Here is a 922,746-nt window from a genome sequence, read left to right as displayed (position 1 = left end):
GTAAGCGAATCAGTTCGGCAGTTGACATGAACAATAGGGCACTAAACTAAAACAAATAAAGTGGCAAATAATGCGAGAATCCTGACACAAGGTCAAATAAAACTTGTCAAAAACGCTGCAATTGCAACAGATAATCCCTGCCAGAAACTGAATTCTGCAATGACCCTGTTTTGCCTCATCCTGTTTATTTTTATGGATAAGAGAGAGTTAATTTTGAAATATAGTTCAGTCAATGATTTTTTAAATACAGTAAGCCGTCGCAATCAGAGTGAACCGGAGTTCATGCAGGCGGTGGAAGAAGTAATTACCAGTTTGTGGCCCTTTATTGAAAAAAATTCTTTTTATGCCGAGCAGGGCTTGCTGGAACGTCTGGTTGAGCCGGAGCGTATTATCCAGTTTCGGGTGGCCTGGGTGGATGACCGCAATGAAGTGCAGGTTAACCGGGCATGGCGGGTGCAGTTTAATTCAGCTATTGGGCCATATAAGGGTGGCATGCGCTTTCACCCTTCGGTCAATGTATCCATCCTGAAATTTCTGGGTTTTGAGCAAACCTTTAAAAATGCCCTGACCACTTTACCCATGGGTGGTGGCAAGGGCGGTTCTGATTTTGATCCCAAAGGTAAAAGTAACAGTGAAGTTATGCGGTTTTGTCAGGCACTGATGCTGGAACTGTATCGTCATCTTGGCCCCAATACTGATATCCCGGCCGGTGATATTGGTGTAGGTGCGCGTGAGATAGGTTATATGACAGGCATGATGAAAAAGATCAGCAATGATACGGCCTGTGTTTTTACCGGCAAGGGCTTGTCTTATGGCGGCAGCCTGATGCGGCCTGAAGCCACAGGTTATGGCTGTGTGTATTTTACCGAGCAAATGCTGCACACCCGGGGTGAAACGCTGGACAACAAAAAAATTGCCATTTCCGGGTCTGGCAATGTGGCCTTGCATGCGGCAGAAAAAGCCATTGAGCTGGGTGCCAAAGTGGTCACCTTATCAGATTCAAACGGCACCCTGCATATTGAGCAAGGGCTTGATCTTGAACTGCTGGAACAAATCAAGCTGCATAAAACTATCCAGCGCAAGCGTCTATCAGAGTTTGCCACCGAGCAGAAGCTGACCTATTACCCGGATCAGCGGCCCTGGCATATTCCAGTGGATATTGCCTTGCCATGTGCCACACAGAACGAGCTTAATCAGCAGGATGCCGAAATACTGGTTAAAAATGGCGTGATGTGTGTGGCAGAAGGGGCAAATATGCCCTGTACTCTGGATGCAGTGAACTGTTTTTTAAATGCCAAAATTCTGTATGCGCCGGGCAAGGCCAGTAATGCAGGCGGGGTAACCACCTCAGGGCTGGAAATGACGCAAAATGCCATGCGTTTAAGCTGGCCGCATGCTGATGTAGACAGCCGTTTGCATCACATCATGCAGCAGATTCATCAAAGCTGCGTGTTTTACGGCAAGGCTGAGGATGGCACTGTGAATTATGTGAACGGTGCAAATATTGCCGGGTTCGTTAAAGTGGCTGATGCCATGCTGGCGCAAGGTGTCTGGTAGCTTTAAGTTGTTTTTAGACAATAAACCAATTCAAAACTTATCATAAAAAATGGCGTATTCAGAAAATTAAGAATACGCCATTTCTTGTTTTACAGGATTAGATCAATTAAGGATTTATTTCACCTGTTCACGCTCAACAATCATATCTAGTACATAGGCAGCGCTGGATGCATCTGCCGGTGGGTTTTTAACGGGATATTTTTTCGCCCGGATAATCACACGCTCATTGGTATTGTGCGTATAGCCTTCAATGGAATCATAAAAGTTTTCCCAGCTTGTAGACGCGTAGCTTTTTAAGCCCTGATCATTGTATTTAACCTCGCGCACCTGCAAGCACTGCATCTGGCGCACACCTGCATCACAGTTTTGAGTTTTGGGTGAAATTTCCAGAAAAATGGTTTCAGCCTGCGCCCCATATTTGGTTTCTGGCGTGGCAATGCCTTTAAATACCAGTGTATCACCAGATGTACTCACTAGCGTTAACCGAGGCTGAGCATTGACCGTGGTAATCTTTAGCGTGGAGTTGCCTTCGATAACCTTGCTCATCAGGCTGTCCAGCTGGTTGATTGGAGCATCGCAAGCCATCATGGTCGAAGCCAGATTACCAACGCTTAACACGTTACCCTTGAGCTTGTATGTACCGCCCATGTGGTTACAGGTGTTTAAAATACCAATGTTGTTGTCCTTAAATTGAAGGCCAACAGGCTGGTCCGGACGTACAAACAGGTTATTGATGGCTTGGCCTTGCTTATTGGTTGCCTGCACCAGCTGCCAGCTATAGCTGCTTAACGTGGAATTGCTTAAAGATGATGTGGTTGCAGTGTCTGATATACTGGTTTGATTAGGATGCAAGCCAGATTGGGTACAGGCCATCAGTGACAGGCTCATTGCCAGCAGTAAAGAATTTTTCATCGTTGGGTTTCACCAGTTTCTTAATAGCTCATTATAAAAAAGCCACACAAATGTATTGCATGGCTTTGGTTAACGCGCTGCTATTTTTTAATCAAACCGGTATAAATCCATGCCCAGTGCACCCAGACTAAAACTGGAATGAACCAGACTAAAGCGCGAGCCAGTACCCATTGCAAAAAATAGCGGTGACAAATGCTCAAGGGTTGGATGATTGCGCCGTACATGCGGTGCCTGCTGCCAGTCTAGTACCGCTGCAAAATCATCATTATTCAGTTGATGCACCACCCAGTTGCGAAAGCCCGAAGCCCATTCCGGTGTGCTGGCCTGTTCTTCGGTCCAGCTTAATTCAGCCAGATTATGGGTAATACTGCCAGAACCAATGAGCAAAATCTGTTCATGGCGTAAAGGTGCTAAAATCTGGCCCACCTGATAAATCTGTGCTGCACTGAAATGAACAGGTAGCGATATCTGGATCACTGGAATATCAGCTTCCGGGTACATGTGCAGCAAGGGCATCCAGACACCGTGATCACGGGGCCGTATACTATTGGCATGTGCTGGCATACCGTTATGCGTCAGCATTTGAATCATGCGTTCGGCCAGTATTGCATCACCCGGCGCTGGGTAACGAAGCTGATATAGCTCACGTGGAAAACCGCCAAAGTCATGCCAGGTTTCCGGACGGCTGCTAGTGCTGACTTCCAGCGCCTGACTTTCCCAATGTGCTGACATCACCACAATGGCGCGTGGCCTGGGCAGGTTAATGGATAGGCGATGCAGGGCTGGCCCCACTTGCTCAGGCTCAATCGCCAGCATGGGCGAGCCATGGGAAATAAACAGGCCGGGCAAGGTGGATATACTCATAATGTACTCAAAAATCTCTAGATAAAAATTAATAAAGCGGGGTGAGCAAGAAGTAGGGTATAGGCAAACCGTTCAATAGCCTTACCCAAACATAAAACAGTAAATCCAGTTTTGAAATCCAGCTTTAGAAATACTGTTCAGAAGATAATAATGCGGGGCAGAGTTACAGATTTAAAGACTTGCGGATGCAACAGATTGTTATCAATGCTGCAACGATGGGAAAATTAATGTCTTAAAAGCTCAAAGTTAATGACCGGGCTTTAGCTTTTAACTAACTATTATCACAAGAGTTGATCTATCAAGCACGATGGTAGGGATGGTTATGAATCACCGTCATGGCACGATAAAGTTGTTCAATTAATACAATACGTACCAGTGGGTGTGGCAGGGTAAGATCAGATAAAGACCAGTGCCACTTGGCCTTCTGCCGGACTTCATCCGACAAGCCATCCGGCCCGCCAATTGCCAGTGCAATGTCCTGACCATCCTGCATCCAGTGTTGCATGGTGTTAGCCAGTTTTTCGGTAGTTAAATGGCGGCCATTGACCTCAAGGGCAATCAGTTGCTCCTGTGGTTTAAGTGTTTGCAGAATACTGCTGCCTTCCTGAATACAGTACTTCTGGATATCAGTATCAGAATCATTTTTGCCGCGTTTGGCCATTGGCAGTTCAATAATCTGGGTTTGCACAAATGGTTGAATGCGTTTGAAATAATCATCAAAGCCGGTTTGCACCCAGTCTGGCATCTTCTGGCCAATGGTTAAAATTCTGATTTTCATAATAAGAAAAATAACAGCAATAAAAAGATATGGTAGCACAGCCCTAGTGATCCAGTTCTAACAGAAATGATCTGGTTTAAGCAAAAGAATTTAGCAATTTTTAATATTGATCAAAATCAGGAAAAATTAGCAAAAACAGCAGGTAAAAAAAAGGCAGTCCAAAAGGGGTGTTGGACTGCCAACCAAGCCCATCTGCCTGGAGATCACAGATGGGCGACCGATAAGCGAGAAGCTTAGGTATCAACCATACGTCATTAAGACTCAGTCTAAACTGTTAATGACGTGCAGCTTTATCGCTTTCAACTGTTGTTGAAACAATAGGCGCTTTTGCAAGTGGCTCTGGCATATGTACCAAAGCTGCTGGCAATACGTCATCAATCGTTTTTACGGCCCTGATTTCAAGACCTTCTTTCACGTTATCCGGCACTTCGGCCAAATCACGAATATTTTCTTCCGGAATCAATACCAGCTTGATTCCACCACGGTGAGCTGCCAGCAGTTTCTCTTTTAGCCCGCCAATCCGCAGTGCACGGCCACGCAAGGTTACTTCACCTGTCATTGCCACATCAGCACGAATCGGAATACCGGTAAAGGCAGACACCAGAGCTGTGGTCAATGCCAGACCTGCAGAAGGGCCATCCTTGGGTGTTGCACCTTCAGGCATATGCACATGCACGTCAGTATCACTGAAGCGTTCATGTGGAATACCCAACTGGTCACCACGGGTACGTACCACAGTCATTGCTGCCTTGATAGATTCCTGCATCACATCACCCAGCGAACCGGTTGCAGTATAAATACCTTTGCCTTTTACAGCAGCAGCTTCAATGGTCAGTAACTCACCACCCACTGAGGTCCATGCCAGGCCAGTTACGCGGCCAATCTGGGCGTCATCTTCAGCCTGACCATAGTCAAACTTATATACCCCAGAGTACTCGTTCAAATTATTTACATTGATATCAATGTGTATGTTTTTTGAACGACTGGTTACAGCTTCCTTAACCACTTTGCGGCAAATCTTGGAGATTTCACGCTCAAGGTTACGAACACCAGCTTCACGGGTATAACGGCGAATCAGGTCGCGGACTGCGTCTTCTTCTACAGTCAGCTCTTTTTCCTTCAAGCCATTGGCTTTAATGGCTTTTGGAATCAGGTAGCGCTCTGCAATGTTTACCTTTTCTTCCTCGGTATAGCCGGGCAGGCGGATGACTTCCATACGGTCCAGTAACGGTGCAGGAATATCCATGCTGTTGGCAGTACAGATGAACATCACTTCAGACAAGTCCAGATCCATATCTAAATAGTGATCATTGAACTTGTGGTTTTGTGATGGATCAAGCACTTCCAGCAGGGCGGACGCTGGATCACCACGGTAATCCTGTGCCATCTTGTCAATTTCATCCAGCAGGAACAGCGGATTTTTTACACCCACTTTTGACAAGTGCTGCACAATCTTGCCGGGCATCGCACCAATATAGGTACGACGATGACCACGAATCTCGGCTTCGTCACGCACGCCACCCAAAGCCATACGTACAAACTCACGACCTGTTGCCTTGGCAATCGATTCACCCAGACTGGTTTTACCCACACCTGGAGGGCCAACCAGACACAATACCGGGCCTTTCAACTGTTTCACCCGGGACTGTACTGCCAGAAACTCAATAATGCGTTCCTTAACTTCTTCCAGACCATAGTGATCGGAATCCAGAATCTGCTGGGCTTTATCCAGTTTGATACTCACCTTGCTGGCTTTTTTCCACGGCGTGTTCAAAATCCAGTCAAGATAGTTGCGCACAACTGCGGCTTCACTGGATGCAGCCTGCATGGATTTCAGCTTGCGGAATTCTGCATCTGCCTTTTTGCGTACATCTTCTGGCAGGTCGGCTTCTTCCAGACGTTTTTCAATTTCTGAAATGTCATCATCACCACCGCCATTCATGTCAGATAGTTCACGCTGAATCACTTTCATTTTTTCATTCAGAAAGTATTCACGCTGATTTTTTTCCATCTGGCGTTTCACGTTTTCGTGCAGGTTCTGCTCAATCTGCTGTTCTTCAGACTGCTGGGTTAAATATTCCATCAGTTCTTTAACATGCGCAGTGATATTGGCTTCTTCCAGAAACTTCTGTTTCACATCAATCGCCAATGGCGCACGGGTGGCGATGAAATAAACCAGTTCCAGCAAATCCTCAATTTTATCGCTGGCTGCACTCAGTTCACGCGCATTGCGTAACTTGGCTTCAGCATACTGGCCAAATAACGCTTGCAGGGTTTCACGTTGCTGTTTTTGCTGCTCAGGGCTTAATGCCACAGGCACAGGCTCAGCTGTGGTTTCTGCACGCATATAGTCATTTAGCTCAACAATCGTATCCAGACGGGCACGATACAGGCCTTCAATGAGCACCTTGATGCAGTTGTCATCATTTTCATGATTTACGACCTGAACAATACGGCACACTGTTCCGTAGTGATACAGGTTTTCATTGTCAATCTCTTCGGCCAGTGAGTCCTTTTGCGCAACGACAAATACCAGATTGTCATTTTCACGGGCGACTTCAACGGCATTGATTGATTTTGGACGACCCACAAATAAAGCAATCTGCATGTGGGGATAAACCACCACATCGCGTAATGCCAGTAAAGGCAGGCTACCTTCCACTGGAAGAGTTGGATTTTGAATTGTTGTCTCGGACATAGGGCACTCCTACTGAGTGACAAATGATTTTGTCATATGTCATTAGTGATGCATTTTGAGAAAAAAACAAGTGCTTTTCCTGAAAAATCATGTAGTAGTGTTCATATTTTAGCTCATTAATTCTTTAATACCCTGTAAAACCAAGGATTTTAGTCAGAATTAAATTACGCAACACTACAAATTTTTCGGCTTGGCGGTAGCTGGAACTGGTTAATAAAATGCCTACCAAAACTATTGTCAAAGCGGCCTAAAAACCAGGGCTTCAGGCCGCTTAAAACAGGAACTTCCCTCAACAAAAAAGACCGGATCAGACCTTTTTGTGCATCAGGTTATCATGGCGTGATTTCAGCGCATTCTTGATTTCGCCAACATCAACCTCGCTATACTGCCGTGCCGCCACATAATCACGGATAGCAGCAAGCGCAGTCACATCAGCTGCTTTCTGGATATCGGCCAGAATGCTGGGCAGTGATTTGGCATTGCTACCATTGTTGTTCAGATCACTACCTTGCATATTCTGCTTGACCGGCTTCTGGCTAGGCTTTCTGGCTGGTGCTGGCTCATGGATAGTGGCATCCGGGTCGTTATCGCCTTCGGTTGGAATGGCAAAGGTCTGGAAACAGGCATATTTATAGGCAATCGACATGGCCTTGTTGGTGGCCTTGTCGCCTGAATCCATCGCTTCGCCATAGGTACAGGCGGTGTGTTTGCTGCCATCTTCGGCGCAAACAAAGTCAAATTCCATTTTGACCACCACAAAGTACAGGGTTTTTGGCCCACTCTGGCGCTGGGATTCATGCCGCTCCACACAGCGGGGAATAATCACCAGGCCATGTTCAGACAATAACGGGCTTAAAGTATTGTACACATCATCAATACCGCGGAATGCATAGCCCGCACCAAAACCGCTGGCCATTCTGTCCTTGGAAATCCCTTCTTTTGACAGCGCGCGCTGCACTGCATTGATTGCTTGATAAACTTTCATTTGTTCACCTTTATTCTCATAAAACCAATATCGGATATGGCCCGCTGCTCGGCATTTTTACGCTGGAGCCAGCGCGCATTGGGTGCCCGCTTTAATCGCTGGGACTGCTGATGTTCTGGCACAGGTTTGGTCAGCTCATCCAGCCACGCCAGCGTATTTACATTCATCATTTTCATAGTGATCTGGATTAACCTCTGTAATCACATGCCTGTAAACGTGATGTTTAAATGCACGCCACCCTGAAATCTCAGCCTTGATGATGTGCTCTATCTACAGCTTAGATGGGATTAAAACATAGGAATCCAAGTGATTGCAGCGGGTGTGCGACATAAGATGTCGCCATGGGTTGGATTGTATAAAATAGACGCTGTTGAATTAATTTGAACAAATTATCGGCGGTCAGGGCAGTAGGCAAACTTGAAAAAGGCTCACGCTGGACAGCTAGGCTGCCATGTCCAGCATGCGATTAATTGCATTTTCTGCATCGCTTTCACATTCAAAGTGGCGGCTAAGCACAAAGCGCCAGCACACACCAAATGCTGCCTTATAAAACTCATTAAACTCGGCCTGGGTCATTTTGGCGAAACTAATGGATTTGGCCTTTTTTTCAATCGTGCCATCCGGCAGGCGTACCACATCATAATAGCCGCATTCAATCTTGATCCAGCGATGAATCTCAGCCGTGCTGGCCGGCATTGGATTAATCAGCTTGGCGGCACGCTTTTGCGTTAGCCTTTGCAGGTAATCCTGCTGGAGCGCCTGACTTTGCTCAGGCGATAATGCAATACCTTTGCTTTGCAAATAATGGCAAAACGATGCTGCCGTCCTCACTTCAGCCGGATGTACCAGCCCAGTTTGGGGTTCCCAATAGTCCTTGACCAGTCCAATCAATCCACCAAAATACAGCCGATGGTGTTGCAGGCTGCGATCTGCCTGACGTTTGGTTTCCGTTTTGATCACCTGACCAATCCGGTAGGTTTGTCGCATGATGGCATAGTCGTGCTCGGTTGCTGGAACCAGCGCGCGGCCATTGCACACCATCATCATATCTACGCTCATGCCACTTTTCCTCTTATTTCAGAATCTCGAAATTCAGCCATCCAGACCCGCGCAAACTCGGACAGATCACGGGCAACATCCCTGATTTCATCCTGCATGCCGGCATAGGCATACTGATCCAGACGGTGATAATCCTTGATAAACACCGGATAATGTCCCAATGCATCCGGCTCGGTGGGCAGGCCGCTATGCTCAAACACCTGATAGGTAAAATGGGTTTTGCCACGCATGGCCAGATAAGCACGCCACTGCAGGCTGTCCATATAGCGCTCATGGTCGAAGCGGGCAGTCAGCTTGTGATCAATCAGCTTGGCAGGTGTTTCGGCATCAATCTTGCCTACCAGCACCACGTTGTCAAATACAGGCCATTCATAAATCTGCTCCCGCATAACGCCCAGCTCAATGGTGCCGCTGAGGTCATCCGGCAAAATAAAGTGAAAGCCATATTTGTCCGGTTTGGCCAGCAGTTGTGGTTCTAGCTGACCTTTTTCCAGAAAACGGTGAAATGACGTGCCCACCCGCATGGCCTGACTGGGCTTTTTGCGGGCAAACAATTCATGCGCTAATTGCTCGCTACTCATGTCCTCATTGGCCATGCCATGCACATAAGTGTCCAGCATGGTTACTGACAAACGTAGTGGCGTGTTGTGCAAGGCGCGGGAAGACATGCTTAGGCCACCTCGTCATGCATATCATCAACAAACTCGCCTTCCACAAAGATCACTTTATGGCTTAAACCCTTAAAGGCCAGATCCAGCGCTTGCCGCATTTCCTTGAGATACAAATGCTCAGGCTTTAACTGTTCGCGCAGGTCATTCAAGTCATCGGCATGTTCTGCAGCCATGCACTCATTGCGGTAGCTTTCCAGTTCCTGCAAGGCAGCAGCCTGAAACTCACTCAAGCTATTAATATGATCCTTGGCCTGCTGGATAATATCCGCCAGTGCAGCCGGGTTTTTATCCAGACCGGGCAGAATCATATTGCCGATGGCACCGGAATCCTTGGCATGATGTGAAGTGGATGGTGAAAAGTTCAGAGAAATTTCAGCACCCTGTTCACCCTGCACAGTGGTCATATAACCCATCATGTCGGCTACCTTATAAGCTTCTTTCTTGCTACCACCAACCATATCCGGGCGGATAATCAGCTCATCGCCTTTTTTGTCCTCAGCCGCATGCGCCAGCAAAATTACATCTTTGCCAAATGAGCGAATCAGGTTAAGCCAGCTACTAAAGCGTTTGTTTAGTGCCCCATAGCCCTGAATAGACAGCTCCTTGCTATTTTTGCGGCAGTTCTTCTGGTCTTTAACCAAATCCGCAATAATCACATCCAGCATCCGGCCAGCGGTATCAATAATGATGGAATCATAACCTTCTAGATCTTCTGCATTGATAGCGGCTACATCAGACCAGTTACTTACGGGCACGGTATCTTTACGGAACTTGCCAGCACGGTGCGCACCCCGGTCAAAGTCGAACAAAATCGGGTTTTTGGCACTAAAGGCCAGTGAGGTTTTACCAATACCCGGATCGCCATAAATAAACACGATCAGGTTGTCCACGCGCATTGGTTCTGCAGCAGTGACGATTCTTAATGCCATTTCTGGTACTCCTCAGACTCAGGCTTAAATACTTCAAATACGGCTACCGTTCTGGTAAAAAAACAGTTTTATTTCTTCATAGTCCAGAATAAATATTTGCCGCCATGAACCTAATTAATGGTGTTTATTTCATCAATTTCAATGAATTTTAGGTAGTTCAAGGGGAATCTATAATTAAAAAATAAGATTATAATTCAAGTAGTTATATTTATAAATTTATAATACATACTTTACGAACGTCATTTTGTGACGCGTGCAAAAAATAGTCCATTAAAATACTTGGAAATTGATAAAAAGTTACGTCTTTTACATGAAGTGACCGAGCATTATAAAAAACGTGTGCTTTGAAGTGTTTGTGCAACACAGAAAGACTGATTTTTAAGTTATGTTGATTCGATTCAATTAATTAACTTTATAAATCATAGAGGTTCACAATGAGCACCAGTAATAGCGGCAGCGTCGATAACAATCTTGTTGATAGCAATACCGCTGATAATAACTTGCCTGAGCATCCACAGCCTAATCAACCCCAAACTGAAGGAGAGCGTCAACAGCAATTGCAAAACGCGCATCTGGAAAATCAGGATGCAAAGGTGAAGTTACCGGATCAGCATACCGATAACGAACCGGAACATAAGGAAATTGGCAATACAGACAACTAATTTAATGCTGGGGTGTGACAGCCTAATCCGAGTTTTAGTCCAAAAGAACTCCGCCTTGCTCGCTTAAAATATTCCAGATATTAAGGGTGGCGGGGCAGGAAGTTATTATGGCAAATAGTATAGGTAGAAATACCTTGTAAATTAGGCCTAATACATCCTACTAATCCCTTGTCCAGATATCACAGTGAGGATAGCCAATAATGAACAATGATATGGCAGATAGTCATACAGTTGAGGAAATCCGCCAAGCTCTGGAAAAAACCACGCTAACCAAAACCATTGAACCCGATGCCTATGCTGATGCAGCGCAGCAGTTTGTTGATGAATACGGAACAGATTTGCATATGTTGCTAGGCGAGGAAAAGCAAGACCAAGCTAATGACCCTGAAATTGCACGGTAGGAAGAAAAAATCCAGCGCATTTAAACAAAACGATTTAAACTATAAAGCGGGTTAATTTATTAAATCAGTAGAAGAATCATCATTTAATATTTTTCTTAAAGTTTTTTATAAAAATTTAGTTTTGAACTTTGATTGTTTATACAATTTAATTTTTTTTTAACCTGAAAGGTAAAGTTTTATATCAGTAGATAAAATGCGAACCAAATAGAATTAATGACTTAATAAGACAGCTTCAGTAAATAAATTTTGCTGGATAAATAAGCAATACACAACTCGCTTTGTCAGTAACATAGCACCTTGCTAATCTAGCATTAACAAAGTTTTTAAGTGCTATGGAAAATGTCCCAGTTTGCTAATCATGGTAGTTACAGCTTTAATCCGAATACTACAAGAAACACAGGCTCAATGAATCACCGTACACACCAGATTAATCCAAATCACCGGGTGTGTCAGAGTGGTGACAAAATCACAATTAATCGTAAGAAAAGAATGGGCTATTAATACAGCATAAAACTAAAAGCTCATCGTTAAGATGGGCTTTTTTTATGAGTAAAATTTGTTCATTAAATTCATCTTTACAGATTTATTATTAACTCTATGTCATGAAAGAAAAATAAGTTTAAAGAAAATAAGCTACAAAAGCTGGTTAATTTACACTAATGAGATATTTGGATTAAGTAATTGAAGAAGCAACTTATTGATTTTATTATCTAAAATTATGGTCCCGGGGGTCGGACTCGAACCGACACGTCATCTCTGACAGTGGATTTTGAGTCCACCGCGTCTACCAATTTCACCACCCCGGGCAGGAGTAGTTATGGGTTGCTATCTTAGCGGCCTCAAAATTATTGTCAAGCACAACGGGTTGGCTTTTAAGCTGTTTGATTAGTTTTTGACTTTTCAATTCGTTATAATTCCCGCTCTTTTGGCTGTCATGCTGCGTCCATGCAATTATCTGATTTTTCCTATGACCTTCCGGACGAGCTAATTGCCCGTTATCCCTTGGCCAAACGTAGTGCATCACGTCTGTTACATCTCAACGCACAGGGTCAGACCAAAGATTGCACTATTGCTCAGCTGCCCGAGTTATTGCAGGCAGGTGATTTGCTGGTGCTCAATGATACACGGGTAATCAAAGCGCGCCTGCATGGCAAGCGAGCCAGTGGTGGTGCAGTTGAAGTGCTGGTAGAACGCATTACGGGTACGGATACAGCACTGGCGCATGTCAAAGCCAGTAATTCGCCCAAAGCTGGAGCAACTTTGTATCTGGCAGATGGTCAGTTGGAAGCGCAAGTTGAAGGGCGGCAAAATAACCTGTATGAGTTACGCTTTAACCAGTCTGTATTGCCAGCGCTAGAGCAGTTTGGTGCCTTACCGATTCCGCCTTATTTTAACCGTGCAGCGGATGAAACCGATGACGAGCGCTATCAAACTGTATTTCATAATCCAGATAAAGCCGCCAGTGTAGCAGCCCCAACAGCCAGTCTGCATTTTGATGATGAGTTGCTGGCAGCACTGCAGCAAAAAGGTATTCACAAGGCTTTTGTGACTTTGCATGTGGGTGCAGGAACCTTTCAGCCTGTGCGAACTGACAATATTGCTGAGCACATCATGCATAGTGAATGGGGCGAAGTACCACAGGCTACTGTTGAGCTGATTGAAAAAACCAAAGCAAGTAGCGGCAAAATTATTGCTGTGGGTACTACTGCAACCCGTGCGCTGGAAAGTGCCGCCAAAGCCAATAATGGTGAACTCAAGGCATGGTCTGGCGAAACGGATATTTTTATTTATCCCGGCTATCATTTTAAGGTGATTGATCGCTTGCTGACTAACTTTCATTTACCAGAATCTACGTTGTTGATGCTGGTGTCAGCGCTGGCTGGCCGTGAGCCAATGCTTCAAGCCTATGCACATGCCATTCAAGAAAAATACCGTTTCTTTAGCTATGGCGATGCGATGTTGATTGATAAAAAAATCTAGGCTTTACAATCCTATTCACTGGTTTTACTACAGCGCTAACTCAGCTATTGTTGTGCCAGTGAATCAGCCTCAGTAGAAGTGAGTGATAAATTATCCAGCAAGTCAGGCTGCACAATGGTTACCGATGAAAAGCGTACTTGAAGCTTAACGGGCAGGCCATCCTTACCGGGTGAAATGCTTTTTTGGGCTGCAAGTACTTCCTGCTTGCTGGGGGCAATATCGCCTTGTAGCATGACCCGGATGAGCATGAAATTGTTATAGGGAATATATTGTACTTGCTCAATGACGTTGTTCTGCTTGGAAAATAAAACTTTAAGATGCTTGGTCGTAGATGCCTGATAATGTTGCTTTTCAATCGTGCCCAGTAAATTTAAGCTGAGATAAATTGCCAAGAACCCGAGCATGATCAGGCTAATGAAATTGCGTTTGATAAAAGCCAGCGCACTTTTATCAGCTTCTTCATCAGTTACCCGGCGAAAACCTGCAATCCATAATACCAATGATGAGCTAAACTGGATGGCCACCATATTGGTAAAAACCAGAATAAACGCCCCCAGCGCCAGTTTCCATTCATAATGAGCCAGCAAAATACCCATCGCTACCAAAGGTGGCACAAGTGCAGTAGCCACCGCAACTCCCACAACCGCAACCGACAAGCGTGTTGAAATTGATGCAAATGCCCCGGCAGCGCCGCCAGCCAGTGCAACCATTAAATCCATAAAATTTGGGCTGGTACGCGCCAGTATTTCCGCACTGATGGGCATGTTATAGTGAATAATACCCAGCAAGATACCTACCGCTGCCAGCAGGCCAATTCCGCCAAACAGGGTTTTTAGGGATGTACCCAGCAGGATCAAGCGATTATCAATCAGAGCTAGGGTAATACCGGAAATTGGCCCGGTCATCATTGCCACCAGCATGGCACCAATGACTACTGCTGGCGAGTTGGCGAGTAAGCCATAGCCTGCAATGATGCCTGCCAGCGTATTCATAATAAAGAAAGTTTTGCTGGGCAGGGCATTGGCCTGAATGTTCAGCCGTACTTGTTTGTGATCTACCTTTTTATTATTTTCACGTTTGGCCTGCTTATAGCGCAATTTCTCTTTTAATATTTCATATTTATCCTGCTCCGGATTATCAGAAATAATAATAGTGGGATCAGCATCATTCTTATTGCCAATCTTTTCATCGTTTTGGGACATATTTAATAATTCACCTGAATATGCAATAAAATACTATTAGTTTGATAAAGGCATACTGATTTTTAAATGCCTAAACCATATTAATATTGCCTATCCTAAAATAGAGGTGCTAGCACTTCTTTGTATAATCAACGACAATAGACGCCTGATTTTGAAAGTCGTTTAAAAATCGGTGAACTGTTTCTTCGCTGGATTCATTTAGGTTAATTCATGAAATTTGAAAAACTTGCCCAAACCGGGCGTGCGCGTCGTGGTCGTTTAACATTAAATCATGGCGTGGTGGAAACTCCGGCTTTTATGCCCGTGGGAACTTACGGTACTGTAAAAGGCATGTTGCCGCGTGATATTGAAGACATTGGTGCTCATATTATTTTGGGTAACACCTTTCATTTATGGTTGCGTCCCGGCCTTGAAGTCATCAAGGAGCATGGCGGACTGCATGATTTTGTAAAGTGGGACAAACCGATTCTGACTGATTCAGGTGGTTTTCAGGTATTTAGTCTTGGTGCCATGCGCAAAATCAAGGAAGAGGGCGTAACGTTCCGTTCACCCATTGATGGCTCCAAAATCTTCCTGTCTCCTGAAAAATCCATGGAAATCCAGCGAGTGCTGAATTCCGATATTGTGATGATTTTTGACGAATGCACGCCTTATCCAGCCACTTATAGCGAAGCACAAACTTCCATGCAAATGTCGCTACGCTGGGCCAAGCGCTGTAAGGATGCGTTTGAAGGTAACCCGAATGCACTGTTTGGCATTGTGCAGGGTGGCATGTACCCGGAGCTGCGTCAGCAATCACTGGATGGGCTGACTGAAATTGGCTTTGATGGCTATGCCATTGGTGGCCTGTCGGTTGGCGAGCCAAAAGAGGACATGATCAAGATTCTGGATTACCTGCCAACCAAATTACCGGAAGACAAACCCCGTTACCTGATGGGCGTGGGCAAGCCAGAGGACATTGTAGAAGCAGTACGCCGTGGCGTGGATATGTTTGACTGTGTGATGCCCACCCGCAATGCCCGTAATGGCCATTATTTTATTACTGATGGCATTGTGCGTATTCGCAACAGCCAGTATCGGCATGACATGAAACCACTGGATCCGCACTGCGATTGCTATACCTGCCGCAATTTTACCCGCGCTTATTTGTATCATCTGGACAAATGTGGAGAAATGCTGGGCGCGATGCTGGGTACAATTCATAACTTGCGCTATTACCAGCGTCTCATGCAAATGATCCGTGAATCTATTGAAAACAATGCGTTTGATGAATTTGTCACAGATTTTTATCAGCGTCGCGGATTATCTGTACCGGAAATGGCCGAATAAGGACAATCAGTTACTTAAATCCTAAAATGCTTTTCACATGCATATTAAAATAGCTTCTATGATATGGCCTTTTACACAAGGGCCATATAATGTTGCATTTTAAAATCAAAGACTCTAAAAATGTAGGCTTATTTTTTTTTTATGAAGTTTTATTGATTAAATGTTAAGATATTAGTCTTATCAGAGGAAGGTATAACAAGACGTAAATCACTACGCAGCACCAGATAAACCATTTTGAGGAATTGCAATATGATCGAGGCTGAGTTGCCAAGCAACGAACCTGAACGCCTGTATGCCTTGAATCAGTACCAGATTATGGATACTGAGGATGAAGAGTGCTTTAATGATCTGGTTCAGCTGGCTGCCAGTATTTGCAATGTCCCTATTTCCATTATTAGTTTGCTGGATGACAAGCGAAGCTGGTTCAAGTCGGCACATGGCGTAGAGCGCGGCGCAGAAGTAGACCGCAAGTTTAGTATTTGCAGCCATGCCATCTTGCAGCCAGAAGTTTTTATTGTAGAAGACACCAACCTTGATGAGCGTTTTGTCGATAATCCCACTTTAAATGGTGACCTGAACGTCCGTTTTTATGCGGGTGCGCCGCTAAAAACCAGCGATGGGCATATACTGGGAACACTATGTATTTTGGATTCCAAGCCACGCAAGCTGGAACCGAATCAGATTGAGGCGTTACGCATTCTGGCGCATCAGGTCATGGCGCATCTGGAGCTGCGTAAGTCGCACCGTGTGGTTGAGGATTCCAACGAAAGGCTTAAGGAAATTAATTCCAACAAGGATAAGTTTTTCTCAATTATTGCGCATGACCTGCGTGCGCCTTTTCATGGCATTTTAGGATTTTCCGAAGTACTGGAAACTGAAATCGAAGACCTCGATGAAAAAGGCATTCGGGACATTGCCGGTTATTTGCGTAGTACGGCGCATGCGACATTTCGCTTACTGGAAAACCTGTTGCAGTGGGCCATGTCAGAAGGCGGGGCTATTATTTACCGCCCGCAGGATGTGCAAATTGAACAGGTATTCCAGACTGTATTTGAAGTGCTGGGTGCCATGGCGCAACGAAAAAATGTAGCCATTCATAATGATGCTGATCCCCGGTTAACTGTGCATGTTGACCTGAACATGATGACATCAGTACTGCAAAATCTGACCTCCAATGCAGTCAAGTTTACCCGTAGCGGTGGCCATGTGTATTTGTCAGCGCAAAAAGTAGATGATGAAATTCATATCTCGGTACGTGACACAGGCATCGGCATGCCGGAAGAACAAATCCAAGAATTCTTTATGCGCCAGCAGCCCAAGAGTAACAAGGGAACTGATGGTGAAAAGGGAACCGGACTGGGCTTGCTGCTATGTCGCCAGTTTGTGGAAAAGAACAATGGCCGGATCGAAATTAATTCCAAGCCTAATGAAGGCACTACCTTTACCATTATGATTCCATATAAACCACCGATTTGCTAATCAGCGAGTCGGTAGGGCTCAAATTGCTATATATCAAGTTTCTATATACTGGTCAGCCTTTGTCATAAAAAAATCTAGGCTAAAAAACTGAATTTTTCTTCGCTTTGACCAGCTCAAACTATTGGGTTGGTCAAAGCAATGCTGTTGCAGTGAAGTTCATACAAAAACAGGTTATTGAATTCCATAATTAACCGTAACCACCACACGCGCCATCTTATCAATGGTGGTTGTATTGTATTCGCCGCCATATTCATCAGAACCAGTAGACAATGGGGCATTGATCTGAAATACGCCCTGTGAGGCAGAGCGCATAGTGCCCACTGTTACCTCACCGCTTTTGGCAAATTCCAGCGCCCGGTCATGCGCATTTTTGGTGGCTGCTGCAATCAGGGAGAGTTTAATCCCCTCAATATTGGACACCAGATATTGCGTATCATTGCGCTCAATGCTCAGGCCATTAACAATCATTTGGTTAATCTGCGTGTTTAATTTTTCTGGAATACTGACATCATTAAATACGGCGCCCAGACGCTGCGTGAGTGTATAACCCACAATCCGGTTTTCATTTCCTTGTTCATCACGCTGGTAAACCGGTTCTGACGTCCAGTCGTATTGCTGCAACTGACTGCTATTTATAAGTTTTGAGGCCAGTAACTGGCTTTTAACCTGTGTTACATTTTGCTGAAGCTGGGGCAATGCCTCGCCCACTGTTGCCCCATAGGCTGTAATACTAATACTCCAGAGTGCCCGGTCTGCCTTGATTGCTTTTTCAGCGGTGCCTTTGACGGTAATGCTTTCACGCGAGCTTGCCACCTGCTGAGCACTATGGGCCAAAATCCACGCTGAAACGATAAAACCCAGTGCCAGTAATGCGCCCAGTGTTAAATAGGGCAACAGGGATGAACGATGGCTAGGCTGATTCATGCTTTTTCCTGTAAGGGATTGGTGTTATTCGTGATAAAACGGGATTTAACATTGACTTATGGCAGATATAGCATTCCTTTAGGGTAAGCAACACACTGGCAGGGTGCAGTTTTGTAGTTTTGTAGTTTTGTAGTTTTCATGATTCACTATGAATCATTTACTACACGTAATTCACTGGCAGGACTGATTGGCAGTATTGAGCAGTAATCCTAATGAAGCAAGGAAACAGCATGGCAGATATTCAACAGGCAGATCAATCTGGAATCATAGGGTTGGTTAATTCGGCGCAGTACGAACGTACGCTACTGGCCAGCAATTATGCCCGGCAAGTGATGCATCAGTTGCCGGATGCGTGGATGCAGGATTATGCCATTGACCAGTTTCTACCGGCCTTGACAACCGAACAGATCAACATGTTGGTGCAGCAAATGCTGGATACCTGTACCGAAGAAATCCTGTGGATGAAAAAAGCCCGCCAATTGCGCGCCCGCTTGATGTTGCGCTGGATCTGGCAGGATGCCAATGATTTAACTGACGTGATTCAACTGACCCGTGAGCTCTCTGATTTTGCGGATGCCTGCATTATATCCGCGGTAAAACTGGCCAAACAGCCTTTAATCGCCCGTTATGGAGAGCCGATTGGGGAGGAAAATGGACAGGTTCAGGATTTAATTGTGATTGGCATGGGCAAACTGGGTGCACAGGAGTTAAACCTGTCCAGTGACATTGACCTGATTTTTGCCTTTGATGAAGCAGGGGCCACCAACGGCCGCAAGTCCATTGATAACCAGCAGTTTTGTATTCAATGGGGGCAAAGTGTCATTCGCATGCTGGATCAGGTGACTGCCGATGGCTTTGTGTTCCGGGTGGATATGCGCCTGCGGCCCTGGGGTGATGGCAGTGCGCTGGCCATTAGCCATGCCGCACTGGAGCGTTATCTGGCACAGCATGGCCGTGAGTGGGAGCGCTATGCCTGGATCAAGGCGCGTGGCATTACTGGTGGTAAAGCCGGGCAACTGCTAATGGACATGACCCGGCCTTTTGTATATCGACGTTATGTGGACTACACCGCAATTGCAGCCATGCGTGACATGAAAGCCATGATTGAGCGTGAAGTACAGCGGCGCGATAGTGAAGACGATATCAAGCTGGGCGCTGGCGGTATCCGTGAAATTGAATTTATCGTGCAGGTGTTCCAGCTGATTTATGGTGGCGCACGACGTGAACTGCGGGTTAAGCACTGCCTGATGGCCTTGCAGCGACTAGGCGAGGCAGGCTTAATTGAGCTGGCTGATGTAAACGCCTTGCAGGACAGTTACCTGTTTTTAAGACGCCTGGAACATGCGATTCAGGCTATCGACGACCAGCAAACGCAGCTCCTGCCCATCCAGCCTGAGATTCAGGCACGTATTGCACAAATCCTTCATTTTAAAGACTGGCCAGCGTTTTTGGAACAGCTCCAGCAGGTGCGGCAAGTGGTGAGCCAGCAGTTCGCCCAGTTAATTAATGACCGTTCAGAAAAACTGGAAAACCATAATGATTCAGAATCACTGCTTGCCTTGCAGCAAAAAATTGATCCACCTACATGGCAACTGGTGCAAAACTTCTGGAACAGCAGTGCGATTAAAAAACTGCCCGAAAATGCACGCTTGCGGCTGGATGCCTTTTGGCCTGCACTGATCCGTATTTTATTAAAAAAACAAAAACCACAACTGGCTTTAACGCGGTTAATTCCCCTGATTGAAAGTATTTTAAGGCGCAGTGTGTATCTGGTGATGCTGGTTGAAAATCAGGGTGCCTTGCAGCGTTTGGTTGATATTGTGTCGGTAAGCCCGTGGATTGCTGAAGAGTTAACTCATTATCCGGTGTTGCTGGATGAATTTTTATCCACGGATTTTGAGTTGTCATCCCATCGTGATCTGGAAGATAGCCTGCGCCAGTTGCTGCTGCGGGTAGAGCGGGATGATATTGAAGAACAAATGCGGGTACTGCGCTTATTCAAGAAAAGTCAGGTATTGGCCGTAGCAGCCAGTGATGTGCTGGCCGAGCGTCCCTTAATGAAAGTGTCGGATGCATTGACTGATATTGCCGAAGTGGTGTTGCAGGCCAGTTTGCATCTGGCGCTGGATAGTGTTTATGCGCGGCATGGCTTGCCTAAACGGAGTAATGGCGAAAGCCTGACAATGGACGCTCCCGCGTTTGCGATTGTGGGATATGGCAAGCTGGGCGGTATTGAACTGGGCTATGGCTCAGACCTTGATCTGGTATTTTTACATGATGTGGATGAGCAATCAGATACTGACGGTAAAAAATCTATTAGCGGCATGGAATTTTGTGTCAAGGTAGCGCAGAAATTAATGTCGCTGCTGACGACGCAAACGCTGGATGGGCGTGCCTATGAGGTCGATACCCGGTTGCGGCCATCCGGGCAAGCAGGCGTGCTGGTATCAAGCCTGAATGCCTTTGCGCATTATCAGGAAAAAAGTGCATGGCTTTGGGAGCATCAGGCATTGGTACGGGCACGCAGTATTGCCGGCGATGCACTGGTTAGGCAGCGTTTTGAGCAAATCCGTCACCAGATTCTGACACGTCCGCGAGATGAAGCAATGGTGCGGCAGGAAGTTAAAAACATGCGCCAGAAAATGAAAGATCATTTGGGTTCAAGCAGTGATCAGCAAAAAGCCGGGATTTTTCATTTAAAACAGGACGCAGGTGGTATCGTTGATATTGAATTTATGGCACAGTATGCAGTGCTCGCTTGGAGCGGGACGAATCCCGATCTCGCCCGTTTCTCCGATAATGTACGCATCCTTGATGACACGGCAACAGCAGGCTGCTTATCCCGTAGCGATGCTGATGCCCTGACTGCTGCGTACCTGCGCGAACGTACCGAGAGCCACCGGTTAGCCCTTGCCCAGCAATCCATGCAAGTCCAGGCTGCCGACTGGTTTGAGACCCGCAAGGTCGTTTGCACACTATGGCAACGTTTGATTGATCCAGCCGCTATTGCGGGAATGGATAATTAAATGCTTGTCCTTCTGCATTTTCAAACAAAGGCTTATATCTGGGCTTTTAAAGAATTCTTGTAAAAATTTGGAGTAACAACGCCGTGAGTATGGCTGAACGTGATGGTCTAATTTGGCATGATGGTAAACTGGTTGACTGGCGCGATGCAAAAGTTCATGTGTTAACCCACACCCTGCATTATGGCATGGGCGTGTTTGAAGGCGTGCGTGCCTATGAAACCGAGCAGGGTACCGTCATTTTTAAATTGCGCGAGCATACCCAGCGCCTGCTAAATTCTGCCAAGATTTTCCAAATGAAAGTGACCTATGATCTGGACACACTGATGGAAGCACAAAAAGCAGTTGTGCGGGAAAATAGCCTGAAATCCTGCTATTTGCGTCCGATTGCGTGGATTGGTTCGGAAAAACTGGGCATTGCAGCAAAAAATAATCAGGTACATGTGGCTGTTGCTGCATGGCCGTGGGGTGCCTATCTGGGTGCTGAGGGTATGGAAAAAGGCATCCGTGTCAAAACCTCTTCATTTACCCATCACCAGCCAAACATCACCATGTGTAAAGCCAAAGCGGTGGGTAACTATCCGGTATCAATTCTGGCTAATCAGGAAGTCACTACGGCAGGCTATGACGAAGCCATGCTATTGGACCCGCAGGGCTTTGTTTGTCAGGGCGCAGGTGAAAACGTATTTCTGGTCAAAGATGGCGTACTGCACACACCGGATCTGGCCTGTGGTGGTTTGGATGGTATTACCCGTCAAACCATTATCCAGATTGCTCATGATGAAGGTCTTCAGGTGATTGAGCGTCGCATTACCCGTGACGAATTCTATATTGCCGATGAAGCCTTCTTTACCGGTACGGCTGCAGAAGTCACTCCAATCCGTGAGTATGATGATCGCCCGATTGGTACAGGTGTGCGTGGGCCAATCACTGAAAAACTGCAAAAAATCTTCTTTGATGCAGTGACTGGAAAAGTTGAAAAATACCGTCACTGGTTAACGCCAGTCGCTTAAATCCCTTAAACCTGACCTGTCTGGCTTTGAAACCGGGCAGGTGAGGTTTTTTGGTTTTAAGCAGGTAAAACAGTCATGCAAATCTGGTATATCAGTGATGGCAAGGCAGGCCACCGGGCACAAATGCTGGGCTTGGCTGCTGGCCTTAAACGGCAATCCTGTTCAGTTCATTTGACTGAAATTGCAGTGCAGCAGTTATCCTTACTCACCTTGATGGCCTGCTGGCTTAGTTCCTGGTTATTCAAGCGTTTACCTGCAATTTTGAATCAATTGCCTATGCCTGACCTGATTACTGGCGTAGGTCACCGCACGCACTGGAAAGTGCTTATTATCAAAAAAATTGTGCGCCACAAAAGCCACCATGTGAAGTCGCTGATTTTAATGCAGCCCAGTTTGCCTGTAAGCTGGTTTGACTACCTGATTATTCCCCGCCATGATCATCCGCCTGTCAAGGGTGGCATACTGGTAACAGAAGGCGTATTAAATCCGCTGGTGAATGAGCAGCGCCATCAACCTGGCCGCAACCTGATTTTGATTGGTGGGCCTTCCAAACGGCATGGCTGGTCAGAAGCTGCATTGATTACCCAGTTGCAGCAAGTTGTGCAACAGGTTATGGCTCAGCAACATGCTGATGAACAGTTGATTTTAACTACCTCTCGTCGTACCCCTCCTGAGTTCCTGCAGCAGGAATTTTTAAAACAGCTCAGTGCTGAGCAGTATCCGCAGGTCACTGTGTATCCGGTTGAGCAGACCCCTACAGGCTGGTTATTTGAACAACTGCAACTGGCCAGTGTAGTATGGGTGACTGAAGACAGTGTATCCATGCTCTATGAGGCGCTGACTGCAGGCTGTGAAGTACACCTGATTCAAATGCCACGTCTTAAACAGGATCGAATTACCTGTGCTGTGGATGATCTATTGGCACAAGGGCTGGTCAAGAGCTTAAGTAAAAAGGCCATTGATTCAGGGCATAGGATCACTTTGAATGAAGCGGACCGTGCAGCGCGCTGGCTGATTCACCATTTACAGGGCTAACCACCGAACATGAGCGTCTGGATTGTTTTTTTTATCGTTATTGTTGGCCTAAGCTGGTTTAGCTATCGTTATGCCTGGTGGCGTCCGCATTTAAACTGGAATCGCCCGCGTATCCTGATGTATCACATGGTGCGCGAGCATGTTGCCGGAGCCAAATTTAACAAGTTGCGGGTTACCCCAGCCCAGTTTGAACAACAAGTAAAATGGCTAAGCGAGCAGGGATTTCACTTTGTTACCATGCATCAGCTCTGTGCCAATTGGGGCAAGCATCCGGATAAAACCGTGGCGATTACCTTTGATGATGGTTATGAAGATAACCTAAGTAATGCATTGCCTATCCTAAAAAAATACAATGCCTCAGCTACAATTTATGTGGTGGTTGATCGCCACGAGCGTGACTGGTCCAGTTATAAAAAAGCCCATCATAATAGTGGCGAGTTGGCACGCGAAACCAAGCTGACTGATTTGCAAATCAAGCAACTGGTGGATAGTGGCCTGATTGAAATTGGTTCACACACCTTAACCCATGCCAATCTGGCTGCCATTGATGACCAGCAGCGTCTTAAGGAAATGACCGAATCACGCTATATCTTGCAACAGCAAACCGGACAGGCTATTAACAGCTTTGCTTATCCGTTTGGTATTTATAGCGAAACTGATGTTGAAGCCGCTGATCAGGCAGGTTACCTGACTGCAGTTACAACGGTTGAGGGCGTTGACGAGCTGTTGCCCAAGCCGGATTTTTTGCAGTTAAAACGCATTAAAGTCAGTGGTAAGGATAATATGCTGGCCTTTAAATGCCGCATCCGGACTGGTCAGCGAGGCTTGTAGCATGAATAATCCTGTCATTAAAACTATTCCTAGAATTACAATGGTTATGGCTGGCGATGAAGAAGGTGGACTGGAAAAACATGTGGTTGAGCTGAGCAATGGGCTAGCAGAACGCGGTTATGCAGTAAGTGTCATTGCCCATGCCAAATATCAGCAACGTCTTAGCAAGGACATCCAGTTTCTGGCGGTCGATTTAAGCAAAAGCCGCCGTAATCCGCTGATTTTGTGGCAACTGTATCAAGCCATTAAAAAAAGCCAGCCGGACGTCTTGCATGTTCAGGCCAACAAAGCTGTGAGCATGGTAGCGCCCTTGTTAAAATGGCTGAATATACCTTCAGTTGCTACACTACATAACAAGAAAAACAAGCTCAAGGCTTTTTTACAGTTTGACCGGATTATTACAGTTAGCCAGCAAGTGGCAGCACAGTTTGAACAGCAGGGAGATGTGCGGGTGGTACTAAATGGAGTTGCCATTGATACCCTATCATCCGGTTTTGCTAAACCCGAAAAATCCAGCCAAACCATTCAGGCACTGGCTATTGGCCGCTTAGTGACGGCCAAGGGCTTTGATATTCTTATTGATGCATGGCAGGGTATTAATGCCACGCTGAAAATTGTGGGTGATGGCCCGGACTATCAGGCACTGGCACAGCAAATTCAAGAACTGGGACTGCAAAATAAGATTGAGTTGTTGGGACATCGCGCTGATATTCCAGCCTTACTGGCACAATCTGATGTTTTTATAATTTCCTCACGTAATGAGGGTGGGCCTTATACATTAGCAGAAGCTTTGTTGACCAAAACGCCAGTGCTCTCAACCAATGTGGGTATGGTGGCTGAGGTCCTGCCTCAAGCACTGATTTGCGAAGCTGACAATGTCACAGCCTTGCATGAATTGCTGACAACCTACCTGTCAGATATGCCCACTTTAAATAGCCTGACTCAACCAGTTTATCAGTTTACACAAGATCATTTAAGTTTTAACGCCATGCTGGACAACACTATTGCTGTCTATCAGGAGCTGGGTTTAAGCGTTTTAAAGCAAGGAACGCCACAATAAAAATGACTATAATCAGGCCAGATGCTAAGCCCCTAAAAATAGTTTGGGTGATCAGCGATGGAATTCCGGGGCATTTTAACCAGTCCAAAGGCGTTTTGCTGGCGCTGGAGCAATTATATTCCCTTAAGGTTGAGTGGGTTGAATTGCGCCTGAAAAGCGGAATTTACCGGCGTATTTTAAACTGGTTGCTTAATCACTGGCTAATCAGGCAAACCAAGCCATCAATTGCCCTGTTGCCCTTTTTTTATCGGGGGCAGTTACCCCGCGGAAAACCCGATCTGGTAATTGGTGCAGGTGGAAAAAGTATGTTTGCCGTAGCATGGCTCGGGCAGGCATTTGCTGCAAAGACCATTTTTGCAGGATCGTTGCGCCAGTTAAAGCCTGAACTCTTTAATGCCGTATTGATTCTCGAGCCGAGTATCCAAGCGCCGTTTATTAGTCTGCAAACTTCTCCCATGCCCATTAGCCAGTCGCTGCTCAAACAAGCCGCTGAAACATGGCTGGCTGAAGAGCATCAACACGGACAGTGCCAATCTGAAAAGCCGTTGTGGGCTATGCTGATTGGTGGAGATGGCGCAGGTGCACATTATCAGGATAGTGACTGGTCTAATCTGGCGCTGCAAATGAATGCGCTGGCTGTAGAACATAATATTCAATGGCTTATCACCACATCACGTCGTACTGGTGCCAATGCTGAGCAGATTTTAAGGCAATACTTAAATCCTGTTGATGTATTAGATGCAGTGTGGTGGTCTGAGAAACCCCGTCCTGTAACCTCCAGTTATCTGGGTTTAAGTCAGGTGGTATATTGCACAATAGATTCTATGTCCATGATTATGGAGGCAGTGAGTGCCATGCGTCCGGTCGTGGCAGTGATTCCACAGCATTTTGCGCCCGATCAGAATTTTCAAGATGCGATTAATCGCTTGCAGCAGCAACAACTGGTGGTACAAACCAGTATTTCAACACTTAAAGAAAGTGGCAATAATATTTTGCAGCTCAAGCCTTTAGAGCAGGAGCCGCTTAAAAAATTGGCTGATAAGCTGCAGGTCGCACTAGAAAAATAAATCTAAAAATATAAAAAGTAATTTATTGTGTTTATTTATTCAAGATTTTAAAAACAGAGTCTATTACAATAATCCGATTATTGATTTCGTTAACAATGCAAAAAGATTATGAAGCTATTAATTACTGGGGGCGCTGGCTTTATTGGGTCAGCCGTTATACGCCATATTATTAAAAATACACAAGATCATGTGCTCAATATCGACAAGTTGACCTATGCCGGTAATCTGGAGTCACTCAATTCAGTTTCTACCCATTCCCGATACCAGTTTATTCAGGCTGATATTTGTGATGCTGAACATTTAAAACAAATATTTGCACAGTACCAGCCTGATAGGGTGATGCATCTGGCTGCGGAGTCGCATGTTGACCGTTCCATTTCTGGCCCGGCAGCTTTTATTGAAACCAATATCGTGGGCACCTATCAGCTGCTTGAAGTGGCACGCCAGTACTGGGCAGGTCTGGATCAGGAACGCCAGCAGTCTTTCAGGTTTCATCATATTTCAACAGATGAAGTCTATGGTGATCTGGAAGGAACCACTGACCTGTTTACCGAGCAGACGCCGTATTCGCCCAGTTCACCGTATTCTGCCAGTAAGGCCAGTTCTGACCATTTAGTGCGTGCATGGCACCGGACTTATGGCCTGCCAGTACTGATCACCAATTGTTCCAATAATTATGGCCCGTATCACTTCCCCGAAAAACTGATTCCCCTGATTATCCTTAATGCATTGGAAGGTAAACCACTGCCAGTGTATGGCAAAGGAAACCAGATCAGGGACTGGCTGTATGTCGAGGATCATGCGCGTGCTTTATATAGCGTTGTTACCCAAGGCCAGATTGGTGAAACCTATAATATTGGCGGACATAACGAAAAACAGAATATTGAAGTGGTGCATGCCATTTGTGAGCTGCTGGAAGAACTGGCGCCGAACAAACCACAAGGTATTGTCCACTATAAAGATTTAATTCAGTTCGTGCAGGATCGTCCCGGTCATGATGTGCGTTATGCCATTGATGCCTCAAAAATACAGCAAGACCTCAACTGGACACCAGAAGAAACCTTTGAAAGTGGCTTGCGCAAGACTGTCCAGTGGTATCTGGACAATACAGTCTGGGTGCAGCATGTTAAAAGTGGCGAATACCAGAACTGGATTAGCCAGCAATATAAGGCCGACTGATGAAAATACTTTTATTTGGAAAAAATGGACAAGTTGGCTGGGAGCTGCAACGTGCCTTGGCGCCATTAGGTGAACTGATCGCACTGGATCGACATAGTCAGCTTAGTGCGGAGCAACCAAATGGCCATACAGCGGTTTTATGCGGCGATTTATCAAATATTGATGCAGTTCGTGCAACTATTATTACAGTCAAACCTGATGTTGTCATAAATGCCGCAGCCTATACGGCAGTGGATAAAGCCGAATCAGCAGCACAAGATGCCGATATCATTAATCACTTGGCAGTAAAGGCTATAGCTGAAGCTTGCCAGCAAATCAGTGCATTGCTGGTGCATTATTCCACGGATTATGTGTTTGACGGGCAGGGAACCCAGATACGGCGCGAGGACGATTCTACAGATCCACTCAATGTCTACGGTAAAACCAAGCGTGCAGGTGAGCTGGCTATTCTGGCGAGTGGCTGCCAAACGCTGATTTTTAGGACATCCTGGGTCTATGCCACTCGCGGCAATAATTTTATTAGAACCATGCTGCATCTAGCGCACGAACGTGATGAACTCAGCATCATTAATGATCAAATTGGTGCGCCAACGTCGGCTGCTCTGATTGCGGATGTTACAGCGCATGCTTTAAAAACATATGCCAATGCTCAGGCACCTGCACAGTTATGCGGTATTTATCATTTAACTGCAGCAGGCAGTGTATCCTGGTATGGCTATGCCCAGTTTATTTTTAAGCAAGCGAGTCATTTGGGCTATAACCTGAAAATTAAACAGGTTAATCCAATTGATACCAGTGCTTATCCCACGCCTGCCCAGCGTCCACTGAATTCAAGGTTAAGCCTTGCCAAGCTGGAGCAACAGTTTGGTTTAATGCTGCCACACTGGCAACAGAGTGTATTGCATACTTTACAAGAAATTATTGAAGGGAAAACTGAAAAATGAGCTTAAAGCGCAAAGGTATTATTTTAGCGGGTGGTTCAGGGACCCGCTTACACCCGATTACCATGGGTGTTTCCAAACAGCTACTACCAATTTATGACAAGCCAATGATTTATTATCCGCTGTCAGTACTGATGCTGGCAGGGATACAGGAAATCCTGATTATCTCCACACCGGAAGATCTGCCAAGCTTTGAAAAAATGCTGGGTGATGGTTCTCATTTTGGCATCCAGTTAAGCTATAAGGTACAACCTTCACCTGATGGGCTGGCGCAGGCCTTTTTAATTGGTGAAGAGTTTATCGGGCAGGATGATGTCTGCCTGATTCTGGGTGACAATATTTTCTATGGCCAAAGCTTTAGTACCCAGTTGGCCAGAGCGGCTGCCAGACCGGCGGGGGCAACCGTGTTTGGCTATCATGTCAATGATCCTGAGCGCTTTGGTGTGGTTGAGTTTGACCAGCAGGGACAGGCCATTAGCATTGAGGAAAAACCGCAGCAGCCCAAATCCAGTTATGCGGTCACCGGATTATATTTTTATGACAACAGCGTGGTGGATATTGCACGCCAGATCAAGCCATCTCATCGTGGTGAGCTGGAAATTACTGATGTCAATAATGTGTATCTTGAAAAAGCTGCTTTAAATGTTGAGCTACTGGGCCGTGGTTTTGCATGGCTGGATACCGGTACGCATGATTCGCTGCTTGAAGCTGGTCATTTTGTGCAAACAGTAGAACACCGTCAGGGCTTAAAAATCGCCTGTCTGGAAGAAATTGCATTTAATCAGGGCTGGATTAGTGCTGCACAGCTATTTGACCGGGCGCAATATTTCAAGAAAACAGGCTACGGACAATATTTGCATAAGTTGCATGCGGAGCACCAACCAGCATGAATGTTATAGAAACAAAAATTAAGGATTTGCTCATTCTGGAACCCCGGGTTTTTAGTGATGAGCGCGGCTGGTTTATGGAAAGTTTTAATCAGCAAGCTTTTGAGCAAGCATTAACAGCACGTAATTTAAATGTACCGTCATTTGTACAGGATAATCATTCATTGTCCCACCAAGGCGTATTGCGGGGATTACATTATCAGTTAAACCCACATGCACAAGGTAAGCTGGTTCGTGTGGTTCAGGGCAAAGTATGGGATATGGCTGTTGATATCCGGCAAGGTTCTCAAACCTTTGGACAGTGGGTTGGTGTAGAGTTAAGTGCTGAAAACCACCGTGCTTTCTGGATTCCTGCTGGTTTTGCCCATGGCTTTATTGCCTTGGAAGACAATACGCAGTTCTTATATAAGACCACGGATTATTATGCAAAAGAAGCTGAACGCAGCCTGTTGTGGAATGATACTGATTTATCAATTGACTGGCCTGTCGAAAACAATATTGAAGTGATTGTCAGTGAAAAAGATAAGGAAGCAATGACACTTGCTCAGGCAATGGCAACGCAATCCCTGTTTTAATGGTAAAAATGATATGACAATTTTAACGCAACATCCTGAACTACAATGCTTAAATCCTCAGGAAGAGTTTAGTAAGCGTTTTAGTTTTTGTACGCTAGTTACTCGCTATGACGAATATCTGGAAATGGTAGAAAGTGCCAAGCAGGCTGGTTTCTCTGGATCAGATGTTGAGTTTTTATATTTCGATAATAAGCAATCAAATCAATACGATGGTTATAGCGGTATTAACAAGGCCATTCGCATTGCACGTGGAAAATATTTGATTTTTTGTCATCAGGATATTTTATTCAAGTTTGATAGCCGGGCTATCCTTGATCAAAGAATTGAAGAGCTTGAACAGCTGGACCCAAACTGGGCAGTGGCTGGCAATGCTGGGAAAAGTAAATTTGGTCAGGTGAAAATCAGAATTTCAGATGTTAATTACAGTGATTTACATGTTGGGCCTTTGCCTTCTGAAGTAATGACGCTGGATGAAAATTTTTTAGTTATTAACAGACAGCAAAACATCGCATGTTCTCCTGTGCTTTCAGGCTTTCACATTTATGGCACTGATTTATGCCAGAACGCCAATGCACTGGGCCTAAAAAATTATGCGATTGATTTTCATCTTTATCATAAAAGCCCGGGCCGGGTAGATCAAACCTATTACGATGCCCAAAATGCTTTCATGCAATTGCAGTATCATCGTAAGCAAAGCCAGTTTATCTGGGCCATGTGTTCAAGCTTTTTTGTGTCATCTTCCAGAGTTTTACTGTTTATCTGCAATAGATATAGAGTCTTACGCTGGGCTAGGACAGTAAATAAGCGTAGAACCCGTGTTTAGACTAATTTCTTAAATCAGGGTATGCCCGTTGTAATATCGTCATAAGACGCTGAGCATAACTATGTTCTAAATGAGCTTTATTACAACTGGCTTGTGCATCAATATCAGGCTTAATTTTCATTTTCGCGGTTAGTTCTGCTGCGTTATTAAAGTAAATAAGATCTTTTTCAATGTTGAAACAATGGAGCAGGTCGCTACTGTATTCTGTTACTAGAATTGCACCTGCTCCCATTGCTTCAAAGCAGCGCATATTCAGTCCTATGCGGGTATTATTATGATTAATAATATTCAGCACATATTTATATTGTTGGTATAAATCAGAAACTTGGCTCAAGCTAAGGTTATGCGGATGAGCCGTAATATAATCGGATTTGAGTTTATCCCATCCTTTCCCGTAGACATTTACTGGAACTTGTATCTGTTGTAAGAATGCTTGCCTGTTTTCTGACCAGGCACCAATAAATAGCAGCGCATCTTTACGGGGCATGTTATTTTTAGGAGGATAAAAAATAGATGGGTTAAACCCCAATGGCAAATAAGCAACCTGATCAATTCCCATTTGACGGGCATCATCCAGAAAGCTACTGTCAGTAAAGAAAAACTGGTCAATAAGCGAACTGCTAAATTTTAGCCGATCATCAAAGAAATCCCCAATCCAGTGATAAATTTTTGCCTTTGGTTTCGCATGTTGTAAAACTTCAAGTAAGGGCAAACTGAGATAAAATAAATCTGCAATTAAAATAATATCTGGTTGTGTATTCTGAATTTTTCTAGCCAATAATTTGGCAGTATAATGATCCAGATTCTGATGGCTCAGCTTTAGGATTTTTTTTAAAATCCGTTCATGCCAGTTATTATGATTAAGGGCAAAACCATCAATCTGAACACCGGTAAGACTCGTTTTGGCATCTAGTAAACCCTCATACCATTGTAGTATGCCGCCACGTTTGCCTAAGACTAGTATGGAAGGTTTGCTCATGTTTAACAGTTTAATTGTAGCGCAAAACCCATTATAACGTAGAACAATTCCGCTAACGCAGCTTTTGAATAATACTTATTGCGATAAGATCGCAATTAAATGATGAGTGACCTGATGGTTTATAACCCATTAAATTTTTAAGGCCTGAAACATATAAAAACCATTTCTCATGATCTAAAGCGATACACTGTAAGCCATTAAAACTTTCCAAAAATTAATAGATTGTTATGGATTCTCAGTTGGCAAAAGATAAAGTGGTTTGCGTAGTACGCACGCCATTACAATTATTTAATGCCATTGAAGCCTGCCAAAGATTTCACCAGAATGACTTAAAATATCTGGTTTTGGTTGCTGGTTCATCTGTAGATTTAAACATGATGCAATCCATGCTTCAGCCGGATCAGGACTGGGCATTAGTGCATACCGTTATTTTTCAGGGCTGGCGTAAGCATTTTTATGGCTGGCAGCTCAATTACTGGCTACATACCCTAAATCCTGTTAAATCAGTCTATATTGGAATGATTACTCATGTTCCGCTGCATATAGTGAACGTGCTGCAACCTGCCCATATATGGATACTGGATGATGGCAATGAAAGCCTAATGATTGCCCGGCAGATTCATGCATGGCAACAGCAGAAAACTACACTGCAAAACCGTTGGCAAGACCAGTTGCTTGACTTGCAGCTCAATCCTCAAAGACTCCTTAAGGCAAATTTCTTTAGTACCTTTGACATTCAAGCGTCTGATAACATCTTAGTCAACAATGATTACCGCTGCTTTAAAGCAAAAGTTCACCTTTTGCCAATACGCCCAGACATCCTGGTGATTGGTTCAAATCTGGTGGGTACCTATTTAAAAGATGAGTCGACACTGTTCTTACGCTTGCAGCAGTTGCTTCAACATTTGCCGCCAGAGGTTCCGCACTGGTATGCACCACATCGATATGAGCCAACATCATTGATTCAGCAGATTCAAAAGCTGGGCTATCAGATTTATCAGACGCCTAGTATTCTTGAGTATAGCCAGTTACAACAGGGTTGGCGTTTTTCAGCCAGCTATAGTATTCGTTCTACAGCCATCGAAACACTTTATAAAATTTATGAAATTCCCGGATTCTTATACCAATTACCTGCAAGTGATTTTATTAATTTATCGAAATGGGAAGAGTGTCTCTACATCTGGCAGCAATATCCACATACCATAAATCTTTGCGATGGGAAAAAATAAGACTGAATTAGATTTTAAACCTGCAGGCTAATCAGCTATTTTTGTAAAAACAAGCCATAAAATTAACAAAATTATATATTTAAGTTTCAAAATAAATTTGAGTAAGGCCTGATATATGCCAGAATAAATTTTTGTTGGGTCGATTTATGATTTAGAGAATTTTATGACTGTAAAAAAAGCAGTTTTACCTGTAGCAGGATTGGGAACACGTTTTTTACCGGCCAGCAAGTCAATTCCAAAGGAAATGGTTACGGTGGTAGACCGTCCGGTGATTGATTATGTGGTTCAGGAAGCGATTGCAGCAGGGATTGAGCAAATTATTCTGGTTACACATTCCTCCAAGCGTGCGATTGAAGATTATTTTGATAGTTACTACGAGCTGGAAGATACCTTGCAAAAGAAAAACAAGCTTGAGTTGCTGGAAACCATTCAGACAATTATTCCTAAAGGAGTTGATGTGGTAGCCGTACGCCAGCCGCAGCCTTTAGGACTAGGGCATGCGGTGCTGTGTGCAAAATCAGTCATCGGTAATGAGCCGTTTGCCGTGCTCTTGCCGGATGTGCTGGTTAAAAACACCAGCCAGCAAAATGACTTGCAGCAAATGATTGCACATTACAGTGAAACCCATCATTCCCAAATTATGGTAGAACAAGTGCCTGAGCAACTCGTATCACAATATGGCATTGTAGATATTCAGGGGCAGCAATTAGAAGCAGGCCAAAGCTTGCAATTAAAGGGAATTGTTGAAAAACCAAAAGTTGATGAAGCACCGTCCAGCCTTGCTGTAGTAGGTCGTTATGTATTACCTGCCCGTGTCTTAAGCCTACTGGAACAAACAAAGCCCGGCGCCGGTGGCGAAATTCAGCTCACTGATGCGATTGCTGCACTAATGCATGAAGAATTTGTAGATGCATACCGTATGTCTGGTAAAACCTATGACTGTGGTAGCAAGCTGGGTTATCTGGAGGCTATTTTAAGCTATGGTATTGATCATCCCCAACTCGGTAAAGACTTTATAAACCTGATTCAAAACTCCCTTAAGTAATAGACTGGTACAATGAAAATACATGTTTATGGCGATAACCTGTGCGCATTGGTGAGTGCCGCTCTGTTTGCATCCGTAGGCCATGATATCTGGCTATGCCTGCCAGAAGGCCGGGTCAAGCAGACGCTAGAAGCAGGTGAGGAAGCTTATCCTGAACCACGTTTGCAGGGTTTGCTGGATCAGCAGCGTAAAGAGCAGCGTCTGGTCTATACCAATTTAAATGAACCAATGCCTGATGATCTGGAAGCTGTATTTCTGGCATTTGCACCTAAAGATTTCGGATTGGCAGAACAGATTGTTAAAAAACTGGGACAAAATGATCAGCATCTATTGGTCATTAATCAGTCAACCTTTGCTGTAGGATGTTCAGCGCGCTTGGCCAGTCATTTATCGAGCCAGCAAAGTCTGGTCTATGTGCCTGATTTTATTCAGGAAGGGGTGGCAATTGATAGTATTGCACGACCCAACAAAATTATTCTGGGCATGGATGATCCGCGTGCTGAAAACCAGATTCGTGAGATTTTCAGGCCATTTAACCGGCTGAAAGATCATTTCCTAAAAATGTCTCTGCGTGAGGCAGAATTTACCAAGCTGGCTGTATCAGGCATGCTGGCTACCCGCATTAGCTTTATGAACGATTTATCTAATGTGGCAGATGCGATTGGCGTTGATATTGAGCAAATTCGCGTCGGCATGGGAAGTGATAAGCGCATTGGTGAAGCTTATTTATATCCCGGATGCGGTTTTGGCGGGCAAAGTTTTTCTGAGGATGTGATTAATCTGGCACAAACAGTGTCAGGTGTAGGGATTAAAAGCAAGCTGTTACATCAGGTGCTACAAATTAATGAAGACCAGAAAGAAGTGTTGTTTAGAAAATTATGGCGCTACTTTGACTGTGACTTAAGTAATAAAACTGTTGGGATTTGGGGAGCAGCCTATAAACCAAATACCAACAAGATTGACAATGCACCCATTTTAAAAATTCTTGAAGCACTTTGGGCACAAGGTGCAGTGGTTAAATTGCATGACCCGGTTGCTCTGGAAAAAATTGCCCAGCTTTATGGACAGCATGAACAATTGATTTTATGCGAGTCACAATATGATGCCGCAACGAATGTAGATGCCTTGATGCTGGTCACTGAGTGGAAACAATACTGGAATCCCAATTTCCGGCGGTTAAAGCAATCCATGAATCACCCGCTAATTCTGGATGGTCGTAATATTTATAATCCGTATTATTTAAAAGATCTGGGCTTTGAATATGTTGGCATTGGAAGGGGAATATAAGATGCAGGTTGATCATTCACTTCCGCCCTATGAACAGCTTAAAAAATATGCTGAGTTTTCAAAAACAGTTCATTTGAAGGACTTATTCAATCAGGACGCAGCCCGGTTTGACCAGTTTAAACTGGAAATAGGACCTTTGCTGTTTGACTACAGCAAGCAGCGGGTTACCCGCAATATTCTGGACTCATTGAACCGGTTTGCAGATGCTGCCCAGTTGCGTAGCTGGATAAAAAAACTATTTCAGGGTGACAGGGTTAATGATACTGAAAACCGTGCTGCCATGCACTGGGCTTTGCGTATTCCAAACCTATCAGATGAAGAACAACAGCGGTCAGCCTCAGCGCTTGATAATGAGATTTTGCAGGCCATTCATAAGCAGATTGATCACATGGGTTTCCTGGTGGATCAGTTACATCGTGGCCAATACCGCGGCTGTACCGGAGAGGTCATTACTGATGTAGTGAACATTGGTGTTGGTGGTTCAGACCTTGGCCCGCTAATGGTTAGCCGGGCGCTGGAAGATTATCGAATTAAAACACCACAAAATCTTCAGGTTCATTTTGTATCGTCTATGGATGGCAGTCAGGTGTCGCATGTATTGCATGAGCTACGGCCTGAAACTACTCTGTTTATTATTTCATCCAAATCTTTTACTACGGTTGATACCTTATATAACGCTGAAACTGCCAGAACCTGGCTTGAGCGTAAGCTGGGTCGTAATTCAAGGGTAGACCGCTGCCATTTTATTGGTGTATCGACCAATAAGGAAAAAATGACCGAGTGGGGTATTTATCCTGAGCATCAACTTAGCATGTGGGATTGGGTGGGTGGCCGCTTTTCATTATGGTCAACGATTGGTATGCCGATTGCCCTAACCATTGGTATTGAAGGCTTTAAGCAATTGCTGGCGGGTGCTCATTTTATGGATCAGCACTTTCAAAATGCGCCGTGGTCTGAAAACCTGCCTGTGTTGATGGCGTTGATTGGCATATGGAATACCAATTTTCTCAATATTAAGACGCAGGCCATTTTGCCCTATGACGGGCGGCTGGAATATCTGGCAGATTATTTACAACAGCTCGAAATGGAATCCAATGGCAAGTCAGTCACCCGTGAAGGGGAACGCGTCAAGCTTGGAACTTGCCCGATTATCTGGGGTAATGTTGGCCCTAATGCCCAACATGCGTTTTATCAGCTTTTGCATCAGGGCACTGAACCGATTACTTGTGATTTTATTGCACCCGCCTTACGTTACCATGCCCGTGAAAAGTTGCATGCGGAGGCTGCCAGTGAATTACAGGCACAGCATCAACTGGCGCTGGCCAATTGTCTGGCACAGTCCCGTTTGCTGGCACTGGGTGAGGGCGCGCTGGATGAAGGTTATAATGATTTGCCCGTGTATAAACGCTACTATGGTAATCAATCGAGTTCGACCATTTTGCTGCATGAATTAAATCCCTTTAGCTTGGGCGCTTTACTAGCAGCTTATGAGCACAAGGTTTTTGTACAGTCGGTGATTTGGGGAATTAATCCCTTTGACCAATGGGGTGTGGAGATGGGTAAGGAAATTGCCAAGGAACTGCTACCAGCCTTACAAGGCAAGCAAGCCAGCAAGCAGTTTGATTCGTCAACAGAAGGCTTATTGCGTTTTATTTTGGGATAGTTTTTGTTTTTAGAAGATAAAACTCCCCTTTGCTTAGGGGAGTTTTTCTTGCAGCGATATTAAAAAACTTACACGGTTTTATTTTCAATTAAACGGGTGAGTAAATCGATATATTGCTCGACACCATTATTTTCCAGCCAGCCTTTGCTTTCAATATTCAAGCGCAATAAAGGCTCGGTGTTGGAAGCACGCAAGTTAAAGCGCCAATTGCCAAAATCAAGGCTAATGCCATCAATGGTGTCCATGGCAGGTTGCTGTGGTGCAAAATAATCAAGTACACGCTGAATGGTGGCTTTGCTATCATCCACCACAAAATTGATTTCACCACTACACGGAAATTTTGCAATCCGTTCATTCACCAATTCAGATAGTGGCTTGCCAGTTTGGGAAATCAGTTCAATCACCAAAAGCCAGGGAATCATCCCGCTGTCGCAGTAGGCAAAATCACGGAAATAATGATGGGCACTCATTTCGCCGCCATAAATGGCATTATCCCGGCGCATTTGCTCTTTAATAAAAGCATGACCACATTTGGATTGAATGGCTTCACCCTTACTTTCCTCAACCATATCAATGGTATTCCAGGTGAGGCGTGGGTCATGAATGATTTTTTCACCGGGTGCTTTAAGCAAAAACGCCTGAGCCAGCAAGCCAACAATATAATAGCCTTCAATAAACTGGCCGGTTTCATCAAACAGGAAACAACGGTCAAAATCACCATCCCAGGCAATGCCAAGATCAGCTTGATGCGCCAGCAGCGCATCGCGAGTGGCAGCGCGGTTTTCCGGCAATAACGGGTTAGGAATCCCATTTGGAAAATTGCCATTGGCTTCGTGGTGGACTTTAATAAACTCAACAGGCACATTGTGCTGCACAAATTGCTGCTCTATGGCATCAATCACATGACCCGCTGCACCATTTCCTGCATTGACTACCAGCTTGAGTGGCTTTAACTGACCAATATCAATATAGGTCAGCAGGTGTTCAACAAATTCTTTTAAAATGGATTTTTGTATTAAGGTGCCTTTTTGCAGGCCTTCTACAAAATCCTGACTTTCCGCCAGTGCCTGAATTTCTTTTAAACCACTATCGGCGCTAATCGGGTAGGCATTTTCACGTACCAGCTTCATGCCATTGTAATCCATGGGATTATGGCTGGCAGTGACTTCAATGCCGCCTTGTACATCCAGATGAAATGCACCGAAATAAACTTCTTCAGTACCTGTCATGCCAAGGTCAATCACATCAACCCCCGCATCCATTAGACCACGTGCAGTCGCTTGTTTAAGGCCTTCACTGGTTAAACGAATATCACTGCCAACCACTACAGTTTTAGGCTGGTAAATCTGGCCATAGGCACGGCCAATCCGGTAGGCAATATCTTCGTTGAGTTCTGTGCCAAGGCGGCCACGAATGTCATAGGCTTTAAAACAGGTAAGTGGTGTCGTCATGTTGTTTAAACATCATTTTACGGTCATTATGAGTTAATTTTAGCTTAGTTTTACTTAAGAATTTGATTCATTTTAAGTTAATTTTTTTTAAGGCTTTTTATAAACATTGGACAAATTTTGCATTTGCTTAAAGCGCTTGTAACCCCACATGTATTGCTCGGGAGCACGGGCAATCAGGCGCTCAATCTCGGCATTCAAGGCATTCACTGATACCTGTAAATCCTGATCCAGAATCCGGTGGTCCAGTAGTTCACAAACGACATCAAAGCCCGATAAACCTGGCCGACGGATACAACTAAGCCCAAGCACACTGCACTGGGTTTTTTGCGCCAGCTTGGATACCAGTGTGGTGGTTAAAACCGGATGGCCAAAAAAAGGTGCATAAATCCCCCCGGAATAATCCGGCACATGATCCGGCAAAATGGCTGTAAAACCTCCTTTTTTTAACGCCTTAAAAATGGCACGTACACCAGAATCATCGGTGGGCACAAGGGTAGCGTTCAGGCGCTGGCGTGCTTCCAGCATAAAACGATCAACACCGGCATCCTTGCTGGGCTTATACATAATGACTGGACTGGCGTACTGGTTTAGCCAGGCATTCATCAGCTCCCACGTGCCAAAATGCGGTACGACAGCAATAACGCCATTCGGGTTTTTCAGTGCTTCCAGCAAAATATCAGTGCCTGAAATACTGTGGATTTGCGCCAGGCTGTAGGATGTTGGCATGCCCCAGCTTTTAATGGATTCGGCGGCAGTCAGGCATTGGCTGTAAATACTGGCTCGTTCCAGTTGAAGCCGTTGCTGCTGGCTTAACTGGGGATAGGTTAGTGACAGGTTAACACGCACTACCCAGCGCATGCCTGCATAGGGCATGATGATAATAAATAGGGCAACCCAGCGCGCCAAATAGTACAGGACTGGAAGCGGCAGGCGCGCAAGAATCTTGAGTAAAAAATACATGGCAGGATATTTGTTCCCAGCAAATTAGTTATTGCTGAGCACCACCCAGCCACGGTCGTGCTTGACCACAGTCATTTTGCCATTTTGCGTGCTAGGCCCAACCAGCGGTAAATCCAGTTTCACCTGAATATCACAGCGATACTGTTTGGTACTATTTGATTCTTGCTGGCTTTGATTTTCCTGATTGGCAGAAGCTTCTGGCTGTTCGCAGGATAGTTTTTTAAAATCCTGTAAGCCAATTTTCATGCGGTCACCGCCAATTTTTACAGCAAGCTGATTAGCTTCTGCCAGTGTTTCTTCATAGGCCTGCCGTAATTCTGGTTCAGTGGGTTCACGGGAGCAACCAGTCAATAAAATAGCTGTTGTTAAACTTATTATTGTTAAAAAAAGACGCATGCGTGTGTCCATCCCAAGAGTTAAACTATTTTACTCAAAAATATTTTGTGCTTAAACCAAAAACTGACATAAGGTGCAGTCATGACTACCAATCAAAGGCCTGGCTTCATAAAAAAACAGCTTAAACACTGGCTATTTGCCGGCATCATAGGGTTGATGACCTTGCAAAACAGTCAGGCTATTGAAGTGCAAACCTTGCCACTTGCCAATACCCGGGCTGTGGTGGTAACTGTGGATATTAAAAAAGATAATCTGCAATTGTTTTTAAAGGATAATCGTGGAAATCCGTACCAATCGTTTGCAGCGATTAATCAGCAATTATTAAAACAGCAGTCAGTACAGCGACAATCTGCATCCCAACAACTGATCTTTGCCATGAATGCTGGCATGTTTCATCCCAACTATTTGCCGGTTGGCTTGTATGTTGAGCAAGGTCGTGAGCTATATCCATTAAATACAGCAACGGGTACAGGCAACTTCTTTATGCAGCCGAATGGCGTATTTTTGCTCAAAACAGCAGATAAATATCCTTCAGGTGCTGATAGTGTGCAGGTGGTAAGTACAACTGATTTTCAAAGCAACCCACCCAAGCATATCTGGCTAGCAACCCAGTCGGGGCCATTGCTGGTTTATAGGGGAAAAATTAACAGCCAGTTTAATCCAGCCTCAAGCTCACGTTTTATCCGCAATGCCGTAGGCGTTAAGCAGTCCACTAAAGCGGTATTTGTGATTAGCGAACAGCCCGTGAGTTTTTATGAATTGGCAGACTTCTTCAAAAATACCCTAAAAATAGACAATGCATTATATCTGGATGGAACCATTTCCAGCCTGTATTTGCCTGCGTTAAATCGTCATGACCGGCAGCGTTTTTTGGGGCCAATTATTGGTGTGACACAACCTGTAGCACGGAACAGTTCACTAAAGTAAGCATTGACGACTTTTAGTACAGGTCATTTGTGCTAAACCACTGATAACAATAAGGCCGTATAGACTGATAGCTGATGAGTCCTATGTATTAGGAATCATAATTATCAGGATTACCCTTAACCACCATATAAAGCAGGGCCAATAAAATCAGGGTGGCGCAGAAGATTCCACTTAAGGTATAAGTGGCCGCGCGCTGCGAATAATTTAAGTCCAGCCACTGCTGATGGACGGCTGTCTGGAGCAAAATGCACTGAAGAACAGCAAATCCAATGATTAACCAGCCATTTCGTTTTACTTCAGGACGCATTGCCATAGCTTATGCCTTTCAATACTAAAAATTATTTGTAGGTCCAAATTGTCGCATGAAGCCCCAGACAGGGCAACTGAAAGGACAACTTTAAAACACTGATTCAAACAGCAATAACATTTTAAAAGTTAAAGACAAAAAATCAGCTCAAGTATCCAGCTATAAAAAAAGCCCTCACTGGGAGAGCTTTTTTAGTACCGCGTTATAAATTAAGCAATACCTTAAGCCTGTCCAGCTTCGGCTTTTGGTTTTTCACGTAGGCGAATACCCAGATCACGTAACTGGTTGGCATCAACAGGGGCTGGTGCCTGAGTTAATGGACATTCAGCTGTTTTGGTTTTCGGGAAGGCAATCACTTCACGGATGGAGTTTGCGCCAGTCATGAGCATCACCAGACGATCCAGACCAAAGGCCAGACCACCATGTGGTGGCGCACCATATTTCAGTGCATCCAGCAGGAAGCTGAATTTATCTTCGGCTTCCTCATCAGAAATGCCTAGCGCTTCAAACACCGCTTTTTGCATGTCCAGCGTATAAATACGCAAGCTGCCACCACCAATTTCAGTACCGTTTAAGACCATGTCATAGGCAACAGACAAGGCCTGACCCGGATTGGTTTTCATGTCCTCAACCGAACCCTTTGGCAGGGTAAATGGATGGTGAACAGAGGTCCATTTGCCATCGTCTGTTTCTTCAAACATCGGGAAGTCAACCACCCACATTGGCGCCCATTCACAAGTTGCCAGTTTCAGGTCATGGCCAATCTTCACACGTAGTGCGCCCATGGCATCGTTTACAACCTTGGCTTTATCTGCGCCAAAGAATACGATGTCGCCATTTTCAGCACCAACACGTTCCAGCAGTTGCAATACAATCGGTTCAATGAATTTGACGATAGGTGATTGCAGACCAGCAACGCCCTGGCTCAAGTCATTAACCTTGATGTAGGCCAGACCTTTGGCGCCATAAATACCCACAAATTTGGTGTATTCGTCAATTTGACCACGACTTAACTCGCCTGCACCCGGTACACGCAAGGCTGCAATACGGCCTTTCGGGTCTTTGGCTGGGCCGGCAAATACCTTAAATTCCACTTCCTGCATCAGGTCGGCCACGTCAACCAGTTTCAATGGAATACGCAGGTCTGGCTTGTCAGAAGCATAATCACGCATGGCATCGGCGTAGGTCATGCGTGGGAATTTATCAAACTTCACGTTCAACATGGTGTCAAACAGCTCAACGGTGAGGCCTTCCATCATTTGCATGATGTCTTCATCAGACATAAAGGAAGTTTCAACGTCGATCTGGGTGAATTCCGGCTGACGGTCAGCACGCAGGTCTTCGTCACGGAAGCACTTGGCAATCTGGTAATAACGGTCAAAACCAGCCACCATCAGCAATTGCTTGAACAACTGTGGTGATTGCGGCAGGGCAAAGAAACTGCCCGGCTGGGTACGGCTAGGTACCAGATAATCACGCGCGCCTTCTGGCGTGGCACGAGTCAGGATCGGGGTTTCAACATCCAGAAAGCCATTGCGATCCATATAATTACGGATCAGGCTGGTGACTTTGGAGCGGAACACCATACGTTCCTGCATTTCCGGGCGACGCATATCCAGAAAGCGATATTTCAGGCGGTTTTCTTCGGACACATTGCTAAATTCATCATTCAGCGGGAATGGTGGCGTTTCAGAAACGGCTAGCGTTTCAATTTCTTTGGCCAGCACTTCAATCTGACCACTCACCATATTGGCATTTTCGGTGCCTGCATAGCGCTTGCGCACATAGCCTTTAATTTTTAATACATATTCGGAGCGTGCACGGTCGGCAGTGGCAAATGCTTCTGGCGTATCCGGATCAATAACCACCTGGACCAGACCTTCACGGTCGCGCATGTCCAGAAAAATCACACCGCCATGATCGCGGCGACGGTGTACCCAGCCGCATAAGGTAACAGTTTGATCCAGTTGGGCTTCAGTTAAAGAGCCACAGTAATGAGTTCGCATCATGGCGCGTAGAGTCCACTAATTATCTAAAAATTTGAGCGCTTTTGGGGAACGCATGAAAACGGTCAATTATGCCTATATATAGCTAGCGGCTCAAGACGCTTTTGTGCTTTTGAAATTTGTGCTTTTAAAGTTTGTGGCAGACAAAGTTTTTTATCAGCAAATTTTTTATGGGTTGCAGTATCTGGTTGTTGAATTAATAAATATGTTATAACATAACATTGTTCATTTGGGTTTTTATGATAACAGGCTTTAAAGAAGCCAGACTTTTGCAAACATGCTTTTGAAAAAACAGGACAATCTTATGCACCTAAAACGTCATCCCCTCGTACAGGCAATGGCGCTGGCTATGCTACTGGCACCAGTTCCTATGAGTGCATGGGCAGAAACATCGGGCGAAACTCATCGCAATGAAGCAGAACAAGAAGCGCTTGGTCAGTCTGCCAATAAAATATCTGCTAGTACAACGCCTGCCAACATAGCCCCTGCCAATACTAACGCAAACATTAATACATTACCGACCATCGTCATTAGTGCGCATCCGCTGGATCGAACTGCTGCTGATATTGCCACCCCAGTCAGTGTGGTTGAGCATGATCAATTGGCCAGCGGGGCAACGACATTAGGACAGGCACTGGCCGGGCAGCCGGGCATTTATGCCGATAGTTTTGGCGGTGGGGCCAGTCGCCCTGTGATTCGCGGGCAAACTGCGCCCCGGGTGAAGGTATTGTCGGATGGTTCAGAAGTCATGGATGCTTCCGCGATTTCACCGGATCATATGGTGACGGTCGAGCCATTATTGTCCGAAAAAATTGAGGTTTTACGTGGGCCTTCAACCTTGCTGTATGGCAGTGGTGCAATTGGTGGGGCTATTAATGTACTGGATAACAAGATTCCCACCCGTATGCCTGAAAATGGACTTGAGGGAGAAGTCAATTTAAGAGGCAACACAGTAGCGGATGAAAAAGCGGCGGCAGCGGCTGTCACAGTGGGGCTGGGTGAGCAGTTTGCCCTGCATGTTGAAGGGGTTAAACGCGATGCCAATGATTATAAGGTACGTGGCTACGCGCCAGAAGGTGAGAATGAAAAACGGGTCGATGGTTCTTATGCGACAGGTGAAAATGCCAGTGTAGGGTTGTCATGGATTGGCGAGCGTGGTTTTGCCGGCTTGGCCTTTACCCAGCGCAAGGATGAATATGGCTTGCCCGGCCATAGCCATGAATATGAAAGCTGCCATCCGCATGGTACGCATTTGCATTGTGGCGGACATGATGAGGGACATGAAGGTGAAGATGAAGCGGCACATGATCATGATGACGGCCATGAACACGATCACGACCATAATCATGAAACTGCACCGTGGATCGAACTCGACAGCAAGCGTGTGGATTTTCGGGCAGAGTATGCACAGCCATTTACCGGGTTTGACAAGATCCGGGTCAGGGCAGGCTATACTGATTACCAGCACGATGAAGTAGAAGAGGGCAGTGTCGCAACCCAATTTAATAATAAAGGCTATGATGGGCGCATTGAATTAACGCATGTGCCAGTGGCCGGTTTTGAAGGCGTGCTGGGTCTGCAATATGCGCGCTCGGACTTTGAAGCCAATGGTGAAGAAGCCTTTTTGCCCAAAACCCTGACTGAGAATATCAGTGCCTTTTTGCTGGAGCATTATCAGTGGAATGATGTCCACTTTGAGTTGGGTGCGCGACAGGAATGGCAAACCATTAATCCAGAACTGGGTCTGGCTAAATTTAGCACAAAGGACTATGACGATACGGCGACTTCCGCGTCTTTTGCAGCCACCTGGGAATTTGTGCCGGATTATGCACTGGCTTTGTCACTGGCCCATTCTGAACGTATGCCAAATACCCAGGAGCTATACGCCAATGGAGGGCACTTTGCCACTAATACCTATGAGCTGGGTGATGCCAATCTAAGCAATGAAAAATCCAATAATGTTGAGCTGAGCCTGCGTAAAACGTCGGGTGATTTCACCTTTGGCTTAAGTGCCTACCATAATCAGGTGGATGACTATATTTATGCCAAGACACTGGATCGCTTTGAAGATTTTCGCCTGATTCAATACACGCAAGCTGATGCTACGTTTAATGGTGTTGAGGCTGAAAGCAGTTACTGCATTGACGACAATTACACAGCTACTTTGTTTGGTGATTACGTACGCGCCAAACTGGATAGCAGCGATTTAAAAGGAAACAGTAATCTGCCACGTATCCCGGCAGCACGTCTGGGCAGCCGTATACAGGCCAACTGGGATGCCTTGGGTGGACAACTGGGCGGTGCACTCGAATACGCGCATGTGTTTAAGCAAAATGATATTGCCGACTATGAATCCACCACCGCAGGCTATAACCTGATTAATGCCACACTGGCCTATGATGGTGAGTTAAATGCCCGCAACAGCTATCGGTTATATCTGCAAATGAATAATTTGCTGGATGAAAAATACTATAGCCATAGCTCGTTTTTATCGACCATTCCGCAGCCTGGCCGTAATTTTACTGCGGGCATACAGCTAAAGTTTTAATTGATTAGCCACATTTTGAGTTTAATCCTCAGCCACTTTATTTGATCAATAAGGTGGCTTTTTTTAAAGATATAAAAAACACCATAAAGAACACCCAGCCAAAAGAGATATTCAGGCTGGGCTTATTTGTAGTTTCAGACAGTAGTTTCAGTGCTGTAACTTAAGCTTTTTTACGACCTGCAAAACGGCCAAAACGCTTGTTAAAGCTGGCAACACGGCCTTCATTGCTGGCCTGACGCACTTCCCCTGTATAAAACGGATGCGAGGCACTGGAAATATCCAGCGTGACATAAGGGTATATTTTGCCCTCAAATTCACGGGTTTGTTTGGGCTGTAGGGTAGACCGGATGACAAAGTACACATCGGCGTTGGTATCGTGAAATAACACTTCCTGATAGGACGGATGAATATTGGCGCGCATGATTATTCTCTTGGCTTTTAAAAGATATATTATAACATAACGTTTATTAAAAATAAAAAGCTGCCTAACCTTAAAAAACAGATGAGTCACTGGATTGCATAAATACTTAAATTTTAAAGGAGGGATGAATTACACTATGCTTAAATAATTCCTCAAGAGTGATGTATGCGTTTTTTTCAGTATTTGCTTAATCAACTAAACTGGACAAAAAAAACCATGTTAATGTTTTTGCTGGGATTGTGGTGTCTGGCTTATCTGGCATCGGCAATTTATCAGGTTTATAAGCCATTACCGCAAGGCTTGAATGTGGCCTTGCCGCTGCGTACAGCCGGGCAGGTACAGTTTCTGGGCGATTATACCTATACCGACCAGCAGAACCAGCGCCACCAGCAGCAGGAAATTTTTGATCAGGCCTTTGACATGATCAGTCAGGCACGCCGCATGATTGTGGTGGACATGTTTTTGTTTAATGATTATGTAGGTGATTCTAAGGCCAAATACCGCAACCTGACAGCCGAGCTGACGCAGGCGCTGATTGCCAAGCATAAAAGCCAGTCTGACATACAAATTGTGGTGATTACCGATCCCATTAACACAGTTTATGGTGGCCAGTTCACCCGTAACTTGCTGGACTTGCGGCAGGCTGGAGTTGAAGTGATTGAAACTGACCTTAAGCCACTGCGCGCGTCCAATCCCTTATGGTCGGGATTCTGGTATTTGTGCTGCCAGTGGTTTGACAACAACCCGCAGGCAGGTTGGCTACCCAATCCACTGGGTGCTGATAAAATTACCTTGCGCAGTTACTTCACCTTGTTTAATTTTAAGGCCAATCACCGCAAAACACTCATTACTGATGCCCCAGATGGATGGCAGGCGCTGGTAACTTCGGCCAATCCACACAATGCCAGTAGCTGGCACGACAATACCGCGCTCAAGTTTTCTGGTGCGGCTGCGCTGGATGTTCTGGAAACCGAACGGGCTGTTGCGCGAATGTCGGGTGCCGACTTGCCCTTTATTGTGACGGCAGTGCCACCACCGGCCAGTGATGATCAGCCACGTTTGCAGATCCTGACTGAAGCCAAAATTCGCGATGCCTTGCTCAATAGTTTAAATACCGCACAATCGGGTGACCGGCTGGATATTGCCGTGTTTTATTTGTCGCATCGTAAAATCATTGCAGCGATCAAGGATGCAAAACAGCGCGGTGTCAACGTTCGCTTGCTGCTAGACCCGAATGAGGATGCGTTTGGCCGTAAGAAAAATGGTATTCCCAACCGGCAGGTGGCGATGGAGCTTAAACAAGCAGGCGTACCGTTACGCTGGTGTAGCACCCATGGCGAGCAGTGTCATACCAAAATGCTGGTAAAAACCAGCGCCAAAAATGGCCAGGCTGAGCTGATTTTGGGGTCTGCCAACTTTACCCGTCGCAACCTGAATAACCTGAATCTGGAAACCGATGTGCGCCTACTGGCCAATGCAGATTATCCTGCCATTACGCAAGCGCATGCTTATTTTGACCGGGTCTGGACCAACCAGAATGGCCAGAATTTAAGTGTGGCTTATGAAAAGTATAAGGATGAATCGCAATTGAAATACTGGTGGTATCGCTTTACCGAATGGAGTGGTTTGTCGACGTTTTAATCTGTTGTGTATTATTGTCTATCATTGACTTAATCCCTTCTAGGCGTCAATAAAAGTTTAGAAGGGATTTTTATATGGACAGATTTTAAATTATGAAGGCTTAAACTGTATTAAATAAATTGACCAGAAATGCAGTAATTGCTTTGCGTGTTCAATCAGCCAGTAATCGATATAAATTAATGTGGCTATACCTCCAGCAATGAACGCCACTTGCAGGCTGTATCTACTAAATCCTGAAAAGTTAAGACAAAAGCGATAGCCCAGCGCCAATATAAGTCCACCCGCAAAGCCACCCAAATGGGCAATGCTATTAATGCCACTGACAAAAAGACCCAAGCCCAGATTCAACAGAGCCAGCATAATCAATGCATTTTTATTGAGTAGGTATTTAGGCTCAAGGTCTTTTTTAGGCCATAACGCTGCAACCAGTAGTGCACCGCCCATTCCCATAATCGCGCCTGAAGCACCAGCACTGACCATCGGTGTCAAACTGTTATTAAGGCTGCTATTCATGCTACTACTGGCTTGTAAAATGGCAGTATTTGAAAACTCTAGCGCATTGTGCAGGCTTACATAGTTGCTGGCTAAATTACCGGCAATGCCTGCAAGCAGGTAAATCACCACATACCAGAATCGGCCATAATAAAATTCGGCATACACACCAAACAAATATAAGGCCCACATGTTCAGTAGCAAGTGCACAAAACCAATATGCAAAAATATGCTACTGAGCAAACGCCAGTTTTCACTGGTCAGGGTGAGCGGTGCAAAGTCAGCACCCCATCTGATCAGGTCAGGCACACTAGGGTCAGTTGCACTGACACCACTCAGCACCTGCCATCCAAATATACCGCAATTAATGGCAATGAGCAGGGCAGTGAGCCACCAGTAACGAAGTGGCTGTTTCAACAGATATTCATTCATGGATAAGACTCAAGACATTCTTTTATTGGCACATTAAAAATTGCCCTGCTGATTGCCTGCACAGGCATAGAAATAAAATAATTGGAGTAAAATCGGCGGCTTTGATAGCATTGCGCCACTATAACTTTTTATCTCGCTGTTATGAAGGCATTTATTGCGCGTGCTGTGTTAATTGGGATATCTGTATTTTTGCTGGTTCAACTATGGATTTTTTCCAGTCTGGTGTGGTGGAAATACCAGCCGGTTGAGCGTTCCATGTTCATGCGCATTTATGAATGGAACTACAAACAGCCTGCCATTCGCCATGAATGGAAAGACAGTGACCGCATCAGTAATAACCTCAAGCGTGCACTCATTGCGGGTGAGGATGCCAAGTTTATCGACCATTCCGGTTTTGACTGGACCGGCATTCAACTGGCACTCACCAAAAATGAGAAAAAGGGTGAAGTGGTAGCGGGTGGTTCGACCATTAGCCAGCAATTGGCCAAAAACCTATTTTTGTTTAACCAGCGTTCTTATATTAGAAAAGGTCAGGAAGCCATTGCCACCTGGATGATGGAGCGGCTGTGGAGCAAGCAGCGCATTTTAGAGGTGTATGTTAACTCGGTAGAGTTTGGCAAGGGCATTTATGGTGCCGAAGCCGCCGCACAATATTATTTTGGCAAGTCGGCAGCCAATTTAAGCAAGAGTGAAGCTGCCCAGCTAGCTGCCTATTTGCCCAATCCCAAGTATTATCAGGATCATCCCTCTGACCGCAAGGTTCGCGCGCGCAAGGCCCGCATTCAGCGCTATATGGGTTATGTTCGCTTGCCAAAAGATGAGTAAAACCAGTCTAGTCTTAAGTTTTTTAACACTTAATAGCTGGTTTTTAAGCAGTTGTTATTGAACTGTCATTAAAAAGTAGCATACTGATTTTTAATGATGAGAAAAACTGGCATACATCCATGAATCAGCAGGTAGATATTCATCCTGAAACCTATACCTTTAATAATCGCTATATCAATCGCGAACTGTCCATTCTGGATTTTCACCTAAGGGTACTTGAACAGGCGGTTGATCCACTGCATCCTTTGCTGGAACGCCTGAATTTTTTGCTGATTTTTTCACGTAATCTGGATGAGTTTTTTGAAATCAGGGTGGCTGGTTTGCTACAGCAACTCAGCTTTAGCAATGAAAGCCGCACGCCCGATGGCCTGACACCGGCGGAAGTACTAGCCCAGATTTCGCAAACTGCCCATGCTGCCATTGAGCGCCAATACCGCATTTTAAATGAAGAAATCCTGCCGCAACTGGCCGAAGAAGACATTCGATTCCTGCGCCGTGATGAGCTAACCGAAGAACAGGCGGTTTGGGTTAAGCAATATTTTCATGAACAGGTATTGCCAGTATTAACCCCGATTAGCCTTGATCCGGCGCACCCGTTTCCACGTCTGGTGAATAAAAGCCTGAACTTTATTGTCACACTGGAAGGCAAGGACGCGTTTGGTCGCCAGATTAACCTTGCCGTGGTGCCAGCACCGCGCTCACTGCCACGGGTGGTACGCCTGCCGGATGAGCTGACCAATGGGCACGATCACCATGTCATGCTGTCGGCCATTATCCATGAGCATGTGAGTGACCTGTTTCCCGGTATGACCGCTACGGGTTGTTATCAGTTCCGGGTCACGCGTAATGCAGATATGGAGCTGGACGAAGATGTAGAAGACCTGGCCAAGGCGCTAAAAGGCGAACTGAATTCGCGCCGTTTTGGGCGTGCAGTGCGACTGGAAGTAACACAGAATTGCCCGGAGCAAATTATTACCTATTTGCTCAACCGCTTTCGCCTAAAACCTGCCCAGCTTTATAAAGTGGATGGCCCGGTGAACCTTGCGCGCCTGATTTCCAACTTTAACCGGCCTCACTTAAAGTACAAACCGTTTATTCCTGCCATTCCCAACGTGCTGCAAAAAAGTGAAAACATTTTTGAGGCCATGAAAAAGCAGGACATCCTGCTGCATCATCCGTTTGAGTCTTTTGCGCCGGTAATTACCCTGTTGCATCAGGCGGCCAATGACCCGCAGGTGCTGGCCATCAAGCAAACTTTGTATCGCAGCGGACCGGATTCTGAAATTGTCAAACTGCTGGCGGAAGCCGCACGCAATGGCAAGGAAGTCACTGCTGTGATTGAGTTGCGTGCGCGTTTTGATGAAGAATCCAACATTGCGGTAGCCAATATTTTGCAGGAAGCGGGCGCAGTGGTGGTGTATGGCATTGTGGGCTATAAGACCCATGCCAAGATGATTCTGGTGGTGCGCCGCGAGCAGGACAAACTGCACCGTTATGTGCATTTGGGCACTGGCAATTACCATGCAGGCAATGCGCGGATGTATACCGATTATGGCTTGCTGACGACGGATAAGGCGCTATCGGAAGACGTACATAAAATCTTTCAGGAACTCACCGGTATGGGCAAAATGGCCAAGCTGAAAAAGCTGCTGCATGCGCCGTTCACCCTGCATTCCCAATTATTAAGCTTTATTGAGGATGAAATCAAAAATGCCCGGGCAGGCAAACCCGCGCATATTATTGTCAAGGTCAATGCACTGACCGAGCAACAACTCATTGATGGGCTGTACCGGGCCTCACAGGAAGGCGTCAAGATTGACCTGATTATTCGCTCGATCTGCTGTCTGCGTCCGCAGTTGCCCGGCTTGTCTGACAACATTACCGTGCGTTCCATTGTAGGCCGCTTTCTGGAACATACACGGGTGTTTTATTTTGCCAATGCTGGGGCCGAACCACGTGTTTACTGTTCTAGCGCCGACTGGATGGACAGGAACCTGTTTTCGCGGGTAGAAGCCTGCTTTCCGATAGAAGACGCCAGCTTAAAAAAACGCATTATCCAGCAAGGCTTGCTGAACTATCTGGGAGATAACCAGCAGGTTTGGATTCTCAAAGGCAATGGCGAGTGGAAACGGCTGGTGGCTGACGAGAATGAACAGCCGCATATGGCACAGCAAATCTTACTGGACAAGTTATCACGGTAAAAAACAGTTTGCTTTCAAGGAACTAAGGCGTCAGTTTAGGACGTATAACGCTATAAAGTTTTAAACAGATCGGCTATAAAATCAGGGCCGATACTGCTTTGTTTTAGCCTGATTTATAATATGGGGTAGGGCAGCAGCAATATAAGGCAAGCTGTCATTGACCAATTTAAAAATTTGCATGACTGAATAAAACTTTAACCTGATTTATAGAAATACGTGGGGAATATCATGGAACTACATAGCAACCTTTATTATAAGCATCCTGATGCCAGCATCATGGATCAACTGGACAGCTTATTTACCCAGCATGAAGGCGACGAAAACCTGTTTCTGCAAGCGGCCGCAGCAATAAATGTAGATGAAGGCGCAGCACTTGCACAGGATTTACTGGATCAGGTGGATTCTGTGGAATTTGACCTTGGCCCGGAATCGGTATCCCACCTGGCTGGCTATTCCATTGCCCATTTTGTGCATGGTTCTGCCGGCGATGAATTTATTGAAGCGATCCTGCTATTTTTAAAGTCATTGTTGCCTGAAATTCATGCCCAAGCCTGGGGTTATGGCGATGACGATCCTTGGGAATTCTGGTTTAAGTTTGAGGGCGATGAACTCATCCGTGAGGATGATGAACCCTTTAATGACCCGGATGAAGATGAAGACATCAAGGCTTCCATTTATGGCTGGTGGCATCAGGATATGCCGGCAGAAATCAGGGAAGGGTTTTTAAACAGGGCACAGGATGATGATGAGTAGCATGAGCTTGTCTAAATGGATTCAATGTAACTAATGCGTCCAAATGCGTCCAGTAGATTAAGCTTGAATAAAAAACCCTTTCTATGGGGAAGGGTTTTTTAGTATGAGAGGTAGGTTTAAAAATTAATAATTGGCTCAAGCAATTTTGCCAGTTGGGCAAATTCGGCATGCAATGGCGTGCTTTTTCGGGTAAGCAATGCCAGTGTACGCTGTGGTGCCTGGTCAATGGACTTAACCTTGAGCTGGGGCTGGCCATTTAAAATCCCGGAATTAATGGCAATGGCGGGGAGCAGGGTAAAACCAAGCCGGGCCTGTACCATTTGAATCAGGGTAGGCAAGCTGCTGGCCGACAGGCTACTGGTTTGTTTTAAGTCACTAATGGAACAGGCACTTAACGTATGTTCACGCAGGCAATGGCCTTCTTCCAGCAACAATAGCCGTGATAAATCCAGATCAGCCATGTTGCGCGCACGGGAACAGTTGCTGTCCTGTTCGTGGTAAACCAGACACAGGGGTTCATCCCGCAGTTCCTGTACCATCAGGTTATGCGTATCAAATGGTAGTGCCAGCAAGACAATATCCAGTGTGCCATGTTCGAGTCGTTCTACTGCCTGACCACTCTGTGCTTCATGCAAAAACAGTTGCAGCTTAGGCATGTGTTGTCCAATGGATTGCAACAATGGCGTGAGCACAAACGGTGCAATAGTGGGAATCACACCCAGATGCAGCTCTCCGGTAAAGGGTTCGCTCATCTCCCGGCTCAGGCGCATTAAGTCCTGAGCATCGGCCAGCAGGAAACGCGCACGGCGTACCACTTCCTCGCCCAGTGGCGTCAGCCGTACATTCTGGCGGTCACGTTCAACCAGCACTCCGCCCAGCAGGCGCTCCAGCTCCATGATGCCACCAGACAGGGTAGACTGAGTAACAAAAGAGCGGCGGGCTGCCTCGGTAAAGTGCAGGGTTTCAGACAAAGTCACCAGATAGGAGAGTTGTCGCAGGGAAGGGAGTGCCGCCATAGTATTTACTTCACATGAGCCTGAATATGCTGGCTAAACAGTTTCACCAGCTGCGGTACAAAATATTTGGGAATGTCATGGCCCATGCCGTCAATGAGCTGGAACTTGGCATTTTTAATGGATTTTGCCACAGCACGGCCATGTGATGGCGGTAACAAGCGATCCTTGCTGCCATGCACTACCAGCGTAGGCTGCTTGATTTCACGGTCAACCTTGCTAAGCGAACCAGTGCACAGAATTGCCAGAAACTGCTGCATGACGCCAGCTGGATGGAAACTGCGACGATACAGTTTGCGGGCAGTTTCACGCGCTTCATCCAGATTAAAGTGGCCAGGAGAACCAATGGTGCTAAACAAACGCATGGAATGTGCCACCATACCTTCTTCATCAGTGGACTTGGGGCGGCCCATCAGACTCAGGAATTGCTTGGGAAAAGGCGGTGGTAGAAACGCACGGTTGTTACTGGTAAACAGCAAATTCAGGGTCTGGACTTTTTGTGGATATTTGGCAGCCAGAATCTGTGCAATCATGCCACCCATGGACGCGCCAATCACATGCGCTTTTTCAATGTGCAATGCATTCATCAAACGGCTGGTATCATCAGCCATGTCATACAGCGTATAAGGTGCGCCTTCATTAGGCAGGCCAAGGGTAAAACGGCCCATCAGTTTGAGGCTATTTAAGCGCGGGCCTTTATGGCGAATCTTGCTGGACAGGCCAATATCACGGTTATCAAAACGGATCACACGGTAACCCTGCTTGATGAGTGCTTCACAAAAATAATCTGGCCAGATGAGCATTTGAGCACCAAGACCCATAATCAGCAGAATTGTTTCCTGTTGCGGATTAGTATTGTCAATGCCACCAATTTCAAAATGCAACTGGATATTGTTGCCAATATCAATTTTACTTTCCTGCATTAAGTCGCAGTATTGAGAGGGTTGTAAACTGCTGAGGGCATTCATGGATTAACCTGCTGTGCTTATGGGTGATCACGCTTTATTAATGACAATAAGAATTGTCAAATTGCAGCTATCATAAATCATTTCATGAATTTTTAGCACAAATTATTGCCAATTTTTAGTGTTTTATTGGAAAAACCTATCTATTCAATATGTCCTGATACAGTGCATAATTTTCATGGTCATAACATACAAATATAACCTGTTGTAAAAACTGGCATTGGGGCAAATTTTGATGGATAGCCTGCACGGCAATCCGGGCTGCCCGCGCTTTTGGAAAACCATAAATACCCGTACTGATGTTGGGAAAGGCAATGCGGGTTAACTGGTGCTGGTCAGCCAGCTTTAAGCTCTGGTTGTAACAGGAAGCCAGTAGCCGGTCTTCATCATGTATACCACCTTGCCATACCGGGCCTACCGTATGAATCACAAATTGTGCTGGAAGCTGGCCTGCTGTGGTGATAACAGCATCGCCGGTTTTGCAGCCGCCTTGCCTGGCACGGATTTGCTGGCATTCCTGTAAAATCGCCGGGCCACCAGCATGGTGAATCGCCCCATCCACGCCACCACCACCCAGCAGAGAAGTGTTGGCCGCATTAACAATGGTATCTACGTTAATTTGGGTAATATCGCCCTGAACCAATTTAATTTTTCCAGACAAATCCGTCATGTCATACCTATAAAATAAGGCAGTTAAACCTGCCTTATTTTAAAACGCGAATGCTTAAAATCCATACTGCTGATTTGTTGGCTTAGCTTAGCTGGAAAGACTGTTTTTCAGCTTAGGCGCTAGCGGCTGGTAACAGGTCTGGTACCAGTTTGGTTAAAGCCATACGTTGCTTGCCTGCAGTTGCACCCAGCAATACAAAGCCACGTAATGTGCCGTCATTATCCATTGCCTTGGCCAGCATACCATCTTCAAATTGTTCGGTTTGCCATTCCACTTGCACGTCCGCAGGGGCAGGCAGCACAGTCAGTGGGGCAGCCGGGGTTTTTACGGCAACCGGCATGGCTGGATAATGCACGGCTGTGGAAGTGCCTGCCAGTGTTTTGGCCAGTGCCCGAGCCTGCTGCATAATTGGCATTACAAAGGGCAGCAAATGCCCGGCTACTTCAGCACAATCGCCAATGGCATAAATATCCGGCTGGCTGGTTTGCAGCAGGGCATCAACTTCAATACCGCGACTGGTCTGGATATTGGCAGCTTGTGCCAGTTGCAGATTGGGACGCAGGCCAATTGCTGACAGCACAATATCAACAATCAGTGTATTGCCGTTGGTCAGGCTCACTTCATAATCCTGGCCCGCGCGATTGATGCGTTGCACCGTAGTATTCAAGGCAAACTGTACACCAATATGTTCCAGGCCAGCCTGAAATGCCTGTGCCGTATCAGCAGGCAGTAGACGACCTAAGGGTTGGGGCGCAATATCAACTACGGTAACATCATGGCCCGTGGCTTTGAGGTCATTGGCAAATTCGCAGCCAATCAGCCCAGCGCCCAGCAGCAGTACACGCTTGTCCGTACGCAGTGACAGGGTATCGCGGAAAGTGCGGTAGTCAGCCAGTGAATTCACCACATGAATGTCTTCAGCGCCATCGCCTTCAATTGGCAACCGGATAGGATTGGCGCCTACGGCCAGAATCAGTTTGCTATAGACCTGTGTGGTTTGTTCGCCGTTCTGGTGTTTTAGTTGCAGCGTATGGTTTTCACAATCAACATGGCTCACGATTGTATGTGGCAAAATATTGATATTTAGCTGCGCACTCATTTTGGCAGAATCACCAAGACCAATCTGATCCGGATGCTTATTGCCAACCAGCGCATTGGACAAGGTGGGTTTTGCATAATTTACCGCGTCATCAGCACTAATCATGACCACAGGAGTGGTGGTATCAAGCTTACGGAACTCACGCGCCAGGGTATAGCCAGCCATGCCTGAACCAATGATGACAATCGGGTTCATCTGCAATTCTCCATCAGAAACATCAAAAAAGTAATAACAAAAATTTGAATGAAAATACGCATTCATGAAACGAAAAAAAGCCATGCAGATGAGGAGCTACATGGCTTAAAGCAAAACAGTCTTAGATTTCAATCATCTCAAAATCCATTTTGGATACGCCGCAGTCAGGGCAGGTCCAGTCATCAGGGATATCGTCCCATTTGGTACCGGGTGCAATGCCATCCTGTGGCCAGCCTTCTGCTTCATCATAAATCCAGCCACATACGATACATTGATACTTCTTCATCATCATCTCCAAAACTGTCCTGCCCGTGGGAAAATGCCTGGGGCAACATGCCTGAATTGTGCCATTGCACAGGACAATTTGTAACGCCAAAAATCCAAAAAAACCGTGCAAAACCCCAAAAAAAGAGTTATTGCTCTAAATTTGCCACACGTTAACCATCTGCACGCAATTTGTCGAGTGCATTTTGATAGTGATTGGCGTGACGTTTTTCGACAGTGGTTAGTGCAGCAAAGCGTTTGGCTGCTTTTTCCAGCACGGCCTTGAACTGTTCGGCATGTACGCGTGATTCTTCAATCTGCTCATCATATTCATTCACGGCTGCCTGATTGCCTTCCTCAACGGCCAGATGGCGAAACTTGGGATACATTTCAGTGTATTCATAGGTTTCGCCTTCAATGGCTATTTCCAGCGCGCGGGCAGGTGTCATTTTGGCTTTGGGATACAGCAGATCCAGATGGCCAAAGGCATGCATCACTTCCTGATTGGCAGTTTCTTCAAAAATGCGCGCGGTGTCTTCATCACCCATCTCGCGTGCCAGCTTGGCAAAGTAGCGATACTTGATGTGTGCCATTGCTTCACCGGCAAAGGCAGCTTCCAGATTTTCAATAGTGACGGAAACGGGTTTTATCTCTGAATTGTGCATGATTATCCTCATAAAGAATGCAGGCTATTATTGGGAAAGCTTAAGTAGCGCGCTGGCGTTACCGGGCTGGCTGCTTGAGCAATAAAGCCAGTATCAGGTAAAATGATTTAAATGTAAAAACGATTGTTTTTATAAAAATAATTGGTTTTTTAGATGCAAGGAAATAGAGTAGTAATAGGTTAGAACTACTTTGTCTTATACAGGCGGTAATCAGACAAAGTAGTTCTAATAATTAACGCATCACTATTAAGTTAATTTCAAGCCATAGCAGATTTCTTAAACACCACAACCTTGGTCGTTGTGTCTTGCACTATCTGATCATGCTGGTTTTTGGTCAGGCTATGATAGGTGACGATGCCCATATTGGGCTTACTTTGCGAAATCTTAATATCTACAATTTCAGCTTCAACACGCAAGGTATCACCGGGGCGGGTGGGCGTGGGCCATTTTAAATGGCAATCAATACCAATCAGGCCGTTGGCAATATGCAGGGTTTCAGTCCATAGCTTCATGGTAATGGATGCAGTTTGCCAGCCACTGGCAGCCAGCCCATTAAACAGGGTGTCCTTGGCCAGCTCATCATCCAGATGAAACGGCTGAGGATCATATTCACCCGCAAATTCCAGCAGCTTGTCTTTTTCCAGTGTATAGCTTGGGCTGGTAAAGCGATCGCCAATGTTTAAGTCGTCCAGATACAATGGAGCAGGCATGCAGTTAATCCTCATAATTAATATTAAATAATAGTGTCATAAATTAATTATTTAATAATTTTTCAGTGTTGTCCATGATAACGCTTTACCCTTTAGCCGATGTGAAAGCATAAATCAGCAACGGAAGTGCGTCATACAGGCATAAAAAAATAGTCATCCTAAAACGAATATAGGATGACTACGTGAGTAAAGCGGAGCAAACCAGACTTAATACAATGCCTTTAATTTTTAAGCGTTATAAAAATGGATTAAGGCGTCAGGATCACTTTACGGCATTCCTGCTCACGCTGCTCAAAAATGCGATAACCTTCAGCGGCATCTTCCAGCTTCATGCGATGGGTAATGATAATTTCCGGATTCAGGTCACCATTTTCAATGTGTTCGAGCAACTCTGGCAGGAAGTGATGCACATGGGTTTGACCCATTTTAAAGGTCAGGCCTTTATCAAAGGCATCACCAAACAGGAAGCCATGAATTGGCCCGGCATAAACACCCGGTACACTGACCACACCGCCACGGCGCACCGCAGCAATACATTGACGCAGTGCAGCACCACTGGAACCTTCAATTTTCAAGTTGGTAAGTACCGTTTCTATCATGCTGCCTTTGGCTTCAAAACCAATCGCATCAATCACAGCATCCACACCACGCTTGCCAGCCGTATTTTCAATGATAAATTCGGCAGCATCCACCCGGTCAAAATTTACCGGAATAGCACCGTAGGTTTCCCGCGCATAGTTCAGGCGGTATTCATGATGATCGACCATAAAAATCTGTTCTGCACCCAGCAAACGCGCGCAAGCTGCTGCCATTAATCCTACGGGACCAGCCCCATAAATGGCCACACTGGAGCCTTTTTTAACTTGTGCGTTCACTACCGCTTGCCAGCCAGTCGGCAAAATATCGGTGAGGAACAGAACTTTTTCATCCGGCAGGGAACCTGGCACTTTAAAGGGTCCGACATTACCTTTTGGCACGCGAACATATTCCGCCTGACCACCCGGTACACCACCATACAGATGACTATAGCCAAACAGGGCTGCACCCGGTGGAATCTGTTTCTTGTTTAAAATCGCACCACGGTCAGGGTTGGTATTTTCACAGGCGGCTGTCAGGTCGTGCTCACAAAAGAAACAGTGACCACAGGCAATCACAAACGGAATAATGACACGGTCGCCCTTTTTCACTTCAGTGACTTCGGGACCAACTTCTTCAACGATGCCCATAAATTCATGGCCGAAAATGTCGCCATGCTTGGTAGCAGGAATCTTGCCGCGATACAGGTGTAAATCAGAACCACAAATAGCTGTTGCAGTGACTCGCAAAATGACATCATCGGGTTCCTGAATTACTGGATCTGCAACCGTTTCTACTCGAACATCCTTGGCACCATGGTAAGTCAATGCGCGCATTGTTATATCCTCAAATATTAGAATGAAAGCTGAAGCTATCGGTCTTAAAACGTCTAGCTATACTGCCAGTCGCTGATGCGCTGTCTCAATCTGGTTAGGTATTAAAAACAATGACTGCATGTTAATTACATGAGAGTTATAAGAGTCTAAGGTTAAAAAGTGTACATCTGCGTAAACATTAAAAAGGCCTTATGCCAAAACTTTATTTATGGATAAAGCGCTTTTCTTTGATAGATCGGTAGGATGAGTTTGCTTTGCTGTCAATATAAGGGTTTTCTGCTATGATTGCTGCCTTATTTTTTCCTAACGCTTAGAGGCAGATAATGGCGCAGTCAGGTCAGCACAATTTAGGCCAAGCCACGTCGGATCAAGTTCCGGACGATCAACAAATTTCTGAAAACGACTTAATTGCGCAGCGTCATGCCAAGCTGAATGCTATTGTAGAAAAGGCCAAGCAAGCAGGCAGCAATGCATGGCCAAATCACTTTAAACGTGATCATTATGCGGGTGACTTGCAGGAACAATACAAGGACAGCAGCAAGGAGGATCTGGCAGCGACTACTATTCCGGTTACTGTTGCTGGACGCCTGATGCTTAACCGTGGCTCGTTCATGGTGATGCAGGACATGACAGGCCGTATCCAGTTATATGTAAACCGCAAAGTCTTGTCTGCTGACGAACTGGAATTGATCAAGCAACTTGACCTTGGCGACATTATTGCAGCCAAAGGCACGCTGGCTCGCTCAGGCAAGGGCGATTTGTATGTGGATTTGACCAGTATTGAATTACTGACCAAATCCTTACGTCCATTACCCGACAAGTTTCATGGCTTAAGCGATACCGAAGCCAAATACCGCAAGCGTTATCTTGATTTAATCACCAACGAAGACACCCGCCGCACCTTTGAAATCCGCGCCAAAGTGATTGCCGGTATCCGTGAATACCTGATTGGCGAGCGCTTTATGGAAGTGGAAACGCCCATGATGCATGTGATTCCGGGTGGGGCAGCCGCGCGTCCGTTTGTGACTCATCACAATGCGCTGGACATGGAGCTGTATTTACGCATTGCACCAGAATTGTATTTAAAGCGTTTGGTGGTTGGCGGTTTTGAGCGTGTATTTGAAATTAACCGCAATTTCCGTAATGAAGGCGTGTCTACACGGCACAATCCTGAATTTACCATGATTGAGTTTTATCAGGCTTATGCCGATTACAAAGACCTGATGCAGCTCACTGAAAACATGCTTTCAAGCCTGGCACTGGATATTCTGGGCAGTACCGATGTGCCGTATCAAGGCGAAGTATTCAGTTTTAAAGGCCCTTATAAAAAGATTTCCATGGTTGATGCCATTCTGGAAAACAACCCTGAACTGACTCGCGACCAAGTGAATGACCGCGAGTTTCTGGCTGGCTTTGTGCAAAATACCTTAAAAGAGCAGGTGAAACCGGGCTTTGGCTTGGGCAAACTGCAAACTATTGTGTTTGAAGAAACCGTAGAAACCAAGCTGCGCCAACCCACCTTTATTACTGAATATCCGGCAGAAACCTCACCGCTGGCCCGTCGTAGCGATACCAACCCGCATGTGACTGACCGCTTTGAATTCTTTATTGGCGGGCGCGAACTGGCTAATGGCTTTAGCGAGTTAAATGACCCGATTGATCAGGCCGAGCGCTTCCAGGCGCAGGTGGCTGAAAAAGATGCGGGTGATGATGAAGCCATGCATTATGATGCCGACTTTGTTGAAGCGCTGGAATACGGCTTGCCCCCAACCGCAGGCCAGGGCATTGGCATTGACCGTTTGGTGATGCTGTTTGCTGATGCGGCCAGTATCCGCGATGTGATTTTGTTTCCACATATGAGACGCAAAGATTAGCAGAGCCACTCCGCGTTGCTACGTCTTGCGAAGCAATACTTCTCATCTGCTTGCGCCGCAAGTGAAAAATCTGTGATTTTTCTGTGGCATAAAAAATAGCGTACCAATAAAAAGCCCATCATTTATTTGGTGGGCTTTTTATTGGTCAGTAGGTTAACCTAAAGCTGTGATTGCCTTATATACTCGTTGACAGTTTTGACCGTCCCGATGCGCAAAGAACCGGTCAATTTTTTCGAGATAGTTTGGGCTAAGCTGTCCGCCATTTGCCAAGATACTTTGTAGTGTCGATAACAGCTCATTCTGAGTAGTGACTAATGGTCCTAGCGCTTCATTTTCATGGTCGATATTGCCTTTGCCGGCAATATGATGCGACAATACTTTATCGCGATCAAAGTGATAGCCAATTACTGGTTTATCCAGCAGTGCCATTTCAAACTGTACTGAGGAATAATCAGTAATCATTAGGCTGGATTTCAAAAACAACTCCTGAATAGAAGTATCCAGATGCTGACGTACCTCAATATAATCTGGTAACTCAAATAGATGCAGGTAGGGCTGTATATTGACATGCGGGAAAAAGATAAGCCGATAGCCAAATTCATCGCATAATTGCTTAAGATGCGCACTGACTAAAAAGCCTTTCCAGTGTTTATAATAATCTGATGCGGTAAACTGGGCATTAAGATCTCTATTATGCGTTAAACCAACTTTATAGCCTGTAATATAAGTTCGCCAGGTAGGCATCACCAGGATTACTTTGTCCTGATATTTATGCTTGTTTTTAATTAAAAAGTCATGTCTGGGCAAGCCTAAAAGTTTGGCTTCTTCTGTTGTGTATTTATATTTGGAACCATCATGGCAAATAGAATGATGTTCTAATAGAGAGCTTGTAATCAACAGGTCAATATTTTTACTATTTAAAATCATGGATAAATCCGCCAAAATCATCCCATGCGTTAAAAAGATATACTGTTTATGGCTTAATGTATTTTTGCCAAATAAATGTGTGACATAATAATCAAAATGAGAGCTGATTAATTTGGAACAATAATTTAAAGCTTCTTCATGATCTTTACTTGCAAACTCAATAAGCTGAAAACCTTCTTGTTCAAGTCGTGGCCAATCATGTGAATCCTTTCTTAATACAAAGTAAATATTTTTTCTAAAGCGCTTGGTATAGCGATATAAGTGTTCAGCATTATCGTCTGCCTGAATATCGCGATCCATAAATAGCCAGCAATTAATATATTTGCTTGTAGATACAGGTTTAGGCAACTGCTTTTGGTAGGCTTTAAGTGCACTATGGGGCAGACCGCTAGTGAATAGCTGATTGTTAAAATGAATTGTTGTTAAACGATTATCGACTAAAATCTTCAACTGCTGTTCTGCTTTAGGAAAATCAATCCAGACCCGTTTTTCCTTAATAAATAACTTGTCCAGATACTGATGATGAATAAGTTTTTGGGTAACGGGTTCAACCAAAGTATTGCCGTGTAGGATATTTATCTTTACATCATTGGCTGAAAAATATTTAATCAGCAAACGATTAGATTCAAAATTTATCTTCTCCACATAGGTATTAACAACGATAGGAGAAACCTGATATAAAAGGTTTAAAATTCCACTTAAAAAAAACTCAAGTTTACGAAGGGAAGGAAATTTTCTAAGTTCTTCGAGCGTAAGTTCCTTGGCCAAGCCAACTAATAATTCTAAAAAATCCTGGGCTGCGTCTGTAGTGGCAAAAACTTGGCTTAAAGGCTTATTGTAATTTTGCTTTATATTCTTGGCTATATAATAAAGTATTACCTGCTTAATATAAGTTGGGATAGTATCCTGATAGGCCTGTTTTGTCTGCCTAATTACAGCAATAAATGCCTGTTTAATGGCATCAACATTTTCCTGGGAAAGTTTGGGTGCATCTTTTGGCGGTGAGTAAGTTCTAACCGGTGATTTTCTTAACAGGATATGGGGTTCGCGAAGAAATACAATTTTTTCATCCAGCATAACCAGAAGATAATGATTAGAAAGTAAGGCACCTGAGTAATGTTTTAAATGTTCATTAAATTTAAGACTATATTGTTTAATAATAGCTGTTTTGAATAGTAACCCATATGAACTATAAATAAAATGATCTTTTAGCTCATGCTTATATACGACTGTTTCTGCTTGTTTAAATCGCCATGATTGCGAATCACGGCATTCATATTTATTTTGTACAGTATCAAATACTAAGCTATTACTCACAATTAAACCAATTAATGGATCACTCAGTTTTTGCTCAATTTGGTTAAAAAAATCCGATGAGTAAAAATCATCTGCTTCAATATAGGTTACCCAATCAGATTGTAATAGAGGTAAAGCCAGATTTCTATTGACCAGCTTTTCAGTAGTGGTCGTTTGATAGTAATCAACATTAGAAGCATAATGCTCCTGATATTTTCTCACCATATTAAGACTATTATCTTTACTGGGACTAACCAGAAACAGGATACCCACTGAAGTATTAAAGCTGGGACTGATTGATTCAAATAGCTGCTGTAAGGATTTCTCAGCATTTTTAACATTGACTACAACTGTTAGCTTTTTATCAAGAAAAGCGATATTACCCAATGTCAAGGTTTCCCATTCTTTTTGGACACTAGCACTAAAGCTGGCAAAGCCTTTACGGTCTATTCTTAAAAATAGATTATTTGTGTTTAAGGAAAAATAATTATCTTTGATAGTTAATATAATAAATAATTCAGGAACCTGGTTGGAATCTGGTATTAATTCTCCTGATTTATTAATTTTAAAATAAATTTTTTTATGATTATGAAAATAATATAAATAGGCTTTATCATTTTTACATTCTAAATGAATATATGCATCACTATTTACAATATCTTCAGGTAGTTTACCTATAACTTGTTTTATCTTTATATCATAGACTAATCTATGATGATGATAAGTTTCAAGATAATAATTTTCTGAGTAGTCAACAAATTTTTCCTGATCAAGTTTTAGCATTCTTAGCTCTGTATTAGCAGTAAATTGGGTTACTCATTTAATAATAATGAAGCTAGAATAGTGCCATATACAGTATAGTGTTTGTAAAAATATTAATTACTGCCTAATAAGTAGCCAATAATTAATATTTTGAAAAGTTCTTTTAGTTCTTAGAGCTTTAAAGACTATGAAGCAAAAAATCCTACTTATCTAACAACCAAAAACCCAGTCACTTCTTCACGGTCATGGTATAACTGGCGAAATTGCAGGCGTTCAATTTTTTTACCGGCCTGTTTCAATCGTTCTTCAATAATCTCACGGCAGTATTCCACTTCATCCAGCCGGGTTTTCATGGGCAGTTTCAGGTTAAACATGGCGCGCTTCGCATCGCCATCCGCCAGCCAGTCGGCCATCAATTGCGCCACACGAGCTGGTTTTTCCACCATATCGCATACCAGCCAATGTACTGGACGCGGTGGCCGATACACAAATCCGTCGGCTTTGATGTGTTCAACCTGACCAGTTTCCATGATTTTTTCATTCATGGCACCATTATCAATCGCAACCACCTGCAAGCCATGTTTTACCAACTGATAAGTCCAGCCACCGGGGCAAGCGCCCAGATCCACAGCCGTTAAGCCTTCACGCAGCCATTCTGCCTGTTCTTCCTTGTCCATAAAATAGGCAAAGGCTTCGGCCAGTTTTAGGGTAGAGCGGCTCGGGGCATCCTGTGGCATTTTCAGGCGCGGAATGCCCATTGGCCATTTCAGGGTTTCACCGGGTTCACTCACACCAAGCCAGGCCGCTGTACCATCAATAAACACCAGATGGGCACGCTGTTTGGCATCACGGTTTAAAATGTTGGCTTTACCAGCTGCAGATAGCAGTGGTTTTTGCAGGCGGTGAAACAAATCTGCCATGCTGTTGCCGTCGTTGGTATCGGTATTATCAAAATAAATCGCACTGTAGGATTGATCTTCCAGCGCACTTAAAATCGGGGTAATCCGGTCTTTATTATCAAAATAAACCGGTGTTTTGCTAATCAGCTTGACCACTTGGCGGGCAAAAATAAGCTCGGATGTTTTCGGAAACTGCTTGCTTTGCCCAAACCAGATCACCTGACCGCTCAGTTTTTCAAATTTGACATAGCCATCGGCACCACGCTCACCAAACCAGCGTTCAAGCTCGCTACTGCACTCGCGCTCAAAGCCAATGCGACACAAAGCCAGTATGCCAACAATGGGCGGATTTTTAGGAGAATGTGACATAACCGTTTAGCAATACAAAAAGAGTCGGCTTATTATAGGCGGCTTTTGCAACGGATAGGTCTTTTAGCCCGTTTAATTTTTAAATACTACAGTTGCTAAAAACTCATCTTAATAACAATCAATTCATGTACCTTTTTTAAGTTCATTTTAAGAAAATCAAGAATATGTGCTTATTTTTGCTGGAATTTTACTAAAAGCTTACAGCAAGCCTACATCGAATTGAGAATCGTTTGCTACGGTTAGGGGTATTTGATCAATGACAGTTAAGGAGCAGGCCGTGTCGGTTTATTTTCGTTCTTTGGGTATTTCCGCACTCATTGTGTCCAGCTTGGGGATGGCAAGTGCTGCCTTTGCTGAATTTAAGCAGGCACCATTACCTTATTCGTCAGGTGCGCTGGAGCCATCCATTGATAAGCAAACCATGGAAATTCACTATGGCAAGCATCACAAGGGCTACGTCGATAACCTAAACAAGGAAATCAAGAACTATCCTGCACTGGACAAAATGAGTATTGAGCAGGTACAGGCACAAATTTCCAAATACAATACTGCAGTGCGCAACAATGCTGGCGGCCACTATAACCACAGTTTTTTCTGGGAAAGCTTAAGTCCGAAAGCCAAGGCAGGTAAACCCAGCGAGGCATTACTCAAACAAATCAATGCTGACTTTGGCTCGCTGGATGCCTTTGAGCAAAAATTTAATGAGGCAGCAACCAGCCGTTTTGGTTCTGGCTGGGCATGGTTAGTCATGACACCAGATCATAAACTGATGGTTACTTCGACCCCTAATCAGGACAATCCATTGATGGATATTGCCGAAACAAAAGGCCAGCCTTTACTCGGTCTGGATGTTTGGGAGCATGCCTATTATCTGAAATACCAAAACAAGCGTGCTAATTATACCAAGGCATTCTGGAATGTGGTGAACTGGAACAAGGTCAACCAGCGCTTTGAGGCAGCAATGAAATAGCGGTAAACGCTTGTGAAGGCTGGTGCTGAAAACAGCTTTTAGCTTTTGAAATAAAACCAGCCAAACTAAAACCAGTTAAACCAGAAACCAGCTAAAATAAGGCTGGTTTTTTTATTGAATTGGTTTTGCTGTGATTCATATTATTTTATTTGAGCCGGAAATTCCCAGTAATACCGGTAATATTATTCGCCTGTGTGCGAATACTGGGGCCAAGCTGCATTTGGTTGAACCATTGGGTTTTGAACTGGAAGACAAAAAATTAAAACGGGCAGGGCTGGATTACCATGAGTGGGCAGAGCTTAAAATCTGGCCATCCTTGCAGCCTTGCCTTGATGAGCTAAAAACACTGGGTATTGAAGCTGTTTTTCCGCTCACTACCAAAGGCCAGCATTCGCCGTTTGACCGTAACCTTAACCGTGATGTGGCTTTTTTGTTTGGGCCAGAAACCCGTGGCTTGCCAGAAGAAGTGCGCATGAGTTTTCCGTTTGAACACTGGTTGCGCTTGCCGATGCAGCCTGAATCGCGTAGTCTGAATTTGTCCAATTCAGTGGCAGTAATGATCTATGAAGCATGGCGACAGCAGGGCTTTCAATAGCAAAGTTTTTGCAAACAATGTCTCTATCAGTAAGGTCTTAGGCAACTGGAAATTTCATTACAGCACATCGCCTGCGTTGCCGGACTTTATTCAGCCTGACGATAAAATTGTTATGTTTGACGCCGTGTGCAAGCTATGCACGGGCTGGAGCCGGTTTTTGATTCGGCACGATACACTGGAAAAATTCAAATTATGCAGTGTACAGTCGCCAGAGGGTCAGGCGATTTTAACCTCGCTTGGCATGCCTACAGATCACTTTGACACCATGCTACTGATTGAAGGCCATCACATGTATGAACGCAGTGATGCCTTGTTGCGTATCATGCAGCAGTTACCGTTTCCATTTACTGTGCTGGCAGCCGGGCGGGTTATTCCCAGAGCATGGCGAGACTGGGCCTATGATCATGTGGCAACCCGACGCTATAAACTGTTTGGGCAGCATGCACAGTGTCTGGTGCCGACTTCAAAAATCCGTAAGCGGTTTTTAGATCATGCAATCTAGTACTTTGGCCCGTTTGGGCTTGAGTTTTTTATTTATTTATCAGGGACTGGTGCCCAAGCTCATTTTTCTGGATAAAACCGAGCTATATATTAATCAGCAGCATTTAGAACTGCTCCCGATCCAAAATTTACTTACACCAGAACTTATGGCTCAATTGGCAGGAATAAGCGAAATCCTGCTTGGCATACTGATTCTAATTTTTCCGAGAAAAAATTGGCCAGTCTGGCTGGCTTTTATTGCCTTGGCTTTGCTGCTACTGGATATTATGGTGTTAGTACCAGAATTACTAAGCGGGGCATTTAATCCGGTTATTAGTAATATTGTTGGGATGCTGCTGGCATGGATTGCCCTTAAGACCAAAACTGATCCATGGCATATCAAGCTGACTTAAGCAAAAAAATCTGGCACCATAAATAAAAAAAAATCCCGCATTAAGCGGGATTTTTCTTGGCCGTAACGCTAATGCAATTTAAGCCCAGGCTTTTTGCAAAATAGCCTTGAGGTCAGCTCTTGAGGCTTCACGCGGATTAAAAATAATTGAACCGTCATCCAGTGCCTTGGCAGCAATTTCATCCAGTTGCGCTTCAGTGACCTTGCCGGTTTCTTTTAAGGTACGTGGCAATTTGGTACGCTCAAATAACACATCACGTACTTCACGAATATGCTGAATAGCCTTGGAAGCACGCTGGCTGGCTGGTGTGCTGGCGTAAACTTCCGGGCCGGCCAGTGGCAGTAGCAACTCAGCAATTTTGTCACCATTTACAGACTGGTTATATTCCAGTACATAGGGCATAAACAGGTTCATGCACAAGCCATGTGGCAAGTGAGCAACAGCGCCAGTGGCATGACCCAATGAGTGCACCAGTCCTACCATTGCATTAGAGAACGCAATTCCTGCCATGGTAGATGCCTGAGCCAGTTCTAAGCGGGCATCAGTATTGGACGGCTCATCCAGTACCTTGATCAAATTGGCACTGATTTTCTTGATGGCGGCAAATGCATAAGCATCACTGATCGGGTTGGAACCCAGACAGGTATAAGCTTCCACGGCATGCGTCATGGCGTCCATAGCCGTCATGGCAGTGATGTGCGGCGGCAGGGTTGCGGTCATGCGCGGATCTAGAATGGCTGCATGTGGCATCAGGAAGTAAGAGGCAAATGCCAGCTTCACATTCTTTTCAATATCAGATACTACTGCAACTGCCGTCACTTCAGAGCCTGTGCCTGCTGTTGTTGGCACCACAAAAAATGGCTTTAACGGACGTGGCAGGTTATGAGCACCAGAGTATTTCAGCAGGTCATCACCGCCTTCAGACACCAGAATATTCACGCCTTTAGAGGTGTCAATGACTGAACCACCGCCTACAGCAATAATGGCATCACAATTGTTCTGGCGGTACAGTTCAGCTGCTGTGCGTACTGTTTGCAGGCTGCTATCAGGTGGTACATCATCAAAGATTACTGCAATACTGCTGTCAGTGCTTTCAAAAGCGGCTTGAATAGGTTCCAGCAAATTGTTGCTGCGCACGCCCTTGTCAGTAATGATCATGGCGCGCTTGGCACCCAGGGTTGCCAGTTCAAAAGGAATATGCTCCAGTGCTGCACTCCCTGCAATGACTTTTACTGGGCAAAAGAATTCATAATACGGCTTGGCCATAATTAGCTCCGTTTAATATAGGTTTGAGCAACTTTAAGATAAATGCGTGAAGCAAGGTTTAATTTTTGCGTGAAGCTCAGGTCTTCCGGATATTGCTTGACCGCTAGCTTTGCAACCATTTTTGGCAGAATTAAAGCTTCCATCTTGTTCAGGCAGCGCACCAAACGAATGGCATAGGACAAATCACCATCGGCCACCATACGGTCATTGGCAAACGCCCGTGCTGTACCTTCCTGGAAACTAAATACCAGAAACGCATGGGAAATATGCTTGAAGGTAACTGTCAAATCAGGTTTGCCGCCAAAATTTTTCAATAGCGACAGTGAACCATCAGGCTGGCTTTGTGCTGTAAAATCGGGGCCGTTTGGAAACACCGTCATTCTTACAATAAAACCAGCCGGGAATCCTTTCGTTTCATTATGAATCTCAGGGTCAACCTGACTTGCTGAGGTAAGGCCGCGACCGATGACGTCCATCATCAGGGCGACATAGGCACGCTGTGCTGCCGGAAGAAGTTTATTGGTTGGTTTCACTACGCATTCTCTATCATCAATAGTTAAGTGAAATGGCTAAAACTTATCTTTAGAGTATTTACTCTAATTTTCATCCCTACAATAACAGATTGTTTAGACAAGTCCAGTCTTAATACTGGAAAATATATGCTGTTTTTCGATTAAATACCTTATTTGAATGCAAATTTGCTCAAAATTTGGTGGACTGTCCAGTACATCACTCAATCTGATCATTTGCAGGCCCGCGTAACCGCATGGGTTAATCCGGGAAAAACCTTCCAGACTGCAATCCATGTTTAGGGATAACCCGTGATAGCTGCAACCCTTGCGAATCTTGAATCCCAGCGAGGCAATTTTCTGCTCATTAATATAAACACCCGGTGCATCTTTTTTGGCATAGGCACTTAGGCCATAGTGTTTGAGCAGATCAATGATGAGCTGTTCGGTAAAATTGACTAAATCGCGCACGTTCCATTTGAGCCGATTGAGGTCAAACATCAGATAACCCACCAGTTGACCCTTGCCATGCCAAGTGACTTGACCACCCCGGTCTGTTTGCACAATCGGCAAGTCTGGCGAAGGAAACAACACATGCTCCGGTTTACCAGCTTGGCCTTGGGTGAGCACATCATCATGCTGTAATAACCAGAGCTGGTCAGCGTCTTGTTTGGTTCTGGTTTCCGTAAACTGCTTCATCGCTGCAAAGGTCGGTTCGTAGTGTTGCAGGGTCGAGAATTGCGTAATGAGGAGAGAAGGTTGAGTGATCATAGAAATATTAATTTAAGAATGATAATTATCTTCCCAGCCATTTTTTTGCCAAAAGTTGAGATGATGACAGGCGACTAAAAATCCAGTATTGAAATTATCCAAATCTAAATTTAACTTGGGAATAGATATTTCAAACCCACCACAGGTAGGCATTACTGCCATTATTGCACCTATGGACTTACTTATTGCACTTAGAGATTTATTGGATAATTGAAAGGATTCAATAAGTGCTAAAAAATAGTTCAAAGCTTGTTTTCTATCTTGTAATGCAATAGCAACAGCTAATTGCGGGGAAATATCACTTCCCTGACTAAAACAATGTTTTATTGCTTCTACAAAGTTATTATCGTAATTCGACATAATTAACATATAGGCGATAAGGTGTTCGCGCCAAGATTGCGTGGAAAGCAATAACTTAATTTGAGTTGAACTATCAATGATCTGAAAAAGTTCTTGATAATAACTAATATTCACTTTCTCTGGATAATTTAAAGCAATTAGATAATAAGTATTTTCACCACTAATTGTATGAAGTTGCTCAAAGATATCTAACATTAAATGTCTTTAAATCAAATAAATAGTTAATCATATACTAATTAAAAAGCGCTGATCCCTCAACGCTTTTAATTAGACTTACTACAACGCCGTCTTAATATGCTCACAAGCTTTTAAATCGGCATACAGGGCATGCACCTGTTCCATATTTTCAAAGCGCAACTGGGCACGAATGGAGTGATAATTACCTTTGCTGGAGGGCTGCACCACAATATTATTCGAATCAAAATCTGGGAAATGCTTCAAAAAAATCGCTTCTACCTCATCGCGCAATTCAGGCACAGCGTTGCCAATTAACCGGATTGGATAATCCATCGGAAATTGCCATAGCTCTTCATTTAAGGGCTGAATATTTTGGTTGTCGCTCATTGTTTACTCTCTAATTTTAAATATTAAACACTATATTGGGATGATTCTATTAAACTAAAGGGCAGTCTGCTGGCTTCATGTTAAGTGTTCAAAAAACAGTTTCATACGATCATGGTACTGGCATCATTTTAAAATTTTATCCAATAAAAATGCCTGCATTCAGCAGGCATTTTTAAAATTATTCAAATACTGAAAAATTAATCATTTTCCAGGAATGAACGCAGATGTTCAGAGCGGGAAGGGTGACGCAATTTGCGTAATGCCTTGGCTTCAATCTGGCGAATCCGCTCACGGGTTACGTCAAACTGCTTGCCGACTTCTTCCAAGGTATGATCGGTTGGCATATCAATACCAAAACGCATTTTCAACACTTTAGCTTCACGTTCAGTCAGGTTGGCCAGCACTTCACGGGTCGCTTCACGCAGGCCTTCAGACGTTGCTGCTTCTACAGGTGAAGTGATGTTGGTGTCTTCAATGAAATCGCCCAGGTGTGAATCTTCATCATCACCGATAGGGGTTTCCATAGAAATCGGTTCTTTGGCAATTTTTAGTACCTTGCGAACCTTCACTTCATCCATTTCCAGACGTTCACCCAGTTCTTCAGGCGTTGGCTCACGGCCCATTTCCTGCAATAACTGACGTGAAACACGATTGATTTTGTTGATGGTTTCAATCATGTGTACCGGAATACGAATTGTGCGCGCCTGATCCGCAATGGAGCGGGTAATTGCCTGGCGAATCCACCAGGTCGCATAGGTCGAGAATTTGTAACCACGGCGGTATTCAAACTTGTCCACCGCTTTCATCAGACCAATGTTACCTTCTTGAATCAGATCAAGGAACTGCAGACCACGGTTGGTATATTTCTTGGCAATCGAAATAACCAGACGCAGGTTGGCTTCCACCATTTCCTTTTTTGCGCGGCGTGCTTTGGCTTCACCAATGGCCATGCGCTTGGAAATATCCTTGATTTCAGCCACACGTAACGATAGTTCAGTTTCAATATCGGCAATTTTTTGCTGGAAAGCCAGTACATCAGCACGTACCGCATTCAGGTAAGAGGCAATTGCCGGTTCCTGCTCAATTTGCTCATCCAGCCAGTCAGTACGCGATTCACTGCCTGGGAAAGTCTTGCGGAAACGGTCACGGTTCATACGGCCACGACGCACGCTATAACGCATGATTTCACGTTCACTCAGGCGAATCTGCTCATGCGTGTCGCGGATCATGGCAGTCAGCTGGTCAGACAGGCGTGGCGTGAGTTTGAACATCATGAATACAGTTGCCATTTCAGTCAGGGCAGTTTCAGCCTGCTCGGAATGACGGCCATGCGCTTCAATTGCTGCTTTAACGGCATCTAGGCGTTCCTGCAATTCAGTGAAGCGAACACGGGCAATTTCAGGATCCGGGCCAGACTCAACTTCATCATCGGAGCTGTCGCCGTCTTCTTCCTCTTCATCATCATCGGCCACTTCTGCTTTAGCAACAGCAGGCGCTTCTTCATCGGCCAGCAGCTCTTCATCAATGACTTCAGGAATTTCTTCATCGCTATCCGGGTCAAGGTAACCCGACAGGATATCTGCCAAACGGCGTTCGCCAGTAATGGTTTCCTGATATTCCTGCAATACCACATCCACGGCACCCGGCCAGTGGGCAATGGCATGTAATACATCACGGATTCCATCTTCAATGCGTTTTGCAATGCTGATTTCGCCTTCACGGGTTAGCAGTTCTACTGTACCCATTTCACGCATATACATGCGCACCGGATCAGTGGTACGACCCGGTTCATTTTCTACAGAGGCAAGAACGGCAGCTGCTTCTTCGGCAGCCACTTCATCATCACTGGCATCCGGATTGTCTTCCAGCAGGATTTCATCAACTTCAGGGGCGCGGTCGTGCACAGGAATGCCAACATCGTTAAGCATCTGAATGATGTCTTCAATCTGCTCACTTTCTGTTATGGAGTCCGGTAGATGATCGTTGACTTCGGCATAGGTCAGGTAGCCCTGTTCCTTGCCTCGGCTAATTAAAGCCGCTACTTGCGAGGTAGGAGATTGCAAATCGCTCATCGTTCGTCACTCTTAATGTTTATCAGTGGCTTAGGGCAATCGCGCATGGTAGCATATTTTTTGCTACAATTTTAGCCCTAACTCACAAAGCGGATTAAATTTGAGACACTACAGTGATCAGTATCAGCTGCTGTCAATAATAGCCGATATGAGGGATATTTTTTATATTTCAAGTCGGTACTCTGGACTGCCCAGCAATAAAGCCCGTTAGTTTGCCTGTTAAATGGCCGGGTTAAAGCTATCGGTATATTATTTTAAATCTGATGAAAAACAATAGACAGCCAGCTAAAGCTAAGACAGCATAAAAAAATTTCTTGACTTTATTTTTGATCAGATATAAATAGCCGCCAGAACAAAATTTTTTTGGGGGAAGTGCTATGTCTGGTTCAGGTCAGGATTTTGAGTTGGATGATAGCTTTACTGAGGAAGAAGCGCCGTTTGAGGATGAAAATGCAGGCAAGGCTGCCAGTGCCAAGGATTCCCTGCTAAAACGCCGCCTGATTGATGACTTGCTGGCTGAGCGTCGTTTGCAACGTGAACTCAAGGATCTTGATTACGATTTTGATGACATTGATGACGAGGATTTTTAGTCTGGTCCATGCAATCTTGTTCTTGGGCTAATTCAGGACTAGGAGGCATCAGATATAGCATACAAACCTAATCTGGTATCAGTTTTGGAGTTGGTTAGACAGAACGATTAAAAGCCGCTTTATGCGGCTTTTAATATGAGGTTTACAGCACCAGCACTGACGTTTTTTAGCTATTGGTTTTCAGGATGCCAAAACGCCTGAGCAGGGGAGTGATGGTAATGCCCTGTACCAGAATTGAGAAACCAACCACCACAAAGGTGACGGTAATGATCTGTGAGCGGTACACCATGTCATTGGGTAAACCCAGCGCCAGCGCCAAAGCCAGTGCACCACGCAAACCGCCCCATACCATAATATGCTGATAAGTTGCTGGAATATGGTATCGGGTATTACGAAACAGTGCAGCTACCGGATAAATAGCTACCATTCGCCCCAGCAGTACCAGCACAATTGCACAGACTGATGCCATTAACAGGTTTAGGTCAAATCGCTTGGCTTCATAAACACCAATCAATAAAAAAATAATGGAGTTGGCAATAAATGCAGCAAATTCCCAGAAGTTTTCAATAGCCTCATTGCCCCGGGTAGAAATGGCCTTGATATGGCCCAGATTACCGACCATAACACCTGTAGCTAGCGTTGCCAGCACACCAGAGCAGTGAAAATGCTCCGCTAGCATAAAGGAACCATAGGCGCCAATGGCAGTAAAGGTCAGCTCAATCAGGTGATCGGTTGTCTTGGAAAGCACGAACAGGCCCACTATTCCCACAGCAATACCTGCCAGCAAGCCACCGCCAATCACATAGCCCATGTTCATCACGATACTGACGACACTAATAGTCTGGGTGGATGAAGTCAGCGTAATGGCTAAACCAAATAACACGGCAGCCACGCCATCATTAAACAGGCTTTCCGATTCAACCAATATTTTCAGGTTGCCTTTTACCCCGGCTTCCTTAAAGGTAGCAATGACTGATACCGGATCAGTTGCCGCAATCAACACGCCAAACACGGCTGCTGCATAAACGGGCCAGTCCAGCAGGTAAAACATGCCTAAACCGGTTACAACGGCAGAGAAAAGCAGGCCAATACTGGCAATGCTAATGGTTGAAGGCATAACCTGCTTGAGTTCTTTCCACGGCAGGAACAAGGCAGCCTCAAAAATCAGCGGTGGCAATAGCGCGGTAAAAATCAGTTCCTTGGTGAGTTCAATAGTTGGAATAAATGGAAAAAATGCCATGCCAATGCCAGCAATCAACAAGCCAACGGTATAAGGAAAATGAAAGCGGCGTGCCAGCATGGCCACGAACGCAGCAATCACTAAAAGTAAACCGATCTTGGCAATAGAGAGTTCCATCATTTACCCCCTAAAAAATATATGGAATATTAAAAATTCAATTTGAATGATAAAAACAGGTGTTGGGATAAAAGTAGCTAGGATGCACTGGAAATGTACCATTTTTTGCGCAAAAAGAGGATTCTGGGCAGTAGCTAACCGGGTATAAATTATCCAGATCGAACAGGTAATAACATTATAAAGCGGAGAAAAGGCGGATATGGTTTCTGTCAGTTTTAACGCAAAATGAGCTTCAGCGCTTTAAAAAAACCTTACAACAATGGGACATTGAGTTTTCTGGTTTAAAAAATCAAAGCTAACAATTTTCAATTAGAAGAGAAAGACTTAACGTGTCATCTTTACTGAAGACAGTAAGCAAGCGTTCACAGTTTTTAATATTTAAGTTTGCAGAGGTTGTATGTCACAATATGGACAATTTTAAATGACTGGTTAAATGATATGGCAACGCTGGATTTGGATTTGCTGGCTGATTATCTGGATGGCGAACACAATGAGCACGGTCTGGATTTTGCAGCAACGCATGGTTTTTTATGTGCCTGTGTGGTGGGCCCGGAACTCAAGGACTGGCTAAGCCAGTTGTTTGAAAATAATGAAGCTAAGGTTCGAAAAGACATTATTGAGCAAATTCGCTTATGGCGTGAAGATATTCAGCAAACCCTGATTAATGAAGAAACTATTGAGTTTCCATTTGAGATTGAGGAAGCTACAGAAGAATCCAGCCTCGGTGACTGGAGCGTGGGTTTTGTGGATGCACTGTTTTTAAATGATGAAGCATGGTTTCAGGTAGATGATGCTGATGAAGAGGCTATCATCATGCTGACACTGCCGATGATGGTCTTTAGTGGCATTGAAGGCGAAACAGAAATGGACAACATTCGCCGCAATGGTGACCTGATGGATGAGCTGGCCGAAGAGATTCCGGAAAATCTGACCAAGCTGTACTTGCTGTATCATTCACCTGATGAATAAAGTTTGAGGCTTTTATTGATAAATATTGAACTAAAACAATGAAATAAAAACCTGAAAATCAGGCTGCCACATGATTAATGGATTAACCTTAATGTCATGTCTGGCGGCCTGATTTTTTTAATGTTTTAACCTGACTCCTGCTACTAAAAAAGTAATTAAGCTGATGCCTTTTTTGATGACTGCTGGTCAGTCTGTCCTTTATGTTTATAGTAGCGACGAATGGCAAAGCCACCAGCAATGACTAAAACGAGAACGATGACATTGCCAATCCCGGATAACCAGTGCGAAAATTTTTCAATATTGTTTCCTAGGTAAAAACCTGCCAGTCCTAAAATAGTGGTCCAGAGGATCGTACCCAGGCTGGTATACAGCAGAAACAAGCCAAAGGGCATCCGTGACATTCCCGCCGGAATACTAATAATGGAACGTATGGCAGGCACCATGCGGCCAAAAAATACAATTTTGCGGCCATGCTGATTAAACCAGCCAGTGGCTTTTTTCAGGTCATCCGGTTTTAGAAATAGCCATTTCCCATGACGCTCAAGCCATGACGTCAGGCGGTCTTCATGCAGCAACCGGCCAATCCAGTACAGCATGATCGCTGCCAGAATGCTGCCACAGCTGCCGGCAATGATCACACCGACAATATTTAGCTCACCCTGTGACGCAGTAAAACCCGCCGCAGGCATAATCAGTTCGGAAGGAATCGGTGGGAATACATTGTCCAGAAACATCAGCAGGGCAATACCAAAATAGCCAAGCTGTTGCATTACCTCATTAATCCAGTTGGCAACCGATGACATATTTCATATCCCTAAATTGCAGTAATTGCTATGTAAGCCAGTGAATAGCAGTTATAAAAAAAAGCACCCGAAGGTGCTTTTTATGTGTTGCACTTAATGAGTAACACGGTTCCATGCATCACGGGTTGCATCTTTGGCCTGTTCCCACTTCAGGCGGGATTCGCCTTTAAATTGATCCCAGCTACGGCCCAGATCGCTCTCGGCATCTTCAAAACGGGCATCGTTGCCATAACGCGCGCGGTTTTCATAACCCAGACGATAGGCGGGGCTGTAATCACGGTCATAGTCCAGATCAGAATAGGTTGCTGAGTTGCTGGAATAGTATGGCGTTGTGGTGTAATTGCTACGCCAGTACGCATCTTCTTCAGTTGGGTTCATGGCTTCACCAGCGGCATGACCTGCTACGCCACCAGCGACCGCACCAACCGCACCACCCACTACTGTACCAATTGGGCCAGCAGCAGAGCCAATTGCTGCGCCAGCGGCTGCACCACCAACGCCACCGACACCTGTACCTACAGGATGAGAACCTGGCTCACCAGTAATCGGATCAGCATTTAAATCATCATCATTATTGGTACGGGTGGTGTCATAGCTGCCAGTCGTGCGGTTGGTAGCACGATCCCACGCATCACGGGTAGCATGTTTGGCTTGATCCCATTTCAGGCGTGATTCACCTTTGACTTCATCCCATTTGCGGCTTAGATCATTTTCTGCATCTTCAAAGCGATGGGTCTGGTTGTAATGAGCACGGTTTTCATAACCTACACGGTAGGCGGTGCTGTAATCACGGTCATAATTTAAGTCTGGGTGCTGACTAGCTTCAGACTTGTAATATGAGGTATTGGTGTAATTTTCGCGCCAGTAGGCTTCTTCTTCTGTTGGGTTCATGGCTTCGCCAGCGGCATGACCTGCTGCTGCACCGGCAATAGCACCGATTACGCCACCAACCATCGCACCGACTGGACCGGCAACTGCACCAATAGCTGCACCAGCAGCTGCGCCACCGCCAGCACCAAGGCCTGTACCTACAGGATGAGAACCTGGTTCTCCAGTAATCGGATCAGCATTTAAATCATCGCGCGCCTCATCCGACATATTCTTAATTTGGTCGCGATCCATATTGTCTAAATTATCACGTGAACTACTCATTGCTTTACTCCAATTGACTTACAAAATTTTTAGTCTGAACAGTTACTGGAATAGCTAGTACTGCATTTCTTTCCATAAACAGGGTGTTACCCTATGTCGCTACTGTAGTTTGTCGCAAATGTAGTTGCTAAGCGTTTCTTGTTGGAAGGTTGACGTAGAAAAAAGCGTGAAGCGTAATGAAGCGTGACAGTTGTAGATAATGCGTAAACAATCTTTTAAGTCGGCTTAAAGATTGCTATTCAAAACTAATAAAAATATTTGTGACGTAAAAGTGGAAGACCAAAATAACCGTGAAAAACGTAAAAAAACGGGCGTACATATAATGCAGGCCCGTTTTAATTTTATTGATGCTAGTAGTTAAGCCAAGTTAACTTAAGCGTTTAGCAGATAGCAATTAAAGTCTTTTGCGCTTGGCTTTGGTGAGCTGCGACTGGCGCATACGAAAGCCTGACTTTTGTTGCTCGGTGGTTTTATCAATGCAATATACGCAGCTTACACCCAGTTCATAGCTGGGCAATTCAACTTCTTCAGGCGATAACGGCCAGCCACAGGCATGGCATTTTACGCTTTCACCTTCCTGTACGCCATGCGTTACTCCGGTGCGATTGTCAAATACAAAACATTCGCCTTCCCACAGGCTTTGTTCAGCCGGGATTTGTTCCAGATAGTTTAAAATGCCGCCTTTAAGGTGATAAACCTCTTTAAATCCTTGTTGCAATAGCAGACTGGTGGATTTTTCACAGCGAATACCGCCTGTGCAAAACATGGCAATTTTTTTGTCTTTGGCATCGCTCAGGTTTTTTTCAACATAGTCGGGGAATTCACGGAAACTTTCGGTTTGTGGATCAATGGCATTTTTAAACGTACCGGCTTTATATTCGTAGTCATTGCGGGTATCAATCAAAATGACATCGTCCTGTTGAATAAAGTCATGCCATTCTTCAGGATTGAGATAATGACCGACCTGTGAACGTGGAGCAACTTCCACGCCAAGCGTGACAATTTCCTTTTTCAGCTTGACCTTGGTTTTGCGAAATGGCTTCTCGGAACTTGAGGATTCCTTGTATTCCATGTTGGTAAACCCGCAATCCATAAGGTACTGGTGCATCTGGTCAATGGCAGCCCGCGAACCGGCCACCGTGCCATTGATGCCTTCGCCGGCCACAATCAGGGTGCCGCAGATGTTAAGTGAGCTAAGCAAATCTAGTAATTGTTGCTGTAAGGCTGATGGATCGGCAACCGGATGAAACTGATAGAGCGCCGCCACAACCCAGTTTTGATCAGCCGTGCCTGCATTGACAGGGTTTTGATCGATGGTGGTTGTAGAAGACGCAGGTGCAAGCTGCTGGTCTAATGTTGCGGACATGGAACGCTCCTAAAGAGTCTGCCTAAATACATAAACAGGAAAATGAGACGCGCATATTCTACTGGTTTGAACTACAAAGCGCGATAAATTCCATAAAAAAATTATGGTTTAATTGCGCTCATGGCAACAATAATAAAATAGCTAAAATTTTCATTGGCTAAACACAAGAATAAAAAATGGTTATTGTCTATATATAGATTTTCATATTTAATAAACTACTAGATATTGTGTTTTTATTAACCAATATTGGTTATAAAAATAGGCTATAAAAATAGGCTATAAAAAAACTGGAGGTTCACTTGACTGCTGCCTTAACGCCTTGTGCCGGAAAGTGCTCAACCGTGTTTGGTGATAGTGTTTGTCGTGGCTGCCGTCGCTTTAGCTATGAAGTGATTCACTGGAATCGCTATTCGCTGGATGAGCAAAAGCTGATTTGGCAACGACTGGATAGCCAGCTTGACCAGATTTTATTGCCACTGGTGCAAATCCGGGATGAACAGGCACTGGATGAGTTCCTACGCTCGCAACAGGTGCGCTTGCTGGAGAATGCCTCGCAAGGTCGCAAGATTTATCATGCCTTACGGATTTGCCAGCGTAATCCCGCCTGCCATGAACGGGCAGGATTGAGTGTTGCATCAGAACATGTGCAAAAAACCTGGCAGTTGTTTGAGCAGCGTATTTATTCACTGGCCGTGGCCAGTTTTGAATTGGCTTGGTTACGGGCAGCGCAATTTGGCGAAACGGCTACGGAAACCAGTTTATAAAATCATTATCCAACTGAATAAAGAGAAATAAAAAAGGAAGGCCAAAACCTTCCTTTTATTGATGCACAACTTTAAATCGAAGAGCTTAAATCCTAAGATTCGAATAATCAAAACTTAATGATTTAAAGTCCGGTTTGCTGCCGGTATTGTACCAGTTCATCAATCGTTAAAATCACCAGATCATGCTGTAGTGCATAATCCAGAATTTGCTGGTCGCGTGCCATGCTGCCGTCCGGGTTCATTAGTTCGCATAAAACGCCAGCCGGTTTTAGGCCAGCCAGCCGGGCCAAGTCCACACTGCCTTCGGTATGGCCCTTGCGGCTCAGCACGCCCCCGGATTGCGCGCGTAATGGAAACACATGGCCGGGACGCGCCAGATCATCGGCAACTGCATTGTCATCAATGGCAGCCAGAATGGTTGTTACCCGATCGGCAGCAGAAACACCAGTACTAACGCCATGTTTTGCTTCGATGGAAACTGTAAAGGCCGTGCTAAAGCGGCTCTGGTTGTCCTGCACCATGGGCGCGAGCTGCAAATGATCGGCCAGCGTATCTGGGATGCACAGGCAAACAATACCACTGCCATCACGAATCATGCGTGCCATGCTGTCTTGTGAAATCTTTTCGGCAGCAACAATCAGGTCAACTTCGTTTTCACGGTCAAAGTCATCCATGAGCAGTACAGGTCGGCCTGAACGCATATCGGCCAGTGCGCGGGAGATTCGTTCCGATGCAGGTGCAAGCTGGTCAAAAAACTGCGGCTGCTGCATCACTTGTTCAGCAGGCAATAATTTTGAATGAGAAGAAGAAGGAGGTAAGGAAAGTTCAGACTGGTTTTGCAACGCTTGGGAAATATAACTGGACATTGAAATGCTCTTGAAAAATGGACAATGAACATTTCAGGACTGCTTGAATAAAAGCGTACACAATGCCATACCTCAACAGGCCATAAGTAGCCTGAGCTGTACACCATTGATAAATTGCACATCTTCTTTCATCCGGACTATACCGTCGGCCTTGGAATCTCACCAAATCTGCCTGCATCCAGAGGTTTCGGCTCGCGGGCTTGTGAATGCAACTTGATATCTTACTGATAATTTGCTGATCCACTTACCGCCGGTGGGGAATTACACCCCGCCCTGAAGAGTAGCCTGTATTGTAAACCTGTTTTGCTAAATCTATCCATCTTGACAAAGCGGCTTAACAATAAGTTTAAAAGATGATGAAAAAATAGCAAAAAGCAACTTGAACAATACTAATTTTAGCTATATCTTTTTTATATCTGAATTTAAATATGGGAAGGTAAAGATGTCTGAATCTACTTTGCCCGCGGGTAACAAGCAACGTGGTTTTGGTCATGGCGGGTTACGGCTGGTCCTTTTGAGCCTGATCAATGCGCAGTCACGGCATGGCTATGACCTGATCAAAGCCGTGGAAGAATTAACTTCCGGTCATTATCGCCCCAGTGCGGGCATGGTTTATCCCTTGTTAGGGCAGTTGGTGGAACAGGGACTGATTAGTGCTGAAGCCACGGCTGGTGTAGAAAGCAAAAAGCAGGTGTATGCCATTCAGCCTGCTGGCAAAAAAGTATTGGCTGATGAAGCTGCCCGGGTGGAACATATCTTTGCCCGGGTGCGCCAGCGTGCAAAACAGCCAATTCAGGTTACACGTGCGATTGAAAACTTTAAGCTGGCAGTGCGGCTTAAGCTGGGTAATGAGGTGCTGACTACTGCACAGGCCAACCAGCTCACCGAAATTCTGGACAATGCAGTGCGCCAAATTGAACAATTGTAAGCAGTTGAAGATTATTTATTGATTGAATTTTTAAAAATAGCAGAGGTCAGTCATGCAACAGAATGAACAAAACTCACGACTTGGGCAGAACTCGCAACCTGAGCAAAACTGGGAACCTAAAAAAGCCTACCGCGTGCGCCACCCACTTAAGCTGCGTAAGGCAAGCGTACAGCAGATTGAGGAGCTAGGGCCTAATATGCGGCGTATTGTGTTAATAGGGCCGGACTTTGCCGACTTCACAAGCGCCAGTTTTGATGATCATGTGAAAGTATTTTTTCCCGATGCCCAAAGTGGACAACTGGTGCTACCGCAGTTGGAAGGACAGGGCATTGCAGTGAGTGATGGGCCAAAGCCAATCATGCGGGACTATACACCCCGCTATTTTGATAACCAGCAACATAGCCTGACCATTGATTTTGCCTTGCATGAAGCAGGCCCGGCTTCGGACTGGGCCAGACGGGCGAAAGTGGGTGACGAGCTGGGTATTGGCGGGCCACGGGGTTCGATGATTATTCCCATGGATTTTGATGGCTATGTGCTGATTGGTGATGAAACAGCGTTGCCTGCCATTGGCCGCCGTCTGGAAGAATTACCGCGCGACAGTCAGGTACTGGTCATTGCAGAAGTGGACTGCCAGCAAGATCAACTGAACTGGGAGTGCCCGGCAGATACTGAAATCATGTGGGTGCAACGCATGGGGCAACCCATGGGACAAGCAGACCTGTTTTTGCAGGCCTTTAAACATGCGCCTTTTCCGGAAAAAGAGTTTCATACCTGGATTGCCGCAGAAACCAACGTGGCGCGCCAGCTACGCAAAACCCTGATTGAAGACTATGATGTGAATAAAAAATACATTAAGGCTGCCGGATACTGGCAACTGGGCCAAAGTGACTCGCATCAGGTACTCGAAGACGAATAGCTTCTGGGTTTTAGTCATCAAACAAACTGACATAAAGCAAAACGCTATTGTTGCCAGCAAACTAGTTCATTAAAAACCTGCCTGACCTTAAAAAAACAGGCAGGTTTTTTATTAGCCAGAGAAAGCTGGGGTTTGATGTCAGTAAAGTCAGCATATAGAAGAATTATTTTCTAGGACATCCTGCTTATTGCTGGCTAATCCGCTATGCTTGCCAGCAATTTTTAGCAACACATGACTTTTTTCTATGGCCCTTAAAGCAACCATTTATAAAGCTGATTTGCAAATTGCCGACATGGATCGCCACTATTATGCCGATCATCAGCTTACACTGGCGCAGCATCCTTCTGAAACCATCGAGCGACTGATGATGCGCATTCTGGCATTTGCCCGTTTTGCCGATGAGCAGCTCACCTTTACCAAAGACTTGTTTGAAACAGATGAGCCTGCCTTGTGGCAAAAAGACCTGACTGGCCAGCTGGAAAAGTGGGTTGAAGTGGGCTTGCCGGATGAAAACAAGGTTAAAAAAGCAAGTGCACGCTGTCCCGAAGTGGCTGTGATTGCTTACGGTACGCAAGTGGAGGAATGGTGGAAGCGCAATAGCAAGCTGGCCAATATGAACAATGTCAGTGTATGGCAGTTACCGCTTGCCACCACGCAGGCGATTCAGGACTTGTGCGAACGTACCATGCAGTTGCAGCTGAATATCATGGATGGGGAGTGGACATTATCCAGTGATAAAGGCAGCGTTACCGTTGAATGGATTGCGTTAAAATAATGGATCAACCCGCATAACCAATTGATATAATCAAACCATGCATAACATTAAAAAAATATTAAAAATGCTGGGAGCCGGTGTGGCACTCCCGGTTGCCTTATTGCTGGCTGGCGGTGTGTCATCGGCAGAGACATGGACGGCGCCAAGTCAGTCACAAGGTCTTGCAAAACTGTTGCAAGCCAGCCAGCAACATCAAAAATCTTCGGCTGTGATTGAGCAGGCGATTGCAGCCAAGGATATTTATCCGGTCATTAACGGTAAAGCATTTAAACGCTTAAATTCACTGGCTGCGGTGCATCAGCAACTGGGTAAGCCTGTTAAACTGCTGTCTCAGGGCTATGATGACTGTAACGGGCAGGATTTCCCCCGGCTGCTGGACTATGGCTCTTTTCAAGTCAATGAATACACACTGCAAGTGCAAAGCCTGTATTTTAATGACTCACGCAATCGTTTGATGCTGCTGGGCAAGCCTATATCTGGCCAAACCTCAGAGCTGGAATTTTTAAAGTACTATAGCGGAATGTATGGGGTTTACGCGCCACATCAGTATACATTTGAGCAGGAAAGCGGCTTAACGCAGTACCGGTTTGAATTTAAAAACGGCAAACTGTGGCGTTATGCATTTTTTCAGGATGACTGCTAGGAATAGATTAATGACCACTGAACTACAAATTACCGATCTGCTGGAAGGCACAGGCAAAACATGCGTTAAGGGCGCACTGATTACCACCCATTATACCGGTACACTGGAAGATGGCACCGTATTTGATACATCGTTGAATAAGGGGCAGCCCTTTCAATGTGTGATTGGTACGGGCCGCGTGATCAAGGGCTGGGATCAGGGTTTAATGGGAATGAAAGTTGGGGGCAAACGCAAGCTGTTCGTGCCTGCGCATCTAGGCTATGGCGAGCGCCAAATTGGCAAGATTCCGCCCAATTCCAACCTGATTTTTGAAATTGAATTGCTGGAAGTGCTTACCCGCGATGATTGAGCCTATGCATTGCCACGCTAGCAGCCTTCCTCAACTTTTAAGTAAAGCAGCGCAGGTATAAGCTGCAAATTAAGCAAATTTTCAGGAATGGCTACAAAAGTTAGTGATATAATTTGCGTGCTTAACTTTCTGCTTAACTGAATGTTGACATACATTAAAAAATGACACGGACTCTGCTATGGCACATCAATTCACCATCAATGCAACCATTCCTGGTATTTCAATAGACGACTTTAAGCGACTGGCTGCTGATAAATCACTGCATGAAGCGGTGTGCCGTCGTATTCCCGGTGAAAATCTGGAAATTCTGGAATCCAATATTCAGGGCAATACCTATACCTTACGCCGTGAATACAATCTGGATGTGAATATTCCTGATGTGGCCAAAAAACTGCTGAAAAATGCTTTTCGTCTAAAACGCACTGACATTACTAATTTAACTGCACTGACTTCTACGGTTGAGCTGGGTGCTAACCTGCCTTTGGAAGCAAAGGGTGAGCGCACAGTAACTGGCGACAGCAATAAACTGAATGTGACCATGGTCTGGACAGTGAAAGTGAAAGTACCCTTGGTTGGCGGTATGCTGGAGCGCCATGCTGAAGGTGAAATTCGCCGCTTTACCCAACTGGAACTTGATATTGTTGAAGATGAAGCCAAAAAACAGCTTCAAGCTTAAACATAAAGACTCTCCGCAAGGGGAGTTTTTGTTTTAGAGATTGGAAAACTAGCAATTAAAACAAAGGTCAAAAAATAGATGAGCGCTATTTTACCCGTTGCAAAGCGTGGCGAAATTATCCTGACGCTAAAAGCTGCGCCTGTTGCTACCAGTGAGTTTAATACACCGTGGCTTGAGCAACTGGCCCGAGCGATGCAGGCCACCATGCTTGAGCGAAATGGAGTTGGGATTGCAGCACCGCAAGTGTATGTATCCAAGCGGGTGATTATTGTCGCGTCCCGGCCAAACCCGCGTTATCCTGATGCACCGGACATGGCTGCGGTGGTCATGGTGAATCCTGAAATTCTGGAATTTTCAGAAGAGACGTGTCTGGGCGAAGAAGGCTGCTTGAGTGTGCCGGATGAGCGTGGGACTGTAGCGCGTGCTCAACGGATTCTGGTGCGTTATTTCACCTTGCAAGGTGAGCAGGTTGAAACCACATTTGAGGGTTTTCCTGCGCGCATTGTGCAGCATGAGGTCGATCATTTGAATGGGGTGCTGTTTGTGGAGCGAATTTAATTATTTATCTTCATAAGTTTTTGATCTACAAATGATAGTTATATCTTTATATATTATATTTCTGTGGATTTAAACATGCGTGCTAAAATAGTATCTTTCCATGCGCTGTCATCATCTGAGTTAGTGCTAGTAATTGAAATTTTAGTCTGAGCAAGTAACCAATAAAAGGGAAAATCTAAATGAGTATGACAGTGGTTGCAAATTAATTTATCTGTCATAAACATTCTTAAAGAATTTTCTTTTGTTAGATTAATAGTTTTATTGCAATATATACACTTTAAAAATTCTTTTATTGCTTTGCCGCACCATTTAGTTAACGGTCTTTTTCTTGCATCAGAGTATAAATTTTCATAGCTTGCTATTGAAGTCAGAGTGAAATGCTGATGGGTTTTATTATTCAATCTGATAATTTTATTAAATGCTTCAAAAATGACATGCGATGTAAAAAGCATAATGTAAGGAAGTGAGATATATAGTGGTTGGTATTGACCAGTTTCATTTGGATTATCAAATATTGAGTTTATAAACATTTTACCTGTTTTAAGGTGACTACCGTGTGAGGTGATTAAGTGTGTACTTCTTTGACAAGGAATCTCTAATCCAAAAAGATGCTGCTTTGAAAATATCATGTTGTAGAGTAATTCTGCATCAAATAATTCAGGTAAAGGAAGTTTATTAATAGTCTCTAAAATAATAGATTTTATAGTTGACTCATGAATTTTATTTAAAGTTTTATCTGTCTCTTGTTCAAATTTCTCTATAAAATTTTCGTAATTATTGAATAACCAACATATAAAAGTAAGATTTTCTTTAAGTGGTTTTCTAAGTAAACTATATGCAACTGAAAACTTTCTTTTTTCAAAACACTTAAGTGATTCGTAAATAAAATTTAATAAATCGCCTGTTAAACCTAATAAAATTTTTGAGTATAAGAAGTGAAAGTATGGTGCATCTATGCTTTTCTCCTTAAAAAATTGTAGAACCTCAACAATATCGAAATCATTATTCTTAAAATTTATAGAGTAAGCTTCTATTAATTCATCTAAGCCAACTTCATCAATATTACTAGAGCCATATTCAATTAAAAGCTTTGCACATTGGTCATGCAAGAAAAATATGTATTCATATGAAGAAATATGCTTGGACGGAATATTTTTAATATTTTCAAATGGTAAATAGCTAATATAGTTTTTCATAATATAAAAATTATTCCGAATATTAAAAATTTACTTTGTTTTATATAATCATCTTAATTGGGCCTAGCTAGAGGCTTAAGAAAACTCAAACCCAATTCTCAATCTTTAACCCATTCACTCTACTAAATTCAGCCACATTATTAGTCACCAGCATTGCGTCAATTGACAGGGCATGGGCTGCAATCAACATATCTAATGAACCAATTGGTGTGCCTTGCTGCTGTAAATAATTGCGCAATGTCGCGTAATGCCAAATACAATGCTCATCAAAAGGTAAAATTTCGAGTGGTGCAAAGAACTTTTGCAAAGCCAACTTGTTTTTAGCTGAACCACTTTTTTCTACGCCAAATGTTAATTCACTGGCGGTAATACTGGAAATCACAATTTCACCAAGGGAATATTGCTTGAATCGTTCAATCACCTGTGGCGGTTTATGATTAATGATATAAATACAAATATTGGTATCAAGCATCAGCATTAGGGATCTAACTCCTCACGTTCCTGACCCTGCTGTGCTTCACGCTCTAACTGAAAGCCACTTTCAAACTCATTTAATGATTCTTCCAGCATTTGCCACGGTTGGTTAATTGGTAATAAAAGCACACCGTTGCCAAAGCGCTTAATGGCAACTTCTTCACCAGAAAAGCGAAAAGCCTTTGGTAAACGCACGGCTTGACTACGGCCAGATTGGAAAATTTTGGCGTGTTCCATAAAAAAGCCCTATGATAGTGACCAGTCATATCTATCATAGGGCTTGATGATTTATTATTCAACAATGAATAATTTTCTATGCATTATTGAATAACGTAAATCACTCCAGATTCGGTGCCAACCAGCGTTCCGCATGTTCAATGCTCCAGCCCTTACGCTTGGCATAATCCTCTAACTGGTCGCGGCCAATTTTGCCCACATTAAAATAATCCGACTCTGGGTGAGAGTAGAAAAAACCACTCACCGAAGAGGGCGGCATCATGGCGTAATGCTCAGTGAGTTGTGTGCCAATGGCATTAGTGGTATTTAGCCAATTAAACAGCGTTACTTTTTCCGAATGTTCAGGGCAGGCCGGATAACCCGGAGCCGGACGAATGCCCACATATTGCTCCTTGATGAGTGCGTCATTGTCCAGTGCTTCGTCGCTGACATAACCCCAGAACTCCTTACGCACGCGCTCATGCAAATGCTCCGTAAAGGCTTCTGCCAAACGATCTGCCAGAGATTGCACCAGAATGGCCGAGTAATCATCACCCTTGGCGCGGTAGTCAACCGCCATTTCCTCAGCGCCAAAAATGGATACGGTAAAGCCGCCCAGATAATCAGGTGGGGCAGTAATTACACCTGCGCTATCGCTCCGGTCTTGCTGCTGGGCAAAGCAGTGCTTTGCATATCCAGCATCAGGCGCAATATAATCCGCTAGTGATAGATTGGGCTTGCGGTTTACATTATCAGTCTGCTGGCGCAGGTGATGGAAGGTATGCGTGGCATTCTGGCGCGATTCATCGTCATACACTACCAAATCATCTGCACTAATTCGGGCCGCTGGTTTTAGGGTAAATACGGCTCGTGCATCCAGCCTATTGTTATCCACCAGATCTTTCAACATGGCCTGTGCTTGCGCATACAAGTCACGCGCGGCTTCACCCACCACTTCATCTTCCAGGATTTTGGGGAACTTGCCGGCCAGACTCCATGAAATAAAAAACGGTGTCCAGTCAATATATGGCACCAGTTTTTCCAGTGGATAATTACGCAAAACCTGTGTGCCTAGCTGGTTTGGTACAGGCGGACGGTAATTCTGCCAGTCAATTTTTAGCCCATTGTCGATGGCCTGACTGTAGCTCAAGCGTGCGGCTTTGGGCTGTTTATTAGCAAGCCGCTCACGAACTTTTTCATAATCCTCACGGGTTTGTGCAATAAAGGCTGGCTTCATTTCTGGTGACAGCAAGGTTGTGGCGACCCCCACCGCACGTGAGGCATCGGCCACGTAAATGACGCCATCATTATGATACTGCGGGTCAATTTTAACTGCTGTGTGCGCTTTGGAGGTGGTTGCACCGCCAATGAGTAGTGGAATCTTAAAGCCTTGACGCTGCATTTCCTTGGCCACAAATACCATTTCATCAAGGCTTGGGGTAATCAGGCCAGACAAACCAATAATGTCCACTTTTTCATCAATGGCTTTTTGCAGGATTTTTTCGGCAGGCACCATCACGCCCATATCAACAATGTCATAGCCATTACAGCCCAGTACCACACCCACGATATTCTTGCCAATATCATGCACGTCGCCCTTGACCGTAGCCATCAGCACTTTGCCTTTGCTGCTACCGACTTCTTTTTCGGCTTCAATGTACGGATTTAGCCATGCTACGGCTTGCTTCATCACACGGGCGGACTTCACCACTTGCGGCAGGAACATTTTTCCGGCACCAAACAGATCGCCAACCACGTTCATGCCGTCCATGAGCGGGCCTTCAATCACATCCAGCGGGCGCTTGGATTTTAAGCGGGCTTCTTCGGTATCGACATCAATGAATGCGGTAATGCCTTTAACCAGCGCATATTCCAGCCGTTTTTCCACGCTTTCATTACGCCATTCCAGATTTTCAACCGGCTTAGCTGCGGTAGAGCCACCACCACGGTATTTTTCGGCAATGTCCAGCAGTTTTTCAGTGGCTTCATTACCCCCTGCCTCTGATGAAGAGCCGCCCTGATTTTTATTTAGGATAACGTCTTCAACCGCATCTTTTAATTCTTTAGGAATGTCATCATAAATCGCCAGTTGCGAGGCATTGACAATCCCCATGGTCATGCCTTGCTGAATAGCATAATACAAAAACACGGCGTGAATGGCTTCGCGTACCGGCTCATTGCCCCGGAAAGAGAAGGACACGTTGGACACGCCGCCAGAAATCATGGCATGTGGCAGGTTTTGCTTGATCCAGCCCGTGGCTTCAATAAAATCTACCGCGTAGTTGTTGTGTTCTTCGATCCCGGTGGCCACGGCAAACACGTTGGGATCAAAAATAATATCTTCAGCAGGGAAGCCCACATCATTCACCAGCACATCATATGAGCGCTTGCAGATTTCCTTTTTGCGCGCGGCAGTATCGGCCTGACCATCTTCATCAAAGGCCATCACGATAATCGCAGCACCATAACGGCGGCAGAGTTTGGCCTTTTGCACAAACTCGTCATAGCCTTCTTTTAAGCTAATGGAGTTGACAATCGGCTTGCCCTGGACGCACTTTAAGCCGGCTTCAATGATTTCCCATTTTGAGGAGTCAATCATAATGGGTACGCGGGAAATATCAGGCTCGGAGGCAACCAGCTTTAAAAAGTGCTCCATCGCGCCTTGCGAATCCAGCATGCCTTCGTCCATGTTAATGTCAATGACCTGTGCACCGCCTTCAACCTGTTCGCGTGCCACATCCAGTGCTTCGTTAAAGTTTTCTTCACGAATCAGGCGTAAAAACTTTTTTGAACCGGTAACGTTGGTGCGTTCCCCCACGTTGACATACAACGAATCAGCTTCAATATTAAATGGCTCTAAACCAGACAAGCGGCAGGCTGGCGCAATCTCTGGAATCTGGCGCGGTGTAATGTCCTTTACGGCCTGATAAATGGCAGCAATGTGTTCGGGCGTGGTGCCGCAGCAGCCGCCGGTAATGTTAATCAGGCCGCTTTGGGCAAATTCACGCAAAAATTCCGCAGTTTCCTCAGGGGTTTCGTCATATTCACCAAAGGCATTGGGCAGGCCAGCATTCGGGTGCGCCGACACAAAAATATCTGCTTTATCTGAAATGGTTTTTACGTGTGGACGCATGGCATCTGCACCCAGCGCACAGTTAAAGCCAATCGACAACAGGTTGCCATGACGTACCGAATTCCAGAACGCTTCGGCAGTCTGACCAGACAGGGTACGGCCAGAGGCATCGGTAATGGTGCCGGAAATCATCAGCGGCAGTTCACGGCCAATGTCTTCAAACACTTGCTGCACGGCAAAAATGGCAGCCTTACAGTTTAAGGTATCAAATACGGTTTCAATCAGAATAATGTCCGCACCGCCTTCAATTAAGGCATGCGTGGATTCCACATAGTTTTCAACCAGCAAATCAAAGGTCACATTCCGAAAAGCCGGGTTGTTCACATCCGGTGAAATAGAGCAGGTGCGCGAGGTTGGCCCTAAAACACCGGCAACAAAACGAGGCTTGTCGGGATTCTTGCGGGTAAATTCATCACAGACTTCACGGGCCAGGCGTGCCGCTTCGCGGTTGATTTCTGGCACCAGATCTTCCATGTGATAATCGGCCATGGAAACGCGCGTGCCATTAAAAGTGTTGGTCTCAATAATATCGGCGCCTGCTTCCAGATACTGCGCATGAATGCCCTGAATAATCTGGGGCTGGGTGAGCACCAGCAGGTCATTGTTGCCTTTGACATCATGCGGCCAGTTGGCAAAACGCTCACCCCGGTAATCAGCTTCCTCAAGTTTGTGGCGCTGAATCATGGTGCCCATTGCGCCATCGATAATTAAAATTCGTTTGGCCAGTAATTCTTTGAGGGTGGCAAGCGTGGACATCAACAACTCCGACAGCGGCTAGGGCAAATTAAGATTGAAACTAAAGCAGGGCAAAACAAAGCAGGCTAAAGCAAAGGGGAATATTCTAGCAGATTTGCGCTCAGGATATGAGGCAGGATCAGACCAGCCGCTTTAAAAGGCAGGCTGCGATACAGATTTTAGGGCAGCAAGTTCCTGTAACAGGCGCTCTAAAAACAAGGTGCGCACCTCTGGAATCACTTGCTCGTAAGGATAGCAGCGCACAATGCTCAGGTGGTCTACATTGGCATCAGCTGGATAGGCAATATTTTCCACATGGGTATCAAAGCCCGGTGCAACAGCCAGATTACGATGATATTGATGGTCTGTTCCCAAGCGGTCAACCGCAGCAAAATAATTCAGGTAGCGTTTAATGTTGGCTGGAATCTGGCGCACGTTAAAGCCCCACTGTGCCGGATACAACCGCCCCAATCCACCTGCCGCCAGTGACACCACTAGGTCACATTGTATGCCATGTTTTTGTAGTATCCTGGCGACCTTAATGACCTGACTGCCACCCTGACTATAGCCAATCAGTACAATGGGGCGACCTGCCTTGCCAGCTTCAATGAGATCCCGGGCTACAGCTGCTGGACGCTGGTGATTGCTATACAAGGATGTATCCTGATAACCGGCTTCGCGCAAAAACTGCAATAAATGACGCTGCATGTGGCTGCCAGCCAGCAACCCATGAATCAGCGCAATTTTTGGCCCATGGTAATTGTTTGCCGGATTAGCACGCCAGTTTTGCGAAGAAGACATTGTATTACTCAGTGATCAGGCTCAGCGGAATCATAACAACAAGTGGTCAAAATGGCATTAACAGGCTATTTTCATGTTTAAAAACCAGTCAATTGATCGGGGAAATCCGGAAATTACAGCATTTGTCATGTAAATGTCATATAAGTGTCACAAAATAGACACAATCAAACGGTTATTAGTTTCGTTTCTATGCACAAACCAGAATCGCAAGGGCAGCCTCTGGCCCCAGCAGCAAGCCTGAATTCAAGCAATGTTGATACGCCACCACCCAAGTTTTTTAAGCCGGCGTTCCTCGGTATTATTGCTGTGGCGCTGATTTATATTGCCACGCAATTATTTGCTGATTTATCCCAGATTCCCCAGATGGCATTATTTTCATTTGCCTTACTGGCGGTTGCATTAATCATTGCGCTGGGCTTTGAGTTTGTGAATGGCTTTCACGATACGGCCAATGCGGTAGCCACCGTGATTTATACCAACGCTATGCCGGCGCATGTGGCGGTGATGTGGGCTGGATTGTTTAATTTTCTGGGTGTGCTGTTTGCCAGTGGAGCGGTGGCCTATGGCATTTTGGCTTTGCTTCCGGTTGAGCTGATCTTAAATGTCAGCAGTGGCGCGGGTTTCGCAATGGTATTTGCCTTGCTGATTGCAGCCATTACATGGAATCTGGGCACCTGGTATTTTGGTATTCCAGCGTCCAGTTCACACACCATGGTAGGTTCGATTATTGGTGTAGGGCTGATGAACCAGTTGCTTAATTCAGCACATGGCACCAGCGGCGTTGATATTGAACAGGTGATCAAGGTCGGTAAAGCCTTGCTGTTTTCGCCCATGATTGGTTTTGTGTTTGCAGCAGTAGTGTTCCTGCTATTAAAATTTATCTTTAAAAAGCGTCTTGAGCTGTTCAAACCGCCAGTCGGTAATGAGCCACCGCCACTAGGCATCCGGGCCATGCTGATTTTTACCTGTACCGGCGTTAGCTTTGCACATGGTTCCAACGATGGGCAAAAAGGCATGGGCCTGATTATGCTGATTTTAATTGGCATTGCACCCTTGGCGTATTCCCTGAACAAAACACTGGATGCCTCGCAGGTACAATCCTTTGTGGTGGTGTCTGAACAAGCGGCACAGGTACTTGCACCCAAAGCGTCAAGCATGACGGAAACCGCAGCACGCGCTACCTTAACCCATTATATTCAGGATCGTCAGGTTAATGCAGATGTAATGCCTGCTGTGGCAGTGTTATCGCAGCATATCAGTGAAGAAGTCGCAACTTATAAAAACCTGAACAATGTACCCGCCAATGCAGTGGCTACCTTGCGCAATGATATGTATCTGAGCAGTGCTGCGCTCAAGCGACTGGATAAAGACAAGGCTATGCCAACACTTGCCGAGTCTGACAGCAAGGTTGTGGAGAGCTACCGCAAGGGGCTGGATCAGGTCACCCAGTATATTCCAACCTGGGTTAAAGTGGCCGTGGCGCTAGCGCTGGGTCTGGGTACGATGGTGGGCTGGAAGCGTATTGTGGTGACTGTGGGCGAGCGCATTGGCAAATCACATATGACCTACGGGCAGGGTATGGCGGCTGAGCTGGTTGCCATGACAACTATTGGTATTGCTGATCGCCTGGGCATGCCCGTCAGTACAACTCATGTGCTCAACAGTGCGGTTGCGGGAACCATGGCAGCCAATAAATCCGGTTTACAGTGGTCAACCATTCGTACCATTTTGTCAGCATGGGTGCTCACCCTGCCAGCAACAGTGGCCCTGTCGGGTGGCTTGTACTGGCTGTTTTTACGGTTTGTCTAAAAGTTTGGAATACAAAAAATACCCGGCTTAGGCTGGGCATTTTTTTGAGGTTAATCAGTTATTTAAGATTTAATACGGTTCTAAACCCAACATGACTGGTGGGCAAATTGGCCTCCTGTGGATGACGTGCAGCCGCCCGATAGCGCACGCAATAATTGGCTGCACATAAGTAGGAGCCACCTTTAATGACAAACGGTGTAGCATCAAATAGCATTGTCTTGGACTGAGTAGGTTGAGCTGTTGGACTTTGAGCCAGCGCAGGATTGCCGCCATGTCCATCGGGCAGGTTCTGTGCAACAGCATCCTGTTCATGGCTATTGTGATAGGGCGATTGCGTCCATTCCCAGACATTGCCAATCATGTCATACAGGCCATAAGCATTGGCTGCATAACAGCCCACTGGTGCAATCCCGGCGAAATGGTCAGCCTGACTGTTCTGTAAGGGAAAATCACCTTGCCAGTAGTTGGCACTAGGCGCGCCATGTTCATCATGCGGTGCTTTTTCCAGTGATTGCGCTTGCCCCTGTGCTTTTGCGGCATATTCCCACTGGGCTTCGGTGGGCAAGTCATGACCCAGCCACACGGCATAGTGCTCGGCATCATTTTTAGTCACTAAGACGACTGGCTCGTGATCCTTGTTTTTAATTGAGCTGCCGGGACCATTAGGCTGTTTCCAGTTTGCCCCTTTGACAAAATGCCACCAGCTATTATTGCTGATGGCTTCCCCGGCTTTAGGCGCAATAAATACCGCACCACCGCCTGTTTTTTCCGCATCGGTTATATAACCCGTCGCTTTTACAAATTGGGCGAACTGGGCATTAGTAACTTCTGTCTGGTCAATCCAAAAAGCTGCAACAGGTGTGCCTGCGCCACTTTTTAAGGGCAATTCATCCTGATAGCCTTGGGTTGAGCCAATTTGTAATTCACCCGCGGGAATATACGCCATGCCTGCTTTTGGGTTTTTGCCAAAGTTGGCAGGCAATCCTGTATAGCGCTGACAATGTTGCAGATTACCCAGCGCTAAAGGTTTTGCCAAAGCAACATCCGGAGATGACTGCTGTTTGGCTGCATCGGTTGGTTGGCAACCTTGGGCGGAAAATATAAATAGCCCCAGTGCTATCAAGCGGTAGCACTGGTGTAAACACTGATTCTTCATTGAATAAAGGTTACTCATTGAATAAAGGCTAAACAAAGTTACTGTTTACCAAAGAAAGGCTGTACACCATTATCTTTGGCATACTGGCTATATTTGGTTTTTAAATCTGCCACAATATCCGGATGCTGTGCAGCCACGTTGTTGCGTTCGGCACGGTCATTTTTAATATCGTAGAGTTCCCAGTCACCGGTTCCCAGAATATTTTTACCCTGATACGGTGCTTGTAATTCCAGTTTCCAATTGGCGGTGCGCACATACTGATTGCCGTGCAGTTCATCGCCAAACACAAAGTTATCGCCATACACTGTGCTGGTTTTGTTTTGCAACAAGGATAGCCATGACTTGCCAGTGATAGGATGCACAGTTTTACCATTGTATTGGCTACCCGGATTTTTGATCTGGGCAACTTCCAGAATGGTCGGTGATACATCTTTGACCGAAGTAAAGCTGGTGTTTATGGTTTCAGCCTTATTCTGGCTGGGCAGCTTGATAATCGCTGGAGACAGCACGGCACCTTCACCCGCAGTCAGTTTCCATAAGTGGAATGGGGTAGAGCTGACTTCAGCCCAGCGTGGCCCAATACTTACATAAGAAGTCGGCTTGCCAATATTATTCAGGCTGTTGTCAAAGCCATTAGCGTTGCGTGGAAAGCCTTCAGCGCCATTGTCAGACACAAAGAAAATTAGCGTATTGTCATATTGGCCATTTTTCTTAAGCGCTGTAATGATGCGGCCCACGTTGTAATCCAGATTTTCGATCATGGCCGCATACACTTCCATTTTGCGGGCTTCAATTTTCTTCTGGTCATCAGTCAGCTCATTCCAGCTTCCGGCCTTGTCCGGTGTGTTGGCTGTGGCTAATGGATTAGCAGGCTGGAAATCTGCTGGCACAATGCCCAGTTGTTTCTGGCGTGCAAGACGCTGGTTACGAATGGCATCATAGCCTGCATCATATTTGCCTTTATATTTTGCAATGAATTCATCCGGTGCCTGAAGTGGCCAGTGCGGGGCGGTATAGGCCGCATAAGCAAAAAACGGCTTGCCGTCCTTGTTGCTGTTCAGGTAGGCCAGTAGCTTGTCGGTATAATAATTGGTAGAGAAAAACCCATCGGGCAGTTCAACAGCCTGACCATCCTCGGTATACGTACCGGGACGTTGCACGCTGGCAGGTTTGTCCTTGTAGTGCAGGTCATAGCCTTGCAGTAATACAAATGAGCGTTCAAAGCCACGTGCCTTGGGACCATATTCCGGGGTTAATCCCAAGTGCCATTTTCCGGCCATATAGGTATGGTAACCATTGTCCTTAAGCAATTGCGGCAGGGACAATACACGGTCATTTAAATAGCCTTCATAGCCATCCGCACCGCGCACGTTGTCATTAAGGCTTTCAGCCATGGAGCCAATGCCGGCCAGATGATGGTCAGTACCGGACAATAATTGCGAACGGGTGGGCGAACAGGCTTGCGCCGTATGATAGTCGGTGAGAATCCGGCCTGTGCTGGCCAGTGCATCAATATTTGGCGTATTGATTTCACCACCAAAAGCCCCAAGGTCTGAATAGCCCAGATCATCCGCCATGATAAACAGAATATTCGGCTTCTTCTTTTCTATACCAGGCACATTAGCCTGATCATTTTTGTCATTATCACTGCACGCTGTCAGGCCAACAGCCACGCTGCACAGGCCTGCAACCAGAAACTGCTTTGTATTAAAAGTAGCCATTGATATTCCTCTAAAAAATTATATGAGGAATGGTAGGCAACCGGTTTATCTTTTTAAAATAATTAAAACGAACAAGGCTATCGAATAAAAATATAAGTAAAACTATATCAAATCACTAATCTTGTTTTCAGGTTTTAAAATTAACCTCAAATGGCACTAAAATATTTTAATGAAGATGCAGCAATTCCTGCATAAAGCGCGGTACCAACCGAGGCTCAATTGCAATGGTAGCAATCACCCCAAAACCTGCACCCCATAAATGCGCACTGTGGTTGATATTGTCTTGTCCACGCCGTGCTGAATAAACGGTATAAGCCGTGTATAGCAAGGCATAGATAATGGCAGGCATGGGAATGAAAAATACAAAAATCAGGCTCCACGGCGCAAACAGGATATAGGCAAACAGTACTGCGGATACTGCACCTGAAGCACCGAGGCTCAGATAATTGGGGTCATTCTTATGTTTGAAATAGCTGGGTAGCATGGCCACCACCAAAGCCGCCAGATAAAACAGGATAAAACCCATTCCGGCAAAATAAGGCCGGTAAAATGCTTCAATCGCGCGGCCAAAAAAATACAGGGTAATCATATTAAACAGCAAATGCGTACCATCAGCATGCACGAAGCCATAAGTAATAAAGCGGTCAAACTGGCCACGGCGCATGGCTGGCGGCCACATAATCAGGCGATTCATCACCATACGATTGCCAAACGCAATAAAAGACAGCAGACAGGTAATAAGAATTAAGGTCAGGGTATGGGAAAAAGGTAAACCTAGCATTTTAGTCGGATTAATGGTTATTGTGACGGAATAGTAAAATACTTTTAGGCCAAATTGTTGTGTATAAACGCCTAGTTACATTTTTAGCCGATAATGATGATCGGTATTTTGCCAAGGGTTTTCTTACATTTTGCCCAAAAAATCACTTAAACTTGTGTTTGATGATCATAGCCCTCATCTATGCGCTATGATGTGCCCTCTGCGCAGGAGTTAGTTGTAATGTCTGTTGAAAATGCCACCACGATTGAAAATCAAGCCACTCAAAATACAAGCTTACCGGATGAAATGATCCCGAATATGGTCATTACGCCCAGCGCTCAGGAATACCTGAATGACTTGCTGGCCAAGCAAAATACGCCTGGCATTGGTGTACGCATTTTCGTTGAGCATCCTGGTACTGCCCGTGCGGAATGCTGCATGGCCTATGCCACACCGGAAGAAGTGAACACACTGGATTACCAACAGCAGTATGATGGCTTTCCGGCCTATATCGACACGCCATCCATTCCTTATTTAAAAGATGCCGTGATTGATTACAACAAGGATCGCTTTGGTGGTCAGTTAACCTTTAAGGCGCCTAATTCCAAAGTGCCTCGTGTGGGTGCAGATGCGTCGGTTGAAGAACGCATTGCTTATGTATTGCAGGCAGAAATCAATCCGGGACTGGCAGGGCATGGCGGCAATGTGTCATTGGTTGAGCTATTCAACGATGCCGAGCATGGCTTAACCGCAGTATTGCAGTTTGGTGGTGGCTGTCAGGGTTGTTCAGCGGTGGATGTGACCTTGAAGCAGGGTGTGGAAACCACGCTGAAAGAGCATATTCCCGAGCTGGGTCGTGTGATTGATAAGACTGACCATACCCAAAAAGAAGGCGCTTATTTTAAGTAGTGAGCCTGAAGAAAGTTTGAAGTGAAATTTTTTATTAAATAATGCCTCAACTTTTACCCCTCTAAGTCTCCCCTTTTTAGGGGAGACTTGTGACAGTTCACTTATCCGTATAGTTCGTGTTGTTCCTCCCTTTTTTAAGGGGAGGTTAGGTGGGGTTTAGTGTCTGACTATACCAAAATTCCAAAATATCAGATAGGTAGAGTAAGCTAGAGCTTTAATCCTCTGAAACTTATCTTTTATCCAGCTTTTCAAACAGGGCAATGGTGTCCTTTGCCCACTGTATCCAGGTTCTTTGCGTTTCAATTCCTAACAACAATACCCGATGCTGAATTTGCTGCTCGCGGCTAAGCACACTGTTTTTAATAAAATCACGCTGCTCAATGGTCAGATACAGCACCAGTTTTTCTTCATGCAATTTCAGGTGGCGTTTGAGTTCTTCCTCAATACCCAATGGGCCAAGTATGGCCTCGGCACGCAGGCGTACTGCCATTTCTTCGCGGATCAGGTAAGGATCAGTCGCCAGCAACACCCATTGCTTTAATTCCTGCCTGCCTGCATCCAGCACTTCATAGGTTTTCTTCTTGGTCTTACCCGCATCTTCTGCCGGGCTTGCATTAATCCAGCCCTGATCTTCCATGCGTTTCAGCTCGCGGTAAATCTGCTGGTGGGTGGCACTCCAGAAAAAGCCCATGGACTTGTCAAAGCGGCGTGCCAGATCATAACCAGAGCTTGGCTTTTCCAGTAAGGACGTGAGCAGGACGTGAGCGAGTGACATGCAATACCGCAAATGAGTGAACTTGAAAAAGTATTAAATACTGTAAAAATAATTTATGCAACCAGTTGCATAGTGATGGAAAATAAATTATAAAATCGGCATAGCAAATCATGCAACAAAGTGCATAGTTGTGATCAGGCATTTTCAAGAAATCGTATCGTGCTGATCACAACCGCCAGCGTTTTAATTTCCGCCATAAAGGAATAGCCAGCCATGTCAAACCCCAATGCCCAGCCTAACCATCAGCCACAAGATCAAGCATCTGCGTATCCGCATTTGTTAGCCCCACTGGATCTGGGCTTTACCACCTTACGCAACCGTACTTTGATGGGTTCCATGCATTTGGGTCTGGAAGAGTTGCCGGGTGGTCATGAGCGTATGGCAGCGTTTTATGCCGAACGTGCGCGTGGCGGCGTTGGCCTGATTGTTACAGGCGGTATTGCACCCAATCCTGAAGGTGCAGTGGTTCAGGGTGGTTCGGTGTTAAGTACGCTGGAAGAAGCTAAGCATCACAAGATTGTGACCGATGCCGTGCATGCTGAGGGCGGTAAAATTGCCCTGCAAATCCTGCATACTGGCCGCTATGCCTATAACCCCAGCAACGTTGCACCCAGTGCAGTGAAAGCCCCGATTAATCCATTTGTACCGCATGAACTCACTGGTGAAGAAATCGAGCGCACCATTGAGGACTTTGTACAGTGTGCAAAAATGGCACAGGTTGCCGGATATGATGGCGTTGAGGTGATGGGTTCGGAAGGTTATCTGATTAACCAGTTTATTGCCGAGCGCACCAATCACCGGACTGACGAATGGGGCGGCAGCTATGAAAACCGTACCCGCTTTGCGCTGGAAATTGTGCGTCGTATTCGTGAGGCTGTGGGCACTAACTTTATTATTATCTATCGCTTGTCCATGCTGGATCTGGTGGAAGGCGGTTCCAGTTATGACGAAGTGGTGCAACTGGCCAAAGCCATTGAGCAAGCTGGTGCGACACTCATTAATACCGGTATTGGCTGGCATGAAGCGCGTATTCCAACCATTGCCACCAAAGTGCCGCGTGCTGCCTTTGCGTGGGTAACCAAAAAGCTCAAAGGTGAAGTCAGTATTCCTTTGGTCACCACCAACCGTATTAATGCGCCGGACGTTGCCGAGCAGATTCTGGCTGAAGGCAGTGCTGACATGGTGTCCATGGCGCGTCCGTTTCTGGCCGATTCGCAATTTGTCTTAAAGGCTGCGAGCAACCGGAGCGACGAGATCAATACCTGTATTGGCTGTAATCAGGCATGCCTTGATCATATTTTCGTCGGCAAAATTACGTCCTGTCTGGTTAATCCGTATGCCTGCCATGAAACTGTGCTGACTGCAAAACCGTTAGAAAAAGTCAAAAAAATTGCAGTGGTTGGTGCAGGCCCTGCAGGTCTGGCCTTTGCAACCACCGCAGCCAAACGCGGCCATCAGGTGACTCTATTTGATGCTGCCAACCAGATTGGCGGCCAGTTTAACGTGGCCAAGCTGATTCCCGGCAAGGAAGAATTTTATGAAACCCTGCGTTATTTCAAGCGCCAGCTTGAGCTGGGCACCGTAGATTTAAAAATGGGCCAGTATGCTGATCTGGACTTGTTAAAAAATGGCCAGTTTGACGAAGTGGTGCTGGCTACAGGTGTTACCCCGCGTCACCTGAATATTGAAGGGATTGATAGCCCCAAGGTGCTGAACTATCTGGATGTCTTGCGTGACAAGAAACCCGTAGGCAAGCGCGTGGCTGTGGTGGGTGCAGGCGGTATTGGTTTTGATGTGTCTGAATACCTGACCCATGAAGGTGAAAGCGCGACTTTAAATCCGAAGAAGTTTTTTGCCGAGTGGGGCATTGACACCAGTTATGAGCATCGTGGCGGGATCACCCAGCCTCAGCCTGAAGCCAGTCCACGCGAAGTGTACCTGTTGCAGCGCAAGTCCACCCCGGTTGGCGCCAACTTAGGCAAGACCACGGGCTGGATTCATAAGGCGGGCTTAAAGCATAAGCACGTCACCATGATTAACGGGGCCAGCTATGAAAAAGTCAGTGAGCAGGGCCTACATATTATGGTCGATGGCAAGGAACAGGTGCTGGACGTGGATAACATCATTATCTGTGCCGGGCAGGAACCACTGCGTGCCATGTATGACGACTTGCAGGCTGCGGGTATTTCCACACACCTGATTGGTGGTGCGCTGGAAGCTGGCGAGCTTGATGCCAAGCGTGCCATTTTAAATGGAACTGAACTGGCGCTCGCGATTTAATAGCCGTAATCCAATCAGCCAGATCAATGCCAGCGGGTATATTAACAACCCGCTGGCAAGTTCCAGGCAAAAAACAAGGTATAAATGTTCAGGGAGAACAAGCATGACGACAACAGCAATAACCGCCCAGCTTCAACCTGCGGTAGCTACTTCACTGGAAAAGTGGCACCACATGCTACAAACCCGCGATATGAGCATTCTGGCTGAGCTGCTGGACTCGAATGTGGTATTTCGTTCACCCATGGCGCACCGGCCTTATACGGGTTCGCTAGCGGTAGGATTGATTCTTAAAACAGTAATTACCATTTTCGAGAATTTTACCTATCATCGTGAGTTTGCAAGTAATGATGGTTTGCAGGTCGTGCTGGAATTTAGTGCCGTGGTTGATGGCAAAGCCCTTAAAGGCATTGACATGATTGGCTTTGATGCACAGGGCAAGATCGTGGATTTTGAAGTGATGATCCGGCCATTTAATGCATTGGCTGCACTGGGCAAGGAAATGGGTGCTCGAGTGGGTGCACAGCTTGAAGCGCATAAAGGCTAATCTGTTAAGGCCGGTTTAGTATGGTTTAAAATCACGTTGAAAGTAGCAAATAAAGTATCAAACAAAAAAGCTGGCAATCCAAAAAGGTAGCCAGCTTTTTTATTGATCGGTTTTATTGAACGATTTTATTAATCGGTACAGCCTTTAATCAACAGGTTAAAAAATCAGTGCACAATCTCATCAACCAGATCAAAACCCTTGGGCATATCAGGATTTTCAGCTTCCATCACAATCATATCCAGATCGCGTTCAGTGTCCATGCCCAACGCCAGTGCATTAAAGTACAAATCAAAGCTGTGAAAATTGCCATACACCAGATTACGTAAAATCGTGCTGTTCAGGCCAAAGCCTTCCACATCAATGCTGGTTTTATAGCGTAGTTCGCCGTCATCCCAGTCCATTTCAAAATTGCCCAGAATCAGGCCGTAGTTAATGCGGCAAATGAGTTCACTAATGCGTGAGCGCAAATGTTCTGGCACCTGATCGGGATACAGGCTATACACCAGCACGCGAGACGTGTTTTCAAAGCAGCGCACCATGCACGGCCATTCGCCTTTGTGCCCTTTTACAAAAATCCGGAAAGTAACAGTATTGTCCTCGTCTAATGCAGTAGCAGGAACAATGGGTTTCACCCGGTCTACCTTAAAGCCTTCTTCGGCCAGTAGCGTTTCTACAGTATCAGACAATAATTGAGTCATAAAAAAACTTGGTCTAAAACATAAAATTTCAAGGACCAAGTGTGCCATGAAATGCCATAAAAAGCAGTTAAAGAGATGTAGTTATAAAAATTAGCGGACGGATATTATAGGATCAGTATTAGATTTTTCAGAAGTTAATTAGCGCTTAACCTGTGATTGTACATAGAAGAATGGCGCATGATTATGACTGCTTAAATCAAACCATGCGCTTTAATTTGCTTAATATTGTACTTAGCAAAAATGATCAGTCAGCAAAAATGGCGGCCACTTCGCTGGTCTGATAAAAATCACGCAGGCGGGCTTCTACACGCTTGGCCACATAGCCTTCTTCAATCAGTTGGCGTACCACCGGCATAATCGCCAGTTTGAGTTCCTGCTCAATCAGTGCAGCATCCACGTTGACATCGCGCAGGATTTTGCCCAGCGTATGATGTTTGTTCTGGCTGTACCAGTGCGCGATGCCATCATTCACCTGAGTGCGGATATAGTCGCTACTGCGCAGGCTGTCCCAGGTGCGGCTAATCACTTGCGCGCCGCTGGTCAGGCCATCATTGTCCACATAGTTATTAACCATGCTCACAGGCTGCTGTGCCACACTTTGCCAGCCTTGCTTAATGAGCTGATATACCTGTTGGTCATTGAGGTGGCGGTTGGCCATTTTTTCACTGACTGCAATCAGGTTATTGATATTTTTGCTTAAATATCCCTGTAAGGCCGAATCCAGATTGCTGTCAGTTGCCTTTTCCAATACGCTTTTGCCCATTTTCATCAGGCTACCCATGCCGGGCATTTTCTTGGCAATCACATTGTTTTCCATATAGTCATTGATGGCATGACTAATGGTTTGTGACAGCATCTGAGCATAAGCCGGGTTACTGAAAATCCGGTGAATAAAGGCTTCACGATGCTCTTTTTGCGAGGACAGGTATTGCGCTACCGTTTCTACTGAATCAGCAGGAACCAGGTCCGCAATCTTGATACTGTCATTGCTGGCATGCGTTAGGGCAAACTGGATTTGTGACACAATTTGCTCAGTCAGGTGTGCTTGTACCGGATACTCCAGTGCCTGCTTGCCCAGCAGTGCCTGCAAGTGTTCCAATGTAATCAGTTGTTCAACAGGCTTGTCAGACAGGTGGGCGACCAGCGTATTGACCTCATCGCTGACGGTTTGCTCGGACTGCAATTGCAGCAGGATATAACGCAACTGGGCCTGTAATAGTTGTTCTGCTTTGGGATGAATCATAAGTTTCTCGAAGACTAAAAGTGTTTAATAAACCAGAGCCTAACCAAAGCCTGTGTTAAGGCGCTGATCCGGCAAACGGATTGGGTGTGGCCACTGATTTTTGCAAAAAGGGCAGGTATTTTTGAATAACCAGCTGCTCGGCTTCCAGAATAGGCGTATGACCGACATTTGGCAAAATCACCGGTTCCTGTGCATTTTTAATCAGGCCTTTTAGTTCCGGCACCACATTAACATCAATGATCTTGTCCTGCTTGCCCCAGATAATCAGCGTTGGGGCTTCAATGGCTTTAGCTGCCAGTGCAAAGGTTTCCGGGGTATAATAGCCGTACAGTTTAATGAGTTGCTCAATCACCTTACGGGTATTGTCCGCTTGCGCAATCATCACTTTTTCCTGTTCCTGCTTGAGTGCAGTCGGAATAAACGGTGGATTGTACATGGCAATTTTCATCAGGTTATCAAAGTCGCCGGGCTTGGACACCACAATATTGCGCAGCAGGGTGGGGTCTTTTAAATAAGGACTTTGGGCAGTCTTGAATACGCCAGCACTGTCAATCAGCAGCAGGCTTTGCACATCAAAAAAGTATTGCGCTGCATACAGGCCAGCAACCGCACCACCCAGTGAGTGACCCGCCACGTTCAGGTTTTTATTGATTCCGGCAGCTTCAGTAAAGCGGCGCAGGGCTTCCACCATATTGGGCACTTGCAGGTCAAAGTCTGCCGGAACCCTGGTGTCGCCATGTGCAGGCAGGTCGGGAATAATGACATGGTAATAAGGTGTCAGGTAACGGGCTACCCGGTTCCAGTTGTCTCGGCTACCGGACAGGCCATGCACCAGCATCACGGTTGGCTTGGCTTTGTCGCCACCTTCACTATAGGTCCATTCAATGTCACCTACTTTAAGCGTATGGGTGGTTAAGCCAGCCCAGGTACGTTCTTCCTGTAAAACCTGCTGGAAACTTTGCTGGGTCAGGGGCGCAGCCTGTGCTGCTACAGCAGTGATTCCAGTCAACCCCAGTGCCATGACAAGCGGTAGTAATGGCTTGCAAATTTTTTTCAACATACCTCTATTCCCTGAAAAAAGATTGTTATCGCATTTAGCGTAACAGACAGCAACAAATTACAATTGGCAATCAGACTATTTTTTTAATTTTTTTAGGTCAATTAACACGCCAAACCAGCAATTGATCTGGCGTGTTCATCAAAATACGATGCTGCGGATTTTTCTTCCTGAAAGCCCCAGAATTGAGGTATTACAGATTAGTGTTCTTGCTGCATTGGCGTGTTTTCATGCGAGGCAGAAAAACTAACCAAACCCATATGTGCCAGGTCAGCGCCGCTAGGTTGCTGGAACACCCGCAAGCCAAATTCCGGCAAAATTGCCAGCAGGTGATCAAAAATATCGGATTGCACATTTTCATAAAATGCCCAGTCAGTGCTGTTGCTAAAGCAGTAAATTTCTAGTGGTAAACCCTGCGCTGTTGGCTCAAGCTGCCGCACCAGCAAGGTCATTTCCTGATGAATGCCCGGATGATGTTGCAGGTAATTCTGGATATAAGCCCGAAAAGTACCAAGATTGGTGAGCGCGCGCTGGTTAAGTTTGCTGTTGGCCTGTGGTCCCAGACTTTCATTCCATGCTGCAATTTCCTGATTTTTTTCATCCAAGTATTTATCCAGCAAGAAAGACGATTTTAAATGCTGGTATTCATCCTGATCCAGAAAATGCACGCTGGTCTGGTCCAGCAAGATGGCCCGCTTAATCCGTCGTCCACCGGATTCGCTCATGCCACGCCAGTTCATAAACGTATCAGTAATCAGGCGGTTGGTAGGAATGGTGGTGATAGTTTTGTCAAAATTCTGGACTTTAATGGTGTTCAGTGACATATCAATTACATCACCATCGGCATTGAGTCCGGGCATGGTAATCCAGTCACCCAGCCGCACCATGTCATAGGATGAAATCTGGACACTGGCGACCAAAGACAAGATGGTATTTTGAAATACCAGCATTAGTACAGCAGCCATTGCGCCAAAACCAGCCAGCAGGGTAAATACATCCTTTTGCAGGAACGTACCAATAATCAAGAGCGCGCAAACGATAAACAGGATAATTTTGACAAGTTGCAAATAGCCTTTAATCGGCTTGTTGCGAGCAACCGGACGGCGCTGGTATAACTCATTCACTACATTCAGTGCGGCGCTAATGGTCAGCACAATGGTAATAAACACCCAGGCCTGAGCCAGCATCCCTACAATTCTAATAATGCCTGGTGACAGGTGTGGAACCTGTGCAATACCTACTTTGATCACTAGCGCTGGTACAATATTGGCAAACCGGTCAATCACCTTAAACCGGCTTAATGCCCCGTTACGGTTTAATGGCAGCAACTGGCTAAAACGGCGAACCCCACGCACAATTACATGCTTGGCCAGCCAGTTGGCAATCCAGGCCACCAGCAGCAATACGCCCAATCCTAGCAGCATTTCCATCCAGTCATACTGGTCTAGCCAGCCTTCAAAACGGTTCCACAACTCAGAATTTTGCATGTCATCTATACTGTGCTTACGCTAAAGCAGTCATTGTAAGTTCCTGAATTCAAATGCATGCTAATAAAAAGTTCCCATTTTGTTGGAAATTGTAGGAAATACTTTAATTCCTTTTCATCCTGTACCCAGCACATCAACAAAGCCAAGAAGTCCTATCAGCAAAGTGTAAAAGTTTGGTTATAATACTGGCGTTAAAATTAAACCATGTTGAGCAAATACGTGATGATTACTGCACAAGAGGCGCTTGAACGCTTAAAACAGGGTAATGCAGAATTTGTCGCAGGAAAACCTGCCAAGGACACACATTTAAGTCTGGTCGAGCGTGCGACGCTGGCCAAAGAGCAAAATCCATTTGCCATTATTCTGGGTTGTTCCGATTCCCGGGTTCCGGCTGAAATTGTATTTAATCAGGGACTAGGTGACCTGTTTGTGATTCGCGTGGCAGGCAATATTGTTGCGCCATCCCAGGTGGGCAGTGTGGAATTTGCCGCTGAACGCTATGATGCACCGCTGGTGGTGGTGCTGGGGCATTCCCATTGTGGGGCAATTGCTGCAACTATTGACGCATTACGCCATCCGGATCAAAAACCGTCCAGTAATTTAATGTCTATTGTGAATCGGGTACGGCCTTCGGTGGAAATCCTGATGCACACTGACTTGCGCCATGATCTGGAAAAACTGCGAAAATATGCAGTGCGTGCCAATGTGCAGGCATCGGTAAACCAGTTACGTCATGGGTCAGCCGTGCTGGAGCAGCTCATTGAAAAAGGCGAGCTAAAGGTAGTAGGGGCAGAGTATTCACTGGAAACCGGTCAAGTGGAATTCTTTGATATTTAGCTTTATTGTCTGATAGAGATCAACCAGATCATAAAAAGGCGGTTCTGCTAATGACAGACCGCCTTTTTAATGAGCAACACATTTTGGGGCAGGCTTATTTCAGGTTTTTTTCAATTTGCGGCCAGGCATTGTTCAGCAGCTGGTTTTGTGCGTTGGCCGCCGGATGCACCAGATCACGCTGCATCAGTTGGTTATTGCCTGCAATCCCCTGCAAAAAGAATGGAACAAGTTTAACCTGCTGCGCCTTGGCCACATTGCTAAAGGTTTGTTCAAAAGCCTTGCTGTAGGCAGTGCCATAATTGGGAGGAATTTTCATACCCAGCAGTAAGGATTCGGCCTTGGCATTTTTTGTGAGACTCACCAGCCGGGTGAGGTTGTTTTGAATGCCTACAGGCGGCTGACCACGCAGCGCATCATTGCCACCCAGTTCTATCACCACCACTTGCGGCTTATAAGTGGTCAGCAATTTGGGCAAGCGTGACAGTGCACCACTAGTCGTTTCTCCGCTCACGCTGGCATTGATGACCTGATGCTGCTTGGGATACTTCTGGTTAAGGCGCTGCTGCAATTTTGCCACCCAGCCTTGCTCTACATTAATACCATAGCCAGCACTGATACTGTCTCCTAAAATCAGGATGGTTTTGGCACTGACTGCACTGGTGGTAAACAATGACAATGTCATTACAATAGTAGCGCCCAGCGTTTTAATAGGCTGAAAAACCGGATCTTTGAAAACAGCGTTTTTTATAGAGAATTTCATATGCAAGACCAGACTCAGGCAAGCTCAGGAACAGAACAACAACTATTAAAGCAGAATGAGCCGATACAAACTGTTGCAGAAGGTTTATCCAACGCTCAGCCCACACTTTCCAAGCCAGTCATTATGGCAGAGCAACTTGAGCAAACCGTGAAGACGGCAACTGGTAAAATTACCATTTTGCATCAGCTTAATTTAAGGATTATGGCTGGAGAGCAGGTTGCCATTACTGGACGTTCCGGCTCGGGCAAATCAACCTTGCTGGGGTTGCTGGCCGGACTGGATCAGGCCACGCAAGGCCGCATTTTCCTGTGTGGACAAGCACTGCACGATTTAAATGAGGATGAACGTGCGCGGGTGCGCCTGCACTACCTGGGGTTTGTTTTCCAGTCTTTTCAGTTATTAAATCATTTGTCGGCACTGGATAACGTTATGCTGCCGTTAACCTTGAGCAAAACGGTAACGCCACGCCAGGCACGTCTGCGCAGTCAGGAATTGCTGGAACGGGTAGGCTTACAGGATCGTATGCTACAAACACCGCGTGTATTGTCTGGTGGAGAGCAGCAGCGGGTGGCCATTGCCCGGGCGTTGGTGACTGAGCCACAGGTTATTTTTGCCGATGAGCCCACCGGAAATCTGGATGGTCATACCGCCCGTGCGATTGAAGATTTACTGTTTAGTTTAAACCGGGAACGTGGCACAACATTGGTGCTGGTGACGCATGATCTGGAATTGGCCAGCCGTTGTAACCGACAACTGCATTTGCAGGATGGCCATTTTCAGGAAAGTTCGGTGCTGGCTGAAAACGGTGTTCTAAAGCAGGGCTATCAGGATCATTTAACCCGTTCTGTGTCGGGAGAGTAAGACATGGGACTGTTTATCTTAATGCTGCGCCAGAGTATGGCAGGACGTGGCGTCTGGATGCTATTTGCTGCACTGGTGCTGGCGGTGACTGCAACCACGGCCTTGCGCTTTACCAGTGATACGCTAAGCATTGCCATTAACCAGCAAGCCGGACAATTGCTGGCAGGAGATCTGGTACTCAGCAGTAACCAGCCACTGGATGCAGTGTGGCAACAGCGTGCGCAGGCTTATCAATTGCGTACCAATGCCACTATGGTTTTTAGCAGTATGGCGCAAACGGGTGAACAGTTTGTGCTGGTCAATGTGAAGGCAGTAAATCCCGGCTTTCCATTACGGGGAAAACTGGGTATTGAACCTGCACAATCATCCTCAACGGGTATTCCTGCGCCACAAACTATCTGGTTGGCGCCACGCCTGTTTGACTTGCTCAAAGTCCGGCTGGGTGACCAGATTCGGATTGGCGATGCCAGCTTTAAGGTGGTAGCTTCCATTGTGCGAGATCCCAATCAGGAAACTGGTATGAGCGGGTTTTCACCCACGGTGATCATCAATCAGCAGGATGTGGCACGAACCAAGGCCATTCAGGTGGGCAGTCGCATTGATTATCGCCTAATAATGGCAGGGCAGCCGCAACAGGTGCAGGCTTTTGAACAGCGCTATAAGGATAACCTGCCTCAAGGCGTGCAACTGCGTGTTGCCAGTCAGGGCAATACCCGTTTGATGCGTCCCGTACAAACACTGGATGACTATGCACAAATTGCCAGTATTCTCACCATGCTGCTGTGTGGGGTTGCTATTGCATTGGCTTGCCAGCGTTATGTGACTGAACAAATTGACCAGTTTGCCATGCTGCGCTGTCTGGGGGCGAGTCATCGGCAAATGATTCTGGTGTATCTGGGTTTGCTGGGTTTATTACTGCTGGCTGCTGCCATTAGCGGAACTCTTATCGGCGCTGGGGTTGCGTATGGTTTGCTACATATTTTGCGTCAGGCATTACCTGCATTAGAGCTTCAGTTTCAACCTGTTTTATTGTTGGGCATGCCATTACTCACTGGCATTTTTGCAGCCGCTGTATTGCTGGCGGGTTTTGCAGTACCGGATTTATTGCGCCTGATTTATGTGTCACCGTTACGGGTTATTCGCCGGGTGGAACAGCATTTTAGCTGGTCAAAAATCCTGATCGGTGGCAGTGCTTTTGCAGCATTGTTTATTTTTTTACTGGTACAAACCGGTAAGCTGGGTTTGAGTATTACCTTGCTGGGTGGTGTGCTGGTATTACTGGCAGTGTTATATGTCATCACACTACTGATGCTAAAGCTCATCCAGAAAACTAGTTTTGGCCAAAGTTATATCCGTCAGCCCCGACAAATCAGCCTGCAAATTCTGGCTTTATCGTTAGGACTAGGCTTACTGACTATCTTGCTATTTCTGCGCAATGACCTGATGCAGCGCTGGCAAACCAGCCTGCCACAGGGCACACCCAACCAGTTTGTTTATGGTTTACCACCAGACCAGAAAGATGAATTTGTGCGACGTTTGCAATTACAACAATGGCAAGGTACACCGTTATATCCCAACATTAAAGGCCGTTTGATTGCAAAAAATGGCAAGCCCTTTAGTGCAGCGCAAGTCAAACAGCACAATAGTTTGCGCCGTGAACTGAATCTGACCCAGTCCAGTCAGTTTCCAGCCGACAATCAGGTATTGGCCGGAAAGCCTTTTAACGCTGTTAATCAGGTATCGGTAGAGCAGGAAACCGCCACCAGTCTGGGCATTAATTTAGGTGATAAACTCACCATGAGCCTGCCAGAAGGTAATTTGATCGCTACTGTGGTTAGCATTCGTAGCGTCAATTGGGATAGCTTTAGCCCAAACTTTTTCTTTATTTATTCGCCCGGTAGCATGGATGAGTTTGCAGGCAGTTATCTGGGCAGTTTTTATGTTCCCCCGGCACAGCATCAGCAGCTGGCACAAGTCATTGCCGATTTTCCAACCACGGTGTTTATTGATATTGATGCGATTTTGAACGAGGTACGCCGCTTGCTGGAGGTATTAGGGCAGGCATTGGCACTTCTAGCCGGGCTGGTGTCCATTGCAGGGGTACTGGTATTGCTGGCCAGCTTGCAACTTTTGGTTGACCAGCGTCAGCCGGAGGTCATTTTGTTACGGGTGATTGGCCTGTCGCGCCAGCAATTGCGCCTTCGTTTAAGTCTGGAAATGGCCATGATTGGGGTGCTGGCTGGTTTGATGGCTGTTGTGCTGGCAGAAAGTGTGGCTGGCTTGATGAGCTGGCGCTTAAGCATTCCTTTTAGCCTGCATTATAGCTGGTGGATTATTCTGCCAGTTATTATGCTATGTCTGGCACTGGTTATTGGCCAGTCCCGTTTACGCCCACTCTGGAATACGTCACCGTTAATGATTTTACGTCGAGAGTGATTCAGATAAGGATGCTGATATATTTGAATCAGTAATTTCTATCAACAACTAGCCATAAGGATGCCGTTTTGAACCAAAAGACATTGCAGGACAGACCGCTAAAAATTATTGCAGATGAAAACCTGGCGCTGACTGATTATTTTTTTGCGGATCTGGCTGATATTGAATACCGGGCAGGGCGTGGCATTCAGGCCAGTGATGTGCATAACGCCAATGCCTTGCTGGTGCGTTCGGTTACCAAGGTCACGCCAGCATTGCTGCAAGGCTCGGCAGTTGAATTTGTGGGCAGTGCAACCATTGGCACCGACCATATTGATCTGACAGGCCTTGCTGCGGCTAACATTGATGTGAGTCATGCGCCGGGCTGTAATGCGCAAGCTGTGGCTGAATATGTAGTAACGGCAATTTTAACCTTGCAGCCTGAAAAGATTCATGCTGGTAGAGATTTTTGCTTAGGGCTTATTGGCCTCGGTAATGTCGGCAGCAGACTGGCAATGCTTGCACAGCGACTGGGCTGGCGTGTTATTGGTACTGATCCAAACGTACAATTGCCGGATATTGAAAACCTGAGCTTTGCACAAGTGCTGGCACAGTCAGATGCTATCAGCATTCATGTGCCACTCACCCAGACTGGGATTCATGCCACCTATCATTTATTTAACGCAGACACATTTGCCCAAATGAAGCCAGCCTGTTTGCTCATCAATTCAGCCCGGGGCGAAGTGGTAAGCGAGCAGGCCCTACTGGATGACATTGCAAAAACGCGGCGTCCGGTGGTGCTGGATGTATTTGAGCAGGAACCGGTGATTTCCCAAAATCTGCTGGATCATCTGGCTTTAGCCACGCCACATATTGCAGGATATAGTCTGGAAGGCAAGGCACGCGGCACGCAAATGATCTATCAGGCCTTTTGCCAGCATTTTAATATTAATGCGTCAAAGCAATTTGAAAGCCAGCTTGCTGACATGCCAGAATTATTTAGTTCTGATCAGCCTTTACAGTCCCAATTATTATCCTTGCTGCCACAGCTCTATGATATCCGTGCGGATGACCAAGCCTTAAGGGCAGGACTCAATGCAGACGGTGTAGTGGACGCTGCTCATTTTGATTATTTGCGCAAAACCTATCCCTTGCGCCGTGAGTGGGCGGCCTATGGTGATCAATCACTGTAATCGGTCTTAATTATTTTGCTTGTTCATGATGTTATTAATTAAAAGAAACAGCCGGAAACCTGCTCCATGAATACATCTACTTCCCAGCAGTCGGACAGATTACAGGCCATACGCGCGCGGGCCATTTTATATCAGCATATTCGTGAGTTTTTTAGCCAGCGTCAGGTGCTGGAGGTGGAAACACCCATTTTGCAGGCAACTGCACACAGTGATAATCGAGCCATGATTGTCCAGCAGCATATTACTGAAGCACACAGTAGCAATCTGCAAATCTCATTGCAGTCTTCACCTGCCTCGGCCATGCAGCAATTACTGGCTTGTGGCTGTGGCGCGATTTACCAGATATGCAAAGTATTTCAGCACACTAATAATGTGCATGAACACAAGCGTAAACACAGCAGTGAATTTTCCATGCTGGCGTGGTACACACCTAATGCCACTTTTACGCAACTCATGCAGGACAGCCAGGATTTGCTGGCCCACGTGTTTGGTTATCGCATTGATTTTGAAGTCATCAGTTATCAGCATGCTTTTATGCGTCGGCTGGATATCAATCCGCATCAGGCAGAGGTCAAACAGCTTAAGGAGCTGGCGCGCCGTGTTGGCTTAAATGTTAATTACGGGGAAGACCGAATGGCATGGCTGGAAGTGCTGTTTTGCCATTTTATCGAACCCACGCTGGGCTATAACCAACCTGTGTTTTTAACAGATTTTCCGGTTGAGAAGGCAGTCACAGCGCAAACCAAAATTAATGAGGATGGCTTTGCAGTAGCGGTTAATTTTGTTTTATATATTGATGGCTTAAAGCTGGTAAGTGGGCAAGTGACACAGGCCGAACAGGTTATAGAAAATCAGCAACCTATGCTAAAGCATGGCAGAATTTTTTTGGGGCTGGATCGTTTACTGATGCTACTCATGGATAAGCACCGGATTGACCAGGTAACGAGCTTTAGCTCACCCATGTATTGATCATCTAAACCGTTTAAGCCAGCACACTGTTTTATCTGACCTATTAATGCAAACACAACATGCTGAAACAAAGGCCAAAACCTGCTGGTTTTGCAAGCTGCTAGAATCCTAAGCTATTGCCAGCTCAGGAATTAACTCATGAAACTGTATTATTCACCCGGTGCCTGTCCCTTAACCATCCATGTGCTACTCAATGATATGGGCGTTGAATATGAACTGGTCAGGGTGGATTTAAAAAGCCATAAGACAGAAGATGGTCGTGATTATTATGAGATTAATCCAAAAGGGTATGTTCCCACTCTGGAGCTGGACAGTGGCGAGCGTATTACCGAATTGCCAGCAGTAGCACAGTATTTATCGGAAAGTCAGCAAAATTATCATTTATTTCCTGAACAGGGTTTGCCTAAAATTCGTGTGGTGGAATGGCTGGCTTTTATTGGTTCAGAAATTCATAAAAGCTTTGCGCCGCTGTTTAATCCTGCCTCCAGTGATGAAGCTAAAAAAGCTGCTAAAGATAAAATCAACAACCGCTTTACCTATATTGATCAGGTTCTGGCGCAGCAGGCTTATGTCACTGGCGATGTCATCAGTATTGCCGATATTTACCTGTTTGTAATTTTAACCTGGGCCAGCAATATGAAACTGGATTTAAGCCAGTTTTCCAATTTGCAGGTGCATAAGCAAAAGGTGAGTGAATATCCAGCTGTACAAAAAAGCCTAAAAGAAGAAGGTTTGGTGTAGCTATCTAATGCTGGCAGCACATAAAAACGATAAATAAAAAGGGGCAAATACTGCCCCTTAATTCAATGCATTCGAGGACACAAGTTATTTAAAGAAATAACCGGTTTCTGGTGAGCTGGCTGCTGCATAAGGCTTGCGAGCCATACGTCCTGCCAGATAAGCCTCGCGGCCAGCCTCAACCGCTTTTTTCATGGCAGACGCCATTAGCACTGGTTGTTGCGCTGCCGCAATGGCTGTATTCATCAGCACACCCGCGCAACCCAGCTCCATGGCAATGGCTGCATCGCTGGCCGTACCCACACCTGCATCAACAATAATGGGCACTTGGTTTTTACTTTGAGCAGCATTTTCCAGAATCAGGCGGATATTGTGCGGATTGGTGAGGCCCAGACCAGAACCAATCAGGCTACCTAGAGGCATCACAGCCACACAACCCATATCTGCAAGTTCCTGCGCAATGATTGGATCATCCGAGGTATAGACCATCACCTCAAAACCATCATCAATCAGGGTACGTGCTGCCTTTAAGGTATGTACCACATTGGGATACAGGGTTTTCTGGTCACCCAGTACTTCCAGCTTGACCAGATTATGCCCATCCAGCAATTCACGCGCCAGCATACAAGTACGGATTGCGCTATCGGCATCAAAACAGCCTGCAGTATTGGGCAAAATGGTATATTTTTCTGGGGGAATAACAGCTAACAGGTTTGGCTGATCCGGGTCCTGGCCGATATTCACCCGGCGAATGGCAACTGTCACAATTTCAGCACCACTGGTTTCAATGGCAGCGCCGGTTTCAGCCAGATCCTTGTATTTGCCAGTGCCTACCAATAGACGGGAATTAAACTGTCGAGAGCCAATGATCAGTGGCTGGTCAAATCTGCTGGATGAATCACTCAATTGGATGAGATCTGAATCAGCGCTGCTTGAATGTGTGTTGAGCTGTGACATCAATTAACCTCCACCAACAGCTTGAATAATTTCAATTTTTGCATTGTCATATAATGCTGTTTCAGCATGTTTGCTTTTTGGCACCAGCATTTCATCCAGCTCCACAGCAAGGCGTTTATCTTGTAAGCCAAGCTCGATGATCAAGTCTGCCAGCGTGACAGATTTCACCTGTCTGGCTTCACCATTAATGTGTACATTGGTATAGGTGTTCATGCTGCTACTCATGTTTGCGCCCGAATCATAATCCATGCCAGACCAAGCCAGCCAGCAATCATGGCCAGGCCCCCGAGTGGCGTAATCGCCCCAAACCAGCGTGGAGCACCAAGCGCCATTAGATATAATGAACCACAAAAAATGATGATCCCCAACTGCAAAAGTGCCGATGGTACTTTGAATGACAGCTCAGGCAGGATTTTCATCAAAATGCCCATAGCCAGCAAACCAAGGGCATGATAAAAAAAGTACTCGGTTGCAGTATGCCACCAGCCCAGTTGATCAACCGAAGCACGACTTTTTAAGCCATGGGCACCAAATGCACCAAGCACAACGGCAATAGCCAGATTAATAGCCGCAATAGCAATCCACATCAAGATAAGTCCGTAGTATGCAGGCTGCTAGTTTACCCAAAACCGGCTTAAATAACCATGAATGCCATAGGCAAGATCATCAGGATTCAACGGATTATTCAGCATTTCGTCCAAAATAAAAGAGCCATAAATATCTGTTTTATGGCTCTTGAATTCAGCAAAGGATTGAATTTAGAACATCAATAAATCAGCCCTTATCTCCTAACCAGCCATCATGGCTGTCTTGATTTTTTCCATGGCATTTTTTTCCAGTTGACGAATACGTTCGGCAGATACGTTGTATTCGGCAGCAAGCTCATGCAGGGTAGATTTTTCATCATCCAGCCAGCGTCGCTGCAAAATTGTGCGTGAGCGGTCATCCAGCATGCCCATGGCATCATGTAGGGCATTGTTGTTGTGTTCTTCCCAGTCTGCGTCCTCAACTTCACGCGCCGGATCGTAGCGACTGTCTTCCAGATAAATTACTGGCGCAACACGGCCTTCATCATCATCGTCGGTTTGCGCTTCAAAGGAGGCATCATAAGCTGTGAGGCGGCCTTCCATTTCCAGCACTTGCTCAGGCGTTACATTCAAATCCTGTGCAATGGCGGCTGCTTCGTCCAGCGTTAATTTGCGACTGGCCTTTTTCAAACTGCGTAAATTAAAGAATAGTTTACGCTGTGCTTTAGTAGTGGCCACTTTGACAATTCGCCAGTTACGAATGACAAATTCATGGATTTCCGCTTTAATCCAGTGTACGGCAAACGACACCAGACGAACGCCCATCGTGGGGTCAAAGCGTTTCACCGCTTTCATCAAACCCAGATTGCCTTCCTGAATCAGATCAGCCTGAGGTAGGCCATAACCAGCATAGCTTCTGGCAATATGAACTACAAAGCGTAGGTGAGACATTACAAGCATCTTGGCAGCATCAACATCCTGATCATAAAAATAACGATCAGCAAGCGCTTTTTCCTGCTCAGCCGTTAAGATTGGAATCTGGTTAACAGTGCTGATGTAGGCACCCAGGTTTACGCCGGGAGCGGTTAAAGACAAGGGCATCAGCTGGTTAGTGCTGTCGCTCATGAAAACTCCTTGATAAGGGCTTTTAAAGGCTGGCCCTGTTGCTTTAATGTTGAATTATAAAGGTTATAGCATAATTAACCATGCAAAAATTAGGTTTAGTTGTGTAAAGTTACAACAAACCGTATCATCAGGTAAACTTATTAAAAATTATGAATTTTTCTTTTGTATTAAGAATTCAAACAGTTGATTTTCCTGACTAATTATTTCAAGCGAATGTCCTGCAATTTCACAAAATCGCTTAATATCGGTCAGGCTATTTACATCACTGGCAATTAAAACCACTTGCTCACCAGCTGCCATGCTATGCAAGGCCTGCTTTAACTTTAACAACGGTAAGGGGCAGGCAAGTCCTGTGGCATCAATAATTTGATGTGATGGCATTTTAGAGTTCACTAACATGGAATTTATCTATTCGTAACACATATTTATTGCTGACCTTAGTATAAAATGCTTTGCCAAGCCATGAATCTAAAAAATGATAAAAAACTGTTACATGATAAAAATGGCTAAAAATCAAACAATTTCGGGTAAATGTGACAGAAATCCCATGTTAATTACAAACAATATCGTTTCTGGCTTTGCACCTTGCTCACTTCATGTTAAGCTCAAATCATATCGATATTAAGTATTCATTTAATACGGTATTGGATTTGATCTGGAATTGTTGAATGATATACAGAATGACTACGACAACAAGAAATAAGTTTTTTGATGGTCTGTGTTTCTCTGCTGTTGCAACACCGGACAGTCCTTCTTTTGTTTTATATGAGGATTGACATATGTCAGCGCGCGAGCAAGGTGTTGTAAAGTGGTTTAATGATACTAAAGGTTTTGGTTTTATTCAGCGCAATGGCGGTGACGATGTATTCGTTCACTTCCGTGCGATTCAAGGCGACGGTCACCGCACTCTGCGTGATGGTCAGCGCGTTGAATTCACTGTAGTAAAAGGCCAAAAAGGTTTTCAAGCTGAAGAAGTTCAGCCTTTAGACTAATTTTGCTGAAAAAAGCAGTAATGCACAGACAGGTAAAGCATCTCTTCGAGATACTTTATCAGTCTGGCGTTAGATAGCGAGTTAGTGTTACATGTTTTCATGTGCATTAAATGCCGCTAGAATGTACGTCCCATGCATTAGTGCTGGGACGTATTTTTTTGGGTGAAAATAAGGGCCTAATACAAGTGGCCAACAATTTTATTTTATGAAAGAAAGGTTTATATGAGTTCAAGCTTCGACGCGGTTAATTTGCATCCTTCCTTGCGTCGTGCCATTGATGATCTTGGTTATCATCACATGACTCCGATTCAGCAAAAGATTTTACGCTATACGCTGGCAGGGCATGATGCCATTGGGCGCGCCCAGACAGGGACTGGAAAAACCGCGGCTTTTTTAATTAGCGTACTGAATGACCTGTTGAACCATCCGATTGAAGAACAACGTTACCGGGGTGAGCCGCGTGCCCTGATTATGGCGCCCACCCGTGAACTGGCCCTGCAAATTGAAAGTGATGCCAAGGCATTGTGCAAGCATGCCAATATCAATATTGTGACATTGCTGGGCGGTGTGGATTATGACCTGCAACGCAAGGGACTGGACAAAAACTTTGTAGATATTCTGGTGGCAACACCGGGTCGCCTAATGGACTTTATGGATCAAAAGGAAGTCTGGTTGGATCGGCTCGAATTTGTAGTGATCGATGAAGCAGACCGTTTGCTGGACATGGGCTTTATTCCATCGGTCAAGCGCATCCTGCGTCAGGCTCCGATCAAGGAAAACCGCCAGACCTTATTATTTTCGGCAACATTTAGCTATGATGTACTAAATCTGGCACAACAATGGCTATTTGAGCCGGTTACGGTTGAAATTGAGCCAGAACAAAAAACCAGTGAACGGGTAGAGCAACGCGTTTATATTGTAGGCAATCAGGAAAAAGAGCGCTTGCTAAAAGAGCTTTTAGCGCAGGAACCTATTGATAAGGTAATGATTTTTGCCAATCGCCGCGATCAGGTTCGCAAGCTTTATGATCGTTTAAAAAAGCAGAATTATAGCGTTGGTATCTTGTCAGGCGAAATTGCGCAGGATAAACGCATCAAGACGCTAGATCAGTTCAAGCAAGGCAAAATCCAGATTCTGATTGCAACAGATGTGGCGGGTCGTGGTATCCATGTGGATGGAGTAAGCCATGTGGTGAATTATACCCTGCCTGAACATGCTGAAGACTATGTGCACCGGATTGGCCGTACTGGCCGTGCTGGTGAAAATGGCATTAGTATTAGTTTTGCCAGCGAAGATGATGCCTTCTTACTGGCTGATCTGGAAAAAGCCATTGGTCAGAAGTTGCCATTGCAACGTCTGGACGGCTATCGCTAAAGTTAGGATATCCTATTGGGTAGTGATTTTTTGAAATATAAAAAAGTCAGCTGATTAAGCTGACTTTTTATTGTGTTGAATCAGTTAATGCACTTTAGCAATCACTTATTATTTTTTGCAATAAAAAGTTAAAGTTGCTTCGTAATCATCATCACGGCTGATGGAATTGCTGCCTGAACCACTTAATACACCGATAACACTAGCTGCCTGCTCAATGATGCGCCCGGTTTGCTCACTGACAACCCCGTTATATTTGATGTCCTGATTCACTACCACAGGTGTGCTGCTGCGACAGGTTTTATTGGCTGCGCTGGCCGCATTATTCATGGCAATGGTTTTGGATTTCCCCAAGCCCGTAACTTCAAACTGATTATTTTCGCGCTGGATGGCCGTGGTGGCATTAGGCGTGCTGGCGCAACCTGTCAGGATCAGGCCTATTAGTGCTAATGTGGCGAGTGGGGTAAATTGCTTTATCATTGTCAGGCTCCAGAGCTTGGCTCAAAAAAATATAGCTCAAATTTTAGAAGAATTATGGACATAGAACGGTTGAGCTTCGATAACACTTCGTTTGCCAAACTGTGTGCTTTAAGTTAAATCCCTTCTTTTTTACGACAAATCATCAAGCAAAAATTAAAGGGTTTTTAGCATGTATTTGCTCCGGATTATTCGCCCCATCCCTGGAAATTTGTTACTCTAGATCAGCTTTTCTGCTTTAGTGCATTACGAGATATCACTGCATGGCATTTCATTTTCCACGGTTGTCGTTTGTTGAATATGGCAAAGCCGCATTTAAGCATTCGACAGGCCGCCGTTTTTCGCGCCATCGTTATTTATTACAAAATAAAAGTACCCGCCAGCAATTGCTACGCGAGGGCCTGTTTTCTGTTCATTATTATCCGCCGTTGCTTGAAGAGCGCGTTCAGGTTGAAGGCGATACCATAGCAGTGTCACAAAAACACTATGCCATTCCACTGGTGCTGGTGCCTCCACTGGGCGTGTATGGCTGGGTGTTTGACCTGATGACTGAACGATCATTGGTACGTTATTTTCTGGCGCATGGTTTTGCGGTTTATATGATTGACTGGGGACGGCCGGGCAGCAGTGAAAATTATCTGTCACTGGAAACCTATACACTGAACTGGTTTCCTAAAGCCGTTGCGGTAATCCGTGAGCATAGTGGACAGGCGCAGGTTAGTATTGTTGGGTATTGCATGGGTGGCTTATTATCGCTGATTTACACCGCTGCCGAAGGAAAAAATCAGGTGAGGAATCTGCTGACTATTGCATCCCCGGTAAATATGCACCAGATGAGCAGTGCTATTGGCAAGGCTTATCAATTGCTGTCAATACCGGCCAGTATGATGCGCCGTCTCACGGGCCTCGATTTAAATGACTTTAATTCAAAACTGTTTCATGTGAATGGCAAGCTGCTTTCAATTGGTTTTCAGCTCACACAACCCACAGCCATGCTAAGCAGTTATATTGATTTAATACGTAATATTGGTAATCAGGATTATGTCAGCCGCTATACCACCATGAATGAATGGTTTACCAATATGCCGGATTATCCGGGTGCCACCATGCGTGAAATGATTGAAAAGTTTGGCTTGGCCAATCGCATGAATCATGGGCATTTTCATATTGGCGGACGCCAGATCAGTTTTAAAAATATTAAATGTGCTTTGCTGGCGATTGCAGGTGACAATGATGCCATTACCAGTATCGGTGCGGCCAGTGCAGTAATGACCGTGGTGGGTTCACTGGATAAAAGTTTTGAGGTGGTTCCGGGTGGTCATGCCGGACTGTTTACGGGGATGCAAGCCGTGAAAACAACCTGGGTGATCGTGACTGACTGGCTAAAACGTCGTTCCGGTGAAGCATTACCTGTGCACCATAAAGCACTAGAAAATGGGTTGCCACAAAACGAGCCAGCAGAAAATGATGAAGCCGCAAAATAGTCTGGTGGAAATTGAACAGATTAACCCTTCAGGCTATTTACCCTTAAATTGAGTTTTGAATCTTCTTATTCGATTGACATAAAAATTATTGAGGAATTCCCATGACGCAACCAACAGCTCCAGCGCAAGTATTGGAATTCATTGAAAGTCGGCAATCGGTAGGGCAACTGATAGAACCGGCGCCCACACAGACCGAGCTTGAGCAGGCATTACAGGCTGCTGTAAGTGCGCCGGATCATCACCGCTTGCGTCCATGGCAGTTTTTGCAGATACGTGGTGAAGGACGCCAAGCGCTTGGGCAAATTTTTCTGGAATGTGTGCAGGAGTCCGGCGTAACTGATCCGGCCCAGCATGATCGGGTACAGGTACAACCCTTGCGTGCTCCGCTAATTCTGGTGGCTATTGTGAATACGCAAATACACCCCAAAGTGCCTAAAGTAGAGCAAGTGCTTAGTATGGGCGCAGCCATTGAAAACTTCTTGTTAATGCTGACTGCACAGGGCTATGCATCAATGTGGCGTACTGGCGCAATGGCGGAGTCTGAGGTATTCAAACAAAAAATGGGGCTAAAATCCGATGATGAAATTGCCGGATTTATTTATATTGGCACGGCAGCCCGTCAACTGGCACCCCGCGAACGTTTGCCAGTGAATGATTTTCTGGCTGACTGGCCAACCAGACAGGCTTAACATATTAATAATCGCTGTGTGGTGTGATTGCAGTAATCCTAGGCGCATGTATAAGTTCCGGATTAGGCAACAAATATCATTTGGCGATTTGCTGTATTGAACTTTACTATAATTGAATTTGAATGCTCCAGGCTTTGGACTAGTAGAACCCAGTATGATGAATGACTTTAATGTTTCGGGCTTAGTTACGCCACGTGAAAAACCGGCAACCCCATTACGCGTGGCAGTACTGGGTGGCGGCAGTTTTGGTACTGCCATGGCTAACCTTGCTGCACGTAATGGTTGCGAAACCTGTATGTGGATTCGTGATGAAGCGGCTGCACAGGACATGCAGCAAACCAAACGCAACAAGCGTTATTTGCCTGATTTTCAACTGGAAGAAACCCTGCAATTTAGCAGCAAGCTGGAAGATGTAGTACCTAACCGCGATATTATTCTGGTGGCGATTCCCAGCCATTCCTATCGTGATGTGCTCAAACAAATTGCGCCAATGATTAGCGGGCAGGCGATTGTATCGCTCACCAAGGGCATTGAAGCAGAAACCTTTTGCCTGATGAGCGATATCATTCAGCAGGAATTGCCAGAAGTGCCTTTTGGTGTGCTCTCAGGGCCAAACCTTGCCAAGGAAATTGTGGCCAATATGCCCGCAGGTACAGTGATTGCCAGTACCAGCGAAGCCTTGCGCAATGCGGTGCAGACTGCGCTACATAGCGCCCTGTTCCGGGTTTTTGCCAGCTCGGATGTGCATGGTGTGGAGCTGGGCGGTGCACTAAAAAATATCTATGCGATTGCTATGGGCATGGGCGCAGCCTACAATCTGGGTGAAAATACCCGCAGTATGCTACTCACCCGTGCGTTGGCAGAAATGAGCCGCTTTGCGGTAACGCTGGGTGCCAATCCACTGACCTTTTTGGGCTTGTCGGGTGTTGGTGATTTATTTGCCACCTGTAGCAGTCCACTCAGCCGTAATTACCAGATTGGCTATGCATTGGGTCAGGGCAAAAATCTTGATGAGGCAGTAGCCGCACTTGGCCAGACCGCAGAAGGGATTAACACGATTCGTCAGGTCAGTGCCCAGTCCAAATTGCTGGATGTGTATATGCCAATTACCAATGCCCTGTATGAAGTGATTTTTGAAGGAAAACCACCTTTGGGAATTGCCCTGTCATTAATGCAAAATGGTCATCGTAGTGATGTAGAGTTTGTCTTGCCACATGAGCAGGTTTAAAACAAAACCTTCATGCATGATGGTGATATGACCAGCGTTTAAATCATGTAATTTAAGCGTTAAAAAGAAAATCGGCAAATTAATGACTATGACTTGATAGGAAATGACAGGCAATGCAACTGATTTTAATGCGGCATGGCGAAGCTGAAAGTCCAATTGATAGCAGCATATATAGTGATGCCAGTCGGGAACTGACGACACGTGGTCAGCAACAGGCTACTTCCACGGTACAGCAACTGGTTCAGCGTTATCAGCCGGATTTATTTATTGTCAGTCCATTGATCCGTGCCCAGCAAACCCGACAAGCATTTGATGCATATTGCGCTGATATACCTGTGATTACCTTTAATGGCATCAAGCCGGATGACAAAGCTGCCCCAGCGCTGGAGTGGCTATCGCAACTGGATGCTCAATGCATTGTGGTGGTGTGCCATATGAATATTGTGGCTTATATGGGGGGCCTTCTCATTGGTGAATCACCGCGCAGCTTTGAGCTGGCTGAAGCACGCGTTTATAAGCAAACAGTCATTGCACAGGGGCTGTCAGTTGAGCAGGCACGCATTATGCCTCAATTAGCCCAATAATGTTTTACCAGTTACTGGCCGCATAATCTGTTAGGTTGGCATAGATTTATAGATCATGTTTTTATATGATGGCGCAAGGTGCTGTCACACTGAACTGACACAACAATTGCGATATTAAAATCAGGGAAAAATAACCCATGCTGTATTTATGGATGCCAGAAGGTGATGCTGCCTGGCGCTGGCGTGTTAATGCCACTGATGTCTGGCAAACTGCAGCCAACTGGGATGAACTGCTTCAGGCTACAGCAACAGAAAACCAGAAAGAAGCTATTGTCTTTTTTCCAACCAGCAGCACCCAGATTTTACGTCAGCCCATGACCCGCCAGCAGTTGCGCCAGATTGGGCCAACAGGCGTGCGTTATTTGCTGGAAGAATATGCATTATTGCCTATAGATCAACTGGCGGTACATTATCAACTGGATACCAGTCTGGTTGATGAAAGTGAACACGTCAATATTATGGCTTTACCTACTAGTCTGGTAGGGCAGTACCAAAATATCATGGCACTGGGCGTATGGCGCATTCAGGCCTTACTACCGGATTTTTTACTGGTTCCAGCACCTACTATTCTCAATGAAGCCCAGCTGATTATTCACCAGCAACAGCGCATTTTGCGCGTGAGTGATTATGTGGCCTATTGTGCTGACGACCTGACCATTTTGCTGGATTACCTGCCGGAACTGGTACAGCTTAACATCTGGGGCCAGCCGAATGAGCAGGATCAGCTGGCCATTGAGGGCATTGCTGGTCTGGCAGTGGGTTTGTATGCATGGGAAACGACCCCGGCACCGCTAACAGATGCTCAATATATTCGTCATCCATTTAATGTGTTGCCAAAGGCCAAAGCCCAGTTGTCCGGGTACTGGCCAGCAATTGCTGCGGTGCTGGTAGCAACCTTGCTGGTACAGATGGTTTATGATGGGGTGCGAACATGGCGCTATCACAAAATAGCTGAGCAAACCCATGCGATGGCGGTGCAGCAGTTCCAAAGCTGGTTTCCAGAGGAGCGACGGATTGTTAACCTGAAAAGACAGTTCGAAGCACACCTGCAAAGCAATAGCACGATGGATTTAACCGCGCTGTCGCTGATTAGCCGGGTAGGGCCATTATTACAGCAGGCCAATTTGCCTGCCAGTCAGGTGCAATATCGTGACAATGTGCTAGAGCTAACAGTGAATGCCAGTGGTTTGCCTGCGCTGGAATCCTTGCGCTCCCAGCTTAGCGATCAGGGTTTAAACGCTGAACTTGGATCAGTGAATCCGGCCAATGGACAGGTATCAGGTTTAATTCGGGTGCAATTATGAGTTTGGCAACTAATTTTAACCAGCGTTTTAATCAGCGCGTTGCCCAGTTACAGCAGCGACTGGATCAGCTTTCACCACGTGACCGCTTTGCACTGATTATCCTGACGATATTTCTAATCGTTACCATAATTGGTTATAGCATTTGGGCATTACACAAGGCAGCCGACAAGGCTCAAACCCAGGCCACTGAAGAACGCGAGCTACTGCTGTGGATGCGCTCTCAGGCGCCCAATATTCGCCAGTCCCAGGGCGACCAGATGCCTTTGAACATGATCATACAAACCACAGCACAAAATCAGGGTTTGACCGTGTCGCAAATGCCTGCGGGTGATCAGGTGCAGGTGAGTGTGGTGCATCAGAATTTTGCAGTGCTGGGAACGTGGCTATCGCGGCTGGCTGAGCAGGGCGTGAGTATCCAGCAACTGGATATCAGCCAGAATTCATCCGGTGAGTTGCAGTTAAAGGCCTCGTTGAAACAGGGCTAGCCCATCTTGTCTTAAATGCAGATTTTAAATGCACAATAACAGGGTCGATAAATTGGGCCAGATGGTATTGGCCTGATAAATTCCTGCAATAGCTTGCTTTTTACCACGTGTTTTAAGGTCAATAGGTAGCAACTGAACGGCGAGACAGTTATAATTGCGCTTTCTCGCACCCAGCCTGTTTTGTTCATGCTCTATCAGTTTACACGTCCAGCCCTGTTTGCCCTTGATCCTGAACGTGCACATCATGCAACGCTAAGCTCGCTCAAGCTGGCCGAAAAAACCGGACTGCTATCCCGACTATATCCAAAAATTAACCAGCCTGTTACCTGCATGGGAATTACTTTTGATAATCCCGTGGGGCTTGCCGCTGGTCTGGATAAAAATGGCGATTATATTGATGCGCTGGCCGCACTGGGTTTTGGTTTTATTGAAATTGGCACTATCACGCCACGCCCGCAGTCTGGTAATCCGCATCCGCGTTTGTTCCGTTTGCCACAGGCCAAAGCCATTATTAACCGTATGGGTTTTAATAATGACGGGGTGGACAAGCTGGTTGAAAATGTCAGGGCAGCCAGATACAAAGGGGTGCTGGGCATTAATATCGGCAAAAATGCAGATACGCCTGTTGAAAAAGCAGTGGATGATTACCTGATTTGCCTGGATAAGGTTTATCCCTACGCCTCTTATGTCACGGTTAATATTTCTTCACCCAATACAAAAGGCTTGCGTAGCCTGCAAAGTGGTGATGCCTTAACCGATTTATTACAGCAATTAAAACAGCGACAACTTTATCTGGCTGAAAAACACCGTCATTATGTACCATTGGTACTTAAGGTTGCTCCGGATCTAAGCCCGGAAGATATTGCGTTTATTAGTGCGCAGTTGATCCGCTTCAAAATTGATGGCCTGATTACCACCAATACTACCTTGTCCCGTGATGGCGTTGCTGAACTGCCGCATGGAGATGAGGCTGGTGGCTTGTCGGGTGCCCCGGTCTTTGACCGAAGTACCGAATGTTTGACAGCATTTGCAGCGCATTTGCAGGGACGTATCCCCTTGATCGGGGTAGGCGGAATTTTAAACGGTGATCAGGCCAAGACCAAGATGGATGCTGGCGCATCCTTGGTGCAGTTGTATAGCGGCTTGATTTATCAGGGTCCAGACCTCATTAATGACTGTGTTAAAGCGGTGCGCTAACACATTATGAATTATCTGGATATCGCCAGTGTGGTGATCATCATGTGGGCAACATGGACAGGGCTACAACGTGGCCTGATTCGCTCCCTAACCAGTCTGATTGGCTGGCTATTGGCACTCGTACTGGGTAGCCGTTTTGCACAAACCCTGGCTCCCAGTTTTTCTGTCCTGACGCATGATCCTGTCGTGCAGAAAATTGCGGCGTTTGCCACGATTGCGGCATTGGTGCTGTTTGTGACAGCTATAATTGGCAATGTATTGCGTCGCTTGCTTAAAGCCCTAAAGCTCGGTTTAACCGAACAGGCAGCAGGGGGTATTTTTGGGGCTGCCAAAGGTTCCCTGATTTTAATGATTTCGATCCAGTTGCTGGGACCCTGGGTGGCTGAATCACCCTATTGGCAAAAATCCAGAATGGTATCGCTATTGTCACCTTATGCGCCAATGGCTGTTGAAATGTCGGAACATGTAGCAGGACACGTGTGGGATGAAGTAAAATCCCATGATGCTGGTGAAGAACCAGAGTTGTCTACCGAGCCGATTGACCAGTACGAGCACAACGTAGGCCGCCGTGATGCTGCCGACACAGTGCCTAATCCGTTTTCCTGATTTATCTCTTGTTTGTCTAGCTGATTGATTCAATCAGCTTATTTACCTAGCCTGTCTGCGAGGTCGCTATGTGTGGAGTCGTTGGTGTTGCCGGTTTAGCGCCAGTCAACCAAACGTTATATGATGCCTTAACCATGTTACAGCATCGCGGACAGGATGCCGCCGGAATTGTGACCTGCCAGGATGGTCGCCTGTTTTTACGCAAGGAAAACGGCATGGTGCGTGATGTATTTCATACACGTCACATGATGCGTCTGGCGGGTAATTTCGGGATTGGGCATGTGCGCTATCCCACTGCTGGTTCGTCCAGTAGTGCCGAAGCCCAGCCATTTTATGTGAACTCACCTTATGGGATTACACTGGCACACAATGGCAACCTGACCAACGCCATTGAAATCAGCAAAGACCTGTTTAAAACAGATTTGCGTCATATCAATACTGATTCAGACTCTGAAGTGCTGCTCAATGTATTTGCCCATGAGCTACAGGCTTTAGGCAAAGAAATTCCTGGTGAAAATGATATTTTTGAAGCAGTTTCCCGGGTACATCAGCGCTGTGAAGGTGCTTATGCGGTAGTTGCCATGATTACTGGTCATGGCTTGCTGGGTTTTCGTGACCCTAATGGTATCCGTCCATTAACCTATGGCATGCGCCTGAACGAAGCGGGCGGTGTTGAATACATGATTGCTTCGGAATCGGTAGCGCTAACCTCATTAGGTTTTAAGGTTATTCGTGACGTAGCCCCCGGTGAAGCCATTTTCATTAACTCGGATAACCAGATTTTTACCAAGCAGTGTGCTAAGGAGTTCCGCTACGCACCTTGCATTTTCGAGTTTGTCTATTTTGCCCGTCCGGATTCCATTATTGATGGTATTTCGGTGTATAAATCACGTTTGCGCATGGGTGAAAAACTGGCCCAGAAAATTTTGCGTGAATGGGGCGAAAACCATGACATTGATGTGGTGATTCCGATTCCGGACACCAGTCGTACCGCAGCGCTGGAACTGGCCAATCATCTGGGTGTGAAGTTCCGTGAAGGCTTCATGAAAAACCGCTACATTGGCCGAACATTCATTATGCCGGGCCAGCAGCAGCGCAAGAAGTCAGTGCGCCAGAAGCTAAATCCGGTTGACCTTGAATTTAAAGGCAAGAATGTATTGCTGGTGGATGATTCGATTGTGCGCGGAACCACCTGCCATGAAATTATCCAGATGGCCCGTGAGTCTGGTGCGACCAAGGTATTCTTTGCATCTGCTGCGCCGCCGGTTAAGTTCCCTAACGTGTATGGCATTGATATGCCAGCCAAGAGTGAGCTGATTGCATCCGGCCATAGTGTTGAAGAAGTGCGCACAATTATTGGTGCAGATCGCCTGATTTTCCAGGATCTGGAAGACCTGATTGAAGCCACTAAAAGCCGTAAGTCGCCAGTACAGGAATTTGACTGTTCGGTATTTAATGGCGTTTATGTTACCAAAGGCATTGATGACGGCTATCTGGATCGACTGGAAGCGCGCCGTAATGATAAGGCCAAGATTGCAGTCAAAAGTGCTGTGATTGATGTGTCTTCTGAAAATACCCCAGTGGATATGACAGGTATTAAAGAAGAAGCCTGATTTAACACGGGAATTCAACCATTGCTTTAAAAGCAGCGGTGTTTTAAAAGCGCAGGGTGGAGCTTTGCCAAACACAGTTAACACTGTTGTTAAGGCATTGCATCACTACTGCGCTTTTTTATGCAGCTAATTTATCAATTTTTACAGGCTTATATTCCTGTAATAAGGAAAATACCCTAATGCGCGGACTGTATTTAATTACCAATGACGATGCATTTGATGTGCTGTATCAAAAACTGCATATTGCACTGCAAAGTGGCCCTATTGCATTAATTCAGTACCGTAGAAAACAGGTAATGCCTGTACAGCAAGTTAGAGAAATTGAAACACTACTGAAACTTTGCCAGCAATTTCAGGTGTCTTTAATTATTAATGATAATCTGGCACTGGCGCGACAGTTTGCTTGCGGCTTGCATCTGGGGCAGGGGGATGGTTCGCTGACTGAAGCCAGAGCGCAACTTGGAACAAAGGCGATTATTGGCAGAACTTGCCATGATTCACTTGAACTGGCCCAGCAAGCTGCCATAGAAGGAGCCAATTATCTGGCCTTTGGGGCAGTATTTCCTTCATCCACCAAGCCCAATGCGCAGCGTGTTAGTCTGGCAACTTTACAGCAAGCCAAGGCAGAGTTTGAGTTGCCCATCTGTGTAATTGGCGGGCTGACAGTGGAAAACAGCCAGCCACTGATAAACCTGAATATCGACTTGTATGCAGTGGTCGGAGATGTCCTTAATCTTGACATGGATCAGGTAGCACAACGTGTTAAAGCATGGCAAGCTCTATTACGGACCTCACTGCTAGAAAATTAACTGCTTGGTTACACTGTTTAACACAAACCTACACAAAAAAAGAAATCTGTGAACACGTGTTATTGGTTAGGCTGGTTCACTTGTTGGTATAACGAGTGGTTAATGGATATGAAAAAGCAGTGGACTGCTGTTTTAGTCTTTCTGGCTTTTATTGTCTGGCAGATCGTAAGTCCCTACTACACGGTTTATCAAATTAAACAGGCAGTTGAGCAAAAAAGTAGTGATGAGCTGGCAGATTACATTGATTTTGCCCTGTTAAAGCGCAACCTTAAAACCCAGTTGCAGGACAAATTGGAGCAAAAAATCTCCTTGCGCCAGAATGGCAGTTTTTTCGGTAGCCTGACTTACAATATTGCCAATCAGGCCATTGATGGTATGTTGAATCGCACCGTAACGCCTGCATCCATCATTACACTGGTAAGCAATATCCGCAGTTTTGAAAATGACCTCAAACACCTTGAGGGCTGGTCTGGTGCTGAAGATGGTCTTAATGACAACACCACAGATTATCAGTACGTACAAATGGGCAGGCCGCTGGCCAGTCAAGCCAGAAGCGCTTATCCCATTCATGCATTACAATCCACACATTCTCATGCACAGTGGCAATATCATTTTGACAATATGAACCAGTTCAGTATTGTTCAGCAGCATCCTGAACGTCAGCCTGTGCGCTATGTGCTCACCCGTTCAGGACTGGGCTGGAAACTCAGTAATATCATTTTGCCCTAGCTTTGTTCGTTTTAGATTTATTCTTTCTTAATTTTATATTGGGTGAACTGTATTCAATTAAACATTTCACAACGCTTGTAGCATGTTTTCGCGTTAAACTGACGCTTTCGTATCGCACATCCTATAACGCATTCATTTTATGGGTCAGGATGCTTAAAAAGCCTGGCCTTGGATAAGATGTGCGTATTTTTTTGGTGACTTGCCTTGTGGTGAATGTATGACCCAGCCTTTATCAACGACTTCTAATGCTGAGCTTTTTGCAGCAGCAAACCAGCATATTCCTGGCGGTGTAAACTCGCCCGTGCGTGCATTTAAAGGTGTAGGCGGTACGCCAGTTTTTATTACCAAGGCCCAAGGCGCTTATTTGTGGGATGCGGCAGGCAAACGGTATATTGATTATGTCGGGTCTTGGGGACCAATGATTCTGGGCCATGCGCATCCGGATATCGTCACAGCTGTACAGCAGGCCGCCGCAGATGGCTTGAGTTTTGGTGCGCCCACGCCCACAGAAACCACCGTGGCTGATTTAATTTGTGACATCATGCCTTCTATCGAAATGGTCCGTATGACTAGTTCCGGCACTGAGGCCTGCATGAGTGCCATTCGTTTGGCGCGGGGATATACCGGACGCGACAAGATCGTCAAGTTTGAAGGCTGCTACCACGGCCATGCTGATTCCTTACTGGTGAAATCCGGTTCTGGCATGTTAACACTTGGCGTACCTACGTCCTTAGGCGTACCAGAGGATTTTGCCAAACACACCATTATTTTGCCTTATAACGATATTGAAGCCGTGCAGCGCTGTTTTGCTGAATTTGGTTCAGAAATTGCCGGTATTATTGTTGAGCCAGTAGCGGGCAATATGAATCTGGTGATTCCTGTTGAAGGCTTTTTGCAATGCCTGCGTGATGAGTGCGACAAAGCCGGTAGCGTACTGATTATTGATGAAGTGATGACTGGCTTTCGTGTGGCACTGGGCGGCGCACAACAGCGGTATGGCGTGCAGGCAGACATCACCACACTGGGCAAGATTATTGGTGCAGGATTGCCTGTTGGCGCATTTGGTGGCAAAAAAGAAATCATGCAGTGCATTGCGCCCTTGGGCGGGGTGTATCAGGCCGGTACATTGTCTGGCAATCCACTGGCCATGCGGGCAGGACTTGCCATGTTCAAGCACCTGACCCAGCCGGGTTTTTATGAGCAACTAGAGGCTAAACTGGCCAAGTTACTGACGGGTTTGCAACAGGCAGCAGATGACGCTGGCATTGCTTTTAAAACCCAAGCGGTGGGTGGCATGTTTGGTCTGTATTTTACCGATTCGAATGACCTGTCCAGTTTTGAAGCCATGACCCATTGCAATATTGAAGCCTTTAAGCAGTTTTTCCATGGCATGCTCAAGCGTGGTGTTTACTTAGCACCCTCAGCCTTTGAAGCCGGATTCATTTCCAGTGTGCATAATGATGCTGATATTGAGAAAACCATTAGTATTGCAAAAGAAGTATTTAATGAGATGACCGCTTAAGTCACTATTTATAAAAAAAAGAATGCAAATGTACCTGTTCCTTCAAATTGGGTGCATTTGCTGCAATTCCTCCTTAAATATAAAAAATAAAATCGCTTCTCTATTGCATTTCTTGAAAATGTAGTAACATTACTACAAGCGGGCTTACGTAATTTATTATTGCAACCCGGGTATTAAATTTAGGAGGCGAACCATGATTCAAATTAGCAGCCGTGAATTTAATCAGGATATTGGTTATGCCAAGCGCAAAAGCGTGCAAGATCCAGTTGTTATTACTGAGCGGGGCAAACCTACACATGTATTACTGAGCTATGATGAATACCAAAAAATGTTGAGTACCCAGCCAAAAATTACTGAGTTGCTAAGTTGCCCTGACGAGATTGTTTTTGAAACTGTAAAAACCAGCCTATACTTAAAGCCAGTAGATTTTGACTGATGTTATTACTGGATACCAATGTCATTTCCGAGCTGCGAAAAGTCCACACTGGCAAGGCTGATCTTCAATTTGCACAATGGGCAAATCGGCTCACTCTTCCTGAGCTTTATGTGTCTGCCATTAGTATTATGGAGCTGGAAACAGGCGTATTAAGAATTGAGCGCCGTGATTTTCAGCAAGGCCAGCTATTAAGACAATGGCTGGATCAACAAGTGTTACCTACCTTTGAGAAGAGAATTCTGGCTATTGATACCAAAGTGGCTCTGGCCTGTGCACGCTTACATGTGCCAGATCCACGCTCTGAACGTGATGCTTTAATTGCAGCAACCGCCATAACACAAGGCATGACAGTTGTTACCCGGAATATTAATGATTTTAAGCAAACTGGGGTTAGCTTATTAAATCCGTGGCAAATTTAATTTGTCCCTTGATGTTACTAACAACAATTTGTGATAAGCCATTTAGCTATTTTGAGAGCTTCTGATTTTATATATGCCCAATTTTTTACAGCAAACGCTCATCCACCGCGATGAACATTTTATTGTTATCAACAAACCTGCTGGATTGCTCAGTGTACCGGGCAAAGGCGATCTGAGCGATTGCGTCATTAACCGTTTGCTTGTAGAAGAACCCAATGCCTTACTCATTCACCGTCTAGACCGTGATACTTCAGGTATTCTAGTGTTTGCCTTAAATAAAGCAGCGCAAAGCCATATCTCCAAGCAGTTTCAAAACCGCCAAACTGACAAACAGTATCATGCGCTGGTGAGTGGACATTTAACGGGTGAGGGTAGTGTGGATGTGCCAGTTAATTATGATCCAACCCGTCCACCCTTACACATTGCTGATCCTGCTTATCATAAACCTGCCTTGACACACTGGCAGGCAGTTGAGCAGTTTGAAATTAATAACCAGCCAGTTACCCGGGTAAAATTAACACCTATTACCGGGCGCTCCCATCAGTTGCGGGTACACATGCAGTATCTGGGACATGCCATTGTCGGTGATGAACTGTATGCTGATGAACAGTCATGTCAGCTGATGCCACGCTTATGTTTGCATGCTGAACAGTTGTCTTTTTTTCATCCCGTAACAGGCGACAAGTTGAATTTTTTCTGTCCAGCACCATTTTAATCAACTGACTTGTTGCTTTTGTCTGTCTTTCCCGCAGGAATAGTTTATAAAACAGCTTTACGGGTGAGTTTTATACAAAAACTCAAGCACAACGCACAGCAGATATGAGAGAATGCGCGCCGCACGATTTGGGCTTCAAATCATTGGGCAGTAAATACGTGTGCTGTAATAATTGCAAACGATAAGGTGAATGAATTGCAAGATTTTGCCATTGGACAACGTTGGTTATCAGACACAGAGTCAGAACTTGGCTTAGGCGTTTTGGTCGATGTCGATGAACGTACCATTAGCATTTTATTCCCCAAAAGCGATGAAACGCGCGTGTATGCCCGGGCCAATGCGCCGCTATCCCGTATCCTGTTTAAGCAGGGTGACTGGTTTACCGATCAGGAAGGGCAGGAATGGCAGGTTGAAGGCGTTGAAAATGTACGTGGCGTCATTCGTTATGACGTGGTTTGCCCAGCAGGTGAACAGCGTAAAAGCATGAATGAAACCCGGCTGGGTGCCAATATCCAGCTGGCGCGTCCGCTGGATCGTTTGCTGGCCAGCCAGATTGAATCCAAAGAATGGTATGACTTGCGCATTGAAGCCTTGCTCATGCAAAGCCGTATGGCGATTAGTCCGTTGCGTGGCTTACTTGGCCCACGTGTTGGCTTGATTCCCCACCAGTTATATATTGCCCATGAAGTGGGCCGCCGTCTGGCACCGCGTGTGTTGCTTGCCGATGAAGTCGGTCTTGGTAAAACCATTGAAGCTGGCCTGATTATTCATCAGCAACTGCAAACCGGGCGTAGCGAACGCATTTTAATTCTGGTGCCGGATTCCTTGCAGTACCAGTGGATGATTGAAATGCGCCGCCGTTTCAATCTGCAATTTTCCCTGTTTGACCTGACGCGCACTGCATCGATCAAAGAACACGATGAAGATGCCAATCCATTTTTAACCGAGCAATGCATCATTGCCAGCATTGATTTGCTGCTGGATCACGAAGACCTCAAACAGCAGGCTTTGGATGCTGGCTTTGACTTGCTGGTGATTGACGAGGCGCACCATTTAACCTGGCATGAAGACCCGGAAACAGGTGAAGGTATTGGCAATGACCGCTATGATTTAGTTGAAGAATTTGCCAATCAAACGCCGGGTGTCTTATTGCTGACAGCAACCCCGGAGCAACTGGGTGTAGATAGCCATTTTGCCCGTTTGCGTTTGCTGGACCCACAGCGCTTTGACACGCTGGATCATTTTCTGGAAGAAGAAGCGCAATACAGCCAGACTGCACAAATTGCTGAAGTGCTTATGTCTGATGAGCCATTAAATGAACAGCATCAAGAGGTTCTGGTTGAGCTGCTCGGCCATGAAGTGGAGCAGGATAGTGAGGCGCGCTATCGTGCCATTAATGAACTGCTAGACCGTCACGGCACAGGCCGGATTTTGTTCCGCAATACCCGGGAGGCCATTTCCGGTTTTCCGGGTCGTGACTGCATTCCAGCAGCACTACCTGCACCTGAGCACTGGCCGTTGACTGGCAAACTGCGTGAACAAATGTGGTTTGAAGAAACCATGCTGGATGGCTCGTGGATGGAACATGATGCACGCCTGCCATGGCTGATGGATATTCTGCGCAAAGATTTAAAACACAAAAAAGTGCTGCTGATTGCCCGTAGTGGTCCAGTGGTAGAATCACTGGAAACTGCATTACGTATTCATGGCGGCATTCGTACGGCCATGTTCCATGAGGGTATGAGCCTGCTGGAACGTGATCAGGCCGCAGCGTATTTTGCTGAAGAAGGCTATGGTGCACAAATCCTGCTGTGTTCGGAAATTGGCTCGGAAGGCCGTAACTTCCAGTTTGCCAGTGACCTGATTTTATTTGATCTGCCTGCCAACCCTGATGTGCTGGAACAACGGATTGGACGTCTGGATCGTATTGGCCAGCAAAACCGCATACGGATTCATGTGCCCTATTTTGTGGGTACTGCTCAGGAGCGCATGTTCCGCTGGTACAACGAAGCCTTGAATATTTTCAGCAATATTTCACCAACTGCGCAAACCTTGCAGGAAAATCATATTGTTGAATTAAAAGATTGTCTGTTGAGTGATCAAGGACAAATGTTTGAAGACCTGCTGGAACAGGTGAACAGCGAGCGTGTGGCGCTGGAAGATGAATTACAGGCTGGGCGTGACCGTCTGCTGGAATTTAATTCCTGCCGGCCCAAAGTCGCTGCACGGATTGTCAAGGCGCTGGAAGATCAGGATGAGCAAAATCCATTACCTGACTTTATGACACGCTTTCTGGCAGCCACCAATATTGACTATGAAGAACAAAGTGATGGTACGCTGATTATCCGCCCTTCTGATCAGATGCAGGTGGAAGGTTTGTTGCTGGATGAAGAGGGCATGACGGCCACCTTCTCGCGTGAGCAGGCGCAGCACCGGGAAGATGCCCAGTATATTACGCTGGAACATCCGTTTACCAACAGCATCTTTGAAATGGTACATACCCAGTCGTTTGGTAATACCAGTGTTACAGTGCTGAAAAGCGCGGCAATTCCACAAGGTAGCCTGATGCTGGAAATGTGGTTTCGGGTAGAAGTGATTGCACCCAAAGTACTGAATCTGGCTGCCAGTTTGCCGCAACAGCTTATTCGGGTATTGCTGAATGAAAATGGACAGGATTTGTCCGCCAAGATTAATTCTGCCATGCTGCATCCGTATGTGCATCGTCTGGATATGAACAATGCGCGTCAGGTAGTAAAACTGCGCCGCGAAGTCATTGAAGAGCGCTACAAGCAGGCCGAGCAACTGGCCAAGGCACAAGTGCAAAGCTTTAGTGAAACCGCACGTAAGCGTTATAATGATCGTTTGCAACAGGAAATTGATCGCCTGACTTATCTGAAAGAGCATAACCCCAGCATTCGTGAAGATGAACTGGAGCGCCTGAAAGAACAGCAGGCACAGGGCGTACAGTTGCTGGAGCAGCTCTCACTGGTGCCGGATTCCATTCGGGTAATGGTCGCCATGAAGTAGGTTGTTAAAATTTTAAAGAAAAAGCTTGCTGATGCAGGCTTTTTTTATAGTTAATGAATTGAAAAAGTAATGTGGTATCGCATCAGAACGATTTTATAAATGATAAGCTTAAGGGAAATCAAAGCTCAAATTTTTATAAGGTGAAATCTATGTCGGCTAAAGTTGAGGTAAATGTTGAGGAAATAAAGCGAGTGTATAACCTCATCGAAAAAATGAATGAATTTTTTCATCAGCCTTATCATTATAGTGAGGTTAATGATTTTGCTATAAAGATTTATCCTGAACTAAAACAAATTTACTATCATGTAGTGTGGGAATGGTTACCGGATAATATAAAGCAGGAGATAGAAGATCGATAATAACCAATAGTAGAGAAAGTCAACAATGGCTTATCCCTGTCTTTGCTGTAAATGTTAACTTTAACTGAAGAGTCATTTGGCACTTTTGAAATTTTTCGGGTGTGTGGTTGAGAAGATGACAATGTACAATTTCATGATTTAAATTATGCTTGTAGCCCAAATTTCATTTCTCTTAATAAAAATAGAAAAAATTTTAATCAATCGATGTTAATGATGAGAAATTCTCATACATAGTTCGGAAAACTTTGACTAAAGAAATTCCAAATTAATAGTCTAATTATTAGAATAATTTCTTCACTTAAATTTTCTGATATATTTTACACAACGTAATCATGCTTACATAAACCCGTCTCATCGTCGCAATTCTTGTCTTATCACTTATTCATAAAAATATTAGTTTAGACCTATCTCAAAATTTCGGAGTAGGTCAATGACAAATTCAAATCAAACGAATTCAGCCAATAAAAACCAGCAGGCAGAACATGATGCCAAACAGGATATCCTTCAGGATGCTAAAGGTCAGGACAGTGCATTAACTGATATCCCACCAGAATTTACCGTCAATAACCGTGACAATTCTGAATCAAATAATGCAGATCGTGGTGCAAACAGTAATGCTGCCCCAGATTCCACTGATGCGGGTTATGATGAAACCGTTGCCAATGATCCGGTTGGCGGGCTGGAAGAAATGGATATTGATGACCTGATTGATACCAATGAAGAAGAGCTGGAAGAAATCACGGGCCTTGCCACCTCCACTCCAAGTCCTACGGCGCGGGAAGATGAGGATCGCTCCGCCTTACCCGAAGCCAATGTTGCCGGGGAAGTGCCAGCACAGGATATGTAATTACAAGTCAAAATTACAGCCACATAAAAAGCCGCGCTATTTTCTTTGAAGGTTGCGCGGCTTTTTTATGTTAGAACCGATACGACGCTTAGAACTGAATTACAGGCCAGCCGCTTTTTTCAGCAATTCTGCCTTGTCAGTTTTTTCCCAGGTAAATGAATTATCAGAACCATGGCGGCCAAAATGACCAAAACTTGCAGTTTTCTGGTACATCGGCTGAATCAGGTTCAGCATGCGGGTAATGCCATAGGGACGCAGGTCAAAATGTTCACGAATCAGGGCAATAATTTGCTCATCGTCAATTTTGCCGCTACCAAAGGTATTAATGGAAATAGAGGTTGGTTCTGCTACACCAATTGCATAGCTCACCTGAATTTCACATTTATCGGCAAGGCCAGCTGCCACAATATTTTTGGCCACATAACGGCCTGCATACGCTGCTGAGCGGTCAACCTTGGAAGGGTCTTTACCGGAAAACGCGCCACCACCATGACGAGCCATGCCGCCATAAGTATCAACAATAATCTTGCGACCCGTTAAACCACAATCACCGACTGGCCCGCCAATCACAAACTTGCCAGTTGGGTTGATGTGAAACTTGGTGGCTGCATGCAGCATTTCGGCTGGTAATACGGCCTTCACGATTTCTTCAATGACGGCTTCTTTTAGGTCAGCCTGACTAATGGAGGGATCATGCTGGGTAGATAAAACTACTGCATCAACACGGGCAGGTTTGCCATCTTCATAATGGAAAGTTACCTGACTTTTAGCATCAGGACGTAACCAAGCCAGCTTACCATTACGGCGCAGTTCAGACTGTTTTTCAACCAGACGATGCGCATAGCAAATCGGCGCTGGCATCAAGACATCAGTTTCATGGCTGGCATAGCCAAACATCAGGCCCTGATCACCAGCGCCCTGATCTTCAGGCTTTTGGCGATCTACGCCCTGCGCAATTTCAGGGGACTGCTTGCCCAGCATGTTAATAACCGCACAGGTTGAGCCGTCAAAGCCCAAGTCACTGTGATTATAGCCAATGTCATTGACGGTATCACGCACGATTTTTTCAAAATCAATGTTGGCAGTGGTGGTAATTTCACCTGCCAGTACCACGGCACCGGTTTTTACCAGTGTTTCACAGGCAACACGGGCATATTGGTCTTGTTGTAAGATTGCATCAAGAATGGCATCACTGATTTGGTCTGCCATCTTATCTGGGTGGCCTTCACTGACCGATTCTGACGTAAAGACAGCGTATTCGCGCATGAATGTTCCAGAAAATAAGAAGTTAAAGATGGCGGCTATGTTAACGCGACTTAAGGCTTTGGACTAGCATATCTTGCATGAAAAATGCTTGATTTTATCGCAATAAAAATTCAGCCTGATGCCATCACGTCACCTGACTTTAATAAAAAAGCATTCTTTGCTTTACCCTGCACCTGATTTTTAGGACAATACGCCCATCTTTTTTCGGTGCTGTTTTTATCAAACTGGTTTTTTGCACTGGTTTTAAAAACAGACTGAAGCTTGCTTGTTCAGGTTTTACTCAAGTCCTTCATTTAGTTATTCGGGAAACTGGCTCATGACAACACCACTCAATGAACGCCGCCTTGCCAATGCCATTCGTGTGCTGGCCGTAGACGCTGTTCAACAGGCAAATTCCGGTCATCCAGGCGCGCCGATGGGCATGGCAGAAATTGCTGAAGTGCTGTGGCGTCAATTTTTGCGCCATAACCCAAGTAATCCTAACTGGCCAAACCGTGACCGTTTCGTGTTGTCCAATGGCCATGGCTCCATGCTGCAATATGCCTTATTACATCTGTCTGGCTACGATGTTTCTGTTGATGATCTCAAACAGTTCCGCCAGTTGCATAGCAAAACACCGGGCCATCCGGAATATGGCTACACCGCTGGGGTTGAAACCACGACCGGGCCACTGGGTCAGGGCATTGCCAATGCAGTGGGTTTTGCCATTGCTGAAAAAACACTGGCCGCGCAGTTTAACCGTGATGGCTTGAATGTCGTGGATCACTTCACCTATTGCTTTATGGGTGATGGTTGCCTAATGGAAGGGATTTCGCATGAAGTCTGCTCGCTGGCGGGTACACTGCAATTGGGCAAGCTGATTGCTTATTATGATGACAACGGCATTTCCATTGATGGTGAAGTAGAAGGCTGGTTTAGCGACGATACGCAAAAGCGCTTTGAAGCCTATGGCTGGCATGTAGTAAAAGTAGATGGTCACGACACCGAAGCGCTGCATGCGGCGACCGTGGCTGCACAGGCAGAAACCAAGCGCCCAAGCCTGATTATCTGTAAAACCGTCATTGGTCTGGGTTCACCTAACAAACAGGGTAAAGAAGAATGCCACGGTGCGCCGCTGGGTGCTTCGGAAATTGAACTGGTACGCGATACCCTGACCTGGACCGATGAACCTTTTGTAATTCCAGCGGATGTCTATGACGCCTGGGATGCACGCCCAAAGGGAATCATTCAGGAAAATGAATGGAACACGCTGTTTGAGAATTATAAAGCCAAGTATCCAGAACTGGCGGCTGAGTTACAGCGCCGTTTAAATGGTGACTTGCCTGCTGATTTTGCCGCTAAAGCCGACCAGTATATTCGTGATGTGAATAGTAAGGCAGAAACCATTGCCAGCCGTAAGGCCAGCCAAAATGCACTACAGGCATTCGGACCACAGTTACCAGAATTATTGGGTGGTTCGGCTGACCTCGCTGGCTCTAACCTCACCATCTGGAAGGGCTGTGAAGGTATTCAGGACAATCCGGCAGGCAACTATATTCACTATGGTGTGCGCGAATTTGGTATGACAGCAATTGCCAACGGGATTGCATTGCATGGTGGCTTTATTCCTTATGTGGCCACGTTCCTGATTTTTATGGAATATGCCCGTAATGCCGTTCGTATGGGCGCATTGATGAAACAGCGCGTAATCCATGTCTATACGCATGATTCAATTGGTTTGGGTGAAGATGGCCCAACTCACCAGCCGATTGAGCAACTTGCGTCTTTGCGTGGTACGCCAAACCTGAATACCTGGCGTCCAGCGGATACCGTTGAATCGGCAATTGCCTGGAAATCAGCGCTTGAACGTAAGGATGGCCCAACTGCATTGGTGTTCTCCCGTCAAAACCTGCCGCATTTAACCCGCACTGAAACGCAAATTACGGATGCTGCCAAAGGCGGCTATGTACTGGCAGCAGAGCAGGGTGAACTTAAAGCTATTATTATTGCAACAGGTTCTGAAGTTGACTTGGCAATGCAGGCCTATAGCCAGCTTTCAGGCGTGCGTGTGGTATCCATGCCATGTGCTGAAGAATTCATGCGTCAGGATGCCGCCTATCGTGAATCGGTATTACCAGCCAATATCCGCGCGCGTGTTGCCGTTGAAGCATCGCACGTGGACTACTGGTGGAAATTTGTAGGCCTGGATGGCAAGGTGATTGGTATGAGTACTTTTGGTGAGTCTGCCCCGGCCAAAGACTTGTTCAAGTATTTCGGTATTACCACGGATGCAGTTGTTGCTGCGGTAGAAGAACTGGTTGCGCGATAATTCATCTTCTGCAAGTGATTAATATAAAAAATGCCTCCACACAGGAGGCATTTTTTATGCTGTAACTGCATCAATAAACCGGATCAAAACTGACGCCTAAATCCTATTTTATTGATATTAAAATTTAATCATTTAGCTCAACTTTTTTAGCTGTTTTAGGCCGTGCCAGTGCGCTACGGGCTTCACCAAAAGAGGCTGTCTGGCGATAGGTCATCAGGGCTGCAATTTCCTGTCGTGATGCTGCACCATTACGCACACGTTCTGCCAGCGCTTTCATTTCATCACGTCGTTTTTCAAGGGCAATACGGCGTGCACTTTTGGCCTGTTCTTCCAGTTTATTTTCCTGTTCACTCAGCTTTTTGGCTTCTTCCTCATTAATAAACGAACTGGCTTTGCCTGAGGCCAACATGCCGGACTGTGCAGCAGGTTTAGCTTGATCGGTATTGCTAGGAGGCGGTACAGGCGTTGAAGAACCCAGCATTTTAGGAGCACTGCTGGTTGCAGGCGTAGCTGCTTCCGTAGGAGCATTGGGATTTATTGCGGAAATAGCTGCCGCAGGATAGCCAGCAGGTGGCTTAAGCTGCTGTTTGTTTTTTTCAGCGGCTGCATCCACTGCACGGGCTGGAAAATCAACCTTGGTGGTAATACCTTTTTGCAGGTCAATCACTTTAACAGCGTCGGAACCCAGTTCTTCCTCTGGCGGAATACCACCATAATTGGTTAATGATTCCTGCTCATCAGTCCAAGTGTAAATGGTATCTTCGGCATAAGCAGCCTGAAGCGAAAGCACCTCAAAAGAAAGCGCTAAAGTAGAAAATGCAAAAACTTTAAAGAGCTTAGCCATAATTTATATCGTCAGAAGTCACGTCCTTGATTTTTAAAAGTATAGACGTAGTCGACATAATTGTTAAGTGAATGTACAAAAAATCCGCATTTTTTAAGTAAAAATTTTGAGAAACGGATTTTGTAATCGCTTGAATCGATTCAATTCATGTTTTTTTCATGAAAAATGCCCGGAAACTTTTTTTACCAGTGATATGCGCTAAACTATATCGCCTGTTTTGCCATGCTGAGCCTGTCTGTGAGTCATTCTTCTGCCTTAAATATTGCCATCAATGGGTTTGGACGCATTGGCCGTAATGTGCTGCGTGCCTGGATTGAAGAAGAACTGTGGCCGCAGGTCAATATTATAGCCATTAATGACATTGCTGAACCGGAAATGCTGGCACACCTCTTGCGTTTTGACAGTACGCATGGGCGTTTCAATGCACAGGTAGCGATTGTTACTGAAGATGATGGTACTGAGGGTGAAACGAGCTTTTTGCAGGTCAGCAAAGATGGCATTAGTCGTCATATCAAGATTCTTAAAATGGCTGAACCCGCACAGTTACCATGGCAGGCACTTGCTATTGATATTGTGCTGGAGTGCACCGGGCTGTTCCGTTCCCGCGCTGGGGCTTCCGGGCATTTGCAGGCAGGAGCAGGGCGCGTCATTATTGGTGCAGCCCCATTTGATACCGTGGATGCTGCAGTGGTTTTTGGGATTAATGAGCAGGATATTTTGCCAACAGACCGGGTCATTTCCAGTGTGTCGTGTACCACGCAGGCACTGGTGCCACTGGTGAAATTACTGGATGATGCTTTTGGCATTGAATCGGCATTAATGACCGAAATTCATGCAGTTACGACTGATCAGGCGGTGCTCGATCATGCCCATCGTGATCCGCGCCGGGCACGGGCATCGGGTTACAATATTATCCCAACCACCTCCAGTGCGCTAGGTGCCCTAAAGCGGGTATTGCCACATATGGAAAATCGTATTGATGGCTATTCCATTCGGGTGCCAACCATCAATGTGGCTGCCATTGACCTGTCATTTGTAATGAAAAATCCGGCAGATGCGCACGCCATTAATCAATTGTTTATGGATGCTGCGCAAAACCAGTATGCCAATATTATGGATGTCACTGACCAGCCGCTGGTGTCCAGTGACTTTAACCACCAGCCATATTCATTAGTAGTGGATAGCTTGCAAACCATTGTAGTAGGCAGGCAGGCCAAGGTACTGGCTTGGTATGACAATGAGTGGGGCTATGCCAATCGCTTGCTGGATTTGTGCACGGCCTTAAGCAGCAATCCGGTTCAATGCTGATTTAATGGCTCAAAGGCCGGTTTGTGCGTCATTTGTCCATTTTTCGCTGGTTTGCCCGGCAGACAGGCGTGCAACCATTTTTGCTTCGTGCTAGACTTGCCGACGTCGGGAAATAGCCCGATTTTTTTTCGTGTGGGATGCCACTTTTTGGCATTAACCCAACTATCAAATAGGTTTTACCATGCCAGTTTCAGAAACTTGGTTATTGCCTGATGGGGTGGCTGATGTGCTGCCAGAACAGGCGCAAGTGATTGAACAGCTTCGTCGTCGTTTACTTGATTCTCTGGCCAGCCGTGGTTATGAACTGGTTTACACGCCATTTATTGAATACGTCGAATCCTTATCCCTGCTAAACCGCAACACCAGTGACCTTGATCTGGTGACCTTCAAACTCATCGACCAGATTTCAGGTCGTTTGCTGGGTGTTCGTGCTGACATTACCCCACAGGTTGCCCGCATTGACGCGCATGTCAGACCGGTTGAAGGCATTGCCCGTTATTGCTATGCCGCTACAGTATTGCATACCCGGCCACAGGGTTTGTCGGCGTCCCGCACTCCGTTGCAACTGGGTGCTGAACTGTTTGGCTGCAAAGGACTGGAAGCTGATCTGGAAATGGCAGACCTGATGCTGACTCTGCTTCAACAGGCAGGCTTTGAACACAACCTGCATCTGGATCTGGGTCATGTGGGTATTTTTAGAAATCTGGCACGCATCGCTGGCCTGAGCGATACGCAGGAAGCAGAACTTACCGATTTATATCAGCGCAAGGCAATTCCTGAACTGGCTGAATATACCCAGACGCTGAATCTGGGACAGGATTTTTATGCGCTGGGCCGTTATGGCAATGATTTGACTATCTTGAAGCAGCAGTTGTCTGCACAGGTACTGGCTGACCAAACCCTGCAACAGGCACTGAATGCGCTGGAACAGGCACAGGCGCATGTTCAGCAGTACTGGTCTACGATTAATGTTGGCGTGGATGCCGCAGAATTGCGTGGTTATCACTACCATACCGGGCTGATGTTTGCGGTTTATGGCCCAAACCGTGCTGTGCCACTGGCACAGGGTGGACGTTATGATGGCATTGGTATCGCCTTTGGCCGTGAGCGTGCGGCAACCGGTTTTAGCTGTGATTTGTACGTACTGGCACAGGCTAATCCAGCCAGTGATACACCGGTAATGCTGGCTCCACTGGGCAAGGAACCTGACTTGCAGGCTGCCATTGAGCAGGCACGTCAGGATGGTTTTGTGGTGATTCAGGCATTGAATGAACAGGACCAGCAAAGTCGTGCCAGTCAGCGTCTGGTCCATGATGGGGCGACATGGCAGCGTCAGTCCGTTTAAGCATGAGTTTTCAAGGCTAATTTTAACGTTAGGGCTGCTGCGTGTTGATGCAGCCTGAGCAACAGTTTTATATAGGTAATGAGGCAGATATGGGCAAGAATGTCGTTGTGCTTGGTACACAGTGGGGCGATGAGGGCAAGGGCAAAATCGTTGATTTGCTAACCGATCAGGCCGCAGCCGTTGTGCGCTATCAGGGCGGGCACAATGCAGGCCATACCCTTGTCGTTGGTGGCGAGAAAACTGTACTGCATTTAATTCCTTCAGGAATTTTACGTGCCAATGTGCTTAACCTGATTGGCAATGGCGTGGTGCTGGCGCCGGATGCGTTGCTCAAGGAAATGAGTACACTGGAAGCCAAAGGCGTGCCGGTGCGTGAGCGTCTGCGTATTTCCCCGAATTGCCCGCTAATTCTGCCTTACCACATTGCGCTGGATCAGGCGCGTGAAATCAAGCGTGGCAATGCCAAGATTGGTACGACTGGCCGTGGCATTGGCCCGGCGTATGAAGACAAGGTTGCCCGCCGTGGCCTGCGTCTGGCTGACATGATTCGTGGTGGTGAAGAATTTGCTACCCGCTTGAAAGAAGTTATTGAGTATCACAATTTCCGCCTGACCCAGTATTATGGCGTTGAAGCGGTAAATTTTGACACTGTGTTACAGCAATGCACCGAGTGGGCTGCCCAGTTAAAACCATTAATTGCTGATGTAACGGCCATTTTGCATGACTACCGGGTGCAGGGTAAGCCGCTGATGTTTGAAGGCGCGCAAGGCTCCTTACTGGATATTGACCACGGGACTTATCCTTATGTCACCAGCAGTAACACCACAGCAGGCGGTGTGAGCACCGGTACAGGTGTTGGCCCGTTATTCCTGGATTATGTGCTGGGTATTACCAAAGCCTATACCACCCGTGTTGGTGCTGGCCCATTCCCAACCGAACTGGTCTGGGATGCCAAGACGGATGTGGGCGATGCCATCGGCAAGCATTTGGGCGTGGTTGGCAATGAAATCGGTGCCTCTACTGGTCGTCAGCGTCGTTGTGGCTGGTTCGATGCCGTGGTGGTACGCCGTGCGGTAGAAGTGAATTCCCTCAGCGGAATTTGCCTAACCAAACTGGACGTACTGGACGGGCTATCTGAAGTAAAAATCTGCACCAGCTATGAAGCAACTGATTGCGGCTGTGCAGGGTCTAGCGATGCAGTTTCTTTTGAAAACATGAAGCCTGTCTATGAAACCATGCCGGGCTGGACAGAAACGACTGTGGGTGCAACCAGTGTGGATCAGCTACCTGCCAATGCACAAGCTTATATCAAGCGAATTGAAGAGCTGGTGGGTTGTCCAATAGATATTATTTCTACGGGGCCGGATCGCGCAGAAACCATTATTTTGCGTCATCCATTCGGCTGATTTGAAGCTGTGAATTTAAAAAAGCTCTCATCGTGAGGGCTTTTTTATTACTTTAAAATTGACAAGAGAGATAAAGACATGACATTAGAAATAGAAAGTGGTTTTGCATCAGGGACACTGGTTCATACTGATCAAGGTTTAGTCCCCATTGAACAGATAGAAGTTGGCGATAGGGTCTTGTCCAAACCTGAAAATGGTATTGGGGCGCAAGTTTACAAGCCTGTGGTCAGAACAGTTAAAACGGACAATGAGCCTGTACGCCTAGTTAAATGCATCTTGAAAGAAGTGCTGGATCAGGCTGAGGACCTAAGAGAGAGTGATTCCTTTGAGCTTGCTGATGGACGATTAGCTAAACTTTATGACAATGGGGGAGGAATGTTTACCGCAGCCCGTCCTATTTATCATTTCCCCTGTGACTTAAGTGGCTGGACTATTCGCTTTAATGAATATGGAGATGATGAAGGCGTAAGCATTGTTGATGTGGATTTAACCCCGGGTGTGATGCGACAACGTGACACTGGAGTACCTTATCGGGAAACTTATCTTGGCTGGTATAAGGATCACGGACAGCCCTATACCTGCATAGTTTATAACTTTGAAGTAGCCGATACGCATACCTATTATGTTGCTGATCTTGGTATATGGGCCAAAACAATTTAATCCTGATTTTTATCCAATAAAAAACCTCCTGAGTTAAACAGAAGGTTTCTTATTGCAGGGGCACAACAACGTTAAAATTAGTTTTGCTGAATACCCGCTACCAGCCATTCGCTGCTATTGGCAGGCTTCACAAAGTGCCAGGTTTCGCTAAACGGTACAGCCTGCGCATTTAAGGTTTCACTGACTGTTCCACTAAATTGCACGCTGGCAAAGTACTGGCCATTTTCAGTGCCACTGTCCACAACTTGTGCGTTGAGTTGCGGGAACTCAGCCAGATCATCATTGGACAGAATTTCATTGCGCACCGCAGCATACATATCAGGTGTAAAGTAGCGACGCACTTCTTCAATATTGCTGCTGCTATTCATGGATTGCAGGTGCAGGAACTTGGCACGCGCCTGACGCAAAAATGCTGCAGGTTCAGTCCCATCAGGCAGTTGCTGTCCACTGGAACTATATGCACCACCTGCTGCTGTACCCACGCTTTGACCAAAGATATTGGTATTATCACCGCCGGTAGAGAATGGACGCGAGGTAGGTGATGGCGCTACATTGGTGCGACCAAATGGCCCGGCACTATTAGGGGCAAAGGGGTTGCCATTAGCAGATGCTTTTTTTGCAGACAAGCGTCTAAACAGGAAAAATGCACCAATGGCCAGAATGGCGATCCACAGCCAGCTAAAACTGCTTTTTTGTTCAGCTTGTGCTGCCTGTGCATTTTGCTGTTGCGCTGTTGCTGCATCAGGAGAAGCTGCTGCATCACGAGAGGTGGCCGGGTCATTATCATTAGCTAGAGCATTAGCAGCCACGGCACCAACCGCAGCACCTGCCACACCCGCAGCAACCATTGTACCTACACCGGGGCCAGAGCGCTGTGGCTGGACAGTACCCTGTTGCACAGGCGCAGCAGTTTGACGGTTCTGGTTATAACCCTGATTGTAAGAAGACGATGAGCTACTGTTATGGCTACGGCTCATGCCATAACTTTTACCACCGCCCATCCGTTTTGCTTCAGCAAGCGGTGACAAAACCAAAGTCGTCATCATCAACGCTGCCACGACACCACGCTTATTGATTTGCATCTGCAATTTCCTGCTTTTAGATTATCAAGTTTAAATCATCAAGTGATAAACCATTAATGTAGTGTTTGCTGCCTAATTTCAAGCAAATACTCTGTTTGGAATTGTTGTTGAAGTGCATTAAGCCAGCCTTAAAAGCAATGAAATATCACACAATTAAGAAAGTTTTAAATCCTGGCTTAAGCCTTGGCAGATAACCCATTAGGCAGGCGCTGGTAACAAAAACAACAAAACTAGCTGTCCATTTGCAGGGCGGCATCCAGTGCTTCATGCAGGCGGCCAACCGCAATGACGTTAAGGCCTTTAATCGCTTGCTGTGGCATATTGGCACGCGGCACAATAGCAGTTTTAAAGCCATGTTTGACTGCTTCACGCAGGCGTTCCTGACCGTTAGGCACCGGACGGATTTCACCGGACAGGCCCACTTCGCCAAACACGGCCAGATGCTGTGGCAAGGCCTTACCGCGTAAACTGGAAGCAACAGCCAGCAGTACGGCAAGGTCAGAACCAGTTTCCATGACCTTGACCCCACCCACCACGTTGACAAACACATCCTGACCCGTGGTTTGCACGCCACCGTGCCGGTGCATCACGGCCAGCAGCATGGCAAGTCGGTTCTGGTCCAGACCCAGTGCAACACGGCGTGGCTGGGCATGGGCATCATCCACCAGCGCCTGAACTTCCACCAGTAGCGGACGGGTGCCTTCACGGCTTACCATCACAATACTGCCGGGAATGGCTTCATCATAACGGCTTAAAAAAATGGCTGAGGGATTGGGTACTTCACGCAAGCCTCGATCCGTCATGGCAAACACGCCCAGTTCATTCACTGCACCAAAACGGTTTTTGACCGCACGAATCATTCGAAAACGTGAGTCAGATTCACCTTCAAAATACAGGACGCAATCCACCATGTGTTCCAGCACACGCGGCCCCGCCAGTGCACCTTCCTTGGTGACATGGCCGACCAGAAACAGGGCAGTGCCGGAATTTTTGGCATAGCGGGTGAGCAGAGCAGCCGATTCACGGATTTGCGCCACGCCACCCGGTGCAGATTGCAGGCTTTCGGTATACAGGGTTTGAATGGAATCCAGCACGGCAACAGCAGGTTTTTCCTGCGCCAGTGTAGCGCAGATGGTTTCTACACAGGTTTCGGCCATCACACTTAATTGATGGGTAGGCAAGTCCAGACGCTGGGCACGCAAGGCTACCTGTGACAGTGACTCTTCACCCGTCACATACAGCGCACGAGTGCCTTCACCAGCCTGTTCTGCCATATGTGTCATGGTTTGCAGCAGAATGGTGGACTTGCCAATGCCCGGATCACCGCCAATCAGTACCACTGAGCCTGTGACCAGCCCGCCGCCCAGTACCCGGTCAAACTCACCAATGCCAGTGCTTAGCCGGGTTTCACGTGCCATGCTGATTTTGTTGAGCTTGGTGACGCTACTGGCCTGACCTGCATAGCCGCCCGCCACGATGCCCGCTTTGGCACGGTGGGTTGAGGCCGCTTCTGGCTTGCTTTCAACCAGACAGTTCCATTCGCCACAATCGCTGCACTGGCCAGACCATTTGGGATGAATCGTGCCACATTGCTGGCAAGCGTACTGGGTTTTGACTTTGCTCATTGTGTCCGTTGTTTTAATAAATGAGGCTTATTTTAGCGGGTTTTAATCTGCAAAAATGGATTTTAATGCAAAATGCGTCGTGATCTGACGTGTTTTGATGGAGTAACCCCGCGATAAAATTAAGCAATGTATCGTATGGCAGGTTGTATCGCCGGGCACTTCATTGTTAAATGGACAGGCTTATTTTTGCCTTACAACCATGAGGGATCTGCAAGCGCCAGCATTACAGTGGTGATAAAAAACCATGGGCTGTTTTTCAGCAGGCTGTCATTCAGGAATATATTTTGCTTGGGTAAGGCACAACAAAATTAGGGAAATTTTTCATGATGTCAAACGATGATGCCGTGAGTCAGTCATCGCCAGACCATTTGCAGCGTAAATTACAGAACCGTCATTTACAGCTGATTGCAATTGGTGGCGCGATTGGTACCGGCCTGTTTATGGGTTCAGGCAAAACCATTAGCCTTGCTGGCCCATCCATTATTTTTATTTACATGATCATTGGCCTGATGGTGTTCTTCGTGATGAGGGCACTGGGCGAATTGTTGCTGTCCAATCTGCAATATAAGTCATTTGTGGATATGGCGTATGATCTGTTAGGACCATGGGCTGGGTTTTTTACCGGTTGGACCTATTGGCTGTGCTGGGTATCGATTTGTATTGCAGACCTGACTGCCATTGTCAATTACCTGACCTTCTGGCTACCGGAGGGCACGCAGTTTACCCCGCTGGGTGGTGCAGCCATTAGTGCAGGCTGTGTGCTGTTTTTAATGGGACTGAATCTGCTCACCGTTAAGCTGTTTGGTGAAGTTGAGTTCTGGTTTGCCCTGATCAAGATTGTTGCCATTGTTGCGCTAATTTGCGCCGGGCTTTATATGGTGCTTACCGCCTTTACCTCGCCTAGTGGTTCGGTGGCGTCCCTGTCCAATTTGTGGACAGATGGCGGTATGTTCCCCAATGGCTTAAAAGGTTTTCTGGCTGGGTTCCAGATTGCCATTTTTGCCTTTGTAGGGATTGAACTGGTTGGGACCACAGCAGCAGAAACCAAAGACCCGGAAAAGAACCTGCCTAAGGCAATTAACTCCATTCCTATTCGGGTGATCCTGTTTTATGTATTGTCGCTGGTGGTGGTAATGTCGGTGACGCCATGGCGTTCAGTGGTGCCGGACAAAAGCCCGTTTGTGGAATTGTTCCTGCTGGCGGGTATTCCGGTGGCGGCGATTGTCATGAATCTGGTGGTGTTGTCGTCAGTCATGTCATCGATGAATAGCGGTATTTTTTCTACCAGTCGCATGTTGTTTGGTTTGGCAAAAGACAAGCAAGCGCCCAGCTTTTTTGAGCGTTTGTCCAGTGTGGCTGTGCCTGCCAATGGCCTGATCTTTTCCTGTGTGCTGATTATGTCTGGCGCATTGCTGCAATATTTTGTGCCCAATACCATCACTGCATTTACGCTGGTAACAACGCTATCCACCATTTTGTTTATTTGTGTGTGGATTATTGTGCTGCTGTCATACATCAAGTATCGTAAGACCCGTCCGCAGTTGCATGCAGCCTCTAAATTCAAGATGCCCGGCGGCGTTGCCATGTGCTATGCCGTGATTGCATTTTTTATTTTTACCGTGTTTATCCTGATTCTGGAACCAGACACGCGGCAGTCGCTTATTGTTAGCCCGGTCTGGCTGGTGGTTCTGGCCATTGGTTATCTGGTGATGAAACGCAAGCAGGTTTAGTGCTAGATTGAAGTGATGCACATTGCATGAATGTGCAATGGAATTCCAAGAGCCAGCGTAATGCTGGCTTTTTATTGGAATAAAAATGGTTTAATTATTTTGCTATTAATTTTTATTTAATCATTCAAGATTTGACTTCATAAGAAAGTTAATCTAATAAACACAGTGATATAAAACCAAATCCAAATGAGAAAAACCATGCAGCTACCAGAAGAAATTCGCCATCCTTTGCCTCCGTTTAACTTTGAAACCGCTATTCAGAAAGTGCGCATGGCAGAAGATGGCTGGAACAGTCGCGATGCTGCCAAAGTGGCACTGGCTTATAGTTTAGATACCCAGTGGCGTAATCGTGCCGAGTTTATCCATAACCGTGAAGATGCACGTCGGTTTCTGGAGCGCAAATGGGCCAAGGAACTGGAATACCGGCTGATCAAGGAGTTGTGGGCGTTTACTGATCACCGGATTGCGGTGCGCTACGCCTATGAGTGGCATGATGACTCCGGCAACTGGTTTCGCTCGTATGGCAATGAAAACTGGGAATTTGATGAAAATGGCTTGATGACAAAGCGCTACGCCAGCATCAATGATTTGCCCATTAATGAGAATGAACGCAAGTTTCACTGGCCGCTGGGACGCCGCCCTGATGATCATCCCGGTTTATCAGCACTGGGCCTATAAGCCTTTAAACTGAAACTTGTTTTGAATTAAATAATCAAACCAGCGTAATTCTGGCTTTTGAATGCATGTAATTGCAAAGTAGTAACGTAACGCTGTTTAAAACCAGGCCTTACCTAAAATGGGCATCACCACTGGTTCACAGCCAGCAGCCCGGATTTCCTCAATCATGCCCGGCATATCGACTTGTGGCAGCAGGTCTGGCGTGTCATGGATTGGCGTAACCATGCTGTCCCAGTGGCAGGGAATAATCCACTTGGGTTGTAGCAGGCGCACTACATCCTTCACATAATTGGGGCGATAATGACGGCCAATTGCACACAGGCACACAATATCTGCCTGTACGCCTGCCAGTTCTTCTTCAATAAAATCGGCAGAATCAATATGCACGACCTTGAGGTTACCGGTATCCACCAGCCAGTTTAAAACCAGTCCATGCTTGAGCTGATAAAACCGGGGCGGCCACGGCGGTGGCTCGGTCATGTCGCCCGGCAGCGGAATGCGTCCAAATGCAGCCTTGCCATGAATGGATGGCAGGCCACGAACCTGCCAGCTCCCAGATTCAATTATTTCATGGCCCTGGGTTTCGACCAGTTGTGCTTCGGGCAAGCCTGCTGCACGCCCAACCATGATGGTAGCCGTCGAACCAATCAGGCGTGCCCCGGTAGAGCGGCAAAGCTGCGGCGCATCCAGAATATGGTCATAATGCGCGTGGCCAATCAACACGTCATCGGCTTCAGGAATAAGCTGTTCAATCAGGGCGGTATTTGGCACTAAAGGCTGGCTCAAAGATTGCCACAGTGAAGGGCGGCTGATATAGGGATCAAGCGCGATAATCCGGTTCTGACTTTTCAGCACAAAACCTGCTGTGCCCAGATACAAAATTTCCAGCGTGCTGTTTGCAGATTTTGCAACGGGTGTATACCAACTGCGCTCTGGTTGATTTAGTAAGCGGCTTAAGATGGTTTTTTTCTTGCTGTGCTTGCCAGATTGATTATCGGTAGACCTGACTTGGGTTGATCTAATTTTGCTAGACATAACAATCCTTGTTGTCCCTGACCTGAGTAGTATTTTAATTGAAAATCTTGGTTGTTATAGCATAGTTCACGTGCAATTGAGCAGCGATGAATTTTTAGAAGTAATGAATTTTCAACTGTTAAAAAGCCAGCAGATGGACTGGCTGGCTTTTTGATTTACAGCTATTAATTTTGACTGGCTGATTGTTTGCCTGAAAAAATATTCAATCCGAAAAACTACTCAACCGGATCAAGGTCTTTATTGGCTGGGCCTTGGATTAGCTTGCCACAGGCATTAAAGCGCGAGCCATGTACGGGACAGTCCCAGGTTTTTTCGGCGTCATTCCAGCGCACCAAACCTTTCCAGTGCGTACAGACTGCACTGCATTTATGGACTTCGCCTTGTTCATCCTTGTACACCGCAATCTTGCGCAGCCCGTCCTGCATAATGGCACCCTGGCCATTGGACAGCTCATCAGGAGATTTGATGCTGGCCGGGGTGAGATAGTCTGCATAGGCCAGATTGGCGGTGATGTCTTCCTTAAGCATGGAGCCAATGGATTGCGGATGCAGGGTACGGCGTGAAGGATCATATAGTTCAGCCCACGGATTTTCACGTCCCAGAATCAAATCGGTAATCAGCAAGCCGCCGATGGTGGCATGAGTCATGCCATGCCCGGAATCTGCCGTAATCATGTAGACCGATTTCTGGCGTGGCGTCAGGCCGATATAACCCAGCGCATCCATAGGCTCAATCACTTCACCCGACCATTCATAGACTTTTTCCTGTACGAATGGAAAATGCTGGCGTGTCCATTGCTCCAGTGCGGCAAAATGCTCATCGGTATTGGTATCATGTCCAACCTTGTGATCTTCACCACCAACAATCAGAATATCGTCATGTCCCTGTTTGCTGGAAGCACAGCGGATATAGTGATAATTATGCGCAGTATCCCAGTACAGGGTAGGCAGGTAAGATTCCGGCGGAATGCGCAGGCCAATTGCATAGGTCATATACTGGGCTTGCTTAATTGAAAACTCGGCACTGTGCATGGGGCTATTGGTTGCAATAACAATCTGGCTGGCCTTGATGGTACTGCCGTGTGAAGTTTCGACATAAGGCTCGCTGGCATCATCCTGTACCTTGCTGACATGGGTGCCATCATATAAAAGTCCACCTTTGGCCTGAATGGCCTTTGCCAGTCCGGCTACATAAGCCAGCGGCTGAAATTGTCCCTGACGTGGAAAGCAAATGGCCGGGCCAAGTTGTGGCTGCTGTGGCGGAAAATCAACTTTTTGTGCATCGGTAAAACCGGCGCGTTGTGCTGCCTCAAGTTCTTTATCCAGCTCATGGCTATCCTGAGTGGTATGGGAAAAAAGATAGCCATCAACACGTTTAAATTCGCAGTCAATGTTTTCGTGCAGCACAATTTCTTCGATTTTATCAATGGCGCGGGTATGACTCTCTGCAGCAAGCTGGCTCCCAGTTTCACCAAAAAGGCGTTCCAGCTTGTAAAAACGGTCATCCAGTGCGCTAAACAAATGCGCTGTGGTACGTGAAGTCATCGTACCGCCAATCGGGTCATCATCCAGTACCACCACTTTCTTGCCGGCCTGGCTCAGCATATAAGCCACCGATAGACCACTAATCCCGGCACCGACAATACAGACATCAACGGTCATGTCAGGGGCTTGCTGGCCATTGGCCGAAATGGGCGGCTGAATATCCTGCCACAGTGAGGTGGTTGCGCCATTTGAATCGTGCATTGTGCTACTCCTGTACCTGGGTTCGGCCTGCTGTCCTGAAGTGGTTGACAAGGCAAATACCTGGGCATAATCGGGTTGGTCTAAAAAGGTTGTGATAACGCTAATTCAGTGAATTCTTGCCTTAAAACCAGTCATTAATTTGATTAAATTCTGTGCGTTGCCAATACGGTGCATCATAGTTTTAAAAGAACTGGCCCGGCTTTTCAGTCAATAAAGTGCGCTTTCCCTGTCAAACTCTGTAAGTTTGGTTATTTTATGAAAGCACGAGCTCTGTTAATAAAAAAATTCTGGAGAGATAAACATGTTTTACCAAGGTTATAGGTGATTAGTGCCAGATAGATGACATACTGCCAAACAGCTCCAAGTGCGAGTTTGCTGAAAAACCGTATCTATGGATTTTGCTTGGGTTATACTACTGCGCAATTTTAGAATTATTTTAAGGAATAATCATGCGCCTGGGCTTTTATGACTTTTCCGTTGCCTTGCTTTGCCTGACAGCTCTTGGGCTGGCCGCCTGTGGGCAAAAAGGGCCTTTGATCCTGCCTTCTGATCATGCTGCCAAAGACAGCAAAGCCATTTATTTGATTAAGCCGAAAAAGGCCAATGGCGAAGTGCAGCCTAATCCGCAAACTGATTTTTCAGATGAGCCGGGCACTGCAGTCACCAATTAATATCTTCATTTTAATGCATGATTTTTAGCTGTCGGCTTTTAAGTATTTTATCCTTTCGTTTTTTAGAAATAATAGGTAACTCATGAGTTTTGAGCGTATTGCAGGCATTTTGCATGCCGAGCAGGTATCACTGGCAGAAATTGCAAAAGCCCACGGCACCCCGCTATATGTTTATTCACGGGCTGCCCTCGAGCAGCACTATACAGCCTTTGATAAAGCGTTCGCCTTTATTGACCATCAGGTGTGTTTTGCGGTCAAGGCCAACTCCAATATTGGGGTGTTGAATGTTCTGGCGCGTCTGGGTGCAGGCTTTGATATTGTCAGTGGTGGCGAGCTGGCGCGTGTACTTGCTGCAGGTGGCAATCCGGCCAAGGTGGTTTTTTCTGGCCTTGGTAAAACTGAAGGTGAAATTGAACAAGCGCTCAAAGTCGGTATTGCCTGTTTTAATGTAGAATCCTATGCCGAACTGGCCCGCATTGACGGCGTAGCACAGCGTCTGGGCGTAAAGGCGCCAGTGTCCTTACGGGTTAATCCTGATGTGGATGCGCAAACTCATCCGTATATTTCCACGGGTCTCAAAGAAAACAAGTTTGGCGTGCCCAGCGACACCGTGTATGACACCTATCAATATGCTGCCAGCCTGCAAGGTCTGGATGTGGTTGGCATTGATTGCCATATTGGTTCGCAGCTCACCACCACCCAGCCTTTTGTGGACGCGCTGGACAAAATCATACAAATGATTGAACAGTTGAAAGCGCAGGGTATTCACCTTAAGCATATTGATATTGGCGGCGGTCTTGGCGTGCGCTATAACGATGAAACCCCGCCAACACCTGCCGAATATGCTAAAAGCCTGCAACCTGCATTAACCAAGCTGGGCCTGAAAGTATATATGGAACCAGGCCGCGCGATTAGTGCCAATGCCGGAGTGTTGCTGACGACTGTGGATTTGCTAAAGCCTACCGCGCACCGTAATTTTGCGGTGATCGATGCAGCCATGAATGACCTGATCCGTCCGTCGCTATATCAGGCCTGGATGAATATTGTGCCGGTTGCAGCACCACGCGAGCAAGATAGCAAGCAGTGGGATCTGGTGGGTTCCATTTGTGAAACCGGGGATTTTTTAGGTAAAGAGCGAGAGCTATCCTTGCAGGAAGGCGATGTGCTGGCCGTGATGGGTGCCGGGGCATATGGTTTTGTGATGAGCAGTAACTACAACACTCGCCCGCGTGCGGCTGAAATCATGGTCGATGGCAGTGACGTGCATGTGGTGCGTCAGCGTGAAACCCTGCAAGACCTGTGGCAACTGGAAAGCTGCCTGCCTGAATAACGGCTTTTTAAAGAATGAATGCGGCAATACCAAACGGAGAACATAATGCGGATTCAATTTAGCAAGATGCATGGTCTGGGCAATGACTTTATGGTGATCGATCTGGTCACCCAGCGCATGCCGCTGCATCCTGAGCTAATTCGCCGGTTGGCACACCGCAATTTTGGCATCGGCTTTGACCAGATGCTGATTGTGGAAGCTCCTGAGCGGCCCGATGTGGATTTTAAATACCGTATTTTTAATGCCGATGGATCGGAAGTAGAGCAGTGTGGCAATGGCGTGCGCTGTTTTGCCCGCTTTGTGCATGAACGTCACTTAACCAAAAAAGCCAAAATCCGGGTCGAAACCAACAGTGGTGTGGTCGAGCCGGAAATTAACAGCAATGCCTGGGTGCGCGTCAATATGGGTGAGCCGCGTTTTTTGCCGGACGATATTCCGTTTAAAGTTGAAAAACAGAGCGAGCAGTTGCCAGATAGCTATGCAGTAGATGTATTGGGTCAAACGGTAGCGCTGGACGTGGTGAATATGGGCAATCCGCATGCGGTGCTGCTGGTGGATGATGTATTGACAGCACCTGTCGAAAAACTTGGGCCAGCGCTGGAATCGCATGCGCGTTTTCCGCAACGGGTGAATGTGGGCTTTATGCAGATTATTAACCGGGGCGAGGTGCGCCTACGGGTGTTTGAGCGTGGCGTGGGCGAAACACTGGCCTGTGGTACTGGCGCCTGTGCAGCAGCAGTGAGCGGGATTCGCCGTGGCCTGCTTGACCCGGAAGTTCGTGTTTATCTGGCGGGCGGCCCTTTATTAATCCAGTGGCAACCCAATGAAGTAGTATGGATGACAGGGCCAACAGCAACCACCTTTGAAGGCACTTTTAATCCCTATGACTTCTATGTTCCTGAGCAAAACGAGGAGCAGTAATTCTCTAGATTTCTTGCGAAACTCTTATAATTTCTTTTGGCCAGTGGGATGATAGACACTGCTTTGCAAGAGGGATTCTTTATAGTTTCGTAACAGGGCTTTTTTAAGGATAACTGAGTGACCCAGCAGGATTTAAGTTTTTCAGAAACAGATCAGCCTGAAAATTCTTCTGTACAGGACAATCTGTCGGAGCTTGTGCAGCAATGGATGCAAGCCTTAATCCGCATGAACCTGTCTTTTCATACGCGAAAAGCCTATCAGCGTGACCTGTTGCAATTTACGGTATTTTTGTCCTGTAAATCCGTTGCCTTACAGCAAGTCACGCATCATACCTTGCGCCAGTTTGCTGCCCAGCGCATTGAAGTAGACCGCATTTCCAGCAGCAGCCTGCAACGCGAGCTATCAGCGGTACGCAGCTTTGCCGACTGGCTGGTTGAGCAGGAAATTATTGCGCAAAATTTTGCCCTTGATTTTGCCATTCAGCGGCCTAACCGGCCGTTGCCCGGTATGCTGGATGCGGAAATCATGCCGCAGATTCTGGATCAGGTAGCACCAGAAAAGGAGCGTGATGCACAACTGTGGTGTCGGGATAAAGCCATTCTGGAGCTGTTTTACAGCAGTGGTTTGCGCTTGTCTGAGCTGGCCAAACTGACTTTAACGCAACTGGATCTGGCGCGTGGGCTGGTGTCTGTTGTTGGTAAGGGCAATAAAACCCGCGTGGTGCCAGTGGGTAGCAAGGCCATTGAAGCGCTGCAAGCCTGGCTGCAATTACGCAATAGCTGGGTTGCACCTGAAGAGGATGCGATTTTTGTAAGTGAGCGTTCTGGTAAGGGCTTGAGCACCCGTCAGATTGAACGCCGAGTAAGTTTGCAGGCTGAACGGGCTGGCATTAGTCAGCATTTGCATCCGCATTTGTTGCGGCATTGTTTTGCATCGCATTTGCTGGCCAGTAGTGGTGATTTGCGTGCGGTGCAGGAGTTGCTAGGCCATGCCGACATTAGCACCACGCAAATTTATACCCATCTGGATTTTGCGCATCTGGCCAAAGTCTATGACAGTGCCCATCCACGGGCGCGCAAGAAATCATCCTAAAGCACAGCCATACCTAAGATTTTTTTGAAAAATCAAAATAATTGGCAGCTTATGGTAATGAGCTTGCTGTTATAATTTTTGCCAGGATTAAAATTATAACAGCAGGTTATTGCATGGCTGACCTTTACGCTTCCTTACGGTCTATTGTTGATCAACCCCAAAAGCTGTTTCAGATCATCTTGAGAGTACTCAAGTATTTGTCCTTGGCATGCCTGATTTTTTGTGCAATTGGTTTAACGCATGCGATCAAACGCATTTATCCGCTCTGGGTTAATGACGCTGTAACGCAAGGTATTATTGTGGGGTATCAGCCAACAAGCTGGCATCAGCACAGTAGTACAGGCGGCAGGGTTGTCACCACACAATTGCCAATCGTTGAATTTATAGTAGATAAAAAACCTGTCCGGTTTATCGATCATTTTGGCCATGACATTCAGCATTTGCAGGCGACTGTGCCTGTGATTTATGCAGCCGATCAACCAGAATTAGCGATCATTGATAAAGACCCTTTAAAGAACTGGCTCGAAGTTTATATCTGGCTCTTTGGTTTGATATGTGGCGTGCTGGGGCTAAAGCGCTTTAGTCAAATTCGTGTTAGTGATCTCTAAGGATCAGTGTGTAGAAGTTAATATGCAAAAGCCGGATTATCTTTATCATGGTTCGCCCAAACAGCTTGAGGTATTAAAACCTACTCAGGCAACCGGCTTTAGCGGGGCAGGTGACAATGAAAGTGCTGTTTATGCAGTCGCACGCTATGAGTTAGCGGTTGCCTTTGCGCTTAGTTTAACAGCTCAATCTGATACTGCCGTGTTTTCAGTGAATACTGATATGAATCCACCGATTATCCAGTTAAAAGACACTTTAATTGACTGGCAAAAAATTGGTTATATTTACAAGTTACCTTCAACCTCATTTCAACTAATTGCCCCAGACCAGTGGGTGTCTTATACGGCAGTAAGACCTGTAGAAGTTTTTAAGATCAATCCCATGGATTATAAAAGCTGGATCACTCTATTATGACTATACAAGATCATCCCAGCTTTGCTGCAAATTTTCAGCGCTTGTTTATTTGGGCATGGCTCATTGATACGGGTTTGTTTGTAAGCAGTTTATATAGCCTTAAACATCACTATATTATGCTGGGTTGGACGCTTGCGGTTGGCTTTGGTGTTTTCACTGTATTTATTCTGGGTTATGGCTATTATCAGCTTTTTCATATAATTTGCCCCAATTGTGGCGGCCCAACGACTACTCAAAAAAATAATACGCAGCAAATCTGGATGGCAAAATGCAAACATTGCAACGTCATATGGAACTTGAAAATAGGAACGAAAAGAGTTGATTAAACTATATTTAAATTATCCAAAATGGCTTTTAGGGCAGTGATTAAAACCTATGAAAATTCGTGACTTTCAGCCCGCTGATGCACAGGCTTTGTACACTATCTTTTATGAGGCAGTGCATCAGGTTGCCAGCAGGGATTATAGTGCTGAGCAGTGCAATGCTTGGGCGCCGCTTGATTATGACGAGCACGCATGGACAGCGCGTCTTATTAAAAACAAGCCTTTTGTGGTAGAGCAACAAGGCCAGCCTGTTGCCTTTGCTGATTTGCAGGACAATGGCTATATCGACCAGTTTTTTGTATCCGCACAGTTCCCCCGACAAGGCGTTGGTGCATATTTAATGCAGCATTTATTGAAACAGGCAGGGCTGAATCGCATGCCACTGCTAACCTCAAATGTCAGTATTAGCGCGCAACCATTTTTTCAGCATTTCGGTTTTTTCATTGTGCAGCAGCAAATGCCCGTGGTACGTGGTATTGCCTTGTCCAATGCATTGATGCATAAAGTGTTGCTATAGAAAAATTAGTAAGTAGATAAGCGTTTAATCAATCCAGCCATTTTGCCGGGTATGCTGCAATGCCTCAGGGGTATCAATATCGAAGGCAAGCTGGGGGGCAGGCATTTTTATTATTTTATCAGGTTGCTGCATCAGCAGTTTTTTTAGGCCGCTATCACCTGCCAAACTCTCACTTTGCTGCAATAATTCTGGCTGCACGATGGCAGGAATGCCGATGGTGTCACTATATTGGCTCACGATATTCATGTCCGGATACTGGATATTTTGCTGAACCATTCGCTGCAAATAAGCTGCATCCAGCAAGGGCTGATCAATCCCAACAATCAATACTTGCCCATGATGGTTGTTTAGACAGAGGGCACCCGTCTGTAATGAGCTTGCCATGCCTGTATCGGCTTGCGGGTTGAGTACAAGCTGGATGGGCAAATCTTCAAGCAAAGAAGAAATCTCCACGGTGTGATTAGCAACGACCATAACGCATTGTGGATTTAAGGAAATTGCAAGTTCGGCCACATGACGAACCAGCGGCTTACCATTTTTTAGTAATAATTGCTTGGGTTGTCCTAAACGGCGGCTTAAACCAGCTGCCAGAATTAACACTGCCAGATGAGGTAAAACATCTGTATTGGTTGAAATTTGTGTTTCTGCATGTTGGGAAAACTGGTTATTCAGCATGAATGGATAAGTCACGCTGTTTTAACATTTTGCCGCTACGCTGGTTCAGGGTAGCCGTAATTTCTGCCATAATTGCCAATGCAATGGCTTCGGGCGTATCACCGCCAATATCCAGTCCAATCGGGTAATGTAAGGCTTCCAGACCTTGGTCAATCTGGGTAGGGTCAGACAAACTTTGCTGAATTTCGGCAATTAGGCGTTCGGTGCGGTAACGCGGCCCAAGCTGGCCAATATAACGTGGTGGATTGAGCAACATTTGTTTTAACCACTGACGATCCTGCGCCAGACTATGACTCATAATGGCAACTGCCGCACCATTGGTGAGATTGGTTAATTCAGCCAAAGCAGCTGTGTCCTTTAAATCAACAGCTTTTAAGTCAATACAGCGCACATGGTCAGCGTCCATAAAGCGTTCCCTACGGGCAAAGTGCGGCCTGCTGTCAATCACGCTCACATGCCAGCCCTGCATTTTTGCCATGCTCACCAGTGGCTGCGCATCGTGACCTGCTCCAAAAATCACCAGCCGGTTGGGCGGGGCCACGTATTCCAGAAATACCTGAATACTACCCTGTGCCGTTTGATAGGTCTGATGCAGGCTTTTTTGCCGGGTGAGGGTAAAAATCACATCGTTATGCAGCGTTTGATGTAGGTTGCTATCAACTGGACTATTGGTTTGGATAATCCAGCGTAATTCATGCTGTACTGGATCAAGCAGCAAACGGTCGCCCAGTTGCAAGCTGGTTTCTTTACCAGTGCTTGGCTGAGTGCTAATGACAGTAGCAATCACGCCAGCACGGTGACTGGCCTGCACATGACGCAATAACTGGCTAACAGCAAGCATGGCTGGGCTATTCAGGCGTTCAAACAAAACGCTGACTGTGCCATTGCAACCTAGCCCAAAAGCAAGGGCTTCATCGTCATCAGCTTCAATGTCATTTCCATGATGATCATGAACACCCTGAGTTTTGGCATAAGCATCAGGATCAGTGTAAAAATCGGCATGACCAGTATGATAACGCTGTAATGCTGGCTGGGCATTTCGGGTCAGCCACTGGGCTTTTTTACAGGCTTCGTTTTCAAGGCAGCCGCCGCTAATCGTGCCCACAGGCTGACCATGTGACCAGATCAGCATACGGGCACCGGGACGCCGGTAGGCCGAGCCTTCCACCTGCACTACTGTGGCCATGACAGCATCATCCTGCTGGCGCTGTGCCTGATCAATGGCATGAAGCAGGGCAGTCAACTGGCTCATGGCATTACTCCTTTGGCTTGAAATGAAGTAAGCACTTAAATGGCAGGAAGCTGATCAAGCAGCTTGTCCAGTGTGAGCGGATAGTCATAAATGCGGATACCGGTTGCGTTATAAATCGCATTGGCAATCGCCGCACCTGCGCCAGAAATCCCCAGTTCGCCCAAGCCCTTGGCATGCAGAGGGTTGGCATAAGGGTCACGTTCGGGCAAAAACACCACATCAATCGGAGGAATGTCCGCATTGACCGGCACGTGATACTCTGCAAGGTCATGATTGACCAGACGGCCATTGTGCGGGTCATGCAGGAGTTCTTCCATGAGTGCTGCACCAATGCCAAAAATCATACCGCCATAACATTGCGAGCGTGCAGTTTTTTCATTGAGAATGCGTCCGGCTGCAAACACGCCCAGCATGCGGCGAATCCGGGTTTCACCTGTCACCACATTAACGGCCACTTCGGCAAAATGTGCCCCATAACTGGCCTGAGTGTATTCCTTGCTGGTTTTGCCGGGTTCAATCTGGCCCATGGCCACAATATTTTCCTGAATCAGTTCGGAAATTGCCTTGCTCATGCCATTGCCGCTGGCTTGTCCGGCTTGCAGGGTTAAGTTGTCTTCTTCAACACCCAGCGCTTTTGCCAGTGTTGCACGAATTTCTTGACAGGCCAGATAAACCGAGCTACCCGAGCTACAGGCGCCAACGCTACCACCTGAACCGGCAGCCGGTGGAAAATCGGTATCGCCCAGCCGAACGTCAACCTGCGATACAGGTAACCCCAGCATGTCAGCGGCAATCTGGGTTAACACGGTATAAGTGCCAGTACCAATATCGGTCATATCCGTTTCAACAACGGCCTTTGCATCCGGTGTCAGGGTCACGCGCGCCGCCGATGCCTTAAGCTGGTTGCTGCGGGTGGCCGAAGCCATGCCCATGCCTATCAGCCAGTCACCTTCACGCTGGCTGGCTGGTTGTTTATGCCGTTTTTCCCAGCCAAAATGTTTGGCACCATAATCCAGTGTGTCAGTTAGTTTGCGGGTAGAAAAGGGAAGTCCCTTACTGGGGTCTATGGCCGGGTCATTGAGTTTGCGCAACTCTACCGGGTCCATGTCCAGTTTTTCGGCCAGTTCATCCATCGCACATTCCAGCGCCAGCATGCCCACTGCTTCACCGGGTGCGCGCATGGAACCTGCTAATACCTGATTCATGCGCACCATTTCATATTTAACTTCCCGGTTTTGGCCGCTATAGGCAAAATGGGTGGAAATAGCCGTGGGCTCAAAAAATGTTTCACCGGGCAAATTGGTGCAAATCGTGTTATGGATTATGGTATGAATGCGTCCATTATGATCAGCGCCCAGTGCCACGCGCTGATGGGTATTGGTACGACGCACAGTACTTTCAAATACCTGAATCCGGTGCATCACCACTTTAATGCGGCGCTGAAGCTGTTTGGCAGCAATTGCAGCAGCAATCGATTCGGGCGAGATACCCAGTTTGGAACCAAACCCGCCACCCACATAACGTGAAATCAGGCGGACATTATCCGGTTTTAAACCCAAAGCATCACAAATCTGCTGCTTGCAGGATGATAGCATTTGCATGGAGCAGTGCAGGATAAGCTGATCGCCATCCCACTCGGCAATGGTGGCATGCGGTTCCATGGCAGCACTGTTCTGGCTAGGCGTTATATAAATGGAATCTACCTTAACTGCTGCAGTGGCCAAGCCTTCATCCGGGTTGTTTTTATGCTCGGGCTTGTCATTGCCAGAAGTAATCGGTTCACGCTTGCCAAGCTCGGCAATAAAGTCAAATGCGCCCTGTTCATGGGTATAGTGCACTTTAAGGGCTGCTGCGCCTTCACGCGCTGCCTCAAACGAGGTTGCCACCACCAGTGCAATCGGCTGACCAAAGTAGGAAATTTCCTTAACCCCCTGCGTGGGTGCTTTTTTCTCACCGCCCTGCTGCGAGTTGCGAATAAACGCCTTAAAGTCAGTGATAACAGCCACCACGCCATCAATTGCAGTTGCGCTGCTCTCATCAATGGATTCCACTGTACCTTTGGCAATGCTGGCACTCACCAGATAACCATGCAATGCTTCACCATCAAACGTATATTCAGCCGCATAAGTTGCCCAGCCACTCACTTTAAGTGGGCCTTCCACCCGGCTTAGTTCTTCGCCTACACAAGGATTGGGAACACGATCCAGCAGTGATTCTACGGCCTGATCCATCACCAGTTGAGAAGTCTCGCTCATTGCAGTTCTCCCTTGCAGGCATCATTAAGTACGGACAGCAAAACCCGACGGGTTAGCGCTATTTTAAAATCATTATCGCCCGAGCCCTTAGCATCCTTGAGTAGCAAATCGGCTGCCTGATTAAATAACTGCGGGCTTGCAGGCTGGCTGCATAGCAATTGTTCTACTTCCATATTGCGCCATGGCCTTACCCCAATACCACCAAATGCTAGCCTTGCACTATTAATCTGGCCTGCTGTTGCATCAATCACTGCAGCCACTGAAACCAGCGCAAAGGCATAGGAAGCGCGATCACGTACTTTACGGTAGGCATGTTGTCCGGCAGGCGACAGCGGTAAAATGATATGGGTAATCAGTTCACCTGTTTCCAGTACAGTTTCACGTTCGGGGTGATCTTCGGGCAGCAGATAAAAATCTGCCAGCGCAATACGTCGGCTAGTGCCATCAACGCGCTGGGTTTCTACACTGGCATCCAGTGCCTGCATGGCAACTGCCATATCGGAAGGATGCTGCGCAATGCAGTGCTCACTAATTCCCAATATGGCATGCATGCGGTTACGCCCTTCGCGTGCAGGGCAGCCTGAACCAGGAATACGCTTGTTGCAGGGACTGGTAGGTGAATAAAAATAATAACAGCGGGTGCGCTGGAGCAGATTGCCGCCTGTGCTGGCCTTGTTGCGCAACTGGCCGGAAGCACCTGCCAGCAAGGCGCGCGATAACACCGCATATCGCTCACGAATTAGTGGATGCGCTGCAAGGTCGCTATTAGTCACCACCGCGCCAATCTTCAGGCCACCATCCGCCGTTTCTTCAATATCAGTTAAGGGCAGGCGTGAAATATCAACCAGGGCAATTGGGGTTTCTATTTGCAGTTTCATCAGGTCCAGCAGGTTAGTACCACCGGCAATGTATTTTCCACCCTGACTCCCCTGTATCTGATTGTCATCTATATGGTCTGGGTCAACCTGACTGGCAAGCAAGTGAGGGGCCTGTTCAGGCGTATCGGCACGAAAATAAGCAAAGGTTTTCATGTATTGTCCTCACTTAAGGCACTGGCCGCGACGCGTTTAATTGCCCTGACAATATTGGGATAGGCTGCACAGCGACAAATATTGCCACTCATGCGTTCAGCAATTTCTTCATCCGTGAGAGGAGGCTGGCTGTCAAGCGCCTGTGTCACATGGCTGGGCCAACCCTGTTTTAATTCTTCAATCATGCCCATAGCCGAGCAAATCTGACCTACAGTACAATAGCCACACTGGTAGGCATCTTCTTCCACAAAGGCTTCCTGCATGGGAATCAATGCACCGGGCGCACCCATGCCTTCAATGGTAATGATTTCATCATCCTGATGCATAACCGCCAGCGTCAGGCAGCTATTAATCCGGCGCCCATTAACCAGCATGGTACAAGCCCCGCACTGACCGTGATCACAGCCTTTTTTTGAACCCGTTAAATCCAGATGTTCCCGGCATAAATCCAGCAGGGTAGTGCGTATATCCACCTCAACTTCATAATTGGTTCTATTAATATTAATTTTCATAACAAACCTCTGTGGCTACTTTTGCTAAAAGTATTTGTATGGCTAAAAGGCAGTGTGCAGGCTTGGCTTCATTCCATTGAAACGTTGTATTAATCAGTGGCTGGCCTAAGTTTCAAAAAACAATAACTGGTTAAAAAAGAAATGGCATTAAATTTTATAAAACAGCTACATAATGCTGTTAAAGGATTACTGAGCAGTAACGATATTGTTGAATAACTGGTAATGATTTTTACGTGAGTAGCGTCTAAAAGTGATTAATAATTATTCAATAATTATCTGGAAAAATCATCGCATCAACGATTTAACTGCATAACTGCTGAGTTGCGCTAGCAATGACAGGGAGTTCATGATGAAAATTACCATGGAAACGCAAGTTCAATCCTCAATTCAATCCCTCGCTAGAACAAGCGCTCTTACACACCTGAAATTGGCAACGCTGATACTCTGTGGTGCCCTGATGCTGGCAGGCTGCGGTGGTGGTGATTCAGGCTCAGGCAATAGTGGATCGAACAGTAGCAATACACCAGCGCCTAATAATCCAGACCCTGCACCAGCGCCAGATACGACAACAGGCAGTACTGCTTTATCCTTATGTGGTAACAGCACAACCGTGCAGCAGCTGGTGGATAAAATCAATGCAGTGAGGAGTCAGGGCCGTAGCTGTGGCAGCACATTTTATCCGGCAGTCGGTGCCCTAAGCTGGAATACCCGTCTTGCCAATGCGGCCCAGGGTCATTCTACTGATATGGCCAATAACAACTATTTTGCCCATGAAGGCTTAAATGGCAGCACCATTGGCACTCGCGCCAGTGCAGCAGGCTATAATTATCGTATAGTTGGTGAAAATATTGCAGCAGGGTACAACAGTATTGATGAGGTGATAACAGCCTGGATTAATAGTCCCGGACATTGCGCCAACATGATGAATGCCAGCTTTAAGGAGTATGGCATGGCCTGTGCCAGCAATCCGAATTCAACCTCTAAAACCTACTGGACGCAGGAGTTTGGTGCGACCAACTAGAAAAATTAGAATAAAGCCGACCCAAATAAAAAGCCTGATTAAATTAATTGATCAGGCTTTTTATTTGACTATTAAAACTGTTTCAATGAATGGCAGCGCTTGCCACTTCTTTATTAATTTCCTGATCAAATAACTGCTTACGCCACTGGGCAGTAATTTGTGTACTGTCATGCTGATTGGGGTGAAAGTTGTCCTGATAATAATCCAGATACGCAGGCACTAGCGTGGTGAACACATCTTTCAACTGCTTAAAGGCAGTAATGTGCTGACGCCACTGTTTGCGGCCAACCGGATCATTCAGCAATAGCTTGAAGGTGAGATAGCTAATGCGGGACAGGAACGTTGTGGTGATAATCCGCATGATTCGCTTGCGCGTTGCCTGATCCGCAAAAATTTCCTGATACACATCAAATGCCACCGCCTTATGTTCCGTTTCTTCCAGCGCATGCCACATCCATAGCTTGGCAACCCGTGGGTTTAGCTGACGGTGAAAATCCGGATGCTCTAACAGGTACTGCGCAATAATGGCCGTAAAATGCTCTAGCGCACAGGTAACAGCCAATTGCTGCTTATGATTCAGTTTGCTTTTGGCATATTCAATTTTTTCGTATTCACTTTGCAGGATAGGCTGAATATCAAGGCCCAGTCCTTCAACAAAACGATTGAAATCTTCATGCGCATGGCTATGCATGGCTTCCTGACCAATAAAGGCAGACACATCCTTTTGCAGCGTATCATTTTTAATCTGGTCACGTACATTCCGCACGCTATGCACAAAGAATCGCTCACCATGCGGAAAGGTGAGTGACAACGCCGTCAGTAGGTAGGAGAGTAACGGATTATTATCAAAGTAATATTTTGGGGTGGTCGCAAAATCAAAAGACTGGCGGCGCACCTGAATGCTTGAAGTGCCGCGTGTGCTGGCAGGGACATTGCTACTGGTCATGATGGCATTCCTCGTTTTATAGGTAGAATGAGGGCAGTAATGCAGTATTGAATGTAAACTAAATTAGACAATTGATATTGTCAATAAACTTCTGCTGCAATTTGTATAAATTCAACTGCTCAGATTAACTAAAGACCTAAAGCCATCAGGGACACGGGTTTTGTGTCATTTTGTGCAAAAAGCTCTGTTAATTGCTGGTTTTTTTTAGTCTATTGGGTTTTCTGACTTGACCTGTTTACGCTCACATAGCAAGATAACGCACCATTTCCACATCGGGGTGTTTTGACACTTCCGTTTCATTGATTAGCTAAAAAGCCGAGGATTCCATGAAGGCTCTTGTTGCTGTTAAACGCGTTGTCGATGCCAACGTCAAAGTTCGCGTAAAAGCGGACAAGACTGGTGTTGATTTAACCAACGTCAAAATGTCTATTAACCCATTTTGTGAAATTGCTGTTGAAGAAGCAGTACGTTTAAAAGAAAAGGGTGCGGTTACTGAGATTGTGGTGGTTTCTGTAGGCCCACAAGCTGCTCAAGAACAAATTCGCTCTGCACTGGCATTGGGTGCTGACCGCGGTATCTTGGTTCAGACTGATGATGAAGTTGGTGCTCTGGAAGTTGCCAAAATCCTGAAAGGTATTGTTGATCAGGAAAAGCCGGAAGTTATCCTGCTGGGTAAACAAGCCATTGATGACGACAGCAATCAGGTAGGTCAAATGCTGGCTGCACTGATGGGTGCGGGTCAGGGTACATTTGCCTCTGAAGTTAAAGTTGAAGGCGGCAAGGTACAGGTTACCCGTGAAGTTGACGGTGGTTTGCAAACTGTTGAACTGGCACTGCCAGCAATTATCACCACCGACCTGCGCTTGAACGAGCCACGTTACGCTGCACTGCCAAACATCATGAAAGCGCGTAAAAAGCCGCTGGATACCAAATCTCCTAGCGACTATGGCGTAGCAACCGGCACCAAGCTAAAAACCATTCTGGTTGAAGCGCCTGCTGACCGTAAAGCCGGTGTTCAGGTTAAATCTGTTGATGAGCTGGTTGAAAAGCTCAGAAACGAAGCTAAAGTAATTTAATTTTCGGTAAGGAATTCAAACGATGAGTATTCTGGTTTACGCCGAACACGACAACAATTCTATTCTGTCTGCAACTTTAAATACCGTGACTGCTGCGCAAAAGATTGGCGGTGACATTCATGTATTGGTTGCTGGTCAAAATGCACAGGCTGCTGCCGATGCTGCTGCCAAGATTGCTGGTGTAAGCAAAGTATTACTGGCTGACAACGCTGCCTATGGTCACCAGCTGGCTGAAAATGTTGCCAAACTGATTGCTGACCTTGGCAAAAACTATAGCCACATTCTGGCACCTGCAACTACGACTGGCAAAAACGTTCTGCCACGTGTTGCTGCGCTGCTGGACGTGAGCATGGTTTCTGAAATTATTGCTGTAGATAGCCCTGATACTTTCAAGCGCCCAATCTATGCCGGTAATGCTATTGCCACTGTTCAATCTTCCGAGTCCATCAAGGTAATCACTGTACGTGGTACTGGTTTTGATGCTGCTGCTGCCGAGGGTGGTTCTGCTGCTATTGAAGCTGTTGGCACCGTTGAAGATGCTGGCGTTTCCAGCTTTGTTGGCGAAGAACTGGCCAAGTCTGACCGTCCTGAACTGACCTCTGCCAAGATTGTTGTATCTGGTGGCCGTGGTGTAGGTTCTGGCGAGAACTATTACAAGATCCTTGAGCCTCTGGCTGACAAGCTGGGTGCTGCACTGGGTGCTTCCCGTGCTGCGGTTGATGCCGGTTTCGTACCAAACGACCTGCAAGTCGGTCAAACTGGTAAAATCGTTGCGCCAAGCCTGTATCTGGCTGTAGGTATTTCTGGTGCCATCCAGCATTTGGCTGGTATGAAAGATTCTAAAGTTATTGTTGCCATCAACAAGGACGAAGAAGCGCCAATCAATGCCATTGCTGACTACTGGTTAGTGGGTGATTTGAACACCGTTATTCCAGAACTGGTTAGCAAGCTGTAATTTTAGGATTTAATCCTGAATGAAAAAACGCTCCTGATTAGGGGCGTTTTTTTATAGCCTGTTTTTTATTTTTAAATAATCGACATCTTTTAAAAGTGTGGTTTTGATCGAGAAAATTTAATGCTCTTTAAAGCCTTTTATAAATATCAGTTTTCATTGTGAAGACTTTTAAAACCTTATATGATTTCTTTGACAAAAGTGATGAAAGTTATAATAAGGAGTAAAAAATGGTTGATAGTTTAAGTGATCGGGTAGGACGGGTTGTTGCAGGAAGCGCCCATGCCTTAATGGATAAAATCGAAAATCTGGCGCCTGATGCTGTGATGGAACAGGCTTTAAGGGAAGTTGATAAAATCATTGCTGAAGTTCAGCATGAACTGGGTACGGTCAGTGCCAACCGCCATTTGGTACAGCAGCAACATTCTACCCAGACCAGTCAGCATAATAATTTATCCTTGCAAATTAACACTGCCATTAATGCTTCGCGTGATGATCTGGCGCGTGTAGCAGTGGCGCGTCAGCTGGATATTGAAGCGCAATTGCCCGTGCTAGAGCAGTCGCTGGCCAGTTTGAATGATAAGGAAACTGAGCTTAAAGGCTATATCAATGCGTTAATGGCCAAGCGCCGTGAAATGACAGAAGCCCTGAACGAGTTTCGCAAGTCCCGACAGGCAGCAAGTCAGGTTGGTGGAACAGGTAAGCCTGGTTCAACCAAAGAACAGCGTCTAGACCAAGCCACCAATGCCTTTGACAAGATTTATGAGCGTCAGACTGGTTTATCACCAGCCGCAGCCGGAGCAACATTGCAACAAGCTGCACAGCTTAAAGAGCTGGAAGACATGATGCATCAAAACCAGATTGAAGAACGGCTGGCTCGTCTTAAAGCCAATAACCAGTCATGAGTTTATTTCTTGCTACTGAAACGATTCCCTTTGGTGTTGCACTTCTGGTCATGCTGGGCCTGACTGCACTAGAAATTATTGGCTTGATGACAGCCTTAAGTCCAAGCGACTGGATTGATCATTTTTTGCCTGAACCTGCTATTGATGGCGGATTAGAAGGTGTGCTGGGCTGGCTGCATGTGGGTAAGGTGCCAACCCTGATTCTGCTCATTTTGTTTCTGGCCAGTTTCTCCGTCGCAGGTTATGCCATACAAATTCTGTCACGTAACCTGATCATGACGTATTTGCCAGCAATATTGGTGTCAATCCCAGCTTTTATGGCGGCAATTGCTAGTGTAAGAGTAGGAGGCAAATGGCTGGCCTATATTGTGCCACGTGATGAAAGCTCAGCGATCAGTGAAGCTGAATTCGTTGGCCGTGTTGCACTGGTCACAGCCGTATCTACACAAAAAGGACTGGCGGCACAGGCACGCTTACGGGATAACGATGGCCGTTCATATTTTATTTTAGTAGAACCTGACCTTGATGAGCTGCAATTAAAAGATGGAATGCAGGTTCTTTTAATAAAAAAAATGGGGTCAGTGTACCGGGTGATAGAAAATCCACACCCTACTTTAATCTGACAAGTTTTTTGTCATGGGTTTTTACAGATTTAATTCAAGATAACTTTAAAACAGCTTTGGGGTAATAATGCAGAATTTATTTGAAATCGGTATTTTGGGGGCAATTGTACTGATTGCCATTATTGTATTTGGCCTGATTCTGGCGCGCCTGTATAAACGTGCCAGTAAGGAAATGGCGTTTGTACGCACCGGCCTGGGTGGTCAAAAAGTCATTATGGATGGCGGGGCGCTGGTACTGCCTGTTTTTCATGAGCTGGTCATGGTGAACATGAACACGCTCAAACTGGAAGTAATGCGCCGTGAAAAAGAAAGTCTGATTACCCGTGACCGGATGCGGGTTGATGTGACCGCTGCGTTTTTCGTACGGGTTAAGCAAACCGTGGAAGCAGTGAGTACTGCAGCACAAACGCTGGGTGCACGCACACTGAATCCAAACGAGCTAAAAGTGCTGGTTGAAGACAAATTTGTTGATTCCCTGCGCGCTACGGCTGCCACCATGAGTATTCAGGAATTGCAGGACATGCGCCGTGACTTTGTGCTGGCCGTGCAAAATGCAGTAGCTGAGGATCTGGAAAAAAATGGTCTTGAACTGGAATCCGTATCGCTCACCAGTCTGGATCAAACGGATAAACGCTTTTTTAATCCGGATAATGCCTTTGATGCTGAAGGTTTAACCCGCTTAACTGAGCAAACTGAATCACGCCGCAAGCAGCGTAACGATGTTGAACAGGACACTGAAGTTCAGGTGCGTAGCAAAAACCTTGAAGCTTCTCGTCAAAAGCTGTTAATCGAAAAAGAGCAGGAGTTTGCAACACTGGCCCAGCAGCAGGAAATTGAAACAGCACGGGCAGAGCAGTCCGCACAAATTGCCAAGCAACAAGCCGAACGTTCACGCGAAGCTGAATCAGTACAAATTGAAGCCGCGCGTCAGGTGAGTGAAAAGCGTATTGTGGCTGAACGGGAAATCAAGGCCACTGAAATTGAAAAGAATCTGGCCATTCAGACCCTTACTATTGAAAGTGACCGCCAGACCGAAGTACAACGTGCCGAGCAGCGTAAGCAAATTGAAATTGCCAAGCAGGATACCCAGATTGCCATTGCCAACAAATCGCGTGAGCAGTCTGAAGCTGATGCAGAAGCCAACACTGCCCGCGCAGAAGCCGTTAAGTCTGAAGAGGATGTTACTACCGCGCGTGAAGTAGCAATTGCCGAGCGTCAAAAATCCATTGAATTAATTGAAGCTGAAAAACAGGCACAGCAAAATGCAATTGCGGTAAAAGTCGCTGCTGCTGCCGAAAAAGATGCTTCGATTGACCGGGCAGAAGCCATCCGGGTGGAAGCTGCTGCGCGTCAAGCTGCGGCAATGGCCGAAGCAGAAGGTCGCCGTGCCTTGAATGAAGCATTAAATACATTGTCTGTGGCGCAAGTGGATTTGCAGGTTCGTACCAAGCTGCTTGAGCAATTGCCGCAAATTATTGAGCAGGCAGTCAAGCCCATGGAAAAAATTGATTCTATCCGGATTTTTCAGGTAAACGGTCTGGGTCAGGACAATAATGGCAATATGGCTGGTGCAGAGGGAGCAGGTGCTGGCAAGGGTGGAACCTTCCCGGAACAGGTGGTTAATTCTGCCTTACAATACCAGATTGCCAAACCAATTATTGATGCTGTGATGAAAGATGCAGGCTTGAATAATGAAGGGATCACTGGTATTTCAGAGTCGCTGGCGGCCATGATTCCAGCGGTATCCTCAGTAAAACCTGTAGAAAAATCTTCAGATTTATAAAAATTGCTCGAGCAGGTCAATAGCGGTATGAGTTATTTAAAACCTATCGCTGTTGGCCTGTTTTTTTAAAATCGTAAAAATTAATGGTGAAACAAGCTTAAAAATTTTGGCATTTTGCTCAAATTAAGCCAAAATTTATCTTGCTATAAAAACTCAAATTTTTATGTAAAAACCGAGTTTTGTATTAAAAATACAACTTATAAATTTATGCATTTAAGTTATTGAATTTAATGTTAAAATAATTAAGCGCCATGTAATAAAATTTAGATAATATTGACCAGTTATGTTAAAATCCTTTAACTTTTATTTCAAAGTTTTTACTGCGTTAATCTAGTGATTTTCAAGCAGTAAGTTTCTGATCTGTATTCTAAATAGGCGAAAAGCCAGTAAAGGAGTGGGCATGAGCGTATCGGAAATTCTCCCGATTGCGATTGAGGATGAACTCAAACATTCTTATCTTGATTATGCCATGAGCGTTATTGTATCCCGGGCACTGCCAGATGTGCGGGATGGTTTAAAACCCGTGCATCGCCGTGTTTTATTTGCCATGCATGAGCTGGGAAACGATTACAACAAAGCCTATAAAAAATCTGCGCGTGTGGTGGGTGATGTTATCGGTAAATATCACCCGCATGGTGATACAGCCGTTTACGATACCATTGTTCGTATGGCGCAGGACTTTAGCCTGCGTTATCTGCTGGTGGATGGTCAGGGTAACTTTGGTTCGGTGGATGGTGATAGCGCGGCAGCCATGCGTTATACCGAAGTGCGCATGACCCGGCTGGCGCATGAGTTACTGGCTGATCTTGAAAAAGATACCGTGGACTGGGAAGACAACTACGACGGCTCTGAGCGTATTCCTCAGGTAATGCCCACCCGGTTTCCCAATTTGCTGGTCAACGGTGCTGCTGGTATTGCAGTGGGTATGGCCACCAACATGGCACCGCATAACCTGACTGAAGTGATCAATGCCTGTCTCGCCTATGTGGACGATAGCCATATTAGCATTGAAGGCCTGATGCAGCATATTACCGGCCCTGATTTCCCCACTGGCGGAATCATTTACGGTAAGTCCGGCATTGTGGATGCCTACCGGACTGGTAAAGGGCGTTTGCATATCCGTGGTAAGTATCATTTTGAAGAAGACGAGAAAACCGGACGCACGACCATTGTCTTTACTGAAATTCCTTATCAGGCCAATAAGGCACGGGTGATCGAGCGCATTGCCGAGCTGGTGAAAGAGAAAAAGCTGGAAGGCATTTCCGAGCTGCGTGATGAATCCGATAAGGACGGCATGCGTATTGCCATTGATCTAAAGCGCAATGAAAATGCAGAAATTATCGTTAATAACCTGTTCCTGCACACCCCCCTACAAAGTTCTTTTAGCATTAACATGGTTTGTCTGGATAATGGCCAGCCTAAATTAATGAACCTGAAAGACCTGATTGCGGCCTTTGTTCGCCACCGTCAGGAAGTGGTTACCCGCCGTACCATGTTTGAACTGCGCAAGGCACGTGAACGTGGTCATATTCTGGAAGGTCTGGCAGTTGCGCTGGCTAATATTGACGACATTATTGATACCATCAAGACCTCAGCCAATCCGGGAGAAGCACGGGAGCGCTTGCTGGCAGGCATGTGGCAGGCGGGTGGTGTTCTGGCTTTGCTGGAAAAATCAGGTCATCAATCTATCCGCCCTGATGAAATTGAAGGTGAAGATTTAAGTAAGCCATTTGGTTTGACTGAACAGCAGTATCGTTTGTCACCTGCTCAGGTTGCAGCCATTTTAGAACTGCGCCTGCATCGCTTGACTGGTCTTGAGCAAGACAAGTTGCTAGGCGAATATAGTGAAATTCTGCAACAGATTGCTGAGTTACAAGCCATTCTGGATAGCTTTGAATTGCTGATGGATGTGATCCGTGGTGAGTTGCGCGCTATTCTGGAGCAATATGGCGATGGCCGTCGTACCGAAATTATTGAATCCCGTGTTGATTTTTCACGTGAAGACTTAATTCCTGAAGAGCAGGTGGTACTGACCGTATCCAAAGCGGGCTATGCCAAGACTCAGCCACTGTCTGACTATGCAGCACAGCGTCGCGGTGGCCGTGGCAAATCTGCCACCAGTATGAAAGAAGATGATTTTATCCAGCATCTGGTGGTGACTTCAAACCATGCAACTGTGCTGTGCTTTACCAATGTGGGTAAGGTATATAGCCTGAAAGTTTATGAAGTACCGCAGGCATCACGTGGTTCGCGTGGCCGTCCAATGGTTAATTTATTGCCACTGGAAGCCAATGAAACTATCACTGCCATTTTGTCGGTTATTGATATACCCAAGAAATTTAAAGAGCGTTTTGTCAATTTTAAAGCCTTTGTTAAGGCAAAAAGTACGCTATTACAATCAGAGGCGTTAATTGCTGATCATTTCCCACAACTTGAAGCTGTACTTTCAGGCTTGAGCGAAGACAGTGTTGATGACTTACCTGAAACACTGAAAGAACCGCTAAAAGCCTTGCATGCCTTGTTGAATGACCAGTTAAGTACGCCAGCTGTTGAAGGTGAAACAAGCTATTCGCCAGTGCTGACCCAATTTGCAGCGCAGGTGGAAAACATTGTTAAAAACTACTATGTGTTTATGGCCACCCAGTGCGGTACGGTGAAGCGGGTTGAGCTTGAACAGTTTAGTAACGTCCGTTCAAACGGCTTGCGTGCCATTGAGCTTAACGGTGATGACACCTTAATTGGTGTTGCAATTACCGATGGTGAACAGCAAATCATGTTGTTCTCCAATGAGGGCAAGGCCATTCGTTTCTCAGAAACTGATGCACGGGTTATGGGTCGTACCGCTAAGGGTGTGCGTGGCATGCGTATTGGCGGTGTTCAGGAAGTGGATCAGGAGCTGGAACAGGATCAGTTACCTGATAGCGATGAACAGGAAGACAATGAGGGAAGCTGTGATAGCACGGGTGCCCGCATTGTTTCACTGGTTGTTGTGCCAGAAAATGGCGAAGTACTGACAGCCTGTGCCAATGGCTATGGTAAGCGTACCCCAGTGGGTGATTACCCCACCAAAAAGCGCGGTGGTAAGGGCGTAATTGCCATTAAAACCAGCGAGCGAAATGGTGAGTTGGTGGGTGCTGTTGCCATTGATGAGCATCATGAACTATTACTTATTTCCAACGGCGGTACACTGGTGCGTACCCGTGCTTCAGAAATTGCAACCACAGGCCGTAACGCCCAGGGTGTGCGCCTGATTCGTGTGGATGAGGATGAAGTGCTGGTGGGCGTTGTGTCGCTGGATGATATCGACGATGTGGAAGATATTGCTGCTGATGATGTAAGCGCTGATGATTCTACTGCCGATGACATGACTAATGATGAGTCTGCTGCTTATAAACACGGTGAAGCAGAATTAATCACTGGGCAAGATCAGGTAGAAGCTGATGAGCAGAATATTGACTCTGCTGACTAAATCGGGTTAAAACACAAAAAAGGACGTCGGGATTTGCCCAGACGTCCTTTTTTTATGGTTTTAATTTTATAATGCTAATAATGGCCTAACCTCCCAATTTGGTGAGCATAAAGGCGGTTAAAAATCCTAACACGGTGATCAAACCAGTCCAGTCATGCGCGGTTTCAAAGGCTTCTGGAATCATGGTATCGGCAATCATGGCCAAAATTGCCCCAGCCGCAATAGCCGTGGTGGCTGCAATCACCTCAACTGAAAACGCATTAAACACGCTATAACCGCTAATGGCAGCAATACCACTAATAAACATGATGCCACCCCAGATACCAAAAATATAAAGCCTGGAACGCCCGGCTTTTTTCATGCCTGCTGCACTGGACATGCCTTCTGGAATATTGGATAAGAAAATGGCAGCTACAGCCACCAGACTCACCTTGCTGCCTCCCAGCATGGATAAACCAATCACAATGGATTCAGGGATGCCATCCAGTAGTGCGCCTACTGCAATGGCTGCGCCACCACTGGATTCTGTCGTAGACTGGGCTTCTTTGGCTTGCTGGTCACCAGAGCGCTTACGATGCTTGGCGCCATACTTGGCCAGTAACCAGTTGGCCACCGTATAAACTCCGGCACCCACCACAAACCCCAGCGCAGTGGCATTAAAACCACCCTGTTTATAGGCTTCATCCATCAGTTCAAATGACAGGGCGGAAATCAGTACCCCGCTACCAAAGGCCATGATAGCGGCAATTAAACGGGTTGGAACCTTAAAAAAATAACCAATTGCTGCGCCAATCAATAATGCAAAACCAGCCAGCCAGCCCCATAGTCCAGCCTGTAACCAGATTGGCATGTATTTTTCTCCTTAAACCATATTTTGTTATGCCAGTTTTAAAAAACATGGTTACTTACACAAGAGGTTTTATGCTTAAATAGTGCCTCTTTTTTTCTTGTTTTTATAAGGAATATCCATGCGCGCGTATAATTTTTGCGCCGGCCCAGCGGCTTTACCCACTCCTGTACTTGAACGTGCCCAGCAAGAACTGGCTGACTGGCATGGTCGTGGCTTATCCATTATGGAAATGAGCCATCGCAGCAGTGACTATGTCGCAGTGGCACACAAGGCCGAAACAGACTTGCGCACATTGCTGAATATTCCTGACAACTACAAAGTATTATTTTTACAGGGCGGTGCCAGCCTGCAATTTTCGGCGATTCCGTTAAACTTGCTGGGTAAAAATGCACGGGCTGATTATGTGCATACGGGTATCTGGTCTGAAAAAGCCCTGAAAGAAGCCCAGCGTTACGGCGACATTAATGTGATTGAAGCGGGTCGCACCATTGATGGCAAGTTTGCCATTGCACCCCAGAGCGAATGGCAGCTCAGTGACAACGCGGCTTATCTGCATTATGTGGACAACGAAACCATTGGTGGTTTGCAGTTTGATTTTATTCCAGAGAGCAATGCGCCGCTGGTGGCTGATTTTTCATCCAGCATCTTGTCTGCACCGCTGGATGTGAGCAAATTCGGCATTATTTATGCCGGTGCCCAAAAGAATATTGGCCCGGCTGGCTTAACCATTGTGATTGTGCGGGAAGACCTGCTGGATCAAGCCCGTTCTGATATTCCCAGCATTTTAAAATATAGCGATCAAGCCAAAAATGATTCAATGGTGAATACGCCTGCCACCTTTGCCTGGTATTTATCAGGGCTGGTATTTGAGTGGTTATTGGAGCAGGGCGGTGTTGCAGCCATTCAGCAGGTTAACCTGCAAAAAGCCAGATTGCTTTATGATTATATTGATCAAAGCGATTTTTATGCCAATCCGATTGCCCTTCAGAATCGTTCCATCATGAATGTGCCTTTTACCTTAAAAGACAGTAATCTGGAAAAAATCTTTTTAAAAGAAGCTGAGGGTGTAGGGCTGTTAAATCTGGCTGGCCATCGTTCGGTGGGCGGGATGCGCGCCAGTATTTATAATGCTGTTCCGCTGGAAGGCGTACAGGCACTGGTGGCATTTATGCAGGAATTTGCCAAAAAACACGGCTAGCTTTTGCCATGATCAATAGCAAGTATTTATTTTAAACCATGATTACGCTGAATTTTCGCCCAGCCACCATGCAGGATGCTACTGCACTGGTGGCACTGATCAACCGGGCTTACCGGCCTGAACCGGGTCAGGAAGGTTGGACACATGAATCCGGCTGGATAACTCAGCAGCGAATTCATTTACAGCAGCTTCAGGATTTGCTGCAAGATCCAGCCAGTCATTTGCTGGTTGCAACCGCTTTACCGGCTGAAAACCATACTCAGCAAATTGTGGGTTGTGTGCTATTAAGCAAGATATCACCTGTTGTGCAGATTGGTCTGCTGACTGTTGATCCTGATTATCAGGCGCAGCAAATTGGCAGGCTGTTGCTAGACTATGCTGAACGACAGGGCCATGTGCTGTATCAGCCTGAATTATTTGAAATGTCTGTGGTACATACCCGTCAGGAACTGATTGCCTATTATGAACGACGAGGTTATCAGCACACTGGGCAAATCAAGCCTTATCCCGTAGATCAAAACGTGGGTATACCCCGAGAGCCCTTGCATTTAATCATCATGCAAAAGCCTGCTCATAGTATATAAACGCACAACATATAAAAAAAGCCCTGCATGATCAACAGGGCTTTTTTATTTTGAAGCTTATTCCAGCGTTATCTCACAACTAGATATGAGCCAGTTGTTGATTTTGCTTGATATTTTCCAGATATGCCCGAATACGGGTCACATAGGTAATACACTGCTTGTAACGCGGATTGGCCCGTGAGTTACTGGATAAATATTGATATACATCCACCCAGCTATTGGGGTTGTGGCCTTTGCGCTTAACCGTAGCACGGACTTTATCCAGTGCACCAGGCCCCATATTGTAGGCTGCCAGGGCAAACCAGACCTGATCCGGCTTGGCAATATGATTGTACTGGGTCAGCATCATGCGGAAATATTGTGCACCGCCCTGAATACTTTGCGTCGGATCACGGCGATCCACTACACCCATTTCTTTGGCAGTGCCCTGAGTAAGCATCATCAAACCAGTCACGCCAGTCGGGGAAACCGAGGCCGGGTTCAGATAGGATTCCTGATAGCCAATAGCTGCCAGCAAATGCCAGTCCAGCTGATGTTTTTTGGCCGTTCTCTGGAAACTGGCTTTATACACTGGCAAGCGTGTACGAATGTCACGATAAAAAACCTGTTGTGCGGTTTTATTCATCACATTACGGTCATAAAACGCTGCCAATTTGGACAGAGTACCTTGTTGCTTATTGCTGCAAATAAAGCCATTGGCTGTGGCAGCAATAGGATCGGCTGCGTCCTTGAATGACCAGCTTAAATTGGTACTCAAGCCATACTGGCTTAAAGTTTTCTGGTCACCACAACTAATGTCCAGTGCAATCAGGGATTTTTTCTCAATCAAGTCTGGCTGGGCAGTGGTTAGGGCAAAATCGGCCTGACCTTTTTTAACCATGTCCAGCGCAGCTGCGCTACTGGAGGCAGTCTTGAATCTAAAGTTGACATTCAGGTCATTGGCATAGGCACGTGCCAGGTCATAACCAAAACCATGCAGGAACTGGTCTTCCTTAAAAAAGGTGCTACTGCCTTCAACCCCGACTACAGTCAGGGTTTTCTTGCCCACAACTTTGTCGTACTGGGTGACAGGGCTACTACTAAAACTATGTAAGGGAAGAAATACGGTTGAAAGTAAAGCAATACGAAACGTGGAAGAAAATCGGTTTGGCTGAAAAAATGCAAAAGCAGGCTTCAAACTCAAACCGCCGGAGCTATGGCGCATGGGTGTCTCCATCTTACGCTAGACAATGCACCTGACCAAAGGGATGAACAGGTTGCACTAACTAATGGCTGAGGTACGGCATCGCATGACGTCATTCCAGACGACAAAACTTGGGTTAACCTTAGGGTTAAGGTTATTTATTTACTGATTGTTACAAATTAACAATTCAGGTGATTAATTTCTGAGCTGAGAATACTAGACTTTTATAATGCATTTGTCAAATTTTGTATGAAACGTGCGTTACTATGTAATTTGCTTGCTGATTGTGAGGCAGTTGCACAAAAACTTCGTCATCGACTTGTTTGCCCAATAAAGCACGAGCTAGTGGAGATTCAATACTAATCCAGTGTTTTTCAGGTACAAATTCATCAGAACCCACGATACGGATTTTTAAAAGTTCACCCTCATCATTTTCAAGTTCTACAAATGCACCAAAAAAAATCCGCTCCGGCTGATCCGGCAAACGATCAATCACTTTTAAATCGGGTAATCTTTTTTGTAAAAACCGGATGCGTCGGTCAGTTTCACGCAACAGTTTTTTGCCATAAATATATTCTGCATTTTCTGAGCGATCACCCAGTGCGGCAGCTTCACTGACAGCCCGGGTTAGTTCTGGCCGCCGTACACGCAGCAAGTAGCTCAGTTCATTAGAAAGGGTTTTATAGCCTTCAGCGGTAATATAGGGTGCTCTGGACATAGGTATTGGTTATAAAATCAAATCGTGGGTAATTCTAATTCACTCAAGGTACAAAGCCAGTGAAATGAAGGTATGGCAAACGGTTTATTCAACAAGACCCGTGCTTGTACCTGTTAAGGTAGAGTCTGGATGACAGGTGTGCTTTGCTGTGCCAGCTTTTGCCGCGCTGTTTCAAGGGCATATTTAATCTTGTCCATCTGAAATAGCGTTGCTTCCTCACCAGCCACAATATTTTGCATCCGCGAATCAAGGGAAAAGATATGTTGTTTTTCCTTGATGTTGGGCTGGATTACAATATCAGCGTCTTTGAGTTCATATGAAGCCAGCCGGTTTTGCATCACGTTAATGTTCTGGTTAAACAGACCCCAGATATTGGTCGTAGGGGTGTTTTCCGGTTGTGCCAAAATATTTACCGCAATAATGACATCGGCTCCCAGACTTTTGGCCACTTCTACAGGAACAGGGCTAACCAGACCGCCATCAACATATTGTTTCTTGCTAATTGAAGTGGGCACGAACATACTGGGAATAGACACTGAAGCACTGACTGCCTGTCCGGTATTTCCATAATTAAAAACAGCGCGTGTCCCTGTTTGCAGCTCGGTTGCTACCACAAACAGTGGAATATCCAGTTGTTCCAGCGAGCGATTGTTGACTTGCCTGTTGACAAAATCAGCCACTTTTTCACTGTTAAAAAATCCCTGACGGCTCAGGGTAATATCGCGCACATCGGAGCTCTTCAGGCTACTGGCAATTTTGTCCATCTGGGTTGCATTTTTACCGCTGGCATATAAGGCTCCAACAATACTTCCTGCGCTAGTGCCTACAATCAGTTGAGGTTTAATTCCATAAGTTTCCAGAATGCGGATCACCCCGATATGGGCATAGCCGCGTGCACCACCACTGCCGAGAACCAGTGCTACCATCGGCTGGTTTTTACCCAGTTTTTGCCTTAACGCCAGACCTGCCTTTTGTAATTCATATTCACGCGCATCTGCAATTTTTGTGATGGTGGCAGGCGAGGGGGGCGTAGCCATGTGACTACAACCGCTAAGCAACACACTACTGGCCAGCAGCATGGAAGTTAAAGTATGGCGTTGCATGAATTTAAAGAGCGTCATAGTACAGGGAAGGAAAGATTTTTTTGGCATAGGCAAAGGTATTGGCGATCAATTGATAGATGAATGAGCCAGATTATAAAGAGAGCCTACAACTCGGTTATAGCAGGATTCGGTAAACAACGTTATTACAGGTAAATGAATTAATAAGAATAAAGTAAAAAGCGGATATAAAAAAAAACAGGCCAAAAGACCTGTTTTTTTAGCAGACAAAAGCCTGTTGCTTTTGAGCTTACTTTTCAACACCAGCAGGCTGGCCAGCCAGTTTGGCATTTACATAGTCCCAGTTGATCAGGTGATCAATAAAGGTGCTAATGTATTTAGGACGTGCATTACGGAAGTCGATGTAGTATGCATGCTCCCACACGTCAATGGTCAGAATGGCAGTTTTGCCATGCGCCATTGGGTTGTCGCCATTGGCAGTTTTCATAATGGATAGATCGCCGTTTACCTGATCAGCAACCAGCCATGCCCAGCCAGAACCAAACTGGGTCGTTGCAGCCTTGGTAAATTCTTCAACGAATTTTTCATAGCTACCAAATGCAGCATTGATTTTATCGCTAACCGGGCCAGTAGGCTGACCACCACCATTAGGCGTCATGCAGTTCCAGTAAAAGGTATGGTTCCATACCTGGGCTGCATTATTGAAAATACCCGCTTTGCTTGGATCAGCAGCATCACCAGCTGTTGCACGGATAATCTCATCCAGCTCTTTATCTTCAAGGTCAGTGCCCTTGATCAGGTTGTTCAGGTTGGTGACATAGGCCTGATGGTGCTTGTCGTGGTGATATTCCAGTGTTTCTTTGCTGATATGCGGCTCAAGTGCGTCATGAGCATAAGGTAAATCGGGTAAAGAAATTTGTGTCATGGTGTTTTCCTTGCGTTCGCTGGGAAATTGATTTTAAAAACAGCATGTTTTCGTAAAACTGTCGGTTTCAAGTATGCCATGCTGTGTGCGTGGTACAAAAGCATTAAAGTTTTGTAGTTTAGTATTAAAAATTAGATACTAATAACCAGACTACTTATAAACTAGTAGCATGCTCAGACAGATAAGAAGCAACACCTGCAGGCGTCGCTGTCATGCCTTTATCGCCCTTTTGCCAGTTGGCTGGGCATACTTCGCCATGCTGCTCGGTAAATTGCAATGCATCAACAATACGGATAATTTCATCAATATTACGGCCCAGTGGCAGGTCATTAATAATTTGTGAGCGAACAATGCCGTCTTTATCAATAATAAATGCACCACGGAATGCAACGCCACCCGCAGACTGCACATCATAAGCGCGTACAATATCCTGTCTGGTATCGGCAGCCATGGTAAATTTAACCGGACCAATGCCACCTGCATTCACTGGGGTATTACGCCATGCATTATGGGTAAACTGCGAGTCAATCGACACGCCCACCACTTCAACATTGCGAGCCTTGAATTCTTCAATCTTGTTATCAAGCGCAATAATTTCGGATGGACAAACAAAGGTAAAGTCCAGAGGCCAGAAAAATACTAGCGCATATTTGCCTTTGCTGGCGTCGCTAAAGCAATAGGAATCGACAATTTCGCCATTGCCCAGTACAGCGGCTACATTAAAATCTGGTGCTGGTTTTCCAACGAGAACTGCCATGTATTTCTCCAAAATTGTTTAAAAATCAATCAGATTTTTGCTGTGAAAAAGAACTGCATTACCATGCCGCAACCTGTTACAGATAGCAAGACTATAGCCAGGTAAAATGTATTTTTTGCCTAAAAAATAGTTCATTATTTATTAAATAACGTCATCAGGAAGTTTAAACCGGATTATTAAAATCCATAAAGGTGACGTCCAGATTAAACTGCTGTGCGACAGCCTGCCCCAGGCGTTGGATGCCACCGCGCTCGGTTGCATGATGTCCACAGGCAAAATAATGAATGCCCAATTCTTTTGCTTCATGATAGGTGCGCTCACTTACTTCACCGGAAATATAAGCATCACAGTCAAGCGCAGCGGCTTTATATAAAAAGTCCTGTGCTGCACCCGTGCAAAAGCCCACTTTTTGAATCGTGGCTGATGCGCCAGCAATATGTAACGGCGTACGCTGCAAGCAATTGGTCAGGTGTATGCTGAACTCATCAGCTGACATGGGTGCTGTGAGTTCCCCTACATTACCAATAGGCTGGTTTTCAGTGGGATCAAGTGGGCCAGTGATTTGAATGCCAAGCAAGTTGGCCAGAGCTGCATTATTTCCCAAACTCACATGAGCATCCAGTGGCAGGTGATAGGCAATCAGGGAAATATCGTGTTGCATGAGTGTTTTGATTCGCTGGCCTTTGATGCCTGTCAGCGGTTCAGGTTCACCTTTCCAGAAATAACCATGATGCACCATTAATGCATTGGCTTTTGCTGCAACCGCAGCATCAATAGCTTCTTGCGAGGCTGTCACCGCTGTAATTATTTTATGGACGCTATGGCTGCCTTCAATTTGCAGGCCATTGGGACAATAATCTTTAAATGCCTTCACATTTAGGGTTTTATTACACCATGCCAATAATTGATTTAACTCAACCATAACAACATTACTCTATTTAACTGATTAATTTATAGTTAAACACTTTACAATAATTGCCAAACCCGGTGTATGGTTTATTGCCTTGCCTTTAAGTTTTTAGGCAGGTCAGGTGGTCATGTGAATGCAAACTTTGAATTGAAAAGGCATTCACAATAAAGTATCAGATAAAAAGGGGTATACACGTGCGTCGCACCATGATTTGGTTACCTTGGATTTTATTATTTATTTTTGTCATAGGATTTTTTGTCTGGCACCAGCAAAATAGGCCCATAGAGCCTGTCATGCCAAATCTGCCTGCAGAAAAACAAAAACCGCTATTATCTACCGCACCTCAGGGCGGAGTAGTTTCCTATAATCGGGCGGTTAAAGTCGCTGCGCCAGCGGTAGTGAATATCTTTACCACTCAAAAAGTAATTGCCCATCCACAAATCGAAGATCCAGTATTACGCAAGTTTTTTGAGCGCCAGTTTCCTCAGGAAAGCAGTGATGATGAAACCAGTCTGGGTTCAGGTGTCATTGTTAGCAAGGATGGCTATATTTTAACTAATAATCATGTGGTGGCGCAGGCAGAACAAATTGTGGTGGCGCTACAGGATGGACGGCGTGCAACTGCAAAAGTGATTGGTACAGATCCGGATACTGATCTGGCCGTGATCAAAATTGAGCTCAGCAATTTGCCAGTATTACCGTTTAAAAATTCTCCCAGTGAAGTGGGTGATGTTGTACTGGCAATCGGTAATCCATTCGGGGTAGGCCAGACTGTCACACAGGGAATTATTTCTGCTACCGGACGTTCTGGTCTTGGCATTAATACCTACGAAGATTTCATTCAGACAGATGCTGCCATCAATCCTGGTAACTCAGGCGGCGCGCTCATTGATGTGGCAGGTAATCTGGTAGGCATCAACACGGCAATTTTTTCCAGAACAGGCGGGTCGCTGGGTATTGGTTTTGCCATTCCGGCCAAGCTTGCCCAACAGGTATGGCAATCTATTCTTGCAGATGGCAAGGTCACCCGTGGCTGGCTGGGAATTGAAGTTAAAGGCGTAGACCCTTCTGAGTTTCCAAGCACCACAGCACCTGATACTGGCGTGCAAGTGATGGGTGTACTGGCAAAAGGCCCTGCAGATCAGGGTGGACTGAAAAAAGGCGATATTATTTTGTCTGTCAATAATCAGCCCATGCAAAGTGCAACCCAGCTGATTAAATGGGTTGCCCAGCAAAAACCCAATACAGTGATCACTATGCTGGTGAAGCGAGGCAAGGAAAATATCAGTCTTAAAGTCACGGTAGCCGAGCGTCCACAGCAAAAAAATACACCAGTGATGGAATTGCCGGGCTGGATGGAATGATTGCTTTTTCTTCCTGGTGAATATTGCTTCATATAAAAAACCGCTCATCATGAGCGGTTTTTTTAAAATTAAATAAAGCAGTCGAATGCGGACACTATTATGCCTGAAAGCGGGATAAATCTTCTTCCGGACGGGCTGTCAGCACTTCAATACCGGTTTCAGTGACCAAAATCGTATGTTCCCATTGGGCTGATAGCTTGTGGTCTTTGGTTACGACTGTCCAGTTGTCACCCAATAGGCGAGTTTGCCAAACTCCGGCATTAACCATGGGTTCAATGGTAAAGGTCATGCCAGCTTCCAGACGCATGCCAGTGCCTGCCTTGCCGTAATGCAGGATTTGCGGATCATCATGGAAAGTGGTGCCAATGCCATGACCGCAATATTCCCGTACGACGCTAAAGCGCTCGGATTCCACATATTTCTGGATAGCAGCGCCAATATCACCTACATAGGAACCCGCTTTAACGGTTTCCATGCCTTTATACATGGCTTCCTGTGCAACTGCACAAATACGGTTGGCTAGGATTGAGCCTTCGCCAATAATAAACATCTTGCTGGTGTCACCATGATAACCGTCTTTAATCACAGTAACATCAATATTAACGATATCACCGTTTTTCAGGATTTTGGTTTCTGATGGAATACCATGACACACCACATGGTTTACCGAAGTACAGATTACCGCAGGAAACGGCTTGCGGCCATGACCACCACCGTAGCCCAGACAGGCAGGAATGGCATTTTGCACATTAACAATATAATCATGGCAAATTTTGTCTAGCTCAAGTGTGCTTACACCAGCTTTGACAAAAGGCGTAATCATGGTTAACACCTCGGCTGCCAAACGACCTGCAACCCGCATTTTTTCGATGGCGTCAGGTGATTTGATCAAATGCCGGTTTGGTGAGCTAAAACTATTCATGGGCTTAATTTTTTTTGGCAAAAATGACCTATATATGGTATAAATAGCGCCCCGTTTTAGCAAATGCTTTTGGGTAATAATTTATACCAAAGTTATTTATCCAAAAACCATGATTAGACGGTCAATCCCACACATATGTCGACACATTGATCTGGGTGCTTTTCTGTTTTTAACCAACAGGAAAGTGGACAATGCGGACATATGGAGGCCTAACCCATATTTAAGGTAAATATCATGGCAGAATATAACGTAAGCATGCGTGACCTATTACAGGCAGGCGCACACTTTGGTCACCAAACCCGTTTCTGGAACCCAAAAATGGGTCCTTACATTTTTGGTGCCCGCAACAAGATTCATATCATTAACCTGGAGCACACTGTTCCTGCGTTAAACGATGCGCTAAATTTTGTTAACAATCTGGCCAGCAAAAAGAACAAGGTACTGTTTGTTGGCACCAAACGCGCTGCCAGCAATATTATTCGTGAACAAGCGCAACGTGCTGGCCAGCCTTATGTTGACCATCGCTGGTTGGGCGGCATGCTGACCAACTGGAAAACCCTGCGTCAGTCCATCAACCGTCTGAAAGATCTGGAAGTTCAGTCTCAGGACGGTACTTTCGCCAAGCTGACCAAGCGTGAAGCGCTGGAACGCACCCGCGAAATGGAAAAGCTGGAGCGTTCACTGGGCGGTGTTAAAAACATGGGCGGCTTGCCAGATGCCCTGTTCATCATTGACGTTGACCATGAAGCGATTGCCATCAAAGAAGCCAAAAACCTGGGTATTCCGGTAATTGGTATTGTTGATACCAACTCTAACCCGGATGGCGTTGATTACATCATTCCTGGTAATGACGATGCGATCCGTGCGGTTACCCTGTATGCCAGCTCTATGGCAAACGCAATTCTGGCGGGTAAAGAATATGCGCAGACTCAGGGTGGCGCAAAAGCTGCCGAGCCAGCTGAACAAGCTAGCGAAGAAACTGCTGCTACCGACGCTTAATGTTGGATACATCGGTTCTATTGGCAGTTTTTCATGGCTTTGACATGCTTTAACGTCACCATCTACCAGTAAACCGATGTAACGGCCCAGGCGGTAAACCCAATGGGCCGTTTTTATTTGCAATTAATTTCTTGATTTAAATGACAGTTTAGGAGACAAGCATGACTGCAATTAGCGCAAGCATGGTAAAAGAATTACGTGACCGTACTGGCCTTGGCATGATGGAATGCAAAAAAGCATTGACTGAAGCGGGTGGTGATATTGAAGTAGCCATTGATAACCTGCGTAAATCTGGTCAGGCTAAAGCTGCCAAAAAAGCAGGTAATATTGCTGCTGACGGCGCAATCATTATTGCTCAGGACGGTAATCGCGCTTTATTGCTTGAAGTCAACAGCCAGACTGACTTTGTTGCCAAAGATGAAAACTTCACAAAATTTGCCAACCGCGTCGCTGAAGTTGCACTTGCAAACAATGCAACTGACGCTGCTGAAATTGCTAACCTGAAATTTGATGACAGCCTGACCGTTGAAGAAGCACGTGTTGAACTGGTTCAAAAAATTGGTGAAAACATTCAGGTACGTCGTGGCTACATCGTTGAAGGTGAAAAACTTGCAACTTACAGACACGGTCTGAAAATTGGTGTTGTGGTTGCTTACACCGGTGGCGACGAAGAAACTGGTAAAGGCGTTGCGATGCACGTTGCTGCGTTCAACCCGGCTGCAGTTAATGCTGAAGACGTTCCTGCTGAAATTCTGGCCAAGGAAAAAGAAATTGCTGAAGCTAAAGCAATTGAGTCTGGCAAACCTGCCAACATCGTTGAAAAAATGGTTCAGGGTAGCCTGGATAAATACCTGAATGAAGTAACGTTGTTACGTCAGGCTTATGTAATCGACAATGAAAAGAAAGTTGGTGACGTACTGAAAGCTGCTGGCTTGACTGTTACTGAATTCAAGCGTTTTGAAGTTGGCGAAGGCATTGAGAAGAAAGAAGTAAACTTTGCTGATGAAGTTGCTGCTGCTCAGGCTGAAGCTGCCAAGTAATTGCTCATCGCTTAGCAAGCTACTTAAAAAACCCTGCATTGCAGGGTTTTTTATTACTTTTGGTATTTGAAATAATTTAACCTTTATATTGTGATTTCAACCTGATGAATTTTCCAGCCCTGTTCATTCTGCATTAACACTGATTGTTTTTGCGCATGGCTTGACTGGGGATTACACCTATCAGTTTGTTCATAGATTAAATAAGCCGTGTTAGCTTCTATACGTTCCTGGCTCAGATGAATTTTTTTGCATCTGGCCGCTGACTGGGAAACTTGCTGGGACATTTGAATGACCTGTTCACGGCTTTTTTTCATTTGCTGCATATATTGTGGAATTTTTTGTTCCATATCTGCTTGTCTGGACTCTGTATAGTAGCTTTTTTCTTCCTCGTAACTTAGGCCACGAATAACTTTTTCATTATATTGTTCATATACAGTGCTGGGTTTAACTGTACTTGATGAATCGGCGCTGGAGCAGGCGGCAAGCACTATCCCGCAACCAGCGACATAAATTGCTAACTTCAAAAATATAACCTTGTGTTAACCTATCTTTAAATCAGGCAGTTTGCTCAACCAGACGCTTGCGCCAGTTTGGAAGAAACTTGCTAATCGCTGCATCCATGCACCAGGCTGGGCCGATCAACAAAAATTGCAGGTCTTTAAAGAAAGATGGTTTTTTTCCTTCCACTTTATGGCCATAAAACTGGCCAATCCATGCCACCACAAACAAGCCAACAAAAAATCCTGAGCCTACCGGTAGCCAGTTGATGAGCAGCACCATCAGTAACATGAGCACACTCATGGCCATAAGCAAGGGCAGGGATAAACGGGCATAGAATAATAAGGTTAAGGCAATCAAGACAATGGTCATGACTGTGCTCAGATGCCAGCTAAATCCTACAATAGAAAACAGGATGGCAGGCACGCATAACCAGTGAATACGCTTATTGGTTAGATTGCGGTGGCTTTCACTATATTCATCAAGCCATTGCTGAAGATTGCGCATGAGCATAGTCCCTTAATTTTCATGACATTCTGACAATGCCATAAGTCCAGTTGTAAAGCAAGTCTAAATCTTTCAGTAAGCCTAACTAAAATCTATATCCAGAAATATTAAAGCCACCCGAAGGTGGCTAAAAGCTATTGCGATATTAATGCATTAGTTAGGCGCATCAATACGTTCAATAGTCACGTTACCTGTACCACTACCTGCTATGCCCAGTTTGTTGGCTGCTGCATAGGATAAATCAAGTACGCGGTTACCATGGAATGGGCCACGGTCATTTACTTTAACCACAACACTTTTACCATTATCTTTGTTAGTCACACGGATATAGCAGTTTAAGGGCAGGCTGCGGTGTGCGGCAGTCATGGCATACATATCAAAAGTATCACCACTGGCAGTCTTGCGGCCGTGGAACTGACGGCCATACCAGGATGCCATGCCAGTCTGGGTAAACTTGCGAACTGCTTCAGAGGCAACGGCACTCAGGCGATCAATAATGCCTGGCTCTTCAGTGCTTTCAACACGGGCCGGAATATTTTCAGTTTTAACACGGCTACCAGCAGTTTCTGTAATGCTTAATGCAGTCACAACAGCGGGCTTGTTAGCTGGTGCAGCAGCAGTTACAGGCGTATTCATTTTGAATAATGCTGAACTAATGCTTTTTCCATCCTGATCCAATACACGATTGGCCAGGCTTGCAGACTCAGAATTACTGCTGAGTGGTTGAGCCTGTACCAGATCTGCATGAGAGGCAGTAGTGAAAGCCAAACCAAGTGACAAGGTCAGTACAGAAAATACTGATTTTTGCATATGTTAACGCTCCGGTGGGAACCTTATATGATGCTTATTTGAACAAGCATAAAAAGGTTTCTTTGCCACGTTTAATCGTAAATGAATGTCATTGGTGGTGATCATAGTGACTAATTTAAATACTTGTCCAATAAAAAATAGCGTTCAGTTACAAAAACAATTGTTTTTAGCAAGTTTTAGATCAAAAAATAATCATTAATGTAAGTAAATATTTCAAAAATTCTCTAAAGGGCTTTTTTTACCTGCTGTATGAAGTTTCTTTAGGTAACTAATGTAATTTAGCTCAGCGGTTGATTATTTCTTCGCCAAGCTGCCAAACTGCTGTGGCATAGTTACGACTGAAATTATAACGAGTAATCGTGATGTAGTTCGGATAGACAATCCAGTAGGTTGGCCCAAAATCTTCCATGAGCCGAATGCCATTGACCATATCCAAAGGATCAAGCTTGACGGCAGGATTAAGCGGCGCCAACCCTAAAGTTGCAAATTCCCCGGCAGGACGGGTTTTATCAAGCTGGCCATCGGGTGCTACCACTTGTGAATCATTGAACCCGCGGTAAGTGGCACGAAAGCCAATGGGTTGATTACGCTGCCAGCCATAGGTCGCCATATAGTGTGCAATCGAACCAATGGCATCAACTGGATCATTAATAATATCGACCCGGCCATCCTGGTTGAAATCAACACCAAGTTTGCGGATGTTGCTGGGCATAAACTGTGGATAGCCCAGTGCACCTGCATAGGAGCCTACATAGCTTTCTACAGGTTGATGCTGTTCACGTGCCATTACTAATAGCGCTGCCAGTTCATCAGTAAAATAATCTGCGCGGCGTGGATAGCCGAAAGCTAGTGTAGAGAGCGCATCAAGGGTACGAAAACTGCCTTTGTTTTGACCATAGCCGGTTTCTACGCCCAAAATGCCCAGAATGATGGATTGTGGCACGCCATATTGCTGTTCCGCCCGCCATAGCGCATCGCCATATTGTTGCTTAAAACGCACACCACGGCTAATCGTGGACTCCACCAGAAATTGCGAGCGATATTCGTACCATTCCTTGCTTTCACCCGGCTTGGTCATAATAGAAAGGATACGGTCAATACGCTGTGCCGAGTTCATGGCAGTGTCAACTTCTGCACCCGTAAACTGATATTCATTAATCATTTTCTGGCGAAAATTGGCATAGGCCGGGTCAAGCAGAAAATCGTTTGCTCCTGCTACTGTGCTGGCAAAACCGGCCACCAGTGCCAGCAAACTGCGTCGATAATCCTTCGATGGGAGTGAAATGGAAAAATTCTTGAACAACGGATTTTTAAATAACATCATTATTTCCAGAAAGCGCGAAATTACAAAACTAGCGATGGGTTTGAATGGAAACCAGCAGGCCAAAACCGGCCATCAGGGTGATAATGGCAGTTCCCCCATAGCTCATAAACGGTAAAGGTACGCCAACCACTGGTAAAATGCCACTGACCATGCCAGCGTTGACAAATACATACACAAAAAAGGAAAGGCCAATTGCGCCAGCCAGCAAGCGGCCATAATTGTGATTACTGCGAAAGGCAATCTGAAAGGCCCTGAAAATAATGCAGCAATATAGGGTCATTAATATGGCAACCCCCATTAAGCCAAATTCTTCAGAAAACGCGGCAATGATAAAATCGGTATGGCCTTCGGGTAAAAAATGCAAATGGGACTGAGTACCATTTAAATAACCTTTGCCAAAGATGCCACCCGAACCAATCGCAGTTTTGGACTGGATAATATTCCAGCCTGTGCCCAAGGCATCTGCTTCAGGATCAAACAGGGTAAGCACACGCTGCTTTTGATAGTCATGCAACAGAAAAAACCATGCCAGTGGAATAATGGCTGCAATCGCCCCGACACAAGCGCCAATCATCCACCAGCGCAAGCCACTTAAAAACAGCACAAACATGCCGCTTGCCATCACCAGCAGAGAAGTCCCCAAATCGGGCTGCTCGGCAATTAATAGCACCGGGATGCCAATGAGCATCAAGGTCACGACGACAGCCTTAAACGTAGGTGGTAAGGGTCTGGCTGATAAAAACCAGGCCGTCATCATTGGCATGGCCAGCTTCATAAACTCGGACGGCTGCACACTGCCAAAACCTGGAATATCCAGCCAGCGCTGTGCACCCATGCGTACTTCACCAAAAACCATCACGCCAACAAGTAGCACCAGGCCACTGGCATAAAACCAGGGTGAAAATGCCTGATAAATCTTGGGTGGCACTTGTGCCATCACCAGCATCACCACAAAACCGATAATGAAACTGACTAACTGGCGAATTACCAGCCCGGTGTCCTGTGCAGAGGCACTGTAGAGCACTACCAGCCCCATGCTGGCGATTAACAGGAACAGGCCAGTGAGCCATGGATCAACATGGATGCGTTCCCAGCGAGTGGGACTAAGCTGCATATTGCTGCCATCACGCGGGGCATAACGTAAAAAGCGGTACTGCGGATTTTCAGCCATGAACAAGTAGAACCACGAAGAAGTAAAACCACAAAGAAGAAAAAAGCCAGGAGGGGAATTTGAAGCCAAATCTTAACATAGAACTGGCATGGCCTGAAAAAACTGCCTTATTGATTTATGCATGAGATTTAAGCCAGACCTAAGACCAGGCATAAAAAAGCCCAGCAATCGCCAGGCTCAGGTATTGCAGATGAGTTTTACAGCAAATTACTTTTGTACCAGTAGGCTGTCAAAGTGAGTTGCAACAGCTTCAAGCTCGGCCTGATTTAGGGCAGGAATCAGCTTGTCAATCGCAATATGCACGGCTTTGCCCACTGCACTGGTTGCCAGTTCAGCAGCTTTGCGCTTGATCAGACCCAGATCCAGTGTCTTGTTATAGTCAGTCATAAAATGCTTAATGATCTGGTCAGCAAACAGTTTGAACTGCGTCGTCAGTGCAGCGCGCTGCTGTTTGCCTTCACCCGCATGTACGGCAGCAAAAGAGGCTTTAAGCTGGTTTACCAGATCATCAGGTAGTGCTGCGCCAATACGGCTATTGCCTGCATTGTCAACAAAACTGCTGCTTTCCAGAAATTCCAGTGATTTTAATACCTGCTCATTAGGCGCCTTACCTAATAATTGCTTGAGTAAAACACTGACCGTACTGCGTACATAACCAGCCAGTTTTTCGGCTGTATCGCGCTTTTCGCTGGCCGGAAATTGCTGAACCAGCTTAACCAGCAGATTATCAATTAACTCATCATTTAGTTTTAAAGAGATTTTATCGCGTAAAGGATATTGTGGCTCGCTGCTGCCCCGATTGGACTTGGCCAGATTAATATCACTTTTAAGCTCATCAGATGGGATAATGCCAAAATAACTTGCCATAAAAATCTCCTAAAAATATCAATACAGAAATAAAAATTATTGTCGGGCTAAACGAATGGGTGAGGGTAGCCAGGCTGGGTCAGACACGCGGCATGGATTAATATCCAGACCACCACGCCGTGTGTAGGCGGCATACACCATTAAACGCTCAGGTTGCAATTGTTGCCAGATGTCCGCAAAAATCTGCTCAACACATTGCTCATGAAATCCGCTGTGCTGGCGGTACGAGATAATATAAGCGAGCAGGCTTGAATAACAAGGCTTAATTCCCTCATATCTGATAAAAAGTGTGCCCCAGTCGGGTTGTCCAGTGACTGGGCAGTTACTTCTTAACAAGTGCGAATATAGACTGGTTTCAATTACTTGCTGATCTGCTATCTGTTCCAGCTTGAGCAGGCTACTGTCGGGATGCGAACTAGACCCGTTTGGGGTCAGCTGGTCAAGACAAAATCCGGTGGGTTGACTCACCTGAAGTGCATCAGCATCATACAGCTCAAGTCTTACTGAGGCATTGGCTGCACGGCTAAGATCCTGTTCTACACAGTCAACAAAGGCCTGAGTGGATGCAAAATTTTTAAAGTTCAGGCTATTGAAATATAGCTTTAGTGACTTGGATTCAATTAAAAATTCTGAACTCGCCGGAATATGCAGCCGCCCAATAGCAACCTGCGGCTTATTTTCCAGATCCAGCCAGGACAGCTCAAAGGCATGCCACCAGTCCATGCCCTGAGCAATGCCGTTAATCTGGGCATAGGCCTGTCTTGACGCCGCGCGTGCTATGGGAAACAGAATGTCAGGCGCATATTCTGTGGGGTAGCTGGTGGTTTGACCCAGCAGCGATTGTTCAACACTCATGTTTTAACCAATACTGTGTAATCAATATTTAAATCGTGATGATTTCTGCATTACTACTTATTCACGCATACCTGTACCGCGAGCCAGCAGGCGATAGGCAAATGCATACAGTGCAATACAAAAGATGCTAATGGCAGCCAATGATGCCCAGACGTTGACATCACTGGCGCCTAAAATGCCGTATCGGAAAGCATTGACCATATAAACGATAGGGTTTAGCAGGGAGAGCTTTTGCCAGAATGGCCCAAGCTGATCCATGGAGTAAAAAACACCACCTAGATAGGTTAAAGGCGTGAGCACAAAAGTCGGCACAATGGAGATATCATCAAATGAGCGGGCATATACTGCATTGATAAAGCCGCCCAGAGAAAACAGTACTGCGGTGACCAGAACAGTAAAGATCATGACAAATGCATGATGAATGGACAGCTCGGTAAAAAATAGCGAGAGCAGGGTTACAATAAAACCTACTAGCAAACCACGGGTAACGCCGCCAATCACATAGCCAATCAGAATAATATGATGCGGCACCGGGCTGGCAATCAGCTCTTCAATACTGCGCTGGAATTTCACACTAAAGAAACTCGACACCACATTGGAATAACTGTTGGTAATCACTGCCATCATGATTAAACCGGGCACAATGAACTGCATGTAGCTATAGCCATTCATTTGCCCAATGCGAGACCCGACCAGATTGCCAAAAATCACAAAATACAGGCTCATGGTAATGGCAGGCGGCAGCAGGGTTTGTGGCCAAATGCGCATAAAGCGGCGAATTTCTTTGGTAACTAATGTATTTAAAGCGATTTTCAATTGCTGGACATTCATGCTTGTGCTCCAGCAGGCTTTTGACCACCTACATTTTGATCGTCTAGGTTTTTTTCAACCATATGAATAAATAATTCTTCCAACCGATTGGACTTATTACGCATACTTGTCACCACAATGTCATGGCTTGCCAGCAGGGCAAACACATCATTTAGTGCCAGACCTTTATCAATACTAACTTCCACCGTTAAAGGATCAACCTGCCGGAAATGTACGCCCTGTACATTTAGCGCAGGCCAACTGGTGACGGGCTGCTTTAAATCCAGTACAAACGTTTCTACTGATAACTGGCTCAGCAGCGTTTTAATGTCAGTGTCTTCCTTGATCACGCCTTTATCAATAATGGCAATACGGCGACACAGCATTTCCGCTTCTTCCAGATAATGCGTGGTTAGAATAATGGAAGTGCCCTGATTATTGATTTCGGTTAAAAATTCCCACATGGAACGGCGCAGTTCAATATCCACACCCGCAGTTGGTTCATCCAGAATCAGCAGGCGTGGCTCATGAATCATGGCACGTGCAATCATCAGGCGACGCTTCATGCCCCCGGAGAGCAGGCGCGACTGTACATTGCGCTTTTCCCACAGACCCAGCTTATTTAAATATTTTTCTGCACGAATTTGTGCTTCTTTTTTGGGGATACCGTAATAACCGGCTTGCGTGACCAGAATATCAAAGACTTTCTCAAACTGGCCAAAGTTAAATTCCTGCGGCACCACACCCAGACATTGTTTGGCCTGTGACGGATGGCTATCTAAATCATGGCCAAATATTTCAACATGACCCGAAGATTTTCGGGTAAGGGAGCTAATAATGCTGATGGTGGTGGATTTGCCCGCACCATTTGGCCCAAGCAGTGCGTAAAAATCACCTTCACTGACGGTGAGATCAATACCTTTTAATGCCTGGAACCCGTTTTTATAGGTTTTGGTGAGCTGCTTTAACACTAAAGCATCGGTCATGGAATTCTCTCAAATGACTGGTTAAGCACAGGGCACCTATTGTCGGGAATATTGTCAAAAAAGCCAAGTCTTATCCGGTTGTATTTTATGAACGCTGCGTTGCAACTTATTGAGCAGGCGTTATAGTTTGGCAGATTACTGATAAGAAATTGCACAGAAAACTAGCAGTTAAAAAAGCAATGCTTTACCCGCGCTAGTTTTTTGCCTATGATGTCTCGCCTTATGCGCCCGTAGCTCAGCTGGATAGAGTACTGCCCTCCGAAGGCAGGGGTCGTGGGTTCGAATCCCGCCGGGCGCGCCATTTATTCCAATAAGAAGAATTGTCTTTATCAATTTCTGCTTGTACTTCTGCAAGTGTATCTAACGGATTTAATCCAGCAATTTCAGCCATATAACAAATTTTAAAAGCATCAGGCTTTCTTTTTCCTGCTTTCCATTCCGATACTACAGACGGTCTTACGCCTGTCGCTTCTGCTAATTTTTCATAGCTTCCCAAGCTAAATTTTGCTTTTTCTATTAGTTCTTTGATCATTTCGCACACCTTGACGATAACCAAATTTGTGAAGTAACCTTTCTTCACAAATTTGGTTAGATTTAGTTAATCCGACTTCACAATTATGTTAAGCCGATTTAGCGAAATATCAAGGTGTGTTTATGGGTGGTGCAAAGTCAGCTTTGACTTTATCTAGATCAGGAGTTCTCGGATATCGAATGACACGATATCCAGCTTCCTTAAGCATTGCATCCCGTTCTGCATCTTGCTGTTCTTTTCCTTTGTGGCTCTTGTCGTCCAGTTCGACAACTGCAACCACGTTAAAAGATTTATCCAGTACAACAAAATCTGCAATTTTTCGATTAAAGCGATTACGTGTTGCTTGTCCGGTTGTACTTAATAATGCACCAAATGAAACTTGGGCTAAAACTATATGGTCAGGTAGTGCTTCTCGTAATCTGTTGAATGTTGGCTGCTCATTCATGGTTAAAACGCGCTTAGCCTTAATGGGTGTTTGGTTTTTACCTTTAGTAGATTTGCTTTTATTAGCTGCTCCTAAAAAAGCTAAGGCTGCAATAACTACAACAGCAATGATTATCAAGATTTCCATTTTTTCTCTCTCTGGTGAACGCCATGCAAACGTTTGTCTATAAAGATCAGCATGAGTTTGCTCAAGCTGCATTTGATCATGTCGCACAGATAGTAGCGAATTATGGCGAAGAAATCATTGTAGGCGGCTCATGCACACCAAATACTGAACATTGCCTGCGCCAGCTTGAAACAGTTTGTGCGGCTTGGGGCTACTCACCAGCTCGCATCGCTGCACTTGCTGACATTTTTGAAAGTGAAAATGCTTCCCTGAGTGAAATTCTGGAACAATTGGGGGATGATCATGTCTGATCAAAAATTAATCAAAACCCAGTTAAAACACACGGTAAAGGTCGAAAAGACCCCCTTTTATAATATGGGGGTAACGGTATCACCACAGGGGACGCAAGAGGCCTTAATCCCTGCGATAGTGGAAGGCAACCAGCCGGAAATTTTCGGGAAAACAGCAGACCTAGGCAACTGGAAGTATCCACGCAAGCTGGACAACGTCCGCATGGTCAAAACTGAAGATGGTACAGACCTGCCAATCATCCATAGCGTGCCTTGTACTGGCGAAGTTGCTCAACTGGACTGGGTAACATTTGCGCTAGGTGTTGAAACCTTTAGCCCTAAATATTTAGCACTAGGCCTAGATGATGCTGACGCCTACGACGACATTGCCGACGATTTAGACCAAGACCTGTTTGAAATCTTCGGTTTTGGCATCGCAAAAAAACGTGACAAGGGTATGCACTTCTATAAGTACTCTTGGGAGCTGCAAGACAACCTAGGCATAGTCTTAATGGGTCATAGCTCTAAACGCATTGCAGTCCAGCTTAACGGCAAAGGCTGTGCTTTAGCAGCTAAAGGATGGCATGAACGCCTTTATAAATACCTGACCGGATATGCCCAGCGTACCAAGCTGACCCGTGTAGACCTTGCACATGATGATTTGCAGGGCAAACACTTAAATGTTGACTGGGCAAACATGCAAGACGGCTTAGGCGGCTTCTGGTGCGGTGGCACCATGCCTAACATTGGACACTTGGGCAACTGGAAACGCATTACAGGCAAAGGCCGGACGCTAACCATTGGCACTCGTGAATCTGGAAAATATTGCCGGATTTATGAAAAAGGTAAAAAAGAGGGTGCTAAGGATGATCCTTGGACACGTGCAGAGGTTGAATTTAAAGGCCATGACCGCTTTATACCATTTGATATTTTGCTTAGTCCTTCTCAATATTTTATTGGTGCTTATCCTTGTTTTTCGGATTTTCACCAGTACGCCACGCCTGAAAAAATAGCCACTGTTAAAAAAACAGCTGAAATCACCCAGAAGCGGGCTAAGGAAATTATCAAACATCAATTCGGCAAATACTTTGCCCTTTTCCGCAAGGTTTATTCCGATTCAGAAATTATGCAGTTTGTGACTGCTAATGACCCTGACGCAGTACCTAAGCGTCTGCAAATTATTGATCATCTTGCAATTTCAATGGAACGTAACAAACAGTTTGAACAGGCTTATGGCTATACACGCTTGAGTCAGGCTGTTCAGCGCTCCCAATTTAACGCTGTTTATTCTTGAGGTAAAAAACATGCAATTTCAATCTAACGTAGTAGTAACTGGTGCGAAGCGTAGCAAAGGCGAAATGGAAGGAAAGCCATACGACAGCACAAAGGTTTACGTGCAAACAGGCATGGACACCAGCAAAGGCGATGCTGTGGGCTTCGCTGGCTCTGAATACCCATGGGGGCTGTCTGACAACTTCAACAAAGTGGCAACACTCAAGTTTCCGTTCGAAGCGGTGGCCACGTTTGAAATGGTCACCAATGGCAAAAGCCAAAAAACCATTTTGATTGACCTAAAGCCTGTTCTAGCGCCACAAGCTGCTAAGGCTTAACCATGATTCAGGTTTATGTAAAAGGACTGGGATTTAAGCCAATGAGCATATCACTCGTACCAAAAGTTAAATGTATTTGCTGCGGTCAAGTCATGTCTAAAAGCCTGATTACTGCCCATTACATGACCTGCACCGGATTTTAAAGAATGACGCACTACGTCTGTGACCAGCTATCTGACACAACGCCACAGACGTGTGTTTCATGGTCTGAGCAAGTCACTGTACTTGACCAGGTCGCAATCACGAAAGCTCAAGCACGTGAGCTTACTGTTGAAATCTGCACGATTTTAATAATGGCTTACTGCTACCAGCTTTTTAAACAGTTCATGGATAAAAACACCTGAACACAACTTAAGGATGTAAAAAATGAAAGATGTAACTCCACAAACCCAACCACTGGTTAAACGTCTTAAGGATGCAGCATTCGTAGGTGCTGTAGGGGCTTCAACTGCGCTTGTAGCAGCTAATTCTTTTGCTGCTGCTGAACTGGACTTCTCTGGGGCAACTGGTGAGCTTGACGGCACTAAAACTGCTGTTAAGGGAGTCATTATTGTTCTGGTTGGTTTACTGGGCATGTACCTCGCATGGTCATGGTTCAAAAAGGGTGCCAAGTAAAAACGAAAGCCCTTCGGGGCTTTCTTCTATTGGGATTAACTAAATGACTGACGAAGCGAGCTGGATAAATTGGATACCTTTAATTGTAACCGTTCTAGCATTCCTGATTATCACACGAAGATAATTAATCTAATCATCTGTGTTTACATGATGTTTGCTCCAGCTTATGTATTTGCAAATGCTGCTTCTGGTTTGGGTGGCTGGTCTGTAGGTTCTATAGCTGCTGAGGCTGGTGTAGCAACAATCAATGCAACCAAAGAAGCAATCATTAATGGTGCTTCTCGTACGGTTAATTCATTTGCAAAAGTTACTCCAGCACCTGCTGATCTGGCGCGTGGCATAGGTCGTTTCGGTGCTGTACTAGCTGTAACGACTGCAATTGATTTACTTCTCGATGGTGTTTCTTGGGTACTTGATCCTGCAAATAATCGTGTTAAATATTGGGAAACACCTGTTAATAATTCTCAATATTTATGGCAGATTTCTATTGCTGGCACAACAAAGACTTATTCTACATTTGGGGAAGCGTGTAATGCTGCTGTTGCTGCTGTTGAAGGACATCCTCCTATCACCGAAATGGTTGCAACAGATAATGGTCAAACCGTTGAATGCCGTAGTGCTTGGGGATACGACCAAGCTAACCGTGTCGTAAACCCAAATTATGACCCCGACATTAAACCTGAAGAAAAATACTTACCGTACGATGTTGTTGGCGCTGAAATAGCAAAAAATGCCGCTGCTGGTGACGCTGCTGCAAATGACTTTGTAAAAGAAACAGTTGCGGCTGATCTAGCTGACGCTGAACAAGGTAAACCTCTTGCATATCCCTCTGTACCTCAACAGCTAGATGCAAATGCTGGTGTAGAGCCTAAAGAAGGTGACAACGATATCACCAAAGAAACAAAGCCTAATACTGCTGATCCAGATGCACCGCCTATAGAAAAATTCACATTGCCCGGCTTTTGCTCATGGGCTGCTTTCATTTGTGACGCAATGAATATTAGTAATACCAATTCAGGAAAAGTTGCTACTAACTCTACCCGTATAGCAACTGACACAGAATCAGTGAAAACAGCGACTCAAACCACTGCAACACAGACAGAGGAAACCAAAAAGGCTGTAACTGCTGGAACTACTCAAGCCCATACTGATGCAGAAAAACAGCTTGCTGAAACAACGAAAACAGCAACGGCCACACGCGAGCTTGCTGATGCAATCAAGGAAGAAGTTCCTGAGCGTGATGATAGTGATACTGATATTGATATTCCTACGACAGAAACACCTCAAGCCATCCAGTTGGATTTTGGCGGAACATGTCCCCAGCCAAAAACCTTCAGCTTTAATTTTATAGGTCAAACCCAGACCTTTGAGTTTGATCTTTCCGGCTGGTGTCAGGCTTTTGCTTATGCAAAACCAGCAATTTTACTCATTGGTGCTTATCAGGCTTCTATGATCGTAGCTGGACGTACAGAGGAAGAAAGTTAATGGGTTTCTGGTCAAAAGTAACTGCTGTTGTTGAATCCAGTCAAAAGGGATTCTTAAAAAATGTCCTAACTGGTGCGGGTGTCATGCTTACCTCATCAGCCATATTCATGACCACCTTCACGGCTGCCGTTGACAAAATGAAGTCGATGCTAGGTGGTGTACCAAGTGACGTATTGGCCTTTGCACACTTGCTTGGCCTTGATCTCTATATGTCGCTTATTTTATCTGCGTATTTGACCCGAATGGCGTTAAACGCATCAAAGCTAACATTGCGAAAAGCTACCTGAGGACGGATTGCACGGCGCACCGCGCAACTGCACGGAGCGCACGGTGACCCGCCCGCAGGGTAGCTTCGGAGTAACCCATGCTGCATTTGATAACCGGAACGCCCGGCTCAGGAAAAACCCTTTACGCGGTTTCTTTAATCATCCAGTTTGAAAAAGAGAACGCCAAGAACATTAAGCTGAACCCTGCTATTTTTGCCCATAACGATAAAATCATTAGGGAAAACAAGCTTGAAGATGAATTCCAGTATGGCTGGAATTTAAAAGAGCAAATAGAGTTATACCCAGATGAATATGATCATTTTTCTATACTTTCCCTTGAATTACGCCATGAGCTCTACTACCAGAAAACAATGGCTTACAACTCAATTATTACCCGTATTAAGGACTATAACCCTGCTTTAAAACTTAAGTTTTTAAAGGATGTCCGCACCATATACGCTGACATCAACGGCCTGAAAGTCCCTAATGTTTTGCCTAGTCCTGATGACTGGCGTACTTGTCCTGACGGCTCACGCGTGTTCTATGATGAAATCCAGCAGCGTGAAACCTACAAGGAAGAACGCAAAACCAATGACATTGTAGAAGCCTTACAGATTCACCGTCACCGCGGTTTTGATATTTATGGGATCACCCAGTTTCCGGTTCTGGTGCATTCTCACTTCCGTTCAGTAGTGGGTAATCACTTCCACCTGCACCGTGGCTGGGGGATGCCATCGGCTACTGTATATCTCTGGGCTTACTGTGTTCTTGGGCCTAATGAGCCAACAAAAAAAGCCATTGCTGAACGCTCATTTCGCTTTAGCTATCCAAAGGATTTATATAAATATTATAAGTCTGCTACGGTACACACGCATAAAATGCGTATCCCACCCAAGTTTATTTTTATCTGTATTGGTGTAGTTCTAGCGTTTACCTACGCTCTAAAAACCCTGTTCCTGACAGATAACTTTTTAACTGAGGTCGCTGGGGGCAAACCTCAACCAGCAAAAACTAGCCAGACAGTACAAGCACAGCAGGCAGCACAAGTGCATGACCCGCTGACCCCTGAGCAACGTGCAGATCTGGAAGCGCGACAGACTTCCACACTGCAAAATCAAACTTCCACGCCTACTGTGGAAGTGAATTATGACCCAAACAAGCCTTTTGATAACCAGTATTCTGCTGGTGGAGTTAACCGGCCTTATCTGTCCGGTTGCATCCAGCTCAAGACAAAATGCAGTTGTTACACGCAACAAGGATCTAAGCTGGACGTGTCTATAGCGGACTGCAAAAAAGTAATCAATGACGGAATGCCGTTTAACCCGTTCCTTGCACAGTCACAGCCTGCTGCTCCAGTGCAGTCACCAGCACAGGTAACACCTAATGTCTAGTTATTATCAAGCACTGATGTTTCTTATAGGTCTATGCTTATTTGGTTTTATATGGGACGGTATTAAACACCCTATTCGTAGAATTATTAAAGGTGTCAAAGAAAATAGTAGGGATTAGCAGCGTCAAGGCTTTCAGAATAGCGGGCAACTGCACCGTCTAGTCTGAAAGTAACTTGATCGCCCAAAGAACCCAAAAACAAGCTAATTACAGAAGCTGATGCGACTTGTGCGCATCAGCTTCATAGTTACAAGCGAAGCGAAACGCACCGCGTTTCAAAACAGACTAAACATGCCATGAATTCCACTTTTAAAAGTCCTTATGTATCAGGACTTTTAGCTATGATTACCCTTAATAATGTGACAGCTTATTATCTGCATTATTCTGAACATACTTCAAAAGATCGTGACAAATATGCCTATGCACGCTTTGAGCTTTTTTATGGTGACATTGAAATAACTGCAATCACACGGCAAAGCCTGCGTGACTACATTCACTTTAGGCGTGCTGCTGGAGTGACTGACGCGACAATTAACCGTGAATTTCGGTCTCTGCGTGCTGCAATTAATTATTATTTTACTGACCATGAATTATCCCATAGAAACCCATTGGCCAATTTTTCATTATCTGAATCTGAGCCACGTATCCGCTTTCTATCTAATGCTGAAGCTGCAAGGCTAATCTATGCTTCAAAAGATAATTACTTTTTAAACTGCTTTATCAAATTGGCTTTAAATACGGGCTGCCGATCTGGTGAGCTGCTCCGGCTTTCTTGGGATAGGGTGGATTTTAATAATCGCTATTTAATTCTGAATAGGGAAAATACCAAGTCAAAACGGCGGCGTTTTATTGCATTGAATGAAACGGCCATGCAAGTGCTGCATGAAATGAAGTTAGCCAGGGCGAATAATACTTGGGTTTTTTATAATGAACAGACAGGCACTCATATACTGAGTTTAAAGAAAGGATTTAGATTAGCCTGTAAGATGGCAAAGATTGATAACTTGCGTATTCACGATTTACGACACACTTTTGCATCGTGGCTCGTTCAATCGGGAATCCCGCTTTATACGGTGCGCGATCTGCTAGGCCATACGTGTATAACAACAACGGAGCGCTATGCTCACTTGCAAATTGATAATTTGCGCGACGCTCTAAAATCTCTGCCAACTTTTTAAATATTTTTGTAACTGAAATACTAAAACTGACGCGCTCCGAAGGCAGGGGTCGTGGGTTCGAATCCCGCCGGGCGCGCCATTTATTCCAATAAGAAGAATTATCCTTGTCTAATTCCGTCTGTACCTCTGTGCGCGTATCAAACGGATTTAATCCAGCAATTTCACTTAAAACTAATTTTGGGCTTAGCTTTGACAACCTCTTTTTCTAGATCATTCAAATTGCTAGTTTTCTGTGCAAAATTAACGGCTTAATCTTACTTTCTTGTACCCATACAAGATTACTAGAAAAATATCCTAGTGTAATATTGAAGCAAAATCCCGACGCATTTCTGCACCTGTGAGTACTGAACGATACACCGCCACAATGTATGCACTACCTTGTGTAATGGACTTCTGTGCTAAAGGATTTAGGGAAATAAATATAAGTTCTCTAGGATATTCTCTTATATCTTCAATTTCAGAAATTATTACTTTTCCATTCTTGCTGAAAACACGATATTCCTTGAATTCTGTTGAAGCATTTTTAAACAACAGATTAATGGCTGAAATCTTCTGATTGCGCTGTTCTTTTGAAGGTTTTACATTTCTAGAACCAGAGGATATCCGCTGAGGACGAGCAGGTTTATTACCAAAAATCTAGTAAGCCAAAAAAATTCCAAGGGGAATCAAAAAAACTAAAAAGTCCTTACTCATGTTACTCCTTATCGAGCCAGTATAAATTCTGCATCTTCTTTAATAGAGCTGCTTGGTGGCAAATTCTTATAGATAAATACAGGTAAACCATCATCTACATCTGTTGCCCTTAAAGTTTGCAACCCATCACGATATTCAAAGATAGCCAGTGGAAATTGATCTTTATCTACCACAAAGAAACGCTTTTGCTTGACTACAATGTCAGCACTGATGAATTCATGCTGAAGTATGCGTAAAAACTTTCCTTCAGTGGGTGAAAGTAAATTGAGCTCCTTAATGCGATCTGCATCAGTTGTATACAGAACTTTAGCTTTTTGCCGTTCTATGGCTGTCAATTGCCTAAGCCGTGATGGCACCGGCTTTTTATTTTGTCTGGTTGATTTATAATTTTTCCCTAACCAATATCCAACCCTATAATTAAAAAAATTAATTGACTCATTTATTTCTCTGGCAAAGCCATTAAACAATTATTTATAAAGGCCAAAGCACAAGTGTGCTTAAGCTGTCTTTAGTGCTTTAGCTATATAAAGATATGATAGATAAATATCTTAAAAAATTCGCTATCAACATTGCTGTTATGCAATTTTAGAAGATTTTAAGCTGTCAGGGTTTTTAAGTCATCAGTATGGAATGAATAAAAGCTGTTTAGGAAATTAATTGTGCTGCTGGCCACGGATTTGTGCTGTAGCCTGAATCAGTGCCTGATGCAATCCAGTAGACGGATGACGGAGTGCATAACCAATTGATGCAGCAATATTCATATGCTGCAAGGTTTGCCGAATATAATGGAAAAAATCCTCAGCTTTTGATTTATCAAGATTAATATTTAAGATGGCAAACTCATGCTCGTTGAGCCGTGCCAGAATATCATCATCATGCAGTATTTTTTTTAGGGCCATTGCAGCACGCCTGATCAGTAGCTCATGAGCCGTTTTTTCCTGATGACTCATGGCTTTTTGACTGTTGTGCAATTGAATCACATAAACTGCAGAAGGATGGCCAAGCCTGCGGCTGCGTTCTTCTTCTGCATTAATCAGCCGATCCCATGCAGCCCGGTTGTATAGCTGGGTTGATTCATCCAGCAATGTTTCTACCTGCAGACGCTCAAAATAACGGGTGTACTGGATGCGCTGAAGCTCATTTTGCAAAATGACACTCAACAGATTGCTGAGCAGGTCAAGCAGTTCCTGTTCCTGCCGGATGGATTCGGGTTTTGGATGTGGATCTATAGCGCACAAAGTACCAAATAATTCGCCATTCTCCCGACGCAGGGGAAAGCCAATATAAGCTTTTATAGGCACCAGCTTGGCAATAGGCGCAGTGGCATACAGTTCAATCTCATCAGAGCAGGGGGCAATATGCGGTGCTGCACTCTGAACCATGTGGGCACAAAATGAATCCGCCCAGCGAAAGACCTGCCCGGGCTTAACCTGATAGCCATGATCCTCGGATTGCAGCACAATCCAGTCATCGCCCTCGGTGCGGGTAATCATCCATAACCCAAAATCCAGACGCTGATGCAAGAAGTCTAGGACTGCACGGCCTGCATCTTCAAAGCTCGCAGATAACTGGAAATTCATTGTATTACTCAACTAACAGGCTGATGAGCGCAAAAATATGCAAGGATAGGCTGCTTCATAGGATATAACCCGGTTGTAATAAATTTTTATAAGAAATTCTTCTATAAGTAAGTATAAGTTTAGCAAGTTATTCATAGTATTAGTTAACTCAGTGATTGGTAAAAACCTCGACTACTGAATTACTCAATATGGACTTCAATACATAAAGTTTAGAAGTAATGATGTCTGCTAGTCCTGCATTTGATCTTCCCTCTCTACACGGGCTTTGACCCCACCTACCACACCAGTACCTTCAGCCATAGGCTTATATAGTGTGCCCGTGGTATCTGGAGCAGGCGGCGGGTCCTGAATCATAATTTTATGACCAGCACGCCCAGCCAGCGTATTGGTTAAACCTGTGGCAATGCGGTGGGAAGTTACAGCCAGTTTTGCCTTATAGCCTACAGCGACTTCTTTTTTGGGATGGCCAATGGCTTTTATTACAGCATTGATGATTTTATCGGGATGATCTAGCGCAATCATGCGTGGAGACTTGCCACTATAATTGGCCGTATGATTAAACCAGGGTGTATCAGCAGCAAATGGCATAATCGTAGTGACATGAATATTGCGCTCGTGGTTAACCTGCAATTCCTGATTGATGGCTGCATCAAGCCCAACAATGGCATGTTTGGATGCAGTATAGCTAGCATAGTAGGGTAGCGGTACTTTACCCATTACCGAAGAAATATTGATTAGTGAGCCGTAATGCTGCTGGCGGAACTGGCGCATGGCATAATAGCTACCATACATCGTGCCATTAAAATTAATATCCATCAGTCGTTTATGATCGGCCAGTGGCGCTTCATCAAATCGGCCAAATACACCAACCCCGGCATTGTTAATCCACACATCAATACGGCCAAAATTATCCAGAGTCCGTTGAGCCAACTGCTGAACTTCCTGTTCATTGGCCACATCCGTAGTAACCACTAGTGCATTGCCGCCCAGTTGCCTGCACTGTTGTGCGATTTGTTCCAGCAATTCCGTGCGTCTTGCTGCCAGTACCACTGTTGCACCTTCACTGGCCAGTTTCAGCGCAATGCCCTTGCCAAAACCACTGGACGCGCCTGTGACTACAATAACTTTATGATTTAAGGAAGTGCTTGCTGCCTGAACGAATGAACATAAGCCCAAAAACAGCCCAGCCAAGATTAGCTTAACCCAGCATGAGATAGGCCGATAATAAGGAGTAAGCCAGACATAGGAAAAATTGGGCATGACATACTCCAGCTGTATATTATTGTTGAATTGAATAAGCTGGAGTATGCAGCGGTAAACATCAATGATGCTGCTTAAATTATAAGCAACTCTGTTACAGCTTGTCTTTTAAGGCATAGATTTATTAAAATCAGTTTTCACAGTGTGCATGCTGATATTAATACAATAATAGAAATTTGCCGCTACTCACATAATTTTGCTAATTATAAAGACAATTATGGCCTTACAAAAAATGATTAAGCTGGCTATTTTTCTGGTCATTGCACTTGTTGTGTTTAATGTCCTTAAAAAGCAGTCTTTCTTTAAAACCGAGCCGAGCCAGATTTCTTCAGATTCAATTCCGACGCCGCATAGCGATGGCATGAGTGAAACCCAGATTCAAAATGAACAGATCAAGTCACAACTGCATCATTTAAATTCCAGCTCACAAATGCAGTATATTGCAGGCTGCATGAAAACGCCCACAGGCTGTAAATGTTATGATGCAAGAGCCAAGCCAGTGGAGGTCAGCGCCAGTACTTGTGCCAGTAATGTGCGCGATGCCAGCGCAAACCAGCATAAGGCCTTTGATAGAAAACACAACTAAATGGATTAAAAATTCTGGACTTTTCCAGATACGATATTAAGCCATTACCACTTCAGGTATTTTTGCAGGTCTTTCTGGAGCTGCCCAGCCACAGGAATTTGTGCATAGCGAAATACCGGATAGCCTGCTTCATTCAGCATGGCATCACGCGCGGCATCCTGTTGCTCGCGGCCTTTATGACTACTGTCATCCAGTTCAATAATCGCCACAATATTAAGATTGTGATCGCATAACACAAAGTCAGCAATCTTGCGGTTAAACTGACTACGCGTATAAAACCCCTTAGTAGTCAAAATGGCGGAAAAGCTGACTTGCGGGAAAATATAAGCGCGGGGCATGGCTTGTTGCAGTACGGCAAAAAACTGCTGTTCACGACGGGTTAATATTGGTTTGGCATGAATGGGTGTGTGCTGCTGGCGGGGCTTTTTATTTTCCCCTGCAATAATGCCCAGTAATGCAATGATTACAATACCAATAATCAGCCACATGCTCATTTTTTGCTTTCCTATAAAATTTAAAGTGGCGCTAAAGCGAGAATAAAATAAGCACCAATAAAAAAATCCCTGCTTATTGGGCAGGGATTTTTTATTACCGCAGAATCTTGGCTCTCCAACCTGGGCTCGAACCAGGGACACACGGATTAACAGTCCGTTGCTCTACCGACTGAGCTATTGGAGATCGATCAGTACGGCGGCATTTTATGCATCAATCCCCATAGGGTCAAGGGGTTTTGCGAAAATATTAATAAAATCAGGTTTCTTTGCTGATTTTGTAGGCAGAAGAAGTTTATTAAGAGTTTATGACAGATATAGAGTGTACATTGCCTTAGTATTTCTTGCTGAGTCATGCTTCAATTAAGTGAAGTAATGAGTTCTCATAATTGTAGTAAAGTTAATGAATAAAAGTGGCCTTAACCCTTTTTGATATAAGGAAGTAAGGTATCCAAATAAGCGCAGCAATGAATGATCTTATAACTTCTTTAGTGGATTCGGTATCTTGAGAAAGATCCGCTATTAGTGGAATTTGTTCGGCGAAGAAAAAATCTATAATGACAAAAATAAGGCCATACGTTAGCCAGAAAATTATAAGTTTTGGTACATATTTTGATTTGTGTAAAAAGAAATATAATACGGTTAAAGACAATATAAGTAGCAATAAATTGCCAACGCTTTCAAACACTAATAATGGTGCCCATAAATGATGGTAGAATTCACTTGATGGAGATGTAAGTACATTCCAGTTACCATGTTTAAATAGTGCTGTATATTCTTGAAAAAGAAACAGACCAATACGAATTGGTGTGATAACTAAGCCTATAAATATTAATACTAACCAGCCTCTAATTCCTTCCAGATTTCTTTCTGAATTACTCATATATCTTTGATACTTATAAAAAATGTGAAATAGAATACGTAGGCATAAATATCTTAGCTGCCTGACTCAACATAATGGTTTTATTCAAAAATTACTTATCTTTCAATTTTCAATAAAAAATCCCTGCTTATTAGGCAGGGATTTTTTATTACCGCAGAATCTTGGCTCTCCAACCTGGGCTCGAACCAGGGACACACGGATTAACAGTCCGTTGCTCTACCGACTGAGCTATTGGAGAACAGTTGGTGATGCGCATTTTAGGCAGCAACACGTTAGTGGTCAAGCCCTTTTAATGAAATAAACAATTGATTGCTTAAATCATGAGCGCAAGTGAATTATTAAGGCCATAAGCGGCTCTATTTACTTTTAAGGCAGGATTATTAACTGTACAACAAAGCCATAATACCAGCGGAATAGCCATAAAAAAGCCCCATCATTAATAACAGGGCTTTTTCAAATACACAGTTAAATTACTTGCCAGTTGCCTGATCTGCTGCAACAGATTCAATTGCAGCACTCAATGTAGCTGGATCAATACTGTCTACCGCTTCTTTAATGCGGTTTAGGGCATCTTCCAGCACGCTGTCAGCAGTAGCGTAGGAAATACGCATATAACCACCTAAACCAAATGCATCACCCGGTACAACTGCAACGCCAGTTTTATTCAGCAACCATTCAGAAAATTCGGTGCAGGATTTTAAACCCAGCGCACGAATAACCGGACGGATAGACGCATAGGCATAAAAAGCACCGTCTGCATCCAGACAGCTAATTCCGTTAATTGCATTTAAGCCATTAACCACCAGATCATGACGACGCTTGAACGCTTCAATCATGGGTTGCAATACATCTTGCGGGCCATTCAGCGCAGCTTCAGCAGCAACCTGACTGATTGAAGTTGGATTGGAAGTCGATTGCGACTGTACTTTGGTCATGGCCTTGATGATGTTTGCCGGGCCAGCCGCATAACCAATACGCCAGCCAGTCATGGCATAGGCTTTGGATACACCATTGAGTACCAGAGTGCGGTCATACAGGTCAGGCGCAACATTTACAATATTATAGAATGGGCCAGACCAGCGAATTGGTTCGTACATGTCATCAGAGGCAATATAAACCTGTGGATGACGACGCAGTACTTCCGCCAGTGCTTCCAGTTCTTCCTTGGTATAAATCATGCCAGTCGGGTTGGACGGGCTATTCAATACCAGCAGCCTGGTTTTGGGGGTAATCGCTGCTTCCAGTTGTTCAGCAGTAATCTTGAAGCGCTGTTCTTCACCGCATTTCACAATAACCGGCACGCCTTCAGCAATGAGCACCATGTCCGGATAGCTCACCCAGTACGGTGCAGGAATAATGACTTCATCACCCGGATTGATAAACGCCAGCGCCAGATTGAAAAAGCTTTGCTTGCCACCGCAAGATACCAGAATCTGGTTAGCGGCATAATCAAGGTTATTGTCACGCTTGAACTTGGCAATAATGGCTTTTTTCAGGCCGGGTGTACCGTCTACAGCGGTATATTTGGTAAACCCGTTATTGATGGCCGCAATGGCAGCATCCTTAATGTGCTGTGGGGTATCAAAGTCTGGCTCACCAGCACCCAAGCCAATAATATTATGGCCGGCGGCTTTCAATTCAGCTGCTTTATTGGTAACAGCAAGAGTTGGTGAGGGCTTGATAGAGTTAACACGGTCAGACAGACGTACGTCCACGGCAGGGATTCCTTCTTTTAGGGAATTGAACACAAAAAATCGGGTTATTCTAGCTGATTTTGCAAGGTGTTTGGCCGCATATTAAAACTAATTTTCAATTCCTTTTCCTTATTGAAGGCAATAGAAAATGCTTTAACCAGTTTATGCATCCCTTTTGTGTATCACCTGAAAATATTCGGCCATCAGTTTATGCGCCCATGATCTGGCTTGCCAGCCTTGCTGATAGGCACAATGGCTGCCTTTTTTGGTTTTAACCACAATAAGATTGGGCATTTGCTGAATATCAGCCAGATAGGGGTCAAGATTTTGAATATTGCATACTGGATCATCCTTGGCATTTAGCAACATGACCGGAGTGGTAACCTGCTGAAAAACCTTCATGGGATTGGTGGCATCCGAATAGTGCTGATAACTTGGATAACCGGAAAATTCATAGACTTTTTCATGAAAAGCCAGCAGGTCTTTGGCAGTTTTAAGATGGTTAAATGTTGCTAATTGCTGCAACTTGCTTTGATGAGGTTCAATAAAGGTTCTGATTAATTTTTTAGCCATATATTTGCTATAAAAAGGATGGCAATACTTAAAGCCTTCATCCGTGTTGTAGCCGGGGCAGAATGCAAAAGATGCCTTAAACCGGGCATTTTGCTGTTCTTCACCCAGATAACGGATGAGCAAGCCTGAACCTGCCGAAGAACCCACCGCATATAACGGTGATTGTGGAAACAGCCGTTCAATGTGCGTGAGTTGTTCCCGAAGATCCTGCGTAGAACCAAAGATATTGAAACGTGGTGGGTCAAATTCAAGCCCGCCATGTCCACGCCGTACAGCAACGACTACACGCCACCCCGTATATTCATGTAAATCCCGCACCATATCCTGCATGCTGCGCGGGCTACCCGTTAAAGTATGCAAAATAACAAGGGTTGGGGTAGAGGCTGGCAAGTTATAGCCATACCACGCTAGTGCCGTTTTGCCACCATCGGCCATGGTGAGGGTTTCAACACGATCATAAATTAAAGGTTTTTCCAGCTTTTTCTTAAGTTCAAGATACATGAGCTGCACATGCGTGTTGGCCAGCCAGAATGTGGGCTGATAGGGACGTTGTAGCTGCCGAATTTCCTGAATGAGCTTTTTATTGTCTGTTGTTGGCTTATAGAAAATCTCAAGTAACGGTGCGGATTTATTCTTTAAGAATGATGGAAATGAATCTAACAAGCTGGTTATTGCTGGCATCAGGAAATCCTCGTGCTGCACTCTAACGCGTGCTGCGTCCAAAATGGATAGTCGTTATTGCTGATTCATTTGATTATGCAATTTGTTGCATAGTTCGTCAATTTCATTCTGTGACCTTGAATGAATGATTTTTAAACTGATTCGATGTGTATAAATTTCTGATGTGAGAGGCAACAATCTTACAGTTTAGCCAGCAAAAGGTTTAAACTAGGGCCAGTGATTAATGATAGGTTTTTGAAGATGAGCAAGCCCGCCAAACGACAGGTTGCCCAGTTGCCATTTCCCATGCCACAGCGCGATGAGGAAAATGATGAAACGCTAGAGCAGGTACGCCCCAAACCCAAGCGTTATGCTGACCGTACTTTTATGCCACCTGCGGGTACGAGACGGTCAATGGGCAAGCGTTAATAATAGGGGCAGGTTTTTAGGCGCAGGTGATTATCAAGGGTTACTTCTGTAGTAGCCCTTTTTTTACATTAATCCCATCACACCAGTCACAATCATATCCACCGCAATCGTGCCAATCAGCAGCGCAGACAGCCTGCCCACAATCTCAATATAGCGATCGACATAACGCGCATAGCGTGCTTTCAGGTTGTCATGAAAATACTTAAATAAAATCAGCATACTACAGGTTAAAACCATAGTGGTAGCAATGACGGTTGCTGCCCCGGCAATACTAAGGCTGCTACCAATAACCACCGAAGCACTAATTGTCCCCGGCCCAATCATAAAGGGCATTGCCACACTGCCAGCCAGATATTCGGGTTTTCCCCGAGTGGATTCCAGTGTATCAGCGCCTTCAAAAACATAGCGCACCCCAATAATTAAAAAGATAATTCCGCCAAAAATCTGAAATGATTCAAAGCGAACATGTAAAAAGCGGTTAAAGATTGCTTCGCCACCATACGAGAATAACAGGAATACGATGCTACTGATGAATGCACCCTGAATCAGCACTTTACTAAACTGCGCCAGCGATAGCTGACGGATCATTCCCAGTAGGTAAATGCTCATTAAAAACGGGTTAAGCAATGAAAAAAACAAGGCAAATGAGGTAAAAAATTGCTCGGACATCCAGTCTCCTGCCTGAATTTTAAGTTGATGTTATTGTATAACGGTTTGACTTCTGAGCTGAGCCGCTTTATTTACCTGTTTGGTTGGCGGGTTGTTTTAAGCTTGTAAGAAACACGGCTTTGCACTTGCAAAAGCTTTCTAAAAACGGATAGCAAAAATTTAAAAAGCTTTTACAGTTAGTGGGGATGACTATTTTAAAAGCAATCTATTCATTAAGGCTTGCCTTAAATGTCCAATTACATTTAGCAGTATTTATAGCCTTGATTTTTCAGTCTAAAGCCTTATTTATTAGTATGATCTGGCTGAATATAAAGAGTTAAAATACAATGCGTGAACCCACCAAAATGCGCTCTTTGGATGAGCTGAACCATGTGGCAACCCAGATTCAGGAGCAGGCATTGCAACGCGGTGTCAATCTTTCTGGCACGCAGATTTTAGATAAGCCTTTTGACTTAAAAACTGACTTTGAGCCAGCGGGTGATCAGCCACAGGCCATTGAAAAACTGGTGCGTGGCGTCAATAACGGTTTAAAGGGCCAGCTGTTGCTGGGGGTAACAGGTTCTGGTAAAACCTATACGATGGCTAATGTCATTGCACAAACCCAGCGCCCGACTATTATTATGGCGCATAACAAAACGCTGGCCGCGCAGTTATATGGCGAGTTCAAGGCATTTTTTCCCAATAATGCGGTTGAGTATTTTGTCAGTTATTACGATTACTATCAGCCCGAAGCTTATGTGCCGTCATCGGATACCTTTATTGAAAAAGATTCGGCAATTAACGACCATATTGACCAGATGCGTTTGTCTGCCACCCGGTCATTACTAGAACGGCGCGATGCCATTATTGTGGCCTCTGTTTCAGCCATTTATGGTCTGGGTGATCCTGAGGCCTACTTAAAAATGCTGTTGCATATTGTGCAGGGTGATCGCATTGACCGTGATGCCTTAATTCGCCGTCTGGTAGAGATGCAATACACGCGTAATGAGCTGGAATTTACCCGGGGCACTTATCGCCTGCGTGGCGAGATTCTGGATATTTTCCCAGCCGAATCTGAGCAAATGGCAGTGCGCATTGAAATCTTTGATGATGAAATTGACTCCATTCGCTGGTTTGATCCGCTTACCGGCAAAATGGTGCGTAAAGTGCCCCGCATTACCATTTATCCCAAAAGCCATTATGTGACGCCCAAGGAAAACCTGGAGCGTGCAGTTGGAACGATTAAGCAGGAACTGGCCGAACAACTGGAATTTTTTAAATCGCAGGACAAACTGCTGGAAGCACAGCGCATTGAGCAGCGTACTAAGTACGATATTGAAATGATCCAGCAGCTTGGCTACAGCAACGGTATTGAAAACTACTCGCGGCATTTGTCAGGCCGTCCCGCCGGTGAAGCGCCGCCAACCCTGTTTGATTATGTGCCTGAAGATGCACTGCTGATTATTGATGAATCGCATGTGTCAGTGCCGCAAATTGGTGCAATGTATAAGGGTGACCGTTCACGTAAGGAAAATCTGGTGAACTACGGCTTTCGCCTGCCTAGTGCGCTGGATAACCGTCCCATGAAATTTGAGGAATGGGAACGGATTGCACCGACCACTATTTTTGTAAGTGCAACGCCTGCGCGCTATGAACTGGAACATAGCCAGCAAATTGTAGAGCAGGTGGTGCGGCCAACGGGTCTGGTTGATCCGCAAATTGAAATTCGTCCGGTGCTAACGCAAGTGGATGATGTTTTATCTGAAATTAACCTGCGTAAAAATATTAATGAGCGCGTGCTGGTCACCACCTTAACCAAGCGGATGGCTGAGGATTTAACCAGTTACCTGAAAGAATACGGTATCAAGGTGGCGTATCTGCACTCGGATATTGATACGGTAGAACGCGTTAAGATTATCCATGAACTGCGTACCGGTGTTTATGACGTACTGGTCGGGATTAACCTGCTGCGTGAAGGCCTGGACATGCCGGAAGTGTCTTTGGTGGCCATTCTGGATGCCGACAAGGAAGGTTTTTTGCGTTCGGATCGTTCACTCATTCAAACCATTGGCCGTGCAGCACGTAACTTGAATGGTAAGGCGATTTTGTATGCCGACCGCATTACGGATTCCATGCAGCGTGCCATTGAGGAAACAGAGCGTCGTCGTAACAAGCAAATTGAATTTAATGAAAAACACGGGATTACACCGCGCAGTGCAATCCGTCAGGTCATTAAGGAAATTGATACCGGCGAGGTGTATGAAGAAGATGAAATTGATGCCAAGCTGCACAAGCATATTGCACTGTCCAGTGATGATCAGCATTTGCTGGCCGATCCAAAGCTGTTTGCCAAGCACATCAAGAAGCTGGAAAGCGAGATGAACAATATGGCCAAGCAGTTGCAGTTTGAGCAAGCCGCGCGCATCCGTGATGAAATCACCCGGTTGAAAGCACAGTTGTTGTATTGATAGGCTGTATTCATCTGCACAAATGATAAAAGAGCCGCTGGTTAATCAGGCGGCTTCTTTTATAAATGTTCGCTAAGTCATGACATGTTCAAAATTTTAAAACTTCCAAACCACTACAAAAAGCATGCATGAGTTCATTGGATTCTTACAGCACCTTGGCATAAGGTTAAGCCAATAAATTTTCTACTATTTCTGGCTCAAATTTATTATTTCTTAACCTGTCCAGTGTATATATTGAGGAGAATTCATATGACCATTACCCATGTTGCGCCATCACACAAAATACTCAAACGTAGCGCCATGGTCCTGCTGGGATTTGCGGTCTTAGGTTCGGTTGCCATTGCAGCACCAGCGAATAAGCCACAAACCGTAAATCAGGTGGACTTAAACCGCTATTTGGGCACATGGTATGAAGTTGCGCGTTTCCCCATGTATTTCCAGCGCAAGTGCGCCAGTGATGTCACCGCAACCTACGGCTTGCAAGCCAATGGCAAGGTTTCAGTGCTCAACCAGTGTCGTAAGGCTAATGGAGAAAACATGGCATCACAGGGTGAGGCCACACCGATAGACAAGGCCAATAGCAAACTTAAAGTCAGCTTTTTGCCACAAGGCTTGCGCTGGATTCCTTTTACCAAAGGTGATTACTGGATTTTAAAGCTGGATGACAATTACCAGACTGCCTTGGTTGGCGCACCCAACCGCAAGTATTTATGGATCTTGTCTCGCACACCACATCTTGATGAGCAAACCTATCAGAACTATGTTGATGCAGCCAAACAGCAGGGTTTTGACACCAGCAAGCTAATTCGCACTAGGCACACCCAGTAAATAGAATGCGCAACACAACAGGAATTTGCCAGCTTTGCTAGTAGCAGATTCCTTTTTTTATTAAAAAATTTCAGACATTAATTCAAGACTAACAATAAAAAATTTAAAAAGTCTGCTCATCAGTTATGTAACCAGCTTCTGATTTATTAACACAAGATGACCAAAGCCTGCGTTAGCTTTTATAAACTGCTGGTTTGCTTATACATTTACTCTGATTTTACACAAAAAGCAGGGTAGTTTCCCGTAGATGATTACAAGCTGACTTTATATATTAAAGTTGTTGTAACACGCATCATGATGGTGTCTTTAGCCTAGATGATGCAGTACCAAGTCGTTATTGTGAATTAAACCTGAAAATAAATTGGAGAAATCTTATGATTAAGGTGACTATCCAGCCAAAGTCAGGACAGCTGGTTACCCGTACTTTTATTACGTTACTGGCTTCAGCAATTGATTTGGTAGAAGGATTTACCGCGACATACACGCATGATGAACTAAAACACAGTGACGAGCACAGCGGTTCAGCTTCCTAAGCCGTTTAAAGGTGCTGAGTTGTTAAGAGCTGGTTTTAGGTTGGAAATTCATGCTACTAATGCTTTATCAACAATAAATACCTGATAAACACGGTAGCATCAGGTATTTATTGTTTTATCTAATTTTATGCCTAACTAGAATTTACTTTATTATTTATTTTCTAATTTTATAACAATCTTAAAGCTTGCCAGTTTTTTAGTGATGAACCAAATCCTGATTACCAACCTTATCAGTCTAAACCTTTATAAAATTTTAATACTGGAAAAACTTCTTGCTGTTTTATCCGTTACCAACATTTTCAGGCAGGCAATTTTCCATTACAATATGCGCCTTTAAAACTTGCCTGCTGCTGTTACTGTGATGGCAGCTAACCCCAAAGAGGAAGCCTCCGTGAGCAAAGAGACCATCGTTGCCCTGCATAGCGAACATTTTGGCCGCTGGAAAAATCGCGAAGAAATTGCTGAACGCATGATTGCCTTGATCGGACAGCTTTACCGTGAAAAAGACATTATTATTACGGTATATGGTCGCTCACTGATCAACCGCTCTGTGATCCAGATTCTAAAAGCACATCGCCGTGCCCGCATGATTGCTGTTGAGCTGTCTGTGGTGGACACCATGCCTTTGCTGGAAGCACTGGTAAAATTTGACAATATTGCAAGCTGCGAAGTAGATCTGGGTAAGCTGGCTGCTGATTACAAGCAAAAAGGCGGCGACATCAACGAATTTTTGCAAGCTGCTTTAACACCAGTAGCAGGCAACAAGTGCGAACCAAAAACCAGAGACGTCGTTCTTTATGGTTTTGGTCGTATTGGACGCATTCTGGCCCGTTTGATTATTGAGCAAACTGGTGTTGGCCGTGGCTTGAGCCTTAAAGCGATTGTGGTACGTAAATCCAGTGAAAACGATCTGGCCAAGCGTGCTTCCTTGCTGCGTCGTGATTCCATTCATGGTTCATTTGAAGGCACCATTTCCATTGATGAAGAAAATGAAGCCATTATTGCCAATGGTAACTACATCAAGGTGATTTATGCCAGCAGCCCGGCTGAAGTGGATTACACCCAGTATGGCATTGATAATGCGCTGTTGATTGATAACACCGGTAAATGGCGTGATGCTGAAGGCCTGGCCCAGCACCTGAAATGCCCAGGCGTTGCCCGTGTGATCCTGACTGCACCAAGCAAAGGCGAAATGAAGAACGTGGTGTATGGTGTAAACCATAGCGATATCATTGATTCTGACCAGATTATCAGTGCAGCAAGCTGTACCACCAATGCTATTACACCAGTACTAAAAGTCATCAATGATAAGTACACCGTTGAAAATGGCCATGTGGAAACTGTTCACTCGTTCACCAATGACCAGAACTTGATTGATAACTACCATAAGGCTGATCGTCGTGGCCGTGCTGCAACCCTGAACATGGTCATCACCGAGACCGGTGCAGCCAAAGCCGTTGCCAAGGCGCTGCCAGTTCTAAAAGGCAAGCTGACTGGTAACTCGGTTCGCGTACCTACACCAAATGTATCATTGGCAATTCTAAACCTGAATCTGGCGCAGGAAGTATCTACTGAAGAAATCAACGAATACATCCGTCTGATTTCCCTGAACTCCAACCTGCAAGGTCAAATTGGCTATACCAACTCTACCGAAGTGGTATCGTCTGACTTTATTGGTTCGCGCACTGCCGGTGTGTATGATGCGCAAGCCACCATTACCAGTGGCAACCGTGTCACTCTGTACGTCTGGTATGACAACGAAGTTGGCTATAGCTGTCAGGTACTGCGCATTGCCGAGCAAATGGCAGGCGTGGTGTATCCGCACATTCCAGTGGATAGCGTTAGCGTGTAAGTAGATTTGCAAAGAAAAACCCGGCTTTGGCTGGGTTTTTTTTATGTTAGTGTTATCTGTGCAATTACAATAAAAAATGGTTGATGATTGCTAAAACAAGATAGGTTTAGGCTTATGTTCAGTTGCTCAATTAATTAAATAAGTCATCAAAAATCTGGATTTTTATATGCTAAATCAGTTTGTTAAAACAGTAGCTTTAATGATTGCCTTAAGTCTTTTTACCCATCTGGCCAATGCTGCTGCTCCGGGTCACTATTATTTGAATGGCGTTACCGAAGTAGGTTCCGAGTTACTTTTAAACCCTGATGGTCATTATCAGGCTGTTTTAATGTATGGCGCTGTTGATCAGGAATCTAGTGGCACCTGGCAGCAGGTAGGCGATTTAATTGAACTGCAAAGCAGCGAAACACAGCAAACGGTGTTCAAAGGCCTAAAACTCCATTTGCAACAGGATAAACTATTTCCACAGGAATCACCCTTAAGCACAGGTTATTATCAAAAGTAGCAAGAGCAGGTGCCTAAAGCTGGCTTACCCGGCTTTAAGAATAGAAACCAAAAACAACTTCAAAAAACCTTAGGCAGCTTTTATACAGCTCAGGCCTAAACTATGGCATAATATTGTGCTTTTTTATCAGGTGGAGAATGTAGTCATGCGCTTTGTCGATGAAGCCGTAATTTCGGTACAAGCTGGCGACGGTGGCAATGGCGTGGCCAGTTTTCGCCGTGAAAAATTTATTCCGTTTGGTGGCCCGGACGGTGGTGATGGCGGCAAGGGCGGCGATATCCTGCTCATTGCCGATGACGATGCCAATACACTGGTTGATTATCGCTATACCCGCAAGTTCCGTGCCGAGCGTGGCAAGAACGGGCAGGGCGCCAACTGTTCCGGCCGTGGTGGTGCAGACGTTGTGCTCAAAGTGCCTGTCGGGACTACCGTGGTTGATGTGGCCAGTGGCGATGTGATTGGCGACATGATTGAAGATGGTCAGCGCTTGCTGGTAGCGGCAGGTGGTGATGGCGGCTTGGGTAACACGCATTTTAAGTCCTCTACCAACCGTTCACCGCGTCAATGTACTTCGGGCCGGCCGGGTGAAAGCCGTGAAATCCGCCTTGAGCTAAAAGTGCTGGCTGATGTTGGCCTGCTGGGGATGCCTAATGCGGGCAAATCCACGTTTATCCGTTCGGTCAGTGCTGCCAAGCCCAAAGTGGCCGACTATCCATTTACTACATTAGTGCCAAATCTGGGTGTGGTGGATGTTGATCGCCACCGTTCCTTTGTTATGGCAGATATTCCTGGCCTGATTGCTGGCGCTGCTGAAGGTGCAGGGTTGGGCATCCGGTTTTTAAAGCATTTGGCGCGTACCCGTATTTTATTGCATATTATTGATGTGCAGCCGGTGGATGGTTCAGACCCGGTACACAATGCCAAGGCCATTTTTAGCGAGCTCAAAAAGTTCTCGCCTGCACTGGCTGAGTTGCCTGTGGTCTTGGTGCTCAACAAACTGGATCAGATTCCGGAAGACGCCCAGAATGAATGGTGTACCCACATTGTGGCCGAGCTTGGCTGGACTGGCCCGGTGTTCCGCTGTTCCGGCCTGACTGGCGAAGGCACGCGTCAGATTGTGTATTACCTGATGGACCAGATTGAGCAGGAACGTGAGCTGGAAGTTGAAGACCCAGACTTTGCACAGGCCAAGAAAGAATTCCGTGAGCGTCTGGAGCAGGAAACCCGTGAAAACTCACTGGCTGCCAAGGAAGCTTACAAAGAAGCCCGTCGTGCTGCGCGTCAAGGTGGCGATGACGACGATGATGACTGGGATGAATCTGATGAAGGCGGCATGGAAAATATTTACGTCCGATAACTAAAAAACCTGTTAATTTGATTTTGAGTGTAAACATGTCGTTGTTACAACAAGGCAGTCAGCGTCAGCTTCAATGTAAACGCGTTGTCATAAAAATTGGATCGGCGTTGCTCACGGCTAATGGGCAGGGGCTGGATCATCAGGCCATTAATGCCTGGGCTGCTCAGGTTGCCATGCTGCATGAACAGGGCATTGAGGTAATTCTGGTGTCATCCGGTGCTGTGGCTGAAGGCATGGTGCGCATGAAAATTGGCGCCCGTCCCGATGATTTGCCGGGTTTGCAGGCCTGTGCTGCCATTGGGCAAATGGGTTTGATTCAGGCATGGGCTGGCGCACTGGTTCAGCACCAGATTCAAACTGCTCAGGTCTTGCTCACCCATGATGACCTCGCTGATCGCCGCCGTTATTTAAACGCTGGTGATGCCTTGCTGCGTTTAATCAAGTGGCGCGTGGTGCCGGTGATCAATGAAAATGACACCGTTGCTACCGATGAAATCCGTTTTGGTGACAATGATACGCTGGCTGCCATGGTGGCTAGTCTGGTCGGTGCAGACCTGCTGATTATTCTTACTGATCAGGAAGGCATGTTTGACCGTGATCCACGCAAGGATGCCAGCGCTACACTGCTGTCTACCGTGCGTGCCATGGATGAAAGTCTACTGGCAATGGCAGGTGGTGGCGGTGTGCTGGGGCGTGGTGGCATGGTTACCAAAGTGCGTGCTGCACGGCTGGCAGCAAAGTCTGGCTGTCCAACACTCATCACCAGTGGTCAAACCAGTAATGTCCTATTACGCCTGATTCAGGGTGAGGCTTTGGGAACGCTACTGACAGCCGACGAAGACCGGATTACTGCGCGTAAGCAATGGCTGGCTGCGCATTTGCAAACAGCGGGACGTCTGGTGCTGGATAACGGTGCGGTTGAAGCCATTCAGATAAAACATCGTAGCCTGTTGCCTGTGGGTGTGCGTCAGGTTGAAGGGCATTTTGAGCGTGGTGATGTGGTGGAGTGCGTGAACTTAAATGGTGAACGCATTGCCGTGGGCCGGGTTAATTTCAGTTCAGCATCAGCACGGCAGGTGATTGGCCAGCCTTCCGAACGGGTGCATGAAATTCTGGGTGAAAATCGCTCGGTAGAGATGATTCACCGTGACCATATGGCAATTTATTAAGGCTTAAAATTTATAGTTTAGCCTGATGCAATAGCATGCCTTGCCGCAGTAAAAGCTGGTTAATATGACTAAAACCAGCCTGCTGTAGCGCAGCATACTGTTCTTCAATCGTCATATAAAGCTGGTCATTTTGCATGCCTTGGATGCCATGAGCGTCAGTACCTACATAATGATCACAGACCAGAAAAATGCCATCTGGTTTTAAAACCTGCTGAACCTGTTTAAATAAATTAACCGCATGCCGTTTATGGCGTAGCTCATGCACAGCCTGCATGGTGACAATCACATCAAATTTTCCCAGACCTGCTGTCCAGTTGTCATCCTTAAAGCTGCGCTCAATAAATTGTACCTTGTCAGCATTGGCTCCCAGTCTTTCCTGCGCCAATTGATGCATGGCTGCTGAGAAATCCAGCGCCACATATTCACTAGCTAGAATATTATCGAGTAAATGCTGCGCCAAAAATCCCGGCCCGGAATCCAGTTCCAGAATGCGCGGATTGGATATTGGATAGTTAAGAATGATGGTAGTAAAACTATTAAAAAAATCAGTACGCGCTGGCCGTTTTTGCAGGGCGGAATCAGCCCATGCCTTGGCATCACTCATCTGGCGTAAATCTATGGGGCTTACTACATCAAGATTAGGTGTCATAGTTATTAGGCAAAGCTTAAATTTTTATGTGTCCAGTTATAGCTTATGCGTTGGAGATAGCCAAACACTTATTAAGTGCTTAAACCTTAAAATAATTATTAAATTCATAAATAAACAGAAATAAGAAGTTCCTAGCAAATTTTAAGTAATCAAGTTTCGTACTGATAAAAACAAATACTGATTATCAGTGCGTGAAGTTTGCGATCAATGATTAGGATATTTTAAAGCCCAGACGCTTGCCACGGCTCACACAGCGATTGTAACGCTGGTTTACTTTGCTGGCGTACCAGTTGGTGTTGTAATCACGGCTTAGCTTGGGGCCAGAAATAACCACTTCTGGCATAATGGCATACGGTGCATCTTTCCTGGTTTTTTCCTCGTATAAAGTAACTACTTGCTGATAAGTTTTAGTTTCTTCAAATTCCTGCTGCTTTTCTTTTTTCAGGTCGCGCCGGATATTCTTGGCATCCAGGGCAATATTTTTTTCCAAAAATAACTGGGCCAGGGCAGTTTCGGTGGCTGTTGGCTCTGAGATGACATCTCCATCCTTATTATAGGACAGCAAGTCACCATCCAGACTAAGTTCCTGCTTTGACAGCTTGTTCACCATTTGCTGGAATGCTGCATTGCGGCTGGAATAAATGCCTGAGTTATAATCCGCAAACCGGTAAATTGGCTTGTCATAGTGGGTTGGATAGGTCATCAAGCGATGAATACCATAATAGAGGCCACCGTACTGGGTATACAGGTCATCACGGATTTTGTGGATGTTGCTGCCACTGCGTGAGTTTTCAACGGCGTAATTAATATGCACCTGCATGGAGCCTAAAGTGGTAATAGGATTAAAAGCTTCTTCAATATCCTGTCTGGCAATAATACGTGCGGCGCTGGTCACCAGATTAATCTTGTATTGTCTGGTATAAAACTCAAACATCTGTCGATACAGTTCGTCCAGTTCACGCTCGGTTTTAACACGTTCAAGCTGCATTAAAAAATTATCATCAGGCGAGGGCTGCTTGGCCAGCATTTCATTGAAATAGCCTGCCATTTTTTTGCCCAGCTTTTTTTCAAGGCGTTCATTCATTTCCTTAACGGCCTTTTTGCCCAAATTGGGTACAGCAGGATCAGCGACAAAATTGGATTCCTGATCCACTACAGCCACGATTGAACAGGTATTACTCAGATTGCGCTCAATTTTTAGCTCATCCATAATGGCATGGACATCATTGGCCCAGGCCATGCGGTTGGTCGTGGCTGCTGGAATGAGTTTATAAATATGTTTGGTATCCAGAATTTTGTGGCTCTGGCTTTCACTTTCTTCAGTCTGGGATTGGCAGCCGGACAGGGCAAATGCGCCAATTAATAAGGCGCCAGTAATTTGGCCAATAACACGCATAGACATGATGTATTTCAAAAAAACGAGGCAGGTGCTAGTATGCCATAAGTTGAATTTGTAACCAATTATATCCAAATACTTTGCCTGTATTTTTGTATCGCAACTTCTAAATTATACATAAATAAAATAGCACTAAATAAATAAAAAGTCCGGCAAGGATCAGCCGGACTTTTAAAACATGCTTAAATAAAGGGCATGAATTTATAGTTTAACGCCTTCGGTGTCGCCCAGTTTAGCAGTATCACCTGTAATGGCAGCTTTGGCCATTTTAATAACACTGACTACACGGCCTGAGCCTTCCCAATATTGAGCGCCATTACCAATTACTTTAATCAGCTGAATATTTGGATCTTCTTTGCCTTGCTCAAAAAATGCGTTGTAGCCATCACTCCAGAGTTCATCCAGTTTGGCCTGATCAGTCACCAGCTCAGCAGTCCCATTAATGGACACATAATTATGGCCTGCTGGATCACTATAACCCAGGTTAACCTGTGCATTGCCAGGAACACTGCGCACCAGATCAGAATCCTTGGCACCAATAAACCAGACATTGCCATTAAATTCTTCATCTTGCGTAGTCATGGGTGCAGAGTGAAGATGGCCTTCATGGTTAACAAAAGTCACCATGGCAAATTTGATACCGCGAATTAATTCTGCAATTTTAGTGATGTCAGACATTGCTATACTCCAGGTTTATGGAAACCATAAAAATTATGATTTAAAAACATCGTTAGACACTTAACGTACTCTTTTCTTAAGAATCGGTTTCCTTAAAAATCAATCTTTTTAAGAACTGCGCTTTAAGTTGAGCCATTAAGTCCAATCTTTAAGTATCAGTATCCTGACAATTTTTTATGTAGGGCTAAAGCACTCTTGTGTGCCTGTGTTGTAAGAAGTTTTGCGGCAACCGTACAAAAACTGCTGTTTTGTTGCTGGTTTTTTATTTGCCGTAAGATATTGCTATGATATAGACCGTTTGAATTCAGATTGTTCATTATGCAGATTGGCCCGTACCGTTTAAAAAATAACCTGATTATTGCCCCTATGGCTGGTGTTACAGATCGGCCATTTAGAACATTATGCAAATATTTTGGGGCAGGTCATGCGGTGAGTGAAATGATGACCTCGGATAAAACCTTGCGCATGAATAAAAAAAGCTTATATCGCGCTAATTTTGATGGAGAGATTGCTCCAATTTCGGCACAGATTGCAGGCTCCGATCCGCAGCAAATGGCTGAGGCGGCACGTTATCAGGTGGCCAATGGGGCGCAGATTGTTGATATCAATATGGGATGTCCGGCCAAAAAAGTGTGCAACAAGCTGGCAGGTTCGGCTTTACTACAAAATGAAAGTCTGGTGGCCCAGATTCTGGATGCGGTGGTTGCAGCCGTTGATGTGCCAGTAACCTTAAAAACTCGGCTTGGTTTTTGCAATGGCGCGGAAAATATCCTGCGGGTTGCCAAACGTGCAGAGCAGGCAGGTATTGCTGCACTGGCGATCCATGGCCGTACCCGGGAGGATATGTATACGGGTGCTGCCCGTTATGCGTTAATTGCACAGGTCAAGCAGGAAATTGCCATTCCAGTGATTGCCAATGGTGACATTGATAGTCCACAAAAAGCCAGAATGGTATTGGAACAAACTGGTGCCGATGCCATTATGATTGGCCGTGCTGCACAGGGCAGACCGTGGATATTTCGCGAAATTGCGCATTATCTGGACACAGGGGAATACCTACCACCACCAGATATTCTGGAAGTTAAAAATATATTGCTGGAGCATTTGCAGGAGCTGTATGCATTTTATGGCGAGTATTCTGGTTGTCGCATTGCCCGCAAGCACATTGCCTGGTACACCAGGGACTTAAAATCCAGTAATGAGTTCCGGCAGGCCATGTATCAGGTGGAATCAACCCACGAGCAGGCACAAGTGGTGACGCGCTATTTTAATCAGTTGCTGGAACAGGACGAACGCTTGCAATACAGTGAAGCGGTGAATCTGCTGGAAGGTTATTAGTTTTATAAAGCGATAGCTATAAGCAAACTAATGTAGCATGCTGTGATAAACAGCAGGTATAAAAAAGCCGCTTTAATTAAGGTAAAAAAGCGGCTTTTTAATGTCTAAATCAACTTAGCTGATTTAGGCAGTGCTTAGTGGTGATGACCACCTGCACCATGCACATGACCATGATCCAGTTCTTCTTGAGTAGCTGGACGAATGTCTACAATTTCAACATCGAAATTCAGGTTTTGGCCAGCCAGCGGATGGTTGCCATCAACAAAAACACTTTCGTCATTAACATCTTTAACAGTAACGATCTGAATGCCGTCATCTGTTTGAGCCTGAAACTGCATGCCAGCCTGAATGTCATCCACACCCTGGAACATATTGCGCGGAACTTCCTGCACCATGTCAGCGTTATATTCGCCGTAGCCTTCAGCAGCAGGAACATTAACGTTTAGTTTGTCACCAACATTTTTGCCAGTTAACGCGTTTTCCAGACCTGGAATGATGTTACCAGCGCCATGCAGGTATACCAGTGGCTGGCCTTCGGACTTGTCAATCACAGTACCGTTTTCATCGGTCAGGGTATAATGAAATGATACGACCTGATCATTTTGAATATCAGCCATGTCAATTTTTCCGTTTTAAATAAAAAGTTGCATAATAATAACCTGTTTTAGCGGGTTATTTTGTTTTTTTAATGCAATTGTTCATTTATTAACTGTTTCTAGCGACCTCACTTTAGTCACAATCAAGGCACTAAAATGAGGACAGGGTTTATCATTCACATGGACGGATTAATGCAGCTTGAGGCGTGGGCCGGATGAGCGGGACAACAAGTCTTTGGCCATCAGCACCGCCGTCTTGAAAAAGCCATGAATGGCGACCTGATGCAAGCGATATAACGACACATACATCAGGCGGGCAATAATACCTTGCACGTTGATGTCACCCATCAAGTTACCCACACTGTTCTTCTGGCTTAATGATACCAGTGAGCCTTTGTCGGTAAATTTAAAATGCGGAAGCGGCTGGCCTTTTAGTCGCGCCTTCATGGATTTCGCTAACAGGATGGATTGCTGGTTAGCTACTTGCGCACGCGGCGGCACTGGACGGCTTTCACCTTCAGGAATATAGCTGGCACAGTCACCCATGGCAAAAATATCCGGGTCCAGCGTGGTTTGCAGGCTGGGGCCAACCACCAACTGGTTGATGCGGTTGGTTTCAAGGCCAGCAATATTCTTTAAAAAATCCGGTGCCTTGATGCCGGCAGACCAGACTTTCAGGTTTGCTGGAATCTGAATATCACCATCGCATTCAATAGCATTTTCAGTAATGGCCACCACACGCCGGCTGGTCATGACATTAATGCCCATTTTTTTCAGTTCACGCTCGGCAGTATGGGAAGTCTGTGGAGGCAGGCCCGGTAAGATGCGCTCGGCAGCTTCAATCAGGCTAATATTGACGTTGCGGGGATCAATACTGGTCAGGCCATAGCGTGGTAACTCATGCGCCGCATGGTGCAATTCGGCGGCAAGCTCAACGCCAGTTGCCCCGGCGCCAATAATGGCAATGTTTAAAAATTGCGGATTCTGGTCGGATAGTGAGCGTGCCTGTGCCTGCAAATACAGGCTTAAAAATTCACGCTGGAAGCGGTCTGCCTGCGGGCGCGCATCCAGAAAAATGCAGTTTTCCCGAGCGCCCTTGGTGCCAAAATCATTGGAGGTTGAACCCACAGCCACTACCAATGTGTCATAGCGAACCCGGCGTTCCGGGGCAATCACAACATTTTCACCATTACTTAAGGGCTCAAGAATAACCTGCTTGTGTTCGCGGTCAATATCGCACATGCGGCCCAGATGAAACTCAAAATGATGCTTGCTGGCATGGGCAAAGTAGTTGAGTTCATCCTCATAGGAATTGATGGTTCCGGCGGCCACTTCATGCAGCAGAGGCTTCCAGATATGGGTCAGGGTTGCATCAATCAGGATTACTTGTGCCTGTCCATGCTTGCCAAGTGACTGGCCTAAACGGGTAGCCAGTTCAAGGCCGCCTGCGCCACCGCCAACAATCACAATCCGGTGCAGGTGAGGTTGTCCGCTTGGGTTTAACTGTTTCATTGATCTGCTCTCAAGGCTGCTTAAAATAAAACTTAAAATTCGTTAAGACTTAAAATTCTTTAAAGCGTGCTGCATTAACCCAAGGCTCTAGGGCCGGGCGGCTTGAAATCAGGCAGGTGTGCTACTGATGTATTAGCCAGTTAAGCACTTGAATAATAGTTACTTGAATAATTGTTAACGCTTGCCTGATCCAGCAATAGCACCAATAACAGTAAATAGGATGATCTGTTTCGAGTATGCCATAAGCGTTAAGGCAAGCTGCATGATTTGTCTGACAATTTTCCCTGCGATTTACACGAGCCACTTTTTAGGCCTTATTAATATGTTTTGAGCTTGAAACAACACGACTGTTTTTTGAGCATTACACTGTCATAATTTTGCCTTTTTTGATCAGGCGGAGTAAGGTATTTACTGACATGCTATGTTTTAGCTGGTGATGGTTTTCCTGTAATCGGGGTGATGACGTTCATGCCAGCTTTTATTGCAGCATTGTCAGGCTGTTTTTAATTTCTTCCAGAATATGCAGGTTGCCATGATTTATTACACCTTATCTTTTGCGCAGTATTATCAGCATTTGATTCAGGTAAAAGTCAGGTTTAAGGCCCAGGCACAGCAAAAAATCTGGCTGCCCACCTGGATTCCCGGCAGTTATCTGATTCGTGAATTTGCCAAACATATTGAATCGGTCAAGGCGCTGCATATTGGCACGGGTGAAGCGATCAAGCTGCACAAGCTCACCAAAAACCAGTGGCAACTGCAAAATACGCAGGCTGATGAGATTGAAGTCAGCTATCAGGTGTATGCTTATGATTTGTCGGTGCGGGGAGCTTATACCGATGACGACCGCCTGTATGTCAATCCGGCAGCCGTCTGTATTGGTGTAGAGGGACAGGAAGACAGTGCAATACAATTGCAGCTGGACGTGCCTGAAAGTTTAAGCCGGTTTGAACTGGTAAGCAGTATGCCGGTTGTTGAGGCCAGCAATACTACATATACCTTGAATGCTACAAATTACCATGAGCTGATAGACCAGCCTTTTGAGCTGGCAGAACAAACCTGTATTTCTTTTGATATCGAAAATATCACGCACCGGATTGCCATTTCTGGCCGTCACCACACCGACCTGCAACGACTCGCCACTGATCTTGAAAAAATATGTGCTGCCCAGATCCGCATGTTTGGTGAAGCGCCGTTTAAAGATTATCTGTTTATGGCCATGGCAACGGCCAACAGCTACGGCGGGCTTGAACATCAAAGTTCTACCAGCCTGATTACCCCGCGTGATGACTTGCCAAAGTCCAGTGAACCCGCCAAGCCATCGGTAAATTACCAGCGTTTTTTAGGACTGTGCAGCCACGAATATTTTCATGCGTGGCTGGTTAAATTTATCCGACCGCACAATTATGTAAAGCCCAACCTGCATCAGGAAGACTACACCACGCTGTTATGGATTTTTGAGGGAATCACCTCTTATTATGATGATCTGATGTTGTATCGCAGCGGCGTTATTGACCAGAATGCCTATATTGATCTGGTAAAGGATCAGATCAGCCGTTACCTCAGCAATCCGGGCCGCCAGATTCAAAGTGTGGCGGAATCCAGTTTTGATGCATGGATCAAATACTACCGTCCCGATGAAAACACTAATAATGCAGGCACCAGTTATTACAACAAAGGTGCATTGATCGCGTTGTGTCTGGATTTAACCTTAAGACAGCATGGCAGCAATCTGGATTTGCTCATGCAGGCCTTATATCAACGTGCCAAAAATGGCCAGCATGTGGATGAGCAAACCCTGCCGCAACTTTGCCAGCAGCTAACAGGTCATTCACTGTCTGAGTTTTTTGACAATTATGTTGACGGCACAACCGAGTTACCATTGCAACAACTGCTGGCTGAATTTGGTGTTAGCCTGCACATGGAGCACAAGGTATGGCCACTAGGCCTGAAGGTACAGGAAAACCCGCAGGGCCTACTGGTACAGCAGGTACTGCGTGATTCAGCAGCAGCACAGGCGGGCCTATCCTGTCAGGACATTATTATTGCCTTAAATGGTTTAAAGGCCAACACAGGCTTATTACAGCAACTGGGCAACCATACCAATGCTGAGCCACGCATCACCTGCCATGCATTTCGGCGTGATGAGTTAAAAGTTCTTGAGATACAGGGGCGTGGTTTTATGACCTCGGCTGCAAAATTGCTGATTGAAGATAAAAACCGTTTGAGTCAATGGATTGATCACCCGGCTAAATTGTAATTACTGTTAAATTGTAATTATTTTTGCCCTGCCGCAAAAGTAAATGGCAGGGCAAGCCTAAATCACGTAAATTAGAGAAATAATTAAAACAATAGTTTGATCATAACGGGATGACAGTCAAATGCCTAAGCAAGTTCATGTCTTGAACCATTTAAAATTCTGTAAACCCGAGCACCTAAAACAATTAAAGTTGCAGGAACATGAATCGTGGAGCAGTTTTGACAGCTTGTATCAGGGACGCAAAATGCCCATGCAGGACTGTAGTTTCCTTGATTATTTTGATGATATGGTCAACCAGTTTCCTACCTCACCGGCCATTAGCATGGATGGCTGCACGCTGAACTATGCCGAACTGTCCTTTAGTGTAGATGCACTGGCAACATGGTTTTTAGAAGACAGTACCATCAAGGCAGGTGACCGGGTGGCACTTTATTTGCCCAATAGCCTGTCTTATATCATTGCCATACTGGCTGCATGGCGTGCGCAGCTTGTGGTGGCCAATTTAAGTTTTTTGCCGGAAGTGGATTATACCCTGCATCAGTTGCAGGATTCCGGCGCCAAGATTCTGGTCACTATTCCGGGGTTTTTGCCGCAAGTTGAAAAGATGCTATTGGAAACCAGCATCCGCCATATTATTACCACGCACAGCGATGATTATGTGGATGTGCTGGGCCGCATTAAAACCTGGCTGTCACCGCGTAGATGGATTTCACAGTGGCGTGAAGACAGTACGATTATCCGCTATGTACGTCTGCGGCAGATTTTTAAAAAAACTGTCAAAAAACATTATGAGTGGCCACGCCTAAATCTGGATGATCTGGCAATTATTCAATACACCAGTGGCACCACCGATATTCCGATGGGTGCTGCACTGTCACACCGAAATTTGTCCAGCAATTACCAGCAGGTCAAACAGATTTTAAATGGCATTGTCACACCGGAAAAATGCGGTTTGTGCCCAATTGCCTTGCAGCATATTGTCGGGATCAGCTTTTGCCTGATGCTGCTGTCGGGTGGTGCGCATGTGGTCCTGACCCGGCCATCAGAGCTTTTACATAAGGCCAAGCATCTCCAGAGTCACCAGTTTAACCTGATGGTAGGTATTCCTTACCTGTATGAGCAAATTCTGCAACAGGATGCCATCCGCCATCTGGTTAAAAAAATGGAACTGTATATGTGTGGGGGAAGTTTTGCCAGCCGTAAGCTGCAACAACAATGGTGTGAGTTGACTGGCCGTTATTTGTGTGAAGCCTATGGCTTAAGTGAAACTGCACCATTGATCAGCATTAATCCGCCACAGCGTATCCGTCCGGGAACAGTCGGCGTAATACTGCCCAATACCGAAGTGTGTGTGGTCAGCAACAAGCAAAAGCCTTTGGGTTTTAACCAGCCCGGTGAGCTATGGGTGAGGGGACCACAGGTGATGCGTGGCTACTGGCATCAACCTGCCGCCACCCAGCATGCCATGACTTATGATGAATGGTTTAAAACCGGTGATCTTGTTTCCATTTCCGAGGATGGCTTTATTACCATGCTGGAGCGCGAGACAGATACTTTCTGGTGGAAGGATCAGCTGATGTTTCCACAGGAAATTGAACAGCAGATTTATCAGCATGAAGATGTGCTGGATTGTACAATTGTACAAGAGCTGGATGACCCGAAAGCACCCGTGCGATTAATGGTCGTGGCCAGAAAAGGCCTGACGCCCGAACGGCTTAAGGAGTTTATTGGAAGCCGCCTGCACTACGGTTTTTTACCATGCAGCATTGAATTTGTGGATCACCTGCCACGTGGTCCCATGGGAAAAGTATTTCGCCGGTTATTGCGCCGACGTGCTGTGGTAGGTGTCAACGCTGCACCGGATCGGCTTGCCGATTCAGCAGAAACTGACCAGCCCAACTGAGCCAGTATGCTGGCATCCTTTAGCGTATCGAAAATTTTTAGTTCACCCGGCTGCAAATTGTCCAGCAAAAATGGCCCTATCTTGCTGCGAATCAGGCGTAAGGTTGGCAGGCCCACGGCAGCAGTCATGCGCCTGACCTGACGGTTTTTACCTTCACAGATCTGGATTTCAAGCCAGGTGGTCGGAATATTGGCGCGAAAGCGGATAGGGGGATTGCGTGGCCATAAAAAATCCGGTTCATCAATGACTCGTGCTTTGGCAGGCAGGGTTAGCCCATCTTTTAACATCACACCCTGCTGGAGCTGCTGCAAGGCTGTATCAGTTGGCGTGCCTTCAACCTGTACCAGATAGGTTTTATATTGTCGTGCGCGCGGATGCACCAGTTGCTGGTTAATCTGACCGTCATCCGTCAATAACAATAAGCCTTCGGAGTCATAATCAAGCCGCCCGGCCACCCGCAAACTTTTGTTATGAATAAACTGGGCCAGTGTAATGCGCGTATCATCAGTACGGAACTGGGTAAGCACATTGAAAGGTTTGTTAAACAGGACAATCTGGGCCATTTTGATCCGGAGAATGAAGTTCTGGTGTAAAAACAACGTGTTTCAGGGTGTTTTATCACGCAGGAAAATATAGATATTTGTTTTTTAAATCACAAAAACATGCAGAAATGTTTAACATATAGTACATGTAGATGCGCAACAAAACATGTTAGTTTTTACATTTGAAAGAGTTTAATCACTAGAAAAAGGGAGCACCTGTACAATGGGTTATCAGAAGATCGTGGTTCCTGCAGATGGCGACAAAATCACCGTAAATGCAGACCTGTCACTGAACGTCCCCAATCATCCAATCATTCCGTTTATTGAAGGTGATGGTATCGGTGTTGATATTACACCGGTGATGATTAAGGTTGTTGATGCCGCAGTTCAACAGGCATACAGCGGAAAACGATCTATCGTATGGATGGAAGTTTATTGTGGCGAGAAGGCTGACCGTATTTATGGCAGCTACATGCCGGAAGAAACCTTTGAAGCCCTGCGCGAATTTGTTGTTTCCATCAAAGGCCCGCTGACTACCCCGGTTGGTGGTGGCATCCGTTCCCTGAACGTGGCACTGCGCCAGGAACTTGATTTATATGTGTGCGTGCGTCCAGTTCGCTGGTTCAAAGGTGTACCTAGTCCGGTTCATCATCCTGAACTGACTGACATGGTTATTTTCCGTGAAAACTCGGAAGATATTTATGCCGGTATTGAGTGGAAAGCCGGTTCACCAGAAGCGATTAAGGTCATCAAATTCCTTAAAGAGGAAATGGGTGTGACCAAAATCCGCTTTGATGAAAATTGCGGTATTGGTGTGAAGCCGGTATCCAAAGAAGGAACCCAGCGTCTGGTGCGTAAAGCCATCCAGTTTGCCATTGATAATGACAAGCCTTCTGTGACACTGGTGCACAAGGGCAACATCATGAAGTATACCGAAGGCGCGTTCAAAGAGTGGGGCTACGAGCTGGCCATGGAGCGCTTTGGTGGTGAGCTGCTGGATGGTGGCCCATGGGTTAAAATCAAGAACCCGAAAACCGGCAAGGATATCATCATCAAGGATGTCATTGCGGATGCGTTCCTGCAACAAATCCTGATGCGTCCAGCAGATTATTCGGTAATTGCAACCCTGAACCTGAACGGTGATTATATTTCTGATGCGCTGGCAGCCGAAGTGGGCGGTATTGGTATTGCTCCGGGAGCCAATATTGGTGGTGCAATTGCCGTTTATGAAGCAACACACGGTACAGCACCAAAATATGCAGGTCAGGACAAGGTTAATCCGGGTTCAATTATTTTATCTGCAGAAATGATGCTGCGCGATATGGGCTGGACCGAAGCCGCTGACCTGATTATCAAGGGTATTGCCGGTGCGATTGAAGCCAAGACAGTCACCTATGACTTTGAGCGTTTAATGCCAGATGCAACCTTGCTGCGTTGTTCCGAGTTTGGTGATGCGATTATCAAAAACATGGAAGAGTAATACTTCCTGTTGTTGAATAGAAAAACCCTCAGTTAGATGATTGGCTGAGGGTTTTTTTATGGCTTCGTTTGACCCAAACTGTAAAACTACTTTGAATAACGGCTATTTACCTTTTTGATAACTGGAAAAATTACTAATAAACTCATCCAGATTATCTTCCAGCATCGACTGGTATTGCTGGACAAAATACTGCACCAGTTCCTGCCGGTTCGCTTGCATGAGTTCGCTATTCTCAAAGCCAGAAGCACTGACCCAACTATTAAAGCGGGCTGCGGCAAATAAAAAGGAAGCACTGACTTTACCTTTATCTACCTGATTACACTGCTGGTTGGCCACATTAATCAGGGCATCTACACGATCATAAAAATCATTGGGCTTGATTTCATTGCCAGCGTCCGGATTTTTTATATCAGTCATTGCATCAATAATTTATTAACCATGGAAGTTCTATTTTGAGCCAATGTTTACTGGAATTCCATCATCTTCATCACCAATTGCATCTTTACATTTTATTGGCGCGCTTCAATACTTGAATTATCCGGCTTAAGGGGTGTTCAGGGTGCAGCACAAGCAGTTAAATCAAAATGCTGATGATCAAACTCAGGTGTATCAGGTACGCTATCTAAAATCTGTAGATGAAGCAGCACTGCTATTTGGTACTGTGATACCAGCCCAGCCATTTTTGCAACTGGCCTTTTGGCAGGCGCTTGAGCAACAGCATGCCATTGGCTTGCATACAGGCTGGCAGATTTCCCATATTTTGCTGGAAGATGTCGGTCGTCCGGTGGCTTGTTTGCCCCTGTTTATTAAAACCCATCATCGTGGCGAGTATGTATTTGACCACTCCTGGGCAGATGCCTATGCACGGCATGGCTTAAATTATTATCCACGACTGGTGAGCAGTGTGCCTTTTACCCCAGTTACTGGCCAGCGCTTGTTACTGGCCGAGGGTTATCATATTGAAGCGGTCTGGCCTACTGTTTTTGACGCCATACAGGCGCTTGCCACGCAACAGCAGGCGTCATCATGGCATGGTTTGTTTATAGACCAGCCCCTGCTGGATTTTTTGCAGACTCAATCTAATTTGGCGATTCGCTATCATTGCCAATTTTTATGGCGAAATAAGGGCTATAGGCAATTTGATGATTTTTTAGCTGCCTTGACTGCCAAAAAACGCAAAAGTATCAAGGTTGAGCGCCAGAAAATTGTCCAGCAGGGAATTACCGTACAATGGATTGAAGGTGCTGATTTTTGTGACGAAGACATCAGTTTTTTCTACCAGTGTTATGCCAATACCTATTATGTGCGTGGTCAGCGTCCTTATTTAAGCCATGAATTTTTCAGGCAATTGATAACGCAGATGCCCCAGCAGATACTACTGATCAAAGCCAGCCGTGATGAGCAAGGAATTGCTGCGGCGCTGTTCTTTAAGGATGACCAAACGCTGTATGGACGTTACTGGGGTGCAGTAGAGCAAGTAGATTGCCTGCATTTTGAGGTGTGCTACTATCAGGGCATTGAATATGCCATTACACAGCAATTACAGTTTTTTGATCCGGGCACACAGGGTGAGCATAAACTGATTCGCGGTTTTGCACCGGTATATACCCATTCGGTACACTGGCTGGCGCGCCCTGAATTTATGCAGGCAGTGCAGGATTATTGTGTACAGGAAAAAGAGTATATTGATGACTACTATCAAGCAGCACTCGCCAGTACACCTTTCAAACAGACTTCATAGATCACAAGTTGTACTATAGGGAGTTAAAGCCAGCCGCTTGCGTATTTTGAAGCCAGCTTATTAATTGAGATTGAGTTCAGTCAGATATGAGCCGCAAAGACTGTCTGTTCAAAGACAGCCCGGGCAGTATAGTGAAGGAGTATAGTAATGAATCAAGCCGTCTCAACCAAAGAATCACCAAATCAGCCATTAGCCATGCCAATTCGCAACTATGGCGAGTTTTACCGGTTTTACCTGACCGAACATAGCAATGTGATGAGCCGCCGCTTACACGCGCTAGGCAGTATTGCTGGTTTATACGGGATTTATAAGACCATTAAAACAGGTCGCAAGCGCTATTTGTTAAAAGGCATTGTGACTGGCTATGCCTGTGCATGGGTGGGGCATTTTTTCTTTGAAAAAAACAAGCCAGCCTCTTTTAAGCAACCTTTATACAGTTTTGTGTCTGACTGGCGCATGCTCAGTGACGTATGCCGTGGTCGGGTTAGCTTGCGTCACCAGAAGTATGACAAGGTGAATTGAGTGGCGACATAGGTATTACTACTGCAATTTAGCCTGATCATTTTTAGAAAACGGACTATTGCCTAGGGTAGTAGTCCGTTTATTCTTATAGATATAAAAGTGCGTTATCCAGCTATTTTTTATGGCATTATAGGAAAACCGATTACACAATAAGAGAAGGAGATTCATACAATGTGGGGATGGATTATTTTTCTGGCCATCATCTTGAGTGGCGTATTTTATATTATTGGTTTGTTTAACGGGCTGGTTGCCAAGCGCAATGCGGCCCGCAATGGTTTTTCCCAGATTGATGTGCAGTTACAGCGCCGCCATGACCTGATTCCCAATCTAGTGGAAGCGACCCGTGCTTATATGAGCCATGAAAAAGACACGCTGGAACGGGTGATTGCGGCACGTGATGCTGCGGTACAGGCACAGCGCAATCTGGCTGCCAGCGGTACTTATCAATCGCCTGAACTGGTGGAAAAACTCGGGCTGGCCGAGCAACGCCTGGGCAACAGTCTTGCGCAATTTACTGCGGTGATGGAACAGTATCCCGAGCTTAAAGCTGACAGCGTGGTCAAGGAACTCATGGAAGAGCTGGGCAGTACTGAAAACCGGGTGGGTTTTGCACGGCAGGCCTATAATGATCAGGTGATGTTTTACAACAATGCCTGTGAGATGTTTCCCAGCAATTTTATTGCTGGTGGATTTAGCTTTAAGCCGATGAAGCTGCTGGTGCTGGATGACCCTAAATCCGTGCGCACTTCACCGCGCATTAGTCTATAGGTTGTTGTCAACCATTGGATTGAGGCCATTAAACTGGGCTATTAAACGACACGAACAGGAATAATAACGTGGACTTCTGGGGCAGGCAGGAACAGGCAAAGCGCTACACACTGATATTGCTAATACTGTTTATATCGGCAGTGGGCTTTACCATTTTTGTCATGAACCTGCTGGTTGGCATGGTGCTGTATCCCTTTGAGCAATCTGGCTCATTGATTGTGCATTCACTCACACCCATGATTATTATCAGCATGCTGGTAGTGATTCTGGGCGGTTCGCTCTGGGAAGCCTATCGCTTACGCGAGGGCGGACGGGCACTAGCCAGCCGTCTGGGTGCGCGCCGTATCCAGTTTGAAACCACAGTGCCTGAAGAACGCATGCTTAAAAATGTGGTTGAGGAAATGTCGGTAGCATCCAGTGTGCCCATGCCTGCACTGTATGTGCTGGATGATGAGCTGGGTGTGAATGCCTTTGTGGCGGGTTACCGCGCGATGGACATGGCATTGGTGGTGACTTGGGGCATGCTACAGACACTGGATCGCCATGAGCTACAGGGCGTAATTGCTCATGAATATAGCCATATCCGCCATGGTGATACCCAGCTTAATTTACGCCTGGTTGCGTGGGTTGCCGGACTGCTTACAGTGAGCCAACTGGGAAGCTGGATTGCCCAGACCGGATTTTCCCTGCAACGTCATGTGCAACGCAACCGGCATGCGGATGCGCTGTTTATTGCGATTGGCGGGCTGGTCTGGCTGGTTGGTAGCCTAGGTGTATTGATGGCCCGTTTGCTCAAGTTTGCCATTTTACGCCAGCGTGAGTTTCTGGCCGATGCCTCCAGCATGCAGTTTACCCGCACCAATGGCGTGCTTCAGGCCTTGCTAAGAATTCGTACCCATCATATCGGCACCCAGTTACATGGGGTTTATACCGAATCTATCAGCCATTTTTGTTTTGGACAGGCGCTGCATAGCAATAGCCTGTTTGCCACGCATCCTGAGCTTGATCAGCGAATTTGTGAAATTAGTCCAGCAGCATTACGGCGCGCCAAGGTGCAGGAGCGTATTCTGGCACGCAAGCAGGTTGACCAGATTGAGGCAGAGATGGCTGTACAAAAAGAAGTGCTATCACTGGAGCAGGAGCAGGAAGTTGCGCCGATTGAATGGCATCCGCCATTACCGCTCCCCACAGTTCGCCTGCATCCGGTTACAGTAAATATCAAGGATGCAGTAAAGCCCTTAAACCCGCAGATGCGCCAGAATGCCGCACGGCCCGATGTGATCAAGCGGGCACTGAGTACCTCTGCAGGTTGCCGCGAACTGCTGGCGGCCATTCTGGCTTTACGGCAGCAGATTGCCTGCGAGCCGGAAAAGCAGCAAGTGAGCCGTGCCATTGTTGAGGCACTGGCCAGGCTTGACCCGCGCTTGTATACCAGTATTTTTTTGCAAGGGGTGGATGCGTTAGGCGAATTACCCGCTAGTGCAGCACGCCAGTTCTTGTCACGTCTGGCTGAGATTATCCAGCTGGATGGACATATTGGTTTACTGGATGTGCTATTGCTGGAGCGCGTTAAAGCCAAGCTCAACCAGTTGCCGCCTGTAGTGCCAGTTTCGCTGGATCATTGTGGCCCAGCCATTACTTTCCTGGTAGAAGCGCTGTTGCATGTACAAAAGTTGAAACCTGAACAAATTGCACAGGCGCGCATTCGAGTATTAAGAACCATATTATCAGCACGGCAGTTTGATGAAGCGCAAAAGAAACGGATCACCGATGACCCGGTTAATCTTGGGCAGGTGCTGCATCAGCTGGCTGGCCTGCTCAAGCGTGAGCGCATGAATATTCTGGCGGCAGCCGAAACCTGTTTATGGTCAGATACGGTGATTAGTCAGGAAGAACAGGATGTGCTGGATATGCTTTACTGGCGAATGGGATTTGAAGCCAAAGCGCTGGCTGATTATACCGCTAGAAAAATTGCCCTTGAGATCAGCACCTAAGTCAGAAATTCATCAGGATTCATCCTTGAATTTTTAAGCTTAACCCTGCAAATCAATATACAATAAGCATCTTTTTTAAGTTGCGATGTTGCTGCGTTAGCCACATCCCATGCGTTTTTGATCAATAAGGACAGGTAGCCATGACTAGCAACCGTTTAATCATATTTGATACCACTTTGCGTGACGGGGAACAAAGTCCCGGTGCTGCCATGACCAAGGAAGAAAAACTCCGGGTTGCACGGCAACTGGAGCGTCTGGGTGTTGATGTGATTGAAGCCGGTTTTGCCGCAGCCAGTCCCGGTGATTTTGACGCCATTTCAAGCATTGCCAGTATTATCAAGGATTCCACCATTTGCTCACTGGCACGTGCCAATGAAAAAGACATCCGCCGTGCCGGTGAAGCCATTAAGGCTGCCAATCGTGGGCGTGTGCATACGTTTATTGCAACCAGTCCCATTCACATGCAGTACAAGTTGCGGATGAATGAAGATCAGGTGATTGAAGCAGCGGTTAAGGCGATCAAGATTGCACGTGAATATACCGATGATGTGGAATTTTCTGCCGAAGATGCCATTCGCTCCGAAGTGCCATTTCTGGTGCGGATTTTTGATGAAGTGATTAAGGCGGGTGCTAAAACCATTAATGTGCCGGATACAGTGGGCTATTCCACGCCTGAGCTGATTTATGAGCGTTTTAAAACCTTGCTGGAACAAGTGCCCAATTCGGATCAGGTGATCTGGTCGGCGCACTGTCACAATGACCTGGGCATGGCCGTCGCCAATTCACTGGCAGCCGTGCGTGGTGGCGCGCGTCAGGTAGAATGTACTATCAACGGGCTGGGTGAGCGGGCAGGCAATGCCGCGCTGGAAGAGATCGTAATGGCTACCCGCGTGCGCCGTGATATTTATGACGTTACGACCAATATCCGTACCGAGGAAATTGTGCCCAGTTCGCGGCTGGTATCGACCATTACCGGTTATGTGGTGCAGCCCAACAAGGCCATTGTGGGTGCTAATGCTTTTGCGCATGAATCAGGCATTCATCAGGACGGTATTTTAAAACACCGTGAAACCTATGAAATCATGCGTGCCGAAGATGTGGGCTGGAAAACCAATAAGCTGACGCTGGGCAAGCTATCGGGCCGTGCAGCATTTCGCGCGCGTCTGGATGAACTGGGCATTGGCATTGAATCTGATGAGCACCTTAATGAGCTGTTTGCACGGTTTAAGGATCTGGCTGACCGTAAGAGCGAAATTTTTGATGAAGATTTACATGCGCTGGTTGCAGGCCATCAGGGTTCGGATGTCATCAAGCGTTTTGAACTGGTAGAGCTGGAAGTGACCAGTAAAACGGGCCAAACCCCGCGTGCGCATCTGGTGCTTAAAATTAATGGCAAGGACATGCCGGTCAGCCAGAGTGGTTCTGGCCCGGTGGATGCAACCTTTAAGGCCATAGAAGTACTGGCAAAATCCGGTTCCAGCCTTGAGCTGTATCAGGTGAATGCCATTACCAGCGGCACGGACAGTCAGGGAGAAGTTGCTGTGCGACTGAACCAGAATGGACGGATTGTTACAGGTCAGGGCGCTGATACGGATATTGTAATTGCCAGTGCCAAGGCTTATCTGGATGCGCTGAATTGGCTAACCACCGAAGGCAAGGCCAATCCGCAAACCGAAGAAGTCATGTAAATGCATAACGCCCGGCAGCGAGCTATTTTATCGGCGCTTGGCATCCGTCAATGGGTGCCCCGGGCTGTTGCAACAAAATCTGCATCTGCGCCAACGGTACAATTATGGCGTCACGCAACAGATGAATTAGCACCTAATAATGCTGAAGTAGCTGTAGCAAATTCTCTCCTCAATGAAGCTACCAACCATTCTACTCAGTCTGGAAACCTCGCTGACATTAATCCTATATCCAGAGTTGGTCAGGCCACAGCAAATCTGGATCATCATTCTGAAGCAGTGCAAGCGGCAGTATTGCAGTCTGAGCTGGTGACCAAGAGCAGGGCTGATCAGGTTGATCAACTTACTGAAAATAATGCTATACAGGATATTGGCCATTTTGAAGCGGAATCTACTGCTACGATAAACCTGCATAGTTTTCGCTTGCAGGCTTGTGAAATTAACCAGTGGATTGTGTTGGTGAATGAAGCAGATCTGCAAAACCCGCAGTTAAGTACATTGTGGAAAAATATCCTGTTGGCATTCCAGCAGCCGGAGCTTAGCCATTTTTCATGGCCTTTGTCTGAAGGGCAACGCTGGCAGCGCATGACAGGTTCCAAAGCTGCCTTGAATGGTTTCTTGTTCAGGCTGGGTTTGGACAAGCGGGTTGGCCTGATGAGCGAGCTGGCCGATGAGGTTTGCCCTGACCGGATTGAACGTCTGCCACATTTATCCGAGCTGATTGAGCAGCCGCTAAAAAAACGGCTACTGTGGCATTTGCTCAAGGCACAATAAAACAAAGCGAGTTGATGTAAAAGCATTAAACGCTAACACAAGCTTTAAAAATCAAAATAATAAATCGTGTTAGGCTTCATCATTTTTAAAACAGTTGGCAGAGTTTTAGCGCATGAAAAACACAGTGATTGGCTTTAGCAGCTTGGCAAGTGATCTTCAGGAAAAACTTAAAAAACACTTTAACCTGTTGCTGCTTAATCCCAAGGCAGGCAATCTTGAGGCGCAGTTTCAGGACATGCTACCGCAGGCTGATGGCATGATCGGCTCTGGCCGGAAGCTGGATGAATCAATCCTGCAATATGCTCATAAGCTGAAAGTAATTTCGAGTATTTCGGTAGGCTTTGATAATTATGACGTGGATTATCTAAATCAGCGTGGCATTTTGCTCACCAATACGCCGGATGTCTTAACCGAAACCACCGCAGACCTTGGATTTGCCTTGCTGATGGCAGCTGCCCGGCGAGTGACTGAGCTTGACCAGTGGGCCAAACAGGGTCACTGGCGCAAAACCGTGCAGCCTGCCCAGTATGGCGTGGATGTGTATGGTAAAACGCTGGGTATTGTGGGGCTGGGCAATATTGGTGCTGCCATGGCGCGACGCGGGCGCTTTGGCTTTAATATGAACGTGCTGTATTACAGCCAGCATGCCAAACCAGAGCTGGAGCAGCAATTGGGCGCCCAGCGTTGTACTCTGGATGAACTATTGCAGCAGTCAGATTTTGTGTCAGTGCATGTGGCATTAAATGAGCATACCTATCACCTGATTGGGTGTGAACAACTGGCACAAATGAAAAAGTCGGCTATTTTAATTAATGTAGCGCGCGGGCAGGTAATTGATGAGCAGGCGCTGATAGATGCGCTGAATCAGCAGCAAATTCTGGCCGCCGGGCTGGATGTTTATAGCAAGGAACCTTTACAGGATTCAGCACTATTTGCCATGCCCAATGTGGTTACTCTACCGCATATCGGTTCGGCAACCATCGAAACCCGTCAGGCCATGAATAATCTGGCATTTGAGAACTTATCCAATGCATTGAATGGAAAACAGCCGACCTATATGGTGAACCCTTTCGTTTGGCCGAACTTGTAATTTACATTTCACGATAAGTTGATAGAATGAGACTTAATGCACAAATAATGCGGTTTTAGCCATAAAATCCAGATTGTGCGTATTCAGACTGTTTTGTGACTGATGATGTAAAGCCAAGCAGGACGTTTTGGCCAATAAAAGCTGGGGACGCTATGAAAAACCGACGTATACACCGGATCATGGAATATCATTTACAGGTTGCAAGCCGCACTAATAATAATCTGGAAGCAGGTTATCTGTGGTTTTTTCTGGCTGCCGGGCTGGTCATGGGTTTTATGATTCTAAGCCACATGGGTATTGCCAGCTAGTCTCGAGCCAGTCACTAGCCTACGATGACAGCACAGATTCATTTATCGCCTAACGTGATAACATCTTAAAAATATTCCATCACTCATTTTATTTTTACTTGCTTATATCCTGCCAAAATACCAGCCGATTATAAAATGGATCAGTAAGCTGAAATTCTTCAGTATCCCACGGTGTTTGATTAATTTCAGGCTTGGCAAACTGGTAGTCTTTGGCTTGTAGCAACTGATGATATTGCTGTATATCCGTGCAATGAATACGGATACTACTGCCGGGACTGGCATCCCCATGATGTTCTGATAAATGCAGAATGCACTGGTCCTTCGAAACCTGCAAATATAGAGGATAGTTATCACCAAAGCGGTGCTGCCAGTCCAACTGAAAACCCAGAAAATCAAGATAAAACTCGCTGGCTTTTTCCACATTAAAAATTCGTAGAATGGGAACAATAGTCTGTAAGGTCATACTTTTTACTCGGGCTTATTTCGCTTTTATTGTTTATGAGTTTGCGTACTGGGTGTTAATGCTTGCACCCTGTAGCAGGGTTTTCGTTACTGGTGTTTTGCCAGCAATATCCAGCAGTTTTTCCTGCTGTTCAGTGCTTAATATTTCCGTGGTATGCAATACCCGCTCAATGTGCGTGTTGCCCTCGCTATCCTTTTGCAAGTTAAGCTCAATGGTTAATTCACCAAGGTTCCAGCCCTTGCGCTCGGCATACATTTGCAGGGTGATGGAGGTGCAGGCACCCAAACCTGCCAACAGATAATCATAAGGGGCAGGGCCTGCATTTTGGCCACCTGCATGCACGGGTTCATCAGCAATCAATGCAAAATCACCAGTCTGTATACTGGTTTTATAGTGGACATTACTGGTTTGGGTGGTGGCTGTGGCGATTGTTTTCATTGCGATTCTCTATGATGATTTTTAATGGAAGTGCAGATGGGAATGCGTTATCGGGAAGCTTTAAGGTTGTCAGGAATGGCAGGAACGGTTAAGCGTTCGTGTTCAAAGCCCTGAACCTCACCAAAACGGGTCTGGTTGATCCAGTCACTGGCGGCCTGCTGGATTTCTTCTGTACTACGGCCCACAAAGTTCCACCAGATAATAATGTCTTCCTCAAAAGGCTTACCACCAATCAGAAGTAGACGCGTATTGGCGTTTAGCTCCAGATGCAGTTGTTGCTGACCGGGCTTAAAGTACAATAAGGTGCCAGTATCCAGCGTGTCCTGTTCAACACTGAGTTCACCTTGCAGTAGCAAAATGCCGTATTCATAGTCCGGGTTTAGCGACAGGACAGTACTGGTATTGGCCAGCGCATGAATATCCACGCCCATCATGTCAGAATAAACTTTTACCGGCGAAGTCTGGCCCAGAAATTCACCTGCCAGCAAGGTAAGTCGGCAGTGATCCTGTTCTATCACAGGCAGGTTTTCATAATGTTCAAATGATGGGGGTATGTCGCATTGTGCTTTGGGCAGGGCAATCCATAACTGGGCCAGATGCAAATGCGGTGAATGACCTTCAGGCGAACGCTCAATATGCGATATGCCATGCCCGGCAGTCATCAGGTTGATTTCATTGGGACGGATAACCTGCTGGTAGCCCAGACTGTCCTGGTGGTAAATTTCCCCTTCAATCATCCAGGTAAAGGTTTGCAACCCAATATGTGGATGTGGTCCCACACTAAAACCTTCACCTTCCTTAAAAATAGTGGGACCCGCATGATCCAGAAAGCACCATGCACCAATCAGGCGCTTTTGCCGGGAAGGCAGCGCACGGTGGATTTTAAGGTTGTCGCCAACAATGGCAACCCGGGTAGGAATATGCACCATGGCGGTATCAGGCAGTTGCGGTATCATTTCAGCTGTACTGGAAGCTGGTAAGGAAGCGGTAGCGCCGCTATCAAATTCAATGGCAGTATCACCAGAACAGGGTTTAGTCATGATTTATTCCTTTTGCAGGCTTATTGGCCGAACGGCTAAACAGATGAATACAGGTTAGCCTAAATTTGTCTGATAAACAGCAAGCCGTTCAAGATGCAGTGTTCCAGTTTTGCAACAAACTTTTCAACAAACATGGGATTTAAATCATGGGTTTAACGCATCTATTTAAACTGTCTATTTTGATCAGGCGCTACAGTTCAGAAGAAATTGTATCTTGTGCAAGCAAATGCTATGTTTCAGGCAGTTTTGCTGGCGTTGCCAGTTTTTGACAACCGATTTTTTCGTATTAATCTTTCATCATTAATTTTTTCAGGAACAGGGCTTTTACCATGAATGTACTTATTGTCCATGCACATCCGGAACCGCAATCGTTTACCACAGCCATGAAGGATTTGGCGGTTCAGGAGCTTAGCAATGCTGGGCATCAGGTTGAAGTGTCTGATTTGTATACGATGAATTTTAATCCGGTTGCTTCCGCTGCTGATTTTGGCAGCCGCAAAAACCCGGACTATCTGGTGTATGCCCTGGAGCAACGCATCAACTATGAAAACCAGACCATTGCCTCGGATATCGCTGCTGAAATTGAAAAGCTGGTTGCTGCTGATCTGGTGATTTTTAGCTTTCCGCTATACTGGTTTTCAGTACCTGCCATTTTAAAGGGCTGGATTGACCGCGTGCTGGTTTCCGGCCTGACCTATGGCGGCAAGCGCTTTTATGATCAGGGTGGTTTAAAAGGCAAGAAAGCCTTGCTGAGTTTTACCCTGGGCGGGCGCGAGCACATGTTTGGACCAGATGCCATTCATGGAGAAATTGAAACCATGTTGCGTCCGGTGCTGCGGGGCACGCTGTATTATGTGGGTATGGATGTGCTGCCACCGTTTATTGGCTATCATGTGCCCTATATTAGCCCGGAAGCGCGCCAGCAAATTCTGGAAGACTATAAGCAATATCTGCAAAATCTGGATCAGCTCCAGCCACTTGAGTTTCCAACGCTGGATCAGTTTGATGACAAGTTATATCCCAAAAAGGGCGAGCATTAAATTTAGCTTATAAGTCGCTAGAGTGTTTTAATGGTTTGAGAATTTGCCTTTCCTTGAGCTTACCAGATTAATATTTACCCTTCTGGTAAGCTCAATATGACCTGCAATGATTAAAATATGCTTTATTTAAAGCAGTGCTTAATTAAAGCAACCCTTGTCGCACGCAATCACTTAACGGTGTGGTTTCACGGCCCAGCAACTGGCGCAGACAACCACTGTCATCAAACAAAGCCCCAGAGGCTGCTCCAGCATCACTATTGGCCAGCAAGTTGGCAACCGCAGGCTCAGTACCCATACTGAGGAGCTTTTCCCGGTAATCATGTTCAGTCATATTAAAATAAACAATATTCTGTCCAGTCTGGCGGCTCACTTCGCAGGCCAGTTCAGTCAGGGTGTAGGCTTTATCACCAGACAGTTCATAAATCTTGTTTTCATGCGCAAAAGTGGTCAGCACGATGGCTGCAGCTTCGGCATAATCCTGACGGCTGGCTGAGGAAATCTGGCCTTCATCGGCAGCCCCAATAATCACATGCTGGTTTAAGGCAATTTTTAAGCCACTGGTATAGTTTTCGGTGTACCAGCCATTGCGTAAAATGGTATAGGTCAGGCCAGACTTAAACAGCGCCTGTTCAGTAAGCCAGTGTTCCTCAGCAAGCGCCATTGGCGAGCGATCCGCGTGCAATAGACTGGTATAGAAAAAATGTTTAACCCCAGCCTGTCGTGCCGCTTCAATCACATTAAAATGCTGCACAGCACGCTTACCAACGTCACTGGATGAAATCAGCAGCAGTTTTTCAGCACCAACCAGTGCGGTATGGAGGCTTTCAATCTCATCATAGTTGGCCAGCCGTACTTCAATACCCAGCGCTGCCAGTTGTGCGGCTTTGTCTGCATTTCGGACAATAGCAACAATATTGTTGGCAGAAGTGCGTTTGAGTAACTCCTGAATGACTAGCTGTCCCAGTCTGCCAGTCGCTCCAGTTACCACAATGGACATGGTGTTCTCCAGAATTTATGCTTGTCTCTAATGTAATTTAAAAATTTTCTTAAACTATTGAGTTTTAGTAAGTATTTATTGTAATTTTTGCGTAGTGCCAGCATGCCCATGACCTAAACCTGAGTATAGACATGGGCATGTTAAATACAGCAGGGGTTCACGAAAAACCTGTCAATATTAATACCAGAAACGAAGCCCTAACAGGATTTTGCTACTGCTACTGTCATCCGCAAGGTCTTTGTAAAGCTTCGCAGTTTTACCCACAAAACGCTCGTGTTCAAAGCCAATATACGGCGCAAACTGTGGTGTTATTTCATAGCGCAGGCGCAATCCACTCTTGATTTCTGCGAGACCTGCGCCATAGCGATGCTGGACATCCGTTTTACCATAGGCCAATAGCTCTACTTCGGGGTGTAATACCCATTTCTGGCTAATATTCAGGTCATAGCTGGCATTAAGTTCCAGTTGGCTATGGCCAGTTAAAGAGCCATAAACACTGGCTTCAACATCAAACCAGTAGGGCGCAAGGCCATTTATACCGAAACCCAGCCATGTCTGATCAGGGCTGTCTGCGTCATAATCCTGTTTTAGCCCAAACGTGGTATTCCAGTAAGGCGAAAAAGGCCGCCACCACATCAGGCTGGTGCTGGCCTGTTCCAGATCATTTTGTGCAAATTCACCACTGGTATTAAGATGAAGCCGGTTGTAGTCATTGCCATACCAGAGCTTTAGTTCATATTGTCCACTGTTCTGCTGTGCATGGTCATCATGCGCCAGTTCCAGTTTTTCAGCATCAAAGCTCCACAAATTCGGGCTGCTCATCATATGGTGAGATGCGGTATTTTGGTAACCATCAGAATAATCGGGGCTACGCAATCCGGCAGTTATCTGGTCTTTATTAGGTGATGCTGAATGACCTACTGGTTCTGTATGCTCTGTGTGTTCTACGCTGTCTACCTGAGGTACATTTTGCATGGACGCTGGATTAGCCATCATCTCTGACATGGTAGTACCATGTGTATGGTGATGGCTATGCGGGCTGTGAGACTGGTCGTGCTCAGCTTGTGCAGCAAGTGCCAGTGCTGGAAAGCTGACAAGGGCAGTCAGTAAGGCAGCATTTGAGCACAAATTAAACCCATTTGGTTTTTGAAAATTCATGTTTGCTGCTCCTATGCCACCACAACTTCACGGAACATGCCTGCTTCCATGTGATACAGCAAATGGCAATGCCAGGCCCAGCGGCCTTCAATCGCGGTAACATCAAAGCTGATTTTCTGGGCAGGCTGAACATTGATGGTATGCTTGCGAACCTGAAAGTTATTGGTTTGCTGATCAGCATCCGGATTGCACAGCTCACTCCACATGCCATGTAAATGCATGGGATGGGTCATCATGGTGTCATTCACCAGTGTAAAGCGCACCCGTTCATTGGGCTTTAGGTGAACGGGTTTAGCTTCATGGAAAGTTTGGCCGTCCAGGCCCCAGACATAGCGTTCCATATTGCCGGTTAAGTGCAGCTCAATTTCTCGTGTGGGCATTCGGGAATCCAGACTGCCGCCAATCGTATGCAGGTCGGCGTAGGTCAGCACACGCCTTGTTTTGGCACTTTGCCTGAGGTTGACACCGGGATCATCCAGGTTAGTACGTGGCTGATTGACCTGCATGTCGACATTGGGATTGTTCATTTCCGTGCTGGCATGCTGCACATGGTGTTGCATCAAGGACGTATGGTCAGGTGCTATATCGCTCATATTATGACCAGAATGACTACCCTGATCCATGGCCATATTGCCTGCCATGGCATGTCCCATATCCTGCATACCCAGCCATTCCACCGGGTCAAGTGCAGGTACAGTGGCAGTCAATCCAGCTTGTACTGCCAGTGTGCCGCAAGCAAAGCCGCTACGATCCATGCTTTGCGCAAAAATAGTGTAGGCATCCTCAATAGGTTGCACCAGCACATCATAGGTTTCTGCCACGCCCAGCCGGATTTCATCGACAGTCACAGGTTCCACGTCCTGTCCATCGGCAGCAATCACGGTCATTTTCAGGCCGGGAATCCGTAGGTCAAAAAAGGTATTGGCACTGCCATTAATAATGCGCAGGCGCAGTTTTTCACCTTTTTTAAACAGGCCCGTCCAGTTCTGTGCTGGAGCATGGCCATTCATCAAAAAGGTATAAGTACCCGTCGACAGGTCAGCAAAATCAGTGGGACTCATGCGCATCTGGTTCCACATTTGGCGTAACTGGATGGCTTGTCCAAAACCCTGTTGCTTAATGTCCTGCATGAGTTTGATCAGCGTTGGCTTGTGCTGGTTATCAAAATGACTGTGTTTTTTGAGTTTGGACAGCAAATATAGCGGATCAAGGTCAGTCCAGTCGGACAACAACAAGACATGCTCACGGTCTGCTGTGTGCCGTTCACCTGCTTTTGGCTCAATAATCATGGCACCCAGCAGCCCGGTCTGTTCCTGAAAAGTCGAGTGCGCGTGATACCAGTAGGTGCCGCTTTGTTGCAGTTTGAATTGATAGGTAAATACCTGACCTGGCTTAATACCCTCAAAACTGATACCAGGCACGCCATCCATCTGGTAGGGTAACAGTAGGCCATGCCAGTGAATTGAAGTGTCCTGCTGCAAATGGTTATGTACGCGAATGCTTACGGTGTCACCCTCGCGCATTCGCAATAATGGGCCGGGCATGCCGTGGTTTACCGTGGTAGCAATTCGTGCTTTACCGGAAAAATTGACGGCCTGATAACCCACATGCAGGTCAAATACATTGCCTGTCAGTTCATGGGGTTGATTTGGTGAAAGCGGAATTTCCGGGGCACTCAGGCTCTTGCCCAAACTGATATTGCTGGCCAGCAGGCTACCAATGCCAATTCCCTGAATAAACTGGCGACGTGAAGGTGCCGAAAAATTTGACGACAAGCTATTGGAAAACAAATTACTAGAAAAGCTGCGATAAAACAAAGACATGATTATTCCTCATTGATGTGTTAATGATTAAGAACAGTATCAACTGAGGAATTGCGGAGGACGTTCCAGATCGCGCAGCCACGCCTGAAGCGGGTTTGCAATAAGATAAAAAGGCTTGTTGGCAGGCAACAAAGTACTGTGGGCTACGGTGTATTGTGCTAATTCAGCAGGTGGCGTGTAGAGCGAGCAGGTTAAAGCACAGTGATGATGTGACACAGCATGTGTAGTGGCAGAACTTGCACTTATAGGATCTGGGCTGGAAACGGCCTGCTGATTTTTCTTTAATAAATCTTGTGGCATTGATCCGTGATGCATATTATTTAAAGCAGCTAGTTGTTTTAAAGCAACTACCTGTTTTAAACCAACTACCTGTTTTAAACCAACTGAATGTTCTAAAACAACTGTCTGGTGGCAAGCCATCAAGGGTGTGCCAGCATGGTATTGTTGGTGAGACAGCGGTTGCTGTCGCTGATCCTGTAATATGTGAGGTTGCGCAGCCGCATGCTGCCAACAGCCAATTCCGGCATTTACAAGCAGCAGGCACATAAAACCGGCCAGCATTTTTTTCAGGCTGGTTTTTAATGGGGTCTGGCTGTTGCCCTGAAAAAAAACAGTCAACAGGCGAAAAATGGCCGGATACATATTCTGGTTTTATACAGGATTTCTGCCGTTTTTGCAGCCTGTTTTACAGCAGAGTTTGCTTTGAATGCGGTAAAAATCTGGCTGGAAACTATGAAGGCTACATTGCAAAAGTCCTGTAGAATAAGCTGAAAAAGCCTTGCACAATCCTTAAAAATAAATGCATCAAATACAAATGCATTGAAGCACAGGTTTATGCGAACCCATGAAGAAAAAGGTTTTTGGTTTTTTTACACTATTGAGCGTGCTGTCATCTCAAGCAGTTCCAGCCACTAACAGCTTAATTTTTACAGATACTATTAATTCCAAGCAGCAAGCTAACCCAGCGCAGTCTGTTCAGTCGGTGAATGATGTTACAGGAAGTGATACTACAGGAAAGAATGCCACAGGATTGCTGAATACATCCAGAGCTGCCATGCCTGAACCGTTTCATCGCCATAATGACACTGTGTTTGGCGTTGAAATACCGGACTTAGGTGCGGGTACCAGCCTGCTGGATCAACAGCAGGAAACCCAGTTGGGAGAAATGGTCTTACGTCAGATTGGCAAGGAAATGCCATTATACCAAGATCCCTGGACACAAGATGAACTTAGCAAGATTTTTAGCCGGATTTATAGCGCTTCTGCGGCAGACAAAGCCTCTACTATTGCAGCGCCACTCGGCTTGGTTATTATTGACGACAATTCCATTAATGCTTTTGCAGTACCGGGCGGTTTATTTGCCCTTAATACGGGCTTGGTATTATCAGTTAAAAATATCGATGAGCTGGCAGGAGTTATGGGGCATGAAGTGGCGCACGTTTCGCAACGCCATTATAGTCGCAGCAAGGAAGCCTTTAAAAATCAGACGCTCATTACCTTGGGTAGCATGCTGGCCAGTATCTTGCTGGCTTCACAGTCATCGGATGCCGCCGGTGCAGTGGCACTGGGCGCACAGGCTGCCATGATTGATCGCCAGCTTTCCTATAGCCGTAATCAGGAACGCGAGGCAGACCGGATCGGTATGCAGTTGATGTATGCAGCGGGCTATAATCCCAGTGCCATGGCAGACTTTTTTGAAACCATGAACCGTAAAACCGGCACAGTCAGCTTTATGCCGGATTTCTGGCTAACCCATCCGTTATCTACCGAGCGCATGAGTGAGGCGCGTCTGCGTGCAGCCCAATATCCAAAACAGCACCCAAAACACAAAACCAGTCTAAATTTGGGCGATGAGAACAACCTGCATGTAATGCAATATCGTATGGCAGTTTTAAGTGATCAGGTCACTGAAAATCGTCTGGTGATTGCTGCCGATCGTGATCCCGCCGCTGTACCAGCATTGGCACTGTTTTATGCCAGAGCGGGCAAGTATGAACAGGCGCGTGGATTGGCTAAACAATTTGCACAGAAGCAGCCAGAAGCTGTTATCGCTGCCATTACCCAGACTGAAATTGAACTAATGGCCAACCAGCCCCAGCAGGCACTGGAAATTATATTGCTTCAAAACCGGATCATGCCGGAAAACCGCGCCCTGGCCATCTACACCGCCCGGGCTTATAGCGCACTGGGTAAAGGACAGGCGGCACTGGAGCTATTGCAGCCATTGGTGAATAAAAATCCGCGTGATTTAGTGGCATGGCAAACCATGGAAGCTGCTGCCAGCCGTTTGCCGGAAAGCCCGCTAAAAACCCTGCAAGTGTTGCGCTTTCGGGCAGAAACCCAGTTTTGGCAAGGTGATGTCGATAACGCCATTCGTTCATTGATGCGAGCCAGCAAACTGGCACAGAACAACTACAGCATGCAGGCCAAACTAGAAAATCGGCTAAACGAAATGCAGGAAGCCCGTAAATTCAGAGGCTAGATCATCTTTAGAGTTGCTATATAAGTTCTAAAAATTAAACATCAGTTACAGGTTCAGGCTTGGGCAAAAATGCAGTTTCATGCACCTGTTCAGCCAGAAACTCTGGCTTAATGTCAACCAGCATCCGGCCATAGGCGCGTAACCACCATACCAGTTGTGCGGTAAATGGCACAGTAGCAGTTACCCGTACTTCACCACTTTCCAGTTTTTCTACAGTTTGGTCTTCACTTAAACGTGACTCAAAAAAGGTTTGTCCAGCTTTGGCGTGAAACAGCAGTTCAATAAAAATAGGCTCTACACTTTGCTGGTTATACGAAGTAAAGCCCAGTGCACCAGCGGCCAGATATTCATCAATATTAAAATTAACCGGATGCATGGAACGGCTTTCCAGTACCGTAGCATGGCTAAACCGGTGCAGGGCAAACTGGCGTACATCCGGTTTGTCATGTCGCGTGCAGATCAGGTAAATAATGGCACCACGTTGTACCAGTGCCAGCGGATTTAAGGTATAAACCGTGTCCTCACCCTGATGCGCCCGTGCCTTATAAGTGACACGCAATTGCCGATCCTGCAACAGGGCTTCATAAATACTTTGCTGGGCTCTGGCGTCTACTGCCGGAGGAATCAGCGGCTGGGTGGCCGGTACAATCCGTACCCGGTTGATCCACTGGCGTACATTGTTATGTTCAGAGGACAAGCTGCGGCGTGCAAGGTCAAACCAGGGTCGCATTTCATCCAGCAGGCTGGGGGGCAGCAAATGCTTGAGGTGATCTTCCACCATCATAAAGGTCACTGCTTGCGAGCTATTCATGTGTGGCAAACTTTGAATAGGCGCATCTTCCTGCCAGCGCCAGCCTTGCGGCGTTTCCTTGTTACTTTCAATGGGAAAGCGACTGGCAATCTGGTTCAAATCACGCTGAATGGTACGGATGCTGATATCAATCCCTTCGCGCTGTAACTGTTCCTGAAGCTGGCGTGTACCAATCCATTTGCCGGTAGGAAGTTTGGATAAAATCTGCCACTGCCGATATAGACTATTAACTGTTTCCTTTTCATTGGAGGTTGTGCCAGCAGTTTTGCCCGCTACAGATTTGGCGGTTTTCTTTGCTTCCGGTTTTGCTGTCACTGATTTCGTTGTCGTCGGTTGCGTTGTAGCTTGGGCTTTTTTTGGCAGACTCATTCCCCAGTATCTCCATCCTGCATTTTCATTGTTTTAACAACAGTCATTGAATTCATTAAACCATAGCAAAAAATTGCACACTTTATTAGCCAGTCGGACCAAATTATTTTTTGCTTAGACTTTAAGGCTATCCATGAGTCTTTTGAACACAGTTTGCTATCCGGTTGCCAGTTTATAAAGCAGGCTTGTTCATTTTTAGTGCAGCACGAAATCTCCATGTAATTGTTCAGTAAAAGCACTTACAGCAAATTGCTAAATTTGTTGCAAAAAATACGTGCTGTTACACTAAAAACAATTCGCTCTAAATAACGCTAATGACTGTGGTTAAACGCTTTGGGCATGATAGCACCACAAGGGAATCGTGTTTATTAATAAGTTTTAGGCGCTGCATGTTTTTTGTGCAATCCAGTGTGTTTGGTATTTTTCAAATGCTTTCTCACTAACTTGGTATTCGCCTTGCATAACATGATTTACAAGTTTGAGAAGGGCTCGATCATGACTGCAATCTCCCGTGAGATTTCTGAAACATCAATCAATTTGGCTAGTGATACATTATCAAGTGGTGCTTTACCCTATGATATTGCCCAAACCTTGTTACCGCGTTTCTTTAATGAAATGTCGCTTGATGACGGTGATATCAGACAAAGTTATCATAACTTTTTTCAATGGCTTAACCAGCAAAGCATTGAGCAACTCAACAAGCTCAATGGGCAGGCCACTTCACACTTTTACAAGAAAGGCATTACCTTTACCGTATACAGTGATGCAGATGGCACGGAGCGCGTCATTCCTTTTGATATTATTCCACGCATTATTGAACAAAAAGAATGGAAAATTCTTGAAGCCGGGTGCGATCAGCGTATCCGTGCCTTAAATGCCTTTTTGCATGATGTTTATCATCATCAGGATATTATTCGCGCGGGTATTGTGCCAGCCGATCAGGTAATTGCCCACGACAGCTTCCAGCCCTGGATGCTCAATGTAGACCTGCCGGGGAAGGTCTATGCCCAGATTAGTGGCATTGACCTGATCCGTCATGGTGATGGCCAGTATTATGTGCTGGAAGATAACCTGCGAACGCCGTCCGGGGTATCCTATATGCTGGAAGGCCGTTCCATTAGCCAGAAATTAATGCCAGAAATCTTTGCCAGCCATAAAATTTCACCTGTCCATGATTATCCTGTCTTACTCAAACAAACCCTGATTGCCAACTCACTGGTTGCAAACCCAACGATTGTGGTACTAACACCGGGCCGCTTTAATAGCGCCTATTATGAGCATGCCTTTTTGGCGCGTGAAATGGGCGTGCCACTGGTTAATGGCTATGACCTGTTTGTTGAAGGTAATGAAGTTTTCTTGAAATCAGTGCGTGGCAAAGTACGCGTGGACATGATTTATCGCCGTCTGGATGACCCGTTCCTCGATCCACTGGCATTTAGACCGGACAGCATGCTGGGTGTACCTGGCCTGATGGCTGCTTACCGCGCTGGAAAAGTGATGATTGCCAATGCTCCGGGTACTGGCGTTGCTGATGATAAGTCCATTTATCCTTATGTGGGCGACATGATTGAATTTTATCTGGGTGAAAAGCCCATCCTGCATAATGTTCCTACATGGCAGTGCCGTAAAAAAGATGATTTAAATTACGTGCTGGCACATTTATCAGAGCTGGTGGTCAAAGAAGCACAAGGCTCTGGTGGCTACGGCATGCTGATTGGCCCTAAAGCATCACAGGCTGAACTTGAGGATTTTCGCCGTCGTCTAACCGATGACCCTGCTGCGTATATTGCCCAACCTACTTTGGCTTTATCCGTATGTCCGACACTGGTAGAAGAAGGCATTGCCCCACGTCATATTGATTTGCGTCCCTTTGTGCTGAGCAGTCCCGGGCAGGTCAAAATTACGCCAGGTGGCTTAACCCGTGTTGCATTAACAGAGGGTTCCCTGGTTGTTAACTCATCACAGGGTGGTGGCACAAAAGACACATGGATTATTGATCTGGAGGACACCACCTTGCCCGTAATGACTCATGATGCAGCAGGAGGCATTGCATGATTTTACTATTGTCCACGGCTTCCAACCTGTATTGGCTGGGTCGCTACATGATCCGGATTGATGGCCTGTGCCGCTTATTACCATTTACCGATGATCAGGAAGCCTTGCAGTTTTCCCATGCTTTTTCCCTGTCAGCATGGGATGCCAAGACCCTAAATGCCTTGCTACAGGATCCTAACCAGCCTGCCTCCATTATTGCAAACCTTAGTGCTGTGCGTGAAAACATGCAGTGTGTGCGTGGGGTCATTAGTCAGGAAGTATTTGAGTCACTCAATATTTTGACTAATCCCAAGCAGCAATTTAAAAACAAGGTCTGTGAACTGATTTCTGGGTGCTGCGAAGCTGTGCTGGATGAAGATGAAAACGTGCGCCTGTTCTGGCAACTGGGCCAGTGCATTGAGCAGATTGACAATGCGTTACGGCTTAAGCGTTCTCCCGATATGGCCATTCAGGACTTGCGTACTGTAGTAGAAATGCTATCACCGATTGGCTGGACTGCACTGGAAGCACCATGGGTCGAATTGCAGCAAAACAAAGATATTACTGCGCTCTACAGTTTCTGTGACCAAATGCAGGCACTGTTTGAGGAGGGTCCATGAATCTGGTGATTAATCATCAAACGCACTATAACTATGAAAGTGCAGTCAAAAGAAGTAATCAATATATTCGATTAACACCACAAACCTTTGGACATCAGATTGTACATGCATGGCAACTGGCTGCACCGGGCATTAAATGCACGCAGCAGGATGGCTTTGGTAACATCTGGACCAGCCTGACTGTGAACCAGCCGCATCAGGAATTGCTGATCATGGCGCAGGGCGAGGTTGAGATTAATCCTACTGAAGCGATTGAAGACAACCGTTTGTCACCCATGTTTTTTACTCATGCCACTGAAACAACAACCTGTCATGAACCTTTGCTGGATTTTATAGCGCAGTACGGCAAAGGTACTGACCGATCAGCCTTAATTGATTTATCGGCTGCTATTTTAGAGCGTATGCCTTATACCCCGATGTCAACCAATGTCCTGACTACAGCGGCTGAAGCGTTTGATCTGGAGCAAGGGGTGTGTCAGGATCATACACACGTGTTTTTGGCGTGTACGCGCCACCTTAAGTTGCCTGCACGCTATGTATCAGGTTATTTGCACAGCAGTGACAGCACGCATTTATCAACCCATGCGTGGGCTGAAGTATATCTCAATGGCAAATGGTACTGTTTTGATACGTCCAACCAACTTTTCTCGCTTGATCATCATGTATATTTAGCCGTAGGCCGTGATTATTTTGATGCTGCACCCGTGCGTGGAACACGACAAGGCGGCGGCGAGGAGTCCATGCGAGCACTGGTGCAAGTACTGGCCAGTTAAGGCGCTTTTTTAACGAGATGGGTTCAACTGGAAAAGTAGAGAGTAATTTGTTAGTTTACTCCTCAAATTTATACAGGAAGAGTTATGACCTATTGTGTAGCAATGCGACTTGAGGAAGGGCTGGTATTTGTCAGTGATTCACGTACTAATGCCGGGGTAGACCATATTGCAATATTTCGCAAGCTGCACCGTTTTGGGGTCAGGGGTGAACGAATCATTGTGCTGCAAACAGCCGGGAATCTTGCAACCTCGCAAGCGGTAATTACCCGGTTACAGCATCAGATTCAATCCAATGCCGAGCGTAATCTGCACAATGTCAGTACCCTGTTTGAAGCTGCTGAAATTGTTGGAGAGTGCATGGCGCATGAAATCCAGCATGTCACTGGTCTGGCACAAAGCAATGAATATGATTTTTCCAGTTCCATTTTAATTGGTGGGCAAATCAAGGGCGAGCCGCCAGAGCTTTATAGTATTTATCCGCAAGGCAACTTTATTGCAGCCACTATGGACACGCCATATTTTCAGATTGGTGAAAGTAAGTATGGTAAGCCGATTCTGGATCGTGCATTAAATTATCATACGCCACTGGATAAAGCCTTGCGTTGTGCGCTGATTTCATTTGATTCCACCATTCGTTCCAACGTGTCTGTCGGAACACCGCTGGATCTGATTGTATATCGTGCCAATCAGTTTAATTTACCGGAAGGGCGCCGCCTGTACGATAATGACCCGTATTTTTCTATGATTCGTCAGCAATGGTCAGATGGTTTGCGTAGTACCATGAGCAATCTGCCACAGCCACCGGATGATTATTGGCGTTGACCTAAATTATTGATTTTGGTTATCCAATTTTAATAACAAGCTATGTGCCTAAAGCTCTTGCCAGGCACTAGCTTTGTAGTTGAAATTCATTTAATTATCAGAAAAAATTTTATCAAATATTTTAATTAATTTTTGAGCTTCAAACCAGAACGATACTTGTATAAGTAAATATCCCCCAATAATTAAGCCAAATACACCTAATATAAATTCTATAGAAACAGTATCAATATATAAAAGTGCAATAAAAGCAAAGAATAAAGGGGTAAACCATATTGTTGAGAAGATAATTATAAGCCAATGCATTCTTACTGAGATATTAATATAGGTTTTGTTATTGATCTCTATAATTCTGCCAAGTGCTATAGGTAAAAAAGAATTTCTATAATTTATATTTCGCCGAACGATAAAATTATTATCTGTTATCATTCTTGAAATAAGAAGATTATTTGTTTTTTGATGAGTAAATAATGAGTAATCATCAGCTGTACTGTTAGACTTAAGAAACTGAATAATTTCATCTCTGCGTCTATCAGATATTTTTTTATATACAAAATAAGGAATAAGCTTCATTTAAAATATTATACGCTTAGGCCTGTTCGTTAAACGACACAGCAACTCATAGCCAATGGTATTATTGTACTGGGCAATCAAGTCAACCGTTGGATTATCGCCCCATAAAGTCACCTCGGCACCAATATCAATAGTGCTCGGCAAATCGGTTAAATCTACTGCCAATAAGTCCATACTTACACGACCTAAGAGTGGCGCTTCATGGCCCTGAATGCTCACATAAGCGCCGTGGCTTAAAGCCCGTGGATAACCATCACCATAACCCATTGCCACAATTCCCAAGCGGGTAGGACGGGTTGTGGTAAAACGTGAGCCATAGCCAATGACCTGGTCAGCATTCACATGTTGGATGGCAATCAAATTACTTTTAAGATGCATGACCGGACGTAAATCAAGCTTGGCTGCACTGATATAGTCATAGGGCGATGCGCCGTACAGCATAATGCCAGGACGGACGTAATCAAAATGCAGTTCTGGCCAGTTAAAAATGGCAGCCGAATTACAGCAAGACGCTTCAATGGGTTCCAGTTGCTGTCTTAAATGTAAAAAAGTCTGGATCTGTTGCTGATTTAACGGATGTTCTGGTACATCGGCATTGGCAAAATGCATGGTCAGGACTAATTCAAATCCGGCTGCACGCAATTGATGCGCAGCTTTTAGTAGCTCATCGGGTTGTAACCCTAAGCGGTTCATGCCACTATTTAATTTAAGCCAGATTTTCAGGTTATTTTGCTGATAAATTTCTGGATGCGCTAATGCCCAGTCCACTTGCTGCTGCTGGTGTACTACGCATTCAAACTGTAGCTGGCTGGCTTCCAGCCATTCAGCCGGGCTAAACACCCCTTCAATCAGTGTAACGAGCTGTGAACAGCCCAATTGCCGGATTTGTCGTGCTTCCTCAATGCAGGCCACACCAAATGCATCAGTATCCTGCAAGGCATTTAAGGCGAATTCAATGCCATGACCATAAGCATCGGCCTTGACCATGCAGACGACTTTACTTTGTGGTGCAAGCTCACGCACACGCTTGAGATTATGTTGTAGGGCAGAGGTGCTAAGTTCCACTCTGGGCTGGCGTTTTATCACCGTATGCATCATCAAGGCAGGATCATTCATTACTGTTGATCATTCTTTTTATTCATCATCATCGGCATTACGATAATATTCAGGGCTTAAATTTTCAAACTTGGTAAACTGACCTTCAAAGGCAAGGCGAACTGTACCAATGGGGCCGTTACGCTGCTTACCAATAATAATCTCGGCAGTCCCGGCTTCCTTGGATTCCTTGTTATATACTTCATCCCGATAAATAAACATGATCAGGTCGGCGTCCTGCTCAATAGCTCCAGATTCGCGCAAGTCAGACATAATCGGGCGTTTGTTTGGACGGTTCTCAAGGCTTCGGTTAAGCTGGGACAGGGCAATGACCGGGCAATTCATTTCCTTGGCCAGTGCTTTTAAGCTGCGCGAAATTTCCGAAATCTCGCCCACACGATTATCACCCATGCCAGGCACTTTCATTAGTTGCAAATAGTCGACCATGATGCAGCCCAGCTTGCCACCGTGGTTTTTGGCTACCCGGCGCGCGCGTGAGCGTAGTTCATTGGGAGGCAGAGCAGATGAATCGTCAATATATAAATACTTGCTCTGCAACTGCATGAGCGTGCTGGAAAACTTGACCCAGTCACCTTCTTCCAGTCGTCCTGAGCGCAAGCGCCCCTGATGAATACGGCCAAATGATGAAATCAGACGGGTTGCAATCGAATCTGCTGGCATTTCCATGGAAAACACCAAGGCTGGCAAGTCGGCATTAAACAGTACACTTTCAACCAGATTCATGGCAAAAGTAGTTTTACCCATACTGGGACGCGCTGCCACAATGATGAGGTCACCGGCTTGCATGCCAAAGGTCTTGTTATCGAGTTCAATAAAACCTGTCGATAAGCCAGTAATCGGGCTATCATTTTTTTGTAATTCTTCAACCTTATGCAGCACAGTTTTTAATACACCTACCAGCGGTTGCGGGCCAGTTTCCTTATTACGGTTATTATGCTGCTCGCTAATAGCAAAAATCCGGCTTTCGGTACTATCCAGAATATCAGTAACAGATTTGCCCTTGGAATCATAGGCGGTTTGCAGCAGGTCATTACCCGCTTTGATTAGCTCACGCAGTGCAGACAGCTCTTTCACTTTTTCAGCATAGGCAGTCAGGTTATACAAACTGGCCGGGCTTTCTGCCAGCAATTGCATCAGGTAGGCTTCACCACCGCTTTCTTCCAGTTGATGGTTCTTGGAGAGCCAGTCATTCACCAGTACGGCATCGTAAGGCATGTTGGTGCCAGCCAGATGGCTAATGGCGCGAAAAATCAGGCGGTGGCGTACTGCGTAAAAGTCATTTTCATGCAATAAATCACTGATACTGTCCCAGGATTCGGAAATGGTCATTAACGCTGCCAATACCGCTTGCTCCATTGACAGGTTGTGTGGCGGGACACGTACTTCACGACCATTGGGAAGCATATGCACAATGTTGCCGTCGCTTGGTTTGTTCGTCGCCGTAGCGTCAAGAGCAGAGGACAAAGTCATAGTGAATATCCCAAATAATTAAACCCAAATCCGTGTGCTTATTAAAGCAAAAATCGGGCAGGTGGTGTGCTGTTTTAAACGGCAGTTGACTAAATATCAGAACGAGATGCTGAAAAATAAAGACATTTTTTTGATATAAAAAAAGCATGCCCGAAAGCATGCTTTTAACCAAATGATTCTATATAGAATTATTTAGCATACTGATCATTCAGTGACGATTATTCAGAAACAATCGTTACCAGAACTTCAGCAGTAACATCATGATGCAGTTGTACCGCAACATTGAACTCACCAGTGTGACGCAGCGCACCGTTAGGCAGGCGTACTTCAGCGCGGTCAACTTCAATGCCAGAAGCAGTCAGGGCATCAGCAATGTCACGAGTACCGATAGAACCGAACAGTTTGCCTTCATCACCAGCTTTAGCAGTGATCACAACATTTACTTCGTTCAGTTTGTCAGCACGGCTTTGTGCAGAAGACAATACTTCAGCTTCCTGCTTTTCCAGCTCAGCACGACGCGCTTCAAAAGCAGCAGTGTTAGCTTCGGTAGCAGAAACAGCTTTACCTTGAGGAATCAGGAAGTTACGACCATAACCTGCTTTAACAGATACTTTGTCGCCCAGCTTACCCAGGTTTTTAATGCGTTGTAACAGAATAACGTCCACAGATCACCTCACTTATGATTGTCAGTGTAAGGGATCAAAGCCAGATAGCGAGCCTGCTTGATTGCAAGCGCCAACTGACGTTGATAACGAGCCTTCGTACCGGTGATACGGCTAGGAACAATCTTGCCGTTTTCAGTAACGTACTGTTTTAAGGTATCGATGTCTTTGTAGTCGATATATGCAACGTTCTCAGCAGTGAAGCGGCAGAACTTGCGACGACGATAGAAACGTGCCATGTAGGTTCTCCTTATGCTTCAGCAGCTTGGTTTTGATCTTGGTCGTTAGACTGACCATCATCATTACGTTGAGCCTTACGGGCGCGTTTTTCTTCAGCGCTCTTGGCCAGCAATGATTCTTCAGTAATTGCCTTTTCACGACGGATGATCAGGTTACGGATGATCGCATCGTTATAACGGAACAATTCTTCAAGCTCATCCAGAGTCTGCTGACCACATTCAACGTTCATCAGAATGTAGTGCGCTTTATGGATTTTGTTGATTGGGTAAGCCAGTTGACGGCGGCCCCAGTCTTCAAGACGGTGAATCTGACCGCCAGCTTCTTTAATTTGAGTGAGATAGCGTTCAACCATCCCAACAACCTGGTCGCTCTGGTCTGGATGAACCAACAGCACGATTTCGTAATGACGCATATTAAGCTCCTTACGGTTTAGACAGCCACTGATTCCAACATCAATGGCAAGGAGTAACACGAAAAAAATTATTTTCGCGTGCTATAAAGCAGTGCGTTATTGTATAGAAAACCTGAAAATATACAAGGAAATAATTAGCTTATTCCTTGAGTAAAAACACCACGTAGCCTTTAAAGTACGGGTTTTTTTCAATTGTGGGATCTGCAACCCACTGGCCATGCTGAACCAGCCCGATTTTAAAGGGAATATTCAGGCGACCCAGCGCAGGCAAATATGCGCGGTAATTATTTATTGTGCGTGTACCCTGATAAGTTTGAATGACAATCTCATTGAGCACATGACCCAGACTTAAGATTGTATTAGCGCTGGCATTACTCCAGTCCAGCAAACCGGTGGCACTGAGCTGGTATTGGCTAGGAAGCTGCTGCCGAATGCTTTGCAGAAATTTAGCATATTGTTCTAGTTGGCCAGTTGCTGAATCAAAATCTATTTGTAAGCCGATTACCTGATTACCGTAGCGCTGCCAGCTATCAAGCCGTCGGATTATGGCCTGTATGAGTTCTGGTGACCATTGCAGTGTCGTGGTACGGTAAACCAGCCAGATTTTTGCTGGTTTAATCGTTGTAAGCCCCATGCCCTGCGCCGTAAAAGTTGGCTGTTGCAACACATTTGAAAAACTGACTTCACCCTGTAAAAGATACAGTTCGGTAGTATTGGCCAGATAGGGCGCTGGATTGACATTTCCCCATAACCAGAAACTATGATAATGATGGGCATTTATTCCCTGCGCCTTTTTTTCGTTTAAGTTATCAGGATCTGGCTGACAGGCTGTTATGGAAAAACTCAGTAACAGCACTGCCAAACGCACAATAAACGGTTTAAGACCACGCATGGATTTACCAATAATAAGTTAGCTCCTTGGCCCATTGACTATCAGGATAGTTTTGCTTGAGTTGCTCAAACCATTTCTTGCGCAGACTCTTTTCAACATCTACTCCAGCGCAATCGTTGATACCGCCTGGAGCATAACAGTTGATGGCGCGGTATAAGGCGTAAGCTTTTAAGTGGTCATTGGCACTATTCTGGATGATATTTTTATATACCTCACCGCGTGAGAAAGTGGCTTGGGCAAAAGGTATCTGTCCGTTACCCAAAGCCCAGTCTAGGCGATTTGATGTGTTTTGATTTGGCATTTCGGGTTCAAGATTGTATTCACCGCTTTTAAAGCTGCTAAGGCGTACAAATTCACCTAGACAAAGCAATGCAACTTCATCCTGTGGCTGGGTTGTCAGGGTTTTACTGATATTGATTAAAGATGGGCAACTTAACTGATCATTAATTGCAGTGCCTTTCCATAAAAATAATTCAAACTTCGGCTGATTCTTTAGGGCTTCAGTTTCACTGTCATAGCCTTTGTAATTGAACGCATCTTTGGGCAAATATTTTAGCGAATCAACAAAAAGCTTATATTGCTGATGATTCAGGCTTTTATGCAATAAGGTAAAACTGGCAAGGAGCTTTTCCTGTGCCGAAGTAGCAGAGGAATTAATGATTGAATCAAGTAATTCAGCATTGGCAGCCTGCCTGATCATAACAGCACGGATAGCCGGATCTTTAATCAAACTATCCGTTTTAAAAAATGCATTAATATCCTGACCATTTTGCAAATTCAATGCTAACGCAAGCTCTACCAACTGGGGCTGATAAGGTGACTTGGCAGAACCCAGCAATACTGTCCAGAGTGTATTGGCTTCATCAGACTTGCTCAGATGCTCCAGAATTCGGCCTTTTAAAACAAACTGGCTAAGCTGCAAATAGTTTAGACGATCGGGTGGATTCCCTTTAGGTAAATAATCCAATGCCTGTTGTGGTTTTTTCTGAAGCAAAAATAAGTGAGCTGCCTGTAAATATCGATACAACTCGGGTGCAGTCTTAAAATAGTCTTTTTGCGCTTGCAGGGCAGTCCAGCTTAAGGGCTTATATTTTTCTGCACTGCTTTCACGCATATGCATGAGATCATAAGTGGCTAAGAAAAATGGATCTTTGAGATTACTAGGGTTAAATAGTTTGCTCTCAAAAATTCGCTGGTCAATTTCTTCTGGCACCCACTGCATTTCCAGATTAAATTGTGATTTCTGTAAATGATTAAACTGCCATAAAAATTCATCAATAAGCTGCTGTTGCTGGCCGCCCATCCAATATAGACGGCGTAATAGGCCGCGTGCTGAAGCAGCATACTGACCCTGCGGATAACGCTTAAAATAAGTACCGATTGCATTAAATGAGGTTGCAATGGCATTTTTATCAATTTTAGCCAGCGACTGAAAACCATATTCATCCAGCCCACTGCTATACGCGTGATTCACCGACGTTCTAATCAGCATATAAGTTGCAGTTTCACTCAGCCATGCTGAGGGCACTGAATTCAGGGCCGTATAGATTTTTTGTGCAGTGGGGTAGTCGCTATTATAAAAAGCTACTGAACCGTTGATATAGGAAATATATTGCTTGACCAGTGAACTCCATTCTGGAATCACCTTGATATATTCCAGTGCTTTATCGCAGGAAGGTAAAATGGCCTGCCGCTGTTTTATCAATAGTAATTTTTCAGCAGGCTTTAAACCACGATCAGCATTGACTTGCTCAATGAATGCCCGCATACCTGACGCACTACTTTGACAGCGCTCCTCGGCAATATAGCGATCACTAGATTTTTGCGATGATGACTTTTTTCTTTGTGAAGGACTGGTATTGCTGATAGCATTTTTAAAGTCTTCAGCAGCGAAAGGCACTGCACTGTACTCATCTGTCCAGCTAGAGACAGGAGGCTTGGGCGGTGCGATGGTTGCCAGTCGCATATCCGCCATCAATAGTCGCATATTGGTTTGATTATCATTAGCCGGGCTTAACATAGGCAGATTGCTGCACCGATTATAGGATTGTAATTCCAATGACCAGGTTGGCGTACAATAGCTATCAAAGCTGGCATAACTGCTGACAGGAAGCAGAAAAAAAAGGCCAAATAAAATTGCACTTCTAAAGTGCAGGCGAGCAGTAAAAAATCGCGTCATCTCATTATCTCTTATTGTTTTATAAAATAATGAAAAATTTAATCTCTAACAGGGTTACACAAAGTAAAAACAGAATTATCAGGATCAGAAAATTAAATCATTATTTTATAGCTTAAAAATAAAACCGTAACTAGGCTGCGGCTCATAATCAACAGAAATCAGCACACTAAAAACAGTAATCAGGATGACTGAAAATAAGAAGAAACGACGGGCCCAAACACGGTCATCAATGGCTTTAAAACCACTTACAGCCAGATATAACCAGTAACCACACAAGCCAGCAAATACCACCAGATAAATTAGACCTACATAATGGAAAACATACAGAAGGCTGCCTGTTAATGTAAACAATAAGACATAAACGGCTGATTGCAGCTTGGTAATATAGATGCCTTTTTTGGCCGGTAATACCGGAATACGCGCAGATATATAATCATTTAAGCGGAAGATGGCGATACCAAAAGAATGTGGCATTTGCCAGATACAAAACAGAATAAACAGAATGAGTGCACCAGCATCAAACTGGTTGGCAACAGCACAATAACCAATAACCGGAGGACAGGCACCTGAAAGGCTACCGACCAGTGTCTGATGAATGGAATGGCGCTTTAGATAAAGGCTATATAGAACAACGTAGACAAAAAAACCAAAGGCAGCAAATGCAACCGCCAGTAAGTTAGTAAAGCAGTAAAGCAGAGCAAACCCGAAAATTCCCAGTACAGCGGCATAAATAAATGCCGCTGTATTTGAAACCGACTTTTTTACAAGTGCGCGGTTCCGGGTTCGCTCCATTTTGACGTCAATATCCTGATCAATGATATTGTTTACTACACAACCAGAAGCAACAACGAGTGAGGTTCCAAGCAAAGTAACCAGTAGAAGCCATAAATCGATGTTGCCTTGAGAGGCCAGAAAAAAGCCCCCCATGACCGAAATGAAATTACCAAAAATAATTCCAGGCTTGGTTAAGTAAATAAACTTCTTAATCATTAATCAAGCCAATCAGGACATCATGAAATAGTGCAGGTAATCCATGACCCAGATTGAGCCAATGATCAGGATTGCAATTGTCAGAACAGTATAAACAAATGCAATCAGGTTCCAGCGCTGCTCAGAAGATGAGTTCAAATGCAGGAAGAACACTAACTGTACCAGCACCTGTGCAATAGCAGTGACAACAATGGTCCATACCAGCGGGCCACGTCCAAAGCTACCGGGCTGCTCCACATTCTGCATGACCATCCAGAACGGAATAATAGTCAGAACAATGGAAATAATCAGACCAATAACATACTGCTTGGTACTGCCGTGGCTAGCACCAGCGGCATCGGTATGTGCGTGATGACCCATTATATTGCTCCTAACAAGTAAACCACACTAAATACGCAAATCCAGACAATGTCCAGGAAGTGCCAGAACAGGCTTAAGCAAGCCAGACGGCGGGTATTTGGCAGGGTAAGCCCATTTTTGGCAATCTGGATCATTAGAACGATCATCCAGATCAGACCGCAGGTAACGTGAATACCGTGAGTTCCCACCAAACTGAAGTAGGAGCTTAGGAACGCACTTACATTTGGGCCGTGACCGATAGAAATCAGGTGATGGAATTCATAGACTTCCATGCCGATAAAGCCGGCACCCAGAAGAAAGGTAACCGCCAGCCAGCCTAGTACCTGACCTACTTTTTCCTTGTAACGGGCTAGTACAGCCATACCAAAGGTAAAGCTACTGACCAGCAGAAGGAAGGTTTCAACCATAACGAAGCTTAAGGATTCACCAAAAACTTCCTGAGAGCTGGGCCCATTTGCAAAGTGAGTATGTAATACAGCATATGCAATGAAGAGACTTGAGAACAAGATCAAGTCACTCATGATATAGGTCCAAAAACCGAACACTGTCATGTCGGTATCATCATGGTGATGATGATCGTGACCGTGCTCGTCTTGATGATGAATTACTTCAGACATGTCTTAGCCCTGCTTTTGAAACTGCTCAAGTTTATGAAAGCGCTCATTCTCAATACGCTCAACTTCAGCAGCGGGTACATAGTAGTCCACTTTCTTGGTAAATGAACTTGCAATGAACACGATAATTGAACCAACCAGTGAAGCAATTGCAAGCCACCAGATATACCAAGTCATGGCAAAGCCAAATACAAACAGCAGGCCACCAATCAGAACACCAGCAGCACGGTTTGTCGGCATGTGGATGTCTTCATACTTGGCAGGACGCTGGTAAGCAACGCCTTTTTCTTTGGCTACCCAGAATGCATCAATTTCATCAGCATGGGGGATATGAGCAAAGTTATAGAACGGGGCAGGAGAAGTAGTTCCCCATTCCAGGGTACGACCATCCCATACGTCGCCTGTTAAGTCTGCATTTTTCTTGCGATCACGGAAGCTTACGGCAATCTGGATTAACTGGCACAGAATACCAATAAATACAAATACTGCACCGACAAAAGCGACATACAGGTAGGGTTCCCAGTCAGGATTGTCATAGGTGTTCAGGCGACGGGTCATACCCATAAAGCCCAGCACGTATAGCGGCATGAATGCCAGATAGAAACCAATGACCCAGAACCAGAATGACAGACGGCCCCAGTATTCGTTTAGTGTGAAACCAAACATTTTTGGGAACCAGTAGGTCAGGGCAGCAAACATACCAAATACCACACCACCGATAATGACGTTATGGAAGTGTGCAATCAGGAACAGGGAATTGTGAACAACAAAGTCTGCTGGTGGAATTGCAAGCAGAACACCAGTCATACCACCAATAGAGAAGGTTACCAAAAAGCCCATTGTCCACAGCATTGGCGTGGTAAAACGGATACGACCTTTATACATGGTGAACAACCAGCTGAAAATCTTCACGCCAGTTGGAATTGCAATAACCATGGTCATGATACCAAAGAACGCGTTAACGTTGGCACCGGCACCCATGGTAAAGAAATGGTGAACCCAAACTACATAGGACAGCAAGCCAATGGCTACGGTTGCGTAGACCATGGTGTTATAACCAAACAGGTATTTGCGGCTGAATGTTGCAACGATCTCTGAGAATGCACCAAAAGCAGGCAATACCAGAATGTATACTTCAGGGTGACCCCAGGTCCAGATCAGGTTGACGTAAAGCATTGGGCTACCGCCAGCTTCATTGGTAAAGAAATGCATACCAAACAGGCGGTCAACGGTTAGCATTGCCAGAGTACCGGTTAAAATCGGGAACACAGCAATAATCAGGATTACAGTAACCAGCGCAGTCCAGGTGAAAATCGGCATTTTCATTAAAGTCATGCCAGGGGCACGCATTTTAATGATAGTTACGAAGAAGTTCACACCAGTCAGCAGGGTACCCAAACCCGAAATCTGCAACGACCAGATATAGTAATCAACCCCGACACCCGGACTATACTCAATGCCCGACAGCGGAGGATAAGCCAGCCAGCCAGTTGCTGCAAACTCACCCAGTACCAGTGACATCATCACCAATGCGGCACTGACTGCAAATAGCCAGAAGCTGACAGAGTTTAATAGTGGGAATGCAACGTCACGTGCGCCAATTTGTAAAGGCACTACGATGTTCATGAGGCCAACCACCAGACCCATGGCCACGAAGAAAATCATGATCACCCCATGAGCAGTGAAAATCTGGTCATAGTGTTCCGGATGCAGGTAACCTTCGGCACCACCGGCTGCCAGCACCTGTTGCAGACGCATCATGATGGCATCGGAGAAACCGCGCAGCAGCATGATCATCGACACGATGACATACATGATACCGATCTTTTTATGGTCTACTGTGGTAAACCATTCAGACCAGAGATAATTCCACTTTTTAAAGTAGGTAATGGCCGCGAGCAGCAATAGCCCACCAAGAATCATACCGGCAACTGTGACCTGCACGATGGGATCGTGAGGTATTGCCTCAAAGTTTAACCTTCCTAACAACATGTTTTATTCCTCTACAACAGCAGTATGACTGCCTTCACCAGCAGCATGGCCACTCTCATGGCTTGCTTGAGACGCTGTATGATTGTACTGTGCGGCCATATACTGATCTATAACGACTTTGAATAGGTTAGGCTCTACAGAAGAGAAGTAGGTCACCGGATGCGGGTGATGAGGACGATTTTTCGGGTCGTCTCTTAAGGCATGAAGCTTGGCCATATCCAGTGTTTGTGGTGAGGCTTTTACCTGATTGACCCAGGCATTGAACTCTGCATCAGTTACAGAGTGAGCTCTAAAGCGCATATTGGAGAAACCGTAGCCACTGTAGTTGGCCGATATACCACGATAACCATCATCCGGACCAATACCAGGCTTACCGTCACGATCACTCAATTCATCAGCAATCAGGTGAAGCTGGGTTTGCATACCTGCCATCGCATAAACCTGTCCACCCAGTTGCGGGATAAAGAACGAGTTCATTACAGAATTGGAGGTAATACGGAAATTAATGGGGGTATTTACCGGTAAAACAATCTCATTGACAGTCGCAATGTTCTGTTCCGGATAAATGAACACCCACTTCCATTGCTCTGCAATCACCTGAATAGTAACAGGCTGTTTTTTAGCCTGATTTGCAATTGCCTGGTCTGGATTATTTTGAACCGACTGGGCAACTTTCTCAGCAGTGATTGGTTTGTATGGATCTAGGCTAAATGATCTTGTACCTGCTAAATAGGCAAGCGCACAGATGATTAAAATAGGTACGCCCCACACCACGATTTCAATCTTGGTGGAATGTGCCCATTTCGGTAAATACTCGGCAGAACCATTACCCTGGCGGTATTTCCAGCCAAAGTAAAACGTCATGAAAATGGCAGGAATCACAACCAGTAGCATCAAGACAAAAGAAATGATGATTAGGTCGCGCTGCTCAATTCCGATTTGTCCCTTTGAGTTAAAGATGACGATGTCTCCGCTACAGCCAGTCAGTAAGACCGCTATAGCGCATAAAGACAATACGGCTAAAAAGGTTTGTCTCATTTTACAACCTCGGTTAAGAGTCCCATTACAGCGAAAAATGGGTTTGCTATTAGAGTGCTTGCGTGAATCCAGCTTGCCATTGTACAGGTCAAAAAACAGGTAAAAATCAAACTGACATGCGTTGCACCAAAAGGTGCAGCACTGCTACTTTGCGGCGCATTATAGCCTTAACTGATGATGTGAAGCTATAACAATTAATGACCGGAGATGCGGAATGATGAATTTTAAGTATCTGTAATTTAGCATAATGTAGTAAATCCCTATAAATTATAGGGAATTCAATCAAACAATTTATTTAAGCCCTTATTTTTTCAATTAAACCTGTTTGTTTTATGTAAATTTAAGTTTCAATTAAGTTTTAGATCAGCTTCAAATTTATTTTTCTAAAATTTAACGAAATAGAAGAAGCTACCAATTTTAAGGCTTGGAATGCCATTGTAATGACAATAACATTCCAGATTGGTTGAGGATTTATAAGATTGGCAGAAAATGTAGCGTAGTATGCTCATTAATGTGCTGATGGGCAGGAACTCGTACCAGGACATTGGCATTGGCAAGATTGCTCAGCATATGTGATTGCTGTTTATCCAGTGATTTTAAGATCACTTGTCCCTGAGGCGAAACATGCATGTGCATACGCAGCAAACGCTCACGGCTATCAGGTTTTAAATGACCCGTAAATAAACCAGTTTGCCATTGCGGCTGGGCATTCTGCTTTTGTTGCAGACAGGAAAGTAATGTCGCAAGGTGCAGGTGCAAGCCAATAAGTACGGCAGCAGGATTACCCGGTAAGCCCAATAAATAGCATTGCTTTCCTGTTTGCGCGTTTTGATAGCTGGCAAAATACAGCGGTTTTCCGGGCTTCTGCGCCACTTGCCAGAAGATTTGCTGAGCACCTAATTGCATTGATACCGGACGAATCAGGTCGTAATCACCCACTGAAACGCCTCCTGTGGTAATCACCAGATCATGCTGGCTAAAAGCCTGATCTAATGCATCTTTAAGGACTTCAGGTTCATCGGGTACATGCTGTAGGGTGATATCCGATAGTCCGCGTTCCTTAAGCCAGCTACTAATCAATGGGCCATTGGCATCAAACACCTGAGCGTCATTGTCGCGTTCCGTGCGTACTTCATCACCAGTAATCAGCACTGCAATTTTAGGCTGACGATGCACTTTGACCTGCTGTACGCCTGCCATGCTTAAGGCAGCAAGTAGGCCACTATTCAGTAATTGCCCCTGTTTGGCCAGCATGGTGCCTTTTGCCAGTTCTTCCCCGCGATAGCGAATATCAGTGCCAGCATCAATGGATTGCATGAGCTGAATGCGATCCTGTTCACGTTGCACAATTTCCTGCCGGGCTACTGTATCGGCTGAAGCAGGCAGTTGCCCACCCGTAAAAATACGCAAGGCCTGCCCCGGCTTAAGCTCGACTTGTTGTGCAAAACCTGCCCGAATTTCGCCAACCAGTTCAAATTGTGTTATTCCGGCATCAATATCAGCCTGACGTAAGGCATAGCCGTCCACAGCACTCTGATCAAACAGCGGCAGTTCTACGGGGGAAATGACATCTTCTGCCAGTATGTGCTGATGAGCCTTAATGAGAGGTAGGCTAATAACAGGCAAAGTGCTAACACTGGCGTAACTGGCCAGCGCTTCATCAAGACTAATTAGGCCGTCATGGCTGCAAGCAGGCTGGCTCATTCATAGCCCCCGGGATGTGGCAGGTCACGGCAGACATCAAATATATGCACCAGTGCTGGCAAAATCGCTGCCATGGATTCAGTTGCACCACCACGGCTGCCCGGAAGTGTGATCAAGAGTGAGCGATCAATAAACCCGGCCACACCACGTGACATCGCAGCGTAAGGCGTGCGCTGCTGACCAAAAGCGCGTGCTGCTTCCATCAAGCCCGGCAGTTCACGCTCAATCAGCGGCTTCAAGGTATCTACAGTAATGTCACGTTTTCCAATACCTGTGCCGCCGACAGTAATGACACATGCATACTCTGCCACTAGTTTTACCACCAGATCTTTTAACTGGTCTGATTCATCGGGTAACACCTGATAATGGATGGGGTTGAAACCTGCCTGTTCCAGGGTGCTCACCACAGCTTTACCAGCAGTATCCGGTTTGCGGCCTGCTGCAACGGTATCCGACAGTACAATGACTGCGGCTGAAACAGCCTGACGTAACTCGCGCTTGTAGTGTGACTTGCCGCCTTTTTTCTCCTGTAGCTTGCATTCGCGAATAATTAGTTCATGCGGTTCACAGTGCGGTTTGAGCATGTCATAAATGGTGAGCACTGCCAGACTTGCTGCCGTCAGTGCTTCCATTTCCACGCCAGTTGGCCCAATGGTTTCGACTTCTGCACTGGCAATCACCCGGTCTTCCAGCAATTCAAAATCCACATCGGCCCGGTAAATGGGCAATGGATGACATAACGGAATCAGCTCATCGGTGCGCTTGGCGGCCAGAATGCCCGCAATACGAGCCGTTTTTAACGCATCGCCTTTTTCGGTCTGGCCTGTGCGTAGCAGGTCAATACAGTGCGGCGGAACCAGTAGCTCGGCAGTCGCCGTGGCTTTGCGGTAGCTGTCGGGTTTCATGCCAACGTTTTTCATTCGGTGTTCTCAGGATTTGCAAAAATTAAAAATAGTCAATTGAATGATTAATGAAGTAAAGGGCTTGAATAGATTGGCAAAATACTAAACGCAAAGAGTCCATGTTCCAAGCTCAAAACACCTTAGCGATTGATCATGGCACTCAGTTGTTCATGTACTAAGGGCAGCTCGGTAAATCCTTCACTATCCAGAAAGTGCCCACCATGCTCAACTTTAATAAATCGGGCTTCAAGGTCATGAGCCAGTTGTTCAGTCTGCTCAAAAGGTACAATTGGATCATCCTTGGCTGCAATAACCACACGCTGCGCTGTCATGGCAATGAAGTGTTCTGGATGAAACGCATTGCCTACAAAAGGATTAATCAGTGAATAACCGGAAATAGGCGTTGAAAAACCGGACACCAGAATCATGCCACCAATTTGCGGACGGGGTTCAAGCTGGCGAAAATAATCCAGTAGGGCAATGCAACCTAAACTGTGCGCCACAAAATAGGTGTATTCATCTGGTACACCAATAATTTGTTTTAGGCACTCATCCCACTGTTCCTTGATAGGATGCTCAGAATCAGGCAAGGCCGGTACGTATACGGTGATGCCTTGTGCTTCCAGTTGCTGTTTTAGCCACTGAAACCAGTGCGACTGTGGCCCAGCACCATAGCCATGAATAATATAAACCTTGCGTTCTGCGTTTATGCTGTTCACTACCTGCCTGCCTTGAGTTAAATGGGAACATTAAACAAGAATAATTTTCTGTACTTTAGTGAGTTGCTGGTAATTAAAGTTCCTGTTTATTCATCAGTAACTTTTTGCTGGATGGCTTGCTTATTTTGCTGTTGAGTCTGTTGCTGTCCAGTGAGGGGAAAAATTTTATGGAAAGTGCCTTGGGGGGTTTTCTGGTTCTGAAATTGCTGGTGCTGGAACACCAGATGAGAGGCATCATGGTTAAAACGATTCTGAGGTAAGCCATTAAAATCAGTGCGAATACAGCAGCCTTCAACAAAGATGCTGCTGCCATCAGTATAAAACTCTTCCTTCCATACCGGCACTTCATGTTTAACACGCTCAACCGCTTCTTCACAGGCTGCAAAGGCTTCACGCCGATGATCACTACGAGCCACAGCATAAATGGCCACTTCACCAATATTTAAATGCCCAATCCGGTGTACAACACGCACATAGGACACGCCATATTTTTGTTCAATTTCCTGTTCAATCTGGCGGATCATTTTTTCTGCCAGTGGCTTGTAAGCCGTATATTTCAGGCTTTGTACATCCTTGCCATTGTGGTGATTGCGCACCGTTCCGGCAAACAGCGCAAGACCGCCACACTCAGGGAAGTATTGCATTGCCAGCAGGTTGTTCAGGTCAATTTCATGATCTTGAATCCGTTCTACATTTTCGTTGATTCTGTGATTAATTCTGTCATTGATTTGGGGATGAATTGCAGCCGTATTCATGACTTAACCTCCAGCTACAGGAGGTAGTAAAGCCACACGGGTGTTGGCGTCTACCAGCATGGAACGAGACACCAATTCATCACCAATGGCACAGGCACAGCGCTCCAGGTTTTCACTCAGGTCAGGCTTAAGCTCAGCCAGTTGTTGTAATGCGTTTTCAATAGAAACGGGGGTATCCAGTTTCAGGCTGATTTCCGATTGATGAGCCAGACGCTCAAGGCGGCCATAAAATTCAAAAATAACTTCGGACATAACGCATTTACCTATTTTTCAATCTTTAAAAAGTTTAAGACTGGCTGGAAACTGACTATTAGCTTGCCATTGAGCACTGGAAATTTCACCAATGGTATTTCTGCTATGCCACGCACGATTTAAGTGCTCATACACATGAAAAAGGTGAGTTTTAAACTCCATCTCATCGATATCTGATTTAGAGTGAAGTTGCATAATTAAGTTTTTTAAATGCTCTTCGGCATCTTCAAGTTCATATAGAAATAAAGCCCATTCAACTGGATGATCTTTTGGATTAATCATGGCTAACCACCCATGGCATGCATACTGATCTTGCGTACTGGTGCTTGCTGTTGAGCAATAAATCCGGCTTTTTTATGCCAGACCGCTTGCAGAATGACCTGTTGTAATAAGGCGCTATTGGTTTGTTGCAATAAGGGACGAATGGCGGTGCCGCTATTGGCAAACAGACAGGTAAATAGCTCGCCCGTGGCAGTGAGGCGCAAGCGGTCACAAGTTTGGCAAAATGGCTTGCTAATGGTGGAAATAATGCCCAGTTCAAACGGGGATTTTAGAGTGGCAGATTCATTAGGGAAAAGAGGAATAAGCTGATAAATGGTGGCTGGATCATTCAGGCGCTGCTGCTTTTCAATATGAAAATACGGGGCAAGCATGCCAATAATCTGGTCTTCAGTAATGACCTTGCCCGCCTGCCAGTTAGTGGGTGCATCCAGTGGCATATATTCTATAAAGCGTAAGGGTAGATTGTGCTGATAGGCCCATTGCGTGAGTTCTACAATTTCATGCTCGTTTTGGCCAGCCACAATCACGCAATTCAGCTTAACCGGAATGCCTGCATTAACCGCGGCTTGTATGCCGTCCAGCACAGGCTGTAATGGTCGCTGGGTCATGTGTAGAAAAGTTGCCGGATTAATGCTGTCCAGACTGATATTTAGGTCATCAAGGCCGGCCAGTTTCAGGTCATGGGCGTATTTCTTGAGATAATAGGCATTGGTGGTCATGGAAATGCGTTGCAGGCCACTTTTTCTTAAGGTGTTTAGGCTCTGGATAAAGTGAACAACGCCTTGGCGCATTAAGGGTTCGCCGCCAGTTAAACGAATATGGCGAATACCCATACTCACCATCACAGTGGCAAATTTTAATAATTCTTCAAAACTTAAAATATCTTTTTTAGCCAGCCAGTCGGGTTGATCCGGCATGCAATAGCTACAGCGAAAATTGCAACGATCAGTGAGGGAAATGCGTAACTTGTGCTTATGCCGACCAAACTGGTCTACAAGTGATGACGCTGAGTTATGGAGTAAAAGTTCTTTTAAGGATTCAGGGTGAACAGTGGTGACTAAAGCAGTCATTGTTTTACTCCTGAATCAAAATGGTTTGAAAAATTAGATATTTCGCTAGCATAGCATTGCTCAGCCAGTGCCACATCATCTGGCGTGTTTAAATTCAGCGGCAAAATGTTATCAACTGCAAACTCGGCTACTGCTGCCTGTTGCTCAAACAGCCAGTGCCGCACCGCATGGCGACCACTGGCAAGTACCTGTTCCAGACTATTACGCAAACTGCAATGGAGCAGGCAAAGGGGATAGAGTGCCTGCCGGTTAAAGCTGGCGTAAGCAACTTTGCTATGTTGTTTCTGCATGGCTTGCCACAACTGGCTAATGCAGTCTTTGGGCAATATCAGTAAATCACAGGGGATGATCAGCACATAGTTATGTTTGGCATGCAGTAACGCACTGTGTACACCAGCCAGCGGGCCTTTAAAGTCCGGCCATTGGTCACTAATGATTTGGCAAGCTGGCAGCAATTGCTGGTAGATCGCATGATTACGGTTGGCATTGATTAAAATATCATCACTTAAAGACTCAATTTGCCGGTAAAGATGCATTGCCAGCGGCTGGCCCTTTAACAGCACCAAGCCTTTATCCTGACCATTCATCCGTGTGGCACGACCACCAGCCAGAATGACAATGCTGACCTTCAATTCGTGCTTAGCGAAGCCATCTTCAACTAATCCCTCAGTTAGACCAAGTTCATCAGCTACAGTTTCTAATGTCATTCTCATGCCAGTGATTTAAGATGTTTTAGTCATCGTTGTATTTTTAACATGAGTACTTAGGATTCCACCAGACAGGTAGCAATTAACGTGCGAATCTCTGGCACACAGGATCCACAATTACCACCTGCTTTGACACAGGCAGTTACTTCTTTGGGGGTGGTCAGGCCTTTTTCCCGAATGGCATTTAAAATGGTATTTTTGCCCACTTTAAAGCAGGAGCAGACCAGCGGCCCGGCATCATTGGTGCTACCTAACGGTGCACCAGCCAGAATTGCCATACGGTCACGACTGCTGAGGCGAGATTTGACAAACAGGCTGGCAATCCATTCCCGGTTGGGCAATAGTTCACGCGGGGCAATATAAATGCAAGCCTGAATCTGGCTGTCTACCATAATGGCTGCATGATAAATGCCGCTGCTGTGATCACTGTATTCTAGCCAGTCCGCTTGATTGTTGTGTACCATTTCGGCCAGTGCCGGATGGCTGAGCAGTAGTGCTTTGCTATGTTCGGAAACTGTATTGATTTTTTGCCGGCCAGCCAGTTCATAACGCGATGCAGCCTGTGTTTGAATGTGTGTCCACCAAGCTACCTGTTCGAGGTTAAGCGCATAGCGGCTATAGGCCACACCTTGCCATTGCACATGAAATGGCTCAATGCGAACCGGTGTGTGCTTGAATTCAGGCTCGCCAGAGATGGGGTCAACCACCGGATTGACCAGCGCGCCCACCCGAGCATCCGAAGCCGTTTGCGCTGTCCAGTGTATGGGAACAAACACCTGCCCACGTCTCATATTGCCGGAGCATTGCACCCGTGCCACCAGTGTTCCCCATTGCGAGTGCAGGCGTGCCAGTTCATTTTGCTTGATGCCAAACAGCAGGGCATCGTTGGGGTGCATGTCAATAAAAGGTTCTGGAATATGTGAGCCCAGCGTTGGTGCCAGACCTGTGCGCGTCATGGTATGCCACTGGTCGCGGATACGCCCGGAATTTAAGGCAAGCGGGTAATCACGGCTGGCCTTATTGCGCGGTGGTTCATACTTAACGCTAATAAAGCGGGCCTTGCCATCTGGATGGGAAAAACGGTTATTGGTCAATACCCGGCTAGTGCCCTGATAAGGCGTCAATACAGGCCATTGTAGGGGCGGCAAAGCATCATAAGCGGGCTTGCTTAAGCCACATAAGCCCTTGAGATTAAAGTAGCGAAAATCAAAATTTGTGGTGGATTTTTGATCAGCCACTGCTCGAGCAAAGTTCTCGCCTTGCGCAGCGGAAACGCCATGCGTTTCTGGATCGCTGCTCACATTTTCAAAGGCTGAAAGCCGGGCATGTTCATCAAAAATTTCTGACGGATGATGATAATCAAATGCGGCCCCAAATCCCATGCGTTTTGCCACCTGACTAATGGCCCACCAGTCCGGCATGGCTTCGCCGGGAGGATTTAAAAATGCACGCTGACGTGAAATACAGCGCTCTGAATTGGTAACAGTACCATCTTTTTCGCCCCAGCCCAGTGCGGGCAGTAGCACATCTGCATACGCCGTGGTGTCAGTTTTGGCAGTAATATCAGACACCACCACAAAATCACAGTTGGAGAGGGCACGCTTTACCTGGTCAGCATTGGGCAAACTGACCACCGGATTAGTGGCCATGATCCAGATGGCTTTAATACGGCCTGCTTCTACCGCTTCAAACAGCTCAACCGCTTTAAGACCATTTTCAGAGGCAATCAGCGGACTTTGCCAGAAGCGCTGCACCCGGTCACGCTGCACCGGATTATTGAGTTCCATGTGTGCTGCCAGCATATTGGCCAAACCACCCACTTCACGGCCACCCATCGCATTGGGCTGGCCAGTCATGGAAAAAGGCCCCATACCGGGTTTGCCAATGCGTCCGGTATAAAGGTGACAGTTGATAATACTGTTGACTTTGTCAGTACCCTGGCTGGACTGGTTAACGCCCATGGAAAACAGGGTAATGACTTTTTCAGTTTTAGCAAATTTGTCAAAAAAAGCCTCAAGGCTTTGTAATTGCACACCACAAAGCTCTGCCAGCGCTCTGGTATCGCGATGCTCGCCAGCTTGCTTAAGAGCGTCTGACAGGCCTTGTGTATGTGCAGTTACAAACTGGTGATCCTGTGCTTCATGCTGATGAAGCCAGTGCAATAATCCGTTAAACAGGGCAACGTCGGTGCCAGACAATAGGGGCAAGTGAATATCTGCAATATCACAGGTAGCGGTATGGCGTGGATCAATCACCACCACGCATAGATTAGGGTTACTTTCCTTGGCTTTGGCAATGCGCTGGAATAGCACCGGATGGCACCATGCGGTATTAGAACCCACCAGCACAATCATATCGGCCAGTTCAAAGTCCTCGTAGCAGCCGGGCACAATATCTTCACCAAAAGCGCGCTTGTGTCCAGCAACGGCTGAGGACATGCACAGGCGTGAATTGGTGTCGATATTGGCGGTGCCCAGAAAACCTTTTACAAACTTGTTGGCCACATAATAGTCTTCAGTCAGTAGCTGGCCCGATACGTAAAAAGCCACGCTATCTGCGCCATGCTGCTCAATGGTTGCTTTAAAGGTAGTGGCAATTTTATCCAGTGCTTGCGACCATAACACCTGTTCAGTTTGGCCGTTGGCCTGAAACTGTGGAAACAATAAACGTCTTTTGGTGCCAATGGTTTCAGCCAGGCTGCTACCTTTAACACATAAGCGACCCTGATTGGCTGGATGGCTGGCAATGCCATTAACCTGATGGTCGTGGGTCAGGCTATTTTTGGTTTTTCTGACTTCCACGCCGCAGCCCACACCGCAATACGGGCAGGTGGTATGCGTGCTTTGAGCAGTATCCAATGTTTGATGTACTGTAATTGGTTTGGATACGATGCTATTCATGGATATTCCTTGATTCTCTCAGTTGAGCTGTCTTGGCAGCGCATCAATCTAAAAGGGATTACGCTGCGCTAAGCGTTACTTTTGAGAGCAAAAGTAACCAAAACTCTTCGTTATCGGCAAACTCGCCATCCGTGGCTCGAACAGTGCCAATAACTACATCCCTGTATTTCATCATCTGTTGGTTGCTTAAGTGGGTTAATGACTTTAACTGGCCTGCTTCATGGCAAAATCGCGGCCAAACAACAGGCGGTTTCGGATAGAACTGATGTCGGTCTGTTCGCTGATGAGTTCGGCATACCATGAACCATCACGCGCATCGCCATATAGCACAGCACCTTGCACATGGTTGTTTTTCAGGATCAGGCGCTTGTAAATGCCACGTTTTGGATCACGGATCACCAGGTCTTCGCAGCTTTCATCGCTTTCAAGATTGCCAGCAGAAAACACTTCAACACCACTCACCTTTAATTGAGTAGCAAGCTGCGTGCCACGATACTGAATGCTGCCGCGTTCGGCCAACTGGGTTGCACAAACAAACGCCTGACCCCACAGCGGTTCAACCAGACCATAGGCAATACCGCGATGCTGCACACATTCACCTACGGCATACACACGCGGGTCAAAGGTTTGCATGATGTCATTCACCACCACACCACGTTCACAGTGCAGACCGGCAGATTTGGCCAGTTCGATATTGGGACGAATGCCAACCGCCATTACCACCAGATCAGCCGGAATTTTACGGCCATCCTTTAGCAAAATTCCGGTAACACGTTCGCTGCCCAGAATCTTTTCAGTTTGCGCGCTGAGTTCAATGCGCATGCCGCGTTGTTCGAGTGTGGTTTTCAGCATGTCAGCCGCAACATGATCCAGCTGGCGTTCCATCAGGCGATCCATCAAATGAATCACGGTGACTTTCATGCCGCGCTTGTTTAAGCCATGCGCTGCTTCAAGACCGAGCAGGCCACCGCCAATGACCAAGGCATGCTGGTAATTTTCTGAAGCATCAATCATTTTGTTGATGTCATAAATATCACGGAATGTAGTAACCCCATCCAGCTCACGGCCGGGCAATGGCAAAACTACTGGAGAAGACCCTGTTGCAATCACCAGACGATCATACGAAGTGGTATAACCAGATTTGGCAATGACCAGACGACGCTTACGGTCAATTTTGATGACTTCATCGCCAGCGTTAAAAGTAATACCACGCTCGGCATACCAGCTATGCGGATGCAGCATAATGTCATCCAGCTTTTTTTCACCAGACAGCACAGGTGAGAGCATGATGCGGTTGTAGTTGCCATGTGGCTCGGCACCAAACACTTCAATCTCGTACAGGTCGGGCGCAATTTCCAGCAGCTCTTCGAGCATGCGCATGCCAGCCAGACCATTGCCCACCATCACTAGCCGCATTTTTTCTTCGCGGGCCTGTGGCGTGGTGATATAGGTTTTTTGCGGCATGCTACCTACAAAAACAGTGCCATCGACCACTTGCACCGGATAGGCAGGCACCTGATATTGGGCATCTTCAATACAGCGCCCCGTAGCCAGACTGTAGTGCTGCTTGTAAATGGGCGAGGCCACCACGCGCTCACCCTGCAAGTCACCGACAATGCCGCGAGACAGCACGTTGGCACCGCTGGCCGGATCATGATTACCAATGGCATAAATCCGGTTATCTTCACGCATGCGGAAAACCGCAACCTGCTGGCCATTGATCAGGGCACAGGCGCCAGTATCTGGAGCAATTTCTGTTAAGGCGCACACCTCAATCCATGTATTAACCATTTGATTCATTTTGGCATCTCTTTTTTGACCCCACCCAACCTCCCCTTAATAAAGGGAGGAGATTTCCAGCACTATTTATCAGGGAGTTGGAGGGGTTTATTAATCAATTAAACTTCTGCAACCACTGGAATACGTTTGCGTGCAGCACGCTCATCAACAGTGATTGGGCGAATCTGGCCGCGCTCAGCGACAAATTCAATATGCTCATCTACTTTTGCACTGTTCACAAAGGTACGGAAACGCTGACGAACTTCCGGGTTGGTAACGGCGTTTTTCCATTCATCTTCATAAGTGGCAATGATGATGGCCATCTCCGCTTCAAGCTCGGCACCCAGACCTAAGGAATCATGAATAATTACGTCTTTTAGGTAATCCAGGCCACCTTCCAGATTGTCGCGCCAGACGCTGGTGCGTTGCAGGCGATCCGCAGTGCGGATATAGAACATAAAGAAGCGGTCAATATATTTGATCAGGTCTTCAGTGCTTAAGTCGCCAGCCAGCAGTTCGGCATGGCGTGGTTTCATCCCGCCATTGCCGCATACATACAGGTTCCAACCATTTTCAGTAGCAATCACGCCCACATCCTTGCCTTGCGCTTCGGCACATTCGCGGGTGCAACCAGATACCGCCATTTTCAGCTTGTGTGGAGAACGCAGACCCTTGTAGCGGTTTTCCAGATCAATCGCCAGCTTGACCGAATCACCCACACCATAACGGCACCAGGTGCTACCTACACAGGACTTCACGGTACGCAACGACTTGCCATAAGCGTGGCCGGATTCAAAGCCAGCATCAATCAATTTTTCCCAGATTTCAGGCAATTGATGCACTTGGGCACCAAACAGGTCAATACGCTGGCCACCGGTAATTTTGGTATACAGGCCATAATCCTTGGCAATCTGACCAATAACAATCAGGCCTTCGGGAGTAATTTCGCCACCAGCAATACGCGGCACAATGGAGTAACTGCCATCTTTCTGGATGTTGCCCATAAAGTAGTCGTTGCTGTCTTGCAGGCCAGCATGCTGTGGCTTGAGGATAAAATCATTCCAGCAGGAGGCCAGAATATTGGATGCGGTTGGCTTGCAAATGTCACAGCCCAGACCGCTGCCATGCTTGTGCAGCAATTCTTCAAAGCTTTGGATTTTGCCCACACGCACCAGATGGTAAATTTCCTGACGTGAGTAGGGGAAGTGCTCGCAGAGATGATTGTTGACGGTCACACCCTGACGTTTCAGCTCGGATTTTAAAACCTGAGTGACCAAAGGCGCACAACCGCCACAGGAACTGGCTGCCTTGGTGCATTTTTTCAAACTGGCCAGCGTGGTGTTACCGGCACCAATCGCACTACATAAATCAGCCTTGGTCACGTTGTTGCAGGAACACATGACTGCTGAATCTGGTAGCAAGTCCACACCAGCGCCACCAGCAGTTTTTGGGGCATTGCCGGTTGCAGGCAAAATCAGTGCTTCGGGTTGTTCCGGCAAATCCATGCCGTTCAGCATCATTTGGAGCAGATCACCGTATTCCGCAGCATCACCCACCAGCACCGCACCCAGCAGACGGGTTTTGTCCTTATTCACCACCAGCTTTTTATAGATTTGTCTGGTTTCATCGCAGAACTGATAGGACAGGCTATCGGGTGTCATGGCATGCGCATCGCCGATTGAAGCAACATCCACACCCATCAGTTTGAGCTTGGTGCTCATATCGGCGCCAGCAAAGGTTTTGCTGGGCTGATCCAGAATATGGTCAGCGGCTACACGAGCCATGTCGTAGCCCGGTGCCACCAGTCCAAAAATCTTGTTTTGCCACAGCGCACATTCACCAATGGCATAAATATCGTGGTCAGAGGTCTGACAATAGTCGTTAATGACAATACCGCCACGTTCGCCCATTGCAAGTCCAGCCTGACGTGCCAGCTCATCACGTGGACGAATCCCGGCAGAAAACACAATCATGTCAGTTTCAAGGTACGAGCCATCGGCAAAGTTCATTTTGTGAAAAGCATTGTCGCCATCCACAATTTCAGTGGTGGCTTTCTGAGTATGAACACCCACGCCCAGCTCTTCAATTTTCTTGCGCAGTACCTTGCCGCCGCCATCATCAATTTGTACGGCCATCAGGCGCGGCGCAAATTCCACCACATGGGTTTGTAGGCCCAAGTCTTTTAACGCCTTGGCAGCTTCCAGTCCCAGCAGGCCACCACCAATTACCACACCGGTTTTGGCGGATAAGCTGGCGTTGCGCATGGCATCCATGTCTTCAATGGTACGGTACACAAAACAGTTGTCGCGATCCTTGCCCGGTAATGGCGGAACAAATGGATAAGAACCCGTGGCCAGTACCAGCTTATCGTAGTCAATCTGGCGGCCATCCGCGGTAGTGACAGTCTTATTGGCAGTATCAATGCTGGTGGCCTTGGTGTTGAGGTGCAGGGCAATGCCGTATGCATCCGCAAAATCATGGCGCGCCAGCAGCAGGTCATCGGCACTCTTACCGGAAAAATATTCGGTCAGATGAACGCGGTCGTACGCAGGGCGTGGTTCTTCAGCAATGACGGTAAGTTCGACATCAGCCTGATCAACCAGGCTTTCAATCAGTTTATGACCCACCATACCATGACCAATTACAACGATTTTCATGTCATTTTCCTCTATGTATGGCTTGAGTTAAGCAACTTGCTGTTTGTTAAAATCACTGTTTGCCTGATTGGCCAGCATGGCTTCATCAAACAGCGCTTGTTCTTTTTGTTTGTGGGCAACACTAAAGCGCACGGCAATGGCACATACCGAAGCAACCATCACCAAAATGCCGATCAGGTGCAGGGTAGATTGCATGTCCAGCATGCCTTTGAGTAAAAAGCCTGCCGCCACTGCACCCACATTGCCACCGGCACCAATAATGCCAGCCACACCGCCCAGTGAATTGCGGTCAATAAAGGGCACCAGCGCATAAGTTGCACCACAGGACATATGAGTAAACAGGCCAAAGAAAGTCATTGCCAGAATGGCAAGCAGCGGTGTTTGCATGTTGGAAAACAGCAGCAGGCCAAACCCTTCCAGCAGAATCAGGATAAACAGGACAAAGGTACGGCCATCCAGCCCTTTTTTAATTGCAATCTTGTCCGATACATAGCCGCCCAGTGCACGGGCAAACAATGCCAGCAAACCAAAGATCCCTGCAGCCATACCGGCTTCTTTCAGGCTAAAGTTAAACTGGTCAACGTAGTAGCTGGCAGCAATGGTATGAATGAAGATTTCTACACCAAAGCAGGCGCCATAAGTGATAAACAGCATCCACACGCGGTAGTTCTTGGCCGCAGTCAACAGCACGGCTATGCCACTTTTCTTGCCACTACCCACTTCAACACCTTGATCGCGCAGTTCTTTATAGTTGCCTTGCGGACAGTCCTGAGTGAGCTTCCAGTACATGATGCCTACAATAATCATCAGTATTCCAGGGACCAGCAGGGCAATGCGCCAGCCCATAGCCTGCTCAACACCAAACATCACAATAGCTGCCAAAATCAGCGGCATGAGTGCCTGGGTTGCACCACCACCGGCATTACCCCAACCCGCAGAAGCCGCATTGGCTGTACCAACTACATTGGGTGCAAACATGATGGACGTGTGATACTGGGTAATGACAAAGCTGGCACCAATGGCACCAATCAGTAGGCGAAAGAACAAAAAGGATTCATAGCTTTGTGAAGCGGCAACCCCAAATACCGGGATACAGCCCAATAGCAGCAATGCAGTGTAGGTTTTGCGGGGGCCAAAACGATCACACAGTGGGCCAACAATAATGCGTACCACAATGGTGATGGCAACAGCAGCAATATTAATATTGGCAATCTGGTCTTTGGTGAGGCCAAATTCACCCTTGATCACCGGCATGAGCGGTGCACAGGCAAACCATGCAAAGAAGCACACAAAGAAAGCCAGCCAGCTTAAATGAAACGCACGCATGGCTGGAGTTTTGAAACTAAACAAGTCGATTGATGTGGCCTTGGACGACATAGCAACTCCTGAAAACCTTGATGGTTTTTCAATACAAATTGAAAATAGCCAAACAGAAGTGCGGGCGTCGTTGACCGCAAAAAATTCTTTAACATGCTCAACGCTGATCATGTTGGTAGTAATTAAGCAAAGGGTGTGCCAACAATTCAAACTTTTGAATTTTAAATACTATTTAATTGTTTACTATCAGCTTGAATAGGAATGATCATGTTATTTAGATATTATAAATGGCATGCATGACTATAAATCACTACATTGGTGCATCAATCTGGAACAGTCCGTATTCGTATTCGGGAAAATCAGGAGCAAAACATCAGCATGCCAAACGATTCTATGCTGTCTACAAGCACTGTTGAGGCACTTTCCCCTATTGCACTGCGCCTGCGCCTCATGCATCAGGACAAAATTGCCATGGGGCCGGGTAAGGCTGATCTGCTGGAAGCTATTGCCCAAACTGGTTCCATTACACAAGCTGCCAAACAAATGGGCATGAGCTATCGTCGTGCATGGCAACTGGTTGATACCATGAATAGCTGTTTTGCAGCATCCTTGGTAGAAACTCAAACGGGCGGTAGTCAGGGTGGAGGTGCAGTTCTTACCCAAACCGGGGTACAGGTTCTGGATTTATTTCGGAAAATGGAGCAGGAACTGTTGCAACAAAGCTCGGTTTATCAACAGCAATGGGGTGATTTATTAAAGCCCTAATCAATTTTTTGCAAAATAACAGTTGTGAAATCAGTTGGATATCTCTATTTTAAAAAATCGTTATGTTTTTGGGGATATGACGAACTCTAGCCTGTTTGCAAATAAACCAAAGACACAGCTTTAAACAATAGTTTATATTCCGAGCTAAATAATGAATAAGTTCAAACAGTTAATTATAGCTACTCTCATGGTGAGTGGTAGTTTTTCCAGTATGGCTCAGGCAGAAAATATCAAGATTTATGCTGCAGCCAGCCTGACCAATGCGCTTGGGGATATTGCAAAGCAGTTTGAAAAGGCTAATCCTCAAATTACGGTGACGCCAGTATTTGGTGCATCATCCTTGTTGGCCAAACAGGTGGAAGCGGGTGCGCCTGCTGATCTTTTCTTTTCTGCCGATGAAAAATGGATGAGTTATCTGGTGGATAAAAACAAAATGGCAGCTAGTCAACCAGTTAGTCTATTGAGCAACCAGCTTGTGGTAATTGCACCAAAAGGGCGCACATTTGCTTTCAAAGCGCAGTCTTCATTTAAATTTGCTCAGGCATTTAAGGGGCATTTATGTACCGGACAGCTAGAATCTGTCCCTGCCGGAATTTATGCCAAGCAAAGCCTGATGAAACTGAACTGGTTGGACAGCCTGCAAGGCCGTATTGTAGAAACGGATGATGTACGTGGTGCACTGGCATTTGTAGAACGCGGCGAATGTGCTGCAGGCATTGTGTATGCGACCGATGCCAAAATCAGCAAAAAAGTAAGTGTGGTGGGGGTTTTTCCAGAAAATGCGCACCAACCGATAGTTTACCCTGTGGCGTTAACCACTCAGGGGCAATCCAGTCGTGATGCGCAGAAATTCCTGCAATATCTAAAAAGCAGCCCAACAGCGCGCGCCACCTTTAAGCACTACGGTTTTTGGGTAAAACCATGAGCTACGTTAGCCATAGCTTAAAGACTCTTCCAACGTTTGTGATCAGCCATGCCAAGTCCTAACCTGCTAACGCCTGAGGAACTGAGCGCGCTGTATCTGTCAGCCAAAATTGCGCTGGTTGCTACCCTCATGAGCCTGCCTTTTGCCCTGTTGCTGGCATGGGTTTTGGCGCGTTACCAGTTTCGTGGCAAGTTTATTGTCGAAGCTGCCTTGCAATTGCCAATGGTATTACCACCAGTGGTGCTGGGTTATTTACTGCTGGTGGCTTTTGGCACACAGGGATTTATTGGGCAATATTTGCAGCAATGGTTTAGCATTCAACTGGCATTCAACTGGAAAGGGGCAGTGCTGGCGTCAATCATTATGGCTTTTCCACTCATGGTGCAGCCTATCAAGCTGGCTTTTCAAATGGTAGATCACCGGTTGGAACAAGCTGCGGCAACGCTAGGGGCAAAACCGTGGCAGGTATTTTTAACTATTAGCTTGCCACTCGCCAGCTCGGGTATTTTGATTGGCAGCATCCTGTGTTTTAGCCGCAGTCTGGGCGAGTTTGGTGCAACCATGACGTTTGTTGGTAATATCCCCGGTGAAACCCGCACTATTCCGCTGGCAATCTATTCATTCATACAGCAGCCGGGTGGCGAAACTGCAGCCGCGCGGCTGGTAGTGTTGTCCATGCTGCTGGCGTTTGCTGCGCTACTGGCCAATTACTGGATTACCCAGCGCTATCAGCAAAAAATAGGATACCTGTCCCGTGCTCAGTTGTGATTTTAGCTATCGGCGTGGGCAATTTGAGCTAAACATTGCGCTGCAAACGCAGGCGCAGGTTTCTGGAATTCTGGGTGCTTCAGGCGCTGGCAAGAGTACTTTGCTGAAAGTACTGGCGGGACTGCTCACCCCTCAGCAAGGCCGTATTGTGTTTAATGAGCAAGTTTTTTTTGACCAGCAGACCCGGCAGTTTATCCCCAGTTATCGGCGCCATGTGGGACTGGTGTTTCAGGATGGGCAGTTGTTTCCACATTTAAGTGTGCGACAAAACCTGTTATATGGCTATCGGCATTTAAAACCTATCCAGCGGCGCTTTGAGCTGGCACAAATTGTAGAACTGCTAGACATTGAAGCCTTGATTGAACGCCGGATTACCCAGTTATCGGGCGGGGAAGCGCAGCGGGTGGCACTAGGCCGGGCCTTGTTATATTCGCCCCAATTGCTGCTACTGGATGAACCATTATCTGCACTAGATACTAGGCTTAAACAGCAGATCCTACCGTTTTTTGCCCGTATCCGCGATGAAATCCAGATTCCCATGATTTATGTGACCCATCAGCCACAGGAACTGGAATACCTACAGGCAGATATTCTGCACATGGCCCAAGGCAAACTGATTCACTTACCTTGAGCATGTGTTTGAGTGTCTGTTACGTAAAGTTAAGGCTGGGCAGGTTTTAGCACCGGACTATAGTCAACCGGGAGCCATTCAAAGCGGTTTTTGCCAAGCTGACGAATGTGGCCAATACCCGGAAATGGCAGATGTGCACCAGCAACCAGACGACCTGTTTTGGCCGCTTCACCGAATTGTTGCTGGCGAATTTGAATGGCCTGTTTGGCATCAAAGTCAAAATCCAGATTAATATCAGGACGCTGGAACTGCAAGGTATGATTATGTACCACATCACCCAGAACCAGTAGCTGTTGCTGACCCGACTCTACCAGATAGCTGGTATGTCCTACGGTATGACCATAGGTGGGAATAACTTTAATGCCATCAATAATTGTATCGCCAGCCTGATAGGTTTTATATTGCTGGCTGTCCTGATACGGCTTGAGCACGCGAGCAGTCGTTGCAAAGGCATCCTTGAACATCGCCTGTTTTGCTGGAGGATATTTTTGCAGGTTAGCTGGATTTAACCAGAAGTCAGCCTCGAGTTTATTGACATAGACGGTCGAATTTTTAAATGCTTTTTGCCCTTCAACAGGACTAATGCCACACGCATGATCAGGGTGTAAATGCGTCAGTAATACGGTATCAATCTGGTCTGGGCGATAGCCGGCAGCTTGAATATTCTCTTCAATGGAGCCTAAGGCATCGCCAAAACACTTGGCAGCCCCACTATCAATGAGCACCAGATGCGAACCTGTATTAACCAGATATGCATTAACGGATGTCTGAATGCCGTTCTTGTAGTCAATATAGCCAGACGTTAACAAATTTTCCAGTGTGGCCGGTTTTTCCCCTTTAAAAATAGTGGTCGGTAAGTTCACATAACCATCATACAGGGCAGTCACCTGAAAACGATCCAGTGGAATATGATAAAAACCAGCCACCTGTTTAGTGGCCAAAGGCGGATTGTTGGCGTTTTGGGGATTTAACGGGGTTACCGCTTGTCCCCAGGTACTTAGGCCAATCAACATTAAGGCAAGTGATGTTTTTAATAATTTCATTTATTTACTCTGTTTATAGGTTAAATGTTGGGAAATTAAACAAGTGAAGTTAACAACAGACAATACTTTCTTTGTTATCAGATCAAGCTTATCACATCAATATTTTTTCAGCGGCCTCATGAGTCCAGCCTTTGCTGATTAAATAACTGATTGCCTGCCGGATATCAATGGTATGTTTTTGCAAACTAGATTGACTTAACGGTTCAGGCAGCTTTTCCTGGTGGCTCAATAACGCATAGGCTTCATCAAAGCAGGCCATATCACACGATTCTTGCGACAGGCTGGCCAGATTAATCGGCTGCTGCCATTGTTGCCAACGAATAATTTGCAAGCTGACCCATGCATAATCTGCTGGCTTGGGCCGTGCGTTTAACCCCGTCAGGAAGCGTGCTGGATTACCGGCACTAAAGCCATCTAGCGCAGCATTTAGCCAGCTTTCCGGTAGTTCCAGTATATTTAATTGTTCGAGTATTTTAAACAGTTCGGCATAGTGGGTCTGGGTGGCCAGTTCATATTGTGCCTTTAATAGTGCCGCCACCAGCACCCGATGCGTATTGGGATTGCGCTGTGCCCAAGCTTGCGTCACGCCTAATACCTTGTCGGCACCATGTGGCCAGATAGCTTGCGCATTGGTCACTACCTGTCCAATGCCTGATGATACGGCGGCGGTATTCCATGGTTCACCCACGCAAAAGCCATCAATACGGCCAGTTTGCAGGTGATCAACCATTTGTGCGGGCGGCACAGTGCAAAATTCAATTGATGTGTCGTCCAGATCAGCTAGCGACAACCATTCACGCAACAGGTAATGATGCAATGAAAACTGGAACACATGCGCCAGTTTAAGCGTCTGGCCTTGCTGAACCAGCTGTTGCAATGCCTGTGCAGTGTCGCGCGGGGTGCTGTGCTGGTAGTCTATATCCAGCTGCTGTGCTAGCTGCGATGAAATACTAATGGCTGCCCAGTTTTCAGACAGGGTTAGGGCACTGACAAAAGGCACGCCCACCTGATCAGCACCCAGATTAGCTGCCAGAATCATGGGCGCCAGACATTGGGCGGCATCCAGTGCCCCATAGGCCAGACGGTCACGCAAGCTGGCCCATGACACTTCCTTAGCCAAAGTGACCTCAAGGCCAAACTGCTTAAAAAAACCACGATGCCATGCCCAGATAATCGGCGCAGAATCCAGCAAGGGCATAAAGCCAATAGTAACCTGAGTTTTTTCCAGTGCTTGCATGCTTGTTTGCATTAGTGTTCTCCCTGATGATCAAGCAGCTCGGCTGCCGCCAGTACAGTGCGCGCTGCCTCACCTAGCGTGATGCGCTTAGCCATGGCATTTTTTCGCAGTAGGGCATAGGCTGCATTTTCGTCTAGTTGTTTTAAACGCATTAAAATGGCCTTGGCCCGGTCTATGTCACGGCGATCCGCCAGACGGGTGCGGGTATCATCCAGATCTGCCAGCAGTTTCTGGTGCTCCTTAAACTGGGCAATGGCCACATCCAGAATTGGTTTTAGGCGCTGGGCATCAATACCATCCACAATGTAAGCCGTAACTCCGGCACGAACCGCATCACTAATGGTTTGTGGGTCAGATTGTTTAGTAAACAGGACAATGGGGCGTGGTGCCCGTGCAGTCATATGGGCGCAGTTTTCCAGCATGTCACGCGCCGGGTTATCCATATCTACCAGCACAATATCGGCATCTAGTCGCTCAACCACGTCAACAAGATTGTCCTGTGCGGAAAGCTGGGCAACCACGGTATAGCTGGCAGCGGCCAGAGTTTCGGTTAAAAAGGCTGCACGACTAATATCGTCATCAATCAGGATGATGCGTAACGACATGATTTCTCCAACTGGCTGCACCAAAGTGGTGGCTAGCGCTTAAAAATGCACGATTCAGCGTCATTGGTGAATCAAACAGGCTCAAATTCATCATTTATTTTAAGGCGGCATTGCCTGCAATAGACTTTCGGTTTACACAGTCTGGTAAAAAAGGGATAAATTCTGCTATCTCATAAAAAGCAGCAGAATTTATCCCTATTCATTATATTTTAAAAAGCAATAACTATGCCGTTAAAGCAATTGATAATGTTTTTAGATTAATTATTAGCATCTACTACCAGCGTTTTTGCCAGACGATCATGCAGGGTGCGGCGCCGCTCAGAGAAGATAAAGGCAAAATCAATAATGATAAAAAAGAAAGCAAAGTAGTTAATGAGGATAAACACAATAGAGCGGATCAAAAAGCTGCGAGTGAGCAGTGGAATCTGGCCATTCTGCTCATCAATAATTTTAATTTTCAGGGCTTTTTTGCCTACAGATTGCCCACTTTTATAAAGCAGAAACGCCTGTCCGGCAAAGTACAGCAAGGCATAAATGCCAACAGCCCAGTATGCAGTAGAGGGTAAAGTTCCTAGCAGGTTCAGCATTTGCTCCTGTTGGGTAGGCGTAGGCATCACAGACTGCCCGGCAATTGCCTGATATTGGCGCATGAATTCAGGACTAATAAACTGGCTGAAAATAAAAGAGCTGGGTAGCCACAATAATAAAATATCAATAATTTTGGCCAGTATGCGCTTATTCACAGAAGCCAGTTGAAATGCCACTGTGCTGCGTGCTGACTGGTTATGGTTAGCCCACGCACTTTTATTTTGCTGGCTTGATGGCGTCGTTGTAGTTCCTGATTGATTTTGAAACGGCGACAGGCTAGGTTGATAGACCAGTTGTCCGCTGGTGAGATCACCTAGCGGTTTCCATTCGCTCATGCCTTCATGCCAGGCCAGATCGGTGAGAACCACTTGTCCACTTGCGAGCATCTGGTTGACCTGTTCCAGACTATACGGGCCAGCCTGTTCATTGTTACGTGCCAGATAAATTTGCATTGTGTTAAACCTTAAAGCTAGAAAGTGACTTTGCGTTATTTTAATGAAAAAGACCCATTGGCATGGGTCATTAAGAAAAGAATTTTGAACTTACTCAGGCCAGATTAAGCTCTATATAAGATTGTGCCTGAGTAAGCGGGGCATCAAGGTTGCAATGCCCATCGGCAAATGCTGTTAAGCGCCTTTATTGGCCTGATCTTCAGCAAGGAAGAACCAGGTTTCCAGTACAGAATCCGGATTCAGGGAAACCGAATCAATGCCCTGTTCCATCAGCCATAGCGCGAGATCAGGGTGGTCAGATGGGCCTTGACCGCAAATGCCAATATATTTGCCTGCTTTATTACAAGCTTGAATTGCCATGGATAGTAAGGTTTTTACAGCTTCATCACGCTCATCAAACAGGTGCGATACAATGCCGGAATCACGATCCAGACCCAGGGTTAACTGGGTTAAGTCGTTGGAACCAATCGAGAAGCCGTCAAAATGCTCGAGGAATTTGTCAGCCAATAGCGCATTGGTTGGCAATTCGCACATCATGATGATTTCCAGGCCATTTTCACCACGGCGCAGGCCGTTGGCAGCCAACAGTTCAATCACGCGAGCAGCTTCACCCACGGTACGTACAAACGGAATCATGATCTTGACGTTGGTCAGGCCCATTTCATCACGCACTTTTTTCAACGCACGGCATTCCAGCTCAAAGCAGTCACGGAAGTTGTCCGATACATAACGGCTGGCACCACGGAAACCCAGCATCGGGTTTTCTTCTTCTGGTTCGTACAGCTTGCCGCCAATCAGGTTGGCATATTCATTGGACTTAAAGTCGGACATGCGCACAATCACAGGCTTGTCGGCAAAGGCAGCAGCCAGTGTTGAAATACCTTCCACCAGTTTTTCTACATAAAAGTCAATTGGCGAGGCATAGCCACAAGTGCGTGCCATCACGGCAGCACGGGTTTCACGCGGCAGGCTTTCAATGTTCAGCAGTGCCTTGGGGTGTACGCCAATCATGCGGTTGATGATGAACTCAAGGCGTGCAAGACCAATACCCTGATTGGGAATCTGGGCAAAGTCAAACGCGCGATCCGGATTACCAACATTCATCATGATCTTGAACGGTAGCGGTGGCATGGATTCAATGGAGTTACGCTGAATTTCAAAGTCCAGTGCACCTTCATAAATATAGCCAGTATCGCCTTCGGCACAGGAAACGGTCACTGCCTGATCTTCGGTGAGCACTTCGGTGGCATTACCACAACCTACAATGGCTGGCACACCCAGTTCACGGGCAATAATTGCTGCGTGACAGGTACGTCCCCCACGATTGGTCACAATTGCGGAAGCGCGCTTCATCACTGGTTCCCAGTCGGGATCAGTCATGTCGGATACCAGCACGTCACCCGGTTGGACCTTGTCCATTTCCTTGATGGACGTGACCACACGCACCTTGCCGGAACCAATGCGCTGGCCAATCGAACGGCCTTCGCACAGCACATTGCCTTTTTGCTTAAGCAGGTAGCGCTCCATGGTGCCAACGTTTTGACGGCTTTTTACCGTTTCAGGACGCGCCTGAACAATGTACAGCTTGCCATCATCGCCATCTTTGGCCCACTCGATATCCATCGGTGCGCCATAGTGTTTTTCAATAATCAGCGCTTGCTTGGCCAGCTCGGTCAGCTCATGGTCATTCAAGGCAAACTGATGACGTTCCTGTTTTTCAACATCCACAATCACCGTAGATTTGCCGGTAACACCAGTTTCGCCATAAATCATTTTCTGGTGCTTGCTGCCCAGATTACGGCGTACTACGGCCAGCTTGCCATTTTCCAGCAATGGCTTGGAAAGATAGAATTCATCCGGGTTTACGGCACCTTGCACCACCATTTCGCCTAAACCATAAGAGGCGGTAATAAACACCACATCACGGAAGCCGGATTCGGTATCCAGCGTAAACATGACGCCTGCTGCACCAGTCTCAGAGCGAACCATGCGCTGGATACCGGCAGACAGTGCCACGTTGGAATGCGCATAGCCCTGATGCACGCGATAGGCAATCGCACGGTCATTAAACAGCGAGGCAAATACTTCCTTAACGGCAACCAGCACATTGTCAATGCCACGGATATTCAGGAAGGTTTCCTGCTGGCCGGCAAACGAAGCATCCGGCAAATCTTCAGCAGTTGCAGAGGAGCGTACTGCAACGGCAATGTCTGGATTGTCACCAGCAAGGGCTGCAAATGCTTCACGAATTTCTTGTTCAAGTTCAGGAATAAGGGGAGTGTCAATCACCCACTGACGGATTTTTGCACCGGTTTCGGTGAGCGCCTGAACGTCGTCAACATTTAAAGAATCAAGTTCGGCCTGGATTTTTGCATTTAAGCCGCTTTGTTCAAGGAAGTCACGGTAGGCCTGTGCTGTTGTTGCAAAGCCACCCGGCACACTGACACCCGCATTGGACAAATGACTGATCATTTCGCCAAGTGAGGCATTCTTGCCGCCCACTTGCTCTACGTCATGTTTGCCCAGCTTTTCTAAACCAATTACGCGCGCTTCCAAAATTGACACTCCATTTAAAAAACATTACTGGATCGCAGCAATGATACAAGAATGCATCGCCTACAGGATAGTGACAGGCGACAGCTACTAAATATCAGGTTACTATAAAGATAATGTTTACTTTAGACAAATATTAAAGAGGTTAAAATGGTCGATAAAACAGCAGTGCATCGCAGTGTATTTTTTGTTTCAGATGGTACAGCGATTACTGCCGAAACCCTCGGTCATTCCCTGTTGGCACAATTTTCTACCGTTGATTTTGAAATACATATTATTCCTTATGTCGATACTGAAGAGCGGGCCATGGATGTGGTACAGGAAATCAACAAGTGTGCAATTCGTGATGGTGCTCCGCCTTTAGTCTTTGATACTTTGGTCGATCCGCTGGTGCGTGATGTGATTAATACCGCCAATGCCATCAATCTGGACGTATTTGAAGGCCTGATTAGCAAGATTGAAACCGAATTGAATGTGAAAGCTTCACCTCAGGTGGGCAATGCCCATAGCAGCGTGGATTCTGAAAACTATAAATCGCGGATTGATGCCGTCCATTATGCGCTGGACAATGATGATGGGGCTAAAACCCGTCATTATGATATGGCTGACCTGATTTTGATTGGCGTATCACGCTCTGGCAAAACTCCAACCTCGATTTATCTTGCGTTGCAATTTGGTATCCGGGTGGCCAATTATCCGATTACCGAGGAAGACCTTGACGATAACCGCTTGCCCAAGGTGCTTAAGGAACACAAGAAAAAACTGTTTGGCCTGATGATTGAACCTGAGCGTCTGGTAGCCATTCGCAGTGAGCGCAAAGCCAATAGTCGCTATGCCAGCTTTCAGCAATGCCAGATGGAACTGCGCGCCATTCAGGGTATTTATATTTCTGAAGGCATTCCTTACCTAAATGTGTCGGAAATGTCGATTGAGGAAATCTCAACCCGCATACTGCAAACCACTGGCCTAAAACGCCGTATCAGCTAAATTATTTCCTGCATAAAATCTGCCTGTTTGTACTGTATGTACATGATAAACAGGCAGGCCAATAACGTTTTATTGCTTACTCTTACAATTCAATAATTTAAAAACAGCCTGTAACTAACCCATAGTTTCTTTCAAAGGCAATATAGCCAGTTGTAAGAATTTGAGGTTATTGATGAGCAAGCCCGGAAGCAGATTGGGAAGAAGTGTGCTGGCACAAATCAGCAGCATCATTATTGGTTCTTTTCTGATGCGTTATCTGGTCTGGATTATTGCCATCCTGTATACCGTGCTCAGCTTTGCATCATGGCCTTATAGCGAAAATATTATAGGCCTGTTTTTTTCATCCAGCATTCAGCATAGCCTAACGCTAATTACTGTATTGTTAAGCGCACTGGGTTTATATGATGTAATCCAGAAAAAGCACACCTTATTGCGTACCTATCCGGTAATTGGCCATTTTCGCTATCTGTTTGAGATGCTGCGTCCTGAGCTTAGACAGTATTTGTTTGAAGGCGAGGAGGATTATTTACCCTTTTCCCGGGCACAGCGCAGTCTAATTTATCAGCGCGCCAAGAATTTAAGCTCGGAAAAACCATTTGGTACCTTGCTGGATGTGTATGCTACTAACTATGAGTTTATTAGCCAGTCTATTACTCCGGTCAAGCAGGCTGATCCTGACAGTTTCCGGATTACGATTGGCAATGAACAATGCAAACAGCCTTATTCCTGCTCAATTTTTAATATCTCGGCCATGAGTTTTGGCAGCTTAAGTGCCAATGCCATTCGTGCTTTAAATAAGGGCGCTAAAAAAGGCAATTTTTCGCATGATACCGGCGAGGGCAGCATTAGCCCCTATCATCTGGAATTTGGCGGTGATCTGGTGTGGGAGCTGGGTAGTGCCTATTTTGGCTGCCGTGATGGCTTTGGCCAGTTTGATCCGGAAAAATTTGCCAAACAGGCTGTCTTACCGTCAGTAAAAATGATTGAAATCAAGATTAGCCAGGGGGCAAAACCAGGGCACGGCGGCATTTTGCCTAAAGAAAAAATCACACCGCAAATTGCTGCTGTGCGCGGTATCCCGATGACAGAGGATTGTATTTCCCCTGCCGGACATTCTACTTTTTCCAATCCGCTGCAATTGATGGCGTTTATTCAGCGTTTGCGTGAATTAAGCGGTGGCAAGCCAGTAGGATTCAAGTTATGTATTGGTCAGCCCTGGGAATTTATGGGCATTGTCAAAGCCATGTTGCAAACCGGTGTTGTGCCTGATTTTATTGTGGTTGATGGTGCAGAAGGTGGTACGGGTGCAGCGCCACTGGAATTTACCAATCATGTGGGCGCGCCTTTACGTGAAGGGTTACTGTTTGTGCATAATACGCTGGTAGGCGTTAAGCTGCGCGATAAAATCAAGCTTGGCGCAGCAGGAAAAATTGTCAGTGCTTTTGATATTGCACGGGTTTTCGCACTGGGTGCCGACTGGGTTAATGCCGGACGCGGTTTTATGTTTGCGCTGGGTTGTATTCAGTCTTTAAGCTGCAATACCAATAAATGTCCAACCGGGGTTGCAACCCAAAGTGAATCGCGGCAAAAGGCACTGGTAGTAACCGATAAAGGCGAACGGGTATACCGTTACCATCGCAATACTTTGCATGCACTGTCAGAAATGATTGCGGCCGCAGGTTTACATCATCCATGCGATATTAAGGCGCATCATCTGGTACGTCGTTATTCAGCCACGGAAATCAAAAACTATGAGCAAATCCACTTCTTTTTAAAACCGGGCGATTTGCTAAAAGATACTACAGACAGCAATTTTTACCATGATATGTGGAAAAAGGCGCAAGCTGAATCCTTTGAGTGTTTAACTGAAAGCTTTACATAGGCTGCATTATGATACAAACCTGTATAGCCTATTATCAGGTTTGCGCTGACTTTTTAATCCATGAAACAGGAAACAATCCCATGTTGATTAAGAGATTTGATGTAATTTTAAGCAAAATTAAGTAACTATTTACAGGAAACTCAACAAAACCCAAAGTTGGACTAAAATAATTTATAATGAAAAAATATTTAAAAATAAATGATTTAATTACAAAAAATTGAAAAACAAGTGGCACAGTAGTTGAGTATTTTGTCACATCGCTTAAGGTTCTTATACAGGATAAAGAAAAAAAACTTTTAGGATCAATAATCTTATAAAAATTGGATCTACAAAACATGAACACTGATTCGCAAATGCAGGCTATATTAGATCAACTGGCCAAATTTAATGCTCCACCTCTGGAAAAATTGTCGCCGGAAAACGCCCGGAATAATCCCACTCCCAAAAATGCAGTGGAAGAAATGGCAGCTGAAAGCGCCATGGTTCGTTCTAAAAATCTGGTTATGCCAACCTTACCAGAGCCTGTAGGACGCATTGACCATATTTTAATTCCAACGGACAGTGGCGAAGTGCTGGCTCGCGTATATACACCAGATGGGGATGGGCCATTTCCAGTGATTGTGTATTTTCATGGTGGCGGCTGGGTCATTGCAAATCTGGATGTCTATGAACCAACCTGCCGTTGCTTATGTAATGCAGCAGATAGCATTGTGGTATCGGTTGCCTATCGACAAGCACCTGAACACAAGTTCCCAGCCGCCGTGGATGATGCCTATGCAGCGCTGCAATGGGTACTTGAGAACGCGTCAACCCTGAACGGCGATCCACTCAGGGTTGCAGTCGCTGGTGAAAGTGCTGGCGGTAACTTGGCTGCTGTATCGTGCCTGCGTGCCAAGGATGAAGGTGGCCTGATGCCCGTGGCACAATTACTGGTTTATCCAGTAACAGATAGCCAGATGAATTCCCCATCCTATACCGAGCAGGCTGAAGCCAAACCGCTCAATGCTGCCATGATGAAATGGTTCTGGGGTCATTACCTGAATGATATGAGTGAAGGCGAGCATGTGTATGCCTCACCATTACGCTCGCCAGATCTGACAGGATTACCGCCTGCTACTGTGATTACCGCTGAGCTTGACCCATTACGTGATGAAGGCGAAGCCTATGCCCAGCGTTTGGCAGATGCTGGTGTACAGGTAAATACCCGGCGCTATGCAGGTGTTACCCATGAGTTTTTTGGGCTAGCAGGTGCAGTTGGTAAAGCCAAGGAAGCAGTGGACTTTGCAGTAAGTAATTTACGCAAAGCATTTAACGCCAACGATAATCGTAACTTTTAAAACTTTACTAATTATTTTCCATATAAAAAGATAGTACATTGATTGTGCTATCTTTTTTATATTTTTAACTAGGCCAGATTGAACAAACACTAAAGACTAAACTGACGAAATTCAGTAATTTCCCTAGCCTTGGGCCATTGCTGTAACAGGCTACCAGCGTATTTTTGCGCACGGCTGGCAAAGTTGACATCAAACCAGCCGGAATATTTATCAATATCATCAATACGCAAAATATGGGTTCGGTCTATAACTATCAGATAATCGGATTCCATCACTGGCGGTTCCAGCAGGTTGCTGGCCTGTTTAAGCTGTATCCGGCTGGAAATACGCTGAGCCAGTTTAATCAATTGATGGGTAGTAGCCTGCTGGTCGGCAAGGGTATTGAGCAACATCAGAACCTCACGCCTGGGCGAAGGCTTGATAAAATCCAGCAAACCCTGGCCAATTCGTGCGTCATCAAATAGCTCGTGCATGGATGGTAGCACAATCAGGACTTCCCGCCGGGCCAGACCAAGCAATTTGACCATCGCTTGCTGAAGAACATCCTTACCGGCAATAGCCACTCGCTGATCTGCCGATTGTTCTTCCCCAGTAGAATCTTCATCAGCCTTTTGAGCAGATGAATGAGCAGGGTGGTTGCTTTGCTTAAGCGCTTCCGGGTTCTCAATCTTCACCACACGAGCGGCGTTTGCATCAGCCTGCACCTGAACAGGAACATAGTCTATGCCATCATTTAATTCATCAGCCGGGTTATCGGTACCAATGCTTTGCTCAGGCGGCGTAGAACTGGCGTCATGCATTGCGATTCTCCTGCTGGCTATTCCAACGCAATGGGTTTGCATGGTTAAACTGTAGCAATAAAGTGCCAGATTTATTGCTCACAATTGTACTAAAACCTTATTCAGGAATATGAATCATCACAATGGCATCTTCATACAAATCACAAAACATGGTTAATAACTGATCAGTGATTTCAGCATCTGTTAATTGCAGATCCAGTGACTGCAAATTAAGTGTTTCACCGTCTGCCAGCCGTTTTAATACAGGAGCAAGTTTGGCCGGTACATCCAGTTTTTCACCCTGTGCCCAGAATTCCAGTTGTGTCTCATCAACAGGGCGATACAGTAGCCGTGTGGCCGGTTCACGCTGAATGATTGCACCTTCATCCAGTAGCTCACGCAATTCTGCTGTAGTTAAGGCGTCATTTTCTGGCAAACTGTCGGGATACTTGCTTTCAGTGAGCAGGCTTAAAGCCGCTTCATCAAAATAACTGGTATTTTCCAGCAACTGAATAACCTGCTGCTTTAACATGGCTAGGTCAGTTGGGCTGACTTCGCCTGCGGACTGAATAGAACGCGCAGCAAGGTCAGCTACCGGAATCTGGGTATCCGGCTTGCTAAGCAGATGATCAGTAAACTGATCCAACAATTGCGTGCTGTCTGGCATGCGGAAGCCAAAGGATAAAGTCAGGCAGTTGTCTTCTGCCACGCCATAGTGCGACAGGGTAGGCGGCACATATAGCAAATCCCCTGGTTCAAGAATTTCATCAAAATGCACATCCATATCGGGCAACAGGCGCAGCGGCTGGTTGGGGATTAGTTCACTATCAGGCGTGCAATACTGGCCCAGTTGCCAGCGGCGTTTGCCGTAAGCCTGTACCAGAAACACATCATATTGATCATAATGACGGCCTACCGAACCACCTTTGGGCGCATAGGACACCATGATGTCATCGCGACGCCATTGTGGAATAAAATCAAAATGCTGCCAAAGCGCAGCAATATCCGGTGAAAAGTGATCCAGTGCCTGTACCAGCAATGTCCAGAGCGGGGGTAGTTTCTTAAAATCCTTGGTATTGAGCGGAGAGTTTTTAACCCGCCACTGTTCATTCTGGGCACCCTGCTGAGTCAGTAACCGTGCAGTGATGCCGTCTTCCTGTGCCAGTTCCAGAATATCGTCAGGTACCAGTAAGCCCTTAACATCGGGCAAGGCATTTTTGACCAGAAGCGGTTTCTTTTGCCAGTACTCAGCAAAAAATTCGGCAGCACTAATGCCGCCCAGTACCTGTAAACTTTGCATGTGACTGCTTCTTCCTATTTAAACCATAAATAAAAGCGCTGGATCAGTGCAGCGCAAAGCGCACCCAGTGTTGCCAGTGCCATGTCTTTCTGGGCGTCCCAGATGTCGCCTTGCTGACCATTATAGTTCTCGGCAGCTTCCGGTGACATCCCCACGGCAATCCACCATTCGATCAGTTCATAAACCATGCTGGTTGCCATAATAAACTGAATGACCAGCAAAACAATTTGAAAAGGTTTAACCGAAGGTAGCCATGCTGAAAATACATCACAACAGATTTTAAATAACAGCAGGCCATAACTAAAGTGAATCAGGCGATCATACATATTGCGTGACCAGCCAAAATGTTGATCCAGGTCAACGCCAAGCCAGCTTTTAATCCAGTCATTATACGGCACATAGGAATATAAATAATGTGCTCCCAGAATATGTAGCAATATAAAAGCAATGGTCAGGGTAAAACCCATGAGGCTGACCTCACGTTTTAATTGCAAAAATAGCAATAGTGCAACGCCCAGTACTGTACCCACCTGATGCAGTAAATAGGATTCAAAGTCCAGCGGATGAATTGAGGCGATAATGCAGGCCAAAACCAGAGTTCCCAGCAATAACCCGTGCATCAGGCCAATCTTTGCAAACTGACCAGAAGGACTCGAAAAAGACATATAAGAATAATCCTGAATAATTGTTGTTTATTGTGTAAAGGAGATTTTAAGCGCGCTGACTAAGAATTCACAGAATATAAGGAGTCGTCAAATTGAAAAGCTAAGCTAATATCCTAGTGTAGTTTTTAAGACTAGAAGTATAAAAAGGGCAAAACCAGTTCACCCTTTTTAATCATCAATACATTATAAAAAAAGTCTAAATGACGACTTAGCTATTGAGTAACTTTGCTAAAAGCTGTGGCAGGTTTCTGACCTGATCAGCCGCGTTGCCGGTATAGCTGGCAGGTGTCATTTCAGCCAGACGGTTACGGTCAGCTTCAGGCACGGCAGCCAGTTCCTCGCTTTGTACAAAGCTCACCATCACATCACGGGTCATGGCCTGACCACGGGTGAGTTTTTTGAGTTTTTCATAAGGCTGCTCTACATTATAACGGCGCATCACGGTTTGAATGGGTTCTGCCAGTACTTCCTGTGAGGCATCCAGATCGGCCAGCAGGCGGTCACTGTTGAGTTCCAGCTTGCCAATACCTTTTAGGCAGGCTTCAAATGCAATCAGGCTTTGGGCAAAACCAACACCCATGTTGCGTAATACCGTAGAATCAGTCAGGTCGCGCTGCCAGCGTGAAACCGGGAGTTTTTCGCCCAGATGACCCAGCACGGCATTGGCAATACCCAGGTTGCCTTCAGAATTTTCAAAGTCAATTGGATTAACCTTGTGCGGCATGGTAGAGGAACCCACTTCGCCTTCCTTGAGCTTTTGCTTGAAATAACCCAGAGAAATATAGCCCCAGACATCACGGTTAAAGTCAATCAGAATGGTATTGAAGCGTTTTAGGGCATCAAACAGTTCAGCCATGTAGTCGTGCGGCTCAATCTGAGTGGTATACGGGTTAAAATCCAGACCCAGAGAATTGACAAAACCTTCGGCATGCGCTGCCCAGTCTACTTCTGGATAGGCTGATAGATGGGCATTGTAGTTGCCTACTGCACCATTAATTTTGCCCAGTAACTCGACCTGTTCAAACTGCTTGATCTGACGCGCCAGACGATAGGCGACATTGGCCATTTCTTTACCCAAAGTAGTTGGGCTGGCAGTCTGTCCGTGAGTACGTGACAGCATTGGCTGGTCTGCATGTTTGATTGCCAGTGCCGTAATGGCATCGCAAATCTGGCGCATGGAATCCAGCAGCACGTCACGGCCATTTTTCAGCATTAAGGCATGTGAAAGGTTGTTGATGTCTTCTGAAGTACAGGCAAAATGGATAAATTCCCCAACATCTTTCAATGCATCGATGTTAGCAATTTTTTCCTTAAGAAAATATTCAACTGCTTTTACATCATGGTTGGTGGTTGCTTCGATGGTTTTAATGCGTAGCGCGTCATCTTCACTGAAGTTGCTGACAATCGCATCCAGCGCGGCATTGGTGGCGTCAGAAAAAGGAGCAACCTCGCCAATGCCCTCATGGCGAGCCAATGACTGTAGCCAGCGAACCTCAACGGTAACACGCGCAGCAATCAAACCAAATTCGGAAAGATAAGGGCGAAGGGCATCACATTTTTTGGCATAACGGCCATCAAGTGGAGAAAGCGCGGTTAAAGAGTTCATGCGAGATTGCTTCCTAATAACAGACAAAATTTAAAAACTAAACATTTAAGGACTAGGTAAAGGTGGCGCAAAAATACCAAGAAAATAGCCAGGCTGGGAATTGCCGGGAATTTTATGTCAAAACCTAGATGAATACACCGCTAAATTTCATAACAATTGAAGATCTAAGGCTTAGGTTCATAAAATGCCGGTGCTGCCTGGTAGCGAATCCGGGCCAGCTGACGCAAATCTTCCAGCATGGCTTTTCGGCCAAACACCAGTTGAAAGCGATTACCGCCCAGTTGCCGCCAGTAGTGTGCAGCTTGCAAACCTGAAAAAAGACAGGCCCGAATGGCATCAATTGTGGGCTGGTTTTTCAGGTATTCCGGTTTACCACGTACTGAAAGACGCGGCGTTAGCTGGCCAGCGGTATCAATATATAAAGTGGCAAGGCTGGCTAAAATTGCCGGATGCTGCACATTATGATCAAAAAAAATCAGGCGCTGTTCAATGTTGGCCTGTTCACCAGTAATGCGCTGGGCAAAAGCAGGCTTTTTGTAGACCTTTTTTTCAAGCTGCATGAGCGCCATCGCATAGCGGAATGTTTCACCATACTGACGCGGTAAAGGCAAACGTGAACGGGTATTCTGGTAAGGCTGGATTAAAGCCCCTTCCAGACTGCGCAGGCCAATATTCAGGTTTTCCATGTTGCCATACAGATCAAGGCTAAACAGGCTGTCCGGCTGCCGATCATGGATCTTGAGGCTGGCCTGTAGCAGGGCATTAAAGCTCTGGTTTGACAGCCCTGTCAGGGTGTTCTTACCCTGTGTTGCCAGTGAGTAGGTGAGCTGTGCTGCCTGAAACAGGGCAACCAGCGCCAACAGACGATTCTGCCGTTCGGTAATACCTGAATTGGTGAGGGCATCATCAAGATGCTGTTGAACCTCTGTGGTAAAATGCTGCTTAGCCATGAAGTAGCCTGTCATCTGTCATATTACTGATTGCTGCAATTGGCAGCTGGTCTGAAGTTAATTTGCCTGCATTGGTATGGTGAATAATTCCACCACCCAGACAAACGTCATCCTGATAAAAAACAACAGATTGTCCTGGTGTCACTGCACGCTGTGGCTCATGAAACTCAACCCGTACACCGCCGGGTTGCAGACTATCGTCCCGATAAACCATGCAATGCTGATCGGGCTGGCGATAACGCGTTTTGGCTATACAAGCCAGGCCTTGAGTTGGAATATTGGCAACACCAGCAACCCAGTCAATGCTTTCACTCCAAAGCATGTTACTCTGCATAAGGGGGTGCTCATGCCCCTGTCCAATAATCAGCTGGTTATTCTGCATATCTTTGGCCAGCACAAACCATGCCCCTTCTGCCTGATTTTTCAAACCGCCAATGCCAATGCCACCACGTTGCCCCAGTGTGTAATACATCAATCCATCATGACGGCCAACCACTTCACCGGCATCAGTAATAATCTCACCCGGCTGGGCAGGCAGGTATTGTTTTAAAAAGTCCTTAAAGCGGCGTTCACCAATAAAGCAAATACCAGTGGAGTCTTTTTTGCTAGCGGTGCTTAAGCCCAATTCAATAGCTTTTTGGCGAACCTGTGGCTTTTCAAGTTCACCCACTGGAAACAGGGTCTTGGCAATTTCACGCCCATGCACGGCATGTAAAAAATAACTTTGATCCTTGTTTTGATCCAGTCCGCGTAATAGTGGTGCGTATTGCTCACCGAGGCTATTGGTTTGGATAGCACCACGCCGTGCATAATGACCTGTTGCAATAAAGTCTGCACCCAGCGTTAAGGCATGATCCAGAAAAGCCCGAAACTTGATTTCCTTATTGCATAAAATATCCGGGTTTGGTGTACGGCCTGCCGAGTATTCCTTTAAAAAATGCTCAAACACGCGATCCCAGTATTCCATGGAAAAATTGGCAGTACGCAATGAAATACCGAGACGGTCACAAACACTTTGCGCATCGGCCAGATCACGCATGGCAGTACAATACTCAGTGCCGTCGTCATCTTCCCAGTTTTTCATGAACAGGCCTTCAACCTGATAGCCCTGTTCCAGCAATAATGCAGCAGACACTGATGAATCCACACCGCCTGACATGCCTACAATTACATAGTTACTCATCAGTAAACCTTTTTAAAATTTAAGACTGGCTGTTGCCATCAAGTACTCATCTGCCGAAAGCCTGTATTTAATCAATGCTAATTCAGCAGGAAGTACTTTGGTTTAGGCATTTAACAGGTCAGGTGAAGGATTAAATAAAGGTTGTTCAAAAATAATATCCAGCGGATAACGCTTGCCCTGCAAGGCATCCTGCACACAGCGAATCACCAGTGGACTACGTGCGCGGGCTGTTTGCTCAAGCTCTTCCAGCGTCATCCATGTAGCCTGCTCAATACCTGTATCCAGTGGACGGGTTGCATCATGGGATAAGGCTTTGGCCAGAAAGCAAAAACGGTAATAGGTACAATCCGGATCGGCTGGCGGCGTATAGGTATAAATACCTAGCAAACCTGTAATTTCAACTGTCCAGCCAGTTTCTTCCAGCGTTTCGCGAACAGCTGCTTCAATGAGGGTTTCATTGGCTTCCACATGACCGGCAGGCTGGTTAATCACCAGATGGCTGACTGATAGGCTTTGTTCTTCCACAAACAGGAAACGTTGCTCATCCTGCACAATGGTGGCAACCGTCACATGAGGCATCCAGGACATAGGTGAAATCACATTTAGACAATAAAGTGAGTATGATACGAAAGTTGCCAGTTTTGGGCAATGAAGGTGAAAAATAAAAGCCGGACATTTAATCCGGCTTTCATCAGCAATGTATCAACGCTTAATTAAAAAAACTTGCTAAAGAAAATCTTGATATGGTCAATCATACGTGCAAAAAAGCCAGACTCTTCTACAGCTTCCAAAGCAACCAATGGTTTTTCAGTCAGCATTTTGCCATCAAGATTGGCAACCACTTTACCAATAACCTGACCTTTCTGGATCGGGGCTTTCAAATCAGGATTAATGACCAGTTGGGTTTTAATATTGGCGGCCTGACCACGTGGCAGGGTTACCGCCATATTTTCTGCCAGACCTACAGATACCTTGTCTGTTTGGCCAAACCATACGGGTGTGGTGGCTAGTGACTGGCCTGCTGGACGCAACGTGGTATTTTCAAAGTTGCTAAAGCCCCAGTTTAAAATGGCACGGGTCTGGCTAGCACGTTCATCCATGCTTGGTGTACCCATGACCACTGCAATCAGGCGCATCGGGCCACGCTTACTGGAAGCAACCAGACAGTAACCTGCTGCATCCGTATGACCAGTTTTTAAACCATCCACGCTAGGATCGGTATACAGCAGGGCATTACGGTTGCCTTGCTTGATTCCGTTGTAGGTAAATTCTTTTTCAGAATAAATTGGATAATATTTGGCGCTATCCTTAATAATGTTACGCGCCAGAATAGCCATGTCCAGTGCCGATGAATAATGGCCATCCATAGGCATGCCAGTTGCGTTCATGAAATGACTATGATTCATGCCCAGATGCTTGGCTTCCTGATTCATCATCTCGGCAAAAGCGCCTTCATTGCCCGCAATATGCTCGGCCATCGCTTTGGAGGCATCATTACCGGACTGGATAATAATCCCGCGCAGCATGTCAATTACACTTGCTGAACCATTAAGTGGCACATACATACAGGATTCTGAACTACTGCCACGACACCATGCTGATTCATTCATGCGTACCATGTCAGTTTCTTTGAGCTGACCAGACATCAGGCGCTTTTCAATAATAAAACTGGTCAGCATTTTGGTCATGGATGCAGGAGGTAACTCTGCATTTTCATTAGAACCCGCCAAAACCTGGCCTGTGTCATAGTCTACGAGTACGTATGCTTTATTATCAAGGGTAGGAGGAAGAGGTAATGCTGTCACAGCATGTGCATTAATTGTAAAACCAGTAAACACAGCAGCAACAGCTAAGGCGCGTAGGCTAGACATGGCTAGAATTTCCATTTTAGCAAAATAAACATAAGCCGGAGATTCTAAGCCATGAAGCCTGAGCAACCAAGCATGATTGCCCAGACAATACAAAAAAATTATTTTTTAGTTTTCTTGCTATTTGCTGGATAATTCAGGATATCTTGGCAAACTTCACGATTGTCCTGCACACTGGCGCGATTGGCATCTTCACGTGCTTCCTTAAGCTTGTCCTGATACTCAGCATCGTCTGCCAGCGCTTTTAGGGCCAGCACGGGCTGATCAATATTCGGCATCAGGTCTTTAAGCAGTCGCTCATAACCAGCATCAAAGTTTTTATTGTTGCCAATTAACTTGGGGCAAATTTCCGCTAGAACATCGACTGCAGCAATTTCTTCCTGAGTGACAGGTAATGAGCTTTTAAACTCAACCTTGTCGCCTTTACTGGCTGTATGGCTTGCTGCACTGCTGGCAGGTGCTGCATTTGCAAAGGTAATACCGCCAGTGCACAGCACTACAAATGCCATTGTTTTAACCCAGGAAAGGTTTAATAAATTCAGGTTTGTTCTAGTCATGTATAAAATTCCAGATTATAAGCAGCGCTAGCATAAAGCCAATTCCTCAACAGTTACTGAAGCTTTTTGTTGATTTTTCATAAGAAAAATTTATAGCAATCCGTTAAAACTATTAGCGTTGAGTGATTATTGATTTTTTCTAAAGCATAGTGTGAGTTTTCGTTATCAGTTCGTGAAAAAAACGTTTCTAAACTATTTTTCTTGTTATGCTTTCACGGTGTTTGTAAAAAATTAGCTGAGCAAACGCAAATTTCCAAGTGAGATAAAGTTATTCAGGCAGGGGTATTTTATGAAGTGGTTGAGCTATTTATCAGGGCTTTCCATGCAAAATTGCGCACCAAAGCAGACAGAGATAGCAACCGATCAACACAGAAAGTTCCCTTTTAAATACAGACCCATCCTATGCAGTGCTGTTGTATTGCTAATGGCAGGCTGTGCATCAAAACCGGTTGTGAACCCAACCCAGTCGCGCTTGATTGTTATCCCTCAATATTATACGGTTAAGGCAGGCGATACCTTAAGCCAGATTGCATCACGTTATAATCTGGATTACCGTGAAATTGCCCGGATTAATAATATTGATTCCAGCTATACCATTTATACCAACCAGAGCTTGCGCTTGCATAACGGTGGTAAGGATGCACCACGCATTCAGGTCAAAACCTCTGCAACGCCTGCACCTGTGGCAATTCAAACCACGACCTTACCGGCACAGCAGCCTGTAAGAACCACACCACAGCCTTCCACCACAGTGCGAAATACGCCGGTAGTAACCCCACCACCTATTTTGCCCAATACCCCAACGACATTGCCCTCCGGTCTGAGCTGGCAATGGCCAGCAAGTGGACCGGTGCTTCAGCAATTTGATCTGGCACGCGACATTAAAGGGGTGCGTATCGGCGGTAACCCAGGTGATCCTATACGGGCTGCGGCTGATGGAGAGGTGGTTTATGCCAGTGATCGGCTGACAGAATATGGCAATCTGGTGTTGGTGCGTCATACCAATGGCTATGTCACCGCATACGCGCACAACAGTAAAATGATCGTTAAGGAGAATGACCGTGTGAAAGCAGGCCAGAAAATTGCCGAAATGGGTTCCAGTGGAACAACACAAACTATGCTAGAATTTCAGGTTCGTTTAAATGGTAAACCGATTAATCCAGCCAGCTTGCTGCCTGCCCGTTAGGGTTTATGATAATTAAACGAAAACCATAAAATAATTAAATCAGTAACATCCTTTTGAGGTGAGCGCAAACAATGCTTGATAATTTACGAAGTATGGCGGTATTTGCCTGCGTGGTAGAGCGTGGCTCTTTTAGTGGTGCAGCCCGGGAGCTGGGAATAACCACCAGTGCCGTAAGCCAGCAGATTCGTTCGCTGGAAGAAGAAATGGATGTACTGCTACTACATCGTTCTACCCGTAAATTGAGTTTAACAGAAGCGGGTCAGGCATTTTTTCATAGTTGTCAGGAAATGGTGGCTGCTGCTGAACGCGGGCGCATTCGTATTAGCGAATTGCGTGATGATCTGGTGGGTGATTTGCGGATTGCTACTACACCAGAGCTTGGTGCAATGCATGTGGTGCCTGCACTGTCTTGCTGGTTATCGGCGCATCCTAGCCTTAAAGTACATTTCGAGGCGGATAATCGCTATATTGATCTGATTGAAGAGCGTATTGACATTGCCATTCGCATGAGCCCCACACTGGCCGATTCTTCATTAATTGCCCGGCCAATGGCGCGTGTTGATCAGATCCTGTGTGCATCACCCACGTATTTAAGAAAGTTTGCGCCTATTCAAACGCCTGAAGATTTAACCCAGCTTGAGCTTTTGCCGATTGATCTGGTGCAAAATCCGCAGGATATCTACCTGACTAACGCAGCCACTGGTGAGCAAAAGCATGTGTTTATGCCTGCGCGAATTCATAACAATAATGTGTTTGTCACCAAGTCACTGTGTTTGGCAGGGCATGGCATAGGGCGCATTTTATATCTGGATGTCCAGAAGGAACTGGCACGGGGTGACTTGGTTGAAGTCTTGCCCCAGTGGAAAATGCAGGATTATATTCTGTATGCTGTAACCTTAAAACGTGAGCAGCAACCTACCAAGATTTATCGCTGTCTGGATGCCCTGTCACAGTATTTTAGCCAGTTGCCAGGGGGTCGTTCGGTACGTCGTTTAACCGATGAAATCACCGGCTAAAATTTAATTTCTATTGTTATAAAAAAACCGCCTTAATATTGAAAACCGGGCGGTTTTTTTATGCAGCTATGTTTTAAAGCTGTCGCTTAGGCGATTTTAAGCTTTGCTTTGAATGAAATTGCTGATGAGTGGCACCAGTCGGTTTACAATTTCATCAGCATCCGCTTGTGAAATATTCAGGGCAGGGAGCAGGCGTACAACCTTGTCAGCTGTGACATTAATAATCAGGTGCTTTTCATCACGCGCTAGGGCTACCAGTTCACCACAAGCAATTGGCAGCTCAATACCAATCATCAGGCCAAAACCACGTACGCTAACCTGGTACTGTGCCAGTTTTTGCTGGAATTGTTCAACCAGATAAGCTCCCATTTTGGCAGCGTTTTCAATAGCACCTTCTTTTTGCAGACAATCGATTACCGTATAGACTGTGCGGCAGGCTAGGGGCGTTCCGCCATAGGTTGAACCATGATTACCGGCAGCAAACAGGTTGACAGCCTTGCCTTGCACCAGACAGGCACCTACCGGAAAGCCATTACCCAACCCCTTGGCAGTCGTGAGGACGTCAGGTGTAATGCTGGTATGCTGAAAGGCAAAATATTTACCGGTACGGCCATTGCCGGTTTGGATTTCATCCAGCATTAATAGCCAGTCATGCTGGTCACACAGGTCACGTAACTGGTTTAAGTACTCAAAACCCTGTGGCGCCGTATTGATTCCACCTTCGCCCTGAATCGGTTCAACAAGAATGGCCACAATATCATCATGCTGACTGGCCAGTTGCTTGATCGCATCAACATCACCAAAGGGAACGCGCAAAAAGCCTTCGACCAGTGGGGCAAAGCCAGCCTGTACCTTGGCATTGCCAGTCGCAGACAACGTAGCCAGCGTACGGCCATGAAATGATTTTTCCATGACAATAATTTTTGGTGAGCTAAAGCCTTTTTTATGCCCACTAATGCGTGCCAGCTTAATCGCTGCTTCGTTGGCTTCGGCACCGCTATTGCTAAAAAATACCTGTTGCATGCCTGCGACATGGGTCAGGAGCTGGCCAGCAGCTTCCTGCCATGGAATTTCAAACAGGTTGCTGGTATGCACCAGTAAGCTGGCCTGTTCACTAATAGCCTGCGCCACTACAGGATGCGCATGACCCAGCCCACACACGGCAATTCCTGTTAAGGCATCCAGATAGGCTGTGCCATCTTCAGTATATAGATAACTGCCCTGACCTCGGACAAAAGCAATGGGTTGACGTGCATAAGTGGGCATTAAACTGCTAGTTTGATTATTGGTTTGTTTTTTTACAGAAGTAAAATTAGGGGGCACGGTCATTGTCAGCGCTCTTTGTTGGGACAAAACAGGAGTTAAGCATCTTAACAAAACTTTTATCCGAGGTGAGACGCTTTTGCAGAATTTTAACCAAAGAGCAGCCTTGAAATCAGTGCGTGTAAGCCTAATTTAATCCAATAGCCGTTATGGCGAATCACCGCTATAATAGCGCGACATTTAAAGAGGTTTGTTTTATGACTGACGCAGCCAACCCTAACCCAGCTCATGCTGACAACAGCACCGAAACATTGATTCGTGAGCAAATTGCCAAGCATCCTGTGATTTTATACATGAAAGGCACTCCCCAGTTTCCCCAGTGTGGCTTTTCGGCGCGTGCAGTTGAAGCTTTAAGCCAGATTGGTCGTCCTTTTGCCTACGTTAATATTCTGGAAAACCCGGACATTCGTGCAACCCTACCGCGTATTGCCAACTGGCCTACTTTTCCACAGCTGTGGGTCGGTGGTGAGCTGATTGGTGGTAGTGACATCGTGCTGGAAATGTTCCAAAAAGGTGAGCTTAAGCCTCTGATTGAACAAAATAGTCCAGAAGCGCAATAAGCGTTGCATGATGAATCCATAAAAGATAAATCAATAAAAAAGAGCCTCAAATCAGGCTCTTTTTTATTGGTCAAATATAATATCTAAATAACGGAAGGGCTTAAATTTAGGCCTTGGATAGTTTCTGGACTTTGTAGCATTCATTTAGCGCCAGTTCATAGTAAGCTAAGCCCTGCTGGGCAGCCTGTAGTGCTTTTTGCTGCATCATAACATCGTGATTACACAGGCGCTTGATCAGTTCCATGGCTTCATAAGGATGCAAATCATCATAGTGCGCATGGGCGCGCAACCATGCCACTGTTTTGCTGCTCATCTGAATTTCAGGATGCTTAGCATAGGCTTCTATGCCTTTATACACCTGAATTGTCCAGTCGCCAGTGGCCCACTCAATGGCAAGATTGGTTGCTGCAATAGTTTCTGCCAAAGTTCCGCGATAGGCTACGCTCCATAAATAATGATTCACGGCATTCATGGCGGCTGGTGGGCAGACATGGTCAAGCTCATCAACAGTTAAACCGAAACCCAAAGCCCAGTCCTGATACCAGTACAAATGTCGCTCTTCTACCTTGATGTTTTGGATAAGCCAGTTACGTGCTTCAGTAACGCCAGGCAGCTGAAATGCAGTGGCCTTCGCCAGACTCATTGCCATATATGAAGGAAAATGGGCAACCAGTGGGTAGAAATTTAGCAGTGCATGTTTAAAACAGGCTAGGCTTAGCCGTCCGGCCGCCAGATCCTGAAACAATGGATGCTGGCTAACCCGATTCTTTGCAGGCAATAACTGATCCCAAAAAGCTTGAGACCATTCATTATGTGGCGTTATTTCCAGCTCATGAGTGTAAGCTTTTTTAGCTTGAGAATCCTTGGCTTGACTGCCATTAATGGTGGGAGTAATACTATCAATAGAGTTATTCAGTGAGTTCATGGTTTATCCCTAACCTGTAGCTTATATTTATCCTTTATAGAAGTTAATAATTTTCAATACGTATTGGCAAGGTTATTTCGTGACCGAACGTGTAAGCCTTTTATTACATTTTGTAATTCGAACTATTAAAAAATATAAAACTTCTGCTATTTTTACACAATATAAAACTAATAGAACTACTTTTTCCCAATGTTAGGATGACTGCGGGATTGCTATAAGGACAGTGAGGTGTTTAAGCACTTCCACCAAGGATGCGGCGATAATGAAATTACAAGGTTCCAACCTGCTGGAACGTAAAGAAATCCAAAAATTACTGGGTAAGGATTTAAACTTTGTCTGGTTTCCTGCAAAACTGGAAAAAGACTATCGATTTCAATACCAGAATGAAGCCGCACACGAATTTCGTTATCGTGGCCCAATTATCCTGCTGCTTTACCTATTCTTGAGTTATGGGATTTATCAGCTATTACCTGCTGAGCAGGTGGGCCTATGGCTAAAGCTGTATGGCTGTGTGGGCATTATTGTCCTGACAGCCTGGGGATTTAGCTGGTTTGAAAAAATGCACCAGTGGTTTGACTGGTATGCCACCATTGGTTCAACAATTGCAATTGCGATTTCTTTTACGATTGTTAACCTTGTGCATGATGAACAGGGTAGTGTGCTGTTACATGCCGCTATTATGTATGCTGTAGTAATCGTTTATGGCTTTGTAGGGCTGCGTTTCTATGTAGCCATTCTGGCAGGTTGGGTAGGTGGTGCGTTAGGCACATTGGTTAGCATGTATTTTAGCAATGAAATTGCATGGACCTTGCTCAACCGGACTTATACATTCAGCAGTTTTCTGGGCATGGCTTTGGCCTATGTGACTGATCGCCATCATCGCGAAAATTATTTGCAATCCTGCTTGCTGGAATTACACCGCATTGAAATGGTACAGCAGACCCAGCAACTGGAAGTCATGTCACGTCAGGATGCCCTAACCGGGATTGCCAACCGCCGTTATCTGGATGAAATGCTGGAAGAAGAGTGGTATCGCGCCATGCGCCACCAGACTCCGTTGTCCATCATGATGATTGATATTGATTATTTTAAGGCATATAACGATTCACTGGGGCATCTGGCAGGTGATCAATGCTTAATTAAAATAGCTCACGCCATTACCAAAGTTGCTACACGAAGTGGTGAGCTGGTGGCACGTTACGGTGGTGAAGAGTTTGTGATTTTACTGCCAATGACCAGCCAGCAACATGCAATTCGCCAGGCCGAGAGGTTGTTACGGGCTATTAAAAACCTGCACATTCCACACCCGGCCAGCGAAATATCGCAGCATGTGACTTTAAGTATTGGCGTTGTGACCTATGTGCCGCAAATGAACGAAGATGTAAACGACTTTTTATATTGTGCCGATCATGCGCTATATAAAGCCAAGAACAGAGGCCGTGATGGCTATGTATTTGCCCATCTGGCACCACAGTCGTTATCCAATACCAAAGCATCCTGAACGCGTAATGAATCAGTCGATGGTGGAATTTTAGAGATGAATTTCAATCTGGAATTTTAAACAAGCCATTAAACCTAATGGCTTACTTTGCCACCCAGATTCAACAAGACAACGCCAACAATAATGCAGCAGATACCAAGCCATTGCAGCAAAGCCAAGGGTTCTTTAAATACCAGAATTCCAACCACTGCAATAATGGCAGTGCCAAGTCCTGCCCAGATGGCATAGGCCAAGCCAAGCGGCATACCCAGTTTCAAGCTTAAGGATAAAAACCAGAAGGCTAGGCCATAACCTGTGGCAATCCCGATAATATACGGCCATTTGCTAAAGCCATCAGACAAGCGCAGGCAGATGGTTCCGGCAATTTCACAAGCAATGGCCAGCGCCAGATAAATGATCGCTTGCCACAACATCTCAGCTACCTTGCTCATCCGGCTGACTAGAACTGGTTTTCACTTCAGCAGCTTCATTTGGAGCAGTTGAACTATCCTCAGCAATGTCTTCAACGGGTTGCTTCTGCAAGGCCGCTTTTTTGGACTTGGATTTCTTTTTCTTACGCTTTTTGTCCTTTTCCGGCTCACCACTTTCCAGCACTTGCCATGATTTAAGCTGGCGCATTACCTCAGCATAAATACTACCTTTAGTATATTTACCTTTAGCGTCAATTTGACCTGCCGGGCGATTCATTAACAACTCAAGCGCCTGTTCAATGGTGTCGATTGCATGTAAATGGAACTTGCCCTGTTCAACCGCTTCAATCACATCCTGACGCAGCATCAGGTGTTGCATGTTTTGTACCGGAAAAATAACGCCCTGCTTGCCAGTTAGACCCTGCAGTTTGCAGGCATCATAAAAACCTTCAATCTTGGCATTAATACCACCAATAGGCTGTACCTGACCCAACTGGTTCATGGAGCCGGTAATAGACCACGACTGATCAATGGGAATATGGCTAATGGCAGAAATCAGGGCACTTAACTCAGCCAAAGTCGCACTGTCACCATCAATTTCGCCATAGCTTTGCTCAAAGGCCAATGCTGCTGAAAAGTGCAATGGCTGTGAGCGGCCAAAGTGCGAGCGCAGGAAGCTCGACATGATGAGGATGCCTTTGGCATGCAGCGAACCGCCCAGCTCAACATTGCGTTCAATATCCAGAATATCGCCACCACCCTGATAGACTGAGGCAGTGAGACGGGCAGGCAGGCCAAATTCACTATCGGCATAATGCACGACAGTGAGCGCATTGATTTGTCCATAGCGCAGGCCGCTGGTTTCAATCAGTTGTGTACCACGTGACAAGTCCTGCCAATACAGTTCACGCAAGTAGCCCAAGCGGTAGCGGCGCTGTTCCAGCGTATCGGCAATATGCTGGGCACTCACCATGGTAGCTTCCTGACTGGCCGCAAGATGCGCTGCTTCACGTAGCAGGTCACCCAGCGTTGCGGCATGCAAGGACAGGGAAGTCTGGTCTTCAGCCTGACGGCTGGAATCAGTCAGCAAGGCAGCCAGAGCACTACGGTCAAAAGGCAGTAGTTTTTCTTTTTGCACGTAATCGGCAATCAGGCGCATATAAGCCTGTTCGTTTTCATCATTGCGCGGCAGGGTATCGGTAAAATCTGCACGGATCTTGAACAGGCTATTAAGTTCGGGTTCAAATTCCAGCAGCTCATAATAAATATAGGGTTCGCCTAGCAGTACCACTTTCACCTGTAGTGGAATAGCTGCCGGTTCAATGGAAATACTGCCAGTCAGGGTGATCATGTGCTCCAGTGAAGACAGCTTGATATGGCCTGAACGCAAGGCACGTTTTAAACCTTGCCATGCATAAGGTTGTTCCAGTAATTGATCGGCTTCCAGAATCAAAAAACCGCCATTGGCATGGTGCAGCACCCCGGAGCGGATTAGGGTAAAGTCCGTTGTGATCGTACCCATCTGGGTGAGCTGTTCAACATGGCCTAACAAATTGTAGTGGGTAGGCAGGTCTTCAAAAATAACAGGCGCGCCACTGTTTGGCTTGTGCGTAACCACCACATTGACCTGATAGCGCGGTGGCACCCGGTCAAAAATTCCGGGCAAAAAGTCTTCTTCATCCTGCGCCAGAATATGTTCAACATGGGTAATAATATCCTGAGCATAAACTTTTAAATATTGCTCAAGACCATCGACATGCTCAAAGCGCTGGGCAATTTGCATAATCTTGGGTTCAACCACACTGCTGGCCAGCTCGCGGTTAATAGTAGAAACCTTGGCACGGGCCTGTTCTTCCATTTGGCCCAATTGTGATCCCAGTTTTTCCAGTTTTTTGTCCATTTGCCGTACATTCTGGGCAATACGGGCGCGTACACTCGGTGCCAGTGCAGCCATTTCTTCTTCGGTTAATTCAGGCGGCAAGTTGCTTTGCGGCTGTTCGGCATTCGACTGTCCAGCATTTGATGGCGGCTCAACATGATGCACAGGGACAAAACGGTGCTCTTCATTACGTGAAATCAAGCGCAAATCCAGTGCTTCACCTTCCTGGGTTAGCTCAATTAAGGCATCCTGCTGTTGCTGGCCAGTAGATTGGCGGATGGTTTCAATGCGTGCATGATAACTATCGGTGGTAAAGCGGCGCTCTAGGGTATTCAGCATGGTTTGCCAAAGCTGATGCATGGCTTTTTTAAGTTTTGGACCCTGGCCAGCCGGTAATTCCAGCGCAATCGGCTGCCGGGTGTCGGCAAAATTATTGACATACACCCAGTCACTTGGTGTTGGCATTTGCGCCGCCTGCTTAAGCAGCAAACGCTTGAGCATGGTGCGCTTGCCCAGTCCACTGGGGCCTACAGCAAAAATATTATAGCCATCGTAAGGTAAGGATAAGGCAGCCTCAACTGAAGCCCGTGCCCGCTGCTGGCCTAAAAAATCATTTAAAGGCTTGATGCGACGGGTAGATGCAGGAATATTATCCAGATTCGGCAGGCGTGTTAGCTGATTGGGTTGCAGCCGGGTTTTTTCATGGGTATTGCTAGGGTCAATGATTGAGGCGCTTTGCATAGAGGTAGTTTTCATGGACTTGTCCCGACGTTTTGATGGCTTTGCTACAGCAGCTTCTGCTAAGGAGGTGGCCTTTTGCTCATTCAATTGAATACTTTGTCTGGAAGTCATTATTTAAAACATTGCTCTAAAAAATTGTAATATCCCATGAGTGTAGCAGGAAAAATGCCAATTTCATTAGTTTAATCCATCAAGTTTTTGGGCTTTTTTAATGCCTGAATATCAGGTTTGCAGAATATTTGAACAGTTGTTTTTAGACCATAGCTTTGTGTGGCGCATCAGGGTAATCTGGCTGTTTTAAGACTTTTTCTGGTTAATAAAAACATGAAATCATCCAAAATATCAGGACTGTCAGGATGGGGACAGGCGCTCTCTGTATTTGCTGACAGACGTGCAGTAATTATGTTTTTTTTGGGATTTTCAGCGGGCATACCGATTTTACTGATTTTTTCCAGTTTGTCGCTGTGGCTAGGTGAAGCAGGAATTGAAAAAAAAGCAGTGACTTTTTTTAGCTGGGCAGCGCTGGGATATTCATTCAAGTTTGTCTGGGCACCTTTAATTGATGAGTTACCGCTACCTTTTTTAACTCGCACATTGGGTCGCCGCCGGGCATGGCTATTAATTGCACAACTATTGATTATGGCTGGCATTGCTATTATGGCCATGACTGATCCGTCGCAAGGGCAGAACAGTCTGGTACAAATGGCTATAGGTGCAGTACTGCTGGGTTTTTCAGCAGCAACGCAGGATATTGTAATTGATGCCTACCGGATTGAGCTGGCAGACGCGACAATGCAGTCGGCACTGGCCGCAACCTATAACGCAGGCTACCGGATAGCCATGATTGTTGCTGGTGCCGGTGCATTATTTCTGGCCAGCGGCTTTGGTTCTGAAAAGGGCCATTACCTTTATAGTGCCTGGCAATCGACTTATCTGATTATGGCTGCCGTCATGCTGGTTGGAGTGCTGACGACCTTGATAATTCGTGAGCCGGCCCGCCAGCGTCCGCCACGGCCTTATCAGGGTACTGATTATATGCGGCTGGTATTGGTGTTTTTAATTGCAGTTTCAGCGTTTGTAGCGACCTTTATCGAGGTGGGCCAGTTGTGGGTGATCAGCGAAGATGCTAATCCGTTTTTATTATTTTTGCATGAAACACTAAGAATTTTATGCGCCATTGCTGCTGCTGGTACGGCGGGTTATTTACTGGTCAAAGCCGGATTGGTCAATTCACAAATGGCAATAGAAACCTGGATTGCACCCGTAAAAGACTTTTTTAGACGCTATGGGGTCAAAACAGCCTCATTGTTGCTTTTATTGATTGGCCTGTATCGCATTTCAGATATTGTGGCTGGTGTCATTTCCAATGTGTTTTATCAGGATATGGGCTTTAGCAAGGATGAAATTGCCACTGCGGTTAAAGTGTTCGGGGTGGTATTCAGTCTGGCTGGCGGCTTTTTGGGCGGCTTGATGTCACAACGGTTTTCAGTGTTAAAAGTATTAATGCTTGGCGCAATTTTATCCAGTGCAACCAACCTGATTTTTATTGGCTTTTCTCATGCCGGACATAGCCTGCCGTGGCTGTATTTTGCCATTGTGGCCGATAATCTGGCGTCTGGTCTGGCTGGTGCAGCATTTATTGCATTTTTATCCAGCTTAACCAGCGTGTCATTTACCGCCGTACAATATGCCATTTTTAGTTCACTAATGACCTTGATCCCAAAGGTGATTGGTGGTTATTCCGGAACTATTGTAGAAAGCGCTGGCTATCCAAATTTCTTTTTGTTTACTGCCTTGATTGGTTTGCCGGTTTTGTTGCTGATTGTGCTGGTGCAACGTCAGCTTGGTCAACATTCAAGTTCATCAACTGAAAGTTAACGCAATAGGAGAATTTGTAATGCGTATGCTTCATACCATGTTACGGGTTGGTAATCTGGAAAAATCATTGCAGTTTTATACTGAAGTGCTGGGCATGCAGCTCCTGCGCCAGAATGATTATCCTGAAGGCCGCTTTACGCTGGCATTTATAGGTTATGGACCGGAAGATACCAATACCGTGCTGGAATTAACCCATAACTGGGATACATCTGCTTATGAGCTAGGCAATGCCTATGGACATATTGCATTGGGTGTACCGGATGCGTACGCAGCTTGTGAAAAAATAAAATCTTTAGGCGGTAAAGTGGTGCGTGAAGCAGGGCCAATGAAACATGGCAAAACGGTGATTGCTTTTGTAGAAGATCCTGATGGGTATAAGGTTGAACTCATACAGCAGGAGTGAGCATGAACATTTTCAAATCCCTGCGCACGTTTTTTGATAATTTTACGATTTTGCTGTTTGTTATGGTGATACTGGCTAGCTTATGGCCAGTGCAAGGTCAGGCAGCAGTTGCATTTAACCATGGGACTGACATTGCAATTGCATTGTTATTCTTTTTGCATGGTGCCAAACTGTCCCGTGAAGCAATTGTGCAAGGCATTACCCACTGGCGTCTGCATTTATTTATTTTTGCAGCAACCTTTGTACTGTTTCCTATCTTAGGTATGATGTTCGAACCTGTTTTTGAGCCATTTCTCACCCCGACCCTATATCTGGGCGTTTTGTATATTTGTGTCTTGCCATCTACAGTGCAGTCATCCATTGCATTCACCTCAGTAGCGCGAGGCAACGTCGCTGCAGCGATGTGTAGCGCATCGCTATCCAATATTCTGGGTATGTTTCTAACCCCTGTACTGGTCGGGCTCTTAATTAATGCGCAGGCCAACCAGCAGGATGTTGATTCTTCACAAGCGGCTTTAAGCATCGTATTGATGCTGTTAGTGCCTTTTGTGTTGGGTCAATTGTGTCGTAGCAAGATTTTTCCAATAATTCAGCGTTACCCGGTAATGGTTAAAGTGGTCGATCAAGGCTCAATTTTACTGGTGGTGTATGCCGCGTTTAGTGAGGCCATTAATGAAGGTTTGTGGCAGCAGGTCTCTGGTTCTATTCTTCTGGCACTCGTCATTATTTGCTGCATTCTTCTGGCAATAGTAATGGTTGGTTTGACATATGCCAGCCGTGCACTTGGATTTAATAAGGAAGATGAAATCACCATTGTATTTTGTGGTTCCAAGAAAACATTGGCCAGTGGTTTGCCAATGGCTAAAATCCTATTTGCTGGTCATCCCATCGGCATGTTGATTTTACCGCTTATTTTATTCCATCAGATTCAACTTGTAGTGTGTGGGATTCTGGCAGCGCGCTATGCAAGGCGTCAGGAAAAAAACCGCAATAACTGAGCAGTAGTCGTAGTGGTCAATTGATCAGCACCAGACGTGAAAATTTTGCAATATTGTGCTAGAATAGACCACCTTGTTGAGCTTGGCCCTGATTACGAATCTCGGTGAGCCAAAAGACTGGTCTGTTGTGGTGTTTACCTGCTTTTAGAATCTTGAGTTTTAAATGCTTCCTCAAAGGTTTTTAATGAAAGTTAGAAAAACTTTGGGAGTGGTAGATTGCGATGACAGCATAAGCCAATCTTGTTTAGGAGATCGCCATGCGTGCCGATATTCACCCAAAATATGAAAAATTAACTGCTACCTGTTCTTGTGGCAACGTCATTGAAACCCGTTCTGCGATTGGTAAAGATGCTCTTTACCTTGACGTATGTTCTGCTTGCCATCCGTTTTACACAGGCAAACAGAAATCAGTAGATACTGGTGGCCGTATTGACAAGTTCAAGCAGCGTTTTGGCATGAGCCGCAGCATCAAGCGTTAATTGTTTGTAGCAGTATGTCAAAAATCAAAAAACGGGCAATTGCCCGTTTTTTGTTTGCCTGCTTTTTCAGTGTTTAACAGGCAAGAGCCATCAAATTTGCTCTTCCTGATTTAAGACCAGTTTGTCCATTGGTTTCTGGAAGTAATAACCTTGCAGATAGCGGGCACCCAGTGTCCAAGCCTTGGCAACTTCCTGTGGGGCCTCAATATAACCGCCAATAATATCAATTTCATATTCCTGAATTTCTGATACCAGTGCCTGTGTGGCATTGTAGTTATCATCATTGTTCAGATTGGTCATATAGGCTTTGTCCAGCTTAACCAGATCCAGCTTTAGATAATTCAGCAGGTTTTTGCTGTTTAAGGTTGAACCAAAGTCATTGACAGAGACTTGCGCCCCTACATTTCTTAAAGCTTCCAGCTGGGTCTTAGCCAGTTGCATATAGGTCGATACATTGGCTTCATTAAATTGCAGAATTAACGGCTTATGAGGCGAGTTAAGCGCCCCCAGCAACTTGGTAATGACATCAGACAGACTTGGATCCTGAATGGACTCTACACCCAGATTAATCAGTAAGCGCGCTTTAGGGTGCTGAACCATAAAGGCTTTGAGCAGTTTTGAGGCATTCAGCAGTATCCAGCGGTCAATACGGCCTTCAAGATGATATTGCTGGGCAACTGCCAGAAATTCATCAGGGCCCATGACTTTGCCATCACCCAGCGGCAGGCGGACATAGACTTCAAATAGCTCCTGATCCTGTTCAGTCGTGTCATAAATATGCTGGAACATGAGCTGGAACTGGCCACGATTTAGCGCATTTTCCAGAAGTTCACGCAAGGCACTGTCAGAGTTATTGGCATTTTCGGCAGGGTTATACACATATATCCCATTACCGCTGCCCTGATTTTGTAGTCTAACTTTTTCCGAGGACTGATATGCACGATCCAGTACTTCAGCCTGACCCGGTGAGCTTTGGTTAATGGGCACAACGCCAATGCTAATGGTTGCCTGAACAGTACGTTTATCCACCATAATCAGATGTTCAGACACGAGATGGCATAGACTTTTGGCAGTAGCTCTCGCTTCCTCAATATTCTGGCCATTCAAAATAACAGTGAAACTGGATTCACGGAAACGATAAAGCTCGTTTGGTGCCAGTTCTTTTTTCAAAAGTTTGGCAATATCCAGAATGGCAGTGTCGCTACCTGAAAGACCGGCAATGGCATGAATATGACCAATATTACCGATATTAATATATAGCACGGCATGCTCAGCAGGCGTAATGCGTAATTGAGCCAGTGTTTTGGTCAGGTCTTCTTCAAAGGCAAGACGATTATTGAGTTTGGTTAGATTATCAACCCGTTCAATTACTGCAAGCTGTGCAGCAAGCGCAGCACTGGACTGTAGCTGAGGCTGAATAATGATCTGGATACAGTCTTCACCGTCATAGCTTGCAGGTGCAAGCTGCAGCAGTGCTTCAAATTCAGTCCCATCAGCCTTGATCCCATTAAACTTGAATTCAGATTGCTGGGTTGCACCACGGCTATACGCGCGTAAAAACTCTTTAAAAGAATTAATATCCTTGCCTTCAATCAGGTCAATGACCGGCATACCTACCAAATCTTCAAGGGAATGATAACCAAACAGTTCGTTATAGGTTTCATTGGTATAAATATGAACGCCATCATGAATATAGGCCACAGCACTTTTTGAGTTTTTTACCAGTAGCTGGGCACGTCGTTCTGCTTCTTTGAACTGATTACTAAGCTTAAGATTACGTGCGACATTGCGTGAGTATTTTGCCTCACGCTGTATTGCATAAGCCAGATGGGTTAACTGGTGCCGGGGAATTACATCGGTTAGACCCAGCTTAAACCCGGCAACCAGATCAGGCGAGGTATCCTGATTATCAGCAGGGGCAGCCATTTCATCAGGAATAGCAATGACTGGAATTTCCAGATTATTGTCCTTTAATAACTGGAGAACTTTTTGATAATCCAGATCATAAGCATGGCCAAATAAAATGACGTCCCAATGGGTACGAATGGCTTTCTCAAATTCTTCCTGATCATCCAGTAGCTGAAACTGGGTTGTTGTATGTTGCTGTTGCAGCAATTGTGCAAGATTATTTGCAGTCGTCTGCTCATCATCAATAACCAGAAGTTGGAGGTGTTGAGAGCGACTATTCATAAAAATTTAAATCCCTTAAAATATTACAATATTTTCCAGACTTCATCGTCAGGACTTACCAGTGTATTGCTGTCAATTGTATACTGGTTCTCAATTTTCGTCGAGTTTAAGTCATCTTCCTCAATTGTATATTCAAATTGAATGAAACTTTGCGTAATAAGATATTCTTTATTCAAAATGGCACGAATTTCTTCATTGCCATAACGGATAATCACGCGCTGATTACTATGGAAAGCAAAAGCTTGAGTAATCAAGGTGGCAGGACGGTTTAAACTCTGAATTTCTGGTAGTAAGATTGCCCGCTTAAAACTGTCAATATTATCGTTGCGCTGTGAAGCACGGATACCACAGATTTTGGCGCGAGATGAAATAATTTCGATGCCAAATTCAATGATTTTAATCGGAATTTGTTTTACCCAGCGGATCAGGCCGATGTGCCATACCTTGTCGGAGGGCTCACAAATCACCACAAGTTCACCAGTACGCAACGTGGTAGGGCTTTCACCCTGCCAGCGCAGGCAATAGCCACCTGGACTGATATTGACAATCTCGCATTTATAAAGCTCTGACATTTCAGCGACAGCCTCGGTTTTTTTCTGGCTACCTTGTCCCGGAAAATCAATATCTACATCATATTCAACCTGGCCAAACAGGCTTTTAACCTCAGTATCACTGGTAAGTAGATAGTCACGATGAATATTAATGATGTCTTCAAAGGTTTTACCATTTGATAAATGGTAATGAATCCCGAGTAAACCAAAAGCAATATCTACCTTGCCAGAGTAGGGATGGCGGGTATGAATACGCTCAGAAGGCGCTGAAAAATTATTTACCAAATGCACTTTTAGGGCAGTACTAAACTGTTTTTGTTCGCTGGCGTGCAAGTACTGCGGATACTGATTCATCAGATTTTTAAAGTGTTGTAGTAGTTTTTGCGCATTGACAAAAAGCATGGACGCAGGCGAACCAGTTCTTTTTGTAATATAAACAGGGGGCTGATCCAGTTCGAGGTCAATGCTAAACAGATGATACGGTGTTTCTGCGTTATCCAGTGAAATCAGGTCTGCCCATAAGATACTGGACTGATAAATGGCCTTGATTTCTGACTGACGCAATTTATTGGTATTACTAGCTCCCATGATAATCATGCGACTATAAGCACGCTTGATATTGGACAACACAATAATAGGATTGGTTTTGTCCTCAATTTCCATCTTGGTGAGATGTAACTGTAGTGCCCGCTGATACAGGGTATGGGTTTTTTTCCATAAACCTTTGGGAATGGTTAGGTAAAGCGATTGCAGCTCATAGAGCAGACCTGTCATTTCGGTCAGTGCACGATGACTGGACAGACCAATTAGATCCAGCAGATTTTTCTTGTTTTTGATATTAAATAAGCCAAAGTTTTGTGATTGTAGCTTCTGATAACAGTGCATTGAAATCGTATCGTAAATGACGATTAGATATACACGAATTTCTTCAACCAGCGTGGCAATGCGTTGTGCACGCTGGTCAAGCGAAAAATTCTGGCTAAAGTAATGCTTGCTTAGGGAAGAAATAATGGTGTGAACAGAAGGGCGCAACAGTTCAGTCAGCTCAAAGCGAGTCTGTTCATCAGTTTGCAACTGGGACAATTCTTTAAGGGTAGTGTACAACTGACGTGCTGTATCACCGAGGTTAAGCATGGAAAGATTGGCAAGCCAGTCTCGCACACTATTTTTATTGGCTTGCACAAGACTTAACTGTGCAACTGTCATTTCTGGCTGATCATTAATAAGCAAATTGCTAATGTTCTGATTCATTGAAGTTATTTTCCCTTAAAACCAAGATTCTCCATATAACCAAGCTTATTTCGGTTTCACGGAATCTTGTGGCATATGCCTGCAATTTCACGTACCAGCTTTGGCAATAAATAGCCCGGTGACTTAGACATCAGTACCCTGCAAAAGGCTATTACATCTTGTTCATTCATATCAAAATGAGCGGCGCTTCTACCGTGCAGCTACACTCAGATCACAGGGTAGCACTTGGCTTTCAAATAATTGTTCGCTTAATGCAACAAGTGTATCTATATTATCATTGATTCCGCGTAAAAGAACAGTTTGATTTAACATGACTATTTGTTTATTTTTATACGATTATTCGTGCTAGCCTGCATTATTACTGCGCAAGTTGCTAGTGCAGCACAATTCTTTTTTCTTACTTCAACTTTCATTTATTTTATGCTTAAAAAAGCGGCGAAGTATTTTCTTCTGTTACATTCTAGTGCATGAATCAATGATTATTTATCGGTTTTTGTTGGGTTAATAACATGAAATCAGGCAATCTTGTCCATGAAAAATAGCTAATATTTACAACATGTTATGATAATTAAATTTTTAAATGGTTAAGCAAAGCCATATAAAAGGCAGTTTTTGTTGTAGCGGATTTGTCAATGTAGTCCAAAGTCTACTTTGATGTAGAAAATAAAAAGAGTATTTTTAAGAATATTTTAATTTTTACTGTCAATGTGAATCAGCAAGACAGTGAAAAACATTAAGAATAAAACAGGGACGCTTGAATGACTCAGCTTAAATCCAAACTCATCTGGTTTGTTGTTGCACTAATAGGTGCTTTTTCATTTGCCATGCTGGCATTGAGCCGGGGTGAGCAGGTAAATGCCTTATGGCTGGTAGTTGCCGCTGTCAGCTGTTATAGCATTGCTTATCGCTTTTATAGCCTGTTTATTGCCAATCGTGTGTTTGAGCTGGATCACCGCCGGTTGACGCCTGCAGTACGCTTAAATGATGGATTGGATTACGTCCCCACCAACAAATGGGTACTGTTTGGCCATCACTTTGCAGCGATTGCCGGTGCAGGGCCACTGGTTGGGCCAATTCTGGCTGCGCAAATGGGATTTTTGCCTGGGACGATATGGATTCTGGTTGGTGTCATGGTGGCGGGTGCCGTTCAGGATTTTCTGGTGCTGTTTATTTCCACACGCCGTGATGGCCGCTCGCTCGGAGAAATGGCCAAGCAGGAACTGGGTTCATTTGCAGGTGTGGTGGTCATGCTGGGCGCGCTGGGTGTGATGATTATTATTTTGTCAGCACTGGCACTGGTAGTGGTAAAGGCTTTAACCAATAGTCCGTGGGGGACATTTACTATCGCTGCAACGATTCCCATCGCCTTGTTGATGGGTATTTATATGCGCTACTTACGACCTGGTAAAATTGCTGAAGTATCCATCATTGGCTTTGTGCTGATGATGCTGGCGATTATTTATGGTGGTAATGTGGCGGCTGATCCTTATTGGGGTCCCTTGTTTACGTTGTCTGGCACCACGTTAACCTGGGTGCTGGTAATTTATGGTTTTATTGCATCTGTTTTGCCGGTTTGGCTGCTACTGGCACCTCGGGATTATTTGTCTACTTTTTTAAAAATTGGGGTGATTGTCGGGCTGGCCATTGGAATTGTGTTTGCCATGCCTATGCTTAAAATGCCTGCAGTAACGACGTTTATCGATGGGACTGGTCCTGTATTTGCTGGTAGCCTGTTCCCGTTTTTATTCATTACGATTGCCTGTGGTTCAATTTCCGGTTTCCACGCGCTGGTGTCTAGTGGAACAACGCCCAAACTGGTTGAGAACGAAAGCCATATCCGCTTTATTGGCTATGGCGCAATGCTGATGGAATCCTTTGTCGCCATTATGGCGCTCATTTGCGCATCTGTATTAGAGCCAGGTGTGTATTTTGCCATGAATGCTCCAGCAGCCATTATCGGCACAACCGTAGAATCTGCATCCCAGGCTGTGAGCCAACTGGGTTTTGTAGTGACGCCAGAAATGTTAAGCCTTATTGCTAAAGAAGTGGGTGAACAAAGTATTTTGTCACGTGCAGGCGGTGCACCAACTTTTGCGGTGGGTATGGCACATATTATTTCGGAAATTTTCAATAGCCGTGCCATGATGGCCTTTTGGTATCACTTTGCTATTTTGTTTGAAGCGCTATTTATTTTAACCGCTGTGGATGCAGGTACACGGGCCTGTCGCTTTATGGTGCAGGATCTGGCAGGTACAGTGGTTCCCAGTATTGCGAATAATCGTTCATGGCTGGGGAATATTATGGGTACAACGGTTGCAGTGGCAGGCTGGGGCTTTTTTGTCTATCAGGGTGTGATTGATCCACTCGGTGGTATTAATACCTTATGGCCGCTGTTTGGTATTGGCAATCAGATGTTGGCCAGCATGGCGTTAATTTTAGGCACTGTTATTTTGTTTAAGATGAAAAAACAGCGTTATGCCTGGGTGACAATTGTACCGACTCTCTGGTTGCTGGTTACCTCGTTAACCGCGGGCTGGCAAAAGATCTTCCATGCAAATCCCAAAATTGGTTTTTTGGCACAATCCAGCAAGTATGCCACTGCAATGGATCAGGGCACAATTATTGCGCCCGCTAAAACCCTTGAGGATATGCATACGATTGTATTTAGCAATCAGATTAATGCGGTGCTGTGTGCCTTTTTTATGATTGTGGCCGTAGTAATGCTGCTGGCATCTTTTAGAGTAATCTATAAGGCTTTACGCGCGAGTGAACCTACAGTACATGAGGCTGAAATTGTCCATGAAAACACCAGCTATGAAAAGTCCAATACAGATGCCCAGCCATCAGTTTAAACCTGTCCCGTTTGTTGAATTTTCTATGCTTAAAAGAAAGGTTAATAGCTTGCATATTCACCGGATTTTACCAGCAAAAACAGGTTCAGTGGCTGTACAGGTTGGCTTAAGCTGGCAAAGCAAGCTTAAGTTAATTATAACGCGCTTGGCACAAAGCTTCCGCCTGATGGTCGGAGTCCACGACTATCAGGCGTATTTGCAGCACATGCAGCAACATCATCCGCAGCTTCAGGCCATGACTGAAAAGCAGTTCTACCGTCATTGCCTAGAAGCGCGTTATCCTAATAAAGCCGGGAAAGTTGGAAAATGCCCCTGCTAATTTTTTCTTAAATGAAAGTTTTTTAAACTGTAAATCTTATAAAAACAATACAAAAGCACAGACTATTGTTAAGGAAACTGTCTGGTCAGCCAAAATAAACTTCCTGTATAACTAACGTTAAACCTGAATTTTGCTCAACCCTTAAATGCACCTATGCACTAAATACTGTGGTTTAATCAGGGTTTAGCTTTGTTTATAGTTAAGCTGAGCCTGTTTAATAAGGAAGAAAGTTTATGCTTCAGGATGCCACCCCACCAAATGTTGCTTCAGAAAAAGCCATTGTAGAAACAATAAAGCGTTCCCAGCAGGAAGTAGAGCAACTGGTCACCCACACCAAGGCAAAACTGGATCAGTTTCTTAATCAGCTTAACCAGATTGTGCTTGATAAGCCGCAACAAACCAAGCTGGCTCTAAGCTGCATTCTGGCAGGTGGGCATTTATTGCTACAGGATTTGCCGGGGATGGGTAAAACCACCATGGCTGAAAGTCTGGCTAAGCTATCCGGGCTAAGCTATCGCCGGGTACAGTTTACCAGTGACATGCTGCCCAGTGACATTCTGGGCTTATCAATTTTTAACCCGGAGAAACAGGAATTTGAATTTCGGGAAGGCCCGATTTTTACTCAGGTTCTGCTGGCCGATGAAATCAACCGTACCAGCCCTAAAACCCAGAGTGCATTGCTGGAGGCTATGGAGGAAAATCAGGTATCACAGGATGGTGTAACCCGAACATTGCCGCAGCCTTTTTTTGTGATTGCTACCCAAAATCCCATTAACCAGTCTGGCACATACCCATTGCCAGAATCGCAGCTTGACCGCTTTTTGATGTGCTTATCCCTGGGTTTTCCCTCAGCACAGGCCGAGCGGGAAATTTTGCTGGGGCAGGATCGCCGTAGCATGCTAAAAGCAGTGGAGGCGCTGCTGAATACGCAATCATTAAAAGACTATCGCCAGCTGGTGAATGACATTTATCTGTCAGAACCCGTGCTGGATTATTTGCAGCATCTGGTTGAACAAACCCGTACTGGCCAGCACACCGGATTATCGACCCGTGGCTTACTGGCACTAAAACGTGCTGCACAGGCGTATGCACTGGTTGAAGGTCGAGCTTTTGTCATTCCTGAAGATATTCAGGCAGTATTTGTGGCAGTTGCTGATCATCGACTGGGGGTTAAAGGCATTGGCGGTGCAGATTCCCCGGCTCATCAAATCCTGCGTCAAGTTCCTGTTATTAGCTGATAGAGGAGCTTTTTATGCGCCTCACCAACTGGTTTGAAAACCGGCCCCCTGTTCAGCGCTGGATGCGGCGGCGTTTGCCATGCTGCAGGGAAGTTACGCTGTCACAGCGCCAGATTTTTGTATTTTTAACCAAGGAAGGTGGCTTGTTTGCTGTGTTACTGGCAGTGACTTTTCTGGCAGGTGTCAATTACGGCAATAATCTGATTCTGGGCGTATTTTTTCTGCTGAGCAGTATTCTGGTTATTGGCATTCATCATAGCTATGCGCAGTTATCCGGTCTAAAAATAAAAGTGCTGCATGCCAGTGACAGTCAGGCTGAAGGCCAAGCCCGTTTTCAAATTGAAATCAGCCCTACCACTGCCAAATGCTATTGCCAGCTTGAACTGGTCTGGCAGCAATATCAGCGCATTGCCGTGCTTAATGACAAACAGGTGCTGCATTTTGATATTGATACACCAAAACGGGGACAATTTTTGCCGCCACGCCTGATGCTGCAAAGTGTATATCCATTGGGGCTGATTCGTGCGTGGACATATATTTATTTTGATCAGGAAGTCTGGGTATCACCAAAGCCAATTGAAGCTGAACGCAATGTATTAAACCGCATTGGCGGAGAAGGTGAGGAAACGCATGGTTTAAGCGGCCAGGAAGAATTTCAGGAATTGAAAAACTATGTTAAAGGCGAATCCTTGTCCCGGGTATCATGGTCGCATCTGGCCAAGGGACAGGGGTTACTAAGCAAGCAGTTTATAGACTTTTGTGCCGAACAGGATGCGCTGGATTATGACCAGATGCCAGCAATTGACCATGAAACCAAGCTATCGCAAATGGCGTACTGGGTGCAAATACTTGGCGCACAAAATATTGCTTTTAGTATGAGGTTACCCACGCGCGAACTGCCTTTAGGACATGGTGAAACCCATACAAATCAGGCCTTACGACTGCTGGCGGAGGAACCCTGATGAGCACATTAATTCCTGTACAACCGATTCGTTACAGACAATTTGTTAGTATTATTGCTGCACAGTTTGTGGTGTTTTTCCCGCATGTTTTTCATTTGCCTGTCTTATTTTCAGTACTGACCTTTATTACGCTAATAAGCCTGTGGCTCATGGCGCGGCGTCGAAAAATCTTTCATTCACAACCACCCAAGTTTTATCAATATATTATTGTGACAGCAGGCCTTGCCATTATATTGGTAACGTATCGTACGCTTATTGGTGTAGATGCTGGTGTGGCTTTCCTGGCGTTATGTTTACTGGGTAAATTACTTGAGTTAAAACAGCGCCGTGACAGTTATATTGCCTTAACCTTATCGCTTTTTGTAGTTGCCAGCCTATTTCTGTTTGAACAATCCATTTTTAATGCGGCTATGGCATTGCTGGGTATTCTGGCTATATTTTATGCATTATTACAGCAGAATATTAATCCTGACCTGCTGTATCACCATTCTGCCCAGCTAAAAACCAATATTCCCGAAGCCATCAATCCTTCAGCAGGTCTATGGAAACCTTTATTGCGCCTATTTTTACAGGCCATTCCATTGCTTGTGGTTCTATTTATATTTTTTCCACGAATTCCGCCTTTATGGAGTGTGCCAGTTAACCAGTCACAGGGTAAAACCGGCATGACTGACCAGATGTCACCCGGCAATATTGCAAGCCTGAGTCAGTCCACGGAGCTAGCCTTCCGTGTGCTGGATAAGCAAAACAATCTGGCAAGGCATCTGCCTCCACGTTCAGAGCTCTACTGGCGTGGTTTAGTATTAAGCAAATTTGATGGCGTCACCTGGACGCAGCTTAAGGACTATCGCGCCGATAATCCCGTCTGGACAGGCATGCAATACCAGCCTGAATGGTTTAAACAGACTTTTGCAGGCAAGGTGAATACGGGGTTTGAATATCAGGTGCTGCTTGAGCCGACCCAGCAGCAATGGCTATTTGCGCTGGATGTACCCTTTAGCCGTACCCGTGGCATTGCTTTAACCCGTGAATATAATTTAAAAAGTTCCCGCGAGGTTTATCGCCAGTTCAGTTATGACGCCTTACAGTTTAAAAATCTCAAGCGTGATACCGAGTTACCGGACTGGCTACAACAAGTCAATTTACAGCTACCAGCCAACAGTAATCCGCGTACCCGGCAACTGGCGCAACAGGTGTTTAATCAGGTTGGGCGAAATCCTGAACGTTATGCCGATTACTGGCTAAACTGGATCAGACAGCAAAATTTTGTGTATACACTGGAGCCACCAGTACTCTCCGGCCAGCGGATTGATCAATTCCTGTTTGAAAGCCGACGTGGATTTTGTGAGCATTATTCATCATCGTATACATTTTTGATGCGTGCAGCTGGTATCCCGGCACGGGTGGTGGTGGGCTATCAGGGCGGCCAATTTTCTCCAGATCAGCAAAGCTGGGAAGTTCGCCAGCTGGATGCCCATGCATGGGTGGAAATCTGGCTCGCCGGACGTGGCTGGGTGCGGGTTGACCCAACAGCTGCTGTTGCACCTGAGCGCGTTGAAAAAGGCATGAATAATTTCATGCAGGAAGATCAGCAGGTCTTTGGTGATAACGTATTAGGCCAACTACGCTCCAGCCAGTTCAGGTTTTTAGGGCAGGCGCGTGTCTGGGCAGATTATGCCAGCTACGTATGGCAGCGGGATGTGGTGGGTTTTGACCAGTCCCAGCAGCAAGGTCTGCTACAGCGGCTGTTTGGTATCAAAAGCATGTATGTGCAAGTGGCCTGGATGGTAGGCAGCTTTATCACCCTACTAGCGATCATTGTCGGGATCATGTGGTGGCGCAGGCGAAAAGTCTGGCATCCGCTTGATGCACCATTACAGCGATTGTCCAGAAAATTGACCAAAGAAAACTTGGCGCGGGGTGAGTCAGAAGGTGTAGTGAACTGGTTGCAGCGGTTAGCAGCCTATCCAGCTTATCAAAAGCCGGCACAAGAGCTGATTCAGCTCTATCAGCAAGCACGTTATGCGCCAGCAGGGGATGAACTAGCTCAGGCTAAAGTCATTCAGCAAATGAAAAAACTGGTTAGCAGTTGGCCGAACAGAAAGGAATAGTATAAAAAAATCTTGCTATGGAACTGGATTACGGTAATAATTTGGCCACTTTAGACACATAGCTCAGTTGGTTAGAGCACCACCTTGACATGGTGGGGGTCGCTGGTTCGAGTCCAGTTGTGTCTACCAGAATTTTTAAAACCGCCTGAAAGTTAAATTTTCAGGCGGTTTTTTTTATGGGTTATGGAAAAGTTAAGATGAATAAAAATGTTTGCATAATAAAACAGTTATTTAGTGATATGATTTAATCGTTAAATAAAAAATGGTTTTTTAAAAGAAGCCTGATTTCTATCAGGAATTAATTAATTTTTGAGCGTTAATAGTTTTAAAAGTATTTAAATCAAGATAGAAACATTCTGGTTTTATGAGTTTTTATCTACGTATGAAAGGTAGCCATGTATGAAAAATAAGAAATTTTTGCTCATGAGTATATGTTCACTATTATTACCTGTAGCGCATGCGGGAACAGCGTATAAATGGATAGATGCTTCGGGTAATGTGCAGTATAGCCAGACACCGCCTGCCAAGAATGCAAAAATAGCGAAAACCATAGCAGTTGCAGATGCCAGATATTCATATGGTAATTCGCTGGATGACAGTGAATCCATGCAAGAGCAAGCCTTAAGAGATGCAGAGCAGGCACATCAAGATGCGGTCAGGGCAGCAGTGGATAGTACGCGTGATCCATCAGTAGATGCAGCAGTTGCAGCGGCTGATGCTGTAAGTAGTGCTGCCGACGCAGCATCAAGGGCTGCAGAAAAATCCAGAATACAATCCATGCGGGACGCTTATAACAGTTCACTGTATGGACGCTAATTCCTTATGTTTAGCTTGGATTCGCTGATTAAGCATTTAAATAATTGGCCAGCTAAACTGACGGATCGTTGTATGACTGATCCACAAATAAGTCTTAAGTTGTATAGTGGTTCATGTTAAATGCCAGCAAGCAGGGTCAGAATTTAAGTTTAATTTGCCAGCCATTTAATTATTTTAAAATATTCAAAGAACTAGCTATAATGCCTAATTCGTATTTACCCCGACTGAACGTGTAATAACAATGCCAAACTATACCCGTTTTATTTATGCGGCTACTTCAACGGCACTCCCGTCCACAATTCGCCAGCATCTGATTGAGATCACCCAGATTTGTGAAACATTGAATAATATCGAGGAGTTAAGTGGCGTTCTGATTTATGGGAATAACACGTTTTTGCACTGTATTGAAGGTAGTGAAGAACAGATTAACAAGTTTCACCAGATGTCTCTGGAAAGCCCCTATACTCGTGATTTTTTGCTATTAAAGCGAGAAATCATTCCAGCAAAGTCATTTAAATTCTGGAATATTAAATACTTTATTCGGGAAACTGTACTTCAGCAATTTTTTTTGGACTGGCATCAAGATACGTTTAATCCTTATATCGTTCAGGGTACGATGCTGGATGAGTTTGTTCAATTGATCATTCAAAATGAAGAGGCAGTGAGCTATACCTTTTTGGAGCAATATGAGTCTATTGCCAATGAGCGTACCATTAAGTCAGCTAAGCCTTTTTCTTCTATTAATTATTTATTTTTAGGACTATTCATTGTCCTGATCATTGTTTTAGCCTTTTACATTACCAGCTATCTGGAACATCACGCTTAACCGTTATGCATTTATTGGTATTGCCAACCTGCTATTCTATTGTTTTTGTACCATGAAAGCGCTTTTTAAAGCTGTTTAAAAAATTATTATAGTTCTTAGTTTACATTAAAATTTGCTGATCACTTGTTTTATTAGCCTTTAGTAACAGAACCCTATACAGATTAGTCTACTTTTTAATATAGTTGCTACAATTCACGGTTTAAAAGCTTGGTAACAGGATTTACAATTTTAGCTGTGAGGTTGTTGGTGCTAATTTTTTAATAGTAAAAGGAATTGAAGTATGTGGAAATTTAGCTATAAATATGGCTGGGCAGAAATAGAAGATTTTCTTACACATACTCAAAAGGAAACTGCCAGCATTGATTTGTCGGAAGACATCAGAAATGCAGGATACGAGCCAGCAGATGGAATGAGCATTGGGAATATGATCTGCGGTGACGTGATTATGGAAGTATATGTTGGCAATCCAGATAGAGCCCATTATGCTTATCTGGTAGAACTGGATTTACTGGCAGGCTGTGACCCGCAATTTGTGGCCTTAAAAACCTTTCCTGATCTGGTTGAACTGATTAACAAGGTTTTGCCCATTGCGGTGGCTTCTGAAAAAATCCATCAGTTACGTTCTTCAAGTGGCGAGTCCGCACGTTTAGATAGCTTGTTATAGCTGATACGTTTAAAGGCCGTGCATTAGAATTGAGTTGCCTTAATGATAGCTAGAATTATGAAAAAAGCCGTTCAATTCATTAACTGAGCGGCTTTTTTCATGCTGGCTAAATGGGTTTTAATTTAAGTGCAAGGGATCAAAAACTTTTTAAAAGTTTGTCCAGAATAAAGGTTTTGGCAGGCGTACCGGGTTTCATGTCATAAGCTTGCTGCACCATGTTATCACGCTTGCCAGTACCAGAGTTTTGGGTAACTTCCCATTCGGCAGCCATAAGCGCCTGAAGCTGCTTTTTCATGGCTTTAGGCGTCACATTACGATAAAGCTTGCTCTTGCCAGACACGACGTCCACAACAGTTTCATAGACTGCTTCAGGGTCAAGTTGCATATGCGGGAACGCCAATTGATCATAGTCAAACAGGCGTTTTTCCGGCTGATCATCCCAGTTTTTCCACGTTTCATACATCCTGTCATTAAAGCCTGTCAGGTATGGGCCTGGGTTGATGGTAGTAACCTGAATGCCAAATTCCTTAAGTTCTTTATGCAATGCAGTGGCAAAGGCTTCCAGGGCGTGTTTAGAGGCAGAATATGGACCAGAAAAAGGATCCGTCATTAAGCCGGCAACTGAAGAAATAAAAATAATTTTACCTTCATTTTTTTGCGCCATTGCTTTGGCAAAACCCTGTGTCAATAAAATTGTGCCAAAAACGTTGACTTCAAATTGATGACGCAGATTTTTCTCCGGGATGTCAGCAACTGCGCCACCTTCTGCCACACCTGCGTTATTGACCAAGACATCGATATCCCATTGCCAGGCTTTTTCACGGTCTTTTTCATTGGTAATGTCCAGTTTTTCAACCTGTAAATTGACGCCACGCTTTTTGGCTTCCTGTTGCAGATCAAAAATTTGTGGAAATATTTCCACACCTGCAATAACCGCATGGCCTTTTTCAGCCAAACGTAGGGCAGATTCACGTCCAAAACCAGTACCGGCGCCTGTAATTAGGATTGTGCTCATCAATAAACCTCATCTTTCAGTTATTCGGGGACAATGATTAATAGCAATGAATGCAAAGGGTTAAAAGAGCTAAAAACAAGCGATATACAAGGAGGTATATAAGAAAATTAGAAGGCTCAATTTATGAAGATGGAATTACTTTGCAATAAAATCTTACTTCTATATATTTAAAAATTTTTTATTAATTACAGTGTCTTAATAATTTATTTTCTTATAACTAATATTATTGCTAATTTCATAAACTACATCAAATTACATATAGTGACGTTTTGGATTATTTAATTGCTGAAAATTTATTATAAAGTCATGGGCATTGCTTGATAGCTAAAATCTGTTTGATATTATTGATATTTAAATTTTAACTATCAGGTAATAAAATTTTTAAAAATTAACTTTTAATCAAGAAGGTTAATTTAAAATTAGAGTAATATAAGGAGCTTGTAATGGCTAGACAAATAGATATTAATGATATTAAACCGCATGCTGAAGTAATTGGCTCTGATCAACAACACGTCGGCAAAGTGGATCACGCGATTGGTACTGACCAGATTAAACTGGCAAAGCAGGATTCAGCCGCTGATAACACGCACCATGCCATTCCGGTTGAGTGGGTTGAATCCATCAACGATGGTCAGGTTGTATTGAACAAGACAGCAGCTGAAGCGCAGCAGCAATGGCGTTCCATCTAATTAAATATTGTTAGATAGCTATCTGGAGATATTTGCTTGAAGCTATTTCTTGCATGCGATCTATAGATGATCTGATTTAAACTGATGCCCTCTGTAGGGCATTAGTTTTATATATACTTGGTAAGATTTAAGCTAAAATATTCTTATCTAATTAAAATAAAAAAATTTTTTATTTAAAGCCAGTATTTAAATTAGTGAATGCATTGAACACATAATTTCTCCATCATGTCATTAAAATTTTAAATAGTTAAAATTTTTCTTTAGCTACTCTAAAATGTAAGATTAAATTTTTATTTAATATACATTAAGTTGTGATTATTTAAAGAGCTATGAATAAAATATAAAGAGGATGGAAGTATTTATATAAATTTACCTGCATTACATTTAATGACCTAAGACTGGATTAAGGTTGTAAAACTCTACAGTTTTTTAGACAGTGTAATTGGGATAATACGCTTAACTTGATTAAACCGAAACTTCGGTGTGTTATTAACCCACGTTATTAATTCGAAAGGTAGGTGTAATATGTCTAATCGTTCAAATAATTCCCAAGGAAATAATCAGCATACTCAAAGTAGTCAGCAAGGCAAACAGCACCAACAACAGGGCGGACAGCAACAGCAACAAGGTGGCGGTACTTCAAACCGTGGCTTTGCCAGCATGGATCCAGAGCGTCAGCGTGAAATTGCCAGTGAAGGTGGCCGTGCCGCTCATGCCAGTGGTAATGCTCATGAGTTTACCTCTGAAGAAGCACGTCAGGCGGGTTCAAAAAGCCATGGTGGACAAGGTCAGCAAACCCAAAGCAGCAATAGTAATGGCAAGCAACAGGGTAGCAATAACCAAAACCAGGGCAAGCAAAGCAACAACAGTCAGGGCAATAACCAATATACCCAAAATGACAGCTCAAGCGGTAAGCAGCAGGGCAGCCAGCGTGGCCAGCAGTCCAATCAGAACGGTAATCAGTCCCGTGATGAAGATGGCCAGTTTACCAGTAAGCAAAATCGCTAAGATTGCAATCTAGATGGCTAGAGTTTTAAAACTGAACCAGAGAGAAGCAAGCAGCCTGATTATTCTAAAGCTAGGTTAATTTAAAGCTGACTTTGTGGACTCTACGGTCTGAAAGCAAAAAACGATGTATGAGTGTCTATTCATACATCGTTTTTTTATGACTACTTGATCAAGTTAATCATGCTCAAAGGTTTGGTTAAGGGCATCCTGTACAGCCTTGATGCGAGACTTGCAGGCTTTATAGGCTTGCATGGATTCTTCCACAATCACCATGAGCTGATCCAGATCAGGCTCCTGCTGGTCTTCTAGTCGTTCGGCATTTTGCTTGAGAACCGCAAATGCCTGTTTAAAATCCATTGAAGAATGGTCTGTAGGTTGGTTGATTTCTGATTTGGGCATAATAAGTTCACTCAAAAAAATTGATGGTACTAAGCTGGGCAGTGGCTTGGCCATCCTGCATGTCAATCTGAATAACTGTCTGGCTGGAAGCTTGACTATTTGAAGCCCGGCTATTTAAAGCCTGGTTTGCTAAAGGTGGTGTGTCTGTAGGTTGCGCAGAAGCATTTTGCAGCTCTTTGACAGAACTAATCGGCTTGCCATTTAAGCGCACAATGGCATAACCACGCTCAAGGGTTTGCTTGGGACTTTGTAGCAGAATTTCGCGCATCAGTTGTTCGGTCTGTTGCTGTGCTTGCCTGATGTGTTGCTGAGCCAGATAGTGCTGGGTTTCAATCAGCTGATCGGTTTCCTGGCTAAGCTGGAGTAGCTTGTATTTGCTGCTGCGCTGGGTTAGGGTCATCAGGGTTTCAAGTTCTGCCAAGCCTGCATTAAACGCATAATGCGCTATAGATTGTATAGTGTCGAAATAGCTTTCGGCCTGTTCGGTCACATTGGCAATGTGGTTTCTAATTCCGGCAATCACCTTGCTGGGCGTGTCAAAGGAGCGATGGGCAATTTCATCCAGAATGGTGCGGTCTCGTTCATGGCCAATGCCCACCCAAACTGGAACCGGACTCTGCGCCAGCATGGCAGCAAGGGTGTAGTCATTCAGGTAAGCCAGATCATTTACCGCGCCACCACCCCGAATGATGACAACCAGATCAGGCAGGCTTTGCTTTGTATCTTGCCATTGCTGCAACGTATCGAACAGGGCGGTTTGAATGGTTTTTGGGGCATCAACCCCCTGAAATGTCGCATGCGCGTAAATAAATTCACAGACGCCATGTTGCGCCAGCAGGTCGGCATCCTTTTGGAAATCCCCCAGTCCAGCTGCTTTTTCCGGTGCAATGACCAACACCTGACGGATATCAAAGGGATTTGGTAAACTGCGGTTAAGATCAATGAGTTCTTCATCCACCAGCCGCCGTACAATATCCTGATATTTTTGCGCCAGATCACCCAAGGTATAGCTGGAGTCAATATCCTCAATATTTAAGGAAAAGCCATATTGCGGGTTAAAATTAGGCCGTACCTTGACCAGTACGCTCAGGTTTTTGGCCAGATCAATCCCGCTTTCAGCCTTAAACTGGCTAATCAGTCGCTGGGCCTGGCCGCGCCATAAGGTTGCCCGGCAGGTGGCAACGGTTTTATCGGTAAACTGGTCTTTTTCAGCCAGTTCAAAATAATAATGACCGGTTTTGCTGCTCATGCCGGTAATTTCTGCCTTAACCCACGTACCTTCATCAAAGCTTAACTTGATTACGGTCTGAATGGCATTCAGGTATTCACTGAGGCGAACAGTACCAAAGCTGGAATTTCCCCGGATGTCTGTACCAAAACCCAGTCCATCAAAACCATCAAAATTTGCCATGATTAAGGTTGCCCTGTCTGGCTAATGGATGGTGATGCTGTATCTGTAGGTTGCGTAGCATCCGCTGGTGACACAGGTTGCGGGTCTTTTAGAGAGGGCTGCTGTGCTGGCGCCGTGCTAATGCTTTCCTTGCTGTCTATATCCTTTGATATAGCTTCTGTTGGCACTACTGGTACTTCACCGGGTTGACTGGCTGCTGTAGCAGGCGCAATCGGGGTGTTTAAGGCATTGCTGTCAAAAGGTTGACCCACAACGACTGTGAGCATGCTGGATGGCTGAATATATTTGCGTAAGGCAGCCTGAATTTCTTGCGGGGTAACTGCTTCAATCTTTTTGGGATAATCGGCCAGATAGCTGGTTGGTAAACCGTAAAAGCCAATCATACCCAGATAACCCAGAATGCTTTCATTGCTGGACAGTGATAGTGGATAGCTTTTCAGCAATCCTTCGCGGGTTTCACTGAGCAGTTGCTGATCCAAAGGCTGGCTTAAAAAATTTTGCAGGGTTTGCTTGGCGACCCTAATACTTTCAACGGCCTGATCACCACGTGTGGAATAGCTCATGATAAACGGCCCAGTGGTGCGCATGGAGGTAAAACCACTGTAAGCACCATAGGTCAGGCCACGTTTTTCACGCAATTCTTTCATTAACAATGCATTAAAACCGTCACCGCCCAGCATTTCATTACCAACGGTCAGTGCATAAATGTCGGGATTGTCACGGGTAATGCCCAACTGACCAATCATCACATGCGACTGGCTGGAATTAAACGGAACAGCCACTGTTTTGGCAGTAGTCAGGGGTTGTGGTGCAGGCAAGGGCTGCGCTTTTTGACCAGCGGGCAGGCTCTGGCTAATGCGGTTAGCCAGTTGCTGCGCCTGATCACGGCTGAGTTGCCCGGTAATGGCAATATTCAGGTTTTTTGCAACCAGATAGGTATCCTTAAAGTTACGGATGTCCTGCGGGGTAATTTTTTTCAGGCTGGCTTCAGTCCCTGTGGTCGGTTCTGCATATGGATGCTTACCGTATAATTCCCGGTAAAATCGAATGCCCACGACAGCGCCCGGTGATTCCTTGCGCTGTTGCTGGCCGATAGCGGCATTGTTAAGCACCCGGTCAATACTGGCTTGCGGAAATTGCGCATCCTTTAGAATGGCCAGTAACTGGTCTACCGCAGGGTTAAAATAAGCCGGGTCAGACAGGGTACGCAGGCTCACCGTAAACATGTCACGGTAAGACGTTGCACTAAATTCGGCGCCAAGGCGTTCAAAGTTGGCAGCAATATCATCTGTGCTCTGGGTAGAAGTGCCTTCATCCAAAAGTTGCGAGGTTAAGGATGCCAAGCCATACAAGCCATCGCGAAATTCGCTATCACGTGCAGAGCCGGCATCAAAGGTAAGGCGAATATCAACAATCGGCAATTCGGGCGCTGCCACAAACAGGGTGGGCGTGCCGGTTTTAGTGCTCAGGCTCTCAATTGCTGGGGTCTTGATTGCCACAGCCCCTGACGCTGCAATATTGCGCAAGCTGCTTAAGGTTGCCAGTGAAGTAATCGGTGCATCGCTGGGTTCGGCCTGATGGGATTCCTCGGCCCAGACATTGGAAATAGCCAAAGGAGAAATTGTGGTAGCAGCCATGGCAACGCTTAAAAAGCTGGCGCTAAAACGCGCTATCAAGGTACGGGAACAGAACATGGTGTTATTTATAAGTTGATTCATTAGGGATTGCTTCCTGTATTAGTGCTGCTAACAGGATTTGTGGTTGCAGAGGTGGCTGTATCGCTTGATACTGGCTTTATCGTGGACTGTGTGCTGGGCTGCGGAACCGCTTGCACCGGATTTTGTGTATTAGGATCTGACTTGGCCTGTGTTTTGTTATCCGCAACCCGCAAATACATGGTACTGAGGTTATCGGGTACTAGATATTGCTGGGCAATTTGCTGCATATAAGGTACTGAGAGCTGGTTTAGTTTTTGTGGCAGCGCATCAATAATCTTGTAGCTCAAATTAGCACTTTCCAGCATGCCAATTAGTTGTGCCTGACCTTCAATACTGTCCTGACTATATACCAGTTCTGCCAGATAACTGGTTTTCACCCGTTCGAGTTCAGTAGGGGTTATTGGATCGGTTTTAAGTTTTTCCACTTCAGCCAGAATTGCAGCGCGGGCTTGTTCGAGGGTTACACCCTGTTCTGGAATGGCAGTAATAGTAAACAGGCTGCTGCCCCGGTTAAACAGATCATAGTTGCAACTAACCGAGGCAAGTATACGTTGTTCGCGAATCAGGCGGGTTTCAAAGCGGGCAGACAGGCCACCATCCAGAACGGATTGCAACAATGCTAGTGCATAGGCTTTATCCGGGTTGTCTGCACTTTGTAGCGAATCGACATTCCATGCCAGATAAAGCGCCGGAATTTGTACAGGCACACTTACATCCATTTGCCGCTCGCCAATATGCTGGAACTCGCTCACATCAGGACGAATCGGCGTCGCACGACGCGGCATATCGCCAAAGTAGCGGCGCACGTCATACATGGTTTTTTGCGGATCAACGTCACCCACAATAATCAGGGTTGCATTATTGGGCGTGTACCATTTTTGATACCAGCGTTTCAGTGAATCCAGTTTCAGGCCTTCCAGGTTTTTCATATGGCCGATCGTTGGTTGGCGTAGCGGACTGGTGGGATAGGCCATCCAGCGGAATTTTTCATAGGCCAGTGCCTTTGGATTGTCATCGGTACGCTGGCGGCGCTCTTCCATAATCACCCGCATTTCCGGTTCAAAATCCTGTTGGCGCAACTGTAGGTTTTGCATGCGGTCGGCTTCGAGTTCCAGCGCTAGCGGTACATATTGCGCGGGATAAAGCTGGTAATAACCCGTGTAATTGTTGGAGGTAAACGCATTGGTTGAGCCGCCAAACTTACCGCTAATGCGCGACAGTTCCTCACCCGGAACCTTGCTGGTGCCTTTGAACATCATGTGTTCCAGTGCATGTGACAGGCCAAGCTCATCACCTGTTTCATCGGTAGAACCCACCTTGTACCAGATCTGGGTCATGGCAACTGGCGCGCGGTGATCTTCACGGATAATGACTTTGAGGCCATTTGGTAAGGTTTCTTCATAGGTTTTGGCTTTCACCTGAATTGGCGCTGGGGTAATGCCTGTACTTGCTGGTTTTGATTTGGCCAGTACAGGCATTGACAATCCAACGCTTAATCCAATCAAGCTACACTGGCTTAACCTGGACAATTTCTTGAGAGTGAATAACTGCTCAATGTGTTTTAAATAAAAGGAAGAAGGTAAGGCGGCCTGTTGCATGCGCGTAATCATATATTTTGCTAAACCTGTATCCGTCCAGTATGTGCTAAAAAGTCAAAATTTTGGGTTGAAATCGCCATGCTTTTTTTAAATTTCTTAAAAAATTCTTGTTGAAATCAACCTACTGTTCCCAAATTTGGTGCTTGTCTTACAGTAGTAAACCAGCGTGCTGACAGCAGAAATCAAGCATACTCTTGCCCACCAAACTTGCCAGCTTTTTTGTAGCAAAAAGTACAATTTGTTTGTTATTTAACGTGAAGAAAATTCACAATGCTTCCATAAAAATCCATACGATATGCTAGGATACACCGCATTTAAAAGTTGTGAATAAAGGCGCCGGAGCAAGTATGCAACCTCAGCAACCCGATCAGAAAACTTTCGTTATTGATGCCGACATTGGTGATGATGACGTTACCTTGCCCAGCCTGCCCACAGTCGATATTCCTGTGATTGAAACACCGCGTATTGCAGAGCGTGCAGCCGTAACATCACAGTCAGTAGCATCGTCATCAGTGCCTGCAGCATCACCAGTAACAGCGCCACCGTCTGACACTGATAACAATGCAGAAAGCGGTGGTTTTTTTGGCCGCATGAAAGCAGGCTTAAGCAAATCACGCAAAAACTTTACCGAAGGCATGGTCAATATTCTTATTGGTGGCAAGGAAATTGATGACGAGCTTTTGGAAGAAGTCGAAACCCAGTTACTGGTGGCTGATATTGGTGTTGATGCAACCCGCACTATTATTCAAAACCTGACCGAACGCACCGAACGTAAAGAGCTGATTTATTCCAATGCACTGTATAAGGCATTGCAGGAAGAACTGGTGACCTTGCTGGCCCCACGGGTTAAGCCATTGCATATTGATAGCAACAAAAGACCGTTTGTGATTTTAATGGTTGGCGTAAATGGGGTTGGCAAAACCACCACCATTGGCAAGCTGGCCAAGCGTTTGCAGGGCGAAGGCAAAAAAGTCATGCTGGCTGCGGGTGATACCTTCCGTGCGGCGGCCACCGAGCAATTGCAGATCTGGGGCGAGCGCAACAATATTCCGGTAGTGGCACAGGGTCATGGCGCCGATAGTGCCTCAGTGATTTTTGATGCATTTGAAAGTGCGCGTGCACGTGGCATTGATGTATTAATTGCCGATACTGCTGGCCGTCTGCATACCAAAAGCAACCTGATGGAAGAGCTAAAAAAAGTTAAGCGCGTGATGCAGAAAATTGATGCGACTGCGCCGCATGAAATCATGCTGGTGGTGGACGCCGGTACTGGCCAGAATGCCATTAATCAGGTGCAGGAATTTGACAGTGCCGTTGGCCTGACGGGCTTAACCATTACCAAGCTGGATGGTACGGCCAAGGGCGGGGTGCTGTTTAATATTGCCAGCCGCACCAATGTACCTATTCGCTTTATTGGTGTGGGTGAGAAAATTGACGACCTGCGTCCGTTTTCTGCCAAGTCCTTTGTGGCGGCGTTATTCCAGACCGATGAGCGTTAATGAGTAGCTCACTGCTGCAATTAACAATAAAAAAAGGACAGTTTCTGATTATTAGAACTGTCCTTTTTTACCATTAAATGAATTAAGATTATTTGATTAAACAGCAATGTTAGTGGGAGCTTCTTCAGTTTCCACCACCACACCTTCATTTAAACGCAATTGCAGGCTTTGCGTATAAGTGGCTGAAATCGGCGAGGCGCCATCAAGGTCTAACTGATTTAATGCTTCTGCCATCGGATGTCCACTCACCAGATCAAGCGATAACTTCAGGCTACCTGCTGTGGCAAAGGTGGCACCATCCAGCGTACGTGTATTGGCAGTCGCACGGATCAACTGGTCATTCAAACTGGAATAAAGTACCAAGTCAGCCCACGGTGCAGGCAAGCCCATACCCAGTTTTCCGGTTAAGTTAAGCAAAGGTGATTGGGGATGATCCGGATGCATTACCTGACCGCTAAATTCCTTGTCACTTAAACTAAAATTAATGGGCGTAACAAACTTGGGATAGCCCCAGATTTCCTTGCCGCCTGCGCAGGCTTCTTCTGTTGTCACTGGTAAATGCAGGATATGCATTCCAGTCTGGCGGCGATCTGGCGGTAGTGATAATTCCATCAGGGGATGCTTGGCAGGTTTCATGCCTTTGGGTTGCACCACCACGCAGGCGCCCACCTCATTATAGGGCGCACCATCCGTCAAGCTGCGATATTCATAGAAAGCCAGCGCAAACAACGCCTTGTTTTCAGTAACAGGAACCACTTCAATGCCTGTTACATCAACCAGCGCACTGGCCTTGGCATAGTCCACCATAAAAAAGGCAATCAGGCTGGATGCATCAAAATAACGTACAGGTACATGCATTGGGCCTGTACTGATTTGCTTGGGATGAGTGGCCACCTGAAAAAATGCATCTTTAAGCCAAGAAGTCATGTGCAATCAACCTCGCTACCGGATAGAAATGAATGTCTATTTAGGCATGCTGGCTTGCAATTACACTGTTGTTTTCTTGCTTGGTTTTTGCGTGCTTTATTATTGGAAAAATACTTTCGGCTCTGTATGATATATCTCATATTCCGCATCACTTTCCGCGAACCAGCGACCCCCACCATGTCAAGGTGGTGTTCTAACCAACTCAGCGGTATTACAATGGTGCAAGCGCACTGGCATCGGAATGATCGTCATAACTCAGGCTTTGATTTAAAGTAGCAAATTCTGGCAAGACACTCATCAGCAAGCGAATTTGCTGCAAAACTAGTTGCTCGCGGCTACCCGCTTGGGCACTCATGTTTTGCAGGCGCAGGGTGAGTAGTTCAGTGGTGTGCTGGAGTGCCGGCTTGGGTGTTTGCGCATATAATAATGCGCCCTGAATATTCACCAGCACTTGATCCAGTAGCGACAGCACTTCTTTATCCTCAAGTTCTTCCCGATGGGCACCCAGCGCAGAAATATAGCTTAAAAAAGTATGGTTTAAGCATAAAAACCGGAAGCACTGGCTAACCTGAATGGCATCCTGATCCGGTTCAGTGGCCAGTGTTGAAATAAAAGAGGCCAGTTCTGCATCGGTATTATGAGCCGCCCGTCGTTTGATCCGGTAATCCATGTCATTGCTTTTGCCTGCATGATATTGCCGAACCACAGCCGCTAGATAGTTACATTGTGCGGTTAAGGCCCGGTTTACCAGTCGCGGCAGGCGGCGAAACTTCCAGTCCGGCCAGATAAAGCTCACGCCAAGCCATGCAAAAAAACAGCCTAGAATCGTATCAGTAATGCGCGGTAGGGCAGCATCAAAACCCGAACCATCCAGATTAAAATTAATTAGCGCCAGCAGGGTAATAAATGCCGTAGCCTGTGCATATTGGCGGCTACGCAGTTCAAAAAACAGCACGCCAGCAATGATCAGTACCACCAGCTGGCCTTCCACACTGGGCACAAAATATAAAATCGGCAGGCCAATCAGCACACCAGCCAATGTACCGGTAATCCGCAATTTTAGGCGTCGCTGGGTCGCATTAAAGTTGGGCTGGCTGACAAACAGCGCCGTGAGCAAAATCCAGTAACCATATTCAAGCCGAGTTACCTGAATAAAAATATAAGCCAGCAGCAATACTAGTGACAGGCGTACTGCATGGCGGAACAATACAGATTCAGGACTCAGGTTTTGCCGAATGCGTTGCCAGATATCAGCAAAGCCTTGCAGGCTGTCATCGCGTAACTGCTGGTTAATATCATTACGGTCAAAATTTTTCTGTAGGAACGAACGCTCGGTTTCCATATTGGCAAGCTGGGCGTCTATTTCTTTTAAGTTGCTTAGAATTAGCGTTAAAGCATTTAAGTGAATTAAGTTACGACCCTGATCATATTGTGAATGAATCGATAGCTTTAAACGCTCAAAAGCACGGGCAAAGCGTGGATTATGTTTATACGGGCGATGCAAGCGAATGCATTTTGCCAGTTCCATACATGCTCTGGATTGTGTGCTAATCAGACGCTGAAAACGGAACAAAATATCGCTATAACGAAATTCACGCGCCAGTGTCTGGTAGTCAATATGCGCGGAATCACCGCGTTCGTGAATATCCTGCGCCACAAAATAATAGTGCAGGTTGCGCCGGGTATCTTTCTGGCCCCGGTCTCCCTTAAGCCGGGTGAGCAGGGAAATCCGGGTTGCATTGAGCGTGGTAACCAGCTTGCTATTACACAGGGATAAATCAATCAGCGCCTGATCAAATTCCTGCGCATCCAGATCAGCATCAAACAAATTGGATTTTGCATATAAAAAAGCACCCAGCTTGTTATAGCAGGCACTTAAATTGTCATCCAGATTGCGTACCGGAAACACCAGATAGCTAATTGAGGTTAATACGCCATACCATATTGCGCCTGCGACCAGATACAGGGGTTGCTCATACCAGGTGTCAAACAGGTGAACACCCAGCATGGCATATACCGCTACTACCAGTGAACCATAGGAAATCGTGGCATAGCGCGGGCCAAGTGAGCCCAGCAAAATAAATACAATACAGGAGGCAATCAGGCCAAGGGCAAACAGCACCGGATAGGGAAATAACAGCTGTACCGAACTGGCTGCCACGAAAAAGCCAATATAGGTATAAGACAGATTGCGCAAATGCACCGAAAAACGGTCATCAATATTGCTGATCCCCGCAGCAACCACCCCCAATGTTAAAGGAATGGTTAAAATCTGCCGATCAATCAAATAAGGGAAAAAAGCCGTACCTGCAAAAGCAATCATCATGCGCAAGGCATACATATAGGCAGAGTTATAACTAACCCTGATAATTTTTGCTGCCAGCTTTTGCACACGTCATCTCACGGTTATTGCCTCAAAGGCATTATATCTCAGGCTGACAAGGTTATTTTGTTTAAAATAAGTGATTTAAGATAATACAGTTTACTGGTTAATTGTCATTACATTGTCATCTTAAACCACTAATATTGATGCAGTGTGATGTCATAAAATATGATACTGATATCACAAAATTGAATGTACCAGTTTGGGCTTTACTGAAATAATTATGTTATGTTTGAAAGACTAGCGCCCATTATTCCTAGCATTTGTGATGCTTATTATGCTTGGCATCAGTCATACCTATGGGTGAGCATCAATATTTGTAGCACTTTTTTTATGAATGGAAGTTTGTAATTTGAAATCAAAATCAAAAGGTCAGCATGTGGTTACCTTATCCAAGGTTGTTTTATCACTCATGGTTGTGGCTATGGCTACTTCTGCACAGGCTGCTGTAACGCTAGTGACACCTGAAGAAATTCCAGTACTGGCGCTGGACCAGCAGGAAGTAAGCGGTAGTTTTTTTCGCTCCAGCAAAACAACCTATAAGCTTGATCCCGGCATGCATGACATAGCAGTTCGCTATGAGCAACTGTTTAATTTAACCAATGGCGAGCATGATATTTTAAAGTCGGCAGTGGTGAGCGTACGGGCCAATTTGGAAGACAACAAGACATACCGTTTAAGCCTTGTTAATCCTCCCAAAAATTATGATGTGGCAAAGGACTATGTCAAGCAGCCCATTATTGCCGTGCTTGATGAGCAGGGTAAGGTTATTGCCCAGCAACAGGGACTGGATAACGCACCAAAGCCTATGCTCGGCAGCAGCTTTTTTAACCGGGTGATGGATTTTAGAAACAAGCCGGGAATGCAAAAAGACCTAACCACCAGCCAGACTGGCAATAACAATCAAGCCGTTACAAGCAGTGCAAAGGCTTTAACGACAACGACTGGTTTAGCAACGGGGGCAACTGGCAACCTTGAACAGCTTAAGCAACTGTGGCAAAACGCCAGCAAGCAGGAACGTGAACAGTTTATGCAGTTCATTATTCGCTAGCATTTATATCAGCCATGAAAAAGACCACCCTAAATGAGGTGGCCTTTTGTTTACTCAGTATCTTAAGACAGCTTAATTAACTAGCTTAGTCACGATAGTAGTGTTTGTGATGATGTTTTGGCTTGTAATTCACACGTTGCCAGTTGCGGTCATTCCACTTGTTATAGCGGGCATTACGCGCAGCAATCCGGTCACGACGTGCTTTTTCAGCTTTTTCTTCGGCTTTGTCCTTAGCAATCTTGTTGCCCAGCGCAGCACCACCAGCGGCGCCTACAGCAGCTCCAATCAGGTCGCCATTACGGACACCGGTATTACGTCCTACGGTGTAGCCACCCGCAGCACCCAAGCCACCGCCAACTGCACTTTCAGTGCGGCTGCGTTTATCACTGGCTGCTGCTGAACCACCAGCACCGCCAATGGTTGCGCCGATCATGGCACCTGATTCACCACCCAATTGACGGCCAACAGTTGCCCCAACCACACTACCCAAAGCACCTGCTGCTGCAACCCGCCCTGTATTGTCAGCGTAGGCAATCGTATTCATTCCGATTAAACTGGTGGCTGACAGCACACCGGCTAATAAAATGGACGTAAATTTCATAATTTTTCTCCTCCTCCCAGCTACGACTGAGCTGCTCATTAAATAAATGTTAATTGTTCTCAAATGTTTCACTGTAATATTTAGTAATAACTTTGGGTGCATCACGTAAAATCCCGTTTACTTAAAGAACTAATCATGGATTTTGGCCATTAATTGCCGATAAAACACACATTGGTTTCGCAATTTTCCATTTGCTTAAGGCAATTGAATAGGGCAAACGCAATATTTTTGCAGTCTTTTGGATTTTAGGCATTGAATGACTTACACTATGCCGCTTAAAAAATTAGTTTGCATCGGGCTGTCACTGCGCCAGTCCCTAAGTTATTTTTGTACTGTTTTGCGAGATTATTCAAGGTTATGAAGTCATCACTCCGTTTGCGTCTGGATCAACTGTCTGACCGGTATGAAGAATTAAATGCCCTGCTGTCTGATGCAGAAGTGATTTCTGATAACCAGCGGTTTCGCAAGCTGTCTCGCGAACACAGTGAACTGGAAGAAATTACCCAGGTCTGGGGTGCTTATCGTCAGGCAGAAAAAGACCGTGAAACGGCTGAAGCGATGCGTGCAGACCCTGAATTTCGTGACATGGCAGAAGAAGAAATTCAGGAAGCCAAAGCCCGCCTTGAAGCACTGGAAAGTGATTTAAACGTCCTGATGATTCCCAAGGACCCCAATGATGCCAACTCGGCATTTCTAGAAATTCGTGCAGGAACAGGCGGTGACGAAGCTGCTATTTTTTCTGGTGACCTGTTTCGCATGTATGAGCGCTATGCACAAAGTGTAGGCTGGCGGGTAGAAGTGCTGTCTGAAAATGAAGGGGAGCACGGCGGTTACAAGGAAATCATTTGCCGGGTTGAAGGTGAAGGCGTATATGGCCGCCTGAAATTTGAAAGTGGTGCGCATCGGGTACAGCGCGTGCCAGCTACAGAATCACAGGGACGCGTGCATACTTCTGCCTGTACGGTGGCCATTTTGCCAGAAGTGGATACCGATCATACGGTAGAAATTAACCCGGCTGACTTGCGCATTGATACTTACCGTGCATCGGGTGCGGGGGGGCAGCACATTAATAAAACCGATTCGGCAGTTCGGATTACCCATATTCCAACCGGGACTGTGGTGGCCTGTCAGGATGAACGCAGCCAGCATAAAAACAAGGCCAAGGCAATGGCATTGCTGGTGTCGCGTATTGAAGATGCCAAGCGTTCTGCGCAGCAAACGGCAACTTCTGAAGCACGGCGTGATTTAGTGGGCTCGGGTGACCGTTCCGAGCGCATTCGCACTTATAACTACTCGCAAGGCCGTATTACCGATCACCGGATTAACCTGACTTTATATAAGCTGGATGCCGTTATGGAGGGTGACTTAAATGAGTTACTGGATAATTTGCACCGCGAATATCAGGCGGATCAGCTGGCAATGCTGGCCCAGCAGAATGGCGGCTAGCTTCGAGGGTTAGTGAGCTTGTCGAACTACAAGCTCAGCGACCATTTCGAAAATTAAGTGACTTTTTCGAAAATCTCAGCGTCTGGCTATAGTAGAGGCACCTTATTAAATGAACATTGCACAGGCACTGGAGTATTACGGTGAGCTAGATAGTTTTGAGCGCCGTGAATATGCCTGGCTGCTTGAGCATATTCTGAAAATTAATCATCTCACCTTAAAATATAAGTCTGATCAATTATTAACTTTTGAGCAGCATCAACAATTTTTGCAGGGAATTGAGCGGTTAAAACAGGGTGAACCGTTAGCGTATGTCATCGGAGAGCAAGCGTTTTGGAGCTTAACTTTAAAAGTCACGCCGGATACCTTAATTCCCCGGCCAGATACCGAAATTCTGGTAGAGCAAGCCTTAGCGCTTATTCAGCCTAATCAGGATTTACAAATTTTGGATTTAGGAACGGGTAGCGGGGCAATTGCCTTGTCTATTGCCAAAGAACGTCCGCTATCAAATGTCATCGCTACTGATTTTTCCAGTACGGCTTTGCAGGTTGCCCAGCACAATGCAACGTTAAACCAGATTAGTAATATACGGTTTTTGCAGGGCAGCTGGTATCAGGCTTTAAATAGCAGCCATCAATTTGATGTCATTGTTTCCAATCCACCGTATATTGATGAGCATGACCAGCATTTAATAGATTTAACGCATGAACCTATAACCGCGCTAACCGCAAAAAATCAGGGACTGGCTGATCTGGAAGTGATTATTGGACAGGCGCTACAATGGTTAAAACCTGCTGGATGGTTGCTGGTAGAGCATGGCTATGATCAAGGGCAGGCCGTGCAGCAATTGTTTAGTCAAGCTGGCTTTAATCAGGTAAAGACGGTAAAAGATTATGGTGGTAATGATCGGGTGACATTGGGGCAATTATAGAGTTAAGTCTCACAGGATAATCTATTATAGTTTAGAGAGACCAAAATGACTGGCAAATATGCCTGGAATCCTATGCCGCATAAAGTAGATATAAATTGTCCTTTATGTGGTGAACACACAGTTTTTGAATTTGCCGAAGTAGTTAAAATTGAGTTGAAGAAAGATATTCCTTATTTTAAAGCGAGCAAATTTTTTGAATACCAAACACACGAGGATTACTGTGGGCATAAATGGCATAGTGCAACTTATTATGCAAGTTTGAATGGTGGTTCAACCGCAACTATAACCAACTTACCTGATGGCTATAAACCAGAAGATTGGGATCATTCCAATTATTTAATAAGAAGCAATAATACTGATAATGGGGCATTTACTTGCGAGATATGTCAGACGAGGAAAGTCTATGTTTTAAATTGGCCAAGTGATGCGTTCTATTCATTGAGTTATAAAGGAAAGTCTCTTTGGGCATTTAATCGTGAGTCTCTTATAGACCTTAGAGATTTTATAGAGTCAAATGACAGAAATACAGAAAGCTATAAATGGGCAAGTTTTCTATTACATGTTCCAACTATATTTAAAAAGAAAAGTGCGCGTGCCGATATTTTAAAGCAAATTAATAGAATGCTGGAATTCAATTGTAGCTAAAACTATTTGGCCTAAGGAGTCTGGTGCTCGTGTCGATGCGATTGTTTTTTAGATGGAACTGTTTAATTTGCAGTAAAAGGATGTGAAAACCTATCTAGGGATTGTTGATAAGATATCGGAATTTTTAAATAGAAAGCGAAATATAATTTTAAATATGATCAAAAAATTGCATAATGGGTTGAAGCTTCATTATGAAAGTCTGATTCATTAATTAAATATTTTCTGATGATCAAAACCCAACTCTCTGACTCTGAACTCCTACGCTATAGCCGCCAAATCCTGCTGCCCGAATGGGACATGGACGCGCAGCTTAAATTAGCTAATGCCCGTGTATTAATGATTGGGGCAGGTGGTTTGGGTAATCCCGCTGCCCAAATTCTGGTGCGTGCTGGTCTTGGCTTTTTGCGATTGGTTGATTTTGACAGCATTGAAGAAAGCAACTTACAACGGCAATTCTTGTTTCAGTCCAGTGATGTTGGCCTGCCAAAAGTTGAAGTGGCAATACGCGAACTGCAAAAAATTAATCCGTGGACGCAACTTGAAGCCATTAACCTAAAAGTTGATTTAACTAATCTGCCTGAATTATTAAATGATATTGATCTGGTTATGGATGGTTCAGACAACTTTGCCACAAGAGACCTGATCAATCAGGCTTGTGTAGAGGCTAATGTACCATTGCTATCTGCTGCTGCGATTGGACTGGAAGGGCAGATTGCTTTTTTTATGCCGGCGCAGGGTTGCTATCGCTGCCTGTTTGGCAATGGTCTAAATGACGACACTCGTCAATGTGCTGAATCGGGTGTGCTGGCTTCAACCACTGCTGTAATTGCCAGCCTACAAGCGCATCATGCCTTGCTATATCTGGGTTTAAATCAGGTTCCGCTGGCCAATCGTTTGTTGCTCTGGAATGGCCTCACCATGCAGCAGCGAATACTCAAATTTGACAAAGACGACAATTGCCCAATTTGTAAGAGTTCAGGCGGTTAGGTCAACATCAAGCAGCACAAATGCGAGTAAGATAAATTACAGCAAGATAACAACCGATAATTTATACTCAAATTATTATTTCTCATGATGGCAAAAATCATTAGCGTTTTGCCTGAAATTGAAGGACTTTCCATGATTAAAAACCCCACAGCTAAAAAGCAGCTACTCAATAGCTTACGTTCAGTTGCCCGTCTTGGCGAAACTGCTGGTGTGGTGCTTCGTGCAGGTATCCGGCATGCAACCGATGGCGCACCAACGCCACAATTGCTGCGTGAAACCTTTGAGCAACTTGGGGCAACCTATATCAAGCTGGGGCAGTTTATTGCCAGCTCGCCCTCACTGTTTCCACGTGAATATGTTGAGGAATTCCAGCGCTGTCTGGATCAAACCCCAGCCTTGCCTTATAGCTATATTGAACAAACCTTAAAAGAAGAGTTTGGCGATACACCCCTCAATAGCATTTTTCAGCATATTGAACAGACACCACTGGCTTCTGCATCGATTGCACAGGTACATGCCGCTACTTTAGTTACTGGTGAAGATGTAGTCATTAAGGTGCAAAAACCGGGTGTGCAAACCATTTTGCATACTGATCTTAATGTCGTGTATGGCGTGACCAAACTGTTTGAGAAAGTGGTGCCAAAGCTCAAGTTTGCCTCACTGTCTGAAATTGTTGACGAAATCCGTAGTCGTATGGTGAAAGAAGTCGATTTTGTGGCTGAAGCGCAAAATATTGAAGATTTCCAGCAATTTCTGGACGCTACCCAGAACACGCAAGCCATTGCACCAAAGGTTTATCATCAGGCTTCTACTCGTCGTGTGCTCACCATGCAACGCTTATACGGCCTGCCACTTACCGATCTGGAAGTAGTCAAGCAATATGCCAAAGACCCGGCGCAGGTACTGATTAGTGCCATGAATACCTGGTTTGCCAGCCTGATGATGTGTAAGAGTTTCCATGCTGATTTGCATGCGGGCAATTTATTACTGTTAAAAGATGGCCGCATAGGTTTTATTGACTTTGGTATCGTGGGGCAGCTTAAGCCTGAAGTATGGGGCGCAACCATTGGTTTTATGGATGCCTTGCAGCATACCAATTATCAGGAAATGGCCAAGCATATGGTGAATATGGGGATGACCCATACCAAAGTTGATGTTGACCGTTTGGCCCAGGATATGGAAAAACTGTTTTCCGGGGTCTTGATGGCTGATCCGCAAAAAGTGATGTCAGGCGATGTGGCCGATTTAAATGCCATCATGCTGGATATGGTGGGCGTGGGTGAGCGTCACGGTATTCACTTCCCGCGCGATTTTGCCTTACTGATGAAGCAAATGCTGTACTTTGACCGTTTTATGCGTGTTCTGACCCCTTATATGGACGTGTTTAGTGATTCACGCCTGCAGCTTTTACAGGAAGCTGAGCCAGGCTCTAAACTCATTCATTAATTATGTGTAGGCAAAAAGGCATATAACCTTAGTCGCTGAATATTTAGCAGCTTATGGTGAAAAAACTACAGGCGAATTCGTTGTTTTCCTAAACAATGACTTTGCCTGTTTTTATTAAAACTAAAGTAGAATAGTTGCTGGTTATAAAATCAGGCCAAATGGGATTACGTGGATAAAGTCATTATTGAAGGCTTGCAGGTTGATGCAGTCATTGGTGTGTTTGATTGGGAGCGCCAGATTCTTCAGCCCGTTATTGTTGACCTGGAACTAGGTTGCGATATTTGTCGTGCTGCACAAACCGATAATATTGAGGATGCAGTCAACTATAAGGCCGTCTGTGATCTTGTCAGTGCTTTAATCATAGATACTAAAGCAAAGCTGATTGAGCGGCTGGCTGTCCTGATTTGCAATAAAATATTGGCTGATTTTTCTGCTGTTCAGCATATTAAAGTCACAGTACGCAAGCCTACTGCGATTACCAATACCACAGCCGTTGGCATTTGCATTGAGCGCAATCGTGACAGTCTTCGCACTCGCCATTAGTAGCAACCAGAATCGCGAGCACTGGACACGCTATGCGGTGCAGCAGCTCGAAACTCTGGGCAAATGCCAGTTCTCAAAAACTTACCAGATTCCGTGTAGGCAAGGTAAAGGTGCTGATTACTATAATTTGGCTGTACTCCTGCAAACAGATCTAAGTTTTGAGCAGCTTGATGCATTTTTAAAGCAACTGGAAAAACAGGCTGGCCGAACCCGTCCATCACATCATATTCCGCTGGATATGGATATTGTGGCCTATGGGGAAACCTTAAGCTTACTTCAGCCTATAACATCACGCTTGCCTTTGCCGTTTGATGCTGTTAAACCGTTATCTGAATTATGGCCAGATTGTCCTTCGGCTGATGTGACAATGCCTTACCAGATTATCAATCAATAACTCATTGATTAACCAGACAGTTACTGAATCTTAGGCTTGTATTGCTAGACTGGATACTCTGCCAGTACTTCAATATTCGCATGTTTAAAATTGCACGCCCCAAGCCGATTTTTCATCCGACCAGCCATCCGGCTGATTCGCATGCCATTTTGCTATTACATGGTTTCACTGGTACACCGCAGGATTTAAAAAAGCTCATCACATTTCTAAAAAATTGTGGTTTTGCCTGTTGTGCACCAATTTATCATGGACATGGTATAGGTGCTGAAGCCATTGTGCATAGCAGTGTTGACTTGTGGTGGCAGGATGCTGTCAATGCATTAGAGTTTCTACAAAGTTATCAGTATGGAAAAATCAGTATTGTAGGTCATTCGATGGGTGGTGTATTTGCCTTGCGACTGGCTCAGCAGCACGCATTAGCCAGTGTGACAGCCTTATGCTCACCGATTCAAAAACGTCCGGTTGATGATTTACGGCGTCGCCTGATCAGTTATGCTGAAGAGTATAAAAAGTTTGAGCAAAAATCGGCCTTTCAAATTGAGCAGGAGTTGGTGGAATTTGCCCAGCTGGATTTTTCGATGTTAGAAGAATTGAGTAAGTTTACGCAAATAACAGGCCAGCACTTGCCAAGTATCGAATGTCCTGTGCAGGTATTGCAAGGTGAGCTTGATGATGTTTGTTATCAGGAAAGTGCAAAAATTATTTATGATCAGGCTGGTTCAACAGTCAAGGAAATCAAAAATTATCCTAACTCTGGCCACATGCTGATGCAGGAAGCTGATCATCAACAGGTGTTTCGGGATATAATGAATTTTTTATATTCTCTCAAACCTGCTACTTCATAAAATGATATTTTTAGCTTATAAAATTATTCCTAATTAAAAATAATAGATTCATCTAAATGACATCTGTATCTATTAAGTTAATAGATGGACTATAACGGCCTCTTTTTGTTTTCTTGTAATGGTTTTGTCATAAAAACGACGCACACTTTCTATATAAATAATTAAATAGTTGGTGGTTTTTAATGACACATTTGGCAGCGTTAACCTATAAATCTCCTAGTCTTTCTGGGTTGGAAATTGTTACTTCACTGGATAAAAAGAAGTACAGCCCCACAGATATTGCTTTTTGTATTTGTATACGTGCCAGTGCCATCAATCCTTGGGTACTAGAGCGACTGGAATTTGTACTCAACTACTATAATCCCCAGCCTTATATCCAGATTGTAGATTTTGGTTCAGAAGAACCTTATGCCACCATTATTCGTGAAAAGTGTCAGGCTTTAGGGGCACACTACCACTATGTAGACGATAAGAATACTTTTGCGCTGGCAAAAGCCAGAAATATCTCGGTTCAGTTGGCACCTACCGATCTGGTACTGTTATCAGACATTGACTATGTCTATGACCGGGATATTTTCTTGAAATTAGCCAATATGGCGAACCGGCTGGAAATTGCACGATACCCACGCCGAATGCTAACCATGCCCATATTTCATGTTGGCAAAGAAGCAACAGCACAGTTTTTTGCATTAAATACCGCCGAAGATAAAGACCATTTTATTGCTGATCTGTCCTGGCTAGCTTTAGGTACGGCGTTTGGACAGGAATTTGAGTTTGTTGCCCCTTATAGTAATGCTATGTTTATCCACAAGGATTTATTTAATCTGGCCGGTGGTTACTGTGATGCGTTTCGGGGTCATGGCTCAGAAGATTTTGAATTTTTTATTCGCTTGGGTCTGTTTGCATCAACTATTCCAGAAAGTGATTCAATGGATAAGGATTTTTATGGCCCACTTAAAGATTCTTTTTGGACAGGCAATGATTATTTAGGTTTTCGACGTTTTATTGAAGTGTTTACCATGCCATCAGAGGCAATGGGATTAAAAGCATTTCATATGTATCATGAAAAACCTGCTGGACAGGGATACTGGACTGCGGAGAATGACTGGAAAAGAAATCGTTTTAATCAAATTATTCAGCAATATCTGAATAAGCGGGAAAACATACTGGAGATTGATTATCTTCCGCGTGAAAAAACTGCATTATGTATTTTTAGTGATAAAAAGCACTGGGGCTATTTTCTGCCATTACGCAATCTGGGCTTTAAGCTTAAAACCCTGAGCAATGGTGATGATGAAAGCCTGAAAAATGCTTATCATTTACTGGAAAATTCACAGATTGATGAAATCTTTATCTTTAATCCCTACATGAAAAGTCATGTAAGGTTTAGAGGGTTGATTGAATATGCACGCCGCACAGGAACCAAAGTAACGATTATTGAGCGCGGTGGCTTGCCCAATACTATTTATTATGCTGATGAAGTGGCCTATGGCGATTCTGATTATCGGGAAGCCAATGCAATTTTGCAGGAACGGCAACCAGTGAATCTGGAGCTGGCCAGAAAATACCGCGATTATATCATTGCTGGTGAAGCCAGTCTGGAAGCCAGCGATGAGTATATTAAGACCTGGCAGTCATTTCAGTATACCCTGTTTAGGACAAGTACCCTAAATAAGGTCTTTATTCCGCTACAGCTTCGGGATGATATGGCGGTCAACTACTTTACTGAGGGTTATATCAATTATGAAAGTTATGAACAGCAAATCAAATTACTGGTAGAAACCAGACCAGATTGCCTATTTGTGATTAAGCAACATCCACTCAGCAAAGAAAATCCAGAGTGGTTAAAAGCAGCATCCAATGTGATTCTGGCTCACTCAGGCGATAATGTGCATGCCATTATTGATTGTTGTGATCTGGTTGTTACCTATAACTCAGGGGTAGGCTTATTAGCCTTATTGCATCAAAAGCCAGTCTACCATTTTGGTAATGCTTATTATGGCTTAGGGGGTACATTGGCTACAGCCATATCTTCAGCTGATGAGCTAATCGATGTACTTAATCTTCAGGCATGGTGGCATCCTGACGAGAATGCTGTGCTGAAGATGCTTGACTGGCTGATTTTTGAAAAATATAGCTGGTTTAGCGCAGAGGATGTCATTCGTGAGTTTGAATCCCGGAAAGCGCATGGCTATGACAAAATTATTGTAGAGCGTATTTGCTGGCGTGGCAGGTCATATAATATTGGCCTGAATTCCAGATACAAGTTTTCAGAAAAAAGCTATCTGGGCTGGCGCTCAAGAATGATGTTAGAGACGTCGCAGCCTATTACTGAAGAGACTAAAACACCTCCAAAACCTATTACTCAATCTGTTGCCAAACATCAGGCTATAACAAAACCACCAGTAGAAGGACAAAAAAAGCCTGCTGCATCTGCTAAATCGCATAATAAATCTTCCAACAAGATGATTCAGGATAAGCAGCTTATGCTAATGCATCGGTTGTTCATGAGCACCTTGCCTGAAAAAAAACAATATAAATTATTAAGCAATCCGGAAGCATTTTTTGCCGATTCACATGTATTCGGTGCGCCAATCTTAAAACAGGTATTTTTAGGAACCTTAAGAAAATAAATTCGACAGATAAATAGGGCATTTTAAGCATTAAATTAAAGATAAGTAGTTTGATCCACTACTTATCACTTTTCAGGTGAGTACAAGATGTATTCTGGTAAATTAATAACGGCTGTTATTTTATTGACTTTAAGCCATGAGGCTTTTGCACAGGTGTGTAGCGCTGCCAAACTGGCTAACATTTTATCGAGCACCCATCCGCTAAAACAGGATGTAGCTGTTGACTGTGATCTTACCTTAAACAAGGGTCAAATAGTTAGCAAAAAGATCGTTATCAAAGGTTCAGGTGCCAGTGGAACAACTATTAACTGTAATTCAGCACAAATTTCTGATGTGCAAATAAAAAGCGAAAAAGTAATTGATCCGGCGACAGGCAATATTAACTACAGTAAACCTGAAAATATTACCATTCAGGGTTGTACGGTTTTGGGGAGTATCAGCATACGAAATGGGCTTTCAAGTGATGAAATTGTGAAAGCATCCAGACAGCAGGACTATGTCAGTATGATTCGTAGCATAGCACCCAGTAATATTACACTGAAAAATCTAAATATACAGTCTAAAGGAGCAACGCCTTTATATGTATTTCCTGGTGTTAATCATGTCCAGTTAATCGATTCAATGATTAGTGGCAAAGCCAAAAGCGCCGCAGTTTATCTGGATGCCGAATCCATCAATAATGTGATTCAAGGTAATATATTTAAGCTGGACACGGGCAGGGAATTAATTGCAATAGATGGTTCTGAAAAAAATACTATTACCAATAATAAGTTTTATCATGTAGGAACCAAAGGTGGAATTTATTTGTATAGAAACTGTGGGGAGCGGCAGCAAATAAGGCATACCATGCCAAGTTATAATCAGATTATTGCCAATGATTTTTACTATGACACCGGTATTTCAAATAAACCAGCAGTATATGTTGGCTCCAGAGATGGACATTCAAGCTGGTGTAAAGCGGACCAGGCGAGTGGAAAAACTACTTATACCTTTGGTAGCAGTTTAAGTAATCTCGATCATGCACAGTTTAATATTATTAAAAATAATAAAATACATAATGCGTCGTTAATAAATGCCATTAAAACCAATAATCCGACTGTTAATTCCAACAACAGTATTCATGAAAATAAAATATTTAAAGCGGGAGAGTAATAATGTTGTATTTATTAGCTGGAAATGGTGCACCAAATTTTGGTGATGAGCTATTGGTGCTGTACTGGTTACGTTACTATCGGGAAGCAGGCTATGACGGCCCAATTACTGTAGATGGTAAAGGCCACGAGGCAACAGCGAGATTGCTTAAAGAATTCGATAATGTCCATTTTGTCAGCCGTATTCCCCGTCACTCCCAAAATGAAGGCAGCAGCTATAGTGATTTTTATCGATTGGGAACTCAGTATGCAGAGTCCACGGTAGTAGAATTCGATAAAGTTACCGGCTTTCATTTTCTAGGTGGTGGCTATACTTCTGCCAACTGGGTAAATGCCACACGGTTACTCTCTACTGTTGTCCGGCTTGGACAATTACTGGATGTTCCCGTTGTTGCTACAGGTATGGGAATTTCACCGTTCAAGTCTATGGACCAACATGACAAATTGGCATGGAAAAATATTATTCAGGGTTTTGACTTTTTTGAATGTCGCGATGAGCAAAGTATCAATGACCTGCAAACTATTGTAGGAAATTCCTGCTCAATGCTGGTTGCAGGGCTGGATGATGCTTTCTTATATCCGGTAAATACAAAGTCGCATACCGGCCGCTGGCTGCATTTATCCGGTTTCACTGAAGCCTCAGTAACCGGCCAATCACCCCAGATTACCAGAGATTTTTTTCAGGAATTTGATCAGGTTACCTTCTGGACCTGTAGCCATAAGGATAATCTGGTCTATAAAACTTTGCTTGAGCAATTTCCCAACATCATACGCTGGAGCAATCATATGTTATTAAACATGGGCTTACCCGTACAGCAGGGAGATTTTATGATCACTGGCAGATTTCATCCCCATTTGTTAGCAGCCAGATGTGGTGCTACGGGTTATTATTCTACCAACTCCAGATTCTATGACGCCAAACATGGAATGGTGCTAGCCTTAGGTTCTCCATTCAAGCCGCTTATAGCAAGCCCCAGGCTTTTCACTACTAATGATGATCAAATCATATTATCGGACTATTTAAGAGTGGCTGAAAAAAGAAAGGTGGCCGACAAAGTGGCAAAAATTCTCTGTATTCATAATACTGCCGCACTCTAAGTAATTTACATGAATATTTGTTTAATTGGCACTTCCAATTCTATTTATAAGGATGGTTACGCTGGTGGCCTTGAACAAAGTCCTTATATTTCTCATGTAGCCAGAAATAGTATTGGTGCTTCGCCATCCATTATTATTCCTTATTTTGCCAGTCAGATTGATTTTTTCCAGTTTGACTGGCTCATCCTGGAAACAGCGATAAATGATCGTAATTATTATAAATATGGTTCAATTACTAAAAAACAAATCAGAGAATTCATTGAATACGGGATAGCACGTGCATTAGAAAAAGGATGCCTGCCTTTTTTATTTATTATGCCATCACGCAAAGCTTTTGATAAAGAAACTATCTCTGGTCTGATTTATAAAAAAATTGCCAATGAGTTAAATATCCCTATATTAAGTGGATTTGAATATATTCAGCAATACGCCAAACAAAACAATATAACCATAGCTGATTGTTTTATAGCTGATTTTCATATTCAAAAACCGATTGCTTGCGAATTAGGTTTAAAAATCGCTGAAATATTAAATGAAAAAAGAGATATTAAACCCTTGACGCCTGTCTATAAATATCATTACGAGGTAATTGACCTGGCGTTTTATAGCCGTAAAACTATTCATAGAAAAACTTCGATGCTTCAGTGTGAATTTGCCTGTCTGGAGAGTAACGATCAGATTAGCATACCAATCAAGCCTAATATCTCAATCGTAGGTATTGCCTATAATGCAGCAAAGACAGTAGGTTCGCTCTATATCAATTCTGATCAACCAGTGGTGAAAGACCTGACGACCAGGTATGTATCGCAGGATAAAGCATTATTGCTGTTTATGGTGCCTATAACTGGAAATTGCTTGGTCCATCAATCTAATCAGCTGTTTATCAGTCTTGCCGCTACTGAACAGGTCGAAACAGAATCAAGCCGTTTTGAAAGTTTTTCTTTTCCTGAAACTGCCCAAAAAAGATTGGAAATTCAGGCACTAATCATTAAGAAACCTATATAAAAAATGGTGGGGTTTAAAGTTAATCAGGCTATGATTGGCGATACATTTACTAAAGAATATTAAAGCCTTTTAAGGTAAGCAGGTTAAATTTAAAGCATGAATATTTTGGTTACTGGTGGTGCAGGTTATATTGGATCACATACGATTGTAGAGTTATTGAACGCAGGCTATACCGTCATTGCACTGGATAATCTGGTCAATAGTTCCAGAAAGGCGTTTGAACGGATTGCACATATTACGCATAAAACGGTTGAATTTATTGAAGGAGATATCAGGGATAAAGCATTACTGAAAAAAATATTTGCCAATTATCATATTGATGGAATTATCCATTTTGCAGGGTTAAAGGCTGTGGGAGAAAGCGCCGAAAAACCACTGGAATATTTTGATAATAATGTGACCGGTTCTCTTTGCCTGATTAAGGCGGCTGTAGCTGCCCATGTTCCGCATTTTGTATTTAGCTCTTCCGCAACCGTGTATGGGCCAGAAGCGCCAGTCCCTTATCAGGAAACGATGCCTTTGGGCACGGCATCTAATCCTTATGGACAAAGCAAAATCATGGTTGAGCAAATACTGTCCAGTACAAGTGCAGCAGTAAACAATTTTACTGTGACTTTATTGCGCTATTTTAATCCGATTGGTGCGCATTGTTCAGGCTTGATTGGTGAAGACCCTAAGGGAATTCCCAATAATCTATTGCCTTTTGTGACTCAGGTTGCGGTGGGTAAGCGTGCCCAACTGTCAATATTTGGGGGTGACTATCCCACGCCAGATGGTACATGCATTCGGGATTATCTGCATGTGGTGGATTTGGCGAAGGGGCATGTGAAGGCATTGCAGGCTTCAGTCAGGCAACAGGATGGACAGGTACACATTTACAATCTGGGTACAGGGCGTGGCATATCGGTAAAGGAAATTGTAGAGACTTTTGAGAATGTAACGGCTAAGGCAGTACCGTATACTGTTGCGCCAAGGCGGGTAGGAGATTTGACTGCATTCTGGGCAGACCCGTCCAAGGCCCAACAGGGCTTGGACTGGCAAGCTGAACATACGCTGGAAGACATGCTAAAGGATGCCTGGCGCTGGCAGGAAAATAATCCGGAAGGCTATGGCGAAAATTGACCAAATATTAGTCCTGTAGAGAGATAAAAAGTGTAACGGATCAGGTTACGCTTTTAAAATAAAAGCTAAGGATGCTGGTGTAATTTACTTCAATTCACTGGAAGATTTACCCAGTTCGCGGCGGGCAATAATTAATTGCTGAATCTGTTGGGTACCTTCAAAAATATCCAGAATTTTGGAATCACGTGCCCATTTTTCCAGTAACTCATCCTCACCATAACCTACGCTGGCAGCCAGTTCCACGCATTTTAAGGTAATCTCACTGCCAATCCGTCCAGCCTTGGCTTTGGCAATGGAGGCTTCCTTGGAGTTTGGCATTTTGTTATCGGCCATCCAGCATGCTTTGATGGTCAGCAAACGGGTAGCTTCCCATTCCGCTTCCAGCCGATAAATGGTGGCTGCAATATTGCTGGTATTTAGCACTGGCGTTGCATAATTGGGATCTAGCTGGTCCTTGAAAATTTCCTTGATGCGCTCCAGCGACGCTTTGGCACAACCCACAGCCATGGCAGCAACCAGTGGACGGGTATTGTCAAAGGTTTCCATGACGCCAGCAAACCCTTTGGCCACATCAATTTCTGCATTGCCCAAAAGATTGGCAGCCGGTACGCGGCAATCAATGAAGCTAATAGCAGCCGTATCTGATGCCTTAATTCCCAGCTTGTGTTCCAGTCGCTCCACAGTCATGCCGGGTATACCTTTTTCTACCACAAAGGATTTAATGGCCGCTCGACCCAATTTTTTGTCCAGTGTCGCCCAGACCACCACACAGTCGGCTCGCTCGCCACTGGTAACAAAGATTTTTTCGCCGTTTAAAATATAGTCATCGCCGTCTTTTACAGCTGTGGTACGAATGGCTGCTGAATCAGAACCACAGCCCGGCTCAGTAATGGCCATGGCGGCCCACTTACCTTTAAACCGTTCCAGTTGTTCGTCATTGGCAACTGCTGCAATAGCCGAGTTACCCAAGCCTTGCCTTGGCATACTCAGCAGCAGACCCGTATCGCCATAGCACATTTCAATAATACCCAAGGCTGTGGACATATTGGAGCCATTACGAATGCCTTGCTGTTGGGTTTCACCGCGTTTTCCGGCCGTAGCTGCGCCAGTTTCCGAACCACCACTATCATTCATGCCGTCAAGCAGTGAAGCCAGCATATCCAGTTCTTTAGGGTAAGCATGTTCGGCTTTGTCATATTTCCGCGAAATCGGACGCAGCACATTCAGGGCCACTTCGTGTGCCTGATCCACCATCATTTTGAACTTTTTGGGATTTTGTAAATTCATTGTCGTGTTCCTTTAATCTTGGCGTAAATCAGGCATGCAGGCCAGAATGCATAATAGCTGTGGCTCGTAAATCACGATACCAGCGCTCTACCGGATGCTCTTTGGTATAGCCATGGCCGCCTACAATCTGAACCCCATCATTACCAATTTTCATGGATTTCTCATTGCATAATAAACGTGCTAAATAGGCTTCGCGATGAAACGGCTTGCCAGCTTCAGCAAGACTGGCTGCGTTCCACACCAGCATGCGCATGGCATCAATTTCAATGGCCATGTCAGCAATCATGAACGCCACGCTTTGGCGGTGGGAGATTGGTTCACCAAAGGCAGTGCGTTCATTGGCATAATTGATGCAATATTCTTTCACCGCCTGACAGGTGCCAACAGCCAGAGCACACCAGCTTAAGGCACCCAAATCCAGAAATGCCTGATAGTCAAAATCATCATCGTTAAGCAGGGCAGCAGGCGTATTGCCAAATTTCAGGTTCACCGTCTGGCAGGCTTTTAAGCCCATGGCCGGATTCTGGCGTACGCCAATACTGTCATGTTTTTCCACCACAAAAATATTAGGCTTGCCGTTTAACATGGCGGCTACTAAAAAAATATCGGCTTGTTCGCCCAGTATCACCAGCGTTTTTTCACCAGTAATCAGATAGCCTTGTTCAGTCTGGCGTGCCTGGGTTTTTAATTCGTTGGGATTAAATGCAGGCGTTGCTTCCAGTATGGCAAAAGTGGCCAGTAGCGGTGTTTCTTCGGCAAAGGCAGGCAGGTATTTTTCCTGCATTTCAGTTGTGCCCCAGCGAGTAATGGCATTGGCGGCACTTAATGGCGTTAGGATATTGGCCGCGAGGCTAAAGTCACCATGACCCAGGTCTTCTGCAATTAACACATTACTTACTACAGATTGTTCACTGGCCACACCACCATAGCTTTCCGGTAAGGCATAAAACAGCAGCCCCAGCTCCTGTGCCTGTGTGGCAATTTCAGCAGGATAACTGGCCTGATCATCTGCATGATGGGCAGCTGGACGTAATACATCGGCAGCAAACCGTTGCACCGTATCGCGCATCATTTGCTGTTCTTCGGTAAGACTTAAATCAAACAGGTTTTTGGCAGTGGCAGGCAGGCGTTGCTTGCCTGTACCCGAAGCAGGTTTAAACTGGCGTGAAGCGCTGTCGAGTAATTTAAAACCGGATTTACTGCCGTGATACAGGGTTTTTTCCAGTAATTTGCGCATTTTTAGCTGATCTATCAGATCACTGGCAGCAAAACGGGTGAGCAGGTTAAGACCAAAGCCCTGAGCCTTGTTCATGGTTGTATTTGTAGTCATGCGGCAGATATTCCTTCGTACCTGTAGGATGCTTAAAATCCTGACACAAAAAAAGCCGAAGCCCCATTGCTGAAATGACTGGCACTAAAATTTAAAAATTACCTTTTTTGTTTCTTTTATAAATATTCAATATATTGATTTTTAATGTTAAATTTTAAAAATATTATCAGAAGAAAATTTATGAATTGGCCTAAATGACAAAAATTTTTAAAAGTGACTGGTGTGTTGACAGTATTCATGGAAAAGCGAACACTGGCCACTTGCGCAATTAAATTGTTTTTGACAATATGCGTTGTCATTTATAAGACTTACCCAGCGATTGAAAGCAAAAAGGATGTTTACATGAGTCAGCCTGCGACCCAAGTTTTAGCCAATAGCACCACCGGACTAGACGCTTCTGTATTAATAGTCGGCGCTGGTTTTAGTGGAATGGCAATGGCCATTGCCCTGCAAAAGGCAGGTGTTGATTTTATTATTCTGGAAAAAGGCAATGATGTGGGCGGGACATGGCGTGATAACGTGTATCCGGGTGCAGCCTGCGATGTGCCTTCCCATATGTATTGCTATTCCTTTGAGCCAAACCGCTGGTCACGCTCGTTTGCTGCACAGCCGGAGATTTTTGATTACACCAAAAATGTAGCACAAAAATATCAGTTGTATCCGCATATCCGCTTTAATGTTGAAGTCACCGGTGCGCATTATAACGATGATAACTGCACATGGCAGGTAGATACTGCCAGTGGTCAGCAATTCCGTGCGCGTGCCGTGGTATCAGCGCGTGGTGCCTTGCATATTCCATCTTATCCCAATATCAAGGGCCTGCATGACTTTAAAGGTGTAACCATGCACTCTGCCAAATGGGATCATTCGGTTGATTTACAGGGCAAGCGTATTGCTGTGATTGGGACAGGGGCAAGTGCAATTCAGGTGGTGCCGGAAATGGCCAAAGTAGCCAGCGAACTGTATGTATTCCAGCGCACGCCAGCTTGGGTATTGCCCAAGGCAGATTTTGCCTTCAAGGAAGAAACCAAGGACAAATATGAAAAAAGCCTGCTGGCGCGCAAGTGGTATCGCAACAAGATTTACTGGATTCTGGAAGCCAGCGCCGCCGGTTTTGTGATTGATCCACGCATCATGAAATATGGCCAGAAGCTAGCCTATAAAAACCTGCAACGGGTCAAAGATGAAAAGACCCGTGCAGCATTAACGCCTAACTACACCATGGGCTGTAAACGCGTGCTGCTGTCCAACAGCTATTATCCAGCCTTTAATCAGGACAATGTGCATCTGGTGGGTGGCGGGGTAACTGAAATTAGTGAAAACAGTGTAATGGCAAATGGTCAGGATTACCCGGTTGATGTGATTATTTACTGCACCGGTTTTGATGTAACCAATCAGGCCAACCAGTTTGATATTACTGGCAAGCATGGCAAAAGCATTCAAACCCACTGGAAAAATGGCATGCATGCGTACTTGGGCATTAGCAGCTATGACTTCCCCAATGCGTTTTTCCTGTTAGGGCCAAACACTGGTCTTGGCCATAACTCAATTATTTTTATGATTGAATCGCAGGCCAGCTATATTGCGCAGGCTTTAAAGTACATGAAAAAGCACAAGCTCAATACGCTGGAAGTCAAGCAGGAGGCTGAAGATGAATTTGTGCAGGATATGCAAAAGCAAAGCGATAAATCGGTCTGGAAATCCGGTTGTAATAGCTGGTACTTGGATGAAACCGGACGCAATACCACTTTATGGCCCAGCTTTACTTTTATGTACTGGCTAAAAACCCGTAGTTTTGATCCTGCCAGATACACCAGTGAGAAAAAACTGCCACGGCTAAATCCGATCAAGCGATTGCTGGCCAAAGTATAAATTTTTCAGTGGCTTTGAAAAAATTTAAGCCTTAGGAAAAATAAAAAACCGCAGTTAATGTGCGGTTTTTTTATAAATATTCAAAAGCTTATAAATGCGCTTCCAGCATTTTGCGCATGTTGGTATGCGCATCAATTACCGTCATAAAGGTATAGGCACCAATAAATTTGCGACTAATAAACATGAACTCCTTGGGCGGCACACTAAAATAGCGTGAAGCCATGGATTCTCCAGCCTGCTTGATCACACGGGCATGCAACTGGCTCTTACGCCAGTTATATTTGCCATCGGCATCCATAATACCCGGCGGAAGGTCAGGGTTGTTTTGGAGTGAACTAAAGCTTTCTGTCGCCAGCAGAAATACTTTGGCCATACCGGGTTTAACGCTGGCTGGCATCTGGTCAAAGAAACTGTAACCCTGCATGGCATCAACCATTTTATTCAGATCATGGTGATAACCTGCCACGATCAAGCCGCGTGCCACATTTAATAAATTCTGGTCAAACTGGCGAATAGCCCCAAAATCCAGCAGCACAATCTTGTCTTCAATCTCCTTACCATTACCCAGACGAACCAGATAATTGCCAAAGTTGGGGTCGGTTTGCATTTCGCCCCATTCAAAGATTTCACGAATGGTCACTTCAAGGGATGCTTCACCCAGCTTGTCACGACGTGCTTGCGGCAAGGACAACATCACAGGACTGTTGACAGGTACGCCACGTTCAAAGGTCATGCACAGCACACGGTCAGTGCAGTATTCATCAATAATCTGCGGAACAATATAACGGCCGTCATCTTTTAGACGCTCATAAAAACGCCGGGTGGTATCTGCTTCCATGTGATAGTTGACTTCGCGGTGCATCATCTCGCGCACTTCTTCAAACCACTCGTCAAACTCACGGGTTTGCGGCACCATGCGGGTGAGCTTGAGCATATTGCGAAACAGGCTCATGTCTGAATCAATAGCTTCCGCCACACCGGGATATTGAATTTTTAGTACTACTTCAAGCCCATCAGATTTGCGAATAGCACGATGTACTTGTGCCAGTGAGGCAGTGCCTAATGGTTCATGGTCAATGGTTAAGTCATCCAGCTTGACACCCAGTTCATGGCGCAACTGCGTCTTGATAGCAGGCCAGGATAGGGCAACGGTATTATTATTTAAGGTATGCAGCGCTTCTGTAATTTCTTCTGGCAAGAAATGCTCACCGTACAGAGCCATCATCTGGCCAATTTTAACAATCGAACCTTTGAGCTTGCCAATTTCCTGTACCAGATAATTGGCTTGTTCGCTCATGGCTTGTTTGCGTTTTTTACTTTTGGTTTCTTCATTGGCAAACATGCTGCTGGCATTGGCAGTCGCCCAGCGGGTTCCAGCAACAAACGAGGCTTTGGCAATTGAAAAACGGCGATCAAAAGCAGACGTTTTTAGCTGGTCAAGTTTATCTGAACGATCAGACATATTTGCGTTATCCTCAAACTAAAATGGGATGTAGTGCTCATTTCAAAGACTTGTTATTTTAGTGAAAGAAGCAGAACCCTTCAGTAACAAATCAGTGTCTGTTAAAGCGCTTTGGTGTTTTCAAGTAATTGATTTAACCATTTTTTGCAATAACAGCACGGCAAAAAGAAACCGCTTTTAACACGGTAAGTCAAAAGCGGTTGTACTATTGTAACAAAAGTTTAAGTCAAAATTGGCAGTCTACGACTTTATATTTTAAGACTTATTTGCATTAAGCGCTGGCATTTTGTTCACGCTCAATCGCACGATAACCAATATCACTACGATACTGCATACCATCAAAAGTGACCTGTCCACACACTTCCAGCGCGGCAATCTGTGCTTCCAATACATTATCGCCCAGTGCAGTCACACACAGTACACGGCCACCGCTGGTGAGCACATGACCATCTTCGCTAAGTTTGGTACCCGCATGGAAGATCTTGGTATCTTCAGGTGACTGATCCAGACCAGCAATGATATCGTTAGTTTGGATATCGCCGGGATAGCCTTTGGCTGCCAGCACAATCCCTAAGGCACGGCGTTCATCCCACTGGGCGTCTTTTGGCAAATTACCGGCAATACCAGCTTCCACCAGCTCTACCAAAGATGATTGCAAGCGCATCATGATCGGCTGGGTTTCGGGATCACCAAAACGGCAGTTAAACTCAATCACACGCGGCTGGCCTTGCTCGTCAATCATCAGGCCGGCATATAAAAAGCCGGTGTAAACATGGCCATCTGCTGCCATGCCATCCACGGTTGGCCGCATCACTTGGGTCATTACCCGTTCAAACACATCTGGTGTAACCACAGGCGCTGGGGAATACGCACCCATACCACCAGTGTTTGGCCCTTGATCCTGTTCAAAAATACGCTTGTGATCCTGACTGGTGGCCATTGGCAAAATATTGTTGCCATCAATCATGCAGATAAAGCTGGCTTCTTCACCGTCCAGAAACTGCTCAATCACTACACGGGAACCTGCGTCGCCGAACTTGTTGCCTGCCAGCATGTCATCAACTGCGTCGAAGGCTTCCTGTTCGGTCATTGCAACAATCACGCCTTTACCGGCAGCCAGACCATCCGCCTTAATGACAATGGGCGCACCATTTTTTTGAATGAAAGCCTTGGCAGCCTCTACTTCGGTAAACACATCATAAAATGCGGTAGGAATATTGTGGCGCTTTAAGAAATGCTTGGCAAAGGCTTTGGAGCCTTCGAGTTGTGCGGCATACTGGGTTGGTCCCCAGATTTTTAAATTTGCTGCACGGCAGGCATCTACCACGCCATTGACTAGTGGCGCTTCCGGGCCAACAATAATCAGATCAACCTTGCTGGTTTTAGCAAACTCAACAATAGCCGCATTATCCAGAATATTTAAATCTACGTTTTTGCATTTATTTTCAAATGCGGTTCCAGCATTGCCCGGCGCAATAAAAATCTTGCTAACACGCTCATCCTGCGCACATTTCCATGCCAGAGCATGTTCACGTCCACCACCGCCTAAAATCAGAATATTCACTTTATTTATCCTTAACTTTAAATCCCTTCCTGCTGTATCAACGCTACACTCTCTTTAAAAAGGGAGAAGCATCAAAATTCTAATAAAATCATAGAATTTATGGCAAGTCCCCCTTGAGAGGGGGGAGTTAAGGGATTTTAAATATGATTGACTATAAATTAATGACGGAAATGGCGCACGCCGGTAAATACCATGGCAATGCCATGCTCATCAGCTGCTGCAATGGTTTCAGAATCACGCATTGAACCACCCGGTTGGATAATGCAGGAAATTCCTACGGCTGCTGCATTATCGATGCCATCACGGAACGGGAAAAATGCATCAGATGCCATAACTGCGCCCTGAACATTTAAACCAGCATGTTCGGCTTTAATGGCAGCAATACGGGCAGAGTTAACACGGCTCATCTGACCTGCACCAATACCAATAGTTTGACGCCCTTTGGCATACACAATGGCATTGGACTTCACGTACTTGGCAACTTTCCAGGCAAAAATCAGGTCATGGATTTCAGCTTCGGTCGGTGCGCGCTTGGTCACAACCTTTAAGTCAGCTTCACTAATAATAGCCAAATCCTGATCCTGTACCAGCAAGCCACCAGTCACACGTTTAAAGTCCAACTGGCTGGCACGCTGTTCAAGTGCAGGTAATTCGCCACACACCAGCACACGTACGTTTTGCTTGGCTGCGGTAATTTCCAGCACACCGTCTTCAATGGCTGGAGCAATAATCACTTCAACAAACTGGCGATCAATAATGGCTTTGGCAGTTGCTTTATCCAGCATGCGGTTAAAGGCAATGATCCCGCCAAATGCAGATTCAGGATCAGTGGCATAGGCCAGATCATATGCTGTCTGAATACCATCCAGTGATACTGCCACGCCACACGGATTGGCATGCTTAACGATCACACAGGCTGGCTTGGCAAATGATTTAACACATTCCAGCGCGGCATCAGTGTCAGCAATATTGTTATACGACAGCTCTTTGCCCTGCAATTGCTTGGCAGTAGAAACAGAAGCCTCTTTGGCAGTACTTTCCACATAGAAAGCAGCGGTTTGATGCGGATTTTCACCATAGCGCAGATCTTGCGCCTTAACCAGTTGCAGGTTAAAGGTACGGGCATAGCGATCAGCAGCTTCATCGGCCTGCTTGTTAACGCGTGCACCAAGATACTGGGCGATCATGCCATCATATTGGGCAGTATGTTCAAATGCTTTTACCGCCAGGTCAAAACGGGTAGCATGCGACAGGGTTTTACTGGCTTGTAGCTCGCTAACTACAGTGCTGTAATCACTGGCATTAACCACAATACCTACAGATGCGTGGTTTTTGGCTGCTGCACGCACCATGGTTGGGCCGCCAATATCAATGTTCTCGATTGCATCTTCAAGTGAGCAGCCCGGTTTTGCTACGGTCTGTGCAAAGGGATACAGGTTAACAATAACCAGATCAATGGGCGCAATGCCATGTTCCTGCATGACGGCTTCATCCAGCCCTCGACGCGCTAAAATACCCCCATGAATTTTGGGGTGCAGGGTTTTAACCCGGCCATCCATCATTTCCGGGAAACCTGTGTGTTCAGAAACTTCAACCACAGGAATATTATTTTCCTTTAATAGTTTATAAGTGCCACCCGTAGACAGCAGCTCAATGCCAAGCTCATTAAGCTTTCTGGCAAATTCAACAATACCGGTTTTATCGGATACAGAAATTAAAGCGCGTGAGACAGTCATATTTCGTCAAAATTCAAAAGGTTGAAGAAAAAGCTTTAAAGCAGTGACTTAAAAGCGATAACTTGAATATCGCTAGATAAGCACAGCCATTTAAAAGTAAAACCTAAAGAAAAATGCCTGTGAAGGAGTCACAGGCACTTGTTCATATCAGGGCTTATTCGCTCATCAAACCATGAGTTTTAAGCTTTTTGCGCAAAGTACCGCGGTTTAGGCCCAGAATTTCAGCAGCACGGGTTTGATTACCACGGGTGTATTCCAACACGACAGAAAGAAGCGGTTTTTCCATTTCAGCCAAGACCATGTCGTACACTTGAGAAGGCTGTTCGCCTTGCAATTGTGCAAAATAATGACGTACTGCACGATCAACATGGATACGTAATGCCACATCAGACTGAGCAGTAAAAATAGGGGACTTGCTATTCATGGTTAAAAATCCAAAAACGAAACCACACGGTGCAACAGTAAAACTGTGCAGGTTAAAAATTCATCAGCGTGAAAATGCTTTAACACAGGTAGCGAGCAAGCAGGTTTGCCAACAGTTTTAAGCGTAAAAATGATATTTTTAAGGTGATGGCGAATAAAAAACAAGCAACAAAACCAAAGTTAAGTTGGTTAAATGTTAATCAGCCAAAAACAACAAAAAAATATTGTATTGCCCGCTTAAGGTTAAGCAGGAAAATACGTCAGACTAAACGCTTAAAAATTTGCAAAATACAATACGCTATTTGCGAAAGAGCACTGCCACAGTGCGGCGCTATAATAACACCATGTCAAAGCTTACGGCAGCCCTTGCGCGTTTTTTATCCAAAATAAATCGCTTGATTTTTACTGCCAAATTATGGCAGTGCTATAGCACTCAAGCCTTGCAATTAGTGGTATTGCGGCTCGAGGCTAAAGCTTTGGATGTCTGCACGACGGGTTTTGATGGTGAACTCAACCGGATAGGGTGTTTTAGTAGCCAGGCGAGTCAGGGTTTTTAGGTTATCCGGCAAGTATTGACGTGGCTGGATAATCTGGCTGGCAACGGTTTTGCTATCACGCTTGAAGCTTAGACGCAACGCAGGAAATGGCTGGCTTAAACTGGCACTATTGCTAAGCTGTGCACGAAAGGTAGTTTCGCCCAAGCGGTTATTAGGGATTAGCTTGACCTTTTTGATATGCAGTTCATCTGCATTCATGTAGGGAATCTGGCAGCCAGTGATGCTACATAGTCTGGAGATATAACCTGAGGTCTTGGGGTCCATGGCCATATGTTCAAAGTTAAAGTAAATATACTGGCCAATCAGCAGAGCTACCATCAGTAAGGACATTAGGCCCCAGCCAATAAAATAAAATGGATTATATTTTACGGTAGTGGGTCTTAAGATCCGGTGACTGGCTGGTCTGGGAGCAGTTGTATTACTGACCCCTGCTTTCGGGGTAGTACTTGGCATGGTGACTGCGCCAGTCCGGTTTAAAAAGCTAAGTAAGTCTTCATCATGATCAACCGGTAGCCGCTGTAGTACATTTTCAGGCAAGGGTGTATAGGCTGGTGGCGCAGGGGTAACCACAATTGGCTTTAGTTCGGACTCAATATTCACTACTGGTTTTTTGTCTTCTTCCAGCAAATCATTGATCCAGCTGTCATCAGCCCCAGCATGCAGTTTTTCCACATCACTGAGTTCCTGCTGCTTTAACACATCAATATCTTCAAAAGTATCATCCAAAAACTGCTGGTTAAAACTATCACCTAGAAAAGGCGAGTTTTGCTTATTGTCAGGCATCGGTAATTCATCATCCTCAAATAAGCCGGCATCATCTGAAAACAGGAGCTGTTCTTCCGCTACGGGAGCTACCTGCGGGTTAACAGGAAGTTTCTCAGGCATACCTGCTTCAGGGGGTAGCTGGGCAATATCGGCAAATACTAAATCAGATTCCGAAGCAGCCTGCTCAGGAAAAATATGTTGCGGCGCTGGCTGCGTGGAAGATTCAATATTGCCAATGCGTCCGGCATGTGCAGGCTGGGTTGGTACAGCATAGCTACTTATTGCACGGGTAACCTGCTCGGGCTGTTCAGCAGGCACAGCGAGGTTTGGTGTTTCACTGGTGGTAGGAAGAATGAAAGGAGTTGGCGGCGTCACATCACTGGCGGTTTCAGCACCATACTGCAAAGGCTTTACCGGATTATTGGGTAGTACCATATTGGCCGTTGCATCAAAAATCTGATGGCACTGACCACAGCGAGCCTGGCCGCGATAAGCATTTAATTGCAAGGCTGTAATGTAAAATGCACTATGACAAAATGGACAGCGTGTCTGCTTGACTGTCATTTGTACCCAACTCCATGTCTGTCATTAAAATTATAGTTTATACAGATGCCAATCTTTCCCCAGATAAACGACACCAGTTTTCTTCTCTCTGACCAAGTGTATGCAAATTAAACCATTTTGCATAGCTTTGTCTTAAGTCTTCAACCTGTTCTTCGATAATACCAGCCATTGCAATAAGAGCCTGTGGTTTAGCTAATGTTGCAAAGGTTGGTGCCAGATGCATAAGTGGGCCAGCCAGAATATTGGCAACAATCACATCGGCTTGTAAATTCGGGAACTGTTGCTCAAATTCTTCAGGCAATCCTGCCCAGATTTTATCTTCAACCTTGTTTAATTCGGCATTTTGCTGGGTGGATAAAACGGCTTGTGGATCAAGATCAACTGCATAAACCTGCTTTGCACCTAGCAACAAGGCAGCAATGCCCAGAATGCCGGAGCCACAGCCATAATCAATCACAACTTTGTCTTTCAAATCCTGCTGATCCAGCCATTGCAGGCACAAAAAAGTACTGGCGTGATTCCCAGTGCCAAAGGCCAATCCCGGATCAAGCATCAGGTTAATGGCATTATCATCTGGCGGGCTTAACCATTCTGGGACAATCCATAGCCGGTCACCACACTGAATTGGTTCATAATGATCCATCCAGGCGCGCTCCCAGACCTGTTCTTCCAGATAGTCGTGGTGAACATTGGCACCGGGTAACTGAGTGGACAAAAAATCTTCCAGTTGTTCAACGTCAGAATCTTCATAAAACAGGCCAGTCACAACAACCTGATCCCATAGCGGCATTTCACCCGGCAATGGTTCAAGCAGGGCCTGATCCTGTGCATCATCCAGAATAACGCTCACTGCACCGAGCGATTCCAGCAGCGTTTCTGCCAGTTGAACCTGATCCTTGGTAACCGTGGCACGAACCTGTAACCAACGCATAGCTATCCCCAATATATAAAAAAATTAAGCGGCAAATCGCAATAATTTAAAGTTATCCAAAATTTAGAGCTATCCAAGCTGTTTAAGCCGAACGCCAAGCTACATTGAACGCCGCTGGCTAGATTGACAAAAGCAAATGAGCAGATAAATCCTGATGAAAGAACAATACTAAATTGATGTGACTTTAAACATAAAGCATTTTAAATAATCTGCTTCCGGCATGGAAAGCAGGCGAGGGTGATCCGCTGCAGGGCGCGCCTGATGAATCAGTTGCACCTGCTTGTTTTGCCGTCTAGCGACTTGCTGAACAATTTTAAGCAATTCATCGCTAGTCATATGCAGAGAGCAGGAGGCAGAAATGAAAATACCACCGTCATTAATACGTTTGAGTGCGTGTTCATTGAGCACAAAATAAGCCTGACGGCCCTGGTCAAAGTCACGGCGCTTTTGAATCAAGGCAGGTGGATCAAGCACAATCACGTCATAGGTGGTGTTGTCTTGTGCCTTAAGCTCGGTTTTGAGATAGTCAAAAGCATCGGCACAAATGGTTTGTACATTATTCAGCTCATTAAGCTGGGCATTAATGCCAATCTGGTCGATGGCTTTTTGCGAGGCATCTACACAGGTCACTGTTGAGGCACCATGTTTTGCTGCCTGAATGCCCCAGCCTCCAATATAGCTAAATACATCCAGCACAGACTTACCAGCAACACAGGTATTAAGCCACTGGCGGCCATCACGGTGGTCAAAGAACCAGCCCGTTTTCTGGCCGTCTACAGGTGCCTTAAACTGTACGCCATTTTCAATCAATTCAATGTCATCAAAAGATGCGCCAACATGCTCGGTATATTCGGGCAGTTGCTCGATATGGCGACCTTTGCCATCATTTTTAAACAGGATTCTGCAATCTTGGCCAAAGATTTCCTGTAAAGCTGCAATCAGTTCAGGTTTGGCTTGTTCAATGGCTTGCGTGCTAATTTGTACAACGAGAATGTCATTAAAACGATCAATTACCACACCGGGTAGAAAATCACCTTCACCAAAGACCAGTCGATAATAAGGCTGCTGAAAAATGGTTTCACGCAAAGCTAGTGCTGCCTGAATTTTCTGGCGAAAAAAAGCCTGATCCAGCACTGTCACTTCATCAAGGCTAACAATACGCGCGCAAATTAGGGACTGTGCATTAAAGCTGGCAGTCGCAATAAACTGACCGCGATAGTCTTCCAGATGCACCAGATTGCCAGAAATGGCTTTAAGCGGTGTAACTTGTGTCTCTACTTCATTGGAATACACCCACAAATGACCATCACGCAAGCGTTGCTGTTCACGTTTCTTGATGCGTAAGCGCGGTAAACTCATGGGTAAATCCAGGCAAAATACTTAAGCCCCACAGTATAACGGCTCTTTAATCAGTTGGTGACACTATTACATACCAAATGATTAGCAATTGATTGATAACAGTACGACGCTCAGCTTTAAGCGCTATTTTTTAACAGCAAACTCAAACTAATTGATGAGCCAAATTTTCAAAGCGGCAACACCGGAAATCGGCCAAAACTATTTCAACCACTGATGTAATTTTGTAGCTGGTCAATCATGCTTTGTTGTTCAGCCATGACATTTTTAACCAGATCGCCAATGGATACCAACCCAGTCAACTGATCATTGTCAACTACCGGCAAGTGGCGCAAATGCTTGTCAGTCATCAGTTTCATACAATGCTTGGTGCTGTGCTGCGGCGTAACAGTCAATACGGCGTGGGTCATGATTTCAGAAACTGACGTGCTATAAGAGGAACGCTCCATTAAAGCCACCTTTCGGGCGTAATCGCGCTCACTGATAATGCCAACCACTTTAGAGTTTTGCGTCACTACCAGCGCGCCAATCCCTTTATCTGCCATCAGGGTGAGGGCTTCAAGCACCGTGGCATCCGGTGAAATGGTGTAAATATCCTGATTGGTTTTATTGTTTAAGATGTGGGCAACGGTTTGCATACTTATTTTCCTGAACTTATCGTTAATAAATGATTAATGGCGCATGCTGTTTCAATCATTCCTATAGGTTTTAATGGATTTTTATGCAAATGAAAAGCGCACCACGCAAATTAGCTTAAATTTTTAATCCTCATTTCAGGCGGCTGATTTTTATGCACCACTTTGTATGATTGTTAAGCCTTTTTGGATGAGTGAAACTGAATTGGTAAAAAAATTATCTTGCCTTACTTTTTAAAAACTTTATTGCCAAAAATATAAAATCCCTTACAGGAAGGGATTTTAATAAAGCCTGACGCCAAAAATCTTGGTTAATGCTTTAGCCAACCAATGCCGGATTTAATTAATCCAGGCTGGCCACATAATCATCAGCGGATAACAGCGCATCCAGTTCACTTGGATTATCAGGGCGAATTTTATAAATCCAGCCTTTGCCATACGGGTCAGTGTTAATAATTTCCGGATCATCTTCCAGCGCCGGGTTGATTTCAACCACAATACCTGAAACTGGGGCATGAATATCGGAGGCTGTTTTTACCGATTCCACCACACCAGTCGGTTCGCCAGCTGTTACGGTGCTGCCCACTTCAGGAATTTCAACATAAACCAGATCACCCAGCGAATCCTGAGCATGATCTGAAATACCAGTAACAATCAGATCATCTTCCTGTCTGGCCCATTCGTGAGTGCCAACATATTTCAGCTCGCTAGGATGATTCATGATTTAAAACTCCCTCAAATGTATTTGTCCCCAAAAGAGGACTTTAAAGTCTGGCGCAAGTGTAGCGTTTGTTTTCTACAAATTGTAGCCCCAGTGTTTGGAATGGTTTTAAAAATCAGCAAAGTCCAGTGTTATTACCTTGTTTTACCCAATAGATTTTACAGATAAGGGTCTTTACGCCAGTTGCCCGGTGTGCGGCCGGTCCAGCGCTTAAAGGCACGGGTAAAGTTGCCGACATCGGAATAACCCAGCTCATCAGAAATTTGTTCAAGACTATAATCTGAACGTGACAATAGCGAGACTGCATGACGATAGCGCACTTCATCCACCACGTTGGAATAGGACGTGCCTTCAGCAGCCAATTGTCGCTTCAGCGTGCGATCCGACATGTGCAGCATATCGGCAATGGTTTCAATGGTCGGGTAGCGGTCATTACATTGTGTGAGTAAGTCGCGTACTTTCATGGCAATACGCTTGCGTTCGCCCAATGCGGAAAGCTCGGCTTCGCACTGGTTAATGGCAATCTGGCTGGCAATCGGGTCAGCATTGATGAGTGGCAGGCTCAGGTAGCTTTTGTCAAAATAAGCCACCAGATGCGGCTGATTAAACTTGATATCGGCAGTAATAAGCTTTTGATATTTTTCAAAATCCTTGGGTTCTGGAAAATCACATTCAATTTCTGCATAAATGTCTTTACCGGTTAAAGCCTTGCCCATGGTTAAAATACCCACAGTCAGGGCAATCAGTACTTCCTGGCGCAGCGGTTCAAGGTTAAGTTCATCACAGGTAAGCTGTAGTCGGGCCTTGGGTTGCATGGTAGAGACATGCAAGTGAATAAAGGGCACACGGATATGAATAAAACGTGACGCCAGCATCAGTGCTTCGGTAACATTGGATGCACTCATGATGGCATAGCCAATAAAGCCATGAATAGAAATGCGCATCTGGGTGCCAATATGATACCCAAGACTATTTTCACCAGTGAGCTCAATAGCGTGTTTGAACAGGTTATTGGCCAATGGCAGGGCAATTCTAAAGCTGGGTTCTGCCAGTTGCTCACTGGTCAGGTTAAATGGTGAAAAAAGGGTATGTTCGCTAATTCCAAAGCGTGACACTACCTCTAGTAACAATAAGCCGTATACACCTGGAATACCGTTATCTGGGCGGGCAATTGGTAGGGTCATGTGTTATCCATTTCTATTTCAGCATGCAGAACATAACCAGACCAAAATAACATGGTCAATGGCATAAAACATCAGCAAAATTGCTGATTGTTAGACAATTTATTCCTTAAATTGACTTTATAAAAGGTGCTTTAAGTGCTGTTTGGTCTATTTTAGCCACGTTGCTTGGAAAAAATCTTGAGTTGATTTAAAAAACCTTCAATAAATGCCTGTTTTATATCTTGCTGGCGATAGGCGGCATACAAAGTGCGGCGTAACCCCTTATGTTGCTGGCCTTTTTCAGCAAATGGAAAGCGGCGGCTTACCACCCAGCCTTTTTGTTCGTAGTCTTTGACCACCCAGTCTGGCAAGGCGGCAATGCCACGACCACTGGCCACCAGTTGAATGAGCATGGGTGTCAGTTCCGTGGTTCGGATATGGCTGGGCTGTAATTCATGCAGGCTTAAAAAACCGGCAATAATATCCAGACGGCTGGGTTCTACCGGATAGGCAATCAGGGTTTGTGCGGCAATATCCTCAGCAGTAATTTCCTGCTGTTGTAATAAAGGATGATTAGGCGAAAGCACCAGCCTGGATTCATAGTCAAAAACAGGCTGATAGGCCAATCCATTAAGTTGCAATTCATCAGCGGTAATTAAAATATCAATATCGCCTTGCTGGAGTTGTTGGTGTGGTTCGGGTTCAAAACCATTAGCAAAATCAAGGTCAACATCAGGAAAGTCTTGACGATATTGGTTAAGCACGGGCATAAGCCAGTCAAAGCAGCTATGGCATTCGGAAGCCAGCAGCAATCGTCCGGTTTGACCATGTGCCATGCGTGACAGTTCAGTGCGGGTATTATTGACCAGCGGCAAGACCTGATCAGCCAGTTCCAGCAGGCGCAAACCCGCAGGGGAAAACTGCAAGGGACGGCTTTTGCGGCTGAGCAGGCTTAGATCCAGCCATTGTTCCAGCTCGCGTAATTGATGCGATAGGGCAGATGGCGTGACATGAATGTGTTGGGCAGCGCCAACCAGCGAACCATGTTCACGCAGCGCTTGTAGGGTTTTGAGATGACGAAGTTCAATCATGGATATCGTCCAATAATATTCTTTTGATTAAAAAATTTCATTTTATCATGAAAAAAGATGAGTTCCATTCATCTTTATCTTAATGCAATATTTGATACTGATTTGCGTGTTGCGTGTTGCGTGTTGCGTGTTGCGTGTTGCGTGTTGCGTGTTGCGTGTTGCGTGTTGCGTGTTGCGTGTAAAGGGTTACTAAAGCTGGGCGGCTTTGAAACTAAAGATAAATTTATTGGGATGTTTTTTACTTTTTTGAATATAAAATTGAAAGTTATGATTTTCGTAGCGCACGTCCTAGGGTGCCCGAGCAAAAGCTACGCAGCATAAACAGTCTTATCTGTAAGAGTATTAGTAACGTGATAAACCATTATATTTGATTAATTTATCCCATATTACCTAATTTACAATCTTATCATTCAGTGCTTTAGCCCATCCTCTTGAATGATGACAACGGCTACATACGTCATCTAGCGCTGAGATATGCTTGACATAACCGCAATGCATGCAGGCATAGGGATGATCAATTTTTAGCATTTTCGCTGGCTGATACTCTTTTGGAAAAATGGGCAGCCCATATTGCGTTTTATCATCTGGAAATAGCAATACACTAAAATCACCATCTGTTTCGAGTAATCCTACCTGCACTTGTCCTAAGTGACGCACCCCATTTTGGCGCATTTCTGCAAAGAACTCATCGTGCGACATTTTGTCCTTTTTGACATCTTCAATTACCAATAAACCATTTTCTACGATATAAGTGGGTTTGCCCTCTAATAAGTTTTCAATAATCTTATATTTCGTTGTTAACCAAGTACATATCCTATAGAGTAGCAGCACAATACCCATAATAAGTACTGCTTGAATAAGAGGTAAATCTTCAGTAAACATGGGGTCACCAGCGATGGAGCCTAGTGACAAAATAATGGTTAATTCAAAAATAGACAGTTGGCGAATACCGCGCTTACCCGTTAATCTTAAAAATAGAATAATTAGGCTAAACATGACAATGGTACGTATGGCTATTTCTGCCGCGAAAGACCATGTGGTGTCATAAATAAAAATATTTATCCAATCCATCTTTTTCTCCGACTAATCTTTTTTAAGCGCTATGTCCCTAATAAGCATGATAAAACTATATTTTAGAATATAATAAAGGCATATTTGCCACACATCCACATGACCTAGAGATGGCAAATCTCTAAATTTTTTGCATAAAAAAGGCTGTGATGATGCATGTTTCCACAGCCTTTTCTACTTTAGCGGTTTAGTGTCTTACTTTTCAACAAACGCGCGTTCAATTACGTAATCACCCATCACGCCCATCCGTGGTGATTCTTTCATGCCATGTGCGTCCAGTAGTGCGCACACATCCTTTAAGAACGCAGGGCTACCACACAACATGGCGCGGTCAGTTTCCGGATTAAAACGTGGCAGGCCAATTTTCTCAAACAATTGCCCGGTTTCAATTGCTGTGGTCACACGACCCTGTGTATGAAACTCTTCGCGGGTTACGGTTGGGTAGTAAATCAGCTTGTCTTTAATGCCTAACTCTTCAAAAAATTCATTGTTGGGCAATTCGTTTAAGATCAGATCCTGATAGGCCAGCTCGCTCACATAACGCGTGCCATGCACCAGAATCACTTTTTCATATTTTTCATAAGTTTCCGGGTCACGAATTAAGGCCAGAAATGGCGCAAGACCAGTACCACTGGACAGGAAATACAGGTTTTTGCCGGGTAATAAATCATCATGAACCAGTGTGCCAGTTGGTTTTTTACTAATCAGGATTTCATCACCAACCTGAACTTTCTGCAAAATAGAGGTCAGTGGGCCGTTTTGAACCTTAATTGAGAAAAATTCCAGTTCTTCTTCATAGTTGGCACTGGCAATCGAGTAGGCACGCATCAGGGGCTTGCCGTTGACTTCCAGACCAATCATCACGAACTGACCATTTTTAAAGCGCAATGCCACATCACGGGTGGTTTTAAAGCTAAATAACGTGTCATTCCAGTGGTGAACGTGAGTAATTTTCTCAACATTAAAAGCGGCCATGAAGCTCTCATCGATATAATAAAAAACAGGGGGCTATTCTAACGCAAAGCAATTGCCTATAAACTGAATTAATCCAATGTTATTTATAAGGAAAAGTGATGAAGTCGGATTTAACAGTACCGGTAATTGGTATTGTGCATTCACCTTTTCATGAAAAATTTGGGATACCCCGTCAGCCGAATCTGGTGCAAGTGCCTGCAATTATTGAATTTAATGCACCTTATGATGATGCACTGGCGTTTGAAGGGCTGGGCGAATTCAGTCATTTATGGCTCATCTGGAGTTTTCATCAAAATAAAGCAGATTCACAAAGCCTCAAAAAATTTCGTACACAAATCCGACCCCCACGGTTGGGTGGCAATCAAAAGCTAGGGGTTTTTGCCAGTCGCAGCATGTATCGCCCCAGTGAGTTGGGATTGTCAGTGGTCGAGCTGGTAAAAGTAATTAAGCAAAACGGCAAGGCCAAGCTGCTGATCCGTGGCGCAGATTTACTCAATGGTACGCCAATTGTAGACATTAAGCCTTACATTGCATATTCCGACGCGATCCCTGAGGCAAAAAGCGGTTTTGCGCAAGCCGCACCGGTACTTTTAAACGTTGAGTGGGCGATACAAGCCAGTGAACAAGCTGATGCTTTAATTGAACAACAACTGTTTGATACTGAACAGCAAGGTTTAATCAATGAACTGTTGGCACTTGATCCACGGCCAGCTTATCAGGATGATGAAAATCGGATTTATGGCATGGCTTATGATTCTGTAAATATCACATTCAGAATAGCAGGTCAGCAAGTTATCGTTGAGTCACTTACCAAAATTCATCGTTAAACCCCAATTACACGATAGACTAAACCACAAAATTTAAGCTTAAAATCAATGTTGAAGCAGTTGCCGCCAAGGAGAGCATTTTGAATAAAAAACATCATTTTTCGTTTCAGGTCGATGTCAGATGGTGTCTGGATGCACTGCTTAAAGATGGCAAAATTTCCCAGCGCGATGTTAACCTCATTGCAACTACTCCGCGCCGCAAGGATCAGTTGCAATGGCATCCGCTGCAATTCATTGCCAGTTTCGATTTAACCGATGTAACCACTCAACAAAAGCTCACACTACCGCTACTATCACAATGGTTAGCCGATAAGGCCGAAGTTCCATTTGTTCGTATTGATCCATTAAAAGTAAATGTGCCTGCCGTGACGGCAATCATGTCGTTTGAATACGCCGAGCGACACCGCATTCTGGCCATCGCAGTGGATAGCGAAACCATTACCATTGGTAGCGACCAGCCCTTTTATGATGACTGGCTGGAAAACCTGTCACATATCGTGCGTCCGCGCCAGATTGTGCGAGTGATGCTCAATCCCGAGCAGTTAAGCCGTTATCTGATTGAATTTTATCAGGTGACGCGTGCTATTGCTGGTGCTAAAGGAACCGGTGGCACAGAAGCAACGGCTAAGGGTGTTGAAGCCTTATTACAACTGGGTGATGTACAAAACCCTGACGCCAATGACCAGCACATTGTGCGCATTGTTGACTGGCTGTTGCAGTATGCCTTCGACCAGCGCGCTAGTGATATTCATCTGGAACCCCGCAGGCAAGGAGGACGGGTGCGTTTCCGCATTGATGGGGTGTTGCATACGGTTTATGACATGCCGGCACCGATTCTAACAGCCGTAATTTCACGGATTAAAATTTTAGGCCGCATGAATGTGGCCGAGCGCCGCAAGCCTCAGGATGGCCGTTTAAAAACCAGAACCCCCAAAGGTATTGAAACTGAGCTGCGTTTATCCACGTTGCCCACAGCTTTTGGCGAGAAACTAGTCATGCGTATTTTTGACCCTGAAGTGCTGGTGCGTTCCTTTGAGCAACTGGGCTTAACCGGGGAAGACTTGGCCAAGTGGAAACAAATGGCAGCGCATCCCAATGGCATTATTCTAGTCACCGGGCCGACGGGTTCAGGTAAAACCACCACGCTGTATTCAACGCTCAAGCAACTGGCTACCGATGAAGTCAACGTCTGTACCATTGAAGACCCCATTGAAATGATTGAGCCAAGCTTTAACCAGATGCAGGTACAGTCAGGGATTGAGCTGGGTTTTGCCGAAGGCGTGCGTGCATTGATGCGTCAAGATCCGGATATCATCATGATTGGTGAGATTCGCGATCAGGACACGGCAGATATGGGAATACAGGCAGCGTTAACGGGTCACCTGGTACTTTCCACTCTGCATACCAATGACGCACCCTCCAGTTTAACCCGCTTGCATGATCTGGGTGTGCAGCCATTTCTAACTGCGGCCACCATATTGGGCGTTATGGCTCAAAGACTGGTAAGAACCTTGTGTGAATACTGCAAGGCGCCTACCACTATTGACCCGGAAAGCTGGAATCAACTGGTTAGTCCCTGGACCAGTAACCCGCCAGCGCAGGTGTATCAGGCAGTTGGCTGTGAACATTGCCGTGGTACAGGCTACAAAGGTCGTATGGGCTTGTATGAAATTCTGGTGCTCACCAATGAAATGAAACGGATGGTGGGTGATGGCGCCAACCTGAACCAGATCAAGCAACAGGCCTACCGGGAAGGCTTGCAACCATTGCGGCTTGCAGGCGCTAAACGGGTTTCTGAAGGAACAACCACGCTGGAAGAGGTGATGCGGGTCGTGCCACTGAGTTAAATGCCTAGGCTTACTTATATATGTTCTGGATGCCTTAAATGAAGTTGTATGCAGGTTTACAGCCCACTACGTTTTAGTTCTGCAACCTATACAGTATGTCGATATTGCCGGGTAACAAAGTCTGCATAATTGTCCCCATACTGTATTCAGGAGCATAACTATGCGCATTAATCATGTGCGTTTTAAATATTTGTCACTGGCCAACATGGTTGTGGCAGGTTTGATGGCAACTCTTGCCATGCCTGTTTTTGCATCTTCTGATAAAGCATGGGCAGACCATGACCGTAAGGTTGCGCAAAAGTGTACTGCAGCCAGTGGCTTAATGAATGCTGTAGTTTCCAGCAAGCCAATATTGTTTGATGATACGGTTGGCTACACTGCCATTACCTTGCGCGGGCATTTAAAACCGGTTGCCGGTTCTCAACCCAAAGCAACAGCAACGCAGGAAAAGTTGTGTCTGTACATGCGCAAAACAGGTCAGGTGCATATTTCTGATATTTCACCGGCTACACGTTAAAACTGCATCAATGCACATAGAAAAATAGGGCAGTTAAGCCCTATTTTTTGTCATCGTAAAAGTGGATTACTGCCACATGGAGTAACGCTTGCCAGCCTGAATCTCTGCAATGAGTTGATCCGTTTCGGTTGCTTCATCCGGATATTTGATTTTGTAGTTATTTAATACAGTTAAGGCATTTTTCTTGTCATCCATTTGCAGATAACTGTGTGCCAAAGCCAGATAAGCTTCCTGATATTCTGCTTTCACCGCAGTATCCAGATGGGAAATAGACTCCCTAAAGCCGCCGCCTTCACCCAAAGAGAATCCATACCAGAAACTGGTTTCCGGATCAGCAGGCTTTAACTTCAGTAAACGCTGGAAATAAACAGCCGACTTAAAGGCAGAATCCGGGCCTGCATCCATATTGCGCGCCAGTACATGCGCTTTCATGGCACGCAGCAACAAATCATAGGAAGCACGCGGATCTACCGCGATTTGATCCAGTCGCTGGGTAATTTGCTTGATTTTCTTCTCAGCCTTCCAGCGCTCGTACTTATCTTTAAAATAAGTGGGGTAATGACGTGCCTTACCTTCAAGCAGGGTAATATCCTTATCAATTTCGGTAACATCCAGTGTTTCATCGCTGGGTGCAGGCATACTGGGTGTTTTTATCATCTGCTGCTGATGGATAGGAATCAGGATTTTAGCAGTGTTGCTTGTGGTTATATTGCCAATGGCGGCATTGCTGGCAGCCACTGGTGATGTACCAATTGGGGTTGTCGTGGCGCTATCTGGTGTCGCGGTGGCTGAAGCAGCTTGTGTGTCTGTTGTGGCATTTATAGTGGCCGCGCTAGGCTGAGTTGCGGTAGCACTGCTATCAACGCTTGCGCCATTTGTGCCAGTTTGCGTATTGTCTGGAGAAGCAGCAGGCACCGATTGAGGGCTAGTCGCTTGAGTGTTGTTCATTTGAGCCTGACTGGCTGCAAGGCTGGCAACGGCTTGATCATCCAGTTTCAAAGCAGGATCAATCTTTAATAAGGCAGCTTGCGTGTCCTGCGGTTCAGCTACCGGAATACCATTACTGTCAGTGGCTAGTGTTGCAGGAACGCTATTGGCTGCTGTGCTATTGGAAGTTACCGGTGTAGCTGGTGTATTTGCAGCACTTGCCTGAGCTTGCATAGCCTGATTTGCATCCGTCGCGTTCAAACTACCATCGGTATTAACTGTGGCTGCGACAGCAGTGGTTTGTGCTGTGGCATCGACTGGTACAATCAGGGGCAAACGGGTAACCACCTCACCTGTGGCAGGATTAATAATTTTTGGGGTAAGTGCTTCACGGATTTGCTGCACAATAATCGGGTTTAGTGGCTGCTCATAATTCCGTGGGTTTAAATGGTAATGGGGTGCCGAGGTTTCCGGTTCCACCTTGCGTAATACCAGTGGCTGTGGTGCAGGTTGTGGTGTTTGAGGAATAATAATTTCTTGTTTTACAGGGGCAGGACTACAGGCGGTTAATGCGGCAATCGCGCATGCCAGCGGAAGGATATAAAATTTTTTCATATTTAAACCTGAGCGTGTTCCTTGGTTGTGAGATCTAGTAGCAACAACAGTTGATAGCAATAGCAACAGGCAGTCTAGAAAAATGAACCAGCGCTGGCAATGCTTGCGACCAGCAATATTGCATCAAAATGTAGAATTACGAATGAGTTGCTCAAAGTTTGAATAAAATGTGCCGAAAAGTTACTTTTTTATAGTTCTTAAATATGATTAAGAAAGTCACACTTGTTCAAAGGCATAATCAATCTTTTAGAAGTTTATAGTTAATTAAAACTACACGACAAACCTTACGATTAAATAGTTAATAATTGAAACCTGCAAAAATCTGCGCGCTTTATTGAGATCACAAGCTCAGCCTTAAGGGTGTTGGTCAAAAATTATTTACGCTCCCAAAACTATCATTTATTTAAAAAATAATGGGCATTTGTAGCAATTGCCATTGTTACATTAACTTTTGGCTTGAAATTTAGTAAAATCCACGCATCCATAATTGCGTGTACTAAGCAAGCATGTTTAGAACAGCGCGCAATGAACATCCACAAGAGGAATAACACCGTGCTAGAAGCCTACCGCCAACACGTTGCTGAGCGTGCTGCACTGGGTGTCCCGCCAAAACCGCTGGACGAAACTCAAACTGCTCAACTGGTTGAATTGTTAAAAAGCCCGCCGGCACATGAAGAGCAATTTTTAGTTGATTTGCTAGAAAATCGTGTTCCTGCTGGTGTAGACCAGGCTGCTTATGTTAAAGCCGCTTTTCTGGCTGCTGTTGCAAAAGGTCAGGCCACTTCTCCGTTGGTAACCAAAAAGCGTGCAGTTTACCTGTTGGGAACCATGCTGGGCGGCTACAACGTTGCACCACTGGTTGACTTGCTGGATGACAGCGAACTGGGTGCAGATGCTGCTGAAGCACTCAAGAGAACCCTACTGGTATTTGATGCATTCCATGATGTTGCTGATAAAGCTACCGCTGGTAATGCCAATGCACAAGCGGTGTTAAAATCATGGGCAGACGCCGAATGGTTTACCAGCCGTGATGATGTACCCGAAGAAATCAAGATTACTGTTTTCAAGGTAACTGGCGAAACCAACACTGATGACTTGTCTCCTGCACAGGATGCATGGTCACGTCCAGATATTCCATTGCATGCTAATGCCATGCTGAAAAACGTGCGTGAAGGGATCAATCCTGAAAAACCGGGCGAAGTGGGCCCGATGAGCCAGATCAAGGAACTGATTGCTAAAGGTAATCAGGTTGCCTACGTGGGTGACGTGGTTGGTACTGGTTCTAGCCGTAAGTCTGCTACCAACTCTGTACTGTGGTTCTTTGGTGATGACATTCCGCATATCCCGAACAAGAAAGATGGCGGTGTATGTCTGGGTAGCAAAATTGCGCCGATTTTCTTCAATACCATGGAAGATGCCGGTGCGCTGCCTGTTGAGATTGATGTTAGCAACATGAATATGGGTGACGAAGTTACCCTGAAAATCAACAAAGAAACTGCAACTGTTACTGCGTTCAAAAACGGCGAACAAATTGCTGAATCCCAGTTGAAAACTCCGGTTCTGCTGGACGAAGTTCGTGCTGGTGGCCGTATTAACCTGATCATTGGCCGTGGCCTGACCACCAAGGCGCGTGAAGCTTTGGGTCTGGCGCCATCCACTTTGTTCCGTACCCCAGTACAACCTGGTGATACTGGTAAAGGCTTCACTCAGGCACAAAAAATGGTTGGCCGCGCTTGTGGCTTACCAGAAGGTCAGGGCGTGCGTCCGGGTACTTACTGTGAACCAAAAATGACCACTGTTGGCTCTCAGGATACTACTGGTCCAATGACCCGTGATGAACTGAAAGACCTGGCTTGCTTGGGTTTCTCTGCTGATCTGGTGATGCAGTCTTTCTGTCATACCGCCGCGTATCCAAAGCCAGTTGACGTGGTGACTCACCACACGCTGCCAGACTTCATCATGAACCGTGGTGGTGTAAGCTTGCGTCCCGGCGATGGTATCATTCACTCCTGGTTAAACCGCATGCTGTTGCCTGATACCGTTGGTACTGGCGGTGACTCTCACACCCGTTTCCCAATTGGTATTTCTTTCCCGGCAGGTTCGGGTCTGGTGGCGTTTGCTGCTGCGACTGGCGTAATGCCACTGGATATGCCTGAATCTGTACTGGTGAAGTTCAAGGGCAAAATGCAACCTGGTATCACCCTGCGTGATTTGGTACATGCCATTCCTTACGTTGCCATTCAAGCGGGTGATTTAACCGTAGAGAAAAAAGGCAAGAAGAATATTTTCAACGGTCGTATCCTTGAGATTGACCTGAGCGAATATGAAGGCGACCTGACAGTTGAACAAGCATTCGAATTGTCTGATGCGTCTGCCGAGCGTTCTGCTGCGGGCTGTTCGATCACCCTGTCTGAGAAGGCTGTTGCTGAATACCTGACCTCCAACATGACCATGTTAAAGTGGATGATTGCAGAAGGTTATGGCGATGCGCGTACCATGGCACGCCGTGTTGAAAATATGCAGAAATGGCTGGATAACCCAAGCCTGATCAAAGCGGATGCTGACGCTGAATATGCCAAGGTTTATGAAATTGACCTGAGCACGATCACTGAGCCAGTATTGTGCTGCCCGAACGATCCAGATGATGCCAAGCTGTTGTCTGATGTTGCCGGTGCAAAAATTGATGAAGTGTTCATCGGTTCTTGTATGACTAACATCGGTCACTTCCGTGCTGCTGGTAAGCTGTTGGAAAAAGTAGAGGGTGGTTCTTTATCAACCCGTCTGTGGCTGGCTCCGCCAACCCGTATGGACGAACATCAGTTGATGGAAGAAGGCTATTACAACATTTATGGTCGTGCCGGTGCGCGTACCGAAATGCCGGGCTGTTCACTGTGTATGGGTAACCAGGCACGTGTAGCACCAAATACCACTTGTGTGTCTACATCTACCCGTAACTTCCCGAACCGTCTGGGTCAGGGTGCCAATGTTTATCTGGCTTCTGCTGAGTTGGCCTCTGTTGCTGCGGTATTGGGTCGTTTGCCAACTGTTGCTGAATACATGGGTTATGCCCAGAACATCGACAGCATGGCTGGCGAAATCTATCGCTACATGAACTTCGATCGCATGGGTGAATACACTGCTGAAGCGGGCAAGGTTGATACTAAAAAGATCAGTGCTGCTCAGTTGACTTGAATGAGGGATAGAGAGGCACTGCCTCTCCCGAATGCAAGGCGAGGGCTATGCCCGAGTTGAATGTTCTAGAAGTTTGATTTAAAAAAGAAGCCCTGCTCAAGTGAGTGGGGTTTTTTAATACGACATTTTGTGCCGCGTGAATTAGAATTAAAAGAATGTTTGTTCGGGAAAATGCCTACAATTTCTAAAATTTGTTTGATAAGGTGAGAAATAATATGAGTATAAATAAGCAACTATTTAATTTATACGATAAATATTGGGAACAGATACTTGTGGAGTTGAATAAAATTGATAAGAAATTTTATACGAATCCTTTATTAATTAATATTGATGAAGATGCATATGCAAGAGCTGATTATAAAGTAATGATTTTTGGTCAAGAAACTAAAGGATGGTACGATAGTTCAGGATTTACGGATTCCATTTTTGAAGGAATGGATCGGTATGATCGTTTTTTTTGGCAGAAAAATTTTTATGATGGTTATTCTAAGAGTTCATTTTGGAAGAAATTTCGTGTTTTTCAGAAAAATATTTTAAAAATGGAAAAAACAAAAAACTTAGACATTATTTATATATGGAACAATATTTCAAAAATTGGCCAACCTGATCAGGAAACTGGTGTTGATCCTATAACGAGAAATTTAGAAAGAAAGTATTTTTCTGTGGTTGCTAAGGAGGTCGAAATTATAAAGCCAGATTTATGTATATTTATGACTGGTCCGAACCGTGATCATGATATCAAATTTCATTTTCTTAGTATTGAGTTTAGGAAAGCAAATGACTTTGATTCAATTCGTGAAATGGCCGTTATAGATTGTTTAGGAGTTAAAGGTTTAAGGCTTTATCATCCAAGTTATTTTGGTGGTTTTAATAATAATTATAAAAAAAGAGCGTTGGATGCATTGAACGAAATAATTAAAAATCATTAATATGAACATAGGCATCTTCTGGGTTTATAAAAACACTGTCCTTGGCATTCCTGAGGACATCTCTCAAGGTTTTAAAGGCTATAATGGTTTAATCGATAGCAATTTTGATCATGTGAGTATTTGGGAAAATCTTGAATTAAAGAAACAGTTTCCTGAGCTTAAAAATTTGGAATATGAACAAATTCCACGTGGTAGGATACTATTTTCAATCAAGCAAAATAACCACATTATTTATATGGATAAAACCTTATTTGAGTCAAATATAAAGCAAAAAATCGCTGAGTTTTTTGATTTTAATATAAATCAAGTAATCTGGAAAAAAGACCCCATTACAATACCAATCAGGATGAACTAAGCCGTCTATTCGATGATTAATCAATCACCTTTCCATATAATCCAAAAACTGTATCACTACTCATCATTTGCATATTCTGGGTTTTGGCTTGCGCAATCAGCATACGATCAAACGGGTCTTTATGATGAAACGGTAAATTTACAAGCGAAACTGCGTCAATACCTTGATACGGCAAGAGTTTAAGCCCACTATCTGTAGCTGCCTGAATCGGATCAAAGTCTACAACCAGTTTTCCAATAGAAACTTTGATCATGATTTCAGCAATACTAATACTGCTCAAATAAAACTGATTCTGTGGGTTTTTAAATGTTTCTACTTGTTGTGTAGTTAGTAATTTTGGCGATTTCAGCAACCATAGGAAAATATGCGTATCAATGAGAATATTCATTTGGTTTCAGGAAAAATGTCGCTATTATAAAAATCGTCTGCCAAATCAACATCCATAATCTTGAGCAGATCCTGTGTTGCCGTATCATTTTCCAATAAACCAAATTTAATCTGGCTTTTAGGCTGATGCACTACCAGTTCAACCAAGGGCTGATTATTTTTGGCAATAATAATCTCCTCACCCTGGCAGGCACGCTGGATTAAATCGGAAAGATGCGCTTTGGCTTCAGCAATATTAATAATCACAATAGACTCTCCCAAAAGCTCAATATATGAGCTGATTCTAGTCAAGTTGGTCAAGTTGGTCAAGTTGGTCAGAATATGCTAAGATTTTTTGGAACTTTTATTTAAAACTTGATATGCATCTCGAAAAAATACTGCAATCGCAAGGCTTTGGTAGCCGCAAGCAATGCCGTCAACTGATTGAAAGCGGTAAGGTTATCATTCACGGTGAAGTCTGTAGCAATTCCAGAGCCGATATAGAAGTCAATAACCTTGAATTTATAGTTGCAGGGAAAAGCTGGCAGTACCGTGAAAAAGTTTATATAGCGCTCCACAAGCCGATTGGTTTTGAATGTTCACATCAGCCGCAGCATCATTCTAGTGTCTTTAGCTTGCTACCAGCGCAACTGATAGAGCGTGGCATACAGTGTGTTGGACGGCTGGATCAGGATACCACCGGACTGCTGCTATTAACCGATGACGGTACATTTTTGCAGGCACTCACTCATCCTAAAAAGCATGTAGCGAAGCGTTATATTGTTACAACCAATCGTGAAATTTCTAGTGAGCAGATTGCACAGTTAAAGCAAGGTGTGGAGCTACGCAACGAGCAGGGCATATATGCAGCGGATGACTGCATTCAGTTAAGTGAAAATCAGCTTGTATTGACTATTCATCAAGGCTTGTATCATCAGGTGAAGCGGATGATTGCAGCAGTGGGCAATCATGTCGATGCCTTGCACCGTGAGCAAATTGGCCAGTTTAAATTGCCGGATGATTTAGCCGAAGGTCAATGGATTTATTTGAGTGATGAGCAGGCTAAGCTGGCAAGGCAGCTTGTGTGATTTTATATTTGAGATTTCTTTATAAACTACTTTGACTATTCAAATAAATCAGATATGAAAACTAAGGTAATGGTTGAGTATTGAATAGGGACGGATATGACTGCCAATCTGTGTTGGCTTTGCAATTCTAGAAGCTAACCTAACCGCTATGCGCTTGCCAGTTCTGGCAAACTATTAGCTTTGCAGAGTAAGTGATTAGGTTGGGATACGACATATAGCTTTTTATTTTGCTAAAAAGGCCATTAATAAAAATAGAAAACAGCCTCCTGTCTGAATAAAAATAGTTTAGGGGACTAACGGGTTTTATGGTCTAATAGTATCTTGGCAACGTGTTGGCATAAACCTGCATTTGCCTGTCTGTTATTTTTTAAAAAGTTGATCAGTAAAATGAAAGTATTAATCCGCAATCTGGCGCGTAGTGTCACTGAAGCAGAGCTGGAAGCGTTATTCAAACCATTTGGCAAGATTAAAAGCTGTACGTTAGTGCTGGATGCGGCTACTGGAAAATCCAAGGGATTTGGTTTTGTGGAAATGGAAAATGGGCGTGATGCGGTTAAAGCCATTAAAGCACTGAATACCTTGCGCGTTCATGGTTATGGCATTCGGGTGAAAGCGGCTGAATCAACAGATCAATAATTGCTTAAAATTATTCCAAGACATATTTTATTTGATAAAGTAGGGCAGCAATTATCAGTATTAAAGCTGATGCAATTGCTGCTCTTAAGTCCAAACGGTTAGACCTAATACAAAAAAATCTATTATAAATATTTAAAACTAAATTCCTAGATTATGATCTTTTATTGATCGCTATCTGAGCTTTTGTCCGTATTTTTCAAGCTACCGTTATCCTGTAATAGTTCATTGAGCTGGTCAAAAACATCCTGATCTGATAAATGACTTAGCTCACTTGTTGCAACGGTTTTTCGACTGGCTTTTTTGGGTGCTTCTGACGGCTCATGGTTACCTTGCTCAATGGCAAATGGAATGGATCTAGTCACAACCACCTGACGGAAAAATAAGCGAATAGCCTGTGCAGGACTAATACCCAGTTGTTTAAACACGGCAAAGGCCTGTTTTTTTTCATGGACATCCAGTCGAACCTGATAAACTTCCGTGCGACGCATGAGTAACCTCTTTCCAATAATTACTTATTAATCATTGCTTATAAGTAGTAATGAACAAAAACGAGTTTATTAGGCACGCATTAAAGCATAATTATCATTGCAACGTCATTACGAATAAGGCTAAAGAATCAGCGTTTGCAATGAATTATATTCTACAGCTTGCCGGGTCAAGGGATCAACAAAAGCAATGCGCTGTGCCAATAGTTGCAGCGGCGCACTGTAATCATTATCTGCTTTTAACTGTACCTTGGGATAAAAGGGGTCATTTAAAATAGGAATTCCCAGTGCGGCCATATGTACACGTAACTGGTGTTGCTTGCCACTTAAGGGATAGAGCTGATAGCGTGCCAGATGTTGCGATAAGTCTTGTCTTGTTTCCAGTAGTTCGATTCGGGTAAAACTGTTGGCTGGGCCTTCAGTTTCCTGCATGGTAAAAAAAGGCTGGCCTTTTACCATGTGGCTTTGATAATTTCGTGGAAACTCCAGATCATCGCGATAGGCTGCAATGGCCTGATATTGTTTGCTGACTTTGCGATCTTGAAACAAGGTCTGGTAGAGAGGCCGGGTTTGTGGCTGTAATGAAAACAGCATCACCCCCGCTGTTTCCCGATCCAGACGATGAATTGGTGTAATGTCCTCACAGTTGAGGCGCTGCTTTAACCGAACCAGCAAGCTTTGTTTTACAAACCGGCCTGTCGGGGTTACTGGCAAAAAATGCGGCTTATCCACCACAAGCAAATGTTCATTCTGAAAAAGAATCTGCTCCTCAAATGGAATCGGTTCTTCATAGGGTAATTCGCGATAATAGTAGATTTTACTGTTTGGCGCATAAGGGCTATCAAGCCCAACCAAAGTGCCAGCTTCGTGATAGATTTTTTGGGCCTCAATTCGATCCAGCCATATCTGTTTAGAAATTTGTGGAAACTGCTGGATCAAAAATTCCAAAATAGTGGCATAACTTTGACCGCCATTCGTCTTTTGCAAATTTTTTAATGAAGGCAAAAATACACAACTGGGGCTAACGCCATCAATCATGGGAGGTTTAAAAGAAATATGCATGTAAATAATTAGCAGTCCAGTTCATCAGGATTTTCAGTGACAGTTCAATGTTAAATGATAAAGATACAACAGCGCACTATTTAATTTTTAGGAAGGTGAGGTCACTTTTAAACCAATAATGCCGGCCAAAATTAGCAAAATACAACCTATCCGGATTAGGGTTTTTGGTTCATTAAATAAAAACATGCCACAAATCGCCGCGCCCAAAATGCCAATACCAACCCATACTGCATAGCTGGTGCCCAGCGGCAGGGTTTTTTGTGCTATTGATAGGCCATATACCGAGATAATCATGCCCGCAATACAAAATACCGAAGGCCATAGCCGTGTAAATCCATCAGTGTATCTAAGGGTGACCGCCCATTGAATTTCAAACAATCCGGCAATCACCAGCCACAACCATGCATTCATTAGTACGACCTAAACACTTTAAAAATGGATTATAGCCAAAAACAGATTATGGCCTAAAAGTTTCAGCTTCAGTGTTATTATAGTCAGGTTTAATTCGGGTTGGGAAAGACAACTGCCATGCTGCAAACCATTTCACTTGTATTGCCTGATGAGGCTGCCACCCAAAAACTGGCTGGTGTTCTGGCACAGCATATTTCGCATGGTGTGGTTTATCTGGTGGGTGATCTGGGCGCTGGCAAGACAACGCTAACACGCTTATGGCTACAGGCTTTGGGACATCCGGGTAATGTAAAAAGTCCTACTTATACGCTAGTTGAGCCTTATACCATTGCAGGCCAGCCTGTTTATCATTTTGACCTGTATCGCTTGCAGGATGCCTATGAACTTGAATTAATGGGCATTCGTGATTATTTAACAACCGATCAGGCGAGCCTTAAACCCTTATTGCTCATTGAGTGGCCGCAAAAAGGCCAGCCAGTGGTTCCGACAGCGGATTACCAGATTGAACTAACCCTGGATGACAACCAGCTCACCCGGCATATCGTGCTAAGCACTGCTGCAAAAAGCCAGACATGGACAGCATTAGAGGACAGTTTGCATGAGCAGTTTGCCTGATTATGGCATCGTGGCGAAAATTCGCCGTATCCAGCCGTTAAGCCCGGCACTGGCCAACCAGATTGCTGCTGGTGAGGTGATTGAACGCCCAGCTTCGGTAGTGAAGGAGCTAATTGAAAATGCACTGGATGCTGGCGCATCGCGCATTGAAATTTATATTGAGCAGGGCGGCAGTACCCTGATTGAAATAATAGACAATGGCAATGGCATTCATAGTGATGATTTACCATTGGCGGTGTTGCGTCATGCTACCAGCAAGATTAGCAGTGCTGAGGATTTATCGGCAATTGCCACGCTGGGTTTTCGGGGGGAGGCGCTAGCATCGATTGCTGCTGTATCACGCCTGACTTTAAGCAGTAGCCAGTCGGATGAAGGTATTGGCCATGAAGTCACCATTAATGGTAGTGCCTACAATCAAACAGAAAATAGTCAGGCCATTACCGCTGTAGCGCACCAGCGTGGCACACGGATTCAGGTGCGCGATCTGTTTTTTAATGTGCCCGCGCGGCGCAAGTTTTTAAAATCAGTCAGTACCGAATTTGGCCATATTGAAGAAGTGGTGCGACGGGTAGCCTTAAGTCATTTTGATGTGGCATTTTCACTGGTCCATAATAGCCAGATCAGGCTGGATTTGCCTATTGCAGACAGTGGTGAACTACGTGCCCAGCGGGTACGACGGATTTTGGGTGCCCGGTTTACCGAAACATCTCATTGGCTGGATTGCTCCAGTATGTATATGCAACTGTCTGGCTGGCTTGGGCATCCCAGCGAAGCACGGGGGCAGGCAGACCTGCAATATCTGTTTATCAATGGTCGTATGGTCAAGGATAAAACAGTGAGCCATGCCTTGCGTATGGCCTATGAAGGAATCCTGCATGGTCATCAGCATCCGGCTTATTTGCTATTTCTGGAAATTGAGCCGGATCAGGTAGATGTGAATGTGCATCCTACCAAGCATGAAGTGAGATTTCTGGCCCAGCGTGAAGTCCATGAATTTGTACGTCATCATGCCCGACAAACACTCGCCCAGTTTAAAACCGCACCTGCGGAACTGGCTGATGCCATGCATCCCTTACAGCGTAAGGCAATGGCGCAAATGCCTCAATCAATAGAGCAGCAGCTCTATCAGCCGATGCAGCAAAATCCTTTGCCATTGCATGATTTGTTATTAGATCACTCAGCGCTACAGCAGAATTTGGTGAATCAGCATCAGCCTTCTGTAGTAGATAATTTGATGGCTACAGGAGCTACTTTTAATCAAAAGTCCGGACAGTCAGCTTATTCAGGTTTTTCCAGTTCAGCGCCTGATGCATCTACCGTGCAGGCTGCACTGGCCAGTTATCTATTGCCAGCACGGCAGGAGCTGGATCAATCATTTGCAATAGCCAGCAAAGTCGGTGTTGATGAATATCCACTTGGTCTTGCAATTGCTCAACTGCATGGCATTTATATTTTAGCGCAAAATACTGATGGCCTGATTATTGTCGACATGCATGCTGCCCATGAACGGATTTTACTGGAGCAGCTTAAAAAAGCCTGGGATAACGCCCAGAACTGGCAAACCCAGCATTTGTTGGTGCCACAAGTTGTTGAGCTAAGTCACCTGCAAGCCAGCCGGATTGAGGAGCTACAATCTACCTTGCATCAGCTGGGGCTGGAAGTTGACCGTTATGGTGAAACCAGCGCGATAGTACGTGCTGTGCCTGCACTGCTGGCGCGTGCCAATTTTTCAAAACTACTTAGTCAGCTATTGGCAGATTTGCAGGCTAATCAGCAAGCTGACTTAACCACCGCCCGCGATAAAATTCTGGCAGGTATGGCGTGTCACGGCGCTATCCGTGCACATCGCCAGCTTAGCCTTGTCGAGATGAATGCCCTGTTGCGTCAAATGGAACAAACTGAATTTGCCAGCCAGTGTAATCATGGACGACCAACCTGGCGTGCTTTTCCATTAACCCAGCTTGATAAGCTGTTTGCCCGTGGGGAATAACATGAACTTGGCAGTCACTTCTATGCCTCAGAAAAAATCCCTGCAAGCGTTGCCTGTTGTGTGCCTGATGGGCCCAACTGCGAGTGGTAAAACCGCATTGGCCTGTGAACTATATGAAACCGGAAAGTTTGAACTGATATCTGTTGATTCGGCACTGGTTTACCGCGACATGAATATTGGTACAGCCAAACCTACAGCCGCCGAGCTGGCACAATATCCTCACCATTTGATCGATATTATTGATCCAACACAGGTTTATTCAGCTGCTGAATTTGTTGAGGATGTTAGCCAGATCATTAATCAGATCCATGCCAACGGTAAAATTCCGTTACTGGTTGGTGGCACCATGTTGTATTTTCGTAGCCTTATCATGGGCATGGCGGATAATTTGCCAGCAGCTAACCTAGACATCCGTGCTGAAATAGAGCAGCAGGCTGAACAGCATGGATGGCAATTTATCCATAATGAATTACAGCGTGTTGATCCGCGTGCTGCTATACGCTTCAAGCCTTCTGACCGGCAGCGTGTCTTACGTGCACTTGAGGTTTATCGCATTACCGGACGTGCTATCAGTGATCTGCATGATGAACAGGAAAACCAGCTTAATCCACAGTATGCTTTTGATTTACATGCAATAATGCCAGATCGTGCATTATTGCACCAAAAAATTGCCCAAAGACTAGAAATTATGTGGAAAATCGGTTTTCTGGATGAAGTAAGGCAATTACGTGAAAAATATCAATTACATGAAAATTTGCCATCCATGCGTGCTGTAGGGTATCGTCAGGCTTGGGAATTTTTGGAGCAGGGAGGGCAAACTGAAGCGGAACTTCAGCAAATGAAGGAAAAAGCATTATTTGCAACACGACAATTAGCCAAACGTCAATATACATGGCTACGTTCGTTACGTGAGTTGCACGTTTTTAATATATACAACACAGTGAATGAAGGCATACTAGACTTGCGTATGAAGTATAGATGACGCAAAATTTGCCGCCTGTCTTTTTATAATTTTTAATTGATACGAAAGGCAGTTTTTTTTGCGCTGGTTATTTTTTTGGAGTAATAACGATGTCTAAAGGTCAAACATTGCAGGATCCGTTTTTAAACTCTCTTCGTAAAGAACGCATCCCCGTTTCTATTTTTTTGGTAAATGGAATCAAATTACAAGGCCAGATCGAATCTTTTGATCAATACGTTGTTTTATTAAAAAACACAGTAAGCCAAATGGTTTATAAGCATGCGATTTCTACAGTAGTACCTGCCCGTAATCCACGTCCTGCAGGCGCGCCAGTGGGTGCTCCAGGTGCACAAGGCGCTGGTTTTGGTGGTCAGGGTGGCTTTGGTGGTCAGGGTGGCGGCTTTGGTGGTCAGGGTCAAGGTGCTGGCTTTGGTGGCCAAGGTGGCGGCTTTGGTGGTCAGGGTGGCTTTGGCGGTCAAGGTGGCGGCTTTGGTGGTCAGGGTGGCTTTGGCGGTCAAGGTGCTGGCTTTGGTGGTCAGGGTGGCTTTGGTGGTCAGGGTGGCGGTTTCGGTGGTCAGGGTGGCTTTGAAGGCGACCAGAAATTTGATGACAATGGCGAAGATGACGGCAACGGTAACAACCGCTAATTAATACCTCGCTATGTCAAAAGAAAAAAGCCCTTGATAGGGCTTTTTTCTTGTCTGGCTTTTTATCAATATAATTGACTAAGGCACAAATGGTTCAGATTAATAGATTTCCAGCAGGTTAATTCAGTATTCAACTTTATCATCAACCTGCTAATTTATATTCATCCAGAACTACGACTAATTAACTGGTGTGCCATCCTTGATTTCAACAAAGCTTTCAGCGCGAACTTCCCGCATCCAATTATCCAGTTCCTGATCAAACTGGCGTTCTGCCAGAACCTGACGTGCCTTGCTGCGACGGGTTTGTTCAGTGACATCTTGCTGACGTGTGTCTTCTACTTTCAGGATATGCCAGCCATACTGGGTCTGGAACGGCTTACTGATTTGACCCACCGGTGTCTTGCGCATTACTTCTTCAAATTGTGGCACCATCATGCCGGGACTAACCCAGCCAAGGTCACCGCCATTAGATGCTGAACCCGGATCACTGGAAAACGTACTGGCCAAGTCCGCAAAATTTTCAGTGCCAGCGCGTTTATACAACTGATTAATTTGTTGTTCGGCATCACTGGGGCTTAATACTTCACTTGGACGCAGCAAAATATGGCGTACTTTAAATTGCTGCACAATGGTGCGGGCTTCATTGCCACGGCGTTCCAGCAGTTTAAGCACATGAAAGCCATCTGCAGCACGAATTGGTAGCGTAACCTGGTTCAGGTCAAGTGCATTGACTTTGGCAACCAGTTCATCAGGCATTTCTTCAGTATTACGCCAGCCCATATCTGCACCTTCTACAGGATAGCTAGCGCTTTGGTTGCGTTTTACCACAGCATCTACATCATTGCTGGCTTGCAGGTCAGTCCGCAGCTTATTGGCCACGTTCTCAGCATTCTGAACTTGGGTAGCACTGGCATTCTCAGGTAGGGCAACCCGCAAGTGTGCTACATGCACTTCACTATTTAAGCTACTTTTACCCTGAGGAGAGTTCAGAAAATTATCAATGTCCTGATCACTTACCTTGATGCGCGAACTCACCTGTTGCTGACGCAAGCGATTAACACTCAGGTCATCACTAATCTGGCGACGCAGGGCTGCATAATTACCTGGGGTTCGTGCATCGAGCTTGGCCTGGAAATCAGCAAGACTGCTGGCGCCTTCCTGCTTGGCAATTTCTGCAACGGCGGCATTTAAGCTTGCTTCATCGATAGTTACACCCAGACGCTTGACCCGTTCAAGCTGGGCACGCTTTAGGATAACCTGACGCAGTACTTCGGAGCGTAAAAGGTTGTCAGGGGGAATGGACTGGTTGCGCTGGGTAAGCTGCTGTTTTGCCGCAACGATGGCACGATCCAGTTCACTTTCCAGAATGATGCTGTTATCAACCACTGCCACCACCTTATCCAGTGGCTCCTGAGCGGCATTAACCATGAACGATGACGCTAATAAAGCGGCCAATAGCGTCGATTTGATTGCCTGACGCATGAAGTAAGGAGTAATTAGCGTTCGTTCCACAATGTTTCCACCTGTTGATAACCTAAAATCTTTTGTTGCAGTAAATTGCCGAGATTACCTGAAAAGCCGGCCAGACCCTTGAGCGTAATTTCCATCATGATGGCACGCTTGGGTTTAACCTCTGCCAAGGTAGGATCATCCAGATCATTATAATAATAGCGACCATAGAACGATGCACGCCAGCAACAGGCATCATAGTTAAAACCCAGCAACCATTCGCGTGCCAGATTATTGTTTATATCATATTGCATATAACCCATAGCACGCCATTGATCCCGCAAAGGCTGAACAAAACCTGCCGTAACCTGCTGATAGGATTGCTGGTTTTGCGATTTTACCTGACGGCGGTAATAATACCCTGTGTTATAGATACTACCATCATTGCCTGTGTAGTTGAGTTGTACATCATTCTGCGAATTCTCTCCATTAGCCAGCCATAACGCATTACCGTTAATAGAAAAATTCCTGCTCAACTGACTGCCGAGTGCAAGCGCAGGTCCTGAATTGTGTTCAGTGGCAATGGGATCATTTTCATCCAGTCGTACCTTGCGATCACTAAAATAATAGCTTTGACCGAGACCAACCCGAAAGCGTTCCAGTCCAATATTGTCATAGGCGCGATAGGTCGCACCCAGCGAGGCAAAATTGTTGTCATCCAGACGATCATGACCATAAAAACGATAGGGACTAAACAACTGGTCAAAGTTTAATGAGGCCGTTGTGGTATCAAAATTGGGATAATTACTTTGCTGTTTATAGGGAGCATAGGCATAAAAGAAGCGTGGCGTAATGCTCTGCAAAAACCGTCCTTCACGTTCAAATACCATGGCCGAGTCAAAAGTAAACTGTGGAACTACAGCAGAGCGCTGATTGTCATCATTATTCGGGTTTAAGCCCTGACTGGCCACACTGTCCTGATCGTAAAAGGTATTGACGCTACGAACCGATACTTCCGGTTTGGCATAGCCCCACTGATTACGCCAGTTGTAGCCTGCTGCAAGACGGTTAAAAATCCGTGTACCACTGCTTTCCAGTGCTGAGCCATCACCAATGGATTTTTTAAAATAGGCAGTATCGTTTTGCGCTTCATATTGCAACCCAAATGGCGAGCCACCGCGATAATTCACCAGTAACTGCGGCAAACGAGCATAAGGTCTGTCTGCATCCAGAATGGACTTGTCAACGGTCTGAAATGATTGCACCCGGAATAAACCCGTCAGTCCGGGAATTCCGTTTTCATAATAAACGCTCCAGGTGCGTTCCTGATTTAAAATATTCTGTGAGGAAGGATCAGTGCCCAGATCGGTATAATAATCCTTGTCAGACACATAATTGAGGTCAATGGCAGTGCGCCATGAAGGATCAATTTGCCACGCATGCTGATAACTACCGGCCTTACGGTCTTCACCAAACAAATTATCCGAAGGAAGGTAGCCACCAGAAAGTTTACCAGCGCCGAAGCTCTCGGTCAGGTAGCGAAACTCGCCTTCCAGCATGACCCCACGACGGCTTAAATAACCCGGTGCCAGCGTCAGGTCATAGTTGGGCGCGAGGTTAAAGTAATAGGGCACATTCAGGCGCAACCCGCCATCATTACTGTAGCCCGTGGTAGGTACTAAAAAGCCTGACGTCCGGCGATCATCAATAGGAAAGTTAAAATAGGGAACCTTGATAACAGGCACATCTTTAACATATAGCGTGGTATCGCGCGTGACACCACGCCCAGTATTTTCATTTAATTCAATTTGCTTGGCCCGCAACTGCCAGACTGGCTTGGTACTGGGTTCACAAGTGGAATAAATCGCATTTTCAAAACGGGTAATGCCATTGCCCTGACGGTCAATCAGAGTCGCATGTCCGTGCGCACGCTGTGCCTCACTAATAAACAGGCTATCGTTAATTTTGCCTGTTTCCTTGTTCAAATTATAAGTCGCGCGGTCACTATTGCTCAGCAGTCCGGCATCCATCAGCTGCACATTGCCCTGGGCTGTTGCGACAGTTTGGGTGGCATCAAGATTGATTTTATCGGCGCGTACCGAACGGCCAGGCTGGTCAATCAGCACATTACCACTAAGTTCGGAACCGTGGGTTGGGTCATAATAACCATAGTCTGCGGTAATTACCGTTGTAGCCTGTTCAGGGTCTGCGGCCTTGGTATTAATATCAATGGGTGTTACCCAGGTGCCATGACAGGTGGCGGAAATAGGCCGTTGCTGATCAATAGGCAAGCTGGCCATTTGTTCACGGTTTAAATAATACTGGGAAAAAAAGGCTTGCGCTTCTTCAGTTGCAGTCGGATTGACAGGGTTTTGGGAGACTGGGGTTTTCTCGCTGGTCGTTTCCTGTGCATAACTGATCTGGCTATATGCTGGCGATAAAGAGCAGACAAGCAGGGCAGCCGCGAGCGGATTTAACTGAAACTGATGAGAAAAGAAGCAATTGGGCATAGTTGTCAGCACAAAGCAGATAATAAATTCTTGCTGAATGATAGAGAATAACACTTATCAATTCCAATAAAATATTGGTTTTAATTGTGTTTGGCTAGCTGACGCAGCCATGAGTAAGCCACGGGAATTTGCTTGAAAACAGCAAGGTTGAAAAGAAAATTTAGGTAAAAAGAATTTTTACAGAACTCTTTTGGATGGAATAAAGGATTAAATTTCGCTAGACCGTTAAAGTGAAGTAAAAAGTCTGGATAATCATCCACGCTTGCAACGTGTTTAATACTGAGCAGTGGTTTTGTATAAGTAACTTATTTATAAATATATCTGGTCAGTGAGCAGCGTGTATTTTGCGTAGTTTTGACCTTTTATTTTTTAAAAATAACTTAATATTAAATAGCATCTACTCAAGTTTGGCAGCTGACTATAAATGCCGGAGTTTAATATGCTAAAGAAGCCTCATGATTTTGTGAACAGGGAGGGTGAAAAAATTGAATTACTTTGTGAAATGGATCATGCCAATGGGCATATGGTCTATAGAAAAGTAATTCTGCCTGAGGGAACAAAAATAAAGCCCCAGTTTTTATGGGGTAATGAATATATTTTTATTACTTATAAAGAAGATAAGTGGTATCTGCTCAATTAAGCCCTTTTTATTAACTGCTTACAATTTGTCTATTTCAGTAGTGGTCGTTTTTACAAAAGACTTTTAATATTTTTATAAGCCTAGTCATTTTCTCAGCTTGCTTGATAAGTTACAGTGCATTGATGGATGCAAATAGGCCTAAAGTTAAGAGTACGAATAAGGTACATTCTATGGCAAAAGAAATGCATCAGTTCATCAACCGCTCAGGTGATAAGCTGGAGTTGGCTTGTATTGTTGATGGAACCAGCGAGCTGCCAATTTATAAGGGAATATTATTACCGTGTGGTAGAACGGCAAAACCCCAGATTGCCAAAGCCCTTGCCCAGATCTTTATTGTTTACCGCAGCGACAAGTGGTATTTGCTAAGTTAATTTTCTAGAATTTTCTTAATTATTTTTAGAAAATTAGTATTTGTGACAGGTTAAGTTTTCCCCACGCACTGACCCAATATGAGGAAACAGTTTTATCAATTCTTCAGCCATTCACGTATAACGTATTGCCAGCGTATATACTAAGCATTGATTTCAATCACCACGGCTGCAGCTCAGGCCTTTTATATGGTTTTTAATGGACTTCTTTCATAAGTAATGCCAACTTGCCTTTGACCATTTCGGTATACTTAATGACCGTAGGTGTCGTTGATTCAATCGTTTGGTGAGTTTGTCGAATCATCCTTCGGCAAGCTCAGGAACCATGTCGAAACCAGACTTTTGAAAAAGATATAATTATTCTAACTGGTTTTTTTGCCTGCTATGCATCGTATTATATCGCGTTATATTTAAATTTTCTGAGCAGCAGTGCTTTTTGACCTGAGTATATAAATGCCAAAAACCGTAAATATTGCCATTAAGTTGATTTGGATTTCTTTAATCATCAGTATGCTGCTGAGTATTGCTCAACGGTTTCTTGGTGATATTAGCCTTAATGATTTGATTACTGCTTTGGTAATTAATCTATTGATGTGCCTGATCCCCTATAAGCTGGCACGGCAAAGTAATATAAGCCGCTTTGTATTTACAGCATTATTTGTGTTATCGATCCTGTTTATACTGGCAGCTGGCAGTGAAATTCAGGTGACGTTGCTGGACAAGGTCGACCTGCTGGTTAATATTCCTTTAAATATTTATTCCATTTATTTACTGTTTTTTAATCAACCTGCCCAGCAATGGTTTGAGGAAAAAAGGGCTTGAAGGCAAAAGGGTTTAAAAGCAAGCCACCTAAAAAATAAGATAAGTTCTGGTAGTCTAACTCTATCTGGGTATTGCAGCACTAGAGAAAAATAATGCAACTCGCTAAACTCACGGGACTATTTTATTGACCTGCTTTTACTGGATTGTTTCTATGGGCCTGCCGCGTGAACAAGCACTGACTACCTGGGTACAACAACAATTAAATGACACGGAACTGACGATTCATCCGCTGGCAGGTGATGCCAGCTTCCGTCGCTATGCACGGATTCACAGCAAAGCAAACACCTACATGCTGATGGATGCACCACCAGAGAAGGAAGATAGCCAGCCCTTTGTTGCCATTGATCAGTGGCTGGATACGCATGGCGTGCGGGTGCCGCATATTATTGCAAAGGATTTAAATCAGGGTTTTATCCTGCTTGAAGATTTTGGGGACACATTGCTATCACAAGTGCTGAATGACGACACGGTAGATCAGTATTATCGTCAGGCCATGAATCAGTTATTGCAGTTGCAGCAATTGCCTATCAACGATCCAGCGCAGCAATTGCCTGCTTATGATTTAGACAAACTGATGCAGGAAATGTCCCTGTTTGATCACTGGTTTGTTGAGCAATACCTGAATATTCAACTGACGCCAGACGAGCAGCAACTGCTGCAAGAAACCTATCGCTTGTTGGCCAATACAGCGCTGGCTCAGCCACAGGTAGTGGTGCATCGTGATTATCACAGCCGCAATTTGATGGTGCTGCAACAGGAGCAGGGCGCTAAGCAGGAACTGGGCGTGATTGATTTTCAGGATGCTGTGGTTGGTGCTTATACCTATGATTTGATTTCCATTTTGCGTGATGCTTATGTGCAATGGCCAGCGAGCCGGGTAAACGAGTGGATGCAGTATTTCTGGCAGCATTTGCCCGCTTCTCAGACTACTTCTAAAACCTTGAATGATTTTGCCCGTGAATTTGACTTCATGGCGGCGCAGCGTCATTTAAAAGTGCTGGGTATTTTTATTCGCCTCAATCTGCGTGATGGCAAAACTGGTTATATGAAAGACTTGCCGCTGGTGTTTCATTATCTATTGCAGGAAATTAAGCCTTATCCAGAGTTACAGGCTTTTGATGCCTTTGTGCAGCAGCGTATTTTACCGGCTTTCTTGCAAAAACAACCGGAAAGCTGCGCCATTATTGAAGGTGCTGGCGTAGGACAACCTGTATGAAAGCCATGATTCTGGCTGCTGGTTTGGGCACCCGTATGCGGCCTTTAACCCTTGAAACGCCAAAACCGCTGTTGAGCGTAGGTGATAAGCCCCTGATTGTCTGGCATATTGAAGCGCTTAAACAGGCCGGAATTACAGACATTGTCATTAATTGTGCATGGCTTGCCGACAAGCTGATGGGTGCATTAGGTAATGGCAGTCAGTTCGGAGTTAATATTCACTGGTCGGTGGAAGCCGAGGCGCTGGAAACCGCAGGGGGCATTATTCAGGCACTGCCGGTTTTAGGTGCTGAGCCGTTTGTACTGGTCAATGGCGATGTATGGACGCGGTTTGATTACAGCCAGTTCACCATGCATTCGTTAACTGATGATCTTGCTCATCTGGTATTGGTGAATAATCCGCCGCAACATCCTAATGGTGATTTTGTACTGGCCAATAGACGTGTGTATGTCGATCAGCCGGAAGTACCAGACGCAGTTCAAACAAACGCACAAAAGCTGACTTTTTCTGGCTTAAGTGTATTGTCGCCCAAGTTGTTTGATAATTTGCCGGGCGGTAAACGTCCACTTGCGCCATTACTACGGCAGACCATGCAGCAGGGGCTGGTGAGCGGCACCAAGATGAACAGTGCATGGGTAGATGTGGGTACACCTGAACGCTTGAACCTACTGGATCAGCAAATCCGGCAACAGAAAATTTAAACGTTTCAATTTTACACGTTTCAGGGCAGCAGTAAATTTAACTGGTTGCTTAAAAACTGTCTGAAAAATACAGGATTGGTGAGGGTTTGTGTGCTGTAAGCCTACTGATGAAGCAATAAATTGATATGATGCGCCTGTTTATCAATTATGTATTAATAACTGGAAGTGAGCCTTGTCATGCATTCCCTATTTCGTGATTTGCAAGCTGGTGTTCAGGCATTAAAACTGGATTTGCCAGAGGCTACCTTAAACCGTCTGTTGCAGTATCAGGACCAGCTAGTGCTATGGAACAAAGCCTTTAACCTGACTGCAATCCGTGATCCCAAGGAAATGCTGGTCAAGCATTTGCTGGACAGCCTGAGTATTATTCCACACCTGCCCAAAGGCCGCTTGCTGGATATTGGTACAGGCGGCGGCATGCCCGGTTTTATTATTGCACTGGTAGAACCTGAACGTGAATGTATACTGCTGGACAGTAATGGTAAGAAAATCAGGTTTTTAAGACAGATTAGTGCGGACATGAAAGTGGCCAATGCCAAACCAGTACAAACCCGGGTTGAAGATACTGCCATTTTTGAGCAGCTGGGCCAGTTTGACGTGGTGACCAGCCGCGCATTTGCTGCACTCAATGATTTTGTCACTCTAGGGCAGCCGTTTCTGGCTAAGAATGGCTACTTTGCTGCGATGAAAGGTGTTGTTCCCGAGCAGGAACTTGAAACATTGCAACAGTATAAACAAGAGATTATTGCCTTGCAGGTGCCTAACCTGAACGAACAGCGGCATTTGATCCTGTTGTCCTAAAGATACTGCTCTGAAACTGGTCTTGTCTGAACTTAAGGACTTAATTTAACTGCGTTCATACGATTAACATCACTGTGATTTTCACAAGATGCATTCAGGCATATAAAAACAGGGCTAAAAATGCTTTAATAGGCAGTTTAAATGCCTGACAATTTGCAGGTGGCATTGTTCACTATTAATGAAACACACTGCCTGCATTGACATGATTTGCGCAATAACATAGAGCACTTATGACCGACATTCTAGCCATAGCCAATCAAAAAGGCGGCGTAGGAAAAACCACGACCGCTGTGAATCTGGCAGCCTCACTGGCTGTATTGAAAAAACGGGTATTACTGATTGACCTTGACCCGCAAGGCAATGCCACTATGGGTTCTGGTGTACAAAAAAACGAGCTGAATTTTAGTGCCACTGATGTGATGCTGGAAGATGCACCGATTGAAGCGGCCATTTTAACCACCAAAACCGGCTATAAACTAATTGGCGCCAATCGGGAACTGGCTGGTGTTGAACTAAATCTGGCTGAAAAAAACCGTCGCGAATATGTACTCAAAGATGCCATTAATCGTATTGCCGATGCTTATGATTATATTCTGATTGATTGCGCGCCCAGTCTTAACCTGATTACCGTGAATGCCTTGTGTGCTGCTGGTGGTGTGATTATTCCCATGCAATGTGAGTACTATGCGCTGGAAGGTCTGGCTGATTTATCCAACACCATTGATCGCATTAATCATAGTTTAAACCCGGAACTTCAGATTCGTGGCGTGCTGCGTACCATTTATGATCCGCGCAATACTTTAACCAATGATGTGTCCAACGAACTGATTGCGCATTTTGGTGACCGGGTATTTGAAACGGTGATTCCCCGTAACGTACGTCTGGCTGAAGCGCCGGCTCATGGCTTGCCGATTTTGTTTTATGAAAAAAGCTCCAAGGGTGCAATTGCTTATTTGAACCTTGCGGCTGAACTGGTGAAGCAGGGCAAAAAACAGAAAAAAGCACAAGGAAAACCGGCATGACCAAGAAGCGGGGATTGGCTCAGGGACGTGGTCTGGATGCCTTGTTGGGTTCCATTCGCCAGGTAACGCAAGAAGTGGAAAACAGCACTATCAGCAGTAATAGTGCCGAGCAGGGACAATTACAGCATATTGACGTTAACCAGTTGCAGCGCGGCATCTATCAGCCCCGACGTGAAATTGCCAATGAGCAACTCACCGAACTGAGCGATTCCATCAAAAAACATGGCATCATGCAGCCAATTGTGGTGCGTCGTCTGGGTGAACAGGCCAAGGTTCCATTTGAAATTATTGCCGGGGAACGACGCTGGCGTGCTGCAAAACTGGCTGGTTTGACGCATATTCCTGCATTGGTGCGTGATATTCCCGATGAGCTGGCTATTGCACTGGCACTGATTGAAAATATCCAGCGCGAAGACCTGAACCCAATGGAGCAGGCTGTAGCACTACAACGCTTTCATGATGAGTTTGGCATGAGCCATCAGGAAATTGCAGATACTGTTGGTAAGGCCCGTACCACTGTCAGCAATCTATTGCGCCTGATCAGCCTGCATGATGATGTAAAAACCATGCTGGATCACGGTGACATTGACATGGGGCACGCCCGTGCTTTGCTTTCCTTAAAAAGCAAAGACCAGATTGTGGTGGCCAGAACCATTGTCGAAAAAGTGTTGTCAGTACGCCAGACTGAACAATTAATTCGTGATTTGCTCAATCCGCCAGCAACCAAGCCAAAAGTCCAGGCATCAGCAGATATTGAACAGCTCACCCGTCGTTTATCCGAGCGATTTGGTGCGCAAGTTGAGATTGATCACAACAACAAGGGCAAAGGCAAAATGGTCATCCGTTATCATACGCTGGATGAACTTGAAGGCATTTTAGCGGTTATTGACCTGCAATAGTTTGCACATTCATTGCTGGTAAGAGTTTGGATTTAAGTCTTAAAGGGATTTTTCAGGAGCGGTATTGTCATGTGGGAAATGGTAAAGGCGGGTGGATGGTTAATGCTACCGCTGGTAATTTGTTCAATTGCCATGTGTGCCATTATTATTGAGCGTGCAATTCGCCTGCGTATACAAACGATTGCGCCAGCCGGATTAACCAGTCAGATCAGCAAGCAGTTACGAGCGGGTTCAATCAACGCTCAGGCGTTACGGCAATTAAGACAGCAGAGTGTGCTTGGCGATATCCTGGCCACTGGCATTGAAAGCCAGCCGCATGGGTTTAATTTTACTGAAAACCAGATGCAAACCCGTGCCAATGAACTGGTGCATTTGCTAGAAAAAAACCTGAATTTTCTGGGAACCATCGGTGCCATAGCGCCCTTGTTAGGCTTGCTGGGTACGGTGATTGGTATTATTGAATCCTTTATGGCAGTTAATGCAGGCGGTGTGACTGATCCAGCAATGCTGGCAGCAGGGATTTCACAGGCATTAATTACCACGGCAGCCGGCATGGTGGTTGCGATTCCGGCCTTGATCGCCTATCGTTATTTTCAGCGCAAAATTGTTGATATTTCCATGCAGCTTGAAACCCAAGGCAACCAGCTTATCAATATCTTGTTTTATAGTGACGTCAAGCCGTCGCACCTGAGTGTGGATGATCACTTGCAGCATCCGGATCAAGGGCTTCATTATGAGGCTTCGTAAACCCAGAATTGAGCCTATTGAGCTTAATTTAACACCCATGATTGACTGCCTGCTGTTTTTACTGGTATTTCTGCTGGTTTCAACCACCTTTAACCAGTATAGCCGCCTTAATCTGGTATTGCCGGAAGCCTCTGGAGTGCCGCCCGATACCCGTCAGCAAAAGATTGAGGTGGTAGTCAAGCCCAATGGTGAATATCTGGTGAATGGCTTGAGCTTAAGCAGTAACAACGAAGCCGAGCTAATGGCAGCAATCCGGCAGGCGGCAGGCAATGCACGCAATTTGCCGTTTACCATTGCTGCGGATGGCAAGGCTAGCCATCAATCCGTGGTACAGGTGATGGATGTTGCCGGCAAGCTGGGTTTTGTTAATTTGAATATCAGCACACGTGTGCCACATCGAGGTCAGTCCTAGTGAATCAGGCAGAAGCGAACAAATCAAAGGACTTCAAGGTTTACTTACGCTTACTGTCGTATTTAAAAGGCTACTGGTGGGCAGGCGTGCTGGTTGTGATTGGTTTTGCCATCAATGCCGGTACTGAAGTTTCTGTTGCCAAGCTGATCAAGTTTATTATTGATGCCATCAATAATAATGACCATTCGGCCCGCAACCTGTTTCCATTTCTGGTGGTTTTGCTGATTTTTATTCGTGGGATCGGCTCAGTGATGGGCAGCTATTTTCTGGCCTATATTTCGCGGGGCTTGGTGTTTAACCTGCGCAAGGAAGTCTTTAACAAGTTCCTGCAACTGCCTCCCAGCTATTATATTGAAAATTCAACCGGGCATATCACTTCAAAAATTCTCTATAACGTGGAACAGGTTACTGCAGCGTCGACTGAAGCCACCCAGACCATTTTGCGTGATGGTCTGGTGGTGATAGGCCTATTGGGCTATCTGTTTTATACCAACTGGCGACTGTCGTTATCCCTGCTGATTGTTGCCCCAGTCATTGGTTTTCTGGTGCGGCGTGCCAGTAAACGCATGCGCAAACTGTCCAGTGAAATGCAGGCCACCATGGGCGATGTCAATCATGTGGTGCAGGAAGCCATAAATGGCTATAGCGTAGTCAAAAGCTATGGTGGGCAAACGTTTGAAAGCCAGCGTTTTGAGCGCTTTTCACTGCTGAACTTAAAGCGTGGCCTAAAACTGGTGATTACTGCCAGTATCAGCACGCCCATTATTCAGGTGTTCATGGCCATTGCACTGGCTATTGTGATCTGGATTGCACTGCGCCCGGAAATTCTGGGTGATACCACGGCAGGTGAGTTTGTGGCTTATCTGACGGCGGCGGGATTGCTCAGTAAACCCATCCGTTCGCTCACTGATGTGAATGAAAAAATCCAGCGTGGTCTGGCTGCTGCCCATTCGATTTTCGATATTATTGACATGCCTTCAGAGCAGGATAGTGGCACGCAATCCCCGGTATTAACCGGCAAAATTGGTTTTGAGCATGTGGGCTTGCGCTATAGTCAGGATGCTGACTGTAAAATGGCTATCCAGGATTTTAATTTGCAGATTAAGGCAGGTGAAACTGTTGCACTGGTAGGGCGTTCTGGTGCAGGTAAAACGTCACTGGTGAATCTGTTACAGCGCTTCCAGCCCGTGACGACCGGAAAAATCACTCTGGATGATATTGCCCTTGAAGACATCAGGCTGTCTGCCTTGCGGAGTCAGGTGTCAACTGTGAGCCAGCAGGTGATTCTGTTTGACCGCAGTGTTCGCGAAAACATTGCGTATGGACAACTGGCCAGCAAAACGGATGAGGAAATCATTGCAGCGGCCAAAGCAGCCTATGCCCATGATTTTATTATGGCACTGCCACAGGGTTATGACACGATCCTGGGCTCGCAAGGCAATAGCTTATCAGGCGGACAACGTCAGCGTTTGTCAATTGCCCGGGCCTTGCTTAAGGATGCTCCAATCCTGATTCTGGATGAAGCCACCAGTGCGCTGGATAATGAATCCGAGCATTATATTCAGGCCGCCTTACAGAATGCCATGAAATGCCGCACCACTATTGTGATTGCGCATCGTTTGTCGACCATTGAGCAGGCTGACCGGATTGTAGTAATGGATAAAGGAAGAATTATGGAAGTGGGCAAGCATGAAGAACTGCTAGCCAAAAATGGGTTGTATTCCCAGATGTACCAGCGTGATTTTGATCATGATTTTGATATCTGTTCTGCCACAGATGATCAGACTGATTCTGATGCAATTATTCCAAGTGCTAAGCCAGCCCCATGATTCATTTGAACAGTATTTTTTGTCATGCAGCTTGATCAGCGTTTTACTCAGGCCTGGGCCACGCAGTCCGCATGGCTGAATTTTCTTCGGCCCCTATCTAGCCTGTATGGGTTGGCAATCTCCTGTCGTCGCTATTTATATGAACAGAAAATCTTAAAGTCCTACCGCGCGCCTGTACCCGTAATGGTTATTGGCAATATTACGGTGGGAGGTAGTGGTAAAACGCCGCTGATTATTGAGCTGGTTAATTTTTTACACTATTTTGGCCTGAATGTTGCGGTGATTAGCCGGGGTTATGGCGGACAAGGACCGTTTCCCCGCATTGTGGAAGATGATGACACACCCGACATTGTAGGTGATGAACCTGTACTGATTGTGCAGCAAACCGATGTGATGATGGCAGTCGGCCCTAATCGGCAGCAAGCCATTGAATTGATACTACAACACACGATACCAGACCTGATTTTAAGTGATGATGGTTTGCAGCATCTGGCCTTGCAACGTGATCTGGAGTGGATCGTGCTGGATGTAGACCGTGGCCTGGGCAATCAGCAATTGCTGCCAGCCGGTTTTTTACGTGAACCAGCCAGTCGCTTGCAAACCGCCACAGTGATTGAACACGGCAAAGCGGCACAAACGGATTTAACAATGCAGCTTGAATCCTGTGCTTTACTGCCATTAATAGCTACCACCAAGGCAGGCACAGCAAAAACTGGCTTAAACCCTAGACCGCAAGCCGGGGCCAGGGTGCATGCGGTTGCCGGGATTGGTGTACCGCAGCGTTTTTTTAATAGTTTAAAAGAGCTGGGCTTTGAGCTGATAGAACATGCTTTTCCTGATCATCATGACTATCAGCCATCCGATCTGGATTTTGATGAACATTTACCCATTATTACCACCAGTAAGGATGCAGTAAAAATCCAGCGATTTGCCCATTTACTGCCTGAAAAAGACATCTGGATATTGCCTGTACAGGCGCAGCTTTCAAAGGCCTGTTATGAGCTGTTATTACAGCAGCTTAAAGACCTTAATATTGGCATTCCTAATCTGGACAAAGCTTGAGTAGGAACCGTTAAAGCCGATCAGCCAATATTGAATAATGAAATAAAATAGCGAGAAACCACCATGAAACACCTTGTTATTCCTGCGCGTTTTGCCAGTTCACGTTTGCCCGGTAAGCCCTTGCTGGAAATTCATGGCCGTCCCATGATCTTGCGTGTGGTTGATCAGGCACGTAAGGTAGAAGGTTTTGATGATATTTGTGTGGCAACCGATGATGAGCGAATTGCACAGGTTTGCCAGCAGGCGGGAGTTGCTGTGGTCATGACCAGTCCCGAACATCCATCAGGTACAGACCGTTTAAGTGAAGTGGCACGTATCCGCGGCTGGAACCGGGATGATATTGTGGTCAATGTACAGGGTGATGAACCATTATTACCGGCACAACTGGTGCAACAGGTGGCAGGGCTGCTGGAGAGCCAGCCAGACTGTGCCATGGCAACCTTATGTGAGCCAATCCATACTTTGGATGAATTTACCCGTTCCAGTATTGTTAAAGTGGTTACAACAGCACACAACCAAGCCTTATATTTTAGTCGTGCGCCTGTGCCATGGGATCGTGATGCGTTTGCGCAAGGAATTCATACGGTACCAGCGCAGGCCCTGCGTCATTTAGGTTTGTATGCTTACCGGGTGGCGTTATTACAAGACTTCGTTAACTGGCCAATGGGTCAGCTTGAAAAACTGGAAAGTCTGGAACAATTGCGGGTGCTGGAAAATGGTCGCCGGATTGCCATCGCCACAGCAGAGGTTTCATTACCTGCCGGAGTTGATACACCAGAAGACTTGGCACGCTTGCAGGCGCTGGACATTTCTGCATTTGCCTGATCATTATATGGATTGTCACTGACAGTAAATTTTATTTATGGCTAAAAAGATACAGGCAGCGGTAACTCCCGGGTCAGCGCCACAAGGACAGCATTACTTTGCGTCACGCCTGCCTTGGCAACAAGAACCATGGCAAAGGCTGATATCACGGTTTCCTAAAATACCGCATGCTATTTTGCTCAGTGGCATACCGGGAACCGGCAAGCGCCAGTTTGCAGACCAGTTGGCCGCATGGTTACTTTGTCTAAATCGCAGTTCAACCGATAATCATCAGCATGCCTGCGGTGAATGCCCCAGTTGCCAGTGGCTCAAAGCAGATACGCATCCTAGTTTGCTGCGAATTTCACCGGAAGTAGACAATAAGGGCAAACTGAGCCAATTTATCAAGATTGACCAGATTCGAGAGTTGATGCCATTTGTACAGCAAACTGGAAAGGGCTGGCGCGTCATTATCATTGAGCCTGCAGAAAACCTGAATATTGCCGCTGCCAACGCCTTGCTTAAAACACTGGAAGAACCCGGAGAGCAGGTTACTTTAATTCTGGTGAGTGACCAGCCTTTACAACTGCCAGCAACCATTCGCAGCCGCTTGCAGCAATATCGTGTTGGTGAGGTAAGTCATCAGCAGGCACTGACATATTTAACTGCTAACGGCAACTTTGATCCAGCGCAGAGCCAGTTATTGCTCAACCTCAGTGGTGGTGCGCCGCTGGCAGCATTAGTCATGGCAGAGCAGCCGGAATTTCTGGCCCGGCAGGACTGGATTAATGACTGGCAAAAACTGCTGGAGCAACGGTTATCGCCAGTGACATTGTCCGGCAACTGGCAAAAACGTCTGAGCCTGCCAGAATGGCTAAACCTGTTGCAATGGATGATTCGGGATGCGATTGCGGCTCACATGAACCAGCCTGTGCGGCAGACTGATTTAAACTTTACACCTATTATAAAAAGTATCAGCATTGAGCAATTATTTAACCTACAACAACAAATTTTAAGCGCAATTCATGGACAAACCCAGAATATTCAATCCAGTTTGGTATATGATAGCTTAATGATGCAACTCATGAATTTACATGATTGATGCACTGGTCTTATGCATGAGTGGTCCAAACATTTTCAAAAGGAGTGATAATGCAACCACCACGTCCAGGCGGGATTATTAATTTTCCAATCCGCGAAATCTCCAATTTACAGTCGTGCTATATGCCATTTGTACTGGGCGGCGGCCTTTTTATTCCCAGTAACCGTCCTGTGGTATTAGGCGATGATGTTTTTGTAGTGACCAGCTTGCCTGAATCCTCAGAGCGTATTCCGCTAACGGGTAAGGTTATCTGGATTTCCCACCGTGCTTCAGGCGCGCGTCCGGCCGGTTTTGCCATTCAGCTACTGGGTGAAGAGGGCATTAAATTCAAGAATGCCGCAGAAAAACTGCTGGCCGGTAAGCTCAGTTCAGCAAACCCGACATTTACCCTATAAATTTTCATTAAGTAAGTGCTGGCTAATATTTAGCTAATCGTTGCTGCTTAATATTAAATTACGGAAAACCTAAGTTGTATATTGATTCGCACTGTCATCTAAACCGTCTGGATTTAAGCCGTTATGAGGGCGATCTTAACCGCGCCCTGCAGGCTGCCCGGGAAGCAGGCGTTAGCCAATTTCTGGCTGTTGCAGTTGATCTGGATGATTGCCCAATATTAGAAGCAATTGCCAGTGAGCATGCAGATGTAGGCTACAGTGTAGGCGTGCATCCGTGTGAAGATTCGGACATGATGGCCCGTGCCAGTATCGAGCAGCTTTGCAAGCTTGCACAAGATCCAAAGGTTTGGGCTATTGGGGAAACCGGTCTTGATTTTTATCATAGTACTGATCATATTCCAGCCCAGAAAGACTGTTTTGCAAGACATATTGAAGTAGGCAAGCAGCTAGGCAAGCCTGTGATTGTGCATACCCGTAATGCCAAACATGACACCATTGACGTCATGCGCGCCGAGCAGGCCAGTCATGGTATTTTGCATTGTTTTACTGAAGACTGGGATACCGCAAAGGCTGCCTTGGATCTGGGCTATTACATCTCTTTTTCCGGTATTATCAGTTTTAAAAATGCCCAGTCCTTGCGGGACGTTGCCAGGCAAGTGCCTATGGATCGCATCCTGATTGAAACTGACAGTCCTTATCTGGCACCCATGCCATATCGCAGCAAGCCGAATGAACCCTTATATCTGCCTTTTGTGGCTCAGGCGCTTGCCGATGTCTATGGAATAAGCCAGCAGGAGCTGGGTCGAATTACCAGCCATAATTTTGAACAACTATTGGCCAGACACTCTACCACGATCAAGCAGCAGAAGATTTAAGGAGCAGATGCAATGGACCGGCAAGCACAGTTCCGCGCCCGTGAAGCCCTGATTTTTGATGTGGCTGAGCGCCTGTTACTGGAAAGTGGCGAAATGGGCATGACTTTGGATGCACTGGCGCTGGAGCTTGATCTGGCCAAGGGCACGCTATATAAGCATTTTCAGAGCAAGGATGAGTTGTACCTATTGCTGATTATCCGTAATGAGCAGGCACTGCTGGATATGGTACGGGATAATCAAGGCGATTTTCAGGCCCGTCTGGTATTTTACATGCTGCATCATTTGCATCATCCAGAGCGTACAGTGCTGTTTCATCAGATTGAGGAGCGCTTGTCTGCTGGTGCCCAGGGGCTGGGTATTTTGTTTAACCAGCTGTACCGTATACGCAAGCAGCGCCTGCGCCTGATTATTGGTATTACTGACAATTATCTCAAAGGTATTAGCAGCAGTATGCCGGTGCGTGATTATCTGGCAGCAATCTGGTCAATGACTCAAGGCGCTGCGTCCATGCTCAATTCCAGTTTTTATCAGCGTTATCTTGGCTCACGTGATACATTTCGGGTGGCTGTTATTGACCAGATGTTAGCCATGCCACAACAATTTAAGCAGGTTAAAATCAGTTAAATTCGGTTGTATTCGTGCAGGGATATTTCAACAGAATTAAACAAATGAGTCATCAGCATCAATTCATCTTAACCATTACAAGATTTTGAGTATCGCACTGTATGCGTGTAACTCCCGATAATATGAACCCTGGTTATTCACAGCATGGCTACTCACAGCGGGGATTTACCCTGATCGAGCTGATGCTGGTTATTGTCATTATGAGTGTTTTTGCCGGGCTGGTGGTGGTTTCCATTAGTGGGGTTGAACAGCGCAAGCTGATGCAGCAGCGAGATCAACTAATTAATGACCTTAATGTGGTGCGGCTGGAATCAACGGATCAGGCACGAGTTTTTGCCCTGATTACTACATCAGCTACGGTTACTGAACCAGCGGGTTATTTTTTTGCAGAATATCAGCCGCCACAAACTGACCAGCAGACTGGGCAGCCGATGGTCACACAGGAAAAAAAGCCGCTGTGGCAGCCAGTAGAAGCATTTAAAACCCGAAGCTTGAATGAAAACGCGGTTTTACAGATCAGGAGTATGGATAATTCGCCACAGCGCGATGGCCCAGAAGGCTTGATGGATCAAAAATCCCCGGATTTAATCTGGTTTGGTAATGGCGAGGTAAAACCTGCGCGCCTGCAACTAATTTTTAATAATCAGCCCATCGGCAATCCCATTTATATCAATAGTACCGGGATGGTTTCTGATACTGAGCAGGGAAGCTGATGAAGCATTTTCCGGTTTTAAGATCTCGTATGGCCAAATCTATAGCTAAGCCTTTATCTGTACTTTTAACTAAGAAACCGCGTGGATTTACCCTGCTTGAGGTGATGGTAGCGCTGGCCATTTTTGCAGTTGCGGCCATTGCAGTGACCAAAATTGGCATGAATTACACGCAAAGTATTGGGCAAATGAATGACCGCACATTTGCGCATTTTGTTGCAATGAATGAGCTGGCTGAACTGGAGATCAATGGTGCATGGCCTGAAGGAACAGGTGAAAAAACAGTGGATGAACAGGGTCAGCGCTGGCTGGTATCGCATCAGGTCTATAATACGATTAGTGAGAGTGTACGGCGGATAGAAATCCGGGTCGCACCACTGGGCGATCAGGATCAGGGGCAGCAGCCTGCACCAGTAACCAGTATTGTGGCGTTTTTACAGCGTCCCGTGGCTTCTAGCCAAAATTAAAAGATCAGTTATGAAGCTCAATTCCCAGCGTTTTACGCAGTCCAGCGCATGTTGCCAGTTGCATCAGCCACGCAGCTCAGTATCCGGTTTTACCCTGATTGAAGTGCTGGTCGCATTGGCCATTTTTGCAGTGCTGGCATTGGCTGGCTGGAAAGTTTTTGATGCATTAATCAAAGTACGTGACCGTAACCAGATTCACACCCAGCGTTTATCTGCATTGCAAAGCAGTTATACTCTGATGCTGCGTGATTTTAGCCAACTGGTGGCACGCCCTGCCAGACAGTCTGCCTCTACTGAACCGGCCTTAGTGATTGCAGACAATAGAATCAGCTTCACCCGCATGGGCGCGTTTGATCCAACCTTGCGCAGTACCAGCAGTCTTGAGCGGGTCACTTATCAATATGATCCTGGCCAGCAACACCTGATCCGTACCAGCTATCGTAATCCGGATCAGTCGCGTCCCCAGACTCCACCACCCAATGTCCTGCTAACAAATATCAGTAATTTTAGCGTGCAGGCTCTTGAACCAGCACCAACGGATTTCTGGCCACCTGTAAATAATCTGGTGGATACAACAGATAATACTAAAATGCCGCAAGGGGATAGCCGCCTACCGCAGGGAATTCAGGTACAGTTCACTCTTAATGACAAGCCAATACTGTGGCGTTTTAGTCTGGTTAAAAAACTGCCAGAATTAGTGGCTTCAGGTTCAAAGACAAATAATGGCACAGATAATACGCAAACCAATCAACAAAACAGCCAGCAGGACACTAGCACTGGAAATGACAACCAAGCCAGCAATGATTAAGAGTGCAATGACTAAGGATCAGGATTAACGTGAAGAACCAGCGGGGTGTTGCATTACTGACTATTCTGTTTATGGTCGTCATTGCCAGTATTATGGCGATGGGCATTTTAAACCAGCAACAGCGCATGCTTCAGGAAGGCAGTATTTTGCTGCGACAGGATCAGGCCTGGATTTATGCCAAATCTGGTGAATACTTTTTATCTGAACTTTTAATCAATGATGCCAGAAATAGCAAAAATAACGACAACCTGGGCGAGCAATGGGCACAGCCACTTCCTCCTTTTCCAATTGAGGATGGCATGGTTACTGGTCGGTTGATGGATCAGTCCGCGCGCTTTAACTTAAATAACCTTTATCATGACGGTATTCCTGACAAGCAAGCTTTTGAGTTTTTTGGCCGCTTGCTCAAGCGGGTCGGACTGGCGCCAGAGCTGGCCCAAAGTGTGCTGGACTGGCAGGACCCGGATGACACCGTCGCTGGCTCAATGGGCGCAGAAGACAGCTTTTATCTGGGGCAGCAGCCGGGTTATATGGCTGCAAACCGACCTTTTACGCAGGTTGAGGAATTACGTCAGGTACGCGGGTTTGACCAGCGCAGTTACAACCTGATAGCCCCTTATATCACCGCTGTTCCGTATTTTAGTCCAATCAATGTCAATACAGCGTCTGGAATACTGCTTAGTGCGCTAAGTGACGACTTGCAGCCCAATCAGGTGCAGGAATGGATCAACCAGCGTGATCAGGGAATGCAGTATCTAGATCAGGTAGGAACACTATGGACACAACCGGCGTTTAAAATTGAGAAAAAGCCTGAAAATATTGACCGCCTGCTGGCTATACAAAGTGAGTTTTTTCAGGCGCAGATTATCGTCAGTTTATCAGGTCGCAAACGCTATTTAACCAGTAACCTGTATCGTCAGGGCGAAAATGTGATGGCCTATCAGCGTCATCAGATGCCAATTCCAGCGCTGGCCAGCAGTAACCAGAATGCACTGGAGCTTTTGCAGCAGGCCATGAAGCAGTAGCTTTATGCGGAATTATTTTGCCTAATCAATTAACTCATAGAGTTGTGCAAATGACCAGCAACAAACCAGCCATGAATCCCTGCGCATAAGCGATAAAATTGACTTATAATCATCTTAACTAGTCATCTGGCTTTTTGCAGGGTAAATCACAGGATTAACAACAATGCTTATCCGCAAACTTTTCAAGTTTGAAAATGCTCATATTGTACGCAACTGTACCTCTGACCGTTGCCGACGCTCCATCCATGGTCATAGCTATCAGGTCGAGCTGATTTTATCTGCCAACAGACTGGATCATGGCCAAATGGTTTATGACTTTGGTTTACTAAAAGGGGTGATCAAGGATTTGATTGATAGCTTTGATCATGCCATCTGTTTCTGGAGCAAGGATGATGCAGGCTATATAGAGGCCTGCAAAACTTATAGTGCGCGCTGGATCAGCTTGCCGGTATCACCCTCGGCAGAACAGTTTTCCCGCGTTTTCTTTTTTCTGGCAGATCAGGTGCTTCAACAAACCACCACGCAGAATGGGGAAGGCGATGTACAGGTACATTCCGTAATTGTGCACGAAACGGCCACGGGTTATGCACAGTGTTTTCGGGAAGACATTGAGAATGTACAAATGGGCCTGTTAAGCCTGCATGAGATTGAATTTTCTAAACAAGTGCAGCAGGAATGGGCCAATCCCCAGATGTATGAACAACTTAAACAGGGCATTAGCTTTTTAAATCCTGAAGTGACTCCACAGGTCATTTTATAGACTTGGTTTGAGGATTAAGCCGCTATAAGTATAAGCCATCTCTGCTCAACTATATTTTTTACCATCGCTGAATCCATATCATTGAATTCAGCATATTTTAATTAAATTTAAAATACTAGCATAATATCATAGTGTAGATTTTAAAACTATCAGAATTAATTTCATCTAATCCATACAAAATTATTCACGACTAACCTGCAATTCAAATAGTGCAGCAATTACATCAGCACGGCCAATAATACCCTCCAATGTACGTTCAGCCCCCACTACCGGCAAATAATGAAAACCTTTGTCGGTAAAAAAGGGAATCAGGTCACTTAAAGGCTGGTCAGCCTTGACCGTAAATACCTTGCGTTCCATCACCTGATAAACAAACTGGGCAGGGCCATCCAGATGGGTTCTGAACCCGACATAGCCATCATAAATCTGCATAAGATGATAAACCGATAGGCTTCCAACCAGTTGATGCTGCTCATTGAGTACAGGCAAACTCATCAGGTTGTTTTGTTCAAATAGGGAGAGGGCAGTGACTAGTGAATCATCGGCTTTTAGGTATAAGACATTTTTGGTCATAATATCCTGACAACGGACGTTACCCGTAATGCGCTGATAAGCCTGCTGCTGTGCCTCAAACATCAGCTCTTTTAAATCACTGGCATTAATATCCAGCAACTCAGCATGCTTGTTCATCACCTGCTGAAAATCTTCAGATGTCACACCCAGACGGTCACTGGGCAGAGGATTAGTAACATGGGTTTTAACATCCTGCTGTATAGATGGATGCGGATAACGGCGACCTATTAAATTATTAAACAACAGTGCCGCAAGCAGCATGAGCGCTGAATTGATCGCCACAGGCCACAAGGCAAATCCATATCCCAGTTCGTACACCGCAGGGCCGCCCAGTACGGCAGTCATAGCAATGGCACCACTGGGCGGATGCAAACAGCGCAGGCCAATCATCACAAAAATTGCCAGTCCGACTGCAGCACTCAAGGCAAGATTAATATTTACAAATGTATGGGCTGCCCAGACGCCAATCAGACTGGCCACCAGATTGCCGCCCAGAATCGACCAGGGCTGTGCTAAAGGACTGGCTGGTACTGCAAATAACAATACTGCCGAGGCACCCATTGGGGCCACAAACCAGGGATTAACCGATCCTAATATCAGATGACTGACTAATGAAGACAGCAATAAACCCAGAAATGCACCAAGTGCGCTAAAAGTTTGTTCTTTGGGTTTAACCTGATTAAAACTGATTCCCAGATTTGACAGCAGATAACGTAGGGTAAGATGGGTTGAGTTCTTCAAAAGTCACAGCCTATATTCCAATGCTGATATTTTAAGGTCATAAATATATATTTGTCGTACATATTTACTGATAACAGTTAGAAAAAACGCTAATATTAAGGCTGATATGGTTTTTGATGCTGGTTTCTTGAACAAAAAATAACAATAGAGTGGTATTTTCAAAGGCTTTAAGCCTATTAAGCTTGATTTAAAGGTATAATTACAGTGCTAAAAAAGCACTGCATTTGTGTGAAAAATCATTGAAGTAAAAGGGAGAGAGCAGTGAATCAGGAAGAGACCATACTGGACCGGGTAAAGCTTGATCCGAGCTGGAAACAGCCTCTCACTGATATTCTGGTTAGCGATACCATGACGCAGTTGCGTGATTTTTTATCCACGCAAAAGCAGGAAAAACAGGTTATCTATCCGCCTAGTCCCTTAATCTTCAGTGCATTAAATACCACCCCGCTTGATGAAGTCAAAGTCGTGATTTTAGGACAGGATCCTTATCATGGACCTAATCAGGCCAATGGCATGTCATTCTCAGTGCAGCGCGGGGTTCCATTACCCCCTTCGTTGAAAAATATTTATCAGGAACTGTATAACGATCTGGGCATTCCACCTGCCAGACATGGTGATTTATCCGGCTGGGCCCGGCAGGGTGTATTACTACTAAACAGTGTATTGACAGTCAATGCAGGCGCACCAACATCCCATCAGAATAAAGGCTGGGAAGATTTTACAGACCGTGTTATTGATGTCATTAATGAAAAGACCGAACATACGGTTTTCATTTTATGGGGTGCTTACGCACAGCGTAAAGGCAAGCGCATTGATAGCAGCAGACATTTAATTTTAAAGGCGGCCCATCCATCACCACTGGCTGCCAATCGGGGTGGTTTTTTTGGCTGTAAAGTGTTTTCAAAAACAAACCAGTATTTGAGCCAGCATGGAAAAGCACCTATTCAATGGCAATTGGACGAATGAGTAACTACTACATGACAAACCTAACTGAGCATCCAGACTTAATTGTAGAACGCATTGGCAATGGCTGGACGCTGGTACGCCTGAATCGTCCAAAATCCTTGCATGCGCTGGATGAAGCGTCGGCCAAAGCATTATTTGATGTGTTTGCAACCTTAAAAACCGATGAGCAGACCACAGCCATCTGGCTCGATAGCACCACACCGAAAGCATTTTGTGCCGGTGGTGATGTGCGCAAACTGCGGCAACTTATCCTTAATAATGAAGTTACTGCTGCGCACGGTTTTTTTAAGGAAGAATATGCGCTGGATCTGGCTTTGCACCAGTATCCAAAGCCTGTCGTGGTCTGGGGCGAAGGTTATGTGATGGGCGGTGGCATGGGGCTGTTTATGGCTGCTCCATTCCGTCTAGTGACACCCTATTCACGACTGGCGATGCCAGAAATCAATATTGGCCTGTATCCAGATGTTGGCGCTACACGCTTTCTGGCAGAACGTGGAGCGATTGGCCTGTTTCTGGGTCTGACTGGTTCCATCATGAGTGCTTCAGGCGCCTATACTATTGGCTGGGCAACCCATATCAGTGGCGAAACCCGTGAGGAAGTACTGGTCCGTCTTACCCAGATCGACTGGGAAGCCTATCCGGCTGGGTCTTTCCGGGCTATTGATGACACACTGGATGCGCTGCATCGTCCATTGTCTGCTGGGCCGTTACAGGATTCACTGGATGTGATTCATAGTGTTTGCCGTGGACAAAATTTTATGCAGGACTATCAGGCCATCACCAGCCTGATGGAAGCGCGTAGTGACTGGCTGCGTCAGGCAGGTGAGAATCTGGCCAAAGGGTCGCCCTCTACGGCTGCGCTGACCTGGCTGTTGTGGCAATGGGGTAAAACAGCACCGGCATGGTCACGTGTGTTTGAGCTGGAAAAAACTTTGGCTGAATGGAAAACCGTGCATCCTGACTTTAATGAAGGTGTACGTGCCCGTCTGGTAGATAAGGACTTATCTCCGTCATGGCAGGCCAAGTCATTTAATAGCTTAAAAGAAGCATTAGGAACCGTCCCAGTAGCCGATGATCCAGAGTGGATGGAAATTCTGCAAAAGTTTGATGTGGTTTGATGTTCATCACATTTAATCGCCGCGATTTGGCAAACTGGGTGTAGTACATTGCTGTCTGATGTAGATTTTCATGACAGTACGCCAGCGGATAAGCATGCGTACTGGATGCAGAAGGCCTTACAACTGGCCCAGCAGGCAGCAAGCTGTGGCGAAGTGCCAGTGGGTGCAATCCTGGTTCATGATGAGCAGGTCATCGGCTCAGGCTTTAACCAACCAATTGGACTGCACGATCCCACTGCGCATGCTGAAGTCTGTGCTATTCGGGACGCATGCCAGCGTTTGCAAAATTATCGGTTGCCTGCCAATACTACATTGTATGTAACTCTCGAACCTTGCACCCAGTGTGTCGGTGCATTGATTCATGCCCGGGTGCAGCATGTCGTATTTGCTGCATCAGAGCCTCGTGCTGGCTCACTGATTAGTGCCCGCCAACTGATGCAAAGTGGCTTTTATAACCATTTTTTCAGTTTTGAGGGTGGTATTCTTGCTGAACAATCACAACAAATACTGAAGCAGTTTTTTGCGGCACGTCGTCAAAAATAGCATTTCAAACAACCCGCTGATTGTTAACAATTATTGAAAAAGCCAGCAATATAAAAAAATTATGATAGGCTAGGGCAATTTTTTTACGACAGATCGCTGCTATGGCAAAAATTACCGTTCAACAAAAATTTAAACAATCGCCCGCACAGGTTTTTGAGGCATTTTCCAAACACAGTATTTATAACGATGCTTTCTGGCCAGTACAGGTAGAACGCATTAAGGATTCTGCTGATCCGCAAAATCCGGATGGTCTGGGTTCTGTGCGCCAGATGGGTTTTGGCCCTGTTAAGCCAATTAAAGAGCAAATCATCACGCTAGAACCAAATCAGTTAATTGAATATAAGCTGATTGGCAATCCTTTGATTAAACATCATGTAGGACGGCTTAAATTTACTACCATTGACGGTGGTACTTTGCTGACTTATGAGATTGAACTCACTGGCAAACTGCCATTAATGTCATTGCCTGTTCTGGCAGGTCTAAAAGTTGCGATTGGTGTAGGTCTTGCAAAAATTGCGCGCCAGCTATAGAGCAGATTTCAGGTTATAAGGCGATTATTGCATGTCTGTTTTTGTGATTACAATTGATGGGCCAAGTGGCTCGGGCAAGGGAACACTTGCCGGAAAACTGGCCCGGCACTATGGTTACCATTTTCTGGATTCGGGTGCATTGTACCGATTGCTCGGACTGGCCGCTCATCGGGCTAATTTGTTACAGGAGCCGTTGAATTTGTCTGCACTGGAACACCTTGCAGCTTCTTTGGATATTCAGTTTATTGTGCAGGATAATCAAGGTACACAGATTTTGCTAAATGGTCAGGATGTTACTGACCAGATCCGTACCGAAGAAGTGGGCAGTATGGCTTCCAAAGTGGCGGTGATTCCAAGTCTGCGTGAAGCCTTATTTAAGCGTCAACGTGATTTTGCCAGAGCGCCGGGACTAGTGGCTGATGGTCGTGATATGGGAACTGTGGTGTTTCCGGAAGCCCCTGCCAAAATTTATTTAACGGCCAGTGTAGAGGCCAGGGCAGCCCGTCGTGTAAAACAGTTGCAGGGCATGGGTGTTGATGCTAAAATTGATGCCATTTTAGCTGACCTGCAGGCTCGCGATAAGCGTGACATGGAGCGAACCGTTGCTCCGCTAAAGCCGGCGCATGATGCTTTGGTTATTGATAGCTCAGATTTATCGATTGATCAAGTGCTAAAAACACTGATTGATTATATTGACAGCAAACACTAATCCATGTGCTAACAGTTCGCCCTAAGCCTGCTGGGAAAATCAGTTTAGACCATTTTTGTAACATCTTTTTTATGATAGCTGCAATGAGTGATCAGATTTAGAGTCATTGCAGGTTATCTCACTTAATCCCGTACCTGACTGATCCAGGACGGCTTCACTAACCAACAAGGTATACCATGACGGAATCTTTTGCCGCCTTATTTGAAGAAAGCCAATTAAATCTTGACGTCGAAAAAGGCGCAGTGATCCAAGGCACCGTAGTAAACATCGACAGCGACTGGGTAACAGTTGATACCGGTCTTAAGTCTGAAGGTGTAGTGCCTCGTTCAGAGTTTCTAAACGATCAGCGTGAACTGGAAGTTGCTGTTGGCGACACCGTTGACGTAGTGGTTGAAGCGTTAGACAACGGTATGGGTCAAACTGTACTGTCTCGCGAAAAAGCCAAGCGTGCTGAAACCTGGACCAAACTTGAGAAAATCTTTGAAGATGGCGAAATCGTTACCGGCGTTATTTCTGGTAAGGTTAAAGGCGGCTTCACTGTGGACATCGGTCCAGTTCGTGCGTTCCTGCCAGGTTCTCTGGTAGACACTCGTCCTATCCGTGACACCACTCATCTGGAAGGCAAGGACCTGGAATTCAAGGTCATCAAGCTTGACGCCAAACGCAATAACGTTGTGGTAAGCCGTCGTGCGGTTATGGAAGCCGAAAGCTCTGCAGAGCGTGAAGCACTGCTGGGTCAACTGGAAGAAGGTCAGGTTGTTACTGGCGTAATCAAAAACCTGACAGACTACGGTGCATTCGTTGATCTGGGTGGTATTGATGGCCTGTTGCACATCACTGACATGGCTTGGAAACGCATCAAGCATCCATCTGAAGTGGTAGAAGTTGGTCAGGAAGTGACTGTTAAGGTCCTGAAGTTTGACCGCGAGCGCAACCGTGTATCCTTGGGCCTGAAACAGTTAGGTTCTGATCCATGGCTGGAAATCATGAGCCGTTATCCAAAAGGCTCAATCGTTAAGGCACGCGTAACCAACCTGACTGACTACGGCTGCTTTGCAGAAATCGCTGAAGGTGTCGAAGGTCTGGTACACGTATCTGAAATGGATCATACCAACAAAAACATTCATCCATCCAAAGTGGTTCAGATTGGTGATGAAGTTGATGTTATGGTTCTGGAAGTGGACGAAGAGCGTCGTCGTATTTCTCTGGGCATTAAACAAACCCGTGCTAACCCATGGGAAGAGTTTGCCAAGAACCACGAAAAAGGCGAAAAAGTGTCTGGTACGATCAAGTCAATCACTGACTTTGGTATCTTCATTGGTTTGCCAGGTGGTATTGATGGCCTGGTTCACCTGTCTGACATTTCCTGGAACGAAGCTGGTGAAGAAGCCATCCGTCGTTACAAGAAAGGTGACACTGTTGAAGCTGTTATCCTGTCTGTTGATGCAGAAGGCAACCGTATCAGCCTTGGCGTAAAACAACTGAACAACGATCCATTCAATGACTATCTGTCTAAGAATGAGCGCGGTGCTCTGGTTAAAGGTACGATTACTGAAGTTGATGCCCGTGGCGCTACTGTAAAACTGGCTGACGACATCGAAGCAACCTTAAAAGCTTCTGAAATCAACCGTGACCGCGTTGAAGATGCAACCAAGCACTTAAGCGTTGGCCAGGAAATCGAAGCCAAGATTATCAATGTTGACCGCAAATCCCGTTCTATCAACTTGTCTATTAAGGCAAAAGATGAAGCGGAAGAGCGTGAAGCCATCAATAATCTGCGCACGACCACCCCAGCTGCTACTAATCAGGACGCAGGTCCTAAAACTCTGGGTGACCTGATCAAGGCTGCTCAGAACAAGTAAGTGAAATTTAGCACTTACTTTTAATAAAAAGTTGCATTCGGTAGCACAGTGATAAAACTCGTGCTACCGAACTATTATAAAAAACTGTTATGATTAACTATCTGAATTTCTAAGAGATTAATCATGACAACTAATGCCTTAAATAAATCTGACCTCATAGAACGGATTGCTGTTAAGCAAACCAACATTTCCGAAGCTGTTGTTGAAGAAGCCGTTAAAACTATGCTTGATCAAATGATCGGCACCCTAGCAACCAATAACCGTATTGAAATTCGTGGATTTGGCAGTTTTGCCCTGCATCATCGAGATCCGCGAGTTGGTCGTAATCCAAAGACTGGTGATTCGGTAAAAGTAGCTGCCAAAGCAGTACCTCATTTTAAACCGGGTAAAGCCTTACGCGATGCCGTAAATGAAGCCTTAAATTCCAAATAAACATAATTCTTAAACTGGAGAACGCAATGCGCTATGTTTTAATAGTATTGCTCATCATTATTTTTGGCTATGCGCTTACGTTAGTATTACAAAATAGCACCGAACTGCCAGTGGACCTGTTATTTACTCAAGTACCTACGATGCGTGCAGGATTGCTGTTACTGCTTACCTTGGTATTAGGTATCATCATTGGCTTGCTACTGGGTGTTGTTGTGTTCAAGGTATTTCAGCGAAACTGGGAAGTCCAGCGGTTAAACCGTGAAATTGAGATACTAAGGCAGCAACAAATTCAGGCTGCAAGTGCTGCTGCAATCGCAGCCCAGCATGAAAAAACGGTAGTCGATGTGACTCCCGCTCAACACAAAAGCCCATTATAATGGGCTTTTTTATTGCCTGATGTTTGGATACGATTTTGAGTATTATTGTTGCCCTTGATGTCAATAACCAGTGTGATGCCTTAAATCTGGCAGATCAGATGGATCCCAAATTATGCCGCCTAAAGGTAGGGAAGGAATTATTCACCCGGCTTGGTCCGCAGATTATTCAGGAATTGCATCAGCGCCAGTTTGAAGTTTTTCTTGATCTTAAATTCCATGATATTCCGAATACTACGGCACAGGCTGTTCTGGCAGCGGCTGACTTAGGGGTATGGATGGTTAATGTGCATGCAAGTGGTGGCCGTGAAATGATGGAAACCACGGTATCAAGACTCAAAAAGGGCAATTATAATACCCATCTTATTGCCGTTACTGTACTTACTTCCATGAGTAATGAGGATCTTTATGAGCTGGGCATTCAGGTCAATGCAGCAGAGCAGGTGGTTAGACTAGCAGCTTTAACAAAATCCTGTGGTGTAGATGGTGTAGTGTGCTCGGCACAGGAAGCAAAAATTCTTAGAGCGCAATTGGGGCCGGATTTTTTATTGGTTACACCGGGAATTCGTCCTGTTGATAGTGCAAGCGATGATCAAAAACGGATTGTAACACCACTACAGGCAATTCAGGATGGCGTGGACTATATGGTAATTGGTCGTCCGATTACAAAGGCTGCTAGCCCTCAACAAAAGCTTATACAAATCTATCAGTCTATTCAGTAGCTTTGATAATTAGCAAAAATAAAAACCGCTATTCCAAAGAATAAGCGGTTTTTATTTTTGCTATTATATTAAATAACTAATCTAATATCCTAGTGTAAATTATATGACACTTGATAAATTAAAACTCACAACTGAACCCCCAATCAGAAAAATCACTTACCACATTAAATCATCTGGAATTACATAAGCAGCATAAGGATCATCCTCATCCATTTGTTGCTCACTCTTGGTATTAGCCACAACAATAAATCCCGTCATTTTTTCATTAATACGATCAGCCAGTGGGCGGGGAAGCAGGGCATAACTATCTTCCAGACGGCCAACGGCTACATGGCCAGCTACTACCTGATCATAAAGCTTCTGGGTGATATAAATCTTTTTAATCTTGCCATTATCAACAAATTGGTAGACTATTTCTCCATCAGTTTCTTTAAGGCGATGCTGCTTAAGCATTTGTATAATATTAGCTTTTAGCGTTTTTTCTTCAAGAGCACGCTGCTTTTCCAGATTTAGCTGCTGATCTTTTTGCAATTTCTTGGTTTGGGCTTCAGCAAGAGCCTGTTTCACCTCAGCATCGGTTTGCTCACCAGTGCGCTTCGCATGCTGATTTTGCTTATTAATTTGCTGGGCTTTTTTGGTATCAACCAAGCCGGCTTTTAAAAGCTGCGCCTGTAGAGCATTTTTAGCCATGATTTAATTTACCTTATCTTAAAGAACAGTTTGTTATATTAGCAAAATTTGCTTAGTGCCGATTATTTCTAAAGTGAACTCATAGTTATTTATAATTTTAAGTAAGCTGTTTTAGAGTAGTTCATTAATTGAAGGTGCAGAAGTATTGTGAAACTGCACTTTCGTTAACTCAATTAATTTGTTTTTAGTTAACTTCTTTTTTAAGGTTAAAAAATGCATTGAGTAAGATGGCTGCAAAAGTTGCTGTACCAATGCCACCCAAGTCAAATGTTCCAATGTGAAGTGCAAAGTTGCCAGTGCCTAAAATTAATGTTGCTGCTGCAATAAGCAGATTTTTATTATTATTAAAATCTACTTGGTTATTGATCCAGATCTTTGCACCAGCAACCGTAATTAAACCAAAAACGACAATCGAAGCACCTCCCAGAATTGCTGTGGGAATAATGCTTATCATTGCACCAAATTTTGGGGATAAACCTAATAAAATGGCTATGAGTGCTGCTACCACAAAAATCAGGGTAGAGTAGATCCGTGTTACTGCCATCACACCAATATTTTCAGCATAGGTGGTCATGCCTGGGCCGCCAACACTGCCTGAAAGACTAGTGCAAATTCCATCGGCAATAAAAGCCCGTCCTAAATAAGGTGTCAGATTTTCACCAGTCATACCACTTACTGCTTTGATATGACCTAAATTTTCAGCAACCAGGATAAGCGCAATAGGTGCAATTAGCAAAATGGAAGTGCTGTCAAATTGCGGCTGATGAAATTGCGGTAAACCAATCCAGGCAGCCTGGCTGACATGGCTAAAATTTACTGGTACACCGTAACCTAATCCATTAGCTAAAAGTACATATACTGCAAATGATGCAATCAATCCAATAAGTAGCAATAGCCGCTGAATTAATCCAGAGGTAAAAACCGCAACTGTTCCAATAGAGACAATGGTAAATAAAGCCATTAACATTTCAAACTGGGTTTTGGCCACACTGCCAACGGTTGCTGGCGCGAGATTTAAGCCAATAATCATGACAATCGCACCTGTTACTACAGGTGGCATCATTTTTTCAATCCAGTTTGTTCCAGCAAAAACCACAATAGCACCAATGAGCGCATAGATTAAGCCACAGGCAATAATACCACTCATTGCTGTGGCCAGATTTGGATTAAGCCCTGTGCCAGAATATCCGGTTGCTGCGATGACAACCCCAATAAAGGCAAAGCTCGAACCTAAATAACTGGGGATACGACCACCTGTTATCAGGAAAAATAGCAAGGTACTTATACCTGATAGTAAAATAGCAAGATTTGGATCAAATCCCATCAATAATGGTGCAAGGACAGTCGCCCCAAACATGGCAAAAACATGCTGTAAACCTAAAACAAAACTTTGGTCAGCAGACAGATACTCATAAGTTGCTACAGATTGCACTCCAACGGCGTTATCAATCCGGGCTTTATAAGGCTGCCATTTAGGAAACCAGCTTTTTTTCACAGCAAATATCCTTGGTAAGGTAATTATCGTTATTATCTATCGGTACAGAATAATTGCCTAAGAGTTTTTAACGAAATATTAAATGGGTTAAATTTGATCGTTGAAATGAATAGTAGCCAAATTTTTGGATATTCAATTTATGTCGTATAATGTATATTATGTTAAATGAAGTATAGACTAACTTCTTTAGTACTACTGATGATAATCACTGCTATGCTCCTTTAAAAACCATCTATAATTACAAAACTAATTGCTATATACTCAAGCCTAGGGCAACTTTAGGAGTTCACGATGACTGTTACCAGTGTATTTACTAACAACCGCTCACAAGCCGTCAGATTACCTACCAGTGTTCGATTTTCACCTACAGTTCAACAGGTGTATGTCCGGCAGATCGGTGTGGATCGAGTCATCAGTCCCGTAGGACAAACATGGGACAGTTTTTTTGATGATCCGAACCTAACCATTACTGAGGACTTTGAGCGTGGTGATCAAGTAGAAAGCATTCGAGAGCAGTTTTAATGCTCAAATATATGCTGGATACCAATATTGTAATCTATGTTATTAAACATAAGCCTATAGAAGTTAGAGAACGTTTTAACAGTGTTTTCTCTCAGATTTGTGTAAGCAGTATCACCGTTGCAGAATTAGTCTATGGTGCAGAAAACAGTGCGCAGCCGGAACATAATTTAATGGTAGTTGAAAATTTTTTATCTCGGCTACAGGTCTTGGATTATGGCACTGAAGCTGCTATCCAGTATGGCAATATCAAAGCCTATCTAAAAAAGCTGGGACAACTCATTAGTGACAATGATTTGCATATTGCAGCGCATGCACGGAGCAAAGGTTTTATTCTCGTGACTAATAATACTAAAGAATTTAATCGGGTTCCTGCGCTTCAGTTGGACAACTGGGTGAGTTAATACGAATTCCTTAATTTATTTTGACCCTCCCTGCTTTTACATATTAAAGAGAATGAATCTTATAAAACTTTGTTGAAATAATACTTTTAACTGTTTAATAAATTAGAAGAACTTTTAGATGGTATTTAGTAGATGAATTTTAAAAACTAATTTACTTAAATCATGTTTTATAAAATTTACACTATGATAAAATTCTAGTTATCGTAAAAGGTGATAAAGAATATGCGACCAGAACGTTTAAGCCAGGCTGAACAGCAAAGTCTGGTTCGACTGGAAATTTCAAAATGGTTTGATAGTTATCACAATGCATTAATGGAATTGCGCCAGAAGGCTGAAGCACAGCATATTCCATTTGAGCTACATAGCTTTGTAAAAAGTCAGGGTGAACGCTTTGGTAAAGGTTCAGCGCTTTTACTCGGTAAACCACGTTTAAAATGTCTGGTGATGCTCACACCATATCATTTAGATGAAATCAAATTGTTAATCGAAGACTATGCGCAACAGGCTCAGGCAATCGTAGAACGTTTTGAGCTTAAAAAACTACCTAAATTGCTAGAAACACCGTTAATTATTGAAGATGTCATTGCTGTTAATTTTACCAAAAATCCTGCTATTTCTATTCTCACAGTTAAGCCTGATGAAGTAATTGAATGGTTTGAACATCAACTGGAAATGCTTCAAAACCATGCTCCAGCGCTGATTGAAAACCAGAAAGCATTGCATGAAATTCATCAACTTAATGAAAGTGTTGCCTATATTAAAAAATTTAAAAATGAAAATGATGGCACGCAAATCCTTAAACGCTTTTATCAATCCGGGTTTTCTTATCGGGCTACGTTACGCTTTGCTAATCACTCCAAGAAGGTGATCAGTTTAAATGAATTCCTTTTCATCGTTGGCCATAATGATGAACTTCCACGATTTGGCGATAGTACACAGCTCCCCTACCCGCGCAAAAAGCGCTCTGACATCATCCTCAAGAGTGATCGCAATATTGTGGCAGAAACCACTAACGAGCTGCATTATTATTTTAGCGAGCCGAAAAAATAATCCGCCATATAAAAAGCCATCCTGAGGATGGCTTTTAAGTCCCTGATTAAAAATTATTTGCCGTTTTTATCAGCAGAAAGATCTTTAATCTTGGCCTTTGCTTTAAGGTATTGAACATAATCAGCCAGTTCCTGCTGACCACGCAAGGTTGCCATTGTGCTGGTTAATTGCTGGCGCTGCTCTGGATTAACACTTGCTGGATTACCCGCTATCACCTCTGATACAGCTACAATAATCAGATTACTGCCTTCAATATAATAACCTGCAGACCACTGGTTTGCTTTAGGCTTAGCCACTGCAAATGCTGCACGCTCCAGTGCTAGTGGTGCTCCGCTCATACGAGTGATTTCACCAATGCTTTGCAGGGTAATATTATATTCCTGCTGTACCTGAACAGGAGTTTTAGTCTTTAAGGCATCTACAATTGCTTTTGCCTTGGCTTCCGCTTTGGCACGCTGTGCTTGTGCTTGCAAAGTTTGCTTAATTTGAGCTGTGGCTTCTGCCAGGGTTTGCGGGCGTGCTACATGATAATTGTTCACTTTTACCCAGATTGTTTTACCGGGAGCAATTTCAATTCCGGTAGAAATCTTGCGGTCGCCATGCACAATGTCATCATTAAACAGGGCCGCTTTAACAGATGTATTATTCAGAGGTTCTGTTGCATTTAGCTTGGTCACATTTTTGGCAGAATTAACAGACAAGTTCTGTGCTTTAGCCAATTCCTGCAAGCTGTCTGTATCAACAGCCATATCATTTAAACGATTGACTGTTTCGCTATATAGCTCATCAAGCTTACTCTGTTGCGCTTGTGCAGTAAGTTGTGGACGCAGGGATTCCAGACTGGCAACGCTGTCTTTTTTAATTTCACTGACTTTAATCAGATGATAGCCAGCATCTGAACGGACAGGAGCAGATACCTGATTAACTGGCAGACTAAATGCTGTATCATCAAATGCACCCGGGAAAGTTCCCTTGCTTAAAAAGCCCAGGTCTCCATTATTGGCAGCAGAACCAGGGTCCTGTGATACTTCACTGGCAACCTTGCCAAAATCTTCACCAGCCTTAATGCGTGCAGCAATTTTTTCGATTTGCTGCTTGGCTGCTGCTTCAGAAGTTTTACCATTTACTTCAATCAGGATATGCTGAATACGTCGTTCCTCTGCCCCTGCACTTTTGGCCTGCATAGCCTTGTACTGCGCTTGGATATCTGCATCTGTCACCTGTATTTGAGATGCTAATGCATTACTATCCAGCACAACAAAATCCACATCAACACTTTCTGGTAAGCCAAGTTGCGACTTATTTTTATTATAATAATCGGCAATTTGTTTGGCTGTAATCTGGCTATCAACAACAAAACTGCTTAATGGCAAACTGGCAACATGCACTTTGCGTTTTTCGGTTTGCAGGACTGCTAGCCGGTCAATATCAGCCTTACTTGCTAATCCAGTGTCATTAATACCACCAGCTAGTTGCTGAATTGCTACCTGCTCTCTGACATCATTTAAAAGCTGTGAAAGCGAAGTCCCGGAGTTTTTCAGATAAGTTTGAAACAGTGCATCAGAATATTTGCCATTTTCCTGAAAGCTTGGTTCCTGGCGAATCAACTGACCAATTTGCTGGTCACTCAATTCAAAGCCCAATTTCTTGGCTTGATCCAGCAATAAGGCACGATAGACCAGATTATTAGTGACCAGTTGCTTGATTGCATCCTGATTAAGCTGGCTCTCATCCCCTTTTACCTGCTCCAGTAACTGTTTACGCTGGTTTTCAATGGCAGTATCAAGCGCAGTCTGGCTAATTTTTGCCTTGTTCACCTGAATGGCTGTTTCATCATTTCCATTTCTGCTGAAATAGCCCTCAATCCCAACCAGCGCAAAGGGAATTAAAAAAATGACCAGTAAAACCTTGCCCAGCCAGCCTCTGATTAAACGACGAAACGCTTCCATAAACCCTACCAAAAAAACGATGCGCAAGCATGTTAGCTTATATTGTTCAAGATACAAGTGATTTGAGATATAAGCGCTGTTCTATATGTTTTCAACGCGTTAAATAAACGAAAAACGCGCCATATAAGGCGCGTTGATATCAGAACGCTGATCAGGAAACAGCGTCTTTTAAACCTTTACCAGCTTTAAAGCCGGGTACTTTGGTTGCGGCAATCTTGATGGTTTCGCCAGTTTTTGGGTTACGGCCAGAACGTGCAGCACGCTCTTTTACGCTAAAAGTCCCAAAACCAACCAGCGTTACAGTTTCGCCAGCTTTCAGGGCATCGCTAATAGCACCGATTGTTGCATCCAATGCCTGACCAGCCTGAGCTTTTGATAAACCCCCTTGGGTGGCAATGGCATCAATTAATTCTGCTTTATTCATGAAGTCAACTTCCTCTGAATCACTTTGTTAAAAAAATCACTAATCGCTATCTCGACTTATAGGACTTTATATCAATGCGTTGAGTACAAGGCAAGCACATCCAGACCATAAAGATCAAAAATGGCTGCCTTTTTTAAGTTTTTTCATCGAAAAAATTATGTTTTTAATCTGTTGTATAAAATTTAAACTATTTTTTAGGGCGCAGCTTTTTGACTTCTTCTGTTAAATCATCAATTTTTTGTTCCATCCGCTCAATCAACTCAACCAGTTGCGCTACTTCCTTATGGGAGGCAAAACCAATGCGTGATACTGTGGAATTAACCCGCTCATCGAGTGCCCGTTCTACTTTTTCCTTGGTATCGCTAACACGGCCAGTTACCCGGTCTTTAACTTCGCCCACCACCCCGACAGTACTGTCTGCAATATCGCTGGTTTTGGATTCAAGTTCCTCTCCAACCTTTACCAAAGAGTCAAACAGGCGTGTGCCTTCATCTTCGGCACGGGAAAAAGCCCCCAAGCCAGCCAGCCAGATCTGCTTGGTATATTTGCGAAAATCCAGAACATTTTTTTTACGGTTATGCGCGCCTTGCATCTCCTGATTTTTATCTTCCATATCAGAAGACACCTCGTTAGTGTCACTAACTTTAGAATCCACTTCGTTTTTTCTGCTATTGGTCATAACTCTCTCCATAAAATAATGACTGACATTTAAGTAAAAGCGACACTTAACTTCAACAGTAAATTACTCTGAATATATCATAGCGAACATTTCACTCTTAAATTTTTGTCTAACAAGCTATTGACTTTGTGGCGAAAGTCTACAAGATAGAACCTAGTTATTTATTAAGTTAACCTTTTGCTTGCCAAGGAAAAATGTTGTATGCCTTCACAACAGGCGCCACAAGAGCGGAATTTATTTCAGTCCTTTTTACTCATTCTTATTGAAACTCTGCTTACTTTCCTGCTCAAGCATGACCGTATGTCGCGTCATCATGCCCAGCATTTAATTCAGCGTCGTGCCTTGATTTGTGTCAAGACTCACCTGCCCAGTGATACGTTTTATGTCACCTTTGCACCCCAAGGTGTACTGTTCGACTTTGAGATGGCGCAGAATGCCAAAATTGATGCTACCGTCACGGCTTCTACCCTAACCTTACTCAGAGCTTTTTTTACAGCTAAACCAGTATCGTTTGAAAAAATTAGCATTAAAGGCGAACAGCAGCTTGCAACTGAATTACGCCACCTGATGGAATACTTCAACCTGCCGCAAATCGTTTCGGATTGGCGAAGCTGGTTTACTTTTGAATCCAATGATGTAACACCGGTTTCCCAGCGCATGAAACCATTATTGCGCCGTATTGATGAGCAGCGCCTACAACTCAGCAATATGTCAATTGCAGCAAAACAGCAAGCTTATGAACTCAAAATGATAAAAAAACGCTACCAGATACTTTTAGTGATGCTGGGAGTGATCATTATGTTATTACTGACTGGTTTACTTTATACTTGGTGGTACTTTAGCTGATGGCCTAAATTTCCAATTTTTAGCGCCATTTATATTTTCAGAATTGATATTAACTATTTAAAAAAACGTCAGAATTAAACTTGACTAAATTAGTCGGAATTCATTAAAATTAGTCTATTCCATTTTTTGCGTTCATCGGATTATGCGCCTGACCACTCGCGGTCGCTATGCCGTGACTGCCCTGCTTGACCTCGCACTCCAGCCAGCTGACCAAACCATTACGCTTGCCGAAATTGCTGCAAGGCAATCCATTTCGGTGGCTTATCTTGAGCAACTGTTTGCCAAATTAAAGCGTCAGGGGCTGGTATCCAGTGTCCGTGGTGCCAATGGTGGCTATCGGCTGGCACGTTCTGCCAATGATATTGCGGTTCTTGAGATCATTGAAGCAGTAAATGAGTCAGTTGATGCAACCCGTTGTGACCATAAGGGCAATTGCCAGAATGGCGCAATGTGCCTGACCCATGACTTATGGCAGGATTTGTCCAATCATATTGAACATTACTTGGCTGGTATTACCCTTGCGAGTCTGGTTGAGCGCAAGAATGTTCAGGCAGTTGTGCTGCGCCAGAACGCCTCTCCGATTGATCCTTCACGTTTAACGCTTGCAGGTAACCTGTTATGAAACGTCCTATTTATCTCGATTATGCTGCAACCACGCCAGTTGACCCGCGTGTAGCTGATCGCATGATGCAATTTTTGACTATGGATGGCGTATTTGGTAATCCTGCCTCGCGTTCGCATGGCTATGGCTGGCAGGCTGAAGAAGCTGTGGAGCATGCCCGTCAGCAAGTTGCCGATCTGATTAAAGCTGATCCCCGTGAAATTGTATGGACTTCAGGTGCCACTGAATCAAACAATCTGGCGATCAAGGGTGTTGCCTATTTTTACCAGAAAAAAGGCAAACACATCGTTACCAGTAAAATTGAGCATAAGGCTGTACTGGATACCTGCCGTCAGTTAGAAGATGAAGGTTTTGAAGTTACCTATCTGGATGTCCAGCCCGGTACTGGCCGTATTACCCCGCAAATGCTGGAAGCTGCATTGCGTGAAGACACCATTCTAGTGTCACTGATGATGGTGAACAATGAACTGGGCAACCTGACTGATATTGAAGCTATTGGTGAAATTACCCGGGCTCGTGGCATTTATTTGCACGTGGACGCAGCACAGGCAGCAGGCAAGACAGAAATCGATCTGTCTCGTATGAAAGCTGATCTGATGAGTTTTTCCGGCCACAAGATTTACGGCCCTAAAGGGATTGGCGCCTTATATGTGCGTCGCAGCCCCCGTGTACGCTTGAAGGCACAGATTCATGGTGGTGGACATGAGCGTGGCATGCGTTCTGGCACATTGCCAACTCACCAAATTGTAGCGATGGGTGAAGCATTTGAAATTGCCGGTCGCGAAATGGCTGCTGAACAACAGCGTCTGGAAGTCCTGCGTACCAAACTCTGGAATGGCTTGCAGGATCTGGAAGAAGTTCACTTAAATGGTGATCCGGATTATCGTGTTGCCAACTATCTGAATGTCAGCTTTAACTTTGTTGAAGGTGAATCACTGATGATGGCGCTAAAAGACCTTGCCGTATCGTCAGGTTCAGCCTGTACCTCTGCCACACTAGAGCCATCTTATGTATTGCGTGCTTTAGGTTTACCTGATGAGCTGGCACATAGTTCAATTCGCTTTAGTTTTGGCCGCTATACCACTGAAGATGATATTGATCAGGTACTTGCCTTTACCCGCTCGGCTGTTGACAAGTTACGCGCACTATCTCCGCTATGGGATATGTATAAAGAAGGCATTGACCTGTCTACTGTACAGTGGGCAGCGCACTAACCCGATCTTGTTTTAAAAATGACGGATTTAAATTGTGGGGAGCAATCCCCATATTAATTATCACTCGCTGACCCCGAGGTTTGGAGAAGCAAAATGGCATACAGCAATAAAGTAATTGATCACTACGAAAATCCACGCAATGTGGGCGTTCTGGATAAGGATGCTGACAATGTCGGCACTGGCATGGTTGGTGCGCCAGCATGTGGTGACGTGATGCGCTTGCAGATTCAGGTTAACGATGCTGGCATTATTGAAGAAGCCCGTTTTAAAACCTACGGTTGTGGTTCTGCAATTGCCTCAAGTTCCTTGGTGACCGAATGGCTTAAAGGTAAAACTCTGGATCAGGCACAAGCCATTAAAAACAAGGACATTGCTCAGGAACTGGCCTTACCTCCGGTAAAAATCCATTGCTCAGTACTGGCAGAAGATGCCATTAAGGCAGCGATTGAAGATTACCGTAGTAAAAAAGTTGCTGACCAAGCTTAAGTTTATTGTTTTACCCTGCTACAGGAGCAACCCGTATGATTCACTTAACTGAACGCGCTGCACGCCATGTCTATGATTTTTTGCAAAATCGTGGCAAGGGTGAAGGTATTAAAGTGGGTGTAAAAACTTCGGGCTGTTCTGGCTTGGCGTATGTTCTGGAATTTGTGGATCAGGTTGATCCGCATGACACTGCATTTGAAGCCTTTGGGGTTAAGGTGTTTGTTGATCCAAAAAGTCTGGTGTACTTGAATGGTCTGGAAATGGACTACGTCAAGAACGGCCTTAATGAAGGATTTGAGTTTAACAACCCTAACCAGAAAGGTGAATGTGGTTGTGGTGAGTCATTTACCGTTTAAGCAAACGGCTTTATATATTTTTTTGATGTAGCTAAAGGTGATGCTGTGACTTATTTTGAGCTGTTTGATATAAGCCCCAGTTTTGATGTTGATTTATCTCACCTCAAGGCTAAATACCGTCAACTCCAGCAGCAATACCATCCGGATCGGCAACAGGCAAACCCTGATGGTGGCCAGCAGGCGCTTCAGCAATCCAGCCAGATTAATCAGGCCTATCAGACCCTAAGTCATGCCGATAGCCGCGCGGCTTATTTGCTTCAGCTTAATAAGCAGGATGGTGGTCTGGAAAACTCTATTGGCGATCTGGAGTTTTTGCAGCATGCACTGGAATTACGCGAACAACTCGAAGAAGCCTCTACCTCGGAACAACTGGACTCCCTGCGCATTGAGGTTACTCAGTGGCTCGAAGCTTTAAGCCGCGAGTTCAAAATTGATCTTGAGGAGCAGGACTGGGTAGATGCCCGTGATACAACCCGCAAGTTGCGCTTCATTCAGCGCGTTCTCCTTGATATTGATAAAGCAGAAGATCGTTTTGATGAGTTTGGCTCAGAGGATCTGGATGCTGCATTTGATGACGAGTTTTAAGCGCTGCTTCTAATTATTGGTTTTAATGGTTATAAAAAGGTTTTTATCGTATGGCGTTGCTGCAAATTGCTGAACCCGGCCAGTCCACTGCTCCGCATCAACACCGCATCGCAGTAGGGATTGATTTGGGGACTACTCACTCCCTGGTAGCAACTGTCCGTTCTGGTAAACCGGTAGTACTGGCTGATGAATACGGTAAGTTGCTATTACCGTCGGTGGTGCATTACGGCGCAGAAACCACCACAGTGGGCCAGGCAGCACGTAATTTTATTGAGCAAGATCCACATAATACGATTGTTTCCGTCAAACGCTTTATGGGCCGCTCACGTAATGATATCCGTTTTGAGCATCCCTATACGCTTGAAGGTGACAATGACCAGATGCCTGCATTTGTTACCAGTCAGGGGCGTAAGACACCTGTAGAAATCTCGGCTGATATTCTATTCCGTTTAAGAAAACTGGCTGAACAATCACTGGCTGATAATTTGAATGGTGCAGTGATTACCGTTCCGGCCTACTTTGATGAAGCCCAGCGTCAGGCAACACGCGATGCTGCACAGTTGGCTGGATTGAATGTATTACGGCTTCTTAATGAGCCTACAGCAGCGGCCATTGCTTATGGTCTTGACAAAATCGATAGTGCCGAAGAAAAAATTCAGGTTATTTTTGATCTGGGTGGCGGTACTTTTGATGTTTCAGTGCTGCGGTTAAGCAAAGGAATTTTTGAGGTTTTGGCAACCGGTGGACATACCGCGCTGGGTGGCGATGACATTGACCGTATCATTGCAAAATGGGTTCGCGAGCAAACACCAAGCCTTTCCCTTTCTGCTGCGGATAGTCAGGCTTTAATGATACTGGCGCGTCAGGTTAAGGAACAATTGACGGAACAGGAAAGTCTACAGTTCGAATTTAGGGAATTTTCATATCAGCTGGATCGTATCCAGTTTAACACCCTGATTGCGCCTGTCATTGAACGCACACTGACAGTTTGCAAACGTGTATTGCGTGACGCCAAAATTAAGATTAACCAGATTGATGCCGTGGTCTTGGTCGGTGGTTCAACCCGCTCCCCAGCGATTCAAAATGCAGTTGCCGATTTTTTTGAGCAAACCCCACTCTGCTCACTAAACCCTGATCAGGTAGTAGCGCTAGGTGCTGCGATTTCTGCAGACCAGCTTGTTGGCAATCAGGCTAATGGCGCATTACTTCTGGATGTGACGCCTTTGTCGCTGGGTCTGGAAACCATGGGTGGACTGGTTGAACGGGTTATTCCCCGTAATACGCCTATTCCTGTAGCACGCCAGCAAGAATTTACCACCTACAAAGATGGCCAGACTGCCATGCTGATTCATGTGGTTCAGGGCGAGCGTGATCTGGTAGAGCATTGCCGCTCGCTGGGTAAATTTGAGTTGCATGGTATTCCGCCAATGACTGCTGGTGCGGCACGTATTGAGGTTAAATTCCAGATTGATGCAGATGGCTTGTTGTCAGTTACTGCGCGTGAAGCCACTAGCGGCGTGAATAGCCAGATTAATATCAAGCCTTCATATGGCTTATCCGAGCAGGATACTACACGCCTGCTTACCGAAGGATTCCAGTTTGCCGAAGAAGATAAAACCTTGCGCCAGCTACAGGAAACCAAAGTAGAGGCAGAACGTGAACTGGAAGCGCTGGATCAGGCAATTGTAGCGGATGGACACTTGCTGGATGTTATTGATCTGGATGCTTTGCAACGTGCCATGCAAGCTGTACGTGAAGCTTTGCAAACCAACCAGCTCAACCGGATTGATATGGCTATTGCTCGCTTAAAAGGTCATAGCAATAATTTTGCAGCGATTCGTATGAACCAGCATGTTGATACCGCCTTAAAGGGCACGAGTCTTAATGACTGGAATTCATAATGTCAAATTGCATCGATAAGCCAATCAGGTCTTAGCTAGAAAATTATAGAGAACCATCATGCCCCGTATTACTGTGCTCCCTCACCCACAATTTTGTCCTGAAGGTAAAACTTTTGAGGTTGAACCGAATGCCAATTTGTGCCAAAGCTTACTGGATAACGAAGTTTGCATTGAACATGCCTGTGATATGTCAGCAGCCTGTACTACGTGCCATGTGATTGTGCGTCAGGGTTTTAATTCACTGGACGAAATGGATGATGTAGAAGCAGATTTGCTAGATCGTGCTTGGGGTTTGGAGCCAGATTCGCGACTGTCCTGCCAGGTTTTGGTAGAAAATAAGGATCTGGAAATCGAAATTCCAAAATATACGATTAACCATGCCTCAGAGCGTCATTGATTGCTTTAGCATATGAGTGTCTTACTATCCGTCTGACTTAAGTATTGCTACGCTTGTCGACTTAGCTAAATTAAATTCAAATATGATTCGACAAGCGTTATTTAGCTTAATAATTATTCTTTATATCTAATACTTTAAATCAACCTATTGCTTAGACTTCTATTTTTTCATTTGAACTACGTAAAATGAAGGTGTTCTGAAGAGTTGCTATTAAACTATAAATCTACACTAGGATAATAAATTAGTTTTTAGAAAGCCATGATCTAATGATTGAATTTAATATTAAAGATGAGTATTAATCGGTTGCAATACAAAATACGAGTAGTGAACTAACGCTTATATTTATCTTGCGGCTGAAAGCGGGTTTCTTCCATTTTGAGTCGTTTGGTAACCTGCTCAAGGATCTGAATGGCCTTCGCCCCTTCATAAGGTTTAAGCTCATTTAAATCAAGTTGCAGGTGAAAACCTTGCAATTCATAGTCAATCCAGCGATTAGTTGCAGCTTTTTCACTGCCCTGTCGTCCTACTATTTGCCAGGTCAGTACAGGTTCACTTAGGCCTTTAAGCTGTATTTCGCCTTTTTCCAGGCAGGTAAAACTGTCTTTAACCAGTTGATAGGTGGACTCAGAAATCAAGATCTGATCAATTTCTGCTGCAGTTTGCAGGCGTGCTGCGAGATTGGCATCGCGTCCAACAATGGTATAACTCATACGTGAGCTAGTGCCAAAATTACCCACATGGCAATAACCGGTATTAATACCAATACGGATATGCAGGCCACTATAACCAAGCCGCTTCCAGCGCTCACGCAGGATTTTCATTTCGTTGAGCATCGCCATTGCCATATAAATACAGGCTTTGGCATCTTCTTTATAGCCCTTGGATTCCGGATCACCAAAGAAAATCAGGATGGCATCACCCATGTATTTATCGACAGTCCCACCATGCCGTCGGGCAATATCGGTCATGTGTTCAAAATAATCATTCAGGATAAATGCCAGATCATCAGGTAGCAGTTTTTCTGAAAGCTCGGTAAAACCCTGAATATCTGAAAAGAAGATGGTCAGCTTTTTGCGCTTATTATCAATCTTGGCTTCATGGTCGCCACGGATAATCGACTGCCAGATTTGGGAAGGTGCATAACGCGCCAGTTTGTTGGCCAGCGTCAGGTACTTGGTGACCTGCTCATCTACAAGCTTCTTTTCGCCTTCAATTCGATGCAAGCGCTGGTTAAAATAAACTAGTCCTACACTAAGATAAATAGTCAGGCATAAAATGCTGATGACTGAAACCACCATTGGGCTGTTTTTAAAATCAATATCATTAATGCCCATTAAATAGCAAAACAAGTACAACATACTGACTGAAACCAGTGCCACCGTTAAAAGGCCAAGCCAGCCTACCCGTACCCAGATAGCGCCATAAATTAGTCCTATAATTACCAGTAAACTGGGAATAACGGCAAATTCGATGCTAATTAGCCAGAATGCTACAAACAGGGCATCTATCAATAAAATTATATTTTTGGCCAGCGGATAACCGAAACGGCGAATCAAACGATTTGAACTGTAATTCTGAATAAAAGGCGTTAAGAAAATCGTTGTAATAATAACGAATGGATGATTAGGGTGAACCGCATTACTGTACAGTGCAGCCAGAAAAATAATGAGTATAAGAAAATAGGCGACATAGCGGTGATATCGCGCAAACTGCAAAGGATCTTTATTCAGAATATCAAAGCTTAGCACACAAATCCCTGTATCTGGCCTGTATTTCTTATACCCTAAAGCGTTTCACAGAAATGAACCAGACACATCCTGTAACGCAGAACGTGCCTGTAATAATGATTATTCCATACGCCAGTCAAATGGCATTTCACCCTGACCACGCAAGGCAAGCATTAAAGTCTGACGCATGTGAGCCAGTACATCACTGGTATAGGGAACTGCAGGTGTGCCCCATACTGGCTTTGGCCAGACAGCATCATTCTGGTAACGCACAATATGATGGAAATGCAGTTGCGGTACCATGTTACCCAATGCAGCAACATTCATTTTATCGGCACGGAAAACACGGGCTAACTGGCTGGACAGCCAACTGGACTCACGCAAAAATTGTTCCTGATCGGCTTGACTAAGCTCATAAAGCTCACTGACGCCGGGAACGCGCGGAACCAGAATTAACCAGGGAAACTGCATGTCATTCATGAGGCGACATGTTGAAAGTGGAAAATCACCAACCCAGAACGTATCCTGAGCCAGCTGGGAGTGCAAACTAAACATAGTCGTTTTAATGCAAATGCGATAAAGCACTTATACTATCACAGCAAACCGCGTAAACAGTATAGTAGCGCTGAGATTTTACATCGAAAAAACAAAGTCATAATTTACAGTTCTGTGGCATCATCCATTTCAAACTCAAAATCCTGTTCGTCAATTTCAAGTTCAATGGCTGAATTTACATAATTAATTAAGCGTTTCATCATATTTTCCTTATTCATCAAAATGATGTTATTGATCAGTATGACTGTATCAAGCACAGTCTGTTCTCTTAATATATAAACTGATTTGAATAACCAGCGATGCAATTACTGCGCCAACTAATTTAATGGGTTTTATATGACCGACCAATGACAATGCTGTTTCTTTTTACACATATTATTTATCATCTTGTATTGTTTTATTTAAAAGCCAGCATTAACTAATACTGGCTTTCGTGTAGCGAAATTAAAGACCGCGCCAGTCAACCCGGGCATGGCGTTCATTTTGATAGATACGCATCACATACTGGCCAAATGGACGATCCAGTAATTCCTGACGATAGGCACGAATTGGCTCAGGCAACTGCTCTGGCTCATCAAGCTGCCAGGGTGTGCCCTGTGGCCCAAATAGTGGGGCTGATAAGGCGCACACCGCAATATCCGCCAGCCCCAGACGGTCACTCACCAGATATCGCCCTCCATTGGCAATCAGTTTTTGCTCGACCTGATTAATCAGTGTATCGAGTTTTTGCTTGGAGGCTTCCGCTTTCTTGGGATAAATGCCATACAAGCGAATCACACCTTTTTTAATAAACGGTTTGGAAAAACGTTCAGTGAATCTTAAAAAGCCCTTTTCGCCTAGCATGATTTCCATGGTTTCGGGTTCATCCAGCAGGTACAGGTACATCCAGCGACGCACATGAACACCAATCTGGCTGGCAATTTGATCCAGCTCAATGGCCTGGACACGAAATTCGGGTTCTCGGCGCAAGTACGGCTGTTCGGGATACATACCATCCAGATACAGGGCAATCTCGGTAGAATCGGCAATCCAGTTTTTGCCATCATGCAACATGGGCAATGTGTTTTTGCTGGTTTTAAAACGCACCCAAGGCCGATGCAGGCCGGGAATCAGGTTCCTGGCCACATAATCCAGTTCTTTATGATCAAGTAACCAGCGAGCTTTTTCACAATAATGTGATAATGGAAATTGATACAAGGTGCGCATAAACACTCCAAGACAGGATTTTTTAAGAAATTTTGCCGTATCATAGCAGACTCATCCGGCTTCGGTCTGTTTCTCATTTGCTCATGCGGGCTGAAGTGTTGTTGGCAAGACAAAGTGGCTATGCCTTGCTCTTAAAAAATCCTACTTGCGCTGCAATGCAACTCATTTCTTGCGCTCGGGCAGATGAAAAGCATCGCTTTGCAAGACGAAGTGGCTATGCCTTGCTCGCTCATGATAAGATATGCGCCAGTTTTTATATTAAATAGATGAGCACTTTCATGGGTTTTAATTGCGGTATTGTTGGCCTGCCAAACGTGGGTAAATCGACACTGTTTAATGCATTGACCAAGGCAGCCATTGCAGCAGAAAACTTTCCGTTTTGTACCATTGAGCCCAATACCGGGATTGTTCCCATGCCGGATTCGCGTCTTGACAAGCTGGCAGCCATTGTAAAACCAGAGCGTATTATTCCAACCACCATGGAATTTGTGGATATTGCCGGTTTGGTTGCCGGGGCCAGTAAAGGCGAAGGTCTGGGTAACCAGTTTCTGGCCAATATCCGTGAAACTGATGCAATCGCCCATGTGGTACGTTGTTTTGAAGATGAAAACGTCATTCACGTGAATGGCAAAATTGATCCGCTGGATGATATTGCTACCATTAATACCGAACTGGCACTGGCTGACCTTGATACGGTAGCAAAAGCATTACTACGCCTGACCAAGGTCGCACGCGGTGGTGACAAGGATGCACTGGCAACCAAAGCCGTGCTGGAAAAAATTGAGCCGGTGTTAAATGAAGGTCGCCCTGCCCGTGCTGCCGATTTGTCTGATGATGAACGCAAGCTGATTCGCGGGTTTGGCCTAATGACGCTAAAACCAACTATGTATATTGCCAACGTGGCAGAAGACGGCTTTGACAATAATCCGCATCTGGAAGCTGTTAAGCAGTTAGCAGCCAGTGAAAATGCGCAGGTTGTGGCATTATGCAATCAGATTGAAGCAGAAATTTCCCTGCTGGAAGATGAAGACCGCGCCGAATTTCTGGAAGCCATGGGAATGGAAGAGCCGGGTTTAAATCAGGTGATTCGTGCCGGTTATGGCCTACTTGGCTTGCAAACCTATTTTACTGCTGGTGTTAAAGAAGTACGTGCATGGACGGTTAAAGTTGGCGCAACCGCACCACAGGCGGCTGGCGTGATTCATACCGACTTTGAAAAAGGCTTTATCCGGGCTGAAGTGGTCGGCTACAGCGACTTTATTCAGTATAACGGTGAGTCTGGTGCCAAGGAAGCTGGCAAATGGCGTCTGGAAGGTAAAACCTATGTGGTGCAGGATGGTGATGTGATGCACTTTAGATTTAATGTCTAAGCTAATAGACTAATTATTTAAAAACGCTGGGATGACCCGGCGTTTTTTTATGGGAAGTTGAATGCTTAATATTGTTAGACGTTATTTGCACAGTCTGAGGCAAAAAAAGAGAGCCGCAGCCCTCTTTTTACATCACACGTTTTGATTAGTTTTTCGCGCGGGCACGGAAAGAACCATCACGGGAATCAATTTCAATACGCTCGCCAATTTCAATGAAAGAAGCAACCTGCAACTCATAACCATTGTTTAGCTTAGCCACTTTGGTCACTTTACCAGAAGTATCACCCTTGGCAGCAGGCTCAGTATAGGCTACTTCGCGCACAATAACTGTTGGCAGTTCAACCGCAATCGGCTTGCCTTCGTACAGGGTAACTTCGCAAACATCAGTCATGCCGTCTTCAATGAAGTTTTTAACGTCACCAAGGTTTTCTTCTTCAACTTCAAGTTGATTAAACTCAGTATCCATGAATACATACATAGGATCAGCAAAGTAAGAATAAGTAGCTTCGCGGGTTTCCAGAATAATCTGGTCAAACTTTTCATCAGCTTTGAAAACCGATTCCATGGCCTGCTCGTTTAGCAGGTTTTTCATTTTCATTTTAACAACGGCAGCGTTACGGCCAGACTTGTTGAATTCAGTTTTAAGAACAACCATCGGTTGACCGTTAACCATAATCACGTTGCCAGCTTTAACTTCTTGTGCGGTTTTCATGGGATGTATCCTAAATAAGCCCTTTTACGTTGGTGCAAGATTCTACCCGATTTCAGTCCGGTTTTGCCAAACTCTTGCAGGCTTTTCTATCGATGAAGGTTAAAAATATAAAATTCTGGATGCCAGCCATTAATGGATAGTTACTATTATTCCAGTTGATGTTGCTCAACCCAATTCATGAGACGCCTAGCCAGATCAGGCTGCGCTGTCAGAAAACCACTCCAGTCAGACAGTAGATTTGGCCATTTGGGCAAGTTAGTCAGCAGTTGTTGCCATAGTTTGGAATTTGAGGGCGTATTGCTATTCCAGGCCTGCATTGCCGTTTGCCACGCAACAAAATCTGCCAAATACTCGCCTTTAACCTGTTGTTTTATCTGATCTATCCAGGCCTGCAATTTAATAAAGTGGGCATTTTCATCTTGTGGATAAATGTGCCAGATAAAAGGTTTGCCTGCCCATTGCGCCCGCACACAGGAATCCTCGCCCCGGATAAAATTAAGGTCACATGCCCAGAGCAACTGGTCATATTGCAGATGCGATAAAAACGGCAGCATAGCAATTTTCAGGTTTTGGCAGCTTACCTGATCACTAATCTGCAATGTTTTTTGCAACTGTAAGCGTGATTGCAGCCATAGTTCAATATCAGGAATGGCCTTGCTTTTGGGGACCAGCAGCAGTGTTGCGATAGAATCTTCTGCCAAGGCTGTCAGTAAGTCTGCTATCGCATTATTTTCATAGGAAAATAGTGATATTTTTCTGGAAAACTGCATGGCATTGGATAAGCCCAGACTGTGCCAGAATTCTACCTGCTGTTGGCTGTCCTGCTGAAACTGGTCACGTTCAGTAAGCAAAGCCTGCTCCCGGATTAGGCCACCACTTTGTGCTGTGGTACTGGGAAACCAGAAGGTCTGCTTTAAGCCCGTTGCCGGATGAATGGAAACCATGCCATGGCAATCCATGACCCAGGGTTCGGCACTCATGTATTCCAGATTAATCCAGAGCGGCGGCTGGCCTGCACTGGCTTGTTGCTGCATCTGGTCAATGAGTTGATCTTCTAGCCGGCAGCCAAAACCCTCAATAATGAGATCATAAGGCTGATCGAAATAAACATCAGCATGCCAATGATGGACTGTAATCTGATCTAATTGCTGAATAGGTAATTCTGGTTGCAGCTCTGGCGCCAGTATGGAAAAGCTGCTGAGGTCATTAACAAACAGGCTAACATTTAACTGATATTCTGCAGCCAGTTGGCGGGTCAGGCGCCAGCAAACACCAATGTCGCCAAAGTTATCAATAATGTTGCAAAAAATGGCGCAATGCATTTACTGGGGCTGCTGTATTGGGTTTTGCAGAACCTTTTCGCACAGACTTTTTTGCTTTTCAAAAATAGCTTGCTTGTCAGCCTGACCGGGGATTTGATTCTGGATGCTTCTGGCCCAGCTATCCAGTGAAATCAGCGCGCCACGACAAATGGTGTATTGATCGCCCACCACGCTATCGGACTGCTTGACTTCGGTATTCCAGCGTAACAACAACTGCCTGATGGGCTGAAAAACCTGTGCGTCTAGCTGGCTAACATCAACAGGCTGCGCCGTTAGCACAGGCTCGGTCTTTAATATGAACTGATAGGTTTGCTGGGCAATATGCGAGGCATCGGTTGATAATTTAACAGCGGGCTTGATTTCACGCTTGTGCTGCCCTTCCTGCCCAGACTGGTTACAGGCTGCCAGAGTGAGGCTTAAAAGACCAACGCTTAAAGAAATTGCTAACCCAGCCTGCAATCTGTTTTTTATCACTCTATCTTTTATTACCTTGCTACTTTCAATCACTGTGTTTGCCGCCTGCACTGCCAAAAGAACTGGACATATTGTACGAAAAAACCAGTAAAACTTTAAAGGATTCTATGTTGTATTGTGCAGGCATTGAATTGATAGCATTTTTTTGGCCTTGCTCCCAATACTTTTTTTACAGTGAAAGACGGTTTTAACGCTAATCTGCTATGCTATGATTTTTGCCTAATTGCTTTCTGATTTTCACTTTCTGATTTCTTCTTTTCTATTGTTGTTCTGGAGCATGCAATGACTGTTACCCTTGGCACCCCGTTACAATCTTCAGCGTTTCGTGTGTTAATGCTGGGTTCTGGTGAACTTGGGAAAGAAGTGGCCATTGCCCTGCAACGCTTTGGTGTCGAAGTATTTGCTGCCGACCGTTATGCCAATGCGCCAGCCATGCAGGTTGCCCATCACAGCTGGGTGCTGAATATGGCAGACCGCAATGAATTGCAGGCGCTAATCGATGAAGTTCAACCGCACCTGATTGTGCCGGAAATTGAAGCCATTGCCACTGATCTGTTACTGGAAGTAGAGGAAAAAGGTCAGGCAGTAGTCATTCCTTCTGCCAAGGCAGCCAACCTGACCATGAATCGTGAAGGTATTCGTCGCCTTGCTGCTGAAACACTTGGCCTGCCAACGTCGTCCTATCGCTTTGCCGACAATCTGGACAGCTTTCGTGCCGCCTGTGATGACATTGGTTATCCATGCTTTGTCAAGCCTGTGATGTCTTCCAGTGGCAAGGGCCAGTCGCGCGTGACCAGTTATGATCAGGTGGATGCAGCATGGGAATATGCCATGCAGGGTGGCCGTGTAAATCAGGGCAAGGTGATTGTAGAAGGACAAATTAATTTTGACTTTGAAATTACCCTGCTAACAGTACGCGCCAAAAATGCCGAAACTGGTGCTATTGAAACCCATTTTTGCGACCCGATTGGCCACCGTCAGGAAGCTGGTGATTATGTAGAAAGCTGGCAGCCGCAACTGATGACTGACAAGGCGCTCAGCAATGCCCGCTATATTGCCGATACCGTTACCCGTAATCTGGGTGGTTGTGGTTTGTTTGGTGTAGAGCTGTTTATTAAAGGCGATATGGTCTGGTTTAGTGAAGTGTCGCCGCGCCCGCATGATACGGGTTTGGTGACATTAGCCAGCCAGTGCCAAAGTGAATTTGAGCTACATGCCCGCGCCATTTTGGGCCTGCCAGTAGATACTACCCGTCACAGTGCTGCTGCCAGTGCCGTGATTTATGCGGGTCGTGATGAATCCAACCTGTCCTTTGGTAATCTTGAAAAAGCACTAAGCATTAAGGGCTCGGACTTGCGCCTGTTTGGCAAGCCAGAAGGTTTTGCCCGCCGTCGTATGGGCGTTGCTACGGTTTATGCCGAAGATACCGACACAGCACGCAAGCTAGCTTACGAGGTGGCATCCAGCGTAACGGTTATTTCCAATACGCCTGCTGCTAACTAGGGCAAGTACTGGCGTGTTTTTTGCTATTTGGTTTTTACTATTTAATTGTGCTGCTTGTTTCCCACAATTTGGTTTAATGGCTTTTCTGGTTTAACTCAGGTACTTTTATGCTCGCAACAATTTCTCCCCAGGCGTTTATTGAGCAACCTTCCATCAAGGAACAGGGCCAGGCCCGCGCCCTGATTGAATGGCGCAAAATGCTGGACCAGCAGCTTGATGAGTTACTGGCAAGCGGAGAAAAGATTCGGGATATTGTGCATGCACGCGCGCAAGCCATTGATGACATGCTCAGGCTGCTATGGCAGCAACATGCATTGCCCAGCGAGAATTTAGCGCTGCTGGCCGTGGGTGGCTATGGACGCAGTGAAATGCTGCCCTATTCTGATGTAGATATCCTGATTTTAAGCCGGCATGAGATCGAACCGGAGTTAGGTGAAAAAATTTCCGGCTTTGTATCCAGCTTATGGGATACCGGCTTTAAACCGGGTATTAGTGTGCGCTCCCTAACCGAATGTCTGGAAGCCGCGCAGGATATTACCGTCGCCACCACCCTGGTGGAATCCAGACTGGTAGCTGGTGATGAGCAACTGGCCAAAAAACCACGCCAGATTGTGTCTACCGCATGGACAGACAAGACTTTTTTTCAGGAAAAAATGCTGGAGCAGCAACGTCGCTATGCCCAGCACAACAACACTGAAAGTAACCTTGAGCCGGATGTTAAAAATGCCCCCGGTGGCCTGCGTGATCTCAACCAGATTGGCTGGATTGCCAAACGGCATTTTCGCGTGGTTCGGGTGTATGACCTGGTTCACTTAGGTTTTATTAGTGAATTTGAGCTCCGTGAGCTTGAAGCTGCTGAAGACTTTTTATGGCAAGTGCGTTACCAGTTACACCGCATTGCCGGACGTGATGAAAACCGCCTGCTGTTTGATTACCAGCGTGAAGTTGCAGCACGTTTGGGGTATATCCAGCAGGAAGATGATGCGCCTAATCATGCCGTAGAACAATTCATGAAAACCTATTACCGGGTGGCCATGAAAGTTTCAACCTTAAATGAAATGCTGCTGGCCTATTTCTTTGAATCAGTGATTGAACCCCGTCTCACCGATGAAGAAAAGCCGCATAAAAGCAATATCAATGAACGGTTTGACATGATTGGCGGCAAGATTGCCGTCACGCATCACCGGGTTTTTTCTGAAACGCCCAGCGCACTGCTGGAGCTGTTTTATATTATGGCAAGCCAGGTTGAAATTACTGGTATCCGCGCCAAAACCTTACGCTTACTGATGCTGGCTGCCAAAAGTATTGATGATAATTTCCGGGCCAATCCGGTACATCGCGCCATGTTTATGGCCATTCTGCGTGCACCGCATAACCTGTATGAAACCCTGCATGCCATGAAACGCTACGGCGTGCTGGGCAAGTACATTCCTGCTTTTGGCCAGATTATTGGCCTGATGCAGTATGACCTGTTCCATATTTATACTGTGGATGCACACACCCTGCTGCTCATTCGCAACCTGCGCCGTTTTGGCAAACCGGAATTTGCCAAGGATTATCCGGTGGTGAGCTCGGTATTCCAGCGCCTTGATCGCAAGGAAATCGTGTATCTGGCTGCAATTTTCCATGATATTGCCAAAGGTCGCGGGGGTGATCACAGTGAACTGGGTGCAGAGGATGCCATTGAATTTTGCCGTAATCATGGCCTGACAGACCGTGAAGGAAAAATTGTGGCATGGCTCACCCGCAATCATCTGGTGATGTCCATTACCTCACAAAAGAAAGACATTTCAGACCCGGACGTAGTCAAGGGCTTTGCTGATCACATGGGCGATATGGTGCACCTGGATTACCTGTATAGCCTGACTGTGGCTGATATTAATGCCACCAATCCCAAACTGTGGAATTCATGGCGTGCTTCACTGATGCGCCAGTTGTATACGCAGGCGCGTGACACCATTCGTAGCGGACTGGATCGGCCAGTGGATCATCAACTCATCATTGATGATACCAAATTTGAAGCCATGCAAACCTTAAGCAACCAGTACACTTACGAAGATATTGAAAAAATCTGGCGTGAAATGGGTGATGATTATTTCCTTAAGGAACGTGCGGATGAAGTGGTCTGGCATACGCAAGCCATGATTGAGCACGGCGACAACCCTGATCCACTGGTATTGATTCGTGAGCATCGCAAGCTGGCCATCGACACCGCCGAAATCTTTATTTATACCCGTGACCTGCCCAACCTGTTTGCGGCCAGCGTCGCCGTTATGGATCAAATGGATCTCAACGTACAGGATGCACGCATTATCACGGCTGCCAAGGCGTTTTCTCTGGATACCTATATTGTGCTGGATCGTTTTGGCACCTTATTGTCCGATACCGACCGACAGGCTCAGGTGATTTATGCCCTCACCAATGCCCTGTCCAGACCGGAAGAATTCCCAACCCTGCTAGAACGCCGTATTCCACGACAATTACGGCATTTTGCGGTACAAACGGAAGTAACGATTCAATTAAATACGGCTCTACAGCAAAATATTGTGGAAATTATGACACTGGATCAGCCGGGATTACTGGCCAAGATTGGCGGCCTGTTTATGATGCAGGGACTGGACATTCATTCTGCCCGGATTGCCACACTGGGTGAGCGCGCGGAAGACAGCTTTTATGTTACCAAACGCGATGGCATTCCCATGAGTAATGAAGAATCCAAAGCTTTTGGTCACAAGCTTCAACTGGCGCTGGATGAAGCATCGCAGGTGGTTTCTGTGGTCCAGTAAAGCCATTTAAACCACAACCATATTTTTTCACAACCTGATGCTTGAGAATTGGTGCTCAGCATCACGGGTACGGATTTTGAGAAGTACAAAAGTCCATTTTTTAAAATTTATTGTTTTAACCTTTTAAGCATCGCAATGAGAACAGCACGATGAATCCTGCCATTAACCACCTGCATCCTTATCCATTTGAAAAGCTGGCCAGACTTTTTGCAGACCTTAAAGCCACTGACTTACCGAATATTTCACTGTCCATTGGCGAACCCAAACATCAGGCCCCTGAGTTTGTTAAGCAAAAACTGATTGAATCACTGCAACACTTGTCGACTTATCCCACCAGTAAGGGTTTACTTGCCTTGCGCTTGGCAATTGCCGACTGGTTAAAGCAGCGTTTTGGGTTACAGGCGATCGATGCAGAAACACAGGTTTTGCCTGTGAGTGGCACGCGTGAAGCCCTGTTTTCCTTTGTGCAGGCGACTATTAACCGCAACCAGAACCCCTATGTGGTGATGCCCAATCCGTTTTACCAGATTTATGAAGGTGCCAGTATTCTGGCAGGTGCTACCCCGTATTTTTATAATTGCACGCCGGAAAATAACTATCTGGGCAATCTGGATGAGATTCCAGCAAGCGTCTGGCAGCAAACCCAGTTGTTATTTTTATGCACACCCGGTAATCCTACTGGTGCGGTTATTCCAATGGATCAGCTTAAAAAACTGATTGTTCTGTCGGATCAGCATGATTTTATTATTGCCTCGGATGAGTGTTATTCCGAACTGTATTTTGATGAAGCGCCAACCGGCCTACTGCAAGCCTGTGCTGAACTAGGCCGCCACGATTATAAAAATTGCGTGGTATTTCATTCACTGTCCAAACGCTCCAACCTGCCGGGTCTGCGCTCCGGTTTTGTGGCGGGTGATGCCAGAATTCTGGACAGTTATTTAAAATATCGTACTTATCATGGTGCTGCCATGCCGGTACAGCATCAGCTGGCCTCCATCGTGGCTTGGCAGGATGAAACGCATGTGGAACAAAATCGCCAGCTGTATCGCCAGAAATTTGATTTATTCCTTAATGAATTAGGCCAGTTACTTCCATTGCAAAAACCGGATGCAGGTTTTTATTTCTGGCTCAAGGTGGATGATGATGAGCGTTTTGCCCGTCATTTATATGAAAAAGCCAATATTACCGTGTTACCGGGGCGCTATTTATCGCGTGAAACAGCTTCGGGTAATCCGGGACAAAATCATGTGCGTATGGCACTGGTGGCTGATATGAACCAGTGTGAACAAGTAATTGAACGCTTAAAACAGATTTTGTAATGACAATGTCCAGTCATTTTAATTAACTTATCTGGTTTCTTTGTCTATAACAGATGAAGTTTTTAAGCTACTAGATCTGCTAAAAATCCTGCCAGAGCCGCAGGATTTTTTATTATTGGACGTATGGTTTTTAATAATAATCTAAATTTAAAAGTACATTGATGACTGCAAATTCGCCTGTTTGATTAAGTTTTACAATCAATTACTTTAGATTGATCGCTAAAATAGGCTTTAATTCTGAAAAAGCATCATGTGTTTAGCCAGAGGTTGAGGCAATGCCCAATCATTCGCTCAGGCCCTAAAAGCAGATCGCACAAATATGCCTATGACCTTAAAAAAAACTTTTTTAGTATCGCGTTCCTTTGCCACAGCAATGCTGGTTTGCAGTCAATGGCAGGCTGTTGCAGGAGCAGCCACCACTACGGGTTTGCAGCAAAGCACTTTTCTGCAGGATCTCGAATCACGCTCTCAATACTATAGCAATCAGCAACACAACAATCAGCCACAAAATCTGGCAGACCCGACAATTTTACCTGCATTTTCAAACGCCAGTGTATCCACTGGTTCTTTAAGTTTTAGTCAGGCTGAACAGTTTCTCAAGCAAAACGCTTATGCCGTACAGGCCAGCACTGCCAATCTGGCAGCCGCACAAAATCAGGCCGAAGCCAATGCACAATTATGGCGGCCTGTGATTAGCCTTGATGCCAATGCCATTAAATACCGCACCGAAGTTGATATTCCCCTGAGTGATGTCAAGGCTACCGGTGAAAATGCTGCCAATCAGGCTTTTGCCCAGTCCTTGAATAATCTGCCCGTGCCTTTGCCGGACAATGTGAGCAATTTTTTAAGCAATCGTTTTTCAACGGCTGTTTCAGGTCTGTTTGACCAGATTCCCAATTCAAGCAATGTGGTGATTAATGACAAGCTGTTTCGCCCGACCATTTCGGCCGTTATGCCGATTTATGCCGGTGGCAGCATTCAGGCGGCACAAAATATTGCGCACCTTGGTTATGAAAAAGCACAGCTGAATCACCAGCAAGTCCAGGATCAGCAAACCCTCAAACTGGCCGAAGCCTATTTTGGCCAGCAACTGGCAAAATGTCTGGCTCAGGCTGCAGCACAAAACCTGAATGCCCTGCAACAGCACCTGAACAATGCCCGGCAACTCGGACAGCAAGGCATGATTAGCCGTTCGCAGCGCCTGCAGGTTGAAGTGGCAACGCAGGCCGCCCAGCGCCAGTATGATCAGGCCAGCAGCAATGAATATGTCTCGCGCCAGTATTTACAACAATTATTGCAACAGCCGGAACTGCCCCAGCTCACCACACCGCTTTTTGTGCAGGCGGCACCCTTGCAGCCACTGGATTTTTATCTGGCGCAGATCAGTCAACAGTCACCGCAACTGGCACAACTGCAAAAAGACCAGCAACTGGCCTCAGAAGCCGTACAAGTGGCCAAAGCCAGTTTATTGCCTAGTGCCTATGTGTTTGGCCAGCAGACCTTAAATAAAAATGACTGGCTGGTTGGGGTTGGCGCGCACTATACCTTGCTGGCAAATACTGATCGCAAGAAACTGGTGAATGCAGCACAGGCGCGTCAGGATGCAACTCAAGCCTTACAACAACAGGCGCAACAGGACATTCAACAACTGGTACGCCGAGGCTATTATGAAGCTGAAAATGCGCGCAAGGCATTTTTGAGCATGCAAACCAGCATTACCGCAGCACAGGAAAACCTTCGCGTGCAACAATTGTCTTTCCGGGAAGGTGAAACCACCGCAACCTTTGTGAATGACGCAGTTAATGCCTTAACACTTACCTATACCGATCAGGCAACCGCAGCCTATCGTTATGATATGGCACTGGTTACTCTTTTGACTGCATTGGGCCAGGCTGGACAATTTTCAAGCGTGATCAACACTGACTCATTACTAAAAGTCCAGCCTGTTCCTGACTTTAGTCAAGCCTTTAGTTTTGCTTTACCACCAGCGAACAACCACAGGATAAAAAAATGAACGATAATAACCAATCCCCTGAGCAAAATAATCAGATTCTGGAAAACCATCCTGATTCGTCAATTGGTGCAGCTAATGGAATTGCAGATAATTCATCAACAAAAAAATCCCGCATCATTCGCAGCCTGATTATTGTATTTTTAATTGCTATGGTTGGGTTGGGCCTGTGGCTAACCAACAAACCTGCACCCCAGCAAATTCAGGGCATGGTAGAAGCCAATACGCTAAATGTATCTACCAAGGTGCCTAGCCGGGTTGAACAGCTCATGGCAGAAGAAGGTGCAAGCGTTAAAAAGGGCCAGATTTTGGGCATTCTCACCAGCCCCGAGTTACAGGCCAAACAACAGCAGGCAGAAGGTGCATTACAATCAGCCAGGGCACTTGAACAAACTGCAGAACGGGGCTCACAGCAGGAAAATATTGCATCCTTAAAAGCAAACTGGCAAAGCGCACTGGCACAAGCTGAACTGGCACGAGTGACCTATCAGCGTGCTCAAAATCTGTTTAATGAAGGAGTCATTTCCCGCCAGCGCCGTGATGAAGCACAAGCTGCCAAAAATTCATCGGCACAAATTGCAGAAGCAGCACACCAGCAATATTTACGGGCTGAACGTGGCAGCACACCTGAGCAGCTTTCCTCTGCACAGGCACAGGTTAAAATTGCTGAAGCAGCCGTGGCTGAAGCCAAATCACTCAATCAGGAAATGCAGCTGATAGCACCGGAAGATAGCGAAGTCAGCCAGAAGTTTGCCAATGTGGGTGAACTGGTGCCTGCGGGTATTCCCTTGTATACCCTGATTGACCTACGCAATCAGTGGGTTAGTATTAACCTGCGTGAAGACCAGTTTAACCAGCTTAAACATGGCAGCATTTTGCATGGTGATATCCCGGCGCTTAACCAGAAAAATGTAGCTTTTCAAGTCACGCATATTGCCGCGCAAGGTACGTTTGCCTCATGGAAAGCCACCCGTCAGTCCAGTGGTTATGACATACGTACTTTCGAGATTAAACTAAAAAGTCTGCAACCGCTGGCTGGTTTGCGCCCGGGCATGAGTGTGCTATTTGACTGGCCACAATCCCAAACTGCCAGTACGCATTAGTTTACGGCGAATCAGGTGTAAACAGTCATGTGGGCAGCATTCTGGCGCGAGCTAAACTTTCTAAAAAACAGCTACTGGGATTTAAGCCTGGTCACGCTTGCACCCTTACTGGTGATTATATTTCTGGCCAGCATGTTGTCACAGGGTTCGCCGTATCACTTGCCTATTGTGGTGGTTGATCAGGATCACTCTGCCTACAGCCGCCAGATCATTCGAAACCTTCAAGCGACGCCAGCATTGTCGATTTATGCCTATGAGCCATCCATGCCATTGGCAGAACAGCATTTAAAGCAGCTTAAGGCATGGGGAGTCGTTCATATTCCTGCACAGGCACAGGCCAATCTGATGCATGGTCGAAGCCCTGAAATTGCCAGCTATGTTAATGAAGCGTTTTTTTCCATTGCCAGTACCGTTGCTGGCGGGATTAACAGTGCCGTTAGCGCAGCAAACCGCGAGCAGCAGCAAACCCTGATTCGTCAGTTGGGCATCCCACCCATTGACTTTAACCTGCCAACCATTCAGGTCACTGCCCTTTATAATCCGCAGCTGAGTTATGAGTTATTTTTAGAGCCTTTTGCAGTTACTGCCATTTTGCATTTGCTGCTGGCATGCTGTGTGGCTACCAGTATTGGACGCGATTTTATCAATGGTTCAGATAGAAAATTTTTAAATCCGAAAACAGCTACATCAATTTTTAGTCTGCTTATGGGCAAATTGTTGCCGTACATCATTATTTTTAGCCTGTGGTGCTTTTTGTGGACAGTCTGGATGTCTGGCGTTCAAGGCTGGACAATTCAAGGCAATGTCCTGATGTTGTTAATAGGCCAAATCCTGCTGTTCATGGCTTATGCCCTGTTTGCTACTACGATTGTATTGCTGGCCAAAGACATTAATACGGGTCTTTCCATGGTAGCAATTTATGCAGGCTCTTCCTTAAGCTATGCCGGTGTTACCCTGCCAACCATTGGCGCACCGCTCTTTACCCGCATCTGGAGTAATAGCCTGCCATTTACAGCCTATGCCAAGCTGCAAACCCAGCAATGGATTATTGGCTCCCCATGGCAGACATCCCTTATACCCCTGCTGATTCTGGTTGGCTTTGTAATTGGATTTTTGCTGCTGAGCCTGTTGCTGCTTAAGCGCAACCCCATGGTGAGTGCCAGCTTATGACACCATCCAATATGACTGTGATACAGGCCTTTATTTTTACCTTAAGAACCATCCTGACCACGCGCCCTATTGCCAGCACGCTCATTCTGGCAGTGGTGCTATATGGCTTTTTCTACCCAGCGGCGTATCACAGCCAGGTCGCCAGCCAGCTACCCATTGTGGTAGTGGACCAGGATCAAAGCCCGCTTAGCCGTAATATTATTGCTAAAGTTAGCACCTTGCGCGCGGTAAATATTGTTCAGCAAACTGCCAATTTTGCCGAAGCTGAACAACTTATTAAACAACAACAGGCTGATGCGATTTTCCTGATTCCTTCACACTTGGAAAGTAATGTCCTGCGTGGGCAAAATAGCGGTCTGGCACTTTATTTAAGTGGGGCTTACCTGATTCGCACGCGGGAAATTGGCAATGGACTGGCCAGTGGTATCAAGGCATCAATTGCCGAGCAACTCACGCCGCTATTGCAAACTGCGCATGTTGAACCCAGTTTGTCATTGTATGAATACCCGCTATACAATCCACTGGGCGGTTATGGTAGTTATATTTTTCCAGCCGTAGCAGCCCTGATTGTGCAGCAAACATTATTGCTTGGGGTTAGTTTTTTAATTGTTAGCCTCAAGCAGCAGCAGTTCAGGTTCAATCTGATTAACCTAACTGGCATTACGCTGGCCTGTAGCCTGATTGGGATTTTAAGCTGCCTGTATTATTTTGGTTTTGTGTACTGGTATCAGGATTATCCCCGCGATGCCAACCTGCCTGCACTGCTGATTGCTACGCCTGTTTTTGTGCTGGCCGTGGTGAGTGTGAGCTTGTGGCTGGGCAGTATTTTTGACCGGCCTGAAAGACCTGCGCAAGTGCTCACCTTTACCTCTGTACCATTTTTCTTTCTCACTGGTGCTTCGTGGCCGCTGGAAGCCATGCCCAAATGGATGGCGCTAAGTGCATGGATAGTGCCTTCTACAGCGGGCGTGCGACAGTTTATCCAGCTCAATCAAATGCACGCCAGCTTGTCTGATATTGGTACAAATCTGCTGATTTTAATAGTAATTGCTATTGTGTTTGGGGTATTGGCTTCTTGGCGCTTAATTCGTCAGTAAATAGGCTTCTTTCACAAGTAATGTCAACTTGCCTTCGACCATTTTGACTAAGCCTTGGCATGAGCCTGTCGAATGCTCATTGACCATCCTTCGACAAGCTCGGGAACCGTCCTTTGGTAAGATAAAGAACCATGTCGAAACTATACTTTTGAAAGAGATTTAATAAATAATTTTTATTAAAAATTAGCTTTAAAAAAGCCCTGTGCAGGAAGTCGAATGGTCATGCTGTTTATTTAAGCACAACCATTTGTACAAAAGGGTTTAGACCAGAAAACTCAATTATTTGGCCAAAGCCTTTTCAATGTCCTTGACCATCGCTTCCGGCTTAGTGGCGGTGGCATAACGGTCAATCACGTTGCCATCACGACCTACCAAAAACTTGGTGAAATTCCATTTTACCGCTTCTGTACCCAGCAGGCCTTTTGCTTCCTTAGTCAGGTACTTGTACAGTGGATGCGCGTCGCTGCCGTTAACATCAATTTTGGCAAACATCGGAAAACTCACACCGTAGTTGCGCTGGCAAAACTCACCAATATCTGTATTACTGCCCGGATCCTGGCTGGCAAACTGGTTGCAAGGAAAACCTAGCACCACAAAACCCTGATCCTTATATTTCTCATAGACTTTTTCAAGCCCTTCGAATTGTGGCGTAAAACCACACTTGCTGGCTGTGTTTACGATTAGTACAACTTTACCCGCATAGTCACTCAGTGCCTGCGTTCCCCCTTCCAGTTTTTCCGCTGAGAAATCATAAATTGTTGTCATGGTTTTATCCTCTACACTTGCTCTTATGAGATTTTTTCATTGTAACCAAGTCACTCAATGTTGACAATTAAAATTGTCAACATTGATAGTCATCCCTTATAAATGATCCTCACCATTATATTCATTTGTCCATGGTGAGTTATCTTCACGCTGGTAATCATCCGTTTCCAGATTTAAAGAAGCTGAATTTACACAATAGCGCAATCCTGTAGGTCCTGGGCCATCTTCAAACACATGGCCCAAATGTGCACCACAATTATGGCAGGTAATTTCAGTGCGGATCATGCCATGCGACATATCACGGTGTTCATCAATCGCTCCACTTTCAATAGCCTTGTAAAAACTGGGCCAGCCGCTACCGGAATCATATTTGGTTTCCGAACTAAATAGCGCTGTATTACAGCATTTGCAGCGATAAACGCCACTGGAATGATTATCCCAGTAAATTCCGGTAAAAGGTGCTTCTGTACCCTTTTCACGGGTAATGCGGTATTCCTCAGCAGTTAACTGGCGTTTCCACTCCATATCAGATTTTTTCACGGTAGGCATAATGGCAATATCCTGTTGATTTGTTATTAACTTTACTGTTTTAACTTAAGTCTGGGTAGAAAAACTATTATTGCTCTGTGCAGATTGTGCAATTCTAATGACAAGCGATAAAAATAGCGGAATTTAATATTTAAAAGCAAAAAGTAAGCAAAATATTTTCAACTTAGCATTATTTTTTGTAATTCACACAATAAAGTAAGCAAACTAAATTGACGGAAGCAAAAATGCCACTTATTCTGAGTGCCTGTGTATCGAGGTCTAAAAATGTCGCAAAAGAAAAGCGTTATTTTTAAAAAACTTTTACCTGTCATCAAACAGTATCAGGGCGAAGGCTATACCCACGAGAAAATTGTGGAATTGCTTAAAACCAGTCATGGGCTGGATCTGGTGACCGTTAAAACCTTCAAAAGCTACCTTTACCGCTATGCCAGTAAAGACCAAATAGTGAACCCTGTCATGTCTACAAGTGCTCCAATTCCCAATACTCGCCGTATAATCAAGAAATCTGCCAAGCTGGAAAATGTCTGCTATGACATTCGCGGGCCGATTTTGCGAGCGGCGGTGGAAATGGAGGAACAGGGCCATAAAATCATTAAATTAAATATTGGTAATCCTGCACCCTTTGGCTTTGAAGCACCGCAGGAAATCATCAATGACGTGGCCATTAACCTGCCCAATGCAATTGGTTATTCCGACTCCAAAGGTATTTTTCCAGCGCGCAAGGCCGTGTTCCAGTATTACCAGCAAAAAGGCCTGTTTAATGTTGATGTCAACGACATTTATATTGGTAATGGGGTGTCTGAGCTGATTGTCATGGCGATGCAGGGCCTGCTGGACAATGGCGATGAAATGCTGGTGCCGATGCCGGATTATCCATTGTGGACAGCAGCAGTTAACCTGTCTGGTGGTCAGGCCATTCATTATAGGTGTGATGAGCAAAATGGCTGGTATCCTGACATTGCCGACATGGAAAGCAAAATCACTGCAAATACGCGCGGCATCGTGGTCATCAATCCCAATAACCCAACCGGTGCTGTGTATCCGCGGCATATTCTGGAGCAAATTGTTGCGCTTGCCCGTAAGCATGACTTGATTATTTTTGCCGATGAAATCTATGACAAGATTGTTTATGACGGTATCGAACACATTCCCATGTCAACACTGGCCAGTGATGTACTTTGCATTACGTTCAATGGCCTGTCCAAGTCGTACCGGATTGCGGGTTTTCGCTCTGGCTGGATGATGGTTTCGGGCGATAAATCACGTGCCAAGGACTATATTGAAGGCCTGGACATGCTGGCCAGTATGCGCCTGTGTGCCAACGTGCAGGCGCAATATGCGATTCAAACTGCGCTGGGTGGCTATCAAACCATTAATGATCTGGTTAAGCCTGGTGGTCGCCTCTATGAACAGCGCAATATTGCCTGGGAAATGCTTAATGAAATTCCCGGTGTATCATGTGTGAAGCCCGAAGGCGCCCTGTATTGCTTCCCTCGCCTTGATCCTAATATTTACCCAATTGAGGATGATGAGGCATTTATGCTGAACTTCCTGCGCGCTGAAAAAGTGCTGCTGGTTCAGGGTACTGGCTTTAACTGGCCAACGCCGGATCATTTCCGCGTGGTGTTCCTGCCTGCTGAAGGTGAGCTGCGTGAAGCCATTAAGCGGCTGGATCGTTATCTGGCTAGCCTCCGTTAAGCTTAATCTCCAAAATAAAAAAGCCTTACATTTCCCTGCTAAGGCTTTTTTAAAAGCTTTTATTAATAGGCATGAGCCGAATAATTTTAATTTTGGCTCACCCTATGAGCCGAATAATTGCTATATTCGGCTCATTAGTCCTTAATACAGTGCAATATGAAAGAATGGATCTGGCAGCAGGTAGAATGGAATACGTTTAATTGGCCTGAATTTAGCTGGTCAGATGCTATGATTTTGCCTAAAACATGGCTCATTCACCAAAAAATTGGCCTTTTACTGGGTCAAACCAGTCATGACCCGCAACAGGCACAGCAAAGTCTGGATACCCTGCTGGCTAATCTGGTTGCTTCCTCGGCCATTGAAAACGAAACTCTCAATGTTTACTCATTACGTTCGTCACTGGCGCGGCGCTTAGGGGTCACGCTGGAGCAGCCTTATGCCAGCTCAGACCGTTCTGAAGGTCTAGCCAATATCATGCTGGATGCCTTAAACAATGTGCAGCAGCCCTTAACCCTGTCACGTCTTTTACAATGGCATCAATGGCTGTTTAATGAACCTGACTGGACAACGCAGCGCATGCGTATTGGTAGTCTGCGCGGTAAAGAACCCATGCAAGTCGTATCAGGACGGATTGACCGACCTATTATTCATTTTGAGGCACCACCACGACACGGTCTTGAAGCACAATTAGATGCTTTTATTGACTGGTTTAATGTCAGCCGGGATGACAGCCTGCTTGATCCGTTGGTTCGGGCCGGTATTGTTCACTTCTGGTTTGTGACCCTGCATCCTTTTGATGATGGCAATGGACGCATTACTCGCACCTTAACGGATCTGGCACTGGCACAAATGGATAGCCAAAGTATCAGGCTCTACGCGATGTCACCCGCCATTCTGCAAAAACGCAAAAGTTATTACGATATCCTGGAGCAGTCCCAGCAAGGCAGTCTTGATATCAGTAACTGGCTGGTATGGTTTCTGGATACCTTGCTTGAAGCCGTTGAGCAGGCTTTACAGCGTGTGTCATTGACGATTCAAAAAAGTCGCTTCTGGCAGTATTTTGCACAGTTAGAATTACATGAAGGACAGCGCAAGGTATTAAATCGCTTGCTAGATGGCGGGGAAAATGGCTTTGCGCATGGCATCAGTGCCTCTCAATACCAAAAAGTGGCCAAAGTCAGCAAGGCCACTGCTACTCGTCATTTAACCGACCTAGTCGAAAAAGGTTGCCTGATTAAACTGGCAGGTGGTGGCCGAAATACACGCTATCAGGTTAATCAATTCTAACCAGAATACATGCAAACTTTAGTCAGGCTTTAATGATTAGCTTTAAATTTGTCTGGTCAGGTTTAGTGATCTGTACAGTAACTTTAAGCTTAGTCCTTAAATAACAACAAGAAATGGAATTTCCTAGTAATTAAACTGCTCTGCCTGTAATTGCATTGCCACTGCATTAATTAGGCCAGTCCAGGTTTCATCTGGCTCCCAGACCTGATGCAGTAATTCATCGGCTTGCTCAATGGGCATTTTCATATAAAAACGGCGATACAAATACATCAGGCTAGAAGCACGCCAGTTCTTGGCACAATGAATCCAGACCAATTGATCCTGCAAGTGATGAATGGCTTTTAATGCAAACAGCGTCTGACTGGCTGAAGGACAATCCCACAAAATTGGCAGATGGATATAATGCATGCCCAGTTCCAGCACAGCACGATCCTCATAAATATGTTGCCGGATCAGGCTATTGTCCGCATCATTTAATGCCAGATTGACGACGGTTGACACGCCAGCCTGACAGATCAATTCCAGTTGCTGTACTGTCGGCTGGCCCGAGCTGTACAAATTATCGTGAATTTTCTGGACATTTAAAATCTCACTGATATTGATGCCATTTAACAGTACAGATGATGGGTGCTGGCTCATGCTTCTCTACCACAATTACAGTTTTCCAGATGAATTAGCTTACCCTAGTTCAAGAGAAGTTGTGCAATTTGTAGGCACGCATTTCATCGCATTTTTGAAATATTTTGAAAATCCACGTTTTTTTCTTCAAGCTTAAGTAAATTTCGGCATTTTTTATCAAGCCTTCGATTGTTAAGACCCAAATTTAATGTTTTATCGGGTCATCAATAATCCCCGATGTTTTTACGAACTCCACCAACAGGCATGATATGATTTGTGCTTCAAAACAGGAGGCAGTAATGAGCTTTATTCATTTGGGCATACATAGCGAATTTTCAATTGTTGATTCGATTGTCCGTATCCCCGCGCTCATCAATGCTGCCGCAAAAGACCAGATGCCCGCCATGGCACTGACCGACCTGTCCAACCTGTATGCTGCCGTCAAATTTTATAAGGCCTGTCTGGGTAAAGGCATCAAGCCCATACTTGGCAGTGAAATCCGCCTTTGTGACGATAAGGGTCGCGCGACCCTGCTGGCCATGAACAATGATGGCTGGCGCAACCTGACCGAAATTGTATCGCAAGGCTTTACCGATGGCCTGAATCTGGGTATTCCCTGCATTGAACGCGACTGGGTTTTTAAAAAGAATCATAGCCTGATTGCCATGCTGGGTATGCACAGTGATGTAGGACAGGCTTTGCGTAGCAGCACGCCAGAAAAAGCAGAAGGCCTGCTGGAAGACTGGATTGCGCAATTTGCCGACCGGGTCTATTTAGCAATTACCCGCACCAATCGTCCCGGTGAAGATGAATTTATTGAGCTGGCTTTGCAACTGGCTGAAAAATACCAGATTGGCGTGATTGCCCATAATGATGTGCGCTTTATGCAGGCCTCGGATTTTGAAGCGCATGAAGCCCGGGTGTGTATTGCTTCAGGCTATGTTCTGGGTGATGAGCGCCGTCCACGTGACTACTCTGAAGCGCAGTATTTCAAGACACAGGCTGAAATGGAAAGCCTGTTTTCAGACTTGCCGAGTGTCCTTGAAAATACAGTGGAAATTGCCAAGCGCTGTACCGTGACTTTAACGTTGGGTAAGAATTATCTTCCCAACTTTCCGATTCCTGCCGAACATACCATTGAAAGCTTTTTTGCCGAGCAGTGCCAGCTTGGCCTTGAGGAACGGCTTCAGCAGCTATACCCGGTTGGCTGTGATGAACGGGAAATGGGCAACTGGGCAGAGTTACAACAGCAATATGTAGACCGGCTTCAGTTTGAAATCAAAACCATTCTGGACATGGGATTTCCCGGTTACTTCCTGATCGTCATGGACTTTATCAAATGGGCCAAAAATAATGGCGTACCGGTTGGCCCGGGCCGTGGTTCGGGTGCAGGCTCACTGGTAGCCTATAGCTTAAAAATTACTGACCTTGACCCCCTACGCTATGAGTTGCTGTTTGAGCGCTTTTTGAATCCAGAACGGGTGTCCATGCCCGACTTTGACGTGGATTTTTGTATTGCCGGGCGTGACCGCGTGATTGATTACGTGGCACAAACCTATGGCCGTGAAGCCGTTTCGCAAATTATCACCTTTGGAACTATGGCAGCAAAAGGTGCTATCCGTGATGTGGCGCGGGTACTAGGCAAATCGTATGGTCTGGCCGATCGTCTGTCCAAGCTGATTCCAGCCAAGCCCATCGGCGTTGATCTCAAGCAGGCGCTGGAGATGGAGCCACAGCTTAAAGATATTGTGAGTAACCCAACTCATAATGACTTTGAAGATGCCACTGAAATCTGGGAGATGGCGCTCAAACTGGAAGGCATTACCCGTAACGTCGGCAAGCATGCGGGCGGTGTACTGATTGCGCCCAACAAGATTACCGATTTCTCGGCGGTGTATTGCGATGAAGAAGGCTCGCGCGTTAGCCAGTTTGACAAGGATGACGTTGAAGCCATTGGGCTGGTCAAGTTTGACTTTTTGGGCTTGCGCAACCTGACCGTTATTGAAGATGCCATTCAAAACATTAACGTGCGGCGCAAGCAGCAACAGCAGGCTTTATTGAATTTATCAACGCTGCCACTGGATGATAAACAGGCCTATAAAGTGTTTGCCGATGCCAACACCACGGCAGTGTTCCAGTTTGAATCCCCCGGCATGAAGCGCATGCTCAAAGAGGCAAAGCCCAGCCAGTTTGAGGAAATCATTGCGTTTGTGTCATTGTACCGTCCCGGCCCGATGGATCTGATTCCCGACTTTATCCACCGGATGCATGGTGGCGACTTTGAATACCTGCATCCCTTGCTGGAAAACGTACTCAAGCCCACTTATGGGATTATGGTGTATCAGGAACAGGTGATGCAGGCCGCGCAGGTATGTGCCGGTTATTCACTGGGTGGTGCGGATTTGCTACGCCGCGCCATGGGCAAGAAAAAACCTGAGGAAATGGCCAAGCAGCGCCTGACCTTTATTGAAGGTGCGGCCAAGCGTGAAATTGATGAACGCAAGGCCAATGAAATTTTTGACTATATTGAAAAATTTGCCGGTTATGGCTTTAACAAGTCGCATGCAGCGGCCTATGCGTTGGTTGCCTACCACACGGCATGGCTAAAGGCACACTATCCGGCAGAGTTCATGTCGGCAGTGCTCACCTCGGAAATGCAGAACACCGACAACGTGGTATTCCTGATTTCCGATTGCCGTAGTATTGGTCTGGAAGTGTTACCGCCTTCGGTTAATATGTCCAATTACAAGTTCCGTGCCTCAAATGAAAAAACCATTATTTATGGTTTAGGTGCCATTAAGGGTGTTGGCGAAGCAGCAATGGAATCTGTCATTATTGCCCGTGAACAGGATGGCCCCTATAAAGACCTGTTTGATTTTTGCCACCGTATTGACCTGAAAAAAACCAATAAGCGCACGCTGGAAGCCCTGATTCGTGCTGGTGCCATGGATTGCTTTGAAACTGAACGTGCCAGTCTGATGGAACAATTGCCAGAAGCCGTACAGGCGGCAGAACAGGCGCGCCAGAATCGTGAAATTGGCATGATGGACTTGTTTGGTGAAGTTGAAACCGTGCAACGGCCAGTCAGCAAATTTGTTAAACCGTGGAGCGATGAGGTTCGGCTTAAAGGCGAAAAAGATACACTGGGCCTGTATTTAACTGGGCATCCGATGGATGTTTATCGGCAGGAATTGAAAAACTTTATTCCAACCAGTTTGAATGAGCTAGGTGCCACCCGTCGCGGCAGTACCACTGTCTTTGCTGGTCTGGTGCTGGATGTTGCCAACTTTCCCAACCGCACTGTCATTACGCTGGATGACGGCACTGCCCGCCTTGAAGTCAACACTAACTTTGAGCGCCTGCAACGCTATAAGGAACTCATCAAGACTGACAATATCATTGTGATTGAAGGTGAAGTGGTTGAACGGGAAAACTTTGACCGTCCAATTGGCCGCTTGAATAAAGCATTTAGCTTAAATGAAATCCGGGCAAAACGTGCGTTAAATATTTTGTTGCAACCTGATACAGCATTGATGCAGCATCATAATTTTGCGTCAGAACTGGCTACAATCCTGCAACCCTACACCCAGCTTATTGATGAAACCAGCAAAAAAATTCCACTACATATTCAGGTAGAAACGGCCTATGCACAAGGCGTTCTGGAATTATCTGAACACTGGTGGGTGCGCGCTGAGGATGAATTACTACGCGCTTTACGCGAATATCTGGGCAAGCAGGCCATTTATGTGAATTACCAAACCAAGAGTAAAGCGCAAAAAACAGTTACGGCTTCTGTCCAGCAGGTAGAAGTAGCAGCGCCAAAGGAAGTGGTGTATTCCTGAATCAGCCTTAGTTAGGATAAAGTGCCAATCCCAGAATTTATAGCAAATGTAATAAACCCTGTTGCCAAACCGCAACAGGTCAATTCTCCACAATAACAAAATAGCCGGTTAAGCTTTAGTTTTAAAAATGAAGCGCTTAATAAGATGACCAATTCTATTATCAAAGCTGGTAATTACACTGTACTGCAAGTGATCGAAGGCTATCAGCGTTATCTATCGCCAATCAAGGGTTTTAAATGTGCAGCAGGTCATGTGTATGGTGATACCACCTGCTCGGCAGCCATAAAAGCCATTGTAAAAACTCAGGGCATTGTTCAGGGCTTGCCAGCCATTCAAAACCAGTTAAAGCGTTGCCAGACTGCTGCCCGCCAGCTTGCTGCCAATCCTGGTCAGCCTCAAGCTGGGGTGTTTTGTTGTGTATTGCCAATTCCCTTATAATTAATGATATTTACGACTAATAACATTAGGCATAGTACAATGATTGAGCTTTTAGTGCCGTGGACAAGTTAGTCGTTCCTACGCAGTTTATTTAGCTATGTATTCCCCTGTTTTTTAATTCTTCTAGTCACTGCAAATAAGGTGAGTAAATTTTTATATCTTAAATAATGTTATAGTAATAAACAGTTTTAGAAAGTCCTGTTTTACGAAAATTGCGAGTTTGATTTGTCTGAAATCTTAACACTGGAAGAGCGGCTCAATCGTATCCGCATTGTCATGGTCAATACTACCCTGCCAGCCAACATTGGTGCGGCAGCACGTGCCATGAAAACCATGGGCCTGTCCCGACTGGTTCTGGTTGCCCCTAAAACCTTTCCCAGCGGCGATGCAACAGCACTGGCTTCTGGTGCTGCCAGCATTCTGGAACAGGCCATAGTGGTTGACACACTTGAAGATGCCATTGCCGATTGTCATGTGGTGTTTGGAACGAGTGCACGCAGCCGTACTATTCCCTGGCCTTTGCTGGAAGCCAGGGCAGCAACTGGGTTGGCTATTCAACAGGCGGATCAGCATGAAATTGCGATTGTGTTTGGCCGTGAAGACCGTGGCTTGACCAACGACGAGCTGGCCCAGTGTAATTATCACTTAACCATTCCGGTTAATAGTGAGTATGGCGTATTAAATGTTGCAGCTGCCATTCAGGTGATTTGCTATGAACTGCGCATGCATGCACTGGAAACCCAGTCAAAGCAGCAACACTCTAATCCTGCTCAGTCAGCGCTAATGCCCCTGCCCAATCAGCAGGCCATGCAATGGGATGAACCTTTGGTGACCCAATCACAAATGCAGCAATTTTTTCCGCATCTAGAAGCCATGCTCACCGATATTGATTTTCTTGATCCGCAGAATCCCAGACTTTTGCCCTTACGTTTGCGTCGCCTGTTTGGCCGTATTCAACTGGATCGCATGGAATACAACCTGCTACGAGGTATTTTTGGCCGGGTACAAGCCTTAAGCCGGGGCAACTGGCCATTAAAAAATACTTCCCAGCACAATCCAGATCAATCTCAAAATACCGAGAACACTTTGCTATCCGTGACTCAGGATGATAACGACCATGTTTAAGCAGCTTAAAGAAGATATTCAAGCCGTCTTTGCCCGCGATCCTGCTGCCCGCAATACACTGGAAGTGCTGCTCACTTATCCTGGTATTCATGCACTGATCATCCATAGGGTGGCTCATCAGCTTTGGCAAAAGGAATTTAAAGGTACTGCACGCGGTATTTCCACCTTTAACCGTTTTCTAACTGGTATTGAAATTCATCCCGGCGCAAAAATTGGCAAGCGCTTTTTCATTGACCACGGCATGGGCGTCGTGATTGGTGAAACTGCAGAAATTGGTGATGATGTCACTTTATATCACGGTGTAACCCTGGGCGGCACCACCTGGAACAAAGGCAAGCGCCATCCTACCCTGGAAGATGGCGTGGTGGTTGGCGCTGGTGCAAAAATTCTCGGGCCTTTTATAGTGGGCAAAAATGCCAAAATTGGCTCCAATGCCGTGGTGACTAAAGCAGTTCCCGATAATGCCACCGCAGTGGGTAATCCAGCCCGTTATATCTTGAAAGATTACAAGGAACAGCCAGCTTCATTAAGCCTTGATGATTCACGCCGTATGAATTATGCCAAATCACTGGGTTTCCAGCCCTATGCCGCAGTGCCCAATGCCTCTGATCCGGTAATGGATGGCTTCCGGATTTTGCTGGATCACATGCAAAAAACCGATCAGCGCTTGCAGGATATCTGTACCAGCCTGTCGCAGGTTAATCCGGAATTTTGTATGCAACGTCAAAAGCCACTATCCAAGGATGATCAGGCCATCATTGAAGAAATCAAGCGGGAATGTGATTTAAGTACCTGCTCCAACGAACGGGCCTTTAAAAAATAAATACAGAAACTGATTGCTCATCAATCGTAGTGCTGTAGGGTCAGACCTCTACAGCACTTCAAATTCAATACGGCGATTGCGTCGTCTACCTTCTTCACTACTATTATCAGCAATAGGCTGATTGGCGCCCAAACCTTCCGTGCGTAACAGGATTTTATTCACGCCCTTGCCAGCCAGATAATCCCGTACCGCATTAGCCCGTTGTAATGATAGCCCAAGATTGGTCACGGGATTGCCCTGACTGTCAGTATGTCCAATAATCCGCACCGATTTGTTGCCCACTTTATTCAGGGCAACCGCCATTTCATCCAGAATATACTGACCCACAGGCGTTAAAATGGCACTGCCTGATTCAAACTCTACAATACGATTACCCAATGCCTGATCAATCAGCTTTTGTTCAGAAGCATTAATTTCAAGTAACTGCTTTACTTTATAAACACTCGATATGCCGTTGGTCATTTGCTGAGCTAAAGTTGCTTTAATGGCTTCAGAAGGCACTTTGCCGCTTAACTGTATATTGCTGCCAGCAATTTCAAGCCGTCCCTTACTCACATTTTTTAGCTCAGGCTGAATGCTATTCAATACAGTTTGCCGCCATTCAGGGGGCATTGTCACCGCTGCCACCGTAATCTGGTCTACTACATTGTCACCATATAGGCTTTTTAACTTGCTTATAATCTGTTGTCTGGTTTGTTCATCCGGCACTACACCACTGGCAATCACAGGCTCCTGCCCAGCCACAGCATGATTAGCCTGCAAGCCACAGCCCAGTAACAATAGTATTGAAGTAAAATTGGCCATTGCATTTTTTAGCTTTTTAACTTTTACCTTATGATTTTTATTAAAAAAATTCATTGTGCTATCCTTTAATATGGAAATATTCATTTTAATTTCCCAAAAAAACCTGCTTAAACAGTCTGGTTGCATCTATTAATGACATCTGGCTATCGCCGAGTACCTGTTCAAGAGTTGCCAGTCCCGCGTCATTTTCCAGATAGCTGTCCACCCAGCTTGCTTCTGCAACGTTTACCCAGTGATCTGAACTGATATTGTTTTGCATCATGCCGCTCAGGGCTGCAATATCTGCCCCTTGAAAACCTACCATGAGCAATGGTTTTGCCTGATTCCACAGCATAATTGACAGTTCAATATTATGGCGCTTGATAAAACCAGTGATTAAGTCCAACCAGAAAGTTGCAGTAAAGTGAATATCCGGAATCGGTGCCAATGGTAACAGCAATACCTTGTTGAGCTTTTTGGCCCCCTGACTCACTACAGGTTGTAGTAACAAACCCAAACCAATCAGGCTTTGCACAAAATTGTACGGCTGAAGGCCCAGCACGTGGGCAAACTGCCATAGACTATAACTGGCAACCTGTGCCTGATAAGAACTGCCTGTTTCATCATTGAGCACACAAGGCTGCTCCAGTATCTGCATGAGCTGCGCACTATCCTGAATATGCAAAAGGTTCTGGTTACGCTGTTGGGTGCTTTGCCACAGGTCATCCAGAATTAGCGGTGCATGGGCAACAAACTGCTCAGGCTGACGGATTTGCAGGCGGCAGCCTGTGACCAGCGGAAAACGGCGTTTTGACGTATCATGACTTGCACTTAAATAGCCTGTTAAGGCAACAGGCATTTTTGGATTACAAAATACAAAGCTGATGCCGGACATTTCATCAAAATTGGCATAATCATCTTGCTGGCTGGAATAATCCTCAAGGGCTTTGGTAATCCATTCATCCAGTATGCTCAACATGGTATGCTGGCCTGCACTACGTAAAAAATCCCCACGTGCCGGACATTTACCAAAGTAAAAATAATCAGCACTGATAACCTGTGTGTGCACTATGGGTTTACTCCTGTGGCTGCAGGCGTAGTCGCAGCTGTTGTAGGAGGTATAGTGCGATTGATCGTGTTATTGATATTAGTGGGTGATTGCGGGACAGCTTGGCTAGCAGCCGTACTGGCTGTATTAACTGATATATTGGTTACGCCCATATTTCCCATCACTGTAACGTCCGGCACAAGCTGTAACCCTTTTAAGCCATTACTTCCTGTAGGGACATCGCTATTATTTGCAGCCGCGCCACTGATGAGCCGGAACTTGACGGTTAATGGTGCCGTATTGGCCTGACCATTCCAGCGCAACTCAAAACTGCCATCGGCAAGTTTTTTGCGGCTGGCTGAAGTCATCAGTTTTTCCAGTCCATAGGCACCTGGCTCATCTACGATAGTAACAATGTTGCCAGACAGGTCAGTGGCTGTAATTTTAACGCCCGGCTGGCTGGACGGATTGGGCCAGACAAAACTCACCCATTCCGGCAAGCCATTGTTATAACGCAGGCGCTGTCCATCAATATCAATCACATATTCACTTAATCCCGCAATGGCTAACGGATAAATCTGGAATGTCGTCTGGTCAGGATTAGCACTGGTCTTTCCTGCATTATTCAGATTGGCTGTGCTGGGACTACCACCAACTGGCGCAATATACTGCGGAAAATCCGCCACAAATTTGGGATTAAGATTAATGCCAATGCCATTCCATGTTTTGGGAGCCAGTTGTAAACCACGCCGAATCACCAGTGGATCAAGCTGGCTGGTGACAAACTGGGAGATACTGCCCGATTCACCCAGAATACGGCCAATTTCATTGGATGTTGCTTCTATACGGGCACCGGGTGCAAACGGGTATTTAGTAGCAAGCGTGCTACTAAATGGCTGGTACACCTGTGCATTCCACAGGCGATTGAGTTCCTGTTGTGCTGGCGTCATGAGCACCTTGTAGGACTGGATTAATGGCTTAATTAATAGCGGCCTTAAAATCTGGCGCATTTCATCAGTGGTACCTGCCAGCATTTGCTCATCAACCAGTTGCTGGGTTGCATTAAATTCTGAGCCACTTTCCTGCACCGTCTGGCGTACCAGACCAATCACACTGGGGCCAATGTCCCCTGCATTGGAAATCTTGTTAAGCCGCGAGCGAATCGCTGCTAACTGGTCGATATAATTATCCAGTAATGCACGTTTCTGGTTGTCTTCACGCACTCGTACCATGTTATAAACAGCTTCAAACTCACTGCCAATAACACCCAGTTTTGCTTGTGCCTTGTTTAGTCCACTGGGGTCAATATTAATCTGAACTGGCGCTGCACTCTGGCGTAAGACTTTGTTTTTAAGCCATGTAACAAATCCCTGCTTGGCCAGACTGGCACTTTCATCCATGGCAGCAGGATTATCCCAACTGGTTTCTGTAGCAATTAAGGTAATCATTTTACGGGCTGGTGATTGCTCGGTATCCCCCAGATTATTGATAACCTTTAACTGCTGGTTAAAGTCACCCGATGGGACATAATCAATGGCGCGGATAAATTTCTTCCATTCGTCTATATAGTCTTTCTTGTATAGCCCTACCAGTTCACGGCGAATTTGCTCAGGACTACCAGTCAAGGTCAGGTCATCATGGCGTACGCTGTTCAGTACCCAGTCCTTGCCTTGCACATTAGATTTACTGGCTTCATCAATGGCCTGACTGACATAACCATCCCAGGCGGCTTTAGTAAACGTGCCGGACAGCGCATTACTGCCCACCATAAAGTGACGGTTCTTTTCACCCACCACCTGAGCCACAGTAATGGCAGGATAACGCACGGCAGCACGCATCTTGATTTCAGCATACACCCGATCACGCGCAGGCATGCCCTTGATGACCTGGCGCAAATGCTCACGCGTTTGATCCACCAGTGCCAGATCTGCCTCAAGCACTGGAAATGCCGTACTCTGGCTTTGTGCCAGTGAATAACTGATCAGGCGCTCAGCCTTGCGAATCATGTCACTCCGCGACATCTCGCCACGGTTTGCCTCAAGCCATGTCCGCCAAAAACGGGTAATCTGATCGTTCAGATGGCTGGATTCCATATGATTATGATCAGCCAGCATCAGATAGGCTTTTAACGCATTGTAAGCATCCTCTGCACTGGTTGCTGATGCTTCGGTATATTGCTTGGAAGCACTAATGGCTGCTGCCTCAACAGGTTTGCTGGTTGTTGCTGTTTTCAGCGCATCGGCATTGGCATTTACTTCACCCAGATAACGCACAATATTTTGCTGAACAGGCGTGAGCATGACACGTTTTACGCCGGCCAGATATTCAGTAAGCAGTTTTTCCCGTAAGGCCTTGCCCTGATATAAACCAAATTGTAGGGATAACGGGCGATCCTGCTGGTAACGATCCAGTTGCTCCAGGCGATCCTGCAAAATTAATAATGCATCAAACTGGCTGGACAGACTGGCCTGACCCTCGGCCTGAATGCGTTTTACCTTTTGCAAATCGGCACTGACATTCTGGATTAATAACTGGTTGTTCCGGTATGACCAAGTCCAGACACTCAAGGCAACCCCAATAACCAGCAGGCCAGCCAAAAATGCTGCATGCCGTTTTTGGCGACGGTTGCGGTTGAGATACTGACGTACCAAATGCTTGTCTGCCAGAATTACACGGGAAAAAAGCTGCTTTAAAAAATAACCATGCTGACTAGCAATTTCCACATGTTGCCCATTGCCATGCGTCGGTTCAGCCAGACTAAACTGGGTCACAATCTGCTTGGTCATGGGGCTATCCACCGTTCCTTCCTGCAAGGCACTGGTAAAATAAAACCCACGAAAAACGGGCTGAAACTGAAATGGATTTTCTTCAAACAATGCTGAAATAAATAATTTTAAAGCCGGTTTGATGGATTTGAATTCCAGTGGAAAGGTCATGACACTAGGAGAAATGGTCTGGGAATGCCGACGGGTCAAATGCGTGGTACTTAAATCCTGCAAGCCCTCATACAACACATTAAATTGTTCTTCAAACTGGGCGCTCGCGTCTTTACCAGCTTTTTCCTCGTAGGGAATGGTGGCTCCCCACACCTGCTGGCGTTCCTCATCATCATAAATTGAAAAGAAATCCGTAAAACCCGCCACCAAATCCATCTTGGTGAAAATCACATAAACCGGTGCAAACACTTCCAGTTGTTCAGTCAGATCCTGCACCCGGCTCCGCAAATTTTTGGCAAGTTTTAACGCATGTTCCGGGTTATTGCTCATTAGCTCGGCAATACTAACCCCAATGATGATGCCGTTAATAGGTGCCTTTTTACGGTTTTTTTTCAATAAGCCCAGAAAGCCCAGCCATTCCTGATGGTCTTCCTCATAGACTGCATAGCGCCCGGCAGTATCCAGCAAAATTCCTTCGGTGGAAAAAAACCAGTCACAATTACGGGTGCCGCCAATTCCCTGAATAGCCGCCTTATCCCTGTTATTTTCAGCAAAGGGAAAGCGTAATCCCGAGTTTTGAATGGCAGAACTTTTTCCTGCCGCTGGATTACCAATCATCATGTACCACGGCAGTTCATACAGCGCCGCATGACCCCGCTTGTCACCTAACCTTGATTTACGCAAGGTACGAATGGAGTCATTCATTTGCTGTTTTAGAAACTGGATTTTTTCTGCGTCATCATTTTTGTTTTTAGGGCTTAGCAGACGGTTGTCCTGTTGCAGCAAGTCTGCCAGTTCGGCACCCTGCTTACCATTTTTCCCTTTGAAATGCCACCATAGTCCGCCAGTTATCATTAATAACAGTAAGAACCCGCCCATCAGGCTCCAGAACAGTAATGGTGAAAGCACACGGTAAGCACACACCGCCACTACTATTATACCAGCTGCGATAATCAGGCGAGGATCATATATTCGTTGCCAAAAACCATTTATCATCTTGGTGGTCACTTCATCATAATATTTAATAAAAAACCTGTTATAAGGTTATATTTTTTACTGAATCAAAATTTTTAAGGGACTAGGATTTATTCATTTGATGTTTCCAGAAAATCCAAATCTTTCGTAAAAAACCAGCTATAGTTTTTCTGATCTTCATTCATTAAAAATAAATGGTTTTCAATATCCAACTGCTGGGTTAAAGCTGCTGAAAATGTTAAGGCAAGCCCGCTAGCCTGATCAGAAACCGACTCCAATAATGTTCCTGCAAATAATAGTTCGTCACTATTTAATTCAAGCTGACTTAAATAACTTAATAATGGCTTAATTTGATGAGTATGAATCAGTGGATTAAAAGCTGAGACTATTAATGAAGATTTTTCAGGAGTTTTTAGTGTTAATTTCTTCTCATCAGGATTAACAAGAATATATCCAGAGTCTTCATAATCCGAGATGTTAATCTTGAAATTTGATATTAGTAGTCCATAACCTGCTTCTGCAGTGATATAGTCCGGTTTTTCCCAAATAATTTCATCAACTTCATCCTGATCAATCAAACTATCTGCACCCAGAATTAAATGTATATTTTTTTCATCCTGCTTAATTTGCTGCAATAAGTCATGAAGCAAGTCTTGCTGGCTAAGCGCTGGACTTAAAACAACGGGTAAAAACAAAAACTGGTCTACGCTAAAACCAAATTGCTGTAAAAGGCTATCTATAGTGTGGCGGATCAATTCGTAATCCTGCGTATTAGGGCTTGGCGGCAAAAAACAGTGGATTTTCACCTGTACTGGCCATTGCTGAATCTGGTGAATAACCTGCTCAGTATGCTGGGTAATGTGCTCATCACGCTGGCCATTCCATGCTGGATGCAAAATGGGTTGCTCAAATTCTGGTCGTACATGCCACTGTGCAGCCTGTGTCATCCCCTGGGATAAAAGGCAAAGTTGTAAGTCCATGTTTTGTAATAAACGCTGTACAATAACGGCAATCCGTTTAAAGCGTGCCAGAGTGTCAGAAGCAGAACTATCGGTATCATTAAACCAGCTAAGGTGTTCGAGCTCATCTTCAGAGAGGTCAATCCGACGGCTTAGAATATGAACACCACTGGCATTCACCAGTTGTGAATCAAGTTGGGCGGTTTTATATTGTTTTAAGGCGTCCAGAATTTCAGTAATGTCCTCGCCTTCACTGGTTTGCAAGGTTGCGGCGTGAATTCTAAGATAAGTTGTTTTTTGCTCTACCTGTTCCGCTAAAGCTGGTGTTTCTGAATGATTATTCGGGTCAGGTTTTATAGGATTATTTTGTTTTTTATAAATCAGGCGAACAAGATAACTAATTCCAAAAATTCCTAATGGTAAAACCAGCAAATAAACTAAAATATTACTCAGCGTAGTATTAGCTTGGCTATCGCGCCAATAGGCAATCACAACAACATCAATGATAATAAAAAGGGCGAAAAAATAAATTATCCAGCGCATGTTAATTCCATTTTATTTTAATAAAAATCTGGTTTGGGACTGATGATGTTGTGGTCTTTTACTAATTAAAAATGCGCCGCGCCCTATCCCTATATTATTATTTGAACCTAAGGAAACAGGCTTAATTTCTGCCTGATGAATCACCAGTTTGATCTCAACAATGAGTGTTAGATTACATAACTGCCTTAATATTTTTTGCAGTAACTGATATTTTTTACCGTCAGGCAATAACTCAAGATAATCCACATACACCAAAGGCCCAATTTCAAGCTGGATTTTAGAATCAATTTGCCTAACTTTTTCACCACAAAAACTATTTACGCCCAGTTGCACACCGTTTAGAGATAAATAACTGCGACTTTGAACTGGTATTTCAAACCACTCAGCCATGAACTGATGGACTTTTACAGGATGATTTAATATGGCTGCTAATAGTTGCTGAACGGTTTCAACATTTAAGGTTTGTCCTTGTAACAGGCCAGCAAATTCAGCAAAAATATAATCAGCCCGGAAATCAGTTTCTGTCTGATCGACTGAGCTGGTTTTTGTTGGTCCATATCCAGTCAGTGCATGAATGCAATTGAGGTAATGCTTGTCCTGATAAATTTCGGTGAGTAAAGGCAAATTGTGTTTGATGGATGACCGGTAAAACAGGTTAATTAGCCGGTTGTTAAACAGGTTTAAAAAAGCCAATGAACCATGCTTTTTGGCCCATACACTGCTATTGAGTTTTTGGGTATATATCAGGGGTAATGCACCCAGATTGCCTGTTAAACCCAGCATGGTAGGAATAATGACGTAGCGTCCGGTTTTGTCTGCTTGCCTGAGTGCTTCGACCTCATTTTTCTGAAATGCTAGAGACAGACTGGCATTAAACTCAATCACTTCATCCAATACCTGATCGGCTGAAATATTTTTCTGCTGTTTTAAATATATTTGTAATAGGCGTACCGCCTGAAAAAACTCAAATCCTTCAGGCTGCTGGGTAAGGCCAGCTATTAAACTAGCTGGCGAAAACCATTGAGCGGCTGACATTTAAGCAGTTCCTGACCAGTAGTGTCATCCACAAGAACAATCTGAATAAAGCTGTTCAGGTTGACCCTTAATCCAAAAAAATGTGATAGCAACTGGCCAATTAGCTGTTTGCCTGTTCCAATAAAACTGCTTTCCTCAATGGCAACCCTGATTTCCACCCCGCGAATAAACATGGGATATGGCATTGCCGGCACCATGGTTGTGGCAGGCTGGCAATTAATGGCCTTGAAGCCTTCAATCTGTTTTAGGTTATAGGCACTGTGGGTTAGCTCATATAAGGTCAATGCTTCCTTTAAAGAACGGATGTCCTGCTGCGGATTTAATGACTGGTTGCTAAATGATTGGGTATTCAGTGATAAATGGGAAATAATACGCCAATTGCCTTCTTTGGCATGGTTAAACCGGTAAGTTGGCGTAGGCTTTTTTAAAAAACGCACTTGCCGGAATGGCCCTGTATCTTCCTGATTAAGATCACCCTGCGCCAGTCCAAAAGGAATATGTTGTGGCAAATGCCGGTTGGTACACCACAAGTCCAGGCTTAAATAATCAGCCTGAAGGGTGGAAGGGTCAAATTCATGGTCAACCAGGGTGATCTGGTAATCATAGCCTGAATGGTTTGCCTGAACGCTCTGTTCCCGCTCAAGATGGTAATACAGCGCATGCTGTTGTTGCCGGGCATGATTCAAAGAATAAAATGGTAAAACTTCATGCAGGCTTTGCTGTCGGTTTGCAGCTTCCCGGATTAAGGACAAGCGGTTAATAGCGTAAATTTCATAAAACTGCGGATGATGCACATCACCCACGACATGATATTTCACCTGCTTGTGATTAATTTTGATTGGCTCGGCAGGCTTTTTAAACAAGTTAATAACCGGGGTACAAAACAGCCGGATATTTTTGGTGTTTAGCTGGCCGAGTGCCTGAATAAGTTTATTGTTATTACTATCCAGCCTGAATTTAAGCTCAATTGAGAAATCCTTAACGCCTTTAGTCAAAATAAACTTTAAACCCTGCATCGACAGGTCAATAAAATTAAACTTTTCTGGAAAGGTAAAATACTCTGTAATAAGTCGATAAGCATGATGCGTATGCTGATCTGCGGACAATAATGCATCGTCAGGTGAAAAACCCACCAGTGAAAACGGATTTTTTATGGGTTTTGCTACTGTAAATGCATTACCTGCATAAACTTTTGTGGCGGAGTCAAGCATCAAGTCACGCAAATGTGCCACCCCAAAAGGCGTAGCATCCAGATAAAGTCGTAAGCGCTGTGTGACCAACTGCATGACATCGAATCCGGCCGACAGGATATTAAAATGCAGCTTTAAACAGGCATTGGTATCCTGTTGGCTTTCTTCAACCGGATTAAGCTTAAACTCCAGTTTATTCAGTTCAAGCGGCAACAGAGTGACTGGATAAGCAGTGCTAAAACGGCAACTCACGCCCTGATGCGGCTTGGTGATTAACTTCATTCCCTTCTGAGCCAGTACAGGTTCAGTTAACTGATTTAGTTTAATCCCCTGCTCCAGCGCAACAATCGAACAGGAAGGAAAAGGCTTGAGATAAGCTGGATATAACACTTCAAACAAGGCAGAGGTGAAATTCTCGTACCCATCATCCAGTTTTTTATGGATACGGGCGGCAATAAGTGAAAATGCCTGAATAAGCCGCTCAACATGTGGATCTTCAACCGATTCACCAGTCATGATTAACCGGTTGGCAACTTTGGGATAGGCTTCAGCAAATGCCTTGGACTGCCGCATAAGTAACGACAGTTCCTGTTCATAGTAAGGTAACAATTTATCCAAAACACTTGTCCAACATAATGTCCTATAACCCGGCAGTTTTTATGGAATACTGCTGGGTCGCAGGATTTAATACCGCGTCAAATACCACAGGTTCTTGTATGGGCCTGATATTGAGTACTCCCTTAATCGTCAATAGCAATGAACCGACATGATCACTGTCAATATGCATAAAGACCTGAACATGGCTTAAGCGGGTTTCCTGATCAGCAATGGTCGCCTGAATGGCACGACAAATCTGGTCACGGTGCAGCGGATTGGCAGTACTCAGGCCCACAAAATCCAGAATGCCAAAATTTAAAACTGCTTTTTTTACATGCGGATAATCTTCAATTTCTTCAAGTGGTATATTTCTGGTATTTAATAATTCTTCAAGATCCCGTGCTACAGAATCCTTGAGTTGCTGAATATTCCAGCGAGAACTATCATGGTTTCCCAAGTCATCAGCCATTAATCGCTCAAATAATGTCGGCTGAAAACCAAATATTTTCTGTGAATGAATATTCATTTTAAATGATAAAAACCAGAGATCAGAAAAGACTAAAGGTAGAACCTCTAGTCTTTAGCACTTAATACTAGGCTGTATAAGTTGCGGTATTATTGGATAGAGACCATTTTTTGGTTACTGCACCTTTAGAGGCGCCATCAATAGACTGCTGGGTATATGTCCACTCTACAGCAGCATATTTAAGGCCAAAAGCTTCAGTAGGTATGCCCTCAGACATCACTTCAGGACGTACGTTAGAAATTAGTACATGCTTTAATTTCACCTGCAGATACTTAACACGCTTGTCACCATTGGCACGATAGAAGTCAATTTGCACTTCATCGAAGGTATATCCGGCTGAACAGGCTTCCCACAGTTTTGGGCTGGTGGCATCCAGATCCTTGAAAAATACCATGTCCTCATGTTCAGCACGTTCTGCGGTATGACCGCCAACACTACTGGCTGTTGCTGACTTGGGCTGACGGATCTGATGAGCCCAGCTATTTACTTCCAGCCAGTCTTTATGTTCACTATCACGAGACTCACCGTCTACTTTATACTTGCCTCTAAATTGGATATATATATCTTTCATTTAGATATTACCTTTGTTATGTCAAATAAAATTAAAAACGCAATTAACCGTTTGCAGCCTGAGGTAACTCAGTGACAAGTCGTAGAGAAACCGAAAGCTCATCCAGCTGAAAATGTGGCCTTAAAAACACCACGGACTTGTAGCATCCTGGACGCCCAGGCTGTTCTACAACCTTTACGGATGCTTCGCGCAGTGGATATTGCGCCTTGGCTTCATGCGAAGCTCCATCGTCTAATAATACGTATCGGGATAACCATTCGTTTAAAAATGCCTCTACATTCCCTGCAGAAGCAAAACTGCCAACCTTGTCACGCATCATGGCTTTCAGATAATGGGCAATCCGCGAAACAGCCATAATGTACTGAATTTGCGATGATAAAATTGAATTGGCATTTGCTGCATCGTTATCATATTTTTTGGCTTTCTGCGTGGATTGCGCACCAAAAAAAGCAGCATAATCCGTATTTTTGCAATGAACCATGGGGACAAAACCAAGGTCACTCAGCTCTTTTTCACGACGGTCAGTAATGGAAATTTCGGTGGGGCATTTTAAGGCCACTTCACCATCATCGGTCTTGAAAGTATGTACTGGCAACCCTTCTACCAGTCCACCACCTTCCACGCCACGAATTGCCGCACACCAGCCATAGAGGTCAAAGGCATTGGTCAGACGTGTGCCAAACGCATAGGCTGCATTCACCCATAAATACTGGTTATGATCAGCACCACTTACCGTTTCAACAAAGTTAAAGCCTTCAACAGCAGTACCTTCCTTGGGATGATAGGGCAAACGGCCTAAAAATCTTGGCATGGTCAGTGCGACATAACGGGCATCTTCGCTATCACGGAAAGAACGCCATTTGACATATTCAGCAGTTTCAAAAATCTTGGCCACATCACGTGGGCGATCAATATCAGTAAAGGAATCCAGTCCCAGCATTTCTGGTGCAGCGGCTGAAATAAACGGTGTGTGGGATGCGGCTGCCACATGCGAAATCTGTTCCAGCAGGTAAATATCCGAAGGCTGGCGGTCGAACTCGAAATCCCCAATCAATGCCGCAAATGGTGCGCCACCAAAGGTGCCATATTCTTCTTCATAGATTTTTTTAAACAAGGCACTTTGATCAAAATCAATGGCACTTTGAAAATCCTTGATCAGTTCCTTTTTATTGGTATTGAGCAGGCGAATCTTGATCATCGGGTTAGAAGGTGATTCCTGACAAAAATAGTAAAGACCACGCCACACCGATTCAATTTTCTGAAATTCAGAATGATGCATGACTGCACTCAATTGTCTGGAAATCAGGTGGTCAAGTTCTGCAATGCGCTTGTCAATGGAAGCAGACAGGTTATCTGAGACCAGAATACTGCCCGACAATACTTCCCGTGCCAGTTCGGCAATTAGACCTTTGGCGCGCTGATGCTCACTATCGGAGCGCGCGATACGGCTTTGTGACACAATCTGATCCAGTAAACTGGTTTGATTATTATTGATTTGAGGATTGGGGGTTTCAGTATCATTAAACTGTAGTTCATTGACGGCTAAAGAGGCAGCACCATTCATTATTATTGTTCTCCCTGCTGACCAACTTCTGGCTGACCAAGTTGACGTACCTGTTCGGTATTACGCAAAACTTCATCCAGCAGGTCTTCCAGTTTTTCACTGGTTGAAATTTTATTGCGCAAATCTGTCAAGCGAGCGCGCGCTTCTACCAGCTGCCGTAAAGGATCAATGTTCTGGACAATGTTTTCCGGACTGAAGTCATCCATGCTTTTAAAGGTCAGGTCAATCGGCAGGCGCCCGCCCTCATCAGTCAACTGGTTATCTATAGTAAAAACAGTACGTGGAGCCATGGCAGACATCACTTCATCAATATTTTCAAGGTCGATATTGACGAATTTCTTATCTTTTAATTTGGCCTGCTCTACCTCAGAGGCACCTGCAAAGTCTCCCATTACCCCAACAACAAAAGGAAGTTCCTTGGATTCCTTTCCATCACCAACCTCAACATCATAGGTTAGATGAACACGTGGGGGCCTGATTCGTTGCAGGCGCTTTTGCACACTTTCGCGCTTTGTCATATTTTTGTTCCTCAACCAGTATGGTTAATTTTTAGTTAAATGATGAAAAGGGGTTTGCTGGCTTGCTACTCTGGGCTTTAGCAGATGAGACTGTAGGTTTTACCGCAGCTACCGTTGTTTTTGTTGATGTTGCTACTTTCTTGACCACAGGTTTTTTATAGGTATTTTTTTTAGAATAAGTCTTTTTACGACTACTCTTTTTGCTATCTTCCTGATCGACCTCTACACCAGATGTGGATGTCATTACCTGAAGCGGCTTTTCACCTCGTGACTGATTAATTTGGGAAGCGACTTGACTGGCTTCACTCCAGGTATCACCGTACAAAAATTGCATCGAGCCTTTCATTTGTTCAAGGCCATGTCCTGTAATTTTCAAACCAGACCGTAAAACAATATCTTTGCCGACAGCATTATCTGGCTGTAGTTTTAACAGGCTATTCCCTGCTTGAACCGCTTTATCATATTTACCTAACGCAAAAAACTGTTGAGCCAATTTTTGCCACAGCTCCGCATTTTGCGGATTTTTACAAAGCTGGGCACTGGTTAATAAAATATTCGCATCTTTTTCTCCAATAGCCAGAGGAACACTAGTCATACATTGACTATTTAAGGCAGAATTTTTATTTGTATTTTTCCCTGTCGTGCTACAGGCTGCCAAGCCTATTGAAAATATAATCAAATAAATGTTTTTAAATGATTTTCTTAGAATCATGGTTACAGCCCAAGTGTTTGTATTATTCGCAAACGCATTCTAGAGAGCAAAAAATAATTTTTCAAATTTCCTGCTTTCATTAAAATTTTGTTTATTTACTGAACAATAAAGTTGTAGAATTTTATATTTTCTATACTATAAGTAAATGTTTATTATCAATAAATCTTAAAATATAAACTTGTATAAAAGTTCTCTAAAAACTATAAAGACTGGTCTATCCAATTTTTACAATGTAAAGTTTTGTAAGAAAAATAATTATTTAAAATTTAGCCTGAAAATTATCAACTTAACATTTTATCTAAATCATAAAATAAAAATTTTTCTTTTATTTACAATGTTTTATTTTAATTATTTTTTATATAAAATAATTTTTTCAATGTAGATCTATTTCATTAGTAAATCTTATCTAAATTTCTTTTTATGAACCTAATTTAACTTATTCGCGTTTTTAAACTAAGTTTTAATTGTAGTTTTAAACATTAAAATGCCAGCTACCTGTCAAAAGCATGAATAAAATACTCGATAGAATCACATATTAGTTTTTTAAATTAATAAATTTATATCTAAAATAATTTCTCATAAATAAAGTTTTTTCTAATTACAAAAAGAAACAATGGGATTTGACAGCAAAACTTCCACACTCTATAAATCCGCCGTTTTAAAGCTGAAAAAACTAATCAATTTTATTTTTAGCGGATTCAATTGCCTTCTAGCCGTTGCAATTAAAGACTTTTAAAAAAGATCACTAACATAGTAGATAATTTACATAAGCGAGTTTTAAACATGACAAACTTAAAAGTACTCATTCAGAAATTATCGCCATCATGTCGCTTAGCCCTTGAACAGTCTGCCAATCTTTGTTTATCAAAAACACATCACCAAATTGAAATTGAACATTTTTTCCTTGAAATTTTAAAACAGCCTAACAATGATTTATCTCTCCTTTGCCAGCGTTTTAAGGTGGATACAGCCAAACTAAGGCTCGATCTGGATCAACAGCTTCAGCATCTGGCCCGCGGTAACCAGCAAACTCCGGTTTTTTCTACAGCAATGATGCGTTTACTAGAGCAGGCATGGTTGCTGGCTTCTATAGAAACGGTAAGCCACAGCATACGCAGTGGACACTTACTGGTGGCTCTGTTGGCCGTACCTGAGCTTTATCAACTCGCTATTCGTAGCTCTAGCCTGTTTGAAGAATTCCCTATAGACAGTATCAAACACAAGCTGGTTGATTATTGCCTGATGAGCCATGAACATGAAGTTATTAACAATAATTCCGGGGATCAGCACTCAGCGGATGTATCAGTTGATTCATCTGATTCATCAATTTCAGCTAACTTGTCAGTTGGTGATAAAGTATTAACCCCTGCTCTGGATCAATTCACAATCAATCTGACCCAAAGAGCCAAAGAAGGCGGGATTGATCCTGTTATTGGTCGTGAAGTCGAAATCCGTCAAATGATGGATATTTTAATGCGCAGACGCCAGAACAACCCGATTTTGACTGGCGAAGCGGGGGTTGGGAAAACAGCGGTGGTTGAGGGACTGGCTTTAAAAATCAGTCAGAATCTTGTGCCACAGGCCTTACACAATGTGCAGCTACATGTGCTGGATATGGGACTCTTACAGGCCGGAGCCAGTGTTAAAGGTGAGTTTGAAAACCGGCTAAAAAATGTCATTCGCGAAATTAATGAATCTGCCCATGCCATTATTTTATTTATTGATGAAGCCCATACCATTATTGGTGCTGGTGGCCAGGCTGGGCAAAATGATGCAGCCAATTTGTTAAAACCGGCTTTGGCACGTGGCCAGCTGCGGACTATTGCAGCAACCACATGGAGCGAATATAAACAATATTTTGAAAAAGATGCTGCCTTAAGTCGACGCTTTCAGGTCATAAAAGTAGAAGAACCGACGGTAGAAGTGGCTATTCAAATGCTACGCGGCATAGTTCCTGTCATGAGTCAGCACTTTAACGTGGGCATTGATGATCAGGCCATTTTTACTGCTGTACAGGCATCCCAGCGCTATATTACAGGTCGGCAGCTTCCTGACAAGGCCGTCAGTGTACTGGATACCGCTGCCGCACGAGTGGCGCTATCCCAAACTGCACAGCCCGCATTACTTGATGTCCTTGAAGCACGCAAGCATAACCTGAATCTTGAACTTGAACTATTACAGGCTGAGCAGCAAGCACTCCACCATGTATCATCTCCCCGGCTAGAAACAGTACAACAGCAGCTCGACTGTACTGCCCATGAAATTAATACCATTAGCCAGCAATGGCAGGCAGAGCTGAAACTCGTTATTCAAATCAGAAACCTGCAGCAACAATTACACTTGCAAGATCAGCTTAATCAGCATGAAACCCTGCTTATACGTCAAGAAATTGTTCAGTTGCGTCAGGATTTAAAACAGTTACAACAACATCAGCCTTTGGTGCATGAACGGGTGGATGAACAGATTGTTAGTCAGATTATTGCTGACTGGACCGGTATTCCACTGGGCAAAATGCAGGCTGATGACATCACCGCTGTATTAAGCCTACAAGAAAAACTGGAAAAACGGGTAATGGGGCAACCATCAGCCCTGTACAGCTTGACACAAGGCATTAAAACAGCACGTGCCAGGCTAGAAGACCCAAACAAGCCGCAAGGGGTATTCTTGCTGGTTGGCCCTAGTGGCGTGGGCAAAACTGAAACTGCGCTGGCATTGGCTGAAGAATTATATGGCGGCGAAAGTCACCTGATCTGCATTAATATGTCTGAGTATCAGGAGGCTCATACCGTATCGACACTAAAAGGTGCACCACCTGGATATGTTGGTTATGGCCAGGGAGGTATTTTAACTGAAGCTGTTAGGCGTAATCCTTATAGTGTCATTTTACTGGATGAAATTGAAAAGGCACATCAGGATGTGCAGGAACTGTTTTATCAGGTGTTTGATAAGGGAACACTTGAAGATGGTGAAGGCCGCCTGATAGATTTTAAAAACTGCCTGATTTTATTGACTTCAAATATTGGTTCTTCTGTCATCATGCAGCAATGTATTAACCAGCCTGCTAAAGACTGGCCAAGTGAACAACAACTGGTTGAAGCACTACTGCCTTCCCTCTATAAGAATTTTAAGCCAGCATTTTTAGGGCGAATGCGTATTACACCTTACTTTCCCCTGCATGACGATTTGCTGGTACAAATTATTGAACACAAGCTTGGCAAAATTGTGGCACGCATGCGCATACAGCATAAAACCAGCCTTGGGTTTAGCAGTGCTTTAGTAGAAATGGTGTTATCACGCTGTACTGAAGTTGATAGTGGCGCGCGTAATATTGACCATATTTTAAATGCGTCAGTATTACCGGATCTGGCCACTCATCTTTTAACAGCGATGGTAGATGGAACAGCGCCTGAACATATTTTTGTTGATATTGATGTCAATGATCAGCTGGTTTATCAGGTCAGTTTTCCAGACACTAATAATAAAGCCAGTAAAAAATCAGTGTCTAAGCAGCCCAAGCGTCAAGTTACTCAAAAATCAGTTGCTCAGACATCAACCGCTCAAATACCCGCGACTGAAAAAATGGCATAGGAACCCGGAATAATAATGACTGATATGCATTCTATTGAAACGTTATTACACCCTGTTTCCAGTGAATTACCATGTGGCGAGGATTTAACATTTTCAAGCATTTTTGATGCTATCCAGCAGGCCCGGCTTGAGGATGACCCTTTGCTGGCCCAAGGTGACTGGGTAACTGAACGCAAAATTGCTGACTGGCCTTATGTTGAAAAACAATGCAGGGACTTATTACAACATCATTCAAAAGATTTGCGACTGGCCTTCTGGCTCTGCGAAGCACTCATTAAAACCAATGGTTTTGCAGGAATGTCCTGGGGGCTGGAAATTATTAATGGCTTAATTTCCCGTTACTGGCCAACCTTATATCCCAGTATTGAAGATAATGACCTCGATCAGCGCATCAGTCTGCTGCAATGGTTTGTCCAGCTCATGCAGAAAATTCCAAAGACAATCGCTATTACCAGCCAGCCAGCACTGAATTTTAATGATTTCGAAGCAGCCCAGATTTTAAAAACCCAGCTCGATAAAAATCCAGATCTTTATGAGGATGGTTTACCGGAGCATAAGGTGACTGTAGCGCAATATCAGGAAGCGCTAATTCATACTCCTGTTCCGCTATTGCAAGAAAACTTCAAGCAATTACAACAGGCCATTGTCCACTGGAAAACCTTTAAAACATTACTGGATCAATTGCTGGGGATTGATGCACCAGCTTTTTCTTCTGCTGATCAAGTGCTGGAGCGCATTGCTGATCATTTGGAGAGAAACCTTAAAGAACACGGTGGGCAGGCTATCATAGTGGTCAATGAGCAGACGCCAGCAGCTGAAATCAATCATTTGCAGAAAGTTACCCGTTCATATGATGATCAGCAAACTGGCTTTTTTCCAGATAGCCACAGCCATATTCAAAACCGTCAACAGGCTATGCAGATACTGGAACAAATTAGTGATTATTTTTCCAGCCATGAGCCTCACAGCCCTGTCAGTTACATGCTTAAAAAAACCATTAAATGGGCCAATATGCCACTGCATGAATGGCTGGCCAGTGTGGTGAAACATAATGACCCTCTGGAAAACCTGCATGAAATGCTGGGGGTTCCGTTATCCAGCTATGACAGCTAACTGTTTATTTCACAAATAAGTTTCAACATATACATCAGGGTTTTTATGGTTCAGGCAAATAAAATATTATGGGGTGAAGGATTATTCTTGCGGCCGCAGCATTTTCAGATTCAGGATTTGTATCATGAGCAACGGCTTAATAATACCATCCATGCCTTATCAGCTTTTCCCTATGGTATCCGCAAAATTGAATTTGATGCGATTCAATTGCAAAACAATATTCTCACATTAAACCATATCGATATTCTCTGGTCTGATGGTGATGTTTACAAAGCCCCAGAGCGTGATTTACTGCCGGAAAGCCTGCAACTGGATAGCAGCAGAATTTCTGATCAAGCAATTGTTTATATTGCTTTTCCAGTGCTGCACAATGGCAGCAGTAACCTTCAGTCCCATAACCAGATCAGGCCGGTACGTTACAGTAGCAAACAGGTCAATAGCACTGATATCTTTACCGATGCCGTTGAGTCGGAAGTGGTCATTCTTCAACGACAGGCATTTTTTCGGGTACTGGATAGCCATGTGCGGCCTGATCATGAACTGGATGGCATGCTGTATTTTCCAGTGGCCCGAATCCGTAAAAACTCTACCGGTGAATACGAATTTGACCCAAATTTTATGCCACCCGTATTACACGTTGACAGTTCAGACCTGCTGCTAAACAGTGTGAAGCGTCTGCTGGGCGTTATTCGAGCCAAGATCAAGTCACTGCAGAGTAACAACCGTGAACTTGATCAGCAACTGGTCGAATTTCGCTCTGGGGACTTAGTGTCTTTCTGGCTGGTAAATAGTCTTAACTCGGGTTATGCCGCGCTTAATCACATTGTACAGCACCCCCAAATTCATCCGGAACGCTTACATCAGGAATTGCTACGGCTGGCTGGCTCATTGCTGACATTCTCTCGGGTGCATCAACTGGATAATTTACCCGTTTATAATCATGCCTCGCCGCTGCACGGATTTACGGCATTAGACAGTATGATCCGTGAAATGCTGGATACCATTATTTCGACACGCTATCTCAATATTACCTTGCGGGAAAGCAAACCTTCTTACTGGCAAGGTAGTCTGGACTCCGACAAAATTACCCGCAATACCAGACTGTATCTGGCAATTAATTGCTCTTTACCCGCCCATGAGCTGGTGGCTTCTGTTCCTCTCAGAATTAAGGTTGGCACACCTGACGATGTGGAAAAACGGGTACTCGCCGCCTTGCCCGCCATTAATTTAAATCACTTAAGCAATGTGCCTTCGGCCATTCCGGTACGCTCCGGGGCGCTGTACTTTGCGGTGGAACCTTATGGAGAGCTGTACGAGCAAATGCTACAGCAGCAGTCGATCTGTATTTATATTCCTAGTGGTTTTAGTGATTTGACGCTAGAACTCATTGCCATCATTGACGCCTAAACCAATCAGTATCCAGAGCCATCACACCAATGAGTAAAGACAGCAGCCTTGCACCTTCCCTGTTTGACGACGGAGATATCGGTATTGGTAGCACGAGCGCATCCATGCAATTTAAACCGGTTCAAAAATCCTTACTGGACTTTTTATATGAAGGTTTTTATCTGGTTTTTTTATTAAGGAATGGCTATGTCCCGCAAAGTGCCAGCCAACTGCAAAACCAGTTAAATGATTTTTTGACCAGTTTTGAAAACCAGGCCAGGCGCGCCAGTTTTTCTGCTGAAAATATTTATGACGTCAAATATGCATTTTGTGCATTGGTGGATGAAACCATCATGGTTCAGCAAACTCCAGCAATGGAATCTATCAAGGCTAAATGGGAAGTATCCCCGCTTCAGCTAAGCCTGTTTGGTTCACAACTGGCAGGAGAAAAGTTTTTTAATTTATTAGAAAACTTGCGAGCCCAAGGCTTAGAGCGGCTGGCTGCACTGGAAGTATTTCATTATTGTCTGCTACTTGGTTTTCAGGGTAAGTATCGTCTCGAAGCTCCTGAAAAAATTAATTATCTAATTGCCCGCCTTAGTGATGAAATCGATTATCTCAAAGGTAAGAAAAAAGAATTTGCACCATTTTGGGCAATTCCAGACCAGATTCGCCATGTACTTCGCGGTGAAATACCGGTGGGCTTGATTCTAATTCTACTGACATTATCGGCAGTGCTTGCATTTTCAGGGATTCACTATCTGCTATCGCAGCAAAGAATCAAAGCAATGACACCTTATTCCCAGGTTATTGCAGCGCCACAACAACAGGCCCACCTTACCATTTACCTGCCTTGATATAACCACGCTGTAAATACTTTCGATTGAGTAAACTGCATGAATGACATTAAAAAAACGCAGATGCCCTCGCTGTATGATGACCTGACGCCGCATACCGCCTTAAAGATACTGCACAAGAATAAAAATGATTATGTCTCCAGAAAAATCGTCTGGTTTGTGGCTGCTTTGAGTTTTTGCATTGGTGTGCTCAGTGCGCTATTTCTGTTCTGGATCACTTTGCAACCTGCTGATAAAGAGACAACTATAACGAAGGCAGATAAACACACTGTCCCAATAGCCATTTCTGGTTCTAATGCAGCCGCTAAACCTTTGAACTCACCTGAATCGCAGGTTGCCGCTGTCGTTACGCCTACTCGTATAATGTCCAGTCAGCCTGACAAATTATCTCCTGTATCCACAAATAAACCACCTATTGCCCAGCAACCAGAACTACCTGTTAAACCGGAAACTGATTCAAGGCCTGTTAAAGCAAAAGGTACGACCAATCCTTTTAAAATACTGGAAACTGAACCTGCAAAACCTGCAAAACCTGCAAAACCTGCAAAACCTGCAAAACCTGCAAAACCTGCAAAACCTGCAAAACCTGCAAAACCTGCAAAACCTGCAAAAAAAGTAGTTACAAAACCCTCAGAAGAAGTCAAAAAAAATCTGCCTTCAACGCAGCACAATCAAAAAAAGGCTAAAAAACCTGATCAGATAGAATTGCTCATCATGCAACTGAATAAATCCAGTAAAACGTCAAAGTCAATTCAGCATTCAACCCAAAATATCAATGCAAAACCGATTAATAAAGCATCCTAGCAATCGAATGAAATTTATAAAATGATCTGGCTAGTGTTATTGTATTTTCTAATGATCACTATTGTGAGTGGCATACTGTTGTCTACGCAATGGCGGGTTTACCTATGGAATAGTATCAAAAACCTTATTCCACAAAGTCAGTATAATCTTAAGAATTCTTATCGCAAAATCGAAAACTTATCACTAAAAATTAAAGTCTCAAAACCTGGCAATGGCTGGGATCAGCAGCAAATATTGGTGATATTGGCAGGGATATTCCTACTCGGGTCACCTGCCTTATGGATGGCAACCCGCGATACTACCCTGCCTATGCTGAATGACGAAAGCATAAATTCTGTTGACCCACAAATTTATGCCTTGCTGGAAGGTGAAATGCTAGTACCTCCACCAGAAGTTGACGCAGAACTGATTGTGGCTGCAGAAGCGATTGCCCGGCAAGCTGAACAAGTTGCCCAGCAATCGTCCACTCTTGATATTCCACTAGCAGCGGTGCATACCACTGACCTGCGTTTTGCCGACCGGAAATGGGACAAGATTAATCCACGTTATGCCCAGCGCCTTCTTCTAGTATTTAAGCTTATGAAAGAACGTTATGGTTATGAAATGGTATTACTGGAAGGTTATCGAAGCCCACAACGACAAAATATGCTGGCTGCCAAGGGAACGCATGTGACCAAAGCTACCGGATACCGTAGTTATCACCAGTTTGGATTGGCAGGTGATGTTGCGTTTTTGCGTAATGGCAAAGTTGTTATTACTGAAAAAGATCCATGGGCCATGCAGGGATATCGATACTATGGCGAAGTCGCTGAATCTGTAGGTTTGACCTGGGGAGGCCGCTGGAAAATGATGGATCTGGGCCATACCGAATTTCGGATTAAAGGCATTCTAGGAAATGCAGCAATGGCTGAAAAACTGGTTGCTGAAAGTAGCCAGCCACTTTCAGCATTAGAATAACTCACAGGAGATAACAATGAGTAAAGCGATTATTACCGTAGGCGCCACGACCAGTCATGGGGGCAAAGTGATCCAGAGTAGTTCAACCAGTACCATCAATGGCGTTGCTATTGCCTGTGTCGGTGATAAAGTCACCTGTCCGCAAAAAGGGCATGGCGGCGTAACGACAATTATGACTGGCGATAGCGCTCTTTTAATCAATGGCCGTGCAGTTGCCCGTCATGGCGATAAAACTGCCTGTGGTGCCACATTAATTGCCAATCAATCGTCAGGTGTAGACAATCGGTAAATTTGAGCTTTTCCATTGATAGCATGAGAGAGCCATTGAAATTTTAACTTCTCGTACAAACAATCGTTCACGCTCTTCCTAAATTAACGTCGAATATTTACATATAAAGATGGGTTTGAGGCTATAAAACCTCATACATTGTTGTTATTAAAATTCCCATTGATTTTTCTGCCTGACTATCACATTCCTGCTTTATTATGAGGTCTTAGCAAGCTTTGGATTTTTCTTTTAAACCCAAATAAATAAATTCACAAAATAGAATTTTTATGATTAAAATCAAGCTTTAAAAATTTATCAGACCAGTCACTGATACAGACTTGTCTGTCCCAAACAAATATGCTTCAATTATGAAGTTAAATTAAACATTAGATAGATAAATTCTCTTTAATGAAACTATTCATACGTTTAAATCCTAGATTATTATGCATATTGATATAGATCAACCTAGAGAAATTGCTGTTGAAAAGTTAAAAAAAAGTATCCCTAAGGAACTGTGGGATACCAATGAGCAATTTATTGCCCAATTAAAAAACAAAATTAAAAATCATCCATTAGCAAATAATCCCATGATTGAATTATTGACTAATGGGCGCTTTAATCATCAAGCGGTAAAGAATATTCATCTTGAATATCGTCATGCCATCGTACAGATTTTCACCGATGCCTTATTGATGGCACAATATCAGGCCAGACAGCTCGAACCCCGTCTCCCTGCGGGCATTAAAATGATTGCGCGGTTCCTGCTTACTTTGAATGTGCTGGACGAATTTGGATTTCAACCTGGCACAAGCACTATAAATTACTATCAGGGTAATCCAGCCTATGCCCATTATCCACTGTTTGAGAAAGTGCTCAACGAACTGAATATTTCCATTGCAGAGCGTGAGAACTATAATCCAAGCCAGATTGCTGTAGAAGTGAGGCAATATCTGGAAAAAAGTTATGATACTTATATTGCCGTGGTTGCCCTGCTGGCGGTTGCAGAACAACAGGTAATCCTGTACAGCCCGCCCTTAAGACAAGCCACTAAAAGTGTCGGCCTGAATGTTGAGCATGGTTACTATTATGTACATGGGGTGTCATCTGATAATACAGCCCTTGCAGCTGATGATGACCATGAAGATGACCTATGGTTTACTTTGATTCAGGCATGTACTCCAGAAATCTATCCTTCTCTGGAAGCCATGTGCATACACTACTGTGATTTGTGGAATCGCTTCTGGTTATATCAGTATGAAGCCAACAACCATCTAACACGCTGACTTTAAAAATCTTTTATTTTACTAAAATAAGCTTGCTTAATAGCATCGATATATTGTATAAAACGCTGGTTACCAAATTTTCTATTTTTTTAGAACTAATCGAGAAAATAACCCTAAAAAGAGATATAATTATCGATTCAATCTAGCTATCTCCGATTTACTTCAAGCGATTTATTTCTCATACAGTATATTGTGAATAAGGATTAACCTTGAAAAGTAGCTCCAAAAAAGAAATGATCTATGAAACTGCCACTGCATTATTTGCGCAGCATGGCTTTCATGCTATTGGCATTGATCGAATTATTTCTGAATCAAACGTCGCTAAAATGACGTTATATAAATATTTCCCCTCTAAAGAACACTTGATCGAAAGCATTCTGATCCGTCGTGATGAGCAGTTGCGTACCAGTATAATCCAAACTATGGATGAAGCAACAACCCCTTTAGAAAAAATTAAAAGTATTTTTCAGTGGTATGAAAAATGGTTTGAGCAACCTAATTTCTATGGCTGCATGTTTATTAAAGCCTCTGAAGAGTTCTCACAGGACACCCCAAAGATTCGGCAAATCTCTCAGGATCACAAGCAGTGGCTGACTGATGTTGTAGAGGAATTATTGACAATTATTGGTGTACAACATCCTGCCTCACTGGCTAATTTCATTATGGTGACACTGGATGGCTTAACCGTTAACGCCAATATCTTCGCTTATGCAGGTGGTATGAAACTTGATTCCAGCTGGGCTTTTGTTGAAAATCTGATCTTACAATCCAAAAATCATTAATTTTAAAAATAACCATTAGACTATAGTCATATTTAAGTTTTTATTGGCTCCATAATTTGCACAAATTTACCTCAATAATGATAATTTCTTCAATTTTTCTATCAAATTTGTAGATCAAAAATCTATTTTTTATCTTAAATATCTATATGCTGATGATAAGTTGTTGAATTTTATAATTTATACAAAAAATCACACGATGGTTAAAAAACTAGCACTTAGATAACATTTAATTGCAAATAGACAGAACTGTCTGTACCATAAAAATCATAAAGCATACTTGAAATTATTGGTATGCTTTAGTGAGTACTATAATAGATTTTTAACTGGGTACAAGTGATTTATCATGATTAACGTAAATACTGATTTCTCTAATGAGTGCTTTTTAAAAGCACAAGAGAAAGCTGGCTTTTACTTATCATTAATCAATAATGCCTATACTGGTTATTTTTCCTTAGAACCTCAGTTTTTAATAAATTATAAAGTAGTATATTTAAATTTCGATTATATTAATAATATATTTTTGGGCAGAATAAATCTGCTCTCTCGACTGGCTTTAATATTTGGGTATCAACCGTTAAGGTTAAATAAAAAGCTATTTACCCTGCTTTTAGATTTTAAAATTAAGAAATTTAACATTATCTTAAAAAATTTCAGGATTCCAATAACAATAAATTAGTTTATAACGGTAGTTTTATTGATAAGTGACGATATTAAATTACTCTGATATCGTCGCTTTTTTTATTAATATAATTTAATTTTCAAACACTTAATGTTAAATAGTAGTTAATTTTTATAATGAATCTGAGTATGTGATAAAGCCTGATCCTGAGGAATTTTTCGAGTTCCCCAAAAAGTAAATATAATAATGATAATTGCTACAACAATGGCAAACATCCTGAATCCTTGATTATATCCACGTTGCTGATAGCCACAAAAACTGCATACTTTATCACTGCTTGTAATAAGGCTATTGCAATAATTACATTTTTTCCCTCTATCCATTGTTCTCCCCAAACATTGAAATAATTATTGCTATTTTTTAGCGTTGTTTTAGTTTAAATGCAATATTTTTTAGATGAAATGACTGACGAGTTATTTAGATCATTAATTAATGAGTTATTTTTTAAATAACTATTTTTATAATATTTAGCGATAAAAAAAGCCTGACTTTAAATCATCAGGCTTTTTTTAATTTAGCAGTTTGTCAAAAACGCCAGTTGTAAAACATATCAACTGCCCTGTCCAAAGCAGAACTGGCTTCAATGTAAAGGCGCCGATTTAACTGATAGCGTAAGGTTAAGCGATTAACCGGTGTAAATACCCCCACGCCATAGCGCAAGTAAAGATCCGGAGTAATATAACCTGTCAGGCTTACCTGTGTATCATCACCTACCCCTTCAGCATCCAGTGTGAGTGAATCCAGGCCAAAGGTTCTGCCAATACGGTTTGTGATTTTACGTGTCCCCCCAAGGCCCATGCTAATTCCTGCCGCTGCGATGGTATTGTTCACTTCACTCTTAAATCCTGCCGTATTATTGACTGTCGGGTTGGCTGAGCTGATTCTACCCGTGAGCAAAGCGTTCAAAGCCTCTTGTTCTGACAGGCCTGCATCGTTGTAAACAGCAATGTTGGGATTACTTGCCCGGCCAGTCACGCGCACACCAATGGTTCGGTTACTTACTACCTTGGTGGCATCAATGTCCAGTGTTGGCTGGGTAATAATGCCGTTAAAGCGTGCAATACCACGGTTAAGCTGTAACCGCTGGCCAAATGCTTCAATGGTTACATTCTGGCGTACACCAATTGCGCCATTTCCGCGCATGGCAGTATCTAGGCCGCGCTGGGTAAGGTTCAGTTTTCCACCCAGTGGAATGCTGGTTCCAAAACCACGGAAATACACATCATCCCCCAGGGCAAGGTCGATATCAGCATAAATACCCCACGGCCGGGCTGCTTTCATCACACGCTCATCCACTTGATCGCTACGTACGATGCGTACATCTCCTGATTTGGCAATGACATCAGCATTATTTTCCGGTAAGGAAATAACAGCACTTGGAATATCTACATTACCATTAACGCTAATCTGGCGTTCGGTAGGTAAGATTCTGGCATCAATGGAAGGGGTTACCCGTGCGGTTAGCAAGGGCGCCTGCCGGATCAGCAAACGTTCTCCTCTTAAGCTCAGGTTCACATAGGGAACACCCTGCCAGTTTGCATCACCAGTGAGTTTTGCCAAGCCATCACCGCTATAGAAACTGCCATCCAGTGTTGCTTCGGTTCCGCGAACACTGGAGCTTAAATTAATGCGGCTTAAATTGATTGGCAGGTTATTCATGGCAACCTGACCATCACGCAGACGGAATTCGCCATAGAAATCCGGCGCAGTGAGCGGCCCGGAAACACCACCTGCCAGTGAAGCCACACCATTTAATACTCGCATGCCGGGGAAAAATGGCTTAAAGATATTGACCTGAACATTTTCCAGCACCAGCGCGCCGTTAACTGTTTTCGGGGTTACACTGGGATTGATAGTAGCATCAATATAGCCCTTACCAATCCCCGGCGTTTTGGCATCAAAGCGCAGTTTAATTCCATCTGGTTGCGTGACTGCAATCAGGCTTAAACGCTGGTAAGGCAAGGTTAAGGGATCATCCTGTGGATCTTCCGGCGCCAGGCCAATTTCACCATCATCGGTATAAATCTGGGCATTTAAGGTTGGGGCATTATTGCCAAGCCAGGTCACCTTGGCATGACCAAACATCTTGCCGTTCCATGCTACACCTTGCGGCATAAAGGCCTGAAAACTACCAATATCCAGATTTTGCAACTGTACGGCAACCAGCCCTTTGGCACTACTGGCTTGCAGGGGTTCGGTCAGGCACAACTTGCTTCCGGCACCTGCCCAGCAATGCTGGTCCAGATACACAGCACTACCTTGGGAGCGATAAATCAGAGCTGCCGGTTTATCCTGATTGAGGATTAGCTGACGGGTGGATAGAAGCCCTTTTTGCACTTGTCCCAGCCAATCGTTACTGGCATTTAAGCCACCAGCCAGCTGTACACTAAAGCGGGTGGCAGGATTTACGCCATTGCCAGCAATTTGTAATACGTGGGCAGCTTTGGTACCAACCAGCAATACACGGCCTTGCTTTAAGGTCTGGGTTCCACGCTTGAGATTCTGGATATCCAGTTGAAGCTGACCTGGCTGACGGCCTAGTTGCGGGATACGTCCGATCAGGCTGGCTTGCTGAATGGTGATCTGGTTTTTAAAGGAAAACCGGTCAACCTTGAGATTAACCAGGGCATCGGGCTGCCGTTCATCGCCAGTCAGGCTAATGCGTCCAATAATCCGACCAGTAATACCGGGGTAAAGCTGGTTGAGTGCCGGTGCATTAACATCCAGCGCCAAGCGGTTAGAGTTACCGTTAGCAAATACCTGATTGCCAGCAAAGGATAAAATCAGGTTTTGAGCTTCAAACCGGCTGGGTAACAGGCCATTTTTCTGATCTGCACTCAAACTGACAAACAGTGAACCACGGCCAATCACTGGCTGGTTTTTAATCACGCCATCCAAGTTCAGATTGGTAAGCTGAATTTCCTTACGGTTGGTCTGCCAGCGTCCAGTCGTGTTGAAATTACCACTAACCCAGCCTGCATAACCACTGGCAAAAAAGCCTGGATTAAAACGGTCTAGTACACCTTTTAAGCGCCACGCCGGACCTTCAGACAAGTCTACCTGACCATTCAAATTGATCTTGCCCGCAGCTCCATCGTGCCTGAATTCATCAATATTAATGAGTTTTGGCGTACCCGATACCTTGATGATCAGATCACCATTGGGTACATCAGGTGTTTTTAGATCGCCATTAAACTGTATAGCGAAACTTTTTAAGCCACTTTGTTTTGGTGCTTTTTTCTGATGACTGGAATCATACATGAGTAAAGCTGCTGTCGCGTTGCCTGTAAGCTCCACAGTACGGCCAGCCTGCCCACCAGATGCAGGAATATAACCAGACAATCGGGTATTTTTAAGTATAATAACCTGCTTGTTGTTACTGCCATAACCACTGGCATTAATAGTGCCATTTAATCGCTTAAACGGTACAGCGGCAACCAGTTGGCTTGGATCAAAGTTCTGGGTTGTCGCTTTGGCCTGCCATTGCAACCCCTGCTTGCCTTGTGGCAGTTTGACATTGGCATTACCTAGCAAATTACCTGCGCTTCCCTGATATTTAATCTCTGGAATATCCAGCAGATTATTTTTCTTGTGAATCAGGGCATGATACTGGCCAGCAGGCAATACACCCTCTTTGCTTTCACCCACGCTGACACTCACATTGGCATTTAACCGGCCTTGCGGCAGGCTTAATACGGCATGTCCAGTGGGACTGTTTAAATAACCGACTGTTGCCATTTTACGGTTAATATTCTTCCAGTGTGCATCAATCCACAGTGGCTGAGCACTGTTACCCAGCGAGCCTTTACGCGCAATCCCGGCCAGCCATGTTTCACGGCTATCCAGTCGCACTGCTGCATATAAATGAGGAATAGCCGATAGCTCGCCTTTGGAATATAAGTTGCCGTTGATTACAGGCGGGAGATAACCGCGAATGGCCTCAGGGACAGTCTTGTCCTGTGAGTTCAGGCCATTGGCACGTCCGGTAATATCCCAATGCACATGGTTCTGCCAGCTTACCATTCCCTGGGTCTGAAGCGTGCCATCCATCAGGCGACCATTCAGCGCGCGAATATCCAGACTCTTGAAGTTGGTGGCCAGCTGTGCCTGATAATCACCGGTTGGAATGGATTTACCTGACAGATCAGTTTGCAGGTTAATGCTTAAACCTGAAGTAGTACCTTCAATTAGGGCACCACCGGATTTTGAAAACAGGTTTTGCTGTAGGGCAAAGGGCCACTTAAAGTTACGCCAGTCCAGTTGGCCATTATAAGGCACATCCTTACGCACCGGATGCAGCAAGACCTGTCCTTTCATAAAACCCGGCTTATCGGCAGGAATAGCCACCCCGACCCGCAGGTTATCAACGTCTCCCCGGCCTGCAACAAAGATGCGTTGTACATTCAGATTTTTCAGACCTGGGATTACCAGTTGTCCATTCACATGCAAGGGATATTTATCGTGGAATTCAATTTTACCGGTGATTTCCTGCGCCATTAGATAAGGTAATTTCAGACTGGAATTTTTCATTTCCAGCTTGGTACCTGACCAGACAGCATCATGCAGCACCACTTCATTAAAGCGGAACGTGCTGGTAGGTTTGGTTTGAATAGACAAGCCATGCACAAAGCCTTGGTCAAAGCGCAAAGTCACTGGCAATTTAAGCTGTTTAAAGTCAAATGGCTTATCTGAGGGTGGGGTCTTTTTGACGATTTTTAGCTCATCAATTGAGGCATAGCGGAAATGCAGCTCACGGCCTACCAAGGCACGCCATCCGATTTTAACAATTGCCTGTTCAGCCAGTACATCGACTGTCTTGGTGGTGACCTTAATATGGGTCAGCGTAACCCCTTGTTGCAGGTTGCCACCTTTAAAGGTATACGTGACCATCGACTGGCGGCTGGTTAACAGGGTCAGTAGTTTCTTGCTGCCTTCTTCGGTGGTGGTCATATAAGCCACAGTTGCAACCACCGCCAGCAAGCCAGCAACAAGAATCAGTAAAATCCATCTTAAGCGGCGATGTTTTCCAGGCAACTTTCTGGGTGGCTGATGATTTCCATTGCCAGTGCTGTTTTCTGCTGGTACGAATGGGTTGTTGTCATCATGAACAGGTTTATTAGACATTCTTTTAAAATTCCAAGCTTACAACTGCGGGCCAATAAAGAAATGAAGACGGATAGGAATTTCTTTTTCCGATACGCCTGCACCCACATCTACCCGGATTGGCCCCACTGGTGAAGACCAGCGCACCCCAATACCTGCACCCACTTTGACAGGATCGTTAAAATCCTTATCAAAAGCATTACCAGCATCGACAAATACTGCCCCACGCCATTTTGGAATAAACTGATAATTATATTCCAGTGACCCGACTGCAAGATTTTGCCCGCCAATCAGATAACCATTTTTCTCGGTAGACAAGCTTTTGTAGTCATAGCCACGAATACTCTGGTCACCGCCTGCAAAGAATCGCAGGTTATAGGGCACGTCTTCAAAATTATCAGTCACAATGGTCGAGGCATCGGCACGTCCCACAAACTGATGGTTATCATTTTCGCCAAATGAATAAATAAAGCGCCAGCCGCCGCGCAATATCGCCATGTCTGCATCGGTAAGCAACTTTTTACTGCCCACTTCAACCTGATAAAACTGCCGGAACGCCCGCGTTGGATCTAACCGGCCTACGGTATAGGTTTTGCTTAAGCCATAACCAAACAGCAAGGCTTCCTGTTCAAAACGTGAGCTTTGCAGGTTAAAGGGCGGTGGCAAATCGGCCTGGTTGATATTGTCTTTGTTGCGCTCAAGCTGATCCAGCCGGTAACGTGCTGAGATGGTATGTTGCCAGTCACCATTCTTGGGTTTGATGGCGCGCTCCACCCCGACAGTGGCGGTATTGATCACCAGTCCCAGATCCCGGCCAACATCCTTGCGCTCTTCTTTCTCATAACCGCCGAAAATACTGATCGTATCTTCTAGCGGATGCTTATATGGCAGGTTATAACGCACATCAATGGCCTGACGGATCTTGGACAGCTCCAGGTTGGATTCCAGACTATGCCCGCGCGAATTAACCAGTGCCTTACGATACTGGCTTCTCAAACGGAATTCGGTATCCGTGCCATACCCGACCCCCACTTCAGCACTGTTGGGCTTGTCTGCATTGACCGTAACTACCACGGGAATAACTTTGCTTTCCCTGACTTCAGCCTGCGCCTGTTTACGGTCTGCTTCCCTCTGCTCAGCTTCAGAGAGTTTTTGCTGGGCTTCGGCGCTGCGCTCCAGAGGAGTATCACCTTCAGCAACCCCTGCAAACTGTGACTCATCCACAGCAGGCGCATTTTCAGTGTTTTCTGCAGTCTGCTGTTCACCACTCTCATTATTGATGGCCAGTGACTGACGCTGCATGGTGGTAAGCTGGTTGACATCAGCATCGGCGGGCAATTCGATTGGTTTAATGATTGGGTCTGGAGTAACAACATCAACCTGCACATTATTAAAGTAACGCGTATCCGACAGATTACGTGACAAGGTATTGACCTTCCACGAACCATAATCATCATTTTCATCAAAAGGAACCAGTTTTCGCAGCACTTCCTCTTTAAGCGGAATGGGCTCATCAGGATTAGCGTTTTTAAATTCAACGGCGCCCAGCTTATAACGTTCTCCACTGTTATAGTCCAGGTTAATGTCAGCGGTATTTTCCGGTAGGGTGACCTTAACGTCATGCATTACCCAGTAACCATCAAAATAGCCTTTTTCAGTGCCTGCGGTTGCAATGCGGCCTTTGGTTTTTTCATACAGTTCATCATTCATCTGGTCGCCAACTTTCAGGTCGGACTTTTCCCGGATTTCCTGAAAAGTGCGGTCTTCATTGGCTTCACCCTCAAATCGGATATCCTGGCTTTGTACCATAACCGGTTCGTTGGGCGTAACCAGCACCCTGACTGTTTCTGAATTCACCTGCTCAAAGCGAAATTCAGCCTTGTAATAACCCACTGCCTCTGAGGCTTCCCGGGCCATACTACGCAATTGAGGCAAGGAAGCCCTAAAGTCGCTAAATGCCTCAACCGTATATTGTTCCAGTTTGGCTTCAATATTGTTGGCCAGAATCCGTGGTGCACCTTCTACCCTCGCGGTAATGGTGGGCAAGGATTCACCCAGATCACCCTTGGGTGGCCAGAAGCGATACCAGATCCGCTTGAAAATATTTGGTTTTTTTTGTTCACGGGCTTCTTCTGTACCTTTTTCAGGATTTTCAATTGCTGCTGCATTCTCGGTAATTACCTGATCGGGTTTTTTACCCTGGGTCAAGTCAGCATTATCCGCAGAAATCTGGGTCGCTTCACGGGCTTGCTCAAGCTCTGCTTCAGCACTGGCCATTTCATTAATCGGATCAACATCCCGTGCTGGCTGTGCAGGGGCATTATCACCGCCCAATCCATTGGTAATACTGGAAACGATGAGTTCATTATTGGTACTTTGAATTACCTCTTCAGGAACATTGGCGCTGGTGCTGGGAGCAGTAATCCGGCCAGCATCACTGGCAGCTGTCTGTTTGGCCTGCTGCGCTTCCTGCATGAGGGCGGTAATATCAACCGGCGCCAGTTCCACGTTATCATTTAATGGTAGATCATTACTGGCAGGCAATGGTGTCGTTACTAGGGCATCACTGCCCGTCACCGGAACTGCCGGTATGCCTGGTTCCGCACCAGCCCATGCAGAGGATCCCAGCAACACTAGTCCTGCACTGATGTGCCAGTAACGACGAAACCCGTTTCCACCACATCCTGCTGGATAAAGGGCCAGACGAAGGGCTTTGACTAATGTTTTTAGTTGTGTGTTTGGGGATTGCTGCATGCCGCTCTCAAACATAAAAAAGTGGTTCAGTTACAAATCTATAGCTTCAATAATAAACAGACACAAAGCAACTTGCCACTAGCCGAGCTTATAGATATGTTGTTTACATGCAAACTCAACAGTAACTTTTTTAGTCACATCAATGATGAATAATGCTGACACAATAATTCCAGGAGAATAATCCTTTTTATGGCCAGTCAATTTGGGTTAATTACCACCCGCCGCTTCCTGCCCATGTTTCTGACCCAGTTTTTCGGGGCGCTTAATGATAATGTATTCAAACAAAGCCTGTTGCTGGTTTTTACCTACCAGATTGTTAGTACCAGCAGTGCCAATGTGAGTACATTGAATAATATGGCAGCGCTATTGTTTATCCTGCCTTATTTCCTGTTTTCAGCCACAGCGGGCCAGTTGGCTGACCGTTATGAAAAAGCCTGGCTAACGCGCTGGCTAAAACTGTCTGAAATTATCATTATGCTGTTGGCTACCATTGGATTTTTAACTCATCAATTGTGGCTATTAATGCTGGCGCTATTTTTAATGGGAACGCACTCTACCTTTTTTGGCCCTATTAAATATGCCATTTTGCCGCAAATCTTAAAGCCAAATGAACTGATGAGTGGTAATGCGCTATTCCAGACGGGCACCTCACTGGCCATCCTGCTGGGCATGATTATTGGCGGCGTAGTCATGGCTAATTCGGATGGCAACCTGCTCTGGGTGAGCCTGACGGTACTGACCATTGCAATTGCAGGTTTTCTCTCAGCACGCTTTATTCTGGCGCAGCCCCTAAATGCGCCAGACCTTAAAGTAAACTGGAATTTTCTGGCCACCAGTATTAAAACGCTTAAATATAGCTGGCGTGTGCCACCGGTATTTTATGCCATTATTGGAATTTCATGGTTCTGGTTTTATGGGGCAACCTACCTCACCCAGATTCCACAGCTCACCCAGCAAAACCTGCATGGTGGCGAAACTGTGGTATCACTCTTGTTAACCCTGTTTTCAATCGGTGTTGGCATTGGCTCATTGCTGTGCCGTCGCCTGTCTGGTGCCAATGTGAGCCTGAAGCTGGTGCCTATTGGTGCTGCGGGTCTTACCCTGTTTGCAACCGACCTGTTTTTTGCCCTGGGTAGTCTGCCTACGGTAAGCAGAGAACTGTTAGGGATTACCCAGCTTTTTGCAGAATTTGCCTACTGGCGGGTGATGTTTGACATTGTGATGCTGGGCCTGAGTGGTGGCTTTTATATTGTGCCTTTATATGCCTACATGCAGGAACAGTCGCCAGAAACCCACCGTGCGCGCATTATTGCCGCCAATAATATTTTAAATGCCCTGTTTATGGTGGTGTCAGCCGTAATTTCCATTGTGGTGTTAAGCTTGCTGCATTTATCGCTGGCCATCCTGTTTTTGTTTACAGCACTATTGAATGCACTGGTATGTTATTTTGTTTTAAATAAATTACGCCGGTTGCCTACGGATTCTTCTGGCAATACCATGAAGCCATCTAGCTGATTTTACCTGCACTATCCTGTTTTTAAAAAGAGAAAGCCCATGCGCCACTATCGTTTTTCTGACCATCTGATTGATTCTTTTGATCAGGCTCTACGCAGTCTGGTACCCGGTTCTACAGTGGCTGAGCGCCCGGCTCCTGGACAACAAGCGCATAGTACCTTAACGGTCAATCAGGCGCGGCATGTGGCTGGCCTGATGCGGGTCAACCATAGTGGCGAAGTGTGCGCGCAGGCATTGTATCAGGGACAGGCTCTTACTGCCCGCCTGCCCCGTGTCAAACAGGAAATGCAACAGGCCGCACGTGAGGAACAGGATCATCTGGCCTGGTGTGAACAGCGTTTACGTGAACTGGACAGTTATCCCAGTTTGCTTAATCCGTTGTGGTATGGGCTGTCTTACAGCATAGGCGCATTGGCTGGTCTTGCTGGAGATGAATATAGTCTGGGTTTTGTGGCAGAAACTGAAAAACAGGTAAGCGCGCATCTGGCCTCCCACTTAAGCCAGCTTCCGGAAAATGATGACCGCAGCCGGGCTATTCTGGAGCAAATGAATGAAGATGAATTGCATCACCGGGAAACCGCGCTGGCTGCTGGTGGCCGTGAATTGCCTAAACCCGTGCAAGGTGCCATGTCGCTGATTTCCAAAACCATGACCAAGACCAGCTATTTCTTATAGCTCAGGTTGTTTTGGTTTAGATTCGTTTAATTAAAGATTTTGCCAACCATTTTTTTATAAAACCAACGCTTATCCTTTTATTAAGAAAACAGCGTTGGTCTAAATGAAAATTACCAATTCTTTAATCAACTTTAAGCACTACAAACATGCTTGCCAACAGAATGATAAAACATTGCTTTGCTGGCTAACATCAATCGAATGCAGTGTCGGATTACGACAATACCATTTCCTGATACATCGCTGCTTTTATGCCGTCAATGCCAGCCAGCTCACAGCTTTTATCATAAAGCCAGTCCTGCTTTTGAATATCACGCGCAATACGGCTAATGGGACGCGGCCACTGCACCGAATAGTATCCCCCAGTTTCACCCTTATGGGCAGAACCTACGGCTAAATCGACTGCCATAATGCCCGCACGTTCGGGGCTAATCAAAAACAGGCGCAACAGCAAATACACCAGACGTGGCAAATCGCGCCAGATTTCAGAATCCACACCGCCCGGATGGAAAGCCTGTGTAGTTACCCCTTTAGGCAGGCGGCGCGCCAGTGCAAAATTAAACATCAGGTTGCATAGCTTGGACTGCGCATATGCGCTCGCAGGGCTATAAGGCGTTTTACCGCAAAATGAGGCTTCATTGAGCTGGCCCAGCATATGGGCAATGGAGGCCACGTGAATAATGCGTGCTTCACCACTGACTGGCACAGCTGCTTCCAGTAGTGGTAGCAACAAATGGGTGAGCAAAAATGCGCCCAGATAATTAACCCCAAACTGCAACTCGAAACCGTCCTGGGTAAATTGCTGATTAAGAGGGGCAATGCCTGCATTATTAATCAGAACATCCAGACACTTATGGTTCTGCTTAAAAGCCGCAACCATTTGATGAATAGAGTCAAACGAAGCCAAGTCCAGTTGATATAGCTCTACGGTTGCCGTAGGTACAGCCTGCAAAATCTGCTGACGTGCTGCCTCGGCTTTTGACATATTGCGGCAAGCCAGACATACCGTAACCCCCGTACGAACCAGATCAAGCGCGGTGGCCAACCCAATGCCAGAATTTGCGCCCGTAATTAGTGCTATTTTTTTCATCATTGTTACCCAGGACAATAATTTAAAGTTTTTGAAGTAATTTTTGGTTTTATTCAAAAACTTTGTGAATAATGAAGTAGAATCCACCATTAATTAGGAAATAAATCAGTTTCCTACAAATTAATATGAACTAGTTTACATAATTTGAATGGGCGCCACTTTACATCTGACATCGGGTGCTGTCAAACGTAATTCTGACAGAAGGTAAAATAAAATTGGAAAAACGGATTTATGCGGGTATCGATCTAACTACCCGTAAAACTGAAAGAAAAATGCGCTTTATTGAAGCCGGTATAAAAATTATTGGCACAAACGGCTACCGTAGCGCTACCTTGCGCGCCTTATGTAGTGAAGCAGGCCTGACCGAACGCTATTTCTATGAGTCGTTTTGCAGTACAGAAAATCTTTTTCTGGCAGTGCTGGATTACCTGACTCTGGATTTTAAAACCCGGCTACTCGCATTAATTAAATTACATACACGTCCACAGAACGGCGCCGAGCAAACTAAGGAGCAAAACCTTGCCAAACAAACTGATTTGGCACGTCTGGCGTTGAGCCTTTATTTTACCGAAGTACAAAATCCGGTATTTGCCCGTATTACCCTGATAGAAGTATTGGGTATGAGCCCAACGGTGGATCAGAAATACATTGAAAATACCCGTGAATTTTCGCTGCTGGTAACCCAAATTATCCGTGCCATTGAACCCGACATCCGTATTGAACCACAGGATGAAGAAATTGTAGGCACAGCACTGGTTGGCTCAATTATTACCACAGCAACGGGCTGGATGCTGCAAGGCTATCCTTACAGTATTGAACAAATGGTCAATAACTGCCTGAAAATCCTGACGGGAACGGCACGCCAGTTAATTTCATCAGCAGTTCAGGACAACGTGATTCCCGTAGCAACCAGTGCAATGAGTAAACCGATGAGCGCACCTTGAGTCAGTTTTTTAGGTAAATAGGTGGCTGTTAATACCACCAGATAGGCTGCCATTGCCAGCACTAGCCAACCTGCTGAAATACCAACCGTGAAGCCCCATGTGGACATGCAATACACCAGCGCCAGGCTGATCAGGATTAATCCAGCCAATCGCAGCAGTAAAATAGCGGGCTTGACTGGCCATACTGCAAATACCGGGTGGCTGTTTTTGACAGTGTGACTTTTATGAATATGACTTTTATGAAAGAGGCGTTTCATAAAATGGCTGTTGACAGAATGCCGACGCGTCGTAGCACACAGTAGGGCAAAACCACTATACGCAAATGCCAGCGAAGCAATCATCATATCCCGCTCTCTTCTTTTATCATTTGCGGTGGCGTGAGTGGTTGCTGTGCCAGCTTTAAGGCAGCAGCCTGCTGGCGGGATTCTGCACGCCGCTCAATTTTTTGCTGCATTCTGGCCACCACCTGATCCTGATTTTTAATCAGATAGCCCAGCATCATCCAGAATAAAGCAGCAAACACCAGCATGGTTAAATCAAACCCGGCCAGTGACCATTGCTGATTAATAACTGTAGCTAACAAACTGGCTTGGGGCGTTATCACCAGATTAATCACTGGTATTGCAGCAAAAACCAGTCCGGCAATAAATAGCTGTTCTTTCCATGCCTTAGCCCATGGGCGTAACAAGGCATGAATCAGCAGGCTTAGCCAGATGATAAAGAAAACCCGGATTTCCAGATCAGCACGGTTTTCCAGCTGGGCATTAATCAGGCGATTCGCCATAAAGTAACTGGCCATGGCAGTCGGTAAACCCACAATGGCCGCCACATTAAACCGTTCAACCAGATAATGCCCAACATGAAATTTGCCAGTTTTTTGCTGTTGCATGCGGCGCTTGACTGTCCATAACACCATACCCGAGCCAATCATACAGCAGCCCAGAATACCGGAACAAAACAGCAACCAGCGCATCGGCCAGTCCGCCACATGCGCCATGTGCAATCCATATACCGTGCCCGCAGCCACTGCCATGGCACTTTGTGACTGACCGGATGACAACAACGTGCCATTAATGGCATTCATCTGGATACCGGGAACACGGATATTCAATGAACTTTCTACCGCAGGCACAAAGCTCACTGTTGCACTTTGATCGTTAGGCGCGCTCATTTCAATGCGTGCAATTTTCTGTCCTTGAAGAGCTTGATCTGCCTGTTTGAGCATCTTGTCAAATGCCAGCATTGATTCCGGTTTACCGGTTGCTTCTGGCATCATTGCACTACGATTCATTTCATCAAAAAACTGGTTACGCTCATTGCCGTATTTGGCCACCATGCCCCATGGCATATAAATATAGAAAAAAATCGCCAGCCCAGTGTAGGTAATCATGATAAAAAACGGCAGCGACATGACCGAGCTTACATTATGAAAATCCAGCCAAGAACGCTGGCCCTTGCGCGGGCGAAAAGTAAAAAAATCGGCAATAATTTTTTTATGGGTAATCACGCCAGTAATGAGTGCCATAAACATGAGCATGGCCGCAATGCCTACAATAATGCGGCCAATCAGCACTGGAAACCCAAACAGCTCAAAATGAAAACGGTAAAAAAACTCACCGCCCCGGGTATCACGCGCAGCAACTTTCTCCCCGGTTTGCGGATTTAGGTTGGCGTTATCATAGCCTTTATCACTGCTCCAGTAGACATTGATGGTTTGCTGGCGCTGATCTGGCAAGGTGATGTACCAGCTTTTGGCATCAGGTGCCAGCTTCTGCATGCTGTTTAATGCCACCAGAGCCGCCTGCTGGTTAGACACTGGCTGCAACTGAAGCTCAGGTGTCATCCACTGGCTGATTTCTTCTTTAAAGTAAGCCGACGTTCCAGTCGCAAAAATGGCAAATAATACCCAGCCCAATACCAGACCAGTCCAGGTATGCAACCACGCCATTGACTGACGAAAACCATTTTTCATATTTTATCCCGCTATGCCAGACTGTAGCGCAAAATACAGGGTTGCCATCGCACCAATTAACATGAACAGAATCAGGTATAAGTTAAGCAAGGATTTAACGGCAAAAGCCCAGATAAGAACGCCTGCAAACCACAGATAGCTCAGCATGCTGGATAGCATCACTGCATCGGCACGGGTCATGGGTAACAGGACGGCTGTCACCGCAGTGATATAACCTGTTAATACATAGCCGCCAATGAATCCGGCCAGTACACGTAACAATACCTGAAAGCGGTAGCGGGCATTGTCACTAGGCCAGCGCATCTTATCTATCATCATTGCTCATATCTCATTGCTTATACCGCTGCTATTACCCAAAATACTTTCAATATCAATATGCTCGATTGACGGCTTGAATAACCAACTTTTAATTGTCTGGCAGCAGGAAATCAGGGTTATATAGTAAATGATATTCATTATTATTTTCAATCATTATCTTAAAGCTTTAGAAAATCTGCTCACATAAAAAAAAGACTTCCGGAGAAGTCTTTTTTCATCGTATCGTAAGGCTTTAGGCTTTAGGCGCTACCATATGTTCTGGTCTTACCACCTGATCAAATTGCTCAGCAGTAACCAAGCCCAAATCAACCGCAACCTGCTTCAAGGTTTTGCCTTCCTTATAAGCTGTTTTGGCAACCTTGGCCGCATTTTCATAGCCAATTACCGGATTTAACGCGGTTACCAGCATCAGCGAATTGTGCAGGTAATATTCAATTTTTTCCAGATTAGGTTCAATGCCATACGCACAGTTATCATTAAAACTATTACAGGCATCGCCCAGCAAGCGAATGGATTGCAACAGGTTAAAGGCAATAACTGGCATAAATACGTTGAGTTCAAAATTACCTGAGGCCCCCGCCACATTAATGGTAGTGTCATTACCCAAAACCTGAGCTACCACCATGGTCATGGCTTCAGACTGAGTGGGATTCACCTTGCCCGGCATAATGCTGGAACCCGGCTCGTTTTCAGGAATGCGGATTTCTCCAATGCCACAACGCGGACCACTGGACAGCCAGCGAATATCATTGGCAATCTTGTTTAAGCTTACAGCCAGTGTCTTGAGCGCACCCGACGCAAATACCGCAGCATCACGCGCGGCCAATGCCTCAAATTTGTTAGGGGCAGTCACAAACGGCAAGCTCGTTAATTCAGCAATTTTATCCGCACTTTTTGCTGCATAATCCGGATGGGCATTTAAGCCCGTACCCACTGCTGTCCCACCCAGCGGCAATTCATATAATCCCTGCAAGGCCTGATTCAGACGCTTTAAACCATGATCCAGCTGGCACACATAGCCACTAAATTCCTGCCCCAATGTTAAGGGTGTTGCATCCTGCAAATGGGTACGGCCAATTTTAACAATATTCTCGAACTCACGGGATTTCTGCTCGAGCGTATCACGCAACTGTTTTACGGCGGGAATCAGCAGCTCATTGATTTCAACCGCAGCTGCCACATGAATGGCTGTGGGAAAGGAATCATTGGTAGATTGCGCACGATTGACATGATCATTGGGATGCACTGGATATTGTGCACCTAATGCCTGCCCTACACTTAAATTGGCAATATTTGCAATGACTTCATTGCAGTTCATATTACTTTGCGTGCCAGAACCAGTTTGCCATACCACTAAGGGAAACTGCTCATCCCATTTGCCTGCAATTACCTGCTCTGCCGCTGGAACAATAAGCTGTGAAATTTCTTTTGAAATCTGCCCAAGCTCGGCATTCACCATTGCTGCCGCTTTTTTAACCGTGCCCATGGCTTTAATCATGGGACGTGGCATGCGCTCCTGCCCAATTTTAAAATTCTGCAAACTGCGCTGGGTTTGTGCACCCCAATAGACATTGGCCGGGACTTCAATCTCACCCATTGTGTCATGTTCAATACGTGTTTCCATGTATAGCTCCACTTCATCTTTAGAAAATACAGTTTTAACAGGACAAAATAAGCTGGCTGGGCCTGGTGAGGCAAAATGAGCTGGCCAAGGCAGCATAATAAAATTTGTTGTTATCTGCTATGGTTTTAGATGGTATGCCAGAATAATAATAATTTGTTTTTGCATCAAAACAGGCTTTGATGCAAGTTTGTTAATTTGAGTTAATTACAAAAATTAAAAAAGCATAACTAGCTAGTTGAGTGGCCGAACAAACTGATAAAAACGCCATAAATCAGTGGCCATCTCTTCTACACTACGCTTGGCTTGCCAGTTAAGGATTTTTTGTGCTTTCTCAGGATTACCCACTAAACTGCCCATATCGCCAGCGCGGGCACCGACAACCTGCTGTGGTACGGGTTGCTGAGTGACGTCTGCAAAGATTTCAGCAACTTCCCGCACGGAAGTCCCTTTACCAGTACAAATGTTGAAAGCTTCCAGCGCCTGAACCTGATTAAATAACCAGCTTAGGGCATGCATATTGGCTTCAGCAACATCCAGAACGTGAATATAGTCGCGCACGCCTGTACCATCTGCCGTGGTGTACTGATCGCCATAGATTTCCAGTGTTTCACGTTCATGCCGCGCCAGTTGCACCAGATAGGGCATCAGGTTGGATGGCAGGCTGCCCGGCCATTCTCCCAGTACACCCGTCGGATAAGCACCCGCTACATTGCCATAGCGCATAATGGCAATACGCCAGTCAGTATCAACCTGTGCCACATCCTGAACAATCTGTTCAGACATTTGCAGGCTTTTGGCATACGGGCTAGCTGGTTTAAATGCAGTATCTTCGGTCACCGGTTCAGCTTGATCAGCGCCATAAACAGCCAGTGATGAACAGAGCAGCAGGGTTTTAACGGAAGTACGCTGCATGGCACGCAAAATACTAGTGGTACAGGTTACATTGTTATTATAAAAATCCAGCGGCTGATTGATAGAATCTGGTATGGATTTGTTGGACGCAGTATGCACAATGGCTGTTACCGCGTATTGCTCTATCGTACGCTGTAAAGCCGGGGTATTTCTGACATCAAGGCGAATGAAAGTGACATAACGCCCTGCCATGTATTCAAGGCGCTCCAGTACTTCCATTTTACTGTTGCATAAATTATCAACCAAGATGACGTCATGACCGTTTGCCAGTAGTATCGCAGCCATATGTGACCCGATATATCCCAAGCCTCCTGTCACTAAAATCATGAAATTACCTCAATTTATATTCTAAAATGCTTAACAGCACTATCATAGATGAATTTTTATGTTGGAATCATGACCATCATGACACTACTTTTGTTAACACAGCCAGGTACTCATCCTGTTGCATGGCATGCGTTTAGACTTGCTCAGTCTTTGATTCAAGTCCAACATACTGTTCAGGTTTTCTTTTATCAGGATGCCGTAACAATTGCAAATGCCTTAAGCTGGCGTCCACAGGATGAACCCAATCTGGGACAACAATGGCGAAGCTTGGGTATTGATTTACCTGTATGTGTTAGTGCTGCCCTGAACCGCGGCGTTACTGATCTGGACAATGCCGAGCGCCACCAGCTCAGCACCGCCAATCTGCTGTCGGGATTTCGCCTGGCAGGTTTGGGAGAGCTGGCTGATGCAATGATGGCCGCCGAACGTACCCTTCAGTTCTAGCAGTTCCAGAACGCAACAATTCAGAACACAGCAATTCAAATTGATTTTAAACTGAGGCAAGTCGTGTGAAATCCGTTTTAGTAATTTTTAGTCAGGGTGCAGCTTCTGGCCAAACCTTGCTGGAAGCCTTGTCGGCCACTATGGTGCTCGCCACATTTGGCCTTAATGTCAAGGTTTGCCTGATTAATGAAGCAATTTCCCTGCTTCAGGCACCTCACCATACAGCTATTAGCATGAGCAGCTCACCACCTTTCAAATCAGCATATGGCATGGTAGAAAGTTTTGAATTCTATGACTTGCTGCCCGTCTGGGTATGTCAAAAACAGCAAGCACAGCTTCAGCATTTAAAAACGTCTATTGAATATGAACTGGTCAATTTGAACCCTGCCCTGCTCGCACAGTTTAATCAGGTGCTGTACTGGTAAACTCTTTTGATCTGGTATTTAGAATAATTCATTACAGGTAATATTATGAGTACAGCCACTTCATCCACACTGCATCAAATTTGCCATGCACCCAGCTTATGGGCAAACTGTATTGAGCAAATCAGTGCATTATGGCAACCGGATGATGCATTGATATTGCTTGGCCCAGCAGCACAGGGTGTTTTTGACCAGCGATTGACAGGCTTTAATCAGATTTATGTCTTACAGGCTGATCTGGATGTTTTAGGTTTTCCGCCTGAGCAAATAGAATATAAAATCCTGAGCTATGATGAATGGGCACAACTGGTATTGCTGCATAAGCGGCATATCACCTGGAAATGAGTCACTACAGATTAAACTATGAAGGCCCTGCTTTTTCTATTTATTACTTTACAGCAATGACTATAGCGCATGAATCATATCACTTCTGAACATGAACTCCTGCTGGATCAGGATGGTCATTTGCAAAATTATCTGGACTGGACGCCGGAAATTGCGCAAATCATGGCACAAAAAGAAGGTTTAACCCTCACCCCTGCCCATTTAACCATCCTGTTTGCCGTACAAAAATTTTACCAGCAGTTTGGTTATGCACCAGCCACCCGACCACTCATCAAGTTTTTAATCAAGGAACTGGGTGAGCAGATTAGTAATGCCCAGCTTATGCAGGATTTTCAGACCGGTTTGGTTGCACGGACTTTGGCCAGACTGGCCGGATTACCCAAGCCTGCCAATTGCCTTTAGCCTTTAGCCTTTAGCCTTTAGCCTTTAGCATCTTGAAAGCTTTAAAATTATCATTTAGCCCGGGTTTGCACACTCATTAAATTTATTTTTATCGATTCACTATGCTTGTAGAAATAATCATTATTTTAAGAAATAAACAGGTCTGAAAAGTGAGCTCTGGTTGTTTTGAGAAATAGCATTATTTTTTTGTTGGGGTGCTGGTAGTTTGTTGATTAGAAGGCTGGTTCTCGTCTGGGTGCTTGAAATTCCGCATGCCAAAAATGGTTAATACCAGCACCAAAACCATTAAAATCACAATAAAGACCACGAAAGCGCTGCCATAATCTTTGCGCTTAAAGCCACAAAACCGGCATGGCTCCATCGATTTGAGCATCAGGTTTTTGCAGTTCTCACAGATGGATACCACTTCCATTGGCTGCTTCCCTTGGTTTTATCATTTACTCATCATTGCTAAAAATTTGATAGTGATTCAATAAACTTTAGGTGAACAAATATTTTGGCATGTGAATTAATGCATTTTCGTGTAATGCATTTTTCATCTTATTTGACCTGAGTGAATAAAACTTTCCAAAGCGTGGCTTAGGTAAAACCTATTAGGATTATCCCAAGCCATGTCTGGATTTAATTAATTTGATAAAGCTACCAATTTGCGACGTGCCGCATGCAGTTTTTTATAGCTGTCAATCAAGCGCTGGTGGCGGTCAAGCCCTTCAAGTTTCATGCTGGTGGGTGTTAAGCCGTAAAAGCGGACGCTGCTATCCACGGAACCCAGTACGGCATCCATTCGCTCGTTGCCAAACATTCGACGAAAATTAACCTCATAATCTTTAAGTTCCAGATCGTCGTCCAATAGCACTTCCAGCACTACATTTAAAGCCTGATAAAACAAGCCACGCTCAACCGTGTTGTCATTATATTGCAGGAAAGTTTCTACCAGCTCTTTTGCATCCTCAAACTTTTGCAATGCCAGACTAATCAGCAGCTTTAATTCCAGAATGGTAAGCTGACCCCAGACTGTGTTGTCATCAAACTCAATACCAATCAGTGTGCTGATTTCGGTGTAATCGTCCAGATCACTGTCTTCCAGACGCTTCAGCAGTTTTTTCAGTGCTTTTTTGTCCAGAATATGCAGATTCAGGATATCTTCGCGGAATAACAGTGCCTTATTAGTATTATCCCAGATCAGGTCTTCAACCAGATAAACCTCTGAATAATCCGGCACCAGAATACGGCAAGCGCTTGCACCCAAATGCTCATACACAGCCATATAAACTTCCTTGCCCATGTCTTTAAGGATGCCAAACAGTGCCGCTGCTTCATCGCTGTTGGAATGTTTACCCTGATTGGTAAAGTCCCATTCAACAAACTCAAAGTCAGCTTTTGCGCTAAAGAAGCGCCACGACACCACACCGCTGGAATCAATAAAATGCTCAACAAAATTGTTGGGTTCAGTAACGGCATGCGTACTAAAGGTTGGCTGAGGCAAATCATTTAATCCCTCAAAACTGCGGCCCTGCAACAGCTCAGTCAGACTACGTTCCAGCGCTACCTCAAGGCTTGGATGCGCGCCAAATGAAGCAAATACACCACCAGTACGCGGATTCATCAAGGTCACACACATCACGGGAAACTTGCCACCCAGAGAGGCATCTTTGACCAGTACAGGAAAACCCTGTTCTTCCAACCCCTGAATGCCTGCCACAATACCCGGATATTTGGCCAGTACGTCCTGCGGTACATCGGGCAGTGTCATCTCGCCTTCCAGAATTTCACGCTTTACCGCACGTTCAAAAATTTCCGACAAGCACTGTACCTGCGCTTCAGCCAGTGTATTGCCTGCACTCATACCATTACTTAAGTACAGATTTTCAATTAAATTGGATGGAAAATAAACTGTTTTTCCATCCGACTGGCGCACAAACGGCAGTGAGCATATCCCGCGTTTGGTATTGCCAGAATTGGTGTCATACAAATGCGAGCCACGCAGCTCGCCATCCGGATTATAAATTTCCAGACAGTATTCATCTAAAATCTCGGCAGGTAACGCATCTTTTTTACCCGGCTTAAACCATTTTTCATCGGGATAATGCACAAAATCTGCATTGGCGATATCTTCGCCCCAGAACTGGTCGTTATAGAAAAAGTTGCAGTTTAAGCGTTCTATAAATTCGCCTAAGGCTGATGCCAATGCACTTTCCTTGGTTGCACCTTTCCCATTGGTAAAGCACATGGGTGACTGGGCATCACGGATATGTAGCGACCACACATTGGGAACAATATTACGCCACGATGCAATTTCAATCTTCATGCCCAGATTGGCTAAAATAGCCGACATATTGGCAATGGTTTGTTCCAGCGGCAGGTCTTTGCCGGCAATATAAGTGCTGCTTGCCGAGGCTAGACTTGGCATTAATAGCGCTTGCGCATCAGCGTCAATGCTTTCGACTTCTTCAATGATAAATTCCGGGCCAGCCTGAATCACCTTTTTGACAGTGCAGCGGTCAATAGAGCGCAAAATGCCCTGCCGGTCTTTGTCAGAAATATCGGCTGGCAGTTCAATCTGAATTTTAAAAATCTGTTTATAGCGATTTTCAGGGTCAACAATATTATTTTGTGATAAACGGATGTTGTCAGTTGGAATTTGACGTGCTGCACAGTAAACCTTGACAAAGTAGGCAGCACAAAGCGCAGAAGATGCCAGAAAATAGTCAAAAGGCCCAGGGGCTGAGCCATCACCCTTATAGCGGATGGGTTGATCGGCAATTACCGTAAAGTCATCAAACTTGGCTTCCTGACGAAGGTTATCGAGATAATTGACTTTGATTTCCATGTTGGCACCTAAAACTCTTAGGCATCACCACGGATACTTAAGATTGCAAATACTGGGATATAACGGAGATTTGAAACAATGAAGTTTCATAAAAAGGCTTAGGATTAATCCAGAATCCGGTTAAAAGAAACATCCAAACTGATTAAGCATTTTTCAGGAGGTTATTTTACAGAAACTTTCTGGCTGATTGAGGATTTTTGCAAAATTTGATGTTAAAAATGAGTGAAAAATCAGATTTAAGCTTACGTTTATATAACGCTTACACAGAAAATTATTAAGTTAAAAGATAGGCAGTCAGGAGCTTAAGTTATTGATAATTATGGTGGGCCCAGACAGACTTGAACTGTCGACCAACGGATTATGAGTCCGCTGCTCTAACCAACTGAGCTATAGGCCCTTGATTTGTACTGACAAATCTCTTGAAAAACTAAAAATAATTTTATCAAGTAGATCAGTTACATTGCGGGCAGATAATACACCATGTCTTTCAAGGTGCAAAGGCAAAACATAAAGTTTTTAGAAGGTTGATTTATTTTTCATCAATCTGTCTTTCAACTGGCATGGCGCTTGGCTTTAAGCTATGCCACACTTGAAAATCATATCCAGTATTTTCCTGTCATGTGTGCCAATTTTAAACCGCTACGCCCCGAACTTTCGCCAATTCTGGACTTATTTCCACCGACGTTTGATTATAAAAGCGAGGTTTATCCCGGCTATAACAGTCCTATACTGGTGAAGCATAAAAATCATATGGAATGGCGTGAAGCTATTTTTGGCTTGATTCCCAAATGGGCAGAAGATTCCAAAATTAGTCGGCATACCTACAATGCACGACTGGAAACTGTAGCAGAGAAACCCAGTTTCAGGCAGGCATGGCGCAACCATCAGTTTGCGCTGGTTGCGGTAGAAAGCATTTATGAGCCGCGCTATTTAAACAATAAACCCGAGCGTTGGGCCATCGAACGCAACGATGATCAACCATTTACGGTTGCAGCGCTGTATGAATTAGCCCAGCAGCATGATGAACTGGTGCGTTCCATGACCATGCTTACGGTAAATGCAGACCAGCATTCGCTAATGAAGCATTTTCATGCCCCTGAGGATGAAAAAAGGTCTATTGTTGTCATTCCAGCTCATTTGCGCATGGAATGGCTCACAGCAGATCAACAAACCGCCAGGGAAATGCTAAAAGAATTGGGAGCAACCAGCTCATTCCATCCAGATGACTTTAAAGCTTATGCTGCTCCACGTTAGCTATGTATCATTATTTTGTCATTACAATGCAATGCTTTTTAGGGATTAACCGAAACGTCCGGTAATGTAGGCTTCGGTAAGCTGATGATCCGGCTGGGTAAATACTTTTTCTGTGGCGTTGACTTCAATCAATTCACCCAGATGAAAGTATGCGGTACGTGTTGACACCCGCGCAGCCTGTTGCATGGAGTGCGTTACAATTGCAATGGTATACTGGCTGGATAACTCACTGATTAACTCTTCAATCTTGGCCGTTGCAATCGGATCAAGTGCTGAACAAGGTTCATCCATGAGGATTACTTCCGGGCTTACTGCAATGGTGCGTGCAATACACAAACGCTGTTGCTGGCCACCTGATAACCCTGTGCCCGGCTGATTCAAACGGTCTTTTACTTCTTCCCACAAGCCCGCACGGCGCAAGCTGTTTTCAACAATTTCATCCAGCTCGTAGCGATCCTTAGCCAAGCCATGCAACTTGGGACCATAAGCCACATTGTCAAAAATGGATTTTGGAAATGGATTGGGCTTTTGAAAAACCATGCCGACCTGCGCACGCAGCATCACCACGTCAAGTGACGGATCATAAATATCATGGCCATCCATGAGTACTTTTCCGGTGACCCGGCAGCTATCAATCGTGTCATTCATACGATTCAGCGTGCGCAAGAATGTTGATTTACCACAACCTGATGGCCCGATAAAAGCAATGACTTCGTTTTCATAGATATTTAAGTCAATCCCTTTAATGGCCTCTTTTTCACCATAATACACATGGACATCAGAGGCGCTGATTTTGGTGTTTTGTGCTTTTGCCTTAGATGGTTGACCCAATTCAGGACGCGCCTGAACATCAAAATGCATCGGTGGCACAGGGTGAGCACTGGTGTTTTCCAGTTGCTCCAGTTGTTGTTTCTCATTCATGGTGGAATCCACATTTTTTGCTACTGTGTTCTTGCTGGTTAAAGCCGCACTCATATTCATTTTAACACCTATTAAACGGGTTATTGACTGCTTACCATCTGACTTCAAACTTCTTGCGCAACCAGATTGCCAGACCATTTAAGCTAATCAGCAAGGCCAGCAATACAATAATGGCTGCTGCGGTACGCGCTTCGAAGAAATTACGCAGTTCATTGCCTTGCCACAAATACACCTGTACGGGTAGCGCGGTTGAAGGCTCCAGGGGTGAATGCGGAACAGAGGCCACGAATGCTTTCATGCCAATTAACAGCAAAGGTGCTGTTTCACCCAGTGCATGCGCCAAGCCAATAATTACACCCGTCAAAATACCTGGAATTGCCAGCGGCAATACATGATGAAATACGCTTTGCATTTTGGATGCACCTAAACCCAGTGCAGCCTGACGGATTGATGGTGGAACAGCACGCAATGATGCCCGTGTTGCAATAATTACGGTTGGCAAGGTGAGTAGACTCAATACAAGGCCACCAACCAGCGGTGCGGAACGTGGCAGATCAAATGCACTGATAAAAATTGCAGCACCCAGCAAACCAAAGATAATGGAAGGTACTGCCGCAAGGTTATTGATATTGACTTCAATCAGATCGGTTAAGCGGTTGCGAGGAGCAAATTCTTCCAGATACACTGCACCGGCCACCCCAACAGGGATGGTAAATATCAGTACAATCAGCATCATGTATAGCGTGCCGACGAAAGCACCGGCTAAACCGCTGGTTGCTGGTGCATTGCGTGAATCAGGATTTAAAAATAATGGGGTATTGAATTTATTCTGGATCACACCTTCGGCTTGTAACTGATCAGCGATTTGGCGTACTTCTGGCGATAACTGCTGCTGCTCGTCCGGCAGGCTGCGATCAATATTCCCGGATAGCCATACATCTACATTGGCTGCTGCCCATAAAGAAACGTTCTGGCTTTTGCCAATCAGTGAGGGATCATTCTTGACCAGATCACGCAGACGATAGCCTTCACCATTTTCAAACAGGCTAATCAAACTGGCACGTTTGCTATCAGCAGTTTCCGAAACTTTCACCTGTGCGGCTAAAGCAGGATTGGCTGCCAAGCTTTCTTCAGTAAATGCATCAGGATTGTCGGCCATTTGCTGGTTCAGTGCCGCCAGTTTGGCTGGATCTTTAAGCTCAGGCGCAATTTTTGGATTTTTAGCGACCAGACTATTAACAATCAGCGCATCCCAATCCACCAGTCCCAATTGCCCTTGCCATGCCAGATCACGCTTTTTAAAATCTGCGGGCGTTTCATTGGCCATTTGAACCGGACGTGCAGGCACCTGAACAATTGCAGGATCAAAATACACATTGACTGGGATTGCAGATTGCCAGAATGCAGGTAAACCACGCCATAAGATACTGACAAAAAACAAGGCAACAAACAGCAGGCCAAGAGATACGGCAGCAAGGCCTAACCTGCGAAAAAGGTTTTCACGGCTATGCCTTTTGGTTAATGATTTCTCAATGATTCTGCGTCGTGCTTCAGCAGCAGATCTGTCTTTGCCCGCTTTATTACCATTTGAACCGTCATTCAGGCGATCAGGCGTAATAGAAGAAGTGGTCATTCGTATTGCTCCCGATATTTGCGCACAATGATTAACGCGATCACATTTAACCCCAGCGTAATAACAAACAAGGTAAGACCAAGCGCAAATGCCACCAGTGCTTGCGGACTGCCAAAGTCCGTATCACCCGTTAACTGGTTTACAATGGTTACCGTAATGGTAGACACCGCCGCAAATGGATTACCATGCAGCAGCGGACTATTCCCTGCCGCCAGAACCACAATCATGGTTTCACCAATAGCACGGCTTACTGCCAATAAAAATGCGCCCATAATGCCGGGCAATGCTGCGGGTAATACCACGTTTTTAATGGTTTCCGATTTGGTAGCACCCAAGCCCAAAGAACCATCTCTTAGTGAGCGAGGCACCTGAATAATAATGTCGTCAGACAAGGATGAGATGAATGGGATGATCATGATTCCCATTACCAGTCCTGCAGTCAGTGCAGAGGTGGCGTTGATATTCACGCCCACCAGACTACCCAGATAATGCAGTAACGGGCCAACCACCAGTAGTGCAAACACCCCATAAACAATCGTGGGAATGCCTGCCAGAATTTCCAGCACCGGTTTGGCAAAATTACGGAAACGTGGCGTGGCATATTCAGCCATATAAATCGCTGCCATTAAGCCCACCGGGACTGCCACCAGCATCGCGATAAAACTAATCATCAGCGTGCCCCACAGTAGTGGTAGCAAACCATATCCACCGGTTGCCTGTCCATTTGCGCTAAAGCCCGGACTCCACTCTGTGCCAAAAAAGAAAGTTGCCGGATTAACGAACTTGAAGAAATGCAGTGCTTCACTGAACATTGACAACACAATGCCAAGCGTGGTCAGCACAGCAACTCCCGAACAAAGTGCCAATACAATTTTGAGAAATTTTTCAACAATATTACGCGCGCGTAATTGCGGCACGATTTTACGTAATGCATAAGACAGTCCGGCTGCAGCGATTGCAAACACAACAGCCAGTTTTGCCAGCGGTGCAATCGTCAACACTGATTTAAGCGCTGCTGCGGCTTTTAGCTCATAAGCTTCTGGCTGGTCAGCCACCCCATAACCCGTCGCAATATTTTTTAAACGCTCAAGCAAGGCATCCCACTGTGCTCCTTGCAAGGTTGCAACCACATGAGCAGGAAGCGCTTGTTCCACTATATGGCGCGTTACTATCGGCTCAAAAAATGACCATAAAATTAAAACCAGAAGCGCTGGAACACCACACCACAGTGCAACCAGCGTTGCGTAATAGCCTGGTCTTGAGTGTAACTGGCTGGAATTCCTGCTACTACCGGCCAATGTCTTACTGCGCTTTAACCCCAGTGTATATGCCACCGCCATGAGGATCAGCAAACCACCCAACAATAAGAGATTCATAACTGCTCCACCAATATGTCACAACAGCCTGTGTCCCTGCAGGTGTAACATGCCAGATGACACTTCATGCTTTTCATGTAATCGCCTTCAAATACTCGCTTTCAAGTGATAAATTTCAGTTGATCGCTTTTAATCGACAGTTTTTAGTTGGTAACTTTTTAATCGTTAGTTTTGAGTACTGTTTTTAACTGTTGACATGACAAAATCGGGGATTGCTACCCAACCCCCAGCTTTAATCTAATCAATTACAGCGACTTGCCTTTTTTGAAGTCAGCCAGCACTTTAGCGCGTTCAGCTTTAGGCAAGGCAATCAGACCGGCTTTGTTCAGCTGGCTACCCTGACCTGATACTTTTTCACTTAAGAAAAACTGGGTGTATTCAGAAATTCCTGGAACAGCACCAATGTGTTGAGACTTCACGTAGAAATACAGTGGACGAGATACCGGATATTTGCCAGAAGCAACCGTTTGCTCATTTGGAATCACGCCTTTTACGCTCGCCACTTTTAGCTTGTCGCGGTTCGCATCGTAGAAGCCCAGACCAAAAACACCAACTGCATTCTTGTTTGACGCCAGACGCGCCAGCGTTTCGGTGTAGTCGCCTGCGATTTCAATCACGCGGCCATCTTTGCGAATTGCCGTTTTTGCTTTTTCGTCAGTATCACTCAGGTTGTCCTTATGGAAATATTCATAAGCATCAGCACCTGTTTTGAGTACTTTTTCTTCAAATACTTCGCGTGTACCGTGGTTGGAACCCGGGATAATCAGAACGATTTCCTGATTAGGCAGAGATTTGCTGATCTGATTCCAGTTGGTATATGGATTTGGCATTAGCTTGCCATTTTTACCAGGTACTTTTTCAGCCAGAGCAGCATACAAATGAGAAGGCATTAAATTAAAAGGTTTTTTGCTGGCATCAAATGCAAACACGATACCGTCATAACCAATTTTTACTTCCTGAATTTTTTTTACGCCATTTTTCTTACAGGTTTCAATTTCAGTAGTTTTCATGGGACGTGAGGCATTGGCAATGTCCAGAGAATTTTCCGCAACACTTTCACAAAATTGCTTGATGCCTGCGCCTGAACCACCAGAACCCACCACCGGCGTTTTAAATTGTGGGAATGCCTGACCAAACTGCTCAGCAACAACGCTGGAATACGGCAGTACAGTGGAAGAACCAGCAATCTGAATGGTATCGCGCGCTGCATTGGCAGTGAAGGTCATCCCCATTGTTGCTGCAACAAGTAATGTCGTGGTTAATTTACGGTTAATCCGGTTCATGTCGACCTCTATTTTGCTTTTAAAATTAAAGCCGCTAATCAATTAATGCAGCTTTACTGGCTTGCAGGTATTGTGAAAGGCAAACATGACACTAATATGACAAGTTGATGAAACAAAAAATTTGCCGCCATAAAAAAACCCCTTAAAGATTTAAGGGGTTTTTATGACAATCTGATTAAACTATACGAATTGACGAAATAACCAGTACAGACAACCAGACAATATAATGGAAGCTGGTAACGTGAGTAACCATGCAGATAAAATCATCTTAATGGTTTTTACCTGCAAGCCTGCCTTGTTCGCGACCATCGTTCCCGCGACAGCACTGGAAACTACTTGTGTGGTACTCACGGGCATACCAAACATATCTGCCACACTAATGGTAGTCATGGCGACAGCTTCTGCAGACGCGCCCTGTGCATAGGTCAGGTGTTGCTTGCCAATACGCTCGCCCACTGTCCGCACTACACGTTTCCAGCCCACCATCGTGCCCATGCCAAGCGCAATCGCAACAGCGACCTTTACCCAGATTGGAATAAACTGGGTAGCCTTATCCAGTTGCTCACGGTAGGCCTTCAGCATTTGCTGGTCTACATCATTCAAATGCTTTAAGCCGCCCTCCTTGGAAAGCTGCTTTAAGGCTGTGGCATTGAGATACATGTCATTACGCAGGTTACGGGTTTCCTCGTGTGGCACATTATTTAACGAGCCAAATCGCGCCACATCCGAACCTACTTCATGAGCCAGCACACTAATGGCCTGCAATAGCTCAGGTGTCTGCTGATGATGCTGCAAATACAACGTCACTACATCGCGCGCATGGTCATCCTGCATGCTGATATAACGGTTATCCGCCAGTAGGCTTGAGGATTTTTCTGAAATGGCCGCAAAGGTTTGCGCCTGTGTTTCATCCATCGTGCGGTTGAGTGAATAGGATAATGGCACAATTCCAATCAGGATGAGCATGATTAAGCCCATGCCCTTTTGCCCATCATTGGAGCCATGTGCAAAACTAACACCAGTACAGGTCAGAATCAGCAATACCCGAATCCAGAATGGCGGTGGTGCATCACCCTCCGGCGGCGTAAATAAATCAGGCTTACTCTTAAGCACCTTACGCAAGATTAGCAATACCAGTGCTGCCACTGTAAAACCGATAATCGGGGAAACAATCAATGCAGTTCCCACTTTAGCAACCTGAGTCCAGTCCAGACTACTGGTCGCAATATTGGGTGGTGCCAGCAACTGATTCATCAGGCCAACACCTACAATGGAACCAATCAGCGTATGGGAACTGGATGCTGGAATCCCAAAATACCAGGTGCCCATGTTCCAGATAATTGCCGCAATCAGTAAGGCAAAAATCATGGCAAATCCGGCATTGGTGCCTACATTGAGAATTAGCTCAACGGGTAATAACGCTAAAATACCGTAAGCCACGGCACCACTGGACAGTAAAACACCCAGAAAATTAAAAAATCCTGACCAGATTACTGCAGGATGAGGTGGCATGGCATTGGTATAAATTACGGTGGCTACCGCATTGGCGGTGTCATGAAATCCATTGACGAATTCAAAACCTAGCGCAACCATAAGCGCAAGACCAAGCATTACAAATGAAATCATGGGAATGGGGTTTTGAGAGGCCAGATCAGCATTGAGCTGAATGGCAACATAGATCAAACCACTGAGTACAACAAGCGCAACGAAGGGCTTAAATAGCCAGTGCGCCGGGGCATGAATTTTTGAATGAGGCATTCGCAACTTCTGCTTTGGAATGAAATCGGCGTAATAATCGTTGATTTGAAATAAAACTGAAATATTTTTCTTTTATACTTTTACTAAAATTACGATAACTCTTTATTTTTTAACTGAATTAAATTTCACACTTTAAAAATATTTTTTAGAAAATTTCTATTAAAAATCAATAAAATAGATCAAATAATTTAAAGCTAATCTTTTATTATACCTATATTCCCTTCATCATAAAAAATAACCCTTTATTCCCAATATCATAAAAACTGATATAAAAGAATTACGCGATCGTTATGATGCTTAAAAATAATACTGATATAAAAATTATAAAATGTACATAAGCTAGATTTAGAATGAAATCATTCTTTGCGCTTCTTTTATAGCCTAGATTATTATTGAAAATGCAAAAATTTAGCACAATTACGGGTTAATTAAACGTAAGCATATGATGTTCAACTGCTTCACTGACGCTCTTAAACCAATCAATTCTCTCAATTGGTGGGAAATCTAATAATAGCTCTACAGTTTGCTTTTCAAAACTTATGTATTCTTCACTTGTTGAATTTTCATAGAAAAAATTACCGCACACTACTGTATAAGCATGATCTACTATATTATGAAGTACGATGAATTTGACTATCGTTTTTGGTTCAGATTTATAAACTCTTAAAATAGTTTGCAACTCATTTAACTCATTCATTAATGTTGCTTTCATTTTTTCTATCTATATTAAAATCATAAGTTAGATTAAGAATATTTTTTATACTTTTTACAGGTAAAAAAAAGAACCAGTTTTGGGGCTGGTTCTAAAATGGAGCGGGAAACGAGACTCGAACTCGCGACCCCAACCTTGGCAAGGTTGTGCTCTACCAACTGAGCTATTCCCGCATATTCATTAATTCGTCACAAGTAAGCATTAGACTGCTTGGCGACTTGGTGAGTGGCATTTTATTCAAAAATAAAGAGCTGTCAACTTTTTTTGCATAACTCAATTATTGTTTGAATATTTTTTCACCCTGCTCCTGTCCGCCTTAGTCAGCACGACGCCACGTGGTGCCTGCTTTGCTATCTTCCAGAATAATGCCTTGCGCCAGCAACTCCTGACGAATACGGTCGGCCGCTGCAAAGTCCTTATTGGCCTTGGCCTGCTTGCGTGCCTCAATGGCAGCTAGCACGTCATCTTCTGAAAAACCATTACTACTTGCTTCATCCGCACTGGACTTTAAAAACACATCCGGCTGTTGTTGCAGCAAGCCCAAAATATCACCGAGATATTTAAGCACAGCACCCAACACCCCCGCTTCCCGGTGCTGTTCGGCTAAAATCGCCTCGTTTCTAAACTGTTCATGTTTCAGGGCACGATTAATTTCACGCACCAGCTCAAACAACACTGCCAAGGCTTCTGGCGTATTAAAGTCATCCGACATGGCTTCGTTAAATCGCTCAGTCCAAGGATGCGCCTGAATCTGTTCTGAATTGACCTGTGCCATGACTTGCTGGGCAATGATGTTATTGTCGACTTCTTTAAGCGCCAGATAAAAACGTGATAGTGACTGTCTGGCATCTTTGAGAGCGCTATCGGAAAAATTGATCGGGCTGCGATAATGACTGGACACAATAAAGTAGCGGATTACTTCCGGCGTGAATTTTTGCATCACATCACGAATGGTAAAGAAGTTGCCCAGCGACTTGGACATTTTCTCGCCATCAACATTGACAAAACCCACGTGCATCCAGTTATTTACATAAGTTTCGCCGGTTGCACCTTCACTTTGTGCAATTTCATTTTCGTGGTGCGGGAATAGTAAATCACCGCCACCACCATGAATGTCAAAAGTATTGCCCAGGCAGCAGGTAGACATGGCAGAGCATTCAATATGCCAACCGGGACGTCCATTGCCCCACGGCGATTGCCATGCCGGTTCACTGGCTTTGGCGGCTTTCCATAGCACAAAATCAAACGGGTTTTTCTTGTCAGTTTCTACGTCAACACGCTCGCTGGCACCTGCCTGCATATCGTCTAGTTTACGTCCAGACAGACGACCATATTTTTCAAAACTTTCTACCGCATAATAAACATCACCATTATTGGCGTTATAAGCATGGCCTTTATTGATCAAGCTACCAATCATACCCTGCATCTGGTCAATATATTCGGTGGCCCGTGGTGCCTGATCCGGGGCTAAGCAACCCAGACGCGCCGCATCTTCATTCATGGCATCAATAAAGCGTGAGGTCAGCTCGCCAATGCTTTCATTGTTGTCGCTAGCACGCTTGATAATCTTGTCGTCAATATCGGTGATATTGCGCACATAATTCACCTGCCAGCCTTGCGAGCGCAAAAACCGTACCACATAGTCAAACGCCACCATGACACGGGCATGACCAATATGGCAGTAATCGTAGACTGTCATTCCACAGACATAGAGTCCAATTTGCCCGGAAACCAGAGGTGCAAATTCAACCTTACGGCGTAATTCGGAGTTGTACAGTACAAACGACTTCATTGATGAACTCACAATAAAATTTATGGATTGACACGGGAAAACAGCAAATCATACCTGATGGCTTTTTTTTAACAACCATTAAACAAAAATATTGCTTTGTGTTATTAGGCTTGCTTTGCAATAATTACTGCCTATATAAGTGATATTGCAATAAATACATTAATGAAAGGTGTACACGTGTCTGCAAGCCAGTCTAATTTTGCCTCACAGGATTTTTTAAATAGTGCCCTTGCTACCCTTCAGACTGAACAACAGGCGCTTAGCGTACTGGCGAACCAAATTGATGCACGTTTTGTCAAAGCCTGCAACCTGATTCTGGCCTGCACAGGCCGTGTGGTCATTACTGGCATGGGCAAGTCCGGACACATCGGCCGCAAGATTGCTGCCACATTGGCCTCAACCGGTACGCCCTCGTTTTTTATGCATCCCGGTGAAGCAGGTCATGGTGACCTGGGTATGCTGGTGCCGGGTGATGTACTGGTTGCTATTTCCAACTCCGGCAAAAGCGATGAAATCATGATGCTGATGCCACTGGTCAAGCGTAATGCTATTCCACTGATTACCATTAGCCGGGATGACCGTGGCCCCATGCCACAATTGGCTGAAGTTGCCTTAACGCTGGGTGAATCCAAGGAAGCCTGCCCGCTCGGTCTTGCCCCCACATCCAGTACCACTGCCACACTGGCGCTGGGAGATGCGCTGGCCGTTGCCTTGCTGGAAGCACGTGGTTTTACTGCTGATGATTTTGCCCGCTCCCATCCAGCAGGTGCATTAGGCAAGCGCTTATTGCTGCATGTTAGCGATATCATGCATAAAGGCCGCGAATTACCAAAAATTCTGCCCAATACCTCATTGCATGAAGCCCTGCTGGAAATGACCAGCAAGCGACTGGGTTTGACGGCAGTGGTTGATGAAAAAAATCACGTGCTGGGTGTGTTTACTGATGGTGACTTACGCCGCACCTTTGAAAAAATGAGTTCGATTGAAGGTAGCACGTCTATTGAGCAGATCATGACCAAAACACCTTTAACCATTACCGCCGATGTCCGTGCAGTGGAAGCACTGGAATTGATGAATCACAGAAAAATCAGCCAGTTTCTGGTGGTGAATGATGCCGAAGAACTAATTGGAATTATTACCATGCATGACATTATCAGTGCAGGAGTCAACTAATGGCATCATTTAGCGTAAGGGAACGTGCCAGTCATATCAAGGCACTGGTGCTGGACGTTGATGGCATTTTGAGTGACGGCTTTTTAAGCTTTACCAACAGCGGCGAAGAAATCAAGTCATTCGATATACGCGATGGCTTGGGCATGAAGCTGGTACAGCGGGCTGGTATCAAAGTAGCGGTCATTACTGGTCGCAGCAGTAACATTGTTAATAACCGGATGCAAAGCCTGGGTGTTGACTTGGTGGTCCAGGGCCGTGAGGACAAAGGCATTGCCCTGCGCGAAGTTTGCCAAACATTACAGATTACTCCAGAAGATTGTGCCTATATGGGTGATGACTGGCCAGATCTGGCAGCCATGCAAATTGCGGGGCTTGCCATTACTGTGCCCAATGCCCATGAAGAAGTCCGTAGGCGTGCTAACCTGATTACGCAGGCTTATGGCGGTCGTGGCGCGGTTCGTGAATTCTGTGATGTGCTATTGCATGCCAAAGGTGTATATGCCGACTTGCTGCAAGAGTTTTTGTCGCATCATTAAACTGTCTAGGCCCGTATTTTTCGTATTGGGGTTTTAAAATTATGGATACACGACTGCTCTATGTCATTGCCCTGGGCATTGCGGTGGTAAGTGGCCTGTTTTATTTTTATAGTGGTAAATCAGCACATTTAAATGCCGAGAATAATCAGGATTTGTCCTACAATGCCACCAATATTCATTTGCTAAAAACCACAGAAACCGGGCAACTGGAAGCCACCACTACAGCGAGCAAACTGCAACGCTGGGAACAGGAAAATCGTTCTGAACTGGAGCAACTGCAAACTACGTGGTATCAGCAAGGCCAGCCTGCTGCAACTTTTAACGCTGACAAGGCTATTGGTTACAACAACAATGAAAAAGTGATTCTAACAGGCAATGTTCGTGCCCACCGCTTGGCCAGTAACGAACAGGCTGCCATTACCTTTACTACAAATCAGCTCACCGGTTATCCAAAACAAAACCGGATTGAAACAGATCAACCTGTTTTAATTCAAACTAATCAGGGACAATTTAGCAGTCAGGGTTTGAATGCTAATCTTGATCAGGGTCAATACAATCTATTCCGTATCCGAGGACAATATGCACCTGCTTCCGGCTCCTAAATTCCGTTTAGCCACTACCACTGTCCCGTTTATTAAAGCCATGCAGCACAGTGGTCTGGCACTTCTCGTAGCGAGTGCTGCCCTATGGACGGCAACTCCAGTACTTGCCCTACCCAGTGATAGCAGCCAGACCATTACCCTTGAAGCTGACCGTGCCACCTACAATGAAAAAACTGGCATTACTACCTATACCGGTAATGTCATTATTCAGCAGGGGACAATCAAGATTCAGGCCGACTCTCTGGTCGCTACCCTAAATAAAAACAGACAGATTCAGCAAGTAACTGCCAAAGGCCGTCCTGCCAAGTTTCAGCAGCAGATTAGTGCTGAAAAAGGCATTGCCCGTGGTGAAGGTCAGACCATTGTTTATAATTCCGAAACGGGCATTATTACCATGACTGGCAAGGCTTACTTATTCCAGGATGGTGCCAGCTTCCGGGGCAACACGCTACGTTACAGCATTAGTGGTGGCGATATTGAAGCCTCTGGTGGTAGTCAGGGGCGCATACAAATCATCATTCCCCCTTCTGCCACCCAGAATCAAAGCAAAGTAAAAAGTAATTAAGGAAGGATGACTTTTAAATGGCTGTAACTGCTGCTTTATCTCCTTCCGGCGCACCTGTTGATGCTGCCATTCAAACGCTGACCATTAAACATTTGGCAAAAAGTTACAATAAGCGTCTGGTGGTTAAGGATGTTTCCTTTAGCCTGCAAAGTGGCCAGATTGTAGGCCTTTTGGGGCCAAATGGCGCGGGCAAAACCACCAGTTTCTATATGCTGGTTGGGCTGGTAAAAATGGACAAGGGTGCAATTTTTCTGGACAAACAGGATTTGTCAGAACTGGCCATGCATCAGCGCGCGCGCCGTGGTATTGGTTATTTGCCTCAGGAAGCGTCGATTTTTCGCAAGCTCACTATTGCGCAAAATATTATGGCCATTCTGGAAACCCGCAGTGATCTGAATAAAACGCAGCGGCAAGCACGCCTTGAAGAATTACTGGATGAATTTAATATCCAGCATATTCGTAATTCATTGGGTATGAGCGTCTCTGGTGGTGAACGCCGCCGTGCTGAAATTGCGCGTGCGCTCGCTGCTGAGCCTAAATTTATGTTACTGGATGAACCTTTTGCCGGTGTAGACCCGATTTCTGTGGGTGATATTAAGCACATTATTGAACGTTTAAAAGCGCGTGGTATTGGTGTACTCATTACCGATCATAATGTGCGCGAAACACTGGCAATTTGCGAAAAGGCTTATATCGTCAGTGAAGGGGCAGTGATTGCCGAAGGTACGCCGCAGGAAATTCTCGCCAATGAAACAGTAAAACGCGTTTATCTGGGTGAAGACTTCCGCGTTTGATGGTTTATTTGAATTAAAATTTTTGCTATTTAATATTTCTGATACGGAATGAATCCATGAAAAAGCTAATTTGCCTGCTTCCCGTTGTGTTTATGACTGCTTGCGCCACTGATGGCACCATGAACCCGACTGCGACCACGGCCAATAATATTGGCATGGCCGTGTTTCAGTCTGCAGTTGATCAAACCTGCCGCACCCAGCTCAATAACCGTACTGAATATAAAGTCCTGACCAGCGTATTAACCACTGAGAAAAAACAGGATGTTGAAAATCAGATTTGCGGCTGTGTGAGTACCGAGGCTTCCAAAAATGTAACGATGGTTGAACTGGCTCAGGCAGCGATTGATCCGAATGCACGCGCTACACTGATTACCAATACGGTAAATAACACATTATCAACCTGTGTATCGCGGTTTAAGTTTTAGTAATCTTAGAACCTAGTGACACTTACTATAAGTACGCTTGACTTAATTGTTTAAAATTTAATCTTATTTTTTTAAACGTTTTTAGCTGCAAGTCAAGCTGGTATCTATACTTCAAACAGCTATACATGCGGATTCTGCGAAGAACTCATGACATCCTGTTTCATCAAGAAAAATACAGTAATGATGAAGCTCTTTATAAGCTTTCAGTGGAGATTTATCGCTAGCTAAAAAAATTTTCAGTTCTGGAGAGTTTTCAAAGTTAGTGAGTCTAAAATAAGAACTATTTATTTGTACAGTCGTACAATTTGGTAAGGCAGTAAACTGGTGCCATCTAACTTTGCTAAAAGTAATACTAAAATCAGCTAATTCCAAAAATTTAATGATCAGTTTAGCTTCCCCATTTTTCATTAAAAGCTCACAGCCATTATACTGGCCTGTATCAAATATTGGCAATTTAATCAAAGTTCTACCTCAACTACTCTTAAGTCATTTCATATAATTTAATTGCTGTGTATAGGTTGTATCATTCGTACTTCCACAGCTCATGCTGTGGAAGTATACAGCTTTGAAAAAATTCATCTAAATTTTCATATATTGTAGTAAGAGGATATGGTAAGTGCTCGACTTGTTTTGCCCAGGTTAAATGCACTACAGCAACGCGTTTTGAACCGTCATCAATCTCAAAAAGTGTATCATCTCCGCTACCTCTAGCTAGCATTTTTACGGGTAACTCAAAAATTTTATGGCCAGATGGAATTTCAATCTGCAGCTCTTGAATAAAAGTTTTATGATAATCTGCATCTTCTTTTTCAACTGACCACCAAGGATCAAGCAAATTCATGTGCAATTTTTCTCCATTCTAAAATTTATACTTCTTCAATAACTTTTAAATAATAAAAGCGTTAAACCAGACCTTTGCCCAGTTTAACGCCATGCAGATTAGTAGACTAATTAACGGCCCAGAATTTCACGGGCAACGATTTCTTTCATGATCTCGTTGGTGCCGCCGTAAATGCGCTGAATACGCGCATCTACATAGAAACGTGAAATTGGATATTCAGTCATATATCCATAGCCACCAAACAATTGCAGCAGGTTATCGGCAACTTTGCACTGCATGTCAGTGGTATACGCTTTTGCAGCCGCAGCCGTAGGTACATCAAGCTGACCTGCCATGTATTGTTCAATACACTGGTTCACAAATGCCTGAGTTGCCTGTGCTTCGATCTTGGCCTGCGCCAATACAAAGCGGGTGTTCTGGAATTTGGCAATCGGCTGACCAAACGCCTGACGCTCGTTTACATATTGCAGCGTCACGTCAATCGCACCCAGAATTGCACCCAGCGCAGTAACCGCAATACCCAGACGCTCACGTGGCAATTCCTGCATCATATAGGCAAAGCCCTGACCGGCATTACCCAGCAACTGATTTGCAGGTACTTTTACGTTGTCATAGAACAACTCAGAGGTGTCCTGTGAGTGCAGACCAATCTTGTCAAGGTTGGTGCCTTTCTTGAAGCCTTCTAGATGCGTATCTACCAGCAACAGGGATACACCCTTGGCACGCGCAGCCGGATCAGTTTTAGCCGCAATAATAACCAAGTCAGCATGTTGACCGTTAGAAATAAAGGTTTTGGAACCATTAAGCACATAATGATCGCCTTGCAAAATGGCACTACTGCGCAACGATTGCAGGTCAGAACCAGCCCCCGGCTCGGTCATGCCAATCGCGCCAACCACTTCACCGGAAACCATTTTTGGAATCCACTGTTGTTTTTGCTCTTCGTTGGCAATGTGCAAAATGTAGGGTGCAGCAATTTCAGAGTGTACGGAAATGGCGGTAGACAGTGAGCCATAACCGGCACGCGCCGCTTCTTCAACCAACATCAGGGAATAATTGGTTGGTACACCATAACCACCGTATTCTTCTGGCATGTCAACACACAGGAAACCATTTTCACCCAACTGATTCCAGACGGAACGTGGCATGATGCCTTCTTTTTCCCATTGCTCATAATGAGGCTTGATGTTTTCAGCCAGAAAGCGGCGGAAATTGTCGCGAAACAATTCTAAATCAGCATCATGTGCCAACATAAAAAATTCCTTTAAAAATTGATCTAAAAACAACGGCAGTAATTATGCCATTATACGTGACCGTTTTTGCAGTATTAATACTGATTAATACCAAAACAATTGAACACTTTGGTGCAATACCACCAAGCCATTGTGGCGCGCATTTTGCTATTCTTCTGGCCAGTATCACTTCAGCTTATAAGACATTAAATCATGACAACTTCCCGCCCCCGGCCCCAAGCCAATATCTATAAGGATAATGAACATCCATTTGCCCAGTATGTGCGTATTTTGGGTAAGGGCAAACGCGGTAGCCGCTCGCTTACCTATGACGAAGCCCTGCACGCTTTTGGCATGATTCTGGATGATGAAGTAGAAGATGTGCAGCTTGGTGCATTCTTAATGCTGCTGCGGGTTAAGGAAGAGTCGGTAGATGAACTGGCTGGTTTTGTACAGGCCACTAAAGACCGGATTCAACTTCCGCCTCTGCAAATAGATCTGGATTGGTCAAGCTATGCGGGCAAGCGCAAGCATTATCCGTGGTTTTTGCTGGCTGCCCTGACACTGGCCAAACATGGTTACCGTATTTTTATGCACGGTGCAGCAGGACACACCATTAACCGTCTATACACTGAAGATGTGCTGCCAAAACTGGGCCACGAGATTTGCCACAATAGCCAGCAGGTAGAACAGGCACTGTTAAAATATAATTTTGCCTACATGCCGCTGGCTGCATTTTCACCAAAACTGGGCGATATTATTGAAATGCGCAACCTGATGGGCCTGCGTTCACCTGTTCATACACTTGCTCGCCTGATTAATCCCTTAAATGCGCCTGTTACCCTGCAAGCCATTTTTCATCCGGCTTATCGTGCGTCGCACCAGCAGGCAGCCCTGCGACTGGGTTACCAGAACACCGCCGTGATTAAAGGTGAAGGTGGTGAGTTTGAGCGCAATCCGGACGCGCGCACGCTAGTGGTCGGTATTCAAAATGGCACGGGTTATGAGCTGGAATGGCCAATGCTAAATGCTGCCCGCTCTGATGCCGAGGAAGCTTTCGACCTTGACCATTTTATTGCGGTGTGGCAAGGCACGGCTGAACATGCCTACGGTTATCAGGCGATTACCGGCACGCTAGCATTAGCACTATATAGCCTGCAAAAGGCAGATTCGATTGAAGGCGCATTGAATCTTGCCCAGCAACTATGGCAACAACGTCATGAAAAATAACCTATTGATAAATAAGCTAACCTCTTCATTTTTTAGTGTTGTGTTAGGTACACAAGCACAGTGCTTTGTTTGAATTGCTGTTAAAATTGGTTAACTATCAATTTATTAGACTTTTAAGCCTCTACAGTGCTGGCATGCCCTTTTAAAGAGATTGCCAGCATGACCCAAAGCAAAAAAGTCCTGATTGTGGTAACTAACACTGAAGAATTTGAAAAAGTGGGTTACCGTACTGGATTGTGGCTTAGTGAGCTTACGCATTTTTGGGATGTGCTGGAAAAAGCTGGTTTAACCATGGATATTGCCAGTCCAGCAGGCGGCTATGTGCCCATCGACCCGGAAAGCCTGCTGATGCCCGAACTCATTCAAATGACAGGCTTGAAAGATGCCGTCAATAAGCGCTATGAAGACCGGGCTTTTATGGACCAGCTTAAAAACACGCAAAGTGTGGCTGATGTTGATGTCAATCAATATGATGCCATCTATCTAACGGGCGGTCATGGCGTGATGTTTGACTTTGCCAACAATGCAGCCCTTGCCCGCCTGATTGCCGAGTTTTATGAAAATAATAAAATCGTTTCTGCGGTTTGCCACGGGCCGTGTGGCTTGCTGAATGTAAAACTCTCCACCGGAAATTATTTGGTTCAAGGTAAAAAACTTACCGGATTTTCCTGGAAGGAAGAACAGTTGGCCAAACGGGACCATGCTGTGCCATTTAGCCTGCAAGATGAGCTGACCCAGCGCGGTGCCCATTATGAAAAAGCGCTGATTCCCTTTACTGAAAACGTGGTAGAAGACGGTTTACTGATTACTGGCCAAAACCCTAAAAGTGCGCATGCGGTAGGTCAGGCAGTGCTTAGCCGATTAGCTAGCTAATTTATCGTATTTATTTATTAATGCATTTAGTGGCTCTACTATTTTGAGCTTCATTTTTCAGCAGACAATTAGAGTAATTGCTCTAATTGTCTGCTAGGCTATTGGCTACTTATGCTGAAAATTAATCAGGCTACAGATATGACCAATACTAAGAGTTACTCTAAAAAAGCCCGGCAAAAAGATTTAAATAAGCTTTTAACCTCTGAAATTCTAGGCGAGCAATTATTTAAGGTTGCAGCACGGTTGAGTAGCAATCCAAAACAGCGTAAAAAGTGGCAAGTGCTGGCTGCACTGGAAACCCAGACCAAAGACTATTTTTTGGATTATTTAAAACAAAGCCAACAACATGCCAAAGCAGACGCAATCGCCAAACTGCAAGCTTCTGCTTCCGGCGCAGCGCTTGCCCTATTACCCTGGAATATGGCGATGCAACTGCTTGAAGATGGTACTAAACAATTCTTGCAGGCTTTTAAACGCCTACAACAACACAGCAGTCCAGAAGATTTGGCATTTTTTACCTATGTGGTTGAGCATGAACTGGCAATACAGCGTTTTGCCCAGCTGGAGCAACAGGGTAATATCGAACATTCCTTACAGCCTGTATTGGCGCTAATTGACTCCGGTATACCGCTAACATCGGGTTTTTAATCACCCATAAAAAAACGCCTGATTCAATCAGACGTTTTTTATGGCTACAGCCTAATTATCCTGCGCTTTAGCCTAGACGGCTATCTTTTAGCATGACAACCTTGCTGCTCAGTTTCATCAGGCTTTCACGCAATACATTGGTTAACACTGGCGCAAGCTCACTGCTTAACTGGGCAGCCTGCAAGCCAAGCTTTTCGCCGAGTGTTGGCTTCTTGCGTGAATGCAGAACATATACATCATGCTTGGGCAATAAGGACAGCAAATAAGCATCCGAGGTTTCCAGTTTATCCACCAGATTCAGCTTTAAAGCATCTTCACCATACCAGTGTTCACCTGTGGCAACTTCAGACACGTTGAGCTTGGGACGATATTTTTCAACAAAGTGCTTAAACAGCGCATGAGTTTGTTGCAATTCGGATTCAAACTTGGCACGGTCTTCATCGGTATTTTCACCAAATACAGTCACTGTGCGTTTGTATTCGCCCGCAGTATACACATCAAAATCAATGTTGTGCTGCTTCAATAGCTTGTGAAAGTTGGGCATCTGGGCAACCACACCAATAGAACCCACCACAGCAAATGGCGCTGCAATAATTTCATGCGCTAGACAGGCCATCATATAGCCGCCGCTGGCTGCAACCTTGTCCACACAAATGGTCAGGTTAAATCCGGCATCCCGCAGGCGCGCCAGTTGTGCTGCTGCCAGACCATAGCCATGTACCAATCCACCTGGACTTTCAAGACGCAAAATAACCCGGTCACGGCCTGCCTTGGCAGTAGATAAAATCATAGTGATTTCTTCACGCAAATGCTCAACACTACTGGCCTGAATATCACCTTTAAAGTCCAGCACAAAAATACGCTGATTGTCTTTTTTACGCTGTTTCTGGTCACGCTCAATACGCTTTTTCAGCTCACGCTGCTCGCTCCAGCCCATCAGGGATTCTGCCAGTTTGAGCTGCTGATCTTCCAGTTTGCCATTTAAATGGGTAATCTGCATTTCCGATGGCAATTTGGGAATATGAAATAGCATAAATGTTCTCTGAATTTTTAGAAAAATAACTTTAATAACATAGGGGTCGCTGACCTGAATTTCAACTGGCTTTTTGCAGCATGATAATGTTCCGGTAGGCCCTTTAGGGAAACATGTCCATTAAATGACAGCTTGTATCCGTTTTTACATCCTCAATACTTTTTACCCGTAAATAGTTTTTACCGTCCTTTTCCTCATAAGCACCAATAACGGTGGCCTGAATTTTATGACTTTCAGTTTCGGCAGCCTGAAGCTGTTTATTATAGTGTTGGCTAAACTGCTGCACGGTATGATCCTGACTTTCTATCAGCACATACTGATTTTGCCCCAAATCACAACGGTTAAGTTGCAATTGCGGCACAGGTTGCTTACCTCCTTGATCAGGATTTGCCTGTACAGGCGCAATGAGTTGTAAGGTGCCGGTAAAAAAATCATAGGCAAGATCATTCTCACCTTCCTGACTATTATGTTCAAGCATAAGTTCTTGAGAATTAATTTCTTGTGCATAACCAGTTGGTACAGTGAGCATGAAAATGCTAATCAGGCTGCCCTTTAATATTGAGTGCAAGTAAGTTTTCATTGTTTGGGATAGTGATCAAAAAAATAAGTGAATAGGACTGAACATCAATAAATCGAATAAACTTTCTAAAAAGTAACAGGCATTTAATTAGCCTGTTAATACTGTCTTTATAACTACTATTTTATAATAGCCCAGCTTTATACCAGACGAAGCGGCCGTTCTTCATCAGGATTATCACCAGACGAATCATGGCTGTGTGAATCACAGCTTTCATCTTTTTTCTTGCTACCACGGTCAATATAGCCGGTACGCTGCTCTTCCGGTAAATGTTTGTGTTCCCATGCAACCACAGCCTGCATACAGGTTTCACGCTGTTCCGGTGTTAGCAGACGCCCATCTGGCCATTTGCCGGTTTCAATCGCTGTCTTAAACCGTTCTACAATTTCTGGTGTTAATGCAGCCAGTACTTGATCAATATTCATGTGTCATTTCTCTTAAAAGCCAGTTTTCCAAAAAGTATGCTGACAGCAAAACTAATCTTCTTGGAATTTATCAAAATCCTGGTTCCAGCCCAGCTTGGTACGGCAGGCTGCATAAAAGTCATAGCCGGGTGGATGCAGCAGGCTTAGTTTGAAGGGATGTTTGCGAATATGCAACCAGTCACCAATTTGCAGGGATACACTGGTTTGACCATCAGCACTCACCATCGGCAAAACCCGGTTATCACGAATATAAATCTTGATTTCGCTTTCCCCGCCTACCACAATGGGCCGGCTGGATAAGGTATGTGGATGCATGGGCACAATCACCACGGCATCCATGGTGGGATACATAATTGGCCCACCCGCAGACAATGCATAGGCCGTAGAACCAGTAGGCGTTGAAATAATCAGCCCGTCACTATGTTGACGATACACATAATGACCATCAATGCTGAGCTCGAAGTCAATCATATGTACCGATTTACCAGCGTGCAGCACAATATCGTTCAAGGCAATGGCTTCATATTTAACCTGAGTACCTGACCGCACTTCCAATTGAAGTAAAAACCGGCGGTCAATGTGATAATGACCCGCCAAAACCTGATCAAGTTTAAACAGCACCTCATGCGGTGAAATATCGGTTAAAAAACCCAGTCGACCACGGTTGATACCAATCACCGGCGTTTTATAACGCACCAGATCGCGTGCCGCATGCAATAGCGAGCCATCACCCCCAACCACAATCACTAGATCACAAACTTCACCCAGCAAAGCGCGTGAAACTATTTGCACTGCTTCCATTGGCACGAGTGTGGCTGTTTCCTCATCAAAAATGGGATGCAAGCCTTTGGCAATCAAGTGCTCATACAGCAGGCACAAGGTATCTACGACAGCTGCTTTTCCAGTACGCCCGACTAGGCCAATATTGCGAAAGTCACTACGAGAACTGCCACGAAAACTGCTGGATTGTTTATCCTTCACCCGCTAATACTCCGCCAAACCTGCAAATCCATCATAACATTAAAATAAAAGCTGTCTTAAAAACCAGACTGGTTTTTGCTGTTTTTTAGCATTTGCTGTTTAGACATTGTACAACCCTAAAAATTTTATCGTTGTATAAAAATCTCAATAAAAAAAACCGCCCTGATTTAGAGCGGTTTTTTAACATTACTACTTACTGTGCAGCTTTTAGCTTTAGGCGTGCAGCGTGCAGCAATGGCTCAGTATAACCACTTGGCTGTACTGTTCCCTTGAAAATCAGGTCGCTGGCAGCCTGGAAAGCGATGCTATCAGCAAAGTTTGGCGCCATTGGCTTATAGAATGGATCGTTGGCATTTTGCTGGTCAACAATCACTGCCATACGCTCTAGCACTTCCTGTACCTGCTCTTTGCTCACAATATTGTGGCGCAGCCAGTTGGCAACATGCTGGCTGGAAATACGCAGGGTTGCACGATCTTCCATCAGGCCAACGTTGTTGATATCAGGCACTTTGGAACAACCAACGCCCAGATCAACCCAGCGAACCACATAACCCAGAATACCCTGACAGTTGTTTTCCAGCTCGTTGGTCAGCTCGTCCTGAGACCAGCTGGTATCAGCGGCCAAAGGCGGGGTTAACAAGTCTTCTAGTGAAGCTGCTGGCTGAGACTTCAGTTCATCCTGACGTGCTTTTACGTTAACTTCATGGTAATGCAACGCATGCAAAGCCGCACCAGTTGGTGATGGAACCCATGCACAGGAAGCACCTGCTTTAGGATGTGCAGTTTTGGTGGCCAGCATGTCTTTCATCATGTCTGGTTTTGGCCACATGCCTTTACCAATCTGGGCTTTACCTTGCAGGCCACAGGCCAGACCGATAGCAACGTTACGGTTTTCGTAGGCAGCGAGCCATTTCTGAGTTTTCACTTCTTCTTTACGCACAACCGGGCCAGCTTCCATGGAAGTATGGATTTCGTCACCGGTACGGTCCATAAAGCCTGTGTTAATAAAGATCGTGCGATCACTTGCAGCACGGATACATTCTTTCAGATTAACCGAAGTGCGGCGCTCTTCATCCATAATCCCGATTTTCAGGGATTTCGGTGGCAGGCCAACAGCCTGTTCAGCACGCTCAAACAGCTCAACCGCAAATTTCACTTCTTCTGGGCCATGCATTTTTGGCTTAACAATATACATGGAACCCGTGCGTGAGTTACGCAACGTGTTGGTGCCCTTTATATCATGGATAGTCAGCAGTGAAGTCACCAGCGCATCCATGATGCCTTCAAAGACTTCTTCACCATCTACAAGGATGGCTGGGTTAGTCATCAAATGACCCACATTACGCAACAGCATTAATGAACGGCCATGCAACTTCAACTCTCCACCGTTTAAATCCTTGAATGTCAGATCAGAATTCATCTGACGGGTAACGGTTTTGCCGCCTTTCTGAAAAGATTCTTGCAGGTCACCTTTAATCAGGCCCAGCCAGTTGCGGTAGCCTTCCACTTTTTCTTCCGCATCAACAGCAGCAACCGAATCTTCAAGATCCTGAATGGTGGTTACGGCTGCTTCAACCAGCAGGTCTTTTACGCCAGCAGCATCAGTCTGGCCGATTGGGCTAGCTGCATCAATCTGGATAACAACATGCAGGCCGTTGTTCTTCAGCAACACTTCATTTGGATTGGCAGCATCACCATTATAACCCACCAGTTGGTCGGTATTTTTCAGGCCGCTCGTGCTGCCGTCTTTTAGGCTCACCACCAGTTTATTGCCATCAATTGCGTATTTGGTGGCATCAGCATGTGAGCCATTTTCCAGTGCAAAGGTTTTGTCGAGGAAATTTTTAGCAAATGCAATCACTTGATTACCACGAACCGGATTATAGCCCTTGCCTTTTTCAGCCCCGTCAGCTTCAGAAATCACATCGGTGCCATACAGGGCATCGTACAGTGAACCCCAGCGTGCATTGGCCGCGTTTAAGGCATAACGGGCATTGCGTACAGGCACAACCAGCTGGGCACCTGCCAGGGTTGCAATTTCTTCATCAACATTTTCAGTGGTAATCTGAAAGTCGTCGCCTTCTGGCACGATATAACCAATTTCACGCAGGAAAGCCTGATAGGCCGTTTTGTCAAAGCCAGGATTATTGCGATGCCATTCATCAATCTGGGCTTGCAGTTCTTCACGCTTGGCCAGTAATTCTTTATTTTTTGGTGTTAGATCACTAACCACCTGCTCAAAATTTTTCCAGTAGGTTGCGCTATCGACGCCTGTACCCGCCAAGGCTTCGTTTTCAATAAAATCGTACAATTCTTTGGCAATGCTTAAGTTGCCTTGTTGAATACGTGCAGTCATTGTCTATCCTAATGCGCTACTAAAATTAAGAAAGGCGGCATTATACTGTTTTATCAGCCACTTTGCATGAATCTATGGTCTTAAAGTGTTTCATTATTTCAAGGGAAAAATAGGAAGTTTTTTAAATGAATAATTTTTTAGTAAATTTAAAATTTACACTAGGATATTAATTTAGTAGTTAGGTTTTTCAGATAAAAAAAGCAAGCCATCAAGACCTGCTTTTTAATTGCTACAGCAAATTAACGCTGAGCAATAGGCGTCACAGTGCGTAGTTCCGGGCCAGTATATTCCGCACTTGGACGAATAATGCGGTTATCGGCACGCTGTTCCATTACATGGGCAGCCCAGCCAGTCAAACGGCTCATCACAAAAATTGGGGTGAACAGCTTGGTGGGAATTCCCATAAAGTGGTAAGCAGAGGCATGGAAAAAGTCTGCATTACAGAACAGTTTTTTCTCGCGCCACATCACTTCTTCACAGCGTACAGATACCGGATACAGTACGGTATCGCCTACATCAGCGGCCAGTTTTTCTGACCATTGCTTGATAATGCCATTACGTGGATCGTTGTCCTTATAGATGGCATGACCAAAGCCCATGATCTTGTCTTTGCGTGCCAGCATGGCCATCATTTCACTTTCGGCATGATCAGGATCAGTGAATTTTTCAATCATGTCCATGGCAGCTTCGTTCGCGCCACCATGCAATGGGCCACGCAGGGAGCCAATCGCGCCAGTCACGCAGGAATGCATGTCAGAGAGGGTTGACGCACATACGCGCGCAGTGAATGTAGAGGCATTGAACTCATGCTCTGCGTACAAAATCAGCGATACATTCATGACCTTAGCATGCAGCTCATTAGGTTTTTCACCTTTTAACAAGTGCAGGAAATGCGCGCCAATCGAGTCATCATCGGTATTTTCATCAATACGCACGCCATCATGGCTAAAGCGATACCAATACGTGATGATAGACGGGAATGCAGCCAGCAGGCGGTCAGTCACTTCCTGCTGCTGATCAAATGATTGTTCTGTTTCAAGGTTACCCAGCATCGAGCAGCCAGTACGCATGACATCCATGGGATGAGAATCGGCAGGAATGCGTTCCAGCACGTCTTTTAATGCCTGAGGCAGGCTACGCAAACCTTTTAACTTGGCTTTGTAGGCAGCCAGTTGTTCAGCATTCGGCAGTTCACCAAAGAAAATCAGGTAAGCAACTTCTTCAAACTCACAATGTTCTGCAAGGTCTTTGACGTCATAACCGCGATAGGTCAAACCCGCGCCAGATTTTCCTACAGTAGACAGTGCTGTTTTACCCGCTACCTGACCGCGCAGCCCCGCACCAGACAATACTTTACCTTCTGCCATTGTTATTTCTCCTGTTTAAAGAGTTGATCTAATTTGTCTTCAAAAGAATGATAGTTCAGGAACTCGTACAGCTCGCTGCGCTTTTGCATGTTGTCCAGTACATTGACTTGCGTGCCTTCCTTGCGAATGGCCTGCATCACTTCCAGTGCCGCTTTTTGCATGGCACGGGTAGCAGAGAGCGGATACAGCACCATGCCAATGCCCTGCTCACCCAGTTCATTCACGGTGTAATACGGGGTTGTACCAAATTCGGTAATGTTAGCCAGTACCGGAACGCCAACAGCATCAACCACTTTGCGGTACATGGTAATGTCGGTCATGGCTTCGGCAAAAATGGCATCAGCACCCGCTTCCACACAGGCACAGGCACGGTCGATTACACCTTGCAAGCCTTCTTGTTGCAGCGCATCGGTACGCGCCATCAGTACAAAATCGGGATCAGTTTTGGCATCAGCCGCAGCTTTAATGCGATCAACCATTTCAGCTTGTGTCACGATTTCCTTGTTAGGACGATGACCACAGCGTTTTTGTGCGACCTGATCTTCAATATGCACGGCAGCAGCACCAGCACGAATCATTTCCTTAATGGTGCGGGAAATATTGAATGCACCACCCCAACCGGTATCAATATCCACCAGTAATGGCGTATCAACCTGACTGGTAATGCGGCGCACATCGGTCAGTACGTCATCTAGACTGGTCATGCCAAGGTCTGGCAAGCCATAAGAATAGTTCGCAACACCGGCGCCGGACAGGTAAATGGCCTTATAGCCGACTTGCGTTGCCATCATGGCGGCATAGGCATTCACCGTACCGAGGATTTGTAATGGTTTTTCTACAGCTAACGCATCGCGGAAACGACGGCCTGCGGAATTTGACTGACTCATAAAAATATCCATTAGCGTTGCAACGTGATAATGGTTGCCGAGTATATAAAGCTTTAACCAAGCTTGCACCGTTAAATTGAATAAAAACTCTAATTTAACAGCGCAATCATGATGTTTTCTGCCAATTCTAGTGAACGGGCATGTTGTCTACAGAAGTATTGCTGGGTTTCTTCACAAAAAAGACAATAAAGGCCGTGGCAAACATGAGTGCAGCCAGCATTTTTAAGATGTCGTTAAAGGTTAAGGTCAGCGCTTGCAAATGCATTTGCCGACTCAGCATGGTAATCGCTAATTGTTCGGCCTGATCGCCAGCCATCGCCTGATACTTGGCGGTTAATTGCGCCACATAATCCACCACTTCGGGGCGTGATGGAATCAAATAACTGCTTAGGCCAGTGACATGCACTGCCATGCGCTGGTCAATTAAGGTATTAATGATAGCCAGACCAATCGCCCCGCCAATATTACGGGTCAGGTTATATACGCCGCTGGCACTTTTAATTTTGTGCAGCGGCAAGGTAGACATGGCCAGTTGCGACATAATGATCAGGCCCATCATCATACCAATACCACGCAATACCTGTGGCCAAAAAAATTCGTCAAAATCACTTTGGGTGGTCAGATTGGCGTTTAGCACAACGCCCAGTGCTGCAATGGACAAGCCTGCAAAAATCACCTTGCGCGCATCAAACTTGGACATGACCGAACCCACAAAAGGCGCAAACAGAAACATGGTTACACCCATCACCAGCATGATATGGCCAATCTGGCTACTGTTCATGCCACGAACCTGTCCTAAAAATACCGGAACGATATACACCATGCCATACAGCGCCATGCCCAGTACAAAGGTCATCATGGAACTTAAGCTGAAATTGCGATTATTAAATACGCTAAGATCAACAATTGGCTGGCGAACTGTCAGACAGCGGTAGAAAAAAATGATTGCCGAAAGCAAACAGGCAATGGCGGTATATAAAATGGCATGGTCGGAAAACCAGTCATTACGCGGGCCTTCATCCAGCACAAACTCAAGCCCACCCAGAAAAATAGCCATACTGGCCAGCCCCAGCCAGTCAATACGGGCAAACAATTCCGGGTTAGGTTTGTCCAGATCCTGCGCTGAATACACAAATGAAGCAATCAGCAAGCCCGGCATGATATTGATGAAAAACATCCAGTGCCACGAAAAATGCGTGGTGAGCCAGCCGCCAAGTGTGGGGCCAATCGCCGGACCAAGTGTACTCACCATCCCTACCACAACCATGGGCAGCGCCTGCTTTTCCTTGGGAAACAGCACAAATAGCGCTGCCATGGTGGTAGGAATCATGCCACCGCCTAGAAAACCCTGAAAGGCGCGAAATACCAGCATGGATTCCAGATTCCATGAGAAACCGCACATCAGGGAAGCCAGCGAAAAACCCAGTGCTGAAATAGTAAAATAGACCCGGGTCGACAACAAATTGGAGAGCAAAGCAGATAGCGGAATGGCAATGACTTCGGCAATCAGGTAAATGGTTTGCACCCAGGCAACTTCACTTTGACTCGCCCCAAGGCCTGCCTGAATTTCGTTAATGGAACTTGCAACAATCTGAATGTCCAGAATTGCCATAAAGTTGCCAAAAACCATGGCACCAAACATGGCCCATGCCGCAGCAGGACTAATTTTCATACTCAATTCCAGTGCTGACCATTATTTTAAAAACAACAGCAACTTTAACTACAATAGCAACTGCCCAAGTAATCATGATCTGGACAGTTTTACTATCTGTTTAAAACACCCAAAAGCAGTGACAATGTAATGACAAACTCATATCATCAAATCTAAGTGATGATTTGGTAGGATCATTAGGTTCGCAAATCAACTTTCACCGTGGCTGACAAACCCGGACGCAATACAGGATCACCCGACTTACGGTCTAGCAGGATTTTTACCGGCACACGCTGGACTACCTTGTTAAAGTTACCAGTGGCATTTTCAGGTGGCATCAGGGAAAATTCGGCACCGGAAGCTGGTGAAAAGCTATCAATATGTCCGGTAAACTCATGGTCAGGATAAGCATCGAGTTCAACTGTTACTTTCTGGCCAACGTGCATATCAGTAATCTGGGTTTCCTTGAAGTTGGCTTCTACAAAGGTTTTTTCCAGCGGTACAATAGCCAGCAAGCGGGTTTGCGGATTAACCCGACTACCCAGACGCACGGCCAGATCACCAATGGTGCCGGAAACCGGGGCAACGACTTGAGCGGATGAGGCATCTACACCAATCAGGTTAACATTGGCCTTGGCACTATTAACATCTGCCACCAATTGCTCACGGCTGGCCTGTATGCTACCAAACTGGGCTTTAGCGCCAGCAATACCTGCTTCTGCACGTTTGACTTGCGCCTGTGCGGCTTGATATTGGGCCTGCGCCGACTGATATTGTGCCTGTGCGGATTGATATTGTGCCTGTACAGATTCAACGCGCTGGCGTGTGGTCACACCTTCGCTCAATAAGGCATTATAACGCGCCGCATCTTTTTGTGTTCTCGCTACTTCGGCCTGTGCCTGATTCACGCCAGCCTGTGCCTGCTTGAGTCCAGCATACGCCTGATCAAGTCCAGCTTGCGCTTCCAGAATTACCGCGTCCTGACTGGCTGCATTTTGCTGCTGCACACCAAGGGCGGCTTCTTTAAGCTGGGTGATTGCCTGCGCCTGCTCATAACGTGCCTGTGTATCACGGTCGTCCAGTTTCATTAGAACCTGACCAGCTTTTACTTCCTGATTATTTTTAACGTTTAGCTGGGTAATTTCACCAGCAACACGTGGACTAACCCAGGTGACATCAGCTTTTAGATAGGCGTTATCAGTGGATTCATAAAACCGGTAAACCAGAAAATAATAAATGATCCCCAGTACGGCAAGGACTAAAAAAATTGCTAAAATAATCTTGGGTAAACGCTTTCTTTTGTTCATGGCAGAAGCATCCTGAGTCTGTGAATCAACATCAGGGGATGCTGCCTCATCTGTGGCATTACTCTGGGCATGACTGGCAACATTGGGCGATTGAACATTTGTGGCATTAGCCGACATTTTATGCTCCTTGCGCAGCATCAAGGTGAATGATATTGTACTGTACCGAACAGTACATTTTTCTGACAAGAGCAGTTTGCACTTTTTTTGTGTGGAATCAACTAGGGCGGTCAACTTTCTATGAGTTTTTTTCGATGAATAACGTGCATGACACATCGCAATCAAGTTGTACGACAGCACTGACCCGGCGTGGTATTGAGCGCCGTGCCTCATTGTTGCAGGCTGCCAATACGCTTTTTCTGGAAAAAGGCTTCAATGCCGTTAGCCTTGATGACATCGTACAGTTTTGTGGCGGTTCAAAAGCAGCGATTTATCAATATTTTGGCAATAAAAAAGGATTGCTGGCTGCCCTGTTTGAATATCGTTGTGAAAAATTCTTTAAGTCCAATCCGCCACCACAATGGCAATCCGGCCAGTCACTGCATGAAATCATATTGCTGACTGCCAAGTCAGTGTATATCGCCTTTACTGATACTGACAATATTGCCTTTATGCGGCTAGTGGTTGAAGAATCCCAGCGTGATCCTGAGCTGGCGCAACTGGCTTATGATTCAGGACCCAAGCGCGGCCTGTTGATTGTAGCCAACCTGCTGGAACGTGCCCATGCGCAGGGCGAAATTGACTGCCCTCATCCTTATGAATCAGCCACACTATTCTTTGGCATGCTGCGACATGCCCAATGGCGCTTGCTGGTGGGTCTTTCTCCACTGGAAGACCATCTGGATGCTGATCATTACCTTAAATATCTGGTTGAACGTTTTTTAGCAGGACATCGTCACTCATCATGAACTTTTCTTATTTTCGTGCGCCTGCCTTATCGGTTCGCGCCTCGATTTTGTTATGCGCAATGATTACGCCCCCTGTGGCAGTTTATGCCCAAACCTTACAGGAAAGTATTGCACTGGCCAAAAACTATCAGTCAGAGCGTCGTCTGGCCGGTTTACAGGTACAAGATCAGGCTGCCCAACTGGCACAAATCCGTGCTCAATATGGTTTTAAACTCAGTGCTAATGCCGAAATTGGGGCTGGCTATATTACTACTGAAAAAAATGCACTGTTTCCTGAAGAAGGCAAACGCTTTCCACAAACTGTAGGCATGCAGTTTAGTTATCCTTTATATACCGCTGGCCGTCAGCAACTGGCGGTTCAGGCAGCACAAACCAGCATTGAAGCAGCCGAGGCCAATGTTGGTTATGTCGATACACAGGCTGCACTGGCAGCGATTAGCTTACATGCGGCCATTACCCGTGATCTGGCACTTATTCAACTGGAACAGGATAATCAGCGCTCGCTGGATCAGGCTGCCCGTGATGCAGGTTTACGCTTAAAAGCAGGTGAAGTCACTAAAACTGATCTGGCACAGGCGAATGCGCGACAGGCGCAAGGAGCAGCCAGTCAAAGTCGTGCTGAAGCCACATTATTGGTCGATCAATCACGCTATGTTCAGCTCACTGGCCAGAGTCCGCAAAACCTTGAGCCATTGCAACAGGTGTCCACAGTGCCCAGCTTAACTGACGCACTCACCATGATTGAAAGTACCCCCTTGATTGAAAATGCACGCCTGCAATTAAAAGCAGCACAGCAACAACTGGAACTCAGCCACCGGGAAAGCTATCCCAGTATCCAGCTGGCTGGCCGCGCCAATACACAGGATGACAGTGACTTTTCAACCAGTCGACTGGGTGCATATGGAGTGAGCTTGCAAGCCAGCCTGCCCATTCTGGATGGCGGCACACGAAAGGCAGAAGTGCTGCGCTCACAGGCACGGGTTGCTATTGCTCAGGAACAACTCGACAGTAACCGTCGCCAGCTCCAGCAGCGCCTGACTGAAAACTATGCCATGCTGCAAACTAGCCAGAATCAGTATCCGGCTTTAATCAAGGCACGCGATGCAGCACAACTGGCACTACAAACCATTCGCCGTGAGCTGGAACTGGGCACACGTACCACCTATGATTTACTCACTGCCGAGCAAACCTTGCTGGATGCCAATACCCAGCTCATTTTAAATCAGGAAGATCAGGCCTTAAATGCCTATCAGATTCTGGCTCAGCTTAATCGTCTGTAACTGATAAGCTGTAATGACAATTGCATTACTTTTTAAGCAATTTTAAAAAAATGAGCTATTTTTTCTTTAAAACGCTTGCATAGAGTAATGCATTGACTGCATCAAATCAGGATAGCCTTTGCAGCCTTGCCCTGCAATCGCTTATACTCGGGACAGTCTTACATATTAAACGGATGACATTGGCTGTGAGCACCATTTAAGGTGCTCATTGTTTTTGCGGAGACATTATGGCCCTGCGGCATTTTTTAACCTTAACCGATCTTAGTAGTACAGAACTTAAAGCAATTATTGATCGTGCCATTGAACTCAAAGCGATGCAGCACAAAGGCGAAATTTATCAGCCATTTGTAGGTAAAGTACTGGGCATGATCTTTGAGAAGTCCAGTACCCGTACCCGTGTTTCATTTGAAGCAGGCATGATTCAGTTTGGTGGCGGTGCCATTTTTTTATCACCACGTGATACCCAGCTGGGCCGTGGTGAACCCATTGAAGATTCTGCCCGGGTTATTTCCAGCATGCTGGATATAGTCATGATCCGAACCTTTGCACATGCCACAGTAGAACGCTTTGCCCAGTACTCCAGAGTTCCGGTCATTAACGGCCTGACAGATACACATCACCCTTGCCAGTTGCTGGCTGACCTGCAAACTTTCAAGGAACATCGTGGTGAGATTGCTGGCAAGACCGTGTCTTGGATTGGCGATGGCAACAACATGTGCAACTCCTATATTCATGCAGCACACATGCTCAATTTTAAGCTGCGTATTGCCACCCCGTATGGTTTTGAGCCGGAACCTGAACTACTGGAAGAGTATGCACATTGTGTGGAGCTGGTGAAAAGTGCCGAGGAAGCTGCAGAAGGTTCTCACCTACTCACGACTGACGTCTGGGCCAGTATGGGGCAGGAAAATGAGCAAAATACCCGCAAGCGCCGATTTGCACCTTTCCAGATTTCGCCTCCACTGATGGATCTGGCCAGTCCGGATGCCCTGTTTATGCATTGCCTGCCTGCACATCGTGGTGAGGAAATTTCAGAAGATATGCTGGATGATCCGCGTGCTGTGGTTTGGGATGAAGCAGAAAACCGCCTGCATGCGCAAAAAGCACTTATTGAGTTCTTACTGTTTGAGCTACAGAAAAAATAACAGTTCAGATGACTTGAATCAGGAATTTTTTGGCAGACAATTCAGGGAACTTTGGTTCCCTTTTTTGCCTAAGCTTTTTTAAACACTAGCCCTTCCCCTGTTGATCTGGTTCTTTAAACTTATAGCAGCACTCTAGCTAAAGTGGCTTCAAAGCATACCACCACTACTTTTTTGCCCCAATTTCTGCTTATTTTCCGCTTAAAACGCTTGTTAGTGATTTTTCCTTTACACGCTTTGCAGTTGCCCTACACAGAATGACAGTTATTTACTGACACAGTTTTATGCCGTGTTAAAACAGTAGAGTCGTTAATCTTAGTGAGGAACTCATCATGGCTCGTGGAGAAAAATCAGCATATACCGACAAGCAAAAACGTCAGGCTGAACACATTGAGGACAGCGAAAAAAAACAGGGACGCTCAACCGATGACGCTGAGCGTATTGCCTGGGCTACCGTAAACAAGCAAGACGGTGGTGGCAAGAAAAAGGCAGCGAGTAAGTCTGATTCTAAAACCAAGAGCAGCAAGTCTGCCAGTACCAAATCTGAAAAACCAAAGTCTGCTAAAACCAAAACAGATTCTAAAGCCAAATCAGACTCTCAAACCGACAGCAAAAAAACTGCCAGTAAGAAGTCTGATAGCAAAGGTACGGATAGCAAGAAATCAGCCAGCACTAAGTCCAGCAGTAAAAAAACTGACGATAAAAAAGCCTCTCCTAAAAAGGATAGTGCTAAAAAATCGACAGAAAAGAAATCAACGGATAAAAAGAGCAAATAACCTGCTCATGTGTTGATTGATCATTAATAAAAACCTGCCTGATAATTACAACTTATTATCGGGCAGGTTTTTATTTAATAGTGATCATTAGCTATTAGTCACCTGTAGGTGATAAGCCAAAACCTTCCACATTCTCCATTTTTAGCAAAGCATGACTTAAGAGATTCAGGTTTTCTGCTTTCAGGGTACTTACGGTCATCTGGTAGCGAAATGAATCATCCTGATCAGCATGATAGCTCATAGCATTAACACTAAAGCCGTAATTTTTAAGCATGCTGCGCAGCTCAGTTTCATCCATTACCTGATGCCGTGCAAAGCGTATCCAGTGATGGGAATAAATCTGTGATGGCATCAATGATTCAATGCGGCGGAAAACTGACAGGATACCTACGGTCAGCACGGTTGCAATAACCGCGGGAAAGAAAAAACCAATTCCCATTAAAATTCCAATGGCTGCCGTAATCCAGATTGAAGCAGCCGTGGTCAAGCCGCGTACACTCAGCCCTTCCTTGAAAATTACACCCGCACCCAGAAAACCAATACCCGTCATGATGCCTTGTGCAGTCCGGGTAGGATCAATACGGATCATATCGTGGGTAATACCGGGCATCCACTGGCTCTGATACAGTGTTACCAGCATCAACAAACTTGAGGTCAAGCACACCAGCGTATGGGTGCGAAAACCCGCAGGCCGTCCATGAAAACTGCGCTCAAGTCCAATGGCAGCACCAGCCACCAGTGCGCTAATCAAGTGCACCAGAATATTAATATAGTCACTTTCATTCATTTGATTACGTTGCCTCCTGTCATCTGCTGATAGCATAAACCACAATGAATTCCTAGTTTGTCTAAGAACTGCATACTGTTTTCAGTACTTGAGAAAAATCAATCGCAATATAGCGCTGCCAACTCTTTATCCTGTTACAAATGGTCATTAAAAATCTGCTTGAGTAGGCTATCACCGAATGTGATAAAATTGCTGCCCCTTTGCAAAGCCAAAGAAATTCAAGGTGACATATTGGGAGTGGAATAATTAAGCATAAATTCAATAAAGGCTGGCTTAACTTTAAAAGGATTTAGCGACAGCTTTACTGTTTTTATAACGTCTGTCCCTTCATTAATCATCTTTATGCTTATCTCACTTTCTCAACCAAAAAATGGTATTTTTCTGCCAGTTCGCCGAAAATCCATGCAAAATAGCTCTTTTTCATCACAAGATAATTATAATTTTTTAGATAAATGGTCAAATTTAGCATTGCCAAAATTATTTTTTTTGCGTATCTTGCTGCGAAGTAACGCGAATATTTCATTTTTTGTAGCGAACTGGCAAAGTTGAAAGAAATATTAAGCACAGCCGTGTAAATGTTTCAAACTGCAATTTAAAAATCATATCGCTTACTTTTCAATGACATGAGTCACTTGATTGCCTGACCCTGCACAGTGATGTAATACGGTAAACTTGGAGCAGCCTCACAATGCCCTTGACGGATATTCTGGTTTTACATGGACCCAACCTTAACCTGCTTGGGCAACGGGAACCAGAAATCTACGGTAGTATTACACTAGCCGAAATTAATCAAAAACTTGTACAACAAGCGAATCAGGCTGGCTTTCAACTGGATAGTTTTCAAAGTAACTGGGAAGGCGCTCTGGTTGACCGTATTCAGCAGGCCTATGCTGAACACATCCGTTTTATCATTATTAATCCTGCAGCACTCACCCATACATCGGTTGCGCTGCGCGATGCCTTGCTCGGCGTAGCAATTCCCTTTATTGAAGTGCATTTATCCAATGTGCATGCCCGCGAAGCATTCCGTCATCATTCTTATTTATCAGATAAAGCTCAGGCTGTCATTTTTGGTCTGGGTGCTGATGGATATTATTTTGCCTTAAGCCATGTCATCAACCGGCTTGGCTCAGCTCAAGCCACATTGTAGGCAGCTAAGCTTGTAACTGCTGCCTGTGTGATATACCAACTGCAGGCAACCCATTAACTTTTTATTGCAACACAGTCTGGAACACGCCGCATGGACATCCGAAAAATCAAGAAGCTGATTGATCTTATGATTGAATCAGATTTGCAGGCGCTGGAAGTAAAAGAAGGCGATCAATCCATTTCGCTTACGCGTCGTACTCCTGTAATTGCTGCAGCTACCATGGCAGCAATGCCTGAACCTGCTCCTCAGGTTCGTACCCAGCGCGGTGCCATTGAAACATCTCCAATGGTAGGTGTGTTTTATGCGGCCCCAAATCCTGGCGAAGCGCCTTTTGTGAAGGTTGGCCAAACCGTGCAGGCTGGCGACACATTAGGCATTATTGAAGCCATGAAAATCATGAATCCGATTGAAGCAACGCATAGCGGTGTGATTGAGGAAATTCTGGTGAAGAATGCTGATGTAGTTCAGTATGGCCAGCCCCTTTTCCGGTTTCGTGCCTGAAACACAGACGCTGTCGCTGCTTTTGCAATGGAATGATCTTGGAATAACCAGTTATGCTACAAAAAATCCTTATCGCCAACCGTGGTGAAATTGCACTGCGTATTACCCGGGCCTGCAAAGCGCTTGGGATCAAAACTGTTGGGGTATATTCCGACGCCGATAAGGATTTAATGCATTTGCGCTTTGTTGATGAGGCGGTGTGTATTGGTGCCGGTGCCAGCAGTGAAAGCTACCTGAACATTCCGGCTCTGATTAGTGCAGCCGAGGTTACAGGAGCCGATGCCATTCATCCGGGCTACGGCTTTTTGTCCGAAAATGCAGAATTTGCCGAGCTGGTTGAAAACTCGGGCTTTACTTTTATTGGCCCGCGCCCGGAACACATTCGCCTGATGGGAAACAAGGTTTCTGCCATTCTGGCCATGAAAAAAGCCGGCGTACCCACTGTGCCCGGTTCTACCCGCGCGGTAACCACCCATAATGCTTTGAATGAAGCCAAAAATATTGGTTTTCCATTAATTGTAAAAGCTGCCGCTGGCGGTGGTGGCCGGGGCATGCGTATTGTTGAGCGTGTGGATATGCTACTGGAATCGGTACAGGCAGCCCAGCGCGATGCTGAAATGTGGTTTGGTGATGACACGGTCTATATGGAGCGGTTTTTACAAAAGCCGCGTCATGTTGAAGTGCAGGTGCTGGGTGACGGCATGGGCCGCGCGATTCACCTGTTTGACCGGGATTGTTCACTACAGCGCCGCCACCAGAAAGTGATTGAAGAAGCACCAGCACCTGACCTGCCGGAACAGGCCCGTGCCGATATTCTGGAGGCCTGTGTGAATGCCTGCGAGCTGATGCAGTATCGCGGTGCAGGCACCTTTGAATTTTTATTTGAAGATGAGCAGTTCTTTTTTATTGAAATGAATACCCGGGTTCAGGTGGAGCATCCGGTCACTGAATGCATTACCGGTATTGATATTATTGAACAGCAAATCCGGATTGCTGCCGGACTTGGGCTGGATATTACTCAGGATGATATCAAGATTTGCGGCCATGCCATTGAATGCCGCATTAATGCCGAAGACCCAAAAACCTTTATGCCTTCACCCGGCACTATCAAGTATTTTCATGCGCCCGGGGGTGCTGGTATTCGCTTTGATTCACATATTTATAGCGGCTATAGCATTCCACCCTATTATGATTCCATGATTGGCAAGCTGATTGCCCACGCCAAAGACCGGCCTACTGCCCTGGCCCGCTTGCGTCAGGCACTGGATGAAACCATTATTGATGGTGTAAAAACCAACATTAGCCTGCACCGTAATGTCATTTTGTGCGACGCTGACTTTAACCGGCAGGCAATGGATATTCACTATCTGGAAAAAAATCTGCTCAAACGTCAGGAACACGCCGAAACATCTGCTTCGGCCTGATTCAAATATTAATTATTCAGCTTTTAATTTTTAAAATTTTACCAGCTTAAGTTTTAGGGCAATATGCGGCGTAGTGAAGCAAAACACTGCGCACCGTCCTGTGTGGTGCAAAAATCCATGCTTGATGGGCCTGTCCATTTGACATATTGCTGCTGGTCTTCACCACGCTGGTCTATGGCATTGCCTGAGCAATCCGTTTGCAAGTTATCATATTGAATACGCAAGGCCAGCACAGGCGAACCTGGCTCGGCTACAGCAGGCACCTGATAGACATATTTGCCATAGGTCCACTCTGCGCCGCTTTTTATAACAACATCGCCTTTTTCCATAAAATTATAATATTCAATACATTGCGCTCCCGGAATAGTCATTGCCCATAAGCCGGTAACCTGAGGGCGGCTCACAATCACAATCTTGTTGTCCTGTTCCGGTGCTTCCACACTTTCAGATTGTTCTGGTACAGAGGTTGGTGCAGGTTGATTAGGCGAAGGTTGCACAGCCAGGGCTTGCGGTTCCACACTGGAATGCTCATGCAAGGGCGTATTGCTGTTAGCTGTTGCAGCAGTAACCTGTTCGGGCGTCGCAGTCTGATCGGCTGCATGGGTTAATGAACAGCTTAAGAACAACCCAAAACCTAACGGTACAATCCATAAAGGTTTTAATAATGAGGCCGTACCTGTTGCTGATGTGGTTTTAAAAAAACTGGTTTTATGGCCTGATGGCAAGCGCGCCTTGCTGTTCATTTTGATGCTATTCATTAACAATTATCTTCTAAAATCAACTAAAAACCCTGCTTTTGATCGTGCAGGCGTTTTGCTTAAAGGTCAAGTGCTGATTGCGTTTTCACAACATACCGGGGAGACAAAAAGAACAGGCCCAGCAATACCACCGGTGCAGCCGCATAAAACATGGCACTGCCGCCATAAGACTGCCAGTAATGCCCCGCCAGCAATGACCCCAGTGCAACCCCCAAGCCCCACATGGTGCTATATAAGGCTTGTGCACGCCCCTGTTGTGCTGGCAGGAAATGATTAAAAATAACCCGCATTGCAATCACATGAAACAGACCAAAACTAAATGCATGCAGGCACTGAGCAATAATCTGGACACTCAAAAACTGCGGGAAACTCGCCACCAGTATCCAGCGTAATGAGGTTACTATCAGGCATAAAGCAATCAACTGATGTTGTTTAAAACGCGCCAATAGATGACGGCTCTGGCTAAACATCACAATTTCGGCCACCACACCCAATGACCACAATAAACCAGTTGTGCCTGTGCTATAGCCATAATCCTTTAAATAATTGGAATAAAAACTGTAAAATGGCGCATGAGATAGGAGCAGTAAAAATTCAATACTAAAAAAACGCCACACCTGCGGCTGCTTAATTATCGGAAAAATAGAACTGAGTTGCTTTTGCGCATTTGGTGCCTGCTGTGGCTCATCAATCTGCCATGTCCATGCCCACGTCATTGCAGCAATCAGCATTAACAGCATCGGCAAATAATGAATGCTGATAAGATCAAATACCTTGCCCAGTATGAAAACAGCGGCAATAAAACCAACAGATCCCCAGCGCCTTACCTTGCCATACAGGCTTTCTCGTTGTGCGCCCAGCCAGAATAAGGTGACTGCTTCAAACTGCGCCAAAATGGCATTTTGAAAAAAGCTGAACACAAACATTAAAATAGCCAGATGCCCCAAGGTATTGGGCAACAGGAAAATACTCAGCCAGATAATGCATTCCATCAGGGTGGCCAGACGCACCCAACGCATGCGTTTACCTGTGCGATCTGCCAGCCAGCCCCATGCAATTGGTGCAAAAATCCGCGTCAGTACTGTAATGGATGCCAACAGGCCAATTGTGGCACGATTAAAGCCCTGATCCTCCAGATACAGGCTCCAGTACGGCATAAATGCGCCAACAACAGCATAGTACAAAAAGTAAAAGCCGGAGATTTTATACAGACCTGAAATAGGGGATGTCATTATTGCTATCTGTTAGAAATGTGATGCAAAAAAAGTGTAGCAAGGAAGCTCATATTGACGTAGTACACTGGCTATGGTTAAATCCCCGACAGTTTGAGATGAGCCTCAATTAGTTTGTTATCTATGCTCACGCATGGATTTAGAACAAACGACTAAAAGCCCGTTCCGCAAGGTTCGGGCTTTTTTTATGCTATTAATATATGAAGCCAGTTTCAACTAGCAAATTTTTAATGGCCAATTGCAGCCAATGGCGCAATCACGTCGGCATTTTGCGCACGATGACGCAGGTAATGATCCATCAGTACAATGGCCAGCATGGCTTCGGCAATCGGTGTTGCCCGCACGCCTACACACGGATCATGGCGGCCTTTGGTAATGACGTCGGTTGCTTCACCCTGCAAATTAATGGTTTTACCGGGTGTGGTAATGCTGGCAGTGGGTTTAAGTGCAATTGCCACCCGAATGGTTTGTCCACTGGAAATCCCACCTAAAATGCCACCCGCATGATTGGCAGTGAAACCTTGTGGCGTCAGTTCATCACGGGACTCATGACCAAACTGGCCTGCCACAGCAAAGCCATCGCCAATTTCTACACCTTTAACCGCATTAATGCTCATCATGGCATGGGCAATATCAGCATCCAGACGATCAAACACCGGTTCGCCCAAGCCGACTGGTACATGTTCTGCCAGAATTTCAAGCTTAGCGCCACAACTGGTGCCATCACGGCGCAAGCTGGTAACCAATGCTTCAAAGCGTGGCACAGCATCAGCATCACCACAAAAGAATGGATTATTGGGTACTTCATTCCAGTCCAGCTTATTGGCAAATTCATTGCCAATCTGGGTGACATGCCCACGAATCAGCATACCGAATTTTTCTTTCAGGTATTTTTTGGCAATTGCACCTGCCGCGACCCGCATGGCGGTTTCGCGCGCACTGGAACGGCCGCCTCCGCGATAATCCCGAAAACCGTATTTTTGAGTATAGGTATAATCGGCATGCCCCGGACGAAATGTCTGCGCAATATTGCCATAATCCTTGGATTTCTGGTCGGTATTGCGAATCAGTAAACCAATCGGTGTTCCTGTGGTTTTACCTTCAAATACACCAGAAATAATTTCAACAATGTCTTCTTCCTTACGCTGGGTCGCAAAACTGGATGTCCCGGGTTTACGGCGATCCAGATCAATTTGCAGATCAACCTCACTGAGTTCCAGTCCCGGTGGCACACCATCCACAATTGCCATTAAACCCGGCCCATGTGATTCACCGCATGTGGTGATCCGGAACAATTGACCAATACTGTTTCCCGCCATGGTTTATTGCTCCTGTTAACCCTGTAAAGCGTCTTTGAATTCTGCCTGATGCTGGCGGCATTCCTGTGCAGTGAGTGCAAATACACCCGCACCGCCACGATTAAAGTGCAGCCAGTGGAATTTGATTTTTGGGAATGCCTGGCGCAATGCCCATTCACTATTTCCCACTTCAATCACCAGTAAGCCATTGTCAGTCAGGTAATCAGCGGCCTGTGCCAGAATATGACGCACCAGATCCAGCCCATCGCGGCCCGCGGCTAATGCCAACTCAGGTTCATGCAGGAATTCTTGTGGCAAATCGGCCATATCGGCAGCATCCACATAAGGCGGATTGCTGATAATCAGATCATACTGGCGCTGGGCCGGAATTTTTTCCAGCAAGTTGGATTCAATCAGGGAAACCTGATCTTCCTTGGTGTGATAGTCCACATTAATGGCCGCGACTTCCAGCGCATCACGGGAAATATCCACGGCATCCACTGTGGCATCCGGAAAAGCATAAGCCAGTGCAATGGCAATGCAGCCAGAGCCAGTACATAAATCCAGCATGCGGGAGGGTTCAATCGGATGATCGGTATGCGGTAACTGGTTCACGCCACCTTGTGCATTGGCCAGTCCATTGCTAAAGAACGGGTTAAACTGGTTTTCAATCAGCTCGGCAACTGGCGAACGTGGAATCAATACACGTTCATCCACATAATACGGCTGTCCGGCAAAATAGGATAAATTCAGCAAATAGCCCAGTGGAATACGCTGGTTGATGCGTTTTTCCAATACCTCAATAATGCGCTGTTTTTCAGAAGGTAATAGCTTGGCATCCAGAATTTGTTCGTCGGCAGACCATTCCAGTGACAGGCTTTGCAATACCATTGCGGCGCTTTCAGCAAAAAAGTCTTCAGTGCCCTGCCCCAGATGCACCTCATAACTGCGTAAGGCGGTGACACCAAACCGGATAAAATCACGAATCGTCTGTAAATGCTGCACTGCCTCATTTAATGTTTCTTGTTCGATGGTTAAATTATCCACGCACGTGCCTCAACAACCGCAAAAAAAGAGCGCTATTTTAACTGTTTTTATACCTGTAGCCTATCCTTTTTGCTTTTATGGCTTTTTTTTCGCAGGCTGGTCAAAAGCGCTGCAGAATGATTTTGAGCAAACTGTAAAATCGGCTATACTTTGCGGCTTTTAAACCAAGCCAGCTTTTTTCTACTTGCTGCTGCTTGCAATAGACTTTTGCAATAATTTGCGGGTCAATTATAGCGGACTGTGGAAAATCCTGTGTTTTGACGGTATTGCTTATTCATTTTGGGTGTTAATCAGGCCACTTTGCGGGCTGGTTTTACGGGTTAGATCAAACGATAAAATGATCTGGCTTTTTATGTATGTGGTTATTGGTCTGGGAGCTGTTTTGTGAGCCGTATGATGACATCGAACGAAATTCGTGAAGCGTTTTTGCGTTATTTTGAAACGCAAGGCCACACGCGTGTTGCGTCCAGTTCCCTGATTCCTGCCAATGACCCGACCCTGCTATTCACCAATGCAGGCATGAACCAGTTCAAAGACTGCTTTTTGGGCATGGACAAGCGTAATTATGTGCGTGCTACCTCAAGCCAGAAATGTGTCCGCGCTGGCGGCAAGCATAACGATCTGGATAACGTGGGCTACACGGCACGGCATCATACTTTCTTTGAAATGCTGGGCAATTTTTCCTTTGGTGATTATTTCAAAAAAGATGCAATTCAATTTGCATGGGAATTTCTCACCAGCTCCGAGTGGCTAGCTCTGCCGACTGATCGCCTGTATGTGACTGTATATGCTACTGATGACGAAGCATTTGATATCTGGAACAAGGATATTGGCCTAAGCGCTGATCGAATCATTCGTATTGGTGACAACAAGGGCGCACCTTACGCCTCTGATAACTTCTGGGCCATGGGTGACACTGGGCCATGTGGGCCATGTACTGAAATTTTCTATGATCATGGCGCTGACATTGCCGGTGGCTTGCCGGGCACGCCTGAAGAAGACGGTGACCGCTTTATTGAAATCTGGAACAATGTGTTCATGCAGTTTAACCGCACGGCTGATGGGGTTTTGCATCCGTTACCTGCGCCAAGCGTGGATACTGGCATGGGTCTGGAACGTATTAGCGCGGTGATGCAGCATGTGCATTCCAATTATGAAATTGACCTGTTCCAGCATCTGATTAAATCTGCGGCACAAATTATTGGCATTGAAGACACTGATTTTGAAAAGCAGGGGCATCCTTCCCTGCGCGTACTGGCTGATCATGCGCGCTCCTGCTCGTTTTTAATTGCCGATGGTGTAACACCCAGCAACGAAGGCCGAGGCTATGTATTGCGCCGGATTATTCGCCGTGCCGTGCGTCATGGCAACAAGCTGGGTGCAACCGGTAGCTTTTTCCACAAGATGGTGCAGCCACTGATTGATGTCATGGGTGAAGCCTATCCTGAATTAGTCAACCGTCGTGAAGTGGTTGAGGCAACCTTACTGAAAGAAGAAGAACAGTTTGCCCGTACGCTGGAACAGGGTCTGCGTTTGCTGGAAACTGAGCTGGCTCAACTGCAAGGCAATACCATTGCAGGTAGCACGGTATTCAAGCTGTACGACACCTATGGCTTCCCGGTTGACCTGACTGCTGACATTGCCCGCGAGCGTAATTTGCACATTGATGAAGCGGGTTTTGAAGCTGAAATGGCCCAACAACGCCAGCGCGCGCGTGATGCCGGCAAGTTCAATATTGATTACAACAGTATTGTTAAAGTCGATCAGGAATCAGTATTCCATGGCTATGCTGGGACTGATGCTCAAGGCAATATCATTGCACTGTATAAAGATGGACAAGCCGTTGATTCATTATCTGAAGGTGATGAAGGCCTGATTGTGCTGGATCAAACCCCGTTTTATGCCGAAAGCGGTGGTCAGGTTGGCGATACCGGCTTACTGACAGGCGAAAATGGTATTTTTGAGGTTCAGGATACCAAAAAATCAGGCTCGGCCATTGTGCATCAAGGTCTGGTAACCATGGGCACCGTTAGCGTGTCACAAGCAGTACAGGCAACCGTCAAGGCTGATATGCGCGCCGCAACTGCACGTAATCACTCGGCCACTCACCTGCTGCATGCGGCTTTGCGTCAGGTATTGGGCACCCATGTAAGCCAGAAGGGTTCGCTCGTATCTGCATCCGTATTGCGTTTTGACTTTGCCAATGACCAGCCGGTAAGCTTTGCTCAATTACAGGAAATTGAGCGTCTGGTGAATGCTGAGGTGATTGCCAATACGCCAGTATCTACCGAAGAACTGGATATTGAATCAGCCAAAAACAAAGGCGCAATGATGCTGTTTGGTGAAAAATACGGTGACAAAGTGCGTGTGCTCAGTATGGGCAGCCAAAAAGATGACCGCCACTTTTCAATTGAACTATGTGGTGGCATTCATGTGAATCGCACCGGTGATATTGGCTTATTCAAGATTATTTCTGAGGGCGGTATTGCCGCTGGTATTCGCCGGATTGAAGCCGTTACTGGTACTGCGGCACTGGCTGTAGTACAGCAGGCCGACCAGCAACTGGCGCAAATCAGCAGCTTGATCAAGGCCCAGCGTGATCAGGTCTTTAACCGTGTTGAAGCCATGGCCGAGAACAGCCGTTTACTTGAAAAACAGATTGAACGCCTAAACCAGAAACTGGCCAGCAGCCAAAGTGCCGAGCTGGTTGAACAGGTGCAAGAAATTGCAGGGATTAAAACCCTGATTGCCGAGCTGGACAATATGGATGGCAAAACCCTGCGCAACCTGCTAGATAGCGTGAAATCCCGCCTGTCCGATGGCGTAATTGTACTGGCTGCTACCGATGGCGCTGGCAAGGTCAGCTTACTGGCTTCTGTCGCTAAAGAGCACACAGCAAAAGTAAAAGCAGGCGACATTATCAAGCACTTGACCGAACAACTGGGCGGTAAAGGTGGTGGCAAGCCTGACCTTGCTCAGGGCGGCGCGCCGATTGCACCCAACTATGCTGACGTTATGGGGAGTTTGCCGGACTGGCTGACCACGCAATATACCCGTTGATTCATTGGGTTGGCAGTTACAACACCTGCCCAACCGTATTATTGATGAGCACGCGTGTCTGGCAAAGCAATGACCCTGGCATGCGAATTTAAAAACAGATGGAATAATTATGGCTTTGATCGTACAAAAATATGGGGGTACCTCAATGGGTACACCCGAGCGCATTTTAAATGTAGCGCGTCGGGTAAAACGCTGGCATGACCACGGTCATCGTGTAGTAGTGGTGGTTTCTGCAATGAGCGGTGAAACCAATCGTCTGCTGGGTTTGGCGAAATCCATTACCGAAAATCCTGATCCGCGTGAGCTGGACCAGATGGTATCGACAGGCGAACAAGTCACCATTGCGATGCTGGCCATAGCTCTAAGATCCATTGATGTGGATGCGTGCTCCTACACTGGCCGTCAGGTAGGTATTCTAACTGACAGCTCGTTTAACAAGGCGCGTATTCAAAGCATTGATGCTGATTTAATGCATAAAGATTTAAACAGCGGCAAAGTACTGGTGGTTGCCGGTTTTCAGGGTGTAGATGCAGAAGGCCATACCACGACATTGGGCCGTGGCGGTTCTGACACCACAGGCGTTGCATTGGCGGCAGCATTAAAAGCTGACGAATGCCAGATTTATACTGATGTGGATGGAGTGTATACCACTGATCCACGCGTTGCACCCAAAGCCAAGAAACTGGATCGCATTACTTTTGAGGAAATGCTGGAAATGGCCAGCCTGGGTTCAAAAGTGCTACAGATCCGTTCTGTGGAGTTTGCAGGCAAATATCAGGTGCCACTACGTGTATTGTCCAGTTTTGATAATGATACCGATGGCGCCTTTGACGAAGACTTTAAAAACAATGTTGGTACTTTAATCACCACCGAATCGGAACATACTATGGAACAGCCTATTATCTCTGGTATTGCCTTTAACCGTGACGAAGCAAAATTGACCATTCGCGGTGTACCTGATCAGCCGGGCGTTGCATCACGTATTCTGTCGCCAATTGGTGATGCCAACATTGAAATTGACATGATTGTGCAAAACATTGCTGCCGATGGCACTACTGATTTCACGTTTACCGTCAACCGTACTGACTTTAAAAAGGCACTAAACCTGCTAGAAACCATTGGCAAGGACATTGGTGCGGGTCAGGTCATTGGCGATGACAGCATTGTTAAGGTATCCATTGTTGGTGTTGGCATGCGTTCTCATGCTGGTGTGGCTAGCAAGATGTTTACTGCACTGGCCAAAGATGGTATTAACATCCAGATGATTTCGACCTCTGAAATCAAAATCTCTGTCGTGGTTGATGAAAAATATCTGGAACTGGCGGTGCGTAGCCTGCACACCGCATTTGATCTTGACCGCGCGACTGGCGAAAGCAGTGCCCGTGCCTAAACCTGAATAGATCAGAGAATAAGCCGGGAATATTTGCATAAAAGCATGCAGCAAAAGCAACTGTTTCATGTTAAATTGATCACAGTTGCTTGCAACGGCTGCAAAATTATTCCATGTAAGATAAACGGAATACAAAAGCCATTGTTTGTTTTACAAAAAAATGTAGATAGTGCTATTCGGAAAAATAACTTTAAGCGATACTGATCATATAAATCGAGTATGCTAGAAAGGTTGATACAAGGAGAAGAGAATGCTTATTCTGACCCGCCGCGTCGGGGAAACCCTGATGATTGGGGATGAAGTTAGCGTCACAGTGTTGGGCGTTAAAGGTAATCAGGTGCGTATTGGTGTTAATGCACCCAAAGAAGTGTCGGTACATCGCGAAGAGATTTACCAGCGTATTCAGCATGAACGCGCCATGCATGAACATTTGCAGCATCTGGAACAGGATTACCAGCCATCATTTGATGATGATAACTATAATCGCTAGGTGTTGATTGCAGCGATTAATCCTAATGTAAGCGTTTAGGTTTACATGCAGGTATCTTATAAGCGGCTTAGGCCGCTTTTATTTTGTGTCTTGCCTGGTCATAAATTCCAGCATCAGCGCCAGTTGGCTGTTCAACATATTTAATCCCAAATGGGTTTTTACGCCCAAACTGTGACTTAATTGCAGCAGCGCAGTGTGTTCAGGGGCAATCACACACTCAGCAACCAGCTTACAGCGTTTGATAAGCGCTGCTGAAAATGGCAGTGCATCTTGAGCCTGCATTCCCAGACTGCTGGCATTAATGGCAATATCAAACCTTTTCTGGGATGACTTATTTTCTTCCTGAGTGAATAAGTCAAGAATGTGCTGCTCTGCGCTAACTGCTGTCACTTCAAATGCTGGATAAACTGCCTGAAGCTGGGCTTTTAACAACTCGGCTTTTTTAAGGCTGCGATTATAAATTTGCAGAGATTGGCAACCATGTCGTGCCAGTGCAAATCCAATGGCTGATGCTGCACCGCCTGCTCCCCGTAAAATACAGTGACTGCCCTGCACTGAATGCCCAGCAGCTAATAAGCCATTCACAAAGCCTTCACCGTCTAAAATATGACCATATAATTTGCCCGCTATATCCCGATAAATCACATTCACTGCGCCAATGGCTTGTGCCTCATCTGTTAAGAAATCCAGTAAGGCACAAATTGCCATTTTGTGTGGCATGGTAATCACGGCGCCACAAAAATTCTGCATATGATGTAAACCAGTTAGCACTTCCTGTAAATGACTACTGCTAACCTGCATGGGAATAAGTACATAGTCATCCTGCTGGCCTTGTGCATGCAATAATTTATTTATCAGGGTGGGCGTTTTGGCCTGCACCACAGGATCGCCAATCAATGCCAGAATTCTGGTTTGGCCGCTGATAGTCATGTTGTTTTTTTCCTTTCACATTTTTAGTTTTCAATTCAATAAGGTTGATTTTAGATTTAGTTAATTTTTCAGTATCCACTTAAGCAGTTTATTATCCATAGACTTGGCTTTATTTTTTACCTCATAGCTTGAATATCAGTTAGCAGAATAATCAGTTTTGTTGATAAAATACATTAATTTTTACACTTAGGTATACTTTATAAAAAACAAAGCGCAACAAATTATTTCATTAAAATATCAATAAAAACAACCACATGAATCATATTTTTCTTTAAAAATCTCTTTAAAATTTTCCCGACAATAAAACTGCTAAAAAGCTTGGTTATTTTTCATGCTATACGATGGGCTCATGCATGATGGATTATGTCGCCCAGCCTCTGTGACCGGGCACAATATGTTGTTAATACAATGTTAGCAATGATCTTAGGTAAGGCTTGCGCCAAGCAACCCTTAATGTTTTGTCGAAAATCGAGAGAAGGAATAAATGATGACAAGCAAACACTCCCACCAGCATCGGCGTGATGCCATTATTGGAATTGATCCGCTGTTAAATGCTTATTTTATGACCCTAGTTGAAAATGGCGAAGAAATTGGCGATCCGCTACTGTTTACCTTTCATGGTGAAGACGATAGCCCGTCAGCACAGGCACAGGTAAAACGTATTGAATACTTCAAGGAGCTATGGCTGCATGAAACCCGAAGCTTTGATGATATGGCGCGTTTGTATGGCTCAGCACCAGCAGAACCGCAAGTGTAAATTGTTCACACACTCTATAGCCTGTTTTTTAAAAAGCAGGCTAGTTTTAGCATAAAGCTGCTTTAAATTAAAAAGAAGTGGCTTCACAATATTTCTTCACTGGCCCATAACTTTTACGATGCTCGGGCAAAATACCATGTAATGCAATGGCTTCCAGATGCGCCTTGGTAGGGTAGCCTTTATGCTTTGCCAAACCATATTGCGGATACTGGCGGTCAAGCTCCTGTAGTTGCCGGTCACGCGTGACCTTGGCCAGAATACTGGCAGCGCCAATGCTTTGCTCCAGACCATCCCCACCAACAATTGCTCGACAGGCAATATCCGTATCAGGGCATCTATTGCCATCAATAAGTGCCGTACCCGGCGTTATTACCAGCCCCTCAATCGCACGCTTCATGGCCAGCATGGTGGCCTGCAAAATATTGAACTGGTCAATTTCTTCATGGGTTGCTTCTGCAATACACCAGGCCAGCGCATGTTGCTGGATTTGTGCAAACAATAGCTCACGCTTTTTTTCCGAGAGCTTTTTAGAGTCATTAAGCCCGGCAATTGGCTGATCAGGATTTAAAATAACTGCTGCCGTGACCACAGAACCAATTAAAGGCCCCCGCCCGGCTTCATCAACACCGGCAACCAGTAAAGATGCATCAGGCAGGATCAGGTTGGGATTCATTTCAGAACGCGCCAGAATACGCGATGAATGATGATTCAGATTGACCAGCAGCGGCATCGTTATTCCTTAGAAAATTTCTTAAATTTTGGCTGGCTCGTCATGCCATCAATTTAAGCATATTATAAAACCAGTTCCATCTTGATCGCATTGGGAACTTGCACGACCTTGCTTTTGCCTGAGAATTTTTTAAGCTGGCCTGCCCTTAACCCCATGCGTTCATACAAAGCCTGTGCACGTGGATTGGTGTGCGCTACATCCAGTGAAAAAATCTGGTAATACTGCTGGCGGGCCTTGGCTATTTTATATTCCAGCATGGCTTTGCCAATGCCTTTACCCCGTAAATCAGGTTCCACGCCAAAATTGGACAAGTAAAGCTCGCTCTTTTTAGGCTGCTGCATCACACTTTCAACATGGCGCAGGCGTAGCAGTATCGGCCAAATGTTGAATAGACCATAAAAACGAATCATGTTTTTTAAGGTGCTCAGTGCTAGCTTGGGATAAACCTTGCCATCAAAAAAACAGCCTGTGGCAACAACCTTATTATCTACTAACGCCACGGTGACATTGCGATAGCCACAAAAACCCTGCCCGGATTCAAACTCAAACTGAATAAAATCCTGTGCACGGTGCTTTGCTGTTTTATAAATAAAATCATAAAGCTCGGGGCCAGCGCTATACATGAGTTCGGCAACATTGCCTTGCATGTGGGGAGTTGCTGTGGTGATCTTCATTTTATTCTCAATTTTATTATTACAACTTATTGAATAAAATCAGTCTTTAAAGCCTGATTACTGGTGATGGTTTTTCTATAAATTGTTTTATCATGTTTTATTCAGCAGGCCTAGTATTGCCAGCGCCGGATTGACAGCTTGTTGCCCTTGCAGTTGTTGATGAATGGCAACCAATGCGTCCTGCTGGGTTTTGCCCTGCGGCGTTTGCAATAATGCCTTGGCAGCCAGATAGACCTTATCAGGTGTGGCATCGTACTGGATCAGCTCTGGTACCACTTCACGGTTAGCTAGAATATTAGGCAACGATTTATACGGAATCCTGACCATAAAGCTGGCAATCAAATAGGTCAGCCAGTGCAGTTTGTATACCACCACCATGGGCCGGCCAAACAGCAGGCATTCCAGTGTAGCCGTTCCTGATGCCAGTAGCACCAGATCGCTGGCCGCCATGACATCACGTCCGATTTTACTGTTGCTTTCCTGCGCATGAATCACCTGCACGGCTTGGCTAAAGGATGCAGGATAACTGGCTAGAATCTGCTGGATTTGCTCAAAACGGGCCTGATTAATCGCCGGCACCAAAAACCTGAGTGCTGGCTGGCTTTGCAGTAGCTTAAAGGCGCTATCAAACAACACCGGAGCAAGCCGGGATACTTCGCCAGAACGGCTTCCCGGTAAAATACCAACGATGGTTTGCGCTGGATCAAGCCCTAATTGTTGCCTGGCCCGTGCAAGGTCATGTTGCACGGGAATTTCCTGTGCCAATGGATGACCGACGAATACTGCTGGCACTTGATGCTTTAAATAAAAATCGACCTCAAACGGAAACAGGCACAGCACCAGATCAATCGCAGCGCGGATGCCATGTACCCGCCCCTGCCGCCATGCCCATACAGATGGACTAACATACTGTACAGTTTTAATGCCCAATGGCTTGAGCTGACTGGACAAACGTAGGTTAAAATCAGGGGCATCAATCCCTACAAAAATATCCACCGGACTGGCCTTCCAGCGAGCTACCAGATCATCCCGAATGGCAAACAACTCCTTTAGCCGCCCCATGACTTCCACCAGTCCCATGACAGCGAGCCGTTCCATGGGATAAATACTGTGAAAACCCTCGGCAATCATTTGTGGGCCGCCAATCCCTTCAAAAGTTGCATCGATTCCCTGTGCTTTAAAAGCTCTAATTAATGCTACGCCTAGTGTATCGCCAGACACTTCACCTACCACAATACCAATACGTAAAGGCTTGCCAGGCGGTTGATGCTGCATGGCCTGCTCTCCCGTTGAAGTCATGGTTTTTTGACCTTGGCTATTATGTGGATTGGAAATAATAGGGGACGTGGTCACTTAGTACGACTAACCTGAACCTGTAATGGCGGCAGTGTAGCATTAATTATGTGTTTTTTTAAAAGTCCAGGGATTTTAAAAGTTCAGGATTTTTAAAATTCTAATGATGAAAAAGCTGTCCAGCCCTTAGATGCACAACATGGCTGAACAGCAAGTATCGAACGAATATAAATTTAGAAAGATGCAAAGAAAGTTATTAATCCAGCGCAGTAGCTTTGAACTTTGCTACTGTCTTACTGCTTAACGACGGTCATCACGCCAGTCGCCATGGTTATCGTAGTCGTCATCATGGTTATGCTGACGATCCCAGCGTGACCTATCGCCATCACGGTTGCGATCCCAGTTTTTACGATCATCATTCCGGTCATTGTTCCAGCCTTTTTTATCCCAGCCATCATGACGGTGATAACCGTTAGCATGATCATCAATGGGTGTGACGGCACAACCACCCAGCGTTAATACCAGAATGCCGGTTGCTGTCGCAATGAGATAGCGCTGCATTGGGTTTTGCATGGCGTTTTCCTCAAAAAAATTGTTATGCGCGTAGTGTGGCAGATTTATTGTCTGGTTCTTGAAGGCTTGGTTGGCATTTGGCCCTATTCAGGCTGTGATTCAGTAATTTTTAGTTAGATTTTAATAGCGGTCTAGCATGTAACTTTAATAAGACTGGAATAAAAATGGCAATAAAAAAGCGCCCTAAAGGACGCTGATTTAAAATAAATAGGGATTCTATTAACTCACTTTTTTAACAATAATTGAGCCAATTGAATAACCGGCACCAAAAGAACAAATAACGCCTAAATCACCATCCTGCAAGTCTTTGGAATGCTTGTGAAAGGCAATAATAGAACCGGCTGAACTGGTGTTGGCATATTCATCCAGAATAATTGGCGCACGCTCACGCTCGGTATCCTTGCCCAAAATCATTTTTAAAATAAACTGGTTCATGTTTTCATTGGCCTGATGCAGCCAGTATCGCTTTACGTCCTCAACACTCAATCCCAGTTTGCCCAAGTGTTCGGTAATGGTTTTGGCAACCAGTGGAGATACTTCGCGATATACTTTCTGCCCATTTTGTACAAACAGCTTGTCGGCTTTGCCAACACCGGATTCATCACCCCGGTTTAAAAAGCCAAAATTGTTGCGGATATTATTGGAAAACTGGGTGAGTAACTGGGTACCTAACACTTCAAAACCGGGCTTGCTATCAGTTTCTTCAACCACAATTGCAGTTGCTACATCACCAAAAATAAAGTGGCTACTATAATCAGTCCAGTTTAAATGGCCAGAAGTGATTTCAGCATTTACTACCAGAACGCGCTTGGCAGAACCTGCCTTAATCGCATCAACCGCCTGTTGCAAGCCAAAGGTGGCCGCACTACAAGCCACATTCATGTCAAAGGCATAACCACGGGTCATTCCCAGCGCTGCCTGAATTTCAATGGCAACAGCCGGATAGGCGCGCTGCATGTTTGAACATGCCAGAATGACGGCATCAATATCATCCGGGGTTAAACCGGCATTGGCAATGGCCTCACGTGCTGCTGCCGTGCCCATTTCTGCCTGAATCGACCATTCTTCATTGGAGCGTTCGGGAATGACGGGAACCATGCGCTTGGGGTCGAGTACCCCTTCTTTATTGATGACATAACGTGACTTGATGCCGGACACTTTTTCAATAAAAGGCGCAGATGAACCACGCTTGGCTGTAACAGTACCCGCTTCAATGGCAGCGGCATTTTCCTGATTGTAGTGTTCAACATAAGCATTCAGGCTTTCCACCAGTTCTTCATTGCTGATTGAGTCTGATGGGGTGTACAGCCCGGTTCCTGTAATACGAATGCTCATGAATCACTCCTGTCATTTATTGTGGTGCTGCTTGCATTGCACCCAATAGTAAATGAATATTTCAAATTTGGCTTTAAAAAATTAGCCTAGAAATTATTAGTCCAAAATCAAAGGCCGGAAAGCAGCGATAGTGTCTACCCATCCCCTGCGCTTGTCCAGTAGCGAAAAGGCTAAGCTGCGAACAGAATCTTTAAACATATTACAGATTACCATCAGGCAGATTTTAACCTGTGATGTCCTGCCATGCTTTTTCCAGCCGTTTTACCGATACAGGCACTTTGGTTTTCATAGGCTGGGCAAACAAGGACACCCGCCACTCTTCCAGCAACCAGCGAAACTCCTGAAATGGGCCACTTTCCATGGCCTTGTGTACGTCATACTTGAGCAGGCGCTCCATAAAGGGGTCAATTTGTGCAACCGCTTCGGTATCGCGTTTAAGATTATTTGGCAAGCGTTCCAGACGTATATTCAGGGCCTTTAAATAGCGCGGATACTCCTGCCAGGCCTGTACATCCACCTGATATACAAAATTTGCCAGTTGCAAGCCATCCAGCTGATCTTCAATATCATCCAGATTACGGCCAAAAATATCAGCATCAATGGTGAGCATCTGGCGGCGAATGGTTTGCCATAAGGTAAAAATTTCAGTGAGGTCAGACAGCACCTTTTGCCCATGCGTTAAAAACTGTGCTTTGCTTGCTGTCAGCTTTTGCTCAAAGGTTTGCTGGTCATAAGCCAGCCCTTCAAATGACACATCCAGCGTGGCATAAATCAGCATGTCTTCCAGCTGGGTTTTATCGCCCAAAGGGGCAAATGCCAGAATGAGCGATTTGGGCAACTGTTTTTTGAGCTGACGGCTTAAATCACCCAATTGCAAACTGGCCAGACGCAGCAATCCTTGACGGTGATGCCGCTTGGCCTCGTTTTCATCATTATAGGTATGAATGATCACACCCTGTTTATCATCTGCCGATTTGTTGTCCTTAGCCGCTGCCTGTATAGGCACTAAAGCATGATACTGACTCACCAGTAAGCCTGTGACTTTCTTTTGGGTTTGAAACTCAAAGCTGGTCGGGAATTCCAGTAACTCGCCTTGCTGCTGCTTGACCGGCTGATGAGTGGCAACGCGGCAACGTGCCTGCAATTCCTCCAGATCACGCCCCTGTGCAATGACACATTTTTTGTCATCAATGACCTGAATCATCGGGCGCAGATAATTTGGCACACTATTAAGGTCAAAATCCTTAGCCTGAATTTGCTCACCACGTAGCAAAAAGGCCAGTTGCTCCATCAGGCTATTGCCTTTTTGCGGATCAAGCTGGGTTAGCAGTTTTTTGGCCGTATCAGGAATTGGAACAAACAAACGGCGCTTGTCTTTCGGCAGTGACTTTAACAAGGCTTCTACCAAAGGTTGCCGCCAGCCGGGCACACTCCATGACAAGGCATTGCCATCAACTTGAGGCAAAGCCTGAATAGGAATGCTAACCGTTGCGCCATCGTCTTCACGGCTGGGATCAAACACATAACGGGTGGCCAGACGTAAAGCGCCAACTTGCCAGTAATCCGGAAATTGCTGGGTGGTTGGGGCACGCCCTCCTAAAGCATGGTCGAGCAGCACATCCTCTTCAGTTAAAAACAGGATACGCGGATTCTTGGCTTCAACCTCGGCGCGCCAGTCCTCAAAGGTACGGCGACTGGCAATATGCTCTGGAATACGGCCTGCATAAAACTGATACAGAGTTTCTTCATCCACCAGCAAATCCCGACGGCGCAATTTGTCTTCAATGCGTTCGACTTCTTCAATTTTTTGCAGGTTATGTTTTAAAAATGGTGGGGTAATACCCAATTGACCCGTGACTAATCCATCACGCATAAAGATCTCGTGCGCTTCGACCAGATTCACTTTTTCATACTGTATCGGCTGCTTGGGCTGAACAATCAAACCAAACAGTGAAATCTGTGCATAGGCATTCACTGTACCGGATTTTTTCGACCAATGTGGTTCAAAATAATGATATTTAAGCAAATCACGCGCGGCCAGCAAAATCCATTCCGGTTCAATTTTGGCCAGCGTGCGTAGATACACCTGTGAGGTTTCCACCATTTCAAATGCCATCAGCCACGGTGCGCCCTGTTTATGTAAGGTACTGGCCGGAAAAATCCGCGCTTTTTGCTGACGCACAGCCTGATAAATATTTTTTTCATCGGTTTTTTGCGCAATAAAGGACAATAAGCCGGTGAGCAATGCCTTATGCAGGTTTTCATAGCTGGCGGGCTGATCCTTGCCATTTGGGCGGTCAAATGACAACTTCAATTGCTCGGCTAGTTCCACCAGTTGTTGATGCGTTTGCCGCCACTCACGCAGGCGTAACCAGCTTAAAAAATGCTGCTTGGCAAACTGGCGGCGCTGGCCTTCAGTAAGCTGGCCTTTTTGCGCTGCAATGGTGTTCCACAGCTTGATATAAAATAAGAAGTCAGAATCCGGTTCTTTAAACAAGGCATGTTTCTGGTCCGCCTGTGTTTGTTTGTCAGCTGGACGCTCGCGCGGATCTTGCACTGCCAGAGCACTCACCACAATCAGGGCTTCATTCAATACTCCAAAATGCGCACCACCCAGAATCATACGGGCTAGCCGTGGATCAATTGGCATTTTTGCCATCATTTGACCAATTTTGGTGAGCTTACTGCCCTGTTTTTTTTCATTACCTTTTTCAGATAGCGCGCCCAGTTCAACCAGCAGCTTTTTACCATCATTGACCAAACGGTGATCAGGTGGCTCAATAAAATTAAAGTTGTCCAGATCACCCAGACCCAGACTTTCCATTTGTAAAATGACCGATGCCAGATTAGTGCGCTTGATTTCCGGTTCGGTAAATTCTGGGCGGCCTAAAAAATCCTCTTCACTGTACAGGCGAATACAAACACCGGGCGCAATCCGGCCACAGCGTCCCTTGCGCTGGTTGGCAGCGGCCTGACTAATGGCTTCAATCGGTAAACGTTGCACGCGCGAGCGATACGAATAGCGTGAAATACGGGCAAACCCGCTATCAATCACATAACGGATATTAGGGACAGTTAGTGCAGTCTCTGCTACGTTGGTAGCAATAATAATGCGCCGGCCCTTGCCAGAGGGATTAAAAATCTTTTGTTGTTCGCTTAAGGCTAACCGTGCATACAAAGGCAAAATTTCAGTATGTTTAGGACCAAATTTGTACAAGGTTTCCTGTAAATCGCGGATTTCCTGCTCGGTACTGGCAAACACCAGAATATCAGCATGCTCTGGATGGCCTTTACTGATGGCATCCTGATAGCATTCTTCCACAGCAGCTACAACGGCACGTGGTAGATTTTCTTCCACATCATCAAAAGCATCATCTTCACTACCCGCTACTGCAAGCTCAGATACTGGTCGATAACGCACTTCTACCGGATAGCTGCGCCCTTCCACTTCAAATATAGGTGCACCTTGACCAGAAGCATTAGCAAAATACTGGCTAAAGCGGTTTACGTCCAGTGTGGCGGAAGTGACAATGACTTTTAAATCAGGGCGCTTGGGTAAAATCTGGCGAATATAGCCCAGCAAGAAATCAATGTTTAACGAGCGTTCATGCGCTTCATCAATAATAATGGTGTCATATTTATTTAAGAAACGGTCATTGCCAAGTTCAGCCAGCAAGATACCGTCAGTCATCAGGCGAATAAAGGCGTTACTATCACCGGTTTCATTAAAGCGCACCTTAAAGCCCACGGATTTGCCCAAGGGTTCGCCTAATTCCTCAGCAATACGCTGTGACACACTACGGGCTGCCAGACGGCGCGGCTGGGTATGTCCAATGATGCCCGTTAAACCGCGACCAGCCAGCATGGCAATTTTAGGTAATTGTGTGGTTTTACCAGACCCAGTTTCACCTGCCACAATGATGACCTGATGATCCTGAATAGCCTGAATTAGCCGTTCGGCATTTTGAGAAACCGGCAGGTCTTCATTGAGCTTAATATCTGGCAAGCGCTCAACGCGCGCTTGCACGGCTTGCTGTGTTTTTTCCAGAAGCTGCTGATATGCCTGTTCGTCCTTAAACTTACCCTGCTTTAGGCGTGACAATTTATAGCGGTCACGCGCCATGACAAGAGGCTGTTGATCAAAAGCAAACGGCATAAAACTTCCTGATATTATTCAAAAACAAGATAAAACGATAATTAATTCTTAGATCAGCTATATAGGGTCTTTTACAGAAAAAGCAATTAAATAGCGCTTGTATGTTTATAAAATTGCCGAGCTAGAATACTATTTCGACCCATATACGAAAACTCAATTTTTTAACACTTAAAAATTTTATAACACTGATGAACATGATTAAACCATTTATGGTACTAGGCATTACGATACTGTGTTGCGCTGATGCATTTGCCAATGATTCTAGCCAACCCACCATTTGCCTGCCCGATCAATATCTGGTTGTCAATAATATTCATTATCTGAGCAACAAGAACCAGATCATAAAAGCCTTAGGCAAACCTTTAAGCAGCAAAATCTATACTTATGATTCTGGAAACACTACTTATCAACGTATAAAAATGTTTTATTTAGGTGCTATGTTTATTAGTCAACAGCAGCAGCCTCAACAAATTGAGCAAATCGAAATTACTGGTAAATCATATCGAATTGGGCCAGATGTCTACATTGGAATGCCAAAAAAACAATTGATGCGTTCTCTACATATTGATTCTGAACAGCAAGTAATGGACATTGAAGAGGCAAAGCGCTTTTATGGCGGTGAAGAAATAACGCGCTCAAACCAGCGTAAAAAAAGCTGGGATTTAGCAACATGTAATTACTTATATGCTAATGTGACCAGTATTTACTTTGACCAGGCCGATAAGCTCATTAAATACAAAATTGTCTATGATGATAGCGCCACCTAAATGAGTCTCTTAAATAAACATCAATGCCAGCCGCACGTCGTTGTAGCCCATTTCATTATTTAAGGCATCCACCAGTGACCTTAACCGAATACTGCCATCTTCATTAAAGCTTTCCGGCAAGTTCTGTTTTTTCACCTGTTTCACGGCACGGCTCACGGCTTGCAACACTTCTTTTTGTGGCTTGATACGCTCGAAATTCAATTCACTGCCAACAGCGGTTTCCTTAACAGTATTGTCCTTATTGACAGTTTTGGAATTAGCCTGCTCATATAACTTGGCCAAATGATTAATTACTGTGGCAATGGTCAGGCCTCGCGCCAAGGCAATTTCTTCAATATCCAAGCCTTTATCATATAGCTCGCGGGTTTGCTCTAGTGTACTGGCCGAAATACCTGTTCCAGCCTTTTGCTTCAGGCGTTTTTCATAACGGGCAATATCCTTGGGATTGGTAGTACCACCGCATTTTTTAATAAAATCTTCATGCACCAGTGTGGTATCGCGATCCTGCCACACGCTTTCTGCCTCGGTCGATAACTGCTGAAAACGCTGGTCCGCTTTCATGGCCAGACTGTCAAGTTCCAGTGCCTTTTGATTAAAGCCCAGTAAACGCAAACCTTCCAGTGATTTTAGCCGTGATAAGGCCACGTAGCCCTGCCCTTTTTCAAAAGTCTGGCTCAGATCAATTTCGGCAGCTTCCAAGGTCATGCCCTGGCTTTTATGCACGGTAATCGCCCATGCATGCCGCAATGGAATTTGCTTGAAACTGGCAATCGCTTTGCCTTGTTCGTTATTAATCGACCACTCGGCAGGCGACACCACCATTTTTGTGCCATCACGTAGCTTGACCTCAGGTAGTTCGCCAAATTCGTCGTCCTTGCTGAAACCAATTACCTCACCCAGACTGCCATTAATATAACCTTCTTCAAAGTTATTCTTAACAAACATGACCTTGGCGCCTTTTTTAAGCATTAGGTCTTGTGGCGCGCGCACTGAACTGGTCAGGGTCATTACCAGTTTTTCATTGCCTTCAGTTTGTGCGTGAAAATGATGTGCCTTGCCTTTTAGTCCTTCCAGATGCTGTTCATTAATCTGGTCGACATCCACGTTATGGGTAAACAGCCGGGTAATATCACTATCTAATGCGTGCTGCTGCGTACCTTGCAAGGTTTTAATGCTGTGCTGGCTGATCTGCCCCAGACGGATCTCATTTAAAATAATATTAAGTTGATTATCCTGCTGGCGATGCTGCTCGCTTAAATAGCAAATACTAAAGCCAGCTTCCAGCCATGTTGCCGACATAAAGGCAAACTTGTCACGGTTACTCTCGCCAGATTTGCCCACAGGCGGTAACTGGAAAAAGTCACCGGCAACAATGACCTGCATGCCGCCAAATGGCTCATCGGTATCCTTGATATATTTTAAAACCTGATTGACCAGATCCAGTTGCCGCGCATGCAGCATTGAAATTTCATCAATAATCAGCACCTGTGCCTTTTCAATATGGTCGCGCAGATATTTACGGTCTTTTAAATTTTTTAAATCATGATCCGTCAGCACATCCTTGATGCCAATGCCCGACCACGTATGAATGGTCATGCCATTCATGTGGGTAGCGGCAATTCCTGTCGACGCGGTCACAGCAACCGGCACTTTGCGCGCTTTGAGATACTCAATGTACTGGTTGAGTGTGTAGGTTTTACCTGCCCCGGCAGAACCGGTTAAAAAGACATTCTTGCCGGATTTTAAAATATTGAGTGCGGTGGATTGCTTCATAAAAAAATGTGCTGCATGGAAAGATTTGCTGCATGAAATGGACGTTGCAACGTCAAGAAGAAAGTTTTTCAAGTTTGATATTTTAGCAGCTTTTTTCCTGTGCTGCCTTTTTAAAGTATTCAATCGCAAGAAAACGCGACAAGAACTGGCGCGTTTTGGTCATATGAAATTTAAGCTACATTCTAAACTTAACTCTCATCGGATAGCGCAGCAATATAAAACCTTGCAAAGAAGGTGTACACTGCGCAATTCCGCAAAGCTTCTCTCGGGAAGAGTCTTAAAGCAGTGCTTTAAGTCTGTTTGATCTTCACCACTCAAGCGTAGCTCTCGTCTTGCGGCGCGGCAACGATTCTCAATCGTTGCTACTTCGCGCTTCAGGAATTAGGACATCGATGCCTTTTTCCTTGTACAACTGCTGGATTTGTTTTAAATCCTGCTCCAGATTCGTCGGTATGATGCGGGCAAAAATTCCACCATGCTTGGTGGCTGGATTGGCATACATCAGCACAATGGGTACATTGGCTTTTTTAGCAATATGCCAGAATCCAGTCCGAATGGGTTTGCGGCTTTCACCATTTTTAGCCCGGGTAGCTTCAGGCGCAATAACCAGCGTAAATTGGTCGCGGCTGGCAAATTCCTGTGCCATCTGGCTGACAATATCCTTGGAGGCCTGACGGTCTACAGGAATACCACCCAGTGCTTCCAGCACCGGCTTTAACGGGCCTTTAAATAACTCTTTCTTGATGAGCGTATGCACTTTTAGGCACACGATCTGAAACAAAGCCAGCGATAAAATTGCATCGCGGTTTGAGGTATGCTCAAAACCAATGACGACCTGCTTATCAGACAGCACTGACACATCATTTTGATATGTCCAGCCATAGAGTTTAAACGTTGCTTTGCCAAGTTGTTTGAGCATGGGATTTACGACACCTAACAGCGGATGAACCAGAAAAGATTAAAGCAGAAAAGCCAGAACCAGAAATCAGTCCAGAAAAATTAAAAAAACGTCGCCCAGAATCAGTTTGAGCGACGGCAATTTAGCATTGTTACTGTTTAAAAAGCATTAGCCATTTGTATTGACTTCAAGCTGCAAACCTGACTGCTTTGCCAACTGGGTAAAATTGGGAAAACTGGTAGCGACAGTTTCAGTGCCATGAATTGTAATTGGCTGAGCGGCACGCAATCCAGCAATCGCAAAACTCATGGCAATCCGGTGATCATGGTGACTTTCAATTACCCCGCCGCCAAATACAGGTTGCCATTCATTGGCTTTGCCCTTGCCTTCAATAATAATGCCGTCCGGCGTTGGCGTACAATCAATGCCCAGTGTTTTTAGGCCATCAGCCATCACCTGAATCCGGTCAGATTCCTTAACCCGCAGCTCTGCTGCTCCTGTCAGCACGGTTTGGCCTTCCGCACAGCTTGCGGCAATGAAAATAGCTGGAAATTCATCAATTGCCAGCGGCACTTGGTCTTCCGGAATATGAATACCCTTTAAAGTATTGGCACGAATACGGATATCAGCCACTGGCTCGCCGCCTGCCATTTTTTGATTGGACAAACTAATGTCTGCACCCATCTGCTTTAAGATCTCAATCACGCCAGTACGTGTTGGATTAATGCCAACCTGCTCCAGCGTAACGTCAGAACCCTGCGCAATCGCAGCGCCCACCATAAAGAAAGCCGCTGAGGAAATATCGGCAGGCACCTGAATATGCGTGCCAGTAAGCGTACCACCACCAGTTAGGCTGATCGTGTTACCTTCAGTTTTCACTTCATAGCCAAAGGCACGCAACATACGCTCGCTATGGTCACGGGTGGGTTCCGGCTCAGTGACCGAAGTTGTTCCCTCTGCCCATAAGCCGGCCAGCAAAATACCGGATTTCACCTGTGCTGATGCCATCGGCAAGTCATAATGAATGCCTTGCAACTGCTGATTACCGCTAATACTTACAGGCGGTGTACCACGCTCACCAGTGGTCTGGATCTTGGCGCCCATCAGACGCAGGGGCTTGGCAATGCGTTCCATGGGACGCTTGGAGAGGGATGGATCACCAGTCATCACACTATCAAATTTCTGGGCTGATAAAATACCGGACAGCAGACGCATGCTGGTGCCAGAATTACCCATATACAGTGCACCCGCTGGTTCTTTTAAGCCATCTAGACCAACCCCATGAATAGTCACTTCACCATTTTTTGGGCCTTCAATATTCACACCCATATCGCGGAAGGCTTGCAAGGTGGCCAGCGCGTCTTCACCTTCTAAAAAGCCAGTCACGTGAGTGGTGCCAGTGGCCAGTGCGCCCAGCATAATAGAGCGATGCGATACCGATTTATCACCAGCAACCGTAAAAGTACCAGTTAATTTTCCACCCGCCTGAATAATAAATTGCTCGGTCACGTTACTGTTCCTGTCCAGATTTTGATGATGATTTTGCATGCTTTTTTGCATATAGGGAGTTTTTGCCAGCATATGGCTAAAGTGCTGGCGTGCAGCCTGGGCACGACCCAGCAAACCAATCAATTGCTCAGAATTTTCCTGCTCGATGAGTTGTTTTAGCTGGGTGAGCTGTTGTTCAAACGCATCAATAGCCTTGAGCACCGATATTTTGTTGGCTAGAAAAATGTCATGCCACATTTGCGGGTCACTGGCGGCAATCCGGCTAAAGTCACGCAATCCTCCTGCCGCATAGCGAAAAATATCCAGGTTATTGCGGCTGGCAGCCAGTTGCTCAATTAGGTTAAACGCCAGCAAATGCGGTAAATGGCTGGTTTGCGCCAGAATTTCATCATGCTCAGCCACACTCATACAAATGACTTCGGCTTGCGTGGCCTGCCATAGTGTAATGAGCTTTTTGACCGCTTGCGGATTGCTGCTGGGTAACGGCGTTAAAATCACCTTGTGATGCGCAAACAGGTCTGCCCGACCTGCATGTACCCCCGTGTGCTCACTGCCTGCAATCGGGTGGCCCGGCACAAATCCGCTGGGCAAGTTTTCACCAAATACTGCTTTGGCGGCATCTACTACATTACATTTGGTACTGCCGACATCGCTAATAATGGCATCTGGTTTTAACACTGGCTGAATCGCCTGTAGCACTTTTTCAGTGGCACGCACCGGCAGGGCCAGCATAATCAGATCAGCGTCTCTAGCAGCCTCTTGCGGATTGGTAAACCCGGCATCAATCAGGCCTAAATCCTGAGCATCCTTTAAAGTCTGGCTGGAACGGGTGGTCGCCACCACAACTCTTGCCAGTTTTTTGTCACGAATAACCCGACACAGGCTGGAACCAATGAGTCCTAACCCGATAAATGCAACTTTTTCAAATAAAAAGGCAGGCTCATCATTGCTGCCCTGATTAACAGGCTTTTGCATCAGGCAGCCTCAGTGGCTGGAATCTCGGCCAGAACCTGAGCCAATGCCTCCAGAAAACGGGCATTTTCTTCCGGCAGGCCAATCGACACCCGAATATGACGCGGCATGGCATAGCCACCACCCACTGGACGCACAATCACGCCTTTTTTAAGTAGCGCATTAAATACTTGCCCGCCATCACGCTGCACATCCACAGCAATAAAATTGGCGCGCGAAGCAATCCAGTTTAAGCCCAGCTTGGCAAAACCCTGTTCCAGTTGCGCCATCCCCTGTTTGTTCAGCTCACGGCTTTGCTCGATAAAGTCAGTATCTTTTAATGCAGCAACTGCCGCAGCCAAGGCAAATGAACTCACATTAAACGGCTGGCGCACCCGGTTGAGTAAATTGGTCACTTCGCTACTCGCCAAGCCAAAACCCACGCGTAAGGATGCCAAGCCAAAGGCCTTGGACAGAGTGCGGCTGATCAGCAGGTTGGGATACTGATTTAAGAATTTCAGGCTATTGAAGTTTTCCGGGAAATATTCCACATAGGCTTCATCCAGTACCACCAGCACCGTTGCTGGAATTTGCTGCATAAACTGGCTAAATTCGCCCTCTTCAAACCAGGTGCCGGTTGGATTATTCGGATTGGCAATAAAAATTACCCGGGTTTTTTCCGTTACGGCATTTGCCATGGCTGCCAGATCATGCCCAAAGTTTTTGGCAGGCACTTCTACGCCAACGGCACCAACTGCTTGCGTTGCCAGTGCATACACCGCAAAAGCATGCTGGCTATAAATCACTTCATCCTGCGCTGCAACAAAAGTACGTGCCACCAACTCCAGAATATCGTTGGAACCATTACCCAGTGTAATCTGGTTCATTTCAACGCCAAACTGCTGGCTAATTTGCTGCTTGAGTGCAAAACCATTGCCATCCGGATAACGGCCTACTTCATCAATCGCCTGCTGAATGGCAGCTTTGGCTTGTGGCGAACAACCCAGTGGATTTTCATTACTGGCCAGTTTAATCACGTCATCCAGACCCAGTTCGCGCTTTAACTCATCAATGGGCTTGCCCGGCTGATAAGGCGCAATGTGACAAATCCCGTCATTGGCAGGTGGAATTAAAAAGCTGGACTGGGTAGACATGGCACGTTCTCTTGCTAAACAGGTTGAACCAGTAAATTAAAAACCTTAAGGTCAAAATACATCAGTTAAAAACTGACATTAAATAATAAAATTAAAAATTGATCATCTAAAGCACTGCCTTGGGATAGGAACCCAGCACGCGCACTTCCTTAACCAATGGCCGGATTTCTTCCAGTGCAGCAGCCACATTGCTATCAGACACATGACCATTTAAATCAATAAAGAACACATACGCCCATTTTTCAGGCAATGCAGGACGGGTTTCAATACTGGTCAGACTAATGTTGTGCTTGGCAAAGGGTGCCAGAATTTCAATTAAAGCACCCGCCCGGTCATGCGCTGCCACCAGCAAGGATGTTTTATCCTGCCCACTGGCTGCAATGGCGTCACGCCCGATAATTAAAAACCGTGTGGTATTGCTGGGGTTGTCTTCAATATTTTTATGCAGCACAGTCACGTTGTACAGTTCGGCGGCTGTTTCCCCGGCAATGGCAGCCGAATGCCACTCACTGCGAATACGTTTGGCTGCTTCACCGTTACTGGTGAGTGCTACACGCTCGGCAGCCGGATAATGGGCATCGAGCCACTTGCGGCATTGCGCCAGCGTTTGCTGATGCGCATAAATCTTGGTAATGCTATCCTGCTTGGTGGTTGGCGATATCAGAAACTGGTGATGAATACGCAGCTCTACCTCACCAATGACATGCAGGTGTGAACCAATAAAACAGTCCAGTGTGTGATTGACCACCCCTTCGGAGGAATTTTCAACCGGCACTACGCCATAATGTGCGCTACCGGCTTCAACTTCACGGAAAACTTCATCAATGGTAGCCAGTGGACGGACAACGGCCTGATGACCAAAGTGCTTGAGGGCAGCAGCATGGGTAAAAGTCCCTTCTGGCCCCAAAAAAGCAATGGTTTGCGGCGCTTCAAGAGCCAGACAGGCTGACATGATTTCACGAAAAATCCGGGCTACGGTTTCATTTTCCAGTGGGCCTTCGTTGCGGGCCATCACATTGCGCAACACCTGCGCTTCTCGTTCGGGACGATAAAAGACCGGATTTGAATCGGTTGCAAACTTGGCTTTTGCCACACCTTCGGCAAGCCGGGCACGCTGGTTTAAAAGACGGTGAATTTGCTGATCAACCTGATCAATATCCTGTCGTAACTGATCCAGCGAAGGGGCTAGCCCTGAATTTTGCCAGTCATTATCGTCCGTTGCTGCCATGGTATTTTTTGCTCTTGCTACCTTGTATCAAGCGCCAAAGTATACACGGTTTATAAGAGATAGTTGATAAAGAGTTGCATTACAGGCCAAGGTCTTATAAAAATCACTCAGTCCCTATCCGGTTGAAAGGCCTTATAATGTCATCTACTCCAAATGCAGGTTTTGATCCCGTCAACCCGCAACCCGATAATTCTGGCAACACCCTAAATAACAGACCAGAAAAAAAGACCAAGCGCTGGATTATTCTGGCACTTGTGCTGGCGGTTGCCTTGCTTGTTATTTTGTTTGTGATTTTTTCCAATAAAGATAAAGACACGTCACAGGCTACCAATACCACCCAGAATGGCCAAACACAAACAGCGCTGACTGTCACGGCAACCCAGCCTGAAAACAGGAACTGGGAAAAAACGCTCGAAGCCAATGGTAACATTGTAGCCTGGCAGGAAGTGGTCATTGGCAGTGAACTGTCTGGCCTGCGCATTACTCAGGTCAATGTCAATGTCGGTGATGTGGTCAGGCGTGGTCAGTTACTGGCACAAATTAACCCGGATACCATTCAGGCTGAACTGGCCCAATCACGGGCAACGGTTGCTGAAGCGCAGGCTGTACTGAATGATGCGGTTGCTGATGCAAGGCGCATTCAGGCATTAAAGGATACCGGTGCCATTTCAGCGCAGGAAGCTGCACAATATTTAACCACCCAGCAAACAGCACAGGCCCGGCTTGATCTGGCACGTGCGCAAATTGAATCCAGCCAGTTACGTCTGGCACAGGCCCGCATTGTTGCACCCGATGACGGCGTCATTTCTGCCCGCACAGCCACAGTAGGTTCGCTGGCACAAGCCGGACAGGAACTGTTTCGAATGATTCGTGATAACCGGCTGGAATGGCGCGCCGAAGTGACCACCTCGGAACTGTACCGCTTAAAACCCGGTATGAAAGTCAGTGTTGTTTCGGCTGATCCAGACCAGCCCCCCATTATGGGCACCGTGCGCATGATTGCCCCTGCCATTAACACCGATACCCGCTATGGTCTGGTCTATGTGGACTTGCCACGCACCAGTGCACTGCGCATGGGCATGTTTGTTAAGGGCACTTTTCAACTGGGAGCACAAAATGCACTAACCCTGCCACAAAGCAGCTTGTTACTGCGTGATGGCTTTGCCTATATCTTTACACTAGACAGCAAAAACCGCGTGCAGCAGCAAAAAATTGAAACTGGTCGCCGTGTGGGTGACCGGGTTGAAGTGATGGGCGTGCCTAACAATGTACGGGTAGTCGCCAGTGGTACAGCATTTTTGACGGATGGTGATACGGTCAAAGTGGCAACGGCCATTCCACAGACGCCACTAAACCGCCAGTTTGCCGCAGGGGATGATTCATGAATTTTTCCGCATGGTCTATCCGTAACCCGATACCCAGCATTTTGCTGTTTATCATGCTGGCCCTCACTGGATTATTGTGTTTTCACTGGATGAAAATACAGCAGTTCCCGGATATTGAGCTGCCCATGATTACTGTGGCCGCAGCACTGCCCGGGGCGGCACCGCCACAACTGGAAACCGAAGTGGCACGCAAGATTGAAAACTCCATTGCCACCATTCAGGGCCTAAAAAACCAGTACACCACTATTCAGGATGGCATGGTTACGGTGACTGCCGAATTCCGGCTGGAAAAGCCCTTACAGGAAGCACTGGATGATGTACGCAATGCGGTCTCACAGGTGCGTAGTGATTTGCCTGCCGATGTCCGCGACCCGATTGTCAGCAAGGTGAACCTGTCGGGTGCGCCTATCCTGACCTATACCGTACAGTCGCCACGGCTGGATGAAGAATCCCTGTCCTGGTTTGTGGATTATGATATTACCCGTAGCATGCTGAAAGTACCCGGCGTTGGCGCAGTGGCACGCGTGGGCGGGGTCAACCGGCAGGTCAATGTTGAACTGGACCCGACCCGCCTGCTGGCCTTAAATGCCTCGGCGGCTGATATCTCACGCCAGTTACGGCAGGTTCAGCAGGAAGCCTCGGGCGGACAAACCAAAATTGGCAGCAATGAGCAGTCCATTCGCACGCTGGCAACAGTCAAAAGTGCCAAAGATATTGCCCAGATGGAAATTCCCCTGAGCGATGGCCGACGTATCCGGCTGGAAGATGTGGCAACCGTGCGCGATGGCATTGCCGAACGGCGCTCGGCGGCCTTGCTAAATGGCCAGCCAGTAGTAGGATTTGAAATTACCCGTAGCAAGGGTGCCAGTGAAGTAGACGTGGAAGAAGGCGTTAAAGCCGCGCTGGAGCAACTTAAAGCGGAACACCCAGACCTGAAAATCACACAGGCATTTAACTTTGTAAAACCTGTAGTGGATGATTACAAAGGTTCCATGTCGCTGTTGTATGAAGGCGCTATTCTGGCGGTGCTGGTGGTATGGCTGTTCCTGCGTGACTGGCGTGCCACCCTGATTGCGGCGACTGCCCTGCCATTGTCGATTTTACCCGCTATTATTGGCATGTATTATTTTGGCTTTACCCTTAATACCGTAACCTTGCTGGCCATGTCGCTGGTGGTGGGTATTTTGGTGGATGACGCCATTGTCGAAATTGAAAATATCATCCGGCACCTGCGTATGGGCAAAACTCCCTATGAAGCCGCCATGGAAGCCGCTGATGAAATTGGTCTTGCGGTGATTGCGACCACATTTACCTTAATTGCTGTCTTCCTGCCTACTGCATTTATGAGCGGGATAGCCGGCAAGTTTTTTGTGCAGTTTGGCTGGACGGCAGCACTGGCAATTTTTGCCTCGCTGATTGTGGCGCGCCTGCTCACACCCATGATGTCGGCTTATTTGCTAAAACCCTGGGTAGCAAAAGAGACTGACAACACGGATACACTGCCTGCGCTGGTTGATCATCCGGCACAACAAAACCTCCCGTATGATGACAAGAGCAACGACGGCTTTGTGATGCGCAATTATCTGCGCACGGTGGCATGGTGTATTCATCATCGTAAAACCACACTGGCGGCGGCAATCCTGTTCTTTGTTGGTTCCATCATGCTAATTCCGCTATTGCCCACTGGTTTTATTCCGGCAGCCGATACCGGACAAACCCAGGTACAACTGGAACTGGTGCCCGGCTCGGAGTTTTCTGAAACACTGGCAGCAGCTGAATATGCCCGGCACCTGATTAAGGACCACCCCCAAATCCGCAGCATTTACACCACGATTGGTGGGGGTGCAGCAGGTTCTGATCCCTTTTCACCCAGCAGTGCTGAAGCCCGTAAGGCCACGCTAACTATTCAAACCAGCGAGCGCAACGAACGTGACATTAGCCTGCAAGGAATAGAAAAAGAACTGCGCGAACGCTTAAGCGTACTGCCCGGCATGCGGATTCAGGTGGGTCTGGCCGGTGCCAACAGCAAATACCAGTTGGCTTTGTCTGGTGATGACCCGGATACCTTAATGACCACGGCCCGCACACTGGAACGCCAGTTGCGTACAATTCCAGGACTTGGCAGCATTACATCCAGCACAGCCCTGATCCGGCCAGAAGTGGTGATCCGGCCTGACTTTGCCAAAGCCGCAGACCTTGGCGTGACCTCAGCTGCCATTGCCGAAACCCTGCGTGTGGCTACAGCGGGTGATTTTGACCAGAATCTGGCCAAGCTCAACCTGTCGCAGCGCCAGATTCCCATTGTCATCAAGCTGCCGGTTTCTGCCCGACAGGACATTAACCTGCTGGGCCGTCTGGTGGTCAATGGAAGCCGTGGGCCTGTAATGCTGGGCAGTATTGCAGATATCAGTATTGATAGCGGCCCATCGCAGATTGACCGTTTTAACCGTCTGCGCAATGTTAACTTTAATATTGAGTTAAATGACCAGCAACTGGGCGATGTTGCCACCAAAATCGACCAGCTGCCTATTTTGAAAAACCTGCCGCCTTCGGTTACCCGTACTGATGTAGGCGATGCTGAAGTGATGGCTGAACTGTTTTCAAGTTTTGGTTTGGCCATGCTGACCGGCGTGATGTGTATTTATGTGGTGCTGGTGCTGTTGTTCAAGGATTTTCTGCAACCGATTACCCTGCTGGTGGCTTTACCGCTATCGCTGGGTGGTGCATTTGTGTTGCTATTGCTTACAGGCAGCAGCTTTTCCATGCCCAGCCTGATTGGCCTGATTATGCTGATGGGAATTGCCTGTAAAAACTCGATTCTGCTGGTGGATTACGCCATTCTGGCACGTAAGGAGCAAGGCATGCCACGCTTTGACGCCTTGCTGGATGCCTGTCACAAGCGCGCGCGGCCCATCATCATGACCACCATTGCCATGGGCGCTGGCATGTTGCCCATTGCATTAGGCATTGGTACTGATCCCAGCTTCCGTTCCCCCATGGCAATTGCCGTGATTGGCGGCCTGATTACCAGTACTTTCTTATCCTTGCTGGTCATTCCAGTGGTATATACCTTAATTGATGACTTGCATCAGCTCATTTACCGGATTCGGGGAAAACATAAAACGGTAAACTCCTAAACGTGAACATAACCCTTGTGGCTTTTCTCAACCGGATTTTAAATGGTTTGAGAAAAGCTGGCGAGTTTTAACAAAATTCGTGTCCTTCTTGCTGGTTTGTCATCAGCATTAAATCATCATCTGATTTATATCAATTAAGTTTTGCATGCCTTTAAAACCGATTTAATCCTTAAATAGCAAAGCGTACAGGAATCTTTATGGATACGTAAATAACCCTATACGGGCATAAATCCTATTTGTTACATTGACCTACAACTGATTGGCCACTCAATATAAGTTAATTGATCCATGGCATTCCATTTACCCACAATTTCAGGATAAAAACTTAAAATGAGCAGTTCCCTTTCTTCCACCACTTCTTCTAATGCAAACAGTTCGACTCAACAAAATACCGCTCAACCTGACAGTGCCTTGGCACAACTGTGCAAGCTCACTACCGTCGTGGCTGATACCGGCGACTTAAATGCCATTAAACAATTTCGTCCACTAGATGCCACTACCAATCCATCCCTAATTACTGCCGCAGCCAGCATGCCGGAAAATGTCCATCTGATTGAGGCAGCCTATGAGCAGGCCCAGCAGGAAGGTTTAACCGGTGAACCCCTGCTCAATCGCACCATTGATATCCTGACGGTTAAGCTGGGCATTGAAATCCTAAAACTGGTTGAAGGCCGCGTATCGACAGAAGTTGATCCTAATTTTTCTTTTAACACCGAAGCTACCATTAGCCGTGCCCTTGAACTAATCAAGCTCTATGAAGCAGCAGGCATCAATAAAGACCGCGTACTCATTAAAATTGCTGCTACCTGGCAAGGCATTCAGGCTGCAAAATACCTGGAAGAACAGGGTATTCATTGTAACCTAACCCTGATTTTCAATTTGCATCAGGCTTCTGCCTGCGCCGACGCCAAAGTAACACTGATTTCGCCGTTTGTAGGCCGCATTCTGGACTGGTACAAGAAAAAGGAAAACCGCGATTCCTATCCAATTGAACAAGACCCCGGTGTCAATTCGGTTAAACAAATTTACAACTACTACAAGCAACATGGTCTAAAAACACAGGTGATGGGTGCCAGCTTTAGAAGTAGCGAGCAGGTTCTAGCACTGGCAGGTTGTGATTTACTCACCATTGCGCCCTCTATTTTGCAAGAACTCCAGCAGCGCCATGAGCAAGTTCAGCCACAGTTATCTGAAGCACTGGCCGCACAGGCTGAACCCGTAGAGTATGTAGAACTGGACGAAAGCCGTTTTGAGGAATTTTTAAATCGTGATGAAATGGCCTATGCGCTATTACAGGCTGGAATCGATGGATTTATTAAAGCACGCGACCAGTTATCGCACCAGTTGCGAGAAAGCTTTGGTATTGGTGAAATCAAGGCTTAATCCATTAAGGTATAACCTGAATCAAAAAAGACGCTATCGGATAGCGTCTTTTTATTTATTCCCAATAGTTTAACCGTATAACTATCACGGTTGAGCCAGCTCTTAATTATTATTCAACCAGAAGCGGTGTAACATCCATGCCGTAATCACGCACCACTACTGTACCTGCCATTTTGTCATGCCAGCCCTGCTTCTTACGATCAAACGCCACCCAGATAAAGCCTAAAAGCAGCACAATAGTTGAGGCAAAATAGCCCAGATAACGAATCACCGATTGCGTTAACGTAATGGGCTGGCCGGTTTTTTCATCCAGTACTTTGAGGGAAAACAGGATTTTGCCCGGAGTAGCCTGCATTTTCAGCCAAAACCAGATGGTTGCCACAATTGGAAATAGCCAGGAAATAATGACTTCGCCAAGCCCCAGAAAATCGCCATTCTGGGCAGCCTGCCAGTAGGTATCAAAGCCATAACACAGAATCAGCAAAGGAATGGTGATCAGCAGCATTAAAACCGTATCTACCACGGATGCCCCAAACCGCACCCAAAAACCTGCATATTGATAGCGCCCACTCATGATTGTTTTCCTGTGATTTGATCTATGGAGTCTGGCCAAATTATGCGATGATCACACCTTGTTTTAAAACAGTTATTTGTTATTTGATGCCACCTTTTCTCCTGCTTAAATCCTTATTAAAAGATTCTTCCATCTCTGCGCTGGTGGCCGGGTTTGTTACTGTGTTGGTTGGTTTTACCAGTTCCGCCGTGCTAGTGTTTCAGGCAGCCCAGAGCTTTAACGCCACACCAGCACAAACGGGTTCTTGGCTATGGGCACTGGGGATTGGCATTGGTTTGTCCGGTATGTTGCTGTCTTTGTATTATAAGATTCCGGTAGCAACCGCATGGTCTACGCCGGGGGCAGCTATCCTAATTGCCGGGGCAAATGGCTTTAACATTCATCAGGCAGTTGGGGCATTTTTGCTGGCAGGTGTACTAATTGCCATTGCAGGATTTTCCGGCTGGTTTGAACGTGTCTTAAAACACATTCCGGTGAGCCTTGCGGCTGCCATGCTTGCGGGTATTTTGCTACAATTTGGCTTAAATGTATTTACAGCACTGCAAAGTAATCCCACACTAGTTTTATCCATGCTGCTGGTCTATTTACTGGCCAAGCGCCTACTGCCACGCTATGCCATTTTGCTGGCGCTGCTGGTTGGCATTGTGATTAGCCTGATGCAGGGTGAGCTGCACAGTACTCAGGTTTCACTACAACTAACCTTGCCTGTCTGGATTTCACCACAATGGTCAGTGCAGTCCATCATTAGTCTGGCGCTGCCTCTGTTTGTGGTGACCATGGCGTCACAAAACCTGCCCGGCATTGCCATGATTCAGGCTGCTGGCTACCGCTCACCCACCTCATCAGTGGTAGGCTGGACAGGGGCTACCACTACCCTGCTGGCACCATTTGGGGCATTTGCCATTAATCTGGCCGCCATTAGCGCTGCCATTTCCTTAGGCCCAGAAGCCCATGCCAATCCAGCCAGACGCTATGTGGCTGCAGTATCTGCCGGCCTGTTTTATCTGCTGATTGGGCTATTTGGCGCTACTGTGGCAACATTGTTTTTGGCTTTTCCAAAAGCGCTGATAGCAGCAATTGCTGGTCTGGCCTTGTTTGGCACTATTGCTTCGAGTTTGTCCAACGCACTGGCTATAGACCGTGAGCGTGAAGCAGCCCTGATTACCTTTTTGGTCACGGCATCTGGCTTATCACTGGCAGGCATTGGTTCGGCGTTCTGGGGTTTGGTGGCTGGTATTGTAAGCCTGTTAATCTTAAATACAGGCAAGCGTTAAAGGATTCATCAAGTTTATTGAAAAAATAATATAGGGCTTTTAACGGTCAGGCAGCTTCTTAACTAGATTGGTTTGGATGAAACTGCTCTTAACTAGACTGCTTTTAATTCATCTGCTTTTAATCAGCCAGCTTTGGATCATCTCTGGTAGATAAAATGTGTTTAGCTAGATTGTTTTTCCACCAAGAATATCTGCCGAAACAGAATGCATAACGCATAAAAAATCCCAATGGCCAGCGTGGCATAGCCAATATTTCCCCATAAGGGAAATAGTAAAATCAGTAAAACCGTCAAGGGATGCCAGAGTTTGCGCCAGCCATGATCTGTTTGCAGGTCGTGAATTAACCACACCACCAGACTATAAATACTTAACGGAATAGCAATTGCGTATTCAGCCTGCTGGTTGCTGATTTTGGCATGGCCTGTAATTACATCAACGCCGACGGCAAGACCCGCCCCAATCGCTGCAATACTTAAGAAAATAAAAAAATGGCCATAGCCCCAGTAAAATGCTTTTTTTGAGCTAGTCAGTACCTCAGGAGCCTCACGGTCAAAATAGCTCCACCAGATGCTAAACATCATGATCATGCCACCAATCATTAGGCAAATCAGCGGTTTGTCTACATTGATTTTTGGATCAGCAATGGCTGTGTGAATGGCGGTAAACGAAGCCATAATGGTTTCACCCAATACAATAATAGTTAACAGGCCATAACGTTCAGCAATATGCTCAGCGTGCCATGTGGTGGGACTGGCTTTCTCAGCCCAGATCGGTACACACAGCTCCATAAAAGCCAGCACCACAAACTCAAGCTGGGTAAACGTGACCAGTTTTAACTGATAAATAATCCAGCCAATTTGTACCAGCACAATACCCTTGGCGTAGCGAAAGGCCGTTTTGCGGTGTTTGGGATCGGAAAAACCTGCACGCAACCACTGAATCACCAGTCCAAAACGCATGATCAGGTAGCCCAGTACACACACTGAAAAATCATGCTCGGTGAATACCTGATTCACCCCGGCAGCCAGCACCAGTGAACCAATAATTTGCATAAAGGTGACCAGTCGGTAGGCAATGTCATCATTGTCATAGGCCGAGGCAAACCAGGTAAAATTCATCCATGCCCACCAGATGGTAAAAAACACCATCAGGTACAGCGGTAGAACCTCTGAAAAATGTTTCTCGCTCAAGCCATGGTGCAATTGGGTACTTGCAATGGAAATCGCAACAATAAACACCAAATCAAAAAGTAGCTCTAAAGGCGTTGCCCCGCGATTTTGTTCGGACGGTTGCCGGGGACGCATTGCTTTTAGCCAGGCATGTGATGTTTTCTCAATTTCAACCTCATAGTCCTGCTGGCTATGGCTATTACTCGACATAAATAATCTTCAATTCTTTAATTTATGCCTTTGAAGATAAACTGGACACCATTCCCGATGTCGTTGAATTCTTGTAGTAATATGAAAAGTTGCTGTATAAAAAAAGCTTATGCCGAAACATAAGCTTTTAATAAATTTAGCACTCAGGTTATTTAAATCAAAACCCTAACCTGCCTTAAGCACATTATTTAAGGTTTCACAAACACTGGTTGAGTTCACCTCACCTTTAAGCCCTTGCAGGATATCTTTAGCTTCGCTGCGTAAGGGTTCCTTTAAGGTATACCAGCGGCTCAGGAACTGTAAAATCCGCGAACCCAGCACTGGATTTTGCTGATCCAGCCGTTTGGCAATTTCGGTATAAAACTTCATGCCTTCAGTGGTCCAGACCAACACAGGATTACCTGAAAAATTACCTGTGACTGAACGAATACGGTTTGGTGTGCCCCAGTCAAAGTCCTGATGCTGCATCAGCTCGCGTGCTACTTGCACACTACCTTCCGGGTTACCAGCCTGCACGGCAAACCATTGATCCAGTGCCAGGTCTTCATGTTTAAAGCGCTTGTAGAAATCATCAAGCTTATCCTGTGCGTTGTTTGCCTTATGCCATACCAGATGGCGTAATGCGCCCAGACGCTCGGTCATGCACACCGCATTGTCATACTGCTCGCTTGCCCAGTCCAGCGCACCTTCAACACCAGCACGAATGGCAAAACCCAGTACCATATTGCGATAGGCACGCTTGCCCATTTCCACACTATTGTCTTTAAACGCTACAATAGGCAGTGATTGATAAGCCTCGGTCCAATAGTCTTTTAATCTATCTGCCAATGCTTTTAGAATAGCATCACGCTTTTTATGCACGTCAACCGGATCATAATCCTGATCAATGCGGCTAGCCAGATAATTCTCTGAAGGAATATCCAGTAAACGGGTCGCCAGTAGCGCATCGGCTTTAGCCACTTGCGGTAGCGCTTTGGCAATGGCATTTAAGTAAACAGCGGGATCATGATCCTGCAATAAAATCCGTTCCAGCAGCATTTGGGCTGCTTGCCACTGGTTAAAGCCATTGGTTTCATGTTCCAGCAAGAATGCCAGATCTTCATCACTATAAGAAAAATCCAGCAGCACTGGTGCAGAAAAATTACGCAACAGTGACACCACAGGTTCTGCATTCACCTGCTCAAACACAACAGTCTGCTCTGCCTGATCCAGCACAAATATGCCATCTTTAACGTTGTTTTCGGCCACTTCACTTTGTTTAAGCACGGTACTGTTTAAGGTCAGCTGCTCGCCAGTTTCCTTATCAAACAGTGCAACGCCCACAGGAATTGGCAATGGCTGCGGTTCCGGATAGTTATGACGTTTTGCTGTACGCTGACTCAGGGTTAAAGTATAGGTTTTAGCATCGGCATCGTAACTGCCACTGCCCTTGACACAAGGCGTGCCCGGCTGGCTATACCACGGCAGGAAATTGCGCAGATCCACACCTGAGCCATCACTTAAGCTATTGACCAGATCTTCCACAGTGACTGCCTCACCATCGTGGCGGCGGAAATATTCATCAGTGCCCTGACGGAACTTTTCTGGCCCCAGCAGATTGGCCATCATGCGGGCAATTTCGGCACCTTTGTCATAGACCGTAGCCGTATAGAAATTATTAATTTCCACAAAATGATCAGGGCGCGGCGGATGGGATAACGGCCCGGCGTCTTCTGCAAACTGTACTGATTTCAGGCTGGACACATCATCAATGCGCTGCACGGCTGGAGATTGCAGGGTTTCTGAAAAACTCTGGTCACGAAATACGGTAAAGCCTTCTTTTAAACATAACTGGAACCAGTCACGGCAGGTAATCCGGTTGCCAGTCCAGTTATGAAAATATTCATGCGCAATAGTAGATTTCACATAAAACATGGCTGGGTCAGAAGTGATTTCCGGATCAGCCAGCACACACACCGTATTAAAAATATTAAGGCCCTTGTTTTCCATGGCACCCATATTAAACTGGCTTACCGCCACAATCATATAGTTATCCAGATCATAGGCGCGGCCATAGACATCCTCATCCCATTTCATGGAATCCTTAAGCGCCTGCATGGCCACGTGACACTTGGGTAAATCCTGTGCTAACGCATAAATTTCCAGTGAAACATGACGCCCTTCCATGGTGGTAAAGCTGTCTTTTAAAACCGCCAGATCACCAATCACTGCTGCAAACAGATAGCTTGGCTTTTTGGTAGGATCATGCCAGATGGCAAAATGACGGTTGTCGCTTAGCTCACCTTTTTCCACCAGATTGCCATTGGCCAGCAAAGTTGGATATTTCTTATCGGCTTCAATGCGGGTGGTAAACACTGTTAAAATGTCAGGACGATCAGGGAAAAAGGTAATCTTGCGGAAGCCTTCTGGTTCATTCTGGGTTACAAATAGATTGCCTGCCTTATATAAGCCTTCCAGTTGTGTATTTTTTTCAGGATGAATCCTTACCTGAATCGCCAGCTCAACCTGATCCGGTGCATTTGTAATTTTAAGTTTTTCTTTACCCAGTTCATAATCCTGCTCGCCTAAATCAGTATCATTTAAACGAATACTGATAAGCTCAAGATCACGACCATACAATACAAGATCACCCTCATGTTCGCGCTGCATCACCAGCTTGCTTTGAACCAGCGTTTCGTCATCAAACACCTGAATGGTTAAATCAATACTGCTGACCTGAAAATTTGGTGGGGTGTAATCTTTTAAGTAAACTACTGGATGTGTAGCTTCGTTTAACTCGGGATTAACGGCAATATTCATTTAAAAATCCTTATTCGGCATTTTACCAATGGGAAAAAGCATGGAAGAAAAATATAGCGCCACTGGCTTTATTTGTAGAGGGTATAAACCGATACTTGGAGTTAAGTTTTGTGAATACAATCAAGGCCGCTGTTCTTTAGCCCAAATTATGAACATACGCCTTTAGGTTGCCTGTTTTCAATAACATCTACGTGTTTTAAGTTACTCAAAACCGCACCTAATTATGAGCAGAATTCGCTTATTCTTTGTACAATAACCGCTGCACTATCCACAAATTACATAAGCATACGTGGTTTTGCAAAACCCCTATGGTGAGAATTGCTAAATGCCTTATCTTTATAGAGTAAATAATCACTGTTAATTCAATTTAAGGCTGGGCTTCGGTCATGACAACTTCTAGCGACTCTTTGTCTCCTGTGCATCCCACCGCAGCATCAGGCTTTGAAACAGGCGCACCGGTTTATCGCCAGGGCCGCCCTGACTATCCAGCACAAACACAGGCATGGCTGGCCGATTCTATGGGCATTGATGGCAATAGCACTGTTATTGATTTGGGGGCAGGTACGGGTAAATTTTTACCCCAGCTTTTAACATTGACCTCTCAGGTTCATGCCGTAGAACCTTCCTCTGCCATGCTGGAACAATTGCGCCAGCAGTTTCCACAGGTCAATGCCCATCAGGCTTCCGCAGCCAGTCTTCCATTTGAGGACCACAGTATTGATGCCGTGATTTGTGCCCAATCCTTTCACTGGTTTGCCAACCAACAATCACTTGATGAAATTGCACGCGTGCTTAAGCCCAACGGCAAGCTGGGACTCATCTGGAATAGCCGCGATGATTCAGTGGACTGGGTTGCGCGCATGGTGCAACTGATTAATACCTATGAAAATGACACGCCGCGCCATCAATCCGGTGAATGGAAAAAAGTGCTGGAAGATTCTATTTTTAGCCTGAAAGACCAGACCATTTTTCATCATGAGCATCAGGGCAGCGTTCAGGATGTGATCATTAACCGGGCGCTTTCTACCAGCTTTATTGCACAGCTTGATGAAAACCAGCAGCATCATTTTCTGGATGAACTAAAAATCCTGCTTTTCCCAGATATTAAACTGGACGACAAAGAAGCAATCATTCGCGTGCCCTACCGCACTCATGCCTACGCTTTTGAAAAAATGCCTCAGGATTAATAACCAAAAATATTTTCAAGGTAAAAAAAGCTAAATAAAGCGGTCCAGCACATAGGTTTTAAACCAACCTGGAACTTGGGCTGATTTTATTTCCAGCTCCTTACCCTCGGTAATTTCAGCAATAAAGCTGTGCTGTTCCACCAGGCCAGTTTTATCAAGCACCGCAAGCCTGTCAAAAACCGCCGAGTTATCAAAAATATAGGCGCGGTTACTGTAGTTGATAGCATCTATCAGGTGATGCAGGGTTTTATAATAACGGGAACGAATTTTATCTTCCGGCACTGGATGACCACCAGTTTGGACGCGATAATTAACGCGCGAAATATTAATTTCTGGGTCAGCCGTCGCCACAAAATACAGATAGATGCGATAACCCAGCGCTTGCGCCTGTGCCAGAAAACGCACCTTGTCTTTGGACGACATGACGGTTTCAAAGGTAAAAGACACCTGATGCTTAAGGCATTGCAGGCGCAGAAATTCCACCAGTACTGAGGCAAAATAAGAATTAAACTGAATCTGGCTAAAATCAAGTGCGGTGTGATGACTAACTTTAATCAGAGGAATCACTGCGGTCAGTCCGGCACTGGCCAGAAAATCAGACTGAGTAAAATGGGCAATCAATGCACTGGCCTGTATGTCAAACGGATAATCTGCCAGTTCAAAAATAGGGTTTTGCCTGATTTGTTTTTCGATGTCGTCAGCATTTAAATAAATGCCTAACAGTTTTGGGTGCAGGACTTCCTTGATCACGGTACTTTTGCCTGAACCATTTGGGCCGGCAAACATACGCAATCGCGGAATCATGTCGTTCATGTACTTATTCAGGCACGGCTAAATTTTTGCCCAATGGTAAACTGTAGCGGCTGTTCAATTTCCTTGATCAATGACTCATGACCATGCGCATCAATTTCTACCAGCTGACCTTGCCGTGCAATCATTACACGGCTACCACGCGCCAATGCAGCCTGCTGGGCTTTTTTCAATGCTTCGCGGGCATGTTGCGGGATTTCCTCTTCAAGATGACGCAGCTCTTTTTCAGTGATCTGACTCATTCAGGTACTCTCCACTTCTTAACTGATCTTATAAACTCATCTAGCTTGCCATTAAACATAAACCAGAACTAGGTTATTGAGCACTTTCAACACATCCAGCAGACTTACTATAGCACAAAAATACAGCACAAATTTTTGGTTGTTTTGGCAGAGGTAGCAAGCCTTTTAATGGACTAAAAACGCACTACCAGTTCATAACCACTAAACTTGCGAATGTTTAGCACCCCGGTATCCAGCAGCAGGTATTGCCCCTTAATACCGTTTAGCCGTCCCTTGATCAGTGGCGTCTTGTCAAAATTATGCGTGCTTACCTTCACCGGATATTTTTCTACCGGATAAATAAACTCACGAACCACCTCATCCTGCAATAACGCGACCTGTTCAGGATAAGCATGCTGGAGTTTTTGCAAATCCATTTCATAACGGTTAAAAATATCGTCACGAATCTGCAGCAGATTTAATGGTTCAGCCTCACCTTTAAGCAGTTTGCGCCAGTCAGTTTTATCCGACATATGCTGCGCCAGTAATACTTCCACCACCCCAGATAAAAAACGACTCTGGGTCTGAAAAATAGGAATGGCCTGCGTTGCGCCCTGATCCAGCCAGCGGGTTGGCATCTGGTTATGCCGGGTAATCCCAACCTTTAATCCACTGGAATTGGCCAGATACACAATATGCGCGTTAAAACAGACTTTTTCTGCCCAGTCTGGCTCACGGCAAGTGCCTAAATGATGATGACAGGTTTCAGGCTTCATCATGCACATATCACAGGACGCTTTGGTGCTAAAGCATTTATAGCAATGCCCCTGTGCAAACGACTTGCTGGTTTTCGCGCCACAGGACACGCAATTAATTTTACCAGTCCATTGCAACTCCACCGAATTACCTACCAGTTGCGTAAAGGGCGATTCAAATGGGTTTAAAACCAGATTATACTCAACCGCTGCTGCCATGGCGCCAGTGCTGGTTGGTAATGCCTGACCCAGCTTGGCCCGCATTTTATGGCAAATACCCTGATATTCCATTGATAAACACTTCTGTTGATTTTAGTTAAGGATAAGCCGTGACTGACTGGCCAATCGATATTTTGCCGTTAATTGATCGTCTGGCACAGGAAAAACCTATTGCCCAGGGATTACTGGTGGGTAAACACAAGACCACTCCACACTGGCCCGGCACATGGCAATCCATTGCATTACATGAACTGGCAACGCTGGCATTTACCCAGCGCTATGATCTCGCGGTCATTGCCCTTTATCACAGTTATTATGAAGGCAATTTAGCTGCAAACAACCCTGCGCTGCCCATAAATCAGCCAGATAGCATCGCTGGCAGTAAAAACCAGCAGTTACTGGTGCAAGGTATTACCCGTCTGCGTGACCTGCTGGCGCGTCGTGTACTGGTGCTGGCGAGTCCGGATTTTGGTGCAACACTGCACGCACTGGGTTTTAGTCAGATTGAGCAACTCTCGCAAGATTTAGTAATCTGGCAGTTTAATATTTTGTCCTATAAGCAGGTGCCAGACTGGCTGAACTCCAAATACTGGGCTAATCCGGAAAACTGGAATAAATACCGCTGGTAAAAACATTATAGAAATTCTGCAAGAACTGACTGAATGTTGTGCTGGTAAATTTTGCAGTTGTGCTGCAATTGCAATTCCCGACCAAATTGCGCCTATGCTAAACTTGTATCCATGATTACACTTTTCATTTTTTCCAATTAAATCAGCTTAAACCCAAAAACGCATTTGCGCTTTTAAGTATTGCTTGTCGAAATTTCAGGAGCTCAACCATGGCTGGACATTCCAAATGGGCCAACATTAAACACCGCAAGGCACGTGTCGATGCCTCACGCGGAAAACTGTTTACCAAATATATTCGTGAACTGGTGAGCGCAGCCAAGCAAGGCGATCCTGATCCAGCCAAAAACCCGCGTCTGCGTGCCGTGGTGGAAAAAGCCCTGTCCGTGAACATGACCCGCGACACCATTAACCGCGCCATTCAGCGTGGTAATGGCAATGAAGACGCCGACAACCTCAAGGAAATTACCTATGAGGGTTATGGCGTTGGCGGTGTGGCCGTGCTGGTTGAAACCATGACCGACAATATCAACCGAACTGTGCCAGACGTGCGTCACTGCTTTACCAAAACTGGCGGTAATCTAGGAACGTCTGGTTCAGTGGCCTATCTATTTACCAAGCGTGGTGAAATCCGTTTTGACGATGTGGCGCTGGAAGATAAAATCATGGAAGTGGCGCTGGAAGCCGGTGCAGAGGACATTGACGTGAGCGATGATGGAATTCTGGTGATTACTACGCCAGAAAGTTTTGGTGACGTACAGGATGCCTTAACGAACGCAGGTCTAAAGTCTGACAATGCCGAAGTAACCATGCATCCATCTACACAAGCCGACATTACTGACCCTGACATGGCCAAGCAAATTGTCAAGATGATTGACATGCTGGAAGAACTGGATGACGTGCAAAACGTCTATACCAATGCCAATATTTCTGATGAAGCAATGGCCGCACTGGATGCATAGCATCAGGCATTAGCCATAAAAAAGCGTGGCTTCACTGGTTTAAGCAGGCCGCGCTTTTTTTATCATTATCATTTGAAGTAAATCAATCAGTATCCTCATCAACAGGGTCAGCCATTTCCCACATTTCAACTTCTGCACTGTTTTCAATTAGGTTGATGGCTGCTTCAAAGTCACAATGCGGTTGAATATTCACCACAAAAAATGTTCTGCCATTGCCCTCATAACCACAATTGAGTGCCTTAAGCCGATCCAGTAGCTGCGTTGCCTCATCCGAATCCTGAATCGAATTTTTTAAGAAAATGCGAACTGTTCGGTGGCCAGATTTTTCAATAACTCGGGTAAAATAAGGCCGTGGATCATCCTCATATTCAGCCGAAGGCTTGGCCTCAAAAATATCGTCATAAGATAGCCCATAAAAAAAGAATGGAAAATTTTTAAGTTGATACTGATCATTTCCCAGATTCAGCGCCCACGGTGATTCTGTATCTACCTCGTCACTATCTTCATATTCTTGTACCAGCACTACCTTAATCAGTTTATCCTGTACTACATCCTTGTTCATCTGATTTAATCCATTTTTATCATAGTTAGCTAATTTATAGCTTATCAGCTTAACTTTATCTAAAACAATGCATTAAATTAATAATTGCCTACACTACGTTGAAAAATCAGGTTGTAGCATGATGACAGCAGCACCTAACGTAATAATTAGCGCGCCTGTAATATCCCATACTGTTAGATTGACACGATCTACCAGAAATAACCAGCAAAACGCCACTACAATATAAACCCCACCATAAGCCGCATACACTCGCCCCGCCGCCGCTGGATGCAAGCTTAGTAACCAGACAAAGGTTATTAAGCTCAGTATTGCCGGAATGAGTAAATAAACAGACTTATTTTGCTTAATCACCAGATAAGGCAAATAGCAGCCTATAATTTCTGCCAGTGCAGTCAGGATATACAAACCAAAAGTTTTTAAAATCAACATGCAGTTTTGTCACTCATGAAAATTAACATATAAAAAAGCCAGCATAGTGCTGGCTTTTTTACCGGACAAGATTATGCAGGCTCAGCAGTCTGGTCTTCCACTTCCAGAATCAGGCCAGTTTCGCCATCTTTTTTGTCACCAACTGACACATGCACAAAACCACCATTTTCAGCCAGTGAACCAAACAGGATCATTTCAGCCAGTGGTTTTTTCAGCTCATCCTGAATCAGGCGCTGCATTGGACGCGCACCCATGTACTGGTCGTAACCCCGCTCACCCAGCCATTTTCTGGCATCATCATCCACTTCAAGCACCACTTTCTTGTCATCAAGCTGCGCCTGAAGTTCGATCAGGAACTTGTCAACCACAGAGTCGATAATGCTTGCTGGCAGTGGTTTAAACTGAATAATACCATCCAGACGGTTACGGAATTCTGGCGAGAATGCCCGCTTCATGGCTTCCTTGTTGTCATTGCTATGATCCTGCAGGGTAAAGCCAATGCTGGCACGGGCAATACTTTCTGCACCAATGTTGGTGGTCATCACCAGAATCACATGACGGAAGTCACTCTTACGGCCATTGTTGTCAGTCAATGTACCATGATCCATGACTTGCAACAGGATATTAAACACATCGGGATGAGCTTTTTCAATTTCATCCAGCAGCAATACACAATGCGGTTGCTTGTTAATTGCATCGGTGAGCAAGCCACCCTGATCAAAACCTACATATCCCGGAGGTGCACCAATCAGGCGTGATACGGTATGCCGTTCCATGTATTCAGACATATCAAAGCGAACCAGTTCAATGCCTAGTAAGCGCGCCAACTGACGGGTTACTTCGGTTTTGCCCACACCCGTTGGGCCAGCAAACATGAAGCAGCCAACTGGCTTTTCCGGTGCTTTTAAGCCAGCACGGGACAGCTTGATAGCCGACGCCAGTGTACTGATGGCTTCGTCCTGTCCAAATACCACACGTTTCAAGTCACGTTCCAGATGCTCAAGCGTGCTCTTGTCATCCTTGGATACGGTCTTGGGCGGAATGCGGGCAATACGTGCCACGATATCTTCAATTTCCGGTACAGCAATCACTTTATCGCTTTCTGGCAATAACCGCTGACGGGCACCTGCTTCATCAATCACATCAATGGCCTTATCCGGCAAGAAACGCTCATGAATATGCTTGGCTGAGAGTTCAGCCGCTGACGTCAGGGCTGCATCAGTGTAAGTTACGCCATGAAACTCTTCAAAGCGGCTACGCAAGCCATGCAGGATTTCAATAGTGTCCTGCACGCTCGGTTCGTTCACATCAATTTTCTGGAAACGACGTGACAGCGCATGGTCTTTTTCAAACACAGAGCGATATTCGGTGTAGGTGGTAGAACCAATGCAACGTAGACTACCGTTGGCCAGTGCAGGTTTGATGAGATTGGATGCATCCATGGTGCTGCCCATACTGGAACCTGCACCAATAATCATATGAATTTCATCAATGAACAAAATGGCATTGGGTTTTTTCTTTAACGCCACCAGCAGTTGTTTGATGCGTTTTTCAAAATCCCCCCGATATTTGGTGCCTGCAACCAGTGCACCGATATCAAGGCTGAAAATTTCTGCATCATGCAAAGGCTCAGGTGCTTTCTGGTTAACAATTAACCAGGCCAGCCCTTCTGCAATGGATGTTTTGCCCACACCTGGATCACCCACCAGCAGTGGATTGTTCTTGCGACGACGGCATAGAATCTGGGCAGTGCGCTCAATTTCTTTTTCACGGCCAATTAAGGGATCAGTACGGCCTTTTTGCGCTTCCTTGTTCAGGTTAACTGCATAAAGCTCAAGTGGTCCCTGAGCACGCTTAATACCGCCCTCTTCAACCTCTTCTTTGCCTTCATCATCAGACAATTCTTCTTCATTGATGTTCATTTCTTCGTCTTTACGCGTACCATGTGAAAGGTACTGCGTAAGATCAAGACGGTTGATCTGCTGTTTTTTCAGTAAATAAACGGCAAAGCTGTCGCGTTCGGAATACATGGCGACCAGCACATCTGCGCCTTCAACCGGGCGGTCACCACCACCGGAAGACTGCACATGAAAAATAGCGCGTTGCAAAATACGATCAAAGCTTTCGGTTGGATGTGGCGCCTGATCATTATTTTCGCCAAGTTTTGGCGTGTGTTGCTCAACGTAATCTTCTAGCTCGCGTCTTAGGCTGGCAATGTCTGCACCACAGGCTTTCAGGGCGCTGACTGCTGAATCATTTTCCAGCAGCGATAGCAGCAGATGCTCTACCGTTAAAAACTCATGGCGTTTTTGGCGCGCCATACTGACGGCCAAGCGTAACGATACTTCTAGATGACGACTGAGCATGTTGACCTCTATTCTGGTTGCGGCTCGATCTGGCAAAGTAAAGGATGGCCTTGCGAGCGCGCATAGTTGTTCACCTGCTGTGCCTTGGTCTCGGCAATATCCCGTGGATAAATGCCTGCAACCCCTTTACCTCTATAATGCACAGTTAGCATTACCTCGGTAGCGCGGTCAAGATCAAGAGCAAAATAAAGTTGTAATATTTCTATTACAAACTCCATGGGGGTGTAGTCATCATTAAACAAGACCACGGCGTAAAAAGGGGGCTTTTTTAGCTGGGGTGGTGCGGTCATGACATCAAGGTTATCCTGGGAACCATCCTGATGCTGATCGTCATTTTCATCTATGGCTTTTACAATCAAATGCTGATGAACATTGAGATTGGATTTCTGCTCACAGCTTGCCAAATGCCAGTCAACCAGTCCCTGTTGTAAAAATGCCTGCTTGCTATCACGCAGATTTTTGGCACGCAACTTGTCTTTGGCGCTACGCAAAACGTCTCGCTGAGTTTTGCTGCGTGATGAGCGTCTGAACAGTTTTTGCGCATCCAGCATTCATTGAACCTCATATATACAGGTAAAGTTAAAATAACAGTGCCAAGTGCTGCCTAGTCGGTATTGGCTTCAGCTTGTGGAATTTCAGATAAAATGGCAGGCATATCTTTAACAGGCGCACCACGCTCCCACGCATAGCGCTTGATGACCGGGCTGCCATTACCCTGCAATCGCACTTCAACAAAATCCGGGTTAAAACCAGAAGGCATGGTCCAGCGCCCAGTCAAGCGCTGAAAACTGTCAAAGCCGTAGGAATTATCAGACATCGGTACAACCAGAATATTGTTATCTTCCCCGATCAGGCGAATCTGGGCTGTACCACTGGCTCTGCGTTTATTGGGCTGCAACTGCATTAAATCAAGCCGGTATTCATAAGCCCGGTCAGGTAAAGGCTTAATATCAATATTTTGTACCGTCAACGCCACGCCACCGCGCAGGCGCAGGATTTCACGATAAATATCCCGTTGCTGTTCAGCCTGCTCGCGCAGGTCGGTTTCCTTGCGGTAGCTTTCCGTAATTTCCTTTAAATTGGTTAAACCAACATCACGTTCCTGAACAGTAGTGTTCAAGGTCTTATTTAAGATGTTGATTTCCTGCTTTTGTTCCTGAACCACTTCGTTGAGCTGCTCGGCGTCCGCTGCAAAACCAACCGCAGTAAGACCCTGCTGGTGACCAACTGCGTAGCCAAGTAACAAACTGCCGCCACCCACAATGACGCCACCCAGTACAATGGGTAAATTTGAATGGATAAACCGTTTAAAACCCGAAGGCGATTTGTGTTCCGCTGTTATAGGTTGCTCTACATCACTCATCTTGGGTTACTCAATAGTCCAGCAAAAACAGGGTTAAACAAAAATACAGCAGGCATTGAAGCGTGTTATGCATAACTGATCAATGCCTGTTTGTAAAAAAAATAGTCCAGCACACTGGAAAATTTACACTTACTCAAAACATTATGGCTTAAGTTTTTCATAAGCTCATGTTCAAAAAGCCCTGTATTTAAGGCAGTAAAGGCACAACTTCAAGTCCGGTAGTTTCAGGCAGGCCGAATATCAGGTTCATATTTTGTACAGCCTGCCCAGATGCCCCTTTCACCAGATTATCTTGCACCACCAGAATAACCAGTGTGTCACCATTATTGGGACGATACAGGGCAATACGCAACTGGTTCGCACCGCGCACGGAGCGGGTTTCCGGCAGACTGCCAGCAGGCATTACATCAACAAAAGGCTCTGTGGCATAAGCTGATTCAAACAACGCTTGTAGATCGGCCTGCTTGCCCTGCTCAGTGAGCTTTAAGTACATGGTAGTAAACATGCCACGAATCATGGGCACCAGATGCGGCACAAAAATCATCCGGTCAAACCAGCCTTTTTGCTGACTGATGGCATCCAGCCCCTGCACAATCTCAGGATGATGACGATGGCCCTTAACGCCATAAGCTTTAAAATTGTCTGATGATTCTGAAAACAATAAACTGGTTTCTGCCTTGCGGCCTGCCCCTGAAACCCCGGATTTTGCATCAATAATCAGGGTATCAAACTGAACCAGTTGCTCCTGTGCTTTTAATAAAGGCAATAGCCCTAATTGCACCGTGGTGGGATAGCAGCCAGGATTGCCAATAATGCGCGCTGTTTTAATGGCCTCACGATTGATTTCCGGCAAGCCATAAACCGACTCTTCCAGTAAGTCAGGACAAGCATGCGGCATACCATACCATTTTTCAAATTCTGTTGTATTTTTCAGGCGAAAATCTGCTGCCAGATCAATCACTTTTACACCAGCATCAACCAAATCACGCGCCTGCTTCATGGCAACGCCATGGGGTGTGGCAAAAAAGACGACATCACACTGGTTTAAGACATCCTGATCCACATTGGAAAACTCGAGATCAGTAAGTCCACGCAGACTGGGAAACATGGCATCCACACGCATACCAGCCTCAGTGCGGGAAGTGAGTGCCTTGATTTGTACATTCGGGTGGCGCAGTAAAATCCGAACGAGTTCAACACCTGTATAGCCTGTTCCACCCACAATACCAACCGAGATCATTCAATCACTCCACATACAAATCTGATCGGCATATAGTATGACAGGAAGATTGTCCTGACAAAACTACCGATTGTTGTAGACGCAGGGCTTTTTTTGTTCTTAAATAGCGGCTAGGACAAAAGACACAATAACTCAGGAGCGCGTGGATGCCCTCGTTATCATCTCATTCTTTCTTAGTAAAGCATGGCTTAGCAAAACACCGTTTAACCAGACTTAGTCAGGCCATTATTTTGGGCCTTAGTTCCGCTTTATTATTTACTGGCTGTGGTGGCGATTCGCCAACTACACGAACCAGCAATGACGATACCACAACGCCTGAAACCACCTATAAGCTAACGGTGACTTCGCCTGTTCAATTACAAAATGCACTGGTAAGTATCATTGATACCACGACTGGTAAGGAAATTGACCAGAAGACTATTACTAATGGCAGTGAAGTAAGTTTTGATATCACAGCATCCTATGCGGATGGTGGACGTATTTTAATTGCAGAAGTTTCAGGTAAGGATAATACAAGCCTTTATTTTGATCCTGCCTTGGGCAAAATGGCCAGCCTAAATGCACCTTTGCATGGTGTATTTGTCATGCTGCCTGTAGAGAGCGAAACAATTGTCAGCCCCTTTACCGAAATTGCTTACCAACGCGCGCTGGTACGTGCCAACAATCTGGATGCGAGCAAACCAGACTTTAGCAAGCTTGACCTGAATAGCCTCGCTTATGCCAATCGTGAGGTTTACAGTACATTCCGGGTTAATCCTGTAACGCTGGTTCCGGCAATTGACAGCTTAAATGATTTAAGCAAATTTATCATTGATACCAAGGATGTGATTGATCCACCCAATACCACTATTGAATATTTGAATATTTTTTATGCCATAGGTCATATCAAGCTTCAGCAAATTGAAAATAGATCAGATACTACACCCCTGTTAACATTTGCCAAACGTGCAGGTGCTGATATGCGCGATGGCAATTTGGATGGCATGACTCTGGCTGGTGATGGTAAAAATGGAACAGTCTTTTTGGATAATCCAATTATTCCCCAGCAAATTGTAAATACTGACCCTACTTTTAATAATCGTACTGATAAAACCGAATTGAAGGCATTATTGGCTACCACCCAAAAAGCTGCCCGTGAAGGCTATGCGACACGTCTGGGCGGCGCTGAAACGGACGACAATAAAAACAAACTGGGTGGTGCAATGGCAGCGTTATTTGCCTCATTGACCAATCCAGATGCTAAAGGTAAAGACTATTTTGCTACAGTCGACTTCATTACTGGTCAGCATCCAAGCATTAATGAAGGTTTTCTTTCTCCCCTTATTCCCAGAAGTTTTGGTGCTGGTAATTATAAATATGCTTTTGGGCTAGGTAGCCTTAAGCTCACTAAAGACGTTCAAAAAATCAGGGATTCCAATTGCAATCAAGTTGAATTTAGCGATCCAAAAGCTGGTGACAAAGACTATGTTGCGAAAACTCAAAATATTGATTGCGAGATTGGTGCCAATGCAGATGGGATCCTAGGTGTTTATAACGAGGTTGAAAATCTGGTAGGCACTTATACCGGCGACAATCAATGCCAACTGACGATTAACTTTAATGGCGATATAAAGCTCACCAATGGTCAAAAAACATTTAGCAGCAGCATTAACCGCGATGAATCTGATTCCATCATCCGGCTTGAGCCAAACGCCGAGAAGTATCTCATTAATGTTGCTTCTGCAGAACGTAATCCGCCAGAATTTATTCAGATTGTAATTACAAACCAGAATATTGTGTCTGCAACAGCAGGTACTGTAACCAGCATTAGGTCAAAGCCATTTCCCAAAGAAAATGAACTTGATACTAAAGATCTGGTATGTCAGGGCTTTAAGCCAGTATTTACCAAGCCTTCATAATGCTTTACTGATATAGACTTGTTAATTAACGTGCCACCATGCTGGCAGCTTAAACTGTTTAAGCTGCTGGCGGTGCTGCAAATAACTAGAATCTACTTTCAACATTTCCTGCCAGAATCTTGCCGAGTGATTGAGCTGTCTGGTATGACATAATTCATGCAGCAGGACGTAATTCGCCAGCTCTACTGGTAACAACAATAAAGCTGCATTTAAGCTAATGGATTTTTGGCTAGAACAACTACCCCAGCGTGTTTTGGCATGTCTGACCTGACAACCTTGATAAGTAAAATGATGCTGTATTGCCAGTTGATCAAGCTGTTCTGGTAAAAAAATACTAGCCTGCTGACGGACCCAGGTTTTGATTAATCTTCCAGCCTGATGTGCGTCAACACACAACAGATTATTTTGCACAAACAATCTTTGATTATGCGTCGCCAACCCTGGTAAATACGTCGCTGACACTTTTATTAATTGAACCTGATAACTTTTCTGCAATAAGGGAAAATTAAGTATCTCGCCATGGACAGGTGCTAAATTGGCTGCTGTCTCTGCATAGTTACTGTTCCATGTTGAAATTAGCCAGGTTTCCGAGTCTTTTAAAAAAGCCTGAATCTTTTTCTCAGATGTATTTGGCGGTACGGTCAAATACACCTGATGATGCTCGATGCGTAGCTTTAAGCGACGGGCATTATTGTTTATCCGCCGCTGAATATCAGGAATAGCCTGCATCTGGAATGACAAATATTTTTACTCAGGCTTAACGGTACGAACACCCTGATCACTGGCAATCAAAGCCAGACTCGCGCCACGCTGGGCAAAAATACCATTGGTGACGACGCCGGGAATATTGTTGATTAAGGTTTCCATTTCAATGGAGTTTAGGATATTCAGGTTAAAGACGTCCAGTATCACATTGCCATTATCGGTCACTACGCCTTCCCGGTATACAGGATCACCCCCCATTGTCACAATTTTACGGGCCACACTGGAACGCGCCATTGGAATTACTTCAACCGGAACCGGAAAAGCACGACCCAGTTGGGTTACCCATTTGGACTCATCAACAATACAAATAAATTCTTTGGCTACAGAAGCTACAATTTTTTCACGTGTCAGCGCAGCACCACCACCTTTAATCATGTGTAAATAGTGGTTAATTTCATCGGCCCCATCCACATAGGCATCCAGGCTAGCTACATGGTTCAGCTCAATCACTTCAATGCCGACGGCCTTAAGACGATCTTCTGTCGCCTTTGAACTGGCTACTGCGCCTTCAAGCTGAAGGCTTGGCAACATATCAATCAGGAAATTTACAGTACTGCCTGTGCCAACGCCTAGAATACCGCCTTTAGGCAAATGCGCTAAAGCAGCCTCTGCAGCAGCCTGTTTTTTTTGATCCTGAGCTGACAGTATTGCCATAATTCACTCTCTTTGGTTTAAAAAATCAATTTGTTGCAGCTAAACCTTGAAACACAGGCACTGCTGCAATACTCTGTTGGGTCTACATTATACAGGTGAAATCAGCATGCTCTCACGTTGGGTCAGACAAATTTTACAAGCCACAGTGTACGACGTAGCTATTGAAAGTCCACTTGACCTGGCTCCACGAATTTCTGAGCGCCTGAATAATAACATTCGCCTGAAACGCGAAGACCTGCAACCGGTTTTTTCCTTTAAGTTACGTGGTGCTTATAACCGCATTAGCCAGATGCCAAGCGATCAGTTAAAGCGTGGTGTAATTTGTGCTTCTGCCGGTAATCATGCGCAGGGTGTGGCTTATTCGGGCCAGAAAATGGGTATTGATACCATTATTGTGATGCCTAGTACCACACCTGATATTAAAGTCAATGCTGTCAAACGCTTAGGGGGCAATGTAGTCTTGCATGGTGACAGCTTTGATGTGGCCAACCAGTATGCAATGCAACGTGCCCAGCAAGAAGGCTTGGCTTATGTACCACCTTATGATGATGAACTGGTGATTGCCGGACAAGGCACCATTGCCACCGAAATCCTAAAGCAGTGGCGACAAGTCGAGTATGTGTTTGTGGCTGTGGGTGGTGGTGGTTTGATTGCCGGGGTTGCAGCCTACCTCGGTGAAGTGGCACCGCATGTTAAAGTGGTGGCTGTGGAATCTGATGAGTCTGCCTGCCTGAAACTGGCACTGCAATGTAACGAGCGCGCCAAGCTGCCTCAGGTGGGGCTCTTTGCTGATGGCACAGCAGTGGCACAAATTGGTGCCCTGCCCTTTGATGTGTTACGCCTACAAAAATCAGATGGTTCAGGTGCAATTATTGAACCGGAAGTGGTGACTTGCTCAACCGATGAAATCTGCGCTGCCATCAAGGATGTGTTTGAGGAAAACCGTACGATTGTAGAGCCATCCGGTGCACTGGCTTTAGCGGGTATGAAGAAATATGTCGCTGAGCATGGGATTGAAAATAAAAACATGGTGGCCATTGTGTGTGGTGCCAATATGAACTTTGACCGCTTGCGCTATATTGCTGAACGCACTGAAATTGGTGAAAAACGAGAAGCCATTTTTGCAGTGACTATTCCAGAAGAAAAAGGAGCTTATCTGGATTTTTGCCGTGCGCTAAAAGGCCGAGCCATCACCGAATTTAACTATCGTTATCAGGCTGCATCAGACCAAGGCAATGGCGCAGCGCACATTTTTGTGGGCATTGGCCTTAAAAATGGTGTGGTTGAGCATCAGGCTATTTTAAAAGATTTACAGGGTTATCAGGTGACTGACTTAACCGACGATGAAGTGGCCAAACTGCATATCCGTTACCTGATTGGTGGGCATGCAGGTCTGGATGACGAGCATTTATTCCGGGTGGAATTTCCAGAGCGACCCGGTGCACTGCTGACTTTCCTTGAGCGCCTTGGCCAGCAGTTTAATATTTCCCTGTTTCACTATCGCAATCATGGCGCAGCAGAGGGCCGGGTGCTGATGGGCTTGCAACTGGGTAATCATCAGCCACAGGAATTAACTGCTGCGCTGGATGCCATTGGTTATCCATATGAGGAAATTACGGATAATGCTGGCTATCAGTTATTTTTAAAGTAATTAAATCAAGATTATTTGATTTAAAAAAGCGCATGTTTTTTAGATATTCATGCGCTTTTTTATTGTCTTAAACCTTAGTACCAATTAAGCAGTGATACACCAAGGCCAACATAAGTTGCTTTGTGATTATAATCAATCAGGCTTTCACCATAGCCATCAAAGACCTGTACATAACCGCGCAGGCTACCATTAATGGGAAATGCCCAGTCAAGCTGCACAGCACCGTGATTATCATTACCACCTTTTAAGCTATGGCGCAGCATGAGCGAAAACTCCTGCTCCTTATATCTATAAAATGCCTGCAAATCACCACGCCCAATGTAGTCTTCAATATCCGGATTATCATCCTTGTGCGAATCACTGTCAGGAATGCGATACCAGGGTCGTAGCATCAAGGTAAAATTATCCCGCTCAAAGCCAACATTAACAATTGCCCGGTTCCAGCTACGGGAAAATGGCAGTTCCCGGCCATTCGACTGGTGGTTTAAACTAATTCCCAGCAAGCGGCCATTTAATCCCAACAAATTATAATTGGTGCCAAAAATCAGGCTGGCTTCCGGTTCATAATTGGTTTCGCGAAATGGCCGTGAATCGGCTGCATTATATAACTGCCAGCGTGATGACTGCGTGTAACCCAGCCACAAGTCACCATAATCACCAAACACTCCTTCCATGGCCTTGGTCTTCAGGCTGAGCTGGAATTTCCCTTCAACCCGGCTAATATCCTCAGCTTCCTTTAACTGATTTTCAGGATTTGGGCTGAATGGTAAGTCATTAATATTACCAGTAATAAAGACCGGTAAAACATAGCTGGGCTTATAGCTTTTCAGGTGAAAAGTGCCCAGTTTGGCCGTATGGCTCAGCTCCCAGCGGCGATCCAGTAGGGAAATGGTAGGATCATAAGGGGCTGCTGCCCTAAACCACTCACGGGGATTAATCCCCTGTAAAAACGTCAGCGCTTTTGGCGCATCACTGGCGATTGGCGTTGCAGCGGTTGCCTGATTTTCACTTTGAATTTTTTCAACCACGGCCTGTTGTGCTATAGGCGTTGCCGGCCGCTTAAAAAACGCATCATAACAATCCAAACGCTCGGCATTGCTTTCCAGGGTAATGCAGCTTTCAGGCGTGGTCGGCTGATAGGCAGGCGTTAGTTGTGCAATAGAAGCTGGCGCAGTTGGCAAGCTAAATACAGGTTCGGCATGAGCCATGCCGCTGAGTGAAATCGCCAGTACGCTGTAAATCTTATTTTTGCCAAAGGTCTTTTGACCCGTCATTTTAGAAGCTTGAATGGATTTAAACATGAAAAACAGGCCATTATCGGATGGCCATAGCATAAACAGGCATTTGCAAAAAAGCACTAACCCTGAGATGAAAAAGCAAAGTCCTTTATTCTAATCCATTCTGAATATGACAAAATTTTTATTACAATGCACAAATAAATGAACCTTATGAATTTTTTGCATTCACAAGGTTCATGTAAAATATTCAGCCAGAAGGATTTTCTAGAAAGAATTTCCTAGATTTGTTCTACTTTAAAGTTTAACTCTTGCAGTTCGCTAGACTTGGCATAAGGTGCCACCACGGCTCGAACCGGGGTTTTAGACTGAATATACTGCCTTGCTACCCGTTTAAGGTCATCCAGTGTGACCTCCAGCAACTTGCTGCGCATTTGCTGTCTAAACTCCGGCGTACGGCCATGCAGCATAGCATGACAGGCCGTAATTGCTTCGCCAGCCGGTGATCCCGGCTTATCCATACTGGCAATCAGGCCCATAATCGCTTCTTCCAGTTGATGTGGCTCCTGTTTTTCATTCAGCAACCAGTCAATGCTGCCTGCAAAATCCTTAAAGGTTTCACTTAAACGCGGATCACGGTAGCTATGGAAACGGAACGCACAAGCATTGCCATCATAGCTTGCACCACCACCGTAGGCACCGCCCTGCTCACGTAATGCCCGGTGCAGGAAGCCATTTTTCAGGTACGGGCCAAGTACCATCAAGGGACAGGCATCCGGATGATTGACCGGTACAGCCGGATACGCTGCGGCACAGAACTGGACATTGGCCTGAATCAGCCACGCAATATCGCTATTTTCAACCGGATGTTCCGCAACCTCCAGAGCCTGGGTTTGGTTAGATAATTCATTATTGCTTTGCTGCCATACCTGTGCCAGTTGCTCACTGAGACTTGCCATTTTTTCCTGTTCAGCCACCAGCAGGAATTGCTTGGGCAGGCTAAGTACCCGCTCATGCAACTGTTGCAAATCAGCAATCAATTGGTTTAACGCAACATCGTCCTGCTCGATGTTTTGCACCAGATTTTTGAGCCACACTAATGCAGGTAAACCCGCATTGTAATAATCCCGGCGGGCCAGCGCACTCATGTGACGCGACGCTGTTTGCAGCGCATAGCTATGACCAGCACCAGACAGACGCGACTGCCAGCGTGCCTTACGTTGTTGCAGTAGCTCTAAAATGCGGTCTTTTTCATCAAAACGCAGCTGTTCAAACGCTGTTTTCAGCAGGCCCAGCGCTTCAGTTTTCTCATTGAGTGCCTTGGTGGCCAATACCAGATAACTGCTGGTCTTGTCGCTATCCTGAATATCAGAACGGAAACTGGCGCCCAGATGCAAGCCACCACTGACCAGCGCCTGAGCCTGCTGAATATCAAGATAACTCATCTCACTTGCACCAAGTTCACCCACCAGCGAGGTATAAATTCCCAATAAAGGCGATTGCAACACGTCATCAGGAATCTGGATGAGCACCTGCTGGTAATACAAGCCGTTGGTTCCTGCCGCATACTGGTAAAACGGTGCAGCCTGCCCTGCCAGATTTAGGCTGGTGGTTTGTCCTTCTACAATATGAAGCTCTGCCGGAATATCAGCCAACCCAACTTTGGGCAACAGGGACAAATCATCTTCCTGAGCCTGCCGAACTTCCAGCAATTTAGCCTGTTCAATCAATTGCTGGCGCTTGTCATCATCCAGTTGCTGGGCAATGGCATCCAGTCTGGCCTGCTCAGCGGCCTGATCACGGGCACTTTTTTGCGGATCAGGGCTTAAAGTCAGGCGCACGCGATGCGGATTATCAATCAGGTATTGCTGGATGAGTTGCGGCAGCCACGCTGGATCTTTTAGCTGTTCACGCAGTTCAGCCAGGTGTGGCTCAATCTGCCATACATCCAGAGGATCAGCTCCATGAATAGCACTGCCCAGTCCATTTAATAGCAAAGTCAACCCATAAGGCATGCCGTCACCACTGATTTCACGTTGGTGCAACTCAATCTGGTGCAGCACCGCTTCAATCTGGTTACTGTCAATTGGATTGCTTACCACCTCTTGCAATACCTTGAAAATTCCGGCTTCCAGTTCATCGGCTTTGTCGGCTTCACTGCCCTGCAACCCACAGAAAAAGGTCATTTCAAAATTGCTGTCATCCAGTCCCATAATGGGTGAGGTGGATTCACCCAGACCACAGGTTTCCAGATACTGGCGCAGTGGTGAGGCTGAATGTTCCATCAGCACGCCTTCCATCAGGCGCAAGGCCAGACGGGTTTTAATATCGGTGCTGGGTGGTAGCAGCCATGCAAACTGGATATAGGTTTTTTTGGCCAGTTCCTCGCTATCGACTGCATACACATCCTCAACCTGAACAGGTGCTGTCAGGCGTTGTTCCGGTACTGATTTGAGCGTTTCGCCTTTGCCGAAGTTTTTCAGTGCCTGCTCTTCAAATGCAGTTTGCAGCTCAACGGGTGGCAAGTTACCAAAGCTCATGAAAACCGCATTGGACGGATGATAATGCGACTTGTAAAAATCAATTAGATCCTGATGCGACAAATCAGGAATATCGGCTGGATTACCGCCAGAATTATAGTGATAGGTGGTTTCTGGATATAAATAATGCGCCAGCGTATGATAAAGCTGGTCGGATGGCGAGCTCATCGCGCCTTTCATTTCATTAAACACAATGCCTTTATACACTGGTTTGTCATTTTCCAGCTCAATGCGGATGCCTTCCTGCGCAAAGTCCAGCTCATTTAAATTGGCAAAAAATGCCGCATCCAGATACACCGACAACAGGTTATAAAAATCGGTCTTGTTCTGGGTAGCAAACGGATAGGCTGTCCAGTCGGCTGCGGTAAAGGCATTCATAAAAGTATTGAGTGAACGGCGGATCATGGAAAAGAATGGATCACGCACCGGATATTTTTGCGAGCCGCACAGCGCGGTGTGCTCCAGAATATGTGCCACCCCACGCGAATCCATGGGCTGGGTTCTAAATGCCACCAGAAATACGTTTTCATCATTATCGGCTGCCAGATGGTAGTGCAGCGCGCCGGTTGCCCGGTGACGGTACTGTAAAAATTCGGCCGACAGCGCAGGAATATAATGCTGGTTGATTAACTCAAACGCAGGATGAACCCGATTTTTATCAGTGATTGAAAACGCGGCAGTCATGCAAACTCCAATTTTTAACTTATCCGGCTTAATTGCAGAATAACCTCATATAAGGCCAGATAATGGTAGAACGAATATTTTGTCAAGAATATCAGCTAATCAGCAATGATGCTGCATCCTGTACCGATTTGACCAACCTGATTTATGAAATATCAGCAAAATTGCCATGAATAAAATCATTCATGCTAAAACAGGCCGGGCATTAGTTTAAGTTAAGCTGAGGTGCAGAAATTTCAAGGCAAAAATATATTTATCTATCTAAATGCATGATAATCTTTGCCTCTTTAAACCACCTGTTACTGTAGCCGGTTACTATAATCAGGTTAGGCAGCTTACTTAGTGAAATACGGGTCAGTGAAACACAGGAAAAAAGGGAATAACGCTTATGTCAGTTGATTTGTATGTTATTGGAAATGCGCTGGTTGATCTGGAATACAGTGTAGATGATCAGTTTTTACAACAGCATCAACTGCTCAAAGGCACCATGCAACTGGCTGAGCAAACTGCCCAGCAGCAATTACTAGCCCACTTAAATCAGAATCATCATGCGCAGGAACAGGCCAGTGGTGGCTCGGCAGCCAACTCTACTGTGGCATTTACTGCAATGGGTGGATCAGCGTTTTATGCCTGCCGTGTAGGCAACGATGATTTTGGCCGGTTTTACCTCAATGGCTTAAGTCAGGCGAATGTGCAGACTTCCAGCAGCTCAATGAGTGAAGGCGAAACTGGCACTTGCGTGGTACTGGTAACGCCGGATAGTGAGCGCACCATGCAAACCTATCTGGGGATTACCGCCGAATTAAGTGCTGCGCAGATTGATTTTGAACCCTTAAAAACAGCCAAATATTTATATATTGAAGGCTATTTGGCCACCAGTCCTACGGCACGTTTGGCGGTTAAACATGCCCGTGAAATTGCCAAAGACAGTAATATTGCAACAGCAATTACCTTGTCTGATCCAGCCATGGTGCAATATGCCCGTGAAGGTCTTGATGACCTGATCGCTGACGGGGTAGACATCCTGTTTTGTAATGAGCATGAAGCCCGCATGTATACCGGGACTGAGCAACTGGACGATACGGTTGCTGCTTTGCTGAATCTTGGCAATATTGTCATTATCACCCGTAGTGAACAGGGCGCCATTATTGCAACACGTTCTGGCAAACGTCTGACCATTGAAGCAGTGCCCTGCAATGCCATTGATACACTGGGTGCTGGAGATGCCTTTGCCGGTGCATTTTTATATGGCCTGAATAAAGGCTATACACTGGAAAATTGTGGAAAGCTAGCTGCTGCAACTGCGTCCAAAGTGGTGAGCCAGTATGGGCCACGCCTGTCCGTTGAACAATATCAGGCTATTTTGCAAGCTGGTTCATTTGCCAGTGATTTAGCTGCTATTTAATTTACTGTGGGTTAATTTTCCCATCGTTAAGTGTTTTAAAGTTTTCGCAAAGGTGTGACCCATGCAACCCATCATGCAACGACTGTGTAATACTGAAGATATTCCGGAACGTGAGGCCCGCGGCTTTGATACCGATAAAGGCCCAATCTTTATTACCCAGCGTGATGGGGCATTTTATGCTTATCTTAATAATTGTCCGCATCTGGGCACAGAGCTGGAATATCAGGAAAACCAGTTTCTGGATATGGATCGTGAATACATTATTTGTTCCACGCATGGGGCACTATTTCAGGTTGAAGATGGAGCCTGTATTTTTGGCCCATGTCAGGGCGATCATCTAACGCCGGTAGAAATCAGTGTCCATTCCGATGGTGGCATTTATCTGGTTGAATAAGGACATAGACCAGCTTTTACAAACCAGTCATGGGTTAATGATGGGGAATAAAGCTGGTGAATTTGGCGAGGACAGCCATGACAGGTTCAATCTTTTTTTCAGCACCGTTCTTGCTGTTTACTCTTGCACTAATCAGCATGCTGCTGCTGGCATTGAGCGAAACGCTGGGTACTTCATTAAAATTTAGCCCGTCTGCCTGGATTGAAGCCCACCTGCCGCGCGTGGTGGTCTATATCCTTAAACGCCTGCATGCCAATCAGTTCCCTATTTTTATCCTGTCTATCCTGTTTTTGCTGAGCACTGGTGTGTTTGGCTATTTGTTCCAGTTTATCTGCTATGCCATGACTGATGCCTTTGCGTCGGTCTGGCTGATTATTCTTCCGGTGTTGCTAGTAAGCCTGTTGTTTACCGCTTTTTTAAGTCATTGGCTGAGCCAGCTCATGTATAGTGACCGCACCATGCCGGTAATTGGCCAGCCTGAGCTACTGGGACGGATTGCAACCATTTGCCGTGGTGATGCCCGGCCCGGCTTTAGTGCACAAGCGCGGGTACGTGACCAGCACGGTCACCTGCATTATGTGGAAGTTGAACCGGAATTTGGTGAGCTGGAACTGCACAGCGAAGTGATTCTGGTCTCCAAGCACAAACATTTATATATGGCCAAAACCCTGCCCAAGGATAATCATTTACTGGATCAATAGATCTCTTTCAAAAGTCCAGTTTCGACATGGTTCCTGAGCTTGTCGAAGGACGGTCACTGAGCATTCGACAGGCTTATGCCAAGGTCTTGTCGAAGTGGTCGAAGGCGAGTTGGATTTACTTTTGAAAGAAGTCTAATAATCATAAGAAATTAGTAACGATTCAATAAAAACTGGGGTATGACGTTTAGCCAATGTCCAGCTCTAAAACGACAGGCGTATGATCGGATGGACGTTCCAGCTTGCGCGGCGCACGGTCAATCCAGCTGGATTTTGCAGCGGGCACCAGTGCCGAACTAATTAAAATATGGTCAATACGCAGGCCCAGATTGCGCCGAAAGGCCACCATGCGGTAATCCCACCAGCTATAGAGTTTTTCAGGCTGCTCAAACAGGCGAAAACTGTCATGCAAACCTAATGCTTGCAGTTGCCGAAACGCAGCCCGCTCAGGTTCACTCACCAGCACACTACCTTGCCATCGCTCCGGGTCATAAACATCGCGGTCTTCGGGCGCAATATTATAGTCACCGAGCAAGGCTAGCTTGGGATATTGCTGTAACTGCTGCTCAAGGTATGCGGTGAGTGCTTGTAACCATTGTAGTTTGTACAGATATTTGTCTGAACCCACACTTTGCCCATTGGGGATATACACACAGATAATCCGGATACCATGAATGGTTGCTGCCACTACCCGCTTTTGGATGTCTTCCAGATCAGGAATATCAAACTGCACCTCTTCAATAGGATGCTTGCTAATAATTGCAACGCCGTTATAGGTTTTTTGCCCCAGATGCACCGCCTGATAGCCAATATTGGCAAATTCATCATAGGGGAACTTGTGGTCTTCTATTTTGGTTTCCTGCACGCATAAAATATCAACGGCTTCGGTTTTCAACCAGTCCAAGACCTGTGGCGCGCGGACATTGAGTGAATTGACATTCCATGTGGCAATTTTCATAGTTAGGCAGTAATCGTAAGAAAAAAGATAGAAATATCATAGACTGCCTGAGTAATGCAGGCTGTACAATTCCTGTTTTCTATTTAACTTTTGAATAAAAATTATTTTATTTAAAGCGATTAGAAGATGGAACAAATAGGCGTTTTATTCAGGATCAAAATAATAACGCTTGATCTCATTGGAATGCAGGAAAGCCGGAATCAGACCGGTTAAGGCAGCACGGATGTCCGCCCGTTCATTGATGAGCTGATGCGAACCTTCTTCCAGAATCAGCAGGGTTTGCAGGCGAAACTTCTTGCGGATAAATTCAAGGTTATAACGCCAGTCTACGGTTTCATCCTTGGCGCCCTGTGCCACCCAGACTGGAATCCGGCAGGCCGGCAACTGCTCAATTCTTACCATCCATTTAGCCAGCGCCAGAATCCACTCAAGGCTCATCACCCGTGGTTGCAAAGGGTCTGTTAGCCGTACAAAGCGTAAAAATTCAGGATTGTGGTTATTGCGCCTGAAGTTGCGCGGCACGTTACGCTTTATTTTTTTGATCAGGGTCAGGCCAACGCTGTTGTGCCACCATGCACTTTTGGCCGGCCGTACCAGTGGCGACAATAGCAGTGCACGGTCAATCATGGGCGAACGACGCTGGGATGCTGCTGTCAGGGTATGGTCAATCCAGATGGCACCACCAGTACTTTGCCCAATGCCCAGCCACGGTTTTGGCAACTGGTCACTATGCGGTGCAGCCCACTCGCCAATTTCAGACAATATGGCCTGATATACTGCAAATTCCTGAATACTGGCCACAGGCCCTTCCGTTAAGCCATGCCCCGGCAGGTCATAGGTAATGACACTAAAACCCTGCTCAATGATTTCCTCAATAATCGGCTGATAAATACCGCTATGCTCCAGATAGCCATGGATCAGCCAGACTGTGCCATGAATCTGTTGCTTGGGCTGAAATACCTGAATATGGGTTTTATGCTGAGCCACATTTAAGTATCCTTGCCAGTGCAAGGCGTCAATCTTGTTTAGGCCATACAGGGTTTGATAACCTTCGAGCACCGGACTTAGCATCATTGGCTCGCTGATGCTTAATAACGGCAGCGCATCCGGCGTGCTCTCACGATCCGGCAATGGCAACTGGGTTGCACGCAATACCGCAGGCGACTGAAAAGGATAGGGTTTATTCATCAGGGCACCTCACGGCAGTTGGTTTCACCAAACCATAAATCACGGATACTGGCAATGGCTTCATAGGTTGCCCGGCGGCTATGCATCAGATTGCTTTTGCTGGGCTTCCATCGGGTTGGTGCATTTGGTAGTGGCGCCACTACAGGAATAGTATCAATGCCATTCATGGCAAACAGGCGTCTGGCACGCGGCATGTGATAGGCATCAGTAATCAGCTCAACACGTGGGGCACCACCTTTTTTTTGCAATAGCAGAGCACTAAAGCGCGTGTTTTCACAGGTGTTCATGCTACGGTTTTCCATCAAACGGGCGTCCACCTGATGCGCCTTAAGCCAGTTTTGCATATACGGTGCTTCTACACCACTCAGCAAGATGGGTAATGGATTATGCTGCTTCTGGCGCACTGCTTTTTCAAGACGCATGCGAGTATAAGCATTGACCACAATATTATGCATTGCATCACGGCCTAGTCCACCGCCTAGCACTACGATGACATGCGCCTGATTTTTATTTAACTTCTTTGCTATATTCTGTTTTGCTGGCTGATTACTGTCAGTATGGTTGCTAGCAGCATTTGCAGACTGTTTTTGTACCTGACTGCTATCTTGTAAATAATCGTCCTGCAATTTGGCCAGTGTTTCTGCCAGACTGGGAACATTCTGTGCTTTATCTGTACTCTCACTTGTTGTGCCATTGGCAGAATCTTTAGGCTGCGGATCTTTTTGTGCTGCTTCCTGTTGGTCAAATTCCTTTAATAACTGTTGCGCCTGCTGCTCAGCAATTTGCTGCTGCTGTTGTTGCCATTCTGGTGAGCCAGGTTCAGGCTGGTCCACTTCCTCGATACGGCCATCTCCTTTCTGGCTGGCCGCAGCCACCTGATTGACCGTTACCGGAATCTTGTTAAGACCCCACAGGATAGCCCGCGCATAAAACGGGCTCATGATAAACAGCACAACTGCAACCACTAACAATGCAAGGGCTGCCAACCGCTTTATTGTTCGTTTAGGCCAGGATACTGCTGTCATAGTTCCTCATTTTATCATTATTAACGCTTAAAATTTAACCAGAACCGGTTCCTGCTCCAGCCGGATTGCAAATTTCTGGAATACCGAATCCTGCACAGCTTTACTCACCTGCTGCACATCAGCCAGTGAAGCAATATGCCGGTTGACCAGCACCAGCGCCTGCTTTTCATACATTCCTACACTACCAATGCTCTTGCCCTTCCATCCAGCCTGGTCAATCAACCAGCCTGCTGCCACCTTAACCTGTCCATTGGGCTGCAGGTAAGAGCCTAACGGGGGATAATGATGTTTTAACTGTTCATAGTGGGCAATATCAATGACCGGATTCTTAAAAAAGCTGCCCACATTTGCAATCTTTTTAGGATCTGGCAATTTGGACTGACGAATCTGGATAATGGCTTTTGCTACCGATTCCGGGGTTGGATGTAACCCGGCCTGTTCACGTACATCGCCATAATTTAGGGCCAGATGGGGTTGCCTGCTTAAGCAAAACACTACCCGACTAATAATCCAGTCACCCGGCTGTTGCTTGAAAATACTGTCACGGTAACCAAACTGGCACTGTGCTGGCTGCAGGATATGCCAGCGCCCGGTTGGTAAGTGCCACGCTTTAATGTGATGAATATACTGGCTGACTTCAACCCCATAAGCGCCAATATTTTGAATCGGTGACGCACCCACATAGCCTGGAATCAGCGATAGGTTTTCCAGGCCGTACCAGCCCTGAGCCAGCGCATATTGCACAAACGGATGCCATTCTTCACCCGCCATTACCTCAACCAATACCTGCTGTGTGTTCTCGGCAATAGCCCGGATGCCACGCAACAATGGCCGGATCACCAGCGCATCTATAAACTCGGACAACAGAACATTGCTACCACCTGATAAAACAAAAACCGGCAACCGCTTTGCAGTGACTGATTGCAGAATAGCCAATAAGTCATCTTCTGTTGTTACGCTGGCCAGATACCGTGCCCTGCTGTTTAGGCTTAAGGTATTAAACGGTTTTAAACTGGCGTTTTGTTCACACTGCAACATTCAGGATACTCAATTCAGAAAAACCAATTCAAAAAGACTAATTTAGAAAATCAGGGCTTATTTTCACTTAACGGTGATCGCTTAGGTAATAGCTTAGTCTGGATAAATTAAGATTGGCGGCGCAGGATATCTAAATTGGCCTGCCAGTATTCTACCCAGGCCTGTGCTGCACTTTCACATTGTACAATGACCCGCTCAAAGTCGCTGGCCTGACCAAAATAAGGATCAGGGATTGCCTGCCGGGAAAATTTCGGGTCATGCTCACTCATTAGCGCCAGACGATCCATGACTGATGCATGCAGCTCACCTTGCTGCACCAGATTATTAATTTGCCACTGTAAATCTGACAGGTTGGTCTCATCCATTGCCAGAATCAGGTCAAACTGGTCGTAGTCTTCCCGGCAAATCTGGCGCGCGCGCAAGTGCGACAAATCATAACCCCGGGCACGGGCAAATTTTTGCGTGCGCGGGTCTGGCGCCTTGTTGGGATGGTAATTGCTGGTTCCCGCAGAATCAATTTCTACTGGCAAGCCTGCAAGCTTTACATAATGTTTTAAAATAATTTCTGCCGTGGGCGAACGACAGATATTCCCCAGACAGACACACAATACCTGATATGGCGAGCTTGCCATTGCACGCTTTTCCTAACAAAATAAACCAATTGAGTATAGCGGCAACGCTAGGCACACTGCTATAGCCCGTGCCACAATATGAATGATTCTGACAGGAATCAGGGACCATTTGCCACCAGGGAATAAACCATGAATCACTTTAGCTTTGATACTGTTAAACAAATTATCTGTGCTGCTGGCTCCCGGCATCAGCTTGGTGAGCACTGTAAGCGACTGGGCTTAAGTCATGTGATGTTTGTTACCGATGGCGGCATTGTGCAATACCAGTTGCATCACGATGCACTACAAAGCCTGAATAATGCAGGGATTGAATACAGCATTTATGATCAGGTACTGGCCGACCCACCGGATCATGTGATTCTGGCTGCAGTTGAACAGGCAAAGTCAAAGCAAATTGACGGAGTGATTGGCTATGGCGGCGGCAGTTCCATGGATGTGGCCAAGCTGATTGCCATTTTGGCCAATCCAAAGCAAACCCAGGCCTTAAGCGACATTTATGGTGTAGGTAACATTCAGGGCCAGCGTTTGCCATTGATTCAAGTACCCACCACTGCCGGTACTGGCTCAGAAGTCACCAGCGTGGCCATTGTGACCACTGGTGAAACTACCAAGATGGGTGTGGTATCGCCCGTATTGTATGCAGATCTTGCCCTGCTGGATGCTGAACTCACCACTGGCCTGCCACCTGCTGTTACTGCAGCCACCGGAATTGATGCCATGGTGCATGCCATCGAAGCCTATACCAGTGTACACAAGAAAAACCTGTATTCCGACATGCTGGCCAAACAGGCACTGGTATTACTGGATCAAAACCTGCAAACCGCCGTCCATGAAGGCCACAATCTGGAAGCACGCCAGAACATGCTGTTTGGTGCCATGCTGGCTGGACAGGCTTTTGCCAACTCACCCGTTGCCGCCGTTCATGCGCTGGCTTACCCACTGGGCGGGCATTATCATATTTCGCATGGCCTTTCCAATGCACTGGTGCTGTGTGAAGTGATCCGCTTTAACCTAAGCCATGCGGCAAAACACTATGCTGAACTGATGCTGATGTTAAATCCGGCAGCACAAGGTTCAGACATGGAATTGGCTAACCAGTTGATTGATCGTCTGGAGCAGCACATTCTGGACAGTGGTTTACCCCATCGCTTAAGCCAATTGAATGTTCCTGAACAAGACCTTGAAATGCTAGCGCGTGATGCCATGCTGCAAACCCGCTTGCTGGTGAATAACCCACGTGAAGTTACCCATGCCGATGCACTGGCGATTTATCAGGCGGTTTATGCCTGATTACTATTACGTCAACCACCAGCGTTTATGAGAAAGAGTTTTTAAGAAAGCATTTTTGAGAAACTGATGAATACTTCTGTACCCGCTTCTAAATCCAGCCCGGCTGCCAAACCTGTGGCCTATCAGCGTAAAGACTTTAGCTGGTTTTCAGCCCTAACGACGCGCTGGGCCGATAATGATATTTATGGCCATGTTAACAATGTCATGTATTACAGCTATTTTGACAGCACCGCCAACCGCTACCTGATTGAGCAAGGCGGACTGGACATTCATGATGGCCCTATTATTGGATTGGTCGTGGATTCCGGCTGTAGCTATTTTGCGCCGGTTGCTTTCCCGGATGCGCTTGAAGGCGCGCTGCGGGTTGCCCATCTGGGTCGCTCATCGGTACGTTATGAATTGGCAATTTTTAAGCCGGGCGATCAGCAAGCCGTGGCGCAAGGACATTTTGTGCATGTGTTTGTGGATCGGCAAACTCGGCAAGCTGTTGCCATACCGGATCAGTTACGTGAAGCACTAGCACAGTTATTAGTAACGGCCGATTAAATAAGCAGTCTTACAACGTTAACCTTGTTTCGTTTAACCGTGATGAAGTGAATTCAAGCCGTAGCAGGCCCCACTTCATCAATCCACTCGTTAAACTTATTTAAAAACTTCAATAAAAATTGCCGGGTTCTTTCGCTGGTAATTTCATTATTATCATTCACCATGCTTTCTTCAAATTTAAGGTAAATTTCCGGCTGGCCCATCACACGCGTGTTTAGCGTTAGTAAAATACTGCGTAAATGCGACTGTGCTACCGCCGTACCCACCTGCCCCGGACTGGCTCCCAGCATGGCCGCTGGCTTGTGCTTCCAGCTGTTGTCATTACTGGGCCGTGATCCCCAGTCCAATGCATTTTTTAAAGGTGAAGGCACCGAGCGGTTATATTCTGGTGTCACAAACAGCAAGGCATCGGTATTCTTTATGGTGATCTTAAACTGGGTAACCGCTTCGGGAATATCCTCCCATAAATCCTCGTTATATAATGGCAGACTAGCAATATCCACCAGCTTAAATTGATGCGGCAAGTTTTCCTGCTCTGCCAGCTTGATTAATGCCTTGGCAATTTTTAAATTGATGGATTCCCGGCGCAAACTGCCCACGATTAATGAAATATTTGCCATACCATACCTGCTGCTTCTTTTAGGAATCCAACAGTTATACCCCAGTTGTTTTTGGCTACCAGTACATTTTGCGTAAGGTTTTGCTCAAGTGTGCAAACAAAGCGTAAGGAAACTTTATTCCTTGAAGCTGACATTGGTCAGGCTGGCTTCAAACTGGGCAATTAAAGGCTGAACTACAGGTTCTTGCCGAAGCAAATAATCAGCCTGCTGCAAGGCTTTTTCCCGCCGGATTGCTTTTAATTCTAAAGGCAAGGGTTCATTAATAGGTTCAAATACCAGTTCCACACTGCTATCTGGCCATTGCTGCGTTAATGCTGCAATTAGCCCATCAAATAGCTCGGTAGCCATCAGGCGATGTTCAGGAGAAATTACAAATATCGAAGTTTGCCCAATCTCACCACGAATCAAACCATGCTGTGCCAGATTGCGAATGGCAGGACTAATGTCCGCTTCACGCAACCAGCATTCCCATTTTTCAATATTCCACTGCCCGGTTAGCTCAACAGAACTATGCTGCAATATTTGCTGTGGCAATAACTGGCTTGGATTACTTTCAGGAATAACGGTAATTTGCTGGGGTACAACCCAGACTTCTTGAGGCTTGATTTCGTTAGCCTGATTATCTTGCAATTGAACTTCTTGCAACTGAGTATTTTGACCTTGAATATTTAAGTCATTAACTGCCTCAAATGCCTGCTCATTACTCCACTGCTGCATGCTGTTCAGATTTGTATCTGATACAACATCAACTTGCTGATCAGCCTCAGTTAAAGTCCTTGTCTGCTCAGCAGGTATAGACCTAATAGCTTCACCAAACAAATCCAGTTCATGACGTTCTTGCTCTGCTACCTGTAAAGGCTGAAGGTCTAAAGCGTTTGACTGACTGACGAAAAACTCATTCTGAGTGAGTAAGTCATGTTCTATAGTTTGATTTTCAATTAATTGATTTTCTAATATTTCATGTTCTATGAACTGGCTTTCTGTTGCGTCATCCAGAATCAACTCATCTTTCGGCGCAAGTTCCTCAAAACCAGTCTGCCCTGTTATTTCAGGCTGATCAGTGGATTTGATCGGCGTATCTTGTAGTTCAGGAATTGATTTCGTCGGGTCAACTGCCAAGCTGGTATTGTCTTTAGCCAGTTGATCATCAGGTGCAGCACTGGCAGGTTGTAATACTGGGGTATGATTGCTTGCATTAACCTGAGTAGGCTGCTGGGCTGCAATTAAACCAGCACTGGAGTGTTCTACAATCTGGGTATTACTGCCCAGTGGCTTAAAGGCCAGCATGCGCAAAATACACATATCGAAGCCCTGTTGCAGGCTTACCGCCAGTTTTAAATCCTGTCGGCCCTGCAGGGCAATCTGGTAATACAGCTGAACATCACTGGGATCAACCTGCTGTGCCAGTTGACGCAACTGCTGCTGGTATTCCTGCGTACCCTGCAACGGCACCTGCGGTAACACCTGTAGTAAGGCCAGTTGATGCAACAAGGTAATTAGCTGATCCAGTACGGCCTTTAAATCAACCGCCTGATTGGCCAGATTTTGCAGAATCTGGCTCACCTGCTGGCCGTTATTCTGGTAAATCGACTGCAACAAATGCACAATCTGCCCTTTATCCAGCAGGCCCAGCATGTCCTGTACATCACTACCCTGCAATTGCCCCTGACCAAAAGCAATCGCCTGATCGGTTAGTGACAGCGCATCCCGGAGCGAACCTTGTGCAGCTTCGGCCAGTTGCCACAGGGCTTTGTCATCATAGCCAATTTGTTCCTGATCCAGAATGTTGTGCAGGTGATCATGGATTTCCTGCTGCTGCAATGGCCGCAGGGTAAACTGCAAACAACGCGATAGCACAGTGACTGGCAGCTTTTGTGGATCGGTTGTGGCCAGTAAAAATTTGACGTGTTCTGGTGGTTCTTCCAAGGTTTTAAGCAGCGCATTAAAGCTGTGCGTTGACAGCATGTGCACTTCGTCAATCAAGTAAACCTTATATCGTCCCTGTGTTGGCGCATAGGGGACGTTATCCAGCAATTCGCGCGTGTCTTCCACCTTGGTGCGCGAGGCGGCGTCAATTTCAATCAGGTCAATAAAACGGCCCTGATTAATGGCAACACAGGTGGCGCAAACTTCACAGGGCGTGGCCGTAATACCAGTTTCACAGTTCAGGCACTTGGACAAAATACGCGCAATGGTAGTCTTGCCCACCCCACGCGTACCGGTAAACAAATAAGCATGATGCAGGCGGTTACGCTCCAGCGCACTGGTTAATGCCCGGGATACATGAGTTTGCCCCACCAGCTGATTAAAGTTGCGTGGGCGATATTTACGCGCAAGAACCTGATACATGAACGCTCCTGTTTAAGCCCATAGCATAGCCGATTTGAGCCAAAAAGCGGTTAAAAAAATTTGCCCCTCATCTCAGTTGGTACGATTTTCACTAGTGTTGACATGCATATACTGGTTATCCTTATCTTATCTGCTCAGCAAGTAATGATAAGTTATTTCTTCAATCATCATTTCCTGCGCAGCAGGCCTAAAAAAATAACTACACATTATTGCACCTGCATTGCTCGCATGATGAGTTGTGGTAATCACTACACTACCCAGATTAACAAATCCAATTTCTTGCTGGCGTAAATGTGCCAATAATCCTGTCTTCGTATTACAACCATGTTCTGATGGCCTGAAAAACAGTTTTTTAAAGCTTAGCAACTTTTTAAATATCAGCACTCTGGGCCGGTTATTTTCATAAAGGATATTCAAGCCTAATAGCGAAAATTGCTGTTGTGCACTGCTAAAACCTTGTTCTGGCTCAAACTGACTGATGGCCATTTTTCCAAATCTGCTGTCGAGATATGCTGCAACCTGATCGGGATTTTCCAGCCTTAAAATATGGCCTGCCAAATCTTCCAGTAAACTTTTAGAATCTTCCTGTGCAACGAATGGCTGTTTGTTTGGGGTTAAATCAGGTCTGGAAAGTCTGGGGTAAGTTGGTGCGATGGCTTCTTTTACACTAGGATAATATGTCATGGTTTGAATTCCGTGAATGCGTTAACTGTTAGCTTTGCCGCTCTGAAGCATATGCAAACTGCCTATTACAGACAGTTGCATGGCTGAGCAATGTTATTTCGCAATAAAAAACCTAAGCTTTACTTTTTGGCTGGTTAAGCTGATACCAGTTGATGTGACGGGTTAAGAACATCACCACGGCAATCAGGGCAAAAACCATGACTGAACCCAGCATTAAGGTGTGCTGTTGTGAGCGCAACAGGATATACAAGGTGCCATACATGGCTGTTAGCACGAGACCCAGGCTAAAGGCACGACCAACGCCTTTCAGTACGTAAATGACATACCAGCTAATCAGCAGGATACAGGCAGCACTGGAACCCACATAAGCCCAGCCAAAGGCAAATTGCTCACTAAAGGATAGCAATAGCAAATAAAAGACGCCTTGGGCCGCACCCACTAGCGCATACTGGACAGGATGCACCTGCAAGCCTTTTAACACTTCAAACAAAAAGAAAGTGCCAAAAATAATCAGTAAAAAAAGCAAGGCATACTTCAAGGTGCGGTCAGTTAAGCTATAGACATTTGTGGGTTCAAAAAACTGGATATTAAAACTTTCGGCAGAACCCTTAAGTTGTTCCGGCTTATCATACGCAGCAGAGTCATTGCTATAAGCATGCAGGGTTTTTAATTTTTCACAGGCGCTGTCCTGCTGGGTGAGCAAACAGGTGCTGAGCAAACGGGAATTGCTGGTGGGTGCATAGGTATTATTCCATTGCGCACTGGTTGACTGGCGGCTAATGGTTTTATACAGAGGCGAAATACCCCCTGAAAAATTCGGGTGCGCCCAGTTAGCTTGCAGTGTGGCATCAATACTTTTGCCTAAAGGAATTAGCCGGAACGATTGCAGGCCAGCCAGACTAAAATCCAGCTTAAAATCCACACTGTTTTTGGCCAGTTCACCAATGGCAAAACTGGTATAGCCAAATGGCAGGCCATTCAGGATTTCACTGTCCTCTGGCAAACCAAACTGGAATTTCCTGTCCTGAAGCGTAATCACGGGTTGCTGTGACAGCCCACGCAAGTCAGACACAGCCAGATAAATTCTTGCCTTGTGCCATTGCACCACTTGACCATCGCTTGGTTTGAGCAATGCGCTATCTGGGATAAAACGTCCCTGTATGCTAATTTTGTTGTCATAATTGGTGGCGTGGTAAATGCCTTTACGAAAATTCTGGGCGACCTTCAACTGGTTTTGCCACTGGCTTTGGCTGGTATAAATGGTTTGATAAACCGTGGTCGTACACTGCTGTTGGGTTTTGGTTTGGGCTTCCTTGGCTGAGCAAGTAAACTGGCTTATGGGAACCACAATAAACGGACTCATCACCGTTTGTGCACCATAATTATCGCGCGCGATTTCTTCAATCGCCTGCTGCGCATAACGTTGCCGCTCATGCACAATGCTTTTAACAAAGAACAGGCCGATCAAAAAACAAAAGCATAGCCCGGCTATAAAGGTAAATTTGGCACCTAAACTTCGCATTTTTCAGATTCCTCATTGAAGATTGAGGTATTGTGAGAAATGCACATGTGCTACAGGTGAACTGAATATGAAAATCAATTGAACTTTTGATGAACTCAATATGAAGTCAAATTTTGAATCAATTCCAAAACTCAAATGTGCCTGCAAAGCTGTCAGGCACTAAAATAAATACTTACGGCAACACCATCCGCCCTATTCTCAATGGTTATAGTGGCCTGATGTTTATCCAGCACTTCCTTAACCAGCGTTAAACCTAAACCAGTGCTTTTTAAGCCGGTATCGGGGCGTGGTAATGAATAATAGCGCTCAAAAATATGGCTGAGGGCATAGTCTGGAATAGCTGGCCCCTGATTAATAATGTTTAAAACCAGTTGCTGCGCTGAGTGTTCAAGCGCAATGGTTAGCGTTTTGCCTGCTGGCGTAAATGAAATGGCATTGTCCAAGAGATTGGCCAGCGCCTGCCCCAGCCAGAAAGGTTCCGCCTGAATCAGGCAGGCAGCGTTAAAACTGGTTTGAACTTCAATCTGGCGCTGCTGAATAATGCCTTTGCGCTGTGCCAGTGAATTCTGCATCAGGCTTTTTAAATCAACGGTTTGTAACTCAAAATCCTCATCCGTTTTTTCCAGTTTAGCCAGTAACAATAGCCGCTCTACCAGATCCTGCAAGCGATGGGTTTGCTGCTGGATTTGTCGTGCAAAATACTGCTGGTCATCCGGTGGCAAAGCCTCTTCCAGCAATTCAGCACTGGCATGGATTGCGGTGAGTGGGCTTTTTAATTCATGCGTTAAGGTATGCACATAGTGTTCAACATAGGCCCGGTCTTCCAGTTGCTGCCGCATCGTGGTGATGGCATGAGCCAAATCATTTAGCTCGCGTGCAGAATAAAAATAAGGCTGCTGCTGACGATTGGCCGCCAGTGCAAGGGCATACTGACGCACCTTTTCAATACTACGCTTTAGCCACCACGCCACAAAGCCGCACAGTAGCAGTGAAAAAACCACCACAATACTGGCTTTAATCAGCATCTGGTGCTGTGCTGCCTCAATATAAGGCTGCACCGACTGGCCTTTTTTGCCAAGGCTAACCACCCCAATCAACTCGTTGTGGTAAATCACCGGTGCGGCCACATACATGGCAGAGCTGTTTTCATCCCTTGGATCAGTGCGGGTTGACCGCACGCCATACTGCCCTCTTAAGGTCAGGTAAATATCATTCCAGCGCGAGAAATCCTGTCCAGTATATTGCCCGGTAGAATCATAAATGACGCGTCCATGCTGATCCGTAATATATACATTCTGGTGAATGGCACTTTTTTGCATGTTCCAGATTTTGGCATCAAGCACCCGGCTTAAAGTGGCTTGCATTTTCTGGTCAAACTCTGGCGTTTGTACTATGCCATTGGCAATGTCATCAGCGACCAGTGCGGCAATCATATTGGCATTGTCGGCCAGCGTGTCTTCCACCACCTGCCGGATATTGGGCTTGATTTGCTGTTGCAGGCTACTAAGAATAAAAAAACTGCCAATCAGCAAAACCAGACTAAAGCCAAACCAGATGCGCACAAAAATTGACATGGCTAATTATCGCTTCAGGCTATAGCCCAGCCCACGATGAGTGGTGATTGGCTCATCATCACTCACCAGCTTCAGCTTTTGCCGTAATGACTTGATATGCGTATCCACGGTGCGCTCCAGACTGTGGTCCGGATGCTCCCACACTTGCTGCATTAATTGTATGCGGCTAAACACCTGTTCAGGATGCTTGAGTAAAAATAGCAGCAAGCCTGCTTCATAGCGGGTCAATTGTAATAACTGGCCATGATATTTAATCTGGTAACGGTTTAAATCAGCATACCAAGGGGAAAATTCAATAATTTTTTCATGGGATTCAGTTGCTTGGGTTTGTGTCAATTTATCGGGATGCTGCCCATTAGCAGCCGTCAATTCCATACGCCGCCAGATGGCCTTGATTCTGGAAATAATTTCGCGTGGACTAAATGGCTTGCCACAATAATCATCCGCACCAATTTCAATACCAATAATACGCTCTATCTCATCATTACGTGCAGTAAGAAATAACAGCGGTGTTTGCCAGTGCTGACGGATTTTACGGCACAGTTCAAAGCCATCCATATCTGGCAAGCCCACATCCAGAATAATAAAATCAAACTTCTGCTGGGCCAACGCATTCAAGGCATCAATCGCGGTTGTAAACCACAATACCTGCCAGTTTTCGCGCTTTAAGGCATACTGTAAAGGTTCAGCAATGGCAGCTTCGTCCTCAACCAGCAAAATCATTTTTTGCATGTTTTTTCCGTTACCTTTTCCACTTTTGTTATTCCATTGAGTAGAGTAAAAAGCCTTGGCTATCCGCATTTACAATCATTATTAGCGCTTAAAAGCTTAAACCCTAAAAATCACATCTCTAGGCACCTCTTCCATTTCTGTATTCTGCCCTGTCTGTCACTAGAAACCCGGAGATACAGACTGCCGACGAAATGTAACAGCTTTTACTTAAAGTCCTTCAGTCACTGACGATAATTTGCATTGACGAAATATAGCTTTGTTTGTATGTTCGATGGTATCAAGGCAATGATATATCAGGTAAAGCTGTAACCTTAAAAGGCCGGATTGCGGTCTTATTTTGCAGGGACTAACCGGATTTAAGGACACTTTGCCCAGCGGTTCTAACGGCTAACACCAGCCCATGACCGAAAAAACGCTGTATATAATGGATGAGTATAATGAGTATAACCAGCGATCGGACAGCAAAAGGTCAAAAAGCTTATAACCTCCGGCTAATGGCTGTAAAGATTGGTGCGCTCAACTGGATTGTTGAAATTAGCCTGCTTGGCGGCTTGGTGATATTTGCCAACCTGCCGCTCTGGTTCTGGTTTTTGTATACCACGATTGCCATTATATGTAGTGCCAGTTTTTATATCCTGCATAAAACCGGATTAAGTGAGCGCTTTAAAGATCCTACGCTGGCGCTTCCTCATTTGTTAATAGTATCTGCAAACCAGTTTCTTGGTTTATTTTTACTGCCCCAGCTGAATTTTTTATTTTTAATCCGGATCATTGAAGGCGCAGCATATGGCCTGTTTTTGCTGACCGTTCGCCAGTTTATTATTTTGTTTATTACCTTTGCTGTGGGACTGGGCGCATTCATGCTGTCTGGTGCGGGCATTACATTTGCTACACCAACATTAGCCATCAAAGTTCTATTGTATATCTCGCTTATTCTTACGATTGGCCGCTTAATTTTTGGCAGTATTTATTTGCATTTCTTGCGCTCACGATTGATCGCCAACAATAAGACCATCAAGGAAAGTGAGGAACGCTTTCGGGCATTAACAGATTTGTCATCAGACTGGTATTGGGAGCAGGACGCCGACTTTCGTATTACCCGTTTTGAAAGTGGACGTGCCAGCAAGGATTTACCACCAGAAATGCTACTGGGTAAACGCCTGTTTGAATCCGGTATTACCATCAAGACGCCCGGCGGTTGGGAAGCACATAAGGCCCAGATCACGGCACATCAGCCGTTTCGGGATCTAATATTACATTTTGATGTTCCCGACAATCACGACCTTTATATTAGCGTTAGTGGTGAGGCAGTGCTGGACAGTAACGGTGTTTTGCAAGGATATCGCGGGGTTGCACGGGATATTTCAGAACAAAAGCGCGCCGATGCCCGGATTGAACACCTTGCCACCCACGATGGCTTGACTGGACTGCCCAACCGGGTCATGTATAACCAGATGCTGGGGGTTGCTGTTCAGTCAGCACTGCGCTACGGCGGAAGCTTTGCGGTGCTTTTTATTGACCTTGACCGCTTCAAGTTTATTAATGATACCCTGGGTCATCAGGCTGGGGATCAGCTTTTAAAAGAAATTTCTACCCGTTTCCGGCAAACCCTGCGGGCCAGCGATATTGTGGCACGTTTGGGAGGTGATGAGTTTGTCGTGCTGGTGCCTCAAGTGCATGAGAAAAAAGAAATTGCGATCATTGCACGCAAAATTGTCGACGCGGCTATTGCTCCTTTTGTGCTACAGGGGCAGGAATGCCGGGTAACCGCAAGCGTTGGTATTGCCATTTTTCCTGATGATGCGCAGGACGAACTCACCCTGACCAAAAGTGCAGACATTGCCATGTATGCCGCCAAAGAAGCGGGCAAAAATAACTATCAGTTTTTTTCGGCCCAAGTCCGCTCCCATGCACTGGAACGCATGGCGCTTGAAACTAATCTTCGCCAAGCGCTGGAGCGCAACGAGTTTACAGTGTACTACCAGGCCAAGCGCGATCTGGCTTCCGGTGCAATTTCCGGTGTAGAAGCGCTGTTGCGCTGGCAAAACCCGGAACTTGGCACCATCTCTCCTGCCCAGTTTATTCCCATTGCCGAAGAAACTGGCATGATTGTTCCAATTGGCAAATGGGTGCTGCGTACAGCGTGCCTGCAAAACATGGCATGGCAGCGCGAAGGCCTGCCTCCGGTTTGTATGGCTGTAAACCTGTCGGTACGCCAGTTTACCGACGACCATTTGCTGCTCGACATTGCCACCATCCTTCAGGAAACAGGCATGGACCCAAGGTTGCTTGAACTGGAAATTACCGAAGGTCTGGTGATGCGTGATCCGGCCAAGGCCATTACGCTGCTTGCTGCCATCAAAGAGATAGGCGTGCGGCTAGCCATTGATGACTTTGGAACAGGCTATTCCTCATTGGCACAGCTCAAAAACTTCCCGATTGATACTTTAAAGGTTGATCGCTCCTTTATCCGGGAAGTGGCAACCAATGCAAGCGACAAGGCCATTACCGAAGCCATTATTGCAATGGGTAAAACACTGTGCATGACCGTGATTGCAGAAGGCGTTGAAACTGAAGAACAGGAAGACTTTCTGCGCCAGAATTCCTGCGACCAGATGCAGGGCTATTATTTTAGCAAGGCCGTGCTGCCTGAAGAGTTTGCAAGCTTATTGCGCACCCATCATGCCATTCCCCTGCCGGAAGAATCAGTCTCAGGGCGTTTTCCAGCCTAGCTTTTAAGGACTAAAACCTTACAACAATCTGCAAGGCTTGTGCTTTTAAAACCAGCCTTTCTTGCCAGTCAGGTTTAAATCGGCATTTTGCAGCGCAGTCTGGGTCAGCCACCACAGGCGCGGATCACCAGTAATGCTACTGCCAGCAAAGTTATGCACATAGGCAAAGCTTAAACCACGGGATGGATCGCACCACGCGCCAGAGCCGTTATAACCGATATGCCCAAAACCTTCCGGTACACGCTTACCCAGCGACAAAATCCGGTGATAGCCCAGCCGCCAGTTCATGGGCAAAGACATAATACGGTCACGCTGGGTATTTTGAATCTGGCTTAATAGGCGCACCCGTTCTGGTGACAGATATTGCTGGCCATCAATTTCACCTTCATTAACCAGCATGGCATACATTTTTGCCAGCGACCTTGCGGTAAATACCCCATTGGCTGCAGGAATACAGGCCTGCAAAACGCGGTCGGTAAAAAAGCTAAACCGGCTAATTCCCTTGGGCATCAATGCATCTTCAGCCTCATAGGGATCAAGGCCAGTAAGTTTGAACATTTTTTCCTGCAAGGTTAAAGGTCTGCGTCCATTGGGCAACAGGTTTTTTTGAGTGGCTGGTCGGGTTTTCTGGTTGTCCTCAGCTTGCTGAGGGTTGTTTGGCACAATAGGCCGTGCCACACGCTCCAGTTCGCTGCTAGGCACGCCAAAATAGGCACCATCCAGCCCCAGTGGTGTCACCAGTTCCTTTTGGAAAACCTCACACACCGACTGACCAGTAACTTTTTCAACCACACCACCCAGCAGCCAGCCAAAACTGAGCGCCTGATACGCCACCTTTGTGCCGGGTTCAAAGCGTGGCGTAGCATTTTCATAGACCTTTAGCATGTCATGCCAGTCCAGCATTTGCACCGCCGACTGGATATTCTGGCGAATGTCAAATAGGCCAGACTGATGCGCCAGCACATGCCTTATCGTAATCTTATCCTTGCCATTTTTGGCAAATTCCGGCCAGTAATGTGCAATGGTCTGGTCATAATCCAGCAGTCCCTGATCAGCCAGACGGTGCACCAGCGTTGCTAGAGCTGCCTTACCTGTTGAAAAACTCAATGCCATGCTGTCTTCTTGCCAGGGTGTGTCCTGTTTCATGGCACCCGTCCAGACATCCACGACTTTTTTGCCCTGAAAGTAAACAGCTAGTGCCGAACCACCGCGATAGGCTTGTGGCTGAATCTGTTTAAATGCCTGAATCAGTGGCGTAAAGGAATTATCATAAGCCCCGTGAAGCTGAACATTTGTACCCTTTGGCCAAAATGGGAATTGCATGTCACATCCTGTTTGTGTAAGGCAAGAGTTCAGTTATAGCTTAAACGGCTCTTGAATTGAATGACTTTTAAAAAATAGCGAACTGGCTGAGCAAAATCGCATCATTTAATCAATAAAAAAACCCCTGCATTACGAAAGATGCAAGGGCTGCTTATACACTGTGCTATCACGCACTAACTTGTACGAAGTAGTGTATTAGAGTGAAGTAACCTGACCACTTAAATGTGGCTTGCCCGTTTTGGTATCGCACAGCTCAAACAGAATATTGGAATCTTTGACACTTTGCAAAGTTACCTTGGTTGGAATAAATACTGGCAACTTAAACTGCACGTCGGCTTCATAAGCATCCGGCAAATCGCCCAGTGCAGCCAGCGAGCGAGCTTTGGTCCACATGCCATGGGCAATGGCGCGCTTAAAGCCAAAGGCCTTGGCAGTATACTCATGAATATGGATCAGGTTGACGTCACCCGAAATGGCAGCATAGCGGCGGCCAATATTTTCCGGAATGCTCCAGTCCTGTGTGTTGTTATAGCCAGGCTTGCAATTATCCTTGGGCTTGTCAGACTTGGCAGCCGCTTCGACTTTCTGGCGCACTAGATAGGTGGTAACACCGCTATACACTTGTTCGCCATTGACGCTAGCAGCAGTGATAAAATCAAACTGCTGGCCTTTGTCATGCGGACGCAGCTCGCCAAATTTGCACGACAGGGTTAATACCTCATTTGCTTCGATTTTGCGGGTTTGGCGTACCACATTACGGATATGTACCATGCCCAGCAATGCAAACGGAAACGGTTCTTCCGTCATCATGCTCATTTGCAATGATTGCGCCAGTACTGCCAGATACATGGCAGGCACCGTGCCATCATTTTTAAAAGTGCAAATATCGTTATAAGCTTTTAAGTGTTTTTCATCAATATTTAAGCGGTCAACAATATATTCCGCCTGCGGTAAGGTCTTGGTTTTAACCTTTGGTTTTTTGATCAGGGATAAAATCACTTTACCATAAGCCTTATAGGGCTTGGGTAATGCATCAAAATGGCGGATGCTCATGCTGGTTTCCTCAAAATATCAATTAACATCAGTAAATATAGCTGGCTATAAAGACAAACGGGGCGCCCAAAGCACCCCGCTTGAAAGTGCCGGATTAAGCACCCAGCAAACTTTGTCCGCACACCCGTACCACGTTGCCATTTACACCAGTAGAGGCTGGGTTGGCAAACCAGGCAATCGCTTCAGCCACATCAACCGGCTGACCACCTTGCTGCATGGAGTTCATGCGACGACCCGCTTCACGAATTGCCAAAGGAATGGCTGCAGTCATTTGCGTTTCAATAAAGCCCGGAGCCACTGCATTAATGGTAATACCGTTTTTCAGCACAGGTGCAGTAAATTTCACCAGGCCAATTACCCCGGCTTTGGATGCTGCATAGTTGGTTTGACCCATGTTACCGGCAATACCACTAATGGAAGACACGCAAATGATACGGCCATTGGCATTTAAGCCATCGTTTTCCAGCAGGTAGTCATTAATGCGCTCAGCAGCACTTAAATTAATGTTCAGCACCATGTCCCACAGGTTTTCTTTCATGTTGGCCAAGGTCTTGTCACGGGTTACGCCTGCGTTGTGAACAATCACGTCCAGACCGCCCTTGCCTGCTGAAAATTCCTTGATTTTCTGGCCAGCATCTTCAGCCGTAATGTCCAGTGCCAGTACGCTACCGCCAATTTCACCAGCAACACGTTGCAGGTCGGCATCCTGCGCTGGAATATCCAGACAAATCACATGCGCGCCATCACGTGCCATGGTACGGGCAATCGCCTCACCAATCCCGCGACTTGCGCCAGTAACCAGCACAGTTTTACCAGTTAGCGGCATGCTCCAGTCAACATTCACAGTTGCAGCCTTGTTAACATTCACAACCTGACCAGAAACATAAGCAGATTTTGGAGAAATCAAAAAGCGTAATGTGGATTCAAGATTTTTCTCGGCACCCTTGCCAACATAAACCAGCTGGGCCGCAACACCTTTTTTGAATTCCTTACCAACTGACTTCACAAAGCCTTCCAGCGCGCGCTGGGCAGTTGCTGCTTTGACGCTACCTGCCGCTTCTGGCGCACGGCCAACGATAATCACACGGCCAGATGGCATTAACTGACGCGCAACCGGATGAAAGAAATTATACAGTTCAACCAGCTGTTCAGAATTTGCAATACCCGATGCATCAAAAATAAATGCCTTGAAGCGTGATTCCTTGTCACCACTGTTAAAGGCGCGCAGGTTCAGGCCGGATTTGGCAGCTACTTGCTGGAGCTGGGCATTGTCACCGGCATAGGTATCGGCATGAATGCTGGCCAGTGCATCACTGATTGCTGCAGACAGGGTGCTATCCGGCGCTGCACCAAACAACACAGCACCATTAACCAGCGGCTTGCCCGGCTCATAACGATCCAGCTCAATCGGCGCTGGCAGACCCAGATTCTTGATAACCAGTTTACCTAAAGCAGAATTGGCAAATGCCTGATAACGATCGCTCATGATTTATCTCTCATCTCAAAAGTGCATAACCTGAATAAAAACAGCGTACTCCATCCTTGAGCGGCCATCTAAAATGGTATAAACAGTAGGACATCACTACAGTAATTGCAATGGATAACATGTGGTTTTTCACTGACTTTGCGTTTCTGCAGGCTGTTCCAGCATGTTAAATATACAACTGCATTGTCCAGGCAGGCTGTCTATGTAAGCTGTCTATACAAGATAACTTGGGTCTATGCTACCCAAGATTGCCAGCTAGATATTTGACTTTTAGGCAAAACTGGTGGGCATTGCAGTCAATACTTTGCAGCAACTTTATGTTAAGGTTAGCCCCTCTCAACTCTTTGTTTTGGGGCACTTATGAGTCAATCCTCAAAAGACCAACCCGAATCGAGCAACACTGGGGAAACCGCAGCCAAGGCCAGTACTACTTCCAGTACGCCCAAGCCTGCTGCCAAACGTGCATCGACACGTGCCCCGCGTTCCTCTACCAGCGGTACAGCATCTTCAGCGACGACAACCCGTCGTGCCAGTGCAACTAAAAGCAGTGCAAGCAATAGCAATGCGACCAAGCGCAGTGCTACCAAAAAAACTGCGACCACTTCCACCCAAAAACAGGACTCATCCATGAGCAAACAAGCTGCTTCTGTTCGTCGCGTTGCCATTATCGGCGGCAACCGTATTCCATTTGCCCGTTCAAATGGCCCATACTTCACTGCTTCCAATATTGATATGTTCACCGCAGCATTAAATGGTCTGGTTGAACGTTTTAACCTGCAAGGCCAGCGTTTAGGCGAAGTGGTTGCTGGTGCCGTACTCAAGCATAGCCGCGACTTCAACATGACCCGCGAGTGTGTATTAAACACTGCGCTGGCACCAGAAACCCCAGCGTATGACATTCAGCAAGCGTGTGGTACTGGCTTGCAGGCAGCCTTTCTGGTTGCCAACAAAATTGCACTGGGCCAGATTGAAGTCGGTGTTGCGGGCGGTGTTGATACCACATCTGATGCGCCAATTGCTTTTGGTGATGGCCTGCGTAAAGTATTCCTTGAGCTGAATATTGCCAAAACTGGTAAAGACCGCCTCAAAGCCTTGAGCAAAATCAATGTAAAAGACTTGCTGGATGCGCCTAAAAATGGCGAACCACGCACTGGCCTGTCCATGGGCGACCATCAGGCGATTACGGCACTGGAATGGAATATTGCCCGTGAAGATCAGGATGCGCTGGCAGCATCTAGCCACCAGAAAATGGCGGCTGCCTACGAGCGTGGTTTCTTTGATGACCTGATCACCCCATTTATGGGCTTAACCCGTGACAACAACCTGCGTCCAGACAGCTCGGTTGAAAAACTGGCCAAGCTCAAGCCAGTATTTGGCAAAGGCGAAAACGCCACCATGACTGCGGGTAACTCAACCCCATTAACTGACGGTGCATCTGTTGTACTGCTGGCATCTGAAGAATGGGCAAAAGCCAATGGTCATGAAGTACTGGCTTACCTGAGCTTCTCTGAGACCGCGGCAGTTGACTTTGTGGGCAAAAAAGAAGGCTTGCTGATGGCGCCTGCTTATGCCGTTCCACGTATGCTGGAGCGCGCTGGCTTAACCCTGCAAGACTTTGACTTCTACGAAATCCATGAAGCGTTTGCGTCTCAGGTATTGTCTACCCTTAAAGCATGGGAAGACCCAACTTTCTGCAAAGAGCGTTTAGGTCTGGACAAGCCGTTGGGTTCTATTGATCGTAGCAAGTTAAACGTGAATGGTTCATCTTTAGCGGCGGGTCATCCATTTGCAGCAACTGGCGGACGTATTATTGCCACTGCAGCTAAATTGCTGAACGAAAAAGGTTCAGGCCGTGCACTGATTTCGATTTGTGCAGCGGGTGGTCAGGGTGTCGTGGCGATTGTTGAAAAGCCATAATTTCTGATTAATTAATAAAAAGCCCTGATACTCAATGAGTAGCGGGGTTTTTTATCGATTAAAAATTTTGAAATATCAAAGCTTAGAGCCTGTTTATAGTCTTAACTTTTTATAGCAAAAATGGATTAATAAACTTAACGCCCGTTCTCTCAATATCTTTAATATTACGGGTAACAAGCGTCAAATCATAAATAAGCGCAGTCGCAGCAATCTGGTTATCAACTGGATGATGTGGATTAAGCGCCATTAATCGCCCCCATACCTCCGCACAATTTCTATCAAAATCCAGTGTATATTGCGCCAAGCTCATTAAATCCTGCTCATACCATCGCTGAAAACGTGCCGCCTGGATGTGATCATTACGCCGTTGCAGTTTTGCAATACCCTGCTGAATTTCTCCAAGCGTAATGACACTTAAATAACAAGCATCATTATTATTTTGCGCTGCTTGTATCCAAGTCATGACACCTACATCCGGATTTTTCCTAGTTAATTCACTGACGATATTAGTGTCATAAAGATACATCGTAAATTCTAATCTCCTAACTCAACATCACGGCCAACGCTGCTGTCCCGTTCAAAAATAGCCTGCACCTCATCCATCTGTTCCAGCTTTGGTAACTTTAACAACACTTCATTTAAATTACGCGGTTGTAATTCTGCTTTATTTTCTACCAGATTAATGATGGTTTGCCGGTGAAAGGCTTCAACGCTCAGGCCCCTTTGCATTGCCAAGGCTTTAAACTGGGCAATAATATCATCATCCAGATTACGCACCAGTAAACTGCTCATTAGCATCTCCCTAATCCTCATATGCTATCAATGATAGCATGAATATTTTGAGTTAAAAAGGCCTGTGATAAGCTCAGTTACACAAGATTAATTTTTCCTAAAAATCAAAAAAACCCACCTTCATTTTCAATCCGGTGGGCTTTTGATATTACTATTTTAGAATTAGCCGCGTTTCGGCAGCACATCCTTTAAGGCTTCATGCATTTTCAGCAAGGTGTCTTCGGTGGTTTGCCAGTCAATGCAGCCATCAGTAACAGACTTACCATATTCAAGCTGGCTTAAATCAGCCGGAATATCCTGACGACCACCCTTGATATGACTTTCGACCATCAAACCAACAATCGACTGATTCCCATCAACAATTTGCTGGGTCACATTTTCCAGTACCAATGGTTGCAGGAATGGGTCTTTGTTGCTGTTGGCATGGCTGGCATCAATCATGATCTTGCCGCTCACCTTGGCTTTGGTTAAAGCCGCCTCAGTCTGGGTGACGGCAGTTGCATCATAATTCGGCTTGCCGTTACCACCACGCAATACCACATGGCCGTATGGATTGCCGTTAGTACGAATCACTGCAACCTGACCATCTTCATTTAGGCCCAGAAAACTGTGCCCGGATTGCACCGCTTGCATGGCATTAATGGCTACGGTTAAGCCACCATCAGTACCGTTTTTAAAGCCAACCGGAGAAGACAAACCTGACGACATTTCACGGTGCGTCTGGCTTTCGGTAGTACGCGCACCAATCGCTGACCAGCTAATCAGGTCTTGCAGGTACTGTGGCGAGTTGGGATCAAGCGCTTCAGTGGCACAAGGCAACCCTTTTTCATTGAGTTCCAGCAGCAGCTTGCGACCAATGCGTAAGCCTTTTTCAATATCAAAGGAATCATTCATATCAGGGTCGTTAATCAACCCTTTCCAGCCCACAGTAGTACGCGGCTTTTCAAAATAAACCCGCATCACAATATATAAGGTGTCTTTTACTTTTTCGCTCAAGGCTTTTAGGCGATCTGCATAGTCATGTGCAGCCACCGGATCGTGGATTGAGCATGGACCAATGACCACAAACAGGCGATTGTCCTTGCCATCCAGAATATTACGAATGGTCTGGCGGCCTTGTAAGACGACTGATTTTGCAGTATCACTTAACGGCAGTTCTGCCTTTAACTGTGCAGGAGTAATCAACGGCTGAATCGCCGCAATATTGATATTCTCGACCTGTTCACCGGAACCTGAATTATTAACCATATTATTCATTGCGTTCACAACACGCTCACCACAGACATTAAATCAATTTAAGGCTTATAGGATGGGGCCTGTAATCAATAACTGCAAGTAAATCTTTAAAAAAATTCATTGCAGTTATCAATAAAGCCCATCGGTTAATTAACAGTTTAAGCGATGGAAGCAGACCAATTAAGCTTTAACATTACTGGTTGATACGATCAGTTGGGCGTGTTGCTGTGGCTTCGGTGCAGCAGGCTTGGCCTTGACCGGATTAATCATAAAATTAATACCCAGCAGCAATAAAGTAATCCCCAGAACGCGGCGAATCAGGTGCTCCGGCATACGCGAGCTCACTAATGTGCCAACAATAATTGCCGGAATGGAACCCACCAGCAGCCAGCCCAGCAAATGAAAATCTACATTTCCGGCACTCATGTGGCTAAGTCCGGCCACCAGCGTGAGCGCTACGGCATGCACCACATCTGAGCCAATAATGCGGATCATGGGCAAATTGGCAAACATCAGGATCAGCGCCATAACCCCAAACGCACCTGCCCCAACTGACGACAAGGTGACAAACACACCCAGCACCATCCCCATGATAATAACCTGCAGCTTTTTACGGCTAACCAGTTGGGCAATTTGCTCACGGCTAAGCTCAACAGCGCTGGCTGTACTTTTGGAATGGCGCTTGAAAAACGCTTCAATCCGGTGACGAAAGACAATGGATATGCCAGTGAGGGTAAGCATAAAGCCCAATACCATTGTTAATATGGCCTTGTACTGATTTGAACCGCTCAGGATATGTTCCAGTACCCAACTGGTTCCCAATGATGCCGGAATACTGCCCAGTGCCAGCCAGCCTACAATCGGCCATACAATATTCAGTTTTTTGGCGTGAACCATCGACCCACAAAACTTGGAAATTGCGGCGTACAGTAGATCTGTACCAATGGCAATATGTGGCTCTATTTTAAACAGGCCAATCAGGATAGGCGTCATCAATGAGCCGCCACCTACGCCTGTGACCCCAACGCAAAAACCTACTACGATGCCGGCCAAGATAAACTGGAAAATATCAGGCATAACCAATCACTTTTCATCATTAATGCTATTAAGGTGGATATAATATCTATTTTTAAGATAAAAGAATTTTCATAATTTTTGATTTACTTATCTTAAAAAAAGATAAAGCCTTAGACATTCACTGAAATAACATACCAGCTCCCTAGAGACCAGAGCAAAACTATCTTCGCCCCAGCAATACAACCGCACTGGCCAGAATACCCTCCTTACGTCCGGTAAAACCAAGCTGTTCCGTGGTGGTGGCTTTTACACTAATCCGGTCCAGCGTTGTTTCCAGATCCGCTGCAATGGTAGAACGCATAGCCAGATTATGCGGTGCCAACTTGGGACGCTCGCATGCCACGGTAATATCGGCATTAATCAGCTCAAAACCTTGTTTTTTGATTAAATCATAAATATGGCGTAGCAGCACCCGGCTATCAGCCCCTTTATAGTTTTCATCAGTATCCGGGAAATGCTGACCAATATCCCCAAGTGCCAGTGCACCCAGCAATGCATCTGCCAATGAGTGTAACACTACATCCCCATCAGAATGTGCTTTTAAGCCATGCGTATGCGCAATTTTGACACCGGCCAGCGTGACAAAACTACCGTCCTCAAACGCATGAACGTCTATCCCCTGCCCAATTCGAATATCCAGCATTTGATATTTAATCCCAAAAAAATAACAGAATAACAAAACTTGCAGGCATCATACGCGATGGCTTAAGAGTTTGGCTATTTTCTAACAGTTTGTGCTTTGCAATCCGGGAAGTGGCTGTGCTAAATTTTTCAAACTAAACTGGCAGGATGTTATAGGTCATATGGCTGTTTTTAATTGCAGGCGCTGGATAGCGGGTAGCTTTATTAATATCGCTTTTTTACCACTGGCCTTTGCGCAAATTCTGCCTCTTGATTGCGAAAATCCCGGTAACTTTGTGGAAAAAACCACCTGTAGTAATCCCAAACTGACTGAACTGGACAACAAACTTTTTGCTGAACTGGAACAGGCTACCCATGAAACCAAAATACCTGCCCAAATGCTGGAGTTGACCCAGCAAAGCTGGAGTAAAGCACGCAATCAATGCAAAAATACGGCCTGCATTGAACAAGCCTATCAGAAGCGTTTGCTGGAAATAAAAAACCTGAATACCACAGATCAGGAATTTGTGCGTTATTTTATTCGTATGAAAGACAAGCGGCCTGATCCCAACCTTGCCTTGTTGCAACTACAAACGCTGGATGAAAAAAGAATCCGGGTGCTGGCGCAAACCTTCTGGAGTGGTAGTGACCAAAAGCACAGCCAGACTACCGATTTTAGCGGCTATGCCAATCAGGCAAAAAAAATAACGGTTAAGGATCTGGATAGTGGCTGTATTCTGAAACTACGCCAGCACAAGGAAAAATGGCGGGTATGGCAAGCCTCGCCGCTTTGCGGTAACAAGAATCTGCGATTTAGTGGTGTTTATGAACTGCAAAAATAGACTTTTATGATCAGCATTTTTAAAGACTAAATTAGATTTTCTTCTGTTTGTGCTTTTAAAATGGCAGCGGCCAGCCCTAAATCTTCAGGATAGGTAATTTTAATATTGGTACTACTGCCGTTTACTAGCTTTACTGGCAAGCCAAACTGTTCAATAGCACCAGCTTCATCAGTAACCAGTTGCTGCTGGGTTTTGGCTTGCTGTAATGCGTCCAGCAATAGACCAAAACGGAACATTTGTGGCGTCTGGCATTGCCAAAGATGATCGCGTGGCACCGTTTCAACCACTTGCCCTGCATTGCCACGCTTTAAGGTATCCCGAACTGGAACGGCCAGTAGGCCACCCACGGCATCTTCTTTTAGTTCATCCAGCAAATGCTGTAAATCATTTGCCAAAATACAAGGCCGGGCAACATCATGTACCAGTACCCAGTCCTGCGCAGTGGCAAACTGTTGCAAGTACTGCATGGCAGCCAGTACTGAATCCATGCGCTCCGCCCCACCTGTTACCCAATGCAGCAATGCAGGCTTTGCAAAAGTCAGGGTTTTGGCTGTCTGATCATGGGCGCTGATCGCCAGCACACAGCCTTGAAGAGGTAACTGGCAAATGCGGTCTACGCTATGTTGTATGACCGTTTTATTGATCAGGGTTAAGTATTGTTTGGGAATACTTGATGCAAAACGGCTACCACTACCGGCCGCAGGTAAAATAGCCCAGTATTGTGCTGGCATTATCACATTTGTCAGTTTCATTGGTAATCAGGTCATCTCCGGTAACTTCAACTTGTTTTTTATAATCGGAGACATCAATAGTGCTTAGTTGCACAAAAGTTTCACGCGGCTTAATTAATCCCAGATCCAGACGCGCATGTTCTTCAACAGCTTCCAGACCACTTTTTAGATCGTAAACCTCTGCACTTAAAATCCGGTTACGCTCGGCCAGCTTGTTGTTTTCAACCTGATAAGACGCAATACGCTCCTTAAGCGCCTGACGGTCATAATAGCCGCTTTCGCCCCACCACAATTTATACTGCAGAAAGGCCAGCAGTAATATGGCAACAACAAACACAATGCGACCGCTGAGCGTAGAAAGCATAAAACTTACCTGATTTACTAAATAAGAAAGCCTAACATCAAAGTCAGACTTCCCTGCTCATGACTGGCCAAGATCAAAACTGATACTTAGCCAGTCTATTAGGCCAGCGCCTCAAGCCCAGTTTTTAAACCAGGCCTTTGAATTCGGCACGGCCACGATATGGCGCATCAATCATTTCTTCAATACGCAGCAATTGGTTGTACTTGGCTACACGGTCTGAACGGCACAGTGAACCGGTTTTGATTTGACCGGCAGCCGTACCCACTGCCAGATCCGCAATGGTTGAATCTTCGGTTTCGCCAGAACGATGCGAAATTACGGTTGCATAGCCATTGGCTTTGGCCAGATAAATGGCATCCAGCGTTTCAGACAGTGTACCAATCTGGTTGTATTTGATCAAAATGGCATTTGCCACTTTCTGATCAATGCCTTTTTGCAAGATGGCCGGGTTGGTTACAAACAGGTCATCACCAACCAGCTGGATCTTGTCACCACAAATATCAGTCAGGTATTTCCAGCCGTCCCAGTCAGATTCATCAAGACCATCTTCAATGGAAATAATCGGATATTGACGTGCCAGACCCGCCAGATAGTCGGCAAACTGCTGGCTGCTAAATGCCTTGTTGCCTTCACCTGCCAGCACATATTGGCCATTTTTATAAAATTCGGTAGCGGCACAGTCCAGCGCCAGCATAATGTCTGTACCTGCCTTGTAGCCAGTTTGCTCAATGGCCTGCAGAATCACAGTAATAGCTTCTTCATTGCTACGCAGGTTGGGTGCAAAACCACCTTCATCACCCACTGCGGTGTTCAGGCCCTGTTTTTTCAGCACGCTTTTCAGGGCATGAAAAATTTCAGCACCAGCACGCAACGATTCACCAAAACTACTAAAGCCCACTGGTTCAATCATGAATTCCTGAATATCAACGGTATTATCGGCATGTGCGCCACCGTTTAAAATATTCATCATGGGAACAGGCATGCTTAAGGTTGCCTGGCCACGCAGGTTAGCAATGTACTGAAATAATGGCAGTTTTAGCTCAGTGGCCGCAGCACGGGCAGCCGCCAGCGATACTGCCAGCATGGCATTGGCACCCAGCTTGGATTTGTTTTCGGTATTGTCAGTGGCAATAAGTTTGTCATCCAGTGCTTTCTGGTCACGTACATTGCTGCCCAAGAGCAAATCACGAATATCACTGTTTACATTATGAACGGCATTGCGCACGCCCTTACCCAGATAACGGCCCTTGTCGCCATCACGCAGTTCCAGAGCTTCACGAGAACCAGTTGACGCACCACTTGGCGCACAGGCACGGCCCACCACGCCTGAGTCAAGAATGACATCAGCTTCAATGGTTGGGTTACCGCGTGAGTCCAGAATCTCACGGGCGCGAATATCGGTAATTTGACTCATGTAAAGCTCCTGTCCTTAACAGATATCTATTCTAAAAGCCTGGCTTGAAAAAGCCTGATGCTGCAAAACTTGATTTTTCAAAACCTGATTTCTAAAAATAAGGCATTCAAATACCTGAATTTCTAAAAATTTATTCTTAAAAACCAGCGTCATACCCCAATAAAATGCCCGCATAACTATCGGGCATCCTACAAAATTAATGCGTATCCAGTGCTGCAAAGCCCTTAACCAGTTCATCTAGCTGCTTGAGCTGCGCTAAAAATGGTTCAAGCTGGGACAAACGCAAGGCACAAGGCCCGTCACACTTAGCCTTATCCGGGTCTGGATGCGCTTCAAGAAACAAACCTGCCAAACCGGTTGCCATGCCTGCGCGAGCCAGCGTGGTAATCTGGGCACGGCGTCCTCCGGCTGAATCACTACGGCCTCCGGGCGTTTGCAAGGCATGCGTCACATCAAAAAACACTGGCACATTCATGGCTTTCATTGTGTCAAAGCCCAGCATGTCTACGACCAGATTGTTATAGCCAAAACTTGAGCCACGCTCACATAAAATCAGGCGGTCATTTCCGGCTTCCAAACACTTGTGCAAAATGTGGCGCATCTCGGCAGGTGCCAAAAATTGAGCCTTTTTAATGTTGATAATGGCATTGGTCTTGGCCATTGCCTCAACCAGATCAGTCTGGCGGCTTAAAAAGGCAGGTAGCTGAATAATATCTGCAACCTCAGCCACGGGAGCCGCCTGATAGGGTTCATGCACATCAGTGATGATAGGCACATTGAACTTGTTTTTAATTTCAGCCAGCCATTCAATCCCTTTTTCCAGACCCGGGCCACGAAATGAATTCAAGCTGGAACGGTTGGCCTTGTCGAAGCTGGCCTTAAACACATAAGGAATGCCCAGACGTCTGGTGATATCAATGTAGGTTTCTGCAATCTCAAAAGCCAGATCTTTAGATTCCAGTACATTCATGCCACCGAACAAGACAAACGGCAAGTCATTGCCCATTTGAATGTCGCCCAGATTCACAACAGACTGTGCTGCTTTTAATTCGGTCATCTGTGTATTCCTTATCTTTATTGAATTTATGTGCGGCTTTGTGCCTGATGCTTAAGGGCAGCGCCAACAAAGCTGGCAAACAGCGGATGACCACCACGAGGCGAGCTGGTGAATTCCGGGTGGAACTGACACGCAACAAACCAAGGATGTGCTGGAATTTCTACTGACTCAACCAGATGCTGCACGGCTGAATAACCGGAAATATTCATACCAGCGGCTTCAAGCTGCTCAATGTAACGGTTGTTCATCTCATAACGATGGCGATGACGTTCAATCACATCAGCCTGACCATAAATCTGGCGAATCAGGCTACCTTCTACCAGCTCAGCTTTTTGTGCACCCAGACGCATGGTTCCACCAAGATCTGATGCATCGCTACGCGTCTGGATTTCACCGCGCTCATCCAGCCATTCGGTAATTAAACCAATTAAAGGCTGTTTGGTCTGGCGGTTAAATTCAGTAGATGTGGCTTCGCTCAAACCGGCCTGATTACGGGCAAACTCGATAACTGCCAGTTGCATCCCTAAGCAAATGCCCAGATATGGCACCTTGTTTTCACGGGCAAAGCGGATGGCATTCATCTTGCCTTGTGTTCCGCGCTCGCCAAATCCACCAGGAACCAGAATAGCATCTACGTCTTGCAAACGGCTTAAATCATCATTTTCCAGAGATTCGGCATCAATATAGATAATTTCCACCTTGCTGCGGTGCGTAATACCAGCATGCAACAGGGCTTCATTCAGGGATTTATAGGCATCCGGCAATTCAACATATTTACCCACCATGGCAATACGTACCTGATGATCGGGATTTAATAGCGCATCCGTCACCTGATCCCAGTCTGACAAATCAGCAGCTGGCAGGCCATCAAAGCCAAAGCGCTCGCAGATCAGGTCATCCACCTGCTGGTTATGCAGGTTACGTGGAATCATATAAATGCTTTTGGCATCTTCGGCCACAATAACAGCACGCTCTTCCACGTTGGTAAACAGGGCAATTTTACGGCGTGAGTCATCACTAATGGAATGATCTGAGCGGCAAATCAGGATATCGGGCTGCAAGCCAATGGAGCGCAGCTCTTTAACAGAATGCTGGGTGGGCTTGGTTTTGGTTTCACCGGCAGAGGCAATATAAGGCACCAGGGTCAGGTGCATTAAAATGGAGCGACGGCTACCCAGCTCAACACGCATCTGGCGCACAGCTTCCATAAATGGCAGTGACTCGATATCACCAGCAGTACCACCGATTTCAACAATAGCCACATCGTAGCCTTCACCACCAGCTTTGATGCGGTCTTTAATATTGTCGGTAATGTGCGGAATCACCTGAACCGTAGCGCCCAGATAGTCACCACGACGTTCTTTTTGCAAAACGTCCAGATAAATACGGCCACTGGTAAAGTTGTTTTTCTTGGTCATGCGGGAACGGCGTAAAAAACGCTCGTAGTAGCCCAGATCAAGATCGGTTTCCGCGCCATCTTCGGTGACAAACACTTCGCCATGCTGAAATGGACTCATTGTGCCAGGGTCAACGTTGATATAAGGGTCCATTTTAATCATGGTGACACTTAAACCACGGGCTTCCAGCAAGGTTGCTACCGATGCTGCTGTAATCCCCTTGCCCAGTGAGGATACGACGCCGCCAGTCACAAAAATATAGTGAGTCATTGATATTCCAATCTGTTACAGCCTACAAATGGCGTTTACTGATGGGGCGCAATTTTACTTCACCCACACCTCATAAAGCAAAGCACATCCTGTGTTTTCATTATTTTTATTTTGTTGTGCCTAAAAATGACCCATTTTAAACACTTAAACCCGCACAAGGCGGGCTTAAGCACAATCTGGTCAGACTACGTGCCAGGTTTAATGACGCTTGAATCTTAAAACTTGTATTCCAGGCCAACACCGGCATAACGGGTTTTGTTATCAACAGTGCCGTTATCTTTGGTGTTCTGGGCTAAAAAACCATAACCCCGGGTTTTGCTATTAAAAGCATAGTCAACGCCAGCTGCGATCTGGTCAATATCATTGTCTTTGGTGATTTGCTTAAAGCTGGTCGTTGCATGGTTATATTGTGCCTTTACAGATATCTTGTCATAACCTGGAATCTTGTAGCTGGCTCCTACCGTGTAGCCAAATTCATCATCAATATTATTTAATGCTGCAACAGATGCTGCTGTCGTTAAGGCTGTTGCACCGCTCGCCGTGGCAGCGCTGGTGGTATTGGCATTGTCTACAGTGGCACGCTGCACTAATGCAGTTAAGGTTAAGCCAACTTCTTTCAGGTTAACTGCACCAGTTCCACGCACGATATTAGCAGTCGCAATGGGTGAACCAGAAAGACCCAACCAGCGGCTGCCAACGCCACTGTCATAACCCAGACCTGCTGACACGCCACTGTCATTTTTATAGGTCAGCGAGGTAGACCACGCATCAGCCAGACTTTTACCAGAAGTTTCACCGGGATTGCTTACTGTGGCATCATCAGTATTATCTTCACCAGAAGATATCAGCGCGTTCCATTGCAGGTTGCCACCCAGCACATTAAAGTTTGGGGTTTCATACGATACGGTATTGTTCAGGCGGTTTTCACCAGTCAATGTACTGGTAATATCCACTGCATTGGCCACATAGTTATCAAACAGGTCGACACCACCAGCCAGTCGCTTGACATAGCTGTCAACCTTACCAATTTTTAGCGTACCCAGCTTGTCAGATTTTAAGCCCAGATAACGATTACGCTGCCCTAGATCAGTGCCATCGCCATCCGCATTAATTTGCCACTCAATCAGGTAAAGTACGCTTAAATCATCGGTTAGCTTCTCATCACCCTTAATGCCAAAGAATGAAATATTGGAATCAACTTTCCAGTTATCCTTATTGGTGGTGGCACTACTGTCATAGTCGAAACGGTCAACTGACAGATCCAGCTTGCCATATAATGCGGGCGCTGCACTGGCAGCATTTAATCCAAAGCCACTGATTAATACAGCCAACAATAATTTTTTCATTGCAAATATCCCCAATCATGATGCAGTACGTTTTAAATGTGCCTAGCGGAATTAATCGCTTAAGTCACTGAATTGTTAAACGTATATTGAACTGTCTTTAAAATGTAACAAAACAATTAGTTTTGCATTACTTATTAAAAAACTGAATAAAGAATTAGAGGCTTATCCCAAAAGAATGCTTTAGTCACTTAAGTTAGCACAACAAATTCATTTAGATTTTTACCAATAAATTCCTTTAAATACAATTAATTATTTAGGTTTTGTTATCATGAAATATCAGCATCTCAACCTCCAGCGCGCCAGTAAACAGATCAGGAATGACAACGGGCGTCGTTGGCCGTTTAATTGGTTTCTTGCTCAGCGTTGAGGCAAAAATCACTACTAAACTTAAGCAATATCTGTTCCATTATTCGCAAAATAATGAATTTCATAGGCTAAAAATTTTAATAATTTATTTTTTTGTACTGTCATATTTAACAATTTTGAAATATTTGCCCCCGATACTAGCGAGCAACGGCCAAGCTGGTAAATCCAAAACCTGATTAGCCTATAACTAAATGATGAATGTACAAAACTGACCTTGAGGGTCTTGGAATCTTGGAGAGACACATGAAAAAACTGTTACTGGCGACTGCGGTATCTGCCCTGACCATCAACGCAGTACAGGCAGCCCCTACAGTTTATGGCAAACTGCACGTTACCCTTGATAACGTAGACAAGTTTAGTGCAACTACCAAAGCCGATACTGACAATGTATGGGAAATCAATTCTAACGCTTCACGGATTGGCATTAAGGGTGAAGAAACGTTAACCGACAATTTAAAAGCAATTTACTTGGCTGAATGGCAAGTCAACACTGATGGTGATGGTACTGATCTGGGAATGCGAAACCGCTATTTGGGTTTGAAATATGACATGATCGGTACTGTTAAAGTAGGACGCATTGACTCTCACCTAAAAAATGCCCAAGGCAAAGTTGACTTATTTAATGATGTCCATGTTCTGGATATGACCAATACACTAGCTGGTGAAAACCGCCTAAACAACGTTATTTCTCTAGAAAGTGACACTAAAGCCCTAAACGGTTTTGGTATTAATGTGATGCTGCAACAGGGCGAGAATAACAAGCTGGCTGGCAGCAACAGTAGTGATATAAGTGACAGTTTAGGCGATGCAATTTCCGCATCTTTAGTCTACGACAACAAAGACATGGGTGTGTATGCTGCACTGGCTGGTGATAAGAACGTCGTGAGCACTTTTAATGTTGTTGGTGCCAAGGCAGAAGCTGAAATTATACGTCTTGTGGGTAGCCTGGATTTAGGTACAATGGCTAATGTAACTGGACTCACCTTAAATGCCCTATACCAAAATGCAGAGCCTACCAACCTGTCCAGTGCTGCTACTGCTGCGGGAATTGCAGCTGTTCCAGCAACTCCAACCACGCCTGCAGTTCCAGCTGTGGCAGCAGGTGCATTCAGGAATTTTGATAAAGAGAATTCTTTTCTGGTGAGCGCTGCTTATAACATTAGCGAAACACCTTGGACTGTGAAAGCACAATATCAAGAATCTACCTCTAGCTTTAACGGCAATATTGATGATGTGAAGCTAAGCCAGATTGGTGGCATGGTTGATTACATGTTCAATAGCAAAACCCGTGCATATGGTTATGTTGCCCAGCAGTCAGATGACCGTAAAAATGTTGATGACCGCATGTATGCTGGTGTAGGCATGGAATTTAACTTCTAATTATCAATGTTCTAAGAACGCTAGCAGATGCTGGCGTTTTTTATTAATCATTAATTTTAAATATAAAAAATATAAGATTTAGAAAAACAGTTTTCGTATGTTAAAAATAATCCTTGAACAAATTTGCTAGAAATCATGAATCGTGAATTTTTTCAATTAAGTATTTAATAAATTTAGCTATGATCTAAAGTTCTTTTTTAATCTATGCTCTTATCATTTGAAGTTATGTCAATGTATGAAAAATCATACATCGGCATGAAAGGCTTGGTACTTAAGGATTTGAAGCTGATATAAAGTAGTGTAACAGCATATTATTATGTATAAATGGTGGGGCGAAGAGACTCGAACTCTAATTGCTAGTTTTTATTATCAGCTAATATTAACTAATATTTAGCATAATCATAAGCTTACCACCTATTAATCGCTATCAACTTTTAGCTTGCGTGCCCGAGAACGTGCCCAACCTACCCCTGCCTTTAATAGGTTACTAATATATCCCTCCAGCTTTCATTTTGATAGGGAGGGTAAAGATTGCTAGGATTTCTCCGAATTTGCTTAATTGCTTATTTTTGTTATAACTAACTTATCCTATACTTCATATCTTGATTGAACAACTACGCCAGATGGGTGCATATGATTGGTTAACGGCCAAGAATTTAACCTATCCGGATCATTTTCTGGATACGGTGGCTAAGGGAAAGTGAATAGTTATAAATAAATATTTATAAGGAAGGAATTTATAGATGAGTAAAGTAGCTTTAGTTGCAGACACACGTCCTACAAAAAAATATTTAGTCGATGGTATTACTAAAGATATTACTCTTGAAGCGTGTATCTTTGATCTAATAGATAACTCGATTGATGCTTTTCAAGAAAATAAAAACGAAGCACTTCCCAACAACTATAAAGGTTACAAAATTGATATTATTTTTGATAAAAAATCTTTTTCAATTAAAGATATAGGTGAAGGAATTGAATTAAACACATTAAAACAGAATGCCTTGAGATTTGGCTCACATCCAGAGCATTTAAACACAAGTATAGGCTTCTTCGGCATTGGTCTTAATCGTGCACTCCTGAAATTAGGCAAAATTAGTAAAATTTCAACTGAAACATTAAAACAGAATTCTGAGTTATTTTTTGATGCCAACAAATTTATTAATGATGATGACTATTGGGATTTACCTATTGTAGAGAAACAATTAACTGGCATTACTGGGACAGAAATAGTTGTTCAACAGCTACATAAAGAAATAATTTCAGATTTTTCAAATCCTCTCTGGGAACAATCTTTTATTAACTCATTAGCTAAAAGATATTCTTTTTTCATTAATAGAGGTTTAGTGATAACAGTTAACAATACCGTCACTCCAAAAGTTTTAACATCCATAAATAAAAAATGTGGCTTTAAAAAACTTTCAAATACATTTGAATATGAAGGGGTTAAAGTTGATATTCAACTTGGTCAGCATAAAGATTTTCTTTTTCAATATGAACAAACAGAAGATAAAAAAAATACCATCACTCGCGATGACTGTGGTTGGTTTGTATATTGTAATGGTCGAGCAATTAAAATGCATGACTGGTCATCAGATACTGGTTGGTTCACAAAAGCACATACTGAGCATACTGGATTTATAGGTATAGCAAGCTTTATCGGAGAGGGTGCAAAGCTGCCTTGGAACACTAGTAAATCGAATTTAGATTTAAATAATGAGATTTATAAAAAAGCTTTACCGATTATGAAAGATTTTTCTGAGAAGTGGAGAACACATACTGGAAAAATAAAAAGAGGTAAAAAATTCTTTCATTCAGAACAGCAATTACCTTTAGATAAGCCACTAGTGAATGAAATTCCACCGCAGTTTAATTTAAACTTAGTAGTACCAGATACCAAGCCAATTGCTAAAGAAAGCAGTGCTCTTTTAGATGATTATTCTATACCATCTACTAGATTACCGGATGAAAATTATATCCCTTTTGAACATATCGAGCATAATAATACTCCACTAACTTCAATAGATAATGAAATTAATTGCAATTTACAAAATCAAAATGAATTAGAAAATGATAATGAAACTAATCAATTTACTAATAGTGAATTTATGCTTTTTGAGCAAAATTACTCCACGCCCTCTCACACATTAGAGCATAGTTATTTATTCAATGAGTACAATGGTAAGACTCCTTTTAATATTCCAGAGGATCAAAATAAACTTTGTTCCTTATTAAATGAATTATCCAGAATCAAAATAGATTCAGATGGTGGCTTCCCTTTGGCCTCTATTTTTCTAATTAGATGCTTTATAGAATTAAGCTGTAAATATTATGTGACTTTTAAGGCCCCTACTTTAGATGTAACTAAAAATAATTTAGGAGAGCAAATAAAAAAATGCTTAGATCATATGAAAACTAATGGACTATTGGCAGGAATAGACACACGTAATATTGATTCTATATATGCTCTCTGTAATGAAAATCGTAATGAAAGAACTAATAGGAACATTAGGTACCTACAAAATACTATTCACTCTCCTGACTTAATGTGGGATAAAGACAGTATTAAAAGTTTTTGGCTTGCTATTCAACCTTTTTTGTTAAAGTGCTATGAGTAACTTAGTTATTCATAGCATCAAAAATCACTTTAAGAATTTTTTCAGCAACTATAGGACTTACACTGTTACCAATCTGCCTGAAGCTATGCCATTTTGTTTCATGAAATACGAACCAATCTGGAAAACCTTGTAAGCGTGCAGCCTCTCTGGGCGTGATTACCCGTGGCTGCTCATAATGAATTGGCCGAACTGCTTGATAGCTTCCCTTATCACTTCCTGTCCCAGCTCTTAATGTAGGACAGAAACCTAAAGGATTTAGCTTTACAGACTTTGAAATTTTATCTTGCTGGCCATATTGTAGATTAGCATATCTTTCTTCAACTTCTTTAGAATGCCTAGTACCTTGGCAACCAGATACAAAATCCTGTTCCATATATCTTTCGATAAGTTTGTTATTCCCGATATTATTAGGAATAGAGTTAATAATTCGGTCAAAGAAGCGATTTTTAGGGAATTGGGTTTTATCTACCAATTGCCAACCTTGTTCTTCACTCAACCATAGGGGTTGAATTAAGGTAGGTAATCCGATTAAAGCATGACTAACATTAATACTTTCTAAGTCATTGCTAGGTGTAAAATCAGTTTTTTTTAATTCTTTGGGAAACCTTTTTATATGAATACCAATAAAGAAAATCCGAGTCCTAATGGTAGGAGCGCCATATTCACTGGCCTTCACTTTTATCGGCTCTAATAATATATATTTATCTTGAACAAGGCTAAGAGCTTCTTCTCTAATAAAGTCATATTTAGTATTTAAAATTCCTGTTACGTTCTCTGCAACAAAAAAGTTAGGTTCTATTTCTTGTACAAGACGAAAAAAATCATTAAATAACTGATTTCGATTATCATCAATTTGCTGCTTTCCAATCGTACTAAATCCTTGACATGGAGGGCCACCAATCAAACCATCTAATTCACCTTTTTTTATTCCTGCTAATCTAAGTAGATCTTCACCTGATAGCTTACTTACATCTTGCTGGATATGAGTCGAATTAGGGAAATTTTTAATGTGGGTATGAATAGCATGGTTGTCTAGCTCTACAGCTGCTTTCACATTAAAGCCGGCCCTAGCAGCCCCTAAACTTAAACCACCTGCTCCAGCAAACAAGTCGATAATCTGTCGATCCATTTTTGATCATCTAACATAAAATTTAAAGCAATCATACGAAATTTTTATTTTGTTTACGACCGCTAATTTAATTTTTTTGTAATTTATTGATTTAACTTAATTTACTTAAATGTTATTGTGTAAATTTACTCACAGAAAAATCTAATATGAAAATTAATCCAAACCTTGGCAAACCGATGAATACTGAGGAATATGCTCACCATTGGTCTAAAGATTCTAAATTCCTTGATCAGAACTCTCAGTACAAATGGATGACGGAACAATTAGGTAGTGCTGAACTCATTATTGAAGTAGGCTGTGGAGCCGGATATAGTACTTATGCTCTTGCAAGAAATCCGAATCGTAAAATTCTTGTTATAGAGGTAAATGCCATACTTCTTGATCAAGCTTCAAAATATCTGACTAGTAAAAATATCTCATTTGATATAGCTACAACGCCCGAAGAAATAACTGAGAAATTGAAACATTCAAATATAGTATTTCTTAATACAAATATCTTTGATATTGAACCTCAATTAAAGACTTTAACACAGCGATTTGATGCAATAATATGCTGGTTAATTGGTGCTGAACCGTTAGTAATTTCTAAAAATATTAAGAAAGAATTAGAAGACTTTAAAAATAGTGATATGGCTACTTATCGGGAGAATGTTCACAAAGTTTGTTATAAATTAGGTGAATCTTTGCTTAAACCAGAAGGAGTCTGCCACATTGTTGATCGGTCAATAATTGCATCATGGAATACAAAAGACAAAGCAAGGCTTGATGCTGTTGCGCATCATAAAGAATTATCATCAGAAAAATATACAGTTAATTTTGCTAATACTTTTTTGCGAAAATCTGGAGATATACGCCAGTCTAAAATTAATTACATAGTGCAAGAAGATATGCCATATGACTTAGGGCTTCCTGTAATTATTTCAGTACGTGCAATAAAAAATTAACCGCCTTTAGGCGGTTTTTTATTGCTCCTCACTTATTATCACGACAAGCTGCTGCATGTCATGCTAATTGAGAGATAGATATTTAAATTCAATCTTCATCATCAATAGAATAATGATCTTCGACTCTTAACCAACCAAGGCTACCCTCGCCGTTGTCCACTATATCAATGTGATTATTACCCTTGTAGACAATTACCTCTTTATTGAAAAATGCCAATCTTTGCGAGAATGAGGAATATCTCAATGCATCCAAAGCTAATTCAATATCCTTTTTTAAGCCTTCTAAGCTCTGACAAAAATCCACATCAAGCATCTTAATAAACTTTCCATAAATTAAGCGTCTTTTTCCATTTTTTAAATCTATGACACGAACGTCAGCCTGGCTGGTTTTATTTATAGCTCTAGATTGCTCAAGTCTAAAGACTACCTCGCCATTGATAGTACGATGGTTAGCCTTAGCTTCAGACTCGATAAAATCTTTTAACTCCTGAGTTAACCTTAACTTAAGTTGTGCGTCTTCATTCATAACTGTGTGCTTTTAATAGATTAAGTTAAGAAACTATATCAGACCACTATTTGAACCGCAATAGTTTAATTTATGGTTTAATATTGAACCATTATTTTCATTAAAAAAACGCCCTACACCCCTGCTGAAACCTTTCATCATGGGCCACATCGGGATCAATAGTGCATTCCTTCACTGACGCCAACTGCCGGGCATAAGCATGACCAGCATACTCTGGAGTACTCACTTTATAGCCTGCTTCCCAGGGTAGATAATCAATGATTAATGCGGGAACCAGCATGAGCAGGAAGAAGCCAAAAATAACTAAAATAAGTGTGGTTAGGCGCATTTGTTATCTTAGTTGCTCTTGAACCAGTATTTTGCTTCATCATTGAAAAACAGGAGATACAAAGTATAAATATTCATAGGTAAAGTGATATAAACATTAAGTTTATCTATATTTGACATAGGTATTTCATTGCCTGCTGCTATCATTATTAGTACTGAGATAATGGTCAGGATGAGATAGACATAACGTGCTGCATTGCTTCTATTGGCAAGTTTATAAGGAATAATACAATACAAGCCGGTTACGATAAGGGCACCTATGAAACTACCTAGTGAATCCACTCCAATAACTTTACCGAGTAAACTCAACAACGCATTAATGACTAATGAAGCCCAAAGTACTTTAATTGCTATATCAACTGATCTTGGCATTTTTATTCAAACATTGGTATAAAGGACTGAATCATATAACAATGGATTGTTGAAATGAAATACTTATGCTGCCTACTTATTGGTTTATCTACAGTCAGCTTTGCTGCCACCCAGACAGAAAATCCTTTTGGCACTGGACAGCACACGCATAAAAAGTCAGTGACCAAAACGGCTAAGAGTCAAAAGGCTAAAAAGACCGAGAGCTGCTCTAACCTACCGACCCGCTGTGCTGATATTGCCGACTGTGCCGATGCCCAACGTGCTTTGCGGTGTGGCATGACACGGCTGGATCGGGATAATGATGGGGTGGCTTGTGATAAAGACTGTCAGTAAGAATGAATTACCACCTCTTAAATTATTTAATACTCTTAACTTCGCTATGGATGTTATATAAATTATGGACTCATCTAACACAAATCAAAACAGTCACATTTGCATGGAATTTTATATGTTTAAAAATTTAGTTAAAGAGAATGCACAAGAGCTTAAGAAATTAAGTGAGAAGTTTGTTGAACAGTATGATAAAGATAAAACCGATCCACTATTAAGCACTCTCTCAAATCAGGCTCAGAAAATAATAGTTGATCTATTGACAAATATAAGAAGATCTCAAGATGCCAAAGAAATAAGCCTAGATATTGGTATACAGGACCAAATTGGTTATTTCAAAAAGAAAATAAATAAGATGGAAATGAAGAGTTTTTGGGATTCATTTAAAATAAATGGAAATATTAGTACTAATGAACCACTTTCTTTACGAGAATGTGCAAATGGCTTAGTGCATTTTATAGAATATGATTACTTTATAAAAGATAAGTGTCATTGGCTAATGTTTTACACAGATCATGGAAATTTAATCATTTTAGATATTCAAAAAGCATGCGATAGTGTTCAAGTACACTGCTAATCTAAAGGCTCCAAAAAGAGAGTTATAATAACTCTCTTTTTGTTTAATAGTTTATTACTTTAAGTACTGCTTCCAGGGCAACTGGTAGTGCGGCCCATCCTTAAAATTTTTCCAATCCCCACCCCATTCTAATGGGATATTTAGCTCTTTAGCTGCTTCTATTAAGCGATTTTTTATTGTCATGGCGATTTAGCTTTTTCTCTGATAAATTTCATCCATAATTTTAACGAGTATGGATTTATGAAAAATTTATTATGGAGTGTTTTAGTTGGGGTAGGTTTAGTTGGCTGTGCTACACCACAGTATAATTATGCACCAGCAGTGACACAAATTAGTAAGCCCCCTATTGGTAGCGAGGCTACTGCCTATGTAGGTGATCAGATGCTTGTGCAAGGTAAGTTCATTAAAAGAACTGCTTTATTTTTAAGTGATCCTATTAGGATTAGCTTTGCATACACAATGTTAGGTGGTTACTATCCTAAAACTGGTGAAGACGCAAATGGTGTCTACTACGGTATAGGCGGTATTCAAAATGCCGGAAATATTCAAAAATCTGCTATTGCTGATCCATATAAAGCCGTAATGGTAACACCCGATAATAAGCTATGTGTGATTACTGTTTTTAATGCTAAGAATTGCACCCAAATAGAAAAAGAAAAAATAGTTAATCAAGAAGTGGATTCTTTGTCTGAGAACTCATTCCAGCAAACTCTTATTTATAGCGGTCGTGTAGGTAACAAAATTAATGTTGGCTATCGTGAATTTTCATCCAACCTTGCCCGGCCTGCTTTTAATAATGATGTTGAGTATGATCTTAATGAGTCCAAAACTATCGGATATAAAGGTGCATTGCTTGAGGTCATTGAGGCGACTAACCAGTTTATTAAATACAAAGTGATTAAGAATTTTAATATGGCTCAAGAGTAAAATATTATGGTTGCTATGATTAAAGTGCATGCTGGGGATTTTGTAGGTATGGGAAGCTATAGTCCTCCCATTTTCAGCAGTGGCTATGGTTCCTTGCATTTAAAAACCAGTGGTTGGCAACCACGTGGTGAAAAAATCACTAAAGAGATGATCCAAACTGTTGAGCTGGCCAGTGAAGAAGCAGCTGTTCGCTTGGGCGGTGCTGCTGGATGGGGAACAGCAGGTGTAGTTCTTCTAGGTCCTGTTGGCCTATTAGCTGGTTTAGTATTAGGTGGCCGCGGCAAAGATATAACTTTCATTGTTGTGTTGAAAGATGGGCGTAAAGCCATGCTAACAGCAGATAGTAAGACTTATACTGCTATCAAGGCTGCTGTCTTTTGACAAAATAAAAATATAAAAAGCTCGATTTTACGGGCTTTTCATTTTTGGAAACTCTTCTATAAAATGATTTACAAGTGATAACTTGCGGAATTGCGCAAACTGGCTATAAATGCAATTTTTAAGGAAAACTATTATGACAACTAAAAATGCTAAATCAGAAAAACTAGAGGCCCTTAAACGCTCACTCCAATTATTGCAAGTCGATGATATTGATGAAAATCAGCTGGACCAGAACATCAAGATCCTGAACCTAAAAGAAATTAGGGTAAAAGCTGATTCAATGATAAATTTTGAGCCGGATTGATTATTCAAAATAATGAAACTCCGGCCACTCTATAAAACCACGTGCACCGGCTGCCGACGTAACCTGCATGACTTCAGCAAGGTTTGCTATAAGTGTGGCACTTACAATACCGTGGACTGGAAAGCTTCAGTGCAATTTTATGCTTTGATGGTCGGCACAGCACTGGGCATTTGCCTGCTACTTATGTTCCTGGGCAAACTGACAGGCCTGTAAAAGCACTGTTGTTTCATCGGATTAATTCACTTTATCAATAAAACTGACTTGAATTAAATTTTACTGTTGGCTTATGCTATTTTTGAATTTGTACAAAATCAAAAATATGATGACCGATCAACTGGAGAAACGTGGTGGCGCACGAAAAAACGCGGGCCGAAAATCACTCTATGGTGAAAAATCGGTATTAATCCGGGTGCCTGAATCACAGGTAAACCTGATCACCAACTGGCTGCTGTTCAATCCGCCTAATGGCACTAAGTCTGATCTGGTTAAAAAGCTGGACTTTAAGCCACTCTATGCCCAGACCACTTATAACATCCCAGTGGCGCTTGAAAAGGTCGCTGCTGGTTTCCCCTCACCGGCCAATGACCATATCGAACGCGGTATAGACCTCAACCAGCATATTATTCATAACCAGAGCGCAACCTTTATCGTGCGGGTGGCCTCAAAATCCATGTTGAATGCTGGTATTGATGTAGATGACGAGCTGGTGGTAGACCGCAGCCTTGAAGCTAAGCACCGCGATATTATCGTCGCCTGTATTAATAATGAATATACGGTTAAGCGGCTGATGATTGAAAGCCAGTTTACCCCGGCCAAAGTCTGGCTAAAGGCCGAAAACCCTGAATACAGCAACATTTACCCAGCCGAAAATGATGAATGGACCATCTGGGGCGTGGTGGTCTATAACCTTAAATGCATGCGCGGCCGTTAAAGTATGCAGCCCTGTAGCCGCATCTTTGCCCTGGTTGATGTCAACAACTGCTATGTGAGCTGTGAGCGTGTTTTTAACCCCGCCTTAAATAATAGGCCGGTCGTTGTTCTATCCAACAATGATGGCTGTATTGTTGCACGCTCTGCTGAAGCCAAGGCCTTAGGCATCAAGATGGGTATGCCGTTATTTGAGGTGCGCGACCTGATCAAGCAGCATGACGTGGTGGTGATGTCGAGTAACTACGCTTTATATGCCGAAATGTCAAAACGGTTTATGGCGATCCTTGGGCAGTTTGTTGGCCCACAGGAACAGGAAATCTATTCGATTGATGAATGCTTTTTAGAGCTGACCGATTATAGCCACCTGTTTAATCTGGCAGATTATGCCCAGCAAATGCGCCAGACCATTGCCAAGTGGATTGGCCTTCCAGTGTGCGTGGGTATTGGCCATAGTAAAACCCAGGCTAAACTGGCCAACCATTTTGCCAAGAAAAATCCGGCCTTTAATGGCGTGTGTAACCTTCTGGATTTAGACCCGCTAATCCTTGAATTCATGTTGCAAAGCCTGGACGTATCCGAAGTGTGGGGCGTTGGCCGCCAGCATACCAAGAAGCTGGCCAGCCTAAATATCCTAAATGCGCTTGACCTGACCCTAAGTAGTCCCAAGTTTATTCGCCAGCACTTTAGCGTGGTGATGGAGCGAACGGTACTGGAGCTACAGGGGATTGCCTGTATTGAAATTGAGCACACTGTCCCGGATAAAAAACAGATCATCAGTAGCCGGTCATTTGGCAAGCCGGTAACAAAAATTGATGACCTTCGTGAAGCATTAACCCTGTTTGTTTTGCGGGCAATTGACCGCTTACGCAGCCAGAACCTGCTGTGTGCCAGCATTGGCATCACCATCAAGACCAGCCGCTTTCAAAAGCCCTACTATCACCCCTATATTATTGTTAGCCTAAGCTACGCCACCGATGACCGGTTACTGATTAACAAGGCTGTAATGCATGGGCTGGAGCAAATATTCAAACCCAACATGCAATACAAGCATGCAGGTGTCATCCTGATGAATATTGTGCCGGACAGTAAATATCTGCCTGACCTGCTGGCCGACCACGACAAGATCCAGGAGCGCAAGCTGCTGACCATTACCCTTGATGAAATCAATAACAAGTTTGGCCGTGATGCGGTATCGATTGGATCATGCACCTTTAAGGATAGAAACTGGTCCATGGCACAAACCAGAAAATCACCCAGCTACTTAACGAGCTGGAATGATATTTTAAGGGTTAATTAAATTTATGGTTTTTTATAAATTCTAGTACTTGTTTCCCTGGTCTGACTTGAACCATTTGCCCGATTGAAGTTTTAATTTCAATCCTTAAAGTATCAAGATGCTTAGGTGATAAGTCTTTAACAAAACCTAAAATAAATGGTTGCTCCCAATTATGTTCATCCTCCCTGAACAACTCTAAAAAGTAGTGTCCACTTTTACCATGCTCTAACTCTGTTGGAAATTGAGTCGATCCTAAACTTAAACTAAAAAATTGGAGGTTTTCAGTTAACGATTTACCTTTTCCAATTTTCCACCGAATATTAGTGATAGTAACTGTTCTATCCCCAAGATTGGTTACAGAAATAACGATACAGCGAACCATACGACCATCTGGACATATAAGTGCTGTTGTACTTTCAATCTTAAGTTGAATCCTTCCAGTTCTTCTAACTAGCCATAAGGAAACAATTACAGCAGCAATTGTTCCAATACTGGCAAGCCACGTACCAATAACATTAGCTAATGCTAATTTTTGATCTAAGGTCATAATTAATATTTAGAATAAAATTTAATTATTATAAAGAAAAAGCCCCTTACAAGGGGCTTCTTAACAATTGAATTTAACTCACCAATAACTTAGCCATCTGCACCAATGCATTTCACATGACGCTCTTTCTGGCGGGTCCATACCCCCATGCAGTTACTGGACTTGATGGAACAATCCCGGCCAGCCACATAACGGTATTTCAGTAAGGCATCACAGGCTGCGCGGTAATTACCGTTCAAAATTTCACGGCGCATTGATGATTTATTCCAGGTTGCCATGCCGTACTGATAGGTAAAATCAAGGTAGGTATCGTATTCACCCTGACTTAATAGCACATTAGGCAATGAAGCCTTGAATAACTTTTCATCCTTGCTGAGATGGGCATAGGCATCTTCAACGGCCTTGACGGGCGTGGTTCGATCACCGAGCTTTACCGGCTGGCCATTTTGCTTAATGGTTGTTCCAAAACCATAAGTCGGCACATCCCCCTTAACGGGTACTTTTGCATCTTCAGTGTAGCCTTCCTGTCGGACTACCCCCACAAAAGCTGCTGCGCTCAATATAAGACTAGTTATTAAAATACGCTTACTCATGCTTATCTACCTGATTCTGTTTTTCAATGATCCGTAGGCGGGCTGCACTTTCAATTTCCTCTCGCTTGTCACGGCGAATTTGAAAGTACAAATTGCATAGAAAGCCGATGATTGCCAGAATCACACCCATGGCACTCAACAAATCAATCTGGGTAAGCCAGCCTAAAACCCCTGTCGCAGCACCGGTATAGGTAGCTTTATTCGCAACCGATGTACTAGCGGCTATAACACTTGAACTATCAGTCATGATGAAAACCTATACCCCTGCTGTTATGACGTCCTGCTTTGAGGCTTCATTATGCAGAAGGGGCTTTTTAGGTTTTGAGGGAGGTTCCAATAGGTAAATTGGTAAACTTGAGTAAGTAAGGGTTAATGACTGTTGGCAATATTGCCTAGTCCCTTGATGATGGCGTTGCCGATTTTAATCAGTGTGTTGTGTTTTTCAGCTTCTGCCTTAAGCACTTTTTTACGTTGTTCCCATGTGGGTGATTCATAATAAAACGCCTCAAAGCTAATCGGCTGATTTAAGGCTTCACTTAAGGACATTGGGCAATGTTCAGCCAGACCATCAGCCACTTCAATTAAATGACTGGTCCAGTTCTTTGATGAGTCGGATAAAGGCGGCAGAGGGACGAAATCGAACAGGCGCGTCATCTGCACCTCTTTCTATAACCAGACCGCTATTATTGGCTGTCAAACTAATGAGTGAAAATAATTGCTGGTTCAGCGGTGCAAAATCTTCATAGCACAACTCAAATTCGCTTTGTGACAGCTTTTTAATGTAGTCCAGCCGTTGCATAAACTGCTGCTCAAAAGCGGCATCATCAACGGTAAGGTCAGGTAAAACCGCCAGTTCGGGATGCTTTTCATGTGCCAGCTGCAGTGCCATCATGCAAGCTAGCCATTCAATAGCGTTCTTGCATTTTGACTCCAAGAATTCAGCGCCACGGCCGTTAAGCTGCTGTACTGTTACCCCGTTCTGGGTGATTTGGGTTTTCCATTCCATGCCTGGTGGTAGATAACAGGCGGATAAGTCCATATCAATGGCCAACAGTGAATTGCCTTGCTTTTCCACGTATTTCATTAGTAAGTAATAGCGCTCTTGGCAGGTAATACTCAGGGGTAACTTATCATCCTGTAGCATGCCCTTTAAAAACACAGTCACGCGCTTTTCATTGAGCTGCTGGCTAACAACAGCTACTTTCAGGCAATCATTAATGGTTAGTTCCTGAGGCGTATAGGTCGTAGGACCTATCGGTATTGCATCAAAAGTCAGCATTTACACCATCCCATACAGTTTTTTGATATCACTGGCATCCCAAGCGGCCCGGCTCAACAGATTCACACTAAAAGCCAGATTTAAGCGGTTTCCATTTTCATCAATCGGCGCATCAAGCGGTGACGACACACTTTCAATTACGAAAGGCGCATAGGTTTTGCCATGGAAAGTAATCGAAATAAACGGCGGTACCACCCCTGAGAAAATCCCTTCTGCAAGCCCGTTCTCGCTCACATTCTCAAGCAAGCCCCGATTAGATAAATATTTGGGCAAAGACCAGGCTTCCAGCTGGGCAATTTTATGTTCCACTTCAACCAGTGGGTTTCTTAGGGCAATCAGGAATAGGCTTAAATTAATTCTGATAGAAGCCGTGGACACAAAAACCTGAGTGGTATTGATTTTAGTCAGGTTGGTTTTACCTTCGGCAGACTTGGCAAATTCTTTAAGCATGCCCGTCACTGGATCCAGCACATCGGTTGCTGCCTGTAGCAGCCCATTACTGCCCACAATATTGCCAATAGCCTCAACCAACTCACCGGTTTGCAAGGCTGCCATTAGCGTTGGCATCTTATGTTCTGGGTTACTGTTTTCAAATGGGGTCTGATAATTACTTTCAATGGTTTTATCACCATCGGTAAGCATGGCTGCCACGATAGGCAAGTCTGCAAGCCAGTTGCCATCTTTGTCACATTCAGAAAATACAGCAAACTTGTGTTTGGAAACTACGCCATACAACGGGTCTGTGTCATTACTGGGCAATCGGGGCTTTGGTGCATTGGCCGGGGTGGCCAGCGCGATTGTTTTGTTGGTCATAAAAAACCCTGAGCTTAAGCACAGGGTTATTATTACTCGCTCACATTGTGCTAAAGGCGCACGGTTCCATTGAGCCGCGCCTCAAACTGGGCAAGGTCAATATATTGGCCTTCCTCTTCATTTAATGGCCAGACTGTTGTTGCAACTGGTGTGGTAGCCCGGTGAAGCTGCATATACAGATCAGCAGCTGCAAGGGTTGCTAAATCATCCTCAGGTACACTGTAGGCCTCAACCACATTTTTAGGATATTGGGTGCGGGCATAAAACTCTTCTTCGCCTTCCCCGCTTTGCTGGGCAATAACCCATTCAACCGCTGGCAAATACCCGCCAAAGCCTAGCCAGAAATCAATATCACGGGCACTTAGCCGCGCCGCATTACGAAAAAATGTATCAGTAATGACCTTAGGCATATTGGCTGGTTCAATTCCCTTATCGGTCAGGCTGGCTTTAATGCCAGCCGTCACCTCAGCCAGTGCCGCACGATCAGGGATTAGGTAGGTAATGCGGCTCATCTGTATTTTGCCTCAACAATTTCAATCTGGGTTGAATCGTACCACGGCTGTTGAATCAGCTTGGCAAACGATTCCAGGTCAATAATCCACATACTTGGACGTTTTGCCCAGTAGGCATAGTCCACCGTAGCCTTTAATGATTCCTTGTTTTCATACAGCTTATTACCATCCCTGCCGATCACCACTGATTTTAAGCCAATGACGGGTACATCCTTGGTATTTTTAATCGCTACCCGCTTGGCCTGCTCCATCAGATCAGCCGCCGCTGCTTCAGGTGCACCTGGTTCGGGCAGGATTTTAATCCGTTGCCGGATATGTCTATAACCCTCGCTCACCATAAACCAGCCAACCACTTCATCAAGGTTATTGATGACGTGCCCAATTTCCTGATCAATTGCTTTTTTAACATATTGCGGAATATCAGCCTTACTAATCCCGTCAACATACAACTGTTGAAATTCAGCCGTGGTAAAACCGGCCCGGGTTAATGCCATATCAAACAGGCGTGATGTTCCTAGCAGTTTTTTCAATAAATTAAATGCTGTGTCTACATCCATTTTTACTTCTATAGCCTCACCTTCCAGATAAGGCAGCAGTTCATTTTCAAAAAATTCAGAATCTGAGGCATGGGTTATTGGGATGTTTTGATAAAGCCTTAGGTTCTTATTACGGATTACCGCCATAGGCCTGCGATTGAGCGGATTAACTTCAAATGCCTCAATATCAAATACCAGGTTATAAGATTTAACAATATCGGGATTATCATACCTTAGCTCTGGTAAAAACTCTTCAGCCCAATAGCGCCGCTTAGTCGCACGGTGCACCAGATTGCGGGCAAAATACTGGGTAGTCCGCTCATTCCATTCTTGAAGCGCACCGGCCAGACGTTCCGCCAAAATGGTGTAAATTTCTGGAAAAACACTGGCGTAAAATGGCTTAGCAACACTGATATCAAAAATTTCTTTGGTGTTACACTCGGCCATATCCTCGGCCACCATATATTCAATGGCAGCGGCCTTATCATCCGGGCTTAGTTTCTGGCAGGTATCAGTTCTACCGATTTCCTTACCGATAAAACCAAATTTAAAGCCATAATCACTAAGTTCAGCAATCTTCACATAGCCATAAACGGTTTTGCCATTTTCTTTAATGGCCTTAACGTACTCGCCTGCATACCAAAGCACGCCCAAATCATCTAAAACGGCCTCTCCGGTTAAAATGGCCTGTTTATCAGCCTCACTAAAACCATTATCCTGATAATTCAAGAATGATTCTTCAGTGGCACGAATCATGTTATCTGCTGTGCTCACCACACTACGGGCACGGTTAAATACATCATTGGTCAGGGTGTCGGCATTGGTCTGGATCCAGCGTGACATTTCATGGCTTCCAGTCCGCATTTCACGGTAAATATCATATTCACTAAAACTTGGGCTACGGTTATATTGCCGTTTTCGCTCAATGCCCTTAATCACCATATCACTGGTCAGCTCACCATCGAACCAGCCATCATAGCGCTGGGCAATCTGGTTGATCTGGTCGGTGTAACGCTGAATAACCTCAGGCTTGGCCGCCTTGTCGCGCTTCTTGATCAGTTCCCCTAGCCGTTTGGCATCGACCTCCATAATCTGACGTACTTGCCCTTCAATGCTGGGTTTAGGGCGTTTCTTGGCCTTGATCATGTTGTCATATAGCAAGCGGGTTCTGGAGGCAACCAGTGCAGCACGCTCGGCCTGTTCCCGAATAGATTTTGCCTGCAATAGTGCAGCAATTTGTTCAGGGCTATCAGCATTAATCAGGTCCTCATAGTCCTGTTTACTGAGTTCCTGGCTCACATTCAGGGTTCCAGATACAACAGAATCCTTTTGCATCAACTGGTCAATCCAGTCAGCCTTGCCAGCAATCAGGCGCTGCTTATACTCATCAAAGGTGCCATTGGCATTGTAATGGTAAATTGCCACGCTGGACTGCTTATTGCCCTGACGTACGCCACGGCCATTACGCTGCTGTAAGCTGTCTGGTGTCCAGCCCGTTGTTAAGTGGTGGATGGCCTGTGTACCAATCTGCAAATCAATACCGGTTTCAGCCTTTTTATTGGCAATGACGGTTGTAAACTCATTGCTGGCAAACTTGTCCTGCACTTCCTGCATGTGCTCTGTATCAGGACTGCCCTTGCTGCCATCTGGTAGAGTTTGCGCATTGATAATGGCAATCTGGCTGGATTTCACCCCACAGTAAGCAACCAATGCCCGCTTGATTACATGCTGCATCGCCAGGTTGTCGCAGAAAATAAGCTGTTTGGCATGGCCCTGATGCTTTGGCGTACTCTGCTCAACCTTATAGTTTTCAACCATGGCAGAAACTTTAGCTGATAGCTTGGGCTGGACCTGTAGGCCTGCCTTATCAATCATTTCCATCAGCTGCGCGACGACGCCAGCATCATCCACATTTAGGATTAACCGCGAATTATGATCATCCAGATCAACACGGCAGCCTATAGTAAACTGTGGCATTAGCTCGCCTTGATTGTCCTGTATCATTTTGACTGTCATTAGTTCGCTATCAACGCCCGGAAAACGGCGGGTTGTCTTAATGCTGATTTTCTTGGCATTAAACTGGTCAGCCAATTTGCGCGCGGCTTCCAGCTGATCAGGGGCAAAATCAACGGGTACAATACGCATGAGGCCCATTTCACTACCGGCCATGATCACATCAGACATGCGGGCAATCAGGTTGAACGGGTGAGCCAGTAGCTCATCCGTTTCACCAAGCATTTCCTTATAGGCTTCATAGGCCTCAAAGGTATCTTTATCGGCAATCACACCACCGCCGTTAATCATTTCCTTGGCCAGTGCATAAAACCCTTTCATCTGGTTTAGGGTTGCCTTGTCGTCATCCACCAGGTCAATGACCACGGTATGATTTTCTTCATCAGGAATTTTAAGGCCACGCTCCCGGGCGGTCTGGATATTAGCAATCTTGTGAATGCCATCCTTCAATAACTGCACGTTTTTAAAGCCCGTAAAAGTATCAACTGATACCAGATCACCGACAATATTTTCCTGCTCAATCTGGTCAATATTGGCAAAGGTACTTAAGAAATCATCAACGCTGGCAATGGAAGTACCCGCCAGTTCGCGCATGGCTTCCTTATCACCGACTGCCAGTGACAGCATGGTTAGAATCTCAACCGGCGAGTTAGTAAATGGCGTTGCAGTCAGCAAGACTACGCCATCATTCAATTCACCGTTACGGCCACGGATATACCAGGATTTAATGGCCGCGCTGATTGCACGCGCCGATAAAGCACTCTCGGCCAGCAATGACAGGCCTTTGATACGGTCATATTGGCCGCCGCCAGCCTTGCCATTCTTGAATAGCTGGGCTTCATCAAATACCAGTGAATCAACGCCCATATCCTCAAAATAGGGCAACTTGCTTTCATACTTGTTGATTTTCTTGATGCGGTTACTTAAATCACCGTCCTGCTTTTCGCGGTCCTGCTTGCGGTCGGTGGCAATACCTTCAGTCTGGTAAAAATGGGTTTCAATGGTCGCCTGACGCAGCGGAATCATATTGAATGCATCCACGGTCATCAGGATTTTTCGATAATGCTTCCCTTCCGGCTTGGTCAGTGCTGCAAAATCTGCTGCATTAAACTTGGAGTCTACGGCGTCCTGTTTACCCTGATTACTGCCAATCACCAGCACATCGTCTACGTAGTCATAAGCCATTTTGACATCGTTAAACCACTTACTGATGGTATGGTTGGGAACCACTACAAACGTACGGGTTTTAATGCCAATATTATGCATATTCTGCATGGCAGCCAGCGCGGTTAGGGTTTTACCCAGCCCCACGTCAAAACCACACATACCCGCAAAATGGCGTGACAGCCGGCGAATTTCCTCATTCTGGTAGCCGTTTAATGCTATAAAACCTTCTCTTTTGGGATTAAAGCCATCAATCGTTAATGGTGAATCATCCAGTTGCACCGGAAAAACCTTGTTTTCAGGGGCATTAAATTGCTGATCCAACTGGGCCATGAACTCATCATTGGATTTCAACCAGGCATCAAAACTGACATTCAAGGTATTGTAATAATCGGTCAGGATTTTAAGCAGCTTGGCTTTGGTATCCTTGTTGATGTTGTCCTCAGTTTTCACATAAAGACGCTGGTTGTTGTTGATGGAGTTAAAAATCCGGTTGAGCATAAAGTAGCGCAGCGCCTTATTGCCCTCATCCATCTTGCCGGTTTCCAGTGCCTTACTGCCGCTTAAACGGTATTTGACCAGATCAATAACAGAATCCGGTTTTTCATCCAAAACTAGCCGATGGTCTGCATCAATCAGTACCTTGTCATCAATAAATTCTGAAAAGTAGCGATACTTGATTTCAATCGGTATGGTGCTGGCCATTAGGTCATAGTTGAGCTTACAAACATCGATTGCCTGAATCATGGCATCAGCGGCCAGTTTCTGCCGAATCAGTTTTTCCTTAATGACAGGATCCGTTGCTGCGTCAATCTGGCTGTTAATCCGGGTTAAAAACTGCTGATAGTTGCCAACATAATAGTCGCGCTTTAACGTGACTTTGCTGCCATCCTGATTGATACAGTAATTGTCATCAGTCATTGGGTCAAAATCAGGATTGCTTTGCTGAATGACAGCTACATCGACTTGCCAGTTTTCTGCAATACCTCGGTACACCGCATTTTCATAAGCAGCTTGGGTATGCAGTGGCTGTACGGCTGCCAGTTGACTGGTATCACCGCGCCAGAATCGTGAAATACCATCAGGCATGTTGCTATCAAAGGCAATGCTGATGGTGTGCAGATAGCGTTTATAATCCTGATTTTTGGGTTTGTAGCGTTTTTTAAGGTAGGCATCTGCATAACCGACCATTTGCGCGGTTAGTGCCGAATAGCGCTCTGCATAGGGAAATGTGCCATTATCAGTTTTTAGGGCATCCAGTACTGACAACACACATAACCAGAAGCCAAATGTAGCGGCGTTCTTTTCGACCTCTTGTGTAAAGATAGATAGCCATTCTGGCGGACGCTTGGCATTGGCCGCGCAATAAGCAACATATTCAACCAGCTTTGGATAATCCCCTTTGCCAGACAATAAAGCGTATGGCGTTGCAAATAAGGATTCATCCACGTTAAAGCGTTCAATCACCTGTTGCCACTCGCCGTTTTTCATCTGGAATGTGGCGCCATCGATACGGCGAATATCACCGTCATTAAAAGTAATTTCGGTCAATTCGGGGGTAACTTCCAGCAAGTTATAGTCAATACGTGATTCAGGAAAACGCTTCACCAGTTTTAGGATATTGGCCAATGAATCATCATTAACTACCCGTTCCACTTCACCAAAACGGCCTTTGCCCTTGACGGTTTCACCCAGCACGTAAGACTTGCCATAGGTTTTAAAGTAATGCCCGGCCACAATATCGGTATCTAGCACCCGTGCGGCTTGCAGGGTTTGCAGTCCACCGTTTTCATACAGGTTGGTGATTTTCTCGCTGACATCCTGGTTAAATTTTTTAAGAATAATGATATCGGTCGTGACATCTGCTCCAGTGGCGTCAAACACTTTATTGGGCAGGCGGTAAGCGCCGACTAGATCGGCACGCAATAAAATCAGCTGACGAAACTTTTTAAAGCTGCTGTTGTCTAAAATTTTGGTAGGAACGATAAAGGCGGCTAAACCATTGGGACGCAATTTATCCAGCGACCGCTTAATAAAATATTCTTCCAGCGTGTCACGCTGATATTTATTGTCCAGGTTCTTGTTTTTGCCACGGTCGGCATTGGTGCCAAACGGCACATTGGTAATGACTGCATCAAAAATTTCATCATCAGTGCTGGCCGCGACCTGTTCAAACGGGGCCACTGTGGTTGCATGCTTATCACTATCATTGACCAGTTTATTGATATTGCCGGATATATCAGAGAGTTCAACACTGTGCATGAGGATATCGGCAGGGGCGCAACCAGCAAAAATACCAGTGCCTGAGCTGGGGTCTAATACGTTCCCACCAGCAAAGCCCTGTTCTTTTAATAGGTCCCACATGGCTTGTGCCACTGGCATTGGTGTGTAGTACTCGTACGCACTGCCCTTTAAGCCATCTTCGCCAATCAGGTTGCCACCCGTGCCGGTATAGCGGGATAAAATGAGTTTTTGTTCTGGTGTAAGTTGCTTTACATCGTCATTTTGGACAGCCCGCAGTAATGCAACTGCCTCATTGTTGGCACGCTGGCGGGCAGCAGGCGTTATCTTTTCGCTAAACTGATACAGCGGGATATGCTGACCATTCGCTTGCTGTAAGACCGCTATCATTGCATCAATAGCAGTCATTACAGTTAAGGGTGTAACCACAAATTGACTTAAATTAACCACCGCAGACATGCAGACCTCAACATAGGTATTTTTTTAGATTGACCTATGTTAAGGCTTGGTAATTGGTGCTTTTATGCGCTGTTCCAGTGGTTTCCATGCCCATAAATCGCATGAAATACTGGGTGTATCTGGTCATTTTCGATGGAATCAAAAGAATTGACGCCATGGCGTAAATTAAAGGTACGGGCTTCCCGCTTGTCAATGGAATACAGGGCAATAAAATGATTCAGTGCCAGCTGGTATTTCAGGCGTAAATTTGACAATTCAGCACTGCGTTTATTGTCCGCATTGGTTGTGCGGCCCCACAATCCCTTACGGCCACCCATCAAATAACGGGCGGTCTGCTCATTGGTGCGAATTTCCTCGCGCAGTTCCATTAACTGCTGCTGGTCAGTGATTTTTTTGGCCTGCAAGATGCCAATAAGCTGATTCAGAACAGTGATTGGCTCAACGTGCTGGCCAATCGAATCAAACTGCGTCCAGGTCTTACCCAGCCTGTTCCTAAAATCTTCAATGGATAGCGTTTCAATACTGCCCATCCCCTGCCAGCCCGATTCATAATTAGACAAATAAATTTGCTGGGCTTCTTCTAATGTAGACGCGCCAATAATGATCTTGTGTTCATCAAAATCTAGGCTTTCTGGATCAAGCTGGCGGATGACATACACAATGCCGGTATATTCATTCAAACCAGTTTTAACAAATACATCCAGCTCATCACCATCGGCACCCATGGTATTTTCAATGTAGCCATAGTGATGCTTCATCGTGGTTTGCCAAGCCTTTCCACTGGCGTCAACGCCTGAGCGTGTAGAACCAGCCGGATTTTCAATCGCTATATCTACACCCGCAATTGATAGCTTGCCCTTCACATAATCCCCTGAAATTTTTTGTGCTTCAGTCGGCTCTGGCAAATCATTGTAAGGTGACGTGGCGGCTTCATGGGCTTGCTTATCAATATCAGTACGCAAACAGTTATGCCGACATATCTCTTCCATGGTGAGTAAGGCATCATAACCGTCTACACTTTCATGACTGGTTAAAATATCAAAAGTCCCACTAGGTAAGTAAATCAGTGTCGCAAATCGCGTATCAGCAATGCGCATGGCCAGTCCATACCATACTTTACTGGTCTTAAACTTAATATCTGCAATAAATGCATCTATTCTCACCCTTGACTCTTTACTTTCATTTGCCCAGACATGAAAACAAACCTTATCACCAAGCTGACCGGAAGATGGCAATTTCATGGAATGCGCAAAATCAGTCTCAGGATTTTCTGACCATGGAATGATTTGCCCATTCATCCATGTATTGCTAGCATCAACCTTAGGCACCATAGCAATCTGATCATTGCCATCAACCGAATCAAAGCCAGACTTTTCTAATGATAGTTGCTGATCTTCATTAAGATATTTATTAATTTCAGCAATGATTTCAGGAATGGCCTTATTATCACAACCTACAATTTCAGTGATTAATTTTTCATCTAAATCAACGATGCTGACAAAAAATTTATCATCATCGGCATATTTAATAAGACGTACTTTGCGTTCACCACAAGGCTTGATCATGAAGCCGTTAGTACGTCTTTCACGTCCCCAGCCGTTTGCAAAGAAAATACGACGCAACGCATCCATTTGCTCCAGATATTTTGTTGGTGTCCATTCCCCAGTGCGGGCGTAGGACTTAAAAATCTGGTCAAATAACTTAGGCTCTAGAAAGCCTAAATCATCAAACATGCTTAAATTGGCTTTATCGCCATATTCTTGCTCAAGTACACCAACAGCATGCTGAATGACCTCTCGCATGCTCAGCGGCTCAGGATCACCAAACAGGCTATTGTTACTCTGGTCAATTGCCTGTTTTTCCAAAAAGCTGGCCATAGCTTTGAATAACAGACTCATCTTTTTGGCACTGCTGGCATTTTTGGATAGGAATACGGCCAGCTCTGCCACACCATCCGGTAAATCACCAAACAGGCCTTGCTGCTTAACAAACTCGGTCACGTCATGGTTGTCATTTTTTGCGGTCATCACCACGTTTGCAGCGGCAATAATCGCATCAATAACCTTTTGGTCAGTGGCACTTTCAATACCATCAACAATTTGACTGGATAAATCTTCGGTTTGTAACCGGCTAATGGCTTGGGCCTCAATAAACTTGGGCGCCGCAACACTTAATGCATTCAGCATATTTTTTAAGTCTGGCTTGGTCTGGTCTGCCACCATCTCTAAAAGACGGTCATCCTTATAAGCCTTGCTAAATACCGCTGCTTTAATGCGTAAAACTAGTGCCTGCGTTGGCTTGCCATCGGTTCCAATATACTGAGCAGCTTCGGTATCACCAATGGACTGTAAAAAAGCCTGTATAAATTTCTGGTTACTGGCCGCCAGTAAATCCCCATCTTCGCTTGGGTTAAATAGCATCGCCATATTGTCATCAATACGGCGAGCATCGGCCTTGGCGCGTTCCGTGGCACTCAAAGACAGCTTATCATCCTGGTTCGCTTCTACTGCAAATGCGGCACGGTCAATCTCAGTTTTACGGATACGCACCAGTACAGGCTGCTTAAAGGCTTCAACCTGTTCAGGCTTAAATCCAAAGTATTCTGCCTCATCAACCAGCCAAGCGCGGTATTCCTCTGCGGTACCACGTGCGTACGCTAATTGAATCGCCATGGTGCGACCGTTCCCGGATTCAACAATCAAGTCATCACCAACAATCGGCGCACCGGTGTCTGCACGGCTGGTTTTACCCAGACTATCAGGATCCAGATTGGCCGCTGTTTTTTTCACCCATGTCTGGCTGGCTTCGCGGCTACGGTCACGCGGCTGCAATTCTTGCGGAAATTTAGGATTAGTCCCGCCAGTGCTATCGTGTGATGCAATTACATTGTCAGCTTCAACCAGTGCAAAAACCGTATCAAGTTTGGTGCCTTTTGGGGTTTTTACAGTGTTTGTACGGCCTGTAACAATGCTGGTCGCTGGATTATTGACACTGAGAGCGCTATACAGTACATTTAATAAACGGACACGTCCTCCATTTTGAGTAAGCAATTTATTTTGCCCAGTCACTTGGTCTGAAGGGATGTGTCCTTTTTTTATGTCCTCTGCAATAGTAACCGCTTGCGTATAAAAGCGGGGTCTATCGTTTTTATCTTCAGTGTGCCGTCTTAAACGAACAACCATATAATATTTTTTGGCGTCAATTTCGATGGGTGCCGCGACCACAATATTTTCTAATGGTTTGCCCATATCATCCATTGTTCTACTGAGAACAACAGCTTTTTCAATAATCAAAGGCAAGGCCGGTAGCGCCTGAACATCAATTGGGTGGGGTTTATGACTCATGGCTGATTTAATGCCACTAGGCGCAATAATGATTGTTCCTAGCTGCACATTTTCAAATTCCTGCCCATGGCTATTTTTGTCCATCCACTCCCTAAACCAGTTAACAGCCGCCTTGATGTAATGACCCTTCTCATCAGGCTTAATCTGGCCGGACTGGATGGATGCAACCGGTTCACCCGTTAAAAACTCGTAGTTTTCGTGCTGCTGGTGCTTAAGCGCATCAATCATCGCATCAATCGCTGCAATGGGATTTGCAACGACGTCAATTTGATTTAAGGCGGTTTTATCCGTTTTCGACACCATTTAAGCCGCCTCACTCTGATGCACCTGTAATGGTTCAACCTGCTCTTTAAGTTTAAGAACAGCGGGAATCAGCTGTGGATGGTTCAAGTCTTTTTCGGCCTCTGCCTTGACCTGCTCCAGCAATTCTAGTGTGACTTCCCGGCCTTCCAGAATGGACTGGTACAGCGGATTATTGGCGGGTTCCTGTGCTTCTGGTTGATTCTGTCCACCCAGCAACAAACGCAATTCACGAAAGCGCTTTAACGATTTGGCCTTGTCCAGCGCGGTTAATCCATCACCAGCCAGTTTAAGGCGCAATTCTCTAAACTCTTTAAGGGCTTTGGCTTTTTCTAATGCAGTCAACATCGTTTTACCCCCTTAACCCAAACTCTTGGCGGCTTCTTGCTCAGCCTTGTTAATCGCATTGAGAGCCTGCTCATACAATGCATTGAATGCTGCATCGTCTGGGTACTTCTCGCCCAGTTCTATGATGTGATCCATATCAACAGTTGTGGCGTCCACAGTGCCTGCAATGATGTTTTGCAGAAACTCCTGATCCGGGTTAGCAGCTGGTTCAGGCTCAGGTTCAGGTGCTGCATTAAGGGCAGCTTGCAAGGCTTCAATGGAATCTAGGATTTCCAGTACATCTTCATCATCAATCGCGGTATTTAGGCGCTCAAGCGAGATACCTTTTTCAGTTGCAACAGGTTTAAGTTTCTCGGCCATCACCGTTGCAGCACTAACTGCTGCGCCTTCGGTTTCCTCATCCCCATTGTTTTTGGTTTCCTGAGCAATACCATATAAGCGCTTGAAATTATCTTCGGCCAGACCGTCTACCGTGCCTGCCTCGATATCTCTCACAAACTGAATATCTTCAGCAGGAATCGAATCATCCTCAACCACGGCCTGATTAAACTTTTCATCCAGTGTTTTTAGATAGGCCTTAGCTTCCTCAAAACCACCGTTTTGCAGTTGTTCTAGCGTAAAGGCCTGTTCTTCTGTCTGCTCGCCGCCAGTGGCAGGCATGATTGATAAACAAACCGTCAGGCCATCACCAAATGGGTCTACTGACAAATGAAACTTGGTGCCATCCACCTCTTTTTCTTTAAAGAAGTAATTTTTGGTAGTGGCTTCACCCAGATCAGCAGTTGCTGCAATATCAGCCATAAGCCCCTTAAGAACTTCGCTATTTTGCTGAGCCAGTTCCTGCTGTTGCTTGGCCTGCTCATGGGCTGCATCAATCTGTTGCTGTAAATCAGTCATTTCGTCGTCCAGCGCTTTATCGAGGGCGGTTTTATCAGTGATACGCTGTTCGGCATCCGCCAAAGCCTGCGCCTGCTCTGTTTTTTTAACCTGGTAGCGCTTAAACCGGTCACTATTCTGATTGACCAGTTTTAGAATACGGCCAGCCAGCACTGGTAAGGCAATACCTTCACCCTGGTTCGGTTGAATAGCGCCAGTAATATCACGGTTATTCATCTGGATTTTCCATGAAATGAGCGTATCAGCTGGCGCCAGTTTGGACGGTGTGCTGTCAGGGTTGTGAAAGAGAATCGTGACGCTCTGGCCGTCTGCCATATCGTAAGTCACCGCAACTTGCGCCACTTTGTTACGCTTGAATGGCTTGCTAACGGTGACATTCACCACTTGCACACCAGCCTTGCCCGCATTTTTCATAGCGGTATGCAATTGTGCGGTCAGCTTTTCAAGATATTGATACTGCACAATGAGCGCATCAAAGCCCGGCTCTTCAACGCCAAGCTGCTCAAGCAAATTTGGCAATCCGTCAAACTGGGATAACAACCCATCGTGGTCATCATGGCGTTGCATATCCAGCAGCAAATTGGCGGTTTGGCCTTTATGGGATACCAGATTGATGTCATCCCACATAGGTTTTTCAGCACAAATCACGTCCTGCATGGCCTTAAGTTGCCATGGGGCAATGGTGCTGGGTTTAGCGTGGTAGTGGCTGGTATCTAAATGGCGCATTAGGCCATTGGTATTGGTTGTCAGCACATCCATAGCCACAGAATCAAATAGGCGGCCAAACTGCATTAACGTCATATCAGCTGCCTGTTGATCATCTACCGCGCCCAGTACCGCAATCGCATCAAAATGCGCTTCATTGCCCTTACCGCCTTTTAGATTAACAACTCGCCATTGGTCATCATCGGTCGCTGTTTCAGCCACAAGCGCCGGGATACGGCGATATTGGCCAGCAATAAAACCTACTGCACAGGACCCGCTGTTAATGGAATCAAAACCTGCCACAAACCGGCTGGAATGCGGTGCATGAGTCTGGGTGAAAATATCGATATTCCGGCGCATGAAAAAAGCCCACTATTTTTAATACTGGGCTTATTGTGTCAGGCTAAAAATGATGGGTTTCTGGCAGGTTCCAGTCAATCAACCAGCATGGGAAACATCTTTAAGAAGTTAAGCTGGACTGTTGCCACGCCATTCACATTAGAGGCATCCAGAGGCACACTACCGGCTTGCAAGGCAACTAAGTGATCAACCTCAAAAACCCGTGTTGACCGGCTGTGCTTGTCATAGATAAAGATTTTCATCAGCATCAGGTAATCACCGGGTACCGCCTGAGTACCATCTTTGGGAAACACGATTTTTTTAATGGCTTTGGCACTATTTAAAATATCAGCAGCGCGGGTTTCAATGAACGGTATGGAAATTTCACCAGAACCATTGCCAGTGAGATAGTTCAACTGGTAGTGACCGACCTTGGCACTATCACTTTGTGCATCCAGTACCGATAAATCAATACTGGTGGCCAGCCACGGCAACCAAAAGTTATTAAACAGGGTCACATCTGGGCTTTTGGCGATTTTTCCGTTTTCATCAAAGGGCCGCAACTCTACCCCATAATGAATGGCCGATAGCGTACCAATGGCATACAACGACTCATAGTAGCCGATGGCCTCTTCAATCGGCATGCCAGACCAAACCCCATATTGATCAGCCATTAAATGCCGTCCTCTTCGTCGTCATTTTCTGGTTCAGGATTTAAGTTGTCATCCTGTGGATTGCCATTGGGATTTTGGCCATCCTCTAAGGCTTTTTCCCGGGCGCTGGTAATATCTTTAGCCAGATTCTGGGCTTCGTCGTAATCCATCCCCCCGTCACGCTCTAACAGTAGTGCGGTATTTTCTTCATTAAGCCCTGCGTCTTTAATCGCGGTAATGACCTGCGTCTTAATCAGCAATGTATTCATGCGGGTTTGCTTGGTCGTCTGGATTTCATTGGCTGCTGCAGTCTGATCAGAATGAAAGACCACTTGCCATGGATAATCCAGTTCATTGTCAAAATCTTCGTTATAGGCATAGCCCCAGTCAATTTTAAGCAAGTCATTAACCATTTGGCTTGAGGACTGCCGTATCATCATGGAACGGCGCATCACCTGGCTTGAATACGTCAGGGACGCGGAACCATCACCTATTCCACCGGATAACATATCAGCCCAGCCTACCATGGACGGGTCCAGACCAAGGCCCCCCATAAGCAAGCGTACGTCAATCATAAAAGTTTCAATATTAATGGCTGTACTACGCTGGCCCTTGATATCGCCAATCGGGTTTAAAATTTGCTTTTCATCCCATGTTGGCAATACGTGGTATTTCGTGGTGTAAAGTGCTTCGCCGCCATCTAATGCATTCTTAACAAACTGTTCATGCTCACGTAACATGCCTTCAAGCCCTTGCTTGTAGGCTTCACGCTGTGCCGGTGGCATACCGGCCATGTTCATGGTTAAAAACATCTGGTTGACTGCATCAGCAACCTGCTGTGTATTCATTGCCGCTAGCGCACGAATCACATTGTCAAAAATTTCTTCAATGGCAATTAAAAATGAGCCACCCACATGCGCTGGGAAAAGCGGCAAATTGTCCGGGTCGTCCTCTTCCATCATCTTGGCAACAAGCACGCCTTCAATGATTTCATGCTGGGGAACGTGCAGAATCCGCGGCATTTTCATGCGGATCATTTGTCGCGCCCCTAATTTTGAACTGGTATTCGTCCAGTTTCGGGCGTCCAACAAATGATAGACCAGCGTTTTACTACCCTGCTCAAACGGTAAAACCAGCGGTGGATAGGTGTATTCGTTACACATCATATCCACGACGCCAATGCCTTTTTTCCCATATACACGGGCATAGGAATCGCCAAAGCCGCAGGCATCAAAACACAGTTTAAGAATATGCTGATTGATCAGCCGCTCCATCGGCTTGATACGTTTTTCAAGTTTGGCAAGCTGTGCTTTTAAAACAGGGTTGTCGGCTTTTTGCAGGCGTTCAGCAGGCTTAATGAATACTTGCTGGCTGGTGTGCTCATCACCACCCAGTGCAGCGGTGCTATGGATTCCCATACTTTCAGCAATAGGGGCAAACTTAAGCATTTGCTCCCATTTGGTCATGATTTCCTTGCGGGTACGTTTCTTATTATTTTTGGTTTGATGGGTGCCTAGCGAAAATGGCGCAGCGGCGTCATACATATGCGCCATACTTTCTTGAGCTGCCCCGACGATAGGCGACGGTGCTGAAGCAGCGGAGCCTGCACCGAGCAAGATTGCTAAAACATCTGAAACTGCCATTCTTGTTGCCAAAATTCACCAATTTAAGGCTTATTTTGGCTGAATGGATTTTATGGAAATGGGCTAGGTTCCAGTAGGCATGGGTGGGTCAGTTTGTTCAGACCCACGTCTGACTCCACTATGAGGATGGGATTTAAGAGATACTTCGCCACCTATCACATCTTCTGTGGCTGTGATCTTGCCCGTTGTCGTCTGGTCGCCTGTGTGAGTAAAATCACCCTCAAGCACGAGATGGGCCTTAATTGTTACTATAGGGGCTTCAACCAGTACATTTTCACGCCCAAGAATTTCAATATTTTTCTGCCGGATCCGGCGCACATCTTCAACGGCTCCCTCACCGTGACTGCTGTAGCTCCAGACCACTGGTAAGCCTTCATCACCATTTTGAAAGAAGATATACACGTCTGCACCGACCAATATTTCGCGTTCGGTATCAAGGTCGTCATCACCAACCGGATAAGCAAATGTGGCTTCTAAACCTTCACTGGCCCCATCTGTCATACCATAAATATGAATCTGGGCTGTCCGGGCCTTCTGGTTATAGCTCAGGATTTTAGCGCGGGGAAAACCAAACATTTTGTTGTCCTAAGATTTACCGCCCGAAGGCGGCTGGATAAAGAATTAAATTAAAGACCGGGCCAGAATGCATACGTACACGCATGCAGCTCGACATCACCACCGAAATACAGTTGCACCGCATCAGTACCTGTACCCAGTGACGTTCTAAACTTCAATGTTGTTGGTTTACGAATTGCCAGTTCAGGCTGAATATCAGGAACTAACGGTGCATCCCTGATTTCAGCCCTCGCCCGGTATGATTCAAAAGGTGTCGGGTGACGACGTAGACCATCTTCATCAAGTGTGCCATTACCACCGCCATTTGTATCAATTAATGCCCAGCCGGATTCATCAAAGATTCTAAATAAATCCATACCTACATCATCAGCATGTTTTTGCACTGAATAAGTCTTTTCAATACGCTGCCAGTTACCCTCGTTCAGCTGGTATTCCATGTAATACGTTCCAGCAGGCAATGGAATAGAACGGTTAATGATGATATCTGCACCCTGCGCAGCACAGGTCGAAGGGGCAAGGCAGAATGAAACCTTACTAAATGATTCTGGAAAATTTTCCACCGGATTTTCAAGTAACCGTGTCGGGTTTAATTCATCTGGTGAAACATCAGGATAATCATTGATGGCTGATAAATTCGGAGAATCAGGGTTTGGTAAACCAATCAGCTCTATACGCACATACTCAGTCGTGTTATTGCTCCAGATCGTATGTAATTCCCCAACATACTTAATTGATACCCTGCCATCTTCCCGGATTGCCTGAATTATCTCACTCCACCAGTTTTCAATCGTCGTACCATTACCTACCTCGTAAGGTGGAACATCTAAAGGTACGCCATTAATCAGAACTGTCCAGCAACCATAAAACCCGCCCAAATGCACAAGTTCTATTGCACCCTCGCAGCCAATCATCACCTGCTTTGGCTTGGGCCTTAATACTGTTGTGATTAGGAACATATTAGGCATCCTGATTGGCGGTTAGATTAATGGCAATAACCCCACCATTAATCTGTATATTAGATGGCAGGTCATTCGGGTTTTCATCGACTGAACTGATATAGGTAGTACCCTGGTTATAAGGAACGAGTGTCAACACACGATCAATTCCTGACATATTCTTAATAGTGACAGTGCCATGCTGATAGAATATCGGGTCATAATCTGTAGCAACGGCTGAAAAGTCGTTATAAAAGAAGTTAGATAGCATCGAATCCTGAAATAAAAACTTATCACTAAAGAATGCAACATCACCCAGACTCAATATGGCAGGCAGAGCGCCACTCGCTGTTGACATCAGCACCCAGCCCTTGACGCTGTCATAAATCTTAAACCAGCCCGATAACTTCACGACTGCTGTATCTGACTCTACTTCTACTTTCTTCTTGGCAACCAGCGTCACAGTCTTTAATGCCATAGCAGCAGGTGTATCAGCCCAACCAACTTCAAGGGTACTTCCAGCTTTAACATATAAGCGCTGGCCAGCATCAAGCCAATTAAAAGGAGCAAAGTCACCATTCGGGGTAACAGTCAGCTCTATAGGTTCTTCTGTATGAATACCATCTTCAGTGTAATGGCCTGCATCCCTGATCCAGAAACCAGTACTACTGGTTAGCATGAAATTAGGGATATTTTCATCAATCGGAGAAACCTGATGCTTTTCATTCCGATCAAAGAAAATATCAGTGGGCAGTGCAATTGCATTGACCAATAAATCACTGGGTGCAGGCGGACTAGATGGCTGGTATATACCGCACAGGCTGATCCAGAACTTTTCAAACTTGGATGCAGGAACGGGCTTACTGGTTTTACCTTCCATCATGCGGTTAAATGCGTCTTCGGTGAGTTTATCAACACGCGCCTCTAGCCAGTTATTAAACCCGTCCTGCGCACCGATATTGCTTAAAAACTGCTGTATCGTTGCTTGAGCATGGGTTTGAAGATAGCTGGTGTAAGCAGCAAGGGCTTCTGTATTCTGGGCAAATGAAGCAAACAAATCAGACTGGTTTGCAGTAAGCCATGAGTTAAAGCTCGCAGACAGGTTTTGATTAACGAGAAAATCATTAAACGTCCGGCTACTGTCGGCTTGTAAAAAAGTATTGAACTGTTCCAGCAAGTCACTATCAGTCAAATAGCCTAACTGTACTTCCAGATTGTTCTGCGCCCAATTGTTGTAAGTACTGTTTAGGTTAGTTGCAGCAATAAAGCTGCTAATACTATTGTAATTTGATACCTGCTGGATTTGCTGAATACTCTGCATTGTCAGGTAGGTATTCTCAGACGTATTCTGGTTAAACCACTGCTGATACGATGATGCACCTTTGAGCTTATCGGCAGTGACTTTACAGGTCAGATAGCTGCCATTCGGTTGTTTCTGGCTAATTGGGATGAGGTCATTATCTTTGAGTGTAGTGGCTTCTGGCCGCTGGGATATGGATTGATTGGCCATTAAGTAACTCCGCTTTCAATAAGGATAGGTGATAGGTCGCCGTCAAACAGGATTAGCTCGTCTGACTGTTCTGCTCTTAAAAAACTAAATTCTTCGGGTTCAATACTTTCTAAATTAGATACTCGAAGCACCATCACACTAGACACACCTGCATCAAGGCAATCTTGCACAGCGATGTAATCAAGATTTTTAGGGTCATAACCCAGCATGCCCCTAATATTGCCTTGATGGATATTCATTGCCCGGCCTACTTCGCCACGCTTAAAACGTCCAATGATTAAAGCACTGGTAAGGATTGACCCAACATCAGTTTCAGAATGATCTTGTATTTCTTGATATTGCACCCCAACTGCTTCACCTAAAATCTTTGTGGTATTCATATCGTTCCTACAGGCTGGCCAGCCAAACCTTTGTAGCCATTGCCGATGCACCACCTAACGCAGCGGTCGCAACATGATGGGCCACAGTTAAAAACACATATTTCTTGCGATTAATCTCAACCACGTCGCCAGCACGCCAGGTCGGACTAAATGGCCTGATCATTACTCCGCGCAGCATTAAGACTTTTTCTAGGTTTTTAAGTTGGCGGGCATCAAGGCCTGCACGCTGAATCACCTGCTGCCCAAGTGTCGTATCCTCTCCCAAAACTGTAACCCCATCAGAATCAATAGACACATACGACGACTTATGCATGTTTTCCAGAGTCTGGCTTTCTATCCATTGCACTGCACTGGGGTCTAGCTTTAGCATGGGTTTCTGGTTTAACAGCATGTCAATTTTGACTGCTGCCATTTTATTGTTTCTAAAGCACATCACTGCCGCTTCTTGCTGCAAATACATGGCAAGCCGATTTGATGGCCTTGTGCCCTTTAAACAGATAAATTTCGGTAGAGGCAGATCATCACCCAGCGATGTTTTAGCGCCACAAGCACGAATCGCAGAATTAAAAGAAGTCTGGGTTTCAATCACGGGCTTGGTGCTAGCTTCAATCAAGCGTTTACAACCCGCTAATGCAGCAATACAGGGAATACCACCAATACGGCGACCTTCCTTGATGTGCTGGGATTTAACCGGGTCTACATAAATCAGTTCGTATGGTGCCAGTACATCACCCACTAGAATTTCACGGCCTTCTTTAAGCTGCTCATCCATTTCTGCGGTGGACTGTACGACCAACTCAACATGGGTCGGCATTGGCGTCAGGTCAAAGCGCTGCGTACAACTCAACAATTCAGAGGCGGAAATATTCCGGTTGCTGGCCAGTAAAGTTATCCGCATTACAGGCCGCTCAGGGTTTTGAAGCTAAAAGGCTTTTCACAAAAAGCAGCTTTTTGCAGCTTTTCACGCTCTTCCTTATAAATCTGGTCAGCTTCAGTCACTGTTAAATTAAAACCCGGCCAGCCCAGACTACTGCACGCTTCAATTAAGTGAGCCTGCATCAGGTTGCAGTGTGCCCGGATAACAGGATCAATAATGGCCCATTCAAAAGCCATTAATTCAATGTCCTTATCCAATATAAATAGACTTGTCGCTTTCTTCTGGCATTCAAGGGTTGCCCACGCTGCGTAATACTGGGTTTCAGTGAGGTACAGGCGCAGTACATCTTCATCCAGCAATGAGTAACCGCTGCCAGTCAACTCAAGCTGTAAATGCAATGCCAGACTTTCAATTGTGCCTGCCTCTGCATCTGGATAATGCGTCCCGTTATAAGGATTTAAGATCATGGCCATATCAACTCACCCTATGCGGCATGCGGGAAAACTCCCGCATGCTGTCCCTGCTTACCCAAACAAAGAACCGATTTGGCGACCAACACTGACGGCATTACGTGCAAGGCTAGTAGCAGACTGTGCCGTACGGACTACACGTTCAACTCTGTTAATCAGGTCGTCCACGCCTTCAACCTTGCGCTTACCGGGCAATACGGTGCCATTGACGCCAATGCTGGCAAAATTGCCGTAGTAGTTGTAATCAATAGGCGCGGATATGATTTGGGTCTGCGATTTGCTCTCACTATCCCATTCGCCAGGCTCAAAGCGAATTGCACAGTTTTTAAGTTCGTAGGCAGCGGTAAAGCTATCGACGCGCCCATCATAAAAATCGCACACATCCAGTATCCCGCCACTGGCCACGATATATTCAGCGAACAATTGCTCATGACAAGCTTCGGTCACAATGATTTGTAAATTGCCCGTGTACTTGGTCACAGGGCAACCTGCGGTGATAATCACATTGCCGCCAGCCATGTGAGTTTCAGCAGGATCACTATTGGTGATAATTGGACGCGGGCCACTTTTAAATAAAAAGCGTAGTTCCGGCATGTCACGCGGTACAAACATCCCCTGACATGATAGAAGTGGGGAACCCAGTTGCAGCATGGCCTGTGCATCGGCTTCCAGCTGATGAGCTAAGATTGGGTTGGACTGACGCATTGTTGTTCTCGAAATGCTTTGATGCGTCTAGTGTGCGTTATTTAAAATTTGCAAAAGGTGGGTAGTTCCAATATAAATATTTAATCTTTTTATTGAGTATGAAATATGGGTCAGGCCAAGCAACGCGGGAATTTTGAAGAACGAAAAAAACAGGCTGAAACGCTGGCTGAAAAATATGACCTTAGGCCACGCAATTTAAAAGACACGATTAAAGAACTGGGCCTGCCTGATAACACTAGCTTTAACGGCTATGTGGTTCATTTGCCTGAACCAGATGAATTTCTAGCAAAATTTGAAGAAAATAATATGATGATCAAGCGTGCTTATGCGCGTACTCCGATTTTGGCTAAGAAATTTGATGATGTTGAAGAAGCTATCAAAATCGTTAATGACCTGGATTATCACGCTCAGGTGTGCGTTTTGCTTGAAACGGATTCCCAGTTAATTATCGAAGGGGTTTACGATAACGACAAACCCCCTAAAAAATAATAAGAACGCTTAGCTTAAATCCACCACATTATAAACCTTGCCCACCATAGCAACGCCAATCGCCTTGGTTTCCGCTTCCCGGTTTAAGGCCTTGGCATTGACCTTGACCACGATATTAGCAGGCACCAAACGGCGGATAATGGGCGACAACTCCGCTATTTCTGCAATACTAACCGTAGCATCAAGACTAATCATGATGCGGCTGGTCAGGAAATAATTGGCCTGCTGTTCAGTGCTTAAAAACAAAGGATATTGGTTGATGCGTGCAACGCTGTGCCATAGCCTGATAATTTGCCATTGATTTGCCCAGACCATTTTCAGCACAAATTCTAAAAAGCCCAAGCCCCGTTCACTGGCCAGACTGGACCAGTTTGCATAAATCACTCGCATTAACGTATCAGACGTGACTGGACGGCGTAACACAACCAGTCCGTCCTGTTTGCTAAACCTTTCAATAACCGTGCGGCTACCGATATGCGGGGCGCCATAATCAACCAAATCCTGCATTTTCTGGCTGAACTGTTCGATATACACCTGGTGGAACGCCTGAACCAGTGCCGTTTCCAAACCGATGTGCGCATATTGATCATCAACCGGCCGGGTAAAGTTTAAAGTATCCATGGCGCGCTCACTGAATCGGCAGTTCGCTCAAGATTGACCGTAATACTGTCAGCCGTCAGATAGACCCACTCATGCGGCTTGTTGGTGCCAGCCTGCACATTGATTGAAAAATCACTGATACGGTCCTGAAACGCGACAATGTTATTGCGCAACAGCGTGGCCATTTCCTGACTGTTAAAGCCATTCACCAGCCAGCGACTTGCAACAATGGTGGTACGGCCATAACGGTCAACCAATAGGTTTTTAATCTGTGCCTTAACGGTGTCCAGATCATGCACTGCAGCTAGCCGCCCGGTAATAGTCACCTGACACGGTTTTTCTGCTACTACCCGAATATTCATCCGATCCTGATACAAACTATCAGCACGCCCAATGAGCTGCTTTATTTCCTGCTGAATGCTGGCCTGCTCCGCTGGATTTTTAGCAACAACGGCAAGGTTCAAATGATTGATGTCATGCCATGTGACGCCGTAATGCCGTTCCTGCACATTTTCATTCCAGACTGAAATAAAATGCGTGCGGTTCATGAATTTCTGACGTACCAGATAATCAAAGTTTTCTAAAAATACGGCATTTTCATCATAAAGCGCCGGATAACTGGCCAGTAGGCGAAGCTGGGCCACATTGAGTGGGTCTGCACCCTGTTTAACAAGTCCACCCGATTTAAAGCGAACGGAAACGCGCTGTTCATCACTGCTGAGCACATCAAGCAATGAGGCATCACGCAAGCGCGATACGTCAACTTCCCCATAGGTTTCAAGCAAGGCAATAATAAATACTTGGTTGGCCTGTGCCGTGCGCCCTGCCCGCTCATCATCACCAAACTCAACAAACAGGCGCCGTAAACTATCAGTTGTAACATTGACCGCATAATCCAGCGCTGCGGCATTCATCCAGCGAATTTTTAACGGGTATGGGTTGGCTGGTGTAGCGGTATCACGCACACTGATATTGGCTAGTGACAGATCATCCTTTAAATCCACCTTAAAACGGTGAAAAGGCTCTGTGGTCGGCACCGTGTATGAAATTTCACGGTACTCGCTTTGTTCAACTACGACCTGACCTGTAGCACCAGCTGGCACCGTCACGGATTGCAATAAACGCCATGGTCGCCCGCCGCTATTATCCTCTATCATCCGCCCTTGGCTTAACGTGATACTTGCCGTTGAGCGGTTAATGACTTCCAGAATATGCTGGCAAGCCGTGGCAATAGGCAATATTCCCTTATTCGTGGCATCGGCAATAATTGAGCGGTCACGGGTTTTATTGAACGGCTCAAGCGTTGCAATATCAATTTCCTGTGCCATTAGGCTAAAAAATGCCGCCTGTGAGCGGATTTGCTGAATGACCAGTGGATCCTGTGCGGTATATCGCTCAAGAATCTCTGGGTCAGTAATGGTTGCAACCAATGCGGCTTCAAAATCAGACTGCGTTAACATCAAAAGTTTCCCCGCGAAGTTGTGCCCGCACTTCAGCTGCTTTATTCAGGTTGATATTCACATTCCCCACACGCAAATAAATAATGCGGGTTTCATGGCCTTGTGTGTCGCTATACAGCGAAAGCTGGTCCGGGCTAAGCTTGGTTAAAATAGGAATATCGGTTTTCATCTTGGCAATAAATGCATTGCCAACCGGCGCACTTAACCGGTTTAAGATCAGATCATTGAGCGGAGCGCCATAGCTGGACCCGATGTAAGCATTGGGCGGCGTACTCAGCCAATGCTCAATCATGGCAATGATGTGCTGGGTAACAATCATTAGGTCAGTCCACGGCTTTTGGCATGGATCAGGATGAGCTTGCAGTACTGCGCAACCCCAATTTGCCAGGTAGTGACGCCAGCAAATAGCACCAGCAACAGGTAACAGCCCGTACCGGCAGCCTTCCAGTACAGCAGGCACTCATACAGTAGCGAGCACATAAATCCCAACCAGACCAGCACCAGGGCCATAATGATGAGAAAAGGGATACGTGCCAGAATCACCAAATTTGAATAGGACACATCATTTTTAAGTTTTAAAATGGTGTCCCGGTTCTTGTTGTTCCAGCCATAGCTAAAACCTGCATAACACAGGGAAAGTACAATCAAAAAAATATCAATAAATATTGAATTTTCCATGATGGCTCCCTTACTGGGTCACTGCTGCAATTTGCGCGCGGGCCTGTTCCAGTTTTTCTTTTAACTGGTCACGCTGGGCAGTTTTTTCAGTGATACGCTGATCAAGCTGGGCTTCCTGTTCTTGCACTTCCTTGATTTTTGCCGTAACGCTTTGGCTGGGTGCACGCGGAATTTTAACTTTTTGACGTGCATTTTCTGCCTGTTTCGCCTTTTGGCCATCACGTACCAGCTTGGCCACACCAGTCACAGCAGCGTCAAAGGTTTGTTTCCAGTCGTTACTGAAATCACCGGACAGGACGATGACCTTGCCATTGAGTTCAGCCTTAAATACATCGGCAGTCGCACGTACATAAAGGGTCAATGACTGACCACCAGCAAATGCAAAGGTAACAGGTGCCGCGCTTACCCCACTCACCCGTTTGACTTTCCCTACCTCTACGGTACCCGCCGGGATTTGTTGCCCGGTTGCGGTTTCCAGTGCGGCACGGATTTTTTCAATATATGCATCTTTATTGGTTAATGTCGCAAGGTTTAAACCAGCCATGTCACAATACTCTAAGTTTACTTATGGCTATTTTGCTTGTTTAGAAAATACCCTGACCTGCATGGTTCCAAATGACAATAAAGGACTTTATTATTCAAAACACATACCCTAGGGATTTTCCAAAGTGAAAAATATTATTCAGGAACCCATGACTCAGGAAAAAGCGACAGCAATTTTAGAAAAGGGTAAAAACCTGTTTTTGGATGAAAAGCATCTGGACTGGAAAGTAATGACATATATTAGAAATTATGTTGAATTTTTGGAAATGGACTATGAAGGCTTAAAGCGTGAAGCACACGACTTTCATCAGAAAAATTTGATAGGCTCAGATTATTTGCAGGATTACTTGAGTGAACTGGATACCGCTTACAATCAGGCTAAGTTATATTTAGAAATTTAGTAATTGGAGATCATGATGACTGATATGCAAAAGGAATACAGCAAGGCCCATGGTAAAAGAATAAAGGCTTGGGCAAATTATGATAAGTCGCTATCCAGTGGTGACAAGGCAACCATTGAAAAAGCTAAAACCGCTTATGACAAAGCGAATCAGCACTACCACGATGTATTGACCAAATGCTATGCAGATAAATAAATCTAGTAATTAAAAAAGGCCGCCTAAGCAGCCTTTTAACGCAATCATTCGCTGTAGTTTAATACAAACCCATCTTGCGACCTTTCTTAAACGATTTCACACGCTGGCGAATGGAATTAGCCGTGTGTGCTTTCAGGCGGGCTTTTTTAATCGCCTGTTTCTGGTCAGCAGATTGACGGATTTTCTGCCCAGGCAGTCGCTTGTTCACAATGGTTTTGATGCCTTTACGAATGGCCAGTACCCCTTTATAAGCAACCTTACGGCCACCCACTTTTTTATGCGAGAACGCCCCGACTTTGGCTTTAGTCTGTGCCTTAGTCAAGCGCTTACCACTGATAGAGTCAAACCCCTCCTCAATGTCATCTGGCTCACCGAAGATGAATTCACGGGCAAATTCATCCAGTGGTTCACCTTCATCGGGCATATTCGCGATAATGGTTGCAGCAGCAGCTTCAATCGCAGCATCGGCAGCAGTGACATTATCACCGAACATTTCATTGATGACAGAATCATCCACGTCGAAAGACGACAATGCATCTTGAATGGACCCGGCCAATGCGCCTTCAATGTCGCTATCGTCGTCGTCCAGTCCATCCAGTGCCTCGATCATCAGGCCGTCCAGCAGGTCAGTGGGCAGCTCGCCTTCTTCTAGTTTGCCTTCAATAATCGTATCAGCCATATGCGACACGATATGCAGCGCCTGTTCACGCACATGCTCAATAAATGATTGCTGCTCACGTTGTTCACTGGCAGTCAGGGTTGCAGCCTGGCTAATCGCCACGGCTACAGAATCAAAGCCAGGCACAATCAGCGCTGGCACCGGGGTTTTACGTTTATGTCCAAAAATCATTATTTCTTACTCCAACTACTTACTAAGAATGTCTTTATCAAAAATTGCAGCACGGGTCATACCGTCTATACCACGCGCCATATACAGCCGAACACGTTCAAACGGATAGTCAGCATCGGGCGTTAAACTAAATACATACGGCGCACCGCCCAAATCTGCGGCAGGCTGCAACAGGCCAACCGTAGGTGCCGCACATTTTTTCAAAAAGGCTTCAATTTCGCGGCTAGCATCAGTTAAGTAGCTGCTCATGCGTCTAAGCATGTGACGATTTAGAATGTCGGTTGCTATATTGCTGGTATAGCAGGCAATTTCTGTGGCATTGACCAGGCGCAGCGCACTGTTCTTGCTTTGACGCTGGGTTAAGCCATCACTGAGAACAAAGCGCACACCCCCGCCAAAACTCATGCGGCGTACAGTATTCACTTTAGCTTTAGCCAGCATTTCCAGTGTTTGCTCGTTAAATACCACGTCAGGCCGCATTTCTAGGCCTTTCATGGTGAATGGAAAATCGTAACCGGCTACCGGGTCGCCAATTTTGGGGATACCCTCTGCTGTTGTACGTGCATTGCGAAGTAACTTCATACCAAGGTATGCGCCAATGGCGTAGGCTGGTACTTTGCGGCCCCGTAGGGATACGGCATCACGCGGACGGCAGATATTAGGCGACCAAATTAGTTGTACGCGCTGATCCTGTGCATCCAGATTAAGCGCCAAGTCAGCAGCCTGCTCTGGTGTAATGGTTGGGTCAATCTCACAGTCCATGGGAATGTTGAGCTTGTCAGCTGCACGATAAACCGTGTTGTAAAGCTCCAGATCATCCAGGGTCGGCAGCACCAGATAGGCTGGTCGAACACCTTCAGCCGTTAAAATGTCATAGACCTGATCGGCATCAAATGGTGGTGGCTGATCACTTGGAAGCGGCAATGCAAAACTGTTACGGTTTAAGCCATTGTATGCATTAAAAGCCACGCAATTTTTAACCGCAGTAATCAGGCCAGAACCAAGAATTAGACTAAATTCTCCAAAGATTTCCGCAGCATCAGCGACTGCCTGAATGGATGACAAATCATCCTCATCATTGCTTAATGTGCCCTGAATCTTAAAAATTTGATCGTCTGTAGTTGAGTCAAACCAGGTTAAACGTACGGTGATATCATCACCTGATAGCGGATTAGCCACTTTCGCAAAAAAAGCGATATCAAGGGATGCATCATCACCCAGATAGCTTTTTGTCGTTGCACTAATGACCAGCGCTGGGCTAACTGTAGCGCCTAGTGATAAAACGCCTGCACCTGAAAGTCTAATTTGCGTCATGATTTTTTATTCCTCAGGTTGAATTGAATCAGCTACACGTAACACCTGCACACTGGGCACACCAGCATCTAAACAGGCCTGCACAGCGATGTAATAAGGATTGGTAGGTTCATGCCCCAGCTGACCACGAATATTGTTTGGGGTAATCACCATGGGACGTCCAACTTCACCCCGTTTAAACCGGCCAATCACAATGGCTTGCGTTAAACCGGCCACTGTATTGGTTTCGGTATTGTCAGTAACACCCTGCCACTGCACACCGACCGCTTCACCTAAAATCTTTGTTGTGTTCATTGCCTTGCCTTATGGCCTACTGCTTATGGTTATTGTGTCAGCATGGTTTTGGGTAAAATGAGGTAGGTTCCAGTTGTTCAGGCATGAAAAAAGCAGCCTTTTGGCTGCTTTTTAGATTCTTTCTGGATTCTTGGTTTAACTTAATTCCATGCCTTCCAAAGCAAGCGGTACACGGATTTGTGTCAAATCAACCTGACTATATTCTGGATGCAAAATCGCAATGACATGGCAGTATAAAGGCTGATTCTGGATTCCTGGCTGTGCGTCACTGTAATCATCCGTAATGCCACCATCAGGAGTGTAAATTGACCAGTTCACGGCATCATTAACCACTTGTGCCGTTACACGAAGATCAGTGCCTGTTTTTGTAAAGAGATTAAGTGCACCAGCTTTTGAAATTGAAACGCCTGTATTGGCACCGTTAGCCGGGGTTTGGTCTACGGCAAAGCCACCATTACCGGCCATGCGGTTACTATAGGCATCACGCGCGTTACTATTTGGTGAAATGATCAGAAGGACTTCTGAAAATACATTAACGCCACCGATATCATAATTGGGCTGACCAAAGGTGTAGTATTTATTGAGTGCAGCTGGTGTGGTGATTGCAAAGGCTGGCAGACCATTGAAATAATCAAATGCTATCGTTCCACCCGTATATTGTATGTTTTCACCGCCAAACTGAGCATTGACAAAGGTAAATGGATCGTCATTGCTTTCTTCTTCTACCGGCACACTGGTTACGCCAATAACTGCAAAGCCTTCCAAGGCATTAATTTGCTCAAGATTTGAAATGATCTGGTCGAATGCCATATCACCTTTAACCCGCACAAGCACTGTTTGGCCGGGCGGCAGCTGAGTATTGGTTAATAGTTCCGTTTTTACGATTGATGCATTGTTTGTCATGCTGACATCTCGCTCTGTAGGCTCATCACCAACAATGGTGAGGATTGGGTTTGTTCCGTCAAAGTATTTATCAGGTACTGCTGGCATCTTCTTTAATCTCCAAATTACGGCCTAAGGCTTGAAACTGCTTTAAATTGCTTAAGGCACGCTGTTTAAAGCTGGCATTGATACATTCAATGGTTTTGGTTTCAACAGGTGCAATGGTGGTACGGGTGACAGGCTCAAATACACGCTGGTCACTGTTATTCGTCACCTCAAAGGCATGTACTGGCTTTACAGGTGCTACTGCAACTGGTTCAGTTACTGGCGCAGGTGCCGGGCTTGCTTGCTCTTTATCAGCGGCTGATGCGTCGTCGCCTTTGTTATCAGCTGGCTGTATTTCAGCATCTGTTAATGGATCATCAGCTGGTGCTTTGTCCTGTTGGCCATTGTCAGCGCCTTCTGACTGGTTCTGTATTGCCGCTGGCTGCTCAGGATTGGCATTGGGCTGTGCTGGCGTTTGATTTACCTTATCCTGCTCAGTATCAGGGGTTGATGGTGCTGACTGTTGTTCAGCTGTTGACGCAGCTGTTTTGGTGCGGGGCTGCCGCTTAGTTTTTGGTTCAGTTGTCATGATACCCTCATTGACTTTATGAATATTGAATGGGAAAAAAGGCGCGATCAACGCGCCTTTTTAACTGCCCTTACTTGGCTGGTGGGTCAAATGGAATGGCTGGTGCATTAACCACTTGTAGCACCGCACACTGGTCAGCGTAGCGTTCCAGCGGGTTCAATTCCGCAGCCATTTTGCCGTGAATATCCATCACCAACTCACGGGTATCGGCAAACGCTTCACGTACCACAGGCGGGTTAGGGATATGACCAACCAATGGGTTGCGCACTGGCTCATTCCCTTTACCAATCAGCAGCATTTCAAAGGTCTTATTGTCGTCAGACTCTTCAATAACACCCTGCGCATTAGGCGTGTGATAAACATCGGTGCCATCAGCCAGCGTACCGATACGCACAATTTCGCCATACGTTGAGCTGACACCAGTCGGTGTGAACTTATCAGCAGACAGCGTAGTGAAGAAGATTTCACCGTTGTCGCCCACGTACAGGTCAAAGCTGGTAGTTGCGCCACCTGAAGCACGGCGGATACGACGCTTACCTTTCTTAATGACTTTGAGCACTTCGGCAAACAAATCACCGGTGGTATTGGCAACGGCAGACAAATTACCAGTTACACCACGCGACATATCAAAGTAGCCACGACCATTTAAAACAGCGCGTTCTTTCACTTCTTTGAGCAATCGAATGGTTTGTTCCAAAAAGAACTTACCTTGCATAATTGATAATGCAGCACCCACAAAGCCCAGGTTTAATTCATTGGCCAGCTGGCTTTGTGTGCTGTATGACGCATTAACACGCATGGCAAATGGCGCAGCCACCAGTGAGTCATATTCCGCTTCAACGCTCACACCAACCGGATTGAGCTTGAATTTCTTGTTAGCGTCACGGGCTTCAAAATTGGCAACCAAGGCCACTTCGATAGAAGCACCAGCAGGCAGTGCCCCATCAAGTGTCACACTAATAGAGCTGGTATCCAGATTGATAGTGCTGCCAGTGAGTTTGTAAACTGTGTTACCAACTTTTACGCCCTTCTGGTTTGGAATCAGGCTAATCTGGCCTTTATCAACAGACAGCAGGCGGTCATCACGGGTATGACCTACTTCCATGCCATTGATTTTTACAGATACCAGACCTGACCAGAATGGCAGCAACGGCGTAGCGGTGTCTGGAGTTTTGGCTTTAAAGTCGTCATAGCAGGTATGGGCAACTACGCTGTAAGTATTACCAGCGCCTTTAGCCATTGCAAAGCGGAAGCGGCCTTCAGCATAGGGTTTTGCGGCATTTTCGCCGTCCAGATATTCACCTGCACCCATTGCACCAAACGCCGTATCAGTAATAAAGCGCATGGCCACCAATGGCACTTTAACTGACTGATTATTGTTGGGAATCAGCGCAAAAATAGGCAATGCATAGGCAATGACGTTTGCAATGGTCGCTACGGTCAATGCTGGCACGATACTGGCCTGCTCATATTGCAGGTTACTGATACTATCGAAACCAGCAATCGCTTTGCTTAAGTTTTCAGGGTTAATTGTGCTTGCTTGCAGGCCTGCACCTAACGCACTGGCAATGACTGACGGATGAGGCAATTGGCCGCCATTACGCGCTTGATATTGTTCAACACCCCAGCGCACTGCATTATCAATATTAGCCTGACCTTCTTCACCAATCGAATCAAACAGGCTTTTTACCAGGTCTGGACGTGATTCAGGGGCAATGGCAATACTGTCAAACTGAGCAATTTCAGTTGCATTAAAGCCACCATAGTAATAATTCGCGCACTGAGCAATTTGATCCTGCTGCTCTTTATACGCCTTTTCGATTTCTGCACTTAAAACGGTCATTTTACATTCACCTTTTGCCGATGTTGGCTTTAACTCAATGAATGCAGAATGACATAGCCAAAAAACGCTAAATGAGGCTGGTTCCAATTGCATCAGGCATAAAAAAGGCGCTGTTATGCGCCTTTTGTTCACCTGGTTTAATTAGCCACTCACACCGCTGGACACATAAATTTCCACGTTATTCCCTGCAGTGACCACATAACGAATATTATCCCAGGTATGTTGACGGTATGGCACATCATCAGGAACCCCAGCTGTAACCGTGACAATCGGTTCCCAGTGTGCATCATTGTCGATATCGGCATCCGGTTTATTACTGCCGGAAAACTCAACCACTGCCCCGGCGCCAATCACCTGGTAATTAAAAATAGCAGACGTGCATTCAGTTGCGACTGCTTTATCGCCTATATTTTTACCGGTTGTATTAAAAATTAAAAAAGCCATTACTGTTCTACCTGTATTAAGTATGGTTATTATGCAGTTACAGCAGACATGCTCAGGCAGCAGGTTCCAGCGATCAGAATAAGTAATGAGTCGAATAAATGGATTATTCAGCTCATCTGGTGAGTTGATTATAGCGGCTGATAGTCTTGGCCATAGTAAAAACTGGCACGGCCAAATACCCGGACACTGGCATAAAAACAGCATGAGAGGCTGTAGCCATTGGCTTTTTTATGCCAGGGTAATTGGCGGCAATCAATGAGCATGGCCTCAAAGAATTTACGGTCATACTCTGCCCGTTCTTCTTCGGTGCACCCAATGTAGTAGCCAAAGTCATGGTGTTGCCAGCTGGCAGAATTAAAAAACCAGTCTGACAGCATAGTCATGGCTTTGCGTATCGGTGCGGGTGCCCATGATGGCCCGACACCATTGCAGATTTTGGCAAGCTGTTCCGGTGTTGCATCTTTATAGCTAGGTCTTAAAGTGTGCTTGCTGCTATCCATGCTTCCCTCAAATCATCTTCGTTTAAGGTAAAAGGTGGAGCATTATCCCCATAAACATCTGTATACAGAATTTCAAACATTGGGGATAAACGTCGCCATTCAAATAAAGATTTGTCCCAAAAATAAACTGTTCCCCCTTCATATTGGGAATAAGCAGACTTAAACATCTCTCTACCTTCATCTGTAGTAGCCAAAGCAATGATGTCCAAGGCGGCTTTAATGAGGGGGACAAGCCCAACCCCAGCAACCATTAGTTTAAATTGACGTGGTTCTAAGTCAGGCATTGGCATTTCAAAGTTATCAATGATGGCCTGCACTGCGACTTCGTCATAAATAAGAGTATCAATTCCACTTGGGTCTATCTTGTAACCTGCGTCAGCAATTTTGGTTAGCAACTCATCACAAAACTTATTTTGAAAATCCATGTATTACTCCTAGGGATTAGCTGCAAAACCCAAGCATTGCTCAGGGAATACATAGCCGTAATTATTGGTAGCGCTAGTACTACCTACTAAGGTTGCAACGCCACTAGACATTACGTATTTAATATAAGGTGCGGCTGATGTTGAAAAGTTGCCAAAATTATCACTATAAACTAAACAGGATAAAGGATAAGTCCCATTAAGATTCTCTAGTCCTTTAAGTTTATAGGCTGTAGGAATAGTCAGAAATGGGTTTGTGTTACCGTTACCACTCGTGTTTCTTAAAGCACCCCGAATATAGATTCGTCCTGAAGTATCTTTCCCTAATTGTAAAGGCCATGTGTTATCTGTTTTGAAACCAGAAGTCCAACCCGTCATTACAGCAATAGTTTCCCAAGTAATATTGGAACTGCCACCACTGGCAGGTGTTTTCCAAGTCAAATCATTTGCTAAAAACTGTCCTGCCGCACCATTGGTAGGCAGTTTGTCTTGCTTAAGCGCAATAGCTTGTTGCAGGCTTTTTGAGATTTCCCCAGCCCTGGTAAACCCTGCCTGAACTAACTGGATAAGGTTCATGATTAGGCACCACTGGCAAATGCCGTATTAATCGTGGCCACAAAATCTACGCCAGTGATATCACCTATATCCGCAGCTGATGCAGCACCAATATTTGTACGAGCCTGCGCTTGCTGGGCGGCTGTAAAACTCTGTGCAGCCATTGCACTAACCAGTCCTGCATCGGCCTGTGCTACTGCTAAAATGGCATCCTGTAATTCTTTTAAGGTATCACTTTCAGGATTTGCCCCATTGATAATATCGGCTTTGGTTTGATTCAATAACGCCAGAATCTTATCACTGGAATAAGTCTTACTACTGGACGAAGCATTATCATCAATTTGCGATAAACCTGTTAGTCCAGCATGGACCTCATTAATCGCAGCAACCAAGTTTGCCTTAGTGCTGGTGTTCAGGTTTACGGGGTCGCCCATCTTGCCTTTTAAATCATCCCGTACACCTTTAAGTAACTGAACAAGGCGTACCATCCCTGCTGCGGTTAGTTCCGGTAAAGTAGCCATTTATTAAATCTCCATGGTGGCATTAATCAGGCCAACAAAATCCGTTGAATCATTGAGCGCGTTATTTAAAACTGTCAGCTCGTCACGCTGCTCATCAATCTCAGTATGAATTGCATCAAGGGCAGCTTTTAAATCCGGTTGATCTGTCAGAATGCCTTTAATCTTGCCCCAGCGTGGTGGTGGCGTCAGGTTGATCGTTGCTTTAACTGTCATTCATCCACTACCTTAAAAAACATGACCTGCTCACCCAGAACCACATCACTCTGTTTTAAGACAATATCAAGCTGAACATTGCCCAGCGGCCAATCCTGCGTTGTTGTCAGGCTCTCTAATAGCACCTCGCCCTTGCTGTTTACCTGGTCGCTATCTGGTGTGGCCTGCAACGTCGCAATAAGCTGTTTATTGGCCGTGCTTACTGTTGCAGTGATCAGCATGTCAGAAGTAATAGCGATAGGCTCATTGTCCGCTTCATTATTAAACTGCACGGACAGCGCCAATATTTCGCCACGTTCCAGTTGAATCAACTCGCCACAGCTGATAACAGCACGCTCTACTACTTCACCATTGACCGGCGGCATGCCCAGTTCATCACGGCGGTTTAGCACGTACTTTGTGCCAAAATCAGCCATTAACGTCTGGCCTGTCATACCGACAATCTCAAACCAGACCATAAACCCGGCATAAATCATCAAGCCCAGCAAATCACCTTCATTCAAAGTTAGTGACGTGGGTATTTGCTTGATTTGCTCACTCTTGCTTGGCAAATTTTCGTCATACAGTTCAATTTGCGCAAAAATAGTTAAGTCCGATGGATTGACCATGCTTTTGTTTTTATGGATGGCCCCACCGTTAAACCGGTCTGCCAGCACATAGGCAAAGCCCAAATGATCGTAGGCATAGTTCGGCTCATCAGACACCGATACAGCATTGGCTTCAAATGACAGTGGATCCGCTGGCACATCCTGATTGGCCGTGTTGTTGTAAACCACGCGCTTACGCCAGACCTGTGCCGGAATACCAGAAACCGCGGTCATCACCACACGGCGCGCGGCCATGCGACGGCCATTGGCAACCCGGTTGACTGCTGAATTAAGCATTATTGGGTCCCTCGTTTAAAAATTTCATATTGCTGCTGGCTAATGACGCCATCAGATAACAATTGATCTAAACGCCGGGCAGCACTTTGCATGACCTGGCGTTCAGCCATGGTGTTAAATTCCTTGGTTAATGCACGTAATTCCTTGAGCTGTTTGGCATACATTTGCTTGGCCACTTTCTCAGCACGGCGCATCATTTCGCGCTCGGCATGCTGCAAATTGGCCTTGATGGGCTTGGCGCCATTGGCCTGCTGTTCCAGTATTTCCTTGGTTTGTTTTGTCGTTGGCTTGGTACGGGCACCCAGCTGCTTTGTCCGGTCTGCCTCTACCTGTTTTTTAAGATACTGGATGCCAAAAGGTGAGATAATCCATTGCATCACGCGCAGGACGTGCTTGCAGGCCACACCCGACAAATGCGGGTTACGGACTTTGGGAAAGCCGCCCTCTTGCCGACCTAGGCCATAACCGCCAATAGTTGCCATATAGCGATACCAGAAGGTATGCCGACCACAATCACATTCAAACTTTAAATTCCCATACGCCAATCGGTTTTTAACGGTACTCACCGCTTCTTTATGAATGTTAAAAACCACAGATTTGAAGTTAGAAAACTCCACTTCCACATGGTGATTAACGACTTTACTGTGTGGCCCGGCATTGGTGACAAAATGAATTAAACCTGACTCGCGGCTAACAGGGACAACCGTGTGAATTTCTTCATTAGCCCGGTCTATATCTTCCTGACGACTCAGATTGATAACACTTTGCGGGGTAATCCCTTTGCTGTACTGGTCTTTCAGCAGCAGGATATTTTCCTGAAATGCCAAGATGTCATCACGGGTAATGCGGCGCGGCGCCTCGCCCTTGCCTTGCCCTAAAGTGGTGTATAAGACCCGCTCTACATCGTAATTTTCGCCCTGTGCAATATCTGCCGGACGCAAAAACATGGGCTTTGGAATCTTGCGACCACTGTCGTCATATTCGACTTCTTTTTCTGCCTGTGCCCGCTGGCGCGTATCAGCACCCCGGCGTGAGCGTACATCACGGCGTGCACCACGTTTGATGGACTCTAAAAGCTGCTTTTGCGCGCGCCTGATGTCATCTGGACTAGCCACTGTTATTCCTCCAGATATTCACGGCGCAGTGCCATTAATTCAGCAGGTTGCAGTAAGGCGATTCGCTGTTGTGGTAGTACTTCCCATACACCCGACACACCACAAGCCACATTAACCACATTGGTATGCTCTTCCGTGCCATATACCCGATAACTGAGCAATCCGGGCTGGATAGACTCATCGGGCTGCACATCCCAGACAATGAGCTTACTGGCATCCCCCTGCCGCTTAAGCTGCTCAATGCGGTTGCGTACGGCATTTAAATAATCATTGATCATTGCACGCACCGTACCGCAAATTTTTCAACGGTTAAAATGGAACGCGCCGGGCTACCACCATCCGAATTAACAGATACCGCAACTCTTAAGGCAAGTCTTAAATCATTCGGTGTAAAACCGTTTGGCTTAAATAATGAATAAAGGTCATATCCATTGTCGAAGCGGTATGTCGTGTGGCCAACATTAGAGTTATTTGGCCAGCCGCCTGCGACTTGAGCCAGATTTAAAGGTACTTCAGCAAGAAGATTGTTGTGTTCATCATAGAAACTTAATGCAACACTTAATCCCGACCAGCTGGTATCACCTTGTTCTGCAAAGCACCCAAACTGAATGAACCCACTGAGCTTGAGCATAAAGCCGGTTTTATTATTGTTATTGCCAAATGTGATACCCCCAACATTGTAGTTGGGTGAAGGGTTAACCACATTGATATAGGGGTTATTTAAACAGCTTCCGAGAGAGAGTTCATAGCCAATCACATTATGGTTAAAAGTACCTGATGCTGAACCTTCACTTGTCAGATACGGCTCAGTATTGTTCAGATATTTTGCGATAAAAACACTTTGCTGCCGAATTGCTTCCCAAACTGCCGCTGCACGCTCATTGATTTCATTTTGAATTGCAGTCGCGCGAATTTGTCGTTCTTGCTCAAGTGCATTTTCCGTCGATACTGATAATGCATAAATATCATCTTCTAATGCATTATCCGCATTGCCACGCGCCTGGGCTTCAGCTGCATCAGCATTAGCACGCGCTTGTGCCTCTGCTGCGATCAATGCGGTAAGGTTGTTATGCTCAAATGCGTTTTGAGCAACATGATTATCAAAATCCAGCTTTTTGGCATACTGGGGATGAGGGTTTTGATGGGCCAGATGCTGATTCATCAGAGCAATAGCAACAGGGGTATTCGGGTCAATCATGATCTGGATGTTGCTAAAATCCACATCTACAAATGTCAGGCCGATGGTGACGATGGTCACGATATTAGTGACCAGCTGAATCAATGGACTATTGCCGGTTACAGCAGCAACCGCAAACAACACACCAGTATTGGTATATAAACCCACCTCAAAGATATCGGCAGTAATCGTTGCTTCAATATTGACAACAAAACGTAAGGTATGGGATGTGGCATCAACGCCACCACCATTTAAGGGATAACGGGCCAATTCGTTGGTCAGGGCGGTTTTTGTATTGGCAGCGGTTGCCCCATTGTATTTAGCTGAACCGACCGCGATATGGCTCAATGATACATGCAGGTCAAGATTTTCTGCATCAATTCCAGCATTACGGCCAACATCGGTTAAGTAGAATTGAAGAATTGCCATAGCTCACCCATTTATTCACTATGGCAATGATAGAACCACCCAAACACAAGGATTTAGGCAGGTTCCATAAGTAATAATTAAATCTAAAGACTATTTGCAGTGTTTTTGATTTCCAATAAATTAATTTGATTAATTTTTGCATTATGAATAATTATGGACAACTTAGCAGGATACTTAAAGCGCATTTCACTAATTTTAAAAGTCCAGATCATAATCTTAAGTAATTCCTCATCACTTATGTTTTTATGTTCCTTAATTCGTGTAATACCAGAACCAAATATAGGTACTGATACACTTTTTTGTGCATATACCTTATTAACCTTATCCCAGAAATTTATTAAAAATTCAAGGTATTCAGGCATCGTTAGGTAAGCTCTATTATGCTCATCAAACTTTGAAAAAGCGGTTAAAATATAATCCTCAAAAACAAATATCGTTCCGATTTTATATTTAGTTTTCTTTCCATAAGGACGGTTTTGATTACTACCAATTATTTCGTTTTGCTCAAATGGATAATTTTTGATTTTATTATCTAATTCATCTATTGATATTCTTATATGTTCTTTAAGAAAGATACCATTAATAGACCTCTCATTAACTAAGACCTCATCAACTACTGTATCAAAATATTCATTAAAACTTATAACTTTATAATCAGGTTCTTTAAATAGATCACCAACTTTAATATTAACATCACTTTCATCAATTTTTACAGTAATATCTTTTAAAGCATTAGCTTCCCTCCAGCTTCTTTGATATATAAATATTAAAACTAAAATAAATATTCCACCAAAAGCAATTTTAATTTGCTCAGGAATTGAAATAAATATAAGCACCAAGGATAAAATCGTACTTATCGTACTAATTCTTACCAAAAACTCGTCAATTAATTTTTTATCGTAAAATTTAACTTTATTTTCCATAAGTGAACTTCTTAAATATATTTTGCAGGTGAGCCTTTAGAGTTAATCATAAACATTCTATTACTTAATCCATCTTTAATAGTTTCTTTCTTCATAGGTAAATGTAATGTTGGTACTTTATGCATTGAATCTCTAAGAATTGGTAATTTTGCCCATAAGTTTTTCACAGCTAATCTAAAAGTATTATTCTTATCAACAATTTTATCAATATTATCAAATTCAGGATAAATTATGATAACGGGTAGACCTAGAGTATTTATTCCATAGTCAATCTCTTCTCTTAAAGCTCTTGAATTACCAGTAAAGTCACTCAAAAATAAGATAATATTTTTAGATAAGCGTAGTCTGTTTCGTAGTCTAGGCTTGAGCGTAGATTCCCAATCACTACTATCTCGCACACTATATGTTGCAGCATGAGCATCGCTGAAGGGGAAAGTGGTATCCTTTCCTTTCCATGCTTTTAACATCTGATAATGACAGAAATCATGTGTAGCGAATGCCCCTAACGCGCAAGGGTTAAAAGGTTCAGCCACATAAAACGCACAATAGTTGTGGGTTCTCAGTCCATATTCCATACTTATGTCCATTAAAGATTTATAGACCAATTTACCTTAAAATCTGATTGATTGTAAATTAATGTTAAAATTTATAATTACATATTGGATATTTTTATAATTGCTCTTGTGCGGCCTGCCTTAATCGCTCAAAACGTGATGCTTTAGCGGCCTGTTCCTGTCCTTCTGGTGTATCCACATCCAGCGCGGCTTTCTCGTACGCTTCGGTGTAATGCACATTCTCAAGAAAGAAAAACGCCAGCGCGTCGCCCATATCCGGCGACTTGATACCCTTACGCTTCATTTCATCCTTACCCAGCAGCTTGTAGCGTGAATGCTCATCAAAGCCATAGGGAATTTTAATAATCTGGTTTTGCAGCTTTACTTTGTACTTGTTGGTTTTAATCTTGAATCGGCCATGCTCAATGGCACGTTTTAGGCACACATAGGCCAGCGCCCGCTTGTTGTAATACTCTTTGCGGTTATCCTCGTTAAAGCAGCCACCGCCCCAATACACAGGCAAATAATAGATGCCATGCTGTTGCAACAACTGGCCAAGACCCTTACCTGCGCCGTTATCATCGACCACAAGTAAAGCATTGGAATAATTTTCCAGCAGCTCACTAATAATGCCAAACAGTTCAGTAATATTGTCCTTGTTTTTACACAGCGGGATTTTTTCAACTTCAACCCGCCTTGCCCGCTCGCCCCACTGATCTTCACCCCAGACCTTGCCCACACAAATAACCGAATCATCCCGACCCACGCCGCCGCCGACGTCTACGGTAATCACATAGCCAAACTGGTGAATCTCTTCAAAAATTGAGCTACCAACGTACATATCTTCTGACATACGCTTGGTAATCAAAAATTCATCGGCTAAATCAGGAAATTCACCGAGCACACGAATTTTGTACTGGGCATCATCACGGCTGCCGTATTTCTGGCGCTGCTCTTCAAGGGATTGCTCAGATACAAGCGGCGACTCTTCACCATTAAAGGTCAGCGCCATCCATATACCGTCTGAGCGGTGACTTAAGCCATGGTGTGTTTCATAGAACATGCCAGCGTTACGGGTCGGCTGTGATGTCATCACCGCCCGGTTGTCGGCATGCGTTAATGCACCCAGTACCACGTCCCAGACTTCATCTGGAATACCGCTGGCCTCATCACCCCACACCATGTAGTTATCGCCATGGTTCCCCGCCAAGTTGGTTGGCTGGTGCTTCGGTGCGGTTTTGGCAAAGACGTGCCATTTTTCCTTATAGCCTTTAACGTAGACCATTTCAGTCTGATAGCCGACATATTCTGCCAGCCATGCCAAAGGGCCGCTTTTAAGGCGGCTCAGGTTGATACTGATTTCTTTCCAGACTTGTTTTTTCAGCTGCCCGATTTGCGGGGCAGTAAACATCATGATGGATTCATCAAAGAACAGTAGGTGCCAGAGCGCCACAATGCCCGCACTGGCGGTTTTACCGGTGTTGTGTAGCAGCATGCCATCAGCGCCTAGAAACGTGGCGTCACCGTCCAGCACGAAGCCGTAGTAATCCCCTACGCCTAAGGCCGTGGCACTGGTGATGGCAACAGGCTGATATTTTTTATGCTTGAGTTGGTAGGCCGCAAACTGGCGCTTGGTATCTTCCGGCCATGTGAGCCATTTGGACACTAGCACTTCCATTTTGTCGCCAGCTTTCCAGCCGTTCTTTGTTTCTAGCGACACCAGGCACAAAATATGTGACCGGTTATAAACGTGACTGACGCCATTGGCATAATTAAAGCGGTACAGTTCCTGCTGGCCGCGCACAACATGGGTGATCTCACGGGGCGATATCCCATCGCTACCCATGATCTGATCATCTATTGTTATTTTTTCAACGCGCTTCCATTTGCCGTTAAACAGCCGGATTTTGGTGCCTTTACCAAAACAGCCGTGACCTGACGCAACCGATGTACGGCTACCATCAAACTGGACAGATTCAAATAGTAGTTCTTGTTGCCATGTGGGCGTAATGCCCAGCGCCTCAACCGCGAAAGCATAAATGTCATAGCGGTAGCGTACACACAGCTCCCACCATTCAGGTATGTCTTTTAGGGGTTTTAACGCCATGCTGCCCCCTAGATGCTAAAAGGCAACATCGAGGTATCTATGGCTTTGGCATCTATCCCCTGTGCATGTGTAATACTATGGCTGATCGCAACACGCTGGCTGGCCCACACGCAGAGCAATACCGCAACGTGACCATTGTTTAAGCTGCTGCTGTCAAATTCCTGTTTTAAGCCCTTTTCATCAACCTTACGCACCTGCAGCACGGTTTTCGGGTTATAGCGGTTGAGGGATTTTTCAATATCAATCAGGCCGGCCCGGAATCGTTGCTGGTACACCGTGATAACCGAAGCCAGGTCTTTTTCAGGATTAAACGGCATATCCCAGTTTTGCACCTGGTGGATGGCGTCCGTCACGACAATGGTATTGGCCTTTAATTCCGCAGGTACCGGCAGATTGGTGTAAATTTCTTTTTTCTCAATCCGCATTTCCCCAGTGTCTTTAAAACAAACAGCCAGAATACGGACAGGTTCACCGTTAAAGCCCATGACGCGGCTATCAATGCGTACAATCTCATCAGCCGGATTAATTTCATTGGGAGTCACCTTAATCATCAAGCTGCTCCACGGTCACAATACCAGTTTCAGGATCCGCCAACACGCGGGTATGGCCAACGTCAAAGGCATCGGCCTGTACAACCACTGAATCATTAACCGGCGGCTTATCTATTGGCGAACCGTCAGGGTTGTATCCATTGCCCACCGTGTTATCAAACTGCCCGCCAAGGCCCAGTACCTGAGGTACATAACCCACCAGCTGCGCGTCAACAGTGAATATAGACAGGTTGATGGCTTCACTGGGTACAGGCGTAGGGAAAAGCTCATTTTCAAGTACGGTGAATGGACTAGGCCGCTTAATCCCGTCGCCAAAATCAAACTGCACGGCGATACGACGTTTGATGTCATCTGTAACGTAGGCACACACCTGATCACAGATAGAACGGGCATCGTGAGGATTGGTAGCAAAGAACGCGATTTGTGCGCGAACTGTCTTGGGAATGAGCCGCATTTTTGCAGGCTTGCCCGAAATAATGACATCCACAAAATAGGGCACATTGGGCAGTTGGCTGACGTTGGGCGGCTGGTCAACAATGGCTGTAGCCGTCAACATGACCGGCATAAACGCAGTCGCACCGCCAGCCACCGCTGCATTCTGGGCTTTGCGGTATTCGGCAAGCATGGCCTCGGCATCATCCATCATGCGGCCCGGGCAGGATTTAATGGCATGCCCCAGTACCCGTTGTTTCCATTCTGCCGTTTGCTGGGTTTCAGGCATGTACCACGCCCGAAAATCAATCAGCGTTTTATACCAGGCATCCTGAATGGCCTTGAGCGGATCAGCAATGGCGGCACTCATGAGCGCATACCAAATGAAAACAGCCGGGGTTTTTTCTTCGCCGGTTCAGTTCGTGTGCGGGTGTCATAAGGATTAATAGCGCGCTGTAGCAACTCATCTGCCTCTGCACACACTGAATCAAATGAGCGAATCTCACCAACCATACCCGTGTACAGTTCGGCCTGCCGCTGGGCCTGCAAGTTCTCACGCTGTTCACGTCGCGCTTCCTGCTGTGCCATGGCTTCAATATGGTCATATGCACGTTCTGCATGCTGCAACAAACCCAATTGCGCATTGATGTTCTGCATGTCACTTAAGATTTGCTGTTCTAGCATCCGGGCAATTTGAGCATTAGCCGGGTCAAGCTGCTCAACATTGGTCAGACTATCAAAACAGGCAACCCCACTATCAGCTGACACATCCTCAGGCAAAAACAGGCCGTCATAAAGCTGGCCATCACCAACATTAGTCGTGTAATTTGGTTGCAGCACATAATCAAAGCCAAAAAAACCAGATACCTGTTTCGGCATGGTAAATTGCTTAAAATTAACCGCTGTACTAAACCCACCAACCTGAGCCAGATATTGCTCACGCGCCCACTCACCCGCTTCATTGGTCGTAAACTCAGCACGATGGGTAACGTCACCATTTGCATGCGCTTTAATTTCAATGGTTTTAAACGCAGGTGCCAAGTAAACCATCTTGCCTTCAATGACAATGGCTTCAGGTGGCCGCATGCCATAGCGCTGGCGAATGTTATGACCGCAGTAGCCCCATAATTTGCCTTCATCAACCAGTTCCTGCACACCGGAACTATTGATCAAGCGAATCATGGACTGCATATCGACGTTGCTACGGTCAGGGCCGTTGTGTTTCCAGCCCCGGTCATGCAAGTTATAAGTAATCGGCTTGGTCTTTCTGCCCCTTGGTTTTGGCGTTGTCATAAAAAAAGCCCCAATATCTCATTAGGGCTTATTGTGTCACTCAGGATTTATGCTAAATCTGGGCGGTTCCAGTGGCTTGGTTATCGTAGGTGTTGTTAATTTTTCCTGCATCCTATCAATCACGCTGATCAAGGCAATAAAGGCTCGTTGCAGGAATGAACGACGTACAGAATGCTTAAGCATGATTTTAGTCCAATAAAAAAAGGGTCCTTCAATGAACCCTTAATTTACTGACCATACTTTATTGAAAAGCTGGCGTGTTCCAGTGTTATCGTCGTCGGGATGAACGCGAGGTGCTATAGGAACGTGAGCTGGAATATGAACGCTTGAAATAACTGGCGCGTTTAGGCTTGTGGTATACGTTCACCACTTTATTCACTACTACCGTTTTGTGGACTGCCGGATATGAGCGACCGCCATAATCCTGAGCGTGATACTGGTTTGCCTGATTGTTGCGATTGGCGAGCATATAACCGGCTACTGCCCCGGCACCAGCAACCAGTACATCATTGTTATTAATGCCACCTTGTTGAGCCTGTGCCGTTGCTGGTGTTTCATTATAAGTAGGGTGATAGTTATTATCACTGCATGCAGTAATTGCCAAACCAACCATAAGACCAATTAAACCAATTCGTAATTTACGCATAATCTTTGACCTAAATAAAAAGGACTCTATGAAAGAGTCCCTAATGTACTTAGCTCAAATTGGCATCAATGAGGCTGGTTCCAATCAATGTTGATTTGATTCTTTTTTCATCTCATCATTAGATTTACATAAGTCTATTGCCTGCTCAAGCAACTCGTTCAAATCGCTATTATCAATAGGCTTATGTTTCTGGACCTTTATACGTTCCTGAAAACACTCAAGCGCAGACTGCATATAATCCAAGGCCAGCTTGTTTTCATCACAAGGCTGCTCACTATCCAGCACCTTCGTACGATCAATAAGAATGGCCAGCAGCAATTCATTGGTTAGGCCATTTACCCCATTAACTGCCGGGTTGCCAGCCTGGAATTCAATATCAATGGTACGCAGCTCATTAACATCAACCATATAGGTACGGCCTGCTAAAAGCTTGTATTTCTCGCCACTGATCTCAACAGAAGTTGGGGACAATACCCGGCGGCCGTCTGCATCCTCATAAATGGTTTCACCATCCAGATCCGCAATTTTCGTTTTTGCTACGGGTGTTAGCTTATCTAAACCAGCCTTGGCCAGTGATGTTTTTAAATCAGTCTGAGGGACAATACTGGGTTTAACTTCCGGCTTTGCCCACTTCCTAGAAAGCTCTTCTAAGCCTGGTTTATATTTTTCACAACCGGTCACATAAGGCTTAAATAATTCATCAAATTTCCCATGCAATTTACGGATATCTTCGCGTAGTGCTTCTAATGGACTGTATGAAGGCATAGGGAAAGTTTCAAGCACAAAAGGCGGTTTATCATAAGTACGACTTGGCTTGAGATAGCGCAAAATCCCTGTGCAAATTAATACAAGGGCAATACCAATAATGAAGCCCAACCAGAAAACCAGATCATTTAAACTCATATTGCATCACTCAATCAAAATTTGAGCAAACACGGTATCAATCTAAGGTCTGGCTAAATCTGGTAGGTTCCAATTGTTTAGTTATAACTTATTTTTCTCTAAAAAACGGCTTACATCTTCTTGAGAGGCTGGCTTGCCAAACATGGTTCCACACGTATAAAACTCAAGTTCAAGGCCTGGTAGGTTAGCCCCACCCTTGTAATAAGCCACATAAATAACCGGCACTTCTTTTGAAATGTTTGATGCATTTTTATATGAGAACTTTATATTGTCGGCCATTCCCTTAAAGGCGATTACATCACCTTCTAAAACCCTAGGGGAGTGCTGAAAGGCAATCAAAGCATAATTATCTGACAAGCCATTAAAAGAAATACTGCATTTGTCTTTATCAGAGTCTTTTAACAAGTTGATTAGGGCAACATCATATCCATCTTGCTTAAAAATCTGATTAACAAAGCCTACTCCCTTAATTTGGGCATTTTTCTCTAAATCCCCGAACATTAATCCGCGAAAAATCTCATTATGATTTAAGTAGGCAATACCAGTATTCATAAAGCTTTCTTCGGTATGAACGGCTTGCCAATCTTCGCTTACTGTAGACTCATCAGGTGTAGTATTTTCACTTTGCTGTGGGACTGTTTCACGTACAGCCTGACTACCAGTGTCATCCGTATGGAGTATTTCTTGATGATTTGCCTTCTGTGAGGACTGAGTATAAATAAAATAAAGATATCCACCGATTAAAGCTGCCAGACCAATAATCAGGGCAGTTATAATTATTACTTTTTTATTCATTATTCCGATGCTACCGCTTTAATCACTTTAAACTGATCATTATTCACGACACTATAATTTGTAGAACTGCCAACCTCATTATAATTATCATCAAAGTCTGATTTACGAGTGATTAACAGCTTACTGTTTAACTTAAAATCCTTAATATCTTCGCCGGTTTCACCACCAAAACCTTTATCAAGTACTTGGCCCGTTCTTTTGTTGACGAAGGTATAAAATACACACTCTGTGCCACACCCCCAAGACGCTAAAACATATTCGCCTGCATAGACAGGTTTTTGTTTTAATGCCTCGGTCAAACGTGTTTTAAATACTTTTGCAGTTTGATTATTCAATAATAATTTAGCGGGTTTACCGTTGTATACCTTGGCTGGATAGTCCTTAAACTGTGGAACATTATTATCAGCATGAGCCAATATACTCACACTGCTAAGTAAAACACCGTAAATCACTGTTTTAGTATTAATCATGCTTCCCCATCCCTAACCCACCAGTAAATGCATGAGCAAGGCCCCTATTGCTCACGTTTTGGCTAATCGTATCATTATTTTGATTAACCACAACCACTTCCTTAGGTGCTGGTGATGATAAGCGCTCTTTGACTGACTCAACTTTAGGAGCAGCGCTGGCCTGCTGAGTCGCCAGATTTGTTGTAGTGGTTGAACGAGTAGCCTTTGCCTCAACCGGTTTACGCCAGACATAAACAGGGGAATCTTTGGTAATAATGGGCTTGGTCGCTTTTGGTATTTGCGCAGGCTTGATTTCAGTTGCCTTAGTTTGCGGAACAGTGGCCTGATTTGTTGCAATTTTCTCACTAAGGTCACGAATGACTGCAACGCCGCCATGCCGGGCTGTATTTAACCCATCACCATCATAGTTCCCAAAGCCTCTACTGTTTTTCTGGCTGGCCCATTGCTCAGCAACCTTATTAGTTAAAGCCTTATGGTTGCCGGTTTTAATCCACTTATCTATTTGTTGTGCCCCACCCATATAATGAATGGCAAGCCTATCTTGGGCAGCATTATTAAAAATATCGCTATCCTTTAAACCAGCCTCGGCGGCCATCTTGGCAAAAGCACCTTTGTTATGGATAAACTGATAGCGGCCCACTGCAGTGGATGTAGAACCGGCTTTCATTAATTGCCGTTGATAGGCTTTTACTTCGCCTACAGTCATTTGTGAAATTGGCTTTGACGGCTTAACCGTGGCACCACTATAAACAGCATCATAGCCTGATGTACCAAACGCCCCTTTGCGTGACTCCCCTCGGGCAATTTCATCCAGTAATGGCGCGTATTTTCCGGTAGCTGGCTGCATCATCAAACTATTAGCGCTGTCCTGCATCGTTTGCCAAAGCGTAGGCGCATTCTGTGTCGTCTTGGCCTGATATCCCTTACGCTGGTAGCCAATCTCGCCACGTTCACGCTGATTTACCCGTTCTTGAGCATCCTTACTACCCATACCAGCCAGACCTTTATCAAGAAGTGATGCGCTCCAGTCTGCAATTGAAAAGACAGTATCCTTGGTATCACTGGCAATCTCTTTGCCTTTCTCAACAATATTGTCCCAGGCTTCCTTAAAGTATGTACCCAAGCCATCAGTAAAGGTTTTCCACGCTGAAACAATGCGACCTGGTATATCAGCCTTAGTCAGATCATCCGTCCAGTTCTTGACGTATGGTGCAACCACAGTACCCAGCTTCTCGCCAGCCCATGAACCCAGCATACCACCGGCAATAGTACCGACTGGCCCCAGCAGGCTACCTAAGGCCGCACCAGCTGCACCACCAGCCAGCGAACCCACACTACCGCCCTTTTGTTCAGTGGTTTGATTTTTCCAGTCAAACAGCGAAGCACCGGCGGCCAGCGCGGTACCTACCAGTGGAATACCACGGCCAAACTTCAACAGTTTTAGCAGGCCTTTGCCACCACCCTTAAGCAGCTTGCCCAAGCCTTTACCAGCACCACCGAACAACCCACCTAGCAGGCCGCCAGCGCCGCCCAGCAGCTTGCCTGCCCGTGTACCTTTCAGATTGTCGGCAATACGCTGTAATAGCTTAATCTGGCGTCGGTTATGTTGTTCCTGTTCTCGTGGAATAGGCTCATTGCGTTTACGGCTTTTGAATAGCCCGGATAGTGGACGTAAGGCAAAGCCAGCCACCTTGCGCACAGGTGATAACAATGTGCCCAGCTCGTTAATGGCATCAACAGTCGGGTCCACCCCTTTTGAATCAGGCATTAACCCTTTAATTGCACCAACAAACCCTTTGGCAACTTTTGCAAAAAATGATTTCTGGCCATCACCAGAACCATCACCAGTAAAGCGGCCCCGTGAATCACGGCTACGGTCACTGGTTGCATCATCACCTGGTGCATTATCTGCATTCTGGCGGCTAAAGTTACGTCTTAGCGATTCTGTACTACCGATGTCAACCGTGTCGCTGTTTGGCGTAATACGGCTGCGTCCGGGTCTATTGCCCGAATTATTTGCAGTACTGCGGTTATTGGCCTGCTTAGGACTGGTCTGCTGGCTTGCCACCTGATCAACCAGGTTTATTAATTCTTCAGTGGCATTACCCATATCAACCAATGATTGATTAACGGGTGTGATGGTGCGTTGAAGGTGTTCCTCAAAATCAACTGCCGTACGTTGTGTGGCATCCAGTAAAGCACGCTGATAGGCACTTAGTGAGGGCTGCTGGCGCTCAGACTGGCCAGCAATCGCTTTAAATTCTGTAGCAGCCTGTTCCAGTATTTTGCGTATGGCTTCGACGTTGATATCAATCTTATCGATATCACGCCCCATGCGCTTCATGCCAATAATAAAACCTAAATCATCGTACTGTAGGCCGCTGGCTGATTGATTGTTTTGCATGAGTATTACCCTATTTCAACATAGGGTAATAGTGCCTGAATCAATAAAGCATCCAGACATGGCAGTTCCGGTCAGATTAATATATTCTCTTGAAAAAATTGAGGATAGACAATGCTGTTGCTTTCATTGACCCCAAATAACTTAGGCGTTCGGGTTTCCGGCACCAGTGATGAGCTAATGGCATTATGTGATGCTGCATACGATATCCTACCTGAAAATAACAATGGCAAAGATAGTCCTGATATCGCGTTTGGATGGGGCTTAGTCTATGAAGTGCAGCAGGCCGCCCAAGGTAAACGGATTGTCTATAAAAAACAGCAGCCCGTGGTTGAAAACAGCACTGTCATGATTGAGAAAATTACCTATGCCGTGGATATTCTGTTTCCACTGTTTATTAGTCAGCTACACATCATTTATTGTTATTGTGAGGATTATAATTTTAGAAAAAATGAATCCGGCTGGATGATGCGGTCACTTTGTCAGATGCTGGTGAATGAACTGGCTACCCAATCAGAAACAGTGTATGACGCCGCTGTGGACTGGCTGGACGAAACACCGCGCTTTACCCCTGATTATCTAATTTCCCATATCTACCAGGTTACTGGCAGATACATTGAGAAAACTGACAACCGGCTTGAATACATTCCCAAAATGCTGGATGACTTAAAACAACATAGCAACGCCTATAACACCACAATGAATCTGGCGATACAGGCTGCAAAGGTCAATAATTGCCATCCCTCACAAGTAGCCTTTATCAACACACAGGAAATTTTTCACAAGCTCGATAATGGCCAGTATGAGTGGTAGGGATTAGGCCACAGTGACCTTGGAAATAAGTTGAATATATCCATCAATCACATCTTTTAGTTCACTTAAACCATCCTCAAACTTATTATTTCGATAATTTTCAATCTGGTCATCAATGTCTGTACCTTCATAGTTTTGGATATCCTCTTTTAACACATCCAGATACGTTAACTCCCGTGTTGTTAAAAGATTATATCGAGATTCATATTTATGAATCATAGCTTTTTTTTCGGCATAGGTTGCATTCAAAGCATTTATATCCATTATTAACACTTCAATCTCCATTAAGCATTCATTGATTAACAAATCAAAGTCCTTAATATCTTTATCAAAAATATTATAGATTTTAAAAATTTCTATTTTTGATTGAAAATCCAACGAGGCAGATTGAGCTTTAATATGGTTTTGATAAATTAATTCAATATCCTGATGAAAAATGCCTTCAATGCCATGGGTAATAAAGATTCTATCTTTGGCAAGTCTTATTAGGTCTAGGCTATTTTTAATGGTGAGTAAGTCTTTAATGCCTTCAAATGATATATCTTTTAAAACCGATTTATTATGCTGTTCTTTCCATGCGGTCAAAGTGAATAGTAAGATGATTGGCCCCAGCAATGTAGATGCACAAACGGATATATCAACAAAATCATCTGTAGGCATTCCAACTTTAACTAGTGCAAAATACAGGCAATAGCTTAAGCCTAAAATTACGATATAAATTATTAAAAGAGCGCTTACATTTTCAGCCAGTGTTTTATCTTTGAACATCGGATTCCCCCCCCAAAGATAAAACACTATACATTGTCTTATTTTAAATCAACTGACTTAAGCCACATCTTCCTCAGGCACATCATTTTCAGGGTCGTAATCCCCTGCCTCAATGATCGCCAGCTTACGCCTAAAGGCCTCTTTCTTCTTGAGTGCCATTTGTTTCTTGGCAGCAGCCAGTTTAGCCTCTGAGTCATCAATAACCGCTGTACGGCGTGCCTGCACTTCGGACTGGTCTTTTAGGTCCTCAAGCTCCAAGCCCCAGAATATGGATTCTGCCTTGGCAATATTGCTGAGCGTGATACTTTGCTTCATGTTCAGCTCAACCACCTGGTTAATCAGGCCCATCTTAAATTTGATTTTGTTAAGTGCTAACTCTGTCGCCGCTTCATCTAGCCCCTCAAGATCAAGGTTTATAACCTCATCCCGGATATGAATAACACTGGTGATAGTATCGCCTGCTAGATCACCCAAATCAGCCAGGCGCGCACGGTTTTTCTTAATGATCAGGGCCGCAGTAAGCTGACTTACTGGCGTGTTGGTTTTTTCCTGATAACTTTGCCGATTTTGACCATTTCTTACGACGATTTCTGACTGATTTTTGACAGGTTCTTGACCATCAGTTTCTGGTTCTATATCAGCGTCTTGTGATTCTTCATGACCATCATTTTGACTAGTCAAATCACTGGTCAGTTTTTTAATCTCTTTATTGAGTTCACGGGCGTTCTTTTTGACTAATCCCTTTGCCCGTTTCTTCCATTTTTCAGTCAGTGACTTGCGGCGTACTACGGAGCCAGACGGCATATCGCAGGCCAGTTCTTCACCGACCTGCTTAACGAGATTGTCCCATGTAATCTTGGGCGAGGTTTCCCAGACCTCGCGCAATCGTGCCCAGACTTCGGCAGGATACTCAATTTTTGCCATATCACCGCCTATGCCTTCTCTTCAGCAAATAAATCTAAACCAATTTGAGGCACTTCGGGTTCATCAGCCTTGGGTAATGATGTGGATGGATATCGTTTAGTACGGTTAAGCACCAAATCCATCAGCATTTTTTGATGTAGTTCCGCTTCCTCACGCTGGTACACGTCATCAAGGGCTATTTCCAGATTTCGTATTTGTAATGCATTTTTCTGGTCACAATTACGAATACTTTCCATGACACCGATTAATGCAGGCTGAATCTGTTCATAAGCCTCTCTACTAAGACTACCACAGGCTTTTACCAGTACTTTGGCCTGTTCCAGTAAGACTACAGAGTCAGCCTTGGGAAACGAGGTAATATGACGTGCGCAGGCCATTGTGATTTGTGCCGTAGCAGCTTGAGTAAATTCGGTCAGCATATCTCCTAAACTATTATATAAAATACCAGCGGTTGCCGTGGTTTTATCCATTTCCGGCTCTACGGTAAAACCCAGAATCCAGTCGGCAGATACCACATAAAGCTCACACAACACCTGAAACAACTCTGCATCAGGCATGGTCTTACCGTTTTCGATCTCACTGATCCGGTTCTTTTGTCCACCACTGGCCCCAAAGATTTTAACCATCACCTCTTCTTGCTTGAGGCCAGCCATATCACGGGCTAAAGCAAACTTACGCCCGATCATCAGCCTACGTTGTACATCAAATTTCTTTGCCATAATTATGCGACTCTCCCTGCCAACCATTCAAAGTCCACTGGTTTTTTCAGCCAGTTGGTTTGTTCAATAAAGACACATGACAGCCAGACACAACCCCCTTCAATGGGTTCTGCCAGTTCAATTTTTTCACTCACAAATAAATTGTCATCCTTATAAAGCAGGTCTATTCCTTTCAGTGCATCAATCAATAGCTTTGGATAGTTATCGATATCAAAGCGGGGATAAGACGCAGCGCTGTAGTTACGGGTTTTAGCTGGTGGCTGCACAATAAGCCTGATCTCACAGGGCCTTGATATGGCTTTCCAGTCCAGCGCCCGCAATAACGGGGCATACATGCTGTTGACGTCCTGCTTATAGTGTTTGGCACCCAGTGACAGGCTGTTACGCTGCTTACCCTCTTCAGTGAGCGTGGCACGCCAGATATCATTGGCACTGATGCCATACGGCAACTTCACAGTCACAAAGCCATCCCCAATAATCATTTGTGCACCGGTATTGGCTTTATGCACAATGTCATCACCCTGTTTTTCAGTAAGCAGGGTTGCCCGTCTAAAGGTTGGAATGGTTTTACGTGGTTCCAATGCACGCTTTTCGCGGGCTGGTCGCTGGGTTTTTTTAGTATCCCAGTCAACCATTGGTGCCTTTGAATTTTTCCCCGTATTAAAAAAATTTGTCCAGTCACGACGCGCACGATTATTTTTCATCAAAGTTCCACTTAATTAGATTTGTGTCAGCTTTGATGTATAACGGATGTTTTGGCGAGCCATTCTGGTTGGTTCCATTATAAAAATTAGCCATTTTTCTTTGTCGCTCTACGTTTTTTTTGATAGTCAGCATAAGCTTTAGAACAAGCTTCACAGCGACAACCTATTGAGTAGCCGTACTTGGTGCCATGCTGATCAGCCTTAGGAAAACGGCCTGTCTTGCTATAGCCCGTTCTTATCTTATTTAGAGTTTTTTTATTCTGTTTACGGTTAGCCTCGGTGCAAAGCTCACAGCGGCAGCCGTAGTTTACATACGAACTATAAGTACCGTGCTTAGTTTTGGTAGATAGAAATTCACCTGTTTCAGCAAAATGGTTCCTGGCCTTTTTTTGAAAATTTATTGTTTGCTGATTGTGGGCATTTATACATATCTCGCAACGGCATCCATATCTGTAAGCCGTTTCTGTTCCATGCTTAATACTTTCATCCTTTTCTTTAGCATCACATGCAGGCCATTCACCATGAATGAGCGTCATGTAATCCGCGTCATTGCGTAGACCACGTACTGACAGCATTTCGGCAATAGAAGGCCATTTTATTAAACTCTTTACTCCATTTTGCTCACAGAACGCAGCCCAGTCAGGAATACAGGAATCTACCCAGCACTTTGCGTATTTAACCCAGCGTTTGATCTGGCCGTGCTGATATTTATAGAAAATGGGTGTATTGATATTTATACGGTAAAAATGCGCATCTGTTGGCCAGTCGGCAGGCCACTCTAATGGTGGACCTATTGATAACTTTGCCTTTTCTAACGCCTGTAGCCCTTCATCTTTGGTTTTAAATGGCGGTATGTAATTTTCGCCAGTAGTGCGAATGGCTTCTTTTGCTTCTGATTCGATCATGCTAATAATACTTTCAATGGTATTCATTCTTTTGGCTCCAGATATTCAATTTCTAATGCATCACACAGGCGATAGGTCATTTCCAAAGCAGTACTGATATCCATCACCAGCTCAACGCCCCCAACTGTGATGGTGCAATCATCAGAAACATTGTCATAAGGGTTAATATTTACTATGGGCAGCGTTACAGTGACTTGCTCAGGGCCAAAAGCACTACAATCAAATTCAATAAGCTCTACTGCTGCGGTCGCTCCGGCCATTAAGAAATTACCTCGCTATAAACCGGCTCAAGCACCGTGCCTTGCAGGTACATGCGGCTTTTTAGTTCAATTGTTTTGAAGTACTTAGCCAGCAAGCCTGGCTTAATACCGTTGTTGCGTAGTACGGCCATACAGTTCGCAGTAGCCCATGCAGATACAATTACAAGGCCATCTGGAATTTCTTCTTGAGTGATGCGCTTCCACTCCTCTGCTACACCAATCCAACGTGTTTTCAGACCATTGCCGCGCTCAACCTTGATGTCTGGATTTCCGCGCATAAAATCCTTAAACGAAATTGGCTCATCAATACGCCATGACACGTCATGCGGCTGCAAAGAGCCATCCGGCATGCGTACAGTGGTCAGGATAGTGACGCCCCAACGCTGTTTTTCATCAATCAGGCCATCCTGAATGCAAGGCACTGCCGCACCCTGATATATGGCCATTAAGGCTTTAGGCGGCAATGGTGCATTGTTGGGAAAATGCTCGAGAACATAATTCGCTACTGACAGGATTTCCCATTTGGCAGTAAGGTGCTTACGCTGGACAGTGGATGACGATTTAACTAGCTTACGTTTTTTCATTTCATCCATCCTTTGCTAGCTGTGCGCTGATCTGCCCAAAAACACTCAACAATCGCGCCATCTTCACCAAGTCTGGACCATAAGCGGTCGCCCATCAGTTCTTGCATTTTTGCAGTGGTCAGGTTACTCACTACAACTGTTGATTTTTGCGCGTCATGTCGGGCAGTTAGTACGCGATGAATGGCATTGATCTGGTTATCGCGCTGATCATCCAGCCCAACTTCATCAATCACCAGCACATCAGGATCAACATAACGCTGTAGGGTGGCTTTCTCGTTGTCACCTTCCTTTGCACGCTCCCGTACCCATGCTGTTGTAATGTCATTGGCAATATCGGCACTGGTGGCATAACGGGCAAACAATGGCTCTTTATCCTGTCTACGCGCCATCAGGTTGCGGATAATGGATACTGATAAATGTGTTTTACCCGTACCTGTTGAACCTACCATTATCAGGCAGCCAGTCTGGCCAGCCTGAATACGCTTGGTATAGGCTTTGGCCGCTGTTAGGGCCACACGCTGACCTGGTAATTCCTGTTTGTAATTCACAAAGCCACAATGAGAATGGCGGATTGGTACACCAGCTGCTGCATGGCGGGCTTTCTCACGGGCATTAAACAGTGCTTCATGATGTGCAGCCTCAGCCAGTTCGGCCTTAATAACGGCACATTCTGGGCACATGGCAGGCGCACCAATCAACGGAAAGTACTGGCCGTGAACGTCACAGTATTGGGGATGTGACTTATCGGTTAAATCGGCAACAAACATGCGTTTTGGAGCAGGTCGCGCTGGCCGTGATTTATAATCTGACAATTGTTTTGATGGTGCATTCATGATCAATACTCCATATCACTGACATCAACCGGGGGCAGGTCGGCATAGTCTGGTGGTGGCTGGTTATTCCAGTCCTGGTTGCAATTTAAATTGGTTTTAGAAGAACGTGAGGTGGCTGGTTTAGAGCCTGTGGCTTTATCACTCTTTTGCCGTGCCAGTTTTTCGTCTGCAAATGTGGATAAGGTGAAGGCCCATTGAGCATCCCACTTAAGCACTGACTGCTTTGTTCCATAATTGGCAGCGCATTTAGCAGCACAGCCAATAAACAGGGCTTTGAGTGAGGCTTCGTTTAAATCTGGAAAATCCTTAAGTGCCATTTGACGCCAGTGTTCAGGAATCGATGTGTATCCAAGCTGTTTCCAAGTCAGCATTCGTGGGTCATTTTTTTCTTCAAAATCACCCAAGCCACTTAAAAACGCCTCTGCCGCATCTTCATCACCAGCGGGATACATATAATTGTCATCTGGTACTTGGGGAGTGGTACTTGGTACTTGGGTAGCCGTAACATCACATGAATCTGGTTGTGACGTCACAGACTTGTCACGCGTGACAGGTTTGTTACCTGTTCGTGATATCACTTCATCAACCATGCGCTGTAACTCAACTGATTTGATGTCATAACGCGGAACAATGTTGTGCTCACGTAGAAAAGCAAATAATTCCTTACGACGCTCGCGGGCACGGCGCTGACGTTCACGGGCATTTTCTTTCTTGGCTTCGCGGTCAGGTTCTAGTTCCAGATACTCGGCAATTTCGCGGTCACAGCGTGATTGGTGATAGCCGTCATCTTCCAGCGTAAAAAATTCTGCCAGAATGATTTGCACCGCTTTCTTTTGGGATTTAGTGATAGCTCTTAACTTGCGGCAAATGTCCTCTACATCTGTACTCAAGGGCATTTCACTCTTGTAATACAGATCAAGGGCACGCCTGTAGTAGCACTCTTCTACAGGACTTAAGTGCACCGTATCTCTTGTAAAATCACCAATATGGTGTTCATAGTAGTGCATTACGCCGCACGCTCCTTCTTGTGCTTTGCCCAGTACTCTGCCCGTGCATGACAACACAATACGCAGCGGCAGCCCTGGTTGTAGTAATAGACAGTGCCATGTCCCGACACTTTGAGTTCTTCAGTCAATAAAGAATCAGATGAAGGTTTATCCTCACGCTCATTGATACGGCTTAATAAGTAATTACGTGCTTCTAGGCAGCTGATATCTTCTTTAAACGCGGCAATGACTTGCTTTGCCACATCAGTAGGATGGCCCGCAAAATAACTGGCATACATCGCTTTGACAGCAAATAAACTGTACTCAAAGCCGATTTTCTGGCCATACTGGATCACGAACTGATGAAACTGGCTTAATGTCAGCATTGGCTACCCCCTTTCTTGTAAGGATGTAGAGTCGGGCAAACGCCTATCCATTGACTTAAAGGCGGGGCTGGTTTGCCATTAGTATCAAGGTGCTTACAACGAGCACAGCCATGAAATAACTCATGATTAAATTTAGGCCCGTGGCGATGCCCAACACAGCGAATCAGTGAACTCATTTCGACCTCACTTTCGTTAGCTGGTTGAACTTACCCAAGGCATCAATAAACTTTCTCATATCTATTGGCCGTGGCTTGCGGCGGCCAATACTAAAATCTCTAATCTTTTCAGCACCAAATCCCGTAATAATGGAAACAAATAACCAACCGCAGGTTTCACAGACACGTTCAATAAATTCAGATTCAATAGTTTTCAAACTTGGTTTAGGTGATTGGAAAATCATGCTGCAGCCTCTACACCATTTGGGTAAAGGACATTACGCAGCTTGATAGCCCGCTCAAAATTCATGACTGCAACTGCCTTATCCAGCTCTTGTTTTAAGCGGCTTTTGGCTAATTTCTGGTTATGCTTTTTCCGGGGATGATCAGGTAAACTGGTATACAAGTGGAAACTGGCTTCATTGCAGACATCATATTTTCCAGTAACTACCCACCACATATTATTAATGTTGTAGTAAGCAATACCGGTATTTAAACGACCTTTGCGGTCATAGAACCAGACACGTTCACCATGCTTGATGGTGCTTTCATCCGCACTTCTATTATTGCCGCAACGCTCTTCACCGCAAGGACGGCCTAATTTACTGTCGTAGTCCCATCCTTGTTGATATTCAAATTTAATCCAGTCTAATACCGAGACAGCATGTAATTGAGGCCCACGTTCAACGGTTCGCTTACCCTCAACCACATATCCCGTAAAGATATTAGTCAGATATCTAGTAATCCTTTGACGGGTACGCTCCATTTCCAGCCGGAGCATATAAGGCATAATTTTTTCTTTGTTAAACTCGTAACGGCCTTTACGGTCTTCGCGTGTAGGCGTAATAATGTCCTGCCACATTTCAAATTCAACAGTATTACCAAAGATTTTTAACTCGCCTTTTAACTCCCCTTTTTCACAGCTACGGTGCAAGCGAGCAAAACTATCACTGTACTGACCAACATATTCTTGGGGGACAGTACAGATCCAGCCCATGCGATTAAGCTGTTGCACAATGCGTAAAAAAACCTGTTTTTTAAGTGTCTTATCCCATGCTTGACGGGCTTCCCATTCTTGCGGCAAGCCCCCATCATCTCGAACCATAACTGATGCATCGTGAAAGTAGATTTTGCCTGTGCGATTGATCCGTCCTTTAGTTAAGCTCATGCTGCACCGTCCTGCTGAACAGGTTCAGCCTCTTCAACAATGTCACACCAGCATTTGCCGGGATTAAAATACTGCAGTGGTGATGGCGCCCAGGCCGGTGTAACGGACTCAAGTTCATTGGTCAGCTTGATGTTTTTACCGCTATCAGTAGCCACATGCAGCAGATTACCCTGTACCAACTGGACACTACCTTTGGCGGTTGTTGCTGGATGACCGCCACGGCCTTTTAGAATGTATTGAACACGGTCGCCATCCTCGTATTTCTGACGCGGAATGGCTTTGTACTTGTTATGGGTAGAACAATAAAACTTACTCATTTTGAGCCTTCCTTTTCCAAAATTTCGGCAAGCACAGTGATGCCCTTGGAAGTAATCTTTAATTGCTGGTAAACATGCTCAACACCATGATTGTCAGGCTTTGGCTGCGTTACGATATGGGTTAGAACGCCCTGCTTTGTGCGGTTGGCATAGCCCTGCAACTTACCCTTAGGCGTGCGAAAGGCCCACTTACACTCAATAAGCATTGTGGTCAGCTGGGTCTGGGAAATTTTCAGGGCATTACAGGCTTCACGAATGCCAAACAGGTCAGCCGTATTGGTAATACGGTCTAATGCCTCGGCCTTAGGTACCAGTTGGGCAATTTGCTGCTCGGCCTGCTGTTTCAGGCGATACTGCTCTGCCCACGCAATTGCAGTGGCAGCCGGATCAGTGAAGTCAGGCAACAAGTTGCGCTGTTCCAGTTCAGACCAGCGATTAATCACGGCAGCACGTAAAGGCACGCTGTAACCCGTGATTAAAATCATGGTCAGTTGATGGTCCAGCTGATATTCCGGGTACTGCTGGTAATTCTGGGGGTGTATCCAGTAATGGATATACTGGCTGTCATTAAAGCCCAGCTGGGTAAGCACACTCTTGATGTCACGCATCATATGGCCATGTTCCTTGCGGGTGAGTTCCGCAATTTCACGGCTGGACATGGTGCGGCCAGCATTCAGGGGATTAAACGCTACTGCTGCCATAAGCACCCCCGCACAATCAGGGTGAACACAACCAGTAACGCCAATGCCCCTAACCAGAACGCTGTATGGCGTTTTGCTTTGCGCACATGCTTGGCTTCAACCACATTGATAAGAACCTGATCACACACTTGACGATTCAGTGACTCTTGAATCGCTTTGTAATACTGGTTTAAATACTCATTCGTTGTTAATTTCACTAGCTTGTGCAGTTCAGCCAGTTCAACAAAATCGCCATTTGTTACTGGACAGGCTTTACTATTGCAGTAATTCCATCGATTGCTTACATCAAGGTACTGCCACTCAAATTCATCGGAATTATTGACCGTGAAGTTTTTGACATAAGCGCTTTCAACCTGGTCCCAGTAGATTGCACCAGCTGGTTTATCCAGTAGAATTCGCTTGGCAGCGGTATAGCCGCCTAATATTTGAATGATATTCATACCCGTAACTCCTTTAGTTTAAAGGTCGTTACAGTTACCCATGGGTTTTCAATCACCTTGATGGGCTTGCTACGGTATAGGCCAGACCTGCGAACGCCCTGATATTCAGCATCAAAGTCAGCATGTGACCAGGGATAGCAGACGTAACCTACAATCTCTTTATTCTTATAAAGTGGCTTAGGGGTCAGGTTGATATCGTTCCATAAGTCGCGGTAAGCCTCTTTAGCCGTAAGCCATTCAGCTCCAAAGTGCTGTGCTCCCTCAAACTCAACCACACTACCAGAACGTAATTTAATAAAGCCTTCAGCCAGTGCGCTTTTTTCACTGATATCCTGTAGGCGCTCTACCCGAACTTTTTCAGTCACTTCCAGCGTGATGCGGCTGGCCTCACGCGGCATGAATAATGAGGACGTCCAACCCCCGTCAATTTCCTCATCAATCCGGCCAGCCTTATAAATAGAGCAGTCCTGATCCTGCGCATTCGTGGCGCGAACAAAAGTTTCTTTTATCCAAATAATATCGCCCGGGCGGACTTTAGCCCTAACCTGATGATAAATACCTTGGGTATGATTGCCCGACCAGAACGTAATAAAGCCAAGATCATCTACATCCACTGAAACGTGTTCAGGGTCAAATGGTGGCTGTGGGTCAAGAATGCGGCGGGTTTCAGTCTTAGGGTTAAGGGTGCGAATTAGTGCACGAACCATGCGGGTTTTGTACAACTGGGGTACAGCTTTACTTTTCAATTCAGACATTGCATAATTCCTTCATCGACTTAGTACCTGTTCAAAACAGATACGCTTAGAACCCAGCCTGGCCGCTGGGTTTTTCGTTTTTACCAGCCCCCGTTCAGGATCGGCCGGACTTCATCACTCGACTCAACCGCATAAAGCGGTGACTCTGCTGGTGGAAAAAATGATGCATCGCCCGGTGCAACTGGCTGGCATTCGTTATCAACCAACAGCGTTGGGCAATGCTTGCAGCACTCACCTGCTTTGGCTTCAGGACATGGACATTGTTTTTGGGTCATTTTCGGCTTCCTTGTTTTTCATTGTTAAAGCACTCATCAATGGCTTGCTCAATCTGAGCAAGGTCACACTGCATTTCATAGACAGCCGCTTTGATGTCACGGGCATCCCTCATGCAGATTCGGTTGTCACTCATGCCTGACTTGATCGCTCCGCTTAAATCACCTTTGGACTGACCAAGTTCAAGCATCATGGTCAAGAAGCACATCTGCGCCATGCTGGTTTCATTAGTTGCCTTATGAGCCTTAATACATACATAGCCCAGCTCAGCAGCGATGGCCAATAACGCATCTGGCTTGCCTGTAATACTACTAATGTGTAGAAACTCAGCCAGCGTGACCTGATGCGAATCGTCATTAGGATTTAGTTTTTTACGCAGGCCCTCAGGCTTGGTGCCCAGATATTCAGCAATCTGACGAATTCCGTAGGATTGAGCGATATGCTGTAGGGCTAAAAATATGTCTCTCATTTTTGGGTACTCGGTACTTTTTAAAAATTTGGCCGTGTAACTTGCCGTCCAGTTTGGCTAATCTTGTATTCAGGAAATACGTTCATTTACAGAGGTGGCTAACTTGGTTTTTCGACTGGAAGCAGTGTTAAATTCAGGACGTAATTCAATCCAAATATTCTGATAAGAATCGGGAAAAAGTTCTTTGCGGGTGCAAATGCCATGATCTTCCGCAATTACTGCTAGCAAAATTTTTTTATCCAAAGGAATTGAGTTCCATCCACTTACAGACGGAGGCTTAATTCCTAAAAAATTGGCTACAGCAGTACAGCCACCCAATGCATTAATGAGTTGGTCATCTGTCATCTTGCATCTCCTAACAATAAATCAATTATTAGGCAATCCTTATAAATAATCAATAGGCATTCCTAATTTTATTTATGTTAGGATTTCCTAACAGTTGTAATCGATAATTTGTCTTTTTCTTATGAAAACGTTAGCTGAGCGCCTTAAACTTGCGATGGAAGAAGCAACTCCTAAAAAAATGAAGGGTGTTGAGCTGGCACGCTGTGTAGGGGTCAAACCCCCATCAGTAAGTGACTGGCTAAGCGGAAAGTCAAAAACAATGGAAGGTGAAAATCTTTTAAAGGCTGCTACGTGCTTAGGTGTAAATGCTTTATGGCTGGCTAGTGGTACTGGCGAAATGCGCCCCTCCCAAACCCAGCATCAATTCCAATCTGGTCAGTCACAAAGCCAGTCACTAGGTATGCCACAGCAGCAGGACATCCGGGATTTACCTGTAAGACATGATGGCTTGCCACCATCCAAACAAACCCCTGTGATTTCATGGGTTTCTGCTGGCGATTACACTGAGGTTCTGTCTGGTGATTTATCTCGTGTGATTGAATGGATTCCCTATAATCCCAAGGCTGGTAAATACGGCTTTGCGCTTATTGTTGATGGCGTGTCCATGGAACCAAAATTCATGCCTGATGACCGTATTTATGTGAATCCCACTTTCCAGATTGATGAACTGCATACAGGTGATCTGGTCATTATGGCTTGTGATGGCGACGAAAAAGCAACCTTTAAAGAACTGGTTGTTGAAGATGGTAATTATTACTTACGGCCTTTAAATCCAAACTGGCAACCCAGGCTAATGCCAGTTAATGAACATTGCCGATTAGTAGGCAAGGTAGTGGGGCGGTTTAATGATTTTGATTAAATTAAAAAGGAAACGTAACAATGATTGCAACACTCAACAAAACCAAAACGGCGCTAAGTATTAATAAACAAGACTTTAAAGCAGCACTCGCTAAAATTGGCGATGGTATTGACAAGCAAATTGCATCACTAAAAAAAGCAAAGCAGAGCTATGACGCTGCTGAGTTTGCCCGAGAAGTTGTCAATGAAGCCAATATTTTTGAAGCAATAATCGAAGGGTATAATGAAGCAGAAGGCACTAATTTGAAGCTGGCCGATATCAGCAATCTTGGGCAAGCTCAAAGCTGGATTGATGATTTTTTGGAAAAGTATCATACCTAATATTTTATATAAAAACTCAAGGTTATCAAATGACTAGCTTTTACTTTTTATACGTTCTTGCAAATCATTAATTGCTGTTTCAAGTGATACCCGCCGTTCCGCTTTTGTCATCGCTTGAAAATTCTGGATTGATGCACTCAATTCGGCAGTGGTTTTAGCTATAGATTGTTCCAGTGATTTTTGCAGATTATGGTAAAGCTCGGCACTATTGCGGCTTATCTGCTTCAAATGCCTTAATTGTCGTGCATGTTTACAGTTACACTTCTTTTTATGTTTCAAAATCAACCTCGGAATTTTGCTTATGAAACCACTTATAGCCCAATCGCAATGGAATGGACGCTTCTACAATATTCTTCCTACCAATCATGTCATCACAGAAGGTTCTATAGGCATGTTTGTATTAGCTAGGCTGGATAGTGAAAAACCTGATCATTATATTCCCTTGGCATTTGGCCAAAGTGAAGATTTAGCAGGTGATCTAAATCCATTGATTGAATATTTAATAGATTTAAACCTTAATCCACACAAAACCATTCATGTTCATTACATGGGTGTACCTTATGATCGGGCAAGAGCTGTAGGAGTTCAGGAGTTTCTGGAAAACTATCCTCACCTGTTGCAATTAAGTGGTCAAACCGCGTTACTACATAACCCAGGTAAGCTATATTCCTTACTCCAGACGAAAGGAATTCGATAAGTAAACGCAGTCTATTTTCTTGCCGAAATTTACTTCTAATTTCAGGTAATTTATAAGAATTTTCAGTAAAATCAATTAGATTTCTATTTACACTACTTGTGCCTGATTGAATTAATTCAAAGAACTGATCTATTAAATAAGCCAATGTTTTTGGTTGACTAATACCACTAGTCATAAAAGCCTGTGCAATTTGCTGACGCGTTTTTGCCTCAAATGAAACAATCTGTTCATTAGATATATGACGCATCGAGATCCCATCATATTTATTTTTCTGCATATGCTTTTCAGTCTGCTCAAAATCTTCAAATTGCATAAACCACCTCTTTTCTACTCGGCCATGTGCCGGGTTTCTTTTTTTAATATAGCAGAAATTCATGAGAAATATTAGGTAAACCTATTTACTTTTATTTAGGTATGCCTAATAATAGATTTATCAAGCCAAAACACAGGCAATAAAAAGCCCCCGCGTTGAGTCGAAGCAACCGGAGGCATGACACCTAACTTTTGGGGTATTAGGAGTAAGAAGATTATGCATAACAAAACGCAGGAATTGCAAGCGACGGATGTTAGTTCATTTGCTAACGATGCCAAAATTTTTGCTGGTGGCCTGGGTACGTTGCTATTTACCATCGGCTATGGCCTGCACAACTGGGGCTTCTTCTAATGAACGCCCGCGCCACCGCTCCCAAAATATATCCGACCCCGTTCTGGGTGTTCGGCACTTATAAGCCAGGTGAAGGCATTTCCGGTCACATTGCCGGTAAGCCTTACCGCCTCGATGTTCAAACCCAAACGGTTTTTAAGAAAGTAGACGCCAGCTGGGTTGCCATGACTGACGCTGAATGCATACAGCCTAAATACAATATTAAGGATGTGCTGCAAGGCAAATATAACGATTTCCGTGACATTGCTGGCCGTTCAATCCGTCGTGCCAAGGCTAAAGGCTATTCAATCAATACTACCCGGCAGGCGAATCAACGCCGAATTTAACCCAACCGCCCTGCTTTGACGGGCATCCTACATAGGAAGTAATGATGACTCACTACTATGCCTGGAAGAACAATGAAAAGCGAGCACAGATGTACGGCAAGCCCTGTCGAATCATCGCACACGGTACACAGAACAGCCGCGAAATTGAGTTTGCAGATGGTACGCGCGAAATCGTTAGCGGCAATAGTTTAAGACGGTTGAGAGGTGAGCAATGACTATAATAGTTGATGCTGTTGACTGGGTAACAGCCGAACGGTTTTGTGAACTCACGGGTGAGTTACCTACCAATCTAAAAAATCTACGTCCATTGTGGGATGAGGGCCTTGTGTGGGTCCAACTTTCAGAACGCAAATTCAGCTATTCAATTAAGGGTTATAACAAGTGGGTAATGCAGAAGGCTCAGAGCTACCGCGCGGCACAAGAGCAAAAAATGGAAAAATCCAGATTAACTTTACATGGAACGGCAAACGCCAGTGGATCGTCCTTCCACTCAAGGACACCCATACTAACTTCACCAAGGCAGCTAAGATTAGACAAGAGCTAATCAAGAAAATAGAGTTTGATATTTTAACGCATGCTGATATTGAGGAAGTCACTGGCCGGCCATTTGAAAATGGCCAGGAAGATCCAAACATCACCTCTCCGACCAGTGTTCCGACATTTGCCTACTATGCCCAGCAGTACCTATTTAACCTGACTAACCATAAACAGGGAACCAAGGAAAAATACCTGTCCATCCTGGAGCGGATCTGGATGCCGCTACTAGCAGAAATGCCGATAGATGACATTAGCAGCCAGATGCTGCGTAATGCAGTTAATGGCCGTGAGTGGTCATCGGCCAAGGTCAGGAATGATGCCCTAATTCCGTTACGTGGGGTGTTCGAGCTGGCTGCTGATGATGAGGTAATTGATAAGAACCCGGCTGAACGCTTAAAGAACCAGAAGAACAATCAGGAACTCCCCGATCCTTTCACTGCTGGTGAACGTGACTTGTTGCTTCAATGGTTAAAGAGCCAGTGTATTACTGAGCGGCCAGTGGTTTATCTTTATTTTACTGTGGCGTTCTGGACTGGTTGCCGGCCTTCAGAACTGATTGCCCTCACCTGGCAGGATGTGGATTTTGTGAATCGGCAAATCTACATCAATAAGGGTCGGGTGAATGGTGTGCAGCAGGACAGCACAAAGACCAATAAAGACCGGTTTGTTGATTTAAACCAAACGGCTTTTGAAGCATTCCAGCAACTCAAGCAATTAAGTTATCTCAAATATGACCATGTGTTTATTTGTGCTGAGACTAATGAAAACTACAACACGCAGAAATCTTTATATAAGCATTTTAAAGCTGCGATTAAAGCCACAGGCTTGCGCTACAGGCCGTCATATAACACAAGGCATACTTATGCGACGGTTTGCTTGATGAGTGGCTTAAATCCGGTATATGTCGCTGATCAGCTTGGCCATAGTCTGGTCATGCTGATGAAAAGATACGCGCGCTGGATTAACAGTGACAAAAATAAAGAGGAGATTGCAAAATTAGAGAAACGTGCCCAAAACGTGCCCACAGGGGGTAAGCTCAGACTAAGTAATTGATTTTATTATTTAAAAATGGTGGGGGCGAAGAGACTCGAACTCTTACACCTTGCGGCGCTGGAACCTAAATCCAGTGCGTCTACCAATTCCGCCACGCCCCCTGAGAGAAGATTAAAAATGCACTGCATTTTCTTCTTGCTAGAGAAAAATCCATGATTTTTCTGTGAACGCATCATAACAAAACAGCTTATTCTTGCCTAGCATTATTAGCGCCAAATGTTCAAACATTGCGCAAATAAGCTTAATTTTTATCTATTTGCAGTTTTTGACCATTTTGATAAAGCAAATAATGCGTACCCAAGGCATCAAAAGCATCGTGTAAATGCAATTTAATTGTTCCCTTCTGACTAAAATCACCGTAGCTATGGCCTGCGCTAAATGTAGTATTAAACTGCTGCAAAATACGCTTTAAAATCCATGGATGGGCAAAAATCGAAACCTCAAGCACTTTTGCCTTACGCTTATACTGTTTCTGCCATGTCTTTAATTCATCTGCCATATGCTGAAACTTTTTGGAAAACTCCTCATAGTCTTCGGCAGAAAACCTGACCTGACGTGTCATAGAGCGATTCAACCATCTCCCCGCAATAATATCTTCCGTTTCATAATAGGGTGTCACAGGTTCAGGTAATGGTGTCAGTTCAGGCGTTAGGGATATTGGTGTATTTGACATTGTGAAGGGTTATTCCTACGGCAAGTTGGCAGTGATCACTATAGGTGATGATGAACACCCTGAAAAGCCTGCTGGGCCAGTTGCCGGATTTCAGTAACTTCGTTCAGGCGATTATGCCTATTCTTAGCCAGTAACCCATCTATGAGCATTTGAAAACTGGCCAAATTTTCAGGTAGCAATGGCACAGGTTGCTGACAGTGTTGCATAGCCCAACTTTGATAATCATTTGCATGATACAAACTTTTTCGCATCAATAGTTCATAAAGAATCAAGCCAAGGCTGTAAAAGTCAGTTTGTGCTGTCAATTGCTGTCCCAGAAACTGCTCTGGACTCATATAACGTGGTGTGCCTCTGATTGCATCCATTGCTTTCGTAGCAACATTGGATACTTGAGATTTAATGTAAGGTTGAGCAAATGCAAGATCAATCAAATACACATCAGAAGGCGCGTTAAGCAGAAAATTAGAAGGCTTTAAATCCAGATGCAACCAGCCGTTTTTGTGCAATGCAACCACTGCATCCAGCATGCCCAGCCATAATTGTTCTGCCTGTGGTAAAGTGCAAATCTGGCTACTCAGAAAATCCCTGATATTACCTTGTTCTATATAGGGCAAAACCAAATAACGCACTAATTCAGGCCGCGTGCTGGATGATTTTAAACATAATACTTCTTGCCCACTTTTCAATAATGGCAACCAGTATGATGAATTTAGTTTTCCTAACTCACTCAAGACCCGAACTTCGTTGAGAAATAATTCCTGCTCAATCTGGCCTGCTGTTACAGATAGGAATTTTATTATGTATAATGATTGATCATCTGTTGCTTGCGCCAGATAAAGCTGTGACCGTGCAAAATTCAGATGAGCTGCCTGTGCCCGCAATGGCCTGATTAAGTAGTATTGCCCGAGTCTACCTTCCATCAATATGGCAAAACCTGCAAACAATTAGATTTGTGCCCGGTGCACACGTCGCGATTCGATCGCCAGCAAGGTTTTGGCACACTCTTCATCATTTACAGATTGAGCAAGTAACTCCAGACGCTTGGCACTTAATATTTCAAGGCAATGCTCCAGGGTTTTGCCAATGCGGGCATGGGTTGCAATCCCGCTGATTTTTGGCCAGGTGGCACGCTCGCCTTCGTGTTGCAAGATCTGAAATAGTTTTTTGCTGGGATTTTTTAACATATAAGTATAATGACGCAAATTATAACTGCCAACAATGTTTACATCGCCATAATAACGCTGCCCAATAATTCCATAACCATGATCCAGCATGCGCCTCACAGTTGGCATACGGCCAAAACGTTCACGGGTAAAATCCATGGCGCCCATCGCCAGCATTTTGCCCTGTCCCCGCACAATCTTGCTTGGCCAGCTTAGTAAATCCTTGCGATAGCGCTGCACATCGGTTTGCATAAAAGGCACAATATGCGGGTTCACCTGACAGGCAATGGTATAGTTAATATTATAGAGCCGTGCAATCCGGGTACGTGGAAAGTCACTGCGTACACTGCCATCTACCCAGCGCAGCGATGACATATAAGGACTGTTTTTTCCTTCAGCATTTTTTGCAGTCAGTTTTACTGGCGGAAATAAAACTGGTACAGCACAGGATGCCAGTGCAGCACTCCACATTAACAAGTATGGCGACGTCAGTTCATTCATAATGCGAGGGGACTGGCTACCCTCAAATGGGGCTACCGCAATATTGATATGGCGTCCAGTTCTGGCAAATGCCTCTTCAAACGTATAATTACCCAGATTTTGCCGCAAAAATACCTTCAAAACATTGACATCGGCAATGCCACCGCCTCTTAAAATTTCAAACAGCTTTCGAAAGCGGAACGCATGCTGATAAAACCCATCACCATCATATAAATCAATCAGCTCTTCATCCGTATGTGTACCCAGCATGCCCGCCATCAAAGCACCAGCACTGGAACCGGAAAAAACTTTAGGCAATAAATCCTGTGCATGAAGCGCCTTACATACACCCGTGTGGAACAGGCCCAGCGTTGCACCACCAGAAAACATCAGGGCTGGCTGGCCATAACTATGTTTGGTGTCTTCAAAGAAGCAGTATTTTTCTGCGGCAGGTAAAAAATCAAAGTCATGTTCACACACGTAATACAGGCACTGACAAACCTCTTCAATATAGTCTTCTATCAATTTTTTAGTGCCAATATACGCATGACTGTACAGTAAGGGATGACCAATATTACCTAGATCATGGTGCAGGCCTTCGCGCAAAATCCGCACCAGCTCAACGTCCTTGCGCTCAAGGCGATAACGGCGCAAACGGGTCAGGCGGTCAGCAATCAGTTCATAATCGTAATAAGGTGAAGTATTGTCCAGCTTCCAGTCCTGCCTGCCTGTGGCCTCATCCAATTCCAGTGCCACCTCCTTCCAGGTTTGATAATCCTTTGCGGCTTGCAGATTCTGCTCAAGCTTTTTGATGCGGGTGGAAAGGTTTGAATGATGGGTATAAGTTGGCAAATGCAGATTCATAAAAGTTCCCTGTTGTATTCTTGCTAAACCGTAATAGCGGTTATTGCTAATTACTTAAACGTCCATTACTTATTGATTAACAACAGGCTTTAGTTAAGCTGATCTAAATCAACATGGTTTAACCTTTACTCATAGGTTATAAATAAGATTCCCAGCCATTTTTTGCAAGTCATTTTTAACAAGAAGCTGCTGAAAAAGATGAAATGAATCAAAACATAACATGGATGCTTCAATATCAAAGAACAGGTTATGCAAAGTGTCTATTGGTAAATATTTTTTCGGTTTTAAACTGATCTGTTAGAAAGACTGCATACACTCAGCTAATCTGCCTTCTACATTGTAATTAGACGACCACTGAGTAAGCTTACAGCGTCTAATATGACTTGTATCTTTAGACGCTAAGCTTCTTATTATACTATTTATTACCTAAAAAATTTTAGGCAGGTGGCTGTAATTCAGTCATTGGCCAGCGCGGAGTGGTTGTTACCTCCAGATCATCCTTTTGTCCGGCTTTAAGGCGTTGCCAGCCCGCAAAGGCAATCATGGCACCATTGTCTGTACATAACGCAGGTTCTGCATAATAAACCTGCCCTTTTATTTTTTTAAGCTCGCTTTCCAGACGCTCACGTAACAACTGGTTGGCACTGACCCCGCCTGCAATGACGAGTTGCTTTAAGCCAGTTTGTTTTAAGGCACGAATGGCTTTTTTAATCAGTGTGTCTACCATGGCTTCCTGAAAACTGGCAGCCAGATCAGCCTCACGGCCTTGCCCTCTTACCTTGTTATAACGCGTGAGTACAGCGGTTTTCATACCACTAAAGGAAAAATCCAGCGCTTGGTGCATCAGGGGCCGTGGCAAATCAAACGATTTAGGATCACCCTGCAACGCCAGTTTGGCAATATTTGGTCCACCCGGATATGGCAAGCCCATCATCTTGGCCACCTTATCAAATGCTTCACCGGCTGCATCATCAATGGATTCACCCAGAAGCTCATACTGACCGATTCCATAGGCGGCCATTAGCTGGGTATGGCCACCGGAAACCAGCAAGGCCACAAAGGGAAACTGGGGCGGATTATTTGACAATAAAGGTGCCAGCAAATGACCTTCCATATGATGCACGCCAATGGCTGGAATATTCAGCGCATAAGCCAGTGTGCGCCCAAATAATGCACCTGTCATTAAAGCACCCATCAGGCCCGGCCCACGGGTATAGGCAACTGCATTGATTTCCTGTTTAGTTATATCCATTTGCAATAACAATTGTTCCAGAAGCGGAATTAATTTGCGCACATGATCGCGTGAAGCCAATTCCGGCACGACACCGCCATACTCGGCATGCAGTTGAATCTGGCTATATAAAACCTGTCCCAATAAGCCGCGTTCACTATCAAATAACGCCAAACCCGTTTCATCACAGGATGTTTCCAAGCCTAAAACCAGCATAAGGTGCCTACCCGCAAAAGTCCTGCATAAAAAATAACTACAAACGGAGTTATTATAGTCTTGTTCTTGTAGATGTAAACGCGTAAAATACTGGCCTTTACTGCGTCCTTGCTTTGTATCTATCCAATGACTGGATAAACATCAGGCGCGTTAATATCAACCTCCAGAGGATGTTACATGCCACAAGTTAAGTTGAAAGAAGGCGAACCAGTTGACGTTGCGATCCGTCGTTTTAAGCGTTCTTGCGAAAAAGCAGGTGTATTGGCTGACGTGCGCAAGCGCGAATTCTACGAAAAGCCAACTCAAGAGCGTAAGCGTAAAAAAGCTGCTGCTGTAAAGCGTTACGCGAAAAAACTGGCTCGTGAGTCTGTTCGTACAACTCGCTTGTACTAATTAATCGTTTAATTTAATAACTATTAATTAGTAAGGTCTGTTTGCCATGTCTGCATTAAAATCCCAGATTACTGAAGCATTAAAAGCATCCATGCGCGAACGCGATATGGATACTGTCACAGTAATTCGTAATGTGCAGGCTGCAATCAAGCAAATAGAGGTTGATACTCGTGAAGAACTGGATGACGCACGAGTATTGGCAGTTTTAGAGAAACAAATTAAGCAACGCAAGGAATCTATTTCTGCCTTTTCTGGTGCAGGACGTGATGATTTGGCTGCTAAAGAACAATTTGAAATCGGGGTGATAAGTCAATTTCTGCCAGCAGCGTTATCCGAGCAAGAACTGGATACACTGATTGAAGATGAAATTAGCGAACAAGGCGCCACGACCATTCGCGATATGGGCAAGGTAATGAATGCATTACGGCCAAAAATCGCGGGTCGTGCTGATGCCAGTGTAGTTTCTGGAAAAATAAAAGCACGCTTAGGATAATCACTTCCTGCCCTGCAATAATAGATGTTGCAACAATCATTTTTTTAATATTTTTTATTTATTACACAATAATACAATTTCTTTAAACAGTTTTTCTTGAACTTTATATATTCTCGATTTAACCCATATTCCCTTCACAATATATGAGGATTAAAAAGGAATTTTTATGAAAAACGTATTTTCTGTAAGTAAAATATTTTCTATATCTGCCCTCACTACTGCTTTACTTCTTAGTGGTTGTGGCGGTGACTCCAATACTCATGATCAGTACAGCTATCCTGCCACAACAAGTCAAATTACCAGCACTGCAGATGTCAGCTATGCCAAAACTCAGGGGCTTGCAGCACAAAGCAAACTCATTACCTATACAATGCCCAAAGTAACTGACCCTGATAATAAAAACACGACGGCAACAGCAGTTGTTTTAGTGCCAAATGGTAGAGCACCTGCAGGTGGCTGGCCTATTGTAGTCTGGGCACATGGTACCGTAGGTGTAGCGGATAAATGTGCACCAAGCGCAAGCACCAATCTGGGCGGTGCTGATAGTTTAATTGCTAACCTGCTGATCAATGGTTATGTGGTGGTAGCACCAGATTATGAAGGTTTGGGCGGTGATGGTATTCATCCCTTCCTCAACGCCAATAGCGAAGGCGAATCCATTATTCATGCCGTTATAGCAGCCAAGAGTCTGGTTGCCAATACTTCTAATGACTGGATGGTGGTTGGCCACTCTCAAGGTGGACACGCAGCTATTGCTGCGGCTGAACGCGCCAGTGAAGCCCATTTGAACTTTAAAGGCGCTGTTGCCTATGCCCCTGCCTCTAATCTGGATGCAATTTTAATAGGTGGTTATCAGCAAGTACAAGCCGCACTCCAAACAGCTACCGGGATTCCTACTGCTCAGGCCACCTTACCTGGGCTGCAAACCTTCTCAGCGTTGGCTACAGCGGGCATTCGTGAAATTCATTCTGATTTTAAATATACAGATGCATTTACCAGTGAACGCTCAGCAACCATTGCCGCTAAAGCAGAGACAGATTGTACGAGCTCTTTAGCAGGTGCATTCAGCAATGATATTACCGCTTATTATAATGAGCCTGCGAATGCGACTAGTCTGTACCCTGGTCTTTCACCTACTTTCTATACAGTGCCAGCTATTGCTGAATTCCTGCAAAATTCAAAAATAGCAACAAAGCAAATTACCCAGCCCGTACTGATCATTCAGGGTGAGGCAGATACCACAGTACCTGCGCTTGCTACACGAAGCTTGGAAAGCCAACTACGAGCTGAGGGGACTAATGTTAATGTTGCTTACCTCCCCGGTAAAGATCACGGCACTGTGATTACAGAAGGTACCGATTATTTATTTGGCTTTCTACAACAGAACCTGCCTGCCAAATAATGCTTTTGCAATATCGTTATTAAAAACAAAAAGAGCGGGAATTTCTCGCTCTTTTTTATAGCTTGATTGGATTAAACGGCAAAAGTAAGCAGCCTGTGCAACTACTGTTTAGCGGGATAAATACCGAGTCATATCCTCAATACCGTTTAAAGTCATTGGGAACATTTTATCCTCAAAAATCTGCTTAATGGCTGCAATCGTTTGGGTGTAATGCCAATAACTGTCATCTTCAGGATTTAACCATGCGGTTTTACTAAAATGATGACGCATACGCTGCAACCAGACATTACCCGGCTCATCATTCATGTACTCAACCGACCCACCACGTGACATCAGCTCATAAGGCGCCATGCTGGCATCGCCGACAAAAATCACACGGTAATCCTTGCCATAGGTATGCATCAAGTCCCACGTACTCATACGACTACTGGAGCGGCGCAAGTTATCTTTCCAGACATGATCATATAAGCAGTTGTGGAAATAAAAAAACTCTAAGGTTTTAAATTCGGATTTGGCAGCACTAAACAGCTTCTCACACTGCTGGATATAACTATCCATTGAGCCACCAATATCAAACAGCATCAGCACTTTAACCCGATTGCGACGCTCCGGCACCATCTGGATATCCAGCATACCCTGACGCGCTGTCGCATCAATGGTTAGGTCAACATCCAGTTCCTCAGCAGCGCCCTGCCGTGCAAAACGCCTTAAGCGGCGCAAGGCAATTTGCATCTGGCGTGTGCCCAATACCTGATCATCATCAAGGTTACGGTATTGACGCTGTTCCCACACCTTGACTGCTGAACGCTGCCGACCTGGCCCACCGATACGCACACCCTCTGGATTATCACCATAAGCGCCAAATGGTGAAGTGCCACCTGTGCCAATCATCTTGTTGCCGCCCTGATGTTTTTTATGTTGTTCGCGCAAACGCTCTTGCAACATTTTCATCAGTTCTTCAAGTGAACCCGCTTTTTCCAGCAATGCTTTTTCTTCTGGCGTCAGGGTTTTTTCCAGCAGTTCCAGATCCAGCCATTCAGGTGGAATCTGCTTTAGCCGCTCCAGCAGCTCATCTGTATCAAGCGACTGAATGCCCTCGAAATAATCCTTGATAGCACGGTCAAACTTATCGTAGTAACGCTCATCCTTAACCAGACATAATTTGGCCAGATGATAAAATTCCTCACGATCCGCAAATACCAACCCTGCCTGAACGGCTTGATTCAAATCCAGCAGTTCCGTGGTGGTAACCGGCACACCGTATTTTTTCAGGGTATAAAACAGATGAACAAACATGGACTGCCCAGCTTATAACTCAGGTTAGCGACGTGACATAAAGGCAAGGCGTTCCAGCAGTTGTACATCCTGCTCATTTTTAATCAAGGCACCATATAATGGAGGAATAGCCGATTTGGGATCACGCTTGCGCAGTACATCTTCCGGCATGTCATCAGCCATGAGCAGGCTAAGCCAGTCGATCAATTCACTTGTGGATGGCGGTTTTTTCAGGCCCGGCACGTCACGCAGCTTGAAGAAAATCTGTAGTGCTTCACTCACCAGCCCTTCACGGATATTGGGGAAATGCACATCAATAATCTGGCGCATGGTGGCTTCATCAGGAAACTCAATGTAATGGAAAAAGCAGCGACGCAAGAAAGCATCCGGCAATTCTTTTTCATTGTTTGAGGTAATGATAACGACGGGACGCTGCTTGGCACTAATGGTTTCGCCAGTTTCATACACATAAAATGCCATGCGATCCAGTTCATGCAGCAAATCATTGGGGAATTCAATGTCGGCCTTGTCAATTTCATCAATCAGCAGCACGCAGCGCTCATCACTGGTAAAAGCTTCCCATAATTTGCCCGGCTTGATGTAATGCCCAATGTCATAAACCTTGTTATCACCCAGCTGGCTGTCACGCAGGCGCGATACAGCATCATACTCATACAGGCCTTGTTGTGCCTTGGTAGTTGACTTGATGTGCCAGGTGATCAGCTTCATGCCAAGGCTTTTGGCTACCTGTTCGGCGAGTAAGGTTTTACCTGTACCCGGTTCACCTTTAACCAGTAGGGGTTTTTGCAGAGTACGGGCTGCATTGACTGCCAGACGCAAGTTGTCTGTTGCAATGTACTGGTCTGTACCACTAAATTTTTGCTGTAGGTTTGTCATGGGATTCATCACAATAAGATCATTACAAAAGAGAAATTGGCGTCAATTAAGCTATACGGCTAAATCACTATATTATTCAGCAGCTGGCTGATGGTATTCCTGATATTTGTTCCACAAATATCCCAGAAAAAACCCAAGCGCTGACACAAAAAGAATTGGAACCAGATTAGACCAGATCAGGTGCTTTTCATCGGTTAGGAAGCCAAACATTAGCCCGACAATTGCTGGTGCAATCTTGGCATTGGTTCCTTCAGTAATGGTTGGCGATAGCAGCACTGCAAACAGGAATATCCAGCTCATGCCACCAATAGGCCGTGGCAACGCCCGGGCAATAAAATACCAGAGCCAAAGCACAAACAGGCTACCACCCAGATAGATGGCAATTGCCAGATAATATTCAGGAATGTTGTCGAGAAATGCAAAGAGGTCAGGCACCGCGCAAGCCCTCTGGTGCAGGCGCTGTGGCAGAAATCAGCCCTTCTGGTGGAAGTTGCAGAAAATATCCTTGCTGGTTAAAAGCTTGCAAGACATCCTGAACATTGACACGCGCCAGTTTACGGTCAGGCTGTAGTTCCAGATGCATGACAAATGTAGCACGGCCAAAAGCCTGCCTTAATGACGCAGGAACCACGGCAAGCGGGTCTAGGACATCGGCATCATCCGGATAATCCGGGCGCGCAATGTACAGATACATTTCATCTTTTTTGCTGGACTTATAAATATCGCAATGCATAGATGTCAACATGGATCACCAATAACCCGCCTAGCATACACTAATTTGAAAGAATGCCATTGACTGAAAGTTTAGACTGGTGAGTAAAATTTGCTAATCCACAGGGGACATTTCGGCAGCGAGGGCCTGTTGTTGCTGGCTCAGCAAACTTAAAATGGGACGGGTGAGCAAGTCATAGCGCCAGCCCAACAAGAAGGGCGGTAATTTGCTTTCATCTTCTTTAAGCGCGACAAGATTAATCATGGCACTCAGCCATTTTTTACGCAGCAACACTTCTGTCGGCACCTGAATACTCTGGCTAACCGATTCTACGTAATGACTAACATGATCCAGCAATTCATTGTTTTTAAAGCGTAAAGGTCGTGGTAAACGCATTGGCCACTGCGAATGCTCTGGCAAATAATGCATGAGATCCAGAATGGTTTTACCATGTTCACGCTGGATATTGGGACGTAAGTCCTTAATGCGTTGCAATTGATAGGCATTCATGGGCTGCTTATCCAGCAAATCAACCATCGTACTATTTTTTAAGATAAAGCTTTTGGGCTGGTCGGTAGCACGGGCAATTTGTTCACGCCAGATGCAAAGCTGCTGAAGCTGGGCCAGCTGTTTGCGGTTATAGCGAAAATTGGCAACTTCAAGATAAAGCTCAGTCAGTGGGGTTTCACTGGCAATTTCATGCGCGCAGGTCTGGCAGTCTTCCAGTACATATTCCCACAGCTGCTTGTGCTGAAGCTGCTGCTGAATGGTTTGGGCCAGTGCGGGCAAGTGAATGACATCATTGGCTGCATATTGCAATTGTTCAGGACGTAGCGGACGTGCCAGCCAATCAGAACGGGTTTCACCCTTGTCAATCTGGATATCCAGCTCCTGGCTTAGTGCCTGCTGGTAACTCAGCTGCAAGCCATGACCCAGAAATGCTAATCCAACCTGCGTATCAAATACATTTGATAGCGGCTTCTGGTTGGCATAATAATGAATCAGATCAAGGTCTTCGCCACAGGCATGCAGAATATTCAGGCGTGCATTAAAAATAAGCAGCCATAAATCAGTAAGGTCAAGCGTTTTACCATCCAGCAAAAACACTTGTCCATCAACGTTAATTTGCAGCAGGCCCAGGCAAGGTCTTAACGTATTGACTTTAATAAATTCGGTATCCAGAGCATACGTATCTGTACTGGCCATAGCAGCGTACAAATCATACAGCTGATCCTGCTGAGTGATGTACTGGAACATCCATTTTCTACCGTAACAATCTAGGAAACCATTAAGCCACGTTGCCTAATGGCTGACAAGCTAAAAGCAATAATTTAAGCAATAAGCCAACCATTTAGACAATTTTTAGCCAGCTTTTTTGGACAAATTGCTTTACTGTTAGCTCATTAATTAGCCAGGCTTAAGATGCTTTAACGTACGGATAAACGATACTGCAAAGCCTGACTTAAGGTATGGCTATCCACATACTCCAGTTCGCCGCCTTGTGGTACGCCCTGCGCAATGCGGGTGACCTTAATAGGCAGGTTTTTGCTGGCTTCGATAATATAGTGCGCAGTCGCCTGCCCTTCTACAGTGGCATTGGTTGCCAGAATAACCTCACTAATTTCTTCGTGGTTAATCCGTGACAGCAATAACGGAATGCCTATTTCCTCCGGGCCAATGCCATCCAACGGTGACAAGTGCCCACCCAATACAAAATAGCGTCCTTTAAAGCTACCACTTTGTTCAATGGCAATCACATCGGCAGGTGATTCCACCACGCAAAGCAAATGCTGGTCACGGTCATTGGAAGCACAAATATTGCAGACTTCTTTCTCAGACAAAGAGCGGCACATGGCACAACTTTGGATAGAATGCATGGCATGGTTCAAGGCATGCGCCAAATCCAGCGCCCCATGCCGATTACGCGACAGCAAATGTAATGCCATGCGCTGCGCAGATTTTGGGCCAATACCCGGCAGCACCCGCAGGCGCTGCACCAGATCATCAAACGCTGGACTAAACATGAGCGAAGACCAGTCCTTGCGAAGCGATGCTTCTCATGCTCGACCTGAGCGCAAAGCCGCTAACCTCACCCTTGGAAAAAAGTATTCCAGACATATTTATCCTGCGCTGTATATCTTAGATTAAAACAGACCTGCCATTCCCGGTGGAAGTCCCATGCCACTATTGGCTTTTTGCATGGTTTCTTCAGAAACGGTTTCAGCCTGACGTACTGCATCATTAATGGCGGCTGCAATTAAATCTTCAATGATATCGGCATCATCTTTTAGTAACTCAGGATCAATCTGAATCCGTTTGACCACAAAACGGCCGGTCATGGTGACTTTAACCAGACCACCACCGGCTTCAGCATTCACTTCAGTTTGTGCCAGTTGTTCCTTGGCCTTTTTGATATTGGCTTCAACATCTTTTTGCATGCGCTGCGCTTGCTGCATCAGCATATTAATGTTCATGTCACGTCTCCTGATGAAAATAAAATGAATGAGTCGAGTTAAGCCAACTGATCAAGGCCACGTGCCAAATCAGCCTGAATATCGTCAATATCTTCCAGACCCACTGATACACGCAGCAAGCCTTCGACAATCCCCGCAGCTGCCTTTGCTTCATTAGACAACTTGCCATGCGTGGTTGTGGCTGGATGGGTAATTGTGGTTTTGGCATCACCCAGATTACCGGTAATGGAAATAAATTGAGTCTGGTCAATCACCGACCATGCACCTGCACGCTTACCTTTGACAATAAACGAAACAATACCGCCAAAGGCACGTTGTTGCTGTTTGGCCAGCGCATGACCGGGGTGACTTTCCAGACCACTATAAAAGACTTTTTCAACGGCTGGATGGGTTTGTAGCCAATTGGCCAGTTGTAATGCGCTCTTGGAATGTGCTTCCATACGCAAGCGCAGGGTTTCTAAACCTTTAAGAAATATCCATGCATTAAACGGGCTCATGCTGGGGCCACAAGTGCGAATTACGGCAAACACTTCTTCCAGCAGTTTGGCATTACCTACCACCGCACCACCCAGCGCACGACCTTGTCCATCCAGATATTTGGTGGCCGAATGAATTACCAGATCAGCGCCAAGTTTTAGTGGCTGTTGCAAGGCGGGTGTACAAAAGCAGTTGTCTACAGCCAGCAAAATATCATACTGATGAGCCAGACTGGACAATGCCTTAAGGTCAGCGACTTCCGACAATGGATTGCTGGGAGATTCACAAAAGAACAGCCGGGTTTTGCTAGGCTGAATTGCAGTTTGCCACTGGCTTAAATCGGTAAGATCAACAAACGTAACATCCACACCAAACTTGCGCATGTATTTGTCAAACATAGCAGTAGTCGTGCCAAACACGGCACGTGAGCACACCACATGGTCCCCTGCTTTTAAGAATGCAAGTGCAGTGGCCAGAATAGCCCCCATACCCGAAGAGGTTGCCACACAACGCTCGCCACCTTCCAGTGCGGCAAGACGCTCTTCAAACATACGCACCGTGGGATTGGTAAAACGGGAGTAGATATTGCCCTGCTTTTCATTGGAAAAATAGGCAGCCGCATCAGCAGCACTCTGATAAACAAATGATGAGGTTAAAAAAATGGGTTCACCATGTTCGCCTTCATGGGTACGGCGGTGTCCGGTTCGCAAGGCCAGCGTGTCAAAATGCTGGTTTTGCGATTCCTGATCCTGTTTAGCAGTACTGAATGAATTAGGCTCAAAATCAGGTGTTTGACTCATTTTTTTCTCTCAAGGTGCTTAAAAACACAGATTATCAAATAAGGGTTAATTGTGAGAGCGGCAAACCAGCCCGTCAAGGTTAAATTATTAGAAAATTGCGATGTAAGCCCGGCAAGCAATTTAGAAATTGGCTCATCCTGTATTCAAGGGTTATTGATAATTTTGAAAATACAAATTGTCAGTAATGCCAAATCATCAGTTGTTGTATTGGATTAAAATAAGTGACCTTGTCGATTACAGTTTCTTGCATTCATTCTTGCAGACTCCTGTAGTTTACCTGTTGTATCCCGTTGTACTACATTGCCAGAGTCCTGCCATGTCCAATTTGTTTAAACCCAAGGCATTTACTTCAAAGGCGCTTGAGCCCAAGCCGTTTACATCAGTGAATCAGCTTCGTAAGAATCCACGCCTGATCAATGCCTATGACCGGCTGTTTAATAAGGCCCCATTAGTACAATCCGGCAGGACAGCCTATCAGGAAATTTATCACGACGGTCTGGCAACCTTGCGCTACTATCCAGCGGCTGCCACAGCTCCCATCAAGTATCGGATTCCACTGGTATTTGTTGCACCGTTGGCCATTAACATGGATATTTATGACCTGTTTCATGACCGCTCACTGGTCAGCTATTTTACAGCACAGGGGTTTGAGGTCTACCTGATGGACTGGGGCAATCCATCGCGCAAACATGCAAACCTGAATTTTGAACACTACGTGCTGGAACTTATGCCAAACATGCTGGCTCAGGTGCGCCAGCATAGTGGACAACAGCAGGTAACACTGCACGGTTGGAGCATGGCTGGTGTATTTACACTGCTGTATGCAGCAGCAACCAAAGACCCGGACATTAAGAACATTATTATTCTGGGAACGCCTATTGATGCGTATGCCTCTGGTGGTATTGGCCGCTTGTACCGCCATGCGGGCAATAGCTTCCGCTGGTTACAGCACAAAACCGGCCTGCATCCGCGTCAGCTTCCCGCAACTCTATTACACTCGCCCGGCTGGTCAAATGCGCTGGGTTTCAAACTGCTTGATCCTGTAGGCACACTCAAAGGCCATATTAACCTGATCCGGCAACTTGATGACCGCAAGGCTGTGGAAGCCCATGCCACGCTGGGTTCATTTTTAAACAATATGGTGGATTATCCCGGTGGCATTAATCGGGATATGCTGCTAAAAGTATGGATGGAAAACAGCCTGAGCCGTGGCGAATTTCCTATTGGTGGCAAGACCGCCTACCTCAAGGATATTCATGCTTCCCTGCTGGCAGGTGGCGGATGCAATGACGGCATGGTGACTGTCGATTCAGTACGGCCGCTTACACGGTTGGTCGGTACCGAAGATGTTACCTTTACCACAATTCCCGGTGGTCATGTTGGTCTGATGAGTAGCCAGCAGGCCGCCACAGAGTTCTGGCCATTGATGGCAAACTGGCTGGCCACACGCTCAAGTTAAGCTTGCCAAGACTGCTTTTTCTTGATTAGTCTTGGCAGCACTTCAACCAGATTTTTAGGAAAAAGCGGGTAATGACAATTAATTCTGTTGCATTTATTGGACTGGGTGCCATGGGATGGCGCATGGCTGCCCATTTGCCCAAGGCATTTGCTGATGTAAGGGTATGGAACCGGACGTTTAGCAAAGCACAGCAGCATGCAGCAGAATTTGGCACCCGCGCAGTCGATATTGAAAAAGCAGTACAGGCAGATATCATTTTTTCCTGCCTGCCTACCAGTAGCGAAGTTGAAACCCTGATTGCTGAACATTTACCCAGGGCTGGCAGTATCTGGGTGGATTGCACCAGTGGCGAACCCACTTCAGCACAGTACCTGAATGCCCATTTGCAGGCGCGTGACGTGGCTTTTCTGGATGCCCCGGTTTCAGGCCAGACTATTGGTGCAGAAAAAGGTACTTTAACAGTTATGGTGGGCGGTGATGCCGAAGCACTACGACGTGCACGTCCAGCGATTGAACCATTTTCTGGTTTAATCCAGCATGTCGGCGACAGTGGTTCAGGCTTTGCAGTCAAAGCAGTGAACAACATGCTACTGGCAGTTAATCTATGGGCAGCAGCAGAAGGTTTTAGTGCCTTAAAAGCACATGGCGTTGATTTACAAGGTGCACTTGCCTGTATTAATGCCTCTAGCGGCAAAAGCAATGCCACTGAAACCGTTTTGCCACAGCGGGTTTTTAACCGCAGCTTTCCCAATACATTTGCCTTAAATTTGCTGGCCAAGGATGCCGGAATTGCGCTTGATCTGGTGCAGCGAGCCAAACTACCTGCTCCGGTTTTAGCGCTCACCCAAAGCCTGATTCGCGCGGCCAGCGACACCTCAGCCAGTGACAGCGACTTTTCAGCAGCAGTCAAAATGCTGGAACGCTGGACCAATATTGAACTAAGTTAAGCAGATTATTTTTAAATTTTTTAACCGCATTATTGTTTTCACCGCAGAATACAGGAGCCTTACCATGGCCTATGATGACCAGAATATTTTTGCCAAAATTTTACGGAGTGAAATACCTTGCACCAAGGTTTATGAAGATGACAAGACCCTGGCCTTTATGGATATTATGCCACAGGCTGATGGTCATACACTGGTGATTCCCAAGGAACCTGCCGAAACACTGATGGATTTATCACCTGAAAGCGCTGCTTACACCATTAACATTGTGCAAAAAGTCGGCAATGCGATTAAAAAGGCATTGGGAAGCGAGGGAATTGTGCTAATGCAGCTCAACGGCAGCAAAGCTGGGCAAACTGTGCCGCATATTCACTTTCACCTGATACCAAGTTCCATTCATGAACTGGGACGGCATGCAAGCCAGATGGGCGATCAGGAAAAAATCAGGCAGTTGGCTGAGAAAATCCGCGCTGAGCTAGACCAAGTATAAGAAACTAAAAGGGCTAACTGAACTGGTCAGCCCTTTTAGGATGATTAAATTATTTTAGTTCCCTGTAGCATTGGCAATCTTTTGCATTTTTAATAATGACGGTAAGCGAAACAAAAGCTGCAAACCTAGTGCACTAAAAATCGCGATTAAAACTGGCCACCAAAAACCATAACGCTGCCAGGCAAAAGTAAGAATCAAAAAAAACAGACTGAGCCAACATAAGCCCTTTACCATGCCACGGTATAGCTGTGTGACAGCTGCCGCTCCCTGGTTACGATGGGTAAATATCGCTAACACTGAACCAATCACTGGAAACACGGCCAGAATGCCACTCCAGCTTCCACCCAGTAGCTGTGCTGACTGTGTTACTGCAAGCGTTAAAATAGCGCCTGATATTAACCGTAGGGGTAAATCTTTTAAACTGCTTGCACCACTGGCTTTAAATGGCACTTTAGGCAACAAGGCAGGTGTCAGCACAATTGCCATTAATACCAAAACCGATGCGAAAAAAGGAGTAAGCGTCAGCTGTGCCAATAAAGCAGCCGTTGTCAGCCAAACCAATAGCGACAATACGTAAGTTACTGGCCAAGAATTTGATAAACTGAGCCAGCTATAAGCTAAACCAAACGCTAGCAATGCAACCACTGAAGCAATAGCAGAAGTCGATGCAACAACGCCAAAAGCCTGCCCCTGCTCCATGGCAAGAAAAACAACAATCGGCCCAGCAACCACTGGCAAACCACCCAGCAGGCCTGCCAGTTGTGCACCCCATTTTTTTCCAGCAAGGGTCACCAGTGCAATAAATAACGGAACAATGGTGAGTTTTAAAAGCAGCATAATTTTCCTTATGGTTTTTAATACGATTTAAAAAAATAGTTTATTAAAATAATGTTTTAGCAAAGATATGGATGACTACTGTTTCTTTATTTCTTGTCGCGCCGATCACCGATTTTTTTGGCAGGACTTCCGGCCATAATGGCATAAGCTTCTACATGGCGCGTGACAGTGCTGTCCATGCCGATCACTGCAAAGTCATCAATTTTGACACCATCAACCACCCCTACATTGGCCCCTAGCCAGACATCCTCACCAATGTAAATCCCACTTGAAGTCACAGCCTGCTCATGAATGGTACTGTCGATTTTCATGCCATGATTAAACGCATAGAGATGACAATAAGCTGCCAGCCTCGCATTATTGCTGATATGAATTCCTTTGCGCCCACCGTCCAGCGTACAATGATGATTTAAGGCCACTTGTTTGCCCAGTGTAATGGGGCCATGTAGCACACAATCGGCTGCAATAAAGCTGCCATCACCAATAATAATGTCGCGATTGGGTTCGGCAAATAACTGCGCATCCGGTGAAATAAAACAGTCCTTGCCAATCTGCACGCTTTCCATGCTTTGCAGATAGTCCTGATACTCCTGCTGCCATGCTTGCGCCCATTCCCTGTGTTTGGGTTTTAAACGCCAGTATAGCCAAGGCATATAACTCAGGCGTTTTTTATGCTGTTCACGGTATTTCAGTAATGGATCCAAATTTAAATTCCTTAAAAGATAGCGGGTCTACTGCTATCTTTAAATAATAGAATTTCTTCTTTAACTAATGGAATTTCTAACCATTTCTCTAAAAATTTATAACTATTATAGATTTTATCAAATGCTTGATAAGCATCCTGTGTTGATGTATAAGGCACGGAAGCTACTCTTAAAAAATGTTCACTTTTAATTTCACCGAGGCGCACTATATCATTTGTACTCTGACCGACTATTTCTACAACAATTCTAATAATTTTTCCTGCTTTAGGAATTGGATAATATCTATATATCACTCTAATTTTTATAGGATAATTTAAAATAATAGATTTATTATTGATTGTTTCAATGTATTCTAATTGACTTCTATCCTTTGATTGTAGCAAGCAAATATATACAGTTTTTTCTAAATCAGAATAATACAAATATAAAAGAGTTAACCCAATCATAAATGAGATATTCAAAGCAAAATTATCAATTAAAAATGCAATAACCAACTGCACAGTAAATAATATTATTAAAATTGTAAGAGCAAGAATTTTCCCTACATTATAACTCCTAGGATTATAAAGATTTGGATTTCTAATAATAAAAGTTAACTTACTATTAGAATGCTCTTGAATATCTCTAACAAATTTATATCTATCATCATTTTTCATTATAATTACCAAAAATAGTGCCTTATAATTTCACTAATTAAAAGGCACTAACTTATCAAGCTGGCTTATAACTATCTCTTAAATCCAGAATCCGGTTAAACACGGGTTTATCCGTAGTGAAGTCTTTTTCATCTGCCACAAAATAGCCTTCACGCTCAAACTGGAAACGGTCACCCGCTTTGGCTTGTGCAAGAGACGGCTCAATCACTGCCTGTAGCACTTTGACCGATTCAGGATTGAGGTTTTGCATAAAATCATCGCCAGCTTCCGGATTAGGATTGCTAAACAGGCGCTCATAAATACGCACTTCGGCAGGCACACCTTGCGCACTGTCTACCCAGTGAATCACACCTTTGACCTTGCGGCCTTCTGGGTTCTTGCCTAGTGTATCCGGGTCAATGCTGCACTTTAGCTCAACCACTTCGCCGTTTGCATCCTTGATCACTTCATTGCATTTAATCACATAGGCATGGCGCAAGCGCACTTCACCATCAGGGATTAAACGTTTAAAGCCTTTCGGTGGTACTTCGGCAAAGTCATTTTTATCAATATAAATCACAGAGGATAAAGGAATATCACGTTCGCCCATATCCACATTGGGATGACGTGAATGCTGCAATGTCATGCTTTGTGGCAGGTTGGTGAGTGTGACCTTAAGCGGGTTTAACACGGCCATGGCACGCGGTGCAGTATTTTCCAGTGACTGGCGAATACAGAATTCCAGCAGTCCAATATCTACTACGCCATCCGCCTTGGATACGCCGGTACGCTGGCAAAAATCCCTTAAGCCTTCAGCAGTAAAGCCCCGACGGCGCATCCCGGCAATGGTTGGCATACGCGGATCATCCCAGCCTTGTACCACGCCATCATCTACCAGTTTTTTCAGCTTGCGTTTACTGGTTAAGGTGTAATCCACATTCAGGCGTGAAAACTCAATCTGGCGCGGTTTGGCCTGAGTGTCTACCTTAGAAATAATCCAGTCATAAAAGGGACGATGGTCTTCAAATTCCAGCGTACACAGCGAATGGGTAATACCTTCAATTGCATCAGACAACGGATGCGCATAATCATACATGGGATAAATGCACCATTTGTCGCCAGTTTGGTGATGGTGTGCCTTCAGCACGCGATATAGTACCGGGTCACGCAGGTGGACATTGGGGCTGGCCATATCAATTTTGGCACGCAATACAGCAGCACCTTCGTTAAATTCACCCGCACGCATTTGTTCAAATAGCTTGAGGTTTTCCTCAACGGTTTGATCACGATTGGGCGAATTGGTGCCTGCTTCAGTAAAACTGCCACGGTTCAGCTTGATTTGCTCCGGAGTTTGCAGGTCAACATAGGCATCACCCTGCTGGATTAGTTGCAGTGCCCATTGATACAGCTGGTCAAAATAACTGGAGGCATAGCGTATGTCACCATTCCAGTTAAAACCCAGCCAGTGAATGTCATTTTTAATATTGTCGACATATTCCTGTTTTTCAGCAGAAGGGTTGGTGTCATCAAGACGCAGGTTACATAGGCCATTGTTTTCAATCGCCACGCCAAAATTCAGGCAAATGGACTTCACATGACCCAGGTGCAGGTAGCCATTGGGTTCTGGTGGAAAACGTGACACAATCTGGCTGTGTTTGCCACTGGCCAGGTCATCTGCAATAATCTGGCGAATGAAATCCAGACCGGCCTGTGCTTGCTGCTGTTGTGGTGCGTTGGAAGAGGTTGGGGTCAAGTCAGGCATCGCAGTGGCAGCATCATTTGGCTTCATATGGATCACACGCAGGAAAAGGTTTAGGTACGAAAATTGAAAAATATACTCGCAAAACTCGAAAATTTCGTCAAAACTATGTCACTCAATTTAGGAACGCTTTCGTTTAGACCGCAATTTCTTGCTTTACTGATCTTGCAGTTTACCGTTTGCGTCTCTATCACTCAACCAATTCAAACGGCTTTTGCCGCACAACCTGGAGATACAGCAATGAGTCACCCTCAAGTTGAGTTAAATACCAACAAAGGTCGCATTGTATTGGAATTAAATCCTGAAAAAGCCCCAAAAACTGTGGCGAATTTTCTGTCTTATGTGAAAAGTGGTCATTATGATGGCGTTATTTTCCACCGTGTCATTGACAATTTCATGATTCAGGGCGGCGGCTTTGATGCCAATTTCAAGGAAAAACCAACCCGTGATTCCATTGAAAATGAAGCAGACAATGGCCTGACCAACGAAGAAGGCACTGTGGCAATGGCACGTACCAATGCCCCGCACTCTGCCAGCGCTCAGTTTTTTATTAACGTAAAAAACAACACGTTCCTGAACCATACTGGCAAAACACCACAAGGCTGGGGTTATGCCGTATTTGGTAAAGTGGTTGAAGGCATGGATGTGGTGAATACCATTAAAAAGGTAAAAACAGGCAACCGTGGCTATCATTCCGATGTACCGGTTGAAGACATCGTGATCGAATCTGCCAAAGTGATCAGCGAATAATCTATTTTTATCCCCCTTAATAAGGGGGAGCAAGGGGGTTATAAGTCCCGTGCAACAACTGTTTATTGCTGATTTACATTTGTCACCTAATCACCCTCGCCTTGTGCGGGGGTTTTTAGATTTACTGGCTCACTATCAAGTTAGCATTGATCAGCTTTATATTCTGGGCGACTGGTTTGAAGCCTGGCTGGGCGATGATGATCATTCGCAGTGGCTGGATGACATTGTTCATGCTTTGCAGGTATTTACAGCGCATGGTAACCGGATTTTTTTTATGCATGGCAACCGTGATTTTACTCTGGGCCAGCAATTCATGAGCCGCTTTGGTGGCCAGTTAATCAATAAAGAACGTATTACTATTGAGAATGCAGGCCAGCGTATCATACTTGAACATGGTGATGCCCTGTGTACCGATGATCGCTCCTATCAGCGTTATAAAAAAATAATCCGCCATCCAATAATTGTGAATACACTTCTTAGACTACCCCTAACCACACGACGCAAGGTTGCAAAAAAAACACGGCAAAGAAGCAAAAGTAGCCATCAGCGCAAGTCTGCTTATGTGATGGATGTCAATGAACAGACAGTAAAAGCTGTTCTCAGCAATCATGATATTTTACTGCATGGACATACACATCGTTCTGCTGTCCATGAATACAGCAATGGCAAAAAACGTGTGGTGCTGGGTGACTGGCGTGAATCAGAAACTACAGATTCGACAACAGATTCAACCAATGGTAGCGCCATGATTGCCCTGCTTAATGAACAAGGCTTACAACTAATTGAATGGAAGTTTTAGACCAGTTTCTAACTAACAATTAATTAACAAACCGCATTCACAAAAAACCAGCCTAAATTAGACTGGTTTTTTTGCCACACTCAATAAATCAGGCTGGAACCATTTTAGCCAGTGGCTCACGCGCCCAAACACGATGTTTTAACAGACCCTGTTTTAGCTGATCCTGCACATCAGCAAAACTGTTTCCGCTGAGTGTGCCTTCATCTGGCGTCAGACGTAGCTGCTCCAGCAATTGAGCATTGTCACCCAGCAGTACCAGTGGCTTTAAGTGCTTATAGGTTTCCAGCAAATAATGCAGGCCTTCACCATTTTGCTGCATGGCTGCAATATCATCGCCATCTACCACCACAACAGCATCAAACATAATGGATGGCATACTATCCATTGCCGCATCAACTTTAAGCATTTCACCCTTACTGGTTTTAACCGGAGCCGGACTTGGGCCAACCAGCTTCACTACAGCCATTTCCTTTAATGCCCAGTTCAGAATATCCTCAACCGTATCGGCATTGACGCCATTAGTCACCAGTACCGAGATTTTTCGTGCCTTAATATCTTTTGGCAAAAAGCTCATCTGGCTTAACGATGGCGCAGGTTGCAGATTTACTTCTGGCACCTCAACCGTGCCTTTGGTAGGTGGTTCAACACCCAGATTCATTGCAACTTTTTTGGCCAGTTCCAGATCGATATTGGCTAGAATTTCATTTACGGTACGCTCGCGAATCCATACACGTTCCACCTTACCCAACTCAAAACTGTAGGCATCAATCACATGTTGCTGTTCAGGCGCGCTCAGGCTCTTAAAGAACATGCGGGCCTGCGAGAAATGATCCCCAAATGATGGACTGCGCTGACGGATTTTATGACCATCTACCCGCTCCTGATACGTTTCAAAACCACCCTGTGCCGCGGCTGGTGGAGTTTCACGTGGCCAGTTATTATCAATAGAATTCGGATTATAGGATGCACGACCCTTGTTAATGGTTTGACGATGGAAACCATCACGCTGATGATTATGGAATGGACAAACCGGACGGTTGATTGGAATTTCGTGGAAGTTTGGTCCGCCTAATCGTAGCAACTGGGTATCGGTATAGGAAAACAGGCGACCTTGCAATAACGGGTCATTGGTGAAATCAATACCCGGCACAATATGCGCTGGACAAAACGCCACTTGCTCGGTTTCAGCAAAAAAGTTTTCCGGATTACGGTTAAGCACCATTTTACCCAAAGGAATAACTGGCACCAGTTCTTCGGGAATAAGTTTGGTGGCATCCAGCAGGTCAAAATCAAACTTGTGCTCATCTTCTTCTTCAATGACCTGAACGCCAAGTTCCCACTCTGGATAAAGTCCGGCTTCAATGCATTCCCACAAATCGCGGCGATGATAGTCCGGATCTTTACCAGCCAATTTTTGTGCTTCATCCCACAATAAAGACAGTACACCCTGCAAAGGCTTAAAGTGGAATTTGACAAAACGTGCCTTGCCTTCTGCATTAATGAACCGGAAGGTATGAATCCCAAAGCCCTGACGGGTACGGTAATTTAAGGCAATTGCACGGTCAGACATTTGCCAGGTGACATGATGCGCAGTTTCAGGTGTTAAAGAAATAAAATCCCAGAACGTATCATGTGCGGATTGACCTGTCGGAATTTCATTATGCGGTTCAGGTTTTACTGCATGGACCAGATCTGGAAATTTGATGGCATCCTGAATAAAAAATACTGGAATATCATTACCTACCAGATCATAGTTACCTTCTTCGGTATAAAATTTTACGGCAAAACCACGGGTATCGCGTACAGTATCGGATGTTCCGCGCGGCCCCTGAACAGGTGAAAAACGCACAAATACGGGGGTTTGCTTGCTAGGATCTTGCAGAAAAGCTGCTTTGGTCAATTCAGCATGGCTCTTATATGGCTGGAAATAACCATGCGCTGCGGCACCACGTGCATGCACAACACGCTCTGGAATACGCTCATGGTCAAAATGCGTCATCTTTTCACGGAACAAAAAATCTTCCAGCAAGGAAGGCCCACGTACACCCGCTTTTAAAGTATTTTGGTCATCTGAAACCTTAATTCCTTGATTGCTGCGCAAGGCTTCATTGGTAGCATCTGCCTTATATTGTTCCAGTTGCTCGTTCTTTTCAGAGCTATTCTGGCGGTCAGTAGTATCTGTGCCTGCAAGTTCACTTTTAAACGCATCATTATCTGTTTGTGGATTCTTAATCATCATTGGCTCCAGTGCGATGGGTTTTTATGCCTAATAGCCGCTAGCTTTATTTAGGCGTGTTATGACCTGTCTGTATTGTCAGCGCTATGAATAAGGTAAATTGAAAGGTCAATCAATATGCAGGTACAGCTTCATAACACATGACAACAGGAAGCACGGCTATAACTACAATGCTGATATATAAGATACGTATGGCTACATTGTTAAGTGTTAAGCTTAAAAAGATTCTTTAGTTATTTTAATAAGTAAAAACTATAAATTTAATGACTAGAAGCTATAAAAAAACCCGTAGACCAGAAAGCTACGGGTTTTTAATGCATACTTTATAAATGCTTATTTGCTGTAGCGACTAACCATTTTTTCCAGAGAAATCGGGTTAATCTTGCTGGCATTTCCAGCCGTGCCAAATGCTTCGTAGCGGGCTACACAGATTTCCTGCATGGCGGTAATGGTTTTGGCAAAGTACTTGCGTGGGTCAAACTCGGCAGGATTTGTCGCCAGTTCACGACGAATAGCGCCCGTAGATGCCAGACGCAGGTCGGTATCAATATTGATTTTGCGTACACCATGTTTAATGGCTTCAACCAGTTGCTCAACAGGAACACCATAGGTTTCCTTGATGTCGCCGCCATACTGGTTAATCACAGCTAGCCAATCCTGTGGTACAGAGCTGGAGCCATGCATTACCAGATGGGTATTGGGAATGCGGGCATGAATTTCCTTAATACGCTCAATCGCCAGAATGTCATCAGTTGGTGGACGGGTAAACTTATAAGCCCCGTGACTGGTTCCCACGGCAATTGCCAGCGCATCTACGCCGGTATCTGCTACGAACTGGGCTGCTTCTTCCGGATCGGTCAATAACTGCGAATGATCCAGCACACCTTCGGCACCTACACCATCCTCTTCACCAGCCATGCCAGTTTCCAGACTGCCCAGACAGCCAATTTCCCCTTCCACAGAAACACCACAGGCATGCGCCATGTCAACCACACGGCGGGTTACACTCACGTTGTAATCATAATCAGTTGGTGTTTTACCATCTTCACCCAGTGAACCATCCATCATGACCGAGCTAAAGCCCAACTGAATGGAACGCTGGCAAATCGCAGGACTGGTGCCATGATCCTGATGCATTACCACCGGAATATGTGGCCACTCTTCGATAGCAGCCAGAATCAAATGACGTAAGAAGGGTGCACCGGCATACTTGCGAGCACCGGCGCTGGCCTGCACAATCACCGGAGAGTTAGTCTGGTCTGCTGCCATCATGATGGCACGCATCTGTTCCAGGTTATTTACATTAAAAGCAGGAACCCCATAATTATATTCAGCTGCATGGTCAAGCAACTGGCGCAAGGAAATCAGTGCCATATTATCCTCCAGAAAATTAGGCCAATTCTAACGTGTGTCAAGCAATATGTCAGTGATATTAGGAATTTTTATTCTTGTGGCCGATGGACTTTAAATAAATAAAAGGTGCTAAAACAACAAATCCCGTAGCATGTACGGGATTTGCGTTTACCAGTGCTTAGCGTGCACTGTTGTCCGTAGCAGTGCCATTGGTGGCAGCAGCAGCGGCTTCGTTAGCAGCTTTTGCAGCAGAGTTGGCAGCATCAGCAGCAGACTGTGCAGCGTTGGCAGCTGAGTTGCTGCCAGTACCCGCAGTTGCAGTGGTGCCAGTAGCAGTACCAGTCGTTGTATCGGTGGTATCGGTCGCTGTAGTGCCTGTAGTACCAGTTGCAGTAGTGTCACCCATACCAGTGGCGGTGGTATCTGTGGTACCAGTACCGGTAGTATCAGTTGCAGACATGTCTGTCATGGTACCATCGGTTGAAGTAGCAGCAGTGCTGGTATCTGTAGTGGCAGTCGCAGCGGTGGTATCAGTGCCTGTGGTATCGGCATTGTCATGCTTGCTACAAGCACTTAAGGCCAATGGAATAGTTAGCGCAGCAATTAATAAAGCCTGTTTCATAAATCACCTCATAAAAATTTAAATTATTTATCGGTATAACCCTGGCTTGACTCAACAGGCTCTTTTGAATAGATAACCTATTGAACTTTCACCAGCTTGATTGCAACTTCATATTTATCAATCGCAGACAGGTTAGCATTGGTGTAATTGATGGGAAACCCTGCACTGTCTATAATTTCTTATGCAAATGTTGAAGTTCGGTTAATCACTTTGCAGCTAAAAAATGAAAGGCAGATGACAGCATTTTGTTGATTTATGGTTATATCTGTTGGTTTACATGATTTTGTAGCTTTTTATAAAAGATTTTCATATATCAACAATGCTTTTAACTTGTGAACTCGCTTAATAATTCTATGACCGATATTTACAAACCGATAACGATTAGTAGAAGTGATAATCAACATTTACTCATCAGGGAATCAACACTAGAAAATGTGTAGTAAGTGATAGCCCAACTGGTTTTTCTTAATAGTAAAAACAAAATCTAGGGGGTAAACGGGATTTTTATAAAAGTTAAACCCTGCACCACTGACAGGGTTTAACTCAAAAGCTATCAACTAATCTTTTTTAGCGTCAGCAGTTTCTTCGGCTGCATTGGCTTCTGCTTTGGCAGCAGTTTTATTGGCTGCTTCAGCAGTTGCATTGGCCGCATCAGCAGCAGAGCGCGCAGCCGCAGCTTGCGCATCGTCGGCAGCATCCCCTACTGCATCAGCTGCATTAATGGCAGTACCAGCAACGACTGCACCAGCAGTTTTGGCAGCTTCAGCAGTTTTGGCAGCAGCTTCACGGCTTTCCTGTTCAGCACGGTCAGCAGCAACACTGGCATCCTGAGCAGCAGAGTCAGCAGTAGCTTCTGCATGTTCTTGAGTGCGCTCGCTACATGCAACCAGGGAAAAAGGAATTGCCAAAGCAGCAATCAGTAAAATATGTTTCATAAGTCACCTCACAAACCAAGTGGAATTAGTTATTGGAATAACGCTCGGTTAATACAGCAACCGCTGGTAGAACCTTGCCTTCGACAAATTCCAGAAAAGCGCCACCACCTGTTGAGATATAACCAATCTGATTAGATACTTCATATTTATCAATCGCTGACAGCGTATCACCCCCGCCAGCAATGGAAAAGCCTTCACTGTCGGCAATTGCCTGTGCAAGTGTTTGAGTTCCGTTACCAAAGGCATCCACTTCAAATACACCCACTGGGCCATTCCATAAAATGGTCTTGGCATTTTTTAGTAATGCTGCAAATTGCTGAGCAGTTTGTGGGCCAATGTCCAGAATCATGTCATGGTCACCGATATCACTTACATTTTTAGTAACTGGCTGGCTATTGGCTACAAAATCCATGAAATCGCCACTAAGCTGGCTGGCATCGGCAACCACCACATCAACTGGCAAAGGCACATTCACCTTGGCAGCAATGGCCTTGGCTGTATCAACCAGATCTGCTTCATACAGAGACTTGCCCACGTTGTAGCCAGCAGCTGCAAGGAAGGTATTGGCAATACCACCCCCCACAATGAGCTGATCGCAAATACCGGACAGCGAGTTTAAAACATCCAGCTTGGTAGATACCTTGGAACCCGCCACAATGGCCACCATTGGTTTTTCTGGCGCCTGCATGGCACGGCCCAGTGCATCCAGCTCGGCTGCCAGTAATGGGCCTGCTGCGGCAACCTTGGCCAGTCGTGCTACGCCTTCGGTAGAGGCCTCAGCACGGTGCGCAGTGCCAAAAGCATCCATCACAAACACATCGCACAAATTGGCATAGGCCTGGGCCAGTTCACTGCTATTCTTCTTTTCGCCCTTGTTAAAACGCACGTTTTCCAGCAAAACCACCTGACCGGGATTTACCTCAACACCATTTAAATAATCATCTTTTAAGGCAACCAACTGACCTAGCGCGTTCGACAAATACTGTGCAACAGGTGCCAGCGATTGCTCTGCCTTTGGCTCCCCTTCAACTGGACGACCCAAGTGCGAGCACACAATGACTGCTGCACCCTGCTTTAGCGCTTGCTGGATGGTGGGCAACGCCGCACGCAGGCGGGCATCGCTGGTAATTTGTCCATTTTTAACAGGAACATTTAAATCTTCGCGGATTAAAACGCGCTTGCCATTTAAATCAAGATCGGTCATACGTTGAAAATTCATTTTAATCTCCACCCTTTATCAAGAAATCAGTGCCAAAATAATTGGCGCAAATGTTAAAGCAAATCATTACGGGAATCTATGTTTCAATTTACGAAGAAATAATGAAATTTAGCGAAACGAATTGGACAAATACCGTATAAAATCCTATTGTCTAGACAGAGAAGTCTACCCATTCAGGTTTTGGATCTATTTTAACCATGTCAATAAACCCTGTTCCCTCACAGAATATTCGAAACGTTTTGGGTGAACGTTTGGCAAGCTGCTGCTTTGACCCGATAACTGGTTTTTTTCGTGATGGCTTTTGCCATACCGGTCCTTATGATCTTGGCCAGCACACGGTATGTGCGCAGATGACCTCAGAATTTTTAAGCTTTTCACAGCAGGTTGGTAACGACCTGAGTACACCATTGCCCGAAATTGGTTTTGACGGCTTGCAGCCGGGTGATTTCTGGTGCATTTGTGTGACACGCTGGAAAGAAGCGTATGATGCCGGGGTCGCTCCCCCGATCAAATTACAAGCATGCCATGAACGGGCGTTGGATTTTATATCACTGGAGGTGCTGCGTAATTATGCGATCTGATCAATTTCGGCCACCGATTATTCTGGCCTCGACCTCAAGCATTCGGCGTCAGCTTTTATCACGCCTCAATGTCCCCTTCGATGTGATTTCCCCAGAAATTGATGAATCGCCTTTTGAGCGAGAAAATGCCCAGACCCTCTCCTGTCGTCTGGCAGAACAAAAAGCAGCAACCATATCAGCACAGTTTCCTCATGCACTGGTCATTGGTTCTGATCAGGTGGTGTGGATTGAAAGTGAACCGCATGTGTTTATTGGCAAACCTTTAACCGCAGCTCGGGCTTATGAGCAATTACGCAATCTTTCCGGCAAGCTGGTACATTTTGAAACTGCCGTGAATGTGCAGTGCCAGCAATTAAATATTAACCGTACCGAGCTGATCCGTTTTTTGGTGCACTTCCGCAATTTAAGTGCAGTGGAAATTCAGCGCTATGTGGCGTATGACCAGCCTTTTAATTCAGCAGGCAGTATCAAGGCTGAAAGTCTGGGCATTAGCCTGTTTGAAGCCATGCATGGTGAGGACTTTACGGCACTGATGGGTTTACCATTAATTAAACTCAGCCAGATGCTGCGCGAAGTGGGCTGGCAAGTGCCTTAACTGTTTTAGCCTATAGATTACATAAAAAAAGCCCTTTGAATTTAAAAGGGCTTTTTCATAGATAATTCTAAAACATTGCTTTTTAAAACACGCCGATTAACTAGCCCGCTTTAAACCCTGTTTTTTCAGCGTCACCATCAGCAAATGTACTGCTGCTGGCGTGACCCCAGGAATACGGCCTGCCTGTGCCAAACTAGATGGACGCACATCTTTAAGTTTTTGGGTGATTTCACGGGATAAACCGGATACCGCATCGTAGTCAAAATCAATCGGCAACAAACTTTCTTCCAGTTTTTTCAGTTGCGCAACATCGTCCTGCTGGCGATCAATATAACCCGCGTATTTAACACTGATTTCAATTTGTTCGCCCACCAACTGGGAAACGTCTGAACCTGTGAGTTCAGCGATTTGGTTAAACGTTACGTTTGGGCGCTTGAGCAAATCAATGGCATTGCATTCCTTGCTCAGCACTTCGCTAGTTTGCTCCACAAAGCGCTGGCCCAGCTTATTGTTAGGTGCTGCCCATAGTGCCCTTAAACGTGCAGTTTCCTGTTCAACGCTTTCCATTTTTTCGCAGAAATGTGCCCAGCGAACATCATCCACCAGTCCCATTTCCCGGCCAATGGCAGTCAGACGCTGGTCAGCATTATCTTCACGCAGCATCAGGCGGTATTCGGCACGGCTGGTAAACATGCGGTACGGTTCTTTGGTGCCCAAGGTAATCAGGTCATCGACCAGTACACCCATATAAGCCTGATCACGGCTTGGTGTCCAGCCGTCCTGATCCCACGCACGGCGCGCCGCATTTAAACCGGCCAGCAAGCCTTGTGCACCTGCTTCTTCGTAACCGGTTGTGCCGTTAATTTGTCCGGCAAAAAACAGGTTATTAATCGACTTGGTTTCTAGCGTTGGCTTAAGCGCTTGCGGATTAAAATAATCATATTCAATCGCATAGCCCGGACGCAGGATATGTGCGTTTTCCATGCCCTTGATGGAACGTACTAGCTTAAATTGGATATCAAAAGGCAAACTGGTTGAAATCCCGTTTGGATACAGCTCGTGGGTGGTTAAGCCTTCTGGCTCCAGAAAAATCTGGTGGCTGTCCTTGTCACTAAAGCGGTGGATTTTGTCTTCAATGGATGGACAATAACGCGGCCCTACGCCTTCAATCACGCCAGTATACATGGGTGAGCGATCCAGACCACTACGGATAATATCGTGGGTTTGTTCGTTGGTATGCGTGATATAGCAATTGATTTGCTGCGGGTGCATGGACACATCACCCATAAAAGACATGACTGGCGTTGGCGTGTCGCCCGGTTGCGGGGTCATCACTGAAAAATCTACCGAACGCGCATCAATCCGTGGTGGTGTTCCAGTTTTTAAGCGGCCAACCGGCAAATTCAATTCACGTAAACGATCTGCCAGTGCAATAGAAGGTGGATCACCCGCGCGTCCACCACGGGACTGCTGCAAGCCAACGTGAATGACGCCCCCTAAAAATGTGCCTGTTGTCAAAACGACAGATTTGGCATCAAAGCGGATGCCCATTTGCGTGATTACACCTTTAACCGTATCGCCTTCAACCACCAGATCATCAGCAGCCTGCTGAAAAATATCTAAGTTAGGCTGGTTCTCCAGTACATCCCGAATGGCAGCCTTATACAAAATACGGTCAGCCTGCGCACGGGTTGCACGTACTGCTGCGCCTTTACGGCCATTGAGTACACGAAACTGAATGCCGCCCTTGTCCGCAGCCAGCGCCATGGCACCACCCAGCGCATCAATTTCACGTACCAGATGTGATTTGCCAATACCGCCAATGGCCGGATTGCAGCTCATCTGTCCTAAAGTTTCAATATTATGCGTGAGCAGCAGGGTTTGTCGTCCCATACGGGCAGCAGCAAGCGCGGCTTCAGTACCGGCATGACCACCACCAATCACAATCACGTCATACGCTTTAGGATAATGCATCTTGATGTCTACAGGCTAAAAAACAGGCGGCAATTATAGTCTACTTTTGTCATTCGCCATAGTGATAGTTAAAGATCTATTTTCAGCTAATTGCTTGCAACAACCATGCTTGACCGCTTAAAAATATTCCAGTTACCGGAATTTATTTTGGACTATGCTGGACTTCAGTGATCAGTAGTATTGCATTACTGTCTATAAGCTTATTGAATGCTCTGCTTGCTTTATTAATTTCTTTTAATCTGTAGCATCTACTGCCATTTATTAAAATAAAAAGCCTGCTGAACTTAAGCAGGCTTGATTTAATTACTCTTTAATATGATTTACCCATCAGGATTTATGCATTGAAGTGGTTGGCACAGGAACTGTTTTGTTAAATTTGCCCTTGCTAATAATCAAGCCAAATATTGCCGCATAAATAAACATAAACATGGAATAGACCGCAGCAGGAATAGCGACAGTCATGTTATTCATCAAGCTAAGCGCAATCGTTAATGCAAGCGTGCCATTATGGATACCGATTTCAAAGGCGCTGGCACGCGCCTGAGCTTCGGTAATTCCCAGCAGACGTGGAACCACATAGCCCACACACAGGCTAAGAATGCAAAACAATGAGGTTGCTGTACCCACCTGCACCAGATACTCAACCACATGGTCTTTTTCCTGAAACAATGCACCCAGTATGAGTAGTGCCAGCAAAACCACGGAGAAAACCCTTACTGGCTTATCCATGCGCCTAGCAAAATTAGGCGCATAATGGCGCACCACCATGCCAATGGCAACCGGCACAATGACAATGGCAAACACCTGCAAAACCTTGGAAAACTGCAAGCTAAGCTGCTCATCGCTATTAAGGAAATAACGGCTGGCCCAGTTAACAATCAACGGCAGGGTAAAGGCTGCCAATATGGAGTTAATGGCTGTCAGGGTGATATTTAGGGCCACATCGCCACGGAACAGAAAACTATACAGGTTGGCGGTAACACCACCCGGGGATGCAGCCAGCAACATCATGCCAACAGCCAGCAAGGGTGGCAAATCCAGCAATTGGGTTAGTACAAAGGCAAGCCCAGTCAGGATAAATAGCTGGCAGACCAAGGCAGTGATAACAGCTTTTGGATGCTGTGCGACCCGGGTAAAGTCACTGATGCGCAGTTCCAATCCCAGACCCATCATGACGATGGCCAGTGCAGCTGGCAGCAACTGCACAATGATATTTGATTCCATTATTTTACTCCGTTGAAATTACTTGTTTTCGTTGTTTTCAACAGTGACCTTAACAAAAATCAGGCTATAAAAAAACCCGTCAATTGACGGGTCGCAGGTTACAGCTACAGCAACAACAACTTTTGCACAAGCGGTTTAATCAGTTTCGGCCAGCTTACTGACTTTATTCAAAAGCTGATCCACCACGCCATATTTGGCAAACAGGCGGGCACGGGCTTTGGGATGCACATTGGCCTTGTTCAAGTCACCTTTATAGTGATCCACCACGCGCTGATCCATTAATTTAAACCACCACTGTGGAATGATGGCTGGCAGCAATAATGAAGAATAGCCTGCTGGCAATTGTGGCACATCTTCAAAATGACGCAAGGCCTGGAAAGCACGGGTTGGATAGGCATGATGGTCAGAATGACGCTGCAACTGGTACAAGAACAGGTTGGTCACCATGCTGTTGCTGTTCCAGCTGTGTTCCGGCATGGTGCGCACGTACTTGCCATCAGCTAATTGCTCGCGCTTTAAACCATAATGTTCAAGATAGTTAATCACCTCAAACAGGGTAAACCCATAGACGGCCTGAGTTAGCATATATGGAATTACCCGACGGCCAAACACCGCAATCATCGTGGCATGAAATGCCGCAGACATGGCCCAGCCTTGAATCAGTTCATTGTCCAGACACCAGAATTGCTTGCCTTTACGCTCTAAACGTCGGGTTTCGATTTCGATGGCAGACTTGAAGCTTCCAACGACGGTGCGTGGCCAGAATTGCCAAAAGCTTTCACCCATTTGTGACGATGCCGGATCTTCAGGAGTTGCCACACGGCGATGATGGCCATACGGATGTTCTACCCGAAAATGGATATAACCCGTAGGTAGCAGCGCCAGATGTGATAAATAATGATAGAATTTTTCAGACTTATGGCTCAGCTCATGCGCTGTGTTTAGGGCAATGCCATTGACGGCACCCACTGACATCCCAAGAATAATCTGGTCAATTAATGGTGTTCCCTTGCGGCTGGCTGCATAGGCACCCACCACTGTAGCCAGATACTGGGCTGGAATATAAGCTTTAACGATACGCATATAATACGGATCGTTTTCCAGCTCCTTGATGGCTTCTTCCGGATGGTTTTCAGCATCAGCACCCACCAGTTTGTCAATCAGCGGAATAACCCCATGCAGCATGATTGGCCCGAGTGCGGACAAGGCACGCAGCTTTTTGGGAGCAATGGCATAACCTGTTGCAGCGCCCAGACCAATCATGGGCAAGGCAGGGCTTAACAGCCACAAATAGCGCTTGGGATCTTTATGTTTGGCTTTTTCAGTGGCTCGTTGTTTAAGCAAGGCCATCGGGGTGTTGGCGTTCATGAAACTTCACTCCGGCAATCATAGACTCTATGACCTTATCATTGACCAATGGTAGAATAACTACCAGTGGTGATCGTCCAAAAAATCTATTGCAGACGCTTTTGACATCATTTGTGTTAAAAACCAAAACATTGCATAGCAGAGCCAGTCATGGATGCCTTAAGTAAGATTCTGGATGATATACACATGCGCGGTGCCGAATATCTGTATATTTCGGGACGCAACGACTGGCATTTTTGTCTGGACACACAAGGCGAATTTGTTTTTCATATCATGCTGTTTGGCCATGCCATGCTACATATTGATCCACAGACCTCTTCAACAGCACCCGCAGCGCAGGCCATTCAGGGCGGCGATATTGTCATTATTCCCACCGGCAAGAAACATCATGTTTATGGCTGTAGTGTCAATGCTGCGCACATTAAGCCGCATGACCTGTATCCAGAGTTTAATGGCCACCGCAATGATCCTGTCCATCTGGGTGATAGTGGCCGCGGACAAACCCTCATGCTCAGTATTCGCTGTCTGCTGGATGTGGAAATGGCGCGTCCATTGCTTAGCTCCCTGCCCGTTGTAATGACGATTACGAATGCCATGGGCACAGGCGCGCCACCATGGTTACAAATTGGCCTACAATTTTTGGCACTGGAAGCCGAACGCAGCCGTCCCGGACGCGATACCCTGCTCAACCGGCTGGTGGGTATGCTGCTGATTGAATGTGTGCGTGACCATATTGAACAGTTACCGGAAGGATCAGAAAACTGGCTAACCGCTTTACGTGACCCGCAACTGGCACCAGTACTGAGTGCCATTCACGCAGAACCCGAAAAGCCGTGGACTGTTGCTGATCTGGCCAGCCTTGCCTGCATGTCACGCTCTGCTTTTGCCGAACGCTTTAGCAGTACAATGGGTGATACCCCACTGGCCTATCTCGCTGCTCACCGCTTGCGTCTGGCAGCATGGCATTTGCGTGAAAGCCAGATTTATAACAACCAGCAGAGTATTGCCCGCATTGCTGAAAAAGTAGGTTACGCCTCAGAAACCTCGTTTAGTCAGGCCTTTAAGCGGTTTCATGGTTACTCACCCAGTCAGTATCGCAAGCAAAATCCTGAGGCTCAGTAAAATGTGTGATACATCACATTCCAGGATGACATTTTTGTTAAGGCTTCCAGCTTTTTTAAGCCATTATTAAATAAAAACTAATTAGTCAAACGTCGCTATAAAGCTGTTCAAACTCGCTCAAAACCCGTCGGGCGCGTAACAATGGCTACAAATTGTTCGTGTTTCCACACAAAACGTAAAACGACAGCCACATTACTTATCGCCTTTAATCAATGCTCCAACACACAGACTTAATAAAACAATTTTGATTCTGCTTGTGGCAGTTTGATTTTAAAAACGAGGCAATGATAAATGACTCAGGCTCTTGCTGCGGCTATGTTTTGCCAAAAATTTCCTGTGGTCTTTGACTGGACTATTCTGATTGAAAGTCATCATCTGGATTTTGCAGAATTAAACAGCCTCAATTGTCACTCAACCGCATGGTCAATGAGCAAAGGCAGGCCATTAATCTACACACAGATTGAAAACCTGATTGGTCATGGCTTTAAAAAATTCCTGATTGCACTGTTTCAGGTGGACGGCATTGTTAAACAGCAAATCCAGCAGTTACAGTCGCTCTATCCGGCTTGCACGTTTAAATGCCTGCAAGTCAGGGATTCATGGTTTTTTGAGCAGGGCGGCGGCCTGACCTTGCAGGGTGAAAAATATCTGCAACACTACACTAATATTTTTTTACGGCATGATCCGGTTAATCCCTCTTTTGTCTGGGTGCAAAAAATCCAGAGTCGCAGCTTTAATCCATTGCAATATTTAAAAATTGATCCGCATCATTCTTGTCCGCTGGTATGGGTCAAGGAAAGCCAGACCAGCAGCACTACTTCAGATTCCACCACTGACCCAATCCATAAAAACTCATCGGTGGCGGCTTCAGATTCTCTAGGGTTCTGGCTGGATATTAAAGGATTTGCCCATCGCTACCGCGCAATGCGCACAGCAACTACGCTGACGCATGGCTCCAGAATTCAGCGCTGCTTTCAGCAGGTGAACCAGCACTGTGAAGAGATTTTGCTCAAGCCTGAGGACAATAGCCTTTTAGCAGACAACAATAATGACAGCATGGTCGCAAGCCGCTGTTTTAACCAAGTGTCCATTGACCAGAAAATGGGCGTGGTAACCAAGCAATCCAGTGAAGTCAAAAAACTACAGCAGGAAGTGCATTTTTACCAGAGTCTGCCTGCACACTTGCAAATTTACTTTCCACGACTGATTGATTCCGGTATCAGCTTCAGTATTGATGATGCAGGCGCAACACAGGATACCGCATGGTATTCACTGGAATACTATCCTTATAAATCCTTGTCGCAATACTTTGTGTACTACGCCCTGCCTGTTGAAAGCTGGGATGACATTTTTGAGCGCCTGCTATTTATTCATCAGCAATTTACCAAGACAAGCAGCCTTGATGCTCATGCCTGTCTTGAAGCTAATGTCAGCAATGATGCACCCCGGCTGATTGACAGTGAAGCCCTGAATCAGTTTTATGCACAAAAACTAAATGCACGGCTAGCACAGGCAAAAACCAGTGCCGCACTTGAACAAATTCTTGATGCCAAAACCATTTGCCTCAACGGCCAGACCCTGCAAGGCTTTAGCACCCTTCAACCATGGCTGATGGAACAAATCCAGCAACTCAGCAGTAATGTAGAAATAGGATTTGTGCATGGTGACCTGTGTTTTTCCAACATTTTGTTTGAACCGGGCAGCGGCGTATTACGGTTGATTGACCCACGTGGTGATTTTATTGGTTCAGTTAATCAGGGCGACCCGCGTTATGACCTTGCCAAAGTACTGCATTCAGTGCATGGCCGATATGACTTTATTATCAATGACTTGTTCCGGCTGGAACAGGATAGCCTGAATTTTGAGTTCACCATGCCGCAGTCAGACTATCTGGAAAAACTGCAAAATCTTTTCTTTGACAAAATCAGGGCACAAACAGCCTATGCCTTAAATGAACTGATTTTGCTGGAAAGCCTGCTGTTTTTAACCATGCTACCCTTGCATCGTGACCAGCCTAAACGCCAGATTGCTTTTTTGCTCACCGGACTCAAGTTGCTTAATGCAGTTTATGACAGCATTCAAGACCCAGTTCAAAACCTGCTGGCCCGGCAAAGCAGTGTCTCCGAACATAGCCCGGTACAACACACGACAGCAGAATATGAGCAGGACTGGCCGGCCAAGGTTGTACCAGCCAAACCAAACAGTATAGAAACAGTGATTTCAGTATAAAAACTAGAGGTTAAAAATGCGCTTATGTATTGATATTGATGGCACGCTTTGTGAGATCAGACAGGAAAACCAGACCTATGCCGAAGTACAACCGCTGCCCGGTGCAGTCGAAAAACTTAAAGCGCTTCGTCAGGCTGGACATTACATTATTTTAGCCACTGCCCGGCACATGAAAACCTGTGATGCCAACGTGGGCATGGTCATTGCGAGACAAGGAAAAATCCTGTTGCAATGGCTGGAAGACCACCAGATTGAATACGATGAAATCTGGTTTGGCAAACCTAATGCGGATATTTACATTGATGATCGTGGCTATCGTTTTAATGGCAACTGGCATGACATTTCGGTTGAGCAGCTCAATGCGCTACTGATCGATGATGCTGGCAAAGCTACCGCTAAAACTGATGCTACCAGCATACATGCAACGGCTGATTGCCAGATTACATGCAACAACAATGCTGATTCCTCGGGATGCATGACGATGGCTAGCATGCCTAGCGCCACTGTCACTGAAAGTGCCTGAGTTCCAGCTTAAAAATATTGTCCGAATCAAGGAGCTTGAAATGAATATTGTTATTCCCATGGCAGGTGCAGGTTCCCGCTTTAGTAAAGCAGGTTTTCAGATTCCAAAGCCGCTGATTGATGTACAGGGCAAGCCCATGTATCAGTGGGCGACCAATTCGCTACCACTGGAATATGCTTCACGGCTGATTTTCATTGTGCGCGAAGATGCCTTTACCGCCCAGATTATTGAAGACATCAACAAAACCTATGGCATGTTTGAACCACGAATCAAGATTCTGGAAAGTCTTACCCGTGGTCAGGCAGAAACCGTTTATCTGGCGCGCGACATGATGGACTTAACCCAGCCTACCCTGATTCATAATGCCGATACTGCTTTCCAGAGCATGGACATGCCGGATGATGATGTGTTTGGCGGATTGGTGGTGTTTGAATCAGCCTTGAATGATGCACGCTGGAGTTTTGCCCGAACCCATGATGAACAGCCTGACCGGGTGGTGGAAGTACGTGAAAAGAAAATTATTTCACGGCTGGCCTCAACCGGAACCTATTATTTTTCTGATACTGCATGGATGTTATATTCCATCAAGCATTCCTTGATGAACGACATCACCGAACAGGGCGAATTTTATATTGCCCCACTGTATAACCGTGCCATTGAAGATGGGCATTATATCCAGTGCCTGAACTGCCAGCATTTTACCTGCCTTGGCACACCCGAAGAACTGGAAAGCGCCTTGCCACGCATGCCATTGCTGATGAACACCCAGATTACCCAGATCGCCGTTTAATTTGAGCCAGATGCCGAAGACAAATAGACTTCTCACCAAAGAAGTCTATGAAAATGATTAGGTAATATTTTAGAAATGACTGTCAATATGATCAAACATAAGAATTTTTTTAAATTAAATCCAGTTCAGATGGTACAGTATATTATTCAGGACAATGCGTTGAGAAATGCTTCTAGCCATCATGCCACAGCCCCGCATATCAGCACATTGCAGCCTATCGACAGCCGTGAAATTAGTGTAGTGATTCAGGGGCCAATTTTTACCCATATAACACCATTGGCACCCGAAGGCATTACTCGGCAGGTACTTAAAGCACTCAGGCAGCACTTGCCCTATGCCACGCTGATTTTATCCACCTGGAAAGGCCAGCCGGTTGAAGATCTGGATGCTGATATTACTCTGCAACTTGATGATCCGGGAACTACAAATTTCTATAAACCAAAAGCCAAGGCCGAAAACCTGTATAACAATGGCAACCGTCTGATTTATTCGACACAAGCCGGGCTGGCTCAGGTTAAAACCAAATATACGCTGAAAATTCGTAGTGACCTATTGCTGTTTCACCCCCTGTTTAGCAGTTATTTTAACCAGTTTCATCATGTGGATGCACCATGGCATGTGCTGGAACAGCGTATCATTGGCTTCCCGGTTTATAGCCTGAAATATGAAAGCACTCAACCCAGAAGCGCTTCACACAAAAATCGTAGTACCAAAATCCAGCCGCGTCCGTTTCATGTATCGGACTGGGCTTATTTTGGTTTAACGGCTGATATGCAAAAACTGTTTGATTGTCCACTTATGGATGAGCCTGCAACTTCGCGCTGGTTTGAAACCCGCCCAAAACCCACCAATGATCTGTGGCCAGACCGCTTGTGGCGCTACTCACCAGAGCAATATATTGTGTCTAACCTTGCACAGCGTACCTTGGGCATTACCCTGGAGCATGCGTCACAGGATGATGCTGATATCCTGCAATCCTCTGAGCGTTTTATTGCCAATAATTTCATCATACTAGATCAGCACCAGTGGGGTTTATGGTCGCTTAAATTAAAGGTTTACCAGGACCAGCTACCACCTGAACTGTTAAAAGGCTTATATAGCCATCAGGTCTGGTATCGGGATTACCAGAAATATAGCATCAATACACCAACCTTGATGGAGGCTTAGCTGTTATTTCTTGGAATAATGCTTTCTGGGATAATGCTTTCTAAATCAAAAAAGCCGCTTCATTGCTAAGTTAACGAGTAAAGTGGCTTAATCATACATCAGCTTTTAAAACCAGTAATTACACCTGACGGTGCTCTGCCTGCAAATATTCATCAGACTGCATTTCCAGCAGGCGTGACCGGGTACGCTCAATTTCAAACGCCAGTTTTTCACCCTGATATAATTCCAGAATGGATTGCTGTGCGGTCACAATCAGCTTGACCCGGCGATCATAAAATTCATCCACCAGATAAATCAGCCGTCTCGTGGCATCGGCAATATTGTCATTTAACACAGGCACTTTACCCAGCAAAATGGTGTTATAGGTATTGGCCAACTCAATATAATCTGCCGGACTACGTGGTTTCATGCAAAGCTCGGCAAAATCACACCATAATGTGTCTTCGGTACGGCCACGCGTTTCAATCTGGCGATCGTTCACCGTAATTGGTTCATCTGAGTATTCGTGCTGACAGGTTAAAGCGGCAAAGCGTTTGGCCATCCAGATTTCTGCATCGTGGGTAAGGGGGGATAAATACAAATGCGCCTGTTTAAGTACCCGCAAGCGGTAGTCAATGCCGGCATCTACATTTAATACATTACAGCGGGTCTTAATCATGGCAATAGCGGGCAAAAAGCGGTCACGGTGAATGCCATTTTTATATAAACCATCAGGGGCAATATTGGACGTAGCAACCAGGGTAATGCCGCGGTCAAACAGCTTCTGGAACAGGTCGCTTAAAATCATGGCATCGGTGACATTGGTGACAAAAAACTCGTCAAAGCAAATCACCACAGCATCGGCATAAATCCGGTCTGCCACAGTTTCCATGGGATCACGCTGGCCAGTCAGGCTATTGAGTTCCTTATGTACGCGCTGCATGAAATGATGGAAATGCATGCGCATCTTGCGGCGAAACGGAATTGCATCAAAGAACTGATCCATGAGCCAGGTTTTACCACGGCCCACACCGCCCCACATATAAACCCCATTGGGAACGGCTGGCTGCATCAGACGGCCAAATGGTTTTTTTGACGCTTCATAGCGTTGCACCAGTTTTTGCCACACCTCATCCAGTGCATGGATGGCCGCACCCTGCTCTTCATCCGGCATAAACTGGCCAGACGCCAGCGCATCGGTATAGCGCTGCTCGGGAGAACGCGCATCCGGCGCATAAGGATTTCTGGGATGTTCTGGCGCTTCAATACTCATATAGGCTGCTCTAAAACTGCGTTGACTCAGTAAATCTAAAAAAATGCGGATTTGAAAAACGTCTTAAATCACATTAGGGTGCCTTAAGAACAGATGTCACAAAATCAGGGAAAATGCTGTGCTAGTTGCTGGCCCAAATCCGGCAAGTGACCATGAAAAAAATGGCTGCAACCCGGCATCATGACCAATTGCAGATCAAGCTGGGTTGCCCATGATATCACCTCGGCTGGCGGCACCACTTCATCCTGATCACCCATCAGTACCACGGTATCTGTAGCAAGACTGAGATCATGCATCGGGTAATGATGCACTGGCGGCGCAACCAGAAAGGTTTTAACCAGCTTAAATTCGGTTAATTCTGCATTGATCTGCTGCTGGTTAAAGCGTGAAGCCACGGCTGCGGCAATGTATGCGCCAAAGGAAAACCCGGCCAGATACAATTGACGAGGTTGGGAATCAGACTGGTTTTGAAACGGATTTTGCTGAATTATCCAGTTGAGAACAGCCAGCGCATCATCAATCTCGCCGATGCCATTATCATGCTGGCCGCTACTATTCCCCACCCCACGAAAATTAAAGGTCACGACAGACACATTCTGGTTTCTAAAAAAACGGGCCAGTGTCGTCACGACCTTATTGTCCATCGTGCCGCCAAATAGCGGATGGGGATGGCAAATGAGCACAATACGCTCAGACTGCTGCCAAAGTGCGCGTGCCTGCAATGAACCTGCTGGCGCAGCAATTTGAATATCAGTCATTGGCGTAACCCTCAAACCTTAATTTATGGAACAAATGTCTGCCTACAGCATGAGCCGGTGATCACCATGCCTGACATGGCCTGCTCAATGCAGAGCTGTATATTAAGGGGTTTGCCTTCCAGTTGTAATAGGCTAAGACTAAAATCTAATCATTAAAGCCAATAGAAATTGATCTTTTTACAGGCTGTCTATTATCGTCTATCTAGCCTGCTGCGCCTTGCGGTACTGGTTTGGGCTTTGGCCACTCCAGCGCATAAAGGCGTGGGCAAACGCCGAGGCTTCGTTGTAATGCAGTTTTTCGGCAATTTGTTCAATGGAATCCGTAGTAGATAATAGCAACTGGCAGGCCTGCTCAAAACGTAACTGGTCGCGCAGTTTGCGAAAACTAGTGTCCTGTTCCGCCAGCCGATAGCGCAAGGTACGCTCGGACAAGCCCAAGGCAGTAGCTACCGCAGCAATTGGCGGCAAAAAATGTAATTGCATTTTTAGGTAATCCAGTACCTGCTCCTTAATCGATACACCCTGCTGCTCTTCCTGCAAATATTGCTTTAATACCTCATCACACTGCTGCCGATAGCGCTGATGGGTAGCCGCATCAGCCACCATAATCCGGTGATTTAACGCCACCGTTTTACAATAAAACGCGCCACAGGGCTGGTCAAAATACAACGGTACTTCATAAAACTGCTGGTATTGCTGCAAGATATGCTCATCATGTGGTGCGCTAAACGGCAAATCAATCCGTTCCAGCGCAATATGAACCCCCAATGCCGCCTGCATGTCTTTTAGCAGCTTTAAGGTGCCTGCAATTTCAGCATCGGCCCGGAAACGATGCAACACCGGATCAGCTTCCAGAGAATCATAGGTCAGGATGGTTAAATCCTGCTGCTGGTTTAAGGCAAGCCTGCCAAACAAAAAAGTGATTTTTTGATAATAAACACCCAGTCGCATGGCTTCCTGCAAATCCGGGCTGGTCATCAGCAGCATGAGTAGCGGTCCATAGCCTGCCAGATTAAATTGCTGGCCGATATACAAGCCAATGGCCGGATGGCGAATCTGCCCGACAATCTGCTTTTGAATGGCATATTCCAGTTCAAGGTCAATGGCAGCTGAAGGATCAAGCTGGGTCATATCTAAAGCCAGATGATGCAAAATGGCCTGAGTGTCTTCACCAGCAGCCTGCAAACCCTGCAATAAATACAATAATCCCAGCACTGAACGTTTGGCCATAATTCTCCCTTGCCATCATTTTGCATCACCAACCTGATCATGATGAATACATGCTTTTACTAAAACTGCTAGAAACAAATTTCACTAAACAGAATATGTAGCACAGTTTACAAAAAAGTGCTTTTGCCGAAAAAAACAATTTCCATGTCAACCTTAGCATGGTTTATCATCGCGCACTTATTTAGTATTGCCCCCAGATTACATTTTTTCTTGAAAAAAATGTCTTACCTACTGTTGCCCAGGAGCCTGACATGAATGCTTCAGTAAACCCAAAAATGAATGGTGGATCGTCTTCCGATGCCTCGCGCGTGTTGGAAATGGTCATTATTGGTGCTGGTTTTGGTGGTCTGGGCATGGCAATCCGCATGCTACAGGAAGGCCGTAAAGACTTTTTACTGCTGGAAAAAGCCGATGACGTGGGCGGAACATGGCGTGAAAACAGCTACCCGGGTGCTGCCTGCGATGTGCAATCCCACATGTATTCTTTTTCGTTTGCACCAAAGACTGACTGGTCCAAGCGCTACGCCGAACGTCCTGAGATTTATGACTATATTCAGGAAACCACTGAAAAATTTGGCCTGCGTCAATACCTGAAATTTAATGCCGAAGTAGTCGGCGCGCAGTTTGATGAAGAAAGCGCGCTCTGGACACTAAACCTGAAAGATGGTTCTGTGCTGACAACCAAATTTGTGGTACTGGCCTCCGGCCCACTGCATGTGCCGCAAATTCCAAACTATAAAGGCATGGAAAAGTTCAAGGGCAAAATTTTCCACTCTGCGCAATGGGATCACAGCTACGACCTGACGGGTAAAAAAGTGGCTTCCATTGGCACAGGCGGTAGTGCCATTCAGTACATTCCTGAAATCGCGCCGAAAGTTCAACAACTGGATGTTTACCAGCGCACACCAGCCTGGGTTATTCCGCGTGATGAGCGTAAATATGGCAACTTTGACAAGACATTATTTGAAAAAGTGCCATTTGCCCGCCAGATTCACCGTGCCCGCTTGTACTGGAGCAATGAATCGCGTGTGATGCCGATTTTCCATCCAAAAATTATGGAAACTGCGCAAAAAGCCATTGAACTGTTTATTCGCTATCAGGTGAAAGGCGACAAGCAACTGGCCAAGAAACTCACTCCCAATTATGTGATGGGCTGTAAGCGTATCCTGATTTCCAATAAATACTACCCAACCTTTACCCGCAAAAATGTTGACCTGATTCTAGACAGCATTCAGGAATTTACCGAAACTGGCATTATCACCAAAGACGGTACGCATCGCGAGGCAGATTGTGTAGTGCTGGGTACGGGCTTTATTGTTGACCCGCGCATTTACATGAAGGATTTTCCATGCACCGGCTTGAATAGCCGCGAGCTGATGAATGACTGGAAGGACGGTGCCGAAGCCTATTATGGCATTAGCGTTGCGGGCTATCCAAACCTGTTCCAGCTGGTTGGGCCAAACACTGCACTAGGCCATAACTCGATTATCTTTATGATTGAAGCACAGGCCAACTATATTCTGGACGCCATTAAAACTGTTGAGAAGAAAAAGGCCGATTATCTGGATGTAAAACCAGACGTTCAGGCCGAGTTTAATGACAACGTGCAGAAAAAACTAAAAGGCACCGTGTGGCAAAATGGTGGTTGTGTGAGCTGGTATCAGCAAGCCGATGGCAAAAACTTTACCATTTGGCCGGGTTACACCTGGCGCTACTGGATGGAAACCCGCAAGATCAAGCCAAGTGCCTATAATTTTGTGAAAGTAAAAGCCAAGAAAGTCGCCTAAAATAGGTTAATTGCTTAGAAAAGAGTCGCTTTGGCGGCTCTTTTTTATTGCCATTATTGATGACTTCAAAGTAGGCGAAATCACAAAAGCTGCAATAAATTCATTATATTTAAAATGCTAGATACCAATTTACTAAGCAGCACACTATATATCGTTACTTAACAATATAAGAAAATATGGCACTCTGGCTTAAGCAACCAGCAAAAGACAACTATCAGTCTTAGCAAATTAGAGGCTCACTAAATTAATAGTTAAATGCTCGTATTAAATCGGGGTTTTATTACAGGTCTTAATCATTAAGCCAAAAGTGCAGGCTAATACAGCTATTAGTTTTCTGCATTTTTCATGTGACCTGTAAGCCAATCAATGAGGAATTTAGCAATGTTTTCAGAAGCTTGCATTCAAAAAAAAGCAATTTCACGTCAAGACTGTGCTAATAAAGATGTTAATCAAAACTCTACTTTTGTGAATAAGACCGAGCCAGTAATAGGTACACTCCATAATGATGAGCACAATATAACCAAGCCTCCTGCCCTGATTTCACGCACGCCTAATTTGCGCGATAGTGACGAAGCAACCATGCGCCATACCCTGCGACATTATTTTCTGGATACCTTCAACACTTACGAATCGCTATTTGACTGTCTGGCCAGTGATGATGCGTTTTATATTAAGCCCATCAGCCTGCGCCACCCCCTAATTTTTTATTATGGGCATACCGCAACATTTTTTATCAATAAGTTACTGCTTGCTCGTCTAATCAATGAGCGTGTCGATCAGCGCATGGAATCCATTTTTGCGGTAGGTGTGGATGAAATGAGCTGGGATGACTTGAATGAGGCCAACTATAACTGGCCCAACGTGCATGAAGTTAAGGCATATCGGGACAAGGTTCGCGCACTGGTACTGGATTTAATTGACCATGCGCCATTACACATGCCAATTGACTGGAACAACCCGTGGTGGGCCATCATTATGGGGATTGAGCATGAGCGCATTCATCTGGAAACCTCATCCGTACTTATTCGCCAGCATGACCTTTCAATGGTCAAACCTTCGCCCAACTGGCAGCCCAATTATGGCAGCGGCCTTGCCCCAGAAAATCAATTAATTCGTGTGGCTGCGGGCAAAGTACAATTAGCCAAAGATAAGTCCAGCCCTTTTTATGGCTGGGACAATGAATATGGCGTGCACGAAGCAGAAATTACCTCCTTTGAAGCCTCAAAGTTTTTGGTGAGCAATCAGGAATTTCTGCAATTTGTAGAGGCCAAAGGCTATCAAACTGCCGAATACTGGACAGACGAAGGTCAAGGCTGGCTAAAATTCACTCAAGCTGAGCATCCAACGTTTTGGCATAAAGCACCGGATGGATGGCATTTGCGCCTGATGACTGAAGAAGTTTGCATGCCGTGGGACTGGCCCGTGGAAGTAAACTACCATGAAGCCAAGGCCTTTTGTCACTGGAAAAAGCAGCAAACTGGCCAGGCTGTGCGCCTGCCCACTGAAGATGAATGGTATCGGTTATATGATGTAGCTGGCATTCGTGATGTTGGTGCAGCACCGGCTCAGGCCAATATCCATTTGGATCATGGTGCCTCAAGCTGCCCGGTGAACCAGTTTGCACAAGGCGAGTTTTATGATGTGGTCGGCAATATCTGGCAATGGACAGAAACACCAATTTATCCATTTGAAGGCTTTGAAGTCCATCCGATTTATGATGACTTTAGTACGCCAACCTTTGATGAGCGCCATAACCTGATGAAAGGCGGCTCATGGATATCGACTGGTAATGAAAGCCTGCATTCGGCGCGTTATGCCTTCCGGCGGCATTTTTTCCAGCACGCCGGTTTTCGCTATGTTATCTCTGGAGATATTAATCCTGTGCCAGCCTCACACTATGAAACTGACAAACTCATGTCGGAATATGCTGAATTCCATTATGGTGATGAATATTTTGGTGTACCCAATTTTAGCAAGGCACTGGTGGAGTTAGCCGTCACAACTTTGGCCCAGCATCACCTTGATGGCCTGCCGAGACATACTGCACTGGACTTGGGTTGTGCTTCTGGCCGGGCTACTTTCGAACTGGCACGCTATTTTGATCAAGTGACTGGTGTTGATTTTTCAGCCCGCTTTATTGGTCAGGCGGTACAACTGGCTAAAGGTGAAACCTTGCGTTATACCTTGATTGACGAAGGTGAGCTAGTGTCTTATAAATCCCATTCGCTGGCTGGTTTAAAGCTTGAAGACACCAAACATAAGGTCGCCTTTTTTCAGGGTGATGCCTGTAACCTCAAACCTGTCTTTACAGGTTATGATTTTATTCTGGCTGCCAATTTGATTGACCGCTTGTATGATCCTGCAAAGTTTCTTTCCAGTATTCATGAACGGTTAAACGTGGGCGGCGTGCTGATGCTGGCCTCACCCTATACATGGCTTACAGAACATACACCACGCAAGGACTGGATTGGCGGCTTTAAAAAGGATGGCGAAACTTTTAGCACGTTTGCTGGTTTACAAGAGCTATTAGCCAAGCATTTTCACCTGATTCAGGAGCCGCAGGAAGTTCCATTTGTCATTCGGGAAACCAAGCGTAAATATCAGCATACGCTATCGGAAGTGACATTATGGCAGCGGGTGCTTTAAAGATATATGCGCCAAATCCAATACTAAAATAGGTTTATTCTCTCGGACACTGTCAAAAGTATTTTTGACAGTCCTTAAGCTTTTTTCTATAGTGAAATGCTCAAAATAAATTAAAGCTAAACAGGTTGCATAATGAAAATGAATAAATTTCCTCTGGTCGCTATCGCTATGCTATTAAATGCCTGTGGCGGCGGCGGTAGCGGTGATAGCTTTAATTCTTCGTTTAATGGCGAAGTCACCGTTAATGGACAAAAATACCAGTGTCCTAGCCAAAAAACCTATGATGCCTGTAGCAACTCTAGCAATCGCGATTGTTCAGGTTGTAGCACCGATAGCTCAAATACAGATAACTCGGTCATTACAGCAGCCTGCACCGCTACCTCTTCCAGTATCTATCAAATTACACAAAATGGCTGCACCATCAATTTATCTACCGGTAAACAAACAGGTGTTTGCGTTGCTGGCAGCTTAAGGCTATTGAGTGGGACAGGATTTACCAAAGCCCAGGTTAGCGCGCAAGGGGTTAGCTTTGTTAGCGGGGTTAGGATTAATGGCGTAACGCTTAGCTGCGCTGCTTAAATTAGCAATTTATGCACGCTATTAAATTAAATCTTGGCATTGCTGTTTTTGCGTTTGGATTGGGCTATTTTGTGGCACAGTCCTTAAATCAACCTGTTATAAACGCTGCTCAACCTGGAACTCCAGCAGCAACAGTAAAACCACCTCGTAAAGAAAATTTCAACCCTGCTATATTACAGGATATGGTTCAGGCTAAACATGCAGAACAATTAATCAATCAGCATAATGCAGCTGAAATTAAAGATTTTATTGAACAAACGCCTGAGCCAACCATTAATTCTTATTTAAAAAAAGCCTTTCCAACTGCTGATCTATCAGCGATTGATGATAAAAAGAAATTTTCCAGCCGGCTTATTGATGAATTAAGCAATTCAGATATTCAAGCACAAAATTTGGCGGGACAACTTGCAATTTCTACCAATACGCTAATGCCTAGAAAATCAGAAGACTTAAGCCAAGTGTATAAAAGTCAGGAAATTTTTGCACACTTTGACACCATGGGCAAATTTCCTCAAGACAATCAGGTCTTTGTACGCTGGACTAACCGGGACACGGGAGAGATCCTGTTATTTACCCCGACTAATATCAACGCAGCCACACAGCAAAACTGGATTAGTTTTGCACCCGCGCAGGGCTGGAAGGTAGGTCAATACGATGTTAAGTACTATCAACTAAATAATGACTTAACGCCGATTGCGCAAAGCTCCTTTAGCATTCATCAGGTGATTCAATGAATTGTACCTACCTTATTGATGTAAGGGTAAATGCTTAATTAAAGCCGAGGTAAGGGATGGTCACTTACGCTTTTTTTTGGACTTGCCACTGCCCTCGCTTAAGCCTTTCGCTGCTTCCTGCTGTTGTACATTGTCACTCTGACCACTTAATTGCTGCAATAACTGCACAACAAACTCAATTCGCTCACTGGTGTCCTGCAACTGGGCAGAAATTTTCAAGCGCTGACCGCCTTCCATCCGGTACATGGTGGGTTTGGACTGCATCAGCTTGATAATAGTAATTGCCTCAACCGGGGTATCTGGTGAAAACTCAATCATGCCGCCATTGACATTAACATCCATTTTTTCAATGCCCAGGCTTTCCGCCTTAATTCGCATTTGATGCACGGCAAACAGGTTTTGCGCAGGCTTTGGCAGCAGACCAAAACGGTCGATCATTTCCATACGAATGTCATTGAGCTTGTCGACTTCTGATACATTACTGATGCGCTTGTAAAACAATAGACGCTGATGTACATCACTCAGGTAATCATCCGGAATCAGGGCTGGCATATGCAGGTTAATTTCCGAGGTTAACGACAGCGGCGCATCCAGATTGGGTGATTTTCCGTTTTGAATCGCCTTGGTGGCACGCTCCAGCATGTCCATATACAGGCTATAGCCAATAGCCTGCATGTTGCCACTTTGCTCCTCACCTAGTAGCTCACCTGCCCCACGAATTTCCAGATCTTCAGTCGCCAGCAAAAAGCCAGCACCCAGATTAGACGCACGCTGAATGGCATCTAGCCGTTTTTCCGCATCACCCTTTAAGTGCTTGATTGAAGGCACCAGCAAATAGGCATAAGCCTGATGATGGGAACGTCCTACCCGTCCACGCAACTGGTGCAACTGGGCAAGTCCCAGCTTGTCGGCCCGTTCAATAATGATGGTATTAGCACTGGGTACATCAATGCCGGTTTCAATAATGGTAGAACACACCAGCACATTAAACTGCTTGTGATAAAACTGCTGCATCACCTGTTCCAGCTCGCGCTCACGCATTTGCCCATGCGCTACGGCAACGCGGGCTTCTGGCAGCAAGCGACGCAATTCTTCTGCGGCACGCTCAATGGAATCCACATCGTTATGCAGGAAATACACCTGACCGCCACGCAGCAATTCACGCAAAATGGCTTCTTTCACCGTGGGGTTGTTATGTTCCATCACAAAGGTTTTCACAGCCAGACGGCGGGCGGGCGGCGTGGCAATAATGGATAGGTCACGCATGCCGGAAAAAGCCATATTTAAAGTACGTGGAATCGGTGTCGCCGTTAAGGTCAGCATGTCCACATCGGCACGCAAAGCCTTGATTTTTTCCTTGTCGCGCACGCCAAAACGGTGTTCTTCATCAACAATCATCAGGCCCAGATCATGAAACTGGATGCCTTGCTGTAATAATTTATGCGTACCAATGACAATATCCACCTTGCCTTCACTTAAATCGGCAATGGCTTTTTTCTGATCTTTGGTAGAGCCAAAACGCGACAGGACTTCAATACGCACCGGCCAATCAGCAAAACGATCCTTAAAGTTTTCATAATGCTGTTGCGCCAGCAGCGTCGTAGGAACCAGTACCGCCACCTGCTTGCCTGCATGTACAGCCACAAATGCTGCGCGCATGGCCACTTCGGTTTTACCAAAGCCCACATCGCCACACACCAGCCGATCCATCGGCTTATCCTGACTCATATCATATAGCGTGCCTGCAATGGCATTGGCCTGATCCAGTGTTTCTTCAAAGGCAAAGCTATTGGCAAACTGCTGGTAGGCATGTTCATCTATATCAAATGCCAAGCCCGGTTTGGCCTGCCGACGCGCCTGAATGTTTAACAGCTCTGCGGCCACATCATGGATTTTTTCCAGTGCCTTTCGTTTGGCCTTGTTCCAGGTATCCGTGCCCAGTTTGTGCAACGGTGCATGATCTGGATCACCGCCACTATAACGGCTGATCAGTTGCAGGTTGGCAACCGGCACATACACCTTGGCGTTATCGGCATAATCAACCTGCAAAAACTCATGAGTTTGTTCGTCAATTTCCAGTGTCACCAAACCGCCATAACGTCCTACGCCATGGTCAATATGCACAACTGGCGCGCCAATCGACAGCTCGGCCAGACTTTTCACCAGAAATTCTTCAGACACTTCGCTGCTTTTGCGACGTCGACGCTGCACTACGCGTTGTTCAAAAAGCTGGTTTTCAACAATCAATACAAAATCTTCAAGTAGTAGCCCACGTTCCAGTGGTGCCACCGCAATAGCCACCTGATGACTGCTTTGCAAAAATTCCTGCAAACTGTCACAGACTGCTAGATCGCGCCAGACTGATTTAAACAGCTCCTTTAAGCCTTCACGGCGTCCGGCACTTTCGGCCACAATCAGCACGCGGCCCTTAAACAAATCAATAAAGTTTTTCAGGTTAATGAGTGAATCACTCACTTTATGATCAATTGGCAGCTTGGGTGGTAGATTTGCCACCACGTTAAACACACCAGCGCGCTCACTGATGGGATTTTCCGACAGCACCAGTCTGCCAAAGCTTTTCAGACGGCCAAATAGCTCATTTACGGTGAGAAACAGTTCATTCGGCGGCAAAATCGGCTGGTCAATATTATGGCGGCGGTCTTCATAACGCTGGGTGACTTCCTGCCAGAAACTGTTCAGGCAATCCTCAACAGCAATATCAGTGGCAATCAGTGTGTCTTTTGGCAAATAGTCAAATAGTGTACCGCCTTCAATAAACTCATCACGGCTAAAGAACAGAGGCTGATAATATTCCAGACCCGGCGCAGCGATGCCATTTAACACATCCTGATAGAGCGGCATTTTCTTGGGGCTGGCCTGCGGGAACAACTCAGCAAAACGTGCCCGAAACTCACCGCGCCCTTCGATTAATGGAAATTCCCGCGCAGGCAACAAGGTAAATTGCGAAATTTGCTCCGTCGTGCGCTGGGTTTCCACATCAAAATGGCGCAGGGTTTCAATTTCATCATCAAATAAATCAATACGAATCGGAGCTTGCTGACCCGTAGGAAAAATATCCATCAGGCTGCCACGTACTGCAAACTCACCTGGTTCAAATACAGTATCCACAGCACGATAACCAGCCCGTGTCAGACGCTGGCGTTCATTTTCCACATCAAATTTCTGGCCTTTGCGGATATCAAAATGCTGCCCCAGCAACCAGCTTGGCGGCGCAATGCGCTGGCTTAAAGTACTGGCTGCAATGAGCACAATACCGCTTTGTGGCATATTGGCCAGTAGCGCCAAGCGCTCAGATACAATTTCCTGATGCGGTGACAGGCGATCATACGGCAGGGTTTCCCAGTCTGGGAACAGATACGGTTTAATGCCAAAAAAATGCAGCTCTTCTTCGATTTGTGCCACTTGGGTGGTATTACGCGCCACCATGACAATAAGCTGTTTTGAGTCTTGATTGGATTTAACCAGTTCACTCAGCAGCAGCGATGGCAATGCACCCGCCAAATTGCCAATCCAGCGCCGCTCACCTGCCGGTATTTGTTGTAAGTTGCTTTGTTCAAAGTTTTCAGCAATGGATGGCAAAAGCAGTTCGGTCATGGTCGAAGATAATTTTTTTAAATGAAAGGAATGGCTTAATGGTAGCAGTGTTTGGCGTTTCAGGCACGTTGCTTATGTGTGAATCCATAGTCTATCTTCACCTACAAAATGGGTGTAAAAGTCTTTTGCTTTTAATCATGCATTAACGGATTTTCTCTAATTTTTAATTTTAATATTTTCTAAATCTTAGTTTGATGAGTACTGTATCTTAATTGATTTTAATAAGTTCAAATGATAGTCTTACCTGTGTCTTACTTCAAGGACTTTGCAATGGAAACCACTAATCTATCCAAGGCGCCTACAGTAACCCGGCTTTCTAGTAAAGGGCAGGTGATTATTCCCAAAGCTATCCGAACAGCTCATCAATGGCAGAGTGGCGCAGAATTTAATGTTATAGATACCCCGGAGGGCGTATTGTTACAACCTAAAGCTCTATTTGCTCCAAGTAGCTTAAATGAAGTGGCAGGCTGTCTTCCTGTTGTAATTAAAAAAACACAACATGAAATAGACATTGCTATTGCTCAGAAGTTAAAGCAGGAATGGCATGATAGCAATTAATACCAACATTATTATTCGTCTTTTAACCCATGATGACAGTAAGCAATACGATATTGCCTATCAGCTTTTTCAAAGTTCAGTTATTTATATTGCTGACTCAGTGATATTAGAGAGTGAATGGGTACTACGCTACGCTTATGACTTTTCAGCTACACAAATTTCCAATGCGATGACTAAATTATTTGGTTTACCAAATATCATTCTGGATAACCCTGCTTTAATCGCTCAAGTGATCAACTGGTATAGTCAGGGATTAGATTTTGGTGATGCCATGCATCTGGCAAAGTGTGAACAGGTTAGCCAATTGAAAACCTTTGACCACAAGTTTATAAAAAAAGCCGCAGGTTTAAGTTTATGTCAGGTTACGCTGGCTGGTTAGCCTTTCTTTGTAGAAAAGATTTTCATTACTCGATTTTCCATAAAAAAGGGATACCCGTCTGAGTATCCCTTTTATGTGCCTGTACTAGAAACAGGCGTTAAATTACCCAAACATGGTGCCTAGGAACAGGCATGCTGGGCAATGCGTATTGCTTAAATTTACTATCAACCTGTTACAACCTCAATGCAAGCCATCATTGATGAACAACCAGCAAACTTGTAAGCAGATTTTAATATAGCATTTGAGCAGTCCTAAACTTCTTTAACAAACAAATCACGGTCAAAGCGCAACTGTGGCCAGAACACACCATCATCGGCCCGCTCACCTGCACCAATCACCATAATCGGGAATTCTTCATCTTTCAAATCCAGCAGCTTGCGCACACGTGGCTCATCAAAACCTTCCATCATGCAGCTATCAAATCCATGTGCACGCAAGGCCAGAACCAGATTTTCACAAGCCAGCGCTGTACTTTTGGCTGCCCACAAGCGCGCGTCCGCATGGGTAAACGCAGTGACCGGCAAGGGCTGAAATTGCCCAACAATACTAAATGCTACTTTTTTGGCAGCGCCCAAGGTATTTAAAAAGCCGGTTTTATAATTATAGGCAATCAGGCTGTAATATTGCTTTACTGGCTTTGGAGTTTTTGGCATTGGCCAGTACTTCAGGTTGTTTTTGGCCATTTCATCCAGACGGTCAGTACGTGCCACGCAGACAATCAGTTCAGCCGCGGTTTTAGCAGCCAACTGGCTCATACAGGCTTTCACCAGCTTGGATTTTTTCTCCGGGCTGCGCACCACATAAAATGTCCACGGTTGCAGGTTGGATGAATTCGGGGCCAGTAACGCCATGTCCAGACAGTCATCCAGCACAGCCTTGGGAATTTGTGTATTGGTAAACTTTCGAACGGAACGGCGACTGGTCACTACTTTTTTAAAATTTTCCACACTAATATCAGCTGGCGCTGGTTCAAAATAGCGCTCTTTACCATCAATTTGAATGGTAGATAAGCTGTCCTGCGGCATTTGCTGTGGTGATGGCTGATTTTGTAAATTGTTGTCCTGAGTGCGTGAGGCAGACTTAGTCATTGAAATATCCAGATTTAATATGAATAACTTCACGCTATAACAGCATTAATAAACCGTCAAGTTTAATATTTGGGCTATTCGGTAATAATTTTATCAAAAGCAATGGGTGCAAAACTAAGATCTTAAAAGCCATGCAATAAAAAACCCCAATAGTTATCAGGGCTTTTATTAATCATATTTAAACTTTACTGATTAGACCTGTTTAATCATTCGCATTTTCAGCCAGCGTCACAATGCCAATATACGGCAAGTGACGATAGAACTGTGCATAATCCAGTCCAAAGCCCACAATGAATTTGTCGGGAATGGAAAAGCCAATATATTTAACCGGCACTTCAACTTCACGCCGTGAGGGCTTGTCAATTAAGGTACAAATTTCCAGAGAAGCAGGTTTACGCAGTAAAAACAGGTCGCGTACCTTACTTAAGGTATTACCCGAATCAATGATGTCTTCCACAATCAGCACATGCGTATTTTCAATGCTTTCATCCAGATCCTGCACAATTTTCACATCACGCGAGCTGGTGGTATTGTTGCCATAACTGGACACCGTCATAAAATCCACTTGATGCGATACGGTAATTTCACGGCACAAATCAGCCATAAAAATGAATGAACCCCGCAACAAGCCAATCAGTAACAGGTTGGAACCTGCATGCTGGTAATCCTGATTAATTTGCGCGGCAAGCTCCTTGATTCGTGCTTTAATTTGTTGCTCACTAATCATGACATCAACATGGTGGTTCATGGCTAATCTCTCACTGACGGGTTTTACAGGTAGCGCGGTGCAAGTGCTGCACTTTCAGGTCTGAGCTTGCAATGCAGGCGTGATCAAACACACGTATGCATTATGGACTGCTCAATAAAAAACGATGCAACTGAATGATGCATCGTTTTTGAAAAAGGCGGCTATTTTAACCAGAAAACTGCATTAATGTGGCATATTTTGCAACAATTTTGCGTTAAGCATAGGTTTTGTTCAGATAGTCGAGAATATCTTTTGACTCATACAAACTAATACCTGTATTGGGATCAACCAGATAAGGCACCTGTAAGCGCCCCTGCACGGCGTAAACACCAGCACGCTTGCCACCAGCAATCGGTACATATTTACCCGGCTTTAAGCGCAGTTTGGCTGGCCCGATGTCCTGCCAGCGCTCTTTGGCGACATTATGTAATACATAAGGCAGTTCCAGTTCAGACAGACGCTCACGCACCAGACGCGTATAAGGACTGCCTTCAAAGCTCCATAGCTCCAACAACTGGTCTGGCACAGCTTTTTGGACATTGTTTTTTTCTGCCATCAAGCCATTGATTCCGCCAGCAATGGTCACTAAAAATCCGCCTACTGGAATTTTGGGTAGGTTCTGGTATTTACTCGGCGTTTTGCCATTCTTACCATAAGTTTTGAATAAATAATCAATAATATCCTGTGATTCCAGCAGTTTGATGCCTGTGTTTTCATCTACCAGAAATGGAAACTGGGTTTTACCTGCTAGTTGCTTGACCTGCGGACGAAAACGCGTGCCTTTTTTGGGGCAGGGATAAATTTCCACATCCAGATTCAGCATGGTAAGCACTTCACGCACACGACGGCAATACGGTGACGCTTCAAAGTCATACAGGCGAATAGGTTTTGCTGGCTGATTGGGATTTGGCGTGCCCATTACCCCGCGCCCGCCCTCCAAAATGGTGGCCAGCACAGAACGCAGGACTTTGGCTTGATGTACGATCATAATTTTCTCAACTCAATTCTTTAGTAAAAAATGGCGTTTATAGTGCGGCAAGTTGCTGAGCCGCTATAAGTCGGTTAGTTTTTCAGCAGACACCAGAATGCCATTATTGTCTGCATAAATATAATGACCCGGTTCAATACTCACACCACCAAAATTTAAGGTCAGGCCAGTTTCACCCGCCCCCTTACGGTTACTTTTTTGTGGAATGGCTGCCAGTGCCTGCACACCCAGATCAAGCTGCACCAAAGCATCTACATCCCGCACACAGCCATACACAATCACACCAGCCCAGTTATGCTTGACGGCACTTTCGCCAATCAAATCACCCAGCAATGCACAGCGCATGGACGCACCGCCATCCACTACCAGTACCTTGCCAGCGCCTTCTGTGGCCAGTAATTCCTTCACCCGCGAGTTGTCCTCAAAACATTTCACTGTTACAACTTCACCACCAAATGCCTTGCGTCCACCAAAATTCCTGAATGATTTACCATCAATGGATGGGCTCATTACCTGAGTTTGTGGATGGTCATCCAGTAAATCACAGGTTACAAAATCAGGCGCTACAACGGTTACAGTGGTCATGCAGGAGTCTCCAGGGTCATATTGAGTAAATCGGTGTTGGAATAAACAGTTTTGCCATAACTGATCTGGCCAGTAGTAAGGCATGTGGCCGTCAGATACATGGCCTGTGCTACCCGCTCAGCCTCAATGGGACGATAGCGCCAGTCCGCAGGCAATAAATGCTGGCCCAGTATAAAGGCTTTTTGTGCCATGCTTTCCATCAAGCGCTGATCACGATGCTGACCTAGCAGCAGGGATGGCTGAAAAATGGACAAACGATCAAAACACAACTGCTCAATAGCGCGTTCAAGCTGGCCTTTAATCCGGTTATAAAATATTGGGGAATCAGATTTAGCACCGGTAGCACTCAGCAATAAAAAGTGTTGTGCACCCAGTTCCTTGACGATTTGGGCAAAATTCAGGTTATAGGTTAAATCAACCTGACTGAACTGTTGCTTGCTACCTGCTTGTTTCAAGGTGGTACCCAGTGTGCTAAAGGCATCTGCGTCCTGTAAATCCAGCCGGGTCAGCATTTTTTCAAGCCGCCCAAAGTCAGGAATGACAATTGTTTCCAGCGACTGCTCGGGAGCCGTGCCCAACAGTGCAGCAGGTGTTTGCCGCACCACCTGATAGATTGTCCGATAATGTCTGGAAGCTAGAAGTTTCTCTACCAGCAAAGAACCAACCAGCCCGGTTGCTCCAATGACAATAGCACTTTTTTGCCGTGAGTCAGCCTGAAACACTGTCATAAGGAAAAATCGCCTATGTTATTGTTTTACCGAATCATACAAGAGCAGAATGTCAGCATAAAGGTTTATTGATTAAAATAATGTTCAAATCTGGTGGCAAAGTGCTGAGACTGCACGCTTATATAGCATTCAGGCTTGACTTTAGGCATCATTTTGGGCAGAATTCGCCACTTGTTTACGGGCTGGGTTGTTAGCAACCTAAATGCGCATGTAGCCATATTATCCAGTGTTAATGGTGGATGGACACATGAGCAACGCAACAAGGCCCGCCCATAACTAATCTATTTTTCAAGGAGTGCACGAGTGGCAAACTCTGCTCAGGCTAAAAAACGCGCCCGTCAAAACGTGAAAGCGCGTCAACACAACGCAAGCTTGCGTTCCATGGTTCGTACCTACATCAAAAAAGTAGTGAACGCAATTGCTGCTGGCGAACACGCTGTAGCAAGCGAAGCCTACAAGAAAGCTGTTCCGGTTATCGACCGCATGGCTGACAAAGGCATTATTCACAAAAACAAGGCTGCTCGTCATAAGAGCCGTCTGAATGCCCATATTAAGGCATTGGCTAGCAAATAATTTGCATAGTCACTAAAAAGTCATTATTGGTGATGCTAGTCGTCACTAAAAATGATTTTTCAAAAGGCTCACTTCGGTGAGCTTTTTGCATTTACTGAACAAAAATATACCCAAGAAAGCGGCATGGACTACTTGCTCAAAAAGAGCTATTCACTATTTTGCCTGATTTTTTTGAGCATTTTGATCAAATCATTCGTAAAACAGGCGTGGCAGAATCGAAAGCAATTTGCAATGGAAACTGCCTGATGAATCCTAACCCGCTGTACTACACGCCTGACCACCTCGCATTTGCCGACACCATCCGCAAGTTTACCGCGCAGGAAATTACTCCCTTTGTCAACGAATGGGACGAGGCTGGCACCTTTCCACGCGAGTTGTATAAGAAAGCTGCTGATATTGGACTGTTAGGGCTGGGTTATCCAGAAGCCTACGGCGGCACACCTGATGTCGATGCATTTTATACCATGCTGGCCTCAATTGAGCTGGCGCAGTGTAGTTCAGGTGGTCTATTGGCGTCCCTACTGTCACACAGCATTGGCGCGCCACCTATTAAAAATTTCGGCAGTGATGAATTAAAAGCCAGGGTACTTCCACAGATTTTATCCGGTGAGAAAATCTCGGCACTGGCCATTACCGAACCCGGCGGTGGCTCAGATGTTGCTGCGCTTAAAACCCGTGCTGTCCGTGATGGCGACCACTACATTGTGAGCGGTGAAAAAACCTTTATTACCTCCGGTATTCGTGCCGATTACTACTCGGTTGCCGTGCGCACTGACCCTGATGCTAAAGGCGCAAATGGAATTTCCATGCTGCTGGTTGAAGGCAACACACCGGGCCTTTCCAAATCCCCACTGGATAAAATGGGCTGGTGGGCTTCAGATACAGCCCATCTGCACTTTGATGAATGTCGTATTCCGGTGAGCAATCTGCTTGGCCCGGAAAACATGGGCTTTCTAGTCATCATGCAAAACTTCAATATGGAGCGCTTCTGGCTGGCTGCCTCGTCCTACGGGTTTGCCAAGGTCTGCTATGAAGATGCGCTGGCTTGGGCAAAGGATCGCAAAACCTTTGGCAAGCGGCTGGTGGATCATCAGGTGATGCGGCATAAGCTGGTGGATATGGCCACCCAGTTGCAAACCACACGCGCACTGCTGGAAGATACAGCCTGGAAACTGGGCCAGCCTGACCAACAAGGTTCCGATCTGGTGGCACAAATCTGTATTTTAAAAAATGTGGCAACACGTGCCATGCAGTTTTGTGCAGATGCAGCAGTGCAAACGCTAGGCGGCATGGGCTATATGCGCGGTACACGGGTTGAACGCATTTACCGTGAGGTTAAGGTCAACATGATTGGTGGCGGTGCAGAGGAAATCATGAAAGACCTGGCCAGCCGTCAATTGGGCTACTGATTTTAAGCGCACAGCCATTTGGTCTGACTGTTATTCAAGGTGTTTGTATCTATCAGGGTATTATGGTTTGCTATAATGCCCTTTTTATTTCATTTAGGTATTTATGGCGATTGCAGTAGCGATTTTCATGGGTATTGTGATTGGTGGCCTGCTCACCTACTTTATGCTGTCCAATAGTCGTAATAGCAGTGTAGTAGCCGAATATGAGCAGAAAATCCAGCAGCTTCAGTTAGCCCATCAGGAGGAAATCCAGCGGGCAGTTAAAAAAAGCCTGAACACCAGCCGCGCAACGATCAAAGGCCGCGTCGCCGAACAATTTGCTCCATTGTTACCCGAATTTGAATACCTGCCTTCTGATGCCAAGTTTCTGGGTGATCCAGTCGATTACGTAATTTTTGATGGCTATACCGACTGGCGTGACGGTAACTTGCCCAGCGACGCCATTGAAGTCATTTTAATGGATATTAAAAGTGGGCAGGCACGCTTAAGTCAAGGCCAGCTTGCCATTGCTGAGGCTATCAAGCATGGTCGCGTTCGTTTTGAGACCTTAAGAATTAATGTAGAGGATGACACTGATATGGCTAACGATGACCGGAGGCCGGATTTGTCCATTCAGCAATCTGATGACCATTCTAACAACTATTTTGATTACGATTTTGACAAAACCATGCTGAAGTAAGCGGATGGCAGTTGGGTTAACGCAAATCTTTAAACGCTACAAATCACCATCGCTACCACTCCGAAACACCACTGTCATTTTTATGCATATAATCCGGTATTTGCGCGTCTTCCCGAAATTTCTCGCCTTTAAATACATTAATGATTTCTATATTATCCTGAATCTGTGAGTTAAAGTTTTCCAGCTCAGCAGCAGGTATCCATAACTCTTGACAAAAAGAATCGCCAACCACTTTGACTTCAAATTGGCTTAAATAGGCATCCGGCATTTTAAAGCGAGTTACATAGCCTACATAACCACCACCTTGATCCTACGTGTTCCACTCTTTGGCAATTTTTTCAGCATATTGCTGTGTTAATACCGGATAAAAAATAGGTTGCCAATATAATCTGGGTGGAAATTTTTTAAAGCCGCTTTCTTTAATTATTTGATATTCAAATAATCCAACTGGTCTGTATAAGTACATTTTTATGGCCTACCTTAAACATTTTGAACTTTAAACTGATAATGCTGACCGCGCCAGATCCAGTTCACACGACTGCTTTCAAAACTATCCCCGTCAAACCATAAAAACGCGCCTTCCATCATGTCAGGCCAGTCCTTGCGCTCAATTGTGGTTTGCCCTGCCATCACCGCAAACAGGGCTGCCAGAATAGTGTCATGGCTTACCGCCAGCAATAAATGATTATCCTGCCTAGGCAAATGATCAAATAGTAGGCGCAAAATATCCTGCGCGCCCTGCACCGGAATTTTCATCCCGGGCAACTGGTTGCTTAAAAAACAGTTAATAAATTTTAATGCCCCATACTGCTTGAAACGCGGCCCGGCCTGCGCAATATCTAGCACAAAACTACCCGGTTCCACCAACAGGTTATGCTGGTTAATCGTTAATAGGGAAGTTTCTGCCTGCTGTGGATCAAGCGGGGTTTCGATAGTGGCTTGTGCCCCTTTTAGCATTTCGCTTGCGGTATCAACACAGCGCGGAATGGGACTGCTCAGACAGGCTGCAATTTGCAAATCGGTATTTGCTGACAGCCATCTGCCCCACTCAAAGGCCAGATTACGGCCAACCGGCGTTAATGGCAGTTGATAGCTGGCAAAGCCATTGCTGTCAGCAGGCTCGCGAATGGAATGACGTGTAAGCAACACCAAGGGCTGATTGCCTTTGGGCAGCAGCTCAATGGCCTTAAACATGGAAGCAGGCAAATGTTGGGTTAAAGCACTGGTCACGTCATTTTTAAATCAGGCAAACTGGTCACTGACTATATCACGAGTCAGGCACAAAATTGGGCCTATGTCAGCGCTTTTAGGGTTTCCTGAGCGGCCTGTAAAGCAGAGGATAGGAAATCATTTTGCCGCACTGCCATAAAATGCCCATTGAGCAAATCATGGCGCTGGTTATAGGCAAATGGGCGTCCCTGCAAGTCATACACGCCGCCACCTATGGCTTCCAGCAAGCCTTGCCCTGCCGCAGTATCCCACTCGCTGGTGGGGTGAAAACGCGGATACACATCAATTTCCCCCTCAAGCATCAGGCAAAACTTGTAAGCACTTCCGGCATTTTTGCAGTCAAAGGTTTGCTGGCGTTCATGCAACACTTGCTTAAACTGCTGATACACTTTCCATTCACTACGACGACTAATCGCAATCTGCCAACTGCTTAAATTGACAGGTTTTGGTCGAATCTCCTGCCACAGCAAACTGTCCCCAGCTTCATCAATCCGATATAGCGGCTGGTTTTTGCGGGTTAAATATATGCGCTTTAAAGTTGGAATACCAATAATGGCTAACTGCACTACGCCGTGATGGATCAGCGCAATATTTACGGTAAATTCACCGGTTTTATTAATAAACTCACGCGTGCCGTCCAATGGATCAACCAACCAGAATTCATGCCAGTCAAAGCGCAGCTTATAGTCTGAGGATTCTTCAGATAGTACCGGAATTAGTGGATTAATCTTTTTTAGGCCCTGCTCAATCAGGTGATGCGCGGCCATATCCGCTTCCGTGACTGGTGACTTATCGGCTTTACTGGAAATCTGCAATACTTGGTTTTGCTGGTAATCCTGATAAAATTCACACAACAGATGATTGACGCTCTTTACCAGTTCTACCAGCAACTGAATAGACTGATCCGCCTTTAAAATCGCTGGACTTTCAACTGTTGATTCTGCAACTGTTGCGCTTTCAACCACTGCATCATTAATCGGCATCTCATCCGGCATGGGTTTATCTTCTATCATTTTTCACTTCATTATTTACAGGAAATGGTTTTGAACATTAACTGGCAAGCAATTGATCTCGTCATGTTTGACATGGACGGAACCCTACTTGATCTGGCGTTTGATAATCTGTTCTGGCAGCAGGCGGTGCCACAGGCATGGGCAGCCTTGCATCGGCATCCTTTTGATCATGCGCTGGAATTGCTTAAGCCGCAATTCAAGGCACAGGAAGGCACGCTAAACTGGTATTCCCTGCCTTACTGGAGCAATGCGCTTAACCTTGATCTAACCACGCTGAAAATTCAATATCAAGATCATATTTGTCTGCGCCCGCATGCCTTACAGTTGCTGCATGACCTTAAAATGGCCAATAAAAAACTGTGGCTGGTGACCAATGCACATCCGATTGTGCTCAATGTCAAAATGCAAAAAACCGGAATTGCCCACTGGTTTGATCATCTGATCTCAAGCCATGACCTAGGTTTTGCCAAGGAACAGGAATTATTCTGGCATAAGCTGGCAGCCCAGTATCCTTTTGATAAAAAAAGAACAATTTTCGTGGATGATAGTGAACCAGTATTACAGGCTGCGCAACATTATGGCATTCAACATGTTTATGGCATTGTGCAACCAGATAGTAAATTACCGGCACGTCAGCAGTTGAAATTTCCGGCAATAGACCAATTAAATGAACTAAGCAGCAGCTTATTATCCATTCAGGTTGAGGAATGATTGACCCCTAACAGGTCTAATGGAATGTTAATGAAAAAAAACCAAACGCTGGACACTCAGCGCTCAGATGCTCAATTATCCCCGAACGCACTGCAAAGCATGCGCATTGACAAATGGCTGTGGGCCGCCCGTTTTTTTAAAACCCGTAGCATTGCCAAGGAAGCCATTGAAGGCGGCAAAGTGCATTATGACGGTGACCGCGTCAAGGTCAGTAAAGAAGTCCGCATTGGCATGGAGCTGACCATCCGGCAGGGATTTGATGAGAAAACTGTGGTGATCAAGGCCTTGTCGGAAGTGCGTGGCGGTGCGCCTCAGGCACAGCTTTTATACGAAGAAACGCCACACAGTATTGCCAAGCGCGAGTTTTATAGCAGCCAGCGCAAACTGGCCAATCTGGCACGTCCAGACCATCGTCCAAGCAAGCGTGACCGTCGTCATATCAATCAATTTAAGCATGAAAATTCAATTACTTACAGTACTGATGATGAAGGCTATTAATAGCCTTTAGTCCACGACAAGCTATGTCGTTTTACTTGTTTTCCCCCTGTTCACCTACCCTGTTTTTTGGCATGATGTGCTTGCCCAAGTTGCAAATCAGATGTAGTCGACCCAAGGCATCCACTTTAGTTTTGAAAGCAATCAGCGTATAAACGCGATACAGTTAATGAGGTTTATGAGATGGATGAGAATAAAAGCAAGGCATTAAGTGCAGCTTTAAGTCAAATTGAAAAACAATTCGGTAAGAATACCGTTATGCGCTTGGGCGACAACACCGTACAAGCCATTGAGGCCGTATCGACTGGTTCTTTGAGTCTGGATATTGCGCTCGGTATTGGCGGTCTGCCAAAAGGCCGTATTATCGAAATCTATGGCCCGGAATCTTCCGGTAAAACCACCATGACCCTGCAAGTGATTGCCGAGTGTCAAAAAGCCGGTGGTACAGCAGCCTTTATCGATGCCGAGCATGCGCTTGATCCGCAATATGCACGCAAGCTGGGTGTTGATATTGATAACCTGCTGGTATCACAGCCAGACCATGGTGAACAGGCACTGGAAATTGCCGACATGTTGGTGCGCTCTGGTGCAGTTGACCTGATTGTTGTGGATTCTGTTGCTGCCCTTACCCCTAAAGCTGAAATTGAAGGCGAAATGGGTGATTCACACATGGGTCTGCAAGCCCGTCTGATGAGTCAGGCACTGCGTAAAATTACCGGTAATGCCAAGCGCTCCAACTGCATGGTGATCTTCATTAACCAGATCCGTATGAAGATTGGCGTAATGTTCGGTAGCCCGGAAACCACCACTGGTGGTAATGCCCTGAAATTCTATGCGTCTGTGCGTCTGGATATTCGCCGCATTGGCGCCGTGAAGGAAGGTGATGAAATCACTGGTTCTGAAACTCGCGTTAAAGTAGTGAAAAACAAAATGGCTCCGCCGTTCCGTGAAGCGCTGTTCCAGATCATGTACGGCAAAGGCACCAACCGTCTGGGTGAACTGGTCGACCTTGCGGCCAATCAGGAAATCGTGCAGAAATCCGGTGCCTGGTATGCCTATAAGGGTGCCAAGATTGGTCAGGGTAAAAATAACGTGATTCGTTATTTTGAAGAAAACCCGGCCATTGCTGCCGAAATTGATGCACAGGTTCGTGATCAATTGCTGGTTAAAGTTGATCCGGCCAAGCTACAGGAAGACGATGATGAGCGTGAACCAAGTCTGGCTGAACTGGACTTGTAAAACGCCCTGCCTTAAAAGGTATGGTTTTCTGACTGTTTAGACAAACGCCTTTATAGTTAATCCTGTAAAGGCGTTTTGTTTTTAGGCTATAGGTGAATCAGATAAATTCTTTCTCTTACTGGTACGAGCATGAAAAATTTTCAAAAAAATAGTGATCTGCCCAAACCTGCAGGCAGCTTAAAAGGCCAGCGCTTGCGCAGTACTGCCTTTGCCTTGCTGGCCAAACGTGAGCACTCCAAGCAGGAACTCAAAAGCAAATTGCTGCTGTACGGTGCCAGCCCTGAAGAGCTTGAGCCATTGCTGGCAGAACTGACAGGCAACGATTATCAAAGTGATGAACGCATGGCTGGCATGCTGGTGCGCGCCAATATGCGTAAAGGCCGCGGCCCGGCCCGTATCCAGCAGGAATTAAAAAAGCATCATATTGAGGCCGAGCTGGCTGAGGAAGATATTGAGCAGGTCAACTGGCTGCAACAGGCTATGGAACTGCGCATGCGTAAATTTGGTGAAGAACTGCCTATCGAGCAAAAGGAAAAAGCGCGTCAGGTGCGTTTTTTGCAGTACCGTGGTTTTAATCTGGATATCTGTTTTAAGGCCATTACCAGAAATAGTATGGACGATGAGTAAAGGACTGAGGTAATTTCAAACAAGGAAAAAAGTCTGGTTTTTGGCTTTTATGGTTTATTAATTTTTATCAGTATGGTGGCAACCCCATCAGCTTACCTTCGGCACATCACTAACCTGCTACCGTTGCTACCTTCCGGTCCTGGCGGGGTTCACAAGCAGTCATTGCGAAGACACCAATGGGGTCACCATTGCAAGGGCAAGTATAGTGATTATTCGGGCTAATGCAAGACCAAAGCCGTTCAAAACTTGTGCATCTGGTTAAGTTTGCTTTGTTTCCCCAGAAATACAATTAATAATTCAAATGCTTTATATATGATTAAATCAATCAGTAAAATAATAACTTTAAAGCCAGCTATTTATAGTGAGTTAGAATAGTTTATTATTAACTTTCTTATCATTAAAATAATAAAACCTGTGCTTTAATTATGTATAAAGCCACCCTTAAACAAAGGTGGCTTTATGGTTAAAAATTATCATGAATTAATACTTAAAAATAATCAATACTTAGCCATCAGACTGTCTGCTAGGGTCTTCCTGAATCGTACTTTGAGGCTGGTTTGGCTGAGTTTGATTGGACTGGTGAGTTTGATTAAGTGGTTTGTGCTGACTGTTTTGATCTTGCCAGTTCATCTGGCCACTCTGCCCACCTTGCTGGTTCATCTGATTGTTCTGGTCTTTCTGGTTTTGTTGATTCATCTGGTTATTCTGACCAGCCTGATTCATCTGGTTGTTCTGATTTTGCTTCTGCTGATTGTGTTGATTCTGGCTTTGGTCATTGCCGGGTGTTTGCTGATTGTACTGACTTTGGTTGTTCATATCAGACTGGTTTTGCTGGTTCTGATTATTCATGCCGGTCTGGTTGTTCATGCCAGACTGATTATTCATACCGGCTTGGTTTTGCTGGTTCATCTGGTCATTCTGGTTTTGCTGATTCTGCTGGGTTCCCTGACGTTCGCCATATCCTTGCGCGTTGTTGCCTATATTGTTACCCATACTATTATTAGACTGATTACTCATAGTGCACCTACCTTGACGATTAATGACTACCGGAAATTCGGTACATCCAACATAGCCGTAATAAACAAGTTACGATGTTTTAAAACCATCAGTTTTAATAGCATTAATGCTGCTTTAGGTGACTATAAGTAAGCCAAGTAATTTTTTATAGAAAAAGTAACTTTATATTTATTAACATCTTCTTTTTAAATTAAGTAAAAACATGAACTTATTTAAATTTTCCATTTTTATGACAGAAAGTGGTCTTTATAATTAATTCAAGATTTAATTTCTTTTATTCTAATATGGTTTAATCCATATTATTCAGAGCACTTTTAAAAAAACTAAACCGCACGAATAAATATATTTTAATAAAATTTATGCTTACTGAATAATTTAAACTTATTTCGCTACTTATGACGGTTTTTCTAAGCTAACATTCCATTAGAGTTCATAATTACCTAACAACTATTTCATCAATGCTGATTGAGTTAGCCATACTGGAGAATTTTATGTCGCGCTTGCGTCGCTCCCATCCGGTTCAACAACTTACCACCCAGTTTAGTGGACAACATGCTTTATTAAGGCCAGATTTTCAGTATTTGCCTAGTGATCACAGCAGCAAGCATGGCTTTTTTAATCCTGCGTCAGAGAGTACGCGCAGTGTAGCGCTATATGAATGGCTGCTGTTTCGCAAGCCTGCCCAGTGGCCAGCCCAGGAAACTATACCTTCCTGTCTGGACAAGCCCCAAGCACGCCCTGATGCAACTCTTAACGATTGGCAGGTGTGGTTTGTTGGTCATGCAACTGTATTGATCCAGATTGGACCCTACAACTTTTTAACTGACCCCGTATGGGCACAACATGTTAGCCCACTTCCGCATCTGGGGCCAAAACGGGTACGCCCTGCTGGCATTGCACTAGATGAGCTACCACCAATTGATGCGGTGCTGCTAAGCCACAATCATTATGATCATCTGGATCTGGCCAGCTTAAAATGGCTGCATCAGCGTGATCGTATGCCCATTTATACCGGCCTGGCCAATCGCTGTTATTTACCAGAAGAGATGCAGGTCATTGAGCTGGACTGGTGGCAACAGGCTGACTTTAAGCCTGATAACCGCATTAAAATCGTTTATACCCCAGCCCAACACTTTTCTGGCCGCGGCCTAAAGGATCGTAACAAGGCATTATGGGGCGGCTTATCCATTTTAACGCCGGATGATCACTGTTTCTTTGCAGGCGATACTGGTTACTCGCCACATTTTCAGCAGATACGGGAAAATCTGGGAGCACCACGTTTAAGCCTGCTGCCAATTGGCGCGTATGAGCCTCGTAAGATCATGCGAACCATGCATATGAATCCAGCCGATGCAATTCGGGCACATCTTGACCTGCACAGCAAGCAGTCACTCTCCATTCATTACCGCACCTTTCAGCTCACGGATGAAGCCATTAACCAGCCTTTATTAGAGCTAGCCTCGGCAATGACTGAAGCACAAGTTACTGATGGTTCTTTTTTCAATTTGCTGGAAGGTTATGGACGCAAGGTATAAGTTGTACAAGGGTTGTGTCACCTGAACCAACAAAAAAACTGTGATTTAAAGCTGGATTGGCTTCAATTCCATGATTGTCTTGGTGTATTTTTGTAATAACTGCTTTTAATGATGAGATGTTGCTTTTTATGGCCAGTTTTTCAATTTCAAAAAAATTTATGCAGGGCATGCTGTTGGCAGGAACGCTGGGCATTACTGCGCTTCCGCAGGCACAGGCAGTTCCTATTGAACAAGGCAGCCTGACCCAAGCCAATAACAGCTCAGTGGCAACAGCTGGCACTGTAGCAACAGATGACCAAGGCTCTACCCTGTGGCAGCTTTATCAGCAGGTTCAGCAGCTTCAGCAGGAAGTCCGTGAATTGCGTGGCCAACTGGAATCACAACAGGACACGCTGGATCGCACCCAAAAAGAGGTGAAAAACCGTTATACCGATCTGGATCAGCGACTTGAGCTATTAAAAGAGCAAACCCAGCCTGCTGATGAAAACAGCGACAATCCGGATGATGTTACAGGAAATGGGGATACCAACTCAGCTGCCCCAGATACCAATTCGCCTATAAGCAATGCACCCGTCAGCAATACGCCGGCTGATATACCTAAGCCTGCGGCAAAAACTACGTCTCCAGCACCGGATGCCACTCCACCTGTTTCCGGCACACCATCAGCCCCTGCAAATAGCAAACCGTCTTCTGGCAATACACTGTATGTACAGCAGGATGCTTCAAACGACAAACAACCTGACAAACAGGCCTACATTAGCGCCTATGATGCGTATAAGGCAGGTGGCGCGTCCAAAGCCATTAAACCGATGCAGCAATTTATTGCCAGTTTTCCCAATAGTGTTTATGTCCCCAATGCCTATTACTGGCTTGGGGAGTTTTATCTAGCCAGCAATCCGGCTGATTTTGTTAAAGCTAAAAAAAGCTTTAATGAAGTCATCAACAAATATCCAAAAAGTGCCAAGGCTTCTACCGCCTTGTACCGGGTTGCTACCATCACACAAGAAATTGACAAACGCACCAGTGAAGCTACCGCTTTAATGAAAAAGCTGGTGCGTGATTATTCAGGTTCACCGGAAGCCCAATATGCCCGCAGCTTCATTACTGCGCATCCATAATTTTTTGTTTTTTAGCTAATTTTCTACTTAAAACAATGAAGTATTCACATTAAATGAACTGAGTTTAATAAACAGTCCAGCCATGATGCTTCCCATAAACCTTAAAGTAGTGATTTTTCACAATCAACTTTCTGGTTAATTTTCTGTGCAACAATTAACTTTAAATTGGATCATAAGGATTCATAAATGATGAAAAACATCAAATCACATACGCTCATTCAACGTGCAATTTATAGTACGGTTCTTGCGGGTTCATTACTGGGTTTAAGCGCGCCAGCAGCATTCGCGGATACTGACAAACCGCAGTACCGTCTGATTCAGCTTCAGGCCGATGCGACGCGTGAAGTCACCAATAACCAGATGGAAGCCGTGTTGTTTACTGAACTCAACAGCAATAGCCCCACCAGCCTGTCGCAGGATATTACCAGCACCCTGAATGAAGCCATACGTCAGGCTGCCAAATATCCACAGGTTAAAGTGAGTACCGGGGCACAAAGCACCTATCCCATTTATGATGACAAGAACAAGCTAAAAGGCTGGCGCGCCCGGGCGCAAATTGAGCTTAAAAGCACTGACTTTAAAGCCACCAGTGATTTGATTGCAGCCTTGCAGGACAAGATGCAGATTCAGTCCATTAACTTTAGTGTGTCTGATGATGAACGCAAGCGGGTTGAAAATGAATTGATGGTGGAAGCTTCTCAGGCATTCCAGCAACGTGCTCGCCTGTTGCAGCAGTCCTGGCAAGCCAGCGGTTATGAACTGGTGAGCCTTGATTTAAATGCCATGAATAATGAACGTCCGCCTATCATGTATGCCATGAAAGCCAGAGATGCCGCAGCGCCCATGGAAAGCCAGAATGTGCAAGGTGGTAATAGTCAGCTTCGGGTTAATGCTTCAGGTAGCGTTCAATTGCGCTAATTATTTCTGAGCCTAACTTAAGGCTGCAAGCGTTAAACATAAAAAACCGCCCAGTTGCTTAATCAATCTGGGCGGTTTTTAGTTAATGCTAAAACTTAACGCACGATACCGCGCTTGGATGATGTTAGTGAATCAATCAGCAATTGTACTTCTGGCGTTTGCGGTAACAGCTCATTGGTAAGTTTATCAACGGCCTGAACAGTCGTTAGGTTTTCACGATAAACCATTTTAAAGGCTTTACGCAGATTATTGATTTTATCAGCATCCCAGCCTTTGCGACGCATGCCTTCATAATTCATGCCATAAGCATGCGCTGGATTACCAGACACCATGGTATAAGCCGGCACATCTTTTAAAATCGTACTACCGCCACCAATCATGCTATAGGAATCAATCCTGCAAAACTGGTGAACACCTGAATTCCCGCCAATAATAGTATGATCACCTATGCTCACATGCCCCGCAATCCCAACATTATTGGCAAAAATATTATCATTACCAATCATGCAATCATGCGCGATATGGGTATTTACCATCAGCAGGTTACGATGGCCAAGCCGGGTCAGGCTTTGATCCTGCACAGTACCACGATGCAGGGTACAGGCTTCACGGATAATATTATCATCCCCAATTTCGAGCCAGGTTTCCTCACCCTTGAATTTCAGATCCTGACAAATTTCACCAATGCTGGCAAACTGAAAAATCCGGTTACGTTTGCCAATACGGGTCAAACCCGCAATTACCACATGCGGGCCAATGTCACAATCTTCATCAATGCTTACCTGCGGACCAACAATACTATAAGCACCAATCGTGACACTGGCTGCAATCTGTGCGGTTGGATGAATAATTGCAGTAGGATGAATATTTGGGTTGGAAGTCACACTACTGTTTTGTGCACTATTATTTTTCATATTAATGTAATCTGTTGTTCCGAAACCAGAATTTCAGCACTGGCCACAAGTTTTCCTTCTACATGGGCCTGGCAACTGAACTTGAAAATCCCTCTTCGCTGCATTAACAGCTCAGCACTTAATATGAGTGTATCCCCAGGAATCACCTGACGCTTAAACCGTACCTTGTCTGCACCTGCAAACAAAAACATATAGCCATCACGCGGGCGCTTGCCTGCACTCATAAAGCCTAGAATACCAGCAATTTGTGCCATTGACTCAACAATTAGCACACCAGGCATAATTGGCAAGCCTGGAAAATGTCCCTGAAAGAATTCTTCATTAATAGAAACATTTTTTAAGCCCTTGATAGACTGATTGGGTACAACGTCAGTCACCCGGTCAACCAGCAGGAAGGGATAACGCTGCGGCAGATAACTGCGAATGGCGTCAGCCTGCATGGGCAACTGGTAATCAAGGGATACAGCAGAGGAAATATCTTTAGTCATCTTGAGGTAGTGATGATGGCGGGTAAGAAGTTGCCCGCGATTCTACCTGTTCAACCCGCGCTTGCAAATGCTCAATTTGTTTAATTAGCTGGGTTAGTGGTACATCAGCAAGCTGCCGCAAACGCACCACCATTTTCTTCCATTGTGAATTTTCAGCAAATGACGTACCAGACGAATAAGTACCTGGCTGATTGATAGATTTGGTGATCATGGCCATGCCTGTCAGGTTAACATGATCACAGATGGACAAATGCCCGGCAATACCGGACGCACCACCAATAATACAATGCTTGCCAATGCTGGCACTACCTGCAATTCCGACATTCGCTGCGATGGCAGTGTAATCACCAATCTGTACATTGTGGGCAATCTGCACCAAATTGTCGATAATGACACCTTGACCAATGGTTGTATCATCCAGCGCGCCACGATCAATGGTACAGTTAGCGCCAATCCTTACATCATTGCCAATAACGACACGTCCCAGCTGGGCAATCCGGTACCATTGCCCTTCATGCGGGGCAAAGCCAAAGCCATCGGCACCAATTACTGTGCCTGCATGCACCCGGACTCGTTCGCCAAGCTGGCAATGATGCTGAACCGTGACATGCTTATCCAGCCATGACCCCTTGCCAATAGAGCTTCCTTTGGCAATACAAACATGGCTTTCTAGAATGACATTAGCAGCAATATTGGCCTCATCTTCAATGACCACATAAGGGCCAATCGATGCCGATGGGTCAATAGTGGCTGAAGGAGCAATTACTGCGGTTGGATGAATAAAGACAGCAGGCTTGGGGGTTTGGTCAAATAAATGGCTCAGGCCTGCAAAGGCAGCATAGGGATTGGGTACAATCAGGGCATTGCCCCTGTACTCTCCCATATCTTCCTTACGAATAAGGACAGCACCAGCCTGTGTTTCAGTGAGCTGGGACTTATAGCGACTGTTGGATAAAAAAGCCAGATGCCAGGGCTTGGCATGCTGTAATGAAGCCAGGCCCTGAATGGCAGTATCCGGGTTACCGATCAGCTCAGCATTAAGCCGCGCGGCCAGTTGACCCAGTGTCAATGCGGAAGGAACCATACCAAATAATCTGGCAGTTACTGGGTAGCATCCAGACGTTCAGTAATTTTGCTGGTAATGTCCACAGTTGGGCTGCTCCAGATGACATTTTTCTTTTCAATGATAATGTCATAGTTGCCTTCCTTGCGAATATCTTCAATGATTTTCTCAAGTTTTGGCAGCAGGGTTTTGTACATGGTGGCTTGCGTTTCATCAACACGCTTTTGCAGACCTTCAGCAGTACTGTTGTACTCGTTGATCTTGCTTTGTGCCTGCGTTTGCAATGCTCTCACCTGATCTTCCTTCAGTACTTTGGCATCAGTCTTGAAGCGGTTTTCAATACCAGCCAGTTCTTTTTGCAGGGCTTCAATCCGGTCACGCTGCGGCTTTAGGCTACTGTTTAGGTTAGCCACGGTTTGCTTGGCGTATTTTGAATTAAAAATTGCTGCTTGCGAATCGGCAACTGCAACATTATTAGCATAAGCAGCACTGGTTGATAAAGCAGCAATGGTCAGTGCGGCTGTGGCAAATAAATGACGCATATTAAACTCCTTGTGACTCTTAAGTGTTTTTAAGCATCCATTTGCTTAAAAGGTACGTCCAATTTCAAACTGAACACGTTTTGTTTCATCACCATCTTTCTGGTTAAGCGGATACGCATAGCTCAGCGATAATGGGCCAATCACCGTAATCCAGGTAAATCCGACACCAGCACTGTAACGAATGTTATCAGCATTGATTTCAAAGTCCGAAGCATCAGTATTATAGACCTGACCCCCTTCAACAAACAGAACAGGACGGATCTGTCGTGACCAGTCACCCTTGAATGGTACAGGCAATACCAGCTCTACCCCACCCTGAATCAGAGCATTACCACCAATGGCTTCTGGATCTGTATCAGTAGTACCAGTTTCCTGATAAATCACTGCGGGACTACGTGGCCCCAGCGTACTTTCCTTATAACCGCGGACTGAGCCATAACCACCAGCAAAATAGTTCTTATAGAAAGGCAAATCATTACCGTAGCCCAATTTACTATACGTACGTAGGACAAACTTGTCACCCAATGGGAATAGTGCCTGACCATCATAGGTCAGTTTTTGATATTCCACGTCACTGCCGGGCAAGGCAATATCCAGCGACAAACGATGGTACATGCCTTTGGTTGGGAATACAGGACGGTTCAAAGTATTGTAAGCCCAAGCCAGATTCAGGTTGTAGGTAAGATAATCGCCTTCAAAAGCATTGCCATAAGTCCGGTCTGGAACCTGAATGGTTTCCTGTACTGGCTTGCCATCAACATCACGAATGATCTCTCCGGTATCCGGGTTTGTCTTGGTTCTGGTCACTGTTTTGGTTGTGGTAAAAGTTCGAGTCGTTTTACCGCCATTTGCCAGCAGATAATCGCGAATAGCAACTGATACAAACTGACCCGTAGAAATCTGGGTATCATCTACATTGAATGATGCACTGACATTCTGGTTTTCATCCAGTGGATAACCAAACGTTAAACTGCCACCTAGAGAATCAGTTACATAGGTACTAACGTTGAGCTTGTCCAGCTTGGTTTTACGCATATAAGCATTATAACCACGGCTGACCCCATCAATGGTAAAGTAGGGATCCAAAACATTCAGGTTATAGTAATCGAGGGTTTCAGAACGTGACAGATCAATTGCCACCTGATTACCAGTTCCCAGAAAGTTAGTCTGGCTAAGACCCAGCTGGAAAGTGACACCGCCACCTTGCGAATAGCCTACAGCAACAGTACTGGTACCAGAGTTTTGCTCTTCAACCTTGACATTCAGGTCAATCTGATCGGCTGTATTAGGAACACGAACAGGCTCAATTGCTACAGTCTTAAAATAGCCTGTCCGCTCCAGACGCACTTTGGACAGATCAATTTTTTCATTGGTAGCCAGTGCACCTTCCATTTGACGCATTTCACGGCGTAGCACTTCGTCGGCTGTCTTGGTATTGCCATTGAAGTTAATGCGACGCACCGTGACCTGCTTGCCCGGATTAATATAATAATTCAGGTTAACGGTTTTGTTTGCTTCATCAATGTCAGGTACAGCGTTGATCTCGGCAAAATAATAGCCTGCATTGCCATATTTGCGTGTCAATAATTCCTTAACCGCATTGACTTGCGCTTGCGAGTAAGTTGCACCTTCCTTGAAAATTGCCAGTGGGCGTAATTCATCCTGCGAAAATAGCGTATCGCCTAAAAACTTGGTTTGACCAAATTTATACTGCTCACCTTCGCTGATGCTGACTTCAATAAAAATGCGTTTTTTATCATCACTAATATTGAGCTGGGCATTATTCACATTGAAATTAACATAGCCCTTGTTTAAATAAAGTGCACGCAGACTTTCCAGACTGGCTGTCATGCGCTCGCGGGCATAGCGGTCATTCCGGGTCAACACGGATGACCATGAGCTTTCTTTAACTGCAAAGGCTTGCAGGATGTCACTGTCCTTAAATACAGTGTTACCAATGACATTAATATCAAAAACCTTGGCTGCCGTACCCTCGATAAACTTAAAGTTTAAATCGACCCGGTTGTTGGCCCGTGGGGTAGTTTCTACAGTGACGTCAGCATCATAACGACCCTGCTGGGCATATTGCTGCTCAAGCTCATTTTCAATATTTTGCAAGGTCGCACGCTTGAGCACCTGACCTTCAGTCAGATTCAGGCTTTTTAGACCCTGCTTTAGGGTATCCGTTGGAATTAGTTTATTACCAGTAAAGGTCACTGATGAAATGACCGGGCGCTCAATGACCTTGAACACCAGTGTATTACCATCACGTACACTTTGAATGTCATCAAAGTTGCCAGTGGCATATAAGGCACGAATACTGTCTGCCACTTTTGCATCAGTAACCTGATCACCGCTGCTTACCGGCAATACTCCGTAAACGCTGGCTGGTGCAAGCCGCACTAGTCCTTCAATCCGGACGTCCTGTGCTACAAAATCTTCAGCATTGGCCTGCTGTACCAAAGCCATTGCGCTAACCAGTGTCAGAGGCAGTGTAAAATATGAGTGCCGCATGCCTAAGGATTCCAAAAGTAAAAATTAATTAAAAATCATTGTTACACAGCTGTTAGATCAGGCGTGCAAAATCATTAAATAGTGCAAGGATCATCAATGCCCCAAGTAATACAATACCAATGCGCAAGCCAATCATTTGAATTTGCTCGGACACTGGTTTACCGCGCAGTGCTTCAATAAAATAATAGACTATGTGTCCACCATCAAGTACCGGGATAGGTAATAAGTTTAAAATTCCCAGACTAACACTCATTAAGGCCATAAGCCTGATAAACGGCTGCCAGCCCATTTCGGCACTCTGGCCAGCCATATTGGCAATAGTCACTGGACCGGACAAGTTTTCCAGACCAATTTTTCCAGTAAACATTTTACCCATGGCCTGAACTGTAATTACCGACAATTGCCATGTTTGGTTAGCAGCCATACCCAGCGCGGTGAGCGGACTGTACTGAACTGTTTGGGTATATTCTGTTGGAATTTTATAATTTTCAACTTTAGCGCTAGCTCCCAAAAATCCATATTCAGTGCCTACCGCATCCTTTTTACCCTTAGGCATTACTTTTAACTGCAAAGGTTTGCCATCACGCACGATATCAAATACCAGTACCTGCTCAGGATGGCTACGTACAATCTGGGTCACCTGGAGCCATTGACGCACTGGTTGCTTATTAATCTGCACAATCTGATCGCCAGCTTTCAGTCCCTGATTTGCAGCAGCTTCATGAGGAGTTACCTCACCAATAACAGGCTTGATATCAGGTTGGTAAGGTAAAAAACCCAATTGTTCGAGTGGGTTTTGCCCACTGGTGCGCATAAAATTCTGGATTGGCAGGTTGTAGGTTTGAAGCTGCTGATGACGTTCCGCAGTGATCTGAATGGTGCCAGTTTCACCCATGCGCTCTACCAGCGCATAGTTCAGGTTTTCCCAGGTTAAGGTCTGGGTGCCATCCACTGCGGTAATTTTATCACCGACCTGCAGCCCTGCCTGAGCCGCAGGAGAATGGGGCTGGATTTGACCAATACGGGTACTTAGTTGCTCACTGGCAGGCAGAAACAATATCCAGTACAGCACAATGGCAAATAGCAGGTTAATCAGCGGACCAGCAGCCACAATGGCAATACGGCTCCAGGCTGACTGGCGATTAAAGGCATAGGGAATATCTTCAGCGGCAACTTCACCTTCACGCTCATCTGCCATGCGTACATAGCCACCCAGCGGAATAGCAGCAAGCTGATAGCATACTCCGTCCTTGCCATGCCATTTCAATAGTGTGGGGCCAAATCCAATGGAATAAACTAATACCTTGACTCCCATTCGTCTGGCAACCCAGAAATGGCCGAACTCATGAATTGCAATCAAAGGCCCCAGTAAAACAATTGCTGCAAGAATAATAAATACGATATTCATGTAGTCCTGTTGGCATTCGCCATTATCCATTGCCCTGCAAGCTCGCGCGCCTCAAGGTCTTGCACAAGGATTGTGTCAAGGTCGTGTGCAGGAAGCACATTGATTTGTGTTATTACTGCGTGTATGAGTTGTGTAATCTGTGTAAACGCAATTTTATTGGCCAGAAATGCTGCAACAGCAACTTCGTTGGCTGCATTCAACACAGCGGGTGCACAACCACCAGTTTTCATAGCAGATTTTGCCAATGCCAAGGCAGGAAATCTGTCTTCATCCGGCTGCTCAAAGTTCAGGCAATTGGCAGAAAATAAGTCTAATGGCGGAACGGTGGTTGCAATCCGCTGTGGCCATGCAAGCGCATGTGCAATCGGCGTACACATATCCGGATTGCCAAGCTGTGCCAGGGTAGAACCATCAATGTACTGCACCAGTGAATGAACAATACTTTCTGGATGAATGACTACTGTAACCCGCTCAACGGGCAACTCAAACAAATGACAGGCTTCAATTAGTTCAAGTCCTTTGTTCATCAGGGTGGCTGAATCAACTGAAATTTTCTGCCCCATCGACCAGTTGGGATGTTTGCAGGCTTGTGCTGGCGTAGCCTGGTGCATTTGTTGCAATGTCCATGTCCTGAACGGGCCGCCGGATGCTGTCAGCAAAATCTGTGAAACGCCAGCCCGATTTCCCTGATTTGCAAAGCGCGCTGAACTGCTGAAATAATCCGTAGGCAGACATTGAAAAATGGCATTATGCTCCGAATCTACCGGCAGCAAGGTGGCTTGAGCCTGCTTGACGCGCTGCATAAACAGCTCGCCCGCCATGACCAATGCTTCCTTATTAGCGAGCAATACACGTTTGCCTACATCAATGGCGGCCAGTGTAGGTTTTAATCCTGCGCTGCCAACGATTGCTGCCATCACAACGTTTACTGCTGCTGCACTGGCAACCTGACACAGCCCTGTTTCGCCCTCAACAATTTCAATAGTATGTATTTGTTTGTCATTACAATGCAATGCAAGTAATGATCTAAAAGTATCTATTTTACCTTCTGGAACGACTACCACTTTTGGAGAATGCTGTTCAACCAATTGTGCCAGTTCGTCTAGACGCTGAAAGCCTGTCAAGGCATAAACCTGATACTGATCAGGATGCTGAGCCAGCACCTTTAGGGTACTTTTTCCAATGGAACCAGTGGCGCCAAGAATCGTTACCTGTTGCACTGGCATCTTAAAAACCACCTAAAAATTGCTGCTGTAACCATAACCCTAATGCAAACACAGGGGTTGCGGCCATTAAGGAATCTATACGATCCAGTACGCCACCGTGGCCGGGCAAAATTTTACCTGAATCCTTAATCCCAGCCTTGCGCTTGACCATGGATTCAAACAGGTCGCCTTGTACAGAAGCAAGCACGGTGACAATAGACAAGGCAATAAACATAGCCAATGCCGTGGCATTAAGCTTCAGTTGACCAAAGCCTACAGCCAGCATTACTACCAGTGTTAATGCTAATCCGCCAATCAATCCCTCTATTGATTTATTGGGACTCACATTGGGTGCCAGTTTACGCTTGCCAAATGCACGCCCAGCAAAATAGGCACCGCTGTCAGCACACCATACCAGTGCAAACACATACATGAGCCACCACGGTGACTGTTGCCATAAGGCAAAAATGGCTATTACCGTTGCAACCAGTAGTACTACACCGAGGACATTCAGGTTTTTATTGTACCAGCCTGTTTTCTCAGGATATTGCTTGACCCATGACAGACTTATGAGCCAGGTCAGTAAAGCAATTGCCCATAGATAAGGCCAGCTTTGTGGTAAAAACAAAGTACCCGCAGAAAGTACAGTAACAATAGCTGCATATAAGGTGTATTGCTGATTGGGAATTAAACGTGCCCACTCATAACCGGCAATTGCAACCATGAGCAACATCAAACCCATCATGGGCAGTACACTTGTGCTGGCAAACATACACAGCAGGACAATAGCAACTAAAATCAGTGCTGTGCGAATGCGCTCAATCATTATCAAAGCTCGTTGCTGTTGCAGGATGGTTATTATCGAGTTGCTGCTTAACCTGCTCGCTTGTACGACCAAAACGGCGTTCACGCTGGGCAAAAACCTTAAGCGCCTTATTAAATTCTTCTACTGAAAAATCAGGCCATAAGGTTTCAGTAAAATACAGCTCTGCATAGGCAGCTTGCCAAAGCAGGAAATTGGACAGGCGGTAGTCACCACCAGTACGGATCATCAAATCGACTACTGGCAAGTCTGACAGCGAAATATACTGCTGCAGGGCCTGTTCGTTAATCTGATCGACATTTAACAGGCCACGCTCTACCTGAAGCGCCAGTTGCCGGGCAGCCTGAGCAATATCCCACATGCCGCCATAGCTTACGGCAATCACCAGCGTCATTGAACGATGATGCGCAGTGGCACTCTCAGCCTCAAGCATGAGCTGCTGTAGTTCATCAGATAACTGGGCACGGTTGCCAATAAAGCGCAAGGCAATATCGTGCTTTTTCATGCGGGGAACCTGCTCACGGATGGTCTGGGCAAACAGCTCCATCAGCAGGGCAACTTCCTTGTGGGGACGCTGCCAGTTTTCGCTGGAAAAGGCAAATACAGTGAGCACCTGAACACCCAGACGACGGGCTTGCTCGACCACAGGATCAAGCTGTACCTTGCCCGCTCGATGCCCCCCACCTTCTGGCAAGGCTTCACGCTTTCCATAACGGTTGTTGCCATCCATAATAATCGCCACATGACGTGGCAAGTTCATGGAAGTCTGATCAGCGCCCTGCTGTTCACTGGAGACAGGCTCAGCAGCAACCGGATTACTGGAAATGGAATTACTGGACATAAGGTGCCTGCTGTATTAAACCTGGATCAACTCGGCTTCTTTGGCAGCCAGCATCTTGTCAACATCAGCCACATACTTGTCGGTCAGCTTTTGAATTTCATCACCGGCACGACGCTCTTCATCTTCGGAAATTTCTTTTTCTTTAAGCAAATCCTTAATATCACCCAGAATATCACGGCGAATGTTACGGATAGCCACTTTGGCATTTTCTGCTTCACCACGCGCCAGCTTTTGCATGTTGCGACGGGTTTCTTCAGTAAGCGCTGGTAACGGCACGCGGATGATGTCCGCAGTGATTGGGTTTAGACCCAGATCGCTTTCACGAATTGCCTTATCAATGGTGCTGGTCATGCTACGTTCAAACGGCTGTACCACCAATGTACGTGCATCGTCGACACCAATGTTGGCCACCTGATTGAGCGGCACATCGCTACCGTAATAAGACACCATGATGCCATTGAGCATGGAAGGATGGGCACGGCCTGTACGAACTTTGGCAAAGCCTGCTTCCAGCGCCTCAATACTTTTTTTCATGCGGCTCTCGCCGTCTTTTTTCAAATCATTAATCATGACCAATCTTCCTCATTTTATTCCAGAATCAATATATTTTAGCAATGTCGGCCTTTAAGCATACCGGCCTGCCATCTAGCGGGTCACGTGAGTTCCTTCAGGCGCACCCATCACAACAGAAAGCAGTGCACCCGGTTTGTTCATGTTAAAAACCTGCAATGGCACACTATGGTCACGGCACAGGCAAATCGCTGTTAAATCCATAACACCGAGCTTACGATCCAGTACTTCATCAAAGCTCAGGTAATCATACTTGATTGCATCGTCATGCTTGCTTGGGTCTTTGTCGTACACACCATCAACTTTGGTGGCTTTTAGAATCAGGGTTGCTTCAATTTCAATACCACGCAGGCATGCTGCGGTATCCGTGGTAAAAAATGGATTGCCCGTACCCGCTACAAATACGCATACTTCACCATTTTTCAGATGACGGATTGCATCCCGGCTGCTATAGGTTTCGACCACACCGTTAATAGAAATGGCAGACATCAAACGGGTTTTAATATTGCGACGTTCCAGCGCATCACGTAGCGCCAAACCATTCATAACCGTAGCCAACATGCCCATCTGGTCGCCAGTAACACGGCCTACCAGTCCTTCCTGTTGTAGCTGGCTGCCCCGGTACAAGTTACCACCACCTACTACAATGCCAACCTGCACGCCAAGACCCACCAGATGTGCGATAGACAGCGACATTTGATCCAGAATGGATGCATCAATGCCCATATCTTTATTGCCTGAAAGCGCTTCTCCTGACAGTTTAAGCAGTATGCGTGAAAAACGCGGGCTATTCTCAGCCATAGTGTTGCTCCCAAGCAATTCAATTATAAAACTTTAAAACAGATAACTTTATATCAAAAACAGCAGCATAACGCTGGTGTAAACTGTCAGATCAAATCCTAGTCATCAAGTGTGCATACAAGCTCACCGTTGTATCCTGATGACCATTCCAGACAATAGCTGATCGGCGCGCATGGTAACAAATGCTGTGGCATGCGCCAATCCACCAAACTCACCTTAAGCCAGAATCACTATAAAATTTATCAAATACAGGCTGATAAAAGCTGAACTTTTAACAGCCCGGCATTAAAACAATGCAGCGCTGACAAATAAGTGTTACACCGAAATTAGCTTGGCAAACAGGTCATATTCATCAGCATCAGTAATTTCAACATACAGCATTTGGCCCGGCTGAATCTGGCTTTTGTCGATATCTTCAACAAACACGTTGCCATCAATTTCAGGGGCATCGGCATAAGAGCGCGCGACAGCAACCGGATATTCCGGGTCAAGCTCGTCAACCAGCACGGTCATGCGCTTGCCAATCTTGTCTTTCAGAATTTGTGCAGAGATTTCCTGTGCCACCAGCATAAAGCGTTCGTAGCGATCTTGTTTGACCTCTTCGGGCACCAGATCAGGCAAATCATTGGCTGGCGCGCCTTCAATTGGTGAATAGGTAAAACAGCCCACGCGATCCAGTTTGGCCTCGCGTAACCAGTCCAGCAGATACTGAAAATCTTCTTCGGTTTCACCGGGGAAACCCACTACAAAAGTAGAACGAATGGCGAGATCAGGACAAATGGAACGCCACAGCTTGATTTTTTCTAGGGTATTTTCACTGTGCGCCGGGCGTTTCATCAGTTTTAAAATACGCGGACTGGCATGCTGGAATGGAATATCCAGATACGGCAGGATTTTGCCATCACGCATCAGTTCCAGCACTGCATCCACATGCGGATAAGGATAAACGTAATGCAGGCGCACCCAAACGCCTAGTTGTCCTAGCGCAGCACACAGGTCATAAAATTTGGTTTTAAGCGGCTGGCCGTTCCAGAAATCCAGCTTGTATTTGGTGTCTACACCATAGGCCGAGGTATCTTGAGAAATCACCAGAATTTCTTTCACGCCTGCATTCACCAGTGCCTGTGCTTCATCCATGATGCTGCCAATTGGACGCGACACCAGATCACCACGCATTTGTGGAATAATGCAAAAAGTACAGCGGTGGTTACAGCCTTCGGAAATTTTTAAATAAGCATAATGCTTGGGCGTCAGGCGAATTCCTTGTGGCGGCACCAGATCAACAAAAGGATTATGCGCTGGCGGTGGCGGCACATATTCATGCACGGCACTCATGACGTCTTGATAAGCAGCAGCGCCAGTTACTTTTAAAACGCTGGGATGCATGGCGCGGATTTTTGCTTCATCCTTGCCCAGACAGCCTGTCACAATCACCTTGCCATTTTCACTGATGGCTTCGCCAATGGCATCCAGTGACTCCTGTACGGCGGATTCAATAAAGCCACAGGTATTGACTACCACTAAATCTGCGCCTTCAAATGAAGCTGCAACGTCATACCCTTCCGTACGTAACTGGGTAAGGATTCGCTCCGAATCAACCAGTGCTTTAGGACAGCCCAGGGATACAAAACCGACTTTAGGGGATTTCATGCATACAGCTCCAACAGATTAGTGCATATTGTAAGCACTTTGGCGTTGCTTTAATAGTATAACCAGACCTTACCAAGCGGGTTTTCTTGCATCGTGCGCATCAATTGCACACTGGAATTCCAATACATCCTAAGCATCGTTCAATTAAAGCCTATGGACAATGCTCTGATTTAGGGCGTTAATTTTAAATTACAAGACAAATTCTTATTAATGCATTAATTTGGTGCAATGTAAGTTAAGGGCTGTTTCACAATAGGGCACTTATGCCAAAAACTGCCTGTACCATGTGCCTTTTATTGTCCTTAAAACAGTAAAAATGGTTTTTAAGACTGCTGCATAATTTTTTTAAGGCTTAAATCCACTGTTGGCGTGCTAATTGCTAAATGAATAATGCGATTGTAAAAAGCCTGGCGTCTAGCTTTTTTAGGACTGCATTGCGCTTTTTTAAATTACATAAATTTCTGTACTAACCCAGGTTTTTAGCCAAGATTAACGATTAACAGCTTATTTAGCGACAGCCTAACTCTCTATTACGGTTTAATTGATTCATGAGCCATTCAGTAATGCATCTTAGCCCACCTGTTGATTATCGCAGTCTGGTTGATCACATGCTAACGGCCATTATGCAGGTATCGCCCAATCTTGAAATTGAGTATTTGAATTCTGCCTGTGAAGCATTACTGGACATTAGCCGTACCCGCGCGATTGGCATGCCGCTGTTGTCGATTCTAACCGAACAGGATGAAAGCTTTGACACCAAAGCGGCCATTTTACGCACCCTGCACACCGGTCAGCCCTATACCCGCCGTGAAGCCATCCTGACGATTGGCCTCAAAGACAAGGCCGTGGATTATTCCGTATCGCTGATTATTGATGACCGGATTGGTGCGATTGCCCACCAGCATTTATTGATTGAAATTCAACCGATTGACCGTTTGCTACGTATTAACCGCGATGAGCATCTGGCCCAGCAGCATCAGATTGCCCGCCAGCTGGTGCGTGGGGTTGCGCATGAAATCAAGAATCCTTTGGGCGGTATTCGCGGGGCAACCCAGTTACTGGCACGCAGCCTGCCCGACGGCAGTGTCAGCGAATTTACCGAGATTATTATTAGTGAAGTGGATCGCCTGCGTACGCTGGCCGATACCATGCTGGGTTCACGGCATTTGCCTTCCCTGCAAAAGGTCAATATCCATGAGCCGCTGGAACGGGTACGTAGCCTGATTTTAAGCCAGACTAAAAATACCGTGCAGGTGATTCGTGACTATGATCTTTCCCTGCCGGAAGTCAATGCTGACCGCGACCAGATGATTCAGGTGATGCTAAATATCTGTGTGAATGCCGTGCAGGCAATTAGTGAAAATCCGGAAATTTTTAGCGAGCGGGACCCTAAAATTGTGCTGCGTACCCGTATCCAGCGTATGTTTAACATCAATGGGGTGCTGCATCGTAGTGTGATCCGCGTTGACCTGGAAGACAACGGCCCCGGTATTCCGGCCGATATTGTTGAATCGGTTTTTTATCCGATGGTGACAGGCCGTGCCAGTGGTACCGGGCTTGGCTTGAGTATTGCACAGAATATTGTGCATCAGCATGGTGGAATGATTGAGTGCCAGTCTGAACCCGGCTGTACCATTTTTAGTTTGTTTTTGCCTTGGGAATAATTGGAGATAGTCAACATGTCGCATGAAGCCATTTGGGTGATTGATGATGATCGTGCCATGCGATGGGTACTTGAAAAGACCTTTAAAGAAGAAGGCTTTAATGTCACCAGCTTTGAAGAAGGCCAGACTGCGCTGGATCGTCTGGAAAAAGAACAGCCCGATGTGATCCTGACCGATATTCGCATGCCCGGCATCGATGGCCTGACATTTTTATCCCGGGTAAAAGCCTCTCATCCTGATCTGCCTGTGATTATCATGACTGCACATTCAGACCTTGAATCTGCGGTGTCCAGTTACCAGACCGGGGCATTTGAATACCTGCCCAAGCCTTTTGATATTGATGAAGCCCTGACACTGGTCAGCCGTGCTATCCAGCATGCCGCCAAATTGCAACAGCAGGATACCGGACGTATTGCTCCCCTAAAGACGGTTGACATTATTGGTGAATCGCCTGCCATGCAGGAAGTTTTCCGGGCTATTGGCCGTTTGTCGCAATCGCATATTACGGTGCTAATTAATGGTGAATCCGGTACGGGCAAGGAACTGGTTGCCCATGCGTTGCATCGTCATTCACCACGCAGCGCCAAGCCATTTATTGCCCTAAACATGGCTGCCATTCCCAAAGACCTGATTGAAACCGAATTATTTGGCCATGAAAAAGGGGCGTTTACCGGCGCAAATACCCAGCGTCAGGGTCGGTTTGAGCAATCCAATGGCGGCACACTGTTTCTGGATGAAATTGGTGACATGCCATTTGAAACCCAGACCCGCCTGCTGCGTGTCTTGGCAGATGGCGAATTTTATCGGGTGGGTGGTCATACGCCAGTCAAGGTTGATGTACGCATTATTGCGGCAACCCATCAGGATCTGGAAAAATTGGTGGCGTCTGGCAAGTTCCGCGAAGACTTATACCATCGCTTAAATGTGATTCGGATTCATATTCCCAAGTTGCGCGACCGCAGTGAAGACATTCCCATGCTGGCTGGTCATTTTCTGGCCCGTGCTGGCCGCGAACTGTCGGTAGACCCAAAAATCCTGCGCAAGGAAACCATTACCTACATGCAGCAACTGCCATGGCCCGGCAATGTGCGCCAGTTGGAGAACACCTGCCGCTGGCTGACTGTTATGGTGACTGGCCGTGAAATTTTTCCGGAAGACCTGCCTGCAGAGCTGCGTCAATTACATCAACAAGAACACGATCAACTATTGATCAGTCCAAGCAATGACAAAGCTGTGGCAAATACGCATGCGGCAATCAGTCCTGATCAGTGGGATGGCCTGCTGCGTCAATGGGCCAAGCAAAAACTGCTGGCTGGGGAACAGCAACTGTTGGAAACTGCTTTACCGCTATTTGAGCGCACCATGATTGATGCCGCGCTGGATTATAGCCATGGTCGCAAGCGGCATGCAGCAGAATTGCTGGGTTGGGGACGTAATACCCTCACCCGCAAACTTAAGGAGCTGGGCATCAGTAGCACTGACGATGACGAGCTCTAGCAGCCGTCATCTTTTTTCTGCACAGCCACCAGTTATCCAAAACCGATGAGATATGTTTGGTTTTAGGCCAGTCTACTCATATAATGAGCGACATCAGAGATTTGGCTATTTTAAAAAATACCAGAGCTTGCTGAAGGAGCTCAAAAACCATGATAAAACTAAAGTGGAATAATCGATTTTTGGCGGTACTCATTACGCTTATTGTTCTTTTTGTGGCGGTTGTCGGCTGGATTATCGTGCGTGAAAACACAGTAACCTCGTCAGCCTCTTATGTGTCGCACTCCCCTATTAATCATGTTTTTAATAAGGTGCAGCCGCCAGCCACGCCCGTTTATGCACCCTCACGCGCACCTGATTCTGCCAGGCAAATGTACGCACACATGCAGAACACCAGTGCAGCCCATCCATTAAGCTCTGAATCCAGTGCTGACCAGAACTATAATATGGGCTATGAATGGGCCAATGAACAAAAAATTAGCACGCCCGAACAATGCAGAATGCTAAGTACTGAATATTTAAGCGGTTGTCATGCCTATCTTGAAGTTAAAAATTACGTTAACCAGACTGATGTCAATCCCAATACGCCACGCTATTAAGCGTTTGATATTACTATTAACTTTAAAGCAAAACAGCAGTTGCCATACAGGCAGAATTTAGTCGGGCAATTTGCATGTTTTAACAGTGTTTTGATTGCATCTGTAACACTGCTCACGCATTATCGCCTTTAATTTTATATATCATTTTTTATTTTTTCGACGCATGAATTTATCACGTGGTTTTACCTTCATCAGCATGGTGCTGGTTATTATTATTCTGGCTGCATTCGTTGGTCTGGGCATTTATACCGTAAGGCTTGACTATATTGTACGTAGCAAATTTGAAGGCAAGCGCTGGGAAATTCCTGCCAAGGTATTTGCACGGCCCCTTGAGCTGTTTAACGGTGCACTGGTAACCCCGGATAACCTGAAACAGGAACTCAAACTGCTCAATTATAAAAAAGCTGATAACTATGAATCACCGGGGACTTATGTTGATAAAGGCAGCATGGTCTATGTACATACCCGGGGCTTTGATTTTGGCGATTCCACCGAGCCGGAACAGGTACTTGAAGTTACCACAGATGGCCAGCAGGTCACTGATGTCCGCAGTACCCAGCAAAATGGCACCGGCATCGCCCGTCTGGAACCCATTCTGGTAGGTGGTATCTATCCGCGCCACAATGAAGACCGCGTACTGATTCAGCTTGGCAAAGTTCCCCAGCCTTTAATTGATGCCCTGATTGCCACGGAAGACCGCAAGTTTTATAGCCATCACGGTGTGTCTATTCGCGGGATTGCGCGCGCCATGGTGAGTAACATGACTGGCGGCCCGCGGCAGGGTGGCTCTACCCTAACCCAGCAATTGGTAAAGAATTTTTATTTAAGCCCTGAGCGCACCTTAAAGCGCAAGGCCAATGAAGCCCTGATGGCATTGCTGGTAGAACTGCACTACAACAAAAATGACATTCTGGAAGCTTACTTAAATGAAGTGAATCTGGGACAAAATGGCAATCATTCCATTAACGGTTTTGGACTGGCAGCCCAGTTTTATTTTGGCCAGCCCTTAAATGAGCTGAAGTTACCGCAAATGGCATTTCTGGTGGGTCTGGTAAAAGGGCCAAGCTTGTACAATCCGTGGCGCAATCCTGCGCTGGCGCTGGAACGCCGTAACGTGGTCCTGCACAACATGCTAATTACAGGCAGAATTGATCAGCAGCAATATGACGATGCCATAAAAACCAAACTCAATGTAATTAAAAAGCCAACCGTTGGCCAGAGCCTGTTCCCGGACTTTCTGGATGTAGTACGCCGCCAGCTTAAAGAAGAATATCAGGAAGTGGACCTGACCAGTGAAGGCCTGCGCATTTTTACTACTCTTGATCCCATTGTACAGACCTCAGCCAACAGGGCGTTTGACGCCACGCTCAAACAACTCATCAAGCGCAACCCAAAACGGCTGGAAGGCTTGCAGGGTGCGGTTACTGTTGCCAATCCTGAAAATGGTGAAATTCTGGCTGTGGTGGGTGGTTCAGGCATGTTCACCGGCTTTAACCGTGCGCTGGATGCCAAGCGCCAGGTGGGTTCGCTGTTAAAGCCAGTGGTGTACTTTAATGCATTGGAATCGCAGCGTTATAGCTTGAATAGTCCCATTAGTGATGCGCCAGTCAGCATTACCGGCATGGGTATGAAAGACTGGAAACCCAAAAACTATGATGGGCAAAGTCATGGAACAGTACCCTTAGTATATGCACTAGCGCACTCCTATAATCTGGCTACTGTGCGTCTGGGCTGGGAAATGGGCATTCCCAGCTTTATTAATACCCTGCATACTTTGGGTATTGATGATGACATTAAACCTTATCCATCCATTCTGCTGGGTGCAGTCAACCTGTCGCCCATGCAGGTATTGGGCATGTATCAGGTTTATGCCGCCAATGGCTTTCGCTATGCCCCCCGCTCCATTCGTAGCGTGGTGGATGCCAAGGGTAATCCCCTACAGCGTTATGGCCTGAATGTGCGCCAGAGTCTGGATCCGGGTGGCGTTTACCTGCTTAACTATGCACTACAGCAGGTGATGCGTAGCGGTACAGGTGCCAGTGCTTACGCCACGCTACCCTCTAATTTAAATCTTGCAGGTAAAAGTGGCACCACCAACGACGCGCGTGATTCATGGTTTGCAGGTTACAGTGGCAATTATGTGGCAGTGGTCTGGCTGGGGCATGATGACAATCGACCTATCGGCCTGACAGGTTCCAGTGGTGCCTTACCAGTATGGATCAATGTGATGAAACAGCTTAATCTGGCACCCGTTGAGCCAATACAGCCCACCACGGTGCAGTGGCAATGGATTGATCAGGCCAGTGGTAACCTGTCTGCACAGGAATGTCCCGGTGCTGTTTATATTCCCATGCTGGCGTCTACAGTGCCTAATCAGGCTACGTCCTGTGGCATGCTCCATATCTATGGTTCACAGGAAGCACCCTATGGCGAAACTGAACTGGATGAAAATGGCCAGCCGGTTTACCAGCAATATGCCCGCCGTGTACCGGAGCCTGCCGACACAGGCGAAGCCAGCATCAATCTGGAATTACCGCCAGACCCTGATACTGGCAAGCCGCCAGTGGTACGCCGTTTCTGGTCCAGTGAATAATTGATTGAGGCAATACCCATGACAATGAACATAACGACAACATCTGTAGGGTCTAAAACTGCACTTAAACCGGCTTTACTGGTTTTGTTACCTTTAATGGGTATTAGCCTGCTCACAGGTTGTCAAAGCATGACCGGGGTAAAGAAATCCTCAAGCCCCTATCTGGACATTGAAGAAAAAACCCGGCCAGTTGTGACTGCACCGGCCACTCCTGCCAAAGTTCAGGAAAATGGTGCCAAGCGTACACCATTGCCTGAATATACAGAGCCTTCCATTCAAAGCCAGCGCCTGCCATCGGCTATGCCAGTACCACGTCCGGTACAGCCCAAAGTTGTACTCCGTGACGGCAGCAATATTCCTGCGTTTAGTAGACTTATGGCGCAGGCGCAACAACAGATTCAGGCCAATCAGCTTAATGCTGCTGAGCAGACCCTGATTCAGGCACAACGCATGGCACCGCAATCAGCAGCAGTGTATGCCCGCCTTAGTGAAGTTGCATTGAAGAAACGGCAAGGTGGCAATGCTGAAGCCATGGCCCGTAAAGGCCTGATGCTCACCAGCAATCCGCGTCAGCAGCATGCATTCTGGCAATTGATTCTGGCTTCCGCAGAACTGCAAAATAATGCCGCGCTGGCCAGTCAGGCCCGTAGTCAAATCCAGAAGCTGGCCAGCCAGTTTTAAAGCCACTTCTTTTAAAAATACTTCAATGCATTATGGTTTAATGAATCAGGTTTTCATTAGGCAGACTTTAATCAACTCATCTGGCTTAAGGTGATCCTAACTGCTAATCATTTGATTCAAGCCTGATTTCATTTATTTAAGACTGATAAAACGCACGAATACCTGCCACACCAAATCCACCAGCCTGATGCACCTGAGCCAGATCATCAGGTGCAGTCCCGCCCAGCGCATACACGGGTACATTACATTGTTCACAAAGCTGCTGCCATGCTGCCCAGCCTAAACCAGCCTGTCCGGCATGTGTGCTGGTAGTATGTACAGGACTTAATAAGATGGCATCCATTGCCAATGTATTGGCTTGATGAATGGATGCGGCATCATGGCAAGCTGCAAAGTAAAGCCATGATGATGGCAACTGCACCTTGTCATTCAACTGCATCAGATCACGCTGGCTCAAATGCACGCCTATTATGACTGTCTCCAGTTCAGGCCACACTGGCTTTAATGTTTTAACTTGTGAATACATGGCAATCAGTTTTAGGTCTGGTCGCTGACTGGACAATGTCTTAATAGCGTGCTGGTACAGGCTGGCATCCAGCTGTTTATGGCGCACATATAACCATGCCTGTTGTGGTGTGTGTTGACTATGCCAGTCCAGCCATTGATCTACAGTTTGCTGATGATCTTGAGACTGTGTAATCACATACTGGTCTGGTAACAATACCATGCGCAAAATGGGCGCATTGGCATCCGGAAACTGATACTGGCCAAGCTCATGCTTATTGATCCAGCGAATTGCCTGATTCTGTTGCCCACAAGGCTCACCCTCAAATTCAGTCACCTTAAAAATATGCAGGCATACAGTTTTTTCAGGATAATTAAAATATAACTGCTGCGCACGGATTGCTTTTTTGACCTGAATATTAATTTCCTCAAGCAGTTCACGTGTCAAGGCTTGCAGCGGCGTTTCACTGGCTTCCACCTTACCGCCTGGAAATTCATAGCGGTTGCCTTGGTGCAAACTGGCATCACGCCAGCAAATCAGCACCTGATCAGATTGCACAATAACGCCCACAGCAACATGCACAACTTTTGAATGATGAGGATTTAAACCGGAACTCAATGGCGCATACTCTGGCAAAATAGCAATTATGCCTTGCCTTGTTTACTGGTTACAAAAAAATATTCAGTTGCCCATACAAATGATTGACAGTTTTATTTGATAATGATTATCATTAATTAAACCAGCGCACGGAGACGAAACCGTCATGAACGCCCCATTCCAGATGTTTAACAATAATACTGCCCAGACCTTGCCTATGCTGCATTCACATAATCTGTTTGCCATGGGTCGTGAAATCCGTATCCTGCATGAAGGTGAAGAATACCGTTTACGCTTGACCCGCAATAACCGGCTTATTTTAACTAAATAGTTATTGTCGGTTTTCAAAACAATTATTTTATAAAAATAGTTTCATATCGCCCTGTTATCAGCCATTTGCAGGGCTATGTTTTAATCTATGCAGTACTGACGGGCTGTAGCAACATGACTGTTACGGTTTAGTCATTGGGTATTAAAAGTTTTTTTGGTTATGATCACCCTATGCCAAAAAAGATATTATTAACCATGCCAAAAACTTCAACCATTTCAGCCCTAGCGGGCCTTATTTTTGTTGCGTCCAGTATAACGCTGTCAGGCTGTCAGGTGGTTAAAGTCAAGCAACAGTCACTATCGGTGTCGCTGAGTAATGAACGCGATAGCATTTTGGTACGCTCGCGTCTAAGCGAGGCTACGCTTAGTGTGCTGGCCAGTACCGGACAGGATGCTGAAGAATGCACCAATGATCCCGAAGCCTGCCTGACCAAGTTGCGCAAGGTTCCTCAAGTGGTTGATGAGCAATATTTATCTGTAGGCAGTGAGCTGTATCTGGCCAAGGTCAACCAGCTTAAGGACACGCCGGAATGCCGCTCGCCCTTTGAGCCCGAACCGTTTAGCACGCAGTTAAGTGGTCTTGGCAATAAAATTGTTCGTCCGCTTAATACCTCAGCCAATGTTGATTTAAAGCCTTATTATAACTGCCTGTCTATCCAGCAGGGGTTGCTGGCCAGCAGTTTGCGCCATGCCTATGCCTACCTGTTTTATACCGAGCGCGAACCGGGCCAGCGCCTGTTTGATAACCGGCAGGTTCAGGTACGGGATTTTTATAATCAGGCGCTGGTTAATCTGGTCACATTGGTCAATCAAACCAATAAAAATTACCGGTTTACCAATAACCGGCCATTCCAGCTGGGTGACAATACCTTTTATTTTTATCCTTACTTAAGTCAGGATAAAACCCTGCCCGCCTCAACTGAACTGGTGTCCGCCTACGACCTGAATTTTAGGGGTTTGCAGTCTATTAACCGGCGTGATGGCTTTGGTACGGAATTTGTCAGTATTCTGCCAGAAAGTGCTGAAGAACCAGTCAAGCCAGTAGATACCTATAGCGTAAAGCAGGCAGTTAATAAAAACACTGATGGTGGGCAAGGCAAAGCACAGGCTAAAAATAATATTCATCAGGCCCGTTACCTGCCTGTTACGATGGTCGCTCAGCCGCGTGGCAATAACATTAAGGAAATCCTGCAAAGCCATGCCTTTGATGTGCAGATTTATAACCCTTATCAGTATGAAAAGATTGAGGTTGACCAGAAATCTTATCCATTGGCTGCCAATTTTTCAGCACCCTACGGGCTATGGCTGGCGCGCACTGATCTGGCCGCAACGGCTTACCGGAGCTTGCTGGGCCGTGAAGAACACCTGATTGCCCCGCATCTTTACATGCTGGAGCCTTATAATCCCAACAAGCGTGTCATTATCATGGTACATGGGCTGGCCAGTAGCCCTGAAGCCTGGATCCGGCTGACCCATGATGCATTGGGTGATACGATTTTGCGGGAACATTATCAGGTGTGGCAGGTTTTTTATTCTACCAATATGCCCATTCTGGAAAACCGCTACCAGATTCATGGCCTGATTGAAAATGCCTTTAAGCAGGTTGATCCACAAGGTAAGGCGACTGCCAGTCAGGATGCAGTGCTGATTGGACATAGCATGGGTGCGGTAATTGCGCGGCTGCTCATGAGCAATGATAACTTTCAGGATAAAGCCCTGACCGATATCAATTCACAAGTACGCCAGAAGTTAATGTCCATTCCAGCAGTACAGCAGCGCTTTAGCATGCAGGCGCTGCCGGAAGTTGGCCGTATGGTCTTACTGTCTGCCCCGTTACGCGGTACTGATTATGCCGATCGCTGGTTTACCCGTGCTGTCCGCAAGATAATCCGCTTACCCAAATCATTTGTGGAGTCGATTGTTACCGGTTCGCAAACTGCCAATATTGATCAGCAGCTACTGGAAACCATTCATAATATTTCGCTTACCAAAGTACAAAATGGCCCAAGTGACCTAAGCAAAAAATCCGACTTCACCAAACTTACGCAAGACGCGCACATTATTGCAGGCTTACCTTATCACTCCATCATTGGCAATGATAAAGGCAACGTGCCCAAGTCTGAAATGAGCGACGGCATTGTGTCTTACAGCAGTGCTCACCTGGATGGCGCTGTATCGGAAAAGATTATAGAAGGCGGCCATTCCATTCAGGAAACGCCACAGGCGATTTTGGAGCTACGCCGGATTTTACGCCTGCATCTTGAGCAACTGGGCGATGTCTCACCCAATCCATCCAAGGCAGAAGAACCGGCAACCTAGTGCGGTTTTTGCCTTCCATTGGGTAATTCAGGCCAATCGATCTGGCAATTATGCCGGAAAGCCTGACTAATGATTAAGCCTTGCATGTGCTAGCGTTACCTAGCCTTATTTTTTTGCAGGGTCCAACAAAAATTAAATATTTATCGTGGTTTAATCATATAATGATTATGTAGTTACGCTTAGTAAAAAAATAAGTTGAGGTAATGAATGGATTTGCGGGTTTTTGATAATTTTGAAAATGCTGGTCAGGCTGTACTTGGTTTCCTGCATGAACGGCTGGGCTTTAACCTGTGGATGATCACCCGTACCGAAGGCGAGGACTGGATTGTCCTGCAAGCGGAAGATCATGGCTATGGCATCAAACCCGGCCAGGTCTTTCGCTGGGCAGATTCATTTTGCTGCCACATGGTTCAGGGGCTAACCCCGCGTATGGCCCCCTGCTCTGACCAAGTAAGCCTGTATGCCTCAGCACCGATTGCCCAGCAAGTCAATATCAAAGCCTATATTGGCTATCCACTACTTAATGAACACGGTGAACTGTTTGGTACGCTGTGTGCCATTGATCCCCAACCGATGCCTGAATCACTCCTGCAGGAAGAACACCTGATCGAACTGCTGGGCGGCCTGCTTAGCCTTACCCTACAAAAAGAACTCAAGCTGGCTGAACATAGCCGCTATCTGGAACGGTTACAGGCTGAATCCTGCACCGACGAGCTGACCCAAGTGTATAACGAACGGGGCTGGGAAAAACTGCTACAGGCCGAGGAAGAACGCAGCCGACGCTATGGTCATTATTGTGCGATTTACATTCTTGACCTGAATGGCTTTAAGGAAATTAATACTATTTATGGTCGGGCTACAGGTGATGCCATGCTTCAGCGCACCGCGCAAACCCTTAGGAATAATACAGGTAAAAACGACATTATCGCCCGTATTGGTGCTGATGAATTTGCTATTTTGAAAATTAATCTGGATAAAAAACAGGCCGATCTGTTTGGTCAGCACCTGCTGGAAGTATTGCAGCGGGTTAATGTAGACGTAGCCATGGGCTGCGCATTACGACATCCGGGAACTACATTAAAGCTGGTACAGGCACAAGCCGCCACCTTAATGCAATTTAACCAGCAGACTAAAACCCAGCATTAAAGTTAAGCTATCAGGTTTTAACATCAATCCCATCAGATTAACCCTTACAGGAATGGGTTAAAAGACCAGCCTTTTTCTATTAAAGCCACCATGATCAATAGTGCTACCATAAAAACGCCATAGCATAAAATAGTAGCTTTCCAATAAACCTCATTGCCTTTGTCGCATCTATAGCAAGTCGCATAATTCCCGCGTAAGGAATGATGACAATGTTGGCAAGTGGGGTTATAAATGTGAAATATTCTCATCTGATAGCCAGCTGAATTAAAGGTAATAGAACAAATGAAATAACCAATTTCTATAAAATACTACACAATTAGTACATTTAAATTACAAAAATAAAATAAATTTATGAATTTTTATGCTGTTTTCTTTAGTAAATATGAATTGTGCTTATAAGCACCAGAAATTAAGCATAAGAGATAATTTTTAAAATAAAGTACATTCCTAATCCTTCAATAAATGCTGGTGCAAACAACATCACACTTTTTAAATTATTTTAGAGCATCAATAACGTATGATCTGAATAAGTTGCTTTGCAATAGCCTGATGGTACTGATCCAGGGATAAATACAGAGGTACTAAATTTTGCAGCACAAGGTTACACGGATTTGTTTCATAAGGCTGATCAGATAGCAGGGCAATTAATCTAGTTAGCTGATCACGAAATGCTTTACTGATGGCCTGATACTGGTCGAGTAACTGATCAAACTGTTTGTCGTCTATAAACAGCTTAATTTTTTGCAACTCCTTATTAAAGCAAATTGTTTTTTCATAATAATTGTCCAGACACTTCATCAAGGTAGCTGGCACTGGCTTTTCAGAAGTCTGGCAGGTTTTCTGAATCCGCTCTATATATGCATTTAATTCATCCAGTTGATTCCAGACCTGCAATACAACAGGTTTTAAAGGGGCATAATGCTGTTGGAGGCGCCAGCTTTTTAAAGCCTTTAATACAATAATTACTCCGGCCACAATAGCAGCCCATAAACTGATCAGGATTAGCTGCCCAGCCATTTCCAGCTTAATTGTAGAAAGATTAATAAACTGACTATAAATAGCCATGCCACTAGCAGTTAAAATACTTAGCAGAGCACAGTAAAGAGCCGGCATGGAAATATTGCTATATTTAAAATCCTGCCAATACTTAAGCCTAAAAAAATCAGGCAATTTCAAGGTATTAGTATTTAAACCTTGATATGTTTGCGTGAAAATATTTCTACCTATCTTCCCTGTTTCAGGCAATGCCTGTTGTTTTTGATAGAAATAAGTTGCAGAAGATAACAGTATGGCCTTATCTGAACTTACTCTAAAATTCTTATTACCTGAGATTCCATGATTAATCATCATTGCAATCCTACTGAACTTGTCCTGATTTGATCATATCGATTATTTAAAGAAAGTCTGCTGCTTCTATGATGACAACAGTTGTGTTTTATAGCAGTCTGAACAGGAGAAATATTAAAAAAATGTCTTTTCGTTATTCGAGGTGATGCTTTTATAGTGTTTTTAAAGACTTTAGATAGCAAAAATTATTATCTAATCTAACTGTATAAAAAATATTTAAATCATCTATTAACCTAAGTATCGAGAATGAATAAGTAACTTCATAATATTAATATATTAAAAATTTTTTAAAATAATGAAAGCCAAAAGACAAATTAAAAGTAATAGGGTACAAACAAAAAAGATTAGCGCCCAGCTTTTTTCATCAGCAAACCTGCAATGCTCACATTGGGAAGCACTATGTGGTAATACCGTATGGCAAGATTTGCATTTTTTAAACGCTTGACTCATTTTTTTGGCCTAGTGCTTATAACGATTTAGGGATTAGTCATGAGAAAATTATGGCAAATGTAAAACTGTTTTTCAGAGTTTCACATAAATTATTACCATTATAGACAGAACGGTATATCTTAATTTTAACAGTGACTTTATTTATTGAGCCTGATAAATAGCCTAAAAATAATCCAGTCTTTCAATAAATACGGTTGTGGTTAAATCAGTTTAATAATAATTAATCTAAAGCTTTTGCCTGCTCATATAAACGTATGGTTAAAGGCAAATGATTTATACTGTCAATAGTTTTAAAGTGACCTAACTCTTCAGCATTGTTCTGAATTAAGTCAGCCAGCTCTTCAAGCGTTTCCTGAGCCGCTTTTAACTGTTTTTGCATTTCCACCAGACGAAGCTCATTATTGATAAGCAAGTCACTTTGCTCAAGGCTGGCAATATCGCTTTCCAGTGTTTTAATCAGGGTTTCAGTGCGGAAAAAATTCTCGGCAAGACCTTGTGTGCCACTATGCTGAGAATTTTGTACTGAAGCAACATTGATAATTTCTGTCATGCGAGCCAGTTGCTCATCTGTAATATGCTCGGCTTTTAAGTTGGCCAGATCCTGTATTAGTGCATTAATTCTGGCTTGTTTGGTACTTTGATCAGTCATTATTTTCTAAATAATATTAAAAATATGGTTCCTTTATAAAAAATTAAACGGTAAACAAAAAGTCATATTGTTAAGTATTTCTGTTAGTTTTAAAAATTTTCAGCAATAAATTTTATATTTATTTAATTATAAAACAGTAGCTTATGTTAATATATTAATGAAGCAGAATAAGACTGCTGTAATCTGAAAATTCCAGAATATACGCAATTTCGGTAATGCTGTAACTGACATTCTATTTTTACTAATGATCCTAGTAGTTTCTTATAAGCCTGTAAGACTTTAGCCAGCATAAATAATATTACAGGAACAACACGCAGCTTTACCACGCCACCTCAAAACAGGAATATCTTTTAGCCGTAAGCGATTTATGATGGTTAAACATATGTGTCAGGAGATTTTTTATGACCTTAGAGCATGCCATTGATGCAGAGGTTACAGATTCCGACTTTATCACCAATAATTCCCTGGTGGTCGTACTTACAGGTGCCTCCAGTGGCATTGGTAAAGCAACTGCCTTGCAACTCGCCCAGCATGGCGCAACCCTGGTTTTGGCTTCGCGGCGCTCTGAACTGATTGACGAGCTGGCTGGTCAATGTGGTAATGCCATTGCAGTAACAACCGATGTCAGCAAGCCAGAGGATATGCAGCAACTGGCTCAGGCCGCCATTGCACGCTTTGGCAAGATTGATGTATGGATTAACAATGCCGGGATTGGCGCTGCCGGACGTTTTGAGGAAGTGCCACTGCAGGATCATTTGCGCGTTATTGAAACCTCACTTCAGGGTGTCATTATTGGCAGCCATATCGCGCTTAACCAGTTTAAACAGCAAGGTTATGGCACGCTGATTAATGTCGGTTCTGCGGCAGGCAAAGTGCCGATGCCGTATTTTGCTTCCTATATTACTGCCAAGTTTGGTGTGGTGGGTCTTGGTGAAGCGCTATATCAGGAACTTAAAACTGAAAAAATCAAGAATATTCACGTCTGTACTGTCAATCCCTGGGTTACGGATACGCCGTGGTTTGAGCATGCCGCCAACTACACGGGTCATGTTATTCGCATGCCATTACCTGATGATCCACTCAATGTTGCCAAAGCTATTGTTGAGCTTATCGAAAATCCGCGTGAGGAAGTCCATGTTGGGCTAACCAAGGCGGAAATTCTGTCGCATCAGGTGATGCCGCAGCTTACTGAAAACCTCACCGCCCTGATGACCAGTAGCCGGATTGGTGAAGGTGCTGTGGTTTCGCCTTCATCAGGTAGCCTGCACCAGCCCATGCAGGGTACTGGCAGCATTACAGGCAATCAGCGCAAAGCCTCATCAGATAAATAAACTGGCTTAGCATCTGATGAGCTAATTTTTTATGATGCATTTATGGGCAAGACTGCCAAAACGACAGTACTGTCCTACTTTCTTGCAGATTCATAATAAAACAGCAACGAATTTATATCGTTAACTGGTGCGATCTCTTTTAGGCTAAAAGAGAGCGATTTTGCATCAGTATCGTGCACTGCAGAAAGGAATTCAAAATGAATGTACAAGCCTTTGCCAGTTTTGAAGAAGCTGGGCGTGCTGTCCTGAGATTTTTACATGAACGCTTTGGCTTTACGCTCTGGGCCATTACCCGCGTAGAAAGTAACAACCTGATCTTGTTGCAGGCAGAAGATCATGGCTATGGTTTAAAGCCTGGTCAAATTATGTGCTGGGCCAACTCGCTATGCTCACTGATGGTGGCTGGCCAAGGCCCGCGCATTGCCCCAAAAACTGATGATGTGGCCATTTATGCCCAAGCGCCCATTACCCAGCGCGTGCCGATCAAGGCCTATGTCGGACAGCCGATTGTCTGGGAAAATGGTGAACTGTTTGGTACGCTGTGTGCCCTTGATCCTATGCCCCAGCCTGACGAAATCAAACAGGAAGAAACCCTTTTTAACCTGCTCGGCAGTCTTTTAAGCCATATTCTGCAAAATGAACTCAAGCAACAGGAACAGTCACGCAAACTGGAACGCTTCAAGGCTGAAGCACTCACCGATGAGTTAACCCAGCTTTATAACCGACGTGGCTGGGAGCAGCTATTACAGGCAGAAGAAGAACGCAACCGTCGCTATGGTCACTCCTCAGCCATTTATGTGGTAGATCTGGATGGCCTTAAGGAAGTCAACGACACCTGTGGTCATCTGGCAGGCGACGAGTTAATCCGGCAGACTGCACAAATTTTGCGTCATTCTGTCCGAACAGAAGATGTGGTAGCCCGGCTGGGGGGCGATGAATTTGCCATCCTGACTATCGAAACCAGTGAAGCTGAAGCCAATGCTCTGAAGGAGCGTATACAGCAGGCACTCATCGATAACCAGATTGAAGCTTCTATTGGTGTTGCCATCCGCCTGCCTGCAACCGGCTTGAAAGAAGCTTTCCGTCTGGCTGACCAGCAGATGTATGCCCATAAACGCAGCAAGCAAAATCAAGGCTAGTCGCTATTGAGAAACAAGAAATGAGAAACAGGGATTTTGTTATCAGGCTGCATAAATTGAATGAATCGTGTTCATCAAACTACACAACCCTGCGTTTTCATTAATCACCGTAACCATTCATGCCTTCCCTGAATAATTCATAACTATTTTCGCACTTATGCTTACAGCAAGCCGTTCTACAGTATCTCTTAGAATCTGGCAGTAGCTTATATAGAAGCTGACAGTACTTATATTTATTGATGGCTTATAAATGCATTTTTTAAGGCGCTCAATGTTTAAAGCCTTTCAACAAATACTTTTAAGTCAATAAATTAACTGAAATTATCGAACAATAGCCGCTGGCCGACCGCCCAAATAATTGGGTCAATTGCACGCTATGGTGAACTCAATGCGGTAAGAGGATTAACGACATGATGCAGCCCCTCACATTAAAATGCCTAAAATGCGGCCATAGCGCAATCAATAGTACCCTGTGCAAGAATTGCCTGTCGAACAGCTATAGAACACTTGGGCTGCGCTTGTTAAAGGTTAATAGCTTCCTGCTATTATCGGTTGCCACAGTACTGCTATTTTTACGCTAATTTCCTTTTATCTTGATCCCCAGAATTTCCACAATAATTAATATTCTTAAAGCCTGAAATAAATGATTTTCAGACTTTTTATGAGGGTAATTTATTGCCTGGTGATTAGCGTCGTGGCTCTTTTCACGTCTTAAGGCTTAATCCAGCCTGCAATGCCCAGCTTTTGTGGCAGCCAATCCATTACCGCATTTAATGCGCGGTTTGTTTCAGACAGGCAACCCCGGTTATGGTTCAACACAGTCTGGCGGCCGTCTGCCTTTTTCCAGACAATCTGATAAGTCTGCTGGTCGGTAACTTGGTTTTCACACTGGGTAGTTTCAGTGCTTCCCTCAACCGGGCGATAAGGTTTTAATCGTGATTTAACCTGATTATAGGTGTCCATTCCTGTAGAAAGTGCTCGTGTCCCCTGCACAGCAGTATGCTGTTTGCCTTCAAACTCTACCCGGCCATTAGAGCGAATTGTGACTGCATACACTGGACAGGCGCCAAAACAGGGCCCTACTGTATATTGTATGGTTTCCTGATTCGCCAAATCTGCTGAATTGGCAGGTGTTATTGCAGGCGTGCTACACGCAGCCAGACTGCCCATAAGTGCAGCAATACACGACATACGGCAAAGCATAAAAGTTGTTTGCATAGCGAATAATCCTCAATTTCACAATTACTAATGGCCTAGTATGTGCAGCTAATGACTGGGCGCTATGCTTTTTTTGTGATTGCTTTTTTACCAGCGACAGAAGTCACAATTTCCTGGCGCAAGCTAACTGTATTTTTAAGAGCTATTGCGCTTTAAATAACCTGAATCTTGGGTCTATAATAGGTTTTATCGTGTTAAAAAATAGTCTTAAACAATATTTTTATGACCTAAAAAATAGCTTAAATTGTAGTGGAAACAACAAATGCAACCCTTAAACTATTTAATCTTGCTGCTGTTAATGCCGCCAATGGCGCAAGCACAAGTGATGAAATGTACTGACGCCAATGGCAATGTCACTTTTTCTGATGGCGGCTGCCGTAGTACACATAAAACGGCTACCGTGGTAATGAATGACGCCCAAAACAACTCCAGCGCAGTTAATCGATATCGCGCCCGGTCTGACTATTCCAGCAATTACTCCAACAATCATGTACAGCAGGAATATGACAGATATAACGCCCGCGAATCCTGGGATAACTATAAAACCAATTATGAAAAAGCCAGAAAATTTGCAGCAGATAGGCAACATGCCAAAGAATACGAAGACGACATCCGGCTGGCCAATGAAGCCCGTATGAGGAATATGGATAGAAACTCAAGCTATAATCCATATAGCTCAAATGCATACTCATCAAGTAGTTATTCTTCGAACCCCTACGCCTCAAACCGCAGAGCCTGCCGCTTCAGTGGTAGCCAGATGGTGTGCAACTAACAGTAAAAGCAGCAAAACTTACCTAAACTTCACACTGTTGGAATCCAGCATTCAGGTTTCATCCAGCAATAGCGGGTAAAGGGGTTTTAACTCGCCAAGCGGTGCCGGACGTGCATAATAATAACCTTGCAGCAGGTTGCAACCTTGCTGGTACAGGAATCTGGCTTGTTGCAATGTTTCGATTCCTTCTGCCACAACTTCGAGATTAAGCTGGTGCGCCAGCTGAATAATCGATTTTACAATGGCTGCATCCTGTTCATTTTCACTCAGGTTTTCAATAAAGCTGCGATCCAGCTTGATTTGATTAATCGGCAGGCGGCGCAGATAACTCAAGCTGGAATATCCCGTGCCAAAGTCGTCAATAGAAACTTGCACGCCCAAATGACGGATTGTTTTCAGGATTTCAATGGCACGGTCTGCGCCAATAATAACCATGCCTTCAGTAATTTCAATTTTGAGCAATTCAGGTGGCAACTGGCTCATGTTAAGGGCATGCTCCAGTTCCTGTAAAAACCCTGCCCTGCGAAATTGTAGTGGTGAAATATTAACTGACAGGGTCAGGTGTTTTTGATTGATCCGGTTCCATTCGGCAATATCCCGGCAGGCTTTTTTAAGCACCCATTGACCAATTGCAATAATTTGCCCGGTTCGTTCTGCCAAAGGAATAAAAACATCCGGGAAAATGTAGCCACGCTGCGGATGAAACCAGCGAATCAGTGCTTCCACACCCTTGACGATGCCGGTTGCCGGATCAACCAGAGGCTGATAAAACAGGCTAAACTGGTCTTGCTTCAATGCCTCCATTAATTCCAGCCGTAAATAGGCATAGTCGATTTCCGGGCCATGTTTTTTAATGGTTTCCTCAGACCAGTGCCAGGTATTACGTCCCTGCCGCTTGGCTTCCTTCATGGCCAGAATAGCCTGATGCAAAAGCTCAGACGACCGTTCTATTGCATGATGATTTGCTGCAATGCCAATACTGGCACTCAGGTAGATCTTGTGGCTGTCTACCTGAAAGGGCTGGGAAAAAAGCTCCAGGATTTGTTGAGCCAGCGCCATGGCATTGCTTTTGGTTATGTCGGGGTTACTATCACCATTATGGTTGCGATCAGGGCTACTGTTAGCCTGATCTGTGATCAGTAATGCAAATTCATCACCGTTAAAACGACTGAGCAAATCGCCTGGCTGCAACAATCCTTGCAGGCGATCCCCAACACATTTAATAATCTGGTCACCCATCAAATGACCCAGGCTGTCATTCATGGATTGAAAGTCATCAAGGTCGATATACAGTAATGTCAGCGACTGTGGGCTGTTATCAGGTGCAGTAAAGGCCTGCTGCAACGCGGCTTCAAAAGTTTGCCGATTGGGCAACCCTGTCAACTGGTCATGACTGTACTGGCGGGCAATATATTCCTCATGCAGGCGTTGCTGGGTAATATCTTCCTGAATTCCCAAAAAATGGGTGCAGTTACCGTCTTTATCAAACACAGGTCCCAGCATTAACCGGCTCCAGAACCAGCTACCATCCTTGCGGTAATTCTTGATGGTGACCTGAAATTCCTTTTTTGCTGTGAGCGCCTGATTGATTAATGCAATCTTGTCTAGCTCTGTATCAGGAACCTGTAAAAAGCGGCACGGCTGGCCGATCACCTCTTCTAGGGTATAACCTGTCATTTTAAGGAAGGCAGGATTCACATAGACAATTAACAATTGTTCAGAGGAATCAGTAATGATAATGCCATTAGAGCTGGCACTCACCCCGCGTTCCAGCAGCCGCAGGTTTTCCTGACTTTTGCGCCGTGAGGTAATATCACGGGCTATGCCAAACACCCCGGTGACTTTTTGATGCTGGATGATCGGTAAATTGGTCAGGTCCAGCCACAGAATTTTTCCAGAAGCATGAAAGGATGGAATTTCATAGTATTGTGCGTTGCCCTGCAAGGCTTCTTCAAATGCTGCATTGGCAAGCTGATGGTATTCAGCAGGCAAAAATTCATTAAAATGTTTGCCCAGAATTTGTTCTTCAGAAAAACCGGTAACTTTACGGCAGGCAATATTGGTGCTGACGATACGTCCCTGCGTATTAATTTCAAAGATTACATCGGGATGATAATTATAAAAAGAACTGTATTTTTCATAAATTGCCTGTTTTTGCTGGCGCTCATCATCCAGCTCAACGGCCAGTGCCACCAGTGCCGCAGCCTGCTGTAAAAGCCGGATGTGATGTTCGGTTGGTATGGTCGGGGTTCGGTAATAGGTTGCAAAGGTGCCGTAGAGATCACCTGTTGCATTAATAATAGGGATAGACCAGCAGCTCACCAGTTGTTCGACTTTAATAATATCCCTATAAGCCTGCCAGTTGGGATCATCAATCAGGTTATCACTGATGACCAGCTTGCGCAGGAATGCAGCAGCACCACAGGTACCTTGATGCGGGCCAATTTCCATGTTGTTGATTGCACTACAATACTGCTGGGAAAAATGCTGTATGCCACTCGCAAACTGTAAAGTCTGCCGTGTTTTTGAATACAGCATAATGGTAACCAGCGCATTGGGAATGCAGGTTTCCAGCCATTTGGACACGGCTTCCAGAATACGCTTGAGTTCGGTATGCTGGCCAATCAGATTAAAAATGTGATATGTGTCGTGGTCATTATAATGATTCATTACAATCCCAACCTCCCTGACTTTGCTCCATTCTAGACCGATCCCCAGACTGTTTATTATAGGAAATTAGTACTAAAAATGATGATAACCAGCAGCGCGTCCGGCTGGTTACACTGCATGTCAATCATTTCAATGCCTGAGGCGATGTTATGCTAGCCACAAAAGTCCAGCAGTGTCTACACTTCCTGAATGTTGCCCAGTTCTACAAAGTCCTGCAAAAATTTATGATGTGTCAGGTTTTGAAAATCGGAAATTGCGTCTAGACAGCAATTTCCGGCTTGTCCCTGTATTACTGGACAACGCCACCATTGCCTGCCAGTCCTGTGCTAAATATCAATAACTTTCGTTGTACTGCCGCACCCCGTTAAGTCGGGTTAAGCCAAGGCACGCTCAAAAGTGTCTATCACCTGATTGGCTTCCTGCTCATCATCAAAATCAATTTTTTCCAGTTCCCCCGTGCTGAGATGCACGTAAAGCATGCCATCGTTTACATCCATGCTCACAATATGCTGAGCATTATATTTTTTACCTTTAATCGTAATGACCATTATCTCTCTCGCTGGAAGTGATGAGGCTTAAAAGTTAAGGGTAATTTATATTGTCAACAGAAACTATGCAGATTAAACAATGAGGTATCTAACTTAACTATTCCTCAACAAACTAAAGTCTTAACTAAGTTTGGCCAAGATTGCTTAATACTTCTTATTATCTGTGAGTATTATCTAGCAGTTTATCACCTGATTGCTGCGCCGCTGGCGATACAGCAATCAACGGAAATGGGTTTGCTAGTAGCGCACGGTATAGCTTAAACCGTAAGTCCGCCCTTCGGCAGGAATGCTGGACATCAGGCCATAGGTGGAAGCAGCTTCCTGACTATAGACACTGCGATATGCAGTATTCCAGACGTTATATATCCCAAAATCAATGCGCCCGCCCAAGGCTGCCGCGTGAGCCAGTACATCCATTACTGCATAGCCCTTGATTTTAGAGGCTGGTGTTGCCCGTACTGTACTGTTGTAAGCTGCTTGCTGGGCATCGTTATAGGCGCGGTCAGAGCCTGCAACTGCCAGCATTTGTATGCGCAAGCCGTTGTCATGGTCATCATTCCATTCGCCAAACAGCGTGCCTTTGACTGGCGAAACCCGGAATGCATTCAGTTCACGCCATTCGCCTGCGGCATCCTTGAACTGACCACGGGTATAGGCCAGTGTGCCACCTGCCTTAAACTGGGTGAGTACTGGCACGCTAAAACTGGCTTCTGCGCCGTAAATGCGCTCATCGGTATCAGCAATAGTTACACTGTAATCCCGGTTAAACTGGCTGACTTTGTCCGATGTATTATAAAAGCCGGTAAGTCCCAGATTTAGGCCTGCATCGCCCTGCATGCGCCAGCCCAGCTCATAGTTATTGACCTTGATGGGTTCAATATTATCTGAGCTCACCACAAAACCCGGTTGCACATCCCGCAGCATGCGTTGTACATCCGGCAAGCTAAAGCCTTGTGAAAAATTGGCAAACACCTGTTGTGCATCGTTTAAGTCATACACTGTGCCCAGATTAAACAGGGTGGCATTGTGCTTGACCTTGCCTGCGGCCACCGCGGAGGGCTGATAAGGCACCCAGTAGGCTGCCAGCAAGTCGGCCAGCATAGCCTCATTAGTTGGAATGTATTGCTTGCTGTCACTGTCAATCTGTTCGTGGCGGATACCAGCCTGCACACTCAGTTGATCGCTCAGCGGCAACCGGGATTGCAAAAATACGCCCAGTTTATTGATGTCAACATCCGGGCCAAAGCCATAGCTCTTTCCACTGGATTGATAAGTCAGACCATTACTGGCCATAAACCTGTTCAGGTCAAAGCTTTCAGCCTGCTGCTGGTCAGTTTCCTGTTCGTAATCCACCCCATAAGTCAGCTCAAGGGTTTTATCAGCCAAATTCAGGCTTGATTGCAAGGCAGCACGCGCACCTGCTACTTCAACTTCAGACTCGGATTGCAATACGGCATAGCCCCGGGCAGCCAGCTGCTGTTTTTGTGCATCGCTTAATGGCGCGCGTGCCACATTAATAGCCGTCACAAATGGAAAAAACCGGCTTTTTTCATGTCGATAATAGGCTTCGGTGGTGAGTACTTGCCCAAGCACGTCATCATTCTGATATTGGGCATTGATGGCATAACGGCTGGTGAGTGGCTGCTGATCCAGTTGCAGGCCCTTGATGGCTTTTAGACTGGGCTGATAACCCCGTACCAGCAGGGCGGACAAATTCGGGCCATAATCCGGCGCATAGTCACTGTCCTGCTCGTCATTATAATATTGCGCGCCAAGGCTAATGCGCTGCTGGTCGTTTAAACGCAGGTTCAGGCGGCCATTGACATCAATGGTCTGGGTATCCTGACGATCGGCCTGTGCCGGTTCAGGAGCAATCCGCTCACCACGGCTATCCTGCTGTTCACCGCGCTGGGTAAAATTAACCCCTAAAAAACCATCCAGCGCACCATGGCTAAACGCTGCGGTCTGGCCGACTTCATAAGCCAGGGCATCACTGGAAAAATGGTCGCCTGCGGTAATGCCCACTTTAGTTTCAAAATTTAGCGGCTCACTCTCGGTAGCTCGGCGGGTAATGATATTAATAATACCGCCAGTTGCGCCGGCACCGTAAATACTGCTGGCACCGGATACCACTTCCACATGATCAATCAGCGCTGGGCTAATGCTGTTAAGCTGGCGTGACACATCACGCGAGCCGGTTTGCGGTACACCGTCAATCAGGATTTGTACCTGACGGCCGCGCATGGTCTGGCCATAGTTGCTCACTGTGCCACTGGATGCGCCCAAGGATGGCACCAGTTGTGCCAGGATATCAGCAAGCTTTCTGCCGGGGGTGGCCTGTTGCACAATCTCTGCCTGCGCAATGGTCTGCACGGTTCCGGCAATCTGGGCAATGCTGGTGGGGGTACGGGTGGCCGTGACCACAATCGGGCTTAACGTGCTGGTCGCCTGAGCGTTACTGGTTACCTCGGCATAAATTTGAGTGCTGATCGCCAGCGACAACAGGGACAGACTAAAATGCGTGATACGCATCCCAAAACTCCTTAAGTTTTCGTTTGATAAGTCGTCGATACCGTGGCTGGACGCATAAGCATGTGGCTAAGGATGACGCTAATAATGGAAACAACAGACAACACGGCAAACAGGTTACCGTACCCCAACGCCTTGGCTATAAAACCGGATAATGCAGCACCAAGGAAAAACACCAGTAATTCAAAACACACCAGCACGGTAAAATCAGTACCCGCCTGCTGCCTGGAGCAATGCTCCATAAAATAGGTATACAGCGCGGTCATGGCCAGATAGCGCACGGCCAGAATACTGACAACCGCTGCGGCATAGCCCCAAAAGCCAATCGTGCCAGACAGCAATGCAATTGCCACCACCATATAAATGACGCTACGCAGCCAGCCAGCACCCAGTAACCAGCGCATACTGCCCTGCCGTTTGACCAGCCAGCCAGCAGCCACCGCAGCCAGCAAACCCACTGCCGCACCCGCCACTGAAAACAATAACCCAATCTGGGTGAGTGACCATTTGGCATCCACCAGCATGGGATTGAGCATGGCCATGGCTGGTGATTCCACCAGTCGATACACCACAATTACCAGCAGCAGGCGACGAATTTCAGGCCGTGAAAACACCCGGCGCAGGCTGGGCTTGTATTTTTCCAGAAATCGGGTATCGCTGGATTCTTTTAAAAAACACACCGACAACGTGGTCATGGCAATCAGCCCTGTTAGGCTGAGCAAAGCCATCTGCCAGTTATAATTTTCATATAGCCACAGGGTTCCAGCACCCCCGAGCATACTGCCCAGCGCAATGCCAATGCTTTGCATGGTACTGGCCAGGCTATAGTGTGTGGCCGGATAAACATCAACCGCATAGCCATCAATGGCAATATCCTGCGTGGCTGCCATGGTTGAAATCCATAGGGCAGTTAGTACAAATGGCCACAAGCCATAATCAATGCGCATGACAGCCAAAGCCAGCAGACCTGCAATGACAGCCAGCTGGGTCAATACAAGCCAACTGCGTCGCCGTCCCAGTCTTGGAATAAAATAACGATCTACCAGCGGCGCCCAGAAAAACTTGAAGGCCCATGGTAAATACAGCAAGGACAGCATGCCAATCCAGCGCAAGTCCATCCCCTGCTGGCGCAAAATGGCAGGCATCGCCACATTAAAAAAATACAGCGGTAGCGCATGTGCCAGGTACAGCATGATGACCAGCAGGCTAACCTGCCGCGCATTGAACTGATTCATAGCTGTGAACTGATTCATAACTGTTCTCCGGCCCAATGCTGTGCTGTAGCCAGATCACGGTACACAAAATAAGGGCAACTCCAGGCTTTGTGCATGGCTGGTGTGTTGAGTCTGGCAAACTCGGCATCATCGCTGGCAATCCGCGCCAGACCTTTGCAGCACTGGGCAAACTGCTGCTTGTACTGTTTGTACCAGATGGCTTCAAGCTGGCGATAACCTTCCGGCAGTGATAAAGGTTCTTCCGTCCAGCTTATAACTGCAAAAGGCTGATTGCGTTCAAGATAGTTTGTTAAGGTGGCCAGCCATTGCTCAAACTGTATCTGGGTGATATTCCCCCAAAAACACATTTTTACAATGGGCCAGCCGTTTACTTCTATTGGCATAATTTAATAACTTATAGTAATAATGATAATAATTATCACTATTTTAAGCAGCCTAAAAAATTAGTCAAGTCATGCCTAGACATTAACCTGTGCTTTATAGCTGGTATTTAAGGAATTTTTAGGAAATTTGGCCAAAAAGGTATCGCGATCGCAATAATATAACGCCGCCGTTTTTTCCGGCATGGGAATAAGCCGCTGCAATTCATAGCACAGCTCTGCTACTACAGCCGCATAGGGTTTTACCGTGTGATCCGGCTCACCTACAATTTTTTTGGCATTGGAATTTTCAAAAATAAAGTAGCTCAGCATGCGAATGACTGGCCGCAAATGCCCCTTGCCAAAGGCCGAGGTTTCACCAAACAGCAAATGCCAGCCCAGATCGTCAGGATCGCCATTGTAATAACGTCCCAGACGGTCACGTTTCCCCTCATAGATTTCTGTATAGCCCACGTCCTGTCCATTGATGCCCACCAGATACAAGCGGTGATGGTCATCTGCCAGCATTTTTTCATAATAAACACTCAAGGCAACCAACGGCAGGTTCAGTTGCCACTGCGGAATCACATGCGGCTCATGCATCCAGCGGTGCAGTAATGGCATGTGTTCGGGATAGCGTACCTGCTTGAGGTAATAGGTGGTTCCTTCTTCTTCGTATTCATAATAATCGGGTAATTGCCGTGAAACGGTGGTCATGATGGATTCCTTTATTGTTTAGTTTAAGTTGAATGGCTTAAGCGCTGGCTTGGTGCCACTGGGCCAGTACATCGGCGTGGATCGGATTGGGCATCGCATGCAAAATGGTGGGATAAGGCCGTTCGGCATCATCGGCATAGCCATGACTAAACAGGCGAACCCGGTTTAGGCAGATTTTTTCAAACTGGGGGCGGAACAGGTCAAATTTCTGAATGCGCTCGTTCAACTCGGGATGCTGCTGGTGAAATTCATGCGCTACATCAGCCACTTGTTGCCAGAACTCCGCCTCAGTGTGGTTAAAGTCCTGCAAAAAGATGCTGCTGATATAGCGATAATGCACAATAAACAGGCCGGTAAAAATAAAGTGCGTCAGGTCCTGTGCTGTATGACGTAGCAAAACCTTAGCTTCTGGCGGCAGGCTGGCCAGCTCAGGAAAGGCTTCATCAATCAGGTTCACGTCATCAATAAAGTCCTTGATTACCATGCGCTTGGGTAAGCCATTTTCATGGATGAGCAAACTGTTTTCGCCATGCGGTGAAAACACCAGTCCATAACGATACAAGCCATACAGCAATGGCGTCATACACACTTGCACAAACTGCCTAAGCCAGGTTAACGGTTGCAGGCCAGAGCGCTCTACTAATGCCGTCAATACCGAATGGCCGTCCAGATCACGATGCACAAGCGCTGCCTGACTGAGAACCTGCTCGCTATCCTGTAAATAGCCCTGCACACTTTCACGCCATAGACAGCCAAACAGCTCCTTAAACTGGTAGGGCGCGCCATCAATCTGGTCAAAACAGGGCTGGTCAACCGTCACTGTGGCATCTTCGCCCAGCAGCACCAGTCCGGTTTGCTGCCACACGGCATCATTGGCAAAGGTGGTCTTGAGCCATTGGGTAAACGCTGGCGCTGCCTTGTTACGGTCAGATGGCAGGCCGCGGTAAACCGCTGTGTTAAAAATGCTTAATGGCAATTTGACATAGCGCCGCTCAGGGTGGCTAATGTTGCTAAAGGTACGAATGGACTGCATGGGCATGTACCAGTCCTGTGACAGGCCCAGTGCAATAATGTGCTGGCTGGCAATTTCACCAGCATAGGTACTCATCAGCCAGTGATGCCACTGCCACGGATGCACCAGTAGCAAGATATAGTCATCCGGCTGCTGACCAGCATCGCGAATGTGCTGCAAAAATTCGGTTAATTGCTGCGAATCCAGCTCCTGTGCATACAGGGTTTGCAAATCCAGTCCGTCAATATGGTGATAATCCGCCAGTTGCTGATGCACTGCTACCCATAGTAGCTGTAGCTTGGGCTGCATTTCCGGCGCAAAATTCAGGTAATCGTGGTAGCCAAAACCCATGCGGCCCTTGCTCATGATCAGCCACGGATGGCCGCGTAATACCCCTTCCACTTCGGCAGCCGACAGATTGGTAATGGCTCTGCTGTCCGGGCGCTGCTGATCAAACAAATGCGCTTCTGCCACCCAGGTATTGTTCATTTCCTTAACCAGATAGGTCATGGTAAAGGGCTTGACCTCAGCTTGTCTGGCCACACTGGTGATAAACTGGTGCAGGTTCCAGGCAGGCTCAGCCTGTACCAATGGTTCAGACAAAGTTGCAACAGGCACTGCATACTGGCGCACCGAGCCGGGCTGGATATACCAGTGACCCAGCTGATATTGAAAACCCTGAAACTGATAATACTGCTCGCCCAGATTGACTTGCCAGACTGCTAGTTTGGTTGCAGTACCAGCAACGCTAGCTATTTCTTGTGCTTTAGTCTGCTGTGTTTCAATCTGCTGTATTTCAATATTGTGGGCCTCAAGCTTTTGCGCCTCAATGATTTCTTCATATAAAAACTCGGCAATGGCCATTTCAATCAGGCGTGTACCTGCTTGTTGCCATTGCTGCTGGTTAATTTGTAATGATGCCACGGTCATGAGCAATACTCCGTCTGGATACAGGCCGGTCATTTAAGCCGACTGCAATAAAAATAAAGGAAAGTAAAAGAATGAAAGCAGCCAGCCAGAATGGTGCGGCCAACCCATAAATGCCAACCACCAGTGCAGCCGCCAGCGGTGCCAGTAACTGCCCGGCATGCTGGGTGGTGCTGGCAAGGCTGAAGTACCAGTGCGGGCTATGCGCTGCGTTCTGGAACAAATACAGCTCTAGTTGTGTCTGTGCCAGTAGCAGGCTTAAACCAAACAGCATGCGCGCCAAAAACAGCAGACTGATATGACTGGCCAGCGCCTGCCCAAGCAGACTCATCACCAGCAAACCCAGCAATACGGCATAGCGCTGCTCAAAACTGTGCTGATGCAGCCATTTGCTTTTTAGTAAGGGATAGGCACATAAAGCCATCAGGGAAGGCAGCAGGTATAGCCATGCCGATTGCAAACGATCCAGTTGCATTACATTCATGCTATAGGCGGTTAAATAAGGCCGCACTGCATTGGTGGCCATGCTAAAAGCCAGCACCAAAAGGCCATACCCCATAATGGTAGTGAATGGCCAACCCTGCGGCTTTTCTAATACAGGCTCGGTGGCCTGTAGCTGTACAGGCTTTAGTGTTTTGCGCTGGCGCAGTACCATCACACAAAGCATCACCTGAACCACATCCAGCACTGCCACCAGCAAAAACAGTTGCAGCGGATGCTCAAACGACAGCACCCAGGCACTGGCCAGCGTTGATGCAATCAGTGCCAGATGCACCACCAGTTGTACCTGACCCACTGTTTGGGCTTGCTGTGCCTTGCCCTGCAATGCAATCAGTGCGCTATAAAACAGAAAATAACTGCTTTTAAACAGCAGCAAGGCAATGGTTAAAGTAAAAAATACCGTCAGATTTGTGGCCAGCGACAAACAGGCGGTCAGGATTGCAGCCATGCTTTGGCCAATAATGAGCAGTTTAATGGCATCAATCCGGCGCGCCAGCAAACCCCATAAGGGTGCTGCCAGCAGTACCGTCAGACGGCAGGTTGCCACATAATTACCGGTTAGGGCCAGATCCGTACGGCCAAACACCTGCTGAAAAAACTGCGGGTAAAACGGCGATAATACGGTTTCGGTAAATACAAACAGAAAGCCACAACACAACAGTAAGGATTTGCTACCCAGCAGGCGCATAGGCTGCTCCAAATTGCTGGAAGGTGTTATCGCTCACCAATTCATACGCAGGTTGTTCCAGTAACTGATTAATAATCGTGGCTGCGCGCCATGCGCCCAGACCCAGATCCGGTGTGCCAATTCCATGCGTATGCAGCTCGGCATTTTGCACAAAAATCCGGCCTTGGGCCTGATGCGCCACTTCATAATTGGCACTAATCCGCAAGCGCCCCTGTTTATCGCGTTGCAGCACCTCATCCAGACCCTGCATAAACGCTGGTAGACGATGCTGATAACCGGTGGCACTAATCACGTAATCTGCAATAACTTCAAAGTATTGCTGTTGCTGCTGTTGCTTAAAAGTCAGCACAAATCGGTTGTCCTGCCGTGATGCCTGCACCAGTTCACTCAAGCCGGCCAGCGTGACCTGTTGTGACTGGCCAGCAATGGTGCGGTGATACAGTTGTTCATAAATTGCGGCAATGGTGCCAAAGCTAATGCCCTTGTAAAACAGGCCCTGATTAGGCACAAGCTGGTCTTTTAAGGCTTGTGGCAACTGGTAAAAATAACGGGTGTAATCCGGGGTAAAATGTTCCAGTCCCAGCGCCGAATATTCCATGGGGAAAAACCCACTGGCGCGGGTGAGCCAGTCAATCTGGTACTGCGCCTGCCCCTGTGCATTGAGTTGTCGCGCAAACAGCGACTGAAATACCTCTGCTGCTGATTGACCAGCACCCAGTACCACCACGCGCCCCGACTGAATCTGCTCACCCTTTTGCATAAAGTCGGCTGAATGAAAGCAATATTGTGGATAATCGCGGCTAAAGGCTCTTAGGCATTCCGGCAGGCCGGGTACAGTACCCGTTCCTAGCACCAGCGCACGTGTGTGATAAGTCTGGCATTGGCCAGCTTGCTGCACGTCTACTGCAAACCCATCCTTTACTGGATAAACTGCGGTGACCTGACTTTGATACTGAATACGGCTTAATTGCTGGCTCACCCATTGGCAATAATGGTTGTATTCCTGCCGGGGGATGTGCAGTTTTTCCAGAAAATAAAATTTGAACAGCCGGCCATGCTGCTTCAGATAATTTAAAAAACTAAACGGACTGGTGGGGTCAACCATGCTCACCAGATCGGCCATAAACGGAACCTGAAGTGTGGTGCCTGGCAGTAACATGCCGTCATGCCATGAAAACGCGGCTTTTTGCTCAAAAAAGCAATAATCCAGTTGCGTATGATGCGGATGCAGCAGCGCTGCCAGACTCAGGTTAAATGGCCCAAGGCCAATACCAATCATATCAAGCATAAATCTGCTCCTGCTGTGAGCCGACCTTGAGCGGATTGTTGATGTTTACATAGACCGACTGGAATTCCAGTGGTGCCAGCAGTTCATCCAGCTCATGCAAACGGGTGAGCAAATTGCCCTTATATGGCAAGGTGTCAGCAGTCAGCAGCCAGTGCAGTAAAGTACTTTCGGGATACTGCATTAGCAAAGCCTGCAAGGTGTATTGCAAGCGTTGCAACAAGGTAGTTTCATCAATAAAACCCGTTGCCCCCAGCGCATTGATCAGGCCAAAAATCGTATTGCCAAACAGGTAATAAATCACCCGTTCATCCACAAAGGACTTTGGCCCCACGGACTGGGCATCGGTGGCTAAAACTGGAAACAGCTCAATAATCTGCTGGGCATATTCTTCAATATAGTAAAAGCCCTGATTATCACGTAGCCAGAATTTGGACGGCCATAACTGGTTTAGCTCAAGCAGGGTGTTTTGCTGGTGCGCCTCAAATGCCATGCCAAAGCGCATGTAAATACCCAGCATGGGTTCTACGGCTACTTGCAGAAAACGTGCAAACCAGTCTGTGGCAATCTCTTCGGGCGGGCGATTTTCCTGCATAGCCAAGGTAGCAATAATCTGCTGCAAGCGGTTTTCCGGTTTGATGGGATGATCCTGACACAGGCTGGCCATACAGCTCACCTGCACATGCTCATCAAAAGGATTGTCACGCAAAATACAAATAGTCTCATTGACCACCTTGCCCTGCCAGTGCAAGGCAATCCATGCTGGATCATTAATGGCTGCCAGCGTTGGATAATCCTGCTGCAACTGTGCACCAAACTCACTACGCCACAAGCGGCAACCGGTTTCACCGCGCAGGCACTCATGCGCCTGATTGACCCGAATCGAATTGGTGATGGCAACCGACAAGGACGGCTTGAACATCCACGGCGCATTGATAGCCGCCAGTGTGCGAATAGACGTAGTGGGTGACAGTTGCCAACCCATGCGCCCCAGATCAACCAGTTGGCCTGCATCAAGCAGGTGTTGCCACCAGTCTTTGCCGCTTAAATAACGCGCCTGCCACGGATGCAACGGCAATAATTTCCATTGTGGATATTGCTGCATTAAAGCCTGTTGGCGTGTAGTGGCAACAGGCTTTAAAAGTTGCCTGAGGGTGGCTGTTGGCAAGGTATTATCTGCGCTGCTTTCCGCGATATAATCCGGTGCCACCAGCCAGAAATGTAGCTGGCATTGCCCTTGGGTTTCGGGCGAATACTGCACAAATTCTTCATGCATAAAGCCTTGCCGACTTTTGGGCGTTGGATGCATGGCATGGCCAGCCAGCAAGGCTTGTTCACTAAATATAAAACTCTGTTTTGGCGCTACCAATTCATCCAGTGTCTGTGCACGCTGCTGCAAAAAGTATTGCACGGCATCCCGGCTTTGCACCCAGCGCTCCAGCACACTAGCTGCATCAATTGGTCGCCTGCTACTTTGTACAATATCTTCCAGCAACAGGTTGGCCACCAGTACAGGGCTCAACTGACGCCATTGATTGTCCTGCCATAGCCAGGGTTCAGCTGCAATCCGGTGCCTGCCCAGCTGGCTAGCGTAATCCAGTGGCACCATCATGTTCAGGTTTAACGGTCTTAATTTCAGACAAAGCAAAGGCTTGTGCTGACTGATTTTTTGCTGCACCGAATCTTGCTGGGCAGGCAAAATAAGATGGCCGCGGCCTGTTTCCTGCGCATAGGCATTAATCAGGTGTTGTAACGCCAGACGGTTGGCATGCTGTTTCATCACATGCACTCCTGTTGGCGAATTCCCTGCTGCGCTTCGGCTGGCTGCAACAATAAAATGGCCTGCTGCTTGACCAGCGCCAGTAATTGCTCCAGATCAGGCAATGTAATTACCGGATTTAAAATGGTTAATTTGAGACAGGTCTGCTGGTGAAAGCGAGTTACGCCAACATTGGCTTGTCCACTTTGTAGTAAGTGATCAGCCACCTGCTGATTCAACAAATCTAGCTGGTTAGCTGTTAATTCAGGAAAATTTAACCGGAACAGCACACTGGACAATTGTGGCTCAATCATCAGTTGCAACTGTGCATCAGCTTTAATACAGACTGCAATTTGCCGGGCCAGATCAATGCCATGTTCAACCAGATTGCCAAACTGCGCTATACCCAGATGTTGCAGGCTCATCCATAGCTTTAGCGCATCAAAACGGCGTGTGGTTTGCAGTGACCGGGCCACCAGATTGGGCACGCCCTGCATATCATCAAATGCCGAGTTCAGGTAATCAGCCTGATAATGCATTAGGGCAAAATGGGCCGGATTTTTTAATAAAAATGCCCCACAGCTAATGGGTTGAAAAAAGTGCTTATGAAAATCCAGGGTGATGGAATCTGCCTGTTCCAGCCCAGCCAGCCAATGCCGATAGCGCTTTGATAACAGTAACGCCCCGCCCCAGGCAGCATCGACATGCAGCCAAATATCATGTTGCTGGGCAATTACTACAATCTGCTGCAAAGGATCAATTGCGCCGATATCCGTAGTCCCTGCAGTTGCCACAATTGCTGCAATGACATAATCATCCTGCTGCAATTGCACAATGGTTTGCTCTAGGGCATTAATATCCATCCGGCCTTTTGCATCACAGTCAATAGCCACTACCGATTGATAGCCCAATCCCAGTAATGCCATGTTTTTCTGTACTGAAAAATGCGCCTGGCTGGAGCAAATCACCCGCAGGCGCTGGGCATCAGACGGCAAGCCCTGAGTGCGCACCTCAACATTCCAAACCCGTTTTACCGTCGCATCACGCGCCAGTAACAAGCCCATCAGATTGCTTTGCGTACCACCACTGGTAAACACCCCGGCATCACCAGCGCTATAGCCTGCCAAGTCACGCAACCACGCCATCAGCTTCATTTCAATCAAGGTAGCAGCCGGGCTTTGATCCCACGAATCCATGCTTTGATTACTGGCGTTCATTAGCAGTTCGGCGGTCTGGCTAATCATTAAGGTGGGACAGTGCAAATGTGCCACACAATGCGGATGATGCACCTTGAGACTATGCTTGAGATATTGTTCCAGCGCCTGCCCGATCACCTGTTCAGCAGGCTGTGATTCGTTGCCAATATTGAGATGGATGGATTGCGCCAGTGTGGAAACATCCAGCCCGGAATACATGTCTGGTTCGGATAACCACTGTTGAATGCCTTTAATGGCCTGCTCTAACTGTTGCTGATAGTGTTGCCGGGAAATCTCACTGTCACACAGCAAAAAGTGCTCAACCTGATTTTTGGAAGTGCTACTGCTGGAAGTACTACTGGTATGCATCATGCTGCGGCACCCCGCTGCTCTAGCAAAGCGGCCTGCAATGCTGCCTTGAAGCGGCTAATCACCTGCTCACATTCACTGCTGGAAATAATCAGCGGTGGCAACAGGCGAATAACTGTTCCATTGCGGCCACCGCGTTCCAGTAACAGGCCATGCTCAAAGCACTGCTGCTGAATGGCAACCGCCAGCGCCGCATCAGCCGGATATGCCCCCAGATGATCTGCCGGCAGGCGTTCATCAACAATTTCAATGCCCAGCATCAAGCCCAGACCACGCACCTGCCCCAGACAGGCAAACTGATTTTGCAAGGCTGTGAGCTGCTGCATTAAGGCATCGCCCTGTTTTTGTACCTGTAACAGGTTGTCAGGCTGGCTCAGGTAGTTTAGGGTGGCAAGCCCGGTTGCCATAGCCAACTGATTGCCCCGAAACGTGCCGGTATGTGCTCCTGCCTGCCACTGGTCAAACTCGCGGCGAATGGCCAGTACTGCCAGTGGTAAGCCGCCGCCGACTGCCTTGGACATCACCACAATATCCGGTTCAATCCCAGCATGCTGGAATGCAAAGCGTTTTCCAGTACGGCCAAATCCGGCCTGTACTTCATCAATAATCAGCAAAATGCCATGGCGCCGGGTCACCTCGCGGATTTTTTGCAGCCATGCAACCGGAGCCACATTGACACCACCCTCACCCTGCACGGCCTCCAGAATCACCGCAGCCGGCAAGCAAACCCCGCTTTCCACATCCTCAATAAAATTTTCAAAATAATGCGCCAGTGCGGTACTGCCCTGTGTAGCACCCAAACCCAGCGGGCAGCGATAGGCATGCGGATACGGCATAAACTGTACATCCGGCATTAGTCCGCTCACCTGCTGCTTGGGTGCCAGATTACCCGTCACTGCCAGTGCCCCGTGTGTCATGCCATGATAACCACCGGAGAAACTAATGATATGACGCCGCTTGGTTACTGTTTTGGCCAGTTTCAGTGCTGCTTCTACGGCATCTGCGCCAGAAGGGCCACAAAACTGTAAACAATAATCATTAACATTATTTGCCAAAAAAAATAGCAGGCTTTCACTAAAGGCATCTTTTAGAGGTGTGGTGAGATCAAGAGTGTGTAATGGCAAGCCCTGCTCTAATACCTGCTGAATGGCCTGAATAATGTGCGGATGATTATGGCCTAGCGCCAGTGTGCCTGCTCCCGCCAGACAATCCAGATAATCCTTGCCATTGGCATCGGTTACCCAGCAGCCTTGTGCTCTGGTAATGGCCAGTGGCAATTTTCGCGGATAACTGCGCACACTGGATTCAAAGTAGGCTTGTCGCTCCAGCCAGTACTCATTGTTATAGGTTTTAGTGCCTGCACCCAACATTGCTTGAGCTGTCATTATTTCTCCACTTGTTTATTGTTAATGCTAATTATTATCATTAATACTACATTTATATTTTAAATTTGTCTAACAAAATGATATTTTTATACTGTTTGATCCCGCACTCAGAGATTAAATAATAAATTTCTACTGATTCAACAAATAATAACTTTAAAAATGACTTCTAAAAATCAATCAACTAAAAGAAGGTTTTATATGATTTTATTAATGTTAGTAGCGATAGAAACTTATAAAATCCAAGCAGCCTGTTTGTAGCTGGTAAAATATAAATTTTGCTTGATCAATTTTTTAAAGAAAAAACTTATGCTGACACGATTGATCCAAGGCCATTTGTCATTACATTGCATGACCATAAACCAAAGATATGCTGAATCATTCAGGGGTTAGGTGCTTAAAGATGGCCTGCAACTCTAAAAATTGTAGGTAAAGTCATGCCCTGCTCTGAACTTACCAGCTTTTACTATAGCTGTCGGGCATTAGCCCAAAGTAATTCAGGCCATAGATAATAACCCCTAGCAATAAGCCCAGTGCAATCATGAGCATACCGCAGGTTTTTTTAGGGTTGCCAAGTGTGGCTTGAGTAGGCTGATAGCTGGAATTAACCTGGTCATTAGCCTGAATCACTACAGTATTGTGGTTGTTACCATAGCTATATATCAGCTCCATAAACTCATCAAGCACTGCTCCTTCCAGCAGGTAGGGATTAAATGTAGACCAGCGCTGTTTCTGGATAAAATCCTGAATATGTGTTTCGGTAATTGCATATACCATGCTCCAGCGCTTGAATCGAGGCTCAACGCCAGCCTGTTCATAGATCAGCTTTTGATGACGATAATGAGGATAAGCCATTAAATCGTGCTTGAACTGATCCATTCCGCCATGCCTGCTTTCGATGCAATGAAAGATATACTGTTCGCTATACAGCAATAGCCCGGTTACCTCCTCACGCACGTGATAGGCGATTCCACTATTTCGAAGTTGCTGGAGCGTTTCTGCCAGATCAATCAGCTCAGTACTGATCGTGCTGATAAACACCACACGTTCACAATTTTGCATATGCTCAAGGCTCTATTTAATGAGTATTGTTATAAAACATCATCATAGCTGACCAGAAAGCCTGAAAAATGAATGAAGTACAACTTTCATTAACTTTCTTTTTATAGATTTAAGTCTGGCGGTGTACGAGTTTAGTGGTTTAGTGACTCTGCCATTTTATTGAAGAGAGCGACGGTGTATTAAGCAGCACTACCCAAAACATCAGGAGCACAAAAGCTACTCCCACAATAAACACGATGTATTTACGGCTAGTCACCTGCCCTGATTCATCCCCCGGATAAATCATGTTATTCAAGGGCGCTAACCGGGAAATTTTAGTGATTTCAATATTGGTACTAATCGTAAAATTTCCTTGGGGGGTAATGGTTTTTCCCTTCAGGAATTCACGGACTTTTTTTAATACAAAGTCATTGATAAGTTGCTTAATTTCTTCATCCGGCAATTGATCATCAATAATGATGGTGCCTTTCCCTGTAGATTTTTTAAAACCACTGATCTCAAAACTGTACCTGAAATCAATTTTTTCTTTATGGGCATGCATAATCTCAGGTTTTTCACCAGTCATTGTGTTTGCCTTAAGGGGTTAACTTAAAGAACGGATGCTACATGATACAGAGCCTAACTGAATATCCCAAGATTAAATATTAGTTAAGATTTGTGTCTGCTGGCAGATCAACAGGCGCGGCCATGATTATCAGCTTCTTTAAATGACCTTTAATCTAGTCCACCCTATTAATGGTTGATGATCACTTCGCTTTACAAACAACTGTGCATTACTTTCTATTGGGATACCAAACTTTACTATTGTCAATCAGGTTTATAGGGCCGAAAACCTCATGCAGAAAGCCATCACTTTGGCCGGGAAAATGACTGCTAAAAATCGCAGTACCTATAGGCAGATTAAACATAATTCACGGGCAAATCTGCTAAAAACTGCCAGCAAATTTTGTAGGGCTATCTATCTTAACTGGTCAAGCAAGCTTAGCCCATCATGATTGAGCAGCTTATTAACTATAACGTGCTGAAACTATTGGGCTGGAATGGCATAAGTTCCCACCGCATGCGCAACGGGTTCATCCATACCTTTTGAATACAACCAAACTTCACCCACTACCAGGGTTTTGCCCACTTTCATGAGTCGGCAATCGCCAATAATCTCCTGATCACCGGCAGGTTTACGCAAAAAATTAAGCGTCATGCTGGTGGTTACTGCCAGGGGAATTAAGCCAACCGTTCCCAGAATCGCCACATAAAGGGCAAAATCGGCAACCAGCATCAAGGTTGGGCCAGACACCGTTCCACCGGGGCGTAAATCATTGTGATCCGTCCGGTAAATAATCGTTGCACGTCGATCCGAAACCTCATCAATCTCGCATTTTGCTTGCGCCTGCTGAAACTCACGGGCTAAAAATGCTGTGATTTCCGCTTTGGATGCACCCATTGTAAACTTCCCTAATATGTTATTAAGACTGTTAAACCTGCTTCTTTCTGTCAAATGAATGCTAGCTAAGCTTTATTCTGTTGACTTACTAGCTTTTTTGGATGGCAGTTTGAGTACTATCAACCTTACCAGACTTTTTCGACAGCAAATTCATCACTTGCCGATAGGTTGGCGGTTCAGGCGCATAACCGCGCTCACGCAATAACTGATGCATCTTTGGTAGCTTAAAATAAGGCACGGAGGCCATCAGGTGATGTTCCATGTGATAGTTCACCCGGATTGGCGCTACAAAAGCCCGTGCAAACCAGCCAGCCTTGGTAGTGCGGGTATTGGTGAGTGCCGAGTTACTGGTTTCCATTCCCGCATGCTCGGCCATGGAACGGATGCGGATAAATAAGGGAAACGGCGTGAGATACGCCAGCGGCCACAATAAATATAATTTGGGATGGCCTGCTGCCCACAAAGCGCCAAATAGCGCGGCATTGGTAATGATCGCGCCACGGCTATTTTTCAGGAGGACACGTGGATAGTCATACCACTGACGGCCTTCGCGTGGCAACCAGGTTTTGTCATTGGCAACTGTCCACTTTAAAACCTCGGCATCCATCAGGACACGGCCCAGACTGAATTTCAGTCCTGTAACCCCGCTAATATCACGCAGAAACTTGCGGGCCAGTGATTTTTTAGTGGTGGGATAGCCGGTCACCAATGACATATCAGGGTCATCAACCGTAGAGGTTTTGGCATGATGGCGCATATGGTGCGCACGGTATTTATGCAGGTCATTCCAGATTGGCTTGGCACATGCCCAGTCTACAATATGGTCATTGAGCCACTTGTTTTTAAACAGGCTACTGTGCGAGGCATCATGCATCAGGATTGCCAGCGCCAACTGCCGTCCAGCCAGAATAGCCAATGCAGCAGCACAAACCAGCAGCTTGCCCCAACCCGGCAAATACTTCCATGACACAGCAACCCCGGCAAAGGTAGCTCCAATCACTGCCCAGGTTGAAGCCACTGCCCAGCCACCCTGACTGTCCGATGGTTCAGTCAGTTCCCTGATTTCATCCCGGCTAAACAGCTCAGCAACGCTTACACGAGTATTCATGCCTAATCCTTCCACGTTTGACGCCAATGGTTTTAATTTCATATTTTCAATAATATTACCAAAAAAGAAATATTTCAATAATTTTATTTAAATTCAAAATATGTAATTATAATTAAAATCACCATAAAATAAAAAAGGCATCCTGAGAGATGCCTGAGTGTTCGCTAGGTATAAAAGATAATGACAAGCGCTGTGTTAAGGTAACTGCTTATAGATGATTTAAAAATAATAATGCTAAGCTTTTTGCATTTCCTTAATCACATTCGGTATGCCATCACGATGAAATGCTTCAAAAGGCCTGGAATTATTATGGTCTGGGAGCGGAAAATACGGCGAAACCAGCGATGCCCCGCCATCAATCCTGACATTCACCCCGGTCATAAACGCAGTCGCAGGCGATAATAAAAAACACATCAGTGCAGACACTTCAGATTCTGTTGCCATACGCTTTAATGGAATTTTGGCGGCAACCGTGGGAATCATGGCTTTCATGCCATCCTTATAGGAATCCAGTCCCGATGCCATAACCCAGCCCGGCGCAACTGCATTAACCCGGACACCGGCTCTGGCCCATTCCAGTGCAGACGTTTTGGTTAAATTATCAATCCCTGCCCGTGCTGCACCTGAATGACCCATGCCCGGCAGTCCATCCCACATGTCGATGGTCATATTGACAATACTGCCCCCTGTTTTTGACATGCTCTGGTTAAACACTTCCCGCATCATCAAAAATGTTCCCAACAGGTTATTGCGCACCACACTGTCAAACGCATTGGCCGACATGGTTTCTAAAAATGCAGGAAACTGACCGCCTGCATTGTTAACCAGACCATCAATCCTGCCAAACTCGGCAACAATCGAAGCCACCGTTTGCTTTACGACCACTTCATCACGATTATCACAAACGCGATAGCTGGCCTTGCCGCCATCCTCAATGATTTCCTGCTGCACACGCTGAAGCTTCTCTTCTTTTCTTCCGGTAAGAATCACCTGCGCACCCAGGGACGCCAGTTCATGCGCGGTGCAACGACCAATGCCTGAACCACCACCAGTAACAATAACAACCTGCTGATTAAAGATATTGGCTGCCAAGGCAGACTGATATAAAGGCATATTGGCTCCAGCGCACAAATTCATTATTTAATTAGCAGAACTTAAGCTGCTTCTGTTTGTGGCCAGCGTCTTCCGCAGTTAACAGGGCGGGTGTTGTTGTGCCCAAAGTTAACTCATGCAACTGTTGCCAAAGCTGTTGACCAACCTGATCCAGTTGCTGCACATCAGCCGCAAACTGGTTTCTTGCTTCAATATTGATAAAAGGTTCAGGCAATAAAGGGTCATTCATTAATAAGGAGATAGTCTGACGACCCAGTAATAATGATTCTCTGGCTGCATCTTCAAGACCCAAGGCCGGTACTCGGCTTAACCAGTGCTGGATGATATGACTGTACTTTTCATAATTTTTATTCAAGGTTTCAGTTAACCATAACTTTTTGATCATTCCTGTTGTGGCCTGATCAAAACAACTGATCTGGCACATCTTGGCTTCTGGCTCCAGACCAGCGGTTTTTAGATTCTTAAGAATATCCTCAAAAGAAGCCGCCAGATTATCAGGACGAATAAATACCCCTTGTTCCAACTCACGAAAGCCATAATGCTTGAGCGCCCGCTCCCGGCGTTTTAACGCAGTACGATCCACTCTGCCCAAAGTTCCTGTCAATACCGCCAGATATTGTTGTTTCCAAACCTTGGTTTCCTTAAGCCCTGTTCTGCGGTTTAGCATCACACTGGCCCACTCATGCGCTTGCTCACTCAGTTGGTACACGCCCCGTTCGGCAGCAACAATCACGCCCTCGCTGGATAACCGGGTCACTGCCACCCGGATGCCATTCTCACTTAACCCAAATAGTTTGGCCGCTAAAATCATTTGCTTAATTGAAATCGCCTGCCCTTCAGAGGCCAGCAACAAGTCAGTAATTAAATGACGGGCATTGAGTTTTTGAGTGGTCATAACTTTCCACGTGGCTTAAAAAGGGTTTGGCTATTAACAGGAATTCAGAATACGGGAATCGCAGCAATATTAGAGTTGGAGCAAATCTCAACAGCAGCTCTCAACAACAGCATCAGCCAAATATTACATTTAATTAATTAAAATTCAATGTATGAAATATAATTTTAAAATTAACTGATACCGCTTGCTGTTTAAAAGATGAATTTTAAAAATAGCTTATTGCAATAAAAAATGAATATTTGGAAAATTCCTATACACTGACTTTACTTGAAACCAAAGTTGTTCTTGAGGGCATTACGGTGGGTGGTAAAGCAATCCGTGAGCACTTTGAAGCCATTAACCATCGCAATGACATTTTTTTTGTTGAAGACATTATCAAAAAATATGAACCTTTTTCAGAGTGGCAAATTCGTAATATTCATCAGCTCATCCTGAAAAACATTGATTATGAGAACGCTGGTCGCTATTGGCAAAATAATGTACTTATTACGGGTGCTTCCTATACTCCACCGGATCATTCAATCATTGCTGACAAAATGAACCAGTTTATCGAGTGGTATCATCAACAGGCAGCTCATCTTTATCTCATCGCTAATGCTATCATGGATGGCTTTAAGCCTTATCAACAGGTACTGGAATAAATTAATCAGAAGTAGTGTTCAGATAAAATACGGCTTATTAATTTGAATAAAACTAGCCTAAACTTGGGCATGAGATAGAATAATAAGCACAGAACCAAGTATAGCGATGCTTAGCCAGACTATAAAATAAATATATACCCCTACCTCATAATACTACAGTTTACTTCCACCTCAGCCATAACCACCTCTTGATGCGCAGTAAATTAAGGCGCAAGTACCGCTGCATGATTTGCGAGTATCTCCCTACCAGTTGACCAGGCTTTCAGCCGGCTAGGTTTTTTATAAGATTTGATTAACCTGCCAGAATTGTTATTTTTTAACACGGCCCAGTGCTGCTGACACGGCACCAGTACGGGTTTCTACATTCAGCTTGCTAAAAATATGCTCCAGATGTTTATTCACGGTACGCGGGCTAAGTTCCAGAATTTCACCAATATCTCGGTTGGTCTTGCCAAGTGCCACCCAGTGCAGTACTTCAGCCTCACGTGGGGTGATGCCACAGCATTGCATGAGTATCTCAGGTGCAGGAATGGTGTCCTGCGTCTGGATCATGATTAGATGGTTGCTTTGCCCATTCGCGGTCTGCTTCGTATCGACAAGCCGGGTCAGGCTCAGGTTTTGCTTTATACCAGAAATGACCAGGCTGGATTGCGCTTCAGCGTGTTGGAACCATTCCTTGATTTTTAAATAAAAGCTGTCAATTTGTTCAATATTGTCCTGAAGCAATTGTAGGGCCAGCGGGGTTTGCCAAATGAGCTGGCCACTTGAATTGAAGGCCAGCATGGCAATACCAGCAGCATTGATCATTTGTTCACGCTGGTGTACCTGCCGTGAATTGTTAATATGGGTTTTAAGCCGTGCCAGAACTACATCATGTTGCAGCGGTTTGGTCACATAGTCTACCCCACCACTTTGAAAACCCTGCACCACATGCTCGCTTTCGGTCAGGCCAGTCATAAAAATAACGGGGATATGCTGGGTTAGCGGATTTTCCTTTAGCAGCTTGCAGGTGTCAAAGCCATTGATTCCGGGCATCATGGCATCCAGCAAAATGGCATCCGGCATAAAATTGCTGGCGCGTTCTATGGCGCTATAGCCATCGGTGGCCACCAGCACGGTGTAGCCAGCCTGATCCAGTGTAGTGTGCAGCAGCGCCAGATTGTCCGGTATGTCATCCACAATCAATACTACCTGTCCTGCCTGTGCTAATGGGTCATGCAAAGCGCTGCTCATGGCCATTGCTCCTGTTGTAATTGCGTCTGTAATGCTTTGAAGTCAAACTGATTGGCCAGGGTTTTTAAGTGTTGAATGGCTATTGTATGCTCAGGTTGCTGCCGGGCAATGTCATCAAGTTTGCTGTTAATGCCGCGCACGTAGCCCATATTGACCAGTTGTTGTAAAGCCTGTCGGTCGGTCTGGCTTAGTGGATTTTTAATGGTATGGGCGCCGGTACACACCGCTTCGTTGAGTCCTACCACGGCTAACGCTGCTGGCTGGACATTCGTAGACGTGGATTGTTGTTGCAGCTTGATCCAGTTCAGGTGAAGCCGCTGGCCAATACGCTCCAGCAAACGCAACAGGTCTACTGGTTTAACAATAAAATCATCACGCTCAATCTGGGCATCGTTGCTTTTGCCCTGCTCTTCGGCATTGGCCGATACAATCAGGATAGGGGCTAAGGTTAAATGATTGTTGCGCAGAATGCTGGCAGTCTCCCAGCCATTTAAGTGCGGCATGGTTAAATCCATCAGGATCAGGTCCGGCTGGAATTCCGGCACCAGTCGCAGGCAAGCCAGCCCTGAATCAGCTTCGGCCAACTCAAAGCCAAGGGGCTGCAAAAATTGCCAGAGTAATTGGCGATCGAGTTCTTCATTATCTACCAGCAGGATTTTCTGGCGCGGGCCTTCATAGCCAGTAATCTGGTGAATGATATTTAAACTAATGGGCTTGGGGCTTTGCACCTCTGGCAGGTATAGCCGAATCTGGAAAGTACTGCCCACGCTGACCTGACTGCGTACATTAATTTCCCCACCCAGCAAATCGGTCAACAATTTGGCAATGGTCAGCCCTAGCCCTGTCCCAGCAATGGCATGCGCTGGTGTATTGCCGCCACGCTCAAATGGATTAAAGATATTGGGCAAGTCCTCTGGGGTAATGCCACAACCGCTGTCATCAATTTCAAAGGTGGCAGTCTGGTAACGGTAGCTGACCTTAAAGGTGACTTTGCCACGCTGGGTAAACTTGACCGCATTGCCAATGATGTTAATGAGAATCTGATCAAGCCGTTTTTTATCGCTGCGAATATATTGCGGCAGGTGCTCGGAAAAATCACAAATAAAGGTAATGCCCTTATCGGTGGCCTGTGGCCTGAACATATCCGCCAAATAATTTAAAAATTCCGGCAGATTAATTTCGGTAGGCACCAGTGTGAGCTTGCCGGTTTCAATACGCGCCAGATCCAGCAGGCCATCAATCAGGGAAATCAGGTGCGCGCCGCTACGATGAATGATATTGAGGTGGGTTTTGCTTTGCAGCGACAGGCCGTTATCCTTGGCAATCAATTGACTGTAGCCCAGAATGCTATTCAACGGGGTGCGCAGTTCATGGCTAATGCCAGTGACATAACGACTTTTGGCCTGATTGGCGCGCTCCGCCACCTGTTGCGCCTGCTGTAATTGCTGGTCGGTAATGCGGTGCGCATTAATTTCCTGAACCAGCAGCGTGGTTTGCCGGTTGGATTCTTCCTGTGCCACGCGGCGGCTTTCATAGGTCAGCACCAGCCACCATGACGCCACGCAAATCAGCAAAAATAAAATGGCAAAAATCTTGATAAAAATCAGGGCCAGCGAGGTAGTACTGTCACTGTTAAAATCCTGCAATACCAAGATTTCCTGAAAATAAATCAGGCCAAGGCTGGCACCCAGCAGTACGGTCAAAATCAGCACCAACAGCAAATAGTAGCTTAGGCGGGTATTGATGCGGGTTGACCAACTGGTAGGCAGGATTTTCTGGGCAATGGCCAGTAGTTGTGACGACAACCGGGCTTCTGGCTTGCACAAGTCATGGCAGCGTGCATCCAGCGAGCAGCACAGCGAACAAATGGCATCCTGATAGGCCGGGCAATAGGCCATGTCTTCTTTTTCATATTTTTTTTCACAAATACAGCAGCCTTGCAACTCCTGATAAAAAATCGTCGGTGGACGGGCAATGTAGTATTTGCTTTTGGTCAGCCATGCAATTAAGGGCACACAAATAAATGAGGTGGTCAGGGCAATAAACGAGGCCAGTGCCTTGGGCAGCTCACCAAACACCCCGGAATAGGCGGTAATGGACAGCACCGAGGCAATCAGCATAGCGCCCACGCCTACCGGATTAATGTCATATAAATAGGCACGGCGAAACTCAATGCCCTTGGGACTTAAGCCCAGCGGCTTGTTAATCACCAGATCGGCCACCAGTGCGGCAATCCACGCAATGGCAACATTGGCATATAGGCCCAGTACCTGCTCTAGCGCATGAAACACGCCCAGTTCCATCAGCAGTACGGCAATTAGCACATTAAACACCAGCCACACCACCCGCCCGGGATGGCTATGGGTCAGGCGTGCAAAAAAATTCGACCACGCCAGCGAACCCGCATAGGCATTGGTCACATTAATCTTGATCTGGGAAATCACCACAAACAGTGCGGTAAAGGCCAGCGCCACTTCTGGCTGGGCAAACACATACTGATAGGCAATTAAATATAACTGCGTGGGGTCAGAGGCTTTGTCCAGCGGCACAAAATGCTGCAAGGCCAGCACTGCCAGCAATACCCCGCCAAAAATCTTGAACATGCCAAACAAAATCCAGCCTGGTCCGGCAGTCAGTAATGCGCCATACCAGCGCGTCCGGTTCTGGGGCGTTTTGGCTGGTAAAAAGCGCAAATAATCGACCTGCTCCCCAACCTGGGCCACTAACGCAAAAATAACCGTACAGGCTGCACCAAAAAGTAGCACATTAAATTCTGGGGCCTGCCCGAACTTGCCGGAAAAATTCAGCGTGTCATGCAGAATGGTGGGTTGCTGATACAGCAAAGCGGCATACGGCAGGATCAGCAACATCAGCCAGACGGGCTGTGTCCATGCCTGTAATTTATTGATGAGCGTAATGCCGCGCAGCACCACGGGAATGATCACTAGCGAACTGACCAGATAACCCAAATATAACGGCAGACCGGTAAACAGCTCCAGTGCCAGCGCCATAATAGCGGCTTCTATGGCAAAGAAAATAAAAGTAAAACTGGAATAAATTAAAGACGTTAGGGTTGAACCAATATAACCAAAACCTGCACCTCGCGTGAGCAGGTCCATGTCTACGCCATAGCGCGCTGCATAGTAGCTGATAGGCAGGCTGGTTAAAAAAATCAGCAGGCACACCACGCAAATCGCCACAAAAGCATTAATAAAGCCGTAATTAAGCGCGATTGAAGCACCAATGGCTTCCATGGCCAGAAACGACACCGCACCAAAGGCGGTATTGGCTACCCGGAACTCCGACCACTTGCGCATGGTTTTAGGTGTGTAGCGCAAGGCGTAGTCTTCCAGCGTTTCATCAGCTACCCAGGTGTTGTAGTCACGCCGGATCTTAATAATGCGCTGGGGGGCAGAACCATCCTCCGGCTGGGTAATTGCGCTGTCTGGCAATGGAACTGACATGGATAACACAACATTTAAAAAATAGCGTATCTCATCAATTCAAAAAGCGCGCCAAGATCAATGCTATCGGTCCATTGTTTTTCTCATTCCAATTTTCTTTTTTCACAAGCTGGCTATTTTTTAAACCCGATATACGCAATGTGACGTATAGCGGGCAGTACGGCGTTGCACGTAGTCTGATTACAAGCTGGCAGGTGGCCTGTTTAACCTGCTGATAAACAGTTCAATAGCACAACAAGCTTGCGGTTTAAGCACTGCCTTTACACATTGCTTTTTCAGGAGTCGTCAACCATGACCAATCCCACTAAAACGCTCCAATCCACATTAAAAACCAGCCGTCGTAAACTGGTTTTGGGGTTAATGTCCTTACCTTTGGCCATGCTGCCCATCCTGGCACAGGCTGCACCAGCAACCGCAGCCATCAATACCACCAAGCTTGCCGTGAATGACAAGGAAGTGGTGGTTGGTCAGTTGCACTCTGCCACTGGCACCATGGCCATCAGTGAAACCGGTGCCATTCAGGCCGAACGACTGGCCATTGAACAGATCAATGCGCAAGGCGGAATCCTGGGCCGCAAGATTCGTATTATTCAGGAAGATGGTGCCTCTGACTGGCCAACCTTTGCTGAAAAATCCAAAAAATTGTTAGAAAAAGACCGGGTTGCTGCCGTTTTTGGCTGCTGGACCTCTGCTTCACGCAAAGCGGTACTGCCCATTTTTGAACGTGACAATGGCCTGCTGTATTACCCCACCTTTTATGAAGGGCTGGAACAATCCAAAAACGTGATTTACACCGGACAGGAAGCCACCCAGCAGGTGCTTGAAGCCCTGAACTGGCTGGCGCGCGAGAAGAAAGCCAAGACTTTTTACCTGGTGGGCTCTGATTATATCTGGCCGCGCACCACCATGAAAATTGCCCGTACCCATATTGAAAAAGTGCTGAAAGGCAAAGTGGTGGGTGAAGAATACTATGCGCTGGGCAGCACCCAGTTTGGCTCACTGATTAACAAAATGAAGCTCAAGCACCCGGATGCCATTGTCTCTGCGGTAGTAGGCGGCTCCAACGTGGCGTTTTACAAACAGCTAAAAGCTGCTGGCGTGACAGGCAACAAGCAAACCCTGCTGACCTTCTCAGCCAGCGAGGATGAATTGCTGGGGATTGGCGGTGAAAACATGGCCGGGTTCTATGCCTCGTTTAAATACTTCCAGAGCCTGAATAACCCCAACAATGTGAAATTCGTACAGGCCTTCAAAGCCAAATATGGCCCCAAAGCCGTGATTGGTGATGTAACGCAGGCAGCTTATCTGGGTCCATGGCTGTGGAAAGCCGCAGTTGAAAAAGCCGGTAGTTTTGATGTGAACAAGGTGGTGGCTGCTTCTCCTGGTATTGAGCTGAAAACTGCACCGGAAGGCTATGTGAAAGTGCATCCAAACCATCACCTGTGGAGCAAGTCCCGCATTGGTATGGCGCTGCCCAACGGCCAGTTTAAGGTGGTATATGAATCACCCAAGCTGATTGTGCCAAACCCGTTCCCGAAAGGTTACTAGGCAATTTAGTCCTGAATTGATCCTTGCGGTGATGGGCCAATGCTTGTCACCGCCCGGTTATTGGTCTTTTGTTCTACTGCTTTTAACAGTCTGCGTTCAAAGATTTTTACAGACTGTTTTTCACTATTTGCTTTTAACCGTTGGATTGAATCGGTTGCGTTAAGCCAAGAATTTTAATATCTGCTTTTAGCGCCTGCTTTCAAACCCAACGCTGGAGTTTGCCATGACCTCACTCTCAGAAATGGGCGCAATCTTCGCAATGCAAGGCTTTAATGGCTTATCGGTGTTTTGTGTGCTGCTGCTAATGGCCCTGGGTCTTGCCATTATTTTTGGCCAGATGGGCGTAATTAACATGGCACATGGCGAGTTTCTCACCATTGGTGCCTATACCACCTACATGATCTCGACCCTGACCGAAAGCTATGCCCCGGCCTTGATGCCCTACTACTTTTTTATTGCCATCATTGTGTCGTTCTTTATTGCAGGCCTTGTAGGCTACGGCGTGGAACGTGTGATGATTTCAAGACTGTATCACCGTCCACTGGATACCCTGCTGGCCACCTGGGGCTTGAGTCTGGTCATGCAGCAGATCTTCCGCTCTACTTTTGGTCCCAAGGAAGTCAGCCCCACCCTGCCGGAATGGCTGATGGGTTCCTACCAGCCCACCGACCTGATTGATATTCCCATTAACGGCCTGTTTCTGGTGGGCATTACCTTAGTCGTCACCAGCATTATTTTCTATTTGCTGTTCCGTTCACGCTGGGGCTTACAAGTACGCGCCACCACACAAAACCGCATTATGAGTAACGCGGTAGGCATTAATACCAAGCGGGTGGACCGCATGACCTTTGCGCTGGGCTGCGGGGTGGCTGGTATTGCCGGTGCTGCATTTACCACCATTGGTTCCACTGGTCCAACCTCTGGCTCGCTGTACATTGTGGATACCTTTTTAGTAGTGGTGTTTGGTGGCGCGCAAAGCCTGGTTGGCACCATTGCCTCGGCCTTCTCCATTGCACAAACCCAGTCGGTTCTTGAGTTCTTTATTAGTGGCTCAATGGCCAAAGTCATTACCCTGTCCGTGGTCATTATTATCCTGATGATTCGCCCGCAAGGTTTGTTTTCGGTCAAGGTGCGCAAGTAGTGGCGTACTGATGCAAGGGCTGCGCAAGTCACTGCGCACGGTCTTCACCTCACTGACAGAAGAATGATCATGAAAGATACATTAAATGCAATACTTGGTGGAAAACAGGGCGCCATTGGCCTGCTGATTCTGGCGGCCATCATCTTAGTGGTGATGCCGGTTTTCTTTGACATCTTCCGCCTTAACCTGGTGGGCAAATATTTAAGCTATGCCTTTGTGGCGGTTGGATTAGTGCTGTGCTGGGGCCACGGCGGTATTTTAAGTCTGGGTCAGGGCATTTTCTTTGGTCTTGGCGGTTACTGCATGGCCATGTTTTTAAAGCTGGAAGCCTCGGATGCCACCAGTACCGCGCACCAGACCACACCCGGCATTCCCGACTTTATGGACTGGAATCAGGTGACCAGCCTGCCGCTAATGTGGGAACCGTTCCATAGTTTTGCCTTTACCCTGTTTGCGGTGATTGCCGTACCCACTGTACTGGCCTTTATCATTGGCATTGCCATGTTTACCCGTCGCGTGGGCGATGTGTACTTTTCAATTGTCACCCAGGCCATTGCCGCCATTCTGACCATTTTAATCATTGGCCAGCAGGGCTTTACTGGTGGCGTCAATGGTATTACTGACCTCAAAACCCTGCATGGCTGGGATATCCGCACCGATTCGGCCAAATACGTGTTGTACTTTGTCAATGCGGGCTTGCTGATTGCTGCCATTCTGGTCGGCCGCTATATCCTAAGTTCCAAGCTGGGCCGCCTGCTGTCTGCCATGCGTGACAAGGAAGAACGGGTACGCTTTTCCGGCTACAACGTATCGATGTACAAGGTATTTATTTTCTGTGTTGCCGCTGCCATTTCAGCCATTGGCGGTGCCATGTTTACCCTGCAAGTGGGCTTTATGTCACCGTCCTTTGTCGGCATCGTGCCTTCGATTGAAATGGTGATATTTGCGGCAGTGGGTGGTCGCCTGTCCTTGCTGGGCGCTGTATACGGCACGCTGCTGGTGAACTTTGGCAAAACCTACTTTTCTGAATCCTTCCCGGAGCTGTGGTTATTCCTGATGGGTGGCCTGTTTATTGTGGTGGTGATGTTCTTCCCCAATGGTCTGGCTGGTCTGTATGACAAGTACGTCAAGCCTTATTTTTCGGCCAAAAAAACCAAAACCCCGGCCAGCAGCAATAGTGTGGTGGTTGAACACAGCCCGGTTAGCGTGACAGCAGCCAGCGCAGAGGAGTCCAGCAAATGAGCCATCAAGCCATTGGCGTTGAAATGCCAAAACCAGTGCTGCTAGTTGAAGACTTAACCGTGTCGTTTGACGGATTCAAGGCCGTCAACAACCTCACCATGTACATTGATCCCAATGAAGTACGCGTGGTGATTGGCCCTAACGGTGCCGGCAAAACCACGGTGCTGGATTTGATTTGCGGCAAAACCCGTGCCACCAGCGGCAAAATCCAGTTTAAGGGCAAGGAATTAACCGGCATGAGCGAGCATGCGATTGTGCATGCTGGCGTTGGCCGCAAGTTTCAGACCCCGTCCATTTATGAAAACCTGACCGTGTTTGAAAATCTGGAAATGTCCTTTCCACGCGGGCGTACCGTGTTTGGCGCACTATTTTTCAAACGATCAAATGATGTGATTGACCGGGTAAAAGCCATTGCTGCCGAGATTTTTCTCACCGACATGCTGGATCAAACTGCTGATTTACTCTCACACGGGCAAAAACAGTGGCTGGAAATTGGCATGCTGCTGATGCAAGACCCCGAACTAGTGATGCTGGATGAACCGGTGGCTGGCATGAGTGTTTCGGAACGCGAAAAAACCGCGCTGTTGATTCGTAAGATTTGTGAAGGCCGCTCGGTGCTGGTGATTGAGCACGATATGGAATTTGTTAAAACCATTGCCGATAAAGTAACCGTGCTGCATCAGGGACAGATTCTGGCAGAAGGCAAAATGGAAGATGTACAGAGCAATCCTAAAGTGATCGAAGTGTATTTGGGCCATTAATAGCGAGCTGCATTGCCGACGTTGTTCAATATTTCTAAATGTCATACTGGAGAAAACATGATGAGCAGTATGTTTAATATTCAAGCCCTGGCCTCCGGCTATGGACAAAGTGAAGTGATTCACCAGCTAAACCTAGACGTGGCCAAAAATGAAATTATTGCGGTGATGGGCCGTAATGGCATGGGCAAAACCACGCTGTTTAAAACCCTGATGGGCGTGCTGCCAACCCGAGGTGGTGAAATTACGCTGGACGGCAAGCGCATTGAAAAAATGGATTCTTATCAGCGCGTTAATAATGGACTGGCTTATGTGCCGCAGGGCCGCATGATATTTTCCACCATGACGGTACTGGAAAATATCCAGACCGGCCTGCCTGCTTCGGCACGCGGCAAGGTGCCAGAAGATTTATATGAACTGTTCCCGGTGCTGTATGACATGCGCAAGCGCAAGGGCGGCAATTTGTCCGGTGGCCAGCAGCAACAACTGGCGATTGCGCGGGCACTGGCGACCAACCCCAAAGTGTTGCTTTTAGACGAACCCACCGAAGGCATTCAGCCCTCCATCATTAAGGATATTGCCCGCTCGCTCAAACAAATCCGTGACCAGCGCGATCTGACCATTGTGGTATCCGAGCAGGTGCTGAGCTTTACCATGGACATTGCTGACCGCTTTTTTGTGATTGACAAGGGTCGGCTGGTGTATGAAAACACCCGCGACAACGTGGATGAAAAAACCATTAGCCAGTATTTGTCGGTTTAGGTCTTTAAACCGTTCCAACCAGTAAAAAATATTCTGAATTTTTTAGTTTCAAGGCCTATGCATCCTTTTTTGCATAGGCCTTTTTTTATTTAAAAACATTTTAATAAACAAATGATTAATAATTTATTAAGTCACATTTTATACGTCATCCAACGTATGTTTTCTTGTGTTTTTTTATTCAACACTAAAGCCATCACAACAGGACAGGCCAAGCATACCACCACAGCGGTTAAGCCATCCTCCCGGCTTTAAAGCATGCCTGCCCTGTTGTGTTTTTACTGAATTTAGACTGCTGCATTTAGTCCGTTGAAAGAAGGAAGACATCATGCGTCATGGCGATATTTCAAGCAGTCCCAGTACCGTGGGTGTGGCCGTAGTGAACTATCGCATTCCACGCCTGCACACCAAAGCCGAAGTGCTGGACAATGCCAAAAAAATTGCTGACATGCTGATTGGCATGAAGCAGGGTTTGCCCGGTATGGATCTGGTGATTTTTCCCGAATACAGCACCATGGGCATCATGTATGACCAGAGCGAAATGATGGAAACCGCCGCCACTATTCCCGGTGATGAAACCGCGATTTTCTCGGCGGCGTGCAAGCAGGCCAATGTGTGGGGCGTGTTTTCCATTACCGGCGAACGGCATGAACAGCACCCGCAGAAAGTACCATACAACACGCTGGTACTGATTAATAACGACGGCGAGATTGTGCAGAAATACCGCAAGGTAATCCCGTGGTGCCCGATTGAAGGCTGGTGTCCAGGCGATCAGACTTATGTGTCGGTTGGCCCCAAAGGCTTAAAAATTTCCCTGATTATCTGTGATGACGGCAACTATCCCGAAATCTGGCGTGACTGTGCCATGAAAGGCGCCGAGCTGATTGTGCGCTGTCAGGGTTATATGTACCCCGCCAAGGAACAGCAGATCATGATGGCCAAAACCATGGCTTGGGCCAACAACTGCTATGTGGCTGTCGCCAACTGCACCGGTTTTGATGGCGTGTATACCTATTTTGGTCATTCAGCCATTGTGGGTTTTGATGGCCGCACCTTAGGCGAATGTGGCGAAGAAGAAAATGGCATTCAGTACGCGCAATTATCCATCCCCGAAATCCGCGATGCGCGCAAGTACGATCAGGCACAAAATCATTTGTTCAAGCTGCTGCATCGTGGTTACACCGGCGTTTACAACAATGGCGATGGCGACAAGGGTGTAGCCACCTGCCCGTTTGATTTTTACCGCACATGGGTGCTGGATGCCGAAAAAGCACAGGCCAATGTCGAAAGCTTTACTCGCTCTACCATTGGCGTGGCTGAATGCCCGATTGGCAACCTGCCGCATGAAGGACTGGAAAAAGAGGCTTAAGCGTTTTACCTGACAGGAAAGGGCTAGTACAGCAAATTGAGCAAAAAGGGTTTAGCAATGCCGTTTATTAATGATGTGCTGGAACACAACCGCGAGACCAATGCACAGCAACGCCATGCCGATGCCGCCAGCCAGCAGCGTTTGAACACCTCACGCTTTGCGTTTGAACCAAAAGTGGTGATGCAGCATTTGCGCGCACGCATTATTGGGCAAGAGGCTGCACTGGACGAAATTGAAAACATGCTCAATGTGGTCAAGGCTGATTTTTCCAGCACCGAGCGCCCGTTGTCGGTCACGCTGATGCTGGGTTCAACCGGCGTGGGCAAAACCGAAACCGTACGGCTGATTAGCGAGGCAATTTATGGCCGTCCCAATGCCTTTTGCCGTATTGATATGAATACGCTGGCGCAGGAACACTATGCCGCCGCGCTGACTGGAGCGCCGCCGGGTTATGTCGGCAGCAAGGAAGGCACCACGTTATTTGACATTGAGGCGATACAGGGCAGTTTTAGCAAACCCGGCATTGTGCTGTTTGATGAGCTGGAAAAAGCCAGCACAGAGGTGATTCGTAGCCTGCTCAATATACTTGATAGCGGCACGCTGACTTTGTCTTCTGGCAGCAAAACCATTGATTTTAAAAACAGCCTGATTTTTATGACCAGTAACGTGGGCGCACGTCAGGCACAAAACGCGCTGAATTATTTTTCCAGACTACCCAAACCGGTTCAAATGCTTTGTCAACAACTGGGCAAATCACCTCGGCAAATCACTGAAAAAGCCCTGCACCAGCAGTTTGATCCTGAATTTTTAAACCGGATTGACAGGATTTTGCATTACCAGCCCGTGGCCAAACAGTGGCTGGCCGCATTGATTGATATTGAACTGGATAAGTTGAACACCCGCCTGCGCAAACAGGGCCGCAGTATCCGCCTTGATGCCAGCACACGGGCACTGCTCAGCCGTCAGCATCGTGTGCGCTTTGGCGCGCGTGATCTGGCGCGCAAGTTTCGTACCCAACTGGAACCGGTACTGGCGCGTTTTATCCTTGAGCACCCAGAACAGCAGCAACTGTATATGACGGTCAAAAACCGGCAATTCGCCGTTATGGCGCATCCGGTTAATTCATAGCTTGAACTGGCAATGCAAACAATCGCTTGACCAGACCTCCTGACCGGAACGCTTTTTCACCGCCAATGCCTTGGCAACCTGATCGTAAATTCAAGTCGCAACACCATGCACATACCGAGGACACCATCATGCAACATATCAAAATTAAACCCGGGATACCGCTAGCCGAACAAGCTGAACTGGGGCATAACCGCTGGCACCCGGACATTCCGTTTTTAACCTCGGTCAAGCCAGGCGAAGAAATCCTGCTGGAAAGTCTGGATTTTCTGGATGCACAAATCAAGGATACCGACACCGTTGACGATATTATTAATGTTGACCTGACCCGTGCGCATCCGTTAACCGGACCCTTTTACGTGGAAGGCGCTGAACCGGGCGACTTGCTGGTGATTGACCTGCTAGATATTAAACCGGTCACCCCGATTGGGTTTTCCGGTGTATTTGCCAAGGAAAATGGCGGTGGCTTTCTGGCCGATTATTTCCCCGATGCCGACAAAGCCATTTGGGATTTAAAAGGTCTGTATGCCACCTCACGGCATATTCCGGGCGTGCGGATTGCTGGCCTCACCCATCCGGGCTTGATGGGTTGCCTGCCCTCTATGGACTTGCTCAAGGAATGGAACCGCCGTGAAGCGCTGCTGGTGCCCAAAGGTCAGGCCAATCCCCCCGACCCGCGCACTGCGGTACTACGTGGCTTGCAAGGCGCCGAGTTTGACCGTATGGCAAGCGAGGCCGCACGTACGGTGCCACCGCGTGAACACGGTGGAAATACGGATATCAAGGACTTATCGGCAGGTTCGCGGATTTTCTTTCCGGTGTATGTGGCGGGAGCCGGGTTTTCGATGGGTGATTTGCACTTCTCGCAAGGCGATGGTGAAATTGGCTTTTGTGGCGCCATTGAAATGGATGGCGTGACCCGCGTGGGCTTTGACCTGATTAAGGGCGGTATGGCCAAGTACAACATCGACGCGCCCATTTTTATTCCCAGTCCGGTCAAACCCAACTACGACGAATGGCTCACCTTTGAAGGCATCAGCGTGGAAAATGGCGTGAACTACTATCTGGATGCCACTGTGGCTTATCGACAGGCCTGTTTAAAAGCAATTAAATATCTGGAAAACTTTGGCTTTACCGGTAGTCAGGCGTATATGCTGCTTACAGCGGCACCGGTTGAAGGCCGCATTGGTGGCATTGTGGATATTCCCAACTGTGCCTGCACCATTTCACTGCCCACCGGTATTTTTGAGCAGGACATCCTGCCCAAAGGCATGCTGAGTGAGAAAAAATATTGGGGCCATGAGCGCTAAACTTTAATGACAGTGGACTAAAAACCCAAACAAACCTCCCTAGCCATGGGGAGGCTTTTTAAGTCATCAATAATTTGGGTTAAGGAGTTTTACCATGCCCTTATATGACATTCGTTGCCAGCATTGCGACGGTATTTTTGAACAACAGCTGGCCGTTTCCGAGCTGTCCAGCGAAATTAGTTGCCACTACTGCCAGCAGGCAACGCCGGCCAAGCCCCTGCTCACTGGACGGGTGCAGTTTAAAACCAACTACAAATGGCAACCGCAAAGTAAGGCTGAACAACTGGCCGGTAAAGGCATTAGCGGGCCGGGCACTGAAAAAAATGCTGCCCGTAACTCGGTACTGCATAATTGCAAGGGCATGAATTGCAGTGTGTGCGGAATTTGAACGTCAAATGCAGTGATTCGGTCTATTGATCTGATCCTGCTCTTTTAACATTATTATTTAGCTGTTGAGGCATACTAGCAACTTAAAGATTATTATCGGTATAGATTAAAGCTTATCAGCGGCTTCACATCAAACCAGGGTACTTTTGTCTTAAGGTACTCTTGCTTCACGATAGGCTCCTTGTGCATGGCACCCTACTTAGCTCATTTCACAAGAGCGTAACAGGGCCTAAAGGTGTACCCTGCTTAAAACAGTTGTACTGAATCATGCCTTCAGTATGGAATTGAAAATAAACTGGGGAAAATCCTTTGATCAGACTGGACTAGGATAAAAGCGAACTGGTTAATTTTTTTAATTTCAACATACGATAAAAACCTGCCAACTAACGATGATCAGCAGGTCTATTTACGATAAAAAACCTTGGGTTTAAGCCAGTCCCAGCAATGCAACCACACCAGTTAGCACAGCAACTACACGGTCACCTTGCTTGATATGACGCTTGATCCATTGCCCTGCAACCAGGCCAACACTGTAGAGTGCGCTTAACGTAATTAGCATGCCCATCATAAAGCCTACCGGATTCATCTCAGTCCCTAATTCAGCGCCGTGCGCCAGTCCGTGGAATATGCCCAGCAGCGCAGCCATTGCCAAAAATACTGAGGTAGAACGCTGCCACAATGCAATCGCCAATACCAGCAACGATGCCACAATGCCATATTCTGCGATGTTAACAGGAACAATCTGTGCCATGCCCAGCATAAAACCAGCACTGAGTGTGACCAGTAACAATGCCAGTCCCATAAAGCGTGCCTGCTTAAAAGTGCGCGCCAGCAAAATTCCCAAACCCAGGCCCATGGTTAAATGATCCAGTCCCGACAATGGATGCAGCAACCCCGCCAGCAAGGCAGAATGACTGTATTCATGGCCCGGATGTGCCAGTGCAGCACCTGAAACTGCCAGTAACGTCAGTAATAAAAATCGCATGATTTTTCCTCAATCGGAGTTAATTCTTGAATAGACCTTGCTTTTCAATAAAGGCAATAATGTCATTTAGGCCATCTTTGGTTTTCATGTTGGAAAACAGAAATGGTCGCTCACCCCGCATACGTTTGGCATCCTGATCCATCACTTCGAGCGACGCCCCTACCATTGGCGCCAGGTCAGTCTTGTTGATAATCAGCAGGTCAGACTTGGTAATGCCGGGTCCACCCTTACGCGGGATTTTTTCCCCAGCGGCCACATCAATGACATATAAGGTTAAATCAGACAGCTCAGGACTAAAGGTTGCAGCCAGGTTATCCCCACCACTTTCAATAATAATCAGCTCAAGTCCAGCAAACTTGTTATTCAGGTCATCAATAGCCGCCAGATTAATCGAAGCATCTTCCCGGATGGCGGTATGTGGACAACCGCCCGTTTCGACCCCGACAATCCGGTCTGGAGTCATGGCTTGATTGCGGGTTAAAAAGTTGGAGTCTTCCTTGGTATAAATATCATTAGTGACCACCGCCATATTGTATTTATCACGCAAGGCAAGGCACAGATTTAAGGTAAGGGCTGTTTTACCCGAACCAACCGGGCCTCCAATGCCGACTCGAAGTGGACTACGTTCTGACATATTAATTCCTGAAAATGACTGAATAAAATATTTACGACCGGAACAGCCGTGAATACTGGTTTTCATGTTGCATGGACAACATGGCAAAATTGGGTAAATTACTGCTTAAAGGTTGTTTAGCATCTTGCAAATTTAATGCCTGCTGGATCGCTTCTGGCATACGCTGATGCAGTTGCCATAAAATTCGCTGGCCGCTCATCTGTCCGAGCGGCACGGTTTTCACTGCGGCGAGTACCTGATTTTCCAGTACGCTAAAACAATAAGCCGTCAGACAGTCTTGTGGCTGCAAATTCAAACGTGCACATAACTGCGCATACACTGGCACAAAACCATAATGCGACTCTACCTGGACCTCTAGCCCCAGCACCTGTTTAATCCATGCGTTGAGTGAAAAAGCCAGTTGCTGACTTTCCAGCAAAAACTCACGGGTTTCGCGGCTGGCTTTATAGTCGCTAGCCAGCCGGGTATATTCATCAGGTTGCGTTGCCACCGATTTTGCGGCATCAATTAACTGTGCCAGCATCGGCAACTCATAACGCACCAGCAATAAGTCCAGTACATCTTCAAAATAAGCCAGTGCATTTTTTTCATTACTCACCAGACCACACTCAATTGCGCTTTCCACGCCCTGCGAATAGCAATATGCGCCAATGGGCAAGGCGGTAGAAGACAAGGTCAACAGCTTAAGCAAACTGGCGGCGTTCATTGCACTGCTACTGTCAGATATCAATTCAGTAATGGGCATGGCTTAGCTTTAATGAGGGACATAGGGACGCAAGCGATTGTCGTGCTGATGCTGGGCGTATGCACCGCTTTCCGGCTCAAATGGATGCATGACTTCTTCTACTTTCAAACCCAAACCGCGCACCATATCGGCCAGCACATAATCCGGTTCCAGATATAAGGCCGCCGGTGTGAGCATGAGTGGCACATGACGGTTACCCAGATGATAGGCTGCCTTTAGCAAATCAAATGGCTCATTAGCAGTCACGCACAGCAGTTTTTCCGGAGCGGCCTGAATTTTCAATACTTCACCAGTTTCTGTACCGATATAGGCACCACCACGCAACACGCCAGTCCGCGGCAAGTCCACGCCAATGTCCTGACCATTATCTAAAGTGGCACGGAAGCGACACTTCTGCCGGGTGTCATAATTTAAAGCGATAATTTGGATATCGCCTTGGGGTTGAAAATCAATAGGTAATCGCTGGGTGTAAATGTTCATTTTCTATCTCAAAAAATATTCTTAGTATTCCTTAACGGCTCTATAGAATCCGTTATTATTGGGTCATGTTCAAACCCACCTATGAGGTTAGAGAAAAACTCAAACCATTTACTACCTAGCCAATTTACAAATTCTGATAGCTCAATATTATTATCATCTTCATAAGCAGGAACCCATAACTGTCTTGCTTGCTTATTACCAATATCAACATAGTGATTCATAGTCATCAAAACAAAACCGTCAATGCCACTAAATTTTTCTTTTTGCAGAAGCATACAAATTGCCGAAAATAGGTTATTAAACTCAATAGCTTTAACACCATCAATTATCAAAATGACCAATCCAGAATAGCTCTCCGCTCCAAAACTCAGTGCTGTTGACTTAATCTGTTGATTTGCTTTTTTAAGTACACGTCTAACTGGCTCGTATTTAACCTCGACTACTTTCCTTCTCTGAAAATCCGTTAGTTCATTGAAATTAAATATCGCAGAGAGCGTTATTTCTCCACGGTCAATCCACTTTCGATATAAGCTTTCTATTTTGGACTGTAATTTACATATCTCAGCAAAATCATTTTGCAAGCTTTTCAGCTCTACATAAATTTTTCTATGCTTATGAAGAAAAGAATAATCCGAATTCAAAAAATTGGGATTACCCCTCAGACCATTCTTAATAACGACTCCCCCAATACTTGAAATAAATTCATCAAAAATTTTCTCTGTATCGAAAGTGTGATGTAACTCTGAGGCCGAATACTCTTTCATATGAATCATCAAATCCTAAAACAAAAAATACCGCTGCGCCATCGGCAACACATCTGCTGGCTCACAGGTTAAATGCACACCATCGGCTTTCACCACATAGGTTTCCGGGTGTACTTCCATCACCGGTAAATAATCATTGTGCTTCATGTCGGTCTTGCGGATATTTCGGGTATTTTTGGCCGGGCTAATCATTTTCTTGAGGCCCAACTGCTCAGCCACGCCATTCTCAATAGCAACCTGCGATAAAAAGGTGATGCAGGACGCATGCACGCCATCCGGCAATGCAGCAAACATCGGACGATAATGCACTGGCTGCGGCGTTGGAATGGAAGCATTGATATCACCCATCGGTGCAGCCGCAATCATGCCACCTTTAATAATCATGGACGGCTTCACGCCAAAAAATGCCGGTTTCCACAACACCAGATCAGCCAGCTTGCCTACTTCTACTGAACCCACTTCATGGGCAATGCCATGCGTAATGGCCGGATTAATGGTGTATTTGGCAATATAACGCTTAATACGGTGGTTATCATTGCGCTCAGAATCGCCATCCAGCGGGCCACGCTGCACTTTCATCTTGTGGGCAGTTTGCCAGGTTCGAATAATCACCTCGCCCACACGTCCCATGGCCTGCGAGTCGGAACTCATCATGGCAATCGCACCCATGTCCTGCAAAATATCTTCGGCGGCAATGGTTTCACGGCGAATCCGGCTTTCAGCAAATGCCACATCTTCGCTGATGGCAGGGTCCAGGTGATGACACACCATCAGCATGTCCAGATGCTCATCAATAGTGTTGATGGTGTACGGACGGGTGGGATTGGTTGAGGACGGCAACACATTGGCCTGCCCAATCGCTTTTAAAATGTCGGGTGCATGGCCACCGCCTGCGCCTTCAGTATGATAGGTATGAATAGTGCGGTCCTTAAATGCGCCTAAGGTAGCTTCCAGAAAACCGCTTTCATTCAAGGTATCGGTATGGATGGCAACCTGCACATCGTACTGGTCAGCCACCGTCAGGCAGTTATCAATTGCTGCCGGGGTTGATCCCCAGTCCTCATGCAGCTTTAAGCCCACCACACCTGCCCTGATTTGCTCGGCAATGGGCTCAGGCAAACTTAAATTCCCTTTACCCAGCAAGCCAATATTCATCGGCAGGCTATCAATTGATTTCAACATGGTCGCAATATGCCACGGCCCCGGCGTCACTGTGGTGGCAGATGTTCCAGCAGCAGGCCCCGTACCACCACCAATCATGGTCGTTACACCGGACATTAAGGCGGTTTCCACCTGTTGCGGGCAAATCCAGTGAATATGGGTATCCACGCCGCCTGCGGTTAAAATCTGCCCTTCACCGGCAATCACTTCGGTCGCTGCCCCTAGCGGAATATCAATATCAGGCTGAATATCGGGATTACCCGCCTTACCAATTTTCCAGATCCGGCCATTTTTAAGCCCCACATCGGCTTTAACAATACCCCACCAGTCCACAATCAGCGCATTGGTAATTACGGTATCGGCGACAAATTCAGCATTCAGCTGGGACTGGCCCATACCATCCCGAATGACCTTGCCGCCACCAAATTTCACCTCTTCACCATAGCAGGTGTAGTCGTGTTCAACCTCAAGCAGCAGTTCGGTATCTGCCAGCCGAACCCGGTCACCTTTGGTCGGGCCAAACATTTCACTATAAGCACGGCGCGACATTTTCATAGGGTATGCTTCCTAAAATCTTCTATTTTTTTCTTTAACAATTAAAGTGCGCCCATTACCCGTCCGGCAAAGCCATACACTTCACGCTTGCCGGCAAGGGCTACCAGTTCAACCTGCCGCACTTGCCCCGGCTCAAAACGCACGGCTGTACCCGCTGGAATATTCAGGCGAAAGCCTTTGCTTTGCTCACGCTCAAATACCAGTGAGTCATTGACTTCATAAAAATGAAAGTGCGAACCAATTTGGATGGGACGATCCCCATGGTTGCTGACATCAATTCGCATAGTTTGACGGCCTGCATTAATTTCAATGTCACCAGCTTCCACAAAAGTTTCACCGGGAATCATGTACTGTTCCTTATTATTGCTATTTACATAATAGGCTGATGCACGGTCACCAGCTTGCTACCATCGGGAAAGGTCGCTTCCACCTGAACCTCGGCAATCATGTCTGCCACGCCATCCATCACATCATCCCGCGTCAGCAGTGTCGTACCATAATGCATCAGATCACTCACACTACGGCCATCACGTGCCCCTTCCAGTAGTGCTGCGGAAATATAGGCAACTGCTTCGGGATAATTGAGCTTTAATCCACGAGCTTTTCGCCGTTCTGCCACCAGCCCGGCAGTAAAAATTAGCATCTTGTCTTTTTCGGTTGGGGTCAGTTCCATAGGTAAGCTCTTTTGTTAACATTTTAATAAAAGCAAGAAGTATGCAAATTTTGCGTTTAATGATGAATAAACCAGCAATTGATATAAGTATCAGGTTTTCCAGATCCTTGGGAGTTCTTCATCCAGACCAAACCATTCGCGGCGGCATTTGGCGCGCAAACCTGCAAAGGCATCCAGACATTGCCGGGTATCGTTGCCCAGGTAACGCGCGATCACGGTATAGCCCAAGCGGGTTAAATGCACGGGCACTTTCATCCGGCTCATCAAGTCCCGTAAAATATTAATATGTTCATCCAGTTTGGCCTCATCGCGGCAGATTTGCGGTGGCACTGCATAAAATGCACCGCTTACGGCTTGCTGGTTTATCCCTAACGGTGAGCTTAGCCAGCGATCATTCCCCTTGAAAGCCAATTGATCCTTAACGAGCAACTGCCCGTTTTGCCAGAGATTTAACTGGTTATGATATTGTCCTGTGTCAAATTTTTCCGCACGGGACTGGCGGCCAATCACCAGAATATCCCAGCCGATAAAAGCAGCACTCGTAACCAAATGAATGGTGGTCTGACTTTCTGCAATGGCTTGGTTAAACAGCATGGTTTCCTGCGGTAGCCACTCTAAAATGGCATTGTCAGCCACCTGTAACTCAATCGCTTGCCTCGCAGTTTGTCCGGTACTGGCGTACCACTTGCCAGCTCCCGGCGTGGTGATCAGGGCATGGCTATCCTGTCCAACGCTAATCTCAATACTTAACTCATCACCGCCTGCAAAGCCTGCTGGTGGATGTACAATAATCACATGGCATACACCGGTGGCTTCTGGCCAAAGCGCTTTTTGCACCCGAAGTGGGCCATTATGTTTACGATGCTTCAAAATGGTGCGATTGATTTGTCTCTCAAAGCCCAGTGATAACTTTGCTTGCCACATTACTTTCACCACCACTCTGATTTGAAGACATCATTGTTCATAGTGAGAGTATTAGCAAAATCAATAAATCCCAGCAACACATCATTTCCTGACATTAAGCAAATCTTTCTGCTGATTATCAGTGTTTGCTTAAAAGGTATGCTATTTCACTTAAGATAGGACTTAAATCCGAGTGATAACGCTAGCACAGCTATCGCAATTACTATCAGTCCGGTGTATGCCATCACTTGCACCCTAATGGAGCAATCTAGATGCTCAAAGGTTTCATTTGTAGTGCATGCCTTAAAGTCTCATCAGTAAAATAAAACACATCATTACTAATAGCTTTGATGAGAGCCTGCTTATTCACAGACCCAGCTTATTAATAACATGATGGGATATCGCAGCCATTTTGCTCAGGCATCTCAATACTTTCCCATCAGTATCAGGCAATCTATCCAAGCACTCTGCATTACTCCTATAACCGCAACCATTCATGATGTTGATCCAGATGCTAAAGTAGAGATAGATTTATCAACCAAAGTGGTTAGTGTTGAAACCAAGGCAAGTGCTAATCAAATCACAACTGCTTTAGCAGAAGATGGTTTTCCGGCAAATGTTCAATAACCAGTTTAAAACGGCAACCCCAGCAAAAGGGAAGCGTTGCCGTTAATCAGCCTCTTACAACTTATGCGGCCATTTTGCGACATTCTTCTGCACATTTTTTACAGGCTTGGGCACAGCGCTGGCAATGATCATCCTTGTGGGTACTGCATTCATCAAAGCAGCGTTCGCATGCCTCAGCACAGACAGCACAAAGTTTCGAAGTGAGGACTGATTGCCGCTGGTCAAATGAAGCACATAATTTGCATAGCTCAGTACATTCCAGACAGCGCTGAATGCACTCTCGCATCATTTCTACATCTTCTTCTCTTAAACACGCATAAGCACAATGGGTACAGGCAAGTGAGCATTCAATACAGGCTTTGGCACACTCAGATAAGTTATTCATCATTTGCATCAGAAGTCTCCCAACTGAAACTGAATAAATAGAATATTCAATTGTGAGCTGTATAGACGCTTAACCCTATATGAGCTTTGTTGATGGCTTGTTGCCGCTTTGGAATAAATTTAGCAAAAAATTTACTAAGCCTTTTTTGTCTTACCAAGAAGAAACTGACGCAGTAGATAAAAGATACCTACAGATCAAGTCACCTTAAGTCAATAAGATACAGATCAATCCCACCTGATCCGCAATGTGATTTGCGTCATACCCCGATTACGCAGAGTATTAATAAACTTACAGGCTAACGCTACATAAGTTGTTGTTGTCTCATTTAATATTCACTTAAGGCTAGGGAGAATATTAAATGAAGCTGATGCACTACTATGAAGCCATTGCACGGGGAGCAGCCAAATACTCAGGTCGTCCGGCGACCTTTTTAATTGCAGTCATTGTCGTTATTGCGTGGGCAGTATCTGGTCCTGTTTTTCATTATAGTGATACCTGGCAACTGGTCATCAATACCGGCACAACCATCATTACCTTCTTAATGGTTTTCCTGATCCAAAATACCCAAAACTCTGATACAACTGCGATTCAACTTAAACTTGATGAATTAATCCGGGTCAAAAAGGCTGCTGATAATGCTTTGCTTAATCTGGAAAACTTAAATAGTGCCGAGCTGGAAGCTTACCGGAAAAAATACCAGATATTGGCTAAAGAGGCTTGTGAGGAACTGGAAGAGCGGATAGAAGATAATAAAGAACCATACAAGGATCATTAAAATTTCGATTATATGAGATTGTAGTTTTTATCTTCATATGCCACCGAAGTATCCAATCATTTAAATTAACCTTTTATACATCATCATTCCCATCTAGCTTAATAGATAGATCCCTAAATAAAGTGATCATAAGTTTTAAAGCCTTCTCAACCACAAACGCGAAGTAACAAAAAATCAAGAAACTCGATGTGTAAGTATGCTATCAACACTGGAAGACTGATATTGGCATAGCCCATGTTATATCAGAAAGATGAAATTGCGGGCAGTCATTGCTTTTAACACGAGATATTTCAAATACATTAAAAATAGATAATCGACACTTTCATCATGCAGTTCAGGTAAGGAGCAAATCATGTTGGCTAGAACAAAAAAATACGCGACCTGGCTGCAATGTACGATACCAGCACTATTAGGTGCCTCTGCTTTCTTGGTGCAGATTTATGCCCATGCAATGCCTAACAAACCACAGTATTTATCAGCACAAGAGAGTGATCCTGTCAAATTACGCTGGATGCAGGGTTTTCCACCACCTAAAGATAAGCAATTAAGATTTGCCGATGGCTCTTTTTTTGAGTTTCCTGCCATGCGCTGGAGTGTGGTGCATATGCGGGATTTTATGCCAACTGTTAATGTATCACGTGGATTATTGGCACCCTCTACTCTATCTTATCAACCTGACCCAAAAATTGATGCCATCAGATTTCGCCCACTGCATACCAAGCAGGATATAACCTGGCAGGACTCACTAGCACAAAATTATACCGATGGCATTATCGTGTTGCATCAAGGGCATATTGTCTATGAGCGCTATCTGGGTGCTTTGACGCCAGATAAACAACATGCAGCCATGTCAGTGACCAAGTCATTAACAGGCACATTAGCTGCCATATTGGTGGCAGAAGGCAAGCTAGATGATAAAAAATTAGTCATTGATTATATTCCTGAGCTTAAAAGCTCTGCCTTTGCCGATGCTACGGTACGACAAGTCCTGGATATGACTACTGCATTGCAATTTAGTGAAGATTACGCCAATCCAAAAGCGGAAATCTGGAGTTATTCGGCCGCAGGTAATCCCTTACCAAAACCACAAGGCTATAAAGGTGCTATTGGCTATTATCAAGCCCTAGAAACTGTTAAAAAGTTAGGAAAACATGGTGAAGCTTTTGGTTATAAAACCCCAAATGCTGACTTGGCAGGCTGGCTGGTCGCACGCGCCAGTGGACAGTCTGTCAACCAGTTACTGAGCGAGCGTATCTGGAGCAAGCTGGGCATGGAACAAGATAGCTATTATTCAGTCGATGAATTAGGTGTACCATTTGCAGGTGGGGGCTTTAATGCTGGCTTACGCGATATGGCTCGTTTTGGTGAATTGATTCGTAATCACGGTGTATGGCAAGGTAAGCAAATTATTCCTGCGCAAGCCGTTGAGGAAATTGCAGCAGGTGGAAGTAAGACTGCATTTGTCAAGGGAGATCATCCGGAGCTAACCAACTGGTCTTATCGTGATATGTGGTGGCATAAGGGCAACGCCCATGGTGCATTTACAGCGCGTGGTGTGCATGGTCAGACTATTTATATCGACCCCACGGCTGAAATGGTCATAGTTCGATTTGCATCCCATCCAGTAGCAGCCAATAGTGCCAACGATGCTACCTCACTGCCAGCCTATGAAGCTTTAGCTGACTATTTGATGAACATCAAAAAATAACCACTATAAAAATCAATGTATTATTTTAAGCGCAAACTTACGTATCAAGCCTGTGTATAAAAATACTGGTGCCTACAAAATAATACTGATTACTGCCTTTGCCTTGATACCATGATCAATCGGTTTTTACTGATCAATGAATATAGCGAATAGGTTAAATGGCCATACGCTCTATTTGCAAGAATATCTAACATCGATAATTCTGCTTGTGAGCCCTGATGTCTCAATCAAGGCTGGGAACACAGACCTGTTAACCAGAATTTTATATATGGGTTCTGTGTTGATGATTAATTTCAACACTGATATGCACCAGTTCTTCGTGAATGCTTAATTTCTCCCGCACCGCATCTGCACTTAATGGAATTGGTGAAAACAACGCTAAAATACAGGCATACTTGCCCTTACCGACTTTCCACACGTGTAGATCAGTGATTTGAATATTTGATGACATCTCATGGATCACTTCTCTCACCTCGTCTACCACCGGCTCATCCATCTCAGCGTCTAGTAATATCTTGCTGGTACTTTTAATGAGTCCAAAAGCCCATACCGCTACTAAGCCTGAACCTACGATTCCCAGTACCGGGTCTAGCCAATTTAAGTGAAAAAACTTGCCTGCCAGTAAAGCAATGATCGCCAGCACTGACGTCGCTGCATCAGCCAGTACATGCAAATACGCTGCTTTCTGGTTTAAGTCATGGTGATGTACGTGATGGTGATGACTATGATGGCTATGCTCGTCATGTGAATGATGATGGTTATCCTTGAGCAGCCAGGCACAGACCAGATTAACGCCTAAGCCAATGACCGCAATCAAAATGGCCTGGTTATAATAAATCGTGACTGGATTAAATAAGCGCTCTACAGAATAAAACAACATGGCAGCAGCGACTACCGATAGAAGAATGGCACTGGTAAATCCACCCAGTATTTCTATTTTCCATGTCCCAAAACAAAAGCGTTGATCATGGGCGAGATATCTAGCCGCTACATATGCCCCATAGGCCAATCCCAGCGCCAGTGCATGCGAACTCATATGCCAGCCATCAGCAAGCAAAGCCATCGAGTTAAAGTATGCACCTCCAGCAATCTCTATCACCATCATGACCACGGTGATAATCACTGCAATTAAAACATTACGTTGAGCCAGTGGATTGCCTGTATCAAATTGATGGTGATGAACTCTGGAATCAGACATACTGTTTTGCCTATCAATTATTGTTAATATACTCCCCACCAGTATATTTTATTTTAGGAATTTTTACGATGAGTCATATCCACGGCGATAAAAATAAGTTAATTAGTCGTATCCGCAGAATAAAAGGACAGGTGAATGCGCTGGAAGACGCATTAGGCCAGGATATTGAATGCTTAAAGGTGCTACAGCAGATTGCTGCAATTCAGGGTGCCGTGAATGGCCTCATGAATGAAGTACTTGAAAACCATCTTAGGGAACATATTGGTAATGAACAAAACCAGCGCGAGCTTGAAGAAGTGCTGACGATTATTAAACGTTATATGAAATAACTTACGCTACAAAAGCTTAATAGCTACATTTAGGGGTGAACCAGACAAACTGCAAGATGCTATGTAAACCACTTATTTGCTTACCAAAAAAAGAATAGTCTTCCTAAAATAGATTCATTAACCAGCGCATCTGGTTTGGTTAATGTTTGCTGATTCCAGCCAGTATCGGTACTTTTAACCCTACGCTTATAATCCACCAGCTCAGTTATGCTACTCAGTAAACCATAAATAGTTTCTCTGGCAGAATCCGTTATGGCTCTGTCTTTCCATTCATGAGCTATATCATAACGGATCAGGTTGCACCTGCGACTAATGCACCTTAGCGATTTCATAAAACCCAATTTCATCTAGTTTAGATTTATGCTCCAGGTCATACAGATAAACCATATTAGTGGGATGTTCAAAAGTCTTCTTCAAGGCCACATGCATGAATTTTGGGAGCTTGAGTTCCTGCCAGAGCTTTTCATAACCTGATGTAATCTGTTGGATATATAACTCATCCTCCAGATAAGCAGGGTCACCATCAATGGAAAACATGACATTTGGGTTTGCCCTTACCAGCAAATCAATAATCATTATTATTCTCTCCTGAAAACCAAGTATCCATCATAAAAAAATCATTAAAAATTATAGGAATCTTAGGTTAAATTTTTTAACAAGATTAATTAGTAATCTATTAAGTTGGTTTTTAAATGAAACCCTGATTTTGTGCTTATTAACCGGTCCATGAAATCCACTACACTGTAGGACGACCTGTCTGGCTTGTAATCATGATGGCATAGCATGAGATAAGGATTGCCAGTACATTTTAAGTATGCTTAGGTAAATACAACATGCACTAGCACATTGCTGATTATATCAATAAACTTATATCTATCATTAGGATAAGATACTTCAGGTTATCGGCTTTGCCTTCCAGGAAAGATGTACTATCACTACTGGCTGTGGCAAACAGGTCATACCAGCAGTTGCCATACAGTTCAGCATTCCAGTAATCGCTTGCTGTCGTACCCGCAGGCAACGTATAGGTCCACGGGCCATCACTGCGGTAATTATTGGCTTGCACGGTAAATGTTACGGCACTGGTCGTATTATTGACCATGCTCAGGACAATACGTGCCTGCCCTAACTTTGATGAGTCTAAAGTCCAGCTTTAAAAGTTTCCTTTTACTTTCCCAAGTTAACTTACCTTCTTTAAGTGCGCGCGTAAAAACTGGATAAAAATTTTGAGGGGAACAGGTAGCTGATGCCGGTTGGCATAGTACAGATAATAACTATGCGTGGCCGTTGACCAGTCCAGCAATAATGGAATAAGGACTCCCTGCCTGATTTCTTCTGCCACATAGGCTTCCACCATGCAGCCAATTCCAATGCCATCTTTGACCGCCTTAATAAGCAAGTCGATATCATTGACAATCAGCGAGCCATTTACTGCCACTTCAAGTACATTCTGGTCTTTTTCAAACAGCCACGGCACCAGGTTCTGGTCAAACTTGCGCAGGCGAATGCAGTTGTGCATTTGCAAGTCCTGTGGTATCTGCGGTGCAGCATGGCGTTGCAGATAGTCTGGAGAAGCAATGACAATCAATCGCGATGCCGGACTGGCCAGCACCCGCATCATGTCTTTTTCAATACGCATGCCGTAGCGGATTCCTGCATCAAAGCGGCCGCTGACAATATCGCTATCGGTATTGTCAATAATAATTTCAAGGCTAATGGCAGGATAGGCCATCAGGAACTGTTTGATGAGCGGCGCAAGCACCAGCTGGGCAGGAACACTGGATACGCTGAGCCTTAAGGTTCCTGTCGGGGTATTGCGAAAGTCGCCAATGGACTCCACCGCTTCCTGTAATTCCAGAAAAGCGGGTCGGCTACGGTTTAGCAGGCGTTCCCCGGCTTCAGTTAAGGCAACGCTACGGGTAGTGCGGTTTAACAAACGCACGCCTAGCCGTTCCTCCAGATTGCGAATGGTCTGGCTTAGGGTTGATGGCACAATTCCCAGTTGAATGGCCGCTTTGGCAAAATTGCCCTGCTCTGCAACCGCAATAAAGGCACTTAATTCAGCAAACTCTGTTCCGCGCATTATTCGCTTCCATCGAATAGTTTATTCATATTATAGGATATTAACATTATTAGCCTCCCGTCGCATAATGCCCGCACTTTTTATGGGTGACTTTGAGAGTATTTATGGCCGGGGCAGTAACAGATCCAACCACTTCCCAACCAAACTGGCTGACGCGACATCGACGCCTGCTGCTGATTGCTGGCCCTGTACTGATTTTACTGATAGTCGCGGTGCTGTTTATTCAGGGTGGCCGCTACATGACGACGGATGATGCCTATATTCAATCAGCCCGCACTGATATCAGCAGCAATCTCGGCGGACGGGTCACCCGGATTCTGGTTCATGAAAACCAGCAGGTTCATCAGGGTGACACCTTATTTATGCTGGATGACCGTGAGTTAAAAATTGCTGTAGACAGTGCCCGAGCCCAACTGGCGAATGCGAAAATGCAAATTGGTGCCCTGAAGGCCACTTACCGTCAACGTCAAAGCGATGTACAGGCAGCCCAGCAAACGGTTGCTTATTTAAAGACCGAATTTGAGCGCCAGAAAAATCTGGCGGCGCAAGGGATTTCCTCACAAGTGCAGCTGGAACAGGCGCATCATGCGTTTGTAAATGCTGAACAGCAGGTCAATGCCAGCAATCAGGAACTGGCCAATGCCCGGGCCAACCTGAATAACAATCCTGATATTACTGTAAATGCTCATCCATCCGTACAGCAGGCCCAGGCCGAGCTTGACCGTGCCTTGCTGAATTTATCCTATGCTGTGGTCAAAGCACCTGTTGACGGAATTGTGGCCAAGGTCGACCAGTTACAAGTGGGCAACTACATTACTGCGGCAACTCCGCTATTTGCAGTGATGTCAAAAAATATCTGGGTACAGGCCAATTTCAAGGAAACCGAACTGACCCACATGCTGCCTGATCAGCAAGCTACCTTTGAAGTCGATACCTATCCGGGACATGTCTTTCATGGCCGGGTCATGAGTTTTAGTCCGGGTACCGGCTCAAGCTTTGCCCTGCTACCGCCGGAAAATGCCACAGGAAACTGGGTAAAAGTGGTTCAGCGGCTGCCGGTGCGCATTAGCATTGATGATCCAGACCCTAGGATTCCATTACATGCCGGTCTTAGTGTTAATGTGAAAATTGACACCCATTATAGCCGCCTGCAAGGTTTGACTCATGGCTGAGCATTCCGCGCATGACTCCATTGATGAGATCATTGAAGATGCCGGGGTTGGGTCAACCGACCCTCATCCACCGCAGGACAATATACCGGCTGCCGGTTTGAATCATGGCCTGATTACCATTTCAGTGATGGCAGCAACCATTATGCAGGCCATTGATTCTACCATTGCCAATGTCGCCTTGCCCAAGATGCAGGGTTCATTGTCTGCAACGCAGGATCAGATGAGCTGGGTGCTGACCTCTTATATTATTGCCACCGCCATCATGATTCCATTAACAGGCTGGCTGGCTGGTCGCTTTGGCCGCAAGAAAGTTTTCCTGATTTCCATTATTGGCTTTACGCTGGCTTCTGCCTTGTGCGGGCTTGCCACCAGCTTGCCGCAAATTGTGTTGTTCCGGCTATTGCAGGGCATTTCGGGTGCTGCCCTGGTTCCCTTGTCGCAAGCCGTGCTGTTTGACATCAACCGTCCTGAGGATTTTGGCAAGGCCATGGCGCTGTGGGGCGTTGGCGTGACCATGGGTCCCATTCTAGGTCCTATGCTAGGTGGCTGGCTTACCGAAGATTACAGCTGGCGCTGGGTATTTTTTATTAATGTGCCGATTGGTATTCTGGCGTTTTTAAGTCTGTCTGCCTCGCTGCCAGAAACCCGGAAACACGCCAATAAATTTGATTTCTACGGTTTTTTTACCTTAAGCCTTGGCCTTGCCGGTCTACAGTTAATGCTGGATCGTGGTGAGCTTAAGGGCTGGTTTGGCTCTTCTGAGATCATGCTCGAAGCCATGGTGGCTGTCATTGGGTTTTACTTGTTTATTGTGCACACCCTGACTCACCCACGGCCTTTTTTAAGCCCGGCCCTGTTTAAGGATCGCAACTTTGTGGCTGGCAATGTATTTATTTTTCTGGTTGGTGTGGTGCTGTTTGCCACACTGGCACTGGTTCCACCCCTGCTCCAGCATCAAATGGGTTATCCGGTGATTACAACCGGGCTGGTCACGGCACCCCGTGGCGCTGGCACCATGCTGGCCATGATGGTGGTAGGCAGGCTAACCGGCAAAATTGATGCACGCTATATCATGGCCACTGGTCTGGGGTTAACGGCATTTTCACTCTGGCAGATGACGCATTTTAGCCTGCTGATGGATAAAGAGCTGATTATTACCTCGGGTATTATTCAGGGCTTTGGCATTGGGTTATCGTATGTGCCGCTGTCAACGCTGGCTTTTGGCACCCTGCCGTCTTCGTTGCGCAATGAAGGCACTGCATTTTTTAATTTACTGCGTAATATTGGCAGTGCCATTGGCATTTCTGTGGTGCAAACCCTGTTGACCCAGAATACCCAGATCATGCATTCGCACATGACTGAACATATTACGCCCTATAACCTGTCTGACCCGGCCTATCACGCCAGCCACATTGTGCCCACCACACAGGCAGGATTGGCAACGCTGGATGGCATGATTACCAACCAGGCTGCCATGATTGCCTATATCAATGATTTTAAACTCATGATGGTTATTACGCTGGCGGTCATACCGCTATTGTTCCTATTAAAACGTCCTAGTCAGGCACCCAGTGCTGATCACGCAGCAGTGATGGAGTAACCATGAAAAAGTCCTGTTCATTTATTGCTGGGTTAGCAATGCTTACTGGCTGTGCGGTCAGTCCTGATTATCAGGCACCTGTATTAGCTGTGCCTGCAACCTATACCAGTCCCAATGAAATCCCGTTACAGGCTACTGGCCAGCATGTGGTTTTGGGAAAGCAATTGAGTGCCCAGTGGTGGAACCTGTTTGCCTCCAGTTCACTTAACAGCCTCATTAGGCAGGCCATTGCCAATAATCAGGATCTGGTTGCAGCCCAGCAGCGCGTCCTGCAAGCCAATGCGCTGGTACAGGCAGAACAGGGTGCCTTCAAGCCACAATTGTCGCTCACCGGCACAGCAGGCCGACAAAAATATGGCGCAGCACTGTTTGGCCCGGCTGATTTTACCATCCCGCCCTTTACCTACTATGAAATAGGACCTGCCTTAAGCTGGTCACTGGATCTGTTTGGCGGTAATAAACGCAGTATTGAGCAGCAACGGGCCATGGCTGCCTATCAGCAATACCAGTTGCAGGCTGCTTATCTACAACTCACCGGTAATGTGGTGGCACAAGCATTGTCCATTGCCACCACTCGGGCCAGAATCAAGGTTACTGAAACCATTATTGCCGAAGATAAAAATACCCTAAAGCTGGTTGAAGCCGCGTTTAAGGGTGGTTCGGGGACAAAAGTTGAAGTACTGACAGCCCAAAGCCAGCTGGATGCTGATTTGGCGCTGCTTCCACCGTTACACCAGCAGTTAAGTCTGGCACAACATGCGCTGGCTGTACTGGCGGGCAGTACACCGGCCAACTCGACAGTTCCTGTATTTAGCCTGAATGACTTCACGCTGCCACAGGAATTACCCGTGAGTTTGCCATCCGAACTGGTGCGGCAACGGCCGGATATTTTGGCCGCAGAAGCTAATTTACAGGCTGCCAGTGCGGCAGTGGGCGTGGCAACTGCCAATCTTTATCCACGAGTGAACCTGTCGGCCAACTTATTACAGGAAGCACTGACACCCAGTGGCTTATTTAAAAGTGTTAATACGGCTTGGGCATTGGCTGCTGGCCTGACTGCCCCACTTTACGACGGAGGCAGGCTTTCTGCCCAAAAACAGGCTGCCGAACATGGCTATCAGGCCACACTGGCACAGTATAAACAGGTAATTCTCAATTCATTTGGACAGGTTGCGGATGTGCTGCAAGCACTACAGCATGATGCCGACGCTGAAGCAGCCCAGCAGCAAGCCGTAAGTACAGCAAGGGCTTCCCTTGAACTTTCACGTAAAAGTTATCAGGCTGGCAATACCGGTTTGCTGCAAATTGAAGATGCGGCCCGGCAGCTAAGCCGCGCACAACTGGGTTTAATTGAAGCGCAGAGCCAGCGTTTTTCAGACACTGCTCAACTTTTTGTGGTACTTGGCGGCTCGTCGCCAAGTACGACATCTACTGCTCAATAGCTGGATTATTGTGATTTGCTCACTATAGTGGAATTGACTAATCGTCATGTTCAATCGTTCCTTTTCCAAATTCGCGCTCCTAAGGCAGGTAATTATGAGTTGCAGCAGTGAGAGGAATTAAGAGAAACAGGCCCAGAATAAAAAAATGACGGTGGTAATACGCATGTTGATTAATGCCTGCTCTTTCATCCCTTGATCATGTCACTGGTGACTTCGCTGGGATAACAGATCGGTGAATAGCGGCCTGCCCGGCTCTAGGCACTGTGGTCACCACAGCGACTGCCGTTATAGGTACTATTATCAGAACAGGGACAATTACCCGGATAGGAATCGATCGATTCCTGAATAATTACCTGTATAATTTTTTCAGTTGAGCTCTTTGCGTATAACCTTGCGGTGTCCACATGATTAGGCCTGGTAAGCTATTAGGTCACTGCTCTTTAGTGATTACGTTAGTTCAAAAAAATCCTACTGTGAATGTTGTTGATTAAGCATAGTAAATGTCTGCCCAAAGGTATGGGTTTCAGCCGCATAGCGAAGGGGTTTGCAACGTTCTACTACAATCTCTGCCGTACCATTATTTTTTTCAAGCAGCAGCATCACCTCATCAATAAAATCCGCAAGTGGCATGGCATGAGGATCACTGGCTTGCTGGGTACCCATCAGCTCTGTTTGCACATAGGGCGGGATAATTTCAATCACTTCAGTCGATGTGTCTTTGAGCTGCTGACGCAGTGCAATACTGTACGAATGAAGTGCCGCCTTGGTTGCATTATAAGTTGGTGTCATTACCAGAGGAACAAAGGCCAGTCCTGAAGTCACCATCATAATGGTTGAAGACTTCTGGTGCATCAAATGTGGTAACAAGCTTGAGGTCAGGCGAATTGGCCCCAACAGATTGGTTAAAACTGTGCGTTCGGCAATTTCCAGATTGGCAGGTGCTGTGAGCAAATCTTCTGGAATCATAATACCAGCGTTGTTGATAATCACATTTAAATCAGGATGTTCAGCAATGATTTTTTCAGAGAATGCGGTAATTGACGCCAGACTGGTCATATCAACCGTCATGAAGGTCATACCGGGAAAGGCTGATGCAACCGCTTCGAGTTTGTCAGCCTGACGTCCTGCAATAATGACCTTGTTACCCTTATCATAAAAAGCTTTTGCTAGAGCCTTGCCAATGCCCGAACCACCACCCGTAATTAAAATCGTATTGCCAGTTAGTTTCATTTATTCGCTCCGCTCAGATTGTACTTCTATCATAAAATACTCACAATAGATTAGAAAGTAGGCACCCAAAAGTGCCATACCTCCCTAAAAGAGAGTGATAACCATTCAAGTGCAAGATGATAAACAGACGCTACAAATCCGGCAGGAGACACCAGCCATGACTAACCCGGCGGTAGAAAAACTGGTGCATGAGATTATTGGCCGCGTTGCCGATAAATGGACAATGCTGATTCTAGAAGCATTAGAAGAGGCGCATATCCTGAGGTTCACCCAGCTTGGTAAACAAGTTAAGGGAATTAGTCAGAAAATGCTGACTAAAACTTTGCGTCAAATGGAAAGTGATGGCCTGGTCAGTCGGGTAGTACATCCGGTTGTACCACCCTGTGTCGAGTACAGCCTAACCCCACTTGGTAAGAGTTTGGGCAGCGCTTTCTGTGGGGTCTGGCTTTGGGTCGAAGCGCATCATGGCCAGATTGAAGAAGCGCGCCGGCAGTTTGCGCTGAACCATCAGCCGGCCTTATGATTCAGCTTTAACCGGTATACCATGATATTCCTACTGTCTCCTCTGAGTTACGTTTTACTGCTAGCCAGTGCCTTGTCAAAGGCCGCTTCAGCGTCTTTTACCACTCGTGGCAATAGTTATGGATCAATAAAGGCTAAACCAACTTTAACTTTTGCTTGCCCCAGCCATAAACCGCAGCAAATGGCAGTGCCGTTCGGGCAAGGTATGCCACATGCCACAGCCCCCCATGGTTTGCGCCTTCCATGATGAGTTCCAAAGGATGATTTAGCGGCTTTTGCGGATTAGCCGCACTGTCCGGATTGTGTAGATCATGCACCCAGAGCGCTGCCATAATGGCATTGGTGGTTTCAGGATTAAAAGTTTCAACCTTGAACAGATCAGCGCCAGCAAAAGCTGCCTTTAGCAATGGGTTTTTCACCACAGATAGCGTGGTGGTGGAAGGTGCAATATTAATGGCTACCCGCTGTCCCCGGCTATGGGCCAATAGTGCATACCATTGCTGTAAGCGTTTGGCCAGTGCATAGTTAGGTCCCTGCTCAATCACCATACAGTCAGAAATGCCATACTGCTGTCCATTGTCTGATGGCAACAAGGTTCCATTGATGGGCGTAAAGAAATGCGATAAAGAGAGCTTTTTTATGGCATGGGTTAATAGCTTTTCAACCTGCTTACGTCGTTTGCGAATCATCAAGCTGCTTTGCACAACCTGCTTGGGAATAGCGTAAATATCAGTTGGCGTCAGCATAAACATAATACTGCTATCCGGCTTGGCCTGGCTGACCTTATCCATAATAGCAATCATCGCCATGGATACCCGAACATGTTTTTCACCATCCAGATAGGCAATCCCGGCAAGGTCTAAGGACTGGGTAAATGTATTAAGCCAGTTGGCAATTTCCGGAGTCTGGGTTAATAGGTTTGCGCCCAGCTGCATTTTGCCATCACTGCCAGTTTGCTGCGGGGCAATCAGGGTTGCATTACCCTTAGCCACAATCCCGGTAATCTTCTCCCAGATCGCTGGACTGGGTAAATCAACCGCCACAATATTGGCGCGCCATTTTGATAACCAGGTTAGTGGGCCAGCCTCCGAACCTGCACCAAACAACACGACGGTGCGGTCGGATAAGTCAAACCATTCGGGATGCGCCTGTACGGCACGCAGCGCCTTAGCATGACTGGGTTCAATAATGTGCTCTTGTTCCCAACGCTCAATCTGGTTTAATAATGCCTGTCCCTGTAATTGCTGGCCATGATAAGGTACCGTCCAGGGTTCAACCTCGGCACTTCCATTGCCTTTAAGGGTAAAGGATTCAAATGGCTGCTCCTGATAATGATTCATGGCATCTACAAGTGGGAGCTGCTGGGTTCCCCGGTTAAATATAAATAATTGCTGCGCGGCGGAAAGTCCAGCCCGGGCAATCTTTACAGGGTGATCCACTGAGGCAATGCCTGCCTCAACCAGGGCGCGGAAATAAATCGGATAATGCTTGCGCCAGTTTTTTTCATGTTTAACATTATTAGCCGCAGGTGATGGGACTGCTGCTAAAGCAGACTGAATAATATGTTTTGCAGCGGGTGTGGTGCTGGGTTTACTGGATGAAGCAGCGCCAGGAAATTCTAGCCCTTCAGAGTTGGTTGATTTATTCATAGATCCCACTTTGGCCGTCAACTGGCCAAAGAGTTTAAGGCGATCAGCCTGAGCGGTGGACTATTTATACGTTTAAGGCACCAAGTAGCGATTCACTGATCTTTTTTAATCTATTTCTTGCATCCATCCACTGTTTTTTAAACCCTGACTTGGCATCTGTTTTAACACTTTATTTTATTGTGGTGTATCAGCATTTAACTGCTGACGATATTGTCTGGGGGTATTGCCAAAATGCTGCCGGAACCAGCGAATAAACGGCGTTGCTTCACTAAACCCCAAGCGCTGTGCTACTGCGTCGACACTTAACAATGGGTCTTGTAGTAAAGTTTTGGCCATCTCAATGCGTAGTTCATTGACCAGCTGACTATAGCTACTCCCTGCACTTTGTAACTGCCGATGTAAATGGCGGCTGCTCACGCCAAGCTCACTGGCCAGATAATCCCGGGAAATATTGCCCTTCATCAGTAATACCCGTAACTGGCTCTTGATGCGCTCCCGTAATGACGGTTTTTTACGTCGTTCACTCAGCAACAGGCGAGCATGACGCTCTAAGGTAAGCTGTAAACTAGGACTAGGTAGCCTTAACCGGGCAGTCATCATCTCGACAGGCACCACCCATGCTGATTCGGGCTGATCAAACTTAACCGGGCAGCCAAAATAATTCTCGTAGTCTGCCTGTAAGGCAGGGTTGCTTGGCGCAGGATGACTAAAATGCACTTCTTTTAATAGTTTGCTCAGCGGCAATCTGGCAAAGCGGATATGGCGTACCCAGCAGCCTAAAATAAATTCGGTGGCATGCCGGCGAAACAGCGGATCTTCGGTTTTACAGTGCCAGATGCAAAAAACCATACCCGGTTCATGCCGTAGTGTGGTGGTGCCAATATCGCTGACTAACCGCTCATAACGCATGGTCGCATCGTAAATTTCCTGCAAGGTGCCACAGGTTTGCTCAAGATAGCCCAATACGCCAAAACCGCCCATATCCTCCATACTGGCAGCATGCAGGCCCAGTAGCGGGTCAGGTGCAAACCAGGCTATTTTTTGTACCATGTCTTCCAGTAACCGGACACTGATCCAGCCTTCTGGACTTGCCGCTGCTTTTGCCAGATCAACACCAACCATATGACTTAAGGCATCGGTGTTAATGCCATGTCGACGCCAGTTGGCAAGACATTGCTCCAGAATGCTGGCCAGTACATAATCTTCAGAGTCTTGTTCATTGGTCGGACTAGAAATCATCTTTGAGCACGACTTTCAGGACCATATAATATTTTCATGTGCTCCTACCCTCTGCAAGTATTTAATCCAAGGCAAGTCATGGTCCTTCTCAACGTCGTACTCATAACGCTGCTGCTTAACCCTTTTCATCCCGAATGGCGGTTAGCCCTTCTCTAAAAGTTGTGACTTTAAACTCTGGAAACCGTTGCTTAAATTTATCTGAAACAAAGATATTGTCGACTTTGTAGCGTGGCAATAACTCGGCTGCGTCACGAATCGTTTTATTAAAAAGCCCACCCAGCTTGAGCTGCCAGTTTTTAACCACTGTATAACTTGGATCAACCTTAAAGATCTGTGCTGCCAACTCAATAAACTGACGATAGGTCAGACGCTGATCATCAGCGGGTAGATGCCAGGTCTGTCCATACGCATCAGGCGTATTACCCAGCAGCGCCATCGCACGACTGGCATCCGGGGTATAAATCAGGCTACGTAAGGTATCATCGCGTAAAAACACCTTGGGTTTTTTCCCGGCCTTGATATTGTCGATAATGGTACTGTTGGTAATACTTTGCGTGATACCCGGCCCATAAAATTCTGGTGCCCGGCAGATTACTGCCTGTATCCGTTTTTGCGCCATCGCTTCAAGCAGCTCATTGACAATGTCGGCACGAACCTTACCCTTAGCCCCGTTGGGTAAAAATGGAGTTGTTTCGGTTTGCGGCGTTGCAGTTTGCGGATACATATAGGTGTTATCAAAATACACCAGCTTGGCGCTATGGGTGATACAGGCCTCAATCACATTGTGCATGAGAATTGGCCACTGCTTCACCCATAGCTCGGTATCCATCGGCAGTCCGACCGTCATGTAAACGATGTCCGAACCTTCAACAGCATCAAGCGCCTGCTGGGGATCAAGTAAATCTGCGCTAAACAGTTGATCCGTGTCATTCACCTTTTGCGGTTTTCTGCTGACCAGACGAATATCGTCAGTAAAACTTTCCTTTAAGCAGATTGCCACTTCTCGACCAATCTGGCCATTCGCACCTAATATCGTTTGCATGACGCTTCTCCTCACTAATCAATTACAGATAATTTCCCAGCATATAAATTACTTCCCAGCATTTAGACGCTTAAGCAACGCTTTACCAACCTCACCGCCTGACTGCGGATTCTGACCTGTAATAACCCGGTCATCAGTGACTGCATACGAGGTGAATGGAATTAGGGCTTTCTTGTAGTGCGCACCACGTTTGCTTAACTCATCCTGCAATAAGAAAGGAACCTGTGATTTAATGCCTGCAAGTACCTCCTCAGTATTGGAAAAACCGGTGACTGTACGTCCACTAATCAGTGGCTGACCCTGATCGTCCTGTAGCGGCAGTAATCCGGCAACACCATGACACACTGCTGTCACCATACCGCCCTGGCGATAGATCTGTTCACTGATTTTCTTTAGATCTTTGTTATTGGGAAAATCCCACATGGTGCCATGACCACCCGTATAATAAATGGCCTTATATTGCGATGGATCAATTGAACGGGCTGGTAAGGTTGTTTTAAGACGTGCCATAAATGCCGGATCGGCCAGATGTTTACGTGCATCAGCATTGAGATAAATAGGTTTCATACTACGATCATCCAGGGGAATCTCGCCGCCTTCAGGGCTGGTAAAGTCCATTTGCAACCCTGCTGCCTGCATGACATCGTAGAATTCTGTTAGTTCAGTAAACCATAAGCCTGTCTTGTCCTGACGGGTGGGATAAGCCGAATGATTGGTCATTACCACCAAAATTTTTCCCATAGCAGCGGATTGAGTAGTTACAGGAGTAGGTTCAACAGCTTGCGTCGAGTTCATACTAAACATTAAGGCAAACATCGCGAGCAAACCGTGTGAAGCATTTCGAGTCTTGAACATTTCTGGATTCCTCAATGATTATTGTCATAGGTACTATGGTGGAACATGTTCATCAAACGTTGCATCGTTTGTGCCATGGCAAAGACTTTAATGTTAAAGCTAACTTGAATGTCAACTGTTTTTTGAACACAAAGGTAAGCTGGGTTTGCAGTTGTAGTAACACCCATAATTTTGTGGCCTGCTACCCAGAAAAATTACCGCAAAAGCGGGCTTATCCCTATTGACATTCAAGTGCACTCTAGGCCTAAAGTAAGCTTGAATGTCAATAGGACAAACCGAGATGAATATTAGTGAACTCTCCCGCTTAAGTGGATTGAATACCCCAACCATCCGTTACTATGAACAAATTAAACTGTTGCCGAAAGCCAAACGTAAAGCCAATGGGTATCGCGAGTATAGCGATACTGACCTTCAACAATTATTACTGATCAAACAGGCGCAACAGGCGGGCTTTTCCTTAGCTGAAATCAAATCCCTGCTGCCAGGCAATATGACGATTTGGAACCATGACAAACTGATTGAGAGCCTGAACCAGAAAGTCAGTGAAATTGAAGCACTGGAAAAAAAACTGGCTGAGAATAAACAAAATCTGATAACGCTGATTCAGGCCATTAATGACAAGCCTGATGAAATTAGCTGTGAAGAAAATGCGCAACGCCTGTTTAAGGTCTATTTTCCTGATGCAAATTGAGGTTGGGCTATCCTCTATGAATAGCCCATGCGTTTATTAGCAGTGGTGGCTTTTATGCGGCCACAACACTTAACTTTTAATAAATGCCAGAAGATCGGCATTGATGGTTTCGGCATGCGTTGTGGGCATCCCGTGTGGAAAATCCTTGTAGGTCTTTAACGTGCCGTTTTGCAGCAGCTTGGCGGACAATGGGCCAGAATTTTCATAAGGCACCACCTGATCATCATCGCCATGCATGACCAGCACAGGAATGGTGATTTGCTTGAGGTCTTCGGTAAAATCAGTCTGGGAGAAAGCCACAATGCCATCATAATGCGCCTTGGCACCACCCATCATACCCTGCCGCCACCAGTTCCTGATCACTGGTTCAGAAGCTTCCACACCGGGGCGGTTATAGTTATAAAAAGGGCCAGAAGGAATCTCATTATAAAATTCTGCCCGATTGGCGGCCAGCTTGGCCTGAAAGTCATCAAATACCTTTTTGGGTAAGCCGCCCGGATTGCTGTCGGTCTTGACCATTAAGGGTGGTACAGCACTAATTAATACCGCCTTGGGCACAGGGTCATCTCTATGCCGCGTCAGGTAGCGCACCACTTCGCCACCGCCGGTTGAGTGCCCCACATGGATTGCACCCTGCACGCCTAGCTGGTTAACCACGGCTGCTACATCATCGGCATAATGATCCATGTCGTGACCATCCCAGACCTGACTGGAACGGCCATGCCCACGGCGGTCATGCGCCACTACCCGAAAACCCTGATCTAAAAAAAACATCATCTGGGCATCCCAGTCATCAGAACTCAAGGGCCAGCCATGATGAAAGAAAATCACCTGGGCATCCCGCGGGCCCCAGTCTTTATAAAAAATCTCAACACCGTCTTTTGTTGTGACGTATGCCATGCTTATTCTCCTGTGTCATAGAACAGTTTCCAATAAGAACACCTGTTGTCGATAACCCAGACCGATAAAGAGTGATGCCGGGCTATTATCAACAAAGCAAGCTGTAATATCGCATCCTGACTGTAGACCCAAAGCTCACCTTAAGGTCAATGGCTTTTAAATTTATGACTAATAAAAAACGCTGAAGCACTACAAACACTTTCTACATTTATGAGAAAAACTGCATTTTTTCGCTTGACCTTAAAGTGAACTTAAAACTTATAGTATGTTTTAACAGCAATGAATTCGCTTGTCGTCAAGGCTGTTTCGCCAGTCCGTCAACAATAAAGGTCAACCATCATGAATACAGCACAACAGCATGTTGAAGTTAAATTTGGTAGCCAAACCGTAGAAGTTCCTAAAGGGGGCTACTATGACCGTTTTCATATGCATCCCAATCTGGATGAGGTTGCCAAGGATCCTGCTGCTGGTAATGTGGATTTTTTTCGCAGAATCCCCAAGCAGCGGGTGAATTCACGGGTTGGTCCAGTCTGGGCACCGAATTTTTACTACCGTAGCAGCAATGTCCAGTTACTCATGCTCGCGCCGATGAGCAAGCTACGCGCTGCCTTGCCCAGCCCGCTTGAACCGCTGCAAGCTTTTCCGGGATTTGGTCTGGTGGCTTTAACTTTCTTTTCCTACGCAGTATGCGACAACGACCCCTACGATGAGGTATCGGTAGCCGTCGTGATTCGCCAGCCGGGTGCTACAGGATCTCATGCGCTGGAGTTGCTGGATGCCATGCGCCGTCGCAGCTTCTTTGCCCATGTGCTGGCTTTACCGGTTAACACGGAAATTGCCCGGACACGCGGTGTCTATGGTTATCAGCTCCCCAAATGGCTCACCGATATTAGCCTTGATATTGGCTCAGAAGTGCAAGCCAGTATCTTAAATACTGATGGCAACACTGACCTGACCTTAACCCTGCCCACACCTAAACTACAACAGGTCAAACCACAATCGCATCTGGAAACCAAGACCATGATTCATCAGGTGGATGGGGTATGGCACAGCACATCGGTACAGTCCAATACATTGTCATTTGCCCAGCAGCTTTTCCCCAAAAAGGTAAAACTGGTACGGCATGGCGGCCCGTTAAGCCAGTTACTGGATGGACTAGGTGCTGCAAAAATCCTGCGTCTAGATGTTGTTAAGGATGCTCAACTGGTACTGAATATGCCTACGCCTTTAAATAAAGGGCTTTGAATAGACGGCTTTTCACTGCGATGACACCGGGAAATCTCAAATGACAAATGCACAAGAATTGAATAGTACTAGCACTGCGGCTGACATTCTCGCCCGTCAGCGCATGGCTTTTCTAAACACAGAGCCTGCAAACCTGAAACAACGCAAGGCACAGCTTGCCAAATTGCGTGCAGCCGTCCTTGAATATCGTAGTGAGCTGCAACAAGCCATCAGTGCAGACTTTGGCCACCGCTCCTATCATGAAACCGATGTCATGGAACTGGTGGGTGTTGTACAGTCCATTGATTATTTATCCCGGCACCTGCGCCGCTTTATGAAACTCGAGCGCCGCCATGTCAGTTTGTTCTACCGCAGCGCGCAAGCCCATGTGGAATACCAGCCCAAAGGTATTGTTGGTGTGATGGCACCATGGAACTATCCGGTTTCCCTAACCCTGATTCCGCTGGCAACGGCACTAGCCGCCGGTAATCGGGCTATGCTTAAACCTTCTGAGCTCACGCCCCGTACCAGTGAAGTACTTGAGCGCATGCTGGCCGCCACCTTTCCCGTGGAAGAAGTAGCCGTGGTGCTGGGTGGGCCGGAAGTTGGTGCGGCGTTTAGTCGCCTGCCGTTTGATCATTTGTTGTTTACAGGCAGCACACCAGTTGGCCGCAAGGTGATGCAAGCCGCCAGTGACAATCTGGTGCCACTCACCCTTGAACTAGGTGGTAAGAGTCCAGTGATCGTTGCCCGTGGTCAGGTCAATGAACGAACCATACGCAGTATTGCCTATGGCAAGCTGTCAAATGGTGGGCAAACTTGTGTTGCACCCGATTATGCGCTGGTGCATGAAGATGATGTTGAGGATTTTATCCAGCAATATCATGCCACGGTTAGCCGCTTTTATCCTGATGGGCCTCATAGCAATGATTACACTTCCATTGTGAATGACCGCCATTATGACCGCTTACAAAATCTGCTGGACGATGCCCGTCAAAAGGGTGCACGCGTGATTGAAGTTGGGGTAAAACCGGAGTCTGCGGCTAACCGCGTACGTACGCTGGCACCCACACTGGTGGTCGGCGCTCATGATGATGATGCCATCATGCAGGAAGAAATTTTTGGCCCAATCCTGCCTGTTCGCACCTATCGCAGTATTGATGAGGTGATTGACTATATCAATCATCGCCCACGTCCACTGGCCCTGTATTATTTTGGCGAAAAAGATGCAGACTGCCAGAAAGTGCTTAAACGGACTACCTCGGGCAATGTGGGTCTCAATAACACCATTATTCATGTGGCACAGGATGACCTGCCCTTTGGTGGCGTTGGTGCCAGTGGTATGGGGGCCTATCACGGTATTGAAGGCTTCCGCTCCATGAGTCATGCCAAAGGTGTCTTTGACCAGGGGCGCTGGAATCTGCCAAGCCTGCTACAGGCCCCGTTTGGCCGTTTTATGGAACTGGCCCTTCAGGTTACTTTAGGTAAGAAAACCAGCTCATCCAAGCTTTAACCATACCCGCAAAGGCAGGATTTAGCTCCTCCCGCAAATCCTGTGTTTATTTTTAATGTCTAAAACTAAATAGGCAAGCGGGGGATCAGGAGATGATCAATGCGAAGTATTATTTTTAATGGCGCTGGTGGGCCGGAAGTCATTGAGCTTAGTGAACGTCCCATGCCAGCACTGACCGATAATGGTGTACTGATTGAGGTGGTGGCAGCGGGTATCAATGGCCCGGATGTCATGCAGCGTAAGGGCTTATATAATCCACCTCCCGGAGTGACTGATATTCCGGGGCTGGAAGTTTCTGGTATTGTCAAACAGGTGGGAAAACGGGTCAGCAGCTTTAAGGCAGGCGATGAAGTGTGTGCCCTGGTTCAGGGCGGTGGTTATGCTGAATATGTGGTTGCCCATCAGGACAACGTGCTGTTTATTCCGCAAGGCCTCACACTGGTGGAAGGTGGAATCTTGCTGGAAACCTTCATGACGGTCTGGTCACACTTGTTCCAGCATGCCAAATGGCGCCCGGGCAGCTCTATCCTGATTCATGGTGGCACGTCTGGCATTGGCACCACCGCCACCATGCTCACCCGGGCATTTGGCGCAACCCAGATTTTTACCACCGTTTCGAGCGCCGAACACCAAAAAGCCAGCGTTGCCCTTGGCGCTGATGTGGCAATTAATTATCGTAAAGATGATTTTGTCGAACAGGTGAAGCAGCACACCCAAGGTCGTGGCGTGGATTTTGTCCTGGATATTATTGCCGGTAATTATATCCAGCGTAATTACGAGGTGGCTGCGATGAATGGCACCATCCTGCAAGTAGGTGTGATGCAGGGACTGGCCGAACAGGTTAATTTTTTTCCATTACTGGCAAAACGCTTAACTCACCTGGGTGCAACATTACGCTCGCAAACCCCAGAAGCCAAGGCAGAAGTCATGGCAGCCTTGCAGGACAAAGTATGGCCACTCATTGCGCAAGGCCAGTTAAAACCCTTGCTGTATAAAAGCTTTGAGTTAAGCGAAGCGCGGCAGGCCCATGAGCTGCTTGATCAAGGCCAGCATGTCGGTAAACTGGCTCTAATTGTAAAACAATAGCATTTGCAGCAAAGCATGCCTGCTTTTCCCATCTTTCTCGCATGATGCGGAAAAACAGGTTGTCTTTTACATGCACTGATCTTTATTCATCTAATCTTCACTCGACTGGTATTTGCTTATGCCCTACACTAAACAATCTTGCCCATGAATAAATGAATCGTTTTAAGTAATATTTAAGTATATCCATCATAAAAATAAATTTTTCCTAGGCTCTCCATGCCCCTCAACCCAAATTATGTCTTTGTAATTAAATAATATTATTTGATAACAGCATAGACTCCAGCCATTCTATTAAAACGCTTGACCTTCAACCATGCTTTAAACCTAGCATTTCATCAGGACAAATGATGAGAAGCCCGAAATGTTTAATCGTTGGAAATTTCCGCACTCGATGTCAGCTACAGCAATGGTTGTTTTCATGGCTACCCATGCGCATGCAACTGATTCAGCAGAGGCCGTTAAAGCCAATCCTTCAGTACCGCTAGCAATGAGCAGTACACCCCAACAATTTATCGAAATTGAATACGGGAATCAGAAAGTTAAAGTGCCTAAAGGAGGCTATTACGACCGTTTCCGTATGAACCCTAATCTGGATGAAGTGGCCAAAGACCCAGCCGCAGGAAATATTGACTTTTTCCGGAGCATTCCAAAAAAACTGGTGAATAGTCGGGTTGGACCAGTCTGGTCACCAAACTTTTATTATCGTACCAGCAATGTACAGCTATTGATGTTAGCCCCAGTATCACGTCTACGGGAAAAATTACCGGCGCCGCTTGAACCATTGCAGGCCTTTCCAGGATATGGACTGGTTTCACTAACCTTTTATTCCTATACCGTCGCTGATGCCGATCCGTACGATGAAGTCTCGGTAGCTGTGGTGATTCGCAAGCCTGATGCAAAAGGATTAAATGCAACCGAACTATTCGGTGCCATGCGTAATCGTCATTTTTACGGGCACGTGCTGGCCTTGCCAGTCGATACCGAAATTGCACGAGTCCGTGGTGTCTATGGCTATCAGCTTCCCAAATGGCTCACCAATATTGATGTCAATATCGGGACACAAGTCAAAGCCAGTGTTTTAGACACCAATGGCAAAACGGATTTAAGCCTGACTGCCCCACTACCCCAGATTAAACAGGTTAAACCCCAATCGCATCTGGAAACCAAAACCATGATTCACAAAATTGATGGCGTGTGGAACCAGGCCTCAGTGCAGTCTAACACGCTGTCATTTGGGCAACAGCTTTTCCCCAGAAATGTGAAACTGGTACGAAATGGTGGCCCACTAAGCCGCTTACTGGATGAACTGGGCGCAAATAAAGTATTGCGCCTTGATGTGGTTAAGGATGCACAACTGGCTCTCCACATGCCAGTGCCATTGAAAGCCTTTAATACTCCGAACGGGACAAAGTAAGACTGATTAAACCCCATATGTGAATTAGATCACGTGTGGGATTTTTCTATGAACCCTCGCCCCTCAAAATCCAGATTTAACAATCAAGATAACTTGTTTTTTATCACTCTGGATTTTGAGGATTTAACGTTATAAATTTTCAGGGATTGATCATGAATATTAAAGTTCTAACAAACAGCTTGCTTGTCATGGCAGCATTGTTTTACTCACCTGCTCTGTTCGCCAATAATGACATTGTGGGCAAATGGAAAGTCGTCGACTCTAAAAGCGGTGTGGTTAAATCAATTAGTGAAGTCATTGAAGAACCGGACGGCACATTTTCGGTAAGAATTGACCGGTTTGTTGACAGCCTCCGCAAAGAAAATCCATATTGCACCAAGTGCCCACCGCCTTTTCAAAATAAACCACTACTTGGTCTTAAATTGGTATGGGGCTTAAAATCGAATGGCAAAGCTAATGAATATACAGATGGATATGCACTTGATATCGATTCTGGAAAGATTTATCGCGGTAAAGCCAAACTGTCTCCTGATGGCCGCCGCTTGAAAATGCGCGGTTATGTAGGCACCAGTGTGCTGGGTAGAACAGTAGTCTGGATTCGGGCGGATGAGTAAGCGGATCGAGTAACTCTCGGCCTCAGCAGACTTGCCAGCGCTCAATGTGCCAAAGCCATGGCCCTTTGGAGTGAGTGCGAACCCGTTACCAGTGAAGAGCAACGAACCCTCGCCTGCTGCCACGAGCGCGGGTGCAAAACGGTAGACTAAGTGCTGCGAACTCACGGGTGGTGGCCGCGCCGATGCCTGGGCCTGGGCTTGGGCCGAAGATGACTGCTGTATTGCTAAATGCTATGGGAACTCCTCATGTGCTGGTAACTGGTATTAAAAGTGAGTCGACAGGTGCGCATCAAACCGCACCAAGTCATTCTCAATTTGAGGATTCTTCATGACATCATAGGCCCAAAACGATGGCACTTTCTCAAGCCCAATCCATTTAAAGTTCAGGTCAATGGGCCAGGTCAGATCATCTTCGCTTCGTCCCGCAAAATAGGCTTGAGCAGGATCATTAAAGGCTTCAGCTGGCGCATTTGCAGTTACCGACAGCATGTAACGCCCCTTCAGCAGGCCACCCATGCCGTAATTGTCCTTGGGAGCCGCTGAACTGCGGCCATCGGTATTAGACAAGATACCAAACATTCCTGCACTCCACACCTCGTCGGTATATTTCTTAAATGTCCAGGGCATGCCCATCCAGTTTAAAGGCATTTGAAGGAAGACCACATCTGCCGACCTGATTTTTTCGATTTCGATAGCAACATCATAGCCTTCTGCGACAATGGTTTTTTCCACTTCATAGCCTTTACCGCGAAAGTATGCTTCTGCCCGTTCAACCAATGTCGCGTTGAGTTGTCCCGGTGAGTATGAATAAGGTAGGTGTGCGTTGATAATAAGAACTTTTTTCACTGTGTTACTCCATGAGTAGATATTTGGGTATTCGGCAGTTTTTTGTAGTTATAGCTACAAAATTGATTAAAAAAATTAGCTGAACTGGTCAACATAGGCATTGATTGCACCCATCAATGCTTCAAATTCGATACCACTGGCTGCCTGAGTAGCAATACCGCTAAGGATCATGCTTGTCAGTCGTGCCATTGCATTCGGGTTTCCTGGTAAGGTTTTGTCGCCACGCTGTTCAGCTTCCCTAAAGCGGGCTGCTAGTGCAGCAGTCGTTACTTCACGCTCCAGACGCAAATCGTCCCGTACATCCGCAGAATTATCGCTTGAGACAAGTGCACTTTGTACCAATAGGCATCCACGTGCTGTAGGGTGGCTGGTGGCGGCCGTCGCTAGAGCAGTCAGCAAGTGCCTAACGACTTCACGCGCGGTAGGCTGTGCCACTGCTTCACGCATGGCAGCTCTGGCGCTTACTACATAGCGTTCCAGTACACGGCGAAACAGTGCTTCCTTACTTCCAAAGGCTGCGTAAAAGCTGGGTGGACTGATGCCCATTGCCTTGACCAGCTCGGCAAATGATGCGCCTTCGTAACCTTTTTCGATAAACAGATGCAGCGCAGTCTCAGTGGCTTTTTCAATATCGAACTGACGGGGCCGGCCAGCCATAACACTACATCCATAAATATTCAATGATGCCATTCTATAGCAATAACTACATAATAGCAACGAGTATGCTTTTAGAGATTTATTGCAGTCAAAGTGCGTTTTCGGTCTTAAGTATCCGCAGAAATAATCCAAAAATTACTAAAGTAAAATTGGTAATGCTCATTTATTATTTATCTTAATATCAATTGTTTATAAGGATACCCGGACCTTTGCAAGCGACATGGCAGGATATGCCCCACGGGCTATTTTTTTAATGAATTATCAATAGGGCTTCGATAACGATAGACAAAGCTTTTTGCACCAGCTTTGCTACACATTACTCTTAAACCAATATACTCACCAATATCACTTTTATCGGTATCGCCTGCTTTCATTTTTTCAATGGCACAAGTGGATAAGGCTACCCTGCGCTTAACGCTCACATCTTGCATGACTTATTCCTTTTCATTAACACCCCTAAATTTGATAAAATAAAATATAAATGCAATACCGCGTGTTTTTTAGGTTTCGATAACTTTATTTCACCTTTGAAAAAATATATTTTTTAAGGAACAAAGTGATTCTTATCGAATAGCTGCGAAAAATTAACGCATGCATAACTTATCTGTTCTTATTGTTTCCAGAGGATTTTATACCCAGTGAACGCCACCAATCCCATGCTCGATATCAGTTCACACCTCCCCACGATGCAGCAGTATTTTACTACTGATTTCATTGAATTTTTCTATAATTTTCTTAATAAGGTATACTACAAGGTACACTTTTATTAGAAACACCCAAGAACACAGTTTTAAGAAAAATTAACTTTAAATATCAATTACTTATTTTATAATTTAGTAGCGTAAATCAGTTATTTTTTATCAAAACTATAAGCTCTTACACACTCTTCAAAAGTAGCAATATTTGTCCTTTGATAATTAAGGTTTTTTTGATATTAACCATAAAACTTTATTTTTTCATTTTAGGCATATCAGGTATGATCAAGAGAATGATTTTTTTAGGTCAGTGGCGTGTTTGAACGAATCGATCAGTTAAAGCATCAGCTTGATAATCACCGTCCTCTGCCGGGTGCGGTGGTCAAGAACCTGCACGATGATTTGGTGTTACGCTGGACTTATCACTCCAATGCCATTGAAGGCAATACGCTTACCTTGCTTGAGACCAAGGTTGTCTTAGAAGGCATTACGGTGGGTGGTAAAGCAATCCGTGAACACTTTGAAGCGATTAACCATCGTAATGCCATTTTTTTTGTTGAGGATATTATTAAAAAGCATGAGACTTTTTCAGAGTGGCAAATCCGTAATATTCACCAGTTAGTCCTAAAAAATATTGATGATGAAAATGCTGGTCGCTATCGGCAAAACAATGTACTGATTGCGGGTGCCTCCCATACGCCACCCGACCATACAGTGATTGCTGACAAAATGAATCAGTTTGTTGAGTGGTATCATCAACAGGCCGCTCATCTTCATCCGGTTGAACGGGCTGCTTATGTTCATGCAGATTTTGTTGGCATTCATCCTTTTATTGATGGCAATGGCAGGACATCCCGTTTACTGATGAATCTGGAACTGATGAAAGCCGGTTATCCTCCTTGTGTGATTACCGTTGAAAACCGGTTAGCCTATTATGAGGCTTTGGATCAGTGGACAACTTCTAAAAGTATCAAACCCTTTATTCAACTGATTGCCAATGCTGTGATGGAAGGCTTTAAGCCCTATCAGCAGGTATTGGGACTAAAATAATAAGAAATAATAAACAGACAAAATAATGCTTATTAAATTTCATCAATAGCCTGAAATTCAATAAGCATACATTTTGATTTCAGGCTTTAGTACTGTCCTTTTTATTTAGCGGAACTTGATGCCAGCAATACTGTATTAAGTTATTATTTAAATGATGAGCTGCGACCGGTTTAAGGCAAAAATGATTTACCCAGTGACGCTGGCAGGTTCATGCGCAGTAATTTATGGTCACGGGAAATAATCACCAGCACAATAATAGTGGCGAGATATGGCAGTGCAGCCAGTGCCTCGACAGGGACCTCAATGCCCAATGCCTGTGCATGAAATTGCAGAATGGTCACCCCGCCAAACAAATAAGCACCCAGCATCAGGCGCAACGGTTTCCATGTGGCAAATACCACCAGCGCAATGGCAATCCAGCCACGGCCAGCCACCATGTTTTCTACCCATAGCGGTGTATAGACGGTCGATAAAAATGCACCACCAATCCCGGCCATTGCACCACCAAACAGCACTGCGCCATAACGGATGGCCAGCACATGATAGCCCATGGCATGCGCCGATTCAGGTGACTCGCCCACTGCCTTGAGCAACAGCCCCAAACGGGTTTTTGCCAATACCCACCAGACCAGCAACAAGGTAATAATGGACAGGTACACCACATAGGTTTGATGAAATAGAATCGGGCCAATCAAGGGAATATCAGACAGGCCGGGAATACTTAAAGGTTGTAAGCCGGGTAAACTGGTACTGACAAAGTTTTGTCCGATAAACGCCGACAGTCCTACCCCAAAAATGGTGAGTGCCAAACCACAGGCGGCCTGATTGGCAGCCAGCGACAGGGCAAGAATGGCAAACAGCAGTGCCGTTAACATCCCGGCCACTGCACCTGCCATTAACCCTACCCCGGCCCCCAGACCCGTCTGGGTGGAAAAGGCAAAACCAGCAATGGCACCAATCAGCATCATGCCTTCCACGCCCAGGTTAATGACACCAGTACGCTCGGCAACCAGCTCTCCAATGCCTGCAAAAATCAGTGGCGTACCCGCAGCAAGCGTACCAGCCAGAATTGGCACCAAATCAAGCATATTAATTTTCCTTTATTACGGGTGGTCTTACGGGTTGCAGCGCCAAAAAGTTTTTTCTCAAATCATAAAAACAGAGCATCATGAGGCCGCCAGTACATTGTCAGGCTTCTTATTTTCAGGTTTCTTGGGCATAGCCTTGTGACGGCGTGCGCCAAAGCGGTAGCGGTTATCAATAAAAGCATCAGCCGCCAGCAGGAAAAATAGCAGCATGCCCTGAAACAAACCAGTAATTGCCGCGGGTAGCTGTAATTCCATTTGTGCAGCTTCCCCACCCAGATACAGCACGGCCATCAGAAAACCGGACAGCACCATTCCAACAGGATTTAAGCGACCCAGATACGCCACAATAATGGCAGCAAAGCCATACCCGGGAGAGATATTGGGAGTGAGCTGGCCCACTGGCCCGGCAATTTCGCCTACTCCTGCAATACCAGCCATCATTCCAGAGATAATCAGGCTAAACCAGATCGCCCGTTTGGCAGAAAACCCGGCATAGCGCGCCGCATCAGGAGCCTGCCCACCGACTTCCAGCGAATAGGCCAGAAAGCTGCGTGAACCAAACAGCCAGAAAGCCAGTACCGCAAAAATGGTAATAAAGATTGAGGCATTAATCCGGGTGCCTTCCATAATGATGGGAAACAGCGTGCTGCCTTCAAACATGATGGATTGCGGAAAGTTCATGCCAGAAGGATCACGCCACGGGCCATTGATCAGGTACAGCAAAATAAAGGTAGCCACATAGTTGAGCATTAAAGTCGTCAGGGTTTCCTGTGCGTTAAACCTGACTTTTAAAAAGGCAGGAATAGCGCCCCACAGTGCGCCACCGATTGCCCCGAAAAGCACCATCAATGGCAAAACCCAGATTGAATCCATTCCCTGACAGGCAATGGCAATGCCTCCACCAAATAGCGCACCCATGGTAAGCTGACCTTCAGCGCCAATATTAAACAGGCGCGCGCGAAAACCAATCGCAAGCCCCTGTGCAATCAGAATCAGTGGACTGGCCTTGATCAGCAACTCACTCCAGCCATACATGGTCGTTAGTGGCGCAATAAAGAATATATAAAAGGCATGCAGCGGGTTTTTACCCAGTGCCAGAAATAACAGGCTACCCACCATCAGCATGGCCAGTAATGCAATCACGGGAGATAACCACTTCATCAATTGCGATGGATTAGCACGCGGTTCTAATAAATGCATCATTCAACCCTTCTATCTTACGGGTCAATCATTGATCTGCTGCCAGCAGATACGTGATCAACAACATTTTGTCTGCTTAGGCCATCCCTTCAGCCGTCTTGACAACGGTTTGTGGCTGGCTGGTGTTTGCTGCCTGTAACCCTGACATTAGCAGCCCTATGGCTTCGGCATTGGTTTGGTCAACAGGCTGGGCGTCAGACAACTGTCCCGCTGCCAGCACAGCAATACGGTCACTGATTTCAAACAGCTCTTCCAGTTCCTCGGAAATTACCAGAATGGCCACACCCTGCCGGGACAGGTCGATCAGGGTCTGCCTAATAAACGCTGATGCCCCGACATCCACACCCCAGGTTGGCTGTGCCACCACCATTACTTTCGGGTTTTGCATGATTTCACGGCCGACAATAAACTTTTGCAGGTTACCGCCAGACAACGAACGTGCTGCTGACTCAGTACCACCTGTGCGCACATCAAACTGTTCAATACAGCGTTTGGCAAAGTCCCGCGCCTTGTGATAACTCACTAGTCCCATGCACACCAGACCCTGCCGTGATGCCGTCAGTAGCGCATTCTGGATCAATGTCATGGCAGGCACTGCACCACGACCCAGCCGCTCTTCGGGCACAAAGCCAAAACCCAGATCACGGCGCTGGCCTGCATTCAAATGGCCAATAGGCTGGCCATTTAAGCTAATGCTGTCTTTGGCAGTGGGCGCCTCACCAGACAGGGCAGCCAGAAGTTCTGCCTGACCATTACCGGAAATACCCGCAATGCCAAGAATTTCACCCGCATTCAGGGTGAGTGAAATATCTTTTAAGGACGTCCCAAACGGATCACTTGATCTCAGGCTTAACTGATTGACTGAAAATACCGGTTTCACTTCGCCCTGATAGGCAGGATGTTCATAGGCAGGCAGGTCACGTCCGATCATCATGCGTGCCAGACTGCTGGTAGTTTCCTGTTTAGGATTTGCCACCCCGGTCACTTTGCCACCGCGTAAAATGGTCGCCTTGTCACACAGACTCTGGATTTCATTGAGCTTATGGCTGATATATAAAATGGACACGCCTTCACTGGCCAATCGTCGCAGGGTTTCAAACAGCTTTTGTACCGCTTGCGGGGTCAGCACCGACGTGGGTTCATCCAGGATCAGCAGGGATGGGTTTTGCAGCAGGCAACGCACAATTTCTACCCGTTGCCGCTCCCCGACTGACAAGCTATAAACAGTACGCTTGGGGTCAAGTGGCAAGCCATATTTTTCCGAGACTTCAATCACCCGGGCTGACAGTGCCGCCAGATCAAATTTTTCTTCCAGTCCCAGCGCAATATTTTCGGCAACCGTTAGGGTTTCAAACAGGGAAAAATGCTGGTACACCATGCCAATGCCCAGACGGCGTGCTGCCGCCGGACTATCAATGCTGACTGAGCGGCCATTCCAGATGATTTCACCGTCATTGGCTTTAACTGCCCCATAGATAATTTTCATCAGAGTACTTTTACCTGCTCCGTTTTCACCCAGCACTGCATGAATTTCGCCCACTCCCACCTTTAAACTGACATGGTCATTGGCAACCAGCGCGTTGTAGCGTTTGGTAATATTGACCAGCTCCAGACGTAGCGGTGAGTTTTCGGAGGCCGGCCCCTGTGCTATGGCGATACCATCTGCAAGCGGATTTTCAGTGGAATCAGCGCTGTTCATGTTTAAAACTCTCCAACGTTCACCAGCTCTTGAGCCGTTAAATAACCAGTAAAGGCATTGCCAGACAGGGATCAAATCTGCATTGCTAAACCGTGTTTTATGTGAAATATAAAGAAGCAACCTCTATGCCACTGCCCCAGACTGGCTACAATGGATATAGTGGTTATGGCGAAACACACATAATGGCTAAAACCACATCGCACTGGCCCAATGCTGGCTATCAGTTAGGCATTCACTTTGATCAGGTTAAATACTTAGACCAAATACTGAGGATAGGCGCATCATGACAACGCAATGCACTAACACGCAGCACAGGCTGTATCAACTGATTGGACAATTGCCCAAAACCGAACTGCACCTGCATATTGAAGGCACGCTTGAACCCGAACTGATGTTTGCACTGGCCCAGCGTAATCAAGTGACCCTGCCTTATGCCAGTATTGACGAGCTACGTGCAGCCTATGATTTTCATAATCTGCAATCGTTTTTAGACCTGTATTATGCCGGTGCAGCCGTGTTGCTGACCGAGCAGGATTTTTATGACCTGACGTGGGCTTATCTGCAAAAAGCCCATGACGACAATATCGTACACACGGAAATCTTTTTTGATCCGCAAACCCATACCTTGCGTGGCGTGCCGTTTGCCATTGTTTATCAGGGTATCCGCCGCGCACTGGATGAGGCACAGGCGCAGTGGGGCCTATCATCCAGACTGATATTCAGTTTTTTACGGCACTTAACCGAGCAGGAAGGCTTTGATGTTCTGGAACAGGCGATGCCTTTTTTGCAGGGCATTGATGGCTTCGGGCTGGATTCCAGTGAAAAGGGTCATCCGCCTGCCAAGTTTGAACGGTTATTTAAACGCTGTCAGGAGCTAAACCTGCCCTGTGTGGCACATGCCGGGGAAGAAGGCCCGGCTGCATATGTAATGGATGCGCTGCATTTGTTGAATGTAAAGCGTATTGATCATGGCGTACGAAGTCTTGAAAATGCTGAGCTGGTCAGGCAACTGGTGGCTGAGCAGATACCTTTGACAGTCTGCCCATTGTCAAATATCCGCCTAAAGGTTTTCACTACCATGCAGGAGCATCCCTTAAAACAGATGCTGGATATGGGCTTGCTGGTAACGATTAACTCGGATGATCCAGCCTATTTTGGCGGTTATGTGAATGATAACTTTAAAGCTTGCACTACTGCATTGAATCTGTCCGATCAGGATATCGTACAACTGGCCAAAAACAGTTTTATCGCGTCTTGGTTAAGTGATGCCGAAAAAGCCAGACAACTGGCAGAAATTGATCAGATCTGGCAAGCGTGGAAACTGGCGGATTAATTTTTTTGATTTGATATCATCCAAACCTGCCTAAGCTTCAAACCTGCCCAAGCTTCTCAGGCAGGTTAATTGACTGAAGATGAGGCAAAACCAGCATCAAGCCAGTCCCGGTACGGCAACCTCAGCCTTAACGGTCTGCATGGATAATGACTTCATCTGTAACAACTGTGCCACGACAGCAATGGCAATAGCTGCGGGTTCCTTACTGTGAATGCCCTGCACGCCGATCGGGCAGATCATTTGTTCAAGTTGTGTCTGTAAGACCCCACGTTGCCGTAAACGGCGTTCAAATATCGCACGCTTGCTGTGAGAACCAATCAGGCCAAAATAGGCATAGTCATGCCGCTTGAATAAGGCGTGGCACAAAGCCAGATCCAGCGCATGATTATGGGTCATGATCAAAAAATAACTGTTGGCGGGTGCATGCTCAATTTCATATTCAGGCGTATCGGTTGAAATGCAGCTTAAATCAGGATGCGACCACGCTGGAAATACCTGATCGCGTACATCCACCCAGCAAATACTGGCTTGTAGCGGTAACAATGCCTGTACCACAGCCTGCCCGACATGACCTGCACCAAACACCACCACATGAAACTGGTGGTTGAGCAAGGTCTGTTCAAAATACCAGTCCTGAGCATCTACCGATGAGGGAACGCAAAAAACTGCTGTTTCTGTCTGGACTGAATCTTGATCGCTGAATGTCCATTGTGATGTTGCATGGCCTGCCTGTAACTGGCGCTGTAGGCTGTATGGCGTGTTGCCAGCAGACCGCGGCGTGGTCAGGCACTCCCTACGCTGCTGCCAGCTATCCAACTGACTCGCCAAAATTTTTTCAAATACCAATAGCGCCAGTCCGCCACAGCACTGCCCTAGCCGTGCCCCCAAATTAAAACGCTCCAGCCGCACGGGCACCGCACCGGATTCCTGTAACATTTGCTGCGCAATATGACAGGCCTGCCACTCCAGATGACCGCCGCCGATGGTGTCGACCTGTTGCATACCCGCTAGCTGGGCTGATTGCACACCAGTATTATTAGCCAGGCGCAATAGCATACTGGCACCTGCTTCCCGTGGCGTAGAACCCTGCACCTGTACCACTGTGACTAGCACACAATCACTGCCCTGCTGCAACCAGCACGGCAAGCTGGACAACCAGAGTTTCATGGCTTACGTCCTAACAGGTGCAGCATCATGATTAGCTGCATCTATGGCAGTGGCTGAAAAGTCTGTAGTTAAAGACTGCTGTTGTGCCGTATAAATTGCCCGCAGGATATTTTCCGGGGTTGCTGGCGCCTGTAATGATGGTTTTTGCTTAAGTCCCTGCGCCGTCAGCACATCGGTTTGCACGGTGGCGGCGACGGCATCACGCAAGGCAGAAAACACCGATAACGCCAGCATAAATGGCGGTTCACCCACGGCCTTGGAACGATAAATGGTGTCTTCCACATTGCGGTTATTAAACAGTTTTACGTTAAAAATCGCAGGAATATCGGCAGCGGTAGGAATCTTGTAGGTGGATGGCGCGTGGGTAAACAAATGCCCGGCCTTCGGCCCACTGGTTACCCAGTATAATTCCTCGCTGGTCAGCCAGCCCATACCCTGAATAAAGCCGCCTTCAATTTGACCAATATCAATGGCCGGATTAATCGATTGCCCGACATCATGCAAAATATCAGTACGTAATATCCGGGTTTCACCCGTTAAGGTATCAATGGCAACCTCGGTGGCCGCCGCGCCATAGGCAAAATAATAAAACGGCCTGCCATAGCGAATGGCAGGATTCCAGTGAATATCCGGGGTTTTATAAAAACCGCTATCCCACAACTGGATTCTTGAGTAATACGCCGATAGCACCAGTTCTGCAAAAGTCCAGTGTTGTTGGCCAGCATAGACATATCCATCTTTAAAATAAACCGTGCTGATGTCGGTATTTGCCATTTCACTGGCGAAAATTGCCAGGCGGGTACGAATGGTAATACAGGCTGCTTGAGCCGCCTTGCCATTTAAGTCTGTACCGCTGGATGCTGCGGTAGCTGATGTGTTGGGGACACGGCTGGTATCGGTGGCAGAAAACCGCACATCAGCCAGTGGAATGCTAAACTCATGCGCGACGATCTGGCGGATTTTGCTGTACAGTCCCTGCCCCATTTCGGTGCCACCATGATTGACCAGCACTGTGCCATCACTATACACATGAATCAGCGCACCCGCCTGATTGTACATGGTAGCATTAAAGGAAATTCCAAACTTGACCGGCGTTAAGGCCAGACCTTTTTTGATGATCGGGCTATCCGCATTAAAGCGGGCAATGTCGGCACGCCTTGCGTGGTAATTGCAGCTTTCTGCCAACTCATTAACAAGCGTAGGCAATACATTATCGGTAATGGTAGTGCCGTAATGGGTGGTGTTACGAATCCCTGTAACTGTATCGGTGCCTGTTTTTGTGGCTGCTTCTGAATTTGCCTCATCATAAAAATTCAGCAGGCGCACGTCCAGCGGATCCTTGTCCAGCGCATAGGCAATATCATCAACAATATATTCAATCGGGAACATGCCCTGTGGCCCGCCAAAACCACGAAATGCCGTGTTGGATACTGTATTGGTTTTACAACGTAAACTGCGAATAGTCACCGCATCCAGATAATAGCCATTATCCACATGGCAAATGGCACGGTCATTCACCGGCCCGGATAAATC

Annotated in this window: 859 protein-coding genes, 8 tRNA genes, 1 other RNA gene, 13 pseudogenes and 1 riboswitch (2 of these 882 cut by a window edge); of the genes and pseudogenes, 389 read left to right on the top strand and 492 right to left on the bottom strand. The window is 45.5% G+C overall.

Annotated elements, in window-relative coordinates:
• Positions 1-28, bottom strand: the start of a protein-coding gene (locus Q337_RS0106630; RefSeq protein WP_026470934.1) for an RnfABCDGE type electron transport complex subunit B. Its footprint begins 764 nt before the window's first position; 28 of the gene's 792 nt are visible here — the first part of the coding sequence; the start codon lies at positions 26-28; its stop codon lies off the left edge, out of view.
• Positions 29-159: 131 nt separating this feature from the next.
• Here Q337_RS0106630 and gdhA point away from each other — a divergent pair, with 131 nt between their 5' ends.
• Positions 160-1,557, top strand: a complete 1,398-nt coding sequence (gene gdhA, locus Q337_RS0106625; RefSeq protein WP_156935717.1) for an NADP-specific glutamate dehydrogenase — start codon at positions 160-162, stop codon at positions 1,555-1,557.
• 114 nt (positions 1,558-1,671) lie between these two features.
• Here the strand turns inward: gdhA and Q337_RS0106620 are convergent, their stop codons facing one another.
• The 9 genes from Q337_RS0106620 to Q337_RS16990 all read right to left on the bottom strand — a co-directional run bounded on the left by Q337_RS0106620 (position 1,672) and on the right by Q337_RS16990 (position 10,453).
• Complete coding sequence (locus Q337_RS0106620) at positions 1,672-2,469, bottom strand: META and DUF4377 domain-containing protein (RefSeq protein WP_026470932.1); 798 nt, start codon at positions 2,467-2,469, stop codon at positions 1,672-1,674.
• Between the two features lie 87 nt (positions 2,470-2,556).
• Complete coding sequence (locus tag Q337_RS0106615; protein ID WP_026470931.1) at positions 2,557-3,333, bottom strand: DODA-type extradiol aromatic ring-opening family dioxygenase; 777 nt, start codon at positions 3,331-3,333, stop codon at positions 2,557-2,559.
• Positions 3,334-3,631: 298 nt separating this feature from the next.
• Positions 3,632-4,111, bottom strand: a complete 480-nt coding sequence (rlmH, locus tag Q337_RS0106610) for a 23S rRNA (pseudouridine(1915)-N(3))-methyltransferase RlmH (protein WP_026470930.1) — start codon at positions 4,109-4,111, stop codon at positions 3,632-3,634.
• Positions 4,112-4,385: 274 nt separating this feature from the next.
• Complete coding sequence (lon, locus tag Q337_RS0106600) at positions 4,386-6,809, bottom strand: endopeptidase La (RefSeq protein ID WP_026470929.1); 2,424 nt, start codon at positions 6,807-6,809, stop codon at positions 4,386-4,388.
• 307 nt (positions 6,810-7,116) lie between these two features.
• A complete protein-coding gene (locus Q337_RS17000) occupies positions 7,117-7,794 on the bottom strand; it encodes an ERF family protein (RefSeq protein ID WP_051526624.1) in 678 nt (225 codons plus the stop codon).
• Complete coding sequence (locus Q337_RS0106590) at positions 7,791-7,964, bottom strand: hypothetical protein (RefSeq protein WP_211253592.1); 174 nt, start codon at positions 7,962-7,964, stop codon at positions 7,791-7,793. Before Q337_RS0106590 ends, Q337_RS17000 begins: the two co-directional genes overlap by 4 nt.
• 271 nt (positions 7,965-8,235) lie before the next feature.
• Positions 8,236-8,853, bottom strand: a complete 618-nt coding sequence (locus Q337_RS0106585) for a DUF1367 family protein (RefSeq protein WP_026470927.1) — start codon at positions 8,851-8,853, stop codon at positions 8,236-8,238.
• On the bottom strand, positions 8,850-9,521 hold the full coding sequence (locus Q337_RS16995; RefSeq protein ID WP_051526623.1) for a hypothetical protein: 672 nt from the start codon (positions 9,519-9,521) through the stop codon (positions 8,850-8,852). Before Q337_RS16995 ends, Q337_RS0106585 begins: the two co-directional genes overlap by 4 nt.
• Before the next feature lie 2 nt (positions 9,522-9,523).
• Positions 9,524-10,453, bottom strand: coding sequence for an ATP-binding protein (locus Q337_RS16990; RefSeq protein ID WP_051526622.1), 930 nt, complete (start codon positions 10,451-10,453; stop codon positions 9,524-9,526).
• Positions 10,454-10,887: 434 nt separating this feature from the next.
• Between Q337_RS16990 and Q337_RS0106570 the strand changes: the two genes are divergently transcribed.
• Positions 10,888-11,115 carry a hypothetical protein gene (locus tag Q337_RS0106570; RefSeq protein WP_026470926.1) on the top strand — a complete coding sequence of 76 codons (228 nt, stop codon included), beginning with the start codon at positions 10,888-10,890 and terminating at the stop codon, positions 11,113-11,115.
• 200 nt (positions 11,116-11,315) lie between these two features.
• A complete protein-coding gene (locus Q337_RS0106565; protein WP_026470925.1) occupies positions 11,316-11,516 on the top strand; it encodes a hypothetical protein in 201 nt (66 codons plus the stop codon).
• Between the two features lie 719 nt (positions 11,517-12,235).
• Here the strand turns inward: Q337_RS0106565 and Q337_RS0106560 are convergent.
• Positions 12,236-12,322: transfer RNA gene (locus Q337_RS0106560), tRNA-Leu, on the bottom strand.
• A 139-nt stretch (positions 12,323-12,461) separates the two neighbouring features.
• Between Q337_RS0106560 and queA the strand changes: the two genes are divergently transcribed.
• On the top strand, positions 12,462-13,496 hold the full coding sequence (gene queA / locus Q337_RS0106555; protein ID WP_026470924.1) for a tRNA preQ1(34) S-adenosylmethionine ribosyltransferase-isomerase QueA: 1,035 nt from the start codon (positions 12,462-12,464) through the stop codon (positions 13,494-13,496).
• Positions 13,497-13,540: 44 nt separating this feature from the next.
• Here the strand turns inward: queA and Q337_RS0106550 are convergent, their stop codons facing one another.
• Complete coding sequence (locus Q337_RS0106550) at positions 13,541-14,698, bottom strand: DUF389 domain-containing protein (RefSeq protein ID WP_034279243.1); 1,158 nt, start codon at positions 14,696-14,698, stop codon at positions 13,541-13,543.
• A gap of 210 nt (positions 14,699-14,908) precedes the next feature.
• On the opposite strand from Q337_RS0106550, the gene tgt reads away from it, so the two are divergent.
• Together tgt and Q337_RS0106540 are read left to right on the top strand one after the other, a co-directional pair.
• Complete coding sequence (gene tgt / locus Q337_RS0106545; protein ID WP_026470922.1) at positions 14,909-16,027, top strand: tRNA guanosine(34) transglycosylase Tgt; 1,119 nt, start codon at positions 14,909-14,911, stop codon at positions 16,025-16,027.
• 249 nt (positions 16,028-16,276) lie between these two features.
• Positions 16,277-17,506 carry a GAF domain-containing sensor histidine kinase gene (locus Q337_RS0106540; RefSeq protein WP_026470921.1) on the top strand — a complete coding sequence of 410 codons (1,230 nt, stop codon included), beginning with the start codon at positions 16,277-16,279 and terminating at the stop codon, positions 17,504-17,506.
• 171 nt (positions 17,507-17,677) lie between these two features.
• Here the strand turns inward: Q337_RS0106540 and Q337_RS0106535 are convergent, their stop codons facing one another.
• Complete coding sequence (locus Q337_RS0106535; RefSeq protein WP_051526621.1) at positions 17,678-18,430, bottom strand: SIMPL domain-containing protein; 753 nt, start codon at positions 18,428-18,430, stop codon at positions 17,678-17,680.
• Positions 18,431-18,660: 230 nt separating this feature from the next.
• Between Q337_RS0106535 and glnE the strand changes: the two genes are divergently transcribed.
• The 11 genes from glnE to Q337_RS0106480 all read left to right on the top strand — a co-directional run bounded on the left by glnE (position 18,661) and on the right by Q337_RS0106480 (position 30,864).
• The gene (gene glnE, locus Q337_RS0106530; RefSeq protein ID WP_051526732.1) at positions 18,661-21,456 is read left to right on the top strand and encodes a bifunctional [glutamate--ammonia ligase]-adenylyl-L-tyrosine phosphorylase/[glutamate--ammonia-ligase] adenylyltransferase; all 2,796 of its coding nucleotides are present in this window, start codon (positions 18,661-18,663) and stop codon (positions 21,454-21,456) included.
• Between the two features lie 83 nt (positions 21,457-21,539).
• Positions 21,540-22,466, top strand: coding sequence for a branched-chain amino acid transaminase (locus Q337_RS0106525; RefSeq protein ID WP_026470918.1), 927 nt, complete (start codon positions 21,540-21,542; stop codon positions 22,464-22,466).
• A gap of 75 nt (positions 22,467-22,541) precedes the next feature.
• Positions 22,542-23,501 (top strand): mitochondrial fission ELM1 family protein, encoded by a 960-nt coding sequence (locus Q337_RS0106520; protein WP_026470917.1) that lies wholly within the window; start codon positions 22,542-22,544, stop codon positions 23,499-23,501.
• 9 nt (positions 23,502-23,510) lie between these two features.
• A complete protein-coding gene (locus Q337_RS0106515) occupies positions 23,511-24,332 on the top strand; it encodes a polysaccharide deacetylase family protein (protein ID WP_034279242.1) in 822 nt (273 codons plus the stop codon).
• Between the two features lies 1 nt (position 24,333).
• Positions 24,334-25,392 (top strand): glycosyltransferase, encoded by a 1,059-nt coding sequence (locus Q337_RS0106510; protein ID WP_034279241.1) that lies wholly within the window; start codon positions 24,334-24,336, stop codon positions 25,390-25,392.
• 2 nt (positions 25,393-25,394) lie between these two features.
• The gene (locus Q337_RS0106505; protein WP_034279240.1) at positions 25,395-26,459 is read left to right on the top strand and encodes an ELM1/GtrOC1 family putative glycosyltransferase; all 1,065 of its coding nucleotides are present in this window, start codon (positions 25,395-25,397) and stop codon (positions 26,457-26,459) included.
• 108 nt (positions 26,460-26,567) lie between these two features.
• Complete coding sequence (gene rfbB / locus Q337_RS0106500) at positions 26,568-27,638, top strand: dTDP-glucose 4,6-dehydratase (RefSeq protein WP_026470913.1); 1,071 nt, start codon at positions 26,568-26,570, stop codon at positions 27,636-27,638.
• Positions 27,638-28,582 carry a dTDP-4-dehydrorhamnose reductase gene (rfbD, locus tag Q337_RS0106495; RefSeq protein ID WP_026470912.1) on the top strand — a complete coding sequence of 315 codons (945 nt, stop codon included), beginning with the start codon at positions 27,638-27,640 and terminating at the stop codon, positions 28,580-28,582. The genes rfbB and rfbD overlap by 1 nt, the downstream gene beginning before the upstream one ends.
• The gene (gene rfbA / locus Q337_RS0106490) at positions 28,579-29,469 is read left to right on the top strand and encodes a glucose-1-phosphate thymidylyltransferase RfbA (protein WP_026470911.1); all 891 of its coding nucleotides are present in this window, start codon (positions 28,579-28,581) and stop codon (positions 29,467-29,469) included. Before rfbD ends, rfbA begins: the two co-directional genes overlap by 4 nt.
• The gene (gene rfbC, locus Q337_RS0106485) at positions 29,466-30,041 is read left to right on the top strand and encodes a dTDP-4-dehydrorhamnose 3,5-epimerase (protein ID WP_026470910.1); all 576 of its coding nucleotides are present in this window, start codon (positions 29,466-29,468) and stop codon (positions 30,039-30,041) included. The genes rfbA and rfbC overlap by 4 nt, the downstream gene beginning before the upstream one ends.
• 124 nt (positions 30,042-30,165) lie before the next feature.
• A complete protein-coding gene (locus tag Q337_RS0106480) occupies positions 30,166-30,864 on the top strand; it encodes a glycosyltransferase family 2 protein (protein WP_228133089.1) in 699 nt (232 codons plus the stop codon).
• A gap of 1 nt (position 30,865) precedes the next feature.
• Here the strand turns inward: Q337_RS0106480 and Q337_RS0106475 are convergent, their stop codons facing one another.
• Complete coding sequence (locus Q337_RS0106475) at positions 30,866-31,843, bottom strand: CgeB family protein (RefSeq protein WP_026470908.1); 978 nt, start codon at positions 31,841-31,843, stop codon at positions 30,866-30,868.
• 239 nt (positions 31,844-32,082) lie between these two features.
• On the opposite strand from Q337_RS0106475, the gene Q337_RS0106470 reads away from it, so the two are divergent.
• The 4 genes from Q337_RS0106470 to pgi all read left to right on the top strand — a co-directional run bounded on the left by Q337_RS0106470 (position 32,083) and on the right by pgi (position 37,067).
• On the top strand, positions 32,083-33,072 hold the full coding sequence (locus Q337_RS0106470) for a hypothetical protein (RefSeq protein WP_156935716.1): 990 nt from the start codon (positions 32,083-32,085) through the stop codon (positions 33,070-33,072).
• Between the two features lie 163 nt (positions 33,073-33,235).
• A complete protein-coding gene (galU, locus tag Q337_RS0106465; RefSeq protein WP_026470906.1) occupies positions 33,236-34,117 on the top strand; it encodes a UTP--glucose-1-phosphate uridylyltransferase GalU in 882 nt (293 codons plus the stop codon).
• Positions 34,118-34,129: 12 nt separating this feature from the next.
• On the top strand, positions 34,130-35,404 hold the full coding sequence (locus Q337_RS0106460; RefSeq protein ID WP_026470905.1) for a UDP-glucose dehydrogenase family protein: 1,275 nt from the start codon (positions 34,130-34,132) through the stop codon (positions 35,402-35,404).
• A gap of 1 nt (position 35,405) precedes the next feature.
• The gene (gene pgi, locus Q337_RS0106455) at positions 35,406-37,067 is read left to right on the top strand and encodes a glucose-6-phosphate isomerase (protein WP_026470904.1); all 1,662 of its coding nucleotides are present in this window, start codon (positions 35,406-35,408) and stop codon (positions 37,065-37,067) included.
• Positions 37,068-37,135: 68 nt separating this feature from the next.
• On the opposite strand, the gene Q337_RS0106450 is transcribed toward pgi, so the two are convergent.
• The 3 genes from Q337_RS0106450 to Q337_RS0106440 form a co-directional block, all read right to left on the bottom strand.
• Positions 37,136-38,518 carry a phosphohexomutase domain-containing protein gene (locus tag Q337_RS0106450; protein ID WP_026470903.1) on the bottom strand — a complete coding sequence of 461 codons (1,383 nt, stop codon included), beginning with the start codon at positions 38,516-38,518 and terminating at the stop codon, positions 37,136-37,138.
• A gap of 87 nt (positions 38,519-38,605) precedes the next feature.
• On the bottom strand, positions 38,606-39,478 hold the full coding sequence (locus Q337_RS0106445; RefSeq protein WP_026470902.1) for a lysophospholipid acyltransferase family protein: 873 nt from the start codon (positions 39,476-39,478) through the stop codon (positions 38,606-38,608).
• Between the two features lie 24 nt (positions 39,479-39,502).
• On the bottom strand, positions 39,503-39,874 hold the full coding sequence (locus Q337_RS0106440) for a hypothetical protein (RefSeq protein ID WP_156935715.1): 372 nt from the start codon (positions 39,872-39,874) through the stop codon (positions 39,503-39,505).
• An 81-nt stretch (positions 39,875-39,955) separates the two neighbouring features.
• Here Q337_RS0106440 and Q337_RS0106435 point away from each other — a divergent pair, with 81 nt between their 5' ends.
• Entirely contained in the window at positions 39,956-40,801 is an 846-nt protein-coding gene (locus Q337_RS0106435; RefSeq protein WP_051526620.1) for a phosphodiester glycosidase family protein, read from the top strand.
• Positions 40,802-40,889: 88 nt separating this feature from the next.
• Here the strand turns inward: Q337_RS0106435 and Q337_RS0106430 are convergent, their stop codons facing one another.
• Positions 40,890-41,114, bottom strand: coding sequence for a hypothetical protein (locus tag Q337_RS0106430; protein WP_026470899.1), 225 nt, complete (start codon positions 41,112-41,114; stop codon positions 40,890-40,892).
• A gap of 215 nt (positions 41,115-41,329) precedes the next feature.
• On the bottom strand, positions 41,330-43,117 hold the full coding sequence (aspS, locus tag Q337_RS0106425; protein WP_026470898.1) for an aspartate--tRNA ligase: 1,788 nt from the start codon (positions 43,115-43,117) through the stop codon (positions 41,330-41,332).
• Positions 43,118-43,418: 301 nt separating this feature from the next.
• On the opposite strand from aspS, the gene Q337_RS16985 reads away from it, so the two are divergent.
• Positions 43,419-45,662: a TonB-dependent receptor domain-containing protein gene (locus tag Q337_RS16985; RefSeq protein ID WP_051526619.1), complete on the top strand. Its 2,244-nt coding sequence runs from the start codon at positions 43,419-43,421 to the stop codon at positions 45,660-45,662.
• 160 nt (positions 45,663-45,822) lie between these two features.
• On the opposite strand, the gene Q337_RS0106410 is transcribed toward Q337_RS16985, so the two are convergent.
• The gene (locus Q337_RS0106410; RefSeq protein ID WP_026470897.1) at positions 45,823-46,083 is read right to left on the bottom strand and encodes a type B 50S ribosomal protein L31; all 261 of its coding nucleotides are present in this window, start codon (positions 46,081-46,083) and stop codon (positions 45,823-45,825) included.
• A 165-nt stretch (positions 46,084-46,248) separates the two neighbouring features.
• Here Q337_RS0106410 and Q337_RS0106405 point away from each other — a divergent pair, with 165 nt between their 5' ends.
• Positions 46,249-47,724, top strand: coding sequence for a phospholipase D family protein (locus Q337_RS0106405; protein WP_026470896.1), 1,476 nt, complete (start codon positions 46,249-46,251; stop codon positions 47,722-47,724).
• Between the two features lie 90 nt (positions 47,725-47,814).
• On the opposite strand, the gene Q337_RS16980 is transcribed toward Q337_RS0106405, so the two are convergent.
• Positions 47,815-48,648 (bottom strand): rhomboid family intramembrane serine protease, encoded by an 834-nt coding sequence (locus Q337_RS16980; protein WP_051526618.1) that lies wholly within the window; start codon positions 48,646-48,648, stop codon positions 47,815-47,817.
• 141 nt (positions 48,649-48,789) lie between these two features.
• Between Q337_RS16980 and mtgA the strand changes: the two genes are divergently transcribed.
• The 3 genes from mtgA to Q337_RS0106380 all read left to right on the top strand — a co-directional run bounded on the left by mtgA (position 48,790) and on the right by Q337_RS0106380 (position 52,427).
• Positions 48,790-49,473 (top strand): monofunctional biosynthetic peptidoglycan transglycosylase, encoded by a 684-nt coding sequence (gene mtgA, locus Q337_RS0106395; protein ID WP_026470895.1) that lies wholly within the window; start codon positions 48,790-48,792, stop codon positions 49,471-49,473.
• A 119-nt stretch (positions 49,474-49,592) separates the two neighbouring features.
• The gene (gene ppk1, locus Q337_RS0106390) at positions 49,593-51,674 is read left to right on the top strand and encodes a polyphosphate kinase 1 (RefSeq protein ID WP_026470894.1); all 2,082 of its coding nucleotides are present in this window, start codon (positions 49,593-49,595) and stop codon (positions 51,672-51,674) included.
• Between the two features lie 228 nt (positions 51,675-51,902).
• A complete protein-coding gene (locus Q337_RS0106380; RefSeq protein WP_026470893.1) occupies positions 51,903-52,427 on the top strand; it encodes a hypothetical protein in 525 nt (174 codons plus the stop codon).
• A 116-nt stretch (positions 52,428-52,543) separates the two neighbouring features.
• On the opposite strand, the gene Q337_RS0106375 is transcribed toward Q337_RS0106380, so the two are convergent.
• The 8 genes from Q337_RS0106375 to Q337_RS0106340 all read right to left on the bottom strand — a co-directional run bounded on the left by Q337_RS0106375 (position 52,544) and on the right by Q337_RS0106340 (position 59,420).
• The gene (locus Q337_RS0106375) at positions 52,544-53,443 is read right to left on the bottom strand and encodes a hydrogen peroxide-inducible genes activator (protein WP_026470892.1); all 900 of its coding nucleotides are present in this window, start codon (positions 53,441-53,443) and stop codon (positions 52,544-52,546) included.
• Between the two features lie 5 nt (positions 53,444-53,448).
• Positions 53,449-54,408: an alpha/beta fold hydrolase gene (locus tag Q337_RS0106370; RefSeq protein WP_026470891.1), complete on the bottom strand. Its 960-nt coding sequence runs from the start codon at positions 54,406-54,408 to the stop codon at positions 53,449-53,451.
• 136 nt (positions 54,409-54,544) lie between these two features.
• Positions 54,545-55,075: an O-acetyl-ADP-ribose deacetylase gene (locus tag Q337_RS0106365; protein WP_034279239.1), complete on the bottom strand. Its 531-nt coding sequence runs from the start codon at positions 55,073-55,075 to the stop codon at positions 54,545-54,547.
• A gap of 112 nt (positions 55,076-55,187) precedes the next feature.
• Positions 55,188-56,369 carry an FAD-dependent oxidoreductase gene (locus tag Q337_RS0106360; RefSeq protein WP_026470889.1) on the bottom strand — a complete coding sequence of 394 codons (1,182 nt, stop codon included), beginning with the start codon at positions 56,367-56,369 and terminating at the stop codon, positions 55,188-55,190.
• A 121-nt stretch (positions 56,370-56,490) separates the two neighbouring features.
• Positions 56,491-56,655, bottom strand: coding sequence for a rubredoxin RubA (gene rubA / locus Q337_RS0106355; protein WP_026470888.1), 165 nt, complete (start codon positions 56,653-56,655; stop codon positions 56,491-56,493).
• A gap of 151 nt (positions 56,656-56,806) precedes the next feature.
• On the bottom strand, positions 56,807-57,298 hold the full coding sequence (locus Q337_RS0106350; RefSeq protein WP_034279238.1) for a rubrerythrin family protein: 492 nt from the start codon (positions 57,296-57,298) through the stop codon (positions 56,807-56,809).
• Positions 57,299-57,555: 257 nt separating this feature from the next.
• The gene (locus tag Q337_RS0106345) at positions 57,556-58,008 is read right to left on the bottom strand and encodes a MaoC family dehydratase (RefSeq protein ID WP_034279237.1); all 453 of its coding nucleotides are present in this window, start codon (positions 58,006-58,008) and stop codon (positions 57,556-57,558) included.
• A 248-nt stretch (positions 58,009-58,256) separates the two neighbouring features.
• Complete coding sequence (locus Q337_RS0106340; protein WP_026470885.1) at positions 58,257-59,420, bottom strand: zinc-dependent alcohol dehydrogenase; 1,164 nt, start codon at positions 59,418-59,420, stop codon at positions 58,257-58,259.
• Positions 59,421-59,743: 323 nt separating this feature from the next.
• Between Q337_RS0106340 and lysS the strand changes: the two genes are divergently transcribed.
• Entirely contained in the window at positions 59,744-61,294 is a 1,551-nt protein-coding gene (lysS, locus tag Q337_RS0106335; RefSeq protein ID WP_026470884.1) for a lysine--tRNA ligase, read from the top strand.
• A 153-nt stretch (positions 61,295-61,447) separates the two neighbouring features.
• On the opposite strand, the gene Q337_RS18320 is transcribed toward lysS, so the two are convergent.
• Together Q337_RS18320 and rlmM are read right to left on the bottom strand one after the other, a co-directional pair.
• Positions 61,448-64,300 (bottom strand): CDP-glycerol glycerophosphotransferase family protein, encoded by a 2,853-nt coding sequence (locus Q337_RS18320; RefSeq protein ID WP_026470883.1) that lies wholly within the window; start codon positions 64,298-64,300, stop codon positions 61,448-61,450.
• A 185-nt stretch (positions 64,301-64,485) separates the two neighbouring features.
• Positions 64,486-65,547: a 23S rRNA (cytidine(2498)-2'-O)-methyltransferase RlmM gene (rlmM, locus tag Q337_RS0106325; protein WP_034279236.1), complete on the bottom strand. Its 1,062-nt coding sequence runs from the start codon at positions 65,545-65,547 to the stop codon at positions 64,486-64,488.
• Between the two features lie 334 nt (positions 65,548-65,881).
• Here rlmM and Q337_RS0106320 point away from each other — a divergent pair, with 334 nt between their 5' ends.
• The 4 genes from Q337_RS0106320 to Q337_RS0106305 all read left to right on the top strand — a co-directional run bounded on the left by Q337_RS0106320 (position 65,882) and on the right by Q337_RS0106305 (position 68,005).
• The gene (locus Q337_RS0106320; RefSeq protein ID WP_211253600.1) at positions 65,882-66,517 is read left to right on the top strand and encodes a superoxide dismutase; all 636 of its coding nucleotides are present in this window, start codon (positions 65,882-65,884) and stop codon (positions 66,515-66,517) included.
• Positions 66,518-66,647: 130 nt separating this feature from the next.
• Complete coding sequence (locus Q337_RS0106315) at positions 66,648-67,112, top strand: tRNA (cytidine(34)-2'-O)-methyltransferase (RefSeq protein WP_026470880.1); 465 nt, start codon at positions 66,648-66,650, stop codon at positions 67,110-67,112.
• A complete protein-coding gene (locus Q337_RS0106310; protein ID WP_084494737.1) occupies positions 67,081-67,614 on the top strand; it encodes a thiol-disulfide oxidoreductase DCC family protein in 534 nt (177 codons plus the stop codon). Before Q337_RS0106315 ends, Q337_RS0106310 begins: the two co-directional genes overlap by 32 nt.
• Entirely contained in the window at positions 67,604-68,005 is a 402-nt protein-coding gene (locus tag Q337_RS0106305) for a DoxX-like family protein (protein ID WP_026470878.1), read from the top strand. The genes Q337_RS0106310 and Q337_RS0106305 overlap by 11 nt, the downstream gene beginning before the upstream one ends.
• A gap of 78 nt (positions 68,006-68,083) precedes the next feature.
• Here the strand turns inward: Q337_RS0106305 and Q337_RS0106300 are convergent, their stop codons facing one another.
• From Q337_RS0106300 to rpoD, 6 genes are all read right to left on the bottom strand, one after another.
• Positions 68,084-69,271: an iron-containing alcohol dehydrogenase gene (locus Q337_RS0106300; RefSeq protein ID WP_026470877.1), complete on the bottom strand. Its 1,188-nt coding sequence runs from the start codon at positions 69,269-69,271 to the stop codon at positions 68,084-68,086.
• 2 nt (positions 69,272-69,273) lie between these two features.
• Complete coding sequence (locus Q337_RS0106295; RefSeq protein ID WP_026470876.1) at positions 69,274-69,804, bottom strand: hypothetical protein; 531 nt, start codon at positions 69,802-69,804, stop codon at positions 69,274-69,276.
• 93 nt (positions 69,805-69,897) lie between these two features.
• On the bottom strand, positions 69,898-70,551 hold the full coding sequence (gene lipB, locus Q337_RS0106290; protein ID WP_026470875.1) for a lipoyl(octanoyl) transferase LipB: 654 nt from the start codon (positions 70,549-70,551) through the stop codon (positions 69,898-69,900).
• Positions 70,552-70,563: 12 nt separating this feature from the next.
• Positions 70,564-71,106 (bottom strand): hypothetical protein, encoded by a 543-nt coding sequence (locus tag Q337_RS0106285; protein ID WP_026470874.1) that lies wholly within the window; start codon positions 71,104-71,106, stop codon positions 70,564-70,566.
• A gap of 81 nt (positions 71,107-71,187) precedes the next feature.
• Positions 71,188-71,475, bottom strand: a complete 288-nt coding sequence (locus Q337_RS0106280; RefSeq protein ID WP_026470873.1) for a YbeD family protein — start codon at positions 71,473-71,475, stop codon at positions 71,188-71,190.
• Between the two features lie 197 nt (positions 71,476-71,672).
• Positions 71,673-73,547: an RNA polymerase sigma factor RpoD gene (rpoD, locus tag Q337_RS0106275; protein WP_026470872.1), complete on the bottom strand. Its 1,875-nt coding sequence runs from the start codon at positions 73,545-73,547 to the stop codon at positions 71,673-71,675.
• Positions 73,548-73,924: 377 nt separating this feature from the next.
• Here rpoD and Q337_RS0106270 point away from each other — a divergent pair, with 377 nt between their 5' ends.
• Complete coding sequence (locus Q337_RS0106270) at positions 73,925-74,137, top strand: PA3496 family putative envelope integrity protein (protein ID WP_026470871.1); 213 nt, start codon at positions 73,925-73,927, stop codon at positions 74,135-74,137.
• 166 nt (positions 74,138-74,303) lie between these two features.
• Here Q337_RS0106270 and Q337_RS0106265 read toward each other — a convergent pair whose 3' ends face one another.
• Positions 74,304-75,497: a cation:proton antiporter gene (locus Q337_RS0106265; protein WP_026470870.1), complete on the bottom strand. Its 1,194-nt coding sequence runs from the start codon at positions 75,495-75,497 to the stop codon at positions 74,304-74,306.
• 435 nt (positions 75,498-75,932) lie between these two features.
• Between Q337_RS0106265 and Q337_RS0106260 the strand changes: the two genes are divergently transcribed.
• Complete coding sequence (locus Q337_RS0106260) at positions 75,933-76,463, top strand: YecA/YgfB family protein (protein ID WP_026470869.1); 531 nt, start codon at positions 75,933-75,935, stop codon at positions 76,461-76,463.
• 155 nt (positions 76,464-76,618) lie between these two features.
• Here Q337_RS0106260 and Q337_RS0106255 read toward each other — a convergent pair whose 3' ends face one another.
• From Q337_RS0106255 to trhO, 4 genes and pseudogenes are all read right to left on the bottom strand, one after another.
• On the bottom strand, positions 76,619-77,266 hold the full coding sequence (locus Q337_RS0106255; protein ID WP_026470868.1) for a DedA family protein: 648 nt from the start codon (positions 77,264-77,266) through the stop codon (positions 76,619-76,621).
• Between the two features lie 93 nt (positions 77,267-77,359).
• Positions 77,360-77,833, bottom strand: a pseudogene (locus Q337_RS19195) (hypothetical protein); the annotation flags it as partial.
• 45 nt (positions 77,834-77,878) lie between these two features.
• A pseudogene (locus Q337_RS19190) lies at positions 77,879-78,418 on the bottom strand (hypothetical protein); the annotation flags it as partial.
• A gap of 394 nt (positions 78,419-78,812) precedes the next feature.
• Positions 78,813-79,784, bottom strand: a complete 972-nt coding sequence (gene trhO, locus Q337_RS0106240; protein ID WP_026470867.1) for an oxygen-dependent tRNA uridine(34) hydroxylase TrhO — start codon at positions 79,782-79,784, stop codon at positions 78,813-78,815.
• A 299-nt stretch (positions 79,785-80,083) separates the two neighbouring features.
• Here trhO and Q337_RS16965 point away from each other — a divergent pair, with 299 nt between their 5' ends.
• Positions 80,084-80,548, top strand: a complete 465-nt coding sequence (locus Q337_RS16965) for a DUF1289 domain-containing protein (protein ID WP_228133088.1) — start codon at positions 80,084-80,086, stop codon at positions 80,546-80,548.
• A gap of 122 nt (positions 80,549-80,670) precedes the next feature.
• Here Q337_RS16965 and ribB read toward each other — a convergent pair whose 3' ends face one another.
• The gene (gene ribB / locus Q337_RS0106230) at positions 80,671-81,318 is read right to left on the bottom strand and encodes a 3,4-dihydroxy-2-butanone-4-phosphate synthase (protein ID WP_034279584.1); all 648 of its coding nucleotides are present in this window, start codon (positions 81,316-81,318) and stop codon (positions 80,671-80,673) included.
• 212 nt (positions 81,319-81,530) lie between these two features.
• Positions 81,531-81,699, bottom strand: a riboswitch (FMN riboswitch).
• Between the two features lie 157 nt (positions 81,700-81,856).
• On the opposite strand from ribB, the gene Q337_RS0106225 reads away from it, so the two are divergent.
• The 7 genes from Q337_RS0106225 (at position 81,857) to def (ending at position 86,262) form a co-directional block, all read left to right on the top strand.
• Positions 81,857-82,342 carry a PadR family transcriptional regulator gene (locus Q337_RS0106225; protein WP_026470865.1) on the top strand — a complete coding sequence of 162 codons (486 nt, stop codon included), beginning with the start codon at positions 81,857-81,859 and terminating at the stop codon, positions 82,340-82,342.
• 52 nt (positions 82,343-82,394) lie between these two features.
• Entirely contained in the window at positions 82,395-83,261 is an 867-nt protein-coding gene (locus tag Q337_RS0106220) for a siderophore-interacting protein (RefSeq protein WP_084494734.1), read from the top strand.
• Positions 83,262-83,505: 244 nt separating this feature from the next.
• On the top strand, positions 83,506-84,036 hold the full coding sequence (locus tag Q337_RS0106215) for a YaeQ family protein (protein WP_026470863.1): 531 nt from the start codon (positions 83,506-83,508) through the stop codon (positions 84,034-84,036).
• Positions 84,037-84,073: 37 nt separating this feature from the next.
• A complete protein-coding gene (locus Q337_RS0106210) occupies positions 84,074-84,679 on the top strand; it encodes a hypothetical protein (RefSeq protein WP_026470862.1) in 606 nt (201 codons plus the stop codon).
• Between the two features lie 10 nt (positions 84,680-84,689).
• On the top strand, positions 84,690-85,028 hold the full coding sequence (locus Q337_RS0106205; RefSeq protein ID WP_026470861.1) for an FKBP-type peptidyl-prolyl cis-trans isomerase: 339 nt from the start codon (positions 84,690-84,692) through the stop codon (positions 85,026-85,028).
• Between the two features lie 178 nt (positions 85,029-85,206).
• Complete coding sequence (locus tag Q337_RS0106195) at positions 85,207-85,704, top strand: DUF2505 domain-containing protein (protein WP_026470860.1); 498 nt, start codon at positions 85,207-85,209, stop codon at positions 85,702-85,704.
• 78 nt (positions 85,705-85,782) lie between these two features.
• Entirely contained in the window at positions 85,783-86,262 is a 480-nt protein-coding gene (gene def / locus Q337_RS0106190) for a peptide deformylase (protein WP_026470859.1), read from the top strand.
• 53 nt (positions 86,263-86,315) lie between these two features.
• On the opposite strand, the gene Q337_RS0106185 is transcribed toward def, so the two are convergent.
• The 5 genes from Q337_RS0106185 to Q337_RS0106165 all read right to left on the bottom strand — a co-directional run bounded on the left by Q337_RS0106185 (position 86,316) and on the right by Q337_RS0106165 (position 92,817).
• Positions 86,316-87,458: a hypothetical protein gene (locus Q337_RS0106185; protein WP_026470858.1), complete on the bottom strand. Its 1,143-nt coding sequence runs from the start codon at positions 87,456-87,458 to the stop codon at positions 86,316-86,318.
• A gap of 85 nt (positions 87,459-87,543) precedes the next feature.
• The gene (gene vapC / locus Q337_RS0106180) at positions 87,544-87,936 is read right to left on the bottom strand and encodes a type II toxin-antitoxin system tRNA(fMet)-specific endonuclease VapC (RefSeq protein WP_026470857.1); all 393 of its coding nucleotides are present in this window, start codon (positions 87,934-87,936) and stop codon (positions 87,544-87,546) included.
• Positions 87,936-88,169: an antitoxin gene (locus Q337_RS0106175; RefSeq protein ID WP_026470856.1), complete on the bottom strand. Its 234-nt coding sequence runs from the start codon at positions 88,167-88,169 to the stop codon at positions 87,936-87,938. Before Q337_RS0106175 ends, vapC (Q337_RS0106180) begins: the two co-directional genes overlap by 1 nt.
• Positions 88,170-88,269: 100 nt before the next feature.
• Positions 88,270-92,037 (bottom strand): methionine synthase, encoded by a 3,768-nt coding sequence (metH, locus tag Q337_RS0106170; protein ID WP_026470855.1) that lies wholly within the window; start codon positions 92,035-92,037, stop codon positions 88,270-88,272.
• A gap of 132 nt (positions 92,038-92,169) precedes the next feature.
• A complete protein-coding gene (locus Q337_RS0106165; protein WP_051526614.1) occupies positions 92,170-92,817 on the bottom strand; it encodes an alpha/beta hydrolase family protein in 648 nt (215 codons plus the stop codon).
• Between the two features lie 189 nt (positions 92,818-93,006).
• On the opposite strand from Q337_RS0106165, the gene Q337_RS0106160 reads away from it, so the two are divergent.
• Positions 93,007-94,626, top strand: a complete 1,620-nt coding sequence (locus Q337_RS0106160) for an inorganic phosphate transporter (RefSeq protein ID WP_026470853.1) — start codon at positions 93,007-93,009, stop codon at positions 94,624-94,626.
• Between the two features lie 58 nt (positions 94,627-94,684).
• Here the strand turns inward: Q337_RS0106160 and Q337_RS0106155 are convergent, their stop codons facing one another.
• From Q337_RS0106155 to Q337_RS0106145, 3 genes are all read right to left on the bottom strand, one after another.
• A complete protein-coding gene (locus tag Q337_RS0106155) occupies positions 94,685-95,782 on the bottom strand; it encodes a formylglycine-generating enzyme family protein (protein ID WP_156935713.1) in 1,098 nt (365 codons plus the stop codon).
• Between the two features lie 38 nt (positions 95,783-95,820).
• A complete protein-coding gene (locus Q337_RS0106150) occupies positions 95,821-97,503 on the bottom strand; it encodes an arylsulfatase (protein WP_034279234.1) in 1,683 nt (560 codons plus the stop codon).
• A gap of 166 nt (positions 97,504-97,669) precedes the next feature.
• Complete coding sequence (locus tag Q337_RS0106145) at positions 97,670-98,284, bottom strand: rhomboid family intramembrane serine protease (RefSeq protein WP_026470850.1); 615 nt, start codon at positions 98,282-98,284, stop codon at positions 97,670-97,672.
• Positions 98,285-98,569: 285 nt separating this feature from the next.
• On the opposite strand from Q337_RS0106145, the gene nfuA reads away from it, so the two are divergent.
• The gene (gene nfuA / locus Q337_RS0106140; RefSeq protein WP_034279582.1) at positions 98,570-99,172 is read left to right on the top strand and encodes a Fe-S biogenesis protein NfuA; all 603 of its coding nucleotides are present in this window, start codon (positions 98,570-98,572) and stop codon (positions 99,170-99,172) included.
• Between the two features lie 229 nt (positions 99,173-99,401).
• Here the strand turns inward: nfuA and Q337_RS0106135 are convergent, their stop codons facing one another.
• Positions 99,402-99,947, bottom strand: a complete 546-nt coding sequence (locus Q337_RS0106135; protein ID WP_026470848.1) for a PadR family transcriptional regulator — start codon at positions 99,945-99,947, stop codon at positions 99,402-99,404.
• A gap of 213 nt (positions 99,948-100,160) precedes the next feature.
• On the opposite strand from Q337_RS0106135, the gene Q337_RS0106125 reads away from it, so the two are divergent.
• Together Q337_RS0106125 and Q337_RS0106120 are read left to right on the top strand one after the other, a co-directional pair.
• The gene (locus tag Q337_RS0106125; protein WP_051526613.1) at positions 100,161-102,227 is read left to right on the top strand and encodes an NADPH-dependent 2,4-dienoyl-CoA reductase; all 2,067 of its coding nucleotides are present in this window, start codon (positions 100,161-100,163) and stop codon (positions 102,225-102,227) included.
• A 103-nt stretch (positions 102,228-102,330) separates the two neighbouring features.
• A complete protein-coding gene (locus Q337_RS0106120) occupies positions 102,331-102,771 on the top strand; it encodes a nuclear transport factor 2-like protein (RefSeq protein WP_026470846.1) in 441 nt (146 codons plus the stop codon).
• A 164-nt stretch (positions 102,772-102,935) separates the two neighbouring features.
• Here Q337_RS0106120 and Q337_RS18305 read toward each other — a convergent pair whose 3' ends face one another.
• From Q337_RS18305 to Q337_RS0106100, 4 genes are all read right to left on the bottom strand, one after another.
• Positions 102,936-103,469: a YbjN domain-containing protein gene (locus tag Q337_RS18305; protein ID WP_169733743.1), complete on the bottom strand. Its 534-nt coding sequence runs from the start codon at positions 103,467-103,469 to the stop codon at positions 102,936-102,938.
• Positions 103,470-103,713: 244 nt separating this feature from the next.
• On the bottom strand, positions 103,714-104,712 hold the full coding sequence (locus tag Q337_RS16955) for a hypothetical protein (RefSeq protein ID WP_051526611.1): 999 nt from the start codon (positions 104,710-104,712) through the stop codon (positions 103,714-103,716).
• Positions 104,713-104,767: 55 nt separating this feature from the next.
• Positions 104,768-105,772 (bottom strand): alpha/beta fold hydrolase, encoded by a 1,005-nt coding sequence (locus tag Q337_RS0106105; RefSeq protein WP_051526610.1) that lies wholly within the window; start codon positions 105,770-105,772, stop codon positions 104,768-104,770.
• 197 nt (positions 105,773-105,969) lie between these two features.
• Positions 105,970-107,256 carry a mechanosensitive ion channel family protein gene (locus tag Q337_RS0106100; protein ID WP_026470844.1) on the bottom strand — a complete coding sequence of 429 codons (1,287 nt, stop codon included), beginning with the start codon at positions 107,254-107,256 and terminating at the stop codon, positions 105,970-105,972.
• A gap of 222 nt (positions 107,257-107,478) precedes the next feature.
• Here Q337_RS0106100 and Q337_RS0106095 point away from each other — a divergent pair, with 222 nt between their 5' ends.
• The gene (locus Q337_RS0106095) at positions 107,479-108,093 is read left to right on the top strand and encodes a carbonic anhydrase (RefSeq protein ID WP_026470843.1); all 615 of its coding nucleotides are present in this window, start codon (positions 107,479-107,481) and stop codon (positions 108,091-108,093) included.
• Between the two features lie 94 nt (positions 108,094-108,187).
• Here Q337_RS0106095 and Q337_RS0106090 read toward each other — a convergent pair whose 3' ends face one another.
• Positions 108,188-108,853 (bottom strand): arylesterase, encoded by a 666-nt coding sequence (locus tag Q337_RS0106090; RefSeq protein WP_051526609.1) that lies wholly within the window; start codon positions 108,851-108,853, stop codon positions 108,188-108,190.
• A gap of 123 nt (positions 108,854-108,976) precedes the next feature.
• Between Q337_RS0106090 and Q337_RS16950 the strand changes: the two genes are divergently transcribed.
• The 5 genes from Q337_RS16950 to gstA all read left to right on the top strand — a co-directional run bounded on the left by Q337_RS16950 (position 108,977) and on the right by gstA (position 115,032).
• Positions 108,977-109,714, top strand: a complete 738-nt coding sequence (locus Q337_RS16950) for an ABC transporter ATP-binding protein (protein ID WP_051526726.1) — start codon at positions 108,977-108,979, stop codon at positions 109,712-109,714.
• Positions 109,715-109,717: 3 nt separating this feature from the next.
• Positions 109,718-112,150 carry an ABC transporter permease gene (locus tag Q337_RS0106080; protein WP_026470841.1) on the top strand — a complete coding sequence of 811 codons (2,433 nt, stop codon included), beginning with the start codon at positions 109,718-109,720 and terminating at the stop codon, positions 112,148-112,150.
• 68 nt (positions 112,151-112,218) lie between these two features.
• The gene (locus Q337_RS0106075) at positions 112,219-113,322 is read left to right on the top strand and encodes a 4-phosphoerythronate dehydrogenase (protein WP_026470840.1); all 1,104 of its coding nucleotides are present in this window, start codon (positions 112,219-112,221) and stop codon (positions 113,320-113,322) included.
• A gap of 66 nt (positions 113,323-113,388) precedes the next feature.
• Positions 113,389-114,291 carry an amino acid--tRNA ligase-related protein gene (locus tag Q337_RS0106070; RefSeq protein ID WP_026470839.1) on the top strand — a complete coding sequence of 301 codons (903 nt, stop codon included), beginning with the start codon at positions 113,389-113,391 and terminating at the stop codon, positions 114,289-114,291.
• A gap of 138 nt (positions 114,292-114,429) precedes the next feature.
• Entirely contained in the window at positions 114,430-115,032 is a 603-nt protein-coding gene (gene gstA / locus Q337_RS0106065; RefSeq protein WP_026470838.1) for a glutathione transferase GstA, read from the top strand.
• 84 nt (positions 115,033-115,116) lie between these two features.
• On the opposite strand, the gene Q337_RS0106060 is transcribed toward gstA, so the two are convergent.
• From Q337_RS0106060 to Q337_RS0106040, 5 genes are all read right to left on the bottom strand, one after another.
• Positions 115,117-115,986, bottom strand: coding sequence for a thiazole synthase (locus tag Q337_RS0106060; RefSeq protein WP_084494731.1), 870 nt, complete (start codon positions 115,984-115,986; stop codon positions 115,117-115,119).
• 3 nt (positions 115,987-115,989) lie between these two features.
• Positions 115,990-116,199: a sulfur carrier protein ThiS gene (gene thiS / locus Q337_RS0106055; protein WP_034279569.1), complete on the bottom strand. Its 210-nt coding sequence runs from the start codon at positions 116,197-116,199 to the stop codon at positions 115,990-115,992.
• Between the two features lie 8 nt (positions 116,200-116,207).
• On the bottom strand, positions 116,208-116,573 hold the full coding sequence (locus tag Q337_RS0106050; RefSeq protein ID WP_026470835.1) for a DUF423 domain-containing protein: 366 nt from the start codon (positions 116,571-116,573) through the stop codon (positions 116,208-116,210).
• 201 nt (positions 116,574-116,774) lie between these two features.
• On the bottom strand, positions 116,775-117,638 hold the full coding sequence (gene rpoH, locus Q337_RS0106045) for an RNA polymerase sigma factor RpoH (RefSeq protein WP_026470834.1): 864 nt from the start codon (positions 117,636-117,638) through the stop codon (positions 116,775-116,777).
• 147 nt (positions 117,639-117,785) lie between these two features.
• A complete protein-coding gene (locus Q337_RS0106040) occupies positions 117,786-118,019 on the bottom strand; it encodes a sulfurtransferase TusA family protein (RefSeq protein ID WP_026470833.1) in 234 nt (77 codons plus the stop codon).
• A gap of 398 nt (positions 118,020-118,417) precedes the next feature.
• Between Q337_RS0106040 and Q337_RS0106035 the strand changes: the two genes are divergently transcribed.
• Both Q337_RS0106035 and rhlB read left to right on the top strand, forming a co-directional pair.
• Complete coding sequence (locus Q337_RS0106035; protein WP_026470832.1) at positions 118,418-118,630, top strand: cold-shock protein; 213 nt, start codon at positions 118,418-118,420, stop codon at positions 118,628-118,630.
• A 222-nt stretch (positions 118,631-118,852) separates the two neighbouring features.
• Positions 118,853-120,004 (top strand): ATP-dependent RNA helicase RhlB, encoded by a 1,152-nt coding sequence (gene rhlB / locus Q337_RS0106030; RefSeq protein WP_026470831.1) that lies wholly within the window; start codon positions 118,853-118,855, stop codon positions 120,002-120,004.
• Between the two features lie 108 nt (positions 120,005-120,112).
• On the opposite strand, the gene Q337_RS0106025 is transcribed toward rhlB, so the two are convergent.
• A complete protein-coding gene (locus Q337_RS0106025; protein WP_026470830.1) occupies positions 120,113-120,478 on the bottom strand; it encodes a hypothetical protein in 366 nt (121 codons plus the stop codon).
• Positions 120,479-120,741: 263 nt separating this feature from the next.
• On the opposite strand from Q337_RS0106025, the gene Q337_RS16945 reads away from it, so the two are divergent.
• The 18 genes from Q337_RS16945 (at position 120,742) to Q337_RS0105935 (ending at position 138,531) form a co-directional block, all read left to right on the top strand.
• A complete protein-coding gene (locus Q337_RS16945) occupies positions 120,742-121,962 on the top strand; it encodes an alpha/beta fold hydrolase (protein ID WP_051526607.1) in 1,221 nt (406 codons plus the stop codon).
• A gap of 101 nt (positions 121,963-122,063) precedes the next feature.
• Positions 122,064-122,651, top strand: coding sequence for a nitroreductase family protein (locus tag Q337_RS0106015; protein WP_026470829.1), 588 nt, complete (start codon positions 122,064-122,066; stop codon positions 122,649-122,651).
• Between the two features lie 154 nt (positions 122,652-122,805).
• The gene (locus Q337_RS0106010) at positions 122,806-123,879 is read left to right on the top strand and encodes an NAD(P)H-dependent glycerol-3-phosphate dehydrogenase (RefSeq protein WP_407636749.1); all 1,074 of its coding nucleotides are present in this window, start codon (positions 122,806-122,808) and stop codon (positions 123,877-123,879) included.
• A 113-nt stretch (positions 123,880-123,992) separates the two neighbouring features.
• Positions 123,993-124,463, top strand: coding sequence for a SixA phosphatase family protein (locus Q337_RS0106005; RefSeq protein WP_026470827.1), 471 nt, complete (start codon positions 123,993-123,995; stop codon positions 124,461-124,463).
• Between the two features lie 137 nt (positions 124,464-124,600).
• The gene (gspL, locus tag Q337_RS0106000; RefSeq protein WP_026470826.1) at positions 124,601-125,767 is read left to right on the top strand and encodes a type II secretion system protein GspL; all 1,167 of its coding nucleotides are present in this window, start codon (positions 124,601-124,603) and stop codon (positions 125,765-125,767) included.
• Positions 125,764-126,252 (top strand): type II secretion system protein GspM, encoded by a 489-nt coding sequence (gene gspM / locus Q337_RS0105995; RefSeq protein ID WP_026470825.1) that lies wholly within the window; start codon positions 125,764-125,766, stop codon positions 126,250-126,252. The genes gspL and gspM overlap by 4 nt, the downstream gene beginning before the upstream one ends.
• A 186-nt stretch (positions 126,253-126,438) precedes the next feature.
• Entirely contained in the window at positions 126,439-127,449 is a 1,011-nt protein-coding gene (locus Q337_RS0105990; protein ID WP_026470824.1) for a quinone-dependent dihydroorotate dehydrogenase, read from the top strand.
• A gap of 6 nt (positions 127,450-127,455) precedes the next feature.
• Positions 127,456-128,055, top strand: coding sequence for a CvpA family protein (locus Q337_RS0105985; RefSeq protein WP_026470823.1), 600 nt, complete (start codon positions 127,456-127,458; stop codon positions 128,053-128,055).
• A gap of 68 nt (positions 128,056-128,123) precedes the next feature.
• On the top strand, positions 128,124-129,668 hold the full coding sequence (gene purF / locus Q337_RS0105980) for an amidophosphoribosyltransferase (RefSeq protein WP_026470822.1): 1,545 nt from the start codon (positions 128,124-128,126) through the stop codon (positions 129,666-129,668).
• Positions 129,669-129,847: 179 nt separating this feature from the next.
• Positions 129,848-130,477 (top strand): thiamine phosphate synthase, encoded by a 630-nt coding sequence (thiE, locus tag Q337_RS0105975; protein ID WP_026470821.1) that lies wholly within the window; start codon positions 129,848-129,850, stop codon positions 130,475-130,477.
• Between the two features lie 108 nt (positions 130,478-130,585).
• Positions 130,586-131,206 carry a DUF2939 domain-containing protein gene (locus Q337_RS0105970; RefSeq protein WP_169733742.1) on the top strand — a complete coding sequence of 207 codons (621 nt, stop codon included), beginning with the start codon at positions 130,586-130,588 and terminating at the stop codon, positions 131,204-131,206.
• A 217-nt stretch (positions 131,207-131,423) separates the two neighbouring features.
• Entirely contained in the window at positions 131,424-132,728 is a 1,305-nt protein-coding gene (gene hemL / locus Q337_RS0105965; protein ID WP_026470819.1) for a glutamate-1-semialdehyde 2,1-aminomutase, read from the top strand.
• 193 nt (positions 132,729-132,921) lie between these two features.
• Positions 132,922-133,164, top strand: coding sequence for a type II toxin-antitoxin system Phd/YefM family antitoxin (locus tag Q337_RS0105960; protein WP_026470818.1), 243 nt, complete (start codon positions 132,922-132,924; stop codon positions 133,162-133,164).
• Positions 133,164-133,583 (top strand): type II toxin-antitoxin system VapC family toxin, encoded by a 420-nt coding sequence (locus Q337_RS0105955; RefSeq protein ID WP_026470817.1) that lies wholly within the window; start codon positions 133,164-133,166, stop codon positions 133,581-133,583. The genes Q337_RS0105960 and Q337_RS0105955 overlap by 1 nt, the downstream gene beginning before the upstream one ends.
• 73 nt (positions 133,584-133,656) lie before the next feature.
• Positions 133,657-134,298 (top strand): RluA family pseudouridine synthase, encoded by a 642-nt coding sequence (locus Q337_RS0105950; RefSeq protein ID WP_026470816.1) that lies wholly within the window; start codon positions 133,657-133,659, stop codon positions 134,296-134,298.
• A 186-nt stretch (positions 134,299-134,484) separates the two neighbouring features.
• The gene (rapA, locus tag Q337_RS0105945) at positions 134,485-137,325 is read left to right on the top strand and encodes an RNA polymerase-associated protein RapA (protein ID WP_026470815.1); all 2,841 of its coding nucleotides are present in this window, start codon (positions 134,485-134,487) and stop codon (positions 137,323-137,325) included.
• 149 nt (positions 137,326-137,474) lie between these two features.
• Positions 137,475-137,684, top strand: a complete 210-nt coding sequence (locus tag Q337_RS0105940) for a hypothetical protein (RefSeq protein ID WP_026470814.1) — start codon at positions 137,475-137,477, stop codon at positions 137,682-137,684.
• A 430-nt stretch (positions 137,685-138,114) separates the two neighbouring features.
• Positions 138,115-138,531 carry a hypothetical protein gene (locus Q337_RS0105935; RefSeq protein ID WP_026470813.1) on the top strand — a complete coding sequence of 139 codons (417 nt, stop codon included), beginning with the start codon at positions 138,115-138,117 and terminating at the stop codon, positions 138,529-138,531.
• A 99-nt stretch (positions 138,532-138,630) separates the two neighbouring features.
• Here Q337_RS0105935 and metK read toward each other — a convergent pair whose 3' ends face one another.
• On the bottom strand, positions 138,631-139,797 hold the full coding sequence (gene metK, locus Q337_RS0105930; RefSeq protein WP_026470812.1) for a methionine adenosyltransferase: 1,167 nt from the start codon (positions 139,795-139,797) through the stop codon (positions 138,631-138,633).
• A 316-nt stretch (positions 139,798-140,113) separates the two neighbouring features.
• Here metK and tkt point away from each other — a divergent pair, with 316 nt between their 5' ends.
• A complete protein-coding gene (gene tkt / locus Q337_RS0105925) occupies positions 140,114-142,105 on the top strand; it encodes a transketolase (RefSeq protein ID WP_026470811.1) in 1,992 nt (663 codons plus the stop codon).
• Between the two features lie 124 nt (positions 142,106-142,229).
• Here tkt and Q337_RS0105920 read toward each other — a convergent pair whose 3' ends face one another.
• On the bottom strand, positions 142,230-142,949 hold the full coding sequence (locus tag Q337_RS0105920) for a hypothetical protein (RefSeq protein WP_026470810.1): 720 nt from the start codon (positions 142,947-142,949) through the stop codon (positions 142,230-142,232).
• Between the two features lie 237 nt (positions 142,950-143,186).
• Between Q337_RS0105920 and Q337_RS0105915 the strand changes: the two genes are divergently transcribed.
• The 4 genes from Q337_RS0105915 (at position 143,187) to Q337_RS18300 (ending at position 147,668) form a co-directional block, all read left to right on the top strand.
• Entirely contained in the window at positions 143,187-144,257 is a 1,071-nt protein-coding gene (locus Q337_RS0105915; protein ID WP_228133087.1) for a type I glyceraldehyde-3-phosphate dehydrogenase, read from the top strand.
• A 181-nt stretch (positions 144,258-144,438) separates the two neighbouring features.
• Positions 144,439-145,602, top strand: a complete 1,164-nt coding sequence (locus tag Q337_RS0105910) for an ATP phosphoribosyltransferase regulatory subunit (RefSeq protein WP_026470808.1) — start codon at positions 144,439-144,441, stop codon at positions 145,600-145,602.
• Positions 145,603-145,691: 89 nt separating this feature from the next.
• Positions 145,692-147,008, top strand: coding sequence for an adenylosuccinate synthase (locus Q337_RS0105905; RefSeq protein WP_026470807.1), 1,317 nt, complete (start codon positions 145,692-145,694; stop codon positions 147,006-147,008).
• A gap of 78 nt (positions 147,009-147,086) precedes the next feature.
• Positions 147,087-147,668, top strand: a complete 582-nt coding sequence (locus Q337_RS18300; RefSeq protein ID WP_051526605.1) for a Hint domain-containing protein — start codon at positions 147,087-147,089, stop codon at positions 147,666-147,668.
• Between the two features lie 77 nt (positions 147,669-147,745).
• Here the strand turns inward: Q337_RS18300 and Q337_RS0105895 are convergent, their stop codons facing one another.
• Both Q337_RS0105895 and radA read right to left on the bottom strand, forming a co-directional pair.
• A complete protein-coding gene (locus Q337_RS0105895; protein WP_026470806.1) occupies positions 147,746-148,750 on the bottom strand; it encodes a Tim44 domain-containing protein in 1,005 nt (334 codons plus the stop codon).
• Between the two features lie 230 nt (positions 148,751-148,980).
• Positions 148,981-150,375, bottom strand: a complete 1,395-nt coding sequence (gene radA / locus Q337_RS0105890) for a DNA repair protein RadA (RefSeq protein ID WP_026470805.1) — start codon at positions 150,373-150,375, stop codon at positions 148,981-148,983.
• 323 nt (positions 150,376-150,698) lie between these two features.
• On the opposite strand from radA, the gene cycA reads away from it, so the two are divergent.
• Complete coding sequence (gene cycA, locus Q337_RS0105885; RefSeq protein ID WP_034279233.1) at positions 150,699-152,105, top strand: D-serine/D-alanine/glycine transporter; 1,407 nt, start codon at positions 150,699-150,701, stop codon at positions 152,103-152,105.
• Between the two features lie 198 nt (positions 152,106-152,303).
• Positions 152,304-152,783 carry a nuclear transport factor 2 family protein gene (locus tag Q337_RS0105880; RefSeq protein ID WP_026470803.1) on the top strand — a complete coding sequence of 160 codons (480 nt, stop codon included), beginning with the start codon at positions 152,304-152,306 and terminating at the stop codon, positions 152,781-152,783.
• A gap of 96 nt (positions 152,784-152,879) precedes the next feature.
• On the opposite strand, the gene Q337_RS0105875 is transcribed toward Q337_RS0105880, so the two are convergent.
• Together Q337_RS0105875 and Q337_RS0105865 are read right to left on the bottom strand one after the other, a co-directional pair.
• Positions 152,880-153,743: an MBL fold metallo-hydrolase gene (locus tag Q337_RS0105875; protein WP_026470802.1), complete on the bottom strand. Its 864-nt coding sequence runs from the start codon at positions 153,741-153,743 to the stop codon at positions 152,880-152,882.
• Positions 153,744-154,033: 290 nt separating this feature from the next.
• Entirely contained in the window at positions 154,034-155,563 is a 1,530-nt protein-coding gene (locus Q337_RS0105865) for an FAD-dependent oxidoreductase (protein WP_026470801.1), read from the bottom strand.
• 449 nt (positions 155,564-156,012) lie between these two features.
• Here Q337_RS0105865 and lptM point away from each other — a divergent pair, with 449 nt between their 5' ends.
• The 8 genes from lptM to Q337_RS0105825 all read left to right on the top strand — a co-directional run bounded on the left by lptM (position 156,013) and on the right by Q337_RS0105825 (position 161,437).
• A complete protein-coding gene (gene lptM, locus Q337_RS19370) occupies positions 156,013-156,234 on the top strand; it encodes an LPS translocon maturation chaperone LptM (RefSeq protein WP_026470800.1) in 222 nt (73 codons plus the stop codon).
• An 82-nt stretch (positions 156,235-156,316) separates the two neighbouring features.
• Entirely contained in the window at positions 156,317-157,564 is a 1,248-nt protein-coding gene (lysA, locus tag Q337_RS0105855; protein ID WP_026470799.1) for a diaminopimelate decarboxylase, read from the top strand.
• 45 nt (positions 157,565-157,609) lie between these two features.
• On the top strand, positions 157,610-158,485 hold the full coding sequence (gene dapF, locus Q337_RS16935; RefSeq protein ID WP_051526604.1) for a diaminopimelate epimerase: 876 nt from the start codon (positions 157,610-157,612) through the stop codon (positions 158,483-158,485).
• A 183-nt stretch (positions 158,486-158,668) separates the two neighbouring features.
• Positions 158,669-159,577, top strand: coding sequence for a tyrosine recombinase XerC (locus Q337_RS0105845; protein WP_026470798.1), 909 nt, complete (start codon positions 158,669-158,671; stop codon positions 159,575-159,577).
• A 41-nt stretch (positions 159,578-159,618) separates the two neighbouring features.
• The gene (locus tag Q337_RS0105840) at positions 159,619-160,185 is read left to right on the top strand and encodes a hypothetical protein (RefSeq protein WP_156935711.1); all 567 of its coding nucleotides are present in this window, start codon (positions 159,619-159,621) and stop codon (positions 160,183-160,185) included.
• Between the two features lie 22 nt (positions 160,186-160,207).
• Positions 160,208-160,597 (top strand): hypothetical protein, encoded by a 390-nt coding sequence (locus Q337_RS0105835; RefSeq protein WP_026470796.1) that lies wholly within the window; start codon positions 160,208-160,210, stop codon positions 160,595-160,597.
• Entirely contained in the window at positions 160,594-160,923 is a 330-nt protein-coding gene (locus Q337_RS0105830; protein ID WP_026470795.1) for a hypothetical protein, read from the top strand. Before Q337_RS0105835 ends, Q337_RS0105830 begins: the two co-directional genes overlap by 4 nt.
• A 49-nt stretch (positions 160,924-160,972) precedes the next feature.
• Entirely contained in the window at positions 160,973-161,437 is a 465-nt protein-coding gene (locus Q337_RS0105825) for a GNAT family N-acetyltransferase (RefSeq protein ID WP_026470794.1), read from the top strand.
• 24 nt (positions 161,438-161,461) lie between these two features.
• Here Q337_RS0105825 and Q337_RS0105820 read toward each other — a convergent pair whose 3' ends face one another.
• Genes Q337_RS0105820 through Q337_RS16925 form a run of 5 tightly spaced genes read right to left on the bottom strand, consistent with a single transcriptional unit; the run spans position 161,462 to position 167,162 of the window.
• The gene (locus tag Q337_RS0105820) at positions 161,462-162,127 is read right to left on the bottom strand and encodes a nucleotidyltransferase family protein (protein WP_156935710.1); all 666 of its coding nucleotides are present in this window, start codon (positions 162,125-162,127) and stop codon (positions 161,462-161,464) included.
• Positions 162,102-163,364 (bottom strand): XdhC family protein, encoded by a 1,263-nt coding sequence (locus Q337_RS16930; protein ID WP_034279230.1) that lies wholly within the window; start codon positions 163,362-163,364, stop codon positions 162,102-162,104. Before Q337_RS16930 ends, Q337_RS0105820 begins: the two co-directional genes overlap by 26 nt.
• A 35-nt stretch (positions 163,365-163,399) precedes the next feature.
• A complete protein-coding gene (locus Q337_RS0105810) occupies positions 163,400-165,619 on the bottom strand; it encodes a xanthine dehydrogenase family protein molybdopterin-binding subunit (protein WP_026470792.1) in 2,220 nt (739 codons plus the stop codon).
• Entirely contained in the window at positions 165,616-166,650 is a 1,035-nt protein-coding gene (locus Q337_RS0105805; RefSeq protein WP_026470791.1) for an FAD binding domain-containing protein, read from the bottom strand. Before Q337_RS0105805 ends, Q337_RS0105810 begins: the two co-directional genes overlap by 4 nt.
• Positions 166,647-167,162 (bottom strand): 2Fe-2S iron-sulfur cluster-binding protein, encoded by a 516-nt coding sequence (locus Q337_RS16925; RefSeq protein ID WP_084494729.1) that lies wholly within the window; start codon positions 167,160-167,162, stop codon positions 166,647-166,649. Before Q337_RS16925 ends, Q337_RS0105805 begins: the two co-directional genes overlap by 4 nt.
• 361 nt (positions 167,163-167,523) lie before the next feature.
• Here Q337_RS16925 and Q337_RS16920 point away from each other — a divergent pair, with 361 nt between their 5' ends.
• Positions 167,524-168,183 (top strand): CAP domain-containing protein, encoded by a 660-nt coding sequence (locus Q337_RS16920; RefSeq protein WP_169733741.1) that lies wholly within the window; start codon positions 167,524-167,526, stop codon positions 168,181-168,183.
• A gap of 82 nt (positions 168,184-168,265) precedes the next feature.
• On the opposite strand, the gene Q337_RS16915 is transcribed toward Q337_RS16920, so the two are convergent.
• Entirely contained in the window at positions 168,266-169,129 is an 864-nt protein-coding gene (locus tag Q337_RS16915; RefSeq protein ID WP_051526601.1) for a metal-dependent hydrolase, read from the bottom strand.
• Positions 169,130-169,455: 326 nt separating this feature from the next.
• Between Q337_RS16915 and Q337_RS0105785 the strand changes: the two genes are divergently transcribed.
• The 6 genes from Q337_RS0105785 (at position 169,456) to gyrA (ending at position 177,937) form a co-directional block, all read left to right on the top strand.
• Entirely contained in the window at positions 169,456-170,205 is a 750-nt protein-coding gene (locus Q337_RS0105785) for an electron transfer flavoprotein subunit beta/FixA family protein (protein ID WP_026470790.1), read from the top strand.
• Between the two features lie 22 nt (positions 170,206-170,227).
• On the top strand, positions 170,228-171,160 hold the full coding sequence (locus Q337_RS0105780; protein ID WP_026470789.1) for an electron transfer flavoprotein subunit alpha/FixB family protein: 933 nt from the start codon (positions 170,228-170,230) through the stop codon (positions 171,158-171,160).
• Between the two features lie 227 nt (positions 171,161-171,387).
• A complete protein-coding gene (locus Q337_RS0105775; protein WP_026470788.1) occupies positions 171,388-172,062 on the top strand; it encodes a PspA/IM30 family protein in 675 nt (224 codons plus the stop codon).
• The gene (locus Q337_RS0105770; protein ID WP_026470787.1) at positions 172,059-172,685 is read left to right on the top strand and encodes a YqiJ family protein; all 627 of its coding nucleotides are present in this window, start codon (positions 172,059-172,061) and stop codon (positions 172,683-172,685) included. The genes Q337_RS0105775 and Q337_RS0105770 overlap by 4 nt, the downstream gene beginning before the upstream one ends.
• A 67-nt stretch (positions 172,686-172,752) precedes the next feature.
• Positions 172,753-174,468 (top strand): flotillin family protein, encoded by a 1,716-nt coding sequence (locus Q337_RS0105765; protein ID WP_026470786.1) that lies wholly within the window; start codon positions 172,753-172,755, stop codon positions 174,466-174,468.
• 400 nt (positions 174,469-174,868) lie between these two features.
• The gene (gene gyrA, locus Q337_RS0105760; protein WP_026470785.1) at positions 174,869-177,937 is read left to right on the top strand and encodes a DNA gyrase subunit A; all 3,069 of its coding nucleotides are present in this window, start codon (positions 174,869-174,871) and stop codon (positions 177,935-177,937) included.
• 85 nt (positions 177,938-178,022) lie between these two features.
• Here the strand turns inward: gyrA and Q337_RS0105755 are convergent, their stop codons facing one another.
• Entirely contained in the window at positions 178,023-178,787 is a 765-nt protein-coding gene (locus tag Q337_RS0105755; RefSeq protein ID WP_026470784.1) for a ZIP family metal transporter, read from the bottom strand.
• 118 nt (positions 178,788-178,905) lie between these two features.
• Here Q337_RS0105755 and serC point away from each other — a divergent pair, with 118 nt between their 5' ends.
• Both serC and Q337_RS0105745 read left to right on the top strand, forming a co-directional pair.
• Complete coding sequence (gene serC, locus Q337_RS0105750) at positions 178,906-179,985, top strand: 3-phosphoserine/phosphohydroxythreonine transaminase (RefSeq protein WP_026470783.1); 1,080 nt, start codon at positions 178,906-178,908, stop codon at positions 179,983-179,985.
• A gap of 38 nt (positions 179,986-180,023) precedes the next feature.
• Positions 180,024-180,569 carry a GNAT family N-acetyltransferase gene (locus Q337_RS0105745; RefSeq protein ID WP_026470782.1) on the top strand — a complete coding sequence of 182 codons (546 nt, stop codon included), beginning with the start codon at positions 180,024-180,026 and terminating at the stop codon, positions 180,567-180,569.
• Positions 180,570-180,648: 79 nt separating this feature from the next.
• Here Q337_RS0105745 and Q337_RS0105740 read toward each other — a convergent pair whose 3' ends face one another.
• The 6 genes from Q337_RS0105740 to Q337_RS0105710 all read right to left on the bottom strand — a co-directional run bounded on the left by Q337_RS0105740 (position 180,649) and on the right by Q337_RS0105710 (position 186,135).
• A complete protein-coding gene (locus tag Q337_RS0105740; RefSeq protein WP_084494727.1) occupies positions 180,649-181,773 on the bottom strand; it encodes an MltF family protein in 1,125 nt (374 codons plus the stop codon).
• Between the two features lie 217 nt (positions 181,774-181,990).
• Positions 181,991-182,470 (bottom strand): transcription elongation factor GreB, encoded by a 480-nt coding sequence (gene greB, locus Q337_RS0105735; RefSeq protein ID WP_026470780.1) that lies wholly within the window; start codon positions 182,468-182,470, stop codon positions 181,991-181,993.
• Between the two features lie 113 nt (positions 182,471-182,583).
• Complete coding sequence (locus Q337_RS0105730; RefSeq protein ID WP_034279548.1) at positions 182,584-183,573, bottom strand: patatin-like phospholipase family protein; 990 nt, start codon at positions 183,571-183,573, stop codon at positions 182,584-182,586.
• Positions 183,574-183,820: 247 nt separating this feature from the next.
• Positions 183,821-184,456, bottom strand: coding sequence for a superoxide dismutase (locus tag Q337_RS0105720; protein ID WP_026470778.1), 636 nt, complete (start codon positions 184,454-184,456; stop codon positions 183,821-183,823).
• 154 nt (positions 184,457-184,610) lie between these two features.
• Positions 184,611-185,213 (bottom strand): peroxiredoxin, encoded by a 603-nt coding sequence (locus tag Q337_RS0105715; protein WP_026470777.1) that lies wholly within the window; start codon positions 185,211-185,213, stop codon positions 184,611-184,613.
• Between the two features lie 163 nt (positions 185,214-185,376).
• Positions 185,377-186,135, bottom strand: coding sequence for a Nif3-like dinuclear metal center hexameric protein (locus Q337_RS0105710; protein ID WP_026470776.1), 759 nt, complete (start codon positions 186,133-186,135; stop codon positions 185,377-185,379).
• Positions 186,136-186,317: 182 nt separating this feature from the next.
• On the opposite strand from Q337_RS0105710, the gene Q337_RS0105705 reads away from it, so the two are divergent.
• The gene (locus Q337_RS0105705; protein WP_026470775.1) at positions 186,318-187,487 is read left to right on the top strand and encodes a S1C family serine protease; all 1,170 of its coding nucleotides are present in this window, start codon (positions 186,318-186,320) and stop codon (positions 187,485-187,487) included.
• Between the two features lie 97 nt (positions 187,488-187,584).
• Here the strand turns inward: Q337_RS0105705 and map are convergent, their stop codons facing one another.
• Positions 187,585-188,409 carry a type I methionyl aminopeptidase gene (gene map, locus Q337_RS0105700; protein WP_026470774.1) on the bottom strand — a complete coding sequence of 275 codons (825 nt, stop codon included), beginning with the start codon at positions 188,407-188,409 and terminating at the stop codon, positions 187,585-187,587.
• Between the two features lie 234 nt (positions 188,410-188,643).
• Between map and rpsB the strand changes: the two genes are divergently transcribed.
• Both rpsB and tsf read left to right on the top strand, forming a co-directional pair.
• Positions 188,644-189,408: a 30S ribosomal protein S2 gene (gene rpsB / locus Q337_RS0105695; RefSeq protein WP_026470773.1), complete on the top strand. Its 765-nt coding sequence runs from the start codon at positions 188,644-188,646 to the stop codon at positions 189,406-189,408.
• A 161-nt stretch (positions 189,409-189,569) separates the two neighbouring features.
• Positions 189,570-190,448, top strand: coding sequence for a translation elongation factor Ts (tsf, locus tag Q337_RS0105690; RefSeq protein WP_026470772.1), 879 nt, complete (start codon positions 189,570-189,572; stop codon positions 190,446-190,448).
• Positions 190,449-190,531: 83 nt separating this feature from the next.
• Here the strand turns inward: tsf and Q337_RS0105685 are convergent, their stop codons facing one another.
• The 9 genes from Q337_RS0105685 to Q337_RS16910 form a co-directional block, all read right to left on the bottom strand.
• A complete protein-coding gene (locus Q337_RS0105685; RefSeq protein ID WP_156935709.1) occupies positions 190,532-190,972 on the bottom strand; it encodes a hypothetical protein in 441 nt (146 codons plus the stop codon).
• A 31-nt stretch (positions 190,973-191,003) separates the two neighbouring features.
• Entirely contained in the window at positions 191,004-191,453 is a 450-nt protein-coding gene (locus Q337_RS0105680) for an Mpo1 family 2-hydroxy fatty acid dioxygenase (protein ID WP_026470770.1), read from the bottom strand.
• 153 nt (positions 191,454-191,606) lie between these two features.
• Positions 191,607-192,263: a septal ring lytic transglycosylase RlpA family protein gene (locus Q337_RS0105675; protein WP_026470769.1), complete on the bottom strand. Its 657-nt coding sequence runs from the start codon at positions 192,261-192,263 to the stop codon at positions 191,607-191,609.
• Between the two features lie 283 nt (positions 192,264-192,546).
• Positions 192,547-193,548, bottom strand: coding sequence for a lytic murein transglycosylase B (gene mltB / locus Q337_RS0105670; protein ID WP_026470768.1), 1,002 nt, complete (start codon positions 193,546-193,548; stop codon positions 192,547-192,549).
• A 67-nt stretch (positions 193,549-193,615) separates the two neighbouring features.
• Positions 193,616-194,758: a rod shape-determining protein RodA gene (gene rodA / locus Q337_RS0105665; RefSeq protein ID WP_026470767.1), complete on the bottom strand. Its 1,143-nt coding sequence runs from the start codon at positions 194,756-194,758 to the stop codon at positions 193,616-193,618.
• Positions 194,759-194,965: 207 nt separating this feature from the next.
• Positions 194,966-195,625 (bottom strand): hypothetical protein, encoded by a 660-nt coding sequence (locus tag Q337_RS0105660; RefSeq protein ID WP_026470766.1) that lies wholly within the window; start codon positions 195,623-195,625, stop codon positions 194,966-194,968.
• Positions 195,626-195,661: 36 nt separating this feature from the next.
• On the bottom strand, positions 195,662-196,480 hold the full coding sequence (gene queF, locus Q337_RS0105655; RefSeq protein ID WP_026470765.1) for an NADPH-dependent 7-cyano-7-deazaguanine reductase QueF: 819 nt from the start codon (positions 196,478-196,480) through the stop codon (positions 195,662-195,664).
• A 57-nt stretch (positions 196,481-196,537) separates the two neighbouring features.
• Positions 196,538-197,311, bottom strand: a complete 774-nt coding sequence (locus Q337_RS0105650) for an ABC transporter permease (protein ID WP_026470764.1) — start codon at positions 197,309-197,311, stop codon at positions 196,538-196,540.
• Complete coding sequence (locus tag Q337_RS16910) at positions 197,308-198,276, bottom strand: ABC transporter ATP-binding protein (protein WP_051526599.1); 969 nt, start codon at positions 198,274-198,276, stop codon at positions 197,308-197,310. Before Q337_RS16910 ends, Q337_RS0105650 begins: the two co-directional genes overlap by 4 nt.
• Before the next feature lie 224 nt (positions 198,277-198,500).
• On the opposite strand from Q337_RS16910, the gene Q337_RS0105640 reads away from it, so the two are divergent.
• A tRNA-Arg gene (locus tag Q337_RS0105640) sits at positions 198,501-198,577 on the top strand.
• Positions 198,578-198,685: 108 nt separating this feature from the next.
• Here Q337_RS0105640 and Q337_RS19365 read toward each other — a convergent pair.
• Positions 198,686-198,808 (bottom strand): annotated as a pseudogene (locus Q337_RS19365) (helix-turn-helix domain-containing protein); the annotation flags it as partial.
• 109 nt (positions 198,809-198,917) lie between these two features.
• Complete coding sequence (locus tag Q337_RS0105635) at positions 198,918-199,379, bottom strand: DUF2726 domain-containing protein (RefSeq protein WP_026470763.1); 462 nt, start codon at positions 199,377-199,379, stop codon at positions 198,918-198,920.
• A gap of 23 nt (positions 199,380-199,402) precedes the next feature.
• Between Q337_RS0105635 and Q337_RS0105630 the strand changes: the two genes are divergently transcribed.
• From Q337_RS0105630 to Q337_RS0105590, 8 genes are all read left to right on the top strand, one after another.
• Positions 199,403-199,669: a hypothetical protein gene (locus Q337_RS0105630; protein ID WP_026470762.1), complete on the top strand. Its 267-nt coding sequence runs from the start codon at positions 199,403-199,405 to the stop codon at positions 199,667-199,669.
• A complete protein-coding gene (locus Q337_RS16905; RefSeq protein WP_156935708.1) occupies positions 199,632-200,942 on the top strand; it encodes a replication initiation factor domain-containing protein in 1,311 nt (436 codons plus the stop codon). The genes Q337_RS0105630 and Q337_RS16905 overlap by 38 nt, the downstream gene beginning before the upstream one ends.
• Before the next feature lie 10 nt (positions 200,943-200,952).
• Positions 200,953-201,258 (top strand): hypothetical protein, encoded by a 306-nt coding sequence (locus tag Q337_RS0105620; protein ID WP_026470761.1) that lies wholly within the window; start codon positions 200,953-200,955, stop codon positions 201,256-201,258.
• A gap of 366 nt (positions 201,259-201,624) precedes the next feature.
• Positions 201,625-201,873 (top strand): hypothetical protein, encoded by a 249-nt coding sequence (locus tag Q337_RS16895; RefSeq protein ID WP_034279226.1) that lies wholly within the window; start codon positions 201,625-201,627, stop codon positions 201,871-201,873.
• A 147-nt stretch (positions 201,874-202,020) separates the two neighbouring features.
• Positions 202,021-203,358, top strand: coding sequence for a virulence factor TspB C-terminal domain-related protein (locus Q337_RS0105605; RefSeq protein WP_026470760.1), 1,338 nt, complete (start codon positions 202,021-202,023; stop codon positions 203,356-203,358).
• The gene (locus Q337_RS0105600) at positions 203,358-203,645 is read left to right on the top strand and encodes a DUF2523 family protein (RefSeq protein WP_026470759.1); all 288 of its coding nucleotides are present in this window, start codon (positions 203,358-203,360) and stop codon (positions 203,643-203,645) included. The genes Q337_RS0105605 and Q337_RS0105600 overlap by 1 nt, the downstream gene beginning before the upstream one ends.
• A gap of 77 nt (positions 203,646-203,722) precedes the next feature.
• A complete protein-coding gene (locus Q337_RS0105595) occupies positions 203,723-205,015 on the top strand; it encodes a zonular occludens toxin domain-containing protein (protein ID WP_026470758.1) in 1,293 nt (430 codons plus the stop codon).
• Between the two features lie 339 nt (positions 205,016-205,354).
• Positions 205,355-206,191, top strand: a complete 837-nt coding sequence (locus Q337_RS0105590; protein ID WP_051526597.1) for a tyrosine-type recombinase/integrase — start codon at positions 205,355-205,357, stop codon at positions 206,189-206,191.
• Positions 206,192-206,892: 701 nt separating this feature from the next.
• Here Q337_RS0105590 and Q337_RS16890 read toward each other — a convergent pair.
• The 3 genes from Q337_RS16890 to Q337_RS0105575 all read right to left on the bottom strand — a co-directional run bounded on the left by Q337_RS16890 (position 206,893) and on the right by Q337_RS0105575 (position 209,724).
• Positions 206,893-207,351: a hypothetical protein gene (locus Q337_RS16890; RefSeq protein WP_228133085.1), complete on the bottom strand. Its 459-nt coding sequence runs from the start codon at positions 207,349-207,351 to the stop codon at positions 206,893-206,895.
• A 186-nt stretch (positions 207,352-207,537) separates the two neighbouring features.
• A complete protein-coding gene (locus Q337_RS0105580) occupies positions 207,538-208,464 on the bottom strand; it encodes a GGDEF domain-containing protein (RefSeq protein WP_026470756.1) in 927 nt (308 codons plus the stop codon).
• A 228-nt stretch (positions 208,465-208,692) separates the two neighbouring features.
• Entirely contained in the window at positions 208,693-209,724 is a 1,032-nt protein-coding gene (locus tag Q337_RS0105575; protein ID WP_051526596.1) for an SDR family NAD(P)-dependent oxidoreductase, read from the bottom strand.
• 217 nt (positions 209,725-209,941) lie between these two features.
• On the opposite strand from Q337_RS0105575, the gene Q337_RS0105570 reads away from it, so the two are divergent.
• Positions 209,942-210,310, top strand: a complete 369-nt coding sequence (locus Q337_RS0105570) for a hypothetical protein (protein WP_026470754.1) — start codon at positions 209,942-209,944, stop codon at positions 210,308-210,310.
• A gap of 44 nt (positions 210,311-210,354) precedes the next feature.
• On the opposite strand, the gene Q337_RS0105565 is transcribed toward Q337_RS0105570, so the two are convergent.
• The 6 genes from Q337_RS0105565 to Q337_RS0105535 form a co-directional block, all read right to left on the bottom strand.
• On the bottom strand, positions 210,355-210,804 hold the full coding sequence (locus Q337_RS0105565; protein WP_034279225.1) for a DUF2726 domain-containing protein: 450 nt from the start codon (positions 210,802-210,804) through the stop codon (positions 210,355-210,357).
• A 108-nt stretch (positions 210,805-210,912) separates the two neighbouring features.
• Positions 210,913-210,988 (bottom strand) — tRNA-Asn (locus Q337_RS0105560).
• A 213-nt stretch (positions 210,989-211,201) separates the two neighbouring features.
• Positions 211,202-211,684: a DUF2569 domain-containing protein gene (locus tag Q337_RS0105555; protein WP_026470752.1), complete on the bottom strand. Its 483-nt coding sequence runs from the start codon at positions 211,682-211,684 to the stop codon at positions 211,202-211,204.
• A 162-nt stretch (positions 211,685-211,846) separates the two neighbouring features.
• A tRNA-Asn gene (locus tag Q337_RS0105550) sits at positions 211,847-211,922 on the bottom strand.
• Between the two features lie 232 nt (positions 211,923-212,154).
• Positions 212,155-213,399, bottom strand: a complete 1,245-nt coding sequence (locus Q337_RS0105545) for a pyridoxal phosphate-dependent aminotransferase (protein ID WP_026470751.1) — start codon at positions 213,397-213,399, stop codon at positions 212,155-212,157.
• 141 nt (positions 213,400-213,540) lie between these two features.
• Positions 213,541-214,632: a YheT family hydrolase gene (locus Q337_RS0105535; RefSeq protein ID WP_034279224.1), complete on the bottom strand. Its 1,092-nt coding sequence runs from the start codon at positions 214,630-214,632 to the stop codon at positions 213,541-213,543.
• Positions 214,633-214,872: 240 nt separating this feature from the next.
• Between Q337_RS0105535 and Q337_RS18920 the strand changes: the two genes are divergently transcribed.
• Entirely contained in the window at positions 214,873-215,040 is a 168-nt protein-coding gene (locus tag Q337_RS18920) for a hypothetical protein (protein ID WP_169733740.1), read from the top strand.
• 63 nt (positions 215,041-215,103) lie between these two features.
• On the opposite strand, the gene Q337_RS0105525 is transcribed toward Q337_RS18920, so the two are convergent.
• The gene (locus Q337_RS0105525; RefSeq protein ID WP_026470749.1) at positions 215,104-215,709 is read right to left on the bottom strand and encodes a MarC family protein; all 606 of its coding nucleotides are present in this window, start codon (positions 215,707-215,709) and stop codon (positions 215,104-215,106) included.
• Between the two features lie 326 nt (positions 215,710-216,035).
• Here Q337_RS0105525 and uvrB point away from each other — a divergent pair, with 326 nt between their 5' ends.
• The 7 genes from uvrB to proB all read left to right on the top strand — a co-directional run bounded on the left by uvrB (position 216,036) and on the right by proB (position 224,400).
• On the top strand, positions 216,036-218,156 hold the full coding sequence (gene uvrB / locus Q337_RS0105520) for an excinuclease ABC subunit UvrB (RefSeq protein ID WP_084494725.1): 2,121 nt from the start codon (positions 216,036-216,038) through the stop codon (positions 218,154-218,156).
• A gap of 249 nt (positions 218,157-218,405) precedes the next feature.
• A complete protein-coding gene (locus Q337_RS0105515) occupies positions 218,406-218,984 on the top strand; it encodes a lipocalin family protein (protein WP_228133084.1) in 579 nt (192 codons plus the stop codon).
• 374 nt (positions 218,985-219,358) lie between these two features.
• On the top strand, positions 219,359-219,517 hold the full coding sequence (locus Q337_RS18780; RefSeq protein ID WP_156935707.1) for a hypothetical protein: 159 nt from the start codon (positions 219,359-219,361) through the stop codon (positions 219,515-219,517).
• 391 nt (positions 219,518-219,908) lie between these two features.
• Positions 219,909-221,369, top strand: coding sequence for a glyceraldehyde-3-phosphate dehydrogenase (locus tag Q337_RS0105505; RefSeq protein ID WP_026470746.1), 1,461 nt, complete (start codon positions 219,909-219,911; stop codon positions 221,367-221,369).
• A gap of 166 nt (positions 221,370-221,535) precedes the next feature.
• Positions 221,536-221,874: a hypothetical protein gene (locus tag Q337_RS16885; protein ID WP_051526595.1), complete on the top strand. Its 339-nt coding sequence runs from the start codon at positions 221,536-221,538 to the stop codon at positions 221,872-221,874.
• Positions 221,875-222,019: 145 nt separating this feature from the next.
• Positions 222,020-223,231 carry an Obg family GTPase CgtA gene (gene cgtA / locus Q337_RS0105495; RefSeq protein ID WP_026470745.1) on the top strand — a complete coding sequence of 404 codons (1,212 nt, stop codon included), beginning with the start codon at positions 222,020-222,022 and terminating at the stop codon, positions 223,229-223,231.
• 35 nt (positions 223,232-223,266) lie between these two features.
• The gene (gene proB / locus Q337_RS0105490; RefSeq protein WP_026470744.1) at positions 223,267-224,400 is read left to right on the top strand and encodes a glutamate 5-kinase; all 1,134 of its coding nucleotides are present in this window, start codon (positions 223,267-223,269) and stop codon (positions 224,398-224,400) included.
• Between the two features lie 10 nt (positions 224,401-224,410).
• Here proB and Q337_RS0105485 read toward each other — a convergent pair whose 3' ends face one another.
• From Q337_RS0105485 to Q337_RS0105475, 3 genes are all read right to left on the bottom strand, one after another.
• Positions 224,411-225,049: a class I SAM-dependent methyltransferase gene (locus tag Q337_RS0105485; RefSeq protein WP_034279222.1), complete on the bottom strand. Its 639-nt coding sequence runs from the start codon at positions 225,047-225,049 to the stop codon at positions 224,411-224,413.
• Positions 225,050-225,260: 211 nt separating this feature from the next.
• Positions 225,261-226,451 carry a DUF1615 family protein gene (locus tag Q337_RS0105480; RefSeq protein WP_026470742.1) on the bottom strand — a complete coding sequence of 397 codons (1,191 nt, stop codon included), beginning with the start codon at positions 226,449-226,451 and terminating at the stop codon, positions 225,261-225,263.
• A gap of 195 nt (positions 226,452-226,646) precedes the next feature.
• The gene (locus Q337_RS0105475) at positions 226,647-227,123 is read right to left on the bottom strand and encodes a pyridoxamine 5'-phosphate oxidase family protein (RefSeq protein WP_026470741.1); all 477 of its coding nucleotides are present in this window, start codon (positions 227,121-227,123) and stop codon (positions 226,647-226,649) included.
• A gap of 318 nt (positions 227,124-227,441) precedes the next feature.
• Between Q337_RS0105475 and dusB the strand changes: the two genes are divergently transcribed.
• Entirely contained in the window at positions 227,442-228,461 is a 1,020-nt protein-coding gene (dusB, locus tag Q337_RS0105470; RefSeq protein WP_026470740.1) for a tRNA dihydrouridine synthase DusB, read from the top strand.
• Between the two features lie 134 nt (positions 228,462-228,595).
• On the opposite strand, the gene slyD is transcribed toward dusB, so the two are convergent.
• Together slyD and Q337_RS0105460 are read right to left on the bottom strand one after the other, a co-directional pair.
• A complete protein-coding gene (gene slyD, locus Q337_RS0105465; RefSeq protein WP_026470739.1) occupies positions 228,596-229,078 on the bottom strand; it encodes a peptidylprolyl isomerase in 483 nt (160 codons plus the stop codon).
• A 168-nt stretch (positions 229,079-229,246) separates the two neighbouring features.
• Entirely contained in the window at positions 229,247-230,569 is a 1,323-nt protein-coding gene (locus Q337_RS0105460) for an NAD(P)/FAD-dependent oxidoreductase (protein ID WP_051526594.1), read from the bottom strand.
• Between the two features lie 532 nt (positions 230,570-231,101).
• Here Q337_RS0105460 and Q337_RS0105455 point away from each other — a divergent pair.
• Together Q337_RS0105455 and Q337_RS19185 are read left to right on the top strand one after the other, a co-directional pair.
• The gene (locus Q337_RS0105455) at positions 231,102-232,826 is read left to right on the top strand and encodes a M61 family metallopeptidase (RefSeq protein WP_026470737.1); all 1,725 of its coding nucleotides are present in this window, start codon (positions 231,102-231,104) and stop codon (positions 232,824-232,826) included.
• A gap of 121 nt (positions 232,827-232,947) precedes the next feature.
• Positions 232,948-234,729, top strand: coding sequence for an AMP-binding protein (locus tag Q337_RS19185; RefSeq protein ID WP_084494724.1), 1,782 nt, complete (start codon positions 232,948-232,950; stop codon positions 234,727-234,729).
• A 41-nt stretch (positions 234,730-234,770) separates the two neighbouring features.
• Here Q337_RS19185 and Q337_RS18590 read toward each other — a convergent pair.
• Positions 234,771-235,292: pseudogene (locus Q337_RS18590) on the bottom strand (pseudouridine synthase); the annotation flags it as partial.
• A 202-nt stretch (positions 235,293-235,494) separates the two neighbouring features.
• On the opposite strand from Q337_RS18590, the gene icd reads away from it, so the two are divergent.
• Positions 235,495-236,751, top strand: coding sequence for an NADP-dependent isocitrate dehydrogenase (gene icd, locus Q337_RS0105435; protein WP_026470735.1), 1,257 nt, complete (start codon positions 235,495-235,497; stop codon positions 236,749-236,751).
• 102 nt (positions 236,752-236,853) lie between these two features.
• On the opposite strand, the gene Q337_RS0105430 is transcribed toward icd, so the two are convergent.
• A complete protein-coding gene (locus Q337_RS0105430; RefSeq protein WP_051526593.1) occupies positions 236,854-237,168 on the bottom strand; it encodes a DUF3144 domain-containing protein in 315 nt (104 codons plus the stop codon).
• Positions 237,169-237,310: 142 nt separating this feature from the next.
• On the opposite strand from Q337_RS0105430, the gene Q337_RS16880 reads away from it, so the two are divergent.
• The 8 genes from Q337_RS16880 to Q337_RS18775 all read left to right on the top strand — a co-directional run bounded on the left by Q337_RS16880 (position 237,311) and on the right by Q337_RS18775 (position 245,633).
• Positions 237,311-238,492, top strand: coding sequence for a GNAT family N-acetyltransferase (locus Q337_RS16880; protein ID WP_051526592.1), 1,182 nt, complete (start codon positions 237,311-237,313; stop codon positions 238,490-238,492).
• Positions 238,493-238,639: 147 nt separating this feature from the next.
• Positions 238,640-239,014, top strand: coding sequence for a DUF962 domain-containing protein (locus Q337_RS0105420; protein ID WP_026470733.1), 375 nt, complete (start codon positions 238,640-238,642; stop codon positions 239,012-239,014).
• Between the two features lie 171 nt (positions 239,015-239,185).
• Complete coding sequence (locus Q337_RS0105415; protein WP_026470732.1) at positions 239,186-239,782, top strand: LemA family protein; 597 nt, start codon at positions 239,186-239,188, stop codon at positions 239,780-239,782.
• Between the two features lie 68 nt (positions 239,783-239,850).
• Positions 239,851-241,776 (top strand): M48 family metalloprotease, encoded by a 1,926-nt coding sequence (locus Q337_RS0105410; protein WP_051526591.1) that lies wholly within the window; start codon positions 239,851-239,853, stop codon positions 241,774-241,776.
• A gap of 140 nt (positions 241,777-241,916) precedes the next feature.
• Positions 241,917-243,464, top strand: coding sequence for a 2-isopropylmalate synthase (locus tag Q337_RS0105405; protein WP_026470730.1), 1,548 nt, complete (start codon positions 241,917-241,919; stop codon positions 243,462-243,464).
• A complete protein-coding gene (locus Q337_RS0105400; RefSeq protein WP_026470729.1) occupies positions 243,465-244,235 on the top strand; it encodes a hypothetical protein in 771 nt (256 codons plus the stop codon). It begins immediately after the preceding gene.
• Between the two features lie 112 nt (positions 244,236-244,347).
• Positions 244,348-245,325 (top strand): 2-hydroxyacid dehydrogenase, encoded by a 978-nt coding sequence (locus Q337_RS0105395; RefSeq protein ID WP_026470728.1) that lies wholly within the window; start codon positions 244,348-244,350, stop codon positions 245,323-245,325.
• Between the two features lie 152 nt (positions 245,326-245,477).
• Complete coding sequence (locus tag Q337_RS18775) at positions 245,478-245,633, top strand: hypothetical protein (protein ID WP_156935706.1); 156 nt, start codon at positions 245,478-245,480, stop codon at positions 245,631-245,633.
• Between the two features lie 94 nt (positions 245,634-245,727).
• Here the strand turns inward: Q337_RS18775 and Q337_RS0105385 are convergent, their stop codons facing one another.
• The 3 genes from Q337_RS0105385 to Q337_RS0105375 are packed head-to-tail and all read right to left on the bottom strand — an operon-like array spanning position 245,728 to position 247,574.
• Positions 245,728-246,096, bottom strand: coding sequence for a glyoxalase superfamily protein (locus Q337_RS0105385; protein WP_026470727.1), 369 nt, complete (start codon positions 246,094-246,096; stop codon positions 245,728-245,730).
• Positions 246,097-246,129: 33 nt separating this feature from the next.
• The gene (locus Q337_RS0105380; RefSeq protein ID WP_026470726.1) at positions 246,130-246,534 is read right to left on the bottom strand and encodes an OsmC family protein; all 405 of its coding nucleotides are present in this window, start codon (positions 246,532-246,534) and stop codon (positions 246,130-246,132) included.
• 47 nt (positions 246,535-246,581) lie between these two features.
• Positions 246,582-247,574 carry a pirin family protein gene (locus tag Q337_RS0105375; RefSeq protein ID WP_228133083.1) on the bottom strand — a complete coding sequence of 331 codons (993 nt, stop codon included), beginning with the start codon at positions 247,572-247,574 and terminating at the stop codon, positions 246,582-246,584.
• A 329-nt stretch (positions 247,575-247,903) separates the two neighbouring features.
• On the opposite strand from Q337_RS0105375, the gene Q337_RS0105365 reads away from it, so the two are divergent.
• Entirely contained in the window at positions 247,904-248,614 is a 711-nt protein-coding gene (locus Q337_RS0105365; RefSeq protein WP_026470724.1) for an NAD(P)H-dependent oxidoreductase, read from the top strand.
• A 142-nt stretch (positions 248,615-248,756) separates the two neighbouring features.
• On the opposite strand, the gene Q337_RS0105360 is transcribed toward Q337_RS0105365, so the two are convergent.
• The 4 genes from Q337_RS0105360 to Q337_RS0105345 all read right to left on the bottom strand — a co-directional run bounded on the left by Q337_RS0105360 (position 248,757) and on the right by Q337_RS0105345 (position 253,153).
• A complete protein-coding gene (locus tag Q337_RS0105360; protein WP_026470723.1) occupies positions 248,757-249,611 on the bottom strand; it encodes an SDR family oxidoreductase in 855 nt (284 codons plus the stop codon).
• A gap of 177 nt (positions 249,612-249,788) precedes the next feature.
• Positions 249,789-250,769: a copper resistance protein B gene (locus Q337_RS18295; RefSeq protein ID WP_051526590.1), complete on the bottom strand. Its 981-nt coding sequence runs from the start codon at positions 250,767-250,769 to the stop codon at positions 249,789-249,791.
• An 11-nt stretch (positions 250,770-250,780) separates the two neighbouring features.
• On the bottom strand, positions 250,781-252,592 hold the full coding sequence (locus Q337_RS0105350) for a copper resistance system multicopper oxidase (protein WP_084494721.1): 1,812 nt from the start codon (positions 252,590-252,592) through the stop codon (positions 250,781-250,783).
• A 39-nt stretch (positions 252,593-252,631) separates the two neighbouring features.
• Positions 252,632-253,153 carry a hypothetical protein gene (locus Q337_RS0105345; protein WP_156935705.1) on the bottom strand — a complete coding sequence of 174 codons (522 nt, stop codon included), beginning with the start codon at positions 253,151-253,153 and terminating at the stop codon, positions 252,632-252,634.
• Between the two features lie 283 nt (positions 253,154-253,436).
• Here Q337_RS0105345 and Q337_RS0105340 point away from each other — a divergent pair, with 283 nt between their 5' ends.
• Entirely contained in the window at positions 253,437-255,074 is a 1,638-nt protein-coding gene (locus Q337_RS0105340) for a M48 family metalloprotease (RefSeq protein WP_051526589.1), read from the top strand.
• A 34-nt stretch (positions 255,075-255,108) separates the two neighbouring features.
• Here the strand turns inward: Q337_RS0105340 and Q337_RS16870 are convergent, their stop codons facing one another.
• The gene (locus tag Q337_RS16870; protein ID WP_084494720.1) at positions 255,109-256,254 is read right to left on the bottom strand and encodes a helix-turn-helix transcriptional regulator; all 1,146 of its coding nucleotides are present in this window, start codon (positions 256,252-256,254) and stop codon (positions 255,109-255,111) included.
• 495 nt (positions 256,255-256,749) lie between these two features.
• Between Q337_RS16870 and Q337_RS16865 the strand changes: the two genes are divergently transcribed.
• The 4 genes from Q337_RS16865 (at position 256,750) to Q337_RS0105310 (ending at position 260,503) form a co-directional block, all read left to right on the top strand.
• Positions 256,750-258,309: a circularly permuted type 2 ATP-grasp protein gene (locus Q337_RS16865; protein ID WP_228133082.1), complete on the top strand. Its 1,560-nt coding sequence runs from the start codon at positions 256,750-256,752 to the stop codon at positions 258,307-258,309.
• Positions 258,306-258,908 carry an alpha-E domain-containing protein gene (locus Q337_RS0105320; protein ID WP_026470718.1) on the top strand — a complete coding sequence of 201 codons (603 nt, stop codon included), beginning with the start codon at positions 258,306-258,308 and terminating at the stop codon, positions 258,906-258,908. The genes Q337_RS16865 and Q337_RS0105320 overlap by 4 nt, the downstream gene beginning before the upstream one ends.
• Entirely contained in the window at positions 258,905-259,681 is a 777-nt protein-coding gene (locus tag Q337_RS0105315) for a transglutaminase family protein (RefSeq protein WP_026470717.1), read from the top strand. The genes Q337_RS0105320 and Q337_RS0105315 overlap by 4 nt, the downstream gene beginning before the upstream one ends.
• An 84-nt stretch (positions 259,682-259,765) precedes the next feature.
• Entirely contained in the window at positions 259,766-260,503 is a 738-nt protein-coding gene (locus Q337_RS0105310) for a proteasome-type protease (RefSeq protein WP_026470716.1), read from the top strand.
• A gap of 90 nt (positions 260,504-260,593) precedes the next feature.
• On the opposite strand, the gene Q337_RS0105305 is transcribed toward Q337_RS0105310, so the two are convergent.
• From Q337_RS0105305 to Q337_RS0105180, 25 genes are all read right to left on the bottom strand, one after another.
• Complete coding sequence (locus Q337_RS0105305) at positions 260,594-261,073, bottom strand: hypothetical protein (protein ID WP_026470715.1); 480 nt, start codon at positions 261,071-261,073, stop codon at positions 260,594-260,596.
• Positions 261,074-262,189, bottom strand: coding sequence for an alanine racemase (gene alr, locus Q337_RS0105300; RefSeq protein WP_228133081.1), 1,116 nt, complete (start codon positions 262,187-262,189; stop codon positions 261,074-261,076).
• An 18-nt stretch (positions 262,190-262,207) separates the two neighbouring features.
• A complete protein-coding gene (gene dnaB, locus Q337_RS0105295) occupies positions 262,208-263,659 on the bottom strand; it encodes a replicative DNA helicase (protein WP_026470713.1) in 1,452 nt (483 codons plus the stop codon).
• A gap of 218 nt (positions 263,660-263,877) precedes the next feature.
• Entirely contained in the window at positions 263,878-264,324 is a 447-nt protein-coding gene (gene rplI, locus Q337_RS0105290) for a 50S ribosomal protein L9 (RefSeq protein ID WP_026470712.1), read from the bottom strand.
• Between the two features lie 8 nt (positions 264,325-264,332).
• Positions 264,333-264,560, bottom strand: a complete 228-nt coding sequence (gene rpsR, locus Q337_RS0105285; protein ID WP_026470711.1) for a 30S ribosomal protein S18 — start codon at positions 264,558-264,560, stop codon at positions 264,333-264,335.
• 11 nt (positions 264,561-264,571) lie between these two features.
• Positions 264,572-264,973 (bottom strand): 30S ribosomal protein S6, encoded by a 402-nt coding sequence (gene rpsF / locus Q337_RS0105280; RefSeq protein WP_026470710.1) that lies wholly within the window; start codon positions 264,971-264,973, stop codon positions 264,572-264,574.
• 139 nt (positions 264,974-265,112) lie between these two features.
• On the bottom strand, positions 265,113-265,865 hold the full coding sequence (locus Q337_RS0105275) for a DUF3142 domain-containing protein (RefSeq protein ID WP_051526587.1): 753 nt from the start codon (positions 265,863-265,865) through the stop codon (positions 265,113-265,115).
• A 4-nt stretch (positions 265,866-265,869) separates the two neighbouring features.
• Entirely contained in the window at positions 265,870-267,885 is a 2,016-nt protein-coding gene (locus Q337_RS0105270) for a hypothetical protein (protein WP_156935704.1), read from the bottom strand.
• Positions 267,886-268,149: 264 nt separating this feature from the next.
• A complete protein-coding gene (cyoE, locus tag Q337_RS0105265; RefSeq protein WP_026470707.1) occupies positions 268,150-269,034 on the bottom strand; it encodes a heme o synthase in 885 nt (294 codons plus the stop codon).
• A gap of 12 nt (positions 269,035-269,046) precedes the next feature.
• Positions 269,047-269,394, bottom strand: coding sequence for a cytochrome o ubiquinol oxidase subunit IV (cyoD, locus tag Q337_RS0105260; protein ID WP_026470706.1), 348 nt, complete (start codon positions 269,392-269,394; stop codon positions 269,047-269,049).
• Positions 269,394-270,011, bottom strand: a complete 618-nt coding sequence (gene cyoC, locus Q337_RS0105255; protein ID WP_026470705.1) for a cytochrome o ubiquinol oxidase subunit III — start codon at positions 270,009-270,011, stop codon at positions 269,394-269,396. The genes cyoD and cyoC overlap by 1 nt, the downstream gene beginning before the upstream one ends.
• Positions 270,012-270,014: 3 nt before the next feature.
• Positions 270,015-272,000 (bottom strand): cytochrome o ubiquinol oxidase subunit I, encoded by a 1,986-nt coding sequence (gene cyoB, locus Q337_RS0105250; protein WP_034279220.1) that lies wholly within the window; start codon positions 271,998-272,000, stop codon positions 270,015-270,017.
• A gap of 3 nt (positions 272,001-272,003) precedes the next feature.
• Positions 272,004-273,038: a ubiquinol oxidase subunit II gene (gene cyoA, locus Q337_RS0105245; protein ID WP_026470703.1), complete on the bottom strand. Its 1,035-nt coding sequence runs from the start codon at positions 273,036-273,038 to the stop codon at positions 272,004-272,006.
• Between the two features lie 471 nt (positions 273,039-273,509).
• Entirely contained in the window at positions 273,510-274,742 is a 1,233-nt protein-coding gene (locus tag Q337_RS0105240; RefSeq protein WP_026470702.1) for a molybdopterin molybdotransferase MoeA, read from the bottom strand.
• Positions 274,739-275,662, bottom strand: coding sequence for a bifunctional molybdenum cofactor biosynthesis protein MoaC/MoaB (moaCB, locus tag Q337_RS0105235; protein WP_026470701.1), 924 nt, complete (start codon positions 275,660-275,662; stop codon positions 274,739-274,741). Before moaCB ends, Q337_RS0105240 begins: the two co-directional genes overlap by 4 nt.
• 122 nt (positions 275,663-275,784) lie before the next feature.
• The gene (locus tag Q337_RS0105230; RefSeq protein ID WP_026470700.1) at positions 275,785-276,363 is read right to left on the bottom strand and encodes an RBBP9/YdeN family alpha/beta hydrolase; all 579 of its coding nucleotides are present in this window, start codon (positions 276,361-276,363) and stop codon (positions 275,785-275,787) included.
• Between the two features lie 86 nt (positions 276,364-276,449).
• Entirely contained in the window at positions 276,450-277,007 is a 558-nt protein-coding gene (locus tag Q337_RS16860) for a molybdenum cofactor biosynthesis protein MoaE (RefSeq protein WP_407636764.1), read from the bottom strand.
• Positions 277,008-277,121: 114 nt separating this feature from the next.
• Positions 277,122-277,370 carry a MoaD/ThiS family protein gene (locus tag Q337_RS0105220; protein WP_034279219.1) on the bottom strand — a complete coding sequence of 83 codons (249 nt, stop codon included), beginning with the start codon at positions 277,368-277,370 and terminating at the stop codon, positions 277,122-277,124.
• 18 nt (positions 277,371-277,388) lie between these two features.
• A complete protein-coding gene (locus Q337_RS0105215) occupies positions 277,389-277,652 on the bottom strand; it encodes a hypothetical protein (protein WP_026470698.1) in 264 nt (87 codons plus the stop codon).
• Positions 277,653-277,654: 2 nt separating this feature from the next.
• Positions 277,655-278,722 carry a GTP 3',8-cyclase MoaA gene (moaA, locus tag Q337_RS0105210; RefSeq protein ID WP_051526586.1) on the bottom strand — a complete coding sequence of 356 codons (1,068 nt, stop codon included), beginning with the start codon at positions 278,720-278,722 and terminating at the stop codon, positions 277,655-277,657.
• Positions 278,719-279,429, bottom strand: coding sequence for a molybdenum cofactor guanylyltransferase MobA (gene mobA / locus Q337_RS16855; RefSeq protein WP_051526585.1), 711 nt, complete (start codon positions 279,427-279,429; stop codon positions 278,719-278,721). Before mobA ends, moaA begins: the two co-directional genes overlap by 4 nt.
• Positions 279,430-279,485: 56 nt before the next feature.
• Positions 279,486-282,329, bottom strand: coding sequence for a nitrate reductase (locus tag Q337_RS0105200; protein ID WP_026470696.1), 2,844 nt, complete (start codon positions 282,327-282,329; stop codon positions 279,486-279,488).
• Between the two features lie 204 nt (positions 282,330-282,533).
• Positions 282,534-284,129: a nitrite reductase small subunit NirD gene (gene nirD / locus Q337_RS0105190; protein ID WP_026470695.1), complete on the bottom strand. Its 1,596-nt coding sequence runs from the start codon at positions 284,127-284,129 to the stop codon at positions 282,534-282,536.
• A gap of 98 nt (positions 284,130-284,227) precedes the next feature.
• On the bottom strand, positions 284,228-286,765 hold the full coding sequence (gene nirB, locus Q337_RS0105185) for a nitrite reductase large subunit NirB (protein WP_026470694.1): 2,538 nt from the start codon (positions 286,763-286,765) through the stop codon (positions 284,228-284,230).
• A 27-nt stretch (positions 286,766-286,792) separates the two neighbouring features.
• Positions 286,793-288,142, bottom strand: a complete 1,350-nt coding sequence (locus tag Q337_RS0105180; protein WP_026470693.1) for an MFS transporter — start codon at positions 288,140-288,142, stop codon at positions 286,793-286,795.
• Positions 288,143-288,460: 318 nt separating this feature from the next.
• Here Q337_RS0105180 and Q337_RS0105175 point away from each other — a divergent pair, with 318 nt between their 5' ends.
• The 4 genes from Q337_RS0105175 to Q337_RS0105160 all read left to right on the top strand — a co-directional run bounded on the left by Q337_RS0105175 (position 288,461) and on the right by Q337_RS0105160 (position 291,171).
• The gene (locus Q337_RS0105175; RefSeq protein WP_407636747.1) at positions 288,461-288,847 is read left to right on the top strand and encodes a winged helix-turn-helix domain-containing protein; all 387 of its coding nucleotides are present in this window, start codon (positions 288,461-288,463) and stop codon (positions 288,845-288,847) included.
• A 151-nt stretch (positions 288,848-288,998) separates the two neighbouring features.
• Entirely contained in the window at positions 288,999-289,772 is a 774-nt protein-coding gene (modA, locus tag Q337_RS0105170) for a molybdate ABC transporter substrate-binding protein (protein WP_026470691.1), read from the top strand.
• Positions 289,773-289,835: 63 nt separating this feature from the next.
• On the top strand, positions 289,836-290,540 hold the full coding sequence (gene modB, locus Q337_RS0105165) for a molybdate ABC transporter permease subunit (protein ID WP_026470690.1): 705 nt from the start codon (positions 289,836-289,838) through the stop codon (positions 290,538-290,540).
• Positions 290,527-291,171 carry an ATP-binding cassette domain-containing protein gene (locus tag Q337_RS0105160; RefSeq protein WP_026470689.1) on the top strand — a complete coding sequence of 215 codons (645 nt, stop codon included), beginning with the start codon at positions 290,527-290,529 and terminating at the stop codon, positions 291,169-291,171. The genes modB and Q337_RS0105160 overlap by 14 nt, the downstream gene beginning before the upstream one ends.
• A 29-nt stretch (positions 291,172-291,200) precedes the next feature.
• On the opposite strand, the gene Q337_RS0105155 is transcribed toward Q337_RS0105160, so the two are convergent.
• From Q337_RS0105155 to ppsA, 5 genes are all read right to left on the bottom strand, one after another.
• Positions 291,201-292,214: an MBL fold metallo-hydrolase gene (locus Q337_RS0105155; RefSeq protein ID WP_026470688.1), complete on the bottom strand. Its 1,014-nt coding sequence runs from the start codon at positions 292,212-292,214 to the stop codon at positions 291,201-291,203.
• 91 nt (positions 292,215-292,305) lie between these two features.
• On the bottom strand, positions 292,306-293,463 hold the full coding sequence (locus tag Q337_RS16850) for a CmpA/NrtA family ABC transporter substrate-binding protein (RefSeq protein ID WP_051526582.1): 1,158 nt from the start codon (positions 293,461-293,463) through the stop codon (positions 292,306-292,308).
• Positions 293,463-294,056 (bottom strand): ANTAR domain-containing response regulator, encoded by a 594-nt coding sequence (locus Q337_RS0105145; RefSeq protein WP_034279217.1) that lies wholly within the window; start codon positions 294,054-294,056, stop codon positions 293,463-293,465. The genes Q337_RS16850 and Q337_RS0105145 overlap by 1 nt, the downstream gene beginning before the upstream one ends.
• A 257-nt stretch (positions 294,057-294,313) precedes the next feature.
• Entirely contained in the window at positions 294,314-295,096 is a 783-nt protein-coding gene (locus tag Q337_RS0105140) for an RDD family protein (protein WP_026470686.1), read from the bottom strand.
• A 174-nt stretch (positions 295,097-295,270) separates the two neighbouring features.
• On the bottom strand, positions 295,271-297,652 hold the full coding sequence (gene ppsA / locus Q337_RS0105135) for a phosphoenolpyruvate synthase (protein WP_026470685.1): 2,382 nt from the start codon (positions 297,650-297,652) through the stop codon (positions 295,271-295,273).
• 147 nt (positions 297,653-297,799) lie between these two features.
• On the opposite strand from ppsA, the gene ppsR reads away from it, so the two are divergent.
• The 3 genes from ppsR (at position 297,800) to Q337_RS0105120 (ending at position 301,855) form a co-directional block, all read left to right on the top strand.
• Entirely contained in the window at positions 297,800-298,636 is an 837-nt protein-coding gene (gene ppsR, locus Q337_RS0105130) for a posphoenolpyruvate synthetase regulatory kinase/phosphorylase PpsR (protein WP_026470684.1), read from the top strand.
• A gap of 172 nt (positions 298,637-298,808) precedes the next feature.
• A complete protein-coding gene (locus Q337_RS0105125) occupies positions 298,809-300,518 on the top strand; it encodes an FMN-binding glutamate synthase family protein (RefSeq protein WP_084494717.1) in 1,710 nt (569 codons plus the stop codon).
• Positions 300,519-300,853: 335 nt separating this feature from the next.
• Positions 300,854-301,855 (top strand): alpha/beta hydrolase, encoded by a 1,002-nt coding sequence (locus tag Q337_RS0105120; RefSeq protein WP_026470682.1) that lies wholly within the window; start codon positions 300,854-300,856, stop codon positions 301,853-301,855.
• A gap of 89 nt (positions 301,856-301,944) precedes the next feature.
• Here Q337_RS0105120 and Q337_RS0105115 read toward each other — a convergent pair whose 3' ends face one another.
• The 9 genes from Q337_RS0105115 to Q337_RS0105075 all read right to left on the bottom strand — a co-directional run bounded on the left by Q337_RS0105115 (position 301,945) and on the right by Q337_RS0105075 (position 310,763).
• A complete protein-coding gene (locus tag Q337_RS0105115) occupies positions 301,945-302,655 on the bottom strand; it encodes a DUF7931 domain-containing protein (protein ID WP_026470681.1) in 711 nt (236 codons plus the stop codon).
• A gap of 97 nt (positions 302,656-302,752) precedes the next feature.
• Positions 302,753-303,934 (bottom strand): ribosomal protein uL16 3-hydroxylase, encoded by a 1,182-nt coding sequence (locus tag Q337_RS0105110; protein ID WP_034279216.1) that lies wholly within the window; start codon positions 303,932-303,934, stop codon positions 302,753-302,755.
• Between the two features lie 14 nt (positions 303,935-303,948).
• On the bottom strand, positions 303,949-304,599 hold the full coding sequence (locus tag Q337_RS0105105) for a DUF2238 domain-containing protein (protein ID WP_034279215.1): 651 nt from the start codon (positions 304,597-304,599) through the stop codon (positions 303,949-303,951).
• Between the two features lie 208 nt (positions 304,600-304,807).
• Positions 304,808-306,205 (bottom strand): adenylosuccinate lyase, encoded by a 1,398-nt coding sequence (gene purB / locus Q337_RS0105100; protein ID WP_026470678.1) that lies wholly within the window; start codon positions 306,203-306,205, stop codon positions 304,808-304,810.
• Positions 306,206-306,369: 164 nt separating this feature from the next.
• On the bottom strand, positions 306,370-307,155 hold the full coding sequence (locus Q337_RS0105095; protein ID WP_051526581.1) for a lysogenization protein HflD: 786 nt from the start codon (positions 307,153-307,155) through the stop codon (positions 306,370-306,372).
• A complete protein-coding gene (mnmA, locus tag Q337_RS16845) occupies positions 307,148-308,338 on the bottom strand; it encodes a tRNA 2-thiouridine(34) synthase MnmA (RefSeq protein ID WP_084494715.1) in 1,191 nt (396 codons plus the stop codon). The genes Q337_RS0105095 and mnmA overlap by 8 nt, the downstream gene beginning before the upstream one ends.
• Before the next feature lie 102 nt (positions 308,339-308,440).
• Positions 308,441-308,926: an NUDIX hydrolase gene (locus Q337_RS0105085; RefSeq protein WP_034279507.1), complete on the bottom strand. Its 486-nt coding sequence runs from the start codon at positions 308,924-308,926 to the stop codon at positions 308,441-308,443.
• A 125-nt stretch (positions 308,927-309,051) separates the two neighbouring features.
• The gene (locus tag Q337_RS0105080) at positions 309,052-310,209 is read right to left on the bottom strand and encodes a D-alanyl-D-alanine carboxypeptidase family protein (protein WP_026470675.1); all 1,158 of its coding nucleotides are present in this window, start codon (positions 310,207-310,209) and stop codon (positions 309,052-309,054) included.
• Positions 310,210-310,307: 98 nt separating this feature from the next.
• Complete coding sequence (locus Q337_RS0105075; RefSeq protein WP_051526580.1) at positions 310,308-310,763, bottom strand: MCR_0457 family protein; 456 nt, start codon at positions 310,761-310,763, stop codon at positions 310,308-310,310.
• A 424-nt stretch (positions 310,764-311,187) separates the two neighbouring features.
• Between Q337_RS0105075 and Q337_RS0105070 the strand changes: the two genes are divergently transcribed.
• Together Q337_RS0105070 and Q337_RS0105065 are read left to right on the top strand one after the other, a co-directional pair.
• Complete coding sequence (locus Q337_RS0105070) at positions 311,188-311,949, top strand: peptidoglycan DD-metalloendopeptidase family protein (RefSeq protein ID WP_228133080.1); 762 nt, start codon at positions 311,188-311,190, stop codon at positions 311,947-311,949.
• A gap of 71 nt (positions 311,950-312,020) precedes the next feature.
• The gene (locus tag Q337_RS0105065) at positions 312,021-312,965 is read left to right on the top strand and encodes a LysR family transcriptional regulator (protein WP_026470672.1); all 945 of its coding nucleotides are present in this window, start codon (positions 312,021-312,023) and stop codon (positions 312,963-312,965) included.
• Positions 312,966-313,061: 96 nt separating this feature from the next.
• Here the strand turns inward: Q337_RS0105065 and Q337_RS0105060 are convergent, their stop codons facing one another.
• Complete coding sequence (locus Q337_RS0105060; protein WP_051526579.1) at positions 313,062-314,294, bottom strand: aspartate aminotransferase family protein; 1,233 nt, start codon at positions 314,292-314,294, stop codon at positions 313,062-313,064.
• A gap of 191 nt (positions 314,295-314,485) precedes the next feature.
• Here Q337_RS0105060 and grxD point away from each other — a divergent pair, with 191 nt between their 5' ends.
• A complete protein-coding gene (gene grxD / locus Q337_RS0105055) occupies positions 314,486-314,848 on the top strand; it encodes a Grx4 family monothiol glutaredoxin (protein ID WP_051526578.1) in 363 nt (120 codons plus the stop codon).
• A 106-nt stretch (positions 314,849-314,954) separates the two neighbouring features.
• Here grxD and Q337_RS0105050 read toward each other — a convergent pair whose 3' ends face one another.
• On the bottom strand, positions 314,955-315,773 hold the full coding sequence (locus Q337_RS0105050; RefSeq protein ID WP_084494713.1) for a TenA family transcriptional regulator: 819 nt from the start codon (positions 315,771-315,773) through the stop codon (positions 314,955-314,957).
• 262 nt (positions 315,774-316,035) lie between these two features.
• Between Q337_RS0105050 and Q337_RS0105045 the strand changes: the two genes are divergently transcribed.
• Positions 316,036-317,274, top strand: coding sequence for a diguanylate cyclase (locus Q337_RS0105045; protein ID WP_026470668.1), 1,239 nt, complete (start codon positions 316,036-316,038; stop codon positions 317,272-317,274).
• 74 nt (positions 317,275-317,348) lie between these two features.
• On the opposite strand, the gene Q337_RS0105040 is transcribed toward Q337_RS0105045, so the two are convergent.
• Together Q337_RS0105040 and Q337_RS0105035 are read right to left on the bottom strand one after the other, a co-directional pair.
• Positions 317,349-317,687 (bottom strand): DMT family transporter, encoded by a 339-nt coding sequence (locus tag Q337_RS0105040; protein WP_026470667.1) that lies wholly within the window; start codon positions 317,685-317,687, stop codon positions 317,349-317,351.
• 1 nt (position 317,688) lies between these two features.
• Positions 317,689-320,415 (bottom strand): Lon protease family protein, encoded by a 2,727-nt coding sequence (locus tag Q337_RS0105035; RefSeq protein ID WP_026470666.1) that lies wholly within the window; start codon positions 320,413-320,415, stop codon positions 317,689-317,691.
• Positions 320,416-320,628: 213 nt separating this feature from the next.
• Here Q337_RS0105035 and Q337_RS0105030 point away from each other — a divergent pair, with 213 nt between their 5' ends.
• From Q337_RS0105030 to rpmE, 4 genes are all read left to right on the top strand, one after another.
• Complete coding sequence (locus Q337_RS0105030; protein ID WP_051526577.1) at positions 320,629-322,182, top strand: AmpG family muropeptide MFS transporter; 1,554 nt, start codon at positions 320,629-320,631, stop codon at positions 322,180-322,182.
• 19 nt (positions 322,183-322,201) lie between these two features.
• Entirely contained in the window at positions 322,202-322,585 is a 384-nt protein-coding gene (gene gloA / locus Q337_RS0105025) for a lactoylglutathione lyase (RefSeq protein ID WP_026470664.1), read from the top strand.
• Positions 322,586-322,587: 2 nt separating this feature from the next.
• Entirely contained in the window at positions 322,588-323,583 is a 996-nt protein-coding gene (locus Q337_RS0105020; protein ID WP_026470663.1) for a bile acid:sodium symporter family protein, read from the top strand.
• 257 nt (positions 323,584-323,840) lie between these two features.
• The gene (rpmE, locus tag Q337_RS0105015; RefSeq protein ID WP_026470662.1) at positions 323,841-324,062 is read left to right on the top strand and encodes a 50S ribosomal protein L31; all 222 of its coding nucleotides are present in this window, start codon (positions 323,841-323,843) and stop codon (positions 324,060-324,062) included.
• A 90-nt stretch (positions 324,063-324,152) separates the two neighbouring features.
• Here the strand turns inward: rpmE and Q337_RS0105010 are convergent, their stop codons facing one another.
• Both Q337_RS0105010 and Q337_RS0105005 read right to left on the bottom strand, forming a co-directional pair.
• Positions 324,153-326,252 carry an EAL domain-containing protein gene (locus Q337_RS0105010; RefSeq protein WP_026470661.1) on the bottom strand — a complete coding sequence of 700 codons (2,100 nt, stop codon included), beginning with the start codon at positions 326,250-326,252 and terminating at the stop codon, positions 324,153-324,155.
• A gap of 23 nt (positions 326,253-326,275) precedes the next feature.
• Positions 326,276-328,054 carry a hypothetical protein gene (locus Q337_RS0105005; protein ID WP_026470660.1) on the bottom strand — a complete coding sequence of 593 codons (1,779 nt, stop codon included), beginning with the start codon at positions 328,052-328,054 and terminating at the stop codon, positions 326,276-326,278.
• A gap of 758 nt (positions 328,055-328,812) precedes the next feature.
• Here Q337_RS0105005 and Q337_RS16840 point away from each other — a divergent pair.
• The 9 genes from Q337_RS16840 (at position 328,813) to Q337_RS0104960 (ending at position 337,842) form a co-directional block, all read left to right on the top strand.
• Positions 328,813-330,906, top strand: coding sequence for a carbon starvation CstA family protein (locus Q337_RS16840; RefSeq protein WP_051526576.1), 2,094 nt, complete (start codon positions 328,813-328,815; stop codon positions 330,904-330,906).
• Positions 330,907-330,931: 25 nt separating this feature from the next.
• Positions 330,932-331,225, top strand: a complete 294-nt coding sequence (locus Q337_RS19180) for a YbdD/YjiX family protein (RefSeq protein WP_084494779.1) — start codon at positions 330,932-330,934, stop codon at positions 331,223-331,225.
• 233 nt (positions 331,226-331,458) lie between these two features.
• Entirely contained in the window at positions 331,459-332,463 is a 1,005-nt protein-coding gene (locus Q337_RS0104990) for an AAA family ATPase (RefSeq protein WP_051526575.1), read from the top strand.
• Positions 332,464-332,477: 14 nt separating this feature from the next.
• The gene (locus Q337_RS0104985; RefSeq protein ID WP_026470657.1) at positions 332,478-333,425 is read left to right on the top strand and encodes a DUF58 domain-containing protein; all 948 of its coding nucleotides are present in this window, start codon (positions 332,478-332,480) and stop codon (positions 333,423-333,425) included.
• Entirely contained in the window at positions 333,425-335,536 is a 2,112-nt protein-coding gene (locus Q337_RS16835; RefSeq protein WP_051526574.1) for a transglutaminase family protein, read from the top strand. The genes Q337_RS0104985 and Q337_RS16835 overlap by 1 nt, the downstream gene beginning before the upstream one ends.
• A gap of 52 nt (positions 335,537-335,588) precedes the next feature.
• Positions 335,589-335,665 (top strand) — tRNA-Val (locus Q337_RS0104975).
• Between the two features lie 294 nt (positions 335,666-335,959).
• On the top strand, positions 335,960-336,352 hold the full coding sequence (locus Q337_RS0104970; protein WP_169733739.1) for a DUF4124 domain-containing protein: 393 nt from the start codon (positions 335,960-335,962) through the stop codon (positions 336,350-336,352).
• Between the two features lie 241 nt (positions 336,353-336,593).
• A complete protein-coding gene (locus Q337_RS0104965) occupies positions 336,594-337,178 on the top strand; it encodes a BLUF domain-containing protein (protein WP_026470655.1) in 585 nt (194 codons plus the stop codon).
• A 280-nt stretch (positions 337,179-337,458) separates the two neighbouring features.
• Positions 337,459-337,842, top strand: a complete 384-nt coding sequence (locus tag Q337_RS0104960) for a hypothetical protein (protein ID WP_026470654.1) — start codon at positions 337,459-337,461, stop codon at positions 337,840-337,842.
• Between the two features lie 136 nt (positions 337,843-337,978).
• Here the strand turns inward: Q337_RS0104960 and Q337_RS16830 are convergent, their stop codons facing one another.
• The gene (locus tag Q337_RS16830) at positions 337,979-338,857 is read right to left on the bottom strand and encodes an SDR family oxidoreductase (RefSeq protein WP_051526573.1); all 879 of its coding nucleotides are present in this window, start codon (positions 338,855-338,857) and stop codon (positions 337,979-337,981) included.
• 443 nt (positions 338,858-339,300) lie between these two features.
• Between Q337_RS16830 and Q337_RS0104950 the strand changes: the two genes are divergently transcribed.
• Both Q337_RS0104950 and Q337_RS19295 read left to right on the top strand, forming a co-directional pair.
• On the top strand, positions 339,301-339,546 hold the full coding sequence (locus tag Q337_RS0104950) for a DUF2171 domain-containing protein (RefSeq protein ID WP_026470653.1): 246 nt from the start codon (positions 339,301-339,303) through the stop codon (positions 339,544-339,546).
• A gap of 630 nt (positions 339,547-340,176) precedes the next feature.
• A pseudogene (locus Q337_RS19295) lies at positions 340,177-340,311 on the top strand (KGG domain-containing protein); the annotation flags it as partial.
• Between the two features lie 417 nt (positions 340,312-340,728).
• Here Q337_RS19295 and xseB read toward each other — a convergent pair.
• Genes xseB through Q337_RS16810 form a run of 4 tightly spaced genes read right to left on the bottom strand, consistent with a single transcriptional unit; the run spans position 340,729 to position 345,560 of the window.
• Positions 340,729-340,911 carry an exodeoxyribonuclease VII small subunit gene (gene xseB / locus Q337_RS0104940; RefSeq protein WP_034279492.1) on the bottom strand — a complete coding sequence of 61 codons (183 nt, stop codon included), beginning with the start codon at positions 340,909-340,911 and terminating at the stop codon, positions 340,729-340,731.
• Positions 340,912-340,960: 49 nt separating this feature from the next.
• Positions 340,961-342,364, bottom strand: coding sequence for an exodeoxyribonuclease VII large subunit (gene xseA, locus Q337_RS16820; RefSeq protein WP_051526571.1), 1,404 nt, complete (start codon positions 342,362-342,364; stop codon positions 340,961-340,963).
• A gap of 2 nt (positions 342,365-342,366) precedes the next feature.
• Complete coding sequence (locus tag Q337_RS16815) at positions 342,367-344,082, bottom strand: M16 family metallopeptidase (RefSeq protein WP_051526570.1); 1,716 nt, start codon at positions 344,080-344,082, stop codon at positions 342,367-342,369.
• Positions 344,082-345,560 (bottom strand): M16 family metallopeptidase, encoded by a 1,479-nt coding sequence (locus Q337_RS16810; protein WP_407636763.1) that lies wholly within the window; start codon positions 345,558-345,560, stop codon positions 344,082-344,084. The genes Q337_RS16815 and Q337_RS16810 overlap by 1 nt, the downstream gene beginning before the upstream one ends.
• A 467-nt stretch (positions 345,561-346,027) precedes the next feature.
• Here Q337_RS16810 and ftsY point away from each other — a divergent pair, with 467 nt between their 5' ends.
• Complete coding sequence (ftsY, locus tag Q337_RS0104920) at positions 346,028-347,179, top strand: signal recognition particle-docking protein FtsY (protein ID WP_026470651.1); 1,152 nt, start codon at positions 346,028-346,030, stop codon at positions 347,177-347,179.
• 96 nt (positions 347,180-347,275) lie between these two features.
• On the opposite strand, the gene Q337_RS16805 is transcribed toward ftsY, so the two are convergent.
• A complete protein-coding gene (locus Q337_RS16805) occupies positions 347,276-348,106 on the bottom strand; it encodes an acetoacetate decarboxylase family protein (protein WP_034279212.1) in 831 nt (276 codons plus the stop codon).
• A gap of 211 nt (positions 348,107-348,317) precedes the next feature.
• A complete protein-coding gene (gene yccS, locus Q337_RS0104910) occupies positions 348,318-350,447 on the bottom strand; it encodes a YccS family putative transporter (protein WP_051526720.1) in 2,130 nt (709 codons plus the stop codon).
• Positions 350,448-350,841: 394 nt separating this feature from the next.
• Between yccS and Q337_RS0104905 the strand changes: the two genes are divergently transcribed.
• Positions 350,842-351,540 carry a DUF2057 domain-containing protein gene (locus Q337_RS0104905; protein ID WP_169733738.1) on the top strand — a complete coding sequence of 233 codons (699 nt, stop codon included), beginning with the start codon at positions 350,842-350,844 and terminating at the stop codon, positions 351,538-351,540.
• 85 nt (positions 351,541-351,625) lie between these two features.
• Here Q337_RS0104905 and Q337_RS0104900 read toward each other — a convergent pair whose 3' ends face one another.
• Entirely contained in the window at positions 351,626-352,141 is a 516-nt protein-coding gene (locus Q337_RS0104900; RefSeq protein ID WP_026470648.1) for a glycine zipper domain-containing protein, read from the bottom strand.
• Between the two features lie 357 nt (positions 352,142-352,498).
• Between Q337_RS0104900 and prfA the strand changes: the two genes are divergently transcribed.
• The 13 genes from prfA (at position 352,499) to galE (Q337_RS0104835) (ending at position 366,384) form a co-directional block, all read left to right on the top strand.
• Entirely contained in the window at positions 352,499-353,587 is a 1,089-nt protein-coding gene (gene prfA / locus Q337_RS0104895) for a peptide chain release factor 1 (RefSeq protein ID WP_026470647.1), read from the top strand.
• A 109-nt stretch (positions 353,588-353,696) separates the two neighbouring features.
• Positions 353,697-354,515 carry a peptide chain release factor N(5)-glutamine methyltransferase gene (prmC, locus tag Q337_RS0104890; protein ID WP_026470646.1) on the top strand — a complete coding sequence of 273 codons (819 nt, stop codon included), beginning with the start codon at positions 353,697-353,699 and terminating at the stop codon, positions 354,513-354,515.
• Between the two features lie 45 nt (positions 354,516-354,560).
• Positions 354,561-355,160, top strand: coding sequence for a hypothetical protein (locus tag Q337_RS0104885; RefSeq protein ID WP_026470645.1), 600 nt, complete (start codon positions 354,561-354,563; stop codon positions 355,158-355,160).
• A 225-nt stretch (positions 355,161-355,385) separates the two neighbouring features.
• Entirely contained in the window at positions 355,386-356,147 is a 762-nt protein-coding gene (locus tag Q337_RS0104880; RefSeq protein ID WP_026470644.1) for a HesA/MoeB/ThiF family protein, read from the top strand.
• Between the two features lie 132 nt (positions 356,148-356,279).
• Positions 356,280-357,593: an ABC1 kinase family protein gene (locus Q337_RS0104875; RefSeq protein WP_026470643.1), complete on the top strand. Its 1,314-nt coding sequence runs from the start codon at positions 356,280-356,282 to the stop codon at positions 357,591-357,593.
• 168 nt (positions 357,594-357,761) lie between these two features.
• On the top strand, positions 357,762-358,136 hold the full coding sequence (folB, locus tag Q337_RS0104870; protein ID WP_026470642.1) for a dihydroneopterin aldolase: 375 nt from the start codon (positions 357,762-357,764) through the stop codon (positions 358,134-358,136).
• On the top strand, positions 358,111-358,530 hold the full coding sequence (locus Q337_RS0104865) for a 2-amino-4-hydroxy-6-hydroxymethyldihydropteridine diphosphokinase (RefSeq protein ID WP_407636746.1): 420 nt from the start codon (positions 358,111-358,113) through the stop codon (positions 358,528-358,530). The genes folB and Q337_RS0104865 overlap by 26 nt, the downstream gene beginning before the upstream one ends.
• An 80-nt stretch (positions 358,531-358,610) precedes the next feature.
• Complete coding sequence (locus Q337_RS16800) at positions 358,611-359,375, top strand: alpha/beta hydrolase (protein WP_051526568.1); 765 nt, start codon at positions 358,611-358,613, stop codon at positions 359,373-359,375.
• A 182-nt stretch (positions 359,376-359,557) separates the two neighbouring features.
• On the top strand, positions 359,558-362,008 hold the full coding sequence (locus Q337_RS0104855; RefSeq protein WP_084494712.1) for a capsular polysaccharide export protein, LipB/KpsS family: 2,451 nt from the start codon (positions 359,558-359,560) through the stop codon (positions 362,006-362,008).
• 87 nt (positions 362,009-362,095) lie between these two features.
• A complete protein-coding gene (locus Q337_RS16795) occupies positions 362,096-363,160 on the top strand; it encodes a hypothetical protein (protein ID WP_051526567.1) in 1,065 nt (354 codons plus the stop codon).
• Positions 363,161-363,162: 2 nt separating this feature from the next.
• A complete protein-coding gene (locus Q337_RS0104845) occupies positions 363,163-364,257 on the top strand; it encodes a polysaccharide pyruvyl transferase family protein (RefSeq protein WP_026470639.1) in 1,095 nt (364 codons plus the stop codon).
• A 9-nt stretch (positions 364,258-364,266) separates the two neighbouring features.
• Positions 364,267-365,262, top strand: a complete 996-nt coding sequence (locus Q337_RS0104840) for a hypothetical protein (protein ID WP_026470638.1) — start codon at positions 364,267-364,269, stop codon at positions 365,260-365,262.
• 96 nt (positions 365,263-365,358) lie between these two features.
• The gene (galE, locus tag Q337_RS0104835) at positions 365,359-366,384 is read left to right on the top strand and encodes a UDP-glucose 4-epimerase GalE (RefSeq protein WP_026470637.1); all 1,026 of its coding nucleotides are present in this window, start codon (positions 365,359-365,361) and stop codon (positions 366,382-366,384) included.
• 84 nt (positions 366,385-366,468) lie between these two features.
• On the opposite strand, the gene Q337_RS0104830 is transcribed toward galE (Q337_RS0104835), so the two are convergent.
• Together Q337_RS0104830 and Q337_RS0104825 are read right to left on the bottom strand one after the other, a co-directional pair.
• On the bottom strand, positions 366,469-367,671 hold the full coding sequence (locus Q337_RS0104830) for an acyl-CoA dehydrogenase family protein (protein WP_026470636.1): 1,203 nt from the start codon (positions 367,669-367,671) through the stop codon (positions 366,469-366,471).
• Positions 367,672-367,699: 28 nt separating this feature from the next.
• Positions 367,700-369,001 carry an acyl-CoA dehydrogenase family protein gene (locus Q337_RS0104825; protein WP_051526566.1) on the bottom strand — a complete coding sequence of 434 codons (1,302 nt, stop codon included), beginning with the start codon at positions 368,999-369,001 and terminating at the stop codon, positions 367,700-367,702.
• 342 nt (positions 369,002-369,343) lie between these two features.
• On the opposite strand from Q337_RS0104825, the gene Q337_RS16790 reads away from it, so the two are divergent.
• Positions 369,344-370,873, top strand: coding sequence for a flavin-containing monooxygenase (locus Q337_RS16790; protein WP_051526565.1), 1,530 nt, complete (start codon positions 369,344-369,346; stop codon positions 370,871-370,873).
• 88 nt (positions 370,874-370,961) lie between these two features.
• On the opposite strand, the gene Q337_RS0104810 is transcribed toward Q337_RS16790, so the two are convergent.
• The 13 genes from Q337_RS0104810 to Q337_RS0104745 form a co-directional block, all read right to left on the bottom strand.
• A complete protein-coding gene (locus Q337_RS0104810) occupies positions 370,962-372,335 on the bottom strand; it encodes an ABC1 kinase family protein (RefSeq protein WP_026470633.1) in 1,374 nt (457 codons plus the stop codon).
• A 271-nt stretch (positions 372,336-372,606) separates the two neighbouring features.
• Positions 372,607-373,899 (bottom strand): phosphoribosylamine--glycine ligase, encoded by a 1,293-nt coding sequence (gene purD, locus Q337_RS0104805; protein ID WP_026470632.1) that lies wholly within the window; start codon positions 373,897-373,899, stop codon positions 372,607-372,609.
• Between the two features lie 158 nt (positions 373,900-374,057).
• Positions 374,058-375,635 (bottom strand): bifunctional phosphoribosylaminoimidazolecarboxamide formyltransferase/IMP cyclohydrolase, encoded by a 1,578-nt coding sequence (purH, locus tag Q337_RS0104800; RefSeq protein WP_026470631.1) that lies wholly within the window; start codon positions 375,633-375,635, stop codon positions 374,058-374,060.
• Between the two features lie 154 nt (positions 375,636-375,789).
• Positions 375,790-376,059: a DNA-binding transcriptional regulator Fis gene (fis, locus tag Q337_RS0104795; protein ID WP_026470630.1), complete on the bottom strand. Its 270-nt coding sequence runs from the start codon at positions 376,057-376,059 to the stop codon at positions 375,790-375,792.
• 445 nt (positions 376,060-376,504) lie between these two features.
• Positions 376,505-377,944 carry a zinc-ribbon and DUF3426 domain-containing protein gene (locus Q337_RS0104785; protein WP_026470629.1) on the bottom strand — a complete coding sequence of 480 codons (1,440 nt, stop codon included), beginning with the start codon at positions 377,942-377,944 and terminating at the stop codon, positions 376,505-376,507.
• Positions 377,945-377,981: 37 nt separating this feature from the next.
• A complete protein-coding gene (prmA, locus tag Q337_RS0104780; protein WP_026470628.1) occupies positions 377,982-378,875 on the bottom strand; it encodes a 50S ribosomal protein L11 methyltransferase in 894 nt (297 codons plus the stop codon).
• Positions 378,876-379,043: 168 nt separating this feature from the next.
• Positions 379,044-380,234, bottom strand: a complete 1,191-nt coding sequence (locus tag Q337_RS0104775; protein ID WP_026470627.1) for a class I SAM-dependent rRNA methyltransferase — start codon at positions 380,232-380,234, stop codon at positions 379,044-379,046.
• Between the two features lie 203 nt (positions 380,235-380,437).
• Complete coding sequence (locus tag Q337_RS0104770; protein WP_026470626.1) at positions 380,438-380,869, bottom strand: CBS domain-containing protein; 432 nt, start codon at positions 380,867-380,869, stop codon at positions 380,438-380,440.
• A 340-nt stretch (positions 380,870-381,209) separates the two neighbouring features.
• Positions 381,210-381,587, bottom strand: a complete 378-nt coding sequence (gene gcvH / locus Q337_RS0104765) for a glycine cleavage system protein GcvH (RefSeq protein ID WP_026470625.1) — start codon at positions 381,585-381,587, stop codon at positions 381,210-381,212.
• 158 nt (positions 381,588-381,745) lie between these two features.
• Positions 381,746-382,771, bottom strand: a complete 1,026-nt coding sequence (locus tag Q337_RS0104760) for an AraC family transcriptional regulator (protein ID WP_026470624.1) — start codon at positions 382,769-382,771, stop codon at positions 381,746-381,748.
• Between the two features lie 152 nt (positions 382,772-382,923).
• Entirely contained in the window at positions 382,924-383,841 is a 918-nt protein-coding gene (locus Q337_RS0104755) for a LysR family transcriptional regulator (protein ID WP_026470623.1), read from the bottom strand.
• A gap of 390 nt (positions 383,842-384,231) precedes the next feature.
• The gene (locus tag Q337_RS0104750) at positions 384,232-384,912 is read right to left on the bottom strand and encodes a DUF421 domain-containing protein (protein ID WP_026470622.1); all 681 of its coding nucleotides are present in this window, start codon (positions 384,910-384,912) and stop codon (positions 384,232-384,234) included.
• A 195-nt stretch (positions 384,913-385,107) separates the two neighbouring features.
• Entirely contained in the window at positions 385,108-385,887 is a 780-nt protein-coding gene (locus tag Q337_RS0104745; RefSeq protein ID WP_026470621.1) for a ferredoxin--NADP reductase, read from the bottom strand.
• 98 nt (positions 385,888-385,985) lie between these two features.
• Here Q337_RS0104745 and tsaA point away from each other — a divergent pair, with 98 nt between their 5' ends.
• From tsaA to Q337_RS0104730, 3 genes are all read left to right on the top strand, one after another.
• Complete coding sequence (gene tsaA, locus Q337_RS0104740; RefSeq protein ID WP_026470620.1) at positions 385,986-386,714, top strand: tRNA (N6-threonylcarbamoyladenosine(37)-N6)-methyltransferase TrmO; 729 nt, start codon at positions 385,986-385,988, stop codon at positions 386,712-386,714.
• A gap of 80 nt (positions 386,715-386,794) precedes the next feature.
• On the top strand, positions 386,795-388,561 hold the full coding sequence (locus Q337_RS0104735; RefSeq protein ID WP_034279208.1) for a GspE/PulE family protein: 1,767 nt from the start codon (positions 386,795-386,797) through the stop codon (positions 388,559-388,561).
• A gap of 160 nt (positions 388,562-388,721) precedes the next feature.
• Positions 388,722-389,078, top strand: a complete 357-nt coding sequence (locus Q337_RS0104730; RefSeq protein ID WP_051526564.1) for a hypothetical protein — start codon at positions 388,722-388,724, stop codon at positions 389,076-389,078.
• A 66-nt stretch (positions 389,079-389,144) separates the two neighbouring features.
• Here Q337_RS0104730 and Q337_RS18290 read toward each other — a convergent pair whose 3' ends face one another.
• Complete coding sequence (locus Q337_RS18290) at positions 389,145-390,620, bottom strand: hypothetical protein (protein ID WP_051526563.1); 1,476 nt, start codon at positions 390,618-390,620, stop codon at positions 389,145-389,147.
• Positions 390,621-391,172: 552 nt separating this feature from the next.
• Here Q337_RS18290 and Q337_RS0104720 point away from each other — a divergent pair.
• The 3 genes from Q337_RS0104720 (at position 391,173) to Q337_RS0104710 (ending at position 395,096) form a co-directional block, all read left to right on the top strand.
• Positions 391,173-393,812 (top strand): bifunctional aconitate hydratase 2/2-methylisocitrate dehydratase, encoded by a 2,640-nt coding sequence (locus tag Q337_RS0104720; RefSeq protein ID WP_026470617.1) that lies wholly within the window; start codon positions 391,173-391,175, stop codon positions 393,810-393,812.
• A 215-nt stretch (positions 393,813-394,027) separates the two neighbouring features.
• Complete coding sequence (locus tag Q337_RS0104715) at positions 394,028-394,741, top strand: hypothetical protein (protein ID WP_026470616.1); 714 nt, start codon at positions 394,028-394,030, stop codon at positions 394,739-394,741.
• Between the two features lies 1 nt (position 394,742).
• Positions 394,743-395,096 (top strand): hypothetical protein, encoded by a 354-nt coding sequence (locus Q337_RS0104710; protein ID WP_026470615.1) that lies wholly within the window; start codon positions 394,743-394,745, stop codon positions 395,094-395,096.
• Positions 395,097-395,112: 16 nt separating this feature from the next.
• Here Q337_RS0104710 and Q337_RS0104705 read toward each other — a convergent pair whose 3' ends face one another.
• Together Q337_RS0104705 and Q337_RS16780 are read right to left on the bottom strand one after the other, a co-directional pair.
• Entirely contained in the window at positions 395,113-395,484 is a 372-nt protein-coding gene (locus tag Q337_RS0104705) for a type II toxin-antitoxin system VapC family toxin (RefSeq protein WP_026470614.1), read from the bottom strand.
• The gene (locus tag Q337_RS16780) at positions 395,481-395,729 is read right to left on the bottom strand and encodes a type II toxin-antitoxin system Phd/YefM family antitoxin (protein WP_034279207.1); all 249 of its coding nucleotides are present in this window, start codon (positions 395,727-395,729) and stop codon (positions 395,481-395,483) included. The genes Q337_RS0104705 and Q337_RS16780 overlap by 4 nt, the downstream gene beginning before the upstream one ends.
• Positions 395,730-395,842: 113 nt before the next feature.
• Here Q337_RS16780 and Q337_RS0104695 point away from each other — a divergent pair, with 113 nt between their 5' ends.
• Complete coding sequence (locus Q337_RS0104695) at positions 395,843-396,550, top strand: pseudouridine synthase (RefSeq protein ID WP_026470613.1); 708 nt, start codon at positions 395,843-395,845, stop codon at positions 396,548-396,550.
• Between the two features lie 387 nt (positions 396,551-396,937).
• The gene (locus tag Q337_RS0104690; RefSeq protein WP_034279474.1) at positions 396,938-397,186 is read left to right on the top strand and encodes an RNA recognition motif domain-containing protein; all 249 of its coding nucleotides are present in this window, start codon (positions 396,938-396,940) and stop codon (positions 397,184-397,186) included.
• Between the two features lie 161 nt (positions 397,187-397,347).
• Here Q337_RS0104690 and Q337_RS0104685 read toward each other — a convergent pair whose 3' ends face one another.
• From Q337_RS0104685 to Q337_RS0104675, 3 genes are all read right to left on the bottom strand, one after another.
• On the bottom strand, positions 397,348-397,674 hold the full coding sequence (locus tag Q337_RS0104685) for a type II toxin-antitoxin system RelB/DinJ family antitoxin (protein ID WP_026470611.1): 327 nt from the start codon (positions 397,672-397,674) through the stop codon (positions 397,348-397,350).
• Between the two features lie 120 nt (positions 397,675-397,794).
• Positions 397,795-398,733, bottom strand: coding sequence for a pseudouridine synthase (locus tag Q337_RS0104680; protein ID WP_026470610.1), 939 nt, complete (start codon positions 398,731-398,733; stop codon positions 397,795-397,797).
• 87 nt (positions 398,734-398,820) lie between these two features.
• A complete protein-coding gene (locus Q337_RS0104675) occupies positions 398,821-399,144 on the bottom strand; it encodes a DMT family transporter (RefSeq protein WP_026470609.1) in 324 nt (107 codons plus the stop codon).
• 117 nt (positions 399,145-399,261) lie between these two features.
• Between Q337_RS0104675 and tsaE the strand changes: the two genes are divergently transcribed.
• From tsaE to hfq, 4 genes are all read left to right on the top strand, one after another.
• A complete protein-coding gene (tsaE, locus tag Q337_RS0104670; RefSeq protein WP_026470608.1) occupies positions 399,262-399,759 on the top strand; it encodes a tRNA (adenosine(37)-N6)-threonylcarbamoyltransferase complex ATPase subunit type 1 TsaE in 498 nt (165 codons plus the stop codon).
• Positions 399,743-401,749, top strand: a complete 2,007-nt coding sequence (mutL, locus tag Q337_RS0104665; RefSeq protein WP_051526562.1) for a DNA mismatch repair endonuclease MutL — start codon at positions 399,743-399,745, stop codon at positions 401,747-401,749. Before tsaE ends, mutL begins: the two co-directional genes overlap by 17 nt.
• Before the next feature lies 1 nt (position 401,750).
• A complete protein-coding gene (miaA, locus tag Q337_RS0104660; RefSeq protein WP_228133077.1) occupies positions 401,751-402,731 on the top strand; it encodes a tRNA (adenosine(37)-N6)-dimethylallyltransferase MiaA in 981 nt (326 codons plus the stop codon).
• Between the two features lie 89 nt (positions 402,732-402,820).
• Entirely contained in the window at positions 402,821-403,357 is a 537-nt protein-coding gene (gene hfq, locus Q337_RS0104655) for an RNA chaperone Hfq (protein ID WP_026470605.1), read from the top strand.
• A gap of 177 nt (positions 403,358-403,534) precedes the next feature.
• Here hfq and Q337_RS0104650 read toward each other — a convergent pair whose 3' ends face one another.
• Both Q337_RS0104650 and lptD read right to left on the bottom strand, forming a co-directional pair.
• The gene (locus Q337_RS0104650) at positions 403,535-404,839 is read right to left on the bottom strand and encodes a peptidylprolyl isomerase (protein ID WP_034279206.1); all 1,305 of its coding nucleotides are present in this window, start codon (positions 404,837-404,839) and stop codon (positions 403,535-403,537) included.
• Between the two features lie 14 nt (positions 404,840-404,853).
• A complete protein-coding gene (gene lptD / locus Q337_RS0104645) occupies positions 404,854-407,316 on the bottom strand; it encodes an LPS-assembly protein LptD (protein WP_026470603.1) in 2,463 nt (820 codons plus the stop codon).
• 439 nt (positions 407,317-407,755) lie between these two features.
• Between lptD and Q337_RS0104640 the strand changes: the two genes are divergently transcribed.
• From Q337_RS0104640 to Q337_RS0104535, 22 genes and pseudogenes are all read left to right on the top strand, one after another.
• The gene (locus Q337_RS0104640) at positions 407,756-407,956 is read left to right on the top strand and encodes a hypothetical protein (protein ID WP_156935703.1); all 201 of its coding nucleotides are present in this window, start codon (positions 407,756-407,758) and stop codon (positions 407,954-407,956) included.
• 170 nt (positions 407,957-408,126) lie between these two features.
• Positions 408,127-408,327 carry a hypothetical protein gene (locus tag Q337_RS0104635; RefSeq protein ID WP_026470601.1) on the top strand — a complete coding sequence of 67 codons (201 nt, stop codon included), beginning with the start codon at positions 408,127-408,129 and terminating at the stop codon, positions 408,325-408,327.
• A gap of 450 nt (positions 408,328-408,777) precedes the next feature.
• On the top strand, positions 408,778-409,146 hold the full coding sequence (locus tag Q337_RS0104630) for a hypothetical protein (protein WP_026470600.1): 369 nt from the start codon (positions 408,778-408,780) through the stop codon (positions 409,144-409,146).
• Between the two features lie 151 nt (positions 409,147-409,297).
• A complete protein-coding gene (locus Q337_RS16775) occupies positions 409,298-410,362 on the top strand; it encodes an aminoglycoside phosphotransferase family protein (protein WP_051526561.1) in 1,065 nt (354 codons plus the stop codon).
• Complete coding sequence (gene murU, locus Q337_RS0104620) at positions 410,359-411,063, top strand: N-acetylmuramate alpha-1-phosphate uridylyltransferase MurU (RefSeq protein WP_026470599.1); 705 nt, start codon at positions 410,359-410,361, stop codon at positions 411,061-411,063. Before Q337_RS16775 ends, murU begins: the two co-directional genes overlap by 4 nt.
• 177 nt (positions 411,064-411,240) lie before the next feature.
• Positions 411,241-411,864 (top strand): 16S rRNA (guanine(527)-N(7))-methyltransferase RsmG, encoded by a 624-nt coding sequence (gene rsmG / locus Q337_RS0104615; RefSeq protein ID WP_026470598.1) that lies wholly within the window; start codon positions 411,241-411,243, stop codon positions 411,862-411,864.
• A 230-nt stretch (positions 411,865-412,094) separates the two neighbouring features.
• Positions 412,095-412,886 carry a ParA family protein gene (locus Q337_RS0104610; protein ID WP_026470597.1) on the top strand — a complete coding sequence of 264 codons (792 nt, stop codon included), beginning with the start codon at positions 412,095-412,097 and terminating at the stop codon, positions 412,884-412,886.
• Positions 412,883-413,785, top strand: coding sequence for a ParB/RepB/Spo0J family partition protein (locus Q337_RS0104605; protein WP_026470596.1), 903 nt, complete (start codon positions 412,883-412,885; stop codon positions 413,783-413,785). Before Q337_RS0104610 ends, Q337_RS0104605 begins: the two co-directional genes overlap by 4 nt.
• Before the next feature lie 69 nt (positions 413,786-413,854).
• Positions 413,855-414,532, top strand: a complete 678-nt coding sequence (locus tag Q337_RS0104600) for a MotA/TolQ/ExbB proton channel family protein (RefSeq protein ID WP_026470595.1) — start codon at positions 413,855-413,857, stop codon at positions 414,530-414,532.
• On the top strand, positions 414,519-414,944 hold the full coding sequence (locus tag Q337_RS0104595) for an ExbD/TolR family protein (protein WP_026470594.1): 426 nt from the start codon (positions 414,519-414,521) through the stop codon (positions 414,942-414,944). The genes Q337_RS0104600 and Q337_RS0104595 overlap by 14 nt, the downstream gene beginning before the upstream one ends.
• Positions 414,944-416,692: pseudogene (gene msbA, locus Q337_RS16770) on the top strand (lipid A export permease/ATP-binding protein MsbA); the annotation flags it as partial. The gene Q337_RS0104595 and the pseudogene msbA, both read left to right, overlap by 1 nt.
• Before the next feature lie 105 nt (positions 416,693-416,797).
• On the top strand, positions 416,798-417,835 hold the full coding sequence (gene lpxK, locus Q337_RS0104585) for a tetraacyldisaccharide 4'-kinase (protein ID WP_026470593.1): 1,038 nt from the start codon (positions 416,798-416,800) through the stop codon (positions 417,833-417,835).
• Between the two features lie 63 nt (positions 417,836-417,898).
• Positions 417,899-418,660: a 3-deoxy-manno-octulosonate cytidylyltransferase gene (gene kdsB, locus Q337_RS0104580; protein WP_026470592.1), complete on the top strand. Its 762-nt coding sequence runs from the start codon at positions 417,899-417,901 to the stop codon at positions 418,658-418,660.
• 37 nt (positions 418,661-418,697) lie between these two features.
• Positions 418,698-419,741, top strand: coding sequence for a DNA polymerase III subunit delta' (gene holB, locus Q337_RS0104575; protein WP_051526560.1), 1,044 nt, complete (start codon positions 418,698-418,700; stop codon positions 419,739-419,741).
• A 50-nt stretch (positions 419,742-419,791) separates the two neighbouring features.
• A complete protein-coding gene (locus tag Q337_RS0104570) occupies positions 419,792-420,136 on the top strand; it encodes a PilZ domain-containing protein (RefSeq protein WP_026470590.1) in 345 nt (114 codons plus the stop codon).
• A gap of 74 nt (positions 420,137-420,210) precedes the next feature.
• Positions 420,211-421,011 carry a TatD family hydrolase gene (locus Q337_RS0104565; RefSeq protein ID WP_026470589.1) on the top strand — a complete coding sequence of 267 codons (801 nt, stop codon included), beginning with the start codon at positions 420,211-420,213 and terminating at the stop codon, positions 421,009-421,011.
• A gap of 12 nt (positions 421,012-421,023) precedes the next feature.
• Complete coding sequence (locus Q337_RS0104560; RefSeq protein ID WP_026470588.1) at positions 421,024-421,635, top strand: TetR/AcrR family transcriptional regulator; 612 nt, start codon at positions 421,024-421,026, stop codon at positions 421,633-421,635.
• Between the two features lie 101 nt (positions 421,636-421,736).
• Positions 421,737-422,348 (top strand): pilus assembly FimT family protein, encoded by a 612-nt coding sequence (locus Q337_RS0104555; RefSeq protein WP_084494709.1) that lies wholly within the window; start codon positions 421,737-421,739, stop codon positions 422,346-422,348.
• Positions 422,349-422,377: 29 nt separating this feature from the next.
• Positions 422,378-422,812: a type II secretion system minor pseudopilin GspI gene (gene gspI / locus Q337_RS0104550; RefSeq protein ID WP_051526718.1), complete on the top strand. Its 435-nt coding sequence runs from the start codon at positions 422,378-422,380 to the stop codon at positions 422,810-422,812.
• Positions 422,813-422,822: 10 nt separating this feature from the next.
• Positions 422,823-423,620 carry a type II secretion system minor pseudopilin GspJ gene (gspJ, locus tag Q337_RS16765; protein WP_051526559.1) on the top strand — a complete coding sequence of 266 codons (798 nt, stop codon included), beginning with the start codon at positions 422,823-422,825 and terminating at the stop codon, positions 423,618-423,620.
• 29 nt (positions 423,621-423,649) lie between these two features.
• A complete protein-coding gene (gene gspK, locus Q337_RS16760; RefSeq protein WP_051526558.1) occupies positions 423,650-424,645 on the top strand; it encodes a type II secretion system minor pseudopilin GspK in 996 nt (331 codons plus the stop codon).
• A 163-nt stretch (positions 424,646-424,808) separates the two neighbouring features.
• On the top strand, positions 424,809-425,405 hold the full coding sequence (locus tag Q337_RS0104535) for a 6-pyruvoyl trahydropterin synthase family protein (protein WP_026470585.1): 597 nt from the start codon (positions 424,809-424,811) through the stop codon (positions 425,403-425,405).
• 180 nt (positions 425,406-425,585) lie between these two features.
• Here the strand turns inward: Q337_RS0104535 and Q337_RS0104530 are convergent, their stop codons facing one another.
• Positions 425,586-426,719, bottom strand: a complete 1,134-nt coding sequence (locus Q337_RS0104530; protein WP_051526557.1) for an HPP family protein — start codon at positions 426,717-426,719, stop codon at positions 425,586-425,588.
• A gap of 261 nt (positions 426,720-426,980) precedes the next feature.
• Between Q337_RS0104530 and ung the strand changes: the two genes are divergently transcribed.
• From ung to pyrF, 9 genes are all read left to right on the top strand, one after another.
• The gene (gene ung, locus Q337_RS0104525; protein WP_026470583.1) at positions 426,981-427,685 is read left to right on the top strand and encodes a uracil-DNA glycosylase; all 705 of its coding nucleotides are present in this window, start codon (positions 426,981-426,983) and stop codon (positions 427,683-427,685) included.
• Positions 427,682-428,803, top strand: coding sequence for an enoyl-CoA hydratase/isomerase family protein (locus Q337_RS0104520; protein WP_026470582.1), 1,122 nt, complete (start codon positions 427,682-427,684; stop codon positions 428,801-428,803). The genes ung and Q337_RS0104520 overlap by 4 nt, the downstream gene beginning before the upstream one ends.
• A gap of 51 nt (positions 428,804-428,854) precedes the next feature.
• A complete protein-coding gene (gene tadA / locus Q337_RS16755; RefSeq protein WP_407636762.1) occupies positions 428,855-429,346 on the top strand; it encodes a tRNA adenosine(34) deaminase TadA in 492 nt (163 codons plus the stop codon).
• Positions 429,347-429,447: 101 nt separating this feature from the next.
• Positions 429,448-429,876 carry an SRPBCC family protein gene (locus Q337_RS0104510; protein WP_026470581.1) on the top strand — a complete coding sequence of 143 codons (429 nt, stop codon included), beginning with the start codon at positions 429,448-429,450 and terminating at the stop codon, positions 429,874-429,876.
• Between the two features lie 31 nt (positions 429,877-429,907).
• Complete coding sequence (cmk, locus tag Q337_RS0104505; protein WP_026470580.1) at positions 429,908-430,585, top strand: (d)CMP kinase; 678 nt, start codon at positions 429,908-429,910, stop codon at positions 430,583-430,585.
• 176 nt (positions 430,586-430,761) lie between these two features.
• Entirely contained in the window at positions 430,762-432,447 is a 1,686-nt protein-coding gene (gene rpsA / locus Q337_RS0104500) for a 30S ribosomal protein S1 (RefSeq protein WP_026470579.1), read from the top strand.
• A gap of 123 nt (positions 432,448-432,570) precedes the next feature.
• Complete coding sequence (ihfB, locus tag Q337_RS0104495) at positions 432,571-432,879, top strand: integration host factor subunit beta (RefSeq protein ID WP_026470578.1); 309 nt, start codon at positions 432,571-432,573, stop codon at positions 432,877-432,879.
• Between the two features lie 26 nt (positions 432,880-432,905).
• A complete protein-coding gene (locus Q337_RS0104490) occupies positions 432,906-433,256 on the top strand; it encodes a lipopolysaccharide assembly protein LapA domain-containing protein (RefSeq protein WP_026470577.1) in 351 nt (116 codons plus the stop codon).
• Positions 433,257-433,291: 35 nt separating this feature from the next.
• Positions 433,292-433,975, top strand: coding sequence for an orotidine-5'-phosphate decarboxylase (gene pyrF / locus Q337_RS0104485; RefSeq protein ID WP_026470576.1), 684 nt, complete (start codon positions 433,292-433,294; stop codon positions 433,973-433,975).
• Between the two features lie 156 nt (positions 433,976-434,131).
• Here pyrF and Q337_RS0104480 read toward each other — a convergent pair whose 3' ends face one another.
• Positions 434,132-434,665, bottom strand: coding sequence for a DUF2058 domain-containing protein (locus Q337_RS0104480; RefSeq protein WP_026470575.1), 534 nt, complete (start codon positions 434,663-434,665; stop codon positions 434,132-434,134).
• 184 nt (positions 434,666-434,849) lie between these two features.
• Positions 434,850-436,160 (bottom strand): solute carrier family 23 protein, encoded by a 1,311-nt coding sequence (locus tag Q337_RS0104475; RefSeq protein WP_034279204.1) that lies wholly within the window; start codon positions 436,158-436,160, stop codon positions 434,850-434,852.
• A 291-nt stretch (positions 436,161-436,451) separates the two neighbouring features.
• Here Q337_RS0104475 and vapB point away from each other — a divergent pair, with 291 nt between their 5' ends.
• The 3 genes from vapB (at position 436,452) to Q337_RS0104460 (ending at position 438,133) form a co-directional block, all read left to right on the top strand.
• A complete protein-coding gene (gene vapB, locus Q337_RS0104470; RefSeq protein WP_026470573.1) occupies positions 436,452-436,682 on the top strand; it encodes a type II toxin-antitoxin system VapB family antitoxin in 231 nt (76 codons plus the stop codon).
• Positions 436,682-437,083 carry a type II toxin-antitoxin system tRNA(fMet)-specific endonuclease VapC gene (vapC, locus tag Q337_RS0104465; protein WP_026470572.1) on the top strand — a complete coding sequence of 134 codons (402 nt, stop codon included), beginning with the start codon at positions 436,682-436,684 and terminating at the stop codon, positions 437,081-437,083. Before vapB ends, vapC (Q337_RS0104465) begins: the two co-directional genes overlap by 1 nt.
• 222 nt (positions 437,084-437,305) lie before the next feature.
• Positions 437,306-438,133: a hypothetical protein gene (locus Q337_RS0104460; protein WP_026470571.1), complete on the top strand. Its 828-nt coding sequence runs from the start codon at positions 437,306-437,308 to the stop codon at positions 438,131-438,133.
• 53 nt (positions 438,134-438,186) lie between these two features.
• Here the strand turns inward: Q337_RS0104460 and Q337_RS0104455 are convergent, their stop codons facing one another.
• The 3 genes from Q337_RS0104455 to Q337_RS0104445 all read right to left on the bottom strand — a co-directional run bounded on the left by Q337_RS0104455 (position 438,187) and on the right by Q337_RS0104445 (position 441,185).
• Positions 438,187-440,082 (bottom strand): SurA N-terminal domain-containing protein, encoded by a 1,896-nt coding sequence (locus Q337_RS0104455; protein ID WP_026470570.1) that lies wholly within the window; start codon positions 440,080-440,082, stop codon positions 438,187-438,189.
• A gap of 151 nt (positions 440,083-440,233) precedes the next feature.
• A complete protein-coding gene (locus Q337_RS0104450; protein WP_026470569.1) occupies positions 440,234-440,506 on the bottom strand; it encodes an HU family DNA-binding protein in 273 nt (90 codons plus the stop codon).
• A gap of 187 nt (positions 440,507-440,693) precedes the next feature.
• Positions 440,694-441,185, bottom strand: coding sequence for a phasin family protein (locus tag Q337_RS0104445; protein ID WP_051526556.1), 492 nt, complete (start codon positions 441,183-441,185; stop codon positions 440,694-440,696).
• 201 nt (positions 441,186-441,386) lie between these two features.
• Between Q337_RS0104445 and Q337_RS0104440 the strand changes: the two genes are divergently transcribed.
• The 8 genes from Q337_RS0104440 (at position 441,387) to fdx (ending at position 447,592) form a co-directional block, all read left to right on the top strand.
• Positions 441,387-442,031, top strand: coding sequence for a hypothetical protein (locus tag Q337_RS0104440; RefSeq protein ID WP_026470567.1), 645 nt, complete (start codon positions 441,387-441,389; stop codon positions 442,029-442,031).
• A gap of 142 nt (positions 442,032-442,173) precedes the next feature.
• Complete coding sequence (locus Q337_RS0104435; protein WP_026470566.1) at positions 442,174-442,653, top strand: Rrf2 family transcriptional regulator; 480 nt, start codon at positions 442,174-442,176, stop codon at positions 442,651-442,653.
• Positions 442,650-443,867: an IscS subfamily cysteine desulfurase gene (locus tag Q337_RS0104430; protein ID WP_026470565.1), complete on the top strand. Its 1,218-nt coding sequence runs from the start codon at positions 442,650-442,652 to the stop codon at positions 443,865-443,867. Before Q337_RS0104435 ends, Q337_RS0104430 begins: the two co-directional genes overlap by 4 nt.
• 93 nt (positions 443,868-443,960) lie before the next feature.
• On the top strand, positions 443,961-444,353 hold the full coding sequence (iscU, locus tag Q337_RS0104425) for a Fe-S cluster assembly scaffold IscU (RefSeq protein ID WP_026470564.1): 393 nt from the start codon (positions 443,961-443,963) through the stop codon (positions 444,351-444,353).
• 35 nt (positions 444,354-444,388) lie between these two features.
• Positions 444,389-444,709: an iron-sulfur cluster assembly protein IscA gene (iscA, locus tag Q337_RS0104420; protein ID WP_026470563.1), complete on the top strand. Its 321-nt coding sequence runs from the start codon at positions 444,389-444,391 to the stop codon at positions 444,707-444,709.
• 45 nt (positions 444,710-444,754) lie between these two features.
• Positions 444,755-445,294 (top strand): Fe-S protein assembly co-chaperone HscB, encoded by a 540-nt coding sequence (gene hscB / locus Q337_RS0104415; protein WP_026470562.1) that lies wholly within the window; start codon positions 444,755-444,757, stop codon positions 445,292-445,294.
• Positions 445,295-445,344: 50 nt separating this feature from the next.
• Positions 445,345-447,195, top strand: a complete 1,851-nt coding sequence (gene hscA / locus Q337_RS0104410; protein WP_026470561.1) for a Fe-S protein assembly chaperone HscA — start codon at positions 445,345-445,347, stop codon at positions 447,193-447,195.
• 58 nt (positions 447,196-447,253) lie between these two features.
• Complete coding sequence (gene fdx / locus Q337_RS0104405) at positions 447,254-447,592, top strand: ISC system 2Fe-2S type ferredoxin (RefSeq protein ID WP_026470560.1); 339 nt, start codon at positions 447,254-447,256, stop codon at positions 447,590-447,592.
• A 329-nt stretch (positions 447,593-447,921) separates the two neighbouring features.
• On the opposite strand, the gene Q337_RS16750 is transcribed toward fdx, so the two are convergent.
• The 3 genes from Q337_RS16750 to Q337_RS0104385 all read right to left on the bottom strand — a co-directional run bounded on the left by Q337_RS16750 (position 447,922) and on the right by Q337_RS0104385 (position 451,080).
• Positions 447,922-449,340 (bottom strand): adenylate/guanylate cyclase domain-containing protein, encoded by a 1,419-nt coding sequence (locus Q337_RS16750; protein WP_051526555.1) that lies wholly within the window; start codon positions 449,338-449,340, stop codon positions 447,922-447,924.
• Positions 449,341-449,439: 99 nt separating this feature from the next.
• Positions 449,440-449,874 carry an HIT domain-containing protein gene (locus Q337_RS0104395; RefSeq protein ID WP_026470559.1) on the bottom strand — a complete coding sequence of 145 codons (435 nt, stop codon included), beginning with the start codon at positions 449,872-449,874 and terminating at the stop codon, positions 449,440-449,442.
• Positions 449,875-450,318: 444 nt separating this feature from the next.
• Positions 450,319-451,080: a glutathione S-transferase family protein gene (locus tag Q337_RS0104385; protein WP_026470558.1), complete on the bottom strand. Its 762-nt coding sequence runs from the start codon at positions 451,078-451,080 to the stop codon at positions 450,319-450,321.
• 278 nt (positions 451,081-451,358) lie between these two features.
• Between Q337_RS0104385 and ychF the strand changes: the two genes are divergently transcribed.
• The gene (gene ychF / locus Q337_RS0104380) at positions 451,359-452,450 is read left to right on the top strand and encodes a redox-regulated ATPase YchF (protein WP_026470557.1); all 1,092 of its coding nucleotides are present in this window, start codon (positions 451,359-451,361) and stop codon (positions 452,448-452,450) included.
• Positions 452,451-452,595: 145 nt separating this feature from the next.
• Here ychF and efp read toward each other — a convergent pair whose 3' ends face one another.
• The 3 genes from efp to Q337_RS0104365 all read right to left on the bottom strand — a co-directional run bounded on the left by efp (position 452,596) and on the right by Q337_RS0104365 (position 454,958).
• A complete protein-coding gene (efp, locus tag Q337_RS0104375) occupies positions 452,596-453,162 on the bottom strand; it encodes an elongation factor P (protein ID WP_026470556.1) in 567 nt (188 codons plus the stop codon).
• A gap of 146 nt (positions 453,163-453,308) precedes the next feature.
• The gene (earP, locus tag Q337_RS16745) at positions 453,309-454,484 is read right to left on the bottom strand and encodes an elongation factor P maturation arginine rhamnosyltransferase EarP (RefSeq protein ID WP_034279202.1); all 1,176 of its coding nucleotides are present in this window, start codon (positions 454,482-454,484) and stop codon (positions 453,309-453,311) included.
• Positions 454,485-454,958, bottom strand: a complete 474-nt coding sequence (locus Q337_RS0104365) for a hypothetical protein (protein ID WP_156935702.1) — start codon at positions 454,956-454,958, stop codon at positions 454,485-454,487.
• A gap of 282 nt (positions 454,959-455,240) precedes the next feature.
• Between Q337_RS0104365 and purT the strand changes: the two genes are divergently transcribed.
• The 7 genes from purT (at position 455,241) to Q337_RS0104330 (ending at position 465,947) form a co-directional block, all read left to right on the top strand.
• Entirely contained in the window at positions 455,241-456,461 is a 1,221-nt protein-coding gene (gene purT, locus Q337_RS0104360) for a formate-dependent phosphoribosylglycinamide formyltransferase (protein WP_026470554.1), read from the top strand.
• Between the two features lie 107 nt (positions 456,462-456,568).
• Positions 456,569-459,247, top strand: coding sequence for a [protein-PII] uridylyltransferase (glnD, locus tag Q337_RS0104355; protein WP_084494707.1), 2,679 nt, complete (start codon positions 456,569-456,571; stop codon positions 459,245-459,247).
• A 149-nt stretch (positions 459,248-459,396) separates the two neighbouring features.
• The gene (gene dapC, locus Q337_RS0104350; RefSeq protein WP_026470552.1) at positions 459,397-460,566 is read left to right on the top strand and encodes a succinyldiaminopimelate transaminase; all 1,170 of its coding nucleotides are present in this window, start codon (positions 459,397-459,399) and stop codon (positions 460,564-460,566) included.
• Between the two features lie 319 nt (positions 460,567-460,885).
• A complete protein-coding gene (locus tag Q337_RS0104345; protein WP_084494706.1) occupies positions 460,886-462,580 on the top strand; it encodes a TolC family protein in 1,695 nt (564 codons plus the stop codon).
• Positions 462,577-463,680, top strand: a complete 1,104-nt coding sequence (locus Q337_RS0104340) for an HlyD family secretion protein (RefSeq protein ID WP_026470550.1) — start codon at positions 462,577-462,579, stop codon at positions 463,678-463,680. Before Q337_RS0104345 ends, Q337_RS0104340 begins: the two co-directional genes overlap by 4 nt.
• 27 nt (positions 463,681-463,707) lie before the next feature.
• Entirely contained in the window at positions 463,708-464,850 is a 1,143-nt protein-coding gene (locus tag Q337_RS0104335) for an ABC transporter permease (RefSeq protein ID WP_026470549.1), read from the top strand.
• The gene (locus Q337_RS0104330; RefSeq protein WP_026470548.1) at positions 464,847-465,947 is read left to right on the top strand and encodes an ABC transporter permease; all 1,101 of its coding nucleotides are present in this window, start codon (positions 464,847-464,849) and stop codon (positions 465,945-465,947) included. Before Q337_RS0104335 ends, Q337_RS0104330 begins: the two co-directional genes overlap by 4 nt.
• A 279-nt stretch (positions 465,948-466,226) precedes the next feature.
• On the opposite strand, the gene Q337_RS0104325 is transcribed toward Q337_RS0104330, so the two are convergent.
• Together Q337_RS0104325 and msrB are read right to left on the bottom strand one after the other, a co-directional pair.
• Complete coding sequence (locus Q337_RS0104325; RefSeq protein ID WP_026470547.1) at positions 466,227-466,712, bottom strand: glutathione peroxidase; 486 nt, start codon at positions 466,710-466,712, stop codon at positions 466,227-466,229.
• A 96-nt stretch (positions 466,713-466,808) separates the two neighbouring features.
• Positions 466,809-467,261, bottom strand: coding sequence for a peptide-methionine (R)-S-oxide reductase MsrB (gene msrB / locus Q337_RS16740; RefSeq protein ID WP_051526553.1), 453 nt, complete (start codon positions 467,259-467,261; stop codon positions 466,809-466,811).
• 264 nt (positions 467,262-467,525) lie between these two features.
• On the opposite strand from msrB, the gene Q337_RS0104315 reads away from it, so the two are divergent.
• Positions 467,526-468,959, top strand: a complete 1,434-nt coding sequence (locus tag Q337_RS0104315; protein ID WP_026470546.1) for a pyridoxal phosphate-dependent aminotransferase — start codon at positions 467,526-467,528, stop codon at positions 468,957-468,959.
• A 156-nt stretch (positions 468,960-469,115) separates the two neighbouring features.
• Complete coding sequence (locus Q337_RS0104310) at positions 469,116-470,246, top strand: Fic family protein (protein ID WP_026470545.1); 1,131 nt, start codon at positions 469,116-469,118, stop codon at positions 470,244-470,246.
• A 123-nt stretch (positions 470,247-470,369) separates the two neighbouring features.
• Here the strand turns inward: Q337_RS0104310 and Q337_RS16735 are convergent, their stop codons facing one another.
• Complete coding sequence (locus tag Q337_RS16735) at positions 470,370-470,885, bottom strand: protein tyrosine phosphatase family protein (protein ID WP_051526552.1); 516 nt, start codon at positions 470,883-470,885, stop codon at positions 470,370-470,372.
• 278 nt (positions 470,886-471,163) lie between these two features.
• Between Q337_RS16735 and dnaE the strand changes: the two genes are divergently transcribed.
• The 4 genes from dnaE (at position 471,164) to cysE (ending at position 477,092) form a co-directional block, all read left to right on the top strand.
• On the top strand, positions 471,164-474,706 hold the full coding sequence (dnaE, locus tag Q337_RS16730; RefSeq protein ID WP_051526551.1) for a DNA polymerase III subunit alpha: 3,543 nt from the start codon (positions 471,164-471,166) through the stop codon (positions 474,704-474,706).
• A 144-nt stretch (positions 474,707-474,850) separates the two neighbouring features.
• The gene (gene yidD / locus Q337_RS0104295) at positions 474,851-475,144 is read left to right on the top strand and encodes a membrane protein insertion efficiency factor YidD (RefSeq protein WP_026470544.1); all 294 of its coding nucleotides are present in this window, start codon (positions 474,851-474,853) and stop codon (positions 475,142-475,144) included.
• Positions 475,145-475,369: 225 nt separating this feature from the next.
• On the top strand, positions 475,370-476,269 hold the full coding sequence (locus Q337_RS16725) for an RNA methyltransferase (protein ID WP_228133076.1): 900 nt from the start codon (positions 475,370-475,372) through the stop codon (positions 476,267-476,269).
• Positions 476,262-477,092 (top strand): serine O-acetyltransferase, encoded by an 831-nt coding sequence (cysE, locus tag Q337_RS0104285; protein WP_026470543.1) that lies wholly within the window; start codon positions 476,262-476,264, stop codon positions 477,090-477,092. The genes Q337_RS16725 and cysE overlap by 8 nt, the downstream gene beginning before the upstream one ends.
• 48 nt (positions 477,093-477,140) lie before the next feature.
• Here the strand turns inward: cysE and Q337_RS0104280 are convergent, their stop codons facing one another.
• From Q337_RS0104280 to Q337_RS0104230, 11 genes are all read right to left on the bottom strand, one after another.
• Positions 477,141-477,950 carry an OmpA family protein gene (locus Q337_RS0104280; RefSeq protein WP_228133075.1) on the bottom strand — a complete coding sequence of 270 codons (810 nt, stop codon included), beginning with the start codon at positions 477,948-477,950 and terminating at the stop codon, positions 477,141-477,143.
• Between the two features lie 31 nt (positions 477,951-477,981).
• The gene (gene tagF, locus Q337_RS0104275; RefSeq protein WP_026470541.1) at positions 477,982-478,944 is read right to left on the bottom strand and encodes a type VI secretion system-associated protein TagF; all 963 of its coding nucleotides are present in this window, start codon (positions 478,942-478,944) and stop codon (positions 477,982-477,984) included.
• Entirely contained in the window at positions 478,944-482,855 is a 3,912-nt protein-coding gene (tssM, locus tag Q337_RS16720) for a type VI secretion system membrane subunit TssM (protein ID WP_084494775.1), read from the bottom strand. Before tssM ends, tagF begins: the two co-directional genes overlap by 1 nt.
• 89 nt (positions 482,856-482,944) lie before the next feature.
• Entirely contained in the window at positions 482,945-484,336 is a 1,392-nt protein-coding gene (locus Q337_RS0104265; protein ID WP_026470540.1) for a hypothetical protein, read from the bottom strand.
• Between the two features lie 12 nt (positions 484,337-484,348).
• Positions 484,349-485,371: a type VI secretion system baseplate subunit TssG gene (gene tssG, locus Q337_RS0104260; RefSeq protein WP_026470539.1), complete on the bottom strand. Its 1,023-nt coding sequence runs from the start codon at positions 485,369-485,371 to the stop codon at positions 484,349-484,351.
• Positions 485,335-487,179 carry a type VI secretion system baseplate subunit TssF gene (gene tssF, locus Q337_RS0104255; RefSeq protein WP_026470538.1) on the bottom strand — a complete coding sequence of 615 codons (1,845 nt, stop codon included), beginning with the start codon at positions 487,177-487,179 and terminating at the stop codon, positions 485,335-485,337. Before tssF ends, tssG begins: the two co-directional genes overlap by 37 nt.
• A gap of 22 nt (positions 487,180-487,201) precedes the next feature.
• Entirely contained in the window at positions 487,202-487,684 is a 483-nt protein-coding gene (gene tssE, locus Q337_RS0104250; protein WP_026470537.1) for a type VI secretion system baseplate subunit TssE, read from the bottom strand.
• Between the two features lie 67 nt (positions 487,685-487,751).
• Entirely contained in the window at positions 487,752-488,255 is a 504-nt protein-coding gene (locus Q337_RS0104245) for an Hcp family type VI secretion system effector (RefSeq protein WP_026470536.1), read from the bottom strand.
• Positions 488,256-488,298: 43 nt separating this feature from the next.
• Complete coding sequence (gene tssC, locus Q337_RS0104240) at positions 488,299-489,819, bottom strand: type VI secretion system contractile sheath large subunit (RefSeq protein WP_084494704.1); 1,521 nt, start codon at positions 489,817-489,819, stop codon at positions 488,299-488,301.
• A gap of 2 nt (positions 489,820-489,821) precedes the next feature.
• Positions 489,822-490,337, bottom strand: a complete 516-nt coding sequence (gene tssB, locus Q337_RS0104235; protein ID WP_026470534.1) for a type VI secretion system contractile sheath small subunit — start codon at positions 490,335-490,337, stop codon at positions 489,822-489,824.
• Between the two features lie 31 nt (positions 490,338-490,368).
• On the bottom strand, positions 490,369-491,049 hold the full coding sequence (locus Q337_RS0104230) for a tetratricopeptide repeat protein (RefSeq protein ID WP_156935701.1): 681 nt from the start codon (positions 491,047-491,049) through the stop codon (positions 490,369-490,371).
• A 783-nt stretch (positions 491,050-491,832) separates the two neighbouring features.
• Between Q337_RS0104230 and tssH the strand changes: the two genes are divergently transcribed.
• From tssH to Q337_RS0104180, 10 genes are all read left to right on the top strand, one after another.
• Positions 491,833-494,637 (top strand): type VI secretion system ATPase TssH, encoded by a 2,805-nt coding sequence (gene tssH / locus Q337_RS16715; RefSeq protein WP_051526549.1) that lies wholly within the window; start codon positions 491,833-491,835, stop codon positions 494,635-494,637.
• A 15-nt stretch (positions 494,638-494,652) separates the two neighbouring features.
• Positions 494,653-495,750, top strand: coding sequence for a type VI secretion system protein TssA (gene tssA, locus Q337_RS0104220; protein WP_034279200.1), 1,098 nt, complete (start codon positions 494,653-494,655; stop codon positions 495,748-495,750).
• Positions 495,751-495,795: 45 nt separating this feature from the next.
• Positions 495,796-497,157, top strand: a complete 1,362-nt coding sequence (gene tssK, locus Q337_RS0104215; RefSeq protein WP_026470531.1) for a type VI secretion system baseplate subunit TssK — start codon at positions 495,796-495,798, stop codon at positions 497,155-497,157.
• A gap of 29 nt (positions 497,158-497,186) precedes the next feature.
• On the top strand, positions 497,187-497,993 hold the full coding sequence (gene icmH, locus Q337_RS0104210; protein WP_026470530.1) for a type IVB secretion system protein IcmH/DotU: 807 nt from the start codon (positions 497,187-497,189) through the stop codon (positions 497,991-497,993).
• 39 nt (positions 497,994-498,032) lie between these two features.
• Entirely contained in the window at positions 498,033-498,797 is a 765-nt protein-coding gene (locus Q337_RS18770) for a hypothetical protein (protein ID WP_026470529.1), read from the top strand.
• Positions 498,798-498,848: 51 nt separating this feature from the next.
• On the top strand, positions 498,849-499,754 hold the full coding sequence (locus Q337_RS0104200) for a M15 family metallopeptidase (RefSeq protein WP_228133074.1): 906 nt from the start codon (positions 498,849-498,851) through the stop codon (positions 499,752-499,754).
• A gap of 16 nt (positions 499,755-499,770) precedes the next feature.
• The gene (locus Q337_RS0104195) at positions 499,771-500,043 is read left to right on the top strand and encodes a PAAR domain-containing protein (protein ID WP_026470527.1); all 273 of its coding nucleotides are present in this window, start codon (positions 499,771-499,773) and stop codon (positions 500,041-500,043) included.
• A gap of 422 nt (positions 500,044-500,465) precedes the next feature.
• Positions 500,466-501,305, top strand: a complete 840-nt coding sequence (locus Q337_RS0104190) for an iron-containing redox enzyme family protein (protein ID WP_026470526.1) — start codon at positions 500,466-500,468, stop codon at positions 501,303-501,305.
• A gap of 209 nt (positions 501,306-501,514) precedes the next feature.
• On the top strand, positions 501,515-502,087 hold the full coding sequence (locus Q337_RS0104185; RefSeq protein ID WP_026470525.1) for a TetR/AcrR family transcriptional regulator: 573 nt from the start codon (positions 501,515-501,517) through the stop codon (positions 502,085-502,087).
• 343 nt (positions 502,088-502,430) lie between these two features.
• A complete protein-coding gene (locus Q337_RS0104180; protein WP_026470524.1) occupies positions 502,431-502,763 on the top strand; it encodes a hypothetical protein in 333 nt (110 codons plus the stop codon).
• A gap of 107 nt (positions 502,764-502,870) precedes the next feature.
• Here Q337_RS0104180 and Q337_RS18765 read toward each other — a convergent pair whose 3' ends face one another.
• From Q337_RS18765 to Q337_RS16710, 3 genes are all read right to left on the bottom strand, one after another.
• Positions 502,871-503,089, bottom strand: a complete 219-nt coding sequence (locus Q337_RS18765) for a zinc ribbon domain-containing protein (RefSeq protein WP_156935700.1) — start codon at positions 503,087-503,089, stop codon at positions 502,871-502,873.
• Positions 503,090-503,291: 202 nt separating this feature from the next.
• On the bottom strand, positions 503,292-507,890 hold the full coding sequence (locus Q337_RS0104175; protein WP_051526548.1) for a translocation/assembly module TamB domain-containing protein: 4,599 nt from the start codon (positions 507,888-507,890) through the stop codon (positions 503,292-503,294).
• Between the two features lie 18 nt (positions 507,891-507,908).
• A complete protein-coding gene (locus Q337_RS16710) occupies positions 507,909-510,623 on the bottom strand; it encodes an autotransporter assembly complex protein TamA (protein ID WP_084494774.1) in 2,715 nt (904 codons plus the stop codon).
• Positions 510,624-510,812: 189 nt separating this feature from the next.
• Here Q337_RS16710 and Q337_RS0104165 point away from each other — a divergent pair, with 189 nt between their 5' ends.
• A complete protein-coding gene (locus Q337_RS0104165) occupies positions 510,813-512,138 on the top strand; it encodes an MFS transporter (protein ID WP_034279198.1) in 1,326 nt (441 codons plus the stop codon).
• A gap of 39 nt (positions 512,139-512,177) precedes the next feature.
• Positions 512,178-512,813, top strand: coding sequence for a 2-polyprenyl-3-methyl-6-methoxy-1,4-benzoquinone monooxygenase (coq7, locus tag Q337_RS0104160; protein ID WP_026470521.1), 636 nt, complete (start codon positions 512,178-512,180; stop codon positions 512,811-512,813).
• A 211-nt stretch (positions 512,814-513,024) separates the two neighbouring features.
• Here coq7 and Q337_RS0104155 read toward each other — a convergent pair whose 3' ends face one another.
• A complete protein-coding gene (locus Q337_RS0104155; protein WP_051526715.1) occupies positions 513,025-513,903 on the bottom strand; it encodes an SDR family NAD(P)-dependent oxidoreductase in 879 nt (292 codons plus the stop codon).
• Positions 513,904-514,115: 212 nt separating this feature from the next.
• Between Q337_RS0104155 and Q337_RS0104150 the strand changes: the two genes are divergently transcribed.
• Positions 514,116-514,844, top strand: coding sequence for a TetR/AcrR family transcriptional regulator (locus tag Q337_RS0104150; RefSeq protein WP_156935699.1), 729 nt, complete (start codon positions 514,116-514,118; stop codon positions 514,842-514,844).
• On the opposite strand, the gene Q337_RS18575 is transcribed toward Q337_RS0104150, so the two are convergent.
• From Q337_RS18575 to galE (Q337_RS0104125), 5 genes are all read right to left on the bottom strand, one after another.
• Complete coding sequence (locus Q337_RS18575) at positions 514,784-515,188, bottom strand: DUF3325 family protein (protein ID WP_084494702.1); 405 nt, start codon at positions 515,186-515,188, stop codon at positions 514,784-514,786. The genes Q337_RS0104150 and Q337_RS18575 overlap by 61 nt on opposite strands.
• Positions 515,185-516,816: a PepSY-associated TM helix domain-containing protein gene (locus Q337_RS16705; RefSeq protein ID WP_051526546.1), complete on the bottom strand. Its 1,632-nt coding sequence runs from the start codon at positions 516,814-516,816 to the stop codon at positions 515,185-515,187. The genes Q337_RS18575 and Q337_RS16705 overlap by 4 nt, the downstream gene beginning before the upstream one ends.
• 3 nt (positions 516,817-516,819) lie before the next feature.
• Complete coding sequence (locus Q337_RS16700; RefSeq protein ID WP_156935698.1) at positions 516,820-517,134, bottom strand: hypothetical protein; 315 nt, start codon at positions 517,132-517,134, stop codon at positions 516,820-516,822.
• A gap of 232 nt (positions 517,135-517,366) precedes the next feature.
• The gene (fumC, locus tag Q337_RS0104130; protein ID WP_026470518.1) at positions 517,367-518,758 is read right to left on the bottom strand and encodes a class II fumarate hydratase; all 1,392 of its coding nucleotides are present in this window, start codon (positions 518,756-518,758) and stop codon (positions 517,367-517,369) included.
• A gap of 231 nt (positions 518,759-518,989) precedes the next feature.
• A complete protein-coding gene (gene galE, locus Q337_RS0104125; protein ID WP_026470517.1) occupies positions 518,990-519,997 on the bottom strand; it encodes a UDP-glucose 4-epimerase GalE in 1,008 nt (335 codons plus the stop codon).
• A gap of 75 nt (positions 519,998-520,072) precedes the next feature.
• On the opposite strand from galE (Q337_RS0104125), the gene tusD reads away from it, so the two are divergent.
• From tusD to Q337_RS0104105, 4 genes are all read left to right on the top strand, one after another.
• Positions 520,073-520,441 carry a sulfurtransferase complex subunit TusD gene (tusD, locus tag Q337_RS0104120; protein WP_026470516.1) on the top strand — a complete coding sequence of 123 codons (369 nt, stop codon included), beginning with the start codon at positions 520,073-520,075 and terminating at the stop codon, positions 520,439-520,441.
• Between the two features lie 65 nt (positions 520,442-520,506).
• Positions 520,507-520,866, top strand: coding sequence for a DsrE family protein (locus tag Q337_RS0104115; RefSeq protein ID WP_026470515.1), 360 nt, complete (start codon positions 520,507-520,509; stop codon positions 520,864-520,866).
• 45 nt (positions 520,867-520,911) lie between these two features.
• Positions 520,912-521,208, top strand: a complete 297-nt coding sequence (locus Q337_RS0104110) for a hypothetical protein (protein ID WP_026470514.1) — start codon at positions 520,912-520,914, stop codon at positions 521,206-521,208.
• A 69-nt stretch (positions 521,209-521,277) separates the two neighbouring features.
• On the top strand, positions 521,278-521,610 hold the full coding sequence (locus Q337_RS0104105) for a TusE/DsrC/DsvC family sulfur relay protein (RefSeq protein WP_026470513.1): 333 nt from the start codon (positions 521,278-521,280) through the stop codon (positions 521,608-521,610).
• A gap of 178 nt (positions 521,611-521,788) precedes the next feature.
• On the opposite strand, the gene Q337_RS0104100 is transcribed toward Q337_RS0104105, so the two are convergent.
• The 3 genes from Q337_RS0104100 to Q337_RS0104090 all read right to left on the bottom strand — a co-directional run bounded on the left by Q337_RS0104100 (position 521,789) and on the right by Q337_RS0104090 (position 524,837).
• Complete coding sequence (locus Q337_RS0104100; RefSeq protein WP_026470512.1) at positions 521,789-522,022, bottom strand: hypothetical protein; 234 nt, start codon at positions 522,020-522,022, stop codon at positions 521,789-521,791.
• A gap of 213 nt (positions 522,023-522,235) precedes the next feature.
• The gene (locus tag Q337_RS0104095; protein WP_026470511.1) at positions 522,236-524,440 is read right to left on the bottom strand and encodes an OsmC domain/YcaO domain-containing protein; all 2,205 of its coding nucleotides are present in this window, start codon (positions 524,438-524,440) and stop codon (positions 522,236-522,238) included.
• Between the two features lie 320 nt (positions 524,441-524,760).
• A tRNA-Ile gene (locus tag Q337_RS0104090) sits at positions 524,761-524,837 on the bottom strand.
• 221 nt (positions 524,838-525,058) lie between these two features.
• Between Q337_RS0104090 and Q337_RS0104085 the strand changes: the two genes are divergently transcribed.
• On the top strand, positions 525,059-525,694 hold the full coding sequence (locus Q337_RS0104085) for an SOS response-associated peptidase (protein ID WP_026470510.1): 636 nt from the start codon (positions 525,059-525,061) through the stop codon (positions 525,692-525,694).
• A gap of 45 nt (positions 525,695-525,739) precedes the next feature.
• Here Q337_RS0104085 and pstB read toward each other — a convergent pair.
• The 8 genes and pseudogenes from pstB to cysS form a co-directional block, all read right to left on the bottom strand.
• Positions 525,740-526,495 (bottom strand): annotated as a pseudogene (gene pstB / locus Q337_RS0104080) (phosphate ABC transporter ATP-binding protein PstB); the annotation flags it as partial.
• A 211-nt stretch (positions 526,496-526,706) separates the two neighbouring features.
• Positions 526,707-528,137, bottom strand: a pseudogene (pstA, locus tag Q337_RS0104075) (phosphate ABC transporter permease PstA); the annotation flags it as partial.
• Positions 528,138-528,244: 107 nt separating this feature from the next.
• On the bottom strand, positions 528,245-529,624 hold the full coding sequence (gene pstC, locus Q337_RS0104070; protein WP_026470507.1) for a phosphate ABC transporter permease subunit PstC: 1,380 nt from the start codon (positions 529,622-529,624) through the stop codon (positions 528,245-528,247).
• Between the two features lie 245 nt (positions 529,625-529,869).
• Entirely contained in the window at positions 529,870-530,907 is a 1,038-nt protein-coding gene (locus Q337_RS0104065) for a substrate-binding domain-containing protein (RefSeq protein ID WP_407636744.1), read from the bottom strand.
• Between the two features lie 180 nt (positions 530,908-531,087).
• Positions 531,088-532,665, bottom strand: coding sequence for an inorganic phosphate transporter (locus Q337_RS16695; protein ID WP_051526544.1), 1,578 nt, complete (start codon positions 532,663-532,665; stop codon positions 531,088-531,090).
• Positions 532,666-533,089: 424 nt separating this feature from the next.
• Entirely contained in the window at positions 533,090-533,377 is a 288-nt protein-coding gene (locus Q337_RS0104055; protein ID WP_156935696.1) for a hypothetical protein, read from the bottom strand.
• A gap of 97 nt (positions 533,378-533,474) precedes the next feature.
• A tRNA-Gly gene (locus tag Q337_RS0104050) sits at positions 533,475-533,550 on the bottom strand.
• A gap of 143 nt (positions 533,551-533,693) precedes the next feature.
• Positions 533,694-535,169, bottom strand: a complete 1,476-nt coding sequence (gene cysS / locus Q337_RS0104045; RefSeq protein ID WP_026470504.1) for a cysteine--tRNA ligase — start codon at positions 535,167-535,169, stop codon at positions 533,694-533,696.
• 177 nt (positions 535,170-535,346) lie between these two features.
• Between cysS and Q337_RS0104040 the strand changes: the two genes are divergently transcribed.
• From Q337_RS0104040 to Q337_RS0104015, 6 genes are read left to right on the top strand one after another with little or no spacing between them, the layout of a single operon-like run.
• Positions 535,347-536,342: a KpsF/GutQ family sugar-phosphate isomerase gene (locus Q337_RS0104040; RefSeq protein WP_026470503.1), complete on the top strand. Its 996-nt coding sequence runs from the start codon at positions 535,347-535,349 to the stop codon at positions 536,340-536,342.
• Entirely contained in the window at positions 536,342-536,878 is a 537-nt protein-coding gene (locus tag Q337_RS0104035; protein ID WP_026470502.1) for a KdsC family phosphatase, read from the top strand. Before Q337_RS0104040 ends, Q337_RS0104035 begins: the two co-directional genes overlap by 1 nt.
• Positions 536,879-536,919: 41 nt before the next feature.
• Positions 536,920-537,480 (top strand): LPS export ABC transporter periplasmic protein LptC, encoded by a 561-nt coding sequence (gene lptC, locus Q337_RS0104030; protein WP_026470501.1) that lies wholly within the window; start codon positions 536,920-536,922, stop codon positions 537,478-537,480.
• A 40-nt stretch (positions 537,481-537,520) separates the two neighbouring features.
• Positions 537,521-538,045 (top strand): lipopolysaccharide transport periplasmic protein LptA, encoded by a 525-nt coding sequence (lptA, locus tag Q337_RS0104025; RefSeq protein ID WP_407636761.1) that lies wholly within the window; start codon positions 537,521-537,523, stop codon positions 538,043-538,045.
• A 17-nt stretch (positions 538,046-538,062) separates the two neighbouring features.
• Entirely contained in the window at positions 538,063-538,839 is a 777-nt protein-coding gene (gene lptB / locus Q337_RS0104020) for an LPS export ABC transporter ATP-binding protein (protein ID WP_051526542.1), read from the top strand.
• Positions 538,840-538,895: 56 nt separating this feature from the next.
• Complete coding sequence (locus Q337_RS0104015; RefSeq protein ID WP_026470498.1) at positions 538,896-539,264, top strand: hypothetical protein; 369 nt, start codon at positions 538,896-538,898, stop codon at positions 539,262-539,264.
• Positions 539,265-539,375: 111 nt separating this feature from the next.
• Here Q337_RS0104015 and Q337_RS0104010 read toward each other — a convergent pair whose 3' ends face one another.
• The 3 genes from Q337_RS0104010 to Q337_RS0104000 all read right to left on the bottom strand — a co-directional run bounded on the left by Q337_RS0104010 (position 539,376) and on the right by Q337_RS0104000 (position 541,358).
• Positions 539,376-539,726, bottom strand: a complete 351-nt coding sequence (locus Q337_RS0104010; RefSeq protein WP_156935695.1) for a hypothetical protein — start codon at positions 539,724-539,726, stop codon at positions 539,376-539,378.
• Positions 539,727-539,787: 61 nt separating this feature from the next.
• Positions 539,788-540,105: a hypothetical protein gene (locus Q337_RS0104005; protein WP_026470496.1), complete on the bottom strand. Its 318-nt coding sequence runs from the start codon at positions 540,103-540,105 to the stop codon at positions 539,788-539,790.
• Positions 540,106-540,215: 110 nt separating this feature from the next.
• Positions 540,216-541,358, bottom strand: coding sequence for an acyl-CoA dehydrogenase family protein (locus Q337_RS0104000; RefSeq protein ID WP_026470495.1), 1,143 nt, complete (start codon positions 541,356-541,358; stop codon positions 540,216-540,218).
• Positions 541,359-541,550: 192 nt separating this feature from the next.
• Here Q337_RS0104000 and Q337_RS0103995 point away from each other — a divergent pair, with 192 nt between their 5' ends.
• The 3 genes from Q337_RS0103995 to Q337_RS0103985 all read left to right on the top strand — a co-directional run bounded on the left by Q337_RS0103995 (position 541,551) and on the right by Q337_RS0103985 (position 544,088).
• On the top strand, positions 541,551-542,567 hold the full coding sequence (locus tag Q337_RS0103995; RefSeq protein WP_026470494.1) for a glycosyl transferase family protein: 1,017 nt from the start codon (positions 541,551-541,553) through the stop codon (positions 542,565-542,567).
• A 159-nt stretch (positions 542,568-542,726) separates the two neighbouring features.
• Positions 542,727-543,440 carry a type 1 glutamine amidotransferase domain-containing protein gene (locus Q337_RS0103990; protein ID WP_026470493.1) on the top strand — a complete coding sequence of 238 codons (714 nt, stop codon included), beginning with the start codon at positions 542,727-542,729 and terminating at the stop codon, positions 543,438-543,440.
• 138 nt (positions 543,441-543,578) lie between these two features.
• Positions 543,579-544,088: a hypothetical protein gene (locus tag Q337_RS0103985; protein WP_034279417.1), complete on the top strand. Its 510-nt coding sequence runs from the start codon at positions 543,579-543,581 to the stop codon at positions 544,086-544,088.
• Positions 544,089-544,155: 67 nt separating this feature from the next.
• Here the strand turns inward: Q337_RS0103985 and sohB are convergent, their stop codons facing one another.
• From sohB to Q337_RS0103940, 9 genes are all read right to left on the bottom strand, one after another.
• Positions 544,156-545,121 carry a protease SohB gene (gene sohB, locus Q337_RS0103980; RefSeq protein WP_026470491.1) on the bottom strand — a complete coding sequence of 322 codons (966 nt, stop codon included), beginning with the start codon at positions 545,119-545,121 and terminating at the stop codon, positions 544,156-544,158.
• Between the two features lie 103 nt (positions 545,122-545,224).
• Positions 545,225-545,689 (bottom strand): hypothetical protein, encoded by a 465-nt coding sequence (locus tag Q337_RS16690; protein WP_156935694.1) that lies wholly within the window; start codon positions 545,687-545,689, stop codon positions 545,225-545,227.
• Between the two features lie 149 nt (positions 545,690-545,838).
• The gene (locus Q337_RS0103970; protein WP_026470490.1) at positions 545,839-546,123 is read right to left on the bottom strand and encodes a YeaC family protein; all 285 of its coding nucleotides are present in this window, start codon (positions 546,121-546,123) and stop codon (positions 545,839-545,841) included.
• Positions 546,124-546,174: 51 nt separating this feature from the next.
• The gene (locus Q337_RS0103965; RefSeq protein ID WP_051526539.1) at positions 546,175-547,104 is read right to left on the bottom strand and encodes an NAD(+) kinase; all 930 of its coding nucleotides are present in this window, start codon (positions 547,102-547,104) and stop codon (positions 546,175-546,177) included.
• Positions 547,105-547,297: 193 nt separating this feature from the next.
• A complete protein-coding gene (locus Q337_RS0103960) occupies positions 547,298-549,460 on the bottom strand; it encodes a malate synthase G (RefSeq protein WP_026470488.1) in 2,163 nt (720 codons plus the stop codon).
• Positions 549,461-549,699: 239 nt separating this feature from the next.
• Positions 549,700-550,827 (bottom strand): bifunctional 2-methylcitrate synthase/citrate synthase, encoded by a 1,128-nt coding sequence (prpC, locus tag Q337_RS0103955; protein ID WP_026470487.1) that lies wholly within the window; start codon positions 550,825-550,827, stop codon positions 549,700-549,702.
• A 2-nt stretch (positions 550,828-550,829) separates the two neighbouring features.
• The gene (gene prpB, locus Q337_RS0103950) at positions 550,830-551,714 is read right to left on the bottom strand and encodes a methylisocitrate lyase (RefSeq protein WP_026470486.1); all 885 of its coding nucleotides are present in this window, start codon (positions 551,712-551,714) and stop codon (positions 550,830-550,832) included.
• Positions 551,715-551,841: 127 nt separating this feature from the next.
• Positions 551,842-553,386, bottom strand: a complete 1,545-nt coding sequence (locus Q337_RS16685) for a DHA2 family efflux MFS transporter permease subunit (protein ID WP_051526538.1) — start codon at positions 553,384-553,386, stop codon at positions 551,842-551,844.
• A 176-nt stretch (positions 553,387-553,562) separates the two neighbouring features.
• Complete coding sequence (locus Q337_RS0103940; RefSeq protein WP_034279411.1) at positions 553,563-554,672, bottom strand: HlyD family secretion protein; 1,110 nt, start codon at positions 554,670-554,672, stop codon at positions 553,563-553,565.
• Positions 554,673-554,923: 251 nt separating this feature from the next.
• Here Q337_RS0103940 and Q337_RS0103935 point away from each other — a divergent pair, with 251 nt between their 5' ends.
• The 4 genes from Q337_RS0103935 to Q337_RS18570 all read left to right on the top strand — a co-directional run bounded on the left by Q337_RS0103935 (position 554,924) and on the right by Q337_RS18570 (position 558,775).
• Positions 554,924-555,577 (top strand): TetR/AcrR family transcriptional regulator, encoded by a 654-nt coding sequence (locus tag Q337_RS0103935; RefSeq protein ID WP_051526537.1) that lies wholly within the window; start codon positions 554,924-554,926, stop codon positions 555,575-555,577.
• Positions 555,574-556,857 (top strand): TolC family protein, encoded by a 1,284-nt coding sequence (locus Q337_RS0103930; RefSeq protein WP_026470483.1) that lies wholly within the window; start codon positions 555,574-555,576, stop codon positions 556,855-556,857. The genes Q337_RS0103935 and Q337_RS0103930 overlap by 4 nt, the downstream gene beginning before the upstream one ends.
• 227 nt (positions 556,858-557,084) lie before the next feature.
• Positions 557,085-558,002: an ornithine carbamoyltransferase gene (gene argF / locus Q337_RS0103925; protein WP_026470482.1), complete on the top strand. Its 918-nt coding sequence runs from the start codon at positions 557,085-557,087 to the stop codon at positions 558,000-558,002.
• Positions 558,003-558,331: 329 nt separating this feature from the next.
• Positions 558,332-558,775, top strand: a complete 444-nt coding sequence (locus Q337_RS18570) for a hypothetical protein (protein WP_026470481.1) — start codon at positions 558,332-558,334, stop codon at positions 558,773-558,775.
• A gap of 94 nt (positions 558,776-558,869) precedes the next feature.
• Here the strand turns inward: Q337_RS18570 and Q337_RS0103915 are convergent, their stop codons facing one another.
• A complete protein-coding gene (locus Q337_RS0103915; protein ID WP_026470480.1) occupies positions 558,870-559,562 on the bottom strand; it encodes an MgtC/SapB family protein in 693 nt (230 codons plus the stop codon).
• A gap of 688 nt (positions 559,563-560,250) precedes the next feature.
• Here Q337_RS0103915 and aroQ point away from each other — a divergent pair.
• From aroQ to accC, 3 genes are all read left to right on the top strand, one after another.
• A complete protein-coding gene (gene aroQ, locus Q337_RS0103905; RefSeq protein WP_026470479.1) occupies positions 560,251-560,712 on the top strand; it encodes a type II 3-dehydroquinate dehydratase in 462 nt (153 codons plus the stop codon).
• A gap of 90 nt (positions 560,713-560,802) precedes the next feature.
• Complete coding sequence (gene accB / locus Q337_RS0103900; protein WP_026470478.1) at positions 560,803-561,213, top strand: acetyl-CoA carboxylase biotin carboxyl carrier protein; 411 nt, start codon at positions 560,803-560,805, stop codon at positions 561,211-561,213.
• Positions 561,214-561,266: 53 nt separating this feature from the next.
• Positions 561,267-562,637 (top strand): acetyl-CoA carboxylase biotin carboxylase subunit, encoded by a 1,371-nt coding sequence (gene accC / locus Q337_RS0103895; RefSeq protein ID WP_026470477.1) that lies wholly within the window; start codon positions 561,267-561,269, stop codon positions 562,635-562,637.
• 53 nt (positions 562,638-562,690) lie between these two features.
• Here the strand turns inward: accC and Q337_RS18280 are convergent, their stop codons facing one another.
• From Q337_RS18280 to prmB, 4 genes are all read right to left on the bottom strand, one after another.
• Positions 562,691-563,395, bottom strand: a complete 705-nt coding sequence (locus tag Q337_RS18280; protein ID WP_051526536.1) for a hypothetical protein — start codon at positions 563,393-563,395, stop codon at positions 562,691-562,693.
• 59 nt (positions 563,396-563,454) lie between these two features.
• Positions 563,455-564,627 (bottom strand): MFS transporter, encoded by a 1,173-nt coding sequence (locus Q337_RS0103885; protein ID WP_026470475.1) that lies wholly within the window; start codon positions 564,625-564,627, stop codon positions 563,455-563,457.
• 227 nt (positions 564,628-564,854) lie between these two features.
• The gene (aroC, locus tag Q337_RS0103880) at positions 564,855-565,946 is read right to left on the bottom strand and encodes a chorismate synthase (protein WP_026470474.1); all 1,092 of its coding nucleotides are present in this window, start codon (positions 565,944-565,946) and stop codon (positions 564,855-564,857) included.
• Between the two features lie 15 nt (positions 565,947-565,961).
• Positions 565,962-566,972, bottom strand: a complete 1,011-nt coding sequence (gene prmB / locus Q337_RS0103875; protein ID WP_026470473.1) for a 50S ribosomal protein L3 N(5)-glutamine methyltransferase — start codon at positions 566,970-566,972, stop codon at positions 565,962-565,964.
• A 396-nt stretch (positions 566,973-567,368) separates the two neighbouring features.
• On the opposite strand from prmB, the gene alaS reads away from it, so the two are divergent.
• The 3 genes from alaS to csrA all read left to right on the top strand — a co-directional run bounded on the left by alaS (position 567,369) and on the right by csrA (position 571,912).
• The gene (alaS, locus tag Q337_RS0103870) at positions 567,369-570,032 is read left to right on the top strand and encodes an alanine--tRNA ligase (RefSeq protein ID WP_026470472.1); all 2,664 of its coding nucleotides are present in this window, start codon (positions 567,369-567,371) and stop codon (positions 570,030-570,032) included.
• 109 nt (positions 570,033-570,141) lie between these two features.
• A complete protein-coding gene (locus Q337_RS0103865; protein WP_026470471.1) occupies positions 570,142-571,422 on the top strand; it encodes an aspartate kinase in 1,281 nt (426 codons plus the stop codon).
• A 250-nt stretch (positions 571,423-571,672) separates the two neighbouring features.
• Positions 571,673-571,912 carry a carbon storage regulator CsrA gene (gene csrA / locus Q337_RS0103855; protein ID WP_026470470.1) on the top strand — a complete coding sequence of 80 codons (240 nt, stop codon included), beginning with the start codon at positions 571,673-571,675 and terminating at the stop codon, positions 571,910-571,912.
• 78 nt (positions 571,913-571,990) lie between these two features.
• Here the strand turns inward: csrA and Q337_RS0103850 are convergent, their stop codons facing one another.
• Entirely contained in the window at positions 571,991-572,842 is an 852-nt protein-coding gene (locus tag Q337_RS0103850; RefSeq protein ID WP_026470469.1) for a shikimate dehydrogenase family protein, read from the bottom strand.
• A 484-nt stretch (positions 572,843-573,326) separates the two neighbouring features.
• On the opposite strand from Q337_RS0103850, the gene Q337_RS0103845 reads away from it, so the two are divergent.
• The gene (locus Q337_RS0103845; RefSeq protein WP_169733737.1) at positions 573,327-573,599 is read left to right on the top strand and encodes a hypothetical protein; all 273 of its coding nucleotides are present in this window, start codon (positions 573,327-573,329) and stop codon (positions 573,597-573,599) included.
• Positions 573,600-573,666: 67 nt separating this feature from the next.
• On the opposite strand, the gene rnhB is transcribed toward Q337_RS0103845, so the two are convergent.
• The 6 genes from rnhB to hrpA form a co-directional block, all read right to left on the bottom strand.
• Positions 573,667-574,272, bottom strand: a complete 606-nt coding sequence (rnhB, locus tag Q337_RS0103840) for a ribonuclease HII (protein WP_026470467.1) — start codon at positions 574,270-574,272, stop codon at positions 573,667-573,669.
• 119 nt (positions 574,273-574,391) lie between these two features.
• Positions 574,392-575,003: a GNAT family N-acetyltransferase gene (locus Q337_RS0103835; RefSeq protein ID WP_084494700.1), complete on the bottom strand. Its 612-nt coding sequence runs from the start codon at positions 575,001-575,003 to the stop codon at positions 574,392-574,394.
• A gap of 90 nt (positions 575,004-575,093) precedes the next feature.
• Positions 575,094-576,302 (bottom strand): lipid-A-disaccharide synthase, encoded by a 1,209-nt coding sequence (gene lpxB / locus Q337_RS0103830; protein WP_228133073.1) that lies wholly within the window; start codon positions 576,300-576,302, stop codon positions 575,094-575,096.
• A gap of 294 nt (positions 576,303-576,596) precedes the next feature.
• The gene (locus Q337_RS16680) at positions 576,597-576,869 is read right to left on the bottom strand and encodes a hypothetical protein (RefSeq protein WP_034279193.1); all 273 of its coding nucleotides are present in this window, start codon (positions 576,867-576,869) and stop codon (positions 576,597-576,599) included.
• A 219-nt stretch (positions 576,870-577,088) separates the two neighbouring features.
• Positions 577,089-578,204 (bottom strand): beta-ketoacyl-ACP synthase III, encoded by a 1,116-nt coding sequence (locus Q337_RS0103820; RefSeq protein WP_026470464.1) that lies wholly within the window; start codon positions 578,202-578,204, stop codon positions 577,089-577,091.
• A gap of 223 nt (positions 578,205-578,427) precedes the next feature.
• Positions 578,428-582,360, bottom strand: coding sequence for an ATP-dependent RNA helicase HrpA (gene hrpA, locus Q337_RS0103815; protein WP_026470463.1), 3,933 nt, complete (start codon positions 582,358-582,360; stop codon positions 578,428-578,430).
• A 194-nt stretch (positions 582,361-582,554) separates the two neighbouring features.
• Here hrpA and Q337_RS0103810 point away from each other — a divergent pair, with 194 nt between their 5' ends.
• On the top strand, positions 582,555-583,127 hold the full coding sequence (locus Q337_RS0103810; protein ID WP_026470462.1) for a hypothetical protein: 573 nt from the start codon (positions 582,555-582,557) through the stop codon (positions 583,125-583,127).
• 9 nt (positions 583,128-583,136) lie between these two features.
• On the opposite strand, the gene Q337_RS0103805 is transcribed toward Q337_RS0103810, so the two are convergent.
• The 5 genes from Q337_RS0103805 to pheA all read right to left on the bottom strand — a co-directional run bounded on the left by Q337_RS0103805 (position 583,137) and on the right by pheA (position 590,640).
• Entirely contained in the window at positions 583,137-584,900 is a 1,764-nt protein-coding gene (locus Q337_RS0103805; RefSeq protein ID WP_026470461.1) for an AAA family ATPase, read from the bottom strand.
• Between the two features lie 352 nt (positions 584,901-585,252).
• Positions 585,253-585,819: a 1-acyl-sn-glycerol-3-phosphate acyltransferase gene (locus Q337_RS0103800; RefSeq protein ID WP_026470460.1), complete on the bottom strand. Its 567-nt coding sequence runs from the start codon at positions 585,817-585,819 to the stop codon at positions 585,253-585,255.
• 147 nt (positions 585,820-585,966) lie between these two features.
• Positions 585,967-588,282 (bottom strand): bifunctional prephenate dehydrogenase/3-phosphoshikimate 1-carboxyvinyltransferase, encoded by a 2,316-nt coding sequence (locus tag Q337_RS0103795; protein WP_026470459.1) that lies wholly within the window; start codon positions 588,280-588,282, stop codon positions 585,967-585,969.
• Complete coding sequence (gene hisC, locus Q337_RS0103790; RefSeq protein WP_034279189.1) at positions 588,282-589,412, bottom strand: histidinol-phosphate transaminase; 1,131 nt, start codon at positions 589,410-589,412, stop codon at positions 588,282-588,284. Before hisC ends, Q337_RS0103795 begins: the two co-directional genes overlap by 1 nt.
• A 106-nt stretch (positions 589,413-589,518) precedes the next feature.
• On the bottom strand, positions 589,519-590,640 hold the full coding sequence (gene pheA, locus Q337_RS0103785) for a prephenate dehydratase (RefSeq protein WP_026470457.1): 1,122 nt from the start codon (positions 590,638-590,640) through the stop codon (positions 589,519-589,521).
• 137 nt (positions 590,641-590,777) lie between these two features.
• Between pheA and Q337_RS16675 the strand changes: the two genes are divergently transcribed.
• The 3 genes from Q337_RS16675 (at position 590,778) to tal (ending at position 596,545) form a co-directional block, all read left to right on the top strand.
• Positions 590,778-592,025 (top strand): efflux RND transporter periplasmic adaptor subunit, encoded by a 1,248-nt coding sequence (locus tag Q337_RS16675; RefSeq protein ID WP_084494699.1) that lies wholly within the window; start codon positions 590,778-590,780, stop codon positions 592,023-592,025.
• Positions 592,022-595,162, top strand: a complete 3,141-nt coding sequence (locus Q337_RS0103775; protein WP_026470456.1) for an efflux RND transporter permease subunit — start codon at positions 592,022-592,024, stop codon at positions 595,160-595,162. Before Q337_RS16675 ends, Q337_RS0103775 begins: the two co-directional genes overlap by 4 nt.
• 330 nt (positions 595,163-595,492) lie before the next feature.
• Positions 595,493-596,545 carry a transaldolase gene (tal, locus tag Q337_RS0103770; RefSeq protein ID WP_084494698.1) on the top strand — a complete coding sequence of 351 codons (1,053 nt, stop codon included), beginning with the start codon at positions 595,493-595,495 and terminating at the stop codon, positions 596,543-596,545.
• 109 nt (positions 596,546-596,654) lie between these two features.
• Here the strand turns inward: tal and Q337_RS16670 are convergent, their stop codons facing one another.
• Complete coding sequence (locus Q337_RS16670; RefSeq protein WP_034279187.1) at positions 596,655-597,119, bottom strand: RDD family protein; 465 nt, start codon at positions 597,117-597,119, stop codon at positions 596,655-596,657.
• A gap of 86 nt (positions 597,120-597,205) precedes the next feature.
• On the opposite strand from Q337_RS16670, the gene Q337_RS0103760 reads away from it, so the two are divergent.
• A complete protein-coding gene (locus tag Q337_RS0103760) occupies positions 597,206-598,393 on the top strand; it encodes a benzoate/H(+) symporter BenE family transporter (RefSeq protein ID WP_034279404.1) in 1,188 nt (395 codons plus the stop codon).
• A 161-nt stretch (positions 598,394-598,554) separates the two neighbouring features.
• Here the strand turns inward: Q337_RS0103760 and Q337_RS0103755 are convergent, their stop codons facing one another.
• On the bottom strand, positions 598,555-599,772 hold the full coding sequence (locus tag Q337_RS0103755) for a low temperature requirement protein A (protein WP_051526535.1): 1,218 nt from the start codon (positions 599,770-599,772) through the stop codon (positions 598,555-598,557).
• A gap of 165 nt (positions 599,773-599,937) precedes the next feature.
• Positions 599,938-602,571 (bottom strand): aminopeptidase N, encoded by a 2,634-nt coding sequence (pepN, locus tag Q337_RS0103750; RefSeq protein WP_026470452.1) that lies wholly within the window; start codon positions 602,569-602,571, stop codon positions 599,938-599,940.
• A 386-nt stretch (positions 602,572-602,957) separates the two neighbouring features.
• Between pepN and Q337_RS0103745 the strand changes: the two genes are divergently transcribed.
• The gene (locus tag Q337_RS0103745) at positions 602,958-603,758 is read left to right on the top strand and encodes a class I SAM-dependent methyltransferase (RefSeq protein ID WP_026470451.1); all 801 of its coding nucleotides are present in this window, start codon (positions 602,958-602,960) and stop codon (positions 603,756-603,758) included.
• Between the two features lie 30 nt (positions 603,759-603,788).
• Here the strand turns inward: Q337_RS0103745 and Q337_RS0103740 are convergent, their stop codons facing one another.
• From Q337_RS0103740 to Q337_RS0103730, 3 genes are all read right to left on the bottom strand, one after another.
• Positions 603,789-604,571, bottom strand: coding sequence for a zeta toxin family protein (locus Q337_RS0103740; RefSeq protein ID WP_026470450.1), 783 nt, complete (start codon positions 604,569-604,571; stop codon positions 603,789-603,791).
• Between the two features lie 8 nt (positions 604,572-604,579).
• Positions 604,580-604,810, bottom strand: a complete 231-nt coding sequence (locus Q337_RS0103735; protein ID WP_026470449.1) for a hypothetical protein — start codon at positions 604,808-604,810, stop codon at positions 604,580-604,582.
• Positions 604,811-604,983: 173 nt separating this feature from the next.
• Positions 604,984-605,835, bottom strand: a complete 852-nt coding sequence (locus tag Q337_RS0103730) for a DUF2797 domain-containing protein (RefSeq protein WP_026470448.1) — start codon at positions 605,833-605,835, stop codon at positions 604,984-604,986.
• Between the two features lie 38 nt (positions 605,836-605,873).
• Here Q337_RS0103730 and Q337_RS0103725 point away from each other — a divergent pair, with 38 nt between their 5' ends.
• Both Q337_RS0103725 and Q337_RS0103720 read left to right on the top strand, forming a co-directional pair.
• Positions 605,874-606,392, top strand: a complete 519-nt coding sequence (locus Q337_RS0103725; RefSeq protein ID WP_026470447.1) for a DUF6231 family protein — start codon at positions 605,874-605,876, stop codon at positions 606,390-606,392.
• 209 nt (positions 606,393-606,601) lie between these two features.
• Positions 606,602-607,351 carry a YebC/PmpR family DNA-binding transcriptional regulator gene (locus tag Q337_RS0103720; RefSeq protein WP_026470446.1) on the top strand — a complete coding sequence of 250 codons (750 nt, stop codon included), beginning with the start codon at positions 606,602-606,604 and terminating at the stop codon, positions 607,349-607,351.
• Between the two features lie 82 nt (positions 607,352-607,433).
• On the opposite strand, the gene Q337_RS18275 is transcribed toward Q337_RS0103720, so the two are convergent.
• The 6 genes from Q337_RS18275 to argC form a co-directional block, all read right to left on the bottom strand.
• Positions 607,434-607,913 (bottom strand): DUF4265 domain-containing protein, encoded by a 480-nt coding sequence (locus Q337_RS18275; protein ID WP_051526534.1) that lies wholly within the window; start codon positions 607,911-607,913, stop codon positions 607,434-607,436.
• Positions 607,914-608,006: 93 nt separating this feature from the next.
• Positions 608,007-608,342: a YnfA family protein gene (locus Q337_RS0103710; protein ID WP_026470445.1), complete on the bottom strand. Its 336-nt coding sequence runs from the start codon at positions 608,340-608,342 to the stop codon at positions 608,007-608,009.
• A 71-nt stretch (positions 608,343-608,413) separates the two neighbouring features.
• On the bottom strand, positions 608,414-610,708 hold the full coding sequence (gene clpA, locus Q337_RS0103705; RefSeq protein ID WP_026470444.1) for an ATP-dependent Clp protease ATP-binding subunit ClpA: 2,295 nt from the start codon (positions 610,706-610,708) through the stop codon (positions 608,414-608,416).
• A gap of 8 nt (positions 610,709-610,716) precedes the next feature.
• Positions 610,717-611,259: an ATP-dependent Clp protease adapter ClpS gene (clpS, locus tag Q337_RS0103700; RefSeq protein WP_084494697.1), complete on the bottom strand. Its 543-nt coding sequence runs from the start codon at positions 611,257-611,259 to the stop codon at positions 610,717-610,719.
• 53 nt (positions 611,260-611,312) lie between these two features.
• Positions 611,313-612,071, bottom strand: a complete 759-nt coding sequence (locus tag Q337_RS0103695; protein ID WP_026470442.1) for a DUF6776 family protein — start codon at positions 612,069-612,071, stop codon at positions 611,313-611,315.
• Positions 612,072-612,258: 187 nt separating this feature from the next.
• Complete coding sequence (gene argC / locus Q337_RS0103685) at positions 612,259-613,311, bottom strand: N-acetyl-gamma-glutamyl-phosphate reductase (protein ID WP_026470441.1); 1,053 nt, start codon at positions 613,309-613,311, stop codon at positions 612,259-612,261.
• 230 nt (positions 613,312-613,541) lie between these two features.
• Between argC and Q337_RS0103680 the strand changes: the two genes are divergently transcribed.
• A complete protein-coding gene (locus Q337_RS0103680) occupies positions 613,542-615,209 on the top strand; it encodes a hypothetical protein (RefSeq protein WP_211253590.1) in 1,668 nt (555 codons plus the stop codon).
• A gap of 21 nt (positions 615,210-615,230) precedes the next feature.
• On the opposite strand, the gene Q337_RS0103675 is transcribed toward Q337_RS0103680, so the two are convergent.
• Both Q337_RS0103675 and rpiA read right to left on the bottom strand, forming a co-directional pair.
• Positions 615,231-615,938, bottom strand: a complete 708-nt coding sequence (locus tag Q337_RS0103675) for a M48 family metallopeptidase (RefSeq protein WP_026470439.1) — start codon at positions 615,936-615,938, stop codon at positions 615,231-615,233.
• An 18-nt stretch (positions 615,939-615,956) separates the two neighbouring features.
• Entirely contained in the window at positions 615,957-616,628 is a 672-nt protein-coding gene (gene rpiA / locus Q337_RS0103670) for a ribose-5-phosphate isomerase RpiA (protein WP_026470438.1), read from the bottom strand.
• Between the two features lie 106 nt (positions 616,629-616,734).
• Here rpiA and ilvA point away from each other — a divergent pair, with 106 nt between their 5' ends.
• Positions 616,735-618,279 (top strand): threonine ammonia-lyase, biosynthetic, encoded by a 1,545-nt coding sequence (ilvA, locus tag Q337_RS0103665; protein WP_026470437.1) that lies wholly within the window; start codon positions 616,735-616,737, stop codon positions 618,277-618,279.
• A gap of 74 nt (positions 618,280-618,353) precedes the next feature.
• On the opposite strand, the gene Q337_RS0103660 is transcribed toward ilvA, so the two are convergent.
• Together Q337_RS0103660 and Q337_RS0103655 are read right to left on the bottom strand one after the other, a co-directional pair.
• On the bottom strand, positions 618,354-619,487 hold the full coding sequence (locus Q337_RS0103660; protein WP_051526711.1) for a phospholipase A: 1,134 nt from the start codon (positions 619,485-619,487) through the stop codon (positions 618,354-618,356).
• 308 nt (positions 619,488-619,795) lie between these two features.
• Entirely contained in the window at positions 619,796-622,738 is a 2,943-nt protein-coding gene (locus Q337_RS0103655) for an insulinase family protein (RefSeq protein ID WP_026470435.1), read from the bottom strand.
• Between the two features lie 385 nt (positions 622,739-623,123).
• Here Q337_RS0103655 and Q337_RS0103645 point away from each other — a divergent pair, with 385 nt between their 5' ends.
• From Q337_RS0103645 to Q337_RS0103635, 3 genes are all read left to right on the top strand, one after another.
• Positions 623,124-624,140 carry an adenosine kinase gene (locus tag Q337_RS0103645; protein ID WP_034279184.1) on the top strand — a complete coding sequence of 339 codons (1,017 nt, stop codon included), beginning with the start codon at positions 623,124-623,126 and terminating at the stop codon, positions 624,138-624,140.
• Between the two features lie 73 nt (positions 624,141-624,213).
• Positions 624,214-624,534, top strand: coding sequence for a Rieske (2Fe-2S) protein (locus tag Q337_RS0103640; protein ID WP_026470433.1), 321 nt, complete (start codon positions 624,214-624,216; stop codon positions 624,532-624,534).
• Positions 624,535-624,611: 77 nt separating this feature from the next.
• Complete coding sequence (locus tag Q337_RS0103635) at positions 624,612-625,235, top strand: OB-fold-containig protein (protein WP_034279183.1); 624 nt, start codon at positions 624,612-624,614, stop codon at positions 625,233-625,235.
• Between the two features lie 184 nt (positions 625,236-625,419).
• Here Q337_RS0103635 and xth read toward each other — a convergent pair whose 3' ends face one another.
• The 5 genes from xth to Q337_RS0103610 form a co-directional block, all read right to left on the bottom strand.
• Positions 625,420-626,190 (bottom strand): exodeoxyribonuclease III, encoded by a 771-nt coding sequence (gene xth, locus Q337_RS0103630; protein ID WP_026470431.1) that lies wholly within the window; start codon positions 626,188-626,190, stop codon positions 625,420-625,422.
• 144 nt (positions 626,191-626,334) lie between these two features.
• Positions 626,335-627,378: an alpha/beta hydrolase gene (locus tag Q337_RS0103625; RefSeq protein WP_034279182.1), complete on the bottom strand. Its 1,044-nt coding sequence runs from the start codon at positions 627,376-627,378 to the stop codon at positions 626,335-626,337.
• Positions 627,378-628,319, bottom strand: coding sequence for a YdcF family protein (locus Q337_RS0103620; RefSeq protein WP_228133072.1), 942 nt, complete (start codon positions 628,317-628,319; stop codon positions 627,378-627,380). The genes Q337_RS0103625 and Q337_RS0103620 overlap by 1 nt, the downstream gene beginning before the upstream one ends.
• 111 nt (positions 628,320-628,430) lie before the next feature.
• Positions 628,431-629,438: a UDP-N-acetylmuramate dehydrogenase gene (gene murB, locus Q337_RS0103615; RefSeq protein ID WP_407636760.1), complete on the bottom strand. Its 1,008-nt coding sequence runs from the start codon at positions 629,436-629,438 to the stop codon at positions 628,431-628,433.
• A 110-nt stretch (positions 629,439-629,548) separates the two neighbouring features.
• Positions 629,549-630,073 carry a low molecular weight protein-tyrosine-phosphatase gene (locus Q337_RS0103610; RefSeq protein ID WP_026470427.1) on the bottom strand — a complete coding sequence of 175 codons (525 nt, stop codon included), beginning with the start codon at positions 630,071-630,073 and terminating at the stop codon, positions 629,549-629,551.
• Between the two features lie 129 nt (positions 630,074-630,202).
• On the opposite strand from Q337_RS0103610, the gene Q337_RS0103605 reads away from it, so the two are divergent.
• Positions 630,203-631,363: an iron-containing alcohol dehydrogenase gene (locus tag Q337_RS0103605; RefSeq protein ID WP_026470426.1), complete on the top strand. Its 1,161-nt coding sequence runs from the start codon at positions 630,203-630,205 to the stop codon at positions 631,361-631,363.
• Positions 631,364-631,429: 66 nt separating this feature from the next.
• Positions 631,430-631,909: an acyl-CoA thioesterase gene (locus Q337_RS0103600; RefSeq protein WP_051526531.1), complete on the top strand. Its 480-nt coding sequence runs from the start codon at positions 631,430-631,432 to the stop codon at positions 631,907-631,909.
• Between the two features lie 53 nt (positions 631,910-631,962).
• Here Q337_RS0103600 and Q337_RS0103595 read toward each other — a convergent pair whose 3' ends face one another.
• From Q337_RS0103595 to creB, 6 genes are all read right to left on the bottom strand, one after another.
• Positions 631,963-632,529: an NADPH-dependent FMN reductase gene (locus Q337_RS0103595; RefSeq protein WP_026470424.1), complete on the bottom strand. Its 567-nt coding sequence runs from the start codon at positions 632,527-632,529 to the stop codon at positions 631,963-631,965.
• Between the two features lie 114 nt (positions 632,530-632,643).
• Positions 632,644-634,878, bottom strand: a complete 2,235-nt coding sequence (gene dnaX, locus Q337_RS0103590) for a DNA polymerase III subunit gamma/tau (RefSeq protein WP_026470423.1) — start codon at positions 634,876-634,878, stop codon at positions 632,644-632,646.
• Positions 634,879-635,004: 126 nt separating this feature from the next.
• A complete protein-coding gene (locus tag Q337_RS0103585; protein WP_026470422.1) occupies positions 635,005-635,562 on the bottom strand; it encodes a hypothetical protein in 558 nt (185 codons plus the stop codon).
• 112 nt (positions 635,563-635,674) lie between these two features.
• On the bottom strand, positions 635,675-637,084 hold the full coding sequence (creD, locus tag Q337_RS18270; protein WP_026470421.1) for a cell envelope integrity protein CreD: 1,410 nt from the start codon (positions 637,082-637,084) through the stop codon (positions 635,675-635,677).
• 152 nt (positions 637,085-637,236) lie between these two features.
• Complete coding sequence (gene creC, locus Q337_RS16655) at positions 637,237-638,658, bottom strand: two-component system sensor histidine kinase CreC (protein WP_051526530.1); 1,422 nt, start codon at positions 638,656-638,658, stop codon at positions 637,237-637,239.
• A 6-nt stretch (positions 638,659-638,664) separates the two neighbouring features.
• On the bottom strand, positions 638,665-639,390 hold the full coding sequence (gene creB / locus Q337_RS0103570) for a two-component system response regulator CreB (protein WP_026470420.1): 726 nt from the start codon (positions 639,388-639,390) through the stop codon (positions 638,665-638,667).
• 437 nt (positions 639,391-639,827) lie between these two features.
• On the opposite strand from creB, the gene Q337_RS19320 reads away from it, so the two are divergent.
• Positions 639,828-642,122, top strand: coding sequence for a putative bifunctional diguanylate cyclase/phosphodiesterase (locus Q337_RS19320; protein WP_051526529.1), 2,295 nt, complete (start codon positions 639,828-639,830; stop codon positions 642,120-642,122).
• 45 nt (positions 642,123-642,167) lie between these two features.
• On the opposite strand, the gene Q337_RS16645 is transcribed toward Q337_RS19320, so the two are convergent.
• The 3 genes from Q337_RS16645 to Q337_RS0103550 form a co-directional block, all read right to left on the bottom strand.
• Positions 642,168-643,445: a serine hydrolase domain-containing protein gene (locus tag Q337_RS16645; RefSeq protein ID WP_051526528.1), complete on the bottom strand. Its 1,278-nt coding sequence runs from the start codon at positions 643,443-643,445 to the stop codon at positions 642,168-642,170.
• Positions 643,446-643,640: 195 nt separating this feature from the next.
• The gene (locus Q337_RS0103555) at positions 643,641-644,498 is read right to left on the bottom strand and encodes a MaoC family dehydratase (protein ID WP_026470419.1); all 858 of its coding nucleotides are present in this window, start codon (positions 644,496-644,498) and stop codon (positions 643,641-643,643) included.
• 94 nt (positions 644,499-644,592) lie between these two features.
• Complete coding sequence (locus tag Q337_RS0103550; protein WP_026470418.1) at positions 644,593-645,984, bottom strand: 3-oxoacyl-ACP reductase; 1,392 nt, start codon at positions 645,982-645,984, stop codon at positions 644,593-644,595.
• A gap of 513 nt (positions 645,985-646,497) precedes the next feature.
• On the opposite strand from Q337_RS0103550, the pseudogene Q337_RS0103545 reads away from it, so the two are divergent.
• Positions 646,498-647,901, top strand: a pseudogene (locus Q337_RS0103545) (acetyl-CoA C-acetyltransferase); the annotation flags it as partial.
• A gap of 109 nt (positions 647,902-648,010) precedes the next feature.
• Here Q337_RS0103545 and Q337_RS0103540 read toward each other — a convergent pair.
• The 5 genes from Q337_RS0103540 to ispF form a co-directional block, all read right to left on the bottom strand.
• Positions 648,011-648,427 carry a type II toxin-antitoxin system VapC family toxin gene (locus Q337_RS0103540; protein ID WP_026470416.1) on the bottom strand — a complete coding sequence of 139 codons (417 nt, stop codon included), beginning with the start codon at positions 648,425-648,427 and terminating at the stop codon, positions 648,011-648,013.
• Between the two features lie 8 nt (positions 648,428-648,435).
• Positions 648,436-648,693, bottom strand: a complete 258-nt coding sequence (locus tag Q337_RS16640; RefSeq protein WP_034279179.1) for a FitA-like ribbon-helix-helix domain-containing protein — start codon at positions 648,691-648,693, stop codon at positions 648,436-648,438.
• A gap of 162 nt (positions 648,694-648,855) precedes the next feature.
• Positions 648,856-649,950, bottom strand: a complete 1,095-nt coding sequence (locus Q337_RS0103530; protein WP_084494695.1) for a 3-deoxy-7-phosphoheptulonate synthase — start codon at positions 649,948-649,950, stop codon at positions 648,856-648,858.
• Between the two features lie 159 nt (positions 649,951-650,109).
• Positions 650,110-651,006: a sulfite exporter TauE/SafE family protein gene (locus Q337_RS0103525; protein ID WP_026470414.1), complete on the bottom strand. Its 897-nt coding sequence runs from the start codon at positions 651,004-651,006 to the stop codon at positions 650,110-650,112.
• A 160-nt stretch (positions 651,007-651,166) separates the two neighbouring features.
• Entirely contained in the window at positions 651,167-651,649 is a 483-nt protein-coding gene (gene ispF, locus Q337_RS0103520; RefSeq protein ID WP_026470413.1) for a 2-C-methyl-D-erythritol 2,4-cyclodiphosphate synthase, read from the bottom strand.
• 160 nt (positions 651,650-651,809) lie between these two features.
• Between ispF and Q337_RS0103515 the strand changes: the two genes are divergently transcribed.
• A complete protein-coding gene (locus tag Q337_RS0103515; RefSeq protein WP_026470412.1) occupies positions 651,810-652,469 on the top strand; it encodes a lysozyme inhibitor LprI family protein in 660 nt (219 codons plus the stop codon).
• Between the two features lie 26 nt (positions 652,470-652,495).
• On the opposite strand, the gene ispD is transcribed toward Q337_RS0103515, so the two are convergent.
• The 6 genes from ispD to Q337_RS0103480 form a co-directional block, all read right to left on the bottom strand.
• Positions 652,496-653,221 (bottom strand): 2-C-methyl-D-erythritol 4-phosphate cytidylyltransferase, encoded by a 726-nt coding sequence (ispD, locus tag Q337_RS0103510; protein WP_026470411.1) that lies wholly within the window; start codon positions 653,219-653,221, stop codon positions 652,496-652,498.
• Positions 653,160-653,564: a septum formation initiator family protein gene (locus tag Q337_RS16635; RefSeq protein ID WP_051526527.1), complete on the bottom strand. Its 405-nt coding sequence runs from the start codon at positions 653,562-653,564 to the stop codon at positions 653,160-653,162. Before Q337_RS16635 ends, ispD begins: the two co-directional genes overlap by 62 nt.
• 124 nt (positions 653,565-653,688) lie before the next feature.
• Positions 653,689-654,978 (bottom strand): phosphopyruvate hydratase, encoded by a 1,290-nt coding sequence (gene eno, locus Q337_RS0103500; protein WP_026470410.1) that lies wholly within the window; start codon positions 654,976-654,978, stop codon positions 653,689-653,691.
• A 196-nt stretch (positions 654,979-655,174) separates the two neighbouring features.
• Positions 655,175-656,035 carry a 3-deoxy-8-phosphooctulonate synthase gene (gene kdsA, locus Q337_RS0103490; protein ID WP_026470409.1) on the bottom strand — a complete coding sequence of 287 codons (861 nt, stop codon included), beginning with the start codon at positions 656,033-656,035 and terminating at the stop codon, positions 655,175-655,177.
• 26 nt (positions 656,036-656,061) lie between these two features.
• Positions 656,062-657,702, bottom strand: coding sequence for a CTP synthase (locus Q337_RS0103485; protein WP_026470408.1), 1,641 nt, complete (start codon positions 657,700-657,702; stop codon positions 656,062-656,064).
• A gap of 215 nt (positions 657,703-657,917) precedes the next feature.
• Positions 657,918-659,048, bottom strand: coding sequence for a porin (locus tag Q337_RS0103480; RefSeq protein ID WP_051526526.1), 1,131 nt, complete (start codon positions 659,046-659,048; stop codon positions 657,918-657,920).
• A gap of 609 nt (positions 659,049-659,657) precedes the next feature.
• Here Q337_RS0103480 and Q337_RS0103470 point away from each other — a divergent pair.
• Positions 659,658-660,794 carry a porin gene (locus tag Q337_RS0103470; RefSeq protein ID WP_026470405.1) on the top strand — a complete coding sequence of 379 codons (1,137 nt, stop codon included), beginning with the start codon at positions 659,658-659,660 and terminating at the stop codon, positions 660,792-660,794.
• Positions 660,795-661,537: 743 nt separating this feature from the next.
• On the top strand, positions 661,538-663,409 hold the full coding sequence (locus Q337_RS0103465) for an ATP-binding protein (protein ID WP_026470404.1): 1,872 nt from the start codon (positions 661,538-661,540) through the stop codon (positions 663,407-663,409).
• 1 nt (position 663,410) lies between these two features.
• Here Q337_RS0103465 and Q337_RS0103460 read toward each other — a convergent pair whose 3' ends face one another.
• Positions 663,411-664,538 carry a DNA cytosine methyltransferase gene (locus tag Q337_RS0103460; protein ID WP_026470403.1) on the bottom strand — a complete coding sequence of 376 codons (1,128 nt, stop codon included), beginning with the start codon at positions 664,536-664,538 and terminating at the stop codon, positions 663,411-663,413.
• Between the two features lie 146 nt (positions 664,539-664,684).
• Between Q337_RS0103460 and Q337_RS0103455 the strand changes: the two genes are divergently transcribed.
• Entirely contained in the window at positions 664,685-665,482 is a 798-nt protein-coding gene (locus Q337_RS0103455) for a class I SAM-dependent methyltransferase (protein ID WP_026470402.1), read from the top strand.
• Positions 665,483-665,570: 88 nt separating this feature from the next.
• On the opposite strand, the gene Q337_RS0103450 is transcribed toward Q337_RS0103455, so the two are convergent.
• From Q337_RS0103450 to Q337_RS0103440, 3 genes are all read right to left on the bottom strand, one after another.
• On the bottom strand, positions 665,571-666,008 hold the full coding sequence (locus tag Q337_RS0103450) for an Arc family DNA-binding protein (RefSeq protein ID WP_026470401.1): 438 nt from the start codon (positions 666,006-666,008) through the stop codon (positions 665,571-665,573).
• A gap of 100 nt (positions 666,009-666,108) precedes the next feature.
• Positions 666,109-666,336 carry a hypothetical protein gene (locus Q337_RS0103445; protein WP_026470400.1) on the bottom strand — a complete coding sequence of 76 codons (228 nt, stop codon included), beginning with the start codon at positions 666,334-666,336 and terminating at the stop codon, positions 666,109-666,111.
• Between the two features lie 8 nt (positions 666,337-666,344).
• Entirely contained in the window at positions 666,345-666,707 is a 363-nt protein-coding gene (locus Q337_RS0103440) for a hypothetical protein (protein ID WP_026470399.1), read from the bottom strand.
• Between the two features lie 54 nt (positions 666,708-666,761).
• On the opposite strand from Q337_RS0103440, the gene Q337_RS16630 reads away from it, so the two are divergent.
• Entirely contained in the window at positions 666,762-667,040 is a 279-nt protein-coding gene (locus Q337_RS16630; protein WP_034279176.1) for an excalibur calcium-binding domain-containing protein, read from the top strand.
• Positions 667,041-667,155: 115 nt separating this feature from the next.
• The gene (locus Q337_RS0103430; RefSeq protein WP_156935692.1) at positions 667,156-667,614 is read left to right on the top strand and encodes a hypothetical protein; all 459 of its coding nucleotides are present in this window, start codon (positions 667,156-667,158) and stop codon (positions 667,612-667,614) included.
• A gap of 54 nt (positions 667,615-667,668) precedes the next feature.
• Here Q337_RS0103430 and Q337_RS19360 read toward each other — a convergent pair whose 3' ends face one another.
• Complete coding sequence (locus tag Q337_RS19360; protein ID WP_084494694.1) at positions 667,669-667,797, bottom strand: M15 family metallopeptidase; 129 nt, start codon at positions 667,795-667,797, stop codon at positions 667,669-667,671.
• Between the two features lie 57 nt (positions 667,798-667,854).
• Here Q337_RS19360 and Q337_RS0103420 point away from each other — a divergent pair, with 57 nt between their 5' ends.
• From Q337_RS0103420 to Q337_RS0103395, 6 genes are all read left to right on the top strand, one after another.
• Positions 667,855-668,541 (top strand): hypothetical protein, encoded by a 687-nt coding sequence (locus tag Q337_RS0103420; protein ID WP_026470397.1) that lies wholly within the window; start codon positions 667,855-667,857, stop codon positions 668,539-668,541.
• A 6-nt stretch (positions 668,542-668,547) separates the two neighbouring features.
• On the top strand, positions 668,548-668,922 hold the full coding sequence (locus Q337_RS0103415; RefSeq protein ID WP_051526525.1) for a hypothetical protein: 375 nt from the start codon (positions 668,548-668,550) through the stop codon (positions 668,920-668,922).
• Positions 668,923-669,055: 133 nt separating this feature from the next.
• Complete coding sequence (locus tag Q337_RS0103410; protein WP_156935691.1) at positions 669,056-669,226, top strand: hypothetical protein; 171 nt, start codon at positions 669,056-669,058, stop codon at positions 669,224-669,226.
• 12 nt (positions 669,227-669,238) lie between these two features.
• Complete coding sequence (locus tag Q337_RS0103405; RefSeq protein ID WP_026470394.1) at positions 669,239-669,439, top strand: hypothetical protein; 201 nt, start codon at positions 669,239-669,241, stop codon at positions 669,437-669,439.
• A gap of 106 nt (positions 669,440-669,545) precedes the next feature.
• Positions 669,546-670,157: a LexA family protein gene (locus Q337_RS0103400; RefSeq protein ID WP_026470393.1), complete on the top strand. Its 612-nt coding sequence runs from the start codon at positions 669,546-669,548 to the stop codon at positions 670,155-670,157.
• Positions 670,158-670,160: 3 nt separating this feature from the next.
• On the top strand, positions 670,161-671,453 hold the full coding sequence (locus Q337_RS0103395; protein ID WP_026470392.1) for a Y-family DNA polymerase: 1,293 nt from the start codon (positions 670,161-670,163) through the stop codon (positions 671,451-671,453).
• On the opposite strand, the gene Q337_RS0103390 is transcribed toward Q337_RS0103395, so the two are convergent.
• The 20 genes from Q337_RS0103390 to Q337_RS0103295 form a co-directional block, all read right to left on the bottom strand.
• On the bottom strand, positions 671,446-671,979 hold the full coding sequence (locus Q337_RS0103390) for a hypothetical protein (protein ID WP_026470391.1): 534 nt from the start codon (positions 671,977-671,979) through the stop codon (positions 671,446-671,448). The genes Q337_RS0103395 and Q337_RS0103390 overlap by 8 nt on opposite strands.
• 89 nt (positions 671,980-672,068) lie before the next feature.
• Positions 672,069-672,578 (bottom strand): glycoside hydrolase family protein, encoded by a 510-nt coding sequence (locus Q337_RS0103385; RefSeq protein ID WP_407636759.1) that lies wholly within the window; start codon positions 672,576-672,578, stop codon positions 672,069-672,071.
• The gene (locus Q337_RS0103380; protein WP_026470389.1) at positions 672,565-672,819 is read right to left on the bottom strand and encodes a holin; all 255 of its coding nucleotides are present in this window, start codon (positions 672,817-672,819) and stop codon (positions 672,565-672,567) included. Before Q337_RS0103380 ends, Q337_RS0103385 begins: the two co-directional genes overlap by 14 nt.
• Before the next feature lie 122 nt (positions 672,820-672,941).
• On the bottom strand, positions 672,942-673,118 hold the full coding sequence (locus Q337_RS18915; RefSeq protein WP_169733736.1) for a hypothetical protein: 177 nt from the start codon (positions 673,116-673,118) through the stop codon (positions 672,942-672,944).
• A 31-nt stretch (positions 673,119-673,149) separates the two neighbouring features.
• Positions 673,150-673,851 carry a hypothetical protein gene (locus tag Q337_RS0103370; protein WP_026470387.1) on the bottom strand — a complete coding sequence of 234 codons (702 nt, stop codon included), beginning with the start codon at positions 673,849-673,851 and terminating at the stop codon, positions 673,150-673,152.
• Positions 673,852-674,664, bottom strand: a complete 813-nt coding sequence (locus Q337_RS0103365; RefSeq protein WP_026470386.1) for a hypothetical protein — start codon at positions 674,662-674,664, stop codon at positions 673,852-673,854.
• Positions 674,665-674,714: 50 nt separating this feature from the next.
• Positions 674,715-675,176 (bottom strand): hypothetical protein, encoded by a 462-nt coding sequence (locus Q337_RS16625; RefSeq protein ID WP_051526524.1) that lies wholly within the window; start codon positions 675,174-675,176, stop codon positions 674,715-674,717.
• Positions 675,173-681,589 carry an N-6 DNA methylase gene (locus tag Q337_RS0103355; protein ID WP_026470385.1) on the bottom strand — a complete coding sequence of 2,139 codons (6,417 nt, stop codon included), beginning with the start codon at positions 681,587-681,589 and terminating at the stop codon, positions 675,173-675,175. The genes Q337_RS16625 and Q337_RS0103355 overlap by 4 nt, the downstream gene beginning before the upstream one ends.
• Positions 681,590-681,651: 62 nt before the next feature.
• Complete coding sequence (locus tag Q337_RS18910; RefSeq protein ID WP_051526523.1) at positions 681,652-685,236, bottom strand: LPD3 domain-containing protein; 3,585 nt, start codon at positions 685,234-685,236, stop codon at positions 681,652-681,654.
• On the bottom strand, positions 685,237-685,581 hold the full coding sequence (locus Q337_RS0103345; protein ID WP_051526522.1) for a hypothetical protein: 345 nt from the start codon (positions 685,579-685,581) through the stop codon (positions 685,237-685,239).
• A 12-nt stretch (positions 685,582-685,593) separates the two neighbouring features.
• The gene (locus Q337_RS0103340) at positions 685,594-687,543 is read right to left on the bottom strand and encodes a defense against restriction DarA-related protein (RefSeq protein ID WP_026470383.1); all 1,950 of its coding nucleotides are present in this window, start codon (positions 687,541-687,543) and stop codon (positions 685,594-685,596) included.
• Between the two features lie 74 nt (positions 687,544-687,617).
• Entirely contained in the window at positions 687,618-688,196 is a 579-nt protein-coding gene (locus Q337_RS16615; protein WP_034279172.1) for a hypothetical protein, read from the bottom strand.
• A complete protein-coding gene (locus Q337_RS16610; protein WP_228133071.1) occupies positions 688,196-689,818 on the bottom strand; it encodes a hypothetical protein in 1,623 nt (540 codons plus the stop codon). Before Q337_RS16610 ends, Q337_RS16615 begins: the two co-directional genes overlap by 1 nt.
• Positions 689,819-689,881: 63 nt before the next feature.
• Positions 689,882-690,394, bottom strand: a complete 513-nt coding sequence (locus Q337_RS0103325) for a hypothetical protein (protein ID WP_026470382.1) — start codon at positions 690,392-690,394, stop codon at positions 689,882-689,884.
• Between the two features lie 50 nt (positions 690,395-690,444).
• Positions 690,445-691,350, bottom strand: coding sequence for a hypothetical protein (locus Q337_RS0103320; protein WP_026470381.1), 906 nt, complete (start codon positions 691,348-691,350; stop codon positions 690,445-690,447).
• A 1-nt stretch (position 691,351) separates the two neighbouring features.
• Positions 691,352-692,839 (bottom strand): hypothetical protein, encoded by a 1,488-nt coding sequence (locus Q337_RS0103315; RefSeq protein ID WP_026470380.1) that lies wholly within the window; start codon positions 692,837-692,839, stop codon positions 691,352-691,354.
• Complete coding sequence (locus tag Q337_RS16605) at positions 692,839-693,219, bottom strand: hypothetical protein (RefSeq protein WP_228133070.1); 381 nt, start codon at positions 693,217-693,219, stop codon at positions 692,839-692,841. Before Q337_RS16605 ends, Q337_RS0103315 begins: the two co-directional genes overlap by 1 nt.
• A 7-nt stretch (positions 693,220-693,226) precedes the next feature.
• Entirely contained in the window at positions 693,227-694,117 is an 891-nt protein-coding gene (locus Q337_RS0103305; protein WP_026470379.1) for a hypothetical protein, read from the bottom strand.
• The gene (locus Q337_RS0103300; RefSeq protein ID WP_026470378.1) at positions 694,117-694,569 is read right to left on the bottom strand and encodes a hypothetical protein; all 453 of its coding nucleotides are present in this window, start codon (positions 694,567-694,569) and stop codon (positions 694,117-694,119) included. Before Q337_RS0103300 ends, Q337_RS0103305 begins: the two co-directional genes overlap by 1 nt.
• Before the next feature lie 51 nt (positions 694,570-694,620).
• On the bottom strand, positions 694,621-695,271 hold the full coding sequence (locus Q337_RS0103295; RefSeq protein WP_026470377.1) for a hypothetical protein: 651 nt from the start codon (positions 695,269-695,271) through the stop codon (positions 694,621-694,623).
• A gap of 105 nt (positions 695,272-695,376) precedes the next feature.
• Here Q337_RS0103295 and Q337_RS0103290 point away from each other — a divergent pair, with 105 nt between their 5' ends.
• Positions 695,377-695,760 (top strand): hypothetical protein, encoded by a 384-nt coding sequence (locus tag Q337_RS0103290; RefSeq protein WP_026470376.1) that lies wholly within the window; start codon positions 695,377-695,379, stop codon positions 695,758-695,760.
• Positions 695,761-695,769: 9 nt separating this feature from the next.
• Here the strand turns inward: Q337_RS0103290 and Q337_RS0103285 are convergent, their stop codons facing one another.
• From Q337_RS0103285 to Q337_RS0103265, 5 genes are read right to left on the bottom strand one after another with little or no spacing between them, the layout of a single operon-like run.
• On the bottom strand, positions 695,770-696,381 hold the full coding sequence (locus Q337_RS0103285) for a hypothetical protein (protein ID WP_026470375.1): 612 nt from the start codon (positions 696,379-696,381) through the stop codon (positions 695,770-695,772).
• Entirely contained in the window at positions 696,369-697,823 is a 1,455-nt protein-coding gene (locus Q337_RS0103280; protein WP_026470374.1) for a hypothetical protein, read from the bottom strand. The genes Q337_RS0103285 and Q337_RS0103280 overlap by 13 nt, the downstream gene beginning before the upstream one ends.
• Positions 697,804-698,139, bottom strand: coding sequence for a hypothetical protein (locus Q337_RS0103275; protein WP_026470373.1), 336 nt, complete (start codon positions 698,137-698,139; stop codon positions 697,804-697,806). The genes Q337_RS0103280 and Q337_RS0103275 overlap by 20 nt, the downstream gene beginning before the upstream one ends.
• Positions 698,139-698,498, bottom strand: a complete 360-nt coding sequence (locus Q337_RS0103270) for a hypothetical protein (protein ID WP_026470372.1) — start codon at positions 698,496-698,498, stop codon at positions 698,139-698,141. The genes Q337_RS0103275 and Q337_RS0103270 overlap by 1 nt, the downstream gene beginning before the upstream one ends.
• A 10-nt stretch (positions 698,499-698,508) precedes the next feature.
• Positions 698,509-699,042: a defense against restriction DarA-related protein gene (locus tag Q337_RS0103265; protein WP_026470371.1), complete on the bottom strand. Its 534-nt coding sequence runs from the start codon at positions 699,040-699,042 to the stop codon at positions 698,509-698,511.
• Positions 699,043-699,166: 124 nt separating this feature from the next.
• On the opposite strand from Q337_RS0103265, the gene Q337_RS0103260 reads away from it, so the two are divergent.
• A complete protein-coding gene (locus Q337_RS0103260) occupies positions 699,167-699,442 on the top strand; it encodes a hypothetical protein (RefSeq protein ID WP_156935690.1) in 276 nt (91 codons plus the stop codon).
• Between the two features lie 12 nt (positions 699,443-699,454).
• Entirely contained in the window at positions 699,455-699,637 is a 183-nt protein-coding gene (locus Q337_RS0103255; protein ID WP_034279170.1) for a hypothetical protein, read from the top strand.
• Between the two features lie 58 nt (positions 699,638-699,695).
• Here Q337_RS0103255 and Q337_RS0103250 read toward each other — a convergent pair whose 3' ends face one another.
• The 28 genes and pseudogenes from Q337_RS0103250 to Q337_RS0103120 form a co-directional block, all read right to left on the bottom strand.
• Complete coding sequence (locus Q337_RS0103250; RefSeq protein ID WP_051526521.1) at positions 699,696-700,487, bottom strand: hypothetical protein; 792 nt, start codon at positions 700,485-700,487, stop codon at positions 699,696-699,698.
• A gap of 15 nt (positions 700,488-700,502) precedes the next feature.
• Positions 700,503-701,801, bottom strand: a complete 1,299-nt coding sequence (locus tag Q337_RS0103245) for a hypothetical protein (RefSeq protein ID WP_026470367.1) — start codon at positions 701,799-701,801, stop codon at positions 700,503-700,505.
• A 6-nt stretch (positions 701,802-701,807) separates the two neighbouring features.
• A complete protein-coding gene (locus Q337_RS0103240) occupies positions 701,808-702,095 on the bottom strand; it encodes a hypothetical protein (protein ID WP_026470366.1) in 288 nt (95 codons plus the stop codon).
• Between the two features lie 135 nt (positions 702,096-702,230).
• Positions 702,231-703,085 (bottom strand): hypothetical protein, encoded by an 855-nt coding sequence (locus Q337_RS19060; RefSeq protein WP_051526520.1) that lies wholly within the window; start codon positions 703,083-703,085, stop codon positions 702,231-702,233.
• Positions 703,069-703,611: a RodZ family helix-turn-helix domain-containing protein gene (locus tag Q337_RS0103230; protein ID WP_026470365.1), complete on the bottom strand. Its 543-nt coding sequence runs from the start codon at positions 703,609-703,611 to the stop codon at positions 703,069-703,071. The genes Q337_RS19060 and Q337_RS0103230 overlap by 17 nt, the downstream gene beginning before the upstream one ends.
• 70 nt (positions 703,612-703,681) lie before the next feature.
• The gene (locus Q337_RS0103225; RefSeq protein WP_026470364.1) at positions 703,682-705,454 is read right to left on the bottom strand and encodes a hypothetical protein; all 1,773 of its coding nucleotides are present in this window, start codon (positions 705,452-705,454) and stop codon (positions 703,682-703,684) included.
• Positions 705,455-705,595: 141 nt separating this feature from the next.
• Positions 705,596-705,898 (bottom strand): hypothetical protein, encoded by a 303-nt coding sequence (locus Q337_RS0103220; RefSeq protein WP_026470363.1) that lies wholly within the window; start codon positions 705,896-705,898, stop codon positions 705,596-705,598.
• A 128-nt stretch (positions 705,899-706,026) separates the two neighbouring features.
• Entirely contained in the window at positions 706,027-706,398 is a 372-nt protein-coding gene (locus Q337_RS0103215) for a hypothetical protein (RefSeq protein WP_026470362.1), read from the bottom strand.
• Complete coding sequence (locus tag Q337_RS0103210; protein WP_026470361.1) at positions 706,374-706,823, bottom strand: hypothetical protein; 450 nt, start codon at positions 706,821-706,823, stop codon at positions 706,374-706,376. The genes Q337_RS0103215 and Q337_RS0103210 overlap by 25 nt, the downstream gene beginning before the upstream one ends.
• A 9-nt stretch (positions 706,824-706,832) precedes the next feature.
• Positions 706,833-707,396 carry a hypothetical protein gene (locus Q337_RS0103205; RefSeq protein ID WP_026470360.1) on the bottom strand — a complete coding sequence of 188 codons (564 nt, stop codon included), beginning with the start codon at positions 707,394-707,396 and terminating at the stop codon, positions 706,833-706,835.
• Positions 707,397-707,398: 2 nt separating this feature from the next.
• A complete protein-coding gene (locus Q337_RS0103200; RefSeq protein WP_051526519.1) occupies positions 707,399-707,896 on the bottom strand; it encodes a hypothetical protein in 498 nt (165 codons plus the stop codon).
• Between the two features lie 3 nt (positions 707,897-707,899).
• Positions 707,900-708,109 (bottom strand): hypothetical protein, encoded by a 210-nt coding sequence (locus Q337_RS0103195; protein ID WP_026470358.1) that lies wholly within the window; start codon positions 708,107-708,109, stop codon positions 707,900-707,902.
• Positions 708,110-708,462: 353 nt separating this feature from the next.
• Positions 708,463-708,993: pseudogene (locus tag Q337_RS19315) on the bottom strand (hypothetical protein); the annotation flags it as partial.
• Positions 708,993-710,108 (bottom strand): hypothetical protein, encoded by a 1,116-nt coding sequence (locus Q337_RS16590; RefSeq protein ID WP_228133068.1) that lies wholly within the window; start codon positions 710,106-710,108, stop codon positions 708,993-708,995. The gene Q337_RS16590 and the pseudogene Q337_RS19315, both read right to left, overlap by 1 nt.
• A 2-nt stretch (positions 710,109-710,110) precedes the next feature.
• Complete coding sequence (locus Q337_RS0103180) at positions 710,111-710,386, bottom strand: hypothetical protein (RefSeq protein WP_026470357.1); 276 nt, start codon at positions 710,384-710,386, stop codon at positions 710,111-710,113.
• The gene (locus Q337_RS18250; RefSeq protein WP_026470356.1) at positions 710,383-711,714 is read right to left on the bottom strand and encodes a phage tail-collar fiber domain-containing protein; all 1,332 of its coding nucleotides are present in this window, start codon (positions 711,712-711,714) and stop codon (positions 710,383-710,385) included. The genes Q337_RS0103180 and Q337_RS18250 overlap by 4 nt, the downstream gene beginning before the upstream one ends.
• An 83-nt stretch (positions 711,715-711,797) precedes the next feature.
• Positions 711,798-712,637, bottom strand: coding sequence for a macro domain-containing protein (locus Q337_RS0103170; RefSeq protein WP_026470355.1), 840 nt, complete (start codon positions 712,635-712,637; stop codon positions 711,798-711,800).
• An 11-nt stretch (positions 712,638-712,648) separates the two neighbouring features.
• Entirely contained in the window at positions 712,649-713,212 is a 564-nt protein-coding gene (locus Q337_RS0103165; RefSeq protein WP_026470354.1) for a TIR domain-containing protein, read from the bottom strand.
• Between the two features lie 94 nt (positions 713,213-713,306).
• Positions 713,307-715,298 (bottom strand): Hint domain-containing homing endonuclease, encoded by a 1,992-nt coding sequence (locus Q337_RS0103160; RefSeq protein ID WP_026470353.1) that lies wholly within the window; start codon positions 715,296-715,298, stop codon positions 713,307-713,309.
• 8 nt (positions 715,299-715,306) lie between these two features.
• Positions 715,307-715,849 (bottom strand): hypothetical protein, encoded by a 543-nt coding sequence (locus Q337_RS0103155; protein WP_051526518.1) that lies wholly within the window; start codon positions 715,847-715,849, stop codon positions 715,307-715,309.
• Positions 715,842-716,651, bottom strand: coding sequence for a hypothetical protein (locus Q337_RS0103150; RefSeq protein ID WP_034279169.1), 810 nt, complete (start codon positions 716,649-716,651; stop codon positions 715,842-715,844). The genes Q337_RS0103155 and Q337_RS0103150 overlap by 8 nt, the downstream gene beginning before the upstream one ends.
• Positions 716,648-717,574 (bottom strand): hypothetical protein, encoded by a 927-nt coding sequence (locus tag Q337_RS0103145; protein ID WP_026470350.1) that lies wholly within the window; start codon positions 717,572-717,574, stop codon positions 716,648-716,650. Before Q337_RS0103145 ends, Q337_RS0103150 begins: the two co-directional genes overlap by 4 nt.
• Positions 717,575-717,610: 36 nt before the next feature.
• Positions 717,611-717,757 (bottom strand): hypothetical protein, encoded by a 147-nt coding sequence (locus Q337_RS18755; protein WP_156935689.1) that lies wholly within the window; start codon positions 717,755-717,757, stop codon positions 717,611-717,613.
• Positions 717,758-717,842: 85 nt separating this feature from the next.
• Entirely contained in the window at positions 717,843-718,220 is a 378-nt protein-coding gene (locus Q337_RS0103140) for a hypothetical protein (RefSeq protein ID WP_026470349.1), read from the bottom strand.
• Between the two features lie 84 nt (positions 718,221-718,304).
• Complete coding sequence (locus Q337_RS18245) at positions 718,305-719,123, bottom strand: hypothetical protein (protein WP_051526517.1); 819 nt, start codon at positions 719,121-719,123, stop codon at positions 718,305-718,307.
• A gap of 81 nt (positions 719,124-719,204) precedes the next feature.
• The gene (locus Q337_RS0103130) at positions 719,205-719,918 is read right to left on the bottom strand and encodes a hypothetical protein (protein WP_026470348.1); all 714 of its coding nucleotides are present in this window, start codon (positions 719,916-719,918) and stop codon (positions 719,205-719,207) included.
• Positions 719,918-720,388, bottom strand: coding sequence for a hypothetical protein (locus Q337_RS0103125; protein WP_051526516.1), 471 nt, complete (start codon positions 720,386-720,388; stop codon positions 719,918-719,920). Before Q337_RS0103125 ends, Q337_RS0103130 begins: the two co-directional genes overlap by 1 nt.
• Positions 720,381-722,792: a lysozyme family protein gene (locus tag Q337_RS0103120; RefSeq protein WP_026470346.1), complete on the bottom strand. Its 2,412-nt coding sequence runs from the start codon at positions 722,790-722,792 to the stop codon at positions 720,381-720,383. The genes Q337_RS0103125 and Q337_RS0103120 overlap by 8 nt, the downstream gene beginning before the upstream one ends.
• 111 nt (positions 722,793-722,903) lie before the next feature.
• Here Q337_RS0103120 and Q337_RS0103115 point away from each other — a divergent pair, with 111 nt between their 5' ends.
• Positions 722,904-723,602 (top strand): DUF6904 family protein, encoded by a 699-nt coding sequence (locus Q337_RS0103115; RefSeq protein ID WP_026470345.1) that lies wholly within the window; start codon positions 722,904-722,906, stop codon positions 723,600-723,602.
• A gap of 3 nt (positions 723,603-723,605) precedes the next feature.
• Here Q337_RS0103115 and Q337_RS0103110 read toward each other — a convergent pair whose 3' ends face one another.
• The 19 genes from Q337_RS0103110 to Q337_RS0103015 form a co-directional block, all read right to left on the bottom strand.
• Complete coding sequence (locus tag Q337_RS0103110; protein WP_026470344.1) at positions 723,606-724,370, bottom strand: hypothetical protein; 765 nt, start codon at positions 724,368-724,370, stop codon at positions 723,606-723,608.
• Positions 724,371-724,427: 57 nt separating this feature from the next.
• Complete coding sequence (locus tag Q337_RS0103105) at positions 724,428-725,294, bottom strand: hypothetical protein (protein WP_026470343.1); 867 nt, start codon at positions 725,292-725,294, stop codon at positions 724,428-724,430.
• A gap of 8 nt (positions 725,295-725,302) precedes the next feature.
• Positions 725,303-726,013: a helix-turn-helix domain-containing protein gene (locus tag Q337_RS0103100; RefSeq protein ID WP_026470342.1), complete on the bottom strand. Its 711-nt coding sequence runs from the start codon at positions 726,011-726,013 to the stop codon at positions 725,303-725,305.
• 2 nt (positions 726,014-726,015) lie between these two features.
• Entirely contained in the window at positions 726,016-726,717 is a 702-nt protein-coding gene (locus Q337_RS0103095) for a RusA family crossover junction endodeoxyribonuclease (protein ID WP_084494693.1), read from the bottom strand.
• Positions 726,718-726,803: 86 nt separating this feature from the next.
• Positions 726,804-727,649 carry a hypothetical protein gene (locus Q337_RS0103085; RefSeq protein ID WP_026470340.1) on the bottom strand — a complete coding sequence of 282 codons (846 nt, stop codon included), beginning with the start codon at positions 727,647-727,649 and terminating at the stop codon, positions 726,804-726,806.
• A complete protein-coding gene (locus Q337_RS0103080) occupies positions 727,646-727,882 on the bottom strand; it encodes a hypothetical protein (protein WP_026470339.1) in 237 nt (78 codons plus the stop codon). Before Q337_RS0103080 ends, Q337_RS0103085 begins: the two co-directional genes overlap by 4 nt.
• Positions 727,882-728,466, bottom strand: coding sequence for a hypothetical protein (locus tag Q337_RS16575; RefSeq protein WP_156935688.1), 585 nt, complete (start codon positions 728,464-728,466; stop codon positions 727,882-727,884). The genes Q337_RS0103080 and Q337_RS16575 overlap by 1 nt, the downstream gene beginning before the upstream one ends.
• Positions 728,463-729,299, bottom strand: coding sequence for an ATP-binding protein (locus tag Q337_RS16570; protein WP_051526514.1), 837 nt, complete (start codon positions 729,297-729,299; stop codon positions 728,463-728,465). Before Q337_RS16570 ends, Q337_RS16575 begins: the two co-directional genes overlap by 4 nt.
• 2 nt (positions 729,300-729,301) lie before the next feature.
• Positions 729,302-730,306 carry a YdaU family protein gene (locus tag Q337_RS18240; protein ID WP_084494692.1) on the bottom strand — a complete coding sequence of 335 codons (1,005 nt, stop codon included), beginning with the start codon at positions 730,304-730,306 and terminating at the stop codon, positions 729,302-729,304.
• The gene (locus Q337_RS0103060) at positions 730,306-730,671 is read right to left on the bottom strand and encodes a hypothetical protein (protein WP_026470338.1); all 366 of its coding nucleotides are present in this window, start codon (positions 730,669-730,671) and stop codon (positions 730,306-730,308) included. Before Q337_RS0103060 ends, Q337_RS18240 begins: the two co-directional genes overlap by 1 nt.
• Positions 730,672-730,843: 172 nt before the next feature.
• Complete coding sequence (locus Q337_RS0103055; RefSeq protein ID WP_026470337.1) at positions 730,844-731,071, bottom strand: hypothetical protein; 228 nt, start codon at positions 731,069-731,071, stop codon at positions 730,844-730,846.
• Positions 731,068-731,994 carry a UvrB/UvrC motif-containing protein gene (locus Q337_RS16560; RefSeq protein ID WP_051526512.1) on the bottom strand — a complete coding sequence of 309 codons (927 nt, stop codon included), beginning with the start codon at positions 731,992-731,994 and terminating at the stop codon, positions 731,068-731,070. The genes Q337_RS0103055 and Q337_RS16560 overlap by 4 nt, the downstream gene beginning before the upstream one ends.
• Entirely contained in the window at positions 731,991-732,311 is a 321-nt protein-coding gene (locus Q337_RS0103045; protein ID WP_026470336.1) for a hypothetical protein, read from the bottom strand. Before Q337_RS0103045 ends, Q337_RS16560 begins: the two co-directional genes overlap by 4 nt.
• A complete protein-coding gene (locus Q337_RS18235) occupies positions 732,308-733,012 on the bottom strand; it encodes a phage antirepressor KilAC domain-containing protein (protein WP_051526511.1) in 705 nt (234 codons plus the stop codon). Before Q337_RS18235 ends, Q337_RS0103045 begins: the two co-directional genes overlap by 4 nt.
• Positions 733,000-733,452: a hypothetical protein gene (locus Q337_RS0103035; protein WP_026470335.1), complete on the bottom strand. Its 453-nt coding sequence runs from the start codon at positions 733,450-733,452 to the stop codon at positions 733,000-733,002. The genes Q337_RS18235 and Q337_RS0103035 overlap by 13 nt, the downstream gene beginning before the upstream one ends.
• The gene (locus Q337_RS0103030; protein ID WP_026470334.1) at positions 733,449-734,207 is read right to left on the bottom strand and encodes a hypothetical protein; all 759 of its coding nucleotides are present in this window, start codon (positions 734,205-734,207) and stop codon (positions 733,449-733,451) included. The genes Q337_RS0103035 and Q337_RS0103030 overlap by 4 nt, the downstream gene beginning before the upstream one ends.
• 80 nt (positions 734,208-734,287) lie before the next feature.
• Positions 734,288-734,482 carry a hypothetical protein gene (locus Q337_RS0103025; protein WP_026470333.1) on the bottom strand — a complete coding sequence of 65 codons (195 nt, stop codon included), beginning with the start codon at positions 734,480-734,482 and terminating at the stop codon, positions 734,288-734,290.
• Entirely contained in the window at positions 734,479-734,949 is a 471-nt protein-coding gene (locus Q337_RS0103020; protein WP_026470332.1) for a phage regulatory CII family protein, read from the bottom strand. The genes Q337_RS0103025 and Q337_RS0103020 overlap by 4 nt, the downstream gene beginning before the upstream one ends.
• A 69-nt stretch (positions 734,950-735,018) precedes the next feature.
• On the bottom strand, positions 735,019-735,294 hold the full coding sequence (locus tag Q337_RS0103015; protein WP_026470331.1) for a Cro/CI family transcriptional regulator: 276 nt from the start codon (positions 735,292-735,294) through the stop codon (positions 735,019-735,021).
• A gap of 121 nt (positions 735,295-735,415) precedes the next feature.
• Here Q337_RS0103015 and Q337_RS0103010 point away from each other — a divergent pair, with 121 nt between their 5' ends.
• Positions 735,416-736,153 (top strand): XRE family transcriptional regulator, encoded by a 738-nt coding sequence (locus Q337_RS0103010; RefSeq protein ID WP_026470330.1) that lies wholly within the window; start codon positions 735,416-735,418, stop codon positions 736,151-736,153.
• Positions 736,154-736,173: 20 nt separating this feature from the next.
• Entirely contained in the window at positions 736,174-736,473 is a 300-nt protein-coding gene (locus tag Q337_RS0103005) for a hypothetical protein (RefSeq protein WP_026470329.1), read from the top strand.
• A gap of 515 nt (positions 736,474-736,988) precedes the next feature.
• On the opposite strand, the gene Q337_RS0102995 is transcribed toward Q337_RS0103005, so the two are convergent.
• Complete coding sequence (locus Q337_RS0102995; RefSeq protein WP_156935687.1) at positions 736,989-737,483, bottom strand: hypothetical protein; 495 nt, start codon at positions 737,481-737,483, stop codon at positions 736,989-736,991.
• A gap of 216 nt (positions 737,484-737,699) precedes the next feature.
• Between Q337_RS0102995 and Q337_RS19290 the strand changes: the two genes are divergently transcribed.
• From Q337_RS19290 to Q337_RS0102975, 3 genes are all read left to right on the top strand, one after another.
• On the top strand, positions 737,700-737,834 hold the full coding sequence (locus Q337_RS19290) for a hypothetical protein (protein ID WP_265596960.1): 135 nt from the start codon (positions 737,700-737,702) through the stop codon (positions 737,832-737,834).
• Positions 737,834-738,160: a hypothetical protein gene (locus Q337_RS0102985; protein ID WP_026470326.1), complete on the top strand. Its 327-nt coding sequence runs from the start codon at positions 737,834-737,836 to the stop codon at positions 738,158-738,160. The genes Q337_RS19290 and Q337_RS0102985 overlap by 1 nt, the downstream gene beginning before the upstream one ends.
• Before the next feature lie 381 nt (positions 738,161-738,541).
• A complete protein-coding gene (locus tag Q337_RS0102975; protein WP_026470325.1) occupies positions 738,542-739,750 on the top strand; it encodes a site-specific integrase in 1,209 nt (402 codons plus the stop codon).
• Between the two features lie 16 nt (positions 739,751-739,766).
• On the opposite strand, the gene Q337_RS0102970 is transcribed toward Q337_RS0102975, so the two are convergent.
• The 5 genes from Q337_RS0102970 to tsaD form a co-directional block, all read right to left on the bottom strand.
• Positions 739,767-739,851 (bottom strand) — tRNA-Leu (locus Q337_RS0102970).
• 140 nt (positions 739,852-739,991) lie between these two features.
• The gene (locus tag Q337_RS16550) at positions 739,992-740,423 is read right to left on the bottom strand and encodes a hypothetical protein (protein ID WP_034279168.1); all 432 of its coding nucleotides are present in this window, start codon (positions 740,421-740,423) and stop codon (positions 739,992-739,994) included.
• A 38-nt stretch (positions 740,424-740,461) separates the two neighbouring features.
• The gene (locus Q337_RS18230) at positions 740,462-741,343 is read right to left on the bottom strand and encodes a serine/threonine-protein kinase (RefSeq protein WP_156935686.1); all 882 of its coding nucleotides are present in this window, start codon (positions 741,341-741,343) and stop codon (positions 740,462-740,464) included.
• Between the two features lie 24 nt (positions 741,344-741,367).
• Positions 741,368-742,930 (bottom strand): DUF3336 domain-containing protein, encoded by a 1,563-nt coding sequence (locus tag Q337_RS16540; protein ID WP_051526508.1) that lies wholly within the window; start codon positions 742,928-742,930, stop codon positions 741,368-741,370.
• Between the two features lie 436 nt (positions 742,931-743,366).
• Positions 743,367-744,377, bottom strand: a complete 1,011-nt coding sequence (gene tsaD, locus Q337_RS0102945) for a tRNA (adenosine(37)-N6)-threonylcarbamoyltransferase complex transferase subunit TsaD (protein WP_026470323.1) — start codon at positions 744,375-744,377, stop codon at positions 743,367-743,369.
• 177 nt (positions 744,378-744,554) lie between these two features.
• On the opposite strand from tsaD, the gene rpsU reads away from it, so the two are divergent.
• The 3 genes from rpsU to Q337_RS0102930 all read left to right on the top strand — a co-directional run bounded on the left by rpsU (position 744,555) and on the right by Q337_RS0102930 (position 746,665).
• On the top strand, positions 744,555-744,770 hold the full coding sequence (rpsU, locus tag Q337_RS0102940) for a 30S ribosomal protein S21 (protein ID WP_026470322.1): 216 nt from the start codon (positions 744,555-744,557) through the stop codon (positions 744,768-744,770).
• A gap of 46 nt (positions 744,771-744,816) precedes the next feature.
• Complete coding sequence (locus Q337_RS0102935; RefSeq protein WP_026470321.1) at positions 744,817-745,263, top strand: GatB/YqeY domain-containing protein; 447 nt, start codon at positions 744,817-744,819, stop codon at positions 745,261-745,263.
• Positions 745,264-745,429: 166 nt separating this feature from the next.
• Positions 745,430-746,665: an alpha/beta hydrolase family protein gene (locus tag Q337_RS0102930; protein ID WP_034279167.1), complete on the top strand. Its 1,236-nt coding sequence runs from the start codon at positions 745,430-745,432 to the stop codon at positions 746,663-746,665.
• A 108-nt stretch (positions 746,666-746,773) separates the two neighbouring features.
• Here the strand turns inward: Q337_RS0102930 and Q337_RS0102925 are convergent, their stop codons facing one another.
• The 8 genes from Q337_RS0102925 to Q337_RS0102890 all read right to left on the bottom strand — a co-directional run bounded on the left by Q337_RS0102925 (position 746,774) and on the right by Q337_RS0102890 (position 753,300).
• Positions 746,774-747,961: a vWA domain-containing protein gene (locus Q337_RS0102925; RefSeq protein ID WP_026470319.1), complete on the bottom strand. Its 1,188-nt coding sequence runs from the start codon at positions 747,959-747,961 to the stop codon at positions 746,774-746,776.
• 24 nt (positions 747,962-747,985) lie between these two features.
• Positions 747,986-748,837 carry an AAA family ATPase gene (locus tag Q337_RS0102920; protein ID WP_026470318.1) on the bottom strand — a complete coding sequence of 284 codons (852 nt, stop codon included), beginning with the start codon at positions 748,835-748,837 and terminating at the stop codon, positions 747,986-747,988.
• Between the two features lie 72 nt (positions 748,838-748,909).
• Positions 748,910-749,272, bottom strand: coding sequence for a hypothetical protein (locus tag Q337_RS0102915; RefSeq protein ID WP_026470317.1), 363 nt, complete (start codon positions 749,270-749,272; stop codon positions 748,910-748,912).
• On the bottom strand, positions 749,265-749,570 hold the full coding sequence (locus Q337_RS0102910) for a YcgL domain-containing protein (protein WP_026470316.1): 306 nt from the start codon (positions 749,568-749,570) through the stop codon (positions 749,265-749,267). The genes Q337_RS0102915 and Q337_RS0102910 overlap by 8 nt, the downstream gene beginning before the upstream one ends.
• Before the next feature lie 93 nt (positions 749,571-749,663).
• On the bottom strand, positions 749,664-750,806 hold the full coding sequence (locus tag Q337_RS0102905) for a ribonuclease D (protein WP_026470315.1): 1,143 nt from the start codon (positions 750,804-750,806) through the stop codon (positions 749,664-749,666).
• Between the two features lie 170 nt (positions 750,807-750,976).
• Positions 750,977-751,573 carry a recombination mediator RecR gene (gene recR / locus Q337_RS0102900; protein ID WP_026470314.1) on the bottom strand — a complete coding sequence of 199 codons (597 nt, stop codon included), beginning with the start codon at positions 751,571-751,573 and terminating at the stop codon, positions 750,977-750,979.
• 120 nt (positions 751,574-751,693) lie between these two features.
• Positions 751,694-752,023 carry a YbaB/EbfC family nucleoid-associated protein gene (locus Q337_RS0102895; protein ID WP_026470313.1) on the bottom strand — a complete coding sequence of 110 codons (330 nt, stop codon included), beginning with the start codon at positions 752,021-752,023 and terminating at the stop codon, positions 751,694-751,696.
• Between the two features lie 38 nt (positions 752,024-752,061).
• Positions 752,062-753,300, bottom strand: a complete 1,239-nt coding sequence (locus Q337_RS0102890) for an O-succinylhomoserine sulfhydrylase (RefSeq protein ID WP_084494690.1) — start codon at positions 753,298-753,300, stop codon at positions 752,062-752,064.
• 316 nt (positions 753,301-753,616) lie between these two features.
• Here Q337_RS0102890 and Q337_RS0102885 point away from each other — a divergent pair, with 316 nt between their 5' ends.
• The 3 genes from Q337_RS0102885 (at position 753,617) to Q337_RS0102875 (ending at position 756,193) form a co-directional block, all read left to right on the top strand.
• Positions 753,617-754,759: an alpha/beta fold hydrolase gene (locus tag Q337_RS0102885; protein ID WP_084494689.1), complete on the top strand. Its 1,143-nt coding sequence runs from the start codon at positions 753,617-753,619 to the stop codon at positions 754,757-754,759.
• A 71-nt stretch (positions 754,760-754,830) separates the two neighbouring features.
• Positions 754,831-755,706, top strand: coding sequence for an NAD(P)-dependent oxidoreductase (locus tag Q337_RS0102880; RefSeq protein WP_026470310.1), 876 nt, complete (start codon positions 754,831-754,833; stop codon positions 755,704-755,706).
• A 64-nt stretch (positions 755,707-755,770) separates the two neighbouring features.
• A complete protein-coding gene (locus Q337_RS0102875) occupies positions 755,771-756,193 on the top strand; it encodes an HIT family protein (protein WP_026470309.1) in 423 nt (140 codons plus the stop codon).
• Positions 756,194-756,247: 54 nt separating this feature from the next.
• Here the strand turns inward: Q337_RS0102875 and Q337_RS0102870 are convergent, their stop codons facing one another.
• The 4 genes from Q337_RS0102870 to Q337_RS0102855 all read right to left on the bottom strand — a co-directional run bounded on the left by Q337_RS0102870 (position 756,248) and on the right by Q337_RS0102855 (position 760,158).
• Positions 756,248-757,030: a hypothetical protein gene (locus Q337_RS0102870; RefSeq protein ID WP_026470308.1), complete on the bottom strand. Its 783-nt coding sequence runs from the start codon at positions 757,028-757,030 to the stop codon at positions 756,248-756,250.
• A gap of 86 nt (positions 757,031-757,116) precedes the next feature.
• Positions 757,117-757,683, bottom strand: a complete 567-nt coding sequence (locus Q337_RS0102865; RefSeq protein WP_051526709.1) for an acyltransferase — start codon at positions 757,681-757,683, stop codon at positions 757,117-757,119.
• Positions 757,684-757,745: 62 nt separating this feature from the next.
• Positions 757,746-758,390, bottom strand: a complete 645-nt coding sequence (locus tag Q337_RS0102860) for a hypothetical protein (protein WP_026470306.1) — start codon at positions 758,388-758,390, stop codon at positions 757,746-757,748.
• A 55-nt stretch (positions 758,391-758,445) separates the two neighbouring features.
• On the bottom strand, positions 758,446-760,158 hold the full coding sequence (locus Q337_RS0102855) for a glutamine--tRNA ligase/YqeY domain fusion protein (RefSeq protein ID WP_026470305.1): 1,713 nt from the start codon (positions 760,156-760,158) through the stop codon (positions 758,446-758,448).
• A gap of 210 nt (positions 760,159-760,368) precedes the next feature.
• Here Q337_RS0102855 and Q337_RS0102850 point away from each other — a divergent pair, with 210 nt between their 5' ends.
• Together Q337_RS0102850 and Q337_RS0102845 are read left to right on the top strand one after the other, a co-directional pair.
• Entirely contained in the window at positions 760,369-760,878 is a 510-nt protein-coding gene (locus Q337_RS0102850; RefSeq protein WP_026470304.1) for a peptidylprolyl isomerase, read from the top strand.
• A 49-nt stretch (positions 760,879-760,927) separates the two neighbouring features.
• Complete coding sequence (locus tag Q337_RS0102845) at positions 760,928-761,677, top strand: UDP-2,3-diacylglucosamine diphosphatase (RefSeq protein WP_034279166.1); 750 nt, start codon at positions 760,928-760,930, stop codon at positions 761,675-761,677.
• Between the two features lie 88 nt (positions 761,678-761,765).
• On the opposite strand, the gene katE is transcribed toward Q337_RS0102845, so the two are convergent.
• From katE to Q337_RS0102820, 5 genes are all read right to left on the bottom strand, one after another.
• Positions 761,766-763,913, bottom strand: coding sequence for a catalase HPII (gene katE / locus Q337_RS0102840; RefSeq protein WP_156935685.1), 2,148 nt, complete (start codon positions 763,911-763,913; stop codon positions 761,766-761,768).
• Positions 763,914-764,246: 333 nt separating this feature from the next.
• Positions 764,247-765,287 carry a class II fructose-bisphosphate aldolase gene (gene fba / locus Q337_RS0102835; protein ID WP_026470301.1) on the bottom strand — a complete coding sequence of 347 codons (1,041 nt, stop codon included), beginning with the start codon at positions 765,285-765,287 and terminating at the stop codon, positions 764,247-764,249.
• Positions 765,288-765,444: 157 nt separating this feature from the next.
• On the bottom strand, positions 765,445-765,888 hold the full coding sequence (locus Q337_RS18750; protein ID WP_026470300.1) for a hypothetical protein: 444 nt from the start codon (positions 765,886-765,888) through the stop codon (positions 765,445-765,447).
• 557 nt (positions 765,889-766,445) lie between these two features.
• Positions 766,446-766,823: a hypothetical protein gene (locus Q337_RS0102825; RefSeq protein WP_026470299.1), complete on the bottom strand. Its 378-nt coding sequence runs from the start codon at positions 766,821-766,823 to the stop codon at positions 766,446-766,448.
• Positions 766,824-766,848: 25 nt separating this feature from the next.
• The gene (locus tag Q337_RS0102820; protein ID WP_026470298.1) at positions 766,849-768,042 is read right to left on the bottom strand and encodes a phosphoglycerate kinase; all 1,194 of its coding nucleotides are present in this window, start codon (positions 768,040-768,042) and stop codon (positions 766,849-766,851) included.
• Positions 768,043-768,239: 197 nt separating this feature from the next.
• Here Q337_RS0102820 and Q337_RS0102815 point away from each other — a divergent pair, with 197 nt between their 5' ends.
• Together Q337_RS0102815 and Q337_RS0102810 are read left to right on the top strand one after the other, a co-directional pair.
• The gene (locus Q337_RS0102815; RefSeq protein WP_026470297.1) at positions 768,240-768,623 is read left to right on the top strand and encodes a DUF2237 family protein; all 384 of its coding nucleotides are present in this window, start codon (positions 768,240-768,242) and stop codon (positions 768,621-768,623) included.
• A complete protein-coding gene (locus tag Q337_RS0102810) occupies positions 768,613-769,218 on the top strand; it encodes a Maf family protein (RefSeq protein ID WP_026470296.1) in 606 nt (201 codons plus the stop codon). Before Q337_RS0102815 ends, Q337_RS0102810 begins: the two co-directional genes overlap by 11 nt.
• Positions 769,219-769,314: 96 nt before the next feature.
• Here the strand turns inward: Q337_RS0102810 and mnmG are convergent, their stop codons facing one another.
• The 3 genes from mnmG to Q337_RS0102795 all read right to left on the bottom strand — a co-directional run bounded on the left by mnmG (position 769,315) and on the right by Q337_RS0102795 (position 773,784).
• On the bottom strand, positions 769,315-771,192 hold the full coding sequence (gene mnmG / locus Q337_RS0102805; RefSeq protein WP_026470295.1) for a tRNA uridine-5-carboxymethylaminomethyl(34) synthesis enzyme MnmG: 1,878 nt from the start codon (positions 771,190-771,192) through the stop codon (positions 769,315-769,317).
• A gap of 327 nt (positions 771,193-771,519) precedes the next feature.
• A complete protein-coding gene (locus Q337_RS0102800) occupies positions 771,520-772,416 on the bottom strand; it encodes a bile acid:sodium symporter family protein (protein ID WP_026470294.1) in 897 nt (298 codons plus the stop codon).
• Positions 772,417-772,551: 135 nt separating this feature from the next.
• Positions 772,552-773,784 (bottom strand): alkane 1-monooxygenase, encoded by a 1,233-nt coding sequence (locus tag Q337_RS0102795; RefSeq protein WP_026470293.1) that lies wholly within the window; start codon positions 773,782-773,784, stop codon positions 772,552-772,554.
• 150 nt (positions 773,785-773,934) lie between these two features.
• On the opposite strand from Q337_RS0102795, the gene Q337_RS0102790 reads away from it, so the two are divergent.
• The 5 genes from Q337_RS0102790 to Q337_RS0102770 all read left to right on the top strand — a co-directional run bounded on the left by Q337_RS0102790 (position 773,935) and on the right by Q337_RS0102770 (position 779,615).
• Positions 773,935-774,906: an AraC family transcriptional regulator gene (locus Q337_RS0102790; RefSeq protein ID WP_026470292.1), complete on the top strand. Its 972-nt coding sequence runs from the start codon at positions 773,935-773,937 to the stop codon at positions 774,904-774,906.
• A 291-nt stretch (positions 774,907-775,197) separates the two neighbouring features.
• Positions 775,198-777,135, top strand: coding sequence for an aminoglycoside phosphotransferase family protein (locus Q337_RS0102785; RefSeq protein ID WP_156935684.1), 1,938 nt, complete (start codon positions 775,198-775,200; stop codon positions 777,133-777,135).
• Positions 777,136-777,151: 16 nt separating this feature from the next.
• Entirely contained in the window at positions 777,152-777,658 is a 507-nt protein-coding gene (locus Q337_RS16530) for an HAD hydrolase family protein (protein ID WP_156935683.1), read from the top strand.
• 40 nt (positions 777,659-777,698) lie between these two features.
• Entirely contained in the window at positions 777,699-778,448 is a 750-nt protein-coding gene (locus tag Q337_RS0102775; RefSeq protein ID WP_026470290.1) for a glycosyltransferase family protein, read from the top strand.
• A gap of 129 nt (positions 778,449-778,577) precedes the next feature.
• Complete coding sequence (locus tag Q337_RS0102770; protein WP_169733735.1) at positions 778,578-779,615, top strand: WavE lipopolysaccharide synthesis family protein; 1,038 nt, start codon at positions 778,578-778,580, stop codon at positions 779,613-779,615.
• Between the two features lie 118 nt (positions 779,616-779,733).
• Here Q337_RS0102770 and zapE read toward each other — a convergent pair whose 3' ends face one another.
• The 3 genes from zapE to Q337_RS0102755 all read right to left on the bottom strand — a co-directional run bounded on the left by zapE (position 779,734) and on the right by Q337_RS0102755 (position 782,855).
• Positions 779,734-780,867 carry a cell division protein ZapE gene (zapE, locus tag Q337_RS0102765; protein WP_026470288.1) on the bottom strand — a complete coding sequence of 378 codons (1,134 nt, stop codon included), beginning with the start codon at positions 780,865-780,867 and terminating at the stop codon, positions 779,734-779,736.
• Between the two features lie 104 nt (positions 780,868-780,971).
• Positions 780,972-781,625: an alpha/beta hydrolase gene (locus Q337_RS0102760; RefSeq protein ID WP_051526507.1), complete on the bottom strand. Its 654-nt coding sequence runs from the start codon at positions 781,623-781,625 to the stop codon at positions 780,972-780,974.
• Positions 781,626-781,823: 198 nt separating this feature from the next.
• Positions 781,824-782,855: an AraC family transcriptional regulator gene (locus tag Q337_RS0102755; protein ID WP_034279164.1), complete on the bottom strand. Its 1,032-nt coding sequence runs from the start codon at positions 782,853-782,855 to the stop codon at positions 781,824-781,826.
• A 251-nt stretch (positions 782,856-783,106) separates the two neighbouring features.
• Between Q337_RS0102755 and Q337_RS0102750 the strand changes: the two genes are divergently transcribed.
• From Q337_RS0102750 to Q337_RS0102735, 4 genes are all read left to right on the top strand, one after another.
• The gene (locus Q337_RS0102750) at positions 783,107-784,642 is read left to right on the top strand and encodes a flavin-containing monooxygenase (protein ID WP_228133067.1); all 1,536 of its coding nucleotides are present in this window, start codon (positions 783,107-783,109) and stop codon (positions 784,640-784,642) included.
• A 381-nt stretch (positions 784,643-785,023) separates the two neighbouring features.
• Positions 785,024-787,288, top strand: coding sequence for a 5-histidylcysteine sulfoxide synthase (gene ovoA / locus Q337_RS0102745; protein WP_084494688.1), 2,265 nt, complete (start codon positions 785,024-785,026; stop codon positions 787,286-787,288).
• A 138-nt stretch (positions 787,289-787,426) separates the two neighbouring features.
• Positions 787,427-787,867, top strand: a complete 441-nt coding sequence (locus tag Q337_RS0102740; RefSeq protein WP_156935682.1) for a hypothetical protein — start codon at positions 787,427-787,429, stop codon at positions 787,865-787,867.
• Positions 787,868-787,878: 11 nt separating this feature from the next.
• Positions 787,879-788,601 carry a hypothetical protein gene (locus Q337_RS0102735; protein ID WP_051526506.1) on the top strand — a complete coding sequence of 241 codons (723 nt, stop codon included), beginning with the start codon at positions 787,879-787,881 and terminating at the stop codon, positions 788,599-788,601.
• A 147-nt stretch (positions 788,602-788,748) separates the two neighbouring features.
• On the opposite strand, the pseudogene mfd reads toward Q337_RS0102735, so the two are convergent.
• A pseudogene (gene mfd, locus Q337_RS16525) lies at positions 788,749-792,216 on the bottom strand (transcription-repair coupling factor); the annotation flags it as partial.
• A gap of 270 nt (positions 792,217-792,486) precedes the next feature.
• Here mfd and Q337_RS16520 point away from each other — a divergent pair.
• Positions 792,487-792,774: an AbrB/MazE/SpoVT family DNA-binding domain-containing protein gene (locus Q337_RS16520; RefSeq protein ID WP_034279163.1), complete on the top strand. Its 288-nt coding sequence runs from the start codon at positions 792,487-792,489 to the stop codon at positions 792,772-792,774.
• Positions 792,761-793,153 carry a type II toxin-antitoxin system VapC family toxin gene (locus Q337_RS0102720; RefSeq protein WP_026470280.1) on the top strand — a complete coding sequence of 131 codons (393 nt, stop codon included), beginning with the start codon at positions 792,761-792,763 and terminating at the stop codon, positions 793,151-793,153. The genes Q337_RS16520 and Q337_RS0102720 overlap by 14 nt, the downstream gene beginning before the upstream one ends.
• 251 nt (positions 793,154-793,404) lie before the next feature.
• On the opposite strand, the gene Q337_RS0102715 is transcribed toward Q337_RS0102720, so the two are convergent.
• The 5 genes from Q337_RS0102715 to Q337_RS0102695 all read right to left on the bottom strand — a co-directional run bounded on the left by Q337_RS0102715 (position 793,405) and on the right by Q337_RS0102695 (position 797,290).
• Positions 793,405-794,178 (bottom strand): nitroreductase family protein, encoded by a 774-nt coding sequence (locus Q337_RS0102715; protein WP_051526707.1) that lies wholly within the window; start codon positions 794,176-794,178, stop codon positions 793,405-793,407.
• A 265-nt stretch (positions 794,179-794,443) separates the two neighbouring features.
• Complete coding sequence (hpt, locus tag Q337_RS0102710) at positions 794,444-794,989, bottom strand: hypoxanthine phosphoribosyltransferase (RefSeq protein ID WP_026470278.1); 546 nt, start codon at positions 794,987-794,989, stop codon at positions 794,444-794,446.
• A gap of 214 nt (positions 794,990-795,203) precedes the next feature.
• The gene (locus Q337_RS0102705; protein ID WP_026470277.1) at positions 795,204-795,977 is read right to left on the bottom strand and encodes a glutathione S-transferase N-terminal domain-containing protein; all 774 of its coding nucleotides are present in this window, start codon (positions 795,975-795,977) and stop codon (positions 795,204-795,206) included.
• Positions 795,978-796,040: 63 nt separating this feature from the next.
• A complete protein-coding gene (gene rraA / locus Q337_RS0102700) occupies positions 796,041-796,562 on the bottom strand; it encodes a ribonuclease E activity regulator RraA (RefSeq protein WP_026470276.1) in 522 nt (173 codons plus the stop codon).
• Complete coding sequence (locus Q337_RS0102695; protein ID WP_051526505.1) at positions 796,559-797,290, bottom strand: NAD(P)H-binding protein; 732 nt, start codon at positions 797,288-797,290, stop codon at positions 796,559-796,561. The genes rraA and Q337_RS0102695 overlap by 4 nt, the downstream gene beginning before the upstream one ends.
• Before the next feature lie 303 nt (positions 797,291-797,593).
• Here Q337_RS0102695 and rpsT point away from each other — a divergent pair, with 303 nt between their 5' ends.
• The 3 genes and pseudogenes from rpsT to Q337_RS16515 all read left to right on the top strand — a co-directional run.
• Positions 797,594-797,863 (top strand): 30S ribosomal protein S20, encoded by a 270-nt coding sequence (rpsT, locus tag Q337_RS0102690; RefSeq protein ID WP_026470274.1) that lies wholly within the window; start codon positions 797,594-797,596, stop codon positions 797,861-797,863.
• 245 nt (positions 797,864-798,108) lie between these two features.
• Entirely contained in the window at positions 798,109-799,272 is a 1,164-nt protein-coding gene (locus Q337_RS0102680; RefSeq protein ID WP_026470272.1) for an acyl-CoA dehydrogenase family protein, read from the top strand.
• Positions 799,273-799,375: 103 nt separating this feature from the next.
• A pseudogene (locus Q337_RS16515) lies at positions 799,376-799,840 on the top strand (Holliday junction resolvase-like protein); the annotation flags it as partial.
• Positions 799,841-800,003: 163 nt separating this feature from the next.
• Here the strand turns inward: Q337_RS16515 and Q337_RS19155 are convergent.
• The 3 genes from Q337_RS19155 to Q337_RS0102660 form a co-directional block, all read right to left on the bottom strand.
• Complete coding sequence (locus tag Q337_RS19155; RefSeq protein WP_228133066.1) at positions 800,004-800,219, bottom strand: hypothetical protein; 216 nt, start codon at positions 800,217-800,219, stop codon at positions 800,004-800,006.
• 212 nt (positions 800,220-800,431) lie between these two features.
• Positions 800,432-801,145 (bottom strand): histidine phosphatase family protein, encoded by a 714-nt coding sequence (locus Q337_RS0102665; protein WP_026470271.1) that lies wholly within the window; start codon positions 801,143-801,145, stop codon positions 800,432-800,434.
• Between the two features lie 98 nt (positions 801,146-801,243).
• On the bottom strand, positions 801,244-802,194 hold the full coding sequence (locus Q337_RS0102660) for a 3'(2'),5'-bisphosphate nucleotidase CysQ family protein (protein ID WP_051526504.1): 951 nt from the start codon (positions 802,192-802,194) through the stop codon (positions 801,244-801,246).
• Between the two features lie 30 nt (positions 802,195-802,224).
• Between Q337_RS0102660 and yrfG the strand changes: the two genes are divergently transcribed.
• The 4 genes from yrfG to Q337_RS0102640 all read left to right on the top strand — a co-directional run bounded on the left by yrfG (position 802,225) and on the right by Q337_RS0102640 (position 805,266).
• Complete coding sequence (gene yrfG, locus Q337_RS0102655; RefSeq protein WP_169733734.1) at positions 802,225-802,905, top strand: GMP/IMP nucleotidase; 681 nt, start codon at positions 802,225-802,227, stop codon at positions 802,903-802,905.
• Between the two features lie 30 nt (positions 802,906-802,935).
• A complete protein-coding gene (locus Q337_RS0102650) occupies positions 802,936-803,403 on the top strand; it encodes an RNA-binding S4 domain-containing protein (protein ID WP_051526503.1) in 468 nt (155 codons plus the stop codon).
• Between the two features lie 180 nt (positions 803,404-803,583).
• A complete protein-coding gene (gene recA, locus Q337_RS0102645) occupies positions 803,584-804,639 on the top strand; it encodes a recombinase RecA (protein ID WP_026470267.1) in 1,056 nt (351 codons plus the stop codon).
• Between the two features lie 129 nt (positions 804,640-804,768).
• Complete coding sequence (locus Q337_RS0102640) at positions 804,769-805,266, top strand: regulatory protein RecX (protein WP_034279162.1); 498 nt, start codon at positions 804,769-804,771, stop codon at positions 805,264-805,266.
• Between the two features lie 82 nt (positions 805,267-805,348).
• On the opposite strand, the gene ffs is transcribed toward Q337_RS0102640, so the two are convergent.
• An RNA gene (ffs, locus tag Q337_RS18550) (signal recognition particle sRNA small type) lies at positions 805,349-805,445 on the bottom strand.
• A 325-nt stretch (positions 805,446-805,770) separates the two neighbouring features.
• Complete coding sequence (locus tag Q337_RS19150; RefSeq protein WP_156935681.1) at positions 805,771-806,283, bottom strand: hypothetical protein; 513 nt, start codon at positions 806,281-806,283, stop codon at positions 805,771-805,773.
• Between the two features lie 491 nt (positions 806,284-806,774).
• On the opposite strand from Q337_RS19150, the gene Q337_RS0102630 reads away from it, so the two are divergent.
• The 3 genes from Q337_RS0102630 (at position 806,775) to Q337_RS0102620 (ending at position 809,854) form a co-directional block, all read left to right on the top strand.
• Positions 806,775-807,818 carry an MBL fold metallo-hydrolase gene (locus tag Q337_RS0102630; protein ID WP_026470264.1) on the top strand — a complete coding sequence of 348 codons (1,044 nt, stop codon included), beginning with the start codon at positions 806,775-806,777 and terminating at the stop codon, positions 807,816-807,818.
• Between the two features lie 128 nt (positions 807,819-807,946).
• Positions 807,947-808,936 (top strand): YbgF trimerization domain-containing protein, encoded by a 990-nt coding sequence (locus tag Q337_RS0102625; protein WP_169733733.1) that lies wholly within the window; start codon positions 807,947-807,949, stop codon positions 808,934-808,936.
• Between the two features lie 216 nt (positions 808,937-809,152).
• Entirely contained in the window at positions 809,153-809,854 is a 702-nt protein-coding gene (locus tag Q337_RS0102620) for an SIMPL domain-containing protein (RefSeq protein WP_026470262.1), read from the top strand.
• A 95-nt stretch (positions 809,855-809,949) separates the two neighbouring features.
• Here Q337_RS0102620 and lpxA read toward each other — a convergent pair whose 3' ends face one another.
• The 12 genes from lpxA to rimO form a co-directional block, all read right to left on the bottom strand.
• Complete coding sequence (gene lpxA, locus Q337_RS0102615; protein ID WP_407636742.1) at positions 809,950-810,768, bottom strand: acyl-ACP--UDP-N-acetylglucosamine O-acyltransferase; 819 nt, start codon at positions 810,766-810,768, stop codon at positions 809,950-809,952.
• Positions 810,765-811,256, bottom strand: a complete 492-nt coding sequence (gene fabZ / locus Q337_RS0102610) for a 3-hydroxyacyl-ACP dehydratase FabZ (RefSeq protein WP_026470260.1) — start codon at positions 811,254-811,256, stop codon at positions 810,765-810,767. The genes lpxA and fabZ overlap by 4 nt, the downstream gene beginning before the upstream one ends.
• Complete coding sequence (lpxD, locus tag Q337_RS0102605; RefSeq protein WP_026470259.1) at positions 811,249-812,340, bottom strand: UDP-3-O-(3-hydroxymyristoyl)glucosamine N-acyltransferase; 1,092 nt, start codon at positions 812,338-812,340, stop codon at positions 811,249-811,251. Before lpxD ends, fabZ begins: the two co-directional genes overlap by 8 nt.
• A gap of 17 nt (positions 812,341-812,357) precedes the next feature.
• Positions 812,358-812,861, bottom strand: a complete 504-nt coding sequence (locus tag Q337_RS0102600) for an OmpH family outer membrane protein (protein ID WP_026470258.1) — start codon at positions 812,859-812,861, stop codon at positions 812,358-812,360.
• A 45-nt stretch (positions 812,862-812,906) separates the two neighbouring features.
• On the bottom strand, positions 812,907-815,375 hold the full coding sequence (bamA, locus tag Q337_RS0102595; protein ID WP_026470257.1) for an outer membrane protein assembly factor BamA: 2,469 nt from the start codon (positions 815,373-815,375) through the stop codon (positions 812,907-812,909).
• 52 nt (positions 815,376-815,427) lie between these two features.
• Entirely contained in the window at positions 815,428-816,783 is a 1,356-nt protein-coding gene (rseP, locus tag Q337_RS0102590; protein ID WP_026470256.1) for an RIP metalloprotease RseP, read from the bottom strand.
• Positions 816,780-818,009 (bottom strand): 1-deoxy-D-xylulose-5-phosphate reductoisomerase, encoded by a 1,230-nt coding sequence (gene dxr / locus Q337_RS0102585; RefSeq protein ID WP_034279161.1) that lies wholly within the window; start codon positions 818,007-818,009, stop codon positions 816,780-816,782. Before dxr ends, rseP begins: the two co-directional genes overlap by 4 nt.
• 1 nt (position 818,010) lies before the next feature.
• Positions 818,011-818,814 carry a phosphatidate cytidylyltransferase gene (locus tag Q337_RS0102580; protein WP_026470254.1) on the bottom strand — a complete coding sequence of 268 codons (804 nt, stop codon included), beginning with the start codon at positions 818,812-818,814 and terminating at the stop codon, positions 818,011-818,013.
• Entirely contained in the window at positions 818,807-819,571 is a 765-nt protein-coding gene (gene uppS, locus Q337_RS16505; protein WP_051526705.1) for a polyprenyl diphosphate synthase, read from the bottom strand. Before uppS ends, Q337_RS0102580 begins: the two co-directional genes overlap by 8 nt.
• Positions 819,572-819,667: 96 nt before the next feature.
• Positions 819,668-820,222: a ribosome recycling factor gene (frr, locus tag Q337_RS0102570; protein WP_026470253.1), complete on the bottom strand. Its 555-nt coding sequence runs from the start codon at positions 820,220-820,222 to the stop codon at positions 819,668-819,670.
• A gap of 75 nt (positions 820,223-820,297) precedes the next feature.
• Entirely contained in the window at positions 820,298-821,023 is a 726-nt protein-coding gene (pyrH, locus tag Q337_RS0102565) for a UMP kinase (protein ID WP_026470252.1), read from the bottom strand.
• Between the two features lie 315 nt (positions 821,024-821,338).
• Positions 821,339-822,673, bottom strand: a complete 1,335-nt coding sequence (gene rimO, locus Q337_RS0102560; RefSeq protein WP_026470251.1) for a 30S ribosomal protein S12 methylthiotransferase RimO — start codon at positions 822,671-822,673, stop codon at positions 821,339-821,341.
• Positions 822,674-823,236: 563 nt separating this feature from the next.
• Between rimO and glnL the strand changes: the two genes are divergently transcribed.
• The 5 genes from glnL to Q337_RS0102535 all read left to right on the top strand — a co-directional run bounded on the left by glnL (position 823,237) and on the right by Q337_RS0102535 (position 829,704).
• Positions 823,237-824,337: a nitrogen regulation protein NR(II) gene (gene glnL, locus Q337_RS0102555; protein WP_026470250.1), complete on the top strand. Its 1,101-nt coding sequence runs from the start codon at positions 823,237-823,239 to the stop codon at positions 824,335-824,337.
• Between the two features lie 15 nt (positions 824,338-824,352).
• Positions 824,353-825,834, top strand: coding sequence for a nitrogen regulation protein NR(I) (gene glnG / locus Q337_RS0102550; RefSeq protein WP_026470249.1), 1,482 nt, complete (start codon positions 824,353-824,355; stop codon positions 825,832-825,834).
• Between the two features lie 149 nt (positions 825,835-825,983).
• On the top strand, positions 825,984-826,430 hold the full coding sequence (locus Q337_RS0102545; RefSeq protein ID WP_034279160.1) for a hypothetical protein: 447 nt from the start codon (positions 825,984-825,986) through the stop codon (positions 826,428-826,430).
• A gap of 163 nt (positions 826,431-826,593) precedes the next feature.
• Complete coding sequence (mrcB, locus tag Q337_RS16500) at positions 826,594-829,023, top strand: penicillin-binding protein 1B (RefSeq protein WP_051526501.1); 2,430 nt, start codon at positions 826,594-826,596, stop codon at positions 829,021-829,023.
• Positions 829,024-829,041: 18 nt separating this feature from the next.
• Positions 829,042-829,704 (top strand): tetratricopeptide repeat protein, encoded by a 663-nt coding sequence (locus Q337_RS0102535; protein WP_156935680.1) that lies wholly within the window; start codon positions 829,042-829,044, stop codon positions 829,702-829,704.
• A 136-nt stretch (positions 829,705-829,840) separates the two neighbouring features.
• Here the strand turns inward: Q337_RS0102535 and Q337_RS0102530 are convergent, their stop codons facing one another.
• Complete coding sequence (locus Q337_RS0102530; RefSeq protein ID WP_034279159.1) at positions 829,841-830,845, bottom strand: Nudix family hydrolase; 1,005 nt, start codon at positions 830,843-830,845, stop codon at positions 829,841-829,843.
• A gap of 127 nt (positions 830,846-830,972) precedes the next feature.
• Between Q337_RS0102530 and hemP the strand changes: the two genes are divergently transcribed.
• The 3 genes from hemP to Q337_RS0102515 all read left to right on the top strand — a co-directional run bounded on the left by hemP (position 830,973) and on the right by Q337_RS0102515 (position 834,601).
• Positions 830,973-831,137, top strand: a complete 165-nt coding sequence (gene hemP / locus Q337_RS0102525; RefSeq protein ID WP_026470245.1) for a hemin uptake protein HemP — start codon at positions 830,973-830,975, stop codon at positions 831,135-831,137.
• A 194-nt stretch (positions 831,138-831,331) separates the two neighbouring features.
• Positions 831,332-833,455 carry a lipase family protein gene (locus Q337_RS0102520; RefSeq protein WP_051526704.1) on the top strand — a complete coding sequence of 708 codons (2,124 nt, stop codon included), beginning with the start codon at positions 831,332-831,334 and terminating at the stop codon, positions 833,453-833,455.
• Positions 833,456-833,662: 207 nt separating this feature from the next.
• Positions 833,663-834,601 carry a sensor domain-containing diguanylate cyclase gene (locus tag Q337_RS0102515; protein WP_026470243.1) on the top strand — a complete coding sequence of 313 codons (939 nt, stop codon included), beginning with the start codon at positions 833,663-833,665 and terminating at the stop codon, positions 834,599-834,601.
• Between the two features lie 507 nt (positions 834,602-835,108).
• On the opposite strand, the gene Q337_RS0102510 is transcribed toward Q337_RS0102515, so the two are convergent.
• Complete coding sequence (locus tag Q337_RS0102510) at positions 835,109-835,951, bottom strand: hypothetical protein (protein WP_026470242.1); 843 nt, start codon at positions 835,949-835,951, stop codon at positions 835,109-835,111.
• 667 nt (positions 835,952-836,618) lie between these two features.
• Complete coding sequence (locus Q337_RS0102505) at positions 836,619-837,047, bottom strand: hypothetical protein (protein ID WP_026470241.1); 429 nt, start codon at positions 837,045-837,047, stop codon at positions 836,619-836,621.
• A 401-nt stretch (positions 837,048-837,448) separates the two neighbouring features.
• On the opposite strand from Q337_RS0102505, the gene Q337_RS0102500 reads away from it, so the two are divergent.
• The gene (locus Q337_RS0102500) at positions 837,449-838,378 is read left to right on the top strand and encodes an SDR family NAD(P)-dependent oxidoreductase (protein WP_084494684.1); all 930 of its coding nucleotides are present in this window, start codon (positions 837,449-837,451) and stop codon (positions 838,376-838,378) included.
• A gap of 197 nt (positions 838,379-838,575) precedes the next feature.
• The gene (locus Q337_RS0102495; RefSeq protein WP_026470239.1) at positions 838,576-839,517 is read left to right on the top strand and encodes a GGDEF domain-containing protein; all 942 of its coding nucleotides are present in this window, start codon (positions 838,576-838,578) and stop codon (positions 839,515-839,517) included.
• Positions 839,518-840,228: 711 nt separating this feature from the next.
• Here the strand turns inward: Q337_RS0102495 and Q337_RS0102490 are convergent.
• Positions 840,229-840,735 (bottom strand): DUF6438 domain-containing protein, encoded by a 507-nt coding sequence (locus tag Q337_RS0102490; RefSeq protein WP_051526500.1) that lies wholly within the window; start codon positions 840,733-840,735, stop codon positions 840,229-840,231.
• Between the two features lie 262 nt (positions 840,736-840,997).
• Between Q337_RS0102490 and Q337_RS0102485 the strand changes: the two genes are divergently transcribed.
• Positions 840,998-841,507 carry a DUF4124 domain-containing protein gene (locus Q337_RS0102485; RefSeq protein WP_026470237.1) on the top strand — a complete coding sequence of 170 codons (510 nt, stop codon included), beginning with the start codon at positions 840,998-841,000 and terminating at the stop codon, positions 841,505-841,507.
• A gap of 51 nt (positions 841,508-841,558) precedes the next feature.
• Here Q337_RS0102485 and Q337_RS0102480 read toward each other — a convergent pair whose 3' ends face one another.
• From Q337_RS0102480 to Q337_RS16480, 18 genes are all read right to left on the bottom strand, one after another.
• On the bottom strand, positions 841,559-844,177 hold the full coding sequence (locus Q337_RS0102480) for a bifunctional diguanylate cyclase/phosphodiesterase (RefSeq protein WP_026470236.1): 2,619 nt from the start codon (positions 844,175-844,177) through the stop codon (positions 841,559-841,561).
• 374 nt (positions 844,178-844,551) lie between these two features.
• Positions 844,552-844,725, bottom strand: coding sequence for a hypothetical protein (locus tag Q337_RS18740; protein ID WP_156935679.1), 174 nt, complete (start codon positions 844,723-844,725; stop codon positions 844,552-844,554).
• A 237-nt stretch (positions 844,726-844,962) separates the two neighbouring features.
• A complete protein-coding gene (locus tag Q337_RS0102470) occupies positions 844,963-847,257 on the bottom strand; it encodes a TonB-dependent receptor (protein WP_026470235.1) in 2,295 nt (764 codons plus the stop codon).
• A gap of 11 nt (positions 847,258-847,268) precedes the next feature.
• Positions 847,269-848,507: an MFS transporter gene (locus Q337_RS0102465; RefSeq protein ID WP_026470234.1), complete on the bottom strand. Its 1,239-nt coding sequence runs from the start codon at positions 848,505-848,507 to the stop codon at positions 847,269-847,271.
• Entirely contained in the window at positions 848,504-848,872 is a 369-nt protein-coding gene (locus Q337_RS0102460) for a hypothetical protein (RefSeq protein WP_026470233.1), read from the bottom strand. The genes Q337_RS0102465 and Q337_RS0102460 overlap by 4 nt, the downstream gene beginning before the upstream one ends.
• Positions 848,873-848,947: 75 nt before the next feature.
• The gene (locus Q337_RS0102455) at positions 848,948-849,565 is read right to left on the bottom strand and encodes a GNAT family N-acetyltransferase (protein WP_026470232.1); all 618 of its coding nucleotides are present in this window, start codon (positions 849,563-849,565) and stop codon (positions 848,948-848,950) included.
• Positions 849,566-849,602: 37 nt separating this feature from the next.
• Entirely contained in the window at positions 849,603-851,507 is a 1,905-nt protein-coding gene (locus Q337_RS0102450; RefSeq protein WP_026470231.1) for an IucA/IucC family protein, read from the bottom strand.
• Positions 851,482-852,693, bottom strand: a complete 1,212-nt coding sequence (locus Q337_RS16495; protein ID WP_051526499.1) for an MFS transporter — start codon at positions 852,691-852,693, stop codon at positions 851,482-851,484. The genes Q337_RS0102450 and Q337_RS16495 overlap by 26 nt, the downstream gene beginning before the upstream one ends.
• Positions 852,677-853,981 (bottom strand): lysine N(6)-hydroxylase/L-ornithine N(5)-oxygenase family protein, encoded by a 1,305-nt coding sequence (locus Q337_RS16490; protein WP_051526498.1) that lies wholly within the window; start codon positions 853,979-853,981, stop codon positions 852,677-852,679. The genes Q337_RS16495 and Q337_RS16490 overlap by 17 nt, the downstream gene beginning before the upstream one ends.
• Positions 853,974-855,758 (bottom strand): IucA/IucC family protein, encoded by a 1,785-nt coding sequence (locus Q337_RS0102435; protein ID WP_026470230.1) that lies wholly within the window; start codon positions 855,756-855,758, stop codon positions 853,974-853,976. Before Q337_RS0102435 ends, Q337_RS16490 begins: the two co-directional genes overlap by 8 nt.
• Positions 855,758-857,302 carry a pyridoxal phosphate-dependent decarboxylase family protein gene (locus tag Q337_RS16485; protein ID WP_051526703.1) on the bottom strand — a complete coding sequence of 515 codons (1,545 nt, stop codon included), beginning with the start codon at positions 857,300-857,302 and terminating at the stop codon, positions 855,758-855,760. The genes Q337_RS0102435 and Q337_RS16485 overlap by 1 nt, the downstream gene beginning before the upstream one ends.
• Positions 857,302-858,672, bottom strand: a complete 1,371-nt coding sequence (locus tag Q337_RS0102425; RefSeq protein ID WP_156935747.1) for a diaminobutyrate--2-oxoglutarate transaminase — start codon at positions 858,670-858,672, stop codon at positions 857,302-857,304. The genes Q337_RS16485 and Q337_RS0102425 overlap by 1 nt, the downstream gene beginning before the upstream one ends.
• A 465-nt stretch (positions 858,673-859,137) precedes the next feature.
• Positions 859,138-859,746, bottom strand: a complete 609-nt coding sequence (locus Q337_RS0102415) for a BLUF domain-containing protein (protein ID WP_026470228.1) — start codon at positions 859,744-859,746, stop codon at positions 859,138-859,140.
• Positions 859,747-859,885: 139 nt separating this feature from the next.
• The gene (locus Q337_RS0102410) at positions 859,886-860,311 is read right to left on the bottom strand and encodes a hypothetical protein (protein WP_026470227.1); all 426 of its coding nucleotides are present in this window, start codon (positions 860,309-860,311) and stop codon (positions 859,886-859,888) included.
• A 462-nt stretch (positions 860,312-860,773) separates the two neighbouring features.
• Positions 860,774-861,187: a PaaI family thioesterase gene (locus Q337_RS0102405; protein ID WP_026470226.1), complete on the bottom strand. Its 414-nt coding sequence runs from the start codon at positions 861,185-861,187 to the stop codon at positions 860,774-860,776.
• 88 nt (positions 861,188-861,275) lie between these two features.
• The gene (locus Q337_RS0102400) at positions 861,276-862,295 is read right to left on the bottom strand and encodes a fatty acid desaturase family protein (protein WP_026470225.1); all 1,020 of its coding nucleotides are present in this window, start codon (positions 862,293-862,295) and stop codon (positions 861,276-861,278) included.
• Positions 862,296-862,529: 234 nt separating this feature from the next.
• Entirely contained in the window at positions 862,530-863,408 is an 879-nt protein-coding gene (locus Q337_RS0102395; RefSeq protein ID WP_026470224.1) for an SDR family oxidoreductase, read from the bottom strand.
• Positions 863,409-863,439: 31 nt separating this feature from the next.
• Complete coding sequence (locus tag Q337_RS16480; protein WP_051526497.1) at positions 863,440-864,303, bottom strand: PaaX family transcriptional regulator; 864 nt, start codon at positions 864,301-864,303, stop codon at positions 863,440-863,442.
• A gap of 254 nt (positions 864,304-864,557) precedes the next feature.
• Here Q337_RS16480 and Q337_RS16475 point away from each other — a divergent pair.
• Positions 864,558-864,902 (top strand): annotated as a pseudogene (locus Q337_RS16475) (Fic family protein); the annotation flags it as partial.
• Between the two features lie 351 nt (positions 864,903-865,253).
• Here the strand turns inward: Q337_RS16475 and Q337_RS0102380 are convergent.
• Together Q337_RS0102380 and Q337_RS0102375 are read right to left on the bottom strand one after the other, a co-directional pair.
• Positions 865,254-866,177 (bottom strand): response regulator transcription factor, encoded by a 924-nt coding sequence (locus Q337_RS0102380; protein ID WP_084494681.1) that lies wholly within the window; start codon positions 866,175-866,177, stop codon positions 865,254-865,256.
• Entirely contained in the window at positions 866,174-869,641 is a 3,468-nt protein-coding gene (locus Q337_RS0102375; protein WP_026470222.1) for a hybrid sensor histidine kinase/response regulator, read from the bottom strand. The genes Q337_RS0102380 and Q337_RS0102375 overlap by 4 nt, the downstream gene beginning before the upstream one ends.
• Positions 869,642-869,932: 291 nt before the next feature.
• Between Q337_RS0102375 and urtA the strand changes: the two genes are divergently transcribed.
• The 9 genes from urtA (at position 869,933) to Q337_RS0102330 (ending at position 879,281) form a co-directional block, all read left to right on the top strand.
• Positions 869,933-871,189 carry an urea ABC transporter substrate-binding protein gene (gene urtA, locus Q337_RS0102370; protein WP_026470221.1) on the top strand — a complete coding sequence of 419 codons (1,257 nt, stop codon included), beginning with the start codon at positions 869,933-869,935 and terminating at the stop codon, positions 871,187-871,189.
• Positions 871,190-871,412: 223 nt separating this feature from the next.
• Entirely contained in the window at positions 871,413-872,330 is a 918-nt protein-coding gene (gene urtB / locus Q337_RS0102365; RefSeq protein ID WP_026470220.1) for an urea ABC transporter permease subunit UrtB, read from the top strand.
• A gap of 69 nt (positions 872,331-872,399) precedes the next feature.
• Complete coding sequence (gene urtC / locus Q337_RS0102360) at positions 872,400-873,572, top strand: urea ABC transporter permease subunit UrtC (protein WP_026470219.1); 1,173 nt, start codon at positions 872,400-872,402, stop codon at positions 873,570-873,572.
• Positions 873,569-874,333, top strand: coding sequence for an urea ABC transporter ATP-binding protein UrtD (urtD, locus tag Q337_RS0102355; RefSeq protein WP_026470218.1), 765 nt, complete (start codon positions 873,569-873,571; stop codon positions 874,331-874,333). The genes urtC and urtD overlap by 4 nt, the downstream gene beginning before the upstream one ends.
• A 69-nt stretch (positions 874,334-874,402) precedes the next feature.
• Positions 874,403-875,092 (top strand): urea ABC transporter ATP-binding subunit UrtE, encoded by a 690-nt coding sequence (gene urtE / locus Q337_RS0102350; protein WP_026470217.1) that lies wholly within the window; start codon positions 874,403-874,405, stop codon positions 875,090-875,092.
• 325 nt (positions 875,093-875,417) lie between these two features.
• Positions 875,418-876,458: an aliphatic amidase gene (locus Q337_RS0102345; RefSeq protein ID WP_026470216.1), complete on the top strand. Its 1,041-nt coding sequence runs from the start codon at positions 875,418-875,420 to the stop codon at positions 876,456-876,458.
• 57 nt (positions 876,459-876,515) lie between these two features.
• Positions 876,516-877,586, top strand: coding sequence for an AAA family ATPase (locus tag Q337_RS0102340; protein ID WP_026470215.1), 1,071 nt, complete (start codon positions 876,516-876,518; stop codon positions 877,584-877,586).
• A 128-nt stretch (positions 877,587-877,714) separates the two neighbouring features.
• The gene (fmdA, locus tag Q337_RS0102335) at positions 877,715-878,893 is read left to right on the top strand and encodes a formamidase (protein WP_026470214.1); all 1,179 of its coding nucleotides are present in this window, start codon (positions 877,715-877,717) and stop codon (positions 878,891-878,893) included.
• A 94-nt stretch (positions 878,894-878,987) separates the two neighbouring features.
• Entirely contained in the window at positions 878,988-879,281 is a 294-nt protein-coding gene (locus Q337_RS0102330; RefSeq protein ID WP_026470213.1) for an FmdB family zinc ribbon protein, read from the top strand.
• Positions 879,282-879,707: 426 nt separating this feature from the next.
• Here the strand turns inward: Q337_RS0102330 and Q337_RS0102325 are convergent, their stop codons facing one another.
• The 9 genes from Q337_RS0102325 to Q337_RS0102285 form a co-directional block, all read right to left on the bottom strand.
• Positions 879,708-880,265, bottom strand: coding sequence for a HupE/UreJ family protein (locus tag Q337_RS0102325; RefSeq protein ID WP_026470212.1), 558 nt, complete (start codon positions 880,263-880,265; stop codon positions 879,708-879,710).
• A 19-nt stretch (positions 880,266-880,284) separates the two neighbouring features.
• On the bottom strand, positions 880,285-880,899 hold the full coding sequence (gene ureG, locus Q337_RS0102320; RefSeq protein WP_026470211.1) for an urease accessory protein UreG: 615 nt from the start codon (positions 880,897-880,899) through the stop codon (positions 880,285-880,287).
• 31 nt (positions 880,900-880,930) lie between these two features.
• Positions 880,931-881,644 (bottom strand): urease accessory protein UreF, encoded by a 714-nt coding sequence (locus tag Q337_RS0102315; protein WP_051526494.1) that lies wholly within the window; start codon positions 881,642-881,644, stop codon positions 880,931-880,933.
• Positions 881,645-881,653: 9 nt separating this feature from the next.
• Complete coding sequence (gene ureE, locus Q337_RS0102310; RefSeq protein ID WP_026470209.1) at positions 881,654-882,124, bottom strand: urease accessory protein UreE; 471 nt, start codon at positions 882,122-882,124, stop codon at positions 881,654-881,656.
• Positions 882,125-882,132: 8 nt separating this feature from the next.
• Positions 882,133-882,888 (bottom strand): hypothetical protein, encoded by a 756-nt coding sequence (locus Q337_RS0102305; protein WP_156935678.1) that lies wholly within the window; start codon positions 882,886-882,888, stop codon positions 882,133-882,135.
• 15 nt (positions 882,889-882,903) lie between these two features.
• Positions 882,904-884,604, bottom strand: coding sequence for an urease subunit alpha (ureC, locus tag Q337_RS0102300; RefSeq protein WP_026470207.1), 1,701 nt, complete (start codon positions 884,602-884,604; stop codon positions 882,904-882,906).
• Between the two features lie 41 nt (positions 884,605-884,645).
• The gene (locus tag Q337_RS0102295; protein ID WP_026470206.1) at positions 884,646-884,951 is read right to left on the bottom strand and encodes an urease subunit beta; all 306 of its coding nucleotides are present in this window, start codon (positions 884,949-884,951) and stop codon (positions 884,646-884,648) included.
• A gap of 23 nt (positions 884,952-884,974) precedes the next feature.
• A complete protein-coding gene (ureA, locus tag Q337_RS0102290; RefSeq protein ID WP_026470205.1) occupies positions 884,975-885,277 on the bottom strand; it encodes an urease subunit gamma in 303 nt (100 codons plus the stop codon).
• A 90-nt stretch (positions 885,278-885,367) separates the two neighbouring features.
• Positions 885,368-886,201: an urease accessory protein UreD gene (locus Q337_RS0102285; protein WP_051526493.1), complete on the bottom strand. Its 834-nt coding sequence runs from the start codon at positions 886,199-886,201 to the stop codon at positions 885,368-885,370.
• 369 nt (positions 886,202-886,570) lie between these two features.
• Between Q337_RS0102285 and Q337_RS0102280 the strand changes: the two genes are divergently transcribed.
• On the top strand, positions 886,571-886,807 hold the full coding sequence (locus Q337_RS0102280; RefSeq protein WP_228133064.1) for a hypothetical protein: 237 nt from the start codon (positions 886,571-886,573) through the stop codon (positions 886,805-886,807).
• A 61-nt stretch (positions 886,808-886,868) separates the two neighbouring features.
• On the opposite strand, the gene Q337_RS18545 is transcribed toward Q337_RS0102280, so the two are convergent.
• Positions 886,869-887,192 carry a four-helix bundle copper-binding protein gene (locus tag Q337_RS18545; RefSeq protein ID WP_084494772.1) on the bottom strand — a complete coding sequence of 108 codons (324 nt, stop codon included), beginning with the start codon at positions 887,190-887,192 and terminating at the stop codon, positions 886,869-886,871.
• A gap of 358 nt (positions 887,193-887,550) precedes the next feature.
• On the opposite strand from Q337_RS18545, the gene Q337_RS16470 reads away from it, so the two are divergent.
• Both Q337_RS16470 and Q337_RS16465 read left to right on the top strand, forming a co-directional pair.
• Positions 887,551-887,967: a low affinity iron permease family protein gene (locus tag Q337_RS16470; protein ID WP_034279158.1), complete on the top strand. Its 417-nt coding sequence runs from the start codon at positions 887,551-887,553 to the stop codon at positions 887,965-887,967.
• A 352-nt stretch (positions 887,968-888,319) separates the two neighbouring features.
• Entirely contained in the window at positions 888,320-889,675 is a 1,356-nt protein-coding gene (locus tag Q337_RS16465; protein ID WP_084494680.1) for a serine hydrolase domain-containing protein, read from the top strand.
• Positions 889,676-889,937: 262 nt separating this feature from the next.
• On the opposite strand, the gene dmeF is transcribed toward Q337_RS16465, so the two are convergent.
• On the bottom strand, positions 889,938-890,873 hold the full coding sequence (gene dmeF / locus Q337_RS0102265) for a CDF family Co(II)/Ni(II) efflux transporter DmeF (RefSeq protein ID WP_026470202.1): 936 nt from the start codon (positions 890,871-890,873) through the stop codon (positions 889,938-889,940).
• Between the two features lie 68 nt (positions 890,874-890,941).
• On the opposite strand from dmeF, the gene Q337_RS0102260 reads away from it, so the two are divergent.
• Complete coding sequence (locus Q337_RS0102260; RefSeq protein WP_026470201.1) at positions 890,942-891,202, top strand: metal/formaldehyde-sensitive transcriptional repressor; 261 nt, start codon at positions 890,942-890,944, stop codon at positions 891,200-891,202.
• A gap of 309 nt (positions 891,203-891,511) precedes the next feature.
• Here the strand turns inward: Q337_RS0102260 and Q337_RS0102255 are convergent, their stop codons facing one another.
• The 3 genes from Q337_RS0102255 to Q337_RS0102245 form a co-directional block, all read right to left on the bottom strand.
• Positions 891,512-891,778 (bottom strand): hypothetical protein, encoded by a 267-nt coding sequence (locus tag Q337_RS0102255; protein WP_026470200.1) that lies wholly within the window; start codon positions 891,776-891,778, stop codon positions 891,512-891,514.
• A 277-nt stretch (positions 891,779-892,055) separates the two neighbouring features.
• Positions 892,056-892,310, bottom strand: a complete 255-nt coding sequence (locus tag Q337_RS0102250) for a phospholipase domain-containing protein (RefSeq protein WP_228133104.1) — start codon at positions 892,308-892,310, stop codon at positions 892,056-892,058.
• A 72-nt stretch (positions 892,311-892,382) separates the two neighbouring features.
• Positions 892,383-893,285, bottom strand: a complete 903-nt coding sequence (locus Q337_RS0102245; RefSeq protein ID WP_026470198.1) for a LysR substrate-binding domain-containing protein — start codon at positions 893,283-893,285, stop codon at positions 892,383-892,385.
• Positions 893,286-893,389: 104 nt separating this feature from the next.
• Here Q337_RS0102245 and Q337_RS16460 point away from each other — a divergent pair, with 104 nt between their 5' ends.
• The 3 genes from Q337_RS16460 to Q337_RS0102230 are packed head-to-tail and all read left to right on the top strand — an operon-like array spanning position 893,390 to position 897,499.
• The gene (locus Q337_RS16460) at positions 893,390-894,457 is read left to right on the top strand and encodes an HlyD family secretion protein (RefSeq protein ID WP_084494679.1); all 1,068 of its coding nucleotides are present in this window, start codon (positions 893,390-893,392) and stop codon (positions 894,455-894,457) included.
• Positions 894,450-896,057, top strand: a complete 1,608-nt coding sequence (locus tag Q337_RS16455; RefSeq protein ID WP_084494678.1) for a DHA2 family efflux MFS transporter permease subunit — start codon at positions 894,450-894,452, stop codon at positions 896,055-896,057. Before Q337_RS16460 ends, Q337_RS16455 begins: the two co-directional genes overlap by 8 nt.
• 2 nt (positions 896,058-896,059) lie before the next feature.
• Positions 896,060-897,499: an efflux transporter outer membrane subunit gene (locus Q337_RS0102230; protein WP_026470197.1), complete on the top strand. Its 1,440-nt coding sequence runs from the start codon at positions 896,060-896,062 to the stop codon at positions 897,497-897,499.
• A 468-nt stretch (positions 897,500-897,967) separates the two neighbouring features.
• Here Q337_RS0102230 and Q337_RS0102225 read toward each other — a convergent pair whose 3' ends face one another.
• Positions 897,968-898,729, bottom strand: coding sequence for an SDR family oxidoreductase (locus Q337_RS0102225; protein ID WP_026470196.1), 762 nt, complete (start codon positions 898,727-898,729; stop codon positions 897,968-897,970).
• 109 nt (positions 898,730-898,838) lie between these two features.
• On the opposite strand from Q337_RS0102225, the gene Q337_RS0102220 reads away from it, so the two are divergent.
• On the top strand, positions 898,839-899,252 hold the full coding sequence (locus Q337_RS0102220) for a winged helix-turn-helix transcriptional regulator (RefSeq protein ID WP_322835823.1): 414 nt from the start codon (positions 898,839-898,841) through the stop codon (positions 899,250-899,252).
• 133 nt (positions 899,253-899,385) lie between these two features.
• Here the strand turns inward: Q337_RS0102220 and Q337_RS0102215 are convergent, their stop codons facing one another.
• The 4 genes from Q337_RS0102215 to Q337_RS0102200 form a co-directional block, all read right to left on the bottom strand.
• Entirely contained in the window at positions 899,386-900,900 is a 1,515-nt protein-coding gene (locus tag Q337_RS0102215) for a hypothetical protein (protein WP_026470194.1), read from the bottom strand.
• A gap of 174 nt (positions 900,901-901,074) precedes the next feature.
• The gene (locus Q337_RS0102210) at positions 901,075-902,139 is read right to left on the bottom strand and encodes an AraC family transcriptional regulator (RefSeq protein ID WP_026470193.1); all 1,065 of its coding nucleotides are present in this window, start codon (positions 902,137-902,139) and stop codon (positions 901,075-901,077) included.
• 115 nt (positions 902,140-902,254) lie between these two features.
• A complete protein-coding gene (locus Q337_RS0102205) occupies positions 902,255-903,181 on the bottom strand; it encodes an NAD-dependent epimerase/dehydratase family protein (protein ID WP_026470192.1) in 927 nt (308 codons plus the stop codon).
• Between the two features lie 48 nt (positions 903,182-903,229).
• On the bottom strand, positions 903,230-904,036 hold the full coding sequence (locus Q337_RS0102200) for a type 1 glutamine amidotransferase domain-containing protein (protein WP_026470191.1): 807 nt from the start codon (positions 904,034-904,036) through the stop codon (positions 903,230-903,232).
• 280 nt (positions 904,037-904,316) lie between these two features.
• Between Q337_RS0102200 and Q337_RS0102190 the strand changes: the two genes are divergently transcribed.
• Positions 904,317-904,727, top strand: coding sequence for a MerR family transcriptional regulator (locus tag Q337_RS0102190; protein WP_026470189.1), 411 nt, complete (start codon positions 904,317-904,319; stop codon positions 904,725-904,727).
• A 69-nt stretch (positions 904,728-904,796) separates the two neighbouring features.
• Here Q337_RS0102190 and Q337_RS0102185 read toward each other — a convergent pair whose 3' ends face one another.
• Positions 904,797-905,627 (bottom strand): alpha/beta fold hydrolase, encoded by an 831-nt coding sequence (locus Q337_RS0102185; RefSeq protein ID WP_026470188.1) that lies wholly within the window; start codon positions 905,625-905,627, stop codon positions 904,797-904,799.
• A gap of 339 nt (positions 905,628-905,966) precedes the next feature.
• Here Q337_RS0102185 and Q337_RS0102180 point away from each other — a divergent pair, with 339 nt between their 5' ends.
• From Q337_RS0102180 to Q337_RS0102160, 5 genes are all read left to right on the top strand, one after another.
• Positions 905,967-906,872 carry an acetoacetate decarboxylase family protein gene (locus Q337_RS0102180; protein ID WP_026470187.1) on the top strand — a complete coding sequence of 302 codons (906 nt, stop codon included), beginning with the start codon at positions 905,967-905,969 and terminating at the stop codon, positions 906,870-906,872.
• A gap of 40 nt (positions 906,873-906,912) precedes the next feature.
• The gene (locus Q337_RS0102175) at positions 906,913-908,364 is read left to right on the top strand and encodes a coniferyl aldehyde dehydrogenase (protein WP_026470186.1); all 1,452 of its coding nucleotides are present in this window, start codon (positions 906,913-906,915) and stop codon (positions 908,362-908,364) included.
• A gap of 99 nt (positions 908,365-908,463) precedes the next feature.
• Positions 908,464-909,450, top strand: a complete 987-nt coding sequence (locus Q337_RS0102170; protein ID WP_026470185.1) for an NAD(P)H-quinone oxidoreductase — start codon at positions 908,464-908,466, stop codon at positions 909,448-909,450.
• 361 nt (positions 909,451-909,811) lie between these two features.
• Positions 909,812-910,864 carry a hypothetical protein gene (locus Q337_RS0102165; RefSeq protein ID WP_026470184.1) on the top strand — a complete coding sequence of 351 codons (1,053 nt, stop codon included), beginning with the start codon at positions 909,812-909,814 and terminating at the stop codon, positions 910,862-910,864.
• A gap of 152 nt (positions 910,865-911,016) precedes the next feature.
• Positions 911,017-911,478 carry a DUF2147 domain-containing protein gene (locus Q337_RS0102160; RefSeq protein WP_026470183.1) on the top strand — a complete coding sequence of 154 codons (462 nt, stop codon included), beginning with the start codon at positions 911,017-911,019 and terminating at the stop codon, positions 911,476-911,478.
• Positions 911,479-911,742: 264 nt separating this feature from the next.
• Here the strand turns inward: Q337_RS0102160 and Q337_RS0102155 are convergent, their stop codons facing one another.
• The 3 genes from Q337_RS0102155 to Q337_RS0102145 all read right to left on the bottom strand — a co-directional run bounded on the left by Q337_RS0102155 (position 911,743) and on the right by Q337_RS0102145 (position 913,412).
• On the bottom strand, positions 911,743-912,324 hold the full coding sequence (locus Q337_RS0102155) for an NAD(P)H-dependent oxidoreductase (protein WP_026470182.1): 582 nt from the start codon (positions 912,322-912,324) through the stop codon (positions 911,743-911,745).
• A 75-nt stretch (positions 912,325-912,399) separates the two neighbouring features.
• Positions 912,400-912,981: a TetR/AcrR family transcriptional regulator gene (locus Q337_RS19310; RefSeq protein WP_034279157.1), complete on the bottom strand. Its 582-nt coding sequence runs from the start codon at positions 912,979-912,981 to the stop codon at positions 912,400-912,402.
• Positions 912,982-913,223: 242 nt separating this feature from the next.
• On the bottom strand, positions 913,224-913,412 hold the full coding sequence (locus Q337_RS0102145; RefSeq protein ID WP_026470180.1) for an Arm DNA-binding domain-containing protein: 189 nt from the start codon (positions 913,410-913,412) through the stop codon (positions 913,224-913,226).
• Positions 913,413-913,991: 579 nt separating this feature from the next.
• On the opposite strand from Q337_RS0102145, the gene Q337_RS0102140 reads away from it, so the two are divergent.
• Complete coding sequence (locus Q337_RS0102140; RefSeq protein ID WP_026470179.1) at positions 913,992-914,726, top strand: Fic family protein; 735 nt, start codon at positions 913,992-913,994, stop codon at positions 914,724-914,726.
• A 170-nt stretch (positions 914,727-914,896) separates the two neighbouring features.
• On the opposite strand, the gene Q337_RS0102135 is transcribed toward Q337_RS0102140, so the two are convergent.
• From Q337_RS0102135 to Q337_RS0102125, 3 genes are all read right to left on the bottom strand, one after another.
• A complete protein-coding gene (locus tag Q337_RS0102135) occupies positions 914,897-915,814 on the bottom strand; it encodes an ABC transporter permease (protein WP_026470178.1) in 918 nt (305 codons plus the stop codon).
• Positions 915,815-915,892: 78 nt separating this feature from the next.
• Positions 915,893-917,014, bottom strand: a complete 1,122-nt coding sequence (locus Q337_RS16450) for an ABC transporter permease (protein ID WP_034279326.1) — start codon at positions 917,012-917,014, stop codon at positions 915,893-915,895.
• A gap of 76 nt (positions 917,015-917,090) precedes the next feature.
• Positions 917,091-918,713: an ABC transporter ATP-binding protein gene (locus Q337_RS0102125; protein WP_051526492.1), complete on the bottom strand. Its 1,623-nt coding sequence runs from the start codon at positions 918,711-918,713 to the stop codon at positions 917,091-917,093.
• Positions 918,714-918,996: 283 nt separating this feature from the next.
• On the opposite strand from Q337_RS0102125, the gene Q337_RS0102115 reads away from it, so the two are divergent.
• On the top strand, positions 918,997-920,046 hold the full coding sequence (locus Q337_RS0102115) for an adenosine deaminase (RefSeq protein WP_051526491.1): 1,050 nt from the start codon (positions 918,997-918,999) through the stop codon (positions 920,044-920,046).
• A 96-nt stretch (positions 920,047-920,142) separates the two neighbouring features.
• Here the strand turns inward: Q337_RS0102115 and xdhC are convergent, their stop codons facing one another.
• Entirely contained in the window at positions 920,143-921,213 is a 1,071-nt protein-coding gene (gene xdhC / locus Q337_RS16445; protein WP_051526490.1) for a xanthine dehydrogenase accessory protein XdhC, read from the bottom strand.
• 3 nt (positions 921,214-921,216) lie between these two features.
• Positions 921,217-922,746, bottom strand: partial view of a xanthine dehydrogenase molybdopterin binding subunit gene (xdhB, locus tag Q337_RS16440; protein WP_084494676.1) — the 3' portion only. The gene runs 984 nt beyond the window's last position; 1,530 of the gene's 2,514 nt are visible here — the last part of the coding sequence; its start codon lies off the right edge, out of view; it ends in the stop codon at positions 921,217-921,219.

The organism is Alkanindiges illinoisensis DSM 15370 (assembly GCF_000619845.1).
In the GTDB taxonomy this organism is placed as follows: Bacteria; Pseudomonadota; Gammaproteobacteria; order Pseudomonadales; family Moraxellaceae; genus Alkanindiges; species Alkanindiges illinoisensis.
This window is presented reverse-complemented; position numbering and strand designations above follow the sequence as displayed.

Bases quoted from the DNA above. Each gene is read 5' to 3' on its own strand.
- katE (WP_156935685.1), bottom strand. From the start codon at position 763,913: ATGATTAAGAATCCACAAACAGATAATGATGCGTTTAAAAGTGAACTT.
- Q337_RS0103340 (WP_026470383.1), bottom strand. From the start codon at position 687,543: ATGCGCCGGAATATCGATATTTTCACCCAGACTCATGCACCGCATTCC.
- Q337_RS0104880 (WP_026470644.1), top strand. From the start codon at position 355,386: ATGATCAAAACCCAACTCTCTGACTCTGAACTCCTACGCTATAGCCGC.
- Q337_RS0104105 (WP_026470513.1), top strand. From the start codon at position 521,278: ATGAATCATATCACTTCTGAACATGAACTCCTGCTGGATCAGGATGGT.
- Q337_RS0103550 (WP_026470418.1), bottom strand. From the start codon at position 645,984: ATGAGCGATCGTTATCAGGCATTTGCCAATTCTGCTTTAGGTAAACTG.
- rfbD (WP_026470912.1), top strand. From the start codon at position 27,638: ATGAAAATACTTTTATTTGGAAAAAATGGACAAGTTGGCTGGGAGCTG.
- miaA (WP_228133077.1), top strand. From the start codon at position 401,751: ATGAACTTGGCAGTCACTTCTATGCCTCAGAAAAAATCCCTGCAAGCG.
- Q337_RS16775 (WP_051526561.1), top strand. From the start codon at position 409,298: ATGGGCCTGCCGCGTGAACAAGCACTGACTACCTGGGTACAACAACAA.
- Q337_RS0102650 (WP_051526503.1), top strand. From the start codon at position 802,936: ATGAAAAAAAACCAAACGCTGGACACTCAGCGCTCAGATGCTCAATTA.
- cyoE (WP_026470707.1), bottom strand. From the start codon at position 269,034: ATGATTAAGAAGTTTATTTACTTAACCAAGCCTGGAATTATTTTTGGT.
- galE (WP_026470517.1), bottom strand. From the start codon at position 519,997: ATGATTTTAGTGACAGGAGGCTTGGGATATATCGGGTCACATATGGCT.
- mtgA (WP_026470895.1), top strand. From the start codon at position 48,790: ATGAAGGCATTTATTGCGCGTGCTGTGTTAATTGGGATATCTGTATTT.
- Q337_RS0106090 (WP_051526609.1), bottom strand. From the start codon at position 108,853: ATGAAATTCTCTATAAAAAACGCTGTTTTCAAAGATCCGGTTTTTCAG.
- Q337_RS0103710 (WP_026470445.1), bottom strand. From the start codon at position 608,342: ATGTTGATTTTAAAAACTTTTGGTTTGTATATCCTGACTGCACTGGCA.
- Q337_RS19290 (WP_265596960.1), top strand. From the start codon at position 737,700: ATGCATAACAAAACGCAGGAATTGCAAGCGACGGATGTTAGTTCATTT.
- Q337_RS0102510 (WP_026470242.1), bottom strand. From the start codon at position 835,951: ATGATGATTAATCATGGAATCTCAGGTAATAAGAATTTTAGAGTAAGT.
- Q337_RS0104690 (WP_034279474.1), top strand. From the start codon at position 396,938: ATGAAAGTATTAATCCGCAATCTGGCGCGTAGTGTCACTGAAGCAGAG.
- Q337_RS18240 (WP_084494692.1), bottom strand. From the start codon at position 730,306: ATGCACTACTATGAACACCATATTGGTGATTTTACAAGAGATACGGTG.
- vapB (WP_026470573.1), top strand. From the start codon at position 436,452: ATGACTGTTACCAGTGTATTTACTAACAACCGCTCACAAGCCGTCAGA.
- Q337_RS0103775 (WP_026470456.1), top strand. From the start codon at position 592,022: ATGAATTTTTCCGCATGGTCTATCCGTAACCCGATACCCAGCATTTTG.
- Q337_RS0106175 (WP_026470856.1), bottom strand. From the start codon at position 88,169: ATGGAACACGCCAAAATTTTCCAATCTGGCCGTAGTCAAGCCGTGCGT.
- Q337_RS0106565 (WP_026470925.1), top strand. From the start codon at position 11,316: ATGAACAATGATATGGCAGATAGTCATACAGTTGAGGAAATCCGCCAA.
- glnG (WP_026470249.1), top strand. From the start codon at position 824,353: ATGTCGCATGAAGCCATTTGGGTGATTGATGATGATCGTGCCATGCGA.
- Q337_RS0105740 (WP_084494727.1), bottom strand. From the start codon at position 181,773: ATGCGCCATAGCTCCGGCGGTTTGAGTTTGAAGCCTGCTTTTGCATTT.
- clpA (WP_026470444.1), bottom strand. From the start codon at position 610,708: ATGCTCAGTCGTCATCTAGAAGTATCGTTACGCTTGGCCGTCAGTATG.
- pgi (WP_026470904.1), top strand. From the start codon at position 35,406: ATGCAGGTTGATCATTCACTTCCGCCCTATGAACAGCTTAAAAAATAT.
- Q337_RS19320 (WP_051526529.1), top strand. From the start codon at position 639,828: ATGAGTATAACCAGCGATCGGACAGCAAAAGGTCAAAAAGCTTATAAC.
- tsaA (WP_026470620.1), top strand. From the start codon at position 385,986: ATGAAGTCGGATTTAACAGTACCGGTAATTGGTATTGTGCATTCACCT.
- mnmA (WP_084494715.1), bottom strand. From the start codon at position 308,338: ATGAGTAACTATGTAATTGTAGGCATGTCAGGCGGTGTGGATTCATCA.
- Q337_RS16615 (WP_034279172.1), bottom strand. From the start codon at position 688,196: ATGGCTGATCAATATGGGGTTTGGTCTGGCATGCCGATTGAAGAGGCC.
- ureE (WP_026470209.1), bottom strand. From the start codon at position 882,124: ATGAACATTTACACCCAGCGATTACCTATTGATTTTCAACCCCAAGGC.
- Q337_RS0106570 (WP_026470926.1), top strand. From the start codon at position 10,888: ATGAGCACCAGTAATAGCGGCAGCGTCGATAACAATCTTGTTGATAGC.
- Q337_RS16985 (WP_051526619.1), top strand. From the start codon at position 43,419: ATGCACCTAAAACGTCATCCCCTCGTACAGGCAATGGCGCTGGCTATG.
- gyrA (WP_026470785.1), top strand. From the start codon at position 174,869: ATGAGCGTATCGGAAATTCTCCCGATTGCGATTGAGGATGAACTCAAA.
- rsmG (WP_026470598.1), top strand. From the start codon at position 411,241: ATGCATTCCCTATTTCGTGATTTGCAAGCTGGTGTTCAGGCATTAAAA.
- Q337_RS0103305 (WP_026470379.1), bottom strand. From the start codon at position 694,117: ATGCGGATAACTTTACTGGCCAGCAACCGGAATATTTCCGCCTCTGAA.
- creB (WP_026470420.1), bottom strand. From the start codon at position 639,390: ATGCAAAAAATGATTTTGCTGGTTGAGGACGAAGCTGCCATTGCTGAA.
- Q337_RS19155 (WP_228133066.1), bottom strand. From the start codon at position 800,219: ATGCCGGATGCCTATTTAAGCCAATTTGAAGTCAAAGTGGTTGGCGAT.
- Q337_RS0102640 (WP_034279162.1), top strand. From the start codon at position 804,769: ATGAAAAATTTTCAAAAAAATAGTGATCTGCCCAAACCTGCAGGCAGC.
- Q337_RS0102415 (WP_026470228.1), bottom strand. From the start codon at position 859,746: ATGCAAAATTGTGAACGTGTGGTGTTTATCAGCACGATCAGTACTGAG.
- galU (WP_026470906.1), top strand. From the start codon at position 33,236: ATGACTGTAAAAAAAGCAGTTTTACCTGTAGCAGGATTGGGAACACGT.
- argF (WP_026470482.1), top strand. From the start codon at position 557,085: ATGGCCCTGCGGCATTTTTTAACCTTAACCGATCTTAGTAGTACAGAA.
- Q337_RS0102600 (WP_026470258.1), bottom strand. From the start codon at position 812,861: ATGCGTCATTTATTTGCCACAGCCGCACTGACCATTGCTGCTTTATCA.
- Q337_RS18770 (WP_026470529.1), top strand. From the start codon at position 498,033: ATGAATGACATTAAAAAAACGCAGATGCCCTCGCTGTATGATGACCTG.
- cyoC (WP_026470705.1), bottom strand. From the start codon at position 270,011: ATGTCTGAAGTAATTCATCATCAAGACGAGCACGGTCACGATCATCAT.
- Q337_RS0102625 (WP_169733733.1), top strand. From the start codon at position 807,947: ATGGCCAGTTTTTCAATTTCAAAAAAATTTATGCAGGGCATGCTGTTG.
- Q337_RS0102115 (WP_051526491.1), top strand. From the start codon at position 918,997: ATGACAACGCAATGCACTAACACGCAGCACAGGCTGTATCAACTGATT.
- iscU (WP_026470564.1), top strand. From the start codon at position 443,961: ATGGCATACAGCAATAAAGTAATTGATCACTACGAAAATCCACGCAAT.
- accC (WP_026470477.1), top strand. From the start codon at position 561,267: ATGCTACAAAAAATCCTTATCGCCAACCGTGGTGAAATTGCACTGCGT.
- Q337_RS0103930 (WP_026470483.1), top strand. From the start codon at position 555,574: ATGAACTTTTCTTATTTTCGTGCGCCTGCCTTATCGGTTCGCGCCTCG.
- Q337_RS0103995 (WP_026470494.1), top strand. From the start codon at position 541,551: ATGACAACTTCCCGCCCCCGGCCCCAAGCCAATATCTATAAGGATAAT.
- pepN (WP_026470452.1), bottom strand. From the start codon at position 602,571: ATGAATATTGCCGTTAATCCCGAGTTAAACGAAGCTACACATCCAGTA.
- Q337_RS0102205 (WP_026470192.1), bottom strand. From the start codon at position 903,181: ATGCAAACGATATTAGGTGCGAATGGCCAGATTGGTCGAGAAGTGGCA.
- Q337_RS0103485 (WP_026470408.1), bottom strand. From the start codon at position 657,702: ATGACTCACTATATTTTTGTGACTGGCGGCGTCGTATCCTCACTGGGC.
- rpoH (WP_026470834.1), bottom strand. From the start codon at position 117,638: ATGAGCGACAGCACTAACCAGCTGATGCCCTTGTCTTTAACCGCTCCC.
- Q337_RS0106095 (WP_026470843.1), top strand. From the start codon at position 107,479: ATGATTACTGCACAAGAGGCGCTTGAACGCTTAAAACAGGGTAATGCA.
- Q337_RS0105770 (WP_026470787.1), top strand. From the start codon at position 172,059: ATGAGTTTATTTCTTGCTACTGAAACGATTCCCTTTGGTGTTGCACTT.
- Q337_RS0105715 (WP_026470777.1), bottom strand. From the start codon at position 185,213: ATGGCAGTTCTCGTTGGAAAACCAGCACCAGATTTTAATGTAGCCGCT.
- Q337_RS16685 (WP_051526538.1), bottom strand. From the start codon at position 553,386: ATGAAAATTAGTCCTGCTGCGGCATGGGCCATGTTTGGTGCCATGGTT.
- alaS (WP_026470472.1), top strand. From the start codon at position 567,369: ATGACATCGAACGAAATTCGTGAAGCGTTTTTGCGTTATTTTGAAACG.
- frr (WP_026470253.1), bottom strand. From the start codon at position 820,222: ATGATTAATGATTTGAAAAAAGACGGCGAGAGCCGCATGAAAAAAAGT.
- Q337_RS0102225 (WP_026470196.1), bottom strand. From the start codon at position 898,729: ATGAAACTAACTGGCAATACGATTTTAATTACGGGTGGTGGTTCGGGC.
- Q337_RS16550 (WP_034279168.1), bottom strand. From the start codon at position 740,423: ATGTCAAATACACCAATATCCCTAACGCCTGAACTGACACCATTACCT.
- Q337_RS0103845 (WP_169733737.1), top strand. From the start codon at position 573,327: ATGATGACAAGCAAACACTCCCACCAGCATCGGCGTGATGCCATTATT.
- Q337_RS0104480 (WP_026470575.1), bottom strand. From the start codon at position 434,665: ATGGCTAAAAATGCTCTACAGGCGCAGCTTTTAAAAGCCGGCTTGGTT.
- Q337_RS0102715 (WP_051526707.1), bottom strand. From the start codon at position 794,178: ATGCCGCAGGACAGCTTATCTACCATTCAAATTGATGGTAAAGAGCGC.
- argC (WP_026470441.1), bottom strand. From the start codon at position 613,311: ATGATCTCGGTTGGTATTGTGGGTGGAACAGGCTATACAGGTGTTGAA.
- Q337_RS0103480 (WP_051526526.1), bottom strand. From the start codon at position 659,048: ATGAAAAAATTATTGTTGGCTGTATTAATCAGTGGCTTTGGATTAAAT.
- rimO (WP_026470251.1), bottom strand. From the start codon at position 822,673: ATGAAATCCCCTAAAGTCGGTTTTGTATCCCTGGGCTGTCCTAAAGCA.
- Q337_RS0103740 (WP_026470450.1), bottom strand. From the start codon at position 604,571: ATGAACGACATGATTCCGCGATTGCGTATGTTTGCCGGCCCAAATGGT.
- Q337_RS0103595 (WP_026470424.1), bottom strand. From the start codon at position 632,529: ATGGCAAATATTTCATTAATCGTGGGCAGTTTGCGCCGGGAATCCATC.
- Q337_RS0103745 (WP_026470451.1), top strand. From the start codon at position 602,958: ATGACAACTTCTAGCGACTCTTTGTCTCCTGTGCATCCCACCGCAGCA.
- Q337_RS18780 (WP_156935707.1), top strand. From the start codon at position 219,359: ATGATTAAGGTGACTATCCAGCCAAAGTCAGGACAGCTGGTTACCCGT.
- Q337_RS16790 (WP_051526565.1), top strand. From the start codon at position 369,344: ATGAGTCAGCCTGCGACCCAAGTTTTAGCCAATAGCACCACCGGACTA.
- Q337_RS16630 (WP_034279176.1), top strand. From the start codon at position 666,762: ATGAAATACTTATGCTGCCTACTTATTGGTTTATCTACAGTCAGCTTT.
- cysS (WP_026470504.1), bottom strand. From the start codon at position 535,169: ATGAAGTCGTTTGTACTGTACAACTCCGAATTACGCCGTAAGGTTGAA.
- Q337_RS0102800 (WP_026470294.1), bottom strand. From the start codon at position 772,416: ATGGAATCAAATATCATTGTGCAGTTGCTGCCAGCTGCACTGGCCATC.
- Q337_RS0102735 (WP_051526506.1), top strand. From the start codon at position 787,879: ATGCACGCTATTAAATTAAATCTTGGCATTGCTGTTTTTGCGTTTGGA.
- uvrB (WP_084494725.1), top strand. From the start codon at position 216,036: ATGCGTGAACCCACCAAAATGCGCTCTTTGGATGAGCTGAACCATGTG.
- Q337_RS16625 (WP_051526524.1), bottom strand. From the start codon at position 675,176: ATGAGCCGCATTACCTACCTAATCCCTGATCGTGCGGCACTGGCTGAG.
- Q337_RS0103030 (WP_026470334.1), bottom strand. From the start codon at position 734,207: ATGTCTGAATTGAAAAGTAAAGCTGTACCCCAGTTGTACAAAACCCGC.
- Q337_RS0105080 (WP_026470675.1), bottom strand. From the start codon at position 310,209: ATGTCTAGCCTACGCGCCTTAGCTGTTGCTGCTGTGTTTACTGGTTTT.
- Q337_RS0104310 (WP_026470545.1), top strand. From the start codon at position 469,116: ATGAAAGAATGGATCTGGCAGCAGGTAGAATGGAATACGTTTAATTGG.
- Q337_RS16840 (WP_051526576.1), top strand. From the start codon at position 328,813: ATGACTCAGCTTAAATCCAAACTCATCTGGTTTGTTGTTGCACTAATA.
- galE (WP_026470637.1), top strand. From the start codon at position 365,359: ATGAATATTTTGGTTACTGGTGGTGCAGGTTATATTGGATCACATACG.
- Q337_RS0105385 (WP_026470727.1), bottom strand. From the start codon at position 246,096: ATGACCTTACAGACTATTGTTCCCATTCTACGAATTTTTAATGTGGAA.
- tssB (WP_026470534.1), bottom strand. From the start codon at position 490,337: ATGACAAAGCGCGAAAGTGTGCAAAAGCGCCTGCAACGAATCAGGCCC.
- Q337_RS18755 (WP_156935689.1), bottom strand. From the start codon at position 717,757: ATGCTTAAGCATTCTGTACGTCGTTCATTCCTGCAACGAGCCTTTATT.
- Q337_RS0104345 (WP_084494706.1), top strand. From the start codon at position 460,886: ATGCCTATGACCTTAAAAAAAACTTTTTTAGTATCGCGTTCCTTTGCC.
- Q337_RS0102465 (WP_026470234.1), bottom strand. From the start codon at position 848,507: ATGAATCAGTTCACAGCTATGAATCAGTTCAATGCGCGGCAGGTTAGC.
- Q337_RS0105825 (WP_026470794.1), top strand. From the start codon at position 160,973: ATGAAAATTCGTGACTTTCAGCCCGCTGATGCACAGGCTTTGTACACT.
- Q337_RS16795 (WP_051526567.1), top strand. From the start codon at position 362,096: ATGTATTCTGGTAAATTAATAACGGCTGTTATTTTATTGACTTTAAGC.
- Q337_RS0105595 (WP_026470758.1), top strand. From the start codon at position 203,723: ATGCTGCATTTGATAACCGGAACGCCCGGCTCAGGAAAAACCCTTTAC.
- Q337_RS0103015 (WP_026470331.1), bottom strand. From the start codon at position 735,294: ATGACAGATGACCAACTCATTAATGCATTGGGTGGCTGTACTGCTGTA.
- Q337_RS0106100 (WP_026470844.1), bottom strand. From the start codon at position 107,256: ATGCAAAATTCTGAGTTGTGGAACCGTTTTGAAGGCTGGCTAGACCAG.
- Q337_RS0106050 (WP_026470835.1), bottom strand. From the start codon at position 116,573: ATGTGGATTGCTATTGCGGCTATTAATCTGGCTATTGCCGTTGTGCTT.
- Q337_RS0104650 (WP_034279206.1), bottom strand. From the start codon at position 404,839: ATGCGTCAGGCAATCAAATCGACGCTATTGGCCGCTTTATTAGCGTCA.
- Q337_RS0105910 (WP_026470808.1), top strand. From the start codon at position 144,439: ATGCCAGTTTCAGAAACTTGGTTATTGCCTGATGGGGTGGCTGATGTG.
- Q337_RS16885 (WP_051526595.1), top strand. From the start codon at position 221,536: ATGCTAAATCAGTTTGTTAAAACAGTAGCTTTAATGATTGCCTTAAGT.
- Q337_RS0104055 (WP_156935696.1), bottom strand. From the start codon at position 533,377: ATGAAAGCAACATTAATGAATGAGTTAAATGAGTTGCAAACTATTTTA.
- xseA (WP_051526571.1), bottom strand. From the start codon at position 342,364: ATGGCAAATTTTGATGGTTTTGATGGACTGGGTTTTGGTACAGACATC.
- ftsY (WP_026470651.1), top strand. From the start codon at position 346,028: ATGCAACCTCAGCAACCCGATCAGAAAACTTTCGTTATTGATGCCGAC.
- Q337_RS0102485 (WP_026470237.1), top strand. From the start codon at position 840,998: ATGCAACCCTTAAACTATTTAATCTTGCTGCTGTTAATGCCGCCAATG.
- rpsR (WP_026470711.1), bottom strand. From the start codon at position 264,560: ATGGCACGTTTCTATCGTCGTCGCAAGTTCTGCCGCTTCACTGCTGAG.
- Q337_RS0103145 (WP_026470350.1), bottom strand. From the start codon at position 717,574: ATGACAACGCCAAAACCAAGGGGCAGAAAGACCAAGCCGATTACTTAT.
- Q337_RS0104445 (WP_051526556.1), bottom strand. From the start codon at position 441,185: ATGACCAATAGCAGAAAAAACGAAGTGGATTCTAAAGTTAGTGACACT.
- Q337_RS16925 (WP_084494729.1), bottom strand. From the start codon at position 167,162: ATGAAAATTAATATTAATAGAACCAATTATGAAGTTGAGGTGGATATA.
- Q337_RS18575 (WP_084494702.1), bottom strand. From the start codon at position 515,188: ATGATGATTGCTTCGCTGGCATTTGCGTATAGTGGTTTTGCCCTACTG.
- Q337_RS0103005 (WP_026470329.1), top strand. From the start codon at position 736,174: ATGATTGCAACACTCAACAAAACCAAAACGGCGCTAAGTATTAATAAA.
- Q337_RS0104570 (WP_026470590.1), top strand. From the start codon at position 419,792: ATGCAACCACCACGTCCAGGCGGGATTATTAATTTTCCAATCCGCGAA.
- Q337_RS0102500 (WP_084494684.1), top strand. From the start codon at position 837,449: ATGACCTTAGAGCATGCCATTGATGCAGAGGTTACAGATTCCGACTTT.
- lpxK (WP_026470593.1), top strand. From the start codon at position 416,798: ATGCAGCTTGATCAGCGTTTTACTCAGGCCTGGGCCACGCAGTCCGCA.
- Q337_RS0103105 (WP_026470343.1), bottom strand. From the start codon at position 725,294: ATGGCAAAAATTGAGTATCCTGCCGAAGTCTGGGCACGATTGCGCGAG.
- tssM (WP_084494775.1), bottom strand. From the start codon at position 482,855: ATGATAAATGGTTTTTGGCAACGAATATATGATCCTCGCCTGATTATC.
- Q337_RS0105535 (WP_034279224.1), bottom strand. From the start codon at position 214,632: ATGCCAGCAATAACCAGCTTGTTAGATTCATTTCCATCATTCTTAAAG.
- Q337_RS0104035 (WP_026470502.1), top strand. From the start codon at position 536,342: ATGGCATCATTTAGCGTAAGGGAACGTGCCAGTCATATCAAGGCACTG.
- prpB (WP_026470486.1), bottom strand. From the start codon at position 551,714: ATGAGTCAGTCAAATTCCGCAGGCCGTCGTTTCCGCGATGCGTTAGCT.
- Q337_RS0105320 (WP_026470718.1), top strand. From the start codon at position 258,306: ATGATTTTACTATTGTCCACGGCTTCCAACCTGTATTGGCTGGGTCGC.
- lpxB (WP_228133073.1), bottom strand. From the start codon at position 576,302: ATGACTTCAACGGGAGAGCAGGCCATGCAGCATCAACCGCCTGGCAAG.
- rlmH (WP_026470930.1), bottom strand. From the start codon at position 4,111: ATGAAAATCAGAATTTTAACCATTGGCCAGAAGATGCCAGACTGGGTG.
- Q337_RS0105395 (WP_026470728.1), top strand. From the start codon at position 244,348: ATGAAAAACACAGTGATTGGCTTTAGCAGCTTGGCAAGTGATCTTCAG.
- thiE (WP_026470821.1), top strand. From the start codon at position 129,848: ATGCGCGGACTGTATTTAATTACCAATGACGATGCATTTGATGTGCTG.
- rpoD (WP_026470872.1), bottom strand. From the start codon at position 73,547: ATGAGCGATTTGCAATCTCCTACCTCGCAAGTAGCGGCTTTAATTAGC.
- moaCB (WP_026470701.1), bottom strand. From the start codon at position 275,662: ATGAAAAACGTTGGCATGAAACCCGACAGCTACCGCAAAGCCACGGCG.
- Q337_RS0103290 (WP_026470376.1), top strand. From the start codon at position 695,377: ATGGGTCAGGCCAAGCAACGCGGGAATTTTGAAGAACGAAAAAAACAG.
- Q337_RS0102315 (WP_051526494.1), bottom strand. From the start codon at position 881,644: ATGCCCATTACTGAATTGATATCTGACAGTAGCAGTGCAATGAACGCC.
- Q337_RS0105835 (WP_026470796.1), top strand. From the start codon at position 160,208: ATGCAAAAGCCGGATTATCTTTATCATGGTTCGCCCAAACAGCTTGAG.
- Q337_RS18235 (WP_051526511.1), bottom strand. From the start codon at position 733,012: ATGGCAGCAGTAGCGTTTAATCCCCTGAATGCTGGCCGCACCATGTCC.
- Q337_RS16485 (WP_051526703.1), bottom strand. From the start codon at position 857,302: ATGCATACCAGTAGTACTTCCAGCAGTAGCACTTCCAAAAATCAGGTT.
- Q337_RS0105710 (WP_026470776.1), bottom strand. From the start codon at position 186,135: ATGGTTGAGTTAAATCAATTATTGGCATGGTGTAATAAAACCCTAAAT.
- icd (WP_026470735.1), top strand. From the start codon at position 235,495: ATGGGTTATCAGAAGATCGTGGTTCCTGCAGATGGCGACAAAATCACC.
- Q337_RS16520 (WP_034279163.1), top strand. From the start codon at position 792,487: ATGGAAACCACTAATCTATCCAAGGCGCCTACAGTAACCCGGCTTTCT.
- icmH (WP_026470530.1), top strand. From the start codon at position 497,187: ATGAGTAAAGACAGCAGCCTTGCACCTTCCCTGTTTGACGACGGAGAT.
- mnmG (WP_026470295.1), bottom strand. From the start codon at position 771,192: ATGCATTATCCTAAAGCGTATGACGTGATTGTGATTGGTGGTGGTCAT.
- Q337_RS0106125 (WP_051526613.1), top strand. From the start codon at position 100,161: ATGTCAAACCCCAATGCCCAGCCTAACCATCAGCCACAAGATCAAGCA.
- Q337_RS0104715 (WP_026470616.1), top strand. From the start codon at position 394,028: ATGAGTATAAATAAGCAACTATTTAATTTATACGATAAATATTGGGAA.
- Q337_RS0105590 (WP_051526597.1), top strand. From the start codon at position 205,355: ATGATTACCCTTAATAATGTGACAGCTTATTATCTGCATTATTCTGAA.
- Q337_RS0103365 (WP_026470386.1), bottom strand. From the start codon at position 674,664: ATGACCAACAAAACAATCGCGCTGGCCACCCCGGCCAATGCACCAAAG.
- Q337_RS0104430 (WP_026470565.1), top strand. From the start codon at position 442,650: ATGAAACGTCCTATTTATCTCGATTATGCTGCAACCACGCCAGTTGAC.
- tssG (WP_026470539.1), bottom strand. From the start codon at position 485,371: ATGTCAGCCGCTCAATGGTTTTCGCCAGCTAGTTTAATAGCTGGCCTT.
- Q337_RS0104230 (WP_156935701.1), bottom strand. From the start codon at position 491,049: ATGATTCTAAGAAAATCATTTAAAAACATTTATTTGATTATATTTTCA.
- cgtA (WP_026470745.1), top strand. From the start codon at position 222,020: ATGCGCTTTGTCGATGAAGCCGTAATTTCGGTACAAGCTGGCGACGGT.
- Q337_RS16610 (WP_228133071.1), bottom strand. From the start codon at position 689,818: ATGGCAGTTTCAGATGTTTTAGCAATCTTGCTCGGTGCAGGCTCCGCT.
- Q337_RS0104695 (WP_026470613.1), top strand. From the start codon at position 395,843: ATGCATCTCGAAAAAATACTGCAATCGCAAGGCTTTGGTAGCCGCAAG.
- Q337_RS16800 (WP_051526568.1), top strand. From the start codon at position 358,611: ATGTTTAAAATTGCACGCCCCAAGCCGATTTTTCATCCGACCAGCCAT.
- Q337_RS0104635 (WP_026470601.1), top strand. From the start codon at position 408,127: ATGGCAAAAGAAATGCATCAGTTCATCAACCGCTCAGGTGATAAGCTG.
- creD (WP_026470421.1), bottom strand. From the start codon at position 637,084: ATGCGAAGTTTAGGTGCCAAATTTACCTTTATAGCCGGGCTATGCTTT.
- Q337_RS0102135 (WP_026470178.1), bottom strand. From the start codon at position 915,814: ATGCTTGATTTGGTGCCAATTCTGGCTGGTACGCTTGCTGCGGGTACG.
- accB (WP_026470478.1), top strand. From the start codon at position 560,803: ATGGACATCCGAAAAATCAAGAAGCTGATTGATCTTATGATTGAATCA.
- Q337_RS0103795 (WP_026470459.1), bottom strand. From the start codon at position 588,282: ATGCAAAAGCCTGTTAATCAGGGCAGCAATGATGAGCCTGCCTTTTTA.
- Q337_RS0106360 (WP_026470889.1), bottom strand. From the start codon at position 56,369: ATGAACCCGATTGTCATCATTGGTTCAGGCATGGCTGGCTATACCCTG.
- Q337_RS0103990 (WP_026470493.1), top strand. From the start codon at position 542,727: ATGACCCAAAGCAAAAAAGTCCTGATTGTGGTAACTAACACTGAAGAA.
- lon (WP_026470929.1), bottom strand. From the start codon at position 6,809: ATGTCCGAGACAACAATTCAAAATCCAACTCTTCCAGTGGAAGGTAGC.
- glnE (WP_051526732.1), top strand. From the start codon at position 18,661: ATGGCAGATATTCAACAGGCAGATCAATCTGGAATCATAGGGTTGGTT.
- Q337_RS0104675 (WP_026470609.1), bottom strand. From the start codon at position 399,144: ATGAATGCATGGTTGTGGCTGGTGATTGCCGGATTGTTTGAAATTCAA.
- Q337_RS16735 (WP_051526552.1), bottom strand. From the start codon at position 470,885: ATGAGCCAGCACCCATCATCTGTACTGTTAAATGGCATCAATATCAGT.
- Q337_RS0105600 (WP_026470759.1), top strand. From the start codon at position 203,358: ATGGGTTTCTGGTCAAAAGTAACTGCTGTTGTTGAATCCAGTCAAAAG.
- Q337_RS0103155 (WP_051526518.1), bottom strand. From the start codon at position 715,849: ATGATTAAGGTGACTCCCAATGAAATTAATCCGGCTGATGAGATTGTA.
- Q337_RS0104950 (WP_026470653.1), top strand. From the start codon at position 339,301: ATGGCTAGACAAATAGATATTAATGATATTAAACCGCATGCTGAAGTA.
- Q337_RS0105865 (WP_026470801.1), bottom strand. From the start codon at position 155,563: ATGCACGATTCAAATGGCGCAACCACCTCACTGTGGCAGGATATTCAG.
- lysS (WP_026470884.1), top strand. From the start codon at position 59,744: ATGGCGCAGTCAGGTCAGCACAATTTAGGCCAAGCCACGTCGGATCAA.
- Q337_RS0102165 (WP_026470184.1), top strand. From the start codon at position 909,812: ATGTTTAATCGTTGGAAATTTCCGCACTCGATGTCAGCTACAGCAATG.
- rpsA (WP_026470579.1), top strand. From the start codon at position 430,762: ATGACGGAATCTTTTGCCGCCTTATTTGAAGAAAGCCAATTAAATCTT.
- Q337_RS0103170 (WP_026470355.1), bottom strand. From the start codon at position 712,637: ATGGAAAATAAAGTTAAATTTTACGATAAAAAATTAATTGACGAGTTT.
- Q337_RS0105960 (WP_026470818.1), top strand. From the start codon at position 132,922: ATGATTCAAATTAGCAGCCGTGAATTTAATCAGGATATTGGTTATGCC.
- Q337_RS16695 (WP_051526544.1), bottom strand. From the start codon at position 532,665: ATGCCTCATTCAAAAATTCATGCCCCGGCGCACTGGCTATTTAAGCCC.
- tssA (WP_034279200.1), top strand. From the start codon at position 494,653: ATGACTGATATGCATTCTATTGAAACGTTATTACACCCTGTTTCCAGT.
- Q337_RS0103055 (WP_026470337.1), bottom strand. From the start codon at position 731,071: ATGATTTTCCAATCACCTAAACCAAGTTTGAAAACTATTGAATCTGAA.
- fabZ (WP_026470260.1), bottom strand. From the start codon at position 811,256: ATGACTAAAGATATTTCCTCTGCTGTATCCCTTGATTACCAGTTGCCC.
- Q337_RS0106255 (WP_026470868.1), bottom strand. From the start codon at position 77,266: ATGTCATCGGTTGCCAACTGGATTAATGAGGTAATGCAACAGCTTGGC.
- holB (WP_051526560.1), top strand. From the start codon at position 418,698: ATGGCTAAAAAGATACAGGCAGCGGTAACTCCCGGGTCAGCGCCACAA.
- hfq (WP_026470605.1), top strand. From the start codon at position 402,821: ATGTCTAAAGGTCAAACATTGCAGGATCCGTTTTTAAACTCTCTTCGT.
- Q337_RS0102185 (WP_026470188.1), bottom strand. From the start codon at position 905,627: ATGGCATACGTCACAACAAAAGACGGTGTTGAGATTTTTTATAAAGAC.
- Q337_RS16860 (WP_407636764.1), bottom strand. From the start codon at position 277,007: ATGCAATACTTCCCTGAGTGTGGCGGTCTTGCGCTGTTTGCCGGAACG.
- efp (WP_026470556.1), bottom strand. From the start codon at position 453,162: ATGAAAACCGCACAAGAAGTTAAAGCTGGCAACGTGATTATGGTTAAC.
- Q337_RS0106300 (WP_026470877.1), bottom strand. From the start codon at position 69,271: ATGGCCAAGCCGTATTATGAATTCTTTTGCCCAGTAAAAGTCATTGCA.
- ilvA (WP_026470437.1), top strand. From the start codon at position 616,735: ATGCTCTCACGTTGGGTCAGACAAATTTTACAAGCCACAGTGTACGAC.
- Q337_RS0104775 (WP_026470627.1), bottom strand. From the start codon at position 380,234: ATGAGTTTACCGCGCTTACGCATCAAGAAACGTGAACAGCAACGCTTG.
- vapC (WP_026470857.1), bottom strand. From the start codon at position 87,936: ATGCTGATGCTTGATACCAATATTTGTATTTATATCATTAATCATAAA.
- Q337_RS0102345 (WP_026470216.1), top strand. From the start codon at position 875,418: ATGCGTCATGGCGATATTTCAAGCAGTCCCAGTACCGTGGGTGTGGCC.
- Q337_RS0104110 (WP_026470514.1), top strand. From the start codon at position 520,912: ATGAGTACAGCCACTTCATCCACACTGCATCAAATTTGCCATGCACCC.
- Q337_RS0102930 (WP_034279167.1), top strand. From the start codon at position 745,430: ATGAAAAACGTATTTTCTGTAAGTAAAATATTTTCTATATCTGCCCTC.
- Q337_RS0105085 (WP_034279507.1), bottom strand. From the start codon at position 308,926: ATGTCCTGGATGCCTCATGTGACGGTTGCCACCATTGTGCAGGATGAG.
- Q337_RS0103755 (WP_051526535.1), bottom strand. From the start codon at position 599,772: ATGTCGAGTAATAGCCATAGCCAGCAGGACTATGAGGTTGAAATTGAG.
- Q337_RS0102905 (WP_026470315.1), bottom strand. From the start codon at position 750,806: ATGTTCCAGTACATCACTCAGCAGGATCAGCTGTATGATTTGTACGCT.
- Q337_RS0105785 (WP_026470790.1), top strand. From the start codon at position 169,456: ATGAAGGCTCTTGTTGCTGTTAAACGCGTTGTCGATGCCAACGTCAAA.
- Q337_RS0105275 (WP_051526587.1), bottom strand. From the start codon at position 265,865: ATGCGTGGTCTTAAACCGTTTATTGTGCGTTTGGCAGTGCTGTTACTG.
- msrB (WP_051526553.1), bottom strand. From the start codon at position 467,261: ATGCCTACCGTGAAAAAATCTGATATGGAGTGGAAACGCCAGTTAACT.
- lptD (WP_026470603.1), bottom strand. From the start codon at position 407,316: ATGCCCAATTGCTTCTTTTCTCATCAGTTTCAGTTAAATCCGCTCGCG.
- rraA (WP_026470276.1), bottom strand. From the start codon at position 796,562: ATGACCACTGTAACCGTTGTAGCGCCTGATTTTGTAACCTGTGATTTA.
- purB (WP_026470678.1), bottom strand. From the start codon at position 306,205: ATGAACTCTTTAACCGCGCTTTCTCCACTTGATGGCCGTTATGCCAAA.
- Q337_RS0102740 (WP_156935682.1), top strand. From the start codon at position 787,427: ATGAATAAATTTCCTCTGGTCGCTATCGCTATGCTATTAAATGCCTGT.
- Q337_RS0106615 (WP_026470931.1), bottom strand. From the start codon at position 3,333: ATGAGTATATCCACCTTGCCCGGCCTGTTTATTTCCCATGGCTCGCCC.
- Q337_RS0102210 (WP_026470193.1), bottom strand. From the start codon at position 902,139: ATGATTTCTAGTCCGACCAATGAACAAGACTCTGAAGATTATGTACTG.
- Q337_RS0103730 (WP_026470448.1), bottom strand. From the start codon at position 605,835: ATGGAATATCAGGGTATTTGCCATAAAATGCGGGCCAAGCTGGGTCAG.
- rseP (WP_026470256.1), bottom strand. From the start codon at position 816,783: ATGAATATCGTATTTATTATTCTTGCAGCAATTGTTTTACTGGGGCCT.
- Q337_RS0105065 (WP_026470672.1), top strand. From the start codon at position 312,021: ATGCTTGATAATTTACGAAGTATGGCGGTATTTGCCTGCGTGGTAGAG.
- Q337_RS0103255 (WP_034279170.1), top strand. From the start codon at position 699,455: ATGATGACTGATATGCAAAAGGAATACAGCAAGGCCCATGGTAAAAGA.
- Q337_RS19310 (WP_034279157.1), bottom strand. From the start codon at position 912,981: ATGGCTGGCCGGCCCCGTCAGTTCGATATTGAAAAAGCCACTGAGACT.
- Q337_RS16915 (WP_051526601.1), bottom strand. From the start codon at position 169,129: ATGACCAGTAGCAATGTCCCTGCCAGCACACGCGGCACTTCAAGCATT.
- eno (WP_026470410.1), bottom strand. From the start codon at position 654,978: ATGAGTCAAATTACCGATATTCGCGCCCGTGAGATTCTGGACTCACGC.
- Q337_RS0105010 (WP_026470661.1), bottom strand. From the start codon at position 326,252: ATGAATAGTCGCTCTCAACACCTCCAACTTCTGGTTATTGATGATGAG.
- Q337_RS0102480 (WP_026470236.1), bottom strand. From the start codon at position 844,177: ATGAATCATTATAATGACCACGACACATATCACATTTTTAATCTGATT.
- Q337_RS0105805 (WP_026470791.1), bottom strand. From the start codon at position 166,650: ATGAAAACCTTTGCTTATTTTCGTGCCGATACGCCTGAACAGGCCCCT.
- hrpA (WP_026470463.1), bottom strand. From the start codon at position 582,360: ATGCCGTTTGCTTTTGATCAACAGCCTCTTGTCATGGCGCGTGACCGC.
- Q337_RS0104155 (WP_051526715.1), bottom strand. From the start codon at position 513,903: ATGATGAAAAAAATAGCACTAATTACGGGCGCAAATTCTGGCATTGGG.
- Q337_RS0103010 (WP_026470330.1), top strand. From the start codon at position 735,416: ATGAAAACGTTAGCTGAGCGCCTTAAACTTGCGATGGAAGAAGCAACT.
- Q337_RS0106165 (WP_051526614.1), bottom strand. From the start codon at position 92,817: ATGTCTTCTTCGCAAAACTGGCGTGCTAATCCGGCAAACAATTACCAT.
- radA (WP_026470805.1), bottom strand. From the start codon at position 150,375: ATGAGCAAAGTCAAAACCCAGTACGCTTGCCAGCAATGTGGCACGATT.
- Q337_RS0105680 (WP_026470770.1), bottom strand. From the start codon at position 191,453: ATGCGCAATCTTCAGCAATGGCTTGATGAATATAGTGAAAGCCACCGC.
- Q337_RS0104825 (WP_051526566.1), bottom strand. From the start codon at position 369,001: ATGACTACAAATACAACCATGAACAAGGCTCAGGGCTTTGGTCTTAAC.
- Q337_RS0104875 (WP_026470643.1), top strand. From the start codon at position 356,280: ATGATTAAAAACCCCACAGCTAAAAAGCAGCTACTCAATAGCTTACGT.
- Q337_RS0102200 (WP_026470191.1), bottom strand. From the start codon at position 904,036: ATGTTCAAGACTCGAAATGCTTCACACGGTTTGCTCGCGATGTTTGCC.
- Q337_RS0104085 (WP_026470510.1), top strand. From the start codon at position 525,059: ATGTGTGCCAATTTTAAACCGCTACGCCCCGAACTTTCGCCAATTCTG.
- Q337_RS19360 (WP_084494694.1), bottom strand. From the start codon at position 667,797: ATGACAATAAAAAATCGCTTAATAGAAGCAGCTAAAGAGCTAAATATC.
- Q337_RS0104195 (WP_026470527.1), top strand. From the start codon at position 499,771: ATGAGTAAAGCGATTATTACCGTAGGCGCCACGACCAGTCATGGGGGC.
- Q337_RS16605 (WP_228133070.1), bottom strand. From the start codon at position 693,219: ATGAATACCACAAAGATTTTAGGTGAAGCAGTTGGGGTGCAATATCAA.
- Q337_RS0105115 (WP_026470681.1), bottom strand. From the start codon at position 302,655: ATGCATGACGCCAGTTCTACGCCGCCTGAGCAAAGCATTGGTACCGAT.
- lptA (WP_407636761.1), top strand. From the start codon at position 537,521: ATGCAGCACAGTGGTCTGGCACTTCTCGTAGCGAGTGCTGCCCTATGG.
- Q337_RS0104325 (WP_026470547.1), bottom strand. From the start codon at position 466,712: ATGACAACAATTTATGATTTCTCAGCGGAAAAACTGGAAGGGGGAACG.
- recR (WP_026470314.1), bottom strand. From the start codon at position 751,573: ATGTTTAGTCCAGCGTTTGATGATCTGGTGCAGCGCCTGCGGGTGCTG.
- tsf (WP_026470772.1), top strand. From the start codon at position 189,570: ATGACTGCAATTAGCGCAAGCATGGTAAAAGAATTACGTGACCGTACT.
- xth (WP_026470431.1), bottom strand. From the start codon at position 626,190: ATGAAAATTGCCACATGGAATGTCAATTCACTCAATGTCCGCGCGCCA.
- Q337_RS19150 (WP_156935681.1), bottom strand. From the start codon at position 806,283: ATGAGTAATCAGTCTAATAATAGTATGGGTAACAATATAGGCAACAAC.
- Q337_RS0103465 (WP_026470404.1), top strand. From the start codon at position 661,538: ATGAGTAAAGTAGCTTTAGTTGCAGACACACGTCCTACAAAAAAATAT.
- Q337_RS0104900 (WP_026470648.1), bottom strand. From the start codon at position 352,141: ATGAAATTTACGTCCATTTTATTAGCCGGTGTGCTGTCAGCCACCAGT.
- tsaE (WP_026470608.1), top strand. From the start codon at position 399,262: ATGCTGCAAACCATTTCACTTGTATTGCCTGATGAGGCTGCCACCCAA.
- Q337_RS0102795 (WP_026470293.1), bottom strand. From the start codon at position 773,784: ATGAACGCCAACACCCCGATGGCCTTGCTTAAACAACGAGCCACTGAA.
- Q337_RS0103325 (WP_026470382.1), bottom strand. From the start codon at position 690,394: ATGTTTGGTTTTCCCCGCGCTAAAATCCTGAGCTATAACCAGAAGGCC.
- Q337_RS16910 (WP_051526599.1), bottom strand. From the start codon at position 198,276: ATGACCGATGCTTTAGTGTTAAAGCAGCTCACCAAAACCTATAAAAAC.
- Q337_RS0105575 (WP_051526596.1), bottom strand. From the start codon at position 209,724: ATGCCCAATTTTTCCTATGTCTGGCTTACTCCTTATTATCGGCCTATC.
- cyoB (WP_034279220.1), bottom strand. From the start codon at position 272,000: ATGTTGTTAGGAAGGTTAAACTTTGAGGCAATACCTCACGATCCCATC.
- Q337_RS0105660 (WP_026470766.1), bottom strand. From the start codon at position 195,625: ATGGCAAGTTATTTTGGCATTATCCCATCTGATGAGCTTAAAAGTGAT.
- Q337_RS0104970 (WP_169733739.1), top strand. From the start codon at position 335,960: ATGAGTATATGTTCACTATTATTACCTGTAGCGCATGCGGGAACAGCG.
- Q337_RS0103205 (WP_026470360.1), bottom strand. From the start codon at position 707,396: ATGAACCTTATCCAGTTAGTTCAGGCAGGGTTTACCAGGGCTGGGGAA.
- Q337_RS0105415 (WP_026470732.1), top strand. From the start codon at position 239,186: ATGTGGGGATGGATTATTTTTCTGGCCATCATCTTGAGTGGCGTATTT.
- Q337_RS0104605 (WP_026470596.1), top strand. From the start codon at position 412,883: ATGACCAAGAAGCGGGGATTGGCTCAGGGACGTGGTCTGGATGCCTTG.
- Q337_RS0104330 (WP_026470548.1), top strand. From the start codon at position 464,847: ATGACACCATCCAATATGACTGTGATACAGGCCTTTATTTTTACCTTA.
- Q337_RS0103805 (WP_026470461.1), bottom strand. From the start codon at position 584,900: ATGAAGCAATCCACCGCACTCAATATTTTAAAATCCGGCAAGAATGTC.
- Q337_RS0103455 (WP_026470402.1), top strand. From the start codon at position 664,685: ATGAAAATTAATCCAAACCTTGGCAAACCGATGAATACTGAGGAATAT.
- prmC (WP_026470646.1), top strand. From the start codon at position 353,697: ATGAACATTGCACAGGCACTGGAGTATTACGGTGAGCTAGATAGTTTT.
- Q337_RS0106365 (WP_034279239.1), bottom strand. From the start codon at position 55,075: ATGACGGATTTGTCTGGAAAAATTAAATTGGTTCAGGGCGATATTACC.
- fis (WP_026470630.1), bottom strand. From the start codon at position 376,059: ATGAATAGCAAGTCCCCTATTTTTACTGCTCAGTCTGATGTGGCATTA.
- Q337_RS16700 (WP_156935698.1), bottom strand. From the start codon at position 517,134: ATGATGATAGATAAGATGCGCTGGCCTAGTGACAATGCCCGCTACCGC.
- Q337_RS0103215 (WP_026470362.1), bottom strand. From the start codon at position 706,398: ATGGATAGCAGCAAGCACACTTTAAGACCTAGCTATAAAGATGCAACA.
- Q337_RS0102145 (WP_026470180.1), bottom strand. From the start codon at position 913,412: ATGCAAGATGTGAGCGTTAAGCGCAGGGTAGCCTTATCCACTTGTGCC.
- Q337_RS0106225 (WP_026470865.1), top strand. From the start codon at position 81,857: ATGTCTGAATCTACTTTGCCCGCGGGTAACAAGCAACGTGGTTTTGGT.
- Q337_RS0102450 (WP_026470231.1), bottom strand. From the start codon at position 851,507: ATGACCGTGGCATCATTACAAATTAACCAGCAGCAATGGCAACAAGCA.
- trhO (WP_026470867.1), bottom strand. From the start codon at position 79,784: ATGTCCGCAACATTAGACCAGCAGCTTGCACCTGCGTCTTCTACAACC.
- Q337_RS0102255 (WP_026470200.1), bottom strand. From the start codon at position 891,778: ATGATTATTGATTTGCTGGTAAGGGCAAACCCAAATGTCATGTTTTCC.
- Q337_RS0105105 (WP_034279215.1), bottom strand. From the start codon at position 304,599: ATGTCTTTTTCGAGTCCTTCTGGTCAGTTTGCAAAGATTGGCCTGATG.
- Q337_RS0105940 (WP_026470814.1), top strand. From the start codon at position 137,475: ATGTCGGCTAAAGTTGAGGTAAATGTTGAGGAAATAAAGCGAGTGTAT.
- rubA (WP_026470888.1), bottom strand. From the start codon at position 56,655: ATGAAGAAGTATCAATGTATCGTATGTGGCTGGATTTATGATGAAGCA.
- Q337_RS0105365 (WP_026470724.1), top strand. From the start codon at position 247,904: ATGAATGTACTTATTGTCCATGCACATCCGGAACCGCAATCGTTTACC.
- Q337_RS0103460 (WP_026470403.1), bottom strand. From the start codon at position 664,538: ATGGATCGACAGATTATCGACTTGTTTGCTGGAGCAGGTGGTTTAAGT.
- Q337_RS0102695 (WP_051526505.1), bottom strand. From the start codon at position 797,290: ATGACAGTGTTTCAGGCTGACTCACGGCAAAAAAGTGCTATTGTCATT.
- Q337_RS0104990 (WP_051526575.1), top strand. From the start codon at position 331,459: ATGCTTCAGGATGCCACCCCACCAAATGTTGCTTCAGAAAAAGCCATT.
- Q337_RS0104460 (WP_026470571.1), top strand. From the start codon at position 437,306: ATGCGACCAGAACGTTTAAGCCAGGCTGAACAGCAAAGTCTGGTTCGA.
- Q337_RS0106310 (WP_084494737.1), top strand. From the start codon at position 67,081: ATGAAGCATGGCGACAGCAGGGCTTTCAATAGCAAAGTTTTTGCAAAC.
- Q337_RS0105430 (WP_051526593.1), bottom strand. From the start codon at position 237,168: ATGACTGATATAAAAAATCCGGACGCTGGCAATGAAATCAAGCCCAAT.
- Q337_RS0106480 (WP_228133089.1), top strand. From the start codon at position 30,166: ATGGTAGAAAGTGCCAAGCAGGCTGGTTTCTCTGGATCAGATGTTGAG.
- dusB (WP_026470740.1), top strand. From the start codon at position 227,442: ATGCAGATTGGCCCGTACCGTTTAAAAAATAACCTGATTATTGCCCCT.
- Q337_RS0106380 (WP_026470893.1), top strand. From the start codon at position 51,903: ATGGAACTACATAGCAACCTTTATTATAAGCATCCTGATGCCAGCATC.
- dnaB (WP_026470713.1), bottom strand. From the start codon at position 263,659: ATGACTTTGTCCTCTGCTCTTGACGCTACGGCGACGAACAAACCAAGC.
- Q337_RS0103935 (WP_051526537.1), top strand. From the start codon at position 554,924: ATGAATAACGTGCATGACACATCGCAATCAAGTTGTACGACAGCACTG.
- Q337_RS0102850 (WP_026470304.1), top strand. From the start codon at position 760,369: ATGAGTCACCCTCAAGTTGAGTTAAATACCAACAAAGGTCGCATTGTA.
- sohB (WP_026470491.1), bottom strand. From the start codon at position 545,121: ATGCTATTTCATATTCCCAAATTGCCATCGGAAATGCAGATTACCCAT.
- Q337_RS0103195 (WP_026470358.1), bottom strand. From the start codon at position 708,109: ATGACAGTTAAAGCAACGATCAACCTGACGCCACCACCACGCTGGGGC.
- tssK (WP_026470531.1), top strand. From the start codon at position 495,796: ATGGTTCAGGCAAATAAAATATTATGGGGTGAAGGATTATTCTTGCGG.
- cycA (WP_034279233.1), top strand. From the start codon at position 150,699: ATGATGTCAAACGATGATGCCGTGAGTCAGTCATCGCCAGACCATTTG.
- Q337_RS0105675 (WP_026470769.1), bottom strand. From the start codon at position 192,263: ATGCAAAAATCAGTATTTTCTGTACTGACCTTGTCACTTGGTTTGGCT.
- Q337_RS0103165 (WP_026470354.1), bottom strand. From the start codon at position 713,212: ATGGAATATGGACTGAGAACCCACAACTATTGTGCGTTTTATGTGGCT.
- Q337_RS0105060 (WP_051526579.1), bottom strand. From the start codon at position 314,294: ATGACCGTGCCCCCTAATTTTACTTCTGTAAAAAAACAAACCAATAAT.
- Q337_RS0102880 (WP_026470310.1), top strand. From the start codon at position 754,831: ATGACAATTAATTCTGTTGCATTTATTGGACTGGGTGCCATGGGATGG.
- Q337_RS0105180 (WP_026470693.1), bottom strand. From the start codon at position 288,142: ATGTCGTCCAAGGCCACATCAATCGACTTGTTTAGTTTCAAAACTCCA.
- Q337_RS0103850 (WP_026470469.1), bottom strand. From the start codon at position 572,842: ATGACTATCAGCGGCCAAACCAGAATTCTGGCATTGATTGGCGATCCT.
- Q337_RS16990 (WP_051526622.1), bottom strand. From the start codon at position 10,453: ATGGCATTAAGAATCGTCACTGCTGCAGAACCAATGCGCGTGGACAAC.
- Q337_RS0102895 (WP_026470313.1), bottom strand. From the start codon at position 752,023: ATGAACATTAATATGCTGATGCAGCAAGCGCAGCGCATGCAAAAAGAT.
- Q337_RS0102230 (WP_026470197.1), top strand. From the start codon at position 896,060: ATGAAAAAGTCCTGTTCATTTATTGCTGGGTTAGCAATGCTTACTGGC.
- Q337_RS0104840 (WP_026470638.1), top strand. From the start codon at position 364,267: ATGAATATTTGTTTAATTGGCACTTCCAATTCTATTTATAAGGATGGT.
- Q337_RS0104760 (WP_026470624.1), bottom strand. From the start codon at position 382,771: ATGACCCTACCAATTGCCCGCCCAGATAACGGTATTCCAGGTGTATAC.
- Q337_RS0106270 (WP_026470871.1), top strand. From the start codon at position 73,925: ATGTCTGGTTCAGGTCAGGATTTTGAGTTGGATGATAGCTTTACTGAG.
- Q337_RS0106405 (WP_026470896.1), top strand. From the start codon at position 46,249: ATGCGTTTTTTTCAGTATTTGCTTAATCAACTAAACTGGACAAAAAAA.
- ovoA (WP_084494688.1), top strand. From the start codon at position 785,024: ATGTTTTCAGAAGCTTGCATTCAAAAAAAAGCAATTTCACGTCAAGAC.
- metK (WP_026470812.1), bottom strand. From the start codon at position 139,797: ATGCGCGAATACGCTGTCTTTACGTCAGAATCGGTCAGTGAAGGCCAC.
- Q337_RS0106060 (WP_084494731.1), bottom strand. From the start codon at position 115,986: ATGTCACAGCTCAACACACATTCAAGCAGCGCTGATTCAGATCTCATC.
- Q337_RS0104005 (WP_026470496.1), bottom strand. From the start codon at position 540,105: ATGAATTTGCTTGATCCTTGGTGGTCAGTTGAAAAAGAAGATGCAGAT.
- Q337_RS0105935 (WP_026470813.1), top strand. From the start codon at position 138,115: ATGACAAATTCAAATCAAACGAATTCAGCCAATAAAAACCAGCAGGCA.
- cysE (WP_026470543.1), top strand. From the start codon at position 476,262: ATGTTTAAGCAGCTTAAAGAAGATATTCAAGCCGTCTTTGCCCGCGAT.
- Q337_RS0102755 (WP_034279164.1), bottom strand. From the start codon at position 782,855: ATGGCCAAACGTTCAGTGCTGGGATTATTGTATTTATTGCAGGGTTTG.
- Q337_RS0103395 (WP_026470392.1), top strand. From the start codon at position 670,161: ATGCAGCCCTGTAGCCGCATCTTTGCCCTGGTTGATGTCAACAACTGC.
- Q337_RS0104595 (WP_026470594.1), top strand. From the start codon at position 414,519: ATGAGGCTTCGTAAACCCAGAATTGAGCCTATTGAGCTTAATTTAACA.
- Q337_RS16495 (WP_051526499.1), bottom strand. From the start codon at position 852,693: ATGCGCCTGCTGGGTAGCAAATCCTTACTGTTGTGTTGTGGCTTTCTG.
- Q337_RS0103540 (WP_026470416.1), bottom strand. From the start codon at position 648,427: ATGTATCTTTATGACACTAATATCGTCAGTGAATTAACTAGGAAAAAT.
- Q337_RS16675 (WP_084494699.1), top strand. From the start codon at position 590,778: ATGTCATCTACTCCAAATGCAGGTTTTGATCCCGTCAACCCGCAACCC.
- Q337_RS0106195 (WP_026470860.1), top strand. From the start codon at position 85,207: ATGGCACATCAATTCACCATCAATGCAACCATTCCTGGTATTTCAATA.
- purH (WP_026470631.1), bottom strand. From the start codon at position 375,635: ATGACTGTCTCACGCGCTTTAATTTCTGTATCCGATAAAACCGGTATT.
- moaA (WP_051526586.1), bottom strand. From the start codon at position 278,722: ATGACTGCTTTAGTCACCACTGTTCACCCTGAATCCTTAAAAGAACTT.
- Q337_RS0102995 (WP_156935687.1), bottom strand. From the start codon at position 737,483: ATGCAATTTGAAGATTTTGAGCAGACTGAAAAGCATATGCAGAAAAAT.
- dmeF (WP_026470202.1), bottom strand. From the start codon at position 890,873: ATGTCTGATTCCAGAGTTCATCACCATCAATTTGATACAGGCAATCCA.
- Q337_RS0106205 (WP_026470861.1), top strand. From the start codon at position 84,690: ATGACCACTGAACTACAAATTACCGATCTGCTGGAAGGCACAGGCAAA.
- Q337_RS0104985 (WP_026470657.1), top strand. From the start codon at position 332,478: ATGCGCCTCACCAACTGGTTTGAAAACCGGCCCCCTGTTCAGCGCTGG.
- rpsB (WP_026470773.1), top strand. From the start codon at position 188,644: ATGGCAGAATATAACGTAAGCATGCGTGACCTATTACAGGCAGGCGCA.
- Q337_RS18750 (WP_026470300.1), bottom strand. From the start codon at position 765,888: ATGAAACAGGCTTTATTAATTGCTGCGCTAACTATTCCATTGGCCTTA.
- Q337_RS0106160 (WP_026470853.1), top strand. From the start codon at position 93,007: ATGCACAAACCAGAATCGCAAGGGCAGCCTCTGGCCCCAGCAGCAAGC.
- Q337_RS0105970 (WP_169733742.1), top strand. From the start codon at position 130,586: ATGAAAAAGCAGTGGACTGCTGTTTTAGTCTTTCTGGCTTTTATTGTC.
- Q337_RS0104640 (WP_156935703.1), top strand. From the start codon at position 407,756: ATGCTAAAGAAGCCTCATGATTTTGTGAACAGGGAGGGTGAAAAAATT.
- tssE (WP_026470537.1), bottom strand. From the start codon at position 487,684: ATGAATATTCATTCACAGAAAATATTTGGTTTTCAGCCGACATTATTT.
- xseB (WP_034279492.1), bottom strand. From the start codon at position 340,911: ATGGATTTTAAACAGGCATTTGCGGTTCTCAAGCAAAATGCCGAACGA.
- Q337_RS0105375 (WP_228133083.1), bottom strand. From the start codon at position 247,574: ATGACTAAACCCTGTTCTGGTGATACTGCCATTGAATTTGATAGCGGC.
- Q337_RS0103355 (WP_026470385.1), bottom strand. From the start codon at position 681,589: ATGTCTGCGGTGGTTAATTTAAGTCAATTTGTGGTTACACCCTTAACT.
- Q337_RS0105360 (WP_026470723.1), bottom strand. From the start codon at position 249,611: ATGTCCATTGTGGTAACTGGAGCGACTGGCAGACTGGGACAGCTAGTC.
- Q337_RS0105125 (WP_084494717.1), top strand. From the start codon at position 298,809: ATGAGCAAGCCCGGAAGCAGATTGGGAAGAAGTGTGCTGGCACAAATC.
- Q337_RS0102380 (WP_084494681.1), bottom strand. From the start codon at position 866,177: ATGAGCAGCGCTTTGCATGACCCATTAGCACAGGCAGGACAGGTAGTA.
- fumC (WP_026470518.1), bottom strand. From the start codon at position 518,758: ATGGAAACACGTATTGAACATGACACAATGGGTGAGATTGAAGTCCCG.
- Q337_RS0102325 (WP_026470212.1), bottom strand. From the start codon at position 880,265: ATGCGATTTTTATTACTGACGTTACTGGCAGTTTCAGGTGCTGCACTG.
- nirB (WP_026470694.1), bottom strand. From the start codon at position 286,765: ATGAAAATCGTTGTAATTGGTCATGGTATGGTGGGTCATAAACTGATT.
- thiS (WP_034279569.1), bottom strand. From the start codon at position 116,199: ATGAACACCTATACCAATGTACACATTAATGGTGAAGCCAGACAGGTG.
- lpxD (WP_026470259.1), bottom strand. From the start codon at position 812,340: ATGGTTCCTTCCGCATTGACACTGGGTCAACTGGCCGCGCGGCTTAAT.
- Q337_RS0103655 (WP_026470435.1), bottom strand. From the start codon at position 622,738: ATGACTGCCGCGTTTTCAATCACTGATAAAAATCGGGTTCATCCTGCG.
- Q337_RS16955 (WP_051526611.1), bottom strand. From the start codon at position 104,712: ATGATTCATCCCAAAGCAGAACAACTATTACAGGCCCAGTTGCGTTAT.
- Q337_RS0102760 (WP_051526507.1), bottom strand. From the start codon at position 781,625: ATGACTGATATTCAAATTGCTGCGCCAGCAGGTTCATTGCAGGCACGC.
- Q337_RS18280 (WP_051526536.1), bottom strand. From the start codon at position 563,395: ATGAATAGCATCAAAATGAACAGCAAGGCGCGCTTGCCATCAGGCCAT.
- Q337_RS0105070 (WP_228133080.1), top strand. From the start codon at position 311,188: ATGGCAGGCTGTGCATCAAAACCGGTTGTGAACCCAACCCAGTCGCGC.
- Q337_RS0102215 (WP_026470194.1), bottom strand. From the start codon at position 900,900: ATGAATAAATCAACCAACTCTGAAGGGCTAGAATTTCCTGGCGCTGCT.
- Q337_RS0104385 (WP_026470558.1), bottom strand. From the start codon at position 451,080: ATGCGCACCTTGTATCAATTTCCATTATCACATTATTGTGAAAAAGCT.
- Q337_RS16465 (WP_084494680.1), top strand. From the start codon at position 888,320: ATGTTGGCTAGAACAAAAAAATACGCGACCTGGCTGCAATGTACGATA.
- Q337_RS16980 (WP_051526618.1), bottom strand. From the start codon at position 48,648: ATGAATGAATATCTGTTGAAACAGCCACTTCGTTACTGGTGGCTCACT.
- Q337_RS16645 (WP_051526528.1), bottom strand. From the start codon at position 643,445: ATGCAATTCCCATTTTGGCCAAAGGGTACAAATGTTCAGCTTCACGGG.
- Q337_RS0104960 (WP_026470654.1), top strand. From the start codon at position 337,459: ATGTGGAAATTTAGCTATAAATATGGCTGGGCAGAAATAGAAGATTTT.
- bamA (WP_026470257.1), bottom strand. From the start codon at position 815,375: ATGCGGCACTCATATTTTACACTGCCTCTGACACTGGTTAGCGCAATG.
- Q337_RS0105605 (WP_026470760.1), top strand. From the start codon at position 202,021: ATGATGTTTGCTCCAGCTTATGTATTTGCAAATGCTGCTTCTGGTTTG.
- rpmE (WP_026470662.1), top strand. From the start codon at position 323,841: ATGCGTGCCGATATTCACCCAAAATATGAAAAATTAACTGCTACCTGT.
- Q337_RS0104190 (WP_026470526.1), top strand. From the start codon at position 500,466: ATGCATATTGATATAGATCAACCTAGAGAAATTGCTGTTGAAAAGTTA.
- Q337_RS0106550 (WP_034279243.1), bottom strand. From the start codon at position 14,698: ATGTCCCAAAACGATGAAAAGATTGGCAATAAGAATGATGCTGATCCC.
- Q337_RS0103265 (WP_026470371.1), bottom strand. From the start codon at position 699,042: ATGGCTGGTTTAAACCTTGCGACATTAACCAATAAAGATGCATATATT.
- Q337_RS0103120 (WP_026470346.1), bottom strand. From the start codon at position 722,792: ATGCAAAACAATCAATCAGCCAGCGGCCTACAGTACGATGATTTAGGT.
- ppk1 (WP_026470894.1), top strand. From the start codon at position 49,593: ATGAATCAGCAGGTAGATATTCATCCTGAAACCTATACCTTTAATAAT.
- Q337_RS0103160 (WP_026470353.1), bottom strand. From the start codon at position 715,298: ATGGCGTTAAAACCCCTAAAAGACATACCTGAATGGTGGGAGCTGTGT.
- Q337_RS0103245 (WP_026470367.1), bottom strand. From the start codon at position 701,801: ATGACGCAAATTAGACTTTCAGGTGCAGGCGTTTTATCACTAGGCGCT.
- Q337_RS16995 (WP_051526623.1), bottom strand. From the start codon at position 9,521: ATGTCTTCCCGCGCCTTGCACAACACGCCACTACGTTTGTCAGTAACC.
- fba (WP_026470301.1), bottom strand. From the start codon at position 765,287: ATGGCACTGATTTCCTTGCGCCAGTTGCTTGACCATGCAGCTGAATAT.
- Q337_RS0105315 (WP_026470717.1), top strand. From the start codon at position 258,905: ATGAATCTGGTGATTAATCATCAAACGCACTATAACTATGAAAGTGCA.
- ureA (WP_026470205.1), bottom strand. From the start codon at position 885,277: ATGGAACTGACCCCAACCGAAAAAGACAAGATGCTAATTTTTACTGCC.
- zapE (WP_026470288.1), bottom strand. From the start codon at position 780,867: ATGAGTATTGAAGCGCCAGAACATCCCAGAAATCCTTATGCGCCGGAT.
- Q337_RS0106345 (WP_034279237.1), bottom strand. From the start codon at position 58,008: ATGCCTGCTCCATTGTATCTGGACGACTTAAACATTGGCGATCGCTTT.
- dapF (WP_051526604.1), top strand. From the start codon at position 157,610: ATGCGGATTCAATTTAGCAAGATGCATGGTCTGGGCAATGACTTTATG.
- Q337_RS0104265 (WP_026470540.1), bottom strand. From the start codon at position 484,336: ATGCGCTGGATAATTTATTTTTTCGCCCTTTTTATTATCATTGATGTT.
- Q337_RS0102520 (WP_051526704.1), top strand. From the start codon at position 831,332: ATGCCAAAAACTTCAACCATTTCAGCCCTAGCGGGCCTTATTTTTGTT.
- Q337_RS0105985 (WP_026470823.1), top strand. From the start codon at position 127,456: ATGAATTATCTGGATATCGCCAGTGTGGTGATCATCATGTGGGCAACA.
- Q337_RS18295 (WP_051526590.1), bottom strand. From the start codon at position 250,769: ATGAATTTTCAAAAACCAAATGGGTTTAATTTGTGCTCAAATGCTGCC.
- Q337_RS0104560 (WP_026470588.1), top strand. From the start codon at position 421,024: ATGGACCGGCAAGCACAGTTCCGCGCCCGTGAAGCCCTGATTTTTGAT.
- Q337_RS0103640 (WP_026470433.1), top strand. From the start codon at position 624,214: ATGCAACGACTGTGTAATACTGAAGATATTCCGGAACGTGAGGCCCGC.
- Q337_RS0105745 (WP_026470782.1), top strand. From the start codon at position 180,024: ATGATTACGCTGAATTTTCGCCCAGCCACCATGCAGGATGCTACTGCA.
- Q337_RS0103285 (WP_026470375.1), bottom strand. From the start codon at position 696,381: ATGGATACTTTAAACTTTACCCGGCCGGTTGATGATCAATATGCGCAC.
- gcvH (WP_026470625.1), bottom strand. From the start codon at position 381,587: ATGAATCATCCTAGCGAGCTGAAATATGTTGGCACTCACGAATGGGCC.
- map (WP_026470774.1), bottom strand. From the start codon at position 188,409: ATGAATAGTTTTAGCTCACCAAACCGGCATTTGATCAAATCACCTGAC.
- Q337_RS0103865 (WP_026470471.1), top strand. From the start codon at position 570,142: ATGGCTTTGATCGTACAAAAATATGGGGGTACCTCAATGGGTACACCC.
- Q337_RS0103960 (WP_026470488.1), bottom strand. From the start codon at position 549,460: ATGACTGCACGTATTCAACAAGGCAACTTAAGCATTGCCAAAGAATTG.
- Q337_RS0102245 (WP_026470198.1), bottom strand. From the start codon at position 893,285: ATGCGCGGAACAGAGTTTGCTGAATTAAGTGCCTTTATTGCGGTTGCA.
- Q337_RS0103985 (WP_034279417.1), top strand. From the start codon at position 543,579: ATGACCAATACTAAGAGTTACTCTAAAAAAGCCCGGCAAAAAGATTTA.
- Q337_RS0102580 (WP_026470254.1), bottom strand. From the start codon at position 818,814: ATGATTGAGCGCATTCGCACAGCACTGATTTTAGTTGCTATTGTCCTG.
- Q337_RS18775 (WP_156935706.1), top strand. From the start codon at position 245,478: ATGAAAAACCGACGTATACACCGGATCATGGAATATCATTTACAGGTT.
- Q337_RS0102985 (WP_026470326.1), top strand. From the start codon at position 737,834: ATGAACGCCCGCGCCACCGCTCCCAAAATATATCCGACCCCGTTCTGG.
- Q337_RS0106135 (WP_026470848.1), bottom strand. From the start codon at position 99,947: ATGTCACTCGCTCACGTCCTGCTCACGTCCTTACTGGAAAAGCCAAGC.
- Q337_RS0102405 (WP_026470226.1), bottom strand. From the start codon at position 861,187: ATGGGTGCATCCAAAGCGGAAATCACAGCATTTTTAGCCCGTGAGTTT.
- Q337_RS0102665 (WP_026470271.1), bottom strand. From the start codon at position 801,145: ATGTTTAAGGCCATTGAGCTGCTGCCCAAAGGCAATCAGCCCTTGGTG.
- Q337_RS0105220 (WP_034279219.1), bottom strand. From the start codon at position 277,370: ATGTCCGAAGTTATTTTTGAATTTTATGGCCGCCTTGAGCGTCTGGCT.
- Q337_RS0102925 (WP_026470319.1), bottom strand. From the start codon at position 747,961: ATGTTTGTTCATCTGTTTTATACCCTGAAAAAATACGGTGTGCCGGTT.
- Q337_RS0103760 (WP_034279404.1), top strand. From the start codon at position 597,206: ATGCCACCTTTTCTCCTGCTTAAATCCTTATTAAAAGATTCTTCCATC.
- hemL (WP_026470819.1), top strand. From the start codon at position 131,424: ATGACCCAGCCTTTATCAACGACTTCTAATGCTGAGCTTTTTGCAGCA.
- Q337_RS0105920 (WP_026470810.1), bottom strand. From the start codon at position 142,949: ATGGCTAAGCTCTTTAAAGTTTTTGCATTTTCTACTTTAGCGCTTTCT.
- Q337_RS16830 (WP_051526573.1), bottom strand. From the start codon at position 338,857: ATGAGCACAATCCTAATTACAGGCGCCGGTACTGGTTTTGGACGTGAA.
- Q337_RS18920 (WP_169733740.1), top strand. From the start codon at position 214,873: ATGAGCAAGCCCGCCAAACGACAGGTTGCCCAGTTGCCATTTCCCATG.
- rpsU (WP_026470322.1), top strand. From the start codon at position 744,555: ATGCCACAAGTTAAGTTGAAAGAAGGCGAACCAGTTGACGTTGCGATC.
- glnD (WP_084494707.1), top strand. From the start codon at position 456,569: ATGCTCGCAACAATTTCTCCCCAGGCGTTTATTGAGCAACCTTCCATC.
- modA (WP_026470691.1), top strand. From the start codon at position 288,999: ATGAATAAGTTCAAACAGTTAATTATAGCTACTCTCATGGTGAGTGGT.
- Q337_RS0103605 (WP_026470426.1), top strand. From the start codon at position 630,203: ATGAATCACTTTAGCTTTGATACTGTTAAACAAATTATCTGTGCTGCT.
- Q337_RS0102160 (WP_026470183.1), top strand. From the start codon at position 911,017: ATGAATATTAAAGTTCTAACAAACAGCTTGCTTGTCATGGCAGCATTG.
- Q337_RS0103140 (WP_026470349.1), bottom strand. From the start codon at position 718,220: ATGCGTAAATTACGAATTGGTTTAATTGGTCTTATGGTTGGTTTGGCA.
- Q337_RS0104490 (WP_026470577.1), top strand. From the start codon at position 432,906: ATGCGCTATGTTTTAATAGTATTGCTCATCATTATTTTTGGCTATGCG.
- rodA (WP_026470767.1), bottom strand. From the start codon at position 194,758: ATGGCTGAAAATCCGCAGTACCGCTTTTTACGTTATGCCCCGCGTGAT.
- Q337_RS0103300 (WP_026470378.1), bottom strand. From the start codon at position 694,569: ATGGCCATGATCTTAAATCCTTATAACGGGACGCATTATCCAGATGCA.
- Q337_RS16680 (WP_034279193.1), bottom strand. From the start codon at position 576,869: ATGCAAAACCCAATGCAGCGCTATCTCATTGCGACAGCAACCGGCATT.
- Q337_RS0105775 (WP_026470788.1), top strand. From the start codon at position 171,388: ATGGTTGATAGTTTAAGTGATCGGGTAGGACGGGTTGTTGCAGGAAGC.
- urtA (WP_026470221.1), top strand. From the start codon at position 869,933: ATGACCAATCCCACTAAAACGCTCCAATCCACATTAAAAACCAGCCGT.
- mobA (WP_051526585.1), bottom strand. From the start codon at position 279,429: ATGACATTAGAAACTGTAGCTGATGAACTTGGTCTAACTGAGGGATTA.
- Q337_RS0105270 (WP_156935704.1), bottom strand. From the start codon at position 267,885: ATGTTAAGCCCGGCTAATGATAATCAAACCAATATGCGACTATTGATG.
- Q337_RS16480 (WP_051526497.1), bottom strand. From the start codon at position 864,303: ATGACCACTCAAAAACTCAATGCCCGTCATTTAATTACTGACTTGTTG.
- fmdA (WP_026470214.1), top strand. From the start codon at position 877,715: ATGCAACATATCAAAATTAAACCCGGGATACCGCTAGCCGAACAAGCT.
- Q337_RS0102490 (WP_051526500.1), bottom strand. From the start codon at position 840,735: ATGCAAACAACTTTTATGCTTTGCCGTATGTCGTGTATTGCTGCACTT.
- Q337_RS0106080 (WP_026470841.1), top strand. From the start codon at position 109,718: ATGGGACTGTTTATCTTAATGCTGCGCCAGAGTATGGCAGGACGTGGC.
- Q337_RS0103885 (WP_026470475.1), bottom strand. From the start codon at position 564,627: ATGACATCCCCTATTTCAGGTCTGTATAAAATCTCCGGCTTTTACTTT.
- queA (WP_026470924.1), top strand. From the start codon at position 12,462: ATGCAATTATCTGATTTTTCCTATGACCTTCCGGACGAGCTAATTGCC.
- Q337_RS0102825 (WP_026470299.1), bottom strand. From the start codon at position 766,823: ATGAAACATATTTTACTGATTGCTGCTTTGGCAATTCCTTTTTCCCTG.
- Q337_RS16850 (WP_051526582.1), bottom strand. From the start codon at position 293,463: ATGCAAACAAGCATGCAAGCACTGGAAAAAACTCAGGTTACTATTGGC.
- Q337_RS0102280 (WP_228133064.1), top strand. From the start codon at position 886,571: ATGATGGGATATCGCAGCCATTTTGCTCAGGCATCTCAATACTTTCCC.
- Q337_RS0105045 (WP_026470668.1), top strand. From the start codon at position 316,036: ATGAAATTACAAGGTTCCAACCTGCTGGAACGTAAAGAAATCCAAAAA.
- Q337_RS0102770 (WP_169733735.1), top strand. From the start codon at position 778,578: ATGGTACAGTATATTATTCAGGACAATGCGTTGAGAAATGCTTCTAGC.
- glnL (WP_026470250.1), top strand. From the start codon at position 823,237: ATGCATCTTAGCCCACCTGTTGATTATCGCAGTCTGGTTGATCACATG.
- Q337_RS18320 (WP_026470883.1), bottom strand. From the start codon at position 64,300: ATGCTAAAACTTGATCAGGAAAAATTTGTTGACTACTCAGAAAATTAT.
- Q337_RS0105200 (WP_026470696.1), bottom strand. From the start codon at position 282,329: ATGAATAGCATCGTATCCAAACCAATTACAGTACATCAAACATTGGAT.
- Q337_RS18290 (WP_051526563.1), bottom strand. From the start codon at position 390,620: ATGAAAAAATTTTATATCCTTCCGCTGGCATGCGCGATTGCCGCATTA.
- rlmM (WP_034279236.1), bottom strand. From the start codon at position 65,547: ATGTCACATTCTCCTAAAAATCCGCCCATTGTTGGCATACTGGCTTTG.
- nfuA (WP_034279582.1), top strand. From the start codon at position 98,570: ATGATCCCGAATATGGTCATTACGCCCAGCGCTCAGGAATACCTGAAT.
- Q337_RS0103060 (WP_026470338.1), bottom strand. From the start codon at position 730,671: ATGCTGACATTAAGCCAGTTTCATCAGTTCGTGATCCAGTATGGCCAG.
- Q337_RS0102720 (WP_026470280.1), top strand. From the start codon at position 792,761: ATGATAGCAATTAATACCAACATTATTATTCGTCTTTTAACCCATGAT.
- dnaE (WP_051526551.1), top strand. From the start codon at position 471,164: ATGAGCTTTATTCATTTGGGCATACATAGCGAATTTTCAATTGTTGAT.
- Q337_RS0103820 (WP_026470464.1), bottom strand. From the start codon at position 578,204: ATGAGCATTCGTATTACAGGAACCGGGCTGTACACCCCATCAGACTCA.
- Q337_RS16865 (WP_228133082.1), top strand. From the start codon at position 256,750: ATGACTGCAATCTCCCGTGAGATTTCTGAAACATCAATCAATTTGGCT.
- Q337_RS0103940 (WP_034279411.1), bottom strand. From the start codon at position 554,672: ATGAACAAAAGAAAGCGTTTACCCAAGATTATTTTAGCAATTTTTTTA.
- Q337_RS0103295 (WP_026470377.1), bottom strand. From the start codon at position 695,271: ATGCGTCAGTCCAACCCAATCTTAGCTCATCAGCTGGAAGCCGATGCA.
- Q337_RS0105485 (WP_034279222.1), bottom strand. From the start codon at position 225,049: ATGACACCTAATCTTGATGTAGTAAGCCCCATAGATTTACGCCAGATG.
- mutL (WP_051526562.1), top strand. From the start codon at position 399,743: ATGAGCAGTTTGCCTGATTATGGCATCGTGGCGAAAATTCGCCGTATC.
- Q337_RS0105095 (WP_051526581.1), bottom strand. From the start codon at position 307,155: ATGGCTAAGCAGCATTTTACCACAGAGGTTCAACAGCATCTTGATGAT.
- Q337_RS0102875 (WP_026470309.1), top strand. From the start codon at position 755,771: ATGGCCTATGATGACCAGAATATTTTTGCCAAAATTTTACGGAGTGAA.
- Q337_RS0102285 (WP_051526493.1), bottom strand. From the start codon at position 886,201: ATGTGGCAAGCAAAGTTATCACTGGGCTTTGAGAGACAAATCAATCGC.
- Q337_RS0103625 (WP_034279182.1), bottom strand. From the start codon at position 627,378: ATGAATAAACCCTATCCTTTTCAGTCGCCTGCGGTATTGCGTGCAACC.
- Q337_RS0103240 (WP_026470366.1), bottom strand. From the start codon at position 702,095: ATGAACACAACAAAGATTTTAGGTGAAGCGGTCGGTGTGCAGTGGCAG.
- Q337_RS0105305 (WP_026470715.1), bottom strand. From the start codon at position 261,073: ATGAAGCTTATTCCTTATTTTGTATATAAAAAAATATCTGATAGACGC.
- ppsR (WP_026470684.1), top strand. From the start codon at position 297,800: ATGGTCGATAAAACAGCAGTGCATCGCAGTGTATTTTTTGTTTCAGAT.
- Q337_RS0105580 (WP_026470756.1), bottom strand. From the start codon at position 208,464: ATGAATTTCCAGTTATCTGCGAGCTTTGAAGATGCAGGCCGTGCAGTC.
- Q337_RS0102410 (WP_026470227.1), bottom strand. From the start codon at position 860,311: ATGACTGGTGAAAAACCTGAGATTATGCATGCCCATAAAGAAAAAATT.
- Q337_RS0105215 (WP_026470698.1), bottom strand. From the start codon at position 277,652: ATGATTAATCCAAAAGATCATCCAGTTGAATGGGCTTTATTTCTATAT.
- rpiA (WP_026470438.1), bottom strand. From the start codon at position 616,628: ATGGCAATACTGTCAGCTCAGGATCAAAAAAAACAGGCTGCTGCAGAG.
- Q337_RS0102935 (WP_026470321.1), top strand. From the start codon at position 744,817: ATGTCTGCATTAAAATCCCAGATTACTGAAGCATTAAAAGCATCCATG.
- Q337_RS16920 (WP_169733741.1), top strand. From the start codon at position 167,524: ATGGAAACGCAAGTTCAATCCTCAATTCAATCCCTCGCTAGAACAAGC.
- Q337_RS0106320 (WP_211253600.1), top strand. From the start codon at position 65,882: ATGGCAAGTGCTGCCTTTGCTGAATTTAAGCAGGCACCATTACCTTAT.
- rfbB (WP_026470913.1), top strand. From the start codon at position 26,568: ATGAAGCTATTAATTACTGGGGGCGCTGGCTTTATTGGGTCAGCCGTT.
- ureC (WP_026470207.1), bottom strand. From the start codon at position 884,604: ATGAAAATGTCGCGCCGTGCTTATAGTGAAATGTTTGGCCCGACCAAA.
- Q337_RS0103115 (WP_026470345.1), top strand. From the start codon at position 722,904: ATGCTGTTGCTTTCATTGACCCCAAATAACTTAGGCGTTCGGGTTTCC.
- Q337_RS19185 (WP_084494724.1), top strand. From the start codon at position 232,948: ATGCCTAAGCAAGTTCATGTCTTGAACCATTTAAAATTCTGTAAACCC.
- aroC (WP_026470474.1), bottom strand. From the start codon at position 565,946: ATGGCGGGAAACAGTATTGGTCAATTGTTCCGGATCACCACATGCGGT.
- Q337_RS0105345 (WP_156935705.1), bottom strand. From the start codon at position 253,153: ATGCTGGCCGGTTTTATGTGCCTGCTGCTTGTAAATGCCGGAATTGGC.
- Q337_RS0106015 (WP_026470829.1), top strand. From the start codon at position 122,064: ATGACGCAACCAACAGCTCCAGCGCAAGTATTGGAATTCATTGAAAGT.
- Q337_RS0103585 (WP_026470422.1), bottom strand. From the start codon at position 635,562: ATGACATATTATCCTAGTGTAAAAGAAGCCATCGCACCAACTTACCCC.
- Q337_RS0103410 (WP_156935691.1), top strand. From the start codon at position 669,056: ATGACAACTAAAAATGCTAAATCAGAAAAACTAGAGGCCCTTAAACGC.
- Q337_RS0104520 (WP_026470582.1), top strand. From the start codon at position 427,682: ATGAGTAACTACTACATGACAAACCTAACTGAGCATCCAGACTTAATT.
- Q337_RS0105040 (WP_026470667.1), bottom strand. From the start codon at position 317,687: ATGTTGTGGCAAGCGATCATTTATCTGGCGCTGGCCATTGCTTGTGAA.
- Q337_RS16930 (WP_034279230.1), bottom strand. From the start codon at position 163,364: ATGAGCCAGTTGACTGCCCTGCTTCATGCCATTGATCAGGCACAGCGC.
- Q337_RS0103230 (WP_026470365.1), bottom strand. From the start codon at position 703,611: ATGACAACTGAACCAAAAACTAAGCGGCAGCCCCGCACCAAAACAGCT.
- Q337_RS0104535 (WP_026470585.1), top strand. From the start codon at position 424,809: ATGCTTATCCGCAAACTTTTCAAGTTTGAAAATGCTCATATTGTACGC.
- Q337_RS0103555 (WP_026470419.1), bottom strand. From the start codon at position 644,498: ATGAGCATCCGCCATTTTGATGCATTACCCAAGCCCTATAAGGCTTAT.
- nirD (WP_026470695.1), bottom strand. From the start codon at position 284,129: ATGAATCAAATGGTTAATACATGGATTGAGGTGTGCGCCTTAACAGAA.
- Q337_RS0105120 (WP_026470682.1), top strand. From the start codon at position 300,854: ATGAACACTGATTCGCAAATGCAGGCTATATTAGATCAACTGGCCAAA.
- Q337_RS16470 (WP_034279158.1), top strand. From the start codon at position 887,551: ATGAAGCTGATGCACTACTATGAAGCCATTGCACGGGGAGCAGCCAAA.
- queF (WP_026470765.1), bottom strand. From the start codon at position 196,480: ATGAGTGTTGAACAATCGCTGCTGGGTCAAACCACCAGCTACCCCACA.
- Q337_RS0102375 (WP_026470222.1), bottom strand. From the start codon at position 869,641: ATGTCAGTTCCATTGCCAGACAGCGCAATTACCCAGCCGGAGGATGGT.
- Q337_RS16835 (WP_051526574.1), top strand. From the start codon at position 333,425: ATGAGCACATTAATTCCTGTACAACCGATTCGTTACAGACAATTTGTT.
- gspJ (WP_051526559.1), top strand. From the start codon at position 422,823: ATGAAGCTCAATTCCCAGCGTTTTACGCAGTCCAGCGCATGTTGCCAG.
- Q337_RS0102820 (WP_026470298.1), bottom strand. From the start codon at position 768,042: ATGAATTTTCAACGTATGACCGATCTTGATTTAAATGGCAAGCGCGTT.
- Q337_RS16575 (WP_156935688.1), bottom strand. From the start codon at position 728,466: ATGAAAAAACGTAAGCTAGTTAAATCGTCATCCACTGTCCAGCGTAAG.
- Q337_RS0106450 (WP_026470903.1), bottom strand. From the start codon at position 38,518: ATGACGACACCACTTACCTGTTTTAAAGCCTATGACATTCGTGGCCGC.
- Q337_RS19180 (WP_084494779.1), top strand. From the start codon at position 330,932: ATGCTTAAAAGAAAGGTTAATAGCTTGCATATTCACCGGATTTTACCA.
- Q337_RS0103200 (WP_051526519.1), bottom strand. From the start codon at position 707,896: ATGGCTACTTTACCGGAACTAACCGCAGCAGGGATGGTACGCCTTGTT.
- Q337_RS0105830 (WP_026470795.1), top strand. From the start codon at position 160,594: ATGACTATACAAGATCATCCCAGCTTTGCTGCAAATTTTCAGCGCTTG.
- Q337_RS0102815 (WP_026470297.1), top strand. From the start codon at position 768,240: ATGTCAATAAACCCTGTTCCCTCACAGAATATTCGAAACGTTTTGGGT.
- Q337_RS0103250 (WP_051526521.1), bottom strand. From the start codon at position 700,487: ATGATTTTTGGACATAAACGTAAAACCCCGGTGCCAGCGCTGATTGTG.
- Q337_RS0102865 (WP_051526709.1), bottom strand. From the start codon at position 757,683: ATGCCTTGGCTATACTGGCGTTTAAAACCCAAACACAGGGAATGGGCG.
- Q337_RS0104455 (WP_026470570.1), bottom strand. From the start codon at position 440,082: ATGGAAGCGTTTCGTCGTTTAATCAGAGGCTGGCTGGGCAAGGTTTTA.
- Q337_RS0104705 (WP_026470614.1), bottom strand. From the start codon at position 395,484: ATGAATATTCTCATTGATACGCATATTTTCCTATGGTTGCTGAAATCG.
- Q337_RS0103275 (WP_026470373.1), bottom strand. From the start codon at position 698,139: ATGATTGTTACCCAGCACATCATTGCCATGATTGAGCATTGGCTGAGT.
- pstC (WP_026470507.1), bottom strand. From the start codon at position 529,624: ATGAATCTCTTATTGTTGGGTGGTTTGCTGATCCTCATGGCGGTGGCA.
- Q337_RS0102295 (WP_026470206.1), bottom strand. From the start codon at position 884,951: ATGATTCCCGGTGAAACTTTTGTGGAAGCTGGTGACATTGAAATTAAT.
- Q337_RS0105460 (WP_051526594.1), bottom strand. From the start codon at position 230,569: ATGAAACAGTTAAACCCAAGCGGACAACCTCACCTGCACCGGATTGTG.
- greB (WP_026470780.1), bottom strand. From the start codon at position 182,470: ATGTCCAGAGCACCCTATATTACCGCTGAAGGCTATAAAACCCTTTCT.
- Q337_RS16560 (WP_051526512.1), bottom strand. From the start codon at position 731,994: ATGAGCTTAACTAAAGGACGGATCAATCGCACAGGCAAAATCTACTTT.
- Q337_RS0104440 (WP_026470567.1), top strand. From the start codon at position 441,387: ATGCCTTCACAACAGGCGCCACAAGAGCGGAATTTATTTCAGTCCTTT.
- Q337_RS0104165 (WP_034279198.1), top strand. From the start codon at position 510,813: ATGGCCAGTCAATTTGGGTTAATTACCACCCGCCGCTTCCTGCCCATG.
- Q337_RS0103315 (WP_026470380.1), bottom strand. From the start codon at position 692,839: ATGGCCAATCAATCCATATCCCAGCGGCCAGAAGCCACTACACTCAAA.
- Q337_RS0103800 (WP_026470460.1), bottom strand. From the start codon at position 585,819: ATGCTCAAACAACTTGGCAAAGCAACGTTTAAACTCTATGGCTGGACA.
- Q337_RS0103470 (WP_026470405.1), top strand. From the start codon at position 659,658: ATGAAAAAACTGTTACTGGCGACTGCGGTATCTGCCCTGACCATCAAC.
- cyoA (WP_026470703.1), bottom strand. From the start codon at position 273,038: ATGAGACAAACCTTTTTAGCCGTATTGTCTTTATGCGCTATAGCGGTC.
- iscA (WP_026470563.1), top strand. From the start codon at position 444,389: ATGATTCACTTAACTGAACGCGCTGCACGCCATGTCTATGATTTTTTG.
- lipB (WP_026470875.1), bottom strand. From the start codon at position 70,551: ATGATCACTCAACCTTCTCTCCTCATTACGCAATTCTCGACCCTGCAA.
- Q337_RS0106440 (WP_156935715.1), bottom strand. From the start codon at position 39,874: ATGCGTCTTTTTTTAACAATAATAAGTTTAACAACAGCTATTTTATTG.
- Q337_RS16870 (WP_084494720.1), bottom strand. From the start codon at position 256,254: ATGAGTCTGCCAAAAAAAGCCCAAGCTACAACGCAACCGACGACAACG.
- Q337_RS16950 (WP_051526726.1), top strand. From the start codon at position 108,977: ATGGCAGAGCAACTTGAGCAAACCGTGAAGACGGCAACTGGTAAAATT.
- Q337_RS0106445 (WP_026470902.1), bottom strand. From the start codon at position 39,478: ATGTATTTTTTACTCAAGATTCTTGCGCGCCTGCCGCTTCCAGTCCTG.
- Q337_RS0103660 (WP_051526711.1), bottom strand. From the start codon at position 619,487: ATGGCTCATGCCGAACCTGTATTTAGCTTGCCAACTGCGCCAGCTTCT.
- Q337_RS0103100 (WP_026470342.1), bottom strand. From the start codon at position 726,013: ATGGCAAAGAAATTTGATGTACAACGTAGGCTGATGATCGGGCGTAAG.
- Q337_RS0104315 (WP_026470546.1), top strand. From the start codon at position 467,526: ATGTCGCAAAAGAAAAGCGTTATTTTTAAAAAACTTTTACCTGTCATC.
- proB (WP_026470744.1), top strand. From the start codon at position 223,267: ATGTCGTTGTTACAACAAGGCAGTCAGCGTCAGCTTCAATGTAAACGC.
- Q337_RS0106430 (WP_026470899.1), bottom strand. From the start codon at position 41,114: ATGGCAATGCGTCCTGAAGTAAAACGAAATGGCTGGTTAATCATTGGA.
- Q337_RS0103645 (WP_034279184.1), top strand. From the start codon at position 623,124: ATGTCAGTTGATTTGTATGTTATTGGAAATGCGCTGGTTGATCTGGAA.
- vapC (WP_026470572.1), top strand. From the start codon at position 436,682: ATGCTCAAATATATGCTGGATACCAATATTGTAATCTATGTTATTAAA.
- Q337_RS0103270 (WP_026470372.1), bottom strand. From the start codon at position 698,498: ATGGAAAATTCAATATTTATTGATATTTTTTTGATTGTACTTTCCCTG.
- Q337_RS0103110 (WP_026470344.1), bottom strand. From the start codon at position 724,370: ATGTTCAAAGATAAAACACTGGCTGAAAATGTAAGCGCTCTTTTAATA.
- Q337_RS0102400 (WP_026470225.1), bottom strand. From the start codon at position 862,295: ATGAATACTCGTGTAAGCGTTGCTGAGCTGTTTAGCCGGGATGAAATC.
- Q337_RS0104885 (WP_026470645.1), top strand. From the start codon at position 354,561: ATGACTGGCAAATATGCCTGGAATCCTATGCCGCATAAAGTAGATATA.
- Q337_RS16945 (WP_051526607.1), top strand. From the start codon at position 120,742: ATGGCATTTCATTTTCCACGGTTGTCGTTTGTTGAATATGGCAAAGCC.
- Q337_RS0105895 (WP_026470806.1), bottom strand. From the start codon at position 148,750: ATGCAAATCAATAAGCGTGGTGTCGTGGCAGCGTTGATGATGACGACT.
- Q337_RS0102180 (WP_026470187.1), top strand. From the start codon at position 905,967: ATGAATACAGCACAACAGCATGTTGAAGTTAAATTTGGTAGCCAAACC.
- Q337_RS0105140 (WP_026470686.1), bottom strand. From the start codon at position 295,096: ATGCAAATTTATCTGGCACGTAACAATGAACAGGCTGGCCCGTATAGT.
- Q337_RS0102330 (WP_026470213.1), top strand. From the start codon at position 878,988: ATGCCCTTATATGACATTCGTTGCCAGCATTGCGACGGTATTTTTGAA.
- Q337_RS0103525 (WP_026470414.1), bottom strand. From the start codon at position 651,006: ATGCCTGATATTTTCCAGTTTATCTTGGCCGGCATCGTAGTAGGTTTT.
- Q337_RS0102810 (WP_026470296.1), top strand. From the start codon at position 768,613: ATGCGATCTGATCAATTTCGGCCACCGATTATTCTGGCCTCGACCTCA.
- Q337_RS0102660 (WP_051526504.1), bottom strand. From the start codon at position 802,194: ATGATAGAAGATAAACCCATGCCGGATGAGATGCCGATTAATGATGCA.
- Q337_RS18245 (WP_051526517.1), bottom strand. From the start codon at position 719,123: ATGAGTTTAAATGATCTGGTTTTCTGGTTGGGCTTCATTATTGGTATT.
- Q337_RS0103695 (WP_026470442.1), bottom strand. From the start codon at position 612,071: ATGAGTGATGTAGAGCAACCTATAACAGCGGAACACAAATCGCCTTCG.
- Q337_RS0105755 (WP_026470784.1), bottom strand. From the start codon at position 178,787: ATGCCAATCTGGTTACAGGCTGGACTATGGGGCTGGCTGGCTGGTTTT.
- Q337_RS0102260 (WP_026470201.1), top strand. From the start codon at position 890,942: ATGAGTCATATCCACGGCGATAAAAATAAGTTAATTAGTCGTATCCGC.
- Q337_RS16895 (WP_034279226.1), top strand. From the start codon at position 201,625: ATGAAAGATGTAACTCCACAAACCCAACCACTGGTTAAACGTCTTAAG.
- Q337_RS0106145 (WP_026470850.1), bottom strand. From the start codon at position 98,284: ATGCTAGGTTTACCTTTTTCCCATACCCTGACCTTAATTCTTATTACC.
- Q337_RS18740 (WP_156935679.1), bottom strand. From the start codon at position 844,725: ATGGTCATTACGATTAAAGGTAAAAAATATAATGCTCAGCATATTGTG.
- Q337_RS0103045 (WP_026470336.1), bottom strand. From the start codon at position 732,311: ATGAGTAAGTTTTATTGTTCTACCCATAACAAGTACAAAGCCATTCCG.
- serC (WP_026470783.1), top strand. From the start codon at position 178,906: ATGCGCGCGTATAATTTTTGCGCCGGCCCAGCGGCTTTACCCACTCCT.
- Q337_RS18570 (WP_026470481.1), top strand. From the start codon at position 558,332: ATGGCTCGTGGAGAAAAATCAGCATATACCGACAAGCAAAAACGTCAG.
- aroQ (WP_026470479.1), top strand. From the start codon at position 560,251: ATGCCCTTGACGGATATTCTGGTTTTACATGGACCCAACCTTAACCTG.
- Q337_RS0106280 (WP_026470873.1), bottom strand. From the start codon at position 71,475: ATGAGCGACAACCAAAATATTCAGCCCTTAAATGAAGAGCTATGGCAA.
- ureG (WP_026470211.1), bottom strand. From the start codon at position 880,899: ATGTCAGAACGTAGTCCACTTCGAGTCGGCATTGGAGGCCCGGTTGGT.
- Q337_RS0103970 (WP_026470490.1), bottom strand. From the start codon at position 546,123: ATGAATATTGATCAAGTACTGGCTGCATTAACACCAGAAATTGTAGAA.
- Q337_RS0102680 (WP_026470272.1), top strand. From the start codon at position 798,109: ATGAATCCTAACCCGCTGTACTACACGCCTGACCACCTCGCATTTGCC.
- Q337_RS0104175 (WP_051526548.1), bottom strand. From the start codon at position 507,890: ATGTCTAATAAACCTGTTCATGATGACAACAACCCATTCGTACCAGCA.
- Q337_RS0105310 (WP_026470716.1), top strand. From the start codon at position 259,766: ATGACCTATTGTGTAGCAATGCGACTTGAGGAAGGGCTGGTATTTGTC.
- recA (WP_026470267.1), top strand. From the start codon at position 803,584: ATGGATGAGAATAAAAGCAAGGCATTAAGTGCAGCTTTAAGTCAAATT.
- Q337_RS0103210 (WP_026470361.1), bottom strand. From the start codon at position 706,823: ATGGATTTTCAAAATAAGTTTTGTGATGAGTTGCTAACCAAAATTGCT.
- earP (WP_034279202.1), bottom strand. From the start codon at position 454,484: ATGCATTGCGCCATTTTTTGCAACATTATTGATAACTTTGGCGACATT.
- purF (WP_026470822.1), top strand. From the start codon at position 128,124: ATGTGTGGAGTCGTTGGTGTTGCCGGTTTAGCGCCAGTCAACCAAACG.
- aspS (WP_026470898.1), bottom strand. From the start codon at position 43,117: ATGATGCGAACTCATTACTGTGGCTCTTTAACTGAAGCCCAACTGGAT.
- Q337_RS0103915 (WP_026470480.1), bottom strand. From the start codon at position 559,562: ATGAATGAAAGTGACTATATTAATATTCTGGTGCACTTGATTAGCGCA.
- Q337_RS0104280 (WP_228133075.1), bottom strand. From the start codon at position 477,950: ATGAATTTTTTTAATAAAAATCATAAGGTAAAAGTTAAAAAGCTAAAA.
- Q337_RS0106620 (WP_026470932.1), bottom strand. From the start codon at position 2,469: ATGAAAAATTCTTTACTGCTGGCAATGAGCCTGTCACTGATGGCCTGT.
- hpt (WP_026470278.1), bottom strand. From the start codon at position 794,989: ATGAACCACCATGTTGATGTCATGATTAGTGAGCAACAAATTAAAGCA.
- rpsF (WP_026470710.1), bottom strand. From the start codon at position 264,973: ATGCGTCATTACGAAATCGTGCTGTTGGTTCATCCAGACCAGAGCGAC.
- Q337_RS0105400 (WP_026470729.1), top strand. From the start codon at position 243,465: ATGCATAACGCCCGGCAGCGAGCTATTTTATCGGCGCTTGGCATCCGT.
- slyD (WP_026470739.1), bottom strand. From the start codon at position 229,078: ATGGCTGATATTCAAAATGATCAGGTCGTATCATTTCATTATACCCTG.
- Q337_RS0105565 (WP_034279225.1), bottom strand. From the start codon at position 210,804: ATGAGCATGTGGCTGATTATTGGTATTGTAATCATTGCATTACTGGGC.
- Q337_RS16460 (WP_084494679.1), top strand. From the start codon at position 893,390: ATGGCCGGGGCAGTAACAGATCCAACCACTTCCCAACCAAACTGGCTG.
- Q337_RS0103440 (WP_026470399.1), bottom strand. From the start codon at position 666,707: ATGCCAAGATCAGTTGATATAGCAATTAAAGTACTTTGGGCTTCATTA.
- Q337_RS0104600 (WP_026470595.1), top strand. From the start codon at position 413,855: ATGTGGGAAATGGTAAAGGCGGGTGGATGGTTAATGCTACCGCTGGTA.
- Q337_RS0103415 (WP_051526525.1), top strand. From the start codon at position 668,548: ATGGTTGCTATGATTAAAGTGCATGCTGGGGATTTTGTAGGTATGGGA.
- Q337_RS0104785 (WP_026470629.1), bottom strand. From the start codon at position 377,944: ATGACAGTCAAGCAGACACGCTGTCCATTTTGTCATAGTGCATTTTAC.
- Q337_RS0105350 (WP_084494721.1), bottom strand. From the start codon at position 252,592: ATGTCTTTGTTTTATCGCAGCTTTTCTAGTAATTTGTTTTCCAATAGC.
- Q337_RS18250 (WP_026470356.1), bottom strand. From the start codon at position 711,714: ATGGCAATTCTTCAATTCTACTTAACCGATGTTGGCCGTAATGCTGGA.
- Q337_RS0103635 (WP_034279183.1), top strand. From the start codon at position 624,612: ATGACAGGTTCAATCTTTTTTTCAGCACCGTTCTTGCTGTTTACTCTT.
- ihfB (WP_026470578.1), top strand. From the start codon at position 432,571: ATGACAACTAATGCCTTAAATAAATCTGACCTCATAGAACGGATTGCT.
- Q337_RS0105515 (WP_228133084.1), top strand. From the start codon at position 218,406: ATGACCATTACCCATGTTGCGCCATCACACAAAATACTCAAACGTAGC.
- Q337_RS0104855 (WP_084494712.1), top strand. From the start codon at position 359,558: ATGACACATTTGGCAGCGTTAACCTATAAATCTCCTAGTCTTTCTGGG.
- Q337_RS16810 (WP_407636763.1), bottom strand. From the start codon at position 345,560: ATGCCTGTACTGGCCAAATCAAAACCAGCAAGTACAGGCATTACCCCA.
- gspI (WP_051526718.1), top strand. From the start codon at position 422,378: ATGGCCAAATCTATAGCTAAGCCTTTATCTGTACTTTTAACTAAGAAA.
- uppS (WP_051526705.1), bottom strand. From the start codon at position 819,571: ATGAACTTGCCACGTCATGTGGCGATTATTATGGATGGCAACAACCGT.
- prpC (WP_026470487.1), bottom strand. From the start codon at position 550,827: ATGGCAGAAGGTAAAGTATTGTCTGGTGCGGGGCTGCGCGGTCAGGTA.
- Q337_RS0106040 (WP_026470833.1), bottom strand. From the start codon at position 118,019: ATGCCATCACATCAAATTATTGATGCCACAGGACTTGCCTGCCCCTTA.
- Q337_RS0103405 (WP_026470394.1), top strand. From the start codon at position 669,239: ATGAAACTCCGGCCACTCTATAAAACCACGTGCACCGGCTGCCGACGT.
- Q337_RS0103125 (WP_051526516.1), bottom strand. From the start codon at position 720,388: ATGATTAATACTAAAACAGTGATTTACGGTGTTTTACTTAGCAGTGTG.
- Q337_RS0102460 (WP_026470233.1), bottom strand. From the start codon at position 848,872: ATGCCAATAGAAGTAAACGGCTGGCCCATTGTAAAAATGTGTTTTTGG.
- Q337_RS0104510 (WP_026470581.1), top strand. From the start codon at position 429,448: ATGGCAAAAATTACCGTTCAACAAAAATTTAAACAATCGCCCGCACAG.
- gspL (WP_026470826.1), top strand. From the start codon at position 124,601: ATGCTGTATTTATGGATGCCAGAAGGTGATGCTGCCTGGCGCTGGCGT.
- fdx (WP_026470560.1), top strand. From the start codon at position 447,254: ATGCCCCGTATTACTGTGCTCCCTCACCCACAATTTTGTCCTGAAGGT.
- Q337_RS0102425 (WP_156935747.1), bottom strand. From the start codon at position 858,672: ATGTTGGGTGCAGGCACTAAAACCTATAACAATGAGTACTGGCTGGAG.
- Q337_RS0105570 (WP_026470754.1), top strand. From the start codon at position 209,942: ATGGCCTTACAAAAAATGATTAAGCTGGCTATTTTTCTGGTCATTGCA.
- alr (WP_228133081.1), bottom strand. From the start codon at position 262,189: ATGAATGATCCTGCCTTGATGATGCATACGGTGATAAAACGCCAGCCC.
- Q337_RS0103515 (WP_026470412.1), top strand. From the start codon at position 651,810: ATGGCTGTTTTTAATTGCAGGCGCTGGATAGCGGGTAGCTTTATTAAT.
- pyrH (WP_026470252.1), bottom strand. From the start codon at position 821,023: ATGGCTGAGAATAGCCCGCGTTTTTCACGCATACTGCTTAAACTGTCA.
- Q337_RS0105030 (WP_051526577.1), top strand. From the start codon at position 320,629: ATGAAATCATCCAAAATATCAGGACTGTCAGGATGGGGACAGGCGCTC.
- ispF (WP_026470413.1), bottom strand. From the start codon at position 651,649: ATGCTGGATATTCGAATTGGGCAGGGGATAGACGTTCATGCGTTTGAG.
- Q337_RS0106105 (WP_051526610.1), bottom strand. From the start codon at position 105,772: ATGTTGAAAAAAATTTGCAAGCCATTACTACCGCTTGTCATGGCACTG.
- lptC (WP_026470501.1), top strand. From the start codon at position 536,920: ATGGATACACGACTGCTCTATGTCATTGCCCTGGGCATTGCGGTGGTA.
- Q337_RS0103380 (WP_026470389.1), bottom strand. From the start codon at position 672,819: ATGACTGATAGTTCAAGTGTTATAGCCGCTAGTACATCGGTTGCGAAT.
- Q337_RS0103220 (WP_026470363.1), bottom strand. From the start codon at position 705,898: ATGGCTTTTTTAATTTTTAATACAACCGGTAAAAATATAGGCGATAAA.
- Q337_RS0102860 (WP_026470306.1), bottom strand. From the start codon at position 758,390: ATGAAAAATGATGATAGATATAAATTTGTTAGAGATATTCAAGAGCAT.
- Q337_RS0102505 (WP_026470241.1), bottom strand. From the start codon at position 837,047: ATGACTGATCAAAGTACCAAACAAGCCAGAATTAATGCACTAATACAG.
- gloA (WP_026470664.1), top strand. From the start codon at position 322,202: ATGCGTATGCTTCATACCATGTTACGGGTTGGTAATCTGGAAAAATCA.
- ribB (WP_034279584.1), bottom strand. From the start codon at position 81,318: ATGCAGCAGCCGCAGTTTTTTGACCAGCTTGCACCTGCATCGGAACGA.
- Q337_RS0104630 (WP_026470600.1), top strand. From the start codon at position 408,778: ATGCCAAAAACCGTAAATATTGCCATTAAGTTGATTTGGATTTCTTTA.
- Q337_RS0105905 (WP_026470807.1), top strand. From the start codon at position 145,692: ATGGGCAAGAATGTCGTTGTGCTTGGTACACAGTGGGGCGATGAGGGC.
- Q337_RS0104770 (WP_026470626.1), bottom strand. From the start codon at position 380,869: ATGCAAACCGTTGCCCACATCTTAAACAATAAAACCAATCAGGATATT.
- dnaX (WP_026470423.1), bottom strand. From the start codon at position 634,878: ATGTATCAGGTTCTTGCGCGTAAATATCGCCCACGCAACTTTAATCAG.
- rnhB (WP_026470467.1), bottom strand. From the start codon at position 574,272: ATGAATCCCAACCTGATCCTGCCTGATGCATCTTTACTGGTTGCCGGT.
- Q337_RS0102855 (WP_026470305.1), bottom strand. From the start codon at position 760,158: ATGAAGCCAAATGATGCTGCCACTGCGATGCCTGACTTGACCCCAACC.
- Q337_RS0103420 (WP_026470397.1), top strand. From the start codon at position 667,855: ATGAAAAATTTATTATGGAGTGTTTTAGTTGGGGTAGGTTTAGTTGGC.
- ychF (WP_026470557.1), top strand. From the start codon at position 451,359: ATGGGTTTTAATTGCGGTATTGTTGGCCTGCCAAACGTGGGTAAATCG.
- Q337_RS0105145 (WP_034279217.1), bottom strand. From the start codon at position 294,056: ATGTCGTTACGCATCATCCTGATTGATGACGATATTAGTCGTGCAGCC.
- Q337_RS0105380 (WP_026470726.1), bottom strand. From the start codon at position 246,534: ATGAAAACAATCGCCACAGCCACCACCCAAACCAGTAATGTCCACTAT.
- Q337_RS0106510 (WP_034279241.1), top strand. From the start codon at position 24,334: ATGAATAATCCTGTCATTAAAACTATTCCTAGAATTACAATGGTTATG.
- Q337_RS0104065 (WP_407636744.1), bottom strand. From the start codon at position 530,907: ATGAACCGGATTAACCGTAAATTAACCACGACATTACTTGTTGCAGCA.
- rhlB (WP_026470831.1), top strand. From the start codon at position 118,853: ATGAGTTCAAGCTTCGACGCGGTTAATTTGCATCCTTCCTTGCGTCGT.
- Q337_RS0106010 (WP_407636749.1), top strand. From the start codon at position 122,806: ATGATGAATGACTTTAATGTTTCGGGCTTAGTTACGCCACGTGAAAAA.
- rfbC (WP_026470910.1), top strand. From the start codon at position 29,466: ATGAATGTTATAGAAACAAAAATTAAGGATTTGCTCATTCTGGAACCC.
- Q337_RS0105990 (WP_026470824.1), top strand. From the start codon at position 126,439: ATGCTCTATCAGTTTACACGTCCAGCCCTGTTTGCCCTTGATCCTGAA.
- Q337_RS0106535 (WP_051526621.1), bottom strand. From the start codon at position 18,430: ATGAATCAGCCTAGCCATCGTTCATCCCTGTTGCCCTATTTAACACTG.
- Q337_RS0106350 (WP_034279238.1), bottom strand. From the start codon at position 57,298: ATGCACAATTCAGAGATAAAACCCGTTTCCGTCACTATTGAAAATCTG.
- pheA (WP_026470457.1), bottom strand. From the start codon at position 590,640: ATGGCAGCAACGGACGATAATGACTGGCAAAATTCAGGGCTAGCCCCT.
- Q337_RS0102515 (WP_026470243.1), top strand. From the start codon at position 833,663: ATGGATTTGCGGGTTTTTGATAATTTTGAAAATGCTGGTCAGGCTGTA.
- yidD (WP_026470544.1), top strand. From the start codon at position 474,851: ATGACCAATTCTATTATCAAAGCTGGTAATTACACTGTACTGCAAGTG.
- dxr (WP_034279161.1), bottom strand. From the start codon at position 818,009: ATGCCAGTGCAACAGGTAACGATTCTTGGCGCCACTGGTTCCATTGGA.
- Q337_RS16450 (WP_034279326.1), bottom strand. From the start codon at position 917,014: ATGCATTTATTAGAACCGCGTGCTAATCCATCGCAATTGATGAAGTGG.
- Q337_RS0102750 (WP_228133067.1), top strand. From the start codon at position 783,107: ATGAATGCTTCAGTAAACCCAAAAATGAATGGTGGATCGTCTTCCGAT.
- Q337_RS0102545 (WP_034279160.1), top strand. From the start codon at position 825,984: ATGATAAAACTAAAGTGGAATAATCGATTTTTGGCGGTACTCATTACG.
- Q337_RS0105455 (WP_026470737.1), top strand. From the start codon at position 231,102: ATGATTTATTACACCTTATCTTTTGCGCAGTATTATCAGCATTTGATT.
- Q337_RS0106210 (WP_026470862.1), top strand. From the start codon at position 84,074: ATGCATAACATTAAAAAAATATTAAAAATGCTGGGAGCCGGTGTGGCA.
- lysA (WP_026470799.1), top strand. From the start codon at position 156,317: ATGAGTTTTGAGCGTATTGCAGGCATTTTGCATGCCGAGCAGGTATCA.
- Q337_RS0105405 (WP_026470730.1), top strand. From the start codon at position 241,917: ATGACTAGCAACCGTTTAATCATATTTGATACCACTTTGCGTGACGGG.
- def (WP_026470859.1), top strand. From the start codon at position 85,783: ATGAGCGCTATTTTACCCGTTGCAAAGCGTGGCGAAATTATCCTGACG.
- Q337_RS0106260 (WP_026470869.1), top strand. From the start codon at position 75,933: ATGGCAACGCTGGATTTGGATTTGCTGGCTGATTATCTGGATGGCGAA.
- Q337_RS0104000 (WP_026470495.1), bottom strand. From the start codon at position 541,358: ATGTTGGCACATGATGCTGATTTAGAATTGTTTCGCGACAATTTCCGC.
- Q337_RS18915 (WP_169733736.1), bottom strand. From the start codon at position 673,118: ATGTCCTTAAGTGAAGCCTTAAATCAGCCGATTAGCTTTGAGGCGTTT.
- Q337_RS0105075 (WP_051526580.1), bottom strand. From the start codon at position 310,763: ATGACTAGAACAAACCTGAATTTATTAAACCTTTCCTGGGTTAAAACA.
- Q337_RS0103370 (WP_026470387.1), bottom strand. From the start codon at position 673,851: ATGCTGACTTTTGATGCAATACCGATAGGTCCTACGACCTATACGCCT.
- murU (WP_026470599.1), top strand. From the start codon at position 410,359: ATGAAAGCCATGATTCTGGCTGCTGGTTTGGGCACCCGTATGCGGCCT.
- Q337_RS0105810 (WP_026470792.1), bottom strand. From the start codon at position 165,619: ATGAGCGAGACTTCTCAACTGGTGATGGATCAGGCCGTAGAATCACTG.
- hisC (WP_034279189.1), bottom strand. From the start codon at position 589,412: ATGTCTACCCAGTCCAGCTTTTTAATTCCACCTGCCAATGACGGGATT.
- Q337_RS0105650 (WP_026470764.1), bottom strand. From the start codon at position 197,311: ATGAATGTCCAGCAATTGAAAATCGCTTTAAATACATTAGTTACCAAA.
- tssH (WP_051526549.1), top strand. From the start codon at position 491,833: ATGACAAACTTAAAAGTACTCATTCAGAAATTATCGCCATCATGTCGC.
- Q337_RS0104335 (WP_026470549.1), top strand. From the start codon at position 463,708: ATGTGGGCAGCATTCTGGCGCGAGCTAAACTTTCTAAAAAACAGCTAC.
- Q337_RS0102340 (WP_026470215.1), top strand. From the start codon at position 876,516: ATGCCGTTTATTAATGATGTGCTGGAACACAACCGCGAGACCAATGCA.
- Q337_RS0103810 (WP_026470462.1), top strand. From the start codon at position 582,555: ATGATTAAACCATTTATGGTACTAGGCATTACGATACTGTGTTGCGCT.
- Q337_RS0102125 (WP_051526492.1), bottom strand. From the start codon at position 918,713: ATGAACAGCGCTGATTCCACTGAAAATCCGCTTGCAGATGGTATCGCC.
- Q337_RS0103225 (WP_026470364.1), bottom strand. From the start codon at position 705,454: ATGACCGTTTTAAGTGCAGAAATCGAAAAGGCGTATAAAGAGCAGCAG.
- Q337_RS0102775 (WP_026470290.1), top strand. From the start codon at position 777,699: ATGAATATTGTTATTCCCATGGCAGGTGCAGGTTCCCGCTTTAGTAAA.
- Q337_RS0106305 (WP_026470878.1), top strand. From the start codon at position 67,604: ATGCAATCTAGTACTTTGGCCCGTTTGGGCTTGAGTTTTTTATTTATT.
- Q337_RS0106005 (WP_026470827.1), top strand. From the start codon at position 123,993: ATGCAACTGATTTTAATGCGGCATGGCGAAGCTGAAAGTCCAATTGAT.
- Q337_RS0102395 (WP_026470224.1), bottom strand. From the start codon at position 863,408: ATGCCTTTATATCAGTCTGCCTTGGCAGCCAATATCTTTAATCAGCAG.
- Q337_RS0103085 (WP_026470340.1), bottom strand. From the start codon at position 727,649: ATGAATACCATTGAAAGTATTATTAGCATGATCGAATCAGAAGCAAAA.
- Q337_RS0102890 (WP_084494690.1), bottom strand. From the start codon at position 753,300: ATGAGTCAAACACCTGATTTTGAGCCTAATTCATTCAGTACTGCTAAA.
- Q337_RS0106460 (WP_026470905.1), top strand. From the start codon at position 34,130: ATGAAAATACATGTTTATGGCGATAACCTGTGCGCATTGGTGAGTGCC.
- Q337_RS0104095 (WP_026470511.1), bottom strand. From the start codon at position 524,440: ATGGAAATCAAAGTCAATTATCTCGATAACCTTCGTCAGGAAGCCAAG.
- tkt (WP_026470811.1), top strand. From the start codon at position 140,114: ATGACAACACCACTCAATGAACGCCGCCTTGCCAATGCCATTCGTGTG.
- Q337_RS0104395 (WP_026470559.1), bottom strand. From the start codon at position 449,874: ATGTTTAGTTTGCACTCCCAGCTGGCTCAGGATACGTTCTGGGTTGGT.
- dapC (WP_026470552.1), top strand. From the start codon at position 459,397: ATGAATCCTGCCATTAACCACCTGCATCCTTATCCATTTGAAAAGCTG.
- Q337_RS0105880 (WP_026470803.1), top strand. From the start codon at position 152,304: ATGCAGCTACCAGAAGAAATTCGCCATCCTTTGCCTCCGTTTAACTTT.
- Q337_RS0105035 (WP_026470666.1), bottom strand. From the start codon at position 320,415: ATGACTTCCAGACAAAGTATTCAATTGAATGAGCAAAAGGCCACCTCC.
- Q337_RS0106410 (WP_026470897.1), bottom strand. From the start codon at position 46,083: ATGCGCGCCAATATTCATCCGTCCTATCAGGAAGTGTTATTTCACGAT.
- Q337_RS0102920 (WP_026470318.1), bottom strand. From the start codon at position 748,837: ATGACAAACCTACAGCAAAAATTTAGTGGTACAGACCAGTACATTGCA.
- gspM (WP_026470825.1), top strand. From the start codon at position 125,764: ATGAGTTTGGCAACTAATTTTAACCAGCGTTTTAATCAGCGCGTTGCC.
- urtB (WP_026470220.1), top strand. From the start codon at position 871,413: ATGACCTCACTCTCAGAAATGGGCGCAATCTTCGCAATGCAAGGCTTT.
- Q337_RS0105020 (WP_026470663.1), top strand. From the start codon at position 322,588: ATGAACATTTTCAAATCCCTGCGCACGTTTTTTGATAATTTTACGATT.
- Q337_RS0106070 (WP_026470839.1), top strand. From the start codon at position 113,389: ATGAATACATCTACTTCCCAGCAGTCGGACAGATTACAGGCCATACGC.
- Q337_RS0104750 (WP_026470622.1), bottom strand. From the start codon at position 384,912: ATGGATTGGATAAATATTTTTATTTATGACACCACATGGTCTTTCGCG.
- Q337_RS0102705 (WP_026470277.1), bottom strand. From the start codon at position 795,977: ATGATCGTACATCAAGCCAAAGTCCTGCGTTCTGTGCTGGCCACCATT.
- gdhA (WP_156935717.1), top strand. From the start codon at position 160: ATGACCCTGTTTTGCCTCATCCTGTTTATTTTTATGGATAAGAGAGAG.
- Q337_RS0106340 (WP_026470885.1), bottom strand. From the start codon at position 59,420: ATGCGCGCATTGACTTACCATGGTGCCAAGGATGTTCGAGTAGAAACG.
- Q337_RS0103450 (WP_026470401.1), bottom strand. From the start codon at position 666,008: ATGAATGAAGACGCACAACTTAAGTTAAGGTTAACTCAGGAGTTAAAA.
- Q337_RS0106220 (WP_084494734.1), top strand. From the start codon at position 82,395: ATGCAACAGAATGAACAAAACTCACGACTTGGGCAGAACTCGCAACCT.
- Q337_RS0105950 (WP_026470816.1), top strand. From the start codon at position 133,657: ATGCCCAATTTTTTACAGCAAACGCTCATCCACCGCGATGAACATTTT.
- Q337_RS0104450 (WP_026470569.1), bottom strand. From the start codon at position 440,506: ATGAATAAAGCAGAATTAATTGATGCCATTGCCACCCAAGGGGGTTTA.
- Q337_RS18545 (WP_084494772.1), bottom strand. From the start codon at position 887,192: ATGAATAACTTATCTGAGTGTGCCAAAGCCTGTATTGAATGCTCACTT.
- Q337_RS0106585 (WP_026470927.1), bottom strand. From the start codon at position 8,853: ATGAGCGTAGATATGATGATGGTGTGCAATGGCCGCGCGCTGGTTCCA.
- Q337_RS0103390 (WP_026470391.1), bottom strand. From the start codon at position 671,979: ATGACCTTAGATCAAAAATTAGCATTAGCTAATGTTATTGGTACGTGG.
- Q337_RS0103445 (WP_026470400.1), bottom strand. From the start codon at position 666,336: ATGCGCCTAACCACACTTATTTTAGTTATTTTTGGCTTCTTCCTGCTC.
- Q337_RS0105110 (WP_034279216.1), bottom strand. From the start codon at position 303,934: ATGCAAAGTTTACAGGTACTGGGCGGCATTAGTGCTGCCGAATTTTTT.
- prfA (WP_026470647.1), top strand. From the start codon at position 352,499: ATGAAGTCATCACTCCGTTTGCGTCTGGATCAACTGTCTGACCGGTAT.
- Q337_RS0106370 (WP_026470891.1), bottom strand. From the start codon at position 54,408: ATGAATGCCCTCAGCAGTTTACAACCCTCTCAATACTGCGACTTAATG.
- Q337_RS0103345 (WP_051526522.1), bottom strand. From the start codon at position 685,581: ATGTTGACTGCATTAGAAAAAGCCAAAGCCCTTAAAGAGTTTAGAGAA.
- cyoD (WP_026470706.1), bottom strand. From the start codon at position 269,394: ATGGGTCATCACGCACATACCGATGCCGCTGGTGCTAGCCACGGCAGT.
- Q337_RS0106590 (WP_211253592.1), bottom strand. From the start codon at position 7,964: ATGATGAATGTAAATACGCTGGCGTGGCTGGATGAGCTGACCAAACCT.
- Q337_RS0104685 (WP_026470611.1), bottom strand. From the start codon at position 397,674: ATGCGTCGCACGGAAGTTTATCAGGTTCGACTGGATGTCCATGAAAAA.
- Q337_RS0104680 (WP_026470610.1), bottom strand. From the start codon at position 398,733: ATGCATATTTCTTTTAAACCTCCCATGATTGATGGCGTTAGCCCCAGT.
- Q337_RS0104435 (WP_026470566.1), top strand. From the start codon at position 442,174: ATGCGCCTGACCACTCGCGGTCGCTATGCCGTGACTGCCCTGCTTGAC.
- gstA (WP_026470838.1), top strand. From the start codon at position 114,430: ATGAAACTGTATTATTCACCCGGTGCCTGTCCCTTAACCATCCATGTG.
- coq7 (WP_026470521.1), top strand. From the start codon at position 512,178: ATGCGCCACTATCGTTTTTCTGACCATCTGATTGATTCTTTTGATCAG.
- Q337_RS16455 (WP_084494678.1), top strand. From the start codon at position 894,450: ATGGCTGAGCATTCCGCGCATGACTCCATTGATGAGATCATTGAAGAT.
- Q337_RS0102470 (WP_026470235.1), bottom strand. From the start codon at position 847,257: ATGCGTATCACGCATTTTAGTCTGTCCCTGTTGTCGCTGGCGATCAGC.
- Q337_RS0103180 (WP_026470357.1), bottom strand. From the start codon at position 710,386: ATGATCAATGATTATTTAAATGCCGTACGCAACCGCATTGAGCAGCTT.
- Q337_RS0105480 (WP_026470742.1), bottom strand. From the start codon at position 226,451: ATGTCTATGCGTGTTATTGGCCAAATTACTGGCGCCTTATTAATTGGC.
- lpxA (WP_407636742.1), bottom strand. From the start codon at position 810,768: ATGAAAAATAATAGTGCACAAAACAGTAGTGTGACTTCCAACCCAAAT.
- Q337_RS0104200 (WP_228133074.1), top strand. From the start codon at position 498,849: ATGATCACTATTGTGAGTGGCATACTGTTGTCTACGCAATGGCGGGTT.
- Q337_RS0104965 (WP_026470655.1), top strand. From the start codon at position 336,594: ATGCCAAACTATACCCGTTTTATTTATGCGGCTACTTCAACGGCACTC.
- Q337_RS16805 (WP_034279212.1), bottom strand. From the start codon at position 348,106: ATGACTTCTTGGCTTAAAGATGCATTTTTTCAGGTGGCCACTCATCCC.
- mrcB (WP_051526501.1), top strand. From the start codon at position 826,594: ATGAATTTATCACGTGGTTTTACCTTCATCAGCATGGTGCTGGTTATT.
- lptB (WP_051526542.1), top strand. From the start codon at position 538,063: ATGGCTGTAACTGCTGCTTTATCTCCTTCCGGCGCACCTGTTGATGCT.
- lptM (WP_026470800.1), top strand. From the start codon at position 156,013: ATGCGCCTGGGCTTTTATGACTTTTCCGTTGCCTTGCTTTGCCTGACA.
- Q337_RS0106375 (WP_026470892.1), bottom strand. From the start codon at position 53,443: ATGGCGGCACTCCCTTCCCTGCGACAACTCTCCTATCTGGTGACTTTG.
- Q337_RS0103530 (WP_084494695.1), bottom strand. From the start codon at position 649,950: ATGAATAATATGGTTAATAATTCAGGTTCCGGTGAACAGGTCGAGAAT.
- Q337_RS0106435 (WP_051526620.1), top strand. From the start codon at position 39,956: ATGACTACCAATCAAAGGCCTGGCTTCATAAAAAAACAGCTTAAACAC.
- Q337_RS0106035 (WP_026470832.1), top strand. From the start codon at position 118,418: ATGTCAGCGCGCGAGCAAGGTGTTGTAAAGTGGTTTAATGATACTAAA.
- Q337_RS0105635 (WP_026470763.1), bottom strand. From the start codon at position 199,379: ATGGAAATCTTGATAATCATTGCTGTTGTAGTTATTGCAGCCTTAGCT.
- kdsA (WP_026470409.1), bottom strand. From the start codon at position 656,035: ATGACCGAATTAAAAGCAGCACAGTCTGTTGTGAATCTGGGCGACATT.
- urtE (WP_026470217.1), top strand. From the start codon at position 874,403: ATGTTTAATATTCAAGCCCTGGCCTCCGGCTATGGACAAAGTGAAGTG.
- Q337_RS0106155 (WP_156935713.1), bottom strand. From the start codon at position 95,782: ATGAAGAATCAGTGTTTACACCAGTGCTACCGCTTGATAGCACTGGGG.
- Q337_RS0106285 (WP_026470874.1), bottom strand. From the start codon at position 71,106: ATGTTAGATATCTTTGAGCAACTTCATACAATTAGTGGTGAAAATACT.
- csrA (WP_026470470.1), top strand. From the start codon at position 571,673: ATGCTTATTCTGACCCGCCGCGTCGGGGAAACCCTGATGATTGGGGAT.
- Q337_RS16815 (WP_051526570.1), bottom strand. From the start codon at position 344,082: ATGAATCAACTTATAAATAACACCATGTTCTGTTCCCGTACCTTGATA.
- Q337_RS0105780 (WP_026470789.1), top strand. From the start codon at position 170,228: ATGAGTATTCTGGTTTACGCCGAACACGACAACAATTCTATTCTGTCT.
- Q337_RS0105765 (WP_026470786.1), top strand. From the start codon at position 172,753: ATGCAGAATTTATTTGAAATCGGTATTTTGGGGGCAATTGTACTGATT.
- Q337_RS0104180 (WP_026470524.1), top strand. From the start codon at position 502,431: ATGATTAACGTAAATACTGATTTCTCTAATGAGTGCTTTTTAAAAGCA.
- Q337_RS0104845 (WP_026470639.1), top strand. From the start codon at position 363,163: ATGTTGTATTTATTAGCTGGAAATGGTGCACCAAATTTTGGTGATGAG.
- Q337_RS0105730 (WP_034279548.1), bottom strand. From the start codon at position 183,573: ATGCAACGCCATACTTTAACTTCCATGCTGCTGGCCAGTAGTGTGTTG.
- Q337_RS0103320 (WP_026470381.1), bottom strand. From the start codon at position 691,350: ATGTTCCTAATCACAACAGTATTAAGGCCCAAGCCAAAGCAGGTGATG.
- Q337_RS0103610 (WP_026470427.1), bottom strand. From the start codon at position 630,073: ATGGCAAGCTCGCCATATCAGGTATTGTGTGTCTGTCTGGGGAATATC.
- tgt (WP_026470922.1), top strand. From the start codon at position 14,909: ATGAAATTTGAAAAACTTGCCCAAACCGGGCGTGCGCGTCGTGGTCGT.
- Q337_RS0105340 (WP_051526589.1), top strand. From the start codon at position 253,437: ATGAAGAAAAAGGTTTTTGGTTTTTTTACACTATTGAGCGTGCTGTCA.
- Q337_RS0102630 (WP_026470264.1), top strand. From the start codon at position 806,775: ATGTCGCGCTTGCGTCGCTCCCATCCGGTTCAACAACTTACCACCCAG.
- Q337_RS17000 (WP_051526624.1), bottom strand. From the start codon at position 7,794: ATGAAAGTTTATCAAGCAATCAATGCAGTGCAGCGCGCGCTGTCAAAA.
- Q337_RS18305 (WP_169733743.1), bottom strand. From the start codon at position 103,469: ATGACTCAATTATTGTCTGATACTGTAGAAACGCTACTGGCCGAAGAA.
- kdsB (WP_026470592.1), top strand. From the start codon at position 417,899: ATGAAACACCTTGTTATTCCTGCGCGTTTTGCCAGTTCACGTTTGCCC.
- Q337_RS0106515 (WP_034279242.1), top strand. From the start codon at position 23,511: ATGAGCGTCTGGATTGTTTTTTTTATCGTTATTGTTGGCCTAAGCTGG.
- Q337_RS0105525 (WP_026470749.1), bottom strand. From the start codon at position 215,709: ATGTCCGAGCAATTTTTTACCTCATTTGCCTTGTTTTTTTCATTGCTT.
- Q337_RS0103095 (WP_084494693.1), bottom strand. From the start codon at position 726,717: ATGAAAAATAATCGTGCGCGTCGTGACTGGACAAATTTTTTTAATACG.
- Q337_RS18300 (WP_051526605.1), top strand. From the start codon at position 147,087: ATGACATTAGAAATAGAAAGTGGTTTTGCATCAGGGACACTGGTTCAT.
- Q337_RS19060 (WP_051526520.1), bottom strand. From the start codon at position 703,085: ATGCCAGCAGTACCTGATAAATACTTTGACGGAACAAACCCAATCCTC.
- tssC (WP_084494704.1), bottom strand. From the start codon at position 489,819: ATGAATGGTGCTGCCTCTTTAGCCGTCAATGAACTACAGTTTAATGAT.
- cmk (WP_026470580.1), top strand. From the start codon at position 429,908: ATGTCTGTTTTTGTGATTACAATTGATGGGCCAAGTGGCTCGGGCAAG.
- purT (WP_026470554.1), top strand. From the start codon at position 455,241: ATGACTGTTACCCTTGGCACCCCGTTACAATCTTCAGCGTTTCGTGTG.
- Q337_RS0105475 (WP_026470741.1), bottom strand. From the start codon at position 227,123: ATGTCTGACATCACTAAAATTGCAGAATTAATTCGCGGTATCAAATTT.
- Q337_RS16640 (WP_034279179.1), bottom strand. From the start codon at position 648,693: ATGAGCAGTTTACTGGTGCGTAATCTGGATGATGATATTATTGCCCAG.
- Q337_RS16710 (WP_084494774.1), bottom strand. From the start codon at position 510,623: ATGCAGCAATCCCCAAACACACAACTAAAAACATTAGTCAAAGCCCTT.
- Q337_RS0106120 (WP_026470846.1), top strand. From the start codon at position 102,331: ATGACGACAACAGCAATAACCGCCCAGCTTCAACCTGCGGTAGCTACT.
- Q337_RS0103720 (WP_026470446.1), top strand. From the start codon at position 606,602: ATGGCTGGACATTCCAAATGGGCCAACATTAAACACCGCAAGGCACGT.
- Q337_RS0102305 (WP_156935678.1), bottom strand. From the start codon at position 882,888: ATGAAAGAGTATTCGGCCTCAGAGTTACATCACACTTTCGATACAGAG.
- Q337_RS0105175 (WP_407636747.1), top strand. From the start codon at position 288,461: ATGCCAAACGATTCTATGCTGTCTACAAGCACTGTTGAGGCACTTTCC.
- Q337_RS16670 (WP_034279187.1), bottom strand. From the start codon at position 597,119: ATGAGTGGGCGCTATCAATATGCAGGTTTTTGGGTGCGGTTTGGGGCA.
- urtC (WP_026470219.1), top strand. From the start codon at position 872,400: ATGAAAGATACATTAAATGCAATACTTGGTGGAAAACAGGGCGCCATT.
- Q337_RS0104610 (WP_026470597.1), top strand. From the start codon at position 412,095: ATGACCGACATTCTAGCCATAGCCAATCAAAAAGGCGGCGTAGGAAAA.
- Q337_RS0103835 (WP_084494700.1), bottom strand. From the start codon at position 575,003: ATGAAGATCACCACAGCAACTCCCCACATGCAAGGCAATGTTGCCGAA.
- tal (WP_084494698.1), top strand. From the start codon at position 595,493: ATGAGCAGTTCCCTTTCTTCCACCACTTCTTCTAATGCAAACAGTTCG.
- Q337_RS0106150 (WP_034279234.1), bottom strand. From the start codon at position 97,503: ATGGCTACTTTTAATACAAAGCAGTTTCTGGTTGCAGGCCTGTGCAGC.
- tsaD (WP_026470323.1), bottom strand. From the start codon at position 744,377: ATGCTGGTTTTAGGCTTGGAAACATCCTGTGATGAAACGGGTTTGGCG.
- urtD (WP_026470218.1), top strand. From the start codon at position 873,569: ATGAGCCATCAAGCCATTGGCGTTGAAATGCCAAAACCAGTGCTGCTA.
- yccS (WP_051526720.1), bottom strand. From the start codon at position 350,447: ATGTATGCCTTGCGCATGATGATTGCTTTTGCAGGTACGGCTTTTTTC.
- Q337_RS0104245 (WP_026470536.1), bottom strand. From the start codon at position 488,255: ATGAAAGATATATATATCCAATTTAGAGGCAAGTATAAAGTAGACGGT.
- Q337_RS0106475 (WP_026470908.1), bottom strand. From the start codon at position 31,843: ATGAGCAAACCTTCCATACTAGTCTTAGGCAAACGTGGCGGCATACTA.
- Q337_RS0106265 (WP_026470870.1), bottom strand. From the start codon at position 75,497: ATGATGGAACTCTCTATTGCCAAGATCGGTTTACTTTTAGTGATTGCT.
- Q337_RS16635 (WP_051526527.1), bottom strand. From the start codon at position 653,564: ATGCTTTCTACGCTCAGCGGTCGCATTGTGTTTGTTGTTGCCATATTA.
- Q337_RS16570 (WP_051526514.1), bottom strand. From the start codon at position 729,299: ATGAATGCACCATCAAAACAATTGTCAGATTATAAATCACGGCCAGCG.
- Q337_RS0102435 (WP_026470230.1), bottom strand. From the start codon at position 855,758: ATGAAACAGCATGCCAACCGTCTGGCGTTACAACACCTGATTAATGCC.
- Q337_RS0103400 (WP_026470393.1), top strand. From the start codon at position 669,546: ATGATGACCGATCAACTGGAGAAACGTGGTGGCGCACGAAAAAACGCG.
- Q337_RS0106505 (WP_034279240.1), top strand. From the start codon at position 25,395: ATGACTATAATCAGGCCAGATGCTAAGCCCCTAAAAATAGTTTGGGTG.
- Q337_RS0103025 (WP_026470333.1), bottom strand. From the start codon at position 734,482: ATGACCCAAAAACAATGTCCATGTCCTGAAGCCAAAGCAGGTGAGTGC.
- prmA (WP_026470628.1), bottom strand. From the start codon at position 378,875: ATGCGTTGGTTACAGGTTCGTGCCACGGTTACCAAGGATCAGGTTCAA.
- clpS (WP_084494697.1), bottom strand. From the start codon at position 611,259: ATGCTGGATGCGCAAAAACTGTTCAGACGCTCATCACGCAGCAAAACT.
- Q337_RS0105240 (WP_026470702.1), bottom strand. From the start codon at position 274,742: ATGAGCCAGCCTGCTTGCAGCCATGACGGCCTAATTAGTCTTGATGAA.
- rfbA (WP_026470911.1), top strand. From the start codon at position 28,579: ATGAGCTTAAAGCGCAAAGGTATTATTTTAGCGGGTGGTTCAGGGACC.
- metH (WP_026470855.1), bottom strand. From the start codon at position 92,037: ATGTCCACGCTTGCCACCCTCAAAGAATTACTGGCCAAACGAATTTTA.
- Q337_RS0105620 (WP_026470761.1), top strand. From the start codon at position 200,953: ATGCAATTTCAATCTAACGTAGTAGTAACTGGTGCGAAGCGTAGCAAA.
- Q337_RS0106520 (WP_026470917.1), top strand. From the start codon at position 22,542: ATGCAAATCTGGTATATCAGTGATGGCAAGGCAGGCCACCGGGCACAA.
- Q337_RS0104710 (WP_026470615.1), top strand. From the start codon at position 394,743: ATGAACATAGGCATCTTCTGGGTTTATAAAAACACTGTCCTTGGCATT.
- Q337_RS0103150 (WP_034279169.1), bottom strand. From the start codon at position 716,651: ATGAGTGCCGCCATTGCTGATCCGCTCAAGGCCATTCAGGATGCCTGG.
- Q337_RS16705 (WP_051526546.1), bottom strand. From the start codon at position 516,816: ATGAAAAATGGTTTTCGTCAGTCAATGGCGTGGTTGCATACCTGGACT.
- Q337_RS0102910 (WP_026470316.1), bottom strand. From the start codon at position 749,570: ATGCATTGCGATATTTATAAGTCCAGCAAAAAAGATGAAATGTATCTG.
- Q337_RS0103130 (WP_026470348.1), bottom strand. From the start codon at position 719,918: ATGAATAAAAAAGTAATAATTATAACTGCCCTGATTATTGGTCTGGCA.
- xdhC (WP_051526490.1), bottom strand. From the start codon at position 921,213: ATGAAACTCTGGTTGTCCAGCTTGCCGTGCTGGTTGCAGCAGGGCAGT.
- Q337_RS18275 (WP_051526534.1), bottom strand. From the start codon at position 607,913: ATGAACAAGGATGTAGTACAGGATAAACTGATTAAGGTAGTGCTGGTA.
- Q337_RS0102535 (WP_156935680.1), top strand. From the start codon at position 829,042: ATGACAATGAACATAACGACAACATCTGTAGGGTCTAAAACTGCACTT.
- Q337_RS16540 (WP_051526508.1), bottom strand. From the start codon at position 742,930: ATGAATCTGCATTTGCCAACTTATACCCATCATTCAAACCTTTCCACC.
- Q337_RS0103430 (WP_156935692.1), top strand. From the start codon at position 667,156: ATGTTTAAAAATTTAGTTAAAGAGAATGCACAAGAGCTTAAGAAATTA.
- Q337_RS18765 (WP_156935700.1), bottom strand. From the start codon at position 503,089: ATGGATAGAGGGAAAAAATGTAATTATTGCAATAGCCTTATTACAAGC.
- Q337_RS0103035 (WP_026470335.1), bottom strand. From the start codon at position 733,452: ATGAATATCATTCAAATATTAGGCGGCTATACCGCTGCCAAGCGAATT.
- Q337_RS0102455 (WP_026470232.1), bottom strand. From the start codon at position 849,565: ATGACCACCGTTTCACGGCAATTACCCGATTATTATGAATACGAAGAA.
- Q337_RS0106540 (WP_026470921.1), top strand. From the start codon at position 16,277: ATGATCGAGGCTGAGTTGCCAAGCAACGAACCTGAACGCCTGTATGCC.
- Q337_RS0102885 (WP_084494689.1), top strand. From the start codon at position 753,617: ATGTCCAATTTGTTTAAACCCAAGGCATTTACTTCAAAGGCGCTTGAG.
- Q337_RS0102790 (WP_026470292.1), top strand. From the start codon at position 773,935: ATGGATGCCTTAAGTAAGATTCTGGATGATATACACATGCGCGGTGCC.
- Q337_RS0105720 (WP_026470778.1), bottom strand. From the start codon at position 184,456: ATGACACAAATTTCTTTACCCGATTTACCTTATGCTCATGACGCACTT.
- Q337_RS0104810 (WP_026470633.1), bottom strand. From the start codon at position 372,335: ATGTCTGATCGTTCAGATAAACTTGACCAGCTAAAAACGTCTGCTTTT.
- Q337_RS0104015 (WP_026470498.1), top strand. From the start codon at position 538,896: ATGAAAAAGCTAATTTGCCTGCTTCCCGTTGTGTTTATGACTGCTTGC.
- ispD (WP_026470411.1), bottom strand. From the start codon at position 653,221: ATGAAACTGACAAATGTGATAATGCCAGCACAATACTGGGCTATTTTA.
- hemP (WP_026470245.1), top strand. From the start codon at position 830,973: ATGAACGCCCCATTCCAGATGTTTAACAATAATACTGCCCAGACCTTG.
- Q337_RS0104340 (WP_026470550.1), top strand. From the start codon at position 462,577: ATGAACGATAATAACCAATCCCCTGAGCAAAATAATCAGATTCTGGAA.
- Q337_RS0104755 (WP_026470623.1), bottom strand. From the start codon at position 383,841: ATGATTGAACTTCGTCATCTCAAAACCCTACAAGCGCTGCGTGAACAT.
- Q337_RS0105420 (WP_026470733.1), top strand. From the start codon at position 238,640: ATGAATCAAGCCGTCTCAACCAAAGAATCACCAAATCAGCCATTAGCC.
- Q337_RS0105050 (WP_084494713.1), bottom strand. From the start codon at position 315,773: ATGAACTCACTGAATAACTCTATTGATAGTATTACTCCCACCATTAAT.
- Q337_RS0103020 (WP_026470332.1), bottom strand. From the start codon at position 734,949: ATGAGAGACATATTTTTAGCCCTACAGCATATCGCTCAATCCTACGGA.
- Q337_RS0104555 (WP_084494709.1), top strand. From the start codon at position 421,737: ATGCGTGTAACTCCCGATAATATGAACCCTGGTTATTCACAGCATGGC.
- Q337_RS0105555 (WP_026470752.1), bottom strand. From the start codon at position 211,684: ATGAGTAATTCAGAAAGAAATCTGGAAGGAATTAGAGGCTGGTTAGTA.
- grxD (WP_051526578.1), top strand. From the start codon at position 314,486: ATGACTGACGCAGCCAACCCTAACCCAGCTCATGCTGACAACAGCACC.
- Q337_RS0103600 (WP_051526531.1), top strand. From the start codon at position 631,430: ATGAATACTTCTGTACCCGCTTCTAAATCCAGCCCGGCTGCCAAACCT.
- Q337_RS0104100 (WP_026470512.1), bottom strand. From the start codon at position 522,022: ATGGAAGTGGTATCCATCTGTGAGAACTGCAAAAACCTGATGCTCAAA.
- creC (WP_051526530.1), bottom strand. From the start codon at position 638,658: ATGTCAATTTTTGTGCGCATCTGGTTTGGCTTTAGTCTGGTTTTGCTG.
- Q337_RS0103675 (WP_026470439.1), bottom strand. From the start codon at position 615,938: ATGCAGGCTATTCCTGATATTCAGCGGCGGATAAACAATAATGCCCGT.
- Q337_RS0104730 (WP_051526564.1), top strand. From the start codon at position 388,722: ATGCGCATTAATCATGTGCGTTTTAAATATTTGTCACTGGCCAACATG.
- Q337_RS16530 (WP_156935683.1), top strand. From the start codon at position 777,152: ATGCGCTTATGTATTGATATTGATGGCACGCTTTGTGAGATCAGACAG.
- Q337_RS0102190 (WP_026470189.1), top strand. From the start codon at position 904,317: ATGAATATTAGTGAACTCTCCCGCTTAAGTGGATTGAATACCCCAACC.
- Q337_RS0105955 (WP_026470817.1), top strand. From the start codon at position 133,164: ATGTTATTACTGGATACCAATGTCATTTCCGAGCTGCGAAAAGTCCAC.
- Q337_RS0103735 (WP_026470449.1), bottom strand. From the start codon at position 604,810: ATGAGTCAGATCACTGAAAAAGAGCTGCGTCATCTTGAAGAGGAAATC.
- Q337_RS0105005 (WP_026470660.1), bottom strand. From the start codon at position 328,054: ATGAATCAGAACATTAGCAATTTGCTTATTAATGATCAGCCAGAAATG.
- Q337_RS0102170 (WP_026470185.1), top strand. From the start codon at position 908,464: ATGCGAAGTATTATTTTTAATGGCGCTGGTGGGCCGGAAGTCATTGAG.
- Q337_RS0104745 (WP_026470621.1), bottom strand. From the start codon at position 385,887: ATGGCCGCTTTTAATGTTGAGAAAATTACTCACGTTCACCACTGGAAT.
- Q337_RS0102495 (WP_026470239.1), top strand. From the start codon at position 838,576: ATGAATGTACAAGCCTTTGCCAGTTTTGAAGAAGCTGGGCGTGCTGTC.
- Q337_RS0102870 (WP_026470308.1), bottom strand. From the start codon at position 757,030: ATGCTGCTTTTAAAACTCACCATTGTTCCGTTATTTATTGCACTGGTG.
- Q337_RS0103620 (WP_228133072.1), bottom strand. From the start codon at position 628,319: ATGAGCCCGTTTTATGCGCGGGCTATCCTGTGGGGTCTTAACAAGATT.
- Q337_RS0106215 (WP_026470863.1), top strand. From the start codon at position 83,506: ATGGCCCTTAAAGCAACCATTTATAAAGCTGATTTGCAAATTGCCGAC.
- Q337_RS0104830 (WP_026470636.1), bottom strand. From the start codon at position 367,671: ATGAATTTACAAAATCCCAAAAAGTTCAAAATGATGGTGGATCAGGCA.
- Q337_RS0106185 (WP_026470858.1), bottom strand. From the start codon at position 87,458: ATGAAAAACTATATTAGCTATTTACCATTTGAAAATATTAAAAATATT.
- Q337_RS16490 (WP_051526498.1), bottom strand. From the start codon at position 853,981: ATGCTTGATATGATTGGTATTGGCCTTGGGCCATTTAACCTGAGTCTG.
- Q337_RS0105155 (WP_026470688.1), bottom strand. From the start codon at position 292,214: ATGAAATTATTAAAAACATCACTTGCCTTAATGTTGATTGGCCTAAGT.
- Q337_RS0103080 (WP_026470339.1), bottom strand. From the start codon at position 727,882: ATGGCCGGAGCGACCGCAGCAGTAGAGCTTATTGAATTTGATTGTAGT.
- Q337_RS0102785 (WP_156935684.1), top strand. From the start codon at position 775,198: ATGACTCAGGCTCTTGCTGCGGCTATGTTTTGCCAAAAATTTCCTGTG.
- hscA (WP_026470561.1), top strand. From the start codon at position 445,345: ATGGCGTTGCTGCAAATTGCTGAACCCGGCCAGTCCACTGCTCCGCAT.
- Q337_RS18910 (WP_051526523.1), bottom strand. From the start codon at position 685,236: ATGGTGTCGAAAACGGATAAAACCGCCTTAAATCAAATTGACGTCGTT.
- Q337_RS0102175 (WP_026470186.1), top strand. From the start codon at position 906,913: ATGACAAATGCACAAGAATTGAATAGTACTAGCACTGCGGCTGACATT.
- Q337_RS18230 (WP_156935686.1), bottom strand. From the start codon at position 741,343: ATGGAAGGTAGACTCGGGCAATACTACTTAATCAGGCCATTGCGGGCA.
- Q337_RS0105630 (WP_026470762.1), top strand. From the start codon at position 199,403: ATGCAAACGTTTGTCTATAAAGATCAGCATGAGTTTGCTCAAGCTGCA.